The sequence below is a fragment of the Pseudomonas sp. P8_229 genome, from assembly GCF_034008635.1.
Classification (GTDB): domain Bacteria; phylum Pseudomonadota; class Gammaproteobacteria; order Pseudomonadales; family Pseudomonadaceae; genus Aquipseudomonas.
In genome coordinates this window covers 1,147,831-2,064,301 of record NZ_CP125378.1, presented here as the reverse complement: position 1 = coordinate 2,064,301, position 916,471 = coordinate 1,147,831, and the positions used below count along the sequence as shown (strand labels likewise).

The following is a 916,471-nucleotide window of genomic DNA, read 5'->3' as shown; positions in this document are numbered from 1 at the left end:
CGGCGAACAGATCCAGCGAGATCGCCCCGAGGATGTCCGGGCGGCTGCGAATGAAGCGAATCCCCGCCAGCAACGAGTCCAGCGTGGCTTTGCCTTTGTTCAGCGGCGTCTGTCGCGCGGGCAGGTTGAGCATCAATGTGCAGGCGATGACGTAGAGCAACACGGTCGGGCCGTAGACCCAGACACTGCCAAACGCGTAGAGCAGGCCGCCCATCGCCGGGGCGACAATGGTGGCCGACTGTTGCGCTGACTGCGCCGCAGCAACGGCCCGAGGGAACAACGCCGTGGGCACGATGCTCGGCAGCAGCGCCTGGGTGGTCGGCAGCTCGAAGGAGCGCGCGCCGCCGAGCAGGAAGGCGAGGATGAAGATCATTTCCCGGGTGATGTGGTCAGTGGCGCTACCGATCGCCAGTGCCAGGGCGATCAACGCCTGCAACGACTGGCAGATCGCCGCAACACGACGCCGGTCATAGCGGTCGGCGACATGCCCGGTGTGCAGCATGAACAGCACCCGTGGTGCGAACTCCACCAGACCGACCAGACCCAGGTCGAGCACGTTGCCGGTCAACTGATACAGATTCCAGCCGATCGCCACGGTGAGCATCTGAAAGCCGCTGGCAGTAAAGATTCGTGCAAACCAGAACGCGAGAAACGGGCGATGGTGACGTAACAGCAGGGGCTCTTGGCTGGGCATCTGAAGGCAGGTCTGGCTTGGGGGGGAACGGCGAGGTTATCACCAGTCTGTAACAGGAAGTTGCCATGACAAAAAATTTAGTTAGCCAGACATCTATCGTTCCCCGGCGCGCCTCAATCCTCCGTGGCGAGGGGATTTATCCCCGATCGGCTGCGCAGCAGTCATAAAAAATCAACGAAGCGACCAGAAAACGGGAGGCGTCTGGGGCTGTTTCACAACCCATCGGGGATAAATCCCCTCACCACAAGGGATCGCGCTGTCCCAGGGAATGTATTTCAGATCAGTTCCCCAATCCTGAGGCAACTTGTCACGCGGCAAACGACCACGCGGTTGTTCGTCGGAAATGGGACTACTCTTTCAACGTTGCTTGATCCAGATCAAGACCCTCCCGGGCCATGGTCTGGTGGCCCGTTGGCCAGACTCCCTGCGTTGCGATGGCTGTTAAAAAGAACGAATCAGAATTCGCCGCACTCCATATCCGTGGGGGCAGTAGGTACAGGGGCCTCGCGCCCCAACGCCAGTATTACCTGACAGAGGAAGCCATATGTTCGGTTTAGAGGCACTCGATCTCGCCCGAATTCAGTTCGCGTTCACCATCTCGTTCCACATCCTGTTCCCGGCCATCACCATTGGTCTGGCGAGTTACCTGGCGGTGCTCGAAGGCCTGTGGTTGAAGACCCACAATGACACCTACCGAGACCTCTACCACTTCTGGTCGAAGATCTTTGCTGTCAACTTCGGCATGGGCGTGGTGTCAGGGTTGGTCATGGCCTACCAGTTCGGCACCAACTGGAGCCGCTTCTCGGACTTCGCCGGTTCCGTCACCGGGCCGCTGCTGACTTACGAGGTGCTCACGGCATTCTTCCTTGAGGCCGGTTTCCTCGGGGTGATGCTGTTCGGCTGGAACAAGGTCGGGCGCGGCCTGCACTTCTTCGCCACGGTGATGGTGGCCATTGGCACGTTGATCTCGACGTTCTGGATTCTCGCCTCCAACAGCTGGATGCAGACGCCCCAAGGCTTCGAAATCATCAACGGTCAGGTGATCCCGACTGACTGGCTGGCAATCATCTTCAACCCGTCGTTCCCGTATCGCCTGATGCACATGGCGACCGCGGCGTTCGTTGCCACGGCCTTCTTCGTCGGCTCGTCGGCGGCCTGGCACCTGCTGCGCGGCAAGGACAACCCGGCGATTCGCACCATGCTCTCGATGGCGATGTGGATGGCGCTGATCGTCGCACCGATCCAGGCGGTCATCGGTGACTTCCACGGCCTCAACACCCTCAAGCATCAGCCGGCGAAAATCGCCGCGATCGAAGGCCACTGGGAAAACAAAGGCAACGAAGCGACGCCGTTGATCCTGTTCGGCTGGCCGGACATGAAAGAAGAAAAAACCAAATTCGCCGTGGAGATCCCGTACCTCGGCAGCCTGATCCTGACCCACTCGCTGGACAAGCAGGTGCCGGCGCTCAAGGAGTTTCCACCTGAAGACCGGCCGAATTCGACCATTGTGTTCTGGTCGTTCCGGGTCATGGTCGGCCTCGGTTTCCTGATGATCTTCACCGGTCTGTGGAGCCTGTGGCTGCGCAAGCGCGATTCGCTCTACACCTCGCGACCGTTCCTGTACCTGGCGTTGTGGATGGGGCCATCCGGCCTGATCGCGATCCTCGCCGGCTGGTTCACCACCGAGATCGGTCGTCAGCCTTGGGTGGTTTACGGGCTGATGCGCACGGCGGATGCGTCCTCCAACCACAGCTTCATGCAGATGAGCATCACCCTGATCATGTTCGTCGTGGTGTATTTCGCCCTGTTCGGCGCAGGCCTGGGCTACATGATGCGCCTGGTGCGCAAAGGGCCGAAAACCGATGAAGGCAAGGAAACCAACGACGGTGGTCCCGGCCAGAAACGCACGCCGGCCCGGCCGATGTCCGCTGCCGACGACGATGGTGCCGACGCAGACCATCGCCCCAGCCTGACCAAGGAGATTTGAATCATGGGTATTGATCTTCCGCTGATCTGGGCCGTGATCATCATCTTCGGCATCATGATGTACGTGGTCATGGACGGCTTCGACCTGGGGATCGGGATTCTCTTCCCGTTCATCCCGGGCAAGACCGACCGTGACGTGATGATGAACACCGTCGCCCCCGTGTGGGACGGCAATGAAACCTGGCTGGTACTGGGCGGCGCGGCGTTGTTCGGCGCGTTCCCGCTGGCCTATTCGGTGGTGCTCTCGGCACTGTACCTGCCGCTGATCTTCATGCTGATCGGCTTGATTTTCCGCGGTGTGGCGTTCGAATTCCGCTTCAAGGCCAAGGACGACAAGCGCCACCTGTGGGACAAGGCGTTCATCGGTGGCTCGGTGGCGGCGACGTTCTTCCAGGGTGTCGCATTGGGGGCGTTCATCGACGGCTTGCCGGTGGTCAATCGGCAATACGCGGGTGGCTCACTGGACTGGTTGACGCCGTTCACCCTGTTCTGCGGCGCCGCGCTGGTGGTGGCGTATGCCTTGCTCGGCTGCACCTGGCTGATCATGAAAACCGAGGGCAAGCTGCAGGAACAGATGCACAACCTGGCGCGACCACTGGCGTTCGTGCTGCTGGCAGTGATCGGCATCGTCAGCCTGTGGACGCCGCTGGCACACCCGGAAATCGCCACACGCTGGTTCAGCACGCCGAACCTGTTCTGGTTCATGCCGGTGCCGATTCTGGTGCTGGTGACGATGTACGGCTTGATCCGCGCCGTGGCGCGCAACGCCAACTACATGCCATTCCTGCTGACCCTGGTGCTGATTTTCCTCGGCTACAGCGGTCTGGGCATCAGCCTGTGGCCGAACATTGTGCCGCCGTCGATCTCGATCTGGGACGCTGCCGCACCGCCGCAGAGCCAGGGCTTCATGCTGGTCGGTACGCTGTTCATCATCCCGTTCATCCTGGGCTACACCTTCTGGAGCTACTACGTGTTCCGCGGCAAGGTCACCCATGAAGATGGTTACCACTAATCTGCGCTCTGCTCACCCTGTGGGAGCGAGTCTGCCCGCGATGGTGTCTTCAGTGACGCCATCGCCTGACGGAGGATTGATGCAATGAGCAGCAAGCATTCCTTGCACGAGATTGAAGAGGCCGAAAAAAAGCCGCTGTGGCAGCGGCTCGGCTGGTTGGCCCTGATCTGGATTGGTAGCGTCGGCGCGCTGTTCATTGTCGCCAGCCTGATGCGCCTGTTCATGAACGCGGCCGGTCTGACCACGCACTGAAACATCCCGTCCCGTTGCCCTTGGGCACGGATTCATGACCCTCTGTACCGCGGAGGGTTTTTTTTGCCTGGCGTTTACTTGCGCGCCTTGAGGATCACGAATTTCGGGGTTGCCGCCACTTGCTCGACGCCACGGAACAGCCGCGCCAGTTTGCTGTGATAACCCAGGTGACGGTTGCCGACGATGTACAACGCACCGCCCACCACCAGCGCCTCACGCGCCTGCTGGAACATGCGCCAGGCGAGGAAGTCGCCGACCACCTGTTGTTGATGGAACGGCGGATTGCACAGCACCACGTCCAGCGACTGCGGCTCTTGCCCGGCCAGACCATCACCAGCGCGCACGATCACTTCGCGCTCGCCGAGGGCGGCGCGCCAGTTTTCAGCGGCCGATTGCACGGCCATGAACGATTCGTCGACCAGCGTGTAATGCGCGTCAGGGTTCTGCAAGGCACTGGCGATGGCCAACACGCCGTTGCCACAGCCAAGGTCGGCGACGCGGGCGCTGCCCAGATTTTGCGGCAGGTATGGCAGAAAGGCCCGGGTGCCGATATCCAGGCCTTCACGGCAGAACACGTTGGCGTGGTTGAGTAATTCGATGGCCGGCTCGTCGAGCTGGTAGCGCGACGGGTAGGGCGAGATCGCTGGGGCTTTGGCCTCGGGTGTGGCGATCAACAAGCGGGCCTTTTTCACGGCCAGTGAAGCCTGTACCGGGCCAATGTAACGCTCCAACAGATCCCCGGCCGCACGCGGCAGGTGCTTGACCATGGCTGCCGCCACCACTTCGACGCCAGGCGCCAGTTGCCCTTGCAGGCGAATCAGTTGTTCTTCCAGCAACGCGAGGGTTTTGGGGACTCGGATCAGCACTCGGTCAAACGGACCGACCAACGGTTCACTGGCCGCAATGCCGCGCACCGCATCGAACGCCAGGCCATTGCGCACCAGATTCTTTTCCAGCCCCTGGAACGCCAGAAACGAGTCACCACTGCTGCTGACCTGAACCTTGCCCGCCAGACTTGCCGCCAACGCCCCAAAGCTGTCGTTGAGCACTAACACCCGAGTGTCCGCCGTCGGTTGCTGAGCGGCCAGGTGATTGAGCAGGTATTCGTCAGCCGCATCGAATGCTTGCAGCGGTTCATTCTGCTGCTCGGGCTGGCGAATCAGGTCGAGTTGGGCGAAGGGCGTGTCGAGCAAAGGCATGATGCGGGAACTCTGGTTAATCAACGGGTGGCCCGCAGCCCGGGTTGTTGCGCAGCGGAACCGTCCGAGTGGAATACGACGTTTAACGTCATCACTCAGGAAGGTCGCAAATGGTACGTTTTTTTCCGTTGAAATACTTGCAGCTTTTACGGGTTGGGCGCGTCGAGAAGACCACAACGGCTGGCGGCAATGACGGCGGAAATCTTGTTGCAGACGTTCAGTTTGATGATCACGTTTTGCACGTGGTAATTCACGGTGCGCTCGCTCAGACAAAGGATCCGGGCAATCTCGTAGGCCGTCTTGCCGAGTGCCGAGAGCTTTAGCACTTCCAGCTCCCGCGGTGAAAGGTGCGGGTGCTCGGGCTTTTTTGGCAGTTTGGGCAGGGATCTGGCAAACAGATCACTCAGATGGCTGGTCGCGTAAAACATGTAGCCAAAATGCTCGTACAACTCGAGCGGGCTCAGCGGGCCATTTTTTCTCGCAAGACTCAGTATGCTGCACAGCCCACTGGCTTCATGATGGAACGACTGGGACCAGCCATGTCTCAATCCATGTTCCTGTTGAGCGTCCCACAGCAGTGGGGTCGGCGAAAACAGCTCTTCTGTCCAGACAATGGGCAGCATGGAGCGATTGCAGTGTGTGACTACCGGGTCAACTTTCCTGTAGCTTTCTTTTTCATAGAGTTGATTCCACTCTTTGGGGTAGTTATTGATTTGCAAGATTTTAAAGTCGGCGTTCCGATTATTTGATGTCAATGAGACAGCACAAAAATTGAAGCCAATGTTTTGCGCGAATTGCAGCAAGATCGGATATGCGGTCTCTATTTCTCTTGCAAAAGTCAGTTGCTTTAATTGCGACTCCTTCCATATTTCCATCACAAACTCTCCGTGAGTCGTTTCCTGGGGCGCATTTTTGGATCCAATGGATCGTGCACGGAGTCGAGTGTAGGACAAGTCCTACACGTGTCGTTGAATTTTTTTGCTCTTTGGAATGAGCTTTAATTGGGAGAAAGTTATTAGCCGGGGATAGCGCGTTTTGTTCAGGCTGCCATTCAATTTGGCCGTGGAGATCTCGCTATTAGTTGTATCTGGGTTTTTTTCTCATTGGTCTCGATGAATGAAAAGACATTATAAAAGCAGTGGTGTTTTAGGGTGCCGGTTTGCGCGAAACTGGCAGGGTCCTTTCAGTGGAGTGGCCCATGACTGTCAGCGCAGAGAAATTTACCGCCCAGACCTTGGTCGATGTGCAGCCCTTGACCCCCAGTCTGTTCACCCTGCGTACCACCCGTGATGCAGGTTTCAGGTTCCGTGCAGGACAATTCGCCCGCCTGGGGGTGACCAAGGCTGATGGCAGCACGGTGTGGCGTGCCTACTCGATGGTCTCCTCACCCTTCGATGAATTTCTCGAGTTCTTTTCCATCGTGGTGCCTGGGGGCGAGTTCACCAGTGAGCTGAGCCGATTGCAGGCGGGCGATGCCTTGCTGGTGGAGCGTCAGGCCTTTGGTTATCTGACGCTGGATCGTTTTGTCGACGGTCGGGATCTTTGGCTGTTATCCACAGGGACCGGCGTCGCGCCGTTTCTGTCGATCCTGCAGGATTTCGAGGTGTGGGAGAGGTTTGAGCGAATCATCCTGGTGTACAGCGTGCGCGAAGCACGGGAGTTGGCCTATCAGTCGCTGATCGCGGAGCTGGCTCAGCGTGATTACCTGGCCGAGCACGCGCATAAACTGCAATTCATCCCCACGGTTACCCGCGAACATTTTCCTGGCGCCCTGCATGGCCGCATCACCAGCCTGATCGAAAATGGCGAGCTGGAGCGTGTTGCAGGAGCTGCACTGACCGCCGAGCATTCGCGTGTGATGTTGTGTGGCAATCCACAGATGATCGATGACACCCGGGCGCTGCTGAAACAACGGCACATGAGCCTGAGCCTGACGCGGCGGCCGGGGCAGGTGGCGGTGGAAAACTACTGGTAAAAAAAACGGCGCCATCACAGGCGCCGTTTTCATTCATGAAGCCGTCAAGGCCGGTTGTTCTGGGCTTTGAGCAGATCGCGGATCTCACCGAGCAACTCTTCTTCCTTGGTCGGAACCGGTGGCAGGGTAGGGGCCACGGCTTCTTCGCGTTTCAGGCGGTTGATGGCTTTGACGCCCATGAAAATCGCGAAGGCGACGATCACGAAGTCCAGAATGCTCTGGATGAATTTGCCGTAAGCCATGACCACTGCGGGGGCGCTGCCCTCGGCGGCTTTTAGCGTGATCGCCAGATCACTGAAGTCCACCCCACCGATCAACAGGCCGATTGGCGGCATGATCACGTCACCGACAAACGACGAAACGATTTTGCCGAAGGCGGCACCGATGATGATACCGACGGCCATGTCGACCACATTGCCTTTGACCGCGAAGGCCTTGAACTCACTTAGCACGCCCATAGGTTATTTCCTTGTTACAGATGAGGTTGGTGTACGCAGTGTAAATCAGCAAAAGGCGTCCTGCGCGAAACACCTTCTTACAATGCCCGTTTTTATCGACACATGAATCGACGATTAGTTTGCAAAGTGCCACTAATCGCGCGCGAAATACGCCGTAAACCGCTGATCGGGAAGCTAAAATTTTCAATCATGGAGTTGCGAACTTTCTATTTATGTTCTCGGACATAGCCCTCTAGCCTCTGATTGGCGCACCTGGATGCGCCCAAAAGAACCAGAGGAACCTGATATGAATTCCACTCTTGGACTGGGGGCTTTTCCCCATCGCGGTACCCTTGGCGTACTCGCCGCCAGCCTGTTGACCTTCTCCGTGCACGCCGCCCCCCTGACCCGGGACAACGGCGCAGCGGTCGGCGACAACCAGAACTCGCAAACTGCCGGCGCCAATGGCCCGGTGCTGCTGCAGGATGTGCAACTCATTCAGAAGCTGCAGCGTTTCGACCGTGAGCGCATTCCCGAGCGCGTGGTTCATGCACGCGGCACGGGGGCCCATGGCACCTTCACTGTGACCAACGACCTCAGTGACCTGAGCAAGGCCAAGGTGTTTGCCGCAGGCCAGATAACGCCGGTGTTCGTGCGTTTCTCCGCAGTGGTGCACGGCAACCACTCCCCGGAAACCCTGCGGGATCCGCGGGGTTTCGCCACCAAGTTCTACACCGCCGATGGCAACTGGGATCTGGTCGGCAACAACTTCCCGACGTTCTTCATACGCGATGCGATCAAGTTTCCGGACATGGTCCATGCGTTCAAGCCCGATCCACGTACCAACCTTGACGATGACTCGCGTCGTTTCGACTTCTTCTCCCACGTACCGGAAGCCACCCGTACGCTGACCGAGCTGTACTCGAATTCGGGCACGCCTGCCAGTTATCGGGAGATGGATGGCAATGGTGTACATGCCTACAAGTTGGTCAATGCCAAAGGTGAAGTTCACTACGTGAAGTTTCACTGGAAGAGTTTGCAGGGCATTAAAAATCTTTCGCCAAAACAAGTCGCAACCGTTCAGGGTCAAGATTACAGTCATATGACCAATGACTTGGTAACCAACATTAATAAAGGTAATTTCCCGAAGTGGGACTTGTACATCCAGGTGCTGAATCCACAAGATTTGTCCAAGTTTGATTTCGATCCATTGGACGCGACCAAGATCTGGCCCAATATTTCGGAACGAAAAGTTGGACAAATGGTGTTGAACCGTAATCCGGCGAATGTGTTCCAGGAAACCGAACAAGTTGCCATGGCACCCGCCAATGTTGTACCGGGTATCGAACCTTCCGAAGATCGTCTGTTGCAAGGCCGAGTGTTCTCTTATGCCGATACGCAGATGTATCGTCTGGGCGCCAATGCTCTGCAACTGCCGATCAATGCGCCGAAAGTTGCCGTCAATAATGGCAATCAGGACGGTGCGATGAACTTCGGTGCGACCCAGTCTGGCGTGAACTATCAGCCGAGCCGCCTGCAACCGCGCGAAGAGCCGCAAAGTGCGCGTTACAGCCAATTGGCACTGTCCGGCAGCACGCAACAGGCGAAGATCCAGCGTGAGCAGAACTTCAAGCAGGCGGGTGATCTGTATCGCTCGTTCAGCCAGCAGGAGCGTCAGGACCTGATCGACAGCTTCGGCGGCTCGCTGGCGACCACCGATGACGAGAGCAAGCACATCATCCTGTCCTTCCTTTATAAGGCCGACCCGGAATACGGCACCGGTGTGACCAAAGTGGCCAAGGGCGACCTGGGCCGGGTCAAGGCGCTGGCAGCGAAATTGATCGACTGATCTCGACGCCATGCACCGCGGGGCCTGAGTCAGGCCCCGTTCTGCCCAAGGAGAGCACATATGCGTCCTTATCTTTTACTGTTGCTTGGCTGCCTGTCCTTTACTGCGCAGGCCGGGCAGAGCCCTGAGGCGATCAAGGCCCAGTTGCAGGATTACTACTTTGATGCCGCCCGGCGCGGTGACGTGCCGATGCTCGAGACGTTTATCGAATCCGGTTATTCCCTCGATACCCGTGACAACAAGGGCTACACCGCGCTGATTCTGGCGGCGTATCACGGCCAGGGCGCGGCGGTGGATCGCTTGCTGGCGGCAGGCGCGGATGCCTGCGCGCAGGATCAGCGCGGCAATACGGCGTTGATGGGGGCGATCTTCAAGGGCGAGCTCCAGATTGCCCGACGGCTGATGGCCACCGATTGCAGCCCCGATCAGCGCAACGGCGCGGGACAAACTGCCGCGATGTACGCCGGGTTGTTCAAGCGCGTCGAATTGCTCGATGCACTCAAAGCCAAGGGCGCCGACCTCAATGCCGAAGATCCGCTGGGCAACAGCGCCGCGCGTCTGGCCAACGGCGAAATCCGCACCGCCGCGCCGCGCTGAGTGGTGGCTGCGTTATCATCGCGGTTTTTGCCGGGGGATCCAGATGGCCAAGGCCAAGCGCATGTACGGCTGCACCGAGTGCGGCGCAACCTTTCCCAAGTGGGCGGGCCAGTGCGGCGAGTGCGGCGCCTGGAACACCCTGACCGAAACCATGATCGAGAGCGGCGGTGCCACGGCCCCCACCGGGCGCACCGGCTGGGCCGGGCAACAGGCGCAGATCAAGACGCTGGCCGAAGTCAGCATTGAAGAGATTCCGCGTTTTTCCACCGCCTCCGGTGAGCTGGACCGGGTGCTCGGCGGCGGTCTGGTGGACGGTTCGGTGGTGCTGATTGGCGGTGACCCGGGCATCGGCAAGTCGACGATTCTGCTGCAGACCCTGTGCAACCTCGCCAAGAGCATGCCGGCGCTGTACGTCACCGGTGAAGAATCCCAGCAGCAAGTGGCCATGCGCGCCCGACGCCTCGGACTGCCGCAGGACCAGTTGCGGGTGATGACCGAAACCTGCATCGAAACCATCATCGCCACGGCCCGCCAGGAAAAACCCAAGGTGATGGTGATCGACTCGATCCAGACCATCTTCACCGAACAATTGCAGTCGGCTCCCGGTGGCGTCTCGCAAGTGCGCGAAAGTGCGGCGCTGCTGGTGCGCTATGCCAAGCAGAGCGGTACGGCGATTTTCCTCGTCGGTCACGTCACCAAGGAAGGCGCGCTCGCAGGCCCCCGGGTGCTGGAGCACATGGTCGATACCGTGCTGTATTTCGAAGGCGAGTCCGATGGTCGATTGCGACTGCTGCGTGCGGTGAAAAACCGTTTCGGCGCGGTCAACGAACTCGGCGTGTTCGGCATGACCGACAAGGGCCTGAAAGAAGTCTCCAACCCTTCGGCGATTTTTCTCACCCGTGCTCAGGAAGAGGTCCCGGGCAGCGTGGTGATGGCCACGTGGGAAGGCACCCGGCCGATGCTGGTGGAGGTGCAGGCGCTGGTCGATGACAGCCATCTGGCGAACCCGCGTCGGGTGACCCTGGGCCTGGATCAGAACCGTCTGGCAATGCTGCTCGCGGTCCTGCACCGCCACGGCGGCATTCCGACCCACGACCAGGACGTGTTCCTCAACGTGGTGGGTGGGGTGAAGGTGCTGGAAACCGCATCTGACCTGGCGCTGATGGCGGCGGTGATGTCGAGCCTGCGTAACCGGCCGTTGCCGCATGATCTGCTGGTGTTTGGCGAGGTCGGGCTGTCGGGCGAGGTGCGCCCGGTGCCAAGCGGGCAGGAGCGCTTGAAGGAGGCGGCCAAGCATGGTTTCAAGCGAGCGATCGTGCCCAAGGGCAATGCACCGAAAGAGTCGCCGGCGGGGTTGCAGATCATCGCGGTGACTCGTCTGGAGCAGGCTCTGGACGCACTCTTCGAATAACCACAATTCCCTTGTATGAATGAAATCCTGTGGTGAGGGGATTTATCCCCGATGGGGCGCGGAGCGGCCCTGAAGAAACGGGTCTGCTGCGCAGTCCATCGGGGATAAATCCCCTCGCCACAGGGTTCATTCCAACATTTGTTTTTTGGGTGGGTTCTAGATTTCGATCAGGGCGCCCAATTCGCGCTCAAGCTCGGCCTCATCCGCCAGATTCAGCTCGATCAAGCGCCGCAAGCACTGGATCGATTCCAGGCTGATATGCCGGCAGACAAATCCCAGTTGCCCGTGATCTTCATGGGCCAGATGTACATCCATCTTGATCTCGACGTCTTTGCTCAGATGAATGTCGACATGAAAATCATGCTCCTTATCCCCGAGCCAAGGCTCCGGCCGCTCGATCAACAGCCCCTTGAGTGACAGATCGATCAGTTTCACCGGCCAGATGTATTGCCCCTGACTCAGATCGGTGCTGGCATCGAACGCAATACGTTTGAAGCGACGACGGTTGGCTGGGTGCTCGCTCATGGCGCAATCCTCCAAAGGTTCGCTGACTATAGACCCGCATTCTTCAACCGTGCCAGTGCAGACAGGCGTCTAGACCAATGTCGGGGTATGGTCTTTGCCGCCAGTAGCGCTAAACTCGGGGTGGCTGTCTTTCTTGTCCACCCTGGCTGGAATAATAAAATGAAAAATAATAATAGCCTGCTACGCCACTTACCCTGGCTAGTGCTGGCAATCGTAGGAGCGTGCGCCCTGGGCGTAGTGGCATTGCGCCGAGGAGAGGCGATCAACGCCTTGTGGATCGTGGTCGCGGCAGTGGCCATTTATCTGGTTGCGTACCGCTACTACAGTCTGTTCATCGCAAACAATGTGATGCAACTCGATCCGCGTCGGGCCACCCCCGCCGTGCTCAACAACGACGGTCTGGACTACGTACCAACCAACAAACACATTCTTTTCGGTCACCACTTCGCCGCGATTGCCGGCGCAGGCCCTCTGGTCGGCCCGGTGCTGGCGGCGCAGATGGGCTATCTGCCCGGCACGCTGTGGCTGATTGCCGGGGTAGTGCTGGCGGGTGCGGTGCAGGACTTCATGGTCCTGTTCATGTCCACCCGGCGCAACGGCCGTTCCCTGGGCGACATGGTGCGTGAAGAAATGGGCCGCGTGCCCGGCACCATTGCGCTGTTCGGCTGCTTCCTGATCATGATCATCATCCTCGCGGTGCTGGCGCTGATCGTGGTCAAGGCGTTGGCCGAGAGCCCGTGGGGCATCTTCACCGTGATGGCGACCATCCCGATCGCGATGTTCATGGGCATCTACATGCGCTACATCCGTCCGGGGCGCATTGGCGAGATCTCGGTTATTGGCGTCTTGCTGCTGCTCGGTTCGATCTGGCTGGGCGGGCAGATTGCCGCCGATCCGGTCTGGGCCAAGGCTTTCAGCTTTACCGGTATCCAGATCACCTGGATGCTGATCGGTTACGGATTTGTCGCGGCAGTGCTGCCGGTGTGGCTGATCCTCGCGCCACGTGACTACCTCTCCACCTTCCTCAAGATCGGCACCATCATCGCCCTGGCGATCGGTATTCTGGTGACCATGCCCGAGCTGAAAATGCCGGCGCTGACCCAGTTCGTCGACGGCACCGGTCCTGTGTGGAAGGGCGGTCTGTTCCCGTTCCTGTTCATCACCATCGCTTGCGGTGCGGTGTCCGGGTTCCACGCACTGATTGCTTCGGGCACCACGCCGAAGCTGCTGGATAACGAAACCAACGCGCGTTACATCGGTTACGGCGGCATGCTGATGGAATCGTTCGTGGCGATCATGGCCATGGTTGCCGCTTCGGTGATCGAGCCGGGTGTGTACTTCGCCATGAACAGCCCGGCCGCCGTGGTCGGCGGTGACGTGGCATCGGTCGCGCAAATGGTCAGCAGCTGGGGTTTTGCGATCACGCCTGAGGCGCTGCAAGCCGTGGCTCACGACATCGGCGAAACCACCATCCTGGCCCGTGCCGGCGGTGCGCCGACCCTGGCGGTCGGTATTGCGCAGATCCTGCACAGTGTCCTGCCGGGTGAAAACACCATGGCGTTCTGGTACCACTTCGCGATCCTGTTCGAAGCGCTGTTCATCCTCACGGCTGTGGACGCCGGCACCCGTGCCGGGCGCTTCATGCTGCAGGACCTGCTCGGTTCTTTCGTGCCGGCGCTGAAACGTACCGAATCGTGGACCGCCAACCTGATCGCCACCGCCGGTTGTGTGGCGATGTGGGGCTGGTTGCTGTACCAAGGCGTGATCGATCCACTGGGCGGCATCAACACCTTGTGGCCGCTGTTCGGTATCTCCAACCAGATGCTGGCCGGTATCGCGCTGATGCTCGGCACGGTGGTGCTGATCAAGATGAAGCGTCAACGCTACATCTGGGTCACTCTGCTGCCAGCGGCCTGGCTGCTGATCTGCACCACCACTGCAGGCTTCATCAAGCTGTTCGACGCCAACCCGGCGATCGGCTTCCTGTCGCTGGCCAAGAAATACAGCGATGCACTGGCCAACGGTCAGATCCTCGCGCCGGCCAAGAGCATCGACCAGATGCAGCACGTGATCTTCAACGCTTACACCAACGCAACGCTCACCGCGCTGTTCCTGTTCGTGGTCTTCAGCATCCTGTTCTATGCGCTCAAGGTCGGCATCGCCGCCTGGGGCAAAAAAGAGCGTACGGATAAAGAATCGCCATTCCAGGCACTGCCGGACGCGTAACCAGAGGATTGCACCATGTTCAATGACCTGAGTCGCCTCGGTAAATACCTCGGTCAGGCCGCGCGCCTGATGGTCGGCATGCCCGACTACGACACCTACGTCGAGCATATGCAAACCAAACACCCGGACAAACCGGTGATGAGCTACGAGATGTTCTTTCGCGAACGTCAGGAGGCGCGTTACGGTGGCAAGGGTGGGCCCAAGTGCTGTTGAGCTGACAGCCAGAGGGTTGAGGTAATCCCCCTGTGGGAGCGGGCTTGCTCGCGAAAGCGGTATGTCATCGAGCAATGATGTCGATTGACAAGACCCCTTCGCGAGCGAGCCCGCTCCCACATTTGTTTTGTGTTTCTTTCAGGAGATCGTGTTTTGTCTTCTCCCATACCCGTAACGGTACTCAGCGGTTTCCTCGGTGCCGGCAAGACCACCTTGCTGCGCCATTTGCTCAAGGCCGAGCACGGCCTGAAAATCGCCGTGATCGAAAACGAATTCAGCGATGCCGGCATCGACACCCAGTTGCTCGGCGACGAGCCGGTGCAAGTCATGACCCTGGCCAACGGCTGCGTCTGCTGCACCATTCACACCGATCTGACCAAGGCCCTGTACCTGCTGCTCGAGCGCCTGGACAGCGGCGAAATCGCTTTCGACCGGCTGGTGATCGAGTGCACCGGGCTGGCCGATCCGGCCCCGGTGGCGCAGACCTTTTTCATCGATGAAGAACTGCGCGAGCGCTATCTGCTCGACGGCATCATCACCTTGGTCGACGCCGCCCACGCCGACCTGCACCTGACCCAGACCATCGCCCAGGCGCAGATCGGTTTCGCCGACCGCCTGCTGGTGAGCAAGACCGACCTGGTGGACGAGGCGACGTTCACCGCGCTGAGTGAACGCCTGACGCGGATCAACCGCCGTGCGCCGATCCGGGTAGTCGAGCATGGCAACATCGATCTGGCGGAACTGCTCGACGTGCGTGGCTTCAATCTCAACGCCGACTTGGGCGGCGGGATGAGCCTGCGTCCGGTGAGCAAGGCGCCCTCGATCGACCGTATCTCCAGCCTGGTGCTGCGCACTGAGCAGCCGCTGGATATCGATCAACTCAGCGAGTTCATGAATGAGCTGCTCGAAGAGCATGGCAAGCAATTGCTGCGTTACAAGGGTGTGCTGAGCATTGCCGGGGAGGATCGGCGGCTGGTGTTTCAGGGCGTGTTGAAACTTTACGGTTTCGACTGGGATACCGAATGGGCCGAGGGTGAAGTGCGGGAAAGTGTGATTGTGTTTATTGCCGATGATCTGCCGGAAGAGAAAATTCGGGCGGGGTTTGCTCGGGTGGCTGCACAGCAAAACTGAATTTGTGGCGGCTGGAAGGGCCTCTTCGCGAGCAAGCCCGCTCCCACAGCAGACCGCATCCTGTCAGGAGGAATGCAGTCTACTGTGGGAGCGGGCTTGCTCGCGAAGGCGATCTAACCAACAACACAATATCCAGGCTCTGAACCCAGCAGTGTTTGCTCAAGATGATCCAGATGCCGATTCATCAGCATCCCGGCCCTTGAAGCATCGCCTCGTTCCACCGCCTCTACCAACGCCAAATGCTCGTGCCATGCGCAACAGCTGTGCGTTTGGCACTCACTTCGCGCAATTACCAATGATGTCAGCGGTACCAGGCTGCCAAGAAAATGCGCCAACGGTGCATTTCCGGCCATCTTCGCCAACTGCAGATGAAACTCCCCGGACAGGCGAATTGCCGCAGCGCGTCGATTTTTATCCACAGCCTGGCGCTCGCGTTCGATCAATGCGCGCAGGCGTTTCAAGTCATCAGGTTGCGCGTGCTGACACGCCAGTCGCACTAACGTGTTCTCGGTCAAGCGTCGTGCGTGCAGGGTCTGCCGCGTCTGCTCTGTATCGGGCGCAGCCACCCGCGGCCGATGATTGGAGCGCAACACAATCACTTGCTCATGGGACAACTGCGTCAACACCCGACGCACGTCCGCGCGGCTGACGCCGAACATTTGCTTGAGGCTGTCTTCGGTGAAGCGGCTGGCAGCATCAAGACGTTGTTCGAGAATCGCATCGAACAGCCGGGGATACAGATCATCCACCGGCGCGTGCAGGCGGGAGAAGGGCAGGGCCGTCGACATCTGGCGATTGTGCGACGACGTGGCGAGGCTGTTCATGGCCGGTCTCCAGAGTGAGTAAATTCAGTGGCTCAAGTTGTCTTCCGGAATATTCAATTCGATGCCCATCCGCTGGCCTTCGCGCAGAATGTGCCGACGCATTTCGGCGCTGGCCTGGGCGCTGTTCTTGCTGCGGATCGCGCGCACCACCGCTTCGTTTTCTTCCAGGCGCTCGGCCAGGTGCTCAGGCGAATTGCGCAGCACCTCGGCGCTTTGCTTGAGGGCGTTGCTGGTTTGCTGCACCACACTCTGGAAGATCGGGTTCGAGGTCAGGGTGAACAGCTCTTCGTGAAAGGCGATGTAGGCGCTGACCCCGGCTTCACTGTCGCCCGCTTCAAGAGCTTCGCGCATGTCCATCAGGGTCAGGCGCAGTTGCCCGACTTCCTTGCTGCTGATCGACTGTGCAACCAGACCGACGATGAACGGCTCAAGGGTGTAGCGCAGTTGCAGCACGTCTTCGAGGCTCGCGCCGGCCACGGCGCTGTCATGGCTCTGGCTGTCGCTGAGCTGGGCGTCGAGCACCACCACGCCCTTGCCCGGCATCGAGCGGACGAGGCCGAGGGTTTCCAGGACGATCACCGCTTCGCGCAGGCTCGGGCGACTGATGCCCAGTTGTTCGGCCAGTTCGCGCTGGCCCGGCAGCATGTCGCCGGAGCGCCACTGACCACGGGCCAGTGCGGCCCGAAGTTTCTCTACCACTGAGTTGACGACGGTTGATGTTGTAATCACGTATTGGCTCCCTGTGCCGTGCCTGCGGTGGAGCAGGCACGGCGGTCATTCAGAATTCTTTGGCCGCCGCCTGGGCGAGCGGTTTTCTCGGCTGAAAGGTATAGCCCTGCTCGCCGTTGAGCACCTTGTTCGCGCGCTGCACATCGATGTCCTTTTCCCAACGGGCGATGGCCACGGTAGCGACGCAGTTGCCGATCAGGTTGGTCAGCGCCCGGCCGATGCCCATGAACCAGTCAACCGCCAACACCAGCACCAGACCCACCACCGGGATCGCCGGAATCGCGGTCAGCGTTGCCGCCAGAATCACCAGCGCCGAACCGGGAATACCGTGGGCACCCTTGGAGGTGATCAGCGACACCAGCAGAATCGTCAGCAGATCAGTCATTGCCAATGGCGTGCCGGTGGCGTTGGCGATGAACACGATGGCCAGGGTCAGGTAGATCGAAAAGCCGTCGAGGTTGAACGAATAGCCGGTGGGAATCACCAGGCCGACCGTCGAGCTGCCAATGCCCAGGTGTTCGAGTTTGCGCATGATCTGCGGCAGCACGGCGTCGGAAGAAGCGGTGCCCATGACGATCAGCAGCTCTTCACGCAGGTACTTGAGCAGTGGCCACATGCGCAGGCCGGAGGCACGCATCACCAGGCCGAGGATCACACTGACGAAGGCCATGCAGGTCAGGTAGAACAAGCCGACCAGGCTGCCCAGGTGTTGCAGCGAATCGAGGCCGTACTTGCTGGTGGTGAAAGCGATGGCACCGAACACGCCAATCGGCGCCAGGCGCACGATCATGCCCATGATCCGGAAGATCACATGGCTCAGTTCGTTGATCAGGCGCGAGATCCCGGAAGCTGCTTCGCCTACCAGATTCAACGCACTGCCAAACAACACCGAAAACAGCAGCACTTGCAGGATGTTGTTGTCGGCAAAGGCGCCGATCACCGAGGTAGGGATCAGGTCCATCAGAAACTGGGTGGTGGTGTGCATATGCTGACCGCGTTCGGCGATATCGCCCATGTCGGCGGCGGACAACTGCTCCAGATGAATATTCGCGCCGCTGCCGATCCCGGTGCTGAAGGCGAATACCAGACCGATCACCAGCGCGATGGTGGTCAGCACTTCGAAGTAGATCACCGACTTGAGGCCGATGCGCCCGACCTTCTTCAGATCGCCGGCGCCGCTGATGCCGCTGACCACCACGCAGAACACAATCAGGCCGATAAGCATCTTGATCAGTTTGATGAAACCGTCGCCCAGCGGTTTGAGCTGAGCGGAATATTCGGGAAGGGTCAGCCCGCAGATGATGCCGAGCACCAGTCCGAGAACCACTTGGAGGAAGATTGAACGCGAGCACCATCTGAGCATGGGAGGAATCCTGGTCGGTGTCCTGGCTGCCGTGTGCGGGGCACATCAGATTCAGGACTTAATTATTGTGGTCTTACCGGTATGTCCAGTGCAGGCGCAGTCTAGGCGCTGTTTTCAGAAGCTCGCAAGTAAAAAATGACGAATTGGCATGACCGGTCTGACCAGTTGGGTGCAATGCCGCGTGCTTGAGCCATTTGCGGTTGGAAACTTTTTTGCAGGCGAAAAAAAACCGGCCATCACTGGCCGGTTTTTCATGCTGCGGATTTAACGTTGCAATTAAGCGCCGTAGACCGGCAGTTTCTTGCAGATGGCTTTGACTTTCTCACGTACGGCGTCGATCACCGCTTCGTTGTTCAGGTCAGCCAGGATGTCGCAGATCCAGCCGGCCAGCTCTTTGCACTCGGCTTGCTTGAAGCCGCGAGTGGTCACAGCCGGAGTACCGAAGCGCAGGCCGGAAGTGACGAACGGCGAGCGTGGATCGTTTGGCACGGAGTTCTTGTTCACGGTGATGAACGCTTTGCCCAGAGCGGCGTCAGCGTCTTTACCGGAGATGTCCTGCTTGATCAGCGACAGCAGGAACAGGTGGTTCTTGGTACCACCGGACACCACGTCGAAACCGCGCTCGATGAACACTTCGGCCATGGCCTGGGCGTTCTTCACCACTTGTTCCTGGTAAGCCTTGAACTCAGGCTGCAGGGCTTCCTTGAAGCAGATCGCTTTAGCGGCGATCACGTGCTCCAGCGGGCCACCCTGGGCGCCCGGGAATACTGCGGAGTTCAGCTTCTTCTCGATCTCGGCGTTGGCGCGAGCCAGGATCAGGCCGCCACGTGGACCGCGCAGGGTCTTGTGGGTGGTGGTGGTCACGACGTCAGCGAAAGGTACCGGGTTCGGGTAGACGCCAGCGGCGACCAGACCGGCTACGTGAGCCATGTCGACGAACAGGTAGGCACCGACTTTGTCAGCGATTGCACGGAAGCGCGGGAAGTCGAGGATCTGCGAGTAGGCAGAGAAACCGGCCACGATCATTTTCGGCTTGTGTTCAACCGCCAGACGCTCGACTTCGTCGTAGTCGATCAGGCCGTTGGCGTCGATGCCGTACTGCACGGCGTTGTACAGCTTGCCGGAGGACGAAACGCTGGCGCCGTGGGTCAGGTGACCGCCGTGGGCCAGGCTCATGCCCAGAATGGTGTCGCCACCTTGCAGCAGGGCCAGGTAAACAGCGGCGTTGGCTTGCGAACCGGCGTGCGGCTGAACGTTGGCGTAATCGGCGCCGAACAGTTCTTTGGCGCGGTCGATAGCCAGTTGCTCGACAACGTCGACGTACTCGCAACCACCGTAGTAGCGCTTGCCTGGGTAACCTTCGGCGTATTTGTTGGTCAGGACCGAGCCTTGAGCTTCCATCACCGCTGGGCTGGTGTAGTTTTCAGAAGCGATCAGCTCAATGTGTTCTTCCTGGCGCTGAGCTTCTTGCTCCATGGCGGCAAAAAGGTCGGCGTCGTACTTGGCAATAGTCAAATCACGGCTGAACATGGCGGTCCTCAAGGATCGGGGGGCAGAAAAGGGGGGCATTCTAACTCAATGGGTTTTGGATGGCATATGAAACGACATCATGTCGCAGACAAGTGGCGTTCATGCGCAGATAGATGGTGATTGCGCCGGCTTCATCGCGAGCAGGCTCACTCCTACATTATCTGAGGCGTACACAAAAACCGTGACCGACATCAATCCCTTGTAGGAGTGAGCCTGCTCGCGATAGATGCGCCACAGATTTTCAGTCAAACATGAACAGCGCATCATTGCTGAACTGCGCTTCGAACCGGCTGGCCGGCATCGGCCGGCCGAACAGGTAGCCCTGCACCTCATCGCAACCGTGTTCACGCAGGAAGTCCAGTTGCTCATGGGTTTCCACGCCCTCGGCGATCACCGCCAGGTTCAGGCTGTGGGCCATGGCGATGATCGCGCGGGCGATCTGCGCGTCCTGCTCGCCGGACGGCAGGCCGTCGACGAAGGTGCGGTCGATCTTCAGCACGTCGATCGGGAATTGCTTGAGGTAGTTCAGCGACGAGTAACCGGTGCCGAAGTCGTCGACCGCGATGCTCAGGCCGAGGTTCTTCAGCCCGGCGAGAATCTGCATCGCCTCGCTGACTTCGCGCATCAGGATACTTTCAGTCAGCTCCAGTTCCAGGCACGCCGGCGGCAGACCGGTTTCCCTGAGAATGGTGGCGATGCGCGTGCCGAGTTGGCCATCGGAGAACTGCCGCGCCGAAATGTTCACCGACACCTTCGGTACGCGCACGCGGTTCTGGTGCCAGGTCTTGAGCTGACGGCAGGCTTCGCCGATCACCCAGTCGCCAACGTCGACCACCAGACCGAGCTCTTCCAGCACCGGAATGAAATCCCCTGGCGGCACCAGCCCGCGACGTGGATGACGCCAGCGCAGCAGGGCTTCGGCACCGGTCAGGCGTTTGCCGTCGCCACTGAATTGCGGCTGGTAATACAGGACGAATTCGTTCTGCTCCAGGGCGTGGCGCAAGTCGCTTTCCAGCTCCAGACGCTCCAGCGCACTGGCGTTCATGTCGGCCTGATAGAACTGGAAGTTGTTCTTGCCACGCTCCTTGGCGTGGTACATCGCGGTGTCGGCGTTTTTCATCAACTGGCTGAGTTCGTTGCCGTCCTGCGGGCTCAGGGCGATGCCGATACTGGCGGTGACGAAGAACTCGCGGCTTTCGAGCACGAACGGTTTCACCAGACTGGCGAGAATCTGCTCGGCGACGTGAATCGCTCGGTTCAGTGCCATCTCGCGGCTGGAGCGGTGTTGCAGGAGCAGAGTGAATTCGTCGCCGCCCATGCGCGCCACAGTGTCGTCATCGTCGACGCAGGCCAGCAGGCGCGTGGCCATGTCCTTGAGCATGCGGTCGCCGGCGGCGTGGCCGAGTGAGTCGTTGATCGGTTTGAAACGGTCGAGGTCGAGGAACATCAGCACCACCCACGACTTCTGCCGCTCGGCCGATTGCAGCGCGGTGTGCAGGCGATCCTGGAACAGCGTGCGGTTGGGCAGGTGGGTCAGGGCGTCGTAGTAGGCGAGGCGGTGAATCCGCTGCTCGCTGGCCTTGCGCTCGCTGATGTCGCTGAAGAAGCACACGTAACTGGCCAGGTCGCCTTCATCGTCGAGCACTGCGGTAATGCCGACCCACGCCGGGTAATGCTCGCCATTGCGCCGCTTGAGCCAGACTTCGCCTTCCCAGGTGCTGTGCTGATGCAGTTGCTTGAGCACGTAGCGCAGGTGCGCGTCCTGCTGTTCGTCGACGGTGAGCATGTTCGGCAACTGGTCGAGGACTTCGGCCACCGCGTAACCGCTGACCCGGCTGAACGCCTCGTTGGCCTGCACGATGTAGCCGGCCGGGTCGGTGATCAGGATCGCCGAGGTCGAGTGCTCGAAAACCGTCGCGGCCATGCGCAAGTCTTTCTCCGCGCGGCGCTGCTGACTGATGTCGCGACCGACGCCGAGCACGCCTTCGAACGCACCGTGTTCGTCCCACACCAGCACCAGACGCAGCTCGATCGGAATCTTGCGACCGTCGGCACGCAGGCAGTCGAACAGGAACATCTGGGTCTGCACCTGGCTTCGCAGCTGCGTCAGCTGCTCAGGCTTGTCGAGCGCTTTGCTGACCCGGTCCATCAGGGTGTAGATGCCGCTCAGTTGCTGCGGGTTGGCAATGGTCGATTGCCAGCCGTTCTGGAAAATCCACTCGGCGTTGTAACCCAATACCGCCTGCACCGACGGACTGACGTAGTTCAGCGACAGTTTGCTGTCGGTGGAAAAAATCACGTCGCTGATGCTTTCGGCGAGCATCCGGTAGCGTTGCTCGCTGTCACGCAGCGATTCGCTGGCCTCGATCTGCTCGGTGATGTCCTTGGCCACACCAATGATTCGCGTGACCTGATCGTGCTTGTCCCGGGCCAGCGCCTGCTCACGGATGTCGAAGCGCCGCCACTTGCCGTCGCGATGGCGAAAGCGCAACTGGCATTGCAGCAACTGGCTGTAGCCGGCGTGCCGCTGCATCTGCCGCGAACGGTGGTAATAGTCGGCGTCTTCCGGGTGCAGGAGGATTTCCCAGAAATACTCGCCCATCTGGTGCAGCTCGGTGCGGTTGTAACCGAGGGTCTGGCCGAGGTGGTGGTTGCTGAAGATCATCCGCTGGCTGATCACGTCCTGTACGTACAGGTGATCCGGCACGGTGCGCACCACGTCCGACCAGAAACCTTCGCGCTCCAGCAGCGACAGTTCGATCAGCTTGCGGCTGGTGATGTCGCTGATGCTGAGGATCACCGCTTTATAGTCGTGCTGTTCCTGCGGCAGGCGCAGCACCATCCACAGGTGCTGGTCGCGCCCATTGATGTCCGGCAGTTTGATTTCCAGTTCCAGCTGCTTTTGCTGCTGCAGGACTGCGTCGAGCACCTGATTGCCGATGGCGCACTGGTGGTGCGGATGACCGTCGATCAGCAGTTGCCAGGTGTGCTCGCAGGAATTGACGTTGAGCAGTTGCAGCGCCACCTGATTGACCTCGGTGACACGCAGCTCTTGCAGCAGTTGCTGGCGCTGGGCCGGCTGGTCGAGCCAGGCCTTGAGCTGGTCGCTGGTCTGGATCTGCGCCTTGTCGAACAGTTGCTTGAGGCCCGACAGATCCAGCACGCACAGGGCGACGCCGGTGCCTTCGAAGATGTCCTGATAACGTCGGCGGCCTTCATGCAACTGGCGCTGGCGCCGGCGCATGTTGAGCAGGGCGATCACCGGCAACATCGAGAACGCCAGGCCCAACAGACATTTACCAATGAACGCCGGCAGCAGTTCTTCGAGCACGCGCTGGCGATCGAACAGCCCGCGCAACTGCCAGTCGCTGCTGCTCAGTGGCACAGTCAGTACGGTGTTGGTCATGTCGTCCGGGCTCAGCACGCCGGGCCGGGCCGAAGACAGTGCTTCGTCGCGGCTGATGATCTGATGGTTGAGGCGGTTTTCCACCAGCCACAACGGACGGATGCCGGTTTCGCCCTGTTTGGTCAGTGAGTCGAAGAACGTCGGGGTCAGGCGCAGCGCCCAGTAGCCGCGTGTGTTGCCGCTGGCCTGATGCAATAACAGATGCACCACCGAACCGTCGTCGGCGTTGCTGAAGTAATGCGCCTGGGCGCGGCTGCGGCGCACCAGTTCGCTGAGGTAGTCGGCGTCGTGGCTGTCGCCGGCACTGTCGCTGATGATTTTGCCGGAAGGGCTGAGCAGGGCCAGGCTGCGCAGGTCTGGCAGCGATTGCTGGAGCTTGTGCAACAGCGCCTGCTGTTCGTCGGACGACTGCGGCTGTTCGACGATCGGTAGCAGGTTGAGGGCGATTTGCGCATTCAGCGACATGTTCAGGCTGACCTGCGAGGCGAGGTCGGCGGTGTAATCGATGGTGTACTGGCGCTGGTTTTTCTGGGTCTCGCGCAGTTGGTCGAGCAGTTGCCAGAACAGCAATGCCAGCAACAAAAGCACGAGTGTCGCCAGTGCGCCCTTCAATGTTCCGCGCAGGGGCGAGCCGGGCGCCGGTTGGGTGCTGCTCACAGAGGCTGGCGGAGAGACATTGGACAAGCTGAAATCCTGCGGTTTGGCTGGACTGGCGCGACGTGCACTATAAGCCGGACGCCCGAAGGGCGGCTAGCATGCCTTGAGTTGTGGCGAAGTGCCAGCCCCACTCGGCTGGACTGCCTTCCGTCATTAAGGTAGCTTTGCCGGTTACGCGGGAGCGTTCCAGCTCCTAGAATCAGACTTTTTTCAGCGCGCACGCATTGATCACCATTAAGTGAACGACGCGCATGGTCTGGCCGGGCATCGCCTGCGCTCCAATCATTCATCTGTCACTGACCCAAGGTTCTCCATGGCTCAATACGTATTCACCATGCATCGGCTGGGCAAAGTTGTTCCGCCGAAGCGGGAAATCCTGAAAAACATTTCGTTGTCGTTCTTCCCCGGCGCCAAGATCGGCGTACTCGGCCTCAACGGTTCGGGTAAGTCCACGCTGTTGAAAATCATGGCTGGCGTCGACACCGAGTTCGAGGGCGAAGCCCGTCCGATGCCGGACCTGAACATCGGTTATCTGCCGCAAGAGCCGCAACTGGATCCGACCAAGACCGTGCGTGAAGTGGTCGAGGAAGCGGTCAGCGTGATCAAGAACGCCCAGGCCCGCCTGGACGAGGTCTACGCGGCTTACGCTGAAGAAGATGCCGACTTCGACAAACTGGCTGCCGAGCAAGCCAAACTCGAAGCGATCCTGCAAGCCAGCGACGGCCACAACCTGGACCGCCAGCTGGAAGTCGCCGCCGACGCCCTGCGTCTGCCGGCGTGGGACGCCAAGGTTGAATTCCTCTCCGGTGGTGAAAAACGTCGTGTGGCCCTGTGCCGTCTGCTGCTGTCCGCTCCGGACATGCTGCTGCTCGACGAACCGACCAACCACTTGGACGCTGACTCCGTGGCGTGGCTGGAGCACTTCCTGCACGACTTCCCGGGCACCGTGGTCGCGATCACGCACGACCGTTACTTCCTCGACAACGTTGCGGGCTGGATTCTGGAACTCGACCGCGGCGCGGGCATTCCTTACGAGGGCAACTACTCGGGTTGGCTCGAAGCCAAGTCCGATCGTCTGGCGGCCGAATCCAAGCAGCAGTCGGCTCACGAAAAAGCCATGAAGGAAGAACTGGAGTGGGTGCGCAAAGGCGCCAAGGCCCGCCAGTCCAAATCCAAGGCACGTCTGCAGCGTTTCGAAGAAATGCAGTCGCAGGAATTCCAGAAACGTTCGGAAACCAACGAGATCTACATCCCGGCCGGTCCTCGCCTGGGCGACAAGGTCATCGAATTCAAGAACGTCACCAAGGGCTACGGCGACCGCGTGCTGATCGACAACCTGTCGTTCTCCATGCCAAAAGGCGCGATCGTCGGCGTGATCGGCGGTAACGGTGCCGGTAAGTCGACCCTGTTCCGCATGCTGATGGGCAAGGAAACTCCGGATTCCGGCAGCATCGAAGTCGGCGAAACCGTGCAACTGGCCTGCGTTGACCAGAGCCGCGAAGACCTCGACGGCAGCAAGACCGTGTTCCAGCAGATCTCCGACGGTTCGGACCAGATCCGCATCGGCAACTACGAGATCCCGTCGCGTACTTACGTCGGTCGCTTCAACTTCAAGGGCGGCGATCAGCAGAAGTTCGTCAAGGACCTGTCCGGTGGTGAGCGCGGTCGTCTGCACCTGGCGCTGACCCTGAAAGAGGGCGGCAACGTCCTGCTGCTCGACGAACCGTCCAACGACCTCGACGTTGAAACCCTGCGTTCGCTGGAAGAAGCCCTGCTGGACTTCCCTGGCGCCGCCATTGTGATCTCTCACGATCGCTGGTTCCTGGATCGCGTCGCGACCCACATCCTGGCGTACGAAGACGACTCGCAAGCAGTGTTCTTCGAAGGTAACTACACCGAGTACGAAGCCGACCGCAAAAAACGCCTCGGCGAAGCGGCTGCCCAGCCACACCGGGTACGCCACAAGAAACTGGCCTGATTCGGGTTGGTTGCATGAGAAAGCGGAGCCCCCGGGCTCCGTTTTTTTTTGCCTGGGTTTTTCAGTGAGGCCGAGGCGCGGCTATCGCGAGCAGGCTCACTCCTACATTTGAAATGCGTTCCCCTGTAGGAGTGAGCCTGCTCGCGATAGCGGTGCAACTGTTGGTGCATAACTTGAATCTGATCTCACCATTCAGGTGCAAAGCACACCAAAAACCCCCCCCTGATTTATATCCTGTGCACCATTTAATTTCATAAGTGCGACATTTTGCTCTGTTCCTGTGCGCAATTCGTTTGTTACAGTCCGGCTCAATCGCTTCCAACGACAATAAATTTGCCGAGACTTTTCCCATGATCGAATCCGTCGAATCCTTCCTCGCCCGGCTGAAAAAACGCGACCCGGATCAGCCCGAATTCCACCAGGCCGTCGAAGAAGTCCTGCGCAGTCTGTGGCCGTTTCTCGAAGCCAATCCGCATTACCTGACCTCGGGGATTCTGGAACGCATCTGCGAGCCGGAGCGGGCGGTGGTGTTTCGCGTGTCGTGGGTCGACGATCAGGGCAAGGTTCAGGTCAATCGCGGTTTCCGTATCCAGATGAACAGCGCGATCGGCCCGTACAAGGGCGGCTTGCGCTTCCATCCTTCGGTGAACATGGGTGTGCTGAAGTTTCTGGCGTTTGAGCAGACCTTCAAGAACTCCCTGACCTCGTTGCCCATGGGCGGCGGCAAGGGCGGTTCGGACTTCGATCCGAAGGGCAAGAGCGACGCCGAAGTCATGCGTTTCTGCCAGGCCTTCATGAGCGAGCTGTACCGCCACATCGGCGCCGACGTTGATGTGCCAGCCGGTGACATCGGTGTCGGTGCGCGGGAAATCGGTTTTCTGTTCGGCCAGTACAAGCGCCTGAGCAACCAGTTCACCAGCGTTCTGACCGGCAAGGGCATGACCTACGGCGGCAGTCTGATTCGTCCGGAGGCTACCGGTTTCGGTTGCGTGTATTTCGCCGAGGAAATGCTCAAGCGCCGTGAGCAGACCGTCGAAGGCAAGCGCGTGGCGATCTCCGGTTCTGGCAACGTCGCCCAGTACGCGGCGCGCAAAGTCATGGACCTCGGCGGCAAGGTGATTTCGTTGTCCGACTCCGAAGGCACGCTGTACTGCGAGTCCGGCCTGAGTGAAGAGCTATGGCTGGCGCTGCTGGAATTGAAGAACGTCAAACGCGGACGCATCAGCGAGCTGGCGGCTGCGTTTGGCCTGGAGTTCCGCGCCGGACAACTGCCATGGTCGTTGCCGTGCGACATCGCGCTGCCGTGCGCCACGCAGAACGAACTCGACGCCGAAGCCGCCCGCACCCTGCTGCGCAACGGCTGTGTGTGCGTGGCTGAAGGCGCGAACATGCCGACCACGCTTGCGGCCGTGGATATCTTCATCGAGGCGGGCATTTTGTTCGCCCCGGGCAAGGCTTCCAACGCCGGCGGGGTGGCGGTGAGCGGTCTGGAGATGTCGCAGAACGCCATGCGCCTGCTGTGGACGGCGGGTGAGGTGGACAGCAAGCTACACGCGATCATGCAGTCGATCCATCACGCCTGCGTGTATTACGGCGAGGAGAACGGACGGATCAACTACGTCAAAGGTGCGAACATCGCCGGCTTCGTCAAAGTCGCTGATGCGATGCTCGCTCAGGGTGTGGTTTAAGCCGGTTCGATGCGAATCACTTCAATCATCTGATCGCCGGCGGGGCGTTGCCACAGCACTTCGTCATTGAGCCGGGTCCCTAGCAGTGCCCGGCCCAGCGGCGAGCCCCAGTTGATCAGGCCCTGACTGGCGTCAGCCTGATCCTCGCCAACCAGTTGCACCCGGCGTTCGGTGCTGTGTTCGTCGGCGTAGGTTACCCAGCTGCCGATCTGCACCTTGTCGGTGGAGGTCGCGGCGGCTGCGACCTGCGCGCTGTCCAGGCGCTGATTGAAATAGCGCAGATCCCGTTCCAGATCGGCCAGGCGCTGTTTGTCGGCCTGTTCGCCCTTGGCCGACTGCTCGGCGTGCAGGCTTTGCAGGTCGGCGACTTTGGCCTGCAACTGCGCCAATCCCTGGGGTGTGACGTAATTGGGCTGCGCGCTGACCTGCCGTTCAACGGGCTGATCGGCTTGCGCGGCGGCGTTGTCTTCGTTGACGAAAGCGCGGCTCATGGTGTCCTCCTGTGATAGGAATTGGTCCATAGTCGCCGACGTTTGGTTTCACTGGATGTCTGGAAGCGACCTATTGCGAGCGATAAGCCCGTCCGGCGTCCTGATCTTTCTGCTGCTGCCAGGCGCGCTCGCGTTCGTCCCAGTGTTCATTGCGATACTCTTCACGATCCTTGTTCTCCAGCATCGCCTGACACTGGCGGAAACCGTCGGTCCAGCCTTCTGCGTATTGCTTGTCCTTGAGATAGCGCGGCACATTCTTGCGAAACTCGCCACTGATCGAGCCGGCCGCTTGCCGCCCGCTGACGCAGCCGTCATCGAAACCGTCGGCGAAGGCCGGTGGATAACCTTTGGCGACCAAGTCTTCATGGGTGGTCTGGCAACCCCCGAGCAACAGCAAAACACCCAACAGTCCCGCACACCGCCACATTGCACTCTCCCGCGCCGAATCCCGGCTGATAGGGAAAGTCTAGAAGCGGAATCGTCGGACGTTGGTGAAAGACATGTAAGTAATTCGTTGAACACCGGAGACCCCTGTGGGAGCGGGCTTGCTCGCGAAAGCGGTGTGTCAGGCAACATTTGAATCGCCTGACACGACGCCTTCGCGAGCAAGCCCGCTCCCACAAGGGTTACTGATTGGGCTGCAGATCAGTAGTGATACCACTTCACTTCGAGCATTACCTCGGTTTCCGGGGTCGCCACATGACTGAACTCACGCTGCGCACTCAGGCGCAAACCCAGATTGCGCGACAGCTCCCACTGCTGGTTCAGGCTCAGGCTGCGGCGTACTTCGCCGTTGGTGAAGTAATCGCCCTTGGCCTCGACGCTGAGATTGCCCAGCGGGTTTTTCCACAGCACGCCGGTGTTGAAACCGCCGGCCGGAGTGACGAACCCGGCGAAGTCATTGTTGTGCTCGATGCGCACGGTGCCGAGGGCAAAGCCGAGCGTGTCTTCGCCCAGTTGCCAGGTGCCGCCACCGCCACCGTTGACGTGGCTGACCAGGGTTTCGTCATCGTGTTTGCCCGGCACACGCTCAAGGCCTCCGGTGACTTGCCATGACAGTGGCTGCAGCAGCTCATTGCGTGGGGTCAGCGAACGGATGGTCGCCAGGTCCAGTTGCTGGAACTGCCACTGGTTGCCTTCGTACTGGCGCAGCTTCATCTGCAGGATTTCGATCTGCGCGCCGAGGGGGAAGCTTTCGGCGTTGTCGTTGAGGTCGTGGTAAGCCATGCGCAAGCCGTACTCGCCGAACGCGCGATCACCCCGGGTGCCGACGCCGGCCTGCCAGGTGCGCGATTCGTGGCCGTCTTCCGGCAGGCCCGGTCGTGGAATCTGCAGCTCCGGCGCCGGGTTCTTGTTGATCGCCCGCAGCAGTTCGAAACTGCGTTGCGCCCGTTGCGGATCACGCTCCTGACCGTTGGCACGGTAGCGTTCCAGGCGATACGCAGCATCGATGATCAGCGCTTGGCGATCCCGGGGCAGGGCCTTGAAGGTCGGATCCTGCAACACCTGCTGATCGGCGCTGACTTTCAGCACCCATTGCTGTTCGTCGCTGCTCAACGGCTCGGCGCGGCTGAGCAGTTCACGCTCGCGGGACGGGCGATATTCGATGCTTTCCACCAGCCCGGCTTCTTTCACCGCTTTGACCGTGTCGGTGGGAATGGCGGTCAGCGGGAATTGTTCAGTCAGGCGCAGGCTCGGACGCGCCACTTGCAGCAATTCGAGCAGGCGATACGAGCAGTTTTCGTCGAAGAAGAAGTAGTCGAACTGGATCTGCTTCAACTCCCACACATGCTCGACCATGCGTGCGGTTTCTGCTTGCGTCAGGTTCAGCCGGTATTCCCACAGGTCGCGGTTTTCCAGGCTGCGGTACTCGGAGAGTTTTTCCTGATAGGGCACCAGCGCGAACAGCCCCGGGTAGCCGCCCATCAAGCCTTTCCAGGCGTAGAGGATGCTGTTGTCGGAGCCTTCGATGTAGGCGCCGAAGTTGATCGCGTAACTGAGCAACGAGGTCTTGTCGGCCTGTACGTCAGCCTGGTCGATGCGCAGCAGGGTGTGGCCGAACATCGATGACGGGCTGTTGAGGTACGCCGCAGGGAAGATCATCACTGCGCTGTGCGGCGAGACGTCCTTGAACCACTTTTTGAATTCGACGCAATCGGGGGCGGGCAGGTCGCTGAGGTTGAGCTGCGCTTTCAGCCAGCGCGTGCGCGCGGGGTAGACGCACTGCGCGTGTTGCTCGCCGAGACTGGCCGGGGCGTACAGCGCTTGTACGGTGGCGGTCAGTTCATGGTCGGGGTGTTCGTTGCCGTCGGGGGCGAGGAAGAACTTCTTGTCGCTGACATAGCTGCGCCAGCCACCGAGCTTGGCGGTTTCGTAGTGGCCGAGGGAAATCCAGAAGCGATCGTTGGCCAGTTGCTGCAAACGTTGAGGGTCGACGTGAGGCGTGGCGGACAGCGGGGCGCAGACACAGAGCGCCAGCCAGGCAAGGCGTTTGAGCATAGGTGGCAACTTAAGTCGAAAGAAAATAAAGCCCGGATCGGGCTGCAATCACTCCCCTGTCCAGCATCACATTCGAGTGATTGCACTCAAAACAAAACCCGCTTCCCGAAAGAAGCGGGCCGGGGGTCGAGCTTAAGCCTGAGTGGCGTACTTGGCCAGACGAGGGTCTGATTTCAGTACAGCCAGGGTGTTGGTATGCACGTCTTCGGCGGTCACGTCAGCCTTGCTGAAGATCTGCTGGAAGTGCTCGTGAGTGACAGCGGCGAAGTGCGCACGGTCTTCCGGCGCCACGCCCAGTACCACGGCATAGGTCGTCAGCGCTTCGCCGTTGCCTTTTGCCATGTCTTCGGAGAGCTCGTTCATCATGCCATTCATGGCGAACCAGGATTTACCGCCGTAAGTCAGCGCCGCGTTGGTCGAGCAACCGTTGGTGCCGGAAGTCATACCGAACGTTGCGTTACCGGAAGTGCCGTTGGTGGTGGATGCCAGGAAGTGTGCCGGGGTGCCACGCTGACCTTCGAACAGCATGTTGCCCCAACCGCAATCCGGACCGCCTGGCGCTTGAGCCATGGCATTGAGAGATACAACGGTGAAGAGAGTACCGAGAAGAATCCGTTTCATAGCTTTGTTCTCTTTGTGTGCATACCAATGGACAGGGTTCTGGCCCCCCAGGTGCTGCCTAGACAGACCCTTTTGAAGCCAGTGGGCCGGTTATTAGTTCCAGCCGCGCAGTTTGGAGTTTAGGCACGTTCCCGTGGTTCCGTGATTTTTTGCTGAATATTCGTTGAAATCCCCGGTTTCAGGGGGCCGGCCGTGCGGCAGGGCGCTTGTCTATGCTTTGTCACATGGCGCGCCTTGCCAGTGGGGTACGGGCAGCGCCAGAATGCCGCTATCTGCCCCGCCTGATTGTTAAGGAAGCCCGATGCCTGATCCTGTTGCTGCCAGCTTGCGTCTAGCGCCCGAAGCGCTGACCCGTCCGTTTTCCGCTGAACAGTTCAGCTTCACTACCACCAATGATCTGGAGCCCTTTCGCGGTGTGCTTGGCCAGGAACGTGCGGTCGAAGCCTTGCAGTTCGGTGTGGCCATGCCACGCCCCGGTTACAACGTCTTTGTCATGGGCGAACCCGGCACCGGCCGCTTCTCGTTCGTCAAACGCTACCTGAAGGCCGAAGGCAAACGCCTGCAGACCCCGGCGGACTGGGTCTACGTCAACAACTTCGATGAGCCGCGCGAACCCCGCGCACTGGAACTGCCTTCGGGCACGGCCGGCGCGTTCATCGGCGACATCAACGGCTTGATCGATAACCTGCTGGCGACGTTCCCGGCGGTGTTCGAGCACCCGTCCTACCAGCAGAAAAAAAGCGCCATCGACCGCGCCTTCAACCAGCGCTACGACAAGGCGCTGGACGTCATCGAACGTCTGGCGCTGGAAAAAGACGTCGCCTTGTACCGCGACAGCAGCAACATTGCCTTCACCCCGATGCTCGAAGGCAAGGCGCTGGACGAGGCCGAGTTTTCGCAATTGCCGGAAGCCGAACGCGAGCGTTTCCACGAGGATATTTCCGGTCTCGAAGAGCGGCTGAACGAAGAACTCGCCAGCCTGCCGCAGTGGAAGCGCGAGTCGAACAATCAGTTGCGTCAGCTCAACGAAGAAACCATCACCCTGGCCTTGCAGCCGCTGCTGTCGCCGCTGTCCGAGAAGTACGCGGAGAACGCCGCGGTCTGCGGTTACTTGCAAGCGATGCAGGTGTACCTGCTGAAGACCGTGGTCGAGCAACTGGTCGACGACAGCAAGACCGACGCTGTGGCGCGCAAGCTGCTGGAAGAGCAATACGCGCCGAGCCTGGTGGTTGGCCACCCGGTGAGTGGCGGTGCGCCGGTGGTGTTCGAGCCGCACCCGACTTACGAAAACCTGTTCGGTCGCATTGAGTACACCACCGATCAAGGCGCGCTCTACACCACCTATCGCCAGTTGCGCCCGGGTGCGTTGCACCGTGCCAATGGCGGCTTCCTGATTCTTGAAGCGGAAAAAATGCTCAGTGAGCCGTTCGTGTGGGACGCGCTCAAGCGCGCCCTGCAATCGCGCAAACTGAAAATGGAATCACCGCTGGGCGAGATGGGCCGTTTCGCCACCGTGACCCTCAACCCGCAGCACATTCCGCTGCAGGTCAAAGTGGTAATTATCGGTGCGCGGCAGCTGTATTACACGCTACAAGACCTCGATCCGGACTTCCAGGAGATGTTCCGCGTGCTGGTCGACTTCGACGAAGACATCCCGATGGTCGACGAAAGCCTGGAGCAGTTCGCCCAGTTGCTGAAAACCCGTACCTCGGAAGAAGGCATGGCACCGCTGACCGCTGATGCGGTGGCGCGTCTGGCGACCTACAGCGCACGCCTGGCCGAGCATCAGGGGCGTTTGTCGGCGCGTATCGGTGATTTGTTCCAACTGGTCAGTGAAGCGGATTTCATCCGGCATCTGGCCGGCGATGAAATGACCGACGCGGGGCACATCGAACGCGCGCTGAAAGCCAAGGCCACTCGGACTGGCCGCGTATCGGCGCGGATTCTCGACGACATGCTCGCCGGGATCATCCTGATCGACACCGACGGTGCGGCGGTCGGCAAGTGCAACGGCCTGACTGTGCTCGAAGTCGGTGATTCGGCGTTCGGTGTGCCGGCGCGGATTTCCGCCACGGTGTACCCGGGCGGTAGCGGCATCGTCGACATCGAGCGTGAGGTCAACCTCGGTCAGCCGATTCACTCCAAAGGCGTGATGATCCTCACCGGGTATCTGGGCAGCCGTTACGCCCAGGAATTCCCGCTGGCGATTTCCGCGAGCATCGCGCTGGAGCAATCCTACGGTTACGTCGATGGCGACAGTGCGTCGCTGGGCGAGGCCTGCACGCTGATTTCGGCGCTGTCGAAAACTCCGCTCAAGCAGTGCTTTGCGATCACCGGTTCGATCAACCAGTTCGGTGAAGTGCAGGCGGTCGGCGGGGTCAACGAGAAGATCGAAGGCTTCTTCCGCCTCTGCGAAGCACGCGGGCTGACCGGCGAGCAGGGCGCGATCATTCCGCAGGCCAACGTCGCCACGCTGATGCTCGACGAGAAGGTGCTGGCGGCGGTGCGTGCCGGGCAGTTTCACGTGTACGCGGTGCGTCAGGCCGATGAGGCATTGAGCCTGTTGGTGGGCGAGCCGGCCGGTGAGCCGGATGCCGAAGGCCAGTTCCCGGAGGGCAGCGTCAACGCGCGAGTGGTCGAGCGTCTGCGGGTGATTGCCGAAATGATCAGCGAAGAAGACCTGAAGGAGGCCGAGAAGGAGCTGGCGCAGGAGGCGTTGACTGAAGCCAAACCCGCTTAAGCCTTAATCCGGTCAAAACTGTAGGAGTGAGCCTGCTCGCGATAGCGTCTTTTCAGTCGACTACTCAGTTGCCTGACACACCGCTATCGCGAGCAGGCTCACTCCTACATTCGTTTTGTGTCGATCTTCGAGAAAAGTGCCACTACTCTGACGTCAACATTCACACAATGACCATTCGGCGCCTTCTGGTTCTATCCGGCTTGCGTGGCAGACTTTTCTTCTATTCTCAGCTCAAGGACATCGACAGTATCACTGGATCGAAACAGCCTTCGCGTGAAGGCTGAATACCGGCTTTACCGAGGGTCGCCGCCATGTCGCGCAACCTCTGCCTCACCCGTCAATGCCTGGGTCTTGTGACCCGTATCGAATGCGCCATCAAACCACTGGCCGGCGATAACGGCATGTGGACTCTGCTCTTCGCCGCCGGTATGGCCGGCGAACAACCTTCCGCCATCAAGGCTCAGGGCCCGTTCCACGGGCCGGTCGCCGCCGAGTCGATTCTCGACACCATTGTTGAAAGCCTGACGATGCATGGCTATGAACTGGCCGACGATCCGCAGATCTGGAGCCTGCACCTGCAGGCGCAGCTGCGCCAGATCAACGGCGGGCGTGGGCGTTCGGTCGGCGTGTTCGACCATTAACAGGCGCAATCACGGCGCGGTATCGGGCTGCTGCGCCTTTTCAAGCTTGACCTCAAAGCCGTATTGCACGGTATTGAGGTCGGTTCGCTGATAGGTCTCCACGTGCGTTGGACGGCCATAGAAGTAATGCACGCCGAACAGCGCCGGGCCATCTGCACTCGCGTCGTGGCTGACCGAGAGAGTCTGTTTCAGGTAGTTACCACTGTCGTCCTTGACGAAGAACCGCCAGGCGTTGGCCGGAAACAGTTTCAGGTCCACCACCAGCGTGTTGTTCTTGATCTCCAGGCCTTTGGGCAGCGACTTGGCGTCATAGGTTTTCTTGTCCACGGTCGCGAGAAACAACGGCATCGAACCCACGGCAATCGCCGGGGTTTCCGGGAACAGGTTCAAATCGTAAGTGATGGTCGCTTGCAGCGGATCGACCTGATACGCCTCGGGCGGCAGTTCGATCGGCTCATCGAGTTTGCCGCTGCGTTTTTCGGTGAAAAACGTGACTGGACTCTCGCCGGGGCTGAAATCATCGCCGAGTAATTCATCGTTGAAGGTTCGACGGTGGGAGAACTCGATGCGTGCAGCGCTGGGCTCTTCCACGGACTGATGGATGCGGATGCCGGCCTTCAGTTCTTCCTCGGTGAGGCTCGCCCCCTTGAGCCAGTTCGGTGCCAGATCGTCATAGACCACCACCGCCGGGTCCAGCGGCTGGATGGCTTTGTCCGTGGTGTGCTGACTGAAGGTGCGCACTGGCAGATCCAGCGCCTTGCGGGTCACGGTCGCCGATGAGAAATCCAGCACGCTGACTTCCAGGGTATCGACAGGGCCGTTGAAGTAGACCTTGTTGTAGCGGCGCGGGTGCTGCTGCTCGAAGGCGTGCTGTTCGTCCTCCAGCTGCTTTTCCAGCGCCTCGCTCCAGGTTTTCTGTTGTTGCAGGTGCGCCAGTTGTTTCTCGTAGAAGCTTACTTGTGCCGGGCTCTCGTTGATCGAGCCGGCGCGCACCAGGTACTGCCCGGTGGTGTCGCGGGCCTGAACGATCAGCGGGTTGAGTTGAGCGCCTTCGACCTCGGGGGCCAGTGGCAGGTTGTTGCTGAATTCGACTTCGGCGTAGTTCTTTGCAAGTTTCAGCAGGGTGACGCTGAGGTTGTCGTCGGAGCGGGTCTGGCCGACGTCCTTCTGGCTCAGGTTGAAACTGAACAAACGGCGCGGCGTGATGACTTCGACCTTGCCTTGCAGGCTCACCGGTTGCGGCTGAGTCTTCTTGTCCACGTCCAGACCTTCGATGAACGGGTAGGTTACGGTCAAGTCATCGGGATTGTTGACGTTGGAGCTGGACGGGCTCAACTGGATGCCGGGATCGGTTTCCGACCACTCCGGCTGATAGGCAATCACGCGTTTGTTGCTCAGCGTCACCGACTGCCATTCCACACCGTGGGGAAACAGGAAGCCGCCGGGAATGTTGAGGTTGAAGGGGAACACCGGTTGCAGGTCGGTGAGGTAGTCGGAGCTGGCGTCCTTGTGCAGCACGAACAGCCCGTTGATGAAGGTGTCGACCAGTGCCTGCGGGGAAGGGTAGTGCTTGAGGACGCTGAGGGTGTCTTCGCCGTACACGGTTTTCAGCGGTGTGCTGTCGAGTTTGTGTTGCGCGCGTTCGAGCAGCAGCAACGAGCCGCCGAGTTCGGTCACGGCATCCTTGAGCTTCGGATCAGTGATGGCGTCCAGTGAATGTTCGAACGTTGCTGTCTTTGTTTCGAGGCTGACCGTGGGCTTTTTCTCCTCGCCGGGAGAGCAGCCACCCAGCAGCAAAGCGAGGCAAACTCCGGCAGTCGTCAACGGTAATCGCACATCCATTTCCAGTCGTCCTGTCCACTTTCGCTAGGCGGTCAATGGTTTGGACAGTAGCAGAAAAAAATTCACCCACACACGCAGGTTGCGCTGATTGGAGGTGCGAGTCGGGCGGTTTCTGGCTGTCACAGGTGGCTGTTATACTCGCCCCCGATTACAACCCCCCTTGTGTGAGATTCAATGGAACGCTTTTTCGAAAACGCAATGTACGCCTCGCGCTGGCTGCTGGCGCCGATTTACTTCGGCCTGTCCCTCGGGTTGCTGGCGCTGGCACTGAAATTTTTCCAGGAAGTCTTCCACGTCATCCCCAACGTGTTCTCGATGGCCGAATCGGACCTTATCCTGGTGCTGCTGTCGCTGATCGACATGGCGCTGGTTGGCGGCTTGCTGGTGATGGTGATGATTTCCGGCTACGAAAACTTCGTCTCGCAACTGGATATCGACGACAGCAAGGAAAAGCTCAACTGGCTGGGCACCATGGACTCTTCGTCACTGAAGATGAAAGTGGCGGCCTCGATCGTGGCGATTTCCTCGATCCACCTGCTGCGGATTTTCATGGACGCCAAGAACGTCGATCCCGAGCACCTGATGTGGTACGTGATCATCCACATGACCTTCGTGATCTCGGCGTTCGCCATGGGTTATCTGGACAAAGTCACCAAGCACTGATCATTGATCGCTGCCAAAACACCGCCCGTCTGTTGCGAAACAGACGGGCGGTGTCGTTTGTGGCTTGTGCTTTGGTGCCCACGGGCATATCCCTGTAAGGGTCTTGGCTCGCTACCGTATGAGGTGCGTTCATGAACCTGCAAGAGTTGAATGCGTTTGCCATCGCCAGAAAGGTCGATGAGCTGAACCTGATTTCCATGGAGGGCGGCATTTATCTGCTCGAGGCACGGATGCATGGGGCGGCGTATCCGCTGAGTGATCTCAAAGGCAACATGCTGACGCTGCGTTCGGTGGAGCATGCGCGGGATTTGCTGCATGCCTTTCCGGTGCTGCCGTTCAACCTCGTACACACCTCGGTACACGATGAAATGTGTGGTCTGGGCGCCAGTGGCGAGGAAAGCCTGAAGGTGCCGCTGGCCTGGCGTTCAGCCCTGTAGGCGTTGCGCGCCATCGCCGGAACATCTGTGCTAGTCTGCTCGCCCTTTTGGTTCCGGGCGCGCCGGGACGCGCTGTGCACGCACGGCAAGTCCTGTGGCCGTCCGCACAGCGGAGCAGTGTCATGTCCGAAGTAAATCTGTCCACCGACGAAACCCGCGTCAGCTACGGTATCGGCCGTCAGCTGGGTGACCAGCTGCGCGACAACCCGCCACCGGGCGTTAGCCTGGACGCCATCCTGGCCGGCCTGACCGACGCCTTCGCCGGCAAGGAAAGCCGTGTGGGTCAGGAAGAAATGTCCGCCAGCTTCAAGGTTATCCGCGAAATCATGCAAGCCGAAGCGGCTGCCAAAGCTGAAGCCGCTGCTGGCGAAGGTCTGGCCTTCCTGGCTGAAAACGCCAAGCGTGACGGCATCACCACCCTGGCCTCCGGCCTGCAATTCGAAGTGCTGACTCAGGGCGAAGGCGCCAAGCCGACCCGTGAAGATCAAGTGCGTACGCACTACCACGGCACGCTGATCGACGGCACTGTGTTCGACAGCTCCTACGAGCGTGGCCAGCCAGCAGAATTCCCGGTTGGCGGCGTGATCGCCGGCTGGACCGAAGCTCTGCAACTGATGAATGCCGGCAGCAAATGGCGCCTGTACGTGCCGAGCGAACTGGCTTACGGCGCTCAAGGCGTTGGCAGCATTCCGCCGCACAGCGTTCTGGTATTCGACGTCGAGCTGCTGGACGTTCTGTAATTCCGGGCCTGCCTCGATGGCGGGCTAGTGTAGGAGTGAGCCTGCTCGCGATGGCGTCCTTTCAGGCAGCGAATCTGTTGCCTGACATACCGCTATCGCGAGCAGGCTCACTCCTACAGTTTTAACGCGTTTCATATTTCGATCTTGTGATGCAGCTCACTGGTCGGGCGCAAGGCCCGGGCATAGCAGAACAGGAACAGATTGCGCACCAGCTCCTTGAGCACCAACGGTTCGCTGGAACTCAGGCTGCTGACGTCCAGATCCCCTTGGTCTTGCAGCTCATGCAGGGCTTCTTCTTCAAGTACCGCACAGACTTCGCCGGTTTCCCGATGCAGGATTCTGAGGTACGGGTGTGGGCGATCCAGCCAGGCGTCGATCAAATAAGTCATGGGTCTCATCTCCTTCAAAGGTTTCAATGAGAATAATTCTTATTCGTCAAATAGCAAGTGCCTATTGGCGGATTGCGATTTTTTACGGGTAAAGATTGCGTAAGGTCAAAACGGCTGGCGTTTGGCTATTGCGCGGTTTTGCTGGAGCGGAGCGGGGAGGGCGAAGCACCATCCCACGCCTGGCGCGGGATGGATGACGGCGGAATCAGACCTTTCTGACGAACTCGGACTTGAGCTTCATCGGGCCGATGCCGTCGATCTTGCAGTCGATGTCGTGGTCGCCATCGCACAGGCGGATGTTCTTGACCTTGGTGCCGACCTTGACCACCAGCGAGGTGCCCTTGACCTTCAGGTCCTTGATCACGGTGATGGTATCGCCATCCTGCAGGACGTTGCCGACCGAATCCTTCTTCACGGCATCATCCGACGCCACTTCGGCTTCGCCGCTGGCCGACCACTCGTGGGCGCATTCAGGGCAGATCAGTTGGGCACCGTCTTCGTAGGTGTATTCGGAATTGCATTTCGGGCAGGGTGGCAACGTGCTCACTAAGGCTCCTTGAGGGATGTGGTTCGCTAAAAGTCGCACATTGTATAAGGTTTTAGCGGCGGGAGGGCATATCGCAGAAACAACTGTGGGAACGGGCTTGCTTGCGAAGGCGGTGTGTCAGTCAACATTGATGTTGAATGACAGGTTGCTTTCGCGAGCAAGCCCGCTCCCACAGAAGGCAGAATCAGTGCGTGCGGGCGACCGCAAATTCGCTCAGTTCCACCAGCGCATCGCGGTATTCGCTGGCTGGCAGCGCGTCGAGGCACTTGATCGCACGGGCCACGTAGTCGCGGGCCAGTTGTGCGGTGTACTCCAGCGAACCCGAGGCTTCCACGGCGATGCGGATGCTTTCGAGGTTTTCGATCCCGCCTTTCTGGATCGCCTGGCGCACCAGGGCAGCCTGTTCAGGCGTGCCTTCGCGCATGGTATAGATCAGCGGCAGGGTTGGCTTGCCTTCGGCCAGATCGTCACCGACGTTCTTGCCCAGGGTCTCGGCGTCGCCCTTGTAGTCGAGCAGGTCGTCGACCAGTTGGAACGCCACGCCCAGGTGGTCGCCGAAGGTGCGCAGGGCTTCGCTCTGCTCGGCGGTGGCACCGGCCAGTGCCGCAGCGCTGTGGGTCGACGCTTCGAAGAGCATCGCGGTCTTGCCGCGGATGACTTCCATGTAGGTTTCTTCGGTGGTGCTGGCGTCGCGTACCTTGGACAGTTGCAACACTTCGCCTTCGGCGATGATGCGCGTGGCCTGGGACAGGATCTTCATCACCGGCATCGAACCCAGCTCGACCATCATTTCGAACGAGCGCGAGTACAGGAAGTCGCCGACCAGTACGCTCGGGGCATTGCCCCACATGGCGTTGGCCGTCGAGCGGCCACGACGCATGCCGGACATGTCGACCACGTCGTCATGCAGCAGGGTCGCGGTGTGCAGGAACTCGATGGTGGCGGCCAGCAGACGCAGGTCATCGCCTTCGCGGCCCAGCGCCTTGCCACACAGCAGCACCAATAAAGGACGCAGGCGTTTGCCGCCGGCCGAGGTGATGTAATCGCCGATTTTCGATACCAGCGGCACTCGGGAAGTCAGCTGCTTCTTGATGATGCCGTCGACGGCGCTAAAATCGTCCGCCACCGCGCGGTAGAAAGCTTGGGGTTGCATCAGCGACAGTTGCTCCAGAAGGGTTGCGCGGCATGCTAGGACCCACGTCCGGACCTGTCAAGGCGCGATGGACGGCCCCTTGCAAGCCTGAGAAGGCTTGCGTACAATCGCGCACCCTGAACTTCCTGGGCAGCACCTGCCTTACGCAATTGCAACAGGCCTTCCAGCCTTATGCAGCCATGCCAGCCAATACCTCTTCTTATAAAGAGCTGGGTGAGCAGGATTATCGGAGAAATACCATGTCTTATGCAGTAATCGTTACTGGCGGCAAGCAGTACAAAGTCGCCCCAGGTGAATACCTGAAGATCGAAAAACTGGAAGTCGCTACCGGCGAATCCGTTACCTTTGATCGCGTTCTGTTGGTTGCCAATGGCGACGACGTGAATATCGGCGCTCCAGTTGTTGCTGGCGCTACCGTTGTGGCTGAAGTGATCTCCCAAGGTCGTCACGATAAAGTCCGCATCATCAAGTTCCGTCGTCGTAAGCACCACATGAAGCGTATGGGCCACCGCCAGTGGTACACCGAGATCAAAATCACCGGTATTCAGGCTTAATTTCAGCCTAATTCCTCACTAGGAGAATTGAACTCATGGCACACAAAAAAGCTGGTGGTAGTACCCGTAACGGTCGCGACTCAGAAGCCAAACGCCTTGGCGTGAAGATGTATGGCGGCCAGGTCATCAAGGCCGGCAACATCATCGTGCGTCAGCGCGGCACCCAATTCCACGCTGGCTACGGCGTTGGCATGGGTAAAGATCACACTCTCTTCGCGAAAATCGAAGGCGTGATCAAGTTTGAAGTAAAAGGCGCCTTCGGTCGTCGTTACGTGAGCGTAATCGCGGCCTAATCGCGAGATCGCTGGAAGAGCCCTGTCTTGCGACGGGGCTTTTTCGTTTGTGGGGTGAGTCTCTTGCAAAACTGTTTGTATGGGCTGTCGGCGTGCGATGCAGGTCGTGTTTTGGGGTCGCTGCGCTCATTTTTGCAAGAGTCTTATGTCTTGATTGTTTTTCGGCTCGTCCGTACGGCGAGAGGCGTTGGTTATGAAGTTTGTTGATGAAGTATCGATTCGCGTAAAGGCTGGTGACGGCGGTAATGGCGCCATGAGTTTCCGTCGGGAAAAATTCATCGAAAACGGTGGCCCGAACGGCGGTGATGGCGGTGACGGCGGTTCCATCTACATGATGGCTGACGAAAACCTCAACACCCTGGTCGACTACCGTTACACCCGGCACTTCGATGCCGAGCGTGGCTCTAACGGCGGTAGCACCGACTGCACCGGCAAGAAGGGTGAAGATCTGATCCTGCGTGTGCCAGTCGGTACCACGGTGATCGACTCCGCCACTCAGGAAGTGATCGGCGACCTGACCAGGGCCGGCCAGAAACTGATGGTAGTGCAGGGCGGTTGGCACGGTCTGGGTAACACCCGTTTCAAATCCAGTACCAACCGCGCGCCGCGCCAGACCACTCCGGGCAAACCGGGTGAGCAGCGCGACCTGAAACTGGAAATGAAAGTGCTGGCTGACGTTGGTCTGCTGGGCTTGCCGAACGCTGGTAAAAGTACCTTTATCCGTTCGGTATCGGCGGCCAAGCCGAAAGTTGCTGACTACCCGTTCACCACGTTGGTGCCGAACCTGGGTGTAGTCAGCGTCGATCGCTGGAAAAGCTTCGTCATTGCCGACATTCCGGGTCTGATCGAAGGTGCTTCCGACGGTGCCGGTCTGGGCATTCGCTTCCTCAAGCACTTGGCGCGTACGCGTCTGTTGCTGCACCTCGTCGACATGGCGCCGCTGGATGACAGCAGTGCGCCGGACGCGGCAGAAGTGATTGTCAACGAGCTGGTCAAGTTCAGTCCGTCCCTGGCTGAGCGTGATCGCTGGTTGGTACTGAACAAGTGCGACCAGATCCTTGAAGAAGAGCACGATGCTCGCGTCAAGGAAATCGTTGATCGCCTGGAGTGGACTGGTCCGGTCTACGTGATCTCGGCTATCGCCAAGATCGGTACTGAGCGTCTGTGCCACGACATCATGCGTTACATGGAGGACCGTGCCGATCGTCTGGCTGCAGATCCTGCCTACAAGGAAGAGCTGGCCGATCTCGATCAGCGCATCGAAGACGAAGCCCGTGCACAGTTGCAGGCGCTGGATGACAAGCGTGCCCTGCGTCGCAGTGGCGTGAAGTCGGTCCATGACATTGGCGACGATGACTGGGACGAAGAAGATGTGGATGATGAAGACGGTCCGGAAATCATTTACGTGCGCGACTGATTCGTTGCAGTAAACTTAAGCGCCGCTCAATCGAGCGGCGTTTTAGTATCTGGAAATCGATCGTTGGTCACCAATAGCCACGATTAACGTCACGGGCAGCGCTGGGTCGCGCTGTCCTCAAGCTAAGGTTGAAGATGATGCGGAGCAAAGTGACAGGTGCGCAGCGTTGGGTCGTGAAGATCGGCAGCGCTTTGCTGACGGCGGACGGCAAGGGGCTGGATCGCAAGGCAATGGGTGTCTGGGTCGAGCAGATGGTGGCTCTGCATGAGGCTGGCGTTGAGCTGGTGCTGGTGTCTTCCGGTGCGGTGGCGGCCGGCATGAGTCGTCTGGGCTGGACCGTGCGACCCAGTGCGATGCACGAGCTCCAGGCCGCTGCTGCCATCGGCCAGATGGGGCTGGTGCAAGCTTGGGAATCGAGCTTTGCCGAGCATGGCCGGCATACCGCGCAGATTCTCCTGACGCACGACGACCTGTCCGACCGCAAGCGCTACCTGAACGCGCGCAGCACCCTGCGCGCACTGGTCGAGCTGAAAGTCATCCCGGTGATCAACGAAAACGACACTGTGGTCACCGATGAAATTCGTTTCGGCGACAACGACACGCTGGCGGCGCTGGTAGCGAACCTGGTCGAAGCGGATCTGCTGGTGATTCTCACGGATCGCGACGGCATGTTCGACGCTGATCCGCGCAACAACCCTGATGCGCAGCTGATTTACGAGGCGCGCGCCGATGACCCTGCTCTTGATGCGGTGGCGGGCGGTACTGGTGGTGCGCTGGGGCGTGGCGGTATGCAGACCAAGCTGCGTGCGGCGCGTCTGGCGGCGCGCTCCGGGGCGCATACGATCATCGTCGGTGGTCGTCTGGAGCGAGTGCTCGATCGCCTGAAAGCCGGCGAGCGCATCGGCACGCTGTTGTCGCCTGAGCGCGGCATGCTGGCAGCGCGCAAGCAATGGCTGGCCGGCCATCTGCAAACCCGCGGCACGCTGGTGCTGGATGAAGGGGCGGTGGCGGCGTTGTCGCAGGGCAACAAGAGTCTGCTGCCGGTCGGCGTGAAGCTGGTGCAGGGCAGTTTCCGTCGCGGCGAAATGGTGGTCTGTGTGGCGCCGGATGGTCGTGAGATTGCCCGTGGCCTGGCCAACTACAGCGCCCTGGAGGCACAAAAAATCATCGGTCAGTCGTCGGAGGCGATTGTCAGCGTGCTGGGCTACATGGCTGAGCCGGAGCTGGTTCACCGTGACAACCTGATTCTGGTCTAAGGAAAAAACACGATGCGCATGGCAAAAGGATTGTTGGGCCTGCTGATGGCGTTGCCATTGCTGGCCTCGGCCGAGGAAATCGGCCAGGTGTCGACGGTATTCAAATTTGTCGGCCCGAATGACCGGATCGTGGTCGAGGCCTTCGATGATCCAAAGGTTGATGGTGTGACGTGCTATCTGTCGCGCGCCAAGACTGGCGGGGTGAAGGGCGGTCTGGGGCTGGCGGAAGATCGTGCCGAGGCTTCCATTGCTTGTCGTCAGGTCGGTCCGATCAAGTTCAAGGGTGAACTGAAGGATGGCGATGAGGTGTTCAAGGAGCGCACTTCGCTGGTGTTCAAGACCATGCAGGTGGTGCGTTTCCTCGACAAGAAGCGCAATACGCTGGTGTACCTGGTCTATAGCGATCGCGTGATCGAGGGCAGTCCACAGAACGCGGTGACCGCAATCCCGATTCTGCCGTGGGTACCGGTCCAGCAATAATACTGAAAAACCAACTGTAGGAGTGAGCCTGCTCGCGATAGCGGTGTGTCAGTCAGCAAATATTTGTCTGTCTAACCGCTATCGCGAGCAGGCTCACTCCTGCATTTTTTTGCGCTGGATTTGTTAAATTACAGGCAATAAAAAACCGACCCTAAGGTCGGTTTTTTAATGACTACGTCGATTAAGCAGCTTCTTTCAGTGCTTTGACGTGGCCATTCAGGCGGCTCTTATGGCGAGCAGCCTTGTTCTTGTGGATGATGCCTTTATCGGCCATACGGTCGATAACTGGCACAGCCAGAACGTATGCAGCTTGAGCTTTTTCAGCGTCTTTTGCGTCGATGGCCTTAACTACATTCTTGATGTAGGTACGAACCATGGAACGCAGGCTGGCGTTGTGGCTGCGACGCTTCTCAGCCTGTTTTGCACGTTTTTTGGCGGAAGGTGAGTTGGCCACCGTCGAGCTCCTCGAAAGACTTTTTAGGAAATAGCAAACAAAATAGGCCGCGAATCATGCCGATGAAGAGAAGTCTTGTCAAGGGCGCTTGAAACGTTCCGCTAAGTGGTAGGTATAAAGAGGCGGGATATTTATTTCCGGCGCTTGACCTGTAAACTCGCGAGCTTTGGCTCTGTGCTGTTGCGGCGCAGAGTATCGCACAAGTGGGCGCATTGTTCGCCTGCTGTTTATCGACAGGCACAAATTCCCTCAATGAATCTGCTCAAATCGTTGGCCGCTGTCAGCTCTATCACGATGCTTTCCCGGATTCTGGGGTTCGTCCGTGACACGCTCATCGCTCGCACATTCGGCGCCGGAATGGCGACGGACGCCTTCTTTATTGCCTTCAAACTGCCCAACCTGCTGCGGAGAATCTTCGCCGAAGGTGCGTTCTCGCAGGCATTTGTGCCGATTCTGGCGGAATACAAAAACCAGCAGGGCGAAGAGGCGACCCGTACCTTTATTGCCTATGTGTCCGGTCTGCTGACCCTGGTGCTGGCGCTGGTCACTGCCCTGGGCATGATCGCCGCACCGTGGGTGATCTGGGCCACGGCGCCCGGCTTTACCGACACGCCGGAAAAATTCCAGCTCACTTCCGATCTGTTGCGGGTGACGTTCCCTTATATATTGCTGATTTCCCTGTCCTCGCTGGCGGGGGCGATTCTCAACACCTGGAACCGCTTTTCGGTGCCGGCCTTCGTGCCGACCCTGCTCAACGTCAGCATGATTGTGTTTTCACTGTTCCTGACGCCGTATTTCGATCCACCGGTCATGGCTCTGGGCTGGGCGGTGTTGGTCGGCGGTCTGGCGCAGTTGCTCTACCAGCTGCCGCACCTGAAAAAAATCGGCATGCTGGTGCTGCCGCGCCTGAACCTGCGCGATACCGGCGTCTGGCGGGTGATGAAGCAGATGTTGCCAGCGATCATTGGCGTCTCGGTCAGTCAGATTTCGTTGATCATCAACACCATCTTTGCCTCGTTCCTGGTGGCAGGTTCTGTGTCGTGGATGTATTACGCCGACCGTTTGATGGAGTTGCCGTCCGGCGTGCTCGGCGTCGCGCTGGGCACGATCCTGCTGCCGACATTGGCAAAAACCTACGCCAGCAAAGATCGTCACGAGTACTCGCGGATCCTCGACTGGGGCCTACGCCTGTGCTTCGTGCTGGTGCTGCCGTGTGCGCTGGCACTGGGGATTCTCGCCGAGCCGCTGACCGTGTCGCTGTTCCAATACGGCCAGTTCAGTGCGTTTGATGCTTCCATGACCCAGCGTGCGCTGATTGCCTATTCTGTCGGCCTGCTCGGGATTATCGTGATCAAGGTGCTGGCGCCGGGCTTTTATGCGCAACAGAACATCCGGACTCCGGTAAAAATCGCAATTTTCACGCTGGTCGTCACTCAGTTGTTCAACCTGGTGCTGATTGGGCCTCTGGCGCATGCCGGTCTGGCCTTGGCGATCAGTGCGGGTGCGTGTCTGAACGCCGGACTGCTGTTCTATCAACTGCGCAAGCAGCAGATGTACCAGCCGCAACCGGGTTGGGCCAAGTTCGGTTTCAAACTGGTGGTGGCAGTGGCGGTGATGTCCGTGGTGCTGCTGATTGGCATGCATTTCATGCCGCCATGGGATCAAGGTCACATGCTTGAACGCTTCCTGCGTCTGGGCGCATTGGTTGCGGCGGGTGTGGTGTCCTATTTCGGTATGTTGCTACTGCTCGGTTTCCGTCTGCGAGACTTCAATCGCAAGGCCTTGAGCTGAGGTTTCACCCCTTATAAACGGGCACGGGCCGGCAGTTTTGTCGGCTCGATCACTTTGCGTTACGGTGTTGCCTGTCGTCGACCGTCGGGTGTGGTTATAATCGACCACTTTATGAGCAAGAAGCGCGTTATGCAGCTGGTTCGAGGCCTCCACAACTTGCGCCCCCAGCATCGGGGCTGCGTCGCCACTATTGGCAACTTTGACGGTGTTCACCGTGGTCACCAGGCTATCCTGGCCCGGCTGCGTGAGCGTGCGCTCGAGTTGGGCGTACCCAGCTGCGTGGTGATTTTCGAGCCGCAGCCGCGGGAGTTCTTTGCCCCCGAGACCGCGCCGGCACGTCTGGCCCGATTGCGCGACAAACTGCAACTGCTGGCCGCCGAAGGCGTCGACCGGGTCCTGTGCCTGGCGTTCAACCAGCGCTTGAGCAAGCTCAGCGCCAGCGAGTTCGTCGATACCATCCTGGTGGACGGTCTCGGCGTGCAGCATCTGGAAGTCGGCGACGATTTCCGTTTTGGCTGTGACCGCCTCGGTGATTTCGATTTCCTGCTGCAGGCCGGACAAGTCCACGGCTTTACCGTGGAAGCCGCGCAAACTGTCGAGCTGGACGGCATTCGCGTCAGCAGCACTCAGGTGCGCAACGCGTTGGCCGCCGCCGATTTTGCCTTGGCCGAACGCCTGCTTGGCCGCCCGTACCGGATCGCCGGTCGCGTGCTGCATGGCCAGAAACTGGCCCGGCAGCTGGGTACGCCCACTGCCAACATTCAACTCAAGCGTCGTCGCGTGCCGTTCACCGGGGTGTACCTGGTGGATGTCGACATCGACGGCAAGACCTGGCCCGGTGTCGCCAATATCGGCGTACGGCCTACGGTTCAAGGTGATGGCAAAGCCCACCTTGAAGTTCATCTTTTAGATTTTGCCGGCGATCTGTATGACCGGCGTTTGACGGTGGTTTTCCACCAAAAGCTGCGTGAAGAGCAGCGCTTCGCCTCTCTGGAGGCATTGAAAACGGCGATCAATGCGGATGTCGCCACCGCCCGTGCACTAGCCGCACCTAGCGCCCATCGCTAATGAAGAGCCTTAAATGACCGACTATAAAGCCACGCTTAACCTTCCGGACACCGCCTTCCCAATGAAGGCCGGCCTGCCACAGCGCGAACCGCAGATCCTGCAGCGCTGGGACAGTATTGGCCTGTACGGAAAGTTGCGCGAGATTGGCAAGGATCGTCCGAAGTTCGTCCTGCACGACGGTCCTCCGTATGCCAACGGCACGATCCACATCGGTCACGCACTGAACAAGATTCTCAAGGACATGATCATCCGCTCGAAAACCCTGTCGGGTTTCGACGCGCCGTACGTCCCGGGTTGGGACTGCCACGGCCTGCCGATCGAGCACAAGGTTGAAGTGACCCACGGCAAGAACCTGGGCGCGGACAAGACCCGCGAGCTGTGCCGTGCCTACGCCACTGAGCAGATCGAAGGGCAGAAGTCCGAATTCATCCGTCTCGGCGTGCTGGGCGACTGGGCCAACCCGTACAAGACCATGGATTTCAAGAACGAGGCCGGTGAAATCCGCGCCTTGGCTGAAATCGTCAAGGGCGGTTTTGTGTTCAAGGGCCTCAAGCCGGTGAACTGGTGCTTCGACTGCGGTTCGGCGCTGGCTGAAGCGGAAGTCGAGTACGAGAACAAAAAGTCCTCGACCATCGACGTCGCCTTCCCGATCGCTGACGAAGCCAAGCTGGCTGCCGCGTTCGGTCTGCCGTCGCTGAGCAAGCCTGCCTCGATCGTGATCTGGACCACCACCCCGTGGACCATCCCGGCCAACCAGGCGCTGAACGTACACCCGGAATTCAACTACGCCCTGGTCGACATCGGCGACAAGCTGCTGGTGCTGGCTGAAGAGCTGGTCGAAGCCTGCCTGGCGCGCTATGGCGTTGAAGGCTCGGTCATCGCGACCACTACCGGTAAAGAACTGGAGCTGATCAACTTCCGTCACCCGTTCTACGACCGCCTGTCGCCGGTGTACCTGGCCGACTACGTGGAACTGGGCGCCGGCACCGGTGTGGTTCACTCCGCCCCGGCCTACGGCGTGGACGACTTCGTGACGTGCAAGAAATACGGCATGGTCAACGACGACATCCTCAATCCTGTGCAGAGCAACGGCGTGTACGTGCCGTCGCTGGAATTTTTTGGCGGCCAGTTCATCTGGAAGGCCAACCCGGCCATCGTCGACAAGCTGACCGAAGTCGGTGCGTTGATGCACACCACCGTCATCGAACACAGCTACATGCACTGCTGGCGTCACAAGACCCCGCTGATCTACCGCGCCACCGCGCAGTGGTTCATCGGCATGGACAAAGAGCCAACCAGCGGCGACACCCTGCGTGTGCGCTCGCTCAAAGCCATCGAAGACACCAAGTTCGTTCCGGCGTGGGGTCAGGCGCGCCTGCACTCGATGATCGCCAACCGTCCGGACTGGTGCATCTCCCGTCAGCGCAACTGGGGCGTGCCGATCCCGTTCTTCCTCAACAAGGAAAGCGGCGAACTGCACCCACGCACCGTCGAGCTGATGGAAGAGGTGGCCAAGCGCGTTGAAGTCGAAGGCATCGAAGCCTGGTTCAAGATGGACGCCGCCGAACTGCTCGGCGACGAAGCGCCGCTGTACGACAAGATCAGCGACACCCTCGACGTCTGGTTCGATTCGGGCACCACGCACTGGCACGTGCTGCGCGGTTCGCACCCGATGGGTCACGAGAGCGGCCCACGCGCCGATCTGTACCTGGAAGGTTCCGACCAACACCGCGGCTGGTTCCATTCCTCGCTGCTGACCGGTTGCGCCATCGACAACCACGCGCCATACCGCGAACTGCTGACCCACGGTTTCACCGTCGACGAAGCGGGCCGCAAGATGTCCAAATCGCTGGGTAACGTGATCGCGCCGCAAAAAGTCAACGACACCCTGGGCGCTGACATCATGCGTCTGTGGGTCGCTTCGACTGACTATTCCGGTGAAATGGCCGTCTCCGACCAGATCCTGCAACGCAGTGCTGACGCCTATCGCCGTATCCGTAACACCGCGCGTTTCCTGCTCTCGAACCTGAGCGGTTTCAACCCGGCCACCGACATCCTGCCGGCAGAAGAAATGCTCGCGCTGGATCGCTGGGCGGTAGACCGCACCTTGCTGCTGCAACGCGAGCTGCAAGAGCACTACGGCGAATACCGTTTCTGGAACGTCTACTCCAAGATCCACAACTTCTGCGTGCAGGAGCTGGGTGGTTTCTACCTCGACATCATCAAGGACCGTCAGTACACCACTGGCGCCAACAGCAAGGCCCGCCGTTCGGCACAAACCGCGCTGTTCCACATCTGCGAAGCGCTGGTGCGCTGGATCGCCCCGATCCTCGCCTTCACCGCCGATGAACTGTGGGAATACCTGCCGGGCGAGCGTAACGAATCGGTCATGCTCAACACCTGGTACGAAGGTTTGACTGAACTGCCGGCCGACGTTGAACTGGGTCGCGACTACTGGGAACGCGTGATGGCGGTCAAAGTAGCGGTCAACAAAGAAATGGAAATCCAGCGTGCGGCCAAAGCCGTCGGTGGCAACCTGCAAGCCGAAGTGACGCTGTACGCCGAAGACGCGCTGAGCGCCGATCTGGCCAAGCTGAGCAACGAGCTGCGCTTTGTCCTGATCACCTCGACTGCCAGCGTTGCACCGTTCGTACAGGCTCCGGCCGACGCAGTCGCCACCGAAGTCAGCGGCCTGAAGCTGAAGATCGTCAAGTCGGCCTTCCCGAAATGCGCCCGTTGCTGGCACTGCCGTGAAGACGTTGGCGTGAACCCGGAGCATCCGGAAATCTGCGGTCGTTGCGTCGATAACATCAGCGGCGCCGGCGAGGTTCGTCACTATGCCTAATGCCGTTGGCCGTTTCGGACGGTTGAGCTGGCTGTGGTTGAGCTTGCTGGTTCTGGTCATCGACCAGGCCAGCAAGTTCTACTTCGAAAACAAGCTCGAAATGTTCCAGCAGATCGTGATCATTCCCGATTACTTCAGCTGGACCCTGGCCTACAACACCGGCGCGGCGTTCAGCTTTCTGGCCGACAGCTCCGGCTGGCAGCGCTGGCTGTTTGCCCTGATCGCGATCGTGGTCAGTGCGGTGCTGGTGGTCTGGCTCAAGCGCCTGGGCCGCAACGATACCTGGCTGGCCGTCGCTTTGGCGCTGGTGCTGGGTGGCGCGTTGGGCAATCTGTATGACCGCATTGCCCTGGGCCATGTGATCGACTTCATTCTGGTGCACTGGCAGAACCGCTGGTACTTCCCGGCGTTCAACTTCGCCGACAGCGCCATCACCGTTGGCGCGGTGATGCTGGCACTGGACATGTTCAAAAGTAAAAAAACCGGAGAAGCCGTTCATGACTGAACAGGTATTGGCTGAGCAACGCATCGGCCAGAACACGGAAGTCACCTTGCACTTTGCATTGCGCCTGGAGAATGGCGACACGGTCGACAGCACCTTTGACAAAGCCCCGGCGACCTTCAAGGTCGGCGACGGCAACTTGCTGCCGGGTTTCGAAGCCGCGCTGTTCGGCTTCAAGGCCGGCGACAAGCGCACGCTGACCGTCGAACCGGAAAACGCCTTCGGCCAGCCGAACCCGCAGAACGTGCAGATCATTCCGCGTTCGCAGTTCGTCGACATGGAGCTTTCGCCGGGTTTGCTGGTTATCTTCAACGATGCGGCCAATACTGAGCTGCCGGGTGTGGTGAAAGAGTTCGACGACGCGCAAGTGACCATCGACTTCAACCACCCGCTGGCCGGCAAGACACTGACCTTTGATGTCGAGATCATCAACGTCAAAGCGCTGTAACTGACCATACGTGGTCAAAAATGTGGGAGCGGGCTTGCTCGCGAGTGCTGACTGACATTCAACATCGATGTTGTCTGACTTATCGCTTTCGCGAGCAAGCCCGCTCCCACAGTAGTTATTCACTGTTTTTTCGCGCGCAAGACACGAGGCACAGCATGCAAATCAAACTCGCCAACCCCCGTGGCTTCTGCGCCGGCGTGGACCGGGCGATCGAAATCGTCAACCGCGCCCTGGAAGTCTTCGGGCCGCCGATCTATGTGCGTCATGAAGTGGTGCACAACAAGTTCGTCGTTGAAGACCTGCGCAGCCGCGGGGCGATCTTCGTCGAAGAACTGGATCAGGTGCCGGACGACGTCATCGTGATCTTCAGTGCGCATGGCGTATCCCAGGCCGTGCGTACCGAAGCTGCAGGCCGTGGCCTGAAAGTTTTCGATGCCACCTGCCCACTGGTCACCAAAGTACACATCGAAGTCGCGAAATACAGCCGCGACGGCCGCGAATGCATCCTGATCGGCCACGCCGGCCATCCGGAAGTCGAAGGCACCATGGGCCAGTACGACGCCAGCAATGGCGGCGCAATCTACCTCGTCGAAGACGAGAAGGATGTTGCGGCGCTGCAGGTCCATAACCCGGAAAAACTCGCGTTCGTCACTCAGACCACCTTGTCGATGGACGACACCAGTCGTGTGATCGATGCGTTGCGCAGCCGTTTCCCGGCCATCGGTGGCCCACGCAAGGACGACATCTGTTACGCCACGCAAAACCGTCAGGACGCAGTCAAGCAACTGGCCGATGAATGCGACGTGGTGTTGGTGGTGGGCAGCCCGAACAGCTCCAACTCCAATCGTTTGCGTGAGCTGGCCGAACGCATGTCTACGCCGGCCTACCTGATCGACGGCGCCGAAGACCTGCAGAAGAGCTGGTTCGATGGCGTCGAGCGGATCGGCATCACCGCCGGAGCTTCTGCGCCGGAAGTGTTGGTGCGCGGTGTGATCCAGCAATTGCAGGCGTGGGGCGCGACCGGTGCCGATGAGCTGGCCGGACGCGAAGAGAACATCACGTTCTCGATGCCGAAAGAGCTGCGCGTCCGCTCGATTTAACGCTTTTCGCTTTCTCGCACAGCGCCTGCGCGGTTTTTTTCCGGGTCAGGCGCACCCGACCGGTCGCCGCCAGCACTACCTGCAACTGGCTGACCGGCTCGTGTGCCGAACATAGATGTAACGTCCCTGCCTGAAACGCCCGCCCGGGCATCAGCGGTTGCCCCAGACCGCTGAATCGCACGTAACGACTGACCGCCCAATTACCGACAATCGGTATCCGCGCAGCACTCGCCTGCTCCTGTAGCAGTGGATTGCTGCTGTCCAGTGGCCCTTTGCCGCTGATGTCCAGAATGATCCGCCAGCCCTGACTCCAGTCGCCGTTGATGCCGTGGATCACCACGCTTTGATTGCGTGTGATGGCTTGCGTGCGGGCATTGCGAATGCCGTCGAGCAACGACTGGGCCGCCTGGTCGCGATGAGTTGATTCAGTGAAGGCGGCAAACGCCGGACTGACCAGCGCCAGAACAATCGCGCCAATCGCCAGTCCCATAAGCAATTCAATCAGACTGAAACCCTGTTGCGGCATGAACACTTCCTCCCTGAAGCATGAGGTCAGACGCAATCCTTGCGCCGGGCAGGGCAAATCAACCGACGCGGGCCGGTTGAATGTTCTAGTTTGTAGAGGCAGGTATAGCCGACGGCAACGGAGGGCATCGATGGATCATCGTACAAAAGGTTTCACGCTGCCCGAGTTGTTGGCCGCGGTCGCCGTGTTGGTGATCCTCATCACCCTGGCGGTGCCGGGGTTCACCCGCTCGATCCAGAGCAGCAAGGCCGACACTGAAATGGGCGACCTGCAACGGGCCATCAATTATGCGCGGCTGGAAGCGATCGATCGCGGTGTGACCACGCGGCTGCGGCCGAGTGCCGGTGGCAGCGTGTGGACCGGCGAGTTGTCGGTCTACGACAGTACTGGCACCCCGGCCAATGTATTGCGGGTTGTTCCAGCGATGAGCAGCGGCGCGACTCTGACGCTACCCTCAGGAGTGACTGCACTGGATTTCAACAATCTGGGCGGTCTGGCGGCGCCGTCGACGGCGGTGGTCATCAGTTACGTGCTGGGAACACAAAGCAGGACGCTGAACGTGTGTCTGAACGGACGAATTCAATTGGGTGGAAGTTGCGGATGAGGGCAGGGAGCACACAGACACAGGAGGGCATGTCGCTGATCGAAGTGCTGGTCGCGCTGCTGATCTTGACAGTCGGCATATTGGGCGCGGCAGCTGTCCAGCTCAATGCGCTGAAGTACACCGACAGTTCGCGGATGACCAGCCAGGCGAGTTTCATCGCCTACGACATGATGGACCGCATCCGGGCCAACGCCGCCGCCGACTACACGGTGACGCCGCCGACCTCGGGCAACCTCAGTGTCGCCCGCGATCAGGATCTCTACGATTTCACCACCAACATCGTCAATTTCGGTGGGCCGACCGCCACGGGCACCATCACCCTAAATCAGCGGGTGTACACCATCACCATCAACTGGAATGACTCACGGGCCGCGAACGCCACCGGCACCACGCGCAGCTTCGTCCTGACCAGCCGCGCCACGGTCGATCCGGTGGCCACGCCATGAAGCACTACCAGCGTGGTTTCGGCCTGATCGAAATGCTCATCGCCCTGGCGCTCGGGCTGATCATCGTACTGGGGGTGGTGCAGACGTTCCTCGCCGCGAAAAACACCTACGTCAGCCAGAACACGGCGGCAGCGATGCAGGAAGACGCGCGTTTTGTGCTGAGCAAGATGATTCAGGAACTGCGCATGGTCGGCATGTTCGGCTGCCTTGGCACCATTATGGACGCGAGTTCTGCGGGGGATTTCAATGCGGCGCAGATCATCCCGATCAGTTGGGACAACAGCAACCTCAAGCTGACCCTGGTCACCGCCGATGTCGGCGGCAATGGCGGCACACCAACCTGGACGGTGGTCTCCGATTGCCGTAACAGCGCCACGGCCTATACTGGGTTGCGGGCCGCCGCTAGCGGGCAGATCGCCTTTCCGATCCGCCGTTTGCTCTACAGCTTCAGCAATAACCAGATCCTCATGGGCACCGGCAGCGGCACGCCGACCCAACAAGTGTTGGTGAGCAACGTCAGTGCGTTCACCGTCATGTTCGGTCTGGCCACGTCCGCCACCGATGTTGCGGCGTCCTCTTACAGCAGCAACCCCAGCGATCCGGCGCGTATCCGCAGTGTGCGCCTGAGCCTGACCCTCACCGACCCGAACAACCGGGTGGCCAATCAAACCTTCAACGTGGTTGCCGCGTTGCGCAACCGCTTGCAGTGAGGGCCGGGACGATGAGGGTTTCTTTGCACCAGAGGCAAACCCAGCGTGGCATGGTGCTGCTGGTCAGTCTCGTGTTCCTGTTGTTGCTGACACTGGTTGGACTGTCATCGATGCAGAGTGCCAACCTGCAGGAAAAAATGGCCGGCAGTGTCAGCCTGCGCAATCAGTCGTTTCAGACTGCCGAGGCGGCGTTGCGGGTGGGGGAGAGTGCGGTGCAACTCGACAGCTACACCCTCGCGGTTTGCAGCGGTACCACGCAATGCGCACCGCCTGCGGAGTCATCGGTGGTCAGTGCGGCGGGGCTCAACTCAACCTCGGGTGTGACCTGGATTGCGACCGGTAATGGTTTCTATGGCGTGCAGAACATTGGCACCACACTCACGGCTGTGAATGTACCCAGTAACACCTCGGCGACGTTGTATCGAGTCACTGCCGTCGGCATCGCCGGCACTTCGCGTAGCGTTGTGGAGAGTGTCTATGCGAAGTATTGAGCGGTGTGGATTGCTATTGCTCGGCATGTTGCTGAGCTTGTATCTGGCGTCGCCGGCCTATGCATTTACGCCGTCTGATTCGCCGCTGTTGAGTGCGGCGGCGGTGCCGCCCAACGTCATGCTGCTGATCGACGACTCAGGGAGCATGAACAGCATCATTTATGCGGCTGGATTCGACCCGACGGCTGATCGCACGCCGGCGCGGCAGTGCAACGCGTTTCTCGGGTTATGCACCTCTCTGAACGCGCCAACGATCACTGGCGATCCTGTGTTTTTATCAAGCCTTCCGACCTCCGGGTGTTCGGGTGGCGCGTACGCGTTTTACAACAACAGTGTCGCGCCACTGTGTCTGAAACTGCCGGACCCTGTGGGTGGTGGCAACACGCGATATACAGGCGATTACATTTCCTACGTCGTCAGTCTGGCCATCAACAATGGCACGCGCGATTTCACCACAGGGGCGATTCCCAACGACTACCGAATCAACGTCGCGCGTAACGTGTCGACGGCGCTGGTCACCAGCAATCGCACTTTGCGTATTGGCCTGTCGACTTTCAACCCGGTCACCAACAACGATTCTGGTAATGGCGGTTATATCGCCCGCTCGATCAGCGACTTGGCGCCGGTGTCCGGGAGCGTCACGCAGGCGCAGGCAGACACCAACTACAACGCGCTGATCTCATCGATCAATGGTTTGAGTGCCGTGGCCAACACGCCGTTGGCAGAAACCTACTATGAAATCACCCGCTACATGCGCGGCATGGCGCCGTACTACAACAGCACGCCCGCGACCTACACCAGTCCGATCCAGTACCGCTGCCAGAAAAACTATGGCGTGGTAATAACCGACGGCTTGCCGACTTTCGACCGAACCTTTCCGAGCAACGACCCATTGGGCGGCAGCCGGTTACCGAACTGGGACGGTGTCAGCAATGACGGTAACAACCTCTTTGGCGACAAAGAAGGCGACACGTTGTATCTGGATGACATCGCCAAGTTCGCCTTCGATATCGATATGCGCTCAACTGGTGCTGACGCGGCAGGCAAGAGCTGGAACGCGGTGGATTTTCCCAAGCAGAATATGAACACCTATACCGTGGGCTTCACCGCCGATAACGACATGCTGTCGGACGCGGCCAGTTACGGACAGGGCAGGTATTACCAGGCGACTGACAGCACCGGCCTCAACGCCGCGTTGTCGTCGGCGTTGAGTGATATCACTTCCAAGGCCGGTTCCGGCGGCGCAGCTGTTGCCAGCGTCGGCACGCTCACCAGTGGCAGCAGTTTTTACCAAACCACTTATGATCCCAAGGATTGGCGAGGCACCATCAAGTCTTTCGGTTTTACGTCGGCCGGGGTTGTGAATACTTCGACCGCACTCTGGACGACTGACACAACCATCGTGCCGGGGGCGACGGCGCCGACGTATCAATCATGGAACACCACGAGCAGCGCCGCCGTGACGCTGGCTTACGGCAACTTTTCCCCTGCGCAGCAGGCGACGCTCAGCCAGAGTCTGCCCACGGGTATTACCGGCAATGACCTGGTGGAGTGGAGCAAAGGCACCAACAAAACCGGGCTAAAGGTTCGCAGTGTGTTGCTCGGTGACATCATCAACTCGCCGTTGGTGCTGGCGGCCCCCACGGACAAGACCGCTGCTGACTTGTCCGGCGACACCACTTACACCTCATACCTGACCACCAAAGCTGCCAACATGAACTCCAGCCTGGTGGTGAATGCCAACGACGGTTTCGTCAACGTCATCAACTCGGCCAACGGCACCCGACGCTATGCCTACATGCCATCCAGTGTGTTGCCATCGCTACGGCTGATTGCTGATCCGACCTATATCAACGGTGTCAGCCACAAGTTTCTCGTCGACGGTCAGGTCGGGGTGTTCGACGCGCAGTCCGGCGCGGCCTGGAAAACCCTGGCCATTGGTGGCGTCGGTGCCGGGGGTAAAACGTTCTACGGGCTGCAGCTGTTTGATGCTTCTGCGGGTAATGTGATCAAGGCGTTGTGGGAGGTCAGCGCGCCGACCACGGCCAACACCGCCAATGTATTTAATGATCTGGGTTACGCTTATGCCCGCCCGGAAGTGGCACGCTTGGCCGATGGTCGTTGGGCGGCGTTCATCTCGAATGGTTACGGCAGCAACTCCGGTGTGGCCGCGATGTATGTGCTGGATGTGCGCGATGGTTCGCTGATCAAGAAAATCGTCATCGACAGCACGGAAACCACTAACGGATTGTCCTCGGTAAAACTCAAGGTCAACTCTTCAAATGTCGTCCAGGCCGCTTATGGCGGTGATTTGAAAGGGCGCCTGTGGAAATTTGATCTGAGCGCGACATCGACGGACAGCTGGGGCGTGGCGTTTTCCGGTAAACCACTGTTCACCACGGCGGGCGGGGCGACACAGCCGATTACCGCGCAGCCGCTGCTGGCGGATAACGCATTGGGCGGCAAACAGATCTTTGTCGGCACTGGCAAATTCAATGAAACGGCCGACAAGACCAACAAGGATTTGCAGGCGTTCTATTCGGTATGGGATGCCGATGGCGGCTCCGGAAACATCACTGTCAGCAGTTTGCAGGCGCAGGCGATTACCGGATCATTTTCAGGCAGCTCCGGGCAGTTTCTGACCACGACGCAAAATGACACGACATATCCGGGGGAGAAGGGCTGGTTCCTGCCATTGGTGTACAACAACGTGTTGACCGGCGAACGGGTGATCAATCAAGCGAATATCGTGCTTGGCCGTATCGTCTTCACCACGGCCATTGTCGATACCACCGATCCTTGTGCGAGTTTTGGTACGGGCAAGTTGGTCGAACTCGAGGCGTTCAGCGGTAAGATGCTCAACTATGCGGTGATTGATACTGGTGGCGATAGTTTGGTCGACAACAATGACTCAATCTCCAGCGGCGTGAGTTTCATTGACGGCATTCCGAGCTTGTCATTTATAACCCCAACTGGTACGGAAAAGGGAGTGAATGACACCAGTGGAAAGCTCACGATAATCAAGGAAAAGGGCGGCGGTGGCAGCCGTCGTATCATGTGGCGACAAATACAGTAAGTGAGAGTTTGAGGCATGCGCAGATTCAACCGAGGCTTCACCTTGATCGAAATCATGATCGTGATTGCGATCATCGGGATCATCATCACCATCGCTGCACCGAGCTACACCGAATACCTGAAAAAGGGCCGTCGCGCCGAGGTGGTCTCACTGCTCTCGGAGCAGGCGCAGAGCCTCGAGCGTTTCTACACCAAGAACAATGTCTACACCGGTATCACCGGTCTGAGCACGGGCAATGACTTCTACACCCTCACCCCGACCATTGCTGACCAGACCTTTGTGCTGACCGCGACCCGCAAGACGGGCACGTCCATGGCCACCGACAAGTGCGGGGACTTCACCCTGACCAACACCGGCGTCAGAAGCATGAACAACGCTACCACCGGGCTGACCACCAAGGATTGCTGGGGCCGCTGAGGTACTTTCTTCAAGGCGCCTTTTGCGCCCACTGTCTTTTTTACGGTTGGATCAAACATGACCAGGCAACAGCAAGTGGTGATTGTCGGTGGCGGGGTGATTGGCCTGTTGACCGCCTACAACCTCGCCTCCGACGTGCGCAGCGTGGTGCTGCTGGATCGCTCGAACCTCGGCCAGGAATCGTCCTGGGCCGGTGGTGGCATCGTTTCGCCGCTGTACCCGTGGCGCTACAGCCCGGCAGTCACCGCGCTGGCGCATTGGTCGCAGGATTTTTATCCACAGCTGGGCGAGCGCCTGTTTGCCGATACCGGGGTTGATCCCGAAGTCCACACCACTGGCTTGTACTGGCTGGATCTGGATGATGAGGCCGAGGCACTGGCCTGGGCCGAACGGGAACACCGTCCGCTGCGGGCTGTGGATATCTCGGCGGCCCACGACGCGGTACCGGTGCTCGGTGGTGGATTCTCGCGGGCGATTTACATGGCTGATGTGGCCAACGTCAGAAACCCACGGCTGGTGAAGTCGCTGAAAGCGGCATTGCTGGCCCTGCCGAACGTGACCCTTCATGAGCAATGCGAAGTCAGCGGGTTTGTCCGTGAAGGCGGGCGGGTGGTTGGCGTTGAGACGTCCAAGGGCCTGATCAACGGCGATCAAGTCGTGCTGACTGCCGGTGCGTGGAGCGGCGATCTGCTCAAGACGCTGGGCCTGACGCTGCCGGTCGAACCGGTCAAAGGCCAGATGATCCTCTACAAGTGTGCGGCGGATTTCCTGCCGAGCATGGTCCTGGCCAAGGGACGTTATGCAATTCCGCGTCGCGACGGGCACATTCTGATCGGCAGTACGCTGGAGCATGAAGGTTTCGACAAGACTCCGACCGATGTGGCGCTGGAGAGTCTCAAGGCTTCGGCGGTCGAGTTGCTGCCGGCGTTGGCGGATGCCGAGGTGGTGGGGCATTGGGCGGGTTTGCGCCCGGGGTCGCCGGAAGGGATTCCTTACATCGGGCGAGTGCCGGGCTTTGACGGCTTGTGGCTGAACTGCGGGCATTACCGCAACGGGTTGGTGCTGGCGCCGGCGTCGTGTCAGTTGTTTGCCGATGTGATGCTGGGGCGGGCGCCGATTATTGATCCGGTGCCGTATGCGCCAGAGGGGCGCATTTAGTCAGATATTTCTCTATAGGCTGGAAGGCCGCTTTCGCGAGCAAGCCCGCTCCCACAGTTGATCTCGGTTATTCACACAATTTGTGTTCACCGCAGATCCAATGTGGGGGCGGGCTTGCTCGCGAAGGGGCCCTCAATCCAGGCCGAGTTTCTTCAGTCTGTAGCGCATCGACCGAAACGAAAGACTCAGCCGCTGCGCCGCCGCCGTGCGGTTCCAGCGAGTCTCCTCCAGCGCCTGAAGGATCAGTTTGCGCTCGACGTTCTCCAGGTAATCCTCAAGGTTGTCGATCTGCGTCAGGTCGGCAATGCCGCCCTCGACTGCACAATTCCCATCGCTCAGGCGCAAATCTTCAGCCTCGATCACCTGGTTTTCGCACAGCGTGTGCGCCCGTTCGAGGACGTTCTCCAGTTCCCGCACATTCCCCGGAAAGCGATAGCTTTTCAGCGCTTCAAGCGCTTGCGGGTGCAGGCGGGCAGCCGCTTGACCGCTGCCGCTGGCCAGACGCTGGAGCATGTGCGCGGCGAGTACTTCGATATCGTCGCGCCGTTCGCGCAGGGACGGCACCCGCAGTTCGATCACGTTCAACCGGTAATACAGATCCTGGCGAAAGCGCCCGGTGGCGACTTCCGCTTCCAGGTCCTTGTGGGTGGCGCAAAGGATGCGCACATCGACCACGGTTTCCTGTTGGCCGCCAACGCTACGTACAGCTTTTTCCTGGATCGCCCGCAGAAGTTTGACTTGCATCGACAGTGGCAGGTCCGCCACTTCATCGAGAAACAGGGTGCCGCGGTGCGCGGCCTGAAACAGCCCCGGTTTGTCTTCTACCGCACCGGTGAAGCTGCCCTTGCGATGGCCGAAAAACTCGCTTTCCATCAGCTCTGACGGAATCGCCCCGCAGTTGACCGGCACGAACGGCTGGCTGCTGCGCGGCCCCTGTTCGTGGATCAGTCGCGCGACCAGCTCTTTGCCGCTGCCGGATTCGCCGCTGATATAGATCGGTGCCTGACTGCGGGCGAGCTTGTCGATCTGTTTACGCAGAGCGCGCATCGGCGGTGAGTCGCCCAGCAGGCGGCGGTCGATCGACGTGACGCTGCCGCCGGTGGCAGGCATGCGCAGCGCGGTGTTGACCAGTTCGCGCAGGCGGGTGAGATCAACCGGTTTGGTGAGGAAATCGAAGGCCCCGGCCTTCAAGGCGTTGATCGCGGTTTCCAGGCTGCCGTACGCGGTGATCATCGCCACCGGTAGTTGTGGATAACGTTGCTGGATGTGCTGCACCAACTCCAGCCCGGTGCCGTCCGGCAGGCGCATGTCGGTCAGGCACAGGTCGAACGCATTGCGCTGCAACAGCGCCTGGGCTTCGCCGAGATTACGCGCGCTGAAGGTGTCGAGTTTCATCCGTCCCAAGGTGATTTCCAGGAGTTCGCGGATATCCGGCTCGTCGTCGACGATGAGGATTTTTTGCCGTGGGCTCGTGTTCAACTTTGTTTCCGTCCGTGAGCAAAGGTGATGCGAAAGCAGCCGCCGCCTTGGCGTGGTTTGAAGTCTAGGCGCGCCTGGTTGCTTTCGCACAGCTCACGGGACAGATAAAGCCCAAGGCCGGTGCCCTGGCTGCTGGTGGTGAAGAACGGCTCGAACAGATGCGGTTGCTGATCCAGCGGCACGCCGGGGCCGTTGTCCTGGACTTCAAGCACCGCCAGCTGGCTGTCGGGGTCGATGAACAGCGCCAGCCAGACTTGGGCCGTATCATGCAGCAGCGCACTGTGGCGCCAGCCATTGCGTAACAGATTGTCGAGAATTTGCGTGAGCTGGTCGGGGTCCATCAGCGTGACGAAGTCCCCGGAATTGATCCGTAAATGGATCGTTTGCCGATCAGTGGCCTGTTCACGGCTTTCTGCGACGAACTGTTCCAGCCACGGCTTGAGATCCAGCCGTTGCGGAGCGCTCTGCTGGCGACGCGACAGTTGCAGGACGTTTTCGATGACTCGGTTCATGCGCTGGGAGTGGTCTTGAATGATCTGCGTCAGACGCCGATCCGCGCTGTCGAGTTCCTCGGACTCACCCAATAGCTGCGCGGCGTGACTGATGGCGCCCAGCGGATTGCGGATTTCATGGGAAATGCCGGCGGTCAGGCGCCCGAGCGCGGCGAGTTTGAGTTGCTGGGCCTGCTGGGCGACTTGCGCGAGATCTTCGAGAAATACCAGGGTTTGCTGGTTGGGGTTTTGTTCGAGGGCGATGAAGTTCGGCTGCAGCTCCAGGCCGTTGCCGGGAATCTTCAAGCTCTGTGGGCGCAAGCTCGGATTGTTCAGCCACAACTGCAGGCGATCGACCAGCGGCCTGGAGTAGTCGTCGATCAGATGGCCCTCAAGGTGCGATTGGGCCAGCAGGCTTTTGGCGCTGTGGTTGGCCAACTGCACCCGGCGTTGTTCGTCGAGCACCAGGATGCCGGTGCGCATGCGTTGCAGAATCAGGGCGTTGAGGGCTTCGAGGCTGACGACTTCGCTGGCGCGCTGTTCGGCGAGGTGCTCGCTGACTTCCAGACGCCGAACCAGGCCCTGGACCAGCAATGACGCCGCAAAGCACAAGGCGCCGAGGGTGCCGGCTTGCAGGTAATCATTGGCGCTCAGGGGATGGCTGAAACTCAGCAGGAAGCTTGAGCCGACCATTCCGAGCGCGCCGATGGCGGCAATCAGCAGGCCGATGCGCCGGCGTAGCAGGGTGTTGCTGATGGCTACCGAAACAATCAGCAGGTTGCCGATGGCACTGGCCACTCCGCCCGCCGCGTAGAACAAACCGCACAGCAGCAGGACATCCACCAGCGCCAGGCTGAACAGCTGCGCCGGACGCCGGGTGTTTTCCAGAAACACCACCAGCAGGATGTTCAGCACCAGATACAACCAGCTGCCGCTGCGCAGCAGATCGTCGTCGGCCGACGTCAGCAGGCGGTTGTCCATGTTGCTGGAGATCAGCAACACCAACGTGATGCCGACGCTTAAACGGTACAAATGATAAAGACGCAGCAGGCGCTGGGCCTGTTTATGGTGGGCGTTGACGGCCTCAGCGATCACTGGAACCGGGGCCTTGCTCAAGGTGAGCCTGGCTGCAATACCACTGTTGCTGAAGGTTCAGGGCGCGGTCGCGGGGCAGGTGCACGCCACAATGGGCGCAGCGCACCATCGGCGCGGCGTCTTGCTCGCGGGGCGCTTGGGCAGACGAGGCGGGCGCCTTGAATTTACGCCACAGCCATAGCGCAGCGAAAATCAGGACAATCCAGAACAGTAAACGGAGCATGATGGGCGGCTTTTCGGCTAATGATTCGGCAGTTTAGCCAAGGAGCCGGCAGGCGCACAGACTATTAATGACACAGCCATAAAAAAGGGAGATCCGCAGATCTCCCTTTTTTGTCCATCCGGTGTGGTCAGTCGAACACGCCGAAAGTCATGTAGCTGAACCACGAGCGGTCGTCGTTGTTACCGGCGGCTTCGTGAGTTTCTTCAAGCACTTCACCGTTTTCGTCTTTAGGCTTGAGCTCGTTCGGGATCGCGTCTTTCGCGTCCTGGAACTGCTTCTGCACGTCCTGGTTGGCGCGGGTTTCTCCCGGCGGCAGCGGTGGACGCGACTCGATCAGGCCCAGAGTGGCCTTGCTCAGGAACGACCGGTTGTCGGCTTCGGCAACCGACGGCACGAACTGACCGTCTTTCAGGCTCGGGTGATTCGGGTAGTTGAGCTTAAGGGTTTCCAGGCTGGTAGCGGCCAGTTCGTCCAGGTGCAGACGCTGGTAAGCCTCGGTCATCACCGCCAGGCCGTCGCCGACCGATGGCGTTTCCTGGAAGTTTTCCACCACGTAACGGCCACGGTTGGCAGCGGCTACATACGCCTGACGGGTCAGGTAGTAGTCGGCTACGTGGATTTCGTAGGCGGCCAGCAGGTTGCGCAGGTAGATCATGCGCTGCTTGGCGTCCGGCGCGTAGCGGCTGTTCGGGTAGCGGCTGGTCAGCTGGGCGAACTCGTTGTACGAGTCGCGGGCAGCGCCCGGGTCACGCTTGGTCATGTCCAGCGGCAGGAAGCGCGCCAGCAGGCCGACGTCCTGGTCGAACGAGGTCAGGCCCTTGAGGTAGTAGGCGTAGTCCACGTTCGGGTGCTGTGGGTGCAAACGGATAAAACGCTCGGCGGCGGACTTGGCAGCTTCCGGCTCGGAGTTTTTATAGTTGGCATAAATCAGTTCAAGCTGTGCCTGATCCGCGTAGCGACCGAACGGATAGCGCGATTCCAGAGCCTTCAGCTTGGCTGTGGCGCTGGTGTAGCTGTTGTTGTCCAGGTCGGTCTGAGCCTGCTGGTACAGCTCGGCTTCGCTCAGGTTTTCGTCGACGACTTCCTTCGATGAGCAAGCAGCGGTCAATGCGAGGATGGCGATCAGCAGCAGGTGTTTCACTTGCATGGCGGCTTGCGTCCCTATGACGGCCGCTGTCTTGGGCGGGGCCGTCCTGTTATGATGAGCGCCCCGTTGAAAAGCCTCGGGGCAAAAGACGCCGTATTTAACCACAAGCGCGCAGCCGAAACCAAAGGCTGTGCCGACGCCCAGTCAGAGCATGTCCGATAAAATTGAACTTCGCGCAGAGGTGCCGTCCGATTTGGGCGGCCAACGCCTCGATCAAGTCGCCGCCCAACTCTTCGCTGAGCACTCACGCTCGCGCCTTTCCGCCTGGATCAAAGAAGGTCGCCTGACTGTGGACGGGGCGGTCATCCGCCCACGCGACATCGTGCATGGCGGTGCCATCCTTGAGCTGACTGCCGAGCAGGAAGCCCAGGGCGAGTGGATCGCCCAGGACATCGAGCTCGACATCGTCTATGAAGACGACGACATTCTGGTGATCAACAAGCCTGCGGGCCTGGTGGTGCACCCGGCTGCCGGTCACGCCGATGGCACTTTGCTCAATGCCTTGCTGCACCACGTGCCGGACATCATCAATGTCCCGCGTGCCGGTATCGTGCATCGCCTGGACAAGGACACCACCGGTCTGATGGTGGTGGCCAAGACCATTCAGGCGCAGACCAAGCTTGTGACTCAATTGCAGAGTCGCAGTGTCAGCCGGATCTACGAGTGCATCGTGATCGGCGTGGTCACCGCCGGAGGCAAGATCAACGCCCCGATCGGTCGCCACGGTCAGCAGCGCCAGCGCATGGCGGTGATGGAAGGCGGCAAGCCTGCCGTCAGCCACTACCGCGTGCTGGAGCGTTTCCGTTCGCACACACACGTGCGGGTGAAGCTGGAAACCGGTCGTACCCACCAGATCCGTGTGCACATGTCGCACATCAACTTCCCGTTGGTCGGCGATCCGGCGTACGGCGGTCGTTTCCGCATTCCGCCGGCGGCGAACCCGACGATGGTCGAATCCCTCAAGCATTTCCCGCGTCAGGCCCTGCACGCGCGTTTCCTTGAACTGGATCATCCGACGACCGGTGAGCGCATGAGCTGGGAGTCGCCGCTGCCGGAAGACTTCGTCTGGCTGCTGACCTTGCTCAAGCAGGATCGCGAGGCATTCATCGGATGAACTGGCTGACGCCGGACTGGCCTGCGCCGGCCAGCGTCAAGTCTTGTGTCACCACCCGCGAGGGCGGTGTCAGCGAGGCGCCGTTCGACAGCCTCAATCTGGGCGATCATGTTGATGATCGTCCTGAGGCTGTTGCCGAGAATCGTCGGCGTCTGACCGATCACTTCTCTATAAAGCCTGCCTGGTTGCAGCAAGTGCACGGGATTGCCGTGGCCCATGCTGATCCGGGCGTGGTTGCCACCGCCGACGCCAGCTGGACGGACACCCCGGGCATTGCCTGCGCAGCAATGACGGCAGATTGCTTGCCGGCATTGTTCTGCGATCGTGCCGGCACTCGTGTGGCGGCGGCTCATGCCGGTTGGCGCGGGTTGGCGGCAGGTGTGCTCGAAGCGACGCTCGATTCTTTGAATGTACCCGCTGAAGAAGTACTGGTCTGGCTTGGCCCAGCCATCGGCCCGAATGCTTTTGAGGTCGGCCCGGAAGTACGGGAAGTCTTCGTCAATCAACTCCCCGAAGCGGCATCAGCCTTTGTCCCAAGCCACAATGCTGGCAAGTTCATGGCTGACATTTATCTGCTGGCGCGCCTGCGTCTGGCTGCACGGGGTGTCACTGCTGTTTATGGCGGCGGCTTCTGCACTGTGACCGACCCGCGCTTCTTCTCTTATCGCCGTGCGTCGCGCACCGGTCGCTTTGCCTCTCTTGTTTGGCTCACCCGCTAAGCTTGTCTGATCTGTATCAACTCTCCGACGCTTGAATCTTCCAGAATCGACCGCATCTATAGCGGTATCTGGCAGGTTTCTTTATTCAGGATGGTTTTTTAGGTCCGGCCTGCTCAAAAGGAAGGTGACCCATGCGTATAGACCGTTTAACCAGTAAATTACAGTTAGCCTTGTCCGACGCCCAATCTCTGGCCGTCGGCCACGATCATCCGGCTATCGAGCCGGCGCACTTGATGCAAGCCATGCTTGAACAGCAGGGTGGTTCGATCAAACCTCTGCTGATGCAGGTAGGCTTCGACGTCAACAGCCTGCGTAAAGAGCTGACCAAAGAGCTCGACCAATTACCGAAAATCCAGAACCCTACCGGCGACGTCAACATGTCGCAGGATCTGGCGCGCCTGCTCAATCAGGCCGACCGACTGGCCCAGCAGAAGGGCGACCAGTTCATTTCCAGTGAGCTGGTGCTGCTCGCCGCGATGGACGAGAACAGCAAGCTCGGCAAACTGCTGCTCGGCCAGGGCGTGAGCAAGAAAGCCCTGGAAAACGCGATCAACAACCTGCGTGGTGGTGAGGCGGTCAATGACGCCAACCATGAAGAGTCGCGTCAGGCGCTGGACAAGTACACCGTCGACCTGACCAAGCGTGCCGAAGACGGCAAGCTCGATCCGGTGATCGGCCGTGACGATGAAATTCGTCGCACGATTCAGGTTCTGCAACGCCGCACCAAGAACAACCCGGTACTGATCGGCGAGCCAGGCGTGGGTAAAACCGCGATTGCCGAAGGTTTGGCCCAGCGCATCATCAACGGCGAAGTGCCGGACGGCCTCAAAGGCAAACGTCTGCTGTCGCTGGACATGGGCGCGCTGATTGCCGGTGCCAAGTATCGTGGTGAGTTCGAAGAGCGCCTCAAGGCGCTGCTCAACGAACTGTCGAAGCAGGAAGGGCAGATCATTCTGTTCATCGACGAACTGCACACCATGGTCGGCGCCGGTAAAGGCGAAGGCTCGATGGATGCCGGCAACATGCTCAAACCGGCACTGGCGCGCGGCGAGCTGCATTGCGTCGGCGCGACCACGCTCAACGAGTACCGCCAATATATAGAGAAGGACGCAGCTCTCGAGCGGCGCTTCCAGAAGGTCTTGGTGGACGAGCCGAGCGAAGAAGACACCATCGCCATCCTGCGTGGCCTCAAAGAGCGTTACGAGGTTCACCACAAGGTGGCGATCACTGACGGCGCGATCATTGCTGCCGCGAAGCTCAGCCATCGCTACATCACTGACCGGCAGTTGCCGGACAAGGCCATCGACCTGATCGACGAGGCCGCCAGCCGTATCCGCATGGAGATCGATTCCAAGCCGGAGGTGCTGGACCGTCTGGAACGTCGCCTGATTCAGTTGAAGGTGGAATCCCAGGCACTGAAGAAAGAAAGCGATGAAGCGGCAATGAAGCGCCTGGAAAAACTTCAGGAAGAAATTGTCCGCCTCGAGCGTGAGTACTCGGATCTGGAAGAAATCTGGAACTCGGAAAAAGCCGAGGTGCAGGGTTCTGCGCAGATTCAGCAGAAGATCGAGCAATCGCGCCAGGAACTGGAAGCGGCGCGCCGTAAAGGCGACCTCAATCGTATGGCCGAGTTGCAGTACGGGGTGATCCCGGATCTGGAGCGCAGCCTGCAAATGGTCGATCAGCACGGCAAGAGCGAAAACCAGTTGCTGCGTAGCAAGGTGACCGAAGAGGAAATCGCCGAAGTCGTTTCGAAGTGGACCGGTATTCCGGTATCGAAAATGCTCGAAGGCGAGCGCGACAAGCTGATGAAGATGGAAAGCCTGTTGCACCAGCGCGTGATCGGCCAGGACGAAGCGGTCGTGGCTGTGGCCAACGCGGTACGGCGTTCCCGTGCCGGGCTGGCGGACCCGAATCGTCCGAGCGGCTCGTTCATGTTCCTCGGCCCGACCGGTGTCGGTAAAACCGAGCTGTGCAAGGCGCTGGCCGAATTCCTCTTTGATACTGAAGAGGCGATGGTGCGGATCGACATGTCCGAGTTCATGGAGAAACATTCCGTGGCGCGACTGATCGGTGCACCACCAGGCTACGTCGGCTACGAAGAGGGCGGTTACCTGACTGAGGCGGTGCGTCGCAAGCCTTATTCGGTGATCCTGCTGGATGAAGTCGAGAAAGCGCACCCGGATGTGTTCAACATCCTGCTGCAGGTGCTTGAGGATGGGCGTCTGACCGACAGTCACGGGCGTACTGTGGATTTCCGCAATACCGTGATCGTCATGACCTCGAACCTCGGTTCGTCGCAGATCCAGGAACTGGTCGGTGACCGTGAGGCGCAGCGCGCTGCGGTAATGGATGCGTTGACGTCGCACTTTCGTCCCGAGTTTATCAACCGGGTCGACGAAGTGGTGATCTTCGAGCCATTGGCGCGGGATCAGATCGCGGGGATTACCGAGATCCAGTTGGGTCGTCTGCGCAGTCGTCTGGCCGAGCGCGAGCTGAAGCTGGAACTGAGCCCGGAAGCGCTGGATAAGCTGATTGCCGTCGGTTACGACCCGGTGTATGGAGCGCGTCCGTTGAAACGTGCGATCCAGCGCTGGATCGAAAACCCGCTGGCGCAATTGATCCTGTCGGGGCATTTCATGCCGGGCGACACGGCAACCGGCAAAGTGGTGAACGACGAAATCGTTTTCGACTGAGCCGCAACGCCAATGAAATAAGGAAGGCCTCGCTTTGCGAGGCCTTTTTTTCGTTAGGCTGTTGAACTCTAAGGAAAAGGCTTGTAAAGTGCGCCCCGCAGTCAGTCACCGGCAGCGTTTCAACCCACTGGGTTGAAAACTGAAATAAGTTGCAAATCATTAACTTGAAAGCAATTTAGGGGGTTGACAGAGGTGTTCTAGGTTGTAGAATAGCGCGCCTCAGACACACGAACGCAGCGATGCGAACGAGTGACTAGATGCAGTAAGTTTCACCGTTGTAAATTGAAATATGTAGTTCCGTGATAGCTCAGTCGGTAGAGCAAATGACTGTTAATCATTGGGTCCCAGGTTCGAGTCCTGGTCACGGAGCCAATTTCAAGCCGGGGTATAGCGCAGTCCGGTAGCGCGCCTGCTTTGGGAGCAGGATGTCAGGAGTTCGAATCCCCTTACCCCGACCATTTTTGGGTCGTTAGCTCAGTTGGTAGAGCAGTTGGCTTTTAACCAATTGGTCGTAGGTTCGAATCCCACACGACCCACCATTTTTGAAACCAGTTAGCGCTGGGATCGAATCTTAAGATCAGAGGCCAAAAGCGCTGATCGAAGAAGGCGATCTTTGAAAGGTCGCCTTTTTTTTACCGGGGTATAGCGCAGTCCGGTAGCGCGCCTGCTTTGGGAGCAGGATGTCAGGAGTTCGAATCCCCTTACCCCGACCATATTAAAAATCCTCGTATCGAAAGATACGGGGATTTTTTTTGCCCATAAAAAACTCGGGCCCTACGCAAAACCATTGTAGGAGTGAGACTGCTCGCGATTATGGTGTATCAGTCATGAGCGAATTGACTGACCCACCGCAATCGCGAGCAGGCTCACTCCTACAGGGTTTACGCCAATCAGTGCAGCTTCAGGCGTGGTTCAGTGCCGCGACCAATCTTGCTGCCCAGCATCAACATCGCCGTGCGGAATGGCCCGTACAGCGCCATCTGGTGCATGCGGTACAGCGACACGTAAAACATCCGTGCCAACCAGCCTTCGAGCATCACGCTGCCGGTCAGGTTACCCATCAAGTTACCCACAGCCGAAAAACGTGACAGCGAAATCAGCGAGCCGTAGTCGGTGTACTTGTACTCCGGCAGGGTCTTGCCCTCGATGCGCAGTTTCAGCGATTTGGCGAGCAGAGAAGCCTGCTGGTGAGCCGCTTGTGCACGCGGTGGCACGTTGCGATCCGAACCCGGTTGCGGGCACGCGGCGCAGTCGCCGAAGGCGAAGATGTTTTCGTCGCGGGTGGTCTGCAGCGTCGGCAATACCTGCAGCTGATTGATGCGGTTGGTTTCCAGGCCGTCGATGTCCTTGAGGAAACCCGGTGCGCGAATACCCGCGGCCCAGACTTTCAGGCTGGCCTTGATCACGTTGCCATCGGCAGTGATCAGGCTGTCGGCCGTCACTTCGCTGACCGCCGCGTTGGTCATCACATTGACCCCGAGTTTCTCCAGCGTCTTGTGCACCGGTGCGCCGATGCGCTCCGGCAGGGCTGGCAGCACCCGTGGACCGGCTTCGATCAGGGTGATGTGCATGTTTTCCGGTTTGATTCGGTCCAGACCGTACGCGGCCAGTTCATGCGCCGCGTTGTGCAGTTCTGCCGCCAGTTCGACGCCCGTGGCGCCGGCACCGACGATGGCCACGCTGATCTGCTCGACCACATCGGTCTGCCCGGCATGGGCGCGCAGGTAGTGGTTGAGCAATTGCTGGTGGAAACGTTCGGCCTGTTTGCGGGTGTCGAGGAACAGGCAGTGCTGCGCTGCGCCCTGGGTGCCGAAGTCGTTGGTGGTGCTGCCGACGCTGATGACCAGCGTGTCGTACGACACTTCACGTGCCGGGACCAGCTCTACGCCGTTCTCGTCGTAGGTGGCCGCCAACTGGATTTTCTTCTGCGCGCGATCAAGCCCGCTCATGCGCCCCAGCTGGAACTCGAAGTGGTTCCATTTTGCCTGGGCAACATAGTTGAGTTCGTCTTCGGAAGAGTTCAGCGATCCGGCGGCCACTTCGTGCAGCAGTGGTTTCCAGATGTGCGTCAGGTTCGCGTCAACCAGCATCACACTGGCTGTGCCGCGTTTGCCCAGAGTCTTACCCAGACGGGTAGCCAACTCCAGACCGCCGGCGCCGCCGCCGACAATAACAATACGATGGGACATGGGGATAACTCGCAAGGTTTTTAAAGGAAATCGGTGTCGTTACCCAAGCGAGCGCGAGGCAGCTCATAGCGTCAGGTAACTGATAAGTCGGCTCAGCAGGCCCAGACCAATGGTCACTGCCAGCACCAGCACCAGGAGCATCCACGGCCGGAATGGCCGGCGCTCGACCTGGTGTTGGGACAACTGCAGGTACTCTTCGACATGCTTCTGGTCTTCGGGGTTCAGGCGGCTGGTCATAAAGGCCTCGTCAGGTAGACGTTGCTGAAGGTGGGGAAGCTACAGCGGTTTTTATCCCGGGTTGAATGCAGCATAGCCACTGGCCGGAACCGGTTCGACAGAAACACCGTCGTCGAGGCGAATGATCCCGCTTTGTAACACTCGTGCGGTAATTCCGCCATGCCCGCGCACCGCTTGAAAGGTCCCGGGGCCGAGGTTGTTCTGCAGGCGTGCACAGGGCTGACACCAGCCGGTGGTCTCGAGTATTGCCTGACCGATGCGAAAGCGCCGCCCCTTGAGACTAAACAAATTGATGCCGCTGATGACGAGATTGCGCCGCAGATCTTCAGGCCTCATCGGTTGATCGGCAGGGCGGCCCATCAGTGCGCCAATGACCGCCAGGTGTTCGAACTGAATCAGGGTCACCTGCCGCGCGTTACGCACCCCGGGGCGGGCGTGATCGCCGGTCAGTCCGGCTTCGAGCCGCGCCTCGACGGCATCGAGCTCGAGCATCGGGCCACGGAACTCCGGGCGTACGCCGATCCAGCGCACACGGCCGGTCTGCGGAACGTCGGCAATCAACTGCTGCAGTGGCGTCACAAGCTGATCCCGACATCGAAGACGATGCTGCGTCCCAGGTTGCTGCGCAGAAAGTCCGGCGCGTCAGGGTGGGCAAACAGCACCCGGGCGAACGTCGGGCCGACCAGCGACAGCGAACGCCAGCCCTGGCGCAGATATTCGGTCGGCGGAGGAAAGTGGCTGTTGAGATCCAGCACTTCGCGCTTGAGGCTGGCGAAGGCAATGATGTCCAGTTCGCCCAGATCCATGCCGCGTTCCTTGTAGTTGTGCGCTTTTTTGCGCAAGGTCGGCGCCAGTCGCAACAGGAACTCGTTGGCCGGGATTCGCCGCGGCTTGGCTTCACGGCGTACCAGCTGGCTGAGAGAAAACGCGCTGCGCCGCCGCTGCAATTCGTCGCGCCATTCGTCGTTGAGCCGACGTCCTTCATCGAGGACGAAGAACACTTCGAAGTTGGCGTCGCGAAACAGCACGTCCGGCGGCTCGCCAGCGGGGGCGAACTCATCGGCGCGGTAAGGGATGTTCAAGCCTTGCAGCAGGCGTTGGCAGACCCAACGCTCACGCTCCCATTTGCGGGCATTGGACAGGAACGCGTTGGCTTGCTCGGCCGCGATGGTCAGCAGGCGTAAATAATCTGAGTCATCCATAAGCCCAAGCTTAGCGTTCAAATGCGACAAACAGTAAGCGTTGCATCGGCTGATGCTCTCAGGGCTGCGGTGTAGACTGCGACAAAGGACGTAAACCCACGGAAAAAATGAGGGAAAGATGATCGGTGCCGAACTGTTGTCATCCACGAGCCTGACGCTCGGTTGGCTGATTTACCTGCCAGTGCTGGTCTGGGCGATCTGGCGTGCGCCATGGGTCGAGTTGTTCAGTGACAATCGTCGTCAGCATTTACTCTTCGGCACCGTGTTCGCGTTGTTTCTGTTGTGGATGGTGCGCAGGGATTTCGACACCGGGGTGTCTTACCACTTCATCGGCATGACCGCGGTGACGCTGCTGCTGGACTGGCCGCTGGCGATTGTCGGCGGCCTGGTGGCGCAGCTCGGACTGGTATTGCTCGGCCGTCAGGATCTGGCGGCGGTCGGGGTCAACGGTACGTTGCTGATCCTGCTGCCGGTGTTGATCACCGAATGCGTGGCGATCGTTGTCGAGCGCGCTCAGCCGCGTAATCCGTTTGTGTATATCTTCTGTTCCGGATTCTTCGCGGCGGCATTGTCGGCGTTGTTGTGTCTGGCGCTGAGCCTGAGCCTGCTCTGGTACGACGGCTTGTTCGCCATGCCGGAATGGCTGGAAGACTTCATCGGTTATCTGTGGTTGCTGATCTTTCCCGAAGCCTTTATCAACGGCATGGTGATCAGCGCGCTGGTAGTGTTCAGCCCGGAGTGGCTGGAAACCTTCAACCGCGCCCGCTACCTTTCGGCGCCCTGGAAGGACGACGATCCCAAGTCTTGATCCACATCAAACCTGCGACCCTCGCAGCATTTCATGCTCGGCCAAATCCCTTCAGGAGCAGCGGCATGAGTGTGTATGAGTGGGCGAGGCAGGAAACGCGGCAGAGTCTGGACATGGCGCAGGAGGTGGGCTTCGATCCGGGCCTGAGTCTGCGCGCCTTGCTCAGTGCGGTCGTGCAGCAGAGCAAGGCCGTGCGCAACGCCGAAGACCTGGCCGACGAGTTGCGTTTTCTCGCGGAAAACCTCGACGACGATCAGGACTACGGCTTCATGCGGCCCTGATTGCGGTCAGTGGCGCGGGTCGAAATCGCCGGAGAACATTTCGTCTTCGGCATCCGCAGCCACCGGAATCTTGTGTTCTTCGGACGCCCAGGCGCCGAGGTCGATCAGCTTGCAGCGATCGGAGCAGAACGGGCGAAACTTGTTCTCGGGGATAAATTCCACGGGGGCGCCACAGGTTGGGCATTCTACGGTCGGGATCTGGCTCATGACTGGCCTCCGGATAAAGTCAGGTAAAAGTGATGCAGGCGTTCGACTTCGCTGTGCAGCCAGGCGAGGTCGCGGTCGTTGACCACCACATCGTCGGCACGGCTCACGCGGTCTTCGCGGCTCGACTGGGCCTTGAGGATCGCCTGAACCTGCTGTTCGCTGGTCTGGTCACGCTGCAAGGTGCGTTCGATCTGCAGTTGTTGCGGGGCGTCGATCACCAGGATGCGCTGGGTCATCGCGTATTGCCCGGATTCGATCAGCAGCGGCGAAACCAGAATCGCGTAAGGCGATTTTGCCAGCGCCAGATGGTGGGCGATTTCCTCGGCGATCAGCGGATGCAGCAGGGCTTCGAGCCAGCGACGTTGCTCCGGCACTTCAAAAATCAGCTGGCGCAGGGCGGCGCGGTTCAGGGTTCCGTCCGCCTGCAGTACATCCGGGCCGAAGTGCTCGGCAATCTTTGCCAGTGCCGGACGGCCCGACTCGACCACCCAGCGCGCTGCGTGATCGGCGTCGACCACGTGGATTCCGAGGTCGATGAAGTGCTGGGCCGCGGCGCTTTTGCCGCTGCCGATGCCGCCGGTCAGACCGAGAATCCAGGGTTTTTCCACAGGGGTATTCATTTCAAACCGACAAACTGCCAATAGAAGTCGGTTATTTGACCACCCCAGAGCAAGGCAATCCAGCCGGCAATTGCCAGATACGGGCCGAAGGGGATCGGCGTCGAGGTTTTCTGTTCGCGCAGACGCAGCACAATCACCCCGACAACGGCCCCCACCAGCGATGACAACAGGATCGTCAGCGGCAGAATCTGCCAGCCACCCCAGGCCCCGAGCAGCGCCAGCAGCTTGAAATCACCATGACCGATGCCGTCTTTGCCGGTCAGCAGCTTGAACAGCCAGAACACCGACCACAGCGCCATGTAACCGGCCACCGCGCCCCATAGTGCCGCGTGCAGCGAGACGAACACTGCGAAGCTGTTGACGATCAACCCCAGCCACAGCAACGGCAGCACCAGCACATCGGGCAGCAGTTGATGTTCGGTATCGATCAGGCTCATCGCCAGCAGCCCCCAGGTGAGGACGATCAACAGACCGGCCGGCCAGCCAAAACCCAGATGCCAGGCGATGAACGCCGAGAGCAGACCGCAGGCCAGTTCAGTCAGGGGATAGCGCTTGCTGATCGGGGCGGCACACGCAGAACAGCGTCCGCGCAGGAACAGGTAGCTGAGCAGCGGGATGTTCTCCCATACACGAATTCGGTGGCCGCATTGCGGGCATTCGGAGTGCGGCAGTATCAGGTTGTAAGTCGGCAGTGGCGTATCACTCGGCAGGCCGAGGACGTCCTGAGCCTGCTGGCGCCAATCGCGCTCGAGCATTTTCGGCAGACGCCAGACCAGCACGTTGAGAAAACTGCCGACCACCAGACCCAGCAGCAGTGCAGTGAAAACGAAGGCCAGCGGATACAGACTGAAAAGTTCGTCGATAGGCATGTCAGATCGCTGAGCCGAGTTGGAAGATCGGCAAGTACATGGCCACGACCAGACCGCCGACGATGACACCGAGCACCACCATGATGAACGGCTCCATCAGGCTGGTGAGGTTGTCGACCATGTTATCCACTTCGTCCTCATAAAAACCGGCGACTTTGTCGAGCATGTCATCCAGCGCGCCGGATTCCTCGCCGATGGCGGTCATCTGCACCGCCATGTTGGGGAACACTCCTGTGCTGCGCATCGAAAAATTCAGCTGCATGCCGGTGGCGACGTCCTGGCGGATGCGCAGCACCGCGCGCTTGAACACCACATTGCCGGTGGCCCCGGCCACCGAATCCAGTGCCTCCACCAGCGGTACGCCGGCAGCGAAAGTGGTCGACAGGGTACGGGCGAATCGGGCCACCGCCGACTTGTACATCAGTGTGCCCACCAACGGCACTTTCAGCAGCCAGGTGTCTTTGCGGTCGCGCAGTGCCTGGGACTTTCTCAGGGCGTGACGCGTACCGAAAAACACCGCAATCAGTGCACCAAGCACCGCCCACCACCATTGCTGCATGAATTCGGAAATGCTGATCACCATCAGCGTGAAGGCCGGCAGTTCAGCACCGAAGCCGGAAAATACCGCCTGAAACTGCGGCACCACTTTCACCAGCAAAATCCCGGTGACGACCATTGCCACCAGCACCACGGCGGTGGGGTAGGTCATGGCTTTCTTGATCTTGGCCTTGAGCGCTTCGCTTTTTTCTTTATAGGTCGCGACTCGCTCCAGCAACGTGTCGAGCGCGCCGGACTGCTCGCCGGCATCCACCAGGTTGCAATACAGTTCATCGAAATACTGCGGTTTCTTGCGCAGGGCGGTGGCGAAGCTGTTGCCGGCGGCAACCTCCTGCTTCACCTCGTCCACCAGTTTGCGCATCGCCGGGTTGTCGAAGCCTTCGCCAATGATATCGAACGACTGCAGCAGCGGCACGCCGGCTTTCATCATGGTCGCCATCTGGCGGGTGAACAACGCGATGTCCTGGGCCTTGATGCGTTTGCCGAAACTCAGCAGGGAGACGGATTTCTTGCGCACCTTGCCGGGGTTGATCCCTTGTTTACGTAGCTGGGCCTTGATCAACGCGGGGTTCTGCCCGCTCAGTTCGCCGGTGACCTTGCTGCCTTTGCGGTCCGTGCCTTCCCAGGCGTAGATGCTGATTTTCGCTGCCTTGACCGCCATGTTCAGTCCTTGGTGACCCGGTTGATTTCTTCCAGGCTGGTGATGCCTTGCATGGCCTTGCGCAGGCCTGAGGTGCGCAGATCGTCGAAACCGTCGTGACGCATCTGGCTGTCGATTTCCAGCGAGTTGCCTTCGGCCATGATCAGCCGTTGCAGCTCGGGTGTGTTTTTCACCACTTCATAAATCCCCACGCGTCCCTTGTAGCCGCCGTTGCATTGATCGCAACCGACCGGCTCATAGATCGTGAAACTGCTGATCTGTTCCGGTGGGAAGCCTTCCTTGATCAGCGTTTCGCGCGGAATCTCGATCGGTTTCTTGCAGTGGCTGCACAGCTTGCGTGCCAGGCGCTGGGCGATGATCAGGCTCACCGAGGTGGCGATGTTGAAGCCGGGAATGCCCATGTTGTGCAGGCGGGTCAGGGTTTCGGCGGCGCTGTTGGTGTGCAGCGTGGACAACACGAGGTGGCCGGTCTGCGCGGCCTTGATCGCGATCTCGGCGGTTTCCAGATCGCGAATTTCGCCGACCATGATCACGTCCGGGTCCTGACGCAGAAACGAGCGTAATGCCTGGGAGAAATCCAGCCCCTGTTTCGGATTGACGTTGACCTGGTTGATGCCTTCCATGTTGATTTCCACCGGGTCTTCGGCGGTGGAAATGTTGATGTCGACGGTATTGAGAATATTGAGTCCGGTGTACAGCGACACGGTTTTCCCCGACCCGGTCGGGCCGGTCACCAGAATCATCCCCTGCGGCTGCTTGAGCGCGGCCATGTACAGGTCTTTCTGCGCCGGTTCGTAACCCAGGGCATCGATGCCGATCTGCGCGCTGGACGGATCGAGAATCCGGATCACCACTTTCTCGCCCCACAGGGTGGGCAGGGTGTTGACCCGGAAGTCGATCGACTTGCTCTTCGACAGGCGCATCTTGATCCGCCCGTCCTGGGGTTTGCGCCGCTCCGAGATGTCGAGGCTGGCCATGACTTTCAGGCGTGCGGCGATCCGCCCGGCCAACTGAATCGGCGGTTTGGCCACTTCGCGCAGGATGCCGTCGGTGCGCACCCGCACCCGGAAGTTCTTTTCGTAGGGTTCGAAGTGCAAGTCCGACGAGCCACTCTTGATCGCGTCCAGCAGCATCTTGTGCACGAAGCGCACCACCGGGGCGTCATCGGCATCGAGTCCGCCGATATTCTCCTGTCGGCTGTCGTCGACGGATTCGACGTCCACCCCGTCGAGGTCGACGTCGGCCATCTCTTCGAGGCCGCTGGCGTGGGTGTCGAAAAATTTCTCGATGGCATCGCTGAGTTTGTCGTCTTCCACCAGGATGGCTTCGGTACTCAGTCCGGTGCTGAACTGGATATCGTTGATTGCCTGATGATTGCTCGGATCGGAAATGCCCACGAACAGCTTGTTGCCGCGTCGCCACAAGGGCAGGGCGTGGTGCTGACGCACCAGTTTTTCACTGACCAGGCCCTTGGGCTGGGTTTCCTTGTCGAGGCAATTGAGGTCCATGAAGGCCATGCCGAAATGCTCGGAAGCGATTTCGGCGACCTGGGAACTCCTCACCAGTTTGTTCTGCACCAGGTAGCTGACCAGCGACAGCCGATTGCGCTGCGCCTGTTGCCAGGCTTGCTGGGCGCTTTTTTCCGTCAACAGTTCAGCCTGTACCAGTTGCTTGGCCAGACCGCTCAGAGCGATGTCATTCATGGGGATTCCGCACGCTTGCCGTTCATGACTTATAGCCTAGTCAAGTGACAGCGCCACACACGTCGGGCACAGGTGACAAAAAGTGTCAGATAGTGCGGTTGTCGGTTGTAGGAAAGGCCTTCGCATCGTGGGCATGCCGAGTATTCGGGCGAGCGAGCGGTTGGCATGGGCTATGCTGAGCCCATCTCAGATCATGAGATTCCGACTCATGCATGGAGCGTATCTATGAAACAACAACAGGGCTTTACTCTGATCGAGCTGCTGATCGTGGTGGCGATCATTGGCATTCTGGCGACTATCGCCTTGCCGCAATACTCCAAATACCAGGCACGTTCGAAAGTGACTGCGGGTCTGGCGGAGATCAGTGCACTGAAGGTGCCGTTCGAGGACACCATCAATCAAGGCACTGATCCAACGCTATTACTGGTGGCCGGTAGCGCTACAGCGACCACCTCCAACTGCACGCTGGCGGCGTCGGGAACCGCCTCGACCGGTGCCGGCACTATCACCTGCACACTGGTGAATGCTCCAGGTCCGGTGCTCGGTAAAACCATTACGTTGACCCGTACCGGTGCTGCAACCGGCAACACCTCCGGCGTCTGGAGCTGTGCGTCGACCGTCAACCCGGACTACGCGCCTAAGGGTTGCGCAGGCACCGGTGCCTGATTGAGTCAGCGTCCTGAGATGCCCCGCCATGCGGGGCGTTTTTGTTTTCGGCCTTCAAAAAAAGCTTCAGGAATTTCAGCGGGTTAGGAACTTTCCGAAAAGCCGCAACTTGCATGTCGATAATGCACTTGTCATGCAAATTGCATGATTTCGGAAATTTGCTGAATTTATAAATTGTTGATTTATAACGATTTGTTGTCTTTCGAGAAGTTGGCACAGCCTTCGCAATATCTCCAGTAACCCTGCTGACAAGACAACCAGCAGACTTTCCAGAAAAACAGGAGTTACTCGTATGAAGAAGTTCGCTATCACTGCCGCTGCTGCTACCGCGCTGACCCTGACCATGGCTTCCGGTGCATTCGCCCAATCCACCCAAGCTACCCAGGCTCCAATGACTCTGGCTGCCGGTGAAATGACCAAGGCTAAAGAAGCTACTTCCGATACCTGGATCACCACCAAAGTCAAAAGCGATCTGGTCACCGAAAAAGGCATTCCAGGCACCGACATCAAAGTAGAAACCAACAAAGGCGTCGTTTCCCTGTCGTCGACTGTTGCTGTCACTGAATCTCAGAAAGCCACCGCTGTAGCGATTACCAAGAAAATCAAAGGCGTCAAAGCGGTCTCCGCTGACGGCCTGAAAGCCGAGTAAGGCATGACTTCTCGCCTGGACCGGGAGAAGGCGCGACAGACGGGCCGGGCAATACGTCTGCCGCAACTTTAGAGTTCATGCGAACGGTCACACGGATGTGACCATTACGGGCCCCGGCACTTGTGTCGGGGCCTGTTCTATTTCTGCGGGAAAGCCCAAAACAACTGTAGGAGTGAGCCTGCTCGCGATAGCGGTGTATCAGTCGATTAATGTGTCGACTGACCCAACGCTATCGCGAGCAGGCTCACTCCTACAAGGGGGTCGATGTGGTTCAGTTACCGCGTTTGCTGTTGATCTGCCGCAGGCGATTGCCTTCGAAGCGCAGGTACTGGTACATGCCGTTGCTCGGGCCGTAGGTCCATTCCTCGACCTGAAACTCTTCGCGGCGGTTGGCGCTGCGCTTGTAGCCGAGGACGTCGCGGCTGACCGGCTCTCCACACTTTTGCAGCACTTCGCTGGCGCGGTCGCCGAGACTGACCAATTGGCTGCCACAGCGCAGCGTATCGGAGGCCAGGGCAGGGCTGGCGGCGAGCATCAGCGTCATCGCAACCAGCCACTTGTGGTTCATTACTCGGCGTCCAGGTGCATCTGCGTCACGACCCGGCCATCGCTTTCGGCCTCGCCAAGATTGGCGTCGATGAAGTACACCCGATCATCGGCCAGTTGGCCCTTGTCGACCAGATAGTCCTTGATGCTGCTGGCGCGTTCCTGACCCAGTTGACGCAGTAATACATCGCTGGAACTCCAGAACTTGATGACGCCGTCACGCATTTTTGCCGTGCGTTCTTCCTTGCCCAGGTCCTTCCATTCAGCCGGTGGCTGGGTTTTCAGACGGGTGCGGTAGATGCCTTCGAGCAGCGGGCCCTTCTCGTTCTCCGGCACTTGCAGCAGGGACGCCTGAGCCGGCACTTTGTCGCCACGGCGCTGGAGCATCTTGTAGTAGTTGTACTGGTATTCGCGCTCCAGACGCTGTTCGGCAATCAACGGACCGTCGCTGCTTTGCGCGGCAGTGCCTTCGATTTCCAGACGCAGGGCCGGACGTTCCTTCAGGGCTTGGGACAGTTTGTCGAGGGCCGACTCGGCGTCCTTGCTCAGGTCGCTGGAACCCGCTGCAAAGGACACGGTACCGAGGTCTTCTGAACCGCCGCCACTGATCAGTCCGCCAATCATCTTGAACGGCGCCGCCGCGGCTTTGACGATCAGGTTGCGCAGGGTCTGCCAGACAATCGGCATCACGCTGAACTGCGGGTTGTTCAGGTCGCCGGTGACCGGCAGTTCGATGGAAATCTTGCCGTCGACGTCCTTGAGCAGGGCGATCGCCAGTTTCAGCGGCAGGCTCACGGCGTCCGGGCTGTCGACTTTTTCGCCGAGTTGCAACTGCTCGACCACCACTTTGTTTTCGGCCTTCAACTGACCCTTGGTGATCAGGTAATGCAGGTCGAGGTTGAGCCGGCCTTTGCGGATGCGGTAACCGGCGAACTTGCCGGAGTATGGCGTCAGGGTGGTCAACTCGACCCGTTTGAAGCTGGTGGCGATGTCGAGGCTGGCCATCGGATCGAACGGGTTGACCGCGCCTTTGATGGTCACTGGCGCATAGCGGTCGACCTTGCCCTTGATGTCGACGCTGGCCGGTTTCGCCTGACGGCTGTCGATGGTGCCGATCTGGCCGTTGAGCTGTTGAATCGCGGTGGCGAAGTTCGGGGTCAGGCTGAAGTCGGCGAAGTTGGCCGAGCCGTCGTTGATCGCAATCGCGCCGATGTGAATGCCCAGCGGCTTGTCTTTGCTGGCCGGTTTCGCCGCGGCGGTTTTCGCACCGCTGTCGGCGGGCTGCGGGATCAGCAGATCGTCGATGTTGGTGGTGCGGTCATCGTTGATCATGAACCGCGCGTACGGCTGGAACAGGTTGACCTTGTCGATCGACAGGCTGTCACCGTGTTGATAGTTGATGCCTTCGACCACAACTTGCTGCCACTTGAGGAAGTCGCGGGTCTTCAGGGTGTCAAGGGTGTGCAGTTGATCGATCTGCGCCCGCCCGGTCACGTTGAGCGCCAGTGGTTCGGTGCTCTTGAGGTTGACCTTCAAGTCACTGCCGAGCATGCCGCTGCGCAGTTCCAGGCGAATGAACGGGCTGATGTAGGATTGCGCGACCCGCAGGTCGATGTCCTGGGTTTTCACGTTGAGCTGGGCGGTGACCGGGGCGAGGTTGACCACGCCGTCGGCGCTGACCTTGCCTTGTTTGCCCAGGCCGGTGTCGAGTCTGACCTTGAAGGGCGAACCGTTGAGGCTGTCGAAATCCTGCAGATCAATGTTCAGCGGCGTGACATCCAGTGCCACCGCCGGTTTTGCCGAACGGTCGGCCAGATGCACCGTGTAGTTGCGCAACTGCACGTCCTTGAGCAGCACTTGCCATGGCTTGCTCGGCGCCGGCGGTGCTTTCGGCGAGTCGGCGGCGGCCGGGGTATTGGCAGGTTCCGCTGCAGCCTTCGCGGCGGGCTTGGACGGCTGGCTGGCGAACAGTTTTTGCCAGTCCAGTTGGCCGTCGGCTTCGAGCGCGGCCCAGGTTTCCAGTTTGTTGCTGCGGATCTTGCCGACCACCACTTGCTGTTTGGCCAGGTCCAGTGAAGTCTCGCTGACGTCCAGGCGTTCAAGTTTTGCCAGTGGGCGCCCGTCCGGTGCCTTGATTGCGAACGGCGCAATGCTCACCGCGATGTTGTTCAGCAGCAGTTCGGTTTCTTTCGACAGATTGAGTTTGTATTCGGTGCTGAGGTTGATCACACCGTCTTCGAGGACCAGTGGCACCGCGTCGCGCACGTAGGGCCAGAAGGCTTTCATCTTGCCATCGGTGATTTTCAGCGTGCCTTCGGAGGTGAACGGGATCAGGCTGAAGTTGCCCTTCCAGTCGATCTGCCCACCGGCCGGGCCGATCGCCACCAGTGTCATGTCGGCATTGTCTTCGGGCAGGGTACTGAGGTTTTTCAGTTCGAAGTCGAGTTTGTCGTAGAGGAACTCGATCGGCTCGCTCGGCCGGGCGTCTTCGAAATGCACATTGCCACCGGCCAGCTGGATGCGGTCGATGCGCAGCGGGAACGGCTTGGCATTCGGGTCGGCCGGGGTCGGCTCGCTGGCGGGGAGTTTGAACAGGCCCAGCAGATTGAGCTGGCCGTCCTTGGCGAAGAGGATTTCAGTCTTCGGCTTGTCCAGCTCGATATCGGCCAGGTGCAGCGCTTTGGTCCACAGGCTGTCGAGTTGCAGGTTGGCGTACAGCCGTTCGAAACCGACCTGCTCTTTGCCCGGCTCGCCAATGACCAGCCCCCACAGGGTGACTTCAAGGCTGAATGGATTGAGTTCGATGCGCTGGATATGCGCAGGCACCGTGGCGTAATTGGCCAACTGCTGGTTGGCAATGCGCAGGGCGATGCCCGGCAAAATCAGAAACCCCAGCAGGCTGTAAAGGGCCAGAGCGGTCAACAAGGCGCCAATCGCGCGAATCAATCCTTTGGTCATGTGCGGCTTCATCTGTCTGAATCGGAGTGCCTTGGAGTATGGCACGCGATTCTGGTTCCGAAGTAACTCGCAGGGTGCAGGATTGTTCAGATTGTTCTGTAGGATCGCAAACCCTGTGGGAGCGGGCTTGCTCGCGAATGCGGTTTGTCAGTCAACCTCTTTGTTAACTGATGCACCGCATTCGCGAGCAAGCCCGCTCCCACATTGGACAGTTGTCAGCCGCAGAGGAGGGTTACAGCTGCAGGATCAGGGTTTTCAGCGGTGGCTGTTGATCCATTGACGGGAAGTCGGCGCCCGGGGTCATCACGCTCCATTCGCGTACTGGACGCCCGGCCTTCTCGGCGCAACGCAGTACCTGTTCGCGCCAGTCATCCATGCTGACTTTCGCCAGGTTGTTGCAGCAGATCAGCACGCCATTGTCAGCGGTGGTCAGCAGGGCCGGCTTGAGCAGGCTCTGATAGTCACGCAGCAGGTCGACAGTGCCGAATGCACTCTTGGCCCAGGCTGGCGGGTCGAGCAGCACCAGATCGTACTGGCGTTGTTCGAGGCGCTGATAGCTCGGCAGTTTCTGCCCGCGTCGCTGGCTGATGGGCAGGCCGGCGAGTTGGCGGATCGCCGGGAAATAATCGGACTGGATGAATTGCATCTCGGGCAGTTGCGGGTTGAGCAGGCCGTTTTCGCGGCCGACCGCCAGGTTGCCTTCGGCGAAGTCCAGATTGCACACCTCACGCGCGCCACCGGCAGCGGCACTCAGGCCAACGCCGCAGGTGTAGGCAAAGAGGTTGAGCACGCTTTTGCCCTTGGCGTGATCCTTGACCCAGCCACGGGTGTTGCGCAGGTCGAGGAACAGCAGCGGATCCTGCCCTGCATGGCGACCACGTACGCGGTAGTTCAGGCCCCATTCGTGGCCGATCAGATCGGCCAGTGCGGCGGCGTCAGCTTTGTAGACGCTGTCTTCGCGATCGATCCGCGAGTTGCCGCGAGAGCGGTCGTTGTAGACCAGCAAGGTTTCCAGGCCCAGCGTTTGATTGACCATGGCGTGCAGTTGCAGCAGATCGTCACGCTCCAGCGTCTGGTGAAAGCTCTGTACCAGCAATTGCGGACCGTAGCGATCGATGGTCAGGCCGCCGGCGCCTTCCTGGCTGCCATGGAACAGCCGATAGCAATCGGTGCCCTGGCTGTGCAGTGCAGCGAGCAGGTCCTGGCGTTGATCGAGGGCGGCGCGCAGCGCCTGATTCAAGGAAGACATGCGGGCGCCTTGCTGGTGAGAATTGGGGCGCGGGAGTTTAGCAGCTTGGCGGGTAACCGAGGTGCTGCCTTCGCGAGCAGACTCGCTCCCACAGGAGATTTGATTTACAGCATAGATCCTGTGTGGGAGCGAGCCTGCTCGCGAAGGCGCCCAACGAAGCTTTCAGCTCAGCAAACCCATCCGCCGTTTCGCTCGCTGCACCGAGCCATTGCGCATCGCCCAGCGCAGCATCGGCGCACTGCGCTTGACGCTGGCGCGGATCAACTGGCGCTGCAGCGAACTCTGGCGGACATCGAACATATCGCTGGCCCAGTCCGGCAGCAGGTCGATGCCGGCTTTCATCATCAGATCGCCAAACGGCCGCGCCAGAACATTCGGCGCCGGCGCGTCGAGTAGCAGGCGCAGGACTTCGCGGCTGCGTTCATCGCACAACAATTGCGGGCGCATGCGTTGCAGATAATCGGCCACCGCTTGCCGTGATTTCGGTACGTCCCGCGCACCCAGTCGCTCAGCCACCACGGCGATTTCCGTGTAGTAACGATCCTGATCTGCCAGCGACAGCCGCGGATTACGATAACGCAAATGCGCGGCGAGGAAGTTGCTGACTTCTGCCACATGCACCCAGGTCAGCAGGTCCGGATCGCTGGCCGCATAGGGTCGGCCATCCGCTGCGGTACCGACCACTTGCAGGTGAATGGTGCGCACTTTCTCGATCAGCCATTCGGCGTCGCGGCGCGAACCGAAGGTGGTGCCGGAGACAAACTGACTGGTGCGGCGCAAGCGTCCGAGCATGTCCTGGCGAAAATTCGAATGGTCCCAGACGCCGGCCAGCGCCAGCGGATGCAGGGCTTGCAGCAGCAAAGCGCTGATGCCGCCGATCAGCATGCTGCTGAAGTCGCCATGCACTTGCCAACTGATCGAGTCGGGGCCGAACAGGCCCGGATCGCCCTTGGGGTTTTCCAGGTCAAGCTGACCGAGGGACAGACCGGTCAGGCTCATGAGTTGGTTTTCGATACGGCTGCGGATGAATTCCATGACAACTCATTGCGGGTGGACGGGCGCGGCCGGTTGACCGCGCTACGGACGTTACTGGTTGAGGCGCTTGTCGATCAAGCCCTGCACCACGCTCGGGTCGGCCAGGGTCGAGGTGTCGCCGAGGCTGTCGAGTTCGTTGCAGGCGATCTTGCGCAGAATACGCCGCATGATCTTGCCTGAACGGGTTTTCGGCAAGGCCGGCGCCCACTGGATCAGGTCCGGCTTGGCGAAGCTGCCGATTTCCTTGCTGACGTGGGCCAGCAGTTCTTTCTTCAGCTCATCACTTGGCTCGGCGCCGTTCATCGGCGTGACGAAGGCGTAGATGCCCTGGCCTTTGACATCGTGCGGATAACCGACCACGGCAGCCTCGGCGATGCTGTCGTGCAGCACCAGCGCGCTTTCCACTTCGGCGGTGCCGATGCGGTGGCCGGAGACGTTGATCACGTCGTCGATGCGCCCGGTGATCCAGTAATCGCCGTCCTCATCGCGCCGCGCGCCGTCGCCGGTGAAGTAGTAACCGGGGTAGGGTTTGAAGTAGGTATCGACCATGCGCTGCGGGTCGCCGTAAACGCTGCGGATCTGTGCCGGCCAGCTGGATTTGATCGCCAGCACGCCGCTGCCGGCGCCTTTGATTTCCTTGCCGTGCTCGTCGAGCAGCACCGGTTGCACGCCGAACATCGGTTGCGTGGCGCAGCCCGGTTTGATTCGTTGCGCGCTGACCAGCGGGCTGAGCATGATGCCGCCGGTTTCGGTCTGCCACCAGGTATCGACAATCGGGCAGCGTTGTTCGCCGACCACGTTGAAGTACCATTCCCACGCTTCCGGGTTGATTGGCTCACCGACACTGCCGAGCAGTCTGAGGCTTTGCCGCGAGGTTTCCTGCAATGGCCCGGCACCTTCGCGCATCAAGGCGCGCAGAGCGGTCGGCGCGGTGTAGAAAATGTTGACGTGGTGTTTGTCGATCACCTGCCAGAAGCGCGAAGTGCTCGGGTAGCTCGGCACACCTTCGAAGATCAGGGTGGTCGCACCATTGGCCAGCGGGCCATAGACAATGTAGCTGTGCCCCGTGACCCAGCCGACGTCAGCGGTGCACCAGAACACTTCGCCATCGCGGTAGTCGAGCACGTATTTGAAGGTCATCGCCGCTTGCAGCAGGTAGCCGCCGGTGGTGTGCAACACGCCTTTGGGTTTGCCGGTGCTGCCGGAGGTGTAGAGGATGAACAGTGGATCTTCGGCGTCCATCGGCTCCGGTGGGCAGTCATCGCTGACATCGCGCACCGCCTGGTGATACCAGAGGTCGCGCCCCTCGACCCAATCGACCTTGCCTTGCGTGCGCTCGACCACCACCACCGTGCTGACGTCCGGGCAGCTTTGCAGGGCCTTGTCGACGTTCTGCTTGAGCGGCACGAACTTGCCGCCGCGCACGCCCTCATCGGCGGTGATCACCGTGCGGCAATCGGCGTCGAGAACGCGGTCGCGCAATGAGTCCGGGGAGAAGCCGCCGAACACCACCGAATGGATTGCGCCGATCCGCGAACAGGCAAGCATGGCGTAGGCGGCCTCGGGGATCATCGGCATGTAGATGCATACCCGGTCGCCTTTCTTCACGCCACGGCTTTTCAGCACGTTGGCCAGGCGGCAGACATGGTGATGAAGTTTTTTGTAGGTGATCTGCGCCGATTCGGCCGGGTCGTCGCCTTCCCAGAGAATGGCCGTCTGCTCGCCGCGCTGCGCCAGGTGGCGGTCGATGCAGTTGTAGCTGACGTTGAGTTGCGCGCCGGCAAACCAGGAGGCTTCACCGGTTTTCAGGTCGTAGCGCTGGACGGTCTGCCACGGTGTGCTCCAGTCGAGGAAGCGTGTGGCCTGTTCGGCCCAGAAGGCGCTGGGGTGTTCAATGGATTCGCGGTACAGGCGTTTGTAATCGTCCTGACTCAACTGCGCAGCCCGGCGGACGGCATCGGCTTTGGGGAACGTGCTGATATCGAACATGACGGTTCCTTATTCTTGTGGTGCGACAAGGATAAAGATGCGCCGAGCGGTCTACAGGTTCAAGTCTGGTTTCAGGTGTGCACAAACAACTGTAGGAGTGAGCCTGCTCGCGATAGCGATGTGTCATTCAACTCAAGGCTAAATGACACAGCGCGATCGCGAGCAGGCTCACTCCTACAAGGGATTTTCATCGCCCACAGGATTTGGATTGATCCAAAGCCTGTGGGCCGAGCCATCAAATCAACCGCGGTGACGACCGCGGAAGTAGTTGATCAGGCCCTGGGTGGAGGCATCGTCAGCGGTGGTTTCATCGCTGCCGACCAGACGGTTGTAAACGCCTTTGCCCAGTTCCTTGCCCAGTTCCACGCCCCACTGGTCGAAGGCATTGATGCCCCAGACCACGCTCTGCACGAACACTTTGTGCTCATACATCGCGACCAGCGCACCGAGACGACGCGGGCTGATGCGCTCGACGACAATGGTGTTGCTCGGACGGTTGCCCGGAATCACCTTGTGCGGTGCGAGTTTGTGCACCTGCTCTTCGCTCATGCCTTTGTCGCGCAGCTCCTGCTCGGCTTCCGGCAGGGTCTTGCCGAGCATCAGTGCCTGGCTCTGCGACAGGCAGTTGGCGTACAGCCACTGATGGTGGTCGGAGACCGGGTTGAAGCTGACGATCGGCACGATGAAGTCGGCAGGGATCAGTTGGGTGCCTTGGTGCAGCAGTTGGTGATACGCGTGCTGACCATTGCAACCGACGCCGCCCCAGATCACCGGGCCGGTATCGGTCGATACCGAGGTACCGTCCTGACGTACGCTCTTGCCGTTGGATTCCATATCCAATTGCTGCAAGTGCTTGGTGATGTTGCGCAGGTAGTGGTCGTACGGCAGGATCGCGTGGCTTTGCGCGCCCCAGAAGTTGCCGTACCAGACACCGAGCAGCGCCAGCAGCACCGGCATGTTCTGTTCGAACGGCGCGGTCTGGAAATGCTGGTCCATGGTGTAGGCACCGGACAACAGTTCCTTGAAGTTGGACATGCCGATGGCCAGGGCGATCGGCAAACCGATGGCCGACCACAGCGAGTAACGGCCGCCGACCCAGTCCCACATCGGGAAGATGTTTTCTTCACGGATACCGAACGCTACTGCAGCAGCGTTGTTGCTCGATACCGCGATGAAGTGGCGATACAGCTCGGCTTCCGAGCCACCCTGCGCCAGGTACCAGGCGCGTGCGGCCTGCGCGTTCTTCAGGGTTTCGAGGGTGTTGAAGGACTTCGACGAAACGATGAACAGTGTGGTTTCGGCGCGCAACTTCTGCGTCAGTTCATGGAACTCACTGCCGTCGATGTTCGCCAGGTAATGGCAACGCACGCCTTTCTGCGCGTAGGACAGTAGCGCTTCGGACACCAGCTCCGGGCCGAGGAACGAGCCACCGATGCCGATGTTCACCACGTCGGTGATCGGCTTCTCGGTGTAACCACGCCACAGGCCATCGTGGATGCGGCCGACCAGATCAGTGATCTGGTTCAGCACCTTGTGCACTTCCGGCATCACGTTGACGCCGTTGACCGACAGTTTGTCGCCCACCGGGCGGCGCAGGGCGGTGTGCAGTGCCGGGCGGCCTTCGGAGGCGTTGACGATCTCGCCGTCGAACAGCGCTTTGATCGCGCCTTTCAGATCGACTTCATTGGCCAGGCCCACCAGCAGATTGCGGGTCTGGGCGTTGATCAGGTTCTTGGAATAATCGAGAAACAGTCCGCAGCTGCTGAGAGTGAACTGATTGAAGCGCTGCGGATCGGCGTTGAAGGCTTCGCGCATGCTGAAATCCTGCATGGCTTGGCGGTGATCTTTCAACGCTTGCCAGGCAGGCAGAGCGGTAACGTCGTGAGGAGTGCGGTAGTACGCCATCGCTGCGGTTTTCCTTTTTACTTGAACGGCCTTTTGAACACAGAACAGACCGATACGCCATGTTTGGGCGAGGGTCAAATGCGTCGACACGATTTTTCAACGCAGGGCGAATACAGTAAACCTCGCGCTGCGATCTGTCTTGACTTCTTCTGACCTGTTCCCTGTACTTTTTTAACATCGATACCGGGAACAAGCCGACCAACGGAAGGGGAGTGGTGTGTCGAAGCGGCTCAGGCCACCTGAACCGGAATGGCGTTGCTGGTGTGGCTCAGCTCATTGCCAGGAGCCATATACAGCATGCGCGGCTTGAAATTCAGCAGTTCCGCTTCGCTGTAATGGGCGTATGCGCAAATGATCACCCGGTCGCCGACCTTGGCCTTGTGCGCGGCTGCGCCGTTGACCGAAATCATCCTTGAACCTTCTTCACCACGAATGGCGTAAGTGGTGAAACGCTCGCCGTTATCGACGTTGTAAATCTGGATCTGCTCGTACTCACGGATGCCGGACAGGTCCAGCCACTCGCCATCGATGGCGCAGGAACCTTCGTAATCGAGTACCGCATGGGTGACTTCGGCGCGGTGCAGCTTGGCCTTGAGCATGATGGCGTGCATGAGGGATTTCCCGGGTTGGAATCGAACGGCGGGCAGTGTGCCCGAAGGCTATTGGGGCGGCAATATGGCTTGAAATGCAATTTTCAGGACGCTGAAAAACACTGTAGGAGTGAGCCTGCTCGCGATAGCGGACTGTCATTCAACAATGATGCTGAATGTCAGGGCCTCATCGCGAGCAGGCTCACTCCTGCAAGGGGTATTGCGGTGTTGTTCAGGCCGGGGTATCGAGATTCAGGTGCAGGTTGTCGATCAACCGTGTGGTGCCGAGGAACGCGGCCACCAGAATCACCAGATCGCGGTCTTCAGCCGTCGCCGGACGCAGGGTCAGGGCGTGGCGGATTTCCAGATAATCCGGGCGCAAGCCGGCAGCTTCCAGCTGTTGCGCCTGGGTTGCGATCAGCGCCGGGAAGTCGCGCTCACCTTGCTTGATCGACTCGGCAATCGCGCTCAGGGTGCGATAGACCTCCGGGGCCACGGCACGTTGTTGCTCGCTGAGGAAACCGTTGCGCGACGACAGTGCCAGGCCGTCGGCGGCGCGTACGGTCGGCTCGCCGATGATCTGGATCGGCATGTTCAAGTCATGCACCAGCGCACGAATCACCGCCAGTTGCTGGAAGTCCTTCTGGCCGAAGATCGCCAGGTCCGGCTGGACCATGTTGAACAGCTTGCTGACCACCGTCGCCACACCTTCGAAGTGCCCCGGACGGCTGGCGCCACACAGGCCTTCAGACAGTTGCGGAACGCTGACCCGGGTCTGCCCGGCCATGCCGTCGGGGTACATCTCTTCGACCGTCGGAGCGAACAGCAAATGGCAGCCGGCTTGCAGCAGCTTTTCCTGATCCGCCGCCAGGGTGCGCGGGTATTTGTCGAGGTCTTCGCCGGCGCCGAACTGCAGCGGGTTGACAAAGATGCTCGCGACCACGAAATCCACCCGCTGGCTGGCTTTGGTGATCAGCGCAATGTGCCCGCTGTGCAGGTTGCCCATGGTCGGCACGAAGCCGATGCGCTTGCCTTCACTGCGGGCGCGAGCCACGGCGGCGCGCAGTTCGCGTACGGTTTTTACGGTGTTCATGCAGAGAATCCGTGTTCGATGCCAGGGAAAGTGACGCCTTTGACTTCGTTGACGTAAGCCTTCAGTGCGGACTGGATGCTGTCCTGCCCTTGCATGAAGTTCTTGACGAATTTCGGCACGCGGCCAGTGATCGACAGGCCGAGCATGTCGTGCAGCACCAGAACCTGGCCGTCGGTGTCGCTACCGGCACCAATGCCGATCACCGGAATCTTCACGGCCTGGCTGATTTCGGCGGCGAGTTCGCTCGGCACGCACTCGAGCAGCAGCATTGCCACGCCAGCCTGCTCCAGCGAAATCGCGTCGGCACGCATCTGCCGCGCCTGGTTTTCGTTGCGGCCCTGCACTTTATAGCCGCCGAGGATGTTCACCGCTTGCGGGGTCAGGCCCATGTGCGCGCAGACCGGTACGCCGCGTTCGGCCAGCAAGCGGATCGACTCCGCCAGCCACAGGGCACCTTCGACCTTGATCATGTGCGCGCCGGCCTGCATCAGCATGGCGCTGTTGGTCAGGGTTTGTTCGACAGTAGCGTTGGCCATGAATGGCAGGTCGGCCAGGATCAGGGCATCGGTGTTGCCGCGTTTGACGCAGGCGGTGTGGTAGGCCATTTCTGCGATGGTGACCGGCAGGGTGCTGTCGTGACCCTGCAGAACCATGCCGAGGGAGTCGCCCACCAGCAGCACTTCGACACCGGCCTCATTGCAGGCGTGGGCGAAGGTCGCGTCATAGCAGGTCAGCATGGTGATCTTTTCACCTTTCTGCTTGAGGCTCTGGAGCGTGGTCAGGGTGATGGCTGGCATGTAAAAAATCCTCGTTCAGGCGCTCTGGAAATTACTGCGAGTAACGCGCGTGATTCTTCATCTACTCAGGCGCACGCTCTTTTGTCGTGCTTATAAGGCCTGGATTGCGCCCGTATGTGCCGGGTTGGCGGCAGCGGGACGCCTATAGTCGTGAGGAGAACCTAGGAAGTCAATTGCATGTGTTACCGCATTGTTACGAGGGGAGTGTTACCGGCGTTACTGATGCGATTCAGCGGGGCGGCGGGGCTGATCTGGCGATTTTTTGTCCGACAATATTCTGAATGTGGAGCCGCCCCCTGTAGGAGTGAGCCTGCTCGCGATAGCTGTCTGTCAGCCACAGTTTTATAGACTGACCCACCGCTATCGCGAGCAGGCTCACTCCTACAGGGGGGCGGATTTGCGTCAGGCGTGTGGGAGGCGTTCGAGGCCGACGAACGGGCAGGCGGCGAGCAGGTCAGACAGGGTGCGGCCGTCAGCCAGGTGCAGCTCCTCGGGGGCCAGTTCGGCCAGGGGATAGAGCACGAACGCGCGCTCCTGCATCTGGTAATGCGGGACTTTCAGGCGCGGCTCGTCGATCAGGTGATCGCCGAACAGCAGAATATCCAGATCCAGCGTGCGCGGCCCCCAGCGCTCCAGGCGCTCGCGACCTTGATCGTTCTCGATGGATTGCAGCGCATCGAGCAGGTCCAGCGGCGCAAGGTTACTGTCCAGGGCTGCAACCGCGTTGGTGTAACGCGGTTGACCCGGCAGCAGAGAATCGCTTTGATAGAACGCCGAGACGCCGGCGAGGGTGGTCTGCGGCAATTGCCCCAGCGCGTTGAGCGCGCTGCGCAACTGTTCGGCCGGGTCAGCGAGGTTGCTGCCCAGGCCGATATAGATGCGTTCCATGCCTTATTCGCCCGATGCGCTCGGAGCCCCGGCGCGCTTGCGCTTGGAGCCGCTGCTGCGGCGACGTTTGCGCGGCGCGCCGCTGGCGTCATCGCCCTTGCCGCTGAGGTCGCGGATCATGTCGCGACGTTCGCTGTCGTTGGCGTCCTGATAGTCTGTCCACCATTCGCCGAGGCCATCTGTTTCTTCACCTGCGCTTTCGCGTAACAGCAGGAAGTCGTAGCCGGCGCGGAAACGCGGGTTGTCCAGCAGCAGGTCGGCGCGTTTGCCGCTACGGCGTGGCAGGCGTTCCTGCATGTCCCAGATCTCGCGGATCGGCATGGTGAAGCGTTTGGGAATGGCGATGCGCTGGCACTGTTCGGCGATCAGCTCGTGCGCACCTTCCTGCATCGCCGGAATCGGCGGCATGCCGCGTTCCTGCAGACGCAACACGCGGGCCGGCAGGGCAGGCCACAGCAGTGCGGCAAACAGGAACGCCGGGGTCACCGGTTTGTTCTGTTTGATGCGCAGATCGGTGTTGGTCAGCGCTTCGCTGATCAGCGTGTGGGTGTATTCCGGGTTGTGTTCCAGCGCATCGGCACTGGCCGGGAACAGCGGGGCGAACAATTGCAGATCGACCAGCATCTCGAAGGTGATTGCGCCGTGGCCGGAGAGGAACAGCTTGAGCACTTCCTCGAACAGACGGGCCGACGGGATCTCGCGCAGCATCGGCGCCAGTTCGCGGATCGGTTGCACGGTGTGCTTCTCGATGCCGAAATTCAGTTTGGCGGCGAAACGCACGGCCCGTAGCATCCGTACCGGATCTTCCTGGTAACGCTGCTTCGGATCGCCGATCAGGCGGATCAGGTGATTGCGGATGTCGTGTACGCCGTTGGCGTAATCGAGAATGCGCTCGCTGACCGGATCGTAATACAGGGCGTTGATGGTGAAGTCGCGACGTTGTGCGTCTTCTTCCAGGGTGCCATAGACGTTGTCGCGCAGAATCCGCCCGCTCTCGTTACGCGAAGACTGGTTGCTGTCTTCGTCGTCTTCGTTTTGCGGGTGATTGGCGCGGAAGGTCGCGACTTCGATGATTTCGCGACCGAAATGGATATGCACCAGTTTGAAGCGACGACCGATGATCCGCGCATTGCGGAATTCGGCACGGACTTGCTCGGGAGTGGCGCTGGTGGCGACGTCGAAATCCTTGGGCGTGATGCCCAGGAGCATGTCACGCACGCAACCGCCGACCAGATAAGCCTGGTAACCGGCGCCTTGCAGGCGTTCGACAATATTGACCGCGTAGCGGCTGAATTGCGTTTTCTGCAGCGAATGTTGACCGCTGTTGAGCACTTCAGGGGTGCTACGGATGTGTTGCGTACGACGCACGGGAGTTCGGAATGACTGGAACAGCTTCTTCAGCATGGGATGCACTGTTTGAAGGAATGTTCGGCCATACCAAAGAATGACCGCATGTTGGGCGCAGATTCTAGCATTTAGTCGGGGGATGGTGTAGGACACGGCAGATTTGAGCTGTAAGCCGCAAGCTGCAAGGGGCGGGCAAGGGAAAACAGGGGGATTTTGCCAGGCGGGAGAAACTACAAGGGGAGCCGAAGCTCCCCAAGAAGTAGTTGCGTGCTCTTTTTATTATTGATTCGGGCTTTTTGTTTTTGTTGAGTGCCCTCGTCACGAAGCTTTTCCTTCGTGACCCTCCCAATCGGGAGCCAAGAGCAAACGGATTGCTTTGGTCGCTGAATTGCAGTGATCTTTCGATCCAACCAGTACAGGCTCTGTCTTAGGACAGTTTTTGTTGTTCTCGGCCTGGTCGTGGGGCTAGCCCCAAATACAACGCCTCTCCAAAAGAATCAGTTAGCTGCGCCTCTCGCCGTCTTGTTTTTATTGTGCGTGAGTCGATTCGTCTTATTTTTATTGTCTTGTGCATTGCTTGTTATTGTTCTTGTACCAAACATATAGCAGGTGCCGTGCCAACTTTTGCGAGGCCCAATAAAACAAGGGGTTAGGTCGATATAACGGTTTTCTCGGGGCGAAAAAAAGCCGGGGTTTCGTTACCGATAACCCCGGCTTCTGTTACGTGAAAGGACTGAGGTAACAGTTTTTTCACCTATTCAAGCGTTACCCGCACACTCGACAGGTAACGTTCAGCTCTCGCTGGTGACCCCGGTCTTGCGCCGTGGAATGCCCAGGCGCTGCCGGCGTTCCCACAGACACTTGCGGCTGACGCCCAGTTTGCGCGCCAGTTCGGTCTCGGTCATGTGATCCTGGTGCTCGAGGACGAAGTGCTGGAAGTAATCTTCCAGCGACAGGTCTTCGGTCGGCTCATGGCTGCTGTTGCTGGTGTTACCCGCGGTTTGCGCCGGCAAGCCGATGAACTCGTCGTCTTCCAGGTCGCTCAGCTCGATGTCGATGCCCAGCAGGTCGGCGGAGATTTCCGGACTTTCACTCAGGATCACCGCGCGCTCGACCGCGTTTTCCAGCTCACGCACGTTACCCGGCCAGGAATAGTGACGAATGGCCTGTTCGGCATCGGCGGCAAATTTCAGGTCGGTACGATTGATGCGCGCACTCTGACGGGCGAGGAATGCATTGGCGATTTCGTTGACGTCGGCGCCACGCTCGCGCAACGCCGGCAGTTTCAGGGCGATCACGTGCAGACGGTAATAAAGGTCTTCACGGAACTGGCCGATTTTGGCCAGGCTCTTGAGGTCGCGGTGGGTTGCGGCGATCAAGCGCACATCGACCTTTTGCGACTGCACCGAACCCACGCGGCGAATCTCACCTTCCTGCAACACTCGCAGCAGACGCGCCTGGGCTTCCAGCGGCAGTTCGCCGATCTCGTCGAGGAACAGCGTGCCGCCGTCCGCCGCTTCCACCAGGCCGGCACGGCCAGCGCTGGCGCCGGTAAAGGCACCTTTTTCGTGACCGAACAGTTCGGACTCGATCAGACTTTCCGGGATGGCTGCGCAGTTCACCGAAATCATCGGTGCCTTGGCACGTTTGGACAGGTTGTGCAGGGCGCGGGCGACCAGCTCCTTACCGGTGCCGGATTCACCCTGGATCAGGACATTGGAATCAGTCGGCGCAACTTTGCGGATCTTGCCGTACAGGTCCTGCATCGGTGGGCACGAACCGATGATGCCGATCTCACCGTTGCTGTTATCGACGGCGGCTTTGCCGCTGCCGTTGGTCGTTTTGCCGGCAACCACCTCGCCGGCGACAGGCGCCGACTGGTGATCACGCAGGATCCGCGCAACGGCCTGGAGCATTTCATCGTGATCGAAAGGCTTGGCGATGTAGTCCACCGCGCCCATCTTCATCGAGTCGACTGCCGAGCGCAGGCTGGCATAGCTGGTCATGATCAGCACCGGCTTGCCCTGACCAAGCTTGATCAGCTCGGTACCGGGGGCGCCAGGCAAGCGCAGGTCGCTGACGATCAGATCGAATGTGGGAATACTGAAGCGTTCTTGTGCTTCCTGCACTGAACCGGCTTCGCTTACCTGGTACTGGTTGCGTTCCAGCAGGCGGCGCAAGGCGGAGCGGATAATGGTTTCGTCTTCGACGATCAAAATGTGCGGCATTGATTCGATACTCTCGACGGTCTCAGTTCACAGCGGACGTCGCTTCGACATGACGCGGTAAGGTCACCCGGATACGGGTGCCGCGCTGGCTTTGTACATCAGCCGGGCTGTCGATGGTGATTTGTCCATAATGCTCTTCAACGATGGAATAGACCAGTGCAAGGCCCAGACCGGTGCCTTCGCCAGGATCCTTGGTGGTGAAGAAAGGTTCGAACAATCGGTCCATGATGTTCTGCGGAATACCACTGCCTTCGTCTTCCACGATCAGATCGACCGTGTGTTCGCCGGCTTCACTCTTGACCCGCACCGCACTGCCCGCAGGCGAGGCGTCACGGGCGTTGGAGAGCAGATTGATCAGCACCTGGGCGAGCCGCTGCGGGTCGCCTTCGACCCAGTGATCCGGATCGCACAGGTTATAGAACTGCACTTCGAAGTTGCGTCGGTTCAGCGCCAGAAGGCCAATCGCGTCCTGCGCGACTTCGGCCAGGCAAACCGGCTCGTCGCTGTGCTGGTGGCTACCCGCGTGGGCGAAGCTCATCAACGACTGCACGATGCGTGACACGCGCTTGGTCTGTTCGAGAATCTGCCCGCTGATTTCTGTCAGCTCGCCGTCTTCTTCACGCTCTTCGCGCAGGTTCTGCGCCAGACAGGCGATGCCGGTGATCGGGTTGCCGATTTCATGGGCTACACCCGCCGCCAGTCGGCCAATGCTCGCCAGGCGCTCGGAGTGCACCAGCTTGTCTTCGAGCATCTGGGTTTCGGTCAAATCTTCCACCAGCAGCACCAGGCCGCTGTTGCCCGGTGCCAACGGTTCGTCGATCGCCGCTTTGTGCAGGTTCAGCCAGCGGGTCTGGCCGTCGAGGGCCAGGTGCTGTTTGTGCAAGTGTTCGTCGGGCAGGTTGATGAAGCCTTGCAGCAATTGCTTCCACGGATCGGCGATGGTGCTCAGGCGCGAACCGACCACCCGCTGTGCGGCGATCCCGGTGAGTTCTTCCATGGCCTTGTTCCACATCAGGATCTCTTGATCCTTGGCCAGCGAACAGACGCCCATCGGCAGCTCCTGCAAGGTCTGGCGGTGGTAGCGGCGCAGGGCGTCGAGTTCGGCGGCCAACCCGGTGAGGCGTGAGTGATAGTCCTCGAGGCGGCTTTCGATGAAGTGGATGTCTTCGGTGACGTAGTTTTCGCCGCCGGCCTTGTACGGCAGGAAGGTTTCGACCATGTCCTGCGCCACGCTCGGACCCATCAGGCCGGAGAGGTTGGCTTCGATGCGGTCGCGCAGGCGGCGCAAGGCATAAGGGCGGCGTTCGTCGAACGGCAGATAGAGATCGCGCAGGGCCTGCTCGACTTCCTTCTGTGCAGCCTTGGCGCCCAGGGGTTTGGCCAGCTGCGTGGCGAACTCCTGGGGCGAGGCGGCGTGCAGCTCGCGGCGTTGCGGACGACGCACGTTATCCACCGCGCAGGCTTCGGCGGCGCTGGCTTCTTCGGGGCTGGCGTTGGTGAACAGCGAGATCAGGGTGAACATCAAGACGTTGGCCGCCAGCGACGCAATGGCTGCCATGTGCCAACTGGTGTCGTCCAGCACATAAATCATGTTCAGCAGGGGAATGTAGAAACCCTGCAGATTGCCGACCAGCGGCAGCAGCATGGTCACCACCCACACCAGAATCCCCGCCAGCAGACCGGCGATAAAGCCGCGACGGTTAGCGGTCGGCCAGTACAGCACCGAGAGCACGCCGGGCAGGAATTGCAGGGTGGCGACGAACGCGACGATGCCGAGGTTGGCCAGGTCCTGTCCGGCGCCGAGCATCAGATAGAAGCCGAAGCCGGCCATGATGATCGCGACGATCAAGGCCCGACGGGTCCACTTCAGCCAGCGATAGATATTGCCTTCGGCCGGTGGCTGGTACAGGGGCAGCACCAGGTGGTTCAGCGCCATGCCCGACAGCGCCAGGGTGGTGACGATGATCAGGCCACTGGCGGCCGACAGCCCGCCGACGTATGCCAGCAATGCCAGCGGCTTGCTGTTGGCGGCAATGCCGATGCCGAGGGTGAAGTATTCCGGGTCGGTGGTGGCGCCGAGCTTCAGGCCGGCCCAGAGAATCAGCGGCACCGCCAGGCTCATCAACAGCAGGAACAGCGGCAGGCCCCAACTGGCGCTGACCAGCGAGCGCGGATTGAGGTTTTCGGTGAAGGTCATGTGATACATGTGCGGCATCACGATTGCCGAGGCAAAAAACACCAGTAACAGCGTGCGCCACGGCCCTTCCTGCAGCGGCGTGTGCAAGGCGGCGAGGGCGGTCTGGTTCTGCAGCAGCCACAGCTCAAGCTGTTGCGGACCGTCGAACACGCCATACAGTGCATAGAGGCCGACGCCGCCGAGGGCGATCAATTTGATCACCGACTCGAAAGCAATCGCGAACACCAGCCCTTCGTGTTTCTCGCGGGTGGCGATATGCCGGGAACCGAAGAAAATCGTGAACAGGATGATCAGCGCACAGAACGCCAGCGCGACGCGACTCTGGATCGGCTCGCCGGTCAGAATGCCGATGGAATCGGCCACCGCCTGAATCTGCAGCGCCAGCAGCGGCAGTACGCCGATCAGCATGAAGATCGTGGTCAGTGCGCCGGCCCAGGTGCTGCGGAAACGGAAGGCGAACAGATCTGCCAGCGACGACAGTTGATAGGTGCGGGTGATTTTCAGGATCGGATACAACAGCACCGGCGCCAGCAGAAACGCGCCGGAGACCCCGAGATAACTGGAGAGAAAGCCGTAGCCGTACTGATAGGCCAGGCCCACCGTGCCGTAAAACGCCCAGGCACTGGCGTAGACCCCCAGTGACAGGGTGTAGGTCAGCGGGTGGCGAATGATCGCCCGCGGGATCATGCCCCGTTCACTGATCCAGGCAACGCCGAACAACACCGCCAGGTACGCGGCGCTGATCAGGATCATCTGGGTCAGGCTAAAGCTCATCGGCATCTTTTTGGCTCTGCAGGATGAAGGTCACGACAATCAGGATCAACCAGAGCAGATACGGCCGATACCAGGCGCCCGTGGCGTCGATCCACCAATCCATGATGGCTGGAGAAAACAGATAGATTCCCACGACCAGAAGCAGGACCAAGCGATAGATGTACATCCCGGCCTCTCTTTTTTATGCGCGTGCCCGAAAACGTGCGGCGATGGTAACGGATGGGCGCGCCACTGCAAGTGTCGTCATTGCAGTTGCGCTTCGGGCAGGGTCAGTGTGCGCGGGATCCGGGCTGCGTCCCAGTGGCTTGCGCCCCATTTCAGCAGCTCCTGCGGGGTGGCGTGTGCCAGCTCGGCGCCAGGGTTTTGCCCCAGCGCGCGCAGGGCCCGCAGCAGCAAAGGGGTGGCCTGATCGGCTTCCAGAGGCGGCGAACGGTAGGATTTGCCGAGTTTGTTGCCGTCCGGTTGCGTGATCAATGGCAGGTGCAGGTAGCGTGGCTGACGAAAGCCCAGTAATTCTTGCAGGTAAAGCTGGCGCGGGGTGGAGTCGAGCAGATCGGCCCCGCGCACGATGTCGGTGATGCCTTGCCAGACGTCATCCAGCACCACTGCCAGTTGATAGGCGTACAGGCCATCGCGGCGGCGAATCACGAAATCGCCGACATCGCGCCCCAGATGCTGGCGAAACTCGCCCTGCACCCGGTCGATGAAATGATATTCCAGCTCGGGCACGCGCAGGCGGATCGCCGCGTCTTGCTGCGCATGTCCGGCATTGCGGCACAGTCCTGGATAAATGCCGTGATACGGCTCCAGGTGTTTGCGCGAACAGGTGCAGGCGTAGGCCAGGCCATGGTTGAACAGGCTGTTGAGGACTTCGGCGTAGGCGGCGTGTCGGTCACTCTGGCGTACCATCTCGCCGTCCCACTCGAAACCGTAGCTTTCCAGCGCCGTGAGGATCGCCGTCTGCGCGCCGGGTTCTTCCCGGGGTGGATCGAGGTCTTCCATGCGCACCAGCCAGCGTCCACCTGCTGAGCGCGCGTCGAGGTAAGAGGCGAGGGCGGCGACCAGCGAGCCGAAGTGCAGGTGGCCACTGGGTGTCGGGGCGAAACGGCCGATGTAGGCGGGGAAGGTTTTGGCAGTCATGAGGACAAAATAATTATCAGGATTCGCGCACATTACCCCTGTGGGACCGGGGTTGCTCGCGAATGCGTCGGATCAGACACTTTTATGTTGAATGACACACTGCATTCGGGAGCAAGCCCCCTCCCACAAAGGCAAAAGACAGAAACAAAAACGGAGCGTTCGCACGCTCCGTTTTTCGTTCAGGTCGAGATTACTTGCCGACCTGCTTTTCCTTGATTTCCGCCAGGGTCTTGCAGTCGATGCACAGATCCGCAGTAGGACGGGCCTCGAGGCGCTTGACGCCGATCTCGATGCCGCAGGACTCGCACCAGCCGTACTCTTCGTCCTGGATCAATTCGAGGGTCTTGTCGATCTTCTTGATCAGTTTGCGCTCGCGGTCGCGGGCGCGCAGCTCAAGGGCGAACTCTTCTTCCTGGCTGGCACGGTCGGCCGGGTCAGGGAAGTTGGCCGCTTCGTCTTTCATGTGATCAACAGTGCGGTCGACTTCCTGCATCAAGTCCTGTTTCCACTTGTTCAGGATCTTGGTGAAGTGCGCGCGCATTGGGGCGCCCATGTACTCTTCACCTTTCGCCGGAACATAAGGTTCGAAACCGCTGATCGTCTGATTCTGCTGTTGCTTTGCTTGGGTGGGCATGAAATGGACCGCCTCTACTCTTGTAATCCATTGCGCAGGATTGCTCCATCACCGACACCTGCCGGCCCTGCGGCTGCAAGCGGGCGAACTTACCAGATCAATTCGGCCTGCGCTACTCCCGGATGTCGAGGCCCCGGCGGGTGGCGCTTGCAAATGTTTGGCAAGCCGTGTCTGGTGGTGCTGAAGACCTGTTCAATCACTGATTTTAGTCAATTCTGGAGCGTACGCTCATCTCGTTACAGTCCAGTGTTCTTGAGGGTGTGACCGCGATGGGTTCTCGCTCGTTCCGGCAGATGGGTAGAATCGTCTCTTTTTCCCGTCGAAGGAAGGCCAATGGCTCAGCCCTACAGTGCGCGCAGTCGTGCGATCGAACCGTTCCATGTGATGGCGCTGCTGGCGCGGGCCAACGAATTGCAGGCCGAAGGTCACGACGTGATCCACCTGGAAATCGGCGAGCCGGACTTCACCACAGCCGAGCCGATCATCCGTGCCGGGCAAGCGGCGCTGACGGCGGGCAAGACCCGCTACACCGCCGCGCGGGGCATTCCCGAGCTGCGCGAGGCGATTTCCGGTTTCTATCAACAGCGTTATGGCCTGAACATCGATCCGCGCCGGATTCTGATCACCCCCGGTGGCTCCGGCGCCCTGTTACTGGCCAGTGCCTTGCTGGTCGATCCCGGCAAACACTGGTTGCTGGCGGATCCCGGTTACCCGTGCAACCGGCATTTCCTGCGCCTGGTTGAAGGCGCGGCGCAACTGGTTCCGGTCGGGCCGGAGGTGCGTTATCAACTGACCCCGGATCTGGTGGCACGGCATTGGGATCACGACAGCGTCGGTGCGTTGGTGGCTTCGCCGGCCAACCCGACCGGGACGATCCTGACCCGTGATGAGCTGGCCGGGTTATCCACAGCGATCAAGGCGCGGCACGGGCATCTGGTGGTGGACGAGATTTATCACGGCCTGACCTACGGCACCGATGCGGCGAGCGTGCTGGAGGTCGATGACAGCGCCTTTGTGCTCAACAGTTTCTCCAAGTATTTCGGCATGACCGGTTGGCGCCTCGGCTGGCTGGTGGCGCCTGACGCGGCGGTCGGCGAATTGGAAAAGCTCGCGCAGAACCTCTACATCAGTGCTCCGAGCATGGCGCAGTACGCCGCTTTGGCCTGTTTCGAGCCGGGCACGATCGCCATTCTCGAAGAGCGCCGCGCTGAATTCGGTCGCCGTCGTGACTTCCTGCTGCCGGCGTTGCGCGAGTTGGGTTTCAACATCGCCGTCGAGCCGGAAGGGGCATTCTACTTGTACGCCGATATCAGCCAGTTCGGCGGAGATGCCTTCGCGTTCTGCCGGCATTTCCTCGAAGTCGAGCACGTTGCCTTTACTCCGGGCCTGGATTTCGGCCGTTATCAGGCCGGCCATCATGTGCGATTTGCCTACACGCAAAACCTCCCTCGCTTACAGGAAGCGGTGGAACGGATCGCCCATGGCTTGAAGAGCTGGCAAGGCTGATGCGTTTTTATCCGGCTCTGGAAGAGGCGCGGCTGATCCGCCGCTACAAACGTTTTCTCGCTGATGTTGAAACGGTCAATGGCGAGCTGATGACCCTGCACTGCCCGAACACCGGTTCGATGCTCAATTGCCAGGTTGAGGGCGGCCAGGTGTGGTTCAGCCGTTCCAACGATCCCAAGCGCAAGCTGCCCGGGACCTGGGAAATCGGCGAAACCCCGCAGGGCCGGCTGTTCTGTGTGAATACTGGCCGCGCCAACGCCTTGGTCGAAGAAGCGTTGCAAGCCGGGGTCATCAGCGAGTTGAACGGATTCACAGCGCTCAAACGAGAAGTGGCCTACGGTCAGGAAAAGAGCCGCATCGATTTTCGTCTCGAATACCCGAACGGCCCGGCCTACGTGGAAGTGAAAAGCGTCACCCTGGGTTTCGACGGGACGAATGTGGCGGCGTTTCCCGATGCGGTCACCCAGCGCGGCGCCAAACATCTGCGGGAGCTGGCGCATCTGGCCCGTGACGGCATTCGTGCGGTGCAGTTGTATTGCGTCAATCTCAGCGGGATCGAGGCGGTGCGTCCGGCCGAGGAAATCGATTCGGCCTACGCCGACGCACTACGCGAAGCGGTGGCGTGCGGGGTCGAGGTGCTGGCTTATGGCGTACGGTTAAACCATGAAGAGATGGTGATCGACCGACGACTGGACGTTTTGCTCAACGGTTAAACATCGATCCATAGCCCTTGCGCGTCTTCGCGGCAAGGGATGGCGGTCAGGGATTGCCCGGCGCAGGGACCGGCGACACATTCGCCGTCCTCGATCAGAAACAGTGCGCCGTGGGTGGCGCACTGGATCAGGCTGTTGCTCGGGTCGAGAAACTGGTCGGGCTGCCACTCCAGCCCGACACCGCGGTGCGGACAACGGTTGAGATAGACATAAACCTGACCCGCGCGGCGCACGGCAAACAGTTTGTTTCCGTCGATGTCGAACCCACGGCTGCCGGCCTCGGCCAGATCGGCGCCGGCGCACAAAAACTTCATGGCTATCCTCAAGTGTCGGCTCGTTACGGGAAATGTCCGAGCTTGACGTTTAAATGCAAACAATTATCAAATGGCCGCCTTCATCCGCCATGCGGTGACCGATGCCTAGGATACTTGGCCCATTGTCCCGATGCGCGGAAAAACCTGTTCAAGGAAGCTGTGTATGCGCCTGATAACCCGCGTGGCTGTACTGTGTGTCGGACTTTTGGTCAGTCACCAGGTTGCAGCGGCCGATCTGCCGCAACGTTGGGTGAGCGCCGGCGGCGGATTGTCTGAGTGGGTCAGTGCGTTGGGCGGCGAGTCGAAACTGGTCGGCGTCGACACCACCAGTCAGCATCCGGAATCATTGAGGGCACTGCCGAGCATCGGCTATCAGCGCAGTCTGTCTTCGGAAGGCATTCTCAGCCTGCGCCCGGACATTCTGATCGGTACCGAAGAAATGGGCCCGCCGCCAGTACTGGCGCAAGTGAAGAATGGCAAAGTGCAGGTGGAGCTGTTTTCCGCGCAGCCGGACCTGCCCACCCTGAAAAAAAACGTCACACACCTGGGGCAGTTGCTCGGCGCCGAGACGCAAGCGGCTCAACTGCTGCAAAGTTATCAACAGCAACTCGATGTGCTGAAACAGCGAGTCAGTCAATTGCAGGCCGATCACAAGGCGCCGGGCGTTCTGGTGCTGATCGGGCATGCGGGTGGCAAACCGTTGATTGCCGGCAAGGACACCACTGCCGACTGGCTGCTGCAACAGGCCGGCGGGCATAACCTGGCGACGCATACCGGTTATAAACCGTTTTCTGTGGAATCACTGGCGGGGCTCGATCCTGAAGTATTGGTGTTCGCCGATCGCGCGTTGAGCGGTGAAGCGGCGAAAACGGCGCTGTTCAAGGAAAACCCGATTCTTGAATCAAGCCGCGCGGCCAAGGCCGGACGGGTGCTGGAGCTGGATCCGACGCTGCTGGTCGGCGGGCTCGGGCCGCGTTTGCCGGCGGCGTTGCTGCGTCTGTCTGACGGTTTCTACCCGACCAAGGGCAACCCATGACCACACTGGTCAAACCCCGCCGCCTGTTCATCGGCCTGACGCTGTTGTGTCTGCTGGCCATCTGGTTGTCATTGGCGCTGGGGCCGGTCAGCCTGCCGCTGTTCGATACCTTGCGCGCGGCGTTGCGCATGCTCGGTGTGCCGCTGGCGCCGGACGGTCTGGAGCAGGCTGAGCTGATTCTCGGGCAGATTCGCTTGCCGCGCACCTTGCTTGGGCTGGCCGTCGGCGGTGTGCTGGCGCTGTCCGGTGTGGCGATGCAGGGCTTGTTTCGTAATCCGTTGGCCGATCCCGGGTTGGTCGGGGTGTCCAGCGGTGCAGCATTGGGCGCGGCGATAGCGATTGTCGGTGGCTCGTTTTTTGGCGGTTTGCCGGAGTGGTTCGGGCCATATCTGTTATCGGCGTGTGCGTTTCTCGGTGGACTCGGGGTGACGGCGCTGGTCTATCGGCTCGGACGTCGAAACGGCCAGACCAACGTGGCGACCATGCTGTTGGCGGGGATTGCCCTGACGGCGCTGGCAAGCTCAGCGGTGGGGCTGTTCACCTATCTGGCGGATGACGCGACCCTGCGCACGCTGACGTTCTGGAACCTCGGTAGCCTCAATGGCGCCAGTTACGCGCGGCTCTGGCCTTTGCTGATCATCAGCGCCGGCGTTGCGCTGTGGTTGCCGCGCCGCGCCAAGGCGCTGAATGCGCTGTTGCTCGGTGAGTCGGAGGCAGGGCATCTGGGCATCGATGTCGAGCGGCTCAAGCGCGCGTTGGTTTTTTGCACCGCGTTGGGTGTTGGTGCAGCAGTGGCGGCAGCGGGGATGATCGGTTTCGTCGGACTGGTGGTGCCGCATCTGGTGCGCCTGCTGGCCGGGCCGGATCATCGCGTGCTGCTGCCAGCCTCGGTGTTGGCCGGGGCCAGCCTGTTGTTGCTGGCGGATCTGGTGGCGCGGCTGGCGTTGGCGCCGGCGGAGTTGCCGATCGGCATTGTCACCGCTTTTATCGGCGCGCCGTTCTTCCTTTATCTGCTGTTGCGAGGACGTGCCTGATGCTGCGTGCGCACAATCTGCATATCCGTCGCGACCGCAAGACGGTGCTCAGCGGCGTCACCCTGCAACTTGAACCGGGTGAAGTGCTGGGCGTGCTGGGGCCGAACGGCGCGGGTAAAAGCACATTGCTCGGCGCCCTGTGCGGTGAGCTGGTGGCCAGTGAAGGCGAAGTTTCACTGGATGGTCAGGCCTTGAGTCACTGGACGGGTACGCAGCGCGCCCAGCGTCTGGCGGTGTTGCCGCAGGTGTCGACGCTGGACTTTGCCTTTCGCGTCGAAGAAGTGGTCGGCATGGGGCGGCTGCCTTATCAAAGCGGTCGGGTGCGCGATGACGAGATTGTCGCGGCAGCACTGCACGCGGCGGATGTCGGGCATCTGAGCGGTCGCAGTTATCTGGCGCTGTCGGGTGGCGAGCGTCAGCGTGTGCACCTGGCGCGGGTGCTGGCGCAGCTGTGGCCAGGGCAGGCTGGGCAAAGCTTGTTGCTGGACGAGCCGACGTCGATGCTCGATCCGCTGCATCAACACACAACGCTGCAAGCGGTGCGTGAGTTTGCCGACCGTGGCGCGGCAGTGCTGGTCATCCTGCATGATCTGAACCTGGCGGCGCGCTATTGTGATCGTGTGTTGTTGCTCGAAGGCGGGCGCCCGGTGGCACTGGATACGCCGCGGCAGGTATTGCGTCCGGATACACTCAAAGCCGTGTTCGGTCTCGAAGTATTGGTGCAGCAGCACCCGGAGCGCGGGCATCCGCTGATCATCGCCCGCTGACGTTTCATCGAGGTGATGGCATGCGCGGGATGTGGCTCTTGATCGTGTTGCTGCTGACGGGGTGTCAGCATGTTGCCGCGCCGCCGGTCAGCGGCGAGATTCGCGATCTGCGCAGCGGTCAGGTGCTGACGGCACAGGAACTGCTGACGCGGTTGACCAAGCCGCAACAGCTGATCATCGGCGAGCAACATGACAATGCCGATCACCACGCTGTGCAGTTGTGGTTGTTGAAGGCGCTCGGTGAGCAGCGCCCACAGGGCAGTTTGCTGCTGGAAATGCTTACGCCTGATCAGCAGCCGAAAGTTGATCAAGTTCGCCCTCCCGCAACGCCGCCCAGTGATCTTCCCGGCGCATTGGCCTGGCAGGACGGTTGGGACTGGAATCTCTATGGCCCGATCGTTCGGTTTGCCCTCAAGCAACCCTTTCCGCTATTGGCGGGCAATCTGGATAACAGCGAAATCCGCGCGTTCTATCGTCAGCGGCCAGGTTTGAATGGTGTTCGCAGTAATGCGGCCTCGGTGAAGGCCACGCTGCTTGAGCAGATCAGCGATTCCCATTGCGGCTTGCTGCCCCAATCGCAAATGCCGTCGATGCTCGCGGTTCAGCAGCAGCGCGATCGGCGCATGGCCGAACGCTTGATGGCGGCGCCAACGCCAGCCCTGCTGTTGGCAGGTGCCTGGCATGCGCGCAAGGATGTTGGCGTGCCGCTGCATGTTCTGGATCTGGGCGCAGCCCAAGCGCCAATGGTGCTGATGCTGGCCGAGCAGGGCGCCGAGGTTACTGCGGCGATGGCCGATTACGTCTGGTACACCCCGGCGACGCCAGCGCAGGATTACTGCGCGCAGATGCGCAAACAGTTCGGCCAATGACTTTTCCACAGGCAAAAAAAGACCCGGTAAAAACCGGGTCAAATAACCGTGATTAGCCTGATGAGGAGATAATCTGAGAGTCCGAACCAAGGGCTTTTCAGAATATCGACTGATCTCGCGATCAGCTGTGATAATCATAGCGATTCTCATTAGCGAGTCAACCACTGTTTTTCCATTTACTTGATTTAGTCGTGGAAATGGCCGGAATGCCCCGCAAACACGGGACTTAACGCTGACCTTTGATGGCGATCAGTTGGGTGATCTGCTGGTTGAGCTGGCCGATGCGCCGAGCCATGCTCTCAATCAGGCTGTGCGCAATTTTCGGATTGTTGCGGGTCATGTTCAAAAACTGATCGCCGGGAATCAGCATCACGGTGCTCGGCTCGCGAGCGATGACCGTGGCGTTGCGCGGTTCTCCCGTGAACACCGCCATGGCGCCGAAAATCTCGTCCTTGGGCACTTCGCCGACCTTGTGCCCGTCAACAAACGCTTCGGCATGCCCATCGATGATCACGAAGACGTGATCGGCCACATCGCCCTGCTGGATCAACACTTCACCGCTCTCGACCCGTTTGAAGCCATTGGTGCTGCGAAACTCCCGGGGTTTCAGTTCGGCCACCGCGTGGGCGAGCATTGCCATCTGACCCAGCAGATACTCCAGCAGCTGCTCGGCCCGCTCAGGCTCGGCGAGCAAGTGTTGAAGAAGATCGGTGCGCCGATATGGCAGCAATCGCAATGGCCCTTCACTGCACAGACGGCAATCGGCCCAGGCCGGGCCCTGCTGCAAACCGATCAAGTCGCCTTCCTGCCAATAAAAAACCGCTCGACCGCCCATGCAGCCGTTGATCACGCCTTCTGTCAGCAGAAACAACTGATCGTCGGGTAATTGTCTTAGCAGATCGTCAGAAGTTTCGTACTCAATTACCGGCCCGCACGGCGCGAGTCCTTCGAGCCAGCGTACAGGCAAGCTCTGCAAACGATTGATCAGTGCATCGACAGGTGCCGATTGTTCCCCAAGCAGATACATGGCCGTCAGCGCCTGTTCAATTCTTGTGTCGCGAGGAAATAGCTTCGAGCTGCTTGTTCAAGGCGTCTTTGCGTTCGGCAGGGATGTCGTTCCAGTGCACATCCATCAGCGCCCCTTCGATCGCATACAGCAACACCTTCGATGCGCGAAACCCGCGGGTACGCACCGCCCGATAGGCGTCCACCGCCCCCAGGCGACGCAAGTCCGAGGCGCTGTGGATGCCCACGGCATGCAGCCACTGCGCCGACGTCTTGCCAAGATTCTTCAGGTGTTGCAGTTCATCATTCATCAAGCCTCCTTGCGACGGCCGAATGGTGCGTGGGCGAGCTTCTCAGGAGTGTAGCCATCAGTAGGAAAAGCGTGGTTGTTTGGTCGGATTCAACGCAAACGCTTCTAAGAAAGGGCGCTTGAACGGCCTGCGAAAGCAGATAAGGAGGGGGGAACACAAATCAATGCAGGAGTGAACCTGCTCGCGATGGCGGACTGGCAGGTACACATGTGTTGAATATTAAACCGCTATCGCGAGCAGGCTCACTCCTACAGGGAAGGCGTCGTGTCAGGGAACAATGAGGCTATCAGCGAGTGCGATAACGCAAACGCGTGCCGAAATTCATCGACATCAGAATCTCGTCCGCACTCAACTCGACCGGGAAGTACGCGCCGGAAATCTGCGCATGAGCGAGGCTTGCTCCTTCAAGCGAAGCATTGCGGAAATCGATGCCACGCAAATCGGCGGAACGAAAGTAGGCGTCCCTGAAATCCACGCCATCGGCGTTCAGTTCACGCAGGTCAAGTCCGCGGAAGTCGCCGCCAACCATATCGATCGGGCCGTCTTTCGGTCGTTCCTTGTTGAAGCCTGCAATATCGTCTTTGTGCAACAAGGCATACAGCGGGGTGTCGAGAAGTTTCGGCTGGCTCATGTCAGATCACCTGTTGGTTTTATGACGCCAGTATAGTGCCACTATTTGATGGCCGTGAAGCAAGCGAGGGCTTCACGGCCGAAATAGTTTCTTACAAGCCAGGCAGGCGTTGACGGATCTGCGCGACCACGGTGTCCAGCGTACCGGATTCATTGGTCTGTACGCGCTTGCTGCGCAGGATTTCTTCCGGCGTCAGCGCTTCGCGATTGGCCTGTTGCGCTTCGATCACCGCCAGAGTGGCGTCGGACGGATCCTGTTTATCCGCCTGGCGAATCGCCAACCAGCTCTCGATGACCGCTTGTGGCGCGTTGCAGTCGAGGATCAGGAATGGCGTACCGGTGGCTTCGGCGATCTTTGCCGCGCTATCGCGCTGCGCGCGCTTGAGGTAAGTGGCATCGATCACCACCGGGAACCCGGCGTGCAGGATCACTTCGGCGATTTCATGCAGGCGCACGTAGGTTGCGGCGCTGGCGTCGGCACTGTAAATCCCGGCCTGCACGTCGTTGGCAACGGTTTGCTCGCCGAACAGGCGCTTGCGCTCGACGTCGGAACGCAGGCGGATCGCCCCCAGTGCTTCGACCAGACGCATCGCCACATGGCTCTTGCCGACAGCCGATACACCGTGGGTGATGGCCATGAAGCGCGAAGGAATGGTGCTGTAGCTTTCCGCCAGGTTGGCGTAGTTGCGGTATTGGCGCAGGGTGGTGGCGCGCTGCACTGGCGTGGCGTCGGCCGGCATGCTGAACAGCGCAACCTTGGCGCGAACCAGAGCGCGGTAGGCTTTGTAGAAATTCAGCACTTCCAGGCCTTTATAGTCGCCGGTCAGCTCCAGGTACTGGCTGATGAAGCGACGGGCCAGGGATTTCAGGCCACGGTCTTCAAGGTCCATCGCCAGGAAACCGGTGTCGGCCCACACATCGGTGAAGCGGAACGGTTCGTTGAATTCGATGCAATCGAAGATCACCACCTTGCCGTCGATGACAGTAGCGTTGCCCAGGTGGATATCACCGTGGCATTCGCGGGTGAAACCCTCGGCTTTACGCTGGGCGAACAGTGGCTTGAGGCGTTCGAAGCTGCTTTCGGCCCAGGCTTTCAGCGCTTCGAGTTGCAGCAGGTCGTTTTTGTCGCTGAGGAACGGCAGGATCTGTTCGAAGTTTTGCGAGACTGGGGCCATCACGCTGTCTGGCGTGCCGGCGTCGTGCTCGGCCGGGACTTTCGGCGCGCTGAGGTGGAATTTGGCGATCTGCTCGGCCATCTCGTCGATGTGCTGAGTGGTCAGTTCGCCATTGGCTTGCAGGGTGCTGAGCAAGCCGGTCTGCGGGAACTGACGCATTTTCAGCACGTATTCGATTGCCGGGCCATCGCCGCCCAGTTGTGGCGCCTCGACGCTGCCGGTCACCGGCAACACTTCCAGATACAAATCGTCGGTCAGGCGCTGGTTCAGGCGCAGCTCTTCAGCACAGAAATGTGCGCGGGATTCGAGGCCAGTGAAATCGAGGAAGCCGAAATTCACCGGTTTCTTCACTTTATAGGCAAAGGGGCCAGTGAGGATCACCCACGAGATATGGGTTTCGATGACCTGGAACCCCTCGACAGAGTGCGGGTAGAGGGCCGGGTTTTGCAGGGCAGCGATCAGTGACTGGCTCACGGGCGATCCTTCAGAGACTGGGAAATTCGAGGTCGCCATTATGGCCGCTCGCCAGCCGGACGCAAACCTCGGAGCGCTCCTGTTGAGTATGAATAAAGTGCGTATAATCCGCCGCCATGACTCGAACTCGATCCCCCCGTACCAAGAAAAAACCACCTGCCAAGGGCCTGAGCCCATGGCTGGGTTGGGCCATTAAACTCAGTCTGGTCGGCCTTGTGGTGCTGGCCGGCTTCGCCGTTTACCTCGATGCTGTGGTGCAGGAGAAGTTCTCCGGCAAGCGCTGGACCATTCCGGCCAAGGTATACGCGCGTCCGCTCGAGCTGTTCGTCGGACAGAAGCTCAGCAAGGACGATTTCCTGACCGAGCTCGACGCCCTCGGCTATCGCCGCGAAGCCGTGAGCAATGGCCCCGGCGCTGCTGCCGTCAGCGGCAATACCGTCGATCTGAATACTCGCGGCTTCCAGTTCTATGAAGGCCTGGAAAAAGCCCAGCCGGTGCGCGTGCGCTTCTCCGGCGATTATGTGGCGGAGCTCTCGGGGCTCAATGGTTCGAAACTGTCCGTGGTGCGACTTGAGCCGCTGATGATCGGCGGCATTTATCCGAAAAATCTTGAAGACCGCATCCTGATCAAGCTCGATCAGGTGCCGCCGTACTTGCTGGAAACCCTGGTTGCGGTTGAAGACCGCGACTATTACAGCCACTGGGGCGTTTCGCCGAAATCGATTGCCCGGGCCATTTGGGTCAACACCTCTGGCGGCAAGATGACCCAGGGCGGCAGCACGCTGACCCAGCAGTTGGTGAAGAACTTCTACCTCACCAACGAACGCAGCCTGAGCCGCAAGCTCACCGAAGCGATGATGGCGATGCTGCTGGAGCTGCATTACGACAAAAAAGAAATTCTTGAGGCGTACCTCAACGAAGTCTTCGTCGGGCAGGACGGTCAGCGTGCGGTGCACGGCTTCGGTCTGGCCAGCCAGTTCTTCTTCGGCCAGCCATTGTCCGAGCTGAAACTGCATCAGGTTGCGCTGCTGGTCGGCATGGTCAAAGGCCCGTCCTATTACAACCCGCGCCGCAATCCCGAGCGCGCGCTTGAGCGTCGCAATCTGGTGCTCGACGTGCTTGAGCAGCAAGGCGTGGCGACTGCCGAACAGGTCGAAGCGGCGAAGAAAATGCCACTGGGTGTAACCACTCGCGGCAAGTTGGCCGACAGCTCGTTCCCCGGCTTCATCGATCTGGTCAAACGTCAGTTGCGCGAAGACTATCGCGACGAAGACTTGACCGAAGAAGGTCTGCGGATCTTCACCAGTTTCGACCCGATTCTGCAGATGAAAGCCGAGGCCTCGGTCAACGACACCTTCAAGCGTCTGGCCGGACGCAAGGGCTCCGACGACGTGGAAGCGGCGATGGTCGTGACCAACCCGGAAACCGGCGAAGTCCAGGCGATGATCGGTAGCCGTCAGGCCAGTTACGCCGGTTTCAACCGGGCGCTGGATGCCGTGCGGCCGATCGGTTCCCTGGTGAAGCCTGCGGTATATCTGACTGCGCTGGAGAAACCGAGCCACTACACGCTGACCAGCTGGCTGTCGGATGATCCATTGTCGGTCAAAGGTGCGGACGGCCAGGTGTGGAAGCCGCAGAACTACGACCGTCGCTCCCACGGCACGGTATTCCTCTATCAGGGGCTGGCGCATTCCTACAACTTGTCGACTTCGCGTCTCGGCCTGGAAGTCGGTGTGCCGAATGTGCTCAAGACCCTTGCACGTCTGGGCGTGACCCGTGAGTTCCCGGCGTATCCGTCGATGTTGCTGGGTGCTGGCGGCATGACTCCGATCGAAGTGGCGACCATGTACCAGACCCTCGCCAACGGTGGTTTCAACACGCCGATGCGCGGGATTCGCAGCGTACTGACCGCCGAGGGCGAGCCGCTCAAGCGTTATCCGTTCCAGATTGAGCAGCGTTTTGATCCGGCGTCTATCTACCTGATCCAGAACGCCATGCAGCGCGTGATGCGCGAAGGTACCGGCAGCTCGGTTTATAACGTGCTGCCCAAGACCCTGACGCTGGCCGGCAAGACCGGTACCAGTAACGATTCGCGTGACAGCTGGTTCGCCGGCTTCAGTCAGGATCTGCTGGCGGTGGTCTGGCTCGGTCGTGACGACAACGGCAAGACCCCGTTCACCGGCGCGACCGGTGCGTTGCAGGTCTGGACCAGTTTCATGCGCAAGGCCGATCCACTGCCGCTGGACATGCCGCAGCCGGACAACATCGTCCAGGCGTGGGTCGATTCGCGTACCGGACAAGGCTCTGATGCCAACTGTCCGGGGGCGGTGCAGATGCCGTATATTCGCGGCAGCGAACCGCCACCCGGCGCCGCGTGTGCAAGCGAAACGCCTGCTTCGCCGGAGTCGGTGATGGATTGGGTCAAGGGCTGGATGAATTAAGCAAAGAGGGTTTCAAGTGAACAAGTGGTTGATTCCAGCGGTGACCGCCGTGGCTTTGCTCAGCGGCTGCTCTACCGTACAGCGTGGTTCGATTCCGGTGGTGGATTCCGGCACAACCGTGTCCAACAGCGAACGCCTGTCGGCCAACGGCGGTTTCCGCAAGACGACGGTCAAACGCCCAGTGCAAGGCCAGGCGCAATCCCAGGCCATCCCGCAGGGCGATACCGGCGTGGTGGTGATGGTGCCGGGTGGTGGTGCCACGACATCGGCGCCGATCAGCACCTCGCCGATCGTTCCAGGCCCGGCTTCCGGGGGTATCACTCCGGGGCCATACAATCCGTCGCCGGTCCAGTCGGCGCCGATCAACACGGGCAGCTACAGCATGCCTTCGACGCCAAGCGGCATTCCTTCGGCCAGCAGCAGCGGCGGCGGTCTGTCGGCAGACGAGCAACTGGACGGTCCGGTGCTCGCCTTGCTGACTACTGCACAACAGCAGCAGGCCGGCGGCGACCTCAACGGTGCATCCTCCAGCCTGGAGCGTGCCCAACGCGTCGCCCCGCGTGAGCCGCAAGTGCTTTATCGTCTGGCGCAAGTGCGCATGGCTCAGGGGGATGCACCGCAGGCCGAGCAATTTGCCCGTCGTGCGTTGACCATGGCCAACGGCCGTCCGGATCTGCAAGCCAACCTGTGGGAAATCATCGCGCAGTCCCGTGAGAAACAGGGCGATGCCGCCGGCGCAGCGCTGGCTCGTCAGAAGGCCAAGGTTTCGCTCTGATGGATACTCGCTTCCCGAAAATCGCCGATCAGTTGTTGCTGATCGAGCGCGAACTGCGCACGCAGGGTTGGTGGGATGAGGTTCAGCCATCGGCCGAAGCCCTGAGCAGTGTCGAACCGTTTTCGGTCGACACGCTGGATTTCGAACAATGGCTGCAATGGATCTTCCTGCCGCGGATGAAGATGATCCTCGAGCAGGATCTGCCGCTGCCCAATGCCTCGGGCATTCAGGAAATGGCCGAAATGGTCTTCGCCCAGCGCAATCTGCAGGGCAAGGATCGACAACTGCAGGTGCTGCTCAAAGAGTTCGACCTGCTGATCACCGCTTCGCGCTGAACCGCAAACTGCCAGTACCTACTGGCAGTTCTGCGCTATCTGTTTCTGTGCTTCGACGATGCGCTCCTGCCGTTGCGCATCGTCGAGGCGCCGCAGTTTTCCCTCCACTTCTTCTCTCAAGCGCGGATTGTTCTGCAATTGCGCCAGGTTCGTCCGTGCCTGCTCGCAAAACGCCTTGAGCTGCGTCTGCTGCTCCGCCACCTGTTTTTTCACCTTGTCGTCGATGGCTTTCTGATCGCCCAGCGCACCGCTGCCCGGCATTGCTGCAGGTTTTGGCGGGGGCGAGGAGGGTGTTTGCACGGTGGTGGCCGGCTGCCCTTGCGGAGGCTGCGCATCGAAGTGCGTGACGCCTTGGGCATCGACCCATTTGTAGATCTGAGCGGCCGAGCACCAGGGGCTGAGGCCGATCAGCAGAGTTAACAGAAGCGTTCGCATGCTGATTCCTTGGCAAAATTGCGCAATTGACGCTAACAGAGTAGCGGTTTTCAGGTTTTTTCTTGCGTTCTCATGTGCTTACCCACAATTAAGCACATTGACGGCTTGACTTGGAGAGGGCGAAACAGAAGAATCCAAAGTCCGCTGTAGAGGGACTGCCAGAAGCAGACCCACTCGGTAGATCATGAGGCGCATATCCGCGTCGACCTGTTACACCCGCAACGCGTTACCTCGCGCTGGGTGGGAAAGGCCCGCAACACTTGGGACGATCCCAATACTTGCTCAGTCAGTGCTGACGTAGTCGGCGACCACCGTCGCTCATGCTCTGCCGAGAAGTAAACCTATTAAGACCCGCCCCTTTTTGTGGACGGTATTCTGGCGTTTTAGAGGTGAACAACGTGGAGCTTTTATCTGGCGGTGAGATGCTCGTCCGCTTCTTGCGTGACGAAGGCGTCAAATATATCTACGGGTACCCGGGTGGTGCTCTCCTGCATGTTTACGATGCCCTGTTCAAAGAACCGGAAGTGACCCACATCCTGGTTCGTCACGAACAAGCGGCTACCCATATGGCTGACGGCTACGCCCGTGCCACCGGTAAAGCCGGCGTGGTATTGGTGACTTCAGGTCCTGGCGCCACAAACGCCATCACCGGTATCGCCACCGCCTATATGGATTCGATTCCAATGGTGATCATTTCCGGTCAGGTGCCAAGCACCATGGTCGGCACCGACGCGTTCCAGGAAACCGACATGATCGGTATTTCCCGGCCGATCGTGAAGCACAGCTTCATGATCAAGCACGCCTCGGAAATCCCGGAAGTCATGAAGAAGGCGTTCTACCTGGCGCAATCCGGTCGTCCGGGCCCGGTCGTGGTCGATATCCCGAAAGACATGACCAACCCAGCCGAGAAGTTCGAATACGTTTTCCCGAAAAAAGCCAAGCTGCGTTCCTACAGCCCGGCCGTACGCGGTCACTCCGGGCAAATCCGCAAGGCGGCAGAAATGCTCCTGGCGGCCAAGCGCCCGGTCATGTATTCCGGTGGCGGCGTGATCCTCGGCAACGGTTCTGCACCGCTGACCGAACTGGCCAAAATGCTCAACCTGCCAGTGACCAACACCTTGATGGGCCTGGGTGGTTTCCCTGGCACCGACCGTCAGTTCATCGGCATGCTCGGTATGCACGGCAGCTACACCGCCAACCTGGCGATGCACCATGCCGACGTGATTCTGGCTGTCGGCGCGCGTTTCGATGACCGTGTGATCAACGGCGCGGCGAAGTTCTGCCCGAACGCCAAGATCATCCACATCGACATCGACCCGGCTTCGATCTCCAAGACCATCAAGGCCGACGTGCCGATCGTTGGCCCGGTGGAAAGCGTCCTGAGCGAAATGGTCGCGATCCTCAAGGAAATCGGCGAGACCCCAAACAAGGAGTCCGTGGCCAGTTGGTGGAAGCAAGTCGATGAATGGCGCGGTGATCGCGGCCTGTTCCCTTATGAAAAGGGTGACGGCAGCCTGATCAAACCGCAAACCGTGATCGAGACCCTGTGCGAAGTGACCAAGGGCGATGCCTTCATCACGTCCGACGTGGGTCAGCACCAGATGTTCGCTGCGCAGTACTACACGTTCAACAAACCGAACCGCTGGATCAACTCCGGTGGCCTGGGCACCATGGGCTTCGGTTTCCCGGCGGCCATGGGTATCAAGTTGAGCTTCCCGGATGACGACGTTGCCTGCGTCACCGGCGAAGGCAGCATCCAGATGAACATCCAGGAGCTGTCGACCTGCCTGCAATACGGCTTGCCGGTGAAAATCGTCATCCTGAACAACGGTGTTCTGGGGATGGTTCGTCAGTGGCAGGACATGAGCTACGGCAGCCGTCACTCGCATTCCTACATGGAATCGTTGCCTGATTTCGTCAAGCTGGCTGAAGCCTACGGTCACGTCGGCGTGCGCATCACCGATTCGAAAGATTTGAAGTCGAAGATGGAAGAAGCGTTCGCCATGAAAGATCGTCTGGTGGTGATCGATATTTCGGTCGATACCAGCGAGCACGTCTATCCGATGCAGATCAAAGACGGCTCCATGCGCGATATGTGGCTGAGCAAGACGGAGCGTACTTAATCATGCGGCACATTATTTCCCTGCTTCTGGAAAACGAACCCGGCGCTTTGTCTCGCGTAGTCGGCCTGTTCTCGCAGCGCAACTACAACATCGAAAGCCTGACGGTGGCCCCGACCGAAGACCCGACCCTGTCGCGTCTGACGCTGACCACCGTTGGCCACGATGAAATCATCGAGCAGATCACCAAAAACCTGAACAAGCTGATCGAAGTGGTCAAGCTGGTGGACCTGTCGGAAAGTGCTCACATCGAGCGCGAGCTGATGCTGGTCAAGGTCAAGGCCACTGGCGCCCAGCGCGCCGAGATCAAACGCACCACCGATATTTACCGTGGACAGATCGTCGATGTCAGTGCCAGCGTGTATACCGTTCAATTGACCGGTACCAGCGACAAGCTCGACAGCTTCATTCAGTCCATCGGCACCGCATCGATTCTGGAAACCGTCCGTAGCGGCGTGACCGGCATTGCCCGCGGCGACAAAGTACTCAGCATCTAAACCAAATTAGCGAATGGCCTGAACGGCCTGGATATATAGGGGAAATTCATGAAAGTTTTCTACGATAAAGACTGCGACCTGTCGATCATCCAGGGCAAGAAAGTTGCCATCATCGGTTACGGCTCCCAAGGCCACGCTCAAGCGTGCAACCTGAAAGACTCCGGTGTCGACGTTACCGTCGGTCTGCGTAAAGGTTCGGCTACCGTTGCCAAGGCTGAAGCCCATGGCCTGAAAGTGACTGACGTTGCTTCCGCTGTTGCTGCTGCCGACCTGGTCATGATTCTGACCCCGGACGAGTTCCAGTCTTCCCTGTACAAAAACGAAATCGAGCCGAACATCAAGAAAGGCGCCACCCTGGCCTTCTCCCACGGCTTCGCGATTCACTACAACCAGGTTGTTCCGCGTGCCGACCTCGACGTGATCATGATCGCGCCGAAGGCCCCGGGCCACACCGTACGTTCCGAGTTCGTGAAGGGCGGCGGTATCCCTGACCTGATCGCGATCTATCAGGACGCCTCGGGCAACGCCAAAAACGTTGCACTGTCCTACGCGGCAGGTGTTGGTGGCGGTCGTACTGGCATCATCGAAACCACCTTCAAGGACGAGACCGAAACCGACCTGTTCGGCGAGCAAGCCGTTCTGTGCGGCGGTACCGTTGAACTGGTAAAAGCCGGTTTCGAAACCCTGGTTGAAGCTGGCTACGCGCCAGAAATGGCCTACTTCGAGTGCCTGCACGAACTGAAACTGATCGTTGACCTCATGTACGAAGGCGGTATCGCCAACATGAACTACTCGATCTCCAACAACGCCGAATACGGTGAGTACGTGACCGGTCCGGAAGTGATCAACGCCGAATCCCGTCAGGCCATGCGCAATGCCCTGAAACGTATTCAGGACGGCGAATATGCCAAAATGTTCATCAGCGAAGGCGCAACCGGCTACCCTTCGATGACCGCCAAGCGTCGTAACAACGCCGCTCACGGCATCGAAATCATCGGCGAGCAACTGCGCTCCATGATGCCGTGGATCGGTGCCAACAAGATCGTCGACAAAGCCAAAAACTAAGTCGTCGTCCCTTGTATGAAAAAACGCGGCCTCGGCCGCGTTTTTTCGTTTGAGCCGGCGGTTCTGGTATAAAGCTGCAGCGTTTGTGGTCGAACCGTCGTCCCAGACACCTGTCGAAACTTTCCAAATACGTTGCAAGGTAATGTCCATGAGCGAACGTCCCGAAGAGCCGAACCAGGCTTCTGACGCCGAAAGCCTGCTGCCCATCGATGAACACGTCGAGGAAGGGCACGACGCAGAAGGTCGTAAAGTCCGGCATCGTGGTATCTATCTGCTGCCGAACCTGTTCACCACTGCGAATCTGTTTGCAGGGTTTTATTCCATCATCAACTCGATGAGTGCCCAGGCTGCCTTGAGCGCCGGGGACTCTGCGAACGCGAGCAAGTATTTTGCTTTCGCCGCGATCGCGATCTTCGTCGCCATGGTGCTTGACGGCCTCGATGGCCGTGTCGCGCGCATGACCAATACGCAAAGCGCATTCGGTGCCGAGTATGACTCGCTGTCCGACATGGTTGCCTTTGGTGTGGCGCCGGCGCTGCTGGCCTTCGGCTGGGCGCTGGGTGACATGGGCAAGGTCGGCTGGATGGTTGCCTTCATCTATGTGGCCGGTGCGGCGTTGCGTCTGGCGCGTTTCAACACCCAGGTCGGTACGGCTGACAAGCGCTACTTCATCGGTCTGGCCAGCCCGGCAGCTGCCGGCGTGGTGGCGGGGATCGTCTGGGCGTTCAGCGACTACGGAATCCAGGGTTCGAAGATGTCGTTCCTGGTCGCCTTGATGGTGGCGGCTGCCGGCATGCTGATGGTCAGTAACATCAAGTACAACAGCTTCAAGGAACTGGATCTGAAGGGCCGTGTGCCGTTCGTGGCGATCCTCGCCGTGGTGCTGGTGTTCGCTGTGGTCTTCAGTGATCCGCCGCGAATTCTGCTGCTGGTCTTCCTCGCTTACGCCGCTTCCGGCCCGGTGCAATACCTGTTGCGTCTTCGTCGCCACAAAAACGCCGAGTGATGTAATTTCCCGCATACTCCGCAGTCTATGGGTGCATCTGTCCTCCAAAGCTGCGGAGTTGCCATGCTGATCAAAATCCCCAAAGCGTCCGACTGCCATGAGTCGGACGTCACGCCTGAATCCATTTATCTTTCTCGTCGACAGCTGCTCGGAGCTACCGCGGCCGGCATCGCCGTGAGCAGCTTGCCGCGTTGGGCTGTCGCAGAAGATGCGGCGCGCTATGCCGACGTCGATCCTGGCAAGGCGTCGGCCTGGTTTGCCGACAAACTCCCGTCTACCAAATGGGGCGCGGTCAACGTCAAGGATGAGGCGATCACGCCATATAAAGACGCGACCCACTACAACAACTTCTATGAGTTCGGTACCGACAAGGGCGATCCGGCTGCTAATGCCGGTTCGCTGAAAACCGAGCCGTGGAGCGTGGTTGTGGATGGGGAGGTGGGGAAGCCTGGACGCTATGCGCTGGAAGACTTCATTAAACCGTATCAGTTGGAGGAGCGTATCTATCGACTGCGCTGTGTTGAGGCGTGGTCGATGGTTATCCCGTGGATCGGTTTTCCGATCTCTGCACTGCTCAAGCAAGTCGAGCCAACCTCTAACGCCAAGTACATTCGGTTTGAAACCCTGCAGGATCCCAAGAGCATGCCCGGTCAGCGCTCTGGTTTTGCCCTGATTGACTGGCCATATGTAGAAGGCTTGCGCCTGGACGAGGCGATGAATCCGTTGGCGATTCTGGCGGTGGGTATGTATGGCCGCGAGTTGCCGAATCAGAACGGTGCGCCGCTACGCTTGGTAGTGCCGTGGAAGTACGGGTTCAAAAGCGTCAAATCTATTGTGCGGATCAGTCTGGTCAGTGAGCAGCCAAAAACAACGTGGCAAAGCATTGCGGCAGATGAATATGGCTTTTATGCGAATGTGAACCCGACGGTTGATCACCCGCGCTGGACGCAAGCGCGGGAGCGGCGATTGCCGAACAGCCTGTTCAAGCCGAATGTACGCGATACGCAGATGTTCAACGGCTACTCGGATGAAGTCGCTTCTTTATATACAGGGCTCGACTTGCGGAAGAACTACTGATGCGATTTCCGTTCTGGCGTATAGGCGTTTTCATTTCGGCGGCGATCTGGCCGATGCTCTGGTTGTATCAAGCGCTTGAGGATTTGCTTGGGCCAGACCCCGGCAAGGTGTTGGTGGATCGGCTCGGGCTGGGGACGCTGGTGCTTCTGCTGATTACCTTGAGCATGACGCCTCTGCAGAGACTTACCGGGTGGGCAGGGTGGATCGCCGTGCGTCGGCAGTTGGGACTTTGGTGTTTTGCCTACGTGGTTTTGCACCTGTGCAGCTATATGGCATTTATTCTGGGTTTCGATTGGTCGCAACTGGCGGTCGAGTTACGCAAGCGGCCTTACATAATAGTAGGGGCGCTGGGTTTTCTTGGACTGCTGGCGTTGGCGGTGACGTCCAATCGCTACAGTCAGCGTCGTATGGGGCTGCGTTGGAAGAAACTGCATCGCCTGGCATATGTGATTCTGGGGCTCGGTTTGCTGCACATGCTGTGGATCGTGCGCGCTGATCTGGAAGAGTGGGCGATCTATGCCTTTATAGGTGCTGTGCTTCTGGCGTTGCGTATCCCTCCTGTAATGCGTCGGATCCCGCGTTTGCTGGCTAAAAAGCAGGTTTTGCAAGAAAAGCGAAATTAACGGTTGACGGCAGATTTCAGATGTCTATAATTCGCCCCACTTCCGGCGCAGTCGAAACGGAAAACTCCTTGAGATTCAATGAGTTATGTAGGTTTCGGCAGTGGGTTGCTTCAGTTCATCGAAGCCGAAAGGAAGTTGAAAAAGAGGTGTTGACAACAGCGAGTAACGCTGTAGAATTCGCCTCCCGCTGACGAGAGATCGGAAGCGCAAGTGGTTGAAGTTGTTGAAGAAATCTTCGAAAACTTCTGAAAATAATCACTTGACAGCAAATGAGGCTGCTGTAGAATGCGCGCCTCGGTTGAGACGAAAGATCTTAACCAACCGCTCTTTAACAACTGAATCAAGCAATTCGTGTGGGTGCTTGTGGAGTCAGACTGATAGTCAACAAGATTATCAGCATCACAAGTTACTCCGCGAGAAATCAAAGATGTAACCAACGATTGCTGAGCCAAGTTTAGGGTTTCTTAAAAACCCAAAGATGTTTGAACTGAAGAGTTTGATCATGGCTCAGATTGAACGCTGGCGGCAGGCCTAACACATGCAAGTCGAGCGGATGAGAGGAGCTTGCTCCTGGATTCAGCGGCGGACGGGTGAGTAATGCCTAGGAATCTGCCTGGTAGTGGGGGACAACGTTTCGAAAGGAACGCTAATACCGCATACGTCCTACGGGAGAAAGCAGGGGACCTTCGGGCCTTGCGCTATCAGATGAGCCTAGGTCGGATTAGCTAGTTGGTGAGGTAATGGCTCACCAAGGCGACGATCCGTAACTGGTCTGAGAGGATGATCAGTCACACTGGAACTGAGACACGGTCCAGACTCCTACGGGAGGCAGCAGTGGGGAATATTGGACAATGGGCGAAAGCCTGATCCAGCCATGCCGCGTGTGTGAAGAAGGTCTTCGGATTGTAAAGCACTTTAAGTTGGGAGGAAGGGCATTAACCTAATACGTTAGTGTTTTGACGTTACCGACAGAATAAGCACCGGCTAACTCTGTGCCAGCAGCCGCGGTAATACAGAGGGTGCAAGCGTTAATCGGAATTACTGGGCGTAAAGCGCGCGTAGGTGGTTCGTTAAGTTGAATGTGAAATCCCCGGGCTCAACCTGGGAACTGCATCCAAAACTGGCGAGCTAGAGTATGGTAGAGGGTGGTGGAATTTCCTGTGTAGCGGTGAAATGCGTAGATATAGGAAGGAACACCAGTGGCGAAGGCGACCACCTGGACTGATACTGACACTGAGGTGCGAAAGCGTGGGGAGCAAACAGGATTAGATACCCTGGTAGTCCACGCCGTAAACGATGTCAACTAGCCGTTGGGAGCCTTGAGCTCTTAGTGGCGCAGCTAACGCATTAAGTTGACCGCCTGGGGAGTACGGCCGCAAGGTTAAAACTCAAATGAATTGACGGGGGCCCGCACAAGCGGTGGAGCATGTGGTTTAATTCGAAGCAACGCGAAGAACCTTACCAGGCCTTGACATCCAATGAACTTTCCAGAGATGGATTGGTGCCTTCGGGAGCATTGAGACAGGTGCTGCATGGCTGTCGTCAGCTCGTGTCGTGAGATGTTGGGTTAAGTCCCGTAACGAGCGCAACCCTTGTCCTTAGTTACCAGCACGTAATGGTGGGCACTCTAAGGAGACTGCCGGTGACAAACCGGAGGAAGGTGGGGATGACGTCAAGTCATCATGGCCCTTACGGCCTGGGCTACACACGTGCTACAATGGTCGGTACAGAGGGTTGCCAAGCCGCGAGGTGGAGCTAATCCCACAAAACCGATCGTAGTCCGGATCGCAGTCTGCAACTCGACTGCGTGAAGTCGGAATCGCTAGTAATCGCGAATCAGAATGTCGCGGTGAATACGTTCCCGGGCCTTGTACACACCGCCCGTCACACCATGGGAGTGGGTTGCACCAGAAGTAGCTAGTCTAACCTTCGGGAGGACGGTTACCACGGTGTGATTCATGACTGGGGTGAAGTCGTAACAAGGTAGCCGTAGGGGAACCTGCGGCTGGATCACCTCCTTAATCGACGACATCAGCTGCTCCATAAGTTCCCACACGAATTGCTTGATTCATTGAAGAAGACGATAGAAGCAGCTTTAAGCTCCAAGCTGATAGCTCTTAGCTAATCAGTTACGCGCTCGAAATTGGGTCTGTAGCTCAGTTGGTTAGAGCGCACCCCTGATAAGGGTGAGGTCGGCAGTTCGAATCTGCCCAGACCCACCAATTTTGTATGGGGCCATAGCTCAGCTGGGAGAGCGCCTGCCTTGCACGCAGGAGGTCAACGGTTCGATCCCGTTTGGCTCCACCATTAACTGCTTCTGCTTGTTAGAGTTTAGAAATGAATATTCCGGTGTGAATATTGATTTCTAGTCTTTGATTAGATCGTTCTTTAAAAATTTGGGTATGTGATAGAAAGATAGACTGGATAGCACTTTCACTGGTGTTTATTCAGGCTAAGGTAAAATTTGTGAGTTTAATCGCGAATTTTCGGCGAATGTCGTCTTCACAGTATAACCAGATTGCTTGGGGTTATATGGTCAAGTGAAGAAGCGCATACGGTGGATGCCTTGGCAGTCAGAGGCGATGAAAGACGTGGTAGCCTGCGAAAAGCTTCGGGGAGTCGGCAAACAGACTTTGATCCGGAGATGTCTGAATGGGGGAACCCAGCCATCATAAGATGGTTATCTTGTACTGAATACATAGGTGCAAGAGGCGAACCAGGGGAACTGAAACATCTAAGTACCCTGAGGAAAAGAAATCAACCGAGATTCCCTTAGTAGTGGCGAGCGAACGGGGACTAGCCCTTAAGTGGCTTTGAGATTAGCGGAACGCTCTGGAAAGTGCGGCCATAGTGGGTGATAGCCCTGTACGCGAAAATCTCTTGGTCATGAAATCGAGTAGGACGGAGCACGAGAAACTTTGTCTGAATATGGGGGGACCATCCTCCAAGGCTAAATACTACTGACTGACCGATAGTGAACTAGTACCGTGAGGGAAAGGCGAAAAGAACCCCGGAGAGGGGAGTGAAATAGATCCTGAAACCGTATGCGTACAAGCAGTGGGAGCCCACTTTGTTGGGTGACTGCGTACCTTTTGTATAATGGGTCAGCGACTTATTTTCAGTGGCGAGCTTAACCGAATAGGGGAGGCGTAGCGAAAGCGAGTCTTAATAGGGCGTCTAGTCGCTGGGAATAGACCCGAAACCGGGCGATCTATCCATGGGCAGGTTGAAGGTTAGGTAACACTGACTGGAGGACCGAACCGACTACCGTTGAAAAGTTAGCGGATGACCTGTGGATCGGAGTGAAAGGCTAATCAAGCTCGGAGATAGCTGGTTCTCCTCGAAAGCTATTTAGGTAGCGCCTCATGTATCACTGTAGGGGGTAGAGCACTGTTTCGGCTAGGGGGTCATCCCGACTTACCAAACCGATGCAAACTCCGAATACCTACAAGTGCCGAGCATGGGAGACACACGGCGGGTGCTAACGTCCGTCGTGAAAAGGGAAACAACCCAGACCGTCAGCTAAGGTCCCAAAGTTATGGTTAAGTGGGAAACGATGTGGGAAGGCTTAGACAGCTAGGAGGTTGGCTTAGAAGCAGCCACCCTTTAAAGAAAGCGTAATAGCTCACTAGTCGAGTCGGCCTGCGCGGAAGATGTAACGGGGCTCAAACCATACACCGAAGCTACGGGTATCACTTAGGTGATGCGGTAGAGGAGCGTTCTGTAAGCCTGTGAAGGTGAGTTGAGAAGCTTGCTGGAGGTATCAGAAGTGCGAATGCTGACATGAGTAACGACAATGGGTGTGAAAAACACCCACGCCGAAAGACCAAGGTTTCCTGCGCAACGTTAATCGACGCAGGGTTAGTCGGTCCCTAAGGCGAGGCTGAAAAGCGTAGTCGATGGAAAACAGGTTAATATTCCTGTACTTCTGGTTATTGCGATGGAGGGACGGAGAAGGCTAGGCCAGCTTGGCGTTGGTTGTCCAAGTTTAAGGTGGTAGGCTGAGATCTTAGGTAAATCCGGGATCTTAAGGCCGAGAGCTGATGACGAGTTACCCTTTGGGTGACGAAGTGGTTGATGCCATGCTTCCAAGAAAAGCTTCTAAGCTTCAGGTAACCAGGAACCGTACCCCAAACCGACACAGGTGGTTGGGTAGAGAATACCAAGGCGCTTGAGAGAACTCGGGTGAAGGAACTAGGCAAAATGGCACCGTAACTTCGGGAGAAGGTGCGCCGGTGAGGGTGAAGGACTTGCTCCGTAAGCTCATGCCGGTCGAAGATACCAGGCCGCTGCGACTGTTTATTAAAAACACAGCACTCTGCAAACACGAAAGTGGACGTATAGGGTGTGACGCCTGCCCGGTGCCGGAAGGTTAATTGATGGGGTTAGCTAACGCGAAGCTCTTGATCGAAGCCCCGGTAAACGGCGGCCGTAACTATAACGGTCCTAAGGTAGCGAAATTCCTTGTCGGGTAAGTTCCGACCTGCACGAATGGCGTAACGATGGCGGCGCTGTCTCCACCCGAGACTCAGTGAAATTGAAATCGCTGTGAAGATGCAGTGTATCCGCGGCTAGACGGAAAGACCCCGTGAACCTTTACTATAGCTTTGCACTGGACTTTGAATTTGCTTGTGTAGGATAGGTGGGAGGCTTTGAAGCGTGGACGCCAGTTCGCGTGGAGCCATCCTTGAAATACCACCCTGGCAACTTTGAGGTTCTAACTCAGGTCCGTTATCCGGATCGAGGACAGTGTATGGTGGGTAGTTTGACTGGGGCGGTCTCCTCCTAAAGAGTAACGGAGGAGTACGAAGGTGCGCTCAGACCGGTCGGAAATCGGTCGTAGAGTATAAAGGCAAAAGCGCGCTTGACTGCGAGACAGACACGTCGAGCAGGTACGAAAGTAGGTCTTAGTGATCCGGTGGTTCTGTATGGAAGGGCCATCGCTCAACGGATAAAAGGTACTCCGGGGATAACAGGCTGATACCGCCCAAGAGTTCATATCGACGGCGGTGTTTGGCACCTCGATGTCGGCTCATCACATCCTGGGGCTGAAGCCGGTCCCAAGGGTATGGCTGTTCGCCATTTAAAGTGGTACGCGAGCTGGGTTTAGAACGTCGTGAGACAGTTCGGTCCCTATCTGCCGTGGACGTTTGAGATTTGAGAGGGGCTGCTCCTAGTACGAGAGGACCGGAGTGGACGAACCTCTGGTGTTCCGGTTGTCACGCCAGTGGCATTGCCGGGTAGCTATGTTCGGGAAAGATAACCGCTGAAAGCATCTAAGCGGGAAACTTGCCTCAAGATGAGATCTCACTGGAACCTTGAGTTCCCTGAAGGGCCGTCGAAGACTACGACGTTGATAGGTTGGGTGTGTAAGCGCTGTGAGGCGTTGAGCTAACCAATACTAATTGCCCGTGAGGCTTGACCATATAACACCCAAGCAATTTGCGAACTCGAGAGAGGCCAGATTGCGGTGTGTGAAGACGAAATGAACCGAAAGTTCGAGAGAAACACACAAACTATCGCATACCCAATTTGCTGAAGCGTCGAAAGACGAGTCGGCACACCGAATTTCTTGACGACCATAGAGCGTTGGAACCACCTGATCCCATCCCGAACTCAGCAGTGAAACGATGCATCGCCGATGGTAGTGTGGGGTTTCCCCATGTGAGAGTAGGTCATCGTCAAGATTAAATTCCGAAACCCCAATTGCGAAAGCAATTGGGGTTTTGTTTTGCCCGCAGGAAAGTTTTTTACTTCGCCAGCGAACAAATTTGCACAGTTATTTTCGAATCAGAACACTAGAATAGCCCCATCTTTTTCGGAGCCAGAGCCTTTATGTCAGAGTCGGTTGACGCCCGCGGGCTGTCAGAATTACCGCTGGAAGACCTGGTGGCCTGTCACGAGTGCGACCTGCTGATGCGCAAGCCAAAGCTTGCCCACGGCGAGAAAGCCCTGTGTCCACGCTGCGGTTATGAGTTGTATGCCCACCGCTATAACGTGGTGCAGCGCAGCCTTGCTCTGGTCATCGCTGCATTGCTGTTGTTCGTGCCAGCGAACTTTTTACCCATCATGCAGCTCAATGTGCTCGGACAGTCGTCGCAGGACACCGTCTGGAGCGGTGTTGTCGGCTTGTTCGATACCGATATGCGCGGTGTTTCCGTCGTCGTATTTCTCTGCAGTATGGCGATTCCGTTGCTCAAGTTGCTCTGCCAGTTATTCGTATTGCTGACGATCCGTTTCAACATCGGGCGCAGCTACGGCTTGTTGCTGTATCGCATTTACCACCACCTCAAAGATTGGGGAATGCTTGAGGTCTACCTCATGGGCGTGTTGGTGGCGATCGTCAAACTGGCAGACATGGCGGCCATCACTGTTGGCCTCGGTCTGGCATGTTTTGTCGGTTTGTTGTTGGTTCAGGTCTGGCTGGAAGTGGTGATGTCACCGCATCAGATCTGGCAGGCGCTATCAGGAGAAGACCCTCATGCGGGCGATTGATGCGGGCATTCTGATTTGTGCTGAATGCCACGAATTGAACAGACAGGAAAAAGACTCGGAAGAACAAACCTGTACCCGCTGTGGGGCGCTGGTGCATGCCCGTCGCCCGAACAGCCTGGCTCGAACCTGGGCACTGCTGATCACCGCGGCGATTATCTATATTCCGGCTAATGTGCTGCCGATCATGACCGTCAGCTCCCTGGGGCAGGGTGATCCAAGCACGATCATGTCCGGTGTCATTCAGTTGGTGCAGCACGGCATGATTCCAATCGCCGCTGTGGTGTTTATCGCGAGCATCTTGGTGCCGACCTTCAAGTTGGTGGGTATCGCGCTGCTGTTGTTTTCGGTTCAGCGACGCCAGCCATTGTCTGCACGGCAGCGGATCTGGATGTACCGCTTCATCGAGTTCATCGGTCGCTGGTCGATGCTCGATATCTTTGTGATCGCCATTCTGGTGGCGGTCGTCAACTTCGGCCGGCTTGCCAGTGTCGAAGCTAATCTTGGCGCCATCGCCTTCGCCAGTGTGGTGATTCTGACGATGCTTGCCGCAGTAACTTTCGATCCCCGACTGATTTGGGATAACACGGAGTCGGACGACGACCATGACTGATTTGCCCGTAGCGAAAACCCGGCCGGCCTCCAACTGGTCTGCCATTTGGGTATTGCCCCTGATTGCCCTGATCATCGGCGGCTGGCTCGGCTGGCGTGCCTATAACGAAACCGGCATCGAGATTCAGGTGCGTTTCGAAAGCGGTGAAGGCATCCAGGCCAACAAGACCGAGGTCATGTACAAAGGCATGTCGGTCGGTAAGGTGAAGGCGCTGAAGCTCGACGACGAAGGCAACTCCAAAGGGGTCATCGCCACCGTCGAGATGAACAAGGATGTCGAGCAATACCTCAAGACCAGCACGCGTTTCTGGCTGGTGAAACCGAGCGTGACCCTGGCCGGTATCACTGGCCTGGAAACCTTGGTCTCGGGTAACTACGTGGCCATCAGCCCGGGTGAAGGCGAACCGACCCGCAAGTTCAAGGCGCTGGCCGAAGAACCGCCGCTGTCGGATTCCAAGCCCGGTCTGCACCTGACCATCAAGGCGGATCGCCTCGGCTCGCTGAACCGTGGCAGCCCGGTGTTCTACAAGCAGATCAAGGTCGGGCAGATCAAAAGCTACGTGCTCTCCGAAGACCAGAGCACTGTTGAACTCAAAGTGTTCATCGAGCCGACCTACGCCAAACTGGTGCGCAAACACACGCGCTTCTGGAATGCCAGCGGCATCAGTATCGACGCCAATCTGTCGGGAGTAAAAGTGCGCAGCGAGTCTCTGGCGAGCATCGTCGCCGGCGGTATCGCCTTCGCCACACCGGAGAACCGCAAGGACAGTCCGCCTACCGATCCAAGCCTGCCGTTCCGTCTCTATGAAGATTTCGACGCCGCGGCTGCCGGTATTCGGGTAAAGGTCAAACTCAGCGACTTCGAGGGCTTGCAGGCTGGCCGAACGCCGGTCATGTACAAGGGCATTCAGGTCGGTAACCTGAAGGCGTTGAAAATCGATCCGGATCTGAACAGCGCCACGGCCGAGCTTACCCTTGACCCTCTGGCTGAAGACTATCTGGTCGACGGCACGCAATTCTGGGTGGTCAAGCCGTCGATTTCCCTGGCCGGGATCACCGGGCTCGAAGCGCTGGTGAAAGGTAACTACATCGCTGTACGCCCTGGCGACAAAGGTGCCGCGCCGAAGCGCGAATTCGAGGCACGGCCAAAAGCGCCACCATTGGACCTGCGCGCACCGGGCCTGCATCTGGTGTTGTTCACCGACGCTCTGGGTTCGATCGAAGTCGGTAGCCCGATTCTGTATAAACAGGTCAAGGTCGGCTCGGTACAGAGCTATCAGTTCTCCAGGACCAAAAAACAATTGGTGATCGGCGTCCATATCGAGAAGGAATACGAAAACCTGGTCAACGCCTCGACTCGCTTTTGGAACGTCAGCGGAATCACTCTCACCGGTGGTCTGACAGGTGGGATTCAAGTGAAGAGCGAGTCATTGCAGACACTGATGGCCGGTGGTATTGCCTTCGAAACACCGCAAGCCAAGGCGCCGTTGCAAAAGCGTATTCCGCGTTTCCGTCTGTTCGCCAACCATGATGAGGCCAACCAGAAAGGCACGGTGGTGACGATCAAGGTTGACCGCGCCGATGGTTTGCGCCCGGGTACGCCGATCCGTTTCAAAGGGCTGGATGTCGGCAAGATTGAAGACGTTGATCTGACAGATGACCTGCAATCGGTAATGATCACCGCGCGGATCACTGAAGTGCCGGAGCGCATTGCGCGGGTTGGCAGCCAGTTCTGGGTGGTCAAGCCTGAGTTGGGGCTGATCAAGACCCAGAATCTGGAAACTCTGGTCACCGGGCAGTACCTGGAGGTGCAACCGGCGGCGAAGAACCTTGGCCCGCAGAAGAATTTCGTTGCGCTGGCCAATCCGCCGGAAGTGTCCAGGCAAGAGGCCGGTTTGAGTCTGGTGTTGAGTGCGGCCCGTCGTGGTTCGCTCAAGCCTGGCGTGCCGGTGACTTACCGCGAAATCACCGTGGGCAAGGTCACGGGTTATGAGCTGGGGCAGACAGCTGATCGGGTATTGGTGCACATTTTGATCGAGCCGAAGTACGCGCCGCTGGTGCGTAGCGGTACGCGGTTCTGGAACACCAGTGGCGTCGGTTTTGATATCGGTCTGTTCAAGGGAGTGACGGTACGCACGGAGTCACTGGAGACGGCGATTCAGGGCGGCATCGCCTTCGCCACGCCGGACGGCGAACGCATGGGCAACCCTGCGCGGCCTGAGCAAACGTTCCCGCTGTTCGACAAGTTCGAGGATGAGTGGCTGAGCTGGGCGCCGAAGATTCCACTCGGTAAGTAATTCAGCTGTGTCTGGAGTGGCGTCATCGCGAGCAGGCTCACTCCTACAGGGGAAGGTATTCCAACTGTAGGAGTGAGCCTGCTCGCGATAGGGCCCTAAGCGCCAGAACAAATCCAACGCCATAAAAAAGGGCCGCGATCCCATCAGATCGCGGCCCTTTTTTTGCCTTCAGCTGACGCCGATCAAACCGCATCCAGCTCCGGTTCATCTGCTTCAACATTGACCGTGGCTTTCACCACATCATGGCGACGGATGTACTTCCAGTCCGCCTCGTCGATGTAGATGCCCGCAGGCCCGCTGCCGCCTTCCAGGTCGATGGCGACACTGGCGCAGACCTGCGGCTTCACACTCGCCAGAATCGGCACGAAGCCCAGTTGCAGGCTGGTTTCCAGCAGGGCGGCCTGGTTCTTCTCATCGATGTCCGCCGCCTCGTCGAGGTAGTACGGCAGGCGCACACGACCGGCGAGGTCACGGTCCATCAAGTGCAGCAACAAGTACATGTTGGTCAGCGCCTTGATGGTCATGGTGGTGCCGTTGGACGCCGCGCCATCGATGTCGGTGTGGATAACCGGCTGACCGTTGACCTTGGTGATCTCGAACGCCAGTTCGAACAAGTCCTTGAGACCGAGCTGGTTGTGGTTCGCTGCCACCAATCGAGCCAGATATTCCTTGGCCTCTTCGTTCTTGTTGTCCTGCTCGGCGCTCTGGCTGAGGTCGAACACCGACAGGGTTTCGCCTTCTTCGTACTGACCGGCGCTATGGATGATCTGGTCGATGTGCTTGAGCGCTTCCTTGTTCGGGGCGAGCACGATACGGAAGCTCTGCAGGTTGGAGACCTGACGCTTGTTGATCTCGCGGTTGAACAGCGCCAGTTGATGCTCGAGGCTGTCGTAGTCGCTGCGAATATTGCGCAGGGTGCGAGCGATGTCGGTGACCGCCGCACGACGCGCCTTGCCCAGCGTCAGGGCTTCATCGGTACGGTGCGCGTAAGCGTTGATCAGCAGTGACAGGCGGCGCTCCATATCGTCTTCGCTGTCGAACTTGGCCACGCCTTTCAGACGCACTTGTGCGTACAGCGCTTCGATCTGACCGTCGGCGCGCAGCAGGCCTTGCCAGCTGTCCTGATAGTCGTTGAGCAGCGGCAGCAGGTTGTCCATCGAATCGTCGACCGGATCCATGAACGGCGTACCGAACGGCAGATCTGCCGGCAGCAACTGACGACGGCGCAGTGCATCGTCGAGGGTGCGTTGCTTGGCTTCCATGTCGGCGATCTGCCGGCCGACCAGTTGCAGCTTGGCCGACAGTTGCTGGACGCGCTCGGTGAACGCGTCGCTGGAACGCTTGAGTTCGTCCTGCGCGCCTTCCATCTGCGCCAGTTGTTCGAGCTTGTCGCCTTCTTCAGCGCTCAGTGTCTGCGTGCGGCGGAAATCTTCCAGGGCTTTCTGCGCATCCAGCACTTGCTGGTACAGCGCTTCGGTCTGGGTCTTGCTCGCAGCACGGTCAGCAGCAACGGCTTGCTGGGTTTTCAGTTGCTTGAGTTCTTTTTCCAGACGCTCTTTCTGATCACGCAGTGCGGCACGGTCAGCCAGCGCTTGCAGGGCTGGCGGCTCGATGTGCGAGATGTCGATCGACAGGCCCGGCACTTCGAAACGCTCACCCTTGAAGCCATCAAGGATCAACTCGACCGATTTGACCCACTCGCCGTCGTCATCGAGGGTGATGCCGTGCTCGCCCAGCGGCAGGCTGAACAGTGCGCTGTTGAACAGGCGCATCAGACGCTCGACGTCCTGTTGCGAGAATTCTTCGCGCAGACGGGCGTAGCTGTTGTTGTCGGCGTGATCGAGTTGCAGTTTCACCGACTTCAGGCGTTTTTCCAGATCGCGCAGCCGCTCTTCCAGATCCTCGGCGCTGAACTGACGCGATTGCGCCAGAGCACCGGCCAGTTCGTCGTGAGCGTCTTTGGCCGCGAGCAATTGTTGCTCCAGCACTTTGACGTCATCGACCAAGGCAAAACGATTCTTCAGCACCGACAACTCACCCAGCCAGCGCTGGATGCCGGAAATCTCCCGCTCCAGACGCATCAGCTCCTGGGTGCCGCCGCGCTGATCGTTTTGCAGACTGTCCTGCTCGCCACGGTAATGGTCGGCCTGAATCGTCAGTTCTTCTTTGCGCGCACTGGCGTAGTCCGACCATGTGCCGAGCAACGAATCGAGCAGCGGTGACAGGCGATGCAGTTTTCCGCGTAGCACGTCACGCTGTTTCACGCCGTTGGCCAAGGCCTCGACCAGTGGGCCGGCCGCGACCAGCGAGTTGTAGTCCTGTTCCATCCGGCGCACGTCGCGGAAGGCTTCTTCGCACGCGGCGATGTAATCGACACTGCCGGAACGCAGGCTGTGCTCGAAGGCATCGAGGAACAGTTGCTTGAGCTTGGCTGCGGTGATTTCACGCATGTGCAGCAGGTTGATGAACAGCGCGCGGAACGTCTTCAGGCTCTGCTCGCTGGTGGAGCGCAGCGGGATCAGGGTCAGGTCGAGCGGGATTGAGGTGTGGCCGCCAACCAGCAGACGACGCAGTTCGTCCGGCTTGAGTTCGTAGGCTTTCAGGCCTTCTTTCTCAAGGTTGCTGAACAGCTCTTTCTGACGCAGGCAGGTATCGTTCTTTTGGTAATGCGCCAGATCGAGTTTGCCGGCATAGGCGAAGAACTGGTGACCGAAACCGCCGCCCGGGCCACGACCGACCACGCCAATCACGTGCGGGCCGTGGGGCAGGTTCACTTCGACAAGGATGTAACTGGTGTCGGAGGCGAAGTAGAAACGCCGCGATTGTTCCAGGCTGTACTTGCCGAAACTCATGTCCGACATGCGCGCCAGAATCGGGAACTGCAAGGCGTTGATCGACGCCGATTTACCGAGGTTGTTCGCGCCGTAGACCGACAGCGGTTCTTCCAGCGGGAACAGGCCGAGGCTGTAACCGGCGGTGTTCAAAAGGGCAAAGCGGCGGATGCCGTAGCGTTCCTGGCTCATGCGTCGGACTCCTGTTCTTCGGCAATGGCGCGGGCCAGTGCGTCTTCTTCGCTTTCTTCTGCAAATTCGGACAGATCAAGCGGATCGTCGGTTTCGAGGAATTTGGCTTCGGCTTCTTCGTCGATCAGCACCGGTGCCGGCAGCGGCAATACGCTGTGGACGCTAGCGGCCAGATCGCGGTCTTGCTGCACCGACAGGCACACATCAAGGAAACGGTGCATCGGCGGCAAGAAACGGTACACGCCGTTTTCTTCGCCGGCGAAACCGAGTTGAGTCATGCGACGCATGATCTTTTCTTCGAGTTCTTCAACGGTCTGCACTTCGGCCTGAATGAACAGGTCGCGGTACTTTTCCAACAGCGACGGCAGTTCTTCACGGCCGAGGCTGCCACCGTCGAGCACGGCGATCGGGTCGCGGCCCTGGTCGGCCAGATGCTCGACGAGGATGAAGGTGAACAGCGCCAGACGCTGGGCGGTCTTGTTCACCGCCGCGGCGGCCATGTCCGGCACGAAGTAGTAGAAACCACGGGTGTCGCAGACCAGTTCAAAACCCAGGGCCTTGAACAGCGTGCGGTACTGATCCTGGAAGTTCGACAGTTGCGCGTACAGCTCCGGGTCGCGGCGGCTGACGTGGTAGCCCTTGAACAGCTCGCGGAAGATCGGCGCCAGTTGGGACAGTTCGGAGAGATCAAGATGCATTGGGGATGCTCGCAGAATCCTCGGCGGCGGTGTCGCGGGCCGAGAGCAGGGCGAAGGAGCGCAGGCTGACCTGGTGCTCGTGAGTGTGGTATTCGCGGCGTTCCAGACGCTCGCGCTTGAAGCGTTTTTCCCGCGACAGGCGCGAGAACCAGTAGAGCAATTCGTCAGTGGCGCCGTCCGGCTCCTGCTCCAGCAGCCAGGTCATCAGATCCGGCATTGGCAGGGACTCTTCGCAACGCTCGACCATCTCGCGCACGGTGCGTGGTGCACGTGGCGCGTCGCCGGATTTTTGTGTTTTGTGCGCTTTCGGGAAGCGTGCCGGTTTTGGTTCGAATCGGGCCAAAGCGTAAACGTAAGCTTCGACCTGACTGGCGCTGCCGAGGAAGGTGCTTTGCGGCCGGGTGAACAGCGGCATCGCCGCTTGCGGCACGGCATCGATGCCTTTACGGCGAATCGCCGCCAGTGCGAGTGCGGCACCACGGGTCACGGCGTTGTGCCGGCGCGCTTCTTCACGCAGCGGCAGCAATAGTTCGCGGGCATGACGCAAGGTCAGTTGCGCGCTGGTCTGCATTTCGAGGATGCGCGCGTGGGTGCGCAGGAGCATGTCGTCGTCAACCAGATGGCCGAGACGTTGCTGTTCGCTGAGCATCTTCAGTAGCACGGTTTCGACCTTGCGCACGCCTTGTTCGAAGGCGCCGTCGGCGTTCACCAGATCGATCATTGGCTCGACGTATTCGTCCCACGTCGCCAGTACTTCGGCGTAACGCTGGCGCAGCGGAATCTGCCGGTCGCTGGTCTTGGCCCGTTCGGCCACGGCCACCAGTGCCTGCTCGTCGTTGTCGAGCTTCTTCAACACGTCGCGCACGCGCATGTCGAGCAGGCGCAACTGGCGAGCGAGGTCGTGGCCGTCGCGAATGTCGAACGCGTCCTGAATGTAACCGGCCAGACGTTCGAGGTGGCGCAGGTAGGCTTCAATCTCCAGGCACAGGCCCAGACGGTGCTCACGGCGCAGGTAGGCGAGGAAATCGTGGATCTGTGCATTGAGCTCGAAACGGTTCGGGCTTTTCGCGACAGGAATCAGGATGTCGAGGCGAATCCACACGTCGAGCAGGCTGGTGATGTCCTGCGGCGTGCTGTCCAGTTGTTGGGCGGCCAGTTGCGTGCGCAGTTCGTTGAGGCTCAGGGTGCCTTGGTCGAAGTGCTCGCACAGTGGCTCCAGAAGTGCCCAGTGTTCAGCGAGGGCGCGCAAGACGCGCTTGGGTTCGATCATCGGAATGGCCGGCTGGTTGGCGATTAAAAGCCGCGATTGTACTGCATCACGAAGGATACGATTCACTCTCGGGGACAGGCTGTCGCTTTCTTTAGGTCAAGTCTATCGATCAACAACGGGCGATCTTGAGCGAAGGGCGGTAGAATCAGCGCACTTTCAGTTATCCACAAGTGGCCGACCTTTGCTTATCGAGTCCCGCCGCCGCGCCTATTTGAACGCCATGCAGGTGGTCAACTGGCTGCCGCGCACCGAATTGCCTTTCGCCGCACCGTCGCGGCCCGAGCTGCTGGACATGCACGAGCCTGAACCTGAGGTCGCGGTGATGCCGGTTGTGCAGGCCGAAGCGGCGGTGCAACCTGCCGCCCGTCCGGTGGAGCGGCCAAAAATCGAAGTGCCGCGCCCCTCGCTCGCCAGTACCCGCAATGGCGCCAAACCGGTGGAAGAGGTCGAAGAGGCGCCGGTCGTCGTCAAGCCCGCGCCCGTGCCGCCACCGCGTTTCGCCCTGCAATTGCTGCGCGCCGGGGCGTGTCTGCTGCTGGTGGAGTTACCCACAGGCGAAGCGTTCCAGAGCCGCGATCCGGCCTATCTGCTGCTTAAAGACATGCTGCGCGCTGCCGGTCTGCCGGCCGCACCGCAAATCGTCGGCGAGCCGGTGCGCTGGCCGTGGTTGAACCGCGGCACCATGGACCAAGGCCCGGAAGCCGCCCGCGACTTTGTGCAGGGGTTCCTTTCGGTGCAAATGGAAACGGCGCCCTGCACCTGCCTGTGGCTGATTGGCCTGCCGGCGGTGCGCTTTGCTGGTGAAGCGGATGCCGAGGCGTTCAATAGTGAATTGCAGATTGAAGGGCTGGGCCTGGCCTGGGCCATTCCCGGTCTGGAATTGTTGATGGAAGAGCCACAGCGCAAAGCCGCTGTGTGGCAAGCCATGCGTCGGCTGATGGCGCGCTGGAAAGAATCGAATGAGTGAAGCTGTATCGTTCCGCCCGATGACCGAGGCGGACCTGGACGCTGTATTGAAGATTGAATACGCGGCGTACAGCCATCCCTGGACCCGCGGGATTTTTCTCGACGGGCTGGGCAAGTACCAGATCTGGCTGATGTTCGAAGGTCAGCAGCAGGTCGGCCACGGAGTGGTGCAGATCATTCTGGATGAGGCGCATCTGCTCAACATTACCGTCAAACCGGAGAATCAGGGGCGTGGGCTGGGGCTGACGTTGCTGGAGCACCTGATGTCGATTGCCTACAAGGCTGACGCTCGGGAGTGTTTTCTGGAAGTGCGTGACAGCAATACGGCGGCGTTCAAATTGTACGAGCGCTATGGCTTCAACGAGATTGGCCGGCGTCGGGATTATTATCCGGCGGTGGGCGGGCGTGAAGATGCTGTGGTCATGGCCTGCACTTTGGTTGATTAAGCCTTAAAAGCTTCGCAAGCAAGCCCGCTCTCACATGGGTTTTGGGTTGATCACAACATGTGTGAACGACTCAAAACCCATGTGAGAGCGGGCTTGCTCGCGAAGGCGGCCTCTCAGGCAACAACGATCAGCGGTTGCCATCCAGCGGATCACGCCGTGCCAGCTCCGCTTCATCCAGACCATTGCCGCCGCCGATGTCATCCTCGTCGACAATGCTCAAGTCCCAATCCGCCTGGTTGCCTTCGCCGGCTTCTTCGGCGTCCCGGGCGCCGTCTTCATGAATCAGCGTTTCCGGGCTCAAGTCATCGTCGGTGGGTTCATGGTCTGCTTTCGATGCGCCGGTAAACCCGGCCTCACGCACCCGCTCGTTCGGCATCAGTTGCTCGCGTTCGCGCTCTGGAATCTCGTCGCCGATTTTCGCGCTGGGTTCGTCTTCATCGAAATCCAGCTCATGCACCGAGCCCATGCGGTCTTCGTTATCATCGATGGGTTCCGGTTGCACCGCATCGTACGGACGTCGTGAATCAGTCATGGCAATTCCTCATACTGTGGGCCTTACTGAGTGGACTCACCGGGAACACGAGAATTCCAAAGAAAAACACCTGCGGTTCTTGCGTGACCCCGACGGGCGGTCGTCTGTCATACCAGCGCATCTTTCTTGAGGCCTTACACCATGCACGACTTACAAGACCTGATTGATAACAACGAGCGTTGGGCTGACGCGATCACCAAGGAAGACCCGGATTTCTTCGCCAAGCTGGCGCGCCAGCAGACCCCTGAGTATCTGTGGATCGGCTGCTCCGACGCACGGGTGCCGGCCAACGAAATCGTCGGCATGCTGCCGGGCGATCTGTTCGTGCACCGCAACGTCGCCAACGTGGTGCTGCACACCGACCTCAACTGCCTGTCGGTGATCCAGTACGCAGTCGATGTGCTCAAGGTCAAACACATCCTCGTCACCGGCCACTACGGTTGCGGCGGTGTGCGCGCATCGATGCAGGATCGCCAGTTCGGCCTGATTGACGGCTGGCTGCGCTCGATCCGCGATCTGTACTACGAAAAACGTGAAGAGCTGGCCAAGCTGCCGACCGAAGAGGAACAGGTCGACCGGCTGTGCGAACTCAATGTCGTCCAGCAAGTGGCCAACGTCGCCCACACCAGCATCATCCAGAACGCCTGGCATCGCGGGCAGAGCCTGTCGATTCACGGTTGCATCTATGGCATCAAGGACGGTCGCTGGAAAAGCCTGAACACCACGATCAGCGGTTTCGAACAACTGCCGCCGCAATACCGTCTGCGCCCGGTCGGGGCGTTGTAAGCCCGATCAGTGCGCATGCCGCCAGTGCTGCAGGAAATGCTGGCCCTCGATACTGGGTGGTTCATCGTAACCGGTGATCCACCCTCGGCAGCGCGGCCCGCCGCAGGTGCAGGCAAACTGTTGCAACAGGCGATCTTCGGTGGCGGCGAAGTCGATGGTCAGGCGTTCACCCGGGTGAATATCGCGCAGTGCCCAGAGCCACAGTTCGCTCATGTCGAGGAACACATTCGGGTCGCAGGCATGTTCGAGCAGCCCGCAAAAGCGCGGGTCGTAGATATGGATCCCGGTCAGCAGCTGGCGGGTCTGGCGACAGCGATAGGGCAACAGTTGCCCGGAAATACGGCACATCCGGGTGATGCGCAAGAACGCCCGGCGCGCGACAACCGTCGCGCGGCCATGGCTGTCCTGAACGATTTGGAAATCCTGAGTCGAGGGGAAACCCAGCCGTACCGGCAATCCGGCAAACGGGTAGATACCGGGTGCGTCGCGGGGGATGTGGTGCTGATGTGTCTGGTTGTTCATAGCAATCCCTGTCGGCAAATGCTGCGACTTCCCTGGTCTGACATCCTGTCAGCGCTGCAACATGTCTGGATCCAATATTCCGGTGTATCCCTCAAACCGTCTACTGTCAGATCTGACAGGCGTGATAGGCTGCTTCCCGCGTCAGTATTGACTGACACGGGAAGCTTTTTCAGCGGATCAGAGGTGTGGTGCAGGCACTGCAGTGGCTGGCAACTCGCCCTTGAGCTGTTGCAGTTGCGCCTTGATCGGCGTGGTCGAGCATTTGGCGGCAGCCTGTGCCGGGGTCAGGTTGCGGATCGAGGTGTAGAACAGCTCGCAGGTTTTGCCCTTTTGCGTCACCTGCCAGGTCTGGGTGCAGCTATCAAGCAGGGTTTTCGGGTCGGTGCCCGGTTTGCTGCCCATCCCGGCCTGCCAGCAGGCCGCGCTCAAGTCCTGGCCCATGACCTTCAACCCGGCGGCGTCGGCCTTGGCTTCATCGCCGTCGTAGCTCGCCGGGTCGGCGGCGTACCAGATGTAGCTCGGGTGGTTCGAACCCAGTACTGGCACGTTCACCCCCGCACTCGGGCTGATGGTAGCCAGCCCCAAAACGCCTACGGTCGGCCCGTATTGCTGCTTGATCCAGTTACGCACCGGCGCGCCGAACGCGACCATCGGCAAGGTGGTGCCGGCGCTGGTCTGGCTGAACTGCTTGACCAGTGTGGTCTGGTAATCCTTGAAGTAGTCGTAGACCCCCTCCAGATCACTGCCGGCATTGGACGGCGCCGCGATTGGCGCAATGTCGATGATGGTCTGATAGGCCGGGGTCTGATCGGCCGGGATACCGTTGTCGGTCAGCAGCGTGGCCCAGCGATCCGTGGTGTTCGAGCGCAGGTAATCCTGGGCCTGGGTCAGCGAATAGTCCGGCGGAAAGTGCAGCAACTCGACGCTCTTGCGGTTTTCCAGGGCCATGCCCAGCGGCAGGAACAGATACCAGCTGTAAGCCCATTTGCCATCGGCGTTGAGCTTGCTGGCGCCGTTGTAGGCCAGATCGCCGGCATCGAGCAGTGCCGACAGCGGTTTGTCGTAGCCTTGCGGTACGCCGCTGATTTCGACATGAATCTGCCCGTTATCGTTTTTCACCAGTACCTTGGCATTGGTGTAGCCATCGCGTTGCACGCTCTGGCTCAGGTAATGGGCGACGGTCTGTTCCAGCGACCAGTTGCGATAGCAGATCACGCTGCAGTTGTTGGGGTAGGCGAAGAGGTGGGTGACGCGCTCGGTGCTGCCCAGTTTCAGGTCGACATCGGCGTGGGCGGCCGAGCTCAGTGTGAGCGCGGCGAGGGCCAGTGCGGTGGGGGCCAGTACGGTGGGGATAAGTCCTGCGAGTTTGAACATGCTCAGATCCTTTTCAGCGTGGGTTCCCCGGGATGTCGGGGCGCTTCATATTGGATCAGCCGTGTTGCACAGAGAAGCCGTCATTCACGGATTTTTGCGTCAGCCCGCAGGACTCGGTTTCAGGCTTGAAAATGCAAGGCGTTGGTCAGATCGCCCATGGGTTTCTGACCGCGGGCGATCATCGCGTCATCCCGCTGCTTGAGGCCGTCGAGGGTTTCGAGCTGGAACACTCGAGTGATCAGTCGCAGGATCGACGCTGTGTCGTAAACCGTGTGATCGACCGTGCCCTTGCGCGCAAACGGCGACACCACCAGCGCCGGCACCCGCGAACCCGGGCCCCAGCGGTCGCCCTTGGGCGGTGCAACGTGATCCCACCAACCGCCGTTTTCATCGACGGTCACAATCACCACCATGTTTTGCCACTGCGGGCTTTCGCGCAGCACCTTCAATGCGCGGACGATGTGCCGATCCCCGGACGCCACGTCGGCATAACCGGCGTGCATGTTCAGGTTGCCTTGCGGTTTGTAGAAACTCACCGCCGGCAACTTGCCGGCCTCGGCATCGGCGAAGAACTTGTTGGTGCTCGACTCATCGCCCAGGCCAGCATCGCGCAGGCGTTTATTGCGCTCGACGGGGTTTTCCGGGCCTTGCTGCTTGAAGTAGTTGAACGGCTGATGGTGATACTGAAAATTGGGGATTTTCGGAATGCCGCCAGAATCCTTGTACTGCTCCAGCGTTGCCTGCCACGCACCGGCGTACCACGCCCAGTCAATGTTCTTCTTCGACAGCTTGTCGCCGATGTGTTCGTGGGTCTGCGGCACCATGACGTTGGGCAGATCCGCTTTGGAATACGCCGGACGCTCCGGGTCGCGAATCCAGGTTGGCCAGTAGGGCGGGGCGAGCGTATTGACGCCGAAGCCGTCCGGGGTCAACGCGCTCGGGCCGAACTGCGGCGGGCCAGTCATGGCGCTGGCGGGGGATTGCTCCAGCGGTTTCAAGCGCGAATCGTTCGGATCATCGCTTTGCAAGGTGGCGATCTGACTCTTGGCCACCGAATTGGCCGCGTCCGGATAGAACGGCGCGGTGGCGCTGATCAGGTATTGGTGGTTGAGGAACGAACCACCGAAGGCACCCTGGAAGAAGTTGTCGCACAGTACGAATTCCTGCGCGACATCCCACAGACGCAGGGAATAACGGCTCTGGGCGTAATGGCCCATGGTCAGGCCGCCGGAGTCGGCCCAGGCGACGAAGCCATCGTTCTTGCCGCCATTGATCTGCATCTGGTTCTGATAGAACACGTGCCACAAATCGCGGGTGACCAGACCGAACGGCAGGTCTTCGCCATTCGGGCCTTTGAGGGCGAACGGTGCGTTGGGCAGGTTTTCCTGAAACTGCGTGGCGGCGGGGTAGGTCACGCCATCGAGGGTTTGCGGGCCGATCTGCAACACCCCGCCCCAAGCTGGCGGCAAGGTCTGCAGCAGACTGCCGTTGCGGTCACGTTGCTGATAATCGGCAGGCTTGAGCGCCGACAGCGGTTTCTCGACACCGGGGAAATCACCGAACAGGTTGTTGAAGCTGCGGTTCTCGGCGTAGATCACCACCACGGTCTTCACTTGGTCACGAAGGGCTTTGTCCAGCTCGGTCGGCGTCAGCGGGCGCTCGGCCGGTTTGCCCGGCTGATCGCTGGCGTTACCGCAGCCAGCCAGCGTGGCACCCACACCGAGGACAGCGACCCCGCCGAGGAAGCGGCGGCGACTGGTGTCGGTGGGGTTGTCGGATTCAGGTGCGTCAGTGCTGTCTGTTTCGTCTTTCATCTATCAGCCCGTTTTGCTTAACTGTTTCAGTTTGTTTCGGGCGGACGCTAGCAAGGGAATGTGACGGTTGGGTTACAAAATGGTGCGGTGTCTACGACCCTTCGGCACTGCTAGACTGCTGCGATATCGAAACTGGCCTGAGTGAACCATGAAGCCTTCCATTGCTCTTGATCTGCAACGAGCTGCCGTCCGTGAGGTTGTCGGCAGATTCCGTGTGGCCAATCCGCGAGTGTTTGGCTCGACAGCGCTGGGTACCGATATGGAAGGCAGTGACCTTGATCTGTTGGTCGATCCATTGCCTGGCGCTACCTTGTTTGATCTCGGTGGACTACAGCTTGAACTTGAGGACTTGCTGGGGGTTACCGTCGATCTGTTAACGCCGGGAGACCTTCCGCTGAAATTTCGTCAGCAGGTTCTTGATCAGGCCCGTCCCGTATGATCGAGAATCGGCTCGGCGATTACCTTGAGCACATTCGTCAGGCCGCGAGCGACGCACTGGTCTTCGTCGAAGGTCTGAGCAAGGAAGAGTTCGTAGACGATAAACGGACGCAGCAAGCGGTCATCATGAGCCTGGTCATCATTGGCGAGGCGGCAACCAAAATAATGGACCGCTTTCCAGAATTCGCGGCTCAGAACACTCAAACTCCCTGGCGCAGCATGCGCGGGATGCGTAACCGGATCGCTCATGGCTACTTCGACATCAATCTGGATGTCGTTTGGGAAACGGTTCAGGTTGCTTTGCCTGAGCTGCTGAGATTCCTACCCTCCAGGTAACATTGATTGCACCTGCCATTTGGCAGGCGCAATCCCGTCAAGCTACGGCATCACCGGCGGCGTATACGCCAATGTCGTCCCCAGCACCCACAGCAAGAACAGCACCAGCGGCGTGTGCACCAGCAGTTGCACGAACGAGAAGCCGATCAGGTCCCGCGCCTTCAGACCGAGCACGCCCAGCAGCGGCAGCATGTAGAACGGGTTGATCAGGTTTGGCAGCGCTTCGGCGGCGTTGTAGATCTGCACCGCCCAGCCGAGGTGGTATTGCAGATCGTTGGCGACTTGCATCACGTATGGCGCCTCGATGATCCACTTGCCGCCGCCGGACGGAATGAAGAAACCGAGAATCGCCGAGTACACGCCCATCAACAGCGCATAGGTGTCGTGGGACGCAATGCTGACGAAGAAGGTCGAGATGTGATGCGCCAGCGTCTGCGCATCGGCGCCTTTGACCGTAGTCAGCAGCGCGGCAATCGAGCCGTACAGCGGGAACTGGATCAGCACGCCGGTGGTGGTCGGCACCGCTCGGGCCACCGCATCGAGGAAGCTGCGCGGGCGCCAGTGCAGCAGGGCGCCGAGCATGATGAACAGGAAGTTATAGGTGTTGAGCCCGGAAATCGCAGTGATCGCCGGTTTGGTCGAGAACTCGTGAAACAGCCAGCCGGCCGCCAGCAACACCAGCAGAATGATCAGCAACGGACTGTGCTCCAGCCACTCACCGGGCCGGGTACGCGGTTGTAGCGGCGGCAGATTGAATGCCGGGTCGATGCCGCAATCCTTGGCGTCGCGCGCAGAGTTCGGGCCGGGCGCGGTGGCGTAGGCGACGATGATCGAAATCACGATCAATGCCAGCAGCATGGCGCCGGACTGCCAGAGGAAGATGGTCTGGGTGAACGGAATCACCCCGGTGATCGACAGGATCGACGGTGGCAGGCTGGCCGGGTTGGCCTGCAACTGCGCCGCCGATGACGACAGCCCCAGCGCCCAGACCGCGCCCAGGCCCAGGTACGCCGCCGCACCGGCTGCGCGGTAATCCATTTTCAGATCGGTGCGGCGGGCGAGGGCGCGCACCAGCAAACCGCCGAACACCAGCGACAGGCCCCAGTTCAACAGCGAGGCGACCATCGAGATCAGCGCGACCCAGGCCACGGCGGAGCGGCCGTTTTTCGGGATACGTGCCAGTTTGTCGATCAGTTTGACGGCCGGCGGCGAGCTGGCGACCACGTAACCGCCAATCACCACGAAGGCCATTTGCATGGTGAACGGGATCAGGCTCCAGAACCCGTCGCCGAACGCCATCGCGGCATCGGTGGGTTTGGCGCCCATGGCCATAGTGGCCAGTGCGACAATGATCACCGCCAACGCGGCGAACACCCAGGAGTCGGGGAACCAGCGTTCGGCAAAGCTTGAACAGCGCAGGGCAAAGCGCGCGGAGCGGCTATCTTCGATCTCAACGGCCACAGGAAGTACCTCGGATTTTTATGGTTATTTTGGGTCTGCAGATCGCTGAGTGCTTTGGGTGGGAACGGGCTTGCTCGCGAATGCGGTGTGTCAGACCAATCAGTGTCGACTGACACACCGCATTCGCGAGCAAGCCCGCTCCCACAGGTTTTCACTGGACGGTGGCTGCAGACAGGCCTCAACAGTAAATCAAGCCAAGCGCTTTTGTGAGCAGGTTTTGCAAAACCGGGACTATGGTCTAACGGGTTGTCCCCAGGCGAATTTGCGTAGACCATGAGCGCCTTGGTTTTTTGCCTGCCAGAGTTCTTTGCCATGACTGCCCAATCCACAGCCCGACCGGCGCCGTTCAGCCGTTCCGACTACAAGACCCTCGGCCTTGCAGCCCTCGGCGGGGCGCTGGAAATCTACGATTTCATCATTTTCGTGTTCTTTGCCCTGACCCTCAGCCAGTTGTTCTTCCCGCCGGAAATGCCCGAGTGGCTGCGTCTTCTGCAAAGCTTTGGCATCTTCGTCACCGGTTACCTGGCGCGGCCTCTGGGCGGGATCCTGATGGCGCATTTCGCCGATCGCCTGGGCCGCAAAAAGGTCTTCAGCCTGAGCATCCTGATGATGGCGCTGCCGTGCCTGCTGATCGGGATCATGCCGACGTATGCCCAGATCGGTTATTTCGCACCGCTGTTGTTGCTGGCGCTGCGCATCCTGCAAGGCGCGGCGGTCGGTGGTGAAGTGCCGAGCGCCTGGGTGTTCGTCGCCGAGCACGCGCCCGCCGGGCATCGCGGTTATGCCCTGGGCTTTTTGCAGGCCGGGCTGACTTTCGGTTACCTGATCGGCGCGTTGACCGCGACGTTTCTCGCGCAAGTGTTCACCCCGGCGGAAATTCTTGATTACGCCTGGCGCTATCCCTTCCTGCTCGGTGGCGTGTTCGGCGTGATTGGCGTTTATCTGCGCCGCTGGCTGAGCGAAACCCCGGTGTTCATGGCGATGGAAGCGCAACGCGAGGCGCGGGTCGAACTGCCGCTGCGCACGGTGCTGCGCGAGCATCGACTGGCGATGTTGCCGGCGATGTTGCTGACCTGCGTGCTGACTTCGGCAGTGGTGGTGTTCGTCGTCATTACGCCGACCATGATGCAGAAAACCTTCGGCATGAGCGCCAGCCACACCTTCGCCCTCAGCGCATTGGGCATCGTATTCCTCAACATCGGCTGCGTGATCGCCGGCCTGCTGGTCGACCGTATCGGCGCCTGGCGCACGGTCATGCTGTATAGCCTGTTGCTGCCGCTGGGTATCGGCGTGCTGTATGGCTGCTTGATCATGGGCGGCGATTGGGTTGGCCTGGCTTACGCCGTGGCCGGTCTAGCGTGCGGTGTGGTCGGTGCGGTGCCGTCGGTGATGGTCGGCTTGTTCCCCGCGCGCATTCGCGTGTCAGGCATTTCCTTCACCTACAACATTGCCTACGCCGCATGGGCAAGCATCACACCGCTGTTGCTGATCGGTCTGATGCCATGGAGTCCGTGGATCTGCGTGATGTTCTGCGCGGTGATGGGCGCGGTCGGCATCGGTAGCGCGGCGTATTTCGGTGTGCGCATGCCCGGGGTCGGACGCCGTTCGGTGGCGCCCTGTTCCTGAAGGCCGTTACGTCAACCAGTGCCACCACAGCAAGGTCCCCACCAGGCCTACCACCGAGACGATGGTTTGCAGGACCGACCAGACCCAGATCGTCTGTTTCAGCTGCAAGCCAAAGTACTCGCGAACCATCCAGAAGCCGGCGTCGTTGACGTGGCAGAAGAACACTGAGCCGGCGCCAATCGCCAGCGCCACCAACGAACTTTGCGTCGCGGCGAGGCCCGCCATCATCGGCGCCAGAATCCCCGCCGTCGTCGTGGTGGCCACCGTTGCCGAGCCTGTAGCCTGACGCAATGCCACAGCGATCAGCCAGGCCAGCAACAGGTACGGCATGTGCGCGCCTTCGGCGACCTTGCTGATGGTCTGGCTGATGCCGGCATCCAGCAAGGTCTGCTTCAGGCCGCCACCGGCGCCGATGGTCAGCAACAGCACGGCAATCGGCGCCAGGCTTTTGCGCAGGGTGCCGCCGACGTGGTCGCGCGGCATGCCGTTGGCCCAGCCGAGGCAGATCACCGCCGCCATCACCGCAATGCCCAGCGCCACCAACGGTTCGCCGAGGAACTTCAGGGTCAGGGCGACGCTGCTTTCCGGGCTCATCGCGACTTTCGCCAGAGTGCTGCCGAGCATCAGCAGCACCGGCAACAGAATGATCAGCAGCGACATGCCGAAACTCGGCTGACGCGGCGCTTTCGGCGGAGCGCTGAACAGTGCGCCGAGTTCTGCCGGCTCATCGACGTGCATGCGTTTCGACAGCCAGTTGCCGTAGATCGGTCCAGCCAGGATCACCGCCGGGATGGCGATGCTGAAGCCCAGCAACATGGTCAGCCCAAGGTCGGCATGCAACGCACTGACGGCAATCAACGGCCCGGGATGCGGTGGCATCAGTGCGTGCAGTGTGGTCATCCCGGCCAGTGCCGGAATCGCGATTTTCAACAGTGGCAGCCCCGAACGGCGGGCCATGACGAAGATGATCGGCACCATCATCACCAGCCCGACTTCAAAGAACAGCGGCAAGCCAATCACCATCGCCACCAGCGCCATGACCCACGGCAGGGACTTGCCTTTGCCCAGTCCAAGCAAGGTCGAAGCGATACGGTCGGCCGCGCCGGATTCGGCCATCAGCGCGCCGAGCATCGAACCCAATGCAATGATGATCCCGGCTTCACCGAGAATCGCCCCGGCGCCTTTGCTGAACGCCTTGGCCACGTCCTCAGGCGGTAAACCCGCGCCGACGCCGGCAATGAATGTGCCGATCAGGATCGACAGGAAGGGCGGAAGCTTGGTGGCGCTGATCAGCACAATAATTGTGGCAATGGCCAGCAGGCAGCAGAGAATCAGGCGGGTGTCGTGAACCATCCAGGCAGCGGTCGATAAATCCAAAACGGCACTCCTTATCGGGCGGATAGCTGCAACATGTTGTTGCAATTTACTCTGAGAATACCTGATATGGCCGGGCCAAAGCGCCCGGTTTTGTATCCTGCCGGTTGGCGTAAAGATAAGACCAATGGCCTATTGAGATTATTTTTGACTGACCGGTCGCAATCGCTCTTCAGAAAAGATTTTCAAGGCCGATGGTTAGGCTGCATCCCGCTTTCCACCTTGCCTATCGGTACTTTCCCATGTTCAACAAACGCCTCAAGCAAGAGCTGGCCACTCTTCGTGAAGAACTTTCCAGCCTGCTACAAGTGAAGGAAAGCCTGGAAAGCGAGATGTTGGTGCTAACCCTGGAGCCCGATGGACGGATTCAGTCGGTCAACCAGAACTTTCTCGCCGAGATGCTCTACAAGAGCCAGGATCTGGTGGGGCGGGCCATTGAAGACATCGTTCCGGCGCATGTGAAGGCCGATGAATTTCACCATCGTTTCAAGTCCGCACTGACCCGTGGCGAGCACTTCGCCGGGGCCGTGCGTCTGTTGCGCGGTAATGGGGAAGAGGCGTGGCTGCGCTCCATCGTGCAGCCGGTGCGTTCTTCGGATGGCCGAATCAAGCAGTTCTCGATTTTCTCCAGTGACCTGACCCGCACCATTGAAGCCTCCCGCGAGCACGAAAACCTGATCGGCGCGCTGGTACGTTCCACCGCAGTGATCGAGTTCGACCTCAACGGCAACGTGCTGAATGCCAACGAGCGCTTCCTCAGCGGCATGGGTTACAGCCTGGCGCAGATCAAGGGCAAACATCACCGCATGTTCTGCGCGCCGGAGGAGTACAACAGCGCCGAGTACCAGAATTTCTGGCGTCGCCTGAACAATGGCGAATTTGTGGCTGAGCGCTTCAAACGTATCGACAGCCACGGCCGCGTGGTCTGGCTGGAGGCGTCCTACAACCCGGTGGTCGATGCCAACAACAAGCTGTACAAAGTGGTGAAGTTCGCCACGGTGATCACCGATCAGGTCAATCGCGAGCAAGCGGTTGCCGACGCGGCCAGCATCGCCTACAGCACTTCGCAGCAAACCGACAGCACCGCGCAACGTGGCACTACCGTGGTCACCGAGGCGGTGAATGTGATGCGTGATCTGTCGCGACACATGCAGTCTGCCGGCGAGGGCATCGAGGCACTGAACGAGCAGTCGCAGGTGATCGGCACCATCGTCAAAACCATCAGCGGCATTGCCGAGCAAACCAACCTGCTGGCGCTCAACGCTGCCATTGAGGCGGCCCGTGCTGGCGAACAGGGTCGGGGCTTTGCGGTGGTGGCCGACGAAGTGCGACAACTGGCCTCGCGCACCAGTCAGGCGACCGAAGAGATCGTCACTGTGGTGCGGCAGAACCAGGAGATGGCGCGCAACGCCGTGGCGCTGATGACCGACGGCAAGCTTCAGGCCGAACAAGGCCTGGCGCTGGCGGCGGAAGCAGGCACGGTGATCGTCGAGATTCAGGACGGCGCGCAGAAGGTGGTGGATGCGGTCGGTCAGTTCGCCAATCAACTCTCCCACTAATCTCCACTGATCCATTGTGGGAGCGAGCCTGCTCGCGATGACGGTCTGACATTCAACAATGGTGCTGACTGATTCACCGCTATCGCGAGCAGGCTCACTCCTATAGGTCACAGGTGGCGCTACAATCAGCTCCTTTTTCCCCGGAGCAGATCCCCATGAGCGCTTCCCACCGCCGCCCGGTGCCCCTGAACAAAGCCTACCGTCTGCTCAATCACGGGCCGACCGTGCTGGTCAGCGCCGCCCATGACGGTCAGCGCAACATCATGGCCGCCGCCTGGGCGATGCCGCTGGATTTCGAACCGCCGAAAGTCGCGGTGGTCCTCGACAAGTCCACCTGGACCCGCCAGTTGCTCGAAGCGTCCGGCACCTTCGTGCTCAACGTCCCCTGCGTCGATCAGGCCGACATCGTGCAAACCGTCGGCAATACGTCGGGTCTGGACATCACCCAAACCCAAGGGCAAGACAAATTTCAGGCTTACGGCTTGCAGACGTTTTCTGGCGAACAAGTCGAAGCGCCGCTGCTCGAAGACTGCGTCGCCTGGCTCGAATGCCGTTTGCTGCCGGAGCCGCGCAATCACGAGCAATACGACCTGTTCCTCGCCGAAGTCATCGCCGCCCACGCCGATGAGCGCGTGTTCAGCGACGGACGCTGGCATTTCGAAGGGCATGACGGTTTGCGCACCTTGCACCACGTAGCGGGTGGGCATTTCCTGAAGATTGGTGATGCGGTGGATGGCAAGACGCTAGCGGTCTGAATGTCTGCTGATGGCAAAACATTGCCGGATGTTGCAAGGTAGAGGGCATCGTCGAACCGATCAGGCGCATGCCCCATGGATCTTTCCCCCTTGAGTTATCTGGCGCCCTTGCTGTCGCTGGCCGTGTTGTGGACCGTTGCCGTGGTCACGCCCGGCCCGAACTTCTTCAATATCGCGCAACTGGCGGTCAGCCGTTCCCGCCGCCACGGTGTCGTCGCGGCGCTCGGCGTCGCCAGCGGGACCGTGTTGTGGGGGCTGGCGGGTGGCTTGGGCATTCAGTCACTGTTCAGTGCTGCGCCGACGCTGTACCTGAGCTTCAAGATTGCCGGTGGCTGCTACCTGATCTACCTCGGACTCAAGCAGTTCAAGCGCAAGGCACCGATCGTCCCGGGCACGCTCGATACTTCGGAGCAGACGTTGCTCGGAGCTTATGGCCGCGGCTTTCTTGGCAACATGACTAATCCCAAGTCGGCATTGTTCGTCGCCACCATCTTTGCCACCGCCATGCCGGCCCACATCCCGCCACTGTTACTGGCGCTGGCGGTGCTGACCATGGCGACGTTGTCGTTCAGTTGGTATTGCTGCGTGGCGCTGTTCTTCGCCAGTCGCCGGATTGCCGGTGTGTATGAGCGTTCGCGACAATGGCTGGATCGCTTCGCGGGCGGTTGCTATCTGTTGTTTGGGGTGCATCTGGTGGCTAATCGCTAAGCTGCAGTCAAAGGCTGGGTTGCTGCAATTTGTATCAGATTTGCTTCATTGGTTTGATCAGGCTTTCGGCAGGAATTCCAAACAGCTCATGAAGTTTCCATATCATTGGCAAAGTGAGTGCCCGCTTGCCATTCAACACTTCATAGACCCTGTTTGTTCGACCGATAGCCGGAGCGAGATCCGCGGCTGACAGGCCTGACTGTTCCATTCGGAATTTGATGGCATCGATTGGATTGGGCAAATCCAGTGGAAACTGTTTGGCTTCATAGGCCTCAATGAGAGTGATCATGATGTCGAAGTAATCACCTTCAGGGGTACCCGGTTCTGGCTCGTTGTCGAAAAGTGCAGACACGTTTTTGAGCGCCGCACGGTAGTCTTCTTCGTTATGAATCGGACGTATGTTCATGGGTTACTCCATTTCGACGGTATCAGCGTCGATTGCATCGTACTGCTTGTGGGTGCCGACGAATTTTATGTATATGGCGCCGAAGCGGTAGGCCACGGCTACGATCAGGCGAAAGTCATTGCCCTTGATGTTGAACACCACTCTGCGGCTTTTCAGAATGCTCGCAGAAGCAAAATGTGCCTTGATGTCCGAGGGCGTTGACCAGCTTGCTTTCCTCGCTTCATCTATCCACGCCAACAGTGGTTGCTCTGAGTCCGGATACCGTTCCCAAAAATTTTTGAGCTGACTGACAGCGATAATTCTCATGACGCGATCCTAGTCCCGCTATGGGACTGATGCAAGGCTGTTGGCTGTCGGTGGACGTACGGTTCTAATATTTGCGTGTTCATAAATGCCAGCAGATCCCGAAAGTGTTGTTTGCTGAACGGCCACTTACTCTATCCGTGGCAGCAAATTTTCGGTGTAGGAAAAGGCGACGGGATGCGAGTGAACACAATCTGTTAGCCACAAAAAAGGCCTACCTCACGGTAAGCCTTTTCTCTTTGCGTCCTAGCCTCAATCCCCCAACGCTTCGCCTTCACGCCGTGGATCCGCGCCACCCTCCAGCGACGCTTTCCCCTGCGCATCCTTGACCCGCACGATGGCCTGGGTGCCGCTGGTCATGTCGATTTCATTCACTGCATGCCCTTTGTCTTTCAGTGCCTGAATCAGCACCGGGCTGAACTGGCCTTGTTCCAGTTCGGTCGGGCCGTTGCGGCTGCCGAAGTTGGGCAGGCTGATGGCGCTTTGCGGGTCGAGGTTCCAGTCGAGCAGGCCGACGGTGGTTTTCGCCACGTACTCGATGATCTGCGAGCCGCCCGGCGAGCCGACTGTGGCGAGGAATTCGCCACTGTGGCGGTCGAAGATCAGCGTTGGCGCCATCGACGAGCGTGGGCGTTTACCGGGTTCGACGCGGTTGGCGACTTTCTGTCCGTTTTCTTCGGGGATGAACGAGAAGTCGGTCATCTGGTTGTTCAGCAGGAAGCCCTGAACCATCAGGTGCGAGCCGAACGCTGCTTCGATGGTGGTGGTCATCGATACGGCGCCGCCGAGGTCATCCACTGCGACGACTTGCGAGGTGGAGATGCGCAGCGGCGAGCGGTCCGGTGCGTAAGCCACCTGCACGCCCGGCGGTGTGCCCGGTTTGGCGCTGCCCATGCTGCGTTCGCCGATCAGGCTGGCGCGACTGGCGAGGTAGCCCGGGTCGACCAGGCCTTTGACCGGCACTGGCACGAAGTCGGTATCGGCAACGTATTGCGCGCGGTCGGCGTAGGCCAGGCGTTCCGCTTCGGCGATCAAATGCACGGCTTGCGGATCCGGTTCAATGCCGGCCGGTTTGTCGGTTTTCACTGGTTTGAGCGGTGTCAGGGAAAGACGTGGATCGCGGGTTTCCAGCGCCTGCAACGTGCCGAGAATCTGCGCCACGGCGATCCCGCCCGACGACGGTGGCGGCATGCCGCAGACCTGCCAGCGTTTGTAGTCGGTGCACAGCGGCGCGCGCTCTTTGGCCTGGTAGCCTTGCAGATCCTTCAGCGACAGGCTGCCGGGGTTGGCGTGGTCTTGCACCTTGGCGACGATCTCTTCGGCGATCGGGCCTTTGTACAGCGCGTCCGGGCCTTCTTGGGCGATGCGCTTGAGCACGGCGGCCAGCGCCGGGTTTTGCAGGCGCGTGCCGATGGCTTTGACGCTGCCATCGGCGTTGAGGAAGTACTTGGCCATATCAGGCGACTTGCGGATGACTGGATCTGATTCCAGCAACGAATGCAGGCGCGGAGAAATTGCAAAGCCTTGCTCGGCGAGTTTGATCGCAGGTTCAAACAGCGTGGCCCATGGCAGGCGACCGTGTTGTTTGTGCGCCAGTTCCAGCGCACGCAGCACGCCCGGTGTGCCGACCGAGCGCCCGCCGATCTGCGCCTGCGGGAACGGCATCGGTTTGCCGTCGGCTTGCAGGAACAACTTCTCGGTGGCGCCGGCCGGTGCGGTTTCGCGACCGTCATAAGTGCGCACCTGTTTGCCGTCCCACAGTACGATCATCGCGCCGCCACCGATTCCGGAAGATTGCGGCTCGACCAGCGTCAGCACCGCTTGCATCGCAATCGCCGCGTCGATGGCCGAGCCACCCTTGCGCAGCATCTGGCGACCGGCCTCGGCGGCCAGCGGGTTGGCGGCAGCGGCCATGTGTTTGCTGGCGTGGCGGGTCTGCAGATCGGTGCGGTAGCCGGAGGCGGCTTCCGGGGCCAGTGGCAAGGTCGAGGAGGGCGGGGCGTTGCACGCGGTGAGGGTCAGGGCGCTGACGAGCAGGGTCAGGGCTGGCAGGCGAAAGCGGCTCAGGGGCAGGGCTGGAAACACGTGGTGCTCTCCGTCCGTGGGATAAAAGTCTGAGGGACTTTATCGACCGCTCGGTCGCGACGCAAACCGATGGGCATTTTTGTCTTTCTTTTCTGGCCGGATATTCGCTAGGGTCAACCGCAAATCTACTGAGCTGCAACGAGCACCTGTGGGAGCGAGCTTGCTCGCGAATACGTTATTCCAGTCAATCGAAGTGTTGAATGTACAACCGCTTTCGCGAGCAAGCTCGCTCCCACAATTACAAGATCAACAAGAGGCCGATATGCACAGCGATTTCCCCACCGAATCCAGCTACCGCGACCAACGCCAACAGTTCATCGCCGCCGCCAATGCCGCCGGCGCCACGCTCACCTCGTACGCGCATCCACGTTGCGGGCCATTCGGCGAACCGCTGAGCACCGACGTCGCTGTGCTCGGCGATCCACAGGCCAAACGTCGTCTGGTAGCGCTCAGCGGTACGCACGGAGTCGAGGGCTATTACGGCTCGGACTGTCAGATCGATTGGCTGAAAACCGTCGAAACCGGCTCGCTGCCCAAGGATGTCGCGGTGGTGATGATCCACCTGATCAATCCGTGGGGCACCGCCTGGTTACGGCGGGTCAACGAAGACAACATCGACCTCAACCGCAATCATCTGGATTTCACCGTGCTGTTGCCGGACAACCGCGCTTATGCGGCCTTGCACGAGATTTACGCCTGCACCGATTTGAATGGCCCGGAGCGTGCGCGGGCCGATGCCTTTCTCGATGCGCAGATTGCCGAACACGGCTGGCCGGCCGTGATGTCGATTGTTGAGGGCGGTCAGCACAGCCATCCCGATGGCCTGTTCTATGGCGGCCGCGCACCGAGTTGGTCGAATCGCACCTTGCATCAAATCATCGATGAGCATCTGGCAGGCGCTGAAACGGTGGTGTGCTTCGACCTGCACACCGGTGCGGGCGAGTACGGCCATCCGATGTTGCTGACGATTACCCAAGCGCCTTATCCGGCACTCGCGCAAGCCCAGGCGATCTACGGTCCATGGCTTTACACGCTGCACACGGGCGCCGAGACCTTGAGCGAAACCGGAGTGGCAGCGACTGCTACGGGCTACACCTCGCAGGCGTTGCTCAATGCATTGCCGGACGTGCAGTTGATGCCGTTCGTGATCGAGTGCGGGACTTATCCGGGGCCGGATGTACATCGGCATTTGCGCGATGACCATTGGCTGCATTTGCATGGCGATCCGCTGGACGCGACGGCGAGGGCGATCAAGTTGAATCTGCTGGAGCAGTTCTATCCGGCTGATCCGGATTGGCGGGCGATGGTCGGTTTGCGCACGCGGCAGATCTGGGTGAAAGGGCTGGCGGCGCTGGCAGGCTGATTGTAGCGAGGGGATTTATCCCCGATGGGCTGCGAAGCTGCCCCAATGTTCATCTGGTAAAAAAAACAGGGGCAGCCTCGTGCTCCATCGGGGATAAATCCCCTCGCTACAACAGGCATAAAAAAACGGCCTACCTTTCGGTAAGCCGTTTTTAGTACTTGGTGGCTACACAGGGACTTGAACCCCGGACCCCAGCATTATGAATGCTATGCTCTAACCAACTGAGCTATGTAGCCAAGTGGCGCGCATTATTCCCCTGAAATGGAAAAGCGTCAAGCGTAAATTTAAAAATTTTTTCTACGCTTTCAACCGTTTATCAAAATCATGGGCCGAGCAGCGGCGAAGGACAGCGTTGGAACCAGCGGCTGGCCTGTTCATACGCGTGCGCCAGTTGCAGAACCGCGAAGTCTGCCTGGTGCCGGCCGATGACCTGTAGCCCCATCGGCAACCCCTGTGTATTGAAGCCGGCCTGGACGTTCGCCACCGGACACCCGGACAACGTGCCGGGAATCACCACCTCCATCCAACGATGATAAGTGTCCATACTCACGCCTTCGATAGCGGTCGGCCACGGCTGCGTCTTGTCGAACGGGAACACCTGAGCGCTGGGCAACAACAGATAGTCATAGCGTTCGAACAACTTCGAGATCGCCCGATACCAGTCGCTGCGCACCACCGAGGCGGCAAACACTTCGCTGGCCGACAGCTTCAGGCCGTTCTCCACTTCCCAGATCGCTTCCGGTTTCAACAACGCGCGCTTCTGCGGATCGGCATACGCCGGGCCCAGTGACCCCGCGACCATCCAATGACGCAAGGTGCGCCAGCTGCCCCACAACCGCTCAGGCGCGAACCCCGGCTCAACCGACTCAACCTGGCAACCCAGACTTTCAAAGTCGGCAAAGGTCTTCTCACACAACGACAGCACTCCGTTCTCCATCGGCAGGTAACCGTTGAGGTCCCCCAGCCATCCCAACCGCGTGCCTTTGAAATCACGCTCCAGTGGCGCGGCAAATGCATCGCCGGACTCACTGATCGACAACGGCGCCCGCGCATCGCCCCCGGCCTGTACCGACAATAGCAACGCCGCATCCCTCACGCTGCGCGCCATCGGTCCTTCGTAACCGAGCTGATCAAAGAACAGATCAGCACTGTCATCAAACGGCACGCGGCCCTGGGACGGGCGGAAACCGAAGATGTTGTTGAACGCCGCCGGGTTACGCAGTGAACCCATCATGTCGCTGCCATCGGCCACCGGTACCAGATGCATCGCCAGTGCCGCCGCCGCGCCGCCACTGCTGCCGCCCGCGGTTTTGCTCGGGTCGTAGGCGCAGCCAGTCGCGCCGAACAATGGGTTATAGCTCTGTGAGCCGAGGCCGAATTCCGGGGTGTTGGTCTTGCCGATGATGATCGCGCCGGCGGCCTTGATCCGCTCGACCATGATCCCATCGCGCTCGGGAATGAAGTCCTGGAACAACGGTGAGCCGAGCGTGGTGCGGATGCCACGGGTCAGCGACAGATCCTTGATCGCGTGGGGCAGGCCATGCATCCAGCCACGGTATTCGCCGCGCGCCAGTTCGGCATCGCGTTCATCGGCCTGAGCCAGCAGATTTTCAGGTGATTGCAGGCTGATCAGCGCATTCACCAACGGGTTGAAACGGTCGATGTGGGCAAGGTAAGTCTGCATCACTTCCCGGCAGGAGACCTGGCGCAGGCGGATGCGTTCGGCGAGCTCGTGGGCCTGCAACAGGAGCAGTTCGCTGATGTTATTGGAGTTCATGACAACGGCGCCTTTCAGACGGCTGGAAAAACGCCCCGGCCTCGTGCCGGGGCGGCAGGGATCAACGCATCAGGTTGGTCCAGAGACGATCGGCCAGACGGATCGCGCCTTCGCCGCAGGTCTTGCTGAACACTACGTTGGTGCCCTCGGGAATGTGCAACTCGGGGGCATCTTTGAGGCTTGCATCGAGGAACGGTTCGACGCCTTTGATCGGGCTCTGGTGCTTGAGGAAATTCTGCGTCATCGCCGAGTTTTCCGGCTGGCTGAGGAAGGCGATGAACGCCTTGGCATTTGCCGGGTTCTTGCTGCCGGTGGGGATCACCATGTTGTCGACCCAGGCCAGCACGCCTTCTTTCGGGTAGAGGTATTTCAGCGTTGGTTTCATCTCGCGGGCACGCATCGACGAACCGCCCCAGAACATCGACATGTCGATTTCACCCGAGGCGAGGTTCTCGCGAATCGAGCCGGCCTTGGAACTGTAGGTCTTCACGAACGGCTTCTGCACCTTGAGCAACGTCAGCACTTGTTGCATCTGTTTCGGGTCTTCGCTGCACAGCGGAATATTCAAATAGAGGCTGGCCATGTCGACCATCTCGCTGGTCGAGTCGAACATGTTGATCCGCCCCTGCAACTCGGCTGGCGGCTCATACAAAACCTTGTAGCTGTCGGCCGGGCCTTTGTAGCGCGCCGAGTCCAGCACGACGCTAGTGGTCCCCCAAATGAACGGCACCGAATACGCGCCTTCCGGGTCCCAGGTCGGTTTTTTCAGGTTATCCACAACGCTGGCGTAGTACGGCTCCTTGACCGGGTCGAAGCGTTCCAGCAGGTTTTCCTTGATCAGGATCGGAATGAACTGGTGCGACGGGATCGCCACGTCGTAACCGGCGCCGCCCTGTTTCAATTTCGCCAGCAGGGTCTCGTTGGAGTCGTAGGAATCGACGGTGACTTCGATGCCGGTCTGCTTCTGAAACTTGGCGAGAATCTCCGGAGAAAAGTAGCCGCTCCAGCTCACCACGTTGAGTTTTTCGGCAGCCTGAACACTGCCGGCCATGGCCAGCGGCACAGTCAGGAACAACGAAGTGCCGACGCTTTTTATCCACTTGCTCATGCTATTTCCCCACAGTTCTTGGAAGGTTCAGGCGTTCTTTTTGCCCAGCAGGTAAGAGAGGCTGACGAACAGCACCGAGACGCCCAGGATCAGCGTCGACACGGCGTTGACGTCGGGTGTCACGCCCATGCGCAACAGGCCGAAGATGAAAATCGGCAGGGTCGTGGTGCCGGCCTGGGAGACCATCATCGAGATCACGAAGTTATCCAGCGAGACGATGAAGGCCAGCATCAGCCCGGAGAAAATCCCCGGCATCAGCAGCGGCAGAGTGACCTTGCGAAAGGTCCGCCACGGGCCGGCGTAGAGGTCGGCGGAGGCTTGCTCCAGCGACAGATCCATGTCGTTCAACCGGGCGCGGATCGGCAGGTAGGCGAAGGGAATGCAGAACACCGTATGGGCGATGATCAAGTTGCCGTAACCCAGCGACAGGCCAATGGTGGAGAACAGCGCCAGCGTCGCCACACCGACGACAATTTCCGGCAGCACCAGCGGCAACATGATCGTGCCCATCGACAATTGCAGGCCCTTGAACTTGGCACCTCGCGAAGTACCGAGGGCGGCGAGGGTGGCAATCGCCGTGGCGATCGTGCTCGCGCAAACCGCGATCAACAGGCTGTTGCCGGCGGCCTGGCGCAAGGCCTGATTGGCGAACGCGGCGCGATACCAATCGAGGCTGAAGCCGGTCCACACCGTCGCCGATTGGTTGGCGTTGAACGAGAACACCACCAGAACCACGATCGGCGCGTAGAGGTACAGATAGAACAGAAAACTGAAGCCGCCGAAGCCGGGAAAGTCCTGCACGCCCAGCCCTTTGCGTTTGAATAGCGTGAGCATTACGCACCTCCTTTGGCGATGCGCTGGCGCTCTGCGCGCAAGGCATAAACAGTCAGCACCAGCATGACGGCGGCCATCAGTACCAGCGACAGCGCTGCACCAAACGGCCAGTTACGCGCATCGCTGAATTGCCGGAAAATCAGGTTGCCGAGCATCATTCGCGTGCCGCCACCGAGCAGTTCCGGGGCAATCATCGCGCCCAGGCACGGTACGAAGGTGAGGATGGCGCCGGCGAGAATTCCCGGTTTGGCGATCGGCAAAACCACTTTGCGCAAGGTGCGTATGCGCCCGGCGTAGAGGTCCTGTGCGGCTTCGAGCAGGCGGATATCCATCTTTTCCAGCGTCGCGTAAATCGGCAACACCACGAACGGCGCGTAGGTGTAAACCAGCCCCAGCAGCACCGCGCCGTCGGTGTACAACAGCTGCAACGGTTCGTGGATCACGCCCATGCCCATCAGGCTGTTGTTGATCACACCGGTGTTACGCAGCAGCAGAATCCACGCGTAAGTGCGGATCAGCAGGTTGGCCCAGAACGGCACGGTAATCAGAAAGATCAGCAAACCGCGTCGGTGCGCCGGCTGCATGGCCAGCCACACGGCGACCGGAAAACCGATCAGCAATGTGATGATCGTGGTCAGCCCGGCGATGCCGATCGAGCGCAGGGCGATGATCAAATACGAGTCGGCAAACGCGAGGCTGTCGTCCAGTTGCCGCTCGAACAGCAGCGAGGTGTAGGCGTCGCTGCTGAAGACTTTGTTGACCCCACCATAGGGGTTGGCTTCCATCAGCGAATAGCCGATGACGATCAGAATCGGCACCAGCAGAAACAGGCCGATGGCGATCAGCGCCGGGCTGACCCCGAGGAAACTCTGGAAAGCCTTGCGGCGTTCCAGCGTGTTGGCAATCGGTAAGGCGTGCATGGCAACTCCTCCGGCTCAATCGTGCAGAACGCTGGCGCTTCCACGGTCGAACAACAGACCGGCCTGGGAGCCGACGGCAAAGCGCAGGCTCTGGTCGACGCAATTGGGCGTACGCACGGTGAGGCGCGAACCGTCGCTGAGGCTGACCTGATATTGCAGGTCGGTGCCCAGATAAATCTGCGCTTCGATCCGGCACGGCAGCGCGTTTTCGCCGTTGGCCGGCAGCAGATGCAGGCGCTCGGGGCGTACCGACAAGGTCACGCTGGCGCCGACTGCCACGTCGCTGCACGGTTGCGCCGGCAGTGGATGAGCCGCCGGCCCGGCGAACCACGCCAAACCGTCCTCCACACGAGTGACGGTGCCTTCGATGAAATTGGTTTCGCCGATGAAGTCGGCAACGAAGCGATTGCGCGGGCGTTCGTAGATATCTTCCGGGCGTCCGACCTGCTGCACTTCGCCTTCGGAAAGTACGGCGATGCGGTCGGACATCGTCAGTGCTTCTTCCTGGTCGTGAGTGACGAAGATGAAGGTGATGCCGGTTTTCGCCTGGATGGTTTTCAATTCTTCGCGCATCGCCTGGCGCAGCTTGAGATCGAGTGCCGACAGCGGTTCATCGAGCAGCAGCACTTTCGGATGCGGTGCCAAAGCGCGGGCGAGGGCGACACGTTGTTGCTGGCCCCCAGAAAGTTGCGCCGGTTTGCGGTTGGCGAAACGCTCCATTTGCACCAGCGCGAGCATCTCGCGCACTCGTTCGGCGATTTGCGCCTTGGTCAGGACTTTGCCCATCGGATGCGATTCGAGGCCGAAGGCCAGGTTCTCGGCGATGGTCATGTGCGGGAACAGCGCGTAATGCTGGAACACCGTGTTGACTGGACGCTGGAATGGCGGGCGGTCAGCGATGTTTTCGCCGTAGAGAAGAATCTCGCCTTCGGTGGGAAATTCGAAACCGGCGATCATCCGTAGCAGCGTGGTCTTGCCGCAGCCGGAAGGGCCGAGAAGGGTGAAGAATTCGTTGTCGCGGATATCCAGGTCGATGCTTTTCAGCGCCACCGGACCGGTCTGCGGATCACCGTAAACCTTGCGCACTGAGCGGATCGAGACCGCCAGCGTTTGCAGCGAATGCAGGGCATTCATGCGTTACCTCCGATTCCCCCATCGCCTGCGACTCGCTTTGCAAAGCGTGGTCGTCGGGCCATGGATATTATTTTTTTGGGCAGGATCGAGATTGCGTTCGGGGGTGAAACCAGCTGTTTTATTGTTCTGCTGTGGCTCGATTATCAGCCAGGGCTTGCGCGGTGCGACACTTCAATTTAAACATGGCAGGTGTTAGTTAATTTAACAGCCGAAGGTGCCAGGAATCATGCCCGACCACCGTTTGCCGCCGCTCAACGCGGTGCGTGCCTTTGATGCCGCCGCCCGTTTGGGCAGCTACGTCGAAGCCTCGAAAGCCCTGCACGTGACCCAGCCTGCGATTGGTCGCCATGTGAAATTGCTTGAGGAGTGGTTGGGCATTCAATTGTTCGAGCGCACCTCGCGCGGGGTCAACCTGACGCCGGCGGGGCAGAAGTATCACCGCAAGATCAGTGCCGCGTTGCAGTTGATCATTGAAGCCGGCAAAGAAGCGCAGCCGAAAGATGCCGAGCGCTGGCTGCGGATCATGGTGGTGCCGGGGTTCGCCAAGCGCTGGTTGATGCCACGGATCGAAGCGCTGAGGCATCTGCGCCCGGGATTGAAACTGGCGATCGAGCCGAATTCCACCTTCACCGAAGTGGATGGCAAGAGCGCCGATCTCGGTATCGTTTACGGCCTCGATGGGCAATATGCCGACTCACGGGAGGCGCTGATTTGCCCGCGAGTTTTCCCGATTTGCACGCCGGCGTATCTGGCCAGCATTGCACCGATCAACAGCCCGGCCGATCTGATCAGCCACGAACTGATCCACGTCGATGACGGCGAATGGTGGAACCTGTGGTTCGCCTCCCACGACCTCGATATCCACCTCAGTTCCGACATGCTTTACGTCAACAATGACCACGCGCTGTCCGTCGCCGAGAGCGGGCAGGGCATTGCGCTGGCCAACGAGGTGCTGGTGCGCCATGAACTCGCCAGCGGCAAACTGGTGCGCGCCGTCGACGCTCAGGTGAAGCTGGAGAGCTATCGGGTGCTGACGCCGTCCGCCGAGCTCTCGGCGGATGTGGCGTGGTTCATTCAATGGCTCAAGGCCGAACTGGAAACGGACTTCCCCGAGGCAATCATCAACTGAGGCGAAAACGCGCGGTGTTGTCACTCAGCGCCTTGCTGCCTTGGCTCAGGGTGTCTGCGGCAAGATTCACTGCGCGTGCGCCTTCAAGCAAACGTACGGCGGCTTGATCGACTTGCTGGATATTGCTGCTGACTTCATCGGCGGTGCTTGCCTGTTCTTCAACCGCCGTGGCGATCTGCGCGAGGGTGTCGGTGACGCTCTGCACGGCGCTGGCGATTTCGCCCAGGCGTTCACCGAGACCGGTGACCGACTCGGCATCGGTTTGCGCCTGGCCGCAGGCAGCTTCCATCAAACTCACGGCTTCGTTGACTGTGGCGCGCAGGCTGTCGACCGTGCCAGCGATCTGCGCGGTCGACGATTGCGTGCGTTGCGACAGGCTGCGCACTTCGTCCGCCACTACGGCAAACCCGCGACCTTGTTCACCGGCTCGCGCGGCTTCGATGGCCGCATTGAGCGCGAGCAGATTGGTTTGCTCGGCGACACCGCGAATGGTGTCGACGACCAATTGAATCTGCTGGCCTTGCTCGCTGACTCGGCCGAGTGCGGCTGCGGTGTCGTTCAAGCGTTGATTGAGCTGCTGAATACTCGCCGTAGTGCGTTGGCTGTCGCGGCTGCTGTCGGCGGCGATGCGTCGGGTGTGCTGAGCGCTGCCGGAGGCCTGTTCGCAGCTTTGCGCCACGCCTTGCGAGGTCGCGGCCAATTGCGTGGCGGCTGCGGCGATCTGGCTGATCTGTAACTGTTGCGCTTCGACTTCGCCGAGAGCGCCGCTGGAGTGTTGGTTGAGGCTGCGCACGGCATGGCTCAACTGCGAGGTCTCGTGATCGACGCCGAGCATGCTCATGCGTAATTGCACCACGGCGACGTTGAGTGCGGTGCTGATCGCCGCCAGTTCATCGCGGCCCGACACCGGCACTTGCAGGCTGAGATTGCCGTCGCGCAGGGCTTCAGCAAGTAACGTGATGCCGCTGGCGCTGCGGCGGATCGAGGCTTGCAGGCAGACGAACAAATACAGCGCCGCCAGCAACAGGCCGCCGAAGATTGCCGCGACGATGATGAACTGACGGATCGCCGAGCTGTGGTAGGCGTCGAGTCGTTGGTCCAGTGACACCAGCGATTGCTGGCGCAGGGCGGCAAGGTCGGTCAACAGGGCATCGAGGTTGCGTTCGAAGTCGTCCGGCTTGAGCGTGATGCTGCCGCCGAACACGCCGTCGTCGAGCACCTTCAGTCCGCTGTCGAGGCGTTTCAGGCTGTCATGGTATTGGCTGGCCCAGCTCTGCTGATCTTTCGGCAGGCGTGCTTCGAGCAGCGTGGCGGTTTTGACCAGTTGCTCGCGGGCATCGCCGATACGGCTGCGCAGATCGCGCAACTGCAAACGGCTTTGCAGGGTAAATTGGCCAGAGACGACCGAAGCCTGACCGACCGCAGCGAGGCGGCCGACCCGTTCGATCAGGTCCGGCGCGTGCTGCGTGGAAATCTGCGTCAGCAGATAAGTTTCCAGCCACGGCGCGAGGGTCAGGCGATTGTCCATGACGATCTGCTCGCGCAACGCTTGCAGGGCGCTGAGGGCGTTGGTGAAACGGTCGTAACCGTCCGGCCACCAACCGACGCCGCTGAGGCTTTTCGAGTCCAGGCCGTTGAGTGCGGTTTGCAGCGCTTGATAGCGGCCTAGGGTTTCGCCTTCTGCACCTTCGTTTTTCAACGCGTTGCCCAAATCTGTGGTGGCTTGCTGCACGGCCGGTTGCACGGCGTCGAACGCGCCCATGGCGGCGAGCGTGGCCGGCGTCGGTTGGCGATTGGTTTCGGTGGCGCGCCAACGGGCGGCACGGTCACGTTGCGCGGCGAGCAGGTTGTCCAGCGCATCCAGCGCGAGCAACTGACGTACGCCGGCACGTTCGCCGGAAATCAGATTGAGCTTGTCGCGATAGTCCTGGCCGATCATCAACAGGCTGCCGGCCAACGGCAGAATGAACAGCAGAAACAACAACTGGAATTTACCTGCGAAGCCAAACCGCCCCAGCAATTTGATCCCCGGTGAAAGGAAAGCCTGCATGCCCCATGACTCCTCTGGACACCACGCACCAATGGCGTGCATCGCGGTCTGGCGACCTTGATGTTGTGCCCTGCTAAAAGGCCTCGAAAGTTCACTCTCGCCCGCTCTGTAGGCCGGCTCTGTAGCGAAACTTCCCATTGTCGGTCGCCTTTGTAAGGCGCCCGCGTTCAAGGGGAGAAGCAAGGCAAGATTCAGACCATGGCGTTGCGCTATCACCTGGTGCACGACGATCAGTCAGTTAGTTAGCTGGCTAAGGGGATGGCGCTGGCGCACTGAAAAATGGCACATTGGCGCACCTGCCCGCGTGCATCCATCTGCTGTACGGAAACTTCCATGGCTATCAGCAACGCTCAGACCGCCGCTGCCTCGGCGCCCGCTGCTCCGCAAAGCAGCCCACTGGTGATGCGTATCATCGGCGCCGTGGCGCTGGCGCATTTGATCAACGACCTGATTCAGTCGGTGCTGCCGTCGATCTACCCTATGCTCAAGGCCAACTATGGCCTGAGTTTCACTCAGGTCGGCCTGATCACCCTGACCTTCCAGTTGACCGCTTCGCTGTTGCAGCCGTGGGTCGGTTATCACACCGACCGCCATCCGAAACCGTGGCTGTTGCCGGCCGGTTCGATTTGCACGCTGATCGGCATCGTGATGATGTCGGTGGTCGGCAGTTTCCCGTTGATTCTGTTGGCTGCGGCGCTGATCGGTATCGGCTCCTCGACCTTTCACCCAGAGGCATCACGGATTGCGCGGCTGGCCTCGGGCGGACGCTTTGGTCTGGCGCAATCGACCTTCCAGGTCGGCGGTAACGCCGGTTCCGCGTTCGGCCCGTTGCTGGCGGCGGCGATCATCATTCCGTTTGGTCAGGGCAACGTGGCGTGGTTCGGTCTGTTCGCGGTGTTTGCACTGTTCGTGCTGTACCGCATCAGCCGCTGGTATGCCCATCACCTGAACCTGTTCAAACTCAAGGCCGGTCAGGCGGCGACTCATGGGTTGTCGAAGGGCAGGGTGACCAGTGCGCTAGTGGTGCTGGGGCTGTTGGTGTTCTCGAAGTATTTCTACATGGCCAGCCTCACCAGTTACTTCACGTTTTACCTGATCGAGAAGTTCGACCTGTCGGTGGCCAGTTCGCAGCTGCACCTGTTCCTGTTCTTGGGCGCGGTGGCGGCGGGGACGTTCTTCGGCGGGCCGATTGGCGACAAGATCGGGCGTAAGGCAGTGATCTGGTTCTCGATCCTTGGTGTGGCGCCGTTCACGCTGCTGATGCCTCACGTCGATCTGTTCTGGACCACTGTTCTCAGCGTGGTGATCGGCTTCATCCTCGCCTCGGCGTTCTCGGCGATTGTGGTGTACGCGCAGGAATTGGTGCCGGGCAATGTCGGGATGATTGCCGGGGTGTTCTTCGGTTTGATGTTTGGTTTCGGCGGGATTGGCGCGGCATTGCTGGGTCATCTGGCGGATGTGCACGGGATTGAGTATGTGTATTTCCTGTGCTCGTTCCTGCCGTTGTTTGGTGTGTTGGCAATTTTCTTGCCGCGCGCCAAAAAGGCCTGATTCACACATTACCCATTGTAGTAGTGAGCCTGCTCGCGATAGCGGAGTGTCTGTTACAGTTGATTCGACAGACACACCGCTATCGCGAGCAGGCTCACTCCTACAGGGGGAATGTGTTGGGCCATAAATTTCAGGCACAAAAAAGCCGCGTATCAAACGCGGCTTTTTCTTGGGCGTGTCGCTTACACGTTGAAGCGGAAGTGCATCACGTCGCCGTCCTTGACGATGTAATCCTTGCCTTCCAGACGCCATTTACCGGCTTCTTTGGTACCGGCTTCGCCCTTGTACTGGATGAAGTCGTTGTAGGCGATCACTTCGGCGCGGATGAAGCCTTTCTCGAAGTCGGTGTGGATCACGCCGGCAGCCTGAGGTGCGGTGGCACCGACTTTGACGGTCCAGGCGCGGACTTCTTCGACACCGGCGGTGAAGTAGGTCTGCAAGTGCAGCATTTCGTAGCCAGCGCGGATTACGCGGTTCAGGCCAGGCTCTTCCAGGCCCAGGGCCTCGAGGAACATGTCCTTCTCTTCACCGTCATCGAGTTCGGCGATTTCTGCTTCGATCTTGTTGCAGACCGGAACCACCATGGCGCCTTCTTCTTCGGCGATGGCGCGAACCACGTCCAGGTGCGGGTTGTTCTCGAAACCGTCTTCAGCGACGTTGGCGATGTACATGACCGGTTTGGTGGTCAGCAGGTGGAAGCCCTTGATCACTGCCTTTTCGTCAGCGCTCATGTTCTTCATCAGGCTGCGCGCAGGCTTGCCTTCGGTGAAGTGCGCGATCAGTTGCTCCAGCAGAGCTTTCTGAACCACGGCGTCCTTGTCACCGCCCTTGGCGTTACGCGCGACTTTCTGCAGTTGCTTCTCGCAGCTGTCGAGGTCGGCGAAGATCAGTTCCAGGTCGATGATTTCGATGTCGCGCTTCGGATCGACGCTGTTGGAAACGTGGATCACGTTTTCGTCTTCAAAGCAGCGCACCACATGAGCGATGGCATCGGTTTCACGGATGTTGGCGAGGAACTTGTTGCCCAGACCTTCACCTTTCGAGGCGCCGGCTACCAGGCCTGCGATGTCGACGAATTCCATGGTGGTCGGCAGGATGCGCTTCGGATTGACGATGGCCGCCAGAGCGTCCAGGCGCGGATCCGGCATCGGCACGATGCCGCTGTTCGGCTCGATGGTGCAGAAGGGGAAGTTCTCGGCCGCGATACCGGATTTGGTCAGGGCGTTGAACAGGGTGGACTTGCCGACGTTAGGCAGGCCGACGATGCCGCAATTGAATCCCATGGTGTGTCCCCTCGGAGTAGAGTCAGGCCTTCTGGCTGTGCAGGTTTTTCATCGCGCGGTTCCATTCACCGGCGAGGATATCCGGCAGCACGCCGAGGGCAAAGTCGATGCTGGCATCGAGTTTTTCCTGTTCGGCGCGTGGCGCACGACCCAGGACGAAATTTGAAACCATACTGGCGACGCCCGGGTGGCCGATGCCAAGCCGCAGGCGGTAGAACGTATTCTGATTACCCAGTTGCGCGATGATGTCGCGCAACCCGTTGTGACCGCCATGGCCGCCGCCCTGCTTGAGCTTGGCAACGCCCGGAGGCAAGTCGAGTTCGTCATGCGCCACGAGGATTTCTTCAGGCGTGATGCGGAAGAAACCGGCGAGTGCCGCCACGGCCTGGCCGCTGCGGTTCATGTAGGTGGTGGGAATCAGCAGACGAACATCCTGACCCTGATGCGAATAGCGTCCGGTCAGGCCGAAATATTTGCGATCGGCCACAAGGTTGACACCTTGCGCGGCTGCGATGCGCTCAACAAAAAGGGCCCCTGCGTTATGCCGGGTCTGGTCGTATTCGGCGCCTGGATTTCCCAGGCCAACGATCAGTTTGATGGCAGTCACGATAGGGGCCCTTCCTTTGAGTGGTGAGTAACATCGCCGCGATCAGGGAAAGCGGCGAAAGTGGACGAAAATTGCTCATTTACCATGAATGTAAACTCCGCGTTCTCGCCCGCTTTCTCGCTACGTTCCAGTCCGCGATGTTACTGATCACTCAGGCGTTACAGAGTGAATTACTCTGCTGCGCCTTCTTCGGTAGCTTCTGGAGCAACACGTGGAGCGTGGACGTTGGCAACAGCCTTGTCATCGCCGTGTGCCAGAGCAACGAACTCAACGCCTTTAGGAGCTTTGAGGTCCGACAGGTGAATGATCGAACCGATTTCAGCGTTAGCCAGGTCGACTTCGATGAACTCAGGCAGATCTTTCGGCAGGCAGGTCACTTCGATTTCAGCAACAACGTGCGAAATCTCGCCGCCTTTCTTCACTGGAGCAGCTTCGTTGATGAAGTGCACAGGAACGATAGCGGTCAGTTTCTGGCCAGCTACAACGCGTACGAAGTCAGCGTGCATCACGTGGCCTTTGGCCGGGTGACGCTGCAGAGCTTTGATGATTACGTTTTGCTTGGTGCCACCAACGTTCAGCTCGATGATGTGGCTGTAAGCCGCTTCGTTTTCGAGCAGTTTGGCAACTTCCTTGGCCAGCATGCTGATGGATTCAGGGGCTTTTTCGCCACCGTAAACAACAGCTGGAACCAGGGCGGCGATACGACGCAGGCGGCGGCTCGCACCTTTCCCCAGGTCGGAACGCACTTCAGCATTCAGAGTAAAATCGTTCATTTTGTATCTCCAAAATAGCCATGACCGGGTGGCGTTTGCGACCAGCGCCAAACACGGTATGGGCAAAAAAGCCCCGCCCCGGCAGGAATGCCGGGGCGGGGCGCTTTTCGTCAACGAGACATTTCGAGAAGGGCAGGGCCCTTAACGGAACATCGCGCTGATCGATTCTTCATTGCTGATGCGGCGAACCGCTTCGGCAACAACCGGTGCGATATCCAGTTGACGGATACGTGCACAGGCTTGTGCTGCAGCGGACAGCGGGATGGTGTTGGTCACCACCAGCTCGTCCAGCACGGAATTTTCGATATTCTCGATGGCCCGACCCGACAGCACAGGGTGTGTGCAGTAGGCAAAGACCTTGGCTGCGCCATGCTCTTTCAGGGCCTTGGCCGCGTGGCACAGAGTGCCGGCGGTATCGACCATGTCATCGACCAGAATGCAGGTACGCCCTTCGACATCACCGATGATATGCATCACTTCAGAGTGATTGGCTTTCTCACGGCGTTTGTCGATGATCCCGAGATCCACGCCCAGGGATTTGGCAACGGCCCGTGCACGCACGACGCCACCAATGTCCGGGGACACGATCATCAGGTTTTCGAAGCGCTGATCTTCAATGTCATCCACCAGAACCGGGGAGCCGTAGATGTTATCTACCGGAATATCGAAGAAGCCCTGAATCTGGTCAGCATGCAGATCAACCGTGAGAACACGGTCGATGCCGACTACGGTAAGCATGTCAGCGACGACTTTCGCGCTGATAGCCACACGTGCGGAACGCGGACGGCGATCCTGACGGGCATAACCAAAATAAGGAATAACAGCAGTGATACGAGTAGCCGAGGAGCGGCGGAAGGCATCAGCCATCACTACCAGTTCCATCAGGTTATCGTTGGTCGGAGCGCAAGTCGGCTGAATAATGAAAACGTCTTTACCGCGAACGTTTTCATTGATCTCGGCAGTAATTTCGCCGTCGGAGAACTTACCGACAGAGATGTCACCGAGAGGGATATGCAGCTGACGTACAACACGCCGAGCCAGATCGGGGTTAGCGTTCCCCGTAAAGACCATCATCTTGGACACGCGCAGTACCTAGAGGCTGAGGGTAACCTGGATGAGTATAGAAAATGGCAGGGGCGGCTGGATTCGAACCAACGCATGGCAGGATCAAAACCTGCTGCCTTACCGCTTGGCGACGCCCCTGTATCTGTTGCATCAAGTGCCGAGCACTTGGTTCCTTTAGAGCAGACTTTGCAGCTTGCGGTGCAACATCGAAATGTTGCTTCCTTTCGCTACAAACCCTGTAAGGGTCTCTGTCAGAAGGGCCGAGACTTTATCAGCTTCAGCTTTGCTTGGGAAGCCCCCAAACACACAACTTCCAGTTCCGGTGAGTTTTGCTTCGGTAAATTTACCTAACAAATCCAATGCGTTACGTACCTCTGGATAACGCCTTGCAACCACCGGCAAACAGTCATTTCGACTGTTTCCCTCGGGAACGGGGCGCACTTTAATGGGCGGCGTGTTACGTGTCAACAAAGGATCGGAAAAAATTTCTGCCGTACTTACAGAGACTTGCGGTACGAGCACCAGATACCACGGTTCTTCGGGGTCGACCGGGGTCAGTTTCTCGCCCACGCCTTCGGCAAATGCCGCGTGGCCACGGACGAAAACCGGGACGTCGGCACCCAGCGCCAGGCCCAGTGCAGCCAGGCGATCTTCATCCCAGCCCAGTTGCCACAGGTGATTGAGACCGAGCAGGGTGGTGGCCGCGTTGGAGCTGCCGCCACCGATGCCGCCGCCCATGGGCAAAACCTTGTCGATCCAGATGTCGATGCCGAGGGTGCAGCCGGATTGTGCCTGGAGTATTTTTGCCGCGCGCACGATCAGATTGCTGTCATGCGGTACACCGGCGAACTCGGTGTGCAGCTGAATCACGCCGTCATCGCGCACGGCGAACGTGATTTCGTCGCCGTAATCGACGAACTGAAACAACGTCTGCAATTCGTGATAGCCATCTTCACGGCGACCGAGAATGTGCAGCATCAGATTGAGCTTGGCTGGCGACGGCAGCGTCAGGCGTGGAGCGCTCATGCTTATTGCCCCAGTTTGCGCGGTTGCCAGGTCTTGATCACCAGCGTCACGTCCAGGTCGGTGCCGTGCAGTTTGATCCGCTCGGGCAGCCAGTAACCGTTTTGCTCGGCGTAGCTGAGGTACTCGACCTTCCAGCCATCCTGTTCCAGATTGGCCAGGCGACTGTCGTTATCGAGGGTCAGGCGGCTTTTGCTGCTTGGCGCAGGCAGGCCACGGACCCACCAGGCCAGATTCGATACCGGCAGTTTCCAGCCGAGTTGCTCTTCGAGCAGCGCTTCCGGTGAGTCGGAGTCATAGCGGCCCTGATTGGCGACTTCCAGCGAGACCTTGCCCGGACGCCCGGTCAGTCGCGCCGCGCCACGACCCAGCGGGCCGGACAGACGAATGTCGTAATAGTCCTGACGCTGCAGCCAGAACAGCGTGCCGCTACCGGAATCTTTCGGCGCGCGGATGCCGATCTTGCCGTCGATCTGCCAGCCGTCGAGGCCGGTCAGCTGTTGTTTGTTCGCGGCCCATTGAGCCGGACTGCCGTGGCCCTCGACCGATTCGCGAGCGCCGAAGCCCGCGCAACCGGCGAGCAGGGCGATGAAGCTGAAAACAATAACGTGGCGCAAAAACATGAGTTAGAGAGTCTCGGATCCGGTCAGGCGCTTGATGGTGCTGCGCAGGATGGTGCTGTCGGGCTGGTCCTTGAGGAACTTGCCCCAGATTTGCTTGGCTTCACGCTGATTGCCCTTGGTCCACAGGACTTCGCCCAGGTGCGCGGCGACTTCGTGGTCAGGGAAACGCTCCAGCGCCTGACGCAGATATTTCTCGGCGTCGTCCAGGTTACCCATGCGGAAGTTCACCCAGCCGAGACTGTCGAGCACGGCAGGGTCTTCCGGGTTGATCCGGTGTGCCTGTTCGATCAGGTCTTTGGCTTCTGCGTAGCGGGTGGTGCGATCAGAAAGCGTGTAACCCAGCGCGTTGAGCGCCATGGCGTTGTCCGGATCGCGCTTGATGATCAGGCGCAGGTCTTTTTCCATCTGGGCCAGGTCATTGCGCTTTTCCGCGAGCATGGCCCGGGTGTAGAGCAGATTCAGGTCATCCGGGTATTGCAGCAGGGCTTGCTGCAGTACTTTCCAGGCCTTGTCGTCGTGTTTGTTGGCCGACAGGGTTTCGGATTCGATCAGGTACAACTGGATCGCGTAATCCGGTTGCGCATCGCGCTCGGCCGCCAGTTTGCTTTGTGCTTCGGCGGTCTTGCCATTGTTCATCAGGATATCGGCCTGACGTAGTTGCGCCGGCAGATAGTCATTGCCCGGGCCGACCTGCGCGTATTCGATCAGCGCGCCCTGCGGGTCGTTGCGCTCTTCGGCGATGCGGCCGAGGTTCAGATGCGCCGAATCAACGTGGCTTTCCCGGGCGATCAGGTCTTCCAGGTAGCCCTTGGCCTCGTCCCAGGCCTTGGCTTCCAGGCACACCAGCGCCAGCGAGTAGCGTAGCTCATCGTCTTCCGGGTATTGCTGAACCAGGGTGGAAAACTCGACCTTGGCGTCGTCCATCCGGTCCTGTTCAACCAGCGTGCGCGCATAGGTCAGGCGCAGGCGCTTGTCGTCCGGGTATTTCTTGATGCTTTTCTGCAACAACGGCAGGGCTTCGTCGCCACGATTCATGGTTTGCAGCAGACGGGCACGCAGCAGAATCGGGGCGATCTCGCCTTCTTCCGGCGGGTTGTCTTCGAGCAGGGTCAGTGCGGCTTTATTGTCGCCATCCTGTTGCAGGAGCAGGGCCTTGCCGAAAATCAGCTGGCTGTTCTTCGGGTGACGCTGCAGCAGACGGTCAAAGCTTTTCATCAGACCGTTGCGGGTTTCCTGGTCGGTGTCGGCTGCCGACAGCGCGAGGAAGTCGAAATGGGTGTCCCCCTTGCCCTGCAGGACTTTCTCCATATAAACCATGGAGTCGTCATAACGCCCGGCACGCGCCAGTTGCACGGCGGCGGCGCGTTGCGCTTCGAGGTCGTCCGGGGCGTTTTTCGCCCAGATCAGCGCGGTATCCAGCGCAGGCTGGTCGGCGCCCAGGTATTCGGCGATGCGGAACGCGCGCTCGGAAACCCCCGGGTCCTGGGTGTTGATGGCCTGGGTCACGTAGTTGTCCAGGGCAATGTCGAAGCGATTGCGCTGGCCGGCGAGTTCGGCGCTCAACAGGCTGAAAACGGTTTCTTCGCTGAACGAGCTGTAAACCTTGGGTTTTTCAGGCGGGGACGCGGTGTCTTCGACCGGCGGGGTACCGTCCGGCGAAACGGGGGCCAAGGCCTGGCAGCCGCTGAGGAAGACAAAAGCAAGGAGCAACGCGGAAGATCTATTCATATAGGAAGAGGACGACTAACCTGCGGTCGGATCATCATGACACAAGCCTTCGGCCAAACATAACCGAGTCTCGAATGTGACCTTTATAGTGGCCGACAATTGGGACAATAGTCAGCGGTAGTTGTTCTGGATCTGACGAAGTAGGACAATTGCCGGCTTCACGTCACCATCAGCGACCTTGAATGGCCTTCCTTGCACTCGGTATTAACCACAAGACTGCTTCAGTAGACGTCCGCGAGCGCGTGGCCTTTACCCCTGAGCAGCTGGTGGAAGCCTTGCAGCAGCTCTGCCGACTGACCGACAGCCGCGAAGCTGCGATCCTTTCCACCTGCAATCGCAGTGAGCTTTATATAGAGCAGGATCAGTTGTCGGCGGATATCGTGCTGCGCTGGCTGGCCGATTATCACCATTTAAGCCTCGATGAGCTGCGCGCGAGTGCTTATGTGCACGAAGATGATGCGGCAGTTCGTCACATGATGCGTGTCGCCTCCGGGCTCGACTCGCTGGTCTTGGGCGAACCGCAGATTCTCGGCCAGATGAAATCGGCCTACGCCGTGGCCCGCGAGGCCGGCACTATCGGCCCGCTGCTGGGACGCCTGTTTCAAGCGACGTTCAATGCTGCCAAGCAGGTGCGCACCGACACCGCCATCGGCGAAAACCCGGTGTCCGTGGCGTTTGCCGCCGTCAGCCTGGCCAAACAGATTTTCAGCGATCTGCAACGCAGTCAGGCCCTGCTGATCGGTGCCGGCGAGACCATCACCCTGGTTGCCCGTCATTTGCACGAGCTCGGGGTCAAGCGCATCGTGGTTGCCAACCGTACGCTGGAACGCGCCAGCCTGCTGGCCGAGCAGTTCGGCGCGCATGCGGTGCTGCTTTCGGACATCCCGGCGGAGCTGGTGCGCAGCGATATCGTGATCAGCTCGACCGCCAGCCAATTACCGATCCTCGGCAAGGGCGCGGTCGAAAGTGCGCTGAAGCAGCGCAAGCACAAACCGATTTTCATGGTCGACATCGCCGTACCGCGAGACATTGAGCCAGAAGTCGGCGAACTCGACGACGTTTACCTCTACAGCGTCGACGATCTCCACGAAGTGGTCGCCGAAAACCTCAAGAGCCGGCAGGGCGCAGCACAGGCGGCGGAAGAGATGGTCTCGGTTGGCGCCGACGATTTCATGGTGCGCCTGCGCGAACTGGCGGCGGTCGATGTGCTCAAGGCCTACCGGCAACAGAGCGAACGCCTGCGCGACGAAGAGCTGCAAAAGGCCCTGCGTCTGCTGGCCAACGGCGGCAACGCCGAAGATGTGCTCGGGCAACTGGCCCGCGGCCTGACCAATAAACTGTTGCATGCGCCCAGCGTGCAATTGAAAAAGCTTTCTGCCGAAGGCCGCCTCGATGCGCTGGCCATGGCCCAGGAACTCTTTGCCCTCGAGGGCTCACCGGATAGTTTTTCGGATAAAAAACCGCAATGAAAGCGTCACTGCTCAACAAGCTGGACATCCTCCAGGACCGTTTCGAGGAACTGACCGCGCTGCTCGGCGACGGCGAAGTCATTGCCGATCAGGCCAAATTCCGCGCCTATTCCAAGGAATACGCTGAACTCGAGCCGGTCGTGCACGCCTATAAAAAGCTGCTCGGCGTACAAAGCGATCTTGAGGGCGCGCAGGCGCTGCTCAAGGACAGCGACCCGGACATGCGTGAAATGGCCGTGGAAGAAGTCCGTGAAGCCAAGGAATTGCTGATCACTTTGGAAGGCGACCTGCAACGCATGTTGCTGCCCAAGGATCCCAATGACGGTCGTAACGTGTTCCTCGAAATCCGCGCCGGCACCGGTGGCGACGAGGCGGCGATCTTCTCCGGCGACCTGTTCCGCATGTACTCGCGTTACGCCGAGCGCCGTGGATGGCGTGTCGAGATCCTCTCGGAAAACGAAGGCGAACACGGCGGCTATAAAGAAGTCATCGCCCGCATCGAAGGCGACAACGTTTACGGCAAGCTGAAATTCGAATCCGGCGCGCACCGCGTACAGCGCGTACCCGCCACCGAATCCCAGGGCCGTATCCACACCTCGGCCTGCACCGTGGCGGTGTTGCCCGAGCCCGACGAGCGCGAAGCCATCGAGATCAACCCGGCGGATCTGCGTGTCGACACGTTCCGCTCCTCCGGGGCCGGTGGTCAGCACGTCAACACCACCGACTCGGCGATCCGCATCACGCACATACCGACCGGCACCGTCGTCGAGTGTCAGGAAGAGCGTTCCCAGCACAAGAACCGGGCGCGGGCGATGGCCTGGTTGTCGGCCAAGCTCAACGATCAGCAGACCGCCGCAGCGGCCAATGCCATTGCCAGTGAACGCAAGCTGCTGGTCGGCTCCGGTGATCGCTCCGAGCGTATCCGCACTTACAACTTTGCCCAGGGCCGGGTCACTGACCACCGCGTCAACCTGACCCTGTACTCCCTTGATGAAATTCTCGCCGGTGGCGTTGAAGCGGTGATCGAGCCTTTGCTGGCCGAATACCAGGCTGACCAACTTGCAGCGATAGGTGAATAAATGACCATCATTGCCAGTCTGTTACGCGCTGCCGAACTGCCGGATTCGCCCACGGCGCGTCTGGATGTCGAATTACTCCTCGCGGCGGCACTGGGCAAACCGCGCAGCTTCCTGCACACCTGGCCCGAGCGCATCGTGCCCAGCGAAGCGGTGCTGATTTTTACCGAGTACCTGCAACGGCGTCGCAGCGGTGAGCCGGTGGCCTACATTCTCGGTCAGCAGGGCTTCTGGAAGCTGGATCTGGAAGTGGCGCCGCACACGTTGATTCCGCGTCCGGACACCGAATTACTGGTAGAGGCCGCGCTGGAGCTGCTGGCAGCAAATCCGGCGAAAGTTCTCGATCTGGGTACCGGCAGCGGTGCGATTGCCCTGGCCCTGGCCAGCGAGCGCCCGGCGTGGAAGGTCACCGCGGTTGATCGCGTGCTGGAAGCCGTGGCCCTGGCCGAACGCAATCGCCAGCGCTTGAACCTGAGCAACGCCACGGTGCTGAGCAGCCACTGGTTCAGCGCCCTCGAAGGCCAGCGCTTCAATCTGATCATCAGCAACCCGCCTTACATTGCCGCCGCCGACCCACATCTGGTCGAGGGCGACGTGCGCTTCGAACCAGCCAGTGCGCTGGTGGCCGGTATCGACGGGCTCGACGATCTGCGCCTGATCGTCGCCCAGGCTCCGGATCATCTTGAAGCCGGTGGCTGGCTGATGCTCGAACACGGCTATGATCAAGCCGAGGCCGTGCGTGATCTGTTGTTGACCAGCGGTTTCGAAGAAGTCCACAGCCGCACCGATCTGGGCGGCCATCAACGGATCAGCCTGGGGCGCCTGCCGTGCTGAATGATCAGGAATTGCTGCGCTACAGCCGGCAGATTCTGCTGCAACACATCGATATCGATGGGCAACTGAAGCTCAAGGACAGCCGCGTGCTGATCGTCGGCCTCGGCGGTCTCGGCGCGCCGGTCGCGTTGTATCTGGCGGCGGCGGGGGTCGGTGAGCTGCATCTGGCGGATTTCGACACGGTCGACCTGACCAACCTGCAACGCCAGATCATCCATGACACCGACAGCGTCGGCATGAGCAAGGTCGACTCGGCGCTCAAGCGCCTGGGCGCGATCAATCCCGAGATTCAACTGGTTGCCCATCGTCAGGCGCTGGACGAAGACACGCTGGCCGCCGCCGTGGCCGCGGTGGACCTGGTGCTCGACTGCTCCGACAATTTCTCTACCCGCGAAGCGGTCAATGCCGCCTGCGTGGCTGCGCGCAAACCGCTGGTCAGCGGCGCGGCGATTCGCCTGGAAGGGCAGTTGTCGGTGTTCGACCCGCGCCGCCCGGAAAGTCCGTGCTACCACTGCCTGTACGGGCACGGCAGCGAGGCCGAGCTGACCTGCAGCGAAGCCGGTGTGGTCGGGCCGCTGGTGGGTCTGGTTGGCAGTCTTCAAGCGCTTGAGGCGTTGAAAGTGCTGGTCGGTTTCGGCGAGCCACTGGTGGGCCGCTTGCTGTTGATCGATGCTTTGGGTTCGCGCTTCCGTGAACTGCGGGTCAAGCGTGACCCGGGTTGCAGCGTCTGTGGTTCGCAGCATGCGTGAGGCACCGATCGCGGTGTTCGACTCCGGCGTCGGCGGCTTGTCGGTATTGGCCGAGATCCAGCGTTTGCTACCCCATGAGTCACTGCTGTATTTCGCCGATTGCGGACACATTCCCTACGGTGAGAAAACCCCGGAATTCATTCGCCAGCGCTGCAGTGTGATGGCCGGTTTTTTCCGTGAGCAGGGCGCCAAGGCCCTGGTGATCGCCTGCAATACCGCCACGGTGGCTGCGGTTGCCGATCTGCGCCGGGACTTTCCTCAATGGCCGATCGTCGGCATGGAGCCGGCGGTCAAACCCGCCGCTGCCGCGACCCGTAGCGGTGTGGTCGGCGTACTCGCCACCACCGGCACGTTGCAGAGCGCCAAGTTCGCCGCATTGCTCGACCGTTTCGCCACCGATGTTCAAGTCATCACCCAGCCGTGCCCCGGTCTGGTTGAGCTGATTGAGAGCGGCGATCTGCACAGTACCGAGTTGCGTGCATTGCTCAAGCACTATGTCGATCCGCTGTTGGCCAACGGTTGCGACACGATCATCCTCGGCTGCACCCACTATCCGTTTCTCAAGCCGATGCTCAAGACGATGATCCCCGAGAGCATCAGCCTGATCGACACAGGCGCGGCCGTAGCACGACAACTGCATCGGCTGCTGGCCGAGCGCGAACTGCTCGCCGAGGGGCCGAACCGCCCGGTCAGATTCTGGACCAGTGCCGATCCCGAGTCCTTTCGCAAGACCCTGCCCCTGCTGGACCAGGTTGCCGGCGACGTTGAAAAATTCACCTTGTAAAAAAAGCGTGAAATATCTAAAAAGTCAGCTGAACTTCTGCTCAAGCGCCGATTTCTATACGGCTGAGTCACCTAGAAAACCAAACGATCGTTCCGGAAAAGGAAGTTTCAACGTGAAGCGACTATTCTGCTTGGCCGCGATTGCGGCTGCATTGATGGGGCAAAGTTTTACTGCACAAGCGGCAAACGTTGAGTTTGCAGTGGGGGCGACCAGCGATTCGACGATGACGTATCGCCTGGGGATGAATTTCGATTGGGACAAGAGCTGGCTGCAAAGCGACGTCGGGCGTCTGACCGGTTACTGGAGCGGTGCCTACACTTATTGGGAAGGTGACAAGACCTCCAGCAATAACAGCCTGTCGTTCTCGCCGGTGTTGGTTTACGAGTTTGCCGGCCAGTCGGTCAAACCGTATGTCGAGGCGGGGATTGGTGCCGCGGTGTTCTCCAACACCGAGTATGAAGGCAACAAGATCGGCCAGGCCTTTCAGTTCGAAGACCGTTTCGGCTTCGGCTTGCGCTTTAACGGCGGGCATGAAGTGGGGATCCGCGCGACTCACTATTCCAACGCGGGTATGTCGAGTAACAACGACGGAGTAGAGAGCTACTCGCTGCATTACTCGATGCCGCTGTAAGCGCAGATTGCTTAGATCCCTGTGGGAGCGGGCTTGCTCGCGAAAGCGGTGTATCAGTCGACATGTGAGTTGATTGACCCACCGCTTTCGCGAGCAAGCCCGCTCCCACAGTTGTTTTGTGGTGTTGGAAAGTTCAGCGATACGCCGTGGCAATGCCTTTGCGTTCTTCAATGCATTCCGGCGCGCCCATCTCGAATTCGCGGCAGATCAGCGGGCGTTTCTCATAGATCGTGCACATCATGCTGTCGCGATCCAGCGCTGCGCACCAGCCGTCGTCCAGACGCAACATCACTTCACCGCCCCACTCATCGGTATCGATAAAACGCTCAGGCACGCCGGTGTCGGTGATCAACATCACTTCGAGCTGACAGCAACAGGCGGCGCAGGTCGAGCAGGTGACCGCTGGTTCGGCAATTTGCCGATGGGGAATGGTTTTCATGGGCGCAGTGTAAGGCAGTGGCCAGTGACTGTGTGAAAGGCCTGACAGACGCTCAGTGGCTCAGACGTCGCGCCATGGCATGCAGCAACGGAAACAGCAGCGCCCACAGCAGGCCGATGCCGATCAGGGTCGGCAGTTCGCCGTAGGGAAATTGCACTCCGGCCAAACGTCCGCCACCGCAATAGGACACGGCGCCGCCCACTGCACCGAGTGCGCTGGCCAGCCACCATGGCCGGGCGCTCCATTGCAGGCAGTGGCGCAATGTGGTGGCGAGCAAGGCCCAGAGCAGCATCAGCCACAGCGGAATCAGTGGCGACAGATCCTGGAACTCGAATACCCCGGCAGCACGCAGTACGCTGTCCACCGCCGTACCGACAATCACCACGCTGAGGACCAGGCGACCTTCCGCCGCCCAACTGCTGATCCAGCCCAGATGGATCACCAGTACCGCCAGTGCCAACAGCAACCACAGACTGTTGCCACCGAGCACGCAGGCCAGCCATCCGATCTGGAACAGCACCGCGTTGCAGAGCCGCTCAAGCATCGAAGCGTCCCAGCAGCGGTGCCGGCATCGCCGCAGGTTTAGCCAGAAGCAATTGCGCGGTGCCGATGGTGCGCTCCAGGAACCCGCCTTCGCAGTAACACAGGTAAAACTCCCACAACCGCAGGAAGTAATCGTCGTACCCCAGCTCGCTCAAGTGCCCATGGGCGCGGCGAAAATTCTCGTGCCACAGGCGCAGGGTGCGGGCGTAGTGCAGGCCGAAGTCTTCCATGTGCAGCAGGTTCATGTCGGTGTCGCGGCTGACGATCTCGAGCATCTTCTGCACACAGGGCAGGGCGCCGCCGGGGAAGATATAGCGCTGGATGAAGTCGACGCCGCGCCGGGCCTGTTCATAGCGCTGCTCGCGGATGGTGATCGCCTGCAACAGCATCAGGCCGTTGCTCTTGAGCAGGTGCGCGCATTGCTTGAAGTAAGTCGGCAGAAAGCGGTGGCCGACTGCTTCGATCATCTCGATCGACACCAGTTTGTCGTATTCGCCGGTGAGGTCGCGGTAGTCCTTGAGCAGCAGCGTCACCCGATCCTGTAGTCCCAATGCCTCGATGCGCTGGGCGGTAAACGCGTACTGCTCTTTCGACAGTGTTGTGGTGGTTACATGGCAACCGTAATGCTGCGCGGCGTAAAGCGCCATGCTGCCCCAGCCTGTGCCGATCTCCAGCAGATGATCGGTGGGCTTGAGCGCGAGCTTCTGGCAGATCCGTTCCAGCTTGTTCAGTTGTGCCTGTTCCAGACTGTCTTCGGCGGTGAGGAACTGCGCTGCCGAATACATCATTGTCGGGTCGAGAAACTGTTCGAACAGGTCGTTGCCCAAGTCGTAGTGCGCGGCGATATTTTTCTGCGAACCCTTGCGCGTGTTGCGGTTGAGCCAGTGCAGGCCTTGCACGAAAGGTCGACCCAGGCGGGCCAGTCCACCTTCCATCGCGTCCAGCACTTCAAGATTGCTGACGAACACCCGCACCACGGCGGTCAGGTCAGGCGAACTCCAATAGCCGTGGATAAACGCCTCGCCTGCACCGATCGAACCGTTGCTGGCGACCATGCCCCAGGTGGCCGGGTCCTGTATGTGGATTTCGCCCAGCACCGCACTGCCCGGGGTACCGAACAGTGTTTGCTCACCGTCCTCGATCAGCAGCAGTTGGCCGTATTTGAGTTGCCCCAATTGGCGCAACACACCGCGACGCAGCAGCGAGCCGGTCAAACCGTTGGTACTGAGGCGATTGACTGACAGGCTAGAGGATTTCATGGTGGTGCTCCTTGGGAGGCACAGTGGCGGTTTGAAAGCTGCCGTTGGCAGCCTGATGAGCAAAAACCGGGGCACGCTTGAGCAGCAGACGCATGGCTTGCCAATAAATCGCCAGGCAGGTTTTCGCGGTCATCCATGGAAAGCGCCACAAGTAGCGGTGCAGGCTGCGGCGATCGAGGGGCTTGCGCTGCAAGTTCAGCGTGGCGTCGAACAGTTTTTGCTCGCCCTGCCAGTCGGCCATGTGCACGCCGAGGGTTTGCGCGGCCGGGCTGAAACTCATGCGGTACTCAAGATCGCGCGGCAGGAACGGCGAGACATGAAAGGCCTTGGCCACCGCGAAGTGCTGGTGAAAGTCCTGCAGATCGACCGGTGCGCGCGCCGGCAGCACGTAGTGATAACGCTCGCGCCACGGCGTGTTGGTCACTTCACAGAGAATCGCCGCCAGTTGCCCGTCAGCCTCGTGGCAATAGAAGAAGCTCACCGGATTGAACGCCAGACCCCAGCTGCGCGGTTGGGTCAGCAGGCAGACTGATCCTTGCGGCTCATGGCCAAGGGCGGCGCCGACCTGCTGGCGCACCGCATCGATCAAGCGCATGCCGCTGCCGGTGAAGGTTTTCAGGTAGTCGGTTTCGCGAAACGAAAACGGCGCAAAGCGGCTGCGACTGGCGAGCGCTGACAGTGCGAACACCGCGTCCTGTTCGGCCAGATCGAGGTACAGCAAACCGATCCGGTAACGAAATTCATGGCGTCTGGGCGCAAAGCGCCGATGGCCGATCCAGCCACTGTACAGGGCGCTGTTCATAAGCTTTCCCCGAACGCGGCGGCCACACGCAAGGCGCTGACCACGCCGTCCTCATGAAAGCCGTTGGCCCAGTAGGCGCCGCAGTAATGGGTGTGTTGCTGACCGTCCAGCTCGGCCCAGCGGTTCTGCGCCGCGACTGCCGCGAGGCTGAATTGCGGGTGGGCGTAGGTGTATTTGGCGAGCACCTTGAACGGGTTGATGCCGGCGCTCTGATTGAGGCTGACGCAGAACGTGGTGTCGCTCGCTATCCCCTGCAGGATGTTCATGTCGTAGGTGACTGCGGCATGCGTATGGCCGGCACCACTCAAGCGATAGTTCCAACTGGCCCAGGCCAGTTTGCGCGAAGGCAGCAGGCGGGTGTCGGTGTGCAGCACCACTTCGTTGTCGGCGTAGGGCAGGGCGCCGAGGATCGCCCGTTCCACCTGGCTGGGGCGGGTCAGCAGTGGCAGGGCCTGATCGCTGTGGCAGGCGAGCACTACTTTGTCGAAGCGCTCGATGCCGGCCGGGCTGTGGATAACCACGCCGTGTTCGTCGCGATCGATGCGGGTCACGGGGCAACTGAGGCGGATCTTATCGTTGAACGCAGCGATCAACGGCGCAACGTAGGCACTGGAGCCACCCTCGATCACCTGCCATAGCGGGCGATCCCTGACCGACAACAGGCCATGGTTGTTGAAGAACCGCACGAAGAACTGCAGCGGGAAATTGAGCATCTCGGCCATCGGCATCGACCAGATCGCCGAGCCCATGGGCACGATGTAATGCAGGATGAAGCGTTCGCCGTAACCGCCGGCCTTGAGGTAATCGTCGAGCGTGGTGTCGGCGGCGATCCGTTGTTCGGCGAGATCGCGCTGGGCTTCTTTATTGAAACGCAGGATGTCGCGCAACATGCCCCAGAACCCCGGCGACAGCAGGTTGCGACGCTGGGCGAACAGGCTGTTGAGGTTGTTACCGTTGTATTCCAGGCCCGTGTCCGGATCGGTCACCGAGAAGCTCATTTCGGTCGGTTTGAACGACACCCCGAGCTGGCCGAGCAAACGAATGAAGTTCGGGTAGGTCCAGTCGTTGAACACGATGAAACCGGTGTCCACGCTGTATTGGCGGCCATCGACGGTCACCTGCACGGTGTGCGTGTGGCCGCCGACCCAGTCGCTGGCCTCGAACACCGTGACGTCATGTCGGCGATTGAGCAGGTACGCGCAGGTCAGGCCCGCGATCCCGCTGCCGACAATGGCGATTCTCATGTTGGGTCGCGCAGGGGGGGGCTACTGCGCACCATGCGCTTGCCGATCGCCAGTTGCAGGCGGGCCGGCAGTTTCGACAGTGGCCACAGTGCAGCCATGAACAGTGCCGGAAAGGCGATTTCCAGCGGTCGTTGCTTGAGGTGGGTGAAGATGTGTCGCGCGGCTTTATCAACAGGCCAGCTCAATGGCATCGGAAAGTCGTTCTTGGCCGTCAGTGGCGTTTCGACAAAACCCGGGCTGATGATGGTGACATCCATGCCCTCGATGGCCAGATCAATGCGCAGCGATTCAAACAGGTAACGCAGCCCGGCCTTCGACGCGCCATAGGCCTCGGCCCGTGGCAGCGGCAGGTAGGTCACGGAACTGGCCATTCCGACCAGATGCGGTGTGGTGCCTTTACGCAGTAACGGCAGGGCGGCTTCGATGCAGTAGCTGCTGGCGAGCAGGTTGGTACGCACCACATGCTCGATGATCGAGGCGTCGAACTGCCGGGCATCGACGTATTCGCAGGTGCCGGCATTGAGGATCACACTGTCCAGTGCGCCCCAGACCTGTTCGATCTGCTGGCCGATCTCGCGCACGGTCTGACTGTCAGTCAGGTCGCCCGCCACCACCAGCACTTGCCCCGGATAACGTTGCGCCAGCACCTTGAGCGGTGCCAATTGACGCGAGCTGACGGCCAGTTGCGCGCCGCTTTTCAGAATCTCTTCGGCCAGCGCTGCGCCGATGCCACTGCTGGCACCGGTCAGCCAATAACGCCGTGGAGGTGTACGACTCATCCCATTCTCCTTTTCAGCCAGGCAATCAGCCGGCCCAATACGGGTAAATGTTCATATAGCATGGCCCCGGCATCGAAATAATCCCGGTGGCGATAGACCTTGTCGCGCCACAGCAGGTGCGAACACCCGGCGACGCGAATCAATCGGCCACCCGCCAGGCGCGGGTGGCGGTAACTCATGACCCAGCGCAGGTAGCCTTCACAGTCACCGATCTGGTCGAAGCCGTGGAAGTCAAAGCGCAGCTCGTTGACGTTGGCGTACAGCTCGCTGAAGTAATGCTGCAGTTGCGCCAGCCCCTGGACTTCGTGCAACGGGTCGGTGAAGTGAATGTCATCGCTGTACAGCTCGCCCAGACGTTGCAGGTTGCCTTTGTTCAATTCGGCAAACTGGCGAGCGAAGCGACGCAGAAATTCACTCATGGGCCTCTCCCATAGACGAGCGCGACGGCAGGTTCTTGAACGCCGCCAGCGCCCGTTCGCGCGAAGCCCCGAGATTGACGATCGGCGACGGATAGTCCGCGACGCCGAACAGCCCGCCGGTACTGGCCGGGTTGTGCACTTCCTTTTTGTTCAGATCGGCCAGTTCAGGCAGCCAGTGCTTGATGAACAGGCCTTCTCTGTCGAATTTTTCCGATTGGCTCAGCGGGTTGAAAATGCGGAAGTACGGCGCCGAATCGGTACCGGTCGAAGCACTCCACTGCCAGCCACCGTTGTTCGCCGCCAGGTCGCCGTCGATCAGATGCTGCATGAAAAATCGTTCGCCTTCGCGCCAGTCGATCAGCAGGTTTTTGGTCAGGAACATCGCCACCACCATCCGCAAGCGGTTGTGCATCCAGCCGGTTTCCAGCAGTTGGCGCATGGCCGCATCGATGATCGGCAACCCGGTGCGCGCCTCTTGCCACGCTGCCAGCTCGTCCGGCGCATCGCGCCAGGCCAGGGCCTCGGTTTCCGGGCGAAACGCACGGTTGCGCGAGACCCGTGGGTAGCCGACCAGAATGTGCTTGTAGAACTCGCGCCACAGCAGCTCGTTGATCCAGGTCACCGCGCCGACCTTGCCGCTGTCGAACTCGCCCTGATTGCTTTGCAGGGCGGCGTGCAGGCATTGGCGCGGCGAGATCACCCCTGTGGCCAGATAGGCCGAGAGTTGACTGGTACCGGGCTTGGCCGGGAAGTCGCGTTCGCTCTGGTAGTAGTCAATTTGCGCGTCGGCGAAGGTGTCGAGGCGGCGCCGGGCTTCCTGCTCGCCGGCCGGCCACAGGGCGCGCAATGACGCGCTCGGTGTTGCAAAGCCTTCGACCGACTCGGGCACCGGATCGCTGTCGATGTTCAGTTTCGACTGTTTTCCGGGTGCTTTTACCAGCGCAGGCATTGAGCGGTGCAGGCGCTCGTAGCAGACCTTGCGGAACTGACTGAACACCTGAAAGTAAGTCTCGGTTTTGGTCAGTACCGTGCCGGGCTTGAACAGCAGTTGATCCAGATAACTTTGAAACGTGATGCCTTTGGTTTTCAGGGCCAGGGCGACTGCTGCATCGCGACGGCTTTCGTGGACGCCGTATTCTTCGTTGACGTGCACGGCTTCGATGTTCAGTTGGCGGCAAAGTTCGAGCAGCGCCGCCGGGGCCTGATCCCAATGGGCCGCGGTGCGCAGCAGCAACGGAATGTTCAACTCGCCGAGGCGGGCGCTCAGTTCACGCAGATTGCGCAGCCAGAAGTCGACCTTGCACGCGGCGGCGTCGTGCTCCAGCCATTGCTGCGGGCTCAACAGATACACGGCAACCGTGGGGCCGCGCGCTGCGGCGGCCGCGAGGGCGGTGTTGTCATGTTGGCGCAAGTCGCTGCGCAGCCAGATCAGTTGCATCGCGGTTTCCATTAAATCAGCCCACGCTGAACGAGCACCTGATGTGCCGAGAGCGGATCTTCGGCCAGGAACAAATCAGCGATTTCACGTGTTTTTACGGACAATTCGGTCTGGTGGATGCATACCGTTGGTCCGACCAGCATTTTTGGAGCACTGACGCCATTCAACAATTTTGGCAGCTGTGCCAGGTTCATCGCCTTGCTCGAATACAGCAGTACGCCACGCGCTTGCAGGTGCTCGACCGCCAGTGCCAGTTCTCCGGCCGGTAGCGGCCAGTCGAACACTTGCACCGGGCAATCGGCACTGCTGATCAGCCACGCGCATAGCCACAGATGTGGTTCCAGTGCGAGATCCGAATGGTTGATCAACAGCAGGGGCGCAGCGTGTAACTGCCGATTGTTATGGTAGATGCGTGCGCCGAATTTGCTGCGTAACCACGAATAAAAGAATACCCGCTCCATCTGCGCACCGAACTGGCCCTGCCAACGTTGCTCGAGTTCGGCCAGCAGCGGCAACAACAATTGCTCGCACAGGGTACGTGGCGGATACAGGGCCATGGCCTGGTTGATGCTGTCGTCGAGGTTGCGTTCGTTGAGCTCGGTGACGGCGTGGAGCAAGGCATGACGCAGGCGTTGCCAGTCGTTCTCCACCGTTTCGGTGAAGGCTTGTGGCGTGTCGAGCAGCGGTTTGACCTGACTGACCGCCACCCCCCGGTTGAGCCAGGTGAGGATGGTCAGGATCCGTTGCACATGTTCGCTGGAATACAGGCGATGGCCCTTGGGCGTGCGTTGCGGCACGATCAGCCCGTAACGGCGCTCCCAGGCGCGCAGGGTGATGGCGTTGACGCCGGTCTGCCGCGCAACCTCACGGATCGGCAGCCAGCCCTCGTCGAGGGCTTTCTTGAAGTCGGTGCCGAGGTCTTCCCGGGCGCTGGTGTCGAGTGTGTCGTTCATCAAATGGCGTTTCGCAGGCTGAGGTTTTCCGGATGCGGCTGCAGGTAAACCTGTTGCGCAATGTACGGATCCGGGTGTTGGCGAAAGAGGTGTTTGAGCAAGGTCAGCGGCACCACCAGCGGCACGATGCCGTGACGGTACTGACCGATGACATGCTGCACTTCCTGTTTGTCTTCGCTGCTGATCGCCTGCTTCAGATATCCGCTGATGTGCTGCAGGACATTGCTGTGGGTGCGGCGGGTGGCGCATTTCTTCAGCGCACTCATCAATTCGCTGAAGTAGCGCGGGCCGAGTTCGACCGGATCGGTCTGGCCCATGTTGCCCAACAGTTTGCCCAGGGCCTTGTATTGCTCCGGGTTGTGGGCCATCAGCAGGTATTTGTAGCGCGAGTGGAATTCGGTCAGTGCGCGGCGGCTCAAGCCTTGTGCGAGCAACTGTTGCCAGGCGCTGTAGGCGAGCACGCGGGTGATGAAGTTTTCCCGCAGCACCGGATCGTTGAGGCGTCCGGCTTCTTCCACCGGCAGGTCCGGATGCTGCGCGCAGAACGCCTGGGCATAGATGCCACGGCCACCGCCGTTCACCGGCGCGCCGTTGGCGTGATAGACCTTGACCCGTTCCAGACCGCACGAAGGCGATTGCTGCATGAAGATGTAGCCGCAGATGTCACCAAGTTCGCCAGCCATTCGCTTGCCGTAGGCGGCCAGCGGTTCGGTGACGTTGATCGCGGGGTTAACGGTGCCGATAGCCTCGGGACGCTCCGGGTCGCCGACCAGGCGGATCGGTTCGCGCGGAATACCCATGCCGATGGCGACTTCCGGGCACACCGGGACGAATTCGAAATACTCGCTAAGGGTGCGGCTGCACAGCCGCGACTCTTTGTGCCCACCGTTGTAGCGCACTTCGGCGCCCATCAGGCAGGCGCTGATGGCGATTTTCGGTTTGGCGGCAGGAAGGTCGGACATAAGCACCTCGGATCTAAACCTGTACACAGAGTTATCTCTGTACAACATTTGTTCAGCATAGATCCAAGGGTGTACAAGTCAAATTATTTGTATAGGTTTTGCGAATTGAATACAAATCCCCTGTAGGAGTGAGCCTGCTCGCGATAGCGGTCCGTCAGGCACATTGATGTTGGCTGATACGACGATATCGCGAGCAGGCTCACTCCTACAGGTTGTTTATTTCCAGCCCAATAGCCAGTGATCATCGTTCTTGAGAATTTGCCAATCGAGGCGCTCGGCGCGCTGCGTGAGCACCGCCTGCAATTCGATCTCCAGCACCCTACCTTCCTCATCGCGGAACAGTTCGGTCACCAGAAAATGCTTTTCGCGGTCTTGCGGTTGGGCTGCTGTCCATTTCGACAGCAGCAGTTTTTGCGGGTTGATGCGGTTCACTGCAGGTGTTCGTGCAAGCGGCGCGCGGCTTCCTGACCGCTCAGCCAGGCCCCTTCGACACGCCCCGAGAGACACCAGTCGCCGCAGGCGTACAGGCCCAGATCGGCATCGGCCAGCGTGCCCCATTCGTGGCCGCTCGCCGGGCGGGCGTAGAGCCAGCGGTGGGCGAGGCTGAACGTCGGGGCGGGCATCGCGCTGTGCAGCAGTTCGGCGAAGGCGCCGTGCAGTTGTTCGATCACCGCCTCCTTGGACAGGTCAATATGTTGCCGGCTCCAGGCACTGCTGGCGTGCAGCACCCAGGTGTCGAGGGTGTTGTCGCGCCCCGGCTTGCTGCGGTTGCGCGCCAGCCAGTCGAGCGGGCTGTCCTGCACGAAGCAACCTTCGATCGGCGTATCCAGCGGTGTCTCGAAGGCGAGGGCGACGGCCCAGGTCGGGTCCATTTTCACCCCGGCGGCGGCGCCGGCGAGTTTCGGTGCGGCGGCCAACAATGCCGTGGCTTGCGGCGCTGGCGTGGCGATCACGACATGGCTGAAGGGGCCATGAGTGAAGCCTTCGGCGTCCTGCAGGTGCCAGTGTTCTTCACCGCGAAAGACTTCGGTGATCCGGCAGGCGAAGTGCACTTCCAGACCATTGAGCAAGCCGCGGGTGATGGCACTCATGCGCGGCGTGCCGACCCAGCGGGTCTGCTCGTCCGGCGACAGATTCAGTTGTCCGCCCTGAAAGGTGTAGAGCTGCGGTTGCCATTCGGCGACCCAGCCTTTGCCTTGCCAGCGCTGAACCTCGTTGACGAAGCGCCGGTCGCGGGCGGTGAAATACTGCGCACCCATATCCAGCGAACCGGCGTCGCTGCGTTTGCTCGACATGCGTCCGCCACTGCCGCGGCTTTTATCGAAGAGTTGCACGGTATGCCCGGTCTCGGTCAGCGCCTGGGCGGCGGAGAGACCGGCGATGCCGGTGCCGATGATTGCGATAGGTACAGTCATAGGGGCCTCGTTTACCTTTCTGTACAGACTACGCCGTGATTGAAACCTGTACAATTTTGTTTTTTGGTATAACTTCTAGCGTTTTCGTTCTGACAGCTTGGCCTATTGTTAAACAATAGAGCCTGCCCGATAGAAAAGATCCCTGTTTATAAAAATAGACTAGTGATCCGGGTAAAACGCCACGCGAGGAAGATGTCATGCGCATATTGCTGACCGGCGGTACTGGTTTGATCGGACGTCAGCTCTGTCGCTATTGGTCAGGGCAGGGACATCAACTGACGGTATGGAGTCGGCGCCCGGAAAAAGTCGCGCAAATCTGTGGGGCGCAGGTGCGTGGAATTGCACGTCTGGAAGACGTCGGTGATGAGCCGCTGGATGCGATCATCAATCTGGCCGGTGCGCCGATTGCTGATCGGCCATGGACCCACCGGCGCAAGGCGTTGTTGTGGAGCAGCCGTATCACCCTGACCGAAACCCTGCTGGCCTGGCTGGAAACGCGCGAGCAGAAACCGCAGCTGCTGATCTCCGGCTCGGCAATCGGTTGGTATGGCGACGGCGGTGAACGTGAGCTGACAGAAGATTCGCCGCCGGTGATCGACGATTTCGCCAGCCAGTTGTGCATCGCCTGGGAAGAGACCGCGCAACGTGCCGAAGCACAGGGCATTCGTGTGGTGCTGGTACGAACCGGGCTGGTGCTGTCGGCCGAGGGCGGCTTTTTGTCGCGCTTGTTGCTGCCGTTCAAACTCGGCCTGGGCGGGCCTTTGGGCAGTGGCCGGCAGTGGATGCCGTGGATTCATATCGAGGATCAAATCGGCCTGATTGATTTTCTTCTGCACCGCAATCAGGCGAGCGGTCCTTATAATGCCTGCGCACCCAAACCGGTGCGCAATCGCGAGTTTGCCAAGACGCTGGGCAGCGTATTGCGCCGCCCGGCGTTCATGCCGATGCCGGCCCTGGCGCTGAAAGTCGGGCTTGGCGAAATGTCATTGTTGTTGCTGGGCGGCCAACGCGCCATGCCGGCACGCTTGCTGGAAGCGGGTTTCACTTTCCAGTTCACGGATTTGCGCGCGGCCCTGGATGATCTCTCCGGCCGCCTTTGAAATAGGACGATGCATGACCGATCACGCCTTGCTTCTGGTCAACCTGGGTTCCCCGGCCTCAACCTCAGTGGCCGATGTACGCAGCTACCTCAATCAATTTCTGATGGACCCGTATGTGATCGACCTGCCTTGGCCGGTGCGACGTCTGTTGGTATCGCTGATCCTGATCAAGCGTCCCGAGCAATCGGCCCATGCCTACGCCTCGATCTGGTGGGAAGAGGGCTCGCCGCTGGTGGTGCTCAGTCGCCGCCTGCAACAACAGATGACCTCGCAGTGGAGCCATGGCCCGGTGGAGCTGGCGATGCGTTATGGCGAGCCGTCGATTGAAACCAGGTTGCTGCAACTGACTGCGGCAGGGCACAAGCGCATCACCCTGGCGCCGCTTTATCCACAGTTCGCCGACAGCACCACCACCACGGTGATCGAAGAAGCCAAACGGGTGATTCGCGAGAAGAAGCTCGATGTAAAACTCTCGGTGCTGCAACCGTTCTACGATCAGCCGGAATACCTCGACGCCTTGGTTGCCAGTGCGAAACCGCATTTGCAGCAGGACTACGATCATTTGCTGCTGAGCTTCCACGGTTTGCCTGAGCGGCACCTGACCAAACTCGATCCGAGCGGCAATCACTGCTTCAAAAACGAGGACTGCTGCAAGCATGCTTCGCCGGCAGTCCTTGCTACCTGTTACCGCGCCCAGTGTTTGCGCACGGCGGCAGAGTTCGCCAAGCGCATGGGCATCCCGGATGGCAAGTGGTCAGTGTCGTTTCAGTCGCGACTGGGACGGGCCAAGTGGATCGAACCGTATACCGAAGCACGGCTGGATGAGCTGGCGAAAAGCGGCGTGAAGAAAATTCTGGTGATGTGCCCGGCATTTGTTGCTGACTGCATCGAAACGCTGGAAGAGATCGGCGATCGCGGCAAGGAACAGTTCCGCGAAGCGGGGGGCGAGGAGTTGGTGCTGGTGCCGTGCCTGAACGATGACCCGCAATGGGCGAAGGCGTTGGCCACCTTGTGTGAACGAGCGCCGTTGGCCCTTTAAAAGCCAAAAGCTTCGCGAGCAGGCTCGCTCCCACATGATCATTCCCACGCGCAGCAAAGGAATGCAGCCCGTGACGCTCCGCGTCACTGGACGCAGAGCGTCCCTAGAGGCATTCCTTTGCTGCGCGTGGGAACGATCAGATCTAAGGATTTAGATCAGTGGCTCATCCGCCTTCTTGTTCTTCCAGCCATCATTGCCCGGCAGAATCAGGTTCAGCGCAATCGCCACCACCGCGCATAGCGCGATGCCTTTGAGGCCGAAGTCGTCCGGACCGGTACCGGTGCCGACCAGCACACCGCCAATCCCGAACACCAATGTCACCGAAACGATCACCAGATTGCGCGCCTCGCCCAGATCGATCTTGTGACGGATCAGGGTGTTCATCCCCACTGCGGCGATCGAGCCGAACAACAGGCACAGAATCCCGCCCATCACTGGCACCGGGATGCTTTGCAGCAGCGCGCCGAACTTGCCGATGAACGCCAGGGTGATGGCGAAGATCGCCGCCCAGGTCATGATTTTCGGGTTGTAGTTCTTGGTCAGCATGACGGCGCCAGTCACTTCGGCGTAGGTAGTGTTTGGCGGGCCGCCGAACAGACCGGCTGCGGTGGTAGCGATGCCGTCACCGAGCAAGGTGCGGTGCAGGCCAGGCTTCTTCAGGTAATCGCGACCGGTCACGCTGCCCACGGCGATCACGCCGCCGATGTGCTCGATCGCCGGGGCCAGGGCCACCGGAACGATGAACAGAATCGCCTGCCAGTTGAACTCCGGCGCGGTGAAATGTGGAATCGCAAACCATGGCGCTGCGGCAATCTTCGCGGTGTCGACCACGCCGAAATAGAACGACATGGCAAAACCGACCAGCACGCCGGAAATGATCGGCACCAGACGAAAGATGCCTTTGCCGAACACCGCCACGATCAGCGTGGTCAGCAGCGCCGGCATCGAGATCAGCATCGCGGTCTGGTAGTGGATCAGTTCAGAACCGTCGCCAGCCTTGCCCATCGCCATGTTCGCGGCAATCGGTGCCATGGCCAGGCCGATGGAAATGATCACCGGGCCAATCACCACGGGTGGCAGCAAACGGTCAATGAAGCCTGTGCCCTTGATCTTCACGGCAAGGCCCAGGAAGGTGTAGACGAAACCGGCCGCCATCACGCCGCCCATGGTCGCGGCGAGGCCGAACTGGCCCTTGGCGAGAATGATCGGGGTGATGAAAGCGAAGCTCGACGCCAGAAACACCGGTACCTGACGCCCGGTGACGATCTGGAACAGGATCGTCCCTAAACCCGCGGTAAACAGTGCCACGTTCGGGTCCAGGCCCGTGATCAGCGGCATCAGCACCAGGGCGCCGAAAGCCACGAACAGCATCTGGGCGCCGGACAACACCGTACGCCAGAGCGGATCGTTGAACTCTTGCTGCATGCTCACGCGTCCTTCTGCTTGGTGCCGAAGATCTTGTCACCCGCATCGCCAAGCCCAGGAATGATGTAGCCGTGCTCGTTCAAGCGCTCATCGATGGACGCGGTGTAGATGGTCACGTCCGGGTGAGCTTTTTCTACTGCAGCAATACCTTCCGGCGCGGCGACCAGCACCATCGCGCGGATGTCCTTGCAACCGGCTTTTTTCAGCAGATCGATGGTCGCTACCATCGAGCTGCCGGTGGCGAGCATCGGGTCGATGATCATCGCCAGGCGTTCGTTGATTTCCGGAACCAGTTTTTCCAGGTAGGTGTGGGCTTGCAGGGTTTCTTCGTTGCGGGCGACGCCCACGGCGGAAACCTTGGCACCCGGGATCAGGCTCAGTACGCCTTCCAGCATGCCGATACCGGCGCGCAGGATCGGCACGACGGTGATCTTCTTGCCGGCGATTTTCTCGACCGACACGGTGCCGCACCAGCCTGCAATATCGTAGGACTCCAGCGGCAAATCTTTTGTAGCTTCATAGGTCAACAGGGCGCCGACTTCCTGAGCAAGCTCACGGAAATTCTTGGTGCTGATATCGGCGCGGCGCATCAGGCCGAGTTTATGGCGGATCAGCGGATGGCGGATCTCGAGGATGGGCATGGAAAAACTCCGGCGGCGGGCAAAAAAACCGGCCTAGATTAATCTATCCGAGGGTGATGTCCTATAGGACATTCTGTACGTTAGTCCATAAAGGCTTGATTCGGCCTCGCTGGATGCGTACCTTTGCCCGCTTTTCCGAAAACATCCCCCCCTGGAGAGTGCCATGTCCGCTGATCTCGAGCATATCCGTCAAATCATGCGAGAGGCTGACTGCCTGTACACCGAAGCTGAAGTCGAGGCCGCCATCGCCCGCGTCGGTGCACAAATCAACGAACAACTGGCTGACAGCAACCCGGTGGTGTTCTGCGTGATGAACGGCGGGCTGATTTTCTCCGGCAAACTGCTGACTCACCTGCAATTCCCGCTGGAAGCGTCCTACCTGCACGCCACTCGTTATCGCAACGAAACCAGCGGCGGCGACCTGTTCTGGAAAGCCAAGCCGGAAGTCTCGTTCATCGACCGCGACGTGCTGATCATCGACGACATCCTCGATGAAGGTCACACCCTGGGCGCGATCATCGATTTCTGCAAACACGCCGGCGCGCGCAAAGTGCACACCGCCGTGCTGATCGACAAGGACCACGACCGCAAGGCGCGTCCTGACCTGAAAGCAGACTTCGTCGGCCTGCCGTGCATCGACCGTTACATCTTCGGTTACGGCATGGACTACAAAGGCTACTGGCGCAACGCCAACGGGATCTTTGCCGTTAAAGGCATGTAAGAACCCCGCAGCATCCCCTGTAGGAGTGAGCCTGCTCGCGATAGCGGTCTGTCAGCAACGTTGATGTTGACTGATACGACGCTATCGCGAGCAGGCTCACTCCTACAGTTGTTTTGGGTGTGCAGATTCATCCTCGATACCCATGCTAGAGTGCGCGGCCCCGCCTCCGGAGCCTGTCATGAGCCTCTTGATCCGCAGCTTTGCCGCCCTGTTGCTGACCTTCAGCCTGCCGCTTTTTGCTGCGCCGATGCACAGTCAATTCCTGCCGCCGGACGACCTGACCCTGCGCGATGTGGAACCTGAACAGCAACAATTGCTGCAAGTCACCGATTACTCCGTGGTCGTCGGCGCGCAACGCCAGTCCAATCAACAGCCGATTCCGGTCACCTCGCCACTGATGATCCGCCTCAGGGGCAAGTCCTTGAACAAGGGCGCGAGCATCACTCAGGTCCTGGTCAACTTCGATGGCGAAAGCAAAAGCCTGAAAAAACCGGTCTACGACGACAAGAGCAAAACCCTGACGTTGTTTTATCCACAGGCCCAATACCGGGTGATCATCGATCTGCTGCGCAACGACACCGTCTATGTGCAGTTCCTTGGTTACGCCAACGGCCATATCTGGGCCGATTTGCACACCGGGGCCGTTCGAGCGCGTTGAGCCTTGTGCCCGGGCAGGGGTAAACTGCCCGCCCCGTGTCATGTCTGCGAGCTGGAGTCGGCAATGCGTAAAGATAAGAAACAAGTGATTGGTGACGAGATCGGCGATGAGCAGATCAAGCTGTTCCTCGATTTTGAGCCGGTCGACGCCACTTCGCCGTCGCTGCACAAACTGATCAAGGCTTACCGTGGTCTGCGCATCGATGACTTCGAGCGGTTTCTGACGTTCTTCGTGGCTGCCGGTTATGACGTGGATGGCAAGGACGAGCAGGGCAAGACCTTCGTTGAGCTGATCGCGGATCAACGCAACGCGCCGGACTACATCGAGCTGATCGAAAAGTCCCGCACCTGATAGTTGGCTCAACAGATTTTTTCCGGATCGGGTGGTGTTGGCTCTGGCCCTTTCGCGAGCAAGCCCGCCCCCACGGTGGATCTCCGGTGTACACAAGATGTGTGGCAACAGAGATCAAAATGTGGGAGCGGGCTTGCTCGCGAAAGCGATGTCACTCACACCATAGATTCTGTGGCTGACTAAAAAAAACGCCCCGCACTCACTGAGTACGGGGCGTTTTTTATGCGGCGTGATCAAGCGAAGCTTGGGGTCTCGCTGCTTTCTTCAACCAGTTCCAGCGCGATGTTGTTCTGCGTGTTGATCTTGCGATACAGCGCAGCATCGGTCTCCAGGACTTTCTCGCGGGCCGGGAAGATCTCGACCAGTTTGCCAGCCCACTCACCCTTGGCCTTGGCCGGGAAGCACTTCTCGATCAGTTCCAGCATGATCGAAACGGTTACCGAAGCGCCTGGCGAAGCGCCGAGCAGGGCGGCGAGGGAGCCGTCCTTGGCCGCGACCAGTTCTGTACCGAACTGCAGGATGCCGCCTTTCTTCGGGTCTTTCTTGATGATCTGCACCCGTTGGCCGGCCACTTCCAGGCGCCAGTCTTCGGCTTTCGCCTCGGGGTAGAAGCGACGCAGGGAATCCAGGCGCTGCTCCATCGATTGCATCACTTCGCTGACCAGGTACTTGGTCAGGTCCATGTTGTTTTTCGCCACGGCCAGCATCGGCCCGATGTTGCCGGCGCGAACCGACAGCGGCAGGTCCATGAAGGAGCCATGCTTGAGGAACTTGGTGGTGAAACCGGCGTATGGCCCGAACAGCAGGGACTTCTTGCCGTCGACCACGCGGGTGTCCAGGTGCGGCACCGACATCGGTGGCGAACCCACAGCGGCCTGGCTGTAAACCTTGGCCTGGTGCTGTTTGACCACTTCCGGGTTGTCGCAACGCAGCCACTGGCCGCTGATCGGGAAGCCGCCGAAGCCTTTGCTTTCTTCGATGCCAGAAGCCTGCAGCAACGGCAGCGCGGCGCCGCCAGCGCCGAGGAAGACAAACTTGGCGTCGACTTCACGGCTGCTGCCGCTGTTGACGTCCTTGATGCTGACGGTCCAGCCGCTGCCGTTACGCTTGAGGCCGGTCACGCGCTTGCAGTATTTGACTAGAGCATCCGGAGCGCTGGTCAGGTGCTTGAGCAACTGATTGGTCAGGGCGCCGAAGTTGACGTCGGTGCCGTTCATCACGCGGGTCGCGGCGAGGACTTCGTCCGGCGAGCGGCCCGGCATCATCAGCGGCATCCACTCGGCCATCTTGGCTTTGTCTTCGGTGTACTCCATGTCGGAGAACGCGTGATGCTTGTGCAGCACGTCGAAGCGTGACTTGAGGAAGGACACACCATTGTCGCCCTGGACGAAACTCAGGTGCGGCACCGGGCTGATGAAGGATTTGCACGAGCCGAACGTGCCTTTCTTGGTCAGGTACGACCAGAACTGCTTCGACACCTCGAACTGGGTGTTGATGTGTACGGCTTTCTTGATGTCGACGGTGCCATCAGCGGCCTGCGGCGTGTAGTTCAGTTCGCACAGACCTGCGTGGCCGGTACCGGCGTTGTTCCAAGGGTTGGAACTCTCCGCAGCACCGGAATCCATCAGCTCGACGACTTCCAGCTTGATCGCGGGGTCGAGCTCTTTGAGCAGCACTGCCAGGGTGGCACTCATGATGCCGGCCCCAACCAGAACTACGTCGACTGCTTCGTTATGCGCCATTTAACGCGTCTCCAAAATCTGCAGCACCAAATTGTCGGCATGGCTGCCAGGCGTTCCGGGACAGGTCAGTGGTGTCCAGGCTATCCATGGTCAGGTTCGCCATGTCCGAATCTTCGCAATTTTTCGCAACTTCGACGGATGTATGCGGCTTGGCTTTCAAGAGCTCCATGAACTCATTTCAGCACGCAGCTGGCAATTCGACTTATGGTCGAGACATCCGTTTTTGTGCAACCAAATCCGTAGCGGACAGGCTTCAGGCTCCGATATTCGAGGTATACCCGGTCCTGTGTCGTTGGGCTGTTTCAGACGCTAATGGTGCATGTTCAGACGCAAAACTTTTCATTTGCTCGCCACACTCTTGTGAAGTTGTGAAAACCCGTTTTTTTCACGCTCTTTTGAAGACGTGAACCTCAAAAAAGGGCTGTCCAGGCTTGGCACCCTGCCCGCAAGGGCAAAAAGAAGCGGTGGCCGAGCGTCATGACAGCTCTGCAGATTCGCGAAAAGCGGGGGTTTTTGCCGGAAGAACAGGCAAGCGCGCCAACTTCACTCGATCTGTGTGGGCGGCTCTCTGTGGGCGGTTTTGATGTCGATGCAAGCGCATTGACGCTGTTGCGGGGCCCGATCAGGAGACGTCCTTATAATCGGGGGGAGATTGTATCGAAGAAATGCGGGCAGTTGCTCGTGTTTAATGACTTTTATTAGGCATCCGGTCAGATGCTCAACATCGCCTGTACCCGTGCGCGGGGCTGCGACGGTATGACGCGGGCGCTGGCGGGCAGTGGCTGGTGCAACCAGTTGAGGCGGATTTCTTCGATTTCCACCCAGCCGTCGCCCATTGGCTGCAGGCTGCACTGCTTGAATGCCTGGCAATGGCCGTTGCGGTCGAGCAGGGCAAAGCTGCGGTGCAGCGGACGTGGGGCGAACAACGAGATCAGATAACGCATGGCGAGTACCTTGTTGGAGGACTGCTTTGAAGCTTGCCAGGCAGCCGTGACGCCAAGGTGTATGGGCGGTGAATAATCTGTGACAGGAACCGCTTTCCCAAGGGTTTGTCAGACATTTGAGTATTCACTGTCGAGTGCTGGTGACCCGCAGTGGCCCACCGCTATACTGCCGGCCTGTTTGTGCCTGATTCTGGAGAAAAGAGCATGTTGCAACGCCTGTTGTTCGGTTTGATCACTGTGACCAGTTTGACCCTGGTTGGCTGCGCCCACAGCCCGCAACAACTGAGCCCGGAACCGAAGCTGACCACACAGCTGGCGCCGGTCGGCCACGGTCAGCAAGTGGTGGTGCGCGTGGTTGACGGTCGTCCGTCGCCAACCCTCGGTACCCGTGGTGGCCTGTACCCGGAAACCAGCGCTATCACCGTACAGCGCGAGCAAATCCTGCCTAAGCTGCAGGCTCAGGCTGAAGCCGCCGTGCGTCTGCTCGGCTTCACCCCGACCAGCAACGCGATGAACGCGCCGCAGCTGACCGTGACCCTGACCGAGCTGAAGTACCAGTCGCCCAAAGAGGGCATGTACGTGACCGAAGCTACCATCGGCGCGACCTTCCGTTCCGACGTGCAGAGCGGCAACCGTCGCTACAGCGGCCGTTACGGCGCTTCGCTGGACCAGCGTTTCGGCATGGCGCCGAACCAGGAAACCAACACCAAGCTGGTCAGCGATGTGTTGAGCGACGCCTTGACCCGTCTGTTCAAGGACCCGACCGTGGGTCAGATCCTCGCCGAGTAAGTTTTTTGGCGAATGTAAAAAAGCCCGGTGCCAGCGATGGCCCCGGGCTTTTTCATACTCACTGTTAAGTCAGGCTCAACGCTGCCCCTGTAGGAGTGAGCCTGCTCGCGATTGCAATTTAACATTCAACATCAATGGTTCCTGATCGTCCGCCTTCGCGAGCAGGCTCACTCCTACAGGGGGCAACGGTGTTTCAGGCGGCTTGTGAATAGAAGTCGAGAACGCTCACGCCCGTCAGCAAATCGGTCTCGGGCAAATCCGCATGCTGATGCCCGCCGAGGGCGCAATACACCAGCCAATGGCGATCCTGGACATTGAAGGCGAGGCTGCCGACGAGGCTCTGCTGTTCGTCGGTCGGGGTGATGAGGTACAGGCGATCCTGGTTTTCTGCGTGAAGCATGTCGCGTTCCATGTGTGTTTCGAGGCGCGCATGGTGGCCGATCCAAATGACGAAGCCGTGACACAGGACAGCCATCGGTCGATTGTCAGGTTATTTGTCGCAAAGGCTAGGGCGATGGAAGAGGGTTTGGGTAGAATCCGCGCCGCAGTCGTCGAACGGGCGTCTGCCACACCGATTCAGTTCCGAGGTCTGTGATGTCGCTGCACTTGATGACGCTGTTTACCGCCCATCCCGCCAAATTGATAAACCTGCTGGCGCTGGCCCTGGCCTTCCCGGGCAGTTGGCTGCTGCACGCGACCCGCCGTCGTGAACAACGTGCCATGGCCAGCATCGCCGCCCAGCGCCAGGCCCAACCGAACGCCGAACCGATACTGGATTGGGCGACGTTGCGCATGAACCGGTTCTTCTACCGTTTTGGTTTTGCCTGCCTCGGCCTGGCCCTGATCGTCTCGTGGGTCAGCACCCGCTACTAAAAGCAACGCAAGCCTTTGTGGTGAGGGGATTTATCCCCGATGGACTGCGCAGCAGGCCCATGCTTTTTTCCAGATGGAAACAGAGGGGGCGCTGCGCACCCCCATCGGGGATAAACCCCCTCGCCACAATCGGATTTGCCAAAGGTTCTACAGCGGCAACCCAGCTTTTACGCGGTACTGATTGCGCACCGGCGTCGCATATTGCAGCACCAGATACGGACGGTGCTCTTCAGGGCAGGCGTCCAGCCGGCTCTGCCATTCTTCCTGTGCCTTGGCCAGTTCGTCGGCCGGGAACACCTCGGCCGCTTTTGGCACGTTCAGTTGCGGATCGGCATCGGCCCACTGCGCGTACGCCAGGTAATGCACGGGGAACAGGCGATAACCGCCGAGAATCTGCTTGTCCATCTCGACTGCCAATTGCTTGGTGTCTTCGAACAGTTCGGTGATCGGCGCGGCGAAGTTCACGTGCACCCGGCCCTTGTAGCCGGTGATGCCCTTGGCAATGCTCACGTCATCCTCGCCCGGCGCCTTGACGTAGGTGCCAGTGGTGGCGCGGATGTACAGTTCGCGGGCCTTGGCCTGGTCGCACGGGTCGTATTCGTAGCTGATCGACACCGGGGTCAGGTTCAGCGACTGGATGACTTCGCCGAACGGCTCGTCCTTGCGGCTCATGTGGAACATCTTGAGGATCGCCGACTCGGTGCGGTCATCGCCATCCTTGGCCCGGCCTTCGGCCTGAGCGATCCAGATCGAGGCGCAATCGTTGCGGATCGAATAGTTGATGTACGCCGACAACAGTTGATACGCGGCCATCTTCTCGCGACGGCCGGTGATCGAACGATGAACGATGAAGCTCTTGTTCAGGCGCATCAGATCGCTGACAAACGGCTTTTGCAGCAGGTTATCGCCGATTGCGATGCGCGGCGTCGGCAGGCCGGCGTGGTACACGGCGTAGTTGACGAAGGCCGGGTCCATCACGATGTCGCGGTGGTTGGCGATGAACAGATAAGCGCTGCCGGACTTGAATTGCTCGACCCCGGTGTAGGTCACGCCGTCGGTGGCGCGCTCGATGGTGTGGTCGACGTAGGACTCGACCTTGTCCTGCAAAGTCGCCACCGATGTCACGTCGGCGAACTCACGACGCAGCCGATGGGCTATAAGTGGTTTGAGCATCCAGCCGAAGGCACCGGCAAAACGCGGGAAGCGGAAGTGGGTGAGGATATCTAGAAACGCCTTGTCGCCGAGCAGTCTTGCCAGTACCACAGGTACTTCGCTGTCGTCGTAAGGTCGGATGGCATCGAATTCGCCCATCATGCTCTCTTGTTGGAAACGGCTAGGGTAAGTAAAGGATTTGATCGAAAACCCGCGGGGCACGGTCTGAAAAAGTAGCCAGACAAAAATAGCCCTGCAAATAGACCGGCGATTATACGCACAAGTCACCTGGGAGACCGTGATGCTGGAAACCGAGCGCTACGAATGTCCGTATTGTGGTGAGGAAGCTGAAGCTGTTCTGGATTTGTCGGCCGGGGATCAGACCTACATAGAGGACTGCCCTGTGTGCTGCAGGCCGATCAAGTTCACGCTGCAAACCGATGGTCGGGAATGGATGCTCGAAGTCCACAGCGAAAACGAGTGAGGGGCGCGCATGCAGCGAATCTACGAGCCGGAAAACCTGATGGAAGGCGAAATGCTCAAGGGCATGCTCGCCAGCGAAGGCATCGAGGCGCACCTGGTGGGCCGGGATCTGCTCGGCGGCACGGGTGAGTTGCCGATTTTCGGCCTGCTCGGCCTGTCGGTCGATAACGATCAGGCCGAGTACGCCCGCGAGCTGATCACTGCGTACAATGCCGCGCTGCCGCTGCCCGGCGATGAACCGGAGAGCTTCCCCGGCACGCTGGTCTGTTAGGCTGGCGTTCGTTTTACTTCTGAGTCGTGTTGCCCCATGTGTGGACGTTATGCCCTGTTTCGCTGGAACCGCGACTTCGCGGCCCTGCCTGGTTTTCCCGCCGATCAGCAGGCGCAGTGGAACATTTCCCCCAATGATTCGGTGTTGATGCTGCGTGCCGAGGCCGACGGCACGCGCTCGCTGGCCCGCGCCCGTTGGGGCCTGACGCCGCCGTGGCTGACCGATCTGTCGAAAACACCGGCACATGCCCGGGCGGAAACCGTGGCCGAGCAACCTATGTTCCGCGAAGCCTTGCGTCTGCGCCGCTGCCTGCTGCCGGCCAACGGTTTTTACGAATGGCGCGGGACCCAGCGCAAGCGGCCGTTCTGGCTGACGCCGGGGGAGGGCTCGTCATTGTTTTTTGCGGCGATCTGGGAGGCGTATCCGGTGCAGGAACAGGTCTGGTTGAGTACGGCGGTGATTACCCAACCGGCGTCGAGCCAGCGCCGGCCGTTGATTCTCGATGAGGCGGGGCAGGCGGCGTGGCTGGATCCGGAGACGCCGTTGCATGTGTTGCAGGGTTTGCTGGCCAGTGAACCGGCGGCGCTGCGTGAGCGGGTGTTGGCGAATCTGATCAATGATCCGAAACTCAATGGGCCGGAGTGTTTGACCCCGGGTTAAAGCCTGTAGATCAAAAGCCCCTCACCCTAGCCCTCTCCCAGAGGGAGAGGGGACCGATTGGGGGATATTGAAGAAATACACCGACTTGAACGCTCTGCTTTGAATCCATAATCGACTGGTTATTTCAGGTCGATGTATGACAGGAGACAACTCGGTCGGCCCCCTCTCCCTCCCAGAGGGAGAGGGGACCGATTGGGGGATATTGAAGAAATACACCGACTTGAACGCTCTGCTTTGAATCCATAATCGACTGGTTATTTCAGGTCGATGTATGACAGGAGACAACTCGGTCGGCCCCCCTCTCCCTCCGGGAGAGGGCTGGGGTGAGGGTGCTTTTCGCTTTTCAGACCTTGAACTGATTGATCAACCGCCGCTGCTGCTCAGCCAATTTGGTCAAATCCGCGCTCGCCGAACTCGACTCATCCGCACCGCCCGCCACTTCATTGGCCACTTGCCCGATGTTGATCACATTGCGGTTGATGTCATCCGCCACCGCGCTCTGTTCTTCGGCCGCACTGGCAATCTGCGTGTTCATGTCGTTGATCACCGACACCGCCTGAGTAATCGTTTCCAGCGCTTGAGCCGCTTTCGCCGCGTGCTGCACGCTTTCATCGGTACGGTTCTGGCTGTCTTCCATGACCCGCACGACATCGCGGGTGCCCTGTTGCAGTTGCTGGATCATGCTCTGGATTTCTTCGGTGGCCTTCTGGGTCTTCTGCGCCAGATTGCGCACCTCGTCCGCCACCACGGCAAAACCGCGCCCTTGTTCGCCGGCACGCGCCGCTTCGATCGCCGCGTTCAGCGCCAGCAGGTTGGTCTGTTCGGCGATCCCGCGAATCGCGGTGAGGATCGCGTTGATGTTCTCGCTGTCCTTGGCCAGGGCCTGCACCACCTCCACGGCTTTGCCGATTTCCACCGCCAGCACGCCAATCGAATTCGAGGTGTCACGGACAATCTGCATGCCTTGCCCTGCGGCCTGATCCGCATGGCTGGCGGCTTGCGCGGCCTGGGTGGCGTTGCGCGCGACGTCTTGCGCAGTCGCGGTCATTTCCTGCACGGCGGTGGCGACCTGATCGATCTCGGCCATTTGTTTCTGAATGCCGATGTTGGTGCGAATTGCGATGTCGGCGGTGTGTTCAGAGGAATCGCTGACGCTCTGCACCGACGTCACCACCTGCGTGATCATCGCCTGCAACTTGGCGAGGAAGGTGTTGAAGCCCTTGGCAATCGAGCCGAGCTCATCGCTGCGATCACTGCTCAAGCGACGAGTCAGATCGCCTTCACCTTTGGCGATGTCATCCAGCATGGCGACCATTTGCTTGAGTGGTCGGGCGATGCCGTGACCGACCAGCCAGATCACCAGCAGGCCGACGCCGGCGATGATCAGACCGACGATGGCCATGCCGAAGGTATCGGATTTGCGCTGGGCATCGAGGTCGGCCTGGAGCTTCTGCAGATCCGCCATCACTGCGTTCAGCGGCAATTGCAGCATCAAGGTCCAGCGGGCGTCGGTCTGGCCGATGCCGAACGGCAGGTACAACTCGATGCGGCCCTTGTCCTTGTTGACCGAGTAGGTGACTTCGCCGCGCTTGAGATTGGCCATGTTGGCGATCTGCTCGGCGTCGAGGATGTCGCTGACCTTCTCACCGAACTTGCTTGGGTCCTTGGTGTAGGCAACGATCCGGCCGTTGCCGCCGATCAGGGCCATTTGCCCGGCACCGCTGTAGAGTTTCTGGTTGGCGCCGAGGAGCATGTCCTGGATGAAGTTCACCGACAGGTCGGCGCCGACAATGCCCTGGAATGCGCCGTTGAGCATGATCGGCTCAATGAACGAGGCGAGCATGACGATCTTGTCGCCGACCTTGTACGGCGCCGGATCGATCACGCAGGATTTTTTGCTCTCTTTCGAGCACAGGTAGTATTCGCTGGCGCGCACGCCGGTGGACAGGACTTTCTGGTCGTCGACGTCCGCCAGTTTGTCCAGGCCGAGGGTGCCGTCGTCGTTGCGGAACCACCATGGCAGGAAGCGCCCGTTGGCTGCGTCGATACCCACCACGCTGGTGCCGACGTAGGCTGCGTCATTGTGGTCCAGTGCGTTCTTTTCCCAGCCGATGTAAGTGCCGAGAATCTTCGGATTCTTCTCGACGTTCTCTTTGATCAGGCTGATCAACTGCTTGCGGCTGACGGTCAGGCGCGGCTGACCATCGGCGCCCGGCGTGCCGAGCAGGGCGTTGACGCGCACCAGTCCGCCGGCAATCAGCAGCGGCGCTTCGAGTTCGCGCTGGATCTGGCTGACCTGGGTCTGCGCCAGCGAGGTCAGGCGTTGTTCGATGACTTGCTCGAACTGCGCCTGCGTGCGCTGTTGCACCATCTCTTGCGTACGGGCGCCGGAAAACAGCGCGTACAGCACCAGCGCGGCGACCACGCTGAGGACAATGGCGCCGGCCAGGGCGGCGACGGAAAACTGGATCGACTTGAACTTCATGGGAGCTCCGCACGCAAGAGGACGTCTGCGCTGTTGTATCGGCAGCAGGCATTGCGCCATGAGTGCTGAGCGGAACAATGGGGCGGGGGATGTCGCAAATGGATCGGTGTGCGACGCAGTGGTAGCGGGTTCGCCGGTCGCTGTGAATTTTTTACGACAGGGGTGGTGGGAAACGTCGAAAAGACACTGCAACACGTCTGTTGTATCTGGCGTCGATACAATTACCCGCCTAGGATACGCGCATGTTTTCAGGGAGCTTTTGAATGAACAAGACATTGGTTGTAAGTGCACTGAGCGCAGCGCTGTTGCTGGCCGGTTGTCAGTCAGTCAACACCACCAGCGGCGGAGCCGTGGGGGTGGAGCGCAAGCAGTACATGTTCAGCATGCTGTCCTCGCAAGAGGTCGACCAGATGTATGCCCAGTCCTATCAGAAGACCGTTGGCGAAGCGTCGAGCAAAGGCGTGCTGGACAAGAGCAGCCCGGAGGCCAAGCGGGTTCAGGCGATTGCCAACCGGCTGATCGCCCAGGCGCCGAATTTCCGCCCCGATGCCGCGCAATGGCAGTGGGAGGTCAACCTGATCAAGAGCGATGAGCTCAACGCCAACTGCGGTCCTGGCGGCAAGATCATTTTCTACACCGGGCTGATCGACAGCCTGAAACTCACCGACGATGAAATCGCCGCAGTGATGGGCCATGAAATCGCCCACGCCCTGCGCGAGCACGGTCGTGAAGCGATGTCCAAGGCTTACGGGATCGAAATGGCCAAGCAGGGCGCTGGCGCGTTGTTCGGTCTGGGTCAGGACAGTCTGGCGCTGGCCGACACCGTCGCCAACTACGGCATGACCTTGCCCAACAGCCGCGCCAACGAAAACGAAGCCGACCTGATCGGCCTCGAACTGGCCGCCCGCGCCGGGTACAACCCGAATGCCGCGATCACCCTGTGGAACAAGATGAGCAAGGCCTCGGAAGGCGCACCGCCAGAGTTCATGAGTACCCACCCGGCTTCGGCCAGCCGGATCGCCTCGTTGCAGGCGGCGATTCCGAAGGTCATGCCGCTGTACGAGAAAGCCCCGAAATCCTGAGTCCGTCGCAGTTCCTGTGCCTGATGGGATTGATTGTGGTGAAGGGATTTATCCCCGATGGGGTGCGAAGCGCGCCCAAAACCTGATGTCTCAGAGTGTCAGGCATACCGCAGTTTAGGTTTGGGGCTGCTTCGCAGCCCCATCGGGGATAAATCCCCTCGCCACAGGTTGTGGGTAGTTCAGTAGATGAAGTTAAACCCAGCCACTGCTCTGCATCGCCTTGTACACCGCAACGATCGCCAGAATGAAGAACGCCGAAGCCGCCAGGCGACGGATCAAGGTCAGCGGCAATTTGTCCGCGGCAAAATTACCCGCCAATACCACCGGCACGTTGGCAATCAACATGCCCGCCGTCGTACCGATAATTACCAGCCACAGCTCAGGGTATTGCGCCGCCAGCATCACCGTGGCGACCTGAGTCTTGTCGCCCATTTCGGCCAGGAAGAACGCAATCAGCGTCGTCAGGAAAGGCCCGAACTTGCGCGCAGTGCTGGCTTCATCGTCGTCCATCTTGTCCGGGACCAGGGTCCACAGGGCAGTGGCGGTGAAGCTTGCGGCGAGAATCCAGTGCAGGACCGAGTCTGAGAAGAAACTGCCGAACCAGGCGCCTACCGCACCGGCTGCTGCGTGGTTGGCCAAGGTCGCGGCGACGATACCGGCAATGATCGGCCAGGGTTTGCGAAAGCGAGCGGCGAGAATCAGCGCGAGCAGTTGCGTCTTGTCGCCGATTTCGGCCAAGGCAACGATTGCGGTGGGAACGAGTAATGAGTCCAGCATCAGGATTTCCTAAGGGGCGGGTCGACACGGCTATGACACGTACAGCCTTCCCGCCCCGGGTAAGGTGTGCGTGTCATAGGTCTTGTCAAACCCTGCGATCCGTCTGGTGCGGACGCTTGGGTCGCATACGCCATGATCTGAGGATCAAGTATGTTGACGTATGCCGGACGAGCTTGGCGCTCGTGGGAGACTACTCCCCTAGGACGGAGCGGATTCTGCCTAGGCAGAACCCATTCGGCAAGTGCTAATTTTCAGCCACGCTTGGCGCGGTAGATGCGGAAACCATTGCCTTCAGCCTTGATCGCACACACGCCCAGATGCTCTTCGATCAGTGGCTGATACTTCAGGAAGCTGTTCGCGACCAAGCGCAGTTCGCCGCCGTTTTTCAGATGTTTCGCCGCTTTTCGCAGCAAGTTTTCGGTGGCGAAATAATCGGTATGAACCCCGACATGGAACGGCGGGTTGCTCAGAATCGCGTTCAAACCCATCGGCGCGGCGTCGATGCCATCACCGGTCAGCACCTCCGCTTCCAGACCGTTGGCAGCCAATGTCAGGCGACTGCTGGCGGCGGCGAACGCATCGACGTCGAGCAAAGTGACCTGATTGTGCGGATACCGACGTTTTACCGCAGCGCCCAACACGCCCGCTCCACAACCGAAATCCAGCAGATGACCGCTCGGCAGTTTGTCCAGATGCTCCAGCAGCAGGGCGCTGCCGCGATCCAGTCGACCATGGCTGAACACGCCCGGCAGGCTGATGACTTTCAACGGGCCTTCGGCCAGCGGCAACTCATAGGTCTGCGCCAGGCTTTCCAGTGATTTGGCTTGCGGCGCGTTGGCCACGGTGACCTGCCACAGTTGGCAATGGCGCGCGCTGTCAAGTTTGCGTGGTTTGCCGAACAGGTTGAGCTGTTTCGATGCGCCTTCGATACCGCTGCGCTTTTCCCCTACCAGAAACACCTCACGCCCGGCCAGACGCGCGGCCACTGCGTTGAGGATGTAGTCGGTCAAATCCTTGGACTTGGGCAAAAACACCACGGCGCTGTCGAACTCGCGCTCCGGCACGTTCACGCCAAAGTGGCTGCGACCTTCGAAGCGCACATCGAGTGCGGCCTGGTCACCGGCATGCCAGCACCAGCCGAACGCATTGGGCAGGCGCCCGAGCAAATCGTCGGCGGGCAAACCGGCCAACAACAGCGAACCCTGGAATAACTCGGGCTGACGAAGCAGTACTTCACTGCGCGGATCCATAACTGCTCCTTGGAAAAAAGTGCCGCAGTTTATCAACTGACGACCCGCAGCGCTTTACCGCTGAAGAACGCCTGCGCGTTTTCGCTCAATTGGCCGACGATGCGCTGCCGCGCCTCGCGACTGCCCCAGGCGTTGTGCGGGGTGACTATAAGGCGTGGAATATCGGCGGCCAGCAATGGATTGCCGTTGACCGGTGGTTCGACGCTCAGCACATCGGTGGCCGCGCCGCCGAGATGGCCGTTGCGCAAAGCATCAGCCAGGGCTTGTTCGTCGATCAGACCTCCACGGGCGGTGTTGACCACAAAGGCGCCGGGTTTCATCGCCGCCAGTTCGTGTGCACCGATGAAGTGCCGGGTGTGTTCGTTGAGCGGGCAATGCAGGGTCAGGGCGTCGACCTGTGGCAGTAACGCCTCCAGCGGCAGGCGATCCGCGCGGGCAGGGCGGCCCGGAATCTGCCCGAGCAGTACGCGCATGCCAAATGCTTCGGCCAGTCGCGCGACGGCGCCGCCGAGTTCGCCGTGACCGAGCAGGCCGAGGGTTTTGCCTTCCAGTTCGACGATCGGGTAGTCCAGCAGGCAGAACTGTTTTGCCTGCTGCCAGCGACCTTCGCCCACCGCTTTCTGGTAGTCAGCCAGGCGCGTGGCGAGGTTGAGCAGCAACATGATCGTGTGTTGCGCCACCGACGGCGTGCCGTAACCCTGACAGTTGCACACGGTGATGCCGTGGGAGCGGGCCGCTTCCAGATCGACGTTGTTGGTGCCGGTGGCGGTGATCAGGATCAGCTTCAGATCGGGGTTGGCGGCCATCGCGGCGGCGTCGATACGGATCTTGTTGGTGATCGCCACGGTGGCACCTTGCAGGCGCTCGCTGACCTGTTCGGGCAAGGTCTGGGCGAACAGTTGCAGGTCGCTGAAGCAGGCGCGCAACGGGCTGAGGTCGAGATCGCCGAGATCCAGAGACGGGTGATCAAGGAATACGGCGCGGCGCGGGTTCGTCATCAACTGTACCTTTTGTGCGGTGAACGGAAGGCGTAATCTGCCGAGCCTACCAGATGAAACAATTGGTTACGCACAGCGCCCGAAAGTCTCATGCGATACATCGCCAAGTGAATAACTTTGTGGCGAGGGGATTTATCCCCGATGGCTGCGAAGCAGCCCCAAAAACATTTTTTTGGGTGTTTCAGGCGCACCGCAAGCAATGGGTTTGCGACTGCTGCGCAGTCGGTCGGGGATAAATCCCCTCACCACAGTAACTGCGTTTCCTACAGATTTTTTAATAGACCAAGCTGCCCCAGAGGAGCCCCCATGTACTGGACCGAGTTCTTGACCGTTGCACTGATCCATCTGCTGGCCGTGGCCAGCCCGGGCCCGGACTTTGCCGTGGTGGTGCGCGAGAGCGTGACCCATGGCCGACGCGCGGGCACCTGGACCGCATTGGGCGTAGGCACGGCGATTTTCCTGCACGTGGGCTATTCGCTGTTGGGCATCGGCCTGATCGTGTCGCAGTCGATCGTGCTGTTCAACGCATTGAAATGGGCGGCTGCCGCTTACCTGCTGTACATCGGCTTCAAGGCCTTGCGCGCGCAACCGGCGAAACCCGTCACTGACGATCTGCACAAGGAGGCCGGTGTACGTACCGCGCGCGGCGCTTTCACTTCTGGCTTCGTCACCAACGGCCTGAACCCGAAAGCCACGCTGTTCTTCCTCTCGCTGTTCACCGTGGTGATCAACCCGCACACCCCGCTGGCGGTGCAGGCCGGTTACGGGGTTTACCTCGCCGTTGCGACGGCTGTCTGGTTCTGCCTGGTGGCGATGCTGTTCAGTCAGCAACGCGTGCGTGCCGGTTTCGCCCGCATGGGCCACTGGTTCGACCGCACCATGGGCGCGGTGCTGATCGCCATCGGCGTGAAACTCGCGTTCACCGAGATGCACTGAGTAAGCACCGCGATCAACTGTGTGTGCGGGCTTGCTCGCGAATGCGTCGGATCAGTCGACTTCAGAGGTGACTGGAAGACCGCTTTCGCGAGCAAGCCCGCTCCCACAGGGGAGCGAGGCGATTCCTACAACAGTTCGCTGAGTTTGCTCAGGTTGTTGAGGTATTCGCGCGGATTCTCCCCGAGCAAACGGCGAAACATCGCGCTGAACGCCCGCGCGCTGCCGTAACCCAAGTCCCGTGCCACGCTTTGCACGCTGTCCCCGGCGAGCAGGCGCGGCAGGGCTTCCATCAGGCGCAGTTGCTGGCGCCAGGCGTTGAAGCTCATCTTCAGTTGTCGTTGGAACAGCCGCGCCAGGGTGCGTGAGCTGGCACCGACCTGTTGCGCCCAGTCTTCCAGGGTGTTGGGGTGATCGGGTGTGTGCAGCAGCGCCAGACAGATGTTCTGCAGGCGCCGGTCAGTCGGCATCGGAATGTGCAGCGGCAGGTTTTCCAGGCTGGCCAGTTCTTCCAGCATCAACTGCTGGATCAGCGGATTGTCCGCGTGCGGCGGGCCCTGTACGGCGCGCAGGATCAACTCGCGCAGCAGCGGCGTTACCGCCAGCACGCAGCACTGTTGCAGGCTGGCCGGTGACAGCTCGGGGGCGATGAACAGTGAGCGCATCTGCACGTCGCCGGACATGAATATCTCGTGTGCGACTTGTGGCGCAATCCACACCGCGCGGCTCGGCGGAATCACCCAGGCACCCAGATCGGTGACCACGCGCATGATCCCTCTGACGGCATACAGCAACTGCGCCTCGCGGTGCAGGTGCAGCGGCTGGTGTGCGCCGTCCAGATAATCCCGGGGATAGGCACTCACCGGGCCGTGTTCGAAATGGGTGATTAACATGTCTGATTCGATGACTTGGTTGGCAGGTATGCGCTTTGTCGCCAACTTAGCATAGAGCCGCTGACAACCATCCGCCCATAACAAACACAAGCGTGCCGCCATGAACCAATCTCGAAACGTCATACGTTATGTCAACGCCGCCCATGTGATCGATCACATGTTCATGCTGATTTTTCCCGCCGCCGTGCTCGGCATGACCCAGGCTTTTGGTCTCGACTACGCCGCGCTGATCGGCCTGTCGCTGGGCGGCTTCATTGCCTTTGGCGCCTGCTCGCTACCGGCTGGCTGGTTAGGTGATCACTGGAGTCGGCGGCAGATGATGCTGGTGTTTTTCTTCGGCATTGGCGCCTCGGCGATCTTCACCGGGCTGAGCACTGGCCCGACGATGCTGGTAGTGGGGCTGACCCTGATTGGCATTTTTGCAGCGATCTATCACCCGGTGGGCACCGCTATGCTGGTGGCTTATGCACAGAACCGTGGGCGGGAGATCGGCATCAACGGCATGTGGGGCAACCTTGGCGTGGCGTTTTCGGCGCTGATCACCGGGTTGCTGGTGGCGCAGTTCGGCTGGCGTTCAGCGTTCGTGTTACCGGGGGTGGTGGCAATTGTGCTGGGAATCGGTTTTGCCTTGCAGGTGCGTGAGGAGCCGATCCCGCGGCGTCCGCACACCGCCCTGAAAGGCGTTGCGGGGCAACGGATTTCGATGGTCATGGTGTTCACGGTGCTGGCGCTGGCCATTGCCACCGGCGGCGTGGTGTTCAATGCCACGACCATGACCTACCCGAAGCTGTTTCAGGAGCGTCTGCATGACTTGTTCGCCTCGCCGCAAACCCTTGGCGTGGTGGTCAGCCTGGCGTACGCCTTCGGTGCGGTGGCGCAATTGAGCATCGGCCAGGTGCTGCACCGGGTCAGCCTGAAATGGCCGTTTATTGTGTTGACGCTGTTTCAGGCGCCGCTGTTGTACGCCATGGCGTATGTCGATGGCTGGGCAGTGATCGTGCTCGGTGCGGCGTTCATGTTCGTGGTGTTCGGTCAGGTGACGGTGAACGATTCGATGGTCGCCAATTTCGTTGCGCCGCAGTGGCAGTCACGGGTCTTCGCCCTGCGTTACTGCCTGTCGTTCGGCGCCAGCGCAACGGCGATTCCGCTGATTGCCTATGTCGAACCGCGCCATGGTTTTGTCGGGCTTTACTTGATTCTGGCGGGTTTCGGCGCGTTGACCTTCCTCGCTGCCGTGTTTTTCCCACGCATTCCTTCCGAAGCGGCTGTAGGGCAAACGGCCTGATCGGCGCTGAATACCGGCAAATGCTGGCGCAAAGCTAGCATTTGTACGGTTCTGCAAATCATTCCTTTGGCTGATTTGGCTGGGGTATAACGGCTCTAGAGTAATGCTCTCTACGCCAACACCGTGCAGCCAGAAAAGGGATTCATATGTTGCAGACTCGCGTCATTCCCCCGGCCGATGGGGCCTACCAGTATCCATTGCTGATCAAACGGCTGCTGATGTCCGGCGCCCGTTACGAGAAAACCCGCGAGATCATCTACCGAGACCAGTTGCGCTACAGCTATCCGACCCTGATCGAGCGCGTGGCGCGGCTAGCCAACGTGTTGACGGAGGCCGGGGTGAAGGCGGGTGACACCGTGGCGGTGATGGACTGGGACAGCCATCGCTACCTGGAATGCATGTTCGCCATCCCGATGATCGGCGCGGTGATCCACACCATCAACGTGCGCCTCTCGCCGGAGCAGATCCTCTACACCATGAACCACGCCGAGGACCGCTTCGTGCTGGTCAACAGCGAGTTTGTCGGGCTGTACCAGGCCATCGCGCCGCACCTGACCACGGTGGAGAAAACCCTGCTGCTGACCGATCTGCCGGAGAAGACTGCCGAGCTGCCGAACCTGGTCGGCGAGTACGAGCAACTGCTGGCCGCCGCCAGCACGCAGTACGACTTCCAGGACTTCGACGAAAACTCGGTCGCCACCACGTTCTACACCACCGGCACCACCGGCAACCCGAAGGGCGTGTACTTCACCCATCGGCAACTGGTGCTGCACACCATGGGCGTGTCGACCATCATGGGCGCGATCGACAGCGTGCGGCTGCTCGGCACCAACGACGTGTACATGCCGATTACCCCGATGTTCCATGTGCATGCCTGGGGCCTGCCATACGTGGCGACCATGCTCGGGCTCAAGCAGGTTTATCCGGGGCGTTACGACCCTGAATTCCTGGTCGAGCTGTGGCGCAAGGAGAAGGTCACGTTCTCCCACTGCGTGCCGACCATCCTGCAAATGCTGCTCAACGCTAAAGGCGCGCAGGGCACCGATTTTGGTGGCTGGAAAATCGTCATCGGTGGCAGCGCGCTCAATCGCACGTTGTATGAAACCGCCAAGTCCCGGGGCATTCAACTGACGGCGGCGTACGGCATGTCGGAGACCGGGCCACTGGTCTCATGCGCGCATCTGAATGACGAACTGATGGCCGGCACCGAAGACGAGCGCACCACTTACCGGATCAAGGCCGGTGTGCCGGGGCCGCTGGTCGAAGCGGCGATTGTCGATGCCGAGGGTAACTTTCTCCCGGCCGACGGCGAGACCCAGGGTGAACTGGTGCTGCGTGCGCCGTGGCTCACCGAAGGTTATTTCAACGAGCCGCAGAAGGGCGCCGAACTGTGGGCTGGTGGCTGGTTGCACACCGGTGATGTGGCGACACTCGACAGCATGGGCGTGATCGACATCCGTGACCGGATCAAAGACGTAATCAAGACCGGCGGCGAGTGGATTTCCTCGCTGGACCTCGAGGACCTGATCAGCCGTCACGCGGCGGTACGTGAAGTAGCAGTGGTGGGCATCGCCGATCCGCAGTGGGGCGAGCGCCCGTTTGCGCTGCTGGTGATCCGCGAAGGGCACGTGATCGGCGCGCGCGAGCTCAAGGAACACCTCAAGCCATTCGTGGAGTTGGGGCACCTGAGCAAGTGGGCGATTCCGAGCCAGATCGCCCTTGTTACTGAAATTCCCAAGACCAGTGTCGGTAAACTCGACAAGAAGCGCATCCGCCTCGACATCACCGAATGGCAGGCCAACAACAGCACCTTCCTCTCGACGCTCTGAGCGTCTGCTGGCGCGCCGAAAACGGCGCGCCAGACCCACCAAGCAAGCGCTTGGCTTGTTAAATTCAAATTTTCAGCCATCCTTGCGAGGCCGACATGTGTCGGACTGGCGAAAGGACTGTTCCAGAGTGGCCGGCAGCTGCAAATCACACTTTAGAGGGATCAAGCAATACCACCTGCTGGCTATAGTCCGCTCAAGGATTTTTAAGAACGGGGCACACGCACAACACGGGGCGATGCAACTTTGGAGTGACGTCGGGCGGCTACTGGCTCCCGGTCTTCCAGGCGTTTTTAAAAGTACTCACTGCCATAACAATAATGCACATGGAGTAGCGTCGATGACATCAGTAAACCAGTTCTGGCGCCGGGCTAAACTGCCTCTGGCCGTCAGTCTTGCCTCTACGCTCGCCGGGCCCGCATTCGGCGTCAGTTTCAACGTCGGTGAAATCGAAGGTCAGTTCGACTCCTCGCTCTCCCTGGGCATGAGTATTTCGACTCAGCAGCCGAACAAGGATCTTATTGGTGTCAACAACGGCGGCAAGGGCCTGTCCCAGACTTCCGACAACGGTCACCTGAACTTCAAGAGCGGCCAGGCCTTCTCGAAGATCTTCAAGGGTATCCATGATCTCGAACTGAAATACGGTGACACCGGGGTCTTCGTCCGGGGCAAATACTGGTACGACTTCGCGCTGCAGAACCAGGACCTGGAATACAAGGACGTCAGCAACCACAACCGTGATGTCGCGGCGCGTTCTTCCGGCGGGCAGATCCTCGACGCCTTCGTTTACCACAACTACTCGATTGCCGATGAGCCAGGTTCGGTGCGTCTGGGCAAGCAGGTGGTGAACTGGGGTGAAAGTACCTTCATCGGCGGCGGCATCAACTCGATCAACCCGATCGACGTTTCCGCGTTCCGCCGTCCGGGTGCCGAGATCAAGGAAGGCCTGATCCCGGTCAACATGTTCTACGTGTCCCAGAGCATCACCGAAAACCTCTCGGCCGAAGGTTTCTACCAGATCGACTGGCAGAAAACCGTGACCGACAACTGCGGCACGTTCTTCTCGCAGCCGGACATCGTGACCACCGGTTGCGACGACAACCTGCGAGTCCTGAACAAGCGTTCGACGATTCCGGGCATCGCGCTCGGCCCGTTGGCTAACGCTGGCGTCGACGTCAACGATGAAGGTGTGCTGGTGCGCCGTTCGCCTAACCGCAACGCGCGTGACAGCGGGCAGTGGGGCGTGTCTGCCAAGTACATGTTCGACCCGCTGGCCACCGAGTTCGGTGCCTACTTCATGAACTACCACAGCCGTGCGCCGATCTTCAGCGCCACCGGTGCGCCGCAGTCGATCTATAACGGCGTCAAGGCGTTGCCAGGGCCGTTCCAGGCGCTGGGGCCGCTGGTGGTCGCGGGCAACTCGGAATACTTCATCGAATACCCTGAAGACATTCGCCTGTACGGTCTGAGCTTCTCCACCACCCTGCCTACCGGTACGGCGTGGAGCGGTGAGGTCAGCTACCGGCCGAATGCGCCGGTGCAGTTGAACTCCACCGACATCCTGTTCGCCGGCGTGCGGCCGCTGGGTGGCGCGTTGACCAATGCGTCGATCCTCAACGGTGTGCCGGGCCAGGACCTGCACGGCTACAACCGCAAAGAGATCACCCAACTGCAAACCACCCTGACGCACTTCTTCGATCAGGTGATGGGTGCCAACCGTCTGACCCTGGTAGGTGAAGTCGGTGTGACCCACGTCGGTGGCCTGGAAAGCAAATCCGAAGCCCGTTACGGCCGCGACCCAGTGTTCGGTCCGGGTGAGTTGCCATCGACCGGCGGCCTCAACACCTGCTCGCAGATCCTCAACACCTCCACCATCAACGGTGCCGGGCCGGGGGCTTCGCGCGATAACGTTTCCAGCAACTGCAACAACGACGGTTTCACCACGGCCACCTCGTGGGGCTATCGCGCTCGCGCCATCTGGGATTACAGCGACGTGTTCGCCGGTGTGAACCTCAAGCCGAACGTAGCCTGGTCGCACGACGTGAAAGGCTACTCGCCAGGCCCTGGCGGCAACTTCGAGGAAGGTCGCAAAGCGATCAGCCTCGGTCTGGATGCCGAATACCAGAACACCTACACCGCGAGTCTGGCCTACACCAACTTCTTTGGTGGCGACTACAGCACAGTGGATGATCGCGACTTCGTTGCCCTCAGCGTTGGCGTGAACTTCTAAGCAGAGTTTTTTCAGGACGAACATACATATGAAAATAACAAAGAGTCTGTTCCACGCCGGTGTTCTGGGATTGTCGTTGCTGGCGACCAGCGTCATGGCGGCCGTTCCCGCCGCCGAAGCCGACAAGCTGGGCAAGAGCCTGACCCCGATGGGCGCCGAAATGGCCGGTAACGCCGACGGCTCGATCCCGGCCTGGAAACCGCTGCCGAAAAATGCCGGCACGGTCGACAGCAAGGGCTTCCTGTCCGATCCGTTTGGCAGTGAAAAACCGCTGTTCACCATCACTGCGCAGAACGTCGACCAGTACAAGGACAAGCTCGCTCCGGGCCAGTACGCGATGTTCAAGCGTTATCCGGACACTTTCAAAATGCCGGTCTACCCGTCCCATCGCGGTTCGACCGTGCCGGATGGCGTGTTCGCCGCCATCAAGAAAAACGCCACCACCACCAATCTGGTCGCTGGCGGCAACGGTCTGGAAAACTTCGACACGGCTGTGCCGTTCCCGATTCCGAAAAGCGGTCTGGAAGTGATCTGGAACCACATCACCCGCTATCGCGGGGGCAGCGTGACCCGTCTGGTGACCCAGGCGACCCCGCAAACCAACGGCTCGTTCAGCCTGGTGTATTTCCAGGACCAGTTCGTGTTCCGCGACAAGATGAAGGACTACGATCCGGCCAACCCGGGCAACATCCTGTTCTACTTCAAGCAGAAAGTGACCGCGCCGGCCCGCCTGGCCGGTACCGTGCTGCTGGTGCACGAAACCCTCGACCAGGTGAAGGAGCCGCGCAAGGCGTGGGTCTACGCGACCGGTCAGCGTCGCGTGCGCCAGGCACCGCAAGTGTCCTATGACGGTCCGGGTACTGCCGCGGACGGTTTGCGTACCTCCGACAACCTGGACATGTACAACGGTGCGCCGGATCGCTATGACTGGAAGCTTGAAGGCAAGAAAGAAATCTACATTGCCTCCAACAGCTACAAGATCGATTCGCCGACCCTCAAGTACACCGACATCATCAAGGCCGGCCATATCAACCAGGACCTGACCCGCTACGAGCTGCGTCGCGTCTGGCACGTGGTGGCAACCCTGAAACCGGGTCAGCGTCACATCTACGCCAAACGTGACTTCTACATCGACGAAGACACCTGGCAGGCAGCGGTCATCGACCATTACGACGGTCGCGGTCAGCTGTGGCGTGTGGCCGAGGCGCATGCCGAGGACTACTACGACAAGCAGGTTCCGTGGTACGCGCTGGAAGCCCTGTATGACCTGCAATCGGGCCGCTACCTGGCACTGGGCATGAAGAACGAAGAGAAATCGGCGTATGACTTCGGCTTCTCTGCCACCAAAAGCGAATTCCAGCCGGGCAACCTGGGCCAGGACGGTATCCGCTAAGCTTTGACCCGAGGCCGCATCCTCGAAAAAACGCCCCGACTGGTTCGGGGCGTTTTTTTTGCGTAGCGATTTTGTAGCCATTTGTAGCAACAACTTCATATGCACGCCGTTTAAGGCTAGTCTGCGGACATCTGCCACGCCGCCAACAGCCATTCAAACAAGAGCCGGCCATGACTGATCTGTCCCCGCTTCCGGATCCTGCAAGCGCTGCCGTCGCGACACTGGACGGGCGTTTTTTTCGCCCGCCACTGCCCGACGGTTACGTTTTGCGACCGCGTCTGTGTGAACGCCTGAGCGCCGGGCTCGGTGGACGTCTGTTGCTGGTCTGCGCGCCTGCAGGGTTCGGCAAGAGTTCGCTGGCGGTGGAATTTTGTCAGAGCCTGCCGGCGCACTGGCAAAGCCTGTGGCTGGGATTGAGCCCACGGGATAACGATCCGGGGCGCTTTCTCGAGCGGTTGCTGGAAGGGCTGCAGGATTACTTTCCGGATCTGGGCAGTCGCGCGCTTGGCCTGCTGAAAATGCGCCAGCGCCATCAGCCCTTTGCCTTCGAAGAGTGGCTCGACGGCTTGCTCGATGAGTTGGCCCTGCAACTGCAACCGACGGCGCCGCTGTTGCTGGTGCTCGACGATTACCATCTCGCCCAAGGCCCGGTACTCGACCGTTGCCTGCAGTTCTTCCTCAATCATCTGCCCGATGGCTTGCTGGTCATGGTCACCAGTCGTCAGCGCCCGGATTGGCATCTGGCGCGTCTGCGCCTGTCGCGGCAACTGCTGGAACTGCACGAGCAGGATCTGCGACTGACCCATGACGAAGCCCTGGCCCTGCTTGATCGGCATAGCACGTCGCTGCGGGGTGAGGCTCTGGAAAACCTCATTCAGCGCAGCGAAGGTTGGGTGGCCGGGCTGCGGTTCTGGTTGCTGGCGGCATCCGAAGCCGGCAACGAGACCGCATTGCCGCAAGCGCTGAACGGCGGGGAAGGGCTGATTCGCGACTACCTGCTCGAAGAAGTCATCGATTGCCTGCCTGTCGAGGTGCAAGCGTTTCTCTACGACACCGCCCCTCAGGAGCGCTTTTGCAGCGAACTGTGCGACGCGGTACGTGAAGCCCACGACAGCGGCGAAATCCTGCGGTTTCTGTTGGCTCATCAAGTGTTTCTGGTGCCGCTGGACGAGCACGGGCACTGGTATCGCTATCACCATCTGTTTTCCGATCTGCTGCGCAGCCGGCCCATCGCTCGCGCGATAGTGCCGGCCGCCACGCTGCACTTGCGTGCCTGCCGCTGGTTCAATGCGCAGGGCCTGCTCGATGAGGCGGTCGAACAGGCGTTACGTGCCGGCCATCTGGATGTGGCGGCGAATCTGGTGCAGAACCTGTCCGAGGAACAGCTGCTCGCCGAGCAGAACGTCGGCATGTTGTTGCGCTGGAAGATGGACTTGCCCGACAGTCTGCTGATCAGTACGCCGCGCTTGATCGTGCTCTATAGCTGGGCGTTGGGGCTGGCCTGTCAGCTGGATGCCGCTGAAGAGCTGGCCAGTCATTTGAGTCGTTTCCTGCCGGCGCCTTCGGCCTCTGCGCAGAAGTCGATGCTTGCACAATGGCTGGCGCTCAGCGGGATCATCGCCCGTGGGCGTGGTCATCGTGAATTGACTCAACGCTATTGCAGCGAAGCGCTGGAAAGCCTGCCGGTGAAACGTTACGGGCAACGCCTGATGTGCTTGTCGACCCTGTCCAATCTGGCAATCGCCGACGGCGACCTGTGGCGCGCCCGGGGTTTGAACCGTGAGTCCCTCGAGCTGGCGCAGCGGGTTGGCAATCCGTTGTTCGAAGCCTTGGCGCATTATGACCGGGCGCGGGTGTTGCAGGCTCGTGGCGAGATACTGCGTGCGCTGGATGAAGTGCATCAGGGCCTGGAACGGTTGCGTGGACTGTCCCCGCAACGTCTGTATGCGGTGCGTGCGCGGCTGACGCTGTACGAAGGTTTTCTGTTGTCCATGCGCCTGCAACCCCAGCAGGCCCGGACTCGATTGCTGAGCGGTGTGGCCGAAGCGCGGGCCTGTCGTGATATCAGCGTGTTGATCGGCCACTGCGTGATCGCTCGTCTGGACGGCAGCTCAGGCGAGTTTGCCAAGGCCTTTGCCGAACTCGCCGAAGCCGAGCGCCTGATGCATATCTGGGATGTGCCACCGATCTACTATCTGGCGATGATCACCCTGGTCAAATGCGAACTGTGGCTGATGCAGGGCCGTACCGATCTGGCCGAGGCCTGGCTGGCGCGTCTTGGTCAGACCTATACCGGCGAGCGTGCAGCGGCGCCACCGGAATTTCATCCTCAGTTGCCATTGCATGTCGAACTGCAGCAAGCGCTGCTCGATGTGATTCAAGGGCAGCCGATGCTCGCCGAAGGGCGGTTGAATGTGCTGTTGGAAAACGGTCAACAAACCGGTCGACAGTTGCTGTGTGTAATGGCGCTGGCGCAAAAGGTCGCCTTGTTGCTGGGCACAGGCCGCGAACCGGAAGCACGCAAGGCCTTGAGTCAGGCACTGGAAGCGGCGGCTGGTGGCGTGATGCAGCCGTTTGACGCACTGATCAGAGAACATCCGGACTGGTTGCGCAGCCAATTGCATGCTTCGCCGGCACTGGCAGGACAACCGTTACTGGCGCATTTTCCGCTGGTGGCGACTCGGCCAGTGGTCGAGTCCACCGCAGCCGAACAACTCAGCAGCCGAGAGCTGGCGGTGCTGCGTTTGATTGCCCAGGGCTGTTCCAATCAGGAAATTAGCGAACAGCTGTTCATTTCACTGCACACCGTGAAAACCCATGCCAGCCATATCAACAGCAAGCTGGGCGTTGAGCGGCGTACTCAAGCCGTGGCCCGGGCCAAGGCCCTCGGAGTCCTGAGCTAGGCATAAAGCATCGACAAAAAAACGCCCCGAGCCAGTCGGGGCGTTTTTTATCTATTTCTTCGCAAGTCCGCTTTTCCGTCAGGCCAACAAATCATTGGCGCTGAAGCTGTTGACGCCAACCAGTTGAATTTCAAAATCGGCCCCGCTGTTGCCGCTGACATTCCCTGACAGAACGTGATCAACGAAGCGCAACTGCCCGGCTCCCGAAAACTCATTCGAACCAATGAATGTAAAACCATTGAGACCATTCTGAAGCAAGTTCGCGTCGATGAGTTTCAAGTCGATTTTGTCGCCTTGCAGGCTGTTGAAGTCGGTAATGACATCGCGGCTGGAATCTTTGCCCATATCATTGAGGGCGCTGAACCTGAAAATGTCCGCGCCTGCTCCGCCCGTAAAAGTGTCCGTACCGAGACCGCCATCCAGAGTGTTGTTGCTGCTGTTGCCAATCAGTGTGTTGTTGGACGCATTGCCAATGAGATTGAACTGACCGGCGCCGAGCAGGGTGACGTTCTCGAAGTTCAGCAGGTTGCTGGTGCTCAGGTCGACCGTGTTGGTCTGCGCCGTGGAAGTGTAGGTGATGTAAATGGTGTCGGTGCCCTCGTTGGCCAATTCCTTGACCAGCGCCAGCTCACCGATTTGATCGACCAGGTAGGCGTCGTTGCCCTTGCCGCCGATCAGGGTGTCGAGCCCCCCCTGGCCGCTGAGTTCGTTGTTGCCATCGTTGCCGATGATCACGTTATCGAGGGCGTTGCCGTAACCGGCGAGGTTGCCGGTGCCGGTCAGCGTGAGGTTTTCCAGATTGGCGCCCAGCACCCAGTTGACCGAGGAGCGCACGGTGTCGATTTCGTTGGCGAGGGTACTGGTTTCGACGATCACGTCACTCGAGTTGTCGACGATGTAGGTGTCGTTGCCGGTGCCACCGATCAGGGTGTCGGCGCCTGCACGACCATCAAGCAAGTCGTCGCCGGCACCACCGTTGAGGGTGTTGGCGTCGGCGTTGCCCAGCAGGGTGTTGTTCAGGTCGTTGCCGATGATATTGAACTGGCCGGCGCCGAGCAGGGTGACGTTCTCGAAGTTCTGCAGGTTGCTGGTGCTCAGGTCGACGGTGTTGGTCTGCGCCGTGGCAGCGTAGGTGACATAAAGGGTGTCGGTACCCTCGTTGGCCAGTTCCTTGACCAGCGCCAGCTCACCGATTTGATCGACCAGGTAGGCGTCGTCGCCCTTACCGCCGATCAGGGTGTCGAGCCCCCCCTGGCCGCTGAGTTCGTTGTTGCCATCGTTACCGATGATCACGTTGTCCAGGGCGTTGCCATAACCGGCGATATTGCCGGTGCCGGTCAGCGTGAGGTTTTCCAGGTTGGCGCCCAGTACCCAGTTGATCGAAGAACGCACGGTGTCGATTTCGCTGGCGAGGGTGCTGGTTTCGACGATCACGTCGCCCGAGTTGTCGACGATGTAGGTGTCGTTGCCGGCTCCGCCGATCATGCGGTCGATACCGGCACCACCGTCGAGGACATTGTCGCCGCTGTTGCCGGTAAGGGTGTTGTTGGAGGCGTTGCCGATTACGTTGAACTGACCGGCGCCGAGCAGGGTGACGTTCTCGAAGTTCAGCAGGTTGCTGGTGCTCAGGTCGACCGTGTTGGTCTGCGCCGTGGAAGTGTAGGTGATGTAAATGGTGTCGGTGCCCTCGTTGGCCAATTCCTTGACCAGCGCCAGCTCACCGATTTGATCGACCAGGTAGGCGTCGTTGCCCTTGCCGCCGATCAGGGTGTCGAGCCCCCCCTGGCCGCTGAGTTCGTTGTTGCCATCGTTGCCGATGATCACGTTATCGAGGGCGTTGCCGTAACCGGCGAGGTTGCCGGTGCCGGTCAGCGTGAGGTTTTCCAGATTGGCGCCCAGCACCCAGTTGACCGAGGAGCGCACGGTGTCGATTTCGTTGGCGAGGGTGCTGGTTTCGACGATCACGTCGCCCGAGTTGTCGACGATATAGGTGTCGTTGCCGGTGCCACCGATCATGCGGTCGATACCGGTGCCGCCGTCGAGGATATTGTCACCGCTGTTGCCGGTGATGACATTGTTTCGCTCATTGCCTGTGCCGTTGATGTTTGCGGTACCCAGCAGTGTGAGATTTTCCAGGTTGGTGCCCAGGAAATAGCTCAATGTCGACATCACAGTGTCTATTTCGTCAAGCGAGGCACTGGTTTCAACAATCACGTCGCCAGCATTGTCGACGTAGTAGGTATCGTTGCCCGCGCCACCTTTCATGGTGTCGGCGCCGGCACCACCGTTGAGGGTGTTGGCGTCGGCGTTGCCCAGCAGGGTGTTGTTCAGGTCGTTGCCGATGATATTGAACTGGCCGGCGCCGAGCAGGGTGACGTTCTCGAAGTTCTGCAGGTTGCTGGTGCTCAGGTCGACGGTGTTGGTCTGCGCCGTGGCAGCGTAGGTGACATAAAGGGTGTCGGTACCCTCGTTGGCCAGTTCCTTGACCAGCGCCAGCTCACCGATTTGATCGACCAGGTAGGCGTCGTCGCCCTTACCGCCGATCAGGGTGTCGAGCCCCCCCTGGCCGCTGAGTTCGTTGTTGCCATCGTTGCCGATGATCACGTTGTCCAGGGCGTTGCCATAACCGGCGATATTGCCGGTGCCGGTCAGCGTGAGGTTTTCCAGGTTGGCGCCCAGTACCCAGTTGATCGAAGAACGCACGGTGTCGATTTCGCTGGCGAGGGTGCTGGTTTCGACGATCACGTCGCCCGAGTTGTCGACGATGTAGGTGTCGTTGCCGGCTCCGCCGATCATGCGGTCGATACCGGCACCACCGTCGAGGATATTGTCGCCGCTGTTGCCGGTAAGGGTGTTGTTGGAGGCGTTGCCGATTACGTTGAACTGACCGGCGCCGAGCAGGGTGACGTTCTCGAAGTTCAGCAGGTTGCTGGTGCTCAGGTCGACCGTGTTGGTCTGCGCCGTGGAAGTGTAGGTGATGTAAATGGTGTCGGTGCCCTCGTTGGCCAATTCCTTGACCAGCGCCAGCTCACCGATTTGATCGACCAGGTAGGCGTCGTTGCCCTTGCCGCCGATCAGGGTGTCGAGCCCCCCCTGGCCGCTGAGTTCGTTGTTGCCATCGTTGCCGATGATCACGTTATCGAGGGCGTTGCCGTAACCGGCGAGGTTGCCGGTGCCGGTCAGCGTGAGGTTTTCCAGATTGGCGCCCAGCACCCAGTTGACCGAGGAGCGCACGGTGTCGATTTCGTTGGCGAGGGTACTGGTTTCGACGATCACGTCACTCGAGTTGTCGACGATGTAGGTGTCGTTGCCGGTGCCACCGATCAGGGTGTCGGCGCCTGCACGACCATCAAGCAAGTCGTCGCCGGCACCACCGTTGAGGGTGTTGGCGTCGGCGTTGCCCAGCAGGGTGTTGTTCAGGTCGTTGCCGATGATATTGAACTGGCCGGCGCCGAGCAGGGTGACGTTCTCGAAGTTCTGCAGGTTGCTGGTGCTCAGGTCGACGGTGTTGGTCTGCGCCGTGGCAGCGTAGGTGACATAAAGGGTGTCGGTACCCTCGTTGGCCAGTTCCTTGACCAGCGCCAGCTCACCGATTTGATCGACCAGGTAGGCGTCGTCGCCCTTACCGCCGATCAGGGTGTCGAGCCCCCCCTGGCCGCTGAGTTCGTTGTTGCCATCGTTGCCGATGATCACGTTGTCCAGGGCGTTGCCATAACCGGCGATATTGCCGGTGCCGGTCAGCGTGAGGTTTTCCAGGTTGGCGCCCAGTACCCAGTTGATCGAAGAACGCACGGTGTCGATTTCGCTGGCGAGGGTGCTGGTTTCGACGATCACGTCGCCCGAGTTGTCGACGATGTAGGTGTCGTTGCCGGCTCCGCCGATCATGCGGTCGATACCGGCACCACCGTCGAGGATATTGTCGCCGCTGTTGCCGGTGAGCGTGTTGTTCAGCTCATTGCCTGTGGCGTTGATATTGCCACCGTAGAGAAGCGTGAGGTTCTCCACATTTGCGCCCAGGGTGTAGCTGATGGCGGCGTTGACGAGGTCTATTTCCGACGCCGAGGTACCGCGCTCGATAACCACGTCACCGATGTTGTCGACGTAATAAGTGTCATTCCCGGCGCCGCCGTCCATGGTGTCGGCGCCCTCAATACCATTGAGAACATTGTTCAGCGCGTTGCCTGTCAGCGTGTCGTTGAATACCGAGCCAATGGCGTTTTCGATCTTGGCGCCAAAAGCAATCGCTAGGCCGTCATTGATCTGGGTGTTGTTGTTCAAATCGGTGAATGCTTTGCCGATCGTGCTGTAGGTGCCTTCATTGAGGTTGATATCGACAAATGTCAGTTGATTGCTGCCATCAATGGTGTCGTTACCACCTGCGTCCCAGATTGTTTCAAAAACCGACTGGTTGGCATCCCACTTGTAGGAGTTGTCGCCGGTTTGCCAGAGCATGTTTGCACCATACAGACTCTGCATCGCAATGATGTCCAGCACCATTGGTGTTGTCGGCTGATAGGAATAGTTGCTGTTGTAGCTCATCACTGTGAAATGAACGTCGTCCAGTGATGGGTCCAGCAGCGTCTTGTTGGTGGCGCTGGTATCGAAGGGGTGCTTGAGGCCTAACGCATGGCCAATTTCATGCACGAACGTCATGTAATCGTAAGTGCCCTTGCCTGGATTCGGGTCGCTGGTTTCTGTGCCGACCCAGACGTCACCGGCGGCAGGAAGGTTGTCAGGAAAGTAAGCCCATGCTGCGGTTTTGTTGTCCATCAACCGATAGCCACCAAAACGCAAGTCGCCAACATTGTTGATGTTGTCGCTGGTCAGCGTGAACGTCAGGTTGGCGACGGCACTCCATGCACCCAGTGCACTGGTGATCGCAGTTTTTTGCGCGGACGTCAGTTCATACAGCGCGTTATATTCGTTTTTCGGACTGTAGTTAGTGGCGAAATACGAGGTTCCTGGAGCCATGAAGCTATAGCTCAGACTGGTCGTCCCACCCAATGGCCAAGTGGAGCCCAGCCAGTATTTACCGGCAATCAGGCTGTCGACGACAGCACTGCCAGTCAGTGAGGCGGGGAACGCGAAGGAGAACGTAATAGGCGTAGGCATGGGGGAATTTCCTGAGTGCGCTGCGGCCCTTCCTGAATGCGACCGCTACAAAAAAATGCGATTTTGCACCAGAACCAGATTGTTTGACATCATTGGGCCACTATTTTCTGATTGGTGGCGTCAAATTCTGACCGGGCGATCTGTATCGGCTTGTGAAGTAGAATTCTGAAACAAGCCCCACTACCGTTCGTCCAGGATTTCCCATGACTGCTCCCAGCCCTGCGCTCGCGCTCATTCGCGAGACCTTCCCCGTCGGCCCGCTCCAGTGCAACTGCACGATCATCGGCGACCCGATCAGCAAAAAAGCCATCGTCGTCGACCCGGGCGGCAATCCCGACCTGATCATGGCGCGCCTCGATGCCCACGGCCTGAAAGTCGTCAGTATCATCCACACCCATGCGCATCTTGATCACTTTCTCGCCTCCGGGCAGATGAAAGAAAAAACCGGCGCGACCCTGCATCTGCACAAAGAGGATCAATTCCTGTGGGACAACCTCGAGATGCAATGCCAGATGTTCGGCGTGCCTTACACCCCGGTGCCGTCGCCGGATCGCTGGTTGAGCGACGATGAAGAACTGGCCTGCGGCTGCGGTGTGGCGCTGCATACGCCGGGACATACACCCGGTTCCATGAGTTTTTGGTTTTCCGAGGCTAAGCTGTTGATTGCCGGCGACACGCTGTTTCGTCGCGGCGTAGGACGCACGGATTTGTGGGGCGGCGATCAGGCGACCATCGTGCGATCGATCAAGCAGCGGCTGTACACCCTGGACGAAGACGCAACAGTGATCACCGGGCATGGCCCGGACACGCGTCTTGGGGATGAAATGCGCGAAAACCCGTTCGTGCGCGCCTAAACATTTTGTCACGAGTGTGCGGCGGAATTTTTCGGCATTGTCATGATCCAACGCCCGCAAAGGTCTATTGCCTAGGGCCGCTGCCACACAGAATGCGAAAAAACCAGGAGCTCTTCATGTTCACCACGCCTCGTTTGATTATTGTTGCTACCGCTGTGGCCATGTTGGCCGGCTGCGCCTCACCTAACCCGTATGACAATCAGGGGCAGGCCGACGGTGGCTCGCAAGGCATGAGCAAAACCGCCAAGTACGGCGGTCTCGGCGCTTTGGCCGGTGCCCTGGCGGGTGCTGCCATCGACCACAACAACCGTGGCAAGGGTGCCTTGATCGGCGCGGCGGTGGTGGGTGCTTCGGCCGCCGGTTACGGTTACTACGCCGACCAGCAAGAGAAAAAACTGCGCGCCAGCATGGCCAACACCGGGGTTGAAGTGCAGCGTCAGGGCGATCAGATCAAACTGATCATGCCGGGCAACATCACCTTCGCCACCGATTCGGCGAACATCGCGCCAAGCTTCTATCAGCCACTGAACAACCTGGCGAATTCGCTGAAAGAGTTCAATCAGAACCAGATCGAAATCGTCGGTTACACCGACAGCACCGGCGCCCGCCAGCACAACATGGACCTGTCCCAGCGTCGTGCGCAGAGCGTGGCAACCTACCTGACTTCGCAAGGTGTCAGCGGTGCCAACCTCTCGGCCCGTGGCGCTGGTCCGGATAACCCGATTGCCAGCAACGGTGACGTCAATGGCCGTGCGCAGAACCGCCGCGTTGAAGTCAACCTGAAGGCGATTCCGGGTCAGCAGTATGGTGGTCAGCAGCAACAGCCGGGTACGGTTCAGCAGTATCCGTAACTGAATGCCTGAATGAAGAAATGCCCGGTCCTGGTGATCGGGCATTTTTTTGTGTGGCCCGTGCCGGCCCCTTCGCGAGCAAGCTCGCTCCCACAGGTGGTGATGGTGTACACAAAATTTGTGTTCCACGCCTGACCCTGTGGGATCGAGCTTGCTCGCGAAGGGGGCATAACAATCAGCCACAAATCATCGGACACAAAAAAGCCCCCGGACACATCACTGTCCGGGGGCTTTTTGTTTGCAGCGAAGGCTGACTACTTCTGCAAACCGCTGATTACTTCTTCAAGCCATAGTGCTCATCGAGCATGCCCGGTGAGTTCGGGGTTTTCGGTGCGTAGTCGCGTGGCGGCTCCTGATCGCGCGGCGGCGTCAGGCGTTCGCGCGGTGCCTGTGCGGCATCGGCGTGCAAAGCGGCGATCAGGCGTTGACGGGTCTGCTCGTCCAGGGCCAGGCGGTTGGCGCCCTCGGCGAGATGATCCTGTACTTCCTGATAGCTCTGGGTCAGCTTCTTGACCAGCATCGCAGTGCTGTTGAAGTGGGTGACCACCTCGTTCTGATAGCTGTCGAAACGCTCCTGGATATCATCCAGTTGACGCTGCGTACGGCTCGGCGCGGCATTCGGTGCGACGCGAGCGATCAGGAATCCAATGGCGACACCCACAACCAGGGCAAGAGTCGGTAACAACCAAACTAAGAGCGAGTGTTCCACGAGTCCTTCCTCTATAAACGGCTTTGCTTTACGTTAACGGCTCGAACCTGCGCTGTATACCGCGATTCACTCGCAATAGATTGGCACAGACAATTTGCTAGACGAGTCGACCCGATTCGAGGTCACGGAGTTCCTTCCTTGCTGATGCGTGAAACCCCTGTAGTGATTGCCGGCCCAGTCGGCCAGATTGAAGCGCTGTACCTGGATAATGAGCAGCCACGCGGCGTCGCGTTGATCTGCCATCCCAACCCGGTGCAGGGCGGCACCATGCTCAACAAGGTCGTCTCGACCCTGCAGCGCACCGCACGTGACGCGGGTCTGATTACCTTGCGCTTCAACTATCGCGGCGTCGGCGCCAGCGAAGGCTCCCACGACATGGGCAGCGGTGAAGTCGACGACGCTCAGGCCGCCGCCGCATGGCTGCGCGAGAAACACCCGGATCTGCCGCTGACCCTGTTCGGTTTCTCCTTTGGCGGATTTGTTGCAGCAAGTCTCGGCGGTCGTCTCGAAGCCCAAGGCGTGCAGCTCAAGCACCTGTTCATGGTCGCGCCGGCGGTGATGCGCCTGGGCGATCAGGATCAACTGCCGCAGCAGGGCGAACTCACCGTGATCCAGCCGGAAACCGACGAAGTGATCGATCCGCAACTGGTCTACGACTGGTCGGAACAACTCCAGCGCCCCCATGAGCTGCTGAAAGTGGCAGAATGCGGACACTTTTTTCATGGCAAGCTGACCGATCTCAAGGATCTGCTCCTGCCGCGTCTCTCGAATTGATTGCAGTCTGACAAGCGATTACCCATGACGAACCGTACCCGTATCCTCACCGGCATCACCACTACCGGCACGCCGCACCTGGGCAACTACGCCGGCGCCATCCGCCCGGCGATCCTTGCCAGCCGCGACAGCAATGCCGATTCGTTCTACTTCCTGGCCGACTACCACGCCCTGATCAAATGCGATGACCCGCTGCGCATCCAGCGCTCGCGTCTGGAAATCGCCGCGACCTGGCTGGCCGGTGGCCTGGATGTCGACCGCGTGACGTTCTACCGTCAGTCCGACATCCCGGAAATCCCTGAGCTGACCTGGCTGCTGACTTGCGTCGCGGCCAAGGGCCTGCTCAACCGCGCGCACGCCTACAAGGCCTCGGTGGACAAGAACGTCGAGACCGGTGAAGACCCGGATGCGGGCATCACCATGGGCCTCTACAGCTACCCGGTGCTGATGGCGGCGGACATCCTGATGTTCAACGCACACAAGGTGCCGGTCGGTCGTGACCAGATCCAGCACGTGGAAATGGCGCGTGACATCGGTCAGCGCTTCAATCACCTGTTCGGCCAGGGCAAAGAGTTCTTCACCATGCCCGAAGCGCTGATCGAGGAAAGCGTGGCGACATTGCCAGGCCTCGACGGGCGCAAGATGTCGAAAAGCTACGACAACACCATTCCGTTGTTTTCCAGCGCCAAAGAGATGAAGGACGCGATCTCCCGTATCGTCACCGACTCCAAAGCGCCGGGCGAAGCGAAAGATCCGGACAACTCGCACCTGTTCACCTTGTTCCAGGCGTTCGCCACGCCTGCGCAGGCTGACGAGTTCCGCAGCGAACTGCTCGGTGGCCTGGGTTGGGGCGAGGCGAAGAATCGTCTGTTCCAGCTGCTGGACAACGACCTCGGCGAAGCGCGCGACAAGTATCACCAGTTGATCGAGCGCCCGGCAGACCTGGAAGACATCCTGCAAATCGGCGCGAAGAAGGCCCGTTCTGTGGCGACGCCGTTCCTCAATGAATTGCGTGAAGCGGTTGGCCTGCGTTCTTTCGTCAATCAGGTGCAAGTCGCTGCAACCACCAAAAAGAAAGCCGCGAAAGCCGCGCGTTTCGTCAGCTTCCGCGAAGACGACGGCAGCTTCCGTTTCCGTCTGCTGGCGGCCGATGGCGAGCAACTGCTGCTGTCGCGCAACTTCGCCGACGGCAAAACCGCAGGCCAGGTGACCAAGCAACTGCAATCCGGTCAGGCGCTGGACATCCGCAATCAAGACCTGAGCTTCAGTGTCTGGCTGCAAGGCGAGTGCGTCGGCGACAGCCCGGCCTTCGCCGATGCCGCTGCACGTGATGCGGCCATCGAGGCCCTGCGCGTTGCGCTGACCCCGGTTCAGGACTAATCCACGGCGCGGCCCGACCAAGGGCTGATTGCCATTCCTACGGGCCGTCGCTACAGTGACGGCCCGTTTTTGTTGCCTTGCTAACGAATTATGACGCCCCTAGAACGATACCAAGCTGATCTGAAACGCCCGGACTTCTTTCACGACGCCGCGCAGGAAACTGCTGTGCGTCATTTGCAGCGCCTGTACGAAGATCTGATCGCCGCTGACCAGAACAAGCCGGGCCTGCTGAGCAAGCTGTTCGGCAAGAAGGATCAGACGCCGGTCAAGGGTCTGTATTTCTGGGGCGGTGTGGGCCGCGGCAAGACTTACCTGGTCGACACCTTCTTCGAAGCGCTGCCGTTCAAGGAAAAGACCCGTACCCACTTCCACCGCTTCATGAAGCGTGTGCACGAAGAGATGAAAACCCTTGGCGGCGAGAAAAACCCGCTGACCATCATCGCCAAGCGCTTTGCGACTGAATCGCGGGTGATCTGCTTCGATGAATTCTTCGTCTCCGACATCACCGACGCGATGATCCTCGGCACGCTGATGGAAGAACTGTTCAAGAACGGCGTGACCCTGGTCGCGACCTCGAACATCGTCCCGGACGGCCTGTACAAGGACGGCCTGCAGCGTGCACGCTTCTTGCCGGCCATCGCGCTAATCAAGCAGAACACCGAAATCGTCAACGTCGACAGCGGCGTCGACTACCGTCTGCGTCACCTCGAACAGGCGGAGCTGTTCCACTATCCGCTGGACGAAGCGGCTCACGAAAGCCTGCGCAAGAGCTTCCGTGCGCTGACGCCAGAGTGCACTGCAGCGGTCGAGAACGATGTGCTGATGATCGAGAACCGCGAAATCCGCGCCTTGCGCACCTGCGATGACGTGGCCTGGTTCGATTTCCGCGAACTGTGCGACGGCCCACGCAGCCAGAACGACTACATCGAACTGGGCAAGATCTTCCACGCCGTGCTGCTCAGCGGCGTCGAGCAGATGAGTGTCACCACCGACGACATCGCCCGGCGCTTCATCAACATGGTCGACGAGTTCTACGACCGTAACGTCAAGCTGATCATTTCTGCCGAAGTCGAGTTGAAAGACCTGTACACCGGCGGACGCCTGACGTTCGAATTCCAGCGTACGCTGAGCCGTCTGCTGGAGATGCAATCGCACGAATTCCTGTCCAGGGCGCACAAGCCTTAAACAGATTCGGCGAATAAACAGGGCCTGCAATTACAGGCCCTTTTTTTATCTCGAATTCACCGGCCCGCGCACACTGATCGTTCCCACGCTCCGCGTGGGAATGCATACCGTGACGCTCTGCGTCACATTCCGGGGCGGACGCAGAGCGTCCATTGGCAGCATTCCCACGCAGAGCGTGGGAACGATCATCGGGGGGGAGGGTTAAGCTGCCTGCTGAAACTGCTGCCGATACTGGTTCGGCGACAATTCAGTGTGCTGGCGGAACAGCCGCGCAAAGAAGCTCGCGTCGTCGTAGCCGACCTCATAACTGATGGTCTTGATGCTCTTGCGGCTGCCGGACAACAAGCCTTTGGCGGTCTCGATACGCAGGCGTTGCAGGTAATGCAGCGGCTTGTCGCCGGTGGCGGTCTGGAAGCGGCGCATGAAGTTGCGGATGCTCATGCCATGCTCGCGAGCCACGTCTTCGAAGCGGAACTTGTCTGCGAAGTGCTCTTCGAGCCAGTGCTGGATCTGCAGGATGATCACGTCCTGATGCAGCTTCTGGCCGCCGAAACCGATACGCCCCGGCGAATAGCTGCGCTGCACTTCATAAAGAATGTCGCGGGCCACGGCTTGCGCCACGTTGGCCCCGCAGAAGCGTTCGATCAGGTAGATATAGAGATCGCACGCCGACGTCGTGCCGCCGGCGCAATACAGGTTGTCGGCGTCGGTCAGGTGTTTGTCCTGATTGAGGTAAACCTTCGGGAAACGCTCGGCGAACGCATTGAAGAAACGCCAGTAGGTGGTCGCTTCCTTGCCGTTGAGCAACCCGGCCTCGGCCAGCCAGAACACTCCGGTGGCTTCGCCGCAGAGCACGGCGCCACGGGCGTGTTGTTCGCGCAACCACGGCAGAATCTGTGGATAACGACCGCAAAGCGTTTCGAAGTCGTCCCAGAATGCCGGGAGGACGATGACATCGGCGTTTTCCAGGCCGCCGTCCACCGGCATCACCACGTCACTGAAACTGTTTACCGGTTTGCCATCGGGGCTGACCAGGCGCGTTTCGAACGCCGGTGTCAGGCCGTGGCCCAGTTGTTTGCCGTAACGCAGACTGGCCAGATGGAAGAAATCCTTGGCCTGCATGAGAGTGGATGCGAAAACCCGGTCGATTGCCAGGATGCTGACGCGCCGCAAGGGCGTGGAGACTTGCTTGGACATAATTCAACTTTTGTTTTGTTTTTATAAGGGAAAGTGGTCACCAGACGGCTGGATCGTCTTATTTTTTGTCGGATGTGTCCAGTGTCCTGTATCGGAGGTGGGGCTTAGTCTCTGAAGGTCATATCCATTCAACAAGAAAGAAAGGTGCCGCATGATCCCCAGAACCTTGTTCAGCTCCGAGCACGAATTGTTCCGTGACAGCGTACGAACCTTCCTTGAAAAAGAGGCCGTGCCGTTCCATGCGCAATGGGAGAAACAGGGCCACATCGACCGCAAGCTGTGGAACAAGGCAGGGGAGGCGGGGATGCTCTGCTCGCATCTGCCGGAAGAATACGGCGGCCTGGGCGCGGACTTTCTGTACAGCGCGGTGGTGATCGAGGAGGTCGGTCGTCTCGGGTTGACCGGTATCGGTTTCTCACTGCATTCGGACATCGTCGCGCCGTATATCCTGCATTACGGCAGCGAGGCGCTGAAGCACAAGTACCTGCCGAAACTGGTCTCGGGCGAGATGGTCAGTGCCATCGCCATGACCGAGCCGGGCGCCGGCTCCGACCTGCAAGGGGTCAAGACCACCGCAGTGCTGGACGGCGACGAGTACGTGATCAACGGCTCCAAGACATTCATCACCAACGGCTTTCTGGCTGACCTGGTCATCGTCGTCGCCAAGACTGATCCGAAGGCCGGCGCCAAGGGCACCAGTCTGTTTGTGGTGGAGGCGAATACGCCGGGCTTCGAGAAGGGCAAGCGTCTGGAGAAGGTCGGAATGAAGGCCCAGGACACGTCGGAATTGTTCTTCCAGGACGTGCGCGTACCGAAGGAAAACCTCTTGGGGCAGGCCGGGGCAGGGTTTACCTACTTGATGCAGGAACTGCCGCAGGAGCGTCTGACCGTGGCGATCGGTGGTCTGGCCTCAGCCGAAGCTGCGCTGAAATGGACGCTTGATTACACCCGTGATCGCAAGGCGTTCGGCAAGGCGATCGCCGACTTCCAGAACACGCGCTTCAAACTGGCGGAGATGGCCACCGAGATTCAGATCGGCCGGGTCTTCGTCGACCGCTGCCTGGAGCTGCACCTGCAGGGCAAGCTCGACGTGCCGACGGCGGCGATGGCTAAATACTGGGGCACCGACCTGCAATGCAAGGTGCTCGACGAGTGCGTGCAGTTGCACGGCGGCTACGGATTCATGTGGGAATACCCGGTGGCCCGGGCGTGGGCGGATGCGCGTGTGCAGCGGATCTATGCCGGCACCAATGAAATCATGAAGGAGATCATTGCGCGGTCGCTCTGATCTTCGTTTCCACGCTCTGCGTGGGAATGTCGCCGGGGACGCTCCGCGTTCCGCTGTTGAGGCGATCCGACTGGCCTCTTCGCGAGCAGGCTCGCTCCCACAATGGATCGCTGTACCTGTGGGTGCGAGCCTGCTCGCGAAGCTTTTAGCGGTCGATCAAGGCGCCGGATTCGGATGATCCTTGTGAATAGCCTCGATCCCTTCCAGCACTTCATCGGAAAGCTTCAGATCGAAACTGGCAATGTTGGTGTCCAGTTGCTCAAGCGTCGTCGCACCAATGATGTTGCTGGTGACGAACGGTTGCCGGGTCACGAACGCCAGCGCCATTTGCGCCGGATCCAGACCGTGTTCGCGGGCCAGTGCAACGTAACGACTGCACGCTGCTTCCGACTGCGCGTTGAAATAGCGGCTGAAGCGGCTGTAGAGGCTCAGGCGACCTTTCGGCGGACGGGCGCCACCTTCGTACTTGCCTGACAGGAAACCGAACGCCAGTGGTGAATAGGCCAGCAGGCCGCATTGTTCGCGGATGGCGATCTCCGCCAGACCGATCTCGAAGCTGCGGTTGAGCAGGTTGTACGGGTTCTGGATCGACACCGCACGCGGCCAGCCACGGGCCTCGGCCAGGGCGAGGAAGCGCATGGTGCCCCACGGGGTTTCGTTGGACAGGCCGATGTGGCGGATCTTGCCGGCCTTCACTTGCTCGTCGAGCGCTTCGAGGGTGTCTTCGAGCGGGGTCAGGTTGGCTTCGATCTTGTGTTTGTAGCCCAGTTGTCCGAAAAAGTTGGTGCTGCGCTCCGGCCAGTGCAGTTGATAGAGATCGATGTAGTCGGTCTGCAAGCGCTTGAGGCTGGCATCCACCGCTTCGGTGATGTGCTGGCGATTGTGGCGCAGGTTTTTGTCGCGGATGTAGTCGATGGTGTTGCCTGGGCCGGCGATCTTGCTGGCGAGGATCCAGTCGGCGCGGTCGCCGCGACTCTTGAAGTAGTTGCCGATGTAGCGCTCGGTAGTGGCGTAGGTTTCGGCTTTTGGCGGCACCGGGTACATCTCGGCGGTGTCGATGAAGTTGATCCCGGCTTCTTTTGCGTGTTCGATCTGGGCGAAGGCTTCAGCTTCAGTGTTTTGCTCGCCCCAGGTCATGGTGCCGAGGCAGATTGCGCTCACGTTCAGGTCGGTACGGCCTAGCTGGCGATAGTCCATCGGGTGCTCCTTGGGCAAAACAATCATAAAAGCAGGTTGAAATATTTTTCGCAATCTGCATAATTGCCGACCTCTTTCTGCAGTGGAAGTGATGCGCCGCCGCCGAAGAATCTTGCCGTTGAACGGACGCGCCGACCCGAGCCCCCGAAAGCGTCTGTATCCGGCTGCCTTTGACTTGTCAAAGTACGCACTATTCAGTAAGATCCGCCGTCTAATTTACAGGGCGGCCCCTGAGGCTATAAAGAATGAAAACTTTTACTGCTAAACCGGAAACAGTAAAGCGCGACTGGTTTGTCGTCGACGCTGCTGGTCAGACCCTGGGTCGTCTGGCCACCGAAATCGCGAGCCGTCTGCGTGGCAAGCACAAGCCTGAGTACACTCCTCACGTTGACACCGGCGACTACATCGTCGTAATCAACGCTGAGCAGATTCGTGTTACCGGTGCTAAAACCACTGACAAAATGTACTACTCCCACTCCGGTTTCCCGGGCGGCATCAAGTCGATCAACTTTGAAAAGCTGATCGCTAAAGCCCCTGAGCGCGTGATCGAGACCGCGGTTAAAGGCATGCTGCCTAAAAACCCACTGGGTCGCGACATGTACCGTAAGCTGAAAGTCTATGCGGGCGCTGCACACCCACATACTGCTCAGCAGCCCCAAGAACTGAAGTTTTAACGGAATAGTACATTATGTCGGCGACTCAAAATTACGGCACTGGCCGTCGCAAGACCGCAACCGCACGCGTTTTCCTGCGTCCGGGTACTGGTAATATCTCCATCAACAACCGTTCGCTGGATAACTTCTTCGGCCGCGAAACTGCCCGCATGGTAGTTCGTCAGCCGCTGGAGCTGACCGAGACTGTCGAGAAATTCGACATCTACGTCACCGTGATCGGCGGTGGTGTAAGTGGTCAAGCTGGCGCAATCCGCCACGGCATCACTCGCGCTCTGATGGACTACGACGAAACCCTGCGTAGCGCTCTGCGCAAAGCTGGCTTCGTTACCCGCGACGCCCGTGAAGTTGAACGTAAGAAAGTTGGTCTGCGTAAAGCGCGTAAGCGTCCGCAGTACTCGAAGCGTTAATTCGTTTCCACGTTCAAAAAAGAACGCCCGATTCCTCACGGAACCGGGCGTTTTTTTATGCCTGCGATTTATTAAAGAATTGCGCTGTGACAACTTGCCACATTCGTAGACCCCCTATACTACAAGGCTTGAGGGTGGGAGCTCCGGGTAATTCCCTTGTCAGAATTGGGGCTTTTCATTACCATCTCGGCAAAATTTTTATAAGTAACATTGATTTATTTAGTAGATGCCTGATTTAACAGGTCACAAAGCTGATGGGAGAGGACTGAATGAGCAATGACGGCGTGAATGCAGGCCGGCGTCGCTTCTTGGTAGCAGCCACATCCGTGGTGGGTGCTGCAGGAGCGGTGGGGGCTGCGGTCCCGTTCGTGGGGTCATGGTTTCCCAGTGCCAAGGCGAAAGCCGCTGGTGCACCGGTGAAAGTGAATGTCAGCAAGATCGAGCCAGGACAGCAGATGATTGCCGAGTGGCGCGGTCAGCCGGTGTTCATTGTCCGCCGTACTGCGGAAATCCTGGGGAATCTCAAGAAGATCGAGGGCCAGCTCTCCGATCCGACTTCCAAAAACTCCACGCAACCTACCTATGTCGACCCTGAAGTGCGTTCGATCAAGCCGGAAATTCTGCTGCTGATCGGCATTTGCACACACCTGGGTTGCTCACCAACCTTCCGTCCCGAAGTGGCGCCTGCGGATCTGGGTAAAGACTGGGTCGGTGGCTATTTCTGCCCTTGCCACGGTTCCCACTACGATCTGGCTGGCCGCGTCTACAAGTCGCAACCTGCGCCTTTGAATCTGCCAGTTCCCCCGCATTCCTATGAGACCGATGACCTGATTGTCATTGGCGTCGATACGGAGAAAGCGTGATGAGCAAGTTCATGGATTGGGTTGATGCGCGCTTCCCCGCGACCAAAATGTGGGAAGACCATCTCAGCAAGTATTACGCTCCAAAAAACTTCAACTTCTTCTACTTCTTCGGCTCCCTGGCGCTGCTGGTGCTGGTCAACCAGATCGTCACCGGTGTCTGGCTGACGATGAGCTACACGCCGTCGGCAGAAGAGGCGTTTGCCTCCGTTGAATACATCATGCGCGACGTCGAGTACGGCTCGATCCTGCGTCTGCTGCACTCGACCGGCGCTTCGGCGTTCTTCATCGTGGTCTATCTGCACATGTTCCGTGGCCTGCTCTACGGTTCGTATCAGAAGCCTCGTGAGCTGGTGTGGGTCTTCGGCATGCTGATCTACCTGGCACTGATGGCTGAAGCGTTCATGGGTTACCTGCTGCCGTGGGGCCAGATGTCCTACTGGGGTGCCCAGGTAATCATCTCGCTGTTCGGTGCGATTCCGGTCATCGGTAACGACCTGACCCAGTGGATTCGTGGTGACTACCTGATCTCCGGGATCACCCTGAACCGCTTCTTCGCCCTGCACGTTGTCGCGCTACCGATCGTGATTCTCGGTCTGGTGGTGCTGCACATTCTGGCGCTGCATGAAGTCGGCTCGAACAACCCTGACGGCGTCGACATCAAGAAGCACAAAGACGAAAACGGTATTCCGCTGGACGGCATTGCCTTCCACCCGTACTACACCGTGAAAGACATCGTCGGCGTGGTGGTGTTCCTGTTTATCTTCTGCTTTATCGTGTTCTTCTTCCCGGAAATGGGCGGCTACTTCCTCGAAAAACCAAATTTCGAGCAGGCCAATCCGTTCAAGACGCCTGAGCATATTGCACCGGTCTGGTACTTCACGCCGTTCTACGCGATCTTGCGTGCCATTCCGGACAAACTCATGGGCGTTATCGCCATGGGCGCCTCGATTGCCTTGCTGTTCGTGCTGCCATGGCTTGACCGCAGTCCGGTCAAATCGATGCGCTACAAGGGCTGGATGAGCAAAATCTGGCTGGTGGTGTTCTGCATCGCGTTCGTGATCCTCGGCATTCTGGGCGTACTGGCCCCGACGCCGGAGCGCACGCTGGTGTCGCAGATCTGCACCTTCCTGTACTTCGCCTACTTCATTCTGATGCCGTTCTACACCAGGCTCGAGAAGACCAAACCGGTTCCGGAAAGGGTGACTGGCTGATGAAAAAGTTATTTTTTGCTCTGATTTTTGCTGCTTTGCCTGTGCTGTCTTTCGCCGCCGAACACGGTGGCCCAGAGCTGGAAAAAGTCGACATCGATGTGTCCGACAAAGCTGCCCTGCAAGATGGTGCGCGTACCTTTGCCAACTATTGCATGGGTTGCCACAGTGCCAAGTTCCAGCGTTACGAGCGGGTTGCCGATGACCTCGGCATTCCACACGAAATGATGCTCGAGAAACTGGTGTTCACCGGTGCCAAGATCGGCGACCACATGAACATCGGCATGCAGCCGGCGGACGCCAAGACCTGGTTCGGCGCTGCGCCGCCGGATCTGACTCTGGTCGCTCGCGTACGTGGCACTGACTGGCTTTACGGTTATCTGCGCTCGTTCTACGAAGATCCTGCACGTCCATGGGGCGTGAATAACAAGGTCTTCCCGAACGTCGGCATGCCTAACGTGCTGGTCGGTCTGCAAGGTCGCCAGGTGGTTGGTTGCAAACAGGTACAGATCGTCGAAGACGGCAAGAAGCAATATGATCCACTGACCGGTACGCCGCTGACCCATGAAGCGTGCGATCAGTTGACCATCGTGCCGAAAACCGGTGCTCTGAACGAAGAGCAGTTCGATGAGAAGGTCAAGAATCTGGTAACCTTCCTGGCTTACTCGGCTAACCCGGTTAAGCTGCAACATCAGCGCATCGGTACTTATGTCTTGCTGTACCTGGCGTTCTTCTTTGTGTTCGCCTACCTGCTCAAGCGTGAATACTGGAAAGACGTGCACTGATACGCTTCAAGCATTGCTGTTAATCGCGCGCGCCCAAGGGCGCCTCCGATAACGCAGCGTCTGGTCAGCCAGGCGTTGCGGGAGGCACCCTCTGGGCGCGCGCGTTTTTCCGGTTCCGACAATTTCAACAAGCGAGGAGGATCGCCATGGGCGTGACCAATCGGTTGGCCTGTTACTCCGACCCCGCCGACCACTATTCCCACCGAGTGCGCATTGTGCTTGCAGAGAAGGGTGTCAGCGCCGAGATCATTTATGTGGAAGCTGGTCGCCAGCCGCCTAAACTGATTGAGGTAAACCCTTACGGCAGTCTGCCGACGCTGGTCGATCGTGACCTGGCGTTGTGGGAGTCGACCGTGGTGATGGAATATCTGGATGAGCGTTACCCGCATCCGCCATTGATGCCGGTTTACCCGGTGGCGCGTGCCAACAGCCGTTTGCTGATTCATCGTATTCAGCGCGACTGGTGTGGTCTGGTGGATCTGATTCTGGATCCCAAGTCCAAGGAGGCCGCGCGAGTCGTGGCGCGCAAGGAATTGCGTGAAAGCCTGACGGGCGTGTCGCCATTGTTTGCCGACAAGCCGTTTTTCCTCAGTGAGGAACAAAGTCTGGTGGATTGCTGCCTATTGCCAATACTCTGGCGTTTGCCGATTCTGGGTATTGAACTGCCGCGGCCAGCCAAGCCGCTGCTTGATTATATGGAGCGCTCGTTTGCGCGTGAGGCTTTCCAGGCGAGTCTGTCTGGTGTCGAACGCGATATGCGCTAAGGCTTAAGGAGCCGCTATGAACTCCAGTCGACCTTATCTGGTCCGCGCGCTCTACGAGTGGATTGTTGATAACGATTGCACCCCGCACATGCTGGTCAACTCCGAGTACCCGGCGGTGCAGGTGCCGCAGGGTTTCGCCAGTGACGGGCAGATTGTCCTGAACATTTCGCCCAGTGCTGTTCGGCATTTGCACATGGACAACGACGTGGTGACCTTCGAGGGTCGCTTTGGTGGTGTCCCGCACAGTCTGTACGTGCCAATCAGTGCGATTCTGGGTATCTATGCCCGGGAAAACGGTCAGGGCATGGTGTTCGATCTCGAGTCGCCGATGGATGACGAAGACGATATCGAGCCGGATGACGACTTGCCGCCACCGGACAGCGAGCCGCCCCGCCCAAGTGGCCGGCCAAGCCTGAAAGTGGTGAAGTAATAAAAAAGGCGATCCGGATGGATCGCCTTTTTTATGTCTGCGCGTTGGGTGTCAGTCGATGTATTCGAACAGCTTGACGATCTTTTGCACGCCGGAAACGCCTTGCACCAGGTTGGTCGCCTGTTGGGCTTCCTGTTTGGTCAGCAGGCCCAGCAGATAGACGATGCCGTTCTCGGTCACGACTTTGATGCGCGAGCCTGGAATGCTGGCATCGGTCAGCATCTGGGTCTTGATCTTGGTGGTCAGCCAGGAGTCGTTCTGGCGGGCGAGGAAGCTTGAAGGCGTGATCACTTGCAGCTCGTTGTGCACCTTCTTCACGCGCTGGACGTTGGCAGCGGCCTGTTCGGCCTTGGCCTTGAGGTCTTCGCGCGGCGTCTGGCCGGCAAGCAACACCACGCCGTTGAAGCTGGTGACGACGATGTGCGAGTCCTTGTCCAGGGCCGGGTCGGCCTTGGCCACGTTGACGCCGACTTTGGTCTCGATCAGCGAGTCGTCGATTTTGCTGCCGAAGGTTCGGGTGCCGCGGTCGTCTTCAATCGGTGCTTCACGGCTGGCATTCACCACCGAAGTGCAGCCGCTGATGCCGAGGCACAGGGTCAAGGCCAGAAGGCCAAGGCGATTAGGGGTCATTCTTCACTCCCGAACAATTGGCTGTCGATCAGATCGCAGAGGCAATGGATCGCCAGCAGATGGACTTCTTGAATACGTGCGGTGACATGGGCCGGTACACGGATTTCGACGTCTTCAGGCAACAGCAACGATGCCATGCCGCCGCCATCGCGGCCAGTCAATGCTACGACAACCATTTCGCGATCATGTGCGGCCTGGATCGCTTGAATAATGTTTGCCGAGTTGCCGCTGGTCGAAATGGCCAGCAACACATCGCCTGGCTGACCGAGTGCGCGGATCTGCTTGGAGAACACTTCGTTGTAGCTGTAGTCATTGGCGATCGAGGTGATCGTCGAGCTGTCCGTGGTCAGGGCGATGGCGGGCAGGCTCGGGCGTTCGCGTTCGAAGCGGTTCAGCAGCTCCGAGGAAAAGTGCTGGGCGTCGCCGGCAGAGCCGCCGTTGCCACAGGAAAGCATTTTGCCTTCGTTCAGCAGGGCGTTGACCATGATCTGGCTGGCTTGCTCGATGTGCGGTGCAAGTACGTCCATCGCCTGTTGCTTGGTGTCGATACTGGCCTGGAAAAGCTGGCGAATTCGGGATTGCATGTCCATCTGTGTGACCTTAAGTGGCGCGGCTGTTCGGCACATGAATGTGCAGCCCGCAAAGCAAAGAGCAAAAATTGTCGGTGAAAGTGTCCGGTGTGATGTGCGGAGAATCAACCATCGAAAGCATTCTGCAACCAGTTCAACTGATTCGGGTGCCTGTCGATGGCCACCACGTCGAAGCGGCAAGGGGAATCGGCCCAGCGCGACTCGCGCTGAAGAAAATACTGCGCGGCGAAAATCAGTTTCTGCCGTTTGCGCTCATCGATGCTAGCGAGCGCGCCACCCCATTGAGTGTTTTTTCTGTAGCGGACTTCAACGAATACTACTGTATCGCCATCAAGCATGACCAGATCAAGCTCGCCGCGTTTGCATGACCAGTTCTGCGCCAGCAGGCGCAGACCCTGGTGTTGCAGATGCTCGAGCGCCTGGCGCTCGGCATCCTTACCGCTTTGCAGGTGCGAGCTGTCGGGCATCAGCGCGGCGTGTCCGGCAGGCGTTGAACCTGACCGCTGACGAACTGTGCCCAAGGCAGCTGACGCACGACGCGTTGGGTCTGGGTCATGCCGAGGTTGCCCGATTCACCTTCGATGCGGCTGTCTGGCAGGGCTTTGAGTTGGCCCAGGCGCGGAGCCAGGCGATAGGCGTCCACGCCCATCGCGTACAGGCGGCCAAGGCTGCCGGCAGCCTGCGGCCACTGTGCAACCACTTGTTGGCGCAGCGGATCGCTGGTCTCCAGCAGCCACGGTGTTTCACAGAAGCGAATGCCGTTCATGTCGTTGTACTGATTCACATCGCCGCTGGCGCTGTAGACGTGGGAGGTGGCGTAGACCGGAACGTCACCGGCGTACTGGAAGTTCAGCGTCGGCTTGATCTGCTGTGCCTGTTGCGGAGTGGCGGCCAGGAAGATGAATTCGATGTCCTGACGACGCGAAGGCTGCGCGGCGACGTTGGTGCCGGCGGCGTTCTGCAGGCTCTTGGCGCGGGCTTCGCTTTGACGCAGCTGGAACATGTCGGCGATCTGCTGGGCCAGTTGCACCGGCTGATCAACGCGTTCGGTGGCGACGATGCTGCCGCCGTTGGCCTGCCAATCCTGGCTGAATGCGCGCAACACGCGGTCGCCCCATTCGCCTTTCGGCACCATGATTGCGGCGCGATGCAGGCCATCAGCACGGGCACGGCGCGAGACTTCGCGTGCTTCGTCTTCAGCGGCCAGACCGAACTGGAACAGTTGCGCCGGGCCCTGATCGCCTTCGCTGTAGTTCAGTGCGAGGGTGGTGATCGGCAGTTGCGGGCGAGTGCTCAGTTGTTTGACCAGTGGCTTTTCCAGTGGACCAACCACCAGTTGCACGCCATCGGCCTGCGCCTTGCGGTAGAACTCGTCCATCGAGGTCAGTTTCGAGCTGTCATAGAACTCGATGGCAGGCGGCTTCTGTCCGGCTTGTTGGGCCTGGTAGTGCGCCGCCATGAAGCCTTCACGCAGGGCTTTGCCAACGGCGGCCAGCGGGCCGTCCTGTGGCAGCAGCAGGGCGATCTTGCTCAGGGGCTGGCTGGCCAGCTCCTTGAGTTTGGTCAGCGGCAGCGGCAGGTTGATCGCAGCCGGGTGCTTTGGATTCTGCGCACGCCAGGCATCGATCGCGGCTTGCTGCTGTTCCAGGGTGCCGGCAGTTTTCACCGCCAGGGCCAGTCCCATCCAGCCACCGAGATCGTCGGAGGTGTTGGGTTGCAGTTGATCGGTCGGCAGCGAGGCGATCAGGGTCCAGATCGCTTCGTGGTTCTTGCTGGCGGCTTCGCCTTTGAGCATTGGCGCGATAAAGATGCGCTCGCGTGCGGCAGGCAGGGTCTGGCCGTCGGCTTCCAGTGCGCGGGCGTGCACGGTGCCGGTGCGCACCTGCTGCTCTTCCGGCATCTCGCTCAGGTGCTGCAGGCTTGGATGGCTCAGAGCGGTCAGCGCAGCTTTTGGCTGATTGCGAGTCATTGCCAGTTCAGCAGACAGGGTGTTGGCGAAAATCTGCTGGCCAGGCTTCAACTGCTCCATTGGCACTTGTTGCAGGATCTGCGCGGACTGGCCAGCGTTGCCCTGGCGGTAAGCCAGGTCTGCCGCGCTCAGGCGCAACAGAGCGGCTTTTTCCGGGGTCTTGGCCTGGGTAGCCTGTTCGAGCAGTTGCTCGATGCTGGCATCTGGGGTCCGTGGAAGTTCGCCAAGGCTGGAGGAAGGGGAGCTGGCGCAGGCCGCCAGCAAGGCAGCGAGGCAGAGGGCAGTGAACAGCCGCAGGCAAGCGATCATGTAAGTGTTCCTGATACTCGATCAAATTAGCGTGGAATTGTACCCAAGCACTGGCCGGGGCGCGATGTTACTGGAGTGAAACCGTCAATTTAGCTGAAGTAAATGTTGCGGCATCGCACAAAGACGCACAAAACCGGCGTCGGCCGGAACGCATCGCAAGCCTCGGGACGCGTTACAATGCCGGCTTTACCGATCATGAGGTGTGCGCTTTGACTGCTCCAGGTTCCCTGAATTCCGCTGCTGGCTCGCTTTATGTGGTGGCGACGCCCATCGGCAACCTGGACGACATCAGTGCCCGGGCCCTGAAAATCCTTCGCGAGGTGGCATTGATTGCCGCTGAGGACACGCGCCACTCGGCGCGGTTGATGCAGCACTTCGGCATTGCCACGCCGTTGGCCGCATGCCATGAACACAACGAGCGTGATGAAGGTAGCCGCTTTATCACTCGGCTGCTGGCCGGCGACAATGTTGCGCTGATTTCCGATGCGGGTACGCCGCTGATTTCCGATCCGGGGTATCACCTGGTGCGTCAGGCACGGGCGGCGGGGATCAATGTGGTGCCGGTGCCGGGTGCCTGCGCGTTGATCGCGGCGCTGTCAGCGGCGGGACTGCCATCGGATCGCTTCATCTTTGAAGGGTTTCTGCCGGCCAAGTCGGTGGGGCGCAAGGCGCGACTGGAAGCGGTTAAAGAAGAGCCGCGCACGCTGATTTTCTATGAGGCCCCGCACCGCATTCTCGAATGCCTGCAGGACATGGAAGCGGTGTTCGGTGGCGAGCGTCAGGCCTTGCTGGCCCGCGAAATCACCAAGACGTTCGAAACGCTTAAAGGTTTGCCGCTGGCCGAGCTGCGGGCATTTGTCGAGTCCGACAGCAATCAGCAGCGCGGCGAGTGCGTGGTACTGGTGGCTGGCTGGTCGGCGCCGGAGTCTGAAGATGCGGTCAGCAGCGAGGCGATGCGCATCCTCGATTTGCTGCTGGAAGAGATGCCGCTCAAGCGCGCCGCCGCGCTGGCCGCACAAATCACCGGTGAGCGCAAAAACGTGCTTTACCAGGTTGCGCTGGACAAGCAGAAGGGCGAGTAACCCGTCGCGCAGACAGGTTTCGCGGCTATTAGCGCTTGTTCTTCGGGCGCTCTGCCGTTAACCTGCGCGGCGGAGAGTCGATCGGACAGTCGCTGCCCTCTATGAAAATTAGGGGGGGGAGGAAAGTCCGGGCTCCATAGGGCGAAGTGCCAGGTAATGCCTGGGAGGCGTGAGCCTACGGAAAGTGCCACAGAAAATAACCGCCTAAGCGCTTCGGCGCCGGTAAGGGTGAAAAGGTGCGGTAAGAGCGCACCGCACGTCTGGCAACAGTTCGTGGCTAGGTAAACCCCACTTGGAGCAAGACCAAATAGGGTCCCAAGGCGTGGCCCGCGCTGGGACCGGGTAGGTTGCTAAAGATGTCCAGTGATGGCCATCGTAGACGAATGACTGTTCAAGACAGAACCCGGCTTACAGATCGACTCTCCACCTTTTTCTTTCCCTGCTTGAATCAAAGGCATCAGGGCTGTGTATTATCGGCAGGCCTGCGCTAAAGTCCGGCAGCGGCAAATGCAGTAATAGCCATTTCCCACCTTGCTTCAATCAATAGCAGAAGCGCTTTTGTAATACCGAAAAAATCTTACTCTTAACAAATTACTTTAACTTTCGAGCGCAGCTATCCGTGCTGCATCAAGTTATTGGTCAAAAGTATCCGCCAAATTGTCGTTACCCCTCCTTTTAAGCTCCTAAATCTCCGTTCTGTAAGGCTTTTCCTTTAATCCGCGCCTTGACGGTGTGGTGGGCGCATTCCTATAGTGTGCGCAAGTGGCGGAAAGTGGCATGAAGTGGGTTTTTTGAGCTCAAAACGATAAAAATTGGAGAAACGCTGACGTGTTTCGCGGAGCTAACGCTATCAGTCTCGATGCAAAGGGCCGTCTCGCCATGCCGAGCCGGTACCGTGACGAGCTCGTTTCGCGTAGTTCCGGCCAATTAATCGTCACGATCGATGCCGTTGACCCATGTTTGTGCGTTTACCCGCTCGACGAGTGGGAAATTATTGAAACCAAGTTGCGCGCGCTCCCTTCGCTTCGAGAAGAGAACCGTCGCCTGCAACGGTTATTGATTGGTAATGCCGTCGACCTCGAACTCGATGGCAGTGGTCGTTTTCTGGTTCCGCCGCGTCTGCGCGAATACGCCAAGCTCGATAAGCGCGCGATGCTGGTAGGCCAACTGAACAAGTTCCAACTGTGGGACGAGGATGCATGGAACGCGGTATCTGCCGCTGACCTTGCTGCTATTCAACAACCGGGCGCCATGCCTGACGAACTGCGTGATTTGATCCTGTGACTATTGATAGCGGCTTTAACCACATCACCGTACTGCTTGACGAAGCCGTCGAGGCTCTCGCCGTACGTCCTGATGGCTGCTATCTGGACGGTACGTTCGGACGCGGCGGGCACAGCCGGTTGATCCTCAGCCAGCTCGGGCCGGACGGTCGGCTCATCGGATTCGACAAAGATCCACAAGCGATTGCCACCGGGCAAACGCTAGCGGCCGAAGACGGCCGCTTTGTCGTTGTGCAGCGCAGCTTTGCCGAGCTGGGTTCGGAAGTGTCCGAGCGCGGTCTGGCCGGCAAGGTCAGCGGTATCCTGCTGGATCTCGGCGTGTCTTCGCCGCAGCTTGACGACGCCGAGCGTGGCTTCAGCTTCCTCAACGACGGCCCGCTGGACATGCGCATGGATCCGTCCCGTGGCATCAGCGCCGCCGAGTTCGTCAACACCGCGCCGGTGGAAGAAATCGCCCGGGTGTTCAAGGAATACGGTGAAGAACGTTTCTCCGGCCGTATGGCCCGTGCCGTGGCCGAGCGTCGCGATATCAAGCCGTTCGAGCGCACCGCCGATCTGGCTGAAGTGTTGAAAGTCGCCAACCCGGCGTGGGAGAAGGGCAAGAACCCGGCGACCCGTGCTTTCCAGGGTTTGCGCATTCACGTCAACAACGAACTGGGCGATCTGGAAACCGGCCTCGAAGCCGCGCTGGATGCGCTGGAAGTGGGCGGCCGCCTGGTCGTCATCAGCTTCCACTCGCTGGAAGACCGCATCGTCAAACTGTTCATGCGCAAGCTGGTGAAAGGCGAAGCCGACAACCTGCCGCGCAACCTGCCGGTTCGCCATGTCGCGTTCGAACCGAAAATCAAAGTCCATGGCAAAGCGCAGACGGCCTCCGACGCCGAACTCAAAGCCAACCCACGTTCCCGTAGCGCTGTCATGCGTGTCGCGGAGAAGTTGCGGTGAGCAAGCTTTTCGCCAAGCCTCTGCCGGGCGGCAGCTTTTTCATGCTGCTGCTGTTTATCGGCGTGCTCGTGTCGGCCATCGGCGTGTCTTACAGCGCGCACTGGAACCGGCAGTTGCTCAACACCCTTTACAACGAACTCAGCGTGCGCGACAAGGCGCAGGCCGAGTGGGGGCGCCTGATTCTCGAGCAAAGCACCTGGACCGCGCACAGTCGGATCGAAGTGCTGGCCACCGAACAATTGAAAATGCACATCCCGGGCGCGGCTGACGTGAAGATGGTGGCGCCATGATGAAACTCGAAGGGGCACTTTTCCCGTGGCGCTTCCGTTTGATGGTGGCACTGCTCGGTGTCATGGTCGCGGCGATCTGCTGGCGCATCATTGACCTGCAAGTGGTTGACCGGGACTTCCTCAAGGGGCAGGGCGACGCCCGCAGTCTCCGTCACATTCCGATTCCGGCTCACCGTGGTCTGATCACTGACCGTAACGGCGAGCCTTTGGCCGTGAGTACCCCGGTGACCACCCTGTGGGCCAACGCCAAGGAAATGCAGACCGCCAAAGAGAAGTGGCCGGCATTGGCGGCAGCGCTGGGGCAGGATCCGAAAGCCTTGGCCGAACGCCTTGAGGCCCAGGCCAACAAGGAATTCATTTATCTGGTGCGCGGGTTGACCCCCGAGCAAGGCCAGACCGTGCTCGACCTGAAAGTGCCGGGCGTCTACGGCATCGAAGAGTTCCGCCGCTTCTATCCGGCCGGTGAAGTCACCGCGCACATGGTCGGCTTTACCGACATCGACGATCACGGACGCGAAGGTGTCGAGCTGGCCTACGACGAATGGCTGGCCGGGGTGCCGGGCAAACGGCAGGTCATCAAGGATCGGCGCGGTCGGCTGATCAAGGATGTCCAGGTCACCAAGAACGCCAAGGCCGGCAAGCCCTTGGCGTTGTCGATTGACCTGCGTCTGCAATACCTGGCCAACCGCGAGCTGCGCAACGCGATCATCGAGAACGGCGCCAAGGCCGGCAGCCTGGTGATCATGGACGTGAAGACCGGCGAGATTCTCGCCATGGTCAACCAGCCGACCTACAACCCGAACAACCGTCGCAACCTGCAACCGGCGATGATGCGTAACCGCGCGATGATCGACGTGTTCGAACCGGGTTCGACCATGAAAGCGATCTCGATGAGCGCGGCCATCGAGTCCGGGCGCTGGAAACCGACCGACACCGTCGAGGTGTATCCGGGCACGCTGCAGATCGGTAAATACACGATCAAGGACGTTTCCAAGAGCGAAGGTCCGGTGCTGGACATGACCGGTATTCTGATCAATTCCAGTAACGTCGGCATGAGTAAGGTCGCGTTCGATATCGGCGGTGAAACCATTTACCGTCTCGCGCAGAAAGTCGGTCTGGGCCAGGACACCGGCCTCGGCTTCCCGGGCGAGCGTGTCGGCAACCTGCCGAACTACCGCGACTGGCGCAAGGCTGAAACCGCGACGCTGTCGTACGGTTACGGTATTTCCGTGACCGCGATCCAGCTGGTGCATGCATTCTCGGCGTTGGCCAACAACGGTCGTCTCGCACCGCTGACCCTGATCAAAACCGACAAGCCGCCGCAGACCACTCAGGTCTTGCCGGAAGCCGTGGCGAAAACCATGCAGGGCATGCTCACCCAAGTGATCGAAGCACCGCGCGGCGTGTTCCGTGCGCAGGTGCCGGCGTATCACGTGGCCGGCAAGTCCGGTACTGCACGTAAAACCTCGGTGGGCACCAAGGGCTACGCCGAAAACTCCTACCGCTCGCTGTTCGCCGGTTTCGGCCCGATGAGCGATCCGCGTTACGCCATCGTGGTGGTGATCGATGAACCGTCCAAGGCCGGTTACTTCGGTGGTCTGGTTTCGGCGCCGGTGTTCAGCCGTGTGATGTCCGGCACCCTGCGTCTGATGAACGTGACGCCGGACAACCTGCCGACCACCCAACAGGCCAACGCTACGCCGGCCGTTCCGCTGAAAGCCAATGGAGGGCGCGGCTGATGTCATTAAGTCTGAACAAGATATTCCCCCACGCCGGCCACGATCTGTTGATCCGTGAATTGGCGCTGGACAGCCGTAACGTACGCGCGGGTGATTTGTTCCTCGCCGTGCCTGGCGGCAAGTTCGATGGCCGTGCGCACATCGCCGATGCCTTGCAGCGCGGCGCGGCAGCGGTTGCCTATGAAGTGGAAGGCGCCACCGTGCTGCCGATCACTGAAGTGCCGTTGATTCCGGTCAAGGGGCTGGCTGCGCAGTTGTCCGACATTGCCGGGCGTTTTTATGGCGAGCCAAGCCGTCACCTGAACCTGATCGGCGTCACTGGCACCAACGGTAAAACCAGCGTGACCCAATTGGTTGCGCAGGCGCTGGATCTGCTCGGTCAGCATTGCGGCATCGTCGGTACCTTGGGTTCCGGCTTCTACGGCGCGCTGGAAAGCGGCCTGCACACCACACCGAACCCGATTGCCGTGCAAGCGACCCTGGCCGACCTGAAAAAGGCCGGGGCCAAAGCAGTGGCCATGGAAGTTTCTTCCCACGGTCTGGATCAGGGCCGGGTCACCGCGTTGGCGTTCGACGTGGCGGTGATGACCAACCTGTCCCGCGATCACCTGGATTATCACGGCACCATGGAGGCGTACGCCGAGGCCAAGGCCAAGCTGTTCGCCTGGAGTGACTTGAAGTGCCGCGTGGTCAATCTCGACGACGATTTCGGTCGGCAACTGGCCGCCGAAAAACGTGAGTCGCGTTTGATCAGCTACAGCCTGCTCGACAGCAGCGCCTATCTGTATGTCCGCGAAGCGCAGTTCGATGATCACGGCGTGCGCGCTACGCTGGTGACGCCGCAGGGCGAGCACCATTTGCGCAGCACACTGCTCGGCCGCTTCAATCTGAGCAACGTGCTGGCGGCAGTTGGTGCCTTGCTCGGTCTGGACTATGCCCTCGACGAAATTCTCAAGGTGCTGCCGAAACTCGAAGGCCCGGCCGGGCGCATGCAGCGTCTGGGCGGCGGTACTCAGCCATTGGTGGTGGTCGATTACGCCCACACCCCGGACGCGCTGGAAAAAGTCCTGAGCGCGCTGCGTCCTCACGTCAAAGGCCAGTTGCTGTGCCTGTTCGGTTGCGGTGGTGATCGCGATCGCGGCAAGCGTCCGCTGATGGCCGAAGTGGTCGAGCGTCTGGCTGACCGCGTGCTGGTCACCGATGACAACCCACGCACCGAAGACCCTGCGGTGATTTTTGATGACATCCGCGCAGGCTTCACCGCTGTGGATAAAGTCACCTTTGTTGCCGGCCGTGGTCAGGCCATTGCCCAGCTGATTGCTGGCGCCTCGGCGGATGACGTGATTGTCCTGGCCGGTAAAGGTCACGAGGACTATCAGGAAATCAACGGTGAGCGCCACGCGTTCTCCGATCTGGTCGAAGCCGATCATGCTCTCACTGCATGGGAGGTGGCCCATGCTTAAGGCCCTGACATTGAGCGAACTGATCAACGTGCTCGACGCGCGTCTGATCAGCAGCGATGCAAGTTTCGACGGCGTCAGCATCGACAGCCGTGCGATCAAGCCAGGTCAGCTGTTTATTGCCCTGACCGGTCCGCGTTTTGACGGTCATGATTACCTGAACGACGTTGCCGGCAAAGGCGCCGTCGCGGCGCTGGTCGAGCGCGAAGTGCCCGACAGCACCTTGCCGCAACTGCTGGTCAAGGACACCCGTCAGGCCCTTGGCCAGTTGGGTGCGTTGAATCGTGCCGCGTTCAGTCGGCCGGTCGCTGCCATCACCGGTTCCAGCGGCAAGACCACGGTCAAGGAGATGCTCGCGAGCATCCTGCGCACCCGCGGTGCCGTGCTCGCCACGCGCGGCAACCTGAACAACGATCTGGGCGCACCGCTGACCCTGCTCGAACTGGCCCCGGAACATACGGCGGCCGTGATCGAACTGGGCGCCTCGCGCCTGGGTGAAATCGCCTACACCGTAGGGCTGACCAAACCGCACGTGGCGATTCTGAACAATGCCGGCACCGCGCACGTCGGTGAATTCGGCGGTCCGGAAAAAATCGTCGAAGCCAAAGGCGAGATCATCGACGGTCTGGCGGCGGATGGCGTTGCCGTGCTCAACCTCGATGACAAGGCCTTCGGTATCTGGAAGGCTCGCGCCGGTGCACGCAAGGTGCTGACCTTCTCTCTGAGCAACCCTCAGGCAGACTTCTACGCCAGCGACCTTAGCTCCGATGCCCGTGGTTGCCCGGCCTTCAACCTGCATACACCTGAAGGTGTCGAGCATGTTCAGTTGAACCTGCTCGGCACACACAACGTCGCCAATGCCATGGCCGCCGCCGCTGCCGCTCACGCCCTGGGCGTGTCGCTGTTCGGCATTGCCACCGGGCTTGGCGCCGTGCAACCGGTCAAGGGGCGTACCGTCGCGCAACTGGCGCAGAACGGCATGCGCGTGATCGATGACACTTACAACGCAAACCCCACCTCCATGTGCGCTGCCGTTGATATACTCGCCGGCTTTTCCGGCCGCACCGTCCTGGTGCTCGGAGATATCGGCGAGTTGGGCGACTGGGCGGAGCAGGGGCACCGCGACGTGGGCGAGTACGCCCGGGGCAAGGTTTCCGCGCTTTACGCGGTCGGACCGAACATGGTTCACGCCGTAAACGCATTCGGTAAAGAGGCGCATCACTTCGGTACGCAAGCCGAACTGATCCAGGCCCTCGATGCCGAGCAGGACACAAACACCACCATTTTGATCAAGGGTTCGCGCAGTGCAGCGATGGAAAACATCGTTGCGGCTCTGTGCGGGTCCAGTCTGGAGAAACATTAATGCTGCTGCTGCTAGCGGAGTATCTGCAACAGTTCTACAAAGGCTTCGCGGTCTTCCAGTACCTGACCCTGCGCGGGATCCTCGGTGTGCTGACCGCGCTGGTTTTGTCGCTGTGCTATGGCCCGTGGATGATCCGCACTCTGCAGAACCGTCAGATCGGCCAGTCCGTTCGCAATGACGGCCCGCAATCGCACCTGTCCAAGTCGGGCACACCGACCATGGGCGGCGCACTGATTCTGTCCTCCATCGGTGTCAGCACCCTGTTGTGGGCTGACCTGAGCAACCGCTACGTGTGGGTGGTCCTGCTGGTGACCCTGCTGTTCGGCGCCATCGGCTGGGTCGACGACTACCGCAAGGTCATCGAGAAGAACTCCCGTGGCTTGCCAAGCCGCTGGAAGTATTTCTGGCAATCGGTGTTCGGCCTGGGCGCGGCGATCTTTCTTTATATGACCGCGACCACACCGGTGGAAACCACGCTGATCCTGCCGATGCTCAAGGACTACAGCATTCCGCTGGGCGCCGGCTTCATCGTGCTGACCTACTTTGTGATCGTCGGCTCGAGCAACGCGGTCAACCTGACTGACGGCCTCGACGGCCTGGCGATCATGCCGACGGTAATGGTCGGCGGCGGTCTGGGCATCTTCTGCTACCTGTCGGGTAACGTGAAATTCGCCGAATACCTGCTGATCCCTTACGTGCCGGGCGCGGGCGAGCTGATCGTGTTCTGCGGTGCGCTGATCGGTGCCGGCCTCGGATTCCTCTGGTTCAACACCTATCCGGCGCAAGTGTTCATGGGCGACGTCGGCGCACTCGCGCTGGGCGCGGCACTGGGCACCATTGCAGTGATCGTGCGTCAGGAAATCGTGCTGTTCATCATGGGCGGTGTGTTCGTGATGGAAACCCTCTCCGTGGTTATCCAGGTTGCTTCCTTCAAGTTGACCGGTCGCCGTGTGTTCCGCATGGCACCGATTCACCACCACTTTGAACTCAAGGGCTGGCCCGAGCCACGCGTGATCGTCCGTTTCTGGATCATCACCGTGATTCTCGTGCTGATCGGCCTTGCCACCCTGAAGCTGAGGTAGAACGAGTGTCTCTGATCGCTTCTGACCACTTCCGCATCGTTGTCGGCCTCGGCAAGAGCGGCATGTCCCTGGTTCGCTTCCTGGCGAACCGGGGCGTGTCGTTTGCCGTCGCCGATACGCGGGACAATCCACCGGAACTGGCCACGCTCAAGCGTGACTATCCGCACGTGGAAGTGCGTTGTGGCGAGCTGGACGTCGAATTCCTGTGCCGTGCCGACGAGCTCTACGTGAGCCCCGGTCTGGCGCTGGCGACCCCGGCCCTGCAAGCCGCTGCAGCCCGTGGCGTGAAAATGTCCGGCGATATCGAGCTGTTCGCGCGTAACGCGCAGGCGCCGATCGTGGCTATCACCGGTTCCAACGCGAAAAGCACCGTCACCACCCTGGTCGGCGAGATGGCAGCAGCGGCCGGCAAACGCGTCGCGGTGGGCGGCAACCTCGGTACGCCGGCGCTGGACTTGCTCGGCGACGACGTCGAGCTGTACGTGATGGAGCTGTCGAGCTTCCAGCTGGAAACCACCGACCAGCTCAACGCCGAAGTGGCCACCGTGCTGAACATCAGCGAAGACCACATGGACCGCTACAGCGGCCTGCCGGCGTACCACCTGGCCAAGCACCGGATCTTCCGTGGGGCGAAGCAGTTCGTGGTCAATCGTCAGGACGCCCTCAGCCGTCCGTTGATCGGTGAAGGTCAGCCATGCTGGACCTTCGGCCTGAACAAACCTGATTTCAAGGCGTTCGGTCTGCGTGAAGAGAACGGCGAGAAATACCTGGCCTTCGAATTCCAGAACCTGATGCCGGTGCGCGAACTGAAGGTTCGTGGCGCCCATAACCAGTCCAATGCCCTGGCGGCACTGGCGCTCGGTCATGCGGTCGGCCTGCCGTTCGATGCAATGCTTGCGGCACTGCGCAACTTCACCGGTCTCGAACACCGCTGCCAGTGGCTGCGCGATCTGGATGGCGTCGGCTACTACAACGATTCCAAGGCCACCAATGTTGGCGCCGCTCTGGCCGCCATCGAAGGTCTGGGGGCGGACATCGACGGCAAGGTCGTGCTGATCGCCGGTGGCGACGGCAAGGGCGCCGAGTTCAACGACTTGCGCGCACCAGTGGCAACCAACTGCCGTGCGGTGATCCTGATGGGCCGCGACTCCGACAAGATCGGTGCGGCCATCGGTGACGCCGTGCCGCTGATTCGTGCGACCTCGCTGGTCGACGCCGTCGCACAATGCCGCGCAGCCGCCCAGCCGGGCGACGTGGTGCTGCTGTCGCCGGCCTGCGCCAGTTTCGACATGTTCAAGAATTACGAAGACCGTGGTCACCAGTTCGTCCGCGCCGTGGAGGATCTGGCATGAGCCTGCGCAATATCATCAAGCCGTACCCGTCGCCGATCATCACCGGCCGTGGCATCGACCTCGACTTCCCGATGCTCGCCGGCTGCCTGGCGCTGCTGGGCCTGGGCCTGATCATGATTGCCTCGGCGTCCACCGAAGTGGCGGCGGCGCAATCGGGCAGCGCGCTTTACTACATGATTCGCCACCTTATTTATGTCGTGCTGGGTCTGGGCGCGTGCATCGTCACCATGATGATTCCGATCGCCACCTGGCAACGCCTTGGCTGGCTGATGCTGATCGGTGCCTTTGGCTTGCTGGTGATGGTGATCATCCCGGGCATCGGCCGTGAAGTGAACGGTTCGATGCGCTGGATCGGTTTCAGCTTCTTCAACGTGCAGCCATCCGAGATCGCCAAGGTATTCGTGGTGATCTACCTCGCCGGTTACCTGGTGCGTCGCCAGAAAGAAGTGCGCGAGAGCTGGATGGGCTTCTTCAAGCCGTTCATTGTACTGCTGCCGATGGCAGGCCTGTTGCTGATGGAGCCGGACTTCGGCGCCACCGTCGTGATGATGGGCGCTGCGGCAGCGATGCTGTTCCTTGGCGGGGTCGGGTTGTTCCGCTTCTCGCTGATGGTGGTGTTGGCGGTCGGGGCCGTGGTCTTGCTGATTCAGATGCAGCCTTATCGAATGGCGCGTCTGACCAACTTCGCAGACCCATGGGCCGACCAGTTCGGCGCCGGTTATCAGTTGTCGCAGGCGTTGATCGCCTTCGGTCGCGGTGAATGGCTGGGCGTTGGCCTGGGCAACAGCGTGCAGAAGCAGTTCTACCTGCCGGAAGCGCACACCGACTTCGTGTTCTCGGTACTGGCCGAAGAGCTGGGCGCCGTCGGTTCGCTGTGCACCGTCGCGCTATTCGTCTTCGTGTGTATTCGTGGCATGTACATCGGGCTGTGGGCCGAAAAGGCCAAGCAGTTCTTCGCCGCCTACGTGGCTTACGGTCTGTCGTTCCTGTGGATTGGCCAATTCCTGATCAACATCGGGGTGAACGTCGGCCTGCTGCCAACCAAGGGTCTGACCTTGCCGTTCCTCAGTTACGGCGGCAGTTCCCTGGTGATCTGCTGTGCCTGCCTCGGCTTGTTATTGAGGATCGAGTGGGAGAGTCGAACCCACCTGGGCAGTGAAGAGATGGAGTTCCATGAGAGCGACTTCGCCGAGGAGCCGAACCATGGGCGCTAACGTATTGATCATGGCCGGCGGAACCGGCGGCCACGTGTTCCCGGCGCTGTCCTGTGCCCGCGAATTCCAGGCGCGCGGCTACACCGTGCACTGGCTCGGCACGCCACGCGGGATCGAAAACGATCTGGTACCGGCCGCAGGTCTTGAATTGCATCGCATCAATGCCACGGGGTTGCGTGGCAAGGGCAAGCTGTCGCTGCTCAAGGCGCCGTTCATGTTGCTGAAGTCGGTCTGGCAGGCGCGGGCGGTCATTCGTCGCTTGAAGCCAGTCTGTGTGGTCGGCTTCGGTGGTTATGTGACCGGCCCCGGCGGGATCGCTGCCAAACTGGCCGGTGTGCCGGTGATCGTTCACGAGCAGAACGCCGTGGCCGGCACCGCCAATCGGTTGCTGGTGCCGTTCGCCGCCCGGGTGTGTGAAGCGTTCCCCGACACCTTTACTCTGTCGGACACCCGCCGTACCACCGGAAACCCGGTGCGCAGCGAGCTGTTCCTCGAAACATCGCGACCTGCTCTGGCCGGTCGCAAAGCGCGTTTGCTGATCCTCGGCGGAAGCCTTGGCGCAGAACCGTTGAACAAGTTGCTGCCTGAAGCCCTGGCCCAAGTCGCTGTCGATTTGCGCCCGGAAGTGTTTCATCAGGCTGGCAAAAACCACGATGAAGTGACTGCAGAGCGCTACCGCGCCGCCGGCGTCGATGCGCAGGTGCAGCCGTTCATCAAAGACATGGCCCAGGCCTATGGCTGGGCTGACCTGGTGGTGTGCCGCGCAGGCGCGTTGACCATCAGTGAGCTGGCTGCCGCCGGTCTGCCCTCGATGCTGGTGCCTTTGCCCCACGCGATCGACGATCACCAGACCCGCAACGCCGATTATTTGGCCCGTGAAGGCGCTGCCTTCCTGATGCCGCAAAGAACGACTGGTGCCGCGGACCTTGCCGCGCGCCTGACAGAGGTCTTGATGCAACCGCAACGACTCGAAGATATGGCCCAAGCGGCCCGCCGTCTGGCGAAACCCGATGCCACCCGTAGCGTGGTCGATACCTGTCTGGAGGTGGCCCATGGTTGAGAATCAGAAAGCCATGCCACAACCGGAAATGCGCCGCATCCGTCGCATCCACTTCGTCGGCATCGGCGGCGTGGGCATGTGCGGGATTGCTGAAGTGTTGTTGAACCTGGGCTATGAAGTCTCCGGTTCCGACTTGAAAGCTTCGCCTGTGACCGAGCGTCTGGAATCGTTCGGCGCGCATATTTTCATCGGCCACCGTGCCGAGAACGCTGCGACCGCCGATGTGCTGGTGGTGTCGAGCGCCGTGAACACTTCCAACCCGGAAGTCGCGACTGCTCTTGAGCGTCGTATTCCGGTAGTGCCGCGTGCCGAAATGCTCGCCGAGCTGATGCGCTATCGCCACGGCATCGCCGTCGCCGGTACCCACGGCAAAACCACCACCACCAGCCTGATCGCTTCGGTGTTCGCTGCCGGTGGTCTGGACCCGACCTTCGTTATCGGTGGCCGTCTGAATGCTGCGGGCACCAATGCCCAGCTCGGCACCAGCCGTTACCTGATCGCCGAAGCCGATGAAAGCGATGCGAGCTTCCTGCATCTGCAACCGCTGGTGGCCGTGGTCACCAACATCGACGCCGACCACATGGCGACCTACGACGGCGACTTCAACAAACTGAAGAAAACCTTCGTCGAGTTCCTGCACAACCTGCCGTTCTACGGTTTGGCGGTGATGTGCCTGGACGATCCGGTGGTGCGCGAAATCCTCCCGCTGGTGAAGCGTCCGACCGTGACCTACGGCTTCAGCGAAGACGCTGATGTGCGCGCGATCAATGTTCGCCAGCAAGGCATGCAGACCTTCTTCACCGTGCTGCGTCCTGACCGCGAGCCGCTGGATGTTTCCGTGAACATGCCCGGCAACCACAACGTGCTCAATTCGCTGGCAACCATCTGCATCGCCACCGACGAAGGCGTCAGTGATGAAGCCATCGTCCAGGGCCTGTCGGGCTTCCAGGGTGTTGGTCGACGCTTTCAGGTCTATGGCGAACTGCCGGTGGACGGCGGCAACGTGATGCTGGTCGATGACTACGGTCACCACCCGACCGAAGTCGCGGCGGTGATCAAAGCCGTACGCGGTGGCTGGCCGGAGCGCCGTCTGGTGATGGTTTACCAGCCGCACCGTTACAGCCGCACCCGCGATCTGTACGACGACTTCGTCAATGTACTGGCCGATGCCAACGTGTTGCTGCTGATGGAAGTCTATCCGGCCGGCGAAGAGCCGATCCCGGGCGCCGACAGCCGCAAGCTGTGCAACAGCATCCGTCAGCGCGGTCAGCTTGACCCGATCTACATCGAACGCGGTGTCGACCTGGCGCCACTGGTCAAGCCGCTGCTGCGTGCCGGCGACATCCTGCTGTGCCAGGGCGCCGGTGATATCGGCGGTCTCGCGCCGAAGCTGTTGAAAAGTGAATTGTTCGCTGGCGCCGTGGCGGCGTCGGTCGAGGGGAAGTTGAAATGACTGCTGCCTACGCCAACCTGTTCTCCACGATCGCGCCGAAAGACTTCGGCCGTGTCGCCGTGCTCTTTGGCGGCCTGAGTGCCGAGCGTGAGGTTTCGCTGAAATCCGGTAACGCCGTGCTCGACGCGCTGCAGAGCGCTGGCGTGGACGCGTTCGGCATCGACGTTGGCGACGACATTCTGCAACGTCTGCTCAGCGAAAAGATCGACCGCGCCTTCATCATTCTTCACGGCCGTGGCGGTGAAGACGGCTCCATGCAGGGCCTGCTCGAAGTGGCGGGTATTCCGTACACCGGCAGCGGCATTCTGGCTTCGGCACTGGCGATGGACAAACTGCGTACCAAGCAGGTCTGGCACAGCCTCGGGATTCCGACGCCGCGTCACGCCGTGCTGTGCAGCGAAGCCGATTGTATTTCGGCGGCGACGGAACTGGGCTTCCCTTTGATCGTCAAACCGGCGCATGAAGGTTCAAGTATCGGGATGGCCAAAGTGAGTTCTGCGTCCGAGTTGATCGACGCATGGAAAGCGGCCAGTACCTACGATTCGCAAGTCTTGGTCGAGCAATGGATTCAAGGTCCGGAGTTCACCATCGCCACCCTGCGTGACCAGGTGTTGCCTCCTATCGCCCTGGGTACACCGCACACGTTCTACGACTACGACGCCAAGTACATCGCCAACGATACCCAGTATCGGATTCCGTGCGGGCTGGATGCCGCCAAGGAACAGGAACTCATGGATCTCACGGCCAAGGCCTGTGAGGCGCTGGGTATTGCCGGTTGGGGCAGGGCGGACGTGATGCAGGACGCCGACGGGCAGTTCTGGTTCCTGGAAGTGAACACCGCACCGGGCATGACCGATCACAGCCTGGTACCGATGGCGGCGAAAGCGGCTGGTCTGGATTTCCAGCAACTGGTCCTGGCCATTCTGGCCGCCAGTGTTGAAGGCTCCGGTAATAAAGAGGCGCGAGGTTAAGACCATGCAAGGCGCTCAGCTCAGACATCAGCCACCCGCACCCGGCCGCAAGCCGGTGCCGCGGGGTGCCAGCCGAATGGTGGCCAAAGAGCCGATGTCCGTGCGCCTGCCGAAAGCCAATTTCGGCTTTCTGAAAAACCTGTTCTGGCCGGTGCTGCTGGTGGTGCTGGGTTTTGGAACCTACGAAGGCGCGCAGCGTTTGTTGCCGTACGCCGACCGGCCGATCACCAAGATCGCCGTGCAGGGTGACCTGAGCTACATCAGCCAGCAAGCGGTGCAGCAGCGGATTGCCCCGTACGTGGCGTCGAGCTTCTTCACCATCGACCTGGCCGGCATGCGCACCGAGCTTGAGCAGATGCCCTGGATCGCCCACGCCGAAGTACGTCGGGTGTGGCCGGACCAGGTGGTGATCCGCCTCGAAGAGCAACTGCCCGTGGCCCGTTGGGGCGACGAGTCGCTACTGAACAACCAGGGCCAGGCGTTCACGCCAAAGGAGCTGGCGAACTACGAACACCTGCCACAGTTGTTCGGCCCACAACGGGCCCAGCAGCAAGTGATGCAGCAATATCAGGTGCTGAGCCAGATGCTCAGGCCGCTGGGCTTCTCGATTGCACGCCTGGAATTGCGTGAACGCGGCAGCTGGTTCCTGACCACCGGTGCCGGCAGTTCCGGTCCCGGCATCGAGTTGCTGCTGGGACGCGGCAACCTGGTGGAAAAGATGCGCCGCTTCATCGCCATCTATGACAAGACGCTTAAAGACCAGATTACGAACATTGCGCGCATCGATCTGCGCTACGCCAACGGCCTCGCCGTTGGCTGGCGGGAACCTGTAGCGCCGACGACAGACAAACCCGCTGTCGCAAAGAATTAAGAAGAGGCAGGACCCATGGCAAACGTGCAAAGCGGCAAAATGATCGTCGGTCTGGATATCGGCACCTCCAAAGTGGTGGCGCTGGTAGGCGAGGTCGCGGACGACGGCACGCTGGAAATCGTCGGTATCGGTACTCATCCGTCCCGCGGTCTGAAGAAGGGCGTGGTGGTGAACATCGAGTCCACCGTGCAGTCGATCCAGCGCGCGATCGAAGAAGCCCAACTGATGGCGGGCTGCCGCATTCACTCGGCGTTCGTCGGCGTGGCCGGCAATCACATCCGCAGCCTGAACTCCCACGGCATCGTCGCGATTCGTGATCGCGAAGTCAGCTCGGCTGACCTTGAGCGTGTACTCGACGCCGCCCAGGCCGTGGCGATCCCGGCTGACCAGCGCGTGCTGCACACCCTGCCGCAGGACTACGTGATCGATAACCAGGAAGGCGTGCGCGAGCCGCTGGGCATGTCGGGCGTGCGTCTGGAAGCCAAGGTCCACGTGGTCACCTGCGCCGTCAACGCCGCACAGAACATTGAAAAATGCGTGCGCCGCTGCGGTCTGGAAATCGACGACATCATTCTCGAGCAACTGGCCTCGGCCTACTCGGTGCTGACCGACGACGAAAAAGAGCTGGGCGTGTGCCTGGTCGACATCGGCGGCGGCACCACCGACATCGCGATCTTCACCGAAGGCGCGATCCGCCACACCGCGGTGATCCCGATTGCCGGTGATCAGGTGACCAACGACATCGCCATGGCGTTGCGCACCCCGACCCAGTACGCCGAAGAAATCAAGATCCGTTACGCCTGCGCCCTGGCCAAACTGGCCGGTGCCGGCGAAACCATCAAGGTGCCAAGCGTTGGCGACCGTCCACCACGCGAGCTGTCGCGTCAGGCCCTGGCCGAAGTGGTCGAGCCGCGTTACGACGAACTGTTCACCCTGATCCAGGCGGAGCTGCGTCGCAGCGGCTACGAAGACCTGATCCCGGCAGGCATCGTCCTGACCGGCGGTACGTCGAAGATGGAAGGCGCTACTGAACTGGCCGAAGAAATCTTCCACATGCCGGTTCGCCTGGGCGTGCCGCATGGCGTGAAGGGCCTGGATGACGTGGTTCGCAACCCGATTTATTCCACTGGCGTTGGCTTGTTGATGTACGGCCTGCAGAAGCAGTCCGACGGGATCTCGTTCTCGGGCATCGGCAGCCGCGACAGCTACAGCAACGATGAGCCACAGGCGCCGTTGCTGGACCGATTGAAGAAGTGGGTTCAAGGCAACTTCTAAAGCTTTACCGCAACACCGCTACAAAAATGCAGTAGGCGAAAAAACTAGAGAATGTAAGGAGAGGGAAAATGTTCGAACTCGTAGACAACATCCCCGCAAGCCCGGTAATCAAAGTTATCGGTGTTGGCGGTGGCGGCGGCAACGCTGTCAACCACATGGTCAAGAGCAACATCGAAGGCGTTGAATTCATCTGCGCCAACACTGATGCTCAAGCGCTGAAAAACATCGGCGCGCGCACCATCCTGCAACTGGGCACCGGCGTGACCAAAGGTCTCGGCGCTGGCGCCAACCCTGAAGTAGGTCGTCAGGCCGCTCTCGAAGACCGTGAGCGCATTGCCGAAGTCCTGCAGGGCACCAACATGGTGTTCATTACCACTGGCATGGGCGGTGGTACCGGTACCGGTGCTGCACCGATCATCGCCGAAGTGGCCAAGGAAATGGGCATTCTGACCGTAGCGGTCGTGACCCGTCCGTTCCCGTTCGAAGGTCGCAAGCGTATGCAGATCGCCGACGAAGGCATCCGCATGCTGTCCGAAAGCGTCGACTCGCTGATCACCATTCCCAACGAGAAGCTGCTGACCATCCTCGGTAAAGACGCCAGCCTGCTGTCGGCTTTCGCCAAGGCAGACGATGTACTGGCCGGTGCCGTTCGCGGTATCTCCGACATCATCAAGCGTCCGGGCATGATCAACGTCGACTTCGCCGACGTGCGTACCGTGATGAGCGAAATGGGCATGGCGATGATGGGCACTGGCTGCGCCAGCGGTCCGAACCGTGCACGTGAAGCCACTGAAGCGGCCATCCGCAACCCGTTGCTGGAAGACGTGAACCTGCAAGGTGCCCGCGGCATCCTGGTGAATATCACTGCTGGTCCTGACCTGTCCCTGGGTGAGTACTCCGACGTGGGTAGCATCATCGAAGCCTTCGCTTCCGAGCACGCGATGGTCAAGGTCGGTACCGTTATCGATCCGGACATGCGCGACGAGCTGCACGTGACTGTGGTTGCCACTGGTCTGGGCGCGAAAATCGAGAAGCCTGTGAAGGTCATCGACAACACCGTTCACACCTCCATGGCGTCTGCTCAGGTTCAACAACCGGCCCCTGCTCGTCAGGATGCACCGGCGGTGAACTACCGTGACCTGGACCGTCCGACCGTCATGCGCAACCAGGCTCAGGCCGGTGCTGCGACTGCCGCGAAGATGAATCCGCAGGACGATCTGGACTACCTGGACATCCCGGCATTCCTGCGTCGTCAGGCCGATTGATGGAATGTATCAGGGCTATGACGGTGATTGGTGTTCAGCAAAGGCTCGGTCTGCTATTATCGCCAGCCTTTGTTGATACCAGTTCGCAATTTGCGCTGAAGCGGCCCAAGCCATGATTAAACAACGCACACTGAAAAATATTATCCGTGCCACAGGTGTAGGCCTGCATTCCGGGGAGAAGGTCTACCTGACCCTCAAGCCTGCGCCTGTCGACACTGGCATTGTGTTTTGTCGCGCTGACCTCGACCCTGTGGTGCAGATTCCTGCCCGCGCGGAAAACGTCGGTGAAACCACTATGTCGACGACGCTGATCAACGGCGACGTCAAAGTGGACACGGTAGAGCACTTGCTCTCGGCCATGGCTGGCCTGGGCATCGATAACGCCTACGTCGAGCTCTCCGCGTCCGAAGTCCCGATCATGGATGGCAGCGCTGGACCGTTCGTATTCCTGATTCAATCGGCAGGCCTGGAAGAGCAGGACGCCGCCAAGAAATTCATCCGCATCCTGCGTGAAGTGACAGTGGAAGACGGCGACAAACGCGCCACTTTCGTCCCTTTCGAAGGGTTCAAGGTGAGCTTCGAGATCGACTTCGATCACCCGGTTTTCCGGGACCGCACCCAAAGTGCAAGCGTGGATTTTTCCAGCACTTCGTTCGTAAAAGAAGTCAGCCGCGCCCGTACTTTCGGTTTCATGAGTGACATCGAGTACCTGCGCAAGCACAACCTCGCACTCGGCGGCAGCGTTGAAAACGCGATCGTGGTGGATTCCGATGGTGTACTGAACGAAGACGGCCTTCGCTACGAAGACGAATTCGTGAAGCACAAGATCCTTGATGCGATTGGCGACCTGTACCTGCTGGGCAACAGCCTTATTGGTGAGTTCAAAGGCTTCAAGTCCGGTCATGCACTGAACAACCAGCTGCTGCGCAAGTTGATTGAGCAGACAGATGCGTGGGAAGTCGTGACGTTCGAAGACGCCAGCACTGCACCGATCTCTTACATGCGCCCGGTTGCGGCAGTGTAAGTAAAAAACCTCTCTAGTTTTTTGAAGGCCATCCTCGGATGGCCTTTTTTTATGCCCTGAATTTGATGTTGTCTGTTCTGGCGTCTTCGCGAGCAAGCCCGCTCCCACAGGGAGAACGCATTCCAAAAATGTGGGAGCGGGCTTGCTCGCGAAGAGGCCATTGCAACCACCGCAATACTTCAGCCAGCCACCACCACCCGATTGCGCCCACCTTCCTTGGCCTGATACAACGCCTTGTCCGCCGCAAACAGCAGTTGTTCCAGCGACATCTCGACTGCCGCCGTCCAGGTGCTGATGCCAATACTGACGGTCATCGCCACATCCGCGCCCTCGACTCTCGGCATCTGCTCGACTGCCTGGCGGATATGTTCGGCAATCTGACGTGCGCCGGTGCTGTCGGTTTCGGCGAGGATCACCGAAAACTCTTCGCCACCATAACGGGCGACCAGATCCGCCGGACGTCGCACGTTCGCGCTGATCACCTTGGCCAGCTCGCGCAGTGCCTGATCGCCGGCCTGATGCCCATGGCGATCGTTGAAGGCCTTGAAGTGGTCGGCGTCGATCATCATGACTGATAGCGGCTGGCCCGAGCGCTGGGCGCGGAACCATTCGTGGCGCAGCGACAGATCGAGCATTCGCCGGTTGGCCACCCCGGTCAGCGCATCGGTGGCGGCCAGTTGCGCCAGTTCGCGTTCGGCGCGTTGCCGTAAACGCAGTTCACGGGCGAGCAGCCAGGTCAGCCACAGCAGGCCGGCACAGAGCACGCCGGTGGCACCGCTGATCAACAACGCGGTGCGCCGCCAGGTGCCGAACACTTCATCGCTGGACAGCGCGACCATCACCGTCAGCGGCAAGTTACCGACCCGCGAATAGGTGTAGAGACGCTGCTGCTGATCCATGCTCGAGGTGCTGGTGAAACTGCCATTGCCATCCTTGTCCGCCAGGATCCGCACCACGTTGGGCCGGTTGCCGAAGCTCTTGCCGATGGAGTCGCTTTGCAGGTACGGCTTCTGCGCCAGCAGGATGCCGTCGCTGTTGATGATGTTCAGCGTACTGTCTTTGCCGATGTCGAGGCTGTTGAACAGCTGATCGAAGTAGTCGAGCTTCATCGAGGCCACGGCCACGCCGGCGAATTCGCCGGTGTCCGAGGAGATTCGCCGGCTGAAGCTGATGCGCCACTGGTTGGCTTCGTCGCAGTCGCAACGGGTCTTGAACGGGCGGCTGATGAACATGCCGGTGTCGCGGTTGAACGCGTGGGCGAGGAAGTAATCGCGGTCGGCGAAGTTGCCCGGTTTGGGCTCGACCCGCGATGAGTCGGCGATCACATCGCCATGCTTGTCGAGCAGCAGGATGTCGCCCTTGAAGCGCGCGGTGGTCGAACGGTCGAACAGCGCCAGGTGGCGGATCTGCGGAGTGACGTCGCGCAAGTCATCGCGCTGCGAGGCGGCGATCAGGCCTTGCAGGGTCAGGTCGTACAACTCGACGGTGCGCAGGACGTCAGCGTCGATCAGTTGCGCGATGGTGGTGGCGCTGCGGGTGGCCGATTCCTGAGCGTTGGCGTGCTCGCGGATCAGCAGAAACGTGACGATGCACAGAATCGCGATCACGGTCAGCGAACTGCCGCAGATCAGCAGCAATTCGGGACGTCCGGTCTTGCCCGCCACAGGTGGGGTACGGCTCGCGATCATGATGGGGGCTGTCGGTTGGGGGAATCTTAATAGCGTAGTTGCGTGAAGTCAGTGACGGTATTCAATTGTGGGAGCGGGCTTGCTCGCGAAAGCGCTGTGTCATTCAACATGGATGTCGACTGATACAGCGCTTTCGCGAGCAAGCCCGCTCCCACAGGGTAGATCAAAAACTTTGAGACGGGTGTTGTCGCGCCGATCTTAGAAGACGTTGATCGGATAGTCGACAATTACACGGTATTCATCTGTGTCAGTATCGATCGCGCCGTAACCGTTGCCACCACGGTTGGTCGCCCACTGCAGACGTACCGCGAGATCTTTCGCCTGGCCGCTCTGGACTACGTATTTCAAGTCGATGTCGCGCTCCCAGTGTTTGGCGTTACGACCGTCAGCGCTGTACCACGAAGCATAGCCTGTGCTGTGCGGATCAACCTTGGTCAGGTCCACGGTGCCGCGCGAGTACGACACCGCCGAGGTCAGGCCCGGCATGCCGAGACCGGCGAAGTCATAGGCGTACTTGAGCTTCCAGGAGCGCTCGTTCGGGCCGTTGAAGTCCGAGTACTGCTGGGAGTTATCGAGGTAAACGCTGTCACCCTGGCTGATGTAGTCGAATGGGGTGTTGCCATTCACGCGCTGGTATGCGGCAGTGACGCTGTGGCTGCCGATGCCGACGGTGAAATGCAGGCTGTAGGTGTTGTTGTCAATGTTGCCCAGCAGTGCGTCGCCGGTGTCTTGCGTGTGATAGAAGTGCAGGCCCGGGTTGAGGCTGACCAGATCGTTCAGCGACCAGGTGTAGTCGAGGTCGTAGTAGTACTGGTTCCAGATGTCCTTGAGCTCGGCGGCATACAGGTTGCTGGTCAGGCCTTCGACGCCGCTCCAGGAAACCCCGGTCCAGTTCAAGTGACGGCTTTCGTCGCCATCGGCCAGCTTGCCGTAGGAAGTGCCGATGCGCTGGCGACCGCTCTGGTTATAAGGCTTGGTGAAACTGGCCTGGCCACCTTCGAACATCCAGCCGTCCAAACTGTGGTTAGTCAGGCTGACGCCACGAAAGGTCTGCGGCAGCATGCGGCTTTCACCACCGGCAATCACCGGGTTGGTGAGGAACAGGTCACCGGCCTTCAGCTCGGTGTCGAACGCACGCATTTTCAGGGTGCCGCCCGCAGTCGAGAACGAGCCCGGCGCTTTGCCGTTGCCATCGCTGATCGGCAGGATGCTCGAGCCATCGGTACCGCCACCGCCGTCGAGCTTCAGCCCGAGCATGGCGTGGGCATCAATGCCGAAACCGACCGTGCCTTCGGTGTAACCCGACTGGAAGATCCCGAGAAAACCCTGGCCCCACTCGATGTTGTCGTCCGTCTGCTGCAGACGGTTGCGATTCATGTAGTAGTTGCGAGCGTTGAGGTTGAGGCTCGAACCTTCGACGAAGCCTTCCCTGGCGGCTTCGTCGGCATGGGCGGCGGGCGCAATCGTTGCGGCAATTGCAATGAACAGCGGGGTGAAGCTGACTGGGTAACGCACTTGCGATGGAGCTCCTTGGGTCAACTGACACTTCAATGTCTTGAGGTGCGGGAAGTTTCTTGTTGTTACAGACGAACCAAACGGCTTTCAGACCACAACGAAAAAAGGCCGCTGAAAGGCAGCGGCCTGGAATGACGACGGTTGAACGGGAAGAGCCAAACAACCGCGTCGAGGGAAAATTTTTCGCGGTACGCGACTCAGCTGTCTTTCTCGGCCGCTTGAGCCTGTGAAGTGGCGGCCTGAGGGGCTTGCGAGGCGTCTTGCGACTTGACCAGCACTTCTGCCTGAGACTGTTCGAAGGCGTGAGCGCGAGCGGCATTCTGCGCTACGAACGACTGCGATTCTTCAGCCATCGCCATCGGCGACAGGATCAATGAGGACAAAACGAACGCGCTGGCAATACCCATACTGTTGGACATCTTGAAAACCTTCTTGCTTGGCAAGTGCTGTTTGGTGCGGGCAAAGATAAGGTTGCCGGGCGTTGGGAAACAGCATGATTTTCATAAATGACTGTTACAGCAAAGGCAAAGATCGAGAGGGGGGACTCCATTCTCTGTGGTGAGGGAATTCATCCCCGATGGGCTGCGAAGCGGCCCCAAAATCAGCAATCGCGATCCTCCTGACACAACTTGCACAGAGGATTCAGGGCTGCTTTGCAACCCATCGGGGATAAATCCCCTCGCCACAGGGGACTATAATCAGCGATTAAACAGGGAGATGAATCCCGAAGGTATTCATCCCCCGATCACTGCGCACAAACACATCCCCACCATGCATCAGCGCAATCGCCTTGACGATCGCCAGCCCCAGGCCATGGTTATTGCCGCTGTTGCTGCGTGACGCATCGACCCGATAGAAGCGCTCGAACAGACGCGGCAAGTGCTCGCTGGCAATCGGCGATCCCGGGTTGGCCACGCCGATGCTGACCTGATGTTCCTCGACCTCGATTCGCACCTCGATCACTTTGCCAGGCGCGGTGTGTTGCACGGCGTTACTCAGCAGATTGATCAACGCCCGCCGCAAATGCGCGATTTCGATGCGCACATGCGCATCACCACTCACGTGCACCTGCACTTGCGCGTCTTCGAGGATGAAATCCAGGTATTCCAGCGTGGTCGCGACCTCATCGGCCAACGAGGTTTCGGTCAGTTTGGTCGCCTTGCTGCCCTGGTCGGCGCTGGCAAGAAACAGCATGTCGTTGATGATCGAACGCAGGCGCTCCAGCTCTTCGAGGTTGGATTGCAGCACTTCGAAGTAGTGTTCGGCGGAGCGCCCGCGGGTTAGTGCGACCTGGGTCTGGCCGATCAGGTTGGTCAGTGGCGAGCGCAGTTCATGGGCCACGTCGGCATTGAACGATTCCAGCCGCGAGTAGGCCTGTTCGACCCGCTCCAGCGTCGAGTTGAACGACTCGACAAACTGCTCAAGTTCCGGCGGCAACGGCGACAGGCGCAAGCGTCCGGCGCGCAGTGGTGGCGCCAGGCGCTGGGCTTCGTGGGACAGTTTGATCAGCGGCTTGAGGCCAATCCGCGCGACCCAGTAACCCAATGCCGACGCCATCAGCACCCCGATAATCGCCAGGCTGACCAAGGCGATCAGCAGGTTGTGCTGAGTCTCGTGGAAGGTCTCGGTGTCGATGCCGATCATGAAGCGCAGCGGCGGGCGCTGATCCTTGGCCGGCAGTTCGGTCAGCAGCACTTTCAGCGGATAGGGGTGGTCGGGCAACTGCAGGTCATGCATGCCCGTCAGGCCTTTGGCGAAGGTGCGGATCAGGGCGTCCGGCTCGCCATACTCGTAACCGGGATCACCGCTGACCACCCAGAAACGGATGCGCTTGTCTTCCTCGCCGAGCAGCTTGAGCTTGGCGTTGATCTTCACCCAATGCTCGGGTGTGCCATAACGGTTGAGGGCCGATTCGAGCACGCTGTAACGCGCGTCCAGTTCGGCCTCCGGCAACAGGCCCAGGCCCTTGTCGACCTGCTGATACAACGCACCGCCGATCAACAGAAACACCAGCAGCGCCACCAGCGTGAACATCCCGCTCAGGCGCAGCGCGATGGAATTACTGGACACCACGGCTCTCCAGCACATAACCCATGCCGCGAATGGTGTGCAGCAGTTTCTCGTCGAACGGCCCGTCGAGCTTGGCCCGCAGACGCTTGATCGCGACTTCGACGACATTCGCGTCACTGTCGAAATTGATGTCCCAGACCATCTCGGCGATGGCGGTTTTCGAGAGGATTTCACCTTGGCGCCGCGCCAACACGCTGAGCAGCGAGAACTCTTTCGCCGTCAGGTCCAGTCGCGTGCCGGCGCGGGTCGCCTTGCGGCTGATCAAGTCTATCCACAGGTCGGCGATGCTCACCTGCACCGGTTCATGCCCGCCGCTGCGCCGGGTCAGCGCTTGCAGGCGCGCGACTAGTTCGAGGAAGGAAAACGGTTTGCCGAGGTAATCGTCGGCGCCGTCGCGCAGGCCCTTGATGCGGTCTTCGACCCGCTCGCGGGCGGTGAGCATGATCACTGGGGTTTGCTTGCGTGCACGCAGCGCGCGCAGCACACCGAAGCCGTCCAGGCCCGGCAACATCACGTCGAGGACGATCACCGCGTAGTCGCCTTCCAGCGCCAGGTGCAGGCCCTCGACGCCGTCGCGGGCCAGATCCACGGTGTAACCCTGTTCCGTCAGACCGCGGTGCAGATAATCTGCGGTTTTTTCCTCGTCTTCGATAATCAGAACGCGCATGACCCGCCTCAGTCTGTGGTTGCCAGCGCTGGTGAAGGCGCAGGCTTAGGCCGATGGAACAGCCGCTCAAGCCACAAGTATATGACCGGAGTGGTAAACAACGTCAGCATCTGGCTGACCAGCAAACCGCCCACCACCGCGATCCCCAGCGGCTGGCGCAGTTCGGCGCCAGTGCCATAACCGAGCATCAGCGGCAGGGCGCCAAGCAGGGCGGCGAGGGTGGTCATGATGATCGGCCGGAACCGCGTGATGCACGCCTCGTAAATCGCATCCTGCGGCGGCAGTCCACGATGGCGCTGCGCTTCGAGGGCGAAGTCGATCATCAGGATGCCGTTCTTCTTGACGATACCGATCAGCAGCACCAGCCCGATCAGCGCCATGATCGAAAAGTCCTGGCCGCAGATCCACAGCATGATCACCGCGCCCAAACCTGCCGCCGGCAGCGTGGAAATGATCGTCAGCGGATGCACGAAACTCTCATAAAGCACGCCGAGAATGATGTACACCGCCACCAGCGCTGCGAGAATCAGCCACGGCTGGCTGGCCAGCGAACTCTGGAATGCCTGCGCCGCGCCCTGGAAGTTGCCGCTGATCGCGGTCGGCATGCCGATCTCGGCCTTGGCCTGATTGAGCAGGATCACTGCGTCACCCAACGCCACGCCGGGAGCGAGGTTGAACGACAGGTTGGCCGCCGGGAACATGCCGTCGTGGGCAATCGACAGTGGGCCGATGGTCGGCGCATCAAATTTTGCCAGCGCCGACAGCGGCACCATCTCGCCACTCAGTGGCGAGCGCAGGTAGAAATAGTTGAGGCTTTCGGCCTTGCCGCGCTGTTTGGTGTCCAGTTCCAGAATCACGTTGTACTGGTTGACCTGGGTCTGGAACTCGTTGATCTGGCGCTGACCGAAGGCGTCGTACAGCGCCTCGTCGACAGCGCTTGCGGTGAGGCCGAAACGTGCGGCGGCGCTGCGGTCGATGCTGATGTGAGTGATGCTGCCGCCCAATTGCAGGTCGTTGGAAATGTCGCGGAACGCCGGGTTGCTGCGCAGTTTTTCTGTCAGGCGCTGGGTCCAGGTGGCGAGGGTCGCACCGTCGTTGCTCTTGAGCACGTATTGGTACTGCGCGCGGCTCGGCCCGGAGCTGAGGTTGATGTCTTGCCCTGCGCGCAGGTACAGCACGATGCCCGGGACTTTCATCAGTTGCGGACGAATCCGATCGATGAACTGGCTGGCCGAGACGTCACGGTCACCACGTTTTTTCAGGGCGATCCAGAAGCGCCCGTTGGCGATGGTCTGGTTACTGCCCGACACGCCCACCGAGTGGGAAAACGCCTGCACGGCCGGGTCGGCGGCGACGATTTCGGCCATCGCCAGGTGCTTTTTCACCATGTCGCCGTAGGAGATATCCGCAGCGGCTTCGGTGGTGCCGAGGACAAAACCGGTGTCCTGCACCGGGAAGAAACCTTTGGGGATAAAGATGTAACCACCGATGGCCATTGCCAGTGATAAACCGAATACGCCGATCATCAATTTCTGATGGGCGAGGGCGCGGCGCAGGCCTTTCTCGTACCAGCCGAGCAAGCGTTCGCTGAAACCCGGTTTGTCGTGGGCGTGATGCACCGGTTTGCGCATGAACAGCGCCGCCAGCGTCGGCGCCAGAGTCAGCGAGACCACCACGGAAATCATGATGGTCGAGGTCGCGGTCAGGGCGAATTCCTTGAACAGTCGCCCAACCACGCCGCCCATGAACAGCAGCGGAATAAACGCCGCCACCAGCGAGAAACTGATCGAGACCACAGTGAAACCAATCTCGCCGGCACCCTTGATGGCCGCTTCGCGCATGTCGTCACCGGCCTCCAGATGCCGGTGGATGTTTTCCACCACCACAATCGCATCGTCGACGACGAAGCCGACCGCGACGACGATCGCCACCAGCGTCAGGTTGTTCAGGCTGAAACCGAGGATGTACATCAGGGCGAAACTGGCGATCAACGACACACCGAGTACCGCCGAGACAATCAGGGTCGCCGACAACTGACGCAGGAACAGCGCCATTACCGCGACCACCAGTAGAATTGCGATCATCAGGGTGATTTCGACTTCATGCAGCGAGGCACGAATGGTCTGGGTGCGGTCGATCAGGGTTTTCACTTGCACCGAGGCGGGCAGCATCGCTTCGAGGCCGGGCAGTGCGGCCTGGATACGGTCGACGGTTTCGACAATGTTGGCGCCGGGCTGGCGCGAGATCACCAGGTTCACACCGGGTTGATCGCCGGCCCACGCTTGCACGTAGGCATCTTCCGAACCGTTGACGACTTTGGCGACATCGCGCAGGTGAACCGGCGCGCCATCCTTGTAGGAAACGATGAGTTGGCTGTAGTCCTCAGGATGGAACAACTGGTCGTTGGTCGACAGCGTCGAGATGCTCGACTCGCCGTACAGCGCACCTTTGGCGAGGTTGAGGCTGGTCTGCTGGATCGCCAGCCGAATGTCGGCGAGGGTCAGGCCGATCGCCGCGAGTTTGTCCGCCGAGGCTTGCACGCGAATCGCCGGACGTTGCTGACCGGTAATGTTGATTTGGCCTACGCCGTCGATCTGACTGATCTGACGCGAGAGCAGGGTTTCCACGAGGTCGCTGAGTTCGGTGCCAGGCATTTGCGTCGAGCTGACGCTGAGGATCAGCACCGGGCTGTCGGCCGGGTTGACCTTCTTCCACGTTGGCAGCGTCGGCATGTCCTTGGGCAGTTTGCCGGCGGCGGTGTTGATCGCGGCTTGTACTTCCTGCGCGGCGGTGTCGATGCTTTTATCGAGGGTGAATTGCAGGGTCAAAAGGCTTGAGCCCAAGGCACTGCTTGAAGTCATCTGGGTCATGCCGGGGATGGCGCTGAATTGTACCTCCAGCGGCGTGGCCACGGATGAAGCCATGGTGTCGGGGCTGGCGCCGGGCAACTGCGCGGACACCTGAATCGTCGGAAATTCCGCTTCCGGCAGTGGGGCAATCGGCAAGCGCGGGAAGGCAATTGCGCCGACCAGCACCAGCGCGATGGTCAGCAGAATCGTTGCGACCGGGTGATCGATGCACCACGTGGAGACGCCTTTGTGCGCCTTCATGGTTTCGGCTCCGCTTGCACCACCTGCGGCGGCTCGCTCATGACCTGCACGGTGGAGCCGGGTTTGAGCCGCGACTGGCCATCGGTCACCAGTACGTCACCGGCCTTCACGCCTTTGATGATGTCCTGGTCGCTGCCCTGATAAACCATCTGCACCTGCACCGCTTCGACCTTGTTGCCATTCACCCGGTAAACGAAGTGCTGATCGAGACCGCGTTGTACGACGGTGGGCGGTACAACCAGCGCATCCTTGTCCAGCGCCGTCTGAATTTTTACCGTGACCAACAGGCCGGGCCAGAGCTTCTGGCTGGCGTTGTCGAATTCGGCTTTGGCGCGGATGGTGCCGGTGTTGGCGTTGATCTGGTTGTCGATTAGGGTCAGGTGACCTTCGCCGAGCAGGTTGCCGGTTTCGCCATCGGTGTCGGCGCCGATGTAGGCCTTGACCTGGGCGCGTTGCGGATCGTTGATCAGGCCTTGCAGGGTCGGCAGCATTTGCTGGGGCAGGGAAAACTCGACGGCGATCGGGTCGATCTGGGTGACGGTGAACAGGCCGGTGGTGTCGGTCATGCGCAGGAAGTTGCCTTCATCGACTGTACGAATACCGACGCGGCCAGTGACCGGGGAGCGGATCTGCGTGTAGGAAAGTTGTACCTGTGCTGCATCAATTGAGGCCTGGTTGCCTTGGGCGGTGGCCTTCAATTGGTTGACCAGGGCTTGTTGCTGGTCGTAGGTCTGTTTGGAGACGCCGTCGTCGACGCTGAGCAGTTTGTAGCGTTTGAGGTTGACCAGCGCGACTTGCAGTTGTGCCTGGCTTTCGCCCAGTTGGGCGCGGGTCTGGTCGAGGCTGGCGCGGATGGAGCGGTCGTCGATGGTGGCCAGCAGGTCGCCTGCTTTGACCAGTTGGCCTTCTTTGACGAGGATTTTGGTGAGGATGCCGTCGATCTGGGGGCGCACTACGACGCTGTGTAATGAGAGTACGGAGCCGATGCCGCTGGTGTAGCGGGGGACGTCTTTTTCGCTGACCGCTATGACTCGCACGGGGATTGCTGTGGGGGTGGCGAGTTTGGTTGCGGCGGGTTTCAGGGCGTACCACAGACCTGCGCCTGCGAGGACGATCAATAGGGTGGCGAGCAGGGCTTTGTTCTTTTGGATTCGCATGCGGGGTGGGCGCCGGACGGAGTTTGGGCAGGGTTGTTGTCTTTATAAACCTGTCTGCGGGTCAGTAGGGTGACGGCTAGCTGTCGGCGCTGTCAGTTTCGCTGGCTACATATCCGTTGCTGCGGTAACGGCAGCTTAGGGTTTCGCCCTGACGGCGACTCACTTTTTTTACAAACGCCTAAAAAAGTAAGCAAAAAAACGCTTGCTCCTGCGTGCGGCCCGCTCGCTGGGGCTCGGGGTTCCTTCGCTCCGGGATTGATCCGGGCGCAGCGCCTCCGGTTTGCTTCGCTGCACCTCCTCTCGCTGTGTTTGGCTGCGCCAAACGGTCGCTGCGCTCCCACGCCCGGATCAATCCCTCCACTCAGCCTTCCGACGTCGCCCGTAGATCAAGATCAAGAGCAGGCGAGCTGCACTCGGCCTATTGAGTGGTGAAGAGCGGGGCGTGGTCGGCTTTGGATTTGTGGTGGATTTTCCCCTCACCCCAGCCCTCTCCCGAGGGAGAGGGGGCCGATTTGTGTGCTGTTCAAAGCCTGAGTTCAACACGGTATCGCACGTCGGCGTACCTCGCCCAAACACTACAACTAATCTCTTAAAGATCCGCCTCTATGAGCGGATACAGCTTGTATGGCTCAGGCCGCGCACGGCCCAAATCTCTCTGGGCCGTCCACTTCGGGAGTGTCTTGATATGAAGCTGAAAACCGCTCTGCCGTATGTGCTTCTCTTGCTTCCACTCACTACGTTTGCAGCGCCTGCCAGTCAATCCGGCGAGATCCGCTTTACCGGGCAAATCGTTGATTCGGGCTGTCAGGTCGGACCGGTCGGGGCGTTTGCGTCTCGTGAGTCTCGCCAGATCGAAATCAAGCCCGGCGTGAAAGTCGATGTCGACACTGAGCGCAACGCTTGCAGTCATCAGGCGCTGCCGATTTCCGTACGTTATGAAGCGCTGAAGACCTCGACCGACAAAGGCATCGTTATCATCAGTTACCTGTAAACCGTTCGGCGTGCGCTGCAAATCTTCAGGTGCCGAGCGATGGCGCACAGGTATACTGCGCGCCATCGCGGCTCACTGATCGGGCCCGACTTTTTGCTTTCCGGAGCTTTTATGACTTCCCCGACCCTGCCGCCGGTTGACGACGCTGTGAGCGATATCCCGGCTGAACTGGCCGACACCAGCGATACCAAAGCCGATATCCCGGCGTTCAAGTTTCCGTTCAAGCCGGGCGAGCTGGCCTCTGCCAAAGGCTCAAACCAGCCGTGGTACAAGAACGGCGCCAAGAACGGTCACACCAAGACCCCAGGCATGGCGCCGCCGGGCACCCGTCGTTCGATGGGCAAGCGCTGATCTGTTTTGAAGTAGTCGCAGCAAGATGAAGATTATTCCCACAGAGATAGCTGATTCATCCTCTGGGAATCCAAGTGGCCTTTAGTCAAAGATTCATGTCCCGTGAACGCTTTGATGAAGGTCGCTTCCATGTCTCTGGCAAAAATCCTGTCCACGTTGTCGCTATTAGCTCTGACCACCGGTTGCGTGTCGTCGGCGGTCGAGCCGACGCTGCGGTTTGGCGTTGAACCACTGGTTCCTCCCTTTGAAAGTCGCGACGATAAAGGTGAACTGGTCGGTCTGAACATCGAGCTGGGCAACGCACTGTGCACCGAATTGCAAAAGCGTTGTGTCTGGGTCGATCAGGAATACGCGACCAATGTCGAGGCGCTTGAGGCCAAGCGTTTCGACGTGATCATGCCGATGACGGCCACCCCGGCGCGGCGGGAACGCATCGATTTCACCGACAATCTTTATCCGTTGAGCGGCCAATTGGTGGCGCGCAAGGGGGCAAACCTGCAACCTGATGTTCAGTCCCTCAAAGGTAAGCGGGTTGGCGTATTGGCTGGCACCAGTCGCGAAGCATTCGCCAAGGCGCGGTGGGCGGAATCGGGGGTGACGATTCGTAGCTTTCAGTTCAATGACCAACTGATTGCCAGCCTGCAGAGCGGTGAGATCGATGCGACTTTGCAGGATTCCATCGAAATCACTCACGCCTTGCTGAGCCTGCCTCAGGGTGAAGCCTTCGGTTTTGCGGGGCCGGCGCTCGAGGACCCGATGCTGGGCACGGGCGTGGCCATGGCGCTGCGCAAAACCGACAGCAAACTGCGTGATGAGCTCAATACGGCCCTCGAGCGTTTGAAGCAGAACGGCCAGTATCAGGCGATCACCGAACGCTATCTGCCGCCGGCCGTTGATGACTCTTTGCGCTATCAAGCCAATGATGAAAGGTTGCCGTTTTCCGATTCGGTCAGGGTCGGCGAGACGATCTATTTGTCCGGTGTGCTCGGGCTTGATGTCAAAGGAGAGTTGGTAAAAGGCGGGATTGGTCCGCAGATGGTTCAGGTGCTGGAAAATCTGCGCGGCGCGCTGGACCGCAGTGGATCGTCCCTATCCCATGTCGCCAAGTGCACCGTGATCCTTACCGACGTCAAGGATTTCGCCGGGATGAATGCGGAATATCGCCGGTATTTCCCGAGCGACCGGTTACCTGCGCGTACGACGTTCGCTGGCAAGCAATTGATAGTGCCGGGAGCGAAAGTCGAGCTTGAGTGTCTGGCGGTGGCCGCCACTCGAGATTGATGCTGCCTGCTCGCAAAAGGGCCTTCAGCCACCTCGAGAGTTTGGATCAAGCCGCCCGCAGCGAGATAAACGCATACGTCTGCGCCGGTTCAGTCACCACCTGCGCCCCGGCCGCCAACACTTCCCCGGCAACATCATCCCCGGACAAATGAAACACCCACTCACTCGGCACAGTTGTCAGCGGTTGCGCGGTGACCTGATCAATCACCGAAGCAAAAGCGCTCATATTCGGCAAGTACGCAGTAAACCCGTCACCCTTGAGCGCCGTGGTGCGAATCCCGAGCATCGCGCAAATCGCGTCCTTGATGCCGATGTCATCCCGATCCGCTTGCCGTGAGCGTTGAATCAACTCAACCAGTTCCTGATCCACCAACTCACCACCGGCAATCAACACCGGCCCCTGTTCCCAAGACTCTGGCGGGCAATCCTTGGCAGCAGGGTTGAGCGGGATATGCGGATTGATTTCTGCCGGATAAATGCGGCACACCAACGGTCGCCGTTCATAGATCCGGCACAGCTTGTCTTCGTCAAGATTCCGGCAGGGACCGACGTTGTAGGCGGCGAAGGTGATTGCCACGTGCGCAGCGGTCGCGCCGCTGCGCACCACCACCGAACGGCGTTCGGCATGTTCACGCTGTTGCGCCGGTAAGCCCAGGCCATTGCCGAGAAAGGCCTCGACCAGCACGATCACCTGGCCGCCATCCGCCGCCCACATACGGGCTTCGGCCAAGGTCAGCGGGACATGATGATCGGTGCAGCATTTGCCGCAGCCTACGCAGGAAAACGTCGTATTCATTGAGCGATCTGTCTTCAATCAGGGTGTGAGACGGTGGCGGAAAACCACCGCACAGGCCCGGATCGAAGCAAGTTGCGCGCCAGTCACTGGGTTTTGCCGGTCGGCCGGATCGAGTCCCACTCGGTGACGAAGGCGGTTTTGGACTGTTTGTTGTACAGGCACAGCTCGGTGCCCTGTTGGCCTTTCATGTGTTTTTGCGGGTATTGGCCTTGCAGCAACACGGCGGTGTAGCCGACGCGGTCATCGAATTGTGCGGGGGTGCCGACCGGTCTGGCGTTTTTCAGGCCACTGGCTTTGGTGCAACTGGCGAGTACGCTTTTGTCATAAGCGGCCCAGGCGTCGGGGCTGGAGGCGTGAGCCTGAGAGGCGAGGGCGGTGAGGCAGAGCAGGCTTGCGGTGAGGGCTTTCATGTTGGGCATCCTTGGTCGTGGGTGGCCAAGGTTGGAGTCTGCCAAGGGTTTTTGGTTGCCTGGTTTAAAGTCAAAAGATCGCAGCCTTCGGCAGCTCCTACCTGTGATCCTCTGTAGGCGCTGCCGAAGGCTGCGATCTTTTGATCTTACAGTTCCGGTACCAACTCCCGGCGCACCACATACATCCCGGCACTTTCATACAACCGCTGCGCCCGCCGGTTGTCTTCCAGTACCTTCAAATCGACAAAACCTTCACGCCGTTGCTTAAACACCTTGAATGCATTCAGCAGCAGCGCGCGGCCCAATCCCATACCCTGAGCGCGCGGATGCACCACCAGATTCTTGATATAGGAGCTGGTCCAGCATTGCGCCACGCCGACCACGCCCTCGGCATCGCAGGCGATGAAACACAACGTCGGATCGTATTCGGGATCGTTTTCAAACCGCTGCTGCCAGTCTTCCAGTGCCGGCACCCGACCGCCACCTTCACGGAAACCGATTTGCATCAGTCGATGCACCGCTGGCGCCAGTTCGGCGCGGTAGACAGACAGTTCGATACCTTGCGGCAAAGGAGCGAGCGGCACGTCCTTGTTGAGGTCGCGCCGCATCAAAAAACAATACGCCTCGACCAAGACTCAGTGCCCTTGCGCGGCGACGTGCTTTGCCGCTTCGATCAGGCGCTGGGTCAACTCTGGCGAAGAAAACTTGGTCAGCACCGCGTTCGCTCCGGCCAGACGTGCCTTCTCGCTGTTCATCGCGCTGTCGAGCGAGGTGTGCAGCAATACGTAGAGGTGGGAGAAATCCGGCGTCTCGCGCAGGGTGCGGGTGAAGGCGTAGCCGTCCATCTCGGACATTTCGATGTCGGAGACGATCAGGTTGATCTGTTGTGCGGTGCCTTGCAGATCGAGCAGGCAATCGATGGCTTCCTTGGCACTGCGCGCTGTGTGGCATTGCAGGCCGAGGTTGCGCAGGGTGTGTACCGATTGCTGCAGCGCCACCTGGCTGTCGTCGACCACCAGAATCCGCGCGTTGCCGAGGACGTCAGCGTCTTCCATGGTCAGGTCGGTCGGGGCCATTTCGATCTGTGCCGGGGCGATGCTGTGGATGACTTTTTCGATGTCGAGCACTTGCACCAGCGTGCCGTCGACGGAGGTCACGCCAGTGATGTAGGCGCGCGAGCCGCCGGAACCGAACGGCGGCGGTTTGATGTCGGTGGTCAGGCAATGGACGATTTTGCTTACCGCCTGGACGTGCAGACCCTGCTTGGAACGGCTGACGTCGGTAACGATCAGGCAGCCGCCGTTCGGGTCTTCCAGCGGACGTTCACCGATGGCGCGGCTGAGGTCGATGACAGACAAGGAGGCGCCGCGCAATGTGGCGATGCCTTTGACGTGTGGGTGCGACTCCGGCAGCTTGGTCAGCGGCGGGCAGGGGATGATTTCACTGACTTTCAGCAGGTTGATCGCCATCAGCTTGCCGCTGCGCAAGGTAAACAGCAGAAGCGAAAGTGAATCTGCGCGGGCTTTGGTGGAAGACATATGAACCTTCTGTGGAAAAAGGTGGTGGGCGAGGGTGGAAATCGCCAGAAACTATTGATGCCGGGTTATCGGCGTTAACGGGTGGGGCTTTAGGTCAGTTGTCGGGTGGGGTTTGGATTCAGAGTCTGCGGTCAGATCCAGAGCCCCTCACCCCAGCCCTCACTCCCGGAGGGAGAGGGGGCCGACCGAGGTGTCTGGCGTTTTACATCGACCTGAACGACCGAGTCGATTATGGATTCGGTAAAGCAGGTTCACGTCGGCGGACATCTCCAATATCCCCCAATCAGTCCCCTCTCCCAGTGGGAGAGGGCTAGGGTGAGGGTGTGCTTCTAGCCCTTCATACCCAACCGCTTGGCCATGCGGCCGAGGTTGGCTCTATCCAGCCCCAGTTCCCGCGCCGCGCTCGCCCAGTTATCCTGATTGCGTTCCAGCGCAGCACTGATCAAGCGGCGCTGATACTCCTCAGTGGCACTGCGCAAATCGCCGCCGATCAACGGTGCCGTCGCTACAACTTCGGCAGTCGGGGCGCTCGAGTTATCCACAACCTCACGGGGCAAATCCAGATCCGCCGCGCTCAGGCTGAGGATTTTCGGCCGCACTTTGCAGTTGCCCAATGCCTTCAGCGCACTGCGGCCGATCAAGTGTTCCAGTTCGCGCACGTTGCCCGGCCAAGTGTAGGCGAGCAGGGCTTCCTGGGCGTCGCTGTTCAGACGCAGGCTGTTGAGGCCCATGCGCGAGCGGTTCTGCTCGAGAAAAAAACCACTGAGCAACAACACGTCACGCCCGCGATCGCGCAGCGCCGGCACCTTTAGCGGGTACACGCTCAAGCGATGATAGAAGTCGGCACGATAGCGCCCGCTGCGCACTTCTTCCGCGAGGTCGCGGTTGGTCGCAGCGATCAGGCGCACATCGACCTGATGCTCCTTGTCCGAGCCCAGCCGCTGCAACTGGCCGCTCTGCAACACGCGCAGCAACTTGGCCTGCACGGTCAGCGACAACTCACCGACTTCATCGAGAAACAGGCTGCCACCATTGGCCAGCTCAAACTTGCCGCGACGGTCGCTGGTGGCGCCGGTGAAGGCGCCGCGCACGTGGCCGAACAATTCGCTTTCGACCAGGGTATCGGGGAGGGCGGCGCAGTTAAGGCTGATGATCGGTTTGTCGGCGCGCAGTGACGCGGCGTGGATTGCTTGCGCCACCAGCTCTTTGCCGACCCCGGTTTCACCGGTGATCAGCACCGTCAGATCGCTGCCGCCGACCAGATTGATTTCTTCCACCAGCTGTTTCAGCGCTTTGCTCTGGCCGATCATTTCGCGGTTCTGCTGGCCGCTGGCCTGACGGTAGACCTCGGCGCGCTGGTGCTCGTCTTCGGCACGCATGGCCAGGCGCTCGATGCGTTCGGCGGCGTTGACCGTGGCTGACGCAAGGCTGGCGAAGGCTTGCAGGGCATCGAGTTCGATCGGTTCGAAGCGCTCGGGATCAAGCGCGTCGAGGGTGATCAAGCCCCAGAGCTTTTCATCGACAAACAGAGGACAGCCGAGGCAGTCGTGGACTTCCAGATGTTCGTCGAGCCCATCGACCAAACCGTCATAAGGATCGGGCAAGTCGCTGTCGGCGGCGAAACGCGTTGGCCCGGCACCGGCCAGTAAAATATCGAAACGCGGGTGCTCGCTGACTTTAAAGCGACGACCGAGGGTGTCAGTGCTCAAGCCATCCACCGCCAGCGGCACCAGCGATTCACCGTCGAGGCGCAACAACGCGGCGGCATCGCACGGCAGCAGTGCGCGCATGGCCTCAAGCAAACGCCGATAGCGCTCGCCCTCGGGCAATTCGCGAGACAGGTCGGAGACTAAAGGCAGCAAAGCAGTCAGCAGGGATTTGGCAGTCATGGTCTTGTAGTCAAAGAGACAAGATGTAGTCGCGATGACTATAAAGCCCTTTGAGTCGATATGACTACGTAATTCTTAAGCTATTGATTTATATATATTAAAAAGTTGGCACGAAAGGTGATTAGCCTAAAGTAACTTTTTTAACAAAGCTCAGGAGTCACTCTTATGCTTAGCGTCCAGGATCGTGCCATCGTCAAATCCACCGTACCCCTGCTGGAAAGCGGCGGTGAGGCGCTGATCACGCACTTCTACCGCATGATGCTCTCTGAATACCCTGAAGTGCGCCCGTTGTTCAACCAGGCGCATCAAGCCAGCGGCGACCAGCCGCGCGCCCTCGCCAACGGGGTATTGATGTACGCCCGCCATATCGATCAGCTCGACCAGTTGGGTGATCTGGTGGCGAAGATCATCAACAAGCACGTGGCCCTGCAGATCCTCCCGGAGCACTACCCGATTGTCGGTACGTGCCTGCTGCGTGCCATCTCCGAAGTACTCGGCGAAGAGATCGCCACTCCCGAAGTGATGAGCGCCTGGGGCGCAGCTTACGGGCAACTGGCGGACATCCTGATCGGCGCCGAAACGGCTATCTATGACCAGAAGGAACACGCAGTCGGTGGCTGGCGCGGCGCGCGTGAATTCATCGTTGCGGCCAAGGTCGAGGAGAGCGCTGAAATCATCTCCTTCTACTTCGAACCTGCGGACAAAGGCCCGATCCTGGCGGCCGAGCCGGGTCAGTACATCGGCATGAAGCTGATCCTCGACGGCGAAGAAGTCCGCCGCAACTATTCGCTGTCGGCGCTGGCCAACAAAGGTCAGTACCGCATCAGCGTCAAGCGTGAACCGGGTGGCCGTGCGTCCAATCACTTGCACGATCAACTGCACGTCGGCGCGAGCATTCAGTTGTTCCCGCCATCGGGCGAGTTCACCTTGACCGCGAGCGACAAGCCGCTGGTGCTGATCAGCGGTGGCGTCGGCATCACCCCGACGCTGGCGATGCTTGAGGCGGCGCTGGAAACCGAGCGTCCGGTGCACTTTATCCACTGCGCGCGCAACGGCAGCGTCCATGCGTTCCGTGACTGGATCGATGGCTTGGCGGCACGTCACCCGCAGCTCAAGCGTTTCTACTGCTACGCCGAAGACGATGGCGTGAGTCCGGCGGCGGACAACGTCGGCATGTTGAGTCAGGAACTGCTCGGCGAATGGCTGCCGGAGCAGCGTGATGTCGACGCCTACTTCCTTGGGCCGAAAGGCTTCATGGGCGCGATCAAACGTCATCTGAAAGCGCTGGGTGTGCCGGAGCAGCAAAGCCGTTACGAGTTCTTTGGGCCGGCTGCTGCTTTGGAATGATCTGAAACCGAGTTGCCCCCTTCGCGAGCAAGCCCGCTCCCACAGTGGACTGATGTTGACCACAGAGTTTGTGTTCAGCTCGGTCAAATGTGGGAGATTCTATGGTTCATGCCTAGCCCCTAAACGGCTTTAGGTGAGTATTCGCTCTGGTTTTTCAACAGAGCAAATACCACCCGGGCAAGCTTGCGGGCTAGTGCGACCAGTGCTTGGGTAGTGCTCAATCCGCGCTCTCTTAAAGCCTCATAAAACCCTTTCCACGCCGAGGTCCGGCTCGCCGCCATTGCAGCGTTGTGCAGCAATCGACGTGCCTCTGAGTCGCCTCGTTTGGTCAGGCAGCGACGGCCTTTCTTTTTGCCTGAGTCCGATATGCGCAGATCCAGGCCTAGAAAGGCGATGAAAGCGTCGGCATTCCTGAAGTCCCCACGCTGAAAGGATGCGAGCAAGCGGGCGCCGGTCAACGTACCGATGCCTTCTACCTTCATGCAACGCTTGAGCTGAGCGCCTAAACCGGCTTCGTCTATCTGCGCCAGGATCGTTTTCTCCAGCAGGATTTCCAGTCTTTGCATGGCGTTTATCTGATTTTTGAAAGCGGTTTTGAGCAATGGCTCATTCTCCCAGCTCTGCTTGAGGCTGACACGAGCCTGGACCAGAGCCGCACGACGCCGGAAAAGACTGATGAGCCGGCAATACAAGGGCGACGGCGGTGTCCAAGGGCGTAAGTGGTCCCCTTCGTTTGTCAGATAACGGGCCAGTAATCGGGCATCCAGCGCATCAGTTTTGGCGCGAACGTTCACACCTTTGCGGTAATGGCTGAGCTCATAACCGCCAACCATATAGATCACGCAACCATCGGCATACGCCAGATCAGCAAATTCCTGGTGATAGATATTGGTGGCTTCGATGGCGATTGCCACTGGCTTGGCAGCGGTTTTGAGCCATTTCTTGATCGCCGCTTTGGTATTGGAGATTGTCTCGAGCTGATCTGATTCGGCGTGATAAATCACCAGTTCGTCCTTGGCGACATCAACCCCGATAATCGACTGAGTGGTAACGACGGGCATTGCCATGAGAAATCCTCCGGGCTAAGGTTTGAACGCTTGAAGGGTTCACCCAGAGGCGCAGGCTTGTTCCTATCGTCGGTCTAGGCCAGATGCATTCTTTATCGGCGCTTGGGTGAAAGGAGGAGGGGTGAAATCTCCCACGGTCTGTACTGCGCTAACAGTCAGAATCGAGCCTTGTCCCTCCTCCTCCCTTCAAGTCCTACCATACAAGCGGGCTTGCTCGCGAAGGCCGTTATGCGGTCTGAATTTGTGAAACATAATCCAAGGATTAATGAATCCTTAACCGCTTTATCGTTTATTCCCCCGGTGTAGACTTGCGACAACTTTCAGCCGTCGGCCGGCTGAACCATGGACATAAAAGGGAAACGCGATGAGCGAGGAAACAATTCGGTTGGGCCGTGAGCGGCGCTTTCTGGTGCTGTTGGGGATCATCTGTCTGGCGCTGATCGGTGGCGCGCTTTATATGCAAATCGTACTGGGCGAGGCGCCATGCCCGCTGTGCATCCTGCAGCGTTATGCATTGCTGCTGATCGCACTGTTCGCCTTTATAGGCGCGGCCATGCGCACCCGACGCAGCATCACCGTGTTCGAGGTGCTGGTGGTGATCTGCGCGATCGCCGGCGCCGGTGTTGCCGGCCACCACGTGTACACCCAGTTCTATCCGGCGGTGAGCTGCGGCATCGACGTGTTGCAGCCGATTGTCGATGGCCTGCCGCTGGCGAAAATCTTCCCGCTGGGCTTCCAGGTCGACGGTTTCTGCTCGACACCGTACCCGCCGATCCTCGGTCTCTCGCTGGCGCAATGGGCACTGGTGGCCTTCGTGCTGGTGGTGATCCTGGTGCCTCTGCTGACCTCGCGTAACCGAAAAGCACTGCGCTGAATCAACTCTTCGGCTGATTGGCCGATACAGAAAACGCCCCGATTTGCGGATCAGCCGATCGGGGCGTTTTGCATTTCAGAGCGTTTGTGAAATCACCGTGACGAACGGCAATGGAGAGTGCGACAGGTGTGCGACATGTTGTCACACGCGCCCTGTCGCAGGGCATTTCGGCGACACGGATCGCTGCGTTGTTACAAAAAAGGATTGGTCTGTTTCGGCATTTTTCTGGTTTTGCACACGTGTGCCAGATCAGACAGTTTTAACAAGCTCTGGCAGATGGCCAGAGGCCTTGGAATATCGGGCTTTGCGCCGATTCGGCGTTGGCAAAAAGCTGTCAGAGCTGTCTGAACTGAGGTGGATAGACCTACATTTTTTGGTGTTTTTGTTGAGAATTGATTTCGATACCATGCGGAACTTTTGCAAAAACGGTGATGGATTGTTGCTCTGAGCGATAAAAATTATTTCGGGATAAGACATGGTGTATAGGGCGCTACCTATCTACAATCGCCCGCACTGAATTCCCGGCACTGTTCAGCCTTTATTAAGGAGGCGAGCAGGAAGTCGGGTGTCGAGTGAGTCGAAAGGCTTTCAAGACACCCAGGTGTCGGTGCCTTCCAACTTTCCGCACCAAATGGAATTGGTCTGTAACAAGGCCTTTGACCACGAATTCGAATAAGAACTGACCGCCGTCCCAGGTTTTGTCGAGCGTCTGACGCGCGACGGGCGGCCCTTATTCAATCCAAAGAAAATGCCAACCCTTGGCAGGGTGAAGTGTTGGCGATCAAAACCCAACTGCATTGCGCAAGCTGCTTTAGAGGTCGTGAGATGAGTAAAAACAGGTACCCCAGATTACTAGGCCTAGTGCCGCTGCTCGGCACGTTGTTGCTGGGAGGCTGCAACATGACCCTGCTCAATCCAACGGGCCAGGTCGGCCTGGAACAGCGCAACCTGATCATCACCGCCACGCTGCTGATGCTGTTGGTCGTTGTGCCGGTTATCGTCATGACCTTCCTGTTCGCCTGGAAGTACCGCGCGTCCAACAAGGATGCCGTCTACACCCCGAAATGGTCGCACTCGACCAAAATCGAAGTGGCAGTCTGGACCATCCCGGTCCTGATCATCATTGCCCTGGGTTACATCACCTACATTTCGACCCACAAGCTGGATCCGTATCGTCCGATCGAGTCTGACGTCAAGCCAGTGACCATCGAAGTGGTCGCGCTGGACTGGAAGTGGCTGTTCATCTACCCGGAACAAGGCATTGCCACGGTCAACAAGATCGTGTTCCCGGCGCACACGCCAATCAACTTCAAGATCACCTCCGACGCCGTGATGAACTCGTTCTTCATCCCGGGCCTGGGCGGCCAGATCTACGCGATGGCGGGCATGCAGACCAAACTGCACCTGATCGCTGACCGCAACGCTGAAATGGACGGTATCTCAGCCAACTACAGCGGTGCCGGTTTCACCGGTATGAAATTCAAAGCGATCGCAACTTCTCAGGAAGATTTCGACGCCTGGGTAAGTGAAGTCAAGAAGTCACCTAAACAGCTTGATCAAGCTGAATACGCAGCCCTTGCCAAGCCGAGCCAGAACAACCCAGTCGAGCTCTACTCCTCGGTCACGCCGAACCAGTTCCAGATCATCGTCGACAAGTACGAAGGTATGAAGCCGGGCAAGCCGCTGAAGCACGAGAAGAAAGAGAAAGAAGTGGCGGCCACGGAAGTGGACTCGAGTTCGCATTCAGCTGCCGGTGCAGAGGAGTAAACGATGTTTGGTAAATTAAGTTGGGAAGCGATCCCGTTCCACGAACCGATTGTGATGATTACCATCTCCATGATCGCGCTCGGTGGTCTGGCGTTGTTCGCTGCAATCACCTACTTCAAGAAGTGGACTTACTTGTGGACCGAGTGGTTGACCTCGGTCGACCACAAGAAAATCGGCGTGATGTACATCATCGTCGCCATGGTCATGCTGCTGCGCGGTTTTGCCGACGCCATCATGATGCGTACCCAGTTGGCCATGGCCACCGAGGGTTCGCCTGGCTACCTGCCACCTGAACACTATGACCAGATCTTCACCGCTCACGGTGTGATCATGATCATCTTCATGGCGATGCCATTCTTCACCGGCCTGATGAACCTTGCAGTGCCGCTGCAGATCGGCGCGCGTGACGTTGCGTTCCCGTTCCTGAACTCCCTGAGCTTCTGGCTGCTGGTGTCCGGCGTAGTGCTGATCAACCTGTCCCTGGGCGTCGGCGAATTCGCCAAGACCGGTTGGGTTGCGTATCCACCGCTGTCGGGTCTGCAATACAGCCCTGGCGTGGGCATGGACTACTACATCTGGGCGCTACAGCTATCCGGGTTAGGTACGACGCTGACGGGGGTTAACTTCCTCGCGACCGTGCTGAAAATGCGTACCCCTGGCATGAAACTGATGGACATGCCGATCTTCACCTGGACCTGCACCTGGGCAAACGTTCTGATCGTGGCTTCGTTCCCGATCCTGACCGCTACCCTGGCACTGCTGACCCTTGACCGTTACATGGATTTCCACATTTTCACCAATGAACTTGGTGGCAATCCAATGATGTACGTCAACCTGTTCTGGGCGTGGGGCCACCCTGAGGTTTACATCCTGATCCTGCCGGCATTCGGCATCTTCTCGGAAGTGATCTCGGCATTCACCGGCAAGAAACTGTTCGGCCACCACTCGATGATCTACGCTTCGGGCGCGATCTCGGTACTGGGCTTCATGGTTTGGCTGCACCACTTCTTCACCATGGGGTCGGGTGCCAGCGTCAACGCCTTCTTCGGTCTGGCGACGATGCTGATTTCCATCCCGACGGGTGTGAAGCTATTCAACTGGCTGTTCACCATCTACCAGGGCCGTCTGCGCTTCACCAGCCAGGTTCTGTGGACCCTGGGCTTCATGGTGACCTTCGCCATCGGCGGCATGACCGGCGTACTGCTGGCCATTCCGGGTGCTGACTTCGTTCTGCACAACAGCCTGTTCGTGATTGCGCACTTCCACAACGTGATCATCGGCGGCGCGGTATTCGGCTACATCGCAGGTTTCGGCTTCTACTTCCCGAAAGCGTTCGGCTTCAAGCTGCACGAAGGCTGGGGTAAAGCAGCGTTCTGGTTCTGGATCTCGGGCTTCTTCGTTGCGTTCATGCCGCTCTATGCACTGGGCTTCATGGGCATGACCCGTCGTCTGAACGCCACCACCAACCCTGAGTGGGTACCGTACCTGTACGTTGCCATGTTCGGTGCGGTAATGATCGCTGCCGGTATCGCCTGCCAACTGATCCAGCTGTACGTCAGTGTGCGTGACCGCAAGAAGCCAGAGAACGTTTGCGATCACGGTGACCCGTGGAATGCACACACTCTGGAATGGTCGACCTCGTCGCCACCTCCGTTCTACAACTTCGCTGTGCTGCCTAAGGCTGACTGCATCGACCCGTTCACCGAAGCCAAGGAAAACGGTACCGCGTACCAGACTCCGGCCAAGTACGAGCCGATCCACATGCCGAACAACACCGCTACCGGTGTGGTAATGGGCGCACTGCTGACCGTCTTCGGTTTCGCGATGATCTGGCACATCTGGTGGTTGGCGATCGCCAGCCTGGCCGGCACTGTCATCTACTTCGTGATCCACGCCGCACGTGACGACCAGGGCTATATGGTTCCGGTTGAAACGATCGAGCGCATCGAAGCCGAGCAGCACAAGCGTCTGGTCGCAGCAGGGAAAATCCCGGCTGATGCCACCCGTGTAACCTCGTTGGAACAGGCTTAAACCATGTCGAACTTAGTGACCAATGTTGGACACGCCCATGGTGACCATGGGCACGATGACCATCACCACGACTCGGGCGAGATGACCGTATACGGTTTCTGGCTCTACCTGATGACCGACTGCATTCTGTTTGCGTCGATCTTCGCGGTGTACGCAGTACTGGTAAACAACGTCGCCGGTGGCCCGTCGGGCCACGACATCTTCGAACTGCCATACGTGCTGGGCGAAACCGCTCTGCTGTTGTTCAGTTCGATCACCTACGGCTTCGCCATGCTGGCGTTGTACAAAGGTAAAAAGCAGCAGGTCCTGGGCTGGTTGTTCATGACCTTCCTGCTCGGCGCAGGCTTCATCGCCATGGAGATCAACGAGTTCCACCTGCTGATCTCCGAGGGCTTCGGTCCTAGCCGTTCGGGCTTCCTGTCGGCGTTCTTCACCCTGGTCGGTACCCACGGTCTGCACGTATCCGCAGGTCTGATCTGGATGGGCATCATGATGTACCAGGTCAACAAGCACGGCCTGACGGCGACCAACAAGACCCGTCTGAGCTGCCTGAGCCTGTTCTGGCACTTCCTGGACGTGGTGTGGATCTGCGTATTCACCGTTGTTTACCTGATGGGGACTCTGTAATGGCTAATGCACACTCCCATGACAGCCATGATGCTGGCCACGGCAGCGTAAAGTCGTACGCCATTGGCTTCATCCTGTCGGTGATCCTGACCGTCATCCCGTTCGGCCTGGTGATGTTCCCGACCTTGCCTAAGTCGACCACGCTGGCAATCGTCCTGCTGTTCGCGGTAATTCAGGTGATCGTTCACCTGTACTACTTCCTGCACCTGGACCGCTCCGTGGCGCAGCGTAACAACGTGATCGCGTTTGTCTTTACGGCCATTGTGATCCTGCTGCTGGTTGGCCTGTCGCTGTGGATCATGTTCAGCATCCACACGTACATGATGGCGAAGTGAGGTAGACCCGATGTCGCTCAAGCACTTTATCCAAATCACCAAACCGGGGATCATTTTCGGTAACGTGCTTTCTGTGGCAGGCGGGTTCTTCCTGGCCTCGAAAGGGCATGTAGATCTGGCGGTGTTCCTGGCCGCCATGATCGGCACATCCCTGGTCGTGGCCTCCGGTTGCGTGTTCAACAATTGCATCGACCGCGACATCGACCTGAAGATGGAACGCACCAAGAACCGGGTGCTGGTGCAGGGCTTGATCTCCCTGAAACTGGCCCTGGTCTACGCGACCATCCTTGGTGTTCTCGGCGTTGCCTTGTTGTACAAGGTGGCCAACCCGTTGGCCGCCCTGTTCGCGGTAATCGGCTTCATCATCTACGTCGGCTTCTACAGCCTGTACCTCAAGCGCAAGTCGGTTCACGGCACGCTGGTGGGCAGTCTGTCGGGCGCCATGCCGCCAGTGATCGGTTACGTTGCCGTAACCAACAGCTTCGACATGGCCGCGCTGACCCTGCTGGTGATGTTCAGCCTGTGGCAGATGCCGCATTCCTACGCCATCGCGATCTTCCGCTTCAACGACTACCTGGCCGCATCGATTCCGGTGTTGCCAGTCAAGCGCGGAATCGAAGTGGCCAAGAAGCACATCCTGCTCTACATCCTGGCGTTCCTCGTGGCGACCTTGATGCTGACCTTCAGCGGTTACGCCGGCATGAGCTACCTCGCCGTTGCTGCGGCCATGGGCATGTACTGGTTGTACATGGCCTGGACCGGCTACAAGGCGGTGGATGACACGGTCTGGGCACGCAAGCTGTTCGTGTTCTCGATCTTCACCATCACTGCGTTGAGCGTCATGATGTCCCTGGACTTCAAGGTGCCGGCAGAGCTGCTGCTGACGTACGCGCCGTAAGGCTCAAAGGCTTGACGAAAAACCCCGCACATTGAGAGATGTGCGGGGTTTTTTGTTGATCGGATGTTTATCAAAATTCGAATTTGTTGATAGTCTGGCTATAGGCAATTTGCCTATATTTTGCCAATGCGAACCGTATTTTTTGAAACCACAATATTTACTGCGAGCGTTGGTCGTTATCTGACGGACGATGAGTATCGGGAGTTGCAGAGCTATCTGCAGTGCAATTCAGTGGCGGGCGACGTAATGCCGCGAACGGGTGGCTTCCGAAAATTACGCTGGTCTGATACCCGACGTGGCAAAGGCCGACAAGGCGGCTTGCGGGTTATTTACTATTGGCTTATGAATGATCGTCAGTTTTGAATGTTTGCGATTTATGACAAAGATGAGCTTGAGAATCTGTCCGCCGAGCAAGAGAAGGCGCTCAAAAAAGCCATTGAAATAGAGTTGAAAAAACGAGGTACCCCATGAAAAAGCGCGACCTGTTTGCGGAATTGATGCAGGGCGTTGAAGAGATGGCCGCCCATCGCGAAGGTAAAATTACGTTGCGCAATACGGTCGTCGAGGACAAGCCGGTTCCCGAGGTTGGTGCTAAAGAGATCGTTGCACTGCGTGAAAAATTGCACATGTCACAAGCGGTATTTGCAAAGCGAATCAGGACCAGCCCGAGCACATTGAGAAATTGGGAACAGGAAAAGTCAAAGCCCAATGCTCAGGCGGCACTGCTGATCCGCTTGGTGGAGAAATTCCCTGATATGGTTGAGCGGTTAGGCGCTGTTTAGATTGTTCGTTGATATACATCCTTAAGCCCCGCGATTCTAAAGAGTCGCGGGGCTTGTCGTTCAGGGCGACAGGTTGCGATATTGCCGCAAACCTCCTAGATTTGGATCCAACCTTCAGTGATAGCGCCATGCTATTCCCTCGGCGCTCAACTGTTCTACTCCGCGATACTTCATGCATCGATCAAAAGGCTGGGCGAAATGACTGAGAGGATGACCTGCGACGAGCGTTTTATTGCCCTGGCCCAAGAGCTGAACTACGACATTTATGGCGAGAACACCGCCGGCGGCAATTACGCGCCGCTGATCCGTCATCATGATGAGCTGTACATCAGCGGCATGGTGCCACGGGTCAATGGCAGGATTCTGTATCCCGGTCGGGTAGGGCTGGAGTTGACGCTCAAGGATGCGCAGGCCGCCGCGAGCATCAGTGCGATGCGCTGCCTGGCGCTGATTGTCGATGCGGTGGGTTCGCTGGACAAGATCAAGGCGTTGTTGCGGGTCACCGTTTATGTGAAGTCGACGCCGGACTTCGTTGACCTGAGCGAAGTGGCCAACGGTGCGTCAGATGTATTCAGTCATGTGCTTGGCGATGCCGGTCGGCACACGCGCACTACGGTCGGTGTGTATCAGTTGCCGAAGAATGCGGCGATTGAGGTCGACATGATCGTCGCATTGCATTCGGGTGCATAACCCTCGAAAGCCGGACAACAAAAAGCCCCGCCTGAATCTCAGTGCGGGGCTTTTTTGTCTGCGTCGGGCTTACTGCGCGGCGATGCTGTAGCCATCGAACGCGGTCTGCTGTTGCAGGGCGGTGATGATGTTCTTGCGGTTGATCGCGTGTTCGGTGCCGGCATTGTCGAGGAAGGTTTCGCCTTCCAGCTCCGCTTCTTCGCCTTCACCGACGAAGGTGAAACCGAGGAACTCCAGCGCTGCACGGTCAACGTTCAGACGCGAGCGTGGTGTACGCATTGGCAGGGTCACGCTGCTGCCGTCTTTGCTGATGGTGAAGATTTCGACTTCTTTCTTCTTGGCTGCCTTGCTCTTGCCGCCGCTCGGGTTGCTGATCGCCTGATGGGTCTGGTTCAGCACTTTGAGGGCCAGGCCGTAGACGATTTCCTGGAACGCCGGATCGTCCTTGAAACTGGACAGGATGCGGCCGATCGAGAACTTGCTGCTGAGGTCTTCCAGCGCGGCAATGTCGGCAGCTTCGGCGTCTTTCAGCGCCTTGAGTTCACCCATCAGCTCGTAGGCCTTGTCGTCATCGAAGCGGTCGTGAGCTTGACGGATCGCCGCGCGCAGCTCGCGGATCTGGTCGCTTTCGCGGGTCGACTGGAAGGCGTCCAGCACCATCTCGCTGATGATTTTGGCTTGTGGAAGGTGTTGTGAAAGATTGATGGAGTTTTCGTATTCCGCTTTGGACGATTCGGTGACTACGGATTCAGCGGTGTTGAAATCGGACATTGAAATTTCACTACTTTTTTAACTTGAGTTGAGATGAGAAAGCGCGAGGTCTTTTTCAGGCCGGTTAATTTAGGGGAGCGCGGCGGTGTTGTCACGGAGCAACAGGCCGACGGTGCCGATTATTTGCCCTGCGCGTTCGAATTCATCGAGCGCATCATCCACTGTTCGGCGGTTTGCGGATTGGTCGGCAGCGAGAAGCGAAAAGTCGCGCCGCGCCCCGGAACATCCAGCAACTGAATCTCGCGCCCGTGCAATTGCAGGATGCGGTGCACGATGCGCAGTCCCAGGCCACCGTCGCGCCGCGCCCCGCCGATATTGAACGGCCGCAGGAACAGGCCTTCGCGCAACTCGGGGGCGATGCCGGGGCCGGTGTCGCTGACCGTCACTTCAACCAATGCACCATGCGGCTTCAAATCCAGCTCGATCTCGCCGCCCTGAGGCGTATGGCGCAAGGCGTTATCCACCAGGTTGGTCAGCACCCGCTCGATCAGCCCGAGGTCGGCGCAGACCGGCGGCAGGTTCGGCACGAAGCTGGCCTTGAGTTCGACGTGGCGTGCTTCGGCGGCCAGTTCGAATTTCTGGAAGATGTCCTGTAGCAGATCGATCAGAGAGAAACGCTCCAGCACCGGCTGCACAAAACCGTGTTCCAGGCGCACCAGCTCCAGCAACGATTGCGCCAACCCACCGACCTTGCGGCTTTGATCCAGGGCGATACCCAGATAGCGCCGGCGTTCTTCAGCGGTGAGCGTGGCGTCCTTGAGCGACAGGGTTTCCAGATAACCGTGCAGCGAAGCCAGCGGCGTGCGCAGGTCATGGGAGATGTTCGCCACCAGCTCGCGGCGTTCCTGATCCTGGCGGGTCAGCGAGCGCCATTGTTCACCGAGGCGGTTTTGCATCTGCCGGAAGGCGGCGCCGAGCACGGCGATTTCATCCGGGTCAGCACTTTTATCCACAGCGGGGGACGGGGCGGGCAGCGGTTGCGGTGCGCCGTCGATGTCGAAATGGCTGACGGTGTCGGTCAGCCGGCGTAAGGGCCGGGTGATCAGATTGAACGCTGTGAGACCGGCGATCAGGCACAGCAGCGCGACCAGCCCGATCGACAGCAATGCCGTGTTGAGCGCGGCGCTGGTGGCACCACGTTCGGCGTAACGGTCGTGCTCCTCACTGAGCAGCACCACGTACAGATAGCCGGCCGGTTTGCCATTGACCTTCAATGGCGCGGCGCTGAATACCTTGCGGCCGTCGATGCTGCGCGGGTCATCGCCGAGGATTGGCAGCGGCTGATCGGCGAGCAGTCGTTGAATCGGTGCAAGGTCGACGTTCTCTCGGCGCAATCGACCTTCAGGCGCCGCATTGCCGGCAATCCGCCCTTCGGTGTCGAGCAGATACACCTCGACGCTCGGGTTGACCAGCATCAGCTTGCTGAACAACTCGCGCACGGCACCGGGCATCAGGCCATTGCTGTCCATCAGCACCGTGTCATGAGCGATGTGCTGCGCCAGATCCCGCGACAGACCTTGCACCACTTCCAGTTCATGCATCTTGCTGGAGCGCACCTGCAGCCATGCCGAGGTGCCGCAGCACACCAGCAGCAACACGGCGAACACCAGCGACAGGCGCTGCGACAGGGTCAGTTTCATGGTTGTTCCGTGCCGAATTTATAGCCACGGCCCCACACGGTGAGGATGCGGGTCGGTTGCGCCGGATCGCTTTCGATTTTCGCTCGCAGACGATTGATGTGGGTGTTCACCGTGTGCTCGTAACCTTCATGGCTGTAGCCCCACACCGCATTGAGCAGGTCCATGCGCGAGAACACTTTGCCCGGCTGCCGGGCGAAGAAATACAGCAGGTCGAATTCTCTCGGGGTGAGGTCCAGGCGGGCGCCATTGAGGGCGACGTCGCGGGTGATCGGGTCAATGTTCAGCCCATCGAGGCTCAGGCTGCCGGCGTCCATTTTCAGGTTGCGTGCCATGGCATCGACCCGGCGCAGCAGGGCTTTGACCCGGGCCACCAGTTCCAGCATCGAAAACGGTTTGGCCAGGTAGTCGTCGGCGCCCAGCTCCAGACCCAGAATACGGTGCAGTTCGCTGGAGCGCGCACTGGTGATGATGATCGGTGTATAGCGCGCCATCGCCCGGGCGCGGCGACAGATTTCCAGGCCGTCGACTCCCGGCAACATCAGGTCGAGGATCAGCGCATCCCATTGCCCCTGTTGCAACAGGCGCATGCCTTCGTCGCCATCGGCGCTGTGCACGACGTCGTAATGCTCATCGCGCAGGTGCAGGCAGATCAGGTCGGCGATGTGTTGGTCATCCTCGACCACGAGGATGCGTCTGATCGGTTCCATCAAGCTCAATCCTTAGGCGCAGTGAGCGCATTGTGCGGCTTTTCCTCGGGGCGAGTTATCACGAATTCGTTAACTTCCCGTGAGGATTTGGCGATCAACCCAAGCCTAGGCTGTGTTCCATGACAGGCACCTGGAATTTTTGGAGATGGCCATGTTTTCACGGCGACAGATTCTCGTAGCGAGTGGCGGGCTGGGGGTTGCAGCCCTGGTGGCGGGTGTATTGCCAAAATTGTCCCCGGGCACCGCGCTGATTGATCAGGCCCATGCCGATGCGGTGTTTGAGGTCACCCACAGCGACAGCGAATGGCACGCACTGCTCTCTGACGAGCAGTACGCAATCCTGCGTGAAGAAGGCACTGAGAGGGCCTATACCAGCCCGCTCAACGATGAGCATCGCGGTGGCACTTTCGCCTGCGCGGGCTGTGAGCTGGCGCTGTTTTCGTCGGCGACCAAGTTCGACAGCCGCACGGGCTGGCCGAGTTTCTGGGCGCCGCTGGAGCACGCAGTGGCCACGCGTCAGGACCGTTCCTTCGGCATGTCGCGCAATGAAGTCCACTGCCGGCGCTGCGGCGGGCACCTGGGACATGTCTTCGACGACGGTCCGAAGCCCACCGGCCTGCGCTATTGCATGAATGGCCTGGCGATGACGTTCAAACCCGTGGCGGCATGAGCCATGGCCCGTATTCGATTTTCACTTTCTACAGGACGACACCATGTGGCTCTTGGTTCTCGCTTATCTGGGCGGTGTGCTGACGATCGTCAGTCCGTGCATCCTGCCTGTTCTGCCTTTTGTCTTCGCTCGCACCGGGCAGCCGTTTATCAAGAGTGGCTTGCCGCTATTGGCCGGGATGGTGCTGACCTTCGCCCTCGTCGCCACGCTGGCGGCAGTGGGCGGCGGTTGGGTGGTGCAAGTCAATCAGTACGGTCGCTGGCTCGCGTTGCTGTTCGTTGCACTGTTCGGGCTGACGCTGCTGCTGCCGCGCCTCGCCGAGCGCCTGACCCGGCCGCTGGTGTCGGCCGGCAGCCGCTTGTCCGAGGCCGCCGGGCAGGACAACCGACCGCGTCCCGGCGCGTCGTTTCTGATCGGCGTCGCCACGGGATTGCTCTGGGCACCGTGCGCCGGGCCCATTCTCGGCTTGATTCTGACCGGGGCCGCGTTGCAAGGGGCAAGCATCGCCACCACGCTGTTGTTGCTCGCCTACGCGGCGGGCGCCGCGACTTCACTGGCGGCAGCGTTGTTGCTGGGCGGTAAGGTGTTTGCGCTGATGAAGCGCTCGATCGGCACTGGTGAATGGATCCGGCGCGGGCTGGGCGCGGCAATGCTCGTAGGTGTTGCAGCCATTGCACTGGGTCTGGATACCGGTCTGCTGGCACGGCTGTCGACCGCGTCCACTGGCGGAATTGAACAAGCGCTGGTCGGCAAGCTCTCTGGTAAATCTGCCGCGGGCAACGGCACGATGATGGCGCAGATTCCTGCAGCGGATGACACGGCAAACGGCAGCATGAAGGCCACGGGCAGCGCGATGAAAATCGCTGACAAGGCGCCGGGAACACTGCCGGTCGAAGGCCAGTTGCCGCCGCTCAATGGCGCCGTGCAATGGCTCAACTCGCCACCGCTGGACGCCCAGGCACTCAAAGGCAAAGTGGTGCTGGTGGATTTCTGGACCTACTCCTGCATCAACTGCCTGCGCACGCTGCCGTATGTCAAAGCCTGGGCCGAAAAGTACCGCGATCAAGGCCTGGTGGTGATCGGCGTGCACGCGCCGGAATTCGCCTTCGAACGTGACGTGGGCAACGTCACTAAAGCCATGAAAGAGTTGGGTATCAATTACCCGGTGGCGATCGATAACGACTACAGGATCTGGCGCGCCTTCAACAACGAATACTGGCCAGCGCATTACTTTGCCGACGCCCAGGGGCGCATTCGCTACCACCATTTTGGCGAAGGCGACTACGCCGAATCGGAGCGGGTCATCCAGCAGTTGCTGCGTGAGGCCGGGGCGAAAACCGTGGCCGACGGCTTGATCAACGCCGACGCCCAAGGGGTGCAACAGGCGCCAGACATGAATCAGGTGCTGTCGCCGGAAACCTATGTCGGCTACCAGCGGGCGGAACATTTCGTACCGGAAACCAGCCTGGTGCCTGACAAGGTCGCGACCTATAACCCACCCGCCAACCTGACCCTGAATGACTGGAGCCTCGGCGGCCAATGGGCCGTCGGTGCCGAGCGCGCTACCGCCAGCGCGCCGGCCAGTCGTATCGTCTACCGCTTCCACGCCCGTGATCTGCACCTGGTGCTGGGGCCGGGCGCGGACGGTAAACCGGTGCGTTTCAAAGTGTCGATTGACGGACAGGCGCCGGGTGACGCGCACGGCGTCGATGTCGCCCCGGATGGCAGCGGTCGCGTGACCGAACAGCGCTTGTATCAGCTAGTGCGGCAAACCGATGCGGTGAAGGATCGAACCTTCAGCATCGAATTTCTTGACCCGGGCGTATCGGCCTACGCCTTCACCTTCGGCTGATCAGGAGTGCGCAACATGAAAAATCAAAACAACTGGCGGCGTGGATTATTGGCTGTCGCGCTGGCCGGTGTGATCGGCCAGTGCTCGGCGTTCTCTTTCGGGGCCGAGGACGCGGTGATCATTCCGCCGCCGGCCCTCGACGAAACCACACAGGCGCACAGTGAAACTGCAGTGTTCGCCGGTGGTTGTTTCTGGGGCGTACAAGGGGTTTTTCAACACGTAAAAGGTGTGCAGAAAGCCGTCTCCGGTTACGCCGGCGGTGCCGCGAACACCGCGCAATACGAGCGGGTCAGCGAAGGCGACACCGGCCATGCCGAGTCGGTGCAGGTTACCTTCGACCCGACGCAAGTCAGCTACGGCAGCCTGCTGCAGATCTACTTCTCGGTGGCCCACAACCCGACCGAACTCAACCGCCAGGGCCCCGACAGCGGCACGCAATACCGCTCGGCACTGTTCCCGGTCAACGCCGACCAGCAACGCGTGGCGCAGGCCTACATCACCCAGCTCGATGCGGCGCATGCCTACAGCAAACCGATCGTCACCAAACTGGAAAGCTACAACGGATTTTACCCGGCGGAAGACTATCACCAGGACTTCCTGACCGAGCATCCGAGCTATCCGTACATCGTGATCAACGACATGCCGAAGGTCGCGCAGTTGAAGCAGTTGTTTGCGCAGCGCTATCAGGAGAAACCGGTGTTGGTGAAAGACGGCTCCTGATTCATTGCGCGCTCACTCCCGAGCGTTGCGCCTGAAGCGAGCGCAGCAACCGGTAGTACTTCAGCGAACGAGTGCCAATCAACCCACAAACGAAACCTGACGCTGCAGCTTTGAACAGCAGCATATCCGGGGCGCAGGCTTGCTCTGGATGCACGTCGTCCTGATAGCCAAAGTAGTAATTCACGGCAAAAAACAGCAGGTACAACATCAGCACCTTCCATGAGCCGGGCAAGATCAGTCCTGTTTGCGAATCATCAAGCGTCACGTCTTGAGCCGAAAACATTAGCCATGCCGCAAAGCCGCCCAGCAGCAGAGCGCCAATCCAGCAACTGAGGGACAGGGCCGGGTCAAGCGTCAGATTTATTGAAAAGAGAGACCAGACTATCAACGCTGGTGGCGTGATCAGCATCGCTAAACGGCTCTTGGGGCTGGGCGTGCGAGCCTTGATCCCGAAATAAACCAGTACCAGGAAAACCGCATAAACCCACAACGGGGTGTTTTGCAGAGTGATTAGCATCATTTGGCGTCCGTGCTTGCAAGAGAAGATGAAGCATAGCGATTGCCATGGTCGGCGCCGGTTATTTCAAGCGCGGCCGTTCCATGGCAATCACCGATGTTTCAAACCCCAAACTGGCAAAAAACGCCTCCGCGCCTTCACGACCTGCGCGCAGCACCCAGGTGATGTCGGAGTTGTCGCCCATGACATGCTCGACCAGCGCACGGCCAACGCCTGCGCGCCGATGCTGGTCATCGACCACGACCATCGACAGATAACCGTTGGACAAACCGTCGGTGATGCCTCGGGCGAAACCGATGATCTGCTCGTCGCTCAGCGCGACGGCAGTACGTTGCGAGTTTTCGATGAGTTGGGCGAAGTGGTCGCTGGAGCCTGTTCGATGGCCCCAGCCGTGTTGCCCAAGAAACTGCCGCACTGACTCCACTTCATCGGGCAACAGATTGCGTACGGTGAGGTTGTTTTTCATCAGATGGCGGCGTCCTTGTCGGCGATCATGGGAGCTTAGTCGAAAGCCTCCGGATCAGGATCTGCCCCACGTCTGCATCGCAAACTCGACGAAGCGCCGCAGCTTTGGCAAGCGATAACGATCCGGGGCGTAAAGCAGATGCAACGGGCGGCTCGGGGGCTGGTAATCGGGGATCACCGTCACCAGTTTGCCATCGCGCAGGTCTTGTTCCACCAGCGCATCGGGCAGCATCACGATGCCCATGCCGGTGCGTGCCGCCTGATGCAGGCCAGCGGAGGTGTTCATCAGCATTGGCCCGCTGACATCCACCAGAATCTCACCGTCCGGGCCGCTGAGGCGCCAGCGTTTTTCCACCGATTGCCAGTCATCGCCGGCAGGGTAGGCGAACGACAGGCAATCGTGTTGTTGCAGGTCTTGCGGGGTGATCGGCATGCCGCGTCGGGCGACGTAGGCCGGGGAGGCGCACACGGTCAGGGTGTAATCGATCAGCGGCCGGGCGATCAGGTTCGACTGCTCGAAATGCCCTAGCCGAAACGCCACGTCGAGACCACTTTCCAGCAGATCCGGGCGGCGGTTGGTCAGCACCACATCCATTTTTACCTGCGGGTATTGCAGGGAAAACTCGCTGAGCGCCGGTGCCAGACGTTCGACACCAAAGGTCAGCGGCGCGGTGATGCGCAGCAGCCCGCGAGGCTCGTCGAGGGCCTGTTCGGCCAAGCGCTCGGAGTCGGCCACGAGTCCCAATACATCCAGACAGCGCTGATAGTAAACACTGCCGAACTCGGTCAGCCGCTGCCGGCGAGTGGTGCGCTGCAGCAGCTGCACACCGAGCCGTTGCTCCAGCGCGCGCAGATGATTGCCAACCATGGTCGTGGACATTTCGCACTGCAACGCGGCCGCCGTCATGCTCCCGGCTTCCACGACCTTCACGTACACGCTCATCGCCTGCAACAGGTCCATTGTCAATCTCTGCTTTTAAATGATTGAAGTTTTTCCGAGTTTATCCAGTTCTGGTGGCTAACCATACTGCAAACACACCGACCTTCACTGGAGTTTGAAGTCATGACCGCCGCCCTGATGAACACCTACCAACCGCTGGCCCTGAGTTTCACCAGAGGCCTGGGCACTCGCCTGTGGGATCAGGCCGGTCGTGAGTACCTGGATGCCGTCGCGGGCGTCGCGGTGACCAATGTCGGGCACTCACATCCGCGTATCGTCGCCGCCATCAGCGAACAGGCCGGAATGTTGCTGCACACCTCCAACCTGTACAGCATCGACTGGCAGCAACAGCTGGCGCAGAAACTCACGCAGTTGTCGGGAATGGAGCGGGCGTTCTTCAACAACTCCGGCGCCGAGGCCAACGAAACCGCGCTGAAGCTGGCGCGTTTGTACGGCTGGAGCAAAGGCATCGAACAGCCGCTGGTGGTGGTCATGGCCAACGCGTTTCATGGCCGCACGCTGGGGACGTTGTCGGCCAGTGATGGCCCTGCGGTACGGCTGGGGTTCAATGATCTGCCGGGGGATTTTGTCAAAGTGCCCTTCGGTGATCTGACGGCGCTGGATCAGCTGCAGCAAAAGCATGGCGAGCGCATCGTGGCGATTCTGGTCGAGCCGATTCAAGGCGAAAGCGGCGTGCGACTGGCGCCGCCCGGCTACCTCAAAGCCTTGCGCGAACTGTGCAATCGGCACGCCTGGCTGCTGATGCTCGACGAAATCCAGACCGGCATTGGCCGCACCGGCCAGTGGTTTGCGTTCCAGCACGAAGGCATCGTTCCGGACGTCATGACCCTGGCCAAAGGCCTCGGCAACGGCGTACCGATTGGCGCTTGCCTGGCGCGGGGCAGGGCGGCCAATCTGTTTACCCCCGGCAGTCATGGCAGTACGTTCGGCGGTAATCCGCTGGCCTGCCGGGTCGGCTGCACGGTGCTGGAAATCATCGAGGAACAGGGGTTGCTGGAGAACGTCCGGGTGCAGGGCGAACGCCTGTTGACCCGCCTGCGCGCCGAGCTGGCGGACAATCCTGACGTGTTGGCGATTCGTGGGCAGGGCTTGATGATCGGCATCGAGTTGAAGCAACCGATCCGTGATCTGACGTTGATTGCAGCGCGAGATCATGGGTTGCTGATCAATGTGACGCGCGGCAAGACGATACGGCTGCTGCCGCCGCTGACGATTGATGAGCGGGAGGTGGAGATGATTGTCAGAGGTGTGGCTCGCGCCTTGGCCGCGCACTGACAAGCTACCGATACGCCCCTGCGGGAGCGGGCTTGCTCGCCAATGCAATTGATCATTCAGCAACAATGTCGACTGACAAGATGCTTTCGCGAGCAAGCCCGCTCCCACACTCAAAAAGGCGTCGTGTCAGTCCGGATAATCCGCCAACTCAGGCGCCAGCATCCGCGTCTTCACCGCCCCGTTCGAATTGTGCTGAATGATCTCGCTCGGCTGCCCGTGCTCATTGAAAAACACCTGACCAATCCCCGCTGAATTCCACAGCCGCTCACCGGCTTCGGCATGCTCCGGGGTGTACGGCACGATGCGCATGCGCCGGCGTTTGGTGAGCCAGTTGAGTGGCGAGCGCGGCGAGTAGAGCCAGCGGTTGAGGCGGTCGAACCATTCCAGCAGGGTTTTCGGGAACTCGTTCTTGATCCCGCTGCTGGTGATCTGCCAGATCCGTGGGCCGGCCTTGCGGTGTCGGATCAGCACTTCGTAGACGAAGGAATAATGCACATCGCCGGACAGCACCACGTAGTTCCCGGGTGTGCGGGTGTGTCGGAAAATGTTCAGGATCACCTGCGCGGCGCCGCGATGGGCCATCCAGTTTTCCGCGTCGACCAGCAGCGGATAACCGCACCAGCTGAAAACCTTCTGCACGGTTTCGATCAGCTTCACGCCGAAGATCGGCGCCGGAGAAACGATGATCGCCGACGGGTGATCGAGCAGTTCCTGTTGCAGTTCGCTCAACGCCTCCCAATCGAGAAGCCCCGACGGTTGCTTGAGCGCCATCTCGCTGCGCCAGCGCCGGGTGCGGGTGTCCAGCACCACCAGCGCAGGGCTGCTTGGCAACACAAAATGCCAATGCTGAAAGCGCAGCAAGTCATCGATCAGAGCGTCCTGTACCGGGCTGTCGAGATAGCGATCATCGCCGCTGGCGCTCAGGCGTCGGGTGTTCTCCAGCACATCCTTGAACGCATCCGGATTGTTGCCCCAGCCCTGGCACAGCATGTAAGCGATCAAGGCGTTGCCGATAATGCGTTTGGAGAACGGATGCCCATAGGCGGTTTCCTCCCACTGCGCGGAAAGATTCCAGTCATCGGTGATGTCGTGATCGTCGAAAATCATCAGGCTCGGCAGGTGCGCCAACGCCCGGGCGACATTGCCCAAACCGGCCTTGAAACCATCGATGCGGGTTTGTTCGACGGTGTAGCGCTTCAAGCGTTCAGGCGTCAGCGATGGCGCTGTCGGACTGATCAACGTCCACGCAACCGGCGACCAGACCAACAAATACATCGCCATGACTTCGGCGAAGGTCACCAGGTGATTGTCGGCGCTGCTGCTGGTGAAAATCGGCTTGCGCGCGCCGCCGAAAAATCGCTCGCGTAATGTCTCGTTGCTCTCCAGCGCCGGTAATAAATCCGCGCGATGGTAGTAGCTGGCGGGGTGTTCGTAGAGTTTTGCGCTGTCGCTGACCACGGCACCGTCGAGGTGTTCGTCGAACAGGCCGAGGCGTTCGATCAAACTATGAATGGCTCGCAGCATCGGCCCGGCGACGTCATCGGCGTAGATCTGGTCGCCGCTCATCATCAGCAGTGCCGGGCGTTGCTGCGGATCGGCTTCTACCGCCAGCAACTGATCGACACAGAGCAAGCCATCCGCTGCCGGATGATGGGGCTTGCGGCAGGAACCGTGGAGCAATTGATCGATTCGCGAGCGCACGACAAGGTTGGGACTGGGGGCATCGCCATACAACAGATGTGGCGCCCAGTCGGCGATCTGCTGCTGGCCATCGATCAGCAAGTCGTAGCTTACAACGGTGTCGCAGGGCAGGGCGCTGTCGAGGGCCACGTCGATCAGATGGATGAACGCTTGGCTGCCTACAGGAATGACCGAGCATTTCCCGGCATCGAGAGGGATGTCTCCTACGCCTTGCAGGCGCAAGGTCAGCGACAGTTGACGCGTACCGACCAGCCACAGCACCACTCGCGTTGGTTCCAGTCGGCGCAGCAGCGGGCCGGCCAAAACGGGAGGCAGCGGGTTCAGGTCAGCAGGTATCGGGGACATTCAGGGGCAAAGCTCAAGGCGCACAGGCTGGCGATGATAGCGCAGCCGGCGCCTTGAACCCTTAAACGAGGCTTAAGACTCGATCTTCTTCAGTTTCAGATCGAGCAGTCGCCATGCGGCCTTGTCAGTATCTTTGCCGTCCACTTGTTGAACTGAACAGTCGAAACCGTAGCTGACATCGTCGCCCAACATGTTGCGAGCGCTGACGGTGCTGCTGATGGTATAGGTCTGATCCTTGAATCGTTGGCTGCTCGCGCTCTTGGCACTGGCAATCGCTGTCGACGCTGAAAAGCGCATGGCACTCTTGATGAAGGGTTCGCAAATCATGAACGCCATCATGGATTTGTCCGCGTTCGGATGCGTGCCGGCCAATCGGCGCGAAACGGTAAAGTCGTTATGCGCGTTGTCCTTGAAGTCCTTCTCCAGCAGTGAGGTGGGCAGGCGCTTGCTGTAGTTCGGCAGAAGTGCGGACTCGGGTGGAGATGGCTCGTTCTGTGGTTCGCTGGCGACATAGGTCGCAAGGTTGTCGGACTCGGCAGGGGTGGATGCGATCACAGGTGTAGGCTGCATTGACCGTTCCAGCTCAGGCATGAGTGCCGCCGCAGCGCGCTGTGTCTCGCTGCTTTGTGTTTGCGTCAGCGCCGATGGAAACAACGACAGCGTGATTGACAGCACCACCATCGCCACAATAAAACCACCCGCCGCGCCAACGAGGTTGCCGTAGAAAATATTCCAGCTACCGCGGTTCTTCACCACCCAGCGCCACATGAAACCCCAGGCCGCGACAAACGCCAGAAAACGCAGAAACTCCATTCGATCCTTTCCTTAAACCTTCGAAACCTGAAATCAACGCACGCCCGAAGTGAACGCTGACGATGGCGGCAAGATAACAAAACAGACGCGTAATGCCAGTGACGATAATGGCGCTCAGTGAAAGTTGAGCGCAAAAAACATCAACGTCGTCACACCCGCAGCCAATCCACAGAGGCCGGCGAAAAGTTGGCGGGCCAGCGGATGCTCTGGTTGAGGACGCCTGACCAGCCACATCCATACACCCGCCAGTGCGCCGATTGTTGTGATCACTTGCAGCACGCTACTGGCCAGACTTGCGGGTGCAGGAGGAACAACCGACGGGAAAAGGCCTGAGCAGACCACCGAGAAGGTCATGGCTACCATGAGGCCGCAAGCAGCACCTGCCAGATTGGCGAGGATCAGGTTCCAGGCCCCCCGGCTCTGAACGACCCAGGCCCAAACGGCTGCCCAGACGAAAAAGTACAACAACGCCATCATGGTGTTTTCCCTCTGAAAATTAATCTCCATCGAGGCACTGGCGACCTCTTTACTGGCAGTGGACGGCAAGATATCAAAATAGTAGCGTCGCGCCACTGCCCATCTCCGTAACGGATTACCTATGCCTGTCAGCACCCACGCTTTGCGCCTGTTTTGCGCGATCACACTCGCCGCTGCAATGACCCCTGTATTTGCCGCCGTGCAAGAACACCCGGAAAATAGTTGGCAGTATTACCTCGCCAACTGTCAGCGAATGCAGGAAAAAATGGCCGACGTCCAGAGCGGTCGCGTACCCGGCGCCGTTGAGGTGATAGGCGACCTGGAGAGCAGCTTGCGGATCATGGCTGAACACCGCTTGAACCTGACGCCCCAATACCTCGGCTCGCAAGAGTTCGCGCAATGCGAAAACGTCGCCGCCCAAGGCGAAGCGACGATTGCCCAGGGCAGAGCCGAGTTCGCCGCCAGAATGAACCAGGCCGCTCAGCAAGGTCGCATCGCCCACCAGAACTCCCCCGAATACCAACGCGCGCGTTCACTCGGCTACAGCGACGTCGGTGACATCTCCTTCCTGAAACTGCACGAAGACACCGACGGCGAAGCACGCCTGAAAACCATGCTGATCACCGTCGACGAGATCTGCGGCCAATACTTCCGCGCCACGCAATACGTGAAGCCGTATGTGATCTATACGGTTCGGCCTTCTGACGGCGGTTGTGGTGAGGTGAAACGCGTGGCGGTGGTTGGCGGCCGATCAGTGGAGAAGGGCGATTACATTGATGAGAAGGGCGAATTTCAGTATCTGGGCTGGAAAAAGCTTGTTGGCGCCGATGGCTTCCCGACGGATGTCAGGGTGCTGAAAGCCCGTCGTTGAACCAAAGAAATACCGGGATGTTTTCTTGAAGATGAGGATGGCCAGATGATCGACTTCAACAACAAAGGCTTCTTCAAACTCAAGCAGAACGATGAGTACGTCGAACGCGTAAGCGCACTGTTGCCGGACGGTGAGGAAGTGATCGACTCTTACAAGGCCATGCGTGACGGCGTGGTGTTTACCAACAAACGCATCATCGCGGTCAACGTTCAGGGGATTACCGGCAGCAAGAAGGATTTCACTTCCTTGCCGTACAAAAACATCGTCGCCTACTCCGTGGAAACCTCGGGCACGTTCGATCTGGGTTCGGAGCTGGAGATTTACTTCTCGTCACTGGGGAAAGTGAAGTTCGAATTCACCGGGAAGACCTCGATGGTGGAGATCTCCAAGTACATCTCGAAGCATCTGCTGTAACGGCTCAGCCCATTACAAGATGTCTTTCAAATAATCCTTGAGCGCGAGGAGCGGCTGATCCAGCTGCTCCAGCGAACGCGCCTCGCTGAAGTCAGCGGATAACTTGTGCAACTCGCGCCCCAGCGGTTTCTCGACACCGCCCAAGGCGTCCATCGCCAAGCCCAGGCATTCGTTCATCTTGAACTGAATGGTCTCGACATCCCCGCGCCGCACCAACAGTTCGAAAATGTCTTTCTGGTAATCACCCATGACCATGTCGTCCCGCAGGATCGGGCTCAGGCCTTCTTCCTCGTAAGCGAGCTTGAGGGAGAAAAGGGCGACTGTTTCCAGTGACGTTTCCATGGGGGGCCTTTAGCGACGTCCGTCAGTGTGAGAGTTGATGCCTGGATGCAACCACCGTCAGGTGCAAGATGCGTAGGGCTGCTTTCAGAGGGGCGTGATTATACGGAGCGAGATCAACAAGTGCAGCCCAAAGGCGAGGCCGGGCACACTGAAGCCGATCAATAACCCTTCGCGGGATTGAGCGGCATTTCCGTCGGAGGTCGGCGAGTATTATGGTGAGCCTTCACACACTCGACGTTAACTGTTGAACACGAATGGAGTGACGACCATGGAATACGACGACAAACTGATGGAAGACGCCGTGCTTGCGCTGTTGGCAGCACTCAGTTCCGACGACGGCAATGCCTGGAAAGGATTCGATTTCGAGATCATGAACCGATTGCATGAGCAGGGTTTCATCAGTAACCCGGTGAACAGGAACAAGTCGGTCTGGTTGACGGAGGAGGGGCTGGAGCGGGGGCGGGCGATAGCAGCGCGGTTGTTTGGGGGAAGTGCTCAGGCTGAGCCTGCAAACGACTCCGACACCTGAGTTCGTGCTATGTCACGTGCGAGCCGCGCGGTGGTGAGCTTTCAGCATTGCGCGTCCACTTTCCGACAGACGAAAAAAAAGGCCTTGCTAAGCAAGACCTTTGTTAATTTTGGTGCCCGAGGGAGACTCGTGCACCCCATATAAGTCATGGTCTATAGCTTGATTTTATATCAAGGGATACACGGAGGGATACAGGGGCACGATTGCTGTAGTCCGGTTTGATGTTGGCGCTTAATAAGCGCCGTACCGCTTACCAGCAGATAGTAACCCTTTGATGTCGAATAGTGGGTGCCCATAGAGAAAGCTTGGTGTGACTTCATCATCGTCTTCATCGGGATTGGAATGTTGATGGATGGGGAAAAAAGGTACATCGCGATGATCTCGAGCGGAGTCGGCTCGATATCGTTCTGTTGGGATACCGGGCTCGTACAGCATGTAGGCGAAGTCGGTCATGGAGTTGACCCGGAGCAACCAATGCCAGCCAGAGGGTAGACTCAACCTGAGATGCCAGCCTCGCTTACGTTTCTGCGCTGAACCAACCGTACCACCTAGCTCCTTTGCCGCTAGGGTATGGATAGTGGGTATAAGGTCATCTGGAATGGAGTCAAGTTTGTTTAGCGCTGGCAAATCCCAGGAAAGACTAAATAGAGACGCTAAGAAGCTGAAGGTGGATGGGTGCTCTTTGGCTGAGGCCAAGTGTTCGGAACACACCGACATCTGAATCATCACCGCGGCGGTAGGGCTTCCGATCGTGGTTGCTGCATAGCATTCCGCGTTTTTCCCACAGACGACGCATCCATTTCCTTTCGCAAATACGAAGGTTTTTTCTACGCTGGTGTTTGCTAGCCGACCTTCAACGAACTGAATCGGCATACTCAAAATTTTGCGGGTGTGATCTTGCCAAGCCTCGAATACGTGCTTCCCGGTAGGTGTATCAAGCAGCTTGTAAAGCTCCTCTTCCGACTGAAGTTTTATCCAGGGTTTGTTAGTGAACGCTAGTTCATCATGTGTCTCACCTGTTGTTAGGCGATAAGTTCGTAAGCATCCGCAATCTTGATTTGCGTCGAAAACAAGAACGCCAGCTTGCTGACTATTGATCCAGTAGCGGCGTGGGGCGAGAGCCACAAGCCTTTTCCAGAAAGCCTCCTTGTGGACGCTCAGCTCTAGAACAAACGAAATGCGGCTCGGAACCGCCTTCAGAAAATCAAAAGCTTTTGAACAAACCCAGGTGTCGATCAGTTCTGCCGTAACCTCATCTGCAGGAATCGCATCCATTCCTCTGTCGATTTTTATGAGTTGGCGTGGCTTAGAGGTATAAAACATATATTCCTGCGTAGGTTCATGGGTAACAAGAAAGTCTTTGTCTTCGAGACCCGGGCGTTCGTCAAGCTTTCCGACCAAGCTGAGTCGGTGCATGGGGGCGAAGTCTCACAAGCACCTGGGCATCCCGCTAGACAGACCACGAAAGTCGCCGGGGACCCTGTAGTCGATCATGATGCACGGGGTCGGAAACCCGCAGGACTGTGTTAGTAGGAGGATTTCAAAGTTACTGAAATTTCAGGCATTGAAATCGAAAGAATTCTGCTGAAAAAAGGCCATCGTTACCGCAGCGGTAACGATGGCCTTTTGTGTTGATGATTATGGACACCTTAGGCCGTCAACCAAGTCAACCTGTCAACCAATGTACAAAAATCAGCCACTGCCAAGATCACGCGGGTTTTGTGCCCCGTGTCTTTCAGATTTGCTCAGGGTCCCCGGCGACTTTCCGAGACACTGTGCATTTGCACTGGTGAACGATGTGTTCACCCGGTTCACCTGTTCACTAAGCTGGGCACCTGTCCGCTAACAAAGTCCGGCGGGTTTCCGACCCCGTGCGCGCCTCATTCTCTCAGGGGCCCCGCCCCCGCTGGAATTTCTTCGCTGGGGGAATGCATCTCTTAGGGGAGTGGGGTAATACCCGTCAAATGTCGTGTAACTGGTGTTACAGGTGTAGCGGTGTTAGCCAAGTGTATGAATTAACTGGATAAATATAGCGTTACACGACTTGGTAGTGCTCTGTGTTTTTGGTGTAGCAAAGCCGAATCGTGTAACGCTTAATAAGTCAGCGCTGCGTCATCTGGCCGTGTAGCGCCATGTGAATAAAGACTGACCGGATGTGGTGGTCATGATGCAACTGGCGTTGAAGCTGTCGCCGGCTACAGCTCCACACTGACCTCGCTGAGGCCCACACTTTGGGCAAAGCGCCCCACCGTCTTCAGGCTGGCACAGGTGCGGAGCGGCTCACGTCGCTAGCGCAGCGGCACCTCGCGTGCGCCGCTGCCAACTAGGCGAATCGATAGTCCCCAGTTGGGGCCACCGTCGATCTTGGCCACCAGGCACTCGCGCACCGCCCGCTGCTCGACCAGAGCAAGCAGCACTTCTTCCTGAATACTTTTGCCGATCACTGGGCCTCATCCTGCCGGCAGTTCGGCCTGTTCAACATTGAGCAGTAACCAGCCGCCGGCCGGCTCATTGTTGCCGTCGACGATCGGACCTTGCAGCAGCCCGCTGGGTAGTTCGACGCACAGCGCATTAGCGGGTGGGGGCCGACCAGGGAGTGGTCGAATTCAACGCGAAAGTTCCCCGAACCGACATTGAGAAGCCGGCTGTTCAGTTCCAGCGTGGTCAGCGTGTTCGGCGATTGCCCCCGTTACAGGGCCAGCTCGGCGACGGTGGGCAACTCTTCATAGGCGTAGGACATGCGCAGTGCTACCGATCAAGTGAATACCAGTCAGAGTCCTCCAGACTGATAGGGGATGGTAGACCTCCTCCCCCCCGGCGGTCATGGTTTCCGTACCCCCACAAAAAGGCCCTCGCACCTAGCTTAGGTGTGGGGGCCTGTTGAACGTAACCGGCGTTTGTTTTAGGAGTCACCAGAGGCAGCAATCCGCTGGAGGCGTCGAGTCACTAAAATGGTACCGCCGAGGATATACAGCCTGTAAGCACCTGCTGAGCTAGGAATAGTCTCTACTGAAATGAAACTCAGCAGAGCTTATCTTTATTCGATTTTCGAACGTTCATTCAGTTTCAGTACGGAAGAAAATGATTTAAATGTGATGAAGATACATGTCAATATGCCATGCATTGGTGCCGGTGATGAAAATCATCATAGCAAAGCCTATTCAAGATAATACAGGACATTTAAACATGGAAGCTTTTACTTTTGAAAAACTTAACGGCGAGTCTTTTGAGAAAATCGTAAGATCTTTAGCGATCGAAAAATTTGGATTGACTGGGCAGGTCTATCCAATGGGGCCGGATGCGGGTCGAGACTTTTCCTATACCGGATCTATTGAAGGATATAAAAATCCAGAATGGAACGGATATATCGTACTGCAAGCCAAGTTCAAAAAAACTTTAAGAGGCGGAGCTTCTGATGTTGAGTGGCTAATCAAGCAGCTCGAGTCTGAACTCAGTAAGTATGTTGATCCGGATAAAGACTATATTAGGCCTGAATACTACATCATTGCGACAAACGTTAATTTATCAGGTGCTGACTCAAAAGTTGGCGGAAGGTCGCGTAAAGGCGGCATGACGAAGATTTCCGAACATTTGGAAACATGGAAACAAAAGTTGGGCTTGAAGAGCTTTGATATTTGGTCGTCAGAGAAGTTAGAGACTTTATTAGCATTATCTCCAAATATTCGAACTACTTTTGCGGCGTGGATAACGCCAGGGGATGTATTAGAGCAGCTGCTAAGTAATGTAAACGCCAGGCAGAAACAGTTGTCTTATGCTCTCAAGCTAATGCTTCAATATTCCATAAAAAAAGACAAAAATGTCAGATTAAAAGACGCAGGAAGCGTTAGTGATGATCAGATCAGGTCGAGTCAAGTTTTTGTCGATCTTCCAGCAAGAAAGCAAGAGTGGGGAGCGGAGGAGTTTCAGTTCGTAAGTGAGTCGATTGAAACTGCTAAAGGTATTTTTAAACCAAGTATCTTGTCGAAAGAAGGTGCAGGTGCAGACAATCCGGTTGGTAATGTTGTACTTCTAGGTGGACCGGGTCAGGGGAAATCCACAGCCTCTCTTTTTTTAGCGCAACTATTCAGAGCTTCAATGCTAAAAGAAGACTCCAGTCACATGTTGGAGGATAGCGTTTCAGAGCTTATTGAAGAATTCATCGAGCGCGCAAAGGAAGAAAATATACCATCAGTTTTGCCTAGCCGTTATCCTTTCTGTGTGTCGTTGCCTCAATACGCAGATAAGATTAGTGAAGCAAAAGATAGAGGCGGGAATCGTCCGTCCATACTGAAGCATATCGCGGATGAGTTTGCGGATATGACTGATGTAGAGGTATCCGTATCAGATGTACGAGAATGGATTGGCAGTTTTCCTTGGATTGTAATTTTTGATGGGTTGGATGAGGTTCCTCCAAGCGGAGAAAGAAGTGCCGTAGTATCAGCTATGCAGAATTTTTTAACCGAGGTTAATGCACTGGATGGTGATGTATTTATAATCGCTACCAGCCGTCCTCAGGGCTACAATTCGGATCTGAGTCCAATTTTATGGCAGCACTGGGTGCTGCAAGACCTGGACTCAAACAAAGCTCTTGCCTATGCTAAGCTACTTACTACTGCTTATTATAAAGATGATACGGATCGTCAGCGAAAAATTATTACTCAGCTAGAGAGCTCGATAAAAAATCCGACCACTGAAAGGCTAATGAAAAGTCCATTGCAGGTTACAATTCTGCACATGATTGTAGATACCGGAGGCGGAGTCCCTACTTCCCGGTGGAACTTGTTTAATGACTACTTTGAAATACTAAAAAAACGCGAAAAATCCAAAAGCGGTCAATCTCAAAAGATACTTGATAAAAACATACAATTTATAGGTCCCATACATCAGCGCGCAGGGTTGTTGTTGCATGTGGACGCGGAAAAGGCAGGGCAAGCGACTTCGCACCTCGATCTTGAGAAATTCTCTGCTTTGATTCGTAGTTATTTAGAGTCGGAGGAATTTTCAGAAAAAGATATAAAGGAACGGCTGGTTGAGTTGGGTGAGCTCTCTTTAAATCGGTTGGTGCTATTATCTTGCAGAGAGGAAGGTCGTATAAGCTTTGACGTTAGATCTCTTCAAGAGTTTATGGCAGCCTCAGCTTTGACGGCTTCAGCGCCAGAGGTTATAGAAATGCGGCTTCAGCATTTGGCAGGGAAGTCACATTGGCAACACGTATTTACTATCGCAGCTAGTAGATGCTTTTCGGAGGACAATCTTCACTATATTAGATCCTCAATAACCGGAATACCGCGTCAACTGGATACACTTGACTCGCATAGAGTGGTAGGGCGTGGGGCGCTATTGTCTCTCGAACTCTTCATGGATGGAATTGCCGCGGACCAACCTAAGCACAGAAGGCAGTTGGCAATTCATGCGTTAGAGTTGCTTAATCATGGTTTGGATTACATTGGCAAACCTTTGCATATGTTATATGAGTCGCACACCCAATCGATACTGTTTGACGAGTTGCGGATGAAGTACTTGAATTCCAGTAACTATGAAGTGCGTGCGGCTGCCTGGAGTTTGATACTTAAGCTGGCATCAATAAACTGCAGGCCTGCCATTTTTTTTCTGGGTGAAGAGTGGCCTAGGGATTTAGAAAGCGTATTCGCTGTGGTAAAACATGGCGTGATACCAGTGAAGTCCAATTTTACTCTGGAGTCGGTAAGAAATTCGATTCTCGCGGCTGGATTCGTTGCGATCAATACAGAGGGTGATACAAGTGCACTCGAAGGAAAGTACAACAATTTAATACGCACCAACGCGCGTGAAACTTTGGATTATCTTAGTGAGCTGAAATTCTTAACGGCCTGTTCGCCTAAAACTTTTACGGCTACGGTGTTAAGCGAACACATAGGCGTTTCAACTGCTATTGTTGCGATCGAAGGGTTGGCTCATGTTATGCGCCCTACGTTGGAGGCCAACGTCCACCCGGAATGGTCTTTCATTTTTGCAGCCGCAGATTTTTCTAGAGATCCGTCCCTAGATACTTTGGCGTTCTGTGTACAACGCTTTATCGATATAGCGTCAGACGATCCAAAGATCGTGGCAATGCTCCGATATGTACCGTGGCCCGTAGCAACGGTTTTGCAAACGGAGCTTAAGTTTCTGGATTCTGTTTCATCAAAAGTTTACTCAGGTGAATATGGAGATGTTACGGCGTGGAAAGAAGCGGAGTTGCGTTTGCGTGAAAAGGGGGTGGTTTCTCAGGATTTTTGTTATACAGATGAATTTCCTATGAATAATCAGATAGGTAGTGTGGGCCTGGTTGCCTTTAAGAACAACAGCCTGTCCGGTGATTTGGGTATATGGCGGAGTAACGAAAATACCAAGTTGGCCCCTATAAAGCTCGCCGTGTTTGAGTTTGTTAACTTGATACCCAAGCTAAAGAATGAATACGCTCTTAAGCGAATACACGGGCTTCTAGCAATTGCACTAATAAACATTGAAGTGCCAGTCGAGCTTTCGCTACAAGAAAGCAGCGATTTAATAGGGGTGTTGAATGATGAAAAGCTTTCTTATATTTATACTGACTCATTAAATATTTTTTCAGCAAGCTGTTGGAGGTCAGAACATTTAACCGCGCTAAGTGAAGTTTGCCTAAAGGCTCGATTTTATAAGTTCAGGGCTCATACGCGTAACATAAGGGGTGAGAGATTCTCTTCTGCTTTGATGGCGGCCCAGTTGATACTTGACCCATGTAAAGAAGGTTTAGTGAATCTGCTGTGCGTTTACAAAGTATGCTATGGAGTCGATGTGGTGATTCCAGATGATTTATTGATGGAGCTTAGTGAGAGCGAATTACCAGTAGTTTCATTTTCTGCTAAAGTTTTGCGCTATATTTTCGTTGGTTTGGATACGGATGGGTTTCTGAAAGACATAAATGATGTGCTCAGCTCTGCTGACTTGCGCGACCATTGCTGCAACGTATTAGCGGAGCTTGTGGCGGGAGACTCTATATCTTTAGCGCGTCGAATCGAACTTTGTGTAAAGCTGATACCGTTGTCTGAAAAACTAGGAACCGTTAAGTTTCGAGAGCTTAAGTCCAGTTTGATTGGTATGTTAAATTCTGATTTAAGCGGGCTAGCTGATGAAAATGTTTGGAATGATTTGAAATTGCCAAAGGATGCTTTCATTGCTTAACAGGTACGGCCGAGGCATTTGCGCAGTATTCGCATTTAATGGTGCTGTTTCCTGAATAAGAAAGTCTGCTTTTGGTTAATTGCTGCCGGTCTCGAACCGTAGCGTTCGCCTGAAATGGGCCTTAGATCCAGTAGAGGAATGCAATAAATATGGAAGAGATTTGCCGTTCAGCAACTAGCTTACGACGAGATTTTACTTTGTAGCCGAGGATCGTTAACAAAAAGGGCCCGTTTGGGCCCTTTTTCATGTGAGGCTGACTTACTTTTTCAGCCATCCCTCGACGACGTCGGCACCGTGCTTCGCTTTCCACTCTTTCAACGCCTTGTGATTCCCACCTTTGGTTTCGATAACTTCACCGGTATTGGGGTTTTTGTAGACCTTGAGTTCGCGTGGTTTGCGTGTGCTGACGGCCGGAGCTGTGGCTTGACGCCGCGCCTGGGTTTACGGCTCTAGAATGTTGATGATTTGCTTCAGGCTGAACCCATAGTGTTCGAGCAGCTTGCGCAGCTTGGCTTCAAACTCGATTTCTTTCTTCAGCCCATCATCACCCTTCAGTGCTTCCAGTGCTTGGAGCTGCTCGGCGAGGTGTTTTTCTAGTTGACGGTATTCTGCGAGTTTGGACATGTTGTTTCCCTTGTTCAGTAAAGTCATGCGTGAGTTATTTGGATGGTAGTGCGAGTTTCAAGTTCAGCACTATTTCCGGCGATTCAGTTGGTTTTCAATATGCACCATTTCCGTATTAATCGCGTTGATTGTTAGCGTTTGTATCTGACTAGCTCTGCCCGACCCTGCGTTGATGGTCTTCAGCAGAGCATTGAGATGGGCCTTCCTAGTTTTGAGCGTGTCAGACCAACTCACGCTGTTCTGTATTGGCTTGTTCATTACGTTCATCCTTGTGTTGTTCTGGAGTGGCCACATCTTCGGGTTTTTGGAGGAGCAAACTGTCGAGCTGCACCAAGTCGCGTGCGCTGTATTTACGTGCGCGGTCGGAAAGTTCACGCCACGTCCAATTGCCGAAACGTTCACCTTCTTCGGGAACCGTAAGTTTCATCAGGTTCACCTGATCCAGGCCTAGTAAGTTGTAGTTAGCCCATAGCTTACCACCCACCTCAAATAACGCTTTTGCGGCCTCATTCCACTTCTCTTCAAGTACCGTGTAAGAGAGCCATAGGGCGGTTCGTTCGATTTCTTTATGCTTTTCCTGTGCTTCGGTGATGTATTTATCTACCGTCACCAGCTCCTGCTCCAACGCTGCCATGATCAGGGTTTGCCGGCGGTTATGTTCGGCGGCGGCTGTCAGATTCTTCGCGGCCTTTTGTGCGTCGGTGTTGGCGGTCTTCTCGCCTTCGGTGTCACCCCAAGCGACGGCCTGCGCGTATGCCGTGGCAGCGTCTGTTTCGGCCTGACGTGCTTTGGCCATGTCTTCTGCCGCTTGTTGTTGGATCTGCTCAAGGCGGGTGCTGAGGCTATGACGCTTTTCGTTCAGCTCCTGCTCATCCGCTTTCCAGTTATTCATCGCTTCGATGTGACCCGCCATCAGCGAATCGCAATTGGCGAGTTCTTCACGGCGTATGATCTTCCGATTTATTAAGTCGGCATTGTGCTTACGTGAGTGAAGTTTACTTTTCACCTCGCTGTACTTCTCCTGCAATTCGCGTTTGCGGTCTGGTTCAATGGGCTTTTCACTTTCCAGCGCCGTCTTGAGTTGCAGCATTTCGGTTTGGAGTCGTTCTGCCTCGCTCAGCAGTTCGTCACGACGGTCTTTCAGTTCTTGAATCTCGTTCATTGTCTGATCTCTCTCAATGCGATTGTGGGTTGGTTGAGTGGCTGGCGAGGCCGGGATTTGGCCGGCGGTACCTCGATCAGCAGAGATGCTCTCAGGCAGCCCGAGCCTCGCTCTCATCCATTCCCGGAATCGTCTTAACGATGTAGCAACGCTGCGTGCCGAGACCGGGTAACCGGATCAGGCTCGACGCCTTACCGTCCTTCCCAGGTTCCAGAACACCTCGCTGCAGCAATTCCTTGTTCACCGCGTTGATGTTCATGCCTCGGAAGATCTCCGAGCGCCATAGCTCAGGGAGCACGTAATAGGTGTTGGTGGTGTGCAGGGAATCGCCCAGACCGTGCTCCAACGTCTTACGAAAACCGAGTCGGTCGATGGTGCGCGGCCCGTGCTCATCGATTTTTGCCGCCGCCGATTCCCAGCGCGTGAAGCGGCTTTCACCGAAGCGCTCGATGACCTGGCGCAGTCGCGCCAAGATCGCATCGCCCTCGAAGTTACCTGCACCGCCGCGCTCGTTCATCCAAGCGTTGAGGCACACGCGAGCAGCGGTGGTGGCGGTTCCGTCAGGCCAGCCGGTGATCCCCATCGCGGTGGCCAGCTCGCCCGCTGCGGCGGCTAGACCGAAGCGAGCGGCAGCACGGTGCGCTTGTCCACTGGCCGACGCCGGTAACGACTGCGCGATGAAACCTTCCAGCGTGCGGCGCAGGATGGCGGACCATCCATGACTCTTGCCGGGTTCACATAGCGCCGTTAGAAAGGCCGTGAGTGGTGTGCCGTAGTACTTCGCTACGCGAGCCTTGAGCGCGTCGGACAGTGCGGCAGCATCTTCAAACCCGTTAAGCGTATCGAACATGCCGAGGCCTTTGCTCGCATCGGCCGGGACAGCAAGCATGCGCACTTCCATACCCGCTTTCAGTTCCTTGTTCGCTTCGGCCATGTGTTGGGCCAACGTTTTCTCCCCAGTGGAGAGAAACAGCAGGCGCCACTCCTGCACCTGACGGCCTGCTTGGCCTCGATCGTTAGCGCGTGCTTTGCCGGTGCCGTTGCCGAGCATGTACACCGTCTCGCCGATGATGCGCGGGTCGCACATGCCGATTTCATCTAAGACCAAAAGGCCGTCGGAATGCGCGGCGGCGATGGATTCGAGCGCGTTGTCGGTCGAGCGCCACGAACGCACCAGACGCGGCCCGCCGTAAATCGAGGCGGCGACTTGCAAATGGGTGGTCTTACCGCCCGAGCTGTCGCCATACAGGTGAAAGCCGCCCGACTCATGGCCGAGCATGTGCAGCAGCGGCCCCGCGAAAGCCACGCCGACGACAAACGCCAAACGGTGATTGCCGATGCACAGCGCGCCGATCTGCTCCTGCCATTGCTCAAGCGTGCCCGCTTCGCTGATTGGCGGAAGTTGCGAACCGGCTTCGTAGAAGTGCAGGTGCTCGCTGTGCGCGCCGACTTGCTGCTCGGGCAGTAGAAAGGCGGTGTCATGCCAACCCAAGCGCGTGACCAGTCGTGCCCTTTGGGCGCTGTCGAAGCCGCCGAGATAGCTCTGCAGGTCGTTGCGTGCATTGCGCCCTGACCGACTACCTGCGAGGCGTAGCCCCATATCCACCAAGGGCCCGAGCACGTCTTTGCCGAAGTCACCCGTCATGGTGCGGGCCGGGATGTTCCAGCGTTTCTTGGCGCCGTCGGGATCGTCAAATTCAACCAACAATCCCCAGTTCTGACCCTTGTCGTCGCGAGTACGGGCGAGGATCTCCAGTGGCGAACACACCGGACGCGGCTCACCGTCGTCACCGGCATAAAACACACCTTCGGATGTGAGTCGAAAGCCACCGGGCATCAAATCGTTTTTCGATTTTTTCGGGCGTGTGGTCGCAGGTTTCGCCTTCGCTTCCGGCTTGGCTTCAGTCTGCTCCGTGGATGTTTTTTCCTCGAGCAAGCCATACAGCTCGCCGCTGCTTTGCAGCTCGGCGAAGTGGGTGGCTGTCCAACCTTTGGCGGACGCATCGACGGCGTCATCACCTTCGTCCCATTGACCACCTTTGGCGAAGGCAGCGGCGCCGTTCTTCAGCGTGGGCTTGCGCTTGAACACCTCCAGCGCGATGACTCGAACCGAGACGGCGCCGATTTCGCGCAGTTTCTCGGCGACGGTATCCATGCAGACTTTGCCGCTGTCGTCGTTATCCGGCCACAACAGCACATCGCGCCCTTTGAGGGGTGACAGGTCCGCTTTGTGCCAAGAGTTAGAGCCGTTCGGCCAGCAGGTGGCCACGTGGTTCGGCAGCAGTTCGGCAGCAGCATCGGCAGCTTTCTCGCCTTCGCACAACACTATCGGTGAGTCACTGCGTTGAGCCAGTTCATCAAGTCGCAGCAGCGGACGTGGATCGGGTAGCCCCTGCCAGCGCCATTGCTTGGTTTGGCCATCGGCGCGTTCGCACCATGTAAGTGGTGCAAAGACCTTCTTCGGCTTGCCGTCCTCATCTGGCGTGAGGTCGAAGCGGTAGAGGGCCATAAGCGGCTGGCCTTCTGTATCACGGTAGATCCACACCTTGGATGGTGCGCCGTGCTGCCGATGCTTCGCAGGGCACTTGTTCATGGCCTCCGCTGGTATCGGCTGAATGGCAATCCACTCAGGGGCTTTCGTCTTGGCAGGCGCGTTCTTCGCCTGGGCGGTGCCGGGCGCAACATTCAATAGGTCTGCGAGTTTGTTGCAGGCCTCGACGTCGGTGCTGCCGTCCAGATAGCGCACCAGATCAATCAGGTCACCGCCCTTGTCGCCGGTAGCAAAGTCGGCCCATGTGCCCTTGCTCAGATTGATCTTGAGCGAACCGGCGCGCTTATCGCTGCGGGTTGGGTTGGGTGCTGTGTATTCCTTGCCTCCGTCGACGCGCTTGCCATTGGGCAGCCAGTGAGACAGAACGCGATCAATGCCTTTCAGCGCGGCGGCTTTCACGTCGGCAAAGCTTGGACGTTTTGCGGAGGTGCTCGGGCGTTGGCTCATGCGTCAGCCCTCGGCAGAAACAGCGCGTCGTTGATGTCATCGATCAGCGCTTTGGCCATTTCGCCAAGGTACAGAGCAGGCCAACTGAAACGCTCACCGCTGTCGCTCATGGCGGCGTCCAAGTTAAGTTGGTTGGCGTGATGCTGCAGCAGGGAAACCATCTCCAGTGCGTTTTCGACTGGTACTCCGGCATTGACCCGGAACAACTTCAAATCGGAGGCGTTCACGCGAGTGAAGGTGGCATGCCCGAGGGTGGTGGAGGTGTTCATAGCGCACCGCCTTTCTGCGCAGCAGGCATCGAAGTGGAGTCGCCGTGCAAGGTCAGTGTTTTAATCAAACCAAGAGTACCGCGCACGTCCCAGAGGACGGCGGCGATGACATGATTAGCGAGGCGCGAGGAGTCGTTTTCGAAGTGTTCTTCAAGCAGCGTCAGAACCGAGTCGGCACGAGCAATGGCGCAGGTGATGGCGTCGATGGGCACACCGGCTTCTGCGGTTGGATTCACGCAAAGCAGGTCTTCGGGCAGGGCGAAACTCAAAGCGTTGTTCATTGGGCACCGCCTGCGGTTTCGAGTTCGCGGGCTTTGGCCATGTGAGTGTTGTAACGGGCGAGGCGTGTAGCGAGGCTGGAATTGGCGTGTAAAGCGGCGAGAGCCATTGCACGATGTGCGGAGGCGCGAATTTTGGACGGATTGAGGGCGTGCATAGGTGGAGCTCCTTCTTAAGTAGGAACTGCCACGATTCGTCGCCAAACGAATTGGGGTGGCAGCTGTGCGCAGGTTGGCGAACCGGGTAAGAAGGAACCCGGCAGACCCGAGGGTCTCCCACGCACAGCCGCCATAAAACAGGAATGCGGGCACAAAAAAAGCGCCTGCAATCGAGATGGGGGCGCCTGTGCGCCTTCTTAAACTCGGGTCGCCAAACCCGGTCGCTGATTTTGCAGCGACGGTCAGAGAGTAACGTCCGTTTTTCGAAAGTGCAACTGCGCTGATGGCTTGCGGTTTTTTCAGGTGCGGCATAAATTGTTTGTGCATGTAGATTGACCTCAACGCCTCCGGATCGCCCCCGGAGGCGTTTTCGTTTCAGGCATGGGTTTCCCAGCGCAGGGATAGGAGTGGTAGAAAACCGCCGCGCAGCATCGAGCGGGCGTCTTCGTAGGCTTGGGTTTGCTGGCCTTCGTCGACGATCGCTGCGCCGGTTTTTTCGCAGTGGAGGGAGAGGGCGCACCAGGTGCCGTCGTCCCAACTCAGCACGCTGACCACGCGGCCTCGCTTTTCCTGTTGGCTGCGGTGGCGTTCAAGACGCTGCATGAGGCGAGTAGAAAATCCGATCCGGCGCAGTACGGAGAACGGATGCATCAAGGCGTTATCAGCGATCTTGCGATTCATGCTGCCTCCTGTGCATTAGCGAACAATGGAGGCGGTGTTTCGCCTTTGAGCCAGGCGAGGATCTTGCTGTCTTCAACACAGCGGCGACGGTGAACAACGGCCATTTGCTCGCGGCGTTGTGCAACACACTCCTCGACATAACCGTTCAGGTCGGAGGTCAAGCGCATATCTTGATGAGCGCGCTCGCTTGTCGTCTTCTCGACGGCAATATCCTCATCCGTGATGCGTTGCCATACCGCCGGATCGTTCGCGAATCCCGCTGATTGATCGACGAGCCAGTAGGTAACCCAGTCGGTCATGCCGCGCGATTTCAGCGAGGCGAGGCGGCTTTCGCTCATGGCGAAATAGCCTGAGCCGTGAACGCTCGAAAACTCTCTGCGCACCGCATTTTTGCGGATCAGTTCGGGCAGTTCCCAAGGATTGGCTTTGAGTGGAAGTACGAGACCGTCAGGGCTGAAAAAAAACGCTTCTTGCTCTTCGCCGTTCCAGCTCACGCCCGCAATAGTGCGATGGCGCCAGTTAATTTCACTCGGTTGATAGAGGCGGAATCCGATGCTGTACGAGTCAAAGAATGGTCCCTTGAAAGGGCAGTAATTGCGCTTCATGCGGCCACCTGGTCACGGGCCTCAATGCGGCTTTTGACCCAGCTCTGGACTTCAGAAAGAACCCACGCGACAGGAGCTCCGCGTGCGTTGCTATTGCTCAGTTTTACCGGTCGTGGAAAACCACTTTCAGGGCACTGCATCAGCTTGTAGAGAGTCGAGCGCTTGAGTCCCGTAGCTATCTCAAGGCGCGGCATACGAATGAGGGTAGTGGCGGGATCAAACGGAGTGGTTAGACCTGGTACGGCGGAAGGAGAGTCGAAAGGATTAGCAAGATTTGAAAAGGTTGGAGCGGGGAATTGGGTGAGGTTCTTTGTCATTGGTATTGCTCTCGATTGGTTTGGACGAGAGCAATGGTCTAGAGATTGGGCGCCGGTGAGCAGTTCACTTCCATTTGAAATTTCAGGTTTACACCACGAAGTTGCGCTTGAGAATTGCCTCGACACTTTTACGAGACAGCGCCTTTTCGGTTTCAAGGGCGATCCACTCAGGGCGCTGCGCGGGTGGCTTTGCGACTTCCTGCTCGAGCCAGGAATGTACCTTCGAGGTGATATCCCTGTGTGACATGCCGCTCGCCAAGTAATGAAGGGCCTGCTTAGTTATAGCCGCATCGCGAGTGGTCATGTCTTGAGCTCGCCCTATCCCACTGACGACGCCACCTTTCTTGCGAATGGCGTTTTTGATCGCTCTATCTGCAGTCGGGGTCAGCTCATCATCGATTAGGCAGGGGAGTGAAGTAATCGGCTCCAGATGAAGCACATATTGCTCGAGCGCCTCAATGCGTTCCCGCGGGTCAATCTGAGTCTCGACGAAATTACAGTAGAAGCTCCACGGCCAGTCGGTCGGATGCTTCGATACGTATGACCAGACCTTCTGATCGGCTTCACGCATCCAATCGCTCAAGATCCCGAGCGCCTTCACGGCGCAGGCCATTATGTAGGCCGCATGAGCCTCTCGATCCGAAGCCGCGTGACAGCCGCTGTATTGACGAACCCAGTGTGCGAGGCGCGCTCTATGGTCGGTAGAGGCGTACTGGAAAATGGTTTCCTCATGCATGGTCGCCTTGATGCACATGCTGCTGAGATCGCTGCTGATTCCGCTGCTCTGGATGCGCTGACAGCACTGATCGATCAAGTAACACACATCAGTGAGCTGTTCGCGGCACAGTGCATAAAGCGACTGGTCCGATAGGAAACCCCTCAAGCCAGACGTGAGTGCCGACTGCGCGATGCTTTGGTTGCTGGTCATTGGTCAGAGGCTCGCGAATCGTGCGCGCCTCGATCCCGCGCCCTATATTTTGCGAGCATCACCAGCGAAACGCCTCTTTCAGCACGCGGCAAGAAGCTGCCCGCAGCAGGGCGAGAGCTCGGTTTGGCGTTACACGTTTGAGCCGAGTTACACCGGGAGTAGTGGGAGCCGAGCATTCGTGTAACGGGCGTGAAAGCCAATGAATTCGGGCGTTTCGCATAGGTCGTTACACGCGTAACAACCGTAACACCGCTTTTGGAGGAAGTACGGATGTACGTGCTCATACCACCTCATCAAGAGGTGCGTGTGTGAGATTCCCAGCAGCCAACTGATCTAGGTAATCCGCGTACCACTGCATCATCTTCACTCTGTGATCGAGATATTGAGCCTTGTTGTAGATCCCAGAAATTCCCTCTTCTTTGTGAGCTAGCTGCGCTTCTACGTGTTCTTTTGGCCAACCGTGTTCCCTGAGCAAGGTACTAGCGGTGTGGCGAGTTCCATGGCCGACCAAGCGACCTTTATAACCAACCGTTGCGAAGACTTTGTTAATGGTGTTTTCACTGATTGTCGGGTTCTTGGCTCCGACGCCGGGAAACAACCACCGACCGCGCCCTGTTAGACATTGGAGTTCTTTAAGAGCGGATAACGCCTGCTTGGGAAGTGGGCACACGAAATCCCTGCGCATCTTCATTTTGGCGGCCGGTGTCGTCCAGATGGCTTTATCAAGGTCGAACTCTTTCCATTCGGCCAAGCGGACCATTCCCGGTCTCGATGCCGTCCATATGCAGAGCCATGCTGCAGTTCGGGCCGTTAGTCTGCTGGGTGTGTGTTTTAGCGCGATCAGAAAGTCGCCAAGTTCAGGTTCCAGCAAATGAGGATGCTGTTGCGTTTTCGGTGCTTGAGCGGCGATATCGCGGAGCCGGCTTCCAGGGTCGTTCTCGGTCAAGCCTAAACCGATGGCTCGACCGAATATCTGATTGATCCAGGTGCGACACTTTTCCGCTACGTTGTGGGCGTCCCGCGCTTCTATGGATGCTTGCAGGTCCGCGCAATCTGTACGGGTTATTTCGTCGAGAGGTTTGTCCCCGAGTGCTGGAAGAATGTCCTTGTCGAGGTACGTACGAATCTTATTGAGGGTGGACGGAGCCAGACCCTTTTCTTCTTTTGCCTTTAACCAAGCGTCAGCAGCCGCTCGGAACGTTCGAGTTTTAGCTGCATCTATTGCCGCTTTAGCTGATCGCTTTTGTTCGAGGGGATCAGCACCACTGCTCACTACTTTGCGTAGTTCAGCAGCTTTGTCTCTTGCTAGCGCGCCGCTTACCTCTGGGTAACCCCCCAGCCCCATCCACGCCCAATTCCCCGCCGGGCGTTTATAGCGGAGCTGCCAGGACTTACCTCCATCAGGTTTGACCCTGAAGTAGAGGCCATTTCCATCCAGCTCTCGGTATTCCTTTGATTCCGGCTCCAGTCCCGCGAGTGTCGTATCTGCGAGAGGCCGACGCTTGATATCTGCGCGCTTCATCCTTGTATCCCAAAGTTCGGTACTTTTCTCAGGATACAAGCAGGGATACAGGGATACAACGGATAAGGATGGACAGGGGTAGACAGACAGGTACAAAAAAACCGGCCAAGTGGCCGGTTTCTTTGGGTCTGAGAGACTGGTAGAGACTCTCAGATACAGCTATATGGTGCCCCGAGGGAGACTCGAACTCCCACTCCTTTCGAAAACGGATTTTGAATCCGCCGCGTCTACCAATTCCGCCATCAGGGCTCAATGGCGGCGAAGTATAGAGAGGTGACTACCGTTGGTCAATCACGTTTCATGGTCAATTTTCGATATTTCCGCTAGACTTTCCGGCCCTGCTAGACGAACCCCATCATGCGCGTTGCTGACTTTACCTTCGAGCTTCCTGATTCGCTGATCGCCCGCCACCCTTTGGCCGAGCGTCGCGGTAGTCGCCTGCTGACCCTTGATGGGCCGAGCGGCGCCCTTGCACACCGTCAATTCACTGATTTGCTTGAGCATTTGCGCCCGGGCGATTTGATGGTGTTCAACAATACCCGGGTGATTCCGGCGCGGCTGTTCGGGCAGAAAGCCTCGGGCGGCAAGCTGGAAATCCTCATCGAACGGGTGCTCGATACGCACCGCGTGCTGGCCCATGTGCGCTCCAGCAAGTCGCCGAAGCCGGGTTCGAAGATCCTGATCGACGGCGGTGGTGAAGCCGAGATGCTCGCACGTCACGATGCGCTGTTCGAGTTGGGCTTCGATCAAGAAGTGTTGCCGCTGCTCGATCGCGTCGGGCACATGCCGTTGCCTCCTTATATAGATCGCCCGGATGAAGGTTCGGATCGCGAGCGCTATCAGACCGTTTACGCCGAGCGCTTGGGCGCGGTGGCTGCGCCGACGGCGGGGCTGCATTTCGATCAGCCGCTGATGGAAGCGATTGCCGCCAAGGGCATCGAGACCGCGTTCGTGACCCTGCACGTCGGTGCCGGCACGTTCCAGCCGGTGCGTGTCGACAAGATCGAAGACCACCACATGCACAGCGAGTGGCTGGAAGTTGGCCAGGACGTGGTCGACGCCGTTGCCGTTTGCCGTGAGCGTGGCGGGCGGGTGATTGCCGTGGGCACCACCAGCGTGCGTTCGCTGGAAAGTGCCGCGCGCGATGGCGTGCTCAAGCCGTTCAGTGGCGACACCGATATCTTTATCTACCCGGGCCGGCCGTTCCATGTGGTCGATGCCTTGGTCACCAACTTCCATTTGCCCGAATCCACGCTGTTGATGCTGGTTTCGGCGTTCGCCGGTTATCCCGAAACCATGGCCGCCTATAAAGCCGCCGTCGACAACGGATACCGCTTTTTCAGCTACGGTGATGCGATGTTCATCACCCGTAATCCCGCCCCGACTGCCCCTGAACACACAGGCCCAGAGGAAACAGAATGAGTCGCGAATGTCGCATGTCCTTTGAACTGCTTGCCACCGATGGCAAGGCCCGTCGTGGTCGTCTGACCTTCCCGCGAGGCACCGTCGAGACCCCGGCTTTCATGCCGGTGGGCACCTACGGCACGGTCAAGGGCATGTTGCCGCGTGACATCGTTGCCACTGGCGCAGAAATCATTCTGGGCAACACCTTCCACCTGTGGCTGCGCCCGGGCACCGAGGTGATCAAGGCGCACGGCGACCTGCACGATTTCATGCAGTGGAAAGGCCCGATCCTCACCGACTCCGGCGGCTTCCAGGTGTTCAGCCTGGGCGCGATGCGCAAGATCAAGGAAGAGGGCGTGACTTTCGCCTCTCCGGTCGACGGCTCGAAAGTGTTCATGGGCCCGGAAGAGTCGATGCAGGTGCAGCGCGATCTCGGCTCGGACATCGTGATGATCTTCGACGAATGCACGCCGTACCCGGCCGACGAAGACGTCGCCCGCGTATCCATGGAGCTGTCGCTGCGCTGGGCCCAGCGTTCGAAAAATGCCCACGGTGACAACACCGCGGCGCTGTTCGGCATCGTTCAGGGCGGCATGCATCAGGATCTGCGCATGCGCTCGCTCGAAGGCCTCGACAAGATCGGCTTCGACGGTCTGGCCATTGGCGGTCTGTCGGTGGGCGAACCCAAGCACGAGATGATCAAGGTGCTGGATTATCTGCCGGGCATGATGCCAGCTGACAAACCTCGTTACCTTATGGGCGTTGGCAAACCGGAAGATCTGGTTGAGGGTGTGCGCCGCGGTGTGGACATGTTCGATTGCGTGATGCCAACCCGTAATGCCCGCAATGGGCATCTGTTCATTGATACAGGCGTGCTGAAGATCCGTAACGCGTTCCATCGCCATGATGACTCGCCGCTGGATCCGACCTGCGATTGCTATACCTGCCAGAACTTCTCCCGCGCTTATCTGCATCACCTGGACAAGTGCGGCGAAATGCTGGGAAGCATGCTCAATACCATCCACAACTTGCGCCATTATCAGGTGCTGATGGCTGGTTTGCGCGAGGCTATTCAACAGGGTACATTGGCCGCCTTTGTCGATGCCTTCTACGCCAAACGCGGGCTCCCCGTTCCGCCTTTGGACTGAGTTTTCTGACCCCAAGATTCAACATTTGCAACTGGAGTGCTAAATGAGCTTTTTTATCTCTAACGCCATGGCTGACGCAGCTGCACCGGCTGCTGCAGGCCCAATGGGCGGCGGCTTCGAGTGGATTTTCCTGGTCGGCTTCCTGGTCATCTTCTACCTGATGATCTGGCGTCCACAGGCCAAGCGCGCCAAAGAGCAGAAGAACCTGCTGAGCAGCCTTGCCAAGGGCGACGAAGTGGTCACCACCGGCGGCATCGCCGGCAAGATCACCAAAGTGGCCGATGACTTCGTGGTTCTGGAAGTTTCCGACACCGTGGAAATGAAGTTCCAGAAGGGCGCCATCGCCGCCACGCTGCCAAAAGGCACGCTGAAAGCGATCTAAGGGCAACAACTTCTACTCAATCGACGGGGCGCGCAAGGCGCCCCGCGTCATAACGGGCGGCGTGATGCTGAACAAATATCCTCTGTGGAAATACATTCTGATCCTGGCGGTGCTGGCGATCGGTCTGATTTATTCCGCTCCGAATCTATACCCCGATGACCCGGCCATTCAGATCAGCGGCGCCAGCACGGCTCTGCAGGTCAATCAGGCTGATCTGGATCGCGTCAGCACGGCGCTGCGTGAGTCCGGAATCAACGTCAAGGCTTCGAGCCTGGCGGCCAACGGCAAGGGCGGCCTGATCCGTCTGACCAAGGCTGAAGACCAGCTGCCGGCCAAAGACGTTGTGCGCAAGGCATTGGGTGATGACTACGTTGTCGCGCTGAACCTGGCGCAGACCACCCCGCAATGGCTGCGCAATCTGGGCGCGCACCCGATGAAGCTGGGTCTGGACTTGTCCGGTGGTGTGCACTTCCTGCTCGAAGTGGACATGGACAAAGCCCTCGATGCACGCCTGAAAGTCTACGAAGGCGACGTCAAGAGCCTGCTGCGTAAAGAAAAACTGCGTTATCGCAGCCTGCCGCAACTGGGCGGTGCCATTCAGCTGGGCTTCAGCGATGAAGACTCCCGCGAACAGGCCCGTGCACTGATCCGCAAGAACTTCAACGATTTCGACATTGTTCCGGCCGACCTCAACGGTCAACCGGTGCTGCGTCTGGCGATGACCCCGGCCAAGCTGGCGGAAATCCGTGAATACTCCATCAAGCAGAACTTGACCACGGTACGTAACCGCGTCAACGAGCTGGGTGTTGCCGAACCGATCGTTCAGCGTCAAGGCGCCAACCGCATCGTGGTTGAGCTGCCGGGCGTGCAGGACACTGCCGAAGCCAAGCGTATTCTCGGCAAGACGGCCAACCTTGAGTTCCGTCTGGCTGCAGAGCCGGGTGCTTCGAAAGCCACTTCCGAAACTTTCGAGTTCCGTGAAGGCAAGCGTCCACCGGCGCAGATCGAGCGTGGCTTGATTATCACCGGTGACCAGGTGACTGATGCCAAGGCCGGTTTCGGCGAGCACGGCACTCCTGAAGTGAACATCCGTCTGGATGGTCACGGTGGCGAGCTGATGAGCCGTGCGACCCGTTCCAATGTTGGTCGCAGCATGGCGGTGATCTTCATTGAACAGCGTCCGGTGACCACCTACGTCAAGCAGATGGTTGACGGCGTCGAGAAAGACGTCGCGGTACAGACGTTCAAGGAAGAGAAGAAGATCATCAGCCTGGCGACCATTCAGTCGCCGCTGGGTGCGCAATTCCGTATCACCGGCCTGAACGGCCAGGGCGAATCGTCCGAGCTGGCGCTGCTGTTGCGTGCCGGTGGTCTGGCCGCTCCGATGTACTTCGCTGAAGAGCGCACAATCGGTCCAAGCTTGGGTGCTGACAACATCACCAAGGGTATCGATGCATCGCTGTGGGGGATGTTGTTCGTCTCGCTGTTCATCATCGCCATCTACCGTTTCTTCGGTGTGATCGCCACGGTCGCACTGGCGGTGAACATGGTGCTGCTGCTGGCGCTGATGTCGCTGCTGGGTGCAACGCTGACCCTGCCAGGTATCGCCGGTATCGTGTTGACCATGGGTATGGCGGTCGACGCCAACGTGCTGATCTTCTCGCGGATTCGTGAAGAGATCGCTGCCGGCATGACCGTGCAGCGTGCAATCAACGAAGGCTTCGGCCGGGCATTCACCGCGATTCTCGACGCCAACCTGACTACTCTGCTGGTCGGCGGCATCCTCTTCGCCATGGGCACCGGCCCGGTGAAGGGGTTCGCAGTGACCATGTCCCTCGGGATCTTTACCTCGATGTTCACGGCCATCATGGTGACCCGCGCAATGGTCAACCTGATCTTTGGCGGACGTGACTTCAAGAAGTTGTGGATTTAAGGGGCTGCCATGTTACGTACAATCAACTTCATGGGCGTTCGCAACTTCGCGTTCGGCGTCACAGTGTTTCTCACGTTGCTGGCTATTTTCAGCGTCGTCCACAAGGGCATGAACTGGGGTCTGGACTTCACCGGCGGTACGCTCATCGAGCTGACCTACGAGCGTCCGGCCGATGTCACCAAGGTGCGTGAAGAGCTGGTGACTTCGGGTTACCACGAAGCCATCGTGCAGAGCTTCGGTGCAACCACCGACCTGCTGGTGCGCATGCCGGGCGAAGATCCGCAGTTGGGTCATCAGGTAGCCGAGGCTTTGCAGAAAGTCGGCGGCGACAACCCGGCGACGGTCAAGCGCGTCGAGTTCGTTGGCCCGCAGGTCGGTGAAGAGCTGCGCGACCAGGGCGGCCTCGGCATGCTCCTGGCGCTCGGCGGCATCCTGATCTACCTGGCGTTCCGCTTTCAGTGGAAATTCGCGGTCGGTGCCATCGTTTCGCTGATTCACGACGTGATCGTGACCGTTGGTATCCTGTCGTTCTTCCAGATCACCTTCGACCTGACGGTGCTGGCGGCAGTACTGGCGATCATCGGTTACTCGCTGAACGACACCATCGTCGTGTTCGACCGGGTTCGTGAGAACTTCCGTGTGCTGCGCAAGGCTTCGCTGATCGAGAACATCAACATCTCGACCACCCAGACCCTGCTGCGCACCATGGCGACGTCGATCTCCACCTTGCTGGCGATCGCAGCGCTGCTGTTCTTCGGTGGCGACAACCTGTTCGGCTTCTCGATCGCCCTGTTTATCGGTGTTCTGGCGGGTACCTACTCGTCGATCTACATTGCGAACGTGGTGTTGATCTGGCTGAACCTGAGCACTGAGGATCTGATTCCTCCGGCCAACACCGAGAAGGAAATCGACGACCGTCCATAACGGTCATCGTTTCTCCGGTTGTCAGCCCGAAAAAGGCGCGAGTTGAACTCGCGCCTTTTTTTGTGCTCCAAGGCTGGGAGAAGCGCGGGCGCGTCCCGCATGTGATGGTCAGGAGGTTCATGTGAACAAGTCGTTGCTGGTTGGTGCGGTATTGGGTGCTGTCGGTGTGACTGCCGGGGGTGCTGTTGCCACCTACAGCCTGGTTAAAAGCGGCCCTGAGTATGCGCAAGTGTTGGCCGTTGAACCGGTTAAAACACAGATCAAGACTCCACGTGAAGTGTGCAAGGATGTTGCTGTAACCCGTCAGGCGCCAGTCAAGGATCAGCACCAAATCATGGGTACGGTGCTCGGTGCGGTCGGTGGTGGCCTGCTGGGTAATATGGTCGGCGGCGGTAACGGCAAGAAGATTGCTACCGTTGCTGGTGCGGTCGGTGGCGGTTATGCCGGTAACAAGGTGCAGGAAGGCATGCAGAACCGCGACACCTACACTACCACTCAGACTCGCTGTAACACCGTGAATGACATCAGTGACAAGGTTGTTGGTTACGACGTGCGTTACTCGCTCGATGGCAAGGAAGGCAAAGTGCGGATGGATCGTGATCCGGGCAACCAGATTCCGGTCGACAAGGAAGGCAAGTTGATTCTGTCGCAGAATCAGCCGGGTCAGTAAAGACCGACTGTTTTAAACGAAGCACCCTGCGGGGTGCTTTTTTGTGCCCGCCATTTAAGCAGCACAGCAAATCCCTTGTAGGAGTGAGCCTGCTCGCGATAGCGATTTATCATTCTAAATAGATGGTGGCTGATACACCGCGATCGCGAGCAGGCTCACTCCTGCATTGGTCCCGTGGTGTGGCAGGTGACGAATTTCAGGCATAAAAAAAGCACCCCGAAGGGTGCTTTTTTTGTTTCGCGGGAAGCTTAGCGCTTCAGCGAAGCCGGCAGGTGCGGCTGGATGGCCGTCAGTACTGCCTTGAAGCATTTGGTGTTGCCGGCAACGATGTGGCCTTTTTCAAGGAAGTCGTGACCGCCGGTGAAGTCGCTCACCAGCCCGCCGGCTTCTTGAATCAGCAGGGCGCCAGCAGCCATGTCCCACTCGGACAGGCCCGATTCCCAGAATGCGTCGAAACGACCGGCAGCCACGTAGGCCAGATCCAGGCTGGCGGAACCGGCGCGGCGGATGCCGGCAGTCTGGCCAACCAGGGCGCGGAACATGCCCAGGTAATTGTCGAGGTTGTCCATCTGGTCGTCACGGAACGGGAAGCCAGTGCCGAGCAGGGCGCCGTCGAGGCTGGTGCGACCGCTGACGCGCAGACGGCGACCGTTCAGTTGAGCGCCGCGACCACGGCTGGCAGTGAATTCTTCTTGGCGAACCGGATCCAGAACCACTGCGTGTTCCAGGCGACCACGGTATTTGCAGGCAATGCTGACAGCAAAGTGAGGGATGCCGCGCAGGAAGTTGGTGGTGCCGTCCAGGGGATCGATGATCCACAGGTACTCTTCGCCTTCGATGCCGTTACCGACGTGCATGCCGGTCTCTTCACCCTGGATCGAGTGATTCGGGTAAGCCTTGCGCAGAGCATCGATGATTTTCTGTTCGGCGGCGCGATCCACCTCGGATACATAATCCTTGGCGTCTTTTTCGTCGACCTTGATGGTATCCAGGCGCTCGATGGAGCGGAAGATCAGTTCACTGGCGCTGCGGGCGGCGCGCAGCGCGATATTCAGCATGGGCTGCATGGATGTGTCACCTAAGGTTGTTAAAGAAAGCCGCGCATTCTATCAGAACTTTTCTTCAGGTGAAGGTTGCTGTTCGCTTTCATAGCTTAACGGTAGGCTGTTCTGTAAGATTTGCACCCCTTTCCTGTGTCCGAGAGCGCCTCCCTTGCTGCAGAACATTCGTGTCGTCCTGGTCAATACCAGCCACCCCGGCAACATCGGCGGGGCCGCGCGCGCCATGAAAAACATGGGTCTGTCGCGGCTGGTGCTGGTCGAGCCGCGGCTGTTTCCGCATCACGAAGCCGATGCGCGTGCTTCCGGTGCCGGGGATATCCTTGAAAGCGCGCAGGTCGTCGCCACCCTGGAGGACGCTCTGGTTGGCTGCAATCTGGTGCTTGGCACCAGCGCCCGTGACCGTCGCATTCCCTGGCCTCTGCTCGATCCCCGTGAGTGCGGGAGCAAAGTGGTCGAGGAAGCGGGGCAGGGTGCGGAAATCGCTTTGGTGTTCGGTCGTGAAGACTCCGGCCTGACCAATGACGAGCTGCAGCGATGTCACTTTCACGTGCATATCCCCTCTGACCCTGAGTTCAGCTCGCTGAACCTCGGGGCGGCGGTGCAAGTGTTGAGCTATGAAGTGCGCATGGCCTGGCTGGCCGCTCAGGGGCAGCCGACCAAGATCGAGAAAGAAGAAGTGGCCTCGGTGAAAAGTGCCGAGCTGGCGACCATGGATGAGCTGGAGCGCTTCTATGAGCATCTGGAGCAGACGCTGGTCGCCATCGAGTTTCTCGATCCGGAAAAACCACGGCACCTGATGGCGCGCCTGCGCAGGTTGTATGGACGCAGCTCGGTCAGCCGGGCGGAAATGAATATTTTGCGTGGCATCCTCACGGAAACCCAGAAAGCGGCCCGTGGTGAGCTTCTTAAGCGGAAGGACTGAATGATGTTTGAGCGTTTGCGTGAAGATATCCAGAGCGTATTCCATCGAGACCCGGCGGCGCGTAACGCTTTTGAAGTTCTGACTTGCTACCCCGGCATGCATGCGATCTGGATTCACCGGCTGGCCGGGATGCTCTGGCGCAACGAGCTGAAATGGCTGGCGCGACTGGTGTCCAACTTCGGTCGCTGGTTGACCGGTATCGAGATTCACCCGGGCGCCAAGGTCGGCCGACGCTTCTTCATCGATCACGGCATGGGCATCGTCATTGGTGAAACCGCCGAAATTGGCGATGACGTGACCATCTATCAGGGCGTGACCCTTGGTGGCACCAGTTGGAACAAAGGCAAGCGTCACCCGACGTTGGGTGATGGTGTTGTGGTCGGTGCTGGCGCCAAGGTGCTGGGGCCGTTCACGGTAGGGGCTGGCGCCAAAGTCGGCTCCAACGCTGTGGTAACCAAGGAAGTACCGCCGGGCGCCACTGTGGTGGGGATTCCGGGGCGCATCATCGTCAAGTCCGATGAAGAGCAGGACGCCAAGCGCAAGGCAATGGCCGAGAAGATCGGTTTCGATGCCTATGGCGTCAGCGAAGACATGCCTGACCCGGTGGCGCGCGCCATTGGTCAGTTGCTCGATCACCTGCAAGCGGTGGACGGGCGGCTGGAGGGGATGTGCGGCGCACTGAAGGATCTGGGCAGTAATTATTGTGCGAAAGATCTGCCTGAGCTGCGTGAAGAAGACTTTGCCTGCGTCAAAGGCAAAGATCAGAGTCAGGCCAGCTGAACCGCAGCGCGGCCTTCGCGAGCGAGCTCGCTCCTACATTGGAATATATTGCCCTTGTGGGAGCGAGCTTGCTCGCGAAGAACGATAACGCGGTACCGCTGGCTGCATGCCGCCAGCCTTTGCTATGATGCGCGCGCTCTTTTGCGGGTAAACCCGACTAAAGCACTAGGTCTTATAGTTGACTTAAATGCTCGGGAATTGCATACTCCCGCCCATTCCGAACTCCGTGGTAATTGTCCATGCGACTGACTACAAAAGGCCGATACGCCGTGACCGCCATGCTTGACCTGGCGTTGCACGCGCAGCACGGGCCGGTGTCCCTGGCCGATATCTCCGAGCGCCAAGGCATCTCCCTGTCCTATCTCGAACAGCTTTTCGCCAAGCTGCGCCGCAGTAATCTGGTTTCCAGTGTTCGCGGTCCAGGTGGTGGATACCAGCTGTCGCGCGACATGCAGGGCATCCAGGTGGCTCAGGTGATCGATGCGGTCAACGAATCGGTCGATGCGACCAAATGCCAGGGCCAGGGCGATTGCCATTCCGGTGATACCTGCCTGACTCACCACTTGTGGTGCGACCTGAGCCTGCAGATTCACGAATTTCTAAGTGGTATCAGCTTGGCTGACCTTGTGACTCGCCGTGAGGTGCAAGAAGTAGCCCAGCGTCAGGACCAGCGCCGTTGCAACAGCAAGGCGCCACGCCTGGACAAGATTGAAGCGTCCGCCGTCGAATGACAGCCGAAGAGCTAGCGGAACGCCAGCCCTGATTTAGGAGATAGTCCATGAAATTGCCGATTTACCTTGATTACTCTGCGACCACCCCGGTCGATCCGCGCGTTGCGCAAAAGATGAGTGAATGCCTGCTGGTTGACGGAAACTTCGGTAACCCGGCGTCCCGTTCCCACGTGTTCGGCTGGAAAGCTGAAGAGTCCGTTGAAAACGCCCGTCGTCAGGTGGCCGACCTGGTCAACGCCGATCCGCGTGAAATCGTCTGGACCTCCGGTGCCACCGAATCCGACAACCTGGCTATCAAGGGTGCGGCACATTTCTACGGCTCCAAGGGCAAGCACCTGATCACCTCCAAGATTGAGCACAAGGCTGTCCTCGACACCATGCGCCAACTGGAGCGTGAAGGTTTCGAGGTCACTTACCTCGAGCCGACCGAAGACGGTCTGATCACCCCGGCCATGATTGAAGCTGCATTGCGCGAAGACACCATCCTCGTCTCCGTGATGCATGTGAACAACGAAATCGGCACCGTCAACGACATCGCAGCGATCGGTGAACTGCTCCGCTCCAAGGGCGTTCTGTTCCACGTCGACGCCGCTCAGTCCACTGGTAAGGTCGAGATCGACCTGCAGAAGCTGAAAGTCGACATGATGTCGTTCTCCGCCCACAAGACTTATGGCCCTAAAGGCATCGGCGCGCTGTACGTCAGCCGTAAGCCGCGTGTGCGCATCGAAGCGACCATGCACGGCGGTGGTCACGAGCGTGGCATGCGTTCCGGCACCCTGGCGACCCACCAGATCGTCGGCATGGGCGAAGCTTTCCGTGTAGCCAAGGAAGACATGGCTGCCGAAAACGTGCGCATCAAGGCCCTGAGCGACCGTTTCTTCAAGCAGGTCGAGCACCTCGAAGAGCTGTATGTCAACGGCAGCCTGACCGCCCGCGTTCCGCACAACCTGAACCTGAGCTTCAACTACGTTGAAGGTGAGTCGCTGATCATGGCACTCAAGGATCTGGCGGTATCGTCCGGTTCGGCGTGCACCTCGGCATCCCTGGAGCCTTCGTACGTACTGCGCGCCCTGGGCCGCAACGACGAACTGGCACACAGCTCGATTCGTTTCACCTTCGGCCGTTTCACTACCGAAGAAGAAATCGACTACGCCGCGCAGAAAGTCTGCGAGGCCGTTACCAAGCTGCGCGCTCTGTCGCCGCTGTGGGACATGTACAAAGACGGTGTCGACATTTCGAAAATCGAGTGGGCGGCACACTGATTTCAAGTCGCCGCGAACCAGCCCTGCGAACCTCCGGTTCCGGGGCTTAAAGAGCGACTCTCTGATGAGTGAGGATTAAGCACCATGGCTTACAGCGAAAAGGTCATCGACCACTACGAAAACCCGCGTAACGTCGGCAAGATGGACGCGGAAGATCCGGATGTCGGCACCGGCATGGTCGGCGCTCCGGCGTGCGGCGACGTGATGCGTCTGCAGATCAAGGTCAACGATCAGGGTGTTATCGAAGACGCCAAGTTCAAGACCTACGGCTGCGGTTCGGCAATCGCTTCCAGCTCCCTGGCCACCGAGTGGATGAAGGGCAAGACTCTGGACGAAGCAGAGACCATCAAGAACACTCAGCTGGCCGAAGAACTGGCCCTGCCGCCAGTGAAAATTCACTGCTCGGTACTCGCTGAAGACGCCATCAAGGCGGCCGTTCGCGACTACAAGCAGAAGAAAGGCTTGATCTAAGCATTGCGCGACGAGTAAGGAGTCAACGATGGCTATCAGCATGACAGAAGCGGCTGCTCGGCACGTGCGACGCTCCCTCGACGGGCGCGGCAAAGGTGAAGGGATTCGTCTGGGTGTTCGCACCACGGGCTGTTCCGGCCTTGCCTACGTGCTGGAGTTTGTCGACGAGGTGGTTGCAGAGGATCAGGTGTTCGAAAGTCACGGCGAGAAAGTGATCATCGACCCGAAAAGCCTGGCCTACCTGGACGGCACCGAGCTCGATTTCGTCAAGGAAGGGTTGAACGAAGGCTTCAAGTTCAACAACCCCAACGTACGCGGTGAGTGTGGCTGCGGCGAAAGCTTCAACATCTGAGGCTTGTCGTGGGTATTCCTTGTCATTTCGCTTTATTCGAGCTGCAACCGAGCTTCCGTCTGGATCTCGAGCAGTTGGCCACGCGCTACCGTGAGTTGGCGCGCGGTGTTCATCCTGACCGCTTTGCCGACGCTTCCGAGCGTGAGCAACGGGCGGCACTCGAGCAGTCTGCACGGCTCAACGATGCCTACCAGACGCTCAAGAGTCCGGCCCAGCGTGCACGCTACCTGCTGACCGTCAGCGGGCATGAAGTGCCGATGGAAGTCACGGTCCATGACCCCGAGTTTCTTCTGCAGCAGATGCAATGGCGCGAAGAACTCGAAGACCTCCAGGACAGCGCCGATCTCGACGGTGTCGCGGTGTTCAAGCGTCGCTTGAAAGTCGCTCAGGAACAATTGAACGAAAGCTTCGCAGCCTGTTGGGATGATGCGGCGCAACGCGAACAGGCTGAACGCCTGATGCGGCGCATGCAGTTCCTCGACAAGCTCACCTACGAAGTGCGCCAGTTAGAAGAGCGCCTCGACGATTAACCCAGTGCCGCTCCGGTCGCACGCCTGATATACAGATAAGTCCTGATCACGATGGCCCTACTGCAGATCGCCGAACCCGGCCAAAGTCCTCAACCGCACCAGCGTCGTCTGGCTGTGGGGATCGACTTGGGCACTACCAATTCGCTGGTCGCTGCGTTGCGCAGTGGTCTTTCCGAGCCGCTGGCCGACGCTGACGGGCAGGTCATCCTGCCGTCCGCCGTGCGTTATCACGCCGATCGCGTCGAGGTTGGCGAGTCGGCCAAACTGGCCGCATCTTCCGATCCCTTGAACACTGTGCTGTCGGTCAAGCGCCTGATGGGGCGTGGTCTGTCCGACGTCAAGCAATTGGGCGAGCAACTGCCGTACCGCTTTGTCGGCGGCGAATCGCACATGCCGTTCATCGACACCGTGCAAGGCCCGAAAAGCCCGGTCGAAGTCTCCGCCGATATCCTCAAGGTGTTGCGTCAGCGTGCTGAAGCGACGTTGGGCGGCGAGTTGGTCGGCGCGGTGATCACCGTTCCGGCGTATTTCGACGATGCTCAGCGCCAAGCCACCAAAGACGCGGCCAAGCTCGCCGGTCTGAACGTGCTGCGTCTGCTCAACGAGCCGACCGCAGCCGCCGTGGCGTATGGTCTGGATCAGCATGCCGAGGGTCTGGTCGCGATTTATGACCTGGGCGGCGGTACTTTCGATATTTCGATTCTGCGTCTGACCGGCGGTGTTTTCGAAGTGCTGGCAACTGGCGGCGACAGTGCGCTGGGCGGCGACGACTTTGATCACGTGATTGCTGGCTGGATCATCGAGAGCGCGGGCCTGTCTGCCGATCTCGACCCGGGCGCACAACGCAATCTGCTGCAAACCGCTTGCGCAGCCAAAGAAGCCCTGACCGATGCGGCCAGCGTCGAAGTCGCCTACGGTGACTGGAAAGCGCCGCTGACTCGCGAAGCTTTCGATGCGCTGATCGAGCCGATGGTTGCGCGCAGCCTGAAAGCCTGTCGCCGTGCGGTACGTGATTCCGGTATCGAACTGGAGGACGTGCACGCTGTGGTCATGGTGGGTGGTTCGACCCGCGTTCCACGTGTTCGCGAAGCCGTTGCCGAAGCCTTCGGTCGTCAGCCGTTGACTGAAATCGACCCGGATCAAGTGGTGGCCATCGGGGCCGCGATCCAGGCTGATACGCTGGCTGGCAACAAGCGCGATGGCGGCGAACTGCTGCTGCTCGACGTGATTCCGCTGTCCCTGGGGCTGGAAACCATGGGCGGCCTGATGGAGAAGGTGATTCCGCGCAACACCACTATCCCCGTCGCTCGCGCACAAGATTTCACTACGTATAAAGACGGCCAGTCGGCCATGGCGATCCACGTGCTGCAGGGCGAGCGCGAGCTGATCAGCGACTGCCGCTCTCTGGCGCGTTTCGAGCTGCGCGGCATTCCGGCGATGGTGGCTGGCGCTGCGAAGATTCGCGTGACCTTCCAGGTCGATGCCGACGGTCTGCTCAGCGTATCTGCCCGTGAACTGGGTTCGGGCGTTGAGGCGAGCATTCAGGTCAAGCCGTCCTACGGTCTGACCGACGGCGAAATCGCCAAGATGCTCAAGGATTCGTTCCAGCACGCCAATGACGACAAGGTCGCTCGGGTTCTGCGTGAGCAGCAAGTCGATGCCCAGCGCCTGATCGAAGCGGTACAGGGCGCTCTGGAGGCGGATGGCGAGCGTTTGCTCGACGCCGAAGAGCGCATGGTCATCGACTTGCAGCTGCAGGAACTGGCCGAACTGATGAAAGGCACCGATGGTTATGCCATCGAGCAGCAGACCAAGCGTCTGTCGCAAGTGACCGACGCTTTTGCTGCCCGCCGCATGGATCTGACGGTGAAAGCCGCTCTGTCGGGGCGCAATCTGAATGAAATCGAGGATATTTGATGCCGCAGGTTATTTTTCTGCCTCACGAGAAGTTCTGCCCTGAAGGCATGGTGGTCGAGGCTGCACCCGGCACCTCGATTCTCGATCTGGCTCACGAACACCACATCGAGATGGAAAGTGCCTGTGGCGGCGTTTGCGCCTGCACCACTTGCCACTGCATCATTCGCGAGGGTTTCGACTCGCTGGAAGAGGCTGACGAGCTGGAAGAAGACTTCCTCGATCGTGCCTGGGGCCTGGAAGCGCAATCGCGTCTGGCCTGTCAGGCTATCGTTGGTGAAGAAGACATCACCGTCGAAATTCCGAAATATTCGCTTAACCATGCGGCAGAAGCGCCGCACTGACTGGTAAGACTGTCATGAGCTACGGTTGGAATGATGTTCAACGTATTGCAGAAGAATTGGCCGAGGCCAAGCCGGGTGTAGATCCGTATTCTGTCAATTTCGTCGAGTTGCAGCAGTGGATCAAAGAGCTGCCTGACTTCGACGCTAACTCTGGCCGGGTCGGCGAGAAGGTGTTGGAAGCGGTTCAGCAGCTCTGGAATGATGAATTGGACTGATCGTCCTCGCAGGTTAGGCAATACCCAAGAACCCGCGTATAATTCGCGGGTTTAATTTTTCGCAAATTACCGTTTCTGGAGTTACACCATGGCTGTTCAACGCACTTTCTCCATCATCAAGCCTGACGCTGTTGCAAAAAACGTCATCGGCGAAATCACCACTCGTTTCGAAAAAGCCGGCCTGCGCGTTGTAGCTTCGAAACTGAAGCAACTGTCCAAAGCCGAAGCTGAAGGCTTCTACGCTGAGCACAGCGCTCGTGGTTTCTTCGGCGACCTGGTTGCTTTCATGATCTCCGGTCCTGTTGTTGTTCAGGTTCTGGAAGGCGAAAACGCTATCGCTCTGAACCGTGAGCTGATGGGCGCTACCAACCCTAAAGAAGCTGCTGCCGGCACCATCCGCGCTGACTTCGCTGATTCCATCGACGCCAACGCTGTTCACGGTTCGGACTCCGAAGCCGCAGCTGCTCGTGAAATCTCGTACTTCTTCGCAGCTACTGAAGTAACCACTCGCTAAGCATTGGCTTAAGAGTGAAGGTGAATCCATGACTACATCGACTGTAAAAACCAACCTGCTGGGTCTGACTCAACAGGAAATGGAAAAATTCTTCGACTCAATCGGGGAGAAGCGTTTCCGTGCCGGTCAGGTAATGAAATGGATTCACCACTTTGGTGTCGATGATTTCGACGCCATGACGAACGTCAGCAAGGCCTTGCGCGACAAGCTCAAGGTTATTGCTGAGGTCCGTGGTCCGGAAGTGGTCAGCGAGGACATCTCCACCGACGGCACCCGTAAGTGGGTGGTGCGTGTGGCGTCCGGCAGCTGCGTCGAGACCGTGTACATTCCCCAGGGCAAACGCGGCACTCTGTGCGTTTCGTCCCAGGCAGGCTGTGCCCTGGATTGCAGTTTCTGCTCCACCGGCAAGCAAGGCTTCAATAGCAACCTCACCGCCGCCGAAGTCATCGGTCAGGTGTGGATTGCCAACAAATCTTTCGGCAGCGTCCCGGCAACCGTCGACCGTGCCATCACCAACGTGGTGATGATGGGCATGGGTGAGCCGCTGCTGAACTTCGACAACGTCGTCGCCGCCATGCACCTGATGATGGATGACCTCGGCTACGGGATCTCCAAGCGCCGCGTGACCCTGTCCACCTCGGGCGTGGTGCCGATGATCGATGAGCTGGCCAAGCACATCGACGTGTCCCTGGCGTTGTCCCTGCACGCACCGAATGACGCATTGCGTAACCAATTGGTGCCGATCAACAAGAAATATCCGCTTAAGATGCTGCTCGAGTCGTGCCAGCGCTACATGTCCGCTCTTGGCGAGAAACGTGTGCTGACCATCGAGTACACCTTGCTCAAGGACATCAACGACAAGGTTGAACACGCCGTTGAGATGATCGAGCTGCTGAAGAACATTCCGTGCAAGATCAACCTGATTCCGTTCAACCCGTTCCCGCATTCCGGGTACGAGCGGCCGAGCAACAACGCCATTCGTCGGTTCCAGGATCAGTTGCATCAGGCCGGTTTCAACGTCACTGTCCGCACCACCCGTGGTGAAGACATCGACGCTGCATGCGGTCAATTGGTAGGGCAGGTGCTGGATCGCACCCGTCGCAGCGAACGTTACATCGCCGTGCGCGAGTTGAGCGCCGACAGCGATCTGGCACAGAACGCCGCGAACACTAACTAAGAGAGGATCTCTATGTCCCTGCGCTTTGCGCTGCTGTTGCTGATGGCCAGCCTGTGTGCTGGTTGTGTCCTGTCGGGTGACTACAACCCGATGAAGACCAGCAAGGGCCGCGATGAAGCGCGGGCTGCCTACGTGCAGTTGGGGCTGGGATACTTGCAGCAGGGGATGACCGAGCGGGCCAAGGTGCCATTGAAGAAGGCGCTGGAGCTGGACGGTTCCGATCCTGATGCCAACGCCGCCCTCGGATTGGTGTTCCAGGCCGAAATGGAACCCAAACTGGCCGACGAACACTTTCGCAAAGCCTTGTCCTCCCGTCCCGCCGATGCGCGCATCCTCAACAATTACGGCAGTTTTCTCTACGAAGAACAGCGTTACAAGGAAGCCTACGAGCGTTTTGAACAGGCTGCCGCCGATACGCTGTATCCTGAACGTTCGCGGGTGTTCGAGAACCTCGGCATGACCGCGGCGAAGCTCGGACAGCGAGACCTGGCGCAGCAGCAACTGGAAAAAGCCCTGCGACTGAATCGTCAACAACCGCGTGCTTTGCTGGAAATGGCTGAGTTGTCCTTCGAAGACAGGCATTATGTGCCCGCGCGTGACTATTACGACCGTTTCAGCCTGCTAACCGAGCAAAATGCACGTAGTCTATTGCTCGGCGTTCGGCTGGCAAAAGTGTTTGAAGATCGCGACAAGGCCGCCAGTTACGGCCTGCAATTAAAACGACTCTATCCCGGTACGCCGGAATATCAGCAATACCTGTCGGAGCAATGATGAAAGCGGCGCATCCCGAAGTTGTAGCAGCGACTCGCGTTAATCCCGGTGAGACTTTGCGCCAGGCCCGCGAAAGCAATGGCTGGTCGCTGGCCGAAGTGGCCCTCAAGCTCAACCTCACCGTGACTTCCCTGAGCAATCTTGAAGCTGGCGCTTTCGACAAGCTGCCGGGGCATACCTTCGCTCGCGGTTACATTCGCGCTTATGCCAAATTGCTCGGCATGGACCAGAGCGTTCTGGTTCAGCAATTCGACCAGTCCACCGGCACCGATTCGCACGGCAGCAATGTGCACGCTCTGGGCCGTATCGAAGAGCCTGTTCGGGTTTCTCACACCATTTTGCGCATTGTCAGTCTGTTGCTGCTGATTGCGGTCATCGGCGGCGGTTTTGTCTGGTGGCAGGATCAGACTTCGCTGCGCACCAAGGAAGTGACCAGCCTGGCCCCGGAGCACGTTGAAGTCGAAGGCGCCGATGGCACCACGCAGATTCACCCGATCGACGAGCCGGAAGACCAGGCCGTTGCCGAAGGCCAAGCCGAGGGCGCGACTGCACTGGCGCTGCCACAGGCGGAAACCACCGCTGAATCGACTGGCGCCGAGCCTGCCGCTCCGGCCACTGCTCCAGCCGCACCCGCGGTGACGCCAGCCGCACCGGCTCACACCCCGGCCCCGGTTGTCGCCACGCCGGCGACCCCTGCACCGAACGTTCCGGCCACTCCGGCGCCGACCGTTACCGCACCAGTCGTCCCGGCCACCCCTGCGCCAACCGCAGAAGCAGCTGCTCCAGCTGCCGGCGATGGTCAGGTGCAACTGCAGTTCACCGCCGATTGCTGGGCCCAAGTCACCGACGGTCGCGGCAAGGTGCTGTTCAGCGGTCTGAAACATAAAGGCGACAGCGTTTCGGTGTCCGGCAAGCCGCCACTTGCGGTACGCCTGGGTGTCGCCCGCGCCGCACAGGTCAGCTATAACGGCCAGCCGGTCGATATCGCTCCGTTCACCAGTGGCGAGACTGCTCGCCTGAAGTTGGGTCAATAAGTCATGCACGGCGAATCTCCAATCAAACGTCGCGTTTCGCGCAAGATCTGGGTCGGTAACGTGCCTGTTGGCGGCGATGCGCCTATCGCTGTGCAGAGCATGACCAACAGCGACACCAATGATGTGGCTGCCACCGTTGCCCAGATCAATCGTCTGGAAGCTGCCGGCGTCGACATCGTCCGCGTTTCGGTACCGGACATGGACGCCGCCGAGGCGTTCGGCAAGATCAAGCAACTGGTCAAGGTGCCGCTGGTTGCCGACATCCATTTCGACTACAAGATCGCTTTGCGCGTCGCCGAACTGGGGGGGGACTGCCTGCGCATCAACCCGGGCAACATCGGTCGTGAAGACCGTGTGCGCGCCGTGGTCGACGCTGCCCGTGATCGCGGGATCCCGATCCGCATCGGCGTCAACGCCGGCTCCCTGGAAAAGGATCTGCAGAAGAAGTACGGCGAGCCGACGCCGGCCGCGCTGGTCGAATCCGCGCTGCGTCACGTCGAACACCTCGAACGCCTGAATTTCCAGGACTTCAAGGTCAGCGTGAAAGCCTCCGACGTGTTCATGGCCGTCGAAGCCTACCGCTTGCTGGCCAAGGAAATCGTCCAGCCGCTGCACCTGGGCATCACCGAAGCCGGTGGATTGCGTTCGGGCACAGTGAAATCCGCCGTGGGCCTAGGTATGCTGCTCGCCGAAGGGATTGGCGATACTATCCGCATCTCGCTGGCGGCCGACCCGGTCGAGGAAGTGAAGGTCGGTTACGACATTCTCAAGTCTTTGCATCTGCGTTCCCGTGGCATCAACTTCATCGCCTGCCCGAGCTGCTCGCGGCAGAACTTCGATGTGGTCAAGACCATGAACGAGCTGGAAGGGCGCCTTGAAGACCTGCTGGTGCCGCTGGATGTCGCGGTGATCGGTTGTGTGGTCAACGGCCCCGGCGAAGCCAAGGAAGCCCATATCGGCTTGACCGGCGGCACGCCAAACCTGATTTACATCGACGGCAAGCCGTCGCAGAAACTGACGAATGACAATCTGGTGGATGAGCTGGAAAAGCTGATCCGCCAGAAAGCGGCCGAGAAGGTCGAAGCTGACGCAGCGGTTATCGCACGCGGCTGACCTGACTGAAGCGCCGAACGAATTTAAGGATTTAAAGTGAGCAAGTCTCTGCAAGCCATTCGTGGCATGAACGACATCCTGCCCGAACAGACCCCGCTGTGGCGTTATTTCGAGGGCACTGTCGCGCGTCTGCTGGATAACTACGGTTATAAGCAGATCCGTATGCCGATCGTCGAATTCACCGAGCTGTTCAAGCGTTCGATCGGTGAAGTGACCGACATCGTCGAAAAAGAGATGTACACCTTCGAAGACCGCAACGGCGACTCCCTGACCCTGCGTCCGGAAGGCACCGCGGCGTGCGTGCGTGCTGTGCTCGAGCATGGCATCACCGGCGGTGGCCAGGTGCAGAAACTCTGGTACATCGGCCCGATGTTCCGTCACGAGCGTCCGCAGAAAGGCCGTTATCGCCAGTTCCACCAGATCGGTCTGGAAGTGTTCAACCTCGACGGTCCGGACATCGACGCCGAGCTGATCATCATGACCTGGCGCCTGTGGGGCGAACTGGGCATCCGTGATGCGGTCAAGCTCGAACTCAACAGCCTGGGCACCAGCGAGTCCCGTGGTCGCTATCGTGAAGCGTTGGTCGAGTACCTCTCGGCGCACCATGACAAGCTCGACGAAGACAGCCAGCGTCGCCTGAAAACCAACCCGCTGCGCGTGCTCGACACCAAAAATGCCGACACTCAGGCGGTATTGGTCGATGCGCCGAAGATGGCCGACTATCTCGACGACGAGTCGCGAGCACACTTCGAAGGCTTGAAATCGCGTCTGGATGCCGTTGGCATTCCTTACGTGCTCAACCCGAAGTTGGTTCGCGGCCTCGATTACTACAGCAAAACCGTTTTCGAATGGGTCACCGACAAGCTCGGTGCCCAGGGCACTGTCTGCGCCGGCGGCCGTTACGACGGTCTGGTCGAGCAGATGGGCGGCAAGCCAACCACTGGCGTGGGTTTCGCCATGGGCATCGAGCGTCTGGTGTTGATGCTCGAAACCCTGGAGCAGATCCCGGAAGAAATCTCCCGTCAGGTCGATGTCTACCTCTGCGCCTTTGGCGAGCAGGCCGAACTGGCCGGTCTGGCCCTGGCCGAGCGTGTGCGTGACCAGCTTCCAAACCTGCGCCTGCAAGTCAATGCCGGCGCTGGCAGCTTCAAAAGCCAGTTCAAGAAAGCCGACAAGAGCGGTGCACTGTACGCACTGATCCTGGGTGACGACGAAATGGCCCAGCAAGTGGTAGGTTTCAAACCCCTGCGTGGCCAGGGCGAACAACAAAGCATTGCCTGGGATGCGCTTGCCGCTCACCTGGCCACCTGCGTCGTGCAGGGTTGAAGCTGTCTAAACAGCCGATTTAGCGATTAAGGAGTATTGGGGTGTCGAGTACCGAAGACGAACAGTTGGCGGATTTGAAGGACTGGTGGACACGCAACGGCAAACCTCTGGTCACCGGCGGCCTGTTGGCGCTGGTCATCGTGTTCGGCTGGCAGGCTTTTCACAAGTATCAGAGCAACCAGTCGCAAGGCGCCTCGGTGCTCTATCAGCAACTGCTGGAAACCACGCTGACCCCGGACGGCAAGCCTGACGCTGCGCGCGTTGCGGATCTGGCCGGCAAGCTCAACAGCGAATTCGGCGGCACCGCGTACGCACAGTACGGCAGCCTGTTCGTGGCCAAAGTGGCGGTCGACAGCGGCAAGCTGGACGACGCGGCGACCGAACTCAAAGCCATTGTTGCCAAACCGGCCAACCCGGCGCTGGGCGAAATCGCCCGTCAGCGTCTGGCACAGGTGCTGGGTGCGCAGAACAAGGCCGATGAAGCCCTGAAGCTGCTCGACGGCGATGCCGACAAGGCGTTCCTGGCCACTCGTGAAGAGCTCAAGGGCGACCTGCTGGTACAGCTGGGCCGTACTGACGAAGCGAACGCGGCGTATCAAAAAGCCAAGGCGGCACTGTCGGATGAAGCGGCAGTCGGCGGCCTTCAAATCAAGCTCGACGACCTGGCCAAAGGGGATGCGTGACGTGATCCGTTGGAAGCATGCAGCATTGCTGGCTCTGGCCATTCTGGCCGCGGGTTGCAGCAGCAACAGCAAAAAAGAACTGCCACCGGCCGAGCTGACCGACTTCAAAGAAGAAGTGGTTCTGCAGAAGCAGTGGAGCCGTTCGATCGGTGACGGTCAGGGCGAAACCTATAACATGCTGGTGCCGGCGATCGACGGTGACACCATCTACGCGGCCGATGTGACCGGCGTGCTGATGGCCATGGATCGCAGCAATGGCGACGTGAAGTGGAAAAAGGATCTTGACCTGCCTGTCTCCGGCGCCGTTGGCGTGGGTTACGGTCTGGTGACGATCGGTACCCTGAAGGGTGAAATTGTTGCCTTCGACGCCATCAACGGCGAGGAGAAGTGGCGCGCCCGGGTGTCCAGCGAAGTCCTCGCGCCACCGGCCAACAACGGTGACGTGGTGGTGGTGCAGACTCAGGACGATCGTCTGATCGGTCTGGACGCGGCTACCGGCAACCGTCGCTGGACCTACGACAGCACCCCGGCGGTACTGACCTTGCGCGGTACCAGTGCTCCTGTCGTGACCAACCGCCTCGCGGTGGCTGGCCTGTCGACTGGTAAAGTAGTCGCCCTGGATATTTCCAACGGCGTGCCGGTCTGGGAACAGCGGGTCGCGATTCCAACCGGTCGTTCGGAATTGGAGCGCGTGGTCGACATCGACGGCGGTCTGCTGCTGTCCGGCGAAACCTTGTACGTCGCCAGCTATCAGGGCCGCGTCGCGGCACTCGATCTGCAAAGCGGCCGTCAACTCTGGCAGCGCGATGCGTCGAGCTATGCCGGTGTTGCCCAAGGTTTCGGCAACGTCTACGTGAGCCTGTCTTCGGGCACCGTTGAAGGCGTCGACGAGCGTTCCACCACCGCGCTGTGGAGCAACGACTCGCTGGCCCGCCGTCAGCTGTCGGCGCCGGAAGTGTTCTCCAGCTACGTAGCCGTTGGTGACCTGGAAGGTTACCTGCACCTGTTGAGTCAGGTGGACGGTCGTTTCGTGGGTCGTGAGCGTATCGACAGCGATGGCCTGCGTGCCCGTCCGCTGGTGGTGGGCAACACGATCTATGTGTATGGCAACAGCGGCAAACTGGAAGCCCTGACCATCAAGTAACAACTATGCTTGGGGTTAACACCCCCAGGCAGCCTCACTTGTGGGAGCGAGCTTGCTCGCGAAGGGCGTCAACGATGACGCGTACAGGCTGAATAAACGCGGTGCTGCTACGGTTTTTCGCGAGCAAGCCCGCTCCCACAGTGTTGCCCCGAGCACCAGCCGCTGCCTCGCAGCGGCTTTTGTATTTTCTGAAATAACGAAGTGGAGAGCCGAATGGTTCCCGTAATCGCCCTGGTGGGCCGACCGAACGTCGGCAAGTCCACCTTGTTCAACCGCCTGACCAGGACTCGCGACGCCATTGTCGGCGACTTGTCCGGTCTGACCCGTGATCGCCAGTACGGTGAGGCCAAGTGGCAAGGGCGTTCCTACATTCTGGTCGACACCGGCGGTATCTCCGGTGACGAGCATGGTATGGACGAAAAAATGGCCGAGCAGTCGCTGCTGGCCATTGAAGAAGCCGATGTCGTTCTGTTCCTGGTAGATGCCAAGGCCGGTTTTACCGCCGCCGACCAGATGATCGCCGAGCATTTGCGCAAACGTAACAAGCGTTCCTACGTGGTTGCCAACAAGGTCGACAACATCGACCCGGAAATGGCCCGCGCCGAATTCGCTCCGTTGGGTATGGGCCACGCGATTCCTATCGCCGGTGCTCACGGCCGTGGCATCACTCAGATGCTGGAAATCGCTCTGGGCGACTTCCCGAGAGATGAAGAAGAGCCGGAAGACGGCGAAGAAGAGATCGTTGCCGAAGGCGAGGAAGCCAAGCGCATTCCTGGCCCGAGCGAAAAAGACGGGATCAAGATCGCCATCATCGGCCGTCCGAACGTCGGCAAGTCGACCCTGGTCAACCGCATGCTCGGTGAAGACCGGGTTATCGTCTACGACCAGCCCGGCACTACTCGCGACAGTATCTACATCCCGTTCGAGCGTAACGACGAGAAGTACACGCTGATCGACACCGCTGGTGTGCGCAAGCGCGGCAAGATCCACGAAGAAGTCGAAAAATTCTCCGTGGTCAAAACCCTGCAGGCGATCAAAGACGCCAACGTCGTGATCTTCGTGATGGACGCCCGCGAAGGCGTGGTCGATCACGACCTCAACCTGCTGGGCTTCGCCCTAGAAGCGGGTCGTGCGCTGGTGATCGCGATCAACAAGTGGGACGGCATGACCCCGAGCGAGCGCGACTACGTGAAGGTCGAGCTGCAACGTCGTCTGTTCTTCGTCGACTTTGCCGACATCCACTTCATCTCGGCACTGCACGGTACTGGCGTGGGCAACCTCTACGCCTCGGTACAGAACTCGTTCAAGTCCGCGGTCACCCGCTGGCCGACCAGCCGTCTGACCCAGATTCTCGAAGACGCGGTCAGCGAGCACCAGCCGCCGATGGTCAACAGCCGCCGGATCAAGCTGCGTTACGCTCACCTGGGTGGTGCGAACCCGCCGATCATCGTGATTCACGGTAACCAGATCGAGAAAGTGCCGAAGTCGTATGTGCGCTATCTGGAGAACACTTACCGCCGTGTGCTGAAGCTGGTCGGTACGCCGATCCGCATCGAGTTCAAGGGCGGCGAGAACCCGTACGAAGGCAACAAGAACACGCTGACCGACCGCCAGGTCAACAAGAAGCGTCGTTTGATGTCGCACAACAAGAAAGCCAGCAAGAAGCGCCGCGACAAGAAGTAAGGTCGCTGGCCGTTGATCGTTCCCATGCTCCGCGTGGGAATGTATCCCGTGACGCTCTGCGTCACAAAAGCGGCGGACGCAGAGCGTCTAAGGCTGCATTCCCACGCAGAGCGTGGGAACGATCAACATGAGAGAAGGGTGCCATCCGGCGCCCTTTTTTTATGGGCGCCGGATGGGCTATTCTCGGGCTCTCCCGCGCCGCCGTCAGAGCCGGGTGTAGAGCAGGGAACCCCTCGATGATCACCAGTAAGCTGCCGAATGTCGGCATCACTATTTTCACGCAGATGTCTCAGCTCGCGGCGCAGACCGGAGCGATCAATCTTTCTCAGGGTTTTCCGGATTTCGATGGTCCGCAGTCGCTGCGCGATGCGGTAGGTCGGCATATTGCCAGTGGGCATAACCAGTATTCACCCATGACCGGTTTGCCGGCACTGCGTCAGCAGATCGCGGCCAAGATCGCCCGCAGCTACGGCGCACAGGTGGATGCCGATACCGAAGTGACCGTGACGCCCGGCGCGACCCAGGCGATCTTCTGCGCGATCCAGGCCGTTATCCACAAGGGTGATGAAGTCATCGTTTTCGATCCGGCTTACGACAGCTACGAGCCGGCAGTGGAACTGGCGGGCGGCCGCTGCGTCCACGTGCAGCTTGGACTGAAAGATTTCTCCATCGATTTCGACAAACTCCGTGCAGCCCTGACGCCGCGCACGCGGATGATCATCCTCAATACTCCGCACAACCCGAGCGGCGCACTGATCAGTCGTGCCGAGCTCGATCAGTTGGCAGCATTGATCCGTGATCGCGATATCTATGTGATCAGCGACGAAGTCTATGAGCACCTGGTATTCGACGGCGTGCCGCACGTCAGCATGCTGGCCCACGAAGAGTTGTATCAGCGTGCCTTCGTGGTCAGCTCGTTCGGCAAGACCTATCACGTCACTGGCTGGAAAACCGGCTATGTCGTCGCACCGCCAGCGCTGACCGCCGAGCTGCGCAAGGTGCACCAGTACGTCAGTTTCTGCGGTGTCACGCCGCTGCAGCACGCATTGGCCGATTACATGGCCGAGCATCCGGAGCACGTTGAAGAGCTGCCGGGTTTCTATCAGGCCAAGCGCGACCTGTTCTGCGACTTGTTGGCGCCGTCGCGATTCACCTTCACCCGCGTGACCGGCACCTATTTCCAACTGGTCGATTACTCGCAGATTCGTCCCGACTTGAATGACGTCGACATGGCGATGTGGATGACCCGAGAACACGGTGTGGCGAGCATCCCGGTGTCGGTGTTCTACCAGAATCCACCGCAAGGCCAGCGCCTGGTGCGGCTGTGCTTTGCCAAACGCGAGGAGACGCTGCGCGAAGCGGCGGCAAAACTATGCGTGATCTGAGTGCGTTGCCCGATCTCAATCTGGCGCTGATCCAGACCAGCCTGGCCTGGCACGACCGTCAGGCCAATCTTGAGCACTTCGATGTGCTGTTGGAGCAGGCCCGAGGGGCAGACCTGATTATTTTGCCGGAGATGTTCACCACCGGCTTCTCGATGGAGTCCGAGACCCTCGCAGAAGCCGAGCATGGCCCGACCAGCAAGTGGATGAAGGCGCAAGCGGCGAAGCTCAATGCGGTGATTACCGGCAGCGTGATCATTCAGGCGGCTGACGGCAGTCATCGCAACCGCCTGCTGTGGGCGCGGCCGGACGGTGAAGTCTGGCATTACGACAAACGCCATCTGTTCCGCATGGCCGGGGAGCACAACCATTACACCCCCGGCGAACGTCAGGTGCAGTTCGAGCTCAAGGGCTGGCGGATTCGGCCGCTGATTTGCTACGACCTGCGCTTCCCGGTGTGGAGTCGCGACGCCCAGGACACCGACCTGCTGCTGTACACCGCCAACTGGCCGGGTGCGCGGCGTCTGCACTGGAACCGCTTGCTGCCGGCGCGGGCGATTGAAAACCTGTGCTACGTGGCGGCAGTGAATCGCGTCGGCACTGACGGCAAGGGTTTTGCCTATACCGGCGACAGTCAGGTGCTGGATTTCCAGGGCGAGACGTTGCTGGCGGCGGGGGAGGCGGATGGGGTGTTCAAGGTTGTGCTGGAAGCGGCTGAGCTGGCAGCCTATCGCGAACGTTTTCCGGCGAATCTGGATGCGGATACCTTCGAGTTCACCTGAGGCAGTCGATCGTTCCCACGCTCTGCGTGGGAATGCAGCCCGTGACGCTCCGCATCACTGGACGCGGAGCGTCCCTTGAGGCATTCCCACGCGGAGCATGGGAACGATCGCAAAAAAAGGCCCCGGAGTTCAAACTCCGGGGCCTTTTGCATTTCAGCGGTCGCTTACGCCGCTTTCGCTTCCGGCTGGCTCAACGAGCGGTTCAGTGCGCTGAACAGCGCCTTGAAACTGGCGGTGGTGATATTTTCATCGATACCCACGCCGTGCACTGCACGTTCACCGTTCACTCGCAGCTCGATGTAAGCCGCTGCCTTGGCGTTGGTGCCCGCGCCGATCGCGTGTTCGTTGTAGTCCATGATTTCCACCGGGATCGGCAGGCCGGCCACCAGGGCTTCCAGCGCGCCGTTACCCTTGCCGCGCCAGTGCAGGTTGGTTTCGCCCTGACCCTTGCTCGCCACTTCCACTTCGACGGCGCTGTTGCCGTTCTCTTCCTGCAGGCGATGGCTGACCAGCGCATACGGGGTGTTGGCTTGCAGGTATTCGCTGATCAACAGCGAGTGGATCTGCTTGGCAGTCATCTCCAGACCCAGACGGTCGGTTTCACGCTGCACAACCTGGCTGAATTCGATCTGCATGCGACGCGGCAGGCTGATGCCGTATTCCTGTTCCAGCAGGTAAGCGATACCGCCCTTGCCCGACTGGCTGTTGACGCGAATCACCGCCTCGTAGCTACGGCCGATGTCGGCCGGGTCGATCGGCAAGTACGGCACTTCCCACAGAGTGTCCGGTTTCTGCTGGGCGAAGCCCTTGCGGATGGCGTCCTGGTGCGAACCGGAGAATGCGGTGTGGACCAGGTCGCCGACGTACGGGTGACGTGGGTGTACCTGGATCTGATTGCACTCTTCGACGACTTTGCGCACGCCGTCGATGTCGGAGAAGTCCAGCTCAGGGTTGACGCCTTGGGTGTACATGTTCAGCGCTACGGTGACGAGGTCGACGTTACCGGTACGCTCGCCGTTGCCGAACAGGCAGCCTTCGACGCGATCGGCGCCGGCCATCAGGCCCAGCTCGGTGGCGGCGACGCCGGTGCCACGGTCGTTGTGGGTGTGCAGGCTGATGATCACGCTGTCACGACGGTTGATGTTGCGGCCGAACCACTCGATCTGGTCGGCGTAGATGTTCGGCGTTGCGCACTCAACGGTGGCCGGCAGGTTGAGGATCATCTTGTGCTCAGGCGTCGGGTTCCAGACCTCGATCACCGCGTCACAGACTTCCTTGGCGAATTCCAGCTCGGTGGCGCTGAAGGTTTCCGGCGAGTATTCGAACGTCCACTCGGTGTCCGGCTGCATCGCCGCGTATTTGACGAACAGCTTGGCGGCGTTGACCGCGATGGCCTTGATGCCGTCCTTGTCCTGGTTGAAGACGATGCGACGGAAAGACGGCGAGGTGGCGTTGTACAAGTGAACGATGGCTTTCTTCGCCCCACGCAGGGATTCGAAGGTGCGCTCGATCAAGTCTTCACGGCCCTGGGTCAGCACCTGAATGGTGGTGTCGTCCGGGATGTGGCCTTCTTCGATGAGGGTACGCACGAAGTCGAAGTCGGTTTGCGAAGCGGCCGGGAACGAGGCTTCGATTTCCTTCACACCCACCTGAACCAGGGTTTTCCAGAAGCGCAGCTTCTTCACCGCGTCCATCGGCTCGATCAACGACTGGTTGCCGTCACGCAGGTCGGAGCTGCACCAGATCGGCGCGGCGTCGATGGTTTTCGACGGCCAGGTGCGATCTGGCAGATTGATGACGGGAAACGCGCGGTATTTCGAAGACGGGTCTTTGAGCATGCTCATCGGGAAATTCCTTATTGTCTGGGCCGAAAAGAGGCGGCCTGCCGGTGTTACGAATGTTCGGGGAACAGCTTGGGACGAGGCGCAGCGATTCAGCCCGGCAGTCGTGCGCTGACGAGGCACAGGCTGCGGTGCTGGCGAAGCTGAATAAGGGTGTGAGAGGTTTTCATGCCTTCAACCCTAACCGCGAGGTGAGAGGATGGCAAGCAGTCGAAAAAAATTGAGAGGAATACTCGAAAAGCGGGGTTCTGCGCGATTTTATTGTGCTTTAGGCGGGCGATCTTTGTGATGTTTGCGCGGGGTTTGATTGGGGCGCAATTGAAGCTGCTGGGGTGTCAGCAGTATTTGCGGTGTGGGATGGGCCGCCTTCGCGAGCAAGCCCGCTCCCACAGTTGATGGTGTTCGCAACACAATTTCAATGTGGGAGGGGGCTTGCTCCCGAAGAGGCCAGTGGCCTCAACACCTATTCAAGGTTGGAACGCGCCAATGAAAATCGCCGGATCCACCCGCGCATCATTCAGGCTGACATTCCAGTGCATGTGCGGGCCGGTCGCACGGCCGGTCATGCCAACCTTGCCGACCACCGCGCCACGGGCCAGTTGATCACCGACCTTCACATCAATCTTCGACATATGGCAGAACATGCTGATAAAGCCCTGCCCATGGTCGACAAACACCGTGTTGCCATTGAAAAAGTAATTGCCGGTGAGGATCACCTTGCCCGCCGCCGGGGTCTTGATCGGCGTACCCGCCGGCACGGCGAAGTCGAGGCCAGCGTGAGGATTGCGCTCTTCACCGTTGAAGAAGCGGCGTACACCGAACTTGCTCGACAGCGGCCCGTTGACCGGTTTGTCCAGCAACAGGTTGCTCGGGGTGTTCGGACTGAAGCTGCGGTAAGCCTTGATCTGCTCGGCCAGTTCGCCCTCGATGCGCTTGAGGTTGGCCGGGTTCGGGTTGACCTGCTGGGTGTTCTTCAGGGTGATGTGCTGTTCCGGGTATTTCTTGTTGCCCACCGTGAACGGCAGATTACGCCCGCCGCTGCTGATTTGCTGACTGCCGGGTTTGACTGTCAGCGGCACGCCGACAATCGCCAGCCAGTTGTTCTGTTCCTTGACCACCAGCACCGGTTTGCCTTGATAGGTGGCTTTTGGCGCCTGCGCGGCAGCGCCCAGATCAACCACCGCCACGCCGCCCGGCACCGGTTTGTTCAGCAGACGGGTGATGTAGCTGTCGGCGTGGGCATTGAAGGTGGTCAAACACAGCAACAGTAACGGAGCGAAAAAACGCGGCATGGATCAGTCCAGTAGAGAAAGGGTGACGGGCGTCAGGTGATTGTCCTCGACGCGCACTTGCAGTTCGCCTTCGCCAAGTCTGGCTTTCAGGCGCTGGCCGGTGTGAGTCTGCGCAGCGTTACGGATCGCCTGGCCGCGCTCATCCAGCAGAATGCTGTAGCCACGACCAAGGGTCGCCAGCGGGCTGACCACGTGCAGCGTCTGCATCTGGCTGTGCAGTTGCAGGCGACGACTTTTCAGGCCTTCACGCATGGCCCGGGGCAGGCGTTCGGCAAGGCTGTCGAGGCGTTGGCGCAACATTGCCAGTTGGCGTCCCGGGTGCTGGCTGGCGAGGCGGGTTTCCAGACGGATCAGGCGTTCGCGACGGGTATTGAGTTGACGCTCGAACGCCCGGCGCATGCGCATGTCCAGGTCATCCAGACGCTGAGCCTGCTGACGTAGACGCTCGCCGGGGTGACGCAAACGGCGGGAGATGCCTTCCAGGCGCAGACGATCGCGCATCAGACGGTCGCGCATGCGCATCACCAGTCGACGATGCAGGCTTTCGACCCGGCGCACCAGGTCACTGGAGTCCGGGGCCAGCAATTCGGCGGCAGCGGAGGGCGTTGGTGCGCGGACGTCGGCGACGAAATCGCTGATCGACACATCGGTTTCATGCCCGACGGCGCTGACGATCGGCGTGACGCAAGCATCTACCGCACGGGCCACGGCCTCTTCGTTGAAGCACCAGAGATCTTCCAGCGAGCCGCCGCCACGAGCGAGGATCAACGCGTCGAAACCACGGGCATCGGCCAGTTTTAGCGCACGAACAATTTGCGCGGTGGCTTCGCGGCCCTGCACGGCAGTAGGAATCAACGTCAGTTGCACCTGCGGCGCACGACGGCGGAACACGCTGATGATGTCGCGAATCACCGCGCCGGTCGGCGAACTGATGATGCCGATGCGCTGCGGATGCGCCGGCAGCGGCACTTTGCGTTCGGCGCTGAACAGGCCTTCGGCGCTGAGCTTTTCCTTAAGCGCATCGAAGGCCAGGCGCAGCGCGCCGTCACCGGCAGGCTCCACGGTGTCGAGAATCAACTGATAGTCGCCACGCCCTTCGAACAGCGAGACCTTGCCGCGTACTTTTACCGCCAGGCCATCCTTCAACGCCTGACGCACTCGCGCCGCATTGTTGCGGAACAACGCGCAACGCACCTGCGCACCGCTGTCCTTGAGGGTGAAATACACGTGGCCGGACGCCGGGCGAGCGAGGTTGGAGATTTCGCCTTCGACCCAGATGTTGCTGAACACGTCTTCGAGCAACACCCGCGCGCGGCCGTTGAGCTGGCTGACGGTCAGGACTTCACGGTCAAGGCCGAGCCTTGAAAAGGGATCTTTAATCATGGGGCGCAGTTTAAGGGCATTCGCCTGCCAATCACCATGACCCAACACAAAACCCCTTGTGGGAGCGGGCTTGCTCGCGAAGGCGGAGTGTCAGGCAATTCAAGTTTCGACTGACATACCTCCTTCGCGAGCAAGCCCGCTCCCACAGGGTTTTGTGAACATATTGATGAAGTGGTGGACCAGTGGCGTGGGGTTTTGCCGGTAGGCGAGGGCGACCGTGCTTTGGCAATCGGGATCGCTCAGCGCCAGAAATCGTACGCCGCCGGGCGCAATGTCCTGCATCGATTCGGGCAGCAGGGCGATGCCGAATCCAGCCTGGATCAGTTGCAGTTGGGTGGTCTTTCGCGACATCACCCGCGCCGCTTTGGGGAAGAAACCCTGGCGCATGCACAGGTCGGCACACAGATAGCTGAGTCCGCCGCGCTGTGGATGCGGAATCGAAATGAACGGCTCGTCTCTCAGTTGCGCCAGTTCGACCGAGGCTGAATCGGCCAGGCGATGACCGGCCGGCACCGCCAACAACAGGCGCTCGGTGAATAAAGGCTCCACCTGAATGCCTTCACGCTGACGCAATACCGGCAGACGCAACAGACCAATGTCGAGACGACCTTGCGCCAGTTCCTCAAGCTGCGCCTCGGAGGACAGCTTGCCGATGTCCAGCGACACGCCATTCTGCTGATCAAGATATGTGCTGATCCGGCGTAATAAATGTCCGCTGATCGACACGGTGCTGGAATGGCTCAGGCGCAACGTGCCAAGTTGGCCGTTGCCGACTTCGGTCGCCATTGCGCTGGCTTTGCTCAGTTCATTGAGCAGGTTTCTGGCTCGCGGTAAAAACGCCTCGCCTGCGGCCGTGAGCCGAGGCTGGCGCGCGGTGCGTTCGAACAGTGGCGTTTGCAGGCGGGTTTCCATGTCCTTGATCTGCCGGCTCAGGGCCGATTGCGCGATGAACAGGCGTTCAGCGGCAGCACTGAAGCTGCCGCACTCGGCAATTTCCACGAAGTAGCGCAGTTGACGGGTCGAGAGCACCTGATATGCCTTTTCGAGATGAGTAAGTGGCTTTGAGCATATTAGTCGCAACGCTCGGCGCTGGCTAAAGTCATCTCAGGCTTATAAAGGAAGTGAATCGATGAATGTGCTGGGATTGTTGAACGAGTGGTCGTGGGGCGCGGGCGGCTGGGCGGTGATCGGCTTGGGCATCGCGCTGGCCTATGTCGTTTTCGGGATTGCCGGATTCGGTACGGCGCTGGTCGCGGGGCCGATTCTGATTCTGTTCATGCCGTTGTCGAAGATTGTGCCGTTGTTGGTGCTGCTGGATTTCGTCGCGGCGTTCGGCAATCTGCTGCCCTCGCGGCGGGACGTGGCCAAACCCGAGCTGTTGCGGCTGCTGCCCTGCATGGCGGTGGGGTGCACATTGGGGGTGATTTTCCTGCTTAACCTCCAATCCGATCTGTTGTTGCTGTTGATGGGGTTGTTCATCAGCGCTTATGCGGTTTATAGCCTGTGGGTGAAAACCCGGCCGACGCAGTTGTCCGCCGGGTGGGCGCTGCCGATGGGCACGGTGGGCGGGCTGTTCGGTGCGCTGTTTGGCAGTGGCGGCTTCTTGTATGCGATCTATCTCAACAGCCGCTTGCCGAAGGACGCGGCCCGGGCCACACAAAGTGCGTTGATCAGTTGCAGCACGGTGGTGCGTTTGAGCCTGTTCGCTATCGCCGGGGTGTATGCCGAGCTACCCTTGTTGATGCTGGCGCTGTGTCTGTTGCCGGCCATGGCGCTGGGGTTGTGGATCGGGCGGCGGCTGACCATGAAGTTGTCGCGCGAGGCGTTTGTGCGACTGGTGACGTGGCTGGTGCTGGCCAGCGGGATTGCGCTGATCGGGCGCTATCTCAGCACTTGACCGGATTTCGTCAGGGATTAAGCTGCCGGCCTTCAGGGCCTCTTCGCGAGCAAGTCGAATCGTCGCACCGTCGCTCCCACATTGGAATACAGTTCCCTGTGGGAGTGAGCTTGCTCGCGAAGGCGTCAGAAGCCATACCGCAGGACTTTCCATGAATTCGCAAAGCATCATCGTCCCGAAAATCTCCACCCTGCCGGTCCACGAACCCCGGGCCCGGGCGATCGTGCGCTGGCTGGTGCGCAAGAACATCATCGAAGAAGAGTTGACCACCTGCGGCCGCACCGGCAACCGCATGGGGCATGCGATTGCCGATGGCGCGCGCGCGGTGGTGCTGCACCCCGAGGCGTTGCCGTTCGGTGAACCGATCAACGGCCTGGAGATCATCGTCAAGCGCTGCATCTATACCCCGGCCAAGGGGTTTCTCGAAGAAGCCGGTTGCGCCGAGTGCCGCCGCGAAGTCGGTGAAGCGTTGTTCGAGAGCCTGGAAGACTGGATGCCCGGGCGCACCGACAACTTCACCTGCCCTGAATGCGGGCATGAAGACGACATCAACGGCTTTCTGTACTTGCAGGAATGTGCGTTTTCCAACCTGGGTTTTATCTTCAACAACTGGCTGGAGGCCGGGTTCAAGCAGAGCTTTATCGATGAGTTTGCTGATTGGCTCGATCAACCTGTCTCGTGGGTCAAGGTGGAGCTGTAGAGGCGGGGATTCCCGTACATCAGTAACATTGATATTAAGCTGAGTTTTACGTTGAACAGCAGGGGGTGTCTGACTATAATGGCGCGCTTCCATTTTCCCGCTCGGGAGCCCCCGCGATGCTGCGTATCAGCCAAGAAGCTCTGACATTCGACGACATTCTCCTAGTGCCTGGTTATTCCGAGGTGCTTCCTAACGAAGTCAGTCTCAAGACCCGCCTTACCCGTGGCATCGAGCTGAATATTCCACTGGTTTCCGCTGCCATGGACACCGTCACTGAAGCCCGTCTGGCAATTGCCATGGCTCAGGAAGGTGGTATCGGTATCATCCACAAGAACATGACCATCGAGCAGCAAGCTGCCGAAGTCCGCAAGGTCAAGAAATTCGAAGCCGGCGTCGTCAAGGATCCGATCACCATCGAGGCTGACGCCACGGTTCGTGATCTGTTCGACCTGACCCGCATGCACAACATTTCCGGCGTTCCGGTGCTGCACGATGGCGACCTGGTCGGCATCGTCACTTCCCGTGACGTGCGCTTCGAAACCCGCCTGGATGCCACCGTACGTGAAGTGATGACGCCTAAAGAGCGTCTGGTCACCGTACGTGAAGGCGCCAACAAGAACGAAGTCCGCGAACTGCTGCACAAGCACCGCCTGGAAAAAGTTCTGATCGTCGACGACAAGTTTGCCCTCAAAGGCATGATGACCGTCAAAGACATCGAAAAAGCCAAAGCCTACCCGCTGGCCAGCAAGGACGATCAAGGTCGTCTGCGTGTTGGTGCAGCAGTCGGTACCGGTAAAGACACCGGTGACCGCGTTGCCGCTCTGGTCAATGCCGGTGTGGACGTGGTGGTGGTCGACACCGCGCACGGTCACTCCAAAGGCGTGATCGACCGCGTTCGCTGGGTCAAAGAGAATTTTCCTGAAGTGCAGGTGATCGGCGGCAACATCGCCACCGGCGCAGCTGCCAAGGCCCTGGCCGAAGCCGGCGCCGACGCGGTCAAGGTCGGTATCGGCCCTGGCTCGATCTGCACCACCCGTATCGTCGCCGGTGTCGGCGTGCCGCAAATCAGTGCCATCGCCAACGTTGCTGCTGCCCTCGAAGGCACCGGCGTTCCGTTGATCGCCGACGGCGGTATCCGTTTCTCCGGTGACCTGTCCAAGGCCATCGTGGCCGGTGCGTCCTGCGTGATGATGGGCTCGATGTTCGCCGGTACTGAAGAAGCGCCGGGTGAAATCGAACTGTTCCAGGGCCGTTCGTACAAGGCTTATCGCGGCATGGGCTCGCTGGGCGCCATGTCCCAGGCTCAAGGGTCTTCCGATCGTTACTTCCAGGATTCCTCGGCAGGCGCCGAGAAGCTTGTACCTGAAGGGATCGAAGGCCGTGTGCCGTACAAAGGCACCCTGAGCGCGATCATTCACCAGTTGATGGGCGGTCTGCGTTCCTCGATGGGCTACACCGGTAGCGCCAACATCGAAGAAATGCGCACCAAGCCTGAGTTCGTGCGGATCACCGGTGCCGGTATGGCCGAATCCCACGTACACGACGTGCAGATCACCAAAGAAGCGCCAAACTACCGCGTAGGTTAAGCCTTCAAGCAAATCATCAAGCAACCGGGGCTGTTTTATTCAGCCCCGAGTTGTTTCTGAATCACGACTGTTTCTGAATTACTTAAGACGAGACTGAATCATGGCCCTCGACATTCACGCTCACCGCATCCTGATCCTCGACTTCGGTTCGCAATACACCCAACTGATCGCTCGCCGCGTGCGCGAAATCGGTGTGTACTGCGAACTGCACCCGTTCGACATGGACGAAGATGCGATCCGCGAATTCGCACCTAAAGGCGTCATCCTCGCCGGCGGCCCCGAGTCCGTGCACGAAGCCAACAGCCCGCGTTGCCCGCAAGCCGTCTTCGATCTTGGCGTGCCGGTTTTCGGTATCTGCTACGGCATGCAGACCATGGCCGAGCAACTGGGTGGCAAGGTTGAAGGTTCCGAGCTGCGTGAGTTCGGTTACGCCCGCGTTGACGTGGTCGGCAAGAGCCGCCTGCTCGACGGCATCGAAGACCACATCGACGCTGACGGCCTGTTCGGTCTCGACGTATGGATGAGCCACGGTGACAAGGTCACCAAGATGCCGGAAGACTTCCACATCCTGGCCAGCACCCCGAGCTGCCCGATCGCCGGCATGTTCAACGACGATCGCGCTTACTACGGCGTGCAGTTCCACCCGGAAGTGACCCACACCAAGCAGGGTGGTCGCATCCTGTCGCGCTTCGTGCTCGATATCTGTGGCTGTGAAGCCCTGTGGACGCCGTCGAAGATCGCCGAAGACGCCATCGCCAACATCCGCGCACAAGTCGGCACCGACAACGTGCTGCTGGGCCTGTCCGGCGGCGTTGACTCATCGGTGGTTGCGGCGCTGCTGCACAAGGCCATCGGCGATCAACTGACCTGCGTGTTCGTCGACAACGGCCTGCTGCGCCTGCACGAAGGTGAGCAAGTGATGGCCATGTTCGCCGAGAACATGGGCGTCAAGGTGATCCGCGCCAACGCTGAAGATCAGTTCCTGGACAACCTGGCCGGCGAAGCCGACCCGGAGAAGAAGCGCAAGATCATCGGTCGCACCTTCATCGACGTATTCGATGCCCAGTCGAACAAACTGGAAAACATCAAGTACCTCGCTCAGGGCACCATTTACCCGGACGTGATCGAGTCGGCTGGCGCGAAAAGCGGCAAGGCCCACGTGATCAAGTCGCACCACAACGTGGGCGGTTTGCCGGAAGAGATGAACCTGAAACTGGTCGAGCCACTGCGCGAACTGTTCAAGGATGAAGTCCGTCGTCTGGGCCTGGAACTGGGCCTGCCGTACGACATGGTCTACCGTCACCCGTTCCCGGGCCCGGGCCTGGGCGTGCGCATCCTCGGTGAAGTGAAAAAGGAATACGCCGACCTGCTGCGTCGCGCTGACCACATCTTCATCGAAGAACTGCGTAAAGCCGACTGGTACCACAAAGTCAGCCAGGCTTTCGTGGTATTCCAGCCAGTGAAATCGGTTGGCGTGGTCGGCGATGGCCGTCGTTACGCCTGGGTCGTTGCCCTGCGTGCCGTGGAAACCATCGACTTCATGACCGCACGTTGGGCGCACCTGCCTTACGAACTGCTGGAAACCGTTTCCGGCCGTATCATCAATGAAATCGAAGGTATCTCGCGCGTCACTTACGACGTGTCGAGCAAGCCGCCGGCGACGATTGAGTGGGAGTGATCCTGCGCAAGCCGTAAAGGCTTGATCGCTGCAACCGAAAGCCGTGTGAAATCCGTTTCACACGGCTTTTCTGTTTTTGCGTTACAGCGGTTTTGACCACCCGCCCAGTTGCATGCCCATGTCATCCAGTGCTTGTAACAGCGCTTTCATGCTGGGGTAACGTTTGCCGCTGACCGAAGGCCAGCTCGGGCGTTGGATGTAGAAGCGTGTCCCGTCATTTTCAATGAGGGTGCGCACCAGTTCTTTACTGCGGCTGCGATGGACGATAAATGTCATGTGGGGTTGTTGCTTCAAGGAATACATGCCGTAGCGAGGCAGCAGCTTTTCGAAATCCGCCATGGTCTGCGCAGTCCAGGGCGTTTCGATTTGCAGGCGCAGATCGCCCCTGACCAGTGCCGAACGATCATTTACGCTACCGCCCAACGGCAGGATTTTCCCGGGGTCGACGTCTATTGCGCGCGAAGTCCCTTCGGGAACATCCTCGACGCGAATGCCGATGGCCTCTTCCAGCTCGCTGACGCCGGCAACCCCCTCGAAGTTGTTGGCGTGCGAGTTGCCCATCAACGCTACCCATTTGTGTGCGCCGCGTGCGGACTGGTCCGCGCGGATCATCAAGCGCGCGAAGTAATTCATCATTTTCTGGCGAGCCGTCTCATCGATGGAAGGCAGGTCCATCCCGTTGAGCCGATAACTCGCCATGCAATCGATGGCTTGCACATGGATTCCCTGCTTTCTGGCTTCCTTGACCAGTTCCAGAAACGTGTAGCGCTCCAGCGGGTCGGTCATATTGCCGACATTGAGCGCCTTGAGATAAGCCTCGAGTTTTTCCGGCATGCTACCGGTCTGAAAGAACTCATCCAGTGCGGCTTGATGGAAGTCCGTCAGCAAATGCTCCATGTACAGACTTTTCACCTGTTTGCTGGCCAGCAACTGCATGTTCTCGATCAACCATTGCTTGCTGCCGATGGCGGTATGGCTCTCGCCGATCACCAGGCCGCGGGCATGCTCGAGGATTTTTTCGATGATCTCTTCGGCTGTCGCATCTTCAGCCAAGGTTGGTACGGGAGGGCGTTCGGGCAGGTGCAAGGTGCTGAAAAAGTCCAGCGCGTCGCGATACAGGCGTTTACGAATGGCCTTGAATTCGCGGTAGGCATCGAAACCGTTCAGGCTGTCGTAATAGTCACGCAATGCCTCATCGTTCAGTCCGGCCGCGCCTTCCTCCAGATGTACTTTGAGGGGGGCAGGTACGTCATATTGCGAGGCGGGCAGGGAGGGCAGCGGGCTACGGCTGCTCGAACCGGCCAGCGCCGAAGGTTTGCCACCGCCGCTGAGTCCTGCACGGGGCATGGTTTCCCATTCACCCTGCGGATTCAGGCGGACCGGGATCGAGCGAGTGAAGCCTTGGGGTTGCTCGGGATGGATGACAGCCCAGTGTCCTGTTCCGTTGATGTCGGTTTCGTAGCGTACGTAATAGGCGCTGTCATCGATAGAGATGGCGGTCGAAGGATTCGAGTCGAGCAGATAAATGCCCTGGAGTTTGCCTGGCCCGCTCACGGGAGCAATCCCGTCCAGTAATTCGTTGGCCTGCCAGCTCAGCGGAATGACCGGGTGCGCATTGTCTTCCAGCAATGTTGCAGCACTGGTCGCAGGCCAGCCCATCGGCTTCAGGCCTTTTTCGACAAGCGCCTGTTTCAACTCGTCCAGCGTGTCCACGGTCAGCGACTCATGGGCCGGGGCAAGCGGTGTATCCAGATTGAGCCGGCCGCCGGGCGTCATTCTGATCGCGCTGTCGGCCATGTGGCGCTCGGCATTGCGGTAGACCACCAGCAAACTGCTGCGATAGCGCTGAAAAGTGAACATCCCCGGTTCTGGCAAAAGCGCTCGCAGATTCTGCGGGGTGCGGTACGCCCACGGCGTTTCCACTTGCACCTGCCAGTCGCCCTTGATCAGATTCTGAATGCTGTCCGGATCGCTCAGGCCACCGGCAATCTCTTCGACCGGGGAGTCGGGGTAATCGGCATATTCCACCGCCAGGCCAGGGTCGGAGCCGATGGCCTGTGCCTGCCCCGGCGTCACATCATCGATACGTATGCTCAAGGCGTCGGTCTGTTCGCGGATACCCTGATAACCGCGGAAGGTGCTCATGTTTTCCTGATTGACCAGCGCAACCCATTTGCCTGGGCCAATGAGTTCCTGATCAAAGCGGATGACCTCGGCGGCGAAAAAGCTTCTGCTCATCTGCTGATTGGGGAACGGATGCAGCGGATCCTTATTGATGTTGTAGGTGGTGGACAGATCGAGGGACTGTACCCGGATGCGCTCGGCGTTGGCGGTTTTGACCAGGGCCATGAGGTTGAATCTGCCATCCGGGTCGTTGCCGGCCCTGAAGTCGATTCGGGTCAGGTAGCTTTGCAGTTCCTCGGACATCTCTCCGGTGCGGGCGAAAGCATCCAGATCCAGTTGGTTGACGTTGGCCAACAACTCTTGCAGATACAGGGTTTTCACGCCGTTGCGAGCGAGGTTGGGCATGTCTTCAATGAGCAGTTGCTTACTGCCGACGCTGCCCCGGCTTTCGCCGATGACCAACCCGGGTTTCTCCGTCAATGCGGCCTCGAACAGATCGGTCACGGACGCGACGGGCGTTTGTGTAATGACCGGTGGGCGGAGTACGGGCGGGTGCAGTTCGTACCAGGCGTTGGCATCATTGATCAGCGTTGCACGGGGTTGTTCCTGCGCCAGATCGAATTCGCTGAAAGAGACCACCGCGTCGTCTGCGGCGGGCATCAGCGCACTGCCAGCGCCGTTTTCTGGCTGGACTACGCTGTGCATGTCGATGCCGCCCAGCGTCCAGGCTCGGCGAAACTGGCCTTGCAGATCCGGGCCGCCGAGTGCCCAGGCACGCATGGCCGGATCATCGAGGCCGGGAACATGGATGCCCGGCGCCGGTGCCCAGGTTTCGCCGGTGGCCTCGCTTGCTTGACCTGCTCCCGCGATCATTGGCGTATCAACACCGCCGCGAAGCCCCAGCCTGGGCGCAACTTCCCAGGCACCCGCAGCGTTCAACCGTACAGGGATCGAACCGGAGAAGGCTTCGGGGCGGGTCGGATCGATGATTGCCCAAGTGCCACGACCATTGAGATTTTCCTCAAAACGCACGAAGTAGGCGTTATCGCCGAGGGTGATCGCGGACGAGGGATTGGAGGCGAGTCGATGGATGCCACGGAGTTTCCCGGGCTCGCTGATCAATGTGTCCGCGCCCAATGTCTGCTTGATCCTGAAGGACTCCGGTATCTCTGAGCCAGCCGTCTGCGGTGCCGGCAGATCATTCGGGGCGGGTGACGCCTGGATCGTCGGTGGTGCGCTTTCAGATTGATTGCCCTCAATCAGGTCGGCCATCTCCGTCGCTTCGGCCGCATCAATTTCGGGACCGACTTCGACCAACGATCCCGGGCCTTTGAGCACCAGCAGGTTGAACAGCATGTCGATGCCGCTGAGTACGGCACCGAGGATCCCGGCCTTGCGCTCGGCGGCGGTTTTGCCATGGACCGCCTGATCGATGTTCAGCCCCATGTTGGCAATACTGGCGCCGATTACCGGCAATGCGATTGGCCAGCCCACCACCGCCATTGGCCCGAACACCTTGACCCCGGCGCTGAGGTAGCCGATCCACAGGCTCTTGCGCAGATCGCCATTGGAGGTCAGGGAAAGGCTGGCCTCGGCGAACATCGCCGCCTGCGTCGAGTCGCTCAGCCAGGTGAACGCGTCGCCGCTGACCGTGCGGTTGTGCTGATTGATCATGGAATGGTCGTAGCGGCCCCACGTTGCCACCAGACGATTCATCAGATCGCCAAGGTCATCGTTGATCTGCTGCCGGTCACTCAGCGAGAAGTGCGCAAGGAATGTCTCGCGCGCAGCGGGTTTGTTCATCCGTTGCAACATCCAGAAGTGCAGGTCGGTGGCGGTTTCCAGGACCTGGAAGGCATTGCTTTCGCCGGGCAGGTAGAGGATCTGCCGGCCCTTGGGCGCGACGAAACGCAGGACGTTGATAGCCGCGTAACCGGCAAGATCCAGCGTGCGCACGCTGTTCGGGCAACGGTGTTGTGCCTGCAGCATTTGCAGGCTCACTGGCCAGGTCAGCGGGCCGATCACCGCTTGCGTGACGAACAGGAAGTCCTCGTCGCTCAACTGACGTTTGTCCCGCGCCTGTACCGCGTTGATCAGGAAATTGCACTTGGCCAGGGTGCGAAAATCGCCGCCGCTGGTGTTCCAGAAGTCGCGCAGTTGGGCGTCGTACAGCGAGCTGAAGTCGATGCTCCAGAACTCCTTGAGCACGTCGTTGCCGTGCAGGCGCACTTCATTGCTGTCGTCGAAGGTACGGGCGTCGGGACCTGCGCTGTAGAAACCGGCATACACGTCGAGCAGGTCGGCGTTGTCCTGATCGGCGACGCGAAAGCGGTGAGTCACCAGTTGGGTCAGCGTCATGCTCGAGGTGGGTGTGGCGTGTACATGTTCCCAACCGGTGAAGGCTTTCGTGCTGCTTTGCGAGGCGTCGAAACGGTGGAAATACACCTGATCCGGATCGAGTCCGCGGACGCGGTATTTCTTCAGCAAATCGCTGGCGACTTGTCGGGCAGCGTCCTGCAGGCTCGGGCAGGTCTGGATGACGGTGGCGGCAATAGCCTTGAGCGCAGCCTTGTCTGTGGCGTTGGGCAGTGGGTTTGTCAGTGGGTTTGGCATGTGGGTGAACTCTCGGTCCTTGAGAAAACGTGTGGTACAGGGTGACCCGGTTGCTCGATGCATGTGCACTACATAGTTATGTCACCTGGTCAGTCGAAATCGTGTACGCGCGAGGTGCAACTGCGTCCTTGTGCCGCGCCGGCCTTACTGTTTCGCAATTGCAGGTGTATCGTATTTGCCTTTTGCGGGCAGCCAGCCCGATGCATACGAGAGGTAGTTGAGTTCATGTCCTTTACCCGTCGCCAAATCCTCGGTGGCCTGGCCGGTCTTGTTGTCGTTGGTGTCGGGGCGGGAGGCGCGTCGCGCTACTGGCTGGGCAAGATGGCCGACGCTGACGCAGGCCACGACTACGAGCTGATCGCCGCGCCGCTGGACGTGGAACTGGTGCCGGGGCACAAGACCGAGGCCTGGGCGTTCGGCCCTTCGGCACCGGGCACCGAATTGCGCGTGCGTCAGGGTGAATGGCTGCGGGTGCGCTTCATCAACCATCTGCCGGTGGCGACCACCATCCACTGGCACGGCATTCGTCTGCCGCTGGAGATGGACGGCGTGCCGTACGTCTCGCAATTGCCGGTATTGCCCGGCGAATACTTCGATTACAAATTCCGCGTGCCGGATGCCGGCAGCTACTGGTATCACCCGCATGTCAGCAGCAGCGAAGAGCTGGGGCGCGGACTGGTCGGGCCGTTGATCGTCGAAGAGCGCGAACCGACCGGGTTCAAGTACGAAAAGACCCTGAGCCTGAAGAATTGGCACATCGACGATGAAGGTAACTTCGTCGAATTCAGCATCCCCCGGGAAGCGGCGCGTGGCGGCACGGCGGGGCGTCTTTCGACCATCAACGGCGTACCGACGCCGGTGATTGAATTGCCGGCCGGGCAGATCACTCGGGTGCGCCTGCTCAACCTCGACAACACCCTGACTTATCGCATCAACATTCCCGGTGTCGAAGCGATGATCTACGCACTGGACGGCAACCCGGTCGAGCCGCGGCCGCTGGGCAAGGAATACTGGCTGGGCCCGGGCATGCGCATTTGTCTGGCGATCAAGGCCCCGCCGGCCGGTGAAGAGTTGTCGCTGCGTAACGGCCCGGTGCGTTTGGGGACTTTGCGCTCGGTGGCCAATAACGATGCGCCGACCGAGTGGCCGAAAGCCTTGCCCGCGAACCCGGTGGCCGAGCCGGATCTGGCGAATGCCGAGAAACTCAACTTCAATTTCGAATGGGTCGGCTCGGTGTCGGTCAACGTCGACAATGGCAAGCCGCCGAGCCTGTGGCAGATCAACGGCAAGGCCTGGGACATCACCGACAAGACCTGCGCCGATCGGCCGATCGCCAGCCTGAAACTCGGCCAGAGCTACATTTTCGAATTGAAGAACATGACCCAGTACCAACACCCGATCCACCTGCACGGTATGAGTTTCAAGGTGATTGCGTCGAACCGGCACAAAGTCATTCCGTACTTCACCGACACCTATCTGCTGGGCAAGAACGAGCGTGCGCAAGTGGCGCTGGTGGCGGATAACCCGGGGGTGTGGATGTTCCACTGTCACGTGATCGACCACATGGAAACCGGCCTGATGGCCGCCATCGAGGTGAAGTGATGCGCCAGATTCGCCCCGCTGCGATCATCGACCGCAGCCGTGACCGTGACTTCATGCGCGAAGCCCTGGTCCTCGCCGCACAAGGCGCAGCGCTTGGCGAAGTGCCGGTGGGTGCGGTGTTGGTGCAGGACGGCGAGATCATCGGTCGCGGCTTCAACTGTCCGATCAGTGGCAGCGACCCGAGCGCACATGCGGAAATGGTCGCGATTCGTGCGGCCGCCCAAGCGCTAAACAATTATCGGCTGCCGGGCAGCACGCTGTATGTGACGCTGGAACCGTGCAGCATGTGTGCCGGGCTGATCGTGCATTCGCGGGTGGCGCGCGTGGTGTATGGCGCGCTGGAGCCGAAAGCGGGGATTGTGCAGAGTCAGGGGCAGTTTTTCACCCAGGGCTTTTTGAATCACCGGGTGCTGTATGAAGGCGGAGTGCTGGCGCAGGAGTGCGGGGCGGTGTTGACCGAGTTCTTCCGCGCCCGAAGAGCAAAAAGCCCCTCACCCTAACCCTCTCCCAGAGGGAGAGGGGACTGACCGAGCTGGATGGGCTAAGTCCGTCGACCTGAGATACCGAGTCGAACTCAAGTTTTGAAAAGCTCAATGATCAGCTCCCTCTCCTTGGGGAGAGGGCTGGGGTGAGGGGTGGGCTCACCGCGGTGTTTGAGGGATTGGATTACTTCTTCGCGACAATCACCGCGCGCATCGGCGCCGGCAACCCTTCGATGGTTTTGCTGTGATCTTCCGGATCAAGGAAATCACTTAGCGACTGATACTTCATCCATTCAGTGCCGCGTTGTTCTTCAATCGTCGTGGTGCTCACATCCACGCAACGAATATCGCTGAACCCGGCCCGACGCAGCCACAACTCCAGCGCCGGCACCGACGGCAGGAACCACACGTTGCGCATCTGCGCATAACGGTCTTCCGGCACCAGCACCTGATGCTTGTCACCTTCGACCACCAGGGTTTCCAGCACCAGTTCGCCGCCCTTGACCAGGCAGTCCTTGAGCGCCAGTAAATGCTCGATCGGCGAACGGCGGTGGTAGAACACGCCCATCGAGAACACCGTGTCGAAACCTTCGAGGTTCGGCGGCAGGTCTTCGAACGGGAACGGCAGGTGCCAGGCATTCGGTTCGGACAGGTAACGCTGCACCGCTTGGAACTGGCAGAAGAACAGCCAGTTCGGATCGACGCCGATCACGCTGTCAGCGCCGGCACCGAGCATGCGCCACATGTAGTAACCGTTGCCGCAACCGACATCGAGAATGCGTTTGCCTTTCAGATCCAGATGCGGTGCCACTCGCGACCACTTCGAGTCCGAGCGCCATTCGGTGTCGACGTGCACGCCGAACAGGTCGAACGGGCCTTTGCGCCACGGTGACAGGCCCATCAGCGCAGTACGCATTTGCTCGCGGGTTTCATCGTCGCAATCGGTGTCGAGTTTCAGGCCGTTGAGCAGATCGATTTCACTCGGCAGGATCTTCGGCAAAGCGTCCAGCGCACTTTGCCAGCGCTCCAGATCGCCGTGACCTTTCTCCATTTTCTTGTCGAGTTGCACTTGCAAGGTGTTGGCCCATTCGGCCAGCGGCGTACCGGCCAGACGGCGGGCGAGGGGGGACAGATCAATCATGGCAAGGCAATCAACGAGGCAAAGTTAAGACACTGGAACCACGGCACGACTTTCGAGAACCCGGCGGCCAGCAGGCGTTCCCGGTGTTCTTCGAGGCTGTCGGGCTTCATGACGTTTTCGATGGCGCTGCGCTTCTGGGCAATTTCCAGTTCGCTGTAGCCGTTGGCGCGTTTGAACGCGACGTGCAGATCGGTGAGCAGCGCGTGTTCTTCGGCATCGTTGAAGCGCAGCTTCTCCGACAGAATCAGCGCGCCGCCTGGCAGCAACGATTGGCGAATGCGCGAGAGCAGCGCGGTGCGCTGATCCGGGGCGATGAATTGCAGGGTGAAGTTCAGCGCCACCACCGAAGCGGGCTGGAAGTCGAGGGCGAGAATGTCGCCTTCAATGACTTCGACCGGCAGCAATTCCTGGAACATCGAATCCTGACCGTTGAGGTATTCGCGGCAACGTTCGACCATCGCTGCCGAGTTATCCACAGCGATCACCCGGCAACCGTCGGTGCGCACATGGCGGCGCAACGCTTGAGTCACCGCGCCCAGTGAAGAACCGAGGTCGTAGAGCACGCTGTTCGGCTGGGCGAACTGCGCGGCGAGCACACCGAGGTTTTCGACGATGGTCGGGTAACCCGGGACCGAACGCTTGATCATGTCCGGGAACACCCGCACCACGTCTTCGTTGAAGGCGAAGTCGGGTACCTGGGCCAAAGGCTTGGCGAAAATGCGATCGGGTTCTTTGCTCACGGCGGTTCCGGCGGTGTCGGTGGAAAAGGCCGGCATTTTAGCCAAAGTGGCGTCGGGATGCTTGGGTTGTCTGATAAAGCGGCAAATCAAAAGATCGCAGCCTGCGGCAACTCCTACAGGGGAATGCGGTTTTCTGTAGGAGCTGCCGCAGGCTGCGATCTTTAAAGGCTGGCGCGTTTACTTTGAGAGAACGCCGAGGCGGCGATGCCCCATTGGCCCAGCCAGTAGCTGAGGATGATGACGTAAGGTGCGGCGTGGAATGGCAACACAAAGCGATCAATACCAATCACGCTGTCCGAGAACACAAACGCCAGCGCGCCGCAGGCCGCCAGCAGCGCCGAACGCTTGGGTACGTCAGTGCCGAGACGAGCGAGCGCGCGCCACAGCATCGCACTGATTGCTGTGCCGTAGACGATCACTGGCACCAGTAAAGGTCCGAGCCCGCTGGAAACCAGAAGCCCCAACAGCACCGCACCGACTGCGAGGGCAAGCACCAGCGGCAATATCGCCAGACGCTTGCAGTCACTCAGATAAGCCTTCAGATACGCCAGATGCGCGACCAGAAACGCGCCAAGGCCGAATACAAACAAATCCCCCGGCCAAGCGAGCAACACATCACCCAGCAGCGAGAAAATCAGACCCAGACTGATCCAGCGGCGATAGTCGCTGGGCGGCGCATCGTGGAGCCAGCCGAGCAGCGCCAGCACTGGTAATGGTTTGACCAACAGACACAGTAACGCCGCATGGGTGCTGACACCGTAGAGAAACGTCACCGCGCCCATCAGCGCCAGAATCAGCCAGCCCACGATCAGTTCACCGAAATGGCGCAGTCAAAGGTTTCCACTGGCAGCACTTCTGGTGCCCATGGTTGTTGCGAGGTCAGGCGCAGGCGCCCGGTGCCGGGGGCGAAGGCCTGGAAGCGCCAGGTCGACAGGCCCGCAGCGCCGACGACTCCGGCATCTTCCGGATTGCTGTAGACCTCGGGGCTGAGCGCGCGCAACACGCCGCCAGCGGAATCCTGAATGGCCCAGCGGTAACCGGTGGTCGGGTTGCTTGGCAGCATGATGATGAGGTTTTGCCCGTTGGTGAGCCGTACGGGGCATTCGCTTTGTTTTTCCACGGCCACGTTGTGTTTCGGCTGCGTGGCGCACGCGGCCAGCAGCGAGAGGGCGAGGGGGATAAACAGGCGAGTGGGGGACATAAGGTCAGCGGCTCCGGGCGTTCACGACGAACGGCGAGCATAACTGAAGATGAGACAAAGTGTGACAATGCCAAGCCCTCACCCTAACCCTCTCCCAGAGGGAGAGGGGACTGAGCGGGGGATATTCCAGAAGTCCACCGACCTGAAATAGATCATTGAATCCATAATCGACTCGGTGTTTCAGGTCGATGTATAGCGCAAGGCAACTCGGTCGGCTCCCTCTCCCTTTGGGAGAGGGCTGGGGTGAGGGGCTGTCTGTCAGAACAGGATCTTCGCCACATCGGCAAATTTCTTCGCGAAATGCACGGTAATCCCCTCCTTCAAATAATCCGGCAGTTCCTCAAAATTCCCCCGATTCGGTTCCGGCAGAATCAGCTCGAAAATCTTCTGCCTTCTTGCCGCAATCACCTTCTCGCGCACGCCGCCAATCGGCAGCACATGCCCGGTCAGCGTCAGTTCGCCAGTCATCGCCACGCCTTTTTTCGGCGGCTGATTACGCGCAAGCGAGAGCAGGGCGCTGGCCATGGTCACGCCGGCGCTCGGGCCGTCCTTCGGTGTCGCGCCTTCCGGCACATGCAAGTGGACAAAGGCTTCGTCGAAGAACTTCGCGTCACCGCCGAACTGTTTCAGGTGCGAGCTGACGTAGCTGTAGGCGATCTCCGCCGATTCCTTCATCACCTCACCGAGTTGCCCGGTGAGTTTGAAACCCCGGTTGAGCGTGTGAATTCGTGTGGCTTCGATCGGCAACGTGGCGCCGCCCATGCTGGTCCAGGCCAAGCCGGTAATCACGCCGGTGCCGGACAGCACTTGCTCGTTGCGGAACACCGGGTGACCCAGTGACGCTTCGAGGTCTTTCGGCCCGAGTTTGATCACTGCTTTCGGATCGTCGATCAGCTTCATCACCGCTTTGCGCACCAGTTTGCCCATTTGCTTTTCCAGCTGGCGCACGCCGGCTTCGCGGGCATAACCGTCGATCAAGGCTTTGAGCGCGCTGTCGCTGATGCTCAGGCTGCCCTTGGACACGCCGGCCTTTTCCAGCAGTTTCGGCCACAGGTGACGCTTGGCGATGGCGACTTTTTCTTCGGTGATGTAGCCCGACAGGCGAATCACTTCCATCCGGTCGAGCAGTGGGCCTGGGATCGAATCGAGGGTGTTGGCGGTGCAGACGAACAGGACTTTCGACAAGTCCATGCGCAGGTCGAGGTAATGGTCGAGGAATTCGACGTTCTGTTCCGGATCGAGGGTTTCCAGCAGCGCCGAGGCCGGGTCGCCCTGGTAGCTCTGGCCCATCTTGTCGATTTCGTCGAGCATGATCACCGGGTTCATCACTTCGACGTCTTTCAACGCCTGCACCAGTTTGCCCGGTTGCGCGCCGATGTAGGTGCGACGGTGGCCCTTGATCTCGGCTTCGTCGCGCATGCCGCCGAGGCTGAAGCGGTAGAACGGCCGGCCGAGGGATTCGGCGATGGATTTGCCGACGCTGGTTTTACCCACGCCCGGCGGGCCGACCAGCAGCACGATGGAACCGCTGATTTCGCCTTTGTAGGCACCGACCGCGAGGAACTCGAGGATGCGGTCCTTGATGTCGTCCAGGCCCGCGTGGTGTTTGTCGAGCACCTTGCGCGCGTGCTTGAGGTCGAGTTTGTCCTCGCCATACACGCCCCACGGCACCGACGTCGCCCAGTCGAGGTAGTTGCGGGTGACCGCGTACTCCGGCGAACCGGTCTCGAGGATCGACAGCTTGTTCATTTCCTCTTCGAGGCGTTTTTGCACCTGCGCCGGCAGGACTTTGCCTTCGAGGCGCTGTTCGAACTGTTCGAGGTCGGCGCTACGGTCGTCCTTGGTCAGGCCGAGTTCCTGCTGGATCACCTTGAGTTGTTCCTTGAGGAAGAACTCGCGCTGATGCTCGCCAATCTTGCGGTTAACTTCCGCCGAAATCTCTTTTTGCAGGCGTGCGACTTCGACTTCCTTGCGCAGCATCGGCAGGACTTTTTCCATGCGCTTGAGCATCGGCACGCAGTCGAGCACTTCCTGCAGCTCGGGGCCGGTGGCCGAAGTGAGGGCGGCGGCGAAGTCGGTCAGCGGCGACGGGTCGTTGGGGCTGAAGCGGTTGAGGTAGTTCTTCAGCTCTTCGCTGTACAGCGGGTTGAGCGGCAGCAGTTCCTTGATCGCGTTGATCAGCGCCATGCCGTAGGCCTTGACCTCGTCGGTCGGCTCGGTCGGCTGGTGCGGGTATTCGACTTCCACCAGATACGGCGGGCGATGGTGTTTGAGCCAGGTCTTGATGCGCACACGGCTCAGGCCTTGGGCGACGAACTGCAGTTTGCCGTTTTCGCGGCTGGCGTGATGGACTTTGACCAGCGTGCCGTATTCGGGGAGGGCGCCGGTGTTGAAGTGGCGCGGGTCTTCCTGGGGCGTGTCCATGAAGAACAGGGCCAGGGAGTGGTGGTCGGATTTGCTGACCAGATCCAGGGTCTCGGCCCAGGGTTCTTCATTGACGATGACCGGCAGCACTTGGGCCGGGAAGAACGGGCGGTTGTGGATCGGGATGACGTAGACCTTGTCCGGCAGGTTCTGGCCGGGCAGGGCGAGGCCTTTGCCGGAGGAGGTGTGTTCGATGTGTTCGGCTTCGGTGTAGTCGTCTGGGTTGTCCGGGAATTCTTGCTGGTCGCTCATGGGGCACCTGCGCAATGGGGTATGGGTCTTAGATGGGGCAGGGTTTGGGTGGTTTCAATGGGAGGGGATGTTTCTGCTTGTGTGTTCAGGGTTTTGACAGGGTTCACGCTTTTGACTTGGCGGCCTTTGGGCCGACCAGGTTCTTGGGGTTTTGGGTGTATATCCGTTGGTTCGGGGGCTGCGGCTGGCGGTTTCGCTTTTACAGCGACTCACTTTTCCAGACGCCGAAAAGTAAGCAAAAGGCTTGGCCCCGGCGTACGGCCCTCGCTTAGGCTCGGGTTCCTTCGTTGCGGAATTCATCCGGGCGCATCGCCTCCGGTTTGCTTCGCTGCACCTCCTCTCGATGTGTTTGGCTTCGCCAAACGGTCGCTGTGCTCCCACCCCCGGATGAATCCCTCCACTCAGCCTGCCGACGGGGCCTGAGGATCAAGATCAAGAGCTGCAGCCGAGCTAACGCTCATCCTGTTGAGTGGGGCGGCTTTGCCGCATGGGTGTGCACGCGATCTAAACTGTAGGCTTCGCCTGATCGCGATGGCGGCCTGACAGCCGACCAATCTCCAACTGAACACACCCAACTCAATTGTGGGAGCTGGCTTGCCAGCGAAGGCGGCCTGACAGCCGACCAATCCCCAACTGACCACACCCATTCCAATTGTAGGAGTGAGCCTGCTCGCGATGGCGGCCTACGAGCCGACCAATCTCCAACTGAATGCACCCAATCCAATTGTGGGAGCTGGCTTGCCAGCGAAGGCGGCCTGACAGCCGACCAAACTCTTGCAGGCTGCATGCTATCCCATTGTAGGAGTGAGCCTGCTCGCGATGGCGGCCTACGAGCCGACCAATCTCCAACTGAACACACCCAATCCAATTGTAGGAGTGAGCCTGCTCGCGATGGCGGCCTAGGAGCCGACCAATCTCCAACTGAACACACCCAATCCAATTGTAGGAGTGAGCCTGCTCGCGATGGCGGCCTAGGAGCCGACCAATCTCCAACTGAACACACCCAATCCAATTGTAGGAGTGAGCCTGCTCGCGATGGCGGCCTAGGAGCCGACCAATCTCCAACTGAACACACCCAATCCAATTGTAGGAGTGAGCCTGCTCGCGATGGCGGCCTACGAGCCGACCAATCTCCAACTGAATGCACCCAACTCAATTGTGGGAGATGGCTTGCCAGCGAAGGCGGCCTGACAGCCGACCAATCCCCAACTGACCACACCCAATCCAATTGTAGGAGTGAGCCTGCTCGCGATGGCGGCCTACGAGCCGACCAATCTCCAACTGAACACACCCAACTCAATTGTGGGAGATGGCTTGCCAGCGAAGGCGGCCTGACAGCCGACCAATCCCCAACTGACCACACCCAATCCAATTGTAGGAGTGAGCCTGCTCGCGATGGCGGCCTACGAGCCGACCAATCTCCAACTGAATGCACCCAACTCAATTGTGGGAGCTGGCTTGCCAGCGAAGGCGGCCTGACAGCCGACCAATCCCCAACTGACCACACCCAATCCAATTGTAGGAGTGAGCCTGCTCGCGATGGCGGCCTACGAGCCGACCAATCTCCAACTGAATGCACCCAATCCAATTGTGGGAGCGGGCTTGCTCGCGAAAGCGGTGTGCCAGTCACCGCAAGTGTTGGATGTGCTGACGCCTTCGCGAGCAAGCCCGCTCCCACAAGGGTTCAGCTGTGTGCCGGGGTTCGGGTCCCTTCGACGTTATCCAACACCCGATTCACCGCCAGCTCGGCCAGCATGATGATCTGCTGGATTGCCAGTATCGTCTGTCGCTGCGGGCTGTCCACATAGGCTGCAATGTCGCTGGTCATGATGCTCGCCGAGGCCAGTGATTCGCAGGCGTGGACCAGCAGGCTTTCGTTGTCCATGCCCGGGGCGACCTGGAACATGGTGCTGGGTCTGTGGAATCTGAGGGTCGTGGCGGAGGGTTTCAGGTAGTGGTCGAGGGCGCGTTCGGCGGCGTCGTGGAGTCTTCTCGAATCGAGGGATTCGTAGGGAGATGTCCCATCGGTTTCAGGGGGATTGGTGTTGGTTTGATCATGGTGAATACTCAGTTTTGTGAAGTGGAGCTACCTTCGATTGCCGCGACGCAATCTGGGGTGGCAGCTGTACGCGGGTTCGCGGACCGATAACTGAGAAATCGGCATACCCTCTACGAAGGTATCCCGCGCACAGCCGCCATGAAACAACCAACAGGCACCGACAGGTGCTGTCAGGCTGGCGATTATGCATCAGTTATCAGGCCGCGACGCCCAGCCGCTGAATTTCCAGCGACCTCCAGAGCCTAACCACCCAATTTCCGAGGCACAACCGACGCGACCTGTCGGAAAACTCCCGTGCATAACGCGCGTCTGTAGGACGAACACCGTCCATTGTGGGAGCGGGCTTGCTCGCGAAGGCGGTGTGTCAGTCGGCAAATTAATTGGCTGACATACCGCCTTCGCGAGCAAGCCCGCTCCCACAGGTTTTTCAGCGAATTCAGAACAGTTGTATGCAAAAAAGGCGATGTCCCTCACGAGACATCGCCTTTGTTTTACCGCCGCTAAAACTTATTCCGGCAGTTTGTACGCAATCACATAGTCACCCATCTTGGTGCCCAGCGAGCCGTGACCGCCGACTACGAGCAGGACGTATTGCTTGCCGTCCTTGCCGGTGTAGGTCATTGGAGTCGCTTGGCCGCCCGCAGGCAGACGCGATTTCCACAGCTCTTTACCGCTGTTCACGTCGTAGGCGCGCAGGTACTGGTCGAGGGTGCCGCTGAGGAAGCCGACGCCGCCAGCAGTCACCATCGAGCCGCCCATGCTCGGCACGCCCAAGGTGAAGCCGATCGGGATTGGCGAGCTGTCGCGGCTGGTGCCGTTCTTGCGTTTCCACACGACTTTGCCGGTGGTCAGGTCGATACCGGCGACGTAACCCCAGGCCGGGGCCTGGCATGGTACGCCCAATGGCGACATGAACGGGTGCATGGTCACGGCGTATGGTGCGCCAGTGTTCGGCTGGATGCCGGCAGTTTCGCTTTCGCGCTTGCTGTCGGCGGCCACTTCGGCACGCGGGATCATCTTCGAGACGAAGGCCATGTAGTTCGGGCTGGTGAATAGCATCTGGCGAACCGGGTCGACCGAAACGCCGCCCCAGTTGAACACACCGACGTTACCCGGGTAGATCAGGCTGCCTTGCTCCGACGGAGGCGTGTACTGGCCTTCGTAGCGCAGTTCCTTGAACTGGATGCGGCACAGCATCTGGTCGAACGGGCTGGCGCCCCACATGGCTTTTTCGGTCAGTTCCGGGGCCAGCAGGTTGAGGTCCGAACGGGCCTGGGTCGGCGCGGTGTGGTCGCCTTTCACGGCGCCTTGCGGTACCGGGATTTCCTTGATCGGGATGATCGGCGTGCCGTCACGACGGTCGAGGACGTACAGGCTGCCCTGTTTGGTCGGAGCGATCAGCGCAGGTTTCACGCCGTCGGCGGTTTTCATGTCGAGCAGGGTTGGCTGGCTGCCAACGTCCATGTCCCACAGGTCGTGGTGGGTGAACTGGTAGTTCCAGCGCACTTTACCGGTGGCCAGGTCCAGAGCAACGATGCCGGCGCTGAATTTCTCGGCGCCTGGGGTGCGGTCAGCGCCCCACTGGTCTGGGGTCTGGTTGCCCAGTGGGAGGAAGACCATGCCGAGTTTTTCGTCGACGCTGGCCAGCGACCACATGTTGGCCGAGTTGCGGCTGTAGATTTCGCCCGGGGCCAATGGCTCGGTGGCGTCCGGCTTGTCGCTGTCCCAGTTCCACACCAGGTGGCCGTCGCGCACGTCGAAGGCGCGGATCACGCCCGATGGCTCGTTGGTCGATTCGTTGTCGGTAACGTGACCGCCCATGATCACCAGATCACGGGTAATCGCCGCAGGCGAGGTGGAGTAGTAGCCACCGGCGGTGAACGGGCCGATGCCTTGGGTCAGGTCGACCACGCCGTTTTTGCCGAAGCCTTCGCAGATCTTGCCGGTGTCGGCGTTCAGAGCGATCAGGCGCGCATCAGCGGTTGGCAGGTACAGGCGACGCGGGCAGGCTTGAGCAACGGCTTTGCCGGCTTCGGAGATAATGGCGGAGGCTGCGTTTTCAGACTTGGCGTAAGCGGCTTCGTCGTAGTACGACACGCCACGGCAAGTCATGTGGGCGAAGCCCTTGAAGCCGACCGGGCTCTTGATCTGCGGGTCGAAGCGCCACAGTTCCTTGCCGGTGTCCGGGTCCAGAGCCAGCACTTTGCTGTGCGCGGTGCAGGCATAGATCATGCCGTTGGCTTTGAGCGGGGTGTTTTCGTTGGTCAGCTCGACCGGGTCATCAGCGGTCGGCAGGTCGCCGGTCTGGATGCGCCAGGCTTCTTGCAACTTGCCGACGTTGGCCGGGGTGATCTGCTTGAGCGGCGAGTAACGGTCGCCGAATTCGCTGCGGCCATAGGCCTGCCAGTCGCCATCAGGCATTTGCGGCGCGGTGCTGGTCATGTCTGCGGTGTCGCGGCCCAGCTCGCCGAACGTTTCGCCCGGGTGGGTGAACAGGCTGGCCAAAGCGGTGACGCCGGCCAGAACCACGGCAATGCTCAGACCGCCAGTGCCCATCGGCGCCGGGCCTGCGAGCAGCAGTGGACGACGGAACCACGGCAGCAACATCACGATGCCGAGGACGAACCACAGGGCCAGACGTGGCACCAGTTGCCACCAGTCCAGACCGACTTCCCACAGGGCCCAGACCGTGCTGGCAAACAGCACAATGGCGTACAGGCCCAGCGCTGCGCGACGACGCAGCAGCAACAGAATGCCGGTCAGCGCAATGCCGATACCGGCCAGCAGGTAGTACAGCGAGCCGCCGAGCATGCTCAGCTTGACTCCCCCGGCCAGCATGGCCAGGCCCATCAGTAGAAGCAGTATGCCGAGCAGGCTCGGTAGCAGACGGCCCCGACTCGAAGCACTTTCGGTGCTCATAATGTGATTCTCCGTGACGTTTCAAGTAGTCCCGCGCAGTAGTCACTGTAGATGACGATTGGGCGCAGGCATGGTTCAGATAAAACTTGTTTGGCTAACTAAATTCTTTTGTGGGAGCGGGCTTGCTCGCGAAAGCGGTGTGTCAGAAGACTGATGTGTTGACTGACACGACGCCTTCGCGAGCAAGCCCGCTCCCACAGTGGGTATTTGCCAGGCTCTTAGAACGATGACTGGATCTTGATCCCGCCGATCAGGGCATCGTCGACGTTGTTCACGCCACCGGGGTGGCGGATGTATTGCAGGTTCGGGCGTACGGTCAGCCAGTTGGCGAGGTGCACGCCGTAATAGAGTTCGGCGCTGTATTCGGTGTCCTGCGGCGGCAGGAAGGACGGATCGTCATAGTCGTAGACCGCGTTGGCCTGATTGCTCGCTTCGGCGTTTTTGCGAAAGGCTGGATTGACGTGCACGCGGGCCAGGGCGAAACCGATGTCGTCCTTGGCGCGGGCATCGAACGGGCCTTTGTAGACGACGCCGGCCTGCACGTAGTTGTCGATCGCGTTGGTTTTCTTGTCGTGCATCGTGGCGTTGGCGAACACGCTCAGGCCGCGCGAGTGGTCGCTGGCGATGCTGGTGACTTGCTGCTGGGCGCCGAACCACACGCCGTGCTTGCTTGAGGCGCTGCGGTAGGCTTCGCCGCTCAGCGCGGCAGGCTGGCCGTTCTGGTCTTTATAGACGTCAGAGGCCTTGGCGCTGCTGTAGTAGTAACCGGCGCGGTATTCGCCCGGCAGGCCATTGAGCTTGGGGGTCCAGACCAGCTCGACCGGCAACACGGCGCCCTGGGTGCCGCTGCCGCTGAGTTTGAAGCCGTTGCCGCGATCGAGGTTCGACGGGTTCTGCTCGTAGGCGCCGACCTGCGCGTACAGCTCCGGCGTCAGGTGATATTTGACCCGCAGTGCCCACTGGCTGACCGGCCAGTTGTACCAGATGCCGCCGACCCAGTTGCCGACCTGCGAGCCGCAGAACGCCAGGTTCTGGAAGTCGCACGGGAAGCTGTTGAAGTCTTCGCCTTCACCGAAGCGGCCGACCTTGATGTCGAGCTTCTGGTCGAAGAATTTCTGCTGATACCACATCTGTGTCAGGCGCGTGGTCTGGCCACGGCCCCAGACTTCCTGCGCCGAGGTGAAGCCGCCAACGCGCGGATCGTTGATCCGGTCGTTGCTGATGTTGTTGCCGCTGCGCTTGGTGAGGGTCAGTTGAAATTCGGCATCGTCCCAGCCAAGGATTTTCTGCAGGTCCAGGTGCGTACCCAGGCCGAACTGGTCGCTGTAGCGCGCGGTGCGATCGTGGTCGTAGCCGCCGTGCAGGTTGCTGCCCATTTCGCCGGTGTAATCGAGTTTGAAGTCGTAGCCTTTTTCCGAGAGTTCGTTACGGGTGCCGTTCCAGTCACCGAGCATCCACGGTGAGTCGCTGTCGAAGGCGGGGGCCGCCTGGGCGTAGGTGGCGAGGCCGAGCGCGGTGCAGCCACCGATCAGGCGCAGGGCTGAGATAGCGCTGTCTCGGGAGAAGGAAAAATCAGGCATGGGTCAGTCTTTTTTTGGTGTTTTCTGGGGGTAAACCGAGCGCTTCAAATTGACGCAGACAGTGAAGCGATTCAGCTGAAGGGCGGCAGGATAATGATCTGTAACAAAAAGACAAAGGGCTTTTGCAGACATGCAGCGTTTCGCAATCGGTAACAGTGCGTCAAACGGGCGCATTGTGGGGAGGGGCGCAGGCTGCGATCTTCTTGGGTTGGCCTACATTTGAAGCAAGGCCTTCCACCTGAACAGCCCCTCGGCTAAGGTGCGCGGCTTGTGCATTTTCACTCCATCCGAAGGCCTGGCATGAACGACCACACTCCTGATCCGCTGCATGGCGTCACCCTCGAACAGATCCTCAATGCGCTGGTGGCGCATTACGAATGGTCGGGGCTGGCCGAGCGCATCGATATCCGCTGTTTCAAGAGCGACCCGAGCATCAAGTCGAGCCTGACGTTCCTGCGCAAAACCCCCTGGGCACGGGAGAAGGTCGAGCGTTTGTACGTGAAACTTATGCGCACCAAGCGTCCGGTCTGAGATGGACGCCGTTTTGCGGCGACGCCTGATCATGGTCATCGCCAGCCTCGGCTGGGCCGGATTGAGCATTCAGCTGTACCTGATTTTCCTTGCGCGCCTGAGTGTCGACGCCAGTCTGCTGGGTGGCTTGGTGAGCTTCTTCAGCTACTTCACAGTACTGACCAATACCCTGGTGGCGAGCGTGCTGACCTGCGCGGTAACCCGGCGCGAATCCGCTGCGCAACGCTGGTTTCTGCAGCCTTGGGTCAGTAGCGGGGTGGCGGTCAGCATCGCGGTGGTCAATCTGGCCTACAGCTTTTTGCTGCGGCATTTGTGGCATCCCGAGGGGTGGCAGTTTATCGCTGATGAATTGCTGCACGACGTGATGCCGCTGCTGTTTCTCGGCTACTGGTGGTGCTGCGTGCCCAAAGGTACGTTGCGCCTTTGGCACCTGCCGGTGTGGTTGATTTATCCGCTGGTGTACTTCGTTTACGCCCTGCTGCGCGGGCATCTGCTGGGCGCGTATGCGTACCCGTTCATTGATGTGACCCTGCTGGGTTATGCACAAGTGTTCATCAATGCCGGGGGGATTTTGGCGGGGTTTGTGCTGATTGGTTTGCTGGTAATCGGCCTCGACCGCTGGCGGTCAGCGTGGCATTGAAACCCATGCGGGAGCGGGCTTGCTCGCGAAAGCGTCGGGTCAGTCAACATCATTTTTGAATGAACCACCGTATTCGCGAGCAAGCCCGCTCCCACAGGGAGGAATCTCATTCCTCTTCAGGAGTACCTTCGGCACGCCAGTAGCCGACGGCTTTGATCAGCTGCTCATCCAGCCCATGCTCATCAATCAGCACCCGGCGGATCTGCCGCGAAACCTTGGTCTCGGTCGCCACCCACGCATACAGATTGCCCTTGGGCACCTGCAACTGTTTGACGGTGGTCAGCAGGTTGTCCTTGCCGCCTTCACGCAGCACCCAGATCACATTGACCTGCGCTGCGCTCCCCAGCACCTGTTGCTCGGCACCGTTTTCTACCTCGATCACCACCAGCGCCTTGCGATGGGCCGCCAGGCCTTCGAGACGCCGGGCGATGGCGGGCAGGGCAGTTTCGTCGCCGATCAGCAGGTAGCTGTCGAAGATGTCCGGCACGATCATCGAACCGCGCGGCCCGCCGATGTGCAGAAATTGCCCGGGTTGGGCCTGCTCGGCCCAGGTCGAGGCAGGGCCGTCGCCGTGCAGGACGAAATCGATGTCCAGTTCGAGTTTTTCCAGGTCGTAACGACGCGGGGTGTAGTCGCGCATCTCGGGCATCGGTACGTCGCTTTTGCCAGCGCCCAGCACCAGGGTCTCCAGCGCAGCGGTTTGTTCGGCGTTCTGCGGGAACAGCAGCTTGACGTGATCGTCCGTGCCCAGGCTGATGAACCCGGCCAGTTCCGGCCCGCCGAGGGTGATGCGGCGCATGCGTGGGGTCAGGTCGACCACGCGCAACACCTCTAACTTGCGGCGTTTTATTTCGTGCATCACGCGGTGAATGGTTTGGGTATCGACTGCAGTCATTCGGCTTTCTCCGGGGCAGATTGAACGGCGGGGCCGTCGACGATGGCTTTGGCGGTGTCGTTGAGTAGCGCGGCAACTCGCTGGATTTCTTCGGCGCTCCAGCGCCCGTGGTGCAGTTGCAACGCGTGGCGCAGGTTGTGCACCGCTTCGTGGATTTCCGGCGGCCGGTCATGGCCGCGCAACGAGCGCTTGCTGACGTCGATACGCATGCGCACGCCATCCAGCGCGACGGCTTGCTCACTTAGGGACAAACGACCGGCGTCAGTCGCGCTGTAGCGCTTTTTGCCGGCATCGGCGTCGCCGCTGATCAAATCGCTTTCTTCCAGAAAGGTCAGTGTCGGGTAAATCACGCCGGGGCTTGGGCTGTAAGCGCCATCGAACATGCCTTCGATCTGGCGGATCAGGTCATAACCGTGGCAAGGCTGTTCGGCAATCAGTGCCAGCAGCAGCAATTTCAGGTCGCCGGGGGCGAAGACTCGTGGGCCACGACCACCGCGTTCGCGTCCGGGGCGTTTCTCGAAGCCGTCGCGGCCGTCACCGTGCTCGCGGTGGGGGGAATGATGGTCTCTCATTTTTGCGTTCTCTCTCGTCGTGTTTAGATACAACTTAAGATATATCTTAAGAGGTGCGCAAGGGCTCCTGACCAACGGTGCGGATCTCACCCATCGAATCGGCAGCGGCAAAACCTCGGTAAATGATCAAAAAAAACGGGTATTAAATTGCGCGGCGATGGCGCAGATTAGTGCTAACTCTCTAATGTTCTGTTTCGCCCTTTATTCTCGGTGAAGTGTGGTATTGGTCTTACGGAAGTTGCTGCAAAGTTATGGCGCGTACAGTCAGCGGGTTGGCGCGTTGTAGCCGCTATCTTACAGCCGGACAGGAACTTTCATGGTTTTTGCGGTTTTTTCTTTCTCATCTAATGGCGTTCGGGCTACAAGGTCGCAGGACGTTGCCTGCTTACTTTAAAGATAAATTGGTTGACCATCTCTCGGCGTTGAAAGTTAACGGAGGGCAGTAACTGCTCGTGACTGTTTTGCTCGCGTTGAACTTTCAATGAATCAACTAATTTATTTAAGACAGGTATTCAATGATGCTCAAGAAACTCGCCTTTGCCGCCCCTCTGACTGTATTGGCCATGAGCGCCTCGATGGCGTTTGCCGCCACTGAAGCCAAACACTCCATCAGTATTGTGGCGCACGTACCGGCTGATGACTTCTATGCGGTGCCGGTGGATGCCGATCTGGTCAACAAGGATCAGGACATGAGCTACAACCCGGCCACCGCTTCGATGCGCGAAGTCAACGGACACTTCGATGTGCTGCACACCGCCGGCAAGGTTCACGCCCGTCTGGAAGGCGTACCGAAGCTTATCGGTGGCAGTAACACCATCGACCTGAAAGTCGAACTCAACGGCAAGACGTTGACCACCACCTCCCAGGAAGTGGTCGGCGAGGCCGAGTCCAATACCCGCTACCGCGCGCCCTTCAAGATCAGTGCGAGCGGCGCCAAGCCAAAAGCTGGCGACTACACCGGCGTGGTCATGCTGGTCGTAGAACCTTCGGTCTGAGTAATAACGGCAATACCTGACGTTACGTGTTCAAGTAACGTAACCGGCCGGCAACTTGAAAGTTGCCCGGCCGGGCTTTTACTTTCCGGTAATCAGAGTATTAATTCATGTTTCCGATGACGCCCATCGCGGCTGCGCTTGCGTTGCTTTTGAGCACCAGCGTACTGGCGGCGCCCCCTCCGGTAGATAATACCCCGCGAAGTTTGCTGGCTCAGGCGAAAGGTCTTCCGGCGGACTTCGAAGAACATTTCTTTGATGTGCCTTTGGCGGTTCGCGTCGAACTTGATCAACAACCCCTGGGCGAGGCAATGATTGTGTTGTCACGCGATGACCGGGTGACCTTGCTCGATTTCACCGACACCAGTGACAGCCGTTTCAGCGCCGCCGAGCGCGAAACATGGGCCAGCATTCTCAAACCGGGCGTAGCCCTTGGGAGCTGCAGCGGACAATGCCCCGAGCAACTGCTGGCGGTGCACTACAACCTGGAAAGCTCGCTGCTGTCGATCGTCACTGAAAACGCCGAACGCGATCCGCAAACCCAACGCTTCCATGAGCAACCCGAAGGCGGCAGCAATGGCCTGATGCTGCGCAATCAACTGAACCTCAATGGTGGCCAGAATCAGGATCTGGGCGGGCGTTTCGGTCTGGAGGCCAGTGCCAGCCTCGGTCACTGGAGCCAGTCCTTCAATATGCAGCTGGCGCGTCTCGGCGGGCCGGACACCCAGACCTATCATGCGGTGCACGAGCTCTATACCCAGCGCGAACTGCAGGGCAGTTTTTTCCGCCTGGGCTATTTCACCCCCAATTCCGAAGGCTTGACCCGTCAGCCCCGTTCGTTCGGCACCAGCCCCGACACGGCGGTGGGCGTGATGTACGGCAGCTCCGACAGCTTGGCCGTCGACAGTCCGCGACCCAGCGTCTACCCGATATTTGTCACGGCCAACCGGCAGGCGTCGGTGGAGATCTACCGCGATGGCTTGCTGATCAACACCCAGGCAGTGCCTGCCGGTTTGCAGACCCTCGACACCCGGCCCTTGCCCGGCGGCATCTATGAGGTCGAAGTGCGCCTGATCGAGGATGGCCAGACCACTTCGACTACTCAGGAACTGGTCTACAAGCCGGTCAACTGGCGCAACCTCGACGAGCGCTGGCGCTATAACGTTTTCGCCGGTCAGGAAAGCAAGTTGCTCAGCAACTGGGACGAACAGGACAGCGGTGATTTCACCACCGGTGCGGCGATCAACTACCTGTTGCACCCACGGGTGATCCTCGGATTGTCGGCACGCCAGGTGCGCAACACCTTGCAGTACGGCAGCTCGATCGACTGGAGCCTGGCCGACAGCATCAGCCTCTACGCCAACCTGTATCAGACCGAGGATCACGGCACCGGGGCCGATGTGCAGGGCTTGTACAACTACGGCGCCGGCAGTCTGGTGGTCAGCCACAACCGCAGCTGGCTCGACACCCGCAACACCTACGACACGCTGCCCGACGGCACCCGCGTGCGCCAACGCAACGTCTTCACCGGCGAGACCAGCAATTCGTCGCTGGCGCTCAACCACCGCATCAGCCGCAAGAACTCGCTGAGCGCACGGGTCTCGCACAGCGAGGGCAATGTCGAAGGCGTGGGCATGGACCTGGGCTGGACACAACGCACCGAGCTGTTCGGCAGTGACGCCAACTGGCGGCTGTCACTGTTCGATCGTCCCGGCAGCTACAGCAGTGGTGATGCACGTAATCGCGGGGTCGACCTGAGCATCAACATGGCGCTGGGCGGTCCCGGCCAGCAGGTCTCCGGCAGCATTGGCAGCCGTACCGCACGTGATGGCGGGCGCGACAACAATGGCTCGATCGGTTATCGCAAAGACCTGCAGGATCACATTCTGCAGAGCGTCTCGGTCACGGCGCTGACCGACACCTACGGCGTCGGTCTGGCGAGCCTGGCCAACTTTCGCACCGACTGGGTCAATGGCGACGGCTTCGCGCAGCGCTCGTCCTATAACGGCAACTTCACCGGTGGCGTGAACCTCGACAGCAGCGTGATCGTCGGTGGTCAACGGCTGGTCATGACCAGTCAGCATCAGGGTCGCGGCGCCGGAATGATCGTCGATGTCGAATCGGATATCGCTGACATTGCCTTGCGCGCCGACGACCTCAGCGGCGGCAGCGCAGCGTTGCGTCCGGGGCGCAATTTCATCCCGCTCACGGCCTACAGGAACAGCTCGGTGAGCTTCGACTTCGAAGGCAATCATGTACCGGCAGCCAACATCGAACCGTCCCGTACCCGCTATCACCTGAACAAGGGCGGCGTGGAATACCGCAAGGTGCGGGTGATGCAAACCGTGACCGTGCTCGGACGCCTGCTCGATCCGCAAGGCCGGCCGCTCAAGGGCCACCACGTGATCAATCACGCCAGTCGCGGGGTCAGTGAAGTCGACGGGTTTTTCTCGATGGAAATGCACGCCGGCTCACCAACCCTGGAGGTGCGTTATGCCGACCAGTTGCTGTGCCAGTTCCGGCTCGACACTGAAAAGCACCGCAGTGAAAACAACGTGCTGATGATCGGTGATCTGCGCTGCTCGCCGGATACGTTGGCCGAGGCCACCCACAAGGCAGAGACCGCGGGTTGATATAGGCCTGCTTCAGGAGATTTTGCAGACATGAACGTCGCATATTCAGCTACATCCCGTGTTTGCTGGCTAATCGTTATTACGTTGGCCGCGATCGCTTTTCCGGTCTACGCCGAACAGGTTTCCATTACCGCCGAGTTCAGGCCGGACTCGTCTTATCCGCACCGCAACAAATTCCGCAACACCACGCCGTCCAGTGGTTACTGCACTTACGATCCGGCGCAGTGCGAGCAGAACGAAATATTCAGCCTGCAAGTGCCGATCCAGTTCGATTCCCGCGCGCCGATTCTGGCCAACCATGTCTCTCCTCGACACGGCGTGATGTTCCAGGCACCCACACAATGGCGGGAACTGACGATCTATCACGAAACCACCCGGGAGCCGGAAAAGGTCAGGGTGCGCATCGTCGGCGTCGGTTCCCAAGTGGTGACCGATGACGTGATCAAGCTGGTGGGCGGTGCTGATGATTATCGTATCGCTCATAACCTGTTGTGGGGCTCGAGTTGGGTCAACGCGCCGGCGCCTTGCCTGTACAGCGGGGTGGGCTGGTATGGCCACGACACTTACGCGTTTTTCTGGAAAACCCCGTCGAGCACGGTGTGCGGCAAGCAGGCGAAGTTCGATGTCCCGTGGGTACGCCTGGGGTACGTGGATTTTGCTTATGAGCTGGAAACGCCCAACCCGTTGGGCATGTCCTCGGGCAACTACATCGGCGCGCTGACGTACACCGTCGGGCCAAACGCGGACTTCGATTTTGGCGACGTGATGTTGCCCAATAGTTCTTCGCTGACCTTGAACTTCAATCTGGATGTACGGCACACCCTCAAGGTCGAGATTCCGCCGGGTGGCGAAAAAGTCCAGCTAGTGCCGGTCGGTGGCTGGCAGAGCTGGCTGCAGGCCGGTCGGCGGCCGGTGAGCCTGTTCCGCGACCAGACCTTCCACATCTCGGCGTCGTCACGTTTCAAGATGCTCTTAGGGTGCGGGCCTGGCGTTAATGGCGAATGCGCACTGGAGGAGTCCGAGAATAGCCGACGGGTCGAGCTGTTCGTCAGTGTCAGCTTGCCCAATGGCATAACCGACCTTTCCGGCCAACCGGTGAGGCGCTTGCGACTGAGGTCAGGTGCGGGGAATGAGCTGCATTTCAAACCCGGCTTCTATGTAGATCGGGCACCGGGAACCCTGCATTTCGAAGTCCCACCCCATTCGATGGCAAACATGCTGCGCCCCGGTGAAGGCCGAGGCGGCAAGTATTCCGGGGTTGTCGTGGTGTATTGGGACTCGGATATCTGATGGGGCGGGCTGCGAGCAAGCAGGCCATCCTCCGTGGCCGATGTGCTCGGTGTGAGTCAATTTTACAGGGAGTTTTAGCGTGAAGACTTGCAATGGGACTCATCGGCGTTCGTTAAGTTTTTTCGTGGCGCTGTTCAGTCTGCTGGTTTGGGTGTCGGCACAGGCCGCGTCCATTGATGTCACGTCGTTCATGCCTGATCCGGGCAACCCGATGCGCAATGAATTTATCAATACGACGCCATATAGCGGGCACTGCTCCACTTACCCGACATTTTGCGAAGGGTTGTCCATCTTCAGCATCCTGGTGCCGATCGAATTCAATGCCATCGGCCCGATCGAAGCCCGGCACAGCGATGTGCGCAAGGGGGCGATGTTCAAACCCCCGACCGAGTGGATACCGCTGCCGGTTGTTCATCAAGAGACCGGAGAACAGTGGTCATTGCAGGTGCGCATCGCATCGATTGGTGGCCGCTACTACTTGCCGGACCGGGTTCAAAGCATCATCGGTGAAGGCGCCCCCGACAGTAATCCGGACGCGCACGAGATGCTGTGGAGCGGGTACAACTGGACGTATCCTCCAGCACCCTGTGGCTACACCGGAGGCATGTTTGTCGAGCCGACATGGCGCTCGTTCTTTTGGTTGACTCCGCCAGGCAGTAGCTGTGTACCGACGGCCGCTTACCGGATTGAAAGCCTGCGCTATGACATGTTTCAGATCGGCTACGAGCTTCGCACCCCCAATCCGCTGAAAATGTCCCCGGGACGCTATGTCGGCAGCCACACCTATGGGATCGGTCCCGGGCGCGATTTCGATATGGGCGACATTATGTTGCCCACCGATGACAGCCTGACCATCCACTTCAACCTCGATGTTCAGCACACCCTGAAGGTAGAGATTCCTCCCGGCGGCGACAAAGTCCAATTGGTTCCGGCGGGCGGCTGGCAGAGCTGGCTGCAAGCGGGGCGCAAGCCAGTGCGGTTGTTTCGCGACCAGATTTTCAATATCTCGGCATCGTCGCGCTTCAAGATGCAATTGGAGTGCGGCAAAGCGACGCTTTTCAATTGCCTGATTACTGACCCGGTCTCGGGGCGTGAGGCTGTGGTGCAGGTGAGTGTCAGCCTGCCCCATGGCTTGACCGACCTGGCCGGCCAGCCGGTCAATCGCCAACCCTTGCGAACAGGCATATGGCAGGAGCGACAGGTGTTCCTGCCTGGGCATTTCATTCACCGGACCCCCGGCATCCTGCATTTCGAAATGTCGCCCTATTACGTCAATCAAATCGTGCAGGCGGGGGTGGCAGCCCGTTATGTCGGCGACATCACCGTGATCTGGGACTCGGAAGTCTGATGGGCAGCGCATCGATATGTGGTGCTTGCGTTGTGTTCAATGTGAAGAGGTTTATGGCTATGAAGCGTTTGTTGCTGTTGATGGGGTTGAGCGGTTTTTCTCTGGCCATTTCGGCCGGGCCGCAGATTAACGTTGGCACGGTGTACGACTATCTGGATGGCGACAAAAGTACCTACCTGAAGCGGGTGTTCAACAGTGGTGACAGCACCGCATTCGTCAAGGTCAATATCCTCGAAATCGTCTACGACGCCGATGGTAAATCGCGGGAAATAGAGGTCAGGAACCAGGCGGACATGAGCAGTCGTGATGGCCTGATGGCCAGTCCCGCACGGCTGATCGTGCCGGCCAATGGCATGCAGGGGACACGCTTGCTGCTGATGGGCGAGCGTGACACCGAACGCTATTTCCGTGTGCGCTTCATCCCGGTGGTACCGGAAAAGGAAGACGAATTCGCGGTCTCCGCCGAGGAACGTGACGAATACAAAAACAACTTGTCCGCCGGGGTCAATGTCATGACCGGTTTCGGTACGGTGTTTTTTGTGCGCCCGAAAAACAGCCGTTTCGACAGCGTGATCGAAGAGGCGCCAACCACGTATCGAGTGCGCAATAACGGCAACACCGTGGTGGTGGTCGATGAGTTTCGCAACTGTGCGCTGAAGGACGAAAACGCCTGCGAGCCGACCACCAAACATCACATCCGCGCCGGCAACAGTTTCGAGTTCGACAAAAAGCCCGGGCGCGAATACCGCTTCAACCTGGTCGAGGGCGACAGCAAAAAGACTTTGCGCGTCGCTGGCAACTCATCACGGGATGACCTGAGATGATCAAGCAATCGTTCATTGCCGTATGCGCGGGCGTGCTTACGTCGTTCAGCGCTGCGTTGTTCGCGGCGCGGGAGGAGCACCGGTTCCAGGTGTCGGTGGATATTCCGACGCTGGGTTTTTATGTCATACCGGCCGAGACGGACTGGATTCATCGCGCGCAGATTCTGCCGTGGAATGTCAGTACGAAAACCTTGGGCGGCGTGCGCAAACACTTCGATGTCCGGCATGACACCAGTGCGATCGAGGCCCGGCTGGACAGCGAACCCTACCTGTCCAATGGCCGCGACGAGCAGAACATTTATCTGCGCGTGAGCTTCGCCGATACCGTGCTGACCCATGAGGCGCCGCCGCGCCAGGTAGTCTCTGCCGAGCAGGCCAGGGCCGGCGGGCGATACGTGCTGGAGATCCAGCCGATCGTGCCCGCCGGCGGCTACAAGCCGGGGAATTACTACGGCAATGTGCACCTGATATTCAATGCGGCTGCACCCTGAGTTCGCAGGCCTGTCCGGAGTTCAATGGACAGGCCACAGGCTTGCGCGGCGCAATCAAAGTCCGGCGCGCCTCAGTGCTTCACGGGTCAGGCGACGCGCCAGTTCTTTTTCGTCATCCCCCAGATCGATCAGTAAACGGTCGAACACCGCGTCGCTGATCGGTACTTCGGCAAACACCACGGTTGGCGGTACCGGCAGGTCGTTGATCAAGACCTTGAGCTGTTCGCGCAGCGTTGCGCGCTCGGCTGCCAAGGTTGATTCGGTCCATTGGCGCTGGGTTTCGCGCAGTTGCTCAAGGCGCTCGTATTTCGCCTGATACAGGCGCTTGTTGCTCTCGCTGCGTACCGGGTATTTGTCATGCAGATACTGCGCCCAGAAGTCGAGCTCGAGCATCGCGTTGACCAGACCGTCGCCTTCACCCAGCGCCATTACCGTGTCATACGCCTGATCGATCATTACGTCCGTGACGCCGGACACCGGCCGGTACAACATATCCTCGGACTGCCAGGGCAGGTCGAGGCGTTTCGCCAGCCCGGTTTGATAGGCCAGATAGACTTCGACATCATCCGGGTTGCCGCCACGACTGGCGACATCGGCCCGGGCGATTTCATTGACGTGCTCCAGCCGCGCCGCGCCCCTGGCCAGGGTCACCAGTTTTTGTTCAACCTCGGCCGGGCTGGTGGAGTAGGCGTGGGCCTCGAACGCCAGCACGTTGATCCCCATGTGGTTGAACAGTTGGGCACCGGCATCGGCGCAATCCACCGGAGCGATCACCATGGTGAACAGCTTCTCGCGCAAGCGACTGTCGACATGCACGGCATCGAGCATGCGCCATACGCGCTGCATCAGTTGCGCACGCGCGGCACCATCGGCGCGGTAGTCGGCAAAGTCGCGCACACTGAGCAAGGTTGCCATGAACGGCTGGGCGGCCGGCTCCTCGACCAGTTCCGCCCAGGGTGTCTCGCGGTTGACGCCCCAGCCCGGCACATCTCCCCAATAATCGGCGCCATACGTGGAGATGATTGATGTGTTTTGCCCGGGAGCTGCCGGGATGAGAGGTTCGGGAGGTAACGCCATCGAGCGGCGGTGGGCCTGGTAACGCAGTTGGTTGACGTCGGACAGGGCAATCACGTCCAGTCGTGTGCGGGCCACCAGCCACTGCGCATCGGAACCGGTCGGCACCTCGGGAATCACCGTGAGCGGATTACCCCGCAGATCGAGCAGAAACCCCCGTGGCCTCGGTTTGGCCAGCGTGCCTTCGGGCCACGCGGTCAACCCGGTGTTCTTCAGTCCAACCACCTTCAGTCGCGGCATGCGTGACAGGTCGGGCGACTGGCCCAGCGGGTTGTCATCCATTTTCAGAACCTGCAGATACGTCAGGTCGCGCAGTCGTGCGACCGCGCCGGGGTCCAGCACAATGTGATTATTGCTCAAGCGCAAGCGTTCGAGGCGACGCAACGTGGTGCCGATACGCTCGGGCAAACGGGTCAGCTCGCAATATTTGGCGCTGAGTTCGACCAGGTTCGGAAAGTCTTTGAGCAGGCTCGTGCCGTTGCTGGAAAAGCGTGTGTTGTCGAGTTTGAGCACGGTGACTTTGTCGAGGAACTTTTTCAATTCCGGACGCTTGGACCACCAGGTTTCCAGATCCAGCGAGAGCAATTCCCGGGAGAGATCGAGGGCATAGGACGAGGGATCGCTGCGGTTGCCAAGGTCTTCGTTCTTGCGTTCGAAGCAGTCCAGCAAACGCTCATAGATATGCAGCCCGCCTCCGTCACGAAACCCCTGGCTGCCCGGCCCCCAGCTGTCCGGCTGCTGATAGCGCCAGCGATGGACGATGACGCGCAGTTCATCGAGATCGTTTTCATGGGCCTCGATGGCTTGCAATGGCTCACCCTGTGCGCTCAAGGCATCGGCGAACGCGTCGACCTCCGTCGCAGTGAAATGTGGGTGCAGATCCTGAATGCGTTCCTGCAGCGTCACCGAGTCTTTGCTCAAGCCGCCACCGCGCAGCAGAAACAGCGTGTCGTGTTCGGCGACAGGGCGTATCGGGGCGCGCGCCAGTATCGTTCGGCGTTCACTCGGTGCAGTGGTTATGGCGATGACCCACTGCTTGAACGGCTCGATATCGGTCGGCCGGTAGCCCAGGACGCTGTGCCCGTCATTGTCGATGGCGTGCAGAATCGCCTCATACAAACCGCTGGCTTCATGGATTGGCTGGTTCTCGCCATCGCGCACCTCATAGCGATCAGGGCCGGTACGTATCAGCACCCGCAGTTGCTCGGCTGACTCGGCACCGGCCTCGCATCGCAACTCGCCATTGAAGGTCGCCTCGCGGACTTCAATGCGCAAGGCGCCGAAGGTATCGCTGTAGTGACGCAAGGCTCCGAGAATCAAACGCTCACTCTCGACGTTGCTCAGGCTTTCCAGCTGCAAGCCCTGGGCAGCCCTGACCGACTGCAATTCAAACTGCACCTCGCGGGCGCTCGTGCGCAGGCGCAAGGGCAGGCGGCGTTGCGCAGTGATTTGCTGCAACTCCATGGGACTGGCCTGCGCAATCACTCGCTCGGCGAGGGTCGGCGTCAGTTGCGGGCAGTCCACCAGCACCTGCCGGGCTGGAGGGGAGAGCGCCGGTGCGGGTTCTTCAGGTGCCATCCCCAGGTGCAGCAGCGTGTCGATCAGTAATGGCGGCGGCGCAGCGTTTTCCACATACATGCGACGCAGGATGTTTTCATCGGTACCGGTGAGCAGGCGAATCTGCTCCAGTTGCGCGTCGCTGAAGCCTTCGGTGCGATGACCGATCCGGCGCATCAATTGTGCACCTTGCCACTGGCGCGGGTTTTCCGTTTCACACACCCACGCGCCATCGCCGTTGTGCGCAAGTGCCGGCGTATAGGCCTGGGGCCTTTGCGGGTGGCGGATCTGGTGCTGCCCGCTGACGGGGTCTTGCGTCACGGCAAATACCTGTTGATCAAGTCGCAGCAGTTGTCTGTCACCCACCGGATGCAATCCTTGAGTATCGGGCCGGGTCGCTGTCGGCAAGGTCTGCTCGGGCAATCGATAGGGTGTCAGGTCGGGGTTCCACAAGCGCGTCTGTCCGTTCGGCAGTTGCACCGGTTTCAACCCTTCGACGAACGCCGAGAGTTTCACCCGCGCGATGTTACCCAGCGTCGCACCGGCAGCAAACGCGCCTAGCTGGACGATGCTTTCGAGGACGCCGATCGCCTGTTCGCCGGCTTCGGCCAAGTGCCCTTCAGCCAGATCCACGACGCCTTCGAAGACCCCGTCGAGCAGTTGATAACTGGTGTAGGCCAGCATCAACTCACCGAGAAACGGCACAAACGGTGTCGCTACCAGCAGGGCGACGTTGAGGATGTCCGCGAGCATTTTTTGCAGATTGTCCCACCAGGCCCAGCGCGCCATGCGATCGGCGTACGCGGTGGAAATGGCGATTTCGGTGGCATCGTTGAGGATCTTGTTCAACTTCTGGCGGTAGAGATAACCCCATACGTCACCGTTGAACCGGGTGTCGCGGTCGTCCTGGAATCTTGTCAGGCTGAATTGCAGGTCGGGATTGTCCACCGCTGTTTCGCGCCAGCTCGGCAAGTTTGAACCCGCCGGTGCAGGGCGCCACTTCACCTTGCTCAGGCGCTCGTTGAGTCGGGCAAAAAAATGCCCGCGTTGTTGCTGATTGACGAACTGGCTGAAGAATTGCTGATAGCCTGCCGGGGATGTGTGGTCGCGCAGCTGGCGTGTCAGTTCGGCCATGAACTGGAGGGCCGACGGGTACTGCTTGAGGGGGTGTTGCGGGTCATGAGGAACGTAGGCAATCACTGGTACGGGCTTATTGGCGCGGCTGGCATCAGGGGTGATCAGGACAATCCCGATCAGCGCCGCATCCATCATGGCCAGGTTGTAATAGCTGACGGGTTGACCGTCCCATCGCAGGTTGCGGCGATCATCGAGCATCCCTTGCACGACATCGAAAGCGTTCTGGTCGATGTCCTTTTTCATCAGGGCCAGGCGTGCGGCGGCGTTCAGTGCGGCTTTTTGGCCGAGGCAGACCTTGTAGCGCAGCACCTGTCTGGCGACGCCGTCAGTCGGTAGCAAAAAGGCGTTCAAGTGCTGTGTATAACGCGCGCCCAGGTCGAGTTCGCGACACAGTGATTTGAACTGATTGATCGGCAGTCGGTGCTTGAGTGGCTTGATGGTGAAATGACCGCTGGCGTCGGGGCGGGTAATGAATTCCGAGTCCTGACTGAATTGCTCATCACGGGAAAAATTATGCAGCGCGGCGTCCAGTAGCGAGACGGTGCGGCTGGTGGTTCCGCCCGCAAAATCATGCGCCCACCAAGACGTATTGACGGGGGCATACAAGCGCAACCAGGTCTGCTCGACATCATCCTCGACACCGAAGCGATCCTTCAGCGCATTTTGCAGCAGCGGTTTGGCAAAGGCGTAGACGTCTTGCAGATTGTGCAGCGCCTTATCGATATCGTTTTGTGCCGTCCAGGCACGTTTCATCGCTTGTGCAAGGTGCCGCTGCTCGGCAGCGGGCGCAAGCTGATGCCAGTCGGCGATGACGGGTTTGATGCCTTTCAGTTGTTTTACGCGCGCAGCACTGCTGTTGATCAACCAGGCGGGCAGGTTTTTCTTTATCAGTTCGTGGTGAATGCTGCGCTCGTCAGAGAGGGAAGGCGGCGAATGGGCTGGGCGCCCTGGCAGGGGAATGATGGGCATTGCGGTGATCGTCCTTGATCGAAATGGAACGATCAGACTAGGCAGCGGCCGCGCCCGAAAAAAGCGCAAATACCCGCTCGAAACCGTACGGGTTTCGTGCGGATATTTCGAGAAATGCGTACTGAAAAATAGCGGGTTACCGCCATTCCCTGACCGTTGTATGCCTTAACGAGCGGCGGTCACTTGCGGGCCCTGGCACAGGGTGTTCGTGCCCGGTTGCAGGTACGGCGAGAGGATTGGTGCCATGCCCTTGAGCACCTGCACCGGCAGCGCCGAAGTGAACTTGAAGTTCTCTGCCGAGCGCCCGGGGACGAACGCGGTCAGCGTACCGAAGTGGTTGTTGCCGATGTAGAACACGAAGGTCGCGGTGCGGTTGATCGATTTGGAACTCAGGATGCGTCCGCCGGAGCCGATGGCTTCGATGCGGTTGTCGCCGGTGCCGGTCTTGCCGCCCATGACCAGCGGCACTCCGTCGGCGGTCTTGAAGCTGCCGGAGACGCGTTTCGCTGTGCCCGAGTCCACCACTTGCGACAGCGCCTCGCGCATGGCTGTGGCGACTTCCGATGGCATGACCCGTTTGCCCACGTGAGGGTCATTGGTCAGGCGCGTTTCATACGGAGTGCCGGCGGCAAAGTGCAGGCTGTCGATACGCAGGGTCGGCATGCGCACACCGTCGTTGAGGATGGTGCCGATCAGTTCGGCCAGGGCCGCCGGGCGATCGCCGGAGCTGCCGATGGCAGTGGCCAGCGACGGCACCAGATGATCGAACGGATAGCCGACTTTCTGCCAGCGCTGGTGAATCTCCAGGAACGCCTCGATCTCGAGCATGGTGCGAATACGGCTGTCGCGGGCACCCTTGTGCTTGCTCTTGAACAGCCAGCTATAGACTTCCTGGCGCTCGAACTGGCTGGCCTTGACGATCTGGCTGAAGGTCGCATCCGGGTTGTGCAGCAGGTAGCCCATCAGCCACAGATCCAGCGGGTGGACCTTGGCGATGAAGCCCTGATCCGGCAGATCGTAGGTGCCCGGGCCGTAAGCGTCGTACAGCCGAATGAGACGGTCGTCGGTGAGTTTTTCGGTGAGCTTGGCGCCTTTGAGGTGCGCGCGCACAAAGGTGTTGAAGTCTTCCTGGCTGGCGTTGGGCAGCAGGTAACGGTGCACGGCGGCCATGCGGATCGGGGTCGGGCGCATGCTGTCGAGGAAGGTGTCGAGGCGTGCCTGGGTGTCCTTGTTCTTGTACTTCTTCCAGAACTTGAGCAGGAACGAGGTGCCTTCGCGATCGGCAAAATTCGCCAGGTATTCCTGACGCCGCGGGTCGCGATCGTCCTTGAGCAACTCGGCGCTGCTGTTGGGGCCGGAGTAGGTGACATAGCGCACCACATCGCGCATCAGGCGAATGAACGGCAGGTTGATCGACTCACGCAGGGCATCGCGCAGGGTCGGCATCCGGCCGTTGTCTTCCTTGCGAAAGTTGTGAAACACGTGCAGGCCGCCACCGGTGAAGAACGCCTCACCGGGGCTGGCGGAGTACTTGCGATCAAGCGCGGCGCCGAGCATTTTCGACAGGTCGTGGTCTTTGTTCTGGATCAGGTAATCGATCACCCACTGGCTGAGGCGATCCTGATCCGGTACCTCGACTTTCTTCAACTCCGGCACCGTCATGGCGCCGTACTTGTCGTGCAGCTCGGAGATGATCTGCAGGTAGGTGGTCAGCACGCGCATCTTCGCCGTCGAGCCGAGTTCCAGCTTGCTGCCTTCGTTGATGTCGAACGGCTGGTCGGTGCTGTCGGTCTGCACCCGCACCCGCGAGCCGTCCGGCGTCAGTTCGAACAGGGTGAAGCTGTAGCGCACCTGGGTGGTGCTGGTGGGGGTGAGCAGGCGTTCGCCGATCAGGCCGATCTGCCCGGCAAACGCGGGGTCGGCAAGTTTCTTCAGGTATTCGGTGGCCTGGGTTTGCAGGTCGCCCTGCAAGGTGCTGGTGGCCGACAGGTCGAGGCGGTCGAGGTCGTACAGCGGACGATTGAGCAGGGTTGCCAGCCGGCTGCGGGCGACGCTGATGCCCTTGTTGGCTTCGATTGGCTGAATGGTCGGCTGGGTCTGCCAGTCGCGGTAAGTGACCTTGCTCGCCAGCGCGGCATCGGCCAGGGCATTGTCGATCACGCCACCCTGTTTGAGCAGACGCAGGTGGCTGTCGGTGAGGTCGGCAAGTTCTTCGCGGCCCTTGGTCAGGTAATGCGAAGGGCGGCGCTGGGCGATCATCAGCGAGAGCATCTCGCGCAGGGCCAGGCCTTTGTCGGCCATGGTTTTCGGGTCGGTGGCCGGGCTGTTCAGCTGTTCATTGGCCTGGTTGAAATCGCTGCCGTACCAGACCCGCAAACCTTCGGCCATGCCATGCACTTCACCGTGACCCGGCACGGCGGAGAGCGGCACGCTGTTGAGGTAGTCACGAATGATGTTCTGCCGGGCGCCAAGAGTTTGCGGCCCGGGTTGATAGGCGCGCACGCTGGCGGAAATCATCTGACGGATCTTCTCGGCGCCGGACACCGTCAGGCCATCGGGCGAATGCCGGTACTTCTCCAGTTGCGTGGCCAGCGTACTGCCACCGGCCGATTGCCCCGGCAGGTGCAGCAACTTCGCCACTTGCGACCACGCCGCCATGCCGAAGCGCGGCCAGTCTACCGCCGGGTTGGCCAGCGGCTGTTTGGGATCGAGCAGAAAACGGTTTTCGATGAACAACAGGCTGCTGACCACCACCGGCGGAATCGCCGCGAAACTCGAATACAGTTGCTGCGGGTACTTGTACTGATACAACGGCGCGGCGCGGCAATCGGTGATCGACAGCCCGGCCTGGATTTTTTCCGAGTAGGGCACGAACAGGCCTCTGTCGGTGTAGCTGAGCAGCGCTGGGGAAAACCGGGTCTGCTCGGTGATCACGTAATCGCGCTTGAGCAGACGCGGCAGGAATTCATCGAGGGAACTGTAGCCCAGACGCAAATCGAACGGCCCGTTACCCGGGTAGCGGATCGCTTCGCTGGGGCCGGGTTCCAGCTGATATTTGAGCGAGGCGGCGTATTGGCTCAGCTCTCGAGCCTGAAAGCGTGAGGTGCGCATTTCCTTGCTCGCGGCCAGGCCAACCACGATGGCGATAATCAGCAGCAACAACCAGAACGCCTTCCAACCGTGCCGGTTGCGGCGTTTTTGGGGGGGGACAGGCGCTTCATCCACACGTTCAGTCGGAACCACGGCTTTACTCGAATCGGTTTGCCACAAAGCGCCCATAGTCGATTGATCCATTCACTCAGATTGATCGGACTTGACTGAAGCTTAGACGGTGGTTGGTGATGGGGGAAAAAATGTGCGGGGCAGCCATCTGAACAAAACTGAAGTCGGTGGCTGTTTTGAGTGGAGGTTATCTGTACTGAGGGGATTTTTCTGTGGCGAGGGGATTCATCCCCGATGGACTGCGCAGCAGGCCCAAGCTCTTCAAATGCAGAGCCCCTTGGTCAGGGGCCGCTTCGCGCCCCATCGGGGATAAATCCCCTCACCACAGGTACATGACGGTGCACCAACGCTGTGCAATACTCGCCGGCCTTTTTAGTGGGGAAAAATCCTACGGAACCCAGGTAATGCCTCTCCGTAAACCGGCTTATTGCCGAGACTTCTCGCTGAATGTTGTGGTTTATAGAGTGAAAAGCCCTGTCACAAGCTTTTTATACTGCACGTCCCGCTGATCTTGCAGGTTGGGACCTGCGAGACGTGTTTGCCCACGAGGCAGGTGCGGTTTCTGGAAGCTCAGGCCTATCGGTCGAAGCTTCGATACTCGGTGGTCATATCCAATAACAAGACGAGGTTGTTCCCTATGCCAGTCGGCAATCACCTGCCCCACGGCGAGACCGCTCACGGCGGCCCGCTCAAACGCGAACTCGGTGAACGGCATATCCGCCTGATGGCGCTCGGCGCCTGTATCGGTGTCGGTCTGTTCCTGGGTTCGGCCAAGGCCATTGAAATGGCCGGTCCGGCGATCATGCTCTCCTACATTCTCGGCGGTCTGGCGATCCTGGTGATCATGCGCGCCCTCGGCGAAATGGCCGTGCACAACCCGGTGGCCGGCTCGTTCAGCCGCTACGCCCAAGACTACCTCGGCCCGTTGGCGGGCTTTCTCACCGGCTGGAACTACTGGTTCCTGTGGCTGGTGACCTGCGTCGCGGAAATCACCGCCGTTGCGGTATACATGGGCATCTGGTTCCCCGATGTACCGCGCTGGATCTGGGCCCTCGCGGCACTGCTCAGCATGGGCTCGATCAATCTGATCGCGGTGAAAGCCTTCGGTGAATTCGAGTTCTGGTTCGCCCTGATCAAAATTGTCACGATCATTGCCATGGTGATCGGCGGCGTCGGCATCATCGCGTTCGGTTTCGGCAACGATGGCGTGGCGTTGGGGATTTCCAACCTGTGGGCGCACGGCGGTTTCATGCCCAACGGCGTGACCGGTGTGCTGATGTCGCTGCAAATGGTCATGTTCGCCTACCTCGGTGTCGAGATGATCGGCCTGACTGCCGGTGAAGCGAAGAACCCGCAGAAGACCATTCCCGATGCCATCGGCTCGGTGTTCTGGCGCATTCTGCTGTTCTACGTCGGCGCGCTGTTCGTGATCCTGTCGATCTACCCGTGGAACGAAATCGGCACTCAGGGCAGTCCGTTCGTGATGACCTTCGAGCGTCTGGGCATCAAGACCGCCGCCGGCATTATCAACTTCGTGGTGATCACCGCAGCCCTGTCGTCGTGCAACGGCGGCATCTTCAGCACCGGGCGCATGCTCTACAGCCTGGCGCAGAACGGCCAGGCCCCGGCCGGTTTCGCCAAGACCTCCAACGGCGTGCCACGTCGGGCGCTGCTGCTGTCGATTTTTGCGCTGCTGATCGGCGTGCTGCTCAACTACCTTGTGCCCGAGAAAGTCTTCGTCTGGGTCACTTCGATCGCCACCTTCGGCGCGATCTGGACCTGGGTGATGATCCTGCTGGCGCAACTGAAATTCCGCAAAGGCCTGAGCGCCAGCGAACGTGCCGGCCTGAAATACAAGATGTGGTTGTACCCGCTCAGCTCGTACTGCGCGCTGGCGTTCCTGGTGTTGGTGGTCGGTTTGATGGCGTACTTCCCGGACACCCGCGTGGCGCTGTATGTGGGGCCGGTGTTCCTGGTGCTGCTGACCGTGTTGTTCTACGTGTTCAAGCTGCAGCCGACCGGTGATTCGCAGAGTGCGGTGCGTTCGGTTTCGTAAGTTGAAAGTGCGGTAATTAGAGAAGCCCCGGCCAACTGGTTGGGGCTTTTTCATGGGCGCAGCAGGGGGCATTAACCGCCGGTCTGAAAGAGCGATACAAACCCTGCTGCAAGGCTCAAACCTGTATCACTTTGCAATCTCGCGCAGCCGTGAACAGAGGCGCAGACATGAGGACGAGCGCATTTCTCGAACGAGAGCTCAGCCAGCGGCAGGTCGTGCTGTTCTTCCTGCTCGCAACGTTGCTGTACGTCCTGCCACTGCTCCTCGCCGACTTCCCCTACATCGACGACAACTGGCGCACGCTGGCCGCCGGTAACGCCTGGGCCGGGCAGGGGCGGTTGTTTGCCGACTGGTTTTATCAGGCGCTGACCTTCACAGGCGCCGCGCCGAACATCTTCCCCTTGCCACTGTTGCTCGCCGTCGTGGCAATGAGCCTGACGCTGACCCGCCTGACGTTTCATTACTTCGCCGAGCCGACGCTGGCCTGTTGTCTGGTGCCGTTGCCGCTCTGGTACAACCCGTTCCTGCTGCAAAACCTGTCCTATCAATATGACGGCCCTATCATGGTCCTGAGCATGGTTGCAGTGATCTACGCGATCACGTTCGAGGGCGCGTCACGGATACAGCGTTGGCTGCTGCCGGCGGTGCTGCTCGCGCTGGCAATCGGTCTCTATCAGATCAGCCTCAATGTATTTGTCGGCCTGTGTTGTGTGGAGTTGATCCGGGCGGTTTACCGGCACACTCGGTGGCCAGACACCCTGCGGATGCTGGGCTGGAAGTTCGCGCAATTGGGGCTGGGCCTACTGATCTACAGCGTCACGGCCTATCCGTTCATGGATACGTTGCGGCATACGGATCTGCTGAGCCGGGACGCGCAGCCACTGCTGCAGATCGGCATCAACCTTGAGCGGATACTGGAAAAAGTCGCGCTGTTGTTTCACGGCGGCTATCCGTGGGTGTTCGCGGTGCTGGTGTTGTGCGCGCTCACGGGCTGTGTGCGGCTTGGACAGTCGAGGCGTCAGCCTCTTTGGCAAACCCTGCTGGCGTGCTTGATCACGTTGCCGATACTGGCATTACTGGTGCCGGGAATTACGCTGCTGTTTCGTGATTTCAACGAAGGTGCGCGGACCCTGATGGGGTTCGGTGTGTTGCTGGTCGGGTTGTTCTATCTGGCGCACTTTGCGTTGGCATCAGGACACGGTCGTTTACCGTTGCTGCTGATCATTCCGCTGCTGGCGACACTCTCGCTGTCCTTCGCCTATGGCCGAGTGTTGACCCTGCAAAAAGACTTCGCCAGCAGCGCGCTGTACAGCCTGAGCCACGATATTGCCGAGCATCGCGAGCTGCGTGAAGCCAAGCGGATTTACCTGTCGGTGAGCTACTCCGATCGTTGGCTGGTGAGCGCGGCCGGTTCGTTCAAACGGCTGCCGGTCCTGCACTATCTGCTCAATGTCGATTACTTCGTCCTCGCGGAAAACCTGCCGTCAGCAGGCATCACCAACGTGGTCGCCGAACGCGAACGGCGCAACGCCACCCGCGTCGGGTATCAGGGGTTTCCGGCGTTGGTGGACAGCCTGTATTACCGGATATATCTGATCGGCGATTACGGTTTCATTGTGATGAAGGAACCGCCGCACGGCAGGATGTTGCAGTGGTAAGGCTGACCGTCCGTCGTAATCCAACCCGTACCTGTAATTTCTGACAGTAGACCGCTCAAGCGCCATGCCCTAGCTTCGAAAGCCCGCCAGACGAAACCATGGCAAGGAACCGCAATGAAAGGATTCCCTGCGCTGACAGTGATTGGAATGGCCGATGCACTCATCCACTGGCAGGTTTTTTTTGTCCTGTGCAGCGCTGCCGGACTGACCCAGGCCGCCAGTAACTTCGGCGCCTTCTGTGTGGCGGCGGCGTTCTCGTTTTACGTGAACATGCTCTACACCTTCGACAGCAAGACGTCGGTGTACGGCTATTTGCTGTTTATCGGTCTGATGGCGGGCGCAAGCTTGGGCATCGGTTCGATTGCCGATATGCGCGGATGGCATGGTCTGCTGACGGTGACGGTGTTTACTGTTCTGAACCTGACGTTGGGCTGCTGTTTTTTCCGGTTTTTGCTGTTTCGCGGCCACCGATCATGAAGCTCTTGTTGGCTGTTCCTTTTCTCAGCGCTGCGCGCGTGTCAGCGAGAGTCGATCGGCTCGCTCTGCTGGCTGTTTTGGTGATTGCGCTGGGTGTGCGGTTCTACTCAATCACCGTTCCGGTTATCTGGTATGACGAGGCCTACAGTTTACTTCTGGCGCGAGAAACGCCGACACGCATCTGGGCAATGACTGCGCTGGATGTGCATCCGCCGCTCTACTATGTATTGCTGCATTACTGGGGGATCGTGTGGGGCGACTCTCCCTTGGCCGCTCGCTCTTTGAGTGCGCTGGCCGATGTTGGCACTCTGCTGCTGTGCATCAAGCTGATGAGCCTTGTTTCTACGCGTCGGGCAACGTGGATCACCGCGCTCCTGTTGGCATTACTGCCGATTTCGGTGCGTTATAGCCAGGAGGCCCGGATGTACACCCTGCTCGGGTGTTGGCTCATGGGGGCGACTCTGGCGCTTGTCTGTTGGGCGAGGGCGCCAGCGCAAAAACGCTACGCGGTGGTTTATGTACTGCTCATGACTGCCGCGTTTTATACCCATTACTTTGCAGGGTTGTGCGTACTGGTGCATTGGTTGTTCTGGTGGCAGAGCCGAGTGACCGGTAACGGTACAGGCATTGCGGCAGATCAATGGTTGATTGCCAACGGCGCGGTTGTGTTCTGGTATTTGCCCTGGGTTCCTTCTTTGCTCAACCAGCTTGCGGATACGACCAATCTGGGCTGGATCGAGCCTGTGACCCTCCAGGGTGCTTTGAGTCTCGTCTGGCAGTTCACCGTGATGGGCGATGACTCTTCGAAGCAGTCCATTTCGCACTTGTTGCCCTTTGCGTTGATGCTGCTGTGCGCTTTTATTGTCGTTGTGGGCAACTCGGGAGAGCGGCGATTCAGTGTATTGCTGATTGACTATTTTTTCGTTCCGGTGACAGCTCTTTATCAGATTTCCCTGTTTCTACCGCTATTTGTACCGCGATACCTGGTGTTTACAGCACCTGCTGTGGCGATGGTTACAGGTGTGGCGCTGGATGTTGTGCTCCGACGCTGGCCGCTGTGGGCGAATGCGGCATTAGTGTTTTTCATCGTTGGGCAACTGAGTGGTCTGACCGAAATATATCGGCAAACCGATGGGTTGAATGGAACAGGAATGCGTAAAGAACCGGGTTTCCCCCAATTGATAATGCAGTTAAATCAAGCAGTTCGCCCGAGGGATGAGATCATCATGGCCAGTGTTTTCTGGTTTCCGACATTTGCCTACTACAGCAACACTTCAATCAATCCAAAATTTGAAGTCCGCTCTTCGATAGATGATTTTTTGCACCTCAGCCGCCGCGGTGTCTTTAGTCTGATCAATGATCCGGTCGCTAGCGGCTATCTGGACGGTTTGACCGTTCTGGACTGTCGCAGCCAAAGAATCTGGTGGATTACGGACAGTGACCTGTTTGCCGACAGACCGCTTTTCGCGAAAGATCGGACGCCTTCGCTGACCCTGTATGGGGGGAACATTTCGGCGTACCTCTTTACTCCAGAATCAGTGCCGGCCCCAGTACGGGGCGGCACAAATTCCATGCTTAAGCTGCCGCTATCTCCTGCGGCTCAAAACTGTCCGCCCTAGCCATCTGCCACATCCGCGAATAGAACTCGCCGTTCACCTCACCCGTGAGCAATTCCCCCGGTTTCAGAAACACATGCAACTGCGAGAACAGTTTGATTTCAGTCGCCGACATGCGCCGTACCAGGTGCTTGGCCGACAGTTGCGACGGATGCTCGAGGCCGGCGGCGGCGAGCATTTCCGCCAGCGCCTTCAATGTATTGCGGTGGAAGTTGTAAACCCGCTGGGCCTTGTCCGGGACGACGAGGGCGCGTTGGCGAAGAGCGTCCTGGGTGGCGACGCCGGTCGGGCATTTGTTGGTGTGGCAACTTTGCGACTGGATGCAGCCGATGGCGAACATGAAGCCGCGCGCGGAGTTGGCCCAGTCGGCACCGATGGCCAGGACGCTGGCGATGTCGAAGGCGCTGACGATCTTGCCGCTGGCGCCGAGTTTGATCTTGTCGCGCAGGTTCAGGCCGACCAGGGTGTTGTGCACAAACAGCAGGCCCTCGCGCATCGGGACGCCGATGTGGTCGGTGAATTCCACCGGGGCGGCGCCGGTGCCGCCTTCCTTGCCATCGACGACGATGAAGTCCGGCAGGATGCCGGTTTCCAGCATGGCCTTGGCGATGCCCATGAACTCCCACGGATGACCGAGGCAGAACTTGAAGCCCACCGGTTTGCCGCCAGACAGTTCACGCAGTTGCTGGATGAAATGCATCATCTCGATGGGCGTGGAAAACGCGCTGTGGCGTGACGGCGAGATGCAGTCTTCGCCCATCAGGATGCCGCGGGTGTCGGCGATTTCCTGTGTCACCTTGTGCTTGGGCAGAATCCCGCCATGGCCAGGTTTGGCGCCCTGGCTCATCTTGATTTCGATCATCCGCACCTGCGGGTTCTGCGCCTGAGTGGCGAAGCGCTCCGGGTCGAAACGGCCGTCGCTGGTGCGGCAGCCGAAGTAGCCGCTGCCCAGTTCCCAGGTCAGGTCACCGCCGTTTTCCCGGTGATACGGACTGATGCTGCCTTCGCCGGTGTCGTGGGCGAAGTTGCCGAGCTTGGCGCCCTGGTTCAACGCGCGGATGGCGTTGGCGCTGAGCGAGCCGAAGCTCATCGCCGAGATGTTGAACACTGACGCTGAATACGGCTGGGTGCACTGCGGGCCGCCGACGGTGACGCGAAAACTGTTTGGGTCGCTCAATGGCGCCGGGCGCATCGAGTGGCCGATGAATTCAAAGCCCGACTGATACACGTCGATCAGCGTGCCGAACGGTTTGTCGGCGCTTTCATTCTTCGCCCGCGAGTACACCAGCGAGCGCTGGGCACGGGAGAAGGGCAGGGCGTCGCTGTCGGATTCGAGCAGGTACTGGCGGATTTCCGGGCGGATGCCCTCGACCAGATAGCGGATGTTGCCCAGGATCGGGTAGTTGCGGCGTACCGCGTGCGGGCTCTGCATCAGGTCGAACAGACCGAGCAGGCTCAGCACGCCGGTGACGGCGGTGATCGGCCACAGCCAGTCGTGGTCGAGAAAGGGCAGGCTGGCGAGGGTGAAAATCACGCAGACGGCAAAGAAGGCGTAGCGGCTCAGGAGTGACAGGCTCATACGGTTTCCTTGGTTCGGACTCAATAGTTTGCAAACCTGCGGCAGCAGGCGGGCCTGTTGATGAGATCTATTGTGGTGAGGGGATTCATCCCCGATGGGTGGCGAAGCCGCCCCAAAACCATTCACCGCGGTTTAACTGAAAGTCCGCATGCATAGACTTGGGGCTGCTGCGCAGCCCATCGGGGATGAATCCCCTCACCACAGGAACTCAACTCCCACAGGAAAGCATTTCAACGCGTTGTCAGGCGTTTTGCGCCTGAAGAAAAATCGAAAACAGCTCCGACTGGGATTTGATCCCCAGCTTGCTGTACATGTGTTTCTTATGGACTTTCACGGTTTCTACGGAGATTTCCAGCTTACGGGCGATTTCTTTACTGGAGCAACCGCTGAGCATCAAACGCCCGACATCCAGTTCCCGCGCAGTCAGTTGCGCGCCCTTGAGTTGTTGCACCGAGGCTTCCAGTTGCACGCGCCAGTCGACCGGTGCAGGCGCGGCTGCGAGGGCCACGGTTGCGTTGATCTCGTACGGCAGGCGCTGGCGCAACAGGCCCAGTACCCATGGCTGGATCAAAGACAGCAAAGCAATCTGTTCGCCAGTGAAACGTTTTTCACTGCCCAGCGACAGACACAGCGTGCGTTCGCCTTCAAGCTGGCAATTGAACTGGATTTCGTCGGCGACCACATTCAGACGAAAGTATCGCTGGTAATACTCGGTCAGCTCGAAATGCTCCGGCGCCACCTCCGACAGGCGGTACAACCCGGTGCGCGACTGCTCGCGGCAGTCGATGTAGAAGGGATCCAGCCGGTACAACCCGCGCAGATAATCCTGAAACAGCGGGTCGGGACTGCCGTCCTCGCCAGGGCATTCGGCGAAGACCTGCGGGTGCTGATCGGCGCTGAACAGCAGCGCCACCCAGCTATCGAACGGCACGTACTGGTCGAGCAGGCGCACCAGTTGCGCCCAGAAATTGGGCTTGTCGAGCGCGTCGATCAGTTGGCCGACGGCGCGGTGCCAGGTGATGTCATCAAACGAAACGGACATGGACTACCCCTATCGGGTTACCTCGGCCGCGTGATTCCCTGGCCGGTTGCTTGCTGCGCATACTGGCCCACAGACAGCCACCGGGCAATCTTTCCGCGCCCGGCCATGACCACAAGGACTCGCGATGAAAGTCGAACTCGCCCAACTGGCGGGCCGTGACCAAGACACGGCGTACAACCTCGAACGTGCCCTCGCGGCGATCGCCGCGTGCGCCGCTGACACGCCACTGATCGTGTTCCCGGAAACCCACCTGATGGGCTTCCCGACCGCCGACACTGTGGCGCAGATCGCCGAGCCGGTGGACGGCCCGACCGTCAGCACTGTGCTGGCCGCCGCCCGCCAGCGCAACATCGGCGTGGTGATCGGCATGGCCGAGAACGACAACGGTCGTTTCTACAACACCACGCTGCTGATCACCCCCGAAGGCATCGCCCTGAAATACCGCAAGACCCACCTCTGGGCCTCGGATCGCGGCGTGTTCGAGGCGGGCGACCGCTATGCCACCTGCGAGTGGAATGGCGTGCGCGTGGGCTTGTTGATCTGCTACGACATCGAATTCCCCGAGTCCGCCCGTGCGTTGGCGCAACTGGGCGCCGAGTTGCTGATCGTGACCAACGGCAACATGGACCCGTACGCGCCGACCCACCGCACCGCGATCACGGCCCGCGCCCAGGAGAATCAGGCGTTCGCGCTGATGGTCAACCGCGTCGAGGCCGGGGATGATGGCTTGATGTTCGCCGGTGGCAGTGCTCTGGTGGATCCGCTGGGGACGTTGCTGTTCGAAGCGGGGCGTGAAGAAGGGACGTTCAGCGTCGAGCTGGATTTCGCTCAACTGGAGATTGCGCGAAAGGATTATCGCTATCTGGATGATCAGCGGTTGAAGCTGCCGGGGGAGGTGGTGGAGCACGCTTGCGGTTTGCGCGAGTTGCTGATTCCGGTGCGCTGATCCGGATTCTGAAGTGTCTCGGCTGACGCCTTCGCGAGCGGGCTCGCTCCCACATTGACCGTGGTGACCACACCCCCCCGTGGGAGCGAGCTTGCTCGCGAAGAGGCCCATCCAGACAACACACCTGTTTGATCCAAAAACAACAAATCCACCCCCGAAACATTCGCCGAACGTCCACACCTCAGGCCGCGGGCCGGCTCTGGCGCATCGGCAACTCGACGCGAAAGGTCGTGCCCACGCCCGGTTCGCTGCGTACCGAAATGTCGCCACCGTGTTTTTTGACGATGCCGTAGGACAGCGACAGGCCAAGTCCGGTGCCCTGGCCGACCGGTTTGGTGGTGAAAAACGGATCGAAGATTTTCTGCAGGATGTCTGGCGCGATCCCCGCGCCGGTGTCCGCGACTTCCACCCAGGCCGTGTCTTGTTGTTGCCCGGTGCGCAAGGTGATGGTGCCGCGCTCGGGGCCCATGGCCTGAGCGGCGTTGACCACCAGGTTCATGATCACCTGATTGATTTGCGACGGCAGGCATTCGATGTCCGGCAGCGGCTGATATTCCTTGATCAGGTCGGCCTTGTACTTGAGTTCACTGGCGACGATGTTAAGGGTCGACTCTATACCTTGTTGCAGATTGGCCCACTGCCATTGCTGATGGGTATCGACCCGGGAGAAATCCTTGAGGTCCTTCACGATCTGCCCGACGCGGCCAATGCCTTCCTTGGATTCGCGGATCAGCACCGGGATGTCTTCGAGCAGAAAATCCAGATCGACGTCTTTGCGCAGTTGCTCAAGCCGGGCCACGGACTCGCTGTCCGGCGTGTGTCCCAGCGTCTGCCAGGCATCGAGTACGCTCAGCAATTGTTTGAAGTAGCCGTCGAGGGTGCCGAGGTTGGAGGAGATGAAGCCGATCGGATTATTGATTTCATGGGCCACGCCGGCTGCCATTTGCCCCAGTGAAGCGAGCTTTTCCGACTGCACCAGCTGACTTTCCAGTTGCTTGCGTTCATCGATTTCTCGCTGCAGCTCTTCGCTGGCCTGCTTGAACTGAGCGGTGCGCTGATCGACCAGATGTTCCAGGTGATGCATCTGCAACGAGGCGCGTTCCGTCATCTGCCATTTGGTCAGCAGGGTGTTGGCCATCTGCTGCACTTCGATGTTGTCGAACGGCTTTTTCAGAATCAGCAACCGGTCATGCGCCTGCAGACGTTCCAGCAGTTCATCCCAGGAATAATCCGAATAGGCGGTACAGACCACCACCTGCAACAGCGAATCCTGTTGCCAGAGATGCTCGATGGTTTTCGCGCCGTCCCAGCCGTCGGGCATGCGCATGTCGACAAAGGCCAGCGCGTAGGGGCGTTGTTCCTGCAGGGCCTGCATCAGTTTGCCCAGGCCTTCCTCGCCGCCATAGGCGCAATCGAGCTCGAACAGCGGGCGCTGGGGGCGGGTCTGCGCACCGAACAGGGCGGCTTCCATTTCGTCCAGTTCCTGCGATTGCGCGGCAGCCGGCGCGAGAATCTTGCGGAAGTCTTCATGAATCGACGGCATGTCGTCGATCAGCAGAATGCGGCGGTTCGAATGCTCGCTCATGCGTTCTCCGTGACGCTGATCAGGGGGATCTGCAAAGTGAACAACGCACCTGTGCCCGGTCCGTCGCTGTGCGCGGTGAGGTGCCCGTTCATCTCGATGGCCGCCAGGGCGCAACTGTGCAGACCGAAGCCGTGGCCTTCCTTGCGGGTGGTGAAACCGTGGGCAAAGATCCGTGTCATGTTTTCCGGTGCGATGCCTTCGCCATCGTCCTTGACGCTGATTTCGAGAAAGCTGTCATCGACGACTTTTACCGCCAGGGTCATGGTGCGGGGACGGTTGCTCAGGTCGGACATGGCGTATTTGGCGTTGCTGATGAGGTTGATCAGGATCAGCAGCAAGCGGTGTTTGTCGCCCATCACCTGCGGCACTTCGGCGTATTCCTTGACCACCGTGACGTGGTGTCGGGTCAGGGCCCCGGCATTCATGCGCAACGCGTCTTCGAGCAACTCGTTGATGAACAGCGGTTCGGTCATGCTGTTGGCGCCAGCATAGGACTGCTGGGTGGCAACGATGTCCTTGATGTGATCGACGCTTTTGTTCATCTGGTTCAATTCGTCGACCATTTCCTGCTGTTCCTGCGCAATCGCGCCCACCAGCTGGTTGAGGTAACCAGGGAGCAATTTGCCCTTGGCGTCTTCGCTGAGGAACGCACCGAGGTCATCCGGGTGTTCGTTGATCAGTTGCATGGCCTTGCCCAGGCCCTGGGTCTTGCTGCTGCGCAGCTTGCGCGTGATCAGGTCGCTGGAGATGTTCACGCTGTTGAGTACATTGCCGACGTTGTGCAGCACGTTGGTGGCGATTTCAGCCATGCCGGCCTGACGTGCCGCGTCGAGCAGTTCGCTCTGGGCGTCCCGCAGTTCCCGGGTGCGCTCCTCGACCCGTTGCTCCAGCGCGTCGTTGGCCGATTGCAGGGCGCTATTGACCCGGTTGATTTCGGCGAAACTGCCGATCAGGCGGATGGCCAGCCACACCAGCGACATCATCAACAGGACCGAAAACAGCAGCAGGTAGAAGTGATACTGCCGATCGACCAGATCGGCGCGCTGCTGATCGCGGTCGAGCATGGTGGTGATGTTGTCGAGGCGGTCGGCCACGGGGATGTTTTCGATGCTTTCGAGCAACTGATTGACCTGTGGCTGCTCGCGAGCGATCAGGGTGATGTGGTTGCTGAGAATTTTGATCGGCGTTTGAAATACCTGCGGCAGGCGCTGTGCGTTCACCGCCAGTTTGTTCAGGCCAACTTCGATGTCGGCGGCCCGGTCATCGGAGGTGACCTGGGCGAACTCCAGGGCACTGAGCAGCAGGTCGTAGGTATCGGTGGTGATGTTTTCCAGTTGTGATTGATCGTAGTCCGACAGGTTGGCCAGTTGCTGCTGGATGTCGTCTTCGGCGGTGGGCAAAAATGCCAGGGAGTTGCGCAACAGCGCGTTGTGCGATTTGAACTGTTCGACCAGACGGGTCTTTTCCTGCATCGCCTGCAGGTAACCCTCGTGGGCCTCGTTCCATTGCGCCGAGTCGTTGCGACCATGCCCGGACTCGATCGCGTCGAAGCGCGCCCAGAGCCGGTTCATCTCGTTCATCGGTGACACCAGCGGGTCGTAGTTGTGGGTGATTGCCACGCGGGCCTTGAGGATTTCGTTTTCCCACTGCGAATTCTGCTGTTTGATCTGCCGGATCAGATCCCGCGACTCGGTGTACGTCATGGTCTGGTCGGAGCTGGATTTGAAGTACAGAAACAGCAGGATCGAGGCCAGCACCAGGGCGACCAGTGTGAGCAACAGCAGACTGCGCCGACGAGAGATGTTGATCATGGCTTGCCTGCCCATTGGCCGGTGAGAGTCGTGAGAAACAGAATGATCAGCCGTTTATCCTCTTCGCTCGGCATGCGCCCCAACTGGTACTGGAACATCACATCCACCGCCCGTTCGAGGGTGGGCGCCGAGCCGTCGTGAAAGTACGGTGCGGTGATCGCGACATTGCGCAGGCTCGGCACCTTGAACACGGCCCGGTCCGCTTCATCGGCGGTGACGTTGAAGCGGCCCTGATCGGCCACGGTCGGGTTGCCGCGATCGGCAATGTAATCGCCGAACACGCCGAATTTCTGGAACATGTTGCCGCCGATGTTCACCCCCTGATGGCAGGCGATGCAGCCGTATTCCTTGAAGCGCTGGTAACCGTACTTCTCCTCCAGGGTGAGGATGTCGGTGTTGCCCAGCAGGTATTGATCGAAGCGTGAGTTGGGCGTCAGCAAGGTGCGTTCGAAACTGGCCAGCGCCTGCTGGACATTGGCCTGGGTCACGCCGTCCGGGTAGGTGGCGGCGAAATCGCGACGGTAGTCGGGGTCGTTGGCGATCCGCTCGATAACGGTGCTCCAGTCGCTGCCCATTTCATGTGGACTGGTAATGACGACGTTGCTTTGTTCCTCCAGCGTTTCGACGCGGCCATCCCAGAACTGGCGGAAGTTGAGGGCGGCGTTGAACACGGTCGGCGTGTTGACGGCCACCGGTTTGCCGTCGAAGCCCAGCGACAAGGCACGGCTGTCGGCACCGTTCCTGTCCAGCTGGTGGCAGCTGGCGCAGGACAGCGTGTTGTTGATCGATAACCGTGGTTCGTGGAATAACCGCTTCCCGAGGTCCACCCGCCGGGCATCCTGCTGCGGCACGCCGGGCAAGGGTTTGAGGGGCTCGTCCAGCGGATCGGCACTGGCCCCGGCGCAGAATCCGCACAGCAGCAACGCCATGGCGTGGTGGAAAAGGCTCATCGGCAATCGTCTCCCTGACTCAAGGCCGGTTTTTACGGTGTTGATCAAATCGTCCACGGCGCAGGCTCGGTGCCAGCCAGCAAATGTGCAAACGCGTCTGCCGGCAGGGCTTTGCTGAAAAAGTAGCCCTGACCTTCCTCGCAGTGATGCGCCTTGAGAAAGGCCAGTTGTTCGGCGGTTTCAATGCCCTCGGCGATGACTTTAAGCCCCAGACCCTTGCCCAGGTTGATGATGGCACTCACCAGCGCGGCATCGTTGCGGTCATCGCTCAGGCCGCGAATGAACGACTGGTCGATCTTCAGCACATCGATGGGAAACCGCCGCAGGTAGCTCAGGCTGGAATAGCCGGTGCCGAAGTCGTCGATGGCCAGGCGCGTGCCCAGCGCCTTCAGGCGATTGAGCGCAGTCATCGTCGCCTCGACGTTTTGCATCAGCACGCCTTCGGTGATTTCCAGCTCCAGCCATTCGGGCGCCAGACCTGTCTGCTCAAGCACGTGTGCGACGCCATCGACGAAGTCACGCTGGCGAAAATCGATGGGCGACATGTTCACCGACATACGAATCAGCGGCAGCCCGGCTGTTTGCCAGGCGCGGGTCTGACGACAGGCTTGCGCCAGGACCCATTTGCTCAGCGGCACGATCAGACCGCTGTCCTCGGCCACCGGAATGAAGTCCGAAGGGTAGACCCAGCCATGCCCCGGTTTCTGCCAGCGTATCAATGCTTCGGCACCGACTACCGTGGCCGTGCGCAGGTCGATTTTCGGCTGATAGTGCAGGACGAATTCGTGCTCGTGCAGGGCGCGGCGAATGCCCGACTCGATGCCGTGTTGTTCCCGGGCGTGCTGGTTCATGGCCTCGATAAAGAAGCCGATGTTGTCGGGACCTTGTTCCTTGACGTTGCGCATCGCGGTCTCGGCCTTCTTGATCAGCTCGATGGCTTCGAGGCCGTCAGCGGGGTAGACGCTGATGCCCAGGCTGGCGGTGACGCTGACGTCATGGCCGGCAATCGCTTGCGGCAGGCGAATGGCGGCGAGGAGTTTTTCCGCGATGCCGTGAGTTTGCAGGGGGTGGTCGATGTCGCCGAGGATCACCACGAACTCATCGGAGCCGTAGCGAAACACCGAGTCTGAACCGCGGACACAGGACAACAGTTGCCTGGCAGCCCGCCTGAGCATTTCGTCGCCCGCCGGATGGCCCAGCGCATTGTTGATGCGCTTGAAGCGATCCAGGCCGAGGAACATCACCACCAGTTGTTTGTCATGGCGCCGGCACACGGCCAGGGCCTGGCTCAGGCGATCACCCAGCAGGGTGCTGTTGGGCAGCTCCGTGAGGCTGTCGTATTGCAGCAGGTGCGAGACTTTGAGCAGTTCGTGAACCCGCGCCTCGACGCTCTGCTCAAGGCTGAGCATCTTCAGTGCCGCGTCCTGCGCCAGCTGCCATTTCCAGGTCAGGGCGTTGGCCATCTGACGGATTTCCAGGCTGTCGAACGGTTTTTTCAGGATCAGCAACTGGTCGCCGAACTCCAGACGTTCGGCCATCGCCTCCCAGCTGTAGTCGCTGTACGCCGTGCACAAGGCGATCTGCAGGTTGGGGTCGACCCGCCACAATTGCTCGATGGTTTCCAGGCCATCCCAGCCGGGCGGCATGCGCATGTCGATGAAGGCGAGGGCATAGGGAGTGCCGCTGGCGAGCGCTCGTTTGACCAGCGCCAGGGCTTCCTGACCCTGATAGGCGGAGTCGAGCTGGAAGCTCAGGTGCGGCGCCTGGCGAGTGCCGAACAGCGTCTGTTCCAGTTGATGCAGGTCGGCAGTGTCCGGAACCTGCGGCGCGAGGATCTTGCGAAAGTCATCGTGAATCACCGGCGTGTCGTCGATGATCAGGATGCGCCGGTTGGTCTGGGGAAAAGGGGTTTTCACGCCTCGTCCTCCTTCGGTGCCGGACGCGGGCTGTCCTTGAGCAGTCGCCCGGCCTGCTCGGCGCTGACCGCCGCGCTGAAATACAGTCCCTGCGCGCTGGGCAGCGGGGCTGCGGCGGGCGGCGCGCAAGACTGATCCGGCGACGGTTGACCTTCAGCGATGATGCCGATGTCCAGGTCCCGGGCGAAGTTGACGATGGCACGCAGGGCGTTGGCGCCGGCCACATCGTGGGCCGCACTGTCGATGAAACTCTGGGCCAGTTTGAGGTGGTTGACCCGGTAGGTTTTCAGGTAGTCGAACGAGGAGTATTCGGTGCCGAAATCATCGATGGCGATGGTCACGCCCAGTTCACGCAGGCGCGGCAGTGCATCGTTGTGCGTCCACTTGGTCTGGGCCAGCGTGGCCTCGGTGACATCGAAACGCAGGTCCCAGGGGGCGAGTTCCCAGCGGGCAGTGGTGCGCAGCACGTTGTAGATGAGTTCCGGGCCGCTCTTGAGTTGCGCCAGCGAGAGTTTGATCGCCATCACCGGCGGTGCGACCCCTTCATTACGCCACAGATGCATCTGGTGGCAGGCGTGATCCAGCACCCAGCGTCCGAGAGGAATGATCGCGCCGGTTTTCTCCGCGATCGGCACAAAGTCCGATGCCGGCAGCAGGCCGCGCCGGGGATGTTGCCAAAGGATCTGTGCCTCCATGCCCAGAATCCTGCCGCTGTGCAGATCAATTTCTGGCGCGTAATGCAGCCGCAGCTCATTGCCCTCAAGGGCGGTCATCAATTCGCTGACGAGGGTCATGCGTTCGGCCACTTCCCGAGAGATCTCCTCTGAGTGGAAGTGATATTGGTTGCGGCCCATTTCCTTGGCGCGGTACAGCGCCATATCGGCCTGCCCGAGCAGGCTGTCGGCATCGAGGCTGAGGTCGCTGTAACTGCTGATGCCGATGCTCACCGAAATGTGTAGCGCATTACCGGCCAGGTTGTAGGGCGCCAGCAGCGTGTCGCGGATGTTGGCGGCCATCGTGGCCGATTGGGTCGGGTCACTGACGTCCAGTTGCAGGATCGCGAATTCGTCGCCGCCCAGGCGCGCCACCACGTCGCTTTCGCGCACGCCGAACTTGATGCGCCGGGCGACCTCCTGCAGCAGCAGATCGCCCACCGGGTGGCCCAGGGTGTCATTGATCCGCTTGAAGTGGTCCAGATCCAGATAGAACACCGCGAACGGCATGGCGCCCCGTCGCGCGGCGGCAAACGCCTGATGCAGGCGTTCGATCAGTGTGGCGCGATTGGCCAGGCCCGTCAGGCCATCGGAGCGGGCCAGCAACGCCAGTTTGTCCTCGGCCAGGCGACGTTCGGTGATGTCGAGGATGATGCCTTCGACTTCCAGCAGTCGGCCGTCATGATCGCGCACCGGGATGTAGCGGTTCTCCACCCAGCGCCAGGTGCCCTGGCCGGTGCGCATCCGGAATTCTATGGATGCGCCCGATGCATGCCGATCCAGCACCCGGGCCATGGCCGCATCGACGATGGCGTGATCGTCCGGGTGAATCAGTTCCTGCGCCCAGTTGGGCGAACCCACCAGGTCGGCGGCGACATGCCCGTAACGGGTGATGTTGTGGGAGATGTACATCAGGGCAAACGAAGGATCGCCGCGCAAGCGGTAAAGGATGGTCGGGCTGTTCTGCACAATGATGTTGGCGTCGGACAGTTCGCGGGTGCGCTCCTGCACGGCGTTTTCCAGCAGGTTCATCTTCAGTTCGGCGTCTTCGGTCATCTGCCATTTGACCGTGAGGGCGCTGGCCATCTGCCGGATCTCGATCGCGTCGAAGGGCTTTTTCAGGATCAGCAATCGGTCGTTCAGTGCCAGGCGACGGTCAATGTCTTCCCAGGAGTAGTCGGAATAGGCCGTGCACAGTGCGACTTGCAGCTTGGGATCGACTTGCCACAGCCGTTCGATGGTCTCCAGGCCATCCCAACCCGGGGGCATGCGCATGTCGATGAAGGCCATGGCATACGGGCGGTTTTCAGCCAGCGCGGCTTCGATTTTGTCCAGCGCTTCGCGGCCCTGAAAAGCCGAATCCAGTTCGAAATGTTGGGTTTGTTTGGCGGACGGGGTGCCGAACAACAGGTTCTCGGTTTCGCCCAAGCCATCGTCGCCGGGGACGACCGGGCTGAGAATCTTGGCGAAATCGCCATGGATCGCCGGACTGTCGTCGACAATGAGCACGCGGCGATTGATCTGCGCGGTTGGCGTGCTCATGTCGCGCCACTCACGCAGAGGTGTGCTGTTGTCATCCGGGGCATCCTTTTCCCTCGCCATTTGCCTGTTCGTAAGCCGATGGAGTCCTGCGCCGTGTACAGCATAGTCGGCCCCTCGGTACTGCGCTTGCGGCGCCGGACGAAGATTTGCGTGAATGCAGGCAAAAATCATCTAGCCTTGGACTCAAGCGCGCACCAGTACGGCGGTCGGTCGGTGCGTCGTCAACCCCTGTTTTCGCTTGAGGCCATGCCATGGAAGAGCAATCCGCCCCGATGCCGTCGCATCGACCCACGGTGCTGCTGGTCGATGACGAGGAATCGATCCTCAACAGCCTGCGCCGCCTGTTGCGCGGCCAGCCCTATGATGTTTTGTTGGCCACCAGTGGTGCCCAGGCGCTGGACATGCTCGCGCAGCAGCCGGTGAACCTGGTGATGAGCGATGCACGCATGCCGAACATGGACGGAGCGTCGTTACTGGCCCATGTCCGTCAGCTATACCCTGAGACTGCGCGGATCATGCTCACCGGCTATGCCGACCCCGGGGCCATCATCAAAGCCATCAATGACGGGCAGATTCACCGTTACATCAGCAAACCGTGGAATGACGAAGAGATGCTGCTGATCCTGCGCCAGTCCCTCGAGCACCAGCATTCCGAGCAGGAACGCCAGCGCCTGGAGCGCTTGACCCAGGTACAGAACGACCAGCTCAAACTGCTCAACAGCACCCTGGAAAAACATGTCGCGGCGCGCACCGCCGAACTGCAGCAGACCGCCGACATGCTCGATCTGGCTTACGAAGAGCTCAAGCACAGCTATGTCACCGGCACTGAAGTGTTCTCGCTGCTGGCCAATCTGCGTTTGCCGCCTGCCAAACAGACCAACCGGCAGATCATCGAACTGGTGCGCAGCTACTGCAGACAGCACGGGCTGGACGAGGCCACCAGCCGCGACCTGACCATGGCCGCAGCGCTGTATAACGTCGGCAAGCTGAGCTGGACCGACGGCATGATGACCACGCCCTCGGATCTGTTGCGCCAAAACGATCGCGAGCGTTATCGCAGTTACCCGAAGCAGAGCGAATCGTTGCTCATGACGCTGGACCCGATGAAAGATGCGGCACGCCTGATCCTGCATCATCAGGAACGCTGGGACGGCAGCGGGTTTCCTGACCGGCTCAAGGGCGAGGGCATTCCGTTCGGTTCACGCCTGCTGAAACTGGCGGTGGATTTCGTCGAGTTGCAGCGGGGCCTGATCCTCGAGCGGCAGATGAACAGCGACGAAGCGCTGCTGTACCTGCGCCAGTACGCCGGGCGTTTGTACGATCCTGATCTGGTCGAAGATTTCATTCTGGTGTGTGCCGCATTCCTCAACGACATCACGCTGGCCGATCCGTCGGTCAAGGTGCTGACCACTCGGGATCTGGCCGCGGGGATGATTCTGGCGCGCAACCTGAATGCCGATAACGGCATGTTGCTGCTCAACGCCGGCAAGGTCCTCAGCGCGCTGTTGGTGGAAAAGCTGATTGCTTTCGAAGCCATGGAGGGTGGCAAGTACAAGATTTTCGTCAAAGTGCCGGAGGAGGTTGAAGCCGCGCTCAAGGCCTTGGGGGAGTGATCTGCGAGGTGACGTCATTGGACGGGCATGGGATCCTTGCGGTTTTTCCAGGCCGGTGGCTGACCCATGACCTCTGCATCCGTTGCACCTCCACGTCTTATCCGTATTGCCGCCGCCTTGTTGCTCAACACTGAAGGCCAGACCCTGCTGGTGCGCAAGCGCGGCACCACGGCGTTCATGCAACCGGGCGGCAAGATCGAAGCGCATGAGTTGCCGGTGCATGCGCTGGCCCGTGAGCTGGAGGAAGAGCTGGGCCTGCAGATCGATCCGGCGCAGGCGTCTTTTCTCGGCCAGTTCTCGGCGCCTGCGGCCAACGAGCCGGGGTTTGTCGTTCAAGCGGAGATCTTTCAACTGACCATTGATGTCGAAGTCACCCCGGCTGCCGAAATCGAGGAAGTGCTCTGGATCGACCCGGCCACTGACGCTGGTCTGGTGCTGGCGCCATTGACACGCGACCTGATCCTGCCGTTTTATCGCAATTCGCTGACCGCGCTCGCCTGAACATTCACGCAAAGGACACTGCCATGATCCCGCTTCAAGACTTGCTGATCTTCGCCGCCGCCGCGCTGTTGATGGTGCTGACGCCGGGGCCGAACATGATTTACCTGATCTCGCGTTCGATCTGTCAGGGACGCAAGGCCGGGGTCACGTCGTTGTTGGGCGTGGTGGGTGGATTCTTCGTGCACATGTTCGCGGCGGCTGCCGGTTTGACTGCGGTGTTTTTGGCGGTGCCGATGGCCTATGAAGTGTTGAAGTGGGCCGGTGCGCTGTACTTGCTGTGGCTGGCCTGGCAAGCGGTGAAACCCGGTGCGCGCTCGCCGTTCGAGGCGCAGCAATTGCCGCCGGACTCCTCGCGCAGACTGATCACCATGGGCTTTCTCACCAGCGCCTTGAACCCGAAAATCGCGGTCTTCTACCTTTCGGTGTTTCCGCAATTCATCACCCCCGAACACGGCTCGGTGTTCACCCAGAGCATCATCCTCGGCCTGACCCAGATCAGCGTCAGTTTCAGCGTCAATCTGCTGATCGCGTTGTTTGCGGCAGGCATTGCCTCGTGGTTCGTGCGTAACCCGACGTGGCTGGCAATCCAGCGCTACTTCATGGGCTTTGTGCTCGGTGGCCTGGCGGTGCGCCTGATGCTGGAACAACGCAGGACGGCCTGAACATGTGGATCGAACGGCTGGACGCCAGCCACGCGCTGGCCTACCGCGAATTGATGCTGGAGGCCTACGACCGCCACCCGCAGGCGTTCACCTCCAGTGTGCGCGAGCGCGCAGTGATGCCGTTGAGCTGGTGGGAAGGGCGCCTGACCAGCAAGCTCGATGTGGTGCTTGGCGCGTTCGAAACAGGCACGTTGGCCGGGATCGTCGGCCTGGCCTTCGAACCCCGGGAAAAGGCCCGCCACAAGGCCACCCTGTTCGGTATGTATGTGTCAGCCGACTTTCGTCAGCACGGTCTGGGGCATGAATTGGTGCAGGCCGCGCTGGCCGAAGCGCAAAACCATCCCGAACTGAAAGTCGTCCAGCTCACCGTCACCGCCGGCAATGACGCCGCGTTCAACCTGTACCAGCGCTGCGGCTTCATCCAGTTCGGGCTTGAGCCGCTGGCGGTACGGGTCGGCGAAGACTACTTCGACAAGATCCACATGTGGCGTGAACTCTGATCGCCCCCTAAGTGAGGGGCTTTTGTGGTGAGGGGATAAATCCCCTCACCACAATGAATCTTTTTATCCCGCAAATGTTCAAGCAGGGCGATCGAGTTGGGTGAATCAGCGCACCGCGCTGACCCCATCCAGCGTCGAGAACGACGTGTCCTTGGCCGTCAGCAGGAAATCGCGCATGTACGGCGCATCCAGCATGTCGGCGCGGATCGCCGCGTACAGCGTGGCAAACAGGCCTTTCTCGCCCAGCCGCTTGGCCTTCACATAGCCACGCGAGCTGTACTCGTGCAGCGCCCAGTGCGGCATGCCGCAGACGCCACGGCCGCTGGCGACCAGTTGCATCATCATCACCGACAGCTCCGAAGTGCGGACCTGCGCCGGTTCGATGTCGGCCGGTTCGAGGAAACGGGTGAAAATGTCCAGCCGATCGCGTTCCACCGGGTAGGTGATCAGGGTTTCAGTCAGCAGGTCTTCGGGCACGATGTAGGGTTTGCTCGCCAGTGGATGCTGGTTGGCAACCGCGAGCATCGCTTCGTAGGTGAACAGCGGCACGTAGGTGATACCGGCGATGTCCAGCGGATCGGAGGTCACCACCAGGTCCAGGTCACCACGGGCCAGTGCCGGCAGCGGAGCGAAGGCGAAGCCCGAGGCGAGGTCGAGTTCGACTTCCGGCCAGGCATCGCGGAACTGGTCGATGGTCGGCATCAGCCACTGGAAGCAGCTGTGGCACTCGATCGCCATGTGCAGGCGCCCGGCAGTGCCACCGGCCAGTCGGCTTATGTCGCGTTCGGCGGCGCGCAGCAGCGGCAGGGTTGCATCAGCCAGTTGCAGCAGGCGCAAACCGGCGCTGGTGAAGCGCACCGGTTTGGTCTTGCGCACGAACAACGGCATGCCCATGCGCTCCTCCAGTTCCTTGAACTGGTGGGACAGCGCCGATTGGGTCAGGTGCAGGCGGTCGGCGGCATCGACCAGGCTGTCGGCTTCGCGCAGGGCATGCAGGGTTTTCAAATGACGGATTTCAAGCACCGCAGGGCTCCATGAATAAAATTTGTGAACAGGGCGAAGACGGTGAGTTTGTCTCATGTTGGCGGGGCTGTCGACCGCTGAAGTCGCAGCGGGGCACTTCCTGTGCCCCGCTGTTTTTCTGTCTTAGAGGTTGGCGAAATGCTGGATGCCCAGCGGTTTGCCGATATCACCGCGCCAGATCGCCTCGACCTGAGCGCCGCTGGTCGCTTGGGCCTGTTGCCATTGCAGGCCGAGATTGCGCTGCTCTGGCAATTTCAGATGGGCTTTGACGAAGTCGTGGAACGGCACTTTGTCCGAGGTGTAGTGAAAGTGTGCGTACCACAGCGTGCGTGGCGGGTTGGCGGTGAGGTCGCGCACCTCATATTCCTGGAGAAAGTCCTTGCGCCCGTCAGCGCGCTTGCCCAGCGCGCGCATTGCGCCTTCCTTGCGGATATCGAGCATTTTCTGTTGCAGCAGATAGTCCAGATAACCCTCGGTAGGGGTTCTGCTGCGCAGTGACTGATCGATGCGCAACGTACGGCCGAGGCTTATCAATTCCTGGGCCTGGTCCTGCAATTGCACGACCAGTGGCTCGGCTGGCGAGAGCCGTGCGATGGCGTTCGCACGGGTGCTCAGTTCGGTCGCTTCACTGCCTAACATGTGTTCCAGATCGACGGGCAGCATGTCTTGTCTCGCGTAACCGGTGACTTTGCTGTTATAGGCCTGGACGCCGGCCAGGCGCTTTCGGGCTTCTTTCAGCAGCGGCTGCACGTTGGCTGGCAAGGGGGGCGCAGAGGCCGCCGGTTGAGCGTGCAAATGGTATTTGCCGCTCGAACGCGGTAACCAGGTTTCCTGATAACCGTCGATGCCTTCGATGGTGAAGCGCTTTTGCCGGGTTCCGGCATCAATACTTTCGATACCGATCAGCAATTGGTTGTCCTCGGTTTCAAACAATTGCTTGCCGCCCGCTTCTTTGGGCTTGATCGCCGGACGCTGCCTGATCGCTTGGCGAGCATGTTGTTCAACCTTGGTCAGACCATCGAGAAACGCTTTGACCTGTTCAAGATCGAGGTGCTGGGGATAACCCAGCGTCCACGCGTTCAACTGCCGACGAAAGCCTGCGTAGGTGTCCAGGCAGTCCTCGATCACCCGGTTGCGCTGTGCAAGGCTGGCCTGCACATCCGGTAGATGATGCTGCGTCAGCAGCGCCCGTCCGACCTTGACTCGTGCTTCTTTGAGTTGAACGTGGAAGTAGACCCAGGACAGATCGTCGACCGCTTCATAGTGGGTAATGATCTCCAGAATGTGCGCGGTTCTGAGGTAATAGTGCGTGGTTTCGCCAAACCGTTGGTTGAGTGGCGCAAGCTCCGCTGTCATTTTGGCTTTGTGTGCGCGGTTGGTGATGCGGCTGTTCCACAGATTGGCCTGTTCGATGAGCCCGTGCTGGTGATCGAATTCCTTGAGGAAGTTTTTGCGCACGACTTTGCGTTGGGCCATGAGGCTTAAATGCGCTGTGGTGTCATCGAAGGGCGTCGCATCGGACTGCGCAACGAGTGCGTCGACACTGTTCAGATGCTCCAGCAGGCGTTGGCGGGAAATCGCGGCGCGCTGTATTGAGCGATCCACCAGCGCCCATGCGCAGCGACTTTGAATGTCTTCGAGCAGCAGGCGTTTTCTGCCGTGACTCAGTGGCAGTAGTTCGGCAACGTTCTGGTAGAGCTCCTGAGCCAGTCCGATATCGTTGAGGCAGGCGGTATCGACCGTCGCTTCCAGAGATTGACGCTCGGCAATGGACAGTTGGTTGTCACGCTCCAACAACCGGTTGTAACGCTCCAACAGTTGGTTGGAACTGCGCGTCTGGGTATCAAGGCGCCGGGTGTAGGCATCGGCGGTGTTGGTCAGGGTCAATTGCCTGCGCAGTTGCCGATCGGTCCACCAGCGCGGCAACCACTGGCGGATCGGGGCGGGCCAGAGCGGATCCATGCCGTCAGCCAGATGCCCGAGTACCGCGCCGCCGCCTGCGCCGCCCCCCTCCATCACGGTGCCGAACACCGCGTAGTGAGTGTTCCACTGGCCGCTTTCGTCGAGGGCGATCGGCTGTTTGTAGCCGCGAAGCCAGGTGCCGTAGAGTCTCCAGCCGCGCGGTGCATCGCCGAGCTGGACGCGATAGGTGCGGCCCTGACGGACGATGAAGTCGCCATCGACATGGCGGTAGACGTTGCGGTAGACGCCGTGGGTGGCAGGGTGCAGGCCGGCCAGGGAAATTTCGTGTTCGTATTCGTAACCCTTGAAGCGATCGAGCGACTGCCGGGCCCATTGCCAGGACGTCGGTATCGCGGCCGGTTTGCCCCATGCCGCGCGTTGCCGTCGACGGGTCACCAGACGTGCGGCAGCCGGGGCCGATACCGTCCCCGGAAGCACGTCCATGGCAGCATCGATCAGTGACAGCAGCACCGCCTCCACCTCGGCCAGCCCCTGACCGATCTCACCCCGCAAGAACGCCGCCACGGCCAGATTGGCGCTGTTCCAGGCGTCATACAGGGCCACCGCTGCGCCGATGAACGGCAGCATGCCGATGGCCATTTTCAGGTAATTGAACAGCGCACCGGACTTCAAGGCGCAGTGCTCCAGATACAACGCATCGTTGGAGCGCGAGCTGTTGCGATGGGCTTCCAGCAACCGGCCCATGTGCACGTTCAGCAGATGGTTGGCGAGTGATGTCGTAGCGGGCCATGCCATTCCGACGCCGATCAGGGCATCGAAGTTGCGCAGTTGCGCCTGCTCGATCCGGCTGACATGACTGGCAAAATCGCCGCTCACGGCGCGCCCGGCCAGATAGTTGACCATTTTGCTGTCCACGCAACGCTTGAACAGATCCAAGCGCGCCTGTTCCAGTGTTTCGTACTGGCGCAGGAAGATGGCGTCGCTGCTGTCGGGCAGATACAGCAGGGTCAGGCCAGCGGTTTGCTCGACAATGAACGTCACGCCTGTGAGCGTGCTCGGTCCCTGATGCGCGGTGTCTTCACCGCCGACCGTCAGATGCGCCGGCAGCAGTGCTATGCGTTGACCATCGACCGCGTAAGCCTCAGGTGTTGTCGCATCGATGGCAATCTTCAGCAGGTCATGGCCGGCGCTGTCGATGTGTCCTTGCAGCAGGGCGAATTCGCCTTGCAGTTTGAGCATCAAGCGCCACGGCTCGCTCAGGCATTCGCGGCGCCAGGCCTGTTGGAACACAGGTTCTGCCGGCGTGCCGAAAAACGTCTGGCGAATCAGGCTTTCGTAGCGTCCGGGCAGATCCAGTTCTGTCACCAGTTTGCGCAAGTAGGCCGGTTTGAGCCCGGCCTCGATGCTCCGCCGGTCGGCGGCGTCTTCGGTGCTGACCTTGAGCCGCATGAACAACAGGCGCCACCCCATGTCCTGGTCGATGTTGTCCTGTGCCAGTTGTTCGAGGGTGATGTCGCTGCGTCTGGCGCTGGCCGTCAGGACATTGCGTTGTGGTGTGCCGGGCGCGGCGCCCTCGATCAGGGTTTTTTGCCAGACCGTGGAATCGGGCAGGTCGAGGCTTACGGACACACGTGTTCCCAACGAGAAGTCTGTGCGCAATCGGGCGTCGATGCGTTTTTCGGCGAAGGCCTGACGCGGCGGGAGTTCGCGCTCGAGCAAGGCATGGGCGCGTCGAATGGCGACGAGATAATGGCTGATCAGCGTTTTGATCCGTGCACGGTGTGCGCCGTCCACGTTGTCGAACCATGCGGGCAGGTTGCCGGCCAGCGCGGCGCTGTGATCTTGCTCCTGGCGCTCGGCAAATGCCCGTTCACGGGCCTGCGCGAGCGGCAGGGTCAGGCGCGGCAGGTGTTGTTCGCGCAGCTTTTCCATTTCGCTGTTGCGCTCGCTGGCATGCGTGGGCAACGGGTTGTCGTGCAGAATCTGCGCGGCTTGTTGTTCGCACTGATAGAGCTGCTGATCAAGCGACCAGGCGAGCGGATCGCTCTTGAGTGGCGTCAGGTGCAGGGCCAGTTCGTGATCGTTGGGCGAGCGCTTGAACAGGTTCTGCTCCAGCGCCAGACGCGAATCGAAGCGCTGCAGTCCGCCGAACTGGCCCGGCCAGTAGAGCAGCAGGCTTTCGGTCGAGCCTGGCTCCAGCGCCAAAGACGCGGCGATGATCAGCACGCCATGCAGGTCCTCGATGTGGGGAAGGTCCTGGTCTGCCGCCGACAACGACACGCGGGCAATCACCCCGTCGACCAGCTGAGGGTTGCGCTCAGGTGCGTCCAGCAACGCGATGATTCGCCGGTGCTCCTCGACGCTCAGGTGATCGAGCACCCGTTGCAGTTCGACCTCGATGCGCAGCCCCGCGATTCGGGCCTGCAGCAGCGCGTGGTAATGGACATTTGTGGCATGGCGCAGTTCGAGCATTTTCAGTGGATCGCGGTTGTCTAGCAGTGCCGATGCTGCATCATGACTGGCTTGGCGGGCCTCGCTCAGCGCGTCGAACTGCTGCGCCAGTTGCTGACGTTGCGGGCTGTTCAGATCCGCGGCAGCGGTCTCGCCAAGCAAACGGTCGAGCGCGCGCTGTTCACGCGCCAGCGTCTGCCGGCGCAGCTCAAGGGGAATGTCGGCCACCAGCAAGCCAAAGGGCGTAACCTCATCGACGGTTGGCTCGGCGCTCTCAGGCAGAGTGGGCGCGACCGGAAAAAATTTGTCGAGCGCGGCCCAACCAGCGCCGGTGCTTGCCGATGTGGACATCAATGGTTCAACTCCGCGTGTGAGCGGATCGTTACCGAACTGGATGAAGTCCAGCGAGGTGGTGCGTAGCGGATCCGGGTGCTGATCAATCAGCCAGCGTTCAAGATCGGTCTGCTGTTCGAAACGGATCAACGGTTGCGGGTGCGCGGGCAGATAAAGCAGTACCGTTTCCTCCAGCTGGATCAGCAACGTGCCGTACAAGCGCAGACGGCTGTTATCGACACGGTTGAGTACCGGTTGCGCGACCCGCAGATCCGCAGCGATCTTGCTCGAAGGTGTGAGGAGCTGCGCCAGCCTGTGTCGTTGTGCGGAGTCGAGCTTGCCTTCGGCATCCGCCCATTGAATCGCGGCCTCGAAATGCAGGTGATAGAGACTCAGGGCATGGTCGCGACGCGACAACGCAGTACCGGGCGCGCGGGCACCCCACCAGGCGCTTTCGGGCTGCCGGGGGTGGTGGGCCATGAGATCCAGCCATTGCTGGTGACAGTCGTTCAAACGCGCTGTCGCCAACAGGTGAAGATTTTGATCGACGTGTGGCTGTAGTCGTTGATCAAGGCCGAAATCGGCCGTTGCAGGGGGCAGTGCGTGGGACATGCGACAAGGCTCCAAAAGGCATGCAGGCCGGAAAATCCCGGGCATTCATGCCATTAGAGGCGAGCCGTCACAGAGCCCTGCGGTACATAGTTATCGCTTGATCGCGCATTCGTTTCGGTGGGTGTCCACCTCAGGTCACGCGCGATCAACAATTACCTCAGTGATCAAGGCAAGCAGGATTGCGCGACGTCCTGATCTTCTTGTCGGAATTCAAACCGCGCATTCTGCGTAGAGGTCGGCATCGTCAGTTTTATGATCGGGACGATTTTGCCTTTTGATTCGTTGTAGAAGTCGCGTTGGTTATACCTCGCCACGGCCAGCCCGCTATCCACGTAGAAGAATGCTTCGATGGGCAGTTGTGCCGGGATCCCCTTCGGCCAGGTTTTGATGATGAGTTCGCTGAATTCATTGAACCCCGGACGCCCGACGGGTTTCAGCGCGATCGCGCGGATGGCTTGATAAAACGAGTCGGCGGCGAGTTCATTCATTTCGTCGCGCACATCGAAGCTGCACTGATAGCGGAAATAATCGACGTTGTGGGTGAAGGTGTGGGCGACCCACTGTTCGGCCGTGGTGATGTTCTGGGACTGGCAGCGTTTACTGACGACAGGGTAAACATCGGATGCACCACAGCCCGGTTTATCCCGGCCCCATGTCGCGCCGTCGATGGGAAACACACACAGCACCATGGTTTGCACAGTGCCCACCGGGCGTTTCAATACCGGGTAAATGATGTAGCCATTGTTCCGGTCCCAGGGCATGTGCCTGAAACTGGCGTCTTTGCGCAAATACGAGAACGACATTCCGCCCAGTTCGATGGCACCGGGACTCGGGTCCCAGACATGGAAACCGTTCGGGGTATCGGTGGCGCGCAACATCAGGCCGGAGCAGAGAAAGGCTGGCTGGCTGGACGCGCCATTACACATTCTGATGGTTTCGTCATAGCGCTTTTGCAGTTCGGCAGCGACACCGACCCCTGAAGGCATCTGCGGTACCTGAGTGACCTCCATCGGTGGAGTGCTGCAAGCAGAGAACAACAGTGCGAGTGCAACTATCCAGATTCTCATCAACTTTCCTCCAGGATTGATTGTGTTGTCCTGGTCTCAGTGCAACGAAAAGCGGGTGTGCGCACTACTGACAGAAATGACAGTTGCGACGAACGGTTGCGGCTGACAGCGAATGACCGCTCGGCACTCTTCATCAAACTGTCACGCAACTGTGGCAGCGCGCTTGAACAAACTTCATCAGACTCGCGCTCTACTGGGGTTCTGCGTTTCGGTGTTTTTCCATGCGTTTATTTTTTCTGTTGGCCGCGCTGTTGTTCGGCCTGCCGTCGATGGCGGCTTCGCGTTGCGACGTCAATGTACCGACTGAACGGGTCGATCTGGCGCAGGTGAGCCTGGCCTACCAGAGCATTGGCCGCGCGTCGGATCCGGCGCTGTTGCTGGTCATGGGGCTGGGCGGGCAGTTGATCCACTGGCCGGACGAAGTGGTGGTTGCGTTGTGTCAGCAGGGTTTCCGGGTGATCCGCTACGACAACCGTGATGTTGGTCTGTCGACCTGGCGCCAGGCGCCGGCCGAGGCCAACCTGACCTTTGAAGTGCTGCGCTACAAGCTCGGCCTGCCCGTGTCAGCTCCGTATTCACTGACCGACATGGCCGATGACGCGCTGGGTTTGATGGACGCGCTGCACGTCGAGCAGTTCCACGTACTGGGCGCGAGCATGGGCGGGATGATCGCCCAGCATCTTGCAGCAATGGCACCGCAACGGGTGGAGAGCCTGACGCTGATCATGACCAGTTCCGGCGCCGAAGGCTTGCCGGCACCGAGTGCGGCGCTGGTGCAACTGCTGGCGCGACGCGGTGCGCCGAATCGCGAGGTGGCGCTGGAGCAGCAGGCTGATCTGTTGGCGGCACTGGGCAGTCCGGCGGTTACTGATGATCGACAGGCGTTGCTGCATCAGGCAGCGGTGGCCTACGACCGGGCGTTCAACCCCGATGGTGTGAAGCGCCAGATCATGGCGATTCTTGCGGAACCGAGCCGGGTGGCATTGCTCAATCAACTGCGGGTACCGACCCTGGTGGTGCACGGCACGGCCGATCCGTTGCTGCCGGTGATGCACGGTGTGCATCTGGCGGCGCATATTCGCGGCAGTCAGTTGAAACTGATTCCGGGCCTGGCCCATCGTTTTCAGGAAGCATTCAAGGCGCCGTTGCTGGCGGCGGTGTTGCCGTATCTGCAGCAGCATCGTGAAGATACGTCGCACTGGGCGCAGATTGAACCGGTGGCAAGCGGTAACCTGCTGTAGGCGAGGTTTTGGCGGTGTTGATTCGGGCCCCTTCGCGAGCAAGCCCGCTCCCACATGGGCACCGTATTCCACTGTGGGAGCGGGCTTGCTCGCGAAGGGGGCATCACTGTCAGTGCAACGCCGGGCAGGTGTATCGTGCAGACTTTTCCGCACGTTTTCCGTCTGCGAGGTGTGTGATGAGTTCCGCTCTGAAAATCGATTTTGTCAGCGACGTATCCTGCCCCTGGTGCGTTGTCGGTCTGTACGGTCTGCTGCAGGCGCTGGAGATTCTGCGCGATGAAGTGCAGGCCGAGATTCATTTCCAGCCGTTCGAATTGAACCCGAAGATGGGCCCCGAGGGGCAGAACATCACCGAGCACATCGGCGAGAAGTACGGTTCGACCCCGGAGCAGTCGCAGAAAAACCGCGAAGCGATTCGTGCCCGTGGCGCCGACGTCGGTTTCGCTTTTCGCACCGACGGCAACAGCCGCATCTACAACACCTTCGATGCACACCGCTTGCTGCATTGGGCCGGGCTTGAGGGTTTGCAATTGCCGTTGAAGGAGGCGCTGTTCAAGGCGTATTTCACTGATGGCGGCAATCCGTCCGATCACGCACAACTCACGCAGATTGCCGAAAGCGTCGGTCTGGATCGCCAGCGCGCGGTGGCGATTCTGGCCTCCGACGAGTTTGCCGATGAAGTGCGCGAAGAAGAACAACTCTGGCTGCAACGTGGCGTGAGTTCAGTGCCGACCGTGGTGTTCAACGGTCAGTACGCGGTGACGGGCGGGCAACCGGTGGACACGTTTGTCGGGGCGATCCGGCAGATCATGAGTGAAGCCCGGGGCGGCGCAGTCAGCTAAAACCACAACCTCAACGCACGATCTTGTCGACGTGGATCCCGAGTTTCTTCAGGCGATACCAGAAGCTGCGCTCGGAGATCCCGATTAACTGCGCGGCAGCGGCCTGGACGCCGTTGCTCTGTTGCAGGGCCGCGAGAATGTAGGCTTTCTCGACGTCTGCCAGCGCCGCGTCCAGGTCCGCCGGCACACCGTTGATTTCGCTCAGCGGGCCACTGCTGTCAGAGGCTTGCGCAGCGAACAGATACGCCGGCAGATCCTGCTCTTCGATGATGTTGGCGGACGCAACGATGGTCGCCCGTTCCACGCAGTTCTGCAGTTCACGAATGTTGCCCGGCCATGAATAGCGGGTCATGGCCTGCAAGGCTTGCGCGCTGAAACCGCTGATGCGCTTGCCAGCGGCGGCGCCGAGCGTGAGGGCGAAATGCCGGGCCAGCGGCGCGATGTCCTCGACCCGTTCGCGTAGCGCCGGCAGGGGAATGGGAAAGACGTTGAGGCGGTAGTAGAGGTCCTCGCGAAACTCCTTGTTGGCCACCGCTTGCAGCAGGTCTTTATTGGTGGCGGCAATCACCCGTACATCGACTTTGCGTTCCTTGGTATCGCCCACCGGCTCGATCACCCGCTCCTGCAGGGCACGGAGGATTTTCGCCTGCAGCGCCAGGGGCATTTCGCCGATTTCATCGAGAAACAGCGTGCCTTTGTCGGCCTGCTGAAATCGCCCGATACGATCAGCCACGGCGCCGGTGAACGCGCCTTTGCGGTGGCCGAACATTTCGCTTTCGAGCAGCCCCTCGGGAATCGCCGCGCAGTTTACCGCAACGAACGGTTTGTCGGCGCGATTGCCGTGTTTGTGGATGGCCCTGGCGACCATTTCCTTGCCGGTGCCACTCTCGCCGCTGAGCAGCACGGTCGCGGCACTTTCGCGCACCGAGTCCACTGCTTGCAACACGCTGCGGAAACTCGGGCTGTCGCCGATCAGGCTGTCGATCTGCTGATGTTCGTCGAGTTCGGCGCGCATGCGCTGGTTGTCTTTGAGGATGTCGCGAAACTGCAGGGCCTTGCTGACGGTGATGTCCAGTTCGTCGATGTCGAACGGCTTGGCGATGTAGTCGAACGCGCCGTTGCGCATCGATTCCACGGCATTTTTCACCGTGCTGTAGGCGGTCATGACAATCACTGGCATCTGTGGATAGCGGGTTTTCACTTCCGCCAGCAACTGCGGCCCGCCCATGCCGGGCATGCGCCAGTCGCTGATGAGCAGGTCGATGTCTTCGCTCTCCAGCACCTTTAGCGCATGCAGGCCATTACCGGCGGTAAACACGCTGATGCCGTTCTGACCGAGGGCCGAGGCCAGCAGGTCGCAGAGTTTCGGTTCGTCGTCCACCACCAGAATGTTATGCGTCATCGTCGGTCTCGTCGAAATCCTCGCCATTGGCCGGAATGTACAGGCTGAAGGTGGCGCCGGCATCTTTTTCGCTGACGCATTCTACGCGCCCGTTATGGTTTTCCATGACCGAAAACACTTTCGCCAGCCCCAGCCCGGTGCCCGAGGCCTTGGTGGTGACGAACGGGGTGAAAATGCGTTCGAGCATGTCGGCTTCAATCCCCTGGCCGGTGTCGGCGACGCTGATGATGGTGTATTTGGCATCGCTGGCGATGCTCAGGGTCAGTCGGCCGCCATCGGGCATCGCGTCGATGGCGTTGACGATCAGGTTCAGGCCGGCCTGTTTCAGCTGCTTGGCGTCGGCGTAGAGCGTGGCGCCGGGTGCCTGATCGTCGATATGCAGATCGATGTTGTGGCTGGACAGTTCCGGCTCGCAGAACCCGGCCAGTTCATCCACCAGTGCACGGGCTGACTGGGTGGCACGGATCGGCGCGCTGGGTTTGGCGAAGTCGAGGAACTCGGTGATCAGGTCGTTGATCCGGCTGACTTCCTTGACCACGTATTCGAGATGACGCTTGTCGGTTTCCGGCAGATCGGCGCGCCGGTGCAGCAGTTGCGTGGCGGTCTTGATGATGCCCAGCGGATTGCGGATTTCATGGGCCAGGCCCATGGCGACTTCGCCCAGCGCGTGCAAACGGTCACGACGGCGCAGTTGCGACTCCAGATGCTGCAACTCTTCCAGACGCTGGCTCATGTGGTTGAACGTGCTGCTCAGCTCTGCCAGTTCGTCGCCGCCATTCACGCGCAGGCGCTGATGATAATCGCCGGCGATCACCGCTTGTACGCCTCGGGCCAGACCACGCAACGGCTTGGTCAGACGCTGCGAGACCAGCCAGCCGACCGCCAGTGACGCCGCCGAGCTGAGCAGGAAAATCAGGATGAACAGGTTGCTCTGATTGACCAGGCCAACGAGGCTGGTGTGGCGCAGCAGACCGCTGAAGATCACCCCTTGCAGTTGGCCGTTTTCGTTGAAGATCGGTCGGTAGATGCCGCTGTAGTTATTGGTGAATTGCTCGAACGGGCCTTTGGTTTCACGCAGGGTCTGCTCGATTTTTTTCGGCACTTGCAGAGGGTGATCCTGGAAGCGCTGGGTCGAGAAAATCTCCGAAAAGTCATCGCCCTTGGCCAGATACAGGCGCAGGTCCAGCGAGTGCACATCGGCAACGCTGGTCAGAAAACTGTTGTCCAGAAAGGTGCCGATGACCAGCTTGTAGTCGACGCCACCCTGATCGGTTTCGAAGGTCGAAATCACCGTGCCGGTGGCGACGCCGGCGACTTGCAGGGTCTGCAGTACGGCCTTGGGGGCGGTGCTGATCTGACTGACGACATTGTCGTCGGCGGTACTGAACACCACTTTGTTATCGCTGCTGCGGATCAGCGTCACCACATCGATGCCCATCGAGTCGGCGATGTCGGCGGTCAGCTTGTCGTGCCTGGCGGATTGGCGATCGGAGGGCGGGCGGGTGTGACGCATGAACAGCTTCGCGGCCCGGGCGTTTTCACGGAGGATTTCACTGATTTCGTCTTCGACGATTTTCGAGGATTCCTGCAGCCAGATGCGCACGTTACTGTCGAAGATCTGCGACAGCGTGGTGGCCGCCAGCTCCGCGGCGATCATGGTCGGAATCACGCTCACCAGCCAGAACGCCAGCACCAGTTTGCGTTGCAGGCTCCAGCCGGAGAGGGCGAAAGGTCGGGGCGTGGCGCGTCGGTCATTGGTCATTGGGTTTCGCTTATTGCAGCAGCCATGGCAGGGTCGGAGCGATCCGGTCGAACAAACATTTTCACCAGTCCCAGCAGTCGGTCGACCAATGGATTGCGGTGGCGGAAGAACACCGTGTTACCGACAAACGAGCAACCCAGGCGCAGCTTACTGGCATAGCCGGCCTGTCCGCATGCGTAGATCGCCAGTTTGTGTTCAATACAGTAGTCGACATTCACCAGCCAGCTACGGCTGTAAAGGTTGTACTGGCGCGTGCGGGCCAGATCGTGGGCAAAAAACTTGTCGACCATCCGACGCCCATCGAGCAGTACCAGGTTGAACGCCACCAGTTCATCACCGAGCCAATAGAGCACGCACGCCGCCCGCTCATCGAGATGATTGAGCACTTCGCGAAAGTACGCGGCGGGCAGGCATTCGAAGGTCAGGTCACTGCGGGCGAGGGTGGCTTCGTAGAGCTCCATCATGCGTGGCAGCAAGTCATGTACCGAACGCCGCCATTCGATGCGCGGGCCGTGGTTGCGCAAGGTGCGCCGCAGGTCCTTGCGCGTCGATTTGCCGAGGCTGCCCAGGTACGCATCCACCGAGGCGAACGTGATGGGCAACTCGGCGCCGGGCAGGCCGGGCATGCTTTGCAGGCCGGCCTGGCGGCACACCTTGAGCCACTGAGGATCGCGGTGCGAGGCGTCCTTGACCGCGAACAGGCCAATACCGAGCTGGTCGGCGTCGTGTTTCGCCAGCGCCAGCAACTGGGCGAGCAACGCCGGACGCTGAACCTGATCCACGTGCGACGCCGTACCGACATGGCACTGCTCGGCCACTGGCGAGCCGAGGGCGTACAAACGGATGTCGAACAGCCCGGGCAGGCCCCGGCGCAGCCATTGGCTGACGCGTTTGCCCGTGCCCTGCAACGTGGTGTCCAGCGAGTAGGCGGTGGTGAACGCCACGGCAGCCGCGATTACCCGACCGTCTTCTTGCAGGGTCAGATACCGCCAGTGAAAACCGTCAATCCCCGCGCGTTCGACCGCGCGGTAGTAATCCCAGTCTTCCAGCTCATCAGCGAAGCAGTCATTCCAGGCACAGCGATCGATCGCTTCGATGGTTGAAAAGGCTTGAGCGGTGATCACGTCGGTTCCTTGTGTCGGCGAGTCGCGTTAATACGGACGGCGGCGACTGCTCAAGCCCGTTGCCGGGTTTCCAGCGGTGAGGTCCCGGGATCAGCGATCGGCGGCATGACGCCACGCTGGATGAAATCGGCGCTCAACTCCACGACACGGCGGTACTGCAAGTCCACGGTGATCATGTGGTAGCAGTCGTCGAGCAACACTTTGGTCACCGGCCCGCCGAGTTTGCGTTCGACGTAATCGGCATTCCAGCGGCTGGTGATGTCGTCCTCGATGGAGTGCAGCACCAGCGCCGGGGTAGTGATCGACGGCATGCTTTTTTTCACCACGGCGTTGAGCCGGTGCAGTTCGCGCACGGTGACGCCTTCCATGGTCAGCAACCCGGCCTGACTGCTCTGGCCCTCTTTCATCTGGCGTTCGACGATGGCCCGCAGGCGCTCGTTCTTGATGCCGTAGGGCGGCTTCTCTTCGAAGCTGCACAAGTGCACGCCGAACGGGATTCTCATCAGCAACGGGGTGAGGAACGCCAGCTTGTGGATGCTCCAGCCGTCGTAACGCAGAGTCGTCGAATACAGCAGCAAGCCTTCGATCTGCCCCGGGTGTTCGGCGGCCAGGTACATCGACAGCACCGCGCCCATGGACAAGCCACCGACGTAAACCTTGTGATGCTTGCGGCGCACGCCGACGAAGGTGTTGCGCGCGCTTTCGTACCAGTCGCGCCAGCCCGTGGCCTGCAGGTCGGCATTGCCGCCGCAGTGCCCCGCCAGGGTCGGCACGTAGACCGTGTGCCCGGCTTTCGCCAGGCCCACGGCCACCCGACGCAGTTCCGTCGGGGTGCCGGTGAGGCCGTGGATCAACAACACCGCGACCTCGCCACTGCCGAGAACGAAACCGGCGTTGCCTTCGCCCATGTCGATCTCAGAGTCGTTCATCGTTTCATCGCCCGATGCAGGAGGCGGTCGAGGAGGGCCAGGCCCAGGTCGATTTCCGGATAGCTGATTTCCAGCGACGGTGCCAGGGTGATGACGTTCTTGTAGTAGCCGCCCACATCGAGAATCAGGCCCAGGCGGCGACCGTCGATTTCGATGTCGCCCTTCATGCCTTCCTCGACCATGAAGTCCAGGGTGGCCTTGTCCGGGGTGAAGCCGTCTTCGGTGCAGATCTCGCAGCGCAGCGCCAGGCCCAGACCGTCGACATCGCCAATGATCGGGTAGCGTTTTTTCAGGTCCTGCAGGCCGTCGAGGAAGTATTTGCCCTTGGCCATGACCATCGCGCCGTAGTCGACTTCGCTGGTCATCTTGAACATTTCCAGACCCACGGCAGTGCCCAGCGGGTTGGAGGCGAAGGTCGAGTGAGTCGAGCCTGGCGGGAATACTTTCGGGTTGATCAGCTCTTCACGGGCCCAGATGCCGCCCAGCGGGTTCAGGCCGTTGGTCAGCGCCTTGCCGAAGACGATCACGTCGGGTTTGACGTCGAAGTGCTCGATCGACCACAGCTTGCCGGTGCGATAGAAACCCATCTGGATTTCATCGACCACCATCAGGATGCCGTGCTGATCCAGCACGTGCTTGAGTTCGCTGTAGAAGTTCATCGGTGGAATCACGTAGCCGCCGGTGCCCTGGATCGGCTCGACGTAGAAGGCTGCGTATTCGCTCTGGCCGACTTTCGGGTCCCAGACGCCGTTGTATTCGGTCTCGAACAACCGCGCGAATTGCTGCACGCAGTGGCTGCCGTACTCTTCCTTGGTCATGCCTTTCGGGCCGCGGAAGTGATACGGGAACGGGATGAACTGCGCACGCTCGCCGAAGTGGCCGTAGCGGCGGCGATAGCGGTAGCTGGAGGTGATTGACGAAGCACCGAGGGTGCGCCCGTGATAACCGCCCTCGAAGGCGAACATCAGGCTCTTGCCGTTGGTGGCGTTGCGCACGACTTTCAGCGAGTCCTCGATCGACTGCGAGCCGCCGACGTTGAAGTGCACGCGGCCGTCGAGGCCGAACTTGTTCTTGGCGTCGACCGCGATCATTTCCGAGAGCTCGATCTTGCCCTTGTGCAGGTACTGGCTGGCGATCTGCGGCAGGGTGTCGATCTGTTGTTTCAGGGCATTGTTCAGGCGCGGGTTGGCGTAACCGAAGTTGACCGCCGAGTACCACATCTGCAGATCGAGGTAGGCCTGATCTTCGGTGTCCCAGACATAGGAGCCTTCGCAGCGACTGAAGATGCGCGGCGGTTCGATGTAGTGAACGGTGTCGCCGTAGGAGCAGTATTTGGCTTCTTTTTCCAGAAGGACCTGGTCTTCGGCTGTCGCAATGCGGATATCAGACATGGTGCAGGGTTTCCTGTGCTTCAGAAGTGGATTCGGTACTGAAAGAGACGGCGTTGGCGGCCGGGGCCAGCGGCAGGCGGGCCAGCAGTTGTGGCAGTTCGGCGAAGCTGTCGAAACGCGCGTAGGCGATGCCGTTGCGTTCGCAGTGCTCGGCCAGGCGATCCTTGGCGAAGACGAAGTCGGCGGTGGCCGCCACGCACATGTCGGACTGGCCGTCTCCGATCACCAGCACGCGTTTGCTGCTGGGGGTGGACTTGCATTTGCAGTTGCCAGACGCGGCGCGGCAGGCGTCGCTGGCGTAGGGGAAATCGATGCGCCACTTGTCGTGATCGATCTGGCGCAGGCGATTGGCGAGGATCGGCAGCAAGGTCACGTAGTTGCGTGCGAGGATCCGCGCGATGCCTTGCTCGATGCCGTCGCTGACCACTTCCAGCGAAGCGCCGAGGCCGATCACGTGGTCGACGAAATCAGGGAAGTCGGGATCGATCTCGATGCTGTCGAAGAACTCGAGCAGTTGCGAGGGCGTGGCCTGGATTAGCGCCAGTTGACGGCTGAGGCATTCGCGGGAACCGATCCTGCCCTCCAGCCATTCGTTTTCGATGGCTTCCCAGCTCGGGTCGGCGAAGCGTTCAAGGATGCTGTCGATCACATCGGTACGGGTGATGGTCCCGTCGAAGTCACACACGATATGCCAGTCAATCATCTGCAGTACCTGTTGGGTCGAGGCAGTTGTCAGGGTGCGCGGTCTGCGCCTGGCAAGGGGGACAGCAGGGACTGTGCCAAATGGCCGAAGCCCCGTAATGACGGGTCTGATGCGGTTTTTTCGCAAAGTGGAGCTACAATTTTTGTAGCTTGCTACAAACAACATGAGTGCTTGCGCCAAGGGCTCTATCCGGGGATTGATGCGCGCAAGTTCAGAAAAGGAAATGACCTCATGCAGAGGAAGACACTGGCGCTATTGAGCGCACTGGCCTGCTTTTCCGGGGCCGCCGTGGCGGATGGCATCACTGGCGAAGCGGGCCTGGGGCTGGGCTATCAGCCCCATGATCCGACCGGCAGCCGTTACGAAACGCGGCCGATCCCGTATCTGGATCTGGACTGGGGCGATGTCAGCCTCAGTACCGACGACGGGCTGACCTGGAGCGCCTTGAAAACCAACGGTTTCAGCGCCGGGCCGTATCTCAATTACTTGTCCGGGCGCACCGCCAACGGCGAGTTGCGCGGCCTGCGTGATGTGCCGGACATGGCCGAGGCTGGCGGCTTCGTGCAGTACGCCCCGGCCGATTTCTGGCGGGTGTTTGCCTCGGTCGGCCAGGCCATCGGCGGTGGCGGTGGTCAGGGCGGCGTGTTTGCCCGTGTGGGTGGTGAAATCGGTTATCCGCTGGGCGGCGGGGTGATCGGCAGCAGTAACCTGACCGCGCATTTCGCCGATGCGCAGGGCACGCAGACCTTCTTCGGCGTCAGCGACAAGGAAGCCCAGGCCTCGGGGTTTCGCGCCTACAACGCCGGCGGCGGTTTGCAGAACGTGACGTTGACCCAGAGCTTCGAATTTCCCCTGGCGCAGCACTGGTCGCTGGTCACCAGCGCAAGCTGGATCCACCTGACCCGCTCGGCGGCAGACAGCAGCATCGTCAAAGCGGTGGGCGATACCAATCAAGGCGAAGTGCAGGCAGCTATCGCCTACAAGTTCGACTGATTACCCGTGCGAGCGAATAACCGCTCCCCTCAGGAGCGCTTATCGATCAGTGCCCTCAGTGCTCTTCGCCTTCGGCGAGCAGGGCAATGCCGCCCATGATTACCGCCACGCCGACCCAGTGCAGCAGGCTGATCTGCTCGCCCAACCCCAGCCACGATCCCAGCAGCACGCCGACAAACACCAGCGAACTCAGGGGGAACGCCAGCGACAGGCTGCTGCGGCGCAGGATCAGCATCCAGACAAAAAACGCGCCGATATAGCAGGCAATCGCCACCCACACGCCGGGCGTCATGACGATGCCTTGCAGCCATTGCAGGGTGAAGTCGACCTGGCCCAACTGATCGCCGCCGACCTTGCTCGCGATCTGCCCGCCACTTTCCAGAATGATTAACAACGCCCAGAGCACAATGGTGCCCAGGCGCCCGTGCAGCCAATGCATCGCGTCGTTCCCTTGCAGTTCCAGGCGAGCTTCAGACATGGCCGGCACACACGAGCATGACGCCCGCCGTAATCACCAGAGTGCCTAGCCAGCGGCGCCGGCTGACGGTTTCACCGAGCACCAGTTTGCCCGCCAGCACCACGCCGCAATAAGCCAGTGCTGCGGCGGGAAACAGCAGGCTCAGCGGTGCCCGCGACAGGGCGCCGAGCCAGACGAAAAACTCGATGGCGTAAGCACCGATCCCGGCCCACAGCAGCGGCGCGTTGAACACCTGGCCCCAGAAAAGCTGAAGGCGAAAGCCACCTTCCAGCTCCGGCAGTCGATCCAGGCCCAGTTTGAAACACAGCTGGCCGGCCACATCCAGCACAATGGACAGGGCCACCAGCACAATTACGGTTACGGTCATGGAAACAGTTCCTCGAACAGCTCGATCAAGGCTTGATTGGTCGCTGAATTACGCAGGATGTCGGCGTCGCTCCAGCGCTCGGCCGGCGGCTGGTCGGTCTTCGCCTCCCAGCGTTTGAGCAGGTTGCTGAAGGCCGGGCGGGCGTATTCGCCGCAGATGTCGATGCCGATGATCCGCTTGCTCGCCGCCAGCGCGCGCAGGGCCTGGAGCATATGGCTCAGGCGCATGCCGCCCTGATCCCAATTGGTGGCAGCGTCTTCGCTGGCGAGCACGTCCTTGTCGATGGTGATCCACACCGCATCGGTCGGCAGGCTGGCAATCATCTTGTCGAGGAACAGCGGCCAGTCCACTTGTGACAGGTTGTGCCAGTGCAGCATGTTTTCCTGCTGTTCATGACCGGCGCCATCGCCGATGCGTCCCCAGACTTTGGAGGGCGCGTGCTGCCACGGAAACAGCTGCAGAACCCCGCGTCTGAGGGCCGCAAGATTACCGCCCTTCAACTGCGGGTTTTGCAGGTCATCGCTGCACGGTCCCAGGGTCACGATGCGGCGAATGTTCGGCAGTTTCAGCGCCTGATTGACCCACGAGCCGCAATGCCTGCGCGGCGCAAAACGCACCCAGTCGGGGTGATTGTCGAAGTGGATCAGGCTGACCGGCTCGGGCAGGTCGGTGAGAAAGGCCGGGGTCAGGTGGTGATAATCACCGGAGCCGACGAAGAAGATTTCCGGCGCCGGGCCGCTGTGTCGCGGCCGTTGCTGCAAGCGCTCGGCGAAACGCCGCCAGGTGCGTTCGCTGGACCAGAGCCGGAGTTTCGGGCCGAGGTCGAGCAAGTCCAGGCGTCTGGCGCGGCCACTGTCGAGCAGTCGCGCAATCGGCGCCTGGGCAGTCAGGCTGTGGTCGAGATCTAAAATGTTCAAGGTCGCTATTCACCCTTGGCAGACCCTGCCAGACACCGGCCTCATCGATCATGAGGGCCAGCCGGGCAGGGCTTTGGGGGTAAATGCAAGGGACGGGCCAGCCGCTGCCTCAGGCGTGCAGGCGCACCCAGACCGAGACCAGCACGGTCGCCGCGATCAGCCAGGCGACAACCGCCACCGCCAGTGAAGCTTCAAGGCGCATGCGGTCAACCATCACGTACAGCGTCGCCAGATAAATGAAGTACGGAATGATCGACCACATGCCAAACACGATGGTCGCCTTCAGATCGTCGATCGAGCGGCCCTTGCCGACGATGTAATGGGCGATCAGGGCAAAGGTCGGAAACAGCGGCACCAGCCCGGCGATGTAATAGTTTCGGGTCTTCGACAGCGCGGCAAGGATCACCACGACTGCCGCGCCGAGTGCCGCTTTGAGAATCAGATCCATCAGTGGCTCAACCCGTACTTTTTCACTTTGTCGAACAGCGTGGTCTTGGCCATGCCCAGTTCCAGGCTGGCCTGGGTCAGGTTGCCGCCGCTGCGTTGCAAGGCGTCGTTGAGCAGGTTGCGCTCGAACGCTTCCACCGCTTCGGCGAACGCCAGGCTCTGGCCTGCACTGCCAGCGCCGGACTTCTTGAACGCCGGCAAGCCGAGGGCAAAGCGTTCGGCGACGTTGCGCAGTTCACGCACGTTGCCCGGCCAGTCGTGGCTCATCAGGTTCGACAGGGTCTGGTTGTCCAGCTCCGGCAACACCCGGTCGAAACGCAGCGCCGACTGCTGGGAGAAGTGTTCGAACAGTTGCAGGATGTCTTCGCGACGCTCGCGCAGTGGCGGCAGTTCCAGGGTCACCACGTTGAGGCGGTAGTACAAGTCGCTGCGGAACTCGCCAGCCTTGCTTGCTTCGTCGAGGTCGGACTTGGTCGCCGCAATCACCCGGCAATCCACCGCCACGCTCTGGTTCGAGCCGAGGCGTTCGAGAGTGCGCTCCTGCAATACCCGTAGCAGTTTGATCTGCATCGGCAGTGGCATGCTTTCCACTTCGTCGAGGAACAGCGTGCCGCCGTCGGCGTGTTCGATCTTGCCGATGCGCCGTTTGCCGGCACCGGTGAAGGCGTTGGCCTCGTGACCGAAGATCTCGCTTTCGAAGAGGTTTTCCGGCAGGCCGCCGCAGTTCAGCGCGACGAACTGCTTGGTGTGGCGCCGGCTGAAGTCGTGCAGGCAGCGCGCGACCAGTTCCTTGCCGGTGCCGGTCTCGCCTTCGATCAGCACGTTGGCCGAGGTGTCGGCGACGTTGGCGATCAGCTCGCGCAGGTTCTGCATCGCTGGCGAACGACCGATGATCCGGCCTTCCAGGGAATCACGTTCGGCCAGTTGTCGCCGCAGCGAGGAGACTTCCCGGGCGAGGCTGCGTTGCTCCAGCGCACGCCGGGCGACGTCCACCAGACGCTCCGGCGAAAAGGGTTTCTCCATGAAGTCGTAGGCGCCTTTCTGCATCGCGCCGACGGCCATGGAGATGTCGCCGTGGCCGGTGATCAACACCACCGGCAGGCTGCGGTCGCGTTGCTTGAGACGGGTCAGCAGTTCGAGGCCATCGATGCCGGGCAGGCGGATGTCGCTGATGACGATGCCGGCAAAGTTGTCGCCGACCTGCTCCAGCGCTTCTTCGGCACTGCCGACGCCGATGCAGGGGATGTCTTCGAGGGTCAGCGCCTGCTGGCAGCCAAGCAGCACATGGGGGTCGTCTTCGACGATCAGCACACTAAGGTCGTGGTTCATATTGGCTCGGCAGGAGTAGGGCTTACCAACGGTAAACTGAGGACGAAGGTGGTGCCACCGCTGGCCGGGTGTTCGACACCCAGGTGGCCGCCGGTGGCGGCAGCGAGGCTGGCGGAGAGGGTCAGGCCGAGGCCCAGACCCTGCTCGCCGGGTTTGGTGGTGAAGAACGGTTCGAACAGGTGCTTGCGCGCTTCGGCATCGACGCCGTGGCCGTTGTCACGCACCCGCAGGCGATATTTGCCGTTGAACTCTTCGCCTTCCAGCCACAGTTCCGGCTGCTGTTGTGCTTGCATGGCGTCGAGGGCGTTGCCGATCAGGTTGACCAGAATCTGTTCGAGGCGGGTCTGGTCGATCTGCAACTGCACGTCGATGAACTGCCGGTGCAACTGCAGCGCCATGCTGTCCACCCGCGCACCGAGCAATTGCAGCGCCGCGTCCACCGCTTTGCCAAGACTGGCCTGGCCCTTGTCGTCACCACGGCGGGCGAACGAGCGCAGGCTGGCGGTGATCCGGCCCATGCGGTCGATGAGGTCGTTGATGGTCTTGAGGTTGGTGCTGGCGACGTCGAGCTGACCGCGTTCGAGGAAACGAATGGTGTTGCCCGATAGCGTGCGCATCGCCGCCAGCGGCTGGTTCAATTCGTGGGCAATGCTGGTCGACATCTGGCCGATGGCCGCGAGTTTGCCGGCCTGCACCAGTTCATCCTGGGCGCGGCGCAGGGTTTCTTCGGCCTGCCGCCGTTCGCGGATCTGGCTCTTGAGGCGTTCGTTGCTGGCGCGCAGGTCGGTGGTGCGTTCGGTAATCCGACGCTCCAGCTGATTGTTGGCTTCCTGCAAGGCTTCGCGGGCGGCGAGGCGGGTGGCGAGGACCTTGCGCCGCTCGTTCCAGGCAATCAGCAGGAACGCCACCAGGGCGAAGGCAACCGACACCAGAATCCCTTGGTTGATCGCCTCGCGCCGCAAGTCCTGCAACGGCGTGAGCAGGGTGAAGTTCCACGGTGTGTCGCTCAGCGGCCGGGTCTGCGCCAGGTAACTGATGCTGTCGTCGTCGGCGCTCAGTTCGCTGTTGGCCGGGAAGGTCAGTTTCTCCACACCCTCGTCCAGGGTTTCGCGGGCCAGCGGTTGCAGTTCGTTGAGCGGGAACCAGTAATACTGCAGGCTGCGGGCGAGTTTCTCTTTGGTCTCGTCGCTCAGCGGTACGACGGATTTGAGGCGCCGCGCCGGATCGCTGGAGAGAATGATGATGCCGTTCTCGTCGCTGACGAAGGCTTCGAGGCGCGCCCGTTGCCAGCGCTCCTCCAGCGCTTCGAGACGCACCTTGACCACGGCGACGCCGATGATCTTGCCGTGTTCTTCCAGGCCATGGGCCAGGTAATAACCGGGTTCGCCGCTGGTGCTGCCGATCCCGTAGAAACGCCCGGGTTCGCCGCGCACGGCTCTTTGGAAATAGGCGCGGAAGGACAGGTCTTCACCCAGATAACTGTCGACGTCGCGCCAGTTGCTGGTGGCCATCACCCGGCCGGTGGTGTCCATGACGTAGATGGCCCGACTGCGGCTGCGCCGGTTCAGGCCTTCAAGGTAGGCGTTGACCGTTTGCCGGTGTTCCGGCGTCGGGTCGGCCAGCAGTTGCGGGACACTGGTTTCCAGTTCCAGCAGGCTGGGCAGGTAGGTGTACTTGCTGATCTCGCTTTCGACCGTGCGCGCGTGCAGTTCCAGCTGGCGCTGGCCGTTTTCGCTGAGGCTGCGGATGCCGAAATGTTCACTGGTCCAGAAGCCGACGTAACCCAACCCGATCATCAGCACGATGATCAGCGGCGGCAGGAACAAATGGCGAATCAGACGGGGCTTCACGGCAAGTGATGGCGGCGCTGCGCGATAGAGATTGGGGTCGCATTTCATCACAGTTGCCTTGGGTCAACCACCACACAAAACTCAGGATCGTCATCGATCCAATGTGGGAGCGGGCTTGCTCGCGAAAGCGGTGGGTCAGCCAACGATGATGTTGAAAGTGCCGGCCTCTTCGCGAGCAAGCCCGCTCCCACAGTTGGGGAGCGGTGTGTGGTTTTTAGTGTTGCAGGATTTTCTCGAGGAAATGCTGCGCGCGTTCGGAGCGGGCGCTGATGTCGCCGAAGAACTCCTCTTTCGGGCAGTCTTCGATGATCTTGCCGGCGTCCATGAAGATCACGCGGTCGGCCACTTTGCGGGCGAAGCCCATTTCGTGGGTCACGCACATCATGGTCATGCCTTCGTGGGCCAGTTGCACCATCACGTCGAGCACTTCGTTGACCATTTCCGGGTCGAGTGCCGAGGTCGGTTCGTCGAACAGCATGACGATCGGGTCCATCGCCAGCGCACGGGCAATCGCCACACGCTGTTGCTGACCGCCGGACAGTTGCCCCGGGTGCTTGTGGGCGTGCGCCGAGAGACCTACGCGCTCGAGCAGTTGCAGGCCTTTTTTGGTCGCCTCTTCCTTGCTGCGGCCGAGTACCTTGATCTGCGCGATGGTCAGGTTTTCGGTGATGGTCAGGTGCGGGAACAGTTCGAAGTGCTGGAACACCATGCCGACGCGCGAGCGCAGCTTCGGCAGGTTGGTCTTCGAGTCGGCGATCGAGGTGCCGTCGACGACGATGTCGCCTTTCTGGAACGGCTCCAGCGCGTTGACGCACTTGATCAGGGTCGACTTGCCCGAACCCGACGGGCCGCAGACCACGATCACTTCGCCTTTTTTGACCTCGGTGCTGCAATCAGTCAGCACCTGGAAGTCCCCATACCACTTGTTGATGTTTTTGATAGAGATCATACGGCGAACCTTTTTTGCAGACGCTTGACCAGCAGCGAGGCGGAAAAGCTGATGATGAAGTAGACGACACCGGCGAAGATCAGGAACTCGTTGGAACGACCGATGATGTCGCCGCTGGAGCGGGCGGAGTTGAGGAAGTCCACCAGGCCCACGGTGTAGACCAGCGAGGTGTCCTGGAACAGGATGATCGACTGTTGCAGCAGCAACGGGGTCATCTTGCGGAACGCCTGGGGCAGGATAATCAGACGCATGGTCTGGCCATAGGTCATGCCCATCGCTTGCGCGGCGGCCATCTGGCCTTTGGGGATCGACTGCACGCCGGCCCGGACGATTTCACAGAAGTACGCGGCTTCGAACATCATGAAGGCCACGACGCAGGAGGTGAACGCGCCGATCGGGGTGTCTTCGCCGGTAATCCAGCGCAGCACGAACGGCACCGCCAGGTAGAACCAGGTGATCACCAGCAGCAGCGGGATCGAGCGAAAGTAGTTCACATAAGCGCCGGCCACACGCGACAGCAGTTTGCTGGACGACAGGCGCATCAGCGCGAGGATGGTCCCCAGCACGATGCCGCCGACCACGCCCATGACCATCAACTGCAAGGTCATGACCATGCCGTTCCACAGGCCCGGGATCGCGGGGATGATGCCGCTGAAATCGAAGTCCATTATTTACCCCCCACGGAGATCAGGCCGGGCACCGCGACTTTCTTCTCGACCATGCGCATCAGCAGCATCAGGCTCATGTTCAGGGTGAAGTAGATCAGCGTGGCCAGGGTGAACGCTTCAAACAGGTTGGCCGAGAATTCGGCGGTCTGTTTGGTTTGCGCCAGCAGTTCCATCAGGCCGATCAAGGACGCCACGGAGGAGTTCTTGAAGACGTTGAGGAATTCCGAGGTCAGCGGCGGAATGATGATGCGGTAGGCCTGGGGCAGCAGCACGTTCCAGTAGATCTGCGGCAGCTTGAAACCCATGGCGCGGGCGGCGGATTCCTGGCCGCGTGGCAACGCCTGGATGCCGGTGCGCACTTGTTCGCAGACGCGGGCAGCGGTGAACAGGCCCAGGCACACGACGACGCTCAGGTAGGCCGAGGTGGTCGGGTTGAGGTCCTGCTTGTACCAGTCCTGCAGGTTTTGCGGCAGCAGATCGGGTACCAGGAAGTACCAGATGAACAGCTGAACCAGCAGCGGCACGTTACGAAACAGTTCCACGTAGCAGGTCGCAATGCCTGATACGAGGCGGTTCGGCACGGTGCGCATGACCCCCAGAATGGAGCCCAGCAGCAAGGCGATAATCCATGCCACGACAGCGATGGCAATGGTCCAGCCCAGGCCGGCGATGTACCAGTCGAGATACGTCTCGCTGCCAACGCCGGTGGACTTGAAGAACACGCCCCAGTCCCAGTTGTAATTCATTAGGGTCTCCCCTCGAAATCGATCGATGTACAAGCACCCGCTTGGGGAAGATCCTTTCCCGCCCGACGTTGAACGCCAGGCACACGCGATCGGCTCGGAAACCGCCAGGTCGAGTGTTCCACAGTAAAGCTCGCAGGTAGTAACAGACGCCTGAGGGAGGGTGGCTCCCTCAGGCGATCAGGTTAGTCAGGAATCAGATTTTTACGTCCGGCGCCGGCTTGTCGCTCGGGTTGGCGATCAGATCTTTAACCTTGTCGCTCATCGGGAAGTTCAGGTTCAGGCCTTTTGGTGGAACCGGGCTTTCGAACCACTTGCTGTAGATCTTGTTGATCTCGCCAGACTTGTACAGGCCGACAATGGCGTCATCCACAGCCTTCTTGAAGGCCGGGTCGTCTTTACGAACCATGCACGCGTAGGCTTCGAAGGACTGCGGCGTACCGGTGATGATCCAGTCGGCCGGCTTCTTGGCCTTGGCTTCTTCACCGGCCAGCAGGGCGTCGTCCATCATGAAGGCAACGGCGCGGCCGCTTTCCAGCATGTTGAAGGATTCGCCGTGGTCTTTGGCGGAGATGATGTTCATGCCCATCTGCTTGTCGGCGTTCATCGCTTTGATGATGCGCTCGGACGTGGTGCCAGCGGTGGTCACGACGTTTTTGCCTTTCAGGTCGGCAAAGTCAGCGTAGGACGGCTTGCCATCCTTGTCTTTCTTGACCAGCAGACGGGTGCCGATTTCGAAGATGTTGACGGTGAAGTCGACTTGCTGGGCGCGTTCGGCGTTGTTGGTGGTGGAGCCGCACTCGATATCCGCGGTGCCGTTCTGGATCAGCGGGATACGGGTTTGCGAGGTCACCAGGTTGTATTTGACCTGCAGGTCTGGCTTGTTCAGGTCTTTTTTCAGGGCTTCAACGATGGCCACTTGAATGTCGTGGGAGTAGCCCACGGGTTTGCCGGAAGCATCCGCGATGTAAGAAAACGGAATGGAGCTGTCGCGGTGAGCGAGCGTGATGGTGCCGGAATCGTTGATTTTCTTCAGGGTGCCGGTGAGTTCGGCGGCGAAAACTGGCGTGCTGATCAGAGCGGCCGCAATGGCTGCGCCCAGGATATGGGGAACGATGCGCATCAAATTTTCCTCGAATTGTTTTTTTTATGGAGCCAGTTCGTCGGCCCTTTTGTGCTTCGAATGCCTGACGGCTCCTGAAGTGTTGGCACGGCAGTCATTCGTCGAGAGAGTGTAGAGCATGAGTCGTGCCAGACCAGTCGACAATAGTTAACTTATTGATTTTTAAAAGTATTAAAGTTTTGTGTCGGTTATTTTTGGCTGATCTGATCCGGTTTACCGAATCGACCGTAAGGTCGCGTTCGGAAATCCGAACGTAGTTTCTGCGACTTCCCCTGTAGGAGTGAGCCTGCTCGCGATCGCGGAGTGTCAGCCAACGCAGATGTTGAATGCCAGACAGCTATCGCGAGCAGGCTCACTCCTACAGGGGGAGGGCGTACGACCTATAAAAAAGCCCCTGAATCGTGAGACTCAGGGGCTTCTTATCAATCGGCCGGTGGATCAGGCCGCTTCAATCTTGCGGTTCTGCTCGACCTTGCCCAGGTACGCCGCCAGCTTCTCTTGCTCGGCCGGGGTAGTGAACAGGCCCAGCTTGCTGCGGCGCCACAGGATGTCGTGGGCGGTGGTTGCCCATTCTTCGCTGCACAGGTAGTCGACCTCACGGGTGTAGAGCCCGCCGCCGAGGTGTTCGCCCATGTCGGCCAGGGTTTCCACACCTTCGAGCATGCGCCAGGTGCGGCTGCCGTAGGTGGTGGACCAGCGGCGGGCGATCTCGGTCGGCACGAAGTCGAACTTGTCACGAATCAGCGCGCTCAAGGCTTGCGGCGTGGTCATGTCTTCGCCGCCGGGCAGGGTGGCGGTGGCCGTCCAGCTTGGACGCATCTGGGTGAAGTACGGCATCAGTTGGGCCATCGCCGACTCGGCGAGTTTGCGGTAGGTGGTCAGCTTGCCGCCGAACACCGACAGCAATGGCGCTTCTTCTGCGCTGCCGGACAGGGCCAGGGTGTAGTCGCGGGTCACGGCCGAAGGGTTGTCGGATTCGTCATTGCACAGTGGGCGCACGCCCGAGTAGCTGTGCTGGATGTCGTCGCGGCTGATCTGCTTCTTGAAGTGGGCATTGACCACTTTGAGCAGGTAATCGGTTTCGCCGTCGGTGATCGCCACTTTGGCCGGGTCGCCGGTGTATTCGCGGTCAGTGGTGCCGATCAGGGTGAAGTGGTTCAGGTACGGAATAGTGAAGACGATGCGCTGATCTTCGTTTTGCAGGATGTGTGCGTGATCACCTTCGTACAGTTTCGGCACGATGATGTGGCTGCCCTGAATCAGGCGGATGCCGTACGGCGATTCCATCTTCAGGTCGTCACGGATGAACTTGGCGACCCACGGGCCGGCGGCGTTCACCAGCGCTTTGGCGGTGATCGAAAACAGGCTGCCGTCGGCGCGTTCCAGGTTCAGGTGCCACAGGCCCTTGGCGCGGCGGGCGCTGACGCAACGGGTCTGGGTGTGCACGTGGGCGCCTTTTTCCCGGGCGGCCATGGCGTTCAGCACCACGAGGCGGGCGTCATCGACCCAGCAGTCGGAGTATTCGAAACCCTTGGTGATTTCACTTTTCAGCGCGCTGTCGGCGCCGAACTTCAGGCTTTTCGAACCCGGGAGTTTTTCGCGTTTGCCGAGGTTGTCGTAGAGGAACAGGCCGGCACGAATCATCCACGCTGGACGCAGGTGCGGGCGGTGCGGCAGCACGAAGCGCATCGGTTTGACGATGTGCGGCGCCTTGGCCAGCAGCACTTCGCGCTCGGCCAGTGCTTCACGCACCAGACGGAATTCGTAATGTTCGAGGTAGCGCAGGCCACCGTGGATCAGCTTGCTGCTGGCCGACGAGGTGTGGCTGGCCAGGTCATCCTTTTCGCAAAGGAACACCGAAAGACCGCGACCGGCGGCATCCGCTGCGATCCCCACTCCATTGATCCCGCCGCCAATCACGGCAACATCATAGATCTCGGCGATAGGGGGCGTACGCAAGGTTGATGTGGACATCGGCTGGCCTCGGACTCTTTTGATTTTCTGTCTTGGAAATCGAACATAAATGTTCATTTGCGAAAATGGTAGCCCATAAAGACGCGCACAGCCAGTCACGTTCGATTGAAAAAACTCATCGAAGGGCGGTTAAAAGAAAATTTTCGAACATTGGAGGCGCGCAAGAGCGCTAGAGATGTGCTGTTTGTAAGTACCTCTTCGCGAGCAAGCCCGCTCCCACAGGGATTTGAACCAGCCACAAAATTTGTCAGCCCCTCTCATCCCACTGTGGGAGCGGGCTTGCTCGCGAAGAGGCTCTTGCAAACAGTGAAGTGCAAAAGGGTTAAACGACCTCCAGACGAATCTTGTGCTGGCTTAGCAACTGCGCCAATGCCGGCACTGGCTGTTGATCGGTGACCAGGCAATCGATCAGGCTGATCGGGCCAAGGCGAATCATTGCATTGCGTCCGAACTTGCTGGAGTCCGCCGCCAGGATTACCTGCCGTGCATTGGCGATGATCGCTTGGGAGACGCGCACTTCCTGATAGTCGAAGTCGAGCAGACTGCCGTCTTCGTCGATACCGCTGATGCCCACCAGGGCAAAATCAACCTTGAACTGATTGATGAAGTCCACGCTCGCCTGACCGACCACGCCACCGTCACGGCGTACGTTGCCGCCGGTCAGCAGCACGTCGAAATCATCCTTGGCGCTGAGCATCGAGGCGACGTGCAGGTTGTTGGTGATGATCTTCAGGTGATTGTGGTTGAGCAGGGCGCGGGCAATCGATTCGGTGGTGGTACCGATGTTGATGAACAGCGAGGCGTGATCGGGGATCTGCGCAGCGATGGCTTCACCGATGCGTTGTTTTTCGTCGCGCATCTGGTCGGCGCGCATCGCATAGGCAGTGTTTTCGACGCTGGAATCGTAGGCCGCGCCGCCATGGTAGCGACGCAACAGATTGGCTTCCGCGAGCTGATTGATGTCGCGGCGGATGGTTTGCGGGGTAACAACGAACAGCGTGGCCATTTCCTCGATGCTCACATAACCGCGTTCGCGGACCAGCTCGAGGATTTGCTGCTGACGGGGAGGCAGATTCATGGGGCTTCCTTTGGGCTGCCGTGCAAAATTTGCCCATGATGACGCAGGAATCCGCTCCCTACCAGTTTCCAGACAACGTGAAAGCTACTGCGCTCGGAAATACTGCGTTAAACACAGGCTCGGACTGCTCATTTACAAACCCGTAAAGTCGAGTGCGACCCCAGCCGGTCCTCGCCTGTTTTTGCCTTGTCTTTCCTTCGCTCGCTACGCTTTCACGCTGTTTGGACCGCTTTATTCAGTCCTCAGGTTGGCTTATTCAGCGTCCTCACGCGCCCAGTCACGGGTGCGGCTGACAGCTTTTTTCCAGCCTTTGTACAGCTTCTCTTTTTCGACTTCGTCCAGGCTCGGCTCGAACTCACGCTCGATCACTGCCTTGCCGCGCAGTTCGTCCAGGCTGCCCCAGAAACCGCACGCCAGACCGGCCAGATACGCGGCGCCGAGTGCCGTGGTTTCGCGCATTTGCGGACGTTCGACCTGCGTGCCGAGGATGTCGGCCTGGAACTGCATGAGGAAGTTGTTGGCCACCGCACCGCCATCCACGCGCAGGGCCTTGAGGCGTTCGCCGGAGTCCTGCTGCATGGCGTCGAGGACGTCACGGGTCTGGTAGGCGATCGACTCCAGTGCGGCGCGGATGATGTGGTCAACGCGTACACCACGGGTCAGGCCGAACAGCGCGCCACGGGCATACGGGTCCCAGTACGGAGCGCCGAGACCGGTGAACGCCGGTACCAGGTACACGCCGTTGCTGTCCTTCACTTTGTTGGCGAAATATTCGGTGTCGTGGGCGTCGTTGATGATCTTCAGTTCATCGCGCAGCCATTGCACGGTGGAACCGCCGTTGAACACTGCGCCTTCCAGCGCATAAGCGACTTCGCCACGCGGGCCGCAAGCGATAGTGGTGAGCATGCCGTGCTGGGATTTCACCGCTTTGTCGCCGGTGTTCATCAACAGGAAGCAGCCGGTGCCGTAGGTATTTTTCGCCTGACCCGGCTCGACGCACATCTGGCCGAACAGGGCCGCTTGCTGGTCACCGGCGATCCCGCCGATGGCGATGCCGCTCTTGGTGCGGCCGTAGATTTCCGAGGAGGCTTTGACTTGCGGAAGCATCTCGCGCGGGATGTCGAGGATTTCCAGCATCTTCGAATCCCATTCCAGCGAATGGATGTTGAAGAGCATGGTGCGCGAGGCGTTGGTGTAGTCCGTGACGTGCACTTTGCCGCCGGTGAATTTCCAGATCAGCCAGCTATCGACGGTGCCGAACAGCAGTTCGCCGTTGCGCGCACGCTCGCGGCTGCCTTCGACGTTGTCGAGGATCCACTTCAGCTTGGTGCCGGAGAAGTACGGGTCGGTGACCAGGCCGGTGTTGTCGCGGATGTATTCTTCGTGGCCATCGCGCTTGAGCTGCTGGCAGATCTCGGTGCTGCGGCGGCACTGCCAGACGATCGCGTTGTACACCGGGCGGCCGGTGGTCTTGTCCCAGACCACGGTGGTTTCACGTTGGTTGGTGATGCCGATGGCGGCCACCTGGTCGTGATGCAGGCCAGCCTGGGCCAGCGCTTCAACCATCACCGCGCTCTGGGTGGCGAAGATTTCCATCGGATCGTGTTCGACCCAACCGGCTTGCGGGTAGTGCTGAGCGAATTCGCGCTGGGCGGTGCAGACCACGTTCGCATCGCGGTCGAAAATGATCGCGCGGGAGCTGGTCGTACCCTGGTCGAGGGCAATGATGTAGTTCTTATTTTGAATGTCGGTCATGTCGATTGCCTTGGACGAAATAAGGGAGAGTGGGCCGTGGCGCGGGCTCGGATTGGCAGGAGCCCGCGCCGACTGTTTCAAGAAGTTCTTGGTTTGCCGTCAATGGCCGGTTCTGCATCCTTTGTAGCAGGTGTGGCGCCGGTCAGGTGACGGGCGATGAGCCCGCGATACCCGGCAGCGCCGAGGCAGGCACCGACAATCGGTGCAAAAATCGGAATCAGGAAGTACGGAATATCGCGGCCGCCAGTGAAGGAAATTTCACCCCAGCCGGCGAAGAAAGTCATCAGTTTCGGACCGAAGTCACGCGCCGGGTTCATCGCAAAACCGGTCAGCGGACCCATCGAGCTGCCGATCACCGCGATCAGCAAACCGATCAGCAGCGGCGCCAGCGGGCCTTTCGGCAGGCCGTTGTTGTCGTCGGTCAGGGACATGATCACGCCCATCAGGATCGCGGTAATGATCACCTCGACCAGGAATGCCTGAGCGGTGGACAGCACTGGATTGGGGAATGTCGAGAACACCGAGGCCAACTCAAGGCTGGCGGCCGAGCCACGCACCATGTGGTGGGTTTGTTCGTAATCGAAGAACAGGTTGCTGTACAGCGTGTAAACCAACAGCGCGCCGCAGAAGGCGCCGGCGATCTGCGACAGAATGTAGAACGGCAGTTTGCGCTTTTCAAAGTCAGCGAAAATGCTCAGGGCGATGCTCACGGCGGGATTCAGGTGTGCGCCGGAGACCCCGGCGGTCAAGTAGATCGCCATGCTCACGCCGACGCCCCAGATGATGCTGATTTCCCACAGGCCGAAGCTGGCACCCGCGACTTTGAGCGCGGCGACACAGCCAGTGCCGAAAAAGATCAGCAGTGCAGTACCCAGAAACTCGGCCATGCATTGGCTCGAAAGCGATGGTTGCTGTAAAGCAGTTGTCATTGAAAACCTCGGTTTTTGTTGTTGTCTGGCGCGTTTGCCGTCTGGGCAGAGCGCGATTTTCCCCGGGGCAGGATCCCCATCCTGTTCCCGGTTTACTGCTGGGTGCTGCGGTGACGATAATTCTTACATTATTCAGATTCGAAAAAATATAGACAAGAAACAAACCTGTCAAAGGTCGAAAGTGAACCATCGGTCACAATTAAACTATCAGTCGGCTGAATGATCCTGCGGATGACCGCGACGATAACCCTGCGCTTTCCCTGCAAAGCCCGGGAATCGGGGCTTGCGGTAGAGCCTTTTACGATGTGATGGCCTAGAATCCGGCACAGGTTTTTTCTGTGGATGCCGAGCCTGGAGCTGCCATGACCCCTGCGTTGGACTTGTTGAAAAAAGTTCGTGCCGAACATCGCGTGCACAGTTACGAACATGACCCGAAGGCCGCGTCCTATGGGCTGGAGGCCGCGGAAAAACTGGCACTGGAGCCGGCGCAGGTGTTCAAGACGCTGTTGGCCGCCAGTGAAAAAGGTGAATTGCTGGTGGCCGTCGTGCCGGTCGTCGGAAGTCTCGACCTCAAGGGCCTGGCGCACGCCGCAGGGGTGAAAAAAGTCGAGATGGCCGACCCGGCCGCTGCGCAGCGTTCCACGGGTTACCTGCTGGGCGGCATCAGCCCGCTGGGGCAGAAAAAACGCCTGCGGACCTTCATCGATAACTCGGCTCAGGGTTTTGCGACTATTTATGTCAGTGCCGGCCGGCGTGGGCTGGAAGTCGAACTGGCGCCTGCGGTGCTGGCCGAACACACCCAGGCCAAATTCGCCGACATCGGTCGTGCGTAACGCTGCTCTCTGTATCAAGAAAATTGACCGGTTCTGTCACTGGCGCTAATCCGGCTCGAGCTGCATGCTCTGCCGACTGACTCAGGGAGAAGGTTATGCAGCTCGAGTTTCATCAGGTCGACGCGTTCAGTGATCGGCCGTTCAGTGGTAATCCGGCGATGGTCTATCGGCTGGATACTTGGCTTGCGGACGACTTGATGCAGAAGATCGCCGCCGAACACAACCTGGCGGAAACTGCTTTCGTGGTGCGCGAAGGCGCGGCGTGGCATATCCGCTGGTTCACCCCGACCACTGAAGTGCCGTTGTGTGGGCATGCGACGCTGGCCAGCGCCTACGTGTTGTTCGAGGTTTATAAGGAAAACACCGAGCGCCTGGACTTCATCTGCAAGTCCGGGCCGTTGAGCGTCAGTCGCGAGGGTGATCGCCTGTGGCTGGACTTCCCGTCGATCGTGCCTTCAGAGATTGGCGTGACGCTGGATGTCGAGCGCGCGTTGGGTGTCGAGGCGGTGGATGTGCTCGGCTCCAACGAGTTGTTCGTGGTGCTGGAGTCGGAGCAGGCAGTGCTCGACTGCACACCGGACATGGTTGCCCTGGCGAAATTGCCTTGGCTCGGTGCGATCGTAACGGCGCGCGGCAACCAGCATGATTTCGTCTCGCGTTATTTCGCCCCGGCGATCGGCATCAATGAAGACCCGGTGACCGGTTCGACGCACTGCAGCCTGATTCCGTACTGGGCCAAGCGTCTGGGCAAATCGAGCCTGACTGCGTGTCAGCGTTCGGCGCGGGGTGGGGAGTTGTTCTGCCGGCTGGAAGGTGAGCGGGTGAAGATTGGCGGCAATGCAACGCTGGTTGCCAGCGGCACCCTGATCCTCGGTTAACGCAAAACCCCTGTAGGAGTGAGCCTGCTCGCGATCGCGGTACATCAGTCAAATTATCTATGACGGATGTACCGCGATCGCGAGCAGGCTCACTCCTACAGGGGGATGGTGTTGGATCAGAGGGCTGCGCTGTAGCGGCGTACGCCGTTTTCGGCAGCTGGAATTTGCGCAGCAGTGCTGCCGCTGGCCTGGAACAACACCAGATGTTCAGCGGCAACACGAATCCCGACCTCTGCATCCACCTGATGATCAGCATGGCTCGGGAAAATCGATTCCAGCTGCGCGCCGGTCGGCAGTTGCAGGCGATACAGGGTCGAGGCGCCGAGGAAGGTCTTGCCGACAATCCGTGCTTTAAGCGCACTGTCCGGCGCGTAAACGATGTCATCCGGACGCAGCAGTACATCCACCGCACCGCCCACTGGCCAGGTATAGGCCCGGTTGCCGCGCAGTTCGCCGAGTTCGGTCTGCACCGATTCCGGGCTACTGAGCTGGCCGCGAATGAAATAGCCCTGACCGATGAAGCTCGCCACGAACGGTGTCGCCGGCTCGTGGTAGAGGTTGTAAGGCGTGTCCCACTGCTCCAGCCGACCTTCCTTGAATACGCCGACGTGATCGCTCACGGCGAAGGCTTCTTCCTGGTCGTGGGTCACCAGAATCGCGCTGGTGCCACGGGCCTTGAGGATGTCGCGCACTTCGTGGCTGAGCTTGCGCCGCAGCTCGCCGTCGAGGTTGGAAAACGGCTCGTCGAGCAGCAGCAGTTGCGGTTCCGGTGCCAGGGCGCGGGCGAGGGCGACACGCTGTTGCTGGCCGCCGGACAGCTCGTGCGGGAAGCGCTTGCCGAGGTTTTTCAGGTTGACCAGTTCCAGCAGTTCTTCGGTGACGCGTTCCTTGTTCGGGTGCTTGCGGATACCGAAGGCGATGTTGTCCGCGACGCTCAGGTGCGGGAACAGCGCGTAGTCCTGGAACACCATGCCGATCCGGCGTTTCTCCGGGGCCAGGGTGAAACCGGCGCTGGAAATGGTCTCGCCACCCAACTGGATTTCCCCTTCGTGCACCGGTTCAAAACCGGCGATGGCGCGCAGGGTGGTGGTCTTGCCGCAGCCAGACGAACCGAGCAGGCAGCCGATGTCACCGGCGTTGAGGTGCAGATTGAGGTTCTGCACCACGCGTTGATCTTGATAGCCGCAAGCGAGGTTGCGCAGGTTCAGCAGTAATTCATGGCTCATGCGTGGTGATATGCCGGTTCGACGAGGAACTCGAGCAGGGCCTTCTGTGCGTGGAGACGGTTTTCTGCCTGATCCCAGGCGACGGAGCGCGGGTCATCAAGCAGGTCGAGGCTGATTTCTTCGCCACGGTGGGCAGGCAGGCAATGCATGAACAGCACGTCCTCGGTAGCGAGGTCGAGCAGGGCGCGATTGACCTGGAATGGTGCGAACAGCTTCAGGCGCTTGGCGGTTTCCTCTTCCTGGCCCATTGAGGTCCAGACGTCGGTGCTCACCAGATGCGCGCCGCGCACGGCGTCCTTTGGATCGCGGACGATGGTCACGCGATCGCCGGCCTTGGCCACGAATTCAGGGTTCGGCTCGTAGCCTTCGGGGCAGGCAACGCGCAACTGGAAGTCGAACTGGATCGCCGCTTCTATATAGCTGTTGCACATGTTGTTGCCGTCGCCGATCCAGGCCACCGTCTTGCCCTGGATCGAGCCACGGTGCTCAAGGAAGGTCTGCATGTCGGCCAGCAACTGGCACGGGTGCAGGTCATCGGACAGGCCGTTGATCACTGGCACGCGCGAGTTGGCGGCGAATTCGGTCAGGGTGCTATGGGCAAAAGTACGGATCATCACCGCATCGAGCATGCTCGACATGACGATGGCGCAGTCGCCGATCGGCTCGCCACGGCCCAGCTGGGTGTCGCGCGGCGACAGGAAGATCGCCTGGCCACCGAGCTGGATCATGCCGGCCTCGAAGGAGATCCGGGTACGGGTCGAGGATTTCTCGAAGATCATCCCCAGGACGCGGTTTTTCAGCGGCTCGAACAGTACGCCGCGGTTACGCAGGTCCTTGAGCTCAACGCCTCGACGGATCACGCTGACCAGCTCTTCGGGCGTGCAATCCATCAGGGAGAGAAAGTGCCTTGCGCTCATCATTGACTACCTTTTTGCTACAAACCGCAGATGCTCAAAGCCTTGTTTAAGTGAACAACGGGCGAGACCTGCGGCGTAAGCCGCACGGGGCGACGAAATAGGGGAAGGCGCGATATTGACACTAAATGTCGCGTTTTTCCAATAGGCTACGGTTTTTGCGGGATTCGGAGGGCGAACCGCCGGTGGCGGTCACGCGTTTGAAGCCGGGTTCAGGACAGCAGCGAGCCCCTTTGTACACTGGCCCCGACAGGCTTGGCAATCCGGCGTGGCGGGGAGGGTGTCACTCGGGTCGGTTCGAGACTGTGCGGTTGCGGTTTCGCTTGGTCGGATGCTCAGGCTGAAACATTTGCTAAAGCAAAGTGCTGGGTTATAAATAAGTTTCGAGCGACGCAGGAAGCCCCCGCATGGAATCGAAAGAAAAACTGTTAATGGAACTGCTGGGCCACACGGCTCGCTCACTGACTCACCTCACCGCGTCGGTGACTTCGATGTCCTTCGAGTTGCTGCGCAGCGAAGACGAAGTGGTCAAGACCGCCGGCCGCCACATGATCGATCGCATGGCGACCATCAGTGCCGGCCTCGACGAGCACTGGCGGTTGATCGGCGAACTCACTGGCGTGCACGTCGCCCATGAGCAGATCGAAACCATTCAGGAAATCCAGTTACAGGCGCCGCCGCAGTTGCCGTCCAACTGATCCTGACGGGCTATCGGCTCGCCTGATAGCCGTCGATTCACAAGACGAACGTCGCTGGCATCGCTTGCGCACACGGGCCATAGTTTTGTTCCCGCAGGCATCACCGTTGCCTGCCCAGAACAAGACAGAGACTGGCCATGACCAAGACTCTCCATCACCGTGCCTGCCACCTGTGCGAAGCCATCTGCGGCCTGACCATCGAGACCACTGAAACCGAGGGCAGCGTCGCGATCACCTCGATCAAGGGCGATGCCCTCGATACCTTCAGTCGTGGGCATATCTGTCCCAAGGCCGTGGCCCTGCAAGACATCCAGAATGATCCCGACCGCCTGCGCCAGCCGATGCGCCGGGTTGGCAGCGAATGGCTACCGATCGAGTGGGACGAGGCCTTTGCGCTGGTGGCCGAGCGTCTGGCGGCGATTCAGGAACGACACGGACAGAACGCGGTGGCGGTCTATCAGGGCAACCCGAGTGTGCACAACTATGGGCTGATGACCCACAGCAACTACTTTCTCGGCCTGCTGAAAACCCGTAATCGCTTCTCCGCGACCTCGGTCGATCAACTGCCCCATCACCTGAGCAGTTACCTGATGTACGGCCATGGCTTGTTGCTGCCGATCCCGGACATCGATCACACCGATTTCATGCTGATCCTGGGCGGCAACCCGCTGGCCTCCAACGGCAGCATCATGACCGTGCCCGATGTCGAGAAACGCCTGAAAGCGATTCAGGCTCGCGGCGGCAAAGTGGTGGTGGTTGATCCGCGTCGCAGCGAAACGGCTGCCATGGCCGATCAACACCTGTTCGTGCGCCCCGGCGGCGACGCGGCGCTGCTGTTCGGGGTGCTCAATACACTGTTCGGCGAAGGGCTGACGCGTGACAGTCATCTGCCGGTCGAAGGCCTTGATGAGGTGCGCGCGGCGGTGGCGACGTTCACCGCTGAGGCCATGAGTCCGCTGTGCGCCGTGCCGGCCGAGCAGATCCGCCAACTGGCGCGGGATTTCGCCGCCGCGCCGAGTGCGGTGTGTTACGGGCGCATGGGGGTTTCGACCCAGGCATTCGGGACCCTGTGTCACTGGGTGGTTCAATTGATCAATCTGGTCACCGGCAACCTCGACCGGGTCGGCGGCGCGCTTTGCACTGAACCGGCGGTGGACCTGGTGGCATCGACCTCGGGCGGGCATTTCAACAAGTGGCAGAGCCGGGTGTCCGGGCGGCCCGAGTACGGCGGCGAACTGCCGGTGTCGGCGCTGGCCGAAGAGATGCTCACCGAGGGCGAAGGGCAGATTCGCGCGTTGATCACCGTGGCCGGCAACCCGGTGTTGTCGACGCCGAACGGGCGGCAACTGGAGCAGGCGCTGGACGGGCTGGAGTTCATGCTCAGCATTGACCTGTACATCAACGAAACCACGCGTTACGCCGACCTGATCCTGCCGTCGACCTCGGCGCTGGAAAACGATCATTACGACACCACGTTCAACCTGTTCGCGGTGCGCAATGTCACTCGTTTCAATCGGGCGATTCTCGCCAAGCCTGAAGGCGCATTGCATGACTGGGAGATCTTCGTCGGCCTGGCCAAGGCTTTTGCCGAAAAGACCGGCAAGGAACTGAAACCGACGATGCCGCCGGCGAAAATGATCGATATGGGCCTGCGCATGGGCCTGTACGGGGATGCCTCCGAGCACAAGTTGTCGCTGGCGACGTTGTTCGATCATCCTCATGGCGTCGATCTTGGGGCGCTGAAACCGAATCTGGCGGCGCGTCTGAAAACGCCGAGTCAGCGAGTGCAGGCCGCTCCGCCAGAGATCCTCGCTGACCTCGCACGCTTCGCGGCCTTGCAGGCGCCCGCCGCCGATGAACTGTTGATGATTGGCCGCCGCCATGTGCGCAGCAATAATTCGTGGATGCACAACTATCACCGTCTGGTGAAGGGCAAGCCGCGCCATCAGTTGCTGATGCACCCGGATGACCTTGCCAGTCGCGGGCTCAACGATGGTCAACTGGTGCGCGTCAGTTCGCGGGTCGGGCAGATTGAAGTGGAAGTGCTCGGCAGTCTGGACATGATGAAAGGGGTGGTCAGCCTGCCGCACGGCTGGGGCCATGCGCGCCCGGGTGTGCAAATGGCGATTGCCAGTGGCCAGCCAGGTTCGAGCGCGAACGATCTGACCGATGAATGTCAGCTCGATGAATTGTCGGGCAACGCGGCGCTTAATGGTGTGCCGGTGACGGTGGCGGCGGCCTGAAAGTGACTGTCGGGGAGACCGAGCATGGCGCTCTGGATTCCGTTACAATGCGTCACCGTGCCGACCCATGAGTCGGAAAGTTCAGCCGAGGTGCTCCATGGATATCATCGAAACGATTAAAGAGCAGATTGCCAACAACACCATTCTGCTTTACATGAAAGGCTCGCCGAATGCCCCGCAGTGTGGCTTCTCCGCGAAAGCTGCGCAGGCTGTGATGGCGTGTGGCGAAAAGTTTGCGTACGTGGACATCCTGCAGAACCCGGAAATCCGCGCCAATCTGCCGAAGTACGCCAACTGGCCGACTTTCCCGCAACTGTGGGTCGGCGGTGAGCTGGTCGGCGGTAGCGACATCATGACCGAGATGGCTGCAGACGGTTCGCTGCAAAGCACCATCAAGGCTGCAGTCGAAGCGGCAGCTGCGAACAAGTCCGAAGCCTGATCCCGGATTTGCCAATAAAAAGCCCCGTACCTCGAAAGAGGGCGGGGCTTTTTAGTGTCGCGAATTTAGCAGGCGCTAACTTACTCTTCGCCCATCTGCGATTGCAGATAGTTCTCAAGACCGACTTTATCGATCAGGCCCAGTTGGGTTTCCAGCCAGTCGATATGTTCTTCTTCGGATTCAAGAATGTCTTCGAGCAGTTCACGGCTGCCGAAATCGCCTACCGATTCGCAATGTGCAATGGCGGCTTTCAGGTCCGCGTGGCCGGTCTTCTCGATTCGCAGGTCGCACTCCAGCATTTCCTTGGTGTGCTCGCCAATGTGCAGCTTGCCCAGATCCTGCACGTTCGGCAGGCCTTCGAGGAACAGGATGCGCTTGATCAGCTTGTCCGCGTGCTTCATCTCGTCGATGGACTCGTGGTACTCGTGCTTGCCCAGCTTGTTCAGGCCCCAATCTTCATACATGCGTGCATGCAGGAAGTACTGATTGATCGCGACCAGCTCATTGGCAAGGATCTTGTTGAGATGCTGGATGACTGTAATGTCGCCTTTCATGATGGGAGTCCTGCCCTGTAATAGCTGTATATAAGGCGGAGTTTGAGCTTGGTATTTATAAGTGTCAAACCTAAGTTATTGAATAATAAATGAAATTAAATCTGAATAAGAATGTTTGTGTTCCGCGTCTAGCGCCTAACCGCTTGATTTGCAGGCATAAAAAAACCGGACATAAGTCCGGTTTTTTGAAATAGGGGGTAATTACGCAGCTGTAAATTCTACAGGATAGGGAATCGCAGCCTGGGCAGTTTGCAGCTTGGTCAGGGTTTCGCGAACCACTTCCTTGGCAAGGCAGGCACATTTGCCGCATTGGCTGGCAACGCCGGTGGCCTGGCGGACTTCTTTATAGCTGCAGCAACCTTCATAAATCGCTTCGCGGATCTGTCCGTCGGTGACGCCAGTGCAGAGACAAACATACATAAGTGAGAACCGTCGCTGGTTGAGACTCAATTGCGATGGATCTTAATGTTAACGAGAATGATTGTCAAAGTGCTTTCTGTGCGCTTCAGCTGATTGACAGGCGTGACCGACGAACGGCGATTACTGGCTTTTTGCCTGGCCCCGAAAATGCTGCCCCGTTATCCGCTTTGGGCAAAAACCGTTAAGGACAGGCGAAAAACGCAGTGTATGATGGTCGGCCCTTGCGAAGAGGGTTCGTGTCACAGGGCTGTCGCCTGAGGGTGGCAGGCTGGCACGGACCCTGAACTTCAAGTTATTCACCAGGAGATATCCATGAGCGTACTCGTAGGCAAACAAGCCCCTGACTTCACCGTCCCGGCCGTACTCGGCAATGGCGAGATCGTTGACAGCTTCACCCTGTCCTCGGCCATCAAAGGCAAATACGGCCTGGTGTTCTTCTACCCACTGGACTTCACCTTCGTCTGCCCGTCCGAGCTGATCGCTCTGGACAACCGCATGGCCGACTTCAAGGCGCGCAACGTGGAAGTGGTCGCGGTGTCGATCGACTCGCACTTCACCCACAACGCCTGGCGCAACACCCCGGTCAACAACGGCGGCATCGGCCAGGTGAAATACACCATGGCTGCCGACATGAAGCACGAAATCGCCAAGGCCTACGACGTTGAATCCGAAGGCGGCGTGGCTTTCCGTGGCGCGTTCCTGATCGACGACAAGGGCGTTGTCCGCTCGCAGATCATCAACGACCTGCCGCTGGGCCGTAACATGGAAGAGCTGATCCGTCTGGTCGACGCTCTGCAATTCCACGAAGAGCACGGCGAAGTCTGCCCTGCCAACTGGAAGAAAGGCGACAAAGGCATGAACGCTTCGCCAGAAGGCGTTGCGGCTTACCTGACCGAGAACGCTGCTGCCCTGTAAGGCGCAACGTCGCGGTACAAAAAAACCGGCCCAAGTGGCCGGTTTTTTCATGCGCGGGGTTAGAAAACCGCGTTCCGTAGGTGCCGTTTAAGGATGCAGAGGGCTGGATAAAAAAACAGTATTCGATTAAGGTTGTGCTGGAACAAGTAAGGCGCCTCCTGTCAATACAAAATTGACGACTGTTGTTGACTTGGTCAGAATCGCGCCTCATTTTAGATATGGAAAATGCAAAGGACTTGCATGATATACAAGGGGATTCAAATGCCTAGTAGCTTGGATGTTGCGGATTATTTCCTTTGCTTGGAAGGGCAGGATGGTGAGATTTCCAATCTCAAAATCCAAAAACTGGTCTATTACGCTCAGGGATTCAGCCTGGCCCTCCATGGAAAAGCTCTTTTTCCTGAAAAGTTGGAAGCATGGATGCACGGACCGGTGGTGCCGGATTTGTATCGTAAGTTTAGCCAGTTTGGCTCCGGTCCCATTCCTCTACCAAATGACTTCAATCCCGGTGTTTTCACTGCAGAACAACAAAGTCTGCTCAACGAGGTGTTTGATGTTTATGGTCAGTTCTCGGCATGGAAGCTTCGACAGTTGACACATGAAGAGATGCCTTGGCGTAAGCACTTCAAGGAAGGAGAATTTAGTAGAGAAATTCCAACCAGCGACATGCAGGAGTATTTCCGGGATCATTTGGTGAACTGACAAATGGGAAAGTTAAAGCGCAGGGAAAGCGAACCAGCGGGTAAAGTCAAGGCAAGGACAGCACCCGTTGAGATCGATACGTCTGAAGCCAAGCCTCCGGTTTTCTCATTTGAATTTCTGCAGAATGGTTGGTGTATTCAAGATTGCGAGGTCGTCGAGCGGTCAAAAATGCTTGAGCGACTTAGAATCCTTGGGAAAATGCCTTGGAGGGATCTTCGTCAAGAGCATAGACATCGATATGGCTGTGAGACGATCGAAAGAAACAGCCTGAAAGTGGGGATCCCACCATTTTTGACAGATGATGTCAGATTGTTGGTGTTTCGGGCTTTTGAGCGCGTAGCGATGGTGGGATACAAGAACGATCGAATTTTTTATGTTATGTGGATTGATCGAGAATTTAAGCTCTATAAGCATTAAACAAAAAACCGGCCCACGTGGCCGGTTTTTTTATGCGCGGGTTTCGCCCGAACGAGGATCAGTCGTCGAAATCTTCCCAGCCGCCCATCTGTTTCCAGCGGTTGACGATGCCGCAGAACAGCTCGGCCGTCTTCTCGGTGTCGTAACGCGCGGAGTGCGCTTCACGGCCGTCGAAGTCGATGTCGGCGGCCTGACAGGCCTTGGCCAGCACCGTTTGACCGTACGCCAGGCCAGCCAGCGTCGCGGTGTCGAAGCTGGAGAATGGATGAAACGGGTTGCGCTTCATGTCCAGTCGGGCCACCGCGGCATTCAGGAAGCCAAGGTCGAAGCTACTGTTGTGGCCGACCAGGATCGCCCGTTTGCAGCCGTTGGCTTTCAGTGCCTTGCGAATGCCACGGAAGATGTCGGTCAGTGCGGTCTCTTCGCTGACCGCCATGCGCAGCGGATGATCGAGTTTGATCCCGGTGAATTCCAGCGCCGCTGCTTCGATGTTGGCGCCTTCAAATGGCTCAACGCGGAAGAAATAGGTGTGGTCCGGGTAAACGAAACCCTTTTCATCCATGGCGATGGTGGTCGCGGCAATCTCCAGCAGAGCGTCGGTGGCCGAATTGAAGCCCCCGGTCTCTACGTCAACGACAACCGGCAGGTAACCGCGAAAGCGCGCTGCCATTGGATGACGGGAACCGCCGCCGCCACCTTGACCGTCCAGTTCGTCGTCGAAATGGTCTTCACTCACGCGTGTTCCTCCAGCAGGCGCCAGCGCAGTTTTTCACCGGCGCGCAGCGGGATAACGTTCAGCTCGCCGAATGGCAGGCTGGTCGGGGCGGTCCATTCTTCGCGAACCAGGGTGATGTGATCGGTGTTGGTCGGCAGGCCATAGAAGCGCGGGCCGTTGAGGCTGGCGAACGCTTCGAGCTTGTCCAGTGCATTACGCTGTTCGAACGCTTCGGCGTACATCTCGATAGCGGCGTAGGCGGTGTAGCAGCCGGCGCAGCCGCAGGCGGCTTCCTTGGCGTGCTGGGCGTGTGGCGCCGAGTCGGTACCGAGGAAAAATTTCGCGCTGCCACTGGTGGCGGCGTCGAGCAGGGCTTCCTGATGCGTATTACGCTTGAGGATCGGCAGGCAGTAAAAGTGCGGCCGGATTCCGCCCACCAGCATGTGGTTGCGGTTGTACAGCAGGTGATGCGCGGTGATGGTTGCGCCGACGTTGGCCGAAGCCTCGTTGACGAACTGCACGGCGTCGCCGGTGGTGATGTGTTCGAACACCACTTTGAGCGTCGGGAAACGCTCGACCACACGGCGCATGTGCTCATCGATGAAAATCTTTTCGCGGTCGAAGACGTCGACATCGCCACGGGTAACTTCACCGTGGATCAGCAGCGGCATGCCGACTTCGGCCATGGCTTCCAGCGCCGGGAAGATCTTGTCGATGCTGGTCACCCCGGAATCGGAGTTGGTGGTGGCGCCGGCCGGGTACAGTTTGGCAGCGTGCACGAAACCGCTGGCCTTGGCCTCACGAATTTCTTCGGGCTGGGTGCGGTCGGTGAGGTACAGCACCATCAGCGGTTCGAAGCGACTGCCGGCCGGGCGGGCAGCGAGAATCCGCTGGCGATAGCCGTCGGCTTCGGCGGCGTTGCGCACCGGTGGTACCAGGTTGGGCATGATGATGGCGCGGCCAAAGGTGCGCGCAACATCGGCAACGGTATTGGTCAACACGGCACCATCGCGAAGATGAATGTGCCAGTCGTCGGGACGCAGCAGGGTCAGGCGGTCGGACATGAGGGGATTCCAGGCGGGTCAAACTGAGGGGAATGCTACCGGAAAAGACTCTTGCAGGCACTCGCTATCAAGTTTTGCAGGAACCTTCCGATATCCCGTAGGTATGCCGTAAACATAGTGTGAATCGGTCTTTGTGTTACAGAAGCCAATGGAGCCTCCCGTGCGCCAGCGATATTTAGCCTTGCTCAGTGTGTTTGCCAGCCTCCCCGCGATGGCGCTGACCTACCAGACTCGTCTGGAGAACATTGAGTGGACGGTCGAGGGCGACAAGTTCGAGTGCCGTCTGACCCAGCCGATCACCGATTTCGGCTCGGGCCAGTTCGTGCGCAAGGCCGGCGAGCAGGCGACTTTTCGCCTGAACGCGTTCAACGCCATGCTCGGCGGTGGTTCGGCGACCTTGCTCGCGGCGGCGGCGCCATGGCAGCCAGGACGCAACGATATCAATCTGGGCAGTGTCAGGATCGGCACCGGCAATGTGCTGTTCAACAGTTCGCAATCTCAGGCCGGTGGCTTGATCAGCGGTTTGCTCGACGGTCGCAGCCCGGTGGTGCGCCGTGCTTCCGGGGATGGCAGGGTGTCTGAAGTGCGCCTGTTGCCCGTCAAGTTCAGCAAGGCTTTCAACGAATACCAGACGTGTGTGGCGAAATTGCTGCCGCAGAATTTCGATCAGGTCAAACAGTCGCAGATAGGCTTCCCTGGCGAAGGCACCGATCTGGATGCCGACGCCAAGGCCAGGCTGCAAGTGATGCTCGAGTACATGAAGGCCGATCCGACGGTCAATCACATCGAACTCGACGGCCATTCCGACAACAGCGGCAACCGGCTGACCAACCGCGAACTGTCGCGTCGCCGCGCACTGGCGGTAGTCGACTTCTTCAAGGCCAACGGCATCGCTGAATCGCAGATCACCGTGCGCTTCCATGGCGAGCAATACCCGCTGGTTCCGAACACCAGCGCGGCCAACCGGGCGAAGAATCGTCGGGTCAGCGTGAAGCTGGCTCGGGTGGCACCGACCACCGCTCCAGCGCCGCAAGCCAGTACGCCTGCCAATGCTGCGGCGACTTCCTGACTCGCCGGTCATCGTCGCGCTCTCGACAGATTCTGTCGCTTTGTCGTCTTAAGCTGTCGCGCCTCTGTAAATTATCGCATTTGAGCGGTAGACTCCTCGGCTTTCCGTAGAACCCCGTGGAGTGATGGCATGGCGGACGTAAACAAGGTCGTTCTGGCGTATTCCGGCGGCCTGGACACTTCGGTGATCCTCAAGTGGCTGCAGGATACTTATAACTGTGAAGTGGTGACCTTCACTGCTGACCTGGGTCAGGGCGAAGAGGTCGAGCCGGCTCGCGCCAAGGCTCAGGCCATGGGCGTCAAAGAAATCTACATCGATGACCTGCGCGAAGAATTCGTGCGCGATTTCGTGTTCCCGATGTTCCGCGCCAACACCGTTTACGAAGGCGAGTACCTGCTGGGTACTTCCATCGCACGTCCGCTGATCGCCAAACGCCTGATCGAAATCGCCAACGAAACCGGCGCCGACGCCATTTCCCATGGCGCTACCGGCAAAGGCAACGACCAGGTGCGTTTCGAACTGGGTGCCTACGCACTCAAGCCAGGCGTGAAAGTGATTGCTCCATGGCGCGAGTGGGACCTGCTGTCCCGCGAGAAGCTGATGGACTACGCCGAGAAGCACGCGATCCCTATCGAGCGTCACGGCAAGAAAAAATCCCCGTACTCGATGGATGCCAACCTGCTGCACATCTCCTATGAAGGTGGCGTGCTGGAAGACACCTGGACCGAGCACGAAGAAGACATGTGGCGCTGGACCGTCTCGCCAGAGAACGCTCCTGACAAGCCGCAGTATCTGGAACTGACCTACCGTAACGGCGACATCGTTGCGCTGGACGGCGTCGAAATGACCCCGGCCACCGTACTGGCGACGCTGAACAAGATCGGTGGTGCTCATGGTATCGGCCGTCTCGACATCGTCGAGAACCGTTACGTCGGCATGAAGTCCCGTGGCTGCTACGAAACCCCGGGCGGCACCATCATGCTGCGCGCTCACCGCGCCATTGAATCGATCACTCTGGACCGTGAAGTCGCTCACCTCAAAGACGAGCTGATGCCGAAATACGCCAGCCTGATCTACACCGGTTACTGGTGGAGCCCGGAGCGTCTGATGCTGCAACAGATGATCGATGCTTCGCAGGTCAACGTGAACGGCGTGGTTCGCCTGAAGCTGTACAAGGGCAACGTGATCGTGACCGGCCGCAAGTCCGACGATTCGCTGTTCGACGCCAACATCGCGACCTTCGAAGAAGACGGTGGCGCTTACAACCAGGCCGACGCGGCGGGCTTTATCAAGCTCAACGCGCTGCGCATGCGTATTGCTGCCAACAAGGGTCGCAAGTTGTTCTGATACCGTCAGGCGCATTAAGAAATGGCGGCTCTGTTTTCGAACAGGCCGCCATTTTTTTTGCGTTGTTTGGTCGATACGGCTTATCGGTTTTCAATCGTTCTGCTCACAGATACAGGTTGGCGTCAGCGTTTTCACAGTATCGTCAGTTCCTGCGAACACACGTTGTAAATAATACAGAGCGTTGTGATCGTGCCTTTCCTTGGCTGTTTGAGTTGCCGGGCCACATGGCGTTTGAGCAACTCGTTCGACGTGTGGCAGGACAGCAACACGATGACCCGTGTCGCTCTCTTATGCGGGGAACCGGTGTTTGCCAGAATGGCGGCAAGATCGCTCTTGAGCGTTGTCTGGCGTGCATCGATAAAACACAAATCACTCTTTGAGGCCGGCAAGTGAATCAGGTGTTGAAGGATGGCATGGGGCAGTGCGTCGGGTTCTGGAGGATCAGGCACGCTATGAGGGCGCCGCATGTCACCACCATGGCCTGGGGCTTGCGGCTGTGTGCGCCGGTAGATTGCACCGCCTTGTGATGCTTTATCCTCGTGATGCGATTTATTGCCGGGATGGCGCTTGTCGAGGCTCCCTTTTCCGGCCTTGAGAAAGTTCTTGTCTTTGCCGAAATCAGAGGGCGCATAAAGGGACCGGTAATTGAAGTTCAGCGTGACAAAAAAAAGAAACAATAGATAAACCGGGAAACTGATCAAAAACCAGACGTAGATTTCACGCTCCTTGTTGGCGAGAAAGGGTAGGGATACCGCCGCAGAGGTTTCGGATATAACCGCAAATATGGCGATGACTGTCATTGGATTAGTGATTTTTCTTTTGAGTTTCAGCATGCTTATAGTTTGCTCATTCTTTCGAGTGAAGGTTTAGTGGGGTGTTTGGTGAAGAATTTTTGTTGTAAGTCTTGTGGGTGTTTATAGCAAGTAAAGTTACTGGTTAGAAGTTTTGTAATGTTCTGACTGTAAATTATGAAGTTGCTATGGGTTTCGTGCCGTGAGTACAGATGGCAACCCTCAAGGCAGGCTGTGGGGCGCAGCTGGATGACTTGGGTGTCGGAAGTGTTTAATCAAGTTGAAGTTTGAGTGGAGGGGGCTGTTCTTTAAACACTTCGCGGCAAATTTTCTCGGCGAAATGAGAAGGTTGAGAATATTTTTTCAATCGCACAAGCAAACTAGAGGTTTTTTGTAGGATTAATCCTCAATGCTTGTAGGGGATGTCTTTCGCTGCAAGTGCCGGATCGCTCTGATGTGCCACCCAGTAGACGACTACGCTATTGTGCGTGCTCTAAAAATTCGAACAGCGAAACTGGACTTGCCCATGAATAAAGTGCTGATCGTGGATGATCACCCCGTCATTCGTCTTGCTGTGCGTATGCTGATGGAACGTCATGGCTACGAAGTTATTGCCGAAACAGATAACGGTGTGGATGCGTTACAACTTGCACGCGACCAGATGCCGGATATCGTCATTCTGGATATTGGAATCCCGAAACTGGATGGTCTGGAAGTTATTGCACGCTTGAACGCGACAGCCATGCCCTTGAAAGTTCTGGTACTGACTTCGCAGGCGCCTGGGCACTTTTCGATGCGCTGCATGCAGTCGGGTGCGGCGGGGTATGTCTGTAAACAACAGGATCTGACAGAGTTGCTCAGTGCGATCAAAGCTGTGCTGTCCGGTTACAGCTATTTTCCGAACCAGGCCCTGCATACCGTGCGTACCAGCCTGGGGAATGCCAGTGAGTCCGATATGGTGGACCGTCTTTCGGGGCGCGAAATGATGGTGTTGCAGCAATTGGCACGTGGCAAGACCAACAAGGAAATTGCCGATGGCATGTTTCTCAGCAACAAGACCGTCAGTACCTACAAGACTCGTCTGTTATTGAAGCTCAACGCCCGGTCGCTGGTGGACCTGATCGAGCTGGCACAACGCAACGGGCTTGTCTGATGGTCCGGACTGCCGAAGGATCATGGGATGCCCGGTGGCAGGTTCTTCAGACAGTAAAAAGCCTCCGGTTCGGGAGGCTTTCAAGTGTCAGAGATCAAAATCGTAATCGGCCAATTGCTTTTGCAGTCGGCGCTCCTCAAGCAGGTTATCGATGGTGCGGCGTTTGCTCAGGTTGGTCTTGGCGACTTCGACCACCGGTTCGGCGTCGTCGGTTTCTGCAGCGGTGAAATCCTCATCTACATCCAGTTGTTCTTTGCTGTCAGTCATAAGGTGAACTCCAGGCTAAGACTGCCTTTGGCGCTCCTTATATCGATATTCCTGCTGCGGGTAAAAAAGATTTTTTCAATCGACGAATCAATAATTCCAATAGCCACTCAATCGTCCGAGGTTTTGTGTTTGTACTCACACAAATCTTCGATCCGACAGCTGCCACAGCGCGGCTTGCGGGCGAGGCACACGTAGCGACCGTGCAGAATCAACCAGTGGTGAGAATCCAGCAGGTAGTCTTTAGGAACAAACTTCATCAACTTCTTTTCCACCTCGAGCACATTTTTACCTGAGGCGATGCCGGTGCGGTTGCTCACGCGAAAAATGTGCGTGTCGACCGCCATGGTCAACTGGCGAAACGCGGTGTTGAGCACCACGTTGGCGGTCTTGCGGCCCACACCGGGCAGGGCTTCCAGCTCTTCACGGGTTTGCGGGATCTCACCATTGTGCAACTCGACCAGCATGCGGCAGGTCTCGATCACGTTCTTGGCTTTGCTGTTGTAGAGGCCGATGGTCTTGATGTATTCGGACAGCCCTTCGACGCCCAGCGCATGGATCGCTGCCGGGGTATTGGCAACCGGGAACAGTTTGGCCGTGGCCTTGTTGACGCCGACGTCAGTCGACTGCGCCGACAGAATCACCGCTATCAGCAATTCGAAGGGCGAGGAGTAGGCCAGTTCGGTTTTCGGCTCGGGATTGTCTTCATGCAGTCGACGAAAAATCTCAAGGCGTTTTGCGGCATTCATGGGTGATGTGTTTCCTTGGAGAGAGCGTTCGAGCGAGTCCATGCCTGGCGGGCAGCCAGCAGCAGTCCCAGTAATATGAGCGCGCCGGGAACCAGTGTGACCAGGTGCAGCCCTTCGTTGAACAGGATCAGACCTTGCCAGTGCTCTGACAGACCACGACCGAGATGGCCCTGACCGAACAGCTCACGCAAAACCGCCAGCATCAGTAGCAGTCCACTCGACAGGCCAAAAAACTTCAGGCGTTCGGTTAGCGCCTGACGAAAGAATCCATTGTATTCCAGCACCACGCACTGCAAGGCGATCAGCCCGGCATAGAGGCCGAGTGTCTGGTGCCACTGCAACGCCCAGCGCTGCGCGAGGATATTCGCGCAACTGGTCAGGGTGGCGGCCAGCAGCAAGCTGGCCAGCAACGCGGCGCTGTCATGCAGTCGTGAACGCAGTGGAGCGATACACACCGCGTAAATCGTCACGACAACGCTCGACATCAACAGCATCCCCAGCGCGCCGGCCAGTGTGGTGCTGGTGCCCAACAACAGCGCCAGCATCAAGGCGTTGCCCGGATTCGTCGGCCGCTTCATGGTGCGATCCCCAGCAAGGTTGACCGGTGCTCATCAAAGTAGCGCAGGGCGTCATGGATGGCATCGACGGTGGCACGGGAAGTGATGGTTGCGCCCGCCAACTGGTCGAACTGTCCCTGATCCTTTTTCAATGCCCAGCCCGCATCATCGGGTGCACTGCCAGATTTTCCGGAAAAACCTGCCAGCCAGTTGTTCGGCCAGTCGCCGACGTGCCCGCCGAGCGCCGGCGTTTCGTTTTGCCGCAGGGTTTTAACGCCCAGCAGTCTGCCATTGGTATCAATGGCGATCAGCAATTCGATAGCGCCGGCATACCCCTCGGTCTGCGTACGCAACAACACCGCCACCGGTTGCCCGGCTTTGCTGGCGCGGTAAGCACCCAGCAGCGTGCTGCGGCGCAACGTCGTGTCAACCAACGCCAGCGGTTGCTCCAGGGGCTGATTGTCGTAAGCGTCGGCGGTGAGTACATCCAGCAGTTTGCGACTGTCGAGCAGGTGTTGCTCGATGGCAATCTGCGGCGCACTGGCGCGTTGCACCCCATAGACCAGGCCGAGACCGGCAGCGGCTATCAGCGCCAGCGTGATGACCGAGGTCGCGCGGTTCATGGGGTCACCCGTGCCTGGCGGGCAGCGGCGAAGCGTTCCAGCGCCGGCACACAGAGATTCATCAGCAACACGGCAAACGCAACGCCGTCCGGGTAGCCGCCCCATGTGCGGATCAGGTAGGTCAGCAAGCCGACACCGACGCCGAACAGCAGTCGGGCCAACGGGCTTTTTGCGCCGGACACCGGTTCGGTAATGATGAAGAACGCGCCGAGCATGGTCGCTCCACTCAGCAGATGAAACAGCGGCGAGCCATGGGAGTCGGAACCCGAGCCGTTCCAAAAGAGCAGGCTGACGACAAACAGGCTGACCAACATGCCGACGGGTGCTTGCCAGCCAATCACCCGGCGTTGCAACAGCAACAGCCCCCCGGCGAGAAACGCCAGATTGACCCACTCAACGCCGCGTCCGCCGAAATGCCCGAACGCCGGGCTGGCGGCGAACAGCTCATCCATCGTCAGGCTTTTGTTGATGCGCAGGCTGTCCAGCGCCGTGGCCTGGACCCAGGCGTCCGGCGCCTGACCCGGGTTGAAAACCTGTTCAAACGCTGCCAGCAGATTCATGCCGTGCGCGGGCCAGTGCGTCATCGGTTGCGGGAACAGCACCATCACCAGCGCAAAGCCGAGCATGGCCGGATTGAACGGATTCTTGCCGATGCCACCGTACAGGTGTTTGCCGAACAGCAGGCCCGAAGCGATCGCGATAACGGTCAACCACCACGGGCAATAAGGCGGCAGGGCCGCCGCCAACAGGGTGGCGCTGACCAGTGCGCTGCCGTCGCTCAGCGTCGGTTGCAGCGGCTGTCGGCGCAGGCGGGTGACGCCTGCCTCGACGAGTAACGCGGTGCTCGCCGCCAGAAGCAGATTGATCAACACGCCCCAGCCGTACAGCCAGAACAACGCCAGCAGCCCCGGCAGCGTGGCGAGCAGCACCTGTTTCATCGCCTGTTGCAGGCGATCATCCGGTGCGTCACGGGGCGACATGGTCGTGTACCTGACGCTCGGCGTCGTGCAGACGGGCGCGGGCCTTGTCGAGGACTTCGCTCGGTGTGTCGGCGCGGCGTTCGAGTTTGCTCAGGTCGGCGCGGGCGTAGGCCAGTTCGGTTTTCAACTGGCGCAGTTGGCTGTCGATCGGACGTTTTTCCACGCGCATGAGGTCAGGTGCCGGCTGCTCACTGGCGGCTTCGGCAGCGTGAAGCGCCTGCTCGGCGTCACGCAAGGCCTGTTCCAGCGTGGCGATCTGCTCCGGCGGCGCCTCGGCGGTCTGGGCCTTTTTCAGTTCGGCGCGGCGCATGGCCAGCTGGATTTTTGCTCGTTTCAGGTCCGCGTCTTTCGCCGGAGCCGGAGCCGGGGTCGCAGTTGCTGGTGCGCTGGGGGCGCTGCTTTCGAGTTTTGCCAACGCCTGTTCGGCAGCTTCGAACTGCTGTTGCAATACAATCAGTTGCGACTGCTGTTCGAACGTCGGTGGATGGCCGAAGGCTTTCAGCGATTTGTGCAACTGCGCGCGGCTCATGGCGACATCAATCCTGGCTTTTTTCAGCGCCGCGTCGGCGGTCGCGGCTTTCTGCGCGCGCACGCGTTCCAGGGCCGCCTGTACCGGATCGAGGGTTGCCACAGCCGGTTGCGCTGCACGTTGCGCCCGGGCTTCGCGCTCAGCCTGTTTCTGTTGTTCTTCGCGTTGCAGGCGGGCGTTGCGTCGTTCGAAGCGCTGGCGAGCATGGTCACGTTTGGCGGTGCGCGCGCGTTGCTCTTCCAGGCTGGACGCCAGACCGCCGACCACCGGCAAGGTGCCGAGCGGCAGCGGATGCATCTCGATGCAATCGACCGGGCAGGGCGCCACGCACAGGTCGCAACCGGTACATTCGTCGATCAGCACGGTGTGCATCAGTTTCGCGGCGCCGACGATGGCATCGATCGGGCAGGCCTGAATGCACTTGGTGCAGCCGATGCACTCGGCTTCGCGGATGTAGGCTACTTGTGGCGGTGCCGAACCCCGGCTGATGTCCAGCTCCAGCACCGGCACATTCAACAGCTCAGCCAGGGCGGCAATGGTTTCGTCGCCGCCCGGTGGGCATTTGTTGATCGGTTCGCCGTCGACGATGCCTTGCGCATAGGGCTTGCAGCCGGGGTGACCGCATTTGCCGCATTGGGTCTGCGGCAGGAGGGCATCGATGAGTTGAATCAGACTCATGTTTTGATCAGTCCACTGAATCCGAGAAAAATCACTGCGATCAGTCCGGCGCCGATCAGATCGATCGGCAGGCCGCGAAAGGGCAGGGGAATGTCGTTGTCGGCCGTGCGCTCACGCAAATCGCGGAACAGGCTCAGCACCAGCCAGAAACCCAGCCCGGCGCCGATGCTCAGCGCCGTTGCCTGCAACAAGCCTCGATCATTTTGCGCATTGATCAAGGCCAGGCCCAGCACGCCGGCATTGCCCAGCAACAGCGGCCACAGTCCGTCGAAGGGCCAGTCAGGCAGCCAGCGCGCCAGCAGTTTCAGCATCGGCGCGATCAGCAACACGCTGAGCGGCAGGAACACAAACAGGTGCAGTGCCTGCAGTTGCAACGGCACCAGCAGCCAATGCCAGATCGCGTGACCGGTAACGCCCGTCACCAGCATCAGGCACGATGTCGCCAGCCCCAACGCATGCACCTGGCGGCGGCTGCCGGCCAACAACGGATCGACGCCCAGCGGCCAGTGCAACACGAAGTTGTTGAGCAGGGCGGCACTGATCAGCGTAAGCGCAAGTTCGGTCATGGTTCTGCCAGCGAAACGGGCGAGTGTCTCTTAAGGTTAGGCATTATCCGGCCAGATATGAAAAATCCCACAGGCCTGCGGAACATGCCTGTGGGATCGTTTTACCGCTGGGCCTTACTTGATGCGTTGACCCGGCTTGGCGCCGCTGTCCGGGCTCAGCAGGTAGATTTCTTCACCGCCGGGACCGGCGGCCATCACCATGCCTTCGGAGATGCCGAACTTCATTTTTCGTGGCTTGAGGTTGGCGATCATCATGGTCAGGCGACCGTCGAGCTTGGACGGGTCCGGGTAAGCGCTCTTGATCCCGGAGAACACGTTGCGTTGCTCGTCACCGATGTCCAGCGTCAGGCGCAGCAGCTTGTCGGCGCCTTCCACGTGCTCGGCCTTGACGATCAGGGCGACGCGCAGGTCGATGGCGGCAAAAGCGTCGAAGTCGATTTCCGGCGACAGCGGATCCTTGGCCAGTTCGCCGTTGCCCGCAGGTGCGGCAGCGCCGGTGTCGGTCTGGCTGGCGGTCAGGTCTTCTTTCGAGGCGTCGCTCATGGCTTGTACTTTTACCGGGTCGATGCGGGTCATCAACGGCTTGAATTCGTTCAACTGGTGGTTGGCCAGCAGCGTGGTGTGGTCGTTCCAGGTCAGCGGGGCGACGTTGAGGAACGCCTCCGCATCGGCGGCCAGCAGCGGCAGCACCGGTTTGAGGAAGATCACCAGTTGGCGGAACAGGTTGATGGCGGTGGCACAGATCGCCTGGACTTCATCCTGTTTGCCTTCCTGCTTGTTCAACGACCATGGGGCCTTGTCGGCGATCCACGCGTTGGCGCGGTCGGCCAGGGCCATGGTTTCACGCATGGCGCGGGCAAAGTCGCGGGCTTCATAGGCGTCGGCAATGCCTGGCGCAGCCGCGAGGAAAGCCTCGGTCAACTCTGGCGCGGCATTGTTGTCGACCAGCAGGCCGCCGTTACCTTTCTGGATGAAACCGGCGCAACGGCTGGCGATGTTGACCACTTTGCCGACCAGGTCGGAGTTGACCTTCTGCACGAAGTCTTCGAGGTTCAGGTCGAGGTCATCGACGCCACGGCCCAGTTTGGCCGCGTAGTAGTAGCGCAGGTATTCCGGCGACAGGTGATCCAGGTAAGTACGGGCCTTGATGAAAGTACCGCGGGACTTGGACATCTTCTGGCCGTTGACCGTCAGGTAGCCGTGCACGTTGATCCCGGTAGGCTTGCGGAAGCCGGCGCCTTCGAGCATGGCTGGCCAGAACAGGGCGTGGAAGTTGACGATGTCCTTGCCGATGAAGTGGTACAGCTCGGCGGTGGAGTCCTTGCCCCAGAACGCGTCGAAGTCCAGCTCCGGCGTGCGGTTGCACAGGTTCTTGAAGCTCGCCATGTAGCCGATCGGCGCGTCCAGCCACACGTAGAAATATTTGCCTGGCTCGTCCGGGATCTCGAAACCGAAGTACGGCGCATCGCGGGAGATGTCCCACTGCTGCAGGCCGGCATCCAGCCACTCGGCGATCTTGTTGGCAACGGCGTCCTGCAGGGTGCCGCTGCGGGTCCAGGTCTGCAGCATCTGCTGGAAGTCCGGGAGCTTGAAGAAGAAGTGCTGGGAATCCTTGAGCACCGGGGTGGCGCCGGAGATGGCCGACTTCGGATCCTTCAGATCGGTCGGGGCGTAGGTCGCGCCGCATTTTTCGCAGTTGTCGCCGTACTGGTCTTCGGTGCCGCATTTCGGGCAGGTGCCCTTGATGAAGCGGTCGGCCAGGAACATTTTCTTTTCCGGGTCGAAATACTGGGTGATCGAGCGCTGGGCGATGTGCCCGGCGTCACGCAGCTTGAGGTAGATCTGACTCGACAGCTCACGGTTTTCTTCAGCGTGAGTGGAGTGGAAGTTGTCGAAATCAACGAGGAACTCGGCAAAGTCGGCGCTGTGTTCAGCCTGCACGTTGGCGATCAGTTGTTCCGGGGTGATGCCTTCTTTTTCCGCGCGCAGCATGATCGCCGAACCGTGGGCGTCGTCGGCGCAGACATAGATGCACTGGTTGCCGCGATGCTTCTGGAAGCGCACCCACATATCGGTCTGGATGTATTCCAGCATATGGCCAAGGTGAATCGAACCGTTGGCGTAGGGCAGGGCGCTGGTGACGAGGATCTTGCGTGGTTCGGACATGTGGGGCTTCGCTACTTGATGAAACGGAGGTCGGCCACTATAAAGCGCCGGCGCATATTTTTCACCCCTGTGCCGCTGCCTACTTTGAGAGCATTTGTGGCGAGGGGATTCATCCCCGATGGGTGGCGAAGCCGCCCCCAAACCAGATGTCAGGGCCTATCAGACACACCGCGGGTGATGGTTTTGCGACTGCTTCGCAGCTGATCGGGGATAAAACCCCTCGCCACAGGGGTTAACGGGCTCAAGTAATCAGTTCGCCACAAATCTGCGTCCAGCGTACGATACCCGCCATCTTTTCCCAGTCTTGTTATCGGAGTTGCCCATGAGCGCCGTCACTCGCGCAGCGGTGGAAGCCGTCCTCAGCCAATACACCGACCCTTACCTGAACCAGGACCCGGTCAGCGCCGGATGCGTGAAGAACATCGAGATCGATGGCGACCGCGTCAAGGTTCAGCTGGAAATCGGCTACGCCGCCGGTCTGTTCAAGAGCGGCTGGGCGCAATTGCTGCAACTGGCCATCGAGAATATCGATGGCGTGGTCATTGCCAAGGTCGAGGTCAATAGCGTGATCGCTGCGCACAAGGCCCAGGCGCAGATTCCGGGGCTGGCCAACGTCAAGAACGTGGTCGCCGTGGCGTCCGGCAAGGGTGGTGTGGGCAAGTCGACCACCGCCGCCAACCTCGCGCTGGCCCTGGCCCGCGAAGGCGCCAAGGTGGGGATTCTCGATGCCGATATCTATGGCCCGAGCCAGGGCATCATGTTCGGCATCCCCGAGCGCACCCGTCCTGAGGTCAAGGACCAGAAGTGGTTCGTGCCGCTCAAGGCCCACGGTGTCGAAGTCATGTCGATGGCGTTCCTGACCGACGACAACACGCCGATGGTCTGGCGTGGGCCGATGGTCTCCGGCGCGTTGCTGCAACTGGTCACGCAAACCGCGTGGGGCGATCTGGACTATCTGGTGATCGACATGCCGCCAGGCACCGGCGACATCCAACTGACCCTGGCGCAGAAAGTCCCGGTGGCCGGCGCCGTGATCGTCACCACCCCGCAGGATCTGGCGTTGCTGGACGCACGCAAAGGCGTGGAAATGTTCCGCAAGGTCAACATTCCGGTGCTGGGCGTGGTGGAAAACATGGCGGTGCACATCTGCTCGAACTGCGGTCATGCCGAGCATCTGTTCGGTGAGGGCGGTGGTGAGAAGCTGGCGACTCAGTACGGCGTCGAACTGCTGGCCTCGCTGCCGCTGTCGATGCTGATCCGCGAACAGGCCGATGGCGGCAAGCCGACGGTGATCGCCGAGCCGGACAGCCAGATCGCCATGGTCTACCAGGAACTGGCCCGCCATGTCGGCGCGCGGATTGTGTTGCAGGAAGCGGCGACGCCGGCGATGCCGAATATCACCATCAGCGACGATTGATTAGCTGACTGAATGCAATCCATCGTGGGAGCGGGCTTGCTCGCGAATGCGGTGCGTCATTCAACCCATCAGTTGTCTGATCCACCGCCTTCGCGAGCAAGCCCGCTCCCACAGTTGTTTTGTGGTGACGCTGCTAGATGCGCAACCCGCCATCCATCTCCAGAATCCGCCCGGTGTAGTGATTGATCACCATCAGCGACGATTGATTAGCTGACTGAATGCAATCCATTGTGGGAGCGGGCTTGCTCGCGAATGCGGTGCGTCATTCAACCCATCAGTTGTCTGATCCACCGCATTCGCGAGCAAGCCCGCTCCCACAGTTGTTTTGTGGTGACGCTTCTAGATCCGCAACCCGCCATCCATCTCCAGAATCCGCCCGGTGTAGTGATTGATCACCATCAGCGACGATTGATTAGCTGACTGAATGCAATCCATTGTGGGAGCGGGCTTGCTCGCGAATGCGGTGTGTCATTCAACCCATCAGTTGTCTGATCCACCGCATTCGCGAGCAAGCCCGCTCCCACAGTTGTTTTGTGGTGACGCTGCTAGATGCGCAACCCGCCATCCATCTCCAGAATCCGCCCGGTGTAGTGATTGATCACCATCAGCGACGATTGATTAGCTGACTGAATGCAATCCATTGTGGGAGCGGGCTTGCTCGCGAATGCGGTGCGTCATTCAACCCATCAGTTGTCTGATCCACCGCATTCGCGAGCAAGCCCGCTCCCACAGTTGTTTTGTGGTGACGCTTCTAGATCCGCAACCCGCCATCCATCTCCAGAATCCGCCCGGTGTAGTGATTGATCACCATCAGCGACGATTGATTAGCTGACTGAATGCAATCCATTGTGGGAGCGGGCTTGCTCGCGAATGCGGTGTGTCATTCAACCCATCAGTTGTCTGATCCACCGCATTCGCGAGCAAGCCCGCTCCCACAGTTGTTTGTGGTGACGCTCTAGATCCGCAACCCGCCATCCATCTCCAGAATTCGCCCGGTGTAATAGTCGTTTTCGAAAATATACGCCGCCGAATGGGCGATCTCTTCCGGTTTGCCCATGCGCTTGAGCGGAATCCCCGACGTCATCTTCTCCAGCGCTTCGGGCTTCATGCCCAGGGTCATCTCGGTCTCGATGAAGCCCGGCGCGATACCCGCCACACGAATGCCATAGCGTGCCAGCTCTTTGGCCCAGGTCACGGTCGCCGCAGCAACACCGGCCTTGGCCGCGGAATAGTTGGTCTGGCCAACGTTACCGGCGCGCGAGATCGACGAGATATTGATGATCGCGCCACTGTTCTTCAGCTCGACCATTTTCGCCGCGACTTCCCGGGTGCACAGGAACACGCCGGTCAGGTTGACGTCGATTACCGCCTGCCACTGGGCCAGGCTCATCTTGGTCATTTCGCCGTCCTTGACCTTGAGCAGCAGGCCGTCACGCAGGATCCCGGCGTTGTTGATCAGGCCATGGATCGCGCCAAAGTCTTCGGCCACCTGGGCGACCATGTGCTCAACCTGTTCTTCATTGGCCACGTTGCACAGATAGCTGCGCGCCTCGACACCCTTGGCCTTGCAGGCGGCTACCGCGTCGTCGAGTTTTTCCTGATTCAGGTCCACCAGGGCCAGCTTCGCGCCTTTGCCGGCGAAATACTCGGCCATGGAACGGCCCAAACCCTGGCAACCGCCGGTGATAATGATTACTTTGTCGTTGAGTTGCATTCGCATGCCCCGATAGCCGGTCTGAGTGGTTTTTGTTATTGGCGCCGCTCGATCTGCAGCGGGTGTGGCCCGATTGCACATGCGCATTGCCCGATGGCGTGACCGGGACTTATCCCCAGGCGCCTGTCCGTTTTTTCGACGGATTCTATATAAGGAGTCATAAATTGAGCGTTGAAGCGGCCAAGAATGCCCGAGAATTGCTTCTCAAGGAATACCGTGGCGTATTGTCCACCCACTCCAAATCGATGCCCGGCTTCCCGTTTGGCTCCGTGGTTCCCTATTGCCTGGACGAGCAGGGCCGCCCGCTGATCCTGATCAGCCGCATCGCCCAGCACACCCATAACCTGCAAAAGGACGCGAAATGTTCGCTGCTGGTCGGCGAACGCGAGGCCGATGACGTTCAAGCCGTTGGTCGCCTGACCTATCTGGCCGAAGCGCAAAAGCTCGAGGATCCGCTCGCCATTGAAGCTGCCGCCGAGCGTTATTACCGTTATTTCCCCGATTCGCAGAACTATCACAAGGCCCATGACTTCGACTTCTGGGTGCTCAATCCGGTGCGTCATCGCTACATCGGCGGTTTCGGTGCGATTCACTGGGTCGATCAACTGACACTGGCCAACCCGTTCGCCGGCAAGGCCGAGATCAGCATGGTCGAGCACATGAACAGCGATCATGCCAAAGCCATTGCGCACTACGTGGAATTGACCGGCCTGCCGCAAACCGTGCCGGCACAACTGGCCGGGATCGACAGCGAAGGCATGCACCTGCGCATCGGTCAGGCGCTGTACTGGTTGCCGTTTCAAGCGCCTTGTCATACGCCGATACAAGTGCGCGAAGCCTTGGTTTCTCTGGCTCACGCCGAGGTCTGGCCAAAAAATGCAGTGGCCGACGCTTGAATTCACGAAAGGGCGACGTCATCTAATGCTTACTGCAAGGCATTTCTTGCGTTGAGGAATCTTTGATGCGCCCTTTTTTGTTGCTCTTTCTGCTGTTTCCGGTGCTGGAGCTGTTCGTATTCGTCAAAGTGGCAGGGGCTATCGGGTTTTTCCCGGCCCTGCTGCTGATCATTCTCGGCTCGATGTTCGGCGTGTTCGTGCTGCGCGTCGCCGGACTGGCCACGGCACTGCGTGCCCGTGAAAGCCTGAACCGCGGTGAACTGCCCGCGCAGACCATGCTTGAAGGCCTGATGCTGGCACTGGCCGGCGGCCTGTTGATCCTGCCGGGCTTCGTCAGCGACGTGGTCGGTCTGGTGATGCTGTTGCCGTTCAGCCGTCGTCTGCTGGCAAACAAAATGCGCCAGCGTGCTGAAGAACAAGCGATTCGTCAGCGTGCGTTCGCCGACGACCTGCAACCCCGCGGCGGTCCTGCACCGCGCCAGCCTCTGGGCCGCGAGGGTGATGTGATCGAAGGCGAGTTCGAACATCGCGACAGCAAGTAACCCCTGCATCGACACGGCACCTTCGGGTGCCGTTTCTTTATGCGCGGCATTCAAGGGGCAAATCGATGAAAAATTTTCTGCCCCCGCCCTTGTAATAAGCTTATGCGCCCTTATGTATCGGTCACCGAAAGGTTTCCGACATTTGAGTCGGACAGACTTCCGCGGCTCGCTCGACGAACCGCAACCGGCGCAGGCCGGATTTGTTAAACCCGCCGGGACTACACCGGCCGATGAAAACCACAATTAGGAGAGATCGACAATGAAGCTTCGTCCTCTGCATGACCGCGTCGTCATCCGTCGCAGCGAAGAAGAAAAGAAAACCGCTGGCGGTATCGTCCTGCCAGGTTCGGCTGCTGAAAAAGCCAACCACGGTGTGATCGTCGCTGCTGGCCCGGGCAAGACCCTGGAAAACGGTGAAGTGCGTGCGCTGGCCGTTAAAGTCGGCGACAAGGTTGTGTTCGGTCCTTACTCCGGCAGCAACACTGTGAAAGTCGACGGCGAAGACCTGCTGGTAATGGCTGAGAACGAGATTCTCGCTGTACTGGAAGGCTGATTTCCCGCTCATTTTCCCGCTACTACAAAGTATTTAAGGAATATCGATCATGGCTGCTAAAGAAGTTAAGTTCGGCGATGCCGCCCGCTCCAAGATGCTCAAAGGCGTCAACGTTCTGGCTGACGCGGTAAAAGCGACCCTGGGCCCGAAAGGCCGTAACGTGATCCTCGAGAAGAGCTTCGGCGCTCCGACCATCACCAAGGACGGCGTTTCCGTCGCCAAAGAAATCGAACTCGAAGATCGTTTCGAAAACATGGGCGCGCAGCTGGTCAAAGACGTTGCCTCCCGTGCCAACGATGACGCTGGTGACGGTACTACCACCGCTACCGTTCTGGCTCAGTCGATTGTCAACGAAGGCCTGAAAGCCGTCGCTGCCGGCATGAACCCGATGGACCTCAAGCGCGGTATCGACAAAGCGACCATCGCGATCGTCAAAGAGCTGAAAGCCCTGTCCAAGCCATGCGCTGACACCAAGGCAATCGCTCAGGTCGGCACCATCTCCGCCAACTCCGACAGCTCCATCGGCGACATCATTGCCGAAGCCATGGAAAAAGTCGGTAAAGAAGGCGTGATCACCGTTGAAGAAGGCACTGGCCTGGAAAACGAACTGTCGGTTGTAGAAGGCATGCAGTTCGACCGTGGCTACCTGTCCCCGTACTTCGTCAACAAGCCGGAAACCATGGTTGCCGAACTGGACAACCCACTGGTGCTGCTGGTCGACAAAAAGATCTCGAACATCCGCGAAATGCTGCCAGTGCTGGAAGCCGTTGCCAAAGCCGGCCGTCCACTGCTGATCGTTTCCGAAGACGTTGAAGGCGAAGCCCTGGCGACTCTGGTAGTGAACAACATGCGTGGCATCGTCAAAGTCGCAGCCGTGAAGGCTCCTGGCTTCGGCGACCGTCGCAAGGCCATGCTGCAGGACATCGCTGTTCTGACCGGCGGTACCGTTATCTCCGAAGAGATCGGCCTGAGCCTGGAAGCAGCTACCCTGGAAAACCTCGGCAGCGCCAAGCGTGTGACCATCTCCAAGGAAAACACCATCATCGTTGACGGTGCTGGCGTTGCAGGCGACATCGAATCGCGTATCGCTCAGATCCGCGCCCAGGTTGCTGAAACTTCCTCGGACTACGACCGTGAAAAACTGCAAGAGCGTCTGGCCAAACTGTCCGGCGGCGTTGCAGTGATCAAGGTTGGCGCTGGTTCCGAAGTAGAAATGAAAGAGAAGAAGGCCCGCGTTGAAGACGCCCTGCACGCTACCCGTGCAGCCGTTGAAGAAGGCGTGGTACCTGGCGGTGGCGTTGCGCTGATCCGTGCTCTGGAAGCCCTGACCGAACTGACCGGCGACAACGCTGACCAGAACGTCGGTATCGCTGTACTGCGTCGCGCTGTTGAAGCGCCGCTGCGTCAGATCGCTGCCAACTCCGGTGACGAGCCAAGCGTAGTCGTCAACGAAGTGAAGAACGGCAAAGGTAACTTCGGTTACAACGCTGCTTCCGGCGAATACGGCGACATGATCGAAATGGGCATCCTGGACCCAACCAAGGTAACCCGTTCCGCTCTGCAAGCTGCAGCCTCGATCGGCGGTCTGATCCTGACCACCGAAGCCGCTGTTGCTGACGCGCCGAAGAAAGACGGCGGTGCTGGCGGCGGTATGCCAGACATGGGCGGCATGGGTGGCATGGGCGGCATGATGTAAGCCAGCCTTACCCCTGTAACGAAAAAACCCGCCTGCGATGAGCAGGCGGGTTTTTTTATTGCCCGGATTTCAGGCTTCACACCGTCCCCCTGTGGGAGCGAGCCTGCTCGCGAAAGCAATCCACCCGTCACCACTGCTGTGACAGATACAGCGCATTCGCTAGCAGGTTCGCTCCCACAGGGCGATCTGTGTTTCCTGCACTAACCGGTTGCGCAAAAAAAAACGCCCCGGTGCATCAGCCCGGGGCGTTTCTATTAACGGTTACTGTTCGCTGACCTGCGCCGTGTTGTCCTTCGCAGGCTTCCAGCTCAACAGCTGCTGTTTGAAGCCATAACTGGCGGTCTGATAATAGGTGATCGCGCGGGTGATCAGCGGGTCGTCACTGGTAACCCGTGATTCGCGGCTTTCGGTCAGCGCATCGTCATGCCGGCGCAAGCCCTGGCGCGGACTGAGAATCGCCAGATCCTTGCCATCGAACAGACCCAGATGCTGATAGTTGCCGACTACCACGCGCGGTGGCAGCGGGTTGTCCAGCAACAGGTTGCGGCCGAAGAACGTCGAGGTGTAGTCCAGATTCAGCAAGCCCAGCAGCGTCGGGGCGAGGTCGATCTGGCTGGCCAGTTGCGCGCTCTCGCGTGCCTCGATCATTCTCGGCGCGTAGATGAACAGCGGGATCTGATAGTTGGCGATCGGCAAGTCTTCTTTGCCGGCGCTGCCAGCGGTGTGGTCGGCGACGAAGATGAAGATCGTGTTGTCGAACCACGGTTTCTGGCGGGCCTGCTCAAGGAACTGACCAATCGCGTAATCGGTGTACTTCACCGCACCATCACGGCCGTTGCCGGATTTGATGTCGATCCGGTTGTCCGGATAGGTGTAAGGACGATGGTTGGACGTGGTCATCAACTGCAGCAGGAACGGTTGCTGCTTGGCGTAATCGGCGTCCGCCAGCTTCAGGGTCTGGCGATACAGATCCTCGTCGGCCATGCCCCAGGCGTTCTTGAAGTGGATTTCGGCTTCATCGACGCTGCTCTGGTCGACGACGCGATAGCCGTTGCCGCTGAAGAACGCGTTCATGTTGTCGAAGTAACCGCGTCCGCCGTAGACGAACACACTGTCATAACCCACGGCGCTCAGCTGTTGGCCAAGGCTGGCGAAACCGCTTTCACGGCCGATGCGCTTGACGATCGAGCGACCCGGCGTCGGCGGGATGGCCAGGGTGATCGCTTCCAGGCCACGGTCGGTGCGGGTGCCGGTGGCGTAGAAGTTGTTGAAGTACAGGCTCTGCTTGCGCAAGGCGTCGAGGTTCGGCGTCAGGTTGCGACCGTCACCGTTGCTGCCCAGGTACTTGGCGCTCAGGCTTTCGATGGTCACCAGCACAATGTTCGGTTTACGCGCAGTACCGGGGTTGTCGATCACCCGGCGGATGTCCTGCGGGTCCTGGCCGATGAAGCGAGCGTTGCTTTCACTCAGCTCGGCACGGATCTCACCGGCGACTTTTTCCGCTGGCAGGCTCTTGTAGAACTGGGCGTAGTCCAGCTCATTGTTACGGAACGCGGCGAAGAACTGATACGGGCCGTTGCTGGCCAGTTCGTTCTGGTAAGCGTTGCCGCCCTGGGCGCGAGGTGCGTCCTGGCTGAGCAGTTGCAGGCTCAAACCGGCGACGATCAACAGGCCCAGTGCATTCAGCAGCCGTGCGCGCAGCGGTGGCAGCGGGGCATTCATGGCCGCATTGAATGGTTTGCGCAGGGCGAAACTGATCACCACGGCCAGCACCGCGAGGAGGCTCAGCAGTTTACCGATCGGGTACGACTCGAGGACGTTGTTCAGCACTTCGTCGGAATACACCAGGTAATCGACGGCGATGAAGTTGAAGCGCACGCCGAACTCGTCCCAGAACAGCCATTCGGCCACCGCCACGAACAGCATCGCGAACAGGCTGATGGTCAGCAGGGCGCGCAGGAACCCGCGATGCCCGCGACGCCGCCACAGGCCCGGCGGGCAGAGCAGCAGGTACAGGCCCATCGGCAGCGCCGCGTAAGCCAGGAACCCCAGGTCATAGAGCGCGCCGATGCCGAACACGGAGAGGGCGAAGCCACCGGCTTCATCCAGGTGAGTCAGCAGCAATACCGCTCGGGTGAGGAGAAAAATGACCAGCCAGGCGCCGGTGATAAGCAGCAGAAAGCGCATGGGCGCTGTCTTGAAAGGGTCCATTGTTTCGTTTTCCTTATATCAATGGCGCGCGAGTGTCGCGGCGCCACTGTAATCAGGTTGTGAATCGATAGTGAAAACTTTGTTAAATATTTAATTTTTTTGGACAAATCGACCTGCGCGCTTGCCGGCCCTAGCCCTGAACCGGCGTTGGCCTTAAGCTGCGCGGGCCAAGACGGCCGTTACTGTGTACGGAGGAAATGCCAATGCGAATTCTATTGGTCGAAGACAACCGCGATATCCTGGCCAACCTGGCCGATTACCTGGGGCTCAAAGGCTATACCGTCGATTGTGCCCAGGACGGCTTGTCGGGCCTGCATCTGGCCGCCACCGAGCATTACGACCTGATCGTGCTCGACATCATGTTGCCCGGGATCGACGGCTACACCCTGTGCAAACGCCTGCGTGAAGACGCCCGGCGCGACACCCCGGTGATCATGCTCACCGCCCGCGATCAACTGGACGACCGCCTGCAGGGCTTCAAGTCCGGGGCCGACGATTACCTGGTCAAACCGTTTGCCCTGTCCGAACTGGCAGCGCGAGTGGAGGCCGTGATGCGCCGCACTCAGGGTGGCGGACGCCGTGCGCTGCAGGTCGGTGATCTGACCTACGACCTCGATACTCTGGAGGTGACCCGCGAGGGCAAGCTGCTCAAACTCAACCCGGTCGGCCTGAAACTGCTGGCGGTATTGATGCAGAAGAGTCCTCACGTGCTGCGTCGGGAAATTCTCGAGGAAGCGCTGTGGGGCGATGACTGTCCGGACAGCGACAGCTTGCGCAGCCACGTCCACCAATTGCGTCAGGTGATTGACAAGCCATTCGCCAAACCGTTGCTGCAAACCGTGCACGGTGTGGGTTACCGCCTGGCCGAGGGGCGTGATGGAGTTTAAGCAAAGCCTTTCCCAGCGGATCATCATCGCCTTTGCGCTGATGAGTGCACTGGTGGCCGGGGCCTTCGCCATGGGCATTGTGGCGACCGTGCATCTGGTGGAGGAGAAACTGATTTCGGCGGGACTGGGCGGCGACCTGCAGCGTCTGCTGCTGATGGACAATGTCTCGGACTGGAGCCATCGCCCGGAACCGGACCAGTTGTTTTATTTCAGCGGCGGCCCGGGTGATTTCGAGCTGCCCAAGGACCTGCGTCACCTCGATGCGGGCTTCCACGAAGTGTTCCGCGAACAACTGTCGTATCACGCGATGGTCGAGATCGTCGACGGTCGCCGCTATGTGTTGCTGCAGGATCAAAGCGATTTCGAAGAGCGCGAACGCGTGCTGTTCGCCGTGGTGCTGGTGGGCTTCGTGCTCAGTCTGGCGCTGGCGGTGTTTCTCGGCTGGGTGTTGGCGCGCAAGGTCATGGCGCCGGTGGTGCGACTGGCGCGGCAAGTGCGGCACCGCGATCAACTGCTGGGGCTGGCGCCGCCGTTGGCACCGGACTATGCGGCTGACGAAGTCGGCGAACTGGCAGTGGCGTTCGATGCCACGCTCGGGCGCCTGCGTCAGGCGCTGACCCGCGAGCGGCTATTCACCAGCGACGTCAGCCATGAACTGCGTACACCGTTGATGGTGTTGGCCAGTTCCTGCGAATTGCTTTTGGAAAACCCGGGACTGGATCAACGCGGCCGGGCCCAGGTCGAGCGTATCGCCCGTGCCAGCCAGGAAATGCGCGAGCTGGTGCAGACCTTCCTGATGCTCGCCCGCGCCCAGCGTGAAGACGCCGGTTCCGCGCCGCAGCAGAACATCGCCAGAGTGGCCGATGGGCTGTTGAGTCTCTGGCGCGAACCAATCGAGTCCAAAGGACTGCGCCTGATGTTCGAGCCGGGCAATCCGCCGGACACCTGCTTCAACGCCACCCTGCTCGGCGCCGTCATGGGCAACCTGCTGCGCAATGCCTGCCACTACACCGAACAGGGGTTCATTCGCCTGACACTCAACGACAACGGATTCGTCGTCGAAGACTCGGGCGTCGGGATTCCCGAGGAGAAACGCGAAGCCATGTTCCAGCCCTTCGTGCGCGGCAATGAAAAGCGCGGCGAAGGCCTTGGGCTGGGCTTGTCGCTGGTGCAGCGGATCTGCGAGAACCAGGGCTGGGAAGTAACCTTGAGCACTATGGAACCGAATGGCTGCCGCTTCGAAGTGACGCTGGGGCTGCGCTGAGCCCCATTGATGGCCCCGCGCTATTGCTTTCCCTGTGTAAAACCCTGTAATAGATTGCCGGTTTACCTGACGTTTTTTTCACAAAGGGACGACCTGACGCTGACATGCCACTACCTATGGTAGGGGTATCAGTAATTCAGGAGCCCTGAAGATGAGCAGACCGATCAAGCTCGATTTTTCCGAAAAGTATGATGACCAGCATGCGCAAAAATATTTGCGCAAGCATCAGGACGGTCTTGGTCGTCGGTTGTCTCATTGGCGGGACGAGCAGGTGGCTCGCAAGGCGCTGACCCTGGCCGGTGAGCCTGGTTTGGTCCTGGACCTGCCGTGCGGAGCAGGGCGTTTCTGGCCGTTGCTGGCGGAAAAGCCCAACCGGGTGATCATCGGCGCGGACAATTCCGAATCGATGATCAAGACCGCGATGCAATCGCAACCGGCCGACGTAGTGAAACGGGTACAACCTTTGCACACGTCAGCGTTCGACATTGCCTTGCCGGATAACGCCGTCGACAGCATTTTCTGCATGCGTTTATTGCATCACATCGGTGAAGCCGAGCATCGGCGGGCGATTTTGCGCGAATTCGAGCGCGTCACTCGCGACAGCGTCATCATTTCGTTGTGGGTCGACGGTAATTTCAAGGCCTGGAAACGCAAGCGGGCCGAGAAACGTCGCGGGCAGGAAGGTTACCAGAACCGGTTTGTGTTACCGGCTGTGACAGTAGAAAAGGAATTCGAAGAAGCAGGTTTTCGCATTCAGGAACAACTGGACTTTATTCCGCTCTATGCCATGTGGCGGGTTTACGTATTACGCAAGAGGTAACAGGATGGCGGTGCAAACAGCAGCAGAAACGGAAGTCGCTCCCCAGGATCGCTTCGACTACTTCTGGAACCAGCGCGGTGAATGGGTGGAAGAACCCAACGTACGCCGTGGTGGTGAAAGTGGTGTGCAACGAGTCATGGGCCGAGACGGCCAGTTACTGTATGCCAAGCGCCAGACCGGACATATCTACCGCAGTTGGCTGCATCCCTTCGGTCGCCCGACGGTGCTGCGCGAACTGGATGCCCTGACCGGCGTCAGCCGACTCGGTGTGCGCGTACCGCAAATCGTCTTCTGCGGCGCGCAGCCTGATCCGCAATACAAGTGGCGTGCCCTGCTGGTGACCAAGTCGCTGGACGGTTTCGACGAACTCGAAAAGTGGGAAGCCGCTGGTGGTCGTGCCCAATACGGCGAAGCGGTCTACGAACGCGTCCTGAAGGACCTGGCACAAAACCTTGCGCGCATGCACAAGGGCCGTTGGCAGCACAGCTGCATCTACATCAAACACGTATTTGTACGGGTGACCGGCGAGGGCGATTCGGCTCAGGTCGAGGTGGCATTGATCGATCTGGAAAAATGCCGCCAGCGTCTGACCGCTTATCGCGCGGCCGCCCATGACATGAAGCAATTGCGTCGCCATTCGTCGTTCAGCGACACGGACTGGAAAAAACTCGTCTACTTTTATGAGACGGCGTTTGGCAGCGCTATCAAAGGTTTATAGCGATGAAACTCGAAATTGCACGAGGTTTGTTTTTGGTTGGAGCCTTGGCAGTTGCTTCATTGGCGGTGGCGGCCTGGGAGCAGCCCCGCATGCAGGTGATCGGTGCCACCACGGGCGATGCTCACTGCGCAGTACCACGGGTGGCGAAAGCCTCCGTGGCCACTAAACCCGACCATGATTTGTTGCTGTTCATGTTCGGACTTTCTCAAGGGATGAGGCCACAGAGTTGAACCGATTGAAGCCCAAATAAAAGGCCTCGCAGTTGCGAGGCCTTTTTTATTGCGTGTCTTCGGGATCACACCGTCCCCTGTGGGAGCGGGCTTGCTCGCGAAGGCGGTGTGTCAGTCAACATTGCCGTTGACTGGAAAACCGCTTTCGCGAGCAAGCTCGCTCCCACAGGGGTTATGTGGTTTCTTGCGGATCGGGTTTCGCCAGCAGCGTGTAGATGCACGGCAGCACGAACAGCGTAAACAACGTGCCGATCGACATCCCGGTGGCAATCACCATGCCGATATCAAACCGGCTCACTGCGCCTGCACCGGTCGCCAGAATCAACGGCACCATGCCGAACACCATCGCTGCTGTGGTCATCAACACCGGCCGCAAGCGAATCGCCGCCGCTTCTTCGACCGCCTCGCGCGCGGTCAGGCCTTTGTCCTTGCGCAACTGGTTGGCGAATTCGACGATCAGGATCCCGTGCTTGCTGATCAGCCCGATCAGCGTCACCAGCCCGACCTGGGTGTAGATGTTCATGCTCGACCAGCCCAGGAACAGCGGAATCAACGCACCGCAGATCGACAGCGGCACCGTCACCAGAATCACCAACGGGTCGCGGAAGCTCTCGAACTGCGCTGCCAGCACCAGGAAAATGATCGCCAGCGCGAGGGCGAAGGTCACCCACAGCGCGCTGCCTTCCTGCACGTACTGGCGCGAGGCGCCGCCGTAGTCGAAGGCAAAACCGGCCGGCGCTTCCTCCCGCGCAATCTGCAACACGGTGTCGATTGCCTCGCCCATGCTGACCAGCGGGAATCCGGAGACCTTCGCGGCGTTGAGTTGCTGGAACTGGTTGAGCTGACGCGGTCGCGCCCGGTCGGTGACCTTGATCAGGGTCGACAGTGGCAGCAGCTCGCCCTGGGTGTTTTTCACGTAGTAGCTGTTCAGCCAGCCAGGGTTCTCGCGAAACGGTCGCTCGACCTGGGCAATCACCTTGTAGCTACGGCCTTCGATGGTGAAGCGGTTGATTTCCGCCTCGCCCAGCAGCGTCGCCAGGGTGCTGCCCAAGTCGAGCATCGACACGCCCATCTGCGCGGCTTTGGCGCGGTCGATGTCGACCACCACTTCCGGCTTGTCGAACGCCAGGTCGAGGTCGACGAAGGCGAACTTGCCCGACTCCATCGCGCGCTTCTTGATCCGGTCGGCCACTTGCAGCAGCAACTCGTAGTCATTGGCGGTGTTGATCACGAACTCGAAAGGCAAGCCTTCACCGGTGCCGGGCAGGGAGGGCAGGTTGAAGCCGAAGATCTGCAGGCCCGGGATGGCGCCCAGTTTGCCTTGCACCTCGGGCAGGATCTGCATCTGGGTGCGGCTGCGTTCGTTCCACGGCTTGAGCAGGAAGCCGCCGATGCCCGATTGCACACCGTTGTAGCCGTTGATCTGGAACGAGGAGTAGTACTCCGGAAACTCCTTGAAGATCTTGATGAATTCGTCGGTGTAGGTGCTCAGGTAGTCGAGGTTGGTCGGCTGCGGGGCGTTGGCCATCATGAAAATGATGCCCTGATCCTCATCCGGCGCCAGTTCCGACTTGGTGAACTTGAGGAACACCGGGATCAGACACAGCACGATCACGGCAAACACCAGCACCACCGGGCGAGTGTTCAGCGTGCCGTGCAACAGGCTCTGATAGCGGCGCTTGAGGCCATCGAAGATGCGGTCCAGTCGATGCGCCAGGCCACTGGGGTTTTCCTCGTGACGCAACAGCAGGGCGCACATCATCGGCGACAGGGTCAGGGCCACGATCCCGGAGATCACCACGGCGCCAGCCAGGGTCAAGGCGAACTCCTTGAACAGCGCCCCGGTCAGGCCGGTGAGGAAACCGATCGGCGCATACACTGCCGCCAGGGTGATGGTCATCGACACCACCGGCATGGCGATTTCCCGGGCACCTTCCAGTGCAGCCTCCAGCGGCGTTTTGCCCTCCTCGATATGCCGGTGGATGTTCTCCACCACGACAATCGCGTCGTCCACCACCAGCCCGATCGCCAGCACCATCGCCAGCAGGGTCAGCAGATTGATCGAGTAACCCATCATCTGCATGAAGAACATCACGCCGATCATCGACAGCGGGATGGTCACCACCGGGATCACCACCGAGCGCAGCGCGCCGAGAAACAGGAACACCACCACAATCACGATCAGCACCGCTTCGAACAGGGTTTTCACCACTTCGTCGATCGAGGCCTGAATGAACAGGGTGGCGTCGTAGGCAATCTCGCTCTTGAGGTTGGGCGGCAACTGGGCTTCCAGTTCCGGCATCAGTTTGCGCACTTCCCGGATCACGTCCAGCGGGTTGGCCCCGGGCGTGGCCTTGATGCCGATGTACACCGACGGCGTGCCGCCGAACGAACTGATCGAATCGTAGTTTTCCGCGCCCATCTCGACCCGCGCCACATCGCTGAGCAGCACGCGGCTGTCGCCACTGACCTTGAGCGGAATCGCCGCGAAGGCTTCGGCGGACTTCAGCTCGGTGTTGGCGTTGATGCTGGTGACCACGTACTCGCCCTTCACTTCGCCTGCGGCAGAGAGGAAGTTGTACTGGCGCACCGCGTTGGTCACGTCGCTGGCACTGAGGCCGAAACCGGCAAGCTTCACCGGGTCGAGCCACAGGCGCATGGCGAACACCTGATTACCGAGAATCTCCGCTTCGGCCATGCCCGGCAGAGTCGCCAGTTTCGGCTGGATCACCCGCGACAGGTAGTCGGTGATCTGCGGGTTGCTCAAATCCTTGCTGAAGAAGCTGATGTACATGAGGGCCGAGGCGTCGGCCGATTCCTTGCTCAGCACCGGGTCTTCGGCGTCCTGCGGCAGCTTGTTTTTCACCTCGTTGGCCTTGGCCAGCAGTTCGGTGAACAGGCGGTCGGTGTTGGAGCCGATACGCGCGTAGATCGAGATCACCGAGAAGTTCTGGCGGCTGACCGAGGTCATGTAGTCGATGCCTTCGGCGCTCGCCAGGCTCTGCTGCATCGGCTGGGTGATGTAGCCCTGAATGGTCTCGGCGTTGGCCCCGGGGTAGGCAGTGGTCACCGTGATCAGGGCGTTTTCCATTTGCGGGTATTGGCGCAGCGGCAGCTTGCTCCAGGCCTGGAAACCCAGCAGCACAATCAGCAGGCTGACCACGGTGGCGAGCACCGGGCGGCGGATGAACGGATCGGTAAAAGCCATGGGGATTCCTTGATCAGTCGGCGCGAGGCGGACTGTTCTGCTCGCCGAGGGTCTTGTCGTCGCTGATGGCGATGTGTGCGCCGTTGTCCAGTTTGATCTGGCCGGCGGTCACCACTTGTTCACCGTTGTGCACGCCCTTGTTGATCATCACCAGACCATCGCGGCGTTCGCCGGTCTCGATGAAGCGCCGTTCGGCGATCAGCACGGGTTGGCCCTTGTCGTCTTTTTCGACGCTGCCGTCCTCGGCCTTCTTTTGCCCGACCACGTACAGCGAGTTGCCGTAGAGGGTGTAAGTGATCGCGCTTTCCGGTACTACGATGTGTTTCTGCGGGTCGGGCAGCAACACCTCAAGGCTGGCGAACATGCCCGGCAACAACCTGCCGTCTGGGTTGGCCAGGGTCGCGCGGACCAGAATGTTGCGCGTGGTGCTCTCGACAATCGGGTTGATCGCGCTGATGGCGCCGGGGAAGTTCTGCCCGGGATAGGCCGCGACGCCGATCTGCACTGGTTGGCCGATCGCCAGTTTCGGTATCGACTGCTCCGGCACGTAGAAGTCGGCGTAGAGGCTGCTCAGATCCTGCAGGGTGGCGATTTTGGTGCCGCTGGCGAGGTAGTCGCCGACGTCGACCTGGCGAATGCCGATGGTGCCGCTGAACGGCGCGACGATGCGCTTTTTCGCCAGCGCTGCATTGAGCTGATTGACCGTGGCCCGCTCCTTTTGCAGCACTGCCGAGAGCCGGTCGTATTCACCTTTGGAGATGGCGCGGCTGTCGATCAACTGGCTGCCACGCCCGAAGTCCAGTTGCGCCAGGCCCAGGTCGGCCTTGGCGGTTTCCAGCAGGGCGGCTTCGACGGCGCTGTCGAGTTGCAGCAACGGTTGCCCGGCCTTGACCTTCTGTCCGGATTCGAATTTGAGTTCAGTGACGGTGCCGGCAACTTCCAGGCTCAGCTCGACGCCTTGCAATGCCTTCAGCGAGCCGACGGTGGGCAAACGCATCTGCCACGGCCGTTCGGTGGCGCTGGCCACAGCGACGCTGATTGGCGGTTTGGGTTTGGAGAAGCCCTGGATCATGGTGTAGATCGAAAAGGCTTTGTACCCGCCCAATACCAGGACGACCAGCAAGACAACCCCCAACATGATCAGCATGCGGCGACGCAGCATATTTCCAGTTCCTTGGATAAATCAGGTGAGACAGTCGGGCACATTACTCCGAGTCGGGGGCGGATTCCAACTGCGAGTTTTTACAGGTGAGGACGGAGTGAAGAAGTCTGAACACTGAACCTGTGGTGAGGGGATTTATCCCCGATGGGTGGCGCAGCCGCCCCAAAACCTGAAACCGCGGTCTGTCAATTGAACCGTGTGCGATGGTTTTGCGACTGCTGCGCAGCCGATCGGGGATAAGTCCCCTCGCCACAGGTTATGAGTCGTACTCAGAACAGGTGGTTTATGCGATCAAGTGCAGATGGTTATCCCAGAGCCCCGCCGGCAGATCCAGCGGTTTGGCCAGCAGCTCATCCTGACGGCAATCGTAGTAGCGGCAACGGCCCTGACCCGAGGTCACGACAAAACCGTCCTTCACCGCACCGACACCGGCGCAATCGGGCAACGGTGCGTCGAGGCGCACTTCGCCGCTGTCCAGGTCCCAGATGAAGAACCGGTTGCCGCGCGGCGCGGTCAACGCCACCAGGCGCAGTTCACTGTGCACGGCGACGCTGGCGGTGTAATGCCCCATCGACTGCAACTGATGATCCGGCACCGGGAACGCCACGAACGGCTGACCCGGACGCTTGATTGCCAACAGCTCGGAGCGCTCGTGAGAGGCGCCCATGAATTGCTGGCCGGCGACGATGGTGCCGTCGCTGGCGATCCCCAGGTGGCGCACACTGTTCATCTGCTGGGCGAGGGTTTCCTTGCTCAGCAGGGTGCCGTCGCGTTGCATCAGCACCAGGCTCGGTTCCATGGCGTTGAGGTTCATGTCGACACGGCTTTCCGCCTCGGTACGAATTCCGCCGTTGGCCACCACCAGGGTTTCGCCATCGGGCATCCACGACACCTGATGCGGACCGAGGCCATGGGTGGAGATCTCGCCGCTGTACACCAGCCGCTCGCCTTCGAACTTGTACACCCCGAGCAGGCCGCGACCCGGATCGCTGGTGTCGTTCTCGGTGGCGTACAGGTATTCGCCGTCCTTGTGTACCACCGCGTGGCCGTAGAAATGCCGGTTCGGCTGCGACGTCACGGTTTGCAGCAACGCCCCGTCGCGCAGGTCGATCAGGTAGCTTTCGGTGCCCGGGCGACGGGCGACGAACAGCGCGATTGGCAGCGTCGGGTGGTTGATGATGTCGTGACAACGCTGGCCGACCTCGGTGGCGAACACCCGGCTGCCGTCCAGCCGATAACCGACAGCGTAGTGCTTGCCATCGGTGTCATCGCGCGCCGAGAGCAGCAACGGGCTCTGATCCTTGCGCTTGAACAGCGTCCAGCCGCCCAGAGTCACTGCTCCCAGCAGCAAACTACCTAAAGTCAGAGCCTGGCGTCGCAGCATGGCACTTGCCCTCATCAGTCACCGTCGTTGGCGTTGAAGCCCAGTTGAATGCCCAGCGCCTTGGCCAGTTCGCCTTCGTGCAGGCGATGGACGACGTTGAGGCTGTCGTAGAGGTCGTTGAGCTGCTGGCGACCGGCGTCGTCCTGAAGCATTTCGGTCAGCGAGCGCTGGGTGCTGCCGAACAGTTTGAGCGAGGCGGCGTACGCAGCGTCGATCTTGTCCGCCAGTGGTTTCTGATCGCTTGGCAACAGACCGCGCAGGCCTTTGTTGTCGACGCCTTCCCACACGGTTTTGGCCGCAGCGAGGCTGGCTTCCATTGATGTCAGCGACGACTGGCTGCGCCATGCATCGGCCTGGAACGGCTGCGGCACACCCTTGCTCTGGCGGCCCATCGGCGTGCCGAGTTTTTTCTTCAGGGTGTCGAGGGCGGTGACCTGCACACGCAGCAGGTCGGCGATCGCTTCGTGGGAGTCGGCATAACGCTGGTTAGGGAACTTGCTCATTTGCGCGAGCATGCCGTCGGTGTTGTTCCAGGTTTGCAGAATCTCTTCAGCCAGTTGCTTCTGACGTTCGCCGATGGCGATCAGCAGCGGGCAGTATTTGGCTTTCTGTTCGTCGTTGGCGACGTCAGGCTTGGCATCGAACAGGATGTATTCGTAAGCCGACAGGCCTTGTACCACCACGCTCGACTTGGCCAGGGCCGCGGCATCGATCTGCGGCTGGGCAACGACCAGTTGTTCGACCTGACGGCCGACGAGGTTTTTCTTGTCCGGCCAGAACTGCACCTGCCACGAACGGTTGCCCTCGGCCAATGGCCCGATCAACAACGGTTGCAGCTCGGCCCAGGCTTTCTGCGCATGCAGGAAGTCGGCGCGGGCGGTTTCCAGGGTTTCCTTGCCCTGGCAGTAGGCGAGGGCGCTGACGGCCAGTTGCTTGTCGGCCTCGACCCAACGGGTGTAGGTCGGCAGGATCACCGATTTGGCGATGGCCGCCGAGGTGACCGCTTGCGGATCTTGTGGCGAGCACGCGCCGAGTGCCAATGCGGCGAGGCTGGTGAACAGTAGCTTGGGACGGAACATGTCGGGCTCCCGATTCTTTATTAGTGTTTAAAGTGAGTTCAAAAACGCCAGCAGCGCGGCACGCTGTTCGGCGTTGAAAGACAAAACCTGTTGCTGCGCCTTCTGTGCTTCGCCGCCATGCCAGAGCACGGCTTCGAGCAGATTGCGGGCGCGGCCGTCATGCAAAAACTGAGTGTGGCCACTGACCGCCTGCGTCAGGCCGATCCCCCACAACGGCGGGGTGCGCCAGTCGCGGCCGGAGGCCTGGAATTCAGTGCGGTTGTCGGCCAGGCCGTCGCCCATGTCATGCAGCAGCAGATCGCTGTACGGGCGAATCACTTGATTGGCCAGTTCAGGTTCGGCCGCGTTGGCGACGGTGGTGTATTTCGGGGTATGGCACGAATCGCAGCCGGCCTGGAAAAACAGATTCTTTCCGGCGATGACGTCTGCATCGTTAACACCACGGCGTGCAGGCACGGCGAGGTTGCGGGTGTAGAACAGCACCAGGCGCAGGATGTTGTCGCTGACTTCCGGCTCGCCGTCCGGACCATTGCCGTTCGGCGCCTGTTTGCAGGCGGTTTGCGCGTCGGTGCAGTCATCGAACGGTCTCAGGCTGGTGGTGAGGCCCATATCACCGGAAAACGCGTGAACATTCTGCTGATTGAGGTTCGGCTGCCCGGCTTTCCAGCCAAAACGGCCCATGACGGTCTTCTGCTGCGCGTCATCCCATACCTGATTCGGGCGCCCGTTGATGCCCTTGTTGTTCTGAGCTTGCGCGGCGGCGTTGGCAAGAATCGCTTCCTCCGGGATCGCTTCGAGCAGGCCGAGGCCGATCATCGGCGGCGCGACGCGGGCCGAGAAACGCGTGTCCGGGTGCATCGGCCCGTAGCCCAGTTGGCTGAATTGCAGAACCGGTTTACGCAGTTCCACTTCAGTGCCGTCCTTGAAACGGATAGGTACTGGCGTGTATTCGACACGCACTTTGCCTTCCGGTGTAACGCCGGGCACGGCCATGTCCTGGAACTGCCCGCCGTAGACCGGCTCAGGCACCACGCCGACCTGCTCGATGAGTTTGGCTAATTCCGGGGTGTCAGGGATCGAGAGTCTGACCAGCATCGACACGGCGTTGGGCGCGTCGGGCGGTGGCGGATGGCCACGGCCGTCCTTGATATGGCAGCCCTGGCAGGCATTGGTATTGAACAGCGGGCCGAGGCCATCGCGGGCGGTGGTGGTCGACGGGGCGATCACCCACGGGCTGCGGAAGAAACTGTTGCCGACACTGAAATCGACCCGGCGCGACGGCGGCAGGTTGGCTGAGGGCAGGGAGAACGCGTTCTGATCGGTCTTGCGCACGGTCGCCGCACCGCCCGAACGCGCTTCACCCGGCTCGGCCTTGGTAAAACGCGGGGCGTCATCGCAGGCACTCAGGCCCAGGGCCAGAAACAGTGCGGACAAGCGAAGAGGCAGCGAGGGCATCAGACATCCTGCAGACGGGCGAAAACAAAGGCGCAAAGTCTAACAGGGCGAGGGAGTTTGAATAAGAGGAATTATCGTTTGCTTGATACAGCGCAGTGATTTGGAGAAACGCAGTTGCCTCTGTGGGAGCGGGCTTGCTCGCGAAGGCGGTGTGTCAGTCAATTCATCTGTGTCTGACCCAGCGTTTTCGCGAGCAAGCCCGCTCCCACAGGGTTGCGTGTATGGCAGGCATGAAAAAGGCGACCCGGAGGTCGCCTTATTATCGAACGATGTTGATCAGAACTCGTGATCAGCGTTGTCCGGGTTCAGGTCGCTGATGCCCAGTTTGCCGGCAGCGGCTTCGATCGAACCGGTCTGCTTGACCAGCGATGCGATAGCGTCGCGCACGATCTGGTTGCCCGCAGTGTTGCCGGCAGCGATCAACTGGTCGTAGTGCTCACCCTTGTTGGCGTGATCGACCATGACCTGGATCTTGGCTTCAGTCGCGGCCAGATCGGCTTTCAGCGCGGTGTCGGCAGCCGGGTCGGCCTTGGCCACCAGCGACGACAGGCTGGCGCCGGTCATTTTGGTGCCGTCGACACGGGTGTACTCGCCCAGGTACACGTTACGAATGCCTTTGGCATCGTAGAAGTGCGAGTTGTGGGTGTTGTCGCTGAAGCAATCCTGTTCGTCTTCCGGCGAGTTGGCTTCCAGGGAAACCTTCATGCGTTCGCCCGCCAGTTCGCCCAGGGACAGGCTGCCCATGCCAAAGAGCATTTTGCGCAGACCGCTTTCAGCCGGTTCGGCTTCCAGGGTGGCGCGGTAGTTGTCGGCCACGTTCGGCTTCCAGTTGCCGACCATTTCTTCCAGGTCGCTGACCAGCAGTTGGGTCACGGCTTTCAGGTAGGCGCGGCGACGATCGTTGTGACCGCCGGTGGCGCCTGCGCCTTCCAGGTAGTCCGAAGCCGGACGGTTGCCGGCGCCCGGGCCTGTGCCGTTCAGATCCTGGCCCCAGAGCAGGAATTCGATGGCGTGGTAGCCGGTGGCGACGTTGGCCTCGGAACCGCCCAGCTCGTTGAGGCTGGCGAGTTTTTCCGGGGTGATGTCTTTTACGTCGACCTTGTCTTCGCCGACCTGGACTTCAGTGTTGGCGATGATGTTGGCGGTGGCGCCCGGGTTACCCAGTGCGTGCTCGTAGGATTTGTCGACGTAGTCGATCAGGCCTTCGTCCAGCGGCCAGGAGTTAACCTGGCCTTCCCAGTCGTCGATGATGGTGTTGCCGAAGCGGAACACTTCACTCTGCAGATAAGGCACGCGCGCGGCGACCCAGGCAGCGCGAGCGGCTTTCAGCGTCTCGGCGTTCGGCTTGGCGAGGAACGCGTCGATAGCGGTTTGCAGGGTTTTCGCGGTGGATTCGGCATCGCTGTAGACGGCGAAGACCATGTCGGCGTAGTGCGCGACCACAGCCTTGGCGGCGGCTTCATCGACTTTACCGGCGGCGGCAGGTGCTGCTGCAGCGGCGGTGCTGGCGGCCGGAGTCGGCGCGGCCGGGGCGGCAGCCTTGTCTTTGCCTTCGCCGCAACCGGCGAGGGAAATAGCGATGGCCAGCAGACTGGCGGTAGCCAGAGGCATACGAATCATGGCGAACATCCTGCTTCGGTAATGGAATGGACAGGGCGCGGGGGTGCGCAAAGCTGCGACATAATGCAAATCTTTCGCATTATGTGTAAAGGGCTGTGGCTGGAAATATTTCTTGTTTAGCCGAGGGTTATGCGCTGCATCAAAGGATCGCCGCGTTGCTGCGCTGGGCTTGTTTGAGATAGGCGCTCAGTTCCCGGGCAGGCAGCGGCTTGCTGTAGTGGTAACCCTGACCTTCGTGACAGCCTTCGGAGATGATGTAGGACTCTTGCTCGGCGGTTTCCACGCCCTCGGCAATCACCTGCATGCCCAGGCTCTTGCCCAATTGAATGATCGCGCGAACGATGGTCGCATCGTCGTCGTCATCCAGCAGGTCCTGGACGAAGCTCTTGTCGATCTTGATCTTGTCCAGCGGCAGGCTTTTCAGATAGCTGAGGGATGAATAGCCGGTGCCGAAGTCGTCGATGGCGATCAGCGCCCCGGAGCGGCGCAGGCTCAGCAGGTGCTGGGCGGCGGTGCTGATGTCTTCCATCAGGCCGGTTTCGGTGACTTCCAGCTCCAGGCTACGCGGCGGCAGGCGGTAGATCTGCAGCAGGTTGTTGACCACCCGCGGCAGCTCGGCGTGGTGCAGTTGCACGGTGGACAGGTTGACCGCCATGCGCAGGTCGACGAAGCCCTGATCGTGCCATTCGCGCAATTGCTTGCAGGCCTGATCGAGCACCCACTCGCCGATGGCGATGATCGTGCCGTTCTGCTCGGCCAAAGGGATGAACAGGTCCGGCGGCACCAGGCCGTGTTCCGGGTGCTGCCAGCGAATCAGTGCTTCGACCCCGACCACGCGGTGATCGCGGTAGCTGATCTGTGGCTGATAGACCAGATAGAACTGATCGCGAATCAGCGCATCGCGCAGGTCTTTTTCCAGTTCACGGCGCCGGCGCATCTCGCTGTCGACGCTGGCGATGTAGAACTGATAGCGGTTGCGCGAACGGGTCTTGGCCAGCGTCATGGTCTGCTCGGCCTTCTGCAACAGCTTCTCGGTGCTGTCGCCGTCCTCGGGGAACAGGGTGATGCCGATGGTCGCACGCAGGCGGATTTCCTGATGATCGAGGGCAAACGCCGCTTCCAGATCATCGAGGATGCTCTGCGCCAGTTCCGCCGCTTCGTAAGGCTGTTCAATATCGGCCTGCACCAGGGCGAACTGGTCGCCACCCAGACGGGCGAGGGCGCCGAGGCGGCCGCTGTGGGCGCGCAGGCGATCGGCCAGCGCCAGCAACAACTGGTCACCGGTCTGGTAGCTGAATTGCTCGTTGATCCCCTTGAAATCATCCAGCCCGACACACAACACGGCGACCCGGCGTTGCAGCTTGCCGGCGTCCACCAGAATCTTGTCCAGTTGCTGCTGCAGTTGCTGGCGGTTCGGCAGGCCGGTGAGGAAGTCGTACTGGGCCATGCGCAGCAGGCTGTTTTCCGCTTCGTGGCGCAGATGGGTGTTGCGCTCGATGGATTCGAGCAGTTGGTTGGCGGTGTTGATCCAGATGCCGAGTTCGTTTTTCTCGTGGCCCTTGAGCTGCGGAATCTTGTGCTCGCTGGGGCGATCCGGATTGATTTCGGTCAGGTGCTCAATGATCCGCGACAACGGTTTGGTCAGCAGCCAGTGATAGACCAGATACAGCACCAGGCCCATGGCCAGGGCACGCAATACGCCGGAAATGAAAATGATCACCGAACTGACGATGAAACCCTCGCCGTAGGTGGCGGTATCGAGGGTGATGCTCAGGTCACCGTAATATTCGCTGTACGGGCCGCGACCGACCAATTGGGTGGTGAAGGTGCGTTCCTGGCCGAGGATCAGGTCGGTCAGCCAGCGGCTGTTGGAATGCTGCAACTCACGGGATTTTTGCGCGAGCATCGCCTCGTTGGGATGGCCGATGGAGGCCTGGCGCACGGCGTCGTCCTGGAACAGGCCTTCGATCACCTGCATGCCCATTTCCCGGTCCAGACTGTAGACAGCCTGAGTGGACGGGTCGCGGAACATGTCGAGGATCCGTTGGGCATCGCCGGCCACAGCCTGGCGGGTCTTGTAGGCATCGAAGACGATCTGGGCGCAGCTCAAGACTACGCCGACGATCAATGCCGAAAGGAGCACGACCCGGAGCAACTTCACCGACAAGCTGTTCTTGAGTTCCAGCTTCAAAGGGTTATTCCTTGTTCCGTGCGGGTAGCGTCAAGTTGCCATGAGTATTGGCAATCCCGTGTTGGCAGTCAAAGGGACAATCAGACCGGGGATGATTTGCCCGTGGCCTTGGCCAGAATGCTGCTGTTTGGAGTATTAGCCCTATCTGTACTGTGTCGGTAGTTTTGGCCCTCAACTTGAGCGGTTCGCAGCATTTTTTCCTCTTTTTGATGGTAGCCCGCAGTGGCACGGCAGCAAGCAGCGGTAGACGGCTTGATCGTTCCCACGCTCCGCGTGGGAATGCCTCCAGGGACGCTCTGCGTCCAGTGACGCGGAGCGTCACGGGCTGCATGCCCACGCGGAGCGTGGGAACGATCATCGTCCGGGGTTTTGTCCGGGCATAAAAAAACCCGGCAAAAGCCGGGTTTTTTGTCTGGCGCGCAGCTTAAGCGGTGAAGGTTTTGCCTTCGAACTGCTCGGCAACGAACTTCCAGTTGACCAGGTTCCAGAACGCTTCAACATACTTCGGACGCAGGTTACGGTAGTCGATGTAGTAAGCGTGTTCCCAGACGTCGCAGGTCAGCAGCGGGGTGTCGCCGCTGGTCAGCGGGTTGCCGGCGCCGATGGTGCTGGCCAGGGCCAGGGAACCGTCAGCCTTTTTCACCAGCCAGCCCCAGCCGGAACCGAAGGTGCCGATCGAGGTTTTGCTGAACTCTTCCTTGAACTTGTCGAACGAACCGAAAGCAGCGTTGATGGCTTCAGCCAGTGCGCCGGTTGGTTGACCGCCGGCGTTTGGCGCCAGGCAGTTCCAGTAGAACGTGTGGTTCCAGACCTGAGCGGCGTTGTTGAAGATACCGCCCGAGGAGGATTTGACGATTTCTTCCAGGGTCTTGCCTTCGAACTCGGTGCCTGGCACCAGGTTGTTCAGGTTCACGACGTAGGTGTTGTGGTGCTTGTCGTGGTGAAATTCCAGGGTTTCCTTGGAAATGTGCGGCTGCAGGGCATCGTGTGCATAAGGCAGCGGCGGCAATTCGAAAGCCATGATGATTCTCCTAATCAGGTCTGTTGCGGTGAGCGCAAGGCCGATCACGGGCGGCCAGAAATGCACCGACGAGTTTTTACTCTTTGCGGCGCAGGGTTCGGATCATAGCACCGGGGTCAAGGCTTAACCACGCAACAACTGTGTGGGATAGAGGTTCAAGGGGATGCCCTCATTAAATGACGGATCGTCATTTAGTGAAGGCCGCCCCCTTAGCCTTTTGGAATAAATCAGCTGGCGATAATCAATTGCCCTGCAACGGTGAACATCATCACCGCCACGAGAAGATCGAGAATCCGCCAGGTACTCGGTCGCGCCAGCCACGGCGCGAGCCATGCGGCACCGAGGGCGAGGGTGAAAAACCACAGCAGCGACGCACTCGCCGCGCCCACCACATAAGCGCCCGGCACCGACTGTTGCGCACCAAGGGAGCCGATCAGTAACACGGTGTCGAGATACACGTGCGGATTGAGCAACGTCACTGCCAACGCGCTGAGCATGACCGCGCGCAGCGAGCGCACGGTCTGATTTTCGCCCTGATCCAGGCTTTGTTTCGAGAACGCCCGGCGCAGCGCCTGGCTGCCATACCAGATCAGAAAGACCGCACCGCCCCAGCGCGCCACTGCCAACAATGTCGGGTTCTGCGCCAGCACCGTGGCCAGACCAAACACCCCGGCGGCCACCAGCAGTGCATCGCACGCCACGCACAGCGCCGCCACCGGCAAGTGATGTTCGCGGCGCAGGCTCTGCGCCAATACAAACGCGTTCTGCGTGCCGATCGCCATGATCAGCCCCAATGCCACCAACAGCCCGTTTACATAGCTTTGCCACATAAGGAGTTACTCCGCGTTGGCTGCGAGATCGCGCAGTACCTGCATGGCGCGTTCGGCGTCGGCCTGACCGACGAACAAATGATCGTGGTAGTAGCCGGCGATCACGTTGCAGCTGATCCCGGCCTTGCCCAGTGCCGTGGCGAACGCGGCGGTGAGGCCGACCGCTTCCAGCGCCGAGTGCACGTTCAGGGTGATCCACGCGGCTACATAGTCGAAGCTGAAGCCGGCCTGTTCGGCGAGGGCGCGTTGCAGAATCACGGTCAGGCCTTCCTGTTCGCGAAAGCTGCCGACAATCTCCAGGCCGCTCGGCAACTGGCCGTCGCGCAAGGTACAGAACACGTATTCGCCGGCGTTGAGCTGCGGGCTCATGCTGCGCAGCAAGGTCGTGAGTGAGGTTTCGCCAGCCATTTGAGTGGTCCTTGATAAAGAGTGCTTGCTGGCTATTCTCCGGTTGAAAGCGGTATAAGAAAAACCAATAGTGCTGATCGCTCATTAGGAAAACTGATGTTCGACTATAAATTACTGTCCGCTCTGGCCGCCGTGGTCGAGCAAGCCGGATTCGAACGCGCCGCGCAGGTGCTGGGCCTTTCGCAATCGGCGATTTCCCAGCGGATCAAACTGCTGGAAGCGCGAGTCGGCCAACCGGTGCTGGTGCGCGGCACGCCGCCGTCGCCGACCGAGATCGGCCGGCGCCTGCTCAACCATGTGCAGCAGGTGCGCCTGCTCGAACGTGATTTGCAAACGCTGGTGCCGGCGCTGGATGAAGAAGGGCTGCCGGAGCGCCTGCGCATCGCGCTCAATGCCGACAGCCTCGCCACTTGGTGGGCCGAGGCGGTGGGGGACTTCTGCGCCGAACAACATCTGTTGCTCGATCTGGTGGTGGAGGATCAGACCGTCGGTCTCAAACGCATGCGTGCCGGGGAAGTGGCGGCGTGTGTCTGTGCCAGCGAACGCCCGGTAGCCGGCGCGCGCAGCGTGTTGCTCGGGGCGATGCGTTATCGGGCGCTGGCGAGTCCGGCGTTCATCGAGCGGCATTTCCCTGATGGCGTGCGCGCCGAGCAGTTGCCGCGCACCCCGGCGCTGGTGTTCGGCCCGGACGATTTCCTCCAGCATCGTTACCTCGCATCGCTCGGCGTCGATGGCGGATTCGAACACCATTTATGCCCGTCCTCCGAAGGTTTTATCCGCCTGACCGAGGCCGGCCTGGGCTGGGGACTGGTGCCGGAACTGCAAGTGCGCGAGCAGTTGCAACGCGGCGTACTGCGTGAACTGTTGCCAGATAAACCGATCGATGTGCCGTTGTACTGGCATCATTGGCGCAATGGCGGTCAGTTGCTGGGGTTGCTGACCGAGCAATTGGTACGTTCTTCGTCACAATGGCTGGTGCCCTGGAAGCAGCCATAAGCGTCAAGCTGCAAGCGGCAACTAGAGCGCTGCGCACCGTTTTAAACTTGCAGCCAGAGGCTTGACGCTCGCAGCTGCTTTTTTGTTGGAGTTTTGCATGAAAATTCTGGTCACCGGCGCAAGCGGCTTCATTGGCGGGCGCTTTGCGCGTTTCGCCCTTGAGCAGGGCCTGGACGTGCGGGTCAACGGTCGCCGGGCCGAAAGCGTCGAGCATCTGGTGCGCCGTGGCGCCGAGTTCGTCCCGGGCGACCTCACCGATGCGGATCTGGCGCGCGATCTCTGCGCCGACGTCGAAGCGGTGGTGCACTGCGCTGGTGCTGTCGGCTTGTGGGGGCGTTATCAGGATTTTCATCAGGGCAACGTGCAGGTCACCGAAAACATCGTTGAGGCCTGCCTCAAACAGCATGTGCGGCGGCTGGTGCATCTGTCGTCGCCGTCGATCTACTTCGATGGCCGTGATCACCTCGGCCTGACCGAAGAGCAAGTGCCCAAGCGCTTCAAGCATCACTACGCCGCAACCAAGTATCTGGCTGAGCAGAAGGTCTTCGGCGCGCAGGAGTTCGGTCTGGAAACCATTGCCCTGCGCCCGCGCTTTGTCACCGGCGCTGGCGACATGAGCATCTTTCCGCGTCTGCTGAACATGCAGCGCAAGGGCCGTCTGGCAATCATCGGCGACGGCTTGAACAAGGTCGATTTCACCAGCGTGCAGAACCTCAACGAAGCGCTGCTCAGCAGTCTGCTGGCGGCGGGTTCCGCGCTGGGCAAGGCTTACAACATCAGTAATGGCGCGCCAGTGCCGTTGTGGGATGTGGTCAATTACGTGATGCGCAAAATGGACGTGCCGCAGGTCACCAAGTATCGCTCTTATGGTCTGGCCTACAGCGTCGCGGCACTCAACGAAGGCGCCTGCAAACTCTGGCCGGGCCGTCCGGAGCCCACGCTGTCGCGGCTGGGCATGCAGGTCATGAAGAAAAATTTCACCCTCGACATCAGCCGCGCCCGGCATTATCTGGACTACGATCCGAAAGTCAGCCTGTGGTCGGCCCTCGATGAGTTCTGCAGTTGGTGGAAAGCTCAGGACATCCGTTGATACAAGTCCGCCGGCCGGCAATGAACCGCACCGCCGCTTGAGGGTCAATCCCTGCGGCTGCGGCGGTTATACTTCGCAGCATTTAGCCATCACCGCGTTCCACAAAGGTTGCCTCAATGTCCATGCGTAACGATGCCAACGACGATTTCGACGATGTACCGAGCCTGCGGGCCGACACCTTTGACGACGATGACATTGCACCCACCGCCCGCACTGCCGTGCATTCGCGCACGCCACCGGTGGTCAAGGTCAAGGCCGCGAGTACCGGGCCGTTGTGGGCACTGGTCGGCGCGCTGTTCTTCGCCTTCATCGGTCTGGCCTGGTGGAGCTTCCAGCAGATTTCGCTGATGGAGCAGCAGTTGGTCGCGACCCAGGAGAGCTTTGCGCGTATCAGCGAGGAAGCGGCGGGGCGCCTGCAGGACATTTCCGGCAAAGTGGTGGCCAGTCAGAGTAACGTCAACAGCGACAGCGAAGCGTTGAAGCTGCAGATCAAGCAGCTGGAAGACAAGCTGGTGGATCAGAGCAAGCAGCAACAGGGCGTGGTCGGTCAGGCCAGTGATCTGGACAAGCGCCTGGCGCAGATGACCGCGCAGACCACTGAGCAACAGAACGCCAACACCCAGTTGCAGGCTCAGGTCAAAGCCTTGAGTGCCGAACTGGCGACCCTGAAAAGCACACAGGCCGACACCGGCAAGGTCGATGCACTGCTCAAGAGTTATGACGCCCAACTGAAAAGCCTGGGTGCTGATATCACCGCGCTGAAAAAACAGGGCAACTCGAACGCGGCGATCGAGCGTCTGGAGCAGGAAATCGTGGTCCTCAAGAGCGAGCAGGACAATCGTCCGGCAACGCCACAGGGCGGCGGCAATACCACCGAGTTCGATGCATTTCGCGGGCAGATGACCCGCAACCTCAACACCCTGCAGGCGCAGATCCAGAACCTGCAGCAACAGATCAATGCGCGGCCATAGGGCCAGGGTCAGCAACTCTTGTTGTCAGGTGGTTCATCTGTAGCGAGAGGATTTATCCCCGATGGGCTGCGCAGCAGCCCAGATTGAGGCTACACATTTTTCCTGACACACCGAGCTGATGGTTTGGGGGCTGCTACGCAGCCCATCGGGATAAATCCCCTCCCCACAGGCAAGCCCCCTCGCCACAGACATCTGCTGCAATCTTTCGATATGCACTGAATATCCATACATCACCCCAAGCCGTCTACGCTCTTGAAACACCAACAAGAACGAGGGATGCGTTATGGGGTTTTTGCATAAAGTGGCGTGGCTCGGTGTGATGTTTCTGGTGGGGGCAGGGCAGGTCAACGCCGCCACCACACAAAAAAACGATAGCAACGCTGCCATCGCGTTGCTGGAAAAGGCCCTGGCCTATTACCACGACAACGGCGACAAGGCCTTCGCCGCGTTCAGCCGTCAGGGCGAGTTCGTCGACAAGGATCGCTACGTGTTCGTGGTCGACACCAAGGGCGTGATGCTCGCCAGCGGCGGGCCATCCTCTGCCTTGATCGGGCGTGATGTCAGCGAAGTGCTCGGGCCGGATCTGCAAAAGGCCTTCAAGGATGCGCTGCTGGTGCCCGAAGGCAACGGCATCCAGCAAGCCGAATACCGCTGGCAGAATTGGGCGGACGGCAAGGTCGAGCGCAAGCATGTCTACTATCAGCGCATCGGCCAGCGGATCCTCGCGGTCGGCTATTACCTGCCACGGGCTTCGGCAGAACAGGCCAAGACCCTGCTCGACAAGGCTGCGACCGATCTGGGCAAGGACGAAAAGGGCACACTGACGGCCATCAACTCGCTCAAGGGCGGTTATCTGCAGGATGACCTGTACGTGTTCGTGGTCGATCTGAACACCCAGCGCTATGTTGCCCACGGCACCAATCTGCGGCTGATCAACACTGATTTCAGCAAGATCAAGGACCCGGAAGGCAAACCGGTTGGCGAGCCGATCCTGGCGCTGATCGCCAAGCAGGATGACGGCGAATACGAATACCGCTGGAAAAATCCGGTGACCGGCAAGGTCGAGGACAAGCATGCCTACCTGAAGAAGGTCGGGCACTTTCTGGTAGCGGTGGGTTACTACAGCCCTTGAGTGAAGCACTCGCTACTGTGGGCAATGCTGTTCACTTAAGTCGCAGACCGAAAGTTTTTGATCTTTGGTACTGAGGCGAAGCCCAAGAAAAACGGCGCTTTCCCATTTTGGGGTAAGCGCCGTTTTTCCTTGAGTGAACAGCATTGCGCTACTGTGGGAGGGGGCTTGCTCCCGAAGGCGGTGCGTCATCAACAGTGATGTCGACTGACACACCTTCATCGCGAGCAGGCTCACTCCTATAGGGTTTTATGGTGTTGCTGTTATTTGGCGCCGTGCTCCCGCCCGCGCAGCAGGTTGTTCGGCATCGCGATCGCTGCCGCCAGCCCCAGCAACGACACTGCCGTGCTCACCCACAGCAAATGCCGGAACGTCACCGAAAGCTCGGCGCGCAAGGCGTTCTGCGCATCGCCCGGGGCCGCGTTCAAACCGTCGAGCAGTACGTTGCCCGAGTGCCCTTCGCTGATCAGTGAATTGCTCGCCAGATGGGCGAAACTCGAGTCCTGCAAGAGGGCCAGCAACAGCGCCGACATCAACGCTACTCCCACCGCGCCACCCAGTGAGCGGAACAGGTTGGTGGTGCTGGTGGCGACGCCGATGTCGCGTTGTTCCACCGAGTTCTGCGTACCGACCAGCGACGTCGGGAATTGCATGCCGCCAGCGATGCCGCTGAGCAACATGAACAGACCGCTGAGCAGCGTCGCTTCGGGTGGACTGAACGCCATGCCGAGAATCGAGAGCGGCATCAGGATCGCCCCGGTCAGGATCTGCGGTTTGTAGCGCCCGGTGATCGACGTGCGCCGGCCGGCGAAATAGGCACCGATCGGCAAGCCCATCGCCAACGGCAACAGGTGCAACGCGGCACTGTCGGCCCCGGCGCCGGTGACGCTCTGGAAGCGCAGCGGCATCAACACGATCAGCGAAATCGCCTGGAAACTGGTGAAGAAAATCGTGCACCAGCACAGCAACGCATTGCGGTTGGTGAACAAGTGCATCGGCAGCAGCGGCTCCCGCGCCCGACGTTCATGCCAGACGAACACCGCCAGCACCAGCACCGCACAGGCGAACAATCCGAGTACTTCGCTGCTGCGCCACGAATGGCCCTGGCCGACCTGAGTGATGCCCAGCAGCAACGCCGTCAGGCCGATGATCATCAGCAGGGTGCCCAAGTAGTCGATGATCGGTTTGCGCTGCGGTATCGGCAGCCCACGCAGGTTGCGCCGCGCTACCCAATACGCGCCAAGCCCCAGCGGCAGGTTGATCAGGAACACCCAGCGCCACGACAGGTATTCGGTCATGTAGCCGCCGAGCACCGGCCCGGCGACGCTGGCCACCGCGTACATGCTGCTGAAGTAACCCTGATAACGGCCGCGTTCGCGGGGCGGGACGATGTCGCCGATGATCGCCTGGCTGACTGAAATCATCCCGCCGGCGCCGATGCCTTGGAGAATCCGCGCCAGCACCAGTTGTTCCATGCTTTGCGCCATGCCGCAGAACAGCGAAGCGAGGGTGAACAGGCCCATGCCGAATAGCATCAGTTTGCGCCGTCCGTACAAATCGCCGAGCTTGCCGTAGATCGGCACGGCCACGGTCATCGCCACCATGTACCCGGAAATCACCCAGGCCAGCAGGCTGACGTCCTTGAATTGTGCGGAGATGGCCGGCATCGAGACGGCGACGATGGTCTGGTCCAGTGCGCCGAGAAAGATCGCCAGCATCAGCGCGACCAGCACGCTGCGAATGGCCGGTTTGGGTGTTTCAGGCTGGTGAAGATTGGTCACGGGCGGAACCTGCGGGCAGTGAGGATCCCGCAGGTCGCAAGGCGAGCGGGAGATGCTCGCCAGTGTAAGTCGATAGCAGGCTATTCGATAGCCTCATACGGAAGTCCGACGTAATTTTCTGCAATGGTTTTTCGACCCGCTTCTGAGCTGACGAAGTAGTCCAGTTCCGAGGCGCTGATCCGCTGGCTGAAATCGTCATGCTCCTCGAAACGGTGCAGCATCGAGGTCATCCACCAGGAAAACCGCTCGGCTTTCCACACCCGGCGCAGGCAGATCTGCGAGTATTTCTCCAGCAGGTCGGTGCGGCCCTCGCGATAGACCTTCAGCAGAATGTTGAACAGCGTACTGACATCGCTGGCGGCCAGGTTCAGGCCCTTGGCGCCGGTGGGCGGAACAATGTGCGCGGCATCGCCGAGCAGAAACATCCGCCCGTACTGCATCGGCTCGACGACAAAACTGCGCAGCGGCGCGATGCTTTTTTCAATCGACGGGCCAGTGACCAGTTTTTCGGCAAGCGCCACCGGCAGGCGGGTTTTGAGTTCATCCCAAAAGCGCTGATCGGACCAGTCGGCGACGTTTTCCTCGGCCGGCACTTGCAGGTAATAACGGGTGCGCGTGGCCGAACGCATGCTGCACAGGGCAAAACCGCGTTCGTGACGGGCGTAGATCAGTTCCTCGTGCACCGGCGGGGTGTCGGCGAGAATCCCCAGCCAGCCGAACGGATAGACCCGTTCGAAAATCTTCAGGCAGTCCTCCGGAATCGACTGCCGGGCGACGCCATGAAAGCCGTCGCAGCCAGCGATGTAATCGCAATCCACGCGCCAGGTTTCGCCGTCCTTTTCGAAGGTGACAAACGCCTCGTCGCTTTTCATGCCGTGAGGAACGACATGGCTCGCCTCGTAAATCGTCGGTGCACCGGCCTCCCGACGAGCGGCCATCAGGTCACGAGTGACTTCGGTCTGACCGTAAACCATGACGGATTTTCCGCCGGTCAAACCCTGCAGATCGATGTGGGCCAGACGTCCATCCAGCGCCAGGTCGAAGCCGGTGTGCACCAACCCTTCGGCATCCATGCGCGCACCCACGCCGGCCTGGCGCAACAGCTCTACCATGCCTTGTTCAAGCACGCCGGCGCGAATTCGCCCGAGTACATAATCGGGCGTCTGGCGTTCAAGGATCAGGGTGTCGATGCCAGCGTTGTGCAACAACTGGCCGAGGAGCAATCCGGAGGGACCGGCGCCAATGATGGCGACTTGGGTTTTCAGCGTTTTCATTGTTTTTATGACTCGCAAGCTTCACGCGGTATGAGCCGGTGAATAATTTTTATGGATCGAGTGCTTGCATTTTTCCCTTGCGGGTCTGTCAATTGAAGGTGAAAACTGAGCCGATACCTGTACATTCTGCCAATCGGTGCGATTATCGCCCGCAACCTCGAGGCCTGGATTGAAGTGATGAACAAGCCTGACCTGCCTTCGATTCCGGTGTTCAAGCTCTACGGTGAAAGCCTGGACTGGCCGACCCCTGACTTGCTGCACTGTGAAACCATTTCCAAACGCAGCCGCGAACATCAATGGGAAATCAAACCCCACCGCCACGCCGATTTGTGCCAGTTACTCTTCGTTTTCAAAGGTCAGGCAGAGCTTGAAATCGAAGGACAACGCACGCAGCTCGATCAACCGGCGATTCAGATCCTGCCGCCGCTGTCGGTGCATGGTTTTCGTTTTTCCGAGGACGTCGAAGGTTTTGTCGTCACCCTCGCCAATCCGTTGATCAATCACCTGCAGGCGCAACTGGGCAACTCGGTGCACGCCCTGGCGCAGCCCGAGCACTACCCGGCGGGCAAGGATGCGCAGTACCTGAACAGTCTGTTTTCAGCGTTGCAGGCCGAATACAACGGCCATCAGCCGGCGCGAGACATGCTCATGCATTCGCTGGTCAGCGTGATCATGGTCTGGGTCAGCCGTCAGGCGCTCGTGCGCCATAACGCCAGCCAGCGTCCGCAACGCCAGCGCGAATACCTCAACGGTTTCATTCAATTGGTGGAGGAGACTTACCGCCAGCATGTGAAGGTTGAAGACCTGGCCCATCGCCTGGGCATATCGGTCTCGCACCTCAACGGTACTTGCCGGGAACTGGCAGGGCAGCCAGCGCTGCAGATCATGCACGAACGCCAGTTACTGGAAGCCAAACGGTTGCTGACGTACACCAGCATGACCATTTACGAGATGTCGGAGTTGTTGGGGTTTTCCGATCCGACCAACTTCACGCGCCTGTTCCGGCGTAGGGTTGGAATTTCGCCAAAGGCGTTTCGCGACCGGCTGAAGGCCGAACAATAATTCAAACACACCTCCCTGTAGAAGTGAGCCTGCTCGCGATAGCGGTGTATCAGTCAAAATTTATCTGAATGATCCACCGCTATCGCGAGCAGGCTCACTCCTACAAGGGGAAATCCGTGTCTGCTCGATCAGCGCAGTGCATTGAGCGTCGCGTTGTGCGGAATGCAGCGCTCGAAATTGCAGCTGGCGTATTCGCGGGGCAGTTGTCGCAGTTGCTCGACCCGCCAGGCCGCGGTGCCGTACAGCGCCAGCGTGGCGGCGCAGGTGATGAAAATCGCGAAGTACCTTCTTGTTCTGATGTTCATGGCGTGGACCTCTGAACGCATACCCTGCGGTATTACTTTCAGCATAGGTCAGCGGCACAGAGTTTCCAGCCACGGCTCCCGCGTATGTGACATACCATTCAGAATACGGATAACACCCTGTGGGAGCGGATTTACAGGCCCATATCCCATTTGGGATTTTCCGGGAATCGTTCGACAAGAAAATCCAGCATGCTGCGCAGCGCCGCCGGCATGTGCTTGCGCGAGGCGTACACCGCGTAGATGTTCATCTGCCGTGGCTCGGCATCGGGCAGCAGGCGCACCAGTTCACCGGCATGCACGTGCACCCCGGCCTGATAGGTCGGCAGCATCGCCACGCCTGCACCGGCCAGGGTTGCGCGCAACAGGGTGCTGGCCTCGTTGGCGCTGATGTTGCCTTGCACCGGCACCGACACCGGTTCGCCGTGCTCGTCGAAATGCCACAGGCTTTTGCCGAAGTACGAGTGGGTCAGGCAATTGTGCCGGCTCAGGTCCTCGACCCGTTGCGGTGGCGGGTTGTCCCGCAGATAAGCCGGCGCGGCGCAGACCACCGAACGGCACACCGTCAGGCGTCGGGCGATCAGGTTCGGGTCCAGGTCATTGCTGGTGCGGATCGCCAGATCGATGCGCTCATCCACCAGGTTCACCGTACGATCGAGCATCTGCAGGTCGATGCTGACCCCGGGGTAGCGCTTGACGTACGCCGCCATGGCGTCGGCCAGTTGCGCTTGGCCGAACGAGGTACTGACGCTGATGCGCAGCAGTCCGCGCGGTGCATCGTGGGGTTCGCTGACCGCCGCCTGCATGTCGCTCGAGAGTTCGAGCATCTGCCGGCAGCGCGGCAGGATTTCGCTGCCAGCGGCAGTCAGGCTCAACTTGCGCGTGGTGCGGTGCATCAGGCGCGCGCCGACCCAGTCCTCCAGCTCGGCCAGATAGCGCGACACCACTGGCCGCGACAGGTCCAGGTGATCGGCCGCCGCCGACTGGCTGCCCAGGTCCACCACCGTGACAAACACCCGCATTGCTTGGAGACGATCCATGATTTGCCCGCTTTCAGAAACAAACTATGTTCAAGCATCGCATTTTTTGTATCGAGTCAGGCAACTAAGCTCTGTCCCATCGCCAAACACGGCATTCAGACAACGGAGCAACAGATGATCGGCTTCACTACCCTCAAGCGCGTTTTGCTGGCTACCGCCACCCTCGGTTTCGCAGCGCACGCTGCTGCCGCCAACTTGAGCCTGGATGTCTACAACCCGGGCACCCAGGCGATTTTTCCGGTGACCTCGGTGCTGGTCAGCGGCGAGAAAGACGCGATTCTGGTCGACGCCCAATTCGGCAAGTCCCAGGCCGAGCAAGTGGTGGAAAAGATCCGCGCCAGCGGCAAACACCTGACCACCATCTACATCAGCCACGGTGACCCGGATTACTACTTCGGCCTCGACACCCTGACCAAGGCCTTCCCCGACGCTGTGGTTTTGGCCTCGCAGCCGACCGTGGATCACATCAACAAAACCGTCGAAGGCAAGCTCGCTTTCTGGGGCCCGAAAATGGGCGCCGACGTGCCGGCCAAAACCATCGTGCCGGGCGTGCTCAAGGGCGACAGCCTGATGCTCGAAGGGCAGAAACTGCAGGTGGTCGGCCTTGAAGGCAAACAACCGGATCGCAGCTTCGTGTGGATCCCGTCGCTCAAGGCCGTGGTCGGTGGCGTTGTGGTCGCCGAGAACATCCATGTGTGGATGGCCGATACCCAGACCGCGCAATCCCACGCCGACTGGCTGCAAACCCTGCACTCGATCCAAACCCTGAAGCCGAAAACCGTGGTGCCCGGTCACTACCTGGGCGAGAGCAGCCGCTCGCTGGCTAGCGTGAAATTCACCGCCGACTACATTAAGGCTTTCGACGAAGAAACCGCCAAGGCCAAGGATTCCGCCGCACTGATCAAGGCCATGCAAAAGCGCTACCCGAAACTCGGCGAAGAAAGCTCGCTGGAGCTGAGCGCCAAAGTCGCCAAGGGCGAGATGAAGTGGTAACCCGATTCTGAAAACGCAGCACTCTCAAGCCAACTGGAGAATGTCATGAGCAAGATCGCAATTATTGGTGCCACCGGCCGTGCCGGCAGCCAACTGCTGGAAGAAGCCCTGCGTCGCGGCCATAGCGTTACCGCTATCGCCCGTGACACCTCGAAGATCGGCGCGCGTGCCGGTGTCGTCAGCAAGAATCTCGATGTGCTGGATTCGGCGGCGCTGCAAGCCGCAGTGGCCGGTCACGATGTAGTGATCAGCGCCGCACATTTCGCCACCGTACCCGCCAGCGCCGTGATCGACCCGGTGAAGCAGGCGGGCGTGAAGCGTCTGTTGGTGGTCGGCGGTGCCGGTTCGCTGTTGCTGCCGGACGACACTCGCGTGATCGACAGCGCCGGTTTCCCCGCCGAGTACAAAGCCGAGGCCAGCGCTGGCGCGGCATTCCTCGATGCACTGCATCAGGAGAAGGACCTGGACTGGACCTTTCTGTCGCCGTCGGCAGAGTTTGTCGAAGGTGAGCGCTCCGGCACCTTCCGTGTCGGCAAGGATCACTTGCTGGTGAGTGCCGCAGGTCGCAGCTGGATCACCTTCGCCGATTACGCGATTGCGCTGATTGACGAAGTGGAAACGCCGAAACATTCGCGTCAGCGGTTTACGGTCGGGTATTAAGCAACGACGCAGACCCAATGTGGGAGCGGGCTTGCTCGCGAAGAGGGAGTGTCAGTCGACCTCAACGGTGAATGACACACCGTATTCGCGAGCAAGCCCGCTCCCACAGGTTTTTTGGGGTGTTTCAGCGGGTATGCGCCTGCTCCACCAGCCAGATCATCAATTCCTCCAGCTGCGGCGAGGCTTTCCCGCCCTGCGGCATCACCACGTAGTACCCCAACCCCGTCTTCACCTTCAACTCAAACGGCATCACCAACCGTCCGGCGCGCAGGTCATCGCCGATCAACGACCAGTCGCCAATCGCCACCCCCGTCCCGTGGGACGCCATCGACATTGCCTGATCCAGAGTCTCGAAATGCTGCCCCATGTTGACGTTGCCCAACTGCAATTGGGCAGCGGTCAGCCACACGGTCCAGTCCTGCGTGTCACGGGTTGGATGCAGCAGCAGATGCTGTTGCAGGTCGGCCGGCTCGGACAGCGCCGGAGGGCCTTTCAATAGCGCTGGCGAACACACCGGAGTCAGTTGCTCGTCGAACAGGTGCAGGGCGGTCGATGAGTTGTCCGGCGGCATGCCGTAGATCACTGCCGCATCGAATTGCTCGCGCTGAAAGTCCACGCCATGGGCCAGCGTGGTGGTCAGTTTGACCGGCACGTCCGGTCGTTCCTTCTGCCATTGCAGCAAGCGCGGCACCAGCCAGCGCATCACGCAGCTCGGTGCCTTGAGCTGCAGGGTTTCACGCTTCAGACCAATCTGCTCGGTGGCTTCGCTGATCAGGCCGAAAATCTTCTCCACCCGTGGCAGCCATTCACGCCCTTCGGCGGTCAGCTCCAGGCCTCGGGCCAGACGAATGAACAACTCATACCCCAGATGATCCTCCAGCCCGGCGATCTGCCGGCTCACTGCACCCTGAGTGATGTGCAACTGCTCGGCTGCCCGCGTGAAGTTGCAGCACTGCGCGGTGATCAGAAACGTATGCAGGGCGGGCAGGGGAGGCAGTCGTTTCATGTGGATCCAAGGTATGACGTGAGGACATGGCTAGTATGACTTTTAATCGATTGTTGCCGCTACCTGCCGCCCGTTCAATGAGCCCATTCCACCCGAATCAATGTGGGAGCGAGCTTGCTCGCGAATACGGTTTTCCATTCAGCATTGATGTGGCTGATACACCGCTTTCGCGAGCAAGCTCGCTCCCACATTTGGCACGGCGTATTGATCAAACAACAAGGGCAATCGACATGGCGACGTGTGGCGAAGTACTGGTCAAGTTACTCGAGGATTATGGGGTCGAGCAGGTGTTCGGCATTCCCGGGGTGCACACCGTGGAGCTGTATCGCGGGCTGGCCCGTTCGAGCATCAACCACGTCACCCCACGGCATGAACAGGGCGCCGGCTTCATGGCTGACGGCTATGCGCGCACCAGCGGCAAGCCGGGTGTGTGCTTCATCATCACCGGCCCGGGCATGACCAACATCACCACCGCGATGGGCCAGGCCTACGCCGACTCGATCCCGATGCTGGTGATCTCCAGCGTGCAGACGCGCAGCCAGTTGGGTGGCGGTCGCGGCAAGCTCCACGAGCTGCCGAACCAGAGCGCGCTGGTCGGCGGCGTGGCTGCGTTCTCCCACACCCTGATGTCGGCGGCGGAGTTGCCGGGCGTGCTGGCCCGTGCCTTCGCACTGTTCCAGGCCGGGCGTCCACGTCCGGTGCACATCGAAATTCCGCTGGATGTTTTGGTGGAAGAAGCCGATGAACTGCTCGCCAGCGTCCCGGTGAATATCGACCGCGCCGGGGCTGCACCGGCGGCCGTACGGCGCATGACTGAACTGCTGGCCGGCGCTCGGCGCCCGCTGATCCTCGCCGGTGGCGGTGCCATCGATGCCGCAGTCGAACTCACCGAACTGGCCGAGCTGCTCGACGCCCCGGTGGCGCTGACCATCAACGCCAAAGGCATGTTGCCGTCCAGCCATCCGCTGCTGATCGGTTCGACGCAAAGCCTGATCGCGACCCGTGCACTGGTGGTTGATGCCGACGTGGTGCTGGCGATCGGCACCGAGCTGGCCGAAACCGATTACGACGTGACCTTCGCCGGCGGCTTTGAAATCCCCGGCAAGTTGCTGCGCATCGACATCGACGCCGATCAGACCGTGCGCAACTATCCGCCGCACGTGGCCTTGGTCGCCGACTCGCGCAACGCCGCACAAGCGCTGCTCAGCGCACTGTCGCATCAGTCGTTGGCCGAGCGTCGCAACGATTGGGGGCAGGTGCGGGCGGCGCGTCTGCGCGATGATCTGGCCGCGACCTGGGATGCGCCAACGCTGGCCCAGACGCGTTTCCTTGAAACCGTTCTGCACGAGTTGCCGGAGGCGGTGTTCGTCGGCGACTCCACGCAACCGGTCTACACCGGCAACCTCACCTTCAACCCGGAACGACCACGCCGCTGGTTCAACTCTTCCACCGGGTACGGCACCCTCGGTTACGCCTTGCCGGCGGCGATCGGCGCATGGCTCGGCGGCAGCATCGAGAGCGGCGCCCGTCCGCCCGTGGTGTGCCTGATCGGAGACGGTGGTTTGCAATTCACCTTGCCGGAACTGGCGAGCGCCGTCGAAGCGCGTACTCCGGTGATTATCCTGCTGTGGAATAACCAGGGTTACGAAGAGATCAAGAAGTACATGGTCAACCGCGCCATCGAGCCGGTTGGCGTCGACATCTACACCCCGGACTTCATCGGTGTGGCCAAGGCCCTGGGTTGCGCCGCCGAAGCGATCAACTCGGTTGAACAACTGCGTAGCGCGCTGCGTGCCGCAACCGATCGGCAGGGCCCGACCCTGATCGAAATCGACCAGACCCAATGGATGCAGGCGGTGGCCCAATGATCAATTTCCCAACCACACTCGATGGCCTGTACATCAACGGCCAATGGTCGGCCGGTCGCGAGCATCTGCGGGTGATCAACCCGGCCACCGAAGCGCTGCTGACCACGGTCAATGGCGGTGACGAGCAAGCGGTCGATCAAGCGGTCGCCGCAGCCACGGCAGCGTTCAAGGACTGGTCGAAAACCACTGGCGCCGAGCGCGGCGCAATTCTGCGCAACATCGCCAATGGCGTGCGCAACGGTCGCGATCATTTGATGAAACTGCAGTCGAGCAACAACGGCAAGCCGCAGTTCGAAGCGGCGATCGACGTCGACGATGTCATCGCCACGTTCGAGTACTACGCCGAACTCGCCGAAGGTCTCGACGCCAGACAGGACAGCAATGTAGCGCTGCCCAGCGACGATTTCAGCGCACGCCTGCGCCGCGAACCGTGCGGAGTAGTCGGGCTGATCGTGCCGTGGAATTTCCCGATGGTCACCACCGCATGGAAACTCGCACCGGCGTTGGCCGCTGGCTGCTGCGTGGTGCTCAAACCGTCGGAAGTCACGCCGCTGCCGGAGCTGGAACTGGCGGCGATCATCGCCGAGTCCGGTCTGCCCAAAGGCGTGTTCAATCTGGTCTGCGGCACCGGTCTGGCGGTCGGTGCGCCGCTGTCGGCTGATCTGCGTATCGCGAAGATTTCCTTCACCGGCAGCAACGCCGTCGGTGTGCAGGTGATGCAGCGCGCGGCGGAAACCGTGAAGGGCGTGAGCCTGGAACTGGGTGGCAAATCTTCGCTGCTGGTGCTTGAAGATGCCGATCTGGAGCTGGCGGTGGAACTGGCTTGCGGCGGTGGTTTTTTCAACGCCGGGCAGATGTGCTCGGCCACCAGTCGGGTGCTGGTCGCCGATGAGCTGGCCGAGGAATTCCTCGAGCGTCTGCAAAAACGCGCGCAAGCGATTCGCGTGGCTGACCCGTTCGATCCGGACGTGGAGATGGGCGCGCTGGTGAATCAGGCGCAATACCAGCGTGTGCTCGGGCACATCGACCTTGGCCTGAGCGCTGGCGCGAAGCTGGTGTGCGGCGGTAATCGTCCGGCGGATCTGCCGCGCGGATATTTTTTGCAGCCGACCGTGTTCACTGACGTGCCCCTCGACAGTGCGCTGTGGTGCGAAGAGATTTTCGGCCCGGTGCTCTGTGTGCGCTGTTTCAGCAGCGAAGCCGAGGCAATCGCCCTGGCCAACGACAGCCAGTTCGGCCTCGTCGCCAGTGTGGTGACGCGTAACGCCGAAACTGCTGAGCGGGTCGCTAATGCCCTGCAGGCGGGGCTTGTATGGCTCAACGCGCCGCAAGTGATCTTCCCGCAGACGGCGTGGGGTGGCTACAAGCAGAGCAGCATCGGCCGCGAATTGGGACCGTGGGGCCTGGCTGCTTTTCAGGAAATCAAACACGTGATCCGGGCGCTCTGAACGCCCGAAAACGGTGAGCGCATGCCTCGCAACGAGGCATGCGTGGGTGTCATGGCTTCGATGAGTTTTTATCGATAGTCAGGTGTATTGCACGACCTCAGGATGAACCCGTCGGCAGCGCTGCAGGCCTTTGAAAACAAGGGCTGCAGCGGATCCGGCCGCGCGGATGCAACGGTTGCGACCAACCTCATACTTAAAAGAACAAAGGGAGTCCTTCATGGGCGAGCATGATCTGAACAGGCGTCAATTCATTAAAACCGTCGGCGTCGCCTCGGTAGCGGCGGCGGCCCTGAGCATGCCCTTCATCCGGGCCAGCGCCAGCGACACGCGTTTTGCCGGCAAGACCCTGCGTTTGCTGACCTGGTCGGATGACACTGGCCTCGCCGCACTGCGCAACATTGCCGCCACGTTCGAAGCCAAGACCGGCGCCAAGGTCATCGCCGATCGCACCGGCAGTACCTCGGAAATGGTCGCCAAACTCAAGGCCGGCGGTGACCGTCCGCAGTACGACATCATCACTCTGGCCGGGGTCGGTGCCGAAGGCCTGGCCGCCGCCGGGCTGCTGGAAAAACCCGACCTCAATCGCATTCCCAACCTGATCGACGTCCCGGAAAAATACCGCACCGGCGCCAATGGCCACGGCATCGGTTACCTGTTGTGGTGCAACAGCCTGGTTTACAGCACCCGCACCCTCAAACAGGCACCGGACAGCTACGCCGCGCTGTGGGACGCCGATCTGGCGCCGAACATTTTCCTGCCGCCGCCGAACTGGACCGAGGCCATGGACCTGATCATCATCGCCGCCAAACTGGCCGGCGGTGACGAACACAACATCGAACCGGGCTTCAAGAAACTCGCCGAGCTGAAGGATCGCGTGGTCACCCTCGGCGAGAACCCGAACCAGATTGCCGAGTTGTTCCGTACCGGTTCGCTGGACATGGGTGGCTTGTACGCCCCGGCATTCTTCCCCAAGCAGATCCGCGATCCGAACTACGGCCTCGGTGCCACGTTCGGCATGAAGGAAGGTTTCTACACTGACCTGATGCTCTCGGTGATGCCGAAGAACCGTCCGGGCGACACCGACCTGGCCTACGCCTTCATCGATCACTCTCTCGACCCGCTGGTGCAGGGCAAGATGGCCGAAGACATTTTCAACGGCCCGGTCAACGCCAAGGCGATCATCTCCGCCGAAGCGCGCAAGAGCCCGTACATCCTCACGCCTGAGCAGATTGCCGAGAAGGCGATCATGCACGACAACGCCTTCCTGGCGACCGTGCATGACCAATGGATTCGTCGTTATACGGAAATTTTTTCTTCCTGAGCCGAACACCAGTCTTCGGAACACCGCAACCCTCTGTAGGAGTGAGCCTGCTCGCGATAGCGTCATACCAGTCAACCCATTAGGTGACTGACACACCGCTATCGCGAGCAGGCTCACTCCTACAATGGGGCGGGGGTGGTTTGGAGAGTTGTGTTCGTCAGTTGTTTTTCCATTGACGAGATCATTGCTATGGAACATCAATCCCTGACCCAACCGGTCGGCGCCGCCGCCGCGCGTCCGGCGCGCAGTATTTCGCCCACCGCCCGGGCGTGGTTTTTCCTCACGCCGTCGATGCTGTTTCTCGGTGTGCTGATCGCTGCCAGCCTGCTGGTGCTGCGCATGAGCGTCGGCAGCAAAGGCGCGGAATGGAGCGGGTTCAGCCTCGCCAGCTACGCGCAATTGCTCGAACCCTATTACCTCAAGTCGTTGCTGCTGACCCTGCGTCTGGCCCTGATCAGCGCCGTGATCGCGGTGCTGCTGGCGATCCCGGTGGCGTACACCATGTCGCGGCTGACCTCGCCGTTTGTGCGACGGATCTTCCTCGCGGCGGTGCTGTTGCCGCTGCTGGTCAACCTGCTGCTGCAAAGCTACGGCTGGCTGGTGATCCTCGGCCCGGGCGGGATGCTCAACCAGACGCTGATGGGCCTGGGCCTGATCAAGCGCCCGATCATGTTGCTGTACAACCAGAACGGCGTGCTGATGGGGCTGGTGCAGACCGCGTTTCCGCTCGCCGTGCTGCCGATTGCCAGCGCCATGCGTGGCGTCGCGCGCACCTACGAAGAGGCGGCTGCAACGCTGGGCGCCAGTCGTTTCCAGGTGTTCCGTCAGGTGGTGTTGCCGATGAGTCTGCCGGGGATCATCACCGGGGCGACGCTGGTGTTCGCCTACAACGCCAGCAGTTTTGTCGTGCCGTTGCTGCTCGGTGGCCGCCGTGTGCCGATGCTTGCGGTGATGGTGCATGACCAGATCGCGCCACTGATGAACTGGCCCGCCGCGTCGGCGGCCGGGGTGGTGCTGATCGTCACCACGCTGGCGATCATGACCCTGTCCGAATACATCACCGGCCGTCGTCGGCGCCTGCTGGAGGCTTCGCAATGAGTACCCTGACCAAGAAGCGCATGGCGCTGTTGCCCGGCGACACCGGCAAGTTCGCCGGGATCCTTTCCGGGTTCATTCTGCTGCTGGCGGTGTTGCCGATCCTGACCATGATCGTGATGTCGTTCAGCGGTGCGTCGAACCTCGACTTCCCGCCGAGCAGCTACAGCCTGCAATGGTACAAAGCCGCCTGGCACACCTTCGTTTCGCCGGACGCCAGCGACGTGCTGAGCCTCGGTCAGGCGATGGCCACCAGTTTGCTGGTGTCGTGCCTGACCATGGTCTTCGCTACGCTGATCGCGGTGCCCGCCGCCTATGCGCTGACCCGTTGCGAGTTCCGTGGCAAAGCCGTGGCGCTGCAACTGATGTCGCTGCCGCTGGTGTTTCCGATGGTGGTGTTGGGCCTGGCGTTGCTGCTGGTGTTCGACAGCCTGCCGTTCCACCTGACCACTTCGCGCCTGGTGATTGCCCACGTGATTCTGGCGCTGCCGTTCGTGGTGAAAAACTGCACCGCTGCGATGCTCTCCATCGGCAGCGAAGTCGAAGAGGCGGCACGGATGCTCGGCGCCTCGCCGCTGCGGGCGATCGTCGACGTGGTGGTGCCGTTGATGAAGTCGGGGATTCTGGCGGGGATGCTGCTGGCGTTCATCGTCTCGTTCAACGAATTCACCGTGACCTATTTCCTCTACACCATCGATGTCATGACCGTGCCGATCTGGATGTACAGCCGCACCGTGTCATCGCTCGACCCTACCGTGTTCTCGTTTGCCGTGCTGATCGTGCTGATCGACTTCGTCCTGATCTGGGCGCTGGAGAAGCTGGTGGGCGAGGGCGGCGTTTCCTTTTGATTTGAGGTGCAACATGACTGGTCTGATTCTGGAAAACGTCGAGAAATTCTACGGCTCGGCTTGCGCGGTACAAGACGTCAACCTGCATTTGCCCGAAGGCAAACTGGTGTGTTTTCTCGGCCCGTCGGGCTGCGGCAAAACCACCTTGCTGCGGATGATCGCCGGGCTGGAAACCCTCACCGGCGGCGAGATTCGCCTGGATGGCGAAAACATCGGACATACCCCGGCGCACCTGCGCAACTTCGGCATGGTGTTCCAGTCGCTGGCGCTGTTCCCGCACATGACCGTCGGCGAGAACATTGCCTATCCGCTGAAACTGCGCGGCGTGAGCAAAGCCGAGCAGCAGGCGCGGGTGGTGGAACTGTTGGAATTGATCCAGCTGCAAGCGATGATCGACCGTCCTGTGGCGAAGCTTTCCGGTGGGCAACGGCAACGGGTGGCGATTGCCCGGGCCATCGCCTCACGGCCGAAAATCCTCCTGCTCGACGAACCGTTGTCGGCGCTGGATGCCAAGCTGCGTGAGTCGATGCAGGTGGAAATCCGCCAACTGCAACAGCGCCTGAACATCACCACGATCATGGTCACCCACGACCAGCGCGAAGCCATGACCATGGCCGACATCGTGGTGGTGTTGGGGGAGCACAAGGTGCAGCAGGTGGGCACGCCGATCGAGATCTACCGGCATCCGGCCAACGAGTTCGTCGCCGACTTCATCGGCTCGGGCAACATTTTCCCGGCCACGGCGCTCGGTGATGGCAAGGTCAGCCTGCCGGGTGGTGACGCGCTGCAAGTGCCGATCTGCAGCAGCATCGTGGTGGGGCAGAAGGTGAAGATGCTGATTCGCCCGGAAGACCTGCAACTGTCTGCGCCACAGGCGACGGCGGGCAATCGCTTGCTGGGCAAGGTGACGTTCGTGCGCGACATCGGCGCGACCATCGAGACCACGGTGGAATGTTCCGGGGTGACGTTCACGGCGTTGAGCACGCCGTGTCAGGGGATTGGGTTGGGAGTCGGGCATCCGGTGTCGGTGACGTTGCCGGTGGAGGCGTGTCGGGTGTTGGGGGCTTGATCCGGATTTGATGTTGGCCCTGCTGGCCCCTTCGCGGGCAAGCCCGCTCCCACAGTGATAGGTGTTGTCCCCCAATCTTGTGTTCAACACAAAACCCTGTGGGAGCGGGCTTGCCCGCGAAGGCGTCAGTTGTGATAGCGAAAATTCTGGATCAGACCGACAGCCGCAACCGCGCCAGATCCCGCAACGGCGGTGCGCCAAACAAGCGGCTGTACTCGCGGCTGAACTGCGAGGGGCTTTCATACCCCACCCGATACCCCGCCGCCGACGCTTCCAGCCCCTCGGTCAGCATCAGGCGCCGCGCCTCTTGCAGGCGCAACTGCTTCTGATATTGCAGCGGGCTCATCGCCGTCATTGCCTTGAAGCGGTGATGCAGGGTCGAGACGCTGAGGTTCACTTCCTTGGCCAGATCATCGATACGCAGCGGTTGCTCGAAGTTGCCGTTGAGCCATTTGATCGCCTGGCTGATGCGGTGGCTCTGGCTGTTGGCAATCGCGATCTCATACAAACGATGGCCCTGCGGACTGCGCAGCAGGCGATAGAGAATCTCCCGACGGATCAGCGGCGCGAGCATGGCGATGTCTTTCGGCGCATCGAGCAATCGCGCCAGACGCAGCACCGCGTCGAGCATTGCGCTGTCGATCTGCTCGACATACAGACCACGCCCGGTCGGCCGGGTCGGCACGCCCATGGGGCCGGCGTCGGCGATCAGCGCAGTGATTTCGGTCGGATCGATGTCCAGGCGCACGGCGAGGATAGGGTCCTCTGGCGAGACATTCACCACCCGGCCGCTGAGCGGCATCGAAACCGACACCACCAGGTAGTTCAACGGGTCGTAATTGAAGTACTCATCCGCCAGCCGCACCTCTTTACGCCCCTGAGCCATGATGCACAGCGCCGGTTGCGCCAGCACCGGGGCAAAGTCATGGGACTGGGTGTGACGCGACATGAACAGCGAGCCGATGGCGGTCTGGTAACTGCCATCGTCCGTGGTGTTGCGGCGGATGATCGCCGCCAGTTCTGCGCGCTGTTTCTCCATGTCGGCATCGGGCGGGGCTTGGAAACGATCGAATGACGTCATGCACGGCATCCTCGGCAAGGGATCTGGAATGGAGCAGAGCTTAAGTTTGTGCAAGCGAAAGCGGTAGACACATTCTGTCAAATGCTTGCCTGATTCTGCATTGGCTTGCCGGCGTGCACAGCCATAGCAGGATGCAGGGCGGCAAACTTGCTTGAAATCGGTGTGACAGCCGTGTGACAAGGTTTACCCGTTGTTGCAGGGGCCGTGTGCAGTTTCGCAGGATTGTGCAACGCGGCGGCAGGAATCGACTAACGGCACGTCGCACCCGGCCCTTAACCTTGGATCCTGTCGCAGCCCGTCCCCCGGCTGCCACTCGACTCCCTGGGAGGGTTGAACATGTCCAAGCAGATTCCCGTCAGTCATATGGCCTTCGTTCGAGCGCGCGCCGGACGCTCCGCCGAACTGGGTGTACGTCTCAGTGCCTTGATCGAACCGTCGCGCACCGCCCCCGGTTGCCTGAACTTTGCCCTGCAGCATTCGCAATGCGATCCGGACTTGTGGCTGGTCTCCGGTTTCTGGAGCCATCAGCAGGCGATGACGGCGTATTTCAACAGTCCGTCGATGCAGATCTTTGCCGAACTGGTCCAGGACCTGGTGGTCAACAGCCTGGATTTCCACACCTTCAAAGAGGTGTCGGCGGCGCAGGCGTTGGGACAATGCCCGGCACCGATACACAAACTCGCCGGTTGAGGGTTTAATGTCCGGCTTATTCGTCTGAGCCAGGATGTGTGCCATGGCACGTAAAGAGTTCGAACACTTCGAAGCAGTCTCCGCAGTCGTCCCCGTCGAGTTGGGCGGCAACAAGGGTTATCACGCGGCAATCGCGGTCAAGGCCCTGGTCGATGGCGGTGCGCCACGCTTTCACAAACTGCTGGGTGATCAGGTATTCCCCGGCGCCATCGCTGCCGATGACGCAGCCACCCAAGAGCTGGAGCGTCTGCAGGGCGTCACTGATGACGCCGAGCTGATCTGGTAACGGCGCTTATTTGACGGCGCCCGGGCGCCACATCTTGAACAAGGCCTCTGGCCCCAACTGGAAATAATCCGCCGGCCCGCCGCCGCGCAGAATCGGTTCTGCCGCGGCGGTGTCGTAGATCCCGTCCTTCAACAGCCACTTGGCGATATGCACGGCGACCACTTCGCCGAGAATCAGCCAGCTCGGCACGGTTTCGCCATCGGCGCGCTGCAACTGAATGATCTGCGTGACCTTGCACTCGAAGGACACCGGGCTTTCGGCCACCCGTGGCACTGCAATCACCTTCGACGCCACCGGCGTCAATCCGGCCAATTCAAACTCGTTGACCTCAGGTGCGACCATTGCGCAGCTCTGGTTCATCTGCTCGGCCAGTGGCCGGGTGGCGAGGTTCCAGACGAATTCACCGGTCTGCTCGATGTTGTTCAGGCTGTCTTTGCGCCCGACACTGGAAAAACCAATGATCGGCGGAATGTAGTTGAACGCGTTGAAGAAGCTGTAAGGCGCCAGGTTCAGCCGGCCGTGGGCATCCTGCGAAGAGATCCAGCCGATGGGGCGCGGGCCGACGATGGCGTTGAACGGATCGTGGGGCAGGCCGTGGCCGTGGGCGGGTTCGTAGAAGTGGATGTCATCGGACATGGTGGGTGGTCCTGGAGAGGGCTGGATCAGGTGGCCAATAGTGCAAGCACACGGCGCATATTTCCAGCCGGATGCGCATCCCCTGTAGGAGTGAGCCTGCTCGCGATAGCGGTGTACCAGTCAAATGTGTATCAGCTGACACACCGCTATCGCGAGCAGGCTCACTCCTACAGGGGTTGTTTGTGATGTCCCGGAAATGACTAAGCCCGGCCTAAGCCGGGCTGTGGGGAGACTGCCGATGATCAGCTGATGGCTGCAGCAGTACCGGTTTTGTCGAAACCGTCAGAGGCAATGGCGGCCGCGGTGCCAGTCTTGTCAAAGCCATCGGCAGCCACAGCTTTGCCGACGTTGGTTTTGTCGAAACCGTCAGCGGCGTAAGTGCCCGAATGGCTGGTTTCGATGGCGGCGCTGGCGCCGGAAATGAAGTCGGACGATTTGGTTTTGTCCGAGCCATCGGCAGCGAAGGTGTTGGCGGCCAGTACGGACAGGGTCAGGGCGAGGATCAGTTGGGTTTTCATGTCGGTTACTCCGGATTCGTTGACGATGTGTCTTGCTTGGACCTAATGCTACGCCAACTAAATTGATTAAAAAGCGCAAATAAATGCTAAAAACAATCGATTAACTAGATATTAATGGCGACGCATTGATTGGCTTCCATTGTCGGGAGCGAACGTCGCGCAGGTCATCGATCAGGTGCATGCAGGATGCAAGGCCAGCATTAATGGGGGATTAATCGCTGTTTTTCGCGATATGACAGATTTTTCATCTGCTGCCGACCGGTTTTTCACCGGTGCAACGCCAGTCTGCCCACGGCCAGAAAACCAAGAAACGGCCGTCTCACACTGGAGCTTTGCTTGCGATGAATAAACTGCCTCAAATTACCCTGGCGTTCTGGGTCATGAAAATCTGCGCGACGACCCTGGGGGAAACCGCGGGGGATTTGCTGTCGATGACCCTCAACGTCGGGTACGCCCTCAGCTCGCTGATCCTGATCAGCGTGTTCGTGCTGACGCTGATCACCCAATTGATGGCCAAGACCTACAAGCCGCTGCTGTACTGGATCGTGATTCTGTCCACCAGCACCGCCGGCACCACCATGTCCGACTTCATGGACCGCACCCTCGGGCTGGGTTACGCCACCGGGTCGATGATCCTGATTGCGATTCTGCTGGCGATCTTCGCGGCCTGGCGTCTGAGCGGCGACTCGTTGAATGTCAGCAAGGTGCAGACCTTCCGGGGCGAGATGTTCTACTGGATGGCGATTCTGTTTTCCAACACCCTGGGCACCGCGCTGGGTGACTACCTGGCCGATGATTCGGGCCTGGGCTTTGCCGGTGGCGCGCTGCTGATCGGCTCGACCATTGCCGTGGTCGTGCTGCTCAAATACTTCACGAAGATTTCGTCGGTGCTGTTGTTCTGGGTAGCGTTCGTGCTGACCCGGCCGTTCGGTGCGACCTTGGGCGACTTGATGACCAAGTCTCACGAGAAGGGTGGTCTGGACTTCGGCACCATCGGTTCGTCGTCGGTGCTGGCGGCGATTCTACTGGTGATGATTGTCGGGGCGTCGTATGCGCAGAAGCGTTATGGCAAGCCGCAGGTAGTTGCTGAACTGTCCTGATACCGAGTCGCCGCAATCGCGAGCAGGCTCACTCCTACAAGGGGCGGCGTACGCCAATCAATGTAGGAGTGAGCCTGCTCGCGATGGGGCCATAACAGCCACCATCACAATGGCTGAACTAACTCATTCCTCAGTCAGTCACGATCCGCGAGTGTTTCTGCGTGTCCTTCATGGTCACGTAAACCAGCAACGACACCGCGATGCACGCGGTCACGTACCAGTAGTAACCGGTTTCCATGCCGATGCTCTTGAACCACAGTGCGATGTATTCAGCGGTGCCGCCGAAGATCGACACGGTCAGCGCGTACGGCAGGCCCACGCCCAGCGCGCGGATTTCAGTCGGGAACAGTTCGGCTTTCACCACCGCGTTGATCGAGGTGTAGCCGCTGACGATGATCAGCGCCGCCATGATCAGGAAGAACGCGCCCCACCAGGTCTGAATGGTGTGCAGGGTCATCAGGATCGGCACCGTGAAGATCGTCCCCAGCACGCCGAAGGCGATCAGGATCGGACGACGGCCGATCTTGTCCGACAGGCCGCCGATGATCGGTTGCAGGCACATGAACAGGAACAGCGTGGCGGCAGAAATGGTGGTCGAGTCGGAGATGCTCATGCCGACGGTGTTCACCAGATATTTCTGCATGTAGGTGGTGTAGGTGTAGAACGCCAGGGTGCCGCCCATGGTCAGGCCGACCACGGTCAACAGCTCTTTGGGGTGGCGCATCAAGGTGCGCATGGCGCTTTCCTTGGACTTTTCTTTCTTGGTGAACGACTCGGTTTCTTCCATGCCGCGACGCAGGTACAACGCCACGACCGCGCACAGCGCGCCGATGGCGAACGGAATACGCCAGCCCCACGCGTACAGCTGTTCAGTGGTCAGCACGTTCTGCAGCACGATCAGTACGCCCAGCGCTATGAGCTGGCCGGAGATCAGGGTCACGTACTGGAAGCTGGAGAAGAAGCCGCGACGTTCCTTGGTCGCCATCTCCGAGAGATAGGTCGCCGAGGTGCCGTATTCGCCGCCGACCGACAGGCCTTGCAGCAATCGTGCGAACACCAGCAGGATCGGTGCGCCGATGCCGATGGTTTCGTAGTTGGGACTCAGAGCGATCAGCAAGGAGCCGAAGCACATCAGGTAGACCGAGGCCATCAAGGCTTTCTTGCGACCGACCTTGTCCGCGTAGAGGCCCATCAGCCAGCCACCGATCGGGCGCATCAGAAAGCCCACGGCGAAGATCGCGGCGGTGTTCATCAGTTGGGCAGTGGTGGAACCGGCGGGGAAGAAGGTCTTGGCGAAGTACAGCGAGAAGGCGGCATAGACGTACCAGTCGTACCACTCGACCATGTTGCCGACAGAACCGCTGAAGATCGATTTGATCCGGCTGGCGGTGGTTCTTTCTTTGGCGGGCGCAGCAGCCGACCCAAGAGGCAGGGCGTTGGAGTTATCCATTGAAGGATCCTTCGTTTAATTGTTTTTGTGGAGCGCGTTAAAACGCAGCCTGCCGGGGCTATAGCAGGAGCTGTGCCAACGGGGAAAGGGCCGGTTTAGAGGGGTGAGCGGGATTTAATGAGCGGAAATCCGCTTATTGATTGTGATTGGTGAGCGGAAAATTGCTTATCTGGCATAGGGATTGTTGTTGTCAGTAATGGCCTCTTGGCGAGCAAGCCCGCCCCCGCAATGGTCGGTGGTGTTCACAGTTTCTGTGTTCAGCACAAAACCTGTAGGAGTGAGCCTGCTCGCGATGGGGCCAGGACAGGCGCAGTCACATTAGCTGCCCGGAACAAACATCTCCCGACTCAACCCATGCCGCTGCAGCTTTTCATTGAACGTGCGGCGCGGCAGTTGCAACTCTTCCAGCACCGCTTTCACATCGCCCTTGTGTCGGGTCAGCGCAGCACGCAGGCACTGGGCTTCGAAGGCTTCTTGCTGCGCGGCGAGGGACTGGCCGGGGTCGATGCCTTGCACCGGCTCATCCAGCCCCAGCACCTGCCGCTCGGCGACGTTCGCCAGTTCACGCACATTGCCCGGCCAGTCGTGACTCAGCAGGTGACTCAATTGCGCGCCGCTCAACGGCGGGAAGGTGCGCCCCAGACGCTGGGCGGCGCTGAAGGCGAAGGATTCGAACAGCAGCGGAATGTCTTCGCGACGATCACGCAGCGGCGGCAGGCGCAGTTCGGCAACGTTCAGGCGATAGGCCAGGTCCTCACGAAAGCGTCCGGCCCGTGCCTCATCGAGCAGGTCGGGCTTGGTCGCGGCAACGATCCGCAGGTCGACGCGAATGCTCTGGTTCGAGCCCAACCGTTCCAGCTTCTGTTCCTGCAACACCCGCAGCAGTTTCACCTGCTGGGCCAGCGGCATGCTTTCGATTTCATCGAGAAACAGCGTGCCGCCGTCGGCGTACTCCAGCTTGCCGATGCGCTTGCCGGAAGCGCCGGTGAAGGCGCCGCTCTCATGGCCAAACAACTCGGCCTCGAACAACTGCTCGGGGATTGCCGCACAGTTGAGCGCCACAAAGGGCTTGTCCGCGCGCGGGCCGAAGTCGTGCAGGCAGCGCGCGATCAGTTCCTTGCCACTGCCGGTTTCGCCGCGGATCAACACGTTGACCGGCAGCGCCGCCAGCTCCAGCACCTGCCGGCGCAAGGTCTGCATGCCACGGGACACACCGAGCAGCGTCGCATCGAGTCTGGCGCGGTGGTCGGCCTGCTCGTGCAGGGCACGGTTTTCCAGAACCAGCCGACGTTTGTCGAGCGCCCGGCGCAGGCTGCCGAGCAGGGTTTGCGGGCTGAACGGTTTTTCCAGGAAGTCGTAGGCACCGTCGCGCATGGCTTCGACCGCCATCGGCACATCACCGTGACCGGTCAGCAGAATCACTGGCAGATCGGCGTCACGGCGCTGCACTTCGGCCAGCAACTCCAGACCACTGAGGCCGGGCATGCGCACATCGCTGAGGATCACCCCGGGGAAGTGCGCGGGCAGTGCCGCCAGACAGTCTTCAGCGCGGCTGAACAACTGCACCTCGAACCCCGACAGACTCAGCCACTGTTCGACAGCGTTGCGGATGCTGCCTTCGTCATCGACCACTATCACTGAGTTGAGCATCAGATATGCGCCTCCAGATCGATCGGCAGGGTCAGGGTGAATATTGCGCCGGCCTCACCATTCTCGGCACTCAAGCGCCCGCCGGATTCATGCACGATGGCGAAGGACACCGCCAGCCCCAGACCGAGGCCGTCACCCACAGGTTTTGTGGTGAAGAACGGGTCGAACACCTGGTTCAGGTGTTCTTCGGCAATCCCGCCGCCATTGTCGATCACGCTCAGACGCCACAGTTGCTCGTCTACTTCCAGGCGGATTTCCAGACGCTTGCACGGTTTACCCTGCATTGCATCGAGGGCGTTGCGCAACAGATTGATCAGTACTTGTTCGAGGCGGATCGCATCGCCACGCACCCACGCCGGGCGCGTCAGGTGCAGCACCAGGCTGACCTGTTCGTCGCGCTGGCGGGCGTCGAGCAATTGCAGCGACTGATCGACCACCGTGGCCAGATCCAGCCGTTCGCGCAGGCCGCTGGGGCTCTTGCGGGCAAAGGTCTTCAGGTGACCGGTGAGCGACGCCATGCGCGTGAGCATGTCGTCCACCGGTTTGAGCGCCTTGTAGGCGTCATCGACGCGGCCATGGTCGAGCAGCAGCCGCAGTGTCGCCAGTTGCATGCGTTGCGCGGTCAGCGGCTGATTGATTTCGTGGGCCAGCGCCGCAGACATCTGTCCCAGCGCGGCGAGCTTGGCCGATTGCACCAGACCGTCCTGGGCCGTGCGCAAGTCGCGGGTGCGTGCTTCGACCAATTGTTCGAGTTCTTCGCGGTTGCGCTGACGGACTTTCGACAGGCGCCAGCGCTGATTGAGGAACAGCAGCAGAAACACCAGCGCCAGCCACACACCGGCAGCGGCGAGCCCGGCGTTACGCAAATCTTCGAAGGCCACTTGCGGGTGCCGCAACAGGTGCAGGGTCCAGCCTTCGGCGGCGAGCGGCAGCGATTCCCACAGATAGTCCGCCGTGCCTTGCGGGCCTTCGACCCGGCGCAGGTCGCTGTTGTCGTCGAAGTGGCGCAGGGACAAATGCGTCAGCGGGCTCAGCGATTGCTTGTCGTACTGACGCGTGCGCTTGATCTCGGCCATGTCGCGGCTGTCCAGCGGCCGCAACGAGCGATAGCGCCAGCCGGGCTGGTTGGCGATGAAAACGATTCCGCGTGCATCGCTGACCAGCAGCGTGTCGCTGCCCTGGCTCCATTCGCGCTCAAGCTCGGGAAACTCCAGCTTGACCACCATCGCCCCGAGGAACTCGTCGTTGTCGCCCAGCACCGCGCTGGAGAGAAAATAACCGGGGATGCCACTGGTCACACCCACCGCATAAAAGCGTCCGCTGCCCTGGGTGCGGGTCTGACTGAAGTACGGGCGAAAACCGTAGTTGTGGCCAACATAGCTGCTGGGCAGGCGCCAGTTACTGGCGGCTACCGCAAGGCCAGTGTGATCGAGCAGTTCGAGGGTCGAGGACTGCGCCGCGCCGTTGATCTTCTCCAGCTTCAGATTCAGCGCGTTCTGCTGTTCAGTGCTGACCGGCCCGGCCAGCGCCCCGCGCAATTGCGGGTCCAGCGCCAGCACGGCGGGCAGGGCACGATAGCGGTCGATCAGGGTGTGCAGGGAGTTGGCGTACAGCGCCAGCTGTTGGCTGGCGCGGGCGGCGTCTTCTTCCTGCGCCTGACGTTCGGCGTGGCGGATGGCAAGGGTGGCGGCGATGGCCGCACCGGCGATGATCAGCAAGGTATACAACGACAGACGCAGGGTACGGGAAGTCGGCAGCATGCTGGGCTAATGGATAAAGGGACGGGCGGGCACGATAGCATGCGCCGAAGCGGCTCGGCGCACTGTTCCAACCACCCTCGGCGTCACACGAACGTTTCTCCTGTAGATGCCCGCGCGAGGAATTTCGTCCGCGGTTTGGGGACCGGTTTGGGCCGCGAAGGCTCAGTGACTGTGCCTTGCAGTTGTTGCAGGCGGTCGTTCAGGTTCTCGGCGACGTTGCGGGCGTCATTGACGTCCTGAGCCGTCTCCAGCACTTTGCTGATGGCGTCGAATGGGTCGATACCGGTTCTCAGCAGTCTGATCACCTCGCGTTGTTTGTCACCCGCAAGCGATTGCAGCTGGTCGTGGAACAATGTCTGAATCTGCCCGGGATATCCGTTGAGAGTGTTGGTGACGGTCTTGATGCCCTCCAGTACCGACGTACTGCTGTTGAGCAGATCGGTGGCGCCGTCGACCATGCGGGTGACGGTATCACCGACGGTTTGCAGGCCATCCTTTAGTTCCTGGGTGCGCAGCGTTTGCGCGAGCCTCAGGCCTTTCTTGAAAAAGTAATAACGCAGCAAGGGGAAAACGATCACACCCGCGAGAATCCCCACGCCGGTGCCAATGGCGTTGCCTATACCCGGCAGCGCGGTGCCTAGAACACTACCGATCGCGGCCCCTTTGCCGGCACCGTAAAGAACCGATTTGATGCCATGTCGGGACTTGAGGAACTTGCCCAGCGTCATGTTCTTGCGCAGGTCTTCGATGTCCGCGTTTTCCGGGACCAGACCGTCAAATTCGCGACTCAGATTGTGCAATTGATCGGTCGCTGTTTTGGCTTTGTCAAACAGGCCGATCGATCGTTTGACCAGGTCGAAAATCACCTTGGAAGCGCCTGTCTGGTCGACATGAATCACAGGATTATTGCTGACGAAGGCATACAGATTCAGTCCGTCGACAGCGCCGGCCGGATCGGCACTGACCCAGCGTTGCAGCCACGGCGCGTAATACCGGGCGCCGTAATAATAGAGACCGCTGGCGTCCATCTCCCGACCCGAATAACGGATGGTTTTGTAACTGGCTTCGAGCGCCGAACGTACGGCCCACCAAGCGGTGCCACCGAACGCGTAGTAATGCTCGAGGCTGATGACGTCCGCGTGGCGGTCTAGCTCCAGTGCGCAGGAACCGAGGTGATCGTCGAGGCTGTAACGCAGTTGATCGTTTGCTGTCACGGGTGGCCGGCCGCTGAGCCAGTGCAGGCAGCGGGCACCAGGCAGGACGATGACATGCAATTGCTGGCCATCACTGCGCGCGTGGATTTCCAGGCCCGGCAGATAACGTACCTCACGGCGATGGGTAGCTGACGCTGTATGGCTCAGCCAGCGCTTGTAGACCCGTGCCCCCTGGCTGTAGCGATAGACTTCCTCGTCGTCCGGCAAGCCATTTTCGTGCTGCAGCAATGTCACTCGGGCCAGTTGGTTCTGGTTGCTCCACGTCAGTGGCACGGTGCCGGGTTGCAGCTTCAGTTGATTGCCGAGAGGGTCGAAGTGTTCCGCGAAGTCCGGTTCGGGGTCACCGGTTTTCCAGCGAACCCCGCGGTTGCTGCGTGGATCGATGCGCATCTGCTGAGTGAAGTTGTGGCCTTCACGTACATGCTGCAGTTCGACCAGATTGTTGCCCACGTCATAAAGGTAATGTTCGGTGTAGTTGAAGCGACGCCCGGGATCGATCGGCTGAATCGGTTGTGGCAGTCCTGGCAACTGCTGAGGCACCTGGCCCTCGAAGCCGCGGCTTTCGATCAGGCGGTACAGCGAGTCGTAAGCAAAGTGGCGATCGCCGTCGACGCGCTGATTGGCGAAGTACACCGTGGCCAGGGTGTGGTCTTCGATGCGCAGGATGTTGCCCACCAGGTCAAAGAAGTAATACAGATTCTGCAGCGCAGCTGCCTGATCCCTGCGCGCCAGCATGCGCAGCAGGCGACCGTCTGCCGGATCGTAGAAATGGTGGCTGCGAACGCCGTTGCCGGCCAGTTGCTCGACAAGCTGGCCGGCGGCGTTGTATCGGCTGTCGCACATCACCGGTTCTGCGGCACTGGCGCCGGCCAGTTCCAGCGACAGCTGCAGCAATTGTCCGGCGATGTCGTAACGCGGCAACTGTCGGTGGCCACCGGCATCGGTGAGCAGCAACAGATCGCCCTGTGGGCCGTAGTGCCGCAGGGTGGTAAAGGGCTCGAGTGTGTCGATGAAGTGACGGGTTTCGCTCAACACCTGGCCGGCCAGGCCATAGCTGCTGAATGCCGCGCTGCCGGAAGGGTCAGACAGGCTGTTCAATTCACCGCGCAGATTATGCCCGGCGTCCGCCGTGTGGTCGGCGTAGGTGTTGCGTTCGATCTCGACGTGCGCGTTTTCGGTGACGACGAGCCTGCGCAACAGGGCGTCGTGGCGAAAGTGCCAGTGGTTACCGCGCGCATCCCAGCGTTGCCGCTCCTCATCGGCAGGGCCTGGCAGCACGAGCCGCTTGCCGGCATCGACGCTATCGATGCGCAGTGGTTGAGCGCTCAGGTTATAGACCGTTTGCAGATTCGGCGGCGAGGTACCGTCCACCCGGCGAGGATCAAGCTGCATGACCAGGCGTCCGGAGGGATCGTGCTGCTGACGAGTGACCAGGGCTTGCGTCGGACCACCAGCGACCTGGCGCAAGTATTCCACCTGCCGCACGGGCAACCGCCGTGGGTCATGGCTCTTGATGCTCGGCGTGTGATGGAACAGTGACCTTGCCATTTTTCTGCTCTCGATCGCGTTACGGAACCGGCTTATGCAGCTTTGTGCTTTTGGATCAGGAAGGCCGATAGACGCCCGAGCAGATCCCTGCTGTGTTTGATGGTGCCGCGAGCGACAGTCATTTGCTGTTGCAGTTGAGCCAGGTCGTCGTCGGCGCGCTCCGGCATCTGCGCAATCCCGATCAGTTTGACTGGCGCAGGTTCTGCACCGGCCAGCGTCTCTAAGTGTTCCTGGAGGCTGGCCTGCTGACTGTCGAGATAGCTCGTCAACTCTTCCAGCCGGATGCCGATCCGGTCCAGGTCGCCCTGGCCCCAGGCGTCATTGAGCGCTTCGGTGAGCTGAGCCATCTGGCGGGCGATGTTCAATGACTGCTTCAGGTAGGGAATATTGAAGTGCTTGCCCAGTACCCGAACGGTGGTTTCCAGACCGATCTTCACCAGCCCTGCGGAACCGTTCGGATTGAAGCTTTCGAGGGTGCCCCTGATGGTGTTCGGCGAGGCCTTGGCTTTGCTTTGCAGGCTTTTCACCGACAGCGCGGCTTGATCCGGCATGATCGAATAGCCAAGACCGGTGTGCTCGCCAAGTTTGTCCATGACTTTTACCGATGCTTCAGCGGCGAAAATCGCGCCGATCGTAGACACCACCGGCACCACCACCGGCGCGGCCGGCCCCGTCAGGCCGCCGACCCCGGCACCCACGGCGCCACCCACTGCGCCAGCCTTGATTGCCACGGCGAAGGTCGCGACGCTGAACGCGAGTTTTTTGGCGGCGGTCTTGTAGATGTCACGGGTACGGGTGAGGTTGGACAGCTGATAGTCGAGCTTTTGCAGCTCGCTGTTCATCTGCGACAGCACGCTGGAGAACTCACTGACTTGCTGGCGTGCTTCGCTGGGCGTCTTTTCGGTGCCGCCGCTATCGAAGTAGCGTAAGGGATTGTTGCTGACCATCGCGTACAGATTCAGGCCGTCGACGTCACCGGCAGGATCGGCGCTGGTCCAGCGTTGCAGCCACGGTGCGTAATAGCGGGCGCCGTAGTAGTACAGACCGCTGACGTCCATTTCCTTGCCCGAATAGCGCAGAGTCTTGTAGTCCACCGCCGCGCTTGAACTCGGCAGCCATAGGGCCGTGCCGCCGAACGGGTAGTAGGTCTCGCGGCTGATGAGCCGGGCGTGTTGATCCAGCTCGATGAGGCTTGAGCCCAAATGGTCGTCGAGGCTGTAGCGCAGTTGATTGTTGTCGACATCAGCAGGCGGTTTTTTGCGCCAGTGCAGGCAGCGCACGCTACCAGGCAGGGTGATGACATGCAGTTCTTCGCCGTTATCGCGGGTGCGGATTTCCAGCCCCGGCAGATAGCGCACCTGCAGATAATGCAGTGCGCCAGGGCTGTGGGTCTCGTGACGTTTGCAGACCCGTTCACCCTGACTGTAGAAGTAGACCTCACGATCATCTGCCAGGCCGTTGTCGTGTTTGAGCAGCGTTACCTGATGCAGCTGATCTTGCACGTTCCAGAGTAAATCAGCGCCGTGCTGGAGTTTGCGCTGGTTGCCATGGGCATCGAAAAATGCGCCGAAGTCCGGCGGCGGATCGCCTTCTTTCCAGTGCAGGGCATGGTTGCTTGTCGAGTCGACAAGCATCTGTCGGGTGTAGCCGCCGACTGCCCGGCTGTGCACCAGCCTGGTCAGGTTGTCGCCCTGGTCGTATTCAAAATGCTGGACATAATTGCGCAGGTTGTTGGGGTCGCTCGGCAACGGTCGGCCCGGCATATCCGGGGCCGGCAGGGCATCGTGGCCGCTGGCGCGGATCAACCGGTAGAGCGAGTCATACTCAAAATGCCGTTCGCCATCGATGAGCTGGTTGGCGAAGTACACCCGCTCAAAGGTCAGATCCAGAATGCACAGCACGTTGCCGACGGCGTCGTACACATAAACCAGATGCTGCTGCGCAGCCTGGCCGGCCACCGTTGTTTGCACACTTTGCAGGCGCCCATTGGCCGGGTCGTAATGCCAGCGGCTGCACATGCCATTGCCGCCAAGCTGTTCGATGAGCTGTCCGGCGGCGTTGTATTGCGTATCCTGGTAAATGATCTGTGGCTGGGTGTCCCCGTAGAGTACAAGCATCACCTCCTTGAGCTGCCCGGCGAGGTCATGGTGCAGCAATTGGCAATGCCCACCGGCATCGGTCTGTGTCAGTGCCTGGCTCAGGGGACCGAAGGTCTGCTCACTGCGATGGTGTAGCGCATCGTCAAATGTGCGGACCTGAATCCGCGGCTGGCCGATCAGGCTGAAACTCGACAAGGACAGAGTGCCGGCGGGATCCTGCAACGTCGTCATCTGCCCGCGCAGGTTATGTCCGGCATCAGCCGAAGAGTCGGCGTAGGTGTAGGTTTCGAACGGCTCCAAAGCCTGCGTGGCAACGCTCACTATTCGTAACTGTTCATCGTAAGTGCTGCACCAGTGCTGCCCTCGTGCATCCCACTGTTGCCGGGCTTCACCTGCGGGGCCCGACAGGGTCAGGCGCCAGCCTGCATCGACGCTGTCAATGCGCAAGGGCGTGCCAGTGAGGGAGTAGCGGCTAGCCAGATTGGGTTTGGCCGCTGCGCTGAACAGGCGAGGGTCCCATCGTTCCGTCAGCCGGCCGGCAGCATCGTGATGTTGCTGAGTGATCCGGCTTTCAGCCGGCGTGTCGGGTGCTGTGCGCAAGTAGGCAACCTGCCGAACCGGCAGAGTCCTGGGGTCGTTGACCAACAGGTTCGGCGTGCGCCAATGCACCGACCGCTGCGTGTCCTGGTGGTTGCGTTGCCGGGGCATGCTCAAGCGGCCTTTGGTCTTGAATGGCGTGCCTGTTTCAACAAGTACTGATTGTCCGTACTGCCCATCTCTTTGTACCAGGCCATGCCCTGTTGCATGCGTGAGATGGACTCCAGTGTGTTTCTGGTTTGTTGTTTCAGTGCCGATCGATGAATCGGTGCGGTGAGTTCCCGAGGCGTCATGTGGTTGACGTTGGGAAGCAGATCGGCTGGATAAATAACGTCGCTGGCCAATGCATTGAAAGCCTTTTCGGCCTGAGCCCAGCGGCTTTCGATGGCGCTTGTCCATTCGGCGAGTACGGTGTCGATCTTGTTGATCTTCACCGGATCGAGGCGATTCTTGATGTCCTCGGCTTCGATCGCTCGCTGGAACATGTTCAGCGCCCCCGGAATGATCGACAACCAGGAACTTATCACCCGATTCATGGTGAAGTCAGGATTGAGCACCGAATTGAGCGCCGGGTGAATGAGCTCATCCTTGATCTCTCTCCAGCTTTGCGGCGTCTTGTCGACGGGGTCGGGGACGCCCAACTGGCTATCAATGGCCGCGACCGACATCTTCGAGGTTTGTGGAATGAGTGCACCTGTGAAGCCAAAACTGTCGGTCAAGGGAGCCCCCATCGCTCCCGCTGCATCGCCGCCGATATTGCCGCCGACCAATGCGTTGGGGTCGGTGAACTGCAGGGCGTGAGGGGCCGATGGAAAGACCAGGCCGGTTTGAGCGCTGCCCAGCACACCGCCCTCATAACCGATGACGCCACCGATGGTTTCGCCTGCCAGGTTCATCATCAGGTTCTGCGTGATGTTTTCCTGGTGGATGACGTTGTGGATTTGCACAAGCGTGCGTTCGGCATGTTCGTTGACGGCGGTAATAAACCCGGAATAGAAAAAAATCACCGACTCGGCTTTCGAACCGCCAGCGGGGTCGACGTAACGCAACGGGTTATTGGCGACAAAGCCATACAGGTTCAGACCGTCCACGGCGCCCGCCGGATCGGCGCTGATCCAGCGCTGCAACCATGCTGCGTAATAGCGCGCGCCGTAGTAATACAGACCGCTGACATCCATTTCCTTGCCCGAATAACGAACGGTCTTGTAATCGGCATCGACCGCCGAGCTTGCGGCCATCCATGCCGTGGCACCGAAAGGGTAATAGCCTTCGTGGCTGATCAACTGCGCCTGTTGATCGAGCTCCATCAGGTTCGATCCCAAGTGGTCTTCGACGCTGTACCGCATTTGAGTGGTGGCGATACCGCGCGGCTTGCCCGTCGCCCAGTACAGACAACGAACACTGCCCACGCCGATCGCCAGGGTGATGACATGCAGTTCTTCGCCATTGTCGCGGGTGCGGATTTCCAGGCCCGGGAGATAGCGCACATCCTGAAAGTGTCCGGTCGCGGTTTCGAGGCGTTTATGCACCCGTAAACCCTGGCTGTAGCGGTAGTACTCGGCATCGTCGACGCCGTTTTCGCGTCTGACCAGGATCGCGGTTTCCAGTTCATCGTTGGCGTTCCACTGCAGATCCTGCCCCGGTTGCAGGTGTGTCAGATTGCCGTTGCGGTCAAACAGCTGGTTGAAGTCCGGAACGGGATCGCCGCTTTTCCAGCGCACGCCTCTGTTGCTGGCAGGGTCGATGAGTACGGTACGGGTATGGCTGGCACTCTCGCGCAGATGACGCAGTTCAATCAGGTTGCCACCGTCATCGTAGGTGTACATCTGAATGTAGTTGCGCCGATCCGCCGGGTCGGTTGGCTGCGGCAGACCGGGGGTGTCCGAGGGTGGGCCATCGTCGTAGCCAGTGGCCCGTTTCAATCGATACAACGAGTCGTAGCTGAACTCGCGATGCCCATCGACCCGCTGGTTGGCGAAATGACTGGGCGTAAAGGCATGGTCGAGAGTGCGCACAAGGTTACCGACCGGGTCGTACTGGTGTTCGAAATCCTGCAGCAGCGGCTGACCGCTTTTCTGTGTGGTTTGCCGGTGCAGGTTGTTGTTGGCTGGATCGTAAGCCCAATGACTGATCACACCGTTGCCGGCCTGTTGCAGGATGATTTGTCCGGCGGCGTTGTACCGGGCATGCTCCAGAACGGTCGCCCAGGCAGCCTGATCGTCGATTTTCAACTGGACTTGCCTGAGTTGTCCGGCGAGGTCGAAATACGACCGTTGGCGGTGTCCGCTGGCGTCGACCTGCTCAAGGACACTGCCTAGCGGGCCATGAATGCGGCGGCTGGTGAAGGTCTTGCCATCGGCAAACGTACGGGTTTCGGCCAGTGCCTGACCGAGCAGGCTGTAGGTGTCGAAATTCACACCGCCTGAGCGGTCCTGCAGCGCCAACAGATTTCCACGCAGGTTGCGTCCCGCATCGGCCGAGGCGGTGGCAAAGGTAAAGGTTTCAGTCTCGGGTTGTGCGTTGACTTCGATTGCCGTGACCCGCAGCAAGTCATCGTAGGTCATACGCCAATGATTGCCGCGGCCGTCCCAGCGTTCAAGCACTTCGCCGGCCAGCCCCGGCAGCGTCAGCCGCATGCCGGCATCAACGCTGTCGACTTTCAGGGGCGTGCCCCCCAGGGCCGACACCAGCACCTGATTGGGTCGCGGCAGGCGCGGGTCTCGTTGCGCCAACAGCCTGGCCGCCGGGTCGAATTGCTGGCGAGAGATCAGCGCGATGGCGGTCTCACCGGCGACCGAACGCAAGTAGGTAATCTGCCGGACCGGCAAGCCTCGGCTGTCACTCACGCTCAGTGTTGGCGTATGCCTGTCAACAGCCCGGCTCATGATTCTGACTCATCGGTGTCGTTGAAGTCTTCGCTGGTCTGATACCAAGGGTGATAGGTCTCGCGGGAGAAATGCCCCTTGGCGTTGATCAGCTTGACCGGACGGCCAAGCGGGTCATAGAACAGTTGATCGAAATAGCCGTACCGTTGCAGGGATTGATCATTGACATAACCATGGGTGTCGACAAAAAACGGCCGGAACTGGCGCACCGCCAAGCCTTTGTTGTTGTACTCGACCCGTGCGCTTACACGCCAGCGCGGATCGGCCTGAACCTCACGTAACTGCCCGCGATCGACGATCAGCGATCCGTCGACCGCCACCGCATAAGCCGTGCCGGGTTCGACCCGTTGCAGGGTTTGCAGCGCCCGGCCAAAGCCGTCCACGTAGCTGATGATGATCCGCACCAATGCCGCTACAAGGTCATCGGGGTAACGGTCGGCGCTCAGCACCACGCTGTGTACCGGTTTGCGCTGGACTGTGGTGATGAGTTCGCGCAGTGCCAGTTCGGCCGATGTCGGTGACGCCAGTTGCGCCAGGCGCCGCCGTGCGCTGGCGCGAATGTGCAGGCTCGGCAACACATCACCGCTGGCCAGCCATTGCTCGAGCAACTGCGGCGTTGCGTTGACGGAAGGCGGCAGTTGCCCCATCCAGCTGAACAAGTCCTTGCGCAGGGTACTGGCGGCTTTTTGCACGGCAGCTGCCGGGTCGGCGATGGCCAGTTCTGGGTCTGGATCTTCCGGGCGCAGGTATTCGCTGAGCGGACGGAAACCGGCGGCGACAGCATTTTCGGTGCCGTGGAAACTGGTCGTCAACGGTTGACCGGAGGGCTCGTAGAGCGCTTCCTGAATGTTCTCGTTGGCATCGATGATGCGCAGCGGCTGCTGAGCGTGATAGTCATATTCGCAGCGGGTGGTGCAGCCATCCGGCAATTCGACGCTTTCAATCAACAGGTGATATGCGTCGTATTGCGCCCGGGTCCAGCCATGGCTCAGGGTTTCGCGGTATTCACGCACCTGGAAGAAATCCTCGGCGCCGGCGTATTTTGCGTAGTTGTAATGTGCGGACCAGAGGTTTTGTGTGGTCACAACTTGCGCGTCGAACAGTGGCGGCATCGGTGTGTAACCGATGTTCGTCAGCTCCACGCGGATATCGAACGGCGGTGGCAGATCGGCGTAGGCATCGAGGGCGGTCTGATCAAGCTGTGCCAGTTCCGTTGGTGCGGCCAGCGCTTCGAAATCGACTGAGCCGTCGGGCAACGGGCTGCCGTCTGCTGTCTTGAGATAACGCTGCACGGTTTGTCCGGTCAGCACCCTGAGTGCGTTCCACTGCGCAGAGTCCTGGTGCGCAGTGAGTGTCTCCCATGACACCTGCTGCGGGTTCAAGCCCGACGGCAGATTACCCTTGGGCAGCACCAGTGCATTGCTGCGTTGCTGCCAGGGCAGGCCCAGTCGCCAGTGTTGCAGGTCCCGGTCCAGATCAATCGCGCGCTCACGGGATTCACTGAGGTAATAGGACTGCTGGGCCGGGTCGTGGGCGTCCCGCCACCACTGCTGCTCATCGGGATCACTGAAGGGCGGGGGATCGGCCTCGGTGCGGCGTCGCGCATAACTGACGCTCAGGCTATGGGTGGCATGACCGTACTCGCTGGTGCCGAGCAAAATTTCATGGCGGCACAGCGGGTCGTCAATGAAACCGTCGTATTGATAGCCGATTTTTTCCAGCAGCAGCGGCAGCAGTACGCTTGCCGGCTCGTTGCGGCCAGTGGGGCGCACGTCACGCACCAGGTAGCGAAACTCCTCTACCGCGAAGAGCCGTGGCGTGGCTGGCTCGACGGTGCCGGCCCAGGTTTCGATGCGCGCCACGGAACCTGTCAGCGCCCGAGCGATTCTGTAGCGTGTCGTCTCGTCGGGCGGCGTCACCGGTTCATCGTATTCATCGCCCTGGTGATAGCGGCTGAATACGGTTGGCAGCAACGGCTGCGCATCTTCGTCGGCGTCGAAGTAGCCGTGTCTTGGTCGGTCCATGGCCTGTCCGGTCAGAAACCAGGTACAGACCCGTACCGGTGCGGTGAAACCGACCTCGTCATCGCCGGTGGCGCTATCGGTGTCGGTCTGTTGCAGATAACCGAAGCCGCGAAATTCGCGCTCGATGCTGTCGTAGACGCCTTCGCGAAAGATGCACGATTGAGTCAGGCAATTGCCGGTGATCTCATCCTGCTGATGTTGCCGGCTGACCACCTGCACCGCGAAGGGCAAGTGGCACACGGGCACTTCGCCGGGATGGTCGATCAGCCACTGCTGTTTTTCATCCAGCCATTCCTGGGCGGAGCTGCGGTAGGTCACCTGCGTGGCGCAGCCCATGTTGTTGTTGCTCGCCGTCAGCAGGTAGGGTCTGGCCGCGACAAAGTCATAGCGCCAGTGCTGCGGTGTCGGGTGCGGCACGGTCAGGAGCAGTGACGCGCAACCCAGGCCTTGCAGGTCGGCGAAACTGACCTGACACAAGCGGTCGTAACGCACACCTTCGGGCCAGGGCACGATGACCGGCGTCTGCTCCAGCCCGTGACCGCCGCGATTGAGGTAGATCTCGAATGCATCGGATTTCAGATAGATCAGTGCCGGAGCACCCGAACCATCGAGGTCAGCCAGGCGCACGCGGGTCGAATCGAATGCTTCATAGGTAAACGGCAGCGCGCTGATTACCCGTCCTGCACCGAAGCGGCCATGCCCCAGGTTGGGCCAGCATTTGATTTCATCATGGCGGATCCGGCACAGCTCGCTCATGTCGCTGCCCAGCAGGTTGCCGAGAAGGACCAACTCGCTGGGTGAATGGCTGAAGATCGGCAGTCGGTCATCGGCGGGTTCATGGAGGACTTCTTCGGCCGGGGCGAAACCCTCCTCGCGACGGTTGGCATACAGGCGCACGGCGCGCGGACCGATCATCGCCAGCGAAATGAGGCCATCGCCGACCAGGTCGCCCAGTTGCGAAAGAACGTCGCGAAACTCCAGCGGCATGCCGGTAAACGACATGAAGGGCGCCCAGCTGCGGTCGGCGTTCAACCTGCGATACCCGCTGATACCCGGTTGGGCAACGATCCAGTCCAGCCGCCCGTCGCCGGTCAGGTCTAGCAGTATCTGCAGCGCGGGGCTGTTGCGACTCGCCACCGGGATCTGTTCCAGCACCGTCCACGGGCCATAGGTGATGGCGTCAGGCCCTGAGGTTGCGCGCATCGGTTCACGGTAATACCAGCATTGATCGTAGCGGCAGAGGAAGCCCGGCAGGCCCTCACCGTACAGATCGGCGCACAGGTAAAACTGTCCATCGTCCAGGCCCGGCATGGGGTCTTCGGCGAACAGGCGTGCGGGCGTTTTGTTGATCTCGAAGGAGGAATAGTCGAACTCCACCGGCGGTGTCGTTTCCAGTGCGCCGCTGGTATCGAAGGCCTGGTAGTGAGCGGCTGTGATCCGGTTGTAAGTCCAGGGCCCGGAGGCGGGCGGATACTCGAGTAACAGCCGCCGCACCAGCAGCGGATCCTGACTGTCTGGCCGCGAGAAATTGTGAAACATCAGGATTTGCTGGCAGAGACGCCGAGTGCCCAGCTCGAAACCCTGACCGTAGGTGGAGAACGGGTCCTGGCGTTCCAGCCAGGGTGTCAGGCTGGAGCCTGCGTACGCGGGAGCCTGGGTCAGTGAGCGGGTGCGTTCGCCGTAGTCGAACAGCAGATGGAAATGCCATTGCAGTTCAGCCGGATCCACCACCGTCCAGCTGTACAGGTGCTGGCTGGCGGCGACGTTGCCGTAGAATACGGCGCGCAAGTAGCGCTGGGCACGGTAGTCGTGAAGGGGGTTGGCGTCTGCATCATCGGCCATATAGTCGAAGCAGATGTGCTCGCCGCGCGGGTTCATGCTCTCGCACAGCAGCCAGCTGCCGACCCGAAGCTTGTCATCTGGATCGGCCCGACGCGAGGCGCTGGTTTTACCGTATACCTGCAATGAGCCGTCAGCCCCATGGATCAGCCAGAACGGCGGCTCGGCCGGCTCATCCGGACCGGTGACACGCTGCCATCGCTCGCGCAAGGCAAAGTCGCTCTCGACCTGTGGCCAGTAGCGCACCACGCGGTGCTCGCCGACTTCAATCCCGTTGTAGGTCCTTTCCAGACGCGATTTTGGTGCGCCGTTGCCCTCAAGTTCAGGCGCCCAGATTTCACCGTCGTAACCGACGATTTCATCAACATCGGTATAGCGCGGTACCCCTTTGTGGGTGCGACGGCTGATCTGACCGATGCCCAGGCTCCAGCCGACGCCGAATGGCCCGTTACCGGCCTGACTGCTGTAAGTCAGCGATAGCTGCGGATCCCAGCCACGTCCGACGGACAGCGGCAGTGGCAGTATGAACGACGCCTCCCCCGTCGGGCCGAAAGTGCCCCAGCTTTTGCCGATTGTGGTGATCGACGCGCTGCTGGCGATGGACGGGGTGATGATGCTCAGCTCTTGATCGGCCATGGTCGGATCCGTTGCACACGCGAAGGACGTGAGTGGACAGACGCTATCAACAAGCATGGCATTGGTAACCTGTCAGATCTGACAGGTGTCAAAAGGCCAGAGCTGTGCAACAGGCAAAAAAAGGCCGGCCCGTCGCATGACGGGCCGGCCTTTTTTACGGCTGCGAAGCGCTTACTGCACTTCTACCGCCAGGCTTTCGGCGATCTTCTGTTGCCAGATCGCCGGGCCGGTGATGTGTACCGACTCACCGTTGCTGTCCACCGCGACGGTGACCGGCATGTCCTTGACCTCGAACTCGTAGATCGCTTCCATGCCCAGCTCGGCGAATGCCAGCACCTTGGACTTCTTGATGGCCTGGGCCACCAGGTAGGCGGCGCCGCCCACGGCCATCAGGTACACGGCCTTGTTGTCCTTGATCGCTTCGATCGCGGTCGGGCCGCGCTCGGATTTGCCGATCATGCCCAACAGGCCGGTCTGCTCAAGGATCTGACGGGTGAACTTGTCCATCCGCGTGGCGGTGGTCGGGCCAGCCGGGCCAACCACTTCGTCACCGACCGGATCAACCGGGCCGACGTAGTAGATGAAGCGACCTTTCAGATCCACCGGCAGGGTTTCACCCTTGTTCAGCATCTCGACCATGCGCTTGTGCGCAGCGTCGCGACCGGTAAGCATCTTGCCGTTGAGCAGGACGGTTTCGCCCGGTTTCCAGCTCTGCACGTCTTCCGGGGTCAGGGTGTCGAGATTGACGCGACGGGCTGACGGGCCGGCTTCCCAGACGATTTCCGGGTAGGCGTCCAGCGGTGGCGCTTCCAGTGAGGCCGGGCCGGTGCCGTCGAGCACGAAGTGTGCGTGACGGGTGGCGGCGCAGTTCGGGATCATGCACACCGGCAGCGAGGCTGCGTGAGTCGGGTAGTCCATGATTTTCACGTCGAGCACGGTGGTCAGGCCACCGAGGCCCTGGGCGCCGATCCCCAACTGGTTGACCTTCTCGAACAGCTCCAGACGGATCTCTTCGATGCGGTTCTGCGGGCCACGGGCTTTCAGCTCATGGATGTCGATGGATTCCATCAACACTTCCTTGGCCATGACCGCGGCTTTCTCGGCGGTGCCGCCGATGCCGATGCCGAGCATGCCCGGCGGGCACCAGCCGGCGCCCATGGTCGGAACGGTTTTCAGCACCCAGTCAACGATCGAGTCGGACGGGTTGAGCATGGCCATTTTCGACTTGTTCTCGGAACCGCCGCCCTTGGCCGCCACGTCCACTTCCACGGTGTTGCCCGGGACAATGGAGTAGTGGATGACTGCCGGGGTGTTGTCCTTGGTGTTTTTACGAGCGCCCGCCGGGTCGGCGAGGATCGAGGCACGCAGGACGTTTTCCGGCAGGTTGTAGGCGCGGCGCACGCCTTCGTTGATCATGTCGTCCAGGCTCATGGTCGCGCCATCCCAACGCACGTCCATGCCCACGCGCACGAACACGGTCACGATGCCGGTGTCCTGGCAGATCGGCCGGTGGCCGGTGGCGCACATGCGCGAGTTGATCAGGATCTGTGCGATCGAATCACGGGCCGCTGGCGATTCTTCGCGCAGGTAGGCTTCGTGCATCGCCTGGATGAAGTCCACGGGGTGGTAGTAGGAAATGAATTGCAGGGCGTCGGCAACGCTCTGAATCAGGTCATCTTGCTTGATCACGGTCATGAGTCGCGCTCCTCTAAAAGACGGGAACATTCAATAAGGTGCTTGCAGCTTGGGTACATCGGTCGGTTGCAAGCACCTTTCAAGGCACGCCGGGGCTGCTGGCGCGACGCTAAAAAGGCGCGGCAGTATACCGTGCCTCTTCAGGGCATACACGCGCCGGCAGTCATTCGTTGGTCGCATACCGAACACTCGGGCCAACAGTGCTCTTCTGTGGCGAGGGGATCTAGCGAAACGTCGCACCGCCCCGATCGGCTGCGTAGCAGGCGCAAAACCTGTGCGCAGGGTTTGACTGACGGATTGTTGAGGGCCGCTTCGCGCCCCTTTCGGGGATAAATCCCCTCGCCACAGGACCTCATGAGGGCATTGACGGGTCATGCATTTGACGTCAATTTTTGGCGCTGAAAATCGGTGGTCATTTATCGACCGCCCCTCTAAAGTGGCATCCGGTCTGTAGAGTAGGACACTCGGTCAGCCTCCTATCGCACGGTGAGTCAACGATTGACCCATAACGCCATTCAACGTCTTTTGCTCAAGCGCTTTGCCCTCGCCGCAGCCACCTACGGATTGGCTTTGCTGCTGCTGTGGCTGGCGTTTTTTTTCGGTCATTACCCGCATTCATTGAACAGTGTGGCCATCGGCAGCGCGCTGGTGCTCATCACTCAGGCCACGTTGTTCGCGCTGTTCTGGTCCGGGCGCAACCTGCGTTTTGCCGACCCCAGCCTGACCGAGGCGCAAGTGCTGCTCGGGCTCGGCTGGCAGACCTGGCTGATCGCCCATCTGCATGAAGCCCGCGGCGCGTTTCTGGTGTTTTATGTGCTGATCCTGCTGTTCGGCCTGTTTCATTTATCCCGGCGCGCGTTCATACGTTGCGCGCTGCTGGTGTTCTTCAGTTTCTGTGCAATCACCCTCTGGGATGGCTACCACTTCCGTTTGACGGATCCGGCGCTGGCAGCCTTGCAGGTGTGCATTCTGGCGATCGTGCTGGCGTGGCTGGTGATCTACGCACGCTTTGTCCAGGTTTCGCGGCAGCGCATGCGCCAGCGCCGGTTTGCCTTACAGGCGCATCAGGACACCTTGCGCGGGATGATGCGTCAGCTCGAAGACCTGGTGGCCACCGATGAACTGACCGGGCTGTTCAATCGTCGACATTTTTTACGCCTGGCCTCCCGCGAACTGGACGAGATGGACCCGGGCGTGGTCCATGGCCTGGCGCTGATCGACCTTGATCACTTCAAACGCATCAACGATTTGCACGGGCATGCTGCCGGCGATCAGGTGTTGCAGGCCTTCGCCGGGGTAGCAGGCGCCTGCTTGCGTGACGGCGACGTGCTGGCGCGTTACGGTGGCGAGGAATTCGTGGTGTTGTTGCCCGATTGCGATGCCGAACGCCTGACCGCCTGTTGTGAACGCTTGCGCATTGCGTTTACCGACGTCGAACTGGTGGGCCTGAATGTGCGCGACCTCAGCCTTTCGGCGGGCATGACCCTGCTGGAGTTGGGCGACCATCTGGACGATGCCCTGCAGCGTGCCGATCAGGCGCTGTACCGGGCTAAGCGCGACGGGCGCAATCGCTGTGCGGCCGCGTGGGAGAATGTGGATGCCTGAACTTCGGGTCGGTGAACAGCAGTGGTCGGTGGCGGCGGGCAGCAACCTGCTCGATGCCCTGAATCAACACGGCGTTGCGGTGCCTTACAGCTGCCGCGCCGGCAGTTGCCATGCGTGTCTGGTGCAGTGCGTGAACGGCTTGCCTGCCGACAATCGGCCGGATGCCCTGAGCGCCGAGCAGCGCCAGCAGGGCTGGCGCCTGGCCTGTCAGTGTCAGGTGACCGAAGACTTGCAGGTGCACACCTTCGACCCGATCACGGATGGCCGGCCGGCGGTGGTCGAAGCGCTGGATTGGCTCACCGACAACGTCCTGCGCCTGCGCCTGACCCCGCAACGACCGCTGCGCTACAGCGCCGGGCAACATCTGGTGCTGTGGATCAACCACATCGCCCGGCCGTACTCGCTGGCGAGCCTGCCGGAGGAAGACCGCTTTCTTGAATTCCACCTCGACTGTCGCCAGCCCGGTGAATTCAGCGATGCGGCGCGGCGCCTGCAGATCGGCGACCCGATCCGCCTCGGCGAATTGCGTGGCGGCGCGTTGCATTACGACCCGGACTGGCACACGCGACCGCTGTGGCTGCTGGCGGCCGGCACCGGGCTGGGGCCATTGTTCGGCGTGCTGCGCGAAGCCTTGCGTCAGGATCACGAGGGCGCCATCCGCGTCATTCATCTGGCCCATGACGAGCGCGAGCACTATCTGGCCAAACCCCTTGCGGCGCTGGCCGCGCAGCGCGAAAACCTCAGCGTCGAGCTGTGGACGGCGGCCGAGTCAGCCGCCGCTTTGGCGCAACTGCGCCTTGTTTCCCGGCAAACCCTGGCTTTAGTCTGCGGTTCAACCGCCAGTGTCGATGCCTTTGCCCGGCGTCTGTACCTGGCCGGACTGCCGCGCAACCAACTGCTGGCCGATGTATTTTTGTCCCGCGGTTAAGCGCTGACTTTCATAGGTTCGAAGATTCCTGTGGCGAGACGGAACTCTGTCGGCCTTTTTAATGTTGAGTAACGCTGATGACCGAAGCCATCCTGCTCGAACGCGAACGCGGTTTGCTCACCCTGCGCCTCAACCGCCCGGACAAGAAAAACGCGCTGACCCGCGCGATGTACGGTCGCCTCGCCGAGGCCTTGAAGCAGGCCGACAACGATCCTGAAATCAACACCGTGCTGATCACCGGCAGCGCCGAATGCTTCACCGCCGGCAACGACATCGCCGACTTCATCCAGCAACCGCCGAGCGACCTCGACAGCCCGGTGTTCCACTTCATGCGGGGCCTGCTCGAATGCCGCAAACCAGTAGTCGCCGCCGTGGCTGGTGCGGCGGTGGGCATCGGCACCACGTTGTTGCTGCATTGCGACTTGGTGTACGTCAGTCGCGATGCGCGGTTGCGCATGCCGTTCGTCAACCTTGGGCTGTGCCCGGAGTTCGGCTCCAGCCTGATACTGCCGCGCTTGCTCGGGCATGCCAAAGCGGCGGAGCTGTTGCTGCTTGGCGAGGGATTCAGCGGTGAACAGGCTGCGCAATGGGGGATTGCCACCGAGGCGCTGGGCAGTGGCGAAGCGGCATTGAACAAGGCGCGGGAGATGGCGTTGCGTTTCGATGAGCTGCCGCCGGAAGCGGTGCGTATCAGCAAACAGTTGATGAAGGCGCCGGATCGCGAACTGATCCGTAAAGTGATCGAGGAGGAGGGCGCGTTGTTCACTCAACGGCTGCGCTCGCCGGAGGCGTTGGCGGCGTTGACCGGGTTTATCAAGCGGCATTGATATGTTCGCTGACTGTGCCGGCCTCTTCGCGAGCAAGCCCGCTCCCACAGGGGAAATGCGTTCCAATTGTGGGAGCGGGCTTGCTCGCGAAGAGGCCGGATCAGCCAGTAAATCTATAGGATCAAAAAACCAAAAGCCCCGGCACTCACATGCCGGGGCTTTTGTTTTTCAGCGAATCACTCAGACCTGTGGATCACCAACGTGCAGGATTTTCATGCCGTTGGTGCCGCCGGTGGTGTGGTAGCTGTCGCCTTTGGTCAGAATGACCCAGTCGCCTTTTTCCACGACGCCGCGCTTGACCAGCTCGTCGATCGCCTTTTGGCTGACTTCGTTCGGAGCCAGCGACGCCGGGTCGAACGGCACGGTGTACACGCCACGGAACATTGCCGCGCGGGCCTGGGCTTCGCGGTGCGGGGTGAAGGCGTAGATCGGCACCGAAGAACGGATACGCGACATGATCAGCGGGGTGTAGCCGCTTTCAGTCAGCGCGATGATCGCTTTCACGCCCGGGAAGTGGTTGGCGGTGTACATGGCGGCCAGTGCGATGCTCTGGTCGCAGCTTTCGAAGACCTTGCCGATGCGGTGGCTGGAGGTCTTGCTGGTCGGGTGCTTTTCAGCGCCGACGCAGATGCGCGCCATCGCCTGAACGGCTTCCAGCGGGTACAGACCGGCAGCGGATTCGGCCGAGAGCATCACGGCGTCGGTGTAGTCGAGCACGGCGTTGGCCACGTCGGACACTTCGGCACGGGTCGGCATCGGGTTCTGGATCATCGACTCCATCATCTGGGTCGCGACGATCACTGCCTTGTTGTGGCGGCGTGCATGCAGAATGATTTTCTTCTGAATGCCCACCAGCTCCGCGTCGCCGATTTCCACACCGAGGTCACCACGGGCAACCATTACCGCGTCGGACGCCTTGATCAGTTCGTCGAGGGTTTCGTCGTCGGCCACGGCTTCGGCACGTTCGATCTTCGCCACCAGCCAGGCAGTACCGCCGGCTTCGTCGCGCAGTTGACGGGCGTAGTTCATGTCGGCAGCGTCACGCGGGAAGGACACCGCGAGGTAGTCGACTTCCATTTCTGCGGCGAGCTTGATGTCGGCCTTGTCTTTTTCAGTCAGGGCCGGTGCGGTCAGGCCACCACCGCGACGGTTGATGCCTTTGTGGTCGGACAGCGGGCCGCCGATGGTCACGGTGCAATGCAGTTCGGTGGCGGTCGCGGTGTCGACGCGCATCACCACACGGCCGTCGTCGAGCAGCAGCTCGTCGCCCACGCCGCAGTCCTTGACCAGATCCGGGTAGTCGATGCCGACCACTTGCTGGTTGCCTTCGGTCAACGGATGGCTGGTGGAGAAGGTGAATTTGTCACCGATCTTCAGCTCGATCTTCTTGTTGGCGAATTTGGCGATACGGATTTTCGGGCCTTGCAGGTCACCCAGCAGGGCGACGAAGCGACCGTGCTTGGCAGCCAGGTCACGCACCAGCTTCGCGCGAGCCTTGTGCTCGTCGGGGGTGCCGTGGGAGAAGTTCAGACGGGCGACGTCCAGGCCAGCCAGAATCAGCTGTTCGAGAACTTCCGGCGAGTTACTGGCCGGGCCAAGGGTAGCGACGATTTTGGTACGACGGACGGACATGCAAAGACTCCTGAGTTCAAGCGCTAGCAGAGGCTACTATGCTCCGAGGGTGTAGTCATTGTTCGTTTGCACTACTTATTGTTTTCTTTATTGAACGTGGTTCTTTTCAACGACTCTGACCGGCCACCGCTGCCGCTCGTCGGTACTGGTATTTCTTACAGGTGGCACGCGGTTTTTCGATCGATATACAGATTGAATCCCGCCAACGGTTGGCGGGGCCATGAGACGAATGACATGACAGCAAAAAAAACAGCACGCAAAGCGCTGGAGCCGCCAGTGATTGAAAGCCCAAAAGATGGCGACAAGCCAGGTGTCCGTTTTCGAGTGGAGGGAACAGGAACGCCCGGTAATTTCGCGGTCGCCTACAGCACCAAGGATCCCTTGAATCAGCTGTTTGGCCAATTGATCAGTAGCAACGGGAGTTGGCTTTCGTTCCTGGATCTGAGTCAATTCGGTTTTTATGTTGTTGAAAGAAGTCAGGACGGCACGGTTTCGCCAAGGTCACCGATTGTGACCATCCATCTGGAGTCAACCCCCTCTGCACCGAATGGCGATGCCAACCCTCCCGAGGACGCCACGCACTGATACCACGCTGACGATGGCGGCATTGAAGATTTTTCGCGCAAGGTCGATACACTGCTCAAGACAGGAGAACCCTCATGCGATTGTTGCCCATTGCCGCCCTTGCCCTCAGCGCCCTCGCTGCCACGGGATGTACCCGTTGGGCGATGAATCACCATTTGAATAACGCTTACAGCGCCTACGACCGGGGCAATTGCGAGCAAGTGATGCTCGAACTGTCCAAGGTCGAACGCGACAGCCGGGCCCGCCCTTATGTGTGGCCGGAAGTGTCGATGATGCGCGGCCAGTGCCTGGAACGGCAAAAAATGTACATCGACGCGGCGCAGACCTACCAGTTCATCATCGCCTCGTACCCCAACAGCGAATATGCCTTCCGCGCCCGTGCGCGCCTGGAAACCCTGCAGAGCCTGGGCCACTACCCGACGCGCAGTGCAGCGGCAGTGCCGAGCCCGCAACGCTTCTGATGCTGGTTGTCATACAAACGCTGGCTGACTGTACAAGGTGAGCTATAGTCCAGTGATCCGGTTCAGCGCCTGACGTCTGGACCGGGGCAACACCTGCGACTGGTCGTGGTTGAGGTGATGGCGTATTGGCGACCATCCCACCGGAAGCGGGGAGAGCGCGTCTGCGATACCGGCGTGTTCCGAAGCAAAGGCGCGGCTCTGTGATGGAGCCTTGCATGGCGTACTGCGCATGTTTACCGACCGACGAATCGAACGGCATCAGTTGCCGTACTTCCTCCGGGTGTTCAACAGCGTCACCGACAAACCCATCGGCTTTCTGGGCAACGTGTCCGAAGACGGGCTGATGCTCATCAGCCAGTTGCCGATGATGACCGGTGTCGATTTCAGCCTGCGTCTCAAGCTCCCGTGCGGCGATGGCCTGCAGCAGGTGATCGACCTCACGGCGTGCTGCCTGTGGTGCCATGAAGACGCAACCCCGATGCACTATGACGCCGGCTTCAGCCTGCAGCGTCCTCCGGCGGAATACGGGCAACTGGTCGAGGCGTTGCGCCAGTACTTCAGTTTTCAGCCATTGCCGGCTTCTGCCTGACTTCAAACTGCCAGAAGCTTCGCGAGCAAGCTCGCTCCCACAAGGATCGCTGGCGTACACAACTTTGTGATCACCACTGGCCACTGTGGGAGCGGGCTTGCCCGCGAAAGCGTCAGTACAGACGCCCCGTCATCGACGCCTAGGCCACAGCAATCGCCCGCTCACTGTCCAGCGTCTTCTCCGCCAGCAACAAACCCATCTCGCTCAACTGATAGATCGCCATCGCCAGATGCCGTGGTTTGTCTTCCAGGCTGTCCGCCAGATCCAGCAGCAGAATGCTCACCGACGAAAACGTTTCGTAGGTCTGGATGGCGATGGCTTCGGGATTGAGGTCAGGCGCGACCACGAACATCTGCATGCCGCGATCAACGGAATTACGCGAGGGCGGTTCGGGTTTGAGGTAATGGTCGAGGGCGCGTTCGGCGGCTTCGTGGAGTTTTCGGGAATCGGAGGATGCGTAGGGGGAGGTATCGGCGGGATCTGTTTCGGGTGGATTCGGAGTTGCTTTGAACATGATCGTATTGCCTCTAAGTAGGGCCACGACCGATTCGCGACTAAACGAATTAGGGTGGCGGCTGTAAGCAGGTTAGTCGACCGGGAGGCATACGAAATACCGGCGCGCCCGAGGGCGCCCTGCGAACAGCCACCATCGAGTGCGGGGATAGGGAATACCCGACTTGATGACGCTTATGCACATTCGTATACCCCCCGGGCGACTAAACCCGACCACTGATTGGCAGCGGCACGGACCACGTTACGGGGCATCAGCAAAGCGCACAAGCCAGCGGATTCTGGCGGATCTGTAGGCAAAGGCGCAAGGCGCTGTAGCCTCCCGGCGTGCTGGGGAAACACCACGAAATACACCGCCACGCAACGCTACCGTTCGTCGGGACTGTCAGATTTTACAGGTGTGACTTACTCCTCAATGGCGATACAAAACGGAGCAAGACCAGCCCGTCAAACAGTCCAGGAGTTCACCTGTCATGAGCGAAGAACCAGATGATCCTGTTGTAACCGGATGGGCTGCCCCAACGTTTTCCGTCCCGCTATCGGGAACCATGCAAAAACTGCCATTACGAGTTCGCTGCAATTTCGGGTTCAATCGTAATGGCAAATGGAAAGTCCATATTTACAATCCGGACTACAGGCTGGAAATCACGGGTACGCACAACGGTTACTACTACGAGTTCACCCTTGATCAGCTCGAACAAGGGCCGGACTGCGAAATACATACCCAATTCGATGCGCAGGGGGTGTGGTCTGATTGGGGATTCTCCGGGAAATTTCGTGTTATCAAACCCGTAACCCTGATTGCCCCTCCGGCGCTAGTGGGTCCCAATCCCATCATTTCCGGGAGGGGCGCCTACCCTGACGCCAGCATCGAACTATACCGGGTGCCTGACAACAGAACCTGGAGAGGGACTGCTTCGGGGGACGGCAGCTGGTCGGTTCAAGTCGATAATCTTGAGGAAGGGTTACATCAGTTCGGCGCTGTGCAGATTGTCAATTCAGTGCGGTCGGACAATTCGGCGCTGGTACCCGTCACCGTAGCCAAAACCTTGAAAATCACTTCGCCGGCGAATGATGACGTGCTGGTCAATGAACGTCTGCCGACGATTTCCGGTGATGGGCATAGCGGTACCGACGTACGCATCTATGAAGCCGGCAGCGGGGTGGTTCTATACGGCAGCGGTGCTGTGGCAGGCAATCGATTCGACGTGAAGCTGAACGTAGAGCTTCCATTGCGCAGAATTGTTCTGGTAGCAGAGGCAAGCTATTCCAATCAATTTCTACAATGGTCGAATGAGGTGCCGATCACCGTCGTAGAGTTCGGTATTCCCGTGATTGTGGTCCCTGTTACCGGCGCTTATGTAACCCGTATACCTTTATTTGAAGGAGAGGGGACAGTTGGGGCAGCCGTCGTCGTTTATCAGGACCGGACGACGGAAGTCGTTGGCAGGGCAACGGTGGGCACCAATGGAAAGTGGAGCACATACGCATTGCAGCAACTGCCCCCGGGCACTAATACGATTGTGGCGGAACAAACGTTTCAAGGTCAGTCGTCCGATCGTAGTCTGGCTCGAACGTTCAAAGTCCGCCCTCCAGCACTGACCGCCGTCAGCGTCAGCTACCCGACCCTCACCACTGCCGCGTTTTCCGGCGCAGGTTTTACCGACGCCACGGTCGAGATCACGATCGTCAAAGGCCCGACAGGCGCAACGCCGCCGCCCACCGTGATCGTGCAGGGAGGACGCTGGACGACGACCTCACAGAACTGGCCCATCGGCGATTACGACCTGAAGGTCGTGCAGAAGGTTTCCGATAACGCCGGCGGCTGGATTCCTTCGGTGGAGTACCTGTTCAAGGTGTCATCAACCCTGCCGCCGCCCACGGATGTGACCCACACCATTACCAATTACACCCCGACGTTCACCGGTAAAGGCGTTACCGGCGCATCGGTCGAGATCACGGACAAGGCAGATGGCAGCGCGGTCGCGCCGCCGGCAACCGTCACGGCGCAAGGCTGGTCGAGCCGGGCATCGCAGGCCTGGGCACCGGGTTCGATACGCACGGTGCAGGTGCGGCAGAAGCTGGGTAATGCGGTGTCGCAAGCGGTCGAACGGATCATCAATATCGACCGTTTTCCTGCGCCGACTGACCTGGCTTACACCGTGGTCGATTACACGCCGATTCTGACTGGCAAAGGAGTCAGCGGAGCCACGGTGCACGTGACGGACAAAGCGACCGGCGCGTCGCTTGCACCGCCGGCAGCGGTCACGGCTCAGGGCTGGCGGATACAGGCATCATCACGCTGGGAGCCGAACACCAGCAAGGTTGTGCTGGTGGTGCAAAAAGACGGTGCTCTGGCCTCCGACCCGGTGGAAATGACCATCAGCGTGCCGCTGCTGGCACCGCTGATCACCGCCGTCGAGGATGACGGCCTGTCGCCGAAAATCTCCGGCACCTGCTGGCCCGGCGCGACACTCAGCCTGAAGTACAGCGACAGTACGAACGAACACAGGCCCAATGGCAGCAGCGGCACCTGGGCTTTCAAACGTGACATCGGGTTTGCACCGGACAAGGAGCATACCGTCACGGTGATACAGACCGTGGCAGGACGCGCCTCGCCGGCAGCGACGCAAACGTTCTGGGTCAGCCCGGAAAAGCCGGTGATCACCGAACCGACTGAAGACGCAGATGCACACTACGACCTGATCGTGCGCGGAACCAACGGGTTCAGCGGTGCCACGCTGCAACTGCGCGACGCGCAGTACGGCCGGGCTTTGGGCGAGCCGAAACGGCTGACGGCGCATGGTCCCTGGTTCATCGAACTGAAAAAACTCGACTTTCGCAAATACCAGATCGACGCCGCACAGACCATCGCTGGCAGGGAATCCCTGCGCAGTGATGTGCGCAGCTGTTTCGTGGTGCTGTTGCCGCCCGTCATCGAGGTGCCGGCGCCCAATCAGTCGTTGGCGCGAACCTCAATGCTTTCAGGCACCGGCGAACCGTTCGGCCAGGTGACCATCTGGCGGGATAGCCCGAGCGAAATCCTGCTCGATAAAGTCCCGGTCGGTGCCGAGGGCAAATGGCAAGCCGAAGTAACGTTGCCGATCGGCAACTACACCGTGAAGGCCAGGCAAATCTTCCAGACCCATGAGTCGAAGGACAGCCCTGTACGCACTTACCAGGTGGTGCCCGCCGCGCCGCATATCGAAAGCCCCGGGCGGGGCGTGCATATCGGTGGCTCCGCCGTTGTTTCCGGCTTCGGCCATCCGGGAGACATGGTTACGGTGACGCTGAAAAGCGATAAGGCGACGCTGCTCGGACACAGTCCTGTGCTGGAGAACCGTACCTGGTCATTGACGCTTGAGCCGGATCAGGCCGCCGGCGTCTTTGATTTGGTGGCGGTGTCCTCGCGTGACGGTTTTGTTTCTGCCGCCTCAGCCCCGCACCCTGTGGTGCGCGGCATTTACCTGCCTGTCATCGATGAGCCGGTGCCGGGACGCTGGGTCGAAAACCCGCTTCGTTTCGTCGGTAAAGGGCGCACCGGCGTCGGGCGGGTGGTGACTTGGTTCGACCCGGAACAAGCCCTGAGCGCAGACCTTGCCGTCACCGCGCAGGGCTGGCGCGGCGAGGCGACGCAAACGCTGAGTCCTGGTGGCCACTGGTGCCGATTCCAGCAGACCATCACTGACGGTGCGGACAATTCGACCCTGTCCGACTGGGTCGAAAGCGATCGTTTCGACGTGCCATCGCCACCTGAGAATTGATTTTTTTCCGATGAGTGGTGGCGTCTACTGTCATTTATGACAGTAGACGCCCAACCGCAGCGTGGCTCAGATTCAAGCATGAAGGCATCGGCTCGTCAGGCGAAAAAACGTTCTGACACGACAACGATACAGGGAACCCGACCATGACTAACCCCGTGATTCGTCCCGTTGAGCAACTGCTGGAGCAGGTGTTCAGCGAAGCGCAACGCGACAGCTATGTTGATTTCTGCACCTATCTGGAGCGCGGCGGGTCCATTTTTCATGTGGTGGAGCACGGTGTTCGCGGGTTGGTTGACGACTACAGCATGCATCCCGAGGACGCGCAGGCATTTTTGCGCAGGGCCAACAGTCTGGCGACGTTTGTGCGCCGCCGTTTTATCGAACACTCGTTGCGCCATTCTTCGACACAATCGATTCATCCTCGCAGTGGTTTGCTGTCGATCGTTGACGGGCCGAGCTACGAGCGACTGTTCAATCCGAAGTTCGATGAGTTTTGTCCGCCTCAGGCACTCGAAGCGATGAACTCGCCAGTGGCCTATCTGATCGAATTGTTACGCTGGATCGACCAGCGGATCTTTCCTCAAGGTGACGCGAGCAAACTGGATTTGCACCTGCGCCGCCAGGATCTCAAACAGTTGCTCGTCGACTTCAACGCCGTGCATCAAGCGATCTCGGCGCTGGACGTCATTGTCCCGGTGCTTGAAACCTTCATCAGTAAAAACAGCCCCGCAAATCTGGACCTGGAGGAGGCCCTCTTCGAGGCACGTTACCCCAATGGATTACCGTATTTTCAGCATTGGGTCACGCTCGATTTCGTCGCCCGTCAACACGGTTTTTCGGTGGGCGATATCACCCACATGGTGGACCTGGCCTATCCCTATTTTTTGCAGCCTGAAGCGTGGGACACCGATGCCGGACGCGCGCTGAGCCATGCCTCGCGACTGGGCCCGTATCAGCGTGAATTACTGACGGAAGCCCCCGTGGACCCAGAGGACGGCGATGCACGGGATGCGTACTACGCGCTTAATTTTGGTGCCTTCGGTACTGAATGGTTAAACCTCAGTCAGGCGAAGTTCTTCGGTGATCGCACCGGACAGGACTCGCGGGGCCTGGAGGCGTTGCTGTCGATTCGCGAGTTCGCCCCGACTCGTTCGGCCAATGTGACTGTTTACGAAAACTCCCCGCCGGGGGAAATGGAAAGTCATCGTTGCGGATCGGTCTTTATCAACGCCGGCACATCGCCGGTGCTCAATATCGACTTCAGGGGGGGCGGCGGAGGGTTACTTCATCGCTTGACGCAAGAGCCGACGACGATTGATCGCTACGAGCGAATGAATCGCAAGCTGCGTCTGGACCAATGGCTGGACTTGCCGAGCGACCAGGTGGATGCACTTCTGGCAGCAGCCATCCATGCCGAGGCGCGTGGGGCAACACCCGCTCGTCCGTACTGGATTTCCACGCACAGCGTGCATGCGCTGGGGTTGTTTCAGTCACTGCGCGAGCACTACGGTTGCACGGCCCAGGACTTCGCGGCGTTTATCGATGAAGTGTCGATTTATGGCCGGGCGCAAGTGCCCTCGCTGTTTGATCGCACCTTCAACAGTCAGGGTGACTATCGCCAGCCAATGCGGCTGGACGGTGGCGAGTTTTCGGCACTGCCGACGCAAGGCGAGAGCGATTTGACGATCAGTCAGTTGTGCAGCGGTTTGAGTATCGATTTGCAGACCTACGCTTACCTGGCGGCGGCCATTGCCGAGGCGCATGAGCTGGGGGACAAACTCAAGCGCAGCACGGCGGTGATCTCGAGTTTTTACCGGCTGGTGAAGTTGCCACGGTTGCTGGGCATTACACCGGTCGAAGGCGTGCTGATGCTGACCCTGTTGGGCGGCAAGAGCTGGCTCAACGGCTTGGCAGGTCTGCCACAGGTGGGCGAGCGCCGCGATAAGGAAACCCCTCCTGACGTTCTCAACCTGATTCATGCCATGCAATCCTGCGCGTCCTGGTGCAAGGAGCGTGACATGCCGGTGTTGTGGATGTTGCAGCAGGTGGCACCACCCCAGGCATTGGCGGTGGCCACGGAGGCTGAACGCCAGTTGTTCGAGCAGATTCGCAACCTGCTGCCGGCCGCATTGTTCAGCAATGCCGGACTGCAGACGGCCGGCGTCCCCTTGCTGGTCGGGCTGGACTGGCTGCAATTACTGGCAGAGCTGGTCGACGCCACGGGGCTGGTCATTGCATTGGATTTGCCTGAGGCGGATTACCTGCTCTTTGCCAGAGAAAAGCTTGATCAGGCGGTCAGGGACGGACTCGGTGAAAACGACGCCGGAGCGCGGGCGATCATCGTCGAACGCATGTTGAGCGTGTTGATAAAGGCACGGGAGGCCCAAGTGTCGGTTGCCAGAGAGTGTCTGGCGGTCTACACCGCACTCGACGCCGAACGTTCGCTGCGGATACTGACCTGGGCGCAGTCCACGGTGTATCAACTGTTGGCCCGGGTGCTGGAACGTGCCGAGCAGTCAGCACTGCAGGCGCGAGCACGTGCGTCCGAGCAGCCGGATCCCTTGTTGAGCCTGTTGGCCGATGTGCGGCGGCGCGCTGCGGTGGTGAGCAAACTGAACCTGAGTGCCCGGCTGCTGGAGGACTTTCTGCAGTACGGCCACAAGGCCTGGATGGACCAGCAAGACCGGCATCTGTTGTCGGTGCGCACACTGTATTTCCTGAGCGCGTTGACTCGGGCGTTCGAGTTGAGCGAGCAGCCTGCCGAAAAATTGCTCGACTATCTGCGCGAGGTCAATGCCCTGGCCGATGATCTGTCTCCCGATGCGTTGTGGCTCGCGCAGCAGGCGGCATTACGGCGGCTCGCGGCATTTTTTGACTGGAGCGTGCAGGAAGTGCACGAGTGCGTCATTCACATCGACCCTGTTCTCAAAATTCTGAAGAACCTCAGTCAACTGGACCTGCTGCTGCGCATACGCGTACTGGCGGCGCACAGTGGCATGGATGCCCAGACGATTTTTCTGCTGGGCAATCTGCCTGAAACGATCGACAAGGACGCTTACCGAGTCGCCGCCGAACGCGCCGTGCTCAGCCTCTCGGAAACCCGGGCACCGATGGTGTCTTTCGCCGATGAGGTGCCTGAACCGCTGGTCAGCATGACCTGTACCGCAGACAAGACTGAGGTTGTGGCCAACAAGCCTGATGAAAAAATCATCTTTACCGTGACGCTCAAGACTCCCGGCGGCAAAGCGTTGAGCGGCGTGTACGTGCACTGGCAGACGAGCCTGGGCACTGTCGTTGCGAAAGCCACGCAAGTCGATGGCACGGTGCAGGTCGAATACCTGCCGGGCAAGGTCATGGGGCAGGAGGTGCCTTTATTCTGGGTGGCCCTGATCGATGCGCAGCAGGCACCGCTCGTCACTGTCTCCGATGACGCTCAGACGCTGTTTTTCCCTGGGCCATTGATGTCTCTGGTACCCGAGGAGCCAATACCGGCGGGGCAGGAGTTCGAGCTGACCGCCACGCTGCGCGATGACTATAAAAACCTCGGACGCAACCGTCTGGTGCGCTGGTTTGCCGAGGCCCAGGACGGTACGCGACTCCCCGTAGCGGTGATCCGCCCTGAACAGACTTACACCGATGCCGAGGGCATCACGAAGGTGTATGTGTCGAGCCCGTCTGGTGGCACCTTCAGGTTCAGCGTGTTGTGCGACGCCAGTTCCAACACCGCGCTTTTTGAGCCCATCAAGTTCGACGATCCGCCAGTTACCCCATGACTGCGCCCGTTGACGGCGCGTGTGCTCTCCAGGACGCAGGAAGAACAGACCATGACTCAGAGCAATCTGGCTGAACTGTTGGAAAAACGCCGTAACGCCTTGGTCGAATATTGCATCGGCCATGTCGCCAAAGACCGTTACGCCTTTGTGAGAACGCCACAGGATCTGTTCGAACTGTTGCGTCTGGACCCGCAGGATAATTACCCGGTGCAAAGTTCCTGGGTGGCGGAAGCGACGAGCTGTGCACAGCAATTCATTCATGCGGCCTATCGCAAACTTGAACCCGGATACGAAAAGGTCGAGTTCGATAAGGCCGATCTGCAGCTCTGGGAACTGTACAACAACTATCCGGACTGGGCTGCGCTGACGATGATTGCGCTCCACCCGGAAAACTTCATCACCCCGTTCGTGCGGCAGCGCAAAACCCGTCTGTTCAAGGCGCTGGAAAATGACTTGAACCAGACACGCCTGAGCGGCGATTCGGTGCAGCGTGCATTGCAGGGTTATTTGAAAGCGTTCGAACAAACCTGCAACCTGGATGTTATCAGTGGCTGTCTGGACGGCGATTCGGCGGTTCGCGCCACCTACTATTTTGTCGGTCGGCAGCGGGTGCAGCCGTTTCAGTATTTCTGGCGCAAGGCCGAGATCGAACTGACCACAGCGGGTGAACCCGTCAATCCAGCGGCTTGGGATGAATGGCAAGCGATCGAGATTCCGGTGGGGGGCCGGGTGCTGGATGTGCGGCCGGTGTTCTGGAGCGGTCGTTTGTGCCTGGTCTGGGCCGAGTGGCGCGACGAGGTGAAGGGGCTGGCAGGGGAGCGTAGCCTGCCGAACCGACTGGACATCAATCTGGCGTTCATGAACCAGAGTGGGGACTGGTCGGCGCCCTTGAGCCTGCACAGCAGTGAACAAGACACGGATAAAAGCGCGGGCGCGCGGCTGATTGCGACCACGCTGATCGACGCGTACCACCCCAAGGGCCGGTTGGGTGTATGGCTCACCAACGGCAGCGACTTGAAAGTCGGTGCGACGCGCGACGTGTTGTTTCGTCCGCTGCCTGAAGACGATGGCAGTTGGCTCGACCACCTGGCGACGCATCGCTTTACCGATGCACTGGTCGTTCAGCACCCGTTGACCCCTGCGACTCAGCCGACGATTGCGCTCGAAGGGCCGGGGACAGGCGTTATGGCGCCTTACTTCACTTTGCAGGCGGTGTTTGCAGAGGTGGGTAACCAGGACTATCTCTGGGTTCGAGGACAATGCAGGGCAAGAAATCTGGCGAGCAGCGCCAGTGCCGAGTTCACTTTGACGCTGAGTCACGGGGCGGGCGAAGATCCGGCGGAGGTCAAGGGATCATTCCCCATTGCCGGTGGCTGGGCAACGGACTGGCTATTGCTGAAACGGAATAAAGGAGGGTTTGTAGGCGGGGCCACATTCACGCTGAGTAACCCAACCTACGGCAATCGGGTCTTTAAGGTGTCGTTGGGGGATTTCGTCCGTTCACTCCCGCCGACACTGGAAAAAAACACCCGGGATGCGGCGCAGTTCATCGCTTTCAGACAGACCGCAATGCTGCCCCGCGCGCGTTTGAACTCTCTGTTCGGTCCCGATCTGGTACAGCGCAGCAACATCTCGGTCGATGCGGTGCTGGATTGGAACACGCAGTTTCTGCAAGAACCCGCCCCTGAGGCAGACGATAAGTTCACGGAGCCGAACGGGGCATTCAACGGCGCGAATGGCTTGTATTTCTGGGAGCTGTTTTTTCACCTGGCGCACCTGGTCTCCGCGCGTCTGCGAGCCGAAGACCGGTTTGCCGAGGCACAAAACTGGCTGCATTACCTGTTCGATCCGCAAGCCATCGCAACGTCGGACTCTCCACCGAAACCCCGTTACTGGCGCTGCCGTCCGCTTCAGGAGACGGGCAACCTGGGCCACGAAGTGCGGATGCCCACCGATCCGGATGCGATTGCTTACGCGGCGCCCGAGCACTACAGCAAACTGGTATTCACCGAGTATGTGAAAAACCTCATCGCCTGGGGTGACTGGTATTACCGCCAGCTTACCCGCGATGCGCTGGTGGCCGCGAAGTTGTGTTACGTGCAGGCAGAATTTCTGATGGGTAAACCGCCCTCGGCCCGGGCTGTGGCTCGCTGGGAAACGCAGACGGTCGACAGCTTGCTGAAACAGGGCAATACACGTCCGGCGCTCGAGCAGTTTGAACGTGAGTTGGCGTATTCCCTCGCGCAGATTCCAGCGGTCGCCGAAGCGGCGCCACTGATGGGATTACTGGCGAACGAGCCGTTCAAAACGCCAATCAATGAACAGTTGCTCGAACTGTACGACTGGCCCGGCCAGCGCCTGAACAATTTGCGCAACAATCTGACCCTGGATGGCAAACCGCTGAACGTTCCGTTGTTCAGCCCGCCCACCGATCCCAATCAACTGTTGCGCGACCTGGCCGGCGGCGGTATCGGCGGGCCTCGGCCAATGGGCGGCCGTCTGGTGGTGGGCGCGTTTCGCTGGCGGGTCACTTACGAGTCGGCACTGCGTGCGGTGCAGACCCTGCAGGAATACGGCAGTCAGGTTTTGCGCCTGATCGAACAACGTGACCGCGCTGAGCAGGAGGAAATGCAACAGGAACACATGAAGGAGCTGGGTGACTATGCACGCATTGTGCAGGAGCAATCGATTGCCCATTTACAGGCAAGCGTTACCGCACTGGCGCAGAGCCGCAGCATGGTGCAGGAGCGGGCCGACCGGTATCAGGCCTGGTACGACGAGAACGTGACCGATGCTGAATATCAGGTCATGGAAAAACTGCAGATCACCAAAGATCTGAATCTGGGCGCCGTCGCGCTGAAGGGCGGAGGGGCAGTGCTGGCCAATCTGCCGAATATTTTCGGCATGGCCGTCGGTGGCAGTCGCCTGGATGCCATCACCGATGCAGTGGTCTTCGGGTTGCAAATCGGCGCCATGGCCTTGCAGACCGACGCGGAAAAACAGGCACTCATCGAGAGTTATCGCCTGCGTCGCCGAGAGTGGGAGTTGCAACGCGATCAGGCTCGATCCGAGGTGCAAGCCATTGACGAGCAACTTGCCGCGCAGGCGTTTGCGCTGGAAGCGGCCAGGGCCAGTCTGGAGCAGACCTTGCGCGCCAACGCTCAAGCATTGACCCTCTACAACTACCTGAAAAAGCGCGCAAGCAACGCTGAATTGTTCGGCTGGCTGTTGGGGCAACTCAAAGCCTTGCACTATCAGGCCTACGATGCGGTGGTCAGCCTGTGTCTGAGTGCCCGCGCGTCGCTGAGTGCCGAAACAGGTGAAGACGACACCGACGATGCGTTGCCACAAGTCTGGCTGGACAACCGTCACGGCCTGACCGCCGGTGAGCATTTGCGCGAATATCTGCTGCGCATGGACCGCCTGTATCTGCAAAGCCATGAGCGCCGTCTGGAGCGGGTGAAAACCGTTTCGTTGCGGCAACTGTTTGATGATTCGGCCGATCCGCAGAGCGGGTTTACCAACTGGTCGCTGGCGCTGCAGGACTTGATCGCCAAGGGCACTCTGGAATTCCAGCTGACGCAGTTGCTGTTCGATCGTGATCATCCGGGGGAATACTGCCGGCTGATCAACCTGATCGAAGTCGATCTTCCGGTGCTGACCGGCCCTTACCAGGATGTTCAGGCGACGCTGCGTCAGGTCGGCAGCATGACCGCCACCCGGGCAACGGCGCGTTCGGTCGAGTACCTGCACCAGCCGACAGGCGCAGTGGCGCCACCTGATGTTCAGTTCAATCTGCGCAGTGGCCAGCAGATCGGTTTATCGGTGGGCCTCGCCGACACCGGCATGAACGCCAGCAAACCGGATGAAGGCTTGCTCAATCCGTTCGAGAACACCGGAGCGGTGTCGCGCTGGCAGTTGCACTTTCCGTGGCCCGAGAGCGAGCGGCAAGAGCCGATGCTCAAATCGCTCACCGACGTCATCGTGCGTATCCGCTACACGGCCAAGGCCGGTGAGCCGACGTTTACCCTTGCCGTCAAAGACCTGGTCACCCGGGCAATGAGTTCCCGTCAGTCACGCAATGTCAAAGGAGCAGGCAATCATGTTTGATCCAGTCGTTCAGGCCAATGACAGTCTGCTGCTCAATGGTGATTTCAGCCAGGGCATGGACAACTGGACGCGAGGTGCCAACCCGCGCGAGGTCGCAGTCGTCGGCGAGGTCTATGACGGCGTACCGATCAGGCTGCTGTCTGCGGGCAATCTTGGTTCTGCCTGGCAGCAGGTCACCGTACCGGTAAAGCCGGATGCCCGCGCCAGGTATGTATTGAGTTTTCTGTATGAAACGCGGCATGCCGAAGCGGGCCGCATGCTCATCACGGCTGAAGATGGAACCGTGTTGAGAGAAATCCCGTTGCCGCCGGGCAGCACTCGCAACCTTGCAGAAGACCAGGCACGGATCGCCAGCGGCCAGCCGCTGGTATTCAAGCCGATCGAGTACAACGCTCCGTTCGATCTGCCGTTGCAGCGCCTGGACAAGATCCGTGTCACGGTGGTCGCTCCAGCCAATGCTGATCCCGATGACTATCACCTGAAGGTCCTGATCACTCGCATTCATCTGGCCCTGCACCTTGAGCCAGTGGTGCTGCAAACACTGAAGCTGGACGAGGAGCAATTGCCGGCCAGCGGGTTGCTCTACCTGTGCCTGGGCGTGGACGGTGGCTTTCAGCATCGGCTTGAATGTGTTCCCGAACCCGACAGCCCCTGGCTCTACACCAAGGCTGCGTTGATCAGCGACGACAACCCGCAAGGCGCCGTTACCACGGCGCCTGACTGGGGCGTCGATCATCCGCTGGATTTACCGTGGGTTTTGCAGTGCCCGTTGATCGATGATGGTCAGGATCCTTACCTGTTCACGGTGAACCTGGAGAACCAGTACACCGCTGCGCCTTACCCGATACAGGCCTCGCTGGGCCATCATCGGCTGGTGTTTCGCGAGGAACTGGAGGCCGCGTACTACCCGGTGCTGGAGTTGGCGCAATCGGTGCGCCTAGGCGTGCGAGTGGCCTCCTGGTACACCGGTCAGTTTCTGGCCGGGCGCACGGTGACCTGGGCGATCGACGGGCAGGGGGGGCTCGGCACTACGTCCACGGATTCCGAGGGGTGGGCATACTTCGATTTCCTGCCCACGACTGCGGGCGACGTTGCTATCAAAGCCTCGGTAACGAGTCCGTACTATGCCAGTGGTGTCGAGACTACAACGCTGGATGTTCGGGTGCTCGCGACCGATCCATGGAAGGAGGTGCTGGCGGTGGTCGAGGGCAACGCCTTGCCCTGGGCGCAAACGACCGGATATCCCAATCGTGGTTCTACCTATCAGGTGAGTGTGCGGCTGCCCGAGGTGTTGCGTGGCACCGAGTTGGCCATGCGCTGGGAAGGCGATTCTGCGGCACAGTTGGGCGTGCAAGTGCGCCCGGAGCTGGAACAGTCGAGACCTGTCGATGTAGCGGATTTGGACTGGGCGTTGATCTGCCAGGACGAGCTCGATGGGCGCTTCTTGTTGCAGTTGTCATGCTCGAAGCTGCTGCTGCCCTCCGACAGGAAACCGATGTCACTGGCACGCAATCTGGTGCGCATCGGCGACGTTCAGGAGGCCAACAAGTTTCCGGTGGTGGACGAGCATGAAAGCGTCCTGCTGCGGGTGCAAGTGGTGCACGTGGTCACCAGCGGCGACGGCGATCCGGTCAACAATGCATTGGTCGACTGGTTGACGCCCGAAGGCACGATCTCGACCCAATCGGGTAGCGGTGGCTGGGCCAACGTGCTTTACCAGCCCTCCCGTGGTGGCGACCTGATGGTGACCGCCCGCGTCAGGGCGCACGCCGATGCGGTGGCAATGGAGCACCCGTTTGCAGTCAAGGCATTGCCGAGCAGTCCCTGGAAGAATCAGATCAGGATTTTGTTCGACAACACTGAAGTGGATCTTACCGAGCTGGGCTTGTTGTGCTGGCGTGGGGCTTCGCACACCCTGCGCATTGAAGCGACGGCTGGCAGTTCGTTGCTCGATCAGTTGGTGACGCTGCAGTGGCGTGGTGAGTCGCCGGAAATCGGCTTGACCGTCGCAGGTATCGGCGTGCCCTTGAAGCTGGAATCGAAGGGGCTGGAATGGACGTTCAGTTCACAAGTTGCATCGAGCAGCAGCAGCCTGTTCAGTCTGGTATTGAGCAGCCCGGTGCTGGCGTCACCCCGAGAGTTGTTCGGTCGGCTGATCGCCACTGATCTGATGGATGAACTGACGGTGATGCTGGATCAGGTGACCGCGACAATAGCCGGTCAGACGTTGTTTCCGTGCATCGGCGCCAGGCACAACGTGCGCTATTTACCCAATGCATTGAGTCCGTTGGTGGGGTTGCAGGGAACGTTGATGTGGCAGGGAACACCGGCCGGCGAGCTGGACGCAAGCGTCGAACCGCCGCTCGATATTTCCCAGACGCTGAGCGATGGAGGTATTGGATGGAGCCTGGACTTCACTGCGAGCAAGGTCTCCGGCGACTTTATTCTCGGGCTTTTTCTGCCTGCATTGAGTCTGTCCATGAGCGCCAACCCGATGCGGCTCGCCCACAACAAATTGCGCATTGGCGGCTGGCACGAGTCTGCGGTTGATGCCGTCATCGGCAGGGATAAAGCCTGGAGTTGGGTCAGGGTGGTTTCGGCATTCACCGGCCAGGCGGTGGCGCAGGTGGCGGTGCAGTGGAAGACGGCGGCCGGCCTCGAAACAGTCGCCAGCGATGACCTTGGCTGGTCGGGCTTGGGCTTGACGCCGGGCACCGCCGGTCAGCAGGAGGTGGTGGCCAATGTGCGCAGCCCGTTTGACGATTATGAAGAGCAGCGCGCCTTGTCTTTTATCGCACTCGCCCGTGACCCTTGGGAGGGTGTGCGGGTGCGCTTCGATGGCCATGACGAACAGCCGTGGGGCAGTCAAACCTTCTTCCCGCGGCGCCGAGGTACACACATTCTCGAAGTGCTGTTCGAGGATGACAGTCCATTGTTCGAGCAAGACCTGGCCTTGGGATTGACCGGTACCGGTCCTGTGGCGCTGGGGCTGCGCTTCGAACCCGCGCTCGGCGTTGCGCACCGGCCCTCGGCCCTCGGCATGCGGTTCTCCGTGCGCTGCGATGATGTGACGGACGGCGGTTTCGCGCTTCGCCTGGGCGCTGAGCGATTGGCGCGCCTGTCACCGGCCAACGCGATGTCGTTGGGCGTGGGCGCGCAAGTGTTGAAAATCCTCGCCAATAGCCGTGTTCAGCAGGTGCTGGAATGGGAGCAGGAACTGGTCGAGGAGGTCTCTGTGGTCTCGTCCATCACCGGTAAGGGCATCCCGGGAATCGCAGTGACCTGGCACAACGCGGAACTGGGGACGCTGACCAGCCTGACCGACTTTTATGGGGTGGCCCGTTTACGGTTCAAACCGCAGACACCAGGCGCGGCGGTGGTGACGGCAACGGTGGGGGATGCGGTTTATTCGGAGTCGGTCGATCTGGCGTACACGCTTGAGGAACCGCGCGAAATCATCGAACTGTACGAGCCGCAAGGTTCGCGGTTGCCGCCGGACGAGGAGCAGGCGCTAGCCATTGCCAAGGTGGTTTCGGCACGCACCGGTCTACCATTGGCTGGCGTGCAGGTGCGCTGGGGTTTTGCTGGCCGTGTCTTGACCCCGTCGGTGACGGACGAGGAGGGTTTTGCTCGGTTGACCTTTGCTTACTCCGCTGAGGGGGATGGCATTTTATCTGCCACGGTAAGTGGCGGTTTGGGTGGCTGGGATATGGCGCAGTTGGTGTATGGCGGGCTGGTGCCGGTGATAGAGTCGTTGACCAGCTTGCATACCGATATCAATTTGGGGCAGTCAGTCACCGCTGTCGTACGGGTTGTTTCTCGAGGCGACGGGAAACCGTTGGAAGGGATTAAAGTCGTGTGGCAGATCCCCGGCCAGGAGTTACCTGTCACGACCACGAATGCGGATGGCAAATCGATACTGGTCCTTAGCCCGAATGAGCTGGGACCGAACAGACTCGTAGCGACCGTCCATCTCGGAAGCTCCAAAGCATGGGAGTTTTACGTATTCGATCCCGCGGATACTCCCATGTTCGAGCGCATCACAAATCTTTCGCCGCGAAACGTTGTCGGTTGCGAGGCTCATGTTGAAGTCAGAATTATTGACCAGCAGACACGACTGCCTTTAGCCCATAGGAGAGTTGCGTGGTTCTATTTGAATTTGTCGCTTGCCTCAATGAGATCGGACGCTAACGGGATCGCGTACGTCAAATTCATTTTCCCGCGAGCCGGTCACGATAAAATTGGCGCGCAATCAGTTGTGGCTTACAAAGAGTTGTTCATTAGCGTAACCGAGTCCTCATGAGGGCACGGCAAATGAGTTCAGAGCGTACCTGCCTTCTTCCAACCGAGGTATTGGGTGACTAACGCTGGGCTCATCTCGCCGGGTTGTGTATCCAGCACTCGAGCACCATGAGCACTCAACCGCTCATGCAGTTCTGCCCGGGCGTTGAGGTAATCCACCGTGCCGCAATAGGCCAGCGCTTCAGGCAGGGTTTGCACTGGGGCCTGGCGCACCTGGTCGAGCGTTTCTTCGCGCAGGCTGACCACCAGCACTTGATGCTGGCGGTTCAGGTGCTGGACCGCGTTGGTCAGTTCGCCATGGTCTTCATCGCGCAGGTTGGTCACCAGGATGACCAGTGCCCGGCGTTTCTGACGGGTCAGTAGCTGTTGGACGGCTGACTGGTAATCCGCTGGACGTTGGCTACTCGCCAGATCGTAGACTGCGTTAAGCAAAATGTTCAGTTGCCCGGCGCCTTTTACCGGCGCGAGATATCGCGGTTGATCGCTGGCAAAGGTGCTCAACCCCACGGCATCGCCCTGCCGCAGCGCGACGTAACTCAGCAGCAGACACGCATTCAGCGCATGGTCGAAATGCGCCAGCTCGCCATCCTGGCTGCGCATTTGCCGGCCGCAATCGAGCATGAAGATGATCTGCTGATCACGCTCGTCCTGGTACTCGCGGGCAATCGGCGTGCGCTGCCGGGCGGTGGCTTTCCAGTCGATCTGGCGCAGGCTGTCGCCTTCGCGAAATTCGCGCAGTTGATGAAATTCCAGGCCTTGCCCGCGACGTTGGCGCTGGCGCACACCGAGCTGGCTGAGCCAGTTGTCCACCGCCAGCAACTGCCCGCCGTAGAGCTTGGCGAAGTCCGGGTAGACGCGGACGTCGCTGCTCACCTCGATCAGGCGTTTGCCTGACCACAGACCCAGCGGGCTGGGCAGGTTGATTTCGCAATGTTCGAAGGTGAAGTGACCGCGATTGAGCGGGCGCAGGCGATAACCGACCTCGCTGAACTGGCCGGGTTGCAGCTCGACCGACAGCGGCAGGTTGTCGAAACTCAACCCCGGTGGCACGTGATCGAACATCTCCACTGTGACCGGCTCACTGAAATCGTGACTGAGCTGCAGCCGTACCTCGCTCCAACGGCCGAGTGCGAGGCTGCCGGGCATCTGGCGCTGGATGCGCGGCGAGGGCAGGTTGTTCAGGCGTAGCGCATCGATGATCGCCAGCACCAACAGGGCCAGCAGCAACCCCCAACTGATCGCCGACAGGCTGGCGGGTGTCGGGATGTCGAGTGCCTGCACGGTGCCCAGCAGCGTGCCGATGGCCAGCAGAACGGCCAGCCAGATCAACAGCAGGCGTGACGGTTTCACAGACGCGGCGCCGGCACTTGGTCGAGCAGTTGCTGCAGCACTTGGTCAACCTCCAGCCCTTCGATGTCCAGTTCGGGCGCCACCCGTACCCGATGGCGCAGCACCGAGAGCGCGCAGCCCTTGATGTCATCGGGGATCACGAACTCGCCACCGCGCAGCAACGCCCGGGCGCGGGCGCAGCGCACCAGCGCAATGGTTGCTCGCGGCCCGGCGCCGAGGGTCAGGCCGGGCCAGGAACGGGTACTGCGCGCCAGACGCACAGCGTAATCGAGCACCTGATCGTCCAGCGGCAGGTCACTGGCAATGCGTTGCAGGGCCTGCACATCCTTGGCTTGCAGCACCGTGCGCAGCGGCTGCACGTCGAGCATGTCGGCGCGGGTCGAGCGGCTGACCTGACGCACCATGCTCAGTTCCTGCTCGGCATCGGGGTAGTCCATGCGCACCTTGAGCATGAAGCGATCGAGCTCGGCTTCCGGCAGTGGGTAGGTGCCTTCCTGTTCGATCGGGTTTTGCGTGGCGAGCACCATGAACGGCTGGGCGATGGGCAGCGCCCGACCTTCGAGGGTGACCTGGCGCTCCTGCATGGCTTCGAGCAACGCCGCCTGGGTTTTCGCCGGTGCGCGGTTGATCTCGTCGGCCAGCAGCAGGTTGGTGAACAGCGGCCCCTTGCGCAGCTTGAACTGCTCGGTGTGCAGGTCGTACACCGCGTGGCCGGTGACGTCGCTGGGCATCAGGTCCGGGGTGAACTGAATGCGCGCGAACTCACCACCGAAGCACCGCGCCAGCGCCCGCACCAGCAAGGTCTTGCCCAGTCCGGGGACGCCCTCGAGCAGCACGTGACCGCCGGCAATCAGCGCCGTCAGGACGTCGTCGATCACGCCGTTCTGGCCGATCAGGGCCTTCTGCAATTCACCGCGCACCGCTTGCGCCAACTGGCTGGCGCGCTGGCGTTGCTGGGCGGCGTGGCTGGCGCTGCCGGGCTCGATGTGCTCAGTCATAGCGTGTTCCTCAAGGTTTGCAGGTGGGCCACCTGGCGGCTGAAATCAGCGCTGCTCATGCGCTGTTTCGGCACCGGGCTCAGGGCCTGGCTGATTGCGCGGGTCGGCTGTCGGGTCAGGCGCGACAGCACCAGCCATTGCTCGGCCACGTTCAACTGGTCGAAGCCGGGATGGCGGCGTCGGGCGCGGCGTAGCACGTCTTGTTGCAAGGCTTGCAACAGCGTGTGCTGGCCGTTGTGGCGCAGGATGAAATCGGCACTGGCGCGCAGGTGTTCCTGCAACTGACGGCGGCCACGCGGGGCGGGCGCGAGCAGTGGCCCGTGGCGCACACCGACGTGCCACAAGCCGAGGCCGATCAGCGCCAGCAGGGCAACGATGGCCTGCGGGAAATAACGCCAGAGCAGGGTCGGCAGGCCGTCGTGTGTGGTGTTGAAAATCAGTGTGACGTCAGTGTCGGCGCTCAGGTACCAGAGCAGCCAGGCGTTGTCGTGTTGGCTGATGGCCGGGGTCTTCCACAACTCGGCATCGGTGACCACAGTAATCGAGCCGAGGCCATAAGCCAGTTGCATCATGTGCGTGGCCTTGGCGCTGTTGGCCCAGGCTTGCGCGAGATTCTTCGGGTCCTCCAAATGAAACGCGGTGTCGAAACCGGCGTAGGCGGGGGCGTCTTCATCTTCCAGGTACAGCTTGGTCAGGTTCGGGTAGGGGTCATCGGCCAGTTCCGCCGGTGGTTCCTTCAGGTTCTTGCTCAGGGACTGATGCAGTTGCACCCGGTCCAGCAGCAGGTCGTCGCTTTGTCTGGCCTGTTCATCCCACAATGCTTGGGCAACGAACACCAGGCGTCCGCCGGCGCGGGCCCAGTTCAGCACCTGATCGACCTGACGCGGGGTCATCCGCGAGCGCTCGCCGAACAGCAGCAAGGTGTGCCGACGCGGATCGATGTCGGGCAGTCCTGCCAACGTTTCAGCATGGCCGACGTTGAGGCCGCGTGCGCGCAGGAACATCTGCGCCGCCAGATACGGGTTGGCCTGGGCCAGCGGCGAAGGGCCGTGATCGATCACTTCCTGATAAGGCCTGGCCTTGAAGTACAGATAGAGGCTCAACGCCGCGAGCAGGGCGACGATCAGCCCGCCGATCAGCCACGCGTTACGCCGGTTCAAGTGCGCGCTCCATGGCCGAACAGGGCGCGCCAGTCGTCACACAGTTCCTGTTGCAGATGCGCCGCCGGCACGCGATGCCCGTAGGCCATGTTCTGCCAATGCAGGGTCAGGGTACGGCTGAACATCAGCAGTTCCGGGTGCTGCAATTGCTCGACCCGCAGCAGTACCTGGTGCTCGGTGTCGGCGGCTTTCAAGGTCAGGTCAAAGTCGTGCAGCAGCCGGCTGAGCAAGCCGCGATAGAGCAGCCCCAGCGCGGCGCGTGGCTGGGTGTGCCAGAGTTGTTCGGCGCTGGCGGCGATGTCATCGGGCAGTGATTGCGGGTTCAGGTCCAGGCCGAATACCTGCCGCGGCGCGGGTGGCCTGTTGCGGCTGGGCAGCTTCATCCGGCGACTGACGAAGGTGCGCAGGAACTCGCGATAGCGCCAGATCAGCCAGCCGACAGCGGCGATCAACGCCGTCCACAACAACACCTCGATCAAGGTGGCCAAGGCATTGAAGCGTTGACCGTCGAGCCAGCCGAGCAGGGTTTTCAACCATTGTGGCGCCTCACCGGGCTTGACCTCGGCCGGGGTGGCCGGGTCGTCGCCAAAGCGATAACGGGTCACGCTTTCTTTGTTCTTGAACGGTGGTTGTTCAAGTAACGCCTTGATGCTGTCGTGCGAAGCCTGACTGGTCAGCGGTTGATGCAGCAGGCGTGGCGCCTGCGGGGCGTTGGCGGGATCGGCCGCGGCCCATACCGGTGGCAGCGCCGGCAGCAGCAGACAGACGGCCAGCAGCAAACCCAGAGCGCTGCTGTTCAGGCGCTGGCGCAAACGGCGGAACACCAGCTCGATGTCCCACGCTTCGAGTGTGGTGCGCCGGTTCAGATACAGGCTGAAACCGCAGGCGACATACACCGGTTCCCAGATCACCAGCACCAGCGCGTAAAAGGCATTGGTCAGGTGCTCCAGCCAGCGCCAATGGTGATCGGCGTCGAGGATCAGCGATTGCCAGTCCCAGTCGGTTTCGATCTGCTGCGGCAGCAGCATGTAGAACAGCACCATCAGGCCGATCCACAGCGCGGTTTCCAGATGCACGCCGATGATCGTCAGCCATTGTGCGGCGCCGGCATTACGTTGTAACAGCACTTGCAGGCGTTGCTGGCGGGCCGTGCTGTCCAGGCCTTCGAGCTGCATCACCGGCAGCAGAAAGCTGCGGCTCAGGCTCAGACGACGCCAGGTCAGACTGGCCAGCAGTTGCGGTTTGAGCAGCCGGGGAAATTCGCGCAAGGCCTGTTTCAAGGTCGGTGTTTCGCCGAACAGGGTCTTGGACAGGATGTACAGCGGCAGGCGTTCGTAAGCCGGTTTCAGCCACCAGAAAATGAACACGGCGAGTGACGGCGAATCCCACAGCAACAACGTCAGCAAGGCAAACAGCGGCAGAGTGACGATGGCCCAACTGGTCATCAGCAGGCGCCGGTGCTGCTGACTCATGAGCACACCCAGGTCCATGGCTTCCCAGGTGCTGCGCGGGCGGATCGCTACGCTGGCGTCACTCAGGCGCATGGCGTGTCCTTCCGGCGAACAGCAGGTAGACCGCCACCGCAATCCACAAAGATGCACCGACCGCGTACTTGGTTCGCGGCGCGATCCCGGTCTTCGATGACCAGTACGCCTCGATGAATGCCGCGATCAGCAGGAACAGCATGACCCCGCACACCAGCAGCACGCTTTTGCGCGCGGCGTGTTGCAGTGCTGCGCCGCGCGTCAGGCGTCCGGGAGCGATCAGTGCCCAGCCCAGTTTCAGCCCTGCCGCCCCCGCCAGGGCAATGGCGCTCAATTCGAAAGCACCGTGGCCGATCACGAATGACCAAAATGTCTGCCCGAAACCGATGTCGGTCAGGTGCCCGGCCACCGCGCCGATGATCAGCCCGTTGTAGACCAGGAAAAACGCACTGCCCACGCCCAGCAGCAAACCACTGGCGAAGGTCTGGAAGGCGATGCCGATGTTGTGCATCACGTAGTAACCGAACATCACCCAGTCTTCACTGGCGGCGCGTTCGGCGGATCGCCCAAGGTGCCCGGCCACTGGGTCGTACATGCTCTGCATCTCGCGCACCTGTTCGGCGGGGATCAGGTTGTAGACCAGCTCGGGATAGCCATATACAAGCAGCGCAAAGCCGATCAGGCTGCCGAAAAACAACAGCGTAGCGGCCAGTACGAACGGCCATTCCGCGCGCACCAACCGGGGGAAGTCGGCGAGGATGAAACCCAGCAGATTGGCGCCGAAGCGACTGCGGTGCCGATACAGCTGTTGGTGGCCGCGCAACACCTGTTGCTGCAGCGAGTCGATCAGATAACTGCTGTAGCCGCGCTCCTGGGCCAACGCCAGATGCTGGCACAGACGTCGATAAGCCTTGGGAAAACCGGCCACTTGCGAAGTGTCCTTGCCGTGCTCGAGGCGTTCGAGGGCCAGCGTGAAGCGCTCCCATTCGGCCTTGTGGCGAGCTTCGAAAAGACTCTGCTTCATGCCGGACCCAACAAGCCGCGGGCGATGCCGTTGAGTTCGTTGACCGCTTTGGGCGCCGAGATATGCAGCGGCTGGGCCAGCAGGGCGGCCAGTTCATTGACCCGCGCCGGCGACAGTTCAGCCTGGCGTTCGGCGAAGGCGAGCAGCGCGCGTTGCTCGACGGGATTGAGTGGCACGGGCGAACTGCGTGGCTGGGCGTCGGGTAATTGCGGGCGGTGCAGGGCGCGTTCGCTGTAGACCACCAGGGTGCCGGCGGCGATGTCGCCCAGACGCTTGAAGGTCGGGTGTTGCAGACAGCTGATGGCGCCGAGGAAATAGCCGAATGGCAGCAGATCGACGAAGCGCAACAGGTTGCGCAGCAGTGAGGCCGACCAGCCGATGGGGGTGCCGTTATCGTGAATCACCCGCAGGCCCATCCATTGTTTGCCCGGCGAGCGGCCCTGACGCAGCACTTCGAACAGCACCATGTACCACCAGCTGATGACAAACAGCAGCAGCGACCCGAGGCCCATGCCGAGCTGGCCGAGAAATGCCAGCGCCACGAACAGCACGCCGATGAGCGCGCCGCGAATGCCCAGGTCGATGCCGAAGGCGAGGGTACGCACCATCAGACCGGCCGGGCGCAACGGCAGGTCGATGCCCTCCGGGGTTTCCACTTGATAGCGGGTATCGAGTGGCGGGTTCAGCGGTGCTTTCCGTGGCGCTGCTGTGTTCTCGAGCATGGGCTACCTGATGGGGCCTGATCGGGATGTGAAGTCTGTCCGATGCTAGCAGCCTCTTGGGGGAAAACGACATAACTATGTATTGCACATCGTGTGATGCGCGATGGTTGAATGACAGAGCGCTGGCCGCGGTGGTGGTTCAACGCCTAGACTTTGCCGATCTTCAGTTCAGGAACCGCCCGTGACTTCAATCTTCTGGTACGACTACGAAACCACCGGCATCAATCCCCGCAACGATCGCCCGCTGCAGGTCGCGGGGATTCGCACCGACCACGACCTCAATGAAATCGACGAGCCGGTCAACCTCTACTGCCAGCCCAGCGAAGACATCCTGCCGCATCCGGCAGCGTGTGCGATCACCGGCATCACCCCGAGCCGTCTCGCCGAGCAGGGGCTGAGCGAAGCCGACTTCATGACCCGGGTGCATGCGCAACTGGCGGCGCCCGGCACTTGCGGCGCGGGTTACAACACCTTGCGTTTCGACGATGAGATGACCCGCTACAGTTTGTACCGCAACTTCTTCGACCCGTACGCCCGCGAGTGGCAGGGAGGCAACAGTCGCTGGGACCTGATCGATGTGGTGCGCGCCGCCTATGCGTTGCGTCCCGATGGGCTGGTCTGGCCGACCGATGACGAAGGCAAGGTCACCCTCAAGCTCGAGCGCCTGACGGCCGCCAACAACATCGACCATGGGCATGCCCACGAAGCCCTGTCGGACGTGCGCGCAACCATCGCCCTGGCGCGGTTGATCCGCGAGAAACAACCGAAGTTGTATGACTGGCTATTCCAACTGCGCAGCAAGCAGAAAGTCATGGATCAGATTCGCCTGTTGCAGCCGATGGTGCATATCTCCGGGCGCTTTTCGGCGGCTCGGCACTACGTCGGCGTGGTACTGCCCTTGGCCTGGCATCCGCGCAATCGCAATGCGTTGATCGTCTGTGACCTGCACCTTGACCCACAAGGCTTGCTGGATCTGGACGCCGACAGCTTGCGCAAGCGTCTTTATACCCGCCGCGACGACCTCGCCGAGGGTGAACAGCCAGTGCCGCTTAAACTGATTCATATCAATCGTTGCCCGGTGGTGGCGCCGTTGTCGGTATTGCGTGCCGACGATCAACAGCGTCTGGGGTTGGACATGGCGCTGTATCAGGCACGTGCGCTGCGGCTAAGTGACGCACAACAAGTTTGGAAAGATAAAGTTGCGGCGATTTACGCCAGCGAAGACTTCACCCCGAGTGAGGACCCGGAACAGCAGTTGTACGATGGATTTATCGCTGATCGCGATCGGCGTCTATGCGAGCAAGTGAGGACGGCGGATCCGGCGCAATTAGCGCAAGAACACTGGCCGTTCGATGATGAACGTCTGCCCGAATTGCTCTTTCGATATCGCGCACGAAACTTTCCCGATACGTTGAATTCTGCTGAGCAAGAGCGCTGGAGAATATTCTGCCAGCAGCGTTTATCCGAGCCGCAAATGGGCGCACCTAATACCTTGAGCTCTTTTGCCGAAGCCGCGCAGCAATGGGCGCTTAGTGCTACGCCGATACAGAATCAAGTGCTCAATGAGTGGCAGAATTATGTCGAGGCATTGCGCAATCGTTTGAATCTTTGAATTCGAACATAGTGTGTCCATGAAAGGACACGCATAAAAAAACGCCAGCGTATGCTGGCGTTTTTCATGGGCCGCCGAATCAATCGGCGACCGGCGCTGCGGCTTAGCCCAGCAGGGTAGCCCAGCCTTCAACCACGTCACCGCCCCACTTGGCTTTCCACTCTTTCAGAGTCTTGTGGTTGCCACCTTTGGTTTCGATGACTTCGCCGTTGTGCGGGTTTTTGTATTGTTTAACTTTGCGCGCGCGCTTGGTGCCGGTAGTTTTTACTGCGGCGCCACGGGTGCCTTTGGTTTTCGATTCTGGATCCAGCAGGGCGATAATGTCGCGCAGGGACTTGGAGTATTCGCCCATCAGGGTGCGCAGTTTGCCTTCGAATTCCAGCTCGGCTTGCAATTTGTCGTCTTGCGACAGGTTCTTCAAACGGGCTTGCAGCTCTTTGATGGCTTCTTCGGTGGCGCGATATTCGTTGATCAAGGACATGGTAACTACCTTATGCGGATGTGTTGAATGGCAGGGGACAGTGCCGCAATAATAGTCAGGCTGTTTCATCAAGTAAACATTTAACCGGTTTTTTTATTTGAATTAGTTACGTGGAATAACCGGTAAATTGAATGGTCATTTAAATAATGTGATGCAGTCATCACGAATATTCACAATTATCTGGCCGAACAGCTTCACTGAAGGACTATCGATTTGCCGCGCAGGGCCTCAGAAGCCGGTAATCGGGTCTACCTGCGGAGATGTGGTCATCAATACTGCAGTTTCCGCGCACAGTCGCTAGAATGGCCGCCTTTGCGAAGTTCTGGAGTTTTCCCCCCATGCGCACCTTTCGGTTGGTGATTTCCTGCCCTGACCGCGTTGGCATCGTTGCCAAAGTCAGTAACTTTCTGGCATCCCACAACGGCTGGATCACCGAAGCGAGCCACCACTCGGATAATCAGAACGGCTGGTTCTTCATGCGTCACGAGATCCGCGCCGATTCGCTGCCGTTCGGTATTGAAGTGCTGCGCGAGAAGTTTGCGCCGATCGCCGAAGAGTTCTCGATGGACTGGCGCATCACCGACACCGAGCAGAAAAAACGCGTGGTGCTGATGGCCAGCCGCGAATCCCACTGCCTGGCGGACCTGCTGCACCGCTGGCACAGCGATGAGCTCGACTGCGAAATCTCCTGCGTGATTTCCAACCACAATGACCTGCGCAGCATGGTCGAGTGGCACGGCATTCCTTATTACCATGTCCCGGTCAATCCGCAGGACAAGGAACCGGCGTTCGCCGAAGTCTCGCGTCTGGTCAAACAGCACGACGCCGAAGTGGTGGTGCTGGCGCGCTACATGCAGATCCTGCCGCCGGCTCTGTGCCGTGAATACGCGCACAAGGTGATCAACATTCACCACAGCTTCCTGCCATCGTTCGTCGGCGCCAAGCCGTACCATCAGGCGTCGCTGCGCGGCGTTAAACTGATCGGCGCGACCTGCCACTACGTGACCGAAGAGCTGGACGCCGGTCCGATCATCGAGCAAGACGTGGTACGCGTCAGCCACAGCGACAGCATCGAAGACATGGTGCGTTTCGGCCGTGACGTCGAGAAGATGGTGTTGGCCCGTGGCCTGCGTTATCACCTTGAAGACCGCGTGCTGGTGCACGGTAACAAGACCGTGGTGTTCTGATCGAACCCACGCGTACTTGAATAAAGAAGGGCCTGGGCGTTCAATCGTTCCAGGCCCTTTTTTCGTTTCAGCCCTTGAGGAACTGCCCGTGAGCGATCCACTGGACAAAGCCACTTCGAAAGCGCCGGCCACTCTGGGGGAGGGCTGCCTGAGCCGCTACGACCCGGATGACCTGAGCCCGGAAGACGGCACCGAGTTTCCCGGCGCGGCAGAACTGTGGGAACAGCTCAAGGATGAGCCGGACTAACCTAAGACGCCTGCTTGAGTTTCAGCAGCTTCTTGAGCAGTGGCCGCCCCAGCATCAATAGAAACACCGGGCCGCCCACCAGCAGATAGAAGTAGAACGTCACCACCCGCCAGATAAGAATTGCCGCGGCAGCGGTGGATTTGCCGACCATCGGCGCCAGCAGCGCCGCCGACGTCAGCTCCGCGGCGCCCGCGCCACCGGGTAACAGGCTCATTTGGCCGGCGCCCAATGACAGCATCTGCACCAGAAAACTCCAGGCCCATTGCAGGTCCGCGCCCAGCCCGCGCAAGGCCAGGTACAACACGCTGTAGCGCAGCAGCCAGTGCATGCAGGTCAGGGCGAACACCTTGAACAGGGTCTGCCACGGCAGCTTGAGCGTGTCGATAAACGCATCGAGAAAGTGCAACAGCTTGCGCGCCCAGCGCCGGCGCGTCGCGGGCTGCACGTTCAGGCGGGCGAGCAGGCGCCCGCTCAGGCGGATCAGGCGGCGGTGGTAGCGCGCCAGCAGCACGCAACTGAACAACCCGCCGAACAGCGACACGGCGCTGACCATCAGCAACCACTCCAGGCGGTCGCTCAGGTGCTGAAACAACGCGTAAATCAGAATGCCGCTCAGGGCGCAGAGAAAGAACAGCAGGTCACTCAACTGATCCATGGCAAACACCGCGCTGCCACGGGCCGGGCGCACGCCGCAGCGGGCCAGCAACGCCATGATCGTCAGCGGCCCGCCACTGCCGCCGGGAGTGGCGCAGTAGGCAAACTCGGCGGCCATGACCACGCCGAGGCTTTTCAGCGGCGTGACCCGCTCGCGCTGATCGCCCAGCAGCAGACGCAGGCGCAGGGTGTTGATGCCCCAGCAGAGCAGGATCATGCCAAACATGATCAGCAGCCATTGCAGCGGAAAGTTCTGCAGCCGCGCGCCGATCTCGCCGCCGCCGAGCAGCACCGGAATCAGCACGGCGGCGAGCAGGCCGATCAACAGCACAATGCCGCGACTCATGCCGCGTGTCCCATGCGCTCACGTTGTTGGATCAGCCAGTCGATTTTGTTCATGGGCTTGCGTCCTTCCGCCAGCAGTCGTTCAAGGGTCTGTAGCCAGTAGTCACGAGCGAAGCCGTGGCGCATGTCTACCGGGTGCAAGCCTAGACGAATCACCGCAGCGTCGCGCCAGTGCCGTTCGCGCTGGTCGCTGACGATTTTTGACAGGCCCCGGCGCCAGGCACTGCGCGCGCTCCAGACCAGACCCGGGGCGTCGATGGGGGTGAAATCCGGCAATTGATAAAGATGTTGCGGGTCGCTGGTGTAGCGCAATGGCAACTCGCGAAGGGCTTGGCGCGTGCCCTCGCTCATCAGCCACGCCGGGGCGACGAAGCCGTGCAACGGCCAGTTATTGCGCTGGAACAGCTCGATGCCGGCACGCAGGCGAGCCAGGGCGGCCTCGCGAGACAAACGATAAAATTCGCCTTCGTGGGTGTAGATCCGGCGGATGAACCAGTCGCGGGGCGTGGTTGGCATAGGCTCGCGGTCGTCATGGTAATAGCCGTGCAAGGCCAGTTCATCGCCAAGGGCCAGCCGCTCGCCGAGTATTCGGCAAAACGCTGGATGATCCTCAAGTGCGTCGTGACCATGGAAATCCGGAACCACCAGCCAAGTCATCGGCACGCCGCCGGTCGCATCGACCGCCTCGACAAATGGCCGATAATCCGCCCATGTCGACGGCGCCACGTCGTGCAGCACCAGCAGCACGGCGCGGCCGTTCAGGGAGTCAGCCATTGGCCACCCGTGGCAACGATAGGCCAAGGACCGCGCGGTAATGACCGAGCAGGCTGTCGACCACGCTGTCCCAGGCGTAATGCTGTTCGACATGTTGCCGCGCCTGTTGGCCGAGCTTCACGCAACCGCGACTGAACAGCTCGCGCACGGCATTGGCCATGGCTTGCGGGTTATTTGGCGCACACAGCACGCCGCAGTCGTCGTTAATGATTTCCTCGAAGGCCCCGGCCGCCACCGCAACCACCGGAGTGCCGCAGGCCATGGCTTCAAGGATCACCAGACCGAAAGTTTCCTGGTCACCGGCATGCAGCAGGGCATCGGCACTGGCCATCAACCGGGCGACGGTGGGCGCCGGGCAGAACGAATCGATGACGCTGACATTGTCCGGGACCACCGCAGGCATCGACGAGCCAACCAGCAGCAGGTGATAGCGCGGGCCGAGGCGTTGCAGGCACTTGAGCAGTACGCGCAGGTTTTTCTCTTTGGCGCCGCGTCCGGCAAAGATCAGCAGGCGCGTGTCTTCGGCAATCCCCAGTTCGGCGCGCAGGCCGTTGTCGCGGGCGTCAGGGTGGAAGGTTTGCAGGTCCACCCCCAGCGGCTGCACGAAAACGTTGTGCACCCCAAGCCCCGTGAGCTTGTCGGCCATTACCTGGCTGGGCGCCAGCACCCGGTCGAAGTTGCCGTAGAGTTTGGTGACGTACGCCTCGACATTCGGCGTGAGCCAATGGCCCATGCGGTTGCCGACCAGCAGCGGCAGGTCCGAGTGGTAAAACCCGATCACCGGCACATCCAGTTGGCGCCGTGCGTCCAGCGCCGCCCACGCGGTGAGATACGGGTCGCCGACTTCAATCAGATCCGGCTGCAAATCCTGCAGGACGTTGCGCCACGGCGCAAGGCGCAGCGGGAAGCGATAGCCTTTGCCAAAGGGCAGGGCAGGCGCGGGCACCGTGTAGACGCCGTCGTGTTCACCCAAATGCGCGCCGGGAATCAGCAGGCTGTGGCGAATTCCGGGTTTGACGCTCAAACGGCGGTGCTTGGCGTCCAGATAGGTGCGTACGCCGCCGCTGGCCGGGGCGTAGAACATGGTGATGTCGGCGATGTGCACGGTGATCAACCCTCCGCTGCGTTGCACTCCCTTGGTTGACCTTTATCCAGAATAGATGTTCGGTCGTGATCGCGCGGAGGATGTCTGCGAGGTGTTGTGGTGTTTGACAGGACGCCTTCGCGAGCAAGCCCGCTCCCACAGGGATCTTTGGTGTTCACATTGTGAGCACCACCACAAAACACTGTGGGAGCGGGCTTGCTCGCGAAGAGGTCAGTGGCAGCGCCTTAAATTCTGAAGCTGCCGACCAACAGTTTCAGATGCGCAGCCTGCTGCTCCAGATGCGTTGCACTTCCTTGGTTGACCTTCTATCCAGAATAGATGTTCGGTCGTGATCGCGCGGAGGATGTCTGCGAGGTGTTGTGGTGTTTGACAGGACGCCTTCGCGAGCAAGCCCGCTCCCACAGGGATCTTTGGTGTTCACATTGTGAGCACCACCACAAAACACTGTGGGAGCGGGCTTGCTCGCGAAGAGGTCAGTGGCAGCGCCTTAAATTCTGAAGCTGCCGACCAACAGTTTCAGATGCGCAGCCTGCTGCTCCAGATGCGTTGCACTTCCTTGGTTGACCTTCTATCCAGAATAGATGTTCGGTCGTGATCGCGCGGAGGATGTCTGCGAGGTGTTGTGGTGTTTGACAGGACGCCTTCGCGAGCAAGCCCGCTCCCACAGGGATCTTTGGTGTTCACATTGTGAGCACCACCACAAAACACTGTGGGAGCGGGCTTGCTCGCGAAGAGGTCAGTGGCAGCGCCTTAAATTCTGAAGCTGTCGACCAACAGTTTCAGATGCGCAGCCTGCTGCTCCAGATGCGTTGCACTTCCTTGGTTGACCTTCTATCCAGAATAGATGTTCGGTCGTGATCGCGCGGAGGATGTCTGCGAGGTGTTGTGGTGTTTGACAGGACGCCTTCGCGAGCAAGCCCGCTCCCACAGGGATCTTTGGTGTTCACATTGTGAGCACCACCACAAAACACTGTGGGAGCGAGCTTGCTCGCGAAGAGGCCGGCAGCCGCGCCTTAGATGCGGAAACTGCCTACCAACTGTTTCAGACGCGAAGCCTGCTGCTCCAGATCGGAACAGGCGCGCAAGGTCGCCTGCAGGTTCTCGACGCCTTCCTGGTTCAGCGTGTTGATCTCGGTGATGTCGACGTTGATCGACTCGACCACCGCGGTCTGTTCCTCGGTCGCGGTCGCCACCGACTGGTTCATCCCGTCGATCTCGCCGATGCGCTGGGTCACGCTGTTCAAGCGTTCGCCGGCGAGGTTGGCGATTTCCACGCTGTCCTGGCTGTGGCGCTGGCTGTCACTCATGGTGCTCACCGATTCGCGGGCGCCGACTTGCAGCTCCTCGATCATGGTCTGCACCTGCTGCGCCGATTCCTGGGTGCGGTGCGCCAGGTTGCGCACTTCATCGGCCACCACGGCAAAACCACGGCCAGCCTCACCGGCACGTGCCGCTTCGATGGCGGCGTTGAGCGCCAGCAGGTTGGTTTGCTGGGAGATGCTGGTGATCACTTCCAGAATCTGCCCGATGTTCACGGTTTTGCTGTTCAGCGACTCGATATTGGTGCTGGAGGCGCTGAGCATGCTCGACAGTTGATTCATCGCCTTGATGCTGCGATCCACCACTTGCTGGCCGTCTTCGGCGAGGCCACGGGCGTCACTGGCCTGGTTCGAGGCTTGTGCGGCGTTGCGGGCGATTTCCTGAGCGGCGGCGCCCAACTGATTGATCGCGGCGGCGACGCTGCTGGTGCGCGAGGCTTGCTGGTCGGAGTTGTACATCGACGAATTGGACGCCGCGACCACGCGCAGGGCGACTTCGTTGACCTGCCCGGTAGCGGAAGACACTTCGCGGATCGAACCGTGAATACGCTCGACGAAACGGTTGAACGCGGTACCCAACACACCAAATTCATCGTTATTGACGATGTTCAGGCGCTTGGTCAGGTCGCCTTCGCCGTCGGCGATGTCTTCCATGGCGCGGGTCATGACGTGCAGTGGCTGGATCAGCAGGCGAATCAGCATCCCCAGCAGCGCAATGATGATCACCACTGCAATCACGGTGGCGATCACCGCCGAGGTGCGAAACTGGCTCAGCATCGCGAAGGCTTTGTCCTTGTCTACCGACAGCCCGATGTACCAGTTCACCGAAGGCAGGCCCTTGATCGGGGTGAAGCTGACGATGCGGGTCTTGCCATCGACCGTGATTTCACTGAAGTCGCTGCTGATGCGCGGAGTGTCCTGCGGATAGGCTTCTTTCAGCGACTTCATCACCAGTGCCTTGTCCGGGTGCACCAGGATCTTGCCGTCGGCGCTGACCAGGAACGCGTAGCCCATGCCGGAGAAGTCCCGGGCGGTGAGGGTGTCGACCAGGGTTTGCAGGCTCAGGTCGCCGCCGACCACGCCAACGCTCTGGCCGGCCTTTTTCGAGGCGGTGGCGATGGAGATGATCAACTGGCCGGTGGCGGCATCGATGTACGGTTCGGTCAGGGTCGAGGCGCTGCTGCTCTCGGCGCCTTTGTACCAAGGGCGAACCCGTGGGTCGAAACCGTCCGGCATCTTCACGTCCGGACGGATGGTGAAGTGACCGGTGGCATCGCCCAGGTAAGTGGCCATGAACGTCGAGGTCAGGGATTTCTGTTCCAGCAGACTGGCAACGTTGGCGGGTTCCGGGTTGATGGCGATATTCTGGGCGGCGTTTTCGACCAGTAGAATGCGGCCGTTGAGCCACGTCTGAATGTTGTCGGCAGTGACTTCGCCCATCTCGTTGAGATAGTTGTTCAGGTCATCGCGGATCGCGTTGCGTTGCAGCCAGTCGTTATACAGCGTGAACGAGGCGAAAGCGGCGATGACGATGAGGGCGGCGGCAAGCAAAATTTTATGGCTGAAGCGCAGATTTTTGTTCATGGCTTGGGGTTCCGCTAAGGTCTTAATGTCCTGGGCGTGCTTTTATAAAGACGCGCAATATGGGCAAGGGTGAAAACCAACTGATATTTCCGTCTCTCCTTAGGGAAATGTCCGACTCGACCTTTCGGCCGGGTACTCGCCTTGTTTATCGGCCATCGCGAATTAAAGATTAACCATAGGTGACAAAATGCCTGACACATCGCAACTCGTTATCGGCGCCGATCTGGCGGGGCAACCGATTGCTCAGGCCATGCGCCTGGCGAACCGACACGGGCTGATCGCCGGTGCAACCGGGACCGGCAAGACGGTGACCTTGCAGCGCCTCGCCGAGGCATTCAGTGATGCCGGGGTGGCGGTGTTCGCCGCTGACATCAAGGGTGACCTGTGCGGCCTCGGTGCCGCCGGCAATCCGCAGGGCAAGGTCGCCGAGCGTATCGCCGGGATGCCCTGGCTCGACTACAAGCCGCAGGCTTATCCGGTGACGCTGTGGGACATTCACGGGGAATCCGGTCATCCGTTGCGTACCACCTTGAGCGAAATGGGCCCGCTGTTGATCGGCAGCCTGCTGGAACTGACTGACAGCCAGCAGTCGGCGCTGTACGCGGCTTTTAAAGTGGCGGACCGCGAAGGCCTGTTGCTGCTGGACTTGAAAGACCTCAAGGCGCTGCTCAATCACCTCAAGGACAACCCGCAGTTACTGGGCGAAGACGCCGCGCTGATGACCACCGGCTCCAGTCAGGCGTTGTTGCGCCGGCTGGCGACCCTGGAACAGCAGGGCGCTGAAGCGCTGTTCGGCGAACCGGCGCTGCAACTGCAAGACATTCTGCAACCGACGGCTGACGGCCGTGGGCGCATTCACTTGCTCGATGCCAGCCGTCTGGTACACGAGGCGCCGAAGGTCTATGCGACGTTCCTGTTGTGGCTGCTGGCCGAGTTGTTCGAGCAGTTGCCGGAGCGCGGCGATGCCGACAAACCGCTGCTGGCGCTGTTCTTCGATGAAGCGCATTTGCTGTTCGGCGATACGCCCAAGGCGTTGCAGGACCGGCTGGAGCAAGTGGTGCGGCTGATCCGCTCGAAAGGCGTGGGGGTGTATTTCGTCACCCAGTCGCCGGGCGACTTGCCGGATAACGTGCTGGCGCAGCTTGGCCTGCGGGTCCAGCACGGCTTGCGCGCGTTTACCGCCAAGGAGCAGAAATCCCTGCGGGCGGTGGCCGATGGTTTCCGGCCGAATCCGGCGTTCGACACGTTGTCGGTGCTGACGGAACTGGGCATCGGCGAAGCATTGGTCGGTACATTGCAGGAAAAAGGCACGCCGGAGATGGTTCAGCGCGTGCTGGTGGCGCCGCCGCAGTCGCGGATCGGACCGTTGAGTGAAACCGAGCGCACGCTGCTGATCGCCGGCTCGCCGTTCAAGGGGCGTTATGACAAGCCGATCGATCGTGAGTCTGCGTATGAAATCCTGATGGGCCGTAAAGGCTTGGCGCCGGAGGCTGAAGCGCCAGCGGGCAAGCCAGCCGCCGAGGAGCCGAGTTTGGCCGACAGGGCAGGGGCATTCCTCGGCACCGCAGCAGGCCAGGCGCTGAAGTCGGCCATGCGTCAGGCTGCCAATAACCTCGGCAAGCAATTGGTGCGCGGTTTGATGGGCTCACTGCTGGGTGGCAGCAAACGCCGCTGATCCCAGCTTGCAGGAGATCCAATTGTGGGAGCGGGCTTGCTCGCGAAGAGGCCGTGTCAGACGCCATATTGGTTGAATGACACACCGCTTTCGCGAGCAAGCCCGCTCCCACACTCAGAGAGCTGTCAGGTCTTGTCTTTGGCGTGCGCCGCCAGGCGCTCAAGCGCGGCACGCAGACCCGGATCGCTGATCCCGTCGGCTGTCGACTGAATGGTCGCTGCCGCATCGTTAGACAGATCCATCGTGTGCCCGGCAGGCCCGTGCTGCACGATCGGTGGTCGCACGGTGAATTTGATCCGCGTCAGGCTGGCGAATTCTTCGAATAGTTGCAGTTGCCGCTGCAGGCGTTTTTGCTGGTAGCGCAGGCGCGTGGCCCAATGGCCGTCAGTCACCACCAGCGAAAGTTCGCCTTCACGCCACTTCGCCACACGGCAATGTTCGCGGGCGGCAGGTTGCAGTTGGCTTTCGAGCAGGCGTTGCAGATGACCCAGGCGTTGGGCATGGCCGAGGATGGCTTTGAGCGGCTTGGCTTCGCGAAGCAGAGCGGCGGGTGCTCTGGCTGTAAGAGGGCGAAATGCCATGATCGAACACCTGAAGTAACAGAAAGGCCATGGTAGCAGAAAGGCCGAATTCACTCGCCCATTGCTTTTGCCCCCGCTTTACCCATTAAATCAACGACTAACTTCTTCCTTGTATGGCTTGAAGTTGAGCAAAACGCCCCTATTTTAAGTGAGCCCCGTCAAAGCGCAGTGCCAGCATCGTGGAATATCGCCACTTTCCTCACCACCGTTTCCGGGTAGAATGCTCGTTCGCATGCGGCCATGAGGGCTGCACGGGCGACGCTCACGGGGCCGCCCTCCATCCCTTTAGTGTGGAAGATCCTGCCGATATGTTTGCGCCTTTGTTAAAGAAACTTTTTGGAAGCAAGAACGAGCGTGAAGTCAAACGCATGCTCAAGACGGTGCAGCTCGTCAATGCCTTCGAAGAGCAAATGGTGGCCCTTTCGGACGATCAATTGCGCGCCAAGACCGATGAGTTCAAGGCCCGCATCGCCAAAGGGGAAACCCTCGACAAGCTGTTGCCAGAAGCCTTTGCGGTCGCCCGTGAAGCCGGCAAGCGCATCATGGGTATGCGCCACTTCGACGTGCAACTCGTCGGTGGCATGACCTTGCACGAAGGCAAGATTGCCGAAATGCGCACCGGTGAGGGTAAAACCCTCGTAGCGACCCTGGGCGTTTACCTCAACGCGCTGTCCGGCAAGGGCGTGCACGTTGTGACGGTGAACGACTACCTGGCGCGTCGTGACGCCAACTGGATGCGTCCGCTGTATGAATTCCTCGGCCTGACCGTCGGCGTCGTGACGCCGTTCCAGCCACCGGAAGAGAAGCGTCTGGCGTACGCCGCCGACATCACCTACGGCACCAACAACGAATTCGGTTTCGACTACCTGCGCGACAACATGGCGTTCAGCATGGAAGAAAAATTCCAGCGCGAACTCAACTTTGCCGTGATCGACGAAGTCGACTCCATCCTCATCGACGAAGCGCGTACCCCTCTGATCATTTCCGGTCAGGCCGAGGACAGCTCCAAGCTGTACATGGAGATCAATAAACTGATCCCGCAGCTGGAACTGCACGTTGAAGAAGTCGAAGGCGAAGTCACCAAGGCCGGGCACTACACCGTTGACGAGAAGACCCGTCAGGTCGAACTCAACGAAGCCGGTCACCAGTTCATCGAAGACATGCTCACCGGCGTCGGCCTGCTGGCTGAAGGCGAGAGCCTGTACTCGGCGCATAACCTGGGCCTGCTGACCCACGTCTATGCCGGTCTGCGTGCGCACAAGCTGTTCAACCGCAACATCGAATACATCGTGCAGGATGGCCAGGTCGTACTGGTCGACGAACACACCGGCCGTACCATGCCGGGCCGTCGTCTGTCCGAAGGTCTGCACCAGGCTATCGAAGCCAAGGAAGGCCTGAACATTCAGGCCGAAAGCCAGACCCTGGCATCGACCACGTTCCAGAACTACTTCCGTCTGTACACCAAGCTGTCCGGCATGACCGGTACCGCCGACACCGAAGCGTTCGAATTCCACCAGATCTATGGTCTGGAAGTGATGGTCATTCCGCCGAACAAACCGTTGGCGCGTAAAGACTTCAACGACCTGGTGTTCCTGACCGCCGAAGAGAAGTACGCGGCCATCGTTGCGGACATCAAGGAAAGCATGGCAGCCGGTCGTCCGGTGCTGGTGGGTACTGCCACCATCGAAACTTCCGAGCACATGTCCGCATTGCTCGTTAAGGAAGGCATCGAACACAAGGTTCTGAACGCCAAATTCCACGAAAAAGAAGCTGAAATCATTGCGCAGGCCGGTCGTCCGGGCGCGCTGACCATTGCTACCAACATGGCCGGTCGTGGTACCGACATCCTGTTGGGCGGTAACTGGGAAGTTGAAGTTGCGTCGCTGGAAAACCCGACCCCTGAGCAGATTGCCCAGATCAAGGCCGACTGGCAGAAGCGTCACCAGCAAGTGCTGGAATCCGGCGGTCTGCAGGTAATTGCCTCCGAGCGTCACGAATCGCGTCGTATCGACAACCAGCTGCGTGGCCGTGCCGGCCGTCAGGGTGACGCCGGTTCGAGCCGCTTCTACCTGTCGCTGGAAGACAGCCTGATGCGCATCTTCGCCTCAGACCGGGTGAAGAACTTCATGAAAGCCCTGGGCATGCAGCCGGGCGAAGCGATCGAGCACCGCATGGTGACCAACGCGATCGAGAAGGCGCAGCGCAAGGTTGAGGGCCGTAACTTCGACATCCGCAAGCAACTGCTCGAGTTCGATGACGTCAACAACGAACAGCGTAAAGTGATCTATCACATGCGTAACACGTTGCTGGCCGCCGACAACATCGGTGAAACCATCGCCGACTTCCGTCAGGACGTACTCAACGCCACCGTCAGCGCCCACATTCCACCGCAATCGCTGCCAGAGCAGTGGGACGTGGCCGGTCTGGAAGCGTCGATTGCCAGCGATTTCGGGGTGAAACTGCCGATCCAGCAATGGCTCGACGAAGACGATCACCTGTACGAAGAGACCCTGCGCGAAAAACTGATGGTCGAGCTGATGGCCGCGTACAACGAGAAAGAAGACCAGGCCGGTGCCGAGGCACTGCGCTCCTTCGAGAAGCAAATCGTACTGCGCGTACTGGACGACCTGTGGAAAGACCACCTGTCGACCATGGACCATCTGCGTCACGGCATCCACCTGCGTGGCTATGCCCAGAAGAACCCGAAGCAGGAATACAAGCGCGAGTCGTTCACGCTGTTCTCCGAGCTGCTGGATTCGATCAAACGCGACTCGATCCGTGTGCTGTCGCACGTTCAGGTACGTCGCGAAGATCCGGAAGCCGAAGAGCAACGCCTGCGTGAGGAAGCCGAAGCACTGGCCGCCCGCATGCAGTTCGAACACGCCGAGGCCCCTGGTCTGGACCAGCCGGAAGTGCTGGGTGAAGAGGTCGATGTGGCCCTCGCCACCGCGCCGGTTCGCAACGAGCAGAAGCTGGGCCGCAACGAACTGTGCTACTGCGGTTCGGGCAAGAAATTCAAGCATTGCCACGGGCAGATCCAGTAACCCCCGTTTCAATCGCTGAAATACCCGCGCCGCGACCGGCTCCTGCCGTCGCGGCGTTTTGCCATTTAAACCACCGCCATTACTGTGAGCGGTGCTGACATCATTGAGTAAGGAGCGCATTCATGGCTGTTGGTCTTGGTCCTTTGCCAACGTTGCACCCGGTTGCCGGTTTTGAACTCGGTATCGCCTCGGCCGGCATCAAGCGCCCCGGGCGCAAGGATGTGGTAGTGATGCGCTGCGCCGAAGGTTCGACCGTGGCTGGCGTGTTCACGTTGAACGCTTTTTGTGCAGCGCCAGTGATTCTGGCCAAGAAGCGCGTGCAGAACGCCGTGCGATACCTGCTGACCAACACCGGTAACGCCAATGCCGGCACCGGCGAACCGGGTCTGGCTGCTGCCGAACGCACTACTGCGAAACTGGCTGAGCTGACCGGTGTTGATGCCAGCCAGATCCTGCCGTACTCCACTGGTGTGATCGGGGAGCCTCTGCCGGTCGAGAAGATTGAAGGCGCATTGCAAGCCGCGCTGGACGACCTGTCGGAAAACAACTGGGAAGCGGCCGCCACCGGCATCATGACCACCGACACCTTGCCCAAGGGTGCCAGTCGCCAGTTCCAGCATGACGGCGTGACCATCACCGTCACTGGCATCAGCAAAGGTGCGGGGATGATCCGTCCGAATATGGCGACCATGCTCGGCTACATCGCCACCGACGCCAAAGTCTCCCGTGACGTGCTGCATAACCTGATGCTCGACGGCGCCAACAAGTCGTTCAACCGCATCACCATCGATGGCGACACCTCGACCAACGACTGCTGCATGCTGATTGCCACCGGCAAGGCAGCATTGCCTGAGATCACCCGTGCCGAAGGCGAGCTGTTCGCCAAGCTCAAACAAGCAGTGTTCGAGGTGTGCATGGACGTGGCCCAGGCCATCGTGCGTGACGGCGAAGGTGCAACCAAGTTCGTCACCGTTGAAGTCAACGGTGGCGGCAACCATCAGGAGTGTCTGGACGTCGGCTACACCGTGGCGCATTCGCCGCTGATCAAGACCGCGCTGTTCGCTTCCGACCCGAACTGGGGCCGCATTCTGGCTGCCGTTGGTCGTGCCGGCGTGCCGGAACTGGACGTGAGCAAGATCGACGTGTTCCTTGGCGATGTGTGCATTGCCAGCCGTGGCGCCCGTGCGGAGACCTACACTGAAGCGCAGGGCTCGGCAGTGATGCAGCAGGAAGAGATCACCATCCGCATCGAACTGGGCCGTGGCGATTGCAGCGAAACCATCTGGACCACCGACCTGTCGCATGAATACGTGAAGATCAATGCCGAGTACCGTACCTGATCTAATCTGAGACCGAGTCGCCGCCATCGCGAGCAGGCTCACTCCTATAGTGGTTTTGTGAACGACACAGATCTCCTGTAGGAGTGAGCCTGCTCGCGATGGCGACTAATCAGGCACCAAGAACTCCAGCCTGATCCTCCTGACGAAAAGGCGCCACACCATGTCCCTGCACCTGATCATCGGCGACAAACTGCTTTCCTCCTGGTCTCTGCGTGCCGCACTGGCCGTTGAGCTGACCGGCGCACCCTATACCGAAGAACTGATCAAGCTCGGCAAGCCCGACACTCGTGAGCGGTTGCTCAAGCATTCGCCGACCGCCAAGGTGCCGCTGCTGCAAACCTCTCGTGGCACGATTGCCGACTCTCTGGCGATTGCCGAATACCTGGCTGAGCAGTTCCCGTCCGAACAACTCTGGCCGACCGACCTTTTCGCCCGTGCCCAGGCCCGATCCGCCTGCGCGCAAATGCACAGTGGCTTTTTCGCCATGCGCAATCATATGTCGTTCAACCTGAGCCACGACGCACCGCTCAACCCGGTGCCGCCGGAGGTCAAGGTCGATATCGAGCGCATGCTCGCGCTGTGGGCTGAATGCCGTGCCGCTGCGACTGAGCCGGGGCCCTATCTGTTTGGCCGCGTGAGCCTGGCCGATGCGTTCTTCGCACCGATTGCCGTGCGTCTGCGTACCTATCAGGTGCAGCTGCCAGCCATCGATCAAGCTTATGTTGAAACCGTCTACCAATGGCCCGCCTTCAAGGCGTGGCAAAAGGCTGGACTGGAGGAGTTGAACCCGTGAAACGCGTACACGTCGCCGCCGCCGTCATTCGTGACGACAGTGGCAAGATCCTGATTGCCCGCCGTGCCGACACTCAGCATCAGGGTGGTCTGTGGGAATTTCCCGGCGGCAAGGTCGAGGCTGACGAATCCGTCGAGTGCGCGCTGGCTCGCGAGCTTCAGGAAGAGTTGGGCATCGTCGTCGGTGCTGCTCGTCCGCTGATCAAGGTTCGCCATGACTACCCGGACAAGCAGGTGTTGCTGGATGTCTGGGAAGTCTCGAGCTTCAGCGGTGAACCGCACGGTGCCGAAGGTCAGCCACTGGCCTGGGTGACCGCGAAGGAGTTGGCGAACTATGAGTTCCCGGCTGCCAACCAGCCGATCGTTGCGGCGGCGCGCTTGCCCGGCGAATACCTGATCACCCCGGAAGATCTGGAGGCACCGGCCCTGCTGCGTGGCATCCAGAAGGCGATCGCCGGCGGGATCAAACTGATCCAGCTGCGTGCGCCGAACGGCTATGACCCCAAATACCGCGATCTGGCGGTGGATGCGGCCGGTCTGTGCGCCGGCAAGGCGCAGTTGATGATCAAGGGACCGTTCGAATGGCTCGGCGATTTCCCGTCTGCCGGTTGGCACATCACCGCCGCGCAATTGCGTAAATACGCAGCGGCGGGGCGGCCTTTGCCGGCGGAGCGCTGGCTCGCGGCGTCGTGCCATAACGCCGAAGAACTGGCGCTGGCTGAGCAGATGGGCGTGGATTTCGTCACCCTGTCGCCGGTGCAGCCGACCTTGACCCATCCGGATGCGCAGCCGTTGGGCTGGGAGCAGGCTCAGGTGTTGATCGAGGGCTTCAGCAAGCCGGTGTTTCTGCTTGGCGGGGTAGGGCCGGCGGAGCGCGAGAAGGCGTGGAGTGTTGGGGCTCAGGGTGTGGCGGGGATTCGGGCGTTCTGGCCAGAAGCTTGATTGTGTATTGAGGCTGATGGCCTCTTCGCGAGCAAGCCCGCTCCCACAGTTGATCGGGTTCCTTCAGTTGGAATGCAATCAACTGTGGGAGCGGGCTTGCTCGCGAAGGCGTCCTGTCAGGCGCTACTTATCTAAAGGTTTGGCCGCCGGCTGCCACAAAATCTCCGCAATCCCCTGGCGCCGCGCAATCAACCGCGCCGCCACAAACAGCAAATCCGACAACCGATTGATATACGCCAGGCCAACCCCGGCCAACGGCTCTATCGCGTTCAGATGCTGACAACGCCGTTCGGCACTGCGCGCCAGGCTGCGACACACATGGGCCTGGGCGATCAGCATCGAGCCGCCGGGCAGAATGAAATTCTCCAACGATCCCAATTCCTCGTTCCACACATCGATCGCTGCTTCCAGGCGTTCGATTTCCGCCGTGTTCAGCGCCTGATATTCCGGCATTGCCAGCTCACCGCCCAGATCGAACAAGCGATGCTGGCAGGGGGCGAGCACTTCGATCAGCTCATTCAACCCCGCAAATGCCTCACGCTTGGCGAGTAAACCGGCCAGCAGCACACCGATCTGACTGTTCAGCGTATCGACTTCGCCAATGGCTTCGATTCGCGGGTGGTCCTTGGGCACGCGACGGCCATCGCCCAGGCCGGTTTCGCCTTTGTCGCCAGTGCGGGTGTAAATTTTCGACAAGCGAAAGCCCATGGGTTACCTCGGTAGTTGATTGGTTTCGGCGGCGATGGCCGCCGGTTGGGTCAGTGGCAGGCGCAAGGTGAAGCAGGTGCCCTGGCCCGGCGCGGATTGCACTTCCATCTGCCCTTTGTGGTTGTTGGTGATGATGAAGTACGACACCGACAGCCCCAGCCCTGTGCCCTGACCGATTTCCTTGGTGGTGAAGAACGGTTCGAAGGTGCGTTTGCGCACGTTCTCGCTCATACCGATGCCGTTGTCCTCGACCTGAATCTCGGCCCATGGCGGGTTCAGCTTGGTGCGCAGAATGATTCGCCCCGGCTCGCTGTCGTCTGCGCGCTGGTGAATGGCTTGCGCAGCGTTTTTCAGCAGATTGAGCAACACTTGCTCCAGTTCGTTGGCGGTGCCCGGCACCGGGCCAAGCGCCGGGTCGAACTGACGGATGATCGCCTGGCCCTTGAAGTCGAAACCGATCGCCAGATCGAAGTCGTTGCCGGCAATTTCCACTGCCTGATCAATCAGCGCCGGCAGATCGCACGGTGCCATTTGCCGGGTGCTGCGCCGGCTGAAGCTGAGCATGTGGGTGACGATTTTTGCCGCCCGGGCCCCGGCCTGCTGAATGCCGTCGAGCAGTTTCGGCACTTCGCGGTTTTGCAGGTACAGGTTGACCGTGTCCAGTTCGATGCCGAGTTGTTCGGCGGTTTCGAGGTTTTTCGGCAGGTCCGGCGACAGCCGTCGGCGAATGTTCTGCACGTTGTGCAGGATCGCACCCAGCGGGTTGTTGATCTCATGGGCCATGCCGGCGGCAAGGCCGCCCACCGAGAGCATCTTTTCCGATTGCACCATCATTTCTTCCAGTGACAAGCGCTGGGTGATGTCGTCGATGCGGATTACCACACCACGCCCGGCGCCGCCCATCAGCGGATAAAAGGTCAGGGCGTAATGCTTGGGTTCGTCATCCTTGAACCAGGTCACCCGCTCGATTTTCGCCACCGTGTGTTCTTCCACGGTCTGCTTGAGTTGCGGCAGGAACGGCTTGAGCGGCTCGAAGGCGAGGAAGATCGGCTGGTTCAGTGCTTCATCCAGGCGCGTGCCGGAGAGAGCGCTGGCTTCCTGGTTCCACTGGGTCACGTAGAGCTGTTCGTCGAGGGCGATCAACGCCGAGGGCATGGAGTCGATGATGCTGTTGAGGTAGTTCTGAAACCCGGTGAGCTTCTTCTCGATCTTGCTGCGCACCTGGACTTCCAGTTCCAGCTTGCGGTTGGTGTGGCGGGTTTCTTCGGCCAGACCCTGAGCCTGATCGTAGGCGGCTTGCGAGTCGTCACGGGCGCGTTTGAGTTGCTGTTCGCGGGCTTCGATGCGCGACAGCATGGTGTTGAACGCTTCGGCGAGGCTGCCGATTTCATCGTGGTTGCCGCGCGAGGCGCGCAGGGCGTAATTCTCTTCGCGAGTGACCTGACGCGAGAGTTCTTCCAGTTCATGGATCGGGCGGGTGATCAGGCGTTTGATCTGTCGGGCAATCACCAGCCACAGCAGCACACTGAAAATCAGGATGCCGAGGCTGGCGGTCAGCGTGCCGGTGTAGAACGCCATCGGCAGCTCACTGCTGGCCACCAGCAGCAGATGCCCAGGCTCAGTCCCCGGACGGGGCAGGGTGATCAGTTGATTGCTGCGAAACTCGGTGAGCTGCCAGGCTTCGACGTGCCGATAGCGCTCCGGCAGATTGAGCTTGTCGCCACGCTGCACCTGGGCGATCCGGTCACCCTTGCCGTCGTACAGCGCCGCCGCGCGCAGCGGCGAGTAGCTGTCGAGTTCCTTGAGCAGGCGTTCGGCGCTTTGCGGTGACTCCAGGGCCTGTGCAACCAGGCTGGGGTTGGATATCAGCCGGCCGATGGTCTGCAGGGCCTGCGGCGCCATGCTTTCCTGGGAGATGTAATAGGCGGCGCTGATAAAGGTCAGGTTGGCGACCAGCAGAACGGTGGTCAACAACACCAGCAGGGCGGCCAGCAGTTTTTGGCCGACCGGCAGGTTTTCAAGGCGCTGGCGCAATGGCATCAGGTTTATCGCAGCAAAGGAACAAGTGGGCAGCGTAGCCGCTGCTCAGTCGCTGGGCAATCCAAGGCTGTGCAGATGGCTGACCAGACGCTGCTGCAATTGCTTGAGGTGTGGCAGGTTCAGTTGATGGCGCGTGGCGGCTTTGCAGGCGTGGCCCAGCAAGTAGCTGATTTCGGTGCGGCGCTGGTTCGCTACGTCTTGGTACATCGAGGAGTAATTGGCCGCCGTGGCGTGGATCACCCGCTCGACTTCCTGTTGCAGATTGACGGCGGCTGCCGGTTGGCCGCAACGCTCCAGCAGCTCGGCCAGTTCACTGCACAGTGTGGCGACTTCGCATTGATGCTGCTCAAGCCCGCCGTTACGGCAATCGTGGAGCACGGTCAGCGGATTGATCGCGCAATTGAGCGCCAGTTTTCGCCACAGCCGGGTGAGGATGTCGGTGCTCCATTCGTGGGGGATTTTCGCCGCTTGCAGATCATCCAGCCAGATTGGCGCCACCGGGTGTCCGGCATCGCCCAGCCAGGTAAAACCATGGCCGGCAAACACCACGCGCCAGTCGCCGTCGCGGAAGGCGCCTTCGGTGCTGGAGGCGCTGATGCAGCGCGCCTGCGGAACGAGCGCCGCGACGGCGTCCTGACTGCCGAGGCCGTTCTGCAGCAGGATCAGCTCGGCATCCGCTGTCAGGCGCGGGGCGAGGCGGGCGACGGCGCTTTCGGCGTCATAGGCTTTGCAGGCGACCAGCAGTCGGCGGATCGGTTCTGCATCGTCCGCCGTTTGCGCGGGGACGGCGTAGGTGTTGGCTGCGCCGTGTTCGACGAGCGTCAGGCCACCGGCCGCCTGATAGCCGCGCAAGCGCTCGGCATCACGCACGATCAGACGCACCGACAGCCCGGCCCGGGCCAGACGCGTGGCCCACAGGGTGCCGAGACTGCCGGCGCCGAGAACGTGCCAGGGGGTGGACATCAGTTTTTCACTCGGTAAGGTACTGGCATGCAAGGCTCGCCGTATCGGTGGGAAAAGACCCGTTATAATGAGCCGGATTTTAACCGCAAGCCAAGCGCGCTCCATCCTGATCGAGCGCGCCTTTTTTATTGGAGAGATTACATGCCGTCGTTCGACGTGGTATCCGAACTGGACAAACACGAACTCACCAACGCGGTCGAGAACGCCGTGAAGGAACTCGATCGTCGTTATGACCTGAAAGGCAAAGGCAGCTTCGAGTTCAAGGAAAAGGACCTGACCGTCAACCTGACCGCTGAAGCCGGGTTCCAGCTGGAAGCGATGATCGAGATCCTGAAGCTGGCCCTGACCAAGCGCAAGATCGATGTGCAGTGCCTTGAAGTAAAAGACGCTTACGCCTCGGGCAAGCTGATGAAACAGGACGCGATCCTCAAGGAAGGCATCGACAAGGAGCTGGCGAAGAAAATCGTCGCTCACATCAAGGACGCCAAGCTCAAGGTGCAGGCCGCCATTCAGGGCGAGCAGGTACGTGTGACCGGCAAGAAGCGCGATGACCTGCAGGAAGCCATTGCTGCACTGCGTGCCAAAGAGTTCGGCATGCCACTGCAATTCAACAACTTCCGCGACTAAGTTCGGTCAGATGACCCACTTTTAATTTGTGAACAGCCCGGGTAGCCGGAAATCAGGAGATGGAAGATGGATTTGAACGCTGAAGTAGACAACCTGGTCAAGGCATCCCAGGCGTGGATTCCGATGATCATGGAGTACGGCAGCCGCGTGCTGCTGGCAGTGATTACACTGGCGATCGGCTGGTGGCTGATCAACAAGGTCACGCAAAAGCTCGGCGGCCTGCTGGCTCTGCGCAACGCCGATCTGGCGCTGCAAGGCTTCATCAGCAGCCTGGCGAACATCATTCTCAAGGTGTTGCTGATCGTCAGTGTGGCCTCGATGATCGGTGTCGAAACCACCTCGTTCGTTGCCGCGATCGGTGCGGCCGGCCTGGCTATCGGTCTGGCGTTGCAAGGCAGCCTGGCGAACTTCGCCGGTGGCGTGCTGATTCTGCTGTTCCGTCCGTTCCGTATCGGTGACTGGATCGAAGCGCAAGGCGTGGCGGGTACTGTCGACAGCATCCAGATTTTCCACACTGTGCTGCGTACTGGCGACAACAAAACCATCATCGTACCGAACGGTAACCTGTCCAACGGCATCATCACCAACACCAATCGTCAGCCAACCCGCAAGGTGGTTTTCGATGTGGGTGTCGATTACGAGGCCGATCTGCAAAAGGCCCGACAGGTGTTGCTGGATCTGGCCAAGGATGACCGTGTCATGCAGGACCCTGCACCACAGGCGGTGATTTCGACTCTCGGTGACAGTTCGATCACTGTTTCCCTGCGTGTCTGGGTTAAAACCGCAGACTACTGGGATGTGATGTTCATGTTTAACGAACAGTCGCGTGATCGTTTAAAGACTGCCGGTATTGATATCCCGTTTCCACAGCGTGTGATTCGTGTGGTTCAGGAATCGGCAACACAATGATAGGTTGCTAATTAAATGCCTGACTAGTTGGTCAGGCATTTATTACAAGTGACAGGCAATAAAAAAGGCCCATCCGAAGATGGGCCTTTTTCATTCAACCAAACTAACCACTGACGATTACAAGATGTTCAGTGGGTACTCGGTGATCAGACGGAACTCGTTGATATTGCCTTCAGCCTGGTCGGTGTTGCCACGGTGCCATGCCTGACGGATACGGAAGGACAGATCTTTGGCCGGGCCGGTCTGAACTACGTACTTGGCTTCAAGGTTGGTTTCGTGATGTTTGCCATCTTCACCGTAACCGTACGAACGGTATGGGCTGTTGGCGTCCATTTTGGTGCCGTCGATGTCCCAGCCTTTAACATAGCGAGCCATGAAGCTCAGACCCGGTACGCCGTACTCGGCCATTTTCAGGTCATAACGAATCTGCGCAGATTTTTCGTTCGGACCGTTGAAGTCGGAGTACTGGATGGAGTTGGCAAGGAAGATCGAGTCGCCGCCACGGTTGTTGTCACCCACACCGACGTAGTCGAATGGCGTATCACCGTTGACCTTCTGGAAGGCCAGAGTAACGGTGTGTGCTTTCAGGAACGAAAGCGCAGTCGCCAGGGAGAACGTGGTGTTGCTGATGTCGCCGGCTTTCGATTGGCCAGTGTCGGTGGTGCGGTAGATGTTGAAGTCGGTATTGAGCGAAGTATCACCACTGATCGGAGTGGTGAGGTTCACGTTGGAGTAGTACTGGTTCCAGATGTCCTTGAACTTCGAACCGTAGAGCGAAACGCTCAGGTTGTCGGTGATGCCGTACTTGCCGCCGGCGAAGTCCATGGTCTTGCCAGTGACAGGGTTACTGGAGGTGCTCGAGTACTGCGAGTGCAGTTCACCGTCGCTGTTCATCTCGTCCTGGCTGGAGGCCGAGTAGAAGTGACCTGCTTCCAGGTCCAGGTTCTGGACTTCGCTGCTCTGCAGTTGGAAGCCGGTAGCGGTCTGAGGAATCAGACGCGAGCCGCCGACAGCGAATACTGGAGAGGTGCTTGGCTGGAACTCACCGAATTTCAGCTCGGTTTTGGAGATGCGCGCCTTGATCGCTGCACCGGCTTTGCCCATGTTGTTCTGGACGCGGCCCTGGGAGTCGACGCTGGTGTTGCCCGAACCGGCGGTGCCGTCGCCGCCATCCAGTTTGATGCCCAGGTAACCGAATGCATCAACACCAACACCGACAGTACCTTGGGTGTAGCCAGAGCTGAAGTTGCCCAGGAAACCCTGTGTCCAGTCTATTTGATCGTTGGAACCGCCTTTCCGGTCGCGGTTGAAGTAGTAGTTCTTCAACGTTTCGGTCAGTTTGGCGTCTTCAACAAAGCCTTTGGCTTCTGCCTGGTCACTAACAAACGGGGCGGCCGTAGCCAACTGAGTGCTGGCTGCTGCTGCAACGGCCAGTGCGATTGTGCTCCACTTCATCACGCGCATCGTGATTTGCTCCTTTGGTTTTAGAAGAGTACTGCCGTCCCACCTGTTTTATTATCTGGGCGGCTCTTTCTTTTTGTGTCGGCGCAAACTTATATCACGCCGACAATGTTGGCGACACTTGCACATACAACCTTTCGTGTTCTTTACGACGACGTCGCAAACAGTTGGGTTGATGTCGCAAATTCACAGTACCCATGCAGCCGGGCTGACAACTTTATCGCTGTTTCTGGGCCTTTTTGCATCGGTAAAAAAGAGTCCCTGGCAAAACACTTGAATCTCCATTGGGGCAACCCTGCCACCGTTTTTGTTGGCCTCGTGCCCCACTTCTCGTGGTGCGCTTATAGACCATATGTGTCTGGATGCAACAAGCGTGCACAAAGTGCAGGGTTGCCACGTTTATTTTTCTGAACACCTGCCTGTGCTCGTGAAAACCTCGTGAAAACAGGGGTTCAAGCCCTTTTGTATCAGGGGGTTGACGCACTCCCTTGCATGGTGTTGTCACGTTTGTGTTGGGGCGTGACAGCCAAAAACGTTACCGGTTCACCCCGTCAGTGAGTATTTGGCGGATGCCCGACGCACTGAGCGTAGACGCGCTGTGCGGTTTTGGTGCAAAAAAATTACACGCTGTACAGGATTCATACAGTTCAGCGTGAGTGTGTAGTCCGGTACAGCAGGTGTTTTCGGGCATTTTGGGTGTTCGACGGCAGTCCTGGCTCTGTGATGGTGCGCGGTCTCTGTAAGTGTCTCTTGTCGGGGCTGTGCGGGTATGGGCGGCACTGTCATCGTGAAGCCGGGCGCATTCGCAGGTATGCTGCCTGCCTGTCGCTTGGTGCGTTGCCCGTCGGGATGGCCGCTAAGCTGAATGATGTAGATCAGCCGGGAGTGCACGCAGTGTTTGCTTTAGATTCACGACTTCAACAGGACACCCTGACCATCGGCGACTTCCCGTTGTGTCGGCTGCTGCTGTCCAGCGATGCCAATTACCCGTGGTTCATCCTGGTGCCACGCCGCGACGATATCAGTGAGTTGTTTCAGTTGGATGTCGCTGACCAGCAGCAGTTGTGGCAGGAAACCACCGCGCTGGCCGAGCTGCTCAAGGACTTGTTCGACGCCGACAAGCTGAACGTCGCGACCCTGGGCAACGTCGTCAGCCAACTGCACATGCATGTGATTGTGCGTAAACGCGATGATGCGGCATGGCCGGCACCGGTCTGGGGCAAGCACCCGGCCAAACCCTACAGCGCAGAGCAGGTAGCAGCCATTCGTGAGCGGCTGCGTCTGGTGCTGACCGAACATTTCACGTTTCTGGAGGGTTGAATCATGAGCCTTGAAGCGCGCGTTACCGATCTGGAAAGCCGTCTGGCCTTCCAGGATGACACCATTCAGGCGTTGAACGACGAGCTGGTGGCGCAGCAGCGTGTGATCGAGCGTCTGCAGCTGCAAATGGCGGCACTGCTCAAGCGTCAGGAAGAAATGGTCGGGCAGTTCGACTCATTTGAAGAAGAGGCGCCGCCGCCACACTATTGATGTCAGCCCCTTTGGGCGGGCATAAAAAAACCGCGAACAGCCTGGCTGTTCGCGGTTTTTTATTGCCAGGGATCAGCGACGCGGCAGGGCGGCGATCACGTCCTCGGCTTGCAGGCCTTTATCACGGTTCATTACCGAGAACTCCACGCGCTGGCCTTCGACCAGAACGCGGTGGCCTTCGCCACGGATTGCACGAAAGTGCACGAAAATATCATCACCGGAATCCCGGGAAATAAAGCCGAAGCCTTTAGAGGTGTTGAACCACTTGACGGTCCCGGTATCGCGGTTGCTCATGTCATAGCTGGCAGGTGCAGCCGCCGGCGAAGACTTGTAAAAGCTGACGGCCAGGTGCAGGACCACGGCAACCAGGGCAATCACCAGGCTGAACAACACGGCCGGTTGACCGGCGATGACTGGCATCGGAGCGATCAGGGTCAGGGTTTGCAGGACGACAGTCAGCACGAGAAGAGCGCTGACCAGGTTTTGCAGATGCTGGCGCGGGCCTTTGTTCCAGTAAGGGATCACTGGAGCGATGACCAGGTTCAGCAGGCCGAAAAAGGCCAGGTAAAGTGCATCGGGTTGTTGCAGGTAAGGAACGGCTTCGGATTTCAAGCTAGGTATGAACGACAGCAGCAAGGCCGCTGCGCCCATTAGCAGGTGGACGATTTTCAACATTTTGATTGGCTCACGTTATGACGGCTCATAAGGAAGAGCTGAAGGCGCACGGTTCGCTTCGGAACAATAAAGAGGCGTTGGACACGTGCCCGGCATCAGCCTATGCGCCACACCCCCGAAAAATGGGGCGTAGCGACACACTGCCTATTTAACAGCAAAGCCTGCGGCTACTCAAATCACCCCGGCCAGCGGCACCTGCCCGGTCGATTTGTCGCACCGCGCGCGCCGATTGCCGGCTGCGAGGTGGCGGTTGCCTTGCTAGAGTGGGTCTGCACCTGCTGGATGAGTCCAATCGCCTTAGGGGGTAAACATGGCAATCGATATCGGTATCAGTGAAGAAGACCGCAAGTCCATCGTCGAGGGGCTGTCGCGGCTGCTGTCGGACACCTACGTGCTGTATCTGAAAACCCATAACTTCCACTGGAACGTCACAGGTCCCATGTTCAGGACCCTGCATCTGATGTTCGAAGAGCAGTACAACGAGCTGGCCCTGGCCGTGGACCTGATCGCGGAGCGCATTCGCGCCCTGGGCTTTCCGGCGCCGGGAGCCTACGCCACCTACGCGCGTCTTTCTTCCATCAAGGAAGAAGAGGGGGTGCCCAGTGCCGAGAACATGATCAAGCAGTTGGTCGAGGGGCAGGAAGCGGTGACGCGCACCGCTCGCGGCATCTTCCCGTTGCTGGACAAGGTCAGTGATGAACCGACGGCCGACCTGCTGACCCAGCGCATGCAGGTGCACGAGAAGACTGCCTGGATGCTGCGCGCGTTGCTGGAGACCTGATCACCAGGTGCGCGGACGTCCCGGGGTGGTGGATGTCCGCGTACTGTTTCAAATCTTACTGATTATGTCGGCTTATCCTACGCAGATGGGCAACTAGTCATCTGGCGCTAACTTTGCGTCTGCGTTTTTATGAGGGCACAGGAAATTGTCTTTATAAAAGCAGCGATGACAAAGGAGTGTCAGCGATATGGTAGGTGGAGACAGGCGAAGCGAACATATCGGTTCGCAACAGGAGATGAAGGTCGATCCGTTTGTCAGTGATTTCGACTTCGAGCTGATCCGGCCGCTGTCCAGGTCGGTGCGTTTGAATGGTTTTGCGACCTGCCTGAGGCTCGAGCAGGTTTACTGGAACATTCTTGGCGCGATGGCCGAAGACAACGGCTGTTCGGTCAGTACGCTGCTGTCCCATGTGGACCGTCAAGTGCACTTGCGTCATGGCGGGGTGAAAAACTTCAGCGGTCTGGTGCGGGTGGTGTGCGTGATGAATGGCCTGCGCGCTACCCCGTCGGCCGTGATGCCCTGAACGGGCAATACTTGAAATGACGTGGCGGGCTGTGCAGTCTTACGGCTGCACAGCCCGCATTTAATGGATATAATCCCGCTCTTTCGCCGCAAAGCCCTGCGCGCGGTGGCAATCTGATCGCCGAGACACCCCCATGCCGATGTACGATTACCAATGTGCTTCCTGTGGTCATCAGTTGGAAGCCATTCAAAAGATCAGCGAGGCACCGCTGGTCGACTGCCCTGCCTGTCAGGCGCCAGAGCTCAAGAAACAGCTGTCCATGCCGGGTTTTCGCCTCAGCGGCAGCGGTTGGTACGAAACCGATTTCAAGACCGGAGCCAAGAAGAATCTGGCCGGTGGCGACAAATCTGACTAGGGTTCAGGCCCAGGTCGAACGACACGCGTGAGATTCCGCAATGCTTGATGGCGACGGGATCTCCACCGAATTTCGAATTACGAGAAGCGAAACCACTACCATGATGCGCAGCCATTATTGCGGCCAACTGAACGAAAGCCTGGAAGGCCAGGAAATTACCCTTTGCGGATGGGTTCACCGTCGTCGCGACCACGGCGGGGTGATTTTCCTCGATATCCGTGATCGTGATGGTCTGGCCCAGGTGGTGTTCGACCCGGATCGCGCCGAGAGCTTCGCCGCCGCTGATCGCGTGCGCAGCGAGTACGTGGTGAAGATCACCGGTAAGGTGCGTCTGCGTCCGGCCGGTGCCACCAACGCCAACATGGCGTCGGGTATGATCGAAGTGCTGGGCTACGAGCTGGAAGTGCTGAACGAGTCGGAAACCCCGCCGTTCCCGCTGAACGAGTTCTCCGACGTTGGCGAAGAAACCCGCCTGCGCTATCGCTTCCTCGACCTGCGTCGTCCGGAAATGGCCGAGAAGCTGCGTCTGCGTTCGCGCATGACCACCAGCATTCGTCGCTTCCTCGACGAAAACGGCTTCCTCGACGTTGAAACACCGATCCTGACCCGTGCCACCCCTGAAGGTGCACGTGACTATCTGGTGCCGAGCCGTACCCACGCCGGTTCGTTCTTTGCCCTGCCGCAATCGCCGCAGCTGTTCAAGCAACTGCTGATGGTCGCTGGCTTCGACCGTTACTATCAGATCGCCAAGTGCTTCCGCGACGAAGACCTGCGCGCTGACCGTCAGCCTGAATTCACCCAGATCGACATCGAGACCAGTTTCCTCGATGAAAAAGAGATCATGGGCCTGACTGAGCAAATGATCCGCAACCTGTTCAAGGAAGTGCTGGATCTGGAGTTCGGCGAATTCCCGCACATGACCTTCGAAGAAGCCATGCGCCGCTACGGTTCCGACAAGCCAGACCTGCGTATTCCGCTGGAACTGGTCGACGTCGCCGATCAGTTGAAAGAAGTTGATTTCAAAGTGTTCAGCGGCCCGGCCAACGATCCGAAATGCCGTATCGCAGCTCTGCGCGTACCAGGCGGCGCAAGCATGCCACGCAAGCAGATCGACGATTACACCAAGTTCGTCGGCATCTACGGTGCCAAAGGCCTGGCGTACATCAAGGTCAACGAGCGCGCTGCCGGTGTTGACGGTCTGCAATCGCCGATCGTGAAAAACATCCCGCTGGAAAACCTCAACGCCATCCTCGATCGCGTTGGCGCAGTTGACGGCGACATCGTGTTCTTCGGCGCCGACAAGGCCAAGATTGTCAGCGAAGCCTTGGGCGCACTGCGCATCAAGCTCGGTCACGATCTCAACCTGCTGACCTGCAAGTGGGCACCGATGTGGGTTGTCGACTTCCCTATGTTCGAAGAAAACGACGACGGCAGCTTCTCCGCGCTGCACCACCCGTTCACCGCGCCGAAGTGCTCCCCGGAAGAACTGGAAGCCAACCCGGCCGGCGCTCTGTCCCGTGCCTACGACATGGTGCTGAACGGCACCGAGCTGGGTGGCGGTTCGATCCGTATCCACCGCAAGGAAATGCAGCAAGCGGTATTCCGCCTGTTGGGTATCAACGAAGCGGAACAGGAAGAGAAGTTCGGCTTCCTGCTCGACGCCCTGAAATACGGTGCGCCGCCGCACGGTGGTCTGGCCTTCGGTCTGGACCGTCTGGTGATGCTGATGACCGGCGCCCAGTCGATCCGTGAAGTGATCGCTTTCCCGAAAACCCAGAGCGCTGCGGACGTGATGACGCAAGCACCGGGTGTGGTGGATGCCAAGGCATTGCGCGAGCTGCACATTCGTTTGCGCGAAACGCCAAAGGCTGAGTAAGACGGGCCTGGAGGCGCATCTTCGGATGCGCCTTTTTTCTTTCTATAGAGAGCAGGTCGAGATTTTTTTGTTTGCTGGCCGCTGCATGAGCAGGGCGGGCAACGTTTCAAAGAGAATTCGGAGCGAGTTATGGCAGGTCATTCCAAGTGGGCGAACATCAAGCACCGCAAAGAACGTCAGGATGCCAAGAGAGGCAAGATCTTCACCAAGTGGATCCGTGAACTGACCGTTGCGGCCCGTCAGGGCGGCGGCGACCCGGGTTCCAACCCGCGTCTGCGCCTGGCGCTGGATAAAGCGCTGAGCGCGAACATGAGCCGTGACATCATCGACCGTGCCGTGGCGCGTGGCGCCGGTGCGACCGAAGCGGACAACGTTGAAGAGCTGACCTATGAAGGTTACGGCCCGGGCGGCGTAGCGGTGATGGTCGAGTGCATGACCGACAACCGCAACCGTACCGCTGCAGCCGTACGTCATGCATTCAGCAAGTGTGGCGGCAACCTCGGCACTGACGGTTCGGTGGCCTATCTGTTCGAACGCAAGGGCCAGATCAGCTTCGCCCCGGGCGTCGACGAAGATGCCCTGACCGAGGCGGCGCTGGAAGCCGATGCCGACGACGTGGTCAGCCATGAAGATGGCTCGATTGACGTGTTCACCTCGTTCACCAGCTTCTATGCCGTGCGCAACGCGCTGGAAGCGGCTGGCTTCAAGGGTGATGACGCAGAAATCGTCATGCAGCCGACCACCAGCGCCGAGCTGGATCTGGATGGCGCGGAGAAGGTGCTCAAGCTGATCGACATGCTCGAGGACCTGGATGACGTGCAGAACGTCTACTCCAACGCGGACATTCCGGAAGACGTGGCCGCTCAGCTCGGTTGAGAGCGACTAGGCTTGAATGTGGGGGCGGGCTTGCTCGCGAAGGCGGATTTTCAGGCAACATCGTTGCTGATGATGAAACCGCTTTCGCGAGCAGGCTCGCTCCCACATTTGTTATGGGTTGATTTGAAAATCGTGCTTTTACCAAATCTGCAGGCGTTATGACTTTAATTCTTGGTATCGACCCTGGCTCGCGCATCACCGGTTACGGGATTGTTCGCGATACCGGACGCGGCGGCTGCATTTATGTGGCCTCGGGCTGTATTCGCACAGGTGCTGGCGAATTGCATGAGCGTCTGCAGATTGTCTATCGCGGCGTGCGTGAAATCATCCAGACATATGGCCCGATAACCATGGGCATCGAAAAGGTATTCATGGCGAAGAACGCCGACTCTGCGTTGAAGCTCGGGCAGGCGCGCGGCGCAGCGATTGTTGCCGGCGCCGAAGAGTGTCTGGAAATTGCCGAGTACACGGCCACTCAGGTCAAGCAGGCCGTGGTCGGCACCGGCGCCGCCAATAAAGAGCAGGTGCAGATGATGGTCATGCACATGCTCAAGCTGACCAGCAAACCGCAAATCGATGCCTCGGACGCCCTGGCCATTGCCATTTGCCATGCACACACCCGTTCCAGTCTGCTGCCGCACGGCTTGGGAACGGCACGCAGTCGTGGCGGGCGCCTGCGTCTCTGATAGCATCAGCATCAATTTTCCTGAAAGCGGATTTCCTGCGCCTGGGTCGTCGGCCAGGAATCCGCCTTTCGATAGTCGCCAGCCCCCGGCTGGTCAACGCTCAAGGATCTGAAACGTGATTGGACGCTTGCGCGGCACCCTGGCTGAGAAACAGCCGCCGCACCTGATTCTGGATGTAAACGGCCTCGGGTATGAGCTGGAAGTGCCCATGACCACCCTTTATCGTCTGCCGTCGGTCGGTGAACCGCTGACGTTGCACACCCATTTGGTCGTACGCGAAGACGCGCAGTTACTCTATGGTTTCGCCGGCAAGCGTGAGCGAGACTTTTTTCGCGAATTGATCCGTCTCAATGGTGTCGGGCCGAAACTGGCCCTGGCCCTGATGTCGAGCCTGGAAGTCGACGAGCTGATCCGCTGCGTGCAATCTCAGGACACTTCGGCACTGACCAAGGTCCCGGGTGTCGGCAAGAAAACCGCCGAGCGTCTGCTGGTCGAACTGAAAGACCGCTTCAAGGCCTGGGAAACCGTGCCGGCGATGTTCGCCCTGGTGCCGAACCAGCCGGACGGTCCGGCGCCGGTCAACACCGCAGAAAACGATGCGGTCAGCGCGCTGATTTCCCTGGGCTACAAGCCGCAGGAAGCGAGCAAGGCGATTTCCGCCATCAAGGACAAGAACCTGAGCAGTGAAGACATGATCCGCCGCGCCCTGAAGGGAATGATTTAAGTGATTGAAGCTGATCGTCTGATCGCCGCCGCGCACAGCCCGCGCGAGCGCGAAGAAGTCCAGGACCGGGCCATTCGCCCTGTCAGCCTGGCCGACTACATTGGCCAGCCGACGGTCCGCGAGCAGATGGAACTGTTCATCCAGGCCGCCCGTGGCCGTAACGAATCCCTCGATCACACGCTGATCTTCGGCCCCCCGGGGCTGGGTAAAACCACCCTGGCCAACATCATCGCCCAGGAAATGGGTGTGTCGATCAAGAGCACGTCCGGCCCGGTGCTTGAACGTCCGGGCGATCTGGCGGCATTGCTGACCAATCTTGAACCGCACGACGTGCTGTTCATCGATGAAATCCATCGTCTGTCGCCGATCGTGGAAGAAGTGCTGTATCCGGCCATGGAAGACTTTCAGCTCGACATCATGATCGGCGAAGGGCCAGCGGCGCGGTCGATCAAGCTGGACCTGCCACCGTTCACTCTCGTCGGTGCCACCACCCGCGCCGGCATGCTGACCAACCCGTTGCGTGACCGCTTCGGTATTGTCCAGCGTCTTGAGTTCTACAACACCGCCGATCTGTCGACGATTGTCAGCCGCTCGGCGAATATTCTCGGCTTGCCGCTGGATCCGGAGGGCGCCTTTGAGGTGGCTCGCCGCGCCCGCGGTACGCCGCGAATCGCCAACCGTCTGCTGCGGCGGGTACGCGATTTTGCTGAAGTCCGGGCCAAGGGCCACATCACCAAGGCAGTCGCCGATCTGGCGCTTAACCTGCTGGATGTCGACGAACACGGCTTCGATCATCAGGACCGGCGCTTGCTGCTGACCATGATCGAGAAGTTCGACGGCGGTCCGGTGGGCATCGACAGCCTGGCGGCGGCGATCAGTGAAGAACGCCACACCATCGAGGATGTGCTGGAGCCGTACCTGATTCAGCAGGGTTACATCATGCGCACGCCACGGGGCAGGGTGGTGACACGGCATGCGTACCTGCATTTCGGTTTAAACATTCCGTCACGAATGGGCGAGATGCCCGTGGTAGACGAGTTTCCCGATGCGGTAGACGATTAGTACACATTTATTGTCGATTTATTCAGCGTTTGTACTGTCACAGGGCGGTACTTTTGCGGTAAAGCCTTTGAACAATGAAAAACAGTTGCCTGGCTGGATTGGCAACCCGAGGAGTAAGCACTAGAGTATGCGCGCGCAAAACGGGCTTGAGCCGTTCGCACATCGTTGTCGCGTTTATTACGAGGACACCGATGCCGGCGGCATCGTGTATTACGTTAATTACCTCAAGTTTATGGAACGGGCTCGAACCGAGCGGCTCCGGACGCTGGGCTTTGCCCAGTCGGAACTGGCCGGGGAGGATCTGTTGTTTGTCGTGCATTCCAGCGAAGCGCGCTATCACGCGCCGGCGCGACTGGACGACGAACTGCTGGTAAGCGCTGATGTAATCGAATTGAACCGTGCCAGCCTGCGCTTTAAACAGCAGGTCAGGCGGGCCACGGATAATGTGCTGCTCTGTGAGGGGCAGTTTCTGGTGGCCTGTGTGCGCACCGAAAGTTTGAAACCCCGGGCCATGCCCGAATCCTTGCGTGCGGCCTTTGCCGACGCGGGCGGCACGGGTAAACACTCAAAGCAGGAGATAAAGCGTGGAAGCTAACGTCGTCGACCATTCCTCCATGTGGAGCCTGGTCAGCAATGCCAGCATCGTGGTGCAGTTGGTAATGTTGACCCTGGTGGCCGCATCGGTGACCTCATGGATCATGATCTTTCAGCGCAGCAACCTGCTGCGCGCCGGTCGACGCGCCCTGGAGAGCTTCGAAGAGCGCTTCTGGTCGGGTATCGACCTGTCCAAGCTGTACCGTCAGGCCGGCAGCAACCCGGATCCGGATTCGGGCGTGGAGCAGATCTTCCGTGCCGGCTTCAAGGAGTTCTCCCGTCTGCGTCAGCAGCCAGGCGTCGATCCTGAGGCGGTGATGGAAGGTGTGGCGCGTGCCATGCGTGTTGCCATCTCTCGTGAAGAAGAGAAGCTGGAGCAGAGCCTGCCGTTTCTCGCCACCGTCGGTTCGGTCAGCCCGTACATCGGTCTGTTCGGTACCGTATGGGGCATTATGAACTCCTTCCGTGGTCTGGCTCAGGCCCAGCAAGCGACCCTGGCCACCGTGGCCCCGGGTATCGCCGAAGCCTTGATCGCCACGGCGATCGGCCTGTTCGCCGCGATCCCGGCCGTTATTGCTTACAACCGTTTCTCTGCCCGCAGCGAAACCTTGCTGAGCCGCTACTACACCTTCGCCGATGAATTCCAGGCGATCCTGCACCGCAAAGTGCACACCAGCGAAGAATAAGCAGGTAATTTCCAATGGCTTTAATCGCTCGAGCTCGCAAAAAGCGCAAGCCGGTCGCCGAGATGAACGTGGTGCCTTACATCGACGTGATGTTGGTGCTGCTGGTCATCTTCATGGTGACCGCGCCGATGCTCAATCAGGGCGTGAAAGTTGATCTGCCCAAGGTTTCCAGCGAAGCCTTGCCGCAGGACAACAACACTCAGGTCCTGACCATTTCGATCAAGGCTGACAAGACCTACTACTGGAACCTTGGCAGCGAAGTCGATACCGAGAAGCAACAGGACAGGGCCATGACCCTGCCGCAAATGACCGACGCGGTGACCAAGATCATTCGTGCCGGCACTGAAGGCGGCAAACGTACCCAGGTCTTCATCCGCGGCGACAAGACCGTCGACTATGGTTCCGTCATGGGCGCCATGGGCGGGTTGCAGAAAGCCGGGGTCGGTAATGTTGGCTTGATCACCGAGGCCCCCTGATGCAGCAACAGCGAGAGCCGTCCGCCTCGGAAAGCTACTTCTGGCCTAGTGTTCTGGCAATTGTCCTGCACGTGCTGGTGTTCGGCATGCTGTTCGTCAGTTTTGCCTTTACACCAGAGCTGCCGCCGGCCAAGCCGATTGTCCAGGCGACCTTGTACCAACTGAAATCGAAAAGTCCGGCAATCACCCAGACCAATCAGAAGATTGCGGGTGAGGCGAAGAAATCCGCCGCGCGCCAGACCGAAGTCGAGCAGATGGAACAGAAAAAGGTCGAGCAGGAAGCGGTGAAGGCTGCGGAACAAAAGAAAGAAGAAGCGGCTCAAAAGGCCGAGGAAGCCAAGAAGGCCGATCAGGCGAAGAAAGCGGACGAGGCAAAAAAGGCTGATGAAGCCAAGAAAACCGACGATGCGAAGAAAGCCGAGGCCAAGAAGGCAGAAGAGAAACAATTGGCTGATATAGCCAAGAAGAAAGCCGAAGAAGAGGCTAAGGAAGAGGCCAAGAAAGAGGCCGCTGAAGAAGCCAAGAAGAAGATCGTCGAAGACGCGAAGAAGAAAGCCGCCGAAGACGCCAAGAAAAAAGCTGAAGCTGAAGAGGCGAAGAAGAAAGTCGCCGAGGACGCGAAGAAGAAAGCTGCCGCTGATGCTGCGAAGAAGAAAACGCAGGATGCAGCCCGTAAGTCACTAGAGGACAAGAAGGCTCAGGCATTGGCTGACTTGCTGTCCGATAAAACCGAGCGTCAGGCTACCAAGTCGGATGAGTTGGGTGATGAAACGGCTGGCAACTTCGATGACTTGATTCGTGCGCGAGCATCTGAAGGTTGGGCGCAGCCACCGTCTGCCCGTAAAGGCATGAAAGTGACTCTGCAGATCGGCATGCTGCCTGACGGAACAATCTCGAGCGTCAAGGTTCTTCAATCCAGCGGTGACGCGCCGTTCGACAGTTCTACCGTCGCGGCTGTAAAAAATATTGGTCGATTGACCGAAATGCAGGGTTTGAGTCCAGCGGATTTCGCACCCTATCGTTCATTCAAGATGACATTCACACCTGAGGATCTAGCCTTGTGAGAAACCTTCTTCGAGGACTGCTTGTCGTCATGTTCTGCTTTGCAGGACTGGCCACCGCAGAAGAGAAAAATATCCTGGTCAGCAGTGGCAGCTCCCAGGCGACGCCAATTGCCGTAGTGCCGTTCGGTTTCCAGGGCGGTGCAGTGCTGCCTGACGATATGGCCGAAATCATTGGCAACGATTTGCGGAATTCGGGCTACTACTCGCCGATTCCAAAGCAAAACATGATCAGCCAGCCAAGCCAGCCGAGCGAAATCATCTTCCGTGACTGGAAGGCGGTGAATGCTCAATTCATCATGGTCGGCAGCATTGCTCCAGCGGGCGGCCGTCTGCAGGTGCAATGGGCACTGTTCAACGTGGCCACCGAGCAGAAAGTGGCTGACGGCAGTGTTTCCGGTACTACCGAGCAACTGCGTGACATGGCGCACTTCATCTCTGACCAGTCGTTCGAAAAACTTACCGGTATCAAAGGTGCGTTTTCGACCCGTCTGCTGTACGTGACAGCCGAGCGTTTCTCCGAGAAGAACACTCGCTACACCCTGCAGCGTTCGGACTATGACGGTGCCCGCGCCGTGACTCTGTTGCAATCGCGCGAGCCGATCCTGTCGCCGCGTTTCGCACCGGATGGCAAACGCATCGCCTATGTGTCGTTCGAGCAGAAGCGTCCGCGCATCTTCATGCAGAACATCGACACCGGTCGCCGTGAGCAGATCACCAACTTCGAAGGCCTGAACGGCGCGCCAGCCTGGTCGCCGGATGGCAATCGCCTGGCATTCGTACTGTCGAAAGATGGCAACCCGGACATCTATGTGATGAACCTGGGTTCGCGTCAGATCACTCGCGTGACTGCAGGTCCTGGCATCAACACCGAACCGTACTGGGGCAAGGATGGTTCGACCATCTACTTCACCTCGGACCGTGGCGGCAAACCACAGATCTACAAAACCAGCGCCAGTGGCGGCGGTGCGGAGCGAGTGACCTTCATCGGCAACTACAACGCCAACCCGAAGCTTTCGGCTGATGAAAAGACCCTGGTGATGATCCATCGTCAGGACGGTTTCACCAATTTCAAAGTGGCGGCTCAGGATTTGCAGCGCGGAAGTGTAAAAATCCTAACTGATAGCACTCTGGACGAGTCGCCTACTGTTGCGCCCAACGGCACCATGGTAATCTACGCCACCCGCCAGCAGGGCCGGGGAGTCTTGATGCTCGTGTCCATTAATGGACGCGTGAGGCTCCCGCTTCCTACCGCTCAAGGCGAAGTCAGAGAACCGTCCTGGTCCCCTTACCTGAACTGACGCGGCGCTACACGTTTTACTTAACACACTGGGGTTCATTAGGAGTTTCACGATGGAAATGCTGAAGTTTGGTAAATTTGCTGCGCTGGCTCTGGCCATGGCTGTAGCTGTAGGTTGCTCGTCCAAAGGCGGCGACAACGCCGGTGAAGGCGCTGTTGATCCAAACGCTGGTTACGGCGCAAACACTGGTGCCGTTGACGGTTCCCTGAGCGAAGAAGCTGCTCTGCGCGCAATCACCACCTTCTACTTCGAATACGACAGCTCGGACCTGAAGCCAGAAGCCATGCGCGCTCTGGATGTTCACGCCAAAGACCTGAAAGCAAACGGCGCTCGCGTTGTTCTGGAAGGCAACACCGACGAACGTGGTACTCGTGAGTACAACATGGCACTGGGCGAGCGTCGTGCGAAAGCCGTTCAGCGCTACCTGGTACTGCAAGGTGTTTCCCCAGCTCAGCTGGAACTGGTTTCCTACGGCGAAGAGCGTCCAGTTGCTACCGGCAACGACGAGCAGTCCTGGGCTCAAAACCGTCGCGTCGAACTGCGTAAGTAATTCGATATGCGAACGTGCCGTCGTGCTGTAACTGTTCTGGCTCTCAGCCTCGCGCCGCTTGCGGCGTGGGCTGCGGTTCCTGTGGTCGATGACAACTCCGGTTATAACAATAGCGGGAGCAGTTATCCGCCTGCGGGTTACGGTACGAACGGCGCCTATGCCGGGGGAGCGGCTTCGGCCCCTGCCTCGGCACAGGGCATGCTGTTCAACCAACTGCAACAGATGCAGGATCAGATATCGCGCCAGCAAGGTGTGATTGAAGAACTGCAGAATCAGGTTGCGCGCATGAAGCAGGAATCCCTGGAGCGATACCAGGATCTTGATCGGCGCATAGGATCCGGTGCTGCACCTGCCGCGACTCCTGAGAATTCTTCTGCCGGTGGCGATGCAAGTGCTGCTGCCGGTGCTGCCGCTGGCGCCGGGGCTGCTGCCCAGGCACCTGCTGCGAGTAGCGAGCCGGGTGATCCGGCCAAGGAAAAGCTGTATTACGATGCGGCTTTCGACCTGATCAAAGCCAAGGATTTCGACAAGGCCAGCCAGGCTTTCTCGGCATTCCTGCGCAAATACCCGAACAGTCAATACGCGGGCAATGCCCAGTACTGGTTGGGCGAAGTCAATCTGGCCAAGGGCGATCTGCAAGGTGCAGGTCAAGCGTTTGCCAAGGTTTCGCAACTGTATCCCAAGCATGCCAAAGTGCCGGATTCGCTGTACAAGCTGGCTGACGTAGAGCGCCGCCTCGGTCACACCGACAAGGTCAAAGGCATTCTGCAACAGGTGGTTTCCCAATACCCGGGGACCTCTGCAGCTCAGTTGGCCCAACGCGATCTGCAACGCATGTAACTGTGCTTCACCCCGTTTGGAAGAAACCCGCGCTTGTCGCGGGTTTTTTCGTTAGAATTCACGCCCTTTTTCTGAAACACGCTTCTGGTGATCTACGCGTTGGCGGGGTTACCTGAAGTGCCTGACGGAGGCGGACAGCCTGTTTAGCTGTTACGCCCGTGGCGACTATGCAAGACACATTGAGAATCACCGAAGTTTTCTACTCGTTGCAGGGGGAAACGCGGACTGCCGGGCTGCCCACGGTTTTTGTGCGCCTGACCGGTTGCCCATTGCGTTGCCAGTACTGCGACAGCGCCTATGCGTTCACCGGCGGTACGATCCGCACCCTCGACGATATCCTTGAGCAGGTGGCCGGGTTCCGCCCACGCTATGTGTGTGTCACTGGCGGTGAGCCGCTGGCACAGCCCAATGCCATTCCCTTGCTCAAGCGGTTGTGTGATGCCGGTTACGAGGTCTCGCTGGAAACCAGCGGTGCCCTCGACGTTTCGGCCGTCGACCCACGGGTCAGCCGCGTTGTCGACCTGAAGACGCCGGGCTCGAAAGAAGCTCATCGCAACCGTTACGAGAATATCGAACTGCTGACTCCCAACGATCAGGTGAAATTTGTCATCTGCTCGCGGGAAGACTATGACTGGGCGGTTTCCAAGCTGATCCAGTACGGGCTCGACCGGCGTGCCGGCGAAGTCCTGTTTTCTCCAAGTCACCATGACCTCAACGCAAGGGATCTGGCGGACTGGGTGGTGGCGGATAACCTGCCAGTGCGGTTGCAACTGCAACTGCATAAATATCTATGGAATGATGAGCCGGGGCGCTGAGATGACTGAACAACAGAACACTAACGAAAAACGTGCGGTAATCCTGCTGTCGGGTGGCCTGGATTCGGCCACCGTGGTGGCGATGGCTCGGGCCGAAGGCTACGCCTGCTACACCATGAGCTTCGATTACGGTCAGCGCTCCCACGCTGAGCTGCACGCCGCTGCTCGCGTGGCCCGTGACCTGGGTGTGGTCGAGCACAAAGTGATCGGCCTGAACCTGAACGGCATGGGTGGTTCGGCACTGACCGACACCAGCATCGATATTCCGGAAGAGCTGGGCGAGGGCATTCCGGTGACCTACGTACCAGCCCGCAACACCGTGTTCCTGTCTCTGGCGTTGGGCTGGGCGGAAGTGCTTGGCGCCCGTGACATCTTCATCGGCGTCAATGCGGTGGATTATTCCGGTTACCCGGATTGCCGTCCCGAGTTCATCGAATCGTTTGAGCGTATGGCCAACCTGGCGACCAAGGCGGGCGTGGAAGGCAATGGCTTTCGCATTCAGGCGCCGCTGCAGAACCTCAGCAAGGCACAGATCGTCCAGGCCGGCGTGAAGCTGGGCGTTGATTATGGCCTCACCGTTTCCTGCTATCAGGCCGACGATGAAGGCCGCGCGTGCGCCAAATGCGACAGCTGCCGCCTGCGCGCAGAAGGCTTTGCGGCCGCTGGTGTGGACGACCCAACACCTTATTTTTGATTATTTTAAAAAAGGTGTTGAATAGTCCTTAAAAATCAGTATTATACGCGCCACCACACAGCGGGTCGTTAGCTCAGTTGGTAGAGCAGTTGGCTTTTAACCAATTGGTCGTAGGTTCGAATCCCACACGACCCACCATATTTGGCGGTTTAGAAAATCCGGAAGGCCCACGAAAGTGAGGATTTCCGGGTTTTTTTTTGCCTGCAATTCGGGTGAGCATTTGTTCAGTGCCGTCGGTGCTGACACAGGTCAGAATGATCTTTTGTATCAACGGGATATTCTGTAGCCTTGCGCAGCTTCAATGCTGTCCGTGCCTGATAATACTCACTCTCCCGGCGGTACCCTCAAGCGGTCCGGAGCCGGGTGTATACTCGACTTTCGCGCGAAAGCGCCTGCAGGTCTTGCGAACATGACGCAGATTTCCGAACGCCTTCTGGTTCAAGCCCACCTCGATGCCAAACAGCCCAAACCGCTGACGGCCGAGGAAGAGACTTATTACCGTTCTGCCATCGCCGCCGAGCTCAAGGCTCAGGACGCGGTGTTGGTTGCCCACTTTTATTGCGATCCGGTGATTCAGGCCCTGGCCGAAGAAACCGGTGGCTGTGTTTCCGACTCCCTGGAGATGGCTCGCTTCGGCAATGCCCATCCGGCCAAGACCGTAGTGGTCGCCGGTGTGAAGTTCATGGGTGAGACGGCGAAGATTCTCAACCCGGAAAAACGCGTGCTGATGCCGACCCTCGACGCGACTTGCTCGCTGGACCTGGGTTGCCCGGTCGACGAGTTCTCGGCGTTCTGCGATCAACATCCGGAGCGTACCGTGGTGGTGTATGCCAATACCTCCGCAGCGGTCAAAGCCCGGGCTGACTGGGTCGTGACCTCGAGCTGCGCGCTGGAGATCGTCGAAAGCCTGATGGACAACGGCGAGACCATCATCTGGGGCCCGGACAAGCACCTGGGGACTTACATCCAGCGCAAGACCGGCGCCGACATGCTGCTGTGGGACGGTGCCTGTATCGTTCACGAGGAGTTCAAGTCCAAGCAGCTCGAAGACATGAAGGCGCTGTACCCGGACGCGGCGATTCTGGTGCACCCGGAGTCGCCGACCTCGGTGATCGAACTGGCGGATGCAGTAGGTTCTACCAGTCAGTTGATCGCTGCCGCGCAAAGCCTGCCGAACAAGACCCTGATCGTCGCCACCGATCGCGGCATCTTCTACAAGATGCAGCAGTTGTGCCCGGACAAGGTCTTCATCGAGGCGCCAACCGCCGGTAACGGCGCAGCGTGCCGCAGTTGCGCACATTGCCCGTGGATGGCCATGAACACCCTTGAGCGTACGCTCAAGAGCTTGAAGGAAGGGACGAACGAGATCTTTGTCGATCCGGCATTGATTCCGCAGGCGATCCGTCCGTTGAAGCGCATGTTGGACTTTACTCAGGCCGCGCGGATGAAGCTGGCGGGTAACGCCTAAGCTCTAAAGGCAGCATACAAAACCTGTGGGAGCGGGCTTGCTCGCGAAGGCGTCATATCAGTCAACATCTAACTCGACTGATACGGCGCCTTCGCGAGCAAGCCCGCTCCCACAGTTGTTTCTGCGTTTTGGAGGGTTATTTGGTTTTCTTCGGAATCCGCACCACGCGGGTATCGGAATAGATGTCATGCCACGTGCGCTTCTGCTGGTCATACAGCGACCAGAAGAAGCCAAGCCCCACGCACAGCCATGATGCGATCGACACCATGAAGCGCAGCAGCGCCTGCCACAGGCTGATCGCGCTGCCATCAGCGTTCTGTACGCGAATCCCCCACACCTGCATGCCCAGCGTCTGCCCGCCGTGGGTCCAGAACTTGGCGAAGAAGGCGAACAGCACCAGCAGCAGCACCGTGGAGTACAGTGGATCGCCATCCATTTTTCCGGCATCGGTCAGCACGCGCAGGCGTTCTTCGCCGATGATCGCGGCCTGGATCAGTTTGTAAATGAAACCGGTGACGATCAGCAGGGCGGTGCACAGCAGAAAGTCATAGAACATCGCGGCCAGACGACGGCCCAGGCCTACGGCAGGAAAATCGCCCTGGGGAGTGAGCAGGTTTTTCGACATGGCAGCCTCTGGACGCAAATGGAAGCGCCATTTTACGGATTCGCGCGCACAAAAAAGCCCCTGATATCAATATCAGGGGCTTTTTCGTTACAGAAGATTAAGCTTCAGCTTGTACTTCGTCAGCCTGCATGCCTTTCTGGCCTTGCACTGCAACGAAGGTCACTTTCTGGCCTTCTTTGAGGCTCTTGAAGCCGTTGCCCTGGATGGCGCGGAAATGCACGAACAGATCCGGACCGCTTTCTGGAGTGATAAAACCAAAACCTTTCTCGTCGTTAAACCACTTGACGGTACCGCTCTGACGTGTGGACATTTCTTATTTCCTTTGACGCAAAAAATTAATGACAGTCTCTTTCTCATGAAAGAGTACTGGGGCTGGTTGCAGGAGAGTAAGAAGACGTCGAACGGGATGTAGCTAACTTTGTAGGCTACTGCCCAGGTCACGATTCCAAGCTGACCCATGCAAACACAGTGGACAAACTCTACGCCAACTACGGGAGAAAAAACAAGCCCCGTGAAGGCCCCGGTTTTCCTGCCCTTGCTGGCAATTAGTCAGTTCACTAGTGCGGCTTAGACGATTAACCTGCTCAATTGTTTTCGATTGTTATAAGCAAAGTTCATATTCGAATCAAATGTTAGAAAATGCACTTTTTTGTGGCGATTGCGTTACACATTAGTGCACGCATAACGCAATCGCGTTACGTATAGAAACAGTCAATCAACCACGGTAGTAGCGTTGTGGAACAAATGGCATTTTGCTTACAAGCATTTGCACCTTTTTCCCACGGACGATGGCCCAGACTGGCGTGTCGAGGGTGACATAAGCGCTGTCGAGGTAACCCATCGCCAAAGGACCGCCCAAGGTCGGACCGAAGCCGCCGCTGCACACGCTGCCGATGATCTCGCCGGCTTCGTTGACGATTTCCGCGCCTTCACGCACGGGGGTACGTTCTTGTGGCAGCAGGCCGACGCGTTTGCGTGCGACGCCGTTCTGTTGCTGAGCGAAAACTGTCTCCGCCCCCGGGAAACCGCCGGCCCGTGCGCCATCAGCGCGTCGTGGCTTGGAGATCGCCCACAGCAGGCTGGCTTCGATCGGCGTGGTGTCGGTGTTCATGTCGTGGCCGTACAGGCACAGGCCGGCTTCCAGGCGCAGCGAATCGCGAGCGCCGAGGCCGATGGCCTGGACTTCCGGTTCGGCGAGCAGGGCGCGGGCGAGTTTTTCCGCGTCGGCTGCCGGTACCGAGATTTCGAAGCCGTCTTCACCGGTGTAGCCCGAGCGGCTGACGAAGCAATCCACGCCCAGCAGTTGCACGCGGTTGAACTGCATGAACGTCATCTTCGCCACTTCCGGCGCAAGTCGCGCCAGCACGGTGACCGCTGCCGGACCTTGCAACGCCAGCAGCGCGCGCGCTTCGAACAGCTCCGTAATGGTGCACTGATCGCCGATGTGCTTTTGCAGATGCGCGAGGTCCTGATCCTTGCACGCGGCGTTGACCACCAGGAACAGCTCGTCGTTACCGAGGTTGGCGACCATCAGGTCGTCGAGGATGCCACCGTTCTCGTTGGTGAACATCGCGTAGCGCTGCATGCCCACCGGCAGGTCGATGATGTCCACGGGTACCAGGGTTTCCAGGGCCTTGGCGGCATTGGCGCCGGTCAGGCGAATCTGGCCCATGTGCGAGACATCGAACAGCCCGGCCTGCTCGCGGGTGTGCTGGTGTTCCTTCATCACGCCCAGGGGGTATTGCACCGGCATATCGTAGCCGGCGAACGGCACCATGCGGGCGCCGAGTTCGAGGTGCAGAGCGTGCAGCGGGGTTTTCGACAGTTGTTCGGTGGACATGCGGGACTCCTTGATTCGCGCCAATCCTCTCCCGGAGGGAGAGGGGGCTAATTAGCATTCGATAATGTTGACCGCGAGACCGCCACGGGCGGTCTCCTTGTATTTGCTTTTCATGTCGGCGCCGGTCTGGCGCATGGTGCGGATGACCTTGTCGAGGGAGACGAAGTGTTGCCCGTCGCCACGCATCGCCATGCGCACCGCGTTGATCGCCTTCACCGAACCCATCGCGTTGCGCTCGATGCATGGCACCTGCACCAGCCCGCCAATCGGGTCGCAGGTCAGGCCGAGATTGTGTTCCATGCCGATTTCCGCAGCGTTTTCCACTTGCTGCACGCTGCCGCCAAGGACTTCACACAACGCACCGGCGGCCATCGAGCAGGCGACGCCGACCTCGCCCTGACAGCCGACTTCAGCACCGGAGATCGAGGCGTTTTCCTTGTACAGAATGCCGATGGCGGCGGCAGTCAGCAGAAAGCGCACGACACCGTCATCGTTGGCACCCGGGATAAAACGCATGTAGTAATGCAGCACTGCCGGGATGATCCCCGCCGCGCCGTTGGTGGGCGCAGTCACCACGCGTCCGCCGTTGGCGTTTTCTTCGTTGACTGCCAGCGCGTACAGGTTGACCCAGTCGAGCACCGACAGCGGATCGCGCAATGCTGATTCCGGGTTCTTGCACAGTTGCCGATGCAGTGCTGCCGCCCGGCGTTTGACCTTCAGCCCGCCCGGCAGAATGCCTTCGTTGCGGCATCCAGCGGCGACGCAGTCCTGCATCACCTGCCAGATTTTCAGCAGACCGGCGCGGGTCTCCGCCTCCGGACGCCAGGCGCTTTCGTTGGTCAGCATCACCTGACTGATCGACAGACCGTAGGTAGCGCAATGGCCGAGCAGGTCCTTGGCACTTTTGAACGGGAAGGTCAGCGCGGTGGCATCTTCGACGATGCGGTCGGCACCGGCCGCGTCTTCGTCGACTACGAAACCACCGCCCACCGAGTAGTACTCGCGGCTGCGGATTTGAATGCCCGCCGCATCGAACGCACGGAAGATCATGCCGTTGGGGTGATAGGCCAGCGGCTTGCGGATCATCGCCAGGTGTTCTTTCTCGTTGAACGCAATGCTGTGTTCACCGAGCAGGTTCAGCCGGCCATTGCCGCGAATCTCTTGCAGGCGCGCGGCGACGGTTTCGGTATCAACGGTGTCCGGATGTTCGCCTTCGAGGCCGAGCAACACGGCTTTGTCGCTGCCGTGGCCCTTGCCGGTGGCGCCGAGAGAGCCGTACAGCTCGACTTTGACGGTGTTGGTTGCAGACAGCAGGTTGTCCCGGCGCAGGCCTTCGGCGAAGCGCGCAGCGGCACGCATCGGGCCGACGGTGTGGGAGCTGGAAGGGCCGATGCCAATCTTGAACAGGTCGAACACGCTTAACGACATGAGTGGTTCTCCGGTTTCTTGTTATAGAAATTGGCGCAAGCTCAAGGCTGGACACAAATCCCCTGTGGGAGCGGGCTTGCTCGCGAATGCGGTGTGTCAGGCAACATTGATGGCGACTGATACACCGCATTCGCGAGCAAGCCCGCTCCCACTTTGGGATCTATGGTTTTGCTGAAATCGGGGCAGGTAAACCCGCCCCTCATTCTTTAAGCGTAGCTTTCGATCGACGGGCAGGCGCACACCAGGTTGCGGTCGCCGAACACGTTGTCGACGCGGCCGACCGGCGGCCAGTATTTGCCTTCGATCAACGACGCCACTGGATACACCGCTTGCTCGCGGCTGTACGGATGGGTCCACTCGCCGACCAGCTCTGCCGCCGTGTGCGGGGCGTTCTTCAGCGGGTTGTCGTCCTTGTCCAGGGTGCCGTTTTCCACTGCGCGGATTTCTTCGCGGATACGGATCATGGCGTCGCAGAAGCGGTCCAGTTCTTCCTTGGATTCACTTTCGGTCGGCTCGATCATCAGCGTGCCCGCGACCGGGAACGACATGGTCGGGGCGTGGAAGCCAAAGTCGATCAGGCGTTTGGCAACGTCATCGACGCTGATCCCGCTGCTGTCTTTCAGTGGGCGCAGGTCGAGGATGCATTCGTGCGCCACCAGACCGTTGCTGCCGGTGTACAGCACCGGGTAGTGCTCTTCGAGGCGACGGGAAATGTAGTTGGCGTTGAGGATCGCCAGTTGCGAAGCACGCTTCAGACCCGCCCCACCCATCATGCGAATGTACATCCAGGTGATTGGCAGAATGCTCGCGCTGCCGAACGGTGCTGCACAGACCGCACCTTCTTTGCGCTCCATCTGGCCATGGCCCGGCAGGAACGGGGTCAGGTGCGACTTGACGCCGATCGGGCCGACGCCCGGGCCGCCACCGCCGTGTGGAATGCAGAAGGTTTTGTGCAGGTTCAGGTGGCTCACATCGCCGCCGAACTTGCCCGGTGCGCAGAGGCCGACCATCGCGTTCATGTTGGCGCCGTCGATGTACACCTGGCCGCCGTTGTCGTGAATGATCCCGCAGATTTCGCGGATACCTTCTTCGAACACGCCGTGTGTCGACGGGTAGGTGATCATCAGCGCGGCGAGGTGTTCGCGGTGCTCGATGGCTTTGGCGCGCAGGTCTTCGATGTCGACGTTGCCACGGGCATCGCACGCGGTCACGACCACGCGCATGCCAGCCATGTTGGCGGTGGCCGGGTTGGTGCCGTGGGCGGACGAGGGGATCAGGCAGATATCGCGGCGCTCGTCGCCACGGCTCTGATGGTAAGCACGAATCGCCAAGAGACCTGCGTATTCACCTTGCGAACCGGCGTTCGGTTGCAGCGAAATCGCGTCGTAACCGGTGGCGGCGCAGAGCATCGCTTCCAGTTCATCGGTCAGTTGCTGGTAACCGGCGCTCTGTGCGGCGGGGGCGAACGGGTGCAGGGCGCCGAATTCGGCCCAGGTTACCGGGATCATTTCGCTGGCGGCGTTGAGTTTCATGGTGCACGAACCCAGCGGGATCATGGTGCGATCCAGTGCCAGGTCCTTGTCCGCCAGTTTGCGCAGGTAGCGCATCAGCTCGGTTTCCGAGTGATAACGGTTGAACACCGGGTGGCTGAGGATCGGCGACTGACGTACCAGCGCGGCCGGGATGGTGCTTTGCACGGAAGCGGCGAGGGCAGCGAAGTCCGGCAGGGTCTTGCCGTCGGCGAACAGGCTCCACAGGGTTTCGATGTCAGCCTGAGTGGTGGTTTCGTCGACCGACAGGCCCAAACGCTGAGCGTCGATCACGCGCAGGTTGATCTGCTGAGCGTGCGCCTTGTCGTGAAGTGCGGCGGTCTGCGCGCCGGTGGCGAGGGTCAGGGTGTCGAAGAAGCTGTCCTGCTCGACTTTCGCGCCCAGTGCGCTCAGGCCCTTGGCGAGAATCGCGGTCAGGTGATGCACGCGGTTGGCGATCTGGGTCAAGCCTTTCGGGCCGTGGTAGACGGCGTACATGCTGGCGATGTTGGCCAGCAGCACCTGGGCGGTGCAGATGTTCGACGTGGCCTTCTCGCGGCGGATGTGTTGCTCGCGGGTCTGCATCGCCAGGCGCAGGGCCGGTTTGCCGAAGCGGTCAACCGACACGCCGACCAGACGGCCGGGCATATCACGCTTGAATGCATCCTTGGTGGAGAAGTACGCGGCGTGCGGGCCACCGAAGCCCAGCGGCACGCCGAAGCGTTGCGCGGAACCGATGGCGACGTCAGCGCCGAACTCGCCCGGGGCGGTCAATAGGGTCAGGGCCAGCAGGTCAGCGGCCACGGCGACCAGCGCGTTGGCGGCGTGGAAGCGTTCGGTCAGTTCACGGTAGTCGAACACATCACCGTTGCTGGCCGGGTATTGCAGCAGCGCGCCAAAAAACGGCGTCACGTCGCTCAGTTCACGCTCATCGCCCACCACAACGTCGATACCCAACGGCTCGGCACGGGTGCGCAGCACGTCGAGGGTTTGCGGGTGGCTGTGGATCGAGGCGAAGAATTGGTGGCTGCCCTTGTTCTTGCTCAGGCGTTTGCAGAAGGTCATGGCTTCGGCAGCGGCGGTGGCTTCGTCGAGCAACGAGGCGTTGGCGATCGGCAGACCCGTGAGGTCGCTGATCATGGTCTGGAAGTTCAACAGTGCTTCGAGACGGCCCTGGGAAATTTCTGGCTGGTATGGGGTGTAAGCGGTGTACCAGGCCGGGTTTTCCAGCAGGTTGCGCAGGATCGGCGACGGCGTGTGGCAGTTGTAGTAGCCCTGGCCGATGTAGGTCTTGAACAGCTGGTTCTTGCCGGCGATGGATTTGATCATCGCCAGGGCGTCGGCTTCACTCAGGCCGTCGTCCATGCCGAGCACGCTGGTGCCCTTGATGCTTTCCGGAATCACGCTGGCGCTCAGCGCTTCGAGCGAATCGAAGCCGAGGCTATTGAGCATGGCTTGCTCGTCACTGGCGCGCGGGCCGATGTGACGGGCAATGAATTCGTTGGCGGTGCCGAGGTTTACTTGGGTCATGTCGCTACTCCTCAGGCTTCGGCTTGGGCTTTGATCAGACGGTCGTAGGCGTCCTGATCCAACAGTTTCGCCACAGCCGATGCATCGCTTGGCTGGAAGCGGAAGAACCAGCCTTCGCCCAGCGGGTCTTCGTTGACCAGTTCCGGAGCGTCTTCCAGCGCCGGGTTGACTTGCAGCACGTCGCCGTCGAGCGGCATGTACACGCCGCTGGCGGCTTTCACCGATTCCACGGTGGCGGCTTCGGCGCCTTTTTCGTAAGCCTGCAGGTCAGGCAGTTGCACGAACACCACGTCACCCAGAGCGTTCTGCGCGAAAGCGGTGATGCCGACAGTAACGCTGCCGTCAGCTTCGGTGCGCAGCCATTCGTGATCTTCAGTAAAACGCAACTCGCTCATGGAAACTCCTAAGGGGGCCAGACTCGTCTGGTGGACGCGGTGGAAGGCTCGGGCGGTAATGCCCTGATTTTATGAGCGGTTACTTAGCAAGAACGCGGCCAGCTTGTATTTATCTATATAAAACAATGAGTTATGTGTTTTTGGTGAGGGTGCATGGTGAAGGTGTGTAGCGAAATCGCTACAGATCAGGGCAGGGAAAAAAGCTGAAGCGGATCAAAGCCTTGCACAGCGGTCGCTGGAGGATGGTGTAGCGAAATCGTTCCGCTGTAGCGCTTTCAGTACAGACGGAGGTCGTTTTTGAACGGATTTCGAATCCGTCACAAATCATTGTAGGAGTGAGCCTGCTCGCGATAGCAATGTGTCAGACGCCGCACATGTTGAATGTCAGACCGCTATCGCGAGCAGGCTCACTCCTACAGGGAATGGGGGGGCTCTCAGGCTTTGTTGGGAATGCCGTATTTGCGCAGGCGATGGGCGATGGCCGTGTGCGAAGTTTGCAGGCGGCTCGCCAGTTGGCGGGTCGAGGGGTAGCTGACGTAGAGCTTTTCCAGCAGTGAACGCTCAAAGGCTTCGACCGCTTGTTCAAGGCTGTCGACGTCGCTGTCGGTTTGCCGTGCGACCGAGGTACCGGCGATGTCGAGATCGCCGATATCCACCAGACTGCTTTCGCAAATCGCTGCCGCACGGAAGATCACGTTCTGCAACTGCCGCACGTTACCCGGCCAGCGGTTGCCGAGCAGCGCCGGATAGGTGCCGGGGGCGAGGCGGCAGACCGGACGCTGGATCTGCGCGCAGGCCTGCTGCATGAAATAGCGCGCCAGCAGCAGGATGTCCTGACCGCGTTCGCGCAGCGGCGGCACTTCGACGTTGAGCACGTTGAGCCGGTAGAACAGGTCTTCGCGGAACAGGCCTTCGCTGACCATTTTTTCCAGGTCGCGGTGGGTCGCACTGAGGATCCGCACGTTGACCTTCACCTCACGATCACCGCCAACGCGACGGAAGCTGCCGTCATTGAGGAAGCGCAATAACTTGGCCTGCAAGTACGGCGACATCTCGCCGATCTCGTCGAGAAACACCGTGCCCTGGTTGGCCAGTTCCATCAGCCCCGGTTTGCCGCCTCGCGCCGCGCCGGTGAAGGCGCCGGGGGCGTAGCCGAACAGTTCGCTCTCGGCGAGGTTCTCCGGCAGCGCGGCGCAGTTCAGTGCCAGGAACGGCGCGCTGTACCGCGCACTGATGGCGTGACAGGCGCGGGCCACCAGCTCTTTACCGGTGCCGGTTTCGCCCTGAATCAGCAGCGGCGCATCGAGCGCCGCCACCCGTTGTGCGCGGGCCTTGAGGGTGCGGATCGCCGGGGACTCGCCGAGCAGCGCATCGAAACCTTCGGCATGGTCGTGGTGCAGTGCCGAGAGCTGTTCGCCGATACGGTTCGGCTGATACAGGGTCAACAGCGCGCCGGCGTCGGTGATCGGTGTGGCGTCGAGCAACAGGGTCTGGCCGTTGACGGTGATTTCCCGCAGCGGCAGGCGGAAGCCCTGTTCGAGCAGGGTGTCCAGCAGGCCGGGATCGTTGAACAATTCGGAGACACTTTCCCCCGCCGGCTCACGCCCGTACAGCGCGATCAAGGCCGGGTTGGCCAGCAGTACCTTGCCAGCGCTGTCCAGTGCCAGCACCGGATCGGTCATTGCCGCGAGCAACGCATCGAGCTGCAAGTGCCGACGCTGGCCGGGGAGGATGTCGACCACGGTCACCGCTTCCACGCCGAGCACACGAAACAGCGCATCTTTCAGTTCTTCGAGCACTTGCGGGCTCAAGGTCGGCGCGTCGATGTAGACGTTGGGCGGAATCATCTCCACCGCATCCAGATTGAGATTGCGCCCACCGAGGATAGCCAGGACTTCCTGGGTGATGCCGACGCGGTCGATGAAGCTGACGTGGATACGCATGGGGCGGTTCAGTGTTCTGCAGTGCGGAGGGGGGCAAGTATGCCTTGGGGCGGGCTAATGGTGAAACCTGTGTCCTGCGCTGATCGTTCCCATGCTCCGCGTGGGAATGCATCCCGTGACGCTCTGCGTCACAGCGGACGCGGAGCATCCGTGGCGGCATTCCCACGCAGAGCGTGGGAACGATCAATGTGCAAAATCCAGGTTATTCGAAATGCTCGAGATTGACCGGGTCGCCGGATTGCATATTCAACTGCTTGCGGATGTCTTCAAACATTAAGTCGTAATGTTTGTGCACCGAACCGATCTGGCTGTGGGTCTTGGGAATCCCGTATTTTTCGGCGATCCGGGTCACGTCGCGGGCGAAGTTGTAAGCCTCTTCCTTGGGCAGGAAAAACGTTTCCTTCATGTCCTTGCCCTGCATGCTGCCATGCAGGGTGAACTGTATCCCTTTGCCTTTTTGCGGGTCGGTGAACACTTCATAGTCGAGGTGCACGTTGTAATTGACGTCATCGTCGGTCAACGCGTGCCGCTCGATGTGCAGACGACCGGGTTCGAATTGGGCCATGGGTTTCTCCTTTCAAGGCATGGGAGAAGGGCAGACCTTGAGCCTGCCCCCGGAGTTTCTAATTATCGATAGCTGATACCCGGCTTCGCCGTGCTGACGCGAGTACCCGCAGAGCCCTGGACAATCGCTTCGATGTCCGCGAGCGAGCCGATCACCGCGACTTTGCCAGTATGGCGTGCGAATTCGCAGGCTGCCTGCACCTTCGGTCCCATGGAGCCGGCGGCAAAGCCCAGGCGTTCCAGTTCATCCGGATGCGCCTCGGCGATGGCTTTCTGCGTCGGTTTGCCGTAGTCGATGAACGCCGCGTTGACGTCGGTGGCGATCACCAGCAAGTCGGCTTCCAGTTGCTCGGCCAGCAACGACGAGCACAGGTCCTTGTCGATCACCGCCTCGATGCCCTTGAGGTTGCGGTGCTCGTCGTACATGGTCGGAATCCCGCCGCCACCGGCGCAGATAACGATGCTGCCCTTGTCCAGCAGCCATTTGATCGGACGGATTTCGAAGATGCGTTTCGGCCGTGGGCTGGCGACCACGCGGCGGAACTTGTCACCGTCCGGGGCGATGGCCCAGCCTTTTTCGGCGGCGAGTTTTTCCGCTTCAGCCTTGTCGTAGACCGGGCCGATCGGTTTGGTCGGGTTCTGGAACGCCGGGTCCTTGGCGTCGACTTCAACCTGGGTCAGCAGGGTGGCGAACGGCACCTCGAAGTCCAGCAGGTTGCCCAGTTCCTGTTCGATGATGTAGCCGATCATGCCTTCGGTTTCGGCACCGAGCACGTCCAGCGGGTAAGGGGTGACGGAGGTGTAGGCTGCCGCTTGCAGCGACAGCAGGCCGACTTGCGGGCCATTGCCGTGGGCGATGACCAGTTGGTTGCCGGGATGGATCTTGGCGATTTGCTCGGTGGCGATGCGGATGTTGGCGCGCTGGTTGTCAGCAGTCATCGGTTCGCCACGGCGGAGCAGGGCGTTACCGCCCAGAGCTACGACGATACGCATGGTGCATGTCCTTCTAAAACAGAGGAATGTTGATCGTTCCCACGCTCTGCGTGGGAACGCCGCCACGGACGCTCCGCGTCCGCTGTGACGCAGAGCGTCACGGGATGCATTCCCACGCAGAGCGTGGGAACGATCATGGATCAGCAGTGGTTACAGATCAGCCAGGGTCGAGACCAGAATCGCCTTGATCGTGTGCATGCGGTTTTCCGCTTGCTCGAAGGCGATACAGGCTGGCGACTCGAACACGTCGTCGGTCACTTCGATGCCGTTGGCCAGGTGCGGATATTGCTCGGCGATCTGTTTGCCGACCTTGGTATCGCTGTTGTGGAACGCCGGCAGGCAATGCATGAACTTGGTGCGCGGGTTGCCGGTGGCTTTCATCAGCTCTTTGTTGACCTGGTACGGCATCAGTTGCTGGATACGCTCGGCCCACGCTTCCACCGGTTCGCCCATCGATACCCAGACGTCGGTGTGGATGAAGTCGACGCCTTTGACCGCCGCTTTCGGGTCATCGGTCAGGGTGATGCGTGCACCGGATTCTTCCGCGTATTTCTTGCAACGATCGACCAGATCGTCATGCGGCCACAGGGCTTTCGGCGCGCAGATGCGCACGTCCATGCCGAGTTTGGCGCCGACCAGCAGCAACGAGTTGCCCATGTTGTTGCGCGCATCGCCGAGGTAGGCGTAGCTGATTTCATGGATCGGCTTGTCGGCGTGTTCACGCATGGTCAGCACGTCGGCGATCATTTGCGTCGGGTGATATTCGTCGGTCAGGCCGTTGAACACCGGCACGCCAGCGAACTTCGCCAGTTCTTCGACGATTTCCTGCTTGAAGCCACGGTACTCGATGGCGTCGTACATGCGACCCAGCACGCGGGCCGTGTCTTTCATGCTTTCCTTGTGGCCGATTTGCGAGGAGTTCGGGTCGATGTAGGTGACGTTGGCGCCTTGGTCGTAGGCCGCCACTTCGAACGCGCAGCGGGTGCGGGTCGAGGTTTTTTCGAAGATCAGGGCGATGTTATTGCCCTTCAGGTGCTGCTGCTCGGTGCCGGTGTACTTGGCGCGTTTGAGGTCGCGGGACAGGTCGAGCAGGTAACGCAGCTCACGTGGGGTGTGGTGTTCCAGGCTGAGCAGGTTACGGTTGTGAATGTTGAACGCCATGATGATTCTCCTTGGATTCGGTAATCGGCCCGGCCGCTACGGGATGGGGGCGGCCGGGGAGATGGTCGTTTAGTAATCGATTGGGTCGCGGATGATCGGGCAGGTCATGCAGTGGCCGCCGCCACGGCCGCGACCGAGTTCGCCGGCGCTGATGGTGATGACCTCCACGCCTGCCTTGCGCAGCAGGGTGTTGGTGTAGGTGTTGCGGTCGTAGCCGATGACCACGCCCGGCTCCACGGCCACCACGTTGTTGCCGTCGTCCCATTGCTCGCGTTCAGCGGCGAAGCTGTTGCCACCGGTTTCCACCACGCGCAGTTTCGGCAGGTTGAGGGCTTTGGCCACGGTGTCGAGGAAGGTGCCTTCTTCGCGGCGGATGTCGATGCCGCCCTGTTTGCTTTCGTCAGGGCGCAGGGTGAACGCGACGATCTGGTTCACCACTTCCGGGAAGATCGTCACCAGGTCGCGGTCGCAGAAGCTGAATACGGTGTCCAGGTGCATCGCCGCACGGGACTTCGGCAGGCCGGCGACGATGACTTTTTCCACGGCTTTGTTCTTGAACAGGTTCAGCGCCAGTTGGCCGATGGCCTGGCGAGAAGAGCGCTCGCCCATGCCGATCAACACCACACCGTTGCCGATCGGCATGACGTCGCCGCCTTCCAGGGTCGAGCTGCCGTGATCCTTGTCCGGGTCGCCGTACCAGATCTCGAAATCGGCGTTGGTGAACTGCGGGTGGAATTTGTAGATGGCAGTGGTCAGCAGGGTTTCCTGACGGCGCGCCGGCCAGTACATCGGGTTCAGGGTCACGCCACCGTAGATCCAGCAGGTGGTGTCGCGGGTGAACTGGGTGTTCGGCAGCGGCGGCAGAATGAAGCTGGAGTGGCCGAGGAAATCGCGGTACATCTCGATGATCTTGCCACCGAAGCTGTCCGGCAGATCATCGGCAGACACGCCACCGATCAGGAACTCGGCGATGCGCCGTGGCTCCAGGCTACGCAGCCAGGATTTCACTTCGCTGATCAGGCCCAGGCCCACCGAATCGGCGGTGACCTTGCGTTCCAGGATCCAGTCCAGCGCTTCAGGGATGGCGACGATATCAGTCAGCAGGTTGTGCATTTCCAGCACGTCGATCCCGCGTTCACGCATCTTGGTCACGAAGTCGAAGTGGTCGCGCTTGGCCTGGGCGACCCACAGCACATCGTCGAACAGCAGTTCATCGCAGTTGTTCGGGGTCAGCCGCTGGTGGGCCAGACCTGGGGAGCAAACCATGACTTTGCGCAGTTTGCCGGCTTCGGAATGGACGCCGTACTTAACTTTTTCCGTGGTCATTGCAGTGATCCTCCAGAGATAAAACGTTGGGCAATTACAGAGTCAGGAAGCCGTCGTAGAGACCGTAGGCCGCCACCAGGGCACCGACGACCACCGCGGCGAAAATCAGCTTCTCGACGTTGGTGAAAACCGCTTGTTTGAGTTCCAGCTTGGCCTTGGCGAACAGGATCGCGCCGGGGGCATACAGCAGGGCCGAAAGCAGCAGGTACTTGACCCCGCCGGCGTACAGCAGCCAGACCGCGTAGACCAGGGCGATACCGCCGATGATCAGGTCCTTGCGCCGCTCGGCCACGAAGCCTTCGTAGGTTTCGCCGCGCACCGCCAGCAGCAGGGCGTAGGCCGCCGACCACAGGTACGGCACCAGAATCATCGAGGTGGCGAGGTAGATCAGCGACAGGTAAGTACTGGCCGAGAACAGGGTGATAATCAGGAAAATCTGCACCATCGCGTTGGTCAGCCACAGGGCGTTGACCGGTACGTGGTTGGCGTTCTCCTTGCGCAGGAACTCCGGCATGGTGTGATCTTTGGCGGCGGCGAACATGATCTCCGCGCACAGCAGCACCCACGACAGCAGTGCCCCGAGCAGCGAGATGATCAGACCGACGCTGATCAGCACCGCGCCCCAGTGACCGACCACGTGCTCGAGCACGGCAGCCATCGACGGGTTCTGCAGTTTGGCCAGTTCTGGCTGAGTCATGATGCCCAGTGACAGCACGTTGACCAGCACCAGGAACAACAGCACGGTGATGAAACCGATCACGGTGGCCTTACCTACATCGGAACGCTTCTCCGCCCGTGCCGAGAAGATGCTCGCACCCTCGATGCCGATGAATACCCACACGGTGACCAGCATCATGTTGCGCACCTGGTTCATCACGCTGCCCAGATCCGGGTTTTTCACGCCCCAGATGTCAGCGGTGAAGATGTCCAGTTTGAACGCGAAGATCGCGATCAGGACGAACAGCAGCAGCGGCACAACCTTGGCGACGGTGGTTACCAGGTTGATGAACGCCGCTTCCTTGATCCCGCGCAGCACCAGGAAATGCACGGCCCACAGCAGCACCGAGGCGCCGATGACCGCCGCCACGGTGTTGCCCTCACCGAAAACCGGAAAGAAATAGCCGAGGGTGCTGAACAGCAGAACAAAGTAACCCACGTTGCCCAGCCAGGCGCTGATCCAGTAACCCCAGGCGGACGAGAAACCCATGTAATCGCCGAAACCGGCCTTGGCGTAGGCGTAGACACCGCCGTCCAGATCAGGCTTACGATTGGCGAGGGTTTGAAAGACAAAAGCGAGGGTGAGCATGCCGACAGCGGTGATGGCCCAGCCGATCAATACCGCGCCGACGTCGGCACTGGCGGCCATGTTTTGTGGCAAAGAGAATATCCCGCCACCGATCATTGAGCCGACTACCAATGCAACCAGTGCACCTAGTCGTAGTTTTCCGGGAGCTTCAGACATTGCATGACTCCATTGCAGGAGAGAAGAGTTCACAGCGTAATGCTGTTGCCTGTTCAAACAGCTGACTTAGATCAGTTCATGGCCACATTCCATTGTTAATGAATGACTTATGAAAGAGCTGATGGCATAAAGCTGCTGCCCGAAGAGGCCTATTCCAGAGGCTTCTGGCAGGTGTGGTTGGGAATTGCTCCTATTACTTTCGAATTATCACGCTAGTTGCTTTTCAGCTTTTGGCAAATTTTTCACATCTGTTTTCAGTACAGAATCGAATAATCAGGATCTGCGCACAAAAAGCGACTAGCCGTGTTAGGCGTTAGCGTGGTTGGCTATATATAAGAGGCGTTAATTGGCGTTATTCAATAAACGTACTTACGCTTTATCCGTTTAGTTAATACCCAGAAACAGACACACCTTGTGGCGAGGGGATAAATCCCCTCGCCACAGGTATAACTCGCCACAGGTATAAACAGGTTTCGAGAACCTTTGTCAGGAAAAGGGAGACTGGAATGTCGCAACCGACGCAAAAGCTTCGCCTTGGTGCGTTGATCGCCCTGGTGGTGGGTTCGATGATTGGCGGGGGGATTTTTTCCCTGCCGCAGAACATGGCGGCGCGCGCCGATGCCGGGGCGATCCTGATCGGCTGGGGCATCACCGCCATCGGCATGCTGACTCTGGCCTTCGTGTTCCAGACCCTGGCCAATCGCAAACCCGAGCTGGATTCCGGCGTCTACGCCTACGCCAAGGCCGGGTTTGGCGACTACATGGGGTTCTCGTCCGCGTGGGGTTACTGGATCAGCGCCTGGCTGGGCAACGTCGGTTATTTCGTGTTGCTGTTCAGCACCCTCGGTTACTTTTTCCCGGTGTTCGGCCAGGGCAACACGCCGATCGCCATCGGCTGTGCGTCGGTGCTGTTGTGGGCCGTGCATTTTCTGGTGATGCGCGGGATCAAGGAGGCGGCGTTCATCAATCAGGTGACCACGGTTGCCAAGATCGTGCCGCTGATCATGTTCATCGTCATTGCGGCGGTGGCGTTCAAGGCCGACATCTTCACCCGCGACATCTGGGGTCACAGCAACCCGAGCTTCGGCGGGGTGATGGATCAGGTGCGCAACATGATGCTGGTCACGGTGTTCGTGTTCATCGGTATCGAGGGCGCCAGCGTGTACTCGGCACGGGCGGAGAAACGCACCGATGTCGGGCGCGCCACGGTGATCGGTTTCGTCGGTGTGCTGGCGCTGCTGGTGCTGGTCAACGTGCTGTCGCTGGGGATCATGAGCCAACCGGAACTGGCGACCCTGCAGAACCCGTCGCTGGCGGCGGTGCTGGAACACATCGTCGGGCCCTGGGGTGCGTTGCTGATCAGCCTCGGTCTGGCGGTTTCCCTGCTCGGCGCGTTGCTCTCGTGGGCGCTGCTGTGCGCCGAAATCCTGTTTGCCACAGCGCGGGACAAGACCATGCCGGCGTTCCTGAAAAAGGAAAACGCCAACCACGTGCCGGTCAATGCGCTGTGGCTGACCAACGTGATGATCCAGGTTTTTTTGCTGATCACGCTGTTTTCCGCCGGCACCTACACCAGTCTGATCTACCTTGCTTCGTCGATGATCCTGGTGCCGTACCTGTGGTCGGCAGCTTACGCGGTGCTGCTCAGCGGGCGCGGCGAAACCTATGAACACGCCTCGGCCGAACGCACCAAGGACCTGCTGATCGGCGGCATCGCCCTGTGTTACGCGGTGTGGCTGTTGTACGCCGGCGGGGTCAAATATTTGCTGCTGTCGGCGCTGCTGTATGCGCCGGGGGTGGTGTTGTTTGCCAAGGCCAAGCATGAGCAGGGCCAGCCGTTGTTCACCCATGTCGAGAAGCTGATTTTCACCTGCGTGATCATCGGTGCGGGGCTGGCGGCGTATGGCTTGTACAGCGGTGTGCTGTCGTTGTGAGGTTGGCGCTGGCTTATCAGCCGCCTTATGACTGGGACGCGATGCTGGGGTTTCTTGCAGCGCGGGCGGTGGTCGGGATGGAGACGGTGGTTGATGGCGTTTATTCGCGCAGCATCGGCTTGCACGGGGTGCATGGCACGGTGTCGGTGTGGGCGGGCGCGGCGGATGCGCTGGAAGTCGAGCTGGATTTTCCTGATCCGGGCGCCGAGCCCGAGATCGTCCGGCGCTTGCGCCGTCTGTTTGATCTGGATGCCGATCTGGCGCTGATGCAACGGCATCTGGCTGCCGATCCGCTGCTGGCGCGGTTGATTGCCGAGCGCCCGGGGCTGCGCGTGCCGGGTGCGTGGGACGGTCTGGAACTGGCCTTTCGCGCAGTGCTGGGGCAGCAGATTACCGTGGTCGCGGCGATTCGCCTGGCGGGAAAACTGCTCGCGCACTATGGCGCAGCGTTGCGCTCGGCGGTGCCGGGTCTGACTCATGTATTTCCCGAGGCGCTAGTACTGGCGGCGGCTGATCTGGCTGCGCTGGGCATGCCGAAAAGTCGCGGGCGGACGCTCTCGGGCGTGGCGCAGGCGTTGCTGGAGGATCCGCTGTTGTTCGAGCCGAATCGCGAGGGCGGTGTGGCGCGGTTGCTGGCGTTACACGGGATTGGCGAGTGGACGGCGCAGTACATTGCGCTGCGGCAGTTGCGCGATATGGACGGGTTTCCCCATGGCGATGTCGGGTTGTTACGGGCGCTGGAAGTGCTGGAAGGCACGCGGCCTTCGGCGCGGGAACTGGCTGATCGGGCTGAGGCCTGGCGACCCTTTCGCGGGTATGCGGCGCAGGTGTTGTGGACGTCTTTGAGCAGGGCGGATTGATCCTGATTTTATGTTTTCAGTTCTGGCCTCTTCGCGAGCAGGCTCGCTCCCACAGGGGGAGCGCATTTCAAATGTGGGAGCGAGCCTGCTCACGAAAGCGGTCAGAGGGTCACCACTGTGGGCGATGCGAACCCAGTTCGGTGGCCGGCAACGCCCATTGCAGTGGCGTCCCACTGATCTTCACCGGCGCCAGCAAGCGGTGCGCTGGCCCCCAGGGTGTCTGTTCCACCCACGAGCTTTGATCCTGCGCCTCTTCGGCGCGCAACGCCTCGCCAGCCCCCGGCCCATGCTCGATCAGCAGTTTGGCGGTGCGCGCCAGTGACAACCGCGCCGAGCCGCCCCGGCCAGTCTTCAAACGTTCCGTCAAAAGCCGGATCGCACTCGCCGCCATCAGATAACCGGTCGCATGGTCCAGCGCCTGCACTGGCAGCGGCGTGGGTTTGTCGGCCTGCTTCCAGCGCTGTCCGGCCTCGGCGATGCCGCTGCTCATCTGCACCAGGCTGTCGAAGCCGCGGCGGTTCTGCCACGAGCCGCTCCAGCCGTAGGCGTTGAGGCAGACGTCGATCAGCCCCGGAGCCAGTTGCCGACGGCGCTCGGCGCCGAAACCGAGGTGTTCCAGCGCATCGGCGCGGTAGCCGTGCAGCAGGATGTCGGCGTCCTTCAAAAGGTTTTCAAACAGTGCACGATCGGCTGGTTGATGCAGATCCAGCCGTGCGCAGCGTTTGCCGAGGGTGACTTCCGGCACCACGCCTGGTTCGTTCCAGGTCGGCGGATCGATGCGCAGCACATCGGCACCGAGCCCCGCGAGAAAGCGGCTGGCGGTAGGGCCGGCGAGCACGCGGGTCAGGTCCAGCACCTTGAGGCCAGCCAGCGGTTGCGCCACTGAGCCTTGCCATGTGGTGGCCTTTTCATCTTGCGAATCGATGAAATGCACCAGCGGTTCGGCGTTCACCGCCAGCCCCTGCGGATGCTGCTGCCACTGCGTCCAGTTGCGCATTTGCGCGGCACAGCCCTTGGCGTCGACCACCGCTTGCTCCAGATCGGCACTGCTCCATTGCGCGACTTTCGCTGCCATCGCGGCACGGTCGGCGCAGGCTCCCAGCACACTTTCGGCGGCGGCGCGGTGATGCGGGGCATTGGTGTGCAGGCGGATCCAGCCATCCTGTGTCGCGTAGTCACCGGCCACCGGGTCCCACAGCGGCGGGACTTCCCAGCCCATCGGACGCAACGAGGTGGCGAACCAGAACGAGGCCAGGCGTCGGTCGACTTCGACGGCAGGCAGCTTCCCGGTTTGTTGCTGGAGCAGTTCGGCGACGGCCTGACCGGCAGCGGCGATGCTGGCGCAGGCCAGATCGGTGACGGCGAACGCCGAGGGCAGAGCGCCACGGGCGGTGATGGGAATAGGCGTGTGTGGCAAGCCGAGTGCGGCTTGAATGGACGTGAGTAAATCAGTCATCGAAGGCCCTCCGGGAGAGAGGGCGATGATAGTGCAAAAGAATCTCGAGTCAGATGAAAACGCCAGCGGGTGAACACTTACCCCTGTGGGAGCGAGCAGGCTCGCTCCCACAGGGATTCTTGCAGGTTTGCTAGACGCGGAATTGATCCATCAGCTTCATCTGCTGGCTCGCCAGGGCATTCAGTTGGCTGCTGATTGCCGCCGATTCGGTGGCCTGTTCAGTCAGCGTTTCAGTCACGGTGCGAATCGCCGAGACGTTGCGGTTGACCTCTTCGGCCACGGCGCTCTGCTGTTCGGCGGCGCTGGCGATCTGCAGGTTCATGTCGCTGATCACCGTCACCGCATCGCTGATCTTGCCCAGCGCATCCACCGCCTGACGGATCTGCCCGGCGTTGTTGTGCGCCTGGGTCTGGCTCGAGTGCATGGTCGCCACCACGCCACGGGTGCCGGTCTGGATACGCTCGATCACGATGCGGATTTCTTCCACCGAATCCTGGGTACGCTTGGCGAGGTTGCGCACTTCATCGGCCACCACCGCGAAACCACGCCCGCTCTCGCCGGCGCGAGCCGCTTCGATGGCGGCGTTGAGCGCCAGCAGGTTGGTCTGTTCGGCGATGCTGCGGATCACTTCCAGCACCGAGCCGATCTGCTCGCTGTTGACCGCCAGCGCTTCGACTTCGGTCACGGCTTTGCTGACTTCATCAGCCAGTTGATTGATGTCGCGGGTGCTGCGCTCGATGATCGACATGCCGTCCCTGGCCGACTGATCGGCGCCCTTGGCAGCGTTGGCCGCGTTCGATGCGCTGTTGGCGACATCGTGGGCGGTGGCGCTCATTTCGTTGGAGGCGGTGGCAACCTGGTCGATCTCGCGGAACTGCACCTGCATGCCTTCACTGGTCTGGCGGGCGATTTCCGAAGACTGGTCGGCGGTGCCACGGGCCTCGGTGATGCTCTGCTTGATCTGGGCGATGGTCGGTTGCAGCTTGTCGAGGAAGCGGTTGAACCAGTTCACCAGTTCGCCCAGTTCATCCTGCTTGCTGTAGTTCAGGCGCTGGGTCAGGTCACCTTCGCCGCTGGCAATGTTCTTCAGCATGTCGGCAACGCTGTTGATCGGCCGGGTCACGCCCGACGCGGTGAGCCAGATCAGCAGCAGGCCGATCAGACCGGCGGCGATCGCCACCAGCAGCGCAGTGATCACTCCGGTTTTCTGGGCATCATCGAGCACCGCTTGCAGCTTGACCGAGTCGGCCAGCAGCACCTGTTTCGGCAGGTCGATGACCACGCCCCAGGCCCGCGAGCTGCCAATCGGATCGACCGGGTACACGGCGCGAATCAGGTCGCCCTGTTCGAGAATTTTCGGTGTGCCGCTGCTGACCAGTTGCAGCAGGTCCTTGCCGTCGGCGCCGAGGGAGTCGCTGATTTTCTTGCCGACCTTGGTCGCGTCGGAACTGTCGGCACCGAGCACGCCGCTGCCGGAGACGATCAGCATGTGCCCGGCGTTGTTGAACAGGGTGCGCTGGGACTCCACGGCTGCCGCTTGCAGGGCATCGAGGGCGATGTCGACACCGACCACGCCGATGGCCTTGCCGTCGACGATCAGCGGCACGGAAATGGTCGTCATCAACATTTCCTTGGTGCCCACGGTGTCGGCATACGGGTCGAGCAGGCAGGCGCGCTTGTTGTCGCGAGGGCAGGTGTACCAGCTGTTATACGGCGTGCCGCTGAGGCTGAGGGTGGTCTTGGTCATGTCTTCTTCGACCATGATCGTGTTCAGCGCCGAGCCGGCGGCGCGGCTCCAGTAACTCGCAAAACGCCCGGCTTCGTTGGACTGGCGCGCGGCGTCGTTGACGAACTCGCTGTCCTTGCCATCCAGCCCGTTGGGTTCGAAGGCGAGCCAGATGCCGAGCACCTTGTCATTGCGCTCGAACGCGGTTTTCAGGCTCTGGTTCAACTCTTCACGCAGGGCGCCGGCGTCCAGCGAACGCTTGGCGGCCAACACGCGCATGTCCTTGATCTGGTCGGCCAGGGCGGTGATTACCGTCAGGCTTTCGCCAAAAGTCTTCTGCACCCGCACTGCTTGCTCGGCAGCCTTGGCCTGCAACAGGTTCTGCACACTGGCGGTGAGCATCTTGCTGCTGGAGTCGCTGACCAGATCGTCGTTCTGGTTGGTCTGGTAAATGTTCATGCCGACGATCAGCGCGACCACACCGAGCAGGCACAGGCCGGAGAGCAGGACGATTTTCAGGCGAATGGAGAGAGAGTCGAACATGGGGCGATCTCGTGAATGAATGAGCAGGTGGCCCGGGCGGAGTAACCGGTTCGCCAAATCCATTCAGCGCCATTCAATGCTCATCGGCGTCGGACGAGGGTGCATGAGGTGTTTGCCGACGAACGGTCAGCGCTAAACGTTTGCGCAGGAGATTGTGCTGAAAAGGCGATTAATTACAGGGAAGTTTCAGCACGTTGAATAACCTGTTTGGTGAAGCAAGGGCAGGGGGCTCCTGTGGCGAGGGGATTTATCCCCGATGGTCTGCGAAGCAGACCCAACACCTGAGAACCAGTCTGAAACTGAAACCTTGCGAATGTCTGATTGGTGGCCGCTTCGCAGCCAATCGGGGATAAATCCCCTCGCCACAAAAGCGCTTCACACAGAAACTCGGTGTGGACTAGACAGAAATAGATTCCGGGCGCGACCAGATCCACAGGTTGCCGAGGGTCATCCCGGCAATCGCCAGATACACCGGCCAGCCGTGATCGAGCATCACCAGCATCAACGTCGCGCACAGCAGCATGCTGATCGTGGCGCTGACCTTGGCCTTGCGCGCGATGATCTTGCCGTTGCGCCAGTTGCTCAGGATCGGCCCGAACAGCCGATGGTTTTCCAGCCATGCGCTCAGGCGCGGCGAGCTGCGGGTCGCGGCCCAGGCGGCGAGCAGGATGAACTCGGTGGTCGGCAAGCCGGGCACGACGATGGCAATCAGGCCGATGCCGAGGCTGACGTAGGCCAGCAGGCCGAACAGCAGGCGCGCGAGTTTTGAGGTGGCGGGTTGCGGCATGGGCTCAGCGGTTGCTTCTGAAGCGGGATGGGAATCTTACAGGTTTACGGCGTTCCCCTGTAGGAGTGAGCCTGCTCGCGATGGCGGTGTATCAGTCGACATTCATGTTGAATGACAGGACGCCATCGCGAGCAGGCTCACTCCCACAGGTGGGATTTGTGGTGTGTCAGGCCGGTTCGGCTTCGGTGGCGTAAGCCTGTTCCAGCAGCACGGTGAAGCGGTTGAACGCATCGATCGCGCCTTGCTCGACTTCAGCTTCTTCTTCAGCACTGAACTGCAGCGAATCGAGGGTACGCACGAAGCTCTTCCAGCCCTCGGCACGGCCACCTTCTGGCTCACCCAGGTGACGGGCGCCAAAGGTTTCGCTCAGCTCCAGGGCCACCGCGCGTTTGATCAGGAACGCCGCGCCGAGCTTCGAACCTTCGGAAACAAAGATCCAGCCCAGGGCACGAGCCTTGCTCGGGTTTTTCACCGCGCCCGCGACCGGCGCCGGCACTTCGGTGTCGAGATCGGCGAGGTCAGCCTTGGCCGCTTCAGCGCGGCAACGGGCCGGCAGGTCAGGGACGATGGCGGTCAGTTCGGCGTTGTTGTAGAGGTCAACCAGCTCCGACTGGAACAGGTACTGCGCCACCACGAAACGGGCGAAGTTGGCGCGGGTTTCGAACGGCGCATGGGCTTTGACCAGTGCGTCGAGCTTGCTGTGCGGCTCGTGGGTGATCTGGTTCAGGCGTTGTGAACGCAGGGTTTTTTCCGAAGTGGTCATGAGATGTCCTTGATAAAAGAGGCGCTTGATAACGAGACGAACGGGCAAGTGCCGGACGGTAAAAAAAGCCCCGCGACGCGCTGATGAACAGGCGCGCCGCAGGGCTGTCCGGATCAGATGTCCCAGACCAGATTGATCGCGAAGTTGCGGCCCGGCTGGGTCAGGCGATCGAGGTTGGCCGGTTGCGTCACCGAGGCTTCGCCGACGCTGTCGTAACCGCGCACGTCATCCCACAGCCAGTACTTCTTGTCGGTCAGGTTGTAGATGCCGCCGCTGACGGTGACGTCGTCGGTGACTTTGTAATAGCCGGCCAGATCGAGAATGCCGAAGCCCGGGGTCTTGAACTGGCTGCTGACGCCATCCGGCGATTTGAAGTTGCTGTCGTCGACGCGGTCCTTTTTCTTCACCACGGTCCAGCTCAGCAGGCCGCCGTAGTTGTCTTGGTCGTAGCCCAGACCAAACACGCCGGTCAGCGGATTGACGCTGTTGAGCGGCTCGCCGTTATCGTTGTTGCGACCGTAGGCGTAGGCGATCGAGCCTTGGGTGTAGAGGCCTTGCGGCGCGCCGAACGCGTCCAGATTCAAGCGGCCTTTGACTTCGGCGCCCTTGATGGTCGCGTGCTTGATGTTGCTCGACTGGAAGGTCAGTTCGTCGTAGCCAGGGGTGACGGCGTCTTCGTTGATGAAATCGCGGTACTTGTTATAGAACACCGCCACGTCGAACGAGCCTTGCTCGAAGTTGCCGCGCAGGCCGGTTTCATAGCTTTTGCTTTTTTCCGGTTCCAGGTTCGGGTTCGGCGCCACGTTGTAACCGGTGGTGCTGTTTTCGAAGCGCCCGTACAACGCTTTCGCGGTCGGCGTGCGGAAACCTTCGGCGTACTGGCCGTACCAGGTGTAATTGTCGGTCAGGGCGTAGGTCAGGCCGAATTTGGGCGAGACTTTGTGCCAGGTCTTGTTCTCGTCGCTGACGGTGCCGTTGCCGTCGGCGGCCACGGTGTTGAGGAATTCCTGAGTGATGTGCGGCTTGAGCTGGGTGTAGTCGTAGCGCAGGCCCGGCAGGAAGGTCCACTTGTTCCAGCTGATCTGATCCTGGGCGAACAGGCTGTAGGTGTTGATGGTCGGGTCCGGGAAGTCGCTGGACTTCTTCAGCACATCCGCTGCGCTGGTGGCACCGATCGCAGTGCAGCCACGGCCGATCGCCAGGCACTTGCCGTCGCCGCTGCGCGAACCGGTGACTTTCTGCTGTTTGATCGTGGTGCCGTAGGTCAGCACGTGATCGGTGTCACCAATGGCAAACGCCTTGTCCAGTTGCGCATCGAATACCCACTGCTTTTCCTCGTAGATCGTGTCGCGGGTACGCAAGACTTTGCGCGACATCGGGTAATAGAACTCTTCGGTGCTCTGGTCGGTCTTGGCTATCTGGTGGTTGAGGCTCCACTTCACGTTATCGACCAGCAGGCTGTCGAGGGCGAAGCGATGTTCGATGCCGAAGCGCTCACGGGTGATGGTGTCGTTGCCGGTGCGCCACTGGTACATGCCGCCGGGCAGCATGCTGTCGGGGATGGTCGGAGCGCCGTTGAAGTACGGGCCACCGTAGGCGCTTTTCTGATCGGTGTCGCGATCATCCTTGTACTTTTCGTAGGTCAGGCCCAGGCGCGAATCGTCGTTGTAGTTCCAGCCGATCTTCGCCAGCACGTTGGTGGCTTTGACGTCTTCCGGGTTGGCGGCGGTGCGCTCAAGGCCTGTGCCGTTGTTGCTGCCGTAGGAATCGGTTTCGTGGCCGTCGCGCTGGCTGTAGTGCAGCAAACCGTCGAACTGCTCGGCACGGCCAGCGACGGTGGCGGATTTCAGCCAGCTCTCATCAGCGGAGCTGTAGCCGGTTTTCAGGCGGGCGCCGACGTCTTTGCCGGGCTTGATAATGTCGTCCGGGTCGAGGGTGTAGTAGCTGACGGCGCCGCCGATGGCATTGCTGCCGTACAGCACCGAGGCCGGACCACGGAGGATTTCCACACGTTTGACGATTTCCGGATCGACGTAATTGCGCTGGGTCTTGGCGTACGGGCCGTTGAAGAAACCGTCCGGTACTTCGACGCCATCAACCTGGGTCAGGATGCGGTCGCCGTCGATGCCGCGAATGTTGTAGCCGCTGATCCCGCCGCGCTGGCCGGCGCCACCGACGGAGACGCCCGGCTCGTAGCGCACCAGATCCTTGATGGTGTTGACGTTGTTGCGGTCCAGGTCCTGGCGGGTCTGCACGGTGACGGTGGCCGGCACGCTGTTGATCGACTGTTCCTGGCGGGTGGCGCTGATGGTCACCTGATCCAGATTGAGTGCGCCACTGGTGGTGCGCTTCTCCAGCACCACATTGTTGTTGCTCAGTTTGCGGAAGCTCAGGTTGGTCCCCACCAACAGGCGCTCCAGGGCTTTTTCCGGCGGTAGCGAACCGCGCACGCCTGGCGATGACACGCCCTGACCCAGTTCTGCCGGCAAGCCGACCTGCCAGCCGGTCACGCTGGTGAAGGCATTGAGTGCCGACACCAGCGGTTGCTGGCCGATAGAGAACGAATAATCACCCATGTTGCGCGCCGGCTGTTCGGGGGCAGCCATCAGCGGTGCGGTGCCGGCCATCAGGATGGCGGCCGTCAGCAGCGACAATACGCGGGAAGGGGAAGCAGTCTGGCGGGTAAGGCGAGAGGACATCGATAGCGCTCCGTGTCGCACGAATCTTTATAGGTGCTGATTCGCGTCAGAAGATGCGAATCAATTGCATTGGCTATAACGAGACGAACGGGATTCGGCTATCGAGTAAAAATAATTCTCATTTAGTTCAAGATCACCAGCGCCGGGAATTCCTGCAGGCGCGCCGAGGTGATGTGGGCGAGGGAGCGCACCACGTCCAGCGGCTGGTCGAGGCGGTAGTTGCCGGTGACGTTGACGTCGGCCAACTGCTCGTTGGTGTTGATGATCCAGCCCGGGTAATAGCGGCGTAGTTCGGCCAGCACCTTGTCGAGCGGGCAGTTCTCGAAGATCAACCGACCTTGTACCCAGGCCAGATCCGTGGCGGTATCGAGTTTGGCCGGGCGGTCGAAACCGTTGGGGCCGATGCGGATGCTTTCGCCGGCGGACAAGCGTACCCGCGCGTCGTTGTGCGTGGCGCGCAGATCGACATCGCCGCGCTGCACATTGACTTGCGCCACGCCATCCAGATAACGCACGGCGAACGCGGTGTCGCGCACGCTGGCCTGTACCGGACCGGCGTCGATTTCCAGCGGCTGGCCACGGTTGGCGGCAATCTCGAAAAACGCTTCGCCCTGGTACAACCGCGCCACGCGCTGGCGCTCATTGATGGTGCTGGAGAATGCCGAATTGGTGTTGAGCAGCACCTTGGAGCCGTCTTCCAGTTGCAGGCGCTGGCGCTCGCCGACCACGGTCAGGTGATCGGCTTGAATACGCATCGGCAGGTTACTGAAACTGAACAGACCGAGCACCAGAACGGCAGCGGTAGCCAACGGTTTCCAGTGCGGACGCAGACGTTTGAGCAAGGTCACTTTCGCAGGCTTCGCGGCGAGACTTTGCGCGCATTGCACCACCTGCGGCCCATCCCAGATGGCCTGCGCCTTGGCGAACGCCTCGGCATTCAACGGATCGGCCGCCAGCCACGCGTGAAATTGCCGGGTCTGCTCGTCGTCCGCACTGTCGAGCACGATGAGCCAGTCCAGAGCCTGGTCCATTGCACTGGCGGCGTCCTGCGCCGTGTCGGGCGAAGGCGAGCGGTGGGTGTCCGTCACGGTGTGTCCTCGAGCTTTTGCAAAGCAGTTTCAAGTTTCAAGCTACAAGCTGCAAGCTAAAGCTCGTTCCCGCGTCGGGACTTCCAGTCTTCGGCTTGCCGCTCGAAGCTCACAGCTTGCCGCTGCCGTCATGCCGTTCGGCGACACCGATGCAGATCGACATGATCAGCTTGAGTTCCTTCTGCACGGTACTGAGCGACACGTTCAGCTCGTCGGCGATTTCCTGGTAGCTGTGCCCGTGCAGGCGGCTGAGGATGAAAATCTGCTGCTGACGCGGGCTGAGTTGACTGAGGCTCACGTTCAGGCGCTCCAGCAATTGTTCGGCGTGGGCGGCGTCTTCGGCGCTGCTGGCGGGGGCGGCGACGCTGTGCACCACGTCCTGCGGCACGTCATCGACCATAGTCCGCGAATGGATCTTGCGCGCACGCAGGTGATCCAGCGCCAGATTGCGCGCGGTCTGGAACACGAAGGGTTCAAGGTGATCGATGGCGCGCTCGCTCAGCGCCCGCGTCACGCGCAGGTAAGTTTCCTGCAGCAGGTCTTCGGCGGTGCTGTGGTTGTTGACCATCCGCTCGATCGTGCGCAGCAGGGACGTGCGCTGAGAGAGGAAGACGTGGTTGAAGCGCGATTGACTCACGGGGGAACCTGATCCATTTTGAGTTAATGATAATGCTTATCATCCAGTCGAGTGGTCAAGCCCTGATTTTGAATACAGCACAAAACATGTAGGAGTGAGCCTGCTCGCGATAGCGGTCGATCAGCCACAACATTTGTGACTGACAGATTGCAATCGCGAGCAGGCTCACTCCTACAGAAAAGCAGGGGATTACTCGGCGTTACACAACGCCAGGCAGTTATCCAGCATGCGATTGGAGAAGCCCCATTCGTTGTCGTACCAGGCCAGCACTTTCAGCAGTTTGCCGCTGGCTTTGGTGTGGTTGGCGTCAAAGATCGACGACAGCGGGTTGTGGTTGAAGTCACTGGAAACCAGCGGCAACGTGTTGTAACCCAAAATTTTCGAGTGCTGACTGGCCGCCTTCATCAGCGCGTTGACTTCTTCTGCGCTGGCTTCTTTCTTCAACTGCACGGTCAGGTCCACCAGCGACACATTGATCACTGGCACCCGCACGGCCATGCCGGTCAGTTTGCCGGCCAGTTCCGGCAGCACCAGGCCCACCGCTTCGGCGGCGCCGGTCTTGCTCGGGATCATGTTCTGCGTGGCCGAACGCGCGCGGTACGGGTCGGTGTGGTAGACGTCGGTGAGGTTCTGGTCGTTGGTGTAGGCATGAATGGTGGTCATCAGGCCGCTTTCGATCCCCAGCTCGCGGTGCAACACCTGCGCCACGGGCGCCAGGCAGTTGGTGGTGCACGAAGCGTTGGAGATGATCTGGTGCGACTGGCGCAGAATGTCGTGGTTCACGCCGTAAACGACGGTGGCGTCGGCGCCTTTGGCCGGTGCCGAGATGATGACTTTGCGGGCGCCGGCAGTAATATGCGCGGCCGCTTTGGCGCGGTCGGTGAACAGGCCGGTGCATTCGAACACTACATCGATCTTTTCCGCGGCCCATGGCAGCTCGGCCGGATTGCGGATGGCGCTGACCGAAATACGGTCGCCATTGACCGTCAGGCTCTCATTGTCATGGGCCACTTCGGCGTCGAATGTACCGTGAACGGTGTCGTACTTGAGCAGATGGGCGTTGATGGCGCTGTCGCCCAGGTCGTTGATGGCGACGATCTGCAAATCCTGTCGATAGCCTTGGGTATACAGTGCGCGCAGGACATTACGGCCGATGCGGCCAAAACCATTGATTGCGATTCGAAGAGTCATTAAACAGCGCCGCCGTCGTTTTGTTGTTGGAATTACAAGATTATTCGCATAAAAATAGAAAACAAGCCTTTTTAGTGGCAATATTTTGTTTTATCTACAACGAGTGACCTGAATCAACTGGTCCGAATGGTCAAAAAAACCGTCTGTCATTCCAACAACAACGGCGTTTGATCAGCATAGACAATCAGGTCGCCACATCCGTTAGCCTGGAGTTCTACACATGCATCCCCGCGTTCTTGAGGTCACCGAACGGCTTATCGCCCGCAGCCGCGCCACGCGTCAGGCTTACCTTGCACTGATTCGCGGCGCCGCCACTGATGGGCCGATGCGCGGCAAGCTGCAATGCGCCAACTTCGCCCATGGCGTGGCCGGGTGTGGCAGCGAAGACAAGCACAGCCTGCGGATGATGAACTCGGCGAATATCGCCATTGTTTCTTCGTATAACGACATGCTTTCGGCGCACCAGCCGTACGAAGTGTTCCCGCAACAGATCAAGAATGCCCTGCGCGAAATCGGCTCGGTCGGCCAGTTCGCCGGCGGTACGCCGGCGATGTGCGATGGCGTGACCCAAGGCGAGCCGGGTATGGAACTGAGTCTGCCGAGCCGCGAAGTGATCGCCCTGTCGACCGCTGTGGCGCTGTCGCACAACATGTTCGACGGTGCGCTGATGCTCGGCATCTGCGACAAGATCGTCCCGGGCCTGATGATGGGCTCGCTGCGCTTCGGTCATCTGCCGACGATTTTCGTCCCGGGCGGGCCGATGGTCTCGGGGATTTCCAACAAGGAAAAAGCCGACGTGCGGCAGAAGTACGCCGAAGGCAAGGCGACCCGCGAAGAGCTGCTGGAATCGGAGATGAAGTCCTACCACAGCCCGGGCACCTGCACCTTCTACGGCACCGCCAACACCAACCAATTGCTGATGGAAGTCATGGGCCTGCACTTGCCGGGCGCGTCTTTCGTCAACCCGAACACTCCGCTGCGTGACGCGCTGACCCGCGAAGCCGCGCATCAGGTCACGCGCCTGACCAAGCAGAACGGCAACTTCATGCCGATCGGCGAGATCGTCGACGAGAAGTCGCTGGTCAACTCGATCGTCGCGTTGCACGCCACTGGTGGTTCGACCAACCACACCTTGCACATGCCGGCCATCGCCATGGCGGCGGGGATTCAACTGACCTGGCAGGACATGGCCGACCTTTCCGAAGTCGTGCCGACCCTGAGCCACGTCTACCCGAACGGCAAGGCCGACATCAACCACTTCCAGGCGGCGGGCGGCATGTCGTTCCTGATCCGCGAACTGCTCGAAGCCGGCCTGCTGCACGAAGACGTCAACACCGTGCTCGGTCATGGTCTGAGCCGTTACACCAAAGAGCCGTTCCTCGATAACGGTGAGCTGGTGTGGCGCGAAGGCCCGATCGAAAGCCTCGACGAAAACATCCTGCGTCCGGTCGCCCGAGCGTTCTCGGCCGAGGGCGGTCTGCGGGTGATGGAAGGCAACCTCGGGCGTGGCGTGATGAAGGTTTCCGCCGTGGCCCTGGAAAACCAGGTCGTCGAAGCGCCGGCCATGGTGTTCCAGGATCAGCAGGATCTGGCTGATGCGTTCAAGGCTGGCCTGCTGGAAAAGGATTTCGTTGCGGTGATGCGCTTCCAGGGCCCGCGCTCCAACGGCATGCCTGAGCTGCACAAGATGACGCCGTTCCTCGGCGTGCTGCAGGATCGCGGCTTCAAAGTCGCGCTGGTCACTGACGGGCGCATGTCCGGCGCCTCGGGGAAAATCCCGGCGGCGATTCACGTCAGCCCTGAAGCTTATGTCGGTGGTGCTTTGGCGCGGGTGCAAGAGGGCGATATCATCCGCGTCGATGGCGTCAAAGGCACTTTGGAACTCAAGGTCGACGCCGCCGAATTCGCAGCGCGCGAACCCGCCAAAGGCCTGTTGGGCAACAACATCGGCAGCGGTCGCGAACTGTTTGGCTTCATGCGTTTGGCCTTCAGCTCGGCGGAGCAGGGCGCCAGCGCCTTCACTTCTGCCCTGGAGACGCTTAATTGAAACTGGCTTTGGTCGGTGATATCGGAGGCACCAACGCGCGGTTCGCGTTGTGGAAAAACCAGCAGCTGGAATCGGTTCAGGTGCTGGCCACGGCCGACCACGCCAGCCCGGAACAGGCGATCAGCCTGTACCTGAGCGGCCTTGGTCTGGCGCCGGGTGCGATCGGCTCGGTATGCCTGTCGGTGGCGGGGCCGGTGAGTGGTGATGAATTCAAGTTCACCAACAATCACTGGCGCCTGAGCCGCACGGCGTTCTGCAAGACCTTGCAGGTCGAGCAACTGCTGCTGATCAACGACTTCTCGGCGATGGCGCTGGGCATGACCCGCTTGCAGCCCGGCGAATTCCGCGTGGTCTGCGAAGGCACGCCGGAGCCATTGCGCCCGGCGGTGGTGATCGGCCCGGGCACAGGCCTGGGCGTCGGCACCTTGCTGGATCTGGGCGAAGGTCGTTTTGCCGCGCTGCCGGGGGAGGGCGGTCACGTCGATCTGCCGCTGAGCAGCCCGCGAGAAACGCAACTCTGGCAGCACATCCACAACGAAATCGGCCACGTCAGCGCGGAAACCGCGTTGAGCGGCGGCGGTCTGCCACGGGTTTACCGGGCGATCTGCGCGGTGGACGGGCATGAGCCGACACTCGACACACCTGAAGCGATCACCGCGGCCGGTCTGGCGGGGGATCCGATTGCCCTGGAGGTGCTGGAGCAGTTCTGCTGCTGGCTCGGCCGCGTGGCGGGCAACAACGTGCTGACCACCGGTGGTCGTGGCGGGGTGTTCATCGTTGGTGGGGTGATTCCACGCTTTGCCGACTTCTTCCTCGAAAGCGGTTTTGCCCGCAGCTTCGCTGACAAAGGCTGCATGAGCGATTACTTCAAAGGCATACCGGTGTGGCTGGTGACAGCGCCGTATTCCGGCCTGATGGGCGCCGGTGTGGCCCTCGAACAAGCTGGCTGAGGATCGTTCCCACGCAGAGCGTGGGAACGATCGGTTCATCAGGCATAATCCGCCCCAATTCCAACAACAAGGATGCCTTCGAAGTGAGCTCAGTCAACAAGTCGATATTGTTGGTCGATGACGACCAGGAAATACGCGAGTTGCTGGAAACCTACCTGACCCGTGCCGGGTTTCAGGTGCGGGCCACGGCCGATGGCGCCAGTTTCCGTCAGGCACTCAACGAGGCGCCCAGTGATCTGGTGATCCTCGATGTGATGCTGCCCGACGAGGACGGCTTCAGCCTGTGCCGCTGGGTGCGTCAGCATCCGCGTCAGGCGCAGGTGCCAATCATCATGCTCACCGCCAGTTCCGACGAGGCCGACCGGGTGATCGGTCTGGAGCTCGGCGCTGACGATTACCTCGGAAAGCCCTTCAGCCCTCGCGAACTGCAAGCGCGGATCAAGGCGTTGCTGCGTCGTGCGCAGTTCGGCCAGGAGCGCAGTGGCAGTGAAGTGCTGGCCTTCGACGAGTGGCGGCTGGACATGGTCAGCCATCGGCTGTTCCACACCGACGGCGAGGAAGTGATTCTCTCCGGCGCCGACTTCGCGTTGCTGAAGTTGTTTCTTGATCACCCGCAGGAAATCCTCGACCGCGACACCATCGGCAACGCCACCCGTGGCCGTGACCTGATGCCGCTCGATCGCATTGTCGACATGGCCGTCAGTCGCCTGCGCCAGCGTCTGCGCGACACGGAAAAACCGCCGCGCCTGATCCGCACCGTGCGCGGCAGCGGCTACCAACTGGCAGCCAATGTGGTTGCCGGCAATGGTCACTGAGTCGCTGCGCCGGCTCGCCAGCAAAGTGCCGGTGCCGCGTTCGCTGCTCGGGCGGATGCTCCTGCTGACCCTGTTGGCGGTGCTGTTTGCGCAGACCTTGTCGAGCGTGATCTGGGTTTCGCAACTGCGCGCGACCCAGCTCGAAGGCCTGGTCACCAGCGCCCGCAGCCTCGCCCATTCGATGACCGCCAGCGTCAGCTATTTCCGTTCGCTGCCAGTGGCGTATCGGCCGCTGGTGCTCGACCAGTTGCGCAGCATGGGCGGCACCCGTTTCGTGGTGACGCTCAATGACAAACCGCTGGGCATGGACGTGTTGCCGGTGACCCCGCGCAAGGCCGCAGTGATGCAAGCGGTGGACGAAGTGCTGCGCCAGTCGCTGGGCCATGATGCTGATATCTCGGTGACCTTCGTCAGCCCCGAAGACCTGCGAATTTTCAACGCCGGACTCAAGCTCGATGAGCTGCCACGCTCCTGGGCGCATTACGCGCTGACCCTGGAACCGGTGAACCCGCCGGTGCTGGTCACCCAGATTCAAATGGCCCCGGGCGAATGGCTGTACATCGCGTCGTTGCTGCCCGAGCCCTACACCAGTCTCGAAGAACAAGGCCTGCCGGCGCAGCAGGTGTGGTTCATCGTCCTCACCAGCGGCTTTTTGCTGTTGTTCATCGGTCTGCTGGTGCACTGGCAGAGCCGGCCACTCAAGCGCCTGGCGCGGGCGGCGCGGGACCTGTCGCTGGGGGCCGACGTCGAACCGGTGGCCGAGGGCGGCGGCAGTGAAGTGGTGGAAGTGGGCCGTGCGTTCAACACCATGCGCGAGCGCATCAGCCGTTACCTGACCGAACGCAGCCAGTTGTTCAGCGCGATTTCCCATGACCTGCGCACGCCGATCACCCGCCTGCGCTTGCGCGTCGAGCTGCTGGAAGACGAGCAACTGCAAGCCAAGTTCGGCCGTGATCTGGATGAGCTGGAGTTGCTGGTGAAGGGGGCACTGCAGTGCGTGAAAGACACCGACATCCACGAGAACATCGAGCCAGTGGACCTGAACCATGTGCTCGACTGTCTGGTGGAGCCGTACCTGGCGCCCAATGGCAATGGCCGCGTGACCCAGCAAGGCAAGGCACTGGCGGCGTATCCGGGTAAGCCCCTGGCGTTGAAACGCTGCATCGGCAACCTGATCGATAACGCGTTGAAGTACGGGCAGAACGCACATCTGCACATCGATGACGATGAGCGCGCGTTTGTCCTGCACGTCGACGATGAAGGCCCGGGTGTGCCGGAGCAGCGGCTGGAACAGGTGTTCGAGCCACACTTTCGGTTGGCGGGGCAGCAGCAGGGTTATGGTCTCGGCTTGGGTATCGCGCGCAACATAGCCCATAGCCATGGCGGTGAGGTGACGTTGCAGAACCTGCGTGAGGGTGGGTTGCGGGTGACCCTGCAATTGCCGCGTTCGGTGGATTGAATCAAAAGCTTTCCCTCACCCTAGCCCTCTCCCGGGGGGAGAGGGGACTGACCGAGGTGTATTTGGCTATCCGCCGACCTGATGCATTGAGTCGATTATGGATTCGGTAGAGCACTTTCAGGTCGGCGCAACTCTTCAGCATCCTGCGGTCGGCCCCCTCTACCTCCGGGAGAGGGCTGGGGTGAGGGTGGCTCTTTTGTCACGGATCAGTGACAAAGCCCGCCCCCTTCGTTACAAGCCCACCCCGGCCCGTTGTTTAGACTCCCCGCAGTCATAACAACAAAAAAGGCCACCCATGGATCTTTTGCTCCCAGGCTTCAGCAGTTGGCTGAATGCCCCAGCCCACCAGCAATGGCTCGCCGACGAAGGTCTGCGCCTGCTGGCATTCGCCAGGAATTCCAGACTGCCCGAAGGTTTCGGCAACCTCGACGAGCGCGGCCGTTTGCCGGCGCACGCGCAAGCCGAAACCATGAACACCGCGCGCATGACCCACAGCTTCGCCATGGCCCATATTCAGGGCCTGCCGGGGTTCGCTGAACTGGTCGATCACGGCATCGCCGCCTTGCGCGGGCCGTTGCGTGATGCACTGCATGGCGGCTGGTTTGCGGTCGCCGAACACCGCGATGGCAACACCGGCAAGAACGCTTATCTGCATGCCTTCGTGGCGCTCGCGGCCAGCTCTGCGGTGGTCGCGCAACGCCCCGGCGCCCAGGCGTTGCTGGATGACGCCATCGACATCATCGACACTTATTTCTGGAGCGAAGAAGAGGGCGCCATGCGCGAATTCTTCAATCGCGACTGGCACGAAGAAGAAGCCTATCGCGGCGCCAACAGCAACATGCACGCCACCGAAGCGTTTCTCGCGCTGGCTGATGTCACCGAAGACCCGCGCTGGCTGGTGCGTGCGCAACGCATCGTCGAGCGGGTGATTCACGGTCACGCCGCGGCCAACGGTTACATGGTCATCGAACACTTTGACCACGACTGGCAACCGCTGTGCGAGTACAACCACGACAACCCGGCCGACGGTTTCCGCCCTTACGGCACCACCCCTGGACACGGTTTCGAGTGGGCGCGGCTGTTGCTGCACCTCGAAGCGGCGCGGGTTCAGGCCGGCATGCTCACGCCCGGCTGGCTGGCGACCGATGCGCAAAAACTCTTCGAGCAGAATTGCCGTCACGGCTGGGACGTCGATGGCGCGCCGGGGATTGTCTACACCCTCGACTGGGATAACAAAGCCGTAGTCCGCCATCGCTTGCACTGGACCCATGCCGAGGCCAGCGCCGCTGCCAGCGCCTTGCTCAAACGTACTGGCGATGAGCAATACGAAACCTGGTACCGGCGGTTCTGGGAGTTCTGCGAAAACCATTTCATCGATCGCTGCGATGGCAGTTGGCATCATGAACTTAGTCCGCAAAACCGGCCGAGTGCCGATATCTGGCCGGGCAAACCCGATCTCTACCACGCGTGGCAGGCGGTGCTGATTCCTCGTCTACCCTTGTCACCGAGTATGGCGACGGCTCTGGCGCAATTGTCCCGGACTGTTCCTGTGTAACCATGTGGTGACATTTGCGCATCCCTTCGTTACCTGCGAAGGGAATCGCCCTGTTTAAACTCCTGTGCAGCGCAAGCATCAGACTTGCATGCATAACAACAAGAAAGGTACATCTCAGATGAATGCGATTTCTCGCCTCGCTACTGTCATTTCTGTCGCCTCCCTGTTCCCGCTCGCAATTCTGCCTCTCAGTGTTTCCGCTGCCGAATCCAAAGGTTCGGTCGAAGTCGTGCACTGGTGGACGTCCGGTGGCGAAAAAGCCGCTGTTGATGTGCTCAAGGCCCAAGTCGAAAAAGACGGTTTCACCTGGAAAGACGGCGCTGTCGCCGGCGGTGGCGGTGCCACGGCCATGACCGTGCTGAAAAGCCGCGCAGTCGCCGGCAACCCGCCTGGCGTTGCTCAGATCAAAGGCCCGGACATCCAGGAATGGGCGTCCACCGGTCTGCTCGACACCGACGTGCTGAAAGACGTCGCCAAGTCGGAAAAGTGGGACAGCCTGCTCGACAAGAAAGTCTCCGATACCGTGAAGTACGACGGTGATTACGTAGCCGTGCCGGTGAACATTCACCGCGTGAACTGGCTGTGGATCAACCCGGAAGTCTTCAAGAAAGCCGGCATCACCAAGAACCCGACCACCCTCGAAGAATTCTACGCCGCCGGCGACAAGCTGAAAGCTGCGGGCTTCATCCCGCTGGCCCACGGCGGTCAGCCTTGGCAGGACAGCACCGTGTTCGAAGCCGTGGTGCTGTCGGTCATGGGTGTTGATGGCTACAAGAAAGCCCTGGTCGATCTGGACAACAAGGCGCTGACCGGTCCGGAAATGGTCAAGGCGCTGACCGAGCTGAAGAAAGTCGCGACCTACATGGACGCCGACGGCAAAGGCCAGGACTGGAACCTGGAAGCGGCCAAGGTCATCAACGGCAAGGCCGGCATGCAGATCATGGGTGACTGGGCCAAGTCCGAATGGACCGCGGCCAAGAAAGTCGCCGGCAAGGACTACGAGTGCGTAGCGTTCCCGGGCACCGACAAGGCGTTCACCTACAACATCGACTCCCTTGCTGTGTTCAAGCAGAAGGACGCGGGCACCGCGGCCGGTCAGCAGGACATCGCCAAAGTGGTGCTGGGTGAAAACTTCCAGAAAGTCTTCAGCATCAACAAAGGCTCGATCCCGGTTCGCAACGACATGTTGAACAACATGGACAAGCTCGGCTTCGATTCCTGCGCCCAGACTGCTGCCAAGGACTTCCTGGCAGACGCCAAGTCCGGTGGCCTGCAACCGAGCATGGCGCACAACATGGCGACCACGCTGGCGGTGCAGGGCGCGTTCTTTGATGTCGTGACCAACTACATCAACGACCCGAAAGCCGACCCGGCCGATGCTGCGAAGAAACTCGGCGCAGCGGTGCAGTCAGCCAAGTAATCCTTGGCCCCTGTAGGAGTGAGCCTGCTCGCGATAGCAGTTTGTCAGGTAACAGATTCATCAACTGACACACCACAATCGCGAGCAGGCTCACTCCTATAAGGGAATGCCCTGTCATCTTTATTCTGGATTTTCCCATGAGTTCTGTTGCTGTGTTCAGCAAGGCCTCGCCGTTCGATGCACTGCAGCGCTGGCTACCGAAACTGGTGCTGGCGCCGAGCATGTTCATCGTGCTGGTGGGCTTCTATGGCTACATCCTGTGGACGTTCGTGCTGTCGTTCACCACCTCGACCTTCCTGCCGAACTACAAGTGGGCGGGTCTGGCGCAATACGCACGGCTGTTCGACAACGACCGCTGGTGGGTCGCGAGCAAGAACCTCGCGGTGTTCGGTGGCATGTTCATCGGTATCACCCTGGTGATCGGCGTGCTGCTGGCGGTGTTCCTCGACCAGCGCATCCGTCGCGAAGGCTTTATCCGCACCATTTACCTGTACCCGATGGCGCTCTCGATGATCGTCACCGGTACCGCGTGGAAATGGCTGCTCAACCCGGGCATGGGCCTGGACAAATTGTTGCGTGACTGGGGCTGGGAAGGCTTCCGTCTGGACTGGCTGATCGACCCTGATCGCGTGGTCTATTGCCTGGTGATCGCCGCGGTTTGGCAAGCCTCGGGCTTCATCATGGCGATGTTCCTCGCCGGCCTGCGTGGCGTTGATCAATCGATCATCCGTGCCGCACAGATCGATGGCGCGAGCATGCCGACCATCTACTGGAAAGTGGTGCTGCCAAGCCTGCGCCCGGTGTTCTTCAGTGCGGTGATGATTCTGGCCCACATTGCGATCAAGAGCTTCGACCTCGTCGCGGCGATGACCGCCGGTGGCCCGGGTTATTCCTCCGACCTGCCGGCGATGTTCATGTACTCCTTTACCTTCAGTCGCGGCCAGATGGGCATGGGCTCGGCCAGCGCGATTCTGATGCTCGGTGCGATCCTCGCGATCATCGTGCCTTACCTGTACTCCGAGCTGAGGACCAAGCGTAATGACTAGTCTCGCTGCCAAACCCGCCTTCAGCCTGAGCCGCGTGGCGATCTACGCGGTGCTGATCCTCGCGGTATTGCTCTACCTGATCCCGCTGGTGGTGATGCTGTTGACCAGCTTCAAGACCCCGGAAGACATCAGCACTGGCAACCTGCTGAGCTGGCCGACCGTGGTCAGCGGCATCGGCTGGGTCAAGGCCTGGGCCACGGTTGACGGTTACTTCTGGAACTCGATCAAGATCACCGTGCCGGCCGTGGCCATCTCCACCGCCATCGGTGCGTTGAACGGTTACGTGCTGTCGTTCTGGCGTTTCCGCGGTTCGCAGCTGTTCTTCGGTCTGCTGCTGTTCGGCTGCTTCCTGCCGTTCCAGACCGTGTTGCTGCCGGCCTCGTTCACCCTTGGCAAGATGGGCCTGGCAAGCACCACCACCGGCCTGGTGTTTGTCCACGTGGTTTACGGTCTGGCGTTTACTACGCTGTTCTTCCGTAACTACTACGTGAGCATTCCTGATGCACTGGTGAAAGCTGCACGTCTGGATGGCGCGGGTTTCTTCACGATCTTCCGTCGCATCATTCTGCCGATGTCGACGCCGATCATCATGGTCTGCCTGATCTGGCAGTTCACCCAGATCTGGAACGACTTCCTGTTCGGTGTGGTGTTCTCCAGCGGTGATTCGCAGCCGATCACGGTGGCGCTGAACAACCTGGTCAACACCAGCACCGGCGCCAAGGAATACAACGTTGATATGGCAGCGGCGATGATCGCCGGCCTGCCGACCCTGCTGGTCTATGTGGTCGCAGGCAAGTATTTCGTGCGCGGGCTGACGGCCGGCGCAGTCAAGGGGTAATCATGGCAACGCTCGAACTTCGCAACGTCAACAAGACCTACGGTGCCGGCCTGCCGGACACCCTGAAGAACATCGAACTGTCGATCAAGGAAGGCGAATTCCTGATCCTCGTCGGCCCGTCTGGCTGCGGCAAATCGACCTTGATGAACTGCATCGCCGGTCTGGAAACCATCACCGGCGGCGCGATCATGATCGGTGATCAGGACGTCAGCGGCATGAGCCCGAAGGATCGTGACATCGCCATGGTGTTCCAGTCCTACGCGCTGTACCCGACCATGAGCGTGCGCGAGAACATCGAATTCGGCCTGAAGATTCGCAAGATGCCTCAGGCGGCGATCGACGAAGAAGTCGCACGCGTCGCCAAGCTGCTGCAGATCGAACACCTGCTCAACCGCAAGCCGGGTCAGCTCTCCGGTGGTCAGCAACAGCGTGTGGCGATGGGCCGTGCCTTGGCGCGGCGGCCGAAGATCTATCTGTTCGACGAACCGCTGTCCAACCTCGACGCCAAGCTGCGCGTCGAGATGCGCACCGAAATGAAACTGATGCACCAGCGTCTGAAAACCACCACCGTTTACGTGACCCACGACCAGATCGAAGCGATGACCCTGGGCGACAAAGTGGCGGTGATGAAGGACGGCATTATCCAGCAGTTCGGCACGCCGAAAGAGATCTACAACGACCCGGCCAACCTGTTTGTGGCGAGCTTCATCGGTTCGCCGCCGATGAACTTCATTCCGCTACGCCTGCAACGCAAGGACGGCCGTTTGCTGGCGCTGCTCGACAGCGGCCAGGCGCGTTGCGAGCTGCCGATGAGCATGCAGGACGCCGGTCTTGAAGATCGCGAAGTGATCCTCGGCCTGCGCCCGGAACAGATTGTTCTGGCGAACGGCGAGGGCAATGGCTTGCCGAGCATCAAGGCCGAAGTGCAGGTTACCGAGCCGACCGGTCCGGACACCCTGGTGTTCGTCAACCTGAATGAAACCAAGGTCTGCTGCCGTCTGGCACCGGACGTGGCACCGCAGGTGGGCGAGACCCTGACACTGCAGTTCGATCCGTCGAAAGTGTTGTTGTTTGATGCCAAGACTGGCGAGCGTCTGGGCGTTGCGGGCCAGGCGCAAACCGAAGCGCGGTCGGCGAACGTCGCGCAATTCAAAGGCCGCTGAAGAACAAGGTGGGAGCGGGCTTGCTCGCGAAAGCGGAGTGTCAGGCAATACATATGTCGACTGACATGACGCCTTCGCGAGCAAGCCCGCTCCCACAGGGGAAAAGTGGTGTTCGGCCTGTCGTTCACCGCACTTTTTATGTAAACCACGTTGGAAAAAAACAGTTAATAACAATAAAGACGAGGATGTAGGGATGAAAAAGAAACACGTCAATGCCCGGCTGATCTGCCAAGTGTCAGCTGCGGCGGCATTGGTGCTGGCCGGCAATGCAATGGCTGCCGATGCATTCAGCTCCGATTCGAAATGGATGACCGGCGACTGGGGTGGCGAGCGTACCAAGCTGATCGAGCAAGGTATCGACATCAAGGCTGATTACGTCGGGGAAATGGGCGCCAACCTGCATGGTGGCTACAACGACGACAAGACCGGTCGCTACAGCGATCAGTTCGGTCTGGGTGTGGCGCTGGACCTGCAAAAACTTTGGGGCTGGGATAACACCCAGGCCAAGATCCAGCTGACCAACCGTAACGGTCAAAACATCTCCAACGACCGCGTTGGCGATCCGCGTGCCGGCACCTTGTCGTCGTCGCAGGAAGTCTACGGTCGTGGCCACATGGTGCGTCTGACCCAGTTGTGGATACAGCACCAGTTCTTCGACAACAAGCTCGACGTGAAGGCCGGTTACTTCGGTGAAGGCGAAGACTTCAACACCTTCCCGTGCGAATTCCAGAACCTGGCGTTCTGCGGCTCGCAAGTGGGTAACTGGGCGACCAACATCTGGTACAACTGGCCCGTCAGCCAGGCCGCGATCCGCGTGAAGTACAACATCAACGACGAGCTCTACGCGCAAATCGGTGCGTACAACCAGAACCCGTCGCAGCTGGAACACGGCAACGGTTTCAAACTCAGCGGCAGCGGCACCAAAGGTACGGTTCTTCCCGTCGAGCTGGTCTGGTCGCCGAAGGTCAACAGCCTGCCGGGCGAATACCGCATCGGTTACTACAAGAGCACGGCTGACGCCAACGACGTACGTGAAGACGTCAACGGTTTCGACGCGGCTACCACCGGCGACGCCTACAAGACTCACAGCAGCAAACACGGCTACTGGTTTGTCGCGCAACAGCAACTCACCAGCCACAACGGTGATGCTACCCGTGGTCTGAACATTGCCGCCAACGCGACCTTCCACGACAAGGACACCAACTTCATCGACAACTACCAGTCGGTGATGTTTGTCTACAAAGGCCCGTTCGACGCACGTCCGAAGGATGACGTCGGCATTGGCGCGGCGCGTATCCACGTCAACGATGACGTGAAGAAAAACGCCGAGCTGCTGAATGCTTCCAACGGTGTCTCGGACTACGACAACCCGGTGTTCTCGCCAATTCGTGACACTGAATACAACTACGAGATCAACTACGGCTTCCACGTCACCAACTGGCTGACGGTGCGTCCTAACCTGCAGTACATCACTCACCCGGGCGGTGTTGATGCAGTGGACAACGCATTGGTCGCGGGCCTGAAAATTCAGTCGGTGTTCTAACGCTGTTGCGATAAGCTCCTCTCTATGTGCGCATATTTGCGGACAGCCAAGGCTGTCCGCTTTTTTTTGCGACACAGTGTTCACTCTCACTGGGCACAAAGGTAATTGAGTACCTCCATGATTTTCAGGACCGTGGCCAATGCATGAGCATCCGCTGCAACGCTTCTTCAAATCCCTGCGCGAACAACCGGTGTTCGCCTGGGAGCGCTATCAGATGCGCGATGTGCTGGTGATCGATCATCCGCTGTGTCAGGCGGTGTTCAGTCGTCAGGGTGCGCAGTTGCTGCACTTTCAGCCGCGCGGGCAGAAACCGTGGTTGTGGTGTGCGGCGAAGTGGCCGCACGTTGGCGCCATTCGCGGTGGCGTGCCGGTGTGCTGGCCGTGGTATGGCCGTCATCCGAGCGAAAACGCGTGGCCTTCCCATGGCTGGGCGCGACTGCTCGACTGGAAACTGATCGACAGCAGCAGTGCCGACGACGGCGTGCGCCTGCATTGGCAGTTGCAGCTGTGCGACTGGCAGGCGGACCTGCACGCGCATCTGGGCGAACGCATGGAATTGCGCCTGAGCACCGAGCATCAGGACGACATGCCGTGCCAGTTGAGCCAGGCTTTGCATGCTTACTGGCGTATTGGCGACGTCGGTGAGATAGCGCTGTCTGGGCTCGAAGGCGCGCAAGGTTATGACCAGTTGAGCCGCCAGTCCTGCCAGCAGGAAGGTGAGTTGCGTGTCGATGGCGGTTGTCAGCGGGTGTTCCAGCATGACGGCGAATTGCAGCTGAAAGATCACGCCTGGCAGCGCGAGCTGCGCATTGATACGGGCGACAGCGCCGACACGGTCGTCTGGCACCCGGGTGCGCGGCCGTTGCTGGGGGTGAGCTGGGATGAGGTGACGGAGTTTGTCTGTGTTGAAGCCGCGGCGGGCGGCACTGACAGCCTGCATCTGGCGCCCGGGGAGAAGGCGCATTTGAGTTTGCAGGCGTGGGCGGCGGCTTGATCGTTCCCACGCAGAGCGTGGGAACGATCAGCCGTCAGAGATCAATTGAACTCGTCACCCACCGGATACCGGCTGGCATTCAAACTCTCTTTGATCTTGCGCAGATGCGGCTGGAAATCCACCCCGCGACGCAAGGTCATGCCGGTCGCCAGCACATCAAGCACGGTCAACTGAATGATCCGCGAGGTCATCGGCATATAGATGTCGGTGTCTTCCGGCAACGGGATGTTCAAGCTCAAGGTGCTGGCCTTGGCCAGCGGCGAGTTCTCGGCAGTCAGGCCCAGCACTGAAGCGCCGTTCTCCCGGGCAATGCGCGCCACTTCCACCAGTTCACGCGTACGCCCGGTGTAGGAAATGATCACGAACAACTCACCGGTGTGCGCCACCGAAGCAATCATCCGCTGCATCAGCACATCGGCATGTGCGGTGACCGCCAGGTTGAAGCGGAAGAACTTGTGCTGTGCATCCAGCGCCACCGGCGCCGAGGCGCCAAGGCCGAAGAAGTGGATCTGCCGGGCCTGAATCAACAGGTCGACCGCGCGGCTGATCAGGTTCGGGTCCAGCGCCTGGCAAGCGCTGTCCAGCGAGGCGATGGCGCTGCCGAAGATCTTCTGCGTGTAGGCCTCTGGATTGTCATCGGCCTCCACCGCGCGGCTGACATACGCTGCGCCACTGGCCAGGCTCTGCGCCAGTTGCAGTTTGAGTTCAGGGTAGCCGCTGACACCGAACGAACGGCAGAAACGGTTGACCGTCGGCTCGCTCACCGACGCCGCCTGGGCGAGGGCGGCGATGCTGAAGCGGGTGGCCTGCTGCGGGTTGAGCAGGATCACCTCGGCGACTTTGCGTTCGGCCTTGTTCAGCTCTTCAAGGCGATTCTGGATCTGTTCCAGTAAATTTCGCACGCGGTCCATATGGAATTCCTAATTCACCTGCGCAAAGTTGCGCCGGGCTATGCAAATTGGGCCTTTGATGTGGCCCGTGACGGTGGCCTATCCTACTGATGGCTCCGACCGACCACCACTCGGAATCTGTATTTTGCGAAAATGTTGTGGTTATTACTACATTTTCCCTTGAGTGATGCCTTGAAAAAAGGTATTTGTAGCTTAACTTGATAAAAGAACAAACATCATGCCTTCGATTACGGTTGAACCGTGCACCTTTGCCTTGTTCGGCGCTCTCGGCGATCTGGCCTTGCGCAAGCTGTTTCCTGCCCTTTATCACCTCGATGGCGCTGACCTGTTGCACGAGGACACGCGCATCATCGCACTGGCCCGTGAAGACGGCACCGAGCAGCAGCACCTGGCATTCATCGCCGCCGAATTGCGCCGTTACGTCGGCAAAGAACTGGACGAGGCCGTGGCCGAGCGCTTTCTGGCGCGTCTGAGCTACCTGCATGTCGACTTCCTCAAGGCTGAAGATTACGTGGCGCTGGCCGAACTGGCTGGCAGCACTCAACGCATGATTGCCTACTTCGCCACCCCGGCGGCGGTGTACGGCGCGATCTGCGAGAACCTGGCGAAAGTCGGTCTGGCAGAAAATACCCGCGTGGTCCTGGAAAAACCGATCGGCTCCGATCTGGAGTCCTCGCGCAAAGTGAACGACGCCGTGGCGCAGTTCTTCCCGGAGAACCGCACCTACCGCATCGACCACTACCTGGGCAAAGAGACCGTCCAGAACCTGATCGCCCTGCGTTTCGCCAACAGCCTGTTCGAAACCCAGTGGAACCAGAATTACATCTCCCACGTGGAAATCACCGTGGCCGAGAAGGTCGGCATCGAAGGCCGTTGGGGCTACTTCGACAAGGCCGGCCAACTGCGCGACATGATCCAGAACCACCTGCTGCAGCTGCTGTGCCTGATCGCCATGGACCCGCCGGCCGACCTGTCTGCCGACAGCATCCGTGACGAAAAGGTAAAAGTGCTCAAGGCGCTGGCGCCGATCAGCCCGGAAGGCCTGACCACGCAAGTGGTGCGCGGTCAGTACATCGCCGGTCACAGCGAAGGCAAGTCCGTACCGGGCTACCTGGAAGAACCGAACTCCAACACTCAGAGCGACACCGAAACCTTCGTTGCCCTGCGTGCCGACATCCGCAACTGGCGCTGGGCCGGCGTGCCGTTCTATCTGCGTACCGGCAAGCGCATGCCGCAGAAACTGTCGCAGATCGTCATCCACTTCAAGGAACCGTCGCACTACATTTTTGCGCCGGAACAACGCCTGCAGATCAGCAACAAACTGATCATCCGTCTGCAACCGGACGAAGGCATTTCCTTGCGCGTGATGACCAAGGAGCAGGGCCTGGACAAGGGCATGCAACTGCGCAGCGGTCCGCTGCAACTGAATTTCTCCGACACCTGGCGCAGCGCGCGGATCCCCGACGCCTACGAGCGGTTGTTACTGGAAGTGATGAACGGCAATCAGAACCTGTTTGTCCGTAAAGATGAAATCGAAGCCGCGTGGAAATGGTGTGACCAGTTGATCGCCGGGTGGAAAAAGTCCGGTGACGCGCCCAAGCCGTATGCGGCCGGGTCGTGGGGGCCGATGAGCTCGATTGCACTGATCACGCGGGACGGGAGGTCGTGGTATGGCGATATCTGATGTGAAACTGCCGGTGGGCGTGAATGCCCACCCGTTCAAGAGTCCGGTGCTGTTGGCCGAGGGCCTGGCGCTGAACGTCGCCAAGCAACTGAATGAAGCCATTGGCGCTCGCGGCAACGCGGTGCTGGTGGTCTCCGGTGGTCGCAGCCCGGTGGCGTTTTTCCAGCACCTGGCCAAGCAGGAACTGGACTGGTCGAAGGTCGTCGTGACCCTCGCCGACGAGCGCTGGGTACCGGTCGAACACGCCGACAGCAACGCCGGCCTGCTCAAGCAGTATCTGCTCAAAGGGCCGGCCGCCAAGGCGCAGTTCCTCAGCCTCTATAGCGCGGCGGCCAACGTCGAGCAGGCTGCGGAACAAGCCGACCGCTTGCTCGCCGAATTGCCGCCGATTGACGTGCTGGTGCTGGGCATGGGCGATGACGGTCACACCGCGTCGCTGTTCCCCGACAGCCCGAACCTCGCCGAAGCCTTGCAGGCCGATGGCACGCGCCGTTGCTGGCCGATGCTGGCGCCAAGTGTGCCGCGTCAACGCCTGACCATGAGCCGCGCGCTGCTGGCTTCGGCGAGGCACAAGATTCTGTCGATTTCGGGTCAATCGAAACTGACCACCCTGAATGCCGCACTGGCATCCGACGACGTCGCGGCCATGCCGGTTCGCGCGTTTCTGCAACCTACGTTAGAGATTTACTGGTGCCCATGAGCCAAGGAACAGCCGCTATGACAACCCCATCCCCGACCGTTTCCATGGCGGACAAAGTTGCCCTGATCGACAGCCTCTGCGCCAAGGCGCGGATCCTGCCGGTGATCACCATCGCCCGTGAACAGGACGTGTTGCCGCTGGCCGACGCCCTGGCGGCCGGTGGCCTGACCGCGCTGGAAGTGACCCTGCGTTCGCAGTTCGGTCTCAAGGCGATCCAGATCCTGCGCGAGCAGCGTCCGGAGCTGGTGACCGGTGCCGGCACCGTGCTCGATCGTAATATGCTCGCGGCGGCCGAAGCGGCCGGTTCGCAATTCATCGTCACCCCGGGCATCACCCGTGACCTGCTCGAAGCCAGCGTCGACAGCCCGATCCCGCTGTTGCCAGGCATCAGCAATGCCTCCGGCATCATGGAAGGCTATGGCCTGGGTTATCGCCGCTTCAAGCTGTTCCCCGCTGAAGTCAGCGGCGGCGTGGCAGCGATCAAGGCCCTCGGCGGCCCGTTCGGCGAAGTTAAATTCTGCCCGACCGGCGGCGTCGGCCCGGCCAACATCAAGAGCTACATGGCGCTGAAAAACGTCATGTGCGTGGGCGGTAGCTGGATGCTCGATCCTGAGTGGATCAAGAACGGCGACTGGGCGCGCATTCAGGAATGCACCGCCGAGGCCCTGGCGCTGCTGGACTGATGCTGCTGGATTGAAAGTTTTTACCTGACACTTCGTTGTGTGTTCTACGGCTTTACGGTGCGCTTGGTCGGTGCACCGTTTTTTTTGCCCGGAAAAAGTCACGAGAAATGGCGCGATACATAGTTACCGCACCGAAGGCCTTGTGCGCCGTTAATCTGCGTTCATCTTATGGAAGAGAGAACGTGTCATGGAACGAGATACTGCAGCCTCATCGCCACAACCGATCTATCAGTTGGCTCCCGAGCAAATCGCCGGGCCGTACTTCCGCAATCCCAAGCTGCTGCGCCGCAACATCAGCGAAGGTGCCGAAGGATTGCCCTTGCTGCTGCGCCTGAGCATCGTCGACGCCATGACCGGCGAGCCGGTGAGCGGAGCGCTCGTCGATATCTGGCACTGTAATGCGCGGGGCGCTTACTCGGGGTGGAGCCGGATCAATCCGGATCTTGAAGTCGACACCGATGCCATCGGCTCGATCCCGCGTACCGACGATGACACCTACCTGCGCGGCAGCCAGTTCTGCGATCACCAGGGGCGGGCGCGTTTCACCACGATTTATCCGGGCTTCTACGCCGGTCGTGCACTGCACATTCACGTCGCGGTGCGCATCGTGGCCGGTAGTGAATATCTCGAGGAGCGCAACGTTGCCTGGGTCGGCCAGCTGTATTTCCCCGAAGTGGTCTCCCGCTCGGTGCTCAACGCCCGGGATTATCGCGGGCGGGCTTCGTCACCCTTGAACAATGCCGAAGACAGCTATTACGCGAACAGTGGGGGCGAAGGCTCGACCCTGACCGTGTGGCCGATTGGCCGTGACTCTCACGAGGATGGCTTTTTCGGGCACATGACCATCGGCATCGACACCTTCGCCGTCTCATCGCAGATCAAGCCCGAGGACTTCGACAAGTACACCGTGTGAGCGGATCAGCGCAGCTCGTTGAGGGCGCGGGTCAGCGTCTGCATGTCGGCAGCGGTGGTGGTCAGCCCCGGAGTGATGCGGATGCTCGGTCCGCTCGCCGCACCGTTGCGCACCACAGTGAACAGGTTGTGCTCGTTGAGCAGTCGCTCGACCATCGCCTGTTGATCGGTGTGGCGGGTGAAGCGCATCGAGGTGATGCCGCAATACAGGCGCGGATCGTCCGGGGTCATCACTTCGATTCCCGGCAGGTGCCGCACCGCGCTGACCCACAGGTTGCGCAGGTAATTGAGTCGCGCGCCTTTGGCCGCTGCGCCGCCGAGCGAACGGTGCTCCTCGAGCGCCAGCGGCAGGGACATCAGTGCCGGAATGTTTGGCGTGCTGTACGGCGTGCGCGCGCGGATGTCGCTGACCGGAAAGTGCATTTCACCCATGTCCGGGTCAATGTCGGCAAGGCGCTGCGGGGCGATGTACAGAAAGCCCAGGGTCAATGGCGCGCCAATCCACTTGTGCAGGTTGAACCCGGCGAACGCGATGCCCAGTGCTTCCAGGTTGAGGTCGATCTGGCCGAGGGCGTGAGCGCCATCGAGGATGATGTCCACGCCATATTGTTTCGCCAGCGCAGCGATGGCCTGCACTGGCATTACCAGCCCGGTGCGGTGGGTGACATGGGTCAGGGCCATCAGCTTGAGTTTCGGATAGCGGATGAAGGTTTCGCGGTAAGTGTCCAGCAGGCTGTCGTAACTGGCCGGATGGTTGTGATTGACTTCGATCACGTCCACGCCGCGATGCCGTGCCAGCCAGCGCATGGCGCCTTTGACCGTGTCGTATTCGAGGTCGCAGATCAACACCTGGTCGCCCGGTTGCAGGCGGTTGTAATTGCGGATCAGCGACTGCAGCGCATCACTGGCATTGCGGGTGAAGGCCACGCTTTGCGCGCGCACGCCTATCGTCTCGGCCAGTTGTGCGCGGATATCGAGGCTGTCGTGCTGTTCGAAACGCTGGCGCACATACACCGAGTTGCTCGTGTTGATCAGCTCGATGTTGCGCTGGTAGTCCTCGATCACCGTGCGCGACATGCGTCCGAAATAACCGTTTTCCAGGTTCAGCGGGCCGGTTTGCGCTTCATAGCGGTCGGCGAAGGTCTGCCAGAACGCTTCGTCACGGGCACGGCGGGTGTTGTCAGGCATGGTCGACTCGGCTCAAGGGAAGAGGGCGCTTCAGTGGCGCGGGGCAGGTTTGCCGTGTTTGGCGCGTAGCGGTTCGAGCAGGTCCGACAGACCGTTATGGTCGATTTCGTGCATCAGCGCCAGCAGCCCGCCGAGTTCGCCGTGGGGGAAACCTTCGCGGGCAAACCAGTTCAGATAGGGCCCCGGCAGGTCGGCAATGATCCGGCCCTTGTACTTGCCGAAGGGCATTTCACGGGTGATCAGCAGTTCGAGTTTTTCAGGATTCATCAGCGACAATCATCTGGATTCGAAACACTCTGGAAAATACAGGCATTCTGCATGCAGGCCAAATGACAGATCATGCAAATAACCGTGATACAGAGGCTTCATTTATTCTTAAGTATTTGATAAATAACGAAAATAAATTTATGTAAAAGCTGGCATACACACTGCAATAACCCTTGCATCTTCAACCAACTGCAAGGAATTGAAAAATGACTGACATGAACAAAGAAGCCATCTCTGTACTCAACGACCTGATCGAAACCAGCAAGGACGGCCAGGAAGGGTTCAAGACTTGCGCCGTAGACATCAAGCACCCGGAACTCAAGGCGCTGTTCACCAAGCGCTCAGCCGATTGCGCCACCGCGGCAGCCGAACTGCAGGCCACCGTGCGTTCGATGGGCGGTGATCCGGAAACCTCTACCAGCGTCAGCGGTGATTTGCACCGTCGCTGGGTCGACGTCAAAGCCATGTTCACCGGCAAGGACGAAGAAGCCGTGCTCAACGAAGCCGAGCGCGGTGAAGACCACGCCCTGAAGGCTTATCGTGAAGCCATCGAGAAAATCAACAAGCACAACCTGGTCGGTATTCGTGATCTGGTTGAACGCCAATACCACGGCGTGCAACGCAATCACGATCAGGTGAAAGCCCTGCGTAACCAGGCTCGCGCCCGTTCGTAAAGCCACGCTGGAAAAACTGTGGGAGCGGGCCTGCTCGCGAAAGCGGTGTGTCATGCAACGATTATGTTGCTGACACGACCCCTTCGCGAGCAAGCCTGCTCTCACATTTGTTTTTTGTGTACCTGAAGATCAGCCGATGCTGATCGCCGGCAGCGTCGGCAAGGTCACGGTCTGCTGTTTACGCGGTGCCAGAATCTCGGCCTCGCCATCCACTACCAATTCATCACGCTGGTTGAACACGCGAGTGGCGATGCGCACGCGGAACTTCGGCAGCTTCTCGAGAATTTCCAGGCGCACGGTCAGGGTGTCGCCGATCTTTACCGGCTTCTGAAAGCTCATCTGCTGGCCGATGTAGATGGTGCCCGGCCCTGGCAGCTCGCACGCAACGGCAGCGCTGATCAGTGCGCCGCTGAACATGCCGTGGGCGATGCGTTCCTTGAACATGCTGGCAGCGGCGAACTCGGCGTCCAGGTGCACCGGGTTGTGGTCGCCCGACATCGCGGCGAACAGCTGAATGTCGCGCTCTTCGACGGTCTTGCTGTAGCTGGCGGTCTGGCCGACTTCGAGGGCTTCGTAAGGGATGTTGGTAACCTGGGTCATCGGTCTTGATTCCTGTGACGGATTAAAGTGAATCCACAAAAAATTATTCGCTGCGGTGAGGGCGACGATGGCTCAGCGCCTGGTCGATCCAGGTCAGCACATCGGCGATCACTTCGTCGCGATTGGTTTCATTGAACAATTCGTGCCGCGCCTGCGGGTAGATCTTCAGTTGCAGGTTCTGGCTGCCGGCCGTGCGCAACGCATCGGCCAGATCTGTCAGACGCTTGCCTTCGCTCACCGGATCACATTCACCGCCGATCACCAGCAGCGGCAGGCCCGGGTCGATCTGGGCGAGATTGGACGCTTTGCTGATCTGCTGCAAGCCACCGAGCAGATCGATCCACAATTGATTGGTGCAGCGAAAGCCGCACAACGGGTCGTTGGCATACAGATCGACCTCGACCGGGTCGCGGCTCAGCCAGTCGAACGGCGTGCGTGCCGGTTTGAATTTCTTGTTGAACGAGCCGAACGACAGCCACGCGATCAGCGCGCTGCGCCCTCTGGCGCCCTGACGCAGCTTCTCGAGACGAGCGATCTGCCGCGCCGCGCCATAGAGCGCCACCGGCTGGAAATTCGAACCGCTGAGAATCGCCCCGTGCAGACTGGCGCTGTGATGCAGCAGGTAGCCCTGGGCGAGGTAGCTGCCCATGCTGTGCCCGAGCAGGATGATCGGCACGTCGGGATGCTGCTGGCCGATGTGCTGATTGAGGCTGGCCAGATCGCCGATCACCTTGCACCAGCCATCGTCATCGGCGAAATGCCCGAGTGTGCCGTTTTCGGCCGTCCTGCCATGGCCGCGCAGGTCCGGGGCGTAGACACCGTAGCCTTGTGCGCAAAACGCTTCAGCCAGCCGCTCGTAGCGTGCGCTGTGCTCGGCCATGCCGTGGGCCAGCAGGATCACCGCTTTCAATGGCGCGGCCGGGAGCCACTGGTTGACGAAGAGGCGGCTGCGGTCACTCGCGTCGAGCCAGAAGGCGTGGTGGATCATGGCAATTCCTTTTTATCGAGCGGTAACGGCCCGCAGTCGTAGCATTGTATAGCGCGTCCGATCAGCTCACGCCACGGCGGGAAGATTCATACGATCAATGTCGCCATCGCCCATATTTGCCTCAAAGGTCATAACTGCTAGTGTCCGTGAAGCTCCGCTTTTTGCTTTGTGCTTTCAAGGGATAACAGCAAAAGGACAGAAAGCGGCTCCCGGATCGATTCAGGTAAAGAGGACAAGAACAATGCAACCTGATTTCTGGAATGACAAACGCCCCGCTGGCGTACCGCTGGACATCGACATGGGCGAGTTCAAGTCGGTGATCGAGGTGTTTGAGCGTTCCTGCAAGAAGTTCGCGGACCGTCCAGCCTTCAGCAACATGGGCGTGACCCTGACCTACGCTGAGCTGGAGCGCTACAGCGCAGCGTTTGCCGGTTACTTGCAAGCCCACACCGATCTGGTGCCGGGAGATCGCATCGCGGTGCAGATGCCCAATGTGCTGCAATATCCGATTGCCGTGTTTGGCGCCTTGCGCGCCGGGCTGATCGTGGTCAACACCAACCCGCTGTACACCGCGCGCGAGATGCGCCACCAGTTCAAGGACTCCGGTGCCCGGGCGCTGGTGTACCTGAACATGTTCGGGCAGAAGGTCCAGGAAGTGCTGCCCGACACTGACCTGCAATACCTGATCGAAGCGAAGATGGGCGACCTGATGCCCACCGCCAAGGGCTGGCTGATCAACACCGTGGTCAGCAAAGTGAAGAAAATGGTCCCGGCGTATTCGTTGCCGCAAGCAATCTCGTTCAAGAGTGCGCTGCGGCTGGGGCGCGGGCTGGGCATCAAACCGCTGAAAGTCGGCCTCGACGACATCGCCGTGTTGCAATACACCGGCGGCACCACCGGCCTCGCCAAAGGAGCCATGCTGACCCACGGCAACCTCGTGGCGAACATGCAGCAAGTGCGCGCGTGCCTGGCGCAGTTGGGGCCTGACGGCCAGCCATTGTTGCGCGAAGGGCAGGAGGTGATGGTGGCGCCGCTGCCGCTGTACCACATCTATGCCTTCACCGCGAACTGCATGTGCATGATGGTCTCCGGCAACCACAACGTACTGATCACCAACCCGCGGGACATCGCAGGCTTCATCAAGGAGCTGAAGAACTGGCGCTTCTCGGCGTTGCTCGGGCTCAACACCCTGTTCGTCGCGCTGATGGATCACCCGGACTTCAAGGCCCTGGATTTCTCCAGCCTCAAGCTGACCAACTCTGGCGGTACCGCGCTGGTCAAGGCTACCGCCGAGCGCTGGGAGCAGATCACCGGTTGCCGCATCACCGAAGGTTACGGCCTGACCGAAACCTCGCCGGTGGCGTGCACCAACCCGTATGGCGACAAGTCGCGCCTGGGCACGGTCGGCCTGCCGGTGCCGGGCACGCTGCTGAAAGTCATCGATGACGAGGGTGTCGAGCAGCCGCTGGGCGAACGTGGTGAGTTGTGCATCAAGGGCCCGCAGATCATGAAAGGCTACTGGCACCAACCCGAAGCCACCGCCGAAGTACTGGATGCCGAGGGCTGGTTCAAGTCCGGTGACATTGCAGTGATCGACCCGGATGGCTTTGTGCGCATCGTCGACCGCAAGAAGGACATGATCATCGTCTCCGGCTTCAACGTGTACCCCAACGAGATCGAAGACGTGGTGATGGCCCACCCGAAAGTCGCCAACTGCGCGGTAATCGGTGTGCCGGACGAGCGTTCGGGCGAGGCGGTGAAGCTGTTTGTAGTTGCACGGGAAACCGGGGTCAGCCTCGAAGAGCTCAAGGCCTACTGCAAAGAGAATTTCACCGCTTACAAAGTGCCGAAACACATCGTGCTGCGTGAGTCGTTGCCGATGACGCCGGTCGGGAAGATTCTGCGCAGGGAGTTGCGCGATATCGCGTAGCCCTTAATTGCTGCGCTTCGCGCATTCGTCGGAACGCCGCCCGGAGCAGGCTCGCTCCCACAGGTATAGATGTAGTCCCTGTTGGAGCGAGCCTGCTCGCGAATTTTTGTTTGATGACCCCGAAAACCGGGGCTTTCAGGGATGTCTAGGATTTTTGCTCTAAAATGACTGTTAGAAAGTCTTGAGTCATCAAAGTGACTGTGGAGGCCGCTTTTGGCTCTAGTCGGCCCTCGGCAAAGCTGCTACTCTCGGCGCGCTTTGTGACTTCTCGGCCTATCTGAAAGCCAGATTCACCAATACAAAACACACACCAATAATAATCGCATCAAATGCGGTGAAGAATTCGCGTTGCTGAGGAGTGGGCTTCCATGATCGAAGACTTTTGGAAGGATAAATACCCGGCTGGAATTGCTGCCGACATCAATCCAGACGAGTACCCGAATATTCAGGCAGTGTTGAAGCAATCTTGCCAACGCTTCGCCAACAAACCGGCTTTCAGCAACCTGGGCAAGACAATCACCTACGGTGAACTGTACGAATTGTCCGGCGCGTTTGCTGCGTATCTGCAACAGCATACCGACTTGCAGCCCGGTGATCGAATCGCCGTGCAACTGCCCAATGTTCTGCAGTACCCGGTCGCCGTTTTCGGTGCGATCCGCGCCGGGCTGATCGTGGTCAACACCAACCCGCTGTACACCGCGCGGGAAATGGAACACCAATTCAACGACTCCGGCGCCAAAGCCCTGGTTTGCCTGGCCAACATGGCGCACCTGGCGGAAACCGTGGTGCCGAAAACCGGCGTCAAACACGTCATCGTCACCGAAGTCGCCGACCTGCTGCCGCCGGTCAAACGCCTGTTGATCAACAGCGTGATCAAGTACGTGAAGAAGATGGTGCCGGCCTATCACTTGCCTAAAGCCGTCAAGTTCAACGACGTGCTGAGCAAGGGCCAGGGCCAGCCTGTGGCCGAAGCCAATCCGCACAGCAGCGATGTCGCGGTGCTGCAATACACCGGCGGCACCACCGGCGTGGCCAAGGGCGCGATGCTCACCCATCGCAACCTCGTCGCCAACATGCTGCAGTGCAAGGCACTCATGGGCTCCAACCTCAATGAAGGTTGCGAGATCCTGATCACGCCGCTGCCGCTGTACCACATCTATGCGTTCACCTTTCATTGCATGGCGATGATGCTGATCGGCAACCACAACATCCTGATCAGCAACCCGCGCGACCTGCCGGCGATGGTCAAGGAGCTGTCGAAGTGGAAGTTCAGCGGCTTTGTCGGCCTGAACACGCTGTTCGTGGCGCTGTGCAACAACGAAGGCTTCCGCAAGCTGGATTTCTCCAACCTGAAAGTCACCCTGTCCGGCGGCATGGCCCTGCAACTGGCCGCAGCCGAGCGTTGGAAAGCGGTGACCGGCTGCTCGATTTGCGAAGGTTACGGCATGACCGAAACCAGTCCGGTGGCCACGGTCAACCCGATCCAGCACATCCAGATCGGCACCATCGGCATTCCAGTGCCGTCGACCCTGTGCAAAGTCATCGACGATGCTGGTGTCGAGCAGCCGCTGGGCGAGATCGGCGAGCTGTGCATCAAAGGCCCGCAAGTGATGAAAGGTTACTGGCAGCGTCAGGAAGCCACCGATGAAATGCTCGACAGCGAAGGCTGGCTGAAGACCGGTGATATCGCGCTGATCCAGCCCGATGGCTACATGCGCATTGTCGATCGCAAGAAAGACATGATTCTGGTCTCCGGTTTCAACGTTTATCCGAACGAGCTGGAAGACGTGCTGGCGACGCTGCCGGGCGTGTTGCAGTGCGCCGCCATCGGCGTGCCGGACGAGAAGTCGGGTGAGGCGATCAAGATTTTCATCGTTGCCAGGCCGGGTGTGACCCTGACCAAGGAAACCGTGATGGAGCACATGCGCGCCAACGTCACCGGCTACAAGGTCCCGCGTTCGGTCGAGTTCCGCGACGCGCTGCCGACCACCAACGTCGGCAAGATCCTGCGCCGCGAGTTGCGTGATGAAGAGCTGAAGAAGATCAAGGCCAAGTCCGCCGCCTAAACCAAAAAGCCCCGCAGATGCGGGGCTTTTTGTTGGTGCGGAGCATGGCTTGGGTTAAGCGTTGAACCTGCCCCTCACCCCAGCCCTCTCCCGAAGGAGAGGGGGCCGATCGCGTGCAGTTCAAAACCTGAGTTCGACTCGATATCCCATGTCGGCGTACCTCGCCCAAACACCTCGGTCAGTTCCCTCTCCCTTGGGAGAGGGTTAGGGTGAGGGGAAGGGAGCGGCACTGATCCTACTGACGGAACGGCGCGAAATTCACGTTGGTCCCCGCCGGACGCATGTCCTGCAGGTACGAATCCTTGTCCGCGCTCAATTCCAGACTCAACGCGGCCTTGCGCTTGCCTTCGTTGCGAATCACCAGGCCTTCGAGTTTTTCCCGCAGGAACACCGTCGGCACTTTCAGGTGCAGCAGCTCGTCGGTGGCCGGGGTGTGCATCAGCAGGTGAATCCACTCGTACTGACCGACGGCCAGGCGCGTCACTGGCAGGTCGAACCACCAGATGTTGCGGTTGCGGTTCAGTTCGGCGAAGTGGCAGTTGTTGGTGCCGAGCACAGCACCGCCCAGTTCCTGGTTACGACGGGCAATGGCCTGCTTTTTATCGAGTTTCATAACATTCCTGCGGGATCTGATCGTTGGCGCACGGCGCCCATAGGTGCGCATTCTCGGGGCTTGAGGGGCAAACATAAAGCCCAACCTGCGTTGCACGACGAAATGAAGGGCGAAAAATAAATGAAACTCGTGGCAAACCCGCCCAGTCAATCATTACGTACTGACTTTTCCCCTTCAATGCACCAAGGAGAAACACCATGAGTAGCACAGGCGATAAAGTAAAAGGCATGGCCAACGAAGCGGTCGGCAACGTCAAGCAAGGCGTCGGTAAAGCCACCGACAACACCAAGCTGCAAGCCGAAGGCAAGCTGCAAGAGAAAAAAGGCGAGGCCCAGCAAGCTGTCGGCAAAGCCAAGGACGCCATCAAAAAAGGTGTCGACAAGGCGTAATCGAGCCTTGAACGAAACACCGGAACGGCCATCCAAGGATGGCCGTTTTTGTGTCAAAACCCGACGGTCATCCACGAAGGTCGCCAAGTAGGCTACCGTGATGTAAAAAACGGCCCCTGAGTCGCCACGACTTCAACCTGTTTGCGGCGAAAGGAGACGCGAATGATTTTTCCGGACATGAAAGGTCTGCCCTTGCACCGGGTGATGGTGCGCACGGTCACTGAATTCATCGACGACGAGATGTCCACCTACGCCTCGGCGCTGGCCTACCAGATGCTGTTCTCGCTGTTCCCGTTCATTCTGTTCCTGATTGCCCTGATCGGTTTCCTGCACCTGCCGGACTTCTTCACCTGGCTGCGTCTGCAATCGGAACTGGTGCTGCCGCCGCAGGCGCTGGACCAGGTCAACCCGGTGATCGATCAGTTGCAGCAGTCCAAGGGCGGCTTGCTCTCGTTCGGTATCGTCATCGCCCTGTACACCGCCTCTGCCGGTGTGCGCCTGATGATGAGCGCGATGAACGCCGCTTATGATGTGGTCGAAGGCCGGCCGATCTGGAAGCGCTTTCCACTGTCGATTTTCTACACCGTCGGCATCGCCGGCATGCTGCTGGCCGCCGCCGCGCTGATGGTGCTCGGGCCGCAGGTGATGGGCTGGATTGCCGCGCAGGTGGGTCTGGAAGACTTCATTGTCACGGTGTGGACGATTGCGCGCTGGCCGGTGATCGTGATTCTGATGATGGTTGCCGTGGCGCTGATCTACTACGTGATGCCTGACGTCAAACAGGAATTCCGCTTCATCACCCCGGGCTCGGTGCTGGCCGTGGTGGTGTGGATCATCGCCTCGTTGGGCTTTGCGTTCTACGTCAAAACCTTCGCCAACTACAACGCGATGTATGGCAGCATCGGGGCGATCATCGTGCTGCTGCTGTATTTCTATATTTCCTCGGCGGTGCTGCTGCTCGGGGCCGAGATGAATGCGGTGATCGAACACATGTCCAGCGAGGGCAAGGAGCCGGGCGAGAAAGTCCCGGGCGAACTCGATGAACACCCCAAACAACATGTCTCGGGCCTGGGGCGCGACCACTCGCTCAAGCCGGACACTGACGAAGCCTGATCATGATTCGTGAAATCCTCAAAATGGGCGACGAACGCCTGCTGCGTATCGCCCCGCCTGTACCGGCCGAGATGTTCGACAGCCCCGAGCTGTGGCAACTGATCGATGACATGTTCCAGACCATGGAAAGCGTCGGTGGCGTCGGCCTGGCCGCGCCGCAGATTGGCGTCGACCTGCAACTGGTGATCTTCGGTTTCGAGCACAGTGAGCGCTATCCCGAGGCTGAAGCGGTGCCGCAGACGATCCTGATCAATCCGTTGATCACGCCACTGAGCCCGCTGACGGAAGAGGGCTTTGAAGGCTGTCTGTCGGTGCCGGGCTTGCGTGGCGCGGTGGACCGCTATCAGCAGATTCGCTACGAGGGTGTTGATCCCAAGGGCGAGCCGATTGTGCGTATCGCCTCAGGTTTCCACGCCCGCGTCGTGCAGCACGAATGCGATCACCTGATCGGCCGGCTGTACCCGTCGCGCATCACCGATTTCAGCAAGTTCGGATTTACCGAAGTGATGTTCCCGGACCTCGATCCCACGGCTGACGACTGATCCCGTCAACACCCCAAAACCCTTGTGGGAGCGAGCTTGCTCGCGAAGGCGTCTTGTCAGGCGAAAAATGCATCGAATGACACGCCGCTTTCGCGAGCAAGCTCGCTCCCACATTGGGTTTTGCGTCAGATTGAAGGTCTCAGCTCCATCGCAATCATCGGCTTGCTCCGCGCATACCGACTCAAGCGCTCCGCCATCGCCTGCGGCAGCGCCGGGTCGAAGGTGAACCCGCGCCGCTCATAAAACCCACGCAGATCCGGGTGACAGAACAGCCACACCGGCTCGCTCATTTCCTGCACTGCCGCCGCGATCAACTGTGCGGCAATCCCTTGTTCACGACACGTGGGATCGACAAACAACCCCGTCAACCAGCGTCCACCCGCCACCGGGCGCAAACACAACGCGGCAACGATCTCATCGCGCCGCGCCACCCACAGTTGCGCATCGCGCACTGCCTTCATCGACGATTGGTGGCTGCGGTAAAACTTGTTCATCAACGGCCATAGAGAGGCGTCGAGCAGGCTGTATTGGGTATCGGACATGGGATCGGACTGTCGGCGGGCAAAGCGCCGATTATAAAAGAACGCACGACGCGGGATAGGTGTATACCTGAGCCTACATCCCTGTGAGTGGAGTACGCATCATGTCCAAAGGTATGGATTCAAAGAAAGCCGCGAAGAAGAAACCGGCCAAGACCGCCATTGAAAAGCGTGCGGAGAAGAAAGCCAAGAAAGTCGATATTTTCGGTCATTGATCGGGTTCCTCGGGGGCCCGGTTCTCGGGCTCCCGCTCAAGCGCTAAAAATAATCTGCAAGATTCAGCGGGCTCGTTGCACAGAAGGGGAAGATTCCCGTTCCGAGCCACGCCATGCCCCATTACTTCGACGCCGATCACCGGCAACGGATCGAAACCCTGCGCCAACGTTTTACCGCCCGCACCGAATGGCCGACCTGGTTATTGCTGATCGGCGTGTACGGCGGCTGGTTCGCCATTGTGCTCAACAGCCAGTGGCTCGGCCGCAGCTTGAGTACATTGCTGCTGATTCCGTTGCTGGTGCTGTGGCTGTCGGTGCAGCACGAGTTGCTGCACGGTCATCCGACGCGCTGGACAGGGGTTAATAAACTCCTCGGTTATGCACCGTTTGCGGTGTGGTATCCGTACACGCTTTACCGTGACAGCCATCTGTTGCATCACCGCGATGAAAACCTGACCGTGCCCGGCGTCGACCCGGAAAGCCGGTACCTGACAGCGTCGCGCTGGCAGGGCAGTTCGCTGTTCGAACGGAGCCTGCACTGGCTGAACAAGACCGTGCTCGGTCGCTTCGCGATTGGCGCGCCGCTGGCGTTACTGGCGCTGGCCAGCGAAGAACTGCAACGTCTGAAAAACCGCGAGCGCCAGGCCTGGCTGATGTGGCTGATCCACGGCGGGTTCACCCTGTTGATGCTGTGGTTCGTCGCACGCTACAGCGTGTTGCCGGTCTGGCACTACTTGCTGCTGATCAGTGTGCCGGCACTGACGATTGCGATGATCCGCTCCTATTATGAACACCGCCCGCACGCGCAACCGGAGCAGCGTACCGTGCTCAACGAGGCCGGCTGGCCGTGGCGCTGGCTGTTTCTGAACCTGAACTTTCATCTGGTGCATCATGATCTGCCAGGGCTGGCGTGGTACGACTTGCCTGCGGCCTATCGCATGCGCCGCGAGCAGTGGGTGGCGCGCAGTGGCGGCTTTCTGGTGCAAGGCTATGGGCAGTTGTGGCGGCAGAACGGGTTCAAACCGATCGACAGTCCGCAGCATCCGTATCACTGACCTCAAGATCAGCACGGAACCCTTGTGGGAGCGGGCTTGCTCGCGAAGGCGATCTGTCTGTCGACATCCAGGTTGAATGTGCCGGCCCCTTCGCGAGCAAGCCCGCTCCCACAGGTCATGTATTTGCAGGGAAATAATGTGTATGACCCAACACCACGCCGAACTGCTGATGTATGTCGCCCCCGAGCCAATTCGTGCGGCCAACGAATGCTGGATCTCGCGCATCCTCGACCACCTGGGCCATTGCCGCCTGAACGCCGAAAGCCTGTCACTCCCCGAACTCTGGTTATCGCCCAGCCTGCTGCTGACGCAAACCTGCGGCTACCCGTTGATGACCTTGCTACGCGGTCAGGTGCGCCTCGTCGGTCGTCCACGTTACGAACTGCCCGACGCCAGTGCCGGCAATCACTGCAGCATGATCCTCAGTCGCGCTGATGATGTGCGCACAACCTTGGCGGACTTTCGCGGCAGTCGCGGGGTGATCAACAGTGAGGACTCCAACAGCGGCATGAACCTGTTGCGCCAGCGTCTGGCGCCGTTGCACCGCGACGGGCAGTTCTTCGCCACGGTCGGCATCAGTGGCGCGCACCGTGAGAGCCTGCGCTGGGTGCGGGAGGATCGCGGCGATCTGGCGGCCATCGACAGCGTTACCTATGCGTACCTTGCGCAATACGCGCCGGATGAGGTCAGTGGCTTGCGGGTCGTGGCGCGCAGTGCGTACAGCCCGACGTTGCCGTTTATCACCGCTGCCACCGCCACTGATGAGCAGATCGAACAGCTACTCCAGGTGATGAATCAGTCGCTGGACGAGTTGCCCGACGTCGCGCGCACCCTCGGACTGCTCCACGTATTGCCGGCCAACGAAAGTGATTATGAGGTCCTGCTCGGTTATCAACGCGAGGCCCAGGCACAGGGTTATGGTCAACTGCGCTAATTTCTTTATGGAATATAAAGATTCTTTTTAAGTATTTTTAACGAATAAGGTGCCTTGCTACGATCGCGCCACCGGATCACCGGACATTCAGCGACCCCTTGCCAAGGAGCCCCTATGTCCGGCGCCGATCCATTGCATCGCCACACCGTTGAAGGCCTGTTTCGCGCCCATTACCACTGGCTGCGCAACTACCTGCGCCGGCAACTGCAAGACCCGGCGAGTGCCGAAGACCTCACGTCCGAAACCTTCGTTCGCCTGCTCGAAGCGCCCGCACTGACTGCCATCCGCGAACCCCGCGCCTTGCTCACCACCATCGCCCAGCGCCTGCTTTATCAGCATTGGCGGCGTGCCGATCTGGCGCGGCGCCATGCGCAGCAAGTCGAGGCCGAGTGTGCCGCTTCGCCGGAAGAACTCACGCAACAGCGACAAACCCTGAACCGCCTCGACCGCAGCCTGCAGCGCCTGCCCGGCAAGGTTCGCTCGACCTTTCTGCTGGCGCGGGTCGATGGCCTGACCTACCCGCAAATCGCCGCCGAACTGGGTATCTCGCAACGTTCGGTCAGCGTGTACATGAGCCGCTCCCAGGCCCTGTGCGATCGCCACAGTGCCAATCAAATCCTGACAGACAAGAGGTCCGCATGAGATCGATCAAAACCCTGCTCGGCAGCTCGTTGCTGGCGCTGAGCCTGAGCGTCGGCGCTGTTTCGGCGGCGGAGAAAACCGCGCCGATCCACTTCGGTGACATCACTTGGGAGAGCGGCAGTTTCATCACCGAAGTGCTGCGGCTGATCGTCGAAAAAGGCTACGGCTACCCGACCGATACGCTGCCGGGCAGCACCGTCAGCCTGGAAGCGGCGCTGGCGAAAAACGATATTCAGGTGATCGGCGAGGAATGGGCCGGGCGCAGTCCGGCGTGGGTCAAGGCGGCCGCTGAAGGCAAGGTGTTCGGCCTCGGCGATACGGTCAAGGGCGCGACCGAGGGCTGGTGGGTGCCGGAATACGTGATCAAGGGCGACTCTGAACGCGGGATCAAACCGTTGGCGCCGGAGCTGAAGTCGGTGGCCGACCTGCCGCGCTACAAGGAGGTGTTCCGCGACCCGGAAGACCCGAGCCGTGGACGATTCCTCAACAGCCCGACTGGCTGGACTTCGGAAATCGTCAACAGCCAGAAGCTCAAGGCCTATGCGCTGACCGACAGCTACGTCAACTTCCGCACCGGCTCTGGTGCAGCGCTGGATGCCGAGGTGGCGTCGTCGATCAAACGTGGCAAACCGGTGCTGTTCTACTACTGGTCGCCGACGCCGCTGCTGGGCCGATTCAAACTGGTAAAACTCGAAGAACCGCCGTTCGATGCCGAGGCCTGGAAGACCCTGGCCGATGCCAATAACCCGAACCCCAAGGGCACGCGCTCGATGCCGGCGAGCCTGGCGATTGGCGTGTCGGCACCGTTCAAGGCGCAGTACCCGGAGTTGGTGACGTTCTTTGAGAAAGTCGATTTGCCGATTGATCTGCTGAACCGCACGCTGGCCGCAATGAGCGAAAAACGCCAGCCACCGCGTCAGGTCGCCGAAGCGTTTTTGCGCAATCAACCGCAGGTGTGGCAGGCGTGGGTACCGGGGGAAGTGGCGAGCAGGGTGACAGCGGGGCTTTGAGTTTCAACCGTTTGATCCGGGGCGTTTGAACCACCGCTTTCGCGAGCAAGCCCGCTCCCACAGAGGTTTTGTGCACGCCACAAATCCAATGTGGGAGCGAGCCTGCTCGCGAATGATCTGAAGACTTACGCCGCTTCCGCCGCCAGCGCCGCGATCACTGTCGGCCGCTGCTCAATCCGCGCCTGAAACCGCGCCAACGCCGGCCACTGCGTCAAGTCGATATCAAACAACCCGGCCCAACGCAGCACCACAAACAGCAGCGCATCCGCCACGCTGAATCCACTCGGCAGCAGATAATCCTGCTGCTCCAGCACCGCGACCAACACCGCAAAGCGCCTGAACAACTTCTCCTTGATCACCTCGGCCGGCAGGCGTTCGTCGAACAGTGCGCCGAGGCCGCCGTGGATCTCGCTCGAGACGAAGTTCAGCCACTCTTGCAAGCGCACCCGTTCGAAACTGCCAGGCGCTGGTGCCAGCCCCGATTGCGGCTGCAGATCCGCCAGATACTGGAGGATTGCCGGGCTTTCGGTCAGTACCGCACCGTTGTCCAGTTGCAGGGCCGCGACATAACCCTTGGGATTGATCGCGAGAAAGTCTTCGCCGCTGGCGGTGCGCTTGCTGCGGTTGTCGACGCGGATCAGCACGAAGGGCAGTTTCAGTTCGCGCAGCACAATATGCGGCGCCAGCGAACAGGCTTGAGGGGCGTAATACAGCTTCATCGGTAGCGCTCTGGTGAGGATTTGGCGCCAGTGTCATAGTGCAGCGCACCCTCGGTAAAATTAATCTTTCAGAAAGCAGCCATAAGGACAGCTACTGGCATGATGAACCTGATGCATTGGCGGCTGGTGGTCGCCGTGGCTGATCACGGCAACATCACCCGCGCCGCCGAACGGATCGGCATGACGCAGTCCGGCGCCAGCCAGGCCTTGGCGTTGATGGAAGAAACCCTCGGTGTGCAACTGTTCAGTCGCGAAAGCCGTCAGACCCTGCCCACCGCCATCGGCCTGCCGGTGATCGAACAGGCACGGCTGATGCTCGGCGCGCTGGAGACCATTCGCCAGACTGTCGACAGCGTCCGCCCGATGCTGCGCGGGACGATCCGTCTGGCGAGTTTCCCCATGGTGCTGGCGAGTTTTCTGCCGCCACTGCTGCGTCAGTTCAATCGCCTGTACCCGGGCATCGAAGTGGTGGCGCTGGAGGTCAGCGACGACGAGGTCGAAACCCTGTTGGCGGCCGGTCTGGTAGATGTCGGCGTGGTGCTCAATCCGGCGCCCGAGCGCAATGCCGGGCCGTTGGGCCGTGATGCCTGGGTGGCGGTGGTGCCGGCGGGGCACCCGCTTGCGCTGCGCGGAACCGAGCAGGGCGTGAGCCTGCAAGAGTTGTCGGCGTTGCCGTTTGTGCTGGCCACCGGTGGTTGCTCGACCAATGCCCGCAGCCTCGCCGTCGCCGCCGGGTTGCAGTTGCAGGATGTGCGGGTCGAGGTGCGCGAATGGAGCAGCGCCTTCACCCTGGTTCGGGAAAACCTCGGCGTGACGCTGGTGCCGGAAATGACCTTGCCGGCGGACAGGCAGGGACTGCGGGTTATTGCCCTGGCGCCACGCATCGAACGGGTGTTTTCGCTGGTGCTGCCAGCGGGGCAGACGCCCTCACCGGCGGTGCAGGCCTTGTTGGATCTGCTGGCAGATACGGCTCACGCAACGACGCGCTGAACCGATTCTTGTGCAAAAAGTGCCAGATACTGGCCGACTAGTGGCCTTGCGCACCGCATAGCGCTGGCTATGCTGAGCTGTAACTAACTATGTCGACCGTCATCTGTTAGCCGTGATTTCAACGCTGCCAGAGTGCGCAACCCAAGGCACCGGACACTGAACCAACAAGGAGCCTGTGGTACATGGAAGTTCTTCTGCACGTTAGGGCTGGCCCGCTCGCGGGCTATCAAGAGAAGGATGTCTTGATTAGAGCGTCGCTGCATGGACTCTCCGATTAAACGTCATTTATCACCTGACAACTTCCTCCCGTGGAGGAATGCGTGCGCCTGTTCTGTGGAACGTAGTGGTGGATTCTGAAAGATCTGAACTTTCATCAAATCAAAAGACCGCGCGGAAGGTGATACAACCATGTTCAACCTACATCACAAGGCTGACCTGCAGGAAATCGAGCGTTTCAGCTGCGCCTTGACCGAAGCCAACGCCAAGCTCGAAGCGATCAGCCGCTCGATGGCGATGATCGAATTCACGCCCGAAGGCATTGTTCTGGATGCCAACGAAAACTTCTGCAAGACCATGGGCTACAGCGCCGAGGAAGTGCGGGGCAAACATCACCGGGTGTTTTGTGAAGAAGCGTTTTACCGCAGCGAGGAATACGCCAGATTATGGCGCGACCTGGCCCGGGGAGAACCGATCAGCGGGACGTTTTTGCGCTTGAACAAATCCGGCAAGGAGATCTGGCTCGAAGCCAGTTACATGCCGGTTTATGGCCCGGACAAACAAGTCAAAAGTGTGATCAAAGTGGCGGCGGACATCACCGCGCGGGTCAACAAAGAGCACGAAGAAGAAAGCATGCTGGCGGCGATCAGTCGTTCGATGGCGGTGATCGAGTTCACCCCGGAAGGCAACGTGATAAACGCCAACGACAACTTTCTGAGAACGATGCAGTACTCGCTCAATGAAATCGTCGGCCACCATCACAGTATGTTTTGTCACCGTTCCGAAGCCGAATCGGCACAGTACAAGGCGTTCTGGGCATCGCTCAATCGCGGCGAATATCACTCGCACCGTTTCGAACGCAAGAACAAGTCCGGGCAGATGGTCTACCTAGAAGCCTCGTACAACCCGCTGTTCGACGCCAAGGGCCGTTTGTACAAAGTGGTCAAGTTCGCCAGCGACATCACCAGCCAGATGACCACGCTGCAAAACGCCGCGGAGTCGGCCCATAGCACCTCGGTACAAAACGACGCTTGTGCGCAAAAAGGCTCACAAGTCGTGCAACAAACCGTGCAAATCATTCAGGACATTTCCCGCGACCTCAACGAAGCGGCGCTGAGTATCGATGCGGTGAGCAAACAGTCGGACATCATCGGCACCATCGTGCAGACCATTCGCGGAATTGCCGATCAAACCAACTTGCTGGCACTGAATGCGGCGATTGAAGCGGCGCGGGCCGGTGAACATGGGCGTGGTTTTGCGGTGGTCGCGGATGAGGTGCGCAGCCTGGCGGCGCGGACCAGTCAGGCGACACTTGAGATCGTCGATGTGGTGCGCAAGAACCATGATTTGTCGTTGAGTGCGGTGTCGAGCATGCAGTCGAGTTTGAGCCGTACCGGGCTTGGCGTGGAACTGGCGAACGAGGCGGGGGCGGTGATTCAGGAAATTCAGCAGGGATCGCGGCATGTGGTGGATGCGATCGGGCAGTTCAATGCAACGTTGCAGCTGAATTGATGGCGTAAACCTTCAGCAACCCTGGTGGCGCAAAAGCGGGCAGTAATGCCCGCTCTTCGATGTAAATGCTTTTAACGGTTAACAGATTCTTCAGCCGAAAAATCTACTTCGAATTTTGTAAGTTTTCCTGATTCATTAAAGTAGGTGCCGTCGAAAGTGCCCTTCTGAGAGTTTTCACTGATTGTCACCGTGAGTTTTCCCTCTGCGTAAAAAATTCTGGAACTGTCCTTGGATTTATACTCCAGCCTGATCAGGCTCCCGACTTCATTTTTTACATCAAGTTCGTAAGGTTTGGGGCTAGGTGTGAGGGCCTCTCCATAGTAGATCTGGATAAACTCTCCGGTTGCTGGTTTTTGACCGGCGAATATATCGTCGAAGAAAAATACCCGAGTCGCTACGAAATCAGATCCGGCCGGCTCACCATCTTGCATCGACTTGCCCGTGCAATGTCCTTCAAATGTATCAGTTCTCATACAGAACTCCTTTTTTGTGCGTAGGATCGGTGAACACGAATGTGATCACGAGCTGATTAAACAGCGTTCATTTATCTGTATGTAACTGATAGTTCTGACAGGTGTTTCGCTTTTCTGATGAACGGTTTCGAGCAGATTCCTAGGACGGGCGTGGAATAAGCAGGGTCGGTAGACCCCACCCATTGCCGATGCCACTAGAGGGCAGCGAGAAACTTGTCCGCCAACTTGTCGCTGTCCTTGACGTCATTGACGTTGTCTTTGTCCGCCTGCGCCAACTTCATTTTGTCCTGCAAACGCTCGGCGATTTCTTTGCCGATGGCCAGTTGTTTCTCCGGCGGCATGGCTTTGATGTCGTCTTCGGTGATGCCCATACTCTGGAGGATACTGTCGCGCAGGCGTTGTTCCGGCGACTTGCTCATGTAGTCCTTGAACGCGTCGGTGGCCGAGGTGCCGGTGGTGGTGCTGGCAGCCGTGGCATCGGTGGTTTGCAGACCGACGCGGGTCTTGGCGAACGCCTCGTCGACGTTGTCGCTGATGCGCGCGGCGGCGGCCACCTGTTGGGTGGCGATCTGCGTGGCCGAATCCTGCACCTTGGACGTCGCATCGGTGGCTTGCGACTGGGCCTGATTCTGCAGCGATTGCAGCATGGCGCCGTGCAGGCCACTTTGCAGACCGGCAGCGGCGGTCGTGGTCGCATCTTCCGCCAGTCGCTTGGGCAGGTGGATGAGTTGCTGCTGTTTTGCACTGACCAACATCATGATGGAGACCTTTGAATTATTGCTGACAGGCCTGCCGCAGCAATTACCGTGCCTTTGCGGCAAATCCCGCTATTTCAATGCGTTGCTGCTCGGGCATGCGGAACAAAGCGGTCATCCCTTGCCGTCAGGCGGCAGAGGATGACCGCGCGGCCGTCAGCGATGGGCGATGTTCTCCAGCGCCAGGTTGCGCGTGCGCGGGCCGAACCAGCCGATGGTCAGCATCACGATCAGCATGCTGCTGACGATGAACGCGAGCACCCCGGGCGTGCCGAAGTTATCCAGGAACAAGCCAATCAACAGGCTGCTGAACACCGTCGACAGACGGCTGAACGAATAGCAGAACCCCACCGCCCGCGCACGGATGTTGGTCGGGAACAATTCGCTCTGGTACGAGTGATAACTGAAGCTCAGCCATGCATTGCAGAAGGTGATCATCACCCCGCAGAAGATCAGACCGAACGCGCTGGTCTGTAGCGCAAACAAGGTGCCGAACGTCATGGCGCCGAGGGCCGAGCCGACAATCTGCCACTTGTTCTCGAAACGGTTGGCGAACTTCACGAACAGCAGCGGCCCGAGCGGGTAGGCGAGGGTGATGATGAAGGCGTACATCAAACTGTGGGTGACGCTGACGCCTTGGCCGGAGAGCAGCGCCGGCAGCCAGTTGCCGAAACCGAAGAAGCCGATGGCCTGGAACACGTGAAAGACGATCAGCATCAACGCGCGGCGGCGATACGGCGGCTGCCAGATATCGGCGAAGCGGCCTTTGCCTTCGACGTCGACCGGAACGGCTTCAGGAGTGTCCAGCGCTTTACCGTGATCCTTCTCGCAGCGCGCTTCGATGTTGTCGAGAATCCGGTTCGCCTCATCAAAGCGGCCATGTTGCGCCAACCAGCGTGGCGATTCCGGCAGGCGCTTGCGCAGCCACCAGATGAACAGCGCAAACACCGCACTCGCCAATACCACCCAACGCCAGCCGGACACACCGAATGGCGCCTGCGGCACCAGCCACCACGACATCAACGCCACCGCCGGCACTGACAGGAATTGCACGAAAAACGCGAAGGCAAACGCCGAACTGCGCATGCGTTTGGGCACCAGTTCCGAGAGGTAGGCATCGATGGTCACCAATTCGATACCGAGGCCGATGCCGACCAGAAAGCGCATGCAGATGATCCCCAACGCCGAACTTTGAATCCCCATCAGCACCGTGGCCACCGTGTACCAGACCAGCGCAAAGGTGAAGATCGCGCGGCGGCCGAAACGATCGGCCAACGGGCTGAGCAGACTGGCGCCGAGGAACAGGCCAAGGAAGGTCGCCGAAGCAAACGCTGCCTGATCGGAGAAACCGAACACGCCCTGATTGCCGGTGGCGAAGATCCCGTCGCGGATCAGGCCGGGGCTGATGTAGGCGGTCTGGAACAGGTCGTAGAGTTCGAAGAAACCACCGATCGACAACAGCGCCACCAGCCGCCAGATCGTGGCGACGGCAGGGAGGCGGTCGATGCGGGCGGAAATCTCGGCGGCGCGTATCGGGTCAATGCCATCGCGTTGCGCGGCGGCAGGGGCGTGAGCAGTCATGGGCGGGTCCATTTTTTATTGATGGAAAAGCTTAGCCTGCTATCGGAGTTCACGGCTTGTGAATATCGGCGGTTTGCCGGGAAAAAACGCCGATTTCTTGCAATAACTGTTTACCCATTAACGATTTATGCCGCAGCGGTTGAATCGGGCAGCGCCGAGGCCGGCAAGCCGAAGAGGCGATCGAACAGCCAGTTGAAGGCGAACGTGTAGCACGGGATGAAAATGATCAGCGCCAGGTCCAGCAGGAATGCCTGCACCAGACTGATGTTCATCCACCATGCGATCAGCGGGATCAGGAACACGATCAGCGTCAGTTGAAAGCCGACCGCGTGGGCGATGCGCCGTTTGACTGTGCGCGTGCGCGACGTCTGGCGGCTTTCCCAGTGCTCGAACAGCGTGGTGTAAATGAAATTCCAGGTCACGGCAATGGTGGTGATGATCACCGCCAACGGCCCGGTGCTGCCGGGCGAGGTGCCGGAGAGCAGCGCCAGGCCGAGGGCGGAGAAGGTCATGCCGATCACTTCGTAGAGCGACACATAGACCAGTTTGCGTTTGACGCCTTGCATGCGGATTTGCCTCTGTCTTGAAATCGATGGCCAGCGGGACTGGCGGAGGCGGCGAAAGATAGCTTCAATAGTAGTGACAGAAAAAGTCAGTAGCTTTCAGTTTTGGTGATAGGTAGATGAAGTGAATTTCAACAGCGACAGCATCGAACTGTTTCTTGCGGTGATCGAACGTGGCTCGTTTTCCGCGGCTGCCCGCGCGCTGGGCCGGGTGCCGTCGGCGGTCAGCATGGGCATCGGTAATCTGGAAGCGGAGCTCGGTTATCCGCTGTTCGACCGTAGCCATCGCGAACCGCAGCCGACGGCCATGGCACTGTCGCTGGTGCCCCATGCGCGGCTGATTGCCGAGCAACTCAAGCAACTGCAAGTGCATGCGGTGGAGTTGTCGTTGGGGCTGGAGAGCAAGTTGTCGATCGGTGTGGTCGCGGACATCGACCGTCGGCGCTTGCTCGCCGCGATCAAGGTGATTGCCGAGCGCCATCCACTGCTCGACATCGAAGTACTGACCGCGCCGCAGGACGACGTGTTGGCGATGCTGCACAGTGGCCGCGTCAGCGTGTGTCTGGCGTTTGCCGGGTTGAGCATGAACGTGCTGGAGCGCTTTCAGTTTGTCGGCAGCGAACGGATGATCGCCACGCTGGCGGCGGACAGTCCGTTATTGCAGGGGCAGGATCTGTTTCTCGAAGACCTGGTGCACGTGCGGCAGATTTTCGTCGCCAGCCGTGATTTGCCGATCAGCGAAACCCGGCCACTGGTGGCCGAATCGCACTGGCGCACCGACACCCTGGAGGCGGCGCTGGAGATGGTCGAGGCGGGGTTGGGCTGGGGCAATTTCCCGCTGTCGATGGTGCAGCCGTGGCTGGACAGCGGGCGCTTGAAGCGGCTGAATTTTCGCAACATAGAAAACGGTCTGGTGCTGCCGGTGCATGCGGTGTGGCTCAAGAGCCAGCCGCTGCAGAAGGGCGCGTTGGCCCTGGTCGACCTGCTCGGCCACTGAACCCGACACAGATCCCCTGTGGGATTGGGTTTCAACCCAGCAGTTGTGACCACCACGGGGATTTCTGAGGTCAGGTGCTTTCACGGACTTTCAGTTCAAAGCCCATGTCTTCCACCGGACGTGCAACATTGTTGCCCGCCATCAACGTCAGCATCTGCTCCGCCGCCCGCCGGCCAATCGCTTCACGCGGGGTATTGATGCTGCTCAGGCGCGGCACCATGTGTTCGGACATCGGCAGGTCGTTGAAACCGAGGATCGCCACCTGATCAGGGATCTTGATCCCGTTGCGCAGCGCTTCGAGCAGGGCGCCCTGCGCCAGGTCGTCGTTACCAAAGAAGATCGCATCGACATCCGGATGCGCCGCCAGCAGTTGCAGGAACAACTCACCGCCCAGGCCCACCGACGAGGATCGCGGGGTCAGTACTTCCAGGTCCGGGTCATAACGCCCGGCCTTCTGCAGGGCTTTGCGGAAACCCTCGCCGCGCAACAAGGTGCGCTGATCGAGTTGCGCGCCGATGTAGGCCAGGCGCTTGCGGCCACGGGAGAGCAAGTGCTCGGCCGCCGTTTCGCCGGCGCTGAGCTGGGAGAAACCCACGCAGTTCACCCCGGCGGCGCTGTCCAGTTCCATCATGTACACGCAGGGAATGTTGCTGGCCTCGATCATCCGTCGCGAACTTTCCGTGCGATCAAACCCGGTCAGCAACAAACCACGGGGCTGATAAGCCATGTAGTTGCGCAGCAGGTTTTCTTCTTCATCACGCGAATAGTGGAAGTTGCCGATCAGCACTTCGAAGCCCTTGGGCGTGAGCACCCGATGAATGGCTTCCAGGGTATCGATGAACAACAGGTTGGACAGCGACGGCACCAACACCACCACCGAATGGCTCTGCGCCGAGGCTAAAGCGCGGGCGGCAGGGTTGACCACATAGTTGAGTTCACTGGCTGCTTTCTGCACTTTTTCCACCAACTCGGTGGCCACGGTGCTGACCCCACGCAAGGCGCGAGAGGCGGTAATCGGACTGACACCGGCCAGGCGGGCAACTTCATTGAGGGTGGGACGGCCGGTGGTGCGGGTATTTTTATCGTTTTTAGGGGTGGTCATCGACGGCTTGCCAAACAAAAATCAAGGCACTAAGGTAGCGCTGTCCTGATGCAGCTGTAAATGCGTAAGCGAGGTCCTGCCTGATCTTCGCTTTTTGGCGTTGGGCGCAAACCTGCTGCAACCCAAAAAAACGACAAGAAGGCGTCGGCAACTTCTGCCTGTGCACTAGAGTCATAGCTAGCAAAGGTAGCGCTGTCTGCGCGCTGAGGTGTTATATGAGTCATCCCATCACCGCCCTGGTCATCATGGGCGTTGCCGGTTGCGGCAAGACGTGCGTCAGCGAGGCCCTGTGCCTATTGAGCGGCGCCACTGCCATTGAAGGCGATACTTTTCATCCGGCCGCCAACATCGAAAAGATGAGCGCGGGGATCCCCCTGAACGACGAAGACCGTGCCGGCTGGCTCGACAGCCTGTGCGTTGAATTGCGTCGTATCGATGCACTGGGCGAGCGTCCGGTGCTGACGTGCTCGGCCCTTAAACACAGTTATCGTGAAGTGTTGCGCAGCGCCTTGCCGGGCCTGGGCTTCGTGTTCCTTGAGCTGACCCCTGAAGTCGCCGCCGACCGTGTGTCCCATCGCCCGGGCCACTTCATGCCGGCGACGTTGATCGAAAGCCAGTTCGCCACGCTCGAATCGCCGGTCGGCGAGCCGCTGACGTTGGCACTGAATGCTTCGATCCACAGTGTTGAAGAACTGGCGGCCCAGGCGCACGTCTGGTGGCAGGCGCACGGCCTGAAACAGGCGGTATGAGTGTGTTGAAAGAGCTAGCGCTGTCCTCACGAATTCTGTTTAACCCGCTTTAATAACAACAACAAGCCAGGAGACACCCCCAATGTTTGGCATGTCCCACGACGCCTACCTGCTGCTCGATGCAGTGGTCACGGTAATCGGCCTGATTATCCTGATCACCAAATTCAAGATTCACCCCTTTATCTCCCTGACCATCGCGGCCGCGTTCCTTGGCCTGACGTCCGGCATGCCGATCGGCACCATCATCAAGGCGTTCCAGGACGGCTTCGGTGGCGTGCTCGGTTTCGTCGGCATCATCCTCGCGCTGGGCACCATGCTCGGCAAAATGATGGCCGAGTCGGGCGGGGCCGATCAGATCGCCCAGACCCTGATCCGTGCGTTCGGTAAAGAAAGAGTGCAGTGGGCAATGATGTTCGCCGCGTTCCTGGTGGGCATTCCGCTGTTCTTCGAAATCGGCTTCGTGCTGCTGATTCCGCTGGTGTTCATCGTTGCCCGCCGCACCGGCGTGTCGATCATCAAGATCGGTATCCCGCTGCTCGCCGGCCTGTCCGCCGTACACGGCCTGGTGCCGCCGCACCCGGGGCCGTTGCTGGCAATCGGCGTGTTCGGCGCCGACATCGGCAAGACCATTCTCTACGGTCTGATCGTTGCGCTGCCGACCGCGATCATTGCCGGTCCGATTTTCGGTACCTTCATTGCCAAGCACATCCCCGGTCATCCGAATCAGGAGCTGGTCGATCAACTGGCCCGTGAAAACGATGACTCGGCCAAACTGCCGAGCTTCAGCATCACCCTGATCACCGTGCTGCTGCCGGTGTTCCTGATGCTGCTGAAAACCTTCGCCGACGTAGCGCTGCCGGACGGTCACTTCTTCCGCACCTGGATGGACATGATCGGTCACCCGATCTCGGCACTGCTGCTGGCATTGCTGCTGTCGCTGTACACCTTCGGTCACAAGCAGGGCATCGGTTCCCAGCAGATGCTCAAGTGGCTGGATGCGAGCCTGGCACCGACCGCCGCGATCATCCTGATCATCGGCGCCGGTGGTGGCTTCAAGCAGATGCTGGTGACCAGCGGCGTGGGCGACGTGATCGGCCACATGGCGGTCAGTGCGCAGATCTCGCCGATTTTGCTGGCGTGGCTGGTGGCGGCGGTGATTCGTATCGCCACCGGTTCGGCGACGGTGGCGACCATCACTGGCGCGGGCATCGTGGTGCCGGTGGTGGGGATGATCCCGGGCGTCAACCGTGAGCTGCTGGTGCTCGCTACCGGCGCCGGTTCGTTGATCCTGTCCCATGTGAACGATGCCGGTTTCTGGCTGGTGAAGCAGTACTTCAACATGACGGTGGCCGAGACGTTCAAGACCTGGACGGCGATGGAAACCATCCTGTCGGTGGTTGCGTTGGGCTTTATCCTGCTGTTGTCGCTGTTCGTTTAATCCCGAACGCCAGACACAAAAAAACCGCAGCGATGCGGTTTTTTTGTGCCTGATGGATCGTTCCCACGCTCTGCGTGGGAATGCATCCCGGGACGCTCTGCGTCCCAAAGCGGACGCAGAGCGTCCATTGCGGCATTCCCACGCAGAGCGTGGGAACGATCAGATGCGTCAGGCAGAGGTCTTCGGGGTCAGACCATCCGCCCGGAACATCCCGCGAATCCCGCGCACCGCCTGACGAATCCGGTCCTGGTTTTCGATCAGCGCGAAGCGCACGTGATCGTCGCCATACTCACCAAAACCAACCCCCGGCGAGACGCAGACCTTGGCCTCGGCCAGCAGTTTCTTGGCGAACTCCAGCGAACCGAGGTGTGCGTAAGCCTCGGGGATCTTTGCCCAGACATACATCGAGGCTTTCGGATTCTCGACCATCCAGCCCAGCTCATGCAGACCTTTGACCAGCACGTTGCGGCGCTGGCGATACTGCTCGGCGATGTCGCGCACGCATTGCTGATCGCCTTCCAGCGCGGCAATCGCCGCCACTTGCAGCGGGGTGAACGTGCCGTAGTCGTGGTAGCTCTTGATCCGCGCCAGGGCGTTGACCAGCTCCGGGTTGCCGACCATGAAACCGATGCGCCAGCCGGCCATGTTGTAGCTCTTGGACAGGGTGAAAAACTCCACCGCGATGTCCTTGGCGCCCGGCACTTGCATGATCGACGGGGCTTTCCAGCCGTCGTAGACGATGTCGGCGTAAGCCAGATCGTGAATCACCAGCACGTCGTACTGCTTGGCGAGGGCGATCACCCGTTCGAAGAAATCCAGCTCCACGCACTGTGCAGTGGGGTTGGACGGGAAGCCAAGGATCATCATCTTCGGCTTCGGGATCGAGCCGCGAATCGCCCGTTCCAATTCATCGAAGAAGTCCACGCCCGGCACCAGCGGCACCGAACGCACCTGGGCGCCGGCAATCACCGCACCGTAGATGTGAATCGGGTAGCTTGGGTTCGGCACCAGTACGGTGTCGCCCTGATCCAGGGTCGCCAGCATCAAATGCGCCAGGCCTTCCTTGGAGCCGATGGTGACGATGGCTTCGCTTTCCGGGTCGATGTCGACCGCGTAGCGTTCCTTGTACCAGTTGGAAATCGCCCGGCGCAGGCGCGGAATACCCTTGGACGTGGAGTAACCGTGGGTGTCTTCGCGCTGGGCGACCTGGACGAGTTTTTCGACAATATGCGGCGGCGTGGCCCCGTCGGGGTTGCCCATGCTCAAGTCGATGATGTCTTCACCACGACGACGCGCGGCCATCTTCAGCTCGGCGGTGATGTTGAAAACGTAAGGGGGGAGTCGATCTATGCGCGCAAAGCGGCGCGGCGAACCTTGTTCAGCCATTGTTGCCTCGGATAACGTAAGCGCCCGGAACCGTCCGAGCGACGCTGGTCACTGCGGTGACCTGTGGCCGAAGATAAGGGCAGCGATGGCAGACTGTCCAGCGCGCACGACAATAATTTTTCCCAAGGAAATGCTTAATGGAATTCACCAGCGGCTTCTTGCTGAGCCTCTCGCTGTGCCTGGACATCGGCGTGGCCAACATCGCGATGATCACTCTGGCGATGCAGCGCGGTTACTTTCAGGGCTTCGCTCTGGGCCTCGGTACCTGCGTCGGTGACTTGATTTACGCGGTGCTGGCGCTGGCCGGGATGACCGTGCTGCTGCAGTACGAAAGCGTGCGCTGGGTGCTGTGGATGGGTGGTTCGGTGCTGCTGATCTACTTTGCGGCGAAGATGATCTATTCGGCGATTCACCACGAGGCGCAGTTGGCGGCGACGACGGAGGTGGGGCAGAACTCGCATCGCAAGGAGTTCTTTCGCGGGATCTTCCTCGCCATGTCCTCGCCGAGCGCGATTTTGTGGTTTGCCGCGGTCGGCGGCACCTTGATCGCCCGCTCCGGTGGCGGCGGCCCGGTGAGTTCGGCGCTGTTCCTCGGTGGTTTCCTTTGCGCGGGGCTGCTGTGGTCGGCCGGTTTGTGCTTTGCCGCGAGCCACGGTGGCAAGCTGCTCGGTGACAAGCTATTGCGCTATTGCTACATGGCATCTGCGGCGATCTTCTGCTATTTCGCGGTTTACGTGATCGTATCCGGTTATAACGAGTTCGTTGGCTCCGGGGCTGCCGACCAGTTGCACGCCTTGTAACATTGCGAATCGGGTTTGGCTTCTATACTCACCAGCCGAACCCCCTTTTTTTGTTCCAGGAGTCGAGTCATGGATGAGCAAAAACGCGTCGAAGTGGCTGAGCCTCGCTTCGAACATGGACACTTCCTGCTGATTGCAGGACTTCGTGGTCGATTTACTCAGGACACCGCCAAGGACATCCCTGCGCTGTGGGAAAAGTTCTTGCCGCACCTGGGCAAGATACAGGGACAAAAAAACGAAGTGACCTACGGGGTGTGCAGCAATTTCGACGGCCAGGGCGGCTTCGATTACATCGCCGGAGTGGAAATCAGCAAGCTCGATGACCTCGACCAGAAGGTCTATCAGTGGGTCGAAGTGCTGCCCCGCCAGTACGCGGTGTTCGAGCACAAGGGACCGCTCGAACAATTGCCGCAGACTCTGCAATACATCTACAAGACCTGGCTGCCGACTTCCCACTACGTGGAACTCAATGCTCCGGAGCTGGAGCGCTACAGCGCCGATTTCAATCCGCGGCTGAACACCGGCAAACTGGAAATCTGCGTGCCGGTCGATACCAAGGCCTGAGCCAGCCACATGTGGCGGATCACTGATCCGCCGCATGTTGTTCAACCGCGCTTTCCCTTGGTCACCCGTCGCGCCCGCAACAGGTCGATGCCCAGGGTGATAAAGCCGAACGTACTGATGCCCAATACCATCAACAGGCCGATTTCAACGCTGCTCATAAGCGGTTTCCCCCAAGGGTGATCAGAGACACACCGCAGAAATAGCCCGCCCATCGCACGAAGAAAAGCGCTTATACGCAGGCTTTACGCCGCCCGCGCGGATCGATATGAACACCTTATTCCTTTATGCTTTGCGGACCTTTCTCCGCTGATTTTCGAGCTGCCATGAACACCGTCATCCGCAACGTCACCGCCGCCGACCTGGAGCGCTGCTACACCATCGAAACCGTTGCCTACGAAGGCGATGAAGCCGCCACCCGTGAGAAGATTGCCACGCGCATCGCCACTTGGCCGGAAGGCTTCATCGTGGCCGAAGTGGACGGGGTGGTCGCCGGTTTCATCAACTCGGGCGCGGCGTTTGATGTGCAGATGTCGGACGAGGCGTTCAAGGAACTGATCGGCCACGATCCGAAGGGGCCGAATGTGGTGATCATGTCGGTGGTGGTGCACCCGGACTACCAGGGCCAGGGCCTGGCCAAGCGCTTGATGGCCGAGTTCATCGAGCGCATGCGCGGGATGGATAAAGCGACGATTCATCTGATGTGCAAGGAAAAGCACATCCCGCTGTATGCCGGGTTCGGCTTTGCCTACATCAAGCCATCGGAGTCCGATCACGGCGGGATGGCGTGGCACGAGATGATCCTGACTCTCTGATCCAACCCCGATCAAAACCTGTAGGAGTGAGCCTGCTCGCGATAGCGGTTAATCAGTGACATTTACGTGACTGACACACTGCTATCGCGAGCAGGCTCACTCCTACAGGGGGGCGTGTCGGGTCAGCAGAGGGCCGTGCCGATTGCCCGCATGACTCAGAAAAACAGCCCCATACGCCGTTCGTAACCAATCCGCCCCTTGTACGCTTCACCGCTGTCGACGTAGCCGTGCTTGGCGTACAGCGCAATCGCCGCGTCGTTATCGGCGTCCACCGACAGTTCCAGCCCTTTGATCTCCGGCCACGCCTGACGGGCGGCTTCGGGCAACGCTTGCAGGCAGGCCTTGCCGTAACCTTTGCCTTGCGCCCGATGATCGACCTGCAAGGCGTGCAGGGTGGCGCTGTGTTCATCGGCCCAGGCCGGCAACACCGGCGGGCGCTTGAGCAGCAAAAACGCCACTGGCACCTGATCGGCCAGCAGTGCGAAACCCTTCACGCCGGGACCGGGTTTGGACAGCAGCGTGTGCAGCGCGCCGTGGATGTCGCCGGAAAATTTGATCTGCTCGGGATGGATTTCAATCGCCTCGACTTGCTGGCGCTGCAAGGCGTTCAGGCTGTCGTACGGCACGAGTTGGGCTGACACGGGAATTTCCTTTTTCCTACAAAGATGAGCCTCGGATTCTAGCGATTTTGTCTTCGGCGGAATTTTTTTGTTTTGCCTGTCGATTTGCTCGATTGCCGAGCGACTAAGGGTGTCCTCACAACAAAAACACGGAGAACACCATGAGCGCACAATCTGCAATCCAGACCCTGATCAACACTTACCGCGAAGCGGTCATGACCAAGAACGTCGAGAAAGTCATGGCGCTGTACGCCGACGACATCGTCTCCTTCGACGCGATCAAGGCCCTGCAATTCAAAGGCAAGGCGGCTTACCGCGCGCATTGGGTCGAATGCATGGAAATGTGCCCTGGCCCGCATATTTTCGAGTTCCACGAGATCGCCATCGAGACTGCCGACAACCTCGCTTTTGCCCATTGGGTGGCCAATTGCGGCGGCACCAACGACAAGGGCGAAACCCAGAGCTGCTGGATGCGCGTGACCGCGTGCTATCGGCAGGTGGGCGGGGCGTGGAAGATTGTCCACGAGCACTGGTCGGCACCGTTCGATCCGATGAGCGGCGCGACGCTGTTCGATGTGCAGCCCTGATCTTCAGCCATAGTTGATCCGTCCGATTCAGGAGAACGCCATGAAATATCTATGCCTGGTCTACAGCGATGAGCGCCTGTTGCATTCTTCGCCCGACAGCCCGGAAGACGCCGAATGCTGGGCCTACGCCGAGTCGATTCAGGGCAGCGGGCGGATGGTCGCGGCTGAAGCGCTGGAGTCGGTGCAGACCGCCACCACGGTGCGCATGCGCAACGGCAAGTTGTCGATCACCGATGGCCCGTTCGCTGAAACCAAGGAGCAACTGGCCGGTTTCTACCTGATAGACGCCAAGGACCTCAACGAAGCGATCCAGGTCGCCGGCAACATTCCGGCGGCGCGGGTTGGCAGCGTTGAAGTGCGCCCGGTGCGGCAGCTGAATGTCTGACGTTCGGACGCGGGTCGAGCAGGTCTATCGCGAAGACTCGCGGCGGATTCTGGCGACACTGATTCGCCTGCTCGGTGATTTCGACCTCGCCGAAGAGGCCTTGCACGAGGCGTTCTTCGTCGCGGTCGAGCGCTGGCGGCACGACGGCGTGCCAGACAATCCGCGCACCTGGCTGGTGTCCACCGGACGCTTCAAGGCGATTGATGTGTTGCGTCGGCGCGCACGCTTCAAGGCCTCGCAACCGCTGTTGCTGGCGCAACTCGAAGAACTGGAACAGGCCGACTGGAGTGGCGAAGACGTGGAAGACGACCGCTTGCGGCTGATCTTCACCTGCTGTCACCCGGCACTGGCGGCGGATGCGCAGGTACCGCTGACCCTGCGTGAAGTCTGCGACCTGACCACCGAGGAAATCGCCCGGGCTTTTCTTTCGGCACCGGCAGCGATTGCCCAGCGCATCGTGCGGGCCAAGGCCAAGATCCGCGATGCGAAAATCCCCTATCAAGTGCCCAGCCTCAACGAGTTGCCGGAGCGTCTCGACAGCGTGTTGCGGGTGATTTATCTAGTGTTCAACGAAGGGTATTCGGCGTCGATGGGCGCTGAGCTGACCCGTGAAGAACTGACCCGCGAGGCGATCAGGCTCGGGCGTTTGCTGATGGAGTTGTTGCCGGAGCCGGAGGTCATGGGGCTGTTGGCGTTGATGCTGTTGCACGAGTCGCGGCGGCCGGCGCGCACCTCGGCGGATGGGGAGTTGATCCTGCTGGACGATCAGGACCGCTCGCGCTGGGACGCCGGGTTGATTGCCGAAGGCTGTGCGCTGGTAGAACGCGCGCTGACCACACGGCGGTTCGGGCCGTATTGTCTGCAAGCGGCGATTGCCGCGGTGCATGCCGAGGCGCCATCAGCGGCTGAAACGGATTGGCAGCAGATCGTCGGGCTGTACGACGTGTTGTTGCGTGCAGTGCCGTCGCCGGTGATCGAGTTGAATCGTGCGGTGGCGGTGGCCAAACGCGATGGAGCGTTGGCCGGGTTGAATCTGATTGAAGGGATTCTGGATCGCGGTGAGTTGCAGGATTACCACCTGGCGCATTCGGCGCGGGCGGAGTTCTGTCGGCAGTTGGGCCGGGTAGAGCAGGCGCGTGCGGCGTATCTGCGCGCATTGGAATTGACGCGGCTGGAGCCGGAGCGGCGGTTTATCGAGGCGCGATTAGAGGCGTTGGACTGATCCGACAGGATCGGTGGCATTACCGGTCCCTTCGCGAACAAGCCCGCTCTCACCGTGATTGATGTCCTACACAAATCCACTGTTCAACGCCGAACCTTGTGGGAGCGGGCTTGCTCGCGATGGCCTCACAAACCTCGCCGCTAAATCTCGACGGGAACAGACAACTTCGGGCTCCCCAGCGCATGCGTCTTCGAATCAAAGAACCGCAACTCGACCCCGGTTCCTTCGAACACCTTGGCGTAATGGCGTTTCTGATGCTGAATGAACGCCCCACTGCGCGGATAAATCGAGATCGCCACCGTCGCAGGTTTTGCCAGTCGCAGTGCCCGAACAATGTGCGCGTCCTGTTCACCCAAGGCGTGGCCGAAGATGCACAGGCTGTCGCCATGACCCAATAATTGCTCATGGCAGAACGACAGATAATCCGAACTGCGGATGGTCTTGAGCTTGTCCTCGCTCGGTCCTTCGGTGACGAACAGCGGCACGTCATCCAGGGTCTTGATCGTGTTGTTGATCGCAAAGCTGCCGAGCAGGGTGCCTTCGGTCGAGGTCAGTTTGCGGGCGGTGCCGTCCTGATTGCGCACCAGGTGCAGGCCGCCGTGCAGGTACAGCAAACGCGGTTTGACCGTGGCACTTTCGCTCAGATCGAAACTGGAATTGGGGCCATTGAACAGATCGTCGATGGCTTCGCTGTTGTGCTGCAGCGCCCAATAGTTGAGCAGGTCGTAATTGCTGGTGAATACCGTGCGATAGCGCGCCAGTTCTTCATTCAACGTTGCCAGCGTCGAGGCCTGCACCAGCCGCCACGGGATGTGCACGGCGTGCACGGTGTTGATCAGCGCTTCCTTGATCGCGTAGTAGCGATTGCGTGGTGCGGCCGAGCTGACGGCCAGCGCCTTGTTCACCTTGCTGGTGGTTTTCAGCGCGCCGAGCACCTGCTCGAAGCTGCGCGTCTGCATTGCGTCGAACACGCTCAGTTCCGACGGGCTCAGCGGTTTCTCTTCCACGGTGCGGGCGTTTTCGAACAGCGAGTCGTAGCCGAAGTCGTCCCACACCGCGCGGCTGGCGCCATTGCCTACCAGCAACCCGTTGAACTCGGTCGCGGCGCGCAAGGTGTTCCAGTCTTCAAGGCTGGCGTCGACATCGAGAAAATCGGTCATTGCGTGGGAAGTCTCAAAACAAAGGGTGGATGGGCGGCGACTTTATCACGAGCGGGCATTGAGCCAGATCAACATCGGTGGTGACTGATCGGTCGATCCTGTGTGCATCCGCCGTATCGGAGCAGTCGATTCGGCCCTAGTCAGGAGACGCACATGAGCAGCACCTTTTTCATTCCGGCGGTAAACATCATGGGTAACGGATGCCTCGACGAGGCCATGGTTGCGATCCGCAATTATGGTTTTCGCAAGGCGCTGATCGTCACCGACGCGGGGCTGGCCAAGGCCGGTGTGGCGTCCATGCTCGCCGAGAAGCTGGCGATGCAGGACATCGACTCGGTGATTTTCGATGGCGCCAAGCCGAACCCGAGCATTGCCAACGTCGAATCCGGATTGGGGTTGCTCAAGGAAAGCCGCTGCGATTTCGTGGTGTCGCTGGGCGGCGGCTCGCCCCATGACTGCGCCAAGGGCATTGCCCTGTGTGCGACCAACGGCGGGCAGATCCGCGATTACGAAGGCGTCGATCAATCGAGCAAGCCGCAACTGCCGCTGATTGCCATTAACACCACCGCCGGTACCGCCAGCGAGATGACCCGCTTTTGCATCATCACCGACGAATCGCGCCACGTGAAAATGGCGATCGTCGACCGCAACGTCACGCCACTGCTGTCGGTCAACGACCCGGCACTGATGGTCGCCATGCCCAAGAGCCTGACCGCCGCCACCGGCATGGACGCGTTGACCCACGCCATCGAGGCCTACGTCTCGACCGCCGCCAACCCGATCACCGACGCCTGCGCGCTGAAGGCGATGACCCTGATCAGCAACAACCTGCGCCTGGCCGTGCGCGACGGCAGCGACCTCGCAGCGCGGGAGAACATGGCCTATGCGCAGTTCCTCGCCGGCATGGCGTTCAACAATGCGTCCCTCGGCTACGTGCACGCGATGGCGCACCAGTTGGGCGGTTTCTACGACTTGCCGCATGGCGTGTGCAATGCCGTGCTGCTGCCGCATGTACAGACCTTCAACGCACAGGTGTGTGCCGAGCGCCTGACCGATGTGGCCCATGCGATGGGCGCGGACACTCGTGGTTTCAGTCCGGAGGAGGGCGCTCAGGCGGCGATCAACGCGATCCGTTGCCTGGCCAGGGACGTCGACATTCCTGGTGGTCTGCGCGAACTCGGCGCCAAGCTCACTGACATCCCGGTGCTCGCCACCAACGCGCTGAAAGATGCGTGCGGCCTGACCAATCCACGGGCGGCGGATCAGCGGCAGATCGAGGAGATTTTCCGCAACGCGTTTTGAAAGGGGGCAGCCTCGACAAGTTCTGAGATTTGCAGCGTCAGTTCTGACGCCATCGCGAGCAGGCTCACTCCTACAGGGGGACGCATTTCAACTGTAGGAGAGAGCCTGCTCGCGATGGCTGACTTCCAGATATTGAGTAACTATCTGGATTAGCCAACAGTCACCCCATTCCTCTCAAACACCCCACCAAACTGAATCAACACCACCCCGCCAATCAGCAGCAACGCCCCCAACACCCGCGACACCGTCAACTGTTTCTCCACCAGTCCAAACAATCCGAAGTGATCCAGAACCATTGAAGCGATCACCTGCCCGGCCAGCGCCAGCGCGACAAACCCCGATGCCCCAAGCCTTGGCAACAGCATCACTGCCAGCGCCACAAAACACACGCCGAATGCACCACCGGCCCACATCCACAGCGGCGCCTTGCTGAAAAAGCCCAGCGACGGCAGTGGCAGGCGCAACGCCAGAATCACCGGCAACAGCACCAACACACTGACCAGCAGCGAGGCCAGGGTCGCCCATAGCGGATGTCCAAGCCCCCGCGCCAGATTGCTGTTGATCGCGCTCTGGAATGGCACCACCGCCCCGGCAAACGCGGCCAGCAGTAACAGACCGGCCCACTGCAACGTACTCATGATCAATCTCCAACAGGTTTTGCTGGACTCTAAGGTATTCGTCGCGCAGATTTAAATTCCGTTTTGTCATCCAGAACATGCACAAGATGAATGATCTGCGCCGTATCGATCTCAACCTGCTGGTGATCCTCGACGCCTTGCTCAGCGAGCAACACGTCACCCGTGCCGCCGAGCGTCTGCACCTCAGTCAACCGGCGGTCAGCCATGCGCTGGCGCGCTTGCGCGAGGTGCTCGGCGATCCACTGCTGGTGCGCGCCGGCTCGACCCTGGTGCCCACCGCACGAGCGCTGGAACTGATCGCGCCGCTGGCCGAAGCGCTGGCGCAGGTGCAATCGCTGCTGGCGCCAAACACCTTCGATCCGGCCCATGCGCGGCGAACCTTTCGCCTGGCGATGTCCGACTACGGTGCGGCAATCATCCTCCCCGGGCTGATCCGCACCCTGCGCCGCGAAGCGCCGGGCATTGACCTGCTAATCAGTCACGCCAGCCGCGAAGGCATGCTCGAAGGCGTGCTCAACGGCGATATCGATGTGGCCGCCGGGGTGTTTCCGGAAATGCCCAATGAACTGCGCAGCACGCTGCTGTTCGAGGAGCGCTACGTCTGTCTGCTGGATCGCCGTACCTTGCCGGCCGATGGGGTTCTGGACCTGCCGACTTACCTGTCGCGCCCGCACGTCTTGCTGGAAATGCGTGGCAGCGGCACCCCGGAAATCGAACGGGCGTTGACCTCATTGCGCGAACGCCGCCGCGTCGCCATCAGCCTGCCGCACTGGAACGTCGCGCCGCAGTTGATCAGCGGTACGGATCTGATCCTCACCGTGTCGTCGCGTAGCGTGCGTGAGATCGAACTGCAGGAATTGATTGTGCTGCCGCCACCGTTCGAGATCGCGCCGTTCACCTTTGTGTTGGCGTGGCACAAGCGGCGGGGGGCGGATCAGGCATTGAACTGGTTGAATCGCAGGATTGAGGAGGGGATGAGGAGTGATACTTGAGTATCCATTACCACATGCTGGGAGGAAGCCGGCGAGTATGGAATATGCGCAGAACCTGGAGTCGGCCCTGACGAACCCGGTATGGAATCAGATAGGGGCGATCAGGTAGCGCGCATTCTCTTGTTCCTGCCAGACGCCCCTCGCGTCCGGAAGCAGGAAATCGGGTGAGATGATCGACGCAGTCGAGGATGGCCTGGGCGAACTCTGAAGTAGCTTTCGGATTTTCAATCGCGATGTAGGCCGCTTCGTCATCGAGATTCTTTAGAGCGGTACGTAGCCACTCAACGCGCATTGGCATTCCATTTGTTGGCGATGGCCCTGACTTCATCGGCAGACGTGAAGTCTCCGGCGTCGGCTTCTTTCAACGCTTGCTGGATCTCTTCGATTTGCCAGGCTTCGCGCGCGAGATACTCGCGAAGCGCATCCACCGCCAGATAAGACTTGCTACGCCCGGTCGCCTTGGCGAGGTTGGCAAGGGTGTCGGCAATTTCATCGGGAAGACGCAATGACATGACGGACATGATGGTCTCGGTGTAGTGATTTGTAGTGCAACATACTACAGCGTCATACTTGGGCCGCGTGCCATTCGTCCAACAGCAGGGCACCAGACATTTATCAAGGAAGAAACATGACCTGCAGAAACACGTTCCTCTTGGCTTGCGCATTGCTGGCCATCACCACCCACGCCCAGGCCGCCTGCACCACCAAGAGTTTCGACGGCAAATCCATGTCGCGCTGCAACGTCTGGCCGGCGTTCCCGAGTCAGGCGATTTCGGTCAAATCCACCTACCTGGCCGATTCCGGCGGTGACGATGCCGGGACGTTCGATCTGGATCTGGCGATTCTCAATGCCAGCAACGCCAAACCGATCGCCACTTACCATAAGCCGGGCGCCTACAACTCAGATGCCGTGCGTCTGGATGATGTGCGCATCGATACAGCGCGCTACCGCCTGACGCCGGACGTCCGGGCTTTTGGGCTGCGAGCGAAATTCGTGCACAGTTCCCAGGCCATTCCCTACGAGAAAACCGATCTGGCGCTGTATGTGCGCGAGGGTGACAGCCTGCGCCCGGTGCTTGAGGGCCTGGTGGTCTTCAAGGACAACGGTGAGTTCGTGAATAACTGCGAGGGCTACAGCAAAAAAATCCGCAGGACACTCGAGATCGCTCCATCGAGCCACAATGGATTCGCCGATCTGATCGTCACCACCAGTGGCAGTAAAATGAAAAACACCCAATCCGGCAGTCAGTGCGTTTCGAACACCACCGAGCTGAAGAAAAAACAGATCACCCTGACCTACGATGGCCAGCAGTACAACGTCCCCGAAGACCTCAGAGGTTACTGACTCATGCTCATCGGCCTCAACCACCTGACCCTCGCTGTCAGCGACTTGCCGCGCAGCCTGGCGTTCTATCGCGAGGTGCTGAATCTGCGCGTCGAGGCCACGTGGAACGCCGGTGCCTATCTGTCGTTGCCGGGGCTGTGGTTGTGTCTGTCGCTGGATGCGCAGCGCACTGCCGAGCCATCCGTCGACTACACCCATTACGCCTTCAGTCTCGATCAAGCGGATTTTTCGCGGTTCGTAGAACAGCTGAAAGCGGCGAACGTGCAGGAATGGCGCGACAACCGCAGCGAAGGTGCGTCGTTCTACTTCCTTGACCCGGACGGGCACAAGCTCGAAGCCCACGTCGGCGGTCTGGCGTCGCGACTGGCAGCCTGTCGGTTGAAACCGTACGCGGGCATGCGTTTTTACGACGAGTCGTGAACAGACACATTGCGCTGATATAGACTGGCCATCATTTGTACTGGCGCCTGCAGGTATTTCATGACTCCATCGCTGCTTATGGCCGTTCTGGCCTCGGGTTTCATCTATGGCATCACGCCGGGGCCGGGCGTGCTGGCGGTGTTCGGCATCGGCGCGGCGCGCGGGCGGCGGGCCGGGGCGGGTTTTCTCTGTGGGCACCTGCTCGGCGATGTGGTCTGGTGCAGCACCGCGTTGATTGCGATTGTCGGCGCCCGGGAAATCGGCAGCACCGCGTTTGATGTGCTCGGCGTGCTCAGCGGTTTGTACCTGTTCTGGCTCGGCTGGCGGGCGGTGCGGGCCCAGCGACGCGGCGATGATCAGCCCCAGGGCGCGGCGCGTCAGCCGTTCTGGCACGGTATCCTGTTCGGCCTGACCAACCCCAAGGCCTACCCGGTGGCGGTCGCGACCTTTACCGCGCTGCTGTCGAGCCGCGCTGAACTGCTCAACTGGTCGATGCTGCCGGCGCTGATCGCCTTGAGCTTCCTCGGCGGATTGCTGGCTTACGCTATCTTGATCGGGGTTGTCGGCGCCCGCCGGGTGCGCACGTTGTATCAGCGCCATGAGCTGATGATCACCCGCCTGTGCGGGGTGATGTTCATCGGTTTTGCGATCAACGCGCTGGTGCATGCGCTGCCGGGATTGCTGCCGAACAAGGCTTGACGCTGAAAGCATGGATGCGCGATCAAAAGGGTCAGGGATGGTGGATCATTGCTGCATTGCCCGGACACCTACGCTGAACCATGGAAAGCCGAAATTCCGCGCCGCTGGCGAGTTATATGGACCTGTTGCTGGACGCCGTCTGTGCGGTGGACAAACAGGGGCGTTTCGTTTTTGTCAGTGCCGCCTGCGAGCGCATTTTCGGTTACACGCCTGACGAGTTGATCGGCCGGCCGATGATCGAACTGGTGCACCCGGCAGACCGCCAGCGCACCCTGGCGGCGGCCCACGACATCATGGGCGGCGAACCCAAACACAACTTTGAAAACCGCTACGTGCGCAAGGACGGCCGCATCGCACACATTCTGTGGTCGGCGCGTTGGTCGGAGGTCGATCAACTGCGCATCGCCGTAGCCCGCGACATCACCGAACGCAAGCAGGCCGAATCACGACAGGCGGCGTTGTACGCGATTTCCGAAGCGGCGCACGTCGCCGAAGACCTGCTGGCGCTGTTCAAGCGCATTCACCTGATCATCGGCGAATGGCTACCGGCGCTGAACTTTTCCGTGGCGCTGTACGACGAACACTGCGCGCAGCTGAATTTTCCGTATCACGTCGACGATCACGAATTGCAGCCCGAGCGACCGGGCACCGTCACCGGCCGCCTGTGCGCGGAAGTGATCCGCAGCGGCCAGCCGATTCTGCTGACACCGGACAGCCCCGATTCCCCGCCCGACTTCGCCGCACTGGTGGCCGGTCAGGACTCACCGTGCTGGCTCGGCGTGCCGCTGAACTCGAAAAACGGCACCATCGGCGCGCTGATCGTCAAAAGCCTGCCGGGTGGTGAGCGTTACACCGAACAGGACAAGGAACTGCTGCAATACGTCTGTGCCCAGGTCGCCACCGCCATCGAGCGCCAGCAGTTGCACGCGCGGCTGCGGCGCATGGCGCAGTACGATCAACTGACCCAGTTGCCCAATCGCGAACTGTTGAAAGACCGACTCAAGGCGGCGCTGGCCGGTGCCCGTGAAGCCTCGGGAAACATGGCGCTGCTGTACGTCGATCTGGATCGCTTCAAGCAGGTCAACGACACCTTCGGCCATGCGGTCGGCGACATGCTGTTGCAGACGGTGGCGAGTCGGCTCAAGGGCTGCGTGCGCGAGACCGATACCGTGGCGCGCATTGGTGGCGACGAATTCGTGGTGCTGCTGCACAGCGTGCACGCCGCCGAAGATGCCGACAGCGTGGCCGTAAAGATCCGACAGGTGCTGGTACAACCGATGCGCCTTGACGGCCACAACCTGCACATCGAACCGAGCATCGGCGTGGCCCGCTATCCCGAACATGGCCACGAAGAACAGCAACTGTTCCGGCATGCCGACCAGGCGATGTACGCCGCCAAACGCCTCAATCATCGGGCAGTGGACATCTGAAACAGGCCGCACCGTTCGTCGCGGCGCGGGCAACTTTTCTAAACCTTTATCGGTCCGGCAATTCTCAATCTAGGCGGGCACCTGCTCGCCAACGATCAACACCAAGAGGAAGAGAATCATGCCTAATTCAAGAAACTCGAACTCGGGAAACTTCGCCAACGATCGAACGAAGGCGTCTGAAGCCGGTCGCAAAGGTGGGAAAACCACCACCACGACGGTCGACAAAGAGCCTGCGAAAACCGAAATGGGCCGCAAGCCTGCTCAGAAATCGAAGTAGTCGGTGAGGTAGTTTTGATTGAGAGGCGGGGGCGAAAGCTCCCGCTTGAATTTGAAGAGAAGGAGGGCACGACCATGAGCCGGATGGCCACCCTGGTACGTCGTTTCAGTTTTGTCACGTTGCTGGGACTGTTCGCCAGCAGTGCGTTCGCCAGCGGCGCAGCTGCCCAGTCGCCTGCCGATTTCATCAACGATGCTTCGGCCAAGGGCATGGCCGATATCGAAGCCAGTCGTCTGGCCCATCAGAAATCCGAATCCAAAGAGGTCAAGGACTACACCATCGTCGTCATCAATGACCGCACCACGGCCAACCAGCACCTGGCGAAGATCGCGAAGAAACTCGACCTGCCGATCGCTCCCCGTGAAGAAATCGCCGACAAGGCCAAATCCATGATCCCGCAGGTGAAGGACGGTGAAACCTTCGACCAGGCCTACGCCGCCAGCCAGGTGAAAGCTACCGAAGAAGCCATCCAGCAGATTCAGGAGGAAGCTCAGACCACCGACGTGCCGGAAATCAAGGCATTTGCCGACGAGACCTTGCCGAAACTGCAGAACCATCTGCAAATGGCTCGGGCGCTGCAGGCCAGCCGCTAATACCGAGGATTAAACAAACGGCGCCCGAAAGGCGCCGTTTTTGTTTGTCAGCAGTCATTCAGATCCTGCCTCGGCTTGCTCTTTTCCCCCAGTCCTTCGAGGTTGAACACCTCGCTTTCGCCCAGGCTGCGGTAATGCTTGCGCAGCGCCTCCAGTTGCTTGAGGTCCAGCGATTCCAGCCCGAGCATCGCGTTCTGGGCTTCCTTGTTGACGCGCAACAACTCATCGAGCTTCAGATGCAGGATGTCGGTGTCGCGGTTCTGCGTGTTCTGGATCAGGAACACCATCAGAAACGTGATGATCGTGGTCGAGGTGTTGATGATCAGTTGCCAGGTGTCATTGAAATGAAAAAACGGCCCACTCAGTCCCCAGAGAAAAATCAGGACCAACGCCCCCATGAAGGTTTTCGGGCTACCGGCCCACAGTGCGAGAGTCTGGGAAATCTTCGCGAATTTCATTGCCGTGTTCCTTATTGAGAGGGGCCTGAAATTCAGACAGTGAGGGCGTTGCGAAAATTCGACTGAGAAAGCCTGCCACCACTGAAATCTGTCATCGCAGGGCATAGGGCGAAGCACTTTGCAGCAGAAAACTTTCTTTGTGCGGGTTTGCGTCCAGGATCAATTGGCAATCAATTCGCCAGCATGCGAATGCACGGATAGAACCAGTCAGAGGTCATCAACGACCAGATCAATGATCGACTCAAGTCAGCAATGAGTGGTGCAATTCAGCCATCGTTGGCGTCCTTGCCTTCAGCCACTGTTGGAACCGACCCCGCAGAACCGCGTGATGAAGCGGATGACAAGGTTCTGACAACACTGGAGGGACTGGAGGGGTATCACATTGTCCGTGCGCTGGTGCGTTCAGTCGTTGACGCCAAGCGTATTGTTCAGCGCGACACGCAAAGTTACTTTGGTATCCTTTTAGACGATAACAATCGCAAACCGATCTGCCGACTGCACTTCAATCGCTCGCAGAAGTACATTGGTATCTTTGATGAAGAGAAAAATGAAACGCGTCATCCGATTAGCTCAGTCGACGATATTTATGAATACTCGGATCATTTGAAAAAAACGGTTGGATATTACGACTGAAAAAAACCGGCCCTGGAGATTAATGCCGATCAGTTAAGCGCAGATCCCCTGTGGGAGCGGGCTTGCTCGCGAAAGCGGTGGGGCAGTCAACATCAATGTTTGCTGGGCCGACGTCTTCGCGAGCAAGCCCGCTCCCACAATTGATCGTCGTTGCTTTGAGCATTGAGTGCGCTTAACTGATCAGCATTAGCCTTGGAGGCCGGTTTTTTACGCGCCTCATCAGCTCGCAATCTCCACCCCAACCTGCCACTGAAAGAACCCCACCACTTCACATTGCTGATTGACCAGCATGAACCCCAATTCGCACTGGGCGGTGCCGGGTGTTTTCGGGGTGCATGTCCAGAAGTGGTCGTCCGCTTTGTGGCTACCTGGAACGGATGGCGTTTCCGGGTTGGGCGCAGGGACGGTGAGGCCAGTGTGTACTTCCAGTTGCGGAGCGGTAAGCACGCTGCTGTTATCGACGGTCATGCGGTAGGCAACCACGCTGTGCTCGGCGATCAGGCTGACGCTTCTTGCACGAAAATGAATGTCACGGCCAATCTCGACAATGACTTTAGTATTACTGTCATTTGTAACTATTTCGTTTGAGTTATTACTTGTGGCGAAAAAGATCAATCCATCGGGGATGTCCGTCGGATTCGCCGGGTCCTGGCTGGGTGTCGGATAGCGCGAAAGCAGGGATTCGGCATCGACGATCAGTAACACGTTTTGTGCGTTGGTGACGGTAGATGAAGGGGAAGGGATCGGTTCGGAAGTCATCATGGATTCCTTTCATGACGTCGCTACAAACTGGCGGCCGCTTCGGTCAAGGCAAGACATCCTGTTCCGGCCGGGGCGGCATCGGATCGGTAGGGCCCCCCGTTGCCAAGGGGCCCGGGGCATCGTCAATTGTGGATGGAGATGAACGGATCCCACGAGCAGCAGCCGATGATCTGGCAGTTGCGATCGACGATCAGGAAGTGGAAGTGATAGGTCACGCGGCCGCAATCCAGGGTCTCGGATGACCAGTAATGGTTGTCGACTTTCTGGCAACTGGGCACGGATGGATTTTCGCGATTCGGTACTGCAACGCAGGCTGTGGCCTTGCGCGGCGAGGGTGGGGAGATCAGATCGGCACCGGCGTTACCGATGAATTTGTAGAAAATCACCGCTTGTTCGAAGCTTTGCGACAAGCTGGTTTCACGCCAGCGGATCAGGTCGCCGACCTGCGCCTTGAGGTCCAGTTCGCCACCGGCCTGGCCACTGACGACGTTGTCCTGGTTGGTGACCATGTACACATGATGCCAGTCGATCAGCGTGGGATTCTTCGGATCCTTGCTGATGTTTGGATACTTTTTCAGAATGGTTTCAGTGTCGATGGAAACCAGAATATCCGTAACTCGAGACATGGTGATGCTCCTTTTTCATAGTGAACGTCGGACTGCAATCCAGGCACGACGACGCTTGCTTGTCGCATGGCATTTGCGAGCACACTACTGGGGGAACCCATCGGTCATGAGGGACGGGCAGGCCGTGCTCCTTGCACGAGATTATCTGTAATCGGGTTCCTTCCGATTGCCGCAAATTGACTATAGGTAGGATTTTTTGGCTGTCAAAAACGCTTTTATACGGCTCGACGGACGGTCGTAAAGTGCATAGGGGATGACGAATTGGCGATAAGCAGGACGTCGCCAGACACCGTTTGCAATGAGTCGCTCTGGAACAGCCCGCCGGGCTGCCTGTATCGTGACGAACCGCTGGAATGTCCCGACAGGAGAACGCAATGAGTTGGTCCGCCAAACAATACGTCGCTTTTGAAGATGAACGCACCCGCCCGGCCCGTGATCTGCTGGCGGCTATTCCCACGGTTCAGGTGCGATCAGTGGTCGATATCGGTTGTGGCCCGGGTAATTCCACCGAGCTGCTGGTGCAGCGTTTTGAGCAGGCGCAGGTCAGTGGCCTGGACAGTTCGCCGGACATGATCGACGCCGCGCGCAAGCGCTTGCCACAGCTGCGGTTCGAGGTGGCCGAGATCAACCGTTGGGCTGAGGCCGGCCCGTTCGATGTGATCTTCGCCAACGCGGTGCTGCAGTGGCTGCCTGATCACGCTACTTTGCTGCCGGCGCTGGCCGGCAAACTGTCCGCCGGTGGGAGCCTGGCGATCCAGATGCCGGACAACCTCAACGAGCCTTCCCATCGGCTGATGCGCGAAGTCGCCGCGAACGGCCCGTGGGCGGCGAAACTGGCTGGCGCCGCCGGGCAGCGCACCGAGATGGCGAGTGCCCGCGAATACTTTTCGATGTTGCGCCCGCATTGTTCGCGGGTCGATGTCTGGCGCACCACCTATCACCATCAACTGGCGGGCGGTGCGGTGGGGGTGGTGGAGTGGTTCAAGGGCAGTGGCTTGATTCCGTTTCTCAGTCCGTTGACCGAAGACGAGCGGGCGCAGTTTCTGCAGCAGTATCTGGCGGCGGTTGCGGAGGCTTATCCGGCGTTGCCGGATGGTTCGGTGCTGTTGCCGTTTCCGCGGCTGTTTATCGTCGCGATTCGCTGAAGTCAGGCTTCAGGCACTTGTAGTGAGGGGATTTATCCCCGACGGACTGCGCAGCAGGCCCTCTAAGCGGGGGCTGCGCACCCATCGGGGATAAATCCCCTCACCACATATTGTTTGCTCAGATCAGATCAACGCTGCACGGCCACCAACATCATCATCGGCCGCTCCCGTTCTTCAGCCAGCGCCGGTTGCGCCGACACTTCAGCCTCGCTCGGCCCCCATTCGTTGACATGGCGAATAGTGAACCCGGCATCAATCAGCGAATTCAACAGCGTGCCAATCGTGCGGTGCTGCTTGATCACCCCCTCGGCCAGCCAGTTGGTCACCCGCTCGCCTTCCAGTTGATAACTGTCCAGTGGCCAGCGCTTGTGACCGTCGCTGTCGATCAACCAGCCTGGATTGCGCGGGGCCATGAAGATCGGATGTTCAATGGAAAACACAAAGTGCGAACCGGGTTTCAGCGCCGCGTACAGATGAGCGAACAGTCCGGGCAAATCCTTGATGTAGTGCAGTGCCAGGGAGCTGTAAGCCAGGTCGAAACTGCAGGCCGGCAAGTCGAGATGCTCAAGGTCGGCGCGTTCGTAGCGGATGTTCGCCGCCGTGGTGGTTGCGCGCGCCTGCTCCAGCATCTTTTTCGAGACATCCAGCCCCAGCACATGGGCGGCGCCGTGTTCACTGGCCCAGCGGCTGAACCAGCCATAACCACAGCCGAGGTCGACCACGTTCAAATCATGCATCGATGGCAACAATGCCTTGAGCGCCGGCCACTCCGGCGCAGCATCGAGGCCGCCGATGGAGCGGTTCAGCTGGCTGTAGCCCTGGAAAAAAAACGGGATCGTCGTAGATGTTTTGCGTCATGGGAAGTGCTCTTTTGAGTTCTGTCATCAGCGGCACAGCGGCCGCGCCATGGAGTCCCTCGAAAGTGAAAACGCGTATTCGTTGATGGCCGCGTAGGGGAGGGTGGTGGGTGATGGGTGATGGGTGATGGGTGATGGAGAAATGCCAGCGGAGAGCCGGTTTTGCATTCAACCTTGCTGCAAGACCTTCAACGCTGCCGACGCCAGAAACCCCGAACGGCTCTTCTCTTCCGGGTGATGAAGCACGTATTCATCAATGCGGTTGAGCAGATAGCCAGGCAGCGTGATGTTGAGTTTCTGCGCCTTGCCCAGGTATTTGGTGACGTCAATATCAACCACAGCCCAAGCACAGCCAACATACTGCGGGTTCGATACATGCACGCCAAGCTTGCTGGCTGGCGGGATCGGCGCACCGTCCTCGGCCAGAACTTCGAAATGCCCCTCAATGGCTTCGCGAGCCATCGCGACGGCATCATCAAGATCATCGCCGGCGGAAAAACAGCCGGGAATATCCGGTACTTCCACTCCCCAGGCGTGTTCGTCATCACCTATTGAAATTGCGATAGGGTAAAGCATGTTCGTGGTCCTCCTGGACGCTCTAGGCGGAGTGAGTCAAGGCAGCGCCTGTTTCAAAATACTGATGGCCGTTTTTTTAAGCAGGTCCTTCTTCGGATGCGGCACCGTCACCAATCCGGGTTTGACGGGATGTTTAAAGTGATGGTGACTGCCTTTGACCCGCACCAGGTACCCACCGTCTGCGACGAGTTGGCCGATTAAAAAACGGCTATTCACAACACCTCCTTGTGGTGTGCTTGGTAGGTACTATAACTACTGATTTTTTTGATCAACACTATAACCACCGAGCGGTCATCGTCCTTTGTTCTGCTCGGTGGCAAGAATCAGTCTAGGCAGGGTCTTGGAGCTGGGATGATGGGTGTGTTGCAGGCCTTTACGAGCCAATGTGGGTAAATCCCAGACACAAAAAAACCGGCCCTGTAGGCCGGTTTTTCTGTTCCTGCATCCCCCGTCATACCACAACGTGAGACCCAATTGAGTGGAGCGGGTAGAGGGAATCGAACCCTCAACTAAAGCTTGGGAAGCTTTCGTTTTGCCACTAAACTATACCCGCTCAAAGAGCGGCTGACTTTGTACCAGAGTCGGGCGCGGATTTGAAGTTTTTCTTTTGCTCGCAGCGCGTTACAGCCTTGAAAACGGTCATTCGCGGGTGAGTCGGGCAGGGACGATACGCTGATGTTCGAGCCTGCCGACTCGCTCGCGACGACACGTTTTCAAATGGCCAGTGCATGGTGATCCTGAACGAACGAGTAACGCGTTCGGCTCGACTGCTGAGTGGGTTTCAGGAAACCGAGCAGGGCGTTCTGGCTATCTCGGCAAGCAGCCTTGTGCTCCATGTCGAGGAAGTGCCCGGTGGCCTGCAGCGTGGTGAAAGTGCTGTGCGCCACGTGGTTGCCGAATATCCGGGCGTCTTCGGCGGCGGTGTATTCGTCCCATTCACCGTTGAGGAACAGCACCGGCACGTTGATCTTCTTTGCCGCATTCAGGTAGCACTGACGATCGCTGTGCAGCACGTCACTGATGTGGAAGTGCATCTGCCCGTATTCGTGCTCGGCCAGGCTGCTGACGTGGCGATAGTTGAAGCGCTTGAACAGTGATGGCAGGTGTTTGCCGATGGTGTTGTTGACCAGATGCCCGACGCGGTCGCCATCGCGCTGACCGAGGTAATCGACACCGCGCTCCAGGTAATCAAGCATGTGCGCGTTGATCACCGGCGAGAACGAGCTGATCACGGCTTTTTCAATGCGCCGTGGCTGGTGGGCCAGGGCAACCAGAGTGGCCGCGCCGCCCCAGGAAAATGACAGCACGTGTTCGGCACTGAAATGGTCGATCAGCTCCAGCAGGATCTGCCCTTCGACTTCCTTCGTCAGATGTTTCTCGTGGCGGTTGTGGACTTTTGATCTGCCCGCGTAGGGCTGGTCGTAGCAAACCACGTTGAATTGCGGGTGCAGGTTTTTCACAGTCTGTGCAAACGACGCAGTCGTGGCCATCGAGCCGTTGACCAGGATGATGGTCTTTTCTGCGGCGTCTGCGCGATAGAACTCCGTGTAAACCCGATACTGACCCTGTATATCCAGCACAGCGATTTCTGGCCTCATGTCATAAGACTCCTGGCAAGCAAGCGGGTATGCGCGCAAATAGAGATTGCACGAGCTTTGTGACAGGTAGGCATACGCCTGGAATTTCTTGGCCCATGTCGATCCATGACTGCGGTCGACGGGTATTGTTATTGGCGGGCAGTCTGCCGGCTGAGACGCAACCCAAGGGGCTTGCGACCGGCAAAAAGTTTCTTGGATGTATGGTGTGACTCATCGGTCACAATCTGGCCGACGTCCTGATTCAAGCAGTGGGATGGGGATCGCGCAAGTGCCGTTGGTAAATTGTTCGACAACTTCTGCTGAGCGGTCGCCGGCTTAGAACAAATGGATCTCTTCGGTGCGCAAAGCACGGTACTCGCCCGGTTTTAGCGCGTCATCGAGCAGCAGCGGCCCCATCGATTCACGGTGCAGGCGCAGCACTTTGTTGTTGAAGTGGCCAAACATGCGCTTCACCTGATGGTAACGGCCCTCGACGATGCTCAGGCGTGCCGCGTTCGGGCCGAGGACTTCGAACTGTGCCGGTTGCGTGGTCAGGTCTTCGAAAGCGAAGTAGATGCCCTCGGCGAAGGTGATCGCATATTCCGCTCCGATCTCCTGTTCGGTCTCGACGTAATAGACTTTTGGCAGTTTGGTCTGCGGCTGGGTCAGGCGTCGCGACCAGGTGCCATCGTTGGTGATCAGCATCAGCCCGGTGGTGTTGAAATCCAGGCGCCCGGCGATGTGCAGGTCGTCCTTGTCCGGTTCATCGATCAGGTCGAGTACGGTCGGGTGCTGTGGGTCGCGGGTGGCGCTGACGCACCCCGGTGGCTTGTGCAGCATGAAGTAGCGCGCCGGTTTGCCGAGCTGCAGGAGTTCTTCATCGACTTCGACGCGGCTGAACTCCAGCACTTCGCTGTGCGGGTCGTTGACGACTTTTCCGTCGATCCGCACACGTTTTTCAACCAGCAACAGGCGAACCTGCTGACGGTTGTAGCGGGGCAGGTTGCTGAGGAATCGGTCGACGCGCATGCTCAGATATCGATGGAAGGCGGGGCGCGCATCTTACGGGATCGGCCGCGCCGCTGCTTGCAGTTGCGCCTCGACCTGAGCGCAGCGCGGACACAGGCAGGATTTATCGCGCAGCGCCGCGGGCAGGGCTTCGAGTACTGCCGGATCGATGCTCACGCCATAACACCAGCAGGCTCGGTCGGCGGTTCGCGGGTCGGCCAGGCTGCAGTCATTGCGGGCGCCGCAGGCGGGGCAGAGGTCGGGTTTTGCGTCGGTGTCAGGCATAAGTCGAGTGAGGCATTTCCACGCAAGTACGGTTACGGCCGGTTTGCTTGGCCCGGTACATCGCATGATCGGCCCGGGACAGCAGGGTGTGCAAGGTGTCATCTGCTTGCAGGGTGGTGGCACCGATGCTCACGGTCAGATTCAGGCTATGGCCATTGTAGGAGTATTCGTGTTGTTCGACGTGTTGGCGGATCTTCTCGGCAATCTTCTGACCGGTGTCGCCATCAGTGTCCTTCAGCAACACGATAAATTCCTCACCGCCCCAGCGACAGACGATGTCGGAATGGCGCAGGCAGCTTTGCAGATCCCGGGCGAAACCGATCAGCACCTGATCGCCAGCCAGGTGGCCGTAGGTGTCATTCAAAGTCTTGAAGTGATCGAGGTCGAGCAACAGCGCAGTCAGTGGCTTCGGTTCGCGTTGCGCTTCGTGCAGGGCTTGCGCGGCGAGCAGGTCGAAGCCGCGGCGGTTGGGCAATTCGGTGAGGCTGTCGAGGGTGGCTTGCGCCTGGATCTTGCGCTGGTAACGGCCGATCACGCGGTTGAGCAAGGTCAGCATGCCCAGCGTCACTAACAGACAGATCAGCAGGTTGAGGTACAGCGACTGACGGATCTCAGTGAGTGCACCGTCCTCGCGCTTGTCGACGAACAGGTACCAGTTCAACTCTGGAATAAACCGCACATTGAGGAAATGTCCCTGGCCGTGGGCGGAATATTCGTAGCTGCCGCTGTGCGGTTTGGGTAACTGGCTGACCAGGCTTTTCATGCTGGCAAGTTCGCCGAGGCCTCTCCCGATATGCGCACCCTCCGGGCCGCCATTGGCGCCGGTGAGTACCAGTCGCCCGAAGGCATCGACAAAATAAACGCTGCGTTGATAGCGCTGCTGGTATTTGTCGATCAGCTTGATCACCGCATCCACCGTCAGGCCCACGCCGGCGGCGCCAATGAGGCGATTGTCGTAGTCGTAGACCTTGTAGTTGATGAAGAACGTCAGGTTGTCCTTGTTGGCCAGATCCGGGTCGACGTTGATCTCATACGGGTCTTTCATGTCGCGCACGCGGAAGTACCAGGCATCGCGCGGCTCATCGATCTTCACTTGCTTGAGCACGCCCTTGGCGTGGTAGTAGGTGTGGCTGCTGTTGGAGACGAAGAACGCGGTGTAGGCGCCATAGTGGGTCATGACCTCGTCGAGGTAGCGGGTCATCTGCAACGGGTCTTTTTCGCCGTTTACCACCCAGTCACGCATGAAGGTGTCGCGCGACATCATTGAGGAAATCAGGATCGGTCTGACGAGGTCTTTCTGGATTTCCGAATAGACCGTGTCAGACGTCAGCGGCAGTTCGGTGTTGATGATGCTGTCGCGGATCGACGCCCGCGAGGCGTAGTAGCTGAGCAACGAAGTGGCGAGGAAGCCGGCGCCGAGCAGGGCGACCAGTGTCAGAACCAGCGAGCGTTGCGAGTACAGCGCAGATCTGTGCGGCATGGGCGATTCCGTTGGCAGATAAGCCGATGGCAGCATTCTAGTGGCACTGCCTGGAAATAACTGCTCCATGCGCGGCGCGAATGGTCGTTCCTGTATTTCTGGACATCACGCAGGCCGACTGTGGGAGCGGGCTTGCTCGCGAATGCGGAGGGTCAGTCAACATTGATGTGGCAGGAACACCGCATTCGCGAGCAAGCCCGCTCCCACACGGGACTTTCAGGGTTCCCGTCACCGCTGATCTGAAGCCTGTCCGAATCTGGCACTTGCCCCGGACCTGACAGTCAAAACTGTGTCGGCTGCACTGTCCTGCTGCGGCCGTGGGTCTTTCAGGAGGCCGCCATGGGTATTTCAAAACTGTTGCGTCGAGGGCTGCTGGGAGCGGTGCTCGGTTTGGGTTTGTCCGGGTGTTATTACTACGCTGGCCCTTACGATGCTTACCCCGCCACTTACTACTATCCCGGCTATTACTCGCCGTATTACTACGGCGGTTATTACGGGCCGCGCTCCTACGGTGGCGGCCGTTATTACTATGGTGGTTACGGCTATCGCGGCGGCTATGGACGCGGCTATCACGGCGGTGGGTATCACGGTGGACATCACTGATCGGTGGCTGAATGACAGTGGTTTCCAAATGAACAGGATTTCATTAATCACTTGTTTCAACTTGTTACGGAAACGCACCAGATTCAGAAAACGCTGTCAGATATTTCGTCAGTCACCGAATAAACGACTGATGCCTGCCAGCGTCGCTGGTGTGGCTACCCGCGGTCCAGGAGGCCGCCATGTATCGACGAATTCTTCTACTTGCTGCGATGATGTTTTCCGTTGCCGGTTGCGCTCCCTACTCCTACGCAGACAGTTATTACAGCTCGGAGGTCTACACCTCACCCGCACCGGCGTACTACAACACGGGCGGCACGTATTACAACGGTGGCAGCACGTATTACGCGCAGCCACGCTACTACCAGCCAGCCCCGCGGTATTACCAGCAACCGCGCTATTACCAATCGGCGCCGCGCTACTATCAACCGGCCCCGCGTTACTACGAAAGCCGTCGCTGGCACGACAACGATCGCGGACGTTGGGATGGCCACCGTCGCGGCGATTGGGATAATGATCATCGCGGTCGTGGCAACTACGACCGACACAGTGGGCGCGGCGATCACAATGGGCGTGGTAACCGCTGGTAAATCCACGCAAAAGAAAGCGGCGCAATTAGCGCCGCTTTTTTATGCCCGTCGAAAAGTCGTCCCATTAGCCATCTCCTAGGGCATTCCCAGACGCTTCCTACAGTTTCATTTCCTTGCATTTGTTAGCGTTTGTTCCTGCCGATCGAGGTGAGCAAAACTCAGTTCAATAGCGGCGAATAAAAGGACGATGCCGCTATGAAGCTTCTTGTGATTCACCAAAACTTTCCGGGCCAGTTCCGTCATGTGGTGCTGGCGGCGATTGACAGACGTTATGAGGTTTTGGCGATAGGTCGGGATACGGCGCCGGGTATCGCAGGGGTGAAAATATATCGATACCGCGCTGCCAGCAGAGCACCGGGCGATATTCACCCCTACCTGACCCGTTACGAACAAGCGGTGACTGATGGACAGAAGGTTTTTGAAATTCTGAGCAGGCTGAAACATTCGGGTTATCGGCCGGACGTGATTCTCGCTCATCCCGGATGGGGGGAAACGCTCTTCGTCAAGGATGTTTATCCTGATACACCGCTAATTCACTATTGCGAATATTACTATAGGGCGCAGGGCGCGGATTCCGGGTTCGACCCTGAATTTCCGCGAGCCACAAGAGAGTCATCAAGGCTGCGAGTGCTCAATTCGCTGCATCTTTTGAATCTCGAGCAATGTGACATTGCCATTGCGCCCACGCGGTGGCAGCGCAGTCTGTTTCCGGCCGCTTATCAGTCGGCCATTCGGGTTATTCATGAAGGCGTTATTCAAAGTGCTTACTTGACGAAAGTTGGGGCCGTCAGGTTGCCCAATGGCGTCGAGCTGAGAGCCGGGCAGCCGATCGTTACTTATGTCGCGAGGAATCTTGAGCCTTATCGCGGGTTTCACAGTTTTATGCGAGCGATCCCGCATATTCAGGCTGAGTGTCCCGATGCGCAGATAATCGTAGTGGGCGGTGATGACGTCAGTTATGGGTGTAAGCCGGTTGGCTATGCAAATTGGCGCAGCAGGATGGAGGCAGAGGTAAGTTTCGATCATTCCACCGTTCATTTCACAGGGAAGCTTCCTTACCAGACTTTTCGGGCAGTTCTGGACTGTTCAAAGGTTCATGTTTATTTGACGTATCCGTTTGTTTTGTCGTGGTCGTTATTGGAGGCGATGGCGGCTGGGTGTGTGGTGGTAGCGTCGGATACGGCTCCGGTAAGAGAGGTGATCGTCGATGGGCACAATGGAATGCTGGTGGATTTCTTCGATCATCACGGTATCGCCAAACGTATTGCCAGGGTTCTTGATTCCGTTGATGAGTACGACTGCCTTCGCAGCGCTGCGAAGTTGACGGCGAGCAGATTTGATGTGGAGTACGGCACGAAACACTACTTTGAAGTATTTGAAAACGCGACGTCCCGGCATCTCAAGAAACAGCCTGCTCCTCAGTTTGACAGGGAGATTTGAAATGCTCCGGATGTCGCGTAAGCATTTGGTTAAATGGTTTAAAAAGTTATTGAAATACGGCTTGTTTATTTATGCCTGTTATTGCGTGGTGAATTTTTATATCCGTGAAGAAGAAACCTCCAAAGCGATGGCAATCTATTACGCGGATCAGGAGGCCTGTCAAAAGAAGCTGGCGAGCATGAAGCAGGTGCCCATACTGGGCGGCAGCTATGTGGATAAGACTCTGGTGCCGGAGTTTTATGTTGGCATGCCTGAATTGTCGAATAAGAAAGCGTGCCTTGCCAATACGCTCAAGGGGCATTTCTGGTGGACCGGGACGGGTTTGCGCCGGTACCAGGATCAGAGCTTGAAATCGATTCCTGAAAGTTGGCGTCTTTATAAAGTGAACGCCGGGCTTTATACAAGAAAAGAGACTACCGAGCCCCATGAGCGGGGCTATCGACACGTCAACTGGCCCGATGAGTTGATTGTGAAGTTGACTAATTATCCGGGGTTAGAGATTTGGCTGGATGCTCCGCCGCCGCATTTCAAGAATGTGGATTCCGTCAGAACGTTTGTCATTACTGGCTGGCCGCGGCGTGATGGCACCCCTCGGTTGATAGGCTGTGACGGTTTGATTCGCCCGGCTTCCGAGGAACAACTGACTGACGAGAAATTGGCAATGCTCAGCAGAGCAGAATTGGAAAATCTGGATTTTGGAAAGTTGAATTTTTTCTGCACTGTCAATCTGGATAACTTTGACTTTGCTGGGGGGCACGGCAGCGTAGACCTCGGTCTATCGTCATTACGCGAAACACCTGAGATGCTCAAGTTTCTCAGTGATTATCTTTCACGCTCAGTTATTACAAGGAAGTAACGATGGCTTATGTTTTTAGCGATATTGAAAAAACAGCGATCTTTAATGCAGCCAATATTTGCAAAGGTATGAGGCTTCTCTCAAAAAAAATTGAGTACGAGGCACTGGGAATAGCGGGGGCTAGCTGCGCTCCCCTGTATCAAAAACTATTCGATATTATCGGTGGAAGAATTTCTGAAGTTTTCGCCGTCAATGAGGAGACTGGAAAAGTTCTTGAAAGTGCCAGGCTCTGGCTTGCCGTGGCCATTGATGCCAACGGTGGAAACGGTGCCTACTCCGCCCTGATTCGCGGCTACACCTCGCGGCAAGGTGAACTGAGATTGAATAAAATCTTCAGTGAAAACCTGATGCAGCTGTCATCGAATCAGGTCGCCGCCAATTTCGTCAATACCTTGATCGACGGATCCCTCGCTGGTCGACTGGCACCCTGGACGGTTCCGTCCATCAACCAGATTGCAGAGATTGATGCCAGTGCGATCGGCAAGGCACTGTTTAGTGAGGCTTGCGGAGAGAAGGATACAGCCGTGAGCCATAACGCCGGTTGGTCCGGAACTGTAGGGTTCAGCCTGTTGGGTGGAGCGCCGCCCTATGAAACCTGGAGATTGATCTCTGCGGGTGATTCGCAAGGGGAAGATGGCGGCCCGCCGACTCAAACAAAAGCCAACAGGCTCGATGACTATAAAAATATTCTGTTCGCCATCGATTCATACAGTGTCGGCCTGCGTGCGGCGATCAGCAATTTCGGCGTCAATCCATTGCAAAGTCTGCTTTCCGTCGTGCCGGAGCAAATCAATATCGCGCTCGCCAGTGGCAGCCTCAATCCGCTGATTCAGCATGTCGTTCAAGGCACGCCGGTTTCCGTCGTAGTCGACCTGATATTGCGCTATGGCCAGAATGAGTTCCTGGACATGTTCAAGCGCACCTACGACGGCGATTCAGCAGCGCCGCCTACCACCGATGAAACCTTCGCCACCAACGCTTACGCATTCTTCTCGGCATTTTCACCGGAGCAGTCCCAAAGCATCGTCACCCGATCAATAGGTGAATACGGAAACGCCAATTCATGGGCAAAACTGGCTGGCGAGTCGACATCCATCGGCCTGGCGCTGCGCAATTCCCTGAAGCAACTCAGTGAAATCGTCATCGAACGCGATGACGGTTACCCCGGACGCGGACTGGAACTCTACGATCCGCTGACCGGCGAAGGTTTCATCACCGCGCAATGGCTTGCCGATCGTGCGCAGATGTTGGCCCGGTTGATTGCCCGAACTCAGGGCTCGTTTGGAGAACACTCGCTGCAGAAGTTTTCCTACTCCGATCTTGCTTCAGCCAAACAGGTGCCGATGACCACCGGTGTGTTAAATCCGCTGGTGATGTTCGGCGATGACGGCGCGCGATCTTTCGCGGGCGGTGCAAATGCTGATCATCTGTATGGCGGCGCGGGCAATGACACGATCAACGGGCTGGCAGGTCACGATGTCATCGAGGGTGGACGCGGCAACGACTTGCTTGCCGGAGGCGACGGCAATGATGCGCTGCACGGAATGGCCGGTGATGATGTTCTGGTCGGAGGAAAGGGCAGCGACTCTTTGATCGGTGGCGAGGGCAGCGACCGCTATGAGTTTTCCAGCGGTGATGGCATCGATGAGATCTTCGACGCCAACGTAAATGGGCAGCTATGGATCAACGGCTTGCCGATTCCTTCACTCCAACGTCGCGCCCCTTTGAGCAATATCTGGTCGACCGAGGATCAGGCCATCACCCTGACCCTCATCGAAGAACTCACTGAACCCACGCTCAACATCAAATATGGCCTGAACGATCTCGTCGTTATCAAGAACTTCCGCTCCGGGATGCTTGGCATCCGACTTCCTGAATACCAAGACCCTACGTTCTCTGCTCCCGATCTGGTTCTCCAGGGCGACTGGAAAGCGAAAGATATCGACCCCAATGCTCCCGGTGATCAGTTCTCATACGATGGGTTGGGCAACGCCTTGCTATTGCCCAACGTAAAACAGAGAAACAAGGCCGATGTGCTCTACGGCTCTGCAAAAGACGACGTCATTCTCGGACTTGGTGGATCAGACCGATTGTTCGGCAAGGACGGAAACGATCAGTTGTTTGGGGATAAACAGACGACGCTCGAAAAAGCCATGGCCGCTGGCGACTCTAAAGGCAAAGCAGCTCGAGGCGATTGGCTTGATGGCGGTGCTGGCCACGATTTGCTCATCGGTACGGCATCCCAGGACGTGCTTCTGGGCGGTAACGATCGGGATACGCTGATTGGCGGTGCGGGGGATGACATTTTATCTGGGGATGAAACGACCGGCGCGTTGGAGCAGAAATGGGGATTCAAACGCGTCGAAGTTCTTATAGACGGTGGTGTCACCAGTCACCGAACTGTCTTTTCAAAGGCCTCCTTTAAAGGTTCGACGCAGGGCGATAACGATGTTCTCTACGGCCAGGGCGGTCGCGATGTTCTCAATGGCGGATGGGGCGACGATCTGCTTGATGGCGGAACTGAAGATGATCTTCTTGGAGGGGATGGGGGGGATGACACGCTGGCCGGAGGAAGCGGTAACGACACAATGATGGGAGACAACCTCGATTGGGGCGGTGGCCTGCAAAGCAAACACCATGGCAACGATGTATTGGACGGTGGCAGTGGCGATGATTGGCTCGCTGGTAACGGTGGAGCCGATGCGATTTATGGTGGCCCAGGCAATGACACTCTCAAGGGCGATGACGATGTACTGAACGGCGTTGCCGGTGACGCCGCCCTTTTTTTTGGAAGTGACCTGCTGGACGGTGGTGCGGGAGACGACACACTCTGGGGCGGTGGGGCGGATGATCTGCTGTTCGGTGGTGAAGGTAACGACGCGCTGGCCGGGGATTATGCTGAGCATCCGGTTCGTTATCACGGTAATGATTTACTTGATGGCGGAGCGGGCGATGACACACTTCAGGGAATGGGTGGCTCCGATACCCTGATCGGTGGGGCAGGAGCTGACGCGCTGGATGGCGATGTGTCCAACCTGCAATCATGTGGAATCAACAATGATTACCTCCAAGGCGATGAAGGGAACGATACCCTTTTGGGCGGCTTGGGCGCCGACACGCTTTATGGCGGCGCTGATGATGACATTTTATCTGGCGACTACGAGCAGACAGCCGAGGCCGAACACGGCGCAGATTATCTGGACGGTGGTTCAGGCAACGATACCTTGCTCGGCGGTGGTGGCAACGACACGTTGTTGGGCGGGGAGGGTGTAGACCACCTTCGTGGCGATTCAGGCAATAACGTTTTTGATGGCGGTGCCGGTAACGACGTGCTGGAAGGCCATGACGGCGCTGATGTTTACTATTTTGGGATGGGTGATGGTGTTGACGTTATCACCGATTCAGGTGGCAGCAATGTCATCAAGTTCGGTGCCGGGTTCTCTGCGGAAAGTTTGAAAGCCGACATTATTGATGTTTCCGTAGGCCGAGTATTGCGGCTGTTCAATGGTGAGGGGGACGCCATCCTTATCAGGAATTATGAAGAATGGAAGAATTCAACGTTCACGTTTAGCGATGGTGTCATTCTCGGCTATCAAGAGGTCATGAAAAAAACGCTGCCAGCTGTAGAGATCATCGAGCCGCCAGCAGGGGATGGAGTGCTGGCCAAAGAAGAAGATAAAGACATTATTGCGGACGAAGAACAGGTTGCTGTTCCGGACCCATCAGGGATCGTTGTTCCTGGCGAGGAACGAAGTAATGCCATTGATCATAATGTTGGCTGGACAGACAGGTTCCTGGCGGAGCTCAAAGCAAAGCGCTCCGCAAGCAGGCATGCAACAGGCTTTACCTTGAGCAAACCAGGTGTCTGGGTTCGTAATCATATAACCACCAACGATACGGGTTATATCACCCACACTGATGTGATCGATGAAAGCATCGAAACGGGGGCATTGTCTGAAACGCCTCAATGGATGGGGTCTGCCACTGGCGATGCGGTATTTAGCGAAAGACAGTCAAGCTCTACATCCCAATCCAGTTTTCGAGAGGTAAAGAAAGAGGGCATTACGTCGCCGTCATCGCTGGAGCCACGTTATTTTCGATCTGGCACTGCCAGCGGTTTTTCATTCAAAGTCGGCGACGTAATTATTGCAGATAGAACAGATTCAGGTGCTATCGAAGGGTGGTACATCTATCCTGCTGAAAGTTTCACGGCGGGCGAAACTGTCCGCAAGGAATTTCGGCGGGATGTCACAACTGAAACTATCAAACATAAAGTTGTCCACGGCGACGATGTCGGTGGGCGAGTTAATGTCGAAGTCGGCAATCTTTTCCAGGGTGGTGCAGGCGATGACCTGATCGTCGCCTATTCTGGTGTTCTACTTGATTACGGCTATATTAATGACAGGATACCGGGTGCCTTTCTGTCCGCCGGGGCGGGCAACGATACCCTGCTCGGTTCTGAAGGCGCTGATTATTTATTGAGCGGCGCTGGGGATGACTACCTGTACGGTGAAAACGGTGCCGATACTTACATCGTGCAGGCACATGCTGGCGCAACGACCATTATCGCGGATGTGCTGAATCCGGTTTTTCTCCGACCTGAAGTAGGTGTTGCCGGATGGAAGGACGAGTATGGATTAGTCGATCAAGATACTGTCGTGCTTCCAGAGGACGCGACGCAGGAGAATTTGCAGCTCAGTTGGGGCGCAACACTCATTGAAACAGTGAATGTTGAGTTGGCACCTGATTCGCGTCGTGATGCCTATCGCCATCCGCCTCGGGCGCAAATGCTCTATTCGACACTTGATATTAATTGGGGTGGGTCGCAGAAGGTTCGTATTATTCTACCCAATGCCGGAGATATCGAGGGTTCCGGTATCGAGGTTATAAAGTTTGCAGATGGCTCAAGCCTTACTCTCAAAGAACTATTTGGCTCCAGTCAGCTGGGTCCTGCCCCGAATACTTATCACAATGGTCTCTTGGTTGATAATGCGGCCAGTGCCAAATCTATGAAAGATGGCCAAGCGCTCCCACTGGTGGGAAGTCACGGTAATGACACTCTAAGCGGCGCAGGTGAAATCAGGGGTATGCAGGGACATGATGCGCTGATGGGGAGTGTCGACGATGATGTACTGCTAGGCGGTCCCGGTAATGACACATTGTCTGGTGGTGCTGGCAACGATCTCTATAAATACGATGGTCTTGGAAGGGACGTGATCAACAACACTGGGGGCGGGATTGATGGAATCGATTTTTCCGGTGTGGACCTACCTATTGAACAATTAAGGTTTCATCGCGATCAGGATGATCTTGTGATAGTGGTCAGTTATGGCATGGGTCCCAAGATTCGAGTGGCTAATCATTTTTCTGGAGGCGAAAGCGCGATTGGGTTCATAAGGGTTAGCGGCGAAGGAAAAACGGTTCAAGACTACACCGCAATGCAAATTGCCGAACGACTGCATCCTCTTCCACCACTGCGTGATGTGGAGGATATTCTTGTAAAGGAAAATGAAGAGGCGCAACTCGCATTGGCCGAAATAATTCAGTTCTACGAACTGAACATGTGACCGCAATAACTTCAGATTGAGGGAACCGCGATGGGACCAAGAGGTGATCATCGCGGGCAATCAATCTCAATACTGCGTCAAATCCGCCAACGGATGCCGACCTTCCCAGACCTTGTGAAAATGCGCCTCAACCACCGCATCCGGCACGTTGTTGATGTCCGGCCAATGCCAGTGTGGCTTCTGATCCTTGTCGATCAACCGCGCGCGCACCCCTTCGCTGAATTCCGGATGTCGGCAGCAATTGAGGCTCAAGGTGTATTCCATCTGAAAGACTTCGGCTAATGACAGGTAGCGGGCGCGGATGATCTGTTCCCAGACCAGGTGCGCGGTCAGCGGCGAACCTTCGCTCAGGGTTTTCGCTGCGCGGGCGATCAACGGGTCGCTGCTGTCGCGTTGCAGGCTGATGGCTTTCCAGGCGCAGGTTACGTCGCTGACGTCGAGCAGTTCATCGATCGGCTGACGGCGCGGCAGCCACTGCGCCTCGGGCATTTGTCCCACGGCTTCCTGTTGCAAGGCCTTGAGCAGACTGTTGAGTTGCATGTCGGTCTGTTCCTGCCAGTTCAGTTGCAGCAGGCCTTCGATCAGTTCCGGCTGCTGCTCATCGAGCAGGAAGCGATCGGCCAGGTCCAGGTCGATCGCATCACGTGCGTTCATGTGCGCGCCGGTCAAGCCGAGGAACAGCCCGAGCTTGCCCGGCAATCGCGACAGAAACCAACTGGCGCCCACATCCGGATACAGACCAATGGTGATCTCTGGCATCGCCAGACGACTGCTCGGCGTGACGATCCGTGTGCTGGCGCCTTGCAACAGGCCCATGCCGCCGCCGAGCACGTAACCGTGGCCCCAGCAGATCAGCGGCTTGGGGTAGGTGTGCAGGCTGTAGTCCAGGCGATATTCCGCGGCGAAAAACTGCGCGGCCAGTGGCGGGACTTCGCCGGGATGGGCGCGGCAGGCTTCCACCAGGCTGCGCACTTCGCCGCCGGCGCAGAACGCCTTGGCGCCGTTGCCGCGCAGCAGCACGCAGACGATTTGCGGATCCTTGGCCCAGGCGTTCAGTTTGTCGCTCAGGGCGTTGATCATCGGCAAGGACAGCGCGTTGAGCGACTTTTCAGCGTCCAGGCTGGCGACCCCGAGGCGGGCGCCGTCGGTGCCGGTGAGTTCTTCGAAGTGCAGATTCATCGTGACCTCGATCGGGAATTTGAACGATCAGTATGATCGTTGTGTGGGAAAGTGCCGGATCTGCGTCAGATCAATTGACAAGCATGGGCGGGTTTCCTAGGGTTCGCCCCAATTGTTTTCGCCGGATGTAACCATGACTGCTGACGACCGTATCAAACTCGAACCGAGCTGGAAGGAGGCACTGCGTGCTGAGTTCGACCAGCCTTACATGGCAGAGTTGCGCAACTTTCTGCAGCAGGAGCGGGCGGCCGGCAAGGAAATCTATCCGCCGGGACCGCTGATTTTCAATGCGCTGAACTCCACGCCGCTGGATAAGGTAAAAGTCGTCATTCTCGGTCAGGACCCGTATCACGGCCCGGGTCAGGCCCATGGCTTGTGCTTCTCGGTGCAGCCGGGCGTACCGGCGCCGCCGTCGCTGGTCAACATCTATAAAGAGTTGAAACGCGACCTGAACATCGACATCCCCAACCACGGCTACCTGCAGAGCTGGGCCGATCAGGGCGTGCTGATGCTCAACACCACCATGACCGTGGAGCGTGCCAACGCCAACGCGCACAAGGACAAGGGCTGGCAGTTTTTTACTGATCGGATCATTGAACTGGTCAGCGAGCGGCAGCCGCACCTGGTGTTCATGCTCTGGGGCGCGCATGCGCAGAGCAAGCAGAAGCTGATCGATGCGACCAAGCATTTGGTGCTGACGTCGGTGCATCCGTCACCGCTGTCGGCGTATCGCGGCTTCTTGGGTTGCGGGCACTTCAGCCGGACCAACAAGTTTCTTGAGCAGAATGGCGAAGCGCCGATCGAGTGGCGTCTGCCGCCGGTTTGACTGGCTGACCGGGCCGGCCCCTTCGCGAGCAGGCTCGCTCCCACAGGTTATTGTGGTTGCCACAGATTGTGTGCACACCTCAAAACCCTGTGGGAGCGAGCCTGAACTCGCGAAAAGGGCGACTCGGTATCACTCGGGATTACGGTTCCAGTACTTGAACAACGGCTCCGCCAGAAACAACACAAACAACAGCCGCATCACCTGCATCGCCGTCACCAGTGGCACCGACAGTTGCAGGGTCTCCGCCGTCAGACTCATCTCGGCAATCCCGCCGGGCATCATGCCCAACGTCAGTGAACGCAGATCCAGATGGGTCAGCGCACTCAAGCCCAATGCCGCCAATGTCGCGATCAACATCGTCAGCGCCGTGCCGATCAACGTGCGGCCCATGAATGACGGCGCGCGCCGGAAGAACTGGCGGTTGAAGTGACAGCCGAGTCCGCTGCCGATCAGCCACTGACCGATCTGGCTGCCACCGTCCGGCAGACCGATGTGCAGATCCCAGACGATGCTCACCGTGGCACTCACCAGTAACGGCCCGAAGAGCCAGGGATTGGGTTGACGCAAACGCTGCCAGAGCCAGGCGAGCAGGGCGCCTGTAGGAAATAGAATCGCCAGCCAGCGCCAATCGACGTTGCCGGCGTGGGAAATCGGTGTGCCGTCGCCCAGCAGATACTTGAACGCTGCCGGCACGCACAGCACCACCACCAGTACCCGCAGGCTTTGCCCCGCCGCGACATGGCTGAGCATCGCGCCATTGCGCGCACCGAGGTTGACCATCTCCCCGGAACCGCCGGGCATGCTCGAGAAAAAAGCGGTGGCGCGATCCTCGCCGGTACGGCGCATTAGCCACACACCGACCACTGCCGACAGGCTGGTGACCAGCGCACCGAAGAAGATCAAACCGAAGTGACTCAGCACCTGCTCCATCACCACCGGGGTGAAGTGCAGGCCGATACCGATGCCGACGATCCATTGGCCGCATTTGCGCCCGCCGGGGATTTCCGTGAGTTGCCACGGGGTCAGGCAGCGCACCAGGATGATCGCCAGTAACGAGCCGACCATCCACGGCAGAGGCCAGCCGATCTGGCTGGCGATAAAACCGCCAAGCAGACCGACCAGCGGGGTGGCCCACCAGCTTCTGAGGGAAGACCGATCAGACATCGGCGATGGCGCGTTGCGCGGCCGCACGTTTGCGCCAGATACGGATGATCGGCATCAGCAGCATGATCGCTGTCAGTACCCAGACACCGAGGGTGATCGGGCTCGACCAGAGGATTTCCAGCGCACCGTTGGAGATCGACAGGGCGCGCCGCAGGTTCTGCTCCATCAGTTCGCCAAGGATGAACCCCAGCAGCAGCGGCGACAGCGGGAAGTCCAGCTTGCGCAGGATGTAGCCAAAGATGCCGATACCGATCATCAGGAACAGGTCGAATGTGGTGGCGTGCACCGCGTAGACGCCGATCCCGGTGATGATCGCGATGACTGGCACCAGTGCCCAGTTCGGCACGGCGAGGATGCGGGTGAAGATGCGGATCATCGGGATGTTGAGGATCACCAGCATGACGTTGGCGATGAACAACGAGGCGATCAGACCCCAGACGATGTCGGGTTGTTGCTGGAACAGCAGCGGGCCCGGGGTGATGTTGTACAGCGACAGCGCGCCGATCATCACCGCCGTGGTGCCCGAGCCGGGAACGCCGAGGGTCAGCATCGGCACCAGTGCGCCGCATGCTGCCCCGCCGATCGCGGTTTCCGGCGCTGCGAGGCCACGGGCATCGCCTTCACCGAACTTGCCGCTGGCGCCGGCGATGCGTTTCTCGGTCATGTAGGCCACGGCACTGGCCAGGGTTGCGCCGGCACCCGGCAACACGCCCATGATGAAGCCCAGTACTCCGCACCGGACGTTGACCACGAATACTGACGCCGCTTCCTTGAAGTTGAACATCATCCGGCCCGTGGCTTTCACCGCTTCCTGGCCGTGGTGGGTTTTTTCCAGCAGCAGGAGAATTTCGCTGATGGAGAACAGGCCCAGCACCAACACCACGAACTGAATGCCGTCGGTCAGGTGAATGTTGTCGCCGGTGAAGCGGTACACACCGCTGTTGGCGTCGATGCCGACCGTCGACAGGAACAACCCGATCAGCGCGGCAATAAAGGTCTTCAACGGTCGATCGCCGGCCATGCCGCCGAGGCAGACAATCGCAAACACCATCAACACGAAGTATTCCGCCGGCCCGAAGGCAATCGCCCATTTCGCCAGCAGCGGGGCGAACAGCACCATGCCACACGTGGCGATGAACGCACCGATGAACGAACTCCACGCCGACAGCGACAGCGCCACACCGGCCAGGCCTTTGCGGGCCATCGGGTAGCCGTCGAGAGTGGTCATCACAGTGGAGGCTTCGCCCGGGATGTTCAGCAGGATCGAACTGATCCGTCCGCCGTATTCGCAACCCAGATACACCGCAGCCAACAGAATCAGCGCCGACTCCGGCGGTAGGCCGAGGGCGAATGCGATCGGGATCAGCAACGCCACGCCGTTGATCGGGCCCAGGCCCGGCAACAGCCCGACAACAGTGCCGATCAGTGTGCCGCACAGCGCGGTCACCAGGTTGTAGGGACTCAGCGCGACGCCAAAACCCTGACCCAAATAGCCAAGAGTATCCATATCAGTTCTCCAGAACGCTGAGCAGGCCAAGGGGCAGCGGAACGTCCATCAAACGGTCGAACAGCAGGTAAAGACCGACGGCCATCAGGCTGATGATCGCCACGCTCGGCAACCAGCGACCGCCGTACAGGCGTGCCATCGGGATGCCGGTGATCACGCTCGCGATGATGAAACCCAGCGGTTCAAATGTGCCGGCGAACACCAGCAGCAGGACGACGCAAATGCCGATCTTGGTCAGGGTTTCGCGATCCAGCGGTGGCTCGTCTTCACTGTGTTTGATCGGCGCGGGACGAAACACCATGTACAGCAGCGCCAGGCCCATCAGACCGAGCATCAGCAGGGGAAAGGCGCGCGGGCCCACCGGTTCGTAAGAGAAAGCCGCTTGATACGGCCACGCCATCAGAGCCAGGCCGACACAGACCAGCAACAGCACTGAGGCGAAAATGCGTTGTAAGAGCATGGGAAACTCCTGTGCCGTGGCCTCGATGCGCGAGGCCACGGCCGCTAGACAGAGACGATCACTGAATCAGGCCGAACTCTTTGGCCAGCACCTTGTAGTCCGCGACCTGCTGCTTCACGTAGGTGTCCAGCTCCGGGCCGGTCATGGCGAACGGGAACAGTTCACGCTGATCGCGCAGCTTGGCGAAGTCGTCCGAGGCCAGCAGTTTGTCAAACGCGTCTTTCCACCAGGCGTAGTCTTCGTCGCTGACTTTTGGCCCCAGGTAGAAACCACGAACCACTGGCCAGACGATGTCGTAGCCTTGTTCCTTGGCGGTCGGAATGTCTTTCATTTCCGGCTCGTCGAGGCGTTTGTCGGCGAACACGGCCAACAGACGCATGTCACCGCTCTGGATGTGCGGCATGGAGTCGGAGATGTCGGTGCTGCCCACCTGAATGTGGCCGCCGAGCAGGGCAGTGGCGATTTCGCCGCCACCTTCGAGGGCGACGTAACGCAGGTCACGCGGGTTGATCCCGGCGGCCTTGGCGATCAGTGCGGTCTGCATCCAGTCCTGGCTGCCGACGGTGCCGCCGGAACCAATCACTACGGAGCTCGGATCCTTCTTCAGCGCTTTGACGAGATCGTCGAGGGTCTTGTAGGGCGAATCGCTTTTCACCGCGATGGCGCCGTAGCTGGTGCCGACGGCGGCCAGCCAGCGCACGTTGGTTTCATCGAAACGGCCGAACTTGCCTTGCGCCAGGTTCAGCAACGAACCGCTGGACCACGCCACCAGCGTGCCGGCGTCGGCCGGGCGCTGAGCGACCACCGCGTTGTACGCCACCGCGCCGACACCGCCGGGCATGTAGGTCACGCGCATCGGTTTGGTCAGCAGTTTTTCGTTGACCAGCGCGCTCTGCGCCAATTTGCAGGTCAGGTCGAAGCCGCCGCCGGGGGAGGCCGGGGCGATGCATTCGGGACGTTTCGGTTCGGCCATCAGTTGGCCGGCGAACAGCATGACGCCAGCGGCCAGAGCTACTTTACGCAGTGATAAGTTCATCTATGTCTCCTTGGGAGTTGTTGTTATGGACGTACTGAATTACCAAAGGGCAACGCTATAGCTCACCAGCAGACGCACTTCATCGGCATCGCGAGCGGAGTAATTGGAACGGTAGGTGGCATTACGCAGGCGTACGGCAACGTCCTTCAGGGCGCCGCTTTGTACTACATATTTGATCTCGGTGTTGCGCTCCCACTCTTTGCCTTCTTCGCCGTTCTTGAGCTTGATGTTGTCACCGCTCAGGTAACGGCTCATGAACGACAGGCCCGGGATGCCGAGGCGGGCGAAGTCGAAGTCATAACGCGCTTGCCACGAGCGCTCTTCGGCGCCGGCGAAGTCGTTGATCTGCACGAAGTTGACCAGGTACGGGTCGCTGCCATCGACATACGGGAAGGCGCTGTCGCCGGACATGTGCTGATAACCGGCCGTGAATTTGTGGCCGCTCAAGGCATAGCTGACCAGGCCGTTGAGCGAGCGGTTATCGATCTCGCCGCCGCGGGCTGCACCCTGATCGTCACTGACCGCAAAGCGCAAGTCAGTGGCGAACGTGCCCGGGCCCATCGGCCGCGAGGCAACGAGGCCGAAGAAGTGCTGGTTGTAGACTTCATCGAGTTGGGCGAAGTGGTAACTGCCGGTGATCTTGTCGGTGAACTTGTAGTCCACGCCGGCAAAATCGAAATGCTTGCCGGCCACGGTACCGGCAAAACGGCTGTTCTTGTTGTTGAGGGCAATGTCCTCGAAATCGGTACTGTCGCGGTCCTTGGCCTTGTCCAGGCGGCCGCCGGTGAAGGTCAGGTTCTTGATCTCTTTGGAGGTCAGCAAACCGCCTTCAAACGTCTGCGGCAGGATGCGCCCGTCGTTCGGTTTGAGGATCGGCAGTTCCGGAATCAGGCTGCCGATTTTCAGTTCGGTGGCGGAGATTTTCATTTTCCCGGTCAGGCCGACCTTGGAATATTCGTTGGCGGCGCGCCCGTCATCGTGGGTCGGTAACAGGCCGGTGCCGGTACGGTCCGGACTCGAATCAAGTTTGACCCCCAGCATGCCCAGTGCATCGACACCAAACCCCACAGTGCCGTCGGTGTAACCCGATTGCAGGTTGAGCATGAAACCCTGCGCCCATTCATCACGCTTGCTTTGCTGGGCACTGGTGCCGTCGCGAAAGTCGCGGTTGAAGTACATGTTGCGGGTTTCGAAGGTGGCGGAACTGTCTTCGATGAAGTCGGCGTAGCTCAGCGGCGAAAAGCCGGCGAGGGCGGCGGCACTGGCGAGGGCGGTGTGGCTGAAACGCGAAGGGCGAGCGGGCGTAAGAGCCCTGGTCTGCAAGGACGGCATGCGCGGTGTACTCCGTTTATTGTTCTTATTGGTCGAAAACGCTTCGAGGCGTTTTTCGTATCGCTGTGTGGCAGCAGCGACGGCAGTCGAAACTGTCCGTGACCGGACTCTAACGGCCTAACCTTTCGCTAACCTTTCAGTTGGTTTTCACGGTTTTCGGGCTTCACAGCGGCGGTTGCGGCTGTAAACTCCGCGGCAAAGAGTGGCGTCGGCCATCCCTGAATGAGGTAGAGATCCATGCGTGTTCTGCTCGTCGAAGACCATCTGCAACTGGCCGAAAGTGTCGCCCAGGCGCTCAAGAGCACCGGTCTGACCGTGGACGTGTTGCACGATGGCGTGGCTGCCGACCTGGCGCTGGGCAGCGAGGAGTACGCGATGGCGATCCTCGATGTCGGTCTGCCGCGCATGGACGGTTTCGAGGTGCTGGCGCGCCTGCGTGCACGCGGTAAAAACCTGCCGGTATTGATGCTGACGGCGCGCAGTGACGTGAAGGACCGGGTTCACGGCCTGAATCTCGGCGCTGACGATTACCTGGCCAAACCGTTCGAACTGACCGAACTCGAAGCCCGGGTCAAAGCCCTGCTGCGGCGCAGTGTGCTCGGCGGCGAACGTCAGCAGCGTTGCGGCGTGCTGGCTTACGATCTGGACACCCGGCGCTTCAGCCTCGGCGAAGAGTTGCTGACCCTGACCTCCCGCGAGCAGGCGGTGCTGGAAGCGCTGATTGCCCGACCGGGACGGGTGATGAGCAAGGAGCAACTGGCTGCTCAGGTGTTCGGTCTTGACGAAGAAGCCAGCCCCGACGCCATCGAAATCTACGTGCATCGCCTGCGCAAGAAACTCGACGGCCAAACGGTGGCGATCGTGACCTTCCGCGGCCTCGGTTACTTGCTGGAAAGCCGCGATGCATAAGCCCAGCAGCCTGCGCTGGCGGTTGCTGTGGAACCTCGCGTTGCTGCTGGTGGTGTTGATGCTCGCCAGCGGCTTGAGTGCGTACTGGAACGGGCGCGAAGCCGCCGACACGGCCTACGACCGCACCTTGCTGGCCTCGGCCCGAACCATCGCTGCGGGCCTGTCGCAGCGCGACGGGACGCTCAGCGCCGACGTGCCTTACGTGGCCCTCGATACCTTCGCCTACGACAGTGCCGGGCGGATTTATTACCAGGTCAACGACATCCATCAGAAGCTGATTTCCGGTTATGAAAATCTGCCCGGGCCGCCACCCGGCACGCCACGCACCGACGATTATCCGGCGTTGGCGCGCTTCTATAACGCGACGTATCGCGGGCAGAACGTGCGTGTGGTCAGTCTGCTCAAAGCGGTGACCGAGCCGAACATGAACGGCATGGCGGAAATCCGTGTCGCTGAAACCGACGAGGCGCGGGTCGCCATGGCCCGCAGTCTGGCGGCCGACACGCTGTTGCGCCTGGGCATGCTGGCCATCGGCGCTCTGATGCTGGTGTGGTTTGCGGTCAGTGCCGCGCTGCGCCCGCTGGAGCGCTTGCGCACGGCGGTGGAGGAGCGTCAGCCGGACGATTTGCGGCCGCTGCCGCTGGTGGAAGTGCAGCGCGAGTTGTGGCCGCTGGTGCGCGCACTCAACCATTTCACCGAGCGTTTGCGTGGGCAGTTCGAGCGTCAGGCGCAATTCATTGCTGATGCCGCGCACGAGCTACGCACACCGTTGGCGGCGTTGAAGGCGCGGCTGGAGTTGGGATTGCGTTCCAGCGAGCCGGAAACCTGGCGCAGTACTCTGGAGTCATCGGCGCAGAGCACCGATCGCCTGACCCACCTGGCCAATCAACTGTTGTCGCTGGCGCGGGTGGAAAACGGTGCCCGGGCGATTGCCGAAGGCGGCGCGCAACTGCTGGATCTGAGTCAGTTGGCCCGCGAATTGGGTATGGCCATGGCGCCTTTGGCCCATGCGCGCGGCGTCGCGCTGGCGTTGGAGGCGGATGAGCCGGTGTGGCTGCGCGGCGAACCCACGTTGCTCAATGAGTTGCTGAGCAATCTGGTGGACAACGCACTCGCCCATACCCAGCCGGGCGGCAACGTGATTTTGCGGGTGGCGGCGCCGGCGGTTCTTGAGGTCGAAGATGACGGGCCGGGAATTCCACTGGAAGAGCGTGATCGGGTGTTTGAGCGCTTCTACCGACGTAATCAGCAGGTGGCGGGTTCAGGGCTGGGGTTGGCGATTGTCGGGGAAATCTGCCGCGCGCACCTGGCGCAGATCACGTTGCATGATGGCGAGCAGGCGGGTTTGAAGGTTCGAGTGAGTTTTATTGCCGGGTAAATGTGGTGTTGGTGCGGGCCTCTTCGCGAGCAAGCTCCCACATGGGATTTGTGTACGACACAGATCCAATGTGGGAGCTTGCTCGCGAAGGCCGCGCCGCGGTTCCTGATCAGTAAAACATCGTCCGCGACTCTTTCAGATCAGCGCACAATTGCTGGTTCTCTGAATCAATCCCCAGCTTGTGAAACGCCGGCACACTCGCCGGATCAATCCGCGAAAACGGATGATCGGTGTCCTTGTGGCAATACAGGCTAGCCACCTGCACCAGATCGACGTAGTCAATCTGTGCCGAATTGCGCTTGAAGTCCTGATACAACCCCGGCAGTTCCACCAGCCTTTCCGGAAACTCCCAGACGCGCAGCAGCTTGTCGCCCAGCAGGGGGTGAATGTGGTCGATCACATGGTTGAGGCTGACCGGATCCGACAACAGTTCGTAGTGATCTTCGGCGTAGGTCAGGATCGGCAGTACGCCGATCTGATGCACCAGTCCTCCGAGCGCAGCCTGGTCAGGTTTGAGCTGGGTGTAGCGCCGGCACAGCGCGTAGCTGACGCCGGCGATCTCCAGGCTCCTGCGCCAGACTTCACGCATTTTCTGTTCGACCACTTCGGAACGCGCGTGGAAAATCTGCTCCATCACCAGGCCGATCGCCAGGTTGCTGCTGTAGTTGATGCCCAGCCGGGTGATGGCGGTGTGCAGGTCGGTGACTTCCTGCGCAGCGCGCAACAGCGGACTGTTGACCACTTTGATCAGGCGCGCCGAGAGCGCCGTGTCCCGGCCAATCACTTTGCTCAGATCGCTGACGCTGATTTCCGGGTCTTCGGCGGCCTTGCGAATTTGCAGGGCCACTTCCGGTAACGTTGGCAGAACCAGGTCATCGTTATCGATGGCCTCAACCAAATCCTGTTGGACCTTATCCGCCAGCTCGCTCATGTGGACTCTCTAGGGTGTTGCAACAAATGCTGCGATCAGCGCTGGATTTCGCGGTCACGATCCAGTTCGTAGGGCAAGTCGAGCAAATGCAGCGCGGGGCCTTCAAGGGCACCCAGGTGCAGATCACCCGCTTCGGCAGCTTCGGCCTGCAACACCGCCAGCAGTTCAATTTTTTCTTCGGTGCGGGCGGCCAGCACCACTTCGCCGATGGCACTGCCATGGCTTGGGGCGAACAGCGGGGTGCCCGGTTCCGGCAGTTCAGTCGCGTCCAGTTGCACGCGATACAGGCGCCGCTTGAGCTTGCCCAGGTACTGCATGCGCGCGACGATTTCCTGACCGGTGTAGCAGCCTTTCTTGAAGCTCACGCCGCCGACCGCTTGCAGGTTGAGCATCTGCGGGATGAACAGCTCGCGGGTGGTCGGCATGACCTGGCCGATACCGGCGCGGATCTGGCCCAGCAGCCATTGGTTCAGATCGCCTTCAGGCAGGGCAGCGGCCAATCTGGCCTTGATCGTATCGGCCTGATTGGCCGGCACCCAGAGTTCGGCGCGATTCGACGAGACGCGAATCGCGATCAGGCCTTCGCTGCGCACCACGCTGTCGGTGTCGGCGGGCAATGGCAGGCCGAGCGCGGCCAGCGCCTTGTCGCCATGCTCCAGACCAAAACGCACCCAGGCGGCGCTTTCGTCGGTCAGTTTGGATTTGGAGAACACGGCGTACTTTTTCAGGTCCGCCAGCTGTGGCTCCAGCAGTTCGCTGGCCATCGCCAGCAGCACGCCGTCACCTTCGAGCAGAATGCGGAAGCTGGACTGCATCCGGCCCTTCTGCGTGCAGCGGGCGCCGAGGCTGGCCTGGGTGTCACTCAGGTAATTGAGGTTGCAGGTCAATTGGCCTTGCAGGAATTTGCCGGCATCCGCGCCGCGTACTGCGAGAACGCCTTCATGAGACAGGGTGCAGAAAAAAGCAGAATCGGCCATGGGTCATCGCAGGGTAAAGAGTCTGGGGGACATCATAAGGGGGCGTTGTTGAAATGGGTAGTTGATAAAGGATCGGTGGTGCCCGACCAAAGCCGACTGTGCGTCCCGCGTCGGGGCTGTATACTGCGCGCCTATTTGAGGAGGGCTCCATGGTCGAACAAGTTGAACTGAATCGCCTCTTTTGGCACAGCCGTCGCGGCATGCTTGAGCTTGACGTGTTGCTGGTGCCGTTCGTGAAAGAGGCTTACCCGCACCTCAATCAGGTCGATCGCGATTTGTATGTCCGCCTGCTGACCTGTGAGGATCAGGACATGTTCGGCTGGTTCATGGAGCGCAGCGAATCCGAAGACCCGGAGCTGCAGCGCATGGTCCGGATGATTCTGGATCGTGTTCAGCCCAAGTAACACGTTCGAATGCCGCTGGCATGCCTCACGGCAGTTGCTGGCGGTGTATCTGTTGGCCCAGGCGTTCGCTCTGGGTGCCTTGTTTATGCTTTCGATTCCACTCTGGGCCAGTCTGCTCGGCGCATTCGCGTGTCTGATACAGGCGCTCTGGGTGTTGCCACGGCAAGTGATGTTGACGCATCCCGACGCATTTTGCGGTTTGCGACGTGATGCCGATGGCTGGCAGCTGTGGAGTCAGGCGGGCGGCTGGCAAGCGGCGCAACTGCGCCCTGACAGCCTGGCGCTGCCACTGATCGTGGTGCTGCGGTTTCGTTTGCGCGGAGAGTGGCGCGTCAGATCGATCTGCGTACCACGCGACGCGCAGGCGGCGGATGTACACCGACGCCTGCGGGTGCGGCTCAAGTTCAGCCGGCGTAGGTGGGCGGCACCAGAATAGTATCGAGCGCCTCTGGCAGCAGGTTCGGGTAGTCGAGGGTGTAATGCAGTCCGCGACTTTCCTTGCGCTCCATGGCCGAGCAGATCATCAGCTCAGCGACTTGCGCCAGGTTGCGCAACTCGATCAGATCGCGGCTGACTTTATAGTTGCTGTAGAACTCGTCGATCTCGTCCAGCAACAGACGCACACGGTGCTGTGCCCGTTGCAGACGCTTGTTGGTGCGCACGATGCCCACGTAGTCCCACATGAAACGACGCAATTCGTCCCAGTTGTGCGCGATGATCACGTCTTCGTCCGAATCGGTCACCTGGCTGGCGTCCCATTCGGGCAAAGCGCTTGGGGCCGCAATATCATCCAGTTGCGCAAGAATGTCCGTTGCCGCCGAACGGGCGTAGACGAAGCATTCGAGCAGCGAATTGCTGGCCATGCGGTTGGCGCCATGCAAACCGGTGAAGCTGGTTTCGCCAATCGCGTACAGCCCCGGCACGTCGGTGCGACCGTGCTGGTCGACCATCACGCCGCCGCAGGTGTAGTGCGCCGCCGGTACGACCGGGATCGGTTGCTTGGTGATGTCGATGCCAAATCCCAGGCAGCGCTCGTAGACGGTCGGGAAGTGGCTTTTGATGAAGGCTTCGGGTTTGTGGCTGATGTCCAGATAGACGCAGTCGACGCCCAGACGCTTCATTTCATGGTCGATGGCCCGGGCGACGATGTCGCGCGGGGCCAGTTCGGCACGTTTGTCGAAGCGCGGCATGAAGCGTTCGCCGTTGGGCAGCTTCAGGTGTGCACCTTCGCCGCGCAGGGCTTCGGTGATCAGGAAACTCTTGGCTTGCGGGTGATACAGGCACGTGGGGTGGAACTGGTTGAATTCCAGATTCGCCACCCGGCAGCCCGAACGCCAGGCCATGGCAATGCCATCACCGCAGGCGCCGTCGGGGTTGCTGGTATAGAGGTAGACCTTGGCCGCGCCGCCGGACGCGAGGATCACGAAGCGTGCGCCGTAGGTGTCGACTTCTCCGGTCGCCCGATTCAGCACGTAGGCGCCGAGGCAGCGATCACCGTCCATGCCCAGGCGACGCTCGGTAATCAGATCAACGGCAACTCGCTGCTCCAGCAGTTCGATATTGCTGCGTTGTCGGGCTTGGGCGAGCAGGGTGGTGAAAATCGCTGCGCCCGTTGCATCGGCGGCGTGGATGATGCGTCGATGGCTGTGACCGCCTTCGCGGGTCAGGTGGAATTCGAAACCGCCGTCTTCGGTGCCGGACTGTTCGTCACGGGTGAAGGGGACGCCCTGGTCGATCAGCCACTGGATAGCTTCGCGGCTGTGCTCGACGGTGAAGCGTACCGCGTCTTCATGGCACAGGCCGCCGCCGGCGTTCAAAGTGTCGTCGACGTGGGATTCGACAGTATCGGTATCGTCCAGCACGGCAGCGACGCCGCCCTGGGCCCAGTAGGTCGAGCCGTTGGCCAGATCACCTTTGCTCAATATGGCAATGCGCAAATGACCCGGCAGGGTCAGCGCGAGACTCAAACCGGCAGCGCCGCTGCCAATGACCAGAACATCGTGTTGAAACTGTTGGCTCATTTCAGGATTCCGCTCAAAGCGACCCGGATCGGGGTTGGCGCAAGACAGCTGGATTGGCGAGTCAAGACAGCCACACAGCCCACTAGTATATAGAGGGGTGGAGCGGCACAATAGCCGGGCTCGTATGGCATTGTGAAACTACTGTGACGACAAATGCTTGACGCTTCGTCGGGAGTTTTTTTCTGTCGTTTTGGGAAAAGGCGACTGTATCGAGGATGAAACAGGCTTTTTCAGCGCACGGTCGCTCAATGTCGCTTCAGCATGACTATAAATAATTGGAACTTTTGCCAGAGGCCCAAGATCAATAGACAGTTGCCTGAAACACGGGACAGTGTCGGCTTCAATGCAGAACCTGCGATTGGGTTTTTGCCGGCGAACCGATGACAAGATTATTCGCGCAGCCGGTTTATCCCGCGCTGCGTTTTTCGTGCGTGCCAAATCAGAGCCCGCAGGAAACTTGCCTGGAGGGGGAGAACTTTTGCGAAAAGCCCGAGTCTATGTTTGCAAGTCTGGTCGTTTAGTTATGCAAGCCTCCTCCATGCTTATCGAGGAGTGTTCATGCTAACCCAGGAAGAGGATCAGCAGCTGGTCGAACGCGTTCAGCGTGGCGACAAGCGAGCTTTCGATCTGCTGGTGCTGAAATATCAGCACAAAATTCTCGGGTTGATCGTGCGTTTCGTGCACGACACCCATGAAGCCCAGGATGTGGCTCAGGAAGCCTTTATCAAGGCATACCGAGCGCTAGGAAACTTTCGCGGAGACAGCGCGTTCTATACGTGGCTTTACCGCATTGCCATCAACACGGCAAAAAACTATCTGGTTTCACGCGGCCGCCGGCCGCCGGATAGCGATGTAAGTTCTGAAGATGCAGAGTTCTACGACGGCGATCACGGCCTCAAGGATCTTGAATCACCGGAGCGCGCATTGCTGCGGGATGAGATCGAAGGCACCGTCCATCGAACCATTCAGCAACTGCCAGAGGATTTGCGTACGGCTTTAACTTTACGCGAATTCGATGGTCTGAGTTACGAGGACATTGCGAGCGTCATGCAGTGTCCGGTGGGTACCGTGCGCTCCCGGATCTTCCGCGCCCGGGAGGCCATCGATAAAGCCCTGCAGCCGTTGTTGCAGGAAAACTGAGACAGCGGCGACAGCCAAGAGAGGAACGCCATGAGTCGTGAAGCCCTGCAGGAATCGCTGTCCGCAGTGATGGATAACGAAGCGGACGAACTGGAATTGCGTCGAGTGATCAATGCACTGGACAATGTTGAAACCCGTGAGACCTGGGCTCGTTATCAGATCGCTCGGGCAGCCATGCACAAGGATCTGCTGCTTCCGCGTCTGGACATTGCTGCGGCAGTTTCTGCTGCGCTGGAAGACGAAACGGCTCCAGCCAAAGTATCCCGTGGCCCTTGGCGCAACCTCGGTCGTCTGGCCGTTGCAGCCTCGGTGACCGTTGCCGTACTGGCCGGTGTTCGCCTGTACAACCAGGACGAAATCGCTGGTGTCGAGCTGGCTCAGCAATCCAATCAGCCATCCCTGGCCGCTCCACAGGTCAAGGGCCCGGCTGTTCTGGCTGGCTATAAGGAAAGCTCGGAAGCCACAGGCCCGATGGCCAATGGTGTACTGCAAGGTCAGCCAGGCTGGCACGATCAGCGTCTGCCAGGTTATCTGCGCCAGCATGCCCAGCAGGCTGCACTGAAAGGTACTGAAAGCGCCTTGCCTTATGCGCGTGCAGCAAGCATGGAAAACCGTTAAGGAGGATCATGCGCGCCATACCTCTACTTTCGCTTTTGCTCAGCGGCTGGTTCATTGTTCCAGCCCATGCCGATGAGGCCCAGGACTGGTTGACCCGTCTGGGCCAGGCCGAGCAGCAGCAAAGCTTCCACGGCACCTTCGTTTACGAGCGTAACGGTAGTTTTTCTACCCACAACATCTGGCATCGTGTCCAGAATGGTCAGGTCCGCGAGCGGCTGCTTCAGCTCGACGGCTCGGCGCAGGAAGTCGTGCGCGTTGATGGGCATACTCAATGCGTCAGCGGCACCCTGATTGCGGGGTTGGGAGACTCTCCCAACTCGACTGCTCGTTCGCTTGATCCCCAAAAGCTGAAAAACTGGTATGACCTTGCCGTCATCGGCAAGTCGCGCGTGGCCGGGCGTGATGCGGTGATCGTATCACTGACGCCTCGAGATCAGCATCGCTATGGTTTCGAACTGCATCTGGACAAGCAGACCGGTTTGCCCCTCAAGTCGTTGCTGCTCAATGACAAAGGGCAGTTACTCGAGCGCTTCCAGTTCACCAGTCTTGATACCGCCGACGTCCCGTCGGATAAAGACCTGCAACCTGGCACCGAGTGCAAGACAATTACGCTCGACAGTGACAAGGCGTCTGCCGTGAAGACCGCTCAGGTCTGGCATTCCGACTGGCTGCCGCCGGGCTTTGAACTGACCAGCAGCACCTCGCACAAAGACCCGGAAACCAAAACTCAGGTCAACAGCCTGATGTATGACGACGGGTTGGCGCGATTCTCGGTCTTTCTGGAGCCTCTGAACGGTGCGACAGTGACCGATACCCGCACGCAGCTGGGGCCGACTGTTGCTGTCTCCCGCCGCCTGACCACGCCTGAAGGCGAAATGATGGTGACGGTGGTCGGCGAAATTCCAATCGGCACGGCCGAACGGATTGCTCTGTCGATGCGCAACGATGGCGCTGCAACCAGCAAGCAGTGAGCTGATTTCAGTCATTTCCACCTCTTCGTCGAGACGTAGATGAAATGTTTGCTCAGCATTTTCATTTGCAAATCACCCGAAAGTTTTTTATAGGTCAGAGCCTCACGGCTCTGGCCTTGTCTGTTGTTCCCGGAACAAAAATGCCGGCCCGCGGTTCCCGGTGTTCCTTGCTCCATATCGCTTAACCCTGCTCGTCGTAACGGGAGCTGTATGTCGATACTTAGCTTGAAGTCTTATCTCTCCATTTTCGCCACCGTGCTGGTGCTTGGTCAGGCTGTTTCTGCTGCCCAGGCAGCCGACCTGCCGGATTTCACCCAACTGGTCGAACAGGCCTCGCCTGCGGTGGTGAACATCAGTACCACGCAGAAACTGCCGGATCGCAAAGTGAACCAGCAGATGCCAGACCTGGAAGGCTTGCCGCCGATGCTGCGTGAGTTCTTCGAGCGTGGCATGCCGCCTCAGCAGCGTTCGCCACGGGGTGATCGCCAGCGCGAAGCGCAATCGCTGGGCTCGGGTTTCATCATTTCCTCGGATGGCTACATCCTGACCAACAACCACGTGATTGCCGATGCCGACGAAATCCTCGTGCGCCTGGCTGATCGCAGTGAAATGAAAGCCAAGCTGATCGGCACCGATCCGCGTTCCGACGTGGCCCTGCTGAAAATCGATGGCAAGGACCTGCCGGTGCTCAAACTTGGCAAGTCTCAGGACCTGAAGGCTGGTCAATGGGTCGTGGCGATCGGTTCGCCGTTCGGCTTTGACCACACCGTGACCCAGGGCATTGTCAGTGCCGTCGGCCGTAGCCTGCCAAACGAAAACTACGTGCCGTTCATTCAGACCGACGTGCCGATCAATCCGGGCAACTCCGGTGGCCCGCTGTTCAACCTCAATGGTGAAGTGGTCGGGATCAACTCGCAGATCTACACCCGTTCCGGTGGCTTCATGGGCGTATCGTTCGCCATCCCTATCGATGTGGCGATGGACGTTTCCAATCAGCTGAAAAGCGGTGGCAAGGTCAGCCGCGGCTGGCTGGGCGTGGTCATCCAGGAAGTGAACAAGGATCTGGCCGAGTCGTTCGGTCTTGATAAGCCGGCCGGTGCGCTGGTTGCGCAGATCCAGGATGACGGTCCGGCAGCCAAGGGCGGCCTGCAAGTGGGCGACGTGATCCTGAGCATGAACGGTCAGCCGATCGTCATGTCCGCCGACCTGCCACATCTGGTGGGTGCGCTGAAGGCGGGTGCCAAGGCCAACCTCGAAGTGATTCGTGACGGCAAGCGCAAGAACGTCGAACTGACGGTTGGCGCGATTCCGGACGAAGACAAAGAGCTGGCAGCACTGCCGAAGTCCGGCACGGAAAGCAGCAGCAATCGCCTCGGCGTGTCGGTAGTTGAACTGACCGATGAGCAGAAGAAAACCAACGACCTCAAGGGCGGGGTGGTCATCAAGGACGTTCAGGACGGTCCAGCAGCGCTGATCGGTCTGCAGCCGGGTGACGTGATCACTCACCTGAACAACCAGGCCATCGGCTCCACCAAGGAGTTCGCCGAGATCGCCAAGGCGCTGCCGAAGAATCGTTCGGTATCGATGCGCGTTCTGCGTCAAGGTCGTGCCAGCTTCATCACCTTCAAACTGGCTGAATAATCTGCCTGCGGTGAAATAAAAAACCGCCTCGAAAGAGGCGGTTTTTTTATGCCTGAAACATTTGCATCGCTGAAGAAATCTCAGCCCATCATGTCCTTGATCATGCGCTCTTGCTCCATCAGCTCGCGTTGGCGGGCATCGATGCGTGAGGACAGAGGGAAGTTGCTGCCTGCTTTGCGCTTGGCGAAATCGAGTTGCTGGATCGCCTGACGATAATCGCCCACCAGCGCGAAGTACTCGGCGCGGGCCTGATGCAAGCCGATGATATTGCCGGACAGACCACGTGTTTCGGCGACCTGATACCACACGTCCGGATCGTTCGGGCGGGATTTGAGCAAACCTTCGAGGGCTTTCTCCGCGTCGGCAGTGCGGTTCTGTTTCAGCAACAGATCGACACGGACCTGATTCAGCGGGTAATTGCCCGGAAATTGCGTGAGCATCCGGTCAACCCGCGTTTGCGCATCCGGCAGACGGTTGTTGGTGATGTCCAGATCGATCTGCGCGAGGTTGTAGATGATCTCGTTGGGCGACTTGGCCAGCAGTTGCTTGAGGTTCTCCCGGGCTTCATTGAGCTGACCGCCTTTGATCTGGGCGATTGCCAGGCCGTAGCGCGCCACGTCATTTTTCGGGTTCTCGTCCAGTTGCGCGCGGAAACGCTTGGCGCCCAGTCCCGGGGTTTCTTCGTAGATCAGTTGCACGCGGGCGCGGATCAGTTGATAGCGCATGCTGTCTTCGATGCCGCCCGCCGGTGCCTGTTCCGCACGGTTGCGGGTGTCGGCGATACGCGATTCGGTCACCGGGTGAGTCAGCAGGAACTCCGGCGGCTTGGCGTCGAAGCGGTACTGGCGCATCAACCGTTCGAACATGGTCGGCATCGAGCGTGGGTCGTACCCGGCCTTTTCCAGGTTGAGGATGCCGATACGGTCGGCTTCCTGTTCGTTCTGGCGTGAGAAGGTACGTTGTGACTGAATGGCCGCGGCCTGAGTGCCGGCAATGGTTGCGATCCCGGCATCACCGCCACCGGCGGCGGCAATCACGATGCCGGCCAGCAGTGCGGCCATCATCGGCACCTGCATGCGCTGCGAAGCTTCGACGCCGCGAGCGAAGTGGCGTTGTGACAAGTGAGCCAGTTCGTGGGCCAGTACCGAGGCGTATTCGCCTTCGGTCTGCGCGTTGAGGAACAACCCGCCGTTGACCCCGACCACACCGCCTGGGGCGGCGAATGCGTTGAGTTGCGGGCTGTTGATCAGGATGAATTCCAGACGGCGGTCGGTGACCTGGCTGGTTTCCACCAGCTTATAGACGCTGGACTCGACGTAATCCTTGAGCTGCGGATCGTTGAGCTGAGCAACCTGGCTTCGCAACATGGCCAGCCAGGCGCGGCCGAGCTGGTATTCCTGTTGTGGCGAGACAATGGCAGAACTGGCGTCGCCAAGTGACGGCAGATCGTCGGCAAAGCCCGGTGAGGCGAGCAGGCAAGCGAGCGTCAGCAGGGTAGGGCGCAGAAATGTCATGCACAAAGCCTTAGAAGACAAAGACCTTACTGTAGCCGGACACCGGGCTTGCGACCAGATATTCTAGGCCGCTCAACCACCTGAACCGGAGTGCCGCAATGACTGACGCTGTAGCCCATGACTGTGAACTGGACGCCAGTGGCCTGAATTGCCCGTTGCCGTTGCTCAAGGCGAAACTGGAACTCAACAAGTTGCCCAGCGGCGCGGTGCTCAAGGTGATCGCTACGGATGCTGGCTCGCAGCGTGACTTCCGCACCTTTGCCCGTTTGGCTGGTCATACGCTGCTGCACGAAGAAGACGATGCAGGCGTTTACCGTTACTGGTTGAAAAAAGCCTGAAACCGACAGCGTAAAAGACCTGGGAATTATTGATGTTCAAAGTGTTACGCGACTGGATTCAGCGCTACTTTTCCGATGAAGAGGCGGTGGTGCTGGCGGTGCTGTTGTTCCTTGCCTTCACCGCGGTGCTCACCCTCGGCGGCATGCTCGCGCCGGTACTGGCGGGGATGGTGCTGGCGTATCTGATGCAGGGGTTGGTGCTCGCCCTTGAGCGCATGCGCATGCCTGGTGCGGCGGCGGTGGGTCTGGTGTTTGCGCTGTTCATGGGCGTGTTGCTGGTGTTTATCGTGGTGGTTTTGCCGCTGCTCTGGCATCAACTGATCACGTTGTTCAACGAGCTGCCGGGCATGCTCGCCAAGTGGCAGTCGCTGCTGTTGTTACTGCCCGAGCGCTACCCGCATCTGGTTTCCGACGAGCAGGTACTGCAGGCCATCGAAGCGGCGCGTGGCGAGATCGGCAAGTTCGGGCAGTGGGCGCTGACCTTCTCGCTGTCGAGTTTACCGTTGCTGGTCAACATCATGATCTATCTGGTGCTGGTGCCGATCCTGGTGTTCTTCTTCCTCAAGGATCGGGCCATGATCGGCGAGTGGGTGCGCGGCTATCTGCCGCGAGAGCGCGCGCTGATCACCCGGGTTGCCCAGGAAATGAACCGGCAGATCGCCAACTACATTCGTGGCAAGGTCATCGAAATCGTGATCTGTGGCGGCGTGACCTACATCGCGTTCGTCGCGCTCGGCCTCAACTATGCGGCGCTGCTGGCGTTGCTGGTCGGCGTGTCGGTGGTGGTGCCGTACGTCGGCGCGGTGGTAGTGACCGTGCCGGTGCTGCTGATCGCACTGTTCCAGTGGGGCTGGAGCGATCAGTTCATCTATCTGATGGCGGTCTACGGGATCATTCAGACGCTGGATGGCAACGTGCTGGTGCCGTTGCTGTTTTCCGAGGCGGTCAACCTGCACCCGGTAGCAATCATCTGCGCGGTGCTGTTGTTTGGCGGGTTGTGGGGTTTCTGGGGAGTGTTCTTTGCGATTCCCCTGGCGACGCTGTTCAAAGCGGTGCTGGATGCCTGGCCGCGCAAGGAGCCGGTGGTGGCGCCGCTGCTGTAGCAGTTTGTCCAGATTTTGCAGGGCGGCTATTCGCGAGCAGGCTCGCTCCCACAAGGTTCAGATGATCCCTGTGGGAGCGGGCTTGCTCGCGACGGCGTCAGTGAAATCGACGCAGAAATATCAGGCTTTATTCAGCGCCTGAGCAGCAGCCAGCACCGCATCCACATGCCCCGGCACTTTCACGCCGCGCCATTCCTGACGCAGCACACCGTTCTTGTCGATCAGGAACGTGCTGCGATCAACGCCCAGGTATTCCTTGCCGTAGAGCTTTTTCAACTTGATCACGTCGAACAGCTGGCAGACGGCTTCGTCCTTGTCGCTGATCAGCTCGAACGGGAACTCCTGCTTGCACTTGAAGTTCTCGTGGGATTTCAGGCTGTCGCGGGAAATACCGAAGATCTCCGTGTTGGTCGCCTGAAATGCCGCGTATTGATCACGAAAACCCTGGCCTTCGGTGGTGCAGCCCGGGGTGCTGTCCTTCGGGTAGAAGTAGATCACCACTTGCTTGCCCTTCAGGGCAGACAGGCTGACGGTCTGCCCGCTGGTGGCAGGTGCTTCGAAATCCGCAACCGGTTGGTCGATGACAACGGCCATGAAAGCTTCCTTACATTGGGTTTTGTGGGCGCCAAGGCTCGATCAGGGCATCCAGATTCATCGCGTCGGCGAAATCCAGGAACTGGTCGCGCAGCCAACTGATCTGGGTACCGGCCGGCAGGGTCACGGTGAACGTGGCGTTGAGCATGGTGCCGCCGGTCTGCGGAGCCTGGTAGGTATCGCAGGTCAGGTTTTCCAGTTCGACGTTGTGGTCCATGAAGAACTGGCATAGCTCATTGATGATGTCCGGGCGATACGCCGAGCTGACATACGCCACGTACGGCAGTGCCTGCGGGCGATTTTCCAGCGCGGCGCTGCGCACTACGTTGACCGTGAACGCGTGCTTCTTGGCGAGCCCGGACAGGCTGCCTTCCAGACGCGCAAGGGCGTCCCAGCTGCCAGAGATCTCAAGGATCAGCGCGCTGCATTCGCCATGGCGAGTCAGCCGGGAGGTGACGACGGCGCAGCGATTTTCATGGCTGGCGCGGCACAGGACGTTAGTCAGCTCCATGGGGTTGGCGCCAAGGGCACTGATGACAAGGAATTGTTCGCGAACTGTGGGGGTGGACATGCAGCATTCCTAAAGCGATGAGCGGTCGGTAAGTCGATGAGCGTTGGTCGTCGGGATGCGTCTGCGCGTGCCGATTCAGAAAGCCCCGGGCCACGGCTCGCAATTCGCTCCAATAATAGTGGAGCGTGCAGCAGCGACGCTGGAACGGGACCTGGGAGGCCGAAAAGGGAGGCTGGAACCCGGCGTACAAGCTGATCAGTACCGATCAAAGTCTGAAGGGTAGCGAAAACCGACGCCAAGGGGAATGGCGGCGCAGTACTTCGCTTGTGCAAGCATCTTGGCGCCAGTACCATTACCGCTCTCTTTTTCCGGCAGGAGCGGTTTCATGATTGCGGGCAGTATGGTGGCACTGGTCACTCCCATGGATGCACAAGGGCGTCTTGACTGGGACAGCCTCAGCAAACTCGTGGACTTCCATCTCAAGAACGGCACCCATGCCATTGTCGCGGTCGGTACTACCGGCGAATCGGCGACGCTTGACGTAGAAGAGCACATCGCCGTCATCAAAGCCGTGGTCAAGCAGGTTGCAGGCCGTATCCCGGTGATCGCCGGTACTGGCGCCAACTCGACCCGCGAAGCCGTCGAACTGACCCGCAACGCCAAGGCAGCCGGCGCCGACGCCTGCCTGCTGGTCGTGCCGTACTACAACAAGCCGACCCAGGAAGGCCTGTACCAGCACTTCAAGCACATTGCCGAAGCGGTCGACATTCCACAGATTCTCTACAACGTTCCTGGCCGCACCTCCTGCGACATGCAGGCCGAGACCGTGATTCGCCTGTCCACCGTGCCGAACATCATCGGCATCAAGGAAGCCACCGGCGACCTGAAACGTGCCAAAGCCATCATCGACGGCGTGAGCAAGGACTTCATCGTGCTGTCCGGCGATGATCCGACCGCAGTCGAACTGATCCTGCTGGGTGGCAAAGGCAACATCTCCGTTACCGCCAACGTCGCTCCGCGCGAAATGGCCGACCTGTGCGAGGCGGCGCTGAAGGGCGATGCCCAGACTGCACGGGCCATCAACGAAAAACTGATGCCGCTGCACAAGGACCTGTTCATCGAAGCCAACCCGATTCCGGTGAAGTGGGCTTTGGTTGAAATGGGTCTGATGCACGAAGGCATCCGCCTGCCGCTGACCTGGCTGAGCGCTCCTTGTCATGAAACGCTTCGCACGGCCCTGCGCCAGTGCAGCGTCCTGGTTTAATTGAGGAAGTACAACGCATGAAGCGAATGGCCGGACTTTCCGCACTTGCCTTGATTATCTCCAGCACCAGTGGCTGCGGATGGATCTGGGGCCCGGAAGGTTATTTCCGTGACCGTGGTAGCGATTACCTGGAAGCGCAACAGACTGCACCGATGCAACTGCCACCGAATGTCAGCACCTCCAAACGTCTGGATCCGCTGTTGCCGATCCCGCGCAACGTGGCTGATGACACCGCCAAGGGCGAATACGTGGTGCCGCGTCCGCAACCGCTGTCGGCGGTTGCGGACGCGACCGACTACTCGCTGCAGAAGAGCGGTGACTCGCGTTGGGTCATGGCCCAGCACCCACCGGCCGAAGTCTGGCCAGTGGCGGTGCAGTTCTTCCAGGACAACGGTTTCCGTCTGGATGAACAGCGCCCGCAAACCGGTGAATTCAGCACCACCTGGCAGCATTCCGACGAACTGTCCGCAGCCATGGCCAAGCGCCTGAGCGCAGCCGGTGTTGGCGCCGACAGCGAAACCCGCGTGCGGGTGCGCATCGAGCCAGGCGTGCAGCGCAACACCAGTGAAATCTACGTGGTCAGCGCCGAGCGTCCTGCCGGCAGCACCGCCGACGTCGACTTCACCAACCGTTCGGTCAACACTGGCCTGGACGCAGCCCTGGTCGACGACATGCTCGCGAGCATGAGCCGGATCTCCGAGAAGGGCGGTTCGGTGTCGATGCTGGCTTCGCGTGATTTCGATACCCCAAGCCGTGTCAGCCTCAGCGAAGACGGCAGCGGCAACCCGGTGCTGAACGTCGGTCCGGACCTGGATCGCGCCTGGTCGAGCGTCGGTCGTGCGCTGGAGCAAGGTCAGTGGCGCGTTGAAGACATCAACCGCAGCCTGGGCCTGTACTACATCAACCTGGCCGAAAAGGCCGAGAAGAAAGACGACAAGCCTGGTTTCTTCAGCAGCCTGTTCGGCAGTGCGCCGACCAAGGAAGAAGTTGAAGCCCGTGCCGAGCGTTATCAGGTTCGCCTGAGCAAGGTCGGTGAAAACGTTCAGGTAACCGTCGAGAAGAACATCAACACCGTCGCGCCGGCCGATGTGGCCCGCAAAGTGTTGAGCGTGATTCAGGACAACCTGGGCTGATCACATGCGTTTTGCCGTTCTCGGCAGCGGTAGCCAAGGGAACGGCACGCTGATCGCCAGTGCTGATACGTATGTGCTGGTGGATTGTGGTTTTTCCCTGCGGGAAACCGAAAAACGCCTGCTGCGCCTGGGTGTGAACCCGGCGCAACTGAGCGCGATACTCGTAACCCACGAACATGCCGACCACGTGCATGGCGTGGGTTTGCTGTCTCGGCGCTACAATCTGCCGGTCTACCTCAGTCGCGGCACACTGCGCGGGATGCGCAAACCGATCGAGCCCGCAGGCTTTCTGGCCGGCGGCGAGCATTTGCAGATCGGCGCTCTGAACATCCGGGTCATTGCCGTGGCCCATGATGCGCAGGAGCCGACCCAGTATGTATTCAGTGATAACGAGCAGCGGCGCTTCGGCCTGCTGACCGATCTGGGTTCCTACTGCGAGCGGGTGCTGGACGGCTATCGGGATCTCGATGCATTGATGATCGAGTCCAATCACTGCCGCGACATGCTGGCTCGTGGTCATTACCCGTACTTTCTCAAGCAACGGGTGGGCGGCGAGCTGGGACATTTGAATAACCATCAGGCGGCATTCCTGGTGGCCGAGTTGGGGTGGCAGGGCTTGCAGCATCTGGTTCTCGCCCACCTGAGCAGCAAGAACAACCTGCCGCAGCTGGCCCGGCAATGTTTCGTCGACACCCTCGGGTGCGACCCGGACTGGCTGCAACTGGCCGATCAAGATTCAGGGCTCGACTGGCGCCATATCGCCTAGCCCATCTACTTAGCAAGCGGAGCCCATCATGGAAAAACGTGAAGAACTCTACCGCGGCAAAGCCAAATCGGTTTACAAGACCGACGACGCTGACCGCTTGATCCTGCTGTTTCGCAACGACACCTCGGCGTTCGACGGCAAGCGCATCGAGCAGCTCGACCGCAAAGGCATGGTGAACAACAAGTTCAACGCCTTCATCATGCAGAAACTCGAAGCGGCCGGCATTCCGACCCAATTCGACAAGCTGCTGGGCGACAACGAGTGCCTGGTGAAGAAGCTGGACATGATCCCGGTCGAGTGCGTCGTGCGTAACTACGCCGCCGGCAGCCTGGTCAAGCGTCTGGGTGTGGAGGAGGGGCTGAAGCTCAACCCTTACACCTTCGAACTGTTCCTGAAGGACGACGCCAAGGGCGACCCGTTCATCAACGAATCCCACGTCGTGGCATTCGGTTGGGGCACCGCCGAGCAACTGGCGCGCATGAAAGAACTGTCGCTCAAGGTCAACGAAGTCCTGAGCAAACTGTTCGACGACGCCGGCCTTTTGCTGGTGGACTTCAAGCTGGAGTTCGGCGTGTTCAGCGACGGCTCCATCGTCCTGGGCGACGAGTTCAGCCCGGACGGTTGCCGTCTGTGGGACAAGGACACCAAGAAGAAGATGGACAAGGACCGCTTCCGCCAGGGCCTCGGTGACGTCATCGAAGCCTACGAAGAAGTCGCCAATCGTCTGGGTGTACCGCTTTAATCGACGCAAGCATCTGATAGCACGAAGAAATTTTCGAAAGAGGGTTTGCTTTCGCTAAAAGTGTTGTTATGATGCGCGCCGTTGGAGAGATGCCAGAGTGGCCGAATGGGACGGATTCGAAATCCGTTGTACCTTCACCGGTACCTAGGGTTCGAATCCCTATCTCTCCGCCATTATTGAACAAGACGAAGCCCCCGTAATCATTGCTGATTACGGGGGCTTTTTCGTTTCCGGTCGCCAAGATTTGTGTTGTGCAGGCTGATGCCTCCAAGCTTTGACTTTCTGCCGATCGGGATGGTCCTGTAAGCGCTCTGGCGACGTTTACAGACGCTGAGCGGATCGCTCCGGGTCGCATCATATTGGTAGGAAACACTGGTGAGCAGCCCGGAAGGAGGGGCTTGGGCTGCTTTAGCTAGCACTTAAGAGAGGAGGCGAGCAACCAGAGTGGCTCTGGCTGCTGTCTCCGATAACGGTAATACATGTCTCGTCGATTTGTTGCGTTAGTGACCGCTTACCGAGTGAGTTACTTGCATTTCGAATCCACGTTGCTGGCCAGTTTATAGATCGTTCCACCAAACGTTCCGTAGGACTTTTCTGGCGAATTGGCAATGGTCGCAACGGCACCGTAGAGCCTGGAGCCTTCAACCGCCTCCTTAATGGTTTCTGAGCCTGGTAGGTCTGTTCTGGTGGTGGTCATGAGGATGTCGGGCGGGCAGGACTCCAGAGCGCTTTGCAAGGCGTGCGCATTGAACCCGTACCTGATTGCCATGGCATTCAGGTGATCTGATTTGTATGCGGGGGGCAGTAGCCCTGTCAGAGGATAGAGGGAAAACATAAAGCCACTGATGCTTAGTGTACTTCCAGGTGGAGCGTCTTTCAGGATGGCATCGGCGGCCAGTAAATAGTTGGATTGGGCAACCGCTTCAGGTCTCCAGGCCGTGTTGGCTATGCCTGCAAGATTTTCCTTGGTGCCTGACCATATGTTGGAAAGCAAAACAAATTTGGGCCAGAGCAGAGGCATGCACACAGCAATGAATCCTGCTGAGATTACGACTCTCACTTTTTCAGGTTGCGGGCTGATCAGGTGATGCCAGGCCAGTGCGCAGATACCTGCCAAGCCTGGAAGGCAGACAGCGAAGTGGTAGGGGAAACCTATTTTTGAAATGGGTTCCAGCAAGGGGACGGCTGCAATGACTGCCCAAAATAATAAGCGATTCAAAGATGCTGAACTTCGCTGATGCACAGTATGCACAATCAGTCCGAAAGCCGCGGCTCCTGTAATGCCGAGTGCGATACTTGCCTCTTTGGCTGAAGCCGTGCCATTTGAAATCAGCAGAGGGATCGTCTGATCTTTCATTGAGGCATAAAAGTCACCAGCATGTACGTACGCATCAAGGAGCGCCTGCATTCCACCGCGGGAAATCAGTACCGCGCCAATGATGACGGCACCTGTCAGTACACCACCCATGAAGAATCTGGTAAGTGTTCGCCAGCCATAGGTGATCAGGATGCTGATTGCCCCGACGACCACGAACGGTATGAACGTTTCTCGAAGCAAAACCGAGATCGCGCTCAATGCCCCGATCCAGAGCCAGGACGGCGAGTCCTTCGATATGTTTCGAGCCAATAGCAGTGCGGTGAACAGGGGGATATAGGCCGAAAATATGCTGTTCTTGAATCCTGATTGAATGAACAGTGGCTGATTCATCAAAAAGAGGAATACAGCCGCTATCAGCGTGGCTCCCAGTCGGCTCTGTGATTGCTGCTCGATAACTTTGTAAAAGAGCAGCCCGGCCACCAAGGCGACAATCAAATCGACGAGTCGCAGAAACATCAGATGATTGACTGACAAATCAAAAACCCAAGATAGCAACATTGGGTAAAGCATCAATGTCCCTGAATCGGGTAGCCCATGTCCGGTGGACAAGCTTGCAAAAATGATCTGCGAGAAATAGGCAAATACACCTTCATCTGTCGAAGGCAGTGAGCCTAGAACGCTAAGTCGCGGCAACCCTGTCGCCACGATAACGACGAACCAGCAAAGGCCCTGCTGGCTTGATTTGGTGAAGTGACTCAGCATGACAGCATCTCTACCACTCTGATTTGCTGGGCTTCAGAGATACCGACCCAAAGTGGCAGGCGAACCAAGCGTTCGGACTGGTCATCGGTGACTTCGAGGCTGCCGTGTGTGCGGCCGTATCGCCGTCCCGCAGGAGATGAATGCAGGGGGACGTAGTGGAAGACCGAACTGATCTCCTGGCTCCTGAACTTCTCAAGGACAACTTGGCGATCAATGTCGGGTGCCAGCAATACATAATACATATGAGCGTTATGTTGGCATTCTTGAGGAATTATCGGGCGTCGCAGAATACCGCGCGCCTCCAGAGGCGCCAGTAATTCGTGGTAGCGGTTCCAGCTGGCAAGACGCTTCTGAGTAATGCGATCAGCTTCCTCCAGCTGTGCCCAAAGAAACGCAGCGATCAATTCCCCGGGAAGAAAAGAAGAGCCAACTTCTTGCCAGGTGTATTTATCGACTTCGCCTCTGAAGAAACGGCTGCGGTCTGTGCCCTTCTCACGAATGATCTCGGCGCGCAACGCCATCTGTGGATCGTTGACCAGAAGAGCGCCACCCTCACCGGAAATCACATTCTTGGTCTCATGGAAGCTGTAGGCGCCCAAGTCACCGATGCCACCCAATGCGCGCCCCTTGTACGTAGCCATTACACCTTGAGCTGCATCCTCAACTACTTTGAGATCGTGTCGCCGGGCGATTGTCATGATGCTGTCCATCTCGCAAGCGACGCCGGCGTAATGGACTGGAACGATGGCTTTGGTTCGATCGGTGATAGCTGACTCAATAAGGTTTTCGTCGAGGTTCAGGGTGTCTTTGCGGATATCTACAAAGACTGGGATGCCCCCTCGCAAGACAAAGGCGTTTGCGGTGGAAACAAATGTGTAGGAGGGCATGATGATCTCATCCCCTGGCTCAATATCCAGAAGCAGTGCAGCCATTTCCAGGGCGGCGGTGCATGAGTGGGTCAGCAGGGCTTTGCTGCAACCGGTTCGCTGCCCCAGCCAGTTGTGACAGTGCTTCGTAAACGGTCCGTCACCGGCCAAGCGGCCATTGAAGTGAGATTCGGCAATGTAATAAAGCTCCTTCCCGGTCATGTGTGGCCAGTTGAATGGAATCTTGTTTTTGCTCATTTTGAATTCGCTCCGATCTCAAAGATGCACAGTACTGGCCAGCTTTGAATGAAAACTGGGAAGGCAGCGTGATTAGGGGGCAGTGGGGTGTCATCCACGAGCAGCCACCACTGTACCTATGACAATAAGAGAAACCCCGATTACTTTTTGTAGGGTCATGGGCTCGCTTAAAATCCATGTCCCCAGAATAAGCACGACAACGAAGTTGATGCTCATGAACGGGTAGGCATGGCTCAAGTCGAATTTCGACATGGCAGCCATCCAGGTGATGGAGGCGAGGAAACCCGCTAAAAAACCGGAAAATACACCAGGGTCCATTAGCAAATGGACCATGAACTTGAGTTTTCCGAAAAGATCTTCCGGCAAGGCGCCAAAGCGTGAAATTCTCCATTTCAGCATTAGTTGCCCGTACACGGTAAATATAATTGTGGCGAATATATAAAGGTAGTCGAGCAGGCGAGCCATTAATTGCGCTCCAGAATAGCTAGCCCGAATCCGGATTTTCCGTAGCCATTGCCGTTATACAGCATGTATCTTTTTCCCTTGTGATCGAATACAAACGGGTACTCAATCATTTCGGAGTCCCAACCCTCCGACGATACGTCAATGTTGATTTCATTCAGTGCGAGACGCCATTGAGTGCCGGCATCAGTAGTTGCATATCCGATACGATACTTTTCGCCGTTTCCACTGCGATATGAAAACCACATTTCCAGTCCGCCCAGAGGGTTTTTTGCAATGGTGGGGCGAGAAAAAGCCTGAGCGACTCCCACTTCAAAAGGGATTGCCAGACCGTTACGGTGCCAGTTATCACCGTCAGTGGAGTGAGCCGAGTTGATGATGTGGATCATTTCACCATTGCCGGAATCCCAGGTTCTGGTCGATCCATACCACATGTCAAAGCCTCCATCGGGGTTTTCGACCACCCAGGGATAAGACAGGCTGATGGGGTCGGTCTCATCGATGCCCATGAACGGAGTCTCGCGGTCAATGCTCAGTGTGGCGTCTGAGTTGACAATCAGTCTGCCGACATCCCCTCGCCAGTGTTGCTGTCCGGACGATTGCCAGCCCATGAAAAGCATGTACCGAACGCCGTCGACCGTGTAGCAGTTGCCGATGCTCACACCGTCTGCATAGAAACTTCCCTTTGGACCATGCTCGAAAAACGGTATAGGGTGTTCCTTGACGACTTTTAACTGTTCGATATCGATGTCAACAGCACCGACGGAGGAGCGATTTTGGCTATCCCTCCCGCTGAAAAAAACTCTAAAAGTATCATCGTGCAAAAATACCGGAAGCGGATTGGCTGCATGAGATAGCAACTTAGGATGACGGTTTTCGCCCTCGACGGTAAACAATCGTCCGAGTTTTCGCCATGTCGGTTTCATAATTTTCTCAACTTACTACTTGGCACTCTCGAGCGCTCAGTAGCTTGACCGATATATACACCTTCCGCCTCTGCGTCTGCCAAGAGCAATGTGCCTGCGCCTATCACACATTTGTCCTCTACCTTTATATGGTCGCGCAGTGTTGCGTTGACACCAATAAAACACTGTTCGCCAATATGAACGCCGCCTGAAATTACTACATGCGAGGCGATAAAAGTATGGTCCTGGATCGTGGAGTGATGGCCGATATGGTTGCCACTCCAGAGAGTGATGTTATTGCCGATTGACACGAAAGGCTGGAGGGTGTTGTCTTCAAGAATAAAACAGTTGTCGCCGATACGACCCTCGTTGAGTACAGTTGCACGACTACTGATGTAATTGGCGAGAGTATACCCGAGCACCTTGGCTGCCAGATATTTCTCTTTGCGCACCGCATTGAGTTTGGAGTAGCTCAAGGCGATGAACATGTCATGGGTTTCTACTGGGTAACAGGAAAGAATATCTTCAAATGCAACGACTGGCAGCCCGCAAAAAATTGGGGCTTGAATATACTCGCTGTCTACTGTGAAGGCGACTACTTCAAAGGAGGAATCCGTGCTGAAATAAAAATGTGCCAATTGAGCAATATCGCCTGATCCAAATATTACTAATTTTCTTTTCATCACGTCTTCCTTACCAGAATGGTGAATTCATAAAGTTCATAGTCATGGATCAAGGCGACCTGTCGGGAATAGCGGCGTTTGCACAAGTCAAATAACAGGCAAGGGTCGGAGTAGTACAGGTCGTCGCGTTTTTTATCTTCGTCGGAGTATGAAGTCAGGCAGTTGAAAGCGAAGCCATAGCGACTTGCTTTATCCATTGCATCCAAGGTATTTTCAAGGTAGGCCAGCCACTCTGCGTCGGACTGTCCCAAGCGAACATTGAAGATCCCACTGGCAACAATATAGTCCATCAGGCTGTCAGGTTCGGATGCGGTAATGAATCGCGCTGCCTGCATTTTTGCATAGCGTTGTTTGGCGACATTGATCATGTCGCTGGAAACGTCGATGCCAAGGTAAGAAAATGAGTGGTGTTGTTTATTCAGGTAGTCAATAAGTGCGCCGTATCCGCAGCCAAGATCACCGATTGAGAAGGCCTGCGAATCATTGATTATTTTGCACAGTTGTTCGAATCGAAGCGCCTGGCCCTGTTCACCGTTCCAGTCAACCCCGTTTGGAGTTTCACCATGTAGTGCGAGCTTTTTCGAGTAGTAACTTGCTACTTCGTCGAGCAGTTCAGTCTTGTCGTTTTGCATAAATTTGCCTCACGATGGTGTAGGGGCGCTGTTTCGACTCGGAAAAGATCTTCGAAAGATAGATGCCCACGACGCCAATAAACGAGATGACCATGCCGCCAATTAGCCAGATGGACGCCATGACCGACGTCCAGCCACTCATCGGCGTCGCCAGCACTAGCCAATGAAGGATCAGATAAGCAATATAAACGACGGCAAAAAAAGAAATAGAAATGCCAATATAGAAGATGCCAACCAGCGGGGCATTACTGAATGAAGTCACAGAGTTAACCAATACAGACATTTTTCGTCTGAAGGTATAAGTCGTTTGACTGGTGCTGCCTTTTTTTACCGTTTGCGCTTGCTGGTTAAAACCGGTGATATGCCAAAGTCCTGCCATGAATACTTCACGCTCCTCATGGAGTAGCAAGGCATCCACATAGCGACGAGTCATCAGTCTGGCGGTGATGATGTTTTCCGGCAGTGCCAATCCTGTCAGCGCTTGAAAGAAGCGATAGAACCAGCGGCCGCTCCAGCGTTCGAACCAGCCACCCTTACGTTGCTCCTGTACGCCATAGACCACATCACAGGATTGTTGTTGAAGCTGCTCGGAAAAGCTGGTTAAGTATTCAGGCTCTTCCTCCAGATCGCTGTCTATCAGGAAAACTTTCTCTCCATTGGCGTGTGCCAACCCAGTCATCATTGCTTTGTGATGACCGAAATTACGTGACAGATCAACCAATACAACATGGTGATCTCGCTCGGTAAGCGAGATGGCAATGTCAAGACTGTTGTCGGGGGAACCGTCATTCACCAGGACGATTTCATAGTTCTCCCCTACAAGGCTTATTGCCGCAGCGCTGGCACGTGAATAAAATTCTTCTATATAGTCCGCAGACTGATAAAGGGTGGCTACGATCGAAAGCTTCATCAATTAACATGCCTCATCTGGCGATGGGAATTTTTCCCGCAGTTAAATAATAAATCGAGAATCGTAACGCCATGGGTGAACTCTCCCCATAACTGTGGGTACTCCGGGTAGCCAGCGTAGTCATACCAGGTGAGCTTTATATTTCGCGCGCCGAAAATCTGTTCATCGATATAATCCCTGGCCGCCGGCCCCGAGATGTATTCGGTGCCTCCAGCCTGAGCACAGAGGTCGGCAAGACGCTCGGTTTTGCCTTCGATCAACGTGTAGTCGGAGGAGCGAGTGAGCGTGGTTGCTATTTTAAGATAATCGCAGATGGCCTGAATAAAGTTCTGGTTAAGTTCGGAAATAGTGGCGTAGGAATTATTCATATAGAGTGGCTCAAGCCATTCGGAAACTTCCTGGAAGTGGGGCGCACGACTGTAGTTTTGAAGCAGGGATTTCCAGTGAGCGGCGGCCCATTCGCTTCCATCAATTTCAGTGTCCTTGATTTTCTGGTGGTATTTTCCTTTCACCAGAACGGGCACTGTTAGCCACTGAACACCTTGAGGCGTTTTGATCTGATTGCGGTTTCGCCAGTCACGACGCGTATATTGCATGTCGTCAAATAGAATAAACTCATCTACCGATGCGATCATGTCAAAATACCCTTTCCAAGGGATGTAGTTAGATTGGAGTATCGCAACTTTTTTCAAAGTATCATTCCTTGGTTCCGATAAGGCTTGCTTGAATGGCTCGGCTGATGTGAAATAATAAAGAATGGACTTTTTGTAAGTTAATTGAAAACAAACTATTGGTAGTGCTGCTTCTCCACTTCTTGACGCAGGCATGTTAATCCGCGAAGGAGGAGGCGTCACCCTTTTCGTCGAGATTTTTTCCCTGGAGCATCGCTGGAGAAGGGAGGGCTTGAGCAGTCAGACTGCGTTCTCTGACCTCGGGCAGGGCAGGTCGTCCTACCCTGCTGCCGAGGGTAGTTGAAGCCGGGCACGCCTCGCTCTGGGGGGGCGCTACTATCTAGTGGTTTTGGAAAGCAAGTTGGGTCGTGGGGAAAGTGACTTCGTTGCCGTAAACTCAGCTTGTTATGGCTAAAAGCAGTTCGACATGTTGATTGCATTAAAGGCATTTTGTAGAAAACCCCAGTGCAAAAGGCTGGGGCGTTCTGTTCAGCAGGCGCTTGATCACTCCCATGATCGGGCGGTCATAGTTGGAATTATCCGCTTGTCATTGCAAGTCTATTGCATTCGGCTTGTTGTTCCTGGGCACTTGGCAGAGTTTCTGATTCAGATCTCCTTCACCGGCGTCTCCCCCTGCACACCCTTGATCAACTCGATCACATGTAAACAATCGGCCTTGTTTACATAGGATTCGCCACTGGCAATCGTCTCGTGGTTCCCCGCCCGCAGCCTCCAGCGCCATTGGCCTTTGCCGGTGCTCGGGGTGCCGCGGGATTGCCTGTAGATCTCGAAATACATTCAGTTCGCTCCTTGCGATAGTGTTTGCGCCTACCTGTGTGGCGCATCGTCGCAAGCCTAGCGGAGCGAGGTTTTTTCGCTATCGGGCATTTGTTTCCAATCGTTGGCAGATGTTTCTGAAGAGTGCGGGCTAGAGCGCACGCATTGGCGTCTGGATTGGCCAAAATGTCGCCATTTGCGCCTTGCAAGGCCATCGACGCTACTGCTTAATACGGGACGGCTCATGGCGTCGAAAATCCTTCGGCGACCGACAAACACTATAAAAAGAGCATTCCCTTGACTGAGCATGGAACGGCACAGGCCACACGGGTCACGTTATCACTGGTTGTCCCGGTTTTTAACGAGGAGGACAGTCTCGACGCGTTCATTCTGCGCATCGATGAAGTTTTCCAGTACCAGGTCTCGATTGCTCTGGAGCTGGTGTTCGTCAATGACGGAAGTACCGATGCCACGCTTGAGCGGCTGCTGGAGCGCCAGCAGCTCGACTCGCGTCTGCGCATCGTCGACCTGAGTCGCAACTTCGGTAAAGAGGCGGCGCTGTCTGCGGGATTGCAGATCGCCACCGGGCAGATCGTTGTCCCCATCGATGCCGATCTGCAGGATCCGCCCGAAGTCATTCTGCAAATGATCGAGCGTTGGCGCGAGGGCTACGAGGTGGTGCTCGGTCATCGCATCAGTCGCCGCAGCGACACCTGGGCCAAGCAGACTTCGGCGCACTGGTTCTATCGCCTGCACAACAAGATCGCCGAGCAACCGCTGCCGGAAAACGTCGGTGATTTCCGCCTGATGGACCGTTGCGTGGTTGATGCCCTGCTGACCCTGCCCGAGTCCCGGCGCTTCATGAAAGGCCTGTTCGCCTGGGTCGGGTTTCGTACCACTCACGTTGATTACGAGCGGCCCGAGCGCGTGGCGGGGCAGAGCAAGTTCAACGGCTGGCGGCTGTGGAATTTTGCCTTGGAAGGCATCACCAGTTTCAGCACCGAACCGCTGCGAATCTGGACTTATATCGGCGCGCTGGTCTCGCTGGTGTCCTTTGCCTTTGCCATTTTTATCGTGGTGCGCACGCTGATCCATGGCGTCGACATGCCCGGTTACGCCTCGCTGATGGTGGCCGTGACGTTCCTCGGTGGCCTGCAACTGATCGGTATCGGCGTACTCGGCGAGTACCTCGGCCGCACTTATATCGAATCCAAACGCCGGCCGGTTTTTCTGGTGCGTCGCGTCTACGATCCCAAGGACTGAAACATGGATCTCAAGGAAACCGACATCCTCGGCGACAGCATCGGCGAGCACTGGTATTACTGCTCCAAGGCGGCAGCGACCCGGCGTTTGCTGGGCGATGCGCCGATCACGCGGATTCTCGACGTGGGCGCTGGTTCAGGTTTTTTCTCGCACCACCTGTTGACCCAAACCGCAGCGCAGGAGGCGTGGTGCGTCGACATCAGCTACCCCGCCGATTCGGACGCGGCCACGGCCGGTAAACCGGTGCATTACCGCCGCGATATCGAGGCCATCGACGCGGATCTGGTGCTGCTCATGGACGTGCTGGAGCATGTCGACGACGACCTCGGCCTGCTCAAGGCTTACGTCGATAAAGTGCCGTCCGGCAGCCGTTTCCTGATGACCGTGCCGGCGTTCCAGTTCCTCTGGAGCGGTCACGACGACTTCCTCGAACACAAGCGCCGCTACACCCTTGCGCAGTTTGAAACCCTGGCCCGTGATGCCGGTTTGACTGTGCAGCGCGGTGCCTACTATTTCGGTGCGGTGTTTCCGATCGCGGCGGCCTTGCGCTTGCTGCCCAAAGGCCCGCAGGCTGCGACGCCGCAGTCTCAGCTCAAACGCCATCATCCGTTGGTCAACGGCGTGCTCAAGTCCCTGTGCAGCCTTGAATTGCCGCTGATGGGCATGAACCGCCTGGCCGGCCTGAGCGTGTTTGTGCTGGCGCGTAAACCGTGACCTCAGCCGACAGATCGGCGTTGATCCAGCGCGGCTTGCGCTTTGCCGTGACCGGTCTGTTCGTCACCGCTCTGCATGCCCTGGTGGCGGTGCTGTTCATCAACTTCGTTGCACCGCAACCGCCACTCGCCAACGGTGTGGCGTTCGCCGTGGCGACGGTGGTGTCCTATGTGATCAACACCACCTGGAGTTTTTCTGCCCGTTTGCATGGCAAAACCCTGCTGCGCTTCATGCTGGTTTCCTGCGGGGGATTCTGCCTGGCCATGCTCGTCGCGTGGGCCGCGCAGATTGCCGGACTTCATTACTTGCTGGGCATCGGCGCCGTGGCACTGATCATTCCTGCGTTCACCTTTGTGCTGCATAATTTCTGGACGTATCGATGAAGGGCTTGAACAAGCACCCGACCTTGGCGCTGTTGCCGATCCTGCTGGGAGCGCTGGCGTTTTTTCTGGTGATCGGCCCGCGTGCCCTCGATCCGCAAAACATTGCCTGGCTCAAGGACGGTGATCCGGCGACGCATTACCTGGGCTGGGTATTCTTTCGCCATTCACCCTGGACCTTTCCCCTCGGGCTGAACCCGTCCTATGGGATGGAACTGGGCAGCTCGATCATTTTTTCCGACTCCAATCCGCTGCTGGCGCTGCTGTTCAAACCGTTCAATGGCTGGTTGCCGGAGACGTTCCAGTACTTTGGCATGTGGTTGTTGCTGTGTTTCGTTCTGCAAGCCTGGTTTGCCTGGAAGCTGCTCGGCTTGATCACCGAAAACCCTTTATTGCGCCTGCTCGGTGCCGGTCTCCTGGTGTTTTCGCCGCCGATGTTTTTGCGTACCGGTGGCCATCTTTCGCTGGCCGGGCACTTCCTGATTCTCGCGGCGCTATATCTGGCGTTGCACCCGGCACTGCAGCGCCGACGCCTGGCATGGGGTGTGTTACTGGCCGTGACGGCGTTGGTTCATGCCTACCTGTTGGGCATGGTGGCGCTGATCTGGGTGGCAGATCTGTTTGGCAAACTGCGGGCGGATAAACTGACCCGCCGTCAGGTCGTGATCGAGCTGGGCAGTTTGTTCGCGCTGGTGAGCGTGTGCTGCTGGCAGGCGGGTTATTTCAGTATTGCCGGGGGCGCGGTGAGCGGTGGCTTCGGCTTTTATCGCATGAACCTGTTGTCGCTGGTGGATGCGGACGGTTGGTCGTTTGTCCTGGCTGACATTCCCACGGCCGGCGGCGATTACGAAGGTTTCAATTATCTGGGGCTTGGCGTGCTGTTGCTGGTGCCATTGGCCTTGATTACCTGGTACCGCAACGGTGTTTCGCTGAAGGCGCTGCTGGGCCGTCGCCCGTTGTTGTTCTGGGCGTTGGTCGGGTTGACGCTGTTCGCGCTGTCGAACCAGATCGGCGTCGGCCTGCAGACCTTCAGTTATCCATTACCGAAGTTCGTGGTGGGGCTCTCGAATATTTTTCGCGCCTCGGGACGGATGTTCTGGCCGGTGTTTTACGTCATCGTGATAGTGCTCATTTATCTGGTGGTGCGCGGCTATCGACCGCGTATCGCCATGGGACTGCTGGCCTTGGCGCTGGTGGTGCAAGTTACCGATACCCGGATTGCCTGGGCCGGTCTGAGAGCCGCGAAAATGGTCCCCGAAGCTTCGGCCTGGGCCAGCCCGATGCATGATCCGTTCTGGGACAGCGCGGCGGCACACTACAAGAGCATCCGTGCCGTGACACCGAAAAATCAGCCGGACCAGTGGCAAGCGATTGCCGATTTCGCCAGTATCCATGGGCTGAAAACTGATGCGGCCTACCTGGGACGTACGAGCCCCAAGGCGCTGGACAAGATGCAGCGCATGACGCAAAGCCAACTCGCCAGCGGCCAATACGACACCGACTCGCTGTACATCCTCGATGACGATGCGCTGATGCTGGCGGTAAAAAGCATTCACAGCGACACCGATCTGTTGACCCGGGTCGACGACTTTGTCGTGCTGGCACCGGGCTGGAAGCACTGTGATCAATGTCTGGCGATGGTTGATCAGGGCCGGGCGATGTCGCCGATACCGTTGAGCCAGCCGGGGCTGGTGCAGACGTTCAATCGCAGCACCCGGCAACTGGCCAAAGGCTGGTCCACCCCGGAAGCGTGGGGTACCTGGAGTGACGGGCAGGATGCGGAGCTGCTGCTGCGAGTCTCCCCTGGAACGCGGGCGATAGTGATCGATGCCCTGGCGTTTGCCATGCCGCCGAACCTCAGTCAGCGGGTGATCGTCAGCATCAATGGCGTGGAGGCGTATTCGACACGTCTGACCCAGGTGCAGGGCAATCGGCTGGAAATTCCGCTCAGCGCCGCGCAGGCCGCCGAGGAAAATCTGACTGTCCGGCTACAGTTGCCCGATGCCATCAGCCCGAAAAAACTCGGCTTCAATGACGATGCGCGCGTCATGGGGCTGGGCTTGAAAACCCTGACAGTGCAGTGAGATTGTCGAACAAACGGCCAATCGTCTGATAGACGCCAGTCCCAAGGACTTCATACACTGCCCGCAGTCTGGGGATCGGGGGCAATGGATGAATCGAAATGAACTACGCAAGGCCGACATCAACCTGATGGTGGTGTTCGAAACCTTGATGCTCGAACGCAACGTGACCCGGGCGGCGGAGAAGCTGTTTCTCGGCCAGCCGACTATCAGCTCGGCGCTCAATCGCTTGCGCGCGATGTTCAATGATCCGCTGTTCATCCGCGTCGGCCATCGCATGGAACCGACCGCCCGCGCCGAAGAACTGTTCAAGTACCTGTCGCCGGCCCTCGACTCGCTGTCGGTGGCCCTGAGCCTGACCCATGATTTCGACCCGGCCGTGAGCAACATGACGTTTCGCATCGGCCTGTCTGATGACGTCGAATTCGGCCTGCTGCCACCGTTGTTGCGGGCGTTGCGCCAGGAGGCACCGAGCGTGGTGTTTGTGGTGCAGCACGTCGATTACTGGCGCATCCCCGACCTGCTGGCCGCTGGCGACATCACCGTCGGCATCAGCCAGACCCGTGGCTTACCGGCCAACGCCAAGCGCAAACTGCTGCGGCATATCCAGCCGAGCATCCTGCGCGCCGATGCCTCGGATTCACCGCTGACCCTCGATGAATACTGCTCGCGGCCGCATGTGCTGGTGTCGCACACCGCCAACATCAGCGGCTATGCCGATGAATGGCTGGCGGAAATCGGCCGTACCCGGCATGTGGTGCTGTCGGTGCCGCAATACAGTGCATTGCCGGCGTTGCTGGCCGGCACGGACCTGATCGCCAGCCTGCCCGATTACACCGCCGAAGCCATGGCCGCTTCTGGCCGGTTGTTCAAGGAACCATTCCCGTTCAAGACGCCGATGCTCGATCTGTCGATGGTCTGGCTCAGCCATGTCGACAGCGATCCGGCCGAGCGCTGGCTGCGTTCGCGACTTGAAGCGTTCATGAGTGAGCGGCCGCTGACCGCGCCCTGAATCCCACCACAAATCTCCCCTGTAGGAGTGAGCCTGCTCGCGATGAGGGTGTGTCAGTCGACATTGATGTTGTCTGACACGACTCCATCGCGAGCAGGCTCACTCCTACAAGGGTTTGCGTTCGTCTGGTCGGGCTGCTTTGCTCAATGGCAAAGTCCTCGGCGGAGACCTGACCCATGAGCATTTCCCGTTCGTTGCTGCGTGGGCGCGGCAGTCTCGACAGTGGCAAGGTCGGCATGGTCGAGCTGTTTTTCGATCTGGTGTTCGTCTTTGCCGTGACCCAGTTGTCGCATTCGCTGCTCGCGCATTTGTCGATTCTGGGCGCGGTGCAGGTGGCGTTGCTGATGGTCGCGGTGTGGTGGGTGTGGATCTTCACTTCGTGGATCACTAATTGGCTCGACCCGGAAAAACTGCCGATCCGCCTCGGACTGTTCGGGTTGATGATCGCCGGCCTGTTGCTGTCGTCATCGATTCCCAAGGCCTTCACCGAGCGCGGGCTGATGTTTGCCTCGGCGTTCGTGTTCATGCAGGTCGGGCGTACGCTGTTTGCGATCTGGGCGGTACGCAGTGAATCGCTGGGCATGACCCGCAATTTCCAGCGCATCCTGGCGTGGCTGATGTTCTCCGGGGTGTTCTGGATCGCCGGGGCGTTTCTCGAAGGGCCCCAGCGCTTGTGGTGTTGGGCGCTGGCGCTGCTGATCGAACTGATTTCACCTTCGCTGTATTTCTGGGTGCCGGGGTTGGGGCGTTCGTCGCTGAGCGACTGGAACGTCGAAGGCAATCACATGGCCGAGCGCTGTGCACTGTTCGTGATCATCGCTCTGGGTGAGTCATTGCTGGTGACCGGTGCAACCTTTGCCGAGCTGACGCTGAGCGTCACCGGGATCATCGCGTTTCTGGTGGCGGTGCTGGGCAGCATTGGCATGTGGTGGGTGTACTTCGACAGCGGTGCCGAGCGCGCGCATCACCGCATCGCGCATTCGAGCGATCCGGGGCGTCAGGCACGGATTGCCTACACCTATCTGCACGTGCTGATCGTCGCGGGGGTAATTGTCAGTGCAGTGGCTGACGAGTTGGTGCTGGTGCATCCGGATCACGCCAGTGACGCCGGCACTCTGGTGATCGTGGGCGGGCCGTGGCTGTTTCTGTTGGGCAATGCGCTGTTCAAGTGGGTCATGTCCGACCGGCCGCTGCCGCCGCTGTCGCATCTGGCCGGGCTGGTGTTGCTCACGCTGGCGCTGCCGCTGGCGTTGAACCACTGGTTTTCGGCATTGATGCTTGGGGCGCTGACCACGGCGATCGTGGTGTTGGTGGCGCTCTGGGAAACCCTGGCAGTGCGTCAGACGTCAAGCTCGCTACCGTCAGAAAAACCCGCAGGAGAGTAGGGCGGGGCTGTGGTATATGTACGACCTTTCTGCCACTGATTGGAGCCCGCTCATGCCACACCTGCACATGGAATACACCGCCAACCTGCCGCAGTTGAACGCCGATGTGGCGTTGATCCGGCTCAACAACACGCTGGTGGGTTCCGGTCAGTTCGCAGCGGAGTTCGATATCAAGAGCCGGGCGGTGAAGGTCGAGACGTTCAAGGTCGGTACCGCTATGGGCGAGCGCGCGTTTGTCCACGTGAAGCTGGCGCTGCTCAGCGGTCGTTCGCCACAGATCAAGAAGCAACTCTCGGACAGCCTGCTGGCGGTGTTGCAGGATCTGTGCGAGTGGCCAGCCGGGGTCGAAGTGCAGTTGTGCGTGGAGTTGCTCGATATCGACCGCGATTCCTACACCAAGACTGCCGTCGGCGTGTAGGACTCAGGCCGCTTCCAGCTCACTGCACACTTTGATCACCTGTTCGCGCAGCCAGACGTTGGCGCTGTCCTGATCGGCGCTCTGGCTCCACTGCATGTCGAGGGTGAACCCTGGCAGGCCGTTCGGCGCCTCGCAGTGATTGAACACCGCCTCTTTGGTCAGCAGACGCTGGATACGTCGGGGCAGGGTGAGGATGAAGTCGGTGCCGGTGATCATTTTCAACGCCGCGCTGTAACTGTTGGAGCGCGCGACGATCTGCCGTTTCTGCGCCTGACGCGCCAGCCAGCCGTCGACCATGTTAGTGCTGGACGTCCAGGGTGTCGGGAACACGTGCCGCCGTTCGGTGAAGGCCTGCAGGCTCAGGCGCGGTTCCAGCGGCGTGGCGCGTTTGTCGAAGACACAGACCAGATCGTCCTCCAGCAGCATCCGCGACTTGAGGTCGGTGTGGCTGCGGTGGAAGTTGGGGCCGAAACAGATCACCAGGTCGAGGCTGCCGTCGCGCAGTTCGTCGGCGGGCACGTCGGTCTCGAACTTGTGCATGTTGACCATCACTGGCAAATCGTCGAAGTCGAAACGCTTCAACAGGCGCGGCAACACCAGTTGCTCGAAGTATTCCGGGGCGCAGATATTGAAGGTCACTGCCTGCCGCGTCGGATCGAAGGTTGGAGCGCCGGCATGGCACAGGTTGATGCTTTCGAGGATTTTCTGCACATGGCCATACATGGTGCCGGCCTTGTAGGTGGGGCGCATGCCCGTGCGGGTGTTGATGAACAATTCGTCTTCGAAACTGGTGCGCAATTTTTTCAGGCAATAGCTGACGGTGGACTGGCTGACGCACAACGTCTCCGAGACATCCGTGACGCTGCTCTGCTCATACACGGCGATAAATACCATTAGGTCCTGCATGTCGAGCTTTCTAAGCAAGTTACTGTTCAGCATCCGTTCCGTCTCGCTGTGCTCCTTGCGCTGAATCCGCGCAAACGTGTGCGCATGATCGTAGCGGAACGATGGTGCCAGGACAAAGCCCTGTAGGACGTTTCAATGTCAGTTGTGGGACAGAAAGTTTTACCAACACGACGTTGCCAGACAAACCGCGCAAAGATGGCAAGAAGCCTTTAGCCCGGTGACGAAATTTGCGCTCAGCGGATGTGTCGGGCGTACGCCTGTGGATTGAAGCGCAGCACCATCAGCAGCATCACGACCATCACTGCGGTCAGCGACCACCACGCCCACTCGAAGCTGCCGAGGCGGTCGCGGATGATGCCGGCCAGCAGCGGCGAAAGCCCGGCGATCAAATAACCGATGCCTTGCACGAAGGCGGTCAGGCCGCCGGCGCGCTGCGGGTCGTCGAGGTGATCGAGCGAGACGATCAGGCTCATCGGGAACAGTCCGCCAATGCCCAGCCCCAGCAAGCATGGCCACAGCAGGCTCAGGTGTTGCGGGCTGAGGATCAACCCGCAGAAGCCGGCAATGATCAGCAGCAGCAACGTCGCCAGGACCACGCGGCGGTCACGGCTGCGGTTGGCAATGGCTGGCGTCAGCAACCCGGAAATCACCTCCATGGCCGTCAGCAAACCCAACAGCAGGCCGGCGTGTTGTTCGCTCCAGCCTTGTTCGACGTAGTACGGCGCTAGCCAGGCGAGTACGCAGGTGTAGGACGCCGTACCCAGACCGAAGAAGATAGCGAGTAACCAGGCGCGGGAATTGCCGAAGAACGATTGTTTTCCTACTGGCGTGTTCTGCCTGGATGACATGGTGGGTTGTGTCCACCAGAGCAGCAACGCGAGCAAGGCCAATGCCGCCCAGATTGCCAGCCCGAGGCGCCAGCTACTGGTTTGCACCATTACCAGTGGCGCAAACGAGGCGGCCAGTGCGGCGCCGCCCATGATCGCGGTGACATACAGGCCCATGCACAGCGCCACGTTGTCGGGGAAGCGTGACTTGATCAGCACCGGCATCAGCGCCTGAATCAGGGCGATGCCAATCCCTGCGAGCATTGCGCTGCCAATCAACTGCGCCGCCGAATCGAGCCACAGCCGCGACAGCGTCGCCAGCCCGATAATCAACAGCGACAGGATCACTGTGCGCTGTTCGCCCAGACGTCGGCTGATGCCAATGCCGAAAAACATCGCCAGTCCCATCGCCATCACCGGCAACATGGTCAGCAGCGAAGCCACGCTGAAACTCAGAGGGGTGTCGCCGCGTATGGCCGACAGCAAGGGGCCGACGGCCGCCATGGACGGGCGCAGATTGAGTGCGACGAGGATGATGCCGAGCATCAGCCAGACAGCGGGGCGAGCGGTGGCGCGAACGTGTTCCATCAGCAGACTCTGGATTGCGGAGGCTGTCGATTAGGCGTGCGGTCACGCGGTGCGGGCAAATCAAAATTCCCGAGTACTATTTAAAAACTAAATATGACCCTCCCTTCGGCGGCGCCAGCAAGATCGTTACGCCCGGATTAATCTTGCCCCCCTCGCTGTCAGACTATTCTTTCTCTCTGGCAGGACATTTCGTTACAGCTCTGGCCCAGCGCAGGCGCGTAAAACGCCGGCGGCGATATATACTGCGCGCCATTCTTCAAGGGAGAGCCGTGTGGCCATCGATATTCACTGGATTCGCGACAACGATAGCCTCGCGCAGTTTTGCGCCGAGTGGCAGCAGCTGCCGTTCGTTGCCCTCGACACCGAATTCATGCGGGTCGACACCTTCTACCCGATTGCCGGCCTGTTGCAGGTTGGCGACGGCAAACGCGCCTACCTGATCGACCCGCTGACCATCAACGCCTGGCAACCGCTGGCGGCGTTGCTGGAAAACCCGGCGGTGCTCAAAGTCCTGCACGCTTGCAGCGAAGACCTCGAAGTGCTGCTGCGTCTGACCGGGAGCCTGCCGGCACCGATGTTCGACACGCAACTGGCGGCGGCCTACCTGAACCTCGGGTTCTCTATGGGCTATTCGCGGCTGGTGCAGGAAGTGCTCGGCATCGAACTGCCGAAGGGCGAAACCCGTTCCGACTGGTTGCAGCGCCCGTTGTCCGACACACAAATCAGCTACGCCGCCGAAGACGCCGTGCATCTGGCCGAAGTTTTCGTCCAGCTGCGGCCGAAACTGTCTGACGACAAATTCGCCTGGGTGCTGGAGGACGGCGCCGAACTGGTGGCCAATCTGCGCCGCGAAACCGACCCCTACGAGGTCTATCGCGAAGCCAAACTGGCGTGGAAACTGTCCCGTGCGCAATTGGCGGTGCTGCGTGAGTTGTGCGCCTGGCGTGAAAAAGAAGCCCGCGCCCGTGATCTGCCGCGCAACCGTATTGTCCGCGAGCATTCGCTGTGGCCGCTGGCCCGCACGCAACCGGACAACCTCGTGGCGCTGGGCAAAATCGAAGACATGCACCCACGTACCGTGCGTCAGGACGGCCAATTTCTGCTTGATCTGATCAAGCGCTCTGGCAGTGTGGGGCCTGATCAATGGCCGCCAGCGGTGCCGGAGCCATTGCCGGTCGAAGCCGCTGCGCTGATCAAGCAACTGCGCGCCCTCGGCCAGGTCGAAGCCGAGCGTCTGGGTATCGCACCGGAACTGATGCTACGCAAGAAAACCCTCGAAGCACTGGTCAAAAGCGGCTTCCCCGAGGGACCTTATCAATTGCCTGAGTCGCTGCGTGGCTGGCGCCGCGAACTCATGGGCCAGATGCTGCTCGACAGCCTGGCCACCGCCGGAGAACAGCTTTGAAACGTATTTGTTCCATCTACCAAAGCTCCAAGCGCAGCGGCATGTACCTTTACGTGCTCAAAAGTGACGCGCTTGAGCGGGTGCCGGAAGCGCTGATGCTGGCCTTCGGCAAAGCGAAGCATTCGTTCGATCTGGTGCTGTCGCCCGAGCGTAAACTGGCCAGCGAGGACATCGTGGTAGTTCTGGAAAACCTCGACAGGCAGGGCTATCACCTGCAGATGCCACCGGCCGAAGACGAGTACATCGAACACTTGCCCGAAGAGTTGCTGCGACGCAACGATCCGGTCTGATCTGCGAGGCCCTGTTCTGGGCCTCTTGCCACCCTGGAACTGATTTTACGGCGACGACCGCCACGAAGGAGCGCGACTCCTTCGGCGGTTGCCTGCACGGTTTGCGAAAGGTTTGAAGATGCGCGTTCTGATTGCTGAACACGACCACGCGGTGTACGCCCGGCTGCTGAGTCAGGTGGCCCCCGAACTTGAAGTACTGACCAGCGGCGACTCCGCCGAACTGGCCCGTCAGGCTGCCGATTGCCCGGTGTGGCTGGGGCAGCCGGACCTGCTGGCGACCCTGTTGCGTCAGGGCCACCAACCGCAATGGCTGCAATCGACCTGGGCCGGCATCACGCCGTTGCTCGCCGACGGCTTGCGCCGCGATTACCGTTTGACCCGCGCGGTGGGAATCTTCGGTCAGGTGATGGCCGAATACGTGCTGACCTACATGCTCGGTCACGAGCGTGAAGTGCTGGCGCGCCTGGTCAGCCAGGTCGAGCGCAAGTGGGACAACCGCACCGGCCAGAGCCTGGTCGGGCGCAAGGTGCTGATCGTCGGTACCGGCGACATTGGCCAGAGCGTGGCGCAGTTCCTGCTGCCGTTTGGCGTCGAGTTGTATGGCGTCGCCAGCAGCGCTCGCGAGCAGGCGCCGTTCGTCGAAGTTGGTGCGATGGCGGATCTGCCACGGCTGGTGGGCGAGGTCGATTACGTGGTCAACCTGCTGCCGAACACCGCGCACACCCACGATATCTACGACGCGGCGCTGTTCAAGCAATTCAAGCCGACCGGGTTGTTCATCAACGTCGGACGCGGCGTGGCGGTAGTGGATGCGGATCTGGTCGAAGCGTTGAAGGAAGGGCATCTGGCCGGCGCGGTAATCGACGTCTGCCGTCAGGAGCCGTTGCCGCAACGCCATCCGTTCTGGACCGCCTGGGGCCTGCTGCTGACCGGGCACAGCTCGGCACCGACGTCTCCGGCGTTGATGGTGCAGTTGTTTGTCGAGAACCTGAAGGCGTATCAGGCGGGTGAGGCGCTGCGCGGGGAAGTGGATTTCGCTCGCGGTTACTGACACACCGCAATAAAAAATGTAGGAGTGAGCCTGCTCGCGATAGCGGTGTGTCAGACAACATTAATGTCGACTGACTCGCCCTCATCGCGAGCAGGCTCACTCCTACAGTTGGTTTTGCGGTGTGGTTTAAAGGGTGAAGTCGCCTTCCGCCGCCAGCTCGTTCAGCGGACGACGCGGGCTCGGCTCTTCACGGGCTTGCAGGTATTCAGCCAGCGATGCCTTGTCACCCAGCTTGCCGACAGCGACCGCCGCGTGCAGCGCATAACCTTCAGGGATATTCAGCTCCTTGCGGGTCAGCTCCTGATCGAAACCGGCCATGCCGTGGGTGTGCCAGCCACTGATGCTCGCTTGCAGTGCCAGATGGCCCCACGCCGAACCCGTGTCGAAGGTGTGCCACAGCGCCGGGGTTTCTTCCGTCGCGCCGGGTGCGGTGAAGGTGGTTTTCGAAATCACGATCACCAGCGCCGAAGCGTGTTGCGCCCAGCTGCGGTTGAACTCATTGAGCAGACCCAGATAACGCTCCCAGCTCGGCGTGTCACGACGCGCATAAAGGAAGCGCCACGGCTGCGAGTTGTACGCAGACGGCGCCCAGCGCGCGGCTTCGAAGAAGCTCAGCAGGGTTTCTTCCGGGATCGCCTCGCCGGTGAAGGCGCGGGGCGACCAGCGATCGGTGAATTGCGGGTGAATGGCGTAATCGGCAACGCGAGGGTTGGCACTCATCGAAGATTCCTTGCTGTGTTTGAGTCAGAGAGTCGAATGAAAACCCGGCGGGATCAGTTGCGCTGAACGATGGGATTTTCCGAGCCTTTGGTGTTCACCGGAATGCAACGCGGTCGAGCGTCAATGGCTTCCGGGCAAGGCTCCTTGCGACAGGCAAAGCTACGCGCCGGCATCGAAACTGACAAGCGTTGCGCAACCGGCAGTCGCCAGCGCTTGGCCCGCAAGGCCTGGGGCACTAGACTGGCGGCCTTTTCACCACCTGATGTTGATGCTTGAGCCATGGCCGCCAAAGTCGAACCGTTCTGGATACGCAAAACCCTCGATCAACTGGATCACGAGGAATGGGAATCGCTGTGCGACGGCTGCGGTCTGTGCTGCCTGCAGAAACTCGAAGATGAAGAAGACAACAGCGTCTATTACACGCGCATCGCCTGCAAACTGCTGGACCTGAAAACCTGTCAGTGCAGCGATTACCCGAACCGCATCAAGTTTGTCCCGGACTGCATCCAGCTCACCCCGGGCCAGGCCGAAGAGTTCAAATGGCTGCCGCCGACCTGCGGTTACCGACTGGTCAGCGAAGGCAAGGACCTGCCGTTGTGGCACCACCTGGTGTGTGGCGACCGTGACGCCGTGCACCACGAGCGGATTTCCCAGTCCGGGCGCATGCTTGCCGAAGGCAGCGTGCCGGAGGACGACTGGGAGGACCACCTGATTTTCCGCGCCGGTTAAGCGCCCGCAGATTCAAGTTTTCACCAAGGAGTGTGTATGGCTGTGGGATTGCAGCGTGCGCTGTTCGTCGGACTGCTGGCGTTGAGTGCGCCAGTGTGGGCGGCGAAGAAAGTCGATCTGGACTACCACGTGCGTCTGTTGCCGCAAAGTGATCAGGCCGAGGTGCGCCTGACCCTGGCCAAGGGCGAATCGGTGCGCAGCCTCGATTTTGACCTCGGCGATGGCAGCCACTACAGCGACTTCAAGGCCGACGGGCAGTGGCAGTTGACGCCAGGCAAGCAGGCCCGGGGCGTCTGGCGCCCGACGGGCGACAAGGCCAGCCTGACCTATCGTGTCACCGTCAGCCACGGACGCAAGAGTGGCAGCTTCGACACGCGCATGACCCCGAACTGGGCACTGCTGCGCGGCGATGAGCTGGTACCACCGGCCAAACTCGATCAGCAGGATGGCGTCGAGCTGGTGTCACGCCTGCAATTCGAACTGCCCAACGGCTGGAAAAGCATCGAAACCGCTTGGCCGCGCATCGGCAAGAACACATTCCGCATCGACAACCCTTCACGCCTGTTCGACCGCCCGACCGGCTGGATGCTTGCCGGCCATCTCGGCAGCCGCCGCACACGGCTGGGCGAAACCGAAGTCACCGTGGCCTCTCCACAAGGGCAGGGCATGCGCCGCATGGATGTGCTGACCTTGCTGACGTTCATCTGGCCGCAGGTGCAGGCTGTGTACCCACGGCATCCAGGCAAGCTGCTGATCGTCGGCGCCAACGACCCGATGTGGCGTGGCAGCCTCGGTGCACACGAGTCGATCTATCTCAACACGCGTCTGCCGCTGGTCAGCGAAAGCGGCAGCAGTGCGCTGGTGCGCGAGCTGGCGCAGGTGTTCGGGCGGATCAGCGACGAGCAGCGCAGCGACTGGATCAGCGAAGGGTTTGCCGAGTATTACGCGATCGAACTGGTGCGTCGTGCCGGGGGCATGAGCGATGAGCGTTATCAGGCGTTGCAGGCGAAGTTGACCAGGGACAGTCAGAAAGTCACGACCTTGCGCGGCGAGCAGATCAGCCCGGCGCAGCTTTCAAAAGCGGTGATTGTGCTGCAGGAGCTGGATCGCGAGATTCGCTTGAAGACGCGTAACAAGCGCTCGCTGGATGACGTGTTGCGCGGGGCGATGCATCTGGGGACGGTGAGTACCAAGGAGTTTGTGCAACTGGCCGAGAGCGTTCTCGGTGCGTCCTCAAAAGTCCTTGATACCGCGTTACTTCAGTGACACCGCTATCGCGAGCAGGCTCACTCCTACAAGGGAACGCATTCCAAATGTAGAAGTGAGCCTGCTCGCGATGGGGCCTTTAACCCCACCGCAAATCTTGGATCAAACCCCGGCTTTCGGCGATTTCACCGAATCATTGCCGGTCACGGTAGCGGTTTTGGTCGCCGCCTCGGCATTGGCCTTGAGCTTGCTCAACTCTTCACCGGCGCGTTCGATCTTCGCCCGCACGTTGTTCATGTCCTGACGGCTTTTCTCCAGCAGGCTTTTCACCGAGCTGTGTCCGGTGATGCCTCGGGCCATCGCCACACCGCCAATCGCCACCTGAAGCAGACCGAACACGCCACCACGGCGCAGGCCCTTGCCGACCATGATCACGCCGCCGGCCAAGGATCCGATACGTTCCCAGCCTTCGACATTCTGTTCGGAACGGCTCTGGAACGGGGTGGATTCGATACGTTGGACGCGTTTGAGTTCGGTCATGATCTGTCTCCCAGGCAATGTGCAATAGATAGATAAGCTGACTGCCGCAGCGGCCGGCTCGTTCCATCGGATGTGCGACGTTTCAGCGGAATTTCGGTCCTGAGCGGGTGTTCAGGCCCTTGGCCATGCGGTCGTAGAGCACGACGTTGACCGTGGCGGCGAGGTTCATGCAGCCGGTGGTCGGGATATAGACCACGTCTTCGCACCAGTCGCGGATCTCTTTATCCAGCGAGCCGTCTTCCGGGCCGAAGATGTACAGCGCGCGGTCCGGGTGGGTGTATTCAGGCAGCGGGCGGGCACCCTCTACCAGTTCCACGGCGACCGGTACGCAGTTGAGCGGGAGGATCTTTTTCAGGTCGTCGATGCCGATCAGCGGGATGTCGTAGTGCACGCGCTTGGTGTCGGTGACGAAGTCGGCGGCGCGTTCATAACGCTTGCCGGTGTAGAACACCGACGCTACGCCGTAACAGCCTGCGGCGCGCATCACCGAACCGACGTTCTCCGGTGACTTGGGGTTGTACAAACCAATGCAGCTGTAACGTTTGTCTGCCACGAGCGGGGTGCCTTCGGGAAAAAGAGGGCGATTATACGGGGATTGGGGGAGGGGTGTTCAGTTTGAGATTGGTGGTGTCCAGGACACCGCTATCGCGAGCAGGCTCACTCCTACAGGGGAACGCATTTCAAATGTAGGAGTGAGCCTGCTCGCGATGGGGCCCGTGCGGCCAATGAAGATGGTCAGTCTTCTTTCTTCATCAAACCGGCGAGGGCGGCAAACGGATTGTGCGTCGCCTTGGCAATCTTCGGTGTGCTCAGCGAGCCGTCGTCGAAGTATTGCTGGTCGGTGTAGCGCGAGTGTTCGTTGTCGTGGCAGTACAGGCACAACAGCTCCCAGTTCGAGCCGTCCTGCGGGTTGTTGTCGTGGTTGTGGTCGCGGTGGTGCACGGTCAGTTCGCTCAGGCGCTTGCCGGAGAACTCACGGGCGCAGCGGCCACACACGTGCGGGTACATCTTCAGGGCCTTGTCGCGGTAGCCCATTTCCTTGTCGCGCTGGTTGTCGGCAAGGATGCGATCGAGCTTCGACGTGTTGGTCGGGGTGGACGAACTCATGGGTTCACCTTTGTAAAAAAGACTAATGACGGTTATGACGCCAGTTTAGCTCAGCCCTTGAGCTTCTCGGCAATCCAGATCGTGTGACGGGTGCCCTTGTTGCCGTGGGCGAAGACCTGGACTTCTTCAGCCTTGAAACCGGCCTTCTTCAATTTGTCGGAAAACTGCCGGTCAGCGCTGGCCGACCATACCGCCAGCACGCCTTTGGGCCGCAAGGCCTTGGCGCAGGCGTTGAGCCCGGCAGCGGAATACAGCCAGCTGTTGGCCTTCTGCGTCAGGCCTTCGGGGCCGTTGTCGACGTCGAGCATGATCGCGTCGAAACCATTCGGCTCGCTTTGCAGCACCTTGGCCACGTCGTCCTGACGGATCACCGTGCGTGGATCGAGTAACGGCCGACCGGACTTTTCACCCAGCGGCCCACGGTTCCATTCCACCACGCCCGGCACCAGTTCGGCGACCACCACTTCGGCGCTCTTGCCCAGATGCTTGAGCGCCGAGGCGAGGGTAAAGCCCATGCCCAGACCGCCGATCAGCACCCGCGAATTCGGCCGTCCAGCGACCTTGCGGCAAGGAATCTCGGCCAGCGCATCTTCGGAACCGTGCATGCGCGTGTTCATCAATTGCCCGCCGTCGCCGCCCTGGATCTTGATGACGAAATCCTCGCCATACTCGAACAGGCACAGGGCGCCACCGTTGTCAGGGATCGGCGTGGTGTCGAGCAGAACGAAACGTTTCATGGAAATCTCTACAAGGGGGAAGGCAAGCAGGCCCGTTGGGAGTAGCCTGAGCGCAGACTAGAGGCCAAACGGAGCCCTTGATGAAGCGCACCATTCTAACGGTCATTGCCCTGGCCGCGCTCTCGATTACTGCAGTGCAGGCGCAGCAGACCATTCCGGTCAGCCCGACGCCGCAACCCGGGTCGCCCGGTACCGCCACGCCGACGCCGTATCCGCAAATCACCCCGATCAGCATTCCCAAGTCAGGTGCGGGCAGTGGCAGTCCGCCGCTGGTGCCGATCGAAATGCCCAGCCCGCCGAGCAAGGATCAACCGGTGCCGGGCATCGAACCGGGCGGTACCAAGGCCAAATCCCCCGGCGGCTAGATCTGCTGCGCCGCCAGTTGACCGTCGGCCATGCGCAGGCGTTTGGACAGGGAGACAGCGAGGGCGCGGATGATCTTCGCGGCGATCTTCGGTGCGTCGTTGAGCATCTTTTCCAGCGAGTCCTTGCCCAGGTTGAGCAACTGGCAGTTGCTCGCGGCGATGCAGGTGGCCGAGCGCCGTTCGCCATCGAGCACGGCCATTTCACCGAACGCCCGACCACTGCGCAGGGTGGCCATGGTGATGACCTGGCCGTCGGCCCCGGTCTTCTGCACGGCGACCTGGCCGGTGTGGATGATGCACATGAAGCTGCCGGCGTCGCCCTCGCGGAAAATCGCTTCGCCTTCGGCCACGGTGCTGATGCTGAAGTAGCCAGAGGCTGCGGCAAAGTCTGCCAGTTGCAATTGGTCGAACAGGCCGCAGTCCATCAGCCAGTCGCGGATTTCGTTGTTCAGTAGAGTGGGTTCTGACATGTCATTGCGGTCTTTTTGTTTTCACGGTTTCCAGGCTTAACACGGTTCCTTGCAGGAGTGAGCCTGTGGTGAGGGGATTTATCCCCGATCGACTGCGCAGCAGTCGCAAACCAGCTAATGCGGTCTGTCTGAAAGAATCGCATTGCAGATTTGGGGCGGCTTTGCCTCCCATCGAGGATAAATCCCCTCACCACAAAGGCTCACTCCTACACGGGATCTGTGGGGTATCGGCCCCTTGAGTCTGGAATTAAGACCCAAGTGACCGACGGAGTTCCTCAGGCCAGCCCCAAAACCTTGAACACAAATGCATATTCGAGCGCTACGTCACGTAATCCCTGATAACGCCCGCTCATTCCGCCGTGTCCGGCACCCAGTTCGGTCTTTAGCAGCAGCAGGTTATCGTCGGTTTTGGTCGCACGCAGTTTCGCCACCCACTTGGCCGCTTCCCAGTACTGCACGCGGCTGTCGTTGTAGCCGGCGATCACCAGCGTCGCCGGATAGGCCTGCGCGGTGACGTTTTCGTACGGCGCATAGGCCTTGATCCGTTCGTAGACGTCTGGCTCTTCGGGATTGCCCCATTCATCGTATTCGGTGACGGTCAGCGGCAGCTCCGGGTCGAGCATGGTGTTGAGCACGTCGACGAACGGCACTTCGGCAATCGCCACGCCGAACAGGTCCGGGCGCTGATTGAGCACTGCACCGATCAGCAGACCACCGGCACTGCCGCCGCTGATCGCCAGTTTCTCGGCGGTGGTGATGCCGTTGAGGATCAGGAATTCGGCGCAGGCAATGAAGTCGCTGAAGGTGTTGTGCTTGTGTTCCTGCTTGCCGGCGCGATACCAGGCTTCGCCCAGCTCGCCGCCGCCCCGCACATGAGCAATGGCGAAGGCCATGCCGCGATCCAGCAGACTCAGGCGTGCATGGGAGAACCACGGGTCGAGGCTGGAGCCGTAAGCGCCATAACCGTACAGGTACAGCGGCACCGCTTTGCCGACCATTTCGCGTTTCATCACCAGACTGATCGGCACCTGCGTGCCGTCCGGCGCGGTGGCCCACAGGCGTTGGCTGATGTAGGTGTCGGCGTCGAACGGGCCAAGCACCGGGGTCTCTTTGAGGACGGTTTGCTCGCCGGTGGCCAGCATCAACTGGCGTACCTGTGCCGGACGGTTCAACGCCTCATAGCGCAGGCGGATGCGATCGCTCTCGAACTCCAGGCTGTTTTGCACGTAGAGGCTGTAGGCCGCGTCCGGCAGTTGCACGCGATACGGCGTCAGGCCCTGCGGGTGGACTTCGATGACCGGCAAACCGCCTTCGCGCAGGCTCAGGGTCATGGCCTCGGCGTTGAGGGTCACGCCGTCGAGCATCACGGTGTCGCTGTGCGGGATCAGGTTCTGCCAGTCGGCTTCGCTTGGCGCGACACCGGTGTCCGGCGCCTGATACAGGGCGAAGTTGATGCCGTCGCGGTTGGTGCGGATGAACCACGTCCACGCGCCATCGAGCATGCCGTGGTCGACGTCGTATTCGTGATCCTCGACCCGTGGCGCCAGGCAGGTGAAGGGCAGGTGCGGCTGATGGGCATCCAGCGCCCAGACTTCACTGGTGGTCTTGCTGCCCAGGGTCAGCAGCAATTGCTGCTCGGAGCTTGCGCGGTAGCAATGCAGGAAGAAACGCCCGTCCGGCTCGAGGAACACCTCTTCGGCCGCCGTGCCATCGAGGCGATAGCGAAACAGTTTGTACGGACGGTGGGTGTCGTCGAGCACGCTGAAAAACAGGGTCAGACTGTCGTTGGCCCAGGTCATGCTGCCGTCGCAGTCCTCGAACTCCAGTTCGCTGACCTTGTCGTTGGCCAGTTCCTTGACGAACAGCGTGTAGATCTCGTCGCCCGAAGCGTCGACGCTGTAGGCCAGACGCTGATGGTCGGGGCTGATGCTGAACGCGCCGAGGGAGAAAAAGCCGCCATTGGCCAGCACGTTCGGGTCGAGCAGCAATTGTTCGCGGCTTTCGTCGAGGGTCAGGTTGTCGTCGGCGGGACGCGGGCAGCGGTAATGGCGGGCGTATTCGTCGCCAGCGGTGGTGCGCGTGTAATACAGGTACGGGCCCCACGGCGAGGGCAGGGACAGGTCGGTTTCGAGGATCCGGCCCTTGATCTCTTCGAACAGGCTTTCGCGCAGGGTGGCCTGATCAGCGGTTTGCGCTTCCTGATAAGCGTTTTCGGCCTTGAGGTAGTCGAGCACCGCGTCGGTGTCGCGCTCCTGCAACCAGGCATACGGGTCGGCACCGGCAGCCTTGTGGGCGATCGGGGCGCTGCTGACGTGGGCGGATTGGGGCATGGAAGGCTCTCGGACAATGTTCGGAATAAAGGTTTTCGCGGATCGTGAAACCGCCGCAGCACCTGTGGGAGCGAGCCTGCTCGCGAAAGCGGTGGGTCAGACAACAATGTTTTAACTGACACTCCGTATTCGCGAGCAGGCTCGCTCCCACAGGTCGTGTGTCTATTGGGACAAGCCTGGCGGGCGAAAAGTCGTTACTATAAGCGCCTCTTTGCCTGCCTTGCCATGGACACCATGACCGAGAACGACTATCTGATCGCCTGGGGCCTCTACGCCTTTGCCGCTGTGGGCTGCCTGTTGGTATGGATGCGCCTGACCCGCTGGATGTGGCGCTGGCTGCGCGAGCCGCTGCGGTTGCTGATGGCAGTGTTGCTGTTCAGCCCGACCATCATTGACCCGGTGAAGGCCAAGGTCGCGCCGTCGATCGCCATCACCGCGCTGGATCTGGCCTTCAAGGTCGGCAACAACGCCTGGCGGGCGATTTCCGACCTGTTCATGTACGGCATGATCGCTTTCGGCATCTACCTGATCTTCGTGTTGATCCGCTTCCCGATCGAACGCGCCTCCCGCGGCCGTCGCGAGCAGGCTGAAGCCGCCAAAGCCTCGGCGCGTGCTGATGATCGCGACGACGATCAGCCGTTCGGTGCTGCCGGCGATGACCGCTACGGTCGTCCGCCGGTGCCGAACAATCCGCAGCGCATGCGCGTCGAGCCGCGTCTGTAATCCCGAGAGTCCGCACATGTGTGAATTACTGGGCATGAGTGCCAACGTGCCGACCGATATCGTGTTCAGCTTCACCGGCCTGATGCAGCGCGGCGGGCGTACCGGCCCGCACCGCGACGGCTGGGGCATCGCCTTCTATGAGGGCCGCGGCTTGCGCCTGTTTCAGGACCCGGCCGCCAGCAGCGAGTCGGAAGTCGCCAATCTGGTGCAGCGTTATCCGATCAAGAGCGAAGTGGTCATCGGCCACATCCGCCAGGCCAACGTCGGCAAGGTTTGTCTGTCCAACACCCACCCGTTCGTGCGCGAACTGTGGGGGCGCAACTGGTGTTTCGCGCACAACGGCCAGCTCGCCGACTTCACCCCGATCAAGAGTTTCTACCGCCCGGTGGGGGACACCGACAGCGAAGCGGCGTTCTGCGATTTGCTCAACCGCGTGCGTGCAGCATTCCCGGAACCGGTCGATATAGAAGTGCTGCTGCCGGATCTGGTCGCCGCCTGCGCCGAATATCGCAGCAAAGGCGTATTCAACTGCCTGCTCAGCGATGGCGACTGGCTGTTCTGCTATTGCTCGACCAAACTGGCACAGATCACCCGGCGCGCACCGTTCGGCCCGGCGCGGCTCAAGGATGTCGATGTGATCGTCGATTTCCAGGCAGAAACCACACCCAACGACGTGGTCACGGTGATCGCCACCGAGCCTTTGACCGAAAATGAAACCTGGACCCGTTACCAACCGGGCCAATGGAGTCTGTGGCGGCGCGGCGAATGCGTCAGCCAGGGCACGACCGAATAAAGGATCTCTCCTCGATGTTGCTCAGTTATCTACGGCTGGTGTTGTTTGCGGCGGGCCTGTTGATCGGTGTCCAGGTGCCGGGTTTCATCAACGATTACGCCAAACGCGTCGAAGCCCACTTGATCGAAGCGCAGAACGGTCTGCGTGGCTTCCAGGGCACTGCCGAGCAGTTCTTCAAGGGCGACTTGCAGGCACTGGTCGCGCATTACCGCGCCAGCGACGACCCGGTGTTTCGCAGCGATGCTGACAGCCTGAGCACCTTGCTCAACCGCCAGATCGCATTGGATAAACAGTTCCAGGCCATGCAGGGCCCGTGGTACATCCGCTTCCTGCAAGTGGTGCTGGCCGCTGATCCGGACATTCGCAAGGAAACCTGGAACGGCTACAGCTACCAGATCCTGCTGACCCCGGAAGCGATGATCTGGGGCATGAGTGGCGCGTTGCTGCTGTCGTTCGGCATCGAGTGCCTGATTCGTCTGATTGACTGGGTGGTGCTGGGCGGCCGACGTTTGCGTCAGAGCCGGCCGATTGAAGACCGCGACGTGCGCGGCCTCTAAAGCTTGCAAAGCTCTCTGTGGCGAGGGGATTTATCCCCGATGGGGCGCGAAGCGGCCCTCAACGGTGTGTCAGATAAACCTGCTTGCTCAGGTTTCAGGACTGCTGCGCAGCCCATCGGGGATAAATCCCCTCACCACAGGTGTGATTACGGAGTGAGGGTGATGTACTTTTCACCGACCTTGCGCGCATATCCCTCCAGCACCTGCTGACACAACGTCACCATCTCCTCGACCCACTCCACGCCAACCCGCCACGACACCACCACCTGCAGATTCGGCGGGCGTTGGTCGATGTCGAGCAGGGTTAGTTCACCCCGCGCCAGTTCCTCGGCCACCAGCACCGGTGGCAGCACGCCAATACCAAAACCGTCACGCAACAACCGGGTAATCGCCGACACCGAGTTCACGCAGTTCAGACGTGGCGCCGGCACGCCGTTGGCTTGCATCAGTGCGAGCAGGTCCTGATGCGGTCGGGAGTTTTTCGAGTAGGTGATGATCCGTTCCTGCGCCAGCTCGCCGAGGTCGGCGTAGTTGCGGTTGTAGATCGAGTTGCTTGCGACGATCCAGCCCAGCGGATGGCTGGCCAGTTCCAGGCTGCGCACACTTTCGTGGCGCACCAGGTCGGTTTGCAGAATCAGATCGAGAAAGCCTTTTTGCAACTGATCGCAGAGGTTGAGCGAAGTATCCGCCACCAGCTCGATTTCCACTCGCGGGTACAGGTCGGTCATCTGCGCCACCAACGGGCTGAGCCAGGTGTGAATCACCGTGTCCATCACGCCGATGCGCACCCGGCCGACCTTGCTCGAACGGGTCTCGATCGATTGCTTGAGCGCCTGCATGGTGTCGAGCATCTGCTCGGCGTAATCCAGCACTTTCAAGCCTTCGGGCGTCAGGCTGACGCCGCGTGAATCACGCAGAAACAGCTTCACCCCCAGCTCGCCTTCGAGCACTGCGATGCGGCTGGAAATCGACGCCTGGGTGGTGAACAGCTTGTCGGCGGTCAGGCGAAAACTCTTCAGCCGGGCGACCCAGACAAAGGTCTCGAGAAACTTCAGGTTCATGGCAACGGCTCGGGTGACAAATTTTTCTTATGCCTAAGGCGGGTTTTTATTCGTTGGACGCAGCAGGGCGACGCGCCCAAAAATCGGCGCATCCGGTTCCCACGATAGGCGTCGTCGGAACTTCGAACAAGACCAATAAAAGCCTGCGGAGACTTGCCATGCGTGCGCCCGACACCCTCGACCTCCCCAAGAATACGGCCCGTCCCGGCCCGTTCGACTGGTATCGCAACATCAATCAGCAAGAGCGTCGCACCTTCTGGAGCTGCAAGATCGGCTATGGCCTGGACGGCATGGACACGCAGATGCTCAGTTTCGTGGTGCCGACCCTGATTGCCATGTGGGGCATCACCACCGGGCAAGCAGGGCTGATTCACACCAGCACCCTGATCGCCTCGGCCATCGGCGGCTGGGTGGCGGGGATTCTCTCCGACCGCATCGGCCGCGTACGCACGCTGCAACTGACGGTGCTGTGGTTTGCCTTCTTCACGTTCCTCTGCGGTTTCGCCCAGAGCTACGAACAACTGTTGATCGCCCGCACCCTGATGGGCTTCGGCTTCGGCGGCGAATGGACCGCCGGCGCGGTGCTGATCGGTGAAGTGATCCGCGCCAAGGATCGCGGCAAAGCGGTGGGCATGGTGCAATCCGGCTGGGCCCTGGGCTGGGGGCTGACGGCGATTCTGTATGCGCTGCTGTTCTCGGTACTGCCGCCGGAAGACGCGTGGCGTGCGCTGTTCATCCTCGGCATCGTTCCGGCGATCTTCGTGATCTTCGTCCGTCGTCTGGTGAAAGACCCCGAGATCTACCGCGAAGCCAAGGCCGCGCAAACTCCGGAAAACCCGGCAAAGTTCTACGAGATCTTCGCCCCTGGCATGCTTTTCACCACGCTCCGCGCCTCCTTGCTGACCACCGGCGCATTGGGCGGGTATTACGCGATCACTTCGTGGCTGCCGACCTTCCTCAAGAACGAACGTGGTTTGAGTGTGCTCGGCACCGGCGGTTATCTGGCGATGGTGATTGTCGGTTCCTACGTCGGCTACGTGATCAGCGCTTATCTCACTGACCTGTTGGGGCGTAAAAAGAATTTCATCCTGTTCGCGGTTGGCTCGTTCACCATCGTGTTGTTGTACACGCAGATGCCGGTCAGTAATGGCGTGATGCTGTGGCTGGGCTTTCCGCTGGGCTTCTTCGCCTCGGGGATTTTCAGCGGCATGGGCGCATTTCTCACCGAGCTGTTTCCGACGCGGATTCGCGGTTCGGGGCAGGGCTTCTGCTACAACATCGGCCGGGCGCTGGCGGCGTTGTTTCCACTGCTGATCGGTCTGCTCAGCCAGACAGTGCCGTTGAGCGTGGGCATCGGTGCGTTCGCGGCGGTGTCGTACGGGGTGGTGATTATCGCGGCATTGAGCCTGCCGGAAACCCGCGGCAAGCAACTGGATGCGCAGTAACTGATAACCTGCGGGGGCAGTGCCCAACGGGCATTTGTCCTACGGATAGAAAGACAAGAAGCTACAGGAGTGTTTACCGTGAGCCGCCTGTTATTGAATTGCGACATTGGCGAGAGTTTCGGCAGCTGGACCCTGGGTCTGGACGCCGAGGTCATGCCCTTCATCGACTGCGCCAACGTCGCCTGCGGGTTCCACGCCGGCGACCCAGGCATCATGCGCAAAACCGTCAGCCTGGCCCTGAGCCATGGCGTGCAGATCGGTGCGCACCCTGCCTATCAGGATCTGGTCGGTTTCGGCCGTCGTTCCATGGCGTATTCCGCGCAGGAGCTGCAAGACATCCTGCATTACCAGATTGGCGCGCTCGACGGCATTTGCCGGGCACAGGGTGGGCGAGTCAGCTACGTCAAACCCCACGGCGCGATGTACAACGACATGATGGCCAATCCGGCGCAATTGCGTGCGGTGATTCAGGCCGTCGCCGCTTACGATCGCAGTTTGCCGCTGATGCTGATGGCCACCCGCGACAACTCGGCGGCGCAACAACTCGGTGACGAATACGGCGTGACCCTGTGGTTCGAAGCCTTCGCCGACCGCGCCTACGACAGCGCCGGCAAACTGGTTTCGCGGCAACTGCCGGGCGCGGTGCTCCACGATCCGGAAAAAATCATCGAACAGGCCCTGACCATCGCCCGTGGCGGTGACCTCGTTGCCAGCGACGGCAGCGCGTTGCATCTGCAGGCCAACACCTTGTGTGTGCATGGCGACAACGCCAGTTCGGTGGCCGCCGTGCAACGCATTCGTGAGGCCCTGAATCAGCAGAGTGCGCCATGAACCCACGGATTGAAGTGGTAGCCCTGGACTGCCTGATGCTGCGCCTGTTCGATGAAATCGCTGAAGCCAACATGCCGTGGATGCTCGCCGCCAGTGAGCGTTTGCGGGCGGCGTTCGGCGCGCAGTTGATTGATCTGGTGCCGTCCTACACCACGCTGATGGTGCATTACGATTTGACGGTTTTGAACCCGAATCAGGCGCGGGAATTGATTGCTGAGGCGCTGATTGATTTGTCGCCAAATGTGCGAAGCAGCGGCCAATGTCACGTGTTGCCGGTCTGGTATGACCTCAGTGTCGGGCCGGAATTGAGCTTGCTGGCTGAGCGCAGTGGGCTGGCAGTGGAGGAGGTGATTAGTCGCCACAGTGGCCGCGAATATCAGGTGTTCGCTCTCGGCTTTGCGCCGGGCTTTGCCTTCATGGGCCTGGTCGAAGAGATTCTGGCGGCACCACGCTTGAACACCCCGCGCAAGAAAGTTGCAGCCGGCAGTGTCGGCATCGCCGAACGGCAGACCGCCGCTTACCCGGTGGTATCGCCCGGCGGCTGGAACCTGATCGGCCGCACGCCAGCGAAACTGTTCGACCGCCATCGTGACGGCTACAGCCTGATGCAACCCGGCGACACGGTGCGCTTCGAAGCGGTCAGTCACGCCGAATTCATCCGTCTGGGCGGCGACGATACGCCGCTGGAGGCGCAGGCATGAGCCGACTGACGATTGAGGCAAGTACACCGTTGTGTTTGTTGCAGGACGCCGGACGCTTTGGTGTGCGCCATTTGGGCGTGACCCAGGGCGGCGCGGCGGACTGGAGTTCGATGAGTTGGGCCAACTGGTTGTTGGGTAACGGCCTGGATGTGCCGGTAATCGAAATCACCCTCGGCGGGTTTGCCGTGGTTGCGCAGCAGGATTGCGTGCTGGCGCTGGCCGGCGCCGATCTTGGCGCGCAGATCGATGGGCAGGCGCTGGCGTCGTGGCGCAGTTTCAAACTGCGTAAAGGGCAGACGTTGCAGTTCCCCCAACCACGGCTCGGTGCCCGCGCTTATCTGGCGGCCCCCGGTGGTTTCGACGCGCCGCAGGTGCTGGGCAGCAGCGCCACGGTGGTGCGCGAAGAACTCGGTGGACTTGATGGTCTGGGATTGCCGCTGACCAAAGGGGCGACGCTGAGCTATCGCGGCGAAACGCTGCAGGTGCGTGAAGTGCCGGTAGCGCTGCGACCGGATCTGAAACTCAATACGCCGCTGGATCTGGTGCTTGGCGCGCAGATCGGCCAGTTCAGCGGGCAGAGCCTGTTCGATGTGTTCAACAGTCCGTGGACGCTCGACAGTCGCGCCGATCGCATGGGCATTCGGCTGTTGGGCAAGGCGTTGCAGTATCAGGGCCGGCCGATGATTTCCGAGGGCATTCCCTTGGGCGCGGTGCAGGTGCCGCCGGACGGGCAGCCGATTGTGCTGCTCAATGATCGGCAGACCATTGGCGGCTATCCGCGGTTGGGGGCATTGACGCCATTGGCGCTGGCGCGGCTGGCGCAGTGTCTGCCGGGGGCGCAGGTGCGGTTGCGGCCGGTGGTGCAGGACGTCGCGCACCGCGAGCATGTCGAGTATTTGCGGCGTTTCAGAGATAACTGAAAGCTTCGCGAGCAAGCCCGCTCCCACAGGGGAATGCATTCCAAATGTGGGAGTGAGCCTGCTCGCGATGGCGTCCGTTCGGAGAGCGAAAATTATTTGGACAAAAACCGCATCCCTTCCTCAAGTCCACGCAACGTCAACGGATACATCTGATCCTCGATCAAATCCCGCACGATATTGGTCGACGAGGTATAGCCCCACGTGTCCTTCGGATATGGATTGATCCAGATAAGCTTCTTGTACTTCTCCATGAAGCGCTGCATCCACACATAACCCGGCTCTTCGTTCCAGTGCTCGACGCTGCCGCCGGCCTGGGTGATTTCGTAGGGCGCCATGGCGGCGTCGCCGATGAAGATCACTTTGTAGTCGGCGCCGTACTTGTGCAGCAAATCCTGGGTCGAGGTGCGCTCGGAGGTGCGGCGCATGTTGTTCTTCCACACCGATTCATAAACGAAGTTGTGGAAGTAGAAATACTCCAGATGCTTGAACTCGGTCTTGCAGGCCGAGAACAGCTCCTCGCAGATCTTCACGTGCGCGTCCATCGAGCCGCCGATGTCGAACAGCAGCAACAGCTTCACCGTGTTGCGTCGCTCGGGACGCATCTGGATGTTCAGCAGGCCGGCGTCCTTCGCGGTGTGGTCGATGGTGCCGTCGATGTCCAGCTCTTCCGCCGCACCCTGACGGGCGAATTTGCGCAGACGACGCAGAGCGACCTTGATGTTGCGCGTACCCAGTTCCACCGAGTCGTCGAGGTTCTTGTACTCGCGCTGATCCCAGACCTTGACTGCTTTTCCCTGACGCTTGCCGGCATCGCCGACCCGAATGCCTTCCGGGTTGAAACCGCCAGAGCCGAACGGGCTGGTGCCGCCGGTGCCGATCCATTTGTTGCCGCCGGCGTGGCGTTCCTTCTGTTCTTCCAGACGCTTCTTGAACTCTTCGATCAGCTTGTCCAGGCCACCGAGGGACTGGATCTGCGCGCGTTCCTCATCGGTCAGCGAACGCTCGAACTCCTTGCGCAACCAGTCTTCGGGAATCAGCGCCTGCAGGTGGTCGTCGAGTTTTTCCAGGCCATTGAAGTAGGCGCCGAACGCGCGGTCGAACTTGTCGAAATGGCGTTCGTCCTTCACCAGAATCGCCCGCGACAAGTAGTAGAACTCGTCCATGTCGGCGAAGGTCACGCGCTGTTTCAGCGCGTTGATCAGGTCGAGCAGCTCGCGTACCGACACCGGCACCTTGGCTGCACGCATTTCATTGAACAGGTTGAGCAACATGGCAGCAGCCTCTTAGCGGGTGCCGCGACGGCTCATGAACGCCAGACGCTCAAGCAATTGCACGTCTTGCTCGTTCTTCACCAGCGCGCCGGCCAGTGGCGGAATGGCTTTAGTCGGATCACGTTCGCGCAGTACCGCTTCGCCGATGTTGTCGGCCATCAGCAGCTTCAGCCAGTCGACCAGTTCCGAGGTCGACGGCTTCTTCTTCAGGCCCGGCACCTTGCGCACGTCGAAGAACACGTCCAGCGCTTCGCTGACCAGATCCTTCTTGATATCCGGGTAGTGCACGTCGACGATTTTCTGCAGGGTGGTACGGTCCGGGAAGGCGATGTAGTGGAAGAAGCAGCGGCGCAGGAAGGCGTCCGGCAGCTCTTTCTCGTTGTTGGAGGTAATGATGATGATCGGGCGCTTCCTGGCCTTGATGGTCTCGTCGATCTCGTAAACGTAGAACTCCATCTTGTCGAGTTCTTGCAGCAGGTCGTTGGGGAACTCGATGTCGGCCTTGTCGATCTCGTCGATCAGCAGAATGACCCGCTCTTCGGACTCGAAAGCCTCCCAGAGTTTGCCTTTCTTCAGGTAGTTGCGCACGTCGTGGACTTTTTCGTTGCCCAGTTGCGAGTCGCGCAGACGGCTGACCGCATCGTACTCATACAGACCCTGGTGAGCCTTGGTGGTGGACTTGATGTGCCAGGTGATCAGCTTGGCGCCAAACGATTCGGCCAGTTGCTCGGCGAGCATGGTCTTGCCGGTGCCTGGTTCGCCCTTGACCAGCAGCGGCCGCTCCAGGGTGATGGCGGCGTTGACCGCCAGCTTCAGGTCATCGGTGGCGACGTAGGCCTGGGTGCCTTCGAACTTCATCTGCTAATCCTCGAACGGTAACGCCGACCTGCACGGGCAGGGCGGGGGCGAAAAAATCGGATGCCCCGACTATAACGCGCAGCCCGGTCGACTGTGAACGCAGACGGCTTATTCAGTCTCTGAATGGGGCGTCACATGTTGACTCGGTTTCGGCCCGGGGCCAGACATCGCCCTGGTGGCGAGGGGATTCATCGCCGATGGCTGCGAAGCAGCCCAAACGTCAAAAACTAGCCCGCATCTGGCTTCGGCCGCTCATACCGCGCATTGAAGGCCTGGATGAAGCCATTGCGCAAAATCTGCAAAAACGCTTCGAACGCGCTGATATTTTGCTGGTGCACGTTGCCGCTGAGTTCGACTTTGGTGGCGAACTGGTTTTTCGCCTGGTTCTTCAACACGTTTTCGGTGCCGCCCACCAGTGCCTCCCAGACCGAGCGGAAGATGCTCTTGTTCTTGTTTTCCACGTCCTGCTGCCAGTTGAAAACTTCGACGTCACGCAGCAGCGGCTTGATGTAGCCGTTGACCTGGGCTTTTTTCGCCTGGGCTTCGATCACCACGTCGCCGTGGCCGGCATTGAAGTCGAACTTGCCGTAGGCCGAGGCGAAGTCGTTCATGCTCTTGAGTTCGATGTCGCGGGCGCGCAGGCGGAACTGGAAGTCTTCGAAATTGCTCAGCGGGTCGAAGGTGGCGGTGGTTTCCAGTGGTGCATGCCCCAGGAGCAGGGCCTTGCCTTCGAAGCGGGCATCGCGTTTGCCCTGTTTGTCGACCACGTTGGTCAAGTTGTAGATGCTGGCCTCGACCTTGGTGGCATTCATGTTCACCGGTGGATTGGAGCTGAAGTTGCGGAAGCTGATTTTGCCGTCGTGAATCTGCACCTCGTCGAGGGTGATCGGCAGCAATTTACTGAGTTGCGCGCGCCAGTCGGTGCCTTTACCGGTCTGGGAGTTCTGCTTGTTGGGGCCGCCATCGACGAAGTTGACCTCGGGATTGAAGAACTTCACCTGCGCCACCACGGCATGGTCGTACCACAGCGAGTGCCAACTGACCGCCAGATCGATCAGCGGTGCGTTGACGAACGGCACCGGCACCTTGCCGTCGACCTTGACGATTTTCAGCCCGTTGATCTTGTAGGCCCCGCGCCACAAGGCCAGATCGACGTCGGTGATCTGACCCCGGTAATCGCCCATGTCCGCCAGTTTGTCGTTCAGGTAGTCGCGTACCACGTAGGGCAGGGCGATGTGCAGGGCGACCAGCACCACAACGACGACGGCAAAAATCCCTAATGGCCAGCTATAGCGACGCTTCATGGCGGCAATTCCCGAACGATGTAAGCGATTGACTGTTGCGCGGCGCAGACGTTCGACCTGACTGGACTGCGTCAGGCAACAGGCATACCGTGGAAGGCTGAATTCAACGCTGCATAAGGACCCAGCCATGAGCCGTATTTTTGCTGACAACGCCCATTCCATCGGCAACACGCCGTTGGTGCAGATCAACCGCATCGCGCCGCGTGGCGTGACCATCCTGGCCAAGATCGAGGGGCGCAACCCCGGTTATTCGGTCAAGTGCCGGATCGGCGCGAACATGATCTGGGATGCCGAAAGCAGCGGCAAACTCAAGCCGGGCATGACCATCGTCGAGCCGACCTCCGGCAATACCGGCATCGGCCTGGCCTTTGTCGCGGCGGCCCGTGGCTACAAGTTGATGTTGACCATGCCGGCCTCGATGAGTATCGAGCGGCGCAAGGTGCTCAAGGCGCTGGGTGCAGAACTGGTCCTGACTGAACCAGCCAAGGGCATGAAAGGCGCGATCGAGAAGGCTGCCGAAATCGTTGCCAGCGATACCGACAACTACTTCATGCCATCGCAGTTCGATAACCCGGCCAACCCGGCGATTCACGAAAAAACCACCGGTCCGGAAATCTGGAACGACACCGATGGCGCCGTGGATGTACTGGTGGCTGGCGTCGGCACCGGCGGAACCATCACCGGCGTTTCGCGGTATATCAAGAATACCCAGGGCAAACCGATTCTGTCGGTGGCGGTGGAGCCGGTGTCCTCGCCGGTGATCAGCCAGGCGCTGGCGGGCGAAGAGATCAAGCCGAGCCCACACAAGATCCAGGGGATTGGCGCCGGTTTCGTGCCGAAGAACCTCGATTTGTCGATGGTCGACCGCGTTGAGCAGGTCACCGACGACGAGTCCAAGGCCATGGCGCTGCGATTGATGCAGGAAGAGGGGATCTTGTGCGGTATCTCTTGCGGCGCAGCAATGGCTGTAGCGGTGCGACTGGCAGAGACCCCGGAGATGCAGGGCAAGACCATCGTGGTGATTCTGCCGGACTCCGGCGAGCGTTATCTGTCGAGCATGCTGTTCAGCGATCTGTTCACCGAACAGGAGAATCAGCAGTAAGCCAATTGATTCAGATCAGCCGGGGTTCAGGATCGTTATGCTAATAAATGCTTTATTGCGCAATTCTTAACACTGAATCTTGGGTTGGGCGGGTTTTTCCCGAGGCCGGTAGTGTTTATCATGGCCGGCTGCCATGCCGGGTAAAGGGCATTGCGCAGCGTTGTCTTTATTCAAGGAGTCGTTGATGACCTTTTCGTTAGCCGCCAAGGTGTTGGTGTTGCTGCTGTTTGTGGGCAGCATCCTCTATGTGCATTTGCGCGGCAAGGCGCGTTTGCCGGTCCTGCGTCAGTTCGTCAACCACTCGGCGCTGTTCGCTCCGTATAACGCCCTGATGTACCTGTTCTCCGGTGTGCCGTCCAAACCGTATCTGGATCGCAGCAAGTTTCCGGAACTGGATGTGCTGCGCGACAACTGGGAAACCATTCGCGACGAGGCCATGCACTTGTTCGACGAGGGCTACATCCGCGCCGCCGAGAAGAACAATGACGCCGGTTTCGGTTCCTTCTTCAAGAAGGGCTGGAAGCGTTTCTACCTCAAGTGGTACGACAAACCGCTGCCGTCGGCCGAAACCCTGTGCCCGAAAACGGTGGCGCTGGTCAGTGCGATTCCCAACGTCAAAGGCGCGATGTTCGCGCTGTTGCCGGGTGGCAGCCACCTGAACCCGCACCGCGATCCGTTTGCCGGTTCCCTGCGTTATCACCTGGGCCTGTCGACGCCTAACTCCGACGATTGCCGGATCTTCGTTGACGGTCAGGTCTACGCCTGGCGTGACGGTGAAGACGTGATGTTCGACGAGACTTACGTGCACTGGGTCAAGAACGAAACCGAACAGACCCGCGTCATCCTGTTCTGCGACGTCGAACGCCCGCTGCGCAACCGCCTGATGACCCGAATCAACCGCGCCATCAGTGCCTGGCTGGGCCGTGCCACCGCTCCGCAGAACCTTGATGATGAGCGCGTCGGCGGGATCAACCAGGCCTATGCGTGGAGCAAGAATTTCAGTGACAAGTTCAGCGGCGTGGTCAAACAGTGGAAACGTCGCAATCCCAAGGCCTACCGCATCCTGCGGCCAATTCTGGCAGTGGTGGTGCTGACGCTGTTGGGGTATTGGCTGTTTGGTTGAGGCTGGACGCTATAACTAAAAAACCGCTCCTTGTGAGCGGTTTTTTTGTATGCAGATAAGTCTACAGTCGGCCAGCGGCGAGTACGTTTGGCTCTTCGCTTTCAGTGCCTGTTATCAGTAACTGCAACAGACGCCTCTGACTCGTGGTGAGCGTTACCTCGCCGGATTTTCTGCCGCGAGGAAGTATGTCTTTTCTGGCGGAAGGCTTCTTGGTTGATTTGCTCATTTTTCCACCAGTGTTGATCGTTAATTGAACAGTTTTCACGATACTAGGTTCTCCAAGGTTTTGACAAGGCGGCCTCCAGCGTCGAAGCCGAAACCTAGCTCCTGATAGTGGGAAATTGCCCCCCTTAAAGGTTCCTGAATTTCGAGAACCTTGCTGCCAATGAGCTGGGCGTATTGTTCAATCACAATCATCGCCAGTGCCCCAATACGTTTTTATAACGGATGGGATTCGTAGGGGCGCCCCTCCAAACGCACGATTCGTATTCTGTTTTTGCTGGCATTTGGATTTGCGAAACACAGCCCGCAAAGCTCTTCTTCAAACCAGATAGCGATGTCCAGAGATAACGGCTCCCGCCCCTTCCACTCAATGACCTCATTCCAGCAAAAGTGCTGGTCTCTCCAGAGCGTTGATGCTTGCAGTGCTTGCTGGTCGATAGGCTCGAAACGAACTTTCGATAAATCGACGGCGGTAGAGCCGTGACGTTCCAACTGACGCTGAAGATGGAGGATGACGATGGCAGCCTGCTTCCTCGCCTCTGACCGATACAACTGATACCGCAAATTCGTCCGTTCCCTTGGCATGTGATCTCGAGCACTCCCTGTCTCTCCATCAATGGGCATATCCTTTGCTCATCAGCCTATGCGCCTGTCTTCGGCCTGTCCCTGCTGGCCCTTTGTACAAACCGTTGCAATCCATGTCGGGCGCTGGTTATAGTCGGCGCTGGTGAATCAGGCGATTCACTTTCCAGCCCCTCAAAAAAGATCAGCCTCAATGCCTGCATCCCTCATCAACGCGGTAGTCGATTCAGCGGTCAACGCTGGCGTCGTGCCGTGCGGGAATCAGCAGCCTAGGCAGATCAGTCATTACCCACCACCTGTCAGTAGCACGCCGGTGTGCGCAGTCGTATCACCGCCGGGCGTTGGCGTTTCGGGCTGATCGGCATTCTCTGCCAACCCCTGCGCCCGCCAGAAAAACCTACTGAATTTCAGCCTCGGCTGAGTTGGCTATTTGCCTGACTACAGGTGGTATTCATGTTTGTCCTTTCGAAAAAGTCCGCGCTCGCGGCGACGTCCACGAGCCTGTTCGTTCTGCTGTGGAGCAGTGGGGCGATCTTCTCCAAATGGGGCCTGGCCCACGCGTCGCCCTTTGCCTTTCTGCTGATTCGTTTTGTGATCGCCCTCTGCGGGCTGCTGCTGTTGGCGCCCCTGCTCAAATTGAAGTTGCCCAAGGGCGGCAGGTCGATGCTGTATGCGATCGCCACCGGGGTGGTGCTGTTGGGGGCCTACCAGATTTTCTATCTGCTGGCGCTGAACACCAAAGTTACGCCGGGGGTGATGGCGACCATCATGGGCGTGCAGCCGATCCTCACCGTGGTACTGATGGAGCGCCAGCGCTCGGCGAGCCGGATGTTCGGTCTGGCGCTGGGCCTGGCGGGTCTGATCATGGTGGTTTACCAGGGGATCGGTCTGGCCGGGATGTCCTGGGCGGGTATGCTGTTCGGCCTGCTGGCGCTGGCGAGCATGACTCTGGGCTCGATCATGCAGAAACGCATCACCGATAACCCCCTCGGCACGCTGCCGGTGCAGTACCTGGCCGGACTGTTGTTGTGCGGGATTTTCGTGCCGTTTCAGCCGTTCCACTTTGAACACGGCGCAGGTTTCATCGTGCCGGTCTTGTGGATGGGGCTGGTGGTGTCGGTGCTGGCGACGCTGTTGCTGTATCGCCTGATCGCCCGGGGCAATCTGGTGAATGTCACCAGTTTGTTCTATCTGGTGCCGGCGGTGACGGCAGTGATGGACTATCTGATTTTCGGCAATCGTCTGGCGGCGTTGAGCGTACTGGGGATGCTGTTGATCATTGTCGGTCTGGCGTTTGTGTTCCGTAAATCTGCTGGATAAGCGCAAGTCGGGCCAGGCATTTCCAGTGTCTGGTCCGGCCTCTTCGCGAGCAAGCCCGCTCCCACAGGGTCAGCGCCAATTTGAAAATGGCGCATCACCCTGTGGGAGCAGGCTTGCTCGTGAAGACGGACTGATCAACGCCGCAAAATCATCGGGCTGTTGCGGCAGAAGGCTTCACCACCGCAGGCTTCAGCACCAGCCACAACGCCAGTGCAATCAACACCCCGCCATACAGGTGAGCCATCGACAACGGCTCATCCAGCAGCAACGCTCCCCACAACACGCCGAATGCCGGGATCATGAAGGTCACGGTCATCGATTTGACCGGGCCGATGGAGCTGAGCAGGCGGAAATAAATGATGTAGGCGAACGCCGTGCAACCCAGCCCCAGACCCAGCAGTGACAGCCAGACATTCCACCCACCCCAGCTTGCCGGGGGGGCGGTGATCACGCTGTAGCCGAACAACGGCAAGAGAAACAGCGAGGCGCCGAGCATGCTGCCCACGGCCGAGAGGCGACTGTCGAGCCCACCGCTATGATCCAGCCAGCGTCGCGTGAGAAATCCGGCGAAACCATAACAAGTGGTGGCAAGCAGGCAGGCGAGGGCGCCCATCAGCAATTGCATGTCGAAGGCCACCGGCCCTGCACGCGTCAGCACACCGACACCGAACAAGCCGAGGAACACCCCCGCCAGTTTGGCGACAGTGAGCTTTTCACTGAAAAACAGCCCGCCAATCAACACGCCCATCAACGGCGTGGTGGCATTGAAGATCGCCGAATAACCGGCCGGCAACACTTGCGCCGCCACCGAATACAGCGTCGCCGGAATCCCCGAGTTGATCACGCCCAGCAGCATCACGGTTTTCAGTTTGCCCTTGAAATCCCAGCTGATGCGCATCAGGCCGAGAATCACCAGCAGACCGACGGCAGCAATCGACACGCGAAAGAATGCGGTCGGAATCGTGCCGATCACCGGCGCAATAATGCGCATGAACAGGAAGCTCGCGCCCCAGATGGCGGCCAGCGACAGCATGCGGAAAATATCGACAGCGCTCACGATGGCACTCCTTCCTTGATCGGGACGAGAGTGTTGCCGAGCGCCCGGTCGATGGCAACCGCTAATCGGGCATTTAATTGCGCACGCGGCTTTGCCCAGGGAAAAATCCCGCGACGGACGCCTGCGCTTGGCTTTTGGCAGAAATTGCACTTCACCTGTGCCCTGTTCCGTGGCTAAGCTCAGGCACAGATTTCCACTTGCACGCCGAGGTCTCAATCTATGCCGCAGCAATGGCCAGCCACCGACATCGCCCGCATGATTCTCGATGGCTTTGACGATTACCGCGAGCATTTCCGGCGGATCACCGATGGCGCGCGCGAACGCTTCGAGCAGGCGCGCTGGCAGGAGACGCAGACCGCGTCGGCCGCGCGGATCAATCTCTACGAAGAAAAGGTCGGCGAAACCATCGCCCGGCTGCGCGAGCACTTCGACGACGAGACGCTGATGAATGTCAGTAGTTGGCCGCTGGTGAAAAGCGCCTACATCAGCGTGATCGACCTGCGCTTTGATGATGAGCTGTCCGAGACCTGGTACAACTCGATCTTCTGCGGGCTGTTCAGCCATGACCTGATCAGCGACGGTTGCATGTTCATCCACACCACCCGTCCGAGCCTGCGCCGCGCCCGGGCTGCGCAAACCCGCACCTACAAGCCGCAAGGCCAGCTGTCGTCGATGCTCGCGAGCATCTTTGCCGACTACCGCTTCAGCGAGGACTACGCCGATTTGCCCGGCGACCTGCAGCGCCTCGAAGCGCAGTTGCGCGAGAACCTGCCGGACTGGGTGTGCAAGGATCCGGAACTGGCCGTCGAGCTGTTTTCCTCGGTGCTGTACCGCAACAAAGGCGCGTATCTGGTCGGGCGCATCTACACCCGCGACGAGCAGTGGCCGCTGGTGATCCCACTACTGCACCGTGAGGGCCGCGGAATTCAGATCGACGCGCTGATCACCGATGAAGCCGATGTGTCGATCATCTTTTCCTTCACCCGCTCGTATTTCATGGTCGATGTGCCGGTGCCAGCGGAATTCATCGGGTTCCTGCGGCGTATCCTGCCGGGCAAGCACATCGCCGAGCTGTACACCTCGATCGGTTTCTACAAGCACGGCAAGTCCGAGTTCTACCGGGCGCTGATCAATCACCTGGCCAGCACCGACGACCAGTTCATCATGGCCCCCGGCGTGCGTGGCATGGTCATGAGCGTGTTTACCCTGCCGGGCTTCAATACCGTGTTCAAGATCATCAAGGACCGCTTCTCGCCGTCGAAAAACGTCGACCGGGCAACGGTCATCGAGAAGTACCGTTTGGTGAAAAGCGTCGACCGGGTCGGGCGCATGGCCGATACCCAGGAGTTCGCCGATTTCCGTTTTCCGCTGAGCAAATTCGATCCGGCGTGCCTTGAAGAACTGCTTGAGGTCGCGCCGTCGACGGTCTCGGTCGAAGGCGACACAGTGCTGATCCGCCACTGCTGGACCGAACGGCGGATGACCCCGCTCAACCTCTATCTGGAAAACGCCAATGATGCGCAGGTGCGCGAGGCGCTGGAGGATTATGGTCTGGCGATCAAACAACTGGCGGCGGCCAACATCTTTCCCGGCGACATGCTGCTGAAGAATTTCGGCGTCACTCGGCACGGGCGGGTGGTGTTCTATGACTACGACGAGATCTGTTTCCTGACCGAAGCCAACTTCCGCCACATCCCCGCGCCGCGTACGCCGGAGGACGAAATGGCCTCGGAGCCGTGGTACTCGATCGGGCCACTGGATGTGTTTCCCGAAGAGTTTCCGCCGTTCCTGTTTGCTGATTCGGCGCAACGCAAACTGTTCGATCAGTTGCATGGCGAGTTGTACAACGCCGATTACTGGAAGGGTTTGCAGGAGGCGATTCGGGCGGGGAAAATCATTGATGTTTTCCCGTATCGACGCAAAGGTCTCGATAACGAGTAGCTCTTTTAAAAGCCCCTCACCCCAGCCCTCTCCCAGAGGGAGAGGGGGCCGAGGTGTCTTGGGTCAAACGCCGACCTGAAGACCTTGGCGATTATGGATTCGGTAAAGCGGTTTCAGGTCGCTGAACATCTTCAGCATCCCCCAATCGGTCCCCTCTCCCTCCGGGAGTGTATGTACCGGACACATGGTGGACAGGTGTTCGGAGACATGGTGGACACTTTTAAATAGACACATTGCTCATCGCGAAGGAGATGGCCTGTGTCTTGGGAAGAGGTGTCCACCGTGCAGCTTCGTACAGAATTCGTACTTTTGGCTCGGCAGGAAGGGGCCAATGTTCGGCAGCTTTGCCGTCGATTCAACATCAGCCCAAGCACCGCCTACAAATGGCTCAAGAGGTTTGAAACCTCAGGTGCAGAGGGATTGATCAATCAGTCTCGACGACCAAAGACGTCCCCCAAACGCTGCGCTGACGAGACTGAACAGCAGATTCTGACCGTGAGTCAGGAGTACGCGGCTTGGGGCGCTCGCAAGCTCAAGCGCGTGTTAGAAGACGAAGGCGCAGTGATGCCTTCCGTCAGTACTGTGCATGCGGTTTTACAGCGTCATTCGCGTGTCGACCCAAAGGCCGCTGAGATCAAACCGTTTATCCGACTCGAACATGAAGCGCCCAACGATCTTTGGCAGATGGACTTCAAGGGGCATATCAGCCTGGCTCAGGGGCGTTGCCATCCGTTGACGATATTGGACGATCATTCGCGGTTTTCGCTGTGCATCGCGGCATGCATCAATGAGCAACGTGAAACCGTCCAAGAGCATCTAATCCGGGTCTTTCGGCGTAACGGCCTGCCTTTGCGCATGACGATGGACAACGGTTCGCCCTGGGGTGACCAGACGGGCGTTTATACCGCGCTGGAGGTCTGGCTGATGAGCCAAGGCATCAAGGTCGGCCACTCTCGTCCTTATCATCCGCAAACCCAAGGAAAGCTGGAACGCTTCCACCGCAGCCTGAAAAATGAAGTCCTGCGAGACCGGCATTTTATCGATCTCAACGACGCGCAACGGGCATTTGATATTTGGCGTGATATCTACAACCAGAAGCGTCCGCATCAAGCGTTGGACATGCAGGTTCCTGCCACTCGTTACAGCAGCAGCCCACGGGAATATCAGGAGCAACCCGCGGCCCCGGAGTACGACGAAGGTGATGTGGTCAGGAAGGTTCAGGTGAAGGGCGAGATTTACTGGGGGAATCGTGAATACACAGTCGGAAAGGCTTTTTACGGAAGATCAGTAGTTATCCGGGAAACGACGGAGGACGGCATCCACGATGTCTACTGGAGTAGACATCGTATCGCCCAAATCGACTTGAACTTGCAGATCGTGACGGCAGGTAAGAAGATCTAAAACCGTCCACCATGTCTCCGAACATGTGTCCACCATGTCTCCGGTACATACAGGGAGAGGGCTAGGGTGAGGGCAGCAATCCCCCAGACACGCCACAAATCCGCCAAATCTGCGACAATCCGCCCCCTGCACATATAGACGACCGAATTGCGTACCCGATGACCGACGAATCGCCCTCCATCGACAAACTGCTGAAAAACCTCGATCACGCCATGCTCGCCGACCGTCACCGGCTGCGGCGGCAGTTGCTTGAGCTGCGCAAGAAACCCGACGAGGCCAAACTGGCCCAGTGGGTGGCGCGTATGCAGGCGTCCTGTGATCAGGTGCTGGCACGCCGTGCCAGCCTGCCGGTGATTCGTTACGACGACAGCCTGCCGATTGCCGCCAAGCGCGATGAAATCAAGGCTGCGCTCGAGAAGCATCAGGTGCTGATCATCGCCGGCGAAACCGGCTCGGGCAAAACCACCCAGCTGCCGAAAATCTGTCTGGAAATCGGTCGCGGTCAGCACGGCCTGATCGGCCACACCCAGCCGCGTCGAATCGCTGCGCGCAGCGTCGCCAGCCGGGTTGCCGAAGAGCTCGGTACACCGCTGGGTTCGCTGGTCGGCTATCAGGTGCGTTTCGAAGATCAGAGCGACTCCAATACCCTGATCAAACTGATGACCGACGGCATCCTGCTGGCGGAAACCCAGAACGATCGCTACCTCGAACGCTACGACACGATCATCGTCGACGAAGCCCACGAACGCAGCCTCAACATCGACTTCCTGCTCGGTTACCTGAAAACCCTGCTGCCGCGGCGCCCGGACCTGAAAGTCATCATCACTTCGGCGACCATCGATCTGGAACGCTTCTCCAGGCACTTCGACGACGCGCCGATTGTCGAGGTCTCCGGCCGTACCTTCCCGGTGGACACCTGGTATCGCCCGCTGACCCTGGAGCAGGACGAAGAAGGCAACCGTGTCGAGGACGACCTGACCGTGGATCAGGCAATTCTCGCCACTCTCGACGAAATCGCCGCCTACGAGCGCAGCGAACGTCGTAGCCCCGGTGATGTGCTGGTGTTCCTGCCGGGCGAGCGCGAGATTCGCGACGCCGCCGACATGCTGCGCAAGGCCCAGCTCAAACACACTGAAATCCTGCCGCTGTACGCACGCCTGTCGCCGGCCGAACAGCAGCGGATTTTCCAGTCGCACCCAGGCCGTCGCGTCGTGCTGGCGACCAACGTCGCCGAGACCTCACTGACCGTACCGGGCATTCGCTATGTGATCGACAGCGGTACTGCGCGGATCAGTCGCTACAGCTACCGCGCCAAGGTTCAGCGCCTGCCGATCGAGGCGATTTCCCAGGCCAGCGCCAACCAGCGTAAAGGTCGCTGCGGCCGGGTCGAGCCGGGCATCTGCATTCGGTTGTACAGCGAAGAAGATTTTCTCGGTCGCCCGGAATTCACTGATCCGGAGATTCTGCGCACCAACCTCGCCGCGGTTATTTTGCAGATGCTGCATCTGCGCCTCGGCGAGATCACCGCGTTCCCGTTTATCGAGCCACCGGACGGCAAGGCGATCAGCGACGGTTTCAATCTGCTGCAAGAACTTTCGGCGGTGGATCGCAACAGTCAACTGACTCCGCTGGGTCGCCAGTTGGCGCGCTTGCCGGTGGACCCGCGCATGGGCCGCATGCTGCTTGAAGCGGCCAAGCTCGGCAGTCTGCAGGAAGTGCTGATCGTCGCCAGTGCGATGTCGATTCAGGACCCGCGCGAGCGTCCACCGGAGCGTCAGCAAGCTGCGGATCAAGCCCACGCGCAATGGAAAGACACCGACTCGGACTTCGCCGGACTGGTCAATCTGTGGCGCGGCTTCGAAGAGCAGCGCCAGGCGTTGACTGCCAGCCCGCTGCGCAACTGGTGCCGCAAGAATTTCCTGAACTACTTGCGCTTGCGCGAGTGGCGCGACTCCCATCGCCAGTTGAGCCTGATCTGCCGCGACATGCAGCTGAGCCTCAACAAAGAACCGGCGGATTACCCGAAACTGCACAAAGCGGTGCTGGTCGGCCTGCTCAGCCAGATCGGCCAGAAAACCGAAGACGGCGATTACCTCGGCGCCCGTCAGCGGCGTTTCTGGATTCACCCCTCGTCGGGCATCGGCAAGAAGCGTCCGCAGTGGCTGATGACCGCCGAACTGGTGGAAACCACCAAACTCTACGCGCGCATGGTCGCCAAGATCGACGCCGACTGGATCGAGCCGCTGGCCGGGCATTTGATCAAGAAGAACCACTTCGAACCGCACTGGGAAAAGAAGCGTGGCCAAGTCGTGGCGTTTGAACAGATCACTCTGTTCGGGCTGATCGTGGTCGGCCGCCGCCCGGTGCATTACGGCCCGGTGGATCCGGTGGTCTCGCGCGAGTTGTTTATCCGCGAAGGCCTGGTGCGTGGCGAGATTCAGTCCAAAGCCAGGTGCCTGACGGCCAACAAACAGTTGCTTGAACAGCTCGACGAACTGGAAGCCAAGGCCCGTCGCCGCGACATTCTCGCTGACGAAGAAACCCTGTATGCGTTCTACGACGCACGGTTGCCGGCGGAGATTCACCAGACTGCAACCTTCGACAGCTGGTATCGGGTCAACAGCCAGAAGAATCCGCAACTGCTGATCATGCGCGAAGAAGACGTGCTGGCTCGCGAGGCGAGTGAAGTCACCGCGCGCGATTACCCGGACACGCTGCACATCGGTGATCTGGAACTGGCGCTGACCTATCACTTCGAACCCAATCACCCGCGCGACGGCGTGACCCTGCGCGTGCCGGCGCCGCTGCTGCCAATGCTGCCGCCGGAACGCCTGGAATGGCTGGTGCCGGGGCTGATCGAGGCCAAGTGCATTGCCTTGGTACGTAACCTGCCGAAGGCCTTGCGCAAGAACTTTGTGCCGGTGCCGGATTTCATCAAGGCGGCGTTGCAGCGCATGACTTTCGCCGAAGGTTCGTTGCCGCAAGCGCTCGGTCGCGAACTGCTGCGCATGACCGGCGCACGGGTCAGCGATGAGGCGTGGGCGGAAGCTGAACAAGGGGTCGAAGGGCATCTGCGGATGAATCTGGAGATCGTCGATGGCCAAGGCAAATTCCTTGGCGAAGGGCGTGACCTGGCCGAGCTGACTGCGCGTTTTGCCGAAGCCAGTCAGGCTGCATTGGCGGTGCCGCAGAGCGCGAAAAGTCAGCAACCGGTGGAGGCCAAGGTCTTCGCCCCGGTGGCGGAAAAGACGCAGCAGAAGATCGCCGGGCTGTCGATGACGGTATATCCGGCGCTGGTGGAAGAGGGTGGCACGGTCAAGGAAGGGCGTTTCTCGACCCCGGCCGAAGCCGAGTTCCAGCATCGCCGCGCCTTGCAGCGCCTGCTGATGCAGCAACTGGCCGAGCCGGCGAAATTCCTGCGCGGCAAACTGCCGGGTATCACCGAGTTGGGCCTGCTCTATCGTGAGCTGGGTCGGGTCGATGCGCTGGTCGAAGACATTCTGCTGGCCAGCCTCGACAGCTGCATTCTGGAAGGCGAAGACCCGTTGCCGCGTGACGGCGCCGGGCTCGCAGCATTGGCCGAACGCAAGCGCGGCAGCTGGGCCGAACACGCTGAGCGCGTGGCGCGGCTGACGCTGGAGATTCTCAAGCTGTGGCACGGTCTGCAAAAGCGCTTCAAGGGCAAGATCGATCTGGCACAAGCGGTCGCGCTGAATGACATCAAGCTGCAACTCAGCCATTTGGTCTACCCGGGGTTTGTCCGGGAAACACCGATGCCATGGCTCAAGGAGTTGCCGCGTTATCTGAAGGCGGTCGAGCAGCGTTTCGAGAAACTGGGCGCGCAGGTGCAGAAGGATCGGGTCTGGAGCGGCGAACTGGCCGGTCTCTGGACGCAATACCAGACCCGCGCCGCCAAGCACGCCCAAGAGGGTAAGCGCGATCCGCAGCTTGAGTTGTATCGCTGGTGGCTGGAGGAATACCGGGTTTCGCTGTTCGCCCAGCAGTTGGGGACGAAAGCGCCGATCTCGGACAAGCGCCTGAGCAAGCAGTGGACTCAGGTCGAGGCCTGATCCACAGACATGCACAGGCCCCTGTGTGTGCGGGTTTTCCTGCGACGGCGTCAGTTCAGGCGCCGCTGATCCCGCCCTCGCCAGCCAGTTTGCGATTTAACTGATAACGCCATCGCACATACAGCAGTGCCGAGCAGAACAGCGCCAGGCTCGCGATCATTTCCAGCACCCCAAACAGCTGTCGGCTCGGGTCATAGGCCGCCAATGCGCCTTTGATGAAATACAGGTTCACCACAAAACACATCCACGAATGCCCACGTGCGCTGCCCATGATCATCGCAGGTGCAAGGACGAGCCACGGGATCAGTTCGACCAGCAGAATCACCCACGGTCGGGCGCCGTGCAGGTCGGCGAACACCAGATAGTAAGCGGCAAGCAGCCCGGCAAGGCCAAGGAAACACAGCAGGCTGATGATCCGCATCGCCTTGACGCGGGGTTCGAGCCACCCGACGGAGGGCAGGATTTTCGGTTTCTTCGCCACCCTCAGCCCTCCAGTTTTTGTGCGGTCTTGGCCAGGCGCAGACCCAGTGCGCGGCACAGTGCCATTTCGTGCTGATCGAGACCTTTTTTGCCATCAGCCCCGGCATGATGACTGGCGCCGTAAGGTGTGCCGCCGCCCTGGGTTTCCAGCAGCGCCGACTCGCTGTACGGCAGGCCGGTGATCAGCATGCCGTGGTGCAACAGCGGCAACATCATCGACAGCAGGGTGGTTTCCTGGCCGCCGTGCAGGCTGGCGGTGGAGGTGAACACGCCGGCCGGTTTGCCGACCAGGGCGCCGGTCAGCCACAGGTTGCTGGTGCCGTCGAGGAAGTACTTGAGCGGTGCGGCCATGTTGCCGAAGCGGGTCGGGCTGCCGAGGGCCAGACCGGCACAGTTTTTCAGGTCATCGAGGGTGGCGTAGAGCGCGCCTTCCTCGGGGATGTCCGGGGCCACCGCTTCACACTCGGTGGAAATCGCCGGCACAGTGCGCAGGCGCGCTTCGAGGCCGGCTTGCTCGACACCGCGGGCAATCTGTCGGGCCATCTCGTTGGTCGAGCCACTGCGGCTGTAATACAGCACCAGAATGTACGGCGCGCTCACGGCAGCAACTCCAGGATCTGCTCCGGTGGACGGCCGATCACCGCCTTGTCGCCGACTTCGAGAATTGGCCGTTCCATCAGTTTCGGATGCGCGGCGATGGCGGCGATCAGTTGCGCTTCGCTAAGGCTGGCGTCAGCCAGCTGAAGCATTTTGTATTCATCTTCTCCAGTGCGCAGCAGTTGCCGCGCGCTGATGTTCAGCTTGCCGAGCAAGGCCTTGATCTGCGCGGTGTCCAGCGGGGTTTCCAGGTAACGCACCACGTTCGGGGTCAGGCCTCGGGCCTCAAGAAGTTCCAGCGCACCGCGGGATTTCGAGCAGCGCGGATTGTGATAAAGCGTCAGATCGGTCATGGCGGGTCGCTTCTGGCGTAAAGTGGCGGCTATTCTAACTGTGCAGCGCGCAATCCAGAACCTTCAGAGGCGATGGGTCGCAGGCGCATTCAATTTTTGACCAGGGAACACGACATGACACGGCGATTGGCAGCGGCATTGACGATGATCGGGGCGTTGATGCTGGGGGGCTGCGGGAACGACTACGGCACAGACCAGAACGGTCAGAAGGTGGCGTCCGAGCGTCTGGACAAGCAATGGGTAGTGCTCAATTACTGGGCCGAATGGTGCGGGCCATGCCGCACGGAAATTCCCGAACTGAATCATTTGTCTGACGAGTTGAAGAGCAAGAACATCGGCGTATTCGGGGTCAACTTCGACAACGTACAGGGCGAGGATCTCAAGTCTGCCAGCGAGAAACTGGGCATCAAGTTCACCGTGCTGGCGCAGGATCCGGCGGACCTGTTCGACCTGCCGCGCAGTGAGGCCTTGCCGGTGACTTACATCATCGACAACAAGGGCAAGGTGCGTGAGCAGTTGATGGGCGAGCAGACGGCGGCGGGAGTTTTGGCCAAGCTGGAGGCGTTGCAGGCTGCCAAGTAGAACACGTGAGGTTTTGTGGTGAGGGGATTTATCCCCGATGGGCTGCGCAGCAGCCCTGAAACCCGAGAGCTCGGTTTATCCTGACTCTCCGAAGGGGGTCGCTCCGCGACCCATCGGGGATAAATCCCCTCGCCACAGGGTAGTCTCAGCAGCAGGAGAGGATTAACCCTCTTCCAGCCACCAGCGCAGCGGCTTGCCTTCAGCGGGCCAGAAGCGCATCTGCTCGATCGGCGAGATGTCCCAGCGCTCGACACCTTGCAGCGCCTGCAGGAAGCGTTGTTCCTGCTCCATCAGTGCCGGTGCGCAGAGTTTGCGGGTCTTGCCGATCGGGCCGAAGCTCAGCTTGTCGCCTTCGAGGGTGTACGGTGCGAACCAGTGGTTGCAGCCGCCGTTGCCATACGCGCGGCCATCGTCCCCGAGGGTCACGGTCAGGTGGCTGTAATCCATCAATGGCCGCTCGCCGATCCACTCCAGAATGTAGCTGCGGTTCTGTTGCAATTGCACAGGCTCTGCGGCACAGCCCACCAGAGCGGCACCGACCAGCAGGGGCAGGGCAAGGCGTTTCATCACGCAGGCTCCTGGCATTTCGGGCACAGGTGCTTGTCACCGACGGCTTTCCAGCCCAACTCGGCGATGCGCGCGGTGGCGGCCGGTTTCTCGGCGTTCTTGCCCAGCTTGGCGTCGACCGCGAACTCGAAGTTCAGCTCTTTGGCGCAGCTGTCGCAGTTGACCTGCCAGGTGTGGATCGCCAGTTCGCCGAATACCGGGCCGGTGGTCATCGCGGTCCATTGGCCCGGCGGATTGATCAGGTGTCGCACGGTGTCGACGGTCAGGCGCATGGACAAGTCCTTGCTGCCTTTGAGAGTGACCAACAGGACGTCACCGTTGCGGATCGAGCCACCATTGCCGGTGACCTGATAGCGGCCCGGTACGAGGGCGCGGCATTCGGTGAGGGTGTGTTGCGGGTTCATCAGGGTGTAGCGGAAATCGTGTTCGACCATGGGTCCTCCAAATATGCGCGACATGCTAGCACGGGCTTGATTGCAGGATGGCGAACGCGTGCGACCTTCGATCCGGTTCAAATTGGTCGACGCACATGGCAAACTGCCGCCCTTCACTCTGAGGGAACGGAACATGGCGCTGATCGAATGTTATGAATGCAAGCGGAGCATCAGCTCGGAAGTAAAGGCGTGCATTCATTGTGGTGCTCCGATGGCGCAGCAGCATGGGCATACCCCGGCGCAAGCAGCCGCCGCCGCAACGTCGACGATTTCATTTGGCAGCCTGCCACGTAACAAATCCGTGCCCGAGGCGTTTGTCCTGCCGCCGGCCCCGGAGCCCGCGCCGAGAGCGACACCCGCTGCGGTCGGTCGCCGCCGTCGGCAACCGGAACCAGCGCGAGCACCTCAACTGCAGGTCAACGCCGACGGTTCGCGTCCGGTGGAAGGCTGGTTGAAGATCATGGTGTTTCTGCTGCCGATGGTTTTTGTCTGGTTCCTGCTGCGTAACGGTCACTCGATGAAGCAGCGCTTTTTCGGATTTGGCTGGTTGGCCCTGCTGATCCTGGCCTCCTCGCTGTCGCCGAAGTAAACCGATAAGCCTTCAACCTTCAACCTTCAACCTGGTTCTGCGGCGCGCCTGCGGCCCAGGTCGCGATGTTGTGCAGGGTGGTCGCGGCAATTGCGCCCAGTGCTTCATGGGTCAGAAACGCCTGGTGCGCGGTGATGATCACGTTCGGGAACGTCAGCAACCGCGCCAGCACGTCGTCCTGCAACGGCAGGTCGGAGCGATCCTCGAAAAACAGCTGCGCTTCTTCTTCATAGACATCCAGTCCCAGATAGCCCAGTTGGCCGTCCTTCAAGGCGTCGATCAGTGCAGGTGTGTCCACCAGACCGCCGCGCCCAGTGTTGATCAGCATCGCTCCCGGTTGCAGGTGCGCCAGTGACTCGCGGTTGATCAAGTGTTTGCTCTGCGTGTTGAGCGGGCAGTGCAGGCTGATGATCCGCGACTGCGCAAGCAGCTCCGGCAAGCTCAGATAACGTGCCCCCAAGGCCTCGACTGCGGGGTTCGGGTACGGGTCATAGGCCAGCAATTCACAGCCGAAACCGTGCATGATTTTCGCGAATGTGGCACCGATCTGTCCGGTGCCGACAATGCCGACGGTCTTGCCCACCAGATCGAAACCGGTCAGGCCGTGCAGGCTGAAATCACCTTCGCGGGTGCGGTTGTAAGCGCGGTGCAGGCGCCGATTGAGCGCCAGGATCAGCGCCACGGCATGTTCGGCCACCGCATGCGGCGAGTAGGCCGGCACCCGCACCACGGCCAGCCCGAGGCGTTTCGCCGCGACCAGATCGACATGGTTGTAGCCCGCCGAGCGCAGGGCGATCAGCCGCGTGCCGCCGGCGGCGAGGCGCTCCAGCACTGGCGCACTGAGATCATCGTTGATGAAGGCGCAGACCACTTCGTGCTGCTCGGCCAGCGCGGCCGTGTCGAGACTGAGTCGGGCCGGTTGAAAGTGCAGCTCGATAGTGGCCGGGCAGTCGGCGGCGAGGAAACTGTCGCGGTCGTAGGTCTGGCTGCTGAAAACGATCGTGCGCATGTATTCCTCCTTGGCGCGGGGTGGCGAGTCAGTGTTGACCCGCCCTCACTTTAGCGTGGGACAACGTGCGCGGCATTGCCGTGGATCAGGCGCTGATCCTGGCTTGCGTCGCGAGGCGATTGATTGCTCGCTCCAACTCTTCCAGCGCCGCCACTGCTTTCGGGTCGCCCTGTTTGAGCAGGGTTTCACTGCGCTGGCAGGCCGCGCGCAACTGCGGTACGCCGCAATACCGGGTCGCACCGTGCAGGCGATGCACGCGCTCGATCAGCGCGTTCTGGTCACGGCTTTCACACGCGGCGCGAATGGCTTCGCGGTCGGCCTCCAGCGAAGCGAGCAGCATCGCCAGCATGTCTGCCGCCAGATCGGCCTTGCCCGCGGCCAGGCGCAGGCCTTCTTCGTGGTCCAGTACCGGCAGTTCATTGTTGCCGGTCGTGCTGTCATTGACCCGCTCCGGTCCTTGGTTGCGCAAGGCCAGGCCGGTCCACTTCAGCACCACTTGCGCCAGTTGCCGTTCGCTGATCGGTTTGGTCAGGTAGTCGTCCATGCCGCTTTGCAGCAAGGCGCGTTTCTCGTTGGCCATGGCGTGGGCGGTGAGGGCGACGATCGGCAGCGGCGTGCAATGCCGTTCGCTCTCCCACTGGCGGATGGTTTCCGTGGTCTGGCGCCCGTCCATGCCCGGCATCTGCACGTCCATCAGCACCAGGTCGAAAGATTCGCTTTGCACCGATTTGACGGCGGCATAGCCGCTTTCCACGGCCAGGACCTTGGCGCCCATGTCTTCGAGCAGGGTCTGTACCAGCAACAGGTTGGCCGGGTTGTCGTCGACGCACAGCACTTTCGGCGCGCGGCTCGATAGCGGTTCGCCCGGTTCGTTGCGCGGCTGGCGCGGGTTGGCCAGATCCGCCAGGGCCCGGCGCAGTTTGCGCGTGCAAGCCGGTTTTGCCTGGAGCTGACTGTGCGGATTGGGTACCGAGAGATGGAACAGCGTCTGTTCGGTGGTCGGGCACAGCACCAATACTTTGCAGCCCAGGTGCTCCAGATCCCAGATGTGCTGGTTCAGGCGTTCAGGGAGCATGTCGTTGCTGGTGATGCCGAGCACGGCGAGGTCGATCGCCTGATCGGTCTGGTGGGCGCCGGTGACGCCATTGGTCAGGCTCTCCAGGGTGTTGAAGGGCGTGACGTCGAGGCCACAGTCTTCCAACTGATGCTGCAGGGCCTGACGCGCCAGTTCGTGATTTTCCAGCACGGCTACCCGGCGCCCGAGCAGCGGTGGGGCGGGAAGGTCGTCGGTGTCGTCGCGGGTTTTCGGCAAGCTCAGGCTGATCCAGAATTCCGAGCCTTCACCGGGGGTGCTGTCGACACCGATTTCGCCGCCCATCTGTTCGATCAGGCGCTTGGAAATCACCAGGCCAAGGCCGGTGCCGCCGGGCTGGCGCGACAACGAGTTGTCGGCCTGACTGAAGGCCTGGAACAACGCGCGCACATCCTGACTCGACAGACCGATGCCGGTGTCCTGAATGCTGATGCGCAGTTGCACGCTGTCCTCGTGTTCTTCTTCAAGCATGGCGCGCGCGACGATGGTGCCTTCGCGGGTGAACTTGATCGCGTTGCTGACCAGGTTGGTGAGGATCTGCTTCAGACGCAGCGGATCGCCGACCAGCGACAGCGGCGTGTCGCGGTACACCAGACTCACCAGCTCCAATTGTTTGGCGTGGGCTGCCGGCGCAAGAATCGTCAGGGTGTCCTGCAACAGGTCACGCAGGTTGAACGGAATATGATCGAGCACCAGCTTGCCGGCCTCGATCTTCGAGAAATCGAGGATCTCGTTGATGATCCCCAGCAGGCTGTCGGCGGACTTTTCGATGGTGCCCAGATAGTCAAGCTGGCGCGGGGTCAGTTCGCTTTTCTGCAACAGGTGCGTGAAGCCGAGAATGCCGTTGAGCGGCGTGCGGATCTCGTGGCTCATGTTGGCGAGGAACTCGGATTTGATTCGGCTCGCCTCCAGCGCTTCTTTGCGCGCCAGGTCCAGTTCGATGTTCTGGATCTCGATGGTTTCCAGGTTCTGGCGCACGTCTTCGGTGGCCTGATCGACGCTGTGCTGCAGCTCTTCGCGAGCGTTCTGCAAGGTGCCGGCCATCCGATTGATGCCCGAGGCCAACTCGTCCAGCTCCTGACTGCCGAGCGGTGGCAGACGGGTTTCCAGATGACCGTCCTTGAGCTGGGCGACGGCGTGTTTGATCTGGCTCAACGGGCGGTTGATGGTGCGGCCCATGCGCAACGCGAGCAGGGCGGCGCCGGCCAGGCCCGCGGCAATCAGCAGCAGGCTGGCAAACAGGCTGCGGTAACCGCGCAGCAGCATGCCGTTGTGCGACAGCTCCAGTTCGACCCAGCCGAGCAGGCGCTCGGACTCTGCCGGGATCACGTCGCCGGCAAGATTGCGATGCTTGCCGAACACGGGCATCAGGTAACGGGTGGCGTCATTGCCGCTGCGCCGTTGCAGTAGCGCGCTGTCGCCGCTGGGCGCCTGATTGAGCATGGTCGGGCCGGCATGCGCCAGCGGTGTGCGGTCAGGGGCGAGGAAGGTGACGGCGCGCACGTCGGGTTGTTCGAGGGACTGGGTGGCGATGCGTTCCAGCAGATCGGTGTTGCCGTGGCCCATGGCCGGCGCGACCAGCGGCGCCAGTTGTTCGGCGATCATTTCACCGCGCTGCATCAATTGGGTCTGCAGGTCGGACTGTTGCATCCAGGTGAAATAGCCACCGAGGACCAACGCCATCAGGCTGGTCGGCAACAGGGTCAGCAACAATACGCGACCTTTGATTCCCAGTTTCTTGAGCACACCCATCTCCTGCATCCCGCTGAACTGTTGACTCGCACGTGCGTCCGGCACGCGGTATGGGCGCAGTGTAGCGATTTGCAGGCAGGCAATCTTCGGAAAAATCATCTCGGCATCGGTCGGCGGGGGCAGGCTCGTTTGTCCGGCCGGTCAACCTTGGGTTGCCCGATGACGGGCAATCTTGAATAATCGCTCTCAACTGAGAATTACTTGCAGATACTCATGACTCCTGTTTCCGCTGGCCAGCCACGCATTCTTTCCATCGAAGACGATCCGGTGCTCGGTGCCTATGTCCACGAACATCTGGGCCGCAGCGGCTTTGCGGTGACCTGGTGCCAGAACGGCCAGGACGGCTTGAACATCGCCCGCCACCAGCCATTCGACGTGGTGCTGATGGACATTCTGTTGCCGGGACTCGATGGCCTGAAGGTACTGACGCAATTGCGCCAGAGCCATTCGACGCCTGTGTTGCTGATGTCGGCCCTGGGCGCCGAGGCCGATCGTATCAGCGGCTTCCGTCTGGGGGCCGATGATTACCTGCCCAAGCCGTTCAGCATGGCCGAGCTGCATGTGCGGATCGAGGCGATCCTGCGGCGGGTGGCGCTGGATCGGCGTCCGCCAGCCATTGCGCCGGCTTCGATCAGCGGCGCGCTGCGGTTCGACGATGAACAGTGCGACGTCTTCTATAACCAGCAAGCCGCAGGCCTGACCCGCAGCGAATACCGGCTGCTGGAAACCCTCAATCGCAACGACGAAGAAGTGCTGAGCAAGGCCTTCCTTTATCAGCATGTGTTGCAGCGCGGCTATGCGGCCCACGACCGCAGCCTCGACATGCACATCAGCCAGATCCGCCGCAAACTCAAGGCTATCGGTTACACCGAACGGGAAGTGCGTACGGTGTGGGGCAAAGGCTATGTGTTGAGTGCGTCCGATGAAAGTCTCTGACCTGCCGGGGCGGCATTCGCTGTTCTGGAAACTGGCGTGTCTGTTAGTGGCGTTCTGTCTGCTGATGATCTGGCTGAGCTGGTCCTGGGGCCGTTACATGGAGGAGCGCAATCAGTTCCTCTCCGACGAGGCGCGCGGCACCCTGAGCCGATATGCCGCCGAAGCCGAGCGGGCGTGGCAGCACGGCGAGCGTGACGGGGTCGATAACTGGCTGCAGAGCATGGGGTTGCGCGAGACCGGTTGGGTTGGGGTGATCGACCGCAATCTGCAGTCATTGAGCAGCGATCCGCTGAATGAACAGGAAATCCAGCACCTGACCTTTTTGCGCGGCCTCGACTGGCCGATCCACAAAAAAGGCCGGCCGTGGCTGCGCGTACCGTTTCCCCAGGAACCGTCCGCCGGTAGTCTGGTGATCGAGTTGCCCGAGCGTTTCCTGCCAGGCAAATACCGGGTGTTCTGGCGGGTGATCACCAACGGCGTGATTCCTGGGTTGTTTACCTTGCTGTTGTGTGTCGGCTTGTATCGCTTGCTGGTGGTGCCGCTAAACAACTTGCGCGGGCAGGCCAACGCCTGGCGCGCCGATCAATTGAATGTGCGCCTGTCGAGCGGCATCACCCAGCGTCCGGACGAACTCGGTGAACTGGCCCGGGCCTTCGACTCGATGTCCGAACGCCTGCAATCTACCGTGACCCTGCAACAGCAGTTGCTGCGCGACCTGTCCCATGAACTGCGCACACCGCTGAGCCGGCTGCGGGTGGCCAGCGAGAGCGAACAGGATCTGCGGCAGCTGCGCGAGCGTATCGGGCGTGAAGTTGACGGCATGCAGCGGCTGGTCGAAGACACCCTGCAACTGGCCTGGCTCGACACCGAACGTGCGCCATTGCCGGACGAAGCGATCCAGATTCAGGCGCTGTGGGAAATGCTCACCGACAACGCCTGTTACGAAAGCGGCTGGCCGAGCCTGCAATTGCAGTGCGCGTTGCCGTCGTCGTGCTGGGTGCGGGGCAACCTCAACACCTTGGCGCAGGCGCTGGAGAATATTCTGCGCAATGCCATTCGTCATTCGCCTGACGGCGGTATTGTTCGCCTCGATGGACGGCGTGACGGTGACTACTGGCATCTGTGGCTGGAAGATCAGGGCGGTGGCGTGGCCGAGGGCGATCTGCAGCGGATCTTCTCGCCCTTCACCCGCCTCGACGGCTCGCGCCCGGGGGATGGCGGGTTTGGCCTGGGGTTGAGCATTGCGAGGAATGCGGTGCAGCGCCAGGGCGGGATGTTGTGGGCGGAAAATGCCGGGGCAGGGTTGCGCCTGAATTTGCGGCTGGTGGCTGAGAGCAGTGTCGTCGGCTCTGGCGCCTTCGCGAGCAAGCCTGCTCCCACACTGGACAGGTGTTTGCCTCAGATTGGGTGAGCAGCACCGTCCACTGTGGGAGTGAGCCTGCTCGCGATGAGGCGTTTCGATTCACCGCTGAAAGCCACTGCGGGAGAATTCTCGTATTTTTGTACGACCTTTCCTAAAGGGATTTATCGACGATTTAACCCATCCTTGACCGTTTATGCTCGGGTTCCCCTCGTCCTCAAGGAACTGGTCATGACTGCAAGCGGCATCGACGGCAACACCTCCAATGACCGTTTCAATGAAGTGCTGGCGCTGATTCAGAGCGCCAGACAGCAAGCTGTTCAGGCAGTAAATACCCAACTGATCGATTTGTACTGGCAGGTTGGGGGGTACATCAGTCGCAAGATGGAGAAGGCTGAGTGGGGCGATTCGGTTATCAGTCAGTTAGCTGAACATCTGGCCCAGACACAGCCGGGCTTGCGCGGATTTACCCGGCCCAACCTGTTTCGCATGCGTCAGTTCTACGATACATATCGAGGCGACTCAATTGTCTCACCACTGGTGAGACAATTGCCTTGGACTCATAACATGATCGTTCTAAGTCAAAGCAAACACCCGCAGGAGCGCGAGTTCTATCTGCGCATGGCGATTCAGGAGAAGTGGTCAAAGCGCGAACTCGAACGCCAGCTCAAGGCTGCGCTCTTCGAGCGCAGCGTCACCCAGCCAGCAAAGGCTTCTGCTGTCCTCAAACAGACTCATCCCGCTGCGCTCGAGATCTTCCGTGACGCCTACATGGTCGAATTTCTCGACCTGCCCGGCGTGCACGCCGAAACCGATCTGCATCAAGGGTTGCTGGGGCGACTGAAGGAGTTTCTGATCGAGTTGGGGCGCGATTTCTGCTTCGTCGGCTCGGAGTATCCGGTACAAGTTGGCGGCCGAGATTTCGCCCTTGATCTGCTGTTCTTCCATCGTGGGCTCAACTGTCTTGTAGCCATCGAGCTCAAGGTCGGACGTTTTGAACCTGAATATCTGGGCAAGCTGAATTTCTACCTTGAAGCGCTGGATCGCGGTGTTCGCAAACCTCACGAGAATCCGGCCATCGGCTATTGCTTTGCGCCAGCAAGGAGGACGAGGTCGTCGAGTACGCCCTCAACCGCAGCTTGTCTGCGGCGCTGATCGCGGAATATCAGGTGCAGTTGCCAGACAAACGATTGCTGCAAGCCAAATTGCACGAGTTCTATGCCATGAATGTCGCAGAGGAAGAGGAAGGCTGAGTCATCTGCTTATTCCCAGAAACCATAAGCACCGCACTTTGCGTGATATGGCCTGCGCGGGTTTGCCGGTATGATAGGCGCCCCCGCACGTCTGGATTGCGAATACGCCATGACCCTGCAGTACCCAACCATCGCCGATTGCGTCGGCAACACTCCGCTGGTGCGTTTGCAGCGCCTGCCCGGTGCCACCAGCAACACCCTATTGCTCAAGCTCGAAGGGAACAACCCGGCGGGTTCGGTCAAGGACCGTCCGGCGCTGTCGATGATCACCCGTGCCGAACTGCGCGGGCAGATCCACGCTGGCGACACGCTGATCGAAGCGACGTCGGGCAACACCGGCATTGCACTGGCCATGGCTGCGGCGATCAAGGGTTACAAGATGATCCTGATCATGCCGGACAACTCCAGCGCCGAACGCAAGGCGGCGATGACCGCCTATGGCGCCGAGCTGATTCTGGTCAGCCAGGAAGAGGGCATGGAAGGCGCTCGCGATCTCGCTCAGCAGATGGAAGCCGAAGGTCGTGGCAAAGTGCTGGACCAGTTCGCCAACGGCGACAATCCTGAAGCGCACTACACCACCACCGGCCCGGAAATCTGGCGTCAGACCCAGGGCACCATTACCCATTTCGTCAGCTCGATGGGCACCACCGGGACCATCATGGGCGTCTCGCGCTACTTGAAGGAGCAGAGCGACAGCGTGCAGATCGTCGGTCTGCAGCCGATGGAAGGCTCGGCCATTCCCGGCATCCGTCGCTGGCCGCAAGAGTACCTGCCGAAGATCTATCAGGCCGACCGCGTCGACCGCATTGTCGACATGGCGCAAAGCGAAGCCGAGGACGTCACTCGCCGTCTGGCACGTGAAGAAGGCATCTTCTGTGGTGTGTCTTCGGGTGGTGCGGTGGCAGCGATGCTGCGTCTGTCCAGGGAAGTTGAAAACGCGGTGATCGTCGCGATCATCTGTGACCGTGGCGACCGTTACCTGTCGACCGGCATTTTCGACGCGCCCAACTGATGGCCAGGCACGAGAGAGGCCTGCGCTTCCAGCCCACCGGCGGCAGCAAGGCCCCGCAAATCCCGACCGGCAAAAAACAGCGCTTGAACATCGAGCGCCTGGCCAATGACGGTCGTGGCATCGCGTTTTTCGAAGGCCGTACCTGGTTCGTCCTCGGCGCCCTGGCGGGTGAAGAAGTCGAGGCACGGGTGCTTGGCGCCCACGGCAAAGTGGTCGAAGCGCGCACCGAGCGCGTGTTCAAGGCCAGCGAACTGCGCCGTCCGGCCGCCTGTCCGCATGCCGGCCGCTGCGGCGGTTGCAGCGTTCAACACTTGCCCCACGACGAACAGCTTGCCCTGAAACAACGCATGCTCGCCGAGCAGTTGTCGAAGGTCGCAGGCGTCGCGCCTGAAGAATGGGCCGCGCCGTTGAGCGGTCCGGAGTTCGGCTATCGTCGTCGCGCGCGGATCGCCGTGCGCTGGGACATGAAGACGAAGCACCTCGAAGTCGGTTTCCGCGCCGCTGGCAGCCAGGACATCGTCGCGATCAGCGAATGCCCGGTGCTGGTACAGCCCTTGCAACCGATCATGACCCGTTTGCCGGAGATGCTCCGTCGTTTGAGCAAGCCGCAGGCGCTGGGGCATGTCGAGTTGTTCAGCGGTTCATCGCTGGCCTTGCTGCTGCGGCACATGGCGCCGTTGTCCGAAGCGGACCTGACGATTCTCAAGGAATTCTGCCAGTTCCATGAAGCGCAACTGTGGCTGCATGGCGAAGGCGAGCCGCAACCGGTCGATGCCACGCAGTCGCTGGGCTATCGCCTGGAACAGTGGGATCTGGATCTGGCCTGGCGGCCGGGGGATTTCATCCAGGTCAACGCCGGGGTCAACGAGGCGATGGTGGCGCAGGCGCTGGACTGGCTGAAACCGCGCGCCGACGAGCGCGTGCTGGATCTGTTCTGCGGCTTGGGCAACTTCGCCCTGCCGCTGGCCAAAAGCGTGCGTGAAGTGGTGGCGGTGGAGGGCGTACAGACCATGGTCGATCGCGCCGCTGCGAACGCCGCTAGTAACAATTTGCATAACACAAAGTTTTTTCAAGCCGATTTATCCCAGCCTTTGACCGATGCCAAATGGATCGGAAACGGCTTTTCTGCGGTACTCTTGGACCCACCGCGTGACGGTGCTTTCGAGGTGGTGCGCAAGCTCGCGACCCTGGGTGCCAAACGGTTGGTGTATGTGTCGTGCAACCCTGCAACTCTGGCGCGCGACACGGTCGAATTGATCAAGCAGGGCTACCGGTTAAAACGTGCCGGGATTCTCGATATGTTTCCTCAGACGGCACATGTCGAGGCCATGGCGTTATTTGAAGCGAGCCAGGATGGCTCGTCTGAATCCGTCTGATCTGTCCGTACAGCGCTCGCATCAGCCCCGTGAGCGCAACCGGGCAATAGAGGTCAGCGATTTTGACGCATTGAATCTGCGTCGTAGGGAAGGTAATGCAAGATGGTACAGGTGAGAGCACACCAGCCGATCAACACTGACGGCAGTATCAATCTCGAGGCTTGGCTCGATCACGCGGTCAGTGTCGATCTGGCACTGGATCGCGAAGCCTTGAAAGAAGCCTGCGAGTTCGCTCGCGAGGCCGAACAGCAGTCCAACGCCGCAAAAAATCTGTGGGCCGAGGGCAGCGGCAGTTTCAGCACCGGTCTTGAGATCGCCGAGATCCTCGCCGACCTCAAGCTCGACCAGGACTCGCTGGTCGCGGCGGTGCTGTACCGTGGCGTCCGTGAAGGCCAGATCGAACTCACGGCGGTCAGCCAGCGTTTCGGCCCGGTGGTGACCAAGCTGATTGACGGCGTGCAGCGCATGGCGGCCATCAGTGCCAGCCTCAGTCCGCGCCAGTCGATGGTGATGGGCACCCAGGGTCAGGTGGAAAACCTGCGCAAGATGCTGGTGGCGATGGTCGACGACGTGCGCGTCGCGCTGATCAAGCTCGCCGAGCGCACCTGTGCCATTCGTGCGGTGAAAACCGCCGACGACGAAAAGCGCAACCGGGTCGCCCGGGAAGTCTTCGACATCTATGCGCCGCTCGCGCACCGTCTCGGTATCGGTCATATCAAATGGGAACTGGAGGACTTGTCCTTCCGTTACCTGGAGCCGGATCAATACAAACAGATCGCCAAGCTGCTCCACGAGCGGCGGCTTGATCGCGAGCGTTTCATCGCCGACGTGATGACCCAGCTCAAGGACGAATTGCAGGCCACCGGCGTCGACGCCGACATCAGCGGCCGGGCCAAACACATCTATTCGATCTGGCGCAAAATGCAGCGCAAGGGTCTGGAATTCAGCCAGATCTACGACGTGCGTGCGGTGCGCGTGCTGGTGCCGGAAATGCGCGACTGCTACACCGCGCTCGGTATCGTCCACACCCTGTGGCGGCACATCCCGAAAGAATTCGACGACTACATCGCCAACCCGAAAGAGAACGGCTACCGCTCGCTGCACACTGCGGTAATCGGCCCGGAAGGCAAAGTTCTCGAGGTGCAGATCCGTACACACTCGATGCACGAAGAGGCCGAACTCGGTGTCTGCGCGCACTGGCGCTACAAGGGCACCGATGTCAAATCCGGCTCCAACCACTACGAAGAGAAAATCTCCTGGCTGCGTCAGGTCCTCGAGTGGCACGAAGAGCTGGGTGACATCGGTGGTCTGGCCGAACAGCTGCGCGTCGACATCGAACCGGATCGGGTCTACATCTTCACGCCCGACGGTCACGCCATCGATTTGCCGAAGGGCGCGACGCCGCTGGACTTCGCCTACCGCGTGCACACCGAAATCGGCCACAACTGCCGTGGTGCGAAGATCAACGGGCGCATCGTACCGCTCAACTACAGCCTGCAGACCGGTGAGCAGGTCGAGATCATCACCAGCAAGCACGGTACGCCGAGCCGCGACTGGCTGAACTCCAACCTCGGGTACGTCACCACCTCGCGGGCGCGGGCGAAGATCGTTCACTGGTTCAAGTTGCAGGCTCGCGATCAGAACGTGGCGGCCGGTAAAACCCTGATCGAGCGCGAACTGACGCGTCTCGGCCTGCCGGCGGTGGATTTCGACAAGCTGGCCGACAAGGCCAACATGAAAACCGCCGAAGACATGTTCGCCGCCCTCGGCGCCGGCGACTTGCGTCTGGCGCAACTGGTCAATCTGGCGCAGCAACTGGTCGAGCCGGAACGCGGCAACGAACAGCTGGAGCTGATTCCGCGTAAAGCCACCGGTTACAAACCGGGCAAGCGCGGCGACATTCAGATCCAGGGTGTCGGCAACCTGATGACGCAGATGGCCGGCTGCTGCCAGCCACTGCCGGGCGATGCGATCGTCGGTTACATCACTCAAGGTCGTGGCGTAAGCATTCACCGTCAGGATTGTGCCTCGGTGCTGCAACTGGGCGGGCGCGAACCGGAGCGGATCATCCAGGTCAGTTGGGGCCCGGTGCCGGTGCTCACCTATCCGGTGGACATTGTCATCCGCGCCTACGACCGTTCCGGTCTGCTGCGTGACGTCTCGCAGGTGCTGCTCAACGAGCGCATCAACGTACTGGCGGTCAACACCCGCTCGAACAAGGAAGACAACACGGCGCTGATGTCCCTGACCATCGAGATCCCGGGACTTGATGCGCTAGGGCGGTTGCTGGGGCGGATTTCGCAGTTGCCGAACATCATCGAGACGCGGCGTAACCGTACCCCGTGAAGATGATCACTGTAGGAGTTGATCGTTCCCACGCTCTGCGTGGGAACGATCAAGATCGCAGAAAGAGTTGAGTGAGAGTTTGTATGTACAGCCTTGAAGACCTGCTCCACCTCATGAGCCGTCTGCGCGATCCGCAATACGGTTGCCCGTGGGACATCAAGCAAACCTACGAGACCATCGTCCCGCACACCCTCGAAGAAGCCTACGAAGTGGCCGATGCCATCGAGCGCGGCGACTTCGATCATTTGCAGGGTGAACTCGGTGATCTGCTGTTCCAGGTGGTGTATTACAGCCAGCTGGCGCGGGAAGAAGGGCGCTTCGAGTTCGCCGGCGTGATCGACAGCATTACCCGCAAGCTGATCCGCCGTCATCCTCATGTATTCCCCACCGGTGATCTGTATGCGCCACTGGATGTGCCGGGTCTGAGCGAAGAGCAGGTCAAGCAGCGTTGGGAAGATATCAAGGCCGAAGAGCGCGCCGAGAAATCCGCCGCGCCCGAGCAACTGTCACTGCTCGATGACGTGCCCGCAACCTTGCCGGCATTATCCCGTTCAGCCAAGTTGCAGAAGCGTGCCGGGCAGGTCGGTTTCGACTGGCCGCACGCCTTGCCGGTGCTCGACAAGGTGCGTGAAGAGCTCGATGAAGTCCTCGAAGCGATGTCCGAAAACGATCCGGTGGCCGTGGCCGACGAGATCGGCGACCTGCTGTTTTCCGTGGTCAACCTGGCGCGGCATCTGAAGGTCGATCCGGAAACCGCGCTGCGGGGCGCCAACGCCAAGTTCGAAAGACGTTTCCGATTTATCGAACAGGCATTGCGCGACACCCATCGTCCCATGGAAGATTGCACCCTCGAAGAGTTGGACGCCCTGTGGGGTGAAGCCAAACGTCAGGAAAAGAATGCGCCCAGCTGCGGCTGAGCAACTGCCCAAGTGAGTAAGCCCCATGAGTATTTCCCTTCGCGACCAGTTGCTCAAAGCAGGCCTGGTCAACCAAAAGCAGGCCAAACAGGTCAGCAAAGACAAGCAGAAGCAACAGCGTCTGGCCCACAAGGGGCAGGCCGAGCTGGATGATTCGCAGCAACGCGCCGCCCAGGAAGCCATGGCCGAGAAGGTCAAGCGCGACCAGGAGCTGAACCGTCAGCAGCAAGAGAAAGCCGAGGCCAAGGCCCGTGCCGCGCAGGTCAAGCAATTGATCGAAGTCTCGCGTCTGCCGAAGCTGACCACCGAGGACTACTACAACTTTGTCGATGACAAGAAGGTCAAGCGCATTTCGGTCAACACGCTGATGCGCAACAAGCTCAGCAGCGGCTCGCTGGCGATCGTGCACCATGCCGGCGGCTACGAAGTGATCCCCCGTGAAGCGGCCTTGAAGATCCAGGAGCGCGATCCGCAGCGCATCGTGCAGCTCAACGTGCAGACCGAAGAGGTCAATGCCGAGGACGATCCGTACGCGGCCTATCAGATCCCTGATGACCTGATGTGGTAAATCGATAAAGCTGTAACAACGACAAACCCCGCTCACGGCGGGGTTTGTCGTTTTCAATGCTGTGGTTGATTCAGGAGGAGCGGGCTTCGCGTTGTTGCTCCAGCACTTCCAGTTCGGCCTTGTAGTTGTGGGCATCGATCTCGTTGTGGAACATGCCGACCAGCAAGTCTTGTTGATGCACATCCCAGATCCGTACACCGGCGGCTACGCCTTCATGGGACATGTGTGAATCGTCGCGTTCAGTTACTTTTACAGTCATCTGCTAGCTCCAAATCTCAAGTTATCTGCAGCAAGGCGTGTGCAGGACTCTTTTATATTATTTGTTAGCTTGCTAAGTAAATGGCTGATTCGTGCAAGGTGTTGTTGCGTTTTTTGCAACAGTGCTGCAGCCCACGTAATCCGCGACATTCGGTCGCAGGGGGCAAAGTTTCATGACAGAAGTTTCATTTTCAGAACGCTCTGGAGCCCTGTCTTTTGATCGTTCCCACGCAGAGCGTGGGAACGATCAACAGCACGGGCCAGTAGTGTCCCGGCTAATTTCTGCAGACCAAAAAAAACGCCCCGAACCAGTCGGGGCGTTTTCATGTGTGGCTCAAGCGGGGAGGAATTACTTGCCTTCCCAGCGCTTCAGTACCAGCGTGGCGTTAGTGCCGCCGAAGCCGAAGCTGTTGCTCATCACAGTGTTGATGGTGGCGTTTTCGCGGGTCTTGGTCAGCACCGGCAGATCGGCCACTTCAGGGTCCAGCTCGTCGATGTTGGCGGAACCGGCAATGAAGTTGCCTTCCATCATCAGCATGCAGTAGATCGCTTCGTGAACGCCGGCGGCGCCCAGGGAGTGGCCGGACAGGCTCTTGGTCGAGCTGATCGCTGGCGCCTTGTCGCCGAACACTTCACGCACACCTTTCATTTCCGCAACGTCGCCGACCGGAGTCGAGGTGCCGTGGGTGTTCAGGTAGTCGATCGGGGTGTCGACGGTGGACATTGCCATCTGCATGCAGCGGATCGCGCCTTCGCCACTCGGGGCAACCATGTCGTAGCCATCGGACGTTGCGCCGTAGCCAACGATTTCAGCGTAGATCTTGGCGCCACGGGCCAGAGCGTGTTCCAGCTCTTCAACCACGACCATACCGCCACCGCCAGCGATAACGAAACCGTCACGGTCTTTGTCGTAGGCACGGGAGGCTTGTTCCGGGGTGTCGTTACGCTTGCTGGACAGAGCGCCCATGGCGTCGAACAGGAACGACTGGCTCCAGTGCTCTTCTTCACCGCCACCGGCGAAGACGATGTCCTGCTTGCCCATCTGGATCTGTTCCATGGCGGTACCGATGCAGTGAGCACTGGTGGCGCAGGCAGAAGCGATGGAGTAGTTCAGGCCTTTGATCTTGAATGGCGTGGCCAGGCAAGCGGAAACCGTGCTGCTCATGGTCCGCGTTACACGGTATGGGCCAACGCGTTTCACGCCTTTCTCGCGCAGGATGTCCAGCGCTTCCATCTGGTTCAGCGTGGAAGCACCACCGGAGCCAGCCACCAGGCCGGTACGCGGGTTGGACACTTGCTCTTCGGTCAGGCCGGAGTCAGCGATGGCGTCTTTCATGGCCAGGTAGGCGTAAGCCGCTGCGTGGCCGACGAAACGATAGATCTTGCGATCGATCAGTTCTTCAAGGTTGAGGTCGATGGAGCCGGAAACCTGGCTACGCAGACCCATTTCAGCATATTCCGGGTTGAACCGGATGCCAGGGCGGCTTGCACGCAGGTTAGCGGAGACGGTCTCTTTGTCATTGCCCAGGCACGAAACAATGCCCAGACCAGTGATAACGACGCGGCGCATGCGAATAACCCTTAGAAGTTGTCAGTGGAGGTGAACACGCCGACGCGAAGGCCTTCGGCGGTGTAGATTTCGCGACCGTCGACAGTCACCGAACCATCGGCGATGGCCAGGTTCAGCTTGCCCTTGAGGACGCGTTTGATATGAATGTTGTAGGTGACTTTCTTGGCGGTCGGCAGGACCTGGCCGAAGAATTTCACTTCGCCCGAACCCAGCGCACGGCCACGGCCCGGCAGGCCTTGCCAGCCCAGGAAGAAGCCGACCAGTTGCCACATGGCGTCCAGACCCAGGCAGCCCGGCATCACCGGATCGCCTTCGAAGTGGCACGCGAAGAACCACAGATCAGGGTTGATATCCAGCTCGGCGACCAATTCACCTTTGCCGTACTTGCCGCCTTCTTCACTGATCAGGGTGATGCGATCCACCATCAGCATGTTCGGGGCGGGCAGTTGCGCGTTACCTGGGCCGAACAGCTCACCGCGACTGCAGCGCAGCAGATCTTCCCGAGTAAAGGCGTTTTGTTTGGTCATGCGAGCTCCTCAATAATCCCATGCGGCAGGTGGGGCAAATCTTCCCGACCGATCGACGCGTTCATGCCTCGAATCGGCAGCCTACTCATAGACTATTGCGTTGTGGTGAAAGTCACAGCACCAAGGACATGAATGTACACTTGTGCACTGAAATTTTTATTCAAGCCCGTTTTGCGGCTTGTTCGGGTGCCTAAGACTGCCGCACTTTCGCTTTTCACGCCAGTCGCAGATGGTCGAAAAACCGTCACTACTGCACCCAGCGCTGCAGAATCTGTTGTAGGTCATTGCGTTTGAACGGCTTCGCCAGATAATCGTTCATGCCCGCCGACAGGCAGGTTTCGCGGTCACCCTGCAATGCGTTGGCGGTCAGCGCGATGATCGGCACCTCGCTGCGTCCGGGCAGCAGACGGATCTGCCGGGTCGCTTCATAGCCGTCGATGATCGGCAGACGGCAGTCCATCAGAATCACTTCGAAATCATTACCTTCGGCGCTGCGTACCGCTTGCGCGCCATCGGTGGCGACGCTGACAGTAAAGCCCAGGCTGCGCAACATTGCCTCGATGACCGTCTGGTTGACCGGATTGTCCTCCACCAGCAACACATTGCGCCCTTCACCATGCCCGTTGCCATTGGCTGCGCGCGGTGCCGCCAGTTGCGGCAACGTCTGCTTATATAAAGCCAACGGGATTTCCAGGGTGAATACCGATCCGAGACCTTCTTCACTTTGCGCACGCAACGTCCCGCCCATGCGTTCGGCCAGGGTGCGGGCGATCGGCAGGCCGAGCCCGGTGCCACCATAACGGCGCGAAATCGAACTGTCGGCTTGCTGGAACGCGTCGAACATCAACTCCAGACTTTCCGACGAGATTCCAATGCCGCTGTCGCGCACCGAACAGGTGAACCACAGCAGTTCGTGATCCAGCGACTGCCACTGCGCCTCGATGCTGACCCGGCCGCGCTCGGTGAACTTCAGGGCGTTGCCCACCAGGTTGACCAGAATCTGCCGGATCCGCGTCGGGTCGCCTTGCACCTGCAAGTCGCGCATGTCCTCGGGGATCCGCAGGTTCAGGGCCAGGCCACGCTGCACCGCACTGTGCTGGAACGACTGGGCGCAAGCGCCGATCAGGTCGGCGAGGTTGAACGGGATGTGCTCCAGTTCCAGCTCCGAGCGTTCGATCCGCGAGAAGTCGAGAATGTCGTTGATGACTTTCAGCAGATGCTCGGTGGACTCGGAAGCGAGCGCTGCATACTCGATCTGCTCCTCGGTCATGTCCGTGGTTTCCAGCAACTGCAACATGCCCAGCACGCCGTTCATGGGCGTGCGCAGTTCGTGGCTCATCATCGCCAGGAAGTCGGATTTGGCGTTGTTGGCCTTTTCTGCTTCTTCGCGGGTCTGGATCAGTTGTGCCATCGCCTGATGCTGTTCGCGGCTGGCCTGCTCCAGTGCCTGGGCGAGGTTGTTGATATGCTGCGACAGGGCGCCCAGTTCGGTGTCATCGACAATCGGCAGCGGGGTCTTGTAGTCGCCTTGCTGAATCGCCTTGACCGCGTTGCCGATATCGCGGATCGGCGCCGACAGACTGCCGGCCAGACGTCGCGCCAGAACAAAAGTGAAGAGCAGGGCGAACAACGCCAGAATCCCCGCCTTGAGCAGAATTTCCTGCTGGCGCTGACTGAAGGCATCGTTGGACAGGCCGACGATCACCCGGCCCAGATAATCCTCGCTGGTTACGTTGTTGCTGGCTTTGGCGTCGTGGAAAAAGTCGCTGTTGAGGGCGATCCGTTGCAGGCGCACCGGGGCCTGGAACACTTCGACCTGATGCGGTCGGTTGTGCGCGTCGGCGGCCTGTTCAACGTAGGCCAGAATCCGGTTGGCGCTGTCCTGCACTTCGATAAAACGCACGTTCGGTGTGGCCAGGGTGGCTTTGAGCAGGCTTTCCAGCACGTCGTTGTTGCCGGAAATTACCCCGTACTCGGTGGCCGGGGCCAGTTGATTGGCGATCAGTTGCCCCGTGTGATTGAGCTCCTGACGCAAATCCTGGATGCGCACGAAGGTAAAGAAGCTGATCAGCAGCAGCGTGAGCAGCAGTGCAGGGCCCAGACTGATCAATTGCGTGCGGGTGTTGATATCCCAGCGGCGACGCAGATTCATGGGTGGCTTTCTCCTTCAGCCAACTGGCGGGCAACAGACGCTTCATCGATTGGCTCGATACCCAGGGAACGAGCGACCTGCGCATTACTTGAAACTTTAAAACGTTCGGGATAGAGCGTCCGCGGCCATGTGGCCGAGGGGCGGTCAAGCAATTCGTCGAGGATGGTCAGCCAGTCGTGCTGATCGCTGTAAGTGCTGGCCAGGCTGCCGGCACGGACAAACGCGGCGTTCGGTCCAACCAGTGCGATCTGCCGGGAATAGCTGCTGAGCAGCAGGTTCTTCGCGGTTTTCGGGTTGTACAGGTCCGGGTCGTCGAGGCCCAGCAGCACGTCACTGTTTTTCAGTACCGTCTGCAACGGGCGGCTGTCCTGAATGTTGTCCCAGCGCTGACTGACGATTTGCAGATGCAACGGCGCGGCGGCCAGTTGCAGCTCATTGAGCAGGAATTCGCTGTGCTTATCGAACAGCACGCCGACTCGCCGCGCCTGCGGCAGAATCCGCTGAATCAATTGCAGCTGCCGCCCCAGCGGTGGATCGCTCCACAGCAGACTCAAGTGCGCCGGTTGCGCGGCACCCAAGCGCTGCCGGGCCTGCAGGCGGCTGATGCGCAACACCAGCGTCGCCGGTCCCTGAGACTCCTTAAGGCGCCAATCGAGGCTGGGCAGGTCGAGCAGTATCATCCGCAGATTGCTCGGCAATTTACCCGGCGCCGGCAGGCTCGCCAGTGGCTGGAACCGCACGTTGTCGGTGGGGCGCAGTTCGCTCAGGGCCTCGACGAAGGCCTGCACCCCAGGGCTTTCTTCGGCGCCGGTCAACAGGATGTCGGCGGCTTGCACCGCGACGCCGTGCAGCCACGCGGTCAAAAACAGACAGACACCGGCCAGCCAGTGGCCAAGGGTTGGCGTCTTGTTTGCCGTGCCGTAGCGCACCTTAGAACTCCAGCTCGGCGCTGAAGTACATCACCCGGCGTTCGTCGTAATTGTTGTCGACGAAGGTGGTCGGCTCGTTGTCGAGCCGCTGTTGCAGTACGCCGGCCAGTTGCAATTGAGCCTTGCCCAGAGGGATGCGTTTGGCGATGCGCGTATCGACCCGCTCGAAGCGGTAGCCGTTGAGCGCGTTGTCGCCGTAATAGAAGAGGGCGCTGTTCCAGCCGTGGCCCCAATCGCGCAACCAACCGGCGGAGCCGCTGTTGCGTGAGGTGAATTGCTGATCCAGCGGATTGCTCGCCTCGGCATCGACGAAAGCGTAAGTGAAGCGCAGGCGATCGATCAGGCTCAGGCGCCAGTCGAGCTGGGTTTCGGTGCCGCGAAAACGTGAGCTGTTGGCGTTGCTGGCGATGTACTGGTTGTTGCGTAGCGGCTCGCTGATCATCCCGGTGATTTCGTCGTAGAACAGCTTCACATCGACCGCCAGCCCCAGTTCGGCGAAATAGCCGTTGTAGCCCAACTCGCGCGAGCGCATGTGTTCCTGATCGAGATCGCCCGGGCCACGGGTCTTGACGAAGTAGCGGGCCGAAGACTGACCGTAAGCCGAGGGCCGCAGGTTGCTCACCTGATAGCTCCAGTTGACGTTGTTCTCGAACATGTCCGGCGAGCGGATCGCTTCCGAGTACACCGCGCGCAGCCCATGACGCGGGTTGATCAGGTAGTTGACCGCGAATCTGGGCGTCAGCGAACTGCCGATCAATTGGGTGTTTTCGAACATTGCGCCGCCCTGCAACAGCCAGTGTTCACTGGCGCGCCACTCCAACTGGCCGAACGCACGCCAAGTGGTGTCGTCCAGCGTGCCGTTGAAGTAGGTCTCGGAATCGGCCCGGTCGTAACGATAGTTCATGCCGCTGACCAGTCGCAGACTGTCGGACAGGCTGAGGGTGTCCTGTAATTCCAGGTCGTAGCGCGACTCTCGGGTGCTCTGGTCGATATCGCCGCACAGGGTCTGACTGGCACCGTTGCGCCACTGATCCAGCACCTGATTGGCCAGGGCCATTTCCTGCGGGGTGCCGGGCGCTGCGCCGGGGCCGGTGAAGCGGGTGATGTTGCGCGCCAGGCGCTCGGTGTAGTTCGGGTTGAGTTGCCACAGTTGCGTCAACTGCGGGCTGAACGACACTTCGGCATCGCACGCGCGCCACACTTGCTGGCGATCCCAGTGCTGGGCCGAGCCTTGTATATAAAGGCTGTGTTGCGGATTGATGTCGAGATTCCAGCGCACCGATCCAGCGTAATCCTTGGCCACCACGTCGGAATTGTTCCCGGCGGCGGTAATCCCCGAGAACACCGGGCGGTAGGTGTAAGGCCGCTGATTGGTGCCGTCCTTCGCGTTGACCTGCCAGTCGAGGCTCTGGTTGTCGCTCAGGGTCTGGCTGACGGCGAGGCTGAAGCGGTTCAAGCGGCGGCTGTCGCGATAATCGGCGCCGCTGCGGTCGCTGTCGAAGCCATCGTCTTCCAGGCCGGACAGCGACAGGCGTAGATCGCCGCCATTCCAGCCGGTGCCCTGGCTGGCATAGAAATCGTTGATGCCGCGCTGGCCACGGGTGTACTTCAGTCGCGTGCCGTGGCTGTCCGCCGGGTTGCGGGTGATGATGTTGACCACCGCCATCAGCGCGTTGGCGCCATAGCTGACGGTGTTCGGCCCACGGAAAACCTCGATGCGCTCGATGTCTTCCATGGCCACCGGAATATCACTCCAGTCCACCGTGGCGAGACCTGCGCGATACACCGAACGGCCATCGATCAGCACCTGCATGCGCCGCGCTTCACTGGCGTTGGTCCCGTGATAGTTGACCGCGGCCTGATTGCCGCTGATGTTGCCGACCATCATCCCCGGCACCAGGCGCAGCAGTTCGCTGATGTCGCGGGCGCCACTGGCGTTGATCAATTCACTGTCGATGACGGTCATGCTCCCCGGAACTTCCGCTGGCGTCTGTTTCAGGCGCGTGGCCGTCAGCACCTGCGGCAGCGTTTCGCCGTCGACAAACAGGTCGTCCGCCTGCAACACCGGGCTGAACAGCAGCGCCAGCAACAGGGACGAACGCGAAGGGGGAGCACCAAAAGACACGACACAGCCTTGATCGCAAAGAATTGGCGCGCATGTTAACCGAGGGCAGCGACTTTTCCAGTCAAGATGCGGGCATTTTCCTCGGTTTTATTGGTCTTCTTCCTACAAGTGCCGGTAATTGACGCAGGGGCTGGCCGCGACCCGGTCGCCCCGTATAATGCCGGCATCGCCACTGGTATGGATTAACGGATTGCATATGACTGAACAGCGCCCGATTGCGGTCCTGGGAGGCGGAAGTTTTGGTACCGCCGTGGCCAATCTATTGGCCGAGAACGGCCATCAAGTCCGGCAGTGGATGCGTGACCCCGAGCAGGCCGAGGCCATCCGGGTCAATCGCGAGAACCCGCGTTACCTCAAGGGCATCAAGATTTTGCCGGGGGTGACCGCCGTCACTGACCTGCAGGCAACGCTCGACGCCTGCGAGCTGTGCTTCGTCGCGCTGCCATCGAGCGCCCTGCGCACAGTGCTGGCCGCCCACGCCGAGCGCCTGAGCGGCAAGATGCTCGTCAGCCTGACCAAGGGCATCGAAGCCCACACCTTCAAACTGATGAGCCAGATCCTCGAAGAAATCGCCCCGCAGGCGCGCATCGGCGTGCTGTCCGGGCCGAACCTGGCGCGCGAGATCGCCGAGCACGCGTTGACCGCCACCGTGGTCGCCAGCGAAGACGAAGACCTGTGCAAGCAGGTGCAGGCTGCGCTGCATGGCCGCACCTTCCGCGTCTATGCCAGTGCCGACCGCTTTGGTGTCGAACTGGGCGGCGCACTGAAAAACGTCTACGCGATCATCGCCGGCATGGCCGTGGCGCTGGAGATGGGCGAGAACACCAAGAGCATGCTGATCACCCGCGCCCTGGCCGAGATGACCCGGTTTGCGGTGAATCAGGGCGCGAACCCGATGACCTTCCTCGGTCTGGCCGGGGTCGGTGATTTGATCGTCACGTGCTCGTCACCGAAGAGCCGCAACTATCAGGTCGGGTTTGCCCTCGGTCAGGGCTTGAGCCTTGATGAAGCGGTGTCGCGTCTGGGCGAAGTCGCCGAAGGGGTCAACACCCTGAAAGTGCTCAAGGCCAAGTCCCAGGAGGTCGGTGTATACATGCCGCTGGTCGCCGGGCTGCATGCGATTCTGTTTGAAGGACGCACGCTGGAGCAGGTGATCGGTCTACTGATGCGTGCCGAGCCGAAAACCGACGTCGACTTTATTTCCACCAGCGGTTTCAACTGATTCAACAGGAAGCGAGCCATGAACGATCCGAAAACCGAAGCCAAGTACGAATCCATTCTCCTGCGGGTGCTGTGGATGATCGTCTACGTGCTGGTCTGGCAAGTGGCGCAGTTCATCCTCGGCGCGGTGGTGCTGGTGCAACTGATCTATCGTTTGATTTATGGCGCGCCGAGCGCCGGCCTGATGAATTTCGGCGACAGCCTGAGTCAGTTCCTGGCGCAGATCGGCCGCTTCGGCAGCTTTAACAGCGATCAGAAACCGTGGCCGTTCGCCGACTGGCCAACCCCGCGTGCCCCGGAAGGCGAGACGCCGCACGCCGTGCCGCCAGCCCCGCATCCGGTCCGAGATGAGGAACCCAAGCTATGAAACTCTGGGTATTGCGTCACGGTGAGGCGGTGCCTTATGGCTCGTGCCCCGACTCCGAGCGGGAACTGACCGAGCATGGTCGCAAAGAGGCCTTGAGCAGTGCAGCCCGGTTGATCGGTCAGCCACTGACGGCGATCTATGCCAGCCCTTATCTGCGTGCGCAGCAGACCGCGCAGATTGTCCGCGAGGCCTTGGGTTTCGAGCCGGAGATTCGCACCGTCGAGTGGCTGACCCCGGAGACCGATCCGGACAAGGTCACCGATCAACTGGTATCGGTGAGCAATGTGCTGCTGGTCAGCCACAACCCGCTGGTGGGCAATCTGCTAAGTTATCTGCAGCATGGCGCCGGGTATCCGCCGGAGAAGGTCAGCACCGCTGGCCTGGCTGAGCTGGAAAGCCCTGAGCTGCTGATCGGTTCGATGACGCTTAACAGCCTCAAGCACCCCTGACGCTGATCCCACAGGTGACCTCATTGTCAGTTGAAATTATTTGTTTGAATTTTCCAACCAAGCACTTGCTTGGTTGACTACGCTTGCTCCAGACCCAAAAAACAGGAGCGAGTCGCATGTCTGCCGCATTCCGTTTGCCGCTGGACGTGTTCTACGAACGTGAGGCCCGGCACCCGCGCCAGCGTTTTCTCGTGCAGCCCATCGGCGGCGGGCAGGTCGAGACCCTGACCTGGGCCGATGTCGCTCATCAGGCCCGTTGCGCCGCGCACTGGCTGCGCGCCCGGGAATTGCCGCAAGGCAGCCACATCGCGCTGATCTCGAAAAACTGCGCGCACTGGATCATTGCCGATCTGGCGATCTGGATGGCCGGGCACGTGTCGGTGCCGCTGTATCCCAACCTCACCGCAGACTCGGTGAACCAGGTGCTCACCCATTCGCAAAGCGTGCTGGCGTTCATCGGCAAACTCGATGACTGGCCCGGGATGTCCAATGGGATTGCGTCGGGGCTGCCAACCATCAGCCTGCCGCTGCACCCGCCCGGCGCGTTCGATTTCAGTTGGGACGACCTGCAAAAGAGCTCGCCGATCCAGGACGACCCGTGCCCGGCAGGCGAGCAACTGGCAACCATCATTTACACCTCCGGCACCACCGGGTTGCCCAAGGGCGTGATGCACAGCTTTGCCAATCTGGGGTTCGCTACGACTCGTGGCACGCAGTTGTTCGGCCTCAACGAGCACGATCGGCTGCTGTCGTACCTGCCGCTGTGCCATGTCGCCGAACGGATGTTCGTTGAGCTGGCCTCGATCTACACCGGGCAAACCGTGTTCTTTGCCGAAAGCCTCGACACCTTCATCAACGACCTGCAACGGGCGCGGCCGACGGCGATGTTCGGCGTGCCGCGGATCTGGACCAAGTTCCAGATGGGCGTATACGGCAAGATCCCGGCCAAACGCCTGGATTTCCTGCTCGGCCTGCCGTTGATTGGCAAGCGGGTAGGGCACAAGGTGTTGTCCGGGTTGGGCCTCGATGCCTTGCGCGTCGCCCTGTCCGGTGCGGCGCCGGTGCCACAGACCCTGCTCACCTGGTATCAGAAGCTCGGCCTCGATGTACTCGAGGTCTATGGCATGACCGAGAGTTGCGGCTACTCGCACATCTGCCTGCCGGGCCAATACAAACAAGGCTGGATCGGCAGGCCGTGTCCGGATGTCGAGGTGCGTATCGACGAGTCCGGCGAGGTGCAGGTGCGCAGTCAGGCGAACATGCTCGGTTATTTCAAAGAACCGCAGAAAACCGCCGAAACCCTGACCGAAGACGGCTTCCTGCGTACCGGCGACAAGGGCGAGCAGGACGCCGAGGGGCGCCTGCGCCTGACCGGGCGGCTCAAGGAAATCTTCAAGACCAGCAAAGGCAAATACGTGGCCCCGGCGCCGATTGAAAACCGCCTGGCGGTGCACTCGCGAATCGAGCAGGTCTGCGTGGTGGGTGATGGTCTGAGTGCGCCGCTGGGCTTGTGCGTGCTCTCGACGGTCCATCAGGAAGAGGGCCGGGCGAGTCTGCATTCGAGCCTGGAGAAACTGCTGGAAGAGGTCAACGCCGTGCTCGACAAGCATGAGCGGCTGCGGCGGCTGGTGGTGGTCAAGGACAGTTGGGCGGTGGAAAACGGCTTTCTCACGCCGACGTTGAAGATCAAGCGCAATGTCATCGAAGACACCTACGGTGCGCGCTTTGAAGAATGGAGCGAGCGCAGCGAGGCGGTGCTGTGGCAGGATTGAGTGACGATCAAAACAACAAAGGAAGCCTGCGATGACCTTGTGGCGCACCACTCCGAACATCGAGCAGTTGAACGCAATCCAGAAAAACACCATCGGCGAAGTGCTGGATATCCGCTTCGAGTCCTTCGACGAAGAGTCGCTGACGGCGAGCATGGTCATCGACCACCGGACTCACCAGCCTTACGGTCTGCTGCATGGCGGGGCCTCGGTGGTGCTGGCGGAAACCGTCGGCTCGATGGCCAGTTACCTGTGCATCGACGCCAGCAAGTTCTATTGCGTGGGGCTGGAGATCAACGCCAACCATTTGCGCGGCTTGCGCAGCGGGCGGGTGACGGCGGTGGCCAAACCGATTCATATCGGCCGCACCACGCATGTCTGGGATATCCGCCTGACCAGTGATGAAGGCAAGGCCAGTTGTGTGTCGCGCCTGACCATGGCGGTGGTGCCGCTGGGCGAGCAGCCGCCGGCACGTTGAAGTCCGATGCGCCCATAGCCATGACCGGACTGTCATCATTCCTGGCAGTTACGGTCATTGCTCAGGGGCGCGCTCTTGCGGACAATCAGCGGCATGTTTTCCGCTCATGGATTTACCGGTATGTCGCAACCGATCTTTTTCACCCACGCCAACGGGTTTCCCTCGGGCACCTATGGCAAGTTGTTCGCGGCGCTGGCGCCCGAGTATCGGGTCGCGCATCTGGAACTGCATGCCCATGACCCGCGTTTTCCAGCGGACGACAACTGGTACAACCTCGTCGACGAACTGATCCACCATTTGCAGCAGCAGGATCAACCGGTGTGGGGCGTCGGCCATTCCTTTGGCGGCGTGTTGCACCTGCACGCGGCGCTGCGTTGCCCTGAACTGTATCGCGGCGTGGTGATGCTCGACTCGCCGGTGCTGACCCGCACTGATCAATGGGTGATCCGCGCCGCCAAGCGCTTTGGTTTCATCGACAAACTGACCCCCGCCGGCCGCACGCTTGGCCGTCGTGAAGAGTTTGCCGATCTCGCCAGTGCGCGCAGTTACTTTGCCGGCAAGAGCCTGTTCCGCGGTTTTGATCCGGAGTGCTTCGACGCCTACCTGCAACACGGTTTGCACAAGGTCGGCGACACGTTGCGCCTGCGCTTCGATCCGGCTACTGAAATCAGCATCTATCGCGGCGTGCCGCACACCAGCCCGGGCCGCACCCGGCAACTGAAAGTGCCGCTGGCGGTAGTGCGCGGGCACACAAGTCGCGTGGTGATGCGTCATCACGGCAGTTTCGTTTCGCGCCTGCCGCAGGGAGAATTGCTGAGCATGCCGGGCGGGCACATGTTTCCGCTGGAGCGTCCGCAGGACACCGCGCGCCTGTTGAAGAATCTGTTCAACCGCTGGGAAGGTCGTCAGGACAAGGACTGCGCATGAGCCCGACCGTCGAAGAAGTGCGCCTGAGCCTGCCGCATATCGAACTGGCGGCGCATTTGTTCGGTCCCGAGGACGGTCTGCCGGTGATTGCTCTGCATGGCTGGCTCGACAACGCCAACAGCTTCGCGCGGCTGGCGCCGAAGCTCAAAGGCCTGCGCATCGTTGCCCTGGACATGGCCGGGCACGGTCACTCCGGACATCGTCCCAACGGTGCCGGCTATGCCTTGTGGGATTACGCCCATGATGTGCTGCAGGTCGCCGAGCAACTAGGCTGGAAGCGCTTCGGCCTGCTTGGGCATTCGATGGGCGCGATTGTTTCGCTGGTGCTGGCGGGCTCGTTACCGGAGCGCATCAGCCATCTGGCGTTGATTGACGGAGTAATTCCGCCTACGGACAAAGGCGAAAACGCCGCCGAACGCATGGGCATGGCCCTGCAGGCACAACTGGACCTGCGCGCGAAGCGCAAACCGGTCTACAACACCCTCGACCGCGCCATCGAAGCGCGGATGAAAGGTTTGGTGGCGGTCAGTCGCGAAGCCGCCGAACTGCTGGCGCAACGCGGTTTGATGCCAGTACCCGGCGGCTACACCTGGCGCACCGACAATCGCCTGACCTTGCCATCGCCGCTGCGCCTGACGCAGGAACAGGCCATGGCCTTCGTCCAGCGCATTATCTGCCCGGCGCAACTGGTGGTCGCCGCCGATGGCATGCTGACCAAACATCCTGAGTTGCTGGAACGTCTACCCTTTAGCCAGGAACAGCTGGCGGGCGGGCACCATTTGCACCTGAACGATGAGTTCGGTGCCGAGCTTGTCGCAGACTGTTTCAATCGCTTCTTCGCCATTCCTTGACTTGCACCGGGCAACTGTCGAGGCTGGGCGGGTTGAAATGGGAGACAAACACGATGGATTTCTATACTGCTGCGACCCCGACCCGCCAAGCCATGCCGATCCGATGAGCCTGACTATGCGGTCACTCAGTCTGTTGACGCTGTGCTGTTTCAGTCCCGTTCTATTCGCTGCCGATGTACCGGGCAGCCAGGATCTGCAGATCGTGCCGCGTCTGGCCGATGCGCAGATCGTCGACTATCGCCCTCCCGTGGAGCTCGAGCGCATTTATCCGCTGGGCTCGATCCGCAAGATCAGCGGCCAGTTGCGCTTCGACGGCCAGGTCACCGCGCGCGGCCAGACCACGGCGGTGACCTACGAGTTGCCGCCGGAACACGCCGCCACCGAAGCCTTCACCGCTGCCCGCGAAGCCCTGCAAAAACAGGGCGCCGAGCTGCTGTTCTGGTGTCAGGCCCGCGACTGCGGCGAAAGCAGCCTGTGGGCCAACGAGGTGTTCGGCAATTCCAAGCTGTACGGTGCCGACGAGCAACAGGCTTACTTGCTGTTGCGCCTGGCTGCCCCGAAGGACAACACCCTGGTGGCGCTCTACAGCATCACCCGAGGTAATCGCAAAGCCTACCTGCATGTCGAGCAGTTCGAGGCGAGCGCGCCACTGGGCGAGTTGCTGCCGACCTCGGCCACGCTGTTGCGCCAGCTCAAGAGCACGGGCGAGCTGAACCTGCCCAAACTGGTGGGCGACCCGGATGACACCTGGCTGCGGTTGATTTCCCGTGGCTTGAACCTCGACACCACTCAGCGGGTGACGATTTCCGGGCCGAAGGCCGAGGCCTGGCGTCAGGCGCTGATCGGTCAGGGCGTGCGTGCGGCACGGATGGAGGCAGGGAGTGCCGATAGCGCGGGCCTGCGCATCGATCTGTTGCGATAAGCTGTATCGGGCGAGCACGCGTGGCGTGTTCGCCTACTCTTTGACGGACTGACTTTTTCGAGACTCTACATGCTCAATAATGATCGGCTGTTGGTGCAAATCCTCCTGCTGGTGCTGTTTGGTGCCAGTTTTTGGGTGATGGCGCCGTTCTGGTCGGCGCTGTTCTGGGGCGCGGTGCTGGCGTTTGCCAGTTGGCCGCTGATGCGTCTGCTGACCCGTTGGCTCAATGGCCGCGAATCCCTCGCTGCAGCTATTTTGACCCTGGGCTGGATGCTGCTGGTGGCGGCGCCGCTGGTGTGGCTGGGGTTCAACCTGGCCGATCATGTGCGCGATGCCACAGCGTTCATCAAGGATGTGCAGGTTGACGGACTGCCGGAGGCGCCGGTCTGGCTCGGCTCCGTGCCGCTGGTGGGTGAGCGGCTGGTTGGGGTCTGGAACAGCATCGATCAGCAGGGTGCGGCGCTGATGGTGTCGATCAAGCCGTATCTGGGGCAGGTCGGTAACTGGCTGCTGGCGCGCAGTGCGCAGATCGGCGGCGGTATCCTCGAGCTGACCCTGAGCATTGTCTTTGTGTTCTTTTTCTACCGTGACGGGCCGCGGCTGGCAGCGTTTGTGCACAGTCTGCTGGAACGGCTGATCGGTGAGCGTGCCGGGTATTACATCGAACTGGTGGCTGGCACTGTGCAGCGGGTGGTCAACGGGGTGATCGGTACGGCGGCGGCGCAGGCGATTCTGGCGCTGATCGGGTTTCTGATTGCCGGGGTTCCTGGGGCACTGGTGCTGGGGATTGTGACCTTCCTGCTCAGTCTGATTCCGATGGGGCCGCCGTTGGTGTGGATTCCGGCTACGGCGTGGCTGGCGTGGAAGGGTGAGTATGGGATGGCGGTGTTTCTCGGGATCTGGGGGACGTTCATCATCAGTGGCGTGGATAACGTGTTGAAGCCTTATCTGATCAGCCGGGGCGGGAATCTGCCGTTGGTGATTGTGTTGCTTGGGGTGTTTGGCGGGTTGATTGCGTTTGGGTTTATCGGGTTGTTTATCGGGCCTACGCTTTTGGCGGTGGCTTATAGTTTGTTGACGGATTGGAGCAAGAGTCAGGCTCGGGTTGAGGATCGGCGGTGACGCTGTGATTTGGCGGCCTTTGGGCCGACCATGTTCTTGATTGGGTTGTGTGAATATCCGTTTCTTTGGGTGTGGCGGCTGGCGGTTTCGCCCTGACGGCGAGTCACTTTTCCAGACGCCGAAAAGTAACCAAAAGGCTTGGCCCCGGCGTACGGCCCGCTCGCTAAGGCTCGGGGTTCCTTCGTTCCGGAATTGATCCGGGCGCATCGCCTCCGGTTTGCTTCGCTGCACCTCCTCTCGATGTGTTCGACTTCGTCGAACGGTCGCTGCGCTCCCACTCCCGGATCAATCCCTCCACTCAGCCTGCCGATGGGGCCGGTAAGGCAAGATCAAGAGCTTTCGGCGAGCTGACACTCGGCCATTGAGTGGTGAAGAGCATGTGCTCGGCTTTAGCGCTTTTGTGGGAGCGAGCCTGTTCGCGAAGGCGGCCTACGAGCCGACCAATCTCTAGCTGACCGCACCCGACCCAACGGTGGGAGCGGGCTTGCTCGCGAAGGCGGCCTACGAGCCGACCAATCTCCAACTGACCGCACCCGACCCAACGGTGGGAGCGAGCTTGCTCGCGAAGAGGCCCGTCCAGCCAACCAATTTCCAACTGAATCCCCCGCAAATCCAACTGTAGGAGTGAGCCTGCTCGCGAAGGCGGCCTACGAGCCGACCAATCTCTAACTGACCGCACCCGACCCAACGGTGGGCGCGGGCTTGCTCGCGAAGACGGCCTACGAGCCGCCCAATCTCTAACTGACCGCACCCGACCCAACGGTGGGAGCGGGCTTGCTCGCGAAGAGGCCCTTCCAGCCAACCAATCTCCAACTGAATCCCCCGCAAATCCAACTGTAGGATTGAGCCTGCTCGCGAAGGCGGCCTACGAGCCGACCAATCTCTAACTGGATCCCCCGCAAATCCAACTGTAGGAGTGAGCCTGCTCGCGAAGGCGGCCTACGAGCCGACCAATCTCTAGCTGACCGCACCCGACCCAACGGTGGGAGTGAGCCTGCTCGCGAAGGCGGCCTACGAGCTGCCCAATCTCTAACTGACCGCACCCGACCCAACGGTGGGAGCGGGCTTGCTCGCGAATAGGCCACTCCATTCAATGGAGGTGTTGGATCAGCCGACGCCTTCGCGAGCAAGCCCGCTCCCACAGGGGAATGATGTGTTCTCAGGTGCGCGGCAGACGGATGATGGCGGTCAGGCCGCCACCCTGGGTCTCTTCCAGATTCAACTGGCCACCCAAACGCTGCGCCGCCTCGCGGGCAATGGTCATGCCCAGGCCGACGCCGCCGGAGTTGCGATTACGCGAACCTTCCAGACGATAAAACGGCTCGAACACCGCTTCACGCTTGTCCTCGGCAATCCCCGGGCCGTGGTCGATGACGCGGATCAGCAGTTGCTCGCGCTGATCCTGTAGTTCGATACGTGCTTGCCCGGCATAGCGCAGAGCGTTGTCCATCAGGTTGTTGATACACGAGCGTAGCGCCATCGGCTGCACCGGTAGCGGTGCGCAATGGCCGCTGACCTGGACGTCCGCGCCTTGGTCCTGGGCGTTTTCGCACAACGATTCGACCAGCGCCTGCACGTCCATCAACTGCAGGGCTTCGCTGGTGCGCTGTTCGTGCAGGTAGGTGAGGGTGGCGTCGAGCATGCCGATCATGTCGTTGAGGTCTTGGCGCATCTGGCCTTGCAGTTTGTCGTCGTCGATCTGCTCCAGCCGCAGTTTCAACCGCGACAGCGGGGTGCGCAGGTCGTGGGAGACGGCGCCGAGCATGCGTGCCCGTTGCTGCACCTGTTCGCGAATGCGTTGTTGCATCAGGTTGAAAGTGTACGCCGCTTGCCGCGCTTCACGTGGGCCAGACTCGTCCAGTGGCGGGCTGTCGAGGTTTTCGCTCAGGCGTTCGGCGGCGTTGCTCAGGCGCTGGATCGGTCGACTGAGTAGTTTCGCCCCGTACCAGGCAGCGATCATCAGCGAGATGAACTGGAAGGTCAGCGGCACCAGCGGCCCGCCGAACCAGGGGCGTGGCGGGCGATGGGCGAAGCGTGGATCCGGCGGCGGCCGTTGGCCCTCGACGCCCTCGGCGAATTCCGGCGGGGGCGGCGGTGGAGGCGGGCCGTAGTGGTGAAACCAGGCAAAGGCCAGCAGGTGCGCCAGGACGATCGCCACGAACAGCATGCCAAACAGGCGGCCGAACAGCGTGTCGAAGCGCGCTCGCATCAGCCGATGTCTCGCGCATCGAACAGGTAACCCTCACCGCGCACGGTTTTGATCAACTGCGGGGCTTTCGGGTCGTCGCCGAGTTTTTGCCGCAGGCGCGACACCAGCAAATCGATGCTGCGGTCGAAGGCTTCGATCGAACGGCCGCGGGCGGCGTCCAGCAGTTGTTCGCGGCTGAGCACCCGGCGCGGGCGTTCGATGAAGACCCAGAGCAGGCGGAATTCGGCGTTGGACAACGGCACTACCAGACCATCGTCGGCGATCAACTGGCGCAGGACACTGTTCAGGCGCCAGTTGTCGAAGCGAATGTTGGCGCGCTGTTCGGTGCGATCATCGCGCACCCGGCGCAGGATGGTCTGGATCCGCGCCACCAGTTCCCGTGGTTCGAACGGTTTGGCCATGTAGTCGTCGGCGCCCAGTTCCAGGCCGATGATGCGGTCGGTGGGTTCGCAGCGGGCGGTGAGCATCAGGATCGGGATGTCCGATTCGGCGCGCAGCCAGCGGCACAGCGACAGGCCGTCTTCGCCGGGCAGCATCAGGTCGAGGACCACCACGTCGAAATGTTCGGCCAGCAACGCCTGACGCATGGCCGCGCCGTCGGTGACGCCGCTGGCGTGGATGTTGAAGCGGGCCAGGTAGTCGATCATCAGCTCGCGGATCGGCACGTCATCGTCGACGATCAGCGCGCGGATGCTCCAGCGCTTGTCGTCTTTATGCTCATCAGTCACGGTCGTTTGGGTGTTGTGCATGGGGCTGTTCATCTGCCAGTAGGCCGCCAACCACAAAGATGGGCTGCGAGGTGGTGGTTTCAGCATAGGCGTCCTGCCGTGAGGCGGGAAGTGCTGATGTAAGGGCGTGTTGCGGCTGGCGAGGCTAGCGTGGGCGCTTGTTGGCGGCGTGTCGGTTGTGTATCGGGTTCGACACAATAGCTGCGAGCGCTATGCTGATCACGATTGTGGCGACGATTTTACCGATCATCGGGTGCCGCGCTGGCGCTGCTTCCGCTACAATGCGCGCCGATTTCGACTTGCCTGAGAGCCCATCCATGTCCGCCTGCCAGACTCCTATCATCGTCGCCCTGGATTTTCCCACCCGTGACGCCGCACTGAAGCTGGCCGACCAGTTGGACCCGAAACTGTGCCGGGTCAAAGTGGGCAAGGAACTGTTCACCAGTTGCGCCGCGGAAATCGTCGGCACCCTGCGTGACAAAGGCTTCGAGGTATTCCTCGACCTGAAATTTCATGACATTCCCAACACCACCGCGATGGCCGTGAAAGCTGCAGCCGAGATGGGCGTGTGGATGGTCAACGTGCATTGCTCCGGTGGCCTGCGCATGATGGCGGCCTGCCGTGAAGAGCTTTCCAAGCGCAGCGGCCCGCAGCCGTTGCTGATCGGCGTGACCGTGCTGACCAGCATGGAGCGCGAGGATCTGGCCGGTATCGGTCTGGACATCGAACCGCAGGAGCAGGTGCTGCGCCTGGCCGCGCTGGCCGAGAAGGCCGGGATGGACGGTCTGGTGTGCTCGGCGCTGGAAGCCACTGCACTGAAGTCGGCGCATCCGTCGCTGCAACTGGTGACCCCGGGGATTCGCCCGGCGGGCAGCGCGCAGGACGATCAGCGCCGTATTCTGACGCCACGTCAGGCGCTGGATGCCGGTTCCGATTATCTGGTGATCGGCCGTCCGATCAGCCAGGCGGCGGATCCGGCCAAGGCACTGGCGTCGGTTGTAGCCGAAATCGCCTAAGTAACCCCTGTAAGAGTGAGCCTGCTCGCGATAGCGGTGTATCAGTGACATTTACTGTGACTGATACACCGCTATCGCGAGCAGGCTCACTCCTACAGTTGGTTTGTGGTGAAACTAAACTTTCAGCACCAGCTTGCCGAAATTCTCCCCGCTGAACAATTTCATCAGCGTCTCCGGAAAGGTCTCCAGGCCTTCGACGATGTCTTCCTTGCTCTTGAGCTGTCCCTTGGCCATCCAGCCGGCCATTTCCTGCGCCGCACTGGCGTACTGGGCGGCGTAGTCCATCACCACAAAACCTTCCATGCGTGCACGGTTGACCAGCAGTGACAGGTAGTTGGCCGGGCCTTTGACCGCCTCCTTGTTGTTGTACTGGCTGATGGCGCCGCAGATCACCACCCGGGCTTTCGGCGCCAGGCGGCTGAGCACCGCGTCGAGGATCTCGCCGCCAACGTTATCGAAGTACACGTCGACGCCTTTCGGGCACTCACGCTTGAGCCCGGCCAGAACGTCTTCGTGCTTGTAGTCGATGGCGCCGTCGAAGCCCAGTTCATCGATCAGGTATTTGCACTTGTCGGCACCGCCGGCGATGCCGACGACTCGGCAGCCTTTGATTTTGGCGATCTGCCCGGCAATGCTGCCCACCGCGCCGGCAGCCCCTGAAAGAACCACGGTGTCGCCAGCCTTCGGCGCGCCCACGTCGAGCAAGGCGAAGTAAGCCGTCATGCCGGTCATGCCCAGCGCGGACAGGTACACCGGCAGCGGCGCCAGTTTCGGATCGACCTTGTAGAAGCCTCTGGGCTCACCCAGGAAGTAATCCTGCACACCGAGGGCACCGTTGACGTAGTCGCCGACGGCAAAGCCCGGGTTGTTCGAGGCGATGACTTTGCCGACGCCCAGGGCGCGCATGACTTCACCGATTTCTACCGGCGGGATGTAGGACTTGCCCTCGTTCATCCAGCCGCGCATGGCCGGGTCGAGAGACAAGTACTCGTTCTTGACCAGGATCTGCCCTGTCGCAGGTTCGCCGACCGGTACTTCCTGGTAGGTGAAGGTCTCACGGGTGGCGGCGCCCACTGGGCGTCTGGCGAGCAGGAACTGGCGATTGGTCTGGGTGGTCATGGCAGGCACTCGAACTGAATGAAGCCTTGTTGATAGACCCTCGAGGCCAATGCTGCAAGGTTGGCTGATGCGGCGAATGCGCAATGATCCAGTGCAGTGATAGTCCCCCGGCGGGTTTTATCACTGCGACGGATGAAGGTATAAACAGCCTTCTGATAGTGCTGACGCGGGGCGGTGGCCGGTGGCTATGCTGCGATTCTGCAAATCCCTCCTGCATCTCTCCTTCGAGGACATAACAATGAGCATGACGTTTTCCGGTCAGGTTGCCGTAGTCACTGGCGCGGCCAACGGCATTGGCCGTGCGACCGCTCAGGCGTTCGCCGCCGAGGGCCTGAAAGTGGTGGTGGCCGACCTGGACGCGGCGGGGGGCGAGGGTACGGTGGCGCTGATTCGTACAGCTGGTGGCGAAGCGACCTTCGTGCGCTGCAACGTTACCGTTGAAAGCGAAGTGAAAAATCTGATGGACGAGGTGATCAATACCTACGGTCGTCTCGACTACGCCTTCAACAATGCCGGGATTGAAATCGAACAAGGCAAGCTGGCCGACGGCTCGATGGATGAGTTCGACGCGATCATGGGCGTCAACGTCAAAGGCGTCTGGTTGTGCATGAAATATCAGCTGCCGTTGCTGCTGGCCCAGGGCGGCGGGGCGATCGTCAACACCGCCTCGGTGGCGGGGCTTGGGGCGGCGCCGAAGATGAGTATCTATGCGGCATCCAAGCACGCGGTGATCGGCCTGACCAAGTCAGCGGCGATCGAATACGCGAAGAAGAAAATCCGCGTCAACGCGGTGTGCCCGGCGGTGATCGACACCGACATGTTCCGCCGTGCCTACGAGGCTGACCCGAAGAAAGGCGAGTTCGCCAACGCGATGCACCCGGTGGGGCGTATCGGCAAGGTCGAGGAAATTGCCAGCGCGGTGCTCTATCTGTGCAGTGATGGCGCGGCGTTTACCACCGGTCATTCCCTGGCCGTGGATGGTGGTGTCACTGCTTTCTGACGCTGTGCTGGATCAATTGAGAAAACCCGCCGCCTGCGTGCGGGTTTTTTTATGGCGGGCCGTCAGTTCCGTGTATTTGCTAAACAATGTGTATCAAACGGTTAGAACGGTCGCTTTTGACGGCGTTGTCGCACAGCCTGTACGGCGTGGCTGTGATTTACTGCCGCCAGCAAAACGGACAGGAGTTTGCGTGCTCATGGAATTGAGAATTGACCGACAGGCAATGGTGCCGGTCGTGCAGCAGATTGTTGATGGAATGACTGACTGGATCTTGCGCAGTGGCGTGGCGCCGAGCACGCGTCTGCCCTCCGTCAGGCAAATTGCGCGTTCCAATCTGCTCAGCCAGTCGTGTGTAGTCGAGGCCTGTGAGCGGCTTGTTGCCCAGGGCCTGCTGTCCGCGCGTCAGGGGTCGGGATTCATCGTGGCGGCGCGGCCAGGCGCTGGGTGCAGCAGGGGATTGGCAGCCATCGATGGCGGACAGGCGCAGGACCGGTTACAGCTCGGCGAGGGAGGCTTGCCACAAAGCTGGCGTGAGTCCGATGACCTGAGCTACGCGATCCGTCAGGTGGCCCGAACCGACATGGCGAGTCTGTTCAATTACAGCAGCCCGCTGGGGCTGCTGGCGCTGCGCGAGCAGATCGTCAAGCGTCTCAGGCTGATTGACATCCAGGCTCTCGATGAGCAGATCCTGACGACCTCCGGTGCCAGCCACGCACTGGATCTGCTGGTGCGCACGCTGCTCAAGGCCGGCGACTGTGTGGTGGTGGAAAATCCGGGCTATGTATGCACCGCTGTTCGAACTGTTGCGCCTGCACGGTGTGCAGTTGCTGGAAGTGCGGCGCACCCCGAGCGGGCCGGATCCCCAGGCGCTGGAGGCATTGTTGCGGCAATTCCGGCCGGTCGCGATGTTCATCAACAGTCATCATCACAACCCCACCGGTTCCTGCCTGACCCCGGCCGTGGCGCAACAGATCCTGCAGCTGTGTATCGTTCATGATGTGCAACTGATCGAAGACGATGTCTACGCTGACCTGCACAATGGCAACGGTATTCGCTTGGCGGCACTCGATGAACGCGTCATCTACGTCGGTAGTTTTTCCAAGACGCTGAGCAGCTCGTTGCGCGTCGGCTTCATTTGCGCCGAGTACCCGCTGATTGCGCGTCTGGCCCGGGTCAAGATGATCAGCAGCATGGGCGCGTCGAGTTTCAATGAGGCGGTGCTGGCCAGCCTTCTGGCCAGTGGCGCGTATCGCAAAATGGTCCAGCGCCAGCGTCAGCGCCTGAATACCGATCGGGTCGCCGCGTTGCAGGCGCTGGAAGACGCCGATTGGGAAGTGTTCGGCAAACCCTGTGGCGGGCTGTTCATCTGGGCCCGTTCACCGCTGAGCGATCCGGCCCGATTGCAGCGTCAGGCGCAGAGCAGTGGCGTGCGCCTGTGCGCCCCGGGGGCTTTCAGCCCGAATGGCGAAGCCGGTGAGTGGCAGCGGATCAATGTGACCTATGCTTGTGATCCGCGGGCCCGGCAATTTTTTCGCAGTACCCGTGCCAATCGACCTCAAACGTTCTGAAAACGACGCGGGCGTAGCTTTTTGCCATTATTCCGACGCCAGAGACTTGTGCTGCTCCATGGCCGTTGCGAATCTTCGTCAACAGACTTTGGCAGAGGACTACGCGCAATGATTTCGGCCGTGCAAGGACGTTTTGCCAACCTCGGTATGGCGAAAAAACTGGGTGTCGGGTTTGTCCTGGTGCTGCTGTTGACCGCGCTGGTAGCCGCCATCGGTGTCTGGTCCCTGCAGACCATCAGTCAACGTTTCGACGGGCTGAAACAGATGTCGGCGCTCAACAGCGCGTTGCTCAAGGTGCGGCTGCTGGAGCAGGACTATGCGCTGCACAGCAACCCGAAAACCGTCGATGCCTTGCACGAGGGCGTGGACGGCTTGCTGGCTCTGGCCGGGCAACTCAAGGCGCAGACACCGGCGAACGTGACGGTGATGAGCGATGTCGAGCAGTCACTGGGCGCCTATCGCAAGGCGTTCGACGAGTTCGTCTCGCTGACCCAGGCCAAGGATCTGGCGCTGGAAATGGCCAGTTGGTCGGTGTCCAGCGTGGCCAACAACCTGGACGTGCTGCAAGCCGGGTTGGCTGATGATGGCGCGTATACCTTGAAGGACACCGAAGGCAAGGACGGCGCGCAGTTCATCGAACAGGCCAGCCAGGTCAGCCAAGTGTCGCGGCTGATGTTGCAGGCGATGAACGAGGCGCGGATTCGTCTCGACCAGAGCCGCAAGGGCGATGCCGACAGTGCCGGCAAGGGCAATATCGAACAGGCCGCTCAGGCCCAGGCTCAGGCCGAGCAGTTGAAGACCACGGTCAAGGATGAGGGCTACCTGACAGTCCTCAATGAAGTGTCCGGGCACATCGCCGGTTTCAACGACAAACTGGCCGAATACACCGGCCTGCTGGCTCAGGAAAAAACCGTCTACGAACAGTTGCACCAGCGTGCGGCGCAGGTCATGGCGCGTGTCGATCAAGCGTATGTTGCTGAGGACGGCGCGATGCAGGCGGAGCTGAAAAAGAACTCGGTGTTGATCGTCGGCTCCTCCGCGCTGGCGTTGCTGGTGGGGCTGATTGCCGCGTGGGTCATTACGCGGTTGATCGTCGCGCCGTTGCGCAGTGTGATGCGGGTTGCGCAGCAGATTGCCGCCGGGGACTTGAGTGCGCGGGTCGAAGTGACTCGTCGTGATGAAATCGGCCAGTTGATGCTGGCGATGCAGCAGATGGGCACCGGGCTGAGCACGATCGTCAGCGGTTTGCAGGCGGGCATCGAACAACTGGCCAGTTCTGCGCAATCGCTGTCGGCGGTGACCGAGCAGACCAATCTGGAAGTCAGCAGCCAGAAGGAAGAAACCGATCAGGTGGCCACGGCCATGAACCAGATGACCGCCACCGTGCATGACGTGGCGCGTAATGCCGAGGAGGCTGCGCTGGCCGCGCAAACGGCGGATGGCAAGGTCGAGAGCGGGCAGCAGGTGGTGCGCCAGAGCATGGCGCGGATCGAGCAGTTGGCGGATTCGGCGACTTCGGCGAGTTCCAGCATCGAGAGCCTCAGTGCCGAGATTCAGAATATCGGTACGGTGCTCGAGGTGATCAAGAGTGTGGCCGAGCAGACCAATCTGTTGGCGCTCAACGCGGCGATCGAGGCGGCGCGGGCCGGGGAGCAGGGCAGGGGTTTTGCGGTGGTGGCCGATGAGGTGCGCGCGTTGGCGCGGCGTACGCAGCAATCGACTGAAGAGATCGAGCGGCTGGTCAGTGCGCTGCGCGCGGCGGCGCATTCGTCGGTGCAGCAGATTCAGAGCAGTGGTGAACTGGTGAAGCTTGCCGTCAGTGATGCGCTGCAGACGGAGAGTGCGTTGGGGAGTATTGCGGCGGCGGTGTCGTTGATTCAGCAGATGAATCAGCAGATTGCGGCGGCGGCCGAAGAGCAGAGTTCGGTGGCTGAGGAGATTAATCGCAGTGTGACGAGTATTCGTGCGAGTGCTGATCAGTCTTCGATTGCGATGCGGGGGAATGCGGTTTCGAGTATTGAGCTGGCGCGGTTGGGGGGGGAACTTAAGGGGATGGTTGGGCATTTTCGGCTTTGAGCCTTGAGTCTTGGCGGCCTGTGGGCCGACCAGGTTCTTGGGTTTGGGGTGAATATCCGTTGGTTGGGGTGCTGCTGCTGGCGGTTTCGCCCTTACGGCGAGTCACTTTTTCAGACGCCAAAAAGTAACCAAAACGCTGGGCCCCGGCGTACGGCCCTCGCTTAGGCTCGGGTTCCTTCGCTCCGGGATCCATCCGGGGGCATCGCCTACGGTTTGCTTCGCTGCACCTCCTCTCGATGTGTTTGGCTTCGCCAAACGGTCGCTGCGCTCCCACCCCCGGATGAACCCCTCCACTCAGCCTGCCGATGGGGCCTGCAGATCAAGAGCTGCAGCCGAGCTAGCGCTCATCCTGTTGAGTGGTGAGAAGCGGATGCGGGCTGCTTTTTCTTTCTGGAGCGAGCCTGCTCGCGATGGCGGCCTACGAGCCGACCAGAGTCTAACCGACTACACCCGATCCAATTGTGGGAGCGAGCCTGCTCGCGAAGACGGCCTGACAGCCGATCAATTTCTGACTGAATGCACCCGATGCCTTGCTGTGGGAGCCAACCACCAACAAAAAAGCCACCTCTCCGGTGGCTTCTCTCTACCTATCGACCATCAGTCGTAGATCACTTTCTTTTTCCAGTCCGCATCGGCTTCGACTTCCTTGAGGCCTTCGGTCAATTGGTTCACTTCGCCTTCGACCGGTGCAATCTTGTCCATGACCTGGGCGTTGGCGCGGGCCAGGAGTTTTTCCAGATATTGCAGCTGTTCCGAATACATCTTGGGATCCTGCTGTTTGCGCAGGTATTGCACACCGCGTTCGAACGCAAGGCGGGCCTGGCCCGGTTGGTTTTGTTGCAGGGATTGTTGGCCGAGGTTGTTAAAGAACTCGATGTGCAGCAGCACCAGAATATGGCGGACTTCCTTGATCCACTGTTTGGCTTCGTTCGGTGGCAGGAAGCCGTCATGGGCGGCGCGGGTGATCTGGCCGTGCAGGGCTTCGAGCAGGAAGCGTACGTCCTTGGCTTTGGCTTCGGTGAGGATCGGTGCCGGCGGGTTGTTGACCGGTATCGATTGGCCTTGGGCTACCAGTGCGCTCAGTTCGGTGATGCGTGCCTTGGTGGTGGGGCTGGTTTTTTCCAGGTTCAGCAGGCGCTGGCAGACGTTCAGTTCCAGACGGGTCAGCAGCAGCTTGAGCGCAGGCGTCATGAACTGGCCGGGAAAGGTCTCGGTCAGTTCGCCGCAGCGGCGCAAGCGGTCGTTGAGTTCGATTTTGGTGCGGGCCTTCTCCAGTTTGTTGTTTTCCACCACATGGTTCATGTAGCCAATGGCGATCAGAATTGCGATCCCGGCTATGACAAGCAGGGTGATCATGAGTGGTGTCACCGGTAAGACCTCTTTATAGGGTTCACATGCGAGTGTAGTGGCTGGGCATTTATGCGCCTAGCGCCGCTCGACGAGTTGGATCGGCAGGTGCAATCTGTATCGGCCGCATGCTGCTTATATGAATGCTGGCGCTTGATGTGCAGATTGCCATCACTGTGTTGTGGACTATAACGTCTTGGCGAGTGGCGGAATATAGGCGTCAATCGTCGGGCGACGGAAAACCCCGATTGCTCCTGTAAAGCAGATCGAAGTCATTGATTTAAATAAATTTATATCAGGGGGTTGACGACCTCTCAATCCATCCATAGAATGCGCGCCACTTGCAGCGTAAAGCACACAGCGGAGCGCAGTGGGGAGTGAATGTTGTAGCGTGTCCCCTTCGTCTAGTGGCCTAGGACACCGCCCTTTCACGGCGGTAACAGGGGTTCGAGTCCCCTAGGGGACGCCAATGCGGGAATAGCTCAGTTGGTAGAGCACGACCTTGCCAAGGTCGGGGTCGCGAGTTCGAGTCTCGTTTCCCGCTCCAATTTTAAACAGCACTGCCTTCGGGCGGGGCTGAGTGAAACCAGAACCAAGTCTTCGGATGCGGATCTGGACACCGAAACACACACCATGTGTTCCGGGTAGCGTGTCCCCTTCGTCTAGTGGCCTAGGACACCGCCCTTTCACGGCGGTAACAGGGGTTCGAGTCCCCTAGGGGACGCCATTTGCGGGAATAGCTCAGTTGGTAGAGCACGACCTTGCCAAGGTCGGGGTCGCGAGTTCGAGTCTCGTTTCCCGCTCCAAATTCAAAAACGCCGCTCAGTGATGAGCGGCGTTTTGTTTCCAAACGGCGCTGCTTTTGGGCAGAGCCGAGTGAAACCAGAGTCAAGTCTTCGGATGCGGATCTGGACACCGAAACACACACCATGTGTTCCGGGTAGCGTGTCCCCTTCGTCTAGTGGCCTAGGACACCGCCCTTTCACGGCGGTAACAGGGGTTCGAGTCCCCTAGGGGACGCCATTGCGGGAATAGCTCAGTTGGTAGAGCACGACCTTGCCAAGGTCGGGGTCGCGAGTTCGAGTCTCGTTTCCCGCTCCAATTTTACAAAAACGCCGATCAGTGATGATCGGCGTTTTTGTTTGTGCGCAAGTTGTCGCGCAACAAAAAAGGACCTTCGGGTCCTTTTTTGTTTTCACGTATTCATCAGAGTTTCGGCAGTTGGCCGACACGTCCCATCATTTCAGTGACGATCTGCAGGTCCAGCAGGAACTGGTCAACCGTCTTGAACTCGCCGTCGGTGTGACCGGTGTATTTGACTTCAGGTCGGGCCAGGCCGAATTGCACGCCGTTCGGCAGTTCATGCACCGAGGTCGCGCCGGCCGAGGTGCCGAACTCGTGCTTCATGCCCAGGTTCTCACTGGCCACCGCCAGCAGCGCTTTGACCCATTCGCCTTCCGGATTGCGGTACATCGGTTCGGCGATCGAGTAGGTGAAGTCCACGGCTACATGGGATTTCTTGCTCCAGGCTGCGAGCTTGTCAGCGATTTCCTTCTTCAGGACTTCCGGGGACTTGCCCTTCGGCACGCGCAGGTTGACCGCCAGCTTGAAGGCTTTGTCGTCGACGCCCACGTAGGTCAGCGAAGTGGTCAGCGGGCCCATGAACGAATCAGAGAAGCCGACACCGAGTTTTTTGCCCAGATAATCCAGGCCCCAGTTGGTGGACGCATAACGTGCAGCATCGGTGATCTGGTTGTGCTTGAGCGCCACCTTGCCGTCGAGGCTGTTGATGAAGTCGAGCATGCGTGCGACCGGGTTGACGCCGGACTCGGGTTCGGAGGAGTGCGCGGACACACCGGTGACGCTCAATTTGACGTCTTTGTCGTCAACCTTGGCCGCGATTTCGAAGTCGCCGCCGTGTTTTTTGGCATATTCGCTGCCGGCTTTCTGCAGGCTTGCGGCCAGTTGCTCAGGCTTGTCGGTGACGAGAGTGGCAACCGAAACCGATGGAATCTGGTTGGTCGCCAGGCCGCCGGTCATCGAGATGATTTCCGCGCCGCTGCCTTCACCTTTGCGCAGCGGGAAGTTGGCCATGACCGTGCCGTAGCCTTTTTCGGCGATGACCACCGGGTAGCCGCCGTCCAGCGCCATGTTGTAGTTCGGCGTCGGGTTGTGTTCGAAGTAGTACGGGATCGCGTCGCCGGTGGTTTCTTCAGTGGTGTCCACCAGCAGTTTGAAATTGCGTGCCAGTGGCAGCTTCTCTTCCTTGATCACTTTCATCGCGTACATGGCGACGACGATGCCGTTCTTGTCGTCTTCGGTGCCGCGACCGTACATGCGGTCGCCGATCAGCGTGACTTTGAACGGATCGAGTTTGGTGCCGTCTTTCAGTACCCAGTTTTCCGGGGTGACCGGCACCACGTCGGCATGCGCGTGAATACCCACGACTTCGTCGCCGCTGCCGTCCAGGGAGATTTCATAGACGCGGTTGTCGACGTTGCGGAACTTCAGGTTGAACGATTCGGCCAGGTTCTTGATCTTTTCGGCGATCTTGATGAACTCGGGATTGTCGTGCTGGGCCACACCTTCTTTCTGGAAGGTCGGGATTTCCACCAGTTCGCGCAGGGTTTCCAGTGCAGCCTTGCCGTATTTCACGCGGGTGTAGATGCCCAGCAGGCGGTAGATCTCGTTCTGCTGTTCAGCGCTCGGGGTCTTGTTGTCGAGAAAGGCATTGATCGCCGGGCCGAGGTTGTCGGTTTTACCCAGGTCGCTCTTGCCTACGGCACCCAGAAACTGGCGGAAATCGGTGACGCTCGCATCATCGAAGCTCTTGAGAATGGCTGCGCTCTGTTGCGGGGTGATGTTGGCCTGTGCGGGCAGGGTGAACGCAGAAAAGCTGGCCAGGATCAGGCTGGTCGCCGCCAGGCGCTTGAGAGAAAAATTCATTGCAGTGGGCATTCCTTTGCAGGCAGTTGATTGAGGTGTGTTTCAAAGATGAAACAAATCTTTTCCAAACTAACACCGTGAGGGTGTTGAAGGGGAGCCCGGGAAGTGGGATGCGTCGCACAGAAATGCAAAAGCGACGCACAAACGAAAAAGGCCCGAGCGGGATGACCGTTCGGGCCTTGTTCTATAAGGCAGTTTTACATCGACAAGACCAGTCGTCCGGCGAACAGAATCAGGATCACCCCCATGCTGCGTTCAAACCAATGGCCCATGCGCATAAACAGGTTCCGCACCCGGCTGCTGGAAAAAAACAGCGCGACGATCACGAACCACAGCGCATTGACGAAGCACATCCACACCCCGTACAGCGCCTGAATGTTCAGCGGCGTGCTGGCGCTGATGATCGTGGTGAAGATCGCCAGGAAAAACAGCGTGGCCTTGGGGTTCGTGGCATTGGTCAGAAAACCGGTGCTGAACGCCTTGAACAGCGACTGCTCGACCAGCGGCTCCTCCGTGCTCTGCTCGCCCTCAAGCGTGGTTTTCGGCTTGCTGCGAATCAGGCAGATGCCGAGGTAAAAGATGTAGGCGCCCCCGACGACCTTGGCCACCGTCAGCAACCATGGCGTGGTGTGCATCAAGGCGCCGACCCCAAGCAGGGTATACAACACATGCACGGAAATACCCGCCCCGATGCCCAGTGCTGTGCAAATGCCTACCAGTCGACCGAAGCGTACGCTTTGGCGGATGGTGACGGCGAAATCCGGGCCGGGAGCGACCACGGCCAGAAAGTGGATGGTGGCCAGCGCCAGAAACTCGCCCAGGTAGTTCGATAACATCTCAGCTCCAGAAGGTCAGGGGTGAAGCATTGCCGCGATAGCCGACAAAGAAGGAAAGGCTCAGTCGCGGATCTGCCACACCGGGGGTCACCGAGTGCATGCAACGCGAATTGAACATGATGAAATCGCCTGGCTCCGGCCGCACTTCAAGGGTCGGCGGGCCGAGCAGTGCCGGGTCGATGCCGTAACTGTCGCCGCGCATCTCGTCGAACTGATCCGGGGTAATGTCGTCGTCCCACACCTGCAGCGCACCGCCCTCGGTCGGCATGTTCAGGTACACGTTGCAGGCGAACTGCGCCTCCAGGCTGCGGGCCTGAAAGCTGTCCGGCGCATCCTTGGCAAAAATGTCGTGATGGGCCAGGAAGCACACGCCGGGTTTGACTACCCGCGACAGGCCGACATACATCTTGCGGCCATAGAGGTTTTCCAGATGGGCGCCGGCCGGCCATGATTCGTCGAGCATGCAGCGCAGGGTGTCGATCGGTGAGGAGTAGGGCGCACAACGGTTGCGCAGTTCGGCGATGTTGCTGGTGGCACGCTCGAAATAATCCTCGATCAGCAGCGGCTGGTTTTCCGCCTCGTAAAACGCCATACCGATGCGGCCGATGCTCGGCGCGTTGATATAACCTTCGAATCCCGGAGCAAGAATTTTGTCGCCAATCTGGATCGCCAGCGGTTCGGGCAAAAAGCCTTTGACGCGGATGGCGAGGACATCTTCGTTGGCCAGTTTTTTTATGCACGTCTCATCGAGACGCTCGACGTCTAGCATCATTGTTTTTAGGTCCATCTATCGATAGTCAACGGAACCTGCGAGTGCGGTTCCCCCAGCGTCGGACGTTGCGCTAGGGCAACGTCCGAAATGCTCAATCCACGCTGTAGTGGACGGATAACGTGCCTTTCTTCTGCGAAAGTGACGCGATCGTGACTGTGCCCAAATCCTTCAGGCTGCGTACATGGGTGCCACCACAGCCATAGGCTGGCAGCTCGCCAAAGCCGATTTCCCGCGCGCCCTCGCGCAGCGAGGTCAGGCGCGGCAGATCGTGTTCGATCCACTGACCGATACCGTATTGAACGGTCGGCGCATCGACTTCCTGCGCGGCATCACCTGGTTTGAACTGCACCCGGCCTTCGTCAGGCCAGTGGTGTGCCTTGATCGGTGTCCAGCCCATGGCCTGTACGAAGTGCCCGATCAGATGCCCAGCCGAATGCATGCGAGTGTTGAAGCTGCGACGCTGTTCATCGACGTGAATACAGGTCATGCCGAGTTTTACCGGACAGTCGACGTAATGGACGATCCGGTCTGGTTCCTGCACCACGCGCAGCACTTGGCTTTCGCCGATCCAGCCGGTGTCGCAGGGCTGACCTCCGCCTTGCGGATGAAACAGAGTGGCGCGCAACACCACGGCAAATTCGTTCTCGTGGGGCGTGCAGTCGAGGACTTCCACATTAGCCTTGAGGTCATCACTATGGAAAAAGAGGCGAAGCGTCATATTCCATGCCCTTATTAAAGTTTCTTTTTTTATTATATGAATCGTGCAATAACGTGATAATCCGTTCAAACATCAAAGGACTTGTGCGCTGTGAGCATCAATCTCCCGCTGCCACTGCTCGGTGAAATGGCGATTTTCGTCAAGGTCGTGGAGACCGGCAGCTTTTCCGAGGCCGCCCGCCAGCTGGGTTCTTCGCCGTCAGCGATCAGTCGTAGCATTTCTCGCCTGGAAAAGGCGCTGGCTACGCGTTTGCTGCAGCGCACCACACGCAAACTACGCCTGAGTGACGGTGGTGAAGAAGTGTTCAAGCGCTGTCAGGAGATGGTCAGCGCTGCCAAGTCAGTGATGGAGATCAGCGGCCAGTTCACCCATGAGGCGGAAGGGCTGGTGCGGGTCAGCGTGCCGAAAGCGGTCGGGCGTTTTGTGATTCATCCACACATGCCCGAGTTTCTGCGGCGTTATCCCAAGGTCGATGTCGAGTTGCTGTTGGAAGACCGGCAGGTTGATCTGATCGACGATCATGTTGATCTGGCGATTCGTATCACTGACAGTCCGCCAGCCGGACTGGTCGGGCGTCAGTTGCTGACCATCGATCATTTGCTCTGCGCTACGCCGCAATACCTGGCCGAACACGGCACACCGACGCATCCGCATGACTTGCTCAATCACAGCTGCATTTATCTGGGTGAAACCCCAAGCGATGCGCGCTGGAAATTCAAGAAGGGCAGTAAAGCAGTGACCGTCGGCGTGCGTGGCCGCTATGCCGCCAACCATACCGGCGTGCGGTTGGGGGCGGTATTGCAGCACATCGGCATCGGCAGCCTGCCGTATTTCACCGCGCGTTATGCGCTTGAGCAGAAGCTGATTGTGCAGGTGTTGCCGGAGTGGACGTTCCTGGCTTCGTACCACGGTGGACTGTGGTTGCTGCACTCACCAACGCGCTATCTGCCACCGAAGTTGCGGGTGTTCATCGATTATCTGGTGGAGTGCCTGGAGAAGGAGCCGACGTTGAGCAAGCCGGGCAGGGCGGGGGCGCCAAACAACCTGGCGATGGCGTACGAGCTGCCTGAAAGCGAAGGATTGCTGTAATAGCAGCACAATAAAAAGGCCCGCATGGATCACCATGCGGGCCTTTTCATTACCAGGAGAAAATCAGTGCTTGCTGTCTTGTGCAGACATCGCCAACAGCTGTTTTTCCTGATTCCAGTCGAACGGTTCATCATTCTGTTCGGCGTCGTAGCGACGTTCTTCCAGCGCCTGATACAGGTCGATTTCTTCATCGGACAGGTAGTGCAGGCAGTCACCCGCGAAGAACCACAGCAGATCCCGTGGGATCAGATGGGCGATTTGCGGATAGCGGGTGATCACTTGGGTCAGGATATCCTGGCCCAGATACTGGCTTTCGATCGGATCGATCGGCAGGGACGCCAGCAGTTCGTCGAAACGCTCCAGGAACAAGGCATGGCTCTCTTCGGGAACCTGTTCGGCCTCACCTACGGCGACCAGAATACTGCGCAGGTGGTCGAGTAACACAAGATGATCGGCAACGACGTTGGACACGAGATAAGTCCTCAAGAGCAAAACGGGCGCGGGAGTATAAAGCTCCTGCGCTCGCTTGGACATGGCTGTCGGGATCAGCGGACTTTGCCCTCTGCCTGTTTCAGCTGTTCCTTGTCGAAGTCATCGACGTCGATCACTTTGCGCCGTGCTGCCTCTGCATCGCGCAGGGTCTGTGCTTCCTGCGGTTGCAACACTCCGGCCTCCAGCGCCGCATCGATCGCGTTTTCGCCTGCGATCGGTTTGACCTGACCGCTCTTGAGCGACGTGTGCAGCTTTTTGTGCAGCGGTTGGGCGGCATTCAGCAGATCGCTGGCGTGTTGCAGGGCACCGACGGCATCGTCGGCGGACTGCGGGCGATAGCAGCCGGCGAGCAGTTCTTCCAGGGTCGGGTCGCCTTTGGCCCGGCCGATCACTGCGGCCACTTCGGCGCCGAGCTTGTCCGATGGACCTTTGTGGCGCCGACCGAACGGGAACACGATGACCCGCAACAGGCAGCCAAACACCTTGTTCGGGAAGTTGCTCAGCAGCTCATCCAGCGCCCGCTCCGACTGGCCGAGGCTTTCTTCCATGGCCCAGCGGAACAGTGGTTCCATGTGCGCCGGCGAATCCAGGTCGTGATAACGCTTGAGCGCGGCGGAGGCCAGATACAGGTTGCTCAGCACATCGCCGAGACGCGCCGACAGGCGTTCGCGGCGTTTCAGTTCGCCGCCCAGCAACATCATGCTGAAGTCGGCCAGCATCGCGAATGCCGCCGCCTGACGGTTGAGTGCGCGGAAATAGCCCTGACTGATCTTGTCGCCGGGGGCAGGCTCGAAGTGGCCGAAACCCAGGTTCAGCACCAGGGTACTGGCCGCGTTGCCGACGGCAAAACCGATGTGCTTGAGCAGCAGGCCGTCGAACTCTTTCAACGCCTGATCCTTGTCCTCGCGCCCGGCCAGGGCCATTTCCTTGAGCACGAACGGATGGCAGCGAATGGCGCCCTGACCGAAGATCATCAGGTTGCGCGAAAGGATGTTCGCGCCCTCCACGGTGATGAAGATCGGCGCGCCGTTCCAGCTGCGCCCCAGATAGTTGTTCGGGCCCATGATGATCGCCTTGCCGCCGTGTACGTCCATGGCGTGGCTGATGCACTCGCGGCCGCGTTCGGTCAGGTGGTACTTGAGGATCGCCGACAGCACTGACGGTTTTTCGCCCAGATCCACCGCGTTGGCGGTGAGCATGCGCGCCGCGTCCATCATCCAGGCGTTGCCGCCGATGCGCGCCATCGCTTCCTGAATGCCTTCGAAGGCCGAGAGCGGCACGTTGAACTGTTCACGAATCTGCGCGTACTGACCGGTCACCAGACTGGTGAACTTGGCCGCGCCAGTGCCGACGGCCGGCAGCGAAATCGAGCGCCCGACCGACAGGCAGTTCATCAGCATCATCCAGCCCTTGCCGAGCATTTCCTGGCCACCGATGAGGAAGTCCAGCGGGATGAACACGTCTTTGCCCGAATTCGGGCCGTTCATGAACGCTGCGCCCAGCGGCAGGTGACGACGGCCGATTTCCACGCCCGGGGTATCGGTGGGGATCAGCGCCAGGCTGATCCCGAGGTCGTCCTTGTCGCCCAGCAAGTGGTCCGGGTCGTAGGCCTTGAAGGCGAGGCCGAGCAGGGTCGCTACCGGACCGAGGGTGATATAGCGTTTTTCCCAGTTCAGGCGCAGGCCGATGACTTCCTGACCTTCCCATTCGCCTTTGCAGATGATCCCGGTGTCGGGCATGGCGCCGGCGTCGGAGCCGGCCAGCGGGCCGGTGAGGGCGAAGCACGGAATGTCGTCGCCACGGGCCAGTCGCGGCAGGTAGTGATTGCGTTGTTCATCGGTGCCGTAATGCAGCAGCAGTTCGGCCGGGCCGAGGGAGTTGGGTACCATCACCGTCGAGGCGAGGTCGCCGCTGCGGGTGGCGAGCTTCATCGCCACTTGCGAGTGGGCATAGGCGGAAAAGCCCTTGCCGCCGAACTCCTTGGGAATGATCAGGGCGAAGAAGCCGTGTTCCTTGATGTGGCTCCAGGCTTCGGGCGGCAGGTCCATCGACTGGCCGATCTGCCAGTCAGTGACCATCGCGCAGAGCTCTTCGGTCGGACCGTCGATGAACGCCTGTTCTTCCTCGCTCAGTTGCGCCTTGGGATAGGACAGCAGTTTGTCCCAGTCCGGACGGCCGCTGAACAGCTCGCCGTCCCACCACACGGTGCCGGCATCGATCGCGTCGCGTTCGGTCTGCGACATCGGCGGCAGGGTTTTCTGGAACCAGTTGAACAGCGGCGCGGTGAAGTGTTTGCGGCGCAAGTCAGGCAGTAGCAACGGCGCGGCAACCAGCGCAAGCACGACCCAGAACACCAGCAACAGCCAGCCCGGGGCGCGGCTGAAAATGCCCATCGCCAGCAGGTAAATGGCGACGATACCGAACGCGGGCAGCGGGGCGATGCGCCGGTGGGCGAGGTACGCCACACCGACGATCAGAACCAGTATCCACAACAACAGCATATGTAATCCTCCGTGAACCAAGGCAAACCGACCCTCCAGAGCTTAGACGGCATCTGTAAAACGGGGTGGTCAGAACAAGGTGATTGAACTCGTGAGAAACCCTGGATGGCTTTTGTAGGTTCGGTGGGCAACACCCGTGGGAAAACGTTCGCTATTCCCGCGTCTTTGCGTGCATGTTTGGCCGAAACGTCGTTATCTCTGTGCTTGAGCTGTCGCTAGACTCGGGGCTCACCCAGGAGAAAAACGTCATGCGCGAGTATCTGAGCCCCGGCCGCTTCATCGATAGTGACCACCCGGCGGTGGTGGAGTTCGCCGAACAGCACCGTGGGGCCAGCCGCGACCCACTCGCGCAGGCGATCGGTCTTTATTACGCTGTGCGCGAAGCGGTGCGTTACAACCCGTATACCTTCAGCCTCGACCCGCAAACTCTGTGTGGCAGCCATGCCTTGGCGGCGGGGGAGAGTTACTGCGTGCCCAAGGCCACGTTGCTGGCCGGGTGTGCGCGGCATTGCGGGATTGCCGCGCGCATCGGTCTGGCCGACGTCAGGAATCACCTGTCGACCCCACGTCTGTTGGAATTGCTGCGCAGTGACGTGTTCGCCATGCACGGCTACACCGAACTGTTTCTGAATGATCGCTGGGTCAAAGCCACGCCAGCCTTCAACCAGCAGCTTTGCGAACTGTTCAACGTCGCGCCACTGGAGTTCGACGGGATCAACGACAGCGTTTTCCATCCGTACAACCGCGACGGCGCGCATTTGATGGAGTACCTGGTCGATCACGGCCAGTTCAGTGATGTGCCGGTAACCTTCTTCTTCGAACACCTGGAAAAGTGCTATCCGCATCTGTTCAGCGAACAACAGGCGAAGACCCTGGGCGATATGCAGAGTGATTTGAGCCGTGTCTGATCCGGCGTATGCTGCTCGCCCACGCATTTGAAAAGAGGCGGTCATGCTGAAGATCTGGGGACGGAAAAACTCATCGAATGTCAGGAAACCACTGTGGGCCGCCGAAGAACTTGGCCTGGCCTACGAGGCGATTGATGCCGGTGGTGCCTTCGGGGTGGTCGATACGCCTGAATATCGGGCGATGAACCCGAACGGCCGAGTACCGGTGATCGAGGATGACGGGTTCGTGCTGTGGGAGTCCAACGCCATCGTGCGTTACCTGCTGGCCAGGCATGCGCCGAACAGCGCGTGGTACCCGGCAGATCCACAAGCCCGGGCGATCGCTGACAAATGGATGGACTGGACCACCTCGAGTTTCGCCGGGCCGTTCCGCACCGTGTTCTGGGGCGTGCTGCGTACGCCGGCGGACAAGCAGGACTGGCCTGCAATCAACGCTGGGATCAAGGAATGCACGGCGCTGCTGGCCATGGCCGAGCAGGCGCTTGCCAGCCAGCCGTATTTGTCCGGAAACGAAATCGGCATGGGCGATATTCCCCTCGGCAGTTTCATTTATGCCTGGTTCGAAATGCCCATCGAGCGCGCCTCGCAGCCGCGTCTTGAGGCTTGGTACGCACGTTTGAAGCAGCGTGCGGCCTATCAGAAAGCGGTCATGACCGCGTTGACTTGATAATAACTATCGACACACTTGACTGTACTTGTGTGGCGGCGGCAAGCACCATTGCGCTCATGCGCCGTGGTTGTTTTGTTCGCCGCCCGGCCTGACCTTTCCTTTCTTTCCTTCTTGGTGCGTAAATCAGATATGAGTTCCGCTCTGTCCATCCGGCAGCTAACCAAAACCTACGGCAACGGGTTCCAGGCCTTGAGTGGTATCGATCTGGACGTTGCCGAAGGTGATTTCTTCGCCTTGCTCGGCCCCAACGGTGCCGGCAAATCCACCACCATCGGCATTCTCTCGACTCTGGTCAACAAGACCAGTGGCACGGTGAATATCTTCGGCCATGACCTGGACAAGAACCCGGCGGCGCTCAAGCGCTCGATCGGCGTCGTGCCCCAGGAATTCAACTTCAACCAGTTCGAAAAGACCTTCGACATCGTCGTGACCCAGGCCGGTTACTACGGCATCCCGGCGAAGATCGCCAAGGAACGCGCCGAGCAGTACCTGACCCAGCTCGGCCTGTGGGACAAGCGTGATGTGCCGTCGCGCTCGCTGTCCGGCGGCATGAAGCGGCGCCTGATGATTGCCCGCGCACTGGTGCATGAGCCGCGCCTGCTGATCCTCGATGAACCGACCGCCGGGGTCGACATCGAACTGCGTCGCTCGATGTGGACATTCCTCACCGAGCTGAACCAGAAAGGCATCACCATCATCCTCACCACGCATTATCTGGAGGAGGCTGAGCAGCTGTGCCGCAACATCGGCATCATCGACCACGGCACCATCGTCGAGAACACCAGCATGAAACAACTGCTGGGCCAACTGCACGTCGAAACCTTCCTGCTGGACCTGAAAAACGACTTGAACGCTGCACCGCAACTGATCGGCTATCCCGCTCGCTTGCTCGACAGCCATACCCTGGAGGTCCAGGTCGACAAATCCATGGGCATCACCGCGCTGTTCACCCAGTTGGCGCAGCAGCAAATCGAAGTGCTGAGCCTGCGTAACAAAACCAATCGCCTCGAGGAGCTGTTCGTGTCCCTGGTGGAGAAAAATCTGTCGAAGGTGGCGGTATGAGTTCCGAGTTCCGGCCCAACCTCGTCGCCCTCCAGACCATTGTTTACCGCGAGGTCAAACGCTTTACGCGGATCTGGCCACAGACCCTGCTGCCGCCGGCGATCACCATGGTTCTGTATTTCGTGATCTTCGGTAACCTGATCGGCCGGCAGATCGGCGATATGGGTGGCTTCACCTACATGGAGTACATCGTGCCGGGGCTGATCATGATGTCGGTAATCACCAACTCCTACGGCAACGTGGTGTCGAGTTTCTTCGGCAGCAAGTTCCAGCGTTCCATCGAGGAGCTGATGGTCTCGCCGGTGTCGCCGCACACGATTCTGATCGGCTTCACCATCGGCGGCGTGTTGCGTGGTCTGATGGTCGGGGTGATCGTGACCATTCTGTCGCTGTTCTTCACCCATTTGCAGGTGCATCACTTGGGTGTGACCATTTTGGTGGTGGTGCTGACGGCAACGATTTTCTCGCTGCTGGGCTTCATCAACGCCGTGTTTGCGCGCAACTTCGATGACATCTCGATCATCCCGACGTTCGTGCTGACACCGCTGACCTACCTCGGCGGGGTGTTCTACTCGATCACGTTGCTGCCGCCGTTCTGGCAGACCGTGTCGCTGGCCAACCCGGTGCTGCACATGGTCAACGCGTTCCGTTACGGCATTCTTGGTGTGTCGGATATCAAGATCGGCATTGCGATCACCTTTATGCTGGTGGCGACTGTCGTGCTGTATCTCGGTTGCGCGCGGTTGCTGGTGAGTGGGCGCGGGATGCGGACCTGATCCAAGACCGCGTCGACTGCTTCGCGAGCAAGCCCGCTCCCACACTGGATCTGTGTTACGACGCAGACCTCATGTGGGAGCGGGCTTGCTCGCGAAGGCGTCAGTCCAGACAGCACAAAACAAAACGGCCTCCCTTGCGGAGGCCGTTTTACATTCATGCCTTGCGGTTTTTCTTGCGCCGCGCCCATTGCCGCGCTACCCACCAGCGCCAGTACAGCATCACCGCAAAGTAGGCGAGGGCACCAAGCACCAGGCCACACACCACCGAGCCGAGCAAGAACGGCTGCCACAACGTCGAGAGTTCGCCGCTGATCCATTCCCAGGTCAACGAATCGGGCAGGGTGCGGGCGGGCACATCCATCAACCAGGCCCCGGCCTGATAGGTGCAGAAGAACACCGCCGGCATGGTGATCGGGTTGGTCAGCCACACCAGGCTGACGGCAATCGGCATGTTGCCACGCACGGTGATCGCCAGCGCTGCCGCCACCAGCATCTGCGCCGGAATCGGCAGGAACGCGGCGAACAGGCCAACGGCCATCGCCCGGGCCACCGAGTGACGATTGAGGTGCCAGAGGTTCGGGTCATGCAGCAACTTGCCGAGAAAGCGTAAGGATTTGTGTTCCCTGATGCTCGTCGGATCGGGCATGTAACGTTTGAATAAGCGCCGGGGCATAAGGCTTCTCGGTCGGTTAAGGCGGCAAGTATGTCTGGATTCTACGAAGCGCCCATTCAGACTTTGTGACAATTGTTGACGACGAGCTGGCTTCGCAACGGCTACGCCTAAGGAGTAACTCTCAAGGACGGGCGTATGCGCACAGGGATGATGGCGCTGGCAGCCGGTCTGCTGGTGGTGGTTTTTTTACCGGTTTTACCGCCGGTCGGGTTACTGATGTTGTTGCCCGTGGTGGGGCTGATGTTGCTGCCGTTTCGCAGCTATCCGTTGGCATTTTTGCTGTTCGGTTTCACCTGGGCCTGTGTCAGCGCGCAGTGGGCGCTGAATGATCGGTTGCCGCAACCGCTCGATGGCGAAACGCGCTGGATCGAAGGGCGGGTGGTGGGGTTGCCGCAGTCCAGCGACGGTGTGGTGCGTTTCGAGTTGGCCGATGCCCGCTCGCGGCACGCGACACTGCCGTCATTGATGCGGTTGGCGTGGTACGCCGGGCCGCCGCTCAACAGCGGCGAGCGCTGGCGCCTGGCGGTGAAGCTCAAGCGCCCCGGCGGCTTGCTCAATCCCGATGCCTTCGATTACGAAGCCTGGCTGCTGGCGCAACGCATCGGCGCGACCGGCACGGTCAAGGATGGTCAGCGCCTTGCCGAGGCGAGTTGGGCGTGGCGCGACAGCATTCGTCAGCGCTTGCTTGAAGTGGACGCTCAGGGCCGGGGCGGTGCATTGGCGGCGCTGGTGCTGGGCGACGGTTCCGGGCTCAGCCGCGAGGATTGGCAGACCCTGCAGGACACCGGCACCGTGCATTTGTTGGTGATCTCCGGCCAGCACATCGGACTTTTGGCGGCGGTGATGTATCTGCTGGTCGCCGGGTTGGCGCGTTTTGGGTTGTGGCCGCTGCGCTGGCCCTGGCTGCCCTGGGCCTGTGGTCTGGCGTTTGCGGCGGCATTGGGTTACGGGGTGCTGGCCGGGTTTGAGGTGCCGGTGCAACGGGCCTGCGTGATGGTCGGGCTGGTGCTGCTGTGGCGTCTGCGCTTTCGCCATCTCGGTGCGTGGTGGCCGCTGTTGCTGGCGTTCAATGCGGTGCTGTTGCTTGATCCGTTGGCCAGCCTGCGCCCGGGTTTCTGGTTGTCTTTCGCGGCGGTGGCGGTGCTGATTTTCACCTTCGGCAGCCGCCTTGGCGCGTGGCGCTGGTGGCAGACCTGGACCCGCGCGCAATGGCTGATTGCGATTGGCCTGTGCCCGGTGTTGCTGGCGCTGAACCTGCCGATCAGCCTCAGCGGACCGCTGGCGAATTTGCTGGCGGTACCGTGGGTCAGCTTCGTCGTGTTGCCACCGGCGCTGCTCGGCACGGCGCTGTTACCAGTGCCCTATGTCGGCGAAGGTCTGTTGTGGCTGGCAGGTGGACTGATCGATGTGCTGTTTCGCGGCCTGGCGCTGATTGCCGGACAATGGCCGGCGTGGATTCCAGCCTCAGTCTCGTGGTGGGTCTGGATGCTGGGCAGCCTCGGTGCAGTGATGTTGCTGCTGCCACGTGGAGTACCGATGCGGTCCCTGGGCTGGCCGTTGCTATTGATGCTGGTGGTGCCGCCGCGTGAGCGACTGCCCGAGGACGTGGCCGATGTCTGGCAGCTCGATGTCGGTCAAGGCCTGGCGATTCTGATCCGCACCCGTCATCACGCCGTACTCTACGACGCCGGGCCGCGTTTCGGCGATTTCGATATCGGCGAGCGGGTGGTGTTGCCGGCACTGCGCAAGCTTGGCGTCGAACATCTGGACATGATGTTGCTCAGTCATGCCGATGCCGATCATGCCGGCGGCGCTTTGGCGGTGGCGCGCCGCTTGCCGGTGATTCAAGTGATCAGTGGCGATCCGCCGGGATTGCCCGCCCAACTGAACGCCGGGACGTGTGACAGTGGCCGGCAATGGCAATGGGACGGTGTGCGTTTCCAACTCTGGCAGTGGGCCGACGCGCACGACAGCAACCAGCGTTCCTGTGTGCTGCAGATCGAGGCCAATGGCGAGCGCCTGCTGCTCACCGGCGATATCGACACCCGCGCCGAACGCCTCCTGCTCGACAGCCCGTTGGCCGTCCCCACGCAATGGCTGCAGGCACCGCATCATGGCAGCCGCAGTTCGTCATCCATGGCGCTGCTCAAAACCCTGCAGCCCGAAACAGTGCTGATCTCCCGAGGCCAGGGCAATTCGTTCGGCCACCCGCATCCCACCGTGCTCGCGCGTTATCGCAAACAGCGCCTGCGCATTTACGACAGCGCCGAACATGGCGCCATTCATCTGCAACTGGGGACCTTCAACGCGCCGTGGACAATGCGTCAGCAGCGGCGTTTCTGGCGTGTTCCGCCCGTGTCGGCCCGTTGATCGGCGCAGGCACGCTTGCGACATCACGGTCGTCGGGGCAGCGGGTCTTAATCGCGAACCGGTATGGTAAAGTGGCGCACTTTTTCGAGGGGACTGTCACTGTGTGGGAATTGGTCAAATCCGGCGGCTGGATGATGTTGCCGATCATTCTGAGTTCCATCGCGGCCATGGCGATCGTCGCCGAGCGCCTGTGGACCCTGCGCGCCAGTCGCGTCACCCCCGAGCATCTGCTGGGCCAGGTCTGGGTCTGGATCAAGGACAAGCAGCTCAACAAAGAAAAACTCAAGGAGTTGCGCGTCAACTCGCCGCTGGGTGAAATCCTCGCGGCGGGCCTGGCCAACTCCAAGCATGGTCGCGAGATCATGAAGGAATGCATCGAAGAAGCCGCCGCGCGGGTGATTCACGAGCTCGAACGCTACGTCAACGCGCTGGGCACCATCGCCGCCATGTCGCCGTTGCTGGGCCTGTTGGGTACGGTGCTGGGCATGATCGACATTTTCAGCGCCTTCACCGGCTCCGGCATGACCACCAATGCTTCGGTACTGGCTGGCGGTATCTCCAAGGCGCTGATCACTACGGCGGCGGGCCTGATGGTGGGTATCCCGTCGGTGTTCTTCCACCGGTTCCTGCAACGCCGCATCGACGAGCTGGTGGTGGGCATGGAGCAGGAAGCGATCAAACTGGTCGAAGTGGTGCAGGGCGACCGTGACGTCGATCTGGCCGGGGACAAAGCGTGAAATTCCGTCGCAAACCCCGGGAAACGATAGACATCAACCTCGCGTCGCTGATCGACGTGGTGTTCATCCTGTTGCTGTTTTTCGTGGTGACCACCACCTTCACCCGCGAAACCCAGTTGCGCGTCGATCTGCCAGAGTCGGTCAGCGGATCACCCGCCGAAGACCAGCAGCTCAAACAACTGGATGTCGCGATCAGCGCCGAAGGCGTGTACTCGGTGAACAACAAGGTGTTGCCGAAGAACGATCTGGCGACACTGATGGAAGCCATGCAGAAAGAAGCCAACGGTGACACCAACATGCCGTTGTCGATCAGTGCCGACGGCAAGACCCAACACCAAGCGGTGATCACCGCCATGGACGCGGCCGGCAAACTCGGTTTCAGCCATCTGCGCATGACCACGGTCGAGGCGGCGCCCAAATCCTGATGAGCCTGTCCGATCGCTTGCTCGCCGCGTGGTATCAAGGGCATCCGGCCCTGACATTGCTGCGGCCGCTGGAAATGCTCTACCGCCGCGTGGTGGTCAACAAACGCCAGCGCTTTCTCGATGGCGAAGGCCAGATCTATCAGCCGCCAGTGCCGCTGATTGTGGTCGGCAATATCACCGTCGGCGGCACTGGCAAAACGCCGATGATCCTGTGGTTGATCGAACACTGTCGGCGCAGCGGCTTGCGCGTTGGCGTGGTCAGTCGTGGCTACGGTGCCAAACCGCCGCAAATGCCGTGGCGGGTCGAGGCCAACCAAGGCGCAGACATCGCGGGTGACGAACCGCTGCTGATCGTGCAGCGCACCGGTGTGCCGTTGATGATCGACCCTGATCGCAGCGCTGCAGTCAAAGCCCTGCTCGCCAGTGAACCGCTGGACCTGATCCTCTCCGACGATGGCATGCAGCATTACCGTCTGGCCCGCGATCTGGAGCTGGTGCTGATCGACGCTGCTCGAGGCCTGGGCAATAAACGCTGCCTGCCGGCAGGTCCGTTGCGCGAGCCGATCGAGCGCCTGCAAAGCGTCGACGGCGTGCTGTTCAACGGCGCCACCGCAGACCGCGACGACGGCTTCGCGTTTCGCCTGCAACCGACCGCGCTGGTCAATCTGCGCAGCGGCGAACGCAAACCGCTGGAGTATTTTGCGCCCGGGCAATCGGTGCACGCGGTGGCCGGGATCGGCAATCCGCAACGTTTCTTCAATACACTCGAAGCGCTAGACTGGCGGGCAATCCCCCATGCGTTTGCCGACCACGCCGAATACAGCGTGCAGGCCTTGAATTTCACACCGTCATTGCCGTTGGTGATGACCGAAAAGGACGCGGTGAAGTGCCGTGCCTTCGCGGCTGACGACTGGTGGTATCTGGCGGTCGATGCCGTGCCGTCACCGGCCTTCGTGGCCTGGTTCGACACCCAGTTGATGCGCCTGCTGCCCGATCGTCTTTTGCCTTAACTCTTTATCCAGGGAATGTTCATGGACACCAAATTGCTCGACATCCTCGCGTGCCCGATCTGCAAAGGCCCGCTCAAGCTCAGCGCCGACAAGACCGAACTGATCAGCAAGGGCGCAGGCCTGGCCTATCCGATCCGCGACGGCATCCCGGTGATGCTCGAAAGCGAAGCGCGCACCCTGACCACTGACGAGCGTCTGGATAAATGACCACTGCCTTCACCGTTGTCATCCCGTCGCGTTACGCCTCGACCCGCCTGCCGGGCAAACCGCTGCTGGACATCGCCGGCAAGCCGATGATCCAGCACGTCTGGGAACAGGCGAGCAAAAGCAGTGCCAGCCGTGTGGTGGTGGCGACTGACGATGCGCGCATCGTCGAGGCGTGCCAGGGTTTCGGCGCTGAAGTGGTGCTGACCCGTGAAGACCATAATTCCGGGACTGACCGTCTGGCCGAAGTCGCGGCAAAGCTGGGCCTTGCGCCTGACGCGATCGTGGTCAACGTGCAAGGCGACGAGCCACTGATCCCACCGAGCGTGATCGATCAGGTGGCCGCCAACCTCGCAGCCCACACCGAAGCGCGCATGGCCACACTGGCTGAGCCGATCGAAGACATTGAGACCCTGTTCAACCCGAACGTGGTCAAGGTCGTCAGCGACCTTAACGGCCTGGCGCTGACTTTCAGCCGCGCAACCTTGCCGTGGGCCCGCGATGCCTTCGCCAAGAGCCGCGAGCAGTTGCCCGAAGGCGTGCCTTACCGTCGCCACATCGGCATTTATGCCTACCGCGCCGGGTTCCTCCAGGACTTCGTGAGCTGGGGCCCGTGCTGGCTGGAGAACACTGAATCCCTCGAGCAACTGCGTGCCTTGTGGCATGGCGTGCGGATTCATGTGGCCGACGCGTTGATCGCGCCGCCGACCGGCGTCGACACTGTTGAAGACCTCGAGCGCGTTCGTCGCCTGCTGGGGGCCTGATGCGCGTTCTGTTCGTGTGCCTGGGCAACATCTGCCGCTCGCCCACCGCTGAAGGCGTGTTGCGTCACAAGTTGCGCGAAGCCGGGCTGGCAGACCAGGTCGAAGTGGCCTCCGCCGGCACCGGTGACTGGCACGTCGGCAACCCGCCGGACAAACGCAGCCAGGCCGCGGCCAAAGTGCGTGGTTATGACCTGTCGGCGCAACGTGCGCAGCAGGTCAGCCGCGCCGATTTCGCCAGTTACGACCTGATTCTGGCCATGGACAACAGCAACCTGCGCAACCTCAAGGCCTTGCAGCCATCCACCGGCAAGGCCGAACTGGATCTGTTCCTGCGTCGTTATGCCGGTGTGGTCGATGAAGTGCCGGATCCGTATTACGACGGCGATCAGGGCTTCGAACAGGTGCTGGATCTGATCGAGGCGGCCTGTGACCAACTGTTGATCGAAGTGAAGGGTCGGTTATGAGTTTGCAGCTTCAATCACAGGTTTCGCTGAAACCGTTCAACAGTTTCGGCGTCGACGTTCGCGCGCAGTTGTTTGCCGAAGCCCATAGCGACGCCGATGTCCGTGAAGCGCTGGCGTATGCCACAGCGAACGACGTGCCATTGCTGGTGATCGGTGGTGGCAGCAACCTGCTGCTGACCGCTGATATTCCGGCGCTGGTGTTGCGCATGGCGACTCGTGGCATTCGGCTGATCAGCGACGACGGCGACCGCGTGGTGATCGAGGCGGAAGCCGGCGAGCCATGGCACCCGTTCGTGCAGCACACGCTGGCGCAGGGTTTTTCCGGTCTGGAAAACCTCAGCCTGATCCCTGGTACCGTGGGGGCGGCGCCGATGCAGAACATCGGTGCCTACGGGGTCGAGATCAAGGATGTGTTCGCCGGCCTCACCGCGCTGGATCGTCAGACCGGCGAGTTGCGCGACTTCAGCCTGGAAGAATGCAACTTCGCCTACCGCGACAGCCTGTTCAAGCAGCAGCCGGGGCGTTGGCTGATCCTGCGCGTGCGCTTCAACCTCGACCGCGTAGCTCACTTGCACCTGGAATACGGGCCAGTGCGTCAGCGCCTGACCGAGCAGGGCATCGAGCAACCAACGCCAAGCGACGTCAGTCGCGCGATCTGCAGCATCCGCAGCGAAAAACTGCCGGACCCTGCGGTGCTCGGTAATGCCGGCAGCTTCTTCAAGAACCCGTTGGTGCCGGCGGCGCTGGTGGCGCAGATCAAACAGCTGCACCCGGATCTGGTGGCTTACGTGCAACCGGACGGGCAGATGAAACTGGCCGCTGGTTGGCTGATCGAGCGCGCCGGCTGGAAAGGTTTCCGTGAGGCCGATGCCGGCGTGCATAAGTTGCAGGCGCTGGTGCTGGTCAACTACGGCGCGGCCACCGGCCTGCAATTGCTGGAGCTGGCGCAACGCATCCAGAAAGATATTGCCGAACGTTTCAATGTCGAGCTGGAAATGGAGCCCAACCGCTATTGAGGCTACGCTTCAAGTCGGTATCCAAAGCCCTGCACTGATAAAAAAGTGCAGGGCTTTTTTGTTAATCACGGGTTAACGTAGCCAGCTAACGATAATCCCTTTGCTCCACCAAAGGCCCGGTGCAGACGTTCGCGTTGGCACAAGAGAGCCCATTAGCCTGAGTCGATCTGCGTGAACCACCGCCAGTCTCTGGCGGCAGATTGCTCGACCCCATAACCACCAAGAATATGCGGGCGTGCCCATGATTACCCTGAAACTCAATGGCCAGGACCATCAACTGGATGTCACCGAAGACATGCCGCTGCTGTGGGCTATTCGTGATGTCGCCGGTTACAACGGCACCAAATTCGGCTGCGGTATGGGCCTGTGCGGTGCCTGCACCATTCATATCGATGGCTTGCCGGCCCGTAGTTGCATTACGCCGATCGGCTCGGTGATCGGGCAGAACGTCAGCACCATCGACAACCTGCACGCCGATCCGGTTGGCCAAGTGGTCCAGCAGGCCTGGCTCGACAGCGCCGTGGCGCAGTGTGGTTTCTGTCAGGGTGGGCAGATCATGTCCGCCACCGCGTTGCTCAAGACCCATCCGAATCCGAGCGACGAGCAGATCGAAGAAGCGATGGTCGGCAACATTTGCCGTTGCGGCACCTACAACCGGATCAAGACCGCGATCCGTCAGGCCTCCACTCACCTGAAGGAGGCCAAGGCATGAGCCGCTTGCCGAATGATTTCGCCCTGAGCAATCTCAGTCGTCGAGGCTTTCTAAAAGGCGTCGGGGCTACTGGTGCGTTGGTGCTGGCTGCAAGTTGGGGCTGGCAGGATGCGTTGGCTGAAGACGCCCCGAAGAAATTCGGCGCCGAGGGCATGCCCAACGGCTGGATCGACGATCCGAAGGTCTACGTCAGCATTGCTGCGGATGGCACGGTTACCGTGGTCTGCAACCGCTCGGAAATGGGCCAGGGCGTGCGCACCAGCCTGACCATGGTGGTCGCCGACGAGCTGGACGCCGACTGGGTCAGGGTCAAAGTCCAGCAAGCGCCCGGCGATGAAGTGCGCTTCGGCAACCAGGACACCGACGGATCGCGCAGCATGCGCCACTGGTATGAACCGATGCGCCGTTGCGGCGCGGCAGCCCGGACCATGCTGGAACAAGCCGCCGCCGCGCAGTGGAAAGTGCCGGTGAGCGAGTGCCATGCACAGTTGCACAAAGTCCTGCACAAACCGTCCGGTCGCGAGCTGGGTTATGGCGAGCTCGCCGCCGCAGCCAGTGCGCTGGCGGTGCCGGCGCGTGACAGTCTGCGTCTCAAGCAACCGTCGGAGTTTCGCTACATCGGCAAGGAAGGCACCAAGGCCATCGACGGTGCCGACATCGTCAACGGTCGCGCGGTGTACGGCGCCGACGTGCATTTCGACGGCATGCTGTACGCCACCATCGCCCGTCCGGCGGTGTACGGCGGCAAGGTCAAGTCGCTGGATGACAGCGCGGCGCTGAAAGTCCCCGGCGTGCTAAAAGTCATGCAGATCGAAAGTCGTCCGCTGCCTTCGGAATTCCAGCCGCTGGGTGGCGTGGCAGTGGTCGCCAGCAATACCTGGGCGGCGATCAAGGGCCGCGAGGCACTGAAAATCGAATGGGACGACGGCCCCAATGCCAGCTACGACTCGATCGCCTATCGCCAGGAACTGGAAGCTGCATCACGCAAGCCCGGCAAAGTGGTACGCAACACCGGCGATATCGAAAAAGCCCTGAGTGGCGCGGCCAGCAGCCTCGAGGCTTCCTACTATTTGCCGCATCTGGCCCAGGCGCCGATGGAACCGATGGTCGCCATCGCCCGCTACAACAACGGCGTGTGCGAGGCGTGGGCGCCAAGTCAGGCGCCACAAGTGACCCGCGAGCGCATCGCCGAGCGCCTGGGGCTGCCGTTCGATAACGTCACCTTCAACGTCACGCTGCTGGGTGGCGGTTTTGGCCGCAAATCGAAACCGGATTTCGTCGTCGAGGCGGCGATCCTCGCCAAGGAGTTCCCCGGCAAAGCCGTACGGGTGCAATGGACGCGTGAAGACGACATCCACAACTCGTATTTCCACACCGTGTCCGCCGAGTACCTGAAGGCCGCGGTTGGCAAGGACGGCATGCCGTCCGGCTGGTTGCATCGCACGGTGGCGCCGAGCATTACCGCGCTGTTCGCCCCGGGCATGAACCATGAGGCGGCGTTCGAACTGGGCATGGGCTTCACCAACATGGCCTACGCGATACCCAACGTGCGCCTGGAAAACCCCGAGGCCACGGTGCACACCCGGGTCGGCTGGTATCGCTCGGTGTCGAACATTCCCCACGGCTTCGCGATCCAGAGTTTCGTCGATGAACTGGCGCACAAGGCCGGTGTGGATCCGCTCAAGTATCAGATCAAGTTGCTTGGCCCCGATCGGCAGATTGACCCGCGCACCCTGAGCGAGGAGTGGAACTACGGTGAATCCCCCGAGCGCTATCCGATCGACACCGGGCGTATGCGCACGGTGCTGGAAACTGCGGCCAAGGCGGCCGGTTGGGGGCGCAAACTGCCTGAGGGCCGAGGCCTGGGACTGGCGGTGCACTACAGCTTCGTCACCTATGTCGCGGCGGTGATCGAAGTCGAGGTCAAGGACGACGGCACGCTGATCGTGCACAAGGCCGACATCGCCGTCGATTGCGGGCCGCAGATCAACCCTGAACGCATCCGCTCGCAGTTCGAAGGCGCCTGCGTGATGGGCCTGGGCAACGCGGTGCTGGGTGAAATCAGCTTCAAGGATGGCAAGGTCCAGCAGGACAACTTCCATATGTACGAAGTGGCGCGCATGTCGTTGGCGCCCAAGGAAGTCGCCGTGCATCTGGTGACGCCGCCGGGCGACGTACCGTTGGGTGGCGTCGGTGAACCGGGGGTGCCGCCGATTGCGCCGGCGCTGTGCAACGCAATCTTTGCCGCCACCGGCCAGCGCATCCGCAACCTGCCGGTGCGTTATCAGTTGCAGGGCTGGCAGAAGGCGCAGGCGTAATGGACAGCGCCGATCTCAACGTTCTGCGCAGCGTGCTTGAATGGCGCCGCGCCGGGCAACGGGTGGTGCTGTTCAGCGTGGTGCAGACCTGGGGTACCGCGCCCCGGGCGCCGGGGGCGATGCTCGCGTTGCGCGAAGATGGCGTGGTGATCGGTTCGGTGTCGGGCGGCTGTGTCGAGGATGACTTGATCGCCCGCCTGTACGACGGGCGCATCGCCAGCGACGGGCCGCCGGTGCAACTGATTACCTACGGCGTCACCCGGGAGGAGGCCGCGCGGTTCGGCTTGCCCTGTGGCGGCACGTTGCGCCTGACCGAAGAGCGGGTCGGGGATCCTGCGTGGGTCGCCGAGTTGCTCGCGCGTTGTGAAGCGCATGAGATTGTGGCTCGCGAGCTGAACATCGACACCGGTGAGGTTGTGCTGTCGGCGGCGAGCAAAGCCGATGTGCTGGCATTCGATGGCAAGACCCTGCGCGCGATTTATGGTCCGCGCTGGCGTCTGCTGTTGATCGGCGCCGGACAGTTGTCACGTTATGTGGCCGACATGGCCCGGCTGCTGGATTTCGAAGTGCTGATCTGCGATCCGCGCACGGAATTCGTCTACGGCTGGGAAGAGCACCACGGCCGCTTTGTCCCGGGCATGCCTGACGAGGCCGTGTTGAGTATTCAGACGGATGAGCGCACGGCCATCGTCGCGCTGACCCACGATCCACGTCTGGACGACATGGCGTTGCTCACCGCACTCGATTCGCCAGCGTTCTATGTCGGCGCGCTCGGTTCGCGGGTCAACAGCCAGAAGCGCCGGGACAACCTGGCTCAGTTGGGCTTGTCACCCGAGGCGATCAACCGGTTGCACGGGCCGATTGGCTTGCACATCGGCAGCCATTCACCGGCGGAGATTGCCCTGTCGTTGTTGGCGGAAATTGTCGCGATCAAGAACGGCGTCGAGTTGAAACAGAAGAAAGTCGTGGAGGAGCCATGAGTCGATCCATCGCAGTGATTGTGCTGGCGGCGGGTGAGGGTAGCCGCTTTCGTCAGGTTGCCGGTGCCGATAAAGACAAGCTGCTGGCCGATTGCACCGGGCGCGATGGTGCGGTGCGTTCGGTGATCGAGCAGGTGTTGCTGAATCTGCCAACCGGTCTCGGCAAGCGGGTGCTGGTGACCACCGAGGCGCGGCCGCAGGCGATGCGCATGGCGCAAGCTTATGGCTGTGACGTGGTCTCGATTGAATCGACCGGGATGGGCGACAGCATTGCCGCGGGCGTTGCGACCTGCCCGGACGTGGATGGCTGGTTGATTGTGCTGGGGGATATGCCGTTTATCTTGCCGTCGAGTATTGAGCGGGTAGTGGCGTCGATGGCTGACGACGCCGTGAGCGTGCCGGTGCAGGAGGGTGAGTTCGGGCATCCGGTGGGATTTGGTCGTTCGTTCGGACCGGGGTTGCAGGCGTTGAGCGGTGATCGCGGTGCCAGGCCGTTGTTCAAGCAGGGCAGAGTGGTGGAAGTGGCGGTGGATGATCCCGGGGTGTTGTGGGATATCGATGTGCCTGAATCTCTGGTATTTCCCCAATCCTGAGCCCTGCACATATCTCTTGTAGGGATCGTGGTGATGCTTGAATTGGAGGCAATAAAAAGCCCCGCCTGATTGCTCAGGCGGGGCTTTTTATTGGCTTTCGGAATCAGACGAGCGGTTTAGGCTCGTGTTCTTTTTCCTCGGCCTCTTGGTGATGCTCGACCGCGTCCTGAACGGAGCGCGGTGCTTCGGCGATCACCGACTCAACCACGGCTTCTTCAGTAACGGATGCAGCAGCAACTTCGACCACTTCAGCAACCGGTGCAGCAGCGGCAGCCAGTTCGGCTTCCTTCTGCAGACGCTCGGCTTCACGCTTGCGGCGACGCACTTCACGTGGGTCGTTCGGTGCGCGACCGTTTGCCGTCAGGGCGCTTGCTGGAGCGGCTTCAACCACTGGAGCAGGGGCTTCAGCCACCACAGGTGCCTCAATGACCGGAGCTTCAACGGCTGGTGCTGGAGCAGGTTCAGTCACTTCAGCCACTGGCTCGGCAGCCTTGGCTTCTTCAACTACCGGGGCTTCTACCACTGGTGCTGGCGTTTCAGCGACGGCTGGTTCGGCAACCCAGTTGAACGCAGTCTGCTCTTCGCGAACTTCACGCACGGTTTCGGTCACGGTTTCAGCGACGGTTTCAACAACCGACTCGGCAACCACGACTGGCGCTGGCTCTACCTGAGGCAGGGTTTCTTGAACCGGAGCCACTTCGACTTCCGGAGCAGCAACCACTTCTACCGGAGTGGTTGCTTCAACAACCGGCGCTTCCACTGGAGCGGTTTCCTGAACAGCAGCAGTGGCGCGTTCCGCTTGCTCGTGCGCTTGTGCTTCGGCAGGAGCGCTGATCACGCTGCTGGCAACAGCGGCGGTCACGGCCAGGCCGGCAGCCAGTTCGGCAGTGCTTGGGCCTTCAGCGTTTTCGCCGGACTCGGACTCTTCCGAACCTTCGATCACGTTGCCGTTGGCATCACGCTGACGCTCGCGACGGTTGCTGCGACGACGCTGACCACGGGAGCGACGACGTGGACGATCGCCTTCGGCGTTGTCCTGAGCGTCTTCCGACAGTTGCTCTTCGCCGCTGATGATTTCTTCTTCAGCTACGGCAGCAGCTTGTTCGGCACGCGGTTGACGCTCTTCACGCGGCGGACGCGGTGCGCGCTCTTCGCGTGGCTGACGAGCCGGACGCTCTTCAGCGACGACAGCGGCAGCAGCAACGGCTGGAGCGGCCGGGGCAGCGTCCAGAGGTTCGCGCAGTTCACGTACGCGCTCTTCGCGCTCGCCACGTGGCTTGCGGTCTTCGCGTGGCGCACGCGGTGCACGTTCTTCACGCGGGGCGCGTGGAGCGCGTTCTTCGCGCACGGCTGGTGCTTCGGTGCGGGCTTCACGCGGCTCGCGAACTTCACGGGCTTCACGTGGCTGACGCTCTTCACGCGGCTCGCGTGGTGCGCGTTCTTCACGCGGTGCACGCTCTTCGCGCGGTTTGCGCTCTTCATCGCGGCGACCGTTACGGTTGCGGCTCTGCTGACGACCGTTGCGACGCTCTTCATTACGGGCCGGGCGCTCGGTGGCCGGTTTTTCAACCACAACCGGAGCGGCTGGCTCTTCTTTAGTCGCGAACAGGCTGACCAGCGATTTCACCAGGCCTTTGAACAGGCTTGGTTCTGGCGCGGCAACCGGAGCCGGTGCTGGTGCTGCAGCAGGGGCGGCGACTTCGGTCGGCACCGGGGCATTGGCACGAGCCGGAGCAGTCTTGACCGCAGCTTCCTGGCGAACCAGGGTGCGGGTCGCAGCGGCTGGCTGGACTTCTTCGACTTCGGCAGCGGCAGCAGCGATTTCGTAGCTGGACTGGTTGGTCGCAGCTTCCGGGCTGTCGTCACGCAGGCGCTGAACTTCGAAGTGCGGCGTTTCGAGGTGGTCATTCGGCAGAATGACGATGCGGGCACGGGTGCGCAGTTCGATCTTGGTGATCGAATTGCGTTTTTCGTTGAGCAGGAACGCAGCGACCGGGATCGGCACCTGAGCGCGTACTTCGGCAGTACGGTCTTTCAGGGCTTCTTCTTCGATCAGGCGCAGGATCGCCAGCGACAGCGATTCAACGTCACGGATGATGCCGGTGCCGTTGCAACGTGGGCAGACGATGCCGCTGCTCTCGCCCAGCGATGGACGCAGACGCTGACGGGACATTTCCAGCAGGCCGAAGCGCGAGATACGGCCGATCTGCACGCGAGCGCGGTCGGCTTCCAGGCATTCGCGGACTTTCTCTTCCACGGCGCGCTGGTTCTTGGCAGGGGTCATGTCGATGAAGTCGATGACGATCAGGCCGCCGATGTCGCGCAGGCGCAACTGACGGGCGATTTCTTCGGCGGCTTCAAGGTTGGTCTGCAGGGCGGTTTCTTCGATGTCGCTGCCTTTGGTGGCGCGCGCCGAGTTGATGTCGATGGACACCAGGGCTTCGGTCGGATCGATAACGATGGAGCCGCCGGAAGGCAGTTCCACGACGCGCTGGAAAGCGGTCTCGATCTGGCTTTCGATCTGGAAACGGTTGAACAGCGGAACGCTGTCTTCGTACAGCTTGATCTTGCTGGCGTACTGCGGCATCACCTGGCGGATGAAGGTCAGGGCTTCGTCCTGGGCTTCAACGCTGTCGATCAGCACTTCGCCGATGTCCTGGCGCAGGTAATCGCGGATGGCGCGGATGATCACGTTGCTTTCCTGGTAGATCAGGAATGGCGCGGAGCGATCCAGCGAGGCTTCTTTGATGGCGGTCCACAGCTGCAGCAGGTAGTCGAGGTCCCACTGCATTTCTTCGCTGCTGCGGCCAAGGCCTGCAGTGCGCACGATCAGGCCCATGTCGGCCGGAGCGACCAGACCGTTCAGCGCTTCACGCAGTTCATTGCGCTCTTCGCCTTCGATGCGACGGGAAATACCGCCGGCACGCGGGTTGTTCGGCATCAGCACGAGGTAGCGACCGGCCAGGCTGATGAAGGTGGTCAGGGCAGCGCCCTTGTTGCCACGTTCTTCTTTTTCGACCTGAACGATGACTTCCTGGCCTTCGCTCAGGACGTCCTTGATGTTGACGCGGCCTTCAGGGGCTTTCTTGAAGTATTCGCGGGAGATTTCTTTGAGGGGCAGGAAGCCGTGGCGCTCGGAGCCGAAATCGACAAAGGCAGCCTCAAGGCTTGGTTCGATGCGAGTGATACGGCCTTTGTAGATGTTGGCCTTCTTCTGCTCGCGTGCACCGGATTCGATGTCCAGGTCGTAGAGGCGTTGGCCATCTACCAGTGCAACACGCAACTCTTCGGGTTGAGTTGCGTTAATCAGCATTCTTTTCATGTAGTACCGTCGGTTTCCGGGCTGCCGGAAACGGCGTTCGGCACACACGACTTCTCACGGTCGGTGTCAGGTGCGTCGGGAGTGGTTGGCCATTCCCGTGTCCAGCGATGTCAGGCCAATTGGGCCGATATCGCGACTTACGCGTCCTGCTTGCTGTGGCTACTTAAGCACTCAGTCAGGAGGAGGAATCAACCAGCGGCTGTGGACGAGATGAAGCGTCTTGATAAAGCCTATTGCTACACAGTCCAGCGGTTGTGCATCTCCACCCTACACGTATCCCTGATAATTCGGGTGCTGCCGCGCGCAGAATCCGCAGCGGGTTGGCATTTACCGTGAGCTCCGAAAGGGGAGGTCACGCATCATGGCTAATTCAGGCGATGTTTCCGAAGCCTTCGCTCGGGGTCATCTGCAGCTGACTGCACTTTGTGAACTGGCCTCGAATATTTGCCTGTCAGGCGAGTGAAAACTCTGCTCGACGGTGTAATTCAGGCCTCATGTCACCTGCGCTTGTTACAACTGCAAACTCCACCGTTACGTAGCGAAAGCCCCGTAGGACGGCCTCGCGTCCTGGTGAATTGCGTTGGTCAGGGCCGGTTTTTGACCGTGGTTCCGCTGTCCAGGCCGCTTTTGGCGACGTTCGCGACTATAGCAGCAATGATTAAGTGCTTCAATTCCATAAAAATTGTTATCATCCGCGGCATGACAACTACTGCCCCTTCGACTCCAGGCGTTCAACTGCTTGAAGTCTCGCCGGAGTATGCCGGCCAACGAATCGACAATTTCCTCCTTGCCCGGCTCAAAGGCGTGCCCAAGACCTTGATTTACCGCATTTTGCGTAAAGGCGAAGTGCGCGTGAACAAGGGGCGGATCAAGCCCGAATACAAGCTGCAGGCCGGCGATATCGTGCGCGTACCGCCGGTTCGCGTGCCTGAGCGCGACGAACCCGTGCCTCTGGCTCAGGGTCTGTTGCAGCGTCTGGAAGCCTCGATTGTTTATGAAGATAAAGCCCTGATCGTGATCAACAAGCCCGCTGGCATTGCGGTTCACGGTGGCAGTGGCTTGAATTACGGCGTCATCGAAGCCTTTCGTCAGTTGCGCCCCGATGTCAAGGAGCTGGAGCTGGTTCACCGTCTCGACCGTGATACCTCCGGCCTGCTGATGATCGCCAAGAAGCGCAGCATGTTGCGTCACTTGCACGCCGCATTGCGCGGTGACGGTGTCGACAAGCGCTACATGGCACTGGTTCGCGGCAACTGGGCGACCTCCATCAAGCAAGTCCGTGCGGCGCTCGGCAAGAGCAATCTGCGCTCTGGCGAGCGCATGGTCGAGGTCGACGAGGAGGAGGGCAAGGAGTCTGTGACCGTGTTCAAGGTCCTGCGTCGCTTTGGCGACTTTGCCACCCTGATCGAAGCCAAGCCGATTACCGGCCGCACGCACCAGATCCGCGTCCACACGTTGCACGCCGGGCACTGCATTGCCGGCGACACCAAGTACGGCGATGACGGTTTCAGCAAGGAAATCCGTGATCTGGGCGGCAAGCGTCTGTTCCTGCACGCCTACATGCTGACCGTGCCGCTGCCCGATGGCGGTGAACTCAAGTTGCAGGCGCCGGTCGATGAAATGTGGGCCAAGACCGTGGAGCGATTGAGTGCGCCCATCTGATTACAAACTGCTGATTTTTGATTGGGATGGCACCCTCGCTGATTCCATTCATCGGATTGTCGAGGCAATGCACTCGGCATCCGGGCGCTCCGGTTTCGAGTTGCGCGATGATTTTGCCGTCAAAGGCATTATCGGTCTGGGCTTGCCCGAGGCGATCCGCACCTTGTACCCAGACATCAGTGATGCCGAAATGACCTTGTTTCGCGAGTATTACGCTGATCACTACATCGCCGCGGAAGCCGTGCCTTCGCCGTTGTTCGAAGGCGTAGTCGAGTCGATGGCGTCGTTTCGCGAGCAGGGTTACCACCTGGCGGTCGCGACCGGCAAGAATCGTCGCGGACTGGATCGGGTGCTCAAGGCCAATGGCTGGGAAGATTATTTCGATATCACTCGCGCTGCCGATGAGACGGCAAGCAAGCCACACCCGCTGATGCTGGAGCAAATCCTGGCTCATTGCGGCGTGCGTGCTGAGCAGGCGCTGATGGTTGGGGACTCGTCCTTCGATCTGCTGATGGCGCGTAACGCGGGGATGGATTCGGTGGCGGTCAGTTATGGCGCGCAATCGATCGAATCACTACAGCAGTTCGAGCCACGTCTGTCGATCGACCGTTTTTGTGAATTGCACGCCTGGCTGGGGCAGCAGGCTTAATACGTTTTTGCTGGGGTACAGCGCATGACCGACGAATGGAAAGCACCGGCCAAGGCAAGTGCCGACGACGGTGACGAGAAAAGCTGGAAGCTGTTGGAAAAGACTTTGCTGGCCGGTGTGCAGGAACAGCGTCGCTCGCGGCGTTGGGGGATTTTCTTCAAGCTGCTGACGTTTGTTTATCTATTTGTTGCGCTGATCCTGTTCACCCCGCTGATGGACATGGAAAAGACCGCCACCCGTGGTCCGAACTACACTGCGCTGATCGACGTCACCGGCATGATTGCCGATAAAGAGCCGGCCAGCGCCGACAATATTGTCGGCAGTCTGCGTGCAGCCTTTGAGGACAAGAAGGTCAAGGGCGTAATCCTGCGGATCAACAGCCCGGGCGGCAGTCCGGTGCAGTCGGGTTACGTGTATGACGAGATCAAGCGTCTGCGCGGTCTGCATCCGGATACCAAGGTGTACGCGGTGATTTCCGATCTCGGTGCGTCCGGTGCCTATTACATCGCCAGTGCGGCGGATCAGATCTATGCCGACAAGGCCAGTCTGGTCGGCTCCATCGGTGTGACGGCGGCGGGTTACGGTTTTGTCGGTACCATGGACAAGTTGGGTGTCGAGCGTCGCACCTACACCTCGGGTGAGCACAAGTCGTTTCTGGATCCGTTCCAGCCGCAGAAGTCTGACGAAACCGCATTCTGGCAGACCGTGCTGGACACCACGCACAAGCAGTTCATCAACAGCGTCAAGCAGGGTCGTGGCGAACGCCTGAAGGACAAGGAGCATCCGGAGTTGTTCTCCGGGCTGGTCTGGTCCGGCGAGCAGGCATTGCCGCTGGGGCTGATCGATGGTCTGGGTAACGCCAGTTCGGTGGCGCGCGATGTGATCGGCGAGAAAGAGTTGGTGGATTTCACCGTTCAGGAATCGCCATTTGATCGCTTCTCGAAGAAGCTCGGTGCCAGTGTCGCCGAGCAGTTGGCGATGTGGATGGGTTTCCACGGGCCTGCATTGCGCTAGGCAAGTTGATGCGTTGTAAAAAAACCGGCCTTGATGGCCGGTTTTTTGTGTTTCAGGGGATTTGCACGCCCTCGGCCAGCAGCATGTCGATCAGGCGAATGAGTGGCAGGCCGATCAGGCTGGTGGCATCCGGGCCTTCGGTGGATTTGAAGAGGCTCACGCCGAGCCCTTCCGCCTTGAAGCTGCCGGCGCAGTCGTAGGGTTGCTCCAGGCGCAGGTAGCGCTCGATGCGCGCCGCGTCGAGTTCGCGCATGTGTACGGTGAACGGCACGCAGTCGACCTGGCAGTGGCCGGTCTGGCTGTTGAGCAGGGCCAGGCCCGTGAGGAAGGTCACGCTGGCGCCGCTGGCGGCCAGCAGTTGCTCGCGGGCCTTGTCGAAGGTGTGTGGCTTGCCGATGATGCGTTCACCGAGCACGGCCACCTGGTCCGAGCCGATAATCAGATGAGCGGGGTGGCTGGCAGCCAGTGCCCGGGCTTTCTGTTCGGCGAGGCGCTGGACCAGTTCGACGGCTGATTCGCCCGGCTGATGGCTTTCGTCGATATCCGGTGAGCTGCAGACGAACGGCAGGTGCAGGCGGGTGAGCAATTCCCGACGATAAGTCGAGCTTGAAGCGAGTAATAGAGGCAGCATTGGCGTCTCCTGAGGCAGGCGCGAATTCTAGCGGAGGCACGCAAGTGACGGACAGGGCACAATTTCCTTTGACATGGGTGGGGGCATCCCTATAATGCTGCGCCTATGTTGAATGACCCGATTCCACCTCACGTTGACCCGCGCAAATTGGCTGATCGTGGCACCACCCTTCAAGGTGAACTGCTGCTGGCCGATTTGAAGAGACTCTGCGACCCGCTTTCCGACGATGTCGGTACGGTGCAGGCGAAATTCGTTTTTGAACGAGATGAACGTAAATCTGTGGTGATCCACAGCTTTATCGACACCGAGGTCAAAATGGTTTGCCAGCGTTGTCTTGAGCTGGTCACCCTGCCGATCCATAGCGAATGCAGTTACGCTGTGGTGAAGGAGGGTGCGAATACCCAGTCGTTACCGAAAGGTTATGACGTGCTGGAACTGGGCGAAGATCCATTGGATCTGCAGTCACTGATCGAGGAGGAGCTTCTGCTCGCCTTGCCCATTGTGCCTGCTCATCATCCGGAAGAATGCCAGCAGCCGGCGGGAGCAGATGAGCCCGAACCGAGCGAGGACGAGGTAACGCGGTCCAACCCGTTCAGTGTATTGGCGCAGTTAAAGCGTGACCCAAACGTTTAGGAGTTAATCAATTATGGCTGTTCAGCAGAACAAAAAATCCCGCTCTGCCCGTGACATGCGCCGTTCGCACGACGCTCTCGAGGCTAGCACCCTGTCTGTAGAAAAAACCACCGGTGAAGTTCACCTGCGTCACCACGTATCGCCAGAAGGCGTATACCGTGGCCGTAAAGTGATCGACAAGGGCGCTGACGAGTAATCACTTGTCCGCTCAAGTCATCGCGATTGACGCAATGGGCGGGGACTTCGGTCCCCGCAGCATTGTTCAGGCCAGCCTTGCTTGCCTTTCTGCTACGCCCTCGCTGCACCTGACCCTTGTCGGTCAACCCTCCCTTCTTGAAGAATTGATCAACGGCCAATCGGCTGCCGATCGCGCGCGCCTGACGATTGTCCCGGCGTCAGAAGTCATCACCATGGATGAAAAGCCGACCCAGGCCTTGCGTGGCAAACTGGATTCTTCGATGCGTGTCGCCCTTGAGCTGGTGCGGGATGGCAAGGCTCAGGCTTGTGTCAGCGCCGGCAATACCGGGGCGCTGATGGCGCTGTCGCGATTTGTGCTCAAGACATTGCCAGGCATTGATCGGCCGGCGATGGTGGCGGCGATTCCGACGCAAAAGGGTTATTGCCAGTTGCTCGACCTGGGCGCCAACGTCGATTGCAGTGCCGAGCATCTGTTGCAGTTCGCGGTGATGGGTTCGGTGGCGGCGCAGACGCTGGGTATCGCCCGGCCACGGGTGGCGCTGCTCAATATCGGCACCGAAGACATCAAGGGTAATCAGCAGGTCAAGCTGGCGGCGACCTTGTTGCAGGCGGCCCGAGGCATCAATTACATCGGTTTCGTCGAGGGCGATGGCTTGTATCGCGGCGAGGCTGACGTGGTGGTCTGTGACGGATTTGTCGGCAATATCCTGCTCAAGTCCAGCGAAGGCCTGGCGACGATGATCGCGGCGCGCATCGAGGCCTTGTTCAGGAAAAACCTCGCGTCACGCGTTGTGGGGGCCTTGGCGCTGCCATTGATGAAGCGTTTGCAGGCTGATCTGGCGCCGGCGCGACATAATGGCGCAAGCTTTCTCGGCTTGCAGGGCATCGTGGTGAAAAGTCACGGTTCGGCCGGGGTTCAAGGCTTTCAGAGTGCGATTCAGCGCGCGTTGATCGAGATTCAGGAGAACTTGCCCGAACGCCTCCACGGCCGTCTGGAGGATTTGTTGTCTTAGGCGTTTTCGTCGGACAATGCTTAAATGTGACCGCCCGGTTCAAAGGGCCATCCAACTGTCAGTTTCTTGCGTCCCCAAGCGGGGCGTCATTTTCCGACGACAAGATCATTAGGGGCTTGTTACATGTCTGCTTCCCTCGCATTCGTCTTTCCAGGACAGGGTTCGCAGTCCCTCGGCATGTTGGCCGAGCTGGGCGCGGAATATCCGCTGATCCTCGAAACATTCAAAGAAGCCTCCGCTGCTCTGGGCTATGACCTGTGGGCACTGACCCAGCAGGGTCCGGAAGAGCTGCTCAATCAAACCGATAAAACCCAACCAGCCATTCTGACCGCCTCGATCGCCCTGTGGCGTCTGTGGCTGGCTGAAGGCGGTGCGCGTCCGGCATTCGTTGCCGGTCATAGCCTGGGTGAGTACAGCGCACTGGTTGCTGCTGGCAGCCTGAGTCTGGCTGACGCGGTAAAGCTCGTTGAGCGTCGTGGTCAACTGATGCAGGAAGCCGTTCCGGCCGGGCAGGGTGGCATGGCTGCGATTCTCGGTCTGGAAGACGCTGACGTGCTGGCAGCCTGCGCTGAAGCAGCGCAGGGCGAAGTGGTCAGCGCCGTCAACTTCAACTCGCCAGGCCAGGTGGTCATCGCCGGTGCCAAGGCCGCCGTCGAGCGCGCCATCGAAGGCTGCAAGGCCCGTGGCGCCAAACGCGCCATGCCGTTGCCGGTGAGCGTGCCGTCGCACTGCGAACTGATGCGTCCGGCTGCTGAGCGTTTTGCCGAATCCATCGCCGCTATCGACTGGCAGGCGCCGCAGATTCCGGTCGTACAGAACGTCAGCGCGCAAGTGCCGGCCGATCTGGAAACCCTCAAGCGTGATCTGCTCGAACAACTGTACAAGCCAGTTCGCTGGGTTGAATCGGTCCAGACCCTGGCCGCCAAAGGCGCGACCAGTCTGGTCGAATGCGGCCCGGGCAAAGTACTGGCAGGTCTGAACAAGCGTTGCGCCGAAGGCGTTTCGACTACCAACCTCAATACCCCAGATGCTTTCGCTGCCGCCCGTGCAGCGCAAGCCTGAATCAGGAGAAACTTGCATGAGTCTGCAAGGTAAAGTTGCACTGGTCACCGGTGCAAGCCGCGGTATCGGCCAGGCTATCGCCCTGGAGCTGGGTCGTCAGGGCGCCATCGTTATTGGCACCGCGACCTCTGCCAAGGGCGCCGAGGCGATTGCCGCCACCCTGAAAGAACACGGTATTCAGGGCACCGGTCTGGAACTGAACGTCACCAGCGACGAGTCGGTCAGCAAAGTGCTGGCGAGCATTCAGGAGCAGTTCGGTGCGCCGGCGATTCTGGTCAATAATGCCGGTATCACCCGCGATAACCTGATGATGCGCATGAAAGACGATGAATGGTACGACGTGATCGATACCAATCTGAACAGCCTGTATCGCCTGTCCAAGGGTGTTTTGCGTGGCATGACCAAGGCGCGCTGGGGCCGAATTATCAGTATTGGCTCGGTGGTGGGTGCCATGGGCAACGCAGGCCAAGTAAACTATGCAGCCGCCAAGGCCGGTCTGGAAGGTTTCAGCCGTGCGATGGCGCGTGAAGTCGGTTCGCGTTCGATTACGGTCAACTCGGTAACCCCAGGGTTCATCGACACCGATATGACCCGCGAGCTGCCTGAAGCACAGCGTGAAGCCTTGCAGACGCAGATTCCGCTGGGTCGTCTGGGACAAGCTCAAGAGATCGCATCCGTGGTCGCTTTTCTTGCATCCGACGGTGCGGCATACGTCACTGGGGCTACAATCCCGGTGAACGGTGGGATGTACATGTAAGTAAAATGTGACGGATTGCTTCAAAAAAATGTCATACGAGCTGTCTAAAATCCGTTATAAAGCTGCAATCTATTTATAGGCAGAGGGCCACAGGGTTTGAGGAGTGAAGCTTTCAGTTGAAAAGCTGAAAAGCCTTTCTATACACTTACCCACTGGCCAGCTGCCTGAATTTGTCCATTAGGAGTGAAAACAAGGTATGAGCACCATCGAAGAGCGCGTCAAGAAAATCGTTGCCGAGCAACTGGGTGTTAAAGAAGAAGAAGTGGTCAACACTGCTTCCTTCGTAGAAGACCTGGGTGCCGACTCCCTTGACACCGTTGAGCTGGTGATGGCTCTGGAAGAGGAATTCGAGACCGAAATCCCTGACGAAGAAGCTGAGAAGATCACTACTGTACAAGCTGCAATCGACTACGTTACTAGCCACCAGGCGTAATAGTTTGTAATCGTTGTCTGCTGTCATGGAAAAACCGCACTGCCATCATGGCGTGCGGTTTTTTCTTTAGGCCTGATGCAAAGTCGTCATTTGAAAAAGGAGAGTGCTGTGTCGCGTAGACGCGTCGTAGTCACCGGTATGGGTATGTTGTCGCCACTGGGCACAGATGTGCCGAGCAGTTGGCAGGGCATTCTGGCTGGCCGCAGTGGCATTGGTCTGATCGAACACACCGACCTTTCTGCCTATTCCACCCGTTTTGGCGGCTCGGTAAAGGGCTTCAATGTCGAGGAATACCTGTCGGTCAAGGAAGCACGCAAGCTCGATCTGTTCATTCAGTACGGTCTGGCCGCGGGTTTTCAGGCTGTTCGCAACGCAGGTCTGGAAGTCACCGACGCCAACCGTGAGCGCATTGGCGTGGCCATGGGTTCGGGGATCGGCGGTCTGACCAACATCGAGGAAACCAGCCGTACTCTGCATGAGACGGGCCCTCGTCGAATCTCGCCATTCTTCGTGCCAGGCTCGATCATCAATATGATTTCCGGTTTTCTGTCCATCCATCTGGGTGCACAGGGACCTAACTACGCCATTGCCACTGCCTGTACCACCGGTACGCACTGCATTGGCATGGCGGCGCGCAACATCATGTACGACGAAGCCGACGTGATGATTGCCGGCGGTGCCGAGATGGCCGCGTGCGGTCTGGGCATGGGCGGCTTCGGCGCGTCCCGTGCACTGTCGACCCGCAATGACGAGCCGACCCGCGCCAGCCGTCCATGGGACAAGGGTCGTGATGGCTTCGTGCTGTCCGACGGTGCCGGTGCGCTGGTACTCGAAGAGCTCGAGCACGCCAAGGCGCGCGGTGCGACCATCTATGCCGAACTGATCGGTTTCGGCACCAGCGGCGATGCGTTCCACATGACCTCGCCACCTGCCGATGGCGCCGGTGCCGCCCGCTGCATCACCAATGCCCTGCGCGATGCGAAAATCAACATCGACCAGGTACAGTACATCAACGCCCACGGCACCTCGACGCCGGCCGGCGACCTCGCCGAAGCCAATGCGCTCAAGAGCGTGTTCGGTGATCACGCCTACAAACTGGCGGTCAGCTCCACCAAGTCGATGACCGGTCACCTGTTGGGTGCGGCGGGCGCGGTCGAGGCGATCTTCAGTGTGCTGGCGATCAACAGCCAGGTGGCACCGCCAACCATCAACCTCGATGAGCCGGATGAAGGCTGCGATCTCGATTTCGTGCCGCACACTGCGCGCAACATGGACATCGACGTCGTACTGTCCAACTCCTTCGGCTTTGGCGGCACCAACGGCACGTTGGCGTTCCGCCGGTTCGCCGGCTGATGGACAGCTGGGTCGACGGTCAGCCGGCTGACGCTCTGTCGCTGAAAGATCGCGGCCTGGCTTACGGCGATGGGCTGTTCGAGACCATCGCCGTGCAGGGCGGCCAGCCCATCTTGCTGGACCGTCACCTGATGCGTTTGGCCGATGGCTGCGCGCGCCTGGCCATCGCGACTGATATCGAGCTGGTTCGCCAAGAGCTGCTGAGCTATGCGGCAGCGATGGGCGAGGGTGTGCTCAAGCTCATTCTCACCCGGGGTGACGGCTTGCGTGGCTACGCGGCTGATCCAGCGGCGCCGGGCCGACGCATTCTGCAAGGCAATCCTCCTGCGGTTTATCCTGCCGTGCATGGCGAGCAAGGCATACGCCTGTTTCCCTGTGTCACACGGCTGTCGAACCAGCCATTGCTGGCCGGGCTCAAGCATCTGAATCGTCTGGAGCAAGTGCTCGCCCGTGCCGAATGGCGCGACAGCGAACATGCCGAAGGCTTGATGCTCGATCAGGTTGGACGTGTCATCGAAGGCGTGTTCAGCAACCTGTTTCTGGTGCGCGACGGCGTGCTGATTACCCCGGATCTGAAGCGCTGTGGCGTGGCCGGTGTGATGCGTGCTGAAATATTGTTTCAGGCCGAGTCATTGGCCATCCCCACTCAAATCACCGACATCAGCCTCGAACAGCTGCAATGGGCTGATGAAGTCTTTATTTGCAACAGCGTGTATGGCGTCTGGCCGGTACGCGCCTACGCTGCGCTGAGCTGGCCGGTTGGCCCGCTCACCCGTAAACTGCAAACCATTTCCCGCGCCCTACTGGATGCCTGATTCGTGAGACGTAAACTCTTGCTGCTGCTGGAAACCGGACTGGTTCTGGCAGGGCTGCTGATGGGCACCAGCGCCTGGAAAATTCATTCGGCGCTGGAACAGCCCCTGAACATCACGCAGGAAGAACTGCTGGATGTGCCGAAGGGCTCGACGCCGACCCGTACCTTCCTTGAACTCGAAACCGATGGGGTCATCAAGGACGCCTTCTGGTTGCGTATCTATTGGCGCTTCAATCTGGCCGGTACGCCGATCCATAGTGGCGAATACCGCATGCAGCCGGGCATGACCGTCAACGGTCTGATCGACCTGTGGAAGCGTGGCGAAGTGGTGCAGTACAGCCTGACGCTGGTCGAGGGCTGGAACTTCCATCAGGTCCGCGCCGCCCTGGCAAAAGATGAAAAGATCGAGCAGACCCTCAAGGGCATGAGCGACAGCGACGTGATGGAGAAAATCGGCCATCGCGGACTGTTCCCGGAAGGTCGTTTCTTTCCGGACACCTACCGCTTCGTGCGCGGAGTCTCCGACGTCGAATTGCTGAAGAAAGCCTTCGATCGCCTGGACGAGGTGTTGGCCAAGGAGTGGGAAAATCGCTCGGCCGACGCGCCGTACAGCGAGCCTTATCAGGCGCTGATCATGGCCTCGCTGGTGGAGAAGGAAACCGGCGTTCCACAGGAGCGCGGGCAGATTGCTGGCGTGTTCGTGCGCCGTATGGCGCTGGGCATGCAGTTGCAGACCGATCCGACCGTGATCTATGGCCTGGGCGATCGCTACACCGGCAAATTGACTCGCGCGCATCTCAAAGAGCCTACGCCGTATAACACTTATGTGATTCCCGGATTGCCGCCGACGCCGATTGCCATGGTCGGCCGCGAGGCGATTCATGCCGCGCTCAATCCGGTGGAAGGCAACAGCCTGTATTTCGTCGCCCGTGGCGACGGTAGCCATGTGTTCTCCGATGACCTGGATGCGCACAACAGTGCGGTGCGTGAGTTCCAGCTCAAGCGCCGTGCCGATTACCGCTCCAGCCCGGCGCCGGCGAATGCGCCGGCCGCTCCGGCCACGGCCACCGAAGAAGCGATCCCCGCAGCGTCCCCCGACACCGCGCCGGAATCGCTGCCGCAGGTTCCGCCTCAGGATCCTGCGCCAGCCCCGGTGCCTGCTGCCGAGCCTGGCGCGGCAGCACCGCAGAACGCGCAATGACTTTGACTAAGGACTGCCTGTGACTGGCTTGTTTATTACCCTGGAAGGCCCGGAAGGCGCCGGCAAGAGCACCAACCGCGAGTACCTCGCCGAGCGTCTGCGCGCGCAAGGTATCGAAGTGGTGCTGACCCGCGAACCCGGCGGCACGCCGCTGGCCGAGCGCATTCGCGATGTGTTGCTGGCCCCGGCCGACGAAGTCATGAACCCCGACACCGAGTTGTTGCTGGTGTTCGCCGCCCGTGCCCAGCATCTGGCCGAGGTGATTCGCCCGGCACTGGCCCGTGGCGCGGTGGTGCTGTGCGATCGGTTTACCGACTCGACGTATGCCTATCAGGGCGGCGGTCGCGGTTTGTCGCTGGAGCGCATCGCTGCGCTGGAGACGTTCGTTCAGGGCGACCTGCGCCCGGACCTGACGCTGATTTTCGATCTGCCGGTGGAAATCGGTCTGGCCCGCGCCAGTGCTCGTGGACGGCTGGATCGTTTCGAGCTGGAAGGCCGGGCGTTCTTCGAGGCGGTGCGCAATGCGTTTCTGAAACGCGCTGAAGCCGATCCTGCGCGTTATGTGCGTATCGACGCCGGCCAGCCGTTGGCCAAAGTTCAACAATCGCTGGATACCTTGCTGCCGAATTTGCTGGAGCTGGCCCGTGGCTGAGGCCTATCCATGGCAAGACAGCCTCTGGCAGCAGTTGGCCGGACGTAGTCAGCACGCCCACGCGTATCTGCTGCACGGCCCGGCCGGGATTGGCAAGCGTGCGTTGGCCGAGCGGCTGATGGCCAGCCTGCTGTGTCAGCGCCCGACGCCCGAGGCCTGCGGCGAGTGCAAATCCTGCCTGTTGCTCAAGGCCGGCAGTCACCCGGACAACTACATCCTTGAGCCGGAAGAAGCCGACAAGGCGATCAAGGTCGATCAGGTCCGTGATCTGGTCAGTTTCGTGGTGCAGACCGCGCAGTTGGGCGGGCGCAAGGTGGTACTGATCGAACCGGTGGAGTCGATGAACATCAACGCCGCCAACGCCTTGCTCAAGAGCCTCGAAGAGCCTTCGGGCAATACCGTGCTGTTGCTGGTCAGCCACCAGCCGAGCCGTTTGTTGCCGACGATCAAGAGCCGCTGCGTGCAGCAGGCATGCCCGTTGCCGAGTGAGACGGTGAGCCTGCAATGGCTGGCACAGGCGCTGCCGGAGTGCTCAGCAGAGGAGCGTATCGAGCTGCTGACGCTGGCGGCCGGTTCGCCACTGGCGGCGGTCAGCCTGCAGGCCCAGGGCGTGCGCGAACAGCGTGCGCAGGTGGTCGAAGGGGTGAAAAAGCTGCTCAAGCAACAGCAGTCGCCGACGCAACTGGCCGAGGAATGGAAAAACATCCCGATGCTGCGTTTGTTCGACTGGTTCTGCGACTGGTCGAGCCTGATCCTGCGTTATCAACTGACTCAGGATGAAAGCGGCCTCGGTCTGACGGACATGCGCAAAGTGGTGCAGTACCTGGCGCAGAAAAGCGCGCAGGGCAAAGTCCTCGATATTCAGGACTGGATTCTCGCTCAGCGGCAGAAAGTCCTGAGCAAAGCCAACCTCAATCCAGCCTTGCTGCTGGAAGCGTTGTTGGTGCAATGGGTGAGTTTGCCGGGCCAACGGTAATCGCCTCCCGAAACGACTGTGTGCGCCTAGACTCTGAACATCAGCAGTGGAGGTCAACATGAATGAACCCATGAGCCCGGGGCCGCGCAACGGCATCCTGTCCCTGACCATCAAGGACAAGTCGGTGCTGTACGCTGCCTATATGCCGTTCATCAAGAACGGTGGCCTGTTCATCCCGACCAACAAAAGCTACAAGTTGGGCGATGAGGTGTTCATGCTGCTCAATCTGATGGACGAGGCGGAGAAGATTCCGGTGGCCGGCAAGGTCGCCTGGATCACCCCCAAGGGCGCGCAGGGCAATCGTGCCGCCGGAGTCGGCGTGCAATTCAATGAAGGCGACAACACCGCCCGCAGTCGCATCGAAACCCATCTGGCCGGAGCCCTGAAGTCCGACCGTCCCACTCATACGATGTAAGTTGCAGTCCTTTTATGCTCGTAGATTCCCATTGTCACCTTGATCGCCTCGACCTCGCCGCCCATGACGGCTCGCTGGATGCTGCACTCGATGCCGCCCGCCAGCGTGGGGTAGGGCACTTCCTGTGTATCGGCGTCAGCGCCGACAACGCCGCTGATGTCAAAGCCCTCGCCGAGCGCTATGCCGACGTCGATTGCTCGGTCGGCGTGCATCCGCTGGATGTGCAACCGGGCGCGGCGCCCGCGCTGGATTGGTTGCTGCACGAACTCAATCATCCGAAAGTGGTGGCGATCGGCGAAACCGGCCTGGATTACCACTACGAGCCGCAAGCCGCCCAATTGCAGCAGGAATCCTTCCGTCTGCACCTGCAAGCCGGCCAGCAGACCGGCAAACCGGTGATCATCCATACCCGTGGCGCCCGCGCCGATACCCTGGAACTGCTGCGCGAGGCTGCGCTGCCCCAGGCCGGTGTGCTGCATTGCTTCACCGAAGACTGGGACATGGCCAAGGTCGCGCTGGACATGGGCTATTACATCTCCCTGTCGGGCATCGTCACCTTCCGCAACGCCGACGCCTTGCGTGATGTGGCAAGCAAAGTACCGGCCGACCGGTTGCTGGTGGAGACCGATTCGCCCTACCTGGCGCCGATCCCTTATCGGGGCAAGCCGAACCTGCCGCAGTACGTGCGTGAAGTGGCGGAGTTCCTGGCGATGTTGCGCGGGGAAAGCTACGAGCGATTCGCCGAGCAGACCACAGAAAACTTCAAGCGGTTGTTCCCGCTGGCGAGTGTTAAATCTGCTTGAGTGCGAAATGGCCATCGCGAGCAGCCCAGCTCTCGCAGACAAGCCAAATCGCAGGCAAAAAAAACCCGGGTTCTGGGGGGTGAATCCGGGTTAAGACCATTAGGAGTAAAACAAAGGCACGCGGTCCCTTGGTACCTTTATCGGCACGGCACTTGGGGGAGATGCCGTCCGACAGTTCAAGTATTGATCAGTCTGGCGTTCAGTCCAGTTGAGCGGTCGGGGTTTTTAAACAAATTTGGAATACGTTCGCTTCAGTTGAGTTCTCATTGCACCCTTGGCGTTCGCAAAATGAACAAGAAACACAGATATGGTCGGATGATCCGTGCATTTTTGCGCAAGTTAGGCATAATACGCGGCTTCGAATTTTGACCCCTACAGACCTTTTCTTATGCACAAAGAACCTCGTAAGGTCCGTGAGTTTCGTCGCCGCGAGCAAGAAATTCTCGATACCGCGCTCAAGCTGTTCCTCGAACAAGGTGAAGACAGTGTCACCGTCGAGATGATTGCTGATGCCGTGGGTATCGGCAAAGGCACGATCTACAAGCACTTCAAATCCAAGGCCGAGATCTATCTGCGCCTGATGCTCGATTACGAGCGCGATTTGAATGAGCTGTTGCATTCGGCCGATGTCGACAAGGACAAGGAAGCGCTGTCCCGCGCCTACTTCGAATTCCGCATGCGCGACCCGCAGCGCTATCGCCTGTTCGACCGTCTCGAAGAGAAGGTCGTGAAAGGCAATCAGGTGCCGGAAATGGTCGAGGAGCTGCACAAGATCCGTGCCTCGAACTTCGAACGCCTGACCTTGCTCATCAAGGGCCGGATCAGCGAAGGCAAGCTCGAAGACGTGCCGCCGTACTTCCACTACTGCGCGTCCTGGGCGCTGGTGCACGGCGCGGTGGCGCTGTATCACTCGCCGTTCTGGAGCAACGTGCTGGAAGATCAGGAAGGTTTCTTCCAGTTCCTGATGGACATCGGCGTGCGCATGGGCAACAAGCGCAAGCGTGATCCGGAAACCCCGAGCAGCTGAATCATTCAGCGGCCTTATTGCGCCATGATTTCGCTACATGACGCAGTATCGCAGGAATATACTCAGGCATAGGGCTTGCTAAAACTTGATTTGTGAGTCAAGTTTTAGCGGCTCGAAATTCTATCGCCGGAGTGATCATGATCGTTGACCGTCAAGGCAGGCGTTTTCGCAATTTGCGCATCAGCCTGACTTCAGCCTGCAATTACGCCTGTACCTACTGCGTGCCCAACGGCAAGCGGCTGGTGGCTGCGCAGGATGAGCTGTCGGCCGAGGCCATGGCACGCGGCGTGGCCTATCTGATTGAAGCTGCCGGCATCGAGCGATTGCGGATTACCGGCGGTGAGCCGCTGGTCAGCCCCAAACTCGAATCTTTCATGAGCGCCGTCGGCAAGATGGGCCTGGAAGACATTAGTCTGACCACCAACGGTCAACTCCTGGCGAAAAAACTGCCGCTGCTGGTGGATGCCGGTCTGCGTCGGATCAACGTGTCGCTCGATACCCTCGACGCCGGTGCGTTCCGCAGCATCGCCCGTGGCGGCGATCTGGCGACCGTGCTCGATGGCATGGACCAGGCGAAAGCGGCGGGACTGAAGATCAAGGTCAACATGGTGCCGTTGCGCGGGCAGAACCTGGATCAGGTCATGCCGCTGCTCGATTACTGCCTGGAACGTGGCTACGAGTTGCGCTTCATCGAGTTGATGCGCATGGGCCATCTCGCCACCGACTCCAATGCCTTCCTGCAACAGTTCGTCAGCCTGCAGCAACTGCTCAGCCTGATCGGCGAGCGCTACGAGTACGCCCAGGCCGATGCGCCGGTGGACGCCACAGCCGTGCGCTATGCGATCCCGGGCGTCGGTCATTTCGGCGTGATCGCCAACGAAAGCGTGCCGTTCTGCCGTACGTGCTCACGCTTGCGACTGTCGTCGACCGGCTGGCTGCATGGCTGCCTGTCGTCGAGCAACCGCCACTATGTCGGCGATCTGCTCGACAAACCGCGCCATCAGGCATTACCGGCGTTGCAGCGCTTGCTGGTCAAGGCCTTGGGCGACAAGCAGGAAGTGGCGTTCTCTGGTGGCGCAACCATCATGAAAATCATCGGCGGCTGAACAATAGTCTTCGCGAGCAAGCCCGCTCCCACCCTGGAACGCATTCCAGAGTGGGAGCGGGCTTGCTCGCGAAGGCGTTTTGTAATTCAACGAAAATACTGAGCTGGCGCAAAAGCTGCATCCTACGGCCATTCGCCGGTTTTCCGTCACCGGCTTCTGGAGGATGAGGATGCGTAGCCTGGTTTTGCTGCTGGCCGTTTTGGCGCTTGGCGGCTGTATGACTGTCAGCGATATGGCCGAAGGCACTCGCTATCAGATGAGCGACGCGGGTCTGCTGGATCACAGTGACAGCCGCCGGGTGAACAACTTCCGCATTCAGCCGGATTCGTTCATCTACATCGCCCAGGGCGCGTTCGCACCGCCGGGTGGTTCCTACCCGCGCCCGAACGTGGTCGCCGAAGAAGCCTTCAAGGGCTTTGTCGAGTACTTCCCGATGGTCCGGCGCGCCCGGGCTCCGGAAGGCCTCGATCAAGCCATGGGCGAAGCCCGTGATGCCGGCGCTCACTACCTGCTGTACACCCGTTTCGCCAAGGCTGACGACCGTATCGGCAACTCCGATGAGTGGCTCGATCAGGAAGCCGTGGACCGTCTGGGCATCGACGGCGGCGTGATTCAGATCATGTTGATCGAGACCAGCACCCAGTATTTGATTGATACTGCACGGATCAAGAGTCGTGGCGGTTTACTGACGTTCCACGACAACAAGCCTGAAGACCTGATCGGCCCGCCGCTGGCGCAATACGCGCGCAGCCTGTTGGGAGTCGGCGACCAATAATTCAAAGGAGAACGCCATGAGTGGCCCGCAAAAAGCCAATGACCTGTTGGGACAGATCCCGAAAACCAAAGGCCTGCCGCCGGTGCACTTGTGGAACCCGGACTTCTGCGGTGACATCGACATGCGCATCGCCCGCGACGGCACCTGGTATTACCTGGGCACGCCGATCGGGCGCAAGCCGATGGTCAAGTTGTTCTCCACCATCATTCGCCGCGACGGCGATGATTATTTCCTGATTACTCCGGTCGAAAAGGTCGGGATCAAGGTCGACGACGCGCCGTTCGTGGCGATTGCCGTGGAAGTCGAAGGTGAGGGCGAGGCGCAGGTGCTGCGTTTCACCACCAATGTCGAAGAGACCGCCGAGGCCGGACCGCAACATCCGATCCGCGTCGAGATCGACCCGGCGACCCAGGAACCCGCGCCCTACTTGCATATACGCACTAACCTCGAAGCGCTGATTCACCGCAATGTGTTCTATCAACTGGTGGAGCTGGCGGTCAGCCGCGAAATCGACGGGCAGCGCTGGCTGGGTGTGTGGAGTGGCGGCGAGTTCTTCCGCATCGGCCTCGAACCCTGACACGCCCCCCCCTACAGGGGTTTGTGTTTGAGCAGAAAATCCTGATTGACTGTTAATCATATGATGATTAGCGTGAACACCCATCGCGAACCGCTTTGAGGTCTTCATGTCCAGCAGCTTTCATGCATCAACGGTCGATTGGCTGGGCGGCTGGATCGCCGCCGGCCAGGTCAAACCGGGGCAGGCGATCAAGGTCGAGGCGGATCTGGGCCAGCAACTCGGCGTCAGCCGTACCGTGATCCGCGAAGCGATCAAAACCCTCGTCGCCAAAGGCATGCTCGAAGTCGGGCCGAAAGTCGGCACCCGGGTGTTGCCGGTGCGGCGCTGGAACCTGTTCGATCCGCAAGTCGTCGGTTGGCTGTCACGCAACGGTCTGCCGGAAAACTTCGTCGATGACCTGCTCGACCTGCGGCGCACCATCGAACCGATGGCCGTGCGCTGGGCCTGTGAGCGCGCCAGCCTTGAACAGATCCAGGCCGTGCAACTGGCCTACAACGCGCTGGAGCGAGCTGTCGACAGCGGCATTGATTACAACCGTGCCGACCAAGCCTTCCACGAATGCATTCTGGCGGCCAGCCACAATCAGTTCATCGAACAAATGGTCCCGGCCCTCGGCGCTTTGCTCGCCGTATCGTTTGAAGTGTCCGCCGCCGACCCCGACGAATTGCGCCGCACCTTGCCGATCCACAAGGACATGGCCGACGCCATTGCCGCCCGGGATGCTGCGCGTGGCGTGTGGGCCTGCATGACCCTGATCGACAACGCCGACCTGGCAATCAAACGCTTCTACCCACAGGTGATGGCCGACAAGAAAGCCAGTTGAAAACACAAATCCCGCTGTAGGAGTGAGCCTGCTCGCAATGGCGTCGTACCAGAAAAAGCAACGTTGACTGAACCACCGCCATCGCGAGCAGGCTCACTCCTACAGTTAAAACAACAACATGAAGGATTCAACATGACGTGGACCGCCGTAACCCAACACCGCGCCAGACTCGGTGAAGGCCCATTCTGGGACGCCCCCACCCAGGCGCTGTACTGGGTCGATATCGCCGGCCGGCAGGCGCTGCGGCTGATCGGCAACAACGTGCAGATCTGGCAGATGCCCGAGCACGTTTCCGCGTTCATCCCCTGCGCCAGTGGCGATGCGCTGGTGACCCTGAGCAGCGGCGTGTACCGACTGGACCTTGACTCTCCGGGCCTTGAGCCACGTTTGACACTGTTCTGCATCGCCGACCCGCAACCGGGCAATCGGCCCAACGAAGCGCGCTGCGACCCTCAGGGCCGACTGTGGCTCGGCACCATGCAGAACAACATCGGCGACCACGGCGAAGACCTGCCGGTCGTGCGCCGCTCCGGTGGCTTGTTCCGCATCGATCCAGACCAGCACGTCACGCCGTTGCTGCGTGGGCTGGGGATTCCCAACACGCTGCTGTGGAGCGACGACGGCACCACGCTGCTGTTCGGCGACAGTCTCGACGGGACGCTCAATCGCTATTTCATTCACACCGACGGCAATCTCGGCAACGCCGAGCTCTGGTACGGCGCAGACGGGCAGGGCGGCCCGGACGGTTCGGCGATGGACGCTGAAGGTTATGTGTGGAACGCCCGGTGGGACGGCAGATGCCTGCTGCGCCTGACGCCCGAGGGGCAAATCGACCGCAAAATCGATCTGCCCGTCAGCCGGCCGACCAGCTGTGTGTTCGGCGGCGAAGACCTGAAAACCCTGTACATCACCAGCGCCCAGAGTCCGCACAGTCATGCAATGGATGGCGCGGTGCTGTCGCTGCGGGTCGATGTGCCGGGCAAACTCTGCACGCGGTTCGCGGGTTAAATCCCAGAATATGGGATGCAAAATTATATATTGAGATTATTCGGCGGTCGGGTTTATAGTCGGCTCCAGCAGTAACACGCACTCACACTTAAAAAGAACAAAACAGGTGAAGTGATGCAGCGAATCTCTATCGCACTCCCCAGCGGAGTCAGCGTCTCGCAACGGCCCGGCGTCGCTCGCCGCGCCTGCCTGTTTTGTTTTCACAGTCTTCCAGACCGGACATCGTCAGATGCCCGGTTTTTTTGTGCTTACGAACAGGAGTCCTGATCCATGGCTGAACCTCTTTCCTTGCCTTCGGTGCCCGCGCCGCCGAAGGGCGAGCGTCTGAAAAACAAAGTGGTGCTGCTGACCGGTGCCGCCCAAGGCATCGGCGAGGCAATCGTCGCCACCTTCGCCTCGCAGCAGGCCAGATTGGTGATCAGCGATATTCAGGCGGAGAAAGTCGAGAAGGTCGCCGCCCACTGGCGCGAGCAGGGTGCCGACGTGCAGGCGATCAAAGCCGACGTCTCGCGCCAGCAAGACCTGCACGCCATGGCCAAACTGGCGATCGAGCTGCACGGGCGCATCGACGTGCTGGTCAACTGCGCCGGGGTCAACGTGTTCCGTGATCCGCTGCAAATGACCGAAGAAGACTGGCATCGTTGCTTCGCCATCGACCTGGACGGCGCCTGGTATGGCTGCAAAGCCGTGCTGCCGCAGATGATCGAGCAAGGTGTCGGCAGCATCATCAACATCGCTTCGACCCATTCTACGCACATCATTCCTGGCTGCTTTCCTTATCCGGTGGCCAAGCACGGCCTGCTCGGTCTGACCCGAGCGCTGGGCATCGAATACGCGCCGAAGGGCGTTCGGGTCAACGCCATCGCTCCCGGCTACATCGAGACGCAACTGAACGTCGACTACTGGAACGGCTTTGCCGACCCGCACGCCGAGCGTCAGCGCGCGTTCGATCTGCACCCGCCGAAACGCATCGGCCAGCCGATCGAAGTGGCGATGACCGCAGTGTTTCTGGCCAGTGATGAAGCGCCGTTCATCAACGCTTCGTGCATCACCATCGATGGTGGCCGCTCGGTGATGTACCACGACTGAGCGGATCGGCTTTGCGGCGGATGAATCCGCCTGAAATCCAATCATCATACGATATGACTATTTTTGCTCCAGATCGCAGGAACACGCTTTAACGCTTTTCAAATAACGCTCAAGAAAAATAACAAGGAGTCAGCTTATGAAACGTCGTTTCGGGATTCGTACCCTGTGCAGTGCCGCGCTGGCGGTCACCGCGTTCAGTCTGAGCAGCTCGCTGCTGGCTGCCGACACCGTGAAAATCGGCTTTCTGGTCAAACAGGCTGAAGAGCCGTGGTTCCAGACCGAGTGGGCCTTCGCTGAAAAAGCCGCCAAGGACAAAGGCTTCGAACTGATCAAGATCGCCGTGCCGGACGGCGAGAAAACCCTCTCGGCCATCGACAGCCTCGCCGCCAACGGCGCCAAGGGCTTCGTGATCTGCCCGCCGGACGTGTCGCTCGGCCCGGCGATCATGGCCAAAGCCAAACTCAATGATCTCAAGGTGATCGCCGTGGACGACCGTTTCGTCGACGCCAACGGCAAGTTCATGGAAGACGTGCCATACCTCGGCATGGCCGCGTTCGAGGTCGGCCAGAAGCAGGGCAACGCGATGGTCGCCGAAGCGAAGAAACGCAACTGGGACTGGAAAGACACCTACGCGGTGGTCAATACCTACAACGAACTCGACACCGGCAAGAAACGCACCGACGGCTCGGTCAAATCCCTGGAAGACGCCGGCCTGCCGAAGGATCACATCCTGTTCGCGGCACTCAAGACCCTCGACGTGCCGGGCAGCATGGACGCCACCAACTCGGCGCTGGTCAAGCTGCCCAGTGCGGCGAAGAACCTGATCATCGGCGGCATGAACGACAACACGGTGCTCGGCGGCGTGCGCGCCACTGAAGCCGCCGGGTTCGCCGCGGCCAATGTGATCGGTATTGGCATCAACGGCACCGACGCCATCGGCGAGCTGAAAAAGCCCAACAGCGGTTTCTTCGGTTCGATGCTGCCGAGCCCGCACATCGAAGGCTACAAGACGGCCGAGATGATGTACGAGTGGGTCACCACCGGCAAAGAGCCGCCGAAGTACACGGCGATGGACGACGTCACCCTGATCACCCGAGAGAACTTCAAGCAAGAGCTGGAAAAAATCGGCCTGTGGAATTGATGGCTGCTCGATCGGTGTGAAGAGGTGACTCAGATGCACGCGCAAGTACAGACACATGAAAACAGCAGCGGCGGCAGCCTGCGCTTCAACGGGATCGGCAAGACCTTTCCCGGGGTCAAGGCACTGGACGCGATCAGCTTCGTCGCCCATCCGGGGCAGGTCCACGCCCTGATGGGCGAGAACGGCGCCGGCAAGTCGACCCTGCTGAAAATCCTTGGCGGGGCCTACATCCCCAGCAGCGGCGAGTTGCAGATCGGCGAGCAGACCATGGCCTTCAAGTCGACGGCCGACAGCATCGGCAGCGGCGTCGCGGTGATTCACCAGGAGCTGCATCTGGTGCCGGAAATGAGCGTGGCCGAGAACCTGTTTCTCGGCCACCTGCCGGCCAGTTTCGGCCTGATCAATCGCAGCGCCCTGCGTCAGAACGCTCTGGCCTGCCTCAAGGGCCTGGCCGATGAAATCGATCCGCAAACCAAGGTCGGGCGCCTGTCGCTCGGCCAGCGGCAACTGGTGGAAATCGCCAAGGCGCTGTCCCGTGGCGCGCATGTGATCGCCTTCGATGAGCCGACCAGCAGCCTCTCGGCCCGCGAGATCGACCGTTTGATGGCGATCATCAGCCGCTTGCGCGATGAGGGCAAAGTGGTGCTCTACGTCTCGCATCGCATGGAAGAAGTGTTCCGCATCTGCGACGCGGTGACGGTGTTCAAGGATGGCCGTTACGTGCGCACCTTCGACGACATGAGCCAGTTGACCCACGATCAACTGGTGACCTGCATGGTCGGGCGCGACATTCAGGACATCTACGATTACCGCAGTCGTCCACGCGGCGCGGTAGCGCTGAAGGTCGACGGTTTGCTCGGCCCGGGACTGCGCGAGCCGGTGAGTTTCGAAGCGCACAAGGGCGAGATTCTCGGGCTGTTCGGCCTGGTCGGGGCTGGGCGCACGGAATTGTTCCGGCTGCTCAGCGGGCTCGAACGCAACACCGCCGGACGCCTGGAATTGCGCGGCCATGAACTGAAGCTGCGTTCGCCGCGCGACGCGATTGCCGCCGGGATCCTGCTGTGCCCCGAGGACCGCAAGAAGGAGGGGATCATCCCGCTGGCCAGCGTCGCCGAGAACATCAACATCAGCGCGCGCGGTGCCAACGCCAGCCTCGGCTGCCTGCTGCGCGGGCTGTGGGAGAAGGGCAACGCCGACAAGCAGATCAAGGCGCTGAAAGTCAAAACCCCGCACGCCGGCCAGCAGATCAAATTCCTTTCCGGCGGCAACCAGCAGAAGGCCATTCTCGGCCGCTGGCTGTCGATGCCGATGAAGGTCTTGCTGCTCGACGAACCCACCCGTGGCATCGACATCGGCGCCAAGGCCGAGATCTACCAGATCATCCATAACCTGGCTGCCGACGGCATCTCGGTGATTGTGGTGTCCAGCGACCTCATGGAGGTGATGGGCATTTCCGACCGCATTCTGGTGCTCTGCGAAGGCGCGCTGCGCGGCGAAGTCAGCCGCGATCAAGCCAATGAATCCAACCTGCTGCAACTGGCTTTGCCGCGCCATCGCGCTGACGGCGTGGCGAACTGAGAGGTGAACATGATGACCATCCAAAACAAGGCGCTGCCGACTCCCCGCAAACCGCTGGACCTGCGGCGCTTCCTCGACGACTGGGTCATGCTGCTGGCGGCCATCGGCATCTTCGTCGCCTGCACCTTGCTGATCGACAACTTCCTTTCGCCACTGAACATGCGCGGGCTGGGCCTGGCGATTTCCACCACCGGCATCGCCGCGTGCACCATGCTGTACTGCCTGGCGTCGGGGCATTTCGACTTGTCGGTGGGCTCGGTGATCGCCTGCGCCGGGGTGGTCGCGGCGGTGGTGATGCGCGACACCAACAGCGTGTTCCTCGGCGTCAGCGCGGCGTTGGTGATGGGCCTGATTGTCGGGCTGATCAACGGCATCGTGATTGCCAAGCTGCGGGTCAATGCGCTGATCACCACGTTGGCGACGATGCAGATCGTCCGTGGTCTGGCCTATATCTTTGCCAACGGCAAAGCGGTGGGCGTGTCACAGGAATCGTTCTTCGTCTTCGGCAACGGTCAGTTGTTCGGTGTGCCGGTGCCGATCCTGATCACCATCGTCTGCTTCCTGTTTTTCGGCTGGCTGCTGAACTACACCACCTACGGGCGCAATACCATGGCCATCGGCGGCAACCAGGAAGCAGCGCTGCTCGCCGGGGTCAACGTTGACCGGACCAAGATCATCATCTTCGCTGTGCACGGCGTGATCGGTGCGCTGGCCGGGGTGATCCTTGCCTCGCGCATGACCTCCGGGCAGCCGATGATCGGCCAGGGTTTCGAGTTGACCGTGATCTCGGCGTGTGTGCTGGGCGGGGTGTCGCTGAGTGGCGGGATCGGCATGATCCGGCACGTGATTGCCGGGGTGCTGATTCTGGCGATCATCGAGAATGCGATGAACCTGAAGAACATCGACACGTTTTACCAGTATGTGATTCGCGGTTCGATTCTGCTGTTGGCGGTGGTCATCGACCGCCTCAAACAACGTTGAGTCAAAAGCTACCCTCACCCCAGCCCTCTCCCGGAGGGAGAGGGGGCCGACCGAGGTGTCTTGCGTGATCCGTCGACCTGAAAGTTCTCGTCGATTATGGATTCGGCAAAGCACTTTCAGGTCGATGTATCTCCCAAATATCCCCCATTCAGTCCCCTCTCCCTCCGGGAGAGGGCTAGGGTGAGGGGCTTTTGATTCTGCCGCCTTTCGTCACTACCTCTAAATTTTCCTTGCTCGCCAATGCCCGTTTCGGGTATCACTTTGTACATGATTAGACAGGTACGATTTGACAAGAAACAACGGGTGGTCGACGAGCTCGTCCGGCGCATCGAAAGCGGCCTCATGGAGGACGGCTTTCTGTTGCCCGGCGAGCATCAGTTGGCTCAGGAATTTAACGTCAGCCGTGGCACGTTGCGCGAAGCGCTGGCCGAACTGAAACGGCGCAACTACATCGCCACGCAAAGCGGCGTCGGCTCCATCGTCACGTTCGACGGTGTGGTGCTCGACCAGCGCAGCGGCTGGGCGCAGGCGCTGGCCGACAGCGGGGCGCTGATCAACACCGAAGTGTTGCGTCTGCAAGCCGTGACCCGGCCCGACCTGCTCTCGCGTTTGGGCACCGACCAATTCATCACCCTCGACCGCCGTCGTCGCTCCAACGACGGCACGCTGGTGTCCCTCGAACGCTCGTTGATGCCGGCCACCGGCGGCCTGGAAAGCCTGCCGCGCGTCGGTCTGATCGACAACTCGCTGACCATCACCCTGGCCGCCTACGGCTACATCGGCGAGCGCGGCGATCAGTGGATCGGCGCCGAACCGCTGAATGCCGAAGATGCCGAACTGCTCGGGCGCCCGGTTGGCACCGTTTTCCTCAAGGCCCTGCGCACCACTTACGACCGGCGGAACCGTTTCATGGAGCAGGTCGAAAGCCTGCTCGACCCGGTGCATTTCCGCCTGCACCTGCAATTTGGAGAATCGAAATGACCGCGCTCAACCGTGCCCTCGGTGCGTTTTATGGCCTGGCCCTCGGTGATGCGCTGGGCATGCCGACGCAATCGCTGAACCGCGAAACGATCAAGACCCGCTTCGGCCGGATCACTGATCTGCAGGACGCAGGGCCCCTGCAACCGATCGCCGCCAACATGCCCAAAGGTTCGATCACCGATGACACCGAACAGGCGATTCTGGTCGGCCAATTGCTGCTCGAAGGCAAGGGCCGGATCGAGCCGGCGGTGCTCGCCCAACGGCTGATCGAGTGGGAAGCCGAGATGCAGGCCAAGGGTTCGCAGGACCTGCTCGGCCCATCGACCAAACGCGCCATTGAAATGATCCTCGCCGGCCACTCGCCAGAGGAGGCCGGGCGCTATGGCACCACCAACGGCGCGGCGATGCGCATCACCCCGGTGGGTATCGCGGCGGACGTGGCTGATCCACAGCGTTTCATCGCGGCCGTGGTGCAGGCCTGTCAGGTCACCCACAACACCACGCTGGGGATTTCCAGTGCGGCGGCGGTGGCGGCAGTGGTCTCGGCCGGAATCAACGGCATGGACCTGGGCGAGGCGTTGAACCTCGGCCAGCAGATTGCACAACAGGCCGAGGCACACGGGCACTGGGTCGCCGGCGGGCGTATCGCTTCGCGCATCAGTTGGGCGCGCAGCATCAGCGTCGACAGTGACAAGGCGCTGCTGGCGGACTTGCTGTACGACGTGATCGGCACGTCGGTGGCATCGCAGGAGTCGGTGGTGGTGTCGTTCGCCCTGGCGCAGCAAGTGGCGGTGGGTGAGATGAGCGCGTTCGATGCGTTGTGCATGGCCGCCAGCCTGGGCGGTGACACCGACACCATCGCGGCGATACTTGGCGCCATGCTCGGGGCCTGCCTGGGCCTTGAGAGCTGGCCGGCGCCGATGATTGCCACGGTGAAAGCGGTCAATCATCTGGAGCTTGAGCCGTTGGTGCAGGGGCTGTTGGCTTTGCGCTGATCGGGCTGACGCTTTCGCGAGCAGGCTCTCTCCCACAGGGATTACACGGAACCTGTGGGAGAGAGCCTGCTCGCGAAGGCCGCACCGCAAATTTCGAATTTTCAACCCGCAATGGATCGCGCAGACAGGCCGAGGAAGGCCGGGATGTCTTGTCGTACTGCATCATTGCCACAACCACAATAAAGGCAAACAGGAGCACTGTTCATGAGTTCATCAAACGCCGGGCAAAGCGCCGGGCAACTGGAAACCCGGGGTATCGAACCGGTGCCGGAAGCCGAGTGCAACGGCCATCCGCTGCAATTGTTCTGGGTCTGGTTCGCGGCCAACATTTCCATTCTCGGTCTGCCGCTGGGCGCCACGCTGGTGGCGTTTCGCGGGCTGGCGATCTGGCAGGCGATCATCGTCGCGATCATCGGTGCAGCCGGTTCGTTCGCGGTGGTGGGGATCATCTCGATTGCCGGCCGTCGTGGCCGTGCACCGAGCCTGACCTTGTCGCGCGCGATCTTCGGCGTACGCGGCAACATCGGCCCGACGCTGGTCTCGCTGATGTCGCGTCTGGGCTGGGAAACCGTCAACACCACCACGGCGGCATTCGTGTTGCTGTCGCTTTGCTCAATCCTGTTCGGCTCCCCGGTTGAAGCGAAAAGCGCACCCGTGCTGACGCTGATCTTCATTGCGATTTTCGTTTTGCTGACCCTGTCGGTTTCCGGCCTTGGCCATGCGACCCTGCTAGTAATCCAGAAGTGGGCGACCTATGTGTTCGGTGCGCTGAATATTCTGGTTGGCGGCTTCCTCTGCGCGACCATCGACTGGAGCGCTGTGTTCAACGCTACACCCGCGCCGATGAGCGCGATGATCATCGGCATTGGCACCATGGCTGCAGGCACCGGGATCGGCTGGGCCAACGCCGGTGCCGACATGTCGCGTTATCAGCATCGCAGCGTCAAAGCCGTGCGTCTGGTCGCGTCGGCGGCATTCGGCGCGGGGATTCCGCTGGTGCTGCTGATCACCCTCGGCGGCCTGCTGTCGGTGGGCAACAATGACCTGGCGTCGGCGACGGATCCGATCGTGGCGATCCGCGACATGCTGCCGACGTGGATGGCGGTGCCGTACCTGATCACCGCATTCGGTGGCCTGCTGTTGTCGAACAATCTCTCGGTGTACTCCGCCGGTCTGACCACGTTGACCCTGGGCCTGAAGGTCAAACGCGTTTATGCGGTGGTGGTGGATATCGTCGCGATCTTTGCCGGTTCGATCTACTTCATGCTGATCGCCGACAGCTTTTACGGCCCGTTCATCACCTTCATTTCGCTGCTGGCGGTGCCGATTACCGCGTGGGTCGGGATCTTCGTGGTCGACCTGATTCACCGTCACTACTACAGCTCCAAAGACCTGCTCGACGTCAGTCCGAGCAGCGCCTATTGGTACAGCGGCGGCATCGAGTGGCGCGCATTCGGCGCGTGGGCGATTGCCATCGTGCTCGGTTTCAGTTTCACCACCATCGGTACCACCGCCGAGAACGTCTGGTTCAAGGGTTTCCTGTCCGACTCCTGGCTGGGTCACAACGGTCTGGGCTGGATCGTGACTTTCGTGGTCGCCGGTGGCATTTACTGGGTCCTCGGCGGGGCGAAAGATCGCCGCGCCGCGCAAGTCGAGAATGCTCATGCCTAAGATGTTGCACACCGGCCAGGTCATCATCGACCTGATCATGGCTGTGGATCAGCTGCCGCAAGTCGGCGGCGATGTGCTGGCGAAGTCGGCCGGTTTCGAGGCCGGCGGTGGTTTCAACGTGATGGCCGCTGCCGTGCGCAATGGCTTGCCGGTGGTTTATCTCGGCCGCCATGGCAGTGGGCGTTTCGGCGACCTGGCGCGCCAGGCGATGAATGAAGAGGGCATCCACATCGGGATCAAAACGCCTGCGCAACGCGACACAGGGATATGCGTGGCGCTGACCGATGCGTCGGCCGAGCGCAGTTTCATTTCCTACATCGGCGCTGAAGGCGAGGTCACGCAAGACGACCTGAACAGCGTGGCGGCCGAGGTTGGCGATTACGTCTACGTCAGCGGCTACAGCCTGCTCCACGCCGGCAAGGCGCAGGCGCTGCTGGACTGGACGCTGGCGCTGCCGGATACGATCAACGTGGTGTTCGATCCGGGCCCCTTGGTCGAGTCGCCGGACTCGGTGTTGATGCAGGCCCTGTTGCCGCGCATCGATGTGTGGACCAGCAACAGCGTCGAGGCGCTGCGCTTCACCGCAGCTGCGGACATCAGTGATGCCCTGGATCGCCTGGCCGAGCATCTGCCCGATGACGTGCTGATGGTGGTGCGCGACGGGCCGCAGGGTTGCTGGATCCACCAGCGCGGCGAGCGTCGGCATGTACCGGGGTTCGCCGTGAAAGCAGTCGACAGCAACGGCGCGGGTGATGCCCATGCCGGGGTATTCGTCGCGGGATTGGCGCAGGGTTTGTCTGCCCATGAAGCGGCGCGGCGTGCGAATGCGGCAGCGGCTATCGCGGTGACGCGCTGGGGGCCGGCGACTTCGCCGGGGGAGGCAGAGGTGGATGCGTTTATCCTCGATTCCGGCGGCGCCTGATCTACCGCTTTCGCGAGCAGGCTCGCTCCCACATTGGATTTGCGTCGTTCACAACCCTCCCTGTGGAAGCGAGCCTGCTCGCGAAGGGGCCATAAGCACCAATACAGATATCAGCCAGCCTTGCGCAACGCCTCGATCAACTCCTGCTTACGCATCGACGAACGTCCTGGAATCTGTTTCGCCCGCGCCTCTTTCCTCAAACTGTCCACGGTCTGCACTTCCCGCGAAGCCTTGCTGTCACGCGCATGCCCCTCACGACTGGCCACCGCGCGCCGCGATGATTCCTTGCGATCCTCGGACTTGGCGCTCGCCGGTTTCTTGCGCCCGGAGCCGCCGGCCTTTTCGCCACCGCCCGACTGTTTGTTCACCGTGGCCCAGGCACGGGCCTCGGCAGCGTCCCTGGACAGGCCTTTGTTCTCGTAGCTGTCTTCAATGTGCTGCGCCTTGCGCTTCTGCTCGGCGGTGTATTTGTCTTTGCTTCCACGAGCCATGGGGATTGCTCCTGTTGCAGGCAGATGTGGCCGTTCCCCGCGCAGGCAGCGAACGGCCGGGACGTTACTGCAGATCCAGTTTGCGCGCCGCTTCTACACCGGCGGCGCTAAGCTTGATCGGCAGGTTCAACGAGTGTTCGCCGGCCTCGTTGCAGGTCACATGACCGTGGTGGATCAGCCCGCGATCCTGCAGGGCGGCGAGGGTGCTGGCCACGACTTTCTCACCGCGATAGTTGTCCAGCACCTCTTTGCCCAGTCCGCTCGGATGGGCGTGTAGCAGACGGGTGAGGACTTCTTTTTCCAGGTTTTTATCGACGTTCATGGTTACCTCTTCATGGATGTGAATAGGACGCTCGCGTCGGCGAACTACTGACCGGTGCCTTCGGAGCCCGAACCACCGGTGGTGGTTTTCGAGCCCATGCCAGGGCCGGCGCTATCGGGTGTAGCGGGGGAGTCGGGGGTGTTCATGCCACCCTGGCGGCCGGGATCACTGCCTTGGGTGCGCGGATCAGTGCCCGTGGCGGGCGGTTGATTGATCAAGGGAACGCCGGAGCCATCGGTGTTCATGCCGGGAGCACTATTGATGGCGGGCGCGCGTGGCGGTGGAACCGGATCGGTCGGGCCGGTGCCTGCTGCGGTGGCGGCAAAAGCCGCTGGGCAGAGCAGGGCGCTGAAAACGAGGGCAGTCAACCTTGACGAGATCATAGGGTTTCTCCAGTGATTGGAATCCTTACCTGTCGTTGGTCTGCCCTTGAACTGGATTGGTGCCTGATGAACGACGAACGGTCTAGCTTGCCTGCACAGGGTTGAAAGGAGGGCGCCGCCAGAGCAAACGGCCAACCGTGATCAGCCAGTTCGTCAGCGCCACGCTCAGCACGGTGAGCAACAGCGTCGACAGGCCTTGGTCGACGATGATTTTCCCGGCCAATAATGGGAAACCGAACACTCCAATGAAGTACGAAAGACTGAACAGCAGCAGTGCCTGGGACGTGGTGCCGTGGGGCGCCTCGTTGGCGGCGAGGCCGTTGATCACCGAATATGTCAGGCCATAACCGACACCGAGCATGACCGCCGCCAGCAGATAGCTGAAGCCACTGTGTACGCCGAACGCGAACAGCACGATCGAGCCCAGCATCAACCCCGATAGCAGGCACGAGGCCCACAGCGGATCACGCTTGACCACAAAGCCTGCGATCAACATCCGGCTGCTGATCGCCGCGCTCATGAAACCAAGGAAAAACAACGAGTAGTCCAGCGAGTGGGCGGCGGCGTAACTGGTCTGGAAGCTCGACAGCCCGCCGAACACGCAGCCACCCAAACCGACCATGATGATCGGAAACAGGGCGCGCGATCCGAGCACTTGAGTGGTCGCTTGCCAGGTGATTTTTGCAGCCGTTGTGGCCTGTGCGCTTTTCAGTTTTGCGCCGAGTTGCCAGAACAGCAGCACGCCGATCAGGCTCGCCAGCGCGGCCAGATAAAACGCCGAGGTCAGCGGCAGGCCCAAGGCACTGGCTGCCCGCCCGAGCAACGGCCCGCTGCCGATTCCGGTCATCATGCTGCCGGACAACAAGGCAAAGTATTTCGCCCGTTGCGCCGGACTCACCAGACTGGCGACGATGATCGGCCCCAACGTGTAGAAAACGCCCCAGCCCAAACCCAGCAGTAAACCGAAAAACAGCAGCAGATCACCGAACCCCGGCGTTAGCGCAAAACCCAGACTCGCCGCCACCAGCAACAGGCCGAACAAGGCAATCGAACGCGCCGCACCGAGCAGGTCAGACAGGTGCCCGGACACCAGCACGGCGACGAATGTACTGAGCATCGCCGCACTGATCACACTGCCGGCGTCGTGCTCATTACCGCCGCGCGAGCCGATCAGCAACGACAGCAAAAACGTTGAGCCGTAGGACAGCGACAACAGATAACTGGCGAGGCAGAACAGGCCGAACAGTCGGCCCGAGACCTGGGGTGTTGCTGGCGGCATGACGCGATTCCTTGACCGGAAGAGTTGAGCGTCATCTATCTAACATGCCATGGGCGCGGGTTAGGTCCGAGCTTGCTGAAGTCAGGATCGCTGCGCACCGGAGTAACGGCTTCAGGCGATACCGATTTCCTCCTTGAATTGCTCCATGAAGCCCTGCAGGCGCTGATGACGGATCTGCGCCAGCCGCTGACCGGCTCTGGTCTGGAAACCCTTGGCGAGGTGCAACAGTTTGGTCTGGAAATGATCGAGACAAAAACGTTTGTCGTCGTAGTCGCGTGCTTTGGCTTCGGGGTCGAGCGGGTCGTACAGCGCACTGCCCATGCGCCCGGCGACGTAGAAGGTACGGGCGACGCCGAGCATGCCTAATGAATCGAGCCGGTCAGCGTCCTGGACGAGCTTCGCCTCAAGGGTGAGCGGGGTGATGTTGGCGGAAAAACTGTGGGCTTCGATGGCGTGGGCGACAGCGGCGATTTTGCTTTCGTGCCAATCCAGTTCAGCCAGCACGTTTGCGGCTTTCTCTGCGGCGAGGCGCGAAGCCTGCGAGCGCAGCGGCGAGTTCTTCTCGACAGCCACGCAGTCGTGCAGCAACACAGCGGCGAGCAGCACTTCAACGTCACCACCTTCCTCGGCCTGCAAGGTGCGCACGTTGTGCCAGACCCGTTGCAGGTGAGCGAGGTCGTGGGCGCCGTCGTCGGAGGGTTCGAGGGCGTGGGGCAGCAGTTCGCTGGCGAGGGTGATCAGAGGGGCAAAAACGCTGGCAGGCATAAGTGTTCTTTCAAGTTGAGTTGAGCTTCTGTGGCGAGGGGATTTATCCCCGATGGACTGCGCAGCAGTCCCCTTGGTCAGGGCCGCTTCGCGCCCCATCGGGGATAAATCCCCTCGCCACTGTACTAGACAGGTTGTGTATTGCCATGTGACGAGCGCCGCATCCGGCCTTAGTATGGCGCTTTCCATTTTCCGACAAGGCCCGTCCATGACGATCGAAATCCGCCCGGCGACCCCCAGCGATGCTCCGCAAATCCTCGCCTTCATCACCGAACTGGCAGATTTCGAAAAGGCCCGCCACGAAGTGATCGCCAGCGTCACCGACATCGAGCGCAGCCTGTTCAGCGAAGGCGCCACCGCCCACGGCCTGATCTGCCTGCGTGACGGAGTGCCGATCGGTTTCGCGGTGTTCTTCTTCAGCTATTCGACCTGGCTGGGCAGCAACTGCCTGTACCTCGAAGACCTCTACATCACCCCCGAACAACGCGGCGGCGGTGCCGGCAAAACCCTGTTGCGACACCTGGCGAAAATCGCCTGCGCCAACGACTGCGGACGCTTCGAATGGAGCGTACTCGACTGGAACACCCCGGCCATCGAATTCTACAAATCCCTTGGCGCGCAGCCGCAGGAAGAGTGGGTGCGCTATCGCATGGATGGCAAGGTGTTGCGCGAGTTTGCCGAGGGCTGAGGTAAATGATGGCAATCCAATGTTGAATCGATTGCCGTCACCGCTCTAGTCCGGCATTCTACGCGCCATTTTTGCGCGCTCACGGACGACACCTGCAATGCCTCTGGCACAATTTTTCCACGCCCGTGGAGCCTTCGCTGCGTCAACGAGTGACCAGCGATGAGCGGACTACGGGCGTCGATCCGCCTGTACGGTCTGGTCAGAAACCTCGGCTCAAGCGACAACCCTAATCGCCAACCGGTGGACATCCTCTGCACCGTCAACCGCCTCGGTGGCAAAGCCATCCGTGCGTTTGTCTCGCGGCTCGATGCCGAGCTGATGGCGCGTAGCGCGGGCTACGACGACTACCGCGTGATACCGCTGCGCACGTTCGATCCGAACGGGTTCATCGACGCGCATCAAGGCTGGCTGACCCTGCACGTGTGCTGCGGGTTTATCGCACCCGCCGGGCAATCGATTTTTCACCAAGGCGTGCTGTCGCCGATGGGCTGGTATGTCTACTCGGAAACTGGCCGCTGGACGGCCGAACGCTATCTGGATTTCGGCCCGCAAATGGCCGAACTGCTGCAAACCACCTACGAACTGCATCGGCTGACCGGTTACAACACCTGGCTCAACCAACTCGACGACGCCACCGCCGCCGAATTGCACTGGCATGCCGACGAATCCTGGCAACAACTGCAAACCCTCACCCCCCCGAACAGTCGCGAGCATTGTCACGCGCTGTTTGATTCCGTCGACAACCGCTGGCGTTTCGCCGCGACCGATGTCGACTTCTATCAGCCTCACCCGGAACCTCTGAAGCAAGGAGCTTTGAATTGAGTGGTAAACCCGCTGCCCGCGTCACCGACCCAACCGCCTGCCCACTGCCAGGCCACGGCAACAACCCGATCGTCTCCGGCTCGCCGGACGTGTTCTTCGATGGACTCCCCGCTGCGCGCATGACCGATAAATCGGCGTGCGGCAGCCCGATTACCGGCGGTGTTTCCGCCACGGTATTCATCAACGGCCTGAACGCCGCGATGCTCGACAGCACTGGCGGGCACGGCAATGTCGTGGTCGGTGGGTCGGGGACGGTGATTATTGGACAGAGCGGGGGAGGGGCGGCGTTTAGTGGGTTGTTGCCGATGCCGGTGCATTTCACAGACAGATTGCAAGTAGTGAATGATTCGACCGGAGAGCCTGTTCCTTATCACCCCTACACAATCCAGCGTGGTGACGGCAGTGAAGAACATGGCATTACGGATGCTTCGGGATTTACGCATACCGTCAGTTCGCATTTGGCTGAAACCATTAAATTGTTTGTGGAGTAAATAAAAATGGCTGATGGAGGTGTGGTAGCTGAAGCGCCAGTTGCTCCCGTAGCGAAAAGGGAAGTTAAAAGTCACGTGCTAACTTGCAAGACCGATCAGACAGTCAAGCAGGTCTCAGTTAGTATTCCCGATGTCATGATATTTTTTGTTGGTGGAGCGGGTGATCAAGAGCGATATTATGTCACTGGGCCGAACTATAACGTTGACTACGTTAAAAAAATAACCACTGAAGATGCGAGGCCGCTTGGAGTTACACAGTACTGCAAGTCGCGCTCACTCGGATACAATCACTTTATGAGTGAAGAGGATCTGAATAAGAATGTTATCGAAGAAATTAATAGCTGCGATACCGCAGTTTATATAATTGGTCATAGTCTGGGCGGCTGGAACGGTGCTCATCTATCTGCCGTTTTAACCGATCGTGGTTTTAAAGTGAAAATGCTTGTGACTTTAGACCCCGTGGGGCACGGGAAAATCGTTTATGGAATCTCGAAAATATATAGGCAAGAGCCCAAGCCGAAAGCGGATTATTGGGTGAATATCAGAGCCGCTGCCAAGGACTGGAATTTTTCTGACCTTGTTGCTGATTTTGGGGAACAATGGGAAATCACTGAGGGGCCGGACGTTATGGGGCGGGTTGATATAAATCATGCGGATGCGAACTTGATGTTCGTGCAACCATTATCGAATGGAATGACTGCTCGGCAGATATTTAATGAGTCGATACTTGATAACACCAAGAGGAAAATTTGATGAGAAAAATATTCCTGATGTTTCTGATGTTGGTCGTCTCTGGTTGCTCTTTATATCATGGTCGGCCAATCGCCACGCTCCAGTTTTCGAAAGTTGAAAGGTTTCGTGATACTGATATGTATCAAGTTTATTTTACTTCGGATGTGGAAATTCTTGGGTTGTTCAAGTCTTATATTGGTGAGGGACTGGTTTGCTCGCTCAGCGATGATCTGGATTTTTCTCAAGCACATCATATAAAGCAATCGGGATTTGGTTTGGTTGAGAAGGTGTCGGCTGAGCCAGCGCTTTACAGGGCTAACGTGATTTTTAGTGAGTCTGAAAAAAGTAGTGGTGGTGAGCGATATCTGCAAGGAGATACTTTGGCCCCTTTCTTACTCAAAAAAGACTCTATCGTTTGTTTGTTTCGGGTTCATTCCACAACGTACACGACTTACTTCTCTAACCTTATGCACCTCCCTAGCAAAGAACTGTTGAACGCGAAGGCTCAGTATTGACGGAATGCATTTTGAGAAAATATATAGGTGTGAGTTTGTTGTTTTTGTGCAGTGCTTGCACGCAAAACCCGCCAGTGCCGCCCATAGATATACAGTTTGAGTCTGTAAGCTATGTACCTGGTTACGAACGTTTTAATGTCCGGTTTTCTTCGGATAAGGATTTGCTGAAATTCTTCGACGTCAATGCTGGTAGAAACCAGACCTATGAAGGGTTGGCCTGCTATCTGGGCGCAAAAGTGGAACTCTCTGAAAGGCAGGGTGAGTCAGACTATCTGGATGGCATGATGGTTGAAGTTGATCGCAAGGACTCACAGACCAGGTATCAGTACTCGGCGGAGCTGATTGCGGTTCATACCGACCATGAGTACGGCTCGAATACCTTCATTTCTTCGAAAGAGCTCTTGGGGTTGTTGAATTCTCACAATGCTTTGGCATGCCGGTTTTATGCCTCCGCTTATGGCTATGGGCGTTATTACTCAAGACCAATGGGTGTTCCAGCCTCCGATTTTGTTCGCGTTCTGACTAAGGAGGAGGAACGTTGAACTTACGTATCTACAAATGGCTGCTGTTGAGTAGTTTCTTGATGTGTTCATCCTGCCTGCATCTCGACGTTCCACCTGCCCGGCTTGAATTTGTCTCGATCAATCACGCATTTTCTTCCTTGTACGATCTGCGTTTCACCTCTGACCGAAACCTCATCGATTTGTATGAAGTGCATGGATTGAGGGGCCAGATTGGAACCTCGATTCATTGCTCGTTGAAGGGTGACCTGAATTTTTCCGTCGAACATCAGATCGCTCTGGAAGCTTCGGGGACGGTCAGTGAAATGCGTTTGATCGAAGGCGACCGCCGGTATGAGATGTTTGCAAGGATCAACCTGAAGAATCACGCCCTCAACGACGGCCGGGAGTGGGTCAGGCCCGTTGAATTGGTGCAGATCCTCGAACCGCAGGAATACATTCCATGCAAGGTGGTGATCACCGCGTTTCCGTATGTCGCCTACTACTCAAGAGTCATGTACATCCCCACGTCGCGATTCATTGCCCAGTTGGAAAACCCTCGTGTGGCACCGTCGCGTGTCTCGCTTAAAACCTCTGACCAGCCGCGTTCATTGCTGCCACTTGCGTCGGTGTGCATCGTGCGTTGGCGCTATGAATTGGCAGCAGGATATGACCGGATCGACAGTCTCGGGCTATGCAGTGATTTGCCCTATGCCGGAATGTTGGCCTCCTTTGCGCCGAACAGGACGAAATTGCGGATTGTTTCAGAAGCAGAGAGAACGCCTGCGCCGCAGGCGGCATACATCATCATTCGAGGAGATGGACGTCAGGAGCCAGGCATAGCCGACGAACAGGGTCGTACGCATGAGGTGGGAGCGAGTGAGCATGAATCATTGAGCGTCATCCTCAAAAAGAACCTGGACCCTGTCGAGCGATGGACGCCTTGGATTGAGGGTGTCCCAAAATATGGGATGTAAAATTACATATTGAGATTTCCCGCCTGAGAGGTCTATAGTCCAGCTCACTCACTGCCAATAACAAAACAGGTGAAGCGATGCTGGCGCAATTGATCGCGCTCGATTGGGGGACGACCTCCCTACGTGCTTACAAACTCGCGGCGGGCGGGCAGGTGCTGGCGCAGCGGTCGCTGTCGTTCGGGATCATGCAGTTGCCGAAGACGCCGCGAGTCATCAACGGTCGTGAATGCGCCGATGGTTTTGAACTGGCGTTCGACGAGGCGTGCGGCGACTGGCTCGATGCGCAACCCGATTTGCCGGTGATTGCCTGTGGCATGGTCGGCAGCGCTCAAGGCTGGCGCGAAGCGTCCTACCGCGATACGCCGGCCAACGTCGCCGATCTCGGAAAATCCCTGCAAACCGTTGGCAGTCTTCGCGGTGTCGATGTGCATATCGTACCGGGTGTGATTCAGCGTTCGGCGCTGCCGAACGTGATGCGCGGCGAAGAAACCCAGGTCCTCGGCGTCCTGCAGAATCTGCCGGTCGAGGCGGGCAATGATCTGTTGATCGGCCTGCCGGGCAGTCATTCGAAATGGGTGGAAGTGGCCGACGGCTGCATCACTCGCTTCGACACCTTCATGACCGGCGAAGTGTTCGCCGTGCTCAGTGAGCACAGCATTCTCGGCCGTACTCAACAGCACAGCAGGACGTTCGACGCCGAGGCATTCGATCGCGGCGTGCAGGTGGCGCAGTCGTCGGAAGGCGAGATCGGCGTGCTGTCGACCCTGTTCAGCGCCCGCAGCCTGGGCCTGACCGGTGAACTCGGCGCTACCGCGCAACCGGATTATCTGTCCGGCCTGCTGATCGGCCACGAGTTGGCAGCGTTAGCCACCGTGCAACGGCGCCGTCGCAACAGTGCACAGCTTCCTTCGATCATCCTCATCGGCAACACGCAGTTGTGCGCCCGCTACAGCCGTGCGCTCGACGCCTGCGGTTTCGCCCGGGTAACCCTGGCCGAACAGGCCACCGAGCGTGGGCTGTGGCAATTGGCGCTCGCCGCCGGACTGATCGATTCCTCATCCCGTTAACCCTGACTGGAGGCCTGACATGCTCAAGCAAGCACTGGCGCAAAACGGTCTGATCGCGATCCTGCGTGGCCTGCATCCGCAGGAAGCCGGCGCTGTCGGAGAAGTCCTGTATGCAGCCGGATTTCGCGTCATCGAAGTACCGCTCAATTCCCCTTCGCCGTACGAAAGTATCCGCATTCTGCGCAAGACCTTGCCCGCCGATTGCCTGATCGGTGCCGGCACGGTGCTGACGCCGGAGCAGGTTGAGCGGGTGAAAGAAGCCGGCGGCCAAGTGATTGTCATGCCGCACAGTGATGCCAAGGTTTTACGCGCAGCAAAAGCGGCAGGGCTGTTTCTGTCGCCGGGTGTCGCCACGCCGACCGAAGCCTTCGCGGCGCTGGAGGAGGGCGCGGACATTCTCAAGCTGTTTCCGGCCGAGCAGATGGGCCCGGCGGTGGTCAAGGCCTGGCTGGCGGTGTTGCCAGCGGGGACGGTGCTGGCGCCGGTCGGCGGGATCACGCCGGACAACATGCAGGCGTTTATCGATGCCGGCGTGAAAGGTTTCGGCCTCGGTTCCGGCCTGTTCAAACCGGGCATGACGCCGGAGCAAGTGGCGGTGAGCGCCAAGGCCTACGTGGCTGCGTGGAAGGCGCTTCGCTAAGACTTTTTGGCGCTGCGTGCGCTGCACCTAATAAGAGCTGCATTTACAAAAGAGAGCAGAGATGAAAATCACCAAACTCACCACCTTCATCGTGCCGCCGCGCTGGTGCTTCCTCAAGGTCGAAACTGACGAAGGTGTGACCGGTTGGGGCGAGCCCGTGGTTGAAGGGCGCGCCCACACCGTCGCCGCTGCGGTCGAGGAATTGTCCGACTACCTGATCGGTAAAGACCCACGCAATATCGAAGACATCTGGACTGTGCTGTATCGCGGCGGCTTCTACCGTGGCGGCGCGATTCATATGAGTGCGCTGGCCGGTATCGATCAGGCGCTGTGGGACATCAAGGGCAAGGCGCTCGGGGTGTCGGTTAGTGATCTGCTCGGTGGTCAGGTGCGCGACAAGATTCGCGTGTATTCGTGGATCGGCGGTGACCGTCCAGCCGACACCGCGCGTGCGGCTCAAGAGGCGGTGAGCCGTGGCTTCACGGCGGTGAAAATGAACGGCACCGAAGAGCTGCAGTTCCTCGATTCCTTCGAGAAAGTCGATCTGGCATTGGCCAACGTCGCCGCTGTGCGTGACGCGGTCGGGCCGAACGTCGGTATCGGTGTCGACTTTCATGGTCGGGTGCATAAACCGATGGCCAAGGTGCTGATGAAGGAACTCGATCCGTACAAGCTGATGTTCATCGAAGAACCGGTGCTCAGCGAAAACTACGAAGCACTGAAGGAGCTGGCGCCGCTGACCAGCACGCCGATTGCCCTCGGTGAGCGGCTGTTCTCGCGTTGGGACTTTAAACGGGTGTTGAGCGAAGGTTACGTCGACATCATCCAGCCGGATGCCTCGCACGCCGGCGGCATCACTGAAACCCGCAAGATCGCCAACATGGCCGAAGCCTACGACGTGGCGCTGGCGCTGCATTGTCCGCTGGGGCCGATTGCGCTGGCGGCGTGTCTGCAACTCGACGCGGCCTGTTACAACGCGTTTATCCAGGAACAGAGCCTGGGCATCCATTACAACGAGAGCAACGACTTGCTCGACTACGTGAAGGATCCACGGGTGTTCGATTACGACAAAGGCTTCGTGAAGATCCCGAACGGGCCGGGGCTGGGCATCGAGATCAATGAGGAATACGTGATCGAACGCGCCGCCGTCGGCCACCGCTGGCGCAACCCGATCTGGCGCCATGCCGATGGCAGCTTCGCCGAGTGGTGAGTCCTGCCTGACACACCCGATGAGATCGTTCCCACGCTCTGCGTGGGAATGCCTCAATGGACGCTCTGCGTCCGCTTTTGGGACGCAGAGCGTCCCGGGCTGCATCCCCACGCGGAGCGTGGGAACGATCAGGCCATAGGCCGACCTCAATAATCATAAGAAGAGGCACTCCCCATGCCACCGCAAACCCTCACCGGGCAGGCGTCTTTAGTCACGCCCAGCCGCAAGCGGTTTTTCATCATGGTGTTGCTGTTCATCACCGTGGTCATCAACTACCTCGACCGCAGCAATCTGTCGATTGCCGCGCCCGCGCTGACCAGCGAGCTGGGCATCGATCCCGTTCACGTCGGGCTGATTTTCTCCGCGTTCGGCTGGACCTACGCCGCGATGCAGATCCCCGGCGGTTGGCTGGTAGATCGGGTGCCGCCGCGTATTCTGTACAGCGTCGCGCTGTTGCTGTGGTCGCTGGCCACGGTGATGCTCGGCTTTGCCGCGAGTTTCATCGCACTGTTTGTGCTGCGCATGGCGGTCGGCGCGCTGGAAGCTCCGGCTTATCCGATCAACAGCCGCGTGGTGACCACCTGGTTTCCCGAGCGCGAACGGGCCACGGCGATTGGTTTCTACACCTCCGGGCAGTTTGTCGGGCTGGCATTTCTGACCCCGGTGCTGGCCTGGCTGCAACATGAGTTCGGCTGGCACATGGTGTTCGTCGCCACCGGTGCGGCGGGGATTGTCTGGGCGGCGATCTGGTACGCGGTGTATCGCGAGCCGCGAGATTTCAAGGGCGCCAACGAAGGCGAAATCGAGCTGATTCGCGAGGGCGGCGGGTTGGTGGATATCCAGGCCGACACCGCCAAGGTCAAAGCCAGATTCAGCTGGACCGATCTGGGTATAGTCCTGACCAAACGCAAGTTGTGGGGCATCTACCTGGGCCAGTTCTGCCTGAACTCGACGCTGTGGTTTTTCCTGACGTGGTTCCCGACCTACCTGGTGAAATACCGTGGCATGGACTTCATCAAGTCCGGGCTACTGGCGTCGCTGCCGTTTCTCGCCGCGTTCATTGGCGTGCTGTGTTCGGGGTTCTTTTCCGACTTGCTGATTCGGCGTGGCTGCAGTGTGGGCTTTGCGCGCAAGTTGCCGATCATCGGCGGGCTGTTGATTTCCACCTCGATCATTGGCGCCAACTTTGTCGAGTCGACACCGCTGGTGATCGCCTTCCTGGCGCTGGCGTTTTTCGGCAACGGGCTGGCGTCGATCACCTGGTCGCTGGTCTCGACATTGGCGCCGGCGCGGTTGCTGGGGCTGACCGGCGGGGTGTTCAACTTCATCGGCAACCTGTCGGCAATTGCCACGCCGATCGTCATCGGTTTTCTCGCCAGCGGCGATTCGTTTGCCCCGGCGATCACCTATATCGCCGTGCTGGCCTTGATCGGTGCGTTGTCCTACGTGCTGTTGGTGGGCAAGGTCGAGCGTATCGAGTTGTAGTGGTCCACATCGGGCGACCATAATGCCGCCCGTTCCCTCGCTCAACGGTAAAGGCTGGATATGCAGGAAGACGCCCCGGAAAAAACCAAGGACGCCGCACCCACCGGCACCCAGACGCTGCTTCGCGGATTGGGTGTGGTGCAGGCGGTGGCCAGTGGCGCCCGCGATCTGAAAGAGATCGCCCGGCTGATCGGCACCACGCGCAGCACCACCCATCGTCTGGCCAGTTGCCTGGTGGACGAGCGCTACCTGCGCGTGGTGCCGCAAATCGGCTATCTGCTGGGGCCGAAGCTGATCGAGCTGGGGTTTCAGGCGCGCGAAGAGTTGCCGCTGGTGAGTCTGGCCGGGCCGTATCTGGACGAGTTGTCGGCCCTGACCGGCGACACCGTGCACTTGGGCATTCGTGAAGGCGACGAGGTCTTGTACCTGCTGAAGAATCCGGGGCGCAATGGCCCGGAAATGCGTTCGCGGGTCGGCCATCGCATGCCGCTGGCGCGCACCGGGATCGGCAAGGCCTTGATGCTCGACGATGCGCCGCAGGATTGGCAGCGGCTGTACGACATCAGCCTGCCGGCGGGTGGGAAAAGTCAGTTCTGGCCGCAGCATCCCCAACAGTCGTGGGAACAGCTTGAGCAGCGCATGACCGAGTACGTGGCTGGCGGCTACGCGTTCGATCTGGAAGACAATGAACCGTCGATCCGCTGCGTGGCGGCGCCGATTCGCGATGCGAGCAAGCGCATTGTGGCGGCGATCAGCATCGCCAGCACCGTGCCGTACATGCCGCTGGAAAAAATGGCCGAGCTGATCCCCCTGATCAAAGGGGTCACAGCCCGGCTGTCGGCGGAGCTTGGCTTGAAGGTATAAGCCTTGAAGGTACGAACCTTGAAGGATTAAAGCTTCAGCGTCGCCATGTCGATCACGAAGCGGTACTTCACGTCACCGGCGATCATGCGGGCGTAAGCCTCGTTGATCTGGCGGATGTCGAGCATTTCGATATCGCAGGTGATGTTGTGCTCGGCGCAGAAATCCAGCACTTCCTGGGTTTCGGCGATGCCCCCGATCAACGAACCGGCCAGCACCCGGCGGCCCAGCACCAGATTGGCAGCATGCACCGGCGGGTCGATCGGCTCGATCAGCCCGACCAGAATGTGCACGCCATCAAAGCGCAGGGTTTGCAGGTACGGGTTGAGGTCGTGCTGCACCGGAATGGTGTCGAGCAGGAAGTCGAATTGACCTGCGGCGGCGGCCATCTGTTCGGCATCGGTGGAGATGATCACATGGTCGGCGCCCTGACGGCGACCTTCCTCGGCTTTGCTCGCCGAGCGGGTGAACAGTGTGACTTCGGCGCCCATCGCTTTGGCGAACTTGATGCCCATGTGGCCAAGGCCACCCATGCCGAGAATCCCGACCTTGTCGCCAGCCTTGACCCCGTAGTGCTTGAGCGGCGAGTAGGTGGTGATGCCGGCACAAAGGATCGGCGCGGCGCTGGCCAGGTCGAGTTTCTCCGGGATGCGCACCACGAAGTGCTCGCTGACGACGATGCTGTCCGAGTAGCCGCCCATGGTGTTGCTGCCATCGACCCGATCCGGGGTGGCGTAAGTCATGGTCGGGCCTTCGAGGCAGTATTGCTCGAGGTTCTGCTGGCAGGCAGCGCAGGTGCGGCAGGAGTCGACCATGCAGCCGACACCGACCAGATCGCCTACTTTATGTTGAGTGACGCTGGCACCGACGGCGGTGACTTTTCCGACGATCTCGTGGCCGGGCATCAGCGGATACACGGCGATGCCCCATTCGTTGCGCGCCTGGTGGATGTCGGAGTGGCAGACGCCGCAGTACAGGATCTCGATCGCCACGTCGTCAGCGCGAGGGCTGCGGCGTTCGAATTTCATTGGGGCGAGGGGGGTGGTGGCCGATTGGGCGGCATAACCGATAGCGGTGTACATGAGGAACCTCGCAGAAGCAGTGACAGGTGAGGTGGCGCATTCTGGGCGTCGTCCGCCGCTGCGGCCATGACGATTCCTCCGGCTCTCA

The 916,471-nt window shown here is 59.8% G+C and carries 818 protein-coding genes, 18 tRNA genes, 3 rRNA genes, 1 other RNA gene, 14 pseudogenes and 1 riboswitch (1 of these 855 cut by a window edge); of the genes and pseudogenes, 473 read left to right on the top strand and 381 right to left on the bottom strand.

Going from position 1 to position 916,471, the window contains the following annotated elements; genetic code table 11:
* On the bottom strand, window positions 1-694 hold the 5' portion of the coding sequence (locus QMK55_RS09305) for an MFS transporter (RefSeq protein WP_102354488.1). The gene continues 545 nt to the left of window position 1, outside the view; only the first 694 of its 1,239 coding nucleotides appear in the window; it begins with the start codon at window positions 692-694; its stop codon lies off the left edge, out of view.
* Between the two features lie 544 nt (window positions 695-1,238).
* Between QMK55_RS09305 and QMK55_RS09300 the strand changes: the two genes are divergently transcribed.
* The 3 genes from QMK55_RS09300 (at window position 1,239) to QMK55_RS09290 (ending at window position 3,944) form a co-directional block, all read left to right on the top strand.
* The gene (locus QMK55_RS09300) at window positions 1,239-2,681 is read left to right on the top strand and encodes a cytochrome ubiquinol oxidase subunit I (protein ID WP_102354487.1); all 1,443 of its coding nucleotides are present in this window, start codon (window positions 1,239-1,241) and stop codon (window positions 2,679-2,681) included.
* A 3-nt stretch (window positions 2,682-2,684) separates the two neighbouring features.
* Window positions 2,685-3,692, top strand: a complete 1,008-nt coding sequence (gene cydB, locus QMK55_RS09295) for a cytochrome d ubiquinol oxidase subunit II (RefSeq protein ID WP_102354486.1) — start codon at window positions 2,685-2,687, stop codon at window positions 3,690-3,692.
* 84 nt (window positions 3,693-3,776) lie between these two features.
* Complete coding sequence (locus QMK55_RS09290) at window positions 3,777-3,944, top strand: DUF2474 domain-containing protein (protein WP_102354485.1); 168 nt, start codon at window positions 3,777-3,779, stop codon at window positions 3,942-3,944.
* A 74-nt stretch (window positions 3,945-4,018) separates the two neighbouring features.
* On the opposite strand, the gene QMK55_RS09285 is transcribed toward QMK55_RS09290, so the two are convergent.
* Window positions 4,019-5,143: a class I SAM-dependent methyltransferase gene (locus tag QMK55_RS09285; RefSeq protein WP_320329082.1), complete on the bottom strand. Its 1,125-nt coding sequence runs from the start codon at window positions 5,141-5,143 to the stop codon at window positions 4,019-4,021.
* 146 nt (window positions 5,144-5,289) lie between these two features.
* Window positions 5,290-6,018, bottom strand: coding sequence for an autoinducer binding domain-containing protein (locus QMK55_RS09280; protein ID WP_320329081.1), 729 nt, complete (start codon window positions 6,016-6,018; stop codon window positions 5,290-5,292).
* 323 nt (window positions 6,019-6,341) lie between these two features.
* Here QMK55_RS09280 and QMK55_RS09275 point away from each other — a divergent pair, with 323 nt between their 5' ends.
* Window positions 6,342-7,118 carry a ferredoxin--NADP reductase gene (locus QMK55_RS09275; RefSeq protein ID WP_102354482.1) on the top strand — a complete coding sequence of 259 codons (777 nt, stop codon included), beginning with the start codon at window positions 6,342-6,344 and terminating at the stop codon, window positions 7,116-7,118.
* A gap of 44 nt (window positions 7,119-7,162) precedes the next feature.
* Here QMK55_RS09275 and mscL read toward each other — a convergent pair whose 3' ends face one another.
* Entirely contained in the window at window positions 7,163-7,576 is a 414-nt protein-coding gene (gene mscL, locus QMK55_RS09270; protein WP_102354481.1) for a large-conductance mechanosensitive channel protein MscL, read from the bottom strand.
* A gap of 286 nt (window positions 7,577-7,862) precedes the next feature.
* Between mscL and katB the strand changes: the two genes are divergently transcribed.
* From katB to radA, 3 genes are read left to right on the top strand one after another with little or no spacing between them, the layout of a single operon-like run.
* Window positions 7,863-9,404: a catalase KatB gene (gene katB / locus QMK55_RS09265; RefSeq protein WP_320329080.1), complete on the top strand. Its 1,542-nt coding sequence runs from the start codon at window positions 7,863-7,865 to the stop codon at window positions 9,402-9,404.
* A gap of 60 nt (window positions 9,405-9,464) precedes the next feature.
* A complete protein-coding gene (locus QMK55_RS09260) occupies window positions 9,465-10,001 on the top strand; it encodes an ankyrin repeat domain-containing protein (RefSeq protein WP_102354479.1) in 537 nt (178 codons plus the stop codon).
* 43 nt (window positions 10,002-10,044) lie between these two features.
* Complete coding sequence (gene radA / locus QMK55_RS09255; protein ID WP_095181861.1) at window positions 10,045-11,412, top strand: DNA repair protein RadA; 1,368 nt, start codon at window positions 10,045-10,047, stop codon at window positions 11,410-11,412.
* A 156-nt stretch (window positions 11,413-11,568) separates the two neighbouring features.
* On the opposite strand, the gene QMK55_RS09250 is transcribed toward radA, so the two are convergent.
* On the bottom strand, window positions 11,569-11,937 hold the full coding sequence (locus QMK55_RS09250) for a PilZ domain-containing protein (RefSeq protein ID WP_102354478.1): 369 nt from the start codon (window positions 11,935-11,937) through the stop codon (window positions 11,569-11,571).
* Between the two features lie 159 nt (window positions 11,938-12,096).
* Here QMK55_RS09250 and QMK55_RS09245 point away from each other — a divergent pair, with 159 nt between their 5' ends.
* From QMK55_RS09245 to yjiA, 3 genes are all read left to right on the top strand, one after another.
* On the top strand, window positions 12,097-14,163 hold the full coding sequence (locus QMK55_RS09245; protein ID WP_025108762.1) for a carbon starvation CstA family protein: 2,067 nt from the start codon (window positions 12,097-12,099) through the stop codon (window positions 14,161-14,163).
* Between the two features lie 15 nt (window positions 14,164-14,178).
* The gene (locus QMK55_RS09240) at window positions 14,179-14,376 is read left to right on the top strand and encodes a YbdD/YjiX family protein (protein WP_003228401.1); all 198 of its coding nucleotides are present in this window, start codon (window positions 14,179-14,181) and stop codon (window positions 14,374-14,376) included.
* A gap of 153 nt (window positions 14,377-14,529) precedes the next feature.
* Window positions 14,530-15,507: a GTPase gene (gene yjiA / locus QMK55_RS09235; protein ID WP_320329079.1), complete on the top strand. Its 978-nt coding sequence runs from the start codon at window positions 14,530-14,532 to the stop codon at window positions 15,505-15,507.
* A 113-nt stretch (window positions 15,508-15,620) separates the two neighbouring features.
* On the opposite strand, the gene QMK55_RS09230 is transcribed toward yjiA, so the two are convergent.
* From QMK55_RS09230 to morA, 5 genes are all read right to left on the bottom strand, one after another.
* Window positions 15,621-16,331, bottom strand: a complete 711-nt coding sequence (locus QMK55_RS09230; RefSeq protein WP_102354476.1) for a GntR family transcriptional regulator — start codon at window positions 16,329-16,331, stop codon at window positions 15,621-15,623.
* A gap of 24 nt (window positions 16,332-16,355) precedes the next feature.
* Entirely contained in the window at window positions 16,356-17,060 is a 705-nt protein-coding gene (locus QMK55_RS09225; RefSeq protein WP_025108765.1) for a FadR/GntR family transcriptional regulator, read from the bottom strand.
* Window positions 17,061-17,109: 49 nt separating this feature from the next.
* Complete coding sequence (locus QMK55_RS09220; protein ID WP_320329078.1) at window positions 17,110-18,423, bottom strand: C4-dicarboxylate transporter DctA; 1,314 nt, start codon at window positions 18,421-18,423, stop codon at window positions 17,110-17,112.
* A gap of 276 nt (window positions 18,424-18,699) precedes the next feature.
* A complete protein-coding gene (gene glyA / locus QMK55_RS09215) occupies window positions 18,700-19,953 on the bottom strand; it encodes a serine hydroxymethyltransferase (RefSeq protein ID WP_007963781.1) in 1,254 nt (417 codons plus the stop codon).
* 241 nt (window positions 19,954-20,194) lie between these two features.
* Entirely contained in the window at window positions 20,195-24,043 is a 3,849-nt protein-coding gene (morA, locus tag QMK55_RS09210) for a cyclic di-GMP receptor MorA (RefSeq protein WP_102354474.1), read from the bottom strand.
* 286 nt (window positions 24,044-24,329) lie between these two features.
* Between morA and ettA the strand changes: the two genes are divergently transcribed.
* Together ettA and gdhA are read left to right on the top strand one after the other, a co-directional pair.
* A complete protein-coding gene (gene ettA, locus QMK55_RS09205; RefSeq protein ID WP_102354473.1) occupies window positions 24,330-25,994 on the top strand; it encodes an energy-dependent translational throttle protein EttA in 1,665 nt (554 codons plus the stop codon).
* Window positions 25,995-26,344: 350 nt separating this feature from the next.
* Window positions 26,345-27,682, top strand: a complete 1,338-nt coding sequence (gene gdhA, locus QMK55_RS09200) for an NADP-specific glutamate dehydrogenase (RefSeq protein ID WP_102356504.1) — start codon at window positions 26,345-26,347, stop codon at window positions 27,680-27,682.
* Here gdhA and QMK55_RS09195 read toward each other — a convergent pair.
* The 4 genes from QMK55_RS09195 to QMK55_RS09180 all read right to left on the bottom strand — a co-directional run bounded on the left by QMK55_RS09195 (window position 27,679) and on the right by QMK55_RS09180 (window position 31,293).
* On the bottom strand, window positions 27,679-28,173 hold the full coding sequence (locus tag QMK55_RS09195) for a GreA/GreB family elongation factor (protein ID WP_320329077.1): 495 nt from the start codon (window positions 28,171-28,173) through the stop codon (window positions 27,679-27,681). The two genes, gdhA and QMK55_RS09195, sit on opposite strands and share 4 nt — an antisense overlap.
* A 70-nt stretch (window positions 28,174-28,243) precedes the next feature.
* On the bottom strand, window positions 28,244-28,600 hold the full coding sequence (locus tag QMK55_RS09190) for a hypothetical protein (protein ID WP_320329076.1): 357 nt from the start codon (window positions 28,598-28,600) through the stop codon (window positions 28,244-28,246).
* Window positions 28,601-28,818: 218 nt separating this feature from the next.
* On the bottom strand, window positions 28,819-30,672 hold the full coding sequence (locus QMK55_RS09185) for a DUF4105 domain-containing protein (RefSeq protein ID WP_320329075.1): 1,854 nt from the start codon (window positions 30,670-30,672) through the stop codon (window positions 28,819-28,821).
* Between the two features lie 132 nt (window positions 30,673-30,804).
* The gene (locus tag QMK55_RS09180) at window positions 30,805-31,293 is read right to left on the bottom strand and encodes a DUF3015 domain-containing protein (protein WP_320329074.1); all 489 of its coding nucleotides are present in this window, start codon (window positions 31,291-31,293) and stop codon (window positions 30,805-30,807) included.
* Window positions 31,294-31,594: 301 nt separating this feature from the next.
* Here QMK55_RS09180 and QMK55_RS09175 point away from each other — a divergent pair, with 301 nt between their 5' ends.
* Both QMK55_RS09175 and QMK55_RS09170 read left to right on the top strand, forming a co-directional pair.
* The gene (locus tag QMK55_RS09175) at window positions 31,595-34,033 is read left to right on the top strand and encodes a Lon protease family protein (protein WP_102356500.1); all 2,439 of its coding nucleotides are present in this window, start codon (window positions 31,595-31,597) and stop codon (window positions 34,031-34,033) included.
* Window positions 34,034-34,344: 311 nt separating this feature from the next.
* The gene (locus QMK55_RS09170; RefSeq protein WP_102356499.1) at window positions 34,345-34,674 is read left to right on the top strand and encodes a hypothetical protein; all 330 of its coding nucleotides are present in this window, start codon (window positions 34,345-34,347) and stop codon (window positions 34,672-34,674) included.
* Window positions 34,675-34,683: 9 nt separating this feature from the next.
* Here QMK55_RS09170 and QMK55_RS09165 read toward each other — a convergent pair whose 3' ends face one another.
* Window positions 34,684-36,516 carry a hypothetical protein gene (locus tag QMK55_RS09165; RefSeq protein ID WP_320329073.1) on the bottom strand — a complete coding sequence of 611 codons (1,833 nt, stop codon included), beginning with the start codon at window positions 36,514-36,516 and terminating at the stop codon, window positions 34,684-34,686.
* Window positions 36,517-36,690: 174 nt separating this feature from the next.
* On the opposite strand from QMK55_RS09165, the gene QMK55_RS09160 reads away from it, so the two are divergent.
* The 3 genes from QMK55_RS09160 (at window position 36,691) to QMK55_RS09150 (ending at window position 38,356) form a co-directional block, all read left to right on the top strand.
* Window positions 36,691-37,179: a TIGR00645 family protein gene (locus QMK55_RS09160; RefSeq protein WP_025108778.1), complete on the top strand. Its 489-nt coding sequence runs from the start codon at window positions 36,691-36,693 to the stop codon at window positions 37,177-37,179.
* A 131-nt stretch (window positions 37,180-37,310) separates the two neighbouring features.
* Complete coding sequence (locus QMK55_RS09155) at window positions 37,311-37,616, top strand: DUF6482 family protein (RefSeq protein ID WP_008078563.1); 306 nt, start codon at window positions 37,311-37,313, stop codon at window positions 37,614-37,616.
* 122 nt (window positions 37,617-37,738) lie between these two features.
* On the top strand, window positions 37,739-38,356 hold the full coding sequence (locus QMK55_RS09150; protein WP_008078561.1) for an FKBP-type peptidyl-prolyl cis-trans isomerase: 618 nt from the start codon (window positions 37,739-37,741) through the stop codon (window positions 38,354-38,356).
* A gap of 131 nt (window positions 38,357-38,487) precedes the next feature.
* Here QMK55_RS09150 and QMK55_RS09145 read toward each other — a convergent pair whose 3' ends face one another.
* The 3 genes from QMK55_RS09145 to QMK55_RS09135 form a co-directional block, all read right to left on the bottom strand.
* Window positions 38,488-38,745: a hypothetical protein gene (locus tag QMK55_RS09145; RefSeq protein ID WP_102356497.1), complete on the bottom strand. Its 258-nt coding sequence runs from the start codon at window positions 38,743-38,745 to the stop codon at window positions 38,488-38,490.
* A gap of 205 nt (window positions 38,746-38,950) precedes the next feature.
* Complete coding sequence (locus QMK55_RS09140) at window positions 38,951-39,292, bottom strand: zinc ribbon domain-containing protein YjdM (protein WP_025108781.1); 342 nt, start codon at window positions 39,290-39,292, stop codon at window positions 38,951-38,953.
* Window positions 39,293-39,476: 184 nt separating this feature from the next.
* Window positions 39,477-40,445, bottom strand: a complete 969-nt coding sequence (locus QMK55_RS09135) for a polyprenyl synthetase family protein (RefSeq protein ID WP_102356496.1) — start codon at window positions 40,443-40,445, stop codon at window positions 39,477-39,479.
* A 239-nt stretch (window positions 40,446-40,684) separates the two neighbouring features.
* Between QMK55_RS09135 and rplU the strand changes: the two genes are divergently transcribed.
* The 5 genes from rplU (at window position 40,685) to QMK55_RS09110 (ending at window position 44,445) form a co-directional block, all read left to right on the top strand.
* Window positions 40,685-40,999: a 50S ribosomal protein L21 gene (rplU, locus tag QMK55_RS09130; protein WP_007950961.1), complete on the top strand. Its 315-nt coding sequence runs from the start codon at window positions 40,685-40,687 to the stop codon at window positions 40,997-40,999.
* Window positions 41,000-41,034: 35 nt separating this feature from the next.
* Window positions 41,035-41,292: a 50S ribosomal protein L27 gene (gene rpmA / locus QMK55_RS09125; protein ID WP_016773121.1), complete on the top strand. Its 258-nt coding sequence runs from the start codon at window positions 41,035-41,037 to the stop codon at window positions 41,290-41,292.
* A 193-nt stretch (window positions 41,293-41,485) separates the two neighbouring features.
* Complete coding sequence (cgtA, locus tag QMK55_RS09120) at window positions 41,486-42,709, top strand: Obg family GTPase CgtA (RefSeq protein WP_320329072.1); 1,224 nt, start codon at window positions 41,486-41,488, stop codon at window positions 42,707-42,709.
* A gap of 137 nt (window positions 42,710-42,846) precedes the next feature.
* Window positions 42,847-43,965, top strand: a complete 1,119-nt coding sequence (gene proB / locus QMK55_RS09115; protein WP_320329071.1) for a glutamate 5-kinase — start codon at window positions 42,847-42,849, stop codon at window positions 43,963-43,965.
* Between the two features lie 12 nt (window positions 43,966-43,977).
* Window positions 43,978-44,445: a CreA family protein gene (locus QMK55_RS09110; protein ID WP_025108784.1), complete on the top strand. Its 468-nt coding sequence runs from the start codon at window positions 43,978-43,980 to the stop codon at window positions 44,443-44,445.
* A 181-nt stretch (window positions 44,446-44,626) separates the two neighbouring features.
* On the opposite strand, the gene rpsT is transcribed toward QMK55_RS09110, so the two are convergent.
* Window positions 44,627-44,899: a 30S ribosomal protein S20 gene (rpsT, locus tag QMK55_RS09105; RefSeq protein WP_003228351.1), complete on the bottom strand. Its 273-nt coding sequence runs from the start codon at window positions 44,897-44,899 to the stop codon at window positions 44,627-44,629.
* A 252-nt stretch (window positions 44,900-45,151) separates the two neighbouring features.
* Here rpsT and murJ point away from each other — a divergent pair, with 252 nt between their 5' ends.
* From murJ to ispH, 6 genes are all read left to right on the top strand, one after another.
* On the top strand, window positions 45,152-46,690 hold the full coding sequence (murJ, locus tag QMK55_RS09100) for a murein biosynthesis integral membrane protein MurJ (protein WP_320329070.1): 1,539 nt from the start codon (window positions 45,152-45,154) through the stop codon (window positions 46,688-46,690).
* Between the two features lie 129 nt (window positions 46,691-46,819).
* Window positions 46,820-47,758, top strand: a complete 939-nt coding sequence (gene ribF / locus QMK55_RS09095) for a bifunctional riboflavin kinase/FAD synthetase (protein WP_042561145.1) — start codon at window positions 46,820-46,822, stop codon at window positions 47,756-47,758.
* A gap of 13 nt (window positions 47,759-47,771) precedes the next feature.
* On the top strand, window positions 47,772-50,603 hold the full coding sequence (ileS, locus tag QMK55_RS09090; protein WP_102356491.1) for an isoleucine--tRNA ligase: 2,832 nt from the start codon (window positions 47,772-47,774) through the stop codon (window positions 50,601-50,603).
* The gene (gene lspA, locus QMK55_RS09085) at window positions 50,596-51,108 is read left to right on the top strand and encodes a signal peptidase II (protein ID WP_102356490.1); all 513 of its coding nucleotides are present in this window, start codon (window positions 50,596-50,598) and stop codon (window positions 51,106-51,108) included. The genes ileS and lspA overlap by 8 nt, the downstream gene beginning before the upstream one ends.
* A 7-nt stretch (window positions 51,109-51,115) precedes the next feature.
* Window positions 51,116-51,553, top strand: a complete 438-nt coding sequence (gene fkpB / locus QMK55_RS09080; protein WP_169843368.1) for an FKBP-type peptidyl-prolyl cis-trans isomerase — start codon at window positions 51,116-51,118, stop codon at window positions 51,551-51,553.
* A gap of 155 nt (window positions 51,554-51,708) precedes the next feature.
* Window positions 51,709-52,653 carry a 4-hydroxy-3-methylbut-2-enyl diphosphate reductase gene (gene ispH, locus QMK55_RS09075; RefSeq protein ID WP_102356488.1) on the top strand — a complete coding sequence of 315 codons (945 nt, stop codon included), beginning with the start codon at window positions 51,709-51,711 and terminating at the stop codon, window positions 52,651-52,653.
* Here ispH and QMK55_RS09070 read toward each other — a convergent pair.
* Window positions 52,610-53,179, bottom strand: coding sequence for a GspH/FimT family protein (locus QMK55_RS09070; protein ID WP_102356487.1), 570 nt, complete (start codon window positions 53,177-53,179; stop codon window positions 52,610-52,612). The two genes, ispH and QMK55_RS09070, sit on opposite strands and share 44 nt — an antisense overlap.
* A gap of 130 nt (window positions 53,180-53,309) precedes the next feature.
* Here QMK55_RS09070 and QMK55_RS09065 point away from each other — a divergent pair, with 130 nt between their 5' ends.
* The 7 genes from QMK55_RS09065 to thiO are packed head-to-tail and all read left to right on the top strand — an operon-like array spanning window position 53,310 to window position 60,081.
* Window positions 53,310-53,783 carry a GspH/FimT family pseudopilin gene (locus QMK55_RS09065; protein WP_003228334.1) on the top strand — a complete coding sequence of 158 codons (474 nt, stop codon included), beginning with the start codon at window positions 53,310-53,312 and terminating at the stop codon, window positions 53,781-53,783.
* Window positions 53,780-54,229 (top strand): type IV pilus modification protein PilV, encoded by a 450-nt coding sequence (gene pilV, locus QMK55_RS09060; protein ID WP_102356486.1) that lies wholly within the window; start codon window positions 53,780-53,782, stop codon window positions 54,227-54,229. The genes QMK55_RS09065 and pilV overlap by 4 nt, the downstream gene beginning before the upstream one ends.
* Window positions 54,226-54,939 carry a PilW family protein gene (locus QMK55_RS09055; RefSeq protein ID WP_102356485.1) on the top strand — a complete coding sequence of 238 codons (714 nt, stop codon included), beginning with the start codon at window positions 54,226-54,228 and terminating at the stop codon, window positions 54,937-54,939. The genes pilV and QMK55_RS09055 overlap by 4 nt, the downstream gene beginning before the upstream one ends.
* An 11-nt stretch (window positions 54,940-54,950) precedes the next feature.
* A complete protein-coding gene (locus tag QMK55_RS09050; protein ID WP_102356484.1) occupies window positions 54,951-55,430 on the top strand; it encodes a PilX N-terminal domain-containing pilus assembly protein in 480 nt (159 codons plus the stop codon).
* Window positions 55,417-58,506, top strand: coding sequence for a pilus assembly protein (locus QMK55_RS09045; protein WP_320329069.1), 3,090 nt, complete (start codon window positions 55,417-55,419; stop codon window positions 58,504-58,506). The genes QMK55_RS09050 and QMK55_RS09045 overlap by 14 nt, the downstream gene beginning before the upstream one ends.
* Window positions 58,507-58,521: 15 nt before the next feature.
* Window positions 58,522-58,923 carry a type IV pilin protein gene (locus tag QMK55_RS09040; RefSeq protein ID WP_320329068.1) on the top strand — a complete coding sequence of 134 codons (402 nt, stop codon included), beginning with the start codon at window positions 58,522-58,524 and terminating at the stop codon, window positions 58,921-58,923.
* A gap of 57 nt (window positions 58,924-58,980) precedes the next feature.
* Window positions 58,981-60,081: a glycine oxidase ThiO gene (thiO, locus tag QMK55_RS09035; RefSeq protein ID WP_320329067.1), complete on the top strand. Its 1,101-nt coding sequence runs from the start codon at window positions 58,981-58,983 to the stop codon at window positions 60,079-60,081.
* 132 nt (window positions 60,082-60,213) lie between these two features.
* Here thiO and QMK55_RS09030 read toward each other — a convergent pair whose 3' ends face one another.
* From QMK55_RS09030 to QMK55_RS09015, 4 genes are all read right to left on the bottom strand, one after another.
* Window positions 60,214-61,560, bottom strand: a complete 1,347-nt coding sequence (locus tag QMK55_RS09030; RefSeq protein ID WP_320329066.1) for a sigma-54 dependent transcriptional regulator — start codon at window positions 61,558-61,560, stop codon at window positions 60,214-60,216.
* Window positions 61,557-63,146 (bottom strand): sensor histidine kinase, encoded by a 1,590-nt coding sequence (locus QMK55_RS09025; protein ID WP_102356479.1) that lies wholly within the window; start codon window positions 63,144-63,146, stop codon window positions 61,557-61,559. The genes QMK55_RS09030 and QMK55_RS09025 overlap by 4 nt, the downstream gene beginning before the upstream one ends.
* Complete coding sequence (locus QMK55_RS09020) at window positions 63,136-63,369, bottom strand: PP0621 family protein (protein WP_102356478.1); 234 nt, start codon at window positions 63,367-63,369, stop codon at window positions 63,136-63,138. Before QMK55_RS09020 ends, QMK55_RS09025 begins: the two co-directional genes overlap by 11 nt.
* Window positions 63,370-63,496: 127 nt before the next feature.
* Window positions 63,497-64,516, bottom strand: a complete 1,020-nt coding sequence (locus tag QMK55_RS09015) for an outer membrane protein assembly factor BamD (protein ID WP_102356477.1) — start codon at window positions 64,514-64,516, stop codon at window positions 63,497-63,499.
* A gap of 151 nt (window positions 64,517-64,667) precedes the next feature.
* Here QMK55_RS09015 and rluD point away from each other — a divergent pair, with 151 nt between their 5' ends.
* The 7 genes from rluD (at window position 64,668) to QMK55_RS08980 (ending at window position 69,758) form a co-directional block, all read left to right on the top strand.
* Window positions 64,668-65,630, top strand: coding sequence for a 23S rRNA pseudouridine(1911/1915/1917) synthase RluD (gene rluD, locus QMK55_RS09010; RefSeq protein ID WP_102356476.1), 963 nt, complete (start codon window positions 64,668-64,670; stop codon window positions 65,628-65,630).
* Window positions 65,627-66,349 (top strand): peptidoglycan editing factor PgeF, encoded by a 723-nt coding sequence (gene pgeF / locus QMK55_RS09005; protein ID WP_102356475.1) that lies wholly within the window; start codon window positions 65,627-65,629, stop codon window positions 66,347-66,349. The genes rluD and pgeF overlap by 4 nt, the downstream gene beginning before the upstream one ends.
* 131 nt (window positions 66,350-66,480) lie before the next feature.
* The gene (clpB, locus tag QMK55_RS09000; RefSeq protein ID WP_102356474.1) at window positions 66,481-69,045 is read left to right on the top strand and encodes an ATP-dependent chaperone ClpB; all 2,565 of its coding nucleotides are present in this window, start codon (window positions 66,481-66,483) and stop codon (window positions 69,043-69,045) included.
* 296 nt (window positions 69,046-69,341) lie between these two features.
* Window positions 69,342-69,417: transfer RNA gene (locus tag QMK55_RS08995), tRNA-Asn, on the top strand.
* A gap of 9 nt (window positions 69,418-69,426) precedes the next feature.
* A tRNA-Pro gene (locus QMK55_RS08990) sits at window positions 69,427-69,503 on the top strand.
* 5 nt (window positions 69,504-69,508) lie between these two features.
* Window positions 69,509-69,584: transfer RNA gene (locus tag QMK55_RS08985), tRNA-Lys, on the top strand.
* A gap of 97 nt (window positions 69,585-69,681) precedes the next feature.
* A tRNA-Pro gene (locus QMK55_RS08980) sits at window positions 69,682-69,758 on the top strand.
* A 177-nt stretch (window positions 69,759-69,935) separates the two neighbouring features.
* Here the strand turns inward: QMK55_RS08980 and QMK55_RS08975 are convergent.
* The 4 genes from QMK55_RS08975 to QMK55_RS08960 all read right to left on the bottom strand — a co-directional run bounded on the left by QMK55_RS08975 (window position 69,936) and on the right by QMK55_RS08960 (window position 72,673).
* Window positions 69,936-71,234 (bottom strand): NAD(P)/FAD-dependent oxidoreductase, encoded by a 1,299-nt coding sequence (locus tag QMK55_RS08975; RefSeq protein ID WP_320329065.1) that lies wholly within the window; start codon window positions 71,232-71,234, stop codon window positions 69,936-69,938.
* A gap of 63 nt (window positions 71,235-71,297) precedes the next feature.
* Complete coding sequence (locus QMK55_RS08970; protein ID WP_102356472.1) at window positions 71,298-71,471, bottom strand: DUF3094 domain-containing protein; 174 nt, start codon at window positions 71,469-71,471, stop codon at window positions 71,298-71,300.
* A 51-nt stretch (window positions 71,472-71,522) separates the two neighbouring features.
* Window positions 71,523-72,050 (bottom strand): MOSC domain-containing protein, encoded by a 528-nt coding sequence (locus tag QMK55_RS08965; RefSeq protein ID WP_320329064.1) that lies wholly within the window; start codon window positions 72,048-72,050, stop codon window positions 71,523-71,525.
* On the bottom strand, window positions 72,047-72,673 hold the full coding sequence (locus QMK55_RS08960) for a DUF1780 domain-containing protein (RefSeq protein WP_003228301.1): 627 nt from the start codon (window positions 72,671-72,673) through the stop codon (window positions 72,047-72,049). Before QMK55_RS08960 ends, QMK55_RS08965 begins: the two co-directional genes overlap by 4 nt.
* Window positions 72,674-72,791: 118 nt before the next feature.
* On the opposite strand from QMK55_RS08960, the gene QMK55_RS08955 reads away from it, so the two are divergent.
* Both QMK55_RS08955 and QMK55_RS08950 read left to right on the top strand, forming a co-directional pair.
* A complete protein-coding gene (locus QMK55_RS08955; RefSeq protein ID WP_320329063.1) occupies window positions 72,792-73,481 on the top strand; it encodes an energy-coupling factor ABC transporter permease in 690 nt (229 codons plus the stop codon).
* Window positions 73,482-73,546: 65 nt separating this feature from the next.
* A complete protein-coding gene (locus QMK55_RS08950; RefSeq protein ID WP_007909901.1) occupies window positions 73,547-73,762 on the top strand; it encodes a hypothetical protein in 216 nt (71 codons plus the stop codon).
* A 6-nt stretch (window positions 73,763-73,768) separates the two neighbouring features.
* Here the strand turns inward: QMK55_RS08950 and yacG are convergent, their stop codons facing one another.
* From yacG to pilB, 5 genes are read right to left on the bottom strand one after another with little or no spacing between them, the layout of a single operon-like run.
* The gene (gene yacG / locus QMK55_RS08945) at window positions 73,769-73,969 is read right to left on the bottom strand and encodes a DNA gyrase inhibitor YacG (RefSeq protein WP_102356469.1); all 201 of its coding nucleotides are present in this window, start codon (window positions 73,967-73,969) and stop codon (window positions 73,769-73,771) included.
* Window positions 73,966-74,589 (bottom strand): dephospho-CoA kinase, encoded by a 624-nt coding sequence (coaE, locus tag QMK55_RS08940; RefSeq protein ID WP_102356468.1) that lies wholly within the window; start codon window positions 74,587-74,589, stop codon window positions 73,966-73,968. Before coaE ends, yacG begins: the two co-directional genes overlap by 4 nt.
* Complete coding sequence (locus tag QMK55_RS08935) at window positions 74,586-75,458, bottom strand: prepilin peptidase (RefSeq protein WP_102356467.1); 873 nt, start codon at window positions 75,456-75,458, stop codon at window positions 74,586-74,588. The genes coaE and QMK55_RS08935 overlap by 4 nt, the downstream gene beginning before the upstream one ends.
* 1 nt (window position 75,459) lies before the next feature.
* A complete protein-coding gene (locus QMK55_RS08930) occupies window positions 75,460-76,677 on the bottom strand; it encodes a type II secretion system F family protein (protein ID WP_102356466.1) in 1,218 nt (405 codons plus the stop codon).
* 2 nt (window positions 76,678-76,679) lie between these two features.
* Window positions 76,680-78,380 carry a type IV-A pilus assembly ATPase PilB gene (gene pilB, locus QMK55_RS08925; protein WP_320329062.1) on the bottom strand — a complete coding sequence of 567 codons (1,701 nt, stop codon included), beginning with the start codon at window positions 78,378-78,380 and terminating at the stop codon, window positions 76,680-76,682.
* 225 nt (window positions 78,381-78,605) lie between these two features.
* Here pilB and QMK55_RS08920 point away from each other — a divergent pair, with 225 nt between their 5' ends.
* Both QMK55_RS08920 and QMK55_RS08915 read left to right on the top strand, forming a co-directional pair.
* Window positions 78,606-79,046 carry a pilin gene (locus tag QMK55_RS08920; RefSeq protein ID WP_102356464.1) on the top strand — a complete coding sequence of 147 codons (441 nt, stop codon included), beginning with the start codon at window positions 78,606-78,608 and terminating at the stop codon, window positions 79,044-79,046.
* A 292-nt stretch (window positions 79,047-79,338) separates the two neighbouring features.
* A complete protein-coding gene (locus QMK55_RS08915) occupies window positions 79,339-79,695 on the top strand; it encodes a BON domain-containing protein (protein ID WP_320329061.1) in 357 nt (118 codons plus the stop codon).
* 271 nt (window positions 79,696-79,966) lie between these two features.
* Here QMK55_RS08915 and QMK55_RS08910 read toward each other — a convergent pair whose 3' ends face one another.
* The 16 genes from QMK55_RS08910 to dksA all read right to left on the bottom strand — a co-directional run bounded on the left by QMK55_RS08910 (window position 79,967) and on the right by dksA (window position 101,065).
* Window positions 79,967-80,263: a DUF2845 domain-containing protein gene (locus QMK55_RS08910; protein ID WP_102356462.1), complete on the bottom strand. Its 297-nt coding sequence runs from the start codon at window positions 80,261-80,263 to the stop codon at window positions 79,967-79,969.
* A complete protein-coding gene (locus QMK55_RS08905; RefSeq protein ID WP_320329060.1) occupies window positions 80,263-83,211 on the bottom strand; it encodes a DUF748 domain-containing protein in 2,949 nt (982 codons plus the stop codon). Before QMK55_RS08905 ends, QMK55_RS08910 begins: the two co-directional genes overlap by 1 nt.
* Before the next feature lie 220 nt (window positions 83,212-83,431).
* Window positions 83,432-84,448: a class I SAM-dependent rRNA methyltransferase gene (locus QMK55_RS08900; protein ID WP_102356459.1), complete on the bottom strand. Its 1,017-nt coding sequence runs from the start codon at window positions 84,446-84,448 to the stop codon at window positions 83,432-83,434.
* Window positions 84,449-84,610: 162 nt separating this feature from the next.
* Window positions 84,611-85,483, bottom strand: a complete 873-nt coding sequence (locus tag QMK55_RS08895; protein ID WP_320329059.1) for an oxygenase MpaB family protein — start codon at window positions 85,481-85,483, stop codon at window positions 84,611-84,613.
* Between the two features lie 51 nt (window positions 85,484-85,534).
* On the bottom strand, window positions 85,535-87,472 hold the full coding sequence (gene acs / locus QMK55_RS08890) for an acetate--CoA ligase (protein WP_320329058.1): 1,938 nt from the start codon (window positions 87,470-87,472) through the stop codon (window positions 85,535-85,537).
* A gap of 240 nt (window positions 87,473-87,712) precedes the next feature.
* Window positions 87,713-89,377 carry a glucose-6-phosphate isomerase gene (pgi, locus tag QMK55_RS08885; protein ID WP_102356456.1) on the bottom strand — a complete coding sequence of 555 codons (1,665 nt, stop codon included), beginning with the start codon at window positions 89,375-89,377 and terminating at the stop codon, window positions 87,713-87,715.
* 230 nt (window positions 89,378-89,607) lie between these two features.
* The gene (gene panD, locus QMK55_RS08880) at window positions 89,608-89,988 is read right to left on the bottom strand and encodes an aspartate 1-decarboxylase (protein ID WP_003228271.1); all 381 of its coding nucleotides are present in this window, start codon (window positions 89,986-89,988) and stop codon (window positions 89,608-89,610) included.
* A gap of 211 nt (window positions 89,989-90,199) precedes the next feature.
* On the bottom strand, window positions 90,200-91,060 hold the full coding sequence (gene panC, locus QMK55_RS08875; RefSeq protein ID WP_102356455.1) for a pantoate--beta-alanine ligase: 861 nt from the start codon (window positions 91,058-91,060) through the stop codon (window positions 90,200-90,202).
* Entirely contained in the window at window positions 91,057-91,857 is an 801-nt protein-coding gene (panB, locus tag QMK55_RS08870; RefSeq protein WP_102356454.1) for a 3-methyl-2-oxobutanoate hydroxymethyltransferase, read from the bottom strand. The genes panC and panB overlap by 4 nt, the downstream gene beginning before the upstream one ends.
* A 402-nt stretch (window positions 91,858-92,259) precedes the next feature.
* The gene (gene folK, locus QMK55_RS08865; protein ID WP_320329057.1) at window positions 92,260-92,745 is read right to left on the bottom strand and encodes a 2-amino-4-hydroxy-6-hydroxymethyldihydropteridine diphosphokinase; all 486 of its coding nucleotides are present in this window, start codon (window positions 92,743-92,745) and stop codon (window positions 92,260-92,262) included.
* A gap of 3 nt (window positions 92,746-92,748) precedes the next feature.
* The gene (locus QMK55_RS08860) at window positions 92,749-94,149 is read right to left on the bottom strand and encodes a polynucleotide adenylyltransferase PcnB (RefSeq protein ID WP_102356451.1); all 1,401 of its coding nucleotides are present in this window, start codon (window positions 94,147-94,149) and stop codon (window positions 92,749-92,751) included.
* A 734-nt stretch (window positions 94,150-94,883) separates the two neighbouring features.
* Window positions 94,884-96,320: a sigma-54-dependent transcriptional regulator gene (locus QMK55_RS08855; protein WP_102356449.1), complete on the bottom strand. Its 1,437-nt coding sequence runs from the start codon at window positions 96,318-96,320 to the stop codon at window positions 94,884-94,886.
* 22 nt (window positions 96,321-96,342) lie between these two features.
* Window positions 96,343-99,297: a sensor histidine kinase gene (locus QMK55_RS08850; protein WP_025108827.1), complete on the bottom strand. Its 2,955-nt coding sequence runs from the start codon at window positions 99,295-99,297 to the stop codon at window positions 96,343-96,345.
* Window positions 99,281-99,457 carry a hypothetical protein gene (locus QMK55_RS08845; protein ID WP_003176118.1) on the bottom strand — a complete coding sequence of 59 codons (177 nt, stop codon included), beginning with the start codon at window positions 99,455-99,457 and terminating at the stop codon, window positions 99,281-99,283. Before QMK55_RS08845 ends, QMK55_RS08850 begins: the two co-directional genes overlap by 17 nt.
* Before the next feature lie 77 nt (window positions 99,458-99,534).
* Window positions 99,535-100,431 carry a tRNA glutamyl-Q(34) synthetase GluQRS gene (gene gluQRS / locus QMK55_RS08840; RefSeq protein WP_320329056.1) on the bottom strand — a complete coding sequence of 299 codons (897 nt, stop codon included), beginning with the start codon at window positions 100,429-100,431 and terminating at the stop codon, window positions 99,535-99,537.
* A 190-nt stretch (window positions 100,432-100,621) separates the two neighbouring features.
* Entirely contained in the window at window positions 100,622-101,065 is a 444-nt protein-coding gene (gene dksA / locus QMK55_RS08835) for an RNA polymerase-binding protein DksA (RefSeq protein ID WP_102358821.1), read from the bottom strand.
* 333 nt (window positions 101,066-101,398) lie between these two features.
* Between dksA and QMK55_RS08830 the strand changes: the two genes are divergently transcribed.
* A complete protein-coding gene (locus QMK55_RS08830) occupies window positions 101,399-102,571 on the top strand; it encodes a pyridoxal phosphate-dependent aminotransferase (RefSeq protein WP_320329055.1) in 1,173 nt (390 codons plus the stop codon).
* Window positions 102,571-103,284, top strand: coding sequence for a DNA/RNA nuclease SfsA (sfsA, locus tag QMK55_RS08825; protein ID WP_102358823.1), 714 nt, complete (start codon window positions 102,571-102,573; stop codon window positions 103,282-103,284). The genes QMK55_RS08830 and sfsA overlap by 1 nt, the downstream gene beginning before the upstream one ends.
* Here sfsA and QMK55_RS08820 read toward each other — a convergent pair.
* The gene (locus QMK55_RS08820; protein WP_102358824.1) at window positions 103,281-103,598 is read right to left on the bottom strand and encodes a Rieske (2Fe-2S) protein; all 318 of its coding nucleotides are present in this window, start codon (window positions 103,596-103,598) and stop codon (window positions 103,281-103,283) included. The genes sfsA and QMK55_RS08820 overlap by 4 nt on opposite strands.
* Window positions 103,599-103,761: 163 nt before the next feature.
* Here QMK55_RS08820 and QMK55_RS08815 point away from each other — a divergent pair, with 163 nt between their 5' ends.
* From QMK55_RS08815 to QMK55_RS08800, 4 genes are read left to right on the top strand one after another with little or no spacing between them, the layout of a single operon-like run.
* Window positions 103,762-104,634 carry a heme/hemin ABC transporter substrate-binding protein gene (locus QMK55_RS08815; protein ID WP_102358825.1) on the top strand — a complete coding sequence of 291 codons (873 nt, stop codon included), beginning with the start codon at window positions 103,762-103,764 and terminating at the stop codon, window positions 104,632-104,634.
* Between the two features lie 50 nt (window positions 104,635-104,684).
* Window positions 104,685-105,668 carry an iron ABC transporter permease gene (locus tag QMK55_RS08810; RefSeq protein ID WP_320330249.1) on the top strand — a complete coding sequence of 328 codons (984 nt, stop codon included), beginning with the start codon at window positions 104,685-104,687 and terminating at the stop codon, window positions 105,666-105,668.
* Window positions 105,668-106,435, top strand: coding sequence for a heme ABC transporter ATP-binding protein (locus QMK55_RS08805; RefSeq protein ID WP_320329054.1), 768 nt, complete (start codon window positions 105,668-105,670; stop codon window positions 106,433-106,435). The genes QMK55_RS08810 and QMK55_RS08805 overlap by 1 nt, the downstream gene beginning before the upstream one ends.
* A gap of 20 nt (window positions 106,436-106,455) precedes the next feature.
* Window positions 106,456-107,304: a ChaN family lipoprotein gene (locus QMK55_RS08800; protein ID WP_320329053.1), complete on the top strand. Its 849-nt coding sequence runs from the start codon at window positions 106,456-106,458 to the stop codon at window positions 107,302-107,304.
* 226 nt (window positions 107,305-107,530) lie between these two features.
* Here QMK55_RS08800 and QMK55_RS08795 read toward each other — a convergent pair whose 3' ends face one another.
* The 4 genes from QMK55_RS08795 to QMK55_RS08780 form a co-directional block, all read right to left on the bottom strand.
* Window positions 107,531-108,331 (bottom strand): Crp/Fnr family transcriptional regulator, encoded by an 801-nt coding sequence (locus QMK55_RS08795; RefSeq protein ID WP_102358829.1) that lies wholly within the window; start codon window positions 108,329-108,331, stop codon window positions 107,531-107,533.
* 16 nt (window positions 108,332-108,347) lie between these two features.
* Complete coding sequence (locus tag QMK55_RS08790) at window positions 108,348-108,620, bottom strand: TfoX/Sxy family protein (RefSeq protein ID WP_003228231.1); 273 nt, start codon at window positions 108,618-108,620, stop codon at window positions 108,348-108,350.
* Between the two features lie 286 nt (window positions 108,621-108,906).
* A complete protein-coding gene (locus QMK55_RS08785) occupies window positions 108,907-109,251 on the bottom strand; it encodes a pentapeptide repeat-containing protein (protein WP_102358830.1) in 345 nt (114 codons plus the stop codon).
* 91 nt (window positions 109,252-109,342) lie between these two features.
* A complete protein-coding gene (locus QMK55_RS08780; RefSeq protein WP_320329052.1) occupies window positions 109,343-110,899 on the bottom strand; it encodes an AAA family ATPase in 1,557 nt (518 codons plus the stop codon).
* Between the two features lie 116 nt (window positions 110,900-111,015).
* Here QMK55_RS08780 and mrcB point away from each other — a divergent pair, with 116 nt between their 5' ends.
* The 3 genes from mrcB to QMK55_RS08765 are packed head-to-tail and all read left to right on the top strand — an operon-like array spanning window position 111,016 to window position 114,450.
* Window positions 111,016-113,340 carry a penicillin-binding protein 1B gene (mrcB, locus tag QMK55_RS08775; protein ID WP_102358832.1) on the top strand — a complete coding sequence of 775 codons (2,325 nt, stop codon included), beginning with the start codon at window positions 111,016-111,018 and terminating at the stop codon, window positions 113,338-113,340.
* Between the two features lie 16 nt (window positions 113,341-113,356).
* On the top strand, window positions 113,357-114,115 hold the full coding sequence (locus tag QMK55_RS08770; RefSeq protein ID WP_102358833.1) for a tetratricopeptide repeat protein: 759 nt from the start codon (window positions 113,357-113,359) through the stop codon (window positions 114,113-114,115).
* Complete coding sequence (locus QMK55_RS08765) at window positions 114,115-114,450, top strand: YqcC family protein (protein WP_102358834.1); 336 nt, start codon at window positions 114,115-114,117, stop codon at window positions 114,448-114,450. The genes QMK55_RS08770 and QMK55_RS08765 overlap by 1 nt, the downstream gene beginning before the upstream one ends.
* Before the next feature lie 18 nt (window positions 114,451-114,468).
* On the opposite strand, the gene QMK55_RS08760 is transcribed toward QMK55_RS08765, so the two are convergent.
* Window positions 114,469-114,885 carry a DUF4124 domain-containing protein gene (locus QMK55_RS08760; protein WP_102358835.1) on the bottom strand — a complete coding sequence of 139 codons (417 nt, stop codon included), beginning with the start codon at window positions 114,883-114,885 and terminating at the stop codon, window positions 114,469-114,471.
* Window positions 114,886-115,283: 398 nt separating this feature from the next.
* Here QMK55_RS08760 and QMK55_RS08755 point away from each other — a divergent pair, with 398 nt between their 5' ends.
* The 14 genes from QMK55_RS08755 (at window position 115,284) to QMK55_RS08690 (ending at window position 130,674) form a co-directional block, all read left to right on the top strand.
* Complete coding sequence (locus tag QMK55_RS08755) at window positions 115,284-117,008, top strand: acetolactate synthase 3 large subunit (protein WP_102358839.1); 1,725 nt, start codon at window positions 115,284-115,286, stop codon at window positions 117,006-117,008.
* Window positions 117,009-117,010: 2 nt separating this feature from the next.
* Window positions 117,011-117,502, top strand: coding sequence for an acetolactate synthase small subunit (ilvN, locus tag QMK55_RS08750; protein ID WP_003205610.1), 492 nt, complete (start codon window positions 117,011-117,013; stop codon window positions 117,500-117,502).
* A gap of 48 nt (window positions 117,503-117,550) precedes the next feature.
* Window positions 117,551-118,567, top strand: coding sequence for a ketol-acid reductoisomerase (ilvC, locus tag QMK55_RS08745; RefSeq protein ID WP_003228216.1), 1,017 nt, complete (start codon window positions 117,551-117,553; stop codon window positions 118,565-118,567).
* Between the two features lie 148 nt (window positions 118,568-118,715).
* The gene (gene pssA / locus QMK55_RS08740; protein ID WP_102358836.1) at window positions 118,716-119,573 is read left to right on the top strand and encodes a CDP-diacylglycerol--serine O-phosphatidyltransferase; all 858 of its coding nucleotides are present in this window, start codon (window positions 118,716-118,718) and stop codon (window positions 119,571-119,573) included.
* A gap of 63 nt (window positions 119,574-119,636) precedes the next feature.
* Window positions 119,637-120,650, top strand: a complete 1,014-nt coding sequence (msrP, locus tag QMK55_RS08735; RefSeq protein ID WP_320329051.1) for a protein-methionine-sulfoxide reductase catalytic subunit MsrP — start codon at window positions 119,637-119,639, stop codon at window positions 120,648-120,650.
* On the top strand, window positions 120,650-121,273 hold the full coding sequence (gene msrQ, locus QMK55_RS08730) for a protein-methionine-sulfoxide reductase heme-binding subunit MsrQ (RefSeq protein WP_102358838.1): 624 nt from the start codon (window positions 120,650-120,652) through the stop codon (window positions 121,271-121,273). Before msrP ends, msrQ begins: the two co-directional genes overlap by 1 nt.
* Window positions 121,274-121,757: 484 nt before the next feature.
* A 16S ribosomal RNA gene (locus tag QMK55_RS08725) occupies window positions 121,758-123,294 on the top strand.
* 124 nt (window positions 123,295-123,418) lie between these two features.
* Window positions 123,419-123,495, top strand: a tRNA-Ile gene (locus tag QMK55_RS08720).
* A gap of 9 nt (window positions 123,496-123,504) precedes the next feature.
* Window positions 123,505-123,580: transfer RNA gene (locus tag QMK55_RS08715), tRNA-Ala, on the top strand.
* A 227-nt stretch (window positions 123,581-123,807) separates the two neighbouring features.
* Window positions 123,808-126,699, top strand: a 23S ribosomal RNA gene (locus tag QMK55_RS08710).
* A gap of 145 nt (window positions 126,700-126,844) precedes the next feature.
* Window positions 126,845-126,960 (top strand): 5S ribosomal RNA (rrf, locus tag QMK55_RS08705).
* The 16S, 23S and 5S rRNA genes sit together here with 2 tRNA genes alongside, the layout of an rRNA operon.
* Window positions 126,961-127,108: 148 nt before the next feature.
* A complete protein-coding gene (locus tag QMK55_RS08700) occupies window positions 127,109-127,768 on the top strand; it encodes a paraquat-inducible protein A (RefSeq protein ID WP_102356810.1) in 660 nt (219 codons plus the stop codon).
* Window positions 127,755-128,378: a paraquat-inducible protein A gene (locus QMK55_RS08695; RefSeq protein WP_102356811.1), complete on the top strand. Its 624-nt coding sequence runs from the start codon at window positions 127,755-127,757 to the stop codon at window positions 128,376-128,378. Before QMK55_RS08700 ends, QMK55_RS08695 begins: the two co-directional genes overlap by 14 nt.
* Window positions 128,371-130,674, top strand: a complete 2,304-nt coding sequence (locus tag QMK55_RS08690) for a PqiB family protein (RefSeq protein ID WP_102356812.1) — start codon at window positions 128,371-128,373, stop codon at window positions 130,672-130,674. Before QMK55_RS08695 ends, QMK55_RS08690 begins: the two co-directional genes overlap by 8 nt.
* A gap of 182 nt (window positions 130,675-130,856) precedes the next feature.
* On the opposite strand, the gene mksF is transcribed toward QMK55_RS08690, so the two are convergent.
* Genes mksF through mksB form a run of 3 tightly spaced genes read right to left on the bottom strand, consistent with a single transcriptional unit; the run spans window position 130,857 to window position 135,665 of the window.
* A complete protein-coding gene (mksF, locus tag QMK55_RS08685; protein ID WP_320329050.1) occupies window positions 130,857-133,697 on the bottom strand; it encodes an Mks condensin complex protein MksF in 2,841 nt (946 codons plus the stop codon).
* Complete coding sequence (gene mksE / locus QMK55_RS08680; RefSeq protein ID WP_102356814.1) at window positions 133,694-134,395, bottom strand: Mks condensin complex protein MksE; 702 nt, start codon at window positions 134,393-134,395, stop codon at window positions 133,694-133,696. The genes mksF and mksE overlap by 4 nt, the downstream gene beginning before the upstream one ends.
* Complete coding sequence (gene mksB / locus QMK55_RS08675; protein WP_178082141.1) at window positions 134,385-135,665, bottom strand: Mks condensin complex protein MksB; 1,281 nt, start codon at window positions 135,663-135,665, stop codon at window positions 134,385-134,387. Before mksB ends, mksE begins: the two co-directional genes overlap by 11 nt.
* A gap of 220 nt (window positions 135,666-135,885) precedes the next feature.
* Between mksB and QMK55_RS08670 the strand changes: the two genes are divergently transcribed.
* Together QMK55_RS08670 and rimI are read left to right on the top strand one after the other, a co-directional pair.
* On the top strand, window positions 135,886-136,632 hold the full coding sequence (locus QMK55_RS08670; protein WP_320330248.1) for an energy transducer TonB: 747 nt from the start codon (window positions 135,886-135,888) through the stop codon (window positions 136,630-136,632).
* Entirely contained in the window at window positions 136,625-137,077 is a 453-nt protein-coding gene (rimI, locus tag QMK55_RS08665) for a ribosomal protein S18-alanine N-acetyltransferase (RefSeq protein ID WP_041074813.1), read from the top strand. The genes QMK55_RS08670 and rimI overlap by 8 nt, the downstream gene beginning before the upstream one ends.
* 127 nt (window positions 137,078-137,204) lie before the next feature.
* Here the strand turns inward: rimI and QMK55_RS08660 are convergent, their stop codons facing one another.
* Window positions 137,205-137,609, bottom strand: a complete 405-nt coding sequence (locus QMK55_RS08660; RefSeq protein ID WP_102356818.1) for a serine kinase/phosphatase — start codon at window positions 137,607-137,609, stop codon at window positions 137,205-137,207.
* 141 nt (window positions 137,610-137,750) lie between these two features.
* Between QMK55_RS08660 and can the strand changes: the two genes are divergently transcribed.
* On the top strand, window positions 137,751-138,395 hold the full coding sequence (gene can / locus QMK55_RS08655; RefSeq protein WP_003228196.1) for a carbonate dehydratase: 645 nt from the start codon (window positions 137,751-137,753) through the stop codon (window positions 138,393-138,395).
* Between the two features lie 6 nt (window positions 138,396-138,401).
* On the opposite strand, the gene QMK55_RS08650 is transcribed toward can, so the two are convergent.
* The 3 genes from QMK55_RS08650 to acpA all read right to left on the bottom strand — a co-directional run bounded on the left by QMK55_RS08650 (window position 138,402) and on the right by acpA (window position 142,105).
* Window positions 138,402-138,917: an SET domain-containing protein-lysine N-methyltransferase gene (locus QMK55_RS08650; RefSeq protein WP_320329049.1), complete on the bottom strand. Its 516-nt coding sequence runs from the start codon at window positions 138,915-138,917 to the stop codon at window positions 138,402-138,404.
* Between the two features lie 177 nt (window positions 138,918-139,094).
* On the bottom strand, window positions 139,095-140,291 hold the full coding sequence (locus QMK55_RS08645) for a hypothetical protein (RefSeq protein WP_320329048.1): 1,197 nt from the start codon (window positions 140,289-140,291) through the stop codon (window positions 139,095-139,097).
* A 119-nt stretch (window positions 140,292-140,410) separates the two neighbouring features.
* Window positions 140,411-142,105 (bottom strand): acid phosphatase, encoded by a 1,695-nt coding sequence (gene acpA, locus QMK55_RS08640; protein ID WP_102356822.1) that lies wholly within the window; start codon window positions 142,103-142,105, stop codon window positions 140,411-140,413.
* 148 nt (window positions 142,106-142,253) lie between these two features.
* On the opposite strand from acpA, the gene QMK55_RS08635 reads away from it, so the two are divergent.
* Window positions 142,254-142,544 carry a nucleotidyltransferase family protein gene (locus tag QMK55_RS08635; protein ID WP_102356823.1) on the top strand — a complete coding sequence of 97 codons (291 nt, stop codon included), beginning with the start codon at window positions 142,254-142,256 and terminating at the stop codon, window positions 142,542-142,544.
* Entirely contained in the window at window positions 142,541-142,879 is a 339-nt protein-coding gene (locus tag QMK55_RS08630; protein ID WP_102356824.1) for a DUF86 domain-containing protein, read from the top strand. Before QMK55_RS08635 ends, QMK55_RS08630 begins: the two co-directional genes overlap by 4 nt.
* Before the next feature lie 42 nt (window positions 142,880-142,921).
* Here the strand turns inward: QMK55_RS08630 and QMK55_RS08625 are convergent, their stop codons facing one another.
* Window positions 142,922-144,340 carry a short-chain fatty acid transporter gene (locus QMK55_RS08625; RefSeq protein ID WP_102356825.1) on the bottom strand — a complete coding sequence of 473 codons (1,419 nt, stop codon included), beginning with the start codon at window positions 144,338-144,340 and terminating at the stop codon, window positions 142,922-142,924.
* A gap of 312 nt (window positions 144,341-144,652) precedes the next feature.
* Between QMK55_RS08625 and QMK55_RS08620 the strand changes: the two genes are divergently transcribed.
* Window positions 144,653-145,966 carry an MFS transporter gene (locus QMK55_RS08620; RefSeq protein WP_102356865.1) on the top strand — a complete coding sequence of 438 codons (1,314 nt, stop codon included), beginning with the start codon at window positions 144,653-144,655 and terminating at the stop codon, window positions 145,964-145,966.
* A 6-nt stretch (window positions 145,967-145,972) separates the two neighbouring features.
* Here QMK55_RS08620 and QMK55_RS08615 read toward each other — a convergent pair whose 3' ends face one another.
* Window positions 145,973-147,343, bottom strand: a complete 1,371-nt coding sequence (locus QMK55_RS08615) for a gluconate:H+ symporter (RefSeq protein WP_320329047.1) — start codon at window positions 147,341-147,343, stop codon at window positions 145,973-145,975.
* A gap of 191 nt (window positions 147,344-147,534) precedes the next feature.
* Between QMK55_RS08615 and QMK55_RS28600 the strand changes: the two are divergent.
* From QMK55_RS28600 to QMK55_RS08600, 4 genes and pseudogenes are all read left to right on the top strand, one after another.
* Window positions 147,535-148,359, top strand: a pseudogene (locus QMK55_RS28600) (PAS domain-containing protein); the annotation flags it as partial.
* Entirely contained in the window at window positions 148,339-148,899 is a 561-nt protein-coding gene (locus QMK55_RS28595; RefSeq protein WP_256588186.1) for a methyl-accepting chemotaxis protein, read from the top strand. The pseudogene QMK55_RS28600 and the gene QMK55_RS28595, both read left to right, overlap by 21 nt.
* A gap of 155 nt (window positions 148,900-149,054) precedes the next feature.
* Window positions 149,055-149,654, top strand: a complete 600-nt coding sequence (locus QMK55_RS08605; RefSeq protein ID WP_102356828.1) for a flavin reductase family protein — start codon at window positions 149,055-149,057, stop codon at window positions 149,652-149,654.
* Between the two features lie 75 nt (window positions 149,655-149,729).
* Window positions 149,730-150,362 carry a LysE family translocator gene (locus QMK55_RS08600; protein ID WP_102356829.1) on the top strand — a complete coding sequence of 211 codons (633 nt, stop codon included), beginning with the start codon at window positions 149,730-149,732 and terminating at the stop codon, window positions 150,360-150,362.
* Between the two features lie 34 nt (window positions 150,363-150,396).
* Here QMK55_RS08600 and QMK55_RS08595 read toward each other — a convergent pair whose 3' ends face one another.
* The 3 genes from QMK55_RS08595 to ggt form a co-directional block, all read right to left on the bottom strand.
* Complete coding sequence (locus tag QMK55_RS08595) at window positions 150,397-150,768, bottom strand: helix-turn-helix domain-containing protein (RefSeq protein ID WP_064387655.1); 372 nt, start codon at window positions 150,766-150,768, stop codon at window positions 150,397-150,399.
* Between the two features lie 3 nt (window positions 150,769-150,771).
* Window positions 150,772-151,074, bottom strand: a complete 303-nt coding sequence (locus QMK55_RS08590; protein ID WP_095122959.1) for a type II toxin-antitoxin system HigB family toxin — start codon at window positions 151,072-151,074, stop codon at window positions 150,772-150,774.
* Between the two features lie 249 nt (window positions 151,075-151,323).
* Window positions 151,324-153,156: a gamma-glutamyltransferase gene (gene ggt / locus QMK55_RS08585; RefSeq protein ID WP_320329045.1), complete on the bottom strand. Its 1,833-nt coding sequence runs from the start codon at window positions 153,154-153,156 to the stop codon at window positions 151,324-151,326.
* A gap of 262 nt (window positions 153,157-153,418) precedes the next feature.
* Here ggt and QMK55_RS08580 point away from each other — a divergent pair, with 262 nt between their 5' ends.
* Window positions 153,419-154,519 (top strand): DUF2817 domain-containing protein, encoded by a 1,101-nt coding sequence (locus QMK55_RS08580; protein WP_320329044.1) that lies wholly within the window; start codon window positions 153,419-153,421, stop codon window positions 154,517-154,519.
* Window positions 154,520-154,678: 159 nt separating this feature from the next.
* Here the strand turns inward: QMK55_RS08580 and QMK55_RS08575 are convergent.
* From QMK55_RS08575 to QMK55_RS08550, 6 genes are all read right to left on the bottom strand, one after another.
* Window positions 154,679-154,755 (bottom strand) — tRNA-Met (locus QMK55_RS08575).
* A gap of 86 nt (window positions 154,756-154,841) precedes the next feature.
* A complete protein-coding gene (locus QMK55_RS08570) occupies window positions 154,842-156,296 on the bottom strand; it encodes an amidase (RefSeq protein WP_320329043.1) in 1,455 nt (484 codons plus the stop codon).
* A 61-nt stretch (window positions 156,297-156,357) separates the two neighbouring features.
* A complete protein-coding gene (locus QMK55_RS08565) occupies window positions 156,358-157,404 on the bottom strand; it encodes an extracellular solute-binding protein (RefSeq protein WP_102356833.1) in 1,047 nt (348 codons plus the stop codon).
* Between the two features lie 27 nt (window positions 157,405-157,431).
* On the bottom strand, window positions 157,432-158,238 hold the full coding sequence (locus tag QMK55_RS08560) for an ABC transporter permease (protein ID WP_320329042.1): 807 nt from the start codon (window positions 158,236-158,238) through the stop codon (window positions 157,432-157,434).
* Complete coding sequence (locus QMK55_RS08555; RefSeq protein ID WP_064120432.1) at window positions 158,238-159,158, bottom strand: ABC transporter permease; 921 nt, start codon at window positions 159,156-159,158, stop codon at window positions 158,238-158,240. Before QMK55_RS08555 ends, QMK55_RS08560 begins: the two co-directional genes overlap by 1 nt.
* A gap of 15 nt (window positions 159,159-159,173) precedes the next feature.
* Complete coding sequence (locus QMK55_RS08550) at window positions 159,174-160,292, bottom strand: ABC transporter ATP-binding protein (protein ID WP_320329041.1); 1,119 nt, start codon at window positions 160,290-160,292, stop codon at window positions 159,174-159,176.
* 226 nt (window positions 160,293-160,518) lie between these two features.
* On the opposite strand from QMK55_RS08550, the gene QMK55_RS08545 reads away from it, so the two are divergent.
* On the top strand, window positions 160,519-161,421 hold the full coding sequence (locus QMK55_RS08545; RefSeq protein ID WP_320329040.1) for a LysR substrate-binding domain-containing protein: 903 nt from the start codon (window positions 160,519-160,521) through the stop codon (window positions 161,419-161,421).
* On the opposite strand, the gene QMK55_RS08540 is transcribed toward QMK55_RS08545, so the two are convergent.
* The gene (locus QMK55_RS08540; RefSeq protein ID WP_320329039.1) at window positions 161,414-163,471 is read right to left on the bottom strand and encodes a methyl-accepting chemotaxis protein; all 2,058 of its coding nucleotides are present in this window, start codon (window positions 163,469-163,471) and stop codon (window positions 161,414-161,416) included. The two genes, QMK55_RS08545 and QMK55_RS08540, sit on opposite strands and share 8 nt — an antisense overlap.
* A 333-nt stretch (window positions 163,472-163,804) precedes the next feature.
* On the opposite strand from QMK55_RS08540, the gene QMK55_RS08535 reads away from it, so the two are divergent.
* On the top strand, window positions 163,805-165,022 hold the full coding sequence (locus QMK55_RS08535; protein WP_320329038.1) for an MFS transporter: 1,218 nt from the start codon (window positions 163,805-163,807) through the stop codon (window positions 165,020-165,022).
* Window positions 165,023-165,204: 182 nt separating this feature from the next.
* Here the strand turns inward: QMK55_RS08535 and ychF are convergent, their stop codons facing one another.
* The 8 genes from ychF to QMK55_RS08495 form a co-directional block, all read right to left on the bottom strand.
* The gene (gene ychF / locus QMK55_RS08530) at window positions 165,205-166,305 is read right to left on the bottom strand and encodes a redox-regulated ATPase YchF (RefSeq protein ID WP_102356840.1); all 1,101 of its coding nucleotides are present in this window, start codon (window positions 166,303-166,305) and stop codon (window positions 165,205-165,207) included.
* A 22-nt stretch (window positions 166,306-166,327) separates the two neighbouring features.
* Window positions 166,328-166,912, bottom strand: coding sequence for an aminoacyl-tRNA hydrolase (gene pth, locus QMK55_RS08525; protein WP_102356841.1), 585 nt, complete (start codon window positions 166,910-166,912; stop codon window positions 166,328-166,330).
* Window positions 166,913-167,082: 170 nt separating this feature from the next.
* Complete coding sequence (locus tag QMK55_RS08520; protein ID WP_102356842.1) at window positions 167,083-167,685, bottom strand: 50S ribosomal protein L25/general stress protein Ctc; 603 nt, start codon at window positions 167,683-167,685, stop codon at window positions 167,083-167,085.
* Window positions 167,686-167,826: 141 nt separating this feature from the next.
* The gene (locus tag QMK55_RS08515; RefSeq protein WP_003171603.1) at window positions 167,827-168,768 is read right to left on the bottom strand and encodes a ribose-phosphate pyrophosphokinase; all 942 of its coding nucleotides are present in this window, start codon (window positions 168,766-168,768) and stop codon (window positions 167,827-167,829) included.
* 45 nt (window positions 168,769-168,813) lie between these two features.
* Window positions 168,814-168,888: transfer RNA gene (locus QMK55_RS08510), tRNA-Gln, on the bottom strand.
* Window positions 168,889-168,924: 36 nt separating this feature from the next.
* Window positions 168,925-169,776, bottom strand: a complete 852-nt coding sequence (gene ispE / locus QMK55_RS08505; RefSeq protein WP_102356843.1) for a 4-(cytidine 5'-diphospho)-2-C-methyl-D-erythritol kinase — start codon at window positions 169,774-169,776, stop codon at window positions 168,925-168,927.
* Between the two features lie 2 nt (window positions 169,777-169,778).
* Entirely contained in the window at window positions 169,779-170,396 is a 618-nt protein-coding gene (gene lolB / locus QMK55_RS08500) for a lipoprotein insertase outer membrane protein LolB (protein ID WP_102356844.1), read from the bottom strand.
* 3 nt (window positions 170,397-170,399) lie between these two features.
* Complete coding sequence (locus QMK55_RS08495) at window positions 170,400-172,124, bottom strand: tetratricopeptide repeat protein (protein WP_102356845.1); 1,725 nt, start codon at window positions 172,122-172,124, stop codon at window positions 170,400-170,402.
* A gap of 182 nt (window positions 172,125-172,306) precedes the next feature.
* Between QMK55_RS08495 and hemA the strand changes: the two genes are divergently transcribed.
* The 6 genes from hemA to QMK55_RS08465 all read left to right on the top strand — a co-directional run bounded on the left by hemA (window position 172,307) and on the right by QMK55_RS08465 (window position 177,667).
* Window positions 172,307-173,593, top strand: coding sequence for a glutamyl-tRNA reductase (gene hemA, locus QMK55_RS08490; protein ID WP_102356846.1), 1,287 nt, complete (start codon window positions 172,307-172,309; stop codon window positions 173,591-173,593).
* A complete protein-coding gene (gene prfA / locus QMK55_RS08485) occupies window positions 173,590-174,672 on the top strand; it encodes a peptide chain release factor 1 (RefSeq protein ID WP_102356847.1) in 1,083 nt (360 codons plus the stop codon). The genes hemA and prfA overlap by 4 nt, the downstream gene beginning before the upstream one ends.
* Complete coding sequence (gene prmC, locus QMK55_RS08480; RefSeq protein WP_102356848.1) at window positions 174,673-175,503, top strand: peptide chain release factor N(5)-glutamine methyltransferase; 831 nt, start codon at window positions 174,673-174,675, stop codon at window positions 175,501-175,503.
* On the top strand, window positions 175,497-176,252 hold the full coding sequence (locus QMK55_RS08475) for a molybdopterin-synthase adenylyltransferase MoeB (protein WP_320329037.1): 756 nt from the start codon (window positions 175,497-175,499) through the stop codon (window positions 176,250-176,252). Before prmC ends, QMK55_RS08475 begins: the two co-directional genes overlap by 7 nt.
* On the top strand, window positions 176,245-177,036 hold the full coding sequence (gene murI / locus QMK55_RS08470) for a glutamate racemase (RefSeq protein ID WP_320329036.1): 792 nt from the start codon (window positions 176,245-176,247) through the stop codon (window positions 177,034-177,036). Before QMK55_RS08475 ends, murI begins: the two co-directional genes overlap by 8 nt.
* 112 nt (window positions 177,037-177,148) lie before the next feature.
* Window positions 177,149-177,667 (top strand): acyloxyacyl hydrolase, encoded by a 519-nt coding sequence (locus QMK55_RS08465; RefSeq protein ID WP_102356851.1) that lies wholly within the window; start codon window positions 177,149-177,151, stop codon window positions 177,665-177,667.
* Between the two features lie 133 nt (window positions 177,668-177,800).
* Here QMK55_RS08465 and QMK55_RS08460 read toward each other — a convergent pair whose 3' ends face one another.
* The 12 genes from QMK55_RS08460 to QMK55_RS08405 form a co-directional block, all read right to left on the bottom strand.
* Window positions 177,801-178,106 carry a YkgJ family cysteine cluster protein gene (locus QMK55_RS08460; RefSeq protein ID WP_025109343.1) on the bottom strand — a complete coding sequence of 102 codons (306 nt, stop codon included), beginning with the start codon at window positions 178,104-178,106 and terminating at the stop codon, window positions 177,801-177,803.
* A 52-nt stretch (window positions 178,107-178,158) separates the two neighbouring features.
* Entirely contained in the window at window positions 178,159-178,650 is a 492-nt protein-coding gene (locus QMK55_RS08455; RefSeq protein WP_102356852.1) for a DUF2878 domain-containing protein, read from the bottom strand.
* The gene (locus tag QMK55_RS08450) at window positions 178,643-179,908 is read right to left on the bottom strand and encodes a cyclopropane-fatty-acyl-phospholipid synthase family protein (RefSeq protein WP_320329035.1); all 1,266 of its coding nucleotides are present in this window, start codon (window positions 179,906-179,908) and stop codon (window positions 178,643-178,645) included. Before QMK55_RS08450 ends, QMK55_RS08455 begins: the two co-directional genes overlap by 8 nt.
* The gene (locus QMK55_RS08445) at window positions 179,895-180,710 is read right to left on the bottom strand and encodes a DUF1365 domain-containing protein (RefSeq protein ID WP_102356854.1); all 816 of its coding nucleotides are present in this window, start codon (window positions 180,708-180,710) and stop codon (window positions 179,895-179,897) included. The genes QMK55_RS08450 and QMK55_RS08445 overlap by 14 nt, the downstream gene beginning before the upstream one ends.
* Complete coding sequence (locus QMK55_RS08440; RefSeq protein ID WP_102356855.1) at window positions 180,707-181,954, bottom strand: NAD(P)/FAD-dependent oxidoreductase; 1,248 nt, start codon at window positions 181,952-181,954, stop codon at window positions 180,707-180,709. The genes QMK55_RS08445 and QMK55_RS08440 overlap by 4 nt, the downstream gene beginning before the upstream one ends.
* A complete protein-coding gene (locus QMK55_RS08435) occupies window positions 181,951-182,733 on the bottom strand; it encodes an SDR family NAD(P)-dependent oxidoreductase (protein ID WP_320329034.1) in 783 nt (260 codons plus the stop codon). Before QMK55_RS08435 ends, QMK55_RS08440 begins: the two co-directional genes overlap by 4 nt.
* Entirely contained in the window at window positions 182,730-183,152 is a 423-nt protein-coding gene (locus tag QMK55_RS08430; protein ID WP_102356857.1) for a nuclear transport factor 2 family protein, read from the bottom strand. The genes QMK55_RS08435 and QMK55_RS08430 overlap by 4 nt, the downstream gene beginning before the upstream one ends.
* Window positions 183,145-184,590: a deoxyribodipyrimidine photo-lyase gene (phrB, locus tag QMK55_RS08425; protein WP_102356858.1), complete on the bottom strand. Its 1,446-nt coding sequence runs from the start codon at window positions 184,588-184,590 to the stop codon at window positions 183,145-183,147. The genes QMK55_RS08430 and phrB overlap by 8 nt, the downstream gene beginning before the upstream one ends.
* An 11-nt stretch (window positions 184,591-184,601) precedes the next feature.
* The gene (locus QMK55_RS08420) at window positions 184,602-185,543 is read right to left on the bottom strand and encodes a MerR family transcriptional regulator (protein ID WP_320329033.1); all 942 of its coding nucleotides are present in this window, start codon (window positions 185,541-185,543) and stop codon (window positions 184,602-184,604) included.
* Window positions 185,543-186,505 carry a DUF523 and DUF1722 domain-containing protein gene (locus tag QMK55_RS08415; RefSeq protein ID WP_320329032.1) on the bottom strand — a complete coding sequence of 321 codons (963 nt, stop codon included), beginning with the start codon at window positions 186,503-186,505 and terminating at the stop codon, window positions 185,543-185,545. The genes QMK55_RS08420 and QMK55_RS08415 overlap by 1 nt, the downstream gene beginning before the upstream one ends.
* A 216-nt stretch (window positions 186,506-186,721) precedes the next feature.
* A complete protein-coding gene (locus QMK55_RS08410) occupies window positions 186,722-186,937 on the bottom strand; it encodes a TIGR02450 family Trp-rich protein (RefSeq protein WP_320329031.1) in 216 nt (71 codons plus the stop codon).
* Window positions 186,934-187,920, bottom strand: coding sequence for an NAD(P)/FAD-dependent oxidoreductase (locus QMK55_RS08405; RefSeq protein WP_320329030.1), 987 nt, complete (start codon window positions 187,918-187,920; stop codon window positions 186,934-186,936). Before QMK55_RS08405 ends, QMK55_RS08410 begins: the two co-directional genes overlap by 4 nt.
* Before the next feature lie 197 nt (window positions 187,921-188,117).
* Between QMK55_RS08405 and QMK55_RS08400 the strand changes: the two genes are divergently transcribed.
* Together QMK55_RS08400 and hemH are read left to right on the top strand one after the other, a co-directional pair.
* Window positions 188,118-189,020, top strand: coding sequence for a TIGR01777 family oxidoreductase (locus QMK55_RS08400; RefSeq protein ID WP_102356863.1), 903 nt, complete (start codon window positions 188,118-188,120; stop codon window positions 189,018-189,020).
* Between the two features lie 13 nt (window positions 189,021-189,033).
* Complete coding sequence (gene hemH / locus QMK55_RS08395) at window positions 189,034-190,059, top strand: ferrochelatase (RefSeq protein ID WP_102356864.1); 1,026 nt, start codon at window positions 189,034-189,036, stop codon at window positions 190,057-190,059.
* Between the two features lie 150 nt (window positions 190,060-190,209).
* Here the strand turns inward: hemH and QMK55_RS08390 are convergent, their stop codons facing one another.
* Both QMK55_RS08390 and upp read right to left on the bottom strand, forming a co-directional pair.
* Entirely contained in the window at window positions 190,210-191,484 is a 1,275-nt protein-coding gene (locus tag QMK55_RS08390) for a uracil-xanthine permease family protein (protein WP_102359090.1), read from the bottom strand.
* Between the two features lie 2 nt (window positions 191,485-191,486).
* Window positions 191,487-192,125 carry a uracil phosphoribosyltransferase gene (gene upp, locus QMK55_RS08385; protein WP_102359089.1) on the bottom strand — a complete coding sequence of 213 codons (639 nt, stop codon included), beginning with the start codon at window positions 192,123-192,125 and terminating at the stop codon, window positions 191,487-191,489.
* 163 nt (window positions 192,126-192,288) lie between these two features.
* Between upp and QMK55_RS08380 the strand changes: the two genes are divergently transcribed.
* The 3 genes from QMK55_RS08380 (at window position 192,289) to QMK55_RS08370 (ending at window position 193,855) form a co-directional block, all read left to right on the top strand.
* Window positions 192,289-192,846: a hypoxanthine-guanine phosphoribosyltransferase gene (locus QMK55_RS08380; protein WP_008086142.1), complete on the top strand. Its 558-nt coding sequence runs from the start codon at window positions 192,289-192,291 to the stop codon at window positions 192,844-192,846.
* 178 nt (window positions 192,847-193,024) lie between these two features.
* Window positions 193,025-193,504 carry a hypothetical protein gene (locus QMK55_RS08375; protein WP_320329029.1) on the top strand — a complete coding sequence of 160 codons (480 nt, stop codon included), beginning with the start codon at window positions 193,025-193,027 and terminating at the stop codon, window positions 193,502-193,504.
* A gap of 63 nt (window positions 193,505-193,567) precedes the next feature.
* A complete protein-coding gene (locus tag QMK55_RS08370; RefSeq protein ID WP_102359086.1) occupies window positions 193,568-193,855 on the top strand; it encodes a PA4642 family protein in 288 nt (95 codons plus the stop codon).
* 233 nt (window positions 193,856-194,088) lie between these two features.
* On the opposite strand, the gene mqo is transcribed toward QMK55_RS08370, so the two are convergent.
* Together mqo and QMK55_RS08360 are read right to left on the bottom strand one after the other, a co-directional pair.
* The gene (mqo, locus tag QMK55_RS08365; protein ID WP_320329028.1) at window positions 194,089-195,597 is read right to left on the bottom strand and encodes a malate dehydrogenase (quinone); all 1,509 of its coding nucleotides are present in this window, start codon (window positions 195,595-195,597) and stop codon (window positions 194,089-194,091) included.
* Between the two features lie 710 nt (window positions 195,598-196,307).
* The gene (locus QMK55_RS08360; protein WP_003228102.1) at window positions 196,308-196,541 is read right to left on the bottom strand and encodes a hypothetical protein; all 234 of its coding nucleotides are present in this window, start codon (window positions 196,539-196,541) and stop codon (window positions 196,308-196,310) included.
* A gap of 204 nt (window positions 196,542-196,745) precedes the next feature.
* Between QMK55_RS08360 and QMK55_RS08355 the strand changes: the two genes are divergently transcribed.
* On the top strand, window positions 196,746-197,330 hold the full coding sequence (locus tag QMK55_RS08355; protein ID WP_025109324.1) for a YajG family lipoprotein: 585 nt from the start codon (window positions 196,746-196,748) through the stop codon (window positions 197,328-197,330).
* A 193-nt stretch (window positions 197,331-197,523) separates the two neighbouring features.
* On the opposite strand, the gene QMK55_RS08350 is transcribed toward QMK55_RS08355, so the two are convergent.
* On the bottom strand, window positions 197,524-197,730 hold the full coding sequence (locus QMK55_RS08350; protein ID WP_027612213.1) for a hypothetical protein: 207 nt from the start codon (window positions 197,728-197,730) through the stop codon (window positions 197,524-197,526).
* 194 nt (window positions 197,731-197,924) lie between these two features.
* Here QMK55_RS08350 and QMK55_RS08345 point away from each other — a divergent pair, with 194 nt between their 5' ends.
* On the top strand, window positions 197,925-198,203 hold the full coding sequence (locus QMK55_RS08345) for a hypothetical protein (RefSeq protein ID WP_320329027.1): 279 nt from the start codon (window positions 197,925-197,927) through the stop codon (window positions 198,201-198,203).
* A 147-nt stretch (window positions 198,204-198,350) separates the two neighbouring features.
* Here QMK55_RS08345 and QMK55_RS08340 read toward each other — a convergent pair whose 3' ends face one another.
* Window positions 198,351-199,514 (bottom strand): 1-acyl-sn-glycerol-3-phosphate acyltransferase, encoded by a 1,164-nt coding sequence (locus tag QMK55_RS08340; RefSeq protein WP_178082182.1) that lies wholly within the window; start codon window positions 199,512-199,514, stop codon window positions 198,351-198,353.
* A 142-nt stretch (window positions 199,515-199,656) separates the two neighbouring features.
* Here QMK55_RS08340 and QMK55_RS08335 point away from each other — a divergent pair, with 142 nt between their 5' ends.
* The 3 genes from QMK55_RS08335 to QMK55_RS08325 are packed head-to-tail and all read left to right on the top strand — an operon-like array spanning window position 199,657 to window position 200,769.
* Window positions 199,657-199,839 (top strand): CPXCG motif-containing cysteine-rich protein, encoded by a 183-nt coding sequence (locus tag QMK55_RS08335; RefSeq protein WP_102359083.1) that lies wholly within the window; start codon window positions 199,657-199,659, stop codon window positions 199,837-199,839.
* Window positions 199,840-199,848: 9 nt separating this feature from the next.
* Window positions 199,849-200,109 carry a putative signal transducing protein gene (locus tag QMK55_RS08330; RefSeq protein WP_025109321.1) on the top strand — a complete coding sequence of 87 codons (261 nt, stop codon included), beginning with the start codon at window positions 199,849-199,851 and terminating at the stop codon, window positions 200,107-200,109.
* 36 nt (window positions 200,110-200,145) lie between these two features.
* On the top strand, window positions 200,146-200,769 hold the full coding sequence (locus tag QMK55_RS08325; RefSeq protein ID WP_102359082.1) for an SOS response-associated peptidase: 624 nt from the start codon (window positions 200,146-200,148) through the stop codon (window positions 200,767-200,769).
* A gap of 343 nt (window positions 200,770-201,112) precedes the next feature.
* Here the strand turns inward: QMK55_RS08325 and QMK55_RS28590 are convergent, their stop codons facing one another.
* Both QMK55_RS28590 and QMK55_RS28585 read right to left on the bottom strand, forming a co-directional pair.
* The gene (locus QMK55_RS28590) at window positions 201,113-201,856 is read right to left on the bottom strand and encodes a methyl-accepting chemotaxis protein (protein WP_413787282.1); all 744 of its coding nucleotides are present in this window, start codon (window positions 201,854-201,856) and stop codon (window positions 201,113-201,115) included.
* Window positions 201,857-201,967: 111 nt separating this feature from the next.
* A pseudogene (locus QMK55_RS28585) lies at window positions 201,968-202,171 on the bottom strand (HAMP domain-containing protein); the annotation flags it as partial.
* A 1,346-nt stretch (window positions 202,172-203,517) separates the two neighbouring features.
* On the opposite strand from QMK55_RS28585, the gene QMK55_RS08315 reads away from it, so the two are divergent.
* Window positions 203,518-204,336 (top strand): M48 family metallopeptidase, encoded by an 819-nt coding sequence (locus QMK55_RS08315; protein ID WP_102356565.1) that lies wholly within the window; start codon window positions 203,518-203,520, stop codon window positions 204,334-204,336.
* Window positions 204,337-204,528: 192 nt separating this feature from the next.
* On the opposite strand, the gene QMK55_RS08310 is transcribed toward QMK55_RS08315, so the two are convergent.
* The 3 genes from QMK55_RS08310 to QMK55_RS08300 form a co-directional block, all read right to left on the bottom strand.
* Window positions 204,529-205,113 carry a TMEM165/GDT1 family protein gene (locus tag QMK55_RS08310; RefSeq protein WP_102356566.1) on the bottom strand — a complete coding sequence of 195 codons (585 nt, stop codon included), beginning with the start codon at window positions 205,111-205,113 and terminating at the stop codon, window positions 204,529-204,531.
* 88 nt (window positions 205,114-205,201) lie between these two features.
* Window positions 205,202-205,324: riboswitch (yybP-ykoY riboswitch) on the bottom strand.
* A gap of 40 nt (window positions 205,325-205,364) precedes the next feature.
* The gene (locus tag QMK55_RS08305) at window positions 205,365-206,363 is read right to left on the bottom strand and encodes a class I SAM-dependent methyltransferase (protein WP_320329025.1); all 999 of its coding nucleotides are present in this window, start codon (window positions 206,361-206,363) and stop codon (window positions 205,365-205,367) included.
* A 32-nt stretch (window positions 206,364-206,395) separates the two neighbouring features.
* Window positions 206,396-207,361, bottom strand: a complete 966-nt coding sequence (locus QMK55_RS08300; RefSeq protein WP_320329024.1) for a 2-hydroxyacid dehydrogenase — start codon at window positions 207,359-207,361, stop codon at window positions 206,396-206,398.
* Between the two features lie 306 nt (window positions 207,362-207,667).
* Here QMK55_RS08300 and QMK55_RS08295 point away from each other — a divergent pair, with 306 nt between their 5' ends.
* Window positions 207,668-208,297 (top strand): LysE family translocator, encoded by a 630-nt coding sequence (locus QMK55_RS08295; RefSeq protein WP_102356569.1) that lies wholly within the window; start codon window positions 207,668-207,670, stop codon window positions 208,295-208,297.
* 125 nt (window positions 208,298-208,422) lie between these two features.
* Here the strand turns inward: QMK55_RS08295 and QMK55_RS08290 are convergent, their stop codons facing one another.
* Complete coding sequence (locus QMK55_RS08290) at window positions 208,423-209,187, bottom strand: AraC family transcriptional regulator (protein ID WP_102356570.1); 765 nt, start codon at window positions 209,185-209,187, stop codon at window positions 208,423-208,425.
* Window positions 209,188-209,287: 100 nt separating this feature from the next.
* Between QMK55_RS08290 and QMK55_RS08285 the strand changes: the two genes are divergently transcribed.
* The 5 genes from QMK55_RS08285 (at window position 209,288) to QMK55_RS08265 (ending at window position 218,824) form a co-directional block, all read left to right on the top strand.
* Window positions 209,288-210,472: an MFS transporter gene (locus tag QMK55_RS08285; RefSeq protein WP_320329023.1), complete on the top strand. Its 1,185-nt coding sequence runs from the start codon at window positions 209,288-209,290 to the stop codon at window positions 210,470-210,472.
* Window positions 210,473-210,618: 146 nt separating this feature from the next.
* On the top strand, window positions 210,619-212,301 hold the full coding sequence (locus QMK55_RS08280; RefSeq protein WP_320329022.1) for a fatty acid--CoA ligase: 1,683 nt from the start codon (window positions 210,619-210,621) through the stop codon (window positions 212,299-212,301).
* A 337-nt stretch (window positions 212,302-212,638) separates the two neighbouring features.
* Entirely contained in the window at window positions 212,639-214,528 is a 1,890-nt protein-coding gene (locus tag QMK55_RS08275; RefSeq protein ID WP_102356573.1) for a DUF1302 domain-containing protein, read from the top strand.
* Window positions 214,529-214,556: 28 nt separating this feature from the next.
* The gene (locus QMK55_RS08270) at window positions 214,557-215,921 is read left to right on the top strand and encodes a DUF1329 domain-containing protein (RefSeq protein ID WP_102356574.1); all 1,365 of its coding nucleotides are present in this window, start codon (window positions 214,557-214,559) and stop codon (window positions 215,919-215,921) included.
* A 170-nt stretch (window positions 215,922-216,091) separates the two neighbouring features.
* On the top strand, window positions 216,092-218,824 hold the full coding sequence (locus tag QMK55_RS08265) for a LuxR C-terminal-related transcriptional regulator (protein WP_320329021.1): 2,733 nt from the start codon (window positions 216,092-216,094) through the stop codon (window positions 218,822-218,824).
* A gap of 78 nt (window positions 218,825-218,902) precedes the next feature.
* On the opposite strand, the gene QMK55_RS08260 is transcribed toward QMK55_RS08265, so the two are convergent.
* On the bottom strand, window positions 218,903-223,936 hold the full coding sequence (locus QMK55_RS08260) for a matrixin family metalloprotease (protein ID WP_320329020.1): 5,034 nt from the start codon (window positions 223,934-223,936) through the stop codon (window positions 218,903-218,905).
* 203 nt (window positions 223,937-224,139) lie between these two features.
* Here QMK55_RS08260 and QMK55_RS08255 point away from each other — a divergent pair, with 203 nt between their 5' ends.
* Both QMK55_RS08255 and QMK55_RS08250 read left to right on the top strand, forming a co-directional pair.
* Window positions 224,140-224,790 (top strand): MBL fold metallo-hydrolase, encoded by a 651-nt coding sequence (locus tag QMK55_RS08255; RefSeq protein WP_320329019.1) that lies wholly within the window; start codon window positions 224,140-224,142, stop codon window positions 224,788-224,790.
* Between the two features lie 116 nt (window positions 224,791-224,906).
* The gene (locus tag QMK55_RS08250) at window positions 224,907-225,641 is read left to right on the top strand and encodes an OmpA family protein (RefSeq protein WP_102356578.1); all 735 of its coding nucleotides are present in this window, start codon (window positions 224,907-224,909) and stop codon (window positions 225,639-225,641) included.
* Window positions 225,642-225,915: 274 nt separating this feature from the next.
* Here the strand turns inward: QMK55_RS08250 and QMK55_RS08245 are convergent, their stop codons facing one another.
* The gene (locus QMK55_RS08245) at window positions 225,916-226,350 is read right to left on the bottom strand and encodes a YhcB family protein (RefSeq protein WP_064392879.1); all 435 of its coding nucleotides are present in this window, start codon (window positions 226,348-226,350) and stop codon (window positions 225,916-225,918) included.
* Between the two features lie 144 nt (window positions 226,351-226,494).
* Between QMK55_RS08245 and QMK55_RS08240 the strand changes: the two genes are divergently transcribed.
* The 3 genes from QMK55_RS08240 (at window position 226,495) to zapE (ending at window position 229,689) form a co-directional block, all read left to right on the top strand.
* Window positions 226,495-227,124, top strand: a complete 630-nt coding sequence (locus tag QMK55_RS08240; protein WP_320329018.1) for an alpha/beta hydrolase — start codon at window positions 226,495-226,497, stop codon at window positions 227,122-227,124.
* A 24-nt stretch (window positions 227,125-227,148) separates the two neighbouring features.
* Window positions 227,149-228,504: a tryptophan--tRNA ligase gene (locus tag QMK55_RS08235; RefSeq protein ID WP_320329017.1), complete on the top strand. Its 1,356-nt coding sequence runs from the start codon at window positions 227,149-227,151 to the stop codon at window positions 228,502-228,504.
* 90 nt (window positions 228,505-228,594) lie between these two features.
* The gene (gene zapE, locus QMK55_RS08230; RefSeq protein WP_102356580.1) at window positions 228,595-229,689 is read left to right on the top strand and encodes a cell division protein ZapE; all 1,095 of its coding nucleotides are present in this window, start codon (window positions 228,595-228,597) and stop codon (window positions 229,687-229,689) included.
* A gap of 201 nt (window positions 229,690-229,890) precedes the next feature.
* Here zapE and QMK55_RS08225 read toward each other — a convergent pair whose 3' ends face one another.
* Complete coding sequence (locus QMK55_RS08225) at window positions 229,891-230,787, bottom strand: GlxA family transcriptional regulator (protein ID WP_178082134.1); 897 nt, start codon at window positions 230,785-230,787, stop codon at window positions 229,891-229,893.
* A 250-nt stretch (window positions 230,788-231,037) separates the two neighbouring features.
* On the opposite strand from QMK55_RS08225, the gene QMK55_RS08220 reads away from it, so the two are divergent.
* On the top strand, window positions 231,038-232,174 hold the full coding sequence (locus QMK55_RS08220) for an acyl-CoA dehydrogenase family protein (RefSeq protein ID WP_102356582.1): 1,137 nt from the start codon (window positions 231,038-231,040) through the stop codon (window positions 232,172-232,174).
* A 156-nt stretch (window positions 232,175-232,330) separates the two neighbouring features.
* Here the strand turns inward: QMK55_RS08220 and QMK55_RS08215 are convergent, their stop codons facing one another.
* The gene (locus QMK55_RS08215; RefSeq protein WP_102356584.1) at window positions 232,331-233,371 is read right to left on the bottom strand and encodes an NADP(H)-dependent aldo-keto reductase; all 1,041 of its coding nucleotides are present in this window, start codon (window positions 233,369-233,371) and stop codon (window positions 232,331-232,333) included.
* A 245-nt stretch (window positions 233,372-233,616) separates the two neighbouring features.
* Here QMK55_RS08215 and rplM point away from each other — a divergent pair, with 245 nt between their 5' ends.
* The 7 genes from rplM to QMK55_RS08180 all read left to right on the top strand — a co-directional run bounded on the left by rplM (window position 233,617) and on the right by QMK55_RS08180 (window position 238,502).
* Window positions 233,617-234,045 carry a 50S ribosomal protein L13 gene (gene rplM / locus QMK55_RS08210; protein ID WP_007917032.1) on the top strand — a complete coding sequence of 143 codons (429 nt, stop codon included), beginning with the start codon at window positions 233,617-233,619 and terminating at the stop codon, window positions 234,043-234,045.
* Window positions 234,046-234,059: 14 nt separating this feature from the next.
* Entirely contained in the window at window positions 234,060-234,452 is a 393-nt protein-coding gene (rpsI, locus tag QMK55_RS08205) for a 30S ribosomal protein S9 (protein ID WP_003228056.1), read from the top strand.
* A gap of 269 nt (window positions 234,453-234,721) precedes the next feature.
* Complete coding sequence (gene petA, locus QMK55_RS08200; protein WP_003228055.1) at window positions 234,722-235,315, top strand: ubiquinol-cytochrome c reductase iron-sulfur subunit; 594 nt, start codon at window positions 234,722-234,724, stop codon at window positions 235,313-235,315.
* On the top strand, window positions 235,315-236,526 hold the full coding sequence (locus tag QMK55_RS08195) for a cytochrome b (protein ID WP_025109300.1): 1,212 nt from the start codon (window positions 235,315-235,317) through the stop codon (window positions 236,524-236,526). Before petA ends, QMK55_RS08195 begins: the two co-directional genes overlap by 1 nt.
* Window positions 236,526-237,308, top strand: a complete 783-nt coding sequence (locus QMK55_RS08190; protein ID WP_064589123.1) for a cytochrome c1 — start codon at window positions 236,526-236,528, stop codon at window positions 237,306-237,308. The genes QMK55_RS08195 and QMK55_RS08190 overlap by 1 nt, the downstream gene beginning before the upstream one ends.
* A gap of 146 nt (window positions 237,309-237,454) precedes the next feature.
* The gene (locus tag QMK55_RS08185; protein WP_007917025.1) at window positions 237,455-238,072 is read left to right on the top strand and encodes a glutathione S-transferase N-terminal domain-containing protein; all 618 of its coding nucleotides are present in this window, start codon (window positions 237,455-237,457) and stop codon (window positions 238,070-238,072) included.
* Window positions 238,073-238,088: 16 nt separating this feature from the next.
* Window positions 238,089-238,502: a ClpXP protease specificity-enhancing factor gene (locus tag QMK55_RS08180; protein WP_003228047.1), complete on the top strand. Its 414-nt coding sequence runs from the start codon at window positions 238,089-238,091 to the stop codon at window positions 238,500-238,502.
* Window positions 238,503-238,553: 51 nt separating this feature from the next.
* Here the strand turns inward: QMK55_RS08180 and QMK55_RS08175 are convergent, their stop codons facing one another.
* The 4 genes from QMK55_RS08175 to QMK55_RS08160 form a co-directional block, all read right to left on the bottom strand.
* On the bottom strand, window positions 238,554-239,132 hold the full coding sequence (locus QMK55_RS08175; RefSeq protein WP_102356585.1) for a BON domain-containing protein: 579 nt from the start codon (window positions 239,130-239,132) through the stop codon (window positions 238,554-238,556).
* Window positions 239,129-239,722 (bottom strand): phosphoheptose isomerase, encoded by a 594-nt coding sequence (locus tag QMK55_RS08170; RefSeq protein ID WP_025109297.1) that lies wholly within the window; start codon window positions 239,720-239,722, stop codon window positions 239,129-239,131. Before QMK55_RS08170 ends, QMK55_RS08175 begins: the two co-directional genes overlap by 4 nt.
* A gap of 104 nt (window positions 239,723-239,826) precedes the next feature.
* Window positions 239,827-240,189, bottom strand: coding sequence for a YraN family protein (locus tag QMK55_RS08165; protein WP_320329016.1), 363 nt, complete (start codon window positions 240,187-240,189; stop codon window positions 239,827-239,829).
* Window positions 240,189-242,000 (bottom strand): penicillin-binding protein activator, encoded by a 1,812-nt coding sequence (locus tag QMK55_RS08160; RefSeq protein WP_102356587.1) that lies wholly within the window; start codon window positions 241,998-242,000, stop codon window positions 240,189-240,191. The genes QMK55_RS08165 and QMK55_RS08160 overlap by 1 nt, the downstream gene beginning before the upstream one ends.
* A gap of 209 nt (window positions 242,001-242,209) precedes the next feature.
* Here QMK55_RS08160 and rsmI point away from each other — a divergent pair, with 209 nt between their 5' ends.
* From rsmI to lpxC, 18 genes are all read left to right on the top strand, one after another.
* Window positions 242,210-243,082 (top strand): 16S rRNA (cytidine(1402)-2'-O)-methyltransferase, encoded by an 873-nt coding sequence (rsmI, locus tag QMK55_RS08155; protein WP_102356588.1) that lies wholly within the window; start codon window positions 242,210-242,212, stop codon window positions 243,080-243,082.
* Window positions 243,083-243,155: 73 nt separating this feature from the next.
* Window positions 243,156-243,509, top strand: an RNA gene (gene rnpB, locus QMK55_RS08150) — RNase P RNA component class A.
* A gap of 401 nt (window positions 243,510-243,910) precedes the next feature.
* Window positions 243,911-244,366: a division/cell wall cluster transcriptional repressor MraZ gene (gene mraZ, locus QMK55_RS08145; RefSeq protein WP_003205355.1), complete on the top strand. Its 456-nt coding sequence runs from the start codon at window positions 243,911-243,913 to the stop codon at window positions 244,364-244,366.
* Window positions 244,363-245,310, top strand: a complete 948-nt coding sequence (gene rsmH, locus QMK55_RS08140) for a 16S rRNA (cytosine(1402)-N(4))-methyltransferase RsmH (protein WP_371859065.1) — start codon at window positions 244,363-244,365, stop codon at window positions 245,308-245,310. The genes mraZ and rsmH overlap by 4 nt, the downstream gene beginning before the upstream one ends.
* Window positions 245,307-245,600: a cell division protein FtsL gene (gene ftsL / locus QMK55_RS08135; RefSeq protein WP_007956777.1), complete on the top strand. Its 294-nt coding sequence runs from the start codon at window positions 245,307-245,309 to the stop codon at window positions 245,598-245,600. Before rsmH ends, ftsL begins: the two co-directional genes overlap by 4 nt.
* Complete coding sequence (locus tag QMK55_RS08130; RefSeq protein WP_178082136.1) at window positions 245,600-247,339, top strand: peptidoglycan D,D-transpeptidase FtsI family protein; 1,740 nt, start codon at window positions 245,600-245,602, stop codon at window positions 247,337-247,339. Before ftsL ends, QMK55_RS08130 begins: the two co-directional genes overlap by 1 nt.
* A complete protein-coding gene (locus QMK55_RS08125; RefSeq protein ID WP_102356590.1) occupies window positions 247,339-248,802 on the top strand; it encodes a UDP-N-acetylmuramoyl-L-alanyl-D-glutamate--2,6-diaminopimelate ligase in 1,464 nt (487 codons plus the stop codon). The genes QMK55_RS08130 and QMK55_RS08125 overlap by 1 nt, the downstream gene beginning before the upstream one ends.
* Window positions 248,795-250,162, top strand: coding sequence for a UDP-N-acetylmuramoyl-tripeptide--D-alanyl-D-alanine ligase (locus tag QMK55_RS08120; RefSeq protein WP_102356591.1), 1,368 nt, complete (start codon window positions 248,795-248,797; stop codon window positions 250,160-250,162). The genes QMK55_RS08125 and QMK55_RS08120 overlap by 8 nt, the downstream gene beginning before the upstream one ends.
* Window positions 250,162-251,244: a phospho-N-acetylmuramoyl-pentapeptide-transferase gene (gene mraY / locus QMK55_RS08115; RefSeq protein ID WP_025109289.1), complete on the top strand. Its 1,083-nt coding sequence runs from the start codon at window positions 250,162-250,164 to the stop codon at window positions 251,242-251,244. The genes QMK55_RS08120 and mraY overlap by 1 nt, the downstream gene beginning before the upstream one ends.
* A gap of 5 nt (window positions 251,245-251,249) precedes the next feature.
* Window positions 251,250-252,596: a UDP-N-acetylmuramoyl-L-alanine--D-glutamate ligase gene (gene murD, locus QMK55_RS08110; protein ID WP_102356592.1), complete on the top strand. Its 1,347-nt coding sequence runs from the start codon at window positions 251,250-251,252 to the stop codon at window positions 252,594-252,596.
* Window positions 252,593-253,810, top strand: coding sequence for a putative lipid II flippase FtsW (gene ftsW, locus QMK55_RS08105; RefSeq protein ID WP_102356593.1), 1,218 nt, complete (start codon window positions 252,593-252,595; stop codon window positions 253,808-253,810). Before murD ends, ftsW begins: the two co-directional genes overlap by 4 nt.
* A complete protein-coding gene (gene murG / locus QMK55_RS08100; protein ID WP_320329015.1) occupies window positions 253,800-254,870 on the top strand; it encodes an undecaprenyldiphospho-muramoylpentapeptide beta-N-acetylglucosaminyltransferase in 1,071 nt (356 codons plus the stop codon). The genes ftsW and murG overlap by 11 nt, the downstream gene beginning before the upstream one ends.
* Window positions 254,863-256,323 carry a UDP-N-acetylmuramate--L-alanine ligase gene (gene murC, locus QMK55_RS08095; protein WP_102356595.1) on the top strand — a complete coding sequence of 487 codons (1,461 nt, stop codon included), beginning with the start codon at window positions 254,863-254,865 and terminating at the stop codon, window positions 256,321-256,323. Before murG ends, murC begins: the two co-directional genes overlap by 8 nt.
* A complete protein-coding gene (locus tag QMK55_RS08090) occupies window positions 256,320-257,294 on the top strand; it encodes a D-alanine--D-alanine ligase (protein ID WP_102356596.1) in 975 nt (324 codons plus the stop codon). The genes murC and QMK55_RS08090 overlap by 4 nt, the downstream gene beginning before the upstream one ends.
* A 4-nt stretch (window positions 257,295-257,298) precedes the next feature.
* Complete coding sequence (locus QMK55_RS08085) at window positions 257,299-258,165, top strand: cell division protein FtsQ/DivIB (protein WP_320329014.1); 867 nt, start codon at window positions 257,299-257,301, stop codon at window positions 258,163-258,165.
* Window positions 258,166-258,180: 15 nt separating this feature from the next.
* Window positions 258,181-259,440 carry a cell division protein FtsA gene (gene ftsA / locus QMK55_RS08080; protein WP_003228014.1) on the top strand — a complete coding sequence of 420 codons (1,260 nt, stop codon included), beginning with the start codon at window positions 258,181-258,183 and terminating at the stop codon, window positions 259,438-259,440.
* A 68-nt stretch (window positions 259,441-259,508) separates the two neighbouring features.
* Window positions 259,509-260,705 (top strand): cell division protein FtsZ, encoded by a 1,197-nt coding sequence (gene ftsZ, locus QMK55_RS08075; RefSeq protein WP_102356597.1) that lies wholly within the window; start codon window positions 259,509-259,511, stop codon window positions 260,703-260,705.
* Between the two features lie 112 nt (window positions 260,706-260,817).
* Window positions 260,818-261,729: a UDP-3-O-acyl-N-acetylglucosamine deacetylase gene (gene lpxC, locus QMK55_RS08070; protein ID WP_007961638.1), complete on the top strand. Its 912-nt coding sequence runs from the start codon at window positions 260,818-260,820 to the stop codon at window positions 261,727-261,729.
* Window positions 261,730-261,908: 179 nt separating this feature from the next.
* Here lpxC and QMK55_RS08065 read toward each other — a convergent pair whose 3' ends face one another.
* The 7 genes from QMK55_RS08065 to QMK55_RS08035 all read right to left on the bottom strand — a co-directional run bounded on the left by QMK55_RS08065 (window position 261,909) and on the right by QMK55_RS08035 (window position 271,936).
* Complete coding sequence (locus tag QMK55_RS08065; protein WP_102356598.1) at window positions 261,909-263,417, bottom strand: sensor domain-containing diguanylate cyclase; 1,509 nt, start codon at window positions 263,415-263,417, stop codon at window positions 261,909-261,911.
* 198 nt (window positions 263,418-263,615) lie between these two features.
* A complete protein-coding gene (locus QMK55_RS08060; RefSeq protein ID WP_320329013.1) occupies window positions 263,616-264,932 on the bottom strand; it encodes an OprD family porin in 1,317 nt (438 codons plus the stop codon).
* Between the two features lie 197 nt (window positions 264,933-265,129).
* The gene (locus tag QMK55_RS08055) at window positions 265,130-265,351 is read right to left on the bottom strand and encodes a hypothetical protein (RefSeq protein ID WP_102356601.1); all 222 of its coding nucleotides are present in this window, start codon (window positions 265,349-265,351) and stop codon (window positions 265,130-265,132) included.
* A gap of 286 nt (window positions 265,352-265,637) precedes the next feature.
* Window positions 265,638-267,002, bottom strand: a complete 1,365-nt coding sequence (locus QMK55_RS08050; protein WP_320329012.1) for a heavy metal sensor histidine kinase — start codon at window positions 267,000-267,002, stop codon at window positions 265,638-265,640.
* A complete protein-coding gene (locus QMK55_RS08045) occupies window positions 266,992-267,669 on the bottom strand; it encodes a heavy metal response regulator transcription factor (RefSeq protein ID WP_025109277.1) in 678 nt (225 codons plus the stop codon). The genes QMK55_RS08050 and QMK55_RS08045 overlap by 11 nt, the downstream gene beginning before the upstream one ends.
* An 8-nt stretch (window positions 267,670-267,677) precedes the next feature.
* Window positions 267,678-270,779 carry a multidrug efflux RND transporter permease subunit gene (locus QMK55_RS08040; RefSeq protein ID WP_320329011.1) on the bottom strand — a complete coding sequence of 1,034 codons (3,102 nt, stop codon included), beginning with the start codon at window positions 270,777-270,779 and terminating at the stop codon, window positions 267,678-267,680.
* Window positions 270,776-271,936, bottom strand: a complete 1,161-nt coding sequence (locus QMK55_RS08035; RefSeq protein WP_320329010.1) for an efflux RND transporter periplasmic adaptor subunit — start codon at window positions 271,934-271,936, stop codon at window positions 270,776-270,778. Before QMK55_RS08035 ends, QMK55_RS08040 begins: the two co-directional genes overlap by 4 nt.
* Window positions 271,937-272,621: 685 nt before the next feature.
* Here QMK55_RS08035 and QMK55_RS08030 point away from each other — a divergent pair.
* The 3 genes from QMK55_RS08030 (at window position 272,622) to QMK55_RS08020 (ending at window position 274,559) form a co-directional block, all read left to right on the top strand.
* Window positions 272,622-272,927: a hypothetical protein gene (locus tag QMK55_RS08030; RefSeq protein ID WP_102356605.1), complete on the top strand. Its 306-nt coding sequence runs from the start codon at window positions 272,622-272,624 to the stop codon at window positions 272,925-272,927.
* Window positions 272,928-273,038: 111 nt separating this feature from the next.
* Window positions 273,039-273,278, top strand: coding sequence for a hypothetical protein (locus QMK55_RS08025; protein WP_102356606.1), 240 nt, complete (start codon window positions 273,039-273,041; stop codon window positions 273,276-273,278).
* Window positions 273,279-273,407: 129 nt separating this feature from the next.
* A complete protein-coding gene (locus QMK55_RS08020; RefSeq protein ID WP_320329009.1) occupies window positions 273,408-274,559 on the top strand; it encodes a transporter substrate-binding domain-containing protein in 1,152 nt (383 codons plus the stop codon).
* Between the two features lie 46 nt (window positions 274,560-274,605).
* Here QMK55_RS08020 and QMK55_RS08015 read toward each other — a convergent pair whose 3' ends face one another.
* From QMK55_RS08015 to norR, 5 genes are all read right to left on the bottom strand, one after another.
* Entirely contained in the window at window positions 274,606-275,355 is a 750-nt protein-coding gene (locus QMK55_RS08015) for a YkgJ family cysteine cluster protein (RefSeq protein ID WP_102356607.1), read from the bottom strand.
* Between the two features lie 83 nt (window positions 275,356-275,438).
* Window positions 275,439-275,765 carry a hypothetical protein gene (locus tag QMK55_RS08010; RefSeq protein ID WP_320329008.1) on the bottom strand — a complete coding sequence of 109 codons (327 nt, stop codon included), beginning with the start codon at window positions 275,763-275,765 and terminating at the stop codon, window positions 275,439-275,441.
* Window positions 275,766-275,911: 146 nt separating this feature from the next.
* Window positions 275,912-276,373 (bottom strand): GNAT family N-acetyltransferase, encoded by a 462-nt coding sequence (locus QMK55_RS08005; protein ID WP_102356609.1) that lies wholly within the window; start codon window positions 276,371-276,373, stop codon window positions 275,912-275,914.
* A gap of 27 nt (window positions 276,374-276,400) precedes the next feature.
* Entirely contained in the window at window positions 276,401-277,303 is a 903-nt protein-coding gene (locus QMK55_RS08000) for a chemotaxis protein CheV (RefSeq protein WP_102356610.1), read from the bottom strand.
* A gap of 329 nt (window positions 277,304-277,632) precedes the next feature.
* Window positions 277,633-279,192, bottom strand: coding sequence for a nitric oxide reductase transcriptional regulator NorR (gene norR, locus QMK55_RS07995; RefSeq protein WP_320329007.1), 1,560 nt, complete (start codon window positions 279,190-279,192; stop codon window positions 277,633-277,635).
* A 165-nt stretch (window positions 279,193-279,357) separates the two neighbouring features.
* Here norR and hmpA point away from each other — a divergent pair, with 165 nt between their 5' ends.
* Window positions 279,358-280,539 (top strand): NO-inducible flavohemoprotein, encoded by a 1,182-nt coding sequence (hmpA, locus tag QMK55_RS07990; RefSeq protein ID WP_102357933.1) that lies wholly within the window; start codon window positions 279,358-279,360, stop codon window positions 280,537-280,539.
* 119 nt (window positions 280,540-280,658) lie between these two features.
* Here the strand turns inward: hmpA and QMK55_RS07985 are convergent, their stop codons facing one another.
* On the bottom strand, window positions 280,659-281,606 hold the full coding sequence (locus tag QMK55_RS07985) for an IS110 family transposase (protein ID WP_102359176.1): 948 nt from the start codon (window positions 281,604-281,606) through the stop codon (window positions 280,659-280,661).
* 364 nt (window positions 281,607-281,970) lie between these two features.
* On the opposite strand from QMK55_RS07985, the gene QMK55_RS07980 reads away from it, so the two are divergent.
* The 9 genes and pseudogenes from QMK55_RS07980 to QMK55_RS07940 all read left to right on the top strand — a co-directional run bounded on the left by QMK55_RS07980 (window position 281,971) and on the right by QMK55_RS07940 (window position 289,610).
* A complete protein-coding gene (locus QMK55_RS07980; RefSeq protein ID WP_102357931.1) occupies window positions 281,971-282,480 on the top strand; it encodes a disulfide bond formation protein B in 510 nt (169 codons plus the stop codon).
* 825 nt (window positions 282,481-283,305) lie between these two features.
* Window positions 283,306-284,247 carry a ubiquinol oxidase subunit II gene (cyoA, locus tag QMK55_RS07975; RefSeq protein ID WP_025109263.1) on the top strand — a complete coding sequence of 314 codons (942 nt, stop codon included), beginning with the start codon at window positions 283,306-283,308 and terminating at the stop codon, window positions 284,245-284,247.
* Between the two features lie 3 nt (window positions 284,248-284,250).
* A complete protein-coding gene (gene cyoB, locus QMK55_RS07970) occupies window positions 284,251-286,278 on the top strand; it encodes a cytochrome o ubiquinol oxidase subunit I (RefSeq protein WP_025109262.1) in 2,028 nt (675 codons plus the stop codon).
* 3 nt (window positions 286,279-286,281) lie between these two features.
* The gene (gene cyoC / locus QMK55_RS07965) at window positions 286,282-286,905 is read left to right on the top strand and encodes a cytochrome o ubiquinol oxidase subunit III (protein WP_003227982.1); all 624 of its coding nucleotides are present in this window, start codon (window positions 286,282-286,284) and stop codon (window positions 286,903-286,905) included.
* Entirely contained in the window at window positions 286,905-287,240 is a 336-nt protein-coding gene (cyoD, locus tag QMK55_RS07960; protein WP_025109261.1) for a cytochrome o ubiquinol oxidase subunit IV, read from the top strand. The genes cyoC and cyoD overlap by 1 nt, the downstream gene beginning before the upstream one ends.
* A gap of 10 nt (window positions 287,241-287,250) precedes the next feature.
* Window positions 287,251-288,138, top strand: a complete 888-nt coding sequence (gene cyoE / locus QMK55_RS07955; protein ID WP_003227980.1) for a heme o synthase — start codon at window positions 287,251-287,253, stop codon at window positions 288,136-288,138.
* A 126-nt stretch (window positions 288,139-288,264) separates the two neighbouring features.
* Window positions 288,265-288,609: pseudogene (locus tag QMK55_RS07950) on the top strand (toxin).
* Complete coding sequence (locus QMK55_RS07945) at window positions 288,606-288,920, top strand: helix-turn-helix domain-containing protein (protein WP_025109259.1); 315 nt, start codon at window positions 288,606-288,608, stop codon at window positions 288,918-288,920. The pseudogene QMK55_RS07950 and the gene QMK55_RS07945 overlap by 4 nt, the downstream one beginning before the upstream one ends.
* A 198-nt stretch (window positions 288,921-289,118) precedes the next feature.
* On the top strand, window positions 289,119-289,610 hold the full coding sequence (locus QMK55_RS07940) for a RidA family protein (protein ID WP_102357928.1): 492 nt from the start codon (window positions 289,119-289,121) through the stop codon (window positions 289,608-289,610).
* Between the two features lie 69 nt (window positions 289,611-289,679).
* Here QMK55_RS07940 and QMK55_RS07935 read toward each other — a convergent pair whose 3' ends face one another.
* The 3 genes from QMK55_RS07935 to QMK55_RS07925 all read right to left on the bottom strand — a co-directional run bounded on the left by QMK55_RS07935 (window position 289,680) and on the right by QMK55_RS07925 (window position 292,728).
* A complete protein-coding gene (locus QMK55_RS07935) occupies window positions 289,680-290,381 on the bottom strand; it encodes a hypothetical protein (protein WP_320329006.1) in 702 nt (233 codons plus the stop codon).
* A 119-nt stretch (window positions 290,382-290,500) separates the two neighbouring features.
* Window positions 290,501-292,021: a HAMP domain-containing sensor histidine kinase gene (locus tag QMK55_RS07930; RefSeq protein WP_320329005.1), complete on the bottom strand. Its 1,521-nt coding sequence runs from the start codon at window positions 292,019-292,021 to the stop codon at window positions 290,501-290,503.
* Window positions 292,018-292,728, bottom strand: coding sequence for a response regulator transcription factor (locus tag QMK55_RS07925; RefSeq protein WP_102357923.1), 711 nt, complete (start codon window positions 292,726-292,728; stop codon window positions 292,018-292,020). The genes QMK55_RS07930 and QMK55_RS07925 overlap by 4 nt, the downstream gene beginning before the upstream one ends.
* Window positions 292,729-292,879: 151 nt before the next feature.
* Here QMK55_RS07925 and msrB point away from each other — a divergent pair, with 151 nt between their 5' ends.
* The 3 genes from msrB to msrA are packed head-to-tail and all read left to right on the top strand — an operon-like array spanning window position 292,880 to window position 295,970.
* On the top strand, window positions 292,880-293,398 hold the full coding sequence (gene msrB, locus QMK55_RS07920) for a peptide-methionine (R)-S-oxide reductase MsrB (RefSeq protein ID WP_320329004.1): 519 nt from the start codon (window positions 292,880-292,882) through the stop codon (window positions 293,396-293,398).
* Between the two features lie 43 nt (window positions 293,399-293,441).
* The gene (locus tag QMK55_RS07915) at window positions 293,442-295,250 is read left to right on the top strand and encodes a cytochrome c biogenesis protein DipZ (RefSeq protein WP_320329003.1); all 1,809 of its coding nucleotides are present in this window, start codon (window positions 293,442-293,444) and stop codon (window positions 295,248-295,250) included.
* A 15-nt stretch (window positions 295,251-295,265) separates the two neighbouring features.
* A complete protein-coding gene (gene msrA, locus QMK55_RS07910; RefSeq protein ID WP_320329002.1) occupies window positions 295,266-295,970 on the top strand; it encodes a peptide-methionine (S)-S-oxide reductase MsrA in 705 nt (234 codons plus the stop codon).
* Between the two features lies 1 nt (window position 295,971).
* Here the strand turns inward: msrA and QMK55_RS07905 are convergent, their stop codons facing one another.
* The 3 genes from QMK55_RS07905 to QMK55_RS07895 form a co-directional block, all read right to left on the bottom strand.
* Window positions 295,972-296,487: a hypothetical protein gene (locus tag QMK55_RS07905; protein WP_320330247.1), complete on the bottom strand. Its 516-nt coding sequence runs from the start codon at window positions 296,485-296,487 to the stop codon at window positions 295,972-295,974.
* Between the two features lie 61 nt (window positions 296,488-296,548).
* Window positions 296,549-296,953 carry a GNAT family N-acetyltransferase gene (locus tag QMK55_RS07900; RefSeq protein ID WP_320329001.1) on the bottom strand — a complete coding sequence of 135 codons (405 nt, stop codon included), beginning with the start codon at window positions 296,951-296,953 and terminating at the stop codon, window positions 296,549-296,551.
* A gap of 54 nt (window positions 296,954-297,007) precedes the next feature.
* Window positions 297,008-297,913 carry a LysR family transcriptional regulator gene (locus QMK55_RS07895; RefSeq protein ID WP_102357917.1) on the bottom strand — a complete coding sequence of 302 codons (906 nt, stop codon included), beginning with the start codon at window positions 297,911-297,913 and terminating at the stop codon, window positions 297,008-297,010.
* A gap of 102 nt (window positions 297,914-298,015) precedes the next feature.
* Here QMK55_RS07895 and QMK55_RS07890 point away from each other — a divergent pair, with 102 nt between their 5' ends.
* A complete protein-coding gene (locus QMK55_RS07890) occupies window positions 298,016-299,188 on the top strand; it encodes an aspartate aminotransferase family protein (RefSeq protein ID WP_102357915.1) in 1,173 nt (390 codons plus the stop codon).
* 126 nt (window positions 299,189-299,314) lie between these two features.
* Here the strand turns inward: QMK55_RS07890 and QMK55_RS07885 are convergent, their stop codons facing one another.
* The 3 genes from QMK55_RS07885 to QMK55_RS07875 all read right to left on the bottom strand — a co-directional run bounded on the left by QMK55_RS07885 (window position 299,315) and on the right by QMK55_RS07875 (window position 302,620).
* Window positions 299,315-301,234, bottom strand: a complete 1,920-nt coding sequence (locus QMK55_RS07885) for an alkaline phosphatase D family protein (RefSeq protein ID WP_102357914.1) — start codon at window positions 301,232-301,234, stop codon at window positions 299,315-299,317.
* A 72-nt stretch (window positions 301,235-301,306) separates the two neighbouring features.
* Window positions 301,307-302,047: a hypothetical protein gene (locus QMK55_RS07880; RefSeq protein ID WP_102357912.1), complete on the bottom strand. Its 741-nt coding sequence runs from the start codon at window positions 302,045-302,047 to the stop codon at window positions 301,307-301,309.
* 114 nt (window positions 302,048-302,161) lie between these two features.
* Window positions 302,162-302,620, bottom strand: a complete 459-nt coding sequence (locus QMK55_RS07875) for a hypothetical protein (protein ID WP_256588231.1) — start codon at window positions 302,618-302,620, stop codon at window positions 302,162-302,164.
* Window positions 302,621-302,645: 25 nt separating this feature from the next.
* Between QMK55_RS07875 and QMK55_RS07870 the strand changes: the two genes are divergently transcribed.
* Complete coding sequence (locus QMK55_RS07870; protein WP_320329000.1) at window positions 302,646-303,395, top strand: hypothetical protein; 750 nt, start codon at window positions 302,646-302,648, stop codon at window positions 303,393-303,395.
* A gap of 45 nt (window positions 303,396-303,440) precedes the next feature.
* Window positions 303,441-303,809, top strand: a complete 369-nt coding sequence (locus QMK55_RS07865; RefSeq protein ID WP_320328999.1) for a PH domain-containing protein — start codon at window positions 303,441-303,443, stop codon at window positions 303,807-303,809.
* 12 nt (window positions 303,810-303,821) lie between these two features.
* Here QMK55_RS07865 and QMK55_RS07860 read toward each other — a convergent pair whose 3' ends face one another.
* Complete coding sequence (locus tag QMK55_RS07860) at window positions 303,822-304,151, bottom strand: hypothetical protein (RefSeq protein ID WP_102357908.1); 330 nt, start codon at window positions 304,149-304,151, stop codon at window positions 303,822-303,824.
* Window positions 304,152-304,419: 268 nt separating this feature from the next.
* On the opposite strand from QMK55_RS07860, the gene QMK55_RS07855 reads away from it, so the two are divergent.
* Window positions 304,420-304,680: a DUF6429 family protein gene (locus QMK55_RS07855; protein ID WP_102357906.1), complete on the top strand. Its 261-nt coding sequence runs from the start codon at window positions 304,420-304,422 to the stop codon at window positions 304,678-304,680.
* A 231-nt stretch (window positions 304,681-304,911) separates the two neighbouring features.
* On the opposite strand, the gene QMK55_RS07850 is transcribed toward QMK55_RS07855, so the two are convergent.
* Both QMK55_RS07850 and QMK55_RS07845 read right to left on the bottom strand, forming a co-directional pair.
* Window positions 304,912-306,096, bottom strand: a complete 1,185-nt coding sequence (locus QMK55_RS07850) for a hypothetical protein (RefSeq protein WP_320328998.1) — start codon at window positions 306,094-306,096, stop codon at window positions 304,912-304,914.
* 872 nt (window positions 306,097-306,968) lie between these two features.
* A complete protein-coding gene (locus QMK55_RS07845) occupies window positions 306,969-307,124 on the bottom strand; it encodes a hypothetical protein (RefSeq protein ID WP_320328997.1) in 156 nt (51 codons plus the stop codon).
* 691 nt (window positions 307,125-307,815) lie between these two features.
* Here QMK55_RS07845 and QMK55_RS07840 point away from each other — a divergent pair.
* Window positions 307,816-311,862 (top strand): hypothetical protein, encoded by a 4,047-nt coding sequence (locus QMK55_RS07840; protein WP_320328996.1) that lies wholly within the window; start codon window positions 307,816-307,818, stop codon window positions 311,860-311,862.
* 258 nt (window positions 311,863-312,120) lie between these two features.
* Here the strand turns inward: QMK55_RS07840 and QMK55_RS07835 are convergent.
* The 12 genes and pseudogenes from QMK55_RS07835 to QMK55_RS07780 all read right to left on the bottom strand — a co-directional run bounded on the left by QMK55_RS07835 (window position 312,121) and on the right by QMK55_RS07780 (window position 321,654).
* Window positions 312,121-312,486: pseudogene (locus QMK55_RS07835) on the bottom strand (histone-like nucleoid-structuring protein, MvaT/MvaU family).
* 220 nt (window positions 312,487-312,706) lie between these two features.
* On the bottom strand, window positions 312,707-313,648 hold the full coding sequence (locus QMK55_RS07830; protein ID WP_320328995.1) for a chromosome segregation protein SMC: 942 nt from the start codon (window positions 313,646-313,648) through the stop codon (window positions 312,707-312,709).
* A gap of 91 nt (window positions 313,649-313,739) precedes the next feature.
* Window positions 313,740-316,646, bottom strand: a complete 2,907-nt coding sequence (locus QMK55_RS07825; RefSeq protein WP_320328994.1) for a DUF927 domain-containing protein — start codon at window positions 316,644-316,646, stop codon at window positions 313,740-313,742.
* Complete coding sequence (locus QMK55_RS07820; protein WP_320328993.1) at window positions 316,643-316,915, bottom strand: DUF3077 domain-containing protein; 273 nt, start codon at window positions 316,913-316,915, stop codon at window positions 316,643-316,645. Before QMK55_RS07820 ends, QMK55_RS07825 begins: the two co-directional genes overlap by 4 nt.
* Complete coding sequence (locus QMK55_RS07815; protein WP_083354188.1) at window positions 316,912-317,196, bottom strand: hypothetical protein; 285 nt, start codon at window positions 317,194-317,196, stop codon at window positions 316,912-316,914. The genes QMK55_RS07820 and QMK55_RS07815 overlap by 4 nt, the downstream gene beginning before the upstream one ends.
* Entirely contained in the window at window positions 317,193-317,351 is a 159-nt protein-coding gene (locus tag QMK55_RS07810) for a hypothetical protein (protein ID WP_320328992.1), read from the bottom strand. The genes QMK55_RS07815 and QMK55_RS07810 overlap by 4 nt, the downstream gene beginning before the upstream one ends.
* A 376-nt stretch (window positions 317,352-317,727) precedes the next feature.
* Window positions 317,728-318,033, bottom strand: coding sequence for a hypothetical protein (locus QMK55_RS07805; RefSeq protein WP_320328991.1), 306 nt, complete (start codon window positions 318,031-318,033; stop codon window positions 317,728-317,730).
* Complete coding sequence (locus tag QMK55_RS07800) at window positions 318,030-318,638, bottom strand: hypothetical protein (RefSeq protein ID WP_320328990.1); 609 nt, start codon at window positions 318,636-318,638, stop codon at window positions 318,030-318,032. Before QMK55_RS07800 ends, QMK55_RS07805 begins: the two co-directional genes overlap by 4 nt.
* Window positions 318,635-318,955 (bottom strand): helix-turn-helix transcriptional regulator, encoded by a 321-nt coding sequence (locus QMK55_RS07795; protein WP_320328989.1) that lies wholly within the window; start codon window positions 318,953-318,955, stop codon window positions 318,635-318,637. Before QMK55_RS07795 ends, QMK55_RS07800 begins: the two co-directional genes overlap by 4 nt.
* Window positions 318,956-319,043: 88 nt before the next feature.
* Window positions 319,044-319,883 (bottom strand): hypothetical protein, encoded by an 840-nt coding sequence (locus tag QMK55_RS07790; protein ID WP_320328988.1) that lies wholly within the window; start codon window positions 319,881-319,883, stop codon window positions 319,044-319,046.
* Window positions 319,884-320,163: 280 nt separating this feature from the next.
* Window positions 320,164-321,405, bottom strand: coding sequence for a tyrosine-type recombinase/integrase (locus QMK55_RS07785; protein WP_320328987.1), 1,242 nt, complete (start codon window positions 321,403-321,405; stop codon window positions 320,164-320,166).
* 164 nt (window positions 321,406-321,569) lie between these two features.
* A tRNA-Leu gene (locus tag QMK55_RS07780) sits at window positions 321,570-321,654 on the bottom strand.
* Between the two features lie 108 nt (window positions 321,655-321,762).
* Between QMK55_RS07780 and queA the strand changes: the two genes are divergently transcribed.
* The 6 genes from queA to QMK55_RS07750 all read left to right on the top strand — a co-directional run bounded on the left by queA (window position 321,763) and on the right by QMK55_RS07750 (window position 327,866).
* The gene (queA, locus tag QMK55_RS07775) at window positions 321,763-322,827 is read left to right on the top strand and encodes a tRNA preQ1(34) S-adenosylmethionine ribosyltransferase-isomerase QueA (protein WP_320328986.1); all 1,065 of its coding nucleotides are present in this window, start codon (window positions 321,763-321,765) and stop codon (window positions 322,825-322,827) included.
* 14 nt (window positions 322,828-322,841) lie between these two features.
* A complete protein-coding gene (gene tgt / locus QMK55_RS07770; protein ID WP_178082149.1) occupies window positions 322,842-323,957 on the top strand; it encodes a tRNA guanosine(34) transglycosylase Tgt in 1,116 nt (371 codons plus the stop codon).
* A 43-nt stretch (window positions 323,958-324,000) separates the two neighbouring features.
* Window positions 324,001-324,339 (top strand): preprotein translocase subunit YajC, encoded by a 339-nt coding sequence (gene yajC / locus QMK55_RS07765; protein ID WP_003227923.1) that lies wholly within the window; start codon window positions 324,001-324,003, stop codon window positions 324,337-324,339.
* Between the two features lie 64 nt (window positions 324,340-324,403).
* Window positions 324,404-326,272 carry a protein translocase subunit SecD gene (secD, locus tag QMK55_RS07760; protein ID WP_320328985.1) on the top strand — a complete coding sequence of 623 codons (1,869 nt, stop codon included), beginning with the start codon at window positions 324,404-324,406 and terminating at the stop codon, window positions 326,270-326,272.
* Between the two features lie 9 nt (window positions 326,273-326,281).
* The gene (gene secF, locus QMK55_RS07755) at window positions 326,282-327,196 is read left to right on the top strand and encodes a protein translocase subunit SecF (protein WP_102357316.1); all 915 of its coding nucleotides are present in this window, start codon (window positions 326,282-326,284) and stop codon (window positions 327,194-327,196) included.
* A gap of 121 nt (window positions 327,197-327,317) precedes the next feature.
* A complete protein-coding gene (locus QMK55_RS07750; protein ID WP_102357318.1) occupies window positions 327,318-327,866 on the top strand; it encodes a glycine zipper 2TM domain-containing protein in 549 nt (182 codons plus the stop codon).
* Between the two features lie 248 nt (window positions 327,867-328,114).
* On the opposite strand, the gene suhB is transcribed toward QMK55_RS07750, so the two are convergent.
* Complete coding sequence (gene suhB, locus QMK55_RS07745) at window positions 328,115-328,933, bottom strand: inositol-phosphate phosphatase (protein ID WP_003227916.1); 819 nt, start codon at window positions 328,931-328,933, stop codon at window positions 328,115-328,117.
* Between the two features lie 145 nt (window positions 328,934-329,078).
* Here suhB and trmJ point away from each other — a divergent pair, with 145 nt between their 5' ends.
* The 21 genes from trmJ (at window position 329,079) to QMK55_RS07640 (ending at window position 348,057) form a co-directional block, all read left to right on the top strand.
* The gene (gene trmJ / locus QMK55_RS07740; RefSeq protein WP_102357319.1) at window positions 329,079-329,849 is read left to right on the top strand and encodes a tRNA (cytosine(32)/uridine(32)-2'-O)-methyltransferase TrmJ; all 771 of its coding nucleotides are present in this window, start codon (window positions 329,079-329,081) and stop codon (window positions 329,847-329,849) included.
* A 3-nt stretch (window positions 329,850-329,852) separates the two neighbouring features.
* Window positions 329,853-330,629: a serine O-acetyltransferase gene (gene cysE, locus QMK55_RS07735; RefSeq protein WP_025109222.1), complete on the top strand. Its 777-nt coding sequence runs from the start codon at window positions 329,853-329,855 to the stop codon at window positions 330,627-330,629.
* A gap of 239 nt (window positions 330,630-330,868) precedes the next feature.
* Window positions 330,869-331,360, top strand: coding sequence for a Fe-S cluster assembly transcriptional regulator IscR (gene iscR, locus QMK55_RS07730; RefSeq protein ID WP_003227911.1), 492 nt, complete (start codon window positions 330,869-330,871; stop codon window positions 331,358-331,360).
* Between the two features lie 47 nt (window positions 331,361-331,407).
* Complete coding sequence (locus QMK55_RS07725) at window positions 331,408-332,622, top strand: IscS subfamily cysteine desulfurase (protein ID WP_102357321.1); 1,215 nt, start codon at window positions 331,408-331,410, stop codon at window positions 332,620-332,622.
* Window positions 332,623-332,706: 84 nt separating this feature from the next.
* Entirely contained in the window at window positions 332,707-333,093 is a 387-nt protein-coding gene (iscU, locus tag QMK55_RS07720; RefSeq protein ID WP_064589074.1) for a Fe-S cluster assembly scaffold IscU, read from the top strand.
* Between the two features lie 28 nt (window positions 333,094-333,121).
* Window positions 333,122-333,445: an iron-sulfur cluster assembly protein IscA gene (gene iscA / locus QMK55_RS07715; RefSeq protein WP_003227904.1), complete on the top strand. Its 324-nt coding sequence runs from the start codon at window positions 333,122-333,124 to the stop codon at window positions 333,443-333,445.
* An 8-nt stretch (window positions 333,446-333,453) separates the two neighbouring features.
* Window positions 333,454-333,975 carry a co-chaperone HscB gene (gene hscB / locus QMK55_RS07710; protein ID WP_320328984.1) on the top strand — a complete coding sequence of 174 codons (522 nt, stop codon included), beginning with the start codon at window positions 333,454-333,456 and terminating at the stop codon, window positions 333,973-333,975.
* A 51-nt stretch (window positions 333,976-334,026) separates the two neighbouring features.
* Window positions 334,027-335,892 (top strand): Fe-S protein assembly chaperone HscA, encoded by a 1,866-nt coding sequence (gene hscA, locus QMK55_RS07705; RefSeq protein WP_102357324.1) that lies wholly within the window; start codon window positions 334,027-334,029, stop codon window positions 335,890-335,892.
* On the top strand, window positions 335,892-336,233 hold the full coding sequence (gene fdx, locus QMK55_RS07700) for an ISC system 2Fe-2S type ferredoxin (RefSeq protein ID WP_102357325.1): 342 nt from the start codon (window positions 335,892-335,894) through the stop codon (window positions 336,231-336,233). The genes hscA and fdx overlap by 1 nt, the downstream gene beginning before the upstream one ends.
* Before the next feature lie 14 nt (window positions 336,234-336,247).
* A complete protein-coding gene (iscX, locus tag QMK55_RS07695) occupies window positions 336,248-336,448 on the top strand; it encodes a Fe-S cluster assembly protein IscX (RefSeq protein WP_038362961.1) in 201 nt (66 codons plus the stop codon).
* A gap of 88 nt (window positions 336,449-336,536) precedes the next feature.
* Window positions 336,537-336,962, top strand: a complete 426-nt coding sequence (gene ndk, locus QMK55_RS07690) for a nucleoside-diphosphate kinase (protein WP_007916882.1) — start codon at window positions 336,537-336,539, stop codon at window positions 336,960-336,962.
* Between the two features lie 28 nt (window positions 336,963-336,990).
* Window positions 336,991-338,139 carry a 23S rRNA (adenine(2503)-C(2))-methyltransferase RlmN gene (gene rlmN / locus QMK55_RS07685; RefSeq protein WP_102357327.1) on the top strand — a complete coding sequence of 383 codons (1,149 nt, stop codon included), beginning with the start codon at window positions 336,991-336,993 and terminating at the stop codon, window positions 338,137-338,139.
* 12 nt (window positions 338,140-338,151) lie between these two features.
* On the top strand, window positions 338,152-338,910 hold the full coding sequence (gene pilW, locus QMK55_RS07680) for a type IV pilus biogenesis/stability protein PilW (RefSeq protein ID WP_102357328.1): 759 nt from the start codon (window positions 338,152-338,154) through the stop codon (window positions 338,908-338,910).
* A complete protein-coding gene (locus QMK55_RS07675; protein WP_320328983.1) occupies window positions 338,910-339,944 on the top strand; it encodes a RodZ family helix-turn-helix domain-containing protein in 1,035 nt (344 codons plus the stop codon). Before pilW ends, QMK55_RS07675 begins: the two co-directional genes overlap by 1 nt.
* A 3-nt stretch (window positions 339,945-339,947) precedes the next feature.
* Window positions 339,948-341,057 (top strand): flavodoxin-dependent (E)-4-hydroxy-3-methylbut-2-enyl-diphosphate synthase, encoded by a 1,110-nt coding sequence (gene ispG, locus QMK55_RS07670; RefSeq protein ID WP_320328982.1) that lies wholly within the window; start codon window positions 339,948-339,950, stop codon window positions 341,055-341,057.
* A gap of 36 nt (window positions 341,058-341,093) precedes the next feature.
* On the top strand, window positions 341,094-342,383 hold the full coding sequence (gene hisS / locus QMK55_RS07665; RefSeq protein WP_102357331.1) for a histidine--tRNA ligase: 1,290 nt from the start codon (window positions 341,094-341,096) through the stop codon (window positions 342,381-342,383).
* A 41-nt stretch (window positions 342,384-342,424) separates the two neighbouring features.
* The gene (locus tag QMK55_RS07660) at window positions 342,425-343,066 is read left to right on the top strand and encodes a tetratricopeptide repeat protein (RefSeq protein WP_102357333.1); all 642 of its coding nucleotides are present in this window, start codon (window positions 342,425-342,427) and stop codon (window positions 343,064-343,066) included.
* Window positions 343,059-344,210, top strand: a complete 1,152-nt coding sequence (gene bamB / locus QMK55_RS07655) for an outer membrane protein assembly factor BamB (protein ID WP_102357334.1) — start codon at window positions 343,059-343,061, stop codon at window positions 344,208-344,210. The genes QMK55_RS07660 and bamB overlap by 8 nt, the downstream gene beginning before the upstream one ends.
* A 213-nt stretch (window positions 344,211-344,423) precedes the next feature.
* Window positions 344,424-345,893: a ribosome biogenesis GTPase Der gene (gene der, locus QMK55_RS07650; RefSeq protein ID WP_102357336.1), complete on the top strand. Its 1,470-nt coding sequence runs from the start codon at window positions 344,424-344,426 to the stop codon at window positions 345,891-345,893.
* A 236-nt stretch (window positions 345,894-346,129) separates the two neighbouring features.
* The gene (locus QMK55_RS07645) at window positions 346,130-347,278 is read left to right on the top strand and encodes a pyridoxal phosphate-dependent aminotransferase (protein WP_320328981.1); all 1,149 of its coding nucleotides are present in this window, start codon (window positions 346,130-346,132) and stop codon (window positions 347,276-347,278) included.
* A complete protein-coding gene (locus tag QMK55_RS07640) occupies window positions 347,266-348,057 on the top strand; it encodes an amidohydrolase (RefSeq protein ID WP_320328980.1) in 792 nt (263 codons plus the stop codon). Before QMK55_RS07645 ends, QMK55_RS07640 begins: the two co-directional genes overlap by 13 nt.
* A 164-nt stretch (window positions 348,058-348,221) precedes the next feature.
* Here QMK55_RS07640 and leuA read toward each other — a convergent pair whose 3' ends face one another.
* From leuA to QMK55_RS07620, 4 genes are all read right to left on the bottom strand, one after another.
* Window positions 348,222-349,901 carry a 2-isopropylmalate synthase gene (leuA, locus tag QMK55_RS07635; protein ID WP_320328979.1) on the bottom strand — a complete coding sequence of 560 codons (1,680 nt, stop codon included), beginning with the start codon at window positions 349,899-349,901 and terminating at the stop codon, window positions 348,222-348,224.
* Window positions 349,902-350,365: 464 nt separating this feature from the next.
* Window positions 350,366-351,190, bottom strand: a complete 825-nt coding sequence (locus QMK55_RS07630; protein ID WP_102357340.1) for a peptidoglycan DD-metalloendopeptidase family protein — start codon at window positions 351,188-351,190, stop codon at window positions 350,366-350,368.
* Between the two features lie 3 nt (window positions 351,191-351,193).
* The gene (gene xseA, locus QMK55_RS07625; protein WP_102357341.1) at window positions 351,194-352,573 is read right to left on the bottom strand and encodes an exodeoxyribonuclease VII large subunit; all 1,380 of its coding nucleotides are present in this window, start codon (window positions 352,571-352,573) and stop codon (window positions 351,194-351,196) included.
* Window positions 352,574-352,672: 99 nt separating this feature from the next.
* The gene (locus QMK55_RS07620; RefSeq protein WP_102357342.1) at window positions 352,673-353,602 is read right to left on the bottom strand and encodes a LysR family transcriptional regulator; all 930 of its coding nucleotides are present in this window, start codon (window positions 353,600-353,602) and stop codon (window positions 352,673-352,675) included.
* 100 nt (window positions 353,603-353,702) lie between these two features.
* Between QMK55_RS07620 and QMK55_RS07615 the strand changes: the two genes are divergently transcribed.
* From QMK55_RS07615 to guaA, 4 genes are all read left to right on the top strand, one after another.
* Window positions 353,703-354,470, top strand: coding sequence for a sulfite exporter TauE/SafE family protein (locus QMK55_RS07615; protein WP_102357343.1), 768 nt, complete (start codon window positions 353,703-353,705; stop codon window positions 354,468-354,470).
* Between the two features lie 151 nt (window positions 354,471-354,621).
* Window positions 354,622-355,170, top strand: a complete 549-nt coding sequence (locus tag QMK55_RS07610; RefSeq protein WP_025109205.1) for a hypothetical protein — start codon at window positions 354,622-354,624, stop codon at window positions 355,168-355,170.
* Window positions 355,171-355,286: 116 nt separating this feature from the next.
* Complete coding sequence (gene guaB / locus QMK55_RS07605; RefSeq protein ID WP_025109204.1) at window positions 355,287-356,756, top strand: IMP dehydrogenase; 1,470 nt, start codon at window positions 355,287-355,289, stop codon at window positions 356,754-356,756.
* Between the two features lie 100 nt (window positions 356,757-356,856).
* Complete coding sequence (gene guaA / locus QMK55_RS07600; protein WP_102357344.1) at window positions 356,857-358,434, top strand: glutamine-hydrolyzing GMP synthase; 1,578 nt, start codon at window positions 356,857-356,859, stop codon at window positions 358,432-358,434.
* 81 nt (window positions 358,435-358,515) lie between these two features.
* On the opposite strand, the gene QMK55_RS07595 is transcribed toward guaA, so the two are convergent.
* Window positions 358,516-363,171 carry a membrane-targeted effector domain-containing toxin gene (locus tag QMK55_RS07595; RefSeq protein WP_320328978.1) on the bottom strand — a complete coding sequence of 1,552 codons (4,656 nt, stop codon included), beginning with the start codon at window positions 363,169-363,171 and terminating at the stop codon, window positions 358,516-358,518.
* A gap of 225 nt (window positions 363,172-363,396) precedes the next feature.
* Here QMK55_RS07595 and QMK55_RS07590 point away from each other — a divergent pair, with 225 nt between their 5' ends.
* Together QMK55_RS07590 and tadA are read left to right on the top strand one after the other, a co-directional pair.
* Window positions 363,397-364,773 carry a multicopper oxidase family protein gene (locus QMK55_RS07590; protein ID WP_320328977.1) on the top strand — a complete coding sequence of 459 codons (1,377 nt, stop codon included), beginning with the start codon at window positions 363,397-363,399 and terminating at the stop codon, window positions 364,771-364,773.
* Window positions 364,773-365,273, top strand: coding sequence for a tRNA adenosine(34) deaminase TadA (gene tadA, locus QMK55_RS07585; RefSeq protein WP_102357349.1), 501 nt, complete (start codon window positions 364,773-364,775; stop codon window positions 365,271-365,273). The genes QMK55_RS07590 and tadA overlap by 1 nt, the downstream gene beginning before the upstream one ends.
* 166 nt (window positions 365,274-365,439) lie before the next feature.
* On the opposite strand, the gene cmoB is transcribed toward tadA, so the two are convergent.
* The 8 genes and pseudogenes from cmoB to QMK55_RS07545 form a co-directional block, all read right to left on the bottom strand.
* On the bottom strand, window positions 365,440-366,396 hold the full coding sequence (gene cmoB / locus QMK55_RS07580) for a tRNA 5-methoxyuridine(34)/uridine 5-oxyacetic acid(34) synthase CmoB (protein ID WP_320328976.1): 957 nt from the start codon (window positions 366,394-366,396) through the stop codon (window positions 365,440-365,442).
* Complete coding sequence (cmoA, locus tag QMK55_RS07575) at window positions 366,393-367,172, bottom strand: carboxy-S-adenosyl-L-methionine synthase CmoA (RefSeq protein ID WP_175559565.1); 780 nt, start codon at window positions 367,170-367,172, stop codon at window positions 366,393-366,395. Before cmoA ends, cmoB begins: the two co-directional genes overlap by 4 nt.
* Window positions 367,173-367,297: 125 nt before the next feature.
* Complete coding sequence (locus QMK55_RS07570) at window positions 367,298-367,942, bottom strand: lysoplasmalogenase (RefSeq protein ID WP_320328975.1); 645 nt, start codon at window positions 367,940-367,942, stop codon at window positions 367,298-367,300.
* Between the two features lie 2 nt (window positions 367,943-367,944).
* The gene (locus QMK55_RS07565; RefSeq protein ID WP_320328974.1) at window positions 367,945-368,337 is read right to left on the bottom strand and encodes a protease inhibitor I42 family protein; all 393 of its coding nucleotides are present in this window, start codon (window positions 368,335-368,337) and stop codon (window positions 367,945-367,947) included.
* A 258-nt stretch (window positions 368,338-368,595) separates the two neighbouring features.
* Window positions 368,596-371,013, bottom strand: coding sequence for an endopeptidase La (gene lon / locus QMK55_RS07560; RefSeq protein ID WP_320328973.1), 2,418 nt, complete (start codon window positions 371,011-371,013; stop codon window positions 368,596-368,598).
* 1,684 nt (window positions 371,014-372,697) lie between these two features.
* A pseudogene (locus QMK55_RS07555) lies at window positions 372,698-373,071 on the bottom strand (DUF6124 family protein).
* A 508-nt stretch (window positions 373,072-373,579) separates the two neighbouring features.
* A complete protein-coding gene (locus tag QMK55_RS07550; protein WP_102357364.1) occupies window positions 373,580-375,991 on the bottom strand; it encodes a glucose/quinate/shikimate family membrane-bound PQQ-dependent dehydrogenase in 2,412 nt (803 codons plus the stop codon).
* A 218-nt stretch (window positions 375,992-376,209) separates the two neighbouring features.
* The gene (locus tag QMK55_RS07545) at window positions 376,210-377,571 is read right to left on the bottom strand and encodes a carbohydrate porin (protein ID WP_320328972.1); all 1,362 of its coding nucleotides are present in this window, start codon (window positions 377,569-377,571) and stop codon (window positions 376,210-376,212) included.
* A 300-nt stretch (window positions 377,572-377,871) separates the two neighbouring features.
* Here QMK55_RS07545 and QMK55_RS07540 point away from each other — a divergent pair, with 300 nt between their 5' ends.
* Together QMK55_RS07540 and QMK55_RS07535 are read left to right on the top strand one after the other, a co-directional pair.
* Window positions 377,872-378,102 (top strand): VF530 family DNA-binding protein, encoded by a 231-nt coding sequence (locus tag QMK55_RS07540; protein ID WP_027612109.1) that lies wholly within the window; start codon window positions 377,872-377,874, stop codon window positions 378,100-378,102.
* Window position 378,103: 1 nt separating this feature from the next.
* Window positions 378,104-378,742: a Pr6Pr family membrane protein gene (locus QMK55_RS07535; protein ID WP_320328971.1), complete on the top strand. Its 639-nt coding sequence runs from the start codon at window positions 378,104-378,106 to the stop codon at window positions 378,740-378,742.
* Between the two features lie 106 nt (window positions 378,743-378,848).
* Here QMK55_RS07535 and QMK55_RS07530 read toward each other — a convergent pair whose 3' ends face one another.
* Entirely contained in the window at window positions 378,849-379,637 is a 789-nt protein-coding gene (locus QMK55_RS07530; protein WP_102357369.1) for a siderophore-interacting protein, read from the bottom strand.
* On the bottom strand, window positions 379,634-380,209 hold the full coding sequence (locus QMK55_RS07525; protein ID WP_320328970.1) for a PadR family transcriptional regulator: 576 nt from the start codon (window positions 380,207-380,209) through the stop codon (window positions 379,634-379,636). Before QMK55_RS07525 ends, QMK55_RS07530 begins: the two co-directional genes overlap by 4 nt.
* 518 nt (window positions 380,210-380,727) lie before the next feature.
* Here QMK55_RS07525 and QMK55_RS07520 point away from each other — a divergent pair.
* The 6 genes from QMK55_RS07520 (at window position 380,728) to QMK55_RS07495 (ending at window position 387,787) form a co-directional block, all read left to right on the top strand.
* Complete coding sequence (locus QMK55_RS07520; RefSeq protein WP_320328969.1) at window positions 380,728-381,204, top strand: CS1 type fimbrial major subunit; 477 nt, start codon at window positions 380,728-380,730, stop codon at window positions 381,202-381,204.
* Between the two features lie 107 nt (window positions 381,205-381,311).
* Window positions 381,312-383,834, top strand: a complete 2,523-nt coding sequence (locus tag QMK55_RS07515; RefSeq protein ID WP_320328968.1) for a CS1-pili formation C-terminal domain-containing protein — start codon at window positions 381,312-381,314, stop codon at window positions 383,832-383,834.
* A gap of 30 nt (window positions 383,835-383,864) precedes the next feature.
* Window positions 383,865-385,124, top strand: a complete 1,260-nt coding sequence (locus QMK55_RS07510) for a hypothetical protein (RefSeq protein ID WP_320328967.1) — start codon at window positions 383,865-383,867, stop codon at window positions 385,122-385,124.
* Window positions 385,125-385,203: 79 nt separating this feature from the next.
* Window positions 385,204-386,472: a hypothetical protein gene (locus QMK55_RS07505; RefSeq protein ID WP_320328966.1), complete on the top strand. Its 1,269-nt coding sequence runs from the start codon at window positions 385,204-385,206 to the stop codon at window positions 386,470-386,472.
* Between the two features lie 59 nt (window positions 386,473-386,531).
* Window positions 386,532-387,296: a molecular chaperone gene (locus tag QMK55_RS07500; protein ID WP_320328965.1), complete on the top strand. Its 765-nt coding sequence runs from the start codon at window positions 386,532-386,534 to the stop codon at window positions 387,294-387,296.
* The gene (locus QMK55_RS07495; protein WP_320328964.1) at window positions 387,293-387,787 is read left to right on the top strand and encodes a CS1 type fimbrial major subunit; all 495 of its coding nucleotides are present in this window, start codon (window positions 387,293-387,295) and stop codon (window positions 387,785-387,787) included. Before QMK55_RS07500 ends, QMK55_RS07495 begins: the two co-directional genes overlap by 4 nt.
* A 54-nt stretch (window positions 387,788-387,841) precedes the next feature.
* On the opposite strand, the gene QMK55_RS07490 is transcribed toward QMK55_RS07495, so the two are convergent.
* Together QMK55_RS07490 and QMK55_RS07485 are read right to left on the bottom strand one after the other, a co-directional pair.
* Window positions 387,842-392,524, bottom strand: coding sequence for an NEL-type E3 ubiquitin ligase domain-containing protein (locus QMK55_RS07490; RefSeq protein ID WP_320328963.1), 4,683 nt, complete (start codon window positions 392,522-392,524; stop codon window positions 387,842-387,844).
* Window positions 392,525-392,689: 165 nt separating this feature from the next.
* The gene (locus QMK55_RS07485) at window positions 392,690-395,803 is read right to left on the bottom strand and encodes a transglycosylase domain-containing protein (protein WP_102357385.1); all 3,114 of its coding nucleotides are present in this window, start codon (window positions 395,801-395,803) and stop codon (window positions 392,690-392,692) included.
* A gap of 580 nt (window positions 395,804-396,383) precedes the next feature.
* On the opposite strand from QMK55_RS07485, the gene QMK55_RS07480 reads away from it, so the two are divergent.
* From QMK55_RS07480 to QMK55_RS07465, 4 genes are all read left to right on the top strand, one after another.
* Window positions 396,384-397,802 carry an amino acid permease gene (locus tag QMK55_RS07480; protein ID WP_320328962.1) on the top strand — a complete coding sequence of 473 codons (1,419 nt, stop codon included), beginning with the start codon at window positions 396,384-396,386 and terminating at the stop codon, window positions 397,800-397,802.
* 167 nt (window positions 397,803-397,969) lie between these two features.
* A complete protein-coding gene (locus QMK55_RS07475) occupies window positions 397,970-399,460 on the top strand; it encodes a glucosyltransferase domain-containing protein (RefSeq protein ID WP_320328961.1) in 1,491 nt (496 codons plus the stop codon).
* A gap of 114 nt (window positions 399,461-399,574) precedes the next feature.
* Window positions 399,575-399,937 carry a GtrA family protein gene (locus QMK55_RS07470; protein WP_320328960.1) on the top strand — a complete coding sequence of 121 codons (363 nt, stop codon included), beginning with the start codon at window positions 399,575-399,577 and terminating at the stop codon, window positions 399,935-399,937.
* On the top strand, window positions 399,934-401,556 hold the full coding sequence (locus QMK55_RS07465; protein ID WP_320328959.1) for a glycosyltransferase family 39 protein: 1,623 nt from the start codon (window positions 399,934-399,936) through the stop codon (window positions 401,554-401,556). Before QMK55_RS07470 ends, QMK55_RS07465 begins: the two co-directional genes overlap by 4 nt.
* On the opposite strand, the gene QMK55_RS07460 is transcribed toward QMK55_RS07465, so the two are convergent.
* Complete coding sequence (locus QMK55_RS07460; protein WP_320328958.1) at window positions 401,513-403,132, bottom strand: FMN-binding glutamate synthase family protein; 1,620 nt, start codon at window positions 403,130-403,132, stop codon at window positions 401,513-401,515. The genes QMK55_RS07465 and QMK55_RS07460 overlap by 44 nt on opposite strands.
* 241 nt (window positions 403,133-403,373) lie before the next feature.
* On the bottom strand, window positions 403,374-404,174 hold the full coding sequence (locus QMK55_RS07455; protein ID WP_102357395.1) for a helix-turn-helix transcriptional regulator: 801 nt from the start codon (window positions 404,172-404,174) through the stop codon (window positions 403,374-403,376).
* Window positions 404,175-404,298: 124 nt separating this feature from the next.
* Between QMK55_RS07455 and QMK55_RS07450 the strand changes: the two genes are divergently transcribed.
* Window positions 404,299-405,120, top strand: coding sequence for a carbon-nitrogen hydrolase family protein (locus tag QMK55_RS07450; RefSeq protein ID WP_102357397.1), 822 nt, complete (start codon window positions 404,299-404,301; stop codon window positions 405,118-405,120).
* 181 nt (window positions 405,121-405,301) lie between these two features.
* Here the strand turns inward: QMK55_RS07450 and QMK55_RS07445 are convergent, their stop codons facing one another.
* From QMK55_RS07445 to QMK55_RS07425, 5 genes are read right to left on the bottom strand one after another with little or no spacing between them, the layout of a single operon-like run.
* Complete coding sequence (locus tag QMK55_RS07445) at window positions 405,302-406,705, bottom strand: ATP-binding protein (protein WP_102357399.1); 1,404 nt, start codon at window positions 406,703-406,705, stop codon at window positions 405,302-405,304.
* The gene (locus QMK55_RS07440; RefSeq protein WP_102357400.1) at window positions 406,702-408,516 is read right to left on the bottom strand and encodes a DAHL domain-containing protein; all 1,815 of its coding nucleotides are present in this window, start codon (window positions 408,514-408,516) and stop codon (window positions 406,702-406,704) included. The genes QMK55_RS07445 and QMK55_RS07440 overlap by 4 nt, the downstream gene beginning before the upstream one ends.
* Window positions 408,513-409,466 (bottom strand): cytochrome-c peroxidase, encoded by a 954-nt coding sequence (locus QMK55_RS07435; protein ID WP_320328957.1) that lies wholly within the window; start codon window positions 409,464-409,466, stop codon window positions 408,513-408,515. The genes QMK55_RS07440 and QMK55_RS07435 overlap by 4 nt, the downstream gene beginning before the upstream one ends.
* Window positions 409,467-409,510: 44 nt before the next feature.
* Window positions 409,511-411,382 (bottom strand): putative bifunctional diguanylate cyclase/phosphodiesterase, encoded by a 1,872-nt coding sequence (locus tag QMK55_RS07430; protein ID WP_320328956.1) that lies wholly within the window; start codon window positions 411,380-411,382, stop codon window positions 409,511-409,513.
* Window positions 411,379-413,637, bottom strand: coding sequence for an EAL domain-containing protein (locus tag QMK55_RS07425; RefSeq protein ID WP_320330245.1), 2,259 nt, complete (start codon window positions 413,635-413,637; stop codon window positions 411,379-411,381). The genes QMK55_RS07430 and QMK55_RS07425 overlap by 4 nt, the downstream gene beginning before the upstream one ends.
* Window positions 413,638-413,888: 251 nt before the next feature.
* Between QMK55_RS07425 and QMK55_RS07420 the strand changes: the two genes are divergently transcribed.
* The 4 genes from QMK55_RS07420 to QMK55_RS07405 all read left to right on the top strand — a co-directional run bounded on the left by QMK55_RS07420 (window position 413,889) and on the right by QMK55_RS07405 (window position 416,913).
* On the top strand, window positions 413,889-415,250 hold the full coding sequence (locus QMK55_RS07420; protein WP_320328955.1) for an HD domain-containing phosphohydrolase: 1,362 nt from the start codon (window positions 413,889-413,891) through the stop codon (window positions 415,248-415,250).
* A 66-nt stretch (window positions 415,251-415,316) separates the two neighbouring features.
* Window positions 415,317-415,751: an NUDIX hydrolase gene (locus tag QMK55_RS07415; protein ID WP_102357408.1), complete on the top strand. Its 435-nt coding sequence runs from the start codon at window positions 415,317-415,319 to the stop codon at window positions 415,749-415,751.
* Window positions 415,752-415,774: 23 nt separating this feature from the next.
* Window positions 415,775-416,413, top strand: coding sequence for a LysE family translocator (locus tag QMK55_RS07410; RefSeq protein WP_102357409.1), 639 nt, complete (start codon window positions 415,775-415,777; stop codon window positions 416,411-416,413).
* A 2-nt stretch (window positions 416,414-416,415) separates the two neighbouring features.
* Window positions 416,416-416,913, top strand: a complete 498-nt coding sequence (locus QMK55_RS07405) for a GNAT family N-acetyltransferase (RefSeq protein WP_320328954.1) — start codon at window positions 416,416-416,418, stop codon at window positions 416,911-416,913.
* A 105-nt stretch (window positions 416,914-417,018) separates the two neighbouring features.
* On the opposite strand, the gene metR is transcribed toward QMK55_RS07405, so the two are convergent.
* From metR to QMK55_RS07390, 3 genes are all read right to left on the bottom strand, one after another.
* Window positions 417,019-417,936 (bottom strand): transcriptional regulator MetR, encoded by a 918-nt coding sequence (gene metR, locus QMK55_RS07400; RefSeq protein ID WP_047296309.1) that lies wholly within the window; start codon window positions 417,934-417,936, stop codon window positions 417,019-417,021.
* A 123-nt stretch (window positions 417,937-418,059) separates the two neighbouring features.
* Complete coding sequence (locus tag QMK55_RS07395; protein ID WP_320328953.1) at window positions 418,060-423,123, bottom strand: dermonecrotic toxin domain-containing protein; 5,064 nt, start codon at window positions 423,121-423,123, stop codon at window positions 418,060-418,062.
* Window positions 423,124-423,419: 296 nt separating this feature from the next.
* Window positions 423,420-424,241, bottom strand: a complete 822-nt coding sequence (locus tag QMK55_RS07390; RefSeq protein ID WP_320328952.1) for a hypothetical protein — start codon at window positions 424,239-424,241, stop codon at window positions 423,420-423,422.
* Between the two features lie 302 nt (window positions 424,242-424,543).
* On the opposite strand from QMK55_RS07390, the gene QMK55_RS07385 reads away from it, so the two are divergent.
* On the top strand, window positions 424,544-425,563 hold the full coding sequence (locus tag QMK55_RS07385; protein ID WP_320328951.1) for an alpha/beta hydrolase: 1,020 nt from the start codon (window positions 424,544-424,546) through the stop codon (window positions 425,561-425,563).
* 176 nt (window positions 425,564-425,739) lie between these two features.
* Window positions 425,740-426,405 carry a DsbA family oxidoreductase gene (locus tag QMK55_RS07380; RefSeq protein ID WP_102354922.1) on the top strand — a complete coding sequence of 222 codons (666 nt, stop codon included), beginning with the start codon at window positions 425,740-425,742 and terminating at the stop codon, window positions 426,403-426,405.
* A gap of 10 nt (window positions 426,406-426,415) precedes the next feature.
* Here the strand turns inward: QMK55_RS07380 and QMK55_RS07375 are convergent, their stop codons facing one another.
* Genes QMK55_RS07375 through QMK55_RS07350 form a run of 6 tightly spaced genes read right to left on the bottom strand, consistent with a single transcriptional unit; the run spans window position 426,416 to window position 433,716 of the window.
* The gene (locus QMK55_RS07375) at window positions 426,416-427,807 is read right to left on the bottom strand and encodes a sigma-54-dependent transcriptional regulator (protein WP_102354923.1); all 1,392 of its coding nucleotides are present in this window, start codon (window positions 427,805-427,807) and stop codon (window positions 426,416-426,418) included.
* Entirely contained in the window at window positions 427,797-429,569 is a 1,773-nt protein-coding gene (locus QMK55_RS07370) for a sensor histidine kinase (RefSeq protein ID WP_320328950.1), read from the bottom strand. The genes QMK55_RS07375 and QMK55_RS07370 overlap by 11 nt, the downstream gene beginning before the upstream one ends.
* A complete protein-coding gene (locus QMK55_RS07365) occupies window positions 429,566-430,693 on the bottom strand; it encodes a GNAT family N-acetyltransferase (RefSeq protein WP_102354925.1) in 1,128 nt (375 codons plus the stop codon). The genes QMK55_RS07370 and QMK55_RS07365 overlap by 4 nt, the downstream gene beginning before the upstream one ends.
* Window positions 430,694-430,743: 50 nt before the next feature.
* Window positions 430,744-431,622, bottom strand: coding sequence for an alpha/beta hydrolase (locus QMK55_RS07360; RefSeq protein WP_102354926.1), 879 nt, complete (start codon window positions 431,620-431,622; stop codon window positions 430,744-430,746).
* Window positions 431,619-433,013 carry an aspartate aminotransferase family protein gene (locus QMK55_RS07355; protein WP_025112402.1) on the bottom strand — a complete coding sequence of 465 codons (1,395 nt, stop codon included), beginning with the start codon at window positions 433,011-433,013 and terminating at the stop codon, window positions 431,619-431,621. The genes QMK55_RS07360 and QMK55_RS07355 overlap by 4 nt, the downstream gene beginning before the upstream one ends.
* The gene (locus QMK55_RS07350; protein WP_102354927.1) at window positions 433,006-433,716 is read right to left on the bottom strand and encodes an HAD-IB family phosphatase; all 711 of its coding nucleotides are present in this window, start codon (window positions 433,714-433,716) and stop codon (window positions 433,006-433,008) included. Before QMK55_RS07350 ends, QMK55_RS07355 begins: the two co-directional genes overlap by 8 nt.
* A gap of 231 nt (window positions 433,717-433,947) precedes the next feature.
* Between QMK55_RS07350 and QMK55_RS07345 the strand changes: the two genes are divergently transcribed.
* Window positions 433,948-434,709 carry a MipA/OmpV family protein gene (locus QMK55_RS07345; RefSeq protein ID WP_102354928.1) on the top strand — a complete coding sequence of 254 codons (762 nt, stop codon included), beginning with the start codon at window positions 433,948-433,950 and terminating at the stop codon, window positions 434,707-434,709.
* Window positions 434,710-434,764: 55 nt separating this feature from the next.
* Here the strand turns inward: QMK55_RS07345 and QMK55_RS07340 are convergent, their stop codons facing one another.
* The 14 genes from QMK55_RS07340 to QMK55_RS07275 form a co-directional block, all read right to left on the bottom strand.
* Entirely contained in the window at window positions 434,765-435,187 is a 423-nt protein-coding gene (locus tag QMK55_RS07340) for a transporter (protein WP_256588100.1), read from the bottom strand.
* Window positions 435,180-435,554 carry a transporter gene (locus QMK55_RS07335; protein WP_102354929.1) on the bottom strand — a complete coding sequence of 125 codons (375 nt, stop codon included), beginning with the start codon at window positions 435,552-435,554 and terminating at the stop codon, window positions 435,180-435,182. Before QMK55_RS07335 ends, QMK55_RS07340 begins: the two co-directional genes overlap by 8 nt.
* Complete coding sequence (locus QMK55_RS07330) at window positions 435,551-436,471, bottom strand: arginase (protein WP_320328949.1); 921 nt, start codon at window positions 436,469-436,471, stop codon at window positions 435,551-435,553. Before QMK55_RS07330 ends, QMK55_RS07335 begins: the two co-directional genes overlap by 4 nt.
* A 109-nt stretch (window positions 436,472-436,580) precedes the next feature.
* Window positions 436,581-436,910 carry a GlpM family protein gene (locus QMK55_RS07325; RefSeq protein WP_178082099.1) on the bottom strand — a complete coding sequence of 110 codons (330 nt, stop codon included), beginning with the start codon at window positions 436,908-436,910 and terminating at the stop codon, window positions 436,581-436,583.
* A gap of 8 nt (window positions 436,911-436,918) precedes the next feature.
* Complete coding sequence (locus QMK55_RS07320; RefSeq protein WP_102354932.1) at window positions 436,919-438,247, bottom strand: sigma-54-dependent transcriptional regulator; 1,329 nt, start codon at window positions 438,245-438,247, stop codon at window positions 436,919-436,921.
* Window positions 438,244-440,145, bottom strand: a complete 1,902-nt coding sequence (locus QMK55_RS07315; protein ID WP_320328948.1) for a sensor histidine kinase — start codon at window positions 440,143-440,145, stop codon at window positions 438,244-438,246. The genes QMK55_RS07320 and QMK55_RS07315 overlap by 4 nt, the downstream gene beginning before the upstream one ends.
* Before the next feature lie 166 nt (window positions 440,146-440,311).
* The gene (locus QMK55_RS07310; RefSeq protein ID WP_007963947.1) at window positions 440,312-441,046 is read right to left on the bottom strand and encodes an amino acid ABC transporter ATP-binding protein; all 735 of its coding nucleotides are present in this window, start codon (window positions 441,044-441,046) and stop codon (window positions 440,312-440,314) included.
* On the bottom strand, window positions 441,043-441,714 hold the full coding sequence (locus QMK55_RS07305) for an amino acid ABC transporter permease (RefSeq protein ID WP_003227756.1): 672 nt from the start codon (window positions 441,712-441,714) through the stop codon (window positions 441,043-441,045). The genes QMK55_RS07310 and QMK55_RS07305 overlap by 4 nt, the downstream gene beginning before the upstream one ends.
* On the bottom strand, window positions 441,714-442,460 hold the full coding sequence (locus QMK55_RS07300) for an amino acid ABC transporter permease (protein ID WP_007963952.1): 747 nt from the start codon (window positions 442,458-442,460) through the stop codon (window positions 441,714-441,716). Before QMK55_RS07300 ends, QMK55_RS07305 begins: the two co-directional genes overlap by 1 nt.
* A gap of 193 nt (window positions 442,461-442,653) precedes the next feature.
* Window positions 442,654-443,580, bottom strand: a complete 927-nt coding sequence (locus QMK55_RS07295; protein WP_102354934.1) for a glutamate/aspartate ABC transporter substrate-binding protein — start codon at window positions 443,578-443,580, stop codon at window positions 442,654-442,656.
* A 438-nt stretch (window positions 443,581-444,018) separates the two neighbouring features.
* Window positions 444,019-445,554 (bottom strand): glycerol-3-phosphate dehydrogenase, encoded by a 1,536-nt coding sequence (gene glpD, locus QMK55_RS07290; protein WP_102354935.1) that lies wholly within the window; start codon window positions 445,552-445,554, stop codon window positions 444,019-444,021.
* Between the two features lie 322 nt (window positions 445,555-445,876).
* On the bottom strand, window positions 445,877-446,632 hold the full coding sequence (locus tag QMK55_RS07285) for a DeoR/GlpR family transcriptional regulator (protein WP_007916700.1): 756 nt from the start codon (window positions 446,630-446,632) through the stop codon (window positions 445,877-445,879).
* A gap of 252 nt (window positions 446,633-446,884) precedes the next feature.
* On the bottom strand, window positions 446,885-448,387 hold the full coding sequence (gene glpK / locus QMK55_RS07280; protein ID WP_320328947.1) for a glycerol kinase GlpK: 1,503 nt from the start codon (window positions 448,385-448,387) through the stop codon (window positions 446,885-446,887).
* 77 nt (window positions 448,388-448,464) lie between these two features.
* On the bottom strand, window positions 448,465-449,316 hold the full coding sequence (locus tag QMK55_RS07275; RefSeq protein WP_102354937.1) for an MIP/aquaporin family protein: 852 nt from the start codon (window positions 449,314-449,316) through the stop codon (window positions 448,465-448,467).
* Window positions 449,317-449,678: 362 nt separating this feature from the next.
* On the opposite strand from QMK55_RS07275, the gene ybaK reads away from it, so the two are divergent.
* Together ybaK and QMK55_RS07265 are read left to right on the top strand one after the other, a co-directional pair.
* A complete protein-coding gene (gene ybaK / locus QMK55_RS07270) occupies window positions 449,679-450,149 on the top strand; it encodes a Cys-tRNA(Pro) deacylase (protein ID WP_003227741.1) in 471 nt (156 codons plus the stop codon).
* A 95-nt stretch (window positions 450,150-450,244) separates the two neighbouring features.
* On the top strand, window positions 450,245-451,027 hold the full coding sequence (locus QMK55_RS07265; protein WP_102354938.1) for a PhzF family phenazine biosynthesis protein: 783 nt from the start codon (window positions 450,245-450,247) through the stop codon (window positions 451,025-451,027).
* Between the two features lie 116 nt (window positions 451,028-451,143).
* Here QMK55_RS07265 and QMK55_RS07260 read toward each other — a convergent pair whose 3' ends face one another.
* Both QMK55_RS07260 and argF read right to left on the bottom strand, forming a co-directional pair.
* Window positions 451,144-452,253 carry an ABC transporter ATP-binding protein gene (locus QMK55_RS07260; RefSeq protein WP_320328946.1) on the bottom strand — a complete coding sequence of 370 codons (1,110 nt, stop codon included), beginning with the start codon at window positions 452,251-452,253 and terminating at the stop codon, window positions 451,144-451,146.
* A complete protein-coding gene (gene argF, locus QMK55_RS07255) occupies window positions 452,250-453,170 on the bottom strand; it encodes an ornithine carbamoyltransferase (protein ID WP_102354940.1) in 921 nt (306 codons plus the stop codon). The genes QMK55_RS07260 and argF overlap by 4 nt, the downstream gene beginning before the upstream one ends.
* Window positions 453,171-453,574: 404 nt before the next feature.
* Between argF and QMK55_RS07250 the strand changes: the two genes are divergently transcribed.
* The 3 genes from QMK55_RS07250 (at window position 453,575) to grxD (ending at window position 456,547) form a co-directional block, all read left to right on the top strand.
* Window positions 453,575-453,865, top strand: a complete 291-nt coding sequence (locus QMK55_RS07250; protein WP_102354941.1) for a hypothetical protein — start codon at window positions 453,575-453,577, stop codon at window positions 453,863-453,865.
* A 137-nt stretch (window positions 453,866-454,002) separates the two neighbouring features.
* Window positions 454,003-456,108, top strand: a complete 2,106-nt coding sequence (locus QMK55_RS07245) for a molybdopterin oxidoreductase family protein (RefSeq protein WP_320328945.1) — start codon at window positions 454,003-454,005, stop codon at window positions 456,106-456,108.
* A 97-nt stretch (window positions 456,109-456,205) separates the two neighbouring features.
* Window positions 456,206-456,547: a Grx4 family monothiol glutaredoxin gene (gene grxD, locus QMK55_RS07240; protein ID WP_016773402.1), complete on the top strand. Its 342-nt coding sequence runs from the start codon at window positions 456,206-456,208 to the stop codon at window positions 456,545-456,547.
* A gap of 80 nt (window positions 456,548-456,627) precedes the next feature.
* Here the strand turns inward: grxD and bfr are convergent, their stop codons facing one another.
* Both bfr and QMK55_RS07230 read right to left on the bottom strand, forming a co-directional pair.
* The gene (bfr, locus tag QMK55_RS07235) at window positions 456,628-457,101 is read right to left on the bottom strand and encodes a bacterioferritin (protein ID WP_102354943.1); all 474 of its coding nucleotides are present in this window, start codon (window positions 457,099-457,101) and stop codon (window positions 456,628-456,630) included.
* 201 nt (window positions 457,102-457,302) lie between these two features.
* Complete coding sequence (locus tag QMK55_RS07230) at window positions 457,303-457,521, bottom strand: bacterioferritin-associated ferredoxin (RefSeq protein ID WP_003227725.1); 219 nt, start codon at window positions 457,519-457,521, stop codon at window positions 457,303-457,305.
* 312 nt (window positions 457,522-457,833) lie between these two features.
* Here QMK55_RS07230 and QMK55_RS07225 point away from each other — a divergent pair, with 312 nt between their 5' ends.
* The 3 genes from QMK55_RS07225 to QMK55_RS07215 all read left to right on the top strand — a co-directional run bounded on the left by QMK55_RS07225 (window position 457,834) and on the right by QMK55_RS07215 (window position 459,555).
* Window positions 457,834-458,436 carry a peroxiredoxin gene (locus QMK55_RS07225; RefSeq protein ID WP_007963972.1) on the top strand — a complete coding sequence of 201 codons (603 nt, stop codon included), beginning with the start codon at window positions 457,834-457,836 and terminating at the stop codon, window positions 458,434-458,436.
* Window positions 458,437-458,697: 261 nt separating this feature from the next.
* Window positions 458,698-459,138, top strand: coding sequence for a Panacea domain-containing protein (locus QMK55_RS07220; RefSeq protein WP_178082097.1), 441 nt, complete (start codon window positions 458,698-458,700; stop codon window positions 459,136-459,138).
* 3 nt (window positions 459,139-459,141) lie between these two features.
* The gene (locus QMK55_RS07215) at window positions 459,142-459,555 is read left to right on the top strand and encodes a hypothetical protein (protein ID WP_102354945.1); all 414 of its coding nucleotides are present in this window, start codon (window positions 459,142-459,144) and stop codon (window positions 459,553-459,555) included.
* A gap of 58 nt (window positions 459,556-459,613) precedes the next feature.
* Here QMK55_RS07215 and rnt read toward each other — a convergent pair whose 3' ends face one another.
* Window positions 459,614-460,291 carry a ribonuclease T gene (gene rnt / locus QMK55_RS07210; protein WP_007963973.1) on the bottom strand — a complete coding sequence of 226 codons (678 nt, stop codon included), beginning with the start codon at window positions 460,289-460,291 and terminating at the stop codon, window positions 459,614-459,616.
* Window positions 460,288-461,334, bottom strand: a complete 1,047-nt coding sequence (gene pyrC / locus QMK55_RS07205) for a dihydroorotase (RefSeq protein ID WP_102354946.1) — start codon at window positions 461,332-461,334, stop codon at window positions 460,288-460,290. The genes rnt and pyrC overlap by 4 nt, the downstream gene beginning before the upstream one ends.
* A gap of 160 nt (window positions 461,335-461,494) precedes the next feature.
* Between pyrC and QMK55_RS07200 the strand changes: the two genes are divergently transcribed.
* Window positions 461,495-462,403, top strand: coding sequence for a flagellar protein MotY (locus tag QMK55_RS07200; protein WP_102354947.1), 909 nt, complete (start codon window positions 461,495-461,497; stop codon window positions 462,401-462,403).
* 129 nt (window positions 462,404-462,532) lie between these two features.
* Window positions 462,533-463,750, top strand: coding sequence for an argininosuccinate synthase (locus tag QMK55_RS07195; RefSeq protein WP_102354948.1), 1,218 nt, complete (start codon window positions 462,533-462,535; stop codon window positions 463,748-463,750).
* Between the two features lie 131 nt (window positions 463,751-463,881).
* Here QMK55_RS07195 and QMK55_RS07190 read toward each other — a convergent pair whose 3' ends face one another.
* Window positions 463,882-464,583: a hypothetical protein gene (locus tag QMK55_RS07190; protein ID WP_102354949.1), complete on the bottom strand. Its 702-nt coding sequence runs from the start codon at window positions 464,581-464,583 to the stop codon at window positions 463,882-463,884.
* A gap of 484 nt (window positions 464,584-465,067) precedes the next feature.
* On the opposite strand from QMK55_RS07190, the gene QMK55_RS07185 reads away from it, so the two are divergent.
* Window positions 465,068-465,694 carry a response regulator transcription factor gene (locus tag QMK55_RS07185; RefSeq protein ID WP_064588995.1) on the top strand — a complete coding sequence of 209 codons (627 nt, stop codon included), beginning with the start codon at window positions 465,068-465,070 and terminating at the stop codon, window positions 465,692-465,694.
* Between the two features lie 87 nt (window positions 465,695-465,781).
* Here the strand turns inward: QMK55_RS07185 and QMK55_RS07180 are convergent, their stop codons facing one another.
* The 8 genes from QMK55_RS07180 to metG form a co-directional block, all read right to left on the bottom strand.
* Window positions 465,782-465,961 (bottom strand): PA3496 family putative envelope integrity protein, encoded by a 180-nt coding sequence (locus QMK55_RS07180; protein WP_102354951.1) that lies wholly within the window; start codon window positions 465,959-465,961, stop codon window positions 465,782-465,784.
* Window positions 465,962-466,068: 107 nt separating this feature from the next.
* Window positions 466,069-466,707 (bottom strand): endonuclease III, encoded by a 639-nt coding sequence (nth, locus tag QMK55_RS07175; RefSeq protein WP_320328944.1) that lies wholly within the window; start codon window positions 466,705-466,707, stop codon window positions 466,069-466,071.
* Window positions 466,704-467,285 carry an Rnf-Nqr domain containing protein gene (locus QMK55_RS07170; protein ID WP_320328943.1) on the bottom strand — a complete coding sequence of 194 codons (582 nt, stop codon included), beginning with the start codon at window positions 467,283-467,285 and terminating at the stop codon, window positions 466,704-466,706. The genes nth and QMK55_RS07170 overlap by 4 nt, the downstream gene beginning before the upstream one ends.
* A complete protein-coding gene (locus QMK55_RS07165) occupies window positions 467,282-467,887 on the bottom strand; it encodes an RnfABCDGE type electron transport complex subunit G (protein WP_102354954.1) in 606 nt (201 codons plus the stop codon). The genes QMK55_RS07170 and QMK55_RS07165 overlap by 4 nt, the downstream gene beginning before the upstream one ends.
* Window positions 467,884-468,867 (bottom strand): RnfABCDGE type electron transport complex subunit D, encoded by a 984-nt coding sequence (locus tag QMK55_RS07160; RefSeq protein WP_320328942.1) that lies wholly within the window; start codon window positions 468,865-468,867, stop codon window positions 467,884-467,886. Before QMK55_RS07160 ends, QMK55_RS07165 begins: the two co-directional genes overlap by 4 nt.
* Window positions 468,854-470,074 (bottom strand): electron transport complex subunit RsxB, encoded by a 1,221-nt coding sequence (rsxB, locus tag QMK55_RS07155; protein WP_320328941.1) that lies wholly within the window; start codon window positions 470,072-470,074, stop codon window positions 468,854-468,856. Before rsxB ends, QMK55_RS07160 begins: the two co-directional genes overlap by 14 nt.
* Window positions 470,071-470,640, bottom strand: a complete 570-nt coding sequence (locus tag QMK55_RS07150) for an electron transport complex protein RnfA (protein ID WP_102354957.1) — start codon at window positions 470,638-470,640, stop codon at window positions 470,071-470,073. Before QMK55_RS07150 ends, rsxB begins: the two co-directional genes overlap by 4 nt.
* Before the next feature lie 114 nt (window positions 470,641-470,754).
* Window positions 470,755-472,806 carry a methionine--tRNA ligase gene (gene metG / locus QMK55_RS07145; RefSeq protein WP_102354958.1) on the bottom strand — a complete coding sequence of 684 codons (2,052 nt, stop codon included), beginning with the start codon at window positions 472,804-472,806 and terminating at the stop codon, window positions 470,755-470,757.
* A gap of 322 nt (window positions 472,807-473,128) precedes the next feature.
* Between metG and apbC the strand changes: the two genes are divergently transcribed.
* Window positions 473,129-474,223 (top strand): iron-sulfur cluster carrier protein ApbC, encoded by a 1,095-nt coding sequence (apbC, locus tag QMK55_RS07140; protein WP_102354959.1) that lies wholly within the window; start codon window positions 473,129-473,131, stop codon window positions 474,221-474,223.
* A gap of 955 nt (window positions 474,224-475,178) precedes the next feature.
* Here apbC and QMK55_RS07135 read toward each other — a convergent pair.
* Window positions 475,179-475,937, bottom strand: a complete 759-nt coding sequence (locus QMK55_RS07135; protein WP_016773416.1) for an SDR family oxidoreductase — start codon at window positions 475,935-475,937, stop codon at window positions 475,179-475,181.
* A gap of 164 nt (window positions 475,938-476,101) precedes the next feature.
* Between QMK55_RS07135 and QMK55_RS07130 the strand changes: the two genes are divergently transcribed.
* The 4 genes from QMK55_RS07130 (at window position 476,102) to groL (ending at window position 479,624) form a co-directional block, all read left to right on the top strand.
* Entirely contained in the window at window positions 476,102-476,833 is a 732-nt protein-coding gene (locus QMK55_RS07130; protein WP_320328940.1) for a HugZ family protein, read from the top strand.
* A 65-nt stretch (window positions 476,834-476,898) separates the two neighbouring features.
* The gene (locus QMK55_RS07125) at window positions 476,899-477,375 is read left to right on the top strand and encodes an FxsA family protein (RefSeq protein ID WP_102354961.1); all 477 of its coding nucleotides are present in this window, start codon (window positions 476,899-476,901) and stop codon (window positions 477,373-477,375) included.
* A gap of 259 nt (window positions 477,376-477,634) precedes the next feature.
* Complete coding sequence (locus tag QMK55_RS07120; RefSeq protein ID WP_003227685.1) at window positions 477,635-477,928, top strand: co-chaperone GroES; 294 nt, start codon at window positions 477,635-477,637, stop codon at window positions 477,926-477,928.
* 49 nt (window positions 477,929-477,977) lie between these two features.
* A complete protein-coding gene (gene groL, locus QMK55_RS07115; protein ID WP_102354962.1) occupies window positions 477,978-479,624 on the top strand; it encodes a chaperonin GroEL in 1,647 nt (548 codons plus the stop codon).
* Window positions 479,625-479,885: 261 nt separating this feature from the next.
* Here the strand turns inward: groL and QMK55_RS07110 are convergent, their stop codons facing one another.
* Window positions 479,886-481,835 (bottom strand): LTA synthase family protein, encoded by a 1,950-nt coding sequence (locus tag QMK55_RS07110; RefSeq protein WP_102354963.1) that lies wholly within the window; start codon window positions 481,833-481,835, stop codon window positions 479,886-479,888.
* Between the two features lie 203 nt (window positions 481,836-482,038).
* On the opposite strand from QMK55_RS07110, the gene QMK55_RS07105 reads away from it, so the two are divergent.
* From QMK55_RS07105 to QMK55_RS07085, 5 genes are all read left to right on the top strand, one after another.
* A complete protein-coding gene (locus QMK55_RS07105; RefSeq protein ID WP_025111688.1) occupies window positions 482,039-482,722 on the top strand; it encodes a response regulator transcription factor in 684 nt (227 codons plus the stop codon).
* Window positions 482,712-483,986, top strand: coding sequence for a HAMP domain-containing sensor histidine kinase (locus tag QMK55_RS07100; RefSeq protein ID WP_320328939.1), 1,275 nt, complete (start codon window positions 482,712-482,714; stop codon window positions 483,984-483,986). The genes QMK55_RS07105 and QMK55_RS07100 overlap by 11 nt, the downstream gene beginning before the upstream one ends.
* 151 nt (window positions 483,987-484,137) lie before the next feature.
* The gene (locus QMK55_RS07095) at window positions 484,138-484,806 is read left to right on the top strand and encodes a class I SAM-dependent methyltransferase (RefSeq protein WP_102354965.1); all 669 of its coding nucleotides are present in this window, start codon (window positions 484,138-484,140) and stop codon (window positions 484,804-484,806) included.
* 4 nt (window positions 484,807-484,810) lie between these two features.
* Window positions 484,811-485,524, top strand: a complete 714-nt coding sequence (locus tag QMK55_RS07090) for a lipopolysaccharide kinase InaA family protein (RefSeq protein ID WP_102354966.1) — start codon at window positions 484,811-484,813, stop codon at window positions 485,522-485,524.
* Window positions 485,525-485,526: 2 nt separating this feature from the next.
* Window positions 485,527-485,754 carry a hypothetical protein gene (locus QMK55_RS07085; protein WP_025111684.1) on the top strand — a complete coding sequence of 76 codons (228 nt, stop codon included), beginning with the start codon at window positions 485,527-485,529 and terminating at the stop codon, window positions 485,752-485,754.
* A 172-nt stretch (window positions 485,755-485,926) separates the two neighbouring features.
* On the opposite strand, the gene QMK55_RS07075 is transcribed toward QMK55_RS07085, so the two are convergent.
* The 10 genes from QMK55_RS07075 to QMK55_RS07030 all read right to left on the bottom strand — a co-directional run bounded on the left by QMK55_RS07075 (window position 485,927) and on the right by QMK55_RS07030 (window position 500,112).
* Window positions 485,927-488,962 carry a multidrug efflux RND transporter permease subunit gene (locus tag QMK55_RS07075; protein ID WP_320328938.1) on the bottom strand — a complete coding sequence of 1,012 codons (3,036 nt, stop codon included), beginning with the start codon at window positions 488,960-488,962 and terminating at the stop codon, window positions 485,927-485,929.
* 13 nt (window positions 488,963-488,975) lie between these two features.
* Window positions 488,976-490,124 (bottom strand): efflux RND transporter periplasmic adaptor subunit, encoded by a 1,149-nt coding sequence (locus tag QMK55_RS07070; RefSeq protein WP_320328937.1) that lies wholly within the window; start codon window positions 490,122-490,124, stop codon window positions 488,976-488,978.
* Between the two features lie 283 nt (window positions 490,125-490,407).
* The gene (locus QMK55_RS07065; protein WP_320328936.1) at window positions 490,408-491,508 is read right to left on the bottom strand and encodes a DUF1513 domain-containing protein; all 1,101 of its coding nucleotides are present in this window, start codon (window positions 491,506-491,508) and stop codon (window positions 490,408-490,410) included.
* Window positions 491,509-491,522: 14 nt separating this feature from the next.
* Window positions 491,523-492,587, bottom strand: coding sequence for an imelysin family protein (locus tag QMK55_RS07060; RefSeq protein WP_102354971.1), 1,065 nt, complete (start codon window positions 492,585-492,587; stop codon window positions 491,523-491,525).
* A 27-nt stretch (window positions 492,588-492,614) separates the two neighbouring features.
* Window positions 492,615-494,042, bottom strand: a complete 1,428-nt coding sequence (locus QMK55_RS07055) for a di-heme oxidoredictase family protein (RefSeq protein ID WP_320328935.1) — start codon at window positions 494,040-494,042, stop codon at window positions 492,615-492,617.
* Between the two features lie 276 nt (window positions 494,043-494,318).
* Complete coding sequence (locus QMK55_RS07050) at window positions 494,319-495,662, bottom strand: imelysin family protein (protein ID WP_320328934.1); 1,344 nt, start codon at window positions 495,660-495,662, stop codon at window positions 494,319-494,321.
* A 139-nt stretch (window positions 495,663-495,801) separates the two neighbouring features.
* Window positions 495,802-497,853 (bottom strand): putative bifunctional diguanylate cyclase/phosphodiesterase, encoded by a 2,052-nt coding sequence (locus QMK55_RS07045; RefSeq protein ID WP_102354974.1) that lies wholly within the window; start codon window positions 497,851-497,853, stop codon window positions 495,802-495,804.
* Window positions 497,854-498,277: 424 nt separating this feature from the next.
* On the bottom strand, window positions 498,278-498,874 hold the full coding sequence (locus QMK55_RS07040) for a superoxide dismutase (protein ID WP_102354975.1): 597 nt from the start codon (window positions 498,872-498,874) through the stop codon (window positions 498,278-498,280).
* Between the two features lie 227 nt (window positions 498,875-499,101).
* The gene (locus tag QMK55_RS07035; RefSeq protein ID WP_102354976.1) at window positions 499,102-499,704 is read right to left on the bottom strand and encodes a LysE/ArgO family amino acid transporter; all 603 of its coding nucleotides are present in this window, start codon (window positions 499,702-499,704) and stop codon (window positions 499,102-499,104) included.
* Between the two features lie 6 nt (window positions 499,705-499,710).
* Complete coding sequence (locus QMK55_RS07030) at window positions 499,711-500,112, bottom strand: ACT domain-containing protein (RefSeq protein WP_102354977.1); 402 nt, start codon at window positions 500,110-500,112, stop codon at window positions 499,711-499,713.
* A gap of 96 nt (window positions 500,113-500,208) precedes the next feature.
* Here QMK55_RS07030 and QMK55_RS07025 point away from each other — a divergent pair, with 96 nt between their 5' ends.
* From QMK55_RS07025 to QMK55_RS07010, 4 genes are all read left to right on the top strand, one after another.
* Complete coding sequence (locus QMK55_RS07025; RefSeq protein ID WP_320328933.1) at window positions 500,209-501,108, top strand: LysR family transcriptional regulator ArgP; 900 nt, start codon at window positions 500,209-500,211, stop codon at window positions 501,106-501,108.
* Window positions 501,109-501,205: 97 nt separating this feature from the next.
* Complete coding sequence (locus QMK55_RS07020) at window positions 501,206-502,198, top strand: NAD-dependent epimerase/dehydratase family protein (protein ID WP_102354979.1); 993 nt, start codon at window positions 501,206-501,208, stop codon at window positions 502,196-502,198.
* 116 nt (window positions 502,199-502,314) lie between these two features.
* Window positions 502,315-503,169 carry an ATPase gene (locus tag QMK55_RS07015; protein WP_320328932.1) on the top strand — a complete coding sequence of 285 codons (855 nt, stop codon included), beginning with the start codon at window positions 502,315-502,317 and terminating at the stop codon, window positions 503,167-503,169.
* A gap of 283 nt (window positions 503,170-503,452) precedes the next feature.
* Entirely contained in the window at window positions 503,453-504,301 is an 849-nt protein-coding gene (locus tag QMK55_RS07010) for a cache domain-containing protein (protein ID WP_320328931.1), read from the top strand.
* 260 nt (window positions 504,302-504,561) lie between these two features.
* Here QMK55_RS07010 and QMK55_RS07005 read toward each other — a convergent pair whose 3' ends face one another.
* Both QMK55_RS07005 and pobA read right to left on the bottom strand, forming a co-directional pair.
* Window positions 504,562-506,079, bottom strand: coding sequence for an MDR family MFS transporter (locus QMK55_RS07005; RefSeq protein WP_320328930.1), 1,518 nt, complete (start codon window positions 506,077-506,079; stop codon window positions 504,562-504,564).
* Between the two features lie 80 nt (window positions 506,080-506,159).
* The gene (gene pobA / locus QMK55_RS07000) at window positions 506,160-507,353 is read right to left on the bottom strand and encodes a 4-hydroxybenzoate 3-monooxygenase (RefSeq protein WP_320328929.1); all 1,194 of its coding nucleotides are present in this window, start codon (window positions 507,351-507,353) and stop codon (window positions 506,160-506,162) included.
* Window positions 507,354-507,530: 177 nt separating this feature from the next.
* Between pobA and QMK55_RS06995 the strand changes: the two genes are divergently transcribed.
* Complete coding sequence (locus QMK55_RS06995) at window positions 507,531-508,415, top strand: helix-turn-helix domain-containing protein (RefSeq protein WP_102354984.1); 885 nt, start codon at window positions 507,531-507,533, stop codon at window positions 508,413-508,415.
* A 128-nt stretch (window positions 508,416-508,543) separates the two neighbouring features.
* Here the strand turns inward: QMK55_RS06995 and QMK55_RS06990 are convergent, their stop codons facing one another.
* On the bottom strand, window positions 508,544-508,720 hold the full coding sequence (locus QMK55_RS06990) for a hypothetical protein (RefSeq protein WP_007964044.1): 177 nt from the start codon (window positions 508,718-508,720) through the stop codon (window positions 508,544-508,546).
* Between the two features lie 131 nt (window positions 508,721-508,851).
* A complete protein-coding gene (locus tag QMK55_RS06985) occupies window positions 508,852-509,757 on the bottom strand; it encodes a LysR family transcriptional regulator (protein WP_218244968.1) in 906 nt (301 codons plus the stop codon).
* Between the two features lie 114 nt (window positions 509,758-509,871).
* Here QMK55_RS06985 and QMK55_RS06980 point away from each other — a divergent pair, with 114 nt between their 5' ends.
* A complete protein-coding gene (locus tag QMK55_RS06980; protein WP_102354986.1) occupies window positions 509,872-510,750 on the top strand; it encodes an MBL fold metallo-hydrolase in 879 nt (292 codons plus the stop codon).
* 45 nt (window positions 510,751-510,795) lie between these two features.
* The gene (locus QMK55_RS06975; protein WP_320328928.1) at window positions 510,796-511,410 is read left to right on the top strand and encodes an NAD(P)-dependent oxidoreductase; all 615 of its coding nucleotides are present in this window, start codon (window positions 510,796-510,798) and stop codon (window positions 511,408-511,410) included.
* 124 nt (window positions 511,411-511,534) lie between these two features.
* On the opposite strand, the gene QMK55_RS06965 is transcribed toward QMK55_RS06975, so the two are convergent.
* The gene (locus QMK55_RS06965) at window positions 511,535-512,416 is read right to left on the bottom strand and encodes a LysR substrate-binding domain-containing protein (protein ID WP_102354988.1); all 882 of its coding nucleotides are present in this window, start codon (window positions 512,414-512,416) and stop codon (window positions 511,535-511,537) included.
* Between the two features lie 230 nt (window positions 512,417-512,646).
* Between QMK55_RS06965 and QMK55_RS06960 the strand changes: the two genes are divergently transcribed.
* The 6 genes from QMK55_RS06960 to QMK55_RS06935 all read left to right on the top strand — a co-directional run bounded on the left by QMK55_RS06960 (window position 512,647) and on the right by QMK55_RS06935 (window position 520,065).
* A complete protein-coding gene (locus QMK55_RS06960) occupies window positions 512,647-514,284 on the top strand; it encodes a 5-guanidino-2-oxopentanoate decarboxylase (protein ID WP_320328927.1) in 1,638 nt (545 codons plus the stop codon).
* Window positions 514,281-515,732, top strand: coding sequence for an aldehyde dehydrogenase family protein (locus tag QMK55_RS06955; protein WP_320328926.1), 1,452 nt, complete (start codon window positions 514,281-514,283; stop codon window positions 515,730-515,732). The genes QMK55_RS06960 and QMK55_RS06955 overlap by 4 nt, the downstream gene beginning before the upstream one ends.
* 217 nt (window positions 515,733-515,949) lie before the next feature.
* On the top strand, window positions 515,950-517,053 hold the full coding sequence (locus QMK55_RS06950) for an ABC transporter substrate-binding protein (RefSeq protein ID WP_027612490.1): 1,104 nt from the start codon (window positions 515,950-515,952) through the stop codon (window positions 517,051-517,053).
* Window positions 517,054-517,242: 189 nt separating this feature from the next.
* Complete coding sequence (locus tag QMK55_RS06945) at window positions 517,243-518,151, top strand: ABC transporter permease (protein ID WP_102354991.1); 909 nt, start codon at window positions 517,243-517,245, stop codon at window positions 518,149-518,151.
* Window positions 518,148-518,996: an ABC transporter permease gene (locus tag QMK55_RS06940; protein ID WP_025111658.1), complete on the top strand. Its 849-nt coding sequence runs from the start codon at window positions 518,148-518,150 to the stop codon at window positions 518,994-518,996. The genes QMK55_RS06945 and QMK55_RS06940 overlap by 4 nt, the downstream gene beginning before the upstream one ends.
* A gap of 13 nt (window positions 518,997-519,009) precedes the next feature.
* Complete coding sequence (locus tag QMK55_RS06935) at window positions 519,010-520,065, top strand: ABC transporter ATP-binding protein (RefSeq protein ID WP_102354992.1); 1,056 nt, start codon at window positions 519,010-519,012, stop codon at window positions 520,063-520,065.
* A 151-nt stretch (window positions 520,066-520,216) separates the two neighbouring features.
* On the opposite strand, the gene QMK55_RS06930 is transcribed toward QMK55_RS06935, so the two are convergent.
* On the bottom strand, window positions 520,217-521,146 hold the full coding sequence (locus QMK55_RS06930) for an AraC family transcriptional regulator (protein WP_102354993.1): 930 nt from the start codon (window positions 521,144-521,146) through the stop codon (window positions 520,217-520,219).
* 336 nt (window positions 521,147-521,482) lie between these two features.
* Here QMK55_RS06930 and QMK55_RS06925 point away from each other — a divergent pair, with 336 nt between their 5' ends.
* Both QMK55_RS06925 and QMK55_RS06920 read left to right on the top strand, forming a co-directional pair.
* Complete coding sequence (locus QMK55_RS06925; protein ID WP_083368073.1) at window positions 521,483-521,836, top strand: antibiotic biosynthesis monooxygenase family protein; 354 nt, start codon at window positions 521,483-521,485, stop codon at window positions 521,834-521,836.
* A 43-nt stretch (window positions 521,837-521,879) separates the two neighbouring features.
* Window positions 521,880-522,122, top strand: coding sequence for a hypothetical protein (locus tag QMK55_RS06920; protein WP_047296118.1), 243 nt, complete (start codon window positions 521,880-521,882; stop codon window positions 522,120-522,122).
* 6 nt (window positions 522,123-522,128) lie between these two features.
* Here QMK55_RS06920 and QMK55_RS06915 read toward each other — a convergent pair whose 3' ends face one another.
* On the bottom strand, window positions 522,129-522,758 hold the full coding sequence (locus QMK55_RS06915) for a flavin reductase family protein (RefSeq protein WP_320328925.1): 630 nt from the start codon (window positions 522,756-522,758) through the stop codon (window positions 522,129-522,131).
* 242 nt (window positions 522,759-523,000) lie between these two features.
* Entirely contained in the window at window positions 523,001-523,276 is a 276-nt protein-coding gene (locus QMK55_RS06910) for a hypothetical protein (RefSeq protein WP_320328924.1), read from the bottom strand.
* Window positions 523,277-523,617: 341 nt separating this feature from the next.
* Here QMK55_RS06910 and QMK55_RS06905 point away from each other — a divergent pair, with 341 nt between their 5' ends.
* Window positions 523,618-524,376 carry a hypothetical protein gene (locus QMK55_RS06905; RefSeq protein WP_320328923.1) on the top strand — a complete coding sequence of 253 codons (759 nt, stop codon included), beginning with the start codon at window positions 523,618-523,620 and terminating at the stop codon, window positions 524,374-524,376.
* Between the two features lie 130 nt (window positions 524,377-524,506).
* On the opposite strand, the gene QMK55_RS06900 is transcribed toward QMK55_RS06905, so the two are convergent.
* The 8 genes from QMK55_RS06900 to QMK55_RS06865 all read right to left on the bottom strand — a co-directional run bounded on the left by QMK55_RS06900 (window position 524,507) and on the right by QMK55_RS06865 (window position 543,773).
* Window positions 524,507-525,826, bottom strand: a complete 1,320-nt coding sequence (locus tag QMK55_RS06900; RefSeq protein WP_320328922.1) for an MFS transporter — start codon at window positions 525,824-525,826, stop codon at window positions 524,507-524,509.
* 318 nt (window positions 525,827-526,144) lie between these two features.
* The gene (locus QMK55_RS06895; protein WP_102354998.1) at window positions 526,145-527,476 is read right to left on the bottom strand and encodes a sigma-54-dependent transcriptional regulator; all 1,332 of its coding nucleotides are present in this window, start codon (window positions 527,474-527,476) and stop codon (window positions 526,145-526,147) included.
* On the bottom strand, window positions 527,476-529,236 hold the full coding sequence (locus QMK55_RS06890) for an ATP-binding protein (protein WP_320328921.1): 1,761 nt from the start codon (window positions 529,234-529,236) through the stop codon (window positions 527,476-527,478). Before QMK55_RS06890 ends, QMK55_RS06895 begins: the two co-directional genes overlap by 1 nt.
* Window positions 529,237-529,319: 83 nt before the next feature.
* A complete protein-coding gene (locus QMK55_RS06885) occupies window positions 529,320-531,998 on the bottom strand; it encodes an RHS repeat-associated core domain-containing protein (RefSeq protein ID WP_320328920.1) in 2,679 nt (892 codons plus the stop codon).
* Window positions 531,999-532,030: 32 nt separating this feature from the next.
* Window positions 532,031-534,805 carry an RHS repeat-associated core domain-containing protein gene (locus QMK55_RS06880; protein ID WP_320328919.1) on the bottom strand — a complete coding sequence of 925 codons (2,775 nt, stop codon included), beginning with the start codon at window positions 534,803-534,805 and terminating at the stop codon, window positions 532,031-532,033.
* Between the two features lie 2 nt (window positions 534,806-534,807).
* Complete coding sequence (locus QMK55_RS06875; protein ID WP_320328918.1) at window positions 534,808-537,579, bottom strand: RHS repeat-associated core domain-containing protein; 2,772 nt, start codon at window positions 537,577-537,579, stop codon at window positions 534,808-534,810.
* A complete protein-coding gene (locus tag QMK55_RS06870) occupies window positions 537,576-542,078 on the bottom strand; it encodes a SpvB/TcaC N-terminal domain-containing protein (protein WP_320328917.1) in 4,503 nt (1,500 codons plus the stop codon). Before QMK55_RS06870 ends, QMK55_RS06875 begins: the two co-directional genes overlap by 4 nt.
* A gap of 171 nt (window positions 542,079-542,249) precedes the next feature.
* A complete protein-coding gene (locus QMK55_RS06865; RefSeq protein ID WP_102355004.1) occupies window positions 542,250-543,773 on the bottom strand; it encodes a fumarate hydratase in 1,524 nt (507 codons plus the stop codon).
* A 498-nt stretch (window positions 543,774-544,271) separates the two neighbouring features.
* Between QMK55_RS06865 and QMK55_RS06860 the strand changes: the two genes are divergently transcribed.
* From QMK55_RS06860 to QMK55_RS06850, 3 genes are all read left to right on the top strand, one after another.
* Window positions 544,272-545,378: a sensor domain-containing diguanylate cyclase gene (locus QMK55_RS06860; RefSeq protein ID WP_102355005.1), complete on the top strand. Its 1,107-nt coding sequence runs from the start codon at window positions 544,272-544,274 to the stop codon at window positions 545,376-545,378.
* The gene (locus QMK55_RS06855) at window positions 545,371-546,306 is read left to right on the top strand and encodes an iron-sulfur-binding ferredoxin reductase (RefSeq protein ID WP_102355006.1); all 936 of its coding nucleotides are present in this window, start codon (window positions 545,371-545,373) and stop codon (window positions 546,304-546,306) included. Before QMK55_RS06860 ends, QMK55_RS06855 begins: the two co-directional genes overlap by 8 nt.
* 77 nt (window positions 546,307-546,383) lie before the next feature.
* A complete protein-coding gene (locus QMK55_RS06850) occupies window positions 546,384-547,133 on the top strand; it encodes an enoyl-CoA hydratase-related protein (RefSeq protein WP_320328916.1) in 750 nt (249 codons plus the stop codon).
* A 180-nt stretch (window positions 547,134-547,313) separates the two neighbouring features.
* On the opposite strand, the gene pyk is transcribed toward QMK55_RS06850, so the two are convergent.
* Complete coding sequence (gene pyk / locus QMK55_RS06845; RefSeq protein ID WP_102355008.1) at window positions 547,314-548,765, bottom strand: pyruvate kinase; 1,452 nt, start codon at window positions 548,763-548,765, stop codon at window positions 547,314-547,316.
* A 234-nt stretch (window positions 548,766-548,999) separates the two neighbouring features.
* Here pyk and QMK55_RS06840 point away from each other — a divergent pair, with 234 nt between their 5' ends.
* From QMK55_RS06840 to QMK55_RS06830, 3 genes are all read left to right on the top strand, one after another.
* The gene (locus QMK55_RS06840; RefSeq protein ID WP_320328915.1) at window positions 549,000-549,350 is read left to right on the top strand and encodes a hypothetical protein; all 351 of its coding nucleotides are present in this window, start codon (window positions 549,000-549,002) and stop codon (window positions 549,348-549,350) included.
* 74 nt (window positions 549,351-549,424) lie between these two features.
* Window positions 549,425-549,811 carry a tetratricopeptide repeat protein gene (locus QMK55_RS06835; RefSeq protein WP_025112748.1) on the top strand — a complete coding sequence of 129 codons (387 nt, stop codon included), beginning with the start codon at window positions 549,425-549,427 and terminating at the stop codon, window positions 549,809-549,811.
* Window positions 549,812-550,040: 229 nt separating this feature from the next.
* The gene (locus QMK55_RS06830) at window positions 550,041-550,400 is read left to right on the top strand and encodes a PilZ domain-containing protein (protein WP_102355009.1); all 360 of its coding nucleotides are present in this window, start codon (window positions 550,041-550,043) and stop codon (window positions 550,398-550,400) included.
* A 139-nt stretch (window positions 550,401-550,539) separates the two neighbouring features.
* Here the strand turns inward: QMK55_RS06830 and QMK55_RS06825 are convergent, their stop codons facing one another.
* Entirely contained in the window at window positions 550,540-550,914 is a 375-nt protein-coding gene (locus tag QMK55_RS06825) for a DUF6124 family protein (RefSeq protein WP_102355010.1), read from the bottom strand.
* A gap of 469 nt (window positions 550,915-551,383) precedes the next feature.
* Here QMK55_RS06825 and QMK55_RS06820 point away from each other — a divergent pair, with 469 nt between their 5' ends.
* The 4 genes from QMK55_RS06820 (at window position 551,384) to QMK55_RS06805 (ending at window position 566,860) form a co-directional block, all read left to right on the top strand.
* On the top strand, window positions 551,384-554,674 hold the full coding sequence (locus QMK55_RS06820) for a hypothetical protein (protein WP_320328914.1): 3,291 nt from the start codon (window positions 551,384-551,386) through the stop codon (window positions 554,672-554,674).
* 143 nt (window positions 554,675-554,817) lie between these two features.
* Complete coding sequence (locus QMK55_RS06815; RefSeq protein WP_320328913.1) at window positions 554,818-558,447, top strand: Tc toxin subunit A; 3,630 nt, start codon at window positions 554,818-554,820, stop codon at window positions 558,445-558,447.
* Between the two features lie 51 nt (window positions 558,448-558,498).
* Window positions 558,499-562,557: a neuraminidase-like domain-containing protein gene (locus QMK55_RS06810; RefSeq protein ID WP_320328912.1), complete on the top strand. Its 4,059-nt coding sequence runs from the start codon at window positions 558,499-558,501 to the stop codon at window positions 562,555-562,557.
* Window positions 562,550-566,860 (top strand): hypothetical protein, encoded by a 4,311-nt coding sequence (locus QMK55_RS06805; protein ID WP_320328911.1) that lies wholly within the window; start codon window positions 562,550-562,552, stop codon window positions 566,858-566,860. Before QMK55_RS06810 ends, QMK55_RS06805 begins: the two co-directional genes overlap by 8 nt.
* 17 nt (window positions 566,861-566,877) lie before the next feature.
* Here QMK55_RS06805 and QMK55_RS06800 read toward each other — a convergent pair whose 3' ends face one another.
* The 6 genes from QMK55_RS06800 to QMK55_RS06775 are packed head-to-tail and all read right to left on the bottom strand — an operon-like array spanning window position 566,878 to window position 573,597.
* Window positions 566,878-568,209 carry a DUF58 domain-containing protein gene (locus QMK55_RS06800; protein WP_320328910.1) on the bottom strand — a complete coding sequence of 444 codons (1,332 nt, stop codon included), beginning with the start codon at window positions 568,207-568,209 and terminating at the stop codon, window positions 566,878-566,880.
* Complete coding sequence (locus QMK55_RS06795; RefSeq protein ID WP_102355016.1) at window positions 568,206-569,207, bottom strand: AAA family ATPase; 1,002 nt, start codon at window positions 569,205-569,207, stop codon at window positions 568,206-568,208. The genes QMK55_RS06800 and QMK55_RS06795 overlap by 4 nt, the downstream gene beginning before the upstream one ends.
* Window positions 569,204-570,367 carry a DUF4350 domain-containing protein gene (locus QMK55_RS06790; protein WP_320328909.1) on the bottom strand — a complete coding sequence of 388 codons (1,164 nt, stop codon included), beginning with the start codon at window positions 570,365-570,367 and terminating at the stop codon, window positions 569,204-569,206. The genes QMK55_RS06795 and QMK55_RS06790 overlap by 4 nt, the downstream gene beginning before the upstream one ends.
* A complete protein-coding gene (locus QMK55_RS06785) occupies window positions 570,364-571,911 on the bottom strand; it encodes a DUF4129 domain-containing protein (protein WP_320328908.1) in 1,548 nt (515 codons plus the stop codon). The genes QMK55_RS06790 and QMK55_RS06785 overlap by 4 nt, the downstream gene beginning before the upstream one ends.
* On the bottom strand, window positions 571,898-572,875 hold the full coding sequence (locus QMK55_RS06780) for a stage II sporulation protein M (RefSeq protein WP_102355019.1): 978 nt from the start codon (window positions 572,873-572,875) through the stop codon (window positions 571,898-571,900). The genes QMK55_RS06785 and QMK55_RS06780 overlap by 14 nt, the downstream gene beginning before the upstream one ends.
* A complete protein-coding gene (locus QMK55_RS06775; RefSeq protein WP_102355020.1) occupies window positions 572,872-573,597 on the bottom strand; it encodes an RDD family protein in 726 nt (241 codons plus the stop codon). The genes QMK55_RS06780 and QMK55_RS06775 overlap by 4 nt, the downstream gene beginning before the upstream one ends.
* Window positions 573,598-573,778: 181 nt before the next feature.
* Here QMK55_RS06775 and sbcB point away from each other — a divergent pair, with 181 nt between their 5' ends.
* Window positions 573,779-575,209, top strand: a complete 1,431-nt coding sequence (sbcB, locus tag QMK55_RS06770) for an exodeoxyribonuclease I (RefSeq protein ID WP_102355021.1) — start codon at window positions 573,779-573,781, stop codon at window positions 575,207-575,209.
* A 103-nt stretch (window positions 575,210-575,312) separates the two neighbouring features.
* Here the strand turns inward: sbcB and mvaT are convergent, their stop codons facing one another.
* A complete protein-coding gene (gene mvaT, locus QMK55_RS06765; protein ID WP_003227581.1) occupies window positions 575,313-575,690 on the bottom strand; it encodes a histone-like nucleoid-structuring protein MvaT in 378 nt (125 codons plus the stop codon).
* A 338-nt stretch (window positions 575,691-576,028) separates the two neighbouring features.
* On the opposite strand from mvaT, the gene purU reads away from it, so the two are divergent.
* Both purU and QMK55_RS06755 read left to right on the top strand, forming a co-directional pair.
* Window positions 576,029-576,877, top strand: a complete 849-nt coding sequence (gene purU, locus QMK55_RS06760; RefSeq protein ID WP_003227580.1) for a formyltetrahydrofolate deformylase — start codon at window positions 576,029-576,031, stop codon at window positions 576,875-576,877.
* An 88-nt stretch (window positions 576,878-576,965) separates the two neighbouring features.
* Window positions 576,966-577,124: a hypothetical protein gene (locus QMK55_RS06755; RefSeq protein WP_320328907.1), complete on the top strand. Its 159-nt coding sequence runs from the start codon at window positions 576,966-576,968 to the stop codon at window positions 577,122-577,124.
* A 1-nt stretch (window position 577,125) separates the two neighbouring features.
* On the opposite strand, the gene QMK55_RS06750 is transcribed toward QMK55_RS06755, so the two are convergent.
* From QMK55_RS06750 to QMK55_RS28575, 5 genes and pseudogenes are all read right to left on the bottom strand, one after another.
* The gene (locus QMK55_RS06750) at window positions 577,126-578,124 is read right to left on the bottom strand and encodes a lysylphosphatidylglycerol synthase transmembrane domain-containing protein (RefSeq protein WP_320328906.1); all 999 of its coding nucleotides are present in this window, start codon (window positions 578,122-578,124) and stop codon (window positions 577,126-577,128) included.
* Window positions 578,121-578,897: a polysaccharide deacetylase family protein gene (locus QMK55_RS06745; protein ID WP_320328905.1), complete on the bottom strand. Its 777-nt coding sequence runs from the start codon at window positions 578,895-578,897 to the stop codon at window positions 578,121-578,123. Before QMK55_RS06745 ends, QMK55_RS06750 begins: the two co-directional genes overlap by 4 nt.
* Window positions 578,890-579,981 carry a glycosyltransferase family 1 protein gene (locus QMK55_RS06740; RefSeq protein WP_320330244.1) on the bottom strand — a complete coding sequence of 364 codons (1,092 nt, stop codon included), beginning with the start codon at window positions 579,979-579,981 and terminating at the stop codon, window positions 578,890-578,892. The genes QMK55_RS06745 and QMK55_RS06740 overlap by 8 nt, the downstream gene beginning before the upstream one ends.
* Before the next feature lie 1,034 nt (window positions 579,982-581,015).
* The gene (locus QMK55_RS28580; RefSeq protein ID WP_371859049.1) at window positions 581,016-581,780 is read right to left on the bottom strand and encodes a methyl-accepting chemotaxis protein; all 765 of its coding nucleotides are present in this window, start codon (window positions 581,778-581,780) and stop codon (window positions 581,016-581,018) included.
* 93 nt (window positions 581,781-581,873) lie between these two features.
* Window positions 581,874-582,905 (bottom strand): annotated as a pseudogene (locus QMK55_RS28575) (cache domain-containing protein); the annotation flags it as partial.
* Between the two features lie 187 nt (window positions 582,906-583,092).
* Here QMK55_RS28575 and QMK55_RS06730 point away from each other — a divergent pair.
* Window positions 583,093-584,580 (top strand): helicase HerA-like domain-containing protein, encoded by a 1,488-nt coding sequence (locus tag QMK55_RS06730; RefSeq protein WP_320328904.1) that lies wholly within the window; start codon window positions 583,093-583,095, stop codon window positions 584,578-584,580.
* A gap of 125 nt (window positions 584,581-584,705) precedes the next feature.
* Here QMK55_RS06730 and QMK55_RS06725 read toward each other — a convergent pair whose 3' ends face one another.
* Window positions 584,706-585,161 carry a DUF721 domain-containing protein gene (locus QMK55_RS06725; RefSeq protein ID WP_320328903.1) on the bottom strand — a complete coding sequence of 152 codons (456 nt, stop codon included), beginning with the start codon at window positions 585,159-585,161 and terminating at the stop codon, window positions 584,706-584,708.
* 308 nt (window positions 585,162-585,469) lie between these two features.
* Here QMK55_RS06725 and secA point away from each other — a divergent pair, with 308 nt between their 5' ends.
* From secA to QMK55_RS06705, 4 genes are all read left to right on the top strand, one after another.
* The gene (secA, locus tag QMK55_RS06720) at window positions 585,470-588,205 is read left to right on the top strand and encodes a preprotein translocase subunit SecA (RefSeq protein WP_102355027.1); all 2,736 of its coding nucleotides are present in this window, start codon (window positions 585,470-585,472) and stop codon (window positions 588,203-588,205) included.
* Window positions 588,206-588,327: 122 nt separating this feature from the next.
* Window positions 588,328-589,545 (top strand): bifunctional glutamate N-acetyltransferase/amino-acid acetyltransferase ArgJ, encoded by a 1,218-nt coding sequence (argJ, locus tag QMK55_RS06715; protein WP_102355028.1) that lies wholly within the window; start codon window positions 588,328-588,330, stop codon window positions 589,543-589,545.
* A 160-nt stretch (window positions 589,546-589,705) separates the two neighbouring features.
* Window positions 589,706-590,338, top strand: coding sequence for a glutathione S-transferase family protein (locus QMK55_RS06710; protein WP_102355029.1), 633 nt, complete (start codon window positions 589,706-589,708; stop codon window positions 590,336-590,338).
* Entirely contained in the window at window positions 590,335-591,279 is a 945-nt protein-coding gene (locus QMK55_RS06705; RefSeq protein ID WP_320328902.1) for a Nudix family hydrolase, read from the top strand. Before QMK55_RS06710 ends, QMK55_RS06705 begins: the two co-directional genes overlap by 4 nt.
* Before the next feature lie 123 nt (window positions 591,280-591,402).
* Here QMK55_RS06705 and QMK55_RS06700 read toward each other — a convergent pair whose 3' ends face one another.
* Genes QMK55_RS06700 through QMK55_RS06690 form a run of 3 tightly spaced genes read right to left on the bottom strand, consistent with a single transcriptional unit; the run spans window position 591,403 to window position 594,990 of the window.
* The gene (locus QMK55_RS06700) at window positions 591,403-591,987 is read right to left on the bottom strand and encodes a cob(I)yrinic acid a,c-diamide adenosyltransferase (RefSeq protein ID WP_320328901.1); all 585 of its coding nucleotides are present in this window, start codon (window positions 591,985-591,987) and stop codon (window positions 591,403-591,405) included.
* Window positions 591,988-591,990: 3 nt separating this feature from the next.
* Window positions 591,991-594,027 (bottom strand): ATP-binding protein, encoded by a 2,037-nt coding sequence (locus tag QMK55_RS06695; RefSeq protein ID WP_102355032.1) that lies wholly within the window; start codon window positions 594,025-594,027, stop codon window positions 591,991-591,993.
* A gap of 45 nt (window positions 594,028-594,072) precedes the next feature.
* Entirely contained in the window at window positions 594,073-594,990 is a 918-nt protein-coding gene (locus QMK55_RS06690) for a putative 2-dehydropantoate 2-reductase (protein ID WP_320328900.1), read from the bottom strand.
* Between the two features lie 141 nt (window positions 594,991-595,131).
* On the opposite strand from QMK55_RS06690, the gene QMK55_RS06685 reads away from it, so the two are divergent.
* The gene (locus QMK55_RS06685) at window positions 595,132-595,617 is read left to right on the top strand and encodes a YajQ family cyclic di-GMP-binding protein (protein ID WP_003227548.1); all 486 of its coding nucleotides are present in this window, start codon (window positions 595,132-595,134) and stop codon (window positions 595,615-595,617) included.
* Between the two features lie 66 nt (window positions 595,618-595,683).
* Window positions 595,684-596,526 carry a mechanosensitive ion channel family protein gene (locus tag QMK55_RS06680; RefSeq protein ID WP_102355034.1) on the top strand — a complete coding sequence of 281 codons (843 nt, stop codon included), beginning with the start codon at window positions 595,684-595,686 and terminating at the stop codon, window positions 596,524-596,526.
* Window positions 596,527-596,643: 117 nt separating this feature from the next.
* On the opposite strand, the gene QMK55_RS06675 is transcribed toward QMK55_RS06680, so the two are convergent.
* Window positions 596,644-597,990, bottom strand: a complete 1,347-nt coding sequence (locus tag QMK55_RS06675; RefSeq protein WP_102355035.1) for an OprD family porin — start codon at window positions 597,988-597,990, stop codon at window positions 596,644-596,646.
* An 891-nt stretch (window positions 597,991-598,881) separates the two neighbouring features.
* Here QMK55_RS06675 and QMK55_RS06670 point away from each other — a divergent pair.
* Together QMK55_RS06670 and QMK55_RS06665 are read left to right on the top strand one after the other, a co-directional pair.
* Window positions 598,882-599,307 (top strand): HIT domain-containing protein, encoded by a 426-nt coding sequence (locus QMK55_RS06670; protein WP_320328899.1) that lies wholly within the window; start codon window positions 598,882-598,884, stop codon window positions 599,305-599,307.
* Window positions 599,308-599,310: 3 nt separating this feature from the next.
* Complete coding sequence (locus QMK55_RS06665; protein WP_064588916.1) at window positions 599,311-599,517, top strand: SlyX family protein; 207 nt, start codon at window positions 599,311-599,313, stop codon at window positions 599,515-599,517.
* A gap of 72 nt (window positions 599,518-599,589) precedes the next feature.
* Here QMK55_RS06665 and QMK55_RS06660 read toward each other — a convergent pair whose 3' ends face one another.
* Window positions 599,590-600,192, bottom strand: a complete 603-nt coding sequence (locus QMK55_RS06660; protein ID WP_102355037.1) for a cold-shock protein — start codon at window positions 600,190-600,192, stop codon at window positions 599,590-599,592.
* Window positions 600,193-600,502: 310 nt separating this feature from the next.
* On the opposite strand from QMK55_RS06660, the gene QMK55_RS06655 reads away from it, so the two are divergent.
* From QMK55_RS06655 to nadA, 19 genes are all read left to right on the top strand, one after another.
* Window positions 600,503-600,973 (top strand): Dps family protein, encoded by a 471-nt coding sequence (locus QMK55_RS06655; protein WP_064588914.1) that lies wholly within the window; start codon window positions 600,503-600,505, stop codon window positions 600,971-600,973.
* A 187-nt stretch (window positions 600,974-601,160) separates the two neighbouring features.
* Entirely contained in the window at window positions 601,161-601,496 is a 336-nt protein-coding gene (locus tag QMK55_RS06650) for a ribbon-helix-helix domain-containing protein (RefSeq protein WP_320328898.1), read from the top strand.
* Between the two features lie 133 nt (window positions 601,497-601,629).
* A complete protein-coding gene (locus QMK55_RS06645) occupies window positions 601,630-601,851 on the top strand; it encodes an FmdB family zinc ribbon protein (protein WP_003227532.1) in 222 nt (73 codons plus the stop codon).
* Between the two features lie 100 nt (window positions 601,852-601,951).
* Complete coding sequence (gene aspS / locus QMK55_RS06640; protein ID WP_008080219.1) at window positions 601,952-603,727, top strand: aspartate--tRNA ligase; 1,776 nt, start codon at window positions 601,952-601,954, stop codon at window positions 603,725-603,727.
* Window positions 603,728-603,856: 129 nt separating this feature from the next.
* A complete protein-coding gene (locus tag QMK55_RS06635) occupies window positions 603,857-604,603 on the top strand; it encodes a YebC/PmpR family DNA-binding transcriptional regulator (RefSeq protein WP_102355040.1) in 747 nt (248 codons plus the stop codon).
* A gap of 158 nt (window positions 604,604-604,761) precedes the next feature.
* Window positions 604,762-605,289, top strand: a complete 528-nt coding sequence (ruvC, locus tag QMK55_RS06630) for a crossover junction endodeoxyribonuclease RuvC (protein ID WP_102355041.1) — start codon at window positions 604,762-604,764, stop codon at window positions 605,287-605,289.
* A gap of 115 nt (window positions 605,290-605,404) precedes the next feature.
* Complete coding sequence (gene ruvA, locus QMK55_RS06625) at window positions 605,405-606,013, top strand: Holliday junction branch migration protein RuvA (RefSeq protein ID WP_025112788.1); 609 nt, start codon at window positions 605,405-605,407, stop codon at window positions 606,011-606,013.
* Entirely contained in the window at window positions 606,014-607,075 is a 1,062-nt protein-coding gene (gene ruvB, locus QMK55_RS06620) for a Holliday junction branch migration DNA helicase RuvB (protein WP_320328897.1), read from the top strand. It abuts the gene before it with no gap.
* A 127-nt stretch (window positions 607,076-607,202) separates the two neighbouring features.
* The gene (ybgC, locus tag QMK55_RS06615; RefSeq protein WP_320328896.1) at window positions 607,203-607,670 is read left to right on the top strand and encodes a tol-pal system-associated acyl-CoA thioesterase; all 468 of its coding nucleotides are present in this window, start codon (window positions 607,203-607,205) and stop codon (window positions 607,668-607,670) included.
* On the top strand, window positions 607,660-608,355 hold the full coding sequence (tolQ, locus tag QMK55_RS06610; protein ID WP_003227517.1) for a protein TolQ: 696 nt from the start codon (window positions 607,660-607,662) through the stop codon (window positions 608,353-608,355). Before ybgC ends, tolQ begins: the two co-directional genes overlap by 11 nt.
* Before the next feature lie 23 nt (window positions 608,356-608,378).
* Window positions 608,379-608,831, top strand: a complete 453-nt coding sequence (gene tolR / locus QMK55_RS06605) for a protein TolR (protein ID WP_161806672.1) — start codon at window positions 608,379-608,381, stop codon at window positions 608,829-608,831.
* Entirely contained in the window at window positions 608,831-609,895 is a 1,065-nt protein-coding gene (gene tolA / locus QMK55_RS06600) for a cell envelope integrity protein TolA (RefSeq protein ID WP_320328895.1), read from the top strand. The genes tolR and tolA overlap by 1 nt, the downstream gene beginning before the upstream one ends.
* Before the next feature lie 29 nt (window positions 609,896-609,924).
* Window positions 609,925-611,193, top strand: a complete 1,269-nt coding sequence (gene tolB / locus QMK55_RS06595; RefSeq protein WP_218244969.1) for a Tol-Pal system beta propeller repeat protein TolB — start codon at window positions 609,925-609,927, stop codon at window positions 611,191-611,193.
* Window positions 611,194-611,245: 52 nt separating this feature from the next.
* On the top strand, window positions 611,246-611,743 hold the full coding sequence (gene pal / locus QMK55_RS06590) for a peptidoglycan-associated lipoprotein Pal (RefSeq protein ID WP_003178634.1): 498 nt from the start codon (window positions 611,246-611,248) through the stop codon (window positions 611,741-611,743).
* Between the two features lie 6 nt (window positions 611,744-611,749).
* Entirely contained in the window at window positions 611,750-612,583 is an 834-nt protein-coding gene (gene ybgF / locus QMK55_RS06585; RefSeq protein WP_025112794.1) for a tol-pal system protein YbgF, read from the top strand.
* 167 nt (window positions 612,584-612,750) lie between these two features.
* Window positions 612,751-613,398: a 7-carboxy-7-deazaguanine synthase QueE gene (gene queE / locus QMK55_RS06580; protein ID WP_064588906.1), complete on the top strand. Its 648-nt coding sequence runs from the start codon at window positions 612,751-612,753 to the stop codon at window positions 613,396-613,398.
* 1 nt (window position 613,399) lies between these two features.
* On the top strand, window positions 613,400-614,092 hold the full coding sequence (gene queC / locus QMK55_RS06575; protein ID WP_102355044.1) for a 7-cyano-7-deazaguanine synthase QueC: 693 nt from the start codon (window positions 613,400-613,402) through the stop codon (window positions 614,090-614,092).
* Window positions 614,093-614,154: 62 nt separating this feature from the next.
* A tRNA-Lys gene (locus QMK55_RS06570) sits at window positions 614,155-614,230 on the top strand.
* A gap of 271 nt (window positions 614,231-614,501) precedes the next feature.
* Window positions 614,502-615,560 (top strand): quinolinate synthase NadA, encoded by a 1,059-nt coding sequence (gene nadA, locus QMK55_RS06565; RefSeq protein ID WP_320328894.1) that lies wholly within the window; start codon window positions 614,502-614,504, stop codon window positions 615,558-615,560.
* A 136-nt stretch (window positions 615,561-615,696) separates the two neighbouring features.
* On the opposite strand, the gene QMK55_RS06560 is transcribed toward nadA, so the two are convergent.
* From QMK55_RS06560 to arcD (QMK55_RS06505), 12 genes are all read right to left on the bottom strand, one after another.
* The gene (locus QMK55_RS06560; protein ID WP_102355046.1) at window positions 615,697-616,185 is read right to left on the bottom strand and encodes an RDD family protein; all 489 of its coding nucleotides are present in this window, start codon (window positions 616,183-616,185) and stop codon (window positions 615,697-615,699) included.
* A 97-nt stretch (window positions 616,186-616,282) separates the two neighbouring features.
* A complete protein-coding gene (locus QMK55_RS06555) occupies window positions 616,283-616,495 on the bottom strand; it encodes a cold-shock protein (RefSeq protein ID WP_003227496.1) in 213 nt (70 codons plus the stop codon).
* A 405-nt stretch (window positions 616,496-616,900) separates the two neighbouring features.
* Window positions 616,901-618,025, bottom strand: coding sequence for a glycine cleavage system aminomethyltransferase GcvT (gcvT, locus tag QMK55_RS06550; RefSeq protein ID WP_320328893.1), 1,125 nt, complete (start codon window positions 618,023-618,025; stop codon window positions 616,901-616,903).
* A gap of 51 nt (window positions 618,026-618,076) precedes the next feature.
* Window positions 618,077-619,453: an L-serine ammonia-lyase gene (locus tag QMK55_RS06545; protein WP_320328892.1), complete on the bottom strand. Its 1,377-nt coding sequence runs from the start codon at window positions 619,451-619,453 to the stop codon at window positions 618,077-618,079.
* A 206-nt stretch (window positions 619,454-619,659) separates the two neighbouring features.
* Entirely contained in the window at window positions 619,660-622,512 is a 2,853-nt protein-coding gene (gcvP, locus tag QMK55_RS06540) for an aminomethyl-transferring glycine dehydrogenase (protein ID WP_320328891.1), read from the bottom strand.
* Window positions 622,513-622,523: 11 nt separating this feature from the next.
* Window positions 622,524-622,907 carry a glycine cleavage system protein GcvH gene (gcvH, locus tag QMK55_RS06535; RefSeq protein ID WP_102358993.1) on the bottom strand — a complete coding sequence of 128 codons (384 nt, stop codon included), beginning with the start codon at window positions 622,905-622,907 and terminating at the stop codon, window positions 622,524-622,526.
* Between the two features lie 434 nt (window positions 622,908-623,341).
* The gene (locus QMK55_RS06530) at window positions 623,342-624,850 is read right to left on the bottom strand and encodes a sigma-54-dependent transcriptional regulator (RefSeq protein WP_102358992.1); all 1,509 of its coding nucleotides are present in this window, start codon (window positions 624,848-624,850) and stop codon (window positions 623,342-623,344) included.
* Between the two features lie 202 nt (window positions 624,851-625,052).
* Entirely contained in the window at window positions 625,053-625,415 is a 363-nt protein-coding gene (locus QMK55_RS06525) for a DUF5064 family protein (RefSeq protein ID WP_102358990.1), read from the bottom strand.
* A gap of 62 nt (window positions 625,416-625,477) precedes the next feature.
* Entirely contained in the window at window positions 625,478-626,407 is a 930-nt protein-coding gene (gene arcC / locus QMK55_RS06520; protein ID WP_102358989.1) for a carbamate kinase, read from the bottom strand.
* A 150-nt stretch (window positions 626,408-626,557) separates the two neighbouring features.
* The gene (locus tag QMK55_RS06515) at window positions 626,558-627,568 is read right to left on the bottom strand and encodes an ornithine carbamoyltransferase (RefSeq protein ID WP_320328890.1); all 1,011 of its coding nucleotides are present in this window, start codon (window positions 627,566-627,568) and stop codon (window positions 626,558-626,560) included.
* Between the two features lie 69 nt (window positions 627,569-627,637).
* Complete coding sequence (gene arcA / locus QMK55_RS06510; RefSeq protein WP_102358988.1) at window positions 627,638-628,894, bottom strand: arginine deiminase; 1,257 nt, start codon at window positions 628,892-628,894, stop codon at window positions 627,638-627,640.
* A gap of 34 nt (window positions 628,895-628,928) precedes the next feature.
* Entirely contained in the window at window positions 628,929-630,356 is a 1,428-nt protein-coding gene (gene arcD / locus QMK55_RS06505; protein WP_102358987.1) for an arginine-ornithine antiporter, read from the bottom strand.
* A 506-nt stretch (window positions 630,357-630,862) separates the two neighbouring features.
* On the opposite strand from arcD (QMK55_RS06505), the gene arcD (QMK55_RS06500) reads away from it, so the two are divergent.
* Window positions 630,863-632,290 carry an arginine-ornithine antiporter gene (gene arcD, locus QMK55_RS06500; protein ID WP_102358986.1) on the top strand — a complete coding sequence of 476 codons (1,428 nt, stop codon included), beginning with the start codon at window positions 630,863-630,865 and terminating at the stop codon, window positions 632,288-632,290.
* Entirely contained in the window at window positions 632,287-633,150 is an 864-nt protein-coding gene (locus QMK55_RS06495; RefSeq protein ID WP_102358985.1) for a DNA-3-methyladenine glycosylase family protein, read from the top strand. The genes arcD (QMK55_RS06500) and QMK55_RS06495 overlap by 4 nt, the downstream gene beginning before the upstream one ends.
* Window positions 633,151-633,259: 109 nt before the next feature.
* On the opposite strand, the gene QMK55_RS06490 is transcribed toward QMK55_RS06495, so the two are convergent.
* From QMK55_RS06490 to gap, 9 genes and pseudogenes are all read right to left on the bottom strand, one after another.
* On the bottom strand, window positions 633,260-634,606 hold the full coding sequence (locus tag QMK55_RS06490; protein WP_320328889.1) for a CoA transferase: 1,347 nt from the start codon (window positions 634,604-634,606) through the stop codon (window positions 633,260-633,262).
* Between the two features lie 130 nt (window positions 634,607-634,736).
* Window positions 634,737-635,264: pseudogene (locus QMK55_RS28570) on the bottom strand (methyl-accepting chemotaxis protein); the annotation flags it as partial.
* Between the two features lie 378 nt (window positions 635,265-635,642).
* A pseudogene (locus tag QMK55_RS28565) lies at window positions 635,643-636,611 on the bottom strand (cache domain-containing protein); the annotation flags it as partial.
* Between the two features lie 661 nt (window positions 636,612-637,272).
* Window positions 637,273-637,662, bottom strand: a complete 390-nt coding sequence (locus tag QMK55_RS06480) for a YbaN family protein (RefSeq protein WP_102359063.1) — start codon at window positions 637,660-637,662, stop codon at window positions 637,273-637,275.
* A gap of 166 nt (window positions 637,663-637,828) precedes the next feature.
* Window positions 637,829-638,425 (bottom strand): biliverdin-producing heme oxygenase, encoded by a 597-nt coding sequence (locus QMK55_RS06475; protein ID WP_320328887.1) that lies wholly within the window; start codon window positions 638,423-638,425, stop codon window positions 637,829-637,831.
* 113 nt (window positions 638,426-638,538) lie between these two features.
* Window positions 638,539-641,124, bottom strand: coding sequence for a TonB-dependent receptor (locus QMK55_RS06470; protein ID WP_102359065.1), 2,586 nt, complete (start codon window positions 641,122-641,124; stop codon window positions 638,539-638,541).
* 122 nt (window positions 641,125-641,246) lie between these two features.
* Window positions 641,247-642,212 (bottom strand): FecR family protein, encoded by a 966-nt coding sequence (locus QMK55_RS06465; protein WP_320328886.1) that lies wholly within the window; start codon window positions 642,210-642,212, stop codon window positions 641,247-641,249.
* A 109-nt stretch (window positions 642,213-642,321) separates the two neighbouring features.
* Window positions 642,322-642,849 (bottom strand): RNA polymerase sigma factor, encoded by a 528-nt coding sequence (locus QMK55_RS06460; protein WP_102359067.1) that lies wholly within the window; start codon window positions 642,847-642,849, stop codon window positions 642,322-642,324.
* Window positions 642,850-643,038: 189 nt separating this feature from the next.
* On the bottom strand, window positions 643,039-644,040 hold the full coding sequence (gene gap, locus QMK55_RS06455; protein WP_102359068.1) for a type I glyceraldehyde-3-phosphate dehydrogenase: 1,002 nt from the start codon (window positions 644,038-644,040) through the stop codon (window positions 643,039-643,041).
* A gap of 220 nt (window positions 644,041-644,260) precedes the next feature.
* Here gap and edd point away from each other — a divergent pair, with 220 nt between their 5' ends.
* The 11 genes from edd (at window position 644,261) to QMK55_RS06400 (ending at window position 657,870) form a co-directional block, all read left to right on the top strand.
* Window positions 644,261-646,087 carry a phosphogluconate dehydratase gene (gene edd / locus QMK55_RS06450; RefSeq protein WP_102359069.1) on the top strand — a complete coding sequence of 609 codons (1,827 nt, stop codon included), beginning with the start codon at window positions 644,261-644,263 and terminating at the stop codon, window positions 646,085-646,087.
* Complete coding sequence (locus tag QMK55_RS06445; RefSeq protein ID WP_102359070.1) at window positions 646,084-647,037, top strand: glucokinase; 954 nt, start codon at window positions 646,084-646,086, stop codon at window positions 647,035-647,037. Before edd ends, QMK55_RS06445 begins: the two co-directional genes overlap by 4 nt.
* An 83-nt stretch (window positions 647,038-647,120) precedes the next feature.
* Complete coding sequence (locus tag QMK55_RS06440; protein ID WP_025112821.1) at window positions 647,121-647,852, top strand: response regulator; 732 nt, start codon at window positions 647,121-647,123, stop codon at window positions 647,850-647,852.
* Window positions 647,842-649,311, top strand: coding sequence for an ATP-binding protein (locus tag QMK55_RS06435; protein ID WP_102356962.1), 1,470 nt, complete (start codon window positions 647,842-647,844; stop codon window positions 649,309-649,311). Before QMK55_RS06440 ends, QMK55_RS06435 begins: the two co-directional genes overlap by 11 nt.
* A gap of 295 nt (window positions 649,312-649,606) precedes the next feature.
* Complete coding sequence (locus QMK55_RS06430) at window positions 649,607-650,866, top strand: AGE family epimerase/isomerase (RefSeq protein WP_102356963.1); 1,260 nt, start codon at window positions 649,607-649,609, stop codon at window positions 650,864-650,866.
* A gap of 118 nt (window positions 650,867-650,984) precedes the next feature.
* Complete coding sequence (locus QMK55_RS06425; RefSeq protein ID WP_090285552.1) at window positions 650,985-652,286, top strand: ABC transporter substrate-binding protein; 1,302 nt, start codon at window positions 650,985-650,987, stop codon at window positions 652,284-652,286.
* A 137-nt stretch (window positions 652,287-652,423) separates the two neighbouring features.
* A complete protein-coding gene (locus QMK55_RS06420) occupies window positions 652,424-653,332 on the top strand; it encodes a carbohydrate ABC transporter permease (protein WP_007917874.1) in 909 nt (302 codons plus the stop codon).
* A complete protein-coding gene (locus tag QMK55_RS06415) occupies window positions 653,325-654,170 on the top strand; it encodes a carbohydrate ABC transporter permease (RefSeq protein WP_102356964.1) in 846 nt (281 codons plus the stop codon). The genes QMK55_RS06420 and QMK55_RS06415 overlap by 8 nt, the downstream gene beginning before the upstream one ends.
* 2 nt (window positions 654,171-654,172) lie before the next feature.
* Window positions 654,173-655,333 carry an ABC transporter ATP-binding protein gene (locus QMK55_RS06410; RefSeq protein ID WP_102356965.1) on the top strand — a complete coding sequence of 387 codons (1,161 nt, stop codon included), beginning with the start codon at window positions 654,173-654,175 and terminating at the stop codon, window positions 655,331-655,333.
* Between the two features lie 193 nt (window positions 655,334-655,526).
* Window positions 655,527-656,876 (top strand): carbohydrate porin, encoded by a 1,350-nt coding sequence (locus QMK55_RS06405; protein ID WP_320328885.1) that lies wholly within the window; start codon window positions 655,527-655,529, stop codon window positions 656,874-656,876.
* Window positions 656,877-657,015: 139 nt separating this feature from the next.
* Window positions 657,016-657,870 (top strand): D-hexose-6-phosphate mutarotase, encoded by an 855-nt coding sequence (locus tag QMK55_RS06400; RefSeq protein WP_320328884.1) that lies wholly within the window; start codon window positions 657,016-657,018, stop codon window positions 657,868-657,870.
* Window positions 657,871-657,911: 41 nt separating this feature from the next.
* Here the strand turns inward: QMK55_RS06400 and QMK55_RS06395 are convergent, their stop codons facing one another.
* On the bottom strand, window positions 657,912-658,772 hold the full coding sequence (locus tag QMK55_RS06395) for a MurR/RpiR family transcriptional regulator (protein ID WP_170948639.1): 861 nt from the start codon (window positions 658,770-658,772) through the stop codon (window positions 657,912-657,914).
* 226 nt (window positions 658,773-658,998) lie between these two features.
* On the opposite strand from QMK55_RS06395, the gene zwf reads away from it, so the two are divergent.
* The 4 genes from zwf to QMK55_RS06375 all read left to right on the top strand — a co-directional run bounded on the left by zwf (window position 658,999) and on the right by QMK55_RS06375 (window position 662,761).
* Window positions 658,999-660,465, top strand: coding sequence for a glucose-6-phosphate dehydrogenase (gene zwf, locus QMK55_RS06390; protein WP_102356968.1), 1,467 nt, complete (start codon window positions 658,999-659,001; stop codon window positions 660,463-660,465).
* Window positions 660,452-661,165, top strand: a complete 714-nt coding sequence (pgl, locus tag QMK55_RS06385) for a 6-phosphogluconolactonase (protein WP_320328883.1) — start codon at window positions 660,452-660,454, stop codon at window positions 661,163-661,165. The genes zwf and pgl overlap by 14 nt, the downstream gene beginning before the upstream one ends.
* 17 nt (window positions 661,166-661,182) lie before the next feature.
* Window positions 661,183-661,848 carry a bifunctional 4-hydroxy-2-oxoglutarate aldolase/2-dehydro-3-deoxy-phosphogluconate aldolase gene (locus QMK55_RS06380; RefSeq protein WP_007969324.1) on the top strand — a complete coding sequence of 222 codons (666 nt, stop codon included), beginning with the start codon at window positions 661,183-661,185 and terminating at the stop codon, window positions 661,846-661,848.
* A 187-nt stretch (window positions 661,849-662,035) separates the two neighbouring features.
* On the top strand, window positions 662,036-662,761 hold the full coding sequence (locus QMK55_RS06375) for an intradiol ring-cleavage dioxygenase (RefSeq protein WP_320328882.1): 726 nt from the start codon (window positions 662,036-662,038) through the stop codon (window positions 662,759-662,761).
* Window positions 662,762-662,766: 5 nt separating this feature from the next.
* Here QMK55_RS06375 and QMK55_RS06370 read toward each other — a convergent pair whose 3' ends face one another.
* Both QMK55_RS06370 and QMK55_RS06365 read right to left on the bottom strand, forming a co-directional pair.
* The gene (locus tag QMK55_RS06370) at window positions 662,767-663,948 is read right to left on the bottom strand and encodes an aminotransferase class V-fold PLP-dependent enzyme (protein WP_320328881.1); all 1,182 of its coding nucleotides are present in this window, start codon (window positions 663,946-663,948) and stop codon (window positions 662,767-662,769) included.
* A gap of 30 nt (window positions 663,949-663,978) precedes the next feature.
* Entirely contained in the window at window positions 663,979-664,215 is a 237-nt protein-coding gene (locus tag QMK55_RS06365; RefSeq protein ID WP_025112833.1) for a DUF3820 family protein, read from the bottom strand.
* 206 nt (window positions 664,216-664,421) lie between these two features.
* Between QMK55_RS06365 and QMK55_RS06360 the strand changes: the two genes are divergently transcribed.
* The gene (locus QMK55_RS06360; RefSeq protein ID WP_320328880.1) at window positions 664,422-664,889 is read left to right on the top strand and encodes a PA2169 family four-helix-bundle protein; all 468 of its coding nucleotides are present in this window, start codon (window positions 664,422-664,424) and stop codon (window positions 664,887-664,889) included.
* A gap of 129 nt (window positions 664,890-665,018) precedes the next feature.
* Here QMK55_RS06360 and QMK55_RS06355 read toward each other — a convergent pair whose 3' ends face one another.
* Window positions 665,019-665,489: a MaoC family dehydratase gene (locus QMK55_RS06355; protein WP_003227420.1), complete on the bottom strand. Its 471-nt coding sequence runs from the start codon at window positions 665,487-665,489 to the stop codon at window positions 665,019-665,021.
* A gap of 43 nt (window positions 665,490-665,532) precedes the next feature.
* Complete coding sequence (locus QMK55_RS06350) at window positions 665,533-666,477, bottom strand: alpha/beta hydrolase (RefSeq protein ID WP_102356973.1); 945 nt, start codon at window positions 666,475-666,477, stop codon at window positions 665,533-665,535.
* Between the two features lie 241 nt (window positions 666,478-666,718).
* On the opposite strand from QMK55_RS06350, the gene fadD2 reads away from it, so the two are divergent.
* Together fadD2 and fadD1 are read left to right on the top strand one after the other, a co-directional pair.
* Window positions 666,719-668,407 (top strand): long-chain-fatty-acid--CoA ligase FadD2, encoded by a 1,689-nt coding sequence (gene fadD2 / locus QMK55_RS06345; RefSeq protein WP_102356974.1) that lies wholly within the window; start codon window positions 666,719-666,721, stop codon window positions 668,405-668,407.
* Window positions 668,408-668,775: 368 nt separating this feature from the next.
* Window positions 668,776-670,473 (top strand): long-chain-fatty-acid--CoA ligase FadD1, encoded by a 1,698-nt coding sequence (fadD1, locus tag QMK55_RS06340; RefSeq protein ID WP_102356975.1) that lies wholly within the window; start codon window positions 668,776-668,778, stop codon window positions 670,471-670,473.
* 235 nt (window positions 670,474-670,708) lie between these two features.
* Here the strand turns inward: fadD1 and QMK55_RS06335 are convergent, their stop codons facing one another.
* On the bottom strand, window positions 670,709-671,086 hold the full coding sequence (locus QMK55_RS06335) for a hypothetical protein (protein WP_007969330.1): 378 nt from the start codon (window positions 671,084-671,086) through the stop codon (window positions 670,709-670,711).
* 197 nt (window positions 671,087-671,283) lie between these two features.
* On the opposite strand from QMK55_RS06335, the gene QMK55_RS06330 reads away from it, so the two are divergent.
* The 3 genes from QMK55_RS06330 to def all read left to right on the top strand — a co-directional run bounded on the left by QMK55_RS06330 (window position 671,284) and on the right by def (window position 673,130).
* Window positions 671,284-671,475, top strand: coding sequence for a CsbD family protein (locus tag QMK55_RS06330; RefSeq protein WP_027612573.1), 192 nt, complete (start codon window positions 671,284-671,286; stop codon window positions 671,473-671,475).
* A gap of 162 nt (window positions 671,476-671,637) precedes the next feature.
* On the top strand, window positions 671,638-672,588 hold the full coding sequence (locus tag QMK55_RS06325) for a YihY/virulence factor BrkB family protein (RefSeq protein ID WP_320328879.1): 951 nt from the start codon (window positions 671,638-671,640) through the stop codon (window positions 672,586-672,588).
* A 2-nt stretch (window positions 672,589-672,590) separates the two neighbouring features.
* A complete protein-coding gene (def, locus tag QMK55_RS06320) occupies window positions 672,591-673,130 on the top strand; it encodes a peptide deformylase (RefSeq protein ID WP_320328878.1) in 540 nt (179 codons plus the stop codon).
* 125 nt (window positions 673,131-673,255) lie between these two features.
* On the opposite strand, the gene QMK55_RS06315 is transcribed toward def, so the two are convergent.
* Window positions 673,256-673,672, bottom strand: a complete 417-nt coding sequence (locus tag QMK55_RS06315; RefSeq protein WP_102356978.1) for a GNAT family N-acetyltransferase — start codon at window positions 673,670-673,672, stop codon at window positions 673,256-673,258.
* A gap of 325 nt (window positions 673,673-673,997) precedes the next feature.
* Here QMK55_RS06315 and QMK55_RS06310 point away from each other — a divergent pair, with 325 nt between their 5' ends.
* The 4 genes from QMK55_RS06310 to QMK55_RS06295 all read left to right on the top strand — a co-directional run bounded on the left by QMK55_RS06310 (window position 673,998) and on the right by QMK55_RS06295 (window position 677,525).
* Window positions 673,998-674,939, top strand: a complete 942-nt coding sequence (locus QMK55_RS06310; protein ID WP_320328877.1) for a fatty acid desaturase — start codon at window positions 673,998-674,000, stop codon at window positions 674,937-674,939.
* Window positions 674,940-675,081: 142 nt separating this feature from the next.
* Window positions 675,082-675,873, top strand: coding sequence for a phosphate/phosphite/phosphonate ABC transporter substrate-binding protein (locus QMK55_RS06305; RefSeq protein WP_320328876.1), 792 nt, complete (start codon window positions 675,082-675,084; stop codon window positions 675,871-675,873).
* A 114-nt stretch (window positions 675,874-675,987) separates the two neighbouring features.
* Window positions 675,988-676,515 carry a sigma-70 family RNA polymerase sigma factor gene (locus QMK55_RS06300; RefSeq protein WP_320328875.1) on the top strand — a complete coding sequence of 176 codons (528 nt, stop codon included), beginning with the start codon at window positions 675,988-675,990 and terminating at the stop codon, window positions 676,513-676,515.
* Window positions 676,512-677,525: an ABC transporter substrate-binding protein gene (locus QMK55_RS06295; RefSeq protein ID WP_320328874.1), complete on the top strand. Its 1,014-nt coding sequence runs from the start codon at window positions 676,512-676,514 to the stop codon at window positions 677,523-677,525. The genes QMK55_RS06300 and QMK55_RS06295 overlap by 4 nt, the downstream gene beginning before the upstream one ends.
* A 125-nt stretch (window positions 677,526-677,650) precedes the next feature.
* On the opposite strand, the gene gstA is transcribed toward QMK55_RS06295, so the two are convergent.
* Window positions 677,651-678,244: a glutathione transferase GstA gene (gstA, locus tag QMK55_RS06290; protein ID WP_102356983.1), complete on the bottom strand. Its 594-nt coding sequence runs from the start codon at window positions 678,242-678,244 to the stop codon at window positions 677,651-677,653.
* A gap of 99 nt (window positions 678,245-678,343) precedes the next feature.
* Here gstA and QMK55_RS06285 point away from each other — a divergent pair, with 99 nt between their 5' ends.
* The 3 genes and pseudogenes from QMK55_RS06285 (at window position 678,344) to QMK55_RS28555 (ending at window position 680,962) form a co-directional block, all read left to right on the top strand.
* Window positions 678,344-679,234, top strand: a complete 891-nt coding sequence (locus tag QMK55_RS06285) for a LysR family transcriptional regulator (RefSeq protein WP_102356984.1) — start codon at window positions 678,344-678,346, stop codon at window positions 679,232-679,234.
* A 408-nt stretch (window positions 679,235-679,642) separates the two neighbouring features.
* Window positions 679,643-680,419: pseudogene (locus QMK55_RS28560) on the top strand (PAS domain-containing protein); the annotation flags it as partial.
* A gap of 3 nt (window positions 680,420-680,422) precedes the next feature.
* The gene (locus QMK55_RS28555) at window positions 680,423-680,962 is read left to right on the top strand and encodes a methyl-accepting chemotaxis protein (protein ID WP_256588188.1); all 540 of its coding nucleotides are present in this window, start codon (window positions 680,423-680,425) and stop codon (window positions 680,960-680,962) included.
* A gap of 71 nt (window positions 680,963-681,033) precedes the next feature.
* Here the strand turns inward: QMK55_RS28555 and QMK55_RS06275 are convergent, their stop codons facing one another.
* From QMK55_RS06275 to QMK55_RS06260, 4 genes are all read right to left on the bottom strand, one after another.
* On the bottom strand, window positions 681,034-681,435 hold the full coding sequence (locus QMK55_RS06275; protein ID WP_320328872.1) for a hypothetical protein: 402 nt from the start codon (window positions 681,433-681,435) through the stop codon (window positions 681,034-681,036).
* Between the two features lie 194 nt (window positions 681,436-681,629).
* Window positions 681,630-682,190, bottom strand: coding sequence for a hypothetical protein (locus tag QMK55_RS06270; protein WP_102357026.1), 561 nt, complete (start codon window positions 682,188-682,190; stop codon window positions 681,630-681,632).
* Between the two features lie 156 nt (window positions 682,191-682,346).
* Entirely contained in the window at window positions 682,347-683,771 is a 1,425-nt protein-coding gene (locus tag QMK55_RS06265; protein ID WP_102356988.1) for an MFS transporter, read from the bottom strand.
* A gap of 125 nt (window positions 683,772-683,896) precedes the next feature.
* Complete coding sequence (locus QMK55_RS06260) at window positions 683,897-684,337, bottom strand: PACE efflux transporter (protein ID WP_102356989.1); 441 nt, start codon at window positions 684,335-684,337, stop codon at window positions 683,897-683,899.
* A 121-nt stretch (window positions 684,338-684,458) separates the two neighbouring features.
* Here QMK55_RS06260 and QMK55_RS06255 point away from each other — a divergent pair, with 121 nt between their 5' ends.
* Window positions 684,459-685,331: a LysR family transcriptional regulator gene (locus QMK55_RS06255; RefSeq protein WP_102356991.1), complete on the top strand. Its 873-nt coding sequence runs from the start codon at window positions 684,459-684,461 to the stop codon at window positions 685,329-685,331.
* A gap of 70 nt (window positions 685,332-685,401) precedes the next feature.
* Here the strand turns inward: QMK55_RS06255 and QMK55_RS06250 are convergent, their stop codons facing one another.
* A complete protein-coding gene (locus QMK55_RS06250) occupies window positions 685,402-686,433 on the bottom strand; it encodes a LacI family DNA-binding transcriptional regulator (RefSeq protein ID WP_102357027.1) in 1,032 nt (343 codons plus the stop codon).
* Window positions 686,434-686,648: 215 nt separating this feature from the next.
* Between QMK55_RS06250 and QMK55_RS06245 the strand changes: the two genes are divergently transcribed.
* Both QMK55_RS06245 and QMK55_RS06240 read left to right on the top strand, forming a co-directional pair.
* Entirely contained in the window at window positions 686,649-687,182 is a 534-nt protein-coding gene (locus QMK55_RS06245) for a gluconokinase (RefSeq protein ID WP_102356992.1), read from the top strand.
* 82 nt (window positions 687,183-687,264) lie between these two features.
* A complete protein-coding gene (locus QMK55_RS06240) occupies window positions 687,265-688,620 on the top strand; it encodes a GntP family permease (RefSeq protein WP_102356994.1) in 1,356 nt (451 codons plus the stop codon).
* 168 nt (window positions 688,621-688,788) lie between these two features.
* Here the strand turns inward: QMK55_RS06240 and alaC are convergent, their stop codons facing one another.
* Window positions 688,789-690,006 carry an alanine transaminase gene (gene alaC, locus QMK55_RS06235; protein ID WP_102356995.1) on the bottom strand — a complete coding sequence of 406 codons (1,218 nt, stop codon included), beginning with the start codon at window positions 690,004-690,006 and terminating at the stop codon, window positions 688,789-688,791.
* A 137-nt stretch (window positions 690,007-690,143) separates the two neighbouring features.
* Here alaC and QMK55_RS06230 point away from each other — a divergent pair, with 137 nt between their 5' ends.
* The 3 genes from QMK55_RS06230 to QMK55_RS06220 all read left to right on the top strand — a co-directional run bounded on the left by QMK55_RS06230 (window position 690,144) and on the right by QMK55_RS06220 (window position 692,182).
* Complete coding sequence (locus QMK55_RS06230; RefSeq protein ID WP_102356997.1) at window positions 690,144-690,806, top strand: LysE family translocator; 663 nt, start codon at window positions 690,144-690,146, stop codon at window positions 690,804-690,806.
* Between the two features lie 69 nt (window positions 690,807-690,875).
* A complete protein-coding gene (locus QMK55_RS06225; RefSeq protein ID WP_102356998.1) occupies window positions 690,876-691,370 on the top strand; it encodes a GyrI-like domain-containing protein in 495 nt (164 codons plus the stop codon).
* A 323-nt stretch (window positions 691,371-691,693) separates the two neighbouring features.
* Window positions 691,694-692,182, top strand: coding sequence for a GNAT family N-acetyltransferase (locus tag QMK55_RS06220; RefSeq protein ID WP_102357000.1), 489 nt, complete (start codon window positions 691,694-691,696; stop codon window positions 692,180-692,182).
* Window positions 692,183-692,337: 155 nt separating this feature from the next.
* Here QMK55_RS06220 and QMK55_RS06215 read toward each other — a convergent pair whose 3' ends face one another.
* Window positions 692,338-692,823: a GNAT family N-acetyltransferase gene (locus tag QMK55_RS06215; RefSeq protein WP_102357001.1), complete on the bottom strand. Its 486-nt coding sequence runs from the start codon at window positions 692,821-692,823 to the stop codon at window positions 692,338-692,340.
* 140 nt (window positions 692,824-692,963) lie between these two features.
* Here QMK55_RS06215 and QMK55_RS06210 point away from each other — a divergent pair, with 140 nt between their 5' ends.
* Genes QMK55_RS06210 through QMK55_RS06200 form a run of 3 tightly spaced genes read left to right on the top strand, consistent with a single transcriptional unit; the run spans window position 692,964 to window position 694,996 of the window.
* On the top strand, window positions 692,964-693,389 hold the full coding sequence (locus QMK55_RS06210; protein ID WP_102357003.1) for a YybH family protein: 426 nt from the start codon (window positions 692,964-692,966) through the stop codon (window positions 693,387-693,389).
* A gap of 40 nt (window positions 693,390-693,429) precedes the next feature.
* Window positions 693,430-693,774, top strand: coding sequence for a YciI family protein (locus tag QMK55_RS06205; protein ID WP_008081988.1), 345 nt, complete (start codon window positions 693,430-693,432; stop codon window positions 693,772-693,774).
* The gene (locus QMK55_RS06200) at window positions 693,767-694,996 is read left to right on the top strand and encodes an RNA polymerase sigma factor (RefSeq protein WP_102357006.1); all 1,230 of its coding nucleotides are present in this window, start codon (window positions 693,767-693,769) and stop codon (window positions 694,994-694,996) included. The genes QMK55_RS06205 and QMK55_RS06200 overlap by 8 nt, the downstream gene beginning before the upstream one ends.
* 140 nt (window positions 694,997-695,136) lie before the next feature.
* Here the strand turns inward: QMK55_RS06200 and QMK55_RS06195 are convergent, their stop codons facing one another.
* A complete protein-coding gene (locus QMK55_RS06195; protein WP_320328871.1) occupies window positions 695,137-696,156 on the bottom strand; it encodes a DUF4917 family protein in 1,020 nt (339 codons plus the stop codon).
* A 153-nt stretch (window positions 696,157-696,309) separates the two neighbouring features.
* Here QMK55_RS06195 and yiaY point away from each other — a divergent pair, with 153 nt between their 5' ends.
* Window positions 696,310-697,458 (top strand): L-threonine dehydrogenase, encoded by a 1,149-nt coding sequence (gene yiaY, locus QMK55_RS06190; protein WP_102357009.1) that lies wholly within the window; start codon window positions 696,310-696,312, stop codon window positions 697,456-697,458.
* Between the two features lie 149 nt (window positions 697,459-697,607).
* On the opposite strand, the gene QMK55_RS06185 is transcribed toward yiaY, so the two are convergent.
* On the bottom strand, window positions 697,608-698,096 hold the full coding sequence (locus QMK55_RS06185) for a DMT family transporter (protein ID WP_320328870.1): 489 nt from the start codon (window positions 698,094-698,096) through the stop codon (window positions 697,608-697,610).
* Between the two features lie 77 nt (window positions 698,097-698,173).
* Here QMK55_RS06185 and QMK55_RS06180 point away from each other — a divergent pair, with 77 nt between their 5' ends.
* Window positions 698,174-699,088 carry a LysR substrate-binding domain-containing protein gene (locus QMK55_RS06180; protein ID WP_320328869.1) on the top strand — a complete coding sequence of 305 codons (915 nt, stop codon included), beginning with the start codon at window positions 698,174-698,176 and terminating at the stop codon, window positions 699,086-699,088.
* Window positions 699,089-699,095: 7 nt separating this feature from the next.
* Here the strand turns inward: QMK55_RS06180 and QMK55_RS06175 are convergent, their stop codons facing one another.
* Both QMK55_RS06175 and QMK55_RS06170 read right to left on the bottom strand, forming a co-directional pair.
* Window positions 699,096-699,380, bottom strand: a complete 285-nt coding sequence (locus tag QMK55_RS06175) for a type II toxin-antitoxin system RelE/ParE family toxin (RefSeq protein ID WP_320328868.1) — start codon at window positions 699,378-699,380, stop codon at window positions 699,096-699,098.
* Window positions 699,370-699,609, bottom strand: a complete 240-nt coding sequence (locus QMK55_RS06170) for a CopG family ribbon-helix-helix protein (protein WP_102357015.1) — start codon at window positions 699,607-699,609, stop codon at window positions 699,370-699,372. The genes QMK55_RS06175 and QMK55_RS06170 overlap by 11 nt, the downstream gene beginning before the upstream one ends.
* Before the next feature lie 107 nt (window positions 699,610-699,716).
* On the opposite strand from QMK55_RS06170, the gene QMK55_RS06165 reads away from it, so the two are divergent.
* The 6 genes from QMK55_RS06165 (at window position 699,717) to QMK55_RS06140 (ending at window position 703,852) form a co-directional block, all read left to right on the top strand.
* Entirely contained in the window at window positions 699,717-700,433 is a 717-nt protein-coding gene (locus QMK55_RS06165) for a hypothetical protein (protein WP_320328867.1), read from the top strand.
* 3 nt (window positions 700,434-700,436) lie between these two features.
* The gene (gene fos / locus QMK55_RS06160; RefSeq protein ID WP_320328866.1) at window positions 700,437-700,853 is read left to right on the top strand and encodes a fosfomycin resistance glutathione transferase; all 417 of its coding nucleotides are present in this window, start codon (window positions 700,437-700,439) and stop codon (window positions 700,851-700,853) included.
* A 60-nt stretch (window positions 700,854-700,913) separates the two neighbouring features.
* Entirely contained in the window at window positions 700,914-701,552 is a 639-nt protein-coding gene (locus QMK55_RS06155; protein WP_102357019.1) for a LysE family translocator, read from the top strand.
* Window positions 701,553-701,632: 80 nt separating this feature from the next.
* A complete protein-coding gene (locus tag QMK55_RS06150; RefSeq protein WP_320328865.1) occupies window positions 701,633-702,982 on the top strand; it encodes a bifunctional diguanylate cyclase/phosphodiesterase in 1,350 nt (449 codons plus the stop codon).
* Window positions 702,983-703,100: 118 nt separating this feature from the next.
* Window positions 703,101-703,259, top strand: coding sequence for a KGG domain-containing protein (locus tag QMK55_RS06145; protein ID WP_003222499.1), 159 nt, complete (start codon window positions 703,101-703,103; stop codon window positions 703,257-703,259).
* A gap of 74 nt (window positions 703,260-703,333) precedes the next feature.
* A complete protein-coding gene (locus tag QMK55_RS06140; protein WP_320328864.1) occupies window positions 703,334-703,852 on the top strand; it encodes a DUF4142 domain-containing protein in 519 nt (172 codons plus the stop codon).
* A gap of 47 nt (window positions 703,853-703,899) precedes the next feature.
* On the opposite strand, the gene QMK55_RS06135 is transcribed toward QMK55_RS06140, so the two are convergent.
* Window positions 703,900-704,310: a low affinity iron permease family protein gene (locus QMK55_RS06135; protein WP_102357024.1), complete on the bottom strand. Its 411-nt coding sequence runs from the start codon at window positions 704,308-704,310 to the stop codon at window positions 703,900-703,902.
* A gap of 210 nt (window positions 704,311-704,520) precedes the next feature.
* Between QMK55_RS06135 and QMK55_RS06130 the strand changes: the two are divergent.
* Window positions 704,521-704,943: pseudogene (locus QMK55_RS06130) on the top strand (restriction endonuclease); the annotation flags it as partial.
* Window positions 704,944-705,162: 219 nt separating this feature from the next.
* Here the strand turns inward: QMK55_RS06130 and QMK55_RS06125 are convergent.
* Window positions 705,163-705,702 (bottom strand): AidA/PixA family protein, encoded by a 540-nt coding sequence (locus QMK55_RS06125; RefSeq protein ID WP_320328863.1) that lies wholly within the window; start codon window positions 705,700-705,702, stop codon window positions 705,163-705,165.
* A gap of 125 nt (window positions 705,703-705,827) precedes the next feature.
* Complete coding sequence (locus QMK55_RS06120) at window positions 705,828-706,331, bottom strand: inclusion body family protein (protein WP_008076892.1); 504 nt, start codon at window positions 706,329-706,331, stop codon at window positions 705,828-705,830.
* Window positions 706,332-706,705: 374 nt separating this feature from the next.
* Between QMK55_RS06120 and tam the strand changes: the two genes are divergently transcribed.
* Window positions 706,706-707,476 (top strand): trans-aconitate 2-methyltransferase, encoded by a 771-nt coding sequence (tam, locus tag QMK55_RS06115; protein ID WP_320328862.1) that lies wholly within the window; start codon window positions 706,706-706,708, stop codon window positions 707,474-707,476.
* Between the two features lie 128 nt (window positions 707,477-707,604).
* Here tam and QMK55_RS06110 read toward each other — a convergent pair.
* The 8 genes and pseudogenes from QMK55_RS06110 to QMK55_RS06075 form a co-directional block, all read right to left on the bottom strand.
* Window positions 707,605-708,334 (bottom strand): annotated as a pseudogene (locus tag QMK55_RS06110) (class I SAM-dependent methyltransferase).
* Between the two features lie 167 nt (window positions 708,335-708,501).
* Window positions 708,502-708,909, bottom strand: a complete 408-nt coding sequence (locus QMK55_RS06105; protein ID WP_320328861.1) for a type II toxin-antitoxin system HicB family antitoxin — start codon at window positions 708,907-708,909, stop codon at window positions 708,502-708,504.
* 36 nt (window positions 708,910-708,945) lie between these two features.
* Window positions 708,946-709,125 (bottom strand): type II toxin-antitoxin system HicA family toxin, encoded by a 180-nt coding sequence (locus QMK55_RS06100; protein ID WP_102354407.1) that lies wholly within the window; start codon window positions 709,123-709,125, stop codon window positions 708,946-708,948.
* A 263-nt stretch (window positions 709,126-709,388) separates the two neighbouring features.
* Window positions 709,389-709,462: transfer RNA gene (locus tag QMK55_RS06095), tRNA-Gly, on the bottom strand.
* Window positions 709,463-709,622: 160 nt separating this feature from the next.
* Window positions 709,623-710,507, bottom strand: a complete 885-nt coding sequence (locus tag QMK55_RS06090; protein WP_320328860.1) for an alpha/beta hydrolase — start codon at window positions 710,505-710,507, stop codon at window positions 709,623-709,625.
* A gap of 315 nt (window positions 710,508-710,822) precedes the next feature.
* Entirely contained in the window at window positions 710,823-711,515 is a 693-nt protein-coding gene (locus QMK55_RS06085; protein ID WP_320328859.1) for a 16S rRNA pseudouridine(516) synthase, read from the bottom strand.
* Between the two features lie 33 nt (window positions 711,516-711,548).
* Window positions 711,549-711,779 (bottom strand): cysteine-rich CWC family protein, encoded by a 231-nt coding sequence (locus QMK55_RS06080; RefSeq protein ID WP_025110686.1) that lies wholly within the window; start codon window positions 711,777-711,779, stop codon window positions 711,549-711,551.
* Window positions 711,772-713,259: a sensor domain-containing diguanylate cyclase gene (locus QMK55_RS06075; RefSeq protein WP_320328858.1), complete on the bottom strand. Its 1,488-nt coding sequence runs from the start codon at window positions 713,257-713,259 to the stop codon at window positions 711,772-711,774. The genes QMK55_RS06080 and QMK55_RS06075 overlap by 8 nt, the downstream gene beginning before the upstream one ends.
* A 339-nt stretch (window positions 713,260-713,598) precedes the next feature.
* Between QMK55_RS06075 and QMK55_RS06070 the strand changes: the two genes are divergently transcribed.
* The 5 genes from QMK55_RS06070 to QMK55_RS06050 all read left to right on the top strand — a co-directional run bounded on the left by QMK55_RS06070 (window position 713,599) and on the right by QMK55_RS06050 (window position 722,312).
* Window positions 713,599-713,862 carry a hypothetical protein gene (locus QMK55_RS06070; protein ID WP_320328857.1) on the top strand — a complete coding sequence of 88 codons (264 nt, stop codon included), beginning with the start codon at window positions 713,599-713,601 and terminating at the stop codon, window positions 713,860-713,862.
* A gap of 179 nt (window positions 713,863-714,041) precedes the next feature.
* Window positions 714,042-714,449 (top strand): hypothetical protein, encoded by a 408-nt coding sequence (locus QMK55_RS06065; RefSeq protein ID WP_320328856.1) that lies wholly within the window; start codon window positions 714,042-714,044, stop codon window positions 714,447-714,449.
* A gap of 195 nt (window positions 714,450-714,644) precedes the next feature.
* Entirely contained in the window at window positions 714,645-715,889 is a 1,245-nt protein-coding gene (locus QMK55_RS06060) for a glycosyltransferase family 4 protein (protein WP_320328855.1), read from the top strand.
* Between the two features lies 1 nt (window position 715,890).
* A complete protein-coding gene (locus QMK55_RS06055; protein ID WP_320328854.1) occupies window positions 715,891-716,745 on the top strand; it encodes a hypothetical protein in 855 nt (284 codons plus the stop codon).
* Window positions 716,746-716,747: 2 nt separating this feature from the next.
* Window positions 716,748-722,312: a calcium-binding protein gene (locus tag QMK55_RS06050; RefSeq protein WP_320328853.1), complete on the top strand. Its 5,565-nt coding sequence runs from the start codon at window positions 716,748-716,750 to the stop codon at window positions 722,310-722,312.
* A 66-nt stretch (window positions 722,313-722,378) separates the two neighbouring features.
* Here the strand turns inward: QMK55_RS06050 and QMK55_RS06045 are convergent, their stop codons facing one another.
* A complete protein-coding gene (locus QMK55_RS06045; RefSeq protein WP_102354418.1) occupies window positions 722,379-723,491 on the bottom strand; it encodes an enoyl-CoA hydratase/isomerase family protein in 1,113 nt (370 codons plus the stop codon).
* 133 nt (window positions 723,492-723,624) lie between these two features.
* Between QMK55_RS06045 and ung the strand changes: the two genes are divergently transcribed.
* The gene (gene ung, locus QMK55_RS06040) at window positions 723,625-724,317 is read left to right on the top strand and encodes a uracil-DNA glycosylase (RefSeq protein ID WP_007963257.1); all 693 of its coding nucleotides are present in this window, start codon (window positions 723,625-723,627) and stop codon (window positions 724,315-724,317) included.
* Between the two features lie 129 nt (window positions 724,318-724,446).
* On the opposite strand, the gene QMK55_RS06035 is transcribed toward ung, so the two are convergent.
* From QMK55_RS06035 to QMK55_RS06015, 5 genes are read right to left on the bottom strand one after another with little or no spacing between them, the layout of a single operon-like run.
* Complete coding sequence (locus tag QMK55_RS06035) at window positions 724,447-725,481, bottom strand: AbrB family transcriptional regulator (RefSeq protein WP_320328852.1); 1,035 nt, start codon at window positions 725,479-725,481, stop codon at window positions 724,447-724,449.
* Window positions 725,474-726,988 (bottom strand): tripartite tricarboxylate transporter permease, encoded by a 1,515-nt coding sequence (locus QMK55_RS06030; protein WP_102354420.1) that lies wholly within the window; start codon window positions 726,986-726,988, stop codon window positions 725,474-725,476. Before QMK55_RS06030 ends, QMK55_RS06035 begins: the two co-directional genes overlap by 8 nt.
* 1 nt (window position 726,989) lies before the next feature.
* Window positions 726,990-727,448, bottom strand: coding sequence for a tripartite tricarboxylate transporter TctB family protein (locus QMK55_RS06025; RefSeq protein ID WP_320328851.1), 459 nt, complete (start codon window positions 727,446-727,448; stop codon window positions 726,990-726,992).
* A gap of 58 nt (window positions 727,449-727,506) precedes the next feature.
* On the bottom strand, window positions 727,507-728,484 hold the full coding sequence (locus tag QMK55_RS06020) for a tripartite tricarboxylate transporter substrate binding protein (protein ID WP_320328850.1): 978 nt from the start codon (window positions 728,482-728,484) through the stop codon (window positions 727,507-727,509).
* A gap of 39 nt (window positions 728,485-728,523) precedes the next feature.
* Window positions 728,524-729,816 carry an OprD family porin gene (locus tag QMK55_RS06015; RefSeq protein ID WP_102354423.1) on the bottom strand — a complete coding sequence of 431 codons (1,293 nt, stop codon included), beginning with the start codon at window positions 729,814-729,816 and terminating at the stop codon, window positions 728,524-728,526.
* A gap of 237 nt (window positions 729,817-730,053) precedes the next feature.
* On the opposite strand from QMK55_RS06015, the gene QMK55_RS06010 reads away from it, so the two are divergent.
* Both QMK55_RS06010 and QMK55_RS06005 read left to right on the top strand, forming a co-directional pair.
* Complete coding sequence (locus tag QMK55_RS06010; protein ID WP_320328849.1) at window positions 730,054-730,725, top strand: response regulator; 672 nt, start codon at window positions 730,054-730,056, stop codon at window positions 730,723-730,725.
* A complete protein-coding gene (locus QMK55_RS06005) occupies window positions 730,718-732,103 on the top strand; it encodes a sensor histidine kinase (protein WP_102354425.1) in 1,386 nt (461 codons plus the stop codon). The genes QMK55_RS06010 and QMK55_RS06005 overlap by 8 nt, the downstream gene beginning before the upstream one ends.
* 109 nt (window positions 732,104-732,212) lie before the next feature.
* Here QMK55_RS06005 and QMK55_RS06000 read toward each other — a convergent pair whose 3' ends face one another.
* Window positions 732,213-733,034, bottom strand: coding sequence for an HDOD domain-containing protein (locus tag QMK55_RS06000; RefSeq protein ID WP_102354426.1), 822 nt, complete (start codon window positions 733,032-733,034; stop codon window positions 732,213-732,215).
* 35 nt (window positions 733,035-733,069) lie between these two features.
* On the bottom strand, window positions 733,070-734,011 hold the full coding sequence (locus tag QMK55_RS05995; protein ID WP_320328848.1) for a folate-binding protein YgfZ: 942 nt from the start codon (window positions 734,009-734,011) through the stop codon (window positions 733,070-733,072).
* A 149-nt stretch (window positions 734,012-734,160) separates the two neighbouring features.
* Between QMK55_RS05995 and QMK55_RS05990 the strand changes: the two genes are divergently transcribed.
* Both QMK55_RS05990 and QMK55_RS05985 read left to right on the top strand, forming a co-directional pair.
* Window positions 734,161-734,415 (top strand): succinate dehydrogenase assembly factor 2, encoded by a 255-nt coding sequence (locus QMK55_RS05990; protein WP_025110671.1) that lies wholly within the window; start codon window positions 734,161-734,163, stop codon window positions 734,413-734,415.
* Window positions 734,399-734,851 carry a protein YgfX gene (locus tag QMK55_RS05985; RefSeq protein WP_102354428.1) on the top strand — a complete coding sequence of 151 codons (453 nt, stop codon included), beginning with the start codon at window positions 734,399-734,401 and terminating at the stop codon, window positions 734,849-734,851. Before QMK55_RS05990 ends, QMK55_RS05985 begins: the two co-directional genes overlap by 17 nt.
* Here the strand turns inward: QMK55_RS05985 and nadB are convergent.
* Window positions 734,820-736,436 (bottom strand): L-aspartate oxidase, encoded by a 1,617-nt coding sequence (gene nadB, locus QMK55_RS05980; protein WP_320328847.1) that lies wholly within the window; start codon window positions 736,434-736,436, stop codon window positions 734,820-734,822. The genes QMK55_RS05985 and nadB overlap by 32 nt on opposite strands.
* A 558-nt stretch (window positions 736,437-736,994) precedes the next feature.
* On the opposite strand from nadB, the gene rpoE reads away from it, so the two are divergent.
* From rpoE to QMK55_RS05960, 4 genes are all read left to right on the top strand, one after another.
* Window positions 736,995-737,576, top strand: a complete 582-nt coding sequence (rpoE, locus tag QMK55_RS05975) for an RNA polymerase sigma factor RpoE (protein WP_003172477.1) — start codon at window positions 736,995-736,997, stop codon at window positions 737,574-737,576.
* Window positions 737,577-737,606: 30 nt separating this feature from the next.
* Window positions 737,607-738,194, top strand: coding sequence for a sigma-E factor negative regulatory protein (locus tag QMK55_RS05970; protein WP_320328846.1), 588 nt, complete (start codon window positions 737,607-737,609; stop codon window positions 738,192-738,194).
* 8 nt (window positions 738,195-738,202) lie between these two features.
* The gene (locus QMK55_RS05965) at window positions 738,203-739,165 is read left to right on the top strand and encodes a MucB/RseB C-terminal domain-containing protein (protein ID WP_102354431.1); all 963 of its coding nucleotides are present in this window, start codon (window positions 738,203-738,205) and stop codon (window positions 739,163-739,165) included.
* A 210-nt stretch (window positions 739,166-739,375) separates the two neighbouring features.
* Window positions 739,376-740,806 (top strand): DegQ family serine endoprotease, encoded by a 1,431-nt coding sequence (locus tag QMK55_RS05960; protein ID WP_102354432.1) that lies wholly within the window; start codon window positions 739,376-739,378, stop codon window positions 740,804-740,806.
* A gap of 80 nt (window positions 740,807-740,886) precedes the next feature.
* Here QMK55_RS05960 and QMK55_RS05955 read toward each other — a convergent pair whose 3' ends face one another.
* Window positions 740,887-742,320 carry a M48 family metalloprotease gene (locus QMK55_RS05955; RefSeq protein WP_102354433.1) on the bottom strand — a complete coding sequence of 478 codons (1,434 nt, stop codon included), beginning with the start codon at window positions 742,318-742,320 and terminating at the stop codon, window positions 740,887-740,889.
* A gap of 98 nt (window positions 742,321-742,418) precedes the next feature.
* On the opposite strand from QMK55_RS05955, the gene QMK55_RS05950 reads away from it, so the two are divergent.
* A complete protein-coding gene (locus tag QMK55_RS05950; protein WP_102354434.1) occupies window positions 742,419-742,658 on the top strand; it encodes a sulfurtransferase TusA family protein in 240 nt (79 codons plus the stop codon).
* A gap of 32 nt (window positions 742,659-742,690) precedes the next feature.
* A complete protein-coding gene (locus QMK55_RS05945; RefSeq protein WP_102354435.1) occupies window positions 742,691-743,761 on the top strand; it encodes an AI-2E family transporter in 1,071 nt (356 codons plus the stop codon).
* A gap of 120 nt (window positions 743,762-743,881) precedes the next feature.
* Here the strand turns inward: QMK55_RS05945 and QMK55_RS05940 are convergent, their stop codons facing one another.
* Window positions 743,882-744,355: a peroxiredoxin gene (locus QMK55_RS05940; RefSeq protein WP_102354436.1), complete on the bottom strand. Its 474-nt coding sequence runs from the start codon at window positions 744,353-744,355 to the stop codon at window positions 743,882-743,884.
* Between the two features lie 10 nt (window positions 744,356-744,365).
* Entirely contained in the window at window positions 744,366-744,926 is a 561-nt protein-coding gene (locus QMK55_RS05935) for a glycine cleavage system protein R (protein ID WP_016984694.1), read from the bottom strand.
* Window positions 744,927-745,251: 325 nt separating this feature from the next.
* Here QMK55_RS05935 and dapA point away from each other — a divergent pair, with 325 nt between their 5' ends.
* The 5 genes from dapA (at window position 745,252) to QMK55_RS05910 (ending at window position 748,944) form a co-directional block, all read left to right on the top strand.
* A complete protein-coding gene (gene dapA / locus QMK55_RS05930) occupies window positions 745,252-746,130 on the top strand; it encodes a 4-hydroxy-tetrahydrodipicolinate synthase (RefSeq protein WP_102354437.1) in 879 nt (292 codons plus the stop codon).
* Window positions 746,131-746,147: 17 nt separating this feature from the next.
* Window positions 746,148-747,263, top strand: a complete 1,116-nt coding sequence (gene bamC, locus QMK55_RS05925) for an outer membrane protein assembly factor BamC (protein ID WP_102354438.1) — start codon at window positions 746,148-746,150, stop codon at window positions 747,261-747,263.
* 4 nt (window positions 747,264-747,267) lie between these two features.
* The gene (locus QMK55_RS05920) at window positions 747,268-748,029 is read left to right on the top strand and encodes an MBL fold metallo-hydrolase (protein WP_320328845.1); all 762 of its coding nucleotides are present in this window, start codon (window positions 747,268-747,270) and stop codon (window positions 748,027-748,029) included.
* Between the two features lie 28 nt (window positions 748,030-748,057).
* On the top strand, window positions 748,058-748,771 hold the full coding sequence (gene purC, locus QMK55_RS05915) for a phosphoribosylaminoimidazolesuccinocarboxamide synthase (protein WP_102354440.1): 714 nt from the start codon (window positions 748,058-748,060) through the stop codon (window positions 748,769-748,771).
* Window positions 748,772-748,854: 83 nt separating this feature from the next.
* A tRNA-Ser gene (locus QMK55_RS05910) sits at window positions 748,855-748,944 on the top strand.
* 350 nt (window positions 748,945-749,294) lie between these two features.
* On the opposite strand, the gene QMK55_RS05905 is transcribed toward QMK55_RS05910, so the two are convergent.
* From QMK55_RS05905 to QMK55_RS05865, 9 genes are all read right to left on the bottom strand, one after another.
* Window positions 749,295-750,851, bottom strand: a complete 1,557-nt coding sequence (locus QMK55_RS05905) for a hypothetical protein (protein ID WP_320328844.1) — start codon at window positions 750,849-750,851, stop codon at window positions 749,295-749,297.
* Entirely contained in the window at window positions 750,845-751,975 is a 1,131-nt protein-coding gene (rffA, locus tag QMK55_RS05900; protein WP_320328843.1) for a dTDP-4-amino-4,6-dideoxygalactose transaminase, read from the bottom strand. Before rffA ends, QMK55_RS05905 begins: the two co-directional genes overlap by 7 nt.
* Window positions 751,976-752,065: 90 nt before the next feature.
* Window positions 752,066-752,440 carry an EamA family transporter gene (locus tag QMK55_RS05895; protein WP_222016028.1) on the bottom strand — a complete coding sequence of 125 codons (375 nt, stop codon included), beginning with the start codon at window positions 752,438-752,440 and terminating at the stop codon, window positions 752,066-752,068.
* On the bottom strand, window positions 752,440-753,363 hold the full coding sequence (locus tag QMK55_RS05890) for a hypothetical protein (protein ID WP_320328842.1): 924 nt from the start codon (window positions 753,361-753,363) through the stop codon (window positions 752,440-752,442). The genes QMK55_RS05895 and QMK55_RS05890 overlap by 1 nt, the downstream gene beginning before the upstream one ends.
* Window positions 753,360-754,025 (bottom strand): acetyltransferase, encoded by a 666-nt coding sequence (locus tag QMK55_RS05885; RefSeq protein ID WP_320328841.1) that lies wholly within the window; start codon window positions 754,023-754,025, stop codon window positions 753,360-753,362. The genes QMK55_RS05890 and QMK55_RS05885 overlap by 4 nt, the downstream gene beginning before the upstream one ends.
* The gene (locus QMK55_RS05880) at window positions 754,025-754,657 is read right to left on the bottom strand and encodes a class I SAM-dependent methyltransferase (protein ID WP_320328840.1); all 633 of its coding nucleotides are present in this window, start codon (window positions 754,655-754,657) and stop codon (window positions 754,025-754,027) included. Before QMK55_RS05880 ends, QMK55_RS05885 begins: the two co-directional genes overlap by 1 nt.
* Window positions 754,638-755,567, bottom strand: coding sequence for a glycosyltransferase family 2 protein (locus tag QMK55_RS05875; RefSeq protein WP_320328839.1), 930 nt, complete (start codon window positions 755,565-755,567; stop codon window positions 754,638-754,640). The genes QMK55_RS05880 and QMK55_RS05875 overlap by 20 nt, the downstream gene beginning before the upstream one ends.
* On the bottom strand, window positions 755,567-756,259 hold the full coding sequence (locus tag QMK55_RS05870) for a WbqC family protein (protein ID WP_320328838.1): 693 nt from the start codon (window positions 756,257-756,259) through the stop codon (window positions 755,567-755,569). The genes QMK55_RS05875 and QMK55_RS05870 overlap by 1 nt, the downstream gene beginning before the upstream one ends.
* Window positions 756,260-756,844: 585 nt before the next feature.
* A complete protein-coding gene (locus QMK55_RS05865) occupies window positions 756,845-757,036 on the bottom strand; it encodes a YegP family protein (protein ID WP_007963291.1) in 192 nt (63 codons plus the stop codon).
* Between the two features lie 276 nt (window positions 757,037-757,312).
* Here QMK55_RS05865 and QMK55_RS05860 point away from each other — a divergent pair, with 276 nt between their 5' ends.
* The 7 genes from QMK55_RS05860 to QMK55_RS05830 all read left to right on the top strand — a co-directional run bounded on the left by QMK55_RS05860 (window position 757,313) and on the right by QMK55_RS05830 (window position 764,268).
* Complete coding sequence (locus QMK55_RS05860; RefSeq protein WP_320328837.1) at window positions 757,313-758,278, top strand: glycosyltransferase family 2 protein; 966 nt, start codon at window positions 757,313-757,315, stop codon at window positions 758,276-758,278.
* 3 nt (window positions 758,279-758,281) lie between these two features.
* Window positions 758,282-758,992, top strand: a complete 711-nt coding sequence (locus QMK55_RS05855; RefSeq protein WP_320328836.1) for a class I SAM-dependent methyltransferase — start codon at window positions 758,282-758,284, stop codon at window positions 758,990-758,992.
* Window positions 758,989-759,375, top strand: coding sequence for a GtrA family protein (locus QMK55_RS05850; RefSeq protein ID WP_320328835.1), 387 nt, complete (start codon window positions 758,989-758,991; stop codon window positions 759,373-759,375). Before QMK55_RS05855 ends, QMK55_RS05850 begins: the two co-directional genes overlap by 4 nt.
* Window positions 759,372-761,456, top strand: coding sequence for a DUF6311 domain-containing protein (locus tag QMK55_RS05845; protein WP_320328834.1), 2,085 nt, complete (start codon window positions 759,372-759,374; stop codon window positions 761,454-761,456). Before QMK55_RS05850 ends, QMK55_RS05845 begins: the two co-directional genes overlap by 4 nt.
* Before the next feature lie 88 nt (window positions 761,457-761,544).
* Window positions 761,545-762,465 (top strand): LysR substrate-binding domain-containing protein, encoded by a 921-nt coding sequence (locus QMK55_RS05840; protein WP_007963299.1) that lies wholly within the window; start codon window positions 761,545-761,547, stop codon window positions 762,463-762,465.
* Window positions 762,466-762,641: 176 nt separating this feature from the next.
* Window positions 762,642-763,850, top strand: coding sequence for a low temperature requirement protein A (locus QMK55_RS05835; protein ID WP_320328833.1), 1,209 nt, complete (start codon window positions 762,642-762,644; stop codon window positions 763,848-763,850).
* A 52-nt stretch (window positions 763,851-763,902) separates the two neighbouring features.
* The gene (locus tag QMK55_RS05830) at window positions 763,903-764,268 is read left to right on the top strand and encodes a 5-carboxymethyl-2-hydroxymuconate Delta-isomerase (RefSeq protein ID WP_320328832.1); all 366 of its coding nucleotides are present in this window, start codon (window positions 763,903-763,905) and stop codon (window positions 764,266-764,268) included.
* A gap of 3 nt (window positions 764,269-764,271) precedes the next feature.
* Here QMK55_RS05830 and QMK55_RS05825 read toward each other — a convergent pair whose 3' ends face one another.
* On the bottom strand, window positions 764,272-765,207 hold the full coding sequence (locus QMK55_RS05825) for a LysR family transcriptional regulator (protein WP_102354449.1): 936 nt from the start codon (window positions 765,205-765,207) through the stop codon (window positions 764,272-764,274).
* A 200-nt stretch (window positions 765,208-765,407) separates the two neighbouring features.
* The gene (locus tag QMK55_RS05820; protein ID WP_320328831.1) at window positions 765,408-766,589 is read right to left on the bottom strand and encodes a cyanate transporter; all 1,182 of its coding nucleotides are present in this window, start codon (window positions 766,587-766,589) and stop codon (window positions 765,408-765,410) included.
* Between the two features lie 271 nt (window positions 766,590-766,860).
* On the opposite strand from QMK55_RS05820, the gene rnd reads away from it, so the two are divergent.
* The 3 genes from rnd to QMK55_RS05805 all read left to right on the top strand — a co-directional run bounded on the left by rnd (window position 766,861) and on the right by QMK55_RS05805 (window position 769,335).
* Window positions 766,861-767,994, top strand: a complete 1,134-nt coding sequence (gene rnd / locus QMK55_RS05815) for a ribonuclease D (protein WP_320328830.1) — start codon at window positions 766,861-766,863, stop codon at window positions 767,992-767,994.
* A complete protein-coding gene (locus QMK55_RS05810) occupies window positions 767,991-768,284 on the top strand; it encodes a YcgL domain-containing protein (RefSeq protein ID WP_102354452.1) in 294 nt (97 codons plus the stop codon). The genes rnd and QMK55_RS05810 overlap by 4 nt, the downstream gene beginning before the upstream one ends.
* Before the next feature lie 118 nt (window positions 768,285-768,402).
* Window positions 768,403-769,335 carry a D-2-hydroxyacid dehydrogenase gene (locus QMK55_RS05805; protein ID WP_320328829.1) on the top strand — a complete coding sequence of 311 codons (933 nt, stop codon included), beginning with the start codon at window positions 768,403-768,405 and terminating at the stop codon, window positions 769,333-769,335.
* Between the two features lie 126 nt (window positions 769,336-769,461).
* Here the strand turns inward: QMK55_RS05805 and QMK55_RS05800 are convergent, their stop codons facing one another.
* Complete coding sequence (locus QMK55_RS05800; protein ID WP_320328828.1) at window positions 769,462-770,055, bottom strand: nitroreductase family protein; 594 nt, start codon at window positions 770,053-770,055, stop codon at window positions 769,462-769,464.
* A gap of 279 nt (window positions 770,056-770,334) precedes the next feature.
* Here QMK55_RS05800 and QMK55_RS05795 point away from each other — a divergent pair, with 279 nt between their 5' ends.
* Together QMK55_RS05795 and QMK55_RS05790 are read left to right on the top strand one after the other, a co-directional pair.
* Window positions 770,335-770,784: a YcgN family cysteine cluster protein gene (locus tag QMK55_RS05795; RefSeq protein WP_025110643.1), complete on the top strand. Its 450-nt coding sequence runs from the start codon at window positions 770,335-770,337 to the stop codon at window positions 770,782-770,784.
* A 36-nt stretch (window positions 770,785-770,820) separates the two neighbouring features.
* Window positions 770,821-772,050, top strand: coding sequence for a hypothetical protein (locus QMK55_RS05790; protein WP_320328827.1), 1,230 nt, complete (start codon window positions 770,821-770,823; stop codon window positions 772,048-772,050).
* 102 nt (window positions 772,051-772,152) lie between these two features.
* Here QMK55_RS05790 and QMK55_RS05785 read toward each other — a convergent pair whose 3' ends face one another.
* The 4 genes from QMK55_RS05785 to QMK55_RS05770 all read right to left on the bottom strand — a co-directional run bounded on the left by QMK55_RS05785 (window position 772,153) and on the right by QMK55_RS05770 (window position 774,374).
* Window positions 772,153-772,530, bottom strand: coding sequence for a DUF2892 domain-containing protein (locus QMK55_RS05785; RefSeq protein ID WP_102354455.1), 378 nt, complete (start codon window positions 772,528-772,530; stop codon window positions 772,153-772,155).
* Between the two features lie 82 nt (window positions 772,531-772,612).
* The gene (locus QMK55_RS05780; RefSeq protein WP_007911337.1) at window positions 772,613-773,083 is read right to left on the bottom strand and encodes an RNA methyltransferase; all 471 of its coding nucleotides are present in this window, start codon (window positions 773,081-773,083) and stop codon (window positions 772,613-772,615) included.
* Between the two features lie 182 nt (window positions 773,084-773,265).
* Complete coding sequence (locus QMK55_RS05775) at window positions 773,266-773,637, bottom strand: YajD family HNH nuclease (RefSeq protein WP_064586446.1); 372 nt, start codon at window positions 773,635-773,637, stop codon at window positions 773,266-773,268.
* 50 nt (window positions 773,638-773,687) lie between these two features.
* Window positions 773,688-774,374: a spermidine synthase gene (locus QMK55_RS05770; protein WP_047598150.1), complete on the bottom strand. Its 687-nt coding sequence runs from the start codon at window positions 774,372-774,374 to the stop codon at window positions 773,688-773,690.
* 80 nt (window positions 774,375-774,454) lie between these two features.
* On the opposite strand from QMK55_RS05770, the gene QMK55_RS05765 reads away from it, so the two are divergent.
* Window positions 774,455-774,739: a hypothetical protein gene (locus QMK55_RS05765; RefSeq protein ID WP_102358751.1), complete on the top strand. Its 285-nt coding sequence runs from the start codon at window positions 774,455-774,457 to the stop codon at window positions 774,737-774,739.
* Here the strand turns inward: QMK55_RS05765 and QMK55_RS05760 are convergent.
* Window positions 774,736-775,209, bottom strand: a complete 474-nt coding sequence (locus QMK55_RS05760; protein WP_083366690.1) for a cyclic nucleotide-binding domain-containing protein — start codon at window positions 775,207-775,209, stop codon at window positions 774,736-774,738. The genes QMK55_RS05765 and QMK55_RS05760 overlap by 4 nt on opposite strands.
* A gap of 275 nt (window positions 775,210-775,484) precedes the next feature.
* The gene (locus QMK55_RS05755) at window positions 775,485-777,539 is read right to left on the bottom strand and encodes a S9 family peptidase (protein WP_320328826.1); all 2,055 of its coding nucleotides are present in this window, start codon (window positions 777,537-777,539) and stop codon (window positions 775,485-775,487) included.
* 225 nt (window positions 777,540-777,764) lie between these two features.
* On the opposite strand from QMK55_RS05755, the gene QMK55_RS05750 reads away from it, so the two are divergent.
* The 3 genes from QMK55_RS05750 to QMK55_RS05740 are packed head-to-tail and all read left to right on the top strand — an operon-like array spanning window position 777,765 to window position 779,612.
* Window positions 777,765-778,262 (top strand): MFS transporter, encoded by a 498-nt coding sequence (locus QMK55_RS05750; protein ID WP_320328825.1) that lies wholly within the window; start codon window positions 777,765-777,767, stop codon window positions 778,260-778,262.
* Window positions 778,263-778,278: 16 nt separating this feature from the next.
* Window positions 778,279-779,055 carry a class II glutamine amidotransferase gene (locus QMK55_RS05745; RefSeq protein WP_007969599.1) on the top strand — a complete coding sequence of 259 codons (777 nt, stop codon included), beginning with the start codon at window positions 778,279-778,281 and terminating at the stop codon, window positions 779,053-779,055.
* 14 nt (window positions 779,056-779,069) lie between these two features.
* Window positions 779,070-779,612, top strand: coding sequence for a DUF2937 family protein (locus QMK55_RS05740; RefSeq protein WP_102358755.1), 543 nt, complete (start codon window positions 779,070-779,072; stop codon window positions 779,610-779,612).
* A 146-nt stretch (window positions 779,613-779,758) separates the two neighbouring features.
* Here the strand turns inward: QMK55_RS05740 and QMK55_RS05735 are convergent, their stop codons facing one another.
* On the bottom strand, window positions 779,759-780,673 hold the full coding sequence (locus QMK55_RS05735) for a LysR family transcriptional regulator (RefSeq protein WP_102358756.1): 915 nt from the start codon (window positions 780,671-780,673) through the stop codon (window positions 779,759-779,761).
* 158 nt (window positions 780,674-780,831) lie between these two features.
* Here QMK55_RS05735 and QMK55_RS05730 point away from each other — a divergent pair, with 158 nt between their 5' ends.
* From QMK55_RS05730 to QMK55_RS05715, 4 genes are all read left to right on the top strand, one after another.
* On the top strand, window positions 780,832-782,118 hold the full coding sequence (locus QMK55_RS05730; RefSeq protein WP_102358757.1) for an MFS transporter: 1,287 nt from the start codon (window positions 780,832-780,834) through the stop codon (window positions 782,116-782,118).
* Between the two features lie 78 nt (window positions 782,119-782,196).
* Window positions 782,197-782,949 (top strand): 5-oxoprolinase subunit PxpA, encoded by a 753-nt coding sequence (locus tag QMK55_RS05725; protein ID WP_102358758.1) that lies wholly within the window; start codon window positions 782,197-782,199, stop codon window positions 782,947-782,949.
* Window positions 782,946-783,650, top strand: coding sequence for a 5-oxoprolinase subunit PxpB (gene pxpB, locus QMK55_RS05720; RefSeq protein WP_102358759.1), 705 nt, complete (start codon window positions 782,946-782,948; stop codon window positions 783,648-783,650). Before QMK55_RS05725 ends, pxpB begins: the two co-directional genes overlap by 4 nt.
* Complete coding sequence (locus tag QMK55_RS05715) at window positions 783,647-784,570, top strand: biotin-dependent carboxyltransferase family protein (protein ID WP_320328824.1); 924 nt, start codon at window positions 783,647-783,649, stop codon at window positions 784,568-784,570. Before pxpB ends, QMK55_RS05715 begins: the two co-directional genes overlap by 4 nt.
* Before the next feature lie 92 nt (window positions 784,571-784,662).
* Here QMK55_RS05715 and QMK55_RS05710 read toward each other — a convergent pair whose 3' ends face one another.
* The 3 genes from QMK55_RS05710 to QMK55_RS05700 form a co-directional block, all read right to left on the bottom strand.
* On the bottom strand, window positions 784,663-785,841 hold the full coding sequence (locus tag QMK55_RS05710) for a vWA domain-containing protein (RefSeq protein WP_064388394.1): 1,179 nt from the start codon (window positions 785,839-785,841) through the stop codon (window positions 784,663-784,665).
* 12 nt (window positions 785,842-785,853) lie between these two features.
* On the bottom strand, window positions 785,854-786,699 hold the full coding sequence (locus QMK55_RS05705) for an AAA family ATPase (RefSeq protein ID WP_102358761.1): 846 nt from the start codon (window positions 786,697-786,699) through the stop codon (window positions 785,854-785,856).
* A 227-nt stretch (window positions 786,700-786,926) separates the two neighbouring features.
* Window positions 786,927-788,003: a DUF748 domain-containing protein gene (locus QMK55_RS05700; protein WP_320328823.1), complete on the bottom strand. Its 1,077-nt coding sequence runs from the start codon at window positions 788,001-788,003 to the stop codon at window positions 786,927-786,929.
* A 127-nt stretch (window positions 788,004-788,130) separates the two neighbouring features.
* On the opposite strand from QMK55_RS05700, the gene cysK reads away from it, so the two are divergent.
* Window positions 788,131-789,105 carry a cysteine synthase A gene (cysK, locus tag QMK55_RS05695; protein WP_102358763.1) on the top strand — a complete coding sequence of 325 codons (975 nt, stop codon included), beginning with the start codon at window positions 788,131-788,133 and terminating at the stop codon, window positions 789,103-789,105.
* A gap of 184 nt (window positions 789,106-789,289) precedes the next feature.
* Window positions 789,290-790,228: an aspartyl/asparaginyl beta-hydroxylase domain-containing protein gene (locus tag QMK55_RS05690; RefSeq protein WP_102358764.1), complete on the top strand. Its 939-nt coding sequence runs from the start codon at window positions 789,290-789,292 to the stop codon at window positions 790,226-790,228.
* A 438-nt stretch (window positions 790,229-790,666) separates the two neighbouring features.
* On the opposite strand, the gene QMK55_RS05685 is transcribed toward QMK55_RS05690, so the two are convergent.
* Window positions 790,667-791,074 (bottom strand): hypothetical protein, encoded by a 408-nt coding sequence (locus tag QMK55_RS05685; RefSeq protein WP_320328822.1) that lies wholly within the window; start codon window positions 791,072-791,074, stop codon window positions 790,667-790,669.
* A 411-nt stretch (window positions 791,075-791,485) separates the two neighbouring features.
* Here QMK55_RS05685 and QMK55_RS05680 point away from each other — a divergent pair, with 411 nt between their 5' ends.
* On the top strand, window positions 791,486-792,352 hold the full coding sequence (locus QMK55_RS05680) for a DMT family transporter (RefSeq protein ID WP_320328821.1): 867 nt from the start codon (window positions 791,486-791,488) through the stop codon (window positions 792,350-792,352).
* Window positions 792,353-792,500: 148 nt separating this feature from the next.
* Here QMK55_RS05680 and QMK55_RS05675 read toward each other — a convergent pair whose 3' ends face one another.
* Complete coding sequence (locus QMK55_RS05675) at window positions 792,501-793,409, bottom strand: DMT family transporter (protein ID WP_102358766.1); 909 nt, start codon at window positions 793,407-793,409, stop codon at window positions 792,501-792,503.
* Between the two features lie 219 nt (window positions 793,410-793,628).
* On the opposite strand from QMK55_RS05675, the gene aceK reads away from it, so the two are divergent.
* From aceK to hrpA, 3 genes are all read left to right on the top strand, one after another.
* A complete protein-coding gene (gene aceK, locus QMK55_RS05670; RefSeq protein ID WP_102358767.1) occupies window positions 793,629-795,350 on the top strand; it encodes a bifunctional isocitrate dehydrogenase kinase/phosphatase in 1,722 nt (573 codons plus the stop codon).
* A gap of 258 nt (window positions 795,351-795,608) precedes the next feature.
* The gene (locus tag QMK55_RS05665) at window positions 795,609-796,751 is read left to right on the top strand and encodes an IS481 family transposase (protein ID WP_413787267.1); all 1,143 of its coding nucleotides are present in this window, start codon (window positions 795,609-795,611) and stop codon (window positions 796,749-796,751) included.
* Window positions 796,752-796,909: 158 nt separating this feature from the next.
* Entirely contained in the window at window positions 796,910-800,821 is a 3,912-nt protein-coding gene (gene hrpA / locus QMK55_RS05660) for an ATP-dependent RNA helicase HrpA (RefSeq protein ID WP_320328820.1), read from the top strand.
* Window positions 800,822-800,876: 55 nt separating this feature from the next.
* Here the strand turns inward: hrpA and QMK55_RS05655 are convergent, their stop codons facing one another.
* From QMK55_RS05655 to arsC, 3 genes are read right to left on the bottom strand one after another with little or no spacing between them, the layout of a single operon-like run.
* Complete coding sequence (locus QMK55_RS05655; RefSeq protein ID WP_102358077.1) at window positions 800,877-801,302, bottom strand: DUF2069 domain-containing protein; 426 nt, start codon at window positions 801,300-801,302, stop codon at window positions 800,877-800,879.
* 2 nt (window positions 801,303-801,304) lie between these two features.
* Window positions 801,305-801,901: an NAD(P)H:quinone oxidoreductase gene (wrbA, locus tag QMK55_RS05650; protein ID WP_102358078.1), complete on the bottom strand. Its 597-nt coding sequence runs from the start codon at window positions 801,899-801,901 to the stop codon at window positions 801,305-801,307.
* A complete protein-coding gene (gene arsC / locus QMK55_RS05645) occupies window positions 801,898-802,251 on the bottom strand; it encodes an arsenate reductase (glutaredoxin) (RefSeq protein ID WP_102358080.1) in 354 nt (117 codons plus the stop codon). Before arsC ends, wrbA begins: the two co-directional genes overlap by 4 nt.
* A gap of 114 nt (window positions 802,252-802,365) precedes the next feature.
* On the opposite strand from arsC, the gene QMK55_RS05640 reads away from it, so the two are divergent.
* Window positions 802,366-802,833, top strand: coding sequence for a TlpA disulfide reductase family protein (locus QMK55_RS05640; RefSeq protein WP_320328819.1), 468 nt, complete (start codon window positions 802,366-802,368; stop codon window positions 802,831-802,833).
* 162 nt (window positions 802,834-802,995) lie between these two features.
* Here the strand turns inward: QMK55_RS05640 and QMK55_RS05635 are convergent, their stop codons facing one another.
* Together QMK55_RS05635 and QMK55_RS05630 are read right to left on the bottom strand one after the other, a co-directional pair.
* Entirely contained in the window at window positions 802,996-803,400 is a 405-nt protein-coding gene (locus QMK55_RS05635) for an META domain-containing protein (protein ID WP_098965082.1), read from the bottom strand.
* The gene (locus QMK55_RS05630) at window positions 803,400-803,834 is read right to left on the bottom strand and encodes a hypothetical protein (protein WP_102358083.1); all 435 of its coding nucleotides are present in this window, start codon (window positions 803,832-803,834) and stop codon (window positions 803,400-803,402) included. Before QMK55_RS05630 ends, QMK55_RS05635 begins: the two co-directional genes overlap by 1 nt.
* Before the next feature lie 133 nt (window positions 803,835-803,967).
* On the opposite strand from QMK55_RS05630, the gene QMK55_RS05625 reads away from it, so the two are divergent.
* Window positions 803,968-804,423, top strand: coding sequence for a hypothetical protein (locus QMK55_RS05625; protein WP_320328818.1), 456 nt, complete (start codon window positions 803,968-803,970; stop codon window positions 804,421-804,423).
* A gap of 19 nt (window positions 804,424-804,442) precedes the next feature.
* Here the strand turns inward: QMK55_RS05625 and QMK55_RS05620 are convergent, their stop codons facing one another.
* Window positions 804,443-805,432: a 2-hydroxyacid dehydrogenase gene (locus tag QMK55_RS05620; RefSeq protein WP_102358084.1), complete on the bottom strand. Its 990-nt coding sequence runs from the start codon at window positions 805,430-805,432 to the stop codon at window positions 804,443-804,445.
* 85 nt (window positions 805,433-805,517) lie between these two features.
* The gene (locus tag QMK55_RS05615; protein WP_102358110.1) at window positions 805,518-808,271 is read right to left on the bottom strand and encodes a response regulator; all 2,754 of its coding nucleotides are present in this window, start codon (window positions 808,269-808,271) and stop codon (window positions 805,518-805,520) included.
* A gap of 219 nt (window positions 808,272-808,490) precedes the next feature.
* On the opposite strand from QMK55_RS05615, the gene QMK55_RS05610 reads away from it, so the two are divergent.
* From QMK55_RS05610 to QMK55_RS05575, 8 genes and pseudogenes are all read left to right on the top strand, one after another.
* Window positions 808,491-809,213 carry a response regulator transcription factor gene (locus QMK55_RS05610; RefSeq protein WP_102358086.1) on the top strand — a complete coding sequence of 241 codons (723 nt, stop codon included), beginning with the start codon at window positions 808,491-808,493 and terminating at the stop codon, window positions 809,211-809,213.
* A complete protein-coding gene (locus tag QMK55_RS05605) occupies window positions 809,200-810,624 on the top strand; it encodes a sensor histidine kinase (RefSeq protein WP_102358087.1) in 1,425 nt (474 codons plus the stop codon). Before QMK55_RS05610 ends, QMK55_RS05605 begins: the two co-directional genes overlap by 14 nt.
* 180 nt (window positions 810,625-810,804) lie before the next feature.
* Window positions 810,805-811,826, top strand: a pseudogene (locus QMK55_RS05600) (PDDEXK nuclease domain-containing protein).
* A 109-nt stretch (window positions 811,827-811,935) separates the two neighbouring features.
* Window positions 811,936-812,838: a cysteine synthase CysM gene (cysM, locus tag QMK55_RS05595; RefSeq protein ID WP_178082155.1), complete on the top strand. Its 903-nt coding sequence runs from the start codon at window positions 811,936-811,938 to the stop codon at window positions 812,836-812,838.
* Window positions 812,838-814,214, top strand: coding sequence for a 23S rRNA (uracil(1939)-C(5))-methyltransferase RlmD (rlmD, locus tag QMK55_RS05590; RefSeq protein ID WP_320328817.1), 1,377 nt, complete (start codon window positions 812,838-812,840; stop codon window positions 814,212-814,214). The genes cysM and rlmD overlap by 1 nt, the downstream gene beginning before the upstream one ends.
* Before the next feature lie 102 nt (window positions 814,215-814,316).
* Complete coding sequence (gene relA / locus QMK55_RS05585; RefSeq protein ID WP_102358093.1) at window positions 814,317-816,560, top strand: GTP diphosphokinase; 2,244 nt, start codon at window positions 814,317-814,319, stop codon at window positions 816,558-816,560.
* Between the two features lie 83 nt (window positions 816,561-816,643).
* Entirely contained in the window at window positions 816,644-817,477 is an 834-nt protein-coding gene (gene mazG, locus QMK55_RS05580) for a nucleoside triphosphate pyrophosphohydrolase (RefSeq protein ID WP_320328816.1), read from the top strand.
* A gap of 25 nt (window positions 817,478-817,502) precedes the next feature.
* On the top strand, window positions 817,503-818,045 hold the full coding sequence (locus QMK55_RS05575; RefSeq protein ID WP_025112962.1) for a DUF2058 domain-containing protein: 543 nt from the start codon (window positions 817,503-817,505) through the stop codon (window positions 818,043-818,045).
* A 70-nt stretch (window positions 818,046-818,115) separates the two neighbouring features.
* Here QMK55_RS05575 and QMK55_RS05570 read toward each other — a convergent pair whose 3' ends face one another.
* The 6 genes from QMK55_RS05570 to QMK55_RS05545 form a co-directional block, all read right to left on the bottom strand.
* On the bottom strand, window positions 818,116-818,304 hold the full coding sequence (locus tag QMK55_RS05570) for a hypothetical protein (protein ID WP_025112963.1): 189 nt from the start codon (window positions 818,302-818,304) through the stop codon (window positions 818,116-818,118).
* 348 nt (window positions 818,305-818,652) lie between these two features.
* Complete coding sequence (gene fabB, locus QMK55_RS05565) at window positions 818,653-819,873, bottom strand: beta-ketoacyl-ACP synthase I (RefSeq protein WP_008087472.1); 1,221 nt, start codon at window positions 819,871-819,873, stop codon at window positions 818,653-818,655.
* An 11-nt stretch (window positions 819,874-819,884) separates the two neighbouring features.
* Window positions 819,885-820,400 carry a 3-hydroxyacyl-[acyl-carrier-protein] dehydratase FabA gene (gene fabA, locus QMK55_RS05560; protein ID WP_003227150.1) on the bottom strand — a complete coding sequence of 172 codons (516 nt, stop codon included), beginning with the start codon at window positions 820,398-820,400 and terminating at the stop codon, window positions 819,885-819,887.
* 247 nt (window positions 820,401-820,647) lie between these two features.
* Window positions 820,648-822,552 carry a response regulator gene (locus tag QMK55_RS05555; RefSeq protein ID WP_102358095.1) on the bottom strand — a complete coding sequence of 635 codons (1,905 nt, stop codon included), beginning with the start codon at window positions 822,550-822,552 and terminating at the stop codon, window positions 820,648-820,650.
* Window positions 822,549-823,481 (bottom strand): ABC transporter substrate-binding protein, encoded by a 933-nt coding sequence (locus QMK55_RS05550; RefSeq protein WP_102358096.1) that lies wholly within the window; start codon window positions 823,479-823,481, stop codon window positions 822,549-822,551. The genes QMK55_RS05555 and QMK55_RS05550 overlap by 4 nt, the downstream gene beginning before the upstream one ends.
* A 1-nt stretch (window position 823,482) precedes the next feature.
* Window positions 823,483-825,606, bottom strand: coding sequence for a TonB-dependent receptor plug domain-containing protein (locus tag QMK55_RS05545; protein ID WP_102358098.1), 2,124 nt, complete (start codon window positions 825,604-825,606; stop codon window positions 823,483-823,485).
* A gap of 196 nt (window positions 825,607-825,802) precedes the next feature.
* Here QMK55_RS05545 and QMK55_RS05540 point away from each other — a divergent pair, with 196 nt between their 5' ends.
* From QMK55_RS05540 to QMK55_RS05500, 9 genes are all read left to right on the top strand, one after another.
* Window positions 825,803-826,828: an NAD(P)H-dependent glycerol-3-phosphate dehydrogenase gene (locus QMK55_RS05540; protein WP_047600375.1), complete on the top strand. Its 1,026-nt coding sequence runs from the start codon at window positions 825,803-825,805 to the stop codon at window positions 826,826-826,828.
* A gap of 18 nt (window positions 826,829-826,846) precedes the next feature.
* The gene (locus tag QMK55_RS05535; protein ID WP_102358099.1) at window positions 826,847-827,194 is read left to right on the top strand and encodes a DUF4389 domain-containing protein; all 348 of its coding nucleotides are present in this window, start codon (window positions 826,847-826,849) and stop codon (window positions 827,192-827,194) included.
* A complete protein-coding gene (sixA, locus tag QMK55_RS05530) occupies window positions 827,191-827,643 on the top strand; it encodes a phosphohistidine phosphatase SixA (RefSeq protein WP_102358100.1) in 453 nt (150 codons plus the stop codon). Before QMK55_RS05535 ends, sixA begins: the two co-directional genes overlap by 4 nt.
* 116 nt (window positions 827,644-827,759) lie before the next feature.
* Window positions 827,760-829,415 carry an AMP-binding protein gene (locus QMK55_RS05525; RefSeq protein WP_320328815.1) on the top strand — a complete coding sequence of 552 codons (1,656 nt, stop codon included), beginning with the start codon at window positions 827,760-827,762 and terminating at the stop codon, window positions 829,413-829,415.
* Between the two features lie 31 nt (window positions 829,416-829,446).
* Complete coding sequence (locus QMK55_RS05520; protein WP_007957810.1) at window positions 829,447-829,890, top strand: hotdog fold thioesterase; 444 nt, start codon at window positions 829,447-829,449, stop codon at window positions 829,888-829,890.
* A 120-nt stretch (window positions 829,891-830,010) separates the two neighbouring features.
* On the top strand, window positions 830,011-830,817 hold the full coding sequence (locus QMK55_RS05515; protein WP_102358103.1) for an alpha/beta fold hydrolase: 807 nt from the start codon (window positions 830,011-830,013) through the stop codon (window positions 830,815-830,817).
* Complete coding sequence (locus QMK55_RS05510; RefSeq protein ID WP_320328814.1) at window positions 830,814-831,668, top strand: alpha/beta hydrolase; 855 nt, start codon at window positions 830,814-830,816, stop codon at window positions 831,666-831,668. Before QMK55_RS05515 ends, QMK55_RS05510 begins: the two co-directional genes overlap by 4 nt.
* Before the next feature lie 115 nt (window positions 831,669-831,783).
* The gene (locus tag QMK55_RS05505; protein WP_320328813.1) at window positions 831,784-832,590 is read left to right on the top strand and encodes a DUF4892 domain-containing protein; all 807 of its coding nucleotides are present in this window, start codon (window positions 831,784-831,786) and stop codon (window positions 832,588-832,590) included.
* A 69-nt stretch (window positions 832,591-832,659) separates the two neighbouring features.
* Window positions 832,660-833,712: an AI-2E family transporter gene (locus QMK55_RS05500; protein WP_102358107.1), complete on the top strand. Its 1,053-nt coding sequence runs from the start codon at window positions 832,660-832,662 to the stop codon at window positions 833,710-833,712.
* 1,159 nt (window positions 833,713-834,871) lie between these two features.
* Here the strand turns inward: QMK55_RS05500 and QMK55_RS05495 are convergent.
* Both QMK55_RS05495 and QMK55_RS05490 read right to left on the bottom strand, forming a co-directional pair.
* Complete coding sequence (locus QMK55_RS05495; RefSeq protein ID WP_102359109.1) at window positions 834,872-835,921, bottom strand: sensor histidine kinase; 1,050 nt, start codon at window positions 835,919-835,921, stop codon at window positions 834,872-834,874.
* Window positions 835,921-836,682 carry a response regulator gene (locus QMK55_RS05490; protein WP_102359110.1) on the bottom strand — a complete coding sequence of 254 codons (762 nt, stop codon included), beginning with the start codon at window positions 836,680-836,682 and terminating at the stop codon, window positions 835,921-835,923. The genes QMK55_RS05495 and QMK55_RS05490 overlap by 1 nt, the downstream gene beginning before the upstream one ends.
* Before the next feature lie 284 nt (window positions 836,683-836,966).
* Here QMK55_RS05490 and pyrF point away from each other — a divergent pair, with 284 nt between their 5' ends.
* Window positions 836,967-837,665, top strand: coding sequence for an orotidine-5'-phosphate decarboxylase (gene pyrF / locus QMK55_RS05485; protein ID WP_007968913.1), 699 nt, complete (start codon window positions 836,967-836,969; stop codon window positions 837,663-837,665).
* 114 nt (window positions 837,666-837,779) lie between these two features.
* Here the strand turns inward: pyrF and QMK55_RS05480 are convergent, their stop codons facing one another.
* Entirely contained in the window at window positions 837,780-838,784 is a 1,005-nt protein-coding gene (locus QMK55_RS05480) for an NADP-dependent oxidoreductase (RefSeq protein ID WP_320328812.1), read from the bottom strand.
* 238 nt (window positions 838,785-839,022) lie between these two features.
* Here QMK55_RS05480 and QMK55_RS05475 point away from each other — a divergent pair, with 238 nt between their 5' ends.
* The 4 genes and pseudogenes from QMK55_RS05475 (at window position 839,023) to QMK55_RS28545 (ending at window position 843,428) form a co-directional block, all read left to right on the top strand.
* Complete coding sequence (locus tag QMK55_RS05475) at window positions 839,023-839,784, top strand: SDR family oxidoreductase (RefSeq protein ID WP_041073750.1); 762 nt, start codon at window positions 839,023-839,025, stop codon at window positions 839,782-839,784.
* Window positions 839,785-839,980: 196 nt separating this feature from the next.
* A pseudogene (locus tag QMK55_RS05470) lies at window positions 839,981-841,352 on the top strand (PLP-dependent aminotransferase family protein).
* Window positions 841,353-841,460: 108 nt separating this feature from the next.
* Window positions 841,461-842,519 (top strand): annotated as a pseudogene (locus QMK55_RS28550) (methyl-accepting chemotaxis protein); the annotation flags it as partial.
* Between the two features lie 27 nt (window positions 842,520-842,546).
* Window positions 842,547-843,428 (top strand): methyl-accepting chemotaxis protein, encoded by an 882-nt coding sequence (locus tag QMK55_RS28545; protein ID WP_371859115.1) that lies wholly within the window; start codon window positions 842,547-842,549, stop codon window positions 843,426-843,428.
* A 597-nt stretch (window positions 843,429-844,025) separates the two neighbouring features.
* On the opposite strand, the gene QMK55_RS05460 is transcribed toward QMK55_RS28545, so the two are convergent.
* Window positions 844,026-844,784, bottom strand: a complete 759-nt coding sequence (locus tag QMK55_RS05460; protein WP_178082179.1) for a hypothetical protein — start codon at window positions 844,782-844,784, stop codon at window positions 844,026-844,028.
* A 384-nt stretch (window positions 844,785-845,168) separates the two neighbouring features.
* Here QMK55_RS05460 and QMK55_RS05455 point away from each other — a divergent pair.
* The 6 genes from QMK55_RS05455 to QMK55_RS05430 all read left to right on the top strand — a co-directional run bounded on the left by QMK55_RS05455 (window position 845,169) and on the right by QMK55_RS05430 (window position 845,876).
* A tRNA-Glu gene (locus tag QMK55_RS05455) sits at window positions 845,169-845,244 on the top strand.
* Window positions 845,245-845,246: 2 nt separating this feature from the next.
* Window positions 845,247-845,322, top strand: a tRNA-Gly gene (locus QMK55_RS05450).
* A gap of 104 nt (window positions 845,323-845,426) precedes the next feature.
* Window positions 845,427-845,502: transfer RNA gene (locus QMK55_RS05445), tRNA-Glu, on the top strand.
* A gap of 3 nt (window positions 845,503-845,505) precedes the next feature.
* Window positions 845,506-845,581, top strand: a tRNA-Gly gene (locus QMK55_RS05440).
* Between the two features lie 141 nt (window positions 845,582-845,722).
* Window positions 845,723-845,798: transfer RNA gene (locus QMK55_RS05435), tRNA-Glu, on the top strand.
* A 2-nt stretch (window positions 845,799-845,800) separates the two neighbouring features.
* Window positions 845,801-845,876: transfer RNA gene (locus tag QMK55_RS05430), tRNA-Gly, on the top strand.
* Window positions 845,877-845,981: 105 nt separating this feature from the next.
* Here QMK55_RS05430 and QMK55_RS05425 read toward each other — a convergent pair.
* The 4 genes from QMK55_RS05425 to QMK55_RS05410 form a co-directional block, all read right to left on the bottom strand.
* Window positions 845,982-847,721: a dipeptidase gene (locus tag QMK55_RS05425; protein ID WP_320328810.1), complete on the bottom strand. Its 1,740-nt coding sequence runs from the start codon at window positions 847,719-847,721 to the stop codon at window positions 845,982-845,984.
* Between the two features lie 197 nt (window positions 847,722-847,918).
* Entirely contained in the window at window positions 847,919-848,557 is a 639-nt protein-coding gene (locus QMK55_RS05420) for a LysE family translocator (protein WP_102355380.1), read from the bottom strand.
* A gap of 1 nt (window position 848,558) precedes the next feature.
* Window positions 848,559-849,329, bottom strand: a complete 771-nt coding sequence (locus QMK55_RS05415) for a 2OG-Fe(II) oxygenase (RefSeq protein ID WP_320328809.1) — start codon at window positions 849,327-849,329, stop codon at window positions 848,559-848,561.
* Between the two features lie 91 nt (window positions 849,330-849,420).
* Window positions 849,421-850,047 (bottom strand): hypothetical protein, encoded by a 627-nt coding sequence (locus QMK55_RS05410; protein WP_102355381.1) that lies wholly within the window; start codon window positions 850,045-850,047, stop codon window positions 849,421-849,423.
* A gap of 90 nt (window positions 850,048-850,137) precedes the next feature.
* Between QMK55_RS05410 and QMK55_RS05405 the strand changes: the two genes are divergently transcribed.
* Window positions 850,138-851,136: a LysR family transcriptional regulator gene (locus QMK55_RS05405; protein WP_102355382.1), complete on the top strand. Its 999-nt coding sequence runs from the start codon at window positions 850,138-850,140 to the stop codon at window positions 851,134-851,136.
* Window positions 851,137-851,199: 63 nt separating this feature from the next.
* Here the strand turns inward: QMK55_RS05405 and QMK55_RS05400 are convergent, their stop codons facing one another.
* Both QMK55_RS05400 and QMK55_RS05395 read right to left on the bottom strand, forming a co-directional pair.
* Window positions 851,200-851,607, bottom strand: a complete 408-nt coding sequence (locus QMK55_RS05400; protein ID WP_042610681.1) for a PA2817 family protein — start codon at window positions 851,605-851,607, stop codon at window positions 851,200-851,202.
* A gap of 74 nt (window positions 851,608-851,681) precedes the next feature.
* On the bottom strand, window positions 851,682-854,129 hold the full coding sequence (locus QMK55_RS05395; RefSeq protein WP_320328808.1) for an acyl-CoA dehydrogenase: 2,448 nt from the start codon (window positions 854,127-854,129) through the stop codon (window positions 851,682-851,684).
* A gap of 248 nt (window positions 854,130-854,377) precedes the next feature.
* Here QMK55_RS05395 and QMK55_RS05390 point away from each other — a divergent pair, with 248 nt between their 5' ends.
* The 4 genes from QMK55_RS05390 to QMK55_RS05375 all read left to right on the top strand — a co-directional run bounded on the left by QMK55_RS05390 (window position 854,378) and on the right by QMK55_RS05375 (window position 857,545).
* Window positions 854,378-855,037, top strand: coding sequence for a transglutaminase-like domain-containing protein (locus QMK55_RS05390; protein WP_102355384.1), 660 nt, complete (start codon window positions 854,378-854,380; stop codon window positions 855,035-855,037).
* 43 nt (window positions 855,038-855,080) lie between these two features.
* Complete coding sequence (locus tag QMK55_RS05385) at window positions 855,081-855,704, top strand: glutathione S-transferase family protein (RefSeq protein WP_102355385.1); 624 nt, start codon at window positions 855,081-855,083, stop codon at window positions 855,702-855,704.
* Window positions 855,705-855,836: 132 nt separating this feature from the next.
* On the top strand, window positions 855,837-856,769 hold the full coding sequence (locus tag QMK55_RS05380) for an ABC transporter ATP-binding protein (protein ID WP_102355386.1): 933 nt from the start codon (window positions 855,837-855,839) through the stop codon (window positions 856,767-856,769).
* Window positions 856,766-857,545: an ABC transporter permease gene (locus tag QMK55_RS05375; protein WP_008087860.1), complete on the top strand. Its 780-nt coding sequence runs from the start codon at window positions 856,766-856,768 to the stop codon at window positions 857,543-857,545. The genes QMK55_RS05380 and QMK55_RS05375 overlap by 4 nt, the downstream gene beginning before the upstream one ends.
* A gap of 154 nt (window positions 857,546-857,699) precedes the next feature.
* On the opposite strand, the gene QMK55_RS05370 is transcribed toward QMK55_RS05375, so the two are convergent.
* A complete protein-coding gene (locus QMK55_RS05370) occupies window positions 857,700-858,218 on the bottom strand; it encodes a DUF2062 domain-containing protein (RefSeq protein WP_025112995.1) in 519 nt (172 codons plus the stop codon).
* Between the two features lie 135 nt (window positions 858,219-858,353).
* Between QMK55_RS05370 and QMK55_RS05365 the strand changes: the two genes are divergently transcribed.
* From QMK55_RS05365 to QMK55_RS05310, 12 genes are all read left to right on the top strand, one after another.
* Window positions 858,354-860,588, top strand: a complete 2,235-nt coding sequence (locus QMK55_RS05365; RefSeq protein ID WP_320328807.1) for a DNA internalization-related competence protein ComEC/Rec2 — start codon at window positions 858,354-858,356, stop codon at window positions 860,586-860,588.
* Between the two features lie 101 nt (window positions 860,589-860,689).
* Window positions 860,690-861,325 (top strand): MotA/TolQ/ExbB proton channel family protein, encoded by a 636-nt coding sequence (locus QMK55_RS05360; RefSeq protein ID WP_178082110.1) that lies wholly within the window; start codon window positions 860,690-860,692, stop codon window positions 861,323-861,325.
* Window positions 861,322-861,750: an ExbD/TolR family protein gene (locus QMK55_RS05355; RefSeq protein WP_102355390.1), complete on the top strand. Its 429-nt coding sequence runs from the start codon at window positions 861,322-861,324 to the stop codon at window positions 861,748-861,750. The genes QMK55_RS05360 and QMK55_RS05355 overlap by 4 nt, the downstream gene beginning before the upstream one ends.
* Window positions 861,750-862,760, top strand: a complete 1,011-nt coding sequence (gene lpxK / locus QMK55_RS05350; protein WP_320328806.1) for a tetraacyldisaccharide 4'-kinase — start codon at window positions 861,750-861,752, stop codon at window positions 862,758-862,760. Before QMK55_RS05355 ends, lpxK begins: the two co-directional genes overlap by 1 nt.
* A 21-nt stretch (window positions 862,761-862,781) precedes the next feature.
* Window positions 862,782-862,967 carry a Trm112 family protein gene (locus tag QMK55_RS05345; RefSeq protein ID WP_003174668.1) on the top strand — a complete coding sequence of 62 codons (186 nt, stop codon included), beginning with the start codon at window positions 862,782-862,784 and terminating at the stop codon, window positions 862,965-862,967.
* Window positions 862,964-863,728 carry a 3-deoxy-manno-octulosonate cytidylyltransferase gene (gene kdsB, locus QMK55_RS05340; protein ID WP_102355392.1) on the top strand — a complete coding sequence of 255 codons (765 nt, stop codon included), beginning with the start codon at window positions 862,964-862,966 and terminating at the stop codon, window positions 863,726-863,728. The genes QMK55_RS05345 and kdsB overlap by 4 nt, the downstream gene beginning before the upstream one ends.
* Window positions 863,728-864,192 (top strand): low molecular weight protein-tyrosine-phosphatase, encoded by a 465-nt coding sequence (locus QMK55_RS05335; RefSeq protein ID WP_016986041.1) that lies wholly within the window; start codon window positions 863,728-863,730, stop codon window positions 864,190-864,192. The genes kdsB and QMK55_RS05335 overlap by 1 nt, the downstream gene beginning before the upstream one ends.
* Complete coding sequence (gene murB / locus QMK55_RS05330) at window positions 864,189-865,208, top strand: UDP-N-acetylmuramate dehydrogenase (RefSeq protein ID WP_320328805.1); 1,020 nt, start codon at window positions 864,189-864,191, stop codon at window positions 865,206-865,208. Before QMK55_RS05335 ends, murB begins: the two co-directional genes overlap by 4 nt.
* 241 nt (window positions 865,209-865,449) lie before the next feature.
* Window positions 865,450-865,920: a (2Fe-2S)-binding protein gene (locus tag QMK55_RS05325; RefSeq protein WP_102355394.1), complete on the top strand. Its 471-nt coding sequence runs from the start codon at window positions 865,450-865,452 to the stop codon at window positions 865,918-865,920.
* Window positions 865,917-868,238: a xanthine dehydrogenase family protein molybdopterin-binding subunit gene (locus QMK55_RS05320; RefSeq protein WP_320328804.1), complete on the top strand. Its 2,322-nt coding sequence runs from the start codon at window positions 865,917-865,919 to the stop codon at window positions 868,236-868,238. The genes QMK55_RS05325 and QMK55_RS05320 overlap by 4 nt, the downstream gene beginning before the upstream one ends.
* A complete protein-coding gene (locus tag QMK55_RS05315) occupies window positions 868,238-869,218 on the top strand; it encodes an XdhC family protein (RefSeq protein ID WP_320328803.1) in 981 nt (326 codons plus the stop codon). The genes QMK55_RS05320 and QMK55_RS05315 overlap by 1 nt, the downstream gene beginning before the upstream one ends.
* The gene (locus tag QMK55_RS05310) at window positions 869,215-869,811 is read left to right on the top strand and encodes a nucleotidyltransferase family protein (protein WP_102355397.1); all 597 of its coding nucleotides are present in this window, start codon (window positions 869,215-869,217) and stop codon (window positions 869,809-869,811) included. The genes QMK55_RS05315 and QMK55_RS05310 overlap by 4 nt, the downstream gene beginning before the upstream one ends.
* Window positions 869,812-869,914: 103 nt before the next feature.
* Here QMK55_RS05310 and rne read toward each other — a convergent pair whose 3' ends face one another.
* On the bottom strand, window positions 869,915-873,133 hold the full coding sequence (gene rne, locus QMK55_RS05305; RefSeq protein WP_320328802.1) for a ribonuclease E: 3,219 nt from the start codon (window positions 873,131-873,133) through the stop codon (window positions 869,915-869,917).
* A 699-nt stretch (window positions 873,134-873,832) separates the two neighbouring features.
* Between rne and rluC the strand changes: the two genes are divergently transcribed.
* From rluC to QMK55_RS05290, 3 genes are read left to right on the top strand one after another with little or no spacing between them, the layout of a single operon-like run.
* Window positions 873,833-874,795: a 23S rRNA pseudouridine(955/2504/2580) synthase RluC gene (rluC, locus tag QMK55_RS05300; RefSeq protein ID WP_102355399.1), complete on the top strand. Its 963-nt coding sequence runs from the start codon at window positions 873,833-873,835 to the stop codon at window positions 874,793-874,795.
* Window positions 874,782-875,444 carry an HAD-IA family hydrolase gene (locus tag QMK55_RS05295; protein ID WP_102355400.1) on the top strand — a complete coding sequence of 221 codons (663 nt, stop codon included), beginning with the start codon at window positions 874,782-874,784 and terminating at the stop codon, window positions 875,442-875,444. The genes rluC and QMK55_RS05295 overlap by 14 nt, the downstream gene beginning before the upstream one ends.
* 24 nt (window positions 875,445-875,468) lie before the next feature.
* A complete protein-coding gene (locus tag QMK55_RS05290; protein ID WP_102355401.1) occupies window positions 875,469-876,458 on the top strand; it encodes a S49 family peptidase in 990 nt (329 codons plus the stop codon).
* A 52-nt stretch (window positions 876,459-876,510) separates the two neighbouring features.
* Here QMK55_RS05290 and QMK55_RS05285 read toward each other — a convergent pair whose 3' ends face one another.
* Complete coding sequence (locus tag QMK55_RS05285; protein ID WP_102355402.1) at window positions 876,511-877,089, bottom strand: Maf family protein; 579 nt, start codon at window positions 877,087-877,089, stop codon at window positions 876,511-876,513.
* A gap of 105 nt (window positions 877,090-877,194) precedes the next feature.
* Here QMK55_RS05285 and QMK55_RS05280 point away from each other — a divergent pair, with 105 nt between their 5' ends.
* From QMK55_RS05280 to QMK55_RS05150, 27 genes are all read left to right on the top strand, one after another.
* Window positions 877,195-877,722 (top strand): YceD family protein, encoded by a 528-nt coding sequence (locus QMK55_RS05280; RefSeq protein WP_003204262.1) that lies wholly within the window; start codon window positions 877,195-877,197, stop codon window positions 877,720-877,722.
* A gap of 13 nt (window positions 877,723-877,735) precedes the next feature.
* Window positions 877,736-877,918 (top strand): 50S ribosomal protein L32, encoded by a 183-nt coding sequence (gene rpmF / locus QMK55_RS05275; RefSeq protein WP_003179396.1) that lies wholly within the window; start codon window positions 877,736-877,738, stop codon window positions 877,916-877,918.
* A 4-nt stretch (window positions 877,919-877,922) separates the two neighbouring features.
* Window positions 877,923-878,933: a phosphate acyltransferase PlsX gene (gene plsX, locus QMK55_RS05270; protein WP_320328801.1), complete on the top strand. Its 1,011-nt coding sequence runs from the start codon at window positions 877,923-877,925 to the stop codon at window positions 878,931-878,933.
* Window positions 878,934-879,056: 123 nt separating this feature from the next.
* Window positions 879,057-879,995 carry an ACP S-malonyltransferase gene (fabD, locus tag QMK55_RS05265; RefSeq protein WP_320328800.1) on the top strand — a complete coding sequence of 313 codons (939 nt, stop codon included), beginning with the start codon at window positions 879,057-879,059 and terminating at the stop codon, window positions 879,993-879,995.
* 16 nt (window positions 879,996-880,011) lie between these two features.
* Window positions 880,012-880,752, top strand: a complete 741-nt coding sequence (gene fabG / locus QMK55_RS05260) for a 3-oxoacyl-ACP reductase FabG (protein ID WP_102355405.1) — start codon at window positions 880,012-880,014, stop codon at window positions 880,750-880,752.
* A gap of 196 nt (window positions 880,753-880,948) precedes the next feature.
* On the top strand, window positions 880,949-881,185 hold the full coding sequence (acpP, locus tag QMK55_RS05255) for an acyl carrier protein (RefSeq protein ID WP_003175607.1): 237 nt from the start codon (window positions 880,949-880,951) through the stop codon (window positions 881,183-881,185).
* Between the two features lie 108 nt (window positions 881,186-881,293).
* Window positions 881,294-882,538, top strand: a complete 1,245-nt coding sequence (gene fabF, locus QMK55_RS05250; protein WP_025113015.1) for a beta-ketoacyl-ACP synthase II — start codon at window positions 881,294-881,296, stop codon at window positions 882,536-882,538.
* Window positions 882,538-883,353, top strand: coding sequence for an aminodeoxychorismate lyase (gene pabC / locus QMK55_RS05245; protein WP_102355407.1), 816 nt, complete (start codon window positions 882,538-882,540; stop codon window positions 883,351-883,353). The genes fabF and pabC overlap by 1 nt, the downstream gene beginning before the upstream one ends.
* A gap of 3 nt (window positions 883,354-883,356) precedes the next feature.
* The gene (mltG, locus tag QMK55_RS05240; protein ID WP_320328799.1) at window positions 883,357-884,553 is read left to right on the top strand and encodes an endolytic transglycosylase MltG; all 1,197 of its coding nucleotides are present in this window, start codon (window positions 883,357-883,359) and stop codon (window positions 884,551-884,553) included.
* 19 nt (window positions 884,554-884,572) lie between these two features.
* The gene (tmk, locus tag QMK55_RS05235) at window positions 884,573-885,205 is read left to right on the top strand and encodes a dTMP kinase (protein ID WP_102355409.1); all 633 of its coding nucleotides are present in this window, start codon (window positions 884,573-884,575) and stop codon (window positions 885,203-885,205) included.
* The gene (locus QMK55_RS05230; RefSeq protein WP_102355410.1) at window positions 885,198-886,181 is read left to right on the top strand and encodes a DNA polymerase III subunit delta'; all 984 of its coding nucleotides are present in this window, start codon (window positions 885,198-885,200) and stop codon (window positions 886,179-886,181) included. The genes tmk and QMK55_RS05230 overlap by 8 nt, the downstream gene beginning before the upstream one ends.
* 58 nt (window positions 886,182-886,239) lie before the next feature.
* Window positions 886,240-886,596 (top strand): PilZ domain-containing protein, encoded by a 357-nt coding sequence (locus QMK55_RS05225; RefSeq protein ID WP_025113020.1) that lies wholly within the window; start codon window positions 886,240-886,242, stop codon window positions 886,594-886,596.
* Between the two features lie 14 nt (window positions 886,597-886,610).
* Entirely contained in the window at window positions 886,611-887,399 is a 789-nt protein-coding gene (locus tag QMK55_RS05220) for a TatD family hydrolase (protein ID WP_320328798.1), read from the top strand.
* Window positions 887,400-887,787: 388 nt separating this feature from the next.
* Window positions 887,788-888,426, top strand: coding sequence for a TetR/AcrR family transcriptional regulator (locus QMK55_RS05215; protein WP_007950805.1), 639 nt, complete (start codon window positions 887,788-887,790; stop codon window positions 888,424-888,426).
* Between the two features lie 137 nt (window positions 888,427-888,563).
* Complete coding sequence (locus QMK55_RS05210) at window positions 888,564-889,532, top strand: GTP 3',8-cyclase MoaA (RefSeq protein ID WP_025113022.1); 969 nt, start codon at window positions 888,564-888,566, stop codon at window positions 889,530-889,532.
* Window positions 889,533-889,701: 169 nt separating this feature from the next.
* On the top strand, window positions 889,702-890,307 hold the full coding sequence (locus QMK55_RS05205) for a DUF4823 domain-containing protein (RefSeq protein WP_007967613.1): 606 nt from the start codon (window positions 889,702-889,704) through the stop codon (window positions 890,305-890,307).
* Window positions 890,308-890,323: 16 nt separating this feature from the next.
* Window positions 890,324-890,884, top strand: coding sequence for a DUF1285 domain-containing protein (locus QMK55_RS05200; protein WP_320328797.1), 561 nt, complete (start codon window positions 890,324-890,326; stop codon window positions 890,882-890,884).
* 106 nt (window positions 890,885-890,990) lie between these two features.
* Window positions 890,991-891,707, top strand: coding sequence for a FadR/GntR family transcriptional regulator (locus QMK55_RS05195; protein WP_102355413.1), 717 nt, complete (start codon window positions 890,991-890,993; stop codon window positions 891,705-891,707).
* A 132-nt stretch (window positions 891,708-891,839) separates the two neighbouring features.
* Window positions 891,840-892,715, top strand: a complete 876-nt coding sequence (locus QMK55_RS05190; RefSeq protein WP_320328796.1) for an SMP-30/gluconolactonase/LRE family protein — start codon at window positions 891,840-891,842, stop codon at window positions 892,713-892,715.
* A 270-nt stretch (window positions 892,716-892,985) separates the two neighbouring features.
* Window positions 892,986-893,804, top strand: a complete 819-nt coding sequence (locus QMK55_RS05185; protein WP_102355415.1) for an SDR family oxidoreductase — start codon at window positions 892,986-892,988, stop codon at window positions 893,802-893,804.
* 136 nt (window positions 893,805-893,940) lie between these two features.
* Window positions 893,941-894,945 carry a substrate-binding domain-containing protein gene (locus QMK55_RS05180; protein WP_025113028.1) on the top strand — a complete coding sequence of 335 codons (1,005 nt, stop codon included), beginning with the start codon at window positions 893,941-893,943 and terminating at the stop codon, window positions 894,943-894,945.
* Window positions 894,946-894,978: 33 nt separating this feature from the next.
* On the top strand, window positions 894,979-896,523 hold the full coding sequence (gene araG / locus QMK55_RS05175; protein ID WP_320328795.1) for an L-arabinose ABC transporter ATP-binding protein AraG: 1,545 nt from the start codon (window positions 894,979-894,981) through the stop codon (window positions 896,521-896,523).
* Between the two features lie 12 nt (window positions 896,524-896,535).
* Window positions 896,536-897,504, top strand: coding sequence for an L-arabinose ABC transporter permease AraH (gene araH / locus QMK55_RS05170; RefSeq protein ID WP_027612371.1), 969 nt, complete (start codon window positions 896,536-896,538; stop codon window positions 897,502-897,504).
* Window positions 897,505-897,771: 267 nt separating this feature from the next.
* Window positions 897,772-898,485: a GntR family transcriptional regulator gene (locus QMK55_RS05165; RefSeq protein ID WP_102354136.1), complete on the top strand. Its 714-nt coding sequence runs from the start codon at window positions 897,772-897,774 to the stop codon at window positions 898,483-898,485.
* Complete coding sequence (locus QMK55_RS05160; RefSeq protein WP_025113032.1) at window positions 898,482-899,480, top strand: ADP-ribosylglycohydrolase family protein; 999 nt, start codon at window positions 898,482-898,484, stop codon at window positions 899,478-899,480. Before QMK55_RS05165 ends, QMK55_RS05160 begins: the two co-directional genes overlap by 4 nt.
* A gap of 204 nt (window positions 899,481-899,684) precedes the next feature.
* Window positions 899,685-901,151: a purine-cytosine permease family protein gene (locus QMK55_RS05155; protein ID WP_320328794.1), complete on the top strand. Its 1,467-nt coding sequence runs from the start codon at window positions 899,685-899,687 to the stop codon at window positions 901,149-901,151.
* A complete protein-coding gene (locus QMK55_RS05150) occupies window positions 901,144-902,073 on the top strand; it encodes a PfkB family carbohydrate kinase (protein ID WP_320328793.1) in 930 nt (309 codons plus the stop codon). The genes QMK55_RS05155 and QMK55_RS05150 overlap by 8 nt, the downstream gene beginning before the upstream one ends.
* A 110-nt stretch (window positions 902,074-902,183) precedes the next feature.
* On the opposite strand, the gene QMK55_RS05145 is transcribed toward QMK55_RS05150, so the two are convergent.
* The 5 genes from QMK55_RS05145 to QMK55_RS05125 form a co-directional block, all read right to left on the bottom strand.
* Complete coding sequence (locus QMK55_RS05145; RefSeq protein ID WP_102354133.1) at window positions 902,184-902,564, bottom strand: Rho termination factor N-terminal domain-containing protein; 381 nt, start codon at window positions 902,562-902,564, stop codon at window positions 902,184-902,186.
* A 64-nt stretch (window positions 902,565-902,628) separates the two neighbouring features.
* Window positions 902,629-902,886, bottom strand: a complete 258-nt coding sequence (locus QMK55_RS05140) for a hypothetical protein (RefSeq protein ID WP_102354132.1) — start codon at window positions 902,884-902,886, stop codon at window positions 902,629-902,631.
* A 44-nt stretch (window positions 902,887-902,930) separates the two neighbouring features.
* Entirely contained in the window at window positions 902,931-903,269 is a 339-nt protein-coding gene (locus tag QMK55_RS05135) for a hypothetical protein (RefSeq protein ID WP_102354131.1), read from the bottom strand.
* Between the two features lie 82 nt (window positions 903,270-903,351).
* Window positions 903,352-904,548: an MFS transporter gene (locus tag QMK55_RS05130; RefSeq protein ID WP_320328792.1), complete on the bottom strand. Its 1,197-nt coding sequence runs from the start codon at window positions 904,546-904,548 to the stop codon at window positions 903,352-903,354.
* 111 nt (window positions 904,549-904,659) lie between these two features.
* Window positions 904,660-905,313 carry an HD domain-containing protein gene (locus QMK55_RS05125; RefSeq protein WP_102354129.1) on the bottom strand — a complete coding sequence of 218 codons (654 nt, stop codon included), beginning with the start codon at window positions 905,311-905,313 and terminating at the stop codon, window positions 904,660-904,662.
* A gap of 208 nt (window positions 905,314-905,521) precedes the next feature.
* Between QMK55_RS05125 and QMK55_RS05120 the strand changes: the two genes are divergently transcribed.
* From QMK55_RS05120 to QMK55_RS05065, 12 genes are all read left to right on the top strand, one after another.
* Window positions 905,522-906,001, top strand: a complete 480-nt coding sequence (locus QMK55_RS05120; RefSeq protein ID WP_003226995.1) for a GNAT family N-acetyltransferase — start codon at window positions 905,522-905,524, stop codon at window positions 905,999-906,001.
* A gap of 159 nt (window positions 906,002-906,160) precedes the next feature.
* On the top strand, window positions 906,161-906,823 hold the full coding sequence (locus QMK55_RS05115; RefSeq protein WP_320328791.1) for a hypothetical protein: 663 nt from the start codon (window positions 906,161-906,163) through the stop codon (window positions 906,821-906,823).
* Window positions 906,820-907,314 (top strand): PAAR domain-containing protein, encoded by a 495-nt coding sequence (locus QMK55_RS05110; protein ID WP_102354127.1) that lies wholly within the window; start codon window positions 906,820-906,822, stop codon window positions 907,312-907,314. The genes QMK55_RS05115 and QMK55_RS05110 overlap by 4 nt, the downstream gene beginning before the upstream one ends.
* Before the next feature lie 6 nt (window positions 907,315-907,320).
* A complete protein-coding gene (locus tag QMK55_RS05105; protein ID WP_102354126.1) occupies window positions 907,321-908,067 on the top strand; it encodes an alpha/beta hydrolase in 747 nt (248 codons plus the stop codon).
* The gene (locus QMK55_RS05100; protein ID WP_320328790.1) at window positions 908,067-908,561 is read left to right on the top strand and encodes a hypothetical protein; all 495 of its coding nucleotides are present in this window, start codon (window positions 908,067-908,069) and stop codon (window positions 908,559-908,561) included. The genes QMK55_RS05105 and QMK55_RS05100 overlap by 1 nt, the downstream gene beginning before the upstream one ends.
* A 29-nt stretch (window positions 908,562-908,590) precedes the next feature.
* Complete coding sequence (locus QMK55_RS05095; protein ID WP_320328789.1) at window positions 908,591-909,103, top strand: hypothetical protein; 513 nt, start codon at window positions 908,591-908,593, stop codon at window positions 909,101-909,103.
* Window positions 909,100-910,038, top strand: a complete 939-nt coding sequence (locus QMK55_RS05090) for a hypothetical protein (protein WP_320328788.1) — start codon at window positions 909,100-909,102, stop codon at window positions 910,036-910,038. Before QMK55_RS05095 ends, QMK55_RS05090 begins: the two co-directional genes overlap by 4 nt.
* A gap of 77 nt (window positions 910,039-910,115) precedes the next feature.
* Window positions 910,116-911,105, top strand: a complete 990-nt coding sequence (locus QMK55_RS05085; RefSeq protein WP_320328787.1) for a 2-dehydro-3-deoxygalactonokinase — start codon at window positions 910,116-910,118, stop codon at window positions 911,103-911,105.
* Window positions 911,106-911,124: 19 nt separating this feature from the next.
* Window positions 911,125-911,745 carry a 2-dehydro-3-deoxy-6-phosphogalactonate aldolase gene (locus QMK55_RS05080; protein WP_320328786.1) on the top strand — a complete coding sequence of 207 codons (621 nt, stop codon included), beginning with the start codon at window positions 911,125-911,127 and terminating at the stop codon, window positions 911,743-911,745.
* A gap of 61 nt (window positions 911,746-911,806) precedes the next feature.
* Window positions 911,807-912,955: a galactonate dehydratase gene (dgoD, locus tag QMK55_RS05075; RefSeq protein WP_102354121.1), complete on the top strand. Its 1,149-nt coding sequence runs from the start codon at window positions 911,807-911,809 to the stop codon at window positions 912,953-912,955.
* Window positions 912,956-913,129: 174 nt separating this feature from the next.
* A complete protein-coding gene (locus QMK55_RS05070) occupies window positions 913,130-914,440 on the top strand; it encodes an MFS transporter (RefSeq protein WP_102354120.1) in 1,311 nt (436 codons plus the stop codon).
* 60 nt (window positions 914,441-914,500) lie between these two features.
* Complete coding sequence (locus tag QMK55_RS05065; RefSeq protein WP_096794901.1) at window positions 914,501-915,304, top strand: IclR family transcriptional regulator; 804 nt, start codon at window positions 914,501-914,503, stop codon at window positions 915,302-915,304.
* Window positions 915,305-915,330: 26 nt separating this feature from the next.
* Here QMK55_RS05065 and QMK55_RS05060 read toward each other — a convergent pair whose 3' ends face one another.
* Window positions 915,331-916,383, bottom strand: a complete 1,053-nt coding sequence (locus QMK55_RS05060; RefSeq protein ID WP_320328785.1) for an NAD(P)-dependent alcohol dehydrogenase — start codon at window positions 916,381-916,383, stop codon at window positions 915,331-915,333.
* Window positions 916,384-916,471 lie beyond the last annotated feature (88 nt).

Bases quoted from the DNA above. Each gene is read 5' to 3' on its own strand.
- QMK55_RS09300 (WP_102354487.1), top strand. From the start codon at position 1,239: ATGTTCGGTTTAGAGGCACTCGATCTCGCCCGAATTCAGTTCGCGTTC.
- cydB (WP_102354486.1), top strand. From the start codon at position 2,685: ATGGGTATTGATCTTCCGCTGATCTGGGCCGTGATCATCATCTTCGGC.
- QMK55_RS09290 (WP_102354485.1), top strand. From the start codon at position 3,777: ATGAGCAGCAAGCATTCCTTGCACGAGATTGAAGAGGCCGAAAAAAAG.
- QMK55_RS09285 (WP_320329082.1), bottom strand. From the start codon at position 5,143: ATGCCTTTGCTCGACACGCCCTTCGCCCAACTCGACCTGATTCGCCAG.
- QMK55_RS09280 (WP_320329081.1), bottom strand. From the start codon at position 6,018: ATGGAAATATGGAAGGAGTCGCAATTAAAGCAACTGACTTTTGCAAGA.
- QMK55_RS09275 (WP_102354482.1), top strand. From the start codon at position 6,342: ATGACTGTCAGCGCAGAGAAATTTACCGCCCAGACCTTGGTCGATGTG.
- mscL (WP_102354481.1), bottom strand. From the start codon at position 7,576: ATGGGCGTGCTAAGTGAGTTCAAGGCCTTCGCGGTCAAAGGCAATGTG.
- katB (WP_320329080.1), top strand. From the start codon at position 7,863: ATGAATTCCACTCTTGGACTGGGGGCTTTTCCCCATCGCGGTACCCTT.
- QMK55_RS09260 (WP_102354479.1), top strand. From the start codon at position 9,465: ATGCGTCCTTATCTTTTACTGTTGCTTGGCTGCCTGTCCTTTACTGCG.
- radA (WP_095181861.1), top strand. From the start codon at position 10,045: ATGGCCAAGGCCAAGCGCATGTACGGCTGCACCGAGTGCGGCGCAACC.
- QMK55_RS09250 (WP_102354478.1), bottom strand. From the start codon at position 11,937: ATGAGCGAGCACCCAGCCAACCGTCGTCGCTTCAAACGTATTGCGTTC.
- QMK55_RS09245 (WP_025108762.1), top strand. From the start codon at position 12,097: ATGAAAAATAATAATAGCCTGCTACGCCACTTACCCTGGCTAGTGCTG.
- QMK55_RS09240 (WP_003228401.1), top strand. From the start codon at position 14,179: ATGTTCAATGACCTGAGTCGCCTCGGTAAATACCTCGGTCAGGCCGCG.
- QMK55_RS09230 (WP_102354476.1), bottom strand. From the start codon at position 16,331: ATGAACAGCCTCGCCACGTCGTCGCACAATCGCCAGATGTCGACGGCC.
- QMK55_RS09220 (WP_320329078.1), bottom strand. From the start codon at position 18,423: ATGCTCAGATGGTGCTCGCGTTCAATCTTCCTCCAAGTGGTTCTCGGA.
- glyA (WP_007963781.1), bottom strand. From the start codon at position 19,953: ATGTTCAGCCGTGATTTGACTATTGCCAAGTACGACGCCGACCTTTTT.
- ettA (WP_102354473.1), top strand. From the start codon at position 24,330: ATGGCTCAATACGTATTCACCATGCATCGGCTGGGCAAAGTTGTTCCG.
- gdhA (WP_102356504.1), top strand. From the start codon at position 26,345: ATGATCGAATCCGTCGAATCCTTCCTCGCCCGGCTGAAAAAACGCGAC.
- QMK55_RS09195 (WP_320329077.1), bottom strand. From the start codon at position 28,173: ATGAGCCGCGCTTTCGTCAACGAAGACAACGCCGCCGCGCAAGCCGAT.
- QMK55_RS09190 (WP_320329076.1), bottom strand. From the start codon at position 28,600: ATGTGGCGGTGTGCGGGACTGTTGGGTGTTTTGCTGTTGCTCGGGGGT.
- QMK55_RS09185 (WP_320329075.1), bottom strand. From the start codon at position 30,672: ATGCTCAAACGCCTTGCCTGGCTGGCGCTCTGTGTCTGCGCCCCGCTG.
- QMK55_RS09180 (WP_320329074.1), bottom strand. From the start codon at position 31,293: ATGAAACGGATTCTTCTCGGTACTCTCTTCACCGTTGTATCTCTCAAT.
- QMK55_RS09175 (WP_102356500.1), top strand. From the start codon at position 31,595: ATGCCTGATCCTGTTGCTGCCAGCTTGCGTCTAGCGCCCGAAGCGCTG.
- QMK55_RS09170 (WP_102356499.1), top strand. From the start codon at position 34,345: ATGTCGCGCAACCTCTGCCTCACCCGTCAATGCCTGGGTCTTGTGACC.
- QMK55_RS09165 (WP_320329073.1), bottom strand. From the start codon at position 36,516: ATGGATGTGCGATTACCGTTGACGACTGCCGGAGTTTGCCTCGCTTTG.
- QMK55_RS09160 (WP_025108778.1), top strand. From the start codon at position 36,691: ATGGAACGCTTTTTCGAAAACGCAATGTACGCCTCGCGCTGGCTGCTG.
- QMK55_RS09155 (WP_008078563.1), top strand. From the start codon at position 37,311: ATGAACCTGCAAGAGTTGAATGCGTTTGCCATCGCCAGAAAGGTCGAT.
- QMK55_RS09150 (WP_008078561.1), top strand. From the start codon at position 37,739: ATGTCCGAAGTAAATCTGTCCACCGACGAAACCCGCGTCAGCTACGGT.
- QMK55_RS09145 (WP_102356497.1), bottom strand. From the start codon at position 38,745: ATGACTTATTTGATCGACGCCTGGCTGGATCGCCCACACCCGTACCTC.
- QMK55_RS09135 (WP_102356496.1), bottom strand. From the start codon at position 40,445: ATGCAACCCCAAGCTTTCTACCGCGCGGTGGCGGACGATTTTAGCGCC.
- rplU (WP_007950961.1), top strand. From the start codon at position 40,685: ATGTCTTATGCAGTAATCGTTACTGGCGGCAAGCAGTACAAAGTCGCC.
- rpmA (WP_016773121.1), top strand. From the start codon at position 41,035: ATGGCACACAAAAAAGCTGGTGGTAGTACCCGTAACGGTCGCGACTCA.
- cgtA (WP_320329072.1), top strand. From the start codon at position 41,486: ATGAAGTTTGTTGATGAAGTATCGATTCGCGTAAAGGCTGGTGACGGC.
- proB (WP_320329071.1), top strand. From the start codon at position 42,847: ATGCGGAGCAAAGTGACAGGTGCGCAGCGTTGGGTCGTGAAGATCGGC.
- QMK55_RS09110 (WP_025108784.1), top strand. From the start codon at position 43,978: ATGCGCATGGCAAAAGGATTGTTGGGCCTGCTGATGGCGTTGCCATTG.
- murJ (WP_320329070.1), top strand. From the start codon at position 45,152: ATGAATCTGCTCAAATCGTTGGCCGCTGTCAGCTCTATCACGATGCTT.
- ribF (WP_042561145.1), top strand. From the start codon at position 46,820: ATGCAGCTGGTTCGAGGCCTCCACAACTTGCGCCCCCAGCATCGGGGC.
- ileS (WP_102356491.1), top strand. From the start codon at position 47,772: ATGACCGACTATAAAGCCACGCTTAACCTTCCGGACACCGCCTTCCCA.
- lspA (WP_102356490.1), top strand. From the start codon at position 50,596: ATGCCTAATGCCGTTGGCCGTTTCGGACGGTTGAGCTGGCTGTGGTTG.
- ispH (WP_102356488.1), top strand. From the start codon at position 51,709: ATGCAAATCAAACTCGCCAACCCCCGTGGCTTCTGCGCCGGCGTGGAC.
- QMK55_RS09070 (WP_102356487.1), bottom strand. From the start codon at position 53,179: ATGCCGCAACAGGGTTTCAGTCTGATTGAATTGCTTATGGGACTGGCG.
- QMK55_RS09065 (WP_003228334.1), top strand. From the start codon at position 53,310: ATGGATCATCGTACAAAAGGTTTCACGCTGCCCGAGTTGTTGGCCGCG.
- pilV (WP_102356486.1), top strand. From the start codon at position 53,780: ATGAGGGCAGGGAGCACACAGACACAGGAGGGCATGTCGCTGATCGAA.
- QMK55_RS09055 (WP_102356485.1), top strand. From the start codon at position 54,226: ATGAAGCACTACCAGCGTGGTTTCGGCCTGATCGAAATGCTCATCGCC.
- QMK55_RS09050 (WP_102356484.1), top strand. From the start codon at position 54,951: ATGAGGGTTTCTTTGCACCAGAGGCAAACCCAGCGTGGCATGGTGCTG.
- QMK55_RS09045 (WP_320329069.1), top strand. From the start codon at position 55,417: ATGCGAAGTATTGAGCGGTGTGGATTGCTATTGCTCGGCATGTTGCTG.
- QMK55_RS09040 (WP_320329068.1), top strand. From the start codon at position 58,522: ATGCGCAGATTCAACCGAGGCTTCACCTTGATCGAAATCATGATCGTG.
- thiO (WP_320329067.1), top strand. From the start codon at position 58,981: ATGACCAGGCAACAGCAAGTGGTGATTGTCGGTGGCGGGGTGATTGGC.
- QMK55_RS09020 (WP_102356478.1), bottom strand. From the start codon at position 63,369: ATGCTCCGTTTACTGTTCTGGATTGTCCTGATTTTCGCTGCGCTATGG.
- QMK55_RS09015 (WP_102356477.1), bottom strand. From the start codon at position 64,516: ATGCAAGTGAAACACCTGCTGCTGATCGCCATCCTCGCATTGACCGCT.
- rluD (WP_102356476.1), top strand. From the start codon at position 64,668: ATGTCCGATAAAATTGAACTTCGCGCAGAGGTGCCGTCCGATTTGGGC.
- pgeF (WP_102356475.1), top strand. From the start codon at position 65,627: ATGAACTGGCTGACGCCGGACTGGCCTGCGCCGGCCAGCGTCAAGTCT.
- clpB (WP_102356474.1), top strand. From the start codon at position 66,481: ATGCGTATAGACCGTTTAACCAGTAAATTACAGTTAGCCTTGTCCGAC.
- QMK55_RS08975 (WP_320329065.1), bottom strand. From the start codon at position 71,234: ATGTCCCATCGTATTGTTATTGTCGGCGGCGGCGCCGGCGGTCTGGAG.
- QMK55_RS08970 (WP_102356472.1), bottom strand. From the start codon at position 71,471: ATGACCAGCCGCCTGAACCCCGAAGACCAGAAGCATGTCGAAGAGTAC.
- QMK55_RS08960 (WP_003228301.1), bottom strand. From the start codon at position 72,673: ATGGATGACTCAGATTATTTACGCCTGCTGACCATCGCGGCCGAGCAA.
- QMK55_RS08955 (WP_320329063.1), top strand. From the start codon at position 72,792: ATGATCGGTGCCGAACTGTTGTCATCCACGAGCCTGACGCTCGGTTGG.
- QMK55_RS08950 (WP_007909901.1), top strand. From the start codon at position 73,547: ATGAGTGTGTATGAGTGGGCGAGGCAGGAAACGCGGCAGAGTCTGGAC.
- yacG (WP_102356469.1), bottom strand. From the start codon at position 73,969: ATGAGCCAGATCCCGACCGTAGAATGCCCAACCTGTGGCGCCCCCGTG.
- coaE (WP_102356468.1), bottom strand. From the start codon at position 74,589: ATGAATACCCCTGTGGAAAAACCCTGGATTCTCGGTCTGACCGGCGGC.
- QMK55_RS08935 (WP_102356467.1), bottom strand. From the start codon at position 75,458: ATGCCTATCGACGAACTTTTCAGTCTGTATCCGCTGGCCTTCGTTTTC.
- QMK55_RS08930 (WP_102356466.1), bottom strand. From the start codon at position 76,677: ATGGCGGTCAAGGCAGCGAAAATCAGCATCTACGCCTGGGAAGGCACG.
- pilB (WP_320329062.1), bottom strand. From the start codon at position 78,380: ATGAATGACATCGCTCTGAGCGGTCTGGCCAAGCAACTGGTACAGGCT.
- QMK55_RS08920 (WP_102356464.1), top strand. From the start codon at position 78,606: ATGAAACAACAACAGGGCTTTACTCTGATCGAGCTGCTGATCGTGGTG.
- QMK55_RS08915 (WP_320329061.1), top strand. From the start codon at position 79,339: ATGAAGAAGTTCGCTATCACTGCCGCTGCTGCTACCGCGCTGACCCTG.
- QMK55_RS08910 (WP_102356462.1), bottom strand. From the start codon at position 80,263: ATGAACCACAAGTGGCTGGTTGCGATGACGCTGATGCTCGCCGCCAGC.
- QMK55_RS08905 (WP_320329060.1), bottom strand. From the start codon at position 83,211: ATGAAGCCGCACATGACCAAAGGATTGATTCGCGCGATTGGCGCCTTG.
- QMK55_RS08900 (WP_102356459.1), bottom strand. From the start codon at position 84,448: ATGTCTTCCTTGAATCAGGCGCTGCGCGCCGCCCTCGATCAACGCCAG.
- QMK55_RS08895 (WP_320329059.1), bottom strand. From the start codon at position 85,483: ATGGAATTCATCCGCAGCCGTATCGAAAACCAACTCATGAGCCTGACC.
- acs (WP_320329058.1), bottom strand. From the start codon at position 87,472: ATGTTCGATATCAGCACGTTCCCCAAAGCCGATGCCGTCCGCCGGGCT.
- pgi (WP_102356456.1), bottom strand. From the start codon at position 89,377: ATGGCGTACTACCGCACTCCTCACGACGTTACCGCTCTGCCTGCCTGG.
- panD (WP_003228271.1), bottom strand. From the start codon at position 89,988: ATGCACGCCATCATGCTCAAGGCCAAGCTGCACCGCGCCGAAGTCACC.
- panC (WP_102356455.1), bottom strand. From the start codon at position 91,060: ATGAACACCGTAAAAACCGTACGCGAACTGCGCGCCGCCGTGGCTCGC.
- panB (WP_102356454.1), bottom strand. From the start codon at position 91,857: ATGCCAGCCATCACCCTGACCACGCTCCAGAGCCTCAAGCAGAAAGGT.
- folK (WP_320329057.1), bottom strand. From the start codon at position 92,745: ATGGAACGCATCTATATCGGCCTGGGCAGCAACCTCGCTGACCCGGCC.
- QMK55_RS08860 (WP_102356451.1), bottom strand. From the start codon at position 94,149: ATGCTGAAGAAGCTGTTCCAGTCATTCCGAACTCCCGTGCGTCGTACG.
- QMK55_RS08855 (WP_102356449.1), bottom strand. From the start codon at position 96,320: ATGCCGCACATTTTGATCGTCGAAGACGAAACCATTATCCGCTCCGCC.
- QMK55_RS08850 (WP_025108827.1), bottom strand. From the start codon at position 99,297: ATGCCGATGAGCTTTAGCCTGACCCAGATGATCCTGATCAGCGCCGCG.
- QMK55_RS08845 (WP_003176118.1), bottom strand. From the start codon at position 99,457: ATGTACATCTATCGCTTGGTCCTGCTTCTGGTCGTGGGAATCTATCTG.
- gluQRS (WP_320329056.1), bottom strand. From the start codon at position 100,431: ATGACTGCCAAAACCTTCCCCGCCTACATCGGCCGTTTCGCCCCGACA.
- dksA (WP_102358821.1), bottom strand. From the start codon at position 101,065: ATGCCCACCCAAGCAAAGCAACAGCAGAATCAGACGATCAGCGGTTTC.
- QMK55_RS08830 (WP_320329055.1), top strand. From the start codon at position 101,399: ATGGCTCAGCCCTACAGTGCGCGCAGTCGTGCGATCGAACCGTTCCAT.
- sfsA (WP_102358823.1), top strand. From the start codon at position 102,571: ATGCGTTTTTATCCGGCTCTGGAAGAGGCGCGGCTGATCCGCCGCTAC.
- QMK55_RS08820 (WP_102358824.1), bottom strand. From the start codon at position 103,598: ATGAAGTTTTTGTGCGCCGGCGCCGATCTGGCCGAGGCCGGCAGCCGT.
- QMK55_RS08815 (WP_102358825.1), top strand. From the start codon at position 103,762: ATGCGCCTGATAACCCGCGTGGCTGTACTGTGTGTCGGACTTTTGGTC.
- QMK55_RS08805 (WP_320329054.1), top strand. From the start codon at position 105,668: ATGCTGCGTGCGCACAATCTGCATATCCGTCGCGACCGCAAGACGGTG.
- QMK55_RS08800 (WP_320329053.1), top strand. From the start codon at position 106,456: ATGCGCGGGATGTGGCTCTTGATCGTGTTGCTGCTGACGGGGTGTCAG.
- QMK55_RS08795 (WP_102358829.1), bottom strand. From the start codon at position 108,331: ATGTATCTGCTTGGGGAACAATCGGCACCTGTCGATGCACTGATCAAT.
- QMK55_RS08790 (WP_003228231.1), bottom strand. From the start codon at position 108,620: ATGAATGATGAACTGCAACACCTGAAGAATCTTGGCAAGACGTCGGCG.
- QMK55_RS08785 (WP_102358830.1), bottom strand. From the start codon at position 109,251: ATGAGCCAGCCGAAACTTCTCGACACCCCGCTGTATGCCTTGTTGCAC.
- mrcB (WP_102358832.1), top strand. From the start codon at position 111,016: ATGACTCGAACTCGATCCCCCCGTACCAAGAAAAAACCACCTGCCAAG.
- QMK55_RS08765 (WP_102358834.1), top strand. From the start codon at position 114,115: ATGGATACTCGCTTCCCGAAAATCGCCGATCAGTTGTTGCTGATCGAG.
- QMK55_RS08760 (WP_102358835.1), bottom strand. From the start codon at position 114,885: ATGCGAACGCTTCTGTTAACTCTGCTGATCGGCCTCAGCCCCTGGTGC.
- ilvN (WP_003205610.1), top strand. From the start codon at position 117,011: ATGCGGCACATTATTTCCCTGCTTCTGGAAAACGAACCCGGCGCTTTG.
- ilvC (WP_003228216.1), top strand. From the start codon at position 117,551: ATGAAAGTTTTCTACGATAAAGACTGCGACCTGTCGATCATCCAGGGC.
- pssA (WP_102358836.1), top strand. From the start codon at position 118,716: ATGAGCGAACGTCCCGAAGAGCCGAACCAGGCTTCTGACGCCGAAAGC.
- msrP (WP_320329051.1), top strand. From the start codon at position 119,637: ATGCTGATCAAAATCCCCAAAGCGTCCGACTGCCATGAGTCGGACGTC.
- msrQ (WP_102358838.1), top strand. From the start codon at position 120,650: ATGCGATTTCCGTTCTGGCGTATAGGCGTTTTCATTTCGGCGGCGATC.
- QMK55_RS08700 (WP_102356810.1), top strand. From the start codon at position 127,109: ATGTCAGAGTCGGTTGACGCCCGCGGGCTGTCAGAATTACCGCTGGAA.
- QMK55_RS08695 (WP_102356811.1), top strand. From the start codon at position 127,755: ATGCGGGCGATTGATGCGGGCATTCTGATTTGTGCTGAATGCCACGAA.
- QMK55_RS08690 (WP_102356812.1), top strand. From the start codon at position 128,371: ATGACTGATTTGCCCGTAGCGAAAACCCGGCCGGCCTCCAACTGGTCT.
- mksF (WP_320329050.1), bottom strand. From the start codon at position 133,697: ATGAGCCAGGAACGCTACGGCATCCGCCGCTTTGCCCTTTTGAACACC.
- mksE (WP_102356814.1), bottom strand. From the start codon at position 134,395: ATGCATCTTGATCTCTCCGAACTGTCCCAACTGGCGCCGATCTTCCGC.
- mksB (WP_178082141.1), bottom strand. From the start codon at position 135,665: ATGATCGAACCCAAGCGCGTCTTGCGCGCCCTCGCTGAACACTGGGCA.
- QMK55_RS08670 (WP_320330248.1), top strand. From the start codon at position 135,886: ATGCAGGTGGTCAACTGGCTGCCGCGCACCGAATTGCCTTTCGCCGCA.
- rimI (WP_041074813.1), top strand. From the start codon at position 136,625: ATGAGTGAAGCTGTATCGTTCCGCCCGATGACCGAGGCGGACCTGGAC.
- QMK55_RS08660 (WP_102356818.1), bottom strand. From the start codon at position 137,609: ATGACTGATTCACGACGTCCGTACGATGCGGTGCAACCGGAACCCATC.
- can (WP_003228196.1), top strand. From the start codon at position 137,751: ATGCACGACTTACAAGACCTGATTGATAACAACGAGCGTTGGGCTGAC.
- QMK55_RS08650 (WP_320329049.1), bottom strand. From the start codon at position 138,917: ATGAACAACCAGACACATCAGCACCACATCCCCCGCGACGCACCCGGT.
- QMK55_RS08645 (WP_320329048.1), bottom strand. From the start codon at position 140,291: ATGTTCAAACTCGCAGGACTTATCCCCACCGTACTGGCCCCCACCGCA.
- acpA (WP_102356822.1), bottom strand. From the start codon at position 142,105: ATGAAAGACGAAACAGACAGCACTGACGCACCTGAATCCGACAACCCC.
- QMK55_RS08635 (WP_102356823.1), top strand. From the start codon at position 142,254: ATGAAGCCTTCCATTGCTCTTGATCTGCAACGAGCTGCCGTCCGTGAG.
- QMK55_RS08630 (WP_102356824.1), top strand. From the start codon at position 142,541: ATGATCGAGAATCGGCTCGGCGATTACCTTGAGCACATTCGTCAGGCC.
- QMK55_RS08620 (WP_102356865.1), top strand. From the start codon at position 144,653: ATGACTGCCCAATCCACAGCCCGACCGGCGCCGTTCAGCCGTTCCGAC.
- QMK55_RS08605 (WP_102356828.1), top strand. From the start codon at position 149,055: ATGAGCGCTTCCCACCGCCGCCCGGTGCCCCTGAACAAAGCCTACCGT.
- QMK55_RS08600 (WP_102356829.1), top strand. From the start codon at position 149,730: ATGGATCTTTCCCCCTTGAGTTATCTGGCGCCCTTGCTGTCGCTGGCC.
- QMK55_RS08595 (WP_064387655.1), bottom strand. From the start codon at position 150,768: ATGAACATACGTCCGATTCATAACGAAGAAGACTACCGTGCGGCGCTC.
- QMK55_RS08590 (WP_095122959.1), bottom strand. From the start codon at position 151,074: ATGAGAATTATCGCTGTCAGTCAGCTCAAAAATTTTTGGGAACGGTAT.
- QMK55_RS08580 (WP_320329044.1), top strand. From the start codon at position 153,419: ATGCACAGCGATTTCCCCACCGAATCCAGCTACCGCGACCAACGCCAA.
- QMK55_RS08570 (WP_320329043.1), bottom strand. From the start codon at position 156,296: ATGAACTCCAATAACATCAGCGAACTGCTCCTGTTGCAGGCCCACGAG.
- QMK55_RS08565 (WP_102356833.1), bottom strand. From the start codon at position 157,404: ATGAGCAAGTGGATAAAAAGCGTCGGCACTTCGTTGTTCCTGACTGTG.
- QMK55_RS08560 (WP_320329042.1), bottom strand. From the start codon at position 158,238: ATGCTCACGCTATTCAAACGCAAAGGGCTGGGCGTGCAGGACTTTCCC.
- QMK55_RS08555 (WP_064120432.1), bottom strand. From the start codon at position 159,158: ATGCACGCCTTACCGATTGCCAACACGCTGGAACGCCGCAAGGCTTTC.
- QMK55_RS08550 (WP_320329041.1), bottom strand. From the start codon at position 160,292: ATGAATGCCCTGCATTCGCTGCAAACGCTGGCGGTCTCGATCCGCTCA.
- QMK55_RS08545 (WP_320329040.1), top strand. From the start codon at position 160,519: ATGCCCGACCACCGTTTGCCGCCGCTCAACGCGGTGCGTGCCTTTGAT.
- QMK55_RS08540 (WP_320329039.1), bottom strand. From the start codon at position 163,471: ATGCAGGCTTTCCTTTCACCGGGGATCAAATTGCTGGGGCGGTTTGGC.
- QMK55_RS08535 (WP_320329038.1), top strand. From the start codon at position 163,805: ATGGCTATCAGCAACGCTCAGACCGCCGCTGCCTCGGCGCCCGCTGCT.
- ychF (WP_102356840.1), bottom strand. From the start codon at position 166,305: ATGGGATTCAATTGCGGCATCGTCGGCCTGCCTAACGTCGGCAAGTCC.
- QMK55_RS08520 (WP_102356842.1), bottom strand. From the start codon at position 167,685: ATGAACGATTTTACTCTGAATGCTGAAGTGCGTTCCGACCTGGGGAAA.
- ispE (WP_102356843.1), bottom strand. From the start codon at position 169,776: ATGAGCGCTCCACGCCTGACGCTGCCGTCGCCAGCCAAGCTCAATCTG.
- lolB (WP_102356844.1), bottom strand. From the start codon at position 170,396: ATGTTTTTGCGCCACGTTATTGTTTTCAGCTTCATCGCCCTGCTCGCC.
- QMK55_RS08495 (WP_102356845.1), bottom strand. From the start codon at position 172,124: ATGAATAGATCTTCCGCGTTGCTCCTTGCTTTTGTCTTCCTCAGCGGC.
- hemA (WP_102356846.1), top strand. From the start codon at position 172,307: ATGGCCTTCCTTGCACTCGGTATTAACCACAAGACTGCTTCAGTAGAC.
- prfA (WP_102356847.1), top strand. From the start codon at position 173,590: ATGAAAGCGTCACTGCTCAACAAGCTGGACATCCTCCAGGACCGTTTC.
- prmC (WP_102356848.1), top strand. From the start codon at position 174,673: ATGACCATCATTGCCAGTCTGTTACGCGCTGCCGAACTGCCGGATTCG.
- murI (WP_320329036.1), top strand. From the start codon at position 176,245: ATGCGTGAGGCACCGATCGCGGTGTTCGACTCCGGCGTCGGCGGCTTG.
- QMK55_RS08460 (WP_025109343.1), bottom strand. From the start codon at position 178,106: ATGAAAACCATTCCCCATCGGCAAATTGCCGAACCAGCGGTCACCTGC.
- QMK55_RS08455 (WP_102356852.1), bottom strand. From the start codon at position 178,650: ATGCTTGAGCGGCTCTGCAACGCGGTGCTGTTCCAGATCGGATGGCTG.
- QMK55_RS08450 (WP_320329035.1), bottom strand. From the start codon at position 179,908: ATGAAATCCTCTAGCCTGTCAGTCAATCGCCTCAGTACCAACGGTTTG.
- QMK55_RS08445 (WP_102356854.1), bottom strand. From the start codon at position 180,710: ATGAACAGCGCCCTGTACAGTGGCTGGATCGGCCATCGGCGCTTTGCG.
- QMK55_RS08440 (WP_102356855.1), bottom strand. From the start codon at position 181,954: ATGAGAATCGCCATTGTCGGCAGCGGGATCGCGGGCCTGACCTGCGCG.
- QMK55_RS08435 (WP_320329034.1), bottom strand. From the start codon at position 182,733: ATGAGTCGTACACCTCCACGGCGTTATTGGCTGACCGGTGCCAGCAGT.
- QMK55_RS08430 (WP_102356857.1), bottom strand. From the start codon at position 183,152: ATGAGTGAATTTCTGCGTCGCTTCGCTCGCCAGTTTGCCGAATTGAAC.
- phrB (WP_102356858.1), bottom strand. From the start codon at position 184,590: ATGCAACTGATCTGGCTGCGCAGCGACTTGCGCCAACATGACAACACC.
- QMK55_RS08420 (WP_320329033.1), bottom strand. From the start codon at position 185,543: ATGAACGACACACTCGACACCAGCGCCCGGGAAGACCTCGGCACCGAC.
- QMK55_RS08415 (WP_320329032.1), bottom strand. From the start codon at position 186,505: ATGTCCGACCTTCCTGCCGCCAAACCGAAAATCGCCATCAGCGCCTGC.
- QMK55_RS08405 (WP_320329030.1), bottom strand. From the start codon at position 187,920: ATGACTGTACCTATCGCAATCATCGGCACCGGCATCGCCGGTCTCTCC.
- QMK55_RS08400 (WP_102356863.1), top strand. From the start codon at position 188,118: ATGCGCATATTGCTGACCGGCGGTACTGGTTTGATCGGACGTCAGCTC.
- hemH (WP_102356864.1), top strand. From the start codon at position 189,034: ATGACCGATCACGCCTTGCTTCTGGTCAACCTGGGTTCCCCGGCCTCA.
- QMK55_RS08390 (WP_102359090.1), bottom strand. From the start codon at position 191,484: ATGCAGCAAGAGTTCAACGATCCGCTCTGGCGTACGGTGTTGTCCGGC.
- upp (WP_102359089.1), bottom strand. From the start codon at position 192,125: ATGCCCATCCTCGAGATCCGCCATCCGCTGATCCGCCATAAACTCGGC.
- QMK55_RS08380 (WP_008086142.1), top strand. From the start codon at position 192,289: ATGTCCGCTGATCTCGAGCATATCCGTCAAATCATGCGAGAGGCTGAC.
- QMK55_RS08375 (WP_320329029.1), top strand. From the start codon at position 193,025: ATGAGCCTCTTGATCCGCAGCTTTGCCGCCCTGTTGCTGACCTTCAGC.
- QMK55_RS08370 (WP_102359086.1), top strand. From the start codon at position 193,568: ATGCGTAAAGATAAGAAACAAGTGATTGGTGACGAGATCGGCGATGAG.
- mqo (WP_320329028.1), bottom strand. From the start codon at position 195,597: ATGGCGCATAACGAAGCAGTCGACGTAGTTCTGGTTGGGGCCGGCATC.
- QMK55_RS08360 (WP_003228102.1), bottom strand. From the start codon at position 196,541: ATGCGTTATCTGATCTCGTTGTTCGCCCCACGTCCGCTGCACCGCAGC.
- QMK55_RS08355 (WP_025109324.1), top strand. From the start codon at position 196,746: ATGTTGCAACGCCTGTTGTTCGGTTTGATCACTGTGACCAGTTTGACC.
- QMK55_RS08350 (WP_027612213.1), bottom strand. From the start codon at position 197,730: ATGCTTCACGCAGAAAACCAGGATCGCCTGTACCTCATCACCCCGACC.
- QMK55_RS08345 (WP_320329027.1), top strand. From the start codon at position 197,925: ATGTCGCTGCACTTGATGACGCTGTTTACCGCCCATCCCGCCAAATTG.
- QMK55_RS08340 (WP_178082182.1), bottom strand. From the start codon at position 199,514: ATGGGCGAATTCGATGCCATCCGACCTTACGACGACAGCGAAGTACCT.
- QMK55_RS08335 (WP_102359083.1), top strand. From the start codon at position 199,657: ATGCTGGAAACCGAGCGCTACGAATGTCCGTATTGTGGTGAGGAAGCT.
- QMK55_RS08330 (WP_025109321.1), top strand. From the start codon at position 199,849: ATGCAGCGAATCTACGAGCCGGAAAACCTGATGGAAGGCGAAATGCTC.
- QMK55_RS08325 (WP_102359082.1), top strand. From the start codon at position 200,146: ATGTGTGGACGTTATGCCCTGTTTCGCTGGAACCGCGACTTCGCGGCC.
- QMK55_RS28590 (WP_413787282.1), bottom strand. From the start codon at position 201,856: ATGGCCGAGATCGATCAGGTCGCCACCGCCGTGCAGGAAATGACCGCG.
- QMK55_RS08315 (WP_102356565.1), top strand. From the start codon at position 203,518: ATGAACAAGACATTGGTTGTAAGTGCACTGAGCGCAGCGCTGTTGCTG.
- QMK55_RS08310 (WP_102356566.1), bottom strand. From the start codon at position 205,113: ATGCTGGACTCATTACTCGTTCCCACCGCAATCGTTGCCTTGGCCGAA.
- QMK55_RS08305 (WP_320329025.1), bottom strand. From the start codon at position 206,363: ATGGATCCGCGCAGTGAAGTACTGCTTCGTCAGCCCGAGTTATTCCAG.
- QMK55_RS08300 (WP_320329024.1), bottom strand. From the start codon at position 207,361: ATGACGAACCCGCGCCGCGCCGTATTCCTTGATCACCCGTCTCTGGAT.
- QMK55_RS08295 (WP_102356569.1), top strand. From the start codon at position 207,668: ATGTACTGGACCGAGTTCTTGACCGTTGCACTGATCCATCTGCTGGCC.
- QMK55_RS08290 (WP_102356570.1), bottom strand. From the start codon at position 209,187: ATGTTAATCACCCATTTCGAACACGGCCCGGTGAGTGCCTATCCCCGG.
- QMK55_RS08285 (WP_320329023.1), top strand. From the start codon at position 209,288: ATGAACCAATCTCGAAACGTCATACGTTATGTCAACGCCGCCCATGTG.
- QMK55_RS08280 (WP_320329022.1), top strand. From the start codon at position 210,619: ATGTTGCAGACTCGCGTCATTCCCCCGGCCGATGGGGCCTACCAGTAT.
- QMK55_RS08275 (WP_102356573.1), top strand. From the start codon at position 212,639: ATGACATCAGTAAACCAGTTCTGGCGCCGGGCTAAACTGCCTCTGGCC.
- QMK55_RS08270 (WP_102356574.1), top strand. From the start codon at position 214,557: ATGAAAATAACAAAGAGTCTGTTCCACGCCGGTGTTCTGGGATTGTCG.
- QMK55_RS08265 (WP_320329021.1), top strand. From the start codon at position 216,092: ATGACTGATCTGTCCCCGCTTCCGGATCCTGCAAGCGCTGCCGTCGCG.
- QMK55_RS08260 (WP_320329020.1), bottom strand. From the start codon at position 223,936: ATGCCTACGCCTATTACGTTCTCCTTCGCGTTCCCCGCCTCACTGACT.
- QMK55_RS08255 (WP_320329019.1), top strand. From the start codon at position 224,140: ATGACTGCTCCCAGCCCTGCGCTCGCGCTCATTCGCGAGACCTTCCCC.
- QMK55_RS08250 (WP_102356578.1), top strand. From the start codon at position 224,907: ATGTTCACCACGCCTCGTTTGATTATTGTTGCTACCGCTGTGGCCATG.
- QMK55_RS08240 (WP_320329018.1), top strand. From the start codon at position 226,495: ATGCGTGAAACCCCTGTAGTGATTGCCGGCCCAGTCGGCCAGATTGAA.
- QMK55_RS08235 (WP_320329017.1), top strand. From the start codon at position 227,149: ATGACGAACCGTACCCGTATCCTCACCGGCATCACCACTACCGGCACG.
- zapE (WP_102356580.1), top strand. From the start codon at position 228,595: ATGACGCCCCTAGAACGATACCAAGCTGATCTGAAACGCCCGGACTTC.
- QMK55_RS08220 (WP_102356582.1), top strand. From the start codon at position 231,038: ATGATCCCCAGAACCTTGTTCAGCTCCGAGCACGAATTGTTCCGTGAC.
- QMK55_RS08215 (WP_102356584.1), bottom strand. From the start codon at position 233,371: ATGGACTATCGCCAGCTAGGCCGTACCGACCTGAACGTGAGCGCAATC.
- rplM (WP_007917032.1), top strand. From the start codon at position 233,617: ATGAAAACTTTTACTGCTAAACCGGAAACAGTAAAGCGCGACTGGTTT.
- rpsI (WP_003228056.1), top strand. From the start codon at position 234,060: ATGTCGGCGACTCAAAATTACGGCACTGGCCGTCGCAAGACCGCAACC.
- petA (WP_003228055.1), top strand. From the start codon at position 234,722: ATGAGCAATGACGGCGTGAATGCAGGCCGGCGTCGCTTCTTGGTAGCA.
- QMK55_RS08195 (WP_025109300.1), top strand. From the start codon at position 235,315: ATGAGCAAGTTCATGGATTGGGTTGATGCGCGCTTCCCCGCGACCAAA.
- QMK55_RS08190 (WP_064589123.1), top strand. From the start codon at position 236,526: ATGAAAAAGTTATTTTTTGCTCTGATTTTTGCTGCTTTGCCTGTGCTG.
- QMK55_RS08185 (WP_007917025.1), top strand. From the start codon at position 237,455: ATGGGCGTGACCAATCGGTTGGCCTGTTACTCCGACCCCGCCGACCAC.
- QMK55_RS08180 (WP_003228047.1), top strand. From the start codon at position 238,089: ATGAACTCCAGTCGACCTTATCTGGTCCGCGCGCTCTACGAGTGGATT.
- QMK55_RS08175 (WP_102356585.1), bottom strand. From the start codon at position 239,132: ATGACCCCTAATCGCCTTGGCCTTCTGGCCTTGACCCTGTGCCTCGGC.
- QMK55_RS08170 (WP_025109297.1), bottom strand. From the start codon at position 239,722: ATGGACATGCAATCCCGAATTCGCCAGCTTTTCCAGGCCAGTATCGAC.
- QMK55_RS08165 (WP_320329016.1), bottom strand. From the start codon at position 240,189: ATGCCCGACAGCTCGCACCTGCAAAGCGGTAAGGATGCCGAGCGCCAG.
- QMK55_RS08160 (WP_102356587.1), bottom strand. From the start codon at position 242,000: ATGATCGCTTGCCTGCGGCTGTTCACTGCCCTCTGCCTCGCTGCCTTG.
- QMK55_RS08130 (WP_178082136.1), top strand. From the start codon at position 245,600: ATGAAACTCGAAGGGGCACTTTTCCCGTGGCGCTTCCGTTTGATGGTG.
- QMK55_RS08125 (WP_102356590.1), top strand. From the start codon at position 247,339: ATGTCATTAAGTCTGAACAAGATATTCCCCCACGCCGGCCACGATCTG.
- QMK55_RS08120 (WP_102356591.1), top strand. From the start codon at position 248,795: ATGCTTAAGGCCCTGACATTGAGCGAACTGATCAACGTGCTCGACGCG.
- mraY (WP_025109289.1), top strand. From the start codon at position 250,162: ATGCTGCTGCTGCTAGCGGAGTATCTGCAACAGTTCTACAAAGGCTTC.
- ftsW (WP_102356593.1), top strand. From the start codon at position 252,593: ATGAGCCTGCGCAATATCATCAAGCCGTACCCGTCGCCGATCATCACC.
- murG (WP_320329015.1), top strand. From the start codon at position 253,800: ATGGGCGCTAACGTATTGATCATGGCCGGCGGAACCGGCGGCCACGTG.
- murC (WP_102356595.1), top strand. From the start codon at position 254,863: ATGGTTGAGAATCAGAAAGCCATGCCACAACCGGAAATGCGCCGCATC.
- QMK55_RS08090 (WP_102356596.1), top strand. From the start codon at position 256,320: ATGACTGCTGCCTACGCCAACCTGTTCTCCACGATCGCGCCGAAAGAC.
- QMK55_RS08085 (WP_320329014.1), top strand. From the start codon at position 257,299: ATGCAAGGCGCTCAGCTCAGACATCAGCCACCCGCACCCGGCCGCAAG.
- ftsA (WP_003228014.1), top strand. From the start codon at position 258,181: ATGGCAAACGTGCAAAGCGGCAAAATGATCGTCGGTCTGGATATCGGC.
- ftsZ (WP_102356597.1), top strand. From the start codon at position 259,509: ATGTTCGAACTCGTAGACAACATCCCCGCAAGCCCGGTAATCAAAGTT.
- lpxC (WP_007961638.1), top strand. From the start codon at position 260,818: ATGATTAAACAACGCACACTGAAAAATATTATCCGTGCCACAGGTGTA.
- QMK55_RS08065 (WP_102356598.1), bottom strand. From the start codon at position 263,417: ATGATCGCGAGCCGTACCCCACCTGTGGCGGGCAAGACCGGACGTCCC.
- QMK55_RS08055 (WP_102356601.1), bottom strand. From the start codon at position 265,351: ATGTCCAACAGTATGGGTATTGCCAGCGCGTTCGTTTTGTCCTCATTG.
- QMK55_RS08045 (WP_025109277.1), bottom strand. From the start codon at position 267,669: ATGCGCGTTCTGATTATCGAAGACGAGGAAAAAACCGCAGATTATCTG.
- QMK55_RS08040 (WP_320329011.1), bottom strand. From the start codon at position 270,779: ATGAAGGCGCACAAAGGCGTCTCCACGTGGTGCATCGATCACCCGGTC.
- QMK55_RS08035 (WP_320329010.1), bottom strand. From the start codon at position 271,936: ATGCGAATCCAAAAGAACAAAGCCCTGCTCGCCACCCTATTGATCGTC.
- QMK55_RS08030 (WP_102356605.1), top strand. From the start codon at position 272,622: ATGAAGCTGAAAACCGCTCTGCCGTATGTGCTTCTCTTGCTTCCACTC.
- QMK55_RS08025 (WP_102356606.1), top strand. From the start codon at position 273,039: ATGACTTCCCCGACCCTGCCGCCGGTTGACGACGCTGTGAGCGATATC.
- QMK55_RS08020 (WP_320329009.1), top strand. From the start codon at position 273,408: ATGTCTCTGGCAAAAATCCTGTCCACGTTGTCGCTATTAGCTCTGACC.
- QMK55_RS08015 (WP_102356607.1), bottom strand. From the start codon at position 275,355: ATGAATACGACGTTTTCCTGCGTAGGCTGCGGCAAATGCTGCACCGAT.
- QMK55_RS08010 (WP_320329008.1), bottom strand. From the start codon at position 275,765: ATGAAAGCCCTCACCGCAAGCCTGCTCTGCCTCACCGCCCTCGCCTCT.
- QMK55_RS08005 (WP_102356609.1), bottom strand. From the start codon at position 276,373: ATGCGGCGCGACCTCAACAAGGACGTGCCGCTCGCTCCTTTGCCGCAA.
- QMK55_RS08000 (WP_102356610.1), bottom strand. From the start codon at position 277,303: ATGTCTTCCACCAAAGCCCGCGCAGATTCACTTTCGCTTCTGCTGTTT.
- norR (WP_320329007.1), bottom strand. From the start codon at position 279,192: ATGACTGCCAAATCCCTGCTGACTGCTTTGCTGCCTTTAGTCTCCGAC.
- hmpA (WP_102357933.1), top strand. From the start codon at position 279,358: ATGCTTAGCGTCCAGGATCGTGCCATCGTCAAATCCACCGTACCCCTG.
- QMK55_RS07985 (WP_102359176.1), bottom strand. From the start codon at position 281,606: ATGGCAATGCCCGTCGTTACCACTCAGTCGATTATCGGGGTTGATGTC.
- QMK55_RS07980 (WP_102357931.1), top strand. From the start codon at position 281,971: ATGAGCGAGGAAACAATTCGGTTGGGCCGTGAGCGGCGCTTTCTGGTG.
- cyoA (WP_025109263.1), top strand. From the start codon at position 283,306: ATGAGTAAAAACAGGTACCCCAGATTACTAGGCCTAGTGCCGCTGCTC.
- cyoB (WP_025109262.1), top strand. From the start codon at position 284,251: ATGTTTGGTAAATTAAGTTGGGAAGCGATCCCGTTCCACGAACCGATT.
- cyoC (WP_003227982.1), top strand. From the start codon at position 286,282: ATGTCGAACTTAGTGACCAATGTTGGACACGCCCATGGTGACCATGGG.
- cyoD (WP_025109261.1), top strand. From the start codon at position 286,905: ATGGCTAATGCACACTCCCATGACAGCCATGATGCTGGCCACGGCAGC.
- cyoE (WP_003227980.1), top strand. From the start codon at position 287,251: ATGTCGCTCAAGCACTTTATCCAAATCACCAAACCGGGGATCATTTTC.
- QMK55_RS07945 (WP_025109259.1), top strand. From the start codon at position 288,606: ATGAAAAAGCGCGACCTGTTTGCGGAATTGATGCAGGGCGTTGAAGAG.
- QMK55_RS07940 (WP_102357928.1), top strand. From the start codon at position 289,119: ATGACTGAGAGGATGACCTGCGACGAGCGTTTTATTGCCCTGGCCCAA.
- QMK55_RS07935 (WP_320329006.1), bottom strand. From the start codon at position 290,381: ATGTCCGATTTCAACACCGCTGAATCCGTAGTCACCGAATCGTCCAAA.
- QMK55_RS07930 (WP_320329005.1), bottom strand. From the start codon at position 292,021: ATGAAACTGACCCTGTCGCAGCGCCTGTCGCTGGTGTTCGCCGTGTTG.
- QMK55_RS07925 (WP_102357923.1), bottom strand. From the start codon at position 292,728: ATGGAACCGATCAGACGCATCCTCGTGGTCGAGGATGACCAACACATC.
- msrB (WP_320329004.1), top strand. From the start codon at position 292,880: ATGTTTTCACGGCGACAGATTCTCGTAGCGAGTGGCGGGCTGGGGGTT.
- QMK55_RS07915 (WP_320329003.1), top strand. From the start codon at position 293,442: ATGTGGCTCTTGGTTCTCGCTTATCTGGGCGGTGTGCTGACGATCGTC.
- msrA (WP_320329002.1), top strand. From the start codon at position 295,266: ATGAAAAATCAAAACAACTGGCGGCGTGGATTATTGGCTGTCGCGCTG.
- QMK55_RS07905 (WP_320330247.1), bottom strand. From the start codon at position 296,487: ATGCTAATCACTCTGCAAAACACCCCGTTGTGGGTTTATGCGGTTTTC.
- QMK55_RS07900 (WP_320329001.1), bottom strand. From the start codon at position 296,953: ATGAAAAACAACCTCACCGTACGCAATCTGTTGCCCGATGAAGTGGAG.
- QMK55_RS07895 (WP_102357917.1), bottom strand. From the start codon at position 297,913: ATGGACCTGTTGCAGGCGATGAGCGTGTACGTGAAGGTCGTGGAAGCC.
- QMK55_RS07890 (WP_102357915.1), top strand. From the start codon at position 298,016: ATGACCGCCGCCCTGATGAACACCTACCAACCGCTGGCCCTGAGTTTC.
- QMK55_RS07885 (WP_102357914.1), bottom strand. From the start codon at position 301,234: ATGTCCCCGATACCTGCTGACCTGAACCCGCTGCCTCCCGTTTTGGCC.
- QMK55_RS07880 (WP_102357912.1), bottom strand. From the start codon at position 302,047: ATGGAGTTTCTGCGTTTTCTGGCGTTTGTCGCGGCCTGGGGTTTCATG.
- QMK55_RS07870 (WP_320329000.1), top strand. From the start codon at position 302,646: ATGCCTGTCAGCACCCACGCTTTGCGCCTGTTTTGCGCGATCACACTC.
- QMK55_RS07865 (WP_320328999.1), top strand. From the start codon at position 303,441: ATGATCGACTTCAACAACAAAGGCTTCTTCAAACTCAAGCAGAACGAT.
- QMK55_RS07860 (WP_102357908.1), bottom strand. From the start codon at position 304,151: ATGGAAACGTCACTGGAAACAGTCGCCCTTTTCTCCCTCAAGCTCGCT.
- QMK55_RS07855 (WP_102357906.1), top strand. From the start codon at position 304,420: ATGGAATACGACGACAAACTGATGGAAGACGCCGTGCTTGCGCTGTTG.
- QMK55_RS07850 (WP_320328998.1), bottom strand. From the start codon at position 306,096: ATGCACCGACTCAGCTTGGTCGGAAAGCTTGACGAACGCCCGGGTCTC.
- QMK55_RS07840 (WP_320328996.1), top strand. From the start codon at position 307,816: ATGAAAATCATCATAGCAAAGCCTATTCAAGATAATACAGGACATTTA.
- QMK55_RS07830 (WP_320328995.1), bottom strand. From the start codon at position 313,648: ATGAACGAGATTCAAGAACTGAAAGACCGTCGTGACGAACTGCTGAGC.
- QMK55_RS07825 (WP_320328994.1), bottom strand. From the start codon at position 316,646: ATGAGCCAACGCCCGAGCACCTCCGCAAAACGTCCAAGCTTTGCCGAC.
- QMK55_RS07820 (WP_320328993.1), bottom strand. From the start codon at position 316,915: ATGAACACCTCCACCACCCTCGGGCATGCCACCTTCACTCGCGTGAAC.
- QMK55_RS07815 (WP_083354188.1), bottom strand. From the start codon at position 317,196: ATGAACAACGCTTTGAGTTTCGCCCTGCCCGAAGACCTGCTTTGCGTG.
- QMK55_RS07810 (WP_320328992.1), bottom strand. From the start codon at position 317,351: ATGCACGCCCTCAATCCGTCCAAAATTCGCGCCTCCGCACATCGTGCA.
- QMK55_RS07805 (WP_320328991.1), bottom strand. From the start codon at position 318,033: ATGAATCGCAAGATCGCTGATAACGCCTTGATGCATCCGTTCTCCGTA.
- QMK55_RS07800 (WP_320328990.1), bottom strand. From the start codon at position 318,638: ATGAAGCGCAATTACTGCCCTTTCAAGGGACCATTCTTTGACTCGTAC.
- QMK55_RS07795 (WP_320328989.1), bottom strand. From the start codon at position 318,955: ATGACAAAGAACCTCACCCAATTCCCCGCTCCAACCTTTTCAAATCTT.
- QMK55_RS07790 (WP_320328988.1), bottom strand. From the start codon at position 319,883: ATGACCAGCAACCAAAGCATCGCGCAGTCGGCACTCACGTCTGGCTTG.
- QMK55_RS07785 (WP_320328987.1), bottom strand. From the start codon at position 321,405: ATGAAGCGCGCAGATATCAAGCGTCGGCCTCTCGCAGATACGACACTC.
- queA (WP_320328986.1), top strand. From the start codon at position 321,763: ATGCGCGTTGCTGACTTTACCTTCGAGCTTCCTGATTCGCTGATCGCC.
- tgt (WP_178082149.1), top strand. From the start codon at position 322,842: ATGTCCTTTGAACTGCTTGCCACCGATGGCAAGGCCCGTCGTGGTCGT.
- yajC (WP_003227923.1), top strand. From the start codon at position 324,001: ATGAGCTTTTTTATCTCTAACGCCATGGCTGACGCAGCTGCACCGGCT.
- secD (WP_320328985.1), top strand. From the start codon at position 324,404: ATGCTGAACAAATATCCTCTGTGGAAATACATTCTGATCCTGGCGGTG.
- secF (WP_102357316.1), top strand. From the start codon at position 326,282: ATGTTACGTACAATCAACTTCATGGGCGTTCGCAACTTCGCGTTCGGC.
- suhB (WP_003227916.1), bottom strand. From the start codon at position 328,933: ATGCAGCCCATGCTGAATATCGCGCTGCGCGCCGCCCGCAGCGCCAGT.
- cysE (WP_025109222.1), top strand. From the start codon at position 329,853: ATGTTTGAGCGTTTGCGTGAAGATATCCAGAGCGTATTCCATCGAGAC.
- iscR (WP_003227911.1), top strand. From the start codon at position 330,869: ATGCGACTGACTACAAAAGGCCGATACGCCGTGACCGCCATGCTTGAC.
- QMK55_RS07725 (WP_102357321.1), top strand. From the start codon at position 331,408: ATGAAATTGCCGATTTACCTTGATTACTCTGCGACCACCCCGGTCGAT.
- iscU (WP_064589074.1), top strand. From the start codon at position 332,707: ATGGCTTACAGCGAAAAGGTCATCGACCACTACGAAAACCCGCGTAAC.
- iscA (WP_003227904.1), top strand. From the start codon at position 333,122: ATGGCTATCAGCATGACAGAAGCGGCTGCTCGGCACGTGCGACGCTCC.
- hscA (WP_102357324.1), top strand. From the start codon at position 334,027: ATGGCCCTACTGCAGATCGCCGAACCCGGCCAAAGTCCTCAACCGCAC.
- fdx (WP_102357325.1), top strand. From the start codon at position 335,892: ATGCCGCAGGTTATTTTTCTGCCTCACGAGAAGTTCTGCCCTGAAGGC.
- iscX (WP_038362961.1), top strand. From the start codon at position 336,248: ATGAGCTACGGTTGGAATGATGTTCAACGTATTGCAGAAGAATTGGCC.
- ndk (WP_007916882.1), top strand. From the start codon at position 336,537: ATGGCTGTTCAACGCACTTTCTCCATCATCAAGCCTGACGCTGTTGCA.
- rlmN (WP_102357327.1), top strand. From the start codon at position 336,991: ATGACTACATCGACTGTAAAAACCAACCTGCTGGGTCTGACTCAACAG.
- pilW (WP_102357328.1), top strand. From the start codon at position 338,152: ATGTCCCTGCGCTTTGCGCTGCTGTTGCTGATGGCCAGCCTGTGTGCT.
- QMK55_RS07675 (WP_320328983.1), top strand. From the start codon at position 338,910: ATGAAAGCGGCGCATCCCGAAGTTGTAGCAGCGACTCGCGTTAATCCC.
- ispG (WP_320328982.1), top strand. From the start codon at position 339,948: ATGCACGGCGAATCTCCAATCAAACGTCGCGTTTCGCGCAAGATCTGG.
- bamB (WP_102357334.1), top strand. From the start codon at position 343,059: ATGCGTGACGTGATCCGTTGGAAGCATGCAGCATTGCTGGCTCTGGCC.
- der (WP_102357336.1), top strand. From the start codon at position 344,424: ATGGTTCCCGTAATCGCCCTGGTGGGCCGACCGAACGTCGGCAAGTCC.
- QMK55_RS07645 (WP_320328981.1), top strand. From the start codon at position 346,130: ATGATCACCAGTAAGCTGCCGAATGTCGGCATCACTATTTTCACGCAG.
- QMK55_RS07640 (WP_320328980.1), top strand. From the start codon at position 347,266: ATGCGTGATCTGAGTGCGTTGCCCGATCTCAATCTGGCGCTGATCCAG.
- leuA (WP_320328979.1), bottom strand. From the start codon at position 349,901: ATGAGCATGCTCAAAGACCCGTCTTCGAAATACCGCGCGTTTCCCGTC.
- QMK55_RS07630 (WP_102357340.1), bottom strand. From the start codon at position 351,190: ATGCCGCGTTTTTTCGCTCCGTTACTGTTGCTGTGTTTGACCACCTTC.
- xseA (WP_102357341.1), bottom strand. From the start codon at position 352,573: ATGATTAAAGATCCCTTTTCAAGGCTCGGCCTTGACCGTGAAGTCCTG.
- QMK55_RS07615 (WP_102357343.1), top strand. From the start codon at position 353,703: ATGAATGTGCTGGGATTGTTGAACGAGTGGTCGTGGGGCGCGGGCGGC.
- QMK55_RS07610 (WP_025109205.1), top strand. From the start codon at position 354,622: ATGAATTCGCAAAGCATCATCGTCCCGAAAATCTCCACCCTGCCGGTC.
- guaB (WP_025109204.1), top strand. From the start codon at position 355,287: ATGCTGCGTATCAGCCAAGAAGCTCTGACATTCGACGACATTCTCCTA.
- guaA (WP_102357344.1), top strand. From the start codon at position 356,857: ATGGCCCTCGACATTCACGCTCACCGCATCCTGATCCTCGACTTCGGT.
- QMK55_RS07595 (WP_320328978.1), bottom strand. From the start codon at position 363,171: ATGCCAAACCCACTGACAAACCCACTGCCCAACGCCACAGACAAGGCT.
- QMK55_RS07590 (WP_320328977.1), top strand. From the start codon at position 363,397: ATGTCCTTTACCCGTCGCCAAATCCTCGGTGGCCTGGCCGGTCTTGTT.
- tadA (WP_102357349.1), top strand. From the start codon at position 364,773: ATGCGCCAGATTCGCCCCGCTGCGATCATCGACCGCAGCCGTGACCGT.
- cmoB (WP_320328976.1), bottom strand. From the start codon at position 366,396: ATGATTGATCTGTCCCCCCTCGCCCGCCGTCTGGCCGGTACGCCGCTG.
- cmoA (WP_175559565.1), bottom strand. From the start codon at position 367,172: ATGCCGGCCTTTTCCACCGACACCGCCGGAACCGCCGTGAGCAAAGAA.
- QMK55_RS07565 (WP_320328974.1), bottom strand. From the start codon at position 368,337: ATGTCCCCCACTCGCCTGTTTATCCCCCTCGCCCTCTCGCTGCTGGCC.
- lon (WP_320328973.1), bottom strand. From the start codon at position 371,013: ATGAGCGACCAGCAAGAATTCCCGGACAACCCAGACGACTACACCGAA.
- QMK55_RS07550 (WP_102357364.1), bottom strand. From the start codon at position 375,991: ATGAGCACCGAAAGTGCTTCGAGTCGGGGCCGTCTGCTACCGAGCCTG.
- QMK55_RS07545 (WP_320328972.1), bottom strand. From the start codon at position 377,571: ATGCCTGATTTTTCCTTCTCCCGAGACAGCGCTATCTCAGCCCTGCGC.
- QMK55_RS07540 (WP_027612109.1), top strand. From the start codon at position 377,872: ATGAACGACCACACTCCTGATCCGCTGCATGGCGTCACCCTCGAACAG.
- QMK55_RS07535 (WP_320328971.1), top strand. From the start codon at position 378,104: ATGGACGCCGTTTTGCGGCGACGCCTGATCATGGTCATCGCCAGCCTC.
- QMK55_RS07530 (WP_102357369.1), bottom strand. From the start codon at position 379,637: ATGACTGCAGTCGATACCCAAACCATTCACCGCGTGATGCACGAAATA.
- QMK55_RS07525 (WP_320328970.1), bottom strand. From the start codon at position 380,209: ATGAGAGACCATCATTCCCCCCACCGCGAGCACGGTGACGGCCGCGAC.
- QMK55_RS07520 (WP_320328969.1), top strand. From the start codon at position 380,728: ATGCTCAAGAAACTCGCCTTTGCCGCCCCTCTGACTGTATTGGCCATG.
- QMK55_RS07515 (WP_320328968.1), top strand. From the start codon at position 381,312: ATGTTTCCGATGACGCCCATCGCGGCTGCGCTTGCGTTGCTTTTGAGC.
- QMK55_RS07510 (WP_320328967.1), top strand. From the start codon at position 383,865: ATGAACGTCGCATATTCAGCTACATCCCGTGTTTGCTGGCTAATCGTT.
- QMK55_RS07500 (WP_320328965.1), top strand. From the start codon at position 386,532: ATGAAGCGTTTGTTGCTGTTGATGGGGTTGAGCGGTTTTTCTCTGGCC.
- QMK55_RS07495 (WP_320328964.1), top strand. From the start codon at position 387,293: ATGATCAAGCAATCGTTCATTGCCGTATGCGCGGGCGTGCTTACGTCG.
- QMK55_RS07490 (WP_320328963.1), bottom strand. From the start codon at position 392,524: ATGCCCATCATTCCCCTGCCAGGGCGCCCAGCCCATTCGCCGCCTTCC.
- QMK55_RS07485 (WP_102357385.1), bottom strand. From the start codon at position 395,803: ATGGGCGCTTTGTGGCAAACCGATTCGAGTAAAGCCGTGGTTCCGACT.
- QMK55_RS07480 (WP_320328962.1), top strand. From the start codon at position 396,384: ATGCCAGTCGGCAATCACCTGCCCCACGGCGAGACCGCTCACGGCGGC.
- QMK55_RS07475 (WP_320328961.1), top strand. From the start codon at position 397,970: ATGAGGACGAGCGCATTTCTCGAACGAGAGCTCAGCCAGCGGCAGGTC.
- QMK55_RS07470 (WP_320328960.1), top strand. From the start codon at position 399,575: ATGAAAGGATTCCCTGCGCTGACAGTGATTGGAATGGCCGATGCACTC.
- QMK55_RS07465 (WP_320328959.1), top strand. From the start codon at position 399,934: ATGAAGCTCTTGTTGGCTGTTCCTTTTCTCAGCGCTGCGCGCGTGTCA.
- QMK55_RS07460 (WP_320328958.1), bottom strand. From the start codon at position 403,132: ATGAGCCTGTCACTCCTGAGCCGCTACGCCTTCTTTGCCGTCTGCGTG.
- QMK55_RS07455 (WP_102357395.1), bottom strand. From the start codon at position 404,174: ATGTCCGTTTCGTTTGATGACATCACCTGGCACCGCGCCGTCGGCCAA.
- QMK55_RS07450 (WP_102357397.1), top strand. From the start codon at position 404,299: ATGAAAGTCGAACTCGCCCAACTGGCGGGCCGTGACCAAGACACGGCG.
- QMK55_RS07445 (WP_102357399.1), bottom strand. From the start codon at position 406,705: ATGAGCGAGCATTCGAACCGCCGCATTCTGCTGATCGACGACATGCCG.
- QMK55_RS07440 (WP_102357400.1), bottom strand. From the start codon at position 408,516: ATGATCAACATCTCTCGTCGGCGCAGTCTGCTGTTGCTCACACTGGTC.
- QMK55_RS07435 (WP_320328957.1), bottom strand. From the start codon at position 409,466: ATGAGCCTTTTCCACCACGCCATGGCGTTGCTGCTGTGCGGATTCTGC.
- QMK55_RS07425 (WP_320330245.1), bottom strand. From the start codon at position 413,637: ATGAGCACGCCAACCGCGCAGATCAATCGCCGCGTGCTCATTGTCGAC.
- QMK55_RS07420 (WP_320328955.1), top strand. From the start codon at position 413,889: ATGGAAGAGCAATCCGCCCCGATGCCGTCGCATCGACCCACGGTGCTG.
- QMK55_RS07415 (WP_102357408.1), top strand. From the start codon at position 415,317: ATGACCTCTGCATCCGTTGCACCTCCACGTCTTATCCGTATTGCCGCC.
- QMK55_RS07410 (WP_102357409.1), top strand. From the start codon at position 415,775: ATGATCCCGCTTCAAGACTTGCTGATCTTCGCCGCCGCCGCGCTGTTG.
- QMK55_RS07405 (WP_320328954.1), top strand. From the start codon at position 416,416: ATGTGGATCGAACGGCTGGACGCCAGCCACGCGCTGGCCTACCGCGAA.
- QMK55_RS07395 (WP_320328953.1), bottom strand. From the start codon at position 423,123: ATGGCCCACCACCCCCGGCAGCCCGAAAGCGCCTGGTGGGGTGCCCGC.
- QMK55_RS07390 (WP_320328952.1), bottom strand. From the start codon at position 424,241: ATGCCTTCAGGGGTCGGTGTCGCTGCCGAACTGCAAAAGCGCTATGAC.
- QMK55_RS07385 (WP_320328951.1), top strand. From the start codon at position 424,544: ATGCGTTTATTTTTTCTGTTGGCCGCGCTGTTGTTCGGCCTGCCGTCG.
- QMK55_RS07380 (WP_102354922.1), top strand. From the start codon at position 425,740: ATGAGTTCCGCTCTGAAAATCGATTTTGTCAGCGACGTATCCTGCCCC.
- QMK55_RS07375 (WP_102354923.1), bottom strand. From the start codon at position 427,807: ATGACGCATAACATTCTGGTGGTGGACGACGAACCGAAACTCTGCGAC.
- QMK55_RS07370 (WP_320328950.1), bottom strand. From the start codon at position 429,569: ATGACCAATGACCGACGCGCCACGCCCCGACCTTTCGCCCTCTCCGGC.
- QMK55_RS07360 (WP_102354926.1), bottom strand. From the start codon at position 431,622: ATGAACGACTCTGAGATCGACATGGGCGAAGGCAACGCCGGTTTCGTT.
- QMK55_RS07355 (WP_025112402.1), bottom strand. From the start codon at position 433,013: ATGTCTGATATCCGCATTGCGACAGCCGAAGACCAGGTCCTTCTGGAA.
- QMK55_RS07350 (WP_102354927.1), bottom strand. From the start codon at position 433,716: ATGATTGACTGGCATATCGTGTGTGACTTCGACGGGACCATCACCCGT.
- QMK55_RS07345 (WP_102354928.1), top strand. From the start codon at position 433,948: ATGCAGAGGAAGACACTGGCGCTATTGAGCGCACTGGCCTGCTTTTCC.
- QMK55_RS07340 (WP_256588100.1), bottom strand. From the start codon at position 435,187: ATGTCTGAAGCTCGCCTGGAACTGCAAGGGAACGACGCGATGCATTGG.
- QMK55_RS07335 (WP_102354929.1), bottom strand. From the start codon at position 435,554: ATGACCGTAACCGTAATTGTGCTGGTGGCCCTGTCCATTGTGCTGGAT.
- QMK55_RS07320 (WP_102354932.1), bottom strand. From the start codon at position 438,247: ATGAACCACGACCTTAGTGTGCTGATCGTCGAAGACGACCCCCATGTG.
- QMK55_RS07315 (WP_320328948.1), bottom strand. From the start codon at position 440,145: ATGAAATGCGACCCCAATCTCTATCGCGCAGCGCCGCCATCACTTGCC.
- QMK55_RS07310 (WP_007963947.1), bottom strand. From the start codon at position 441,046: ATGATCTCTATCAAAAACATCAACAAGTGGTATGGGGACTTCCAGGTG.
- QMK55_RS07305 (WP_003227756.1), bottom strand. From the start codon at position 441,714: ATGGACTTCGATTTCAGCGGCATCATCCCCGCGATCCCGGGCCTGTGG.
- QMK55_RS07300 (WP_007963952.1), bottom strand. From the start codon at position 442,460: ATGAATTACAACTGGGACTGGGGCGTGTTCTTCAAGTCCACCGGCGTT.
- QMK55_RS07295 (WP_102354934.1), bottom strand. From the start codon at position 443,580: ATGCGCATCGTTCCCCATATCCTGGGCGCAGCCATTGCGGCCGCTCTG.
- glpD (WP_102354935.1), bottom strand. From the start codon at position 445,554: ATGTCCACATCAACCTTGCGTACGCCCCCTATCGCCGAGATCTATGAT.
- QMK55_RS07285 (WP_007916700.1), bottom strand. From the start codon at position 446,632: ATGAATCTGCCTCCCCGTCAGCAGCAAATCCTCGAGCTGGTCCGCGAA.
- glpK (WP_320328947.1), bottom strand. From the start codon at position 448,387: ATGACCGACATTCAAAATAAGAACTACATCATTGCCCTCGACCAGGGT.
- QMK55_RS07275 (WP_102354937.1), bottom strand. From the start codon at position 449,316: ATGACAACTGCTTTACAGCAACCATCGCTTTCGAGCCAATGCATGGCC.
- ybaK (WP_003227741.1), top strand. From the start codon at position 449,679: ATGACCCCTGCGTTGGACTTGTTGAAAAAAGTTCGTGCCGAACATCGC.
- QMK55_RS07265 (WP_102354938.1), top strand. From the start codon at position 450,245: ATGCAGCTCGAGTTTCATCAGGTCGACGCGTTCAGTGATCGGCCGTTC.
- QMK55_RS07260 (WP_320328946.1), bottom strand. From the start codon at position 452,253: ATGAGCCATGAATTACTGCTGAACCTGCGCAACCTCGCTTGCGGCTAT.
- argF (WP_102354940.1), bottom strand. From the start codon at position 453,170: ATGAGCGCAAGGCACTTTCTCTCCCTGATGGATTGCACGCCCGAAGAG.
- QMK55_RS07250 (WP_102354941.1), top strand. From the start codon at position 453,575: ATGGAATCGAAAGAAAAACTGTTAATGGAACTGCTGGGCCACACGGCT.
- QMK55_RS07245 (WP_320328945.1), top strand. From the start codon at position 454,003: ATGACCAAGACTCTCCATCACCGTGCCTGCCACCTGTGCGAAGCCATC.
- grxD (WP_016773402.1), top strand. From the start codon at position 456,206: ATGGATATCATCGAAACGATTAAAGAGCAGATTGCCAACAACACCATT.
- bfr (WP_102354943.1), bottom strand. From the start codon at position 457,101: ATGAAAGGCGACATTACAGTCATCCAGCATCTCAACAAGATCCTTGCC.
- QMK55_RS07230 (WP_003227725.1), bottom strand. From the start codon at position 457,521: ATGTATGTTTGTCTCTGCACTGGCGTCACCGACGGACAGATCCGCGAA.
- QMK55_RS07225 (WP_007963972.1), top strand. From the start codon at position 457,834: ATGAGCGTACTCGTAGGCAAACAAGCCCCTGACTTCACCGTCCCGGCC.
- QMK55_RS07220 (WP_178082097.1), top strand. From the start codon at position 458,698: ATGCCTAGTAGCTTGGATGTTGCGGATTATTTCCTTTGCTTGGAAGGG.
- QMK55_RS07215 (WP_102354945.1), top strand. From the start codon at position 459,142: ATGGGAAAGTTAAAGCGCAGGGAAAGCGAACCAGCGGGTAAAGTCAAG.
- pyrC (WP_102354946.1), bottom strand. From the start codon at position 461,334: ATGTCCGACCGCCTGACCCTGCTGCGTCCCGACGACTGGCACATTCAT.
- QMK55_RS07195 (WP_102354948.1), top strand. From the start codon at position 462,533: ATGGCGGACGTAAACAAGGTCGTTCTGGCGTATTCCGGCGGCCTGGAC.
- QMK55_RS07190 (WP_102354949.1), bottom strand. From the start codon at position 464,583: ATGCTGAAACTCAAAAGAAAAATCACTAATCCAATGACAGTCATCGCC.
- QMK55_RS07185 (WP_064588995.1), top strand. From the start codon at position 465,068: ATGAATAAAGTGCTGATCGTGGATGATCACCCCGTCATTCGTCTTGCT.
- QMK55_RS07180 (WP_102354951.1), bottom strand. From the start codon at position 465,961: ATGACTGACAGCAAAGAACAACTGGATGTAGATGAGGATTTCACCGCT.
- nth (WP_320328944.1), bottom strand. From the start codon at position 466,707: ATGAATGCCGCAAAACGCCTTGAGATTTTTCGTCGACTGCATGAAGAC.
- QMK55_RS07170 (WP_320328943.1), bottom strand. From the start codon at position 467,285: ATGAAGCGGCCGACGAATCCGGGCAACGCCTTGATGCTGGCGCTGTTG.
- QMK55_RS07165 (WP_102354954.1), bottom strand. From the start codon at position 467,887: ATGAACCGCGCGACCTCGGTCATCACGCTGGCGCTGATAGCCGCTGCC.
- QMK55_RS07160 (WP_320328942.1), bottom strand. From the start codon at position 468,867: ATGTCGCCCCGTGACGCACCGGATGATCGCCTGCAACAGGCGATGAAA.
- rsxB (WP_320328941.1), bottom strand. From the start codon at position 470,074: ATGAGTCTGATTCAACTCATCGATGCCCTCCTGCCGCAGACCCAATGC.
- QMK55_RS07150 (WP_102354957.1), bottom strand. From the start codon at position 470,640: ATGACCGAACTTGCGCTTACGCTGATCAGTGCCGCCCTGCTCAACAAC.
- metG (WP_102354958.1), bottom strand. From the start codon at position 472,806: ATGTCCGAACCACGCAAGATCCTCGTCACCAGCGCCCTGCCCTACGCC.
- apbC (WP_102354959.1), top strand. From the start codon at position 473,129: ATGAGCGCCGTCACTCGCGCAGCGGTGGAAGCCGTCCTCAGCCAATAC.
- QMK55_RS07135 (WP_016773416.1), bottom strand. From the start codon at position 475,937: ATGCAACTCAACGACAAAGTAATCATTATCACCGGCGGTTGCCAGGGT.
- QMK55_RS07125 (WP_102354961.1), top strand. From the start codon at position 476,899: ATGCGCCCTTTTTTGTTGCTCTTTCTGCTGTTTCCGGTGCTGGAGCTG.
- QMK55_RS07120 (WP_003227685.1), top strand. From the start codon at position 477,635: ATGAAGCTTCGTCCTCTGCATGACCGCGTCGTCATCCGTCGCAGCGAA.
- groL (WP_102354962.1), top strand. From the start codon at position 477,978: ATGGCTGCTAAAGAAGTTAAGTTCGGCGATGCCGCCCGCTCCAAGATG.
- QMK55_RS07110 (WP_102354963.1), bottom strand. From the start codon at position 481,835: ATGGACCCTTTCAAGACAGCGCCCATGCGCTTTCTGCTGCTTATCACC.
- QMK55_RS07105 (WP_025111688.1), top strand. From the start codon at position 482,039: ATGCGAATTCTATTGGTCGAAGACAACCGCGATATCCTGGCCAACCTG.
- QMK55_RS07100 (WP_320328939.1), top strand. From the start codon at position 482,712: ATGGAGTTTAAGCAAAGCCTTTCCCAGCGGATCATCATCGCCTTTGCG.
- QMK55_RS07095 (WP_102354965.1), top strand. From the start codon at position 484,138: ATGAGCAGACCGATCAAGCTCGATTTTTCCGAAAAGTATGATGACCAG.
- QMK55_RS07090 (WP_102354966.1), top strand. From the start codon at position 484,811: ATGGCGGTGCAAACAGCAGCAGAAACGGAAGTCGCTCCCCAGGATCGC.
- QMK55_RS07085 (WP_025111684.1), top strand. From the start codon at position 485,527: ATGAAACTCGAAATTGCACGAGGTTTGTTTTTGGTTGGAGCCTTGGCA.
- QMK55_RS07075 (WP_320328938.1), bottom strand. From the start codon at position 488,962: ATGGCTTTTACCGATCCGTTCATCCGCCGCCCGGTGCTCGCCACCGTG.
- QMK55_RS07070 (WP_320328937.1), bottom strand. From the start codon at position 490,124: ATGCTGCGTCGCCGCATGCTGATCATGTTGGGGGTTGTCTTGCTGGTC.
- QMK55_RS07065 (WP_320328936.1), bottom strand. From the start codon at position 491,508: ATGCTGCGACGCCAGGCTCTGACTTTAGGTAGTTTGCTGCTGGGAGCA.
- QMK55_RS07060 (WP_102354971.1), bottom strand. From the start codon at position 492,587: ATGTTCCGTCCCAAGCTACTGTTCACCAGCCTCGCCGCATTGGCACTC.
- QMK55_RS07055 (WP_320328935.1), bottom strand. From the start codon at position 494,042: ATGCCCTCGCTGCCTCTTCGCTTGTCCGCACTGTTTCTGGCCCTGGGC.
- QMK55_RS07050 (WP_320328934.1), bottom strand. From the start codon at position 495,662: ATGATTCGTATGCCTCTGGCTACCGCCAGTCTGCTGGCCATCGCTATT.
- QMK55_RS07040 (WP_102354975.1), bottom strand. From the start codon at position 498,874: ATGGCTTTCGAATTGCCGCCGCTGCCTTATGCACACGATGCCCTGCAG.
- QMK55_RS07035 (WP_102354976.1), bottom strand. From the start codon at position 499,704: ATGTGGCAAAGCTATGTAAACGGGCTGTTGGTGGCATTGGGGCTGATC.
- QMK55_RS07030 (WP_102354977.1), bottom strand. From the start codon at position 500,112: ATGGCTGGCGAAACCTCACTCACGACCTTGCTGCGCAGCATGAGCCCG.
- QMK55_RS07025 (WP_320328933.1), top strand. From the start codon at position 500,209: ATGTTCGACTATAAATTACTGTCCGCTCTGGCCGCCGTGGTCGAGCAA.
- QMK55_RS07020 (WP_102354979.1), top strand. From the start codon at position 501,206: ATGAAAATTCTGGTCACCGGCGCAAGCGGCTTCATTGGCGGGCGCTTT.
- QMK55_RS07015 (WP_320328932.1), top strand. From the start codon at position 502,315: ATGTCCATGCGTAACGATGCCAACGACGATTTCGACGATGTACCGAGC.
- QMK55_RS07010 (WP_320328931.1), top strand. From the start codon at position 503,453: ATGGGGTTTTTGCATAAAGTGGCGTGGCTCGGTGTGATGTTTCTGGTG.
- pobA (WP_320328929.1), bottom strand. From the start codon at position 507,353: ATGAAAACGCTGAAAACCCAAGTCGCCATCATTGGCGCCGGTCCCTCC.
- QMK55_RS06995 (WP_102354984.1), top strand. From the start codon at position 507,531: ATGAACAAGCCTGACCTGCCTTCGATTCCGGTGTTCAAGCTCTACGGT.
- QMK55_RS06990 (WP_007964044.1), bottom strand. From the start codon at position 508,720: ATGAACATCAGAACAAGAAGGTACTTCGCGATTTTCATCACCTGCGCC.
- QMK55_RS06985 (WP_218244968.1), bottom strand. From the start codon at position 509,757: ATGGATCGTCTCCAAGCAATGCGGGTGTTTGTCACGGTGGTGGACCTG.
- QMK55_RS06980 (WP_102354986.1), top strand. From the start codon at position 509,872: ATGATCGGCTTCACTACCCTCAAGCGCGTTTTGCTGGCTACCGCCACC.
- QMK55_RS06975 (WP_320328928.1), top strand. From the start codon at position 510,796: ATGAGCAAGATCGCAATTATTGGTGCCACCGGCCGTGCCGGCAGCCAA.
- QMK55_RS06965 (WP_102354988.1), bottom strand. From the start codon at position 512,416: ATGAAACGACTGCCTCCCCTGCCCGCCCTGCATACGTTTCTGATCACC.
- QMK55_RS06960 (WP_320328927.1), top strand. From the start codon at position 512,647: ATGGCGACGTGTGGCGAAGTACTGGTCAAGTTACTCGAGGATTATGGG.
- QMK55_RS06955 (WP_320328926.1), top strand. From the start codon at position 514,281: ATGATCAATTTCCCAACCACACTCGATGGCCTGTACATCAACGGCCAA.
- QMK55_RS06950 (WP_027612490.1), top strand. From the start codon at position 515,950: ATGGGCGAGCATGATCTGAACAGGCGTCAATTCATTAAAACCGTCGGC.
- QMK55_RS06945 (WP_102354991.1), top strand. From the start codon at position 517,243: ATGGAACATCAATCCCTGACCCAACCGGTCGGCGCCGCCGCCGCGCGT.
- QMK55_RS06940 (WP_025111658.1), top strand. From the start codon at position 518,148: ATGAGTACCCTGACCAAGAAGCGCATGGCGCTGTTGCCCGGCGACACC.
- QMK55_RS06935 (WP_102354992.1), top strand. From the start codon at position 519,010: ATGACTGGTCTGATTCTGGAAAACGTCGAGAAATTCTACGGCTCGGCT.
- QMK55_RS06930 (WP_102354993.1), bottom strand. From the start codon at position 521,146: ATGACGTCATTCGATCGTTTCCAAGCCCCGCCCGATGCCGACATGGAG.
- QMK55_RS06925 (WP_083368073.1), top strand. From the start codon at position 521,483: ATGTCCAAGCAGATTCCCGTCAGTCATATGGCCTTCGTTCGAGCGCGC.
- QMK55_RS06920 (WP_047296118.1), top strand. From the start codon at position 521,880: ATGGCACGTAAAGAGTTCGAACACTTCGAAGCAGTCTCCGCAGTCGTC.
- QMK55_RS06915 (WP_320328925.1), bottom strand. From the start codon at position 522,758: ATGTCCGATGACATCCACTTCTACGAACCCGCCCACGGCCACGGCCTG.
- QMK55_RS06910 (WP_320328924.1), bottom strand. From the start codon at position 523,276: ATGAAAACCCAACTGATCCTCGCCCTGACCCTGTCCGTACTGGCCGCC.
- QMK55_RS06905 (WP_320328923.1), top strand. From the start codon at position 523,618: ATGAATAAACTGCCTCAAATTACCCTGGCGTTCTGGGTCATGAAAATC.
- QMK55_RS06900 (WP_320328922.1), bottom strand. From the start codon at position 525,826: ATGGATAACTCCAACGCCCTGCCTCTTGGGTCGGCTGCTGCGCCCGCC.
- QMK55_RS06895 (WP_102354998.1), bottom strand. From the start codon at position 527,476: ATGCTCAACTCAGTGATAGTGGTCGATGACGAAGGCAGCATCCGCAAC.
- QMK55_RS06890 (WP_320328921.1), bottom strand. From the start codon at position 529,236: ATGCTGCCGACTTCCCGTACCCTGCGTCTGTCGTTGTATACCTTGCTG.
- QMK55_RS06885 (WP_320328920.1), bottom strand. From the start codon at position 531,998: ATGGCAAGGTCACTGTTCCATCACACGCCGAGCATCAAGAGCCATGAC.
- QMK55_RS06880 (WP_320328919.1), bottom strand. From the start codon at position 534,805: ATGCCCCGGCAACGCAACCACCAGGACACGCAGCGGTCGGTGCATTGG.
- QMK55_RS06875 (WP_320328918.1), bottom strand. From the start codon at position 537,579: ATGAGCCGGGCTGTTGACAGGCATACGCCAACACTGAGCGTGAGTGAC.
- QMK55_RS06870 (WP_320328917.1), bottom strand. From the start codon at position 542,078: ATGGCCGATCAAGAGCTGAGCATCATCACCCCGTCCATCGCCAGCAGC.
- QMK55_RS06865 (WP_102355004.1), bottom strand. From the start codon at position 543,773: ATGACCGTGATCAAGCAAGATGACCTGATTCAGAGCGTTGCCGACGCC.
- QMK55_RS06855 (WP_102355006.1), top strand. From the start codon at position 545,371: ATGCCTGAACTTCGGGTCGGTGAACAGCAGTGGTCGGTGGCGGCGGGC.
- QMK55_RS06850 (WP_320328916.1), top strand. From the start codon at position 546,384: ATGACCGAAGCCATCCTGCTCGAACGCGAACGCGGTTTGCTCACCCTG.
- pyk (WP_102355008.1), bottom strand. From the start codon at position 548,765: ATGTCCGTCCGTCGTACCAAAATCGTCGCTACCCTTGGCCCGGCCAGT.
- QMK55_RS06840 (WP_320328915.1), top strand. From the start codon at position 549,000: ATGACAGCAAAAAAAACAGCACGCAAAGCGCTGGAGCCGCCAGTGATT.
- QMK55_RS06835 (WP_025112748.1), top strand. From the start codon at position 549,425: ATGCGATTGTTGCCCATTGCCGCCCTTGCCCTCAGCGCCCTCGCTGCC.
- QMK55_RS06830 (WP_102355009.1), top strand. From the start codon at position 550,041: ATGTTTACCGACCGACGAATCGAACGGCATCAGTTGCCGTACTTCCTC.
- QMK55_RS06825 (WP_102355010.1), bottom strand. From the start codon at position 550,914: ATGTTCAAAGCAACTCCGAATCCACCCGAAACAGATCCCGCCGATACC.
- QMK55_RS06820 (WP_320328914.1), top strand. From the start codon at position 551,384: ATGAGCGAAGAACCAGATGATCCTGTTGTAACCGGATGGGCTGCCCCA.
- QMK55_RS06815 (WP_320328913.1), top strand. From the start codon at position 554,818: ATGACTAACCCCGTGATTCGTCCCGTTGAGCAACTGCTGGAGCAGGTG.
- QMK55_RS06810 (WP_320328912.1), top strand. From the start codon at position 558,499: ATGACTCAGAGCAATCTGGCTGAACTGTTGGAAAAACGCCGTAACGCC.
- QMK55_RS06805 (WP_320328911.1), top strand. From the start codon at position 562,550: ATGTTTGATCCAGTCGTTCAGGCCAATGACAGTCTGCTGCTCAATGGT.
- QMK55_RS06795 (WP_102355016.1), bottom strand. From the start codon at position 569,207: ATGACTGAGCACATCGAGCCCGGCAGCGCCAGCCACGCCGCCCAGCAA.
- QMK55_RS06785 (WP_320328908.1), bottom strand. From the start codon at position 571,911: ATGCGCCTGAGTGACGCCAGCGTAGCGATCCGCCCGCGCAGCACCTGG.
- QMK55_RS06780 (WP_102355019.1), bottom strand. From the start codon at position 572,875: ATGAAGCAGAGTCTTTTCGAAGCTCGCCACAAGGCCGAATGGGAGCGC.
- QMK55_RS06775 (WP_102355020.1), bottom strand. From the start codon at position 573,597: ATGCTCGAGAACACAGCAGCGCCACGGAAAGCACCGCTGAACCCGCCA.
- mvaT (WP_003227581.1), bottom strand. From the start codon at position 575,690: ATGTCCTTGATCAACGAATATCGCGCCACCGAAGAAGCCATCAAAGAG.
- purU (WP_003227580.1), top strand. From the start codon at position 576,029: ATGCGCACCTTTCGGTTGGTGATTTCCTGCCCTGACCGCGTTGGCATC.
- QMK55_RS06750 (WP_320328906.1), bottom strand. From the start codon at position 578,124: ATGAGTCGCGGCATTGTGCTGTTGATCGGCCTGCTCGCCGCCGTGCTG.
- QMK55_RS06745 (WP_320328905.1), bottom strand. From the start codon at position 578,897: ATGGCTGACTCCCTGAACGGCCGCGCCGTGCTGCTGGTGCTGCACGAC.
- QMK55_RS06740 (WP_320330244.1), bottom strand. From the start codon at position 579,981: ATGTTCTACGCCCCGGCCAGCGGCGGCGTACGCACCTATCTGGACGCC.
- QMK55_RS28580 (WP_371859049.1), bottom strand. From the start codon at position 581,780: ATGTACAACTCCGACCAGCAAGCCTCGCGCACCAGCAGCGTCGCCGCC.
- QMK55_RS06730 (WP_320328904.1), top strand. From the start codon at position 583,093: ATGCCTGACACATCGCAACTCGTTATCGGCGCCGATCTGGCGGGGCAA.
- QMK55_RS06725 (WP_320328903.1), bottom strand. From the start codon at position 585,161: ATGGCATTTCGCCCTCTTACAGCCAGAGCACCCGCCGCTCTGCTTCGC.
- secA (WP_102355027.1), top strand. From the start codon at position 585,470: ATGTTTGCGCCTTTGTTAAAGAAACTTTTTGGAAGCAAGAACGAGCGT.
- argJ (WP_102355028.1), top strand. From the start codon at position 588,328: ATGGCTGTTGGTCTTGGTCCTTTGCCAACGTTGCACCCGGTTGCCGGT.
- QMK55_RS06710 (WP_102355029.1), top strand. From the start codon at position 589,706: ATGTCCCTGCACCTGATCATCGGCGACAAACTGCTTTCCTCCTGGTCT.
- QMK55_RS06700 (WP_320328901.1), bottom strand. From the start codon at position 591,987: ATGGGCTTTCGCTTGTCGAAAATTTACACCCGCACTGGCGACAAAGGC.
- QMK55_RS06695 (WP_102355032.1), bottom strand. From the start codon at position 594,027: ATGCCATTGCGCCAGCGCCTTGAAAACCTGCCGGTCGGCCAAAAACTG.
- QMK55_RS06690 (WP_320328900.1), bottom strand. From the start codon at position 594,990: ATGTCCACCCCCTGGCACGTTCTCGGCGCCGGCAGTCTCGGCACCCTG.
- QMK55_RS06685 (WP_003227548.1), top strand. From the start codon at position 595,132: ATGCCGTCGTTCGACGTGGTATCCGAACTGGACAAACACGAACTCACC.
- QMK55_RS06680 (WP_102355034.1), top strand. From the start codon at position 595,684: ATGGATTTGAACGCTGAAGTAGACAACCTGGTCAAGGCATCCCAGGCG.
- QMK55_RS06675 (WP_102355035.1), bottom strand. From the start codon at position 597,990: ATGCGCGTGATGAAGTGGAGCACAATCGCACTGGCCGTTGCAGCAGCA.
- QMK55_RS06665 (WP_064588916.1), top strand. From the start codon at position 599,311: ATGAGCCTTGAAGCGCGCGTTACCGATCTGGAAAGCCGTCTGGCCTTC.
- QMK55_RS06660 (WP_102355037.1), bottom strand. From the start codon at position 600,192: ATGTTGAAAATCGTCCACCTGCTAATGGGCGCAGCGGCCTTGCTGCTG.
- QMK55_RS06655 (WP_064588914.1), top strand. From the start codon at position 600,503: ATGGCAATCGATATCGGTATCAGTGAAGAAGACCGCAAGTCCATCGTC.
- QMK55_RS06650 (WP_320328898.1), top strand. From the start codon at position 601,161: ATGGTAGGTGGAGACAGGCGAAGCGAACATATCGGTTCGCAACAGGAG.
- QMK55_RS06645 (WP_003227532.1), top strand. From the start codon at position 601,630: ATGCCGATGTACGATTACCAATGTGCTTCCTGTGGTCATCAGTTGGAA.
- aspS (WP_008080219.1), top strand. From the start codon at position 601,952: ATGATGCGCAGCCATTATTGCGGCCAACTGAACGAAAGCCTGGAAGGC.
- QMK55_RS06635 (WP_102355040.1), top strand. From the start codon at position 603,857: ATGGCAGGTCATTCCAAGTGGGCGAACATCAAGCACCGCAAAGAACGT.
- ruvC (WP_102355041.1), top strand. From the start codon at position 604,762: ATGACTTTAATTCTTGGTATCGACCCTGGCTCGCGCATCACCGGTTAC.
- ybgC (WP_320328896.1), top strand. From the start codon at position 607,203: ATGCGCGCGCAAAACGGGCTTGAGCCGTTCGCACATCGTTGTCGCGTT.
- tolA (WP_320328895.1), top strand. From the start codon at position 608,831: ATGCAGCAACAGCGAGAGCCGTCCGCCTCGGAAAGCTACTTCTGGCCT.
- tolB (WP_218244969.1), top strand. From the start codon at position 609,925: ATGTTCTGCTTTGCAGGACTGGCCACCGCAGAAGAGAAAAATATCCTG.
- pal (WP_003178634.1), top strand. From the start codon at position 611,246: ATGGAAATGCTGAAGTTTGGTAAATTTGCTGCGCTGGCTCTGGCCATG.
- ybgF (WP_025112794.1), top strand. From the start codon at position 611,750: ATGCGAACGTGCCGTCGTGCTGTAACTGTTCTGGCTCTCAGCCTCGCG.
- queE (WP_064588906.1), top strand. From the start codon at position 612,751: ATGCAAGACACATTGAGAATCACCGAAGTTTTCTACTCGTTGCAGGGG.
- queC (WP_102355044.1), top strand. From the start codon at position 613,400: ATGACTGAACAACAGAACACTAACGAAAAACGTGCGGTAATCCTGCTG.
- nadA (WP_320328894.1), top strand. From the start codon at position 614,502: ATGACGCAGATTTCCGAACGCCTTCTGGTTCAAGCCCACCTCGATGCC.
- QMK55_RS06560 (WP_102355046.1), bottom strand. From the start codon at position 616,185: ATGTCGAAAAACCTGCTCACTCCCCAGGGCGATTTTCCTGCCGTAGGC.
- QMK55_RS06555 (WP_003227496.1), bottom strand. From the start codon at position 616,495: ATGTCCACACGTCAGAGCGGTACCGTCAAGTGGTTTAACGACGAGAAA.
- gcvT (WP_320328893.1), bottom strand. From the start codon at position 618,025: ATGTCCACCGAACAACTGTCGAAAACCCCGCTGCACGCTCTGCACCTC.
- QMK55_RS06545 (WP_320328892.1), bottom strand. From the start codon at position 619,453: ATGTCGTTAAGCGTGTTCGACCTGTTCAAGATTGGCATCGGCCCTTCC.
- gcvP (WP_320328891.1), bottom strand. From the start codon at position 622,512: ATGACCCAAGTAAACCTCGGCACCGCCAACGAATTCATTGCCCGTCAC.
- gcvH (WP_102358993.1), bottom strand. From the start codon at position 622,907: ATGAGCGAGTTGCGTTTTACTGAAGATCACGAATGGCTGCGCACCGAA.
- QMK55_RS06530 (WP_102358992.1), bottom strand. From the start codon at position 624,850: ATGCGTATCCACGTCAGCTTCATCGACCGCGTCGGCATCACCCAGGAA.
- QMK55_RS06525 (WP_102358990.1), bottom strand. From the start codon at position 625,415: ATGGCCCAATTCGAACCCGGTCGTCTGCACATCGAGCGGCACGCGTTG.
- arcC (WP_102358989.1), bottom strand. From the start codon at position 626,407: ATGCGTATCGTCGTAGCTCTGGGCGGTAACGCCCTGCTCCGCCGTGGC.
- QMK55_RS06515 (WP_320328890.1), bottom strand. From the start codon at position 627,568: ATGGCGTTCAACATTCACAACCGTAACCTGCTCAGCCTGGAACACCAC.
- arcA (WP_102358988.1), bottom strand. From the start codon at position 628,894: ATGACCACGGAAAAAGTTAAGTACGGCGTCCATTCCGAAGCCGGCAAA.
- arcD (WP_102358987.1), bottom strand. From the start codon at position 630,356: ATGTCTGAAGCTCCCGGAAAACTACGACTAGGTGCACTGGTTGCATTG.
- arcD (WP_102358986.1), top strand. From the start codon at position 630,863: ATGTCGCAACCGACGCAAAAGCTTCGCCTTGGTGCGTTGATCGCCCTG.
- QMK55_RS06490 (WP_320328889.1), bottom strand. From the start codon at position 634,606: ATGACTGATTTACTCACGTCCATTCAAGCCGCACTCGGCTTGCCACAC.
- QMK55_RS06480 (WP_102359063.1), bottom strand. From the start codon at position 637,662: ATGCCGCAACCCGCCACCTCAAAACTCGCGCGCCTGCTGTTCGGCCTG.
- QMK55_RS06475 (WP_320328887.1), bottom strand. From the start codon at position 638,425: ATGACCACTTCGGAAAAAACCCTGCGTTCACAACGCCTGAACCAGATC.
- QMK55_RS06470 (WP_102359065.1), bottom strand. From the start codon at position 641,124: ATGTCCTCTCGCCTTACCCGCCAGACTGCTTCCCCTTCCCGCGTATTG.
- gap (WP_102359068.1), bottom strand. From the start codon at position 644,040: ATGACTCTTCGAATCGCAATCAATGGTTTTGGCCGCATCGGCCGTAAT.
- edd (WP_102359069.1), top strand. From the start codon at position 644,261: ATGCATCCCCGCGTTCTTGAGGTCACCGAACGGCTTATCGCCCGCAGC.
- QMK55_RS06435 (WP_102356962.1), top strand. From the start codon at position 647,842: ATGGTCACTGAGTCGCTGCGCCGGCTCGCCAGCAAAGTGCCGGTGCCG.
- QMK55_RS06430 (WP_102356963.1), top strand. From the start codon at position 649,607: ATGGATCTTTTGCTCCCAGGCTTCAGCAGTTGGCTGAATGCCCCAGCC.
- QMK55_RS06425 (WP_090285552.1), top strand. From the start codon at position 650,985: ATGAATGCGATTTCTCGCCTCGCTACTGTCATTTCTGTCGCCTCCCTG.
- QMK55_RS06420 (WP_007917874.1), top strand. From the start codon at position 652,424: ATGAGTTCTGTTGCTGTGTTCAGCAAGGCCTCGCCGTTCGATGCACTG.
- QMK55_RS06415 (WP_102356964.1), top strand. From the start codon at position 653,325: ATGACTAGTCTCGCTGCCAAACCCGCCTTCAGCCTGAGCCGCGTGGCG.
- QMK55_RS06410 (WP_102356965.1), top strand. From the start codon at position 654,173: ATGGCAACGCTCGAACTTCGCAACGTCAACAAGACCTACGGTGCCGGC.
- QMK55_RS06405 (WP_320328885.1), top strand. From the start codon at position 655,527: ATGAAAAAGAAACACGTCAATGCCCGGCTGATCTGCCAAGTGTCAGCT.
- QMK55_RS06400 (WP_320328884.1), top strand. From the start codon at position 657,016: ATGCATGAGCATCCGCTGCAACGCTTCTTCAAATCCCTGCGCGAACAA.
- zwf (WP_102356968.1), top strand. From the start codon at position 658,999: ATGCCTTCGATTACGGTTGAACCGTGCACCTTTGCCTTGTTCGGCGCT.
- pgl (WP_320328883.1), top strand. From the start codon at position 660,452: ATGGCGATATCTGATGTGAAACTGCCGGTGGGCGTGAATGCCCACCCG.
- QMK55_RS06380 (WP_007969324.1), top strand. From the start codon at position 661,183: ATGACAACCCCATCCCCGACCGTTTCCATGGCGGACAAAGTTGCCCTG.
- QMK55_RS06375 (WP_320328882.1), top strand. From the start codon at position 662,036: ATGGAACGAGATACTGCAGCCTCATCGCCACAACCGATCTATCAGTTG.
- QMK55_RS06370 (WP_320328881.1), bottom strand. From the start codon at position 663,948: ATGCCTGACAACACCCGCCGTGCCCGTGACGAAGCGTTCTGGCAGACC.
- QMK55_RS06365 (WP_025112833.1), bottom strand. From the start codon at position 664,215: ATGAATCCTGAAAAACTCGAACTGCTGATCACCCGTGAAATGCCCTTC.
- QMK55_RS06360 (WP_320328880.1), top strand. From the start codon at position 664,422: ATGACTGACATGAACAAAGAAGCCATCTCTGTACTCAACGACCTGATC.
- QMK55_RS06355 (WP_003227420.1), bottom strand. From the start codon at position 665,489: ATGACCCAGGTTACCAACATCCCTTACGAAGCCCTCGAAGTCGGCCAG.
- QMK55_RS06350 (WP_102356973.1), bottom strand. From the start codon at position 666,477: ATGATCCACCACGCCTTCTGGCTCGACGCGAGTGACCGCAGCCGCCTC.
- fadD2 (WP_102356974.1), top strand. From the start codon at position 666,719: ATGCAACCTGATTTCTGGAATGACAAACGCCCCGCTGGCGTACCGCTG.
- fadD1 (WP_102356975.1), top strand. From the start codon at position 668,776: ATGATCGAAGACTTTTGGAAGGATAAATACCCGGCTGGAATTGCTGCC.
- QMK55_RS06335 (WP_007969330.1), bottom strand. From the start codon at position 671,086: ATGAAACTCGATAAAAAGCAGGCCATTGCCCGTCGTAACCAGGAACTG.
- QMK55_RS06330 (WP_027612573.1), top strand. From the start codon at position 671,284: ATGAGTAGCACAGGCGATAAAGTAAAAGGCATGGCCAACGAAGCGGTC.
- QMK55_RS06325 (WP_320328879.1), top strand. From the start codon at position 671,638: ATGATTTTTCCGGACATGAAAGGTCTGCCCTTGCACCGGGTGATGGTG.
- def (WP_320328878.1), top strand. From the start codon at position 672,591: ATGATTCGTGAAATCCTCAAAATGGGCGACGAACGCCTGCTGCGTATC.
- QMK55_RS06315 (WP_102356978.1), bottom strand. From the start codon at position 673,672: ATGTCCGATACCCAATACAGCCTGCTCGACGCCTCTCTATGGCCGTTG.
- QMK55_RS06310 (WP_320328877.1), top strand. From the start codon at position 673,998: ATGCCCCATTACTTCGACGCCGATCACCGGCAACGGATCGAAACCCTG.
- QMK55_RS06305 (WP_320328876.1), top strand. From the start codon at position 675,082: ATGACCCAACACCACGCCGAACTGCTGATGTATGTCGCCCCCGAGCCA.
- QMK55_RS06300 (WP_320328875.1), top strand. From the start codon at position 675,988: ATGTCCGGCGCCGATCCATTGCATCGCCACACCGTTGAAGGCCTGTTT.
- QMK55_RS06295 (WP_320328874.1), top strand. From the start codon at position 676,512: ATGAGATCGATCAAAACCCTGCTCGGCAGCTCGTTGCTGGCGCTGAGC.
- gstA (WP_102356983.1), bottom strand. From the start codon at position 678,244: ATGAAGCTGTATTACGCCCCTCAAGCCTGTTCGCTGGCGCCGCATATT.
- QMK55_RS06285 (WP_102356984.1), top strand. From the start codon at position 678,344: ATGATGAACCTGATGCATTGGCGGCTGGTGGTCGCCGTGGCTGATCAC.
- QMK55_RS28555 (WP_256588188.1), top strand. From the start codon at position 680,423: ATGACCACGCTGCAAAACGCCGCGGAGTCGGCCCATAGCACCTCGGTA.
- QMK55_RS06275 (WP_320328872.1), bottom strand. From the start codon at position 681,435: ATGAGAACTGATACATTTGAAGGACATTGCACGGGCAAGTCGATGCAA.
- QMK55_RS06270 (WP_102357026.1), bottom strand. From the start codon at position 682,190: ATGTTGGTCAGTGCAAAACAGCAGCAACTCATCCACCTGCCCAAGCGA.
- QMK55_RS06265 (WP_102356988.1), bottom strand. From the start codon at position 683,771: ATGACTGCTCACGCCCCTGCCGCCGCGCAACGCGATGGCATTGACCCG.
- QMK55_RS06260 (WP_102356989.1), bottom strand. From the start codon at position 684,337: ATGCAAGGCGTCAAACGCAAACTGGTCTATGTGTCGCTCTACGAAGTG.
- QMK55_RS06250 (WP_102357027.1), bottom strand. From the start codon at position 686,433: ATGACCACCCCTAAAAACGATAAAAATACCCGCACCACCGGCCGTCCC.
- QMK55_RS06245 (WP_102356992.1), top strand. From the start codon at position 686,649: ATGAGTCATCCCATCACCGCCCTGGTCATCATGGGCGTTGCCGGTTGC.
- QMK55_RS06240 (WP_102356994.1), top strand. From the start codon at position 687,265: ATGTTTGGCATGTCCCACGACGCCTACCTGCTGCTCGATGCAGTGGTC.
- alaC (WP_102356995.1), bottom strand. From the start codon at position 690,006: ATGGCTGAACAAGGTTCGCCGCGCCGCTTTGCGCGCATAGATCGACTC.
- QMK55_RS06230 (WP_102356997.1), top strand. From the start codon at position 690,144: ATGGAATTCACCAGCGGCTTCTTGCTGAGCCTCTCGCTGTGCCTGGAC.
- QMK55_RS06225 (WP_102356998.1), top strand. From the start codon at position 690,876: ATGGATGAGCAAAAACGCGTCGAAGTGGCTGAGCCTCGCTTCGAACAT.
- QMK55_RS06220 (WP_102357000.1), top strand. From the start codon at position 691,694: ATGAACACCGTCATCCGCAACGTCACCGCCGCCGACCTGGAGCGCTGC.
- QMK55_RS06210 (WP_102357003.1), top strand. From the start codon at position 692,964: ATGAGCGCACAATCTGCAATCCAGACCCTGATCAACACTTACCGCGAA.
- QMK55_RS06205 (WP_008081988.1), top strand. From the start codon at position 693,430: ATGAAATATCTATGCCTGGTCTACAGCGATGAGCGCCTGTTGCATTCT.
- QMK55_RS06200 (WP_102357006.1), top strand. From the start codon at position 693,767: ATGTCTGACGTTCGGACGCGGGTCGAGCAGGTCTATCGCGAAGACTCG.
- QMK55_RS06195 (WP_320328871.1), bottom strand. From the start codon at position 696,156: ATGACCGATTTTCTCGATGTCGACGCCAGCCTTGAAGACTGGAACACC.
- yiaY (WP_102357009.1), top strand. From the start codon at position 696,310: ATGAGCAGCACCTTTTTCATTCCGGCGGTAAACATCATGGGTAACGGA.
- QMK55_RS06185 (WP_320328870.1), bottom strand. From the start codon at position 698,096: ATGAGTACGTTGCAGTGGGCCGGTCTGTTACTGCTGGCCGCGTTTGCC.
- QMK55_RS06180 (WP_320328869.1), top strand. From the start codon at position 698,174: ATGCACAAGATGAATGATCTGCGCCGTATCGATCTCAACCTGCTGGTG.
- QMK55_RS06175 (WP_320328868.1), bottom strand. From the start codon at position 699,380: ATGCGCGTTGAGTGGCTACGTACCGCTCTAAAGAATCTCGATGACGAA.
- QMK55_RS06170 (WP_102357015.1), bottom strand. From the start codon at position 699,609: ATGTCCGTCATGTCATTGCGTCTTCCCGATGAAATTGCCGACACCCTT.
- QMK55_RS06165 (WP_320328867.1), top strand. From the start codon at position 699,717: ATGACCTGCAGAAACACGTTCCTCTTGGCTTGCGCATTGCTGGCCATC.
- fos (WP_320328866.1), top strand. From the start codon at position 700,437: ATGCTCATCGGCCTCAACCACCTGACCCTCGCTGTCAGCGACTTGCCG.
- QMK55_RS06155 (WP_102357019.1), top strand. From the start codon at position 700,914: ATGACTCCATCGCTGCTTATGGCCGTTCTGGCCTCGGGTTTCATCTAT.
- QMK55_RS06150 (WP_320328865.1), top strand. From the start codon at position 701,633: ATGGAAAGCCGAAATTCCGCGCCGCTGGCGAGTTATATGGACCTGTTG.
- QMK55_RS06145 (WP_003222499.1), top strand. From the start codon at position 703,101: ATGCCTAATTCAAGAAACTCGAACTCGGGAAACTTCGCCAACGATCGA.
- QMK55_RS06140 (WP_320328864.1), top strand. From the start codon at position 703,334: ATGAGCCGGATGGCCACCCTGGTACGTCGTTTCAGTTTTGTCACGTTG.
- QMK55_RS06135 (WP_102357024.1), bottom strand. From the start codon at position 704,310: ATGAAATTCGCGAAGATTTCCCAGACTCTCGCACTGTGGGCCGGTAGC.
- QMK55_RS06125 (WP_320328863.1), bottom strand. From the start codon at position 705,702: ATGACTTCCGAACCGATCCCTTCCCCTTCATCTACCGTCACCAACGCA.
- QMK55_RS06120 (WP_008076892.1), bottom strand. From the start codon at position 706,331: ATGTCTCGAGTTACGGATATTCTGGTTTCCATCGACACTGAAACCATT.
- tam (WP_320328862.1), top strand. From the start codon at position 706,706: ATGAGTTGGTCCGCCAAACAATACGTCGCTTTTGAAGATGAACGCACC.
- QMK55_RS06105 (WP_320328861.1), bottom strand. From the start codon at position 708,909: ATGCTTTACCCTATCGCAATTTCAATAGGTGATGACGAACACGCCTGG.
- QMK55_RS06090 (WP_320328860.1), bottom strand. From the start codon at position 710,507: ATGAGGCCAGAAATCGCTGTGCTGGATATACAGGGTCAGTATCGGGTT.
- QMK55_RS06085 (WP_320328859.1), bottom strand. From the start codon at position 711,515: ATGCGCGTCGACCGATTCCTCAGCAACCTGCCCCGCTACAACCGTCAG.
- QMK55_RS06080 (WP_025110686.1), bottom strand. From the start codon at position 711,779: ATGCCTGACACCGACGCAAAACCCGACCTCTGCCCCGCCTGCGGCGCC.
- QMK55_RS06075 (WP_320328858.1), bottom strand. From the start codon at position 713,259: ATGCCGCACAGATCTGCGCTGTACTCGCAACGCTCGCTGGTTCTGACA.
- QMK55_RS06070 (WP_320328857.1), top strand. From the start codon at position 713,599: ATGGGTATTTCAAAACTGTTGCGTCGAGGGCTGCTGGGAGCGGTGCTC.
- QMK55_RS06065 (WP_320328856.1), top strand. From the start codon at position 714,042: ATGTATCGACGAATTCTTCTACTTGCTGCGATGATGTTTTCCGTTGCC.
- QMK55_RS06060 (WP_320328855.1), top strand. From the start codon at position 714,645: ATGAAGCTTCTTGTGATTCACCAAAACTTTCCGGGCCAGTTCCGTCAT.
- QMK55_RS06055 (WP_320328854.1), top strand. From the start codon at position 715,891: ATGCTCCGGATGTCGCGTAAGCATTTGGTTAAATGGTTTAAAAAGTTA.
- QMK55_RS06050 (WP_320328853.1), top strand. From the start codon at position 716,748: ATGGCTTATGTTTTTAGCGATATTGAAAAAACAGCGATCTTTAATGCA.
- QMK55_RS06045 (WP_102354418.1), bottom strand. From the start codon at position 723,491: ATGAATCTGCACTTCGAAGAACTCACCGGCACCGACGGCGCCCGCCTC.
- ung (WP_007963257.1), top strand. From the start codon at position 723,625: ATGACTGCTGACGACCGTATCAAACTCGAACCGAGCTGGAAGGAGGCA.
- QMK55_RS06035 (WP_320328852.1), bottom strand. From the start codon at position 725,481: ATGTCTGATCGGTCTTCCCTCAGAAGCTGGTGGGCCACCCCGCTGGTC.
- QMK55_RS06030 (WP_102354420.1), bottom strand. From the start codon at position 726,988: ATGGATACTCTTGGCTATTTGGGTCAGGGTTTTGGCGTCGCGCTGAGT.
- QMK55_RS06025 (WP_320328851.1), bottom strand. From the start codon at position 727,448: ATGCTCTTACAACGCATTTTCGCCTCAGTGCTGTTGCTGGTCTGTGTC.
- QMK55_RS06020 (WP_320328850.1), bottom strand. From the start codon at position 728,484: ATGAACTTATCACTGCGTAAAGTAGCTCTGGCCGCTGGCGTCATGCTG.
- QMK55_RS06015 (WP_102354423.1), bottom strand. From the start codon at position 729,816: ATGCCGTCCTTGCAGACCAGGGCTCTTACGCCCGCTCGCCCTTCGCGT.
- QMK55_RS06010 (WP_320328849.1), top strand. From the start codon at position 730,054: ATGCGTGTTCTGCTCGTCGAAGACCATCTGCAACTGGCCGAAAGTGTC.
- QMK55_RS06005 (WP_102354425.1), top strand. From the start codon at position 730,718: ATGCATAAGCCCAGCAGCCTGCGCTGGCGGTTGCTGTGGAACCTCGCG.
- QMK55_RS06000 (WP_102354426.1), bottom strand. From the start codon at position 733,034: ATGAGCGAGCTGGCGGATAAGGTCCAACAGGATTTGGTTGAGGCCATC.
- QMK55_RS05995 (WP_320328848.1), bottom strand. From the start codon at position 734,011: ATGGCCGATTCTGCTTTTTTCTGCACCCTGTCTCATGAAGGCGTTCTC.
- QMK55_RS05990 (WP_025110671.1), top strand. From the start codon at position 734,161: ATGGTCGAACAAGTTGAACTGAATCGCCTCTTTTGGCACAGCCGTCGC.
- nadB (WP_320328847.1), bottom strand. From the start codon at position 736,436: ATGAGCCAACAGTTTCAACACGATGTTCTGGTCATTGGCAGCGGCGCT.
- rpoE (WP_003172477.1), top strand. From the start codon at position 736,995: ATGCTAACCCAGGAAGAGGATCAGCAGCTGGTCGAACGCGTTCAGCGT.
- QMK55_RS05970 (WP_320328846.1), top strand. From the start codon at position 737,607: ATGAGTCGTGAAGCCCTGCAGGAATCGCTGTCCGCAGTGATGGATAAC.
- QMK55_RS05965 (WP_102354431.1), top strand. From the start codon at position 738,203: ATGCGCGCCATACCTCTACTTTCGCTTTTGCTCAGCGGCTGGTTCATT.
- QMK55_RS05960 (WP_102354432.1), top strand. From the start codon at position 739,376: ATGTCGATACTTAGCTTGAAGTCTTATCTCTCCATTTTCGCCACCGTG.
- QMK55_RS05955 (WP_102354433.1), bottom strand. From the start codon at position 742,320: ATGACATTTCTGCGCCCTACCCTGCTGACGCTCGCTTGCCTGCTCGCC.
- QMK55_RS05950 (WP_102354434.1), top strand. From the start codon at position 742,419: ATGACTGACGCTGTAGCCCATGACTGTGAACTGGACGCCAGTGGCCTG.
- QMK55_RS05945 (WP_102354435.1), top strand. From the start codon at position 742,691: ATGTTCAAAGTGTTACGCGACTGGATTCAGCGCTACTTTTCCGATGAA.
- QMK55_RS05940 (WP_102354436.1), bottom strand. From the start codon at position 744,355: ATGGCCGTTGTCATCGACCAACCGGTTGCGGATTTCGAAGCACCTGCC.
- QMK55_RS05935 (WP_016984694.1), bottom strand. From the start codon at position 744,926: ATGTCCACCCCCACAGTTCGCGAACAATTCCTTGTCATCAGTGCCCTT.
- dapA (WP_102354437.1), top strand. From the start codon at position 745,252: ATGATTGCGGGCAGTATGGTGGCACTGGTCACTCCCATGGATGCACAA.
- bamC (WP_102354438.1), top strand. From the start codon at position 746,148: ATGAAGCGAATGGCCGGACTTTCCGCACTTGCCTTGATTATCTCCAGC.
- QMK55_RS05920 (WP_320328845.1), top strand. From the start codon at position 747,268: ATGCGTTTTGCCGTTCTCGGCAGCGGTAGCCAAGGGAACGGCACGCTG.
- purC (WP_102354440.1), top strand. From the start codon at position 748,058: ATGGAAAAACGTGAAGAACTCTACCGCGGCAAAGCCAAATCGGTTTAC.
- QMK55_RS05905 (WP_320328844.1), bottom strand. From the start codon at position 750,851: ATGCTGAGTCACTTCACCAAATCAAGCCAGCAGGGCCTTTGCTGGTTC.
- rffA (WP_320328843.1), bottom strand. From the start codon at position 751,975: ATGAGCAAAAACAAGATTCCATTCAACTGGCCACACATGACCGGGAAG.
- QMK55_RS05895 (WP_222016028.1), bottom strand. From the start codon at position 752,440: ATGGCTCGCCTGCTCGACTACCTTTATATATTCGCCACAATTATATTT.
- QMK55_RS05890 (WP_320328842.1), bottom strand. From the start codon at position 753,363: ATGAAACCGACATGGCGAAAACTCGGACGATTGTTTACCGTCGAGGGC.
- QMK55_RS05885 (WP_320328841.1), bottom strand. From the start codon at position 754,025: ATGAAAAGAAAATTAGTAATATTTGGATCAGGCGATATTGCTCAATTG.
- QMK55_RS05880 (WP_320328840.1), bottom strand. From the start codon at position 754,657: ATGCAAAACGACAAGACTGAACTGCTCGACGAAGTAGCAAGTTACTAC.
- QMK55_RS05875 (WP_320328839.1), bottom strand. From the start codon at position 755,567: ATGAAGCTTTCGATCGTAGCCACCCTTTATCAGTCTGCGGACTATATA.
- QMK55_RS05865 (WP_007963291.1), bottom strand. From the start codon at position 757,036: ATGTATTTCGAGATCTACAGGCAATCCCGCGGCACCCCGAGCACCGGC.
- QMK55_RS05855 (WP_320328836.1), top strand. From the start codon at position 758,282: ATGGATCTCAAGGAAACCGACATCCTCGGCGACAGCATCGGCGAGCAC.
- QMK55_RS05845 (WP_320328834.1), top strand. From the start codon at position 759,372: ATGAAGGGCTTGAACAAGCACCCGACCTTGGCGCTGTTGCCGATCCTG.
- QMK55_RS05840 (WP_007963299.1), top strand. From the start codon at position 761,545: ATGAATCGAAATGAACTACGCAAGGCCGACATCAACCTGATGGTGGTG.
- QMK55_RS05835 (WP_320328833.1), top strand. From the start codon at position 762,642: ATGAGCATTTCCCGTTCGTTGCTGCGTGGGCGCGGCAGTCTCGACAGT.
- QMK55_RS05830 (WP_320328832.1), top strand. From the start codon at position 763,903: ATGCCACACCTGCACATGGAATACACCGCCAACCTGCCGCAGTTGAAC.
- QMK55_RS05825 (WP_102354449.1), bottom strand. From the start codon at position 765,207: ATGCTGAACAGTAACTTGCTTAGAAAGCTCGACATGCAGGACCTAATG.
- QMK55_RS05820 (WP_320328831.1), bottom strand. From the start codon at position 766,589: ATGGAACACGTTCGCGCCACCGCTCGCCCCGCTGTCTGGCTGATGCTC.
- QMK55_RS05805 (WP_320328829.1), top strand. From the start codon at position 768,403: ATGCGCGTTCTGATTGCTGAACACGACCACGCGGTGTACGCCCGGCTG.
- QMK55_RS05800 (WP_320328828.1), bottom strand. From the start codon at position 770,055: ATGAGTGCCAACCCTCGCGTTGCCGATTACGCCATTCACCCGCAATTC.
- QMK55_RS05795 (WP_025110643.1), top strand. From the start codon at position 770,335: ATGGCCGCCAAAGTCGAACCGTTCTGGATACGCAAAACCCTCGATCAA.
- QMK55_RS05790 (WP_320328827.1), top strand. From the start codon at position 770,821: ATGGCTGTGGGATTGCAGCGTGCGCTGTTCGTCGGACTGCTGGCGTTG.
- QMK55_RS05785 (WP_102354455.1), bottom strand. From the start codon at position 772,530: ATGACCGAACTCAAACGCGTCCAACGTATCGAATCCACCCCGTTCCAG.
- QMK55_RS05775 (WP_064586446.1), bottom strand. From the start codon at position 773,637: ATGAGTTCGTCCACCCCGACCAACACGTCGAAGCTCGATCGCATCCTT.
- QMK55_RS05770 (WP_047598150.1), bottom strand. From the start codon at position 774,374: ATGAAACGTTTCGTTCTGCTCGACACCACGCCGATCCCTGACAACGGT.
- QMK55_RS05765 (WP_102358751.1), top strand. From the start codon at position 774,455: ATGAAGCGCACCATTCTAACGGTCATTGCCCTGGCCGCGCTCTCGATT.
- QMK55_RS05760 (WP_083366690.1), bottom strand. From the start codon at position 775,209: ATGTCAGAACCCACTCTACTGAACAACGAAATCCGCGACTGGCTGATG.
- QMK55_RS05755 (WP_320328826.1), bottom strand. From the start codon at position 777,539: ATGCCCCAATCCGCCCACGTCAGCAGCGCCCCGATCGCCCACAAGGCT.
- QMK55_RS05750 (WP_320328825.1), top strand. From the start codon at position 777,765: ATGGACACCATGACCGAGAACGACTATCTGATCGCCTGGGGCCTCTAC.
- QMK55_RS05745 (WP_007969599.1), top strand. From the start codon at position 778,279: ATGTGTGAATTACTGGGCATGAGTGCCAACGTGCCGACCGATATCGTG.
- QMK55_RS05740 (WP_102358755.1), top strand. From the start codon at position 779,070: ATGTTGCTCAGTTATCTACGGCTGGTGTTGTTTGCGGCGGGCCTGTTG.
- QMK55_RS05735 (WP_102358756.1), bottom strand. From the start codon at position 780,673: ATGAACCTGAAGTTTCTCGAGACCTTTGTCTGGGTCGCCCGGCTGAAG.
- QMK55_RS05730 (WP_102358757.1), top strand. From the start codon at position 780,832: ATGCGTGCGCCCGACACCCTCGACCTCCCCAAGAATACGGCCCGTCCC.
- pxpB (WP_102358759.1), top strand. From the start codon at position 782,946: ATGAACCCACGGATTGAAGTGGTAGCCCTGGACTGCCTGATGCTGCGC.
- QMK55_RS05715 (WP_320328824.1), top strand. From the start codon at position 783,647: ATGAGCCGACTGACGATTGAGGCAAGTACACCGTTGTGTTTGTTGCAG.
- QMK55_RS05710 (WP_064388394.1), bottom strand. From the start codon at position 785,841: ATGTTGCTCAACCTGTTCAATGAAATGCGTGCAGCCAAGGTGCCGGTG.
- QMK55_RS05705 (WP_102358761.1), bottom strand. From the start codon at position 786,699: ATGAAGTTCGAAGGCACCCAGGCCTACGTCGCCACCGATGACCTGAAG.
- QMK55_RS05700 (WP_320328823.1), bottom strand. From the start codon at position 788,003: ATGAAGCGTCGCTATAGCTGGCCATTAGGGATTTTTGCCGTCGTCGTT.
- cysK (WP_102358763.1), top strand. From the start codon at position 788,131: ATGAGCCGTATTTTTGCTGACAACGCCCATTCCATCGGCAACACGCCG.
- QMK55_RS05690 (WP_102358764.1), top strand. From the start codon at position 789,290: ATGACCTTTTCGTTAGCCGCCAAGGTGTTGGTGTTGCTGCTGTTTGTG.
- QMK55_RS05685 (WP_320328822.1), bottom strand. From the start codon at position 791,074: ATGCCCATTGATGGAGAGACAGGGAGTGCTCGAGATCACATGCCAAGG.
- QMK55_RS05680 (WP_320328821.1), top strand. From the start codon at position 791,486: ATGTTTGTCCTTTCGAAAAAGTCCGCGCTCGCGGCGACGTCCACGAGC.
- aceK (WP_102358767.1), top strand. From the start codon at position 793,629: ATGCCGCAGCAATGGCCAGCCACCGACATCGCCCGCATGATTCTCGAT.
- hrpA (WP_320328820.1), top strand. From the start codon at position 796,910: ATGACCGACGAATCGCCCTCCATCGACAAACTGCTGAAAAACCTCGAT.
- arsC (WP_102358080.1), bottom strand. From the start codon at position 802,251: ATGACCGATCTGACGCTTTATCACAATCCGCGCTGCTCGAAATCCCGC.
- QMK55_RS05640 (WP_320328819.1), top strand. From the start codon at position 802,366: ATGACACGGCGATTGGCAGCGGCATTGACGATGATCGGGGCGTTGATG.
- QMK55_RS05635 (WP_098965082.1), bottom strand. From the start codon at position 803,400: ATGAAACGCCTTGCCCTGCCCCTGCTGGTCGGTGCCGCTCTGGTGGGC.
- QMK55_RS05630 (WP_102358083.1), bottom strand. From the start codon at position 803,834: ATGGTCGAACACGATTTCCGCTACACCCTGATGAACCCGCAACACACC.
- QMK55_RS05625 (WP_320328818.1), top strand. From the start codon at position 803,968: ATGGCGCTGATCGAATGTTATGAATGCAAGCGGAGCATCAGCTCGGAA.
- QMK55_RS05620 (WP_102358084.1), bottom strand. From the start codon at position 805,432: ATGCGCACGATCGTTTTCAGCAGCCAGACCTACGACCGCGACAGTTTC.
- QMK55_RS05610 (WP_102358086.1), top strand. From the start codon at position 808,491: ATGACTCCTGTTTCCGCTGGCCAGCCACGCATTCTTTCCATCGAAGAC.
- QMK55_RS05605 (WP_102358087.1), top strand. From the start codon at position 809,200: ATGAAAGTCTCTGACCTGCCGGGGCGGCATTCGCTGTTCTGGAAACTG.
- cysM (WP_178082155.1), top strand. From the start codon at position 811,936: ATGACCCTGCAGTACCCAACCATCGCCGATTGCGTCGGCAACACTCCG.
- rlmD (WP_320328817.1), top strand. From the start codon at position 812,838: ATGGCCAGGCACGAGAGAGGCCTGCGCTTCCAGCCCACCGGCGGCAGC.
- relA (WP_102358093.1), top strand. From the start codon at position 814,317: ATGGTACAGGTGAGAGCACACCAGCCGATCAACACTGACGGCAGTATC.
- mazG (WP_320328816.1), top strand. From the start codon at position 816,644: ATGTACAGCCTTGAAGACCTGCTCCACCTCATGAGCCGTCTGCGCGAT.
- QMK55_RS05575 (WP_025112962.1), top strand. From the start codon at position 817,503: ATGAGTATTTCCCTTCGCGACCAGTTGCTCAAAGCAGGCCTGGTCAAC.
- QMK55_RS05570 (WP_025112963.1), bottom strand. From the start codon at position 818,304: ATGACTGTAAAAGTAACTGAACGCGACGATTCACACATGTCCCATGAA.
- fabB (WP_008087472.1), bottom strand. From the start codon at position 819,873: ATGCGCCGCGTCGTTATCACTGGTCTGGGCATTGTTTCGTGCCTGGGC.
- fabA (WP_003227150.1), bottom strand. From the start codon at position 820,400: ATGACCAAACAAAACGCCTTTACTCGGGAAGATCTGCTGCGCTGCAGT.
- QMK55_RS05555 (WP_102358095.1), bottom strand. From the start codon at position 822,552: ATGAATCTGCGTCGCCGCTGGGATATCAACACCCGCACGCAATTGATC.
- QMK55_RS05540 (WP_047600375.1), top strand. From the start codon at position 825,803: ATGACTGAACAGCGCCCGATTGCGGTCCTGGGAGGCGGAAGTTTTGGT.
- QMK55_RS05535 (WP_102358099.1), top strand. From the start codon at position 826,847: ATGAACGATCCGAAAACCGAAGCCAAGTACGAATCCATTCTCCTGCGG.
- sixA (WP_102358100.1), top strand. From the start codon at position 827,191: ATGAAACTCTGGGTATTGCGTCACGGTGAGGCGGTGCCTTATGGCTCG.
- QMK55_RS05525 (WP_320328815.1), top strand. From the start codon at position 827,760: ATGTCTGCCGCATTCCGTTTGCCGCTGGACGTGTTCTACGAACGTGAG.
- QMK55_RS05520 (WP_007957810.1), top strand. From the start codon at position 829,447: ATGACCTTGTGGCGCACCACTCCGAACATCGAGCAGTTGAACGCAATC.
- QMK55_RS05515 (WP_102358103.1), top strand. From the start codon at position 830,011: ATGTCGCAACCGATCTTTTTCACCCACGCCAACGGGTTTCCCTCGGGC.
- QMK55_RS05510 (WP_320328814.1), top strand. From the start codon at position 830,814: ATGAGCCCGACCGTCGAAGAAGTGCGCCTGAGCCTGCCGCATATCGAA.
- QMK55_RS05505 (WP_320328813.1), top strand. From the start codon at position 831,784: ATGCGGTCACTCAGTCTGTTGACGCTGTGCTGTTTCAGTCCCGTTCTA.
- QMK55_RS05500 (WP_102358107.1), top strand. From the start codon at position 832,660: ATGCTCAATAATGATCGGCTGTTGGTGCAAATCCTCCTGCTGGTGCTG.
- QMK55_RS05495 (WP_102359109.1), bottom strand. From the start codon at position 835,921: ATGCGAGCGCGCTTCGACACGCTGTTCGGCCGCCTGTTTGGCATGCTG.
- QMK55_RS05490 (WP_102359110.1), bottom strand. From the start codon at position 836,682: ATGAACAGCCCCATGCACAACACCCAAACGACCGTGACTGATGAGCAT.
- pyrF (WP_007968913.1), top strand. From the start codon at position 836,967: ATGTCCGCCTGCCAGACTCCTATCATCGTCGCCCTGGATTTTCCCACC.
- QMK55_RS05480 (WP_320328812.1), bottom strand. From the start codon at position 838,784: ATGACCACCCAGACCAATCGCCAGTTCCTGCTCGCCAGACGCCCAGTG.
- QMK55_RS05475 (WP_041073750.1), top strand. From the start codon at position 839,023: ATGAGCATGACGTTTTCCGGTCAGGTTGCCGTAGTCACTGGCGCGGCC.
- QMK55_RS28545 (WP_371859115.1), top strand. From the start codon at position 842,547: ATGCTGGCGATGCAGCAGATGGGCACCGGGCTGAGCACGATCGTCAGC.
- QMK55_RS05460 (WP_178082179.1), bottom strand. From the start codon at position 844,784: ATGATCACCCTGCTTGTCATAGCCGGGATCGCAATTCTGATCGCCATT.
- QMK55_RS05425 (WP_320328810.1), bottom strand. From the start codon at position 847,721: ATGAATTTTTCTCTCAAGCGCCTGGCGGCGACCAGCCTGATCCTGGCC.
- QMK55_RS05420 (WP_102355380.1), bottom strand. From the start codon at position 848,557: ATGTTATCGAACTACCTGGGCGAGTTTCTGGCGCTGGCCACCATCCAC.
- QMK55_RS05415 (WP_320328809.1), bottom strand. From the start codon at position 849,329: ATGATGCTAGACGTCGAGCGTCTCGATGAGACGTGCATAAAAAAACTG.
- QMK55_RS05410 (WP_102355381.1), bottom strand. From the start codon at position 850,047: ATGACGCTTCGCCTCTTTTTCCATAGTGATGACCTCAAGGCTAATGTG.
- QMK55_RS05395 (WP_320328808.1), bottom strand. From the start codon at position 854,129: ATGCTGTTGTTGTGGATACTGGTTCTGATCGTCGGTGTGGCGTACCTC.
- QMK55_RS05390 (WP_102355384.1), top strand. From the start codon at position 854,378: ATGCGCGAGTATCTGAGCCCCGGCCGCTTCATCGATAGTGACCACCCG.
- QMK55_RS05385 (WP_102355385.1), top strand. From the start codon at position 855,081: ATGCTGAAGATCTGGGGACGGAAAAACTCATCGAATGTCAGGAAACCA.
- QMK55_RS05380 (WP_102355386.1), top strand. From the start codon at position 855,837: ATGAGTTCCGCTCTGTCCATCCGGCAGCTAACCAAAACCTACGGCAAC.
- QMK55_RS05375 (WP_008087860.1), top strand. From the start codon at position 856,766: ATGAGTTCCGAGTTCCGGCCCAACCTCGTCGCCCTCCAGACCATTGTT.
- QMK55_RS05370 (WP_025112995.1), bottom strand. From the start codon at position 858,218: ATGCCCCGGCGCTTATTCAAACGTTACATGCCCGATCCGACGAGCATC.
- QMK55_RS05365 (WP_320328807.1), top strand. From the start codon at position 858,354: ATGCGCACAGGGATGATGGCGCTGGCAGCCGGTCTGCTGGTGGTGGTT.
- lpxK (WP_320328806.1), top strand. From the start codon at position 861,750: ATGAGCCTGTCCGATCGCTTGCTCGCCGCGTGGTATCAAGGGCATCCG.
- QMK55_RS05345 (WP_003174668.1), top strand. From the start codon at position 862,782: ATGGACACCAAATTGCTCGACATCCTCGCGTGCCCGATCTGCAAAGGC.
- kdsB (WP_102355392.1), top strand. From the start codon at position 862,964: ATGACCACTGCCTTCACCGTTGTCATCCCGTCGCGTTACGCCTCGACC.
- QMK55_RS05335 (WP_016986041.1), top strand. From the start codon at position 863,728: ATGCGCGTTCTGTTCGTGTGCCTGGGCAACATCTGCCGCTCGCCCACC.
- murB (WP_320328805.1), top strand. From the start codon at position 864,189: ATGAGTTTGCAGCTTCAATCACAGGTTTCGCTGAAACCGTTCAACAGT.
- QMK55_RS05325 (WP_102355394.1), top strand. From the start codon at position 865,450: ATGATTACCCTGAAACTCAATGGCCAGGACCATCAACTGGATGTCACC.
- QMK55_RS05320 (WP_320328804.1), top strand. From the start codon at position 865,917: ATGAGCCGCTTGCCGAATGATTTCGCCCTGAGCAATCTCAGTCGTCGA.
- QMK55_RS05315 (WP_320328803.1), top strand. From the start codon at position 868,238: ATGGACAGCGCCGATCTCAACGTTCTGCGCAGCGTGCTTGAATGGCGC.
- QMK55_RS05310 (WP_102355397.1), top strand. From the start codon at position 869,215: ATGAGTCGATCCATCGCAGTGATTGTGCTGGCGGCGGGTGAGGGTAGC.
- rne (WP_320328802.1), bottom strand. From the start codon at position 873,133: ATGAAAAGAATGCTGATTAACGCAACTCAACCCGAAGAGTTGCGTGTT.
- rluC (WP_102355399.1), top strand. From the start codon at position 873,833: ATGACAACTACTGCCCCTTCGACTCCAGGCGTTCAACTGCTTGAAGTC.
- QMK55_RS05290 (WP_102355401.1), top strand. From the start codon at position 875,469: ATGACCGACGAATGGAAAGCACCGGCCAAGGCAAGTGCCGACGACGGT.
- QMK55_RS05285 (WP_102355402.1), bottom strand. From the start codon at position 877,089: ATGCTGCCTCTATTACTCGCTTCAAGCTCGACTTATCGTCGGGAATTG.
- QMK55_RS05280 (WP_003204262.1), top strand. From the start codon at position 877,195: ATGTTGAATGACCCGATTCCACCTCACGTTGACCCGCGCAAATTGGCT.
- rpmF (WP_003179396.1), top strand. From the start codon at position 877,736: ATGGCTGTTCAGCAGAACAAAAAATCCCGCTCTGCCCGTGACATGCGC.
- fabD (WP_320328800.1), top strand. From the start codon at position 879,057: ATGTCTGCTTCCCTCGCATTCGTCTTTCCAGGACAGGGTTCGCAGTCC.
- fabG (WP_102355405.1), top strand. From the start codon at position 880,012: ATGAGTCTGCAAGGTAAAGTTGCACTGGTCACCGGTGCAAGCCGCGGT.
- acpP (WP_003175607.1), top strand. From the start codon at position 880,949: ATGAGCACCATCGAAGAGCGCGTCAAGAAAATCGTTGCCGAGCAACTG.
- pabC (WP_102355407.1), top strand. From the start codon at position 882,538: ATGGACAGCTGGGTCGACGGTCAGCCGGCTGACGCTCTGTCGCTGAAA.
- QMK55_RS05225 (WP_025113020.1), top strand. From the start codon at position 886,240: ATGAATGAACCCATGAGCCCGGGGCCGCGCAACGGCATCCTGTCCCTG.
- QMK55_RS05220 (WP_320328798.1), top strand. From the start codon at position 886,611: ATGCTCGTAGATTCCCATTGTCACCTTGATCGCCTCGACCTCGCCGCC.
- QMK55_RS05215 (WP_007950805.1), top strand. From the start codon at position 887,788: ATGCACAAAGAACCTCGTAAGGTCCGTGAGTTTCGTCGCCGCGAGCAA.
- QMK55_RS05210 (WP_025113022.1), top strand. From the start codon at position 888,564: ATGATCGTTGACCGTCAAGGCAGGCGTTTTCGCAATTTGCGCATCAGC.
- QMK55_RS05205 (WP_007967613.1), top strand. From the start codon at position 889,702: ATGCGTAGCCTGGTTTTGCTGCTGGCCGTTTTGGCGCTTGGCGGCTGT.
- QMK55_RS05200 (WP_320328797.1), top strand. From the start codon at position 890,324: ATGAGTGGCCCGCAAAAAGCCAATGACCTGTTGGGACAGATCCCGAAA.
- QMK55_RS05195 (WP_102355413.1), top strand. From the start codon at position 890,991: ATGTCCAGCAGCTTTCATGCATCAACGGTCGATTGGCTGGGCGGCTGG.
- QMK55_RS05190 (WP_320328796.1), top strand. From the start codon at position 891,840: ATGACGTGGACCGCCGTAACCCAACACCGCGCCAGACTCGGTGAAGGC.
- QMK55_RS05185 (WP_102355415.1), top strand. From the start codon at position 892,986: ATGGCTGAACCTCTTTCCTTGCCTTCGGTGCCCGCGCCGCCGAAGGGC.
- QMK55_RS05180 (WP_025113028.1), top strand. From the start codon at position 893,941: ATGAAACGTCGTTTCGGGATTCGTACCCTGTGCAGTGCCGCGCTGGCG.
- araG (WP_320328795.1), top strand. From the start codon at position 894,979: ATGCACGCGCAAGTACAGACACATGAAAACAGCAGCGGCGGCAGCCTG.
- araH (WP_027612371.1), top strand. From the start codon at position 896,536: ATGACCATCCAAAACAAGGCGCTGCCGACTCCCCGCAAACCGCTGGAC.
- QMK55_RS05165 (WP_102354136.1), top strand. From the start codon at position 897,772: ATGATTAGACAGGTACGATTTGACAAGAAACAACGGGTGGTCGACGAG.
- QMK55_RS05160 (WP_025113032.1), top strand. From the start codon at position 898,482: ATGACCGCGCTCAACCGTGCCCTCGGTGCGTTTTATGGCCTGGCCCTC.
- QMK55_RS05155 (WP_320328794.1), top strand. From the start codon at position 899,685: ATGAGTTCATCAAACGCCGGGCAAAGCGCCGGGCAACTGGAAACCCGG.
- QMK55_RS05150 (WP_320328793.1), top strand. From the start codon at position 901,144: ATGCCTAAGATGTTGCACACCGGCCAGGTCATCATCGACCTGATCATG.
- QMK55_RS05145 (WP_102354133.1), bottom strand. From the start codon at position 902,564: ATGGCTCGTGGAAGCAAAGACAAATACACCGCCGAGCAGAAGCGCAAG.
- QMK55_RS05140 (WP_102354132.1), bottom strand. From the start codon at position 902,886: ATGAACGTCGATAAAAACCTGGAAAAAGAAGTCCTCACCCGTCTGCTA.
- QMK55_RS05135 (WP_102354131.1), bottom strand. From the start codon at position 903,269: ATGATCTCGTCAAGGTTGACTGCCCTCGTTTTCAGCGCCCTGCTCTGC.
- QMK55_RS05130 (WP_320328792.1), bottom strand. From the start codon at position 904,548: ATGCCGCCAGCAACACCCCAGGTCTCGGGCCGACTGTTCGGCCTGTTC.
- QMK55_RS05125 (WP_102354129.1), bottom strand. From the start codon at position 905,313: ATGCCTGCCAGCGTTTTTGCCCCTCTGATCACCCTCGCCAGCGAACTG.
- QMK55_RS05120 (WP_003226995.1), top strand. From the start codon at position 905,522: ATGACGATCGAAATCCGCCCGGCGACCCCCAGCGATGCTCCGCAAATC.
- QMK55_RS05115 (WP_320328791.1), top strand. From the start codon at position 906,161: ATGAGCGGACTACGGGCGTCGATCCGCCTGTACGGTCTGGTCAGAAAC.
- QMK55_RS05105 (WP_102354126.1), top strand. From the start codon at position 907,321: ATGGCTGATGGAGGTGTGGTAGCTGAAGCGCCAGTTGCTCCCGTAGCG.
- QMK55_RS05100 (WP_320328790.1), top strand. From the start codon at position 908,067: ATGAGAAAAATATTCCTGATGTTTCTGATGTTGGTCGTCTCTGGTTGC.
- QMK55_RS05085 (WP_320328787.1), top strand. From the start codon at position 910,116: ATGCTGGCGCAATTGATCGCGCTCGATTGGGGGACGACCTCCCTACGT.
- QMK55_RS05080 (WP_320328786.1), top strand. From the start codon at position 911,125: ATGCTCAAGCAAGCACTGGCGCAAAACGGTCTGATCGCGATCCTGCGT.
- dgoD (WP_102354121.1), top strand. From the start codon at position 911,807: ATGAAAATCACCAAACTCACCACCTTCATCGTGCCGCCGCGCTGGTGC.
- QMK55_RS05070 (WP_102354120.1), top strand. From the start codon at position 913,130: ATGCCACCGCAAACCCTCACCGGGCAGGCGTCTTTAGTCACGCCCAGC.
- QMK55_RS05065 (WP_096794901.1), top strand. From the start codon at position 914,501: ATGCAGGAAGACGCCCCGGAAAAAACCAAGGACGCCGCACCCACCGGC.
- QMK55_RS05060 (WP_320328785.1), bottom strand. From the start codon at position 916,383: ATGTACACCGCTATCGGTTATGCCGCCCAATCGGCCACCACCCCCCTC.